Raw genomic sequence first — 922,746 nt, 5'->3', positions numbered from 1 at the left:
CCTGTAAAAATTTCCCAGTAACGCGGGCTTGACTGGTCATCGAATTTCCACTGGAACCTGACAACCGGTCTTTCACTTCCATCGTGTTTATGTCCACTTGCCTTGAATTCCACAGTCACCACCTGGGTATTGTCCTGCAACACTACATCAATATCTATAGGCCCTACCTCCAGTTTACCTGCAGAATCGGCACGCACCTCCAGGACATTATCGGTAGTAGGAGTACCTCCTTCCGGGTCCAGGTCGACTACATTCTTCTCAACATCGACCTTTACCAGCGGATTATCTGTAATTCCCATTGGTTCGGTGAGGTGGACACGCCGGCGCACATAAGTAACATCAGGTTCCCAGTCATCTGGTGGGTTGGACACTTCGTCCTTCTGGCGCAGTGCGAAGGCTGGAGACCAGTTGGTCTGATCAGTTGTATCCGTACTCTGGAAGACATGCGCCATCCACTGTTTGCTGCCCGTGGGACCAGGATAACCGATTTCTGCGGATAGGAAGGCCACAGGTTCACCGACCCAGCTTTTAGACGGATCCGGCCAGTTAACTATAGGTTTGACTATACGGGTCACTTTGCGGCTGAGGTCACCCATAATCAAACGGACGAAGTATTTTTTCTCCGCATCGGGGTCGCGCTTTAATTCATTATAGATACCTTCGAAGGAGGAGCTGATGGTTGTGGGCTGCAAATAACGATGGTAGCGCGTCTCTTCATATTTCAAATCGAGTTTTGTCTGGTCACGACGATACTTGAGGGCAAACCCCCCACCATAACCAAAGATGCTGCTAAATATGCCGCCACTTGGTGCCTGGGCTGGCTCTACAGTCGGTGGTGCAGGTTCAAATATGCGTTTAGCAGCTTCATCCATGAATTTTTGCGATATAAGTTCAATACGTTTATTGATCTCTTTCTCTATATTTTCTGCTCCGGGTATAGTTCCGTCAATGGCCATCTCCACTTTGATATCGCCGTTTATGCGCAGGTTGTTGAACTCTGCTTTGACATCGCCCGCAAACCACAGGTATTTTGCATTGGCATGAGCAGAAAAGTGCTGAAAGATGCGATCCCAGTTACCAGTGATCTTCAGCCAGATTTCCTGGCTCCACACGGGTAGTGTCAGGTACTGGGTTGCGACAATCGGGCTTGCAGCGCCACGAAAACCTGCCCAGATTAATTCGCTGGGATAGGCACCAACTAGACCGGCAAAAGCGTTTTCACCGCCAGTTACCGAACCTGGACCCTGACCCTGAAGTTCCCAAGCCCAGGCATCCAGATTGGATTCATTGTTTGCACGACCGTGTATTACACGCTTGCTCAGATCTGCACGGCGCACCAGGCTCCTGGGGGCTGCCCCCGATTCCCCCGGAGGAGTAATACCACCAGATGTAGCACCACCGCCTGCCGGGGCGCTTATATTTTCTGCAGGTGCGGTGCCATTGCGGCCTGGAGTCAGATTCGTGATCGCTGTACGGTTGTCACGAATAGGGGCTATGCGAAACATGGGGGCAGCCTGTGTACGCCATCCCCAGTAGCGGTCATTATTACCCCGGAATTTATTCAAAAGTTGCTCCTCTGCCTGTTTAAGAACCGAAGTCGGATATCGGGATGTGGTTGTGAATGACAGCAACCCACCTACCACTTCGGCACGGCCCTCTACACCCACATGTGTTTGCTCATCCATAACGCCTACAAAATGAATGTGGCGGAACTTGAAGTCGCCAGTGTCACCAAAACGGGCTAACCGTACCTGTCCTGGCACCCAGTAGTAAACCGGAGCTTTACCTTCTCTCTGTAATTGATCGTTATTCCGATCAGGCAGGTAAAGGATCGTATATTGCTCGCCGCTTTCCCCATTAACAACAAATTCCTCAAATCCACCCGTAAATACTGGTCCTACAGCATCAACCATTTCCAACTCTCCCCTTATTCCTAGTATTGATCGCAAATGTCAGTTACTAACAATAGTGATCACTAATGAAGGATGATCTATTCCAAAATTGACTGCTTTTCGGATTTCTGGTCAAGAATGCAACCTTTATAACTGCCCCACTATAGACCCCAAATATCTTCAATAGTCACAAACCAGGCTTCATTTTTAAAATAGAACTTACGCACCCTAGTACCGAAATTTACCACTAAAGATATTATGAAAAAAATACGTTTTGATAACTTTGGCTTTTTGTACTAATTTAGTGACTCGACAGCGCAAACTCTATTATTTCCTTAAATGCGTACTGATTACGTTTTTTGACCCATTAAAAGATACTTGACATATGTCAATATAAGTATAATGGTATAAGATTCATAGAGAATATATGTTCAGAAACATAGTTACTTTCAGTATAACCTGAACTCAATAGATAATTGGAATCTGAAAATTATCAACAGCTTTCTTGAAGCAGGTATGGTCTTGGATATTTAAAGAGTTTAAGGCATGTGTCCTAATTTAATTTAATTTCATTGTAATCAGAGGCACATTAAATACTTGAATATAATGTTGTCATATTATTAAAAAAATCAAAGGAAAACTCCAAAAATAAAAATCATTTCTTTTAGACGCATACTTTAGTTATAAATTTCTATTTTATCTCCTTGAAAAATACAACCGGTTAGAATTGAGAATTAATCACATCTTTTCCAAAGGAAAGCAGCTTTTTGAGATTTTATAAGTTCAGTTCTTCACCATTCAGTATAAATTTTCACCATTCAGTATAAATAATATTCTTCTGAAGTGGGAAACGCAACCAAAACAGCGAAAGAAAATGGGAGGGACTGAATAAAAACATATTTAAGTCTGACCATCCAATTTTCAGAAAATTCAGGATTCACCTGCATAAGTACCTGAGAATTTGATTCCTCCATCATATTGTTTTTATTATTTTATCCATTCTGGTGGTCTTTTGTCTTTGAAAATACGCTGTGAAAACTTTATCCGGTCTATTGCAGACCTTATTAGAAAAGCAGAAATTGAACTTCCCGATGACGTCGTGAATGCGCTCAGGAAAGCTGAATCCATAGAAGAAAATCAGGTTGCAAAATCCCAGCTCCAGGCAATCCTTAAAAACATTGAGATTGCTAAAAATCACGCGGTCCCGATGTGCCAGGATACGGGCATCATGATCTTTTTTGCCGAGCTCGGGACTGAGTTTCAGCCAGGTTTTGACCTTGAAGCCGCGGTAAGAGATGCAGTTGTCCTCGCAACCAGGGAAATTCCTCTCCGCCCCAATGCTGTGGACCCGTTGAACAGAAATAACAGCGGAAATAATACAGGCTCAGGAATCCCGGATATTCACTGGAAACTCGTGCCCGGAAAGCAGCTGAAGATCACGGTCTCCCCAAAAGGTGCGGGCTCGGAAAATATGAGCGCACTCAGGATGTTTAACCCTACAGAAGCAGGCAGTATCAAGAATTTCGTGCTTGAAACCGTGATTAATGCAGGTGGGATGCCCTGTCCTCCTCTGACCCTGGGGATAGGGATAGGAGGCTCTTTTGACAAAGCAGCCAGGCTTGCAAAAGAAGCTCTTCTTGAGCCTCTGGATGCACCCATGAACGAGCTTGAACAAGAGGTCCTTGAAGCGGTAAACGCTCTTGGAATCGGCTGTATGGGGCTTGGAGGCAGCACAACCGCTCTTGCAGTACACATAAAAACAGCACACTGCCATACAGCGTCCCTTCCTGTTGCCATAAACATCCAGTGCTGGGCTAACAGGCATGCTTCAATAGTATTCGGGGAGGAAGAATAATGGAATATCACCTGCAAACTCCACTTAAGTTTGAAGACATTGAGAAACTCAACGCCGGAGACATTGTTTATATCTCAGGGGAAATCCTGACCGCCAGAGATGAAGCCCATGCCAGGATTCTCGAAATGGAAGAAAGAGGAGAAGAGCTCCCATTTTCACTCGAAGGGGCAGTAATCTATCATTGCGGCCCTCTCATGCAGCAGACTGAATCCGGCTGGAAAGTAATATCAGCAGGACCAACGACCAGCGGCAGGATGTCAAAAATGACCCCGCCTCTCCTGAAAACCCACAAAGTCCGTGCGATTATCGGAAAAGGCGGGATGAAAAACGTTGCAGATTCACTTAAAAGCTGCTGCGTCTACCTCGCATACACCGGAGGATGTGCAGCCCTTGCAGCAGAGCTGATAAAAGATGTAAAAACCGTCCACTGGCCTGACCTTGGCATGCCTGAAGCCGTCTGGATTCTCAGGGTTGAAAAATTCGGGCCTCTTATTGTAGGAATTGACGCAAAGGGGAAAGACATTTTTTCAGAGGTAAGAGAAAAAGCTGAGAAAGCGCTTGAAGAGCTGCAAAAATAAGATTTGCTCTCAGCCAGTTAAGTCTAATCGGGTTGATTTTATTTTTCACTTAAAGTTTCCGAAGCTGTGCCAGCCTCTCTGGGATCCTGTATTATTTATATTTCTGTTCGAAATTTTTCCTGTGGTCTGGAAGACGTGAATTACCTGATGCACCGGAAACCAGAGGTTTTGCCTGCGTTCGGAAGTATTCAAAGGTTTCCAGACCCCAGTTTACGGATTTTTCTCCGAAACTTACTATAGTATTATCCTCGCCTTCGTCACATTTGCCAGAAGAAAAACAGGCGAAAACCATGGTATCAGTTACTGCCAGTGCAGGTGGAGTTAGGTCCCCATTCAGCACGTATATTTCAAAGTTTTCAAGAAGAAGCAGAGCATCCAGTTCGTCTTTAAATTCTTCTGTAAACTTTTCAAATATAGATTGAGTAAAAATTACAGATACCTTCAGCCCTTTCTTTGCATTTTCTGCACAGATGTTCGGATAGTGCAGATTACGGTTTGAAATAATCAGAAAAACCTGTTTCGAGCTGCAAAAAGCCCCGGTTATTTCCTGATACGCTGAAAAATCATCTTCTTCCTGGCAGTTTTCGGGTATTAATTCCATAAGTTCTTCCATCAGCTTGAAAAAAACGGATGGAGCTCCTCCTGGCTTAACGCCTGACCAGTAATCGTAATTATCCTCAAGCAGCCTGAAAGCCTTTACAAGTGATTCCATTCTTCGGACAATTATTTTCCCCATAAGAGAAAGGCTGTATACTCTGTCCGCCTGAACAACAAGTCCGTTTTCTTTTAACTTTTTGAGCTGGGGCAGGACAGCAACCGGGTTCGTATCAAGTTCTGAATTGATTTCTTCGATGGTCCTTGGCTTCTCTTTCAAAAATAAAAGCAAGTCCGTCCTTTTCTCGGACGACAGAAGAACTGTGATCAGGGAAGATCTCATCAAATCTATTGCAAAGACTACGAATATATATTTTTTCATCCTTAATATTACAGTTCCTGAGTAAACGGGTTGAGTAAACGTGTTAATAGATTTACCTGGTAGAAAAAGTCTGTTTTCAGCAGAATCGCTACAAAAAGGATAATCGATTTTTTATCCCTCTTTCAAACTTTTTCAAGACCTTTCAAATTTTTCAAATCCACAGATGGTTTTACTTCCTGGTTTATGGAGGAACAGAATTTCAGGTGACAGGAGCTTTCACATCATGGAGACGGCTGCGAAGGAAGACCTTGATGACCTCGTCTACGAGCAAAAGGGCAATGGCAGCGGCTATGCAGATCCGCCACTGGTCCCCACTTAGCGAGGTAAGACCCAGAAGGCGCTGCAGGAAGCCGAGCTCGGTCGCCAGGATGGTTATCAACAACGCCATGCTATAGAGGAACATCTGGTTTCGATCATGAATAATGTCCCTGTCAAAGGCAGTCTCGGTCTCGCTGCGAGCGCTGAGTCCCCTTGAGATGCTGAGCAAAACGAAAGCCACAAAGCCCATGGTGGCCGCCGTGGTCACGCCTGCCTCTTCATAGATCGCCTCCAGATATACCGTGGCGATAGCCATCAGGATGCCGAGGAAGGCGATGCGCACCCATTGTGAAGTTGACAGGAGGGGTTGCTTCAACGGCCTAGGTTTCTTATCCATCAGGCCTGAGGTCGGCTTGTCGAACCCCAGTGCCATAGCCACAGGGACTGAGATCAGGAAGTTCAGAAACAGGATGACGAGTGCCGCAAACGGGACTCCACCGAGTACGAAGAAGAATGCAGCCAGCAGGTAGCATGTGATGTATGCCACCAGTTGTCCCATCTGGAAGCGGACGAAGTTGAACAGGTTGTTGTAGATGTTCCGGCCATACTCCACAGCTTTGACGATGGTGGCGAAGTTGTCGTCGGTCAGGATCATCACCGCTGCGCCCTTAGAGACTTCGGTGCCTGTAATACCCATAGCCACACCTATGTCTGCCTTCTTCAATGCCGGGGCATCGTTGACACCATCGCCCGTCATTGCCACGATATTGTCCTTCTGCTGTAGCATTGTCACCAGCCGGATTTTGTCTTCCGGTGTCACGCGAGCCACCACGCCTATCTGATCCAGCTGTGGCTTCAACTGCTCATCAGGAATGGCGGCAAATTGCGCCCCTGTCAGAGCCTGGCCCTCTATACCCAGCTCGTGACCTATGGCGGCGGCTGTCACCGCATGGTCGCCAGTAATCATGCGCACCTGGATCCCGGCACTGTGGCACCTGGCAATGGCATCCTTTGCCTCTGCCCTAGGCGGATCGACTATTCCCACCATCGCCAGAAGAGTCAGGTCCTGCACCAGGTCGAGCAAATTGCCTTTAGGATCGAAAGTGGTCGGATCGAAATCGCGGCGCGCCACTACCATAACCCTCTCACCGGCAGCCGCCATGCGGTCGTTTTCAGCCAGTGCCAGCTTACGATTTTCATCGGTTACTGCCGCCGGATCTCTTCCCGGCAGCCAGTAGTATCCAGCACGAGCGATCAACACATCAGGTGCCCCCTTGACGCAGCAACGCACAACCGGCTTACCCTGCTCATCTGTCATATTGTGGAAGGTAGCCATGAACTTATATTCGGCATCGAAAGGCACCTCGGCTACACGCGGAAACATCTCTCGCGCGCTGTCCACATGGATGCCCCCCTTCTCAGCCAAAACGATCAGAGCGCCCTCTGTAGGGTCGCCTATCAGCGTTTCACCGTCCAGCCTGGCATCGGCGCACAGAGCCATGGGCAGCAGGACCTGATCAAGGTCGATCCTTGTCCCGCCTGCGCTCTGTATCTTTCCCCCGGTGCTGTAAGGCGTCGTGCTTTTCTGCCACGGCTGGCCGGCAGGGATGCCCTGGGTCAGTTTCAACTCGCCCCTGGTGCCGTAGCCTTCCCCCGTCACATGGTAACGGTTCTGGCCTGGGACGGTAAACTCAACCGCTGTCATCTTGTTGAGCGTCAGCGTGCCGGTCTTGTCTGTGCATATAGCCGAGACAGAACCAAGAGTCTCCACCGATGGCAGCCGTTTGACAATGGCATTCTGGGCAGCCAGCTCCCGCGTGCCCATGGAATACATGGTGATGACCACAGCCGGCAGACCTGTGGGGATGGCTGCGATAGCCAGAGCCACACCGGCGATGAAGATATCGTCCAGTGGCTGCCCGTTATTGATCCCCATTATGACCATCAGGATAAATGCAAGACCTGCAAGCGCTGCAATTATCATCGTCAGCCGGTCAAGCTGCTTCTGCAGGGGTGTTTTATCTGCCTTGGTCTTGTTGAGCAGGTCGGCGATGTGACCCATCTCAGTACCCATACCGGTAGTGGTGACGACCATTTCGCCGCGACCACGCGTGACCGAAGTGTTCATGTATGCCATGTTGTGGCGGTCACCCAGTGGTACCTCAGCCCCTTCTATAATCTCGCTGTTCTTGAAGGAAGCAACGCTTTCGCCAGTCAGAGCCGCTTCCTCTATTTCCATAGTGGCCGTCACAAAAAGGCGCCCGTCGGCAGGGACGACATCTCCCGCCTCCATCAACACAACATCCCCTGGCACCACCTGCGCGATGTCGACTTCCTGCGCCACTCCATCCCTGCGCACATGAGTGATGCTCTTCATCGTCCCGGCTAGCTCCTCCAGGCTGGCAGCAGCCTTGGATTCTCCACGCAGGCCCAGCATTGCGTTGAAGACGGTCAGACTCGCAAGCACCAGCGTAGTTCCCCACTTACCTGTGAATATCTGGTTGACGATCGCCGCCACAAGCAGGACTATCTGCATCAGGTCTTTGTACTGCCGCAGGAACGCCTTCCAGCCCGGCTCCTTATTCGTATCCACCAGATGATTCGGGCCGTACTGCTGCAAGCGCTGCTGAGCCTCAGCTGCACTTAAGCCTCTGTCAAGACCGACCTGAAGTCGGCTGGCGACTTCTGTGGGCGTAAGTGCGTACCAATTGACACCTGACTCCGTTTGTGCCGGACCCGGCGATGTGGCTTTATCAGATTGGGGTGACATGTTCCTTCTCCTTGAGTTTGAAAAGTGTGGAGGCTTGATCTTTCAGGTTGAAAGTATCCCTGCTCTTGCATGACCTTACCTGTTCTTGCTGCCCTTTTTCTTGCTTTCCTTCTTAGATTCGTCCTTCGGGACTTCACCGTTTGAAGCCGGGTCTTGTGGATCGGCATCTTCCTCCTCTTCGGCCTTTACAACGGCCTTATCCTTCGGACCGCTGTCCTCTCTCTCCAGCTCTTCCTTTGCCGCAATCAAAGCCTGTTTCTGCTCCTCACTGACTGTAGGATAGGCGAGGTTAAGTTTTTCCATCGTGTAGTAAAGTACGGCAGCCACGGCCAGCCTTGTGAACCACTTGTGATCGGCCGGCACGATGTACCATGGCGCCCACTCAGTACTTGTATGGTTGAACATGTCTTCGTAGGCAGCGATATAATCGTCCCAGTGGGCCCGCTCTTTTATGTCGGCTGCGGAGAACTTCCAGTTCTTCTCCGGCAACTGGGTCCGCCTCAGGAAACGCTCCTTCTGGGCTTCTTTGGACACGTACAGAAAGAACTTGATGACAACGATACCGTTGTCAACCAGATACTTCTCGAAGTTGTTGATCTCCTCGAAGCGCCTCCTCCAGATACGCTTGTCCTTAAGTTTGGGCGGGAGCTGCTGGCTGGCGAGGAATTCGGGGTGCACCCTTACGACCAGGACTTCTTCATAGTAGGAACGGTTGAAAATCCCGATGCGGCCGCGAGAAGGCAGGGCCTTGAAGTTGCGCCAGAGATAATCGTGGTCCATTTCCTCACTTGAAGGCCCCTTGAAACTGTGGACATCGACCCCCTGCGGGTTGACTCCTGACATGACGTGCTTAATGGTGCCGTCCTTGCCGGCTGCATCGAGTGCCTGAAGGTTCATGAGTACGGCATACTGGTTCTGAGCCCAGAGCTTATCCTGCATCTCGGCAAGCATCTGGATGCCTCTTGCCAGGGTTTCTTTTGCCTCTGCCTTCGTCATCCATTTCCCGGTGAAGCCGGGGTCGTAGTCCTTCTTCAAGTTGATCTTTTTGCCGGGAGGGACTCTCATGACGTCCATCAATGCTTCAATTCTGGTTTCCACATCTTCAATTTTGGCTGCCATATTTTGACTTCCTGTATTATTCTGCCTATTGAATGTTCAAGACCTGTCGAATTTCCGAAGGTCATCTGGATGTGCTTGATCTTCATTCTTTTTTAGAGACTAAAATTTCAGGCGGCAGGAAGATCGAGACTATTAAGCCCACTACCGCAAAAATCACCAGCCCCCAGAGGGAGGTTTTTATTCCCTCAATGCGGACGTTTTCGTTGATCCTCAATATCTCCTGTGAAACTTCAGGAGGAGCATCTTGCAGGACAGCCTGCAGTTCTTCATCGCTCAAAAACTGGGCATTCTCCTCTACTGAGGATATCACAGCGGGCTTGAGATCCTCTGGAATAACAGTACTTTCATCCATGAGGGCGGTGGCTCCTGCTACCAGGCCTGCAATGACGATGGAACCCATCAATGCAGTCCTGAGAGACATTCCCAGGTTCTGGGAAGCGCTCATAAGGGCAGCTGTCTCGCTCGTTCTTTCAGGAAGTACCTGCGAAAGTACGAGATTCATTACCTGGGATGCTATAAGCCCCCAACCTGTACCTATCAGGGCAAACCCGGTCATCAGGCCAGGCCCTCTGACCTCTATATTGATGGTTGCACTAGACAGGAAAAGCCCCGCAATAAGTATGAGTAGCCCAGCCTGAATAATGATCTTTGGGGCCATGCGGGAAGATAACCGGGATGCTGCAACCGAAGCAATTAAAAGAGGTATGGAGAGGGGGAGGTAAAGAAAACCTGTCTGTATCGCGTTGAGTCCCAGGGCGACCTGAAAGAAGAGAGCCATGCTGAACAGGAAACCTCCAAAAAGAAGAGTCTGAGCCGTCTGAGTGAAAACTCCTGAAGTAACCCCGCGGTCCCTGAGCACATCAAGCCTTATGAGTGGCATCTTACCCCTACTGATGACGTGACGTTCCCATAGGACAAAAATCCAAGAAATCGAAGCATTGCAATAGCGTTTAAAAATGCCAGCAATGCAGCCAAAAAGACCAGAATAGTAACACTAGTAGGTCTTTCCATATTCTTGTCTCCTATTTTTGTCTCAAAAAACTCCTTTTTCAGGTGCGCATTTTGAGTCCGCCTATGACTCCCCCGATTCCTCCGATAACTAGGAAAATACCAAATACCCAAGGTAGAGCCAGGGCTCCTACCAGAGCGTTGGCTAGAAGGAGAAGCCCGAGGATTATGGTGACTATACCAAGGATTCCTGTTCCCAATCCTTCCCCTTTAAGTCCTGATACAAGTTTTACAGCACCGCTGATTATAGCCCATACTCCTATGAAAATAACGAAGAGTGTGAGCACTATGAAAGGACTGTAAATAGGGTAAGTCAGTATAACGATTCCTGCAATAATGCTCAGGATACCTGAAAGCAGTTTCCACATACGATTTCCAGAGAATACAAAAGCCCCTAAAACGGAAAGAATTCCTCCTGCAAGCCAGAAAATGCCCAGGACCTGTATGAGAATAACAGTTGTTATTGCAGGACTGTATAACAGAAATAAGCCAACAATAATGGCAAAAATCCCTTCCAGGAGAACCACCCACCAGGGTGAATCAAGCGGTTCATACCCTAACTCGCTATCAACATCAACTGGTTGTTCCATGCAAATCCATCTCCCCAATTTTTTGGTGCTTCAATCGAACTCTCCTCTAGCAGAATACAGGTATAGGCATGGCTAAGAAGCATCAATCATCTTGAGCACCAAACTTCCTGTTTCCGGATATTTGAAGCACACTCAGAATGCCAGAGTCAAAAAGAGAATACCCCCTCCCTCCACAAAGAAGGAATTCTCTTCTTTCAGGGGCAGGTCTTTGATGAAACCCTACCTGTACAGCTTACCGCTAATGAATTTCAAATAACCTCTCTGCAAAAGGTGCTGCTGGTTGCTTCATTTCAAGAATTGAAAGCCCCTTCATGACACAGGTTGAAATAAATTATTCGTCTATCACTGTAGCATTTAGAGTCAGGATTTTTTTCAGGTCTAAATTTAAATCTTAATTTCAAGATAAATTTCGGTACCGGAACTAATTTCCCAACTCCACATTTGCCTGAAGATGTGGTGATATTGCCTATTATATACAAAACATAATATATAAAGTGTCTTATTATTATTTCTTAAAAAAGACTTTTTTATCAGAAAATCCGTCAGCTCGCCTGGTGTCCTTATCCACGGAAAAAAGAAAGTGGAGAGGTTTGACAAATTAGCAAAATAAATTAAAAAATAAAAATTCCGGGGCTTAAGACTTTCTTAATCTTAAACCTCTTTTTTCAAGTCCTGCACCTATATTTTTTCTGACGTCCTCCCAGGTCATTTCTGTTCCCATAGCAGCGTACCTGGAAAATCAAGAGCTTCAGCCTCGAAGAAATAATATTCCTCGTCTTCCCCGGTCACGACTGTTTCAAAAGGAGTCCAGACTTCATCATGGGACTTTTTGAGGACGACCGTGGAAATATCAATATTGTTCTCTTCAGCCCAGGCTTTTGAAACCCTGAATTCCATAACTGCCTTATTTATATTCTCTGAGTTTTCAGGTTCTTCATCCCCTACCAGGAGGCTCATGCCCCTGGAAACCTCAATAGTACGGGAGATTTTATAATCCCTGAAGAAACCACTCTCCGGTTTACTATCTGTCTCACTGCCAGCACCTGAAAGCCCCCTTCCTGGGCCCCCGTTTCCTGAGGCTACCATTGCAGAATGCTTCCAGGGTTCAAAACCCTGTTCGGTTATGCCAGATTCCGGAGTGCTCAGGCTGAAACTGGCTTTCCTGTCTTTAGAACCCCCATTTTTCAGGGCTTCAACTGTCCATAAACTTCCCGCAAACTCTTCCGAAATGCCCCTGTAATCCTGAACATCCCGCTTTCCTGAAATGCTATCTTCAACAAACTCCGGAAAATCGGAAGAACGGGTTACTGGCAGATAATCCATGCTGCCGGTGTGAGAATTTATAAGATAGGGTGTATCGCCTACTCCGTCTCCGTCAGCGTCCTCACCTTCATAATCACTCCAGTAGTTCCCGATTTCGGAACTGTTCCAGGTATTAAGGCTCTCATCTTCAACATTCCATATGTTGTCAAAGGAATTGTTGTAAATAAGGTTTCCATAGCTCTCATCGAACAGGATTCCCGTACCAAGGTTATAAGAAATAATATTCGACGCGAGGATATTTTCAGAAGGGCCTGTTTTATCCCCGATGCCTGTGCTTTCGGCCATAAGGTTGACCCCGTACAGATTCGTGAGAACAGTGTTATTTATTAACTTATTATTTTCAGATGCCAAGAGCAAAATTCCCAGTAAATTCAAACTGGAATCACTGTTAGAAGCTGTATTGTTGTCAGAAGCCCACATTGAGGTCCCGTAATAGTTCAGGTTCGCATTATTTGCTTCGAGACTGTTATTTTTCGAAAATGTGAGGTCGATGCCGTAGCTGTTTCCCAGAACAGCATTATTAATTAACTGGTTGTTATCCGAAGACTCCAGATATATACCTTCAAAGTTGTAATTTGCCAGGTTTTCTACAAAAGTGTTGTTTTCGGACGCGGCAGCATAAAATCCGTTGTAATTTTCCGAGGCGATGTTACTGGTCAAGCTGTTGCCCCTGGAATCTGCAATACAGATGCCGTGCCCGTTTTCCGAAAGGGTGTTGCCCGCAATTCGGGTATTATTTGAACTTAAAACATAAATGCCTGCATTATTGCCAGAAGCACTGTTTTTTTCGAGCACGCAGCCATCGGAATCTACAAGAGAGATGCCAAAAAGGTTGTCAGATACGGTGTTATTTTCAAGCTTTGCCCCGCTTGTATTATAGAGATAAATGCCGCATACGTTATTCTCAGGGGCAAGGTCCCTGACCGTAACGTTCTGGCAGGAAATAAAATAAGCTGTCCCTGCATTTGAATTTGAATCAAGCACAATTTCTCCAGGCTCGTTTACATAGAAATAAATCGGTTTGCCGTTAACAAGGTTGTTTGTTTCTATACTGTTCGGTTCAAGCAGCCCCTCGGCTCCAAAATTATAGCAGTTGTCCGACATTGTATTGTTTTTAAGGGCATTTCCACAGGAACTGGCAAGGTAGAGCCCGTATACCATGTTTGAATCTGCAGTGTTGTTCTCAATGTTATTTTCACATGCGTTTTCAAAAAGGAAACCGCACTCTTCATTCAAAACTGCTCTGTTGTTTATGATTTTTCCGTCCCCGGAGTCAAGGAGATACATCCCTATACTGTTGTTTGCAAGGGTGTTATTTTCAAGCAGAAAAGTGTCCGTATTGCAGAGAACAACTCCCCAATAGTTGTTTTCCAGGTTGAGATCCCTTATTGCCACATTCTGGCAGTTAATACAGAAAACAGCCCCTGCCCTGGAAGAAGCGTTTATTTCGAAGTCGCTTTTCCCAGCAACGTGATAAATGGGCTTGAGATCAACAGTATTACTCGTATCTATGTCGTTTAAGGAACCAAAGTCTGTGATTTTCAAGTTATATCCATTGTCCCTCATCTCATTGCTGCGGAGCCTGTTTTCTCCCGAATCTTCAAGACAGATCCCGCAGCTGTTTGAAACGGCTCTGTTTTTTAGAAAAGTATTGTTATGAGAATCATGGAGATAGATCCCTGTATGGACGTTTGAACTGGCATTGTTTTCGTTCACCGTATTGCTGGATGAACCGTAAAGGCAAATCCCGAGCAGATTATCTGTGAGAATATTGTTACAGATATTGTTTTCCTTTACGTTATAAAGAAGAATTCCATAATTGGACAATAGCCCGTTTGAGTAATCGCCTGCCCCGACTATGGTGAATCCGCTGACATTTACGGAGTCTGCAGTGATATAAAAAACACAGTCTTCAGGGTTGTCAGACTGGACTACTGTGCGTTCAGGTCCGCACTCGGAGCGGATTGTCAGGGTTTTATCAATATTTACGGTTTCATTGTACCAGCCATCGCGGACAATAATCGTAGAACCTGCAGCTGCCCTGTCAACTGCTTCCTGAATTGAAGGAAAAGTGTCAGGTGGAGCATCAGTGCCGGGTGCAGTATCGGATACTTCATCGTCAACGTACAGGATTGCAGTCTGCTCCCCCACGGAAACACAATCTTCCCGGGATGTGATGTCGTCTCCAAATTCGTTTTCAACTGAAAGTGTCACTGTGTAAAGACCTGCTTCAGGATAGGTATGCACAGGGTTCTTTTCTGCAGAACCTGTACCATCCCCAAAGTCCCAGTTCCAGGACACAGGGGGATTCCTGCTAGCGTCAAAAAAACTGACCGTAAGCGGGGCAGCCCCTGAAGTAATATTCCGTACAAAAGCTGCTTCCGGAGCTGCGTCCCTGTCAGTAAACGCTTTTATGCAGGCGTTTGAATTTTCAAAGATAGAAGAGAGGTCAGCCCAGTTTATCCCGTCAGGGCTGACGTAACTTTCTCCCGCAAGAGAAGAAGCTTTGCTGCTGTACTCTTCTACGGGGCACTCCAGGGCAACCGGATACCCGTAATCAGGAGCATTGAGCCTGAGCACCACTGAAAAATTCTGCCCTTCTGTGAGTGGAACTTCCTGGTCCAGCCGGACGGTATGGTAACCTGCGTAAGTAAATGTCCCATTTTCGGACGCTTCTAAACCCTCAGGATTTAAAGGACCGGAGACCGGATCAGTATAAATATAGACATCATACCCGGCTCCCGAGTCCGTGGTATAGAAACTGACAGCATTGAGAGTCTCGTTTTCTTCGGCTGTGAAAAGATTGGCAGCCCAGGCGGATGTATTCTGAGCATAGCCGAAGCTGTTGACCCATCCAAGAGGGTCATACTGGTATACGGAGTCGTAACTGTTAAGATCCTCTGCAGTGTAAACTGCATTATCCCTGCTTATTTTCGAATCATAGTATGAGATATAGAAATAACCTTCTTCACCCCATTCAGGACCCCAGGAATTCTTTACAATAAAGGCCCCGTCTCCCGGAGCAGCCGGATTGAATTTATTTTTATCAAAAGAATCGTCCCAGCCAACAATAGCAACAAGGTGATTGGAGAATTCCTGGCCGTCATAATAATAACTGTTGTTAACAGGATCAAAACAGGCAAGATCCACATACATTGAAGAAGCGACTGCCCCGTATTCCTTAAGAGACGACTTAATGTTTTCATTGTCCAGGGCTCCCTCTCTGTCCGGGATAAAGAGGATTTCCTGCACGTGTTTTACTATCGGCGTCTCCTCTGGAGAAATCCTGGAATGAGAGTCATATGGATCATCCGTTTCAACGACAGGTCCGCTCCAGCGCGCCAGATAAGCTGCAGACATCAGTGTGAAGCCGCCTTCAAAACAATCAAAGCTATCGGGATAATAAGGTAAGAGCAGATTTTTCATATTATTTTCCGAAAAATCCCAGGTTTCTGATGGGAGAAGATAGGACTCAAGCGAGGCATATGTCCCGTAAGTCCAGCAGTTTCCCGAATCTATCTGGTCTTTTACAGGGCTGACCTTTCCGAGTGCCCGAAGGTCGTAAAAGGGTTCAAAAGAGTAAGGGTCATCCGCACCTTCAACCGCTTTTAGGTGCGAGAAGCTTACAGGAGCTGGATGCAGCCCGGTTACATACTCTTCTGTTCCGGAAGTCGGCTCATTCGGAGAGGAATATAGCAGTCTGGCAGTTTTTTCTTTTTTATTCATCTGCTCCTGATATTCCAGAAACTCAGGATTTACGGGAGCAAGAGAATACCCTTCCGCAAAATCCCCTCCTTCAGCCGCGTCCGGGCTGGAAGTAAACTGTGCAACCGATTCGTTTTCATCAGCCATACCGGAACCTGCTGCTGCAAGACCGGAAATAAGGATGGAAGAAAGTAATATCCTGAATATAATGTTCACATATTTCATTGAAAAACTCCCTCAAGTAAGCAATCGGCGAGAGCGTTTTCACAATTCGCCGGCGTTTTTACAGGTACATCTCAGTCTAAGAAAATTAAAAGATCCAGGCACTCAAAAACAATAATACGGAATGCCGGGACAGAACCCGAGCACACTGGCCTGAAAGCTGCCCGGAAACAGATGAAACAGAACTGAAAGAGACAGCCTAATATATGCAAGAATTTAGAAAAGTAAACATTGAGATGTATATATAAATTCCGAATTTTACACCGAGAGTAAAAAGAGCCTGTCAGGAGAAAAACCGGAAATCCAGAACATAATTGAGAGCAAAAATTATGAACTGCATTAAATAGTCCCGGGAACCGTAAATGAAAGTTCAAAGTGGCAAAGACGCAAAACATATAAATCCCCCACTCCAGAGGATCAGTAATGAATCAGACAAAGAGTCGGGATATTCCCCTCTACATTTACCATGCCGGGCAGTGTGACCCAAAGAAGTGTACGGGAAGAAAAATGGCACGCTTTGAGCTTGCCCGCCTTTATGACAGGATATCAAGACTTCCCAGATCAGCGATTTTGCTGGACCCCATGGCAGAAAAAGCTCTTTCACCGGCTGACGACCCTAAAAAAGGAATTATCGTGCTCGACTGCTCCAGGGAAGAAGTTGAAAGGGTTTTTCCGGAACTGGAAAAGCTTAACCTGGAACACAGAGCCCTTCCTTACATGCTTGCAGGCAACCCTGTAAACTTCGGAAGGCCATTCAAACTCAATTCCGCAGAAGCCTTTGCAGCAGCCCTGTATATTCTGGGATACAAAGAACAGGCCGAAAAAGTCATGTCCAAGTTTAACTGGGGGCACAGCTTCCTTGAATTGAACAGAGAGCCTCTTGAGGAATACTCAACTGCAAAAAACAGTACAGAAATTGTGGAAATTCAGAGCCATTACATTTGAGGGCAGCTCAGCCTAGATAGAGAGGGATGTGCAGTGAAACCGCCAGTAAGAAAACAGATAGGCGTCATCGGAGCCGGAAACTGCAACAAGGAGACCAGATCCCTTGCTGAAGCCGTGGGAAAAGAGATTGCAAAAAAAGGAGCTGTACTTCTCTGCGGAGGCCTTGGAGGTGTAATGGAAGCAGCAGCCTGTGGAGCAAAACAGGAAGGGGGAACGACCATAGGAATTTTGCCAGGAACATGCAGGGAAGACGCTAACCCCTGGATAGATATAGCCATTACCACCGGAATGGGGCATGCCAGAAACTCTCTTATAGCCCAGTCGTCGGATGCTTTAATTGCAATTTCCGGAGAATACGGCACCCTTTCGGAAATAGCCCTCGGGCTGAAAATGGGGAAGCCGGTGATAGTTCTTGACTGCAAATGGGAAATAGAAGGCATTTACAGGGTAAAAGACCCTCAAAAGGCAGTAGAATTTGCTCTGGAGATTATTGAAGGCTGTTAGGAGCCGCAAATCAGATAAATCATGAGATCAAAAGTTCCGGGACTTTGTATATTAGATATGAAAAAAATCCCTGATAAAGGTTAAATAAAGGATAAATACGGAGTATATGGTCCTGATTCTAGTTACGGATAGCAGAAATTTCGGAATTTGATCCAAAAATTTATATTGAAAAAGGAAACTTCAAGAATTAGGAGGAAGGCTTCGACTCAGACTGGCAGGAGTTTTGGGGTACGCCAGTTTTCCTTTATAATATTTAAGAAAAGTTAAACCGGAGTTTTAAATGCATCTTATCGTAACGGAAAAAAATATAGCGGCAAGGAGGATAGCTGCGATTCTGGCTCCTAAAAGTCCTAAAAAGGAAAGAGTCAGCGGAGTGGACGTATACCGGTACGAGATCGGTTCCGGCGAAAACAGACAGGAAACTGCAGTTGTGGGGCTTTCCGGCCATATTGTCGGGATAGACTTCCCAAAGGAGTACAACAACTGGCAGAAAGTCGATGCCAGAGACCTTATAGACGCCGAGATTACAACAACCCCGATCAACCGGAAGATAGTGACCGCTTTAAAGAGCCTTGGAAAAGAAGCGGATAGGGTCACTATTGCAACTGACTACGACCGCGAAGGAGAACTCATAGGGGTAGAAGCTCTGAATATCATAAAAAAGGTTAACCCGAAAATTCCTTTCGACAGGGTCCGTTACAGTGCAATAACTCCAAAAGCAATTGAAGTCGCATTCTCAAATCCTACAAATGTTGATTTTAACCTTGCAGATGCAGGACATTCCAGGCAGGTAATTGACCTTGTCTGGGGAGCTGCCCTTACCAGATACATTTCCCTTGCAGCAGGCAGGCTCGGAAAAATGTTTCTTTCCGTGGGAAGGGTCCAGTCCCCAACCCTTTCTCTTATTGTTGACAGGGAGAAAGAGAGAAATATATTTGTCCCAACCCCTTACTGGGAAATCCACGTAGAACTCGAAGACGCTGCAGGAGAGACTTTTTCAGCCCAGCATTCTACCCGCCGTTTTCTGGATAAAGAGGAAGCTTCAAAGGTATTCAGGAAACTGGGCAAAAAAGCGGAATTAAAGGAAATCGAAAAGGGAACAAAGACAGACCAGCCTCCCACACCTTTTAATACTACGGGCTTTATCAGCGCGGCAAACTCAATCGGTCTCAGCCCTGCAAACGCCATGCGCATAGCCGAATCCCTTTATACCAACGGTTATATTTCATACCCCAGGACAGACAACACGGTTTATCCCGATACTCTTGACCTGAAGGCTCAAATAGAGATATTCAAAGAAGGACCTTTTAAAGAATATGCAAATACACTTCTTGAAAAGCCCGAACTTGTTCCTACCCGTGGTAAAAAAGAAACCACAGACCACCCGCCTATCTTTCCTGCTTCCCTTGCAAAGGAATCCGACCTCAAAGAAGATGAGTGGAAAGTTTACGAGCTTGTAGTCAGGCGCTTTTTTGCAACCTTTGCCGGACCGAGCATATGGGAAACCATGAGGCTTAAACTTGATATCGAAGGAGAGGAGTTCAGGGCAAACGGGGCAAGGCTTCTTGAACCCGGATGGCGCTGGTATTATCCGTACAATGCTCCTGAAGACAGGCTGCTCCCGGAACTTAAGGAAGGTGACTTATTAAAGGTGATAAAGAAAGAGATGCTGGATAAAGAAACCCAGCCTCCGGGACGTTACGGGCAGGGAAGGCTTATCAATATAATGGAAGAGCTCGGGCTCGGGACAAAAGCAACCCGCCACGAGATTATAAGCAAGCTATATTCCAGGGCTTATATCCACGGAAACCCTGTTCAGCCTACTAATACCTCTTTTTCCGTAATGGACACTCTGGAGAAATATTCGCCTACTATTACAAAGCCGGATATGACAAAGCTGCTTGAAGAAAATATGGACAAAATAGCAGAGGGTAAAATCAAAGAGGAAGCTGTCCTTGAAGAGTCCCGCGAGATGCTCAAGCAGGTCTTTTCTGAACTCGATAAAAACAGGGATAATATCATAGAATCTTTACAGGCAGGTCTCCGGGAAGATAAAATCATAGGCGATTGCTCTTTATGCGGAAACGAACTCATGATCCGCAGGTCAAAAAGGGGAAGCCGTTTCATAGGCTGCAGCAATTACCCTAACTGTACTTTCTCCCTGCCCCTGCCGAAAAGCGGACAGATCATAGTGACCGATAAGCTCTGCGAAGCTCACGGCCTGCACCATATCCGCATAATCAACCAGGGAAAAAGAGCATGGGACCTTGGATGTCCCCAGTGCAATTTCATAGAATGGCAGAAGACCCAGAAGGAAGAGCAGGCACAGCAGCCGAAAAAAGAAAGGCCCAAATCCATTAAAGACCTCGAAGGCGTGGGAAAAGCCACCGCAGGAAAACTGGAAGAAGCCGGTATCACAAGTGTTGAAGCCCTGGCAGAAGCAGACCCTGTGGAACTTGCAAAAACCATAAAGACAAGTGTAAAGAAAATCAAAAACTGGCAGACCTCATGCAATGGCGGCGCAGTTGAGGATTTGTAAAATAGTCCTCAATTACTTTAGTATTTTTGACAAGAACAAAAAGAGAGTTGTTGGAAAAATACATGACCCTTTAAACCTTTTAGAATAGTATGTCCACTATTTCAAGCTCAAGCTCTGCTGTTATGTCCTCTACTCAAACAGTACCAGGAGAATTACTCATGGCAGCGTTCTTTATTTTGATAATCCTTATTTTCTATTTATTTTACAGAAAAAAGAGAAAATGATATCGTTGAAACTTTCTTAAGAAGAATTTATTTAAAGTTTTCACCATAAAATCTGGCATATAATCGAGATTTTGAGTAAAAATAAGACCAGTTAGAAATTTAAATTTTAATTTTGGACCTGTACAACCTTATTAACCATACCAGACGATTCTTTTCCCGCTCGACGCAGGAGAGCGGCTTTTTTCAAAAAGGCAAAAAACGTACATGAAATTCTTCGGATGACATGTTCAAATTTACAGGTGCATTATTGATTTCCCGTTATCTCACACACTCATCTTTAAAAAGGGATAGGTGTATTATTAAAAGGCTTTTAGAGTTTGCACATTTAAGCCTGTATTTTTCAGTAAATTGTAAGAAATTATAGGCTACAATCGGTGTTTGTTTCTTTATACTTGCATAACATTATTATTTTTCAAGACATGTGAATACAAATAAAAATTATATCAATGAAATTATTAATAGAGGTAAATAAAATTATTAATGGAGATAATACATGACCAGTAATTTATACCGAAATATAGTGATTGCAACAGACGGATCCGCAAATTCCATGAAGGCAATTTCCCGCGGTATTGAGGTTGCAAAAGTTAGCGGAGCCACTGTCCATGTAGTTCACGTGGTGGATTCTCCCTCTATAATTTCTGACGTCTGGACTGCTGGCAAAGACATGATCCATGAAATGATGATGAGTGATGGAAAGAAAATATTATCAAAAGCTAAGAAGACGATAGAAGACTCGGGAGTTGAGGTAAAAGATGTCCTTCTGGACGGCCATCCAGGTGAAGAAATTATCAAATTTGCAGAGCGTAACAATATCGACCTTATAGTAATGGGCACACTCGGAAAAACCGGACTTGAAAAATTTTTGATGGGAAGTGTTGCAGAAAAAGTGGTAAGGCATTCAAAAGTCCCTGTCATGATTGTACGAAACGGGAATTAAGGGAAATAAAAGAGCTGAGCTTCAAATCAGAAATTCAATTAAGTCGGCACACTATCAGAAAAAGGGCCGGGGGAAATTTTCTAAACGGAATTTATATCCTCTGTTTTTTAGAAAATTTCTTCCATAATATATGGTTATATTTAATTATTTCAGAAAAGCATCTGTTTCTAAATATTATCAATGATGAAATAATAATTTTTAACTTTTGTGAATAAGTTTGCATAATGCGCATTTTACCTTAATATATTTTTACTGATCTCATAACCATATCTTCAGTCCGTCAGTACATATCATAACTTTTAAGGACTGCAAACCAGATTTATATTAAAGGCTTTTGAAAAAGCTTTTTCGGGAAATCTTTGGATAATAATTCGGTTTTCTTACCCGGATCTAAAAAGATAAGTTAAAAAGACAACTGAAAAAATAATTGAATAAAGATGATCAAAAAAAGATAGCCATTGTACAGACAGTGGTGTACAGACAGTGGATATGATATAAAAAGGATTAATTAAGGAATCATTTGATAAAAATAGCTTAATAATTGATCTCAAGGGGTGTTTTTTCTGGAACTCAGTTTTAAAGGCGGATGCAGGGAAGTAGGGCGCTCGGGCCTGCTTGTTAATGGAGAAATTCTGCTCGATTACGGTATAAAAGCCGGAGAGATTCCCGAATATCCAAAAAACGGCATGGAACCAAAAGCCGTGCTGGTATCACACGGGCATCTGGACCACTGCGGGGCTGTCCCTAACCTCATGTACCTGAACCCCGAGGTCTTTATGACACCTCCGACAGCAGATTTCACAGCCCTGCTCGGAAGAGATACTCTCAAGCTTGCAGAGACCACTCTTTCAGGTGTATCTCCTTTTGATTCTGATGACCTTCAGAAGCTTAACCACAGGACACAAAGAAAGGATTACGGAGAAACTTTCAAAACCCACGGCTATAACGTTTGCTTTTACAACGCAGGCCATATACCGGGAGCATCCGGAATTCACATAGAATCCGAATCAGGAGAAAGTCTGTTTTATACAGGAGACCTGAGCCTGCAGGAGACAAGGCTTGTCCCGGGTGCAGAAGAGTTTCCTGAAGCCGATACCCTTGTGCTTGAAAGCACTTACTTCGGGGAAGACCACGTCCCGCGTAAAGAGACTGAAGAGAGGTTCATAGAATCAATCCATGAGACACTTGACATCGGAGGAACTGCCCTTATTCCTGCTTTTGCCATAGGCAGGACGCAGGAGATCCTTATGTTGCTTGACGCGTACGGGATTCGGGCTTATGTTGACGGGATGGGCAGGGATGTGTACAAAATCCTCAAAAAATACCCCGAATACCTCAGAAACCCCGACCTCCTTGACAGGGCATTCGAACGCGCCACGCAGGTGAAAAATCACTTAAGGGAATCTGTACTTGGGGAACCGGCAGTAATTGTCACAACCGCAGGGATGCTGAACGGAGGTCCCGTACTCTATTATCTGAGCAGGCTTTACAATGACCCTGGGTCAAAAATCCTTCTGACCGGCTACCAGGTTGAAGGGACAAACGGGAGGCTTGCTCTGGAACACAGGATGATAGAAACCAGGGGAGATATCCTTTCCCTCAAACCCGCAATCGAACAGTATGATTTTTCCGCCCACTGCGGGGACAGGGAGCTGAAGCAACTTGTAAAGGACTTCTGCGATAAGGGCACTGAAAGAGTTTTCGTTATGCACGGGGAGAAAACGGAAGCTTTTGCAGAGTGGATTTCAGAAGAAATCGGAGTGGAAGCATATGCACCTGCAAATGGGGGATCTTTCATCTTTTAATATGGGCAAAAGAATTTTTAAAATGTTTTCTTTATTAAGATAAAGAAAGGATAAAATAAGCAATGTTATAGAGATATGAATAAAATGAGTAATAACAGATAGCGAGTAATAAGTAATAAGAGATAACCAGTAATAAGTAATAACAGATGACCAACAAATAAATAATAGCAGATAACCAGCGCTTCAGTATATATAACGGGATGCACATACGTTATTAAAGGGGAATTAAAATGTTAGGGGACCTGATATACGAAGCTATGGGAAAAACGACAGGCATGAGAGTGCTTGACGACAATGGCACTGTAGAGATGACCCTTGAAGAGAAGGGAAATGTTTTTGGAATTGAGTGCACTCTCACGTTAACTGTTGTGGGTAAGAACAGGCCTAATGGCATGCAATACTCAGAAGGGCGCGGAATTCTGATAACAAAAGATGGTGATGCAGCCACTCTTACAATGTCAGGGATATCCATTTCAAAAGGGCTCCCGCCACGCAGCAGTGTTCGTGGGGCAACAATCTTTAATACACAGGCACCTAAGCTGGCGCGCCTCAATAGCGTGGTCTGTGTTTTCGAAGGCGAGGTAAGCGAGGATTCGAGTTATACTATAAAGGATTGGGAATGGAAGTAATCCCTTTTTTGCCGGAAAGGTTTTTAAAGGAGCCTTAGATTAGGCCCCTTCTCCTTTCGCTCCTGTATTCTTCAAAAAGGCTCTCGAGTTTATCCTCTTTGGCTTTATGCCGCTTTAGTTCGGCTTCTTTTTCCCAGGTAGCAATTGCAGCTTTGAGAGCTTCTGGTTCTGCCATTGCAAAGTCATCAGCTCTCTCAAGCTGGATATCTCTTAAAACAGGCACGTCGCCTTTAAAGAAAGTCTCCTCCGCTGCATGAGAGATATCCTCAGGTATAATTACAGCCCTGACTCTGGCTTCCACGAGGATCTGGGCAGTTGCAGCCCCGCCTCCGCTCGGTTTTTCCAGAAAGACAACGTCCCCTGCCTTGAGCCCGTATTTCTCTTTAGTTTCGGCAATGGACTCTTTCGTAAAAGCCGCGATAACCTTTACCGGGGTGCCTTCACCGCGTATTTCCATTTTCTGGATTTTGCGCAGTTTATTGCTTCTCCGCCTCAGTTCTTTAACGGTTTTGTTTTTGTTGCTCAGCTCTTTTTTGAGGCTCTCTATCGTGCTGTCCCTGATCTGGACCTCTTTTGATTTCCTGATTTCGCTATAAGCTTCCTTTTTGAAGCCTTTTAACCTTGACTCAAGCTTTGAAATCTTTCTATCTTTTGCTGCCATTGCCTGCTTCAGTTCTTCAACATATTCCTGCAGGTTCTGAATCTGTTCCCCCTGCCTCTGGACAGTTTCCCTCATTCTCTGGAAGGACTCGTCAACCGCCTTTTCCTCCGGTTTTTCAGGGGCTGCTCTTGCTCCGGCGGGCTTTTCACGAGCTTGTGAGGCAGCACGTACTTTTTCAATCGCAGACTCTATTGACTCTCCCCGGATTACATGAAGCTTTATCAGCTCAAGGTCTGAATTTTCCGGTGCTTTCTTTTCGATACGGGTAAATATATTTTTGTAACTTCTGTAGGTGAGAAGAGCCGCAGTTAATGCATCCCTTTCGTGGTCATTGGAATAGCCGAAAGTCTTCCCGAGTGCAATTTTTTCTTCGGCAGAGACCTCAATTCCAGGGCTTGCAGGGACAGCATTAAAGCTCCTCCTGATCTTTTCTACCGAACCCGGCATTGGAGTAACATCGCTTGCGATCACTGCAGGTTTTCCGTATTCGGCAATAATCTTGACAACCTCATCAGGAGCTATTCCCCTGAAACTTTTCAGGTAGAGGAGGTCCCCATCAAGGGAAAGGATGGCTATGCCTACAGTGGTTCCCGGATCAAGCCCTACTATTGTGAATTTTCGCTTCTGACTCCTGGGTTTCAGCGGGACATAACGGATTTTGTCGCGTTCAACACTTCTCACACTTACCTGGGCATCATTGCTTGCCATAGAATGTACTGGTACCTCTCCACGTTTTGCATAGACAGTAAATTCAGATCTGACATAGCCCCCAAACCCCTTCACATTTACAGCTTCGAACCTGATGCCTTTTTCACGTGAAAGGTCTTTGAGGATGTTTTCAATCTCTCTGCTCCTTTGAAGTACAGCTCCGTGTACTTTTCTTCTATACCTGTTCTGGCTCCATCCTCCGCGTCCAAGAGAACGAGCTCTGCTTACCTTGATTTTAGTAATGTCTTCAAAAAGAGAAACCTCGTGCCCGACTCCGAGGTCTGCAAGCCTTGCACAGGCTTCGGCTTCATCATTTGGATTTTCCGGGTCAAGAGAGATCCCATGCTTGCGTGCAATCCTGACAAGAGGTTCAGGGTGCAGCCCACCGGTTACCTGGACTAGCTTGACTCCGTCAGGCAGTCGTTCCATAAGAGAAAGGAGTTCATTTCTGTCAGCCGCAAGCTCAAAAATATTGTCAACAGCTATAATCTCCGGCCTGTCCCTCTGGATCATATTAAAGATCTTCTGGCGGCGGAGCATACTAAAATGAGAGATCTCCCCGTCCCTGAGAATTGCAAGGGCATACCTGGGAAGTTCCCTCGCCCTGGGAGATCCCCGGGCAATATCGATTCCATAGATAATCCTTTTTTGCATGAACACCTATATTTTATCTCTTGTTGAATATATATTTAACTGATTTCTACCATTATTTTATAAAATTGACATACTCTATAAAGTCAGCTTTTTGTTCAGCTAATTTTAATTTGTTAATTAAATTCACTTCTGTACTTTCCCTAAATGGCTCTCCCTTAAATTAGATTTTCCCACGATTTACTTTCTTATTTGTGTTCAGGCTCTCAATCAGAAACAAATAAAAACAAAAATGTAATAAATAAAAATATGCGTGCTATAAATAAAAACAATTAAAATATATATGAAATCAGAAAAACTATAAATGAGAACAAGAAGACTATAAATGAGAACAAGAAGACTATAAATAAAAAACGTGAAGACTATAATTAAAATCTAATTAACTATAAAATAAAAGAAATTAGACTATAGATTAAAGGTTTACAAAAAAGAGAAAAAAGATATGGGATAGATAAAAAGAGGAATAGATAAAAAGAGGAATAGATAAAAAGAGCATATCAGAACAGAAAAACTATACATATTGACAGTTGTTTTATTCAACACATTAAGGAAAGTTATCTTTATTCAGATATCTTTGAGACCTCTTTTAGAAGGAACATCATTAAATCCTCTAATTCGGTGCCTTATATTTCAAAATCCGCTAACAATGGATCTCACTCCACTATAAAAGATTTAAGGTTTTCATCTCACTATAAAAAATTTAAGGATTTTATCTCAATTTAAGGGATTTAAGGTTTTCATCCCACTAACAAAGGTCTCATACTCAAAAATTTCCGTCTTCAAAGTCTTCTGTTTCGGGGTTTTCTTTCTTAACATTATCTTTTTTAACTCTTTGCAGATCATTTTCCTCTTCTTTAACCCTTTCCAGATAATTTTCCTCTTCTTTAACCCTTTCCAAGTCATTATCTAAATTTACAGAACTTTTCTCTTCCCCGCTCTTGACCTCTTCCAGAACTTTTTCAAGCTCCCTTTTAATGTTATATTTTCTTGAGAAATGAGTCAGGATATTCGAAACATCCCTTTCGAGAATTTCGTCGGCATGAGGGTGTTCCAGGATTACGTACTGGGGCCAGTCAATAAGCTGAACGCCTTCTTCGGATACAAAGATATTATACTCACTTAAGTCAGCGTGGATGACTCCACGAGAATAGGTTATCTTTACCTGCTTCAGGATCTCATCAAGGTACCATTCAGGGTCAACAAGTTTTGTTTTTGAGAGCAGGCTACCCTTTGCAAGCTCCATTACAATGGCGTGCCTGTTCTGGTCCAGGGGTTTTGGGACAGAAACCTGAGGATAAAGTTTGCTCATGATCTCATATTCTCTCTGGGCCGCAAGCCTGGCAGCATAAATCCAGGAGAAATGTTCCCTTTCTCCAAGGTGCTCACGCACTCTTTTTATTTGCTTGAAACTGGTCCTGCCTTCCCTGTGGAATTTGATTATAACCGGGAGAGGTCCTCCAATTGCAAGTTCAGGCTGCCGGATCGCTTCATAAATAACGGACTCTTTACCTACTCCTATTTCATTCCCTATGGCACTGATGCTTTTTCGCTTCACAAAAGCATTGAGAGCAAGGGCATCATATCCTTCAAAATAAATCTGAAAACCTTCATAAGGCTGGGTGGTTCTAACAACAAGCTTTTCCCGCACAAGTTTCTTCAGCCTGTACTCAAGCTTGTCAAAAGGCAGTTTTGTATACTTATTGAGCTCCTCTATCGGCACCCACTCAAAATGCTTCATCCCTATCTCGATGCCAGTAAGTATCCTGAAATCCTTCGCATCGAGCTTACCGAAAACCTTTAGCACTTCATCGATCATCCTATCCTGTTATACATATCACCCTCGATATTTAAATGATACCTGAACTTCGTTTTCCGATTTTGAAAGTCCTGCTATAGATAAATACTATTTTACTCTATTTTACTCCTACAAATTAAACAAGTTTAAGAAGAAAACTTTTTTACATCGGATGGCATAAATATTTAGTGAATGTAAAAATTGTTTCCAGACTTACTTTACAAAAATAGTTGTAAATTTCAGAAAAAGAATCTAAAATGATTTTAAAGTATCTAAAAGAAAAATAATACCAGGAGATCTATTATGCGGTTCATTAATAGAATTCCCGGGATTAAATTTGCAGGACTGCTAGCCATCATTATTCTAGTTGCTTCTACCCTGGGATGCACAGGTTCAGACCATGACGAGATCAGTTCAAGCTTCATTCCGGATGCAGAGGTGATGCCTCCATCACCTGAAGCAAATATTACATTTGTTACTGCAGGTTCATCATTTTCGCCAATTATAAAAGTTAAGGGCAGCCCGGAAATTCAATGGGTATTTGGTGACGGTTCAACATCCGGCTCCACGTCTCCAACCGTCAATTTTGGCTCAGAAAAGACAAGAGTAAATACTCTCATAGTAACACCATGGAGTGCAGTGACCCAGATCAACATCGGATACGATGGCTCAGATGGAGGAGTAACTCCGGGCCCTGGTACGATAGAAAAACTGAAACAACAAAATGTGATAGCTGTAAGTGGATTAGAAAACGTTGCACCGTCCCTCAGGGTATGGGCATCAAGTTTTAATCCGATAAGCGAGCTGGATTTCAGCAACTTTACGGAACTGCATACGGTTGAATGTTTTTACTGCACATCATTGACTGATATAAGACTCCGGAATGTTCCATCTCTTACCAGGCTCTGCTTAGAAAATTGTAAAATTTCTTATCTTGATCTATCAGAAGCCCCTTCACTGGCTGATCTTCGTGGGGCATCTCAGGGAAGTTCAACATATGAAATAAACTGGGGTACCACGGGGGCACATGTATGGCATATATGTGTCAGAGACAACCCTCAGATGACAGGCACGTTTCCTGTCAGCCAGTTTCCACTACTTAAAGACTATTTTATCTGGAACGGCAATCAAAGCGGCAGCCTGCACCTGACTTCAAAGGATTTGAAAAAAGTTTTGCTGTCCAGCAATAACTATACGATAGTCAATTTTTCCGGGTGTTTCCCTGCCGGTAGAAAAGGCACTGTTAATGTTTGTAATAATAAAATTATAAGTCTGGATGTATCCGATGACCCCGGTTTACTTTATTTAGATGCCAGTCAGAATTTACTCGATCAAACAGCAGTAGACGGGATACTCCAGAAACTGGATTCGTACCATACCCGTAATGGGTCTCTGGATTTAAGCGGAAACGCCGTCCCATCAAGTGCAGGTATTGAACACGCAAAGAATTTGACATCCAGAGGATGGGAAGTTAAAATAGAATAAATCTGCCAGATATCCAGCCTGAATGACGCATTATATGGTCAAATCAGGCCGATGTGGTTTTTTCTTTTGAGGCACCGGCATGATGCATGGAGCCTCATTTTTCTGGGGTACAGGTCTTTTTGTAGGTTTTCTGTTCAGACTGCTTCCTTTACCTGTTACAATTGAAAACACCTGAGATATCGAGTGGATGGTTATAGTTTTTATGACAGTGGGTTTCCTTTTTGTGGCGAGATTATTTCAGGCGTTTTTCCATTGTAACTGCAGTTAAGGTCTCACAGAACCGGGCATCTGATCTGAGAGCCTCTCAAGGGCACCGGACGCAGTCAACCTCTTTATTATCATTGAATAATAAAAGCATACTTAAAGAAAAAAAGAAAGTGTCAGCATTTAATAGAACAGTAAAGCTTTTTGAAGGTATATGTATAGAATATAATCTTTAACTGACTTTTAATAATTAATTAAAAGATCGATAAAGTATTAATTACGGAATATTCTCAGAAGATTAGATGAAATAATCCAAAACCCTTTTAGAGGCTCATCACAGGTTTTGGTTGGGGCCCTGAGTTTATAGCCATCCTCAGGACTTAATTCCCCTGAATCAATTCGAAATCCCGGAATAGTCTCACAGAACTGATGGATTGCAATTTGTGGATCTTAGCAGATTTATTAATAATTTCAACTACATTCTCTGGTCTAACTCTCTATCCCCGGTCTAAATCCCCAGGTCCAAAATCTTTGTCAAAATGCCCGTTTCATTATTGTTAGCACATACATTTATAATTAATTATGATTGTTTACTTGGTATAAAAAACCGAATAACTAATAAATACTAAAAGATGTGCAGATATATGGTTGATAATAGCTCTCATAATTCTCATAAAAATCCTGGAAAAAAGATCAGTCCTTTCAAGAAAATATTTAGTAATATGAAAAATTTTATGAAAAAGGATGAAGAAGACAATAATCCGTCTTCTTTTGAAGTATCTAAAACCGAAAAATCTCCGGATTCAAATATTTTGGAGTTGGAAAAATCTGGTAAGAATGATAAATCTGGTAAAAATGAGAAGAGATCGATGCATGAAAAAAAATCCAGTAAAAAGGAACAGAAGCTTCCAAAGAAATATAAAAAAGGCTGGTAACCGAGGGTAATGACTTAATCAGAAAGTTAATTAGTCATATTTGTTCTGTATACTTGTTCTGTATACTTGTTCTGTATACTTATTCTACATTTGCTCTATATTTATTCTATATTTATCTGTATATTTATCCTATCTCTCAGAGTTTAAGAATTTAGTTGCTTTTTTCAGTTTAAGAAAATTCTTTCAGTTTTAAAGCCATTATAATATTATAAAAGATATTATATTATAAGTATTTATAAATAGGACAATATATTCCAAAAAAATTAAGTAAATAAATAGAAAAAACCAATTGAAAATCAATGTTTAAAAACAACTTCCTAACATAGTTTTCGTCTTTCCCAAAGGTATTTATTTAAACAGTATAATGACAGATAGGGATTTAAAGTGCAGAGAATACAATCAAAAGAATATTTCAATGCAGTACAGGCATATTTTGCCAAACATAAGGACCCTGCCACAGTATACTCTTTCCTTTTAAACACGCTGTGGACAGATAAACAGAAACTATCTGATAAGATGTATTATCAGCGTGTTGACATGCTTAAAATGACGGAAAATTGCGTTAGCTTCTATACCGGCACAGAGTGCACTCTTGTACTGTGTTCAAATCCGGAAAAACAGGCTCCCTAGTTGAACCGTAACTGGAATTGCCTTTTTTAAGAATAAGTATGCCGTTACATCTCCGATCCTTTCCTATAAAATGCCTGGAAGATGATATTATCTGCCGCCAGAGCCATCTCTCAGGCAAACATAGATAAGCAACAAATAATAGCCTTTTTTATATGTTTACCCTGAAATCCCCACATACTGATATTGATCAATCTGTTTTTGCAGCCTTATACGTCTCCCATTTCAGATAATGCTGTCTTTCGGCTCTTTGCTTATCTTCATAAACTATGAAGTACATTAATAGCTTGGAGTGAATAATCATGCAGAAATTAATGAAAACAGCGGGTTATGCCTTAGCGATAATAGGGTCTGCTTATGTTGTAAAACAAGTCTTAAAGTGTGAAAAATGCCGCTCCTGGTCTGGCTGGCATAAAATAAAAGTAGAAGATGAAGGACCGGATAGTTCAACTGGATCACACACAATAAAAGTAGAAGAAGAAGAGGGAGAACGAAAGGGTTCAAGGTACGGCTCCAATCCGATCCGTTACTGAACCTGAAAGGCTCAGATGAAAAGATCATTCCAGACCAGGCTGAAAAGCGCAGGAATATTTCGAAATGCGTAATTCCATTACCCGTCATTCAGAAATACATTTCTGTTAACATACATTTCTGTTAACATACATTTCTGCTAACTGCAGAAGATCCGGGGAGATGTTAATTCAAGAAAAAGAAGCTCAAAAGAACTGAAAAGAGTAGTTAAAAAGCCCATTAAAAAGAGAAATGATTAAAGTAAAAGAAAGAAGTTAAAAACAGAACATATTTCTTCTTTATTTCAGCAATTTAATCATTTCTCTTCCAAATGAATAGTATTAGTGATCATTTTACCTTATATTTTATTAAATATAGAACCTATCCCAAAACTTAAAATTATTTCTCTGAATTTGGCATTATGAATGTCCAATAAAGTTTTTGATCCTAGATAATGATCCTGAAAATCTGACTGTTTGAGAATAAAATTGGTTTTGGGATGAGCTCATATATAATTTTATTTTTCTTTAGCCTAAATATTAAAGTTCAGTTTAATTATATTCACTTTGTATCCTAAGTTTGACAGTTACCACTAATTGATACTTTATTTTCCCTTCTTTTTTGTCCCAATTTGACTTGACAATTCGTTCAATTTTATAAAAATTTCTTACATATTCTATGTAATTCCATTCCTTTTTGCTACTATTAAGCTATTGATCCTGTCAAAATTCGCAAAAATATAGTTTTTGACGCCATTTATCCTGAACTTGATTGTAAGTGTCAAATTCTTCAAGCTTTTTTTAATGAATTTTGTAGAGGTGTGTTTTAGCTCTTCAAATTCATATCGCATCAGCGATATGAATAATTGAGCGATAAATCCAAGGATAATAGCTCCATAAATGCTATCCTCCGACCACACTCTTAACGGCTTAATCTGAATTTCGTTTTTCAATGAATGGAATATTTTCTCAATAGAATCCTTTTTTCTGTATGTTACTAACGCATCTTGAAGTGTCAAATTCCTGTTTGATTTCAGACAAAAAAATCCTTCTCTTCCGTTAATCAGTGAAGCTTTAAGGAGTTCAATAGCTTCGTCGTCACTAAGCTCTTCGAGCTTAGTTTTAAAAGAGTAATCAATCTCAATCAATTCATTATTTATTCTGAATTTCTTAGGAAGCTTTTTCTTGTTTACTACAGCTTTCTGAATCTCTTTTGCTTCCTTTAACTTCCTCATAACAGCTCTTGCTTTTGCCTCTAACTGTCTTTTCTGTAAAGATTCAGAGAAATATAAGTATTTGATGCTGCTAGGCTTGACGATTTTTATCCCATATATACCTTTTTCGGAATCTATTAGTTCTGCTTTTTCCAGATAAAAGTTCTCTATTATTTTATCGTCACTTGTATTCAGTTTCATGGCAGTGAGATATTCCATCTCAGCATCCTGTATACTCTTGAGATTATCAGTGGTATTAGCTCCTTTATCAAAAATAATAAGAGAACCTTTTTTAAGTTTACTTTTTACCTGGTTATATGTGTCAGAGAAATGCTCCAGATCAAGAACGTTTCCTCTATTCACTGTAACTCCAATAGGAATGTTAATGGGATTAGCTAATTCACTAATTCCAACGGTTATCTGTAGCTTATCAGGTCTGTAATCTCTGCTATACCCGTATTTACCAAGTTTGGATTTAGTTCCGAAAAGAACTATACTCGTCCAATCCAGGTTTATATCTGTCTCTTCAAAATCGTATACAGAAAACAGAGAATCCAGAATATCAGAGAGAATTTCCTCTCTGTTACGTCCTAAAAGTTCAAGAGTTCTGTAAAGAACTCTTTCATGAAACTGTTCAAGATTTAAGATATCGAGAATCTCTTTCTGATTTAACCATTTGCCAGCTTCTTTGATACTGAAATTCTCAGTTAATTTATAGCTTAACAAACCGATTATTAAACTATTGAGGTCAAGACCTTTGCTTTTATGCTTGCTAAAAATGTCACAGAAATTAAGCTTTTCATAAAAGAGTTGGACGGCAAGAATCGGTCCGATAGGAACACATATATTCTTGTTAGGAATTGTAGGGAAGGCTCTATGTTTTGTGATGTTCATTTTACCAAACAACACAAAACAAAGAGCACTTATTTTTATATTACTGTCAAAGTCAGGTTGTATTGCAAAAAAATTTCAAGACACAACACTATGTAAGTTAAGATTCCTGAAAACAAAATCGAACTTAAAATTTAAAAAAGTCTTTGTTTGTAACAGTGTTACTACATGTGATCTCCTTGTCTGCACTTTTCGTCAATTATCATCCAGTTATGAGCCCATATAAAATGATCATTAATTTTTTTATTTCGATAGTATGCATTTCTCAGGTTCTCATGAGGTATTTCCATTTCCATTGCAATTTTATAATACTCAGGGTTCTTCGTCCCATTAGGGATCCAAGCTCCTAAATCATAATCTGCAATATGTATTTTATTTTCTCCATAAGAGTTCTTTAATGTTAAGAGAATATCATGTGCAAAATCCCCAAAAGTATCAGTGTTTTTTCTGTCAGTTAAGACGAAATTGCATTTTTCTATTAATTCAGGAGTTGTTAATTTAATTTCACGATACTTAACTTTGTCATGATATTCGTTTAAATCCTCAGGGATTTTTTCTTCATCAATCGTAAGTTCATTTATTTTATTGAGACACTCACATGTGGCAAACGATAGTTTTGTTAATGGAGAAATCAAGTATATTTTATCACTTAACTTGGCAAATTCTTCTTTTATCTCAAAATGTCCACCTTTTCCTCCTCCTCTAGCGGTAGGGCAAAAAATTATCTTACTGTCAATTTCTTTTGGATGCCTAACAATATAATTCGCAGACATGAGACTTATTATTTGGTACTCAGTATCATTTTCTGTTTTCAGTTCTCGTTTTATAAGCTGTTTGACACGAGCTTTATTCATAAAAGCAATTGCTTCAGGACCCGTCACAGCCGCATATACTGGAAGAGGTTTCCCAGGAAGAAGAAAGCATTTAATAGACAAATCAGAATATTCACCAGATCCTTTTCTGCAATGGTTTATAAAATGCTGAATTCCTGGCAAATTATTAGTAATTATAAAAACTCGATCTTTCCAAGGATTAATTTCATCATCAGTGTCACTAGGTTTCTTGATTTTATCACATATTTCGCTAAATAGATGATAAGTAGTAGTGCCAGAGTCGATTAAAAGACAAATTTTCTTTTGTTTATTAGCTGTCAGTTCCTGATGTAGAATATCAATCATTTTCTTAGCTATCGCTTTTTTCTCGTAAAAGAAATGGCTTAACCTACTCCCAAAAATGGACTCACTATATGTCATTCCAATTGAAAGATTAGAGATCAAATTTTTTGATAATTCATTCGATAATTCATTAAGACCTACTTTCATTATGTTTGATATTTCTTCTTTGAAAGTATTTTCTGCTCGTAAGATCTCTGTATTAAGTTCAAAAATTTTTTCATTAATTTTTGATCTTTCTATATCATTTTCAGATCTATATTTGTTAATATCTGATATTGTAATTTGACGAATATTCTCTTGGGTTTGGTTTAATAACGACAGAAAATTTACTTTCATTATCTTTAATGTTTCTTCTTTCAAATCATTCTCTGATTGTATGATTTCCTTATTAGAATCCAAGATTTCTTTACTAATATTTGACGTTTCTTGAAGAATTTCCTGTTGTGTTTGGAGTAAAGATAAAATTTGATCAAGAGTTGAATTAAAAGCTGATTTGTCATTGCTTCTATATTGAGTTTTATCTGTTTTCATGTTTATCACTATCCGACATTGTAATTTTATTTATTTTAGTGGTTTTTGCTTTAAATTAAAAAATTTATCACTTCCTTATCTATATTCGAAACAGGCAGCGGGTCTCTAAAGGAGTTAGCTAAACTCGGTACTTGGATAGCCTTGAAAACTAGATTCAAATCTGCGGTAATAATACCCTCCACTCCAGCTTCTAGTTCACACACTTTATAAGTGTCGTCTCCTTCCCTTTTAAACCCTTTATCTATGAACTCATTATGACTTTCCTTATGAACTATCCCAAACAATGAAGTACCCCCATAGACAGATGTATTTGATATAACAACATATGTGCGACTGGCCTTGACGTTAACATGTGCAGTTTCTTGAAAAAAGTTTATTTCTCTATTGTAGGAAGGAACAAAGATAATATCTACAAAATCGCGAAGGAAGTGACAATAGTTAAGAAAATCCCTACAAATAAGTATGGACAATATTCCAACCTTTGTCTTAAAAATGTATAATTTATCTCCAGAGGTCATCAGGCTTTTATATGAAGTTCCTTTTTCGAGAGATGAAGGATTTATTTTCATCTGTGAATAATCAATTACTTTTGAATCTATCACGAGCCTACAAACATTGTGTCTTTTAGCATCATAATAACTTCCGGCAATCACTACCATATCCTTAGATACCGCTTGGATCAGTGGAAGCCATTCTTCGCATACACATAACTCCGGGAGGCATACAATGTCAACATTTCTTTTACTCGCTTGTTCCAAAGCTTTAAGAACTTTAGCTTTTAACTCTGTTTTATTAATGATTTGAAATGGGAAACTTTTTGTAGATAATTTAAAATCAAGTTGTATTGCAGCAACTTTTACGACAGTTCTTTTGTTTTCGGAAAGTGTAACCGAGGTAATATCTACAGGTTTAAAAAAAAATTCAGAACTCTTAGTAGAATTATCTTGATTGAATGAAATATATTGATGACAACTTGTTTCTTCATTTGAATTTAAATTCTCATCACTGTTGTCAGATTGAATCTCGATATTAAAAGCTTGACTGTTACATTTAATAGCTTCATCATATCGTCCTAAAAAACTTAAAGAAATACCCTTACATATTAAAGAATAATTATCATTAGATTTTATATTAAGAGCTTGATCGAAACATTTAATTGCTTCATCATGTCGATTCAAAAAACTTAAAGAAATACCCTTTAATATTAAAGTATAACTATCTTCAGATTTGATTTTAAGAGCTTGATCGAAGCACTCGATAGCTTCATCATATTGTCGTAAAGAGTTTAAATAAATTCCATTATCTCTTAACTCATAGAGTTTCTCGTTTAATGCAGTGTCCTTGTCTCGTAGTGAGTTATTGTTTTCCGAGTCCAAGACACAACACCTAATTCTTAAAAACAGTTAAAGCATAAGAATTTTTCTTTTTAATTAAGAACACAAGAAATTTACTTTTTACAATATTTCAAAGCATCCCAAAACACTCATAACATTTAAAACTATTTTTGAGACAAATGATTACAAATAGCTATCATTTCTCTTCCGAAGGCGTAAAGGTCATCAGGACTTCTTGAAGAAACGAAGTTCCCATCAATAACGACTTCACTGTCTTCATAAAGCGCCCCTGCAGCTATGATATCATCTCTTATCCCTATCCAGCAGGTAGCTTTTCTTCCTTTTATTACGCCTGCCGAGACCAGGACCTGCGGGCCGTGGCAGATTGCAGCGACCGGCTTGTTCTTTTCAAAGAAGTGTTTTGTGATCTCAAGTGCATCTTTATCCAGCCTCATTTTTTCGGGCCCTTTCCCTCCGGATATTACAAGGATATCGTAATCTTCAGGGTTCACATCCTTAAATGCGATATCAACCTCTACATCATACCCGTACTTTCCTTTTATCTTTCCTTTCTTCATTGAAGCCACGTGTGTGGTTATGCCCTCTTCCTTCAAACGGTGGTAAGGATAAATAAGTTCAACATCCTCGAAACCATCAGCTCCGAATACGAGCGCTTTCAGATAAATCCCCCCGGTTCATGTATGCTATTGATTTTGCCTTAAGAGCTTATTACGTGCTGGTGCAAACAAAAGATTAGTCCAGAGGCAAATATATTTTGTCTGATTATGAAAATAAGACAGGTAAAGCAGGCCCCTGATTTACGGCTCAAATTTTCTCAAGCGCCTGTTTGAGGTCTGCAATTATGTCCTCAGGGTCTTCGATTCCTATGGAAAGCCTGACAAGCCCGTCAGTAATGCCCACTTTTCCTCTTACTTCTTTCGGGACGCAGGCATGCGTCATGGAAGCAGGATGCTGAATCAGGGTATCAGTTGCCCCGAGGCTTACTGCGAGAGAACAGAGCCTGACGCTGTTCATGAGCTTGCTTCCGGCATCAATCCCGTCCTTTACTCCGAAAGAAAGCATCCCTCCGTACCCGCTCATCTGTTTTTTTGCGATTTCGTGCTGCGGGTGGGATGAAAGCCCGGGATATCTTACCCATTCAACTGCGGGATGAGACTCAAGGAAGTTAGCAACCTTCAGCGCGTTCTCGGCGTGTCTTTCCATCCTGATATGGAGGGTTTTCAGCCCTCTTATGCAGAGCCAGGCTTCGTGCAAGCCCATTGTTCCGCCCGTATATCCGGCAACCTTTGCCAGATTTTTTAGAAAAGCTTTGTCGCATACAATGATTCCGCCAAGCAGATCTGCATGCCCGCCTATATATTTTGTACAGCTGCTAAGGGAAATATCTGCCCCAAGAAGAAGAGGTTTCTGGAAATAAGGCGTGGAAAATGTGTTATCCACAACACAGATGGCTCCCTGTGCTTTTGCAAGCCCGGAAATCATTCTGATATCACATACATTCAGGGTAGGGTTGGCAGGAGTTTCCAGAAAAACCATTTTAGTCTCCGGCCTGAGAACTTTTCTCACGTTTTCCGCATCTGTTGTGTCTACGAAAGTAACATCTATCCCGAGCCCGGGAAGAATTTCTGAAAAAAGGCTGTAGGTGCATCCGTAGACCACATCAGTTGAGACCAGGTGGTCTCCCTTTTTGAGGGCTGTCAGAGCAACTGCAGTGATTGCTGCCATTCCTGAAGCAAAGGTCTGCCCTGCTTCCCCTCCTTCGAGTGCAGCGAACTTTTCTGACAGGACGGCGTGTGTGGGCGTGTTCGGGGGAATGCGCGTATAGACATACCCGTCTTCCTCTTCTGCAAATCTTGAAGCTCCCTGTTCAACACTATCAAAAATGAAAGTTGAAGTTTGAAATATTGGAGTTGTATGAGCTCCGAATACCGGATCCGGTTTTTCTCCCGCATGAACGCATTGGGTTGCGAACTTAAATTTCCTTTCCATATCCCGAAATCTCCTGTTTAAATTAATACCAGGATAAGTATCTGTTTTTCCGGTAATTATTTGTTTGGCGTCAGGGGCAGGATAAAGACTTAAAGGATCAGTAACTTAATAAAGAAAACTTGAGTTATGCAGTTACATCAGAAATTTTAAAAATACAGTATGCCATATACGTGAAGTAAAAGCTTCAATAGGGAAAAAGAAGTTACGGATGTTGCGCCAGAAGCAACCTAAAACGTTAAAGGAAGGCCTTCCGTGATAAAATCCATACTTGATAACGATCTTTATAAGTTCACCATGCAGATGGCTGTTCTGGAGTTATTTCCAAAAGCAGAAGCCGAATACCGTTTTACTAACCGGGGATTACAGCGCTTTTCCAGAGAGTTTGTGGAAGAACTCAGAAGGGTCATAGATGAAGAGATCTCAGGATTAAGACTGACAGAAGAAGAATACCGCTGGCTTGGCGAAAAATGTCCTTTTCTGAAGCCGATGTACCTTGAATACCTCAAAAATTTCCGGTTCAAGCCAGAAGAGGTAGAAATCTGCCTTACCAGGGAAAACGATCTGGACATGCGCATAAAAGGCCCCTGGCACAGCACGATCCTGTGGGAAATTGTCCTTATGGCTGCGGTTTCCGAACTCTATTTCACAACTATAGAGAAAGAATGGAACGGCAGCACGAAAAATCCGGGAACACCAGAATCCGCAACACTGGAATCCGTACTTGAAGCCTATGGAGAAAAAATCCTGGAAATAGGAAAGGTTCTTGAGGAAAATGGCTGCCTGTTTTCTGAATTTGGGACCCGCAGGCGGAGAAGTTTTGAACTCCATGATCAGGTAATGAGAAGTCTTGTGCGGATAAAAACACTTACAGGTACAAGCAATGTTTATTTTGCAAAAAAATATGGTGTAAAGCCCATAGGTACGGTAGGGCACGAATGGATTATGGGCACTTCCGCCCTGGTAGGGCTCAGGTACGCTAACCGCTTCGCTTTTGAAAACTGGGTTGATGTTTACAACGGAGATCTTGGAATTGCCCTGACGGATACTTTCGGTTCTGAAGCTTTCTTCAAGGATATGGACCTCAAGTTGTCTAAAATCTATGACGGCTTCAGGCACGACAGTGGAGACCCTTATACCTTTGTTGACAGGGTGATAGAGCATTACGGGAAAATGGGCATAGACCCGATGAAAAAAGTAATCGTTTTCAGCGATGCCCTCAATGCCGAAGCAGCAGTTAAACTCAAGAAATACTGTGAAGGTAAAATCAACTGCAGTTTCGGTATAGGGACAAGCCTTACCAATAATTCCGAATTCTTCCGGGAAAGCCCCCCCCTGAACATGGTGATAAAACTGCACAGCATTAACGGGATTCCTGTTGTGAAACTGAGCGACTCTCCAGAAAAAGAAACCGGAGAAAGAGATGCTCTGAGGGTTGCAAATTACATTGTGGGAAGGAAAGGGCTGGATGAATGAGTTTTAAGAAGGACTGAAGAAAAAGGGAGAAAAAAGAGGGAAAAAAAGAAAAGTAAGAAAGTAAAAAGGGAGAAAAAAGAGACAGTTAAGAAAGCAAAAAGAGAAACTCTCTTCAGCCACCTTCAATGAATACCTTAAGACATTAAACTCCACTGGTCTTCATCTCCCGAGAGCAGAGGGTCTTTCCTGTAAGTTACCATGTGGTCATCTTTCCGCCCCGCCCTTACAAAAAAATTATCTTTCAGTCAAATTATTTGGTACGTTATCTGGCATTACATTCACGTTGAGGATTTCTTCCTTTCCTGCACCCCATTCATATTCCACAAGTTCGACAGGCGGGTAATGTGAAATTATTTCTCCTTCTTTTCCCTCCAGACAGGACTCCTTCAGATGAACTATCATACTGCTGCCTGTACCGTCTATTCTTTCAATTCTCTCTTTCCCGGGTAAGTAAACTGAGATATACCCTTCACTTGCATGCCCTCCCCATATATCACTGCTATGGAAATTGTGACATTCCCTCTCTGAGACAGCCCTTCAGAGTGATCCACCTTAACACCGACAATTTTTAGGTAAGAAGAAATTAAGATGCAGAAAAGAGTTTTATTATGATAATTTCCGAATTATCGGTACTGGCTGCATCCGAATCATTTATCGAAACCCTATCCGGGGTAGCTCCCGGACTATTTTCGGAAATATCAAGAGGGTCGATGTCTGAACTAGCTACCGAACCTGTGCCAGATTCATTAATTAAACTAACGTCCAGACCGTTTGTTAAAGCAGCATCCGAGCCATTCATTAAAGCAATTTCTGAGCTATTTTTCCCGTCAGTAACAGAACCATCAAGATTTGAACCGGTAATGTTTGAAACACTGCTGTCAGGATAGTTTATAGTTTCAGCTGTGATAATATCAGATATAGAATTGTTCCCGGGATTATACCCTTCAAACATAATTTTTGACCCTTCAGGACTCCATCTTGGGATGGAATCATATCTTCCAGTATTGTTTGTAAGCCTGGACCTGTAGTTTCCTTCTATGTCCCTGAGCCATATATCAGGGCTTCCTCCTTCATCTGAAACATATGCTATCCATTTTCCATTAGGACTGAAAGACGGGTTCCATTCGTTGTATGATGTATTTGTTAACTGAGTCTGGTTTGTGCCGTGGTAATCTATTACCCACAGGTCATATTTGCCCTGCGAATCCTTTGAGCTGTATATAACTCTCAGTCCAAGAGGGCACCAGTCCTTTCCAGTCCCCACGTTTTCCGATGTTCCAAGTCTGGCTCTGTTGTTTCCGTCCCTATCGATTATCCATAACTGGGGCGGCATACCTGCAGATTCCTGAGTATATGTAATCTTTTTTCCAAAGCGGCACCATGAGCCCCAGCCTTCGGAGATCTGAGAGTCGCTGGCAACAGGAGTTACAGTTCCGTTTTCCAGATTTGCCAGATAAAGATCAAGTTGAGAACCCATTGATTTTATGATAACTAGGTCTCTTCCATCAAGGCTCAAATCACTGAAACCGGTAAGGTTACCTTCACCGATGCCTGTCCGCTTTATTTCACTACCGTTTGCTTTCATCCTGTATGATTTAAAATCATTTGATCCGTTTCCTTCAACAGTATAAAAGATATATTCACCGTCTGCTGACCATACAGGAGACAGCTCCTTTTCGGGACTATCAGTTAGAAAAGTAACATCTTCTACAAAATCATCTGCAGAAACAACCTCTTCATTATTCGAGATCTTTCCTGCAGCAATGCATATAAGACCGGAATCGGAATCAAAGTAGTTTCTTGAAGCATTTTCTATCCTGTTCAATCCGGGTCCTTCTGTAAGATTGCCGAACCCGGACAGTTCATCAGGAACTGCTCCTACGGGCAGGATAATAATTAAAACGGATATCAACAAAAATAAATCTTTGAGCATTTTTCTCATGAGTCCTCACCGTGAACTTAAAAAATTAATATTACAAATATAATTTCTCAATCATATATAGTATAGAAATTCTAGTCCATATTATACATCGTAAACTGAAATTAGGAAATAAGGGAGCATAAATTTAATTTCTCAAATTAATGGCAATCTTACCGAAAATGCTTCGTAAAACCAGAATCCCTCCCCCATCTCAAGTACATCATTAATAAATATTGATTACTGTTAGAGAACACAAAAAATTGTCTGAACGCAAAACAAAAAAGTCAAACAAATATCAGACATTAAAACAGACTTAACTTGGTATCTACGTATGTCAGTTCTTATTTGTGGAAAACGCCGTTCCCTTTATCGAGCAGGAAAAGAACAAATAGCTAAAGTGAATATGTTTTCTCTGGTCAAGTATAAAAGCTTTATCTCCGTTCTTATGAAGTTCACCCTTCCTCTTCTAAATCAGTCCTTCAGTCCTCTTGAGCAAGCAAAGCGAGTGAAAAGGACCGCTTGTTCCCGATGCGCAATTCGGGGAGAAAAGGACACCGTCCTCCCGATGCGCAATTCGGGGAGAAAAGGACACCGTCCTCCCGATGCGCAATTCGGGCGAGACGAGAATAGGGTGGGAAAAAATAAGACTGCCCGATAACAGATCAATTCAGGCAGTTTCGGGCAGAAGAAAGTATTTATTAAAGGTTTTTTCGGTTAAGAGAGTTTCATCTGCAGGATTGATCTTTCGTATCTTTCCGGTAATCTATGATTTTCAGATCAATCTACCCGATATTCTTTTACTTCAGCAATGTTATTATGCGTTGTACCCTTCAGCAAGGTTGGTATTTACATACACCACAGCTTCATTTGTGTGCTTGTATGCATAATCATCCGTAACTTCGGGCAGTTTATCGGCTTCATCCTGAGAGGTTACTACAGTGCCTGCCGGGATGTACCTTCCATCAGGGACAGTTACACCGATCGCTGCAGATGTCGGTTCAAGCACACAGTTATTTCCTATTTTAGCTTTGAAAACGAAAGTCTGCATTCCAATGAATGTGTCATTTCCGACAAGGGAAGGGCCGTGAACCTGAGCCTGGTGGGCAAGGGAAACTCTTTCTCCTATATAAACAGCATACTTTTTGCCGTCTACTTCAACCTGGTTTTCCTCTACGGGTTCGCCTTCCTCATTAACGGTCTCAAGTGCATGGAGTATAACACCGTCCTGGATATTGCATTCATCTCCTACAAATATCGGCATGCCTTCATCGCTCCGGACAGAAGCCATTGGAGACACCATTACACTGGCGCCTATCGTCACATCCCCTATAACTGACGCCTGGGGATGTATGTAAGCGGTTGGATCAATAACCGGTTCGGTAGGTTCCGGATTCCAGGGGGTCACAGGATTCGCCCGGATGTTAGATTCCTCAACATTAGCCTCGACTTCCTCTGCTTCAATATTTTCTCCTTCTTCTGCTCCTTCACCCTGGGAAACACACCCGCTTCCTGCAAGGGTAATTGCCAGGGACAGAAGAAGGGCCATAAAAACCCTGTTAAATTTCATAAGAGTCCTCCAGTCACAGTGTGAAGATTGTAAAATATATAGGCATTTCTATTTTTATTTGAAAAAAGATAAAAAAATAAAAGTGAATTTATTTTGATATGAAGACAGGCATTGATAGGACCTCAAAATAACAGGTCAGTAGACATGGTAAGCCGGGAACCTGATTAAATCCAAAAATCCTTATAATTTAAAGATATACAGAGTTTCATGCAGGCTGTACTTCAGGTTCCCATAGAGTCCGTATATGCTGACCTTCCTGTATTTGTAGTGCTTGCAGTCTGGAATTTATTTGTTCTCTTCGTTATTTCAAAAAAAGTATATGAGTTTTCTTTAAAAAAAGGAAGGTCAACCAGTTCTTCAATGTATTTTTCCAGAAAGACAATACATTTTCTAGCAGGCGGTTTAACGGCACTGCTTCTTCCATTCTTCGCTCGCGAACCCATACTGCCAGCACTGATGGCTCTGGGGCTTGCTTTTGCAACATATGTGCCGCATAAACTCAACAGGCGCATGTACTGGTTTCAGGACCCGGAAAACATATATGATGTGGATTTCACGTTAAGCTGGGGGCTGATAATATTTCTCACCTGGTACATTGATAAGAGCTTCTGGCTTGGTGTAATCCCTGTGCTTTTTATGGCATTTGGCGACGGGATTACCGGAATAATCAGAAACCTGAAATACAATAAAAGGACTAAAGCCTGGGAAGGAACTGCAGGCATGTTAATGCTTTGCATAATTATTGGTGCACAGATGGGGATTGCAGGAATTATTGCGGGAATTTTATGCTCATTTGTAGAAAGAATAGAAAACATAGATGATAATATTACGGTGCCTGCTGTTAGTTTATTTATTCTGGTCGGAGCCTACTATTATTTCCCTTCGTCTACTGTTTCTTTTTATTGATTATTTCAGTTGCTTTTGTTGAAGTTTAACTTAAAAGTCTACTTATTTTTTAAATATCCAGAGTTTATTTTTTAAATATTCAGAGTTGATAAACTAAAAGTTCTTATATCTTTGAAAGTAATAATATTAAAAAATAGAAAATGTCAGAGAAAAATTTAGTTACAGGGTCAAACAGGGGACATTATACTATTTATTTAAGATCGAATCTTAAAAATTACGGCTTCAATTCACTGAAGCCTTATTCTTAGCTGGTATAAGCGGGAAAAATGTGCTCTTAAAAAATATGTTTTGAGGGTTTTCATATACTAAATTTTTAACATATGAGCATGTTCTTATGCTTAAAAAATCGTATGAAGTTTTATACAGGATACAAAGTTTAAGATATTTCTAATGAACTGTTAAATTAATTGGGGGATGGAAAGAGATGGATGAAAATACCAGGAACCTGATAAAGAAAGTGGAACGCTCTGTTTTTGCAGGGAACAGGGCAGCTGCTGCAAAAGAACTTGGGGAAATAGGGGACTTTGACGCTGTACCTGTTCTGCTTAAAGCGCTTGAAGATTCCAGTTCGAAGGTGAAAGCTGCTGCTTCGGAAGCCCTCGGGGAAATCAATGACCCTGATGCAGTGCCCGGCCTGATGAAAATGCTTGACTACCCTGAAAGTTATGTCAAAAAAGCTGCAATAATCGCCCTTGGAAAAATAGGGACCCAGGAAGCGGTTTCAGGGATCGTGAAAGGTTTCAGGGATCCTGATAAACTGATACGTAAAGAATCGGTAAAAGCATTGATGAGAATAGGGTCTCCAGAAGCAGTTTCAGGGCTTACCGCAACTTTTACCTGCCCGGACAGCCCCCTGAAAAGAATTTCTATAACAGCACTTGGAAAAATAAATACCTATGAAGCAGCCTGCGGGCTTGTAAAAGCCCTTGAAGACCCGGATAACAGGGTCAGACAGCAGGCTGTGGAAACTCTTGGGAAGAGAGGTATTTCTGATGTCCTTGAAGAATTAATGGAACTTCTTAAGGACTCGAGACAGCCAGTACAGGAAGCAGCATCGGAAGCGCTTTGCAAAATAATAGGAGGATCGGAATCGGTACCAGTTCTTGTGAAGGCACTGGGAGCTTCTGATAGGAAGGTGAGGAAGGCTTCGATAGAAGCCCTCGGGAAAGCGGGTAATTCAGAAGCTGTTTCTGCTCTATTGAAGGAGCTTGATGACGATGACTGGTATTTGAGAAGCCGGGCTGCAGATGTACTTGCGGACATCGCTTCTCCTGAAGCAGCTCTTGGTCTTGTAAAAGCCCTTGATCTGCACGATGCACCTGTAAGAAAATTGATAGTGAGTGCACTTGGAAAAATAGGAAGTCCTGAAACAATCGAAGGACTTGTCAAAGCCCTTGACGACCCTGACAACTCGATCCGTGAAGCTGCAACTCTGGGGCTTGGAAAAACAGGAAAAGTGGAAGCTGTCCCTGGGCTCCTGAGAGCCCTGCATGATCCCAAAAATACTGTGCAGGAAGCTGCTGCCACATCACTTGGAGACATGAAGGCGAGAGAAGCCGTTCCTGAGTTTCTCAGAATTCTTGAAGACCCTGATTCGCTGATACATAAATCCGTAATATTTTCACTTGAAAAAATAGGCACTCCGGAAGCAGTTGCGGGTCTTTCACGTGCACTTAATAACCCTGATGCTATGGTAAGAAAAGCTGCAGCAAAATCTCTCGAAAAAATTAAAAAATCCGGTCTCCCGCTGGAAAAAGCAAAAAATATTGAAATTTCGGGCTTCAATATTTCGGAATGAAATTATCAAACATTCGGAATAAAGTTACCTGAAAGGCAAATCCGTCTCGTCCAGCAGCAGATCTATCTCCGGATCAATTCCGGGCAAAATCTGTTTCAAGCATTTTTTCAGGCTTATCCCTGAATGATATTTCCCTGAGAAAGAGATCATCTGAACAGGATTTTCAGGACATATTTCTGCGGCTGCCCTGCATCTCAGAACCCCTTTCTTCATGCATCTGTCCTCTTCCTCCCCTCACAGGGCCTTTACCATATTTCATTTCAGAGGACATTAGTTCTCTAAACTCATCAAAGGACTCAGCTGCGTTGACATCTTCTTTAAGAGCGGTAAGTTCTTTAATTTTGTCGTTGAGTTTTGTAACTTCCCCGGCCGTATCTTCGCCTGAGTTCTCATTCTCGCTTACTCCGGTTTCAAGGTGTTCAATTTCTTTTTCAATTGAGTCAACCGCTTGAGCTTTCATATAAGTTAACACGACATCCTGCAGTTCAGAAGCACTGGAAGCTCCACTTACGCTGGCGGACAGGTCTTGAAACTCGGATATCTGTCCTTTAAGCATTTCAGTCATGTTTTCATCGCTTGACTTTTCAAGCTGCACGTTAAGCATATCGGTCATATTGCCGAGGGTATCAACTATTTCTGTCTGTACTTCAGTAAAGTTTTCATCTGTTAAGTCCTCAACTCTAAAGAGGCAGGGTCCGCACATTTTATCTGGAAATCCATTTTTTCCACACGGACCTGCACCTTCAGCATTTGCCTGCCTTTCTGCAAGTAAAACCTCCTGCAATTCTTCTGCGGTTGAAGTCTCGCTTACATTGTTATACAGGCTTTGAAGTTCAGCAATCTTTTCGGTGATTGAATTAAGCACTTCAGTCTGAACCTCTGTGAAGTTTTCTTCTGTTATGTTTTCAGCAGGACAAAAGCCCATACCACGCATTCCATCAGGTCCTTCTGCCCAGTGCCTCATACCTCCTGACATCATTTTTCCAGACCCCTTACCATTTGCAGAGTTTATTTGATCTGCATAGGTAGCATTTTCCGAAGCAATAGCACCAGAAGGAATAATGCTTAAGACCATCAGCACTACCGCAAAACCGGCAACTGATTTTACTGCTTGTTTTTTCATAGTATAACGTCTCCATAAATTACTCATTTAATCTTACTTTGTTCTGTTTAATCCAGGCAAGTTTTCACCGCCTGACATTTCTGTAATAAACTGGCTTAAATATAAGCTTACTTTCAGGAATAAGGAAATATATAAGATTAAATTTAGAAAATAAGCTTTTTTTAAGCATTTTTAGTAAATTTAAGCAAATATATCTGATTTAATACTAATCAGAAGCCAAATAGGCAATATTTCATAATTAAAAATATATTATAGTTTTTGATAGTATGCCGGTTCCTGAACAAACCGAAAACATGCTCTCTGACAGAATGATAATTTTACTCTGAGTTTTTAAGTAACAAAAAAACTGACAGATCAGCACTGCAATAGATCAGCACTGCAATTAATGATTTTGACTCTTTCCCTGCACTATTTCTTACAGGATTTTGCATGTTGAAGCCCTCAACCTGTCCTGAAAGAAATGACCATGACCTACTCCTCAAACCGGGGATAGTTTAGGACAGGAATCTAATATTGCTGACAGATCTGCCAGTTCCAAAAATTTTCGGGATTTTAAACTTCCAAAATCCTATACTTAAGGATCATAAAGCGTTAAACATGAAAATAATCTCTTTTAAAGGGTAATTTTGAAAGTTAACGGATAACAGGAGAGTAAGTATGCTTTTATCTTTATATACAGATACAGAATCTGAGTCAGGAACATCCTGGTGATCCGTCATTCAGCCCACTCTCGCCTGATAAACCCCAAATATGTTTTAACGCCGACAATTCAATACCCTGTGGTTATGAAATGCCAGGCTGAAAAAAATGATCGAAACCATGTTGTCCATACCTGCAAATTGACGGCTCAGGATGCTTCTGACTTTAAAATAATTGTTAGAAATAAAACCTGAAATGTCGCAGTCTATTTATTATTCAGACGTACCAGAGATAGAAAATGCCTGAAAAACCAGAGGAAAAACTGTTGATCCTGCAACTTTCCGAAGACTCCCGAAAAATTTCCAGGATCCTTTCTAATGAGATTTCGATCAGGATTCTCAAATTACTTGACAGAAAGTCGATGTCTGCAAGTGATATTGCAGACGAGCTTGGAGTGCGCCTGAACACCCTCAAATACAACCTTGATTCTCTTCTCGAAATCGAACTCATAAGGGTGAGGCAGGTAAAGTGGAGCAGGAAAGGAAGAGAAATAAAGGTATATGAGACAGTAGGAAAAACAATAATCCTGCTGTCCGGAAAAAAGAATTCGGATATGTCCCTCATATTAACATTGCTCCGGCATTACAATCTGAAAAGTCCGGAAAAGAAGGATACCTCAGAGATTTCGGGACTATGTTGTGAGCATGGAATATGAAAAGATGCGGATTAGACCTGATTAATGTATTTACATCATAATTGATTATCAAATCACAATAAATTCATAGATCATAATAGATTATCAGATCATAATTGATTCACAGATCATAATTGGTTATCAAATCATACTGATATCAAATTATACTGATATCAGATCATATCAATATCAGATCATACTGATATCAGATCATATCAATATCAAATTATACTGATATCAGATTATATCAATATCAAACCATAATAGATTCACAGATTATAGTAGATTATAACATATTCCCGGGGTTTGTCAGGAAAATTTTCGGACTCAAACCTGATATAACATATAAAAACAATAAATCAATGTAGAGCCCAGTGACTATTTAACAGAAGCGTAGACCGGTATGAAAATTAAATTTTTGTCCCTTAAACTCCTGCCATTGGTTATTATACTTACAGGAGTCATTGTAAGTTCAGGTTGTGCTGATTCGTCACAGGCAGAGCCTGTTAATTACAAATATCACGGAGACCTTTACAGGAGCATTTTTTATCCTTACGCCGGACTCCTTAAAGGCGACGTGATACCAGGAATAGGTTATCAGGACCATCCTCCGGGTATGCCTGAAATTAAGGACTCATCCCGCTCTATGCAGGATGCAGCATTCATGCTTGCCAGGAACATCGTAAAGGCAGAAGCTATATCTGCAAAACTTGAGCCGGGTGTTCAGTACCTGAGAGACCAGGGAAAAGACGTGAACAGGCTTGAGTCTCTTCTCGAAGAATACAATGGTCTTGTAGAAGAGGCAAAATATTACCTGGAACTTGCGGTATCCTCATCAGGAAAAGACGAAGGCACTGCCGGAAAAAATGAGGTCTCAGAAGACGGATCTCAGGTCGAAAGCTCAGAAAAGGAGTATCTGATCCAGTCGCAGAAGAGGATGATCCAGGCAAGCATGGTTCTTAAAGACATATTTGAAGAATTCAAGCTCCTGATGCCCGGAAATGAAGAATTGAACGAAACAGACCGGCTCAGTGCAACTGGTGAGGGAAGAGTCACCCTTATGGGCGGTTTTGATATCAAACTGCACCTGGAAGAAGGTGAAATTGCAGTAATGTCCCCTGATTCCATAATAATTATTGAAGGGGATTACGTACTTGAAATTAAAGAAAGCGGCCCGGAAAACATATTCATTTACCATATACAATCCGCTGACATGGAGGTTTCCGGCAGGCACAAAACACTTTTGCTGAATGGAGAAAACATCACTGTAGAGGCAGATGGCGAAGGATATGCGTCTTTCTTTGGAAACGGAACCTATAGCGTTGAAAATGCCGATGGTATGAAGAGAGAAGGACAATGGGCGCTGGACTCATTTCTTAAAGAAATAGCTCCGGGAAGACCAGGAAAAACGGAGAGCAGAGTCCCCCCGATAGGTGTACACGATCCGGAAACCGGGATAAGAGAAAAATTAATGGTGAGAGCCGGTTTTACTGAGAAGAATTAACTTTATTAAAAGAGAGTCCATAAAGTAGGGCAAGTATAGAAGTATAATTAAAAAGATAAAAAATTCAAACCGCATCCGGGTTTCCTGATAAAAATGAATCTGAAAGTATTTATTATCTTTATTGCTGCTGTAGCACTTCTTGCGGTACCTGTCCTGGCAGAAAGCAACACAGCCACAATTCGTGGAGTGGTATATAGCTGGGATACCTTCGAGCCTCTGGAAAATGCTATAGTTGAGGTAAACTCCACACCGTCCCAGTCCATGATGGCGAAGTACGGTATTTATTCTTTTGAACTGGAGCCCGGAAATTATCTGATTACAGCCAGTTATTATGAAAACAGCACCCTTGTTAATTCAGCCGAGAAGTCTATTGAAGTTAAGAAGGGAGGAAGCTATGTAATTGACCTTTTTCTCCTTCCCGTTTATTCAGAAGAATTAATCGATACCGGGGATGCGAAAAGTTCCGGCATACAAGCGGTCAGTAATAAGTCAGATGCTGCAAACAATTCCGATGTAAATGACTCAAACCCCGTTAATGCAAGCACATCTGAAACCGATAAAAAGAATGGAGCATTTGCCAACCCATCGGTTTATTATTTCCCTGCAGCCCTTTTATTGTTTCTCCTCCTGGCTGGCGGTTATACTCTCCAGAAACATAAAAATGCAGAGAAAAACAGGCATGAAGACAGAGGACTGAAAAAACGTCAGCCTGAAGCAGGTAAACCGGATAAAGGCGGGCTTTGGGAAGAAAAAGCAGAATATGAAATGGAAAAAGCCTTCACGCCCGCAAGCACAGCCGAATTTTCAGCAAAAACCCCTGAGGAAAGTATTGAGCAGAAATCCGAACCTGAACTTCCTGAACCCGTAGAAACCCGGTACTCAGAAGAACTGAAGCTTGAATTTGAGGAAAAAGAAAAACAGCTGGATAGAAAAGACGAGGAGTTTAGACCTGAAATAAAACCGACATCTTTAGAGCAGGGCTCTGAAGATGAAAAGGAAACCTCTGTTAAAAAAAATGAGCCTGAGGCTGAACCCGAGCCGTCAAAGCCGCCTGAGAAAGAAAAACCCGTTATCAGAAAGAATCTCCCTCTCCCGGCAGACCTTCAGGAAATAATGGATATAATCAGGGGCCAAGGAGGTAGAATTACGCAAAAAGACCTCCGCAGCAAACTCAAGTATTCCGAAGGAAAGGTCAGCCTCATGCTTGCAGACCTCGAAAGAAGAGAGCTGATAGAGAAATTTAAGCGGGGACGCGGAAATGTTATAATCCTGAGGGATGAGAAAAGATAAAGTCTCCTGAATTTAATTTCTCCTGCCCTCTGGATTTATTATCCCGAAATTCTAATTTTTTTCATTTTTTTCATAAATGACCCATATAGAGAACGACTTTGCATGGGTCAAGATGGGACAAAGACACCTGAGGGGACAAAGACACCTGAATTTACTTTCCTTCAGTCCTGTTGAGTTCAGATCAATCTATACCCAACGATTCTTAAACTCTCAGTTTAGTAACTCAGTTTAGCGATAGAACCGCATGTGATAGAATACAGGAACCTCATATCTCATTTTTCAAAAACAGCTTGTATAGAAAGCCTTTCTGAGATTATGATTGAGTACTACAAAAATAATACTTTATCGAGAGTACAATTGCTGATTAGAGGCTAATTAAAGAATAGATTGCTGAAAATATCCAGAAAAAAGGTTCATTGCGAAATTCATAGCACATATCTCCTTTTTTGAGTTAAGTATGCTTTTATTTTTAAATGCTTATGATGGGTTGACTGCCTCACGCCCTCCTGAGCAGTCAGCTGATAAAACACCTTTCTGAAAGGTGTTTCAGTCAGAAAGGAGCAAACGGGAACTGGCACCTGAAAAAAACACCTCGCCACCAGAAACTGGAAACCCTTCAAAACATTCAGGTGCCGCCTGTTCTAAAAAAGAGAAGAGGGCAGTCAAAAAGAAAAACTACACCCCAGAAGATGAGGCGCCATGCATCTTGCAGGTGCCTCATTAACTCCTCGAATAGTCATCAGACCGCACACAGTCTGATCGGGTCATATTATGAGGGTCATATTATTAGGGTCATATTATGAGGTCCAGATAGATATGGCCGGCCTGATAAAAATATTGAAAAAGAGTGAGAAAAGTACTGAGAAAAAGAGTGAGAAAAGTACTGAGAAAAAGAGTGGGAAAAGTAGTGAGTAATGGAAAAGGTAGTGAAAATGATAAACACAAGACAGGTAAAAAGAAAAATCAAACTCAAACAACTCTGAAAAGACTCAGTTCAGCCTGAAAATTGAGCCTGAATAAGGCTGGGATTTTAGAGGTATCCATGACACTTACTGAAATAATAGAAACATTTAAAACCAGGTTTAATTCCTCAAAAATAATGGATTCACTGGAAAAAGCGGCGAGTTTTAACGGTGAATCAGACAGCGGGTCAGGTGAGAAAGATTCAGGGGCGTACCTGGAAAATAACCCTTATGTTAGTTTTTCAGGCAGCTATGTTAAAAGCCCGGGGATAAGCAGAATCACCCGGGATGAAAGAGAACCTCTAATTAAACTGACCAACGTCTGGAAAATCTACCAGATGGGAGAGGTCGAGTTTGCAGCCCTTAAAGGAATAGACCTGGAGATTTACGAAGGGGAATTCCTGGTTGTTCTGGGACCTAGCGGGAGCGGTAAAAGTACACTTATGAATTTGCTGGGCTGCCTGGACATACCATCAGAAGGTACGGTGTACCTTAACTCAGAAGATATCTCAGAACTTGATGAATCCGAGCTTGCAAGAATCCGCGGGCAGATGATAGGCTTCATTTTCCAGAGTTTTAACCTGATTCCCACACTCAGCACGGAAGAAAATGTACTCCTGCCTCTGGAATTTCAGGAAGAGAACCGGGAGGCAGCCCGAAAAAAAGCATCATACCTTCTTGATATTGTCGGGCTTTCAAACAAGAAAAAGAACCTGCCTTCTCAGCTATCGGGTGGGCAGAGGCAGAGGGTTGCAATAGCACGATCCCTTGCTGTAAATCCGCCTATAATCCTGGCAGATGAGCCTACAGGAAACCTGGATACCAAAACAGGAGATTACATCCTGAAATTTCTGGACGGGCTGCACGAAAGAGAAGGGAAAACAATCATTATAGTAACCCATGACCTTGACCTGGTAAAATATGCAACACGGGTAGTGTACATCAGGGACGGGGAAATAGAAAAAATCGAGGAGCGCAGGAAAAACGGAACGGAGGAATAAAAATGAGGAAATTCTCTTTACTGGCAATCTTATTGTTATTTTCAATATTCATATGCCTGGGGGCTGGAACAGCTCTAGGGGCATCAAACGGAAATATAAATTCTTCATCCCTGGAGGTTAACATGACAAAACAGAACCCTGACACTGCGCGCCCCGGAGAAACTGTTGAACTTACTGTCAGCGTGCAGAACGTTGGTACAAAAGACCTGAAAGATATTACTGTCAAAGTAAACCCTGAATATCCTTTCACAGGAATTTCCGGGCAGTCCCTTGAAAAGAGCATTTCCTATCTGAATGCAAGACAGGACGACAATGAGGGAGGAGTCCTCAAGTTCAAACTGATGACAGATGCCGGCGCATCTGCAGGTACTTATGATATCGACATCGTCACCACTTACAAAAGCGGGTCAGGGTCTTCATCAACCACGTACACCACTAGAAAAACCATAACTCTCGAGGTAAGGGGAAAAGAATACGCCCAGATTGTGACAATAGACAAGGCAAATATTGACATTGCAAAAGAAGAAACACTCGAATTTATAGTAACAAACACCGGAACTTCGCCTCTGAAGAACATGGTAATTTCCTGGAAAGACCCTGAAGGGGTGGTCCTGCCGGTGTATTCGGATAATACAAAATACATTAAATACCTGGATGCTGGAGAGTCCGTAAAAATTGTTTACGCAGTAATGGCGGATGTGAACGCAGAGCCGGGCCTTTACACACTTGACATAAATATGGTTCTTGAAGACTATGAATCAAATGAAAATACTATCAACACCACAGCAGGAGTTTTCGTAGGCGGAGAAACCGACTTTGATGTGTCCTTTTCTGAAAGTGATGAGGGGGAAGTCTCGCTTTCGGTTGCAAATGTAGGCAACAATATAGCGTATTCGGTGAAAGTATCTGTTCCGAAACAGGAAAATTACAAAGTATCGGGAAGTTCCTCAACAATTGTAGGAAACCTTGAGAAAGGAGACTACACAATAGCTTCCTTTGACGTTTTGAGCACACAGGGTGCAGAGGCGTCTCAGGAAGGCGGTTCACGAATACCCGGGACGGCAAAAGCAGGCGTGGAAGAAGAAAATTTAACTGCTGCTTCCGTGGAAAACAAACCTCTGAAAGTCCAGATTGAATATACGGATGCAAAAGGGGAAAGAATAACCGTGGATAAGGAAGTAGAACTCGAGCTTTCCGGAGGAAGCATGCCTGCACAGACAGAAGGACCGGGCAAACGCGGAGGAATAAGCTCTTATCTGCCTTATATTGCAGTGATATTGCTCGCGGGTGGGGCACTTGTGTACCGCAGGAAAATACAGGAAAAGATACAGTTGATGAAAAATAAAAAATCTGGGAATAAGAATCCTGGAGAGCAGAAAACTGACATTAAAACACTCAGAGACTGAAAATAAGCCTGTATATTGCAGAAGGATGTAAAATGAGAAATTCAACCTACCTGAAAATGGGCCTGAACATGCTTGTGCACAGCAAGCTAAGGAGCTGGCTGACCATTATAGGGATAGTTATAGGGATAGGGTCTGTTGTTGGTATCCTATCCCTCGGGAATGCTATGGAAGAGCAGGTTCAGAGCAGGCTTGCTGAAATGGACCTTACTCTGATAAGCATTTCCCCGGGATATACAAAAGCAATGTCAAACATGCCCGGTCCGGGAGGCAGAGGCCCCGGAGCTACGACAACGGATGTCGAATTAACTGATGATGATATTGATGCGCTTCGGGGGCTGGAAGGAATTGAGTACATTGCAGGGCAGATTTCCGGCAGTGAACCTGTGGTTTACGCAGGAGAGAATGCGACCATGACGATCACAGGTGTGGACACCCAGGTATGGCAGTACATGACCAGCCTTAAAACACAGTCCGGAAGGCTTCTCGAGCCATCTGATAAGTATGTCGCAGTTATAGGGAGCGGCGTTGCCAGTGATACTTATGACCAGAAAATAGGAATCAATCAGGTAATAACAATCAATGGCAAATCAGTGAGGGTCGTTGGTATTCTTGAAGAAGAGGGACAGGGTGACAGAAGCATTTACGTGCCAATGGACGCAGCAGTAAACCTGATTGACGATGCAGAAAAAGATGTCTTCGATACCATCACGGTAAAAGCAAAGAGTGAAGACCTTGTGGACGGGCTGATGGAAGATATTGAAGACAAACTCATGATCTCAAGGCATATTATTCGAGAAGATGACAGGGATTTCTCTGTCAGTGCCTCAAAGTCCATGGCTGAATCTGTTACTGAAATGACGAGTTCGATGACCCTCTTCCTCGGGGCTATCGCAGCCGTATCCCTGCTTGTAGGGGCAGTGGGTATTGCCAACACCATGTTCACCTCTGTCCTTGAAAAGACGAAGGAGATAGGCACCATGAAAGCGATTGGAGCTAAAAACCGGGATATACTCATGATCTTTCTCTTCAACTCTGCAATGGTAGGGCTTGTAGGAGGCATCCTTGGAGTAATCCTGGGAGCTTTTGTTTCGACCCTTTTCCCGCTGCTTGGAATGACTATGATGGGAGGAGGGGATTCGGGACTGTATCTTGCACCTGACCTTATGGCTTTCGGGCTTATCCTTGCAATCGTAATAGGTGTAATTTCAGGTGTGGTACCGGCTTACAGGGCATCAAAACTGAGGCCTGTAGATGCTTTAAGATACGAATGAACTGACAAAAAATTTGAAACAAGGGATAAAAAATAAAAAAAATAAAAAAAGAAAAGATAAAAACGAAAAGATAAAAACGAAAACATCTAAAAGAAAACATCTAAAAGAAAACATCTAAAAGAAAACATCTAAAAGAAAACATAAAAAATTAAGAAAAAGTCTACCCTTATTTCTTAATTTTTTCAATAAACAGGTAAGAAAATTTTCACTATCTTCTTATTCCTGTATCCGGGAATTCCACCCATGACCCGGAATTTGCTAGAAAGGATCTGAAACTTTTCTACATATATCCGAGCCAATAGCTGAAAGTCCGTTCAGGGAGAGATCTCCTAAAAAGAAAATACTGCTTAAAATGAAAAACATAAAAATTTTGGAATTCTAAGGCTTGAAAATCCAGAAATCCGGATCATGAAGTTTGCTGAAATATGAGAGTTCCTGTGCAAAAAATTGAAAAAAAACAGTCAGGAACTAAGATGAAAGGTAAACAGGACGGCAGGTAACAGGATGAAAAGAAATGGCATGATTTTACTGACTGCCTTTATAATGACAGCATCTTTTTTTGCCTGTGAAGACCTGGAGACAGGAAGTTCCCTGGCCCGGGAAACCGGTTATATAACTGATATTTATGACGCTATCTCCGGGGGTATCTCCGGGGGTAATATTTCTGAAGCCGCTGAAAATGATACCGGTTTTTGCCGTTCGACTGTCGAAAACCGGATTTCAGGAAGCTGGTACTTCCGTCTGATAGATATTTTTGAAAACAAATGTTATATTGTTGAAAACTGGGACCGGAAATTCGATCTGCCGCCCGGGCAGGGGGAAAGGATGAAGAATAGAGACCATGCGATGCGGCACAGGAGTCCATTTATCAGGAGGGGAAACCCGGAACAGATTCCTCCTGCTTTCGCAGGAGAAGAGCCAGTAAGAAGTGGAATCCCTGAAAGAGAAGAGTTTAATAATTTCATGAAAGAGCAGTCAATGGAGAGTGAGAATATAAGCTCCAGTTACCGGGCATATGTCACCCCGGATGCCTTGGCTGTGAGGTCTTATCTAGAAGAAAACGGTCTTGATGATAAATATGAGATTTATGAATCAGCTCTCTCATGGGTCTGGGTATCAGATGAAACATTGAATAATGTAGAGGAAAAATGGCTAACTCCAGCTGCGTTCCTGGAAGAGACATCTTCATATTTGAGCAATCCTGTATATGGTGAACCTGCCAGTGACTGTGAAGAACAGGCAAATACCCTCGCTTCCCTTCTGATAGCCTCGGGAGAATATAATGGGAGTACAGTCAGGGTTGTGGTAGGAAAAGTCGATTTCGGAGAGGTCAGTGGTGGACATGCCTGGGTTGAGGTTTATGAAGACGGAAAATGGTTCCCTCTGGACCCCACGGACGGACCCTACTACGATGATGACAGTTCAGAACTGGTATCTGCAGATTCTTCCGAAAAAGGCTATGACAAATACCGTAACAGTGCGTATCCGGCTGTGGAAATCTGGTATTACTATAATGATAAGTATTTCATAGATCTGGATTTACGGCTTGAAAATGCTCCTGTATACTGGAATAACATGCCAGAGAGTTATCAGAATATAAATCAGGTCGAAGATGATAATTCCGACAATTTAATATTTTCAATTTTGCTACCTCGTATTCATTCATACATGAAGTGGAATAGAAAAACCGAAGGTGCTCCCTTTTCCCACTTCGCTTTTGAACCAGACTGCGCCGCCGTGAAGCTGCACAATTTCCTTTACGAGAGCAAGGCCAAGTCCGGTTCCCTGATATTTTCTGGACGAAGAAGAGTCTATCTGGCTGAAAGGCTTGAAGAGTTTATCGTGGTCTTCTGCCGCAATTCCTATCCCTTCGTCTGAGACGGAAACTTCAATAAAGTTATTGTTTTGTGATGCTTTTACCCTTACACAGCTGTTTTCATTTGAAAATTTAACCGCATTTGTCATCAGGTTGCTCAGGACCTGTGTGATCCTCTCCCTATCCCCATAAATACCTGGAAGGTCTTTTTCAATCTCAAGCTCCAATTTTATTCCTTTGCTGGCAGCAAACGGAAATAGCATATCCCTGACTTCAGCAAATACATCAGCCAGCCAGAAAGTGCTGTAATGAAGTTCAAATCCTCCCGCTTCTACTTTGGAAAGGTCAAGGATCTCATTGATAAGGTTCAACAGGTGTTTTCCGCTGCCTGAAATATTCCCTACAGCTTTGAGCTGTCTTGCATTGAGTTCCCCATATACTTTATCATGCAGCAGGTCAGAGAACCCTATTATTGAATTTAGAGGGGTTCTGAGTTCATGGCTCATATTTGCAAGGAACTCGCTCTTGGCATAGTTTGCGACCTCTGCATCCTGTTTTGCACGGAAAAGTTCAATTTCATATTTTTTCCGTTCAGTTATTTCCACTCCGGTTTCCAGGTATGCGATGATGTTTCCGGTCTCGCCACATATGGGTTTTAACCTGAGCAGCCAGGTCTTTCCTTCCGGCGAAGTAAACTCATGGTCTGTCCAGATCGGTGCCCCGGGTAGCTGGAGTCCAGGGGAAATTTCTCTATCATTAACCGGGATATTCAGAGCTGTTTCTTTATTTTCGATCATTAAAAGATCCCTGTTTTTAAGAGCAGCTTGATTTGCCCAGCGGACATTAAATTCCGGGTCTCTCAAAACCACTATTTCTTCAAGAGAATCTAAAATAAACTTCTTTTCATATTCACTCGCCCTCAGCTCCTGCTCGGCAAGTCTGATGCTGAAAAGCATATCATTGATGCCTTTTGAAAGCCTGTGGATCTCATCCTCCCCTTCCATTTCCAGCTTTTTTGAGGTATCTTTATCTCTTTTTACTTTCTTAAGGAAGTTATCAATTGTAATCAATCTAGAAACAAGAAGGCGGTCGATGCTGAACTTGGTTGCAGCCCCTGTAGCGATCCCGCTGATCAGCAGGAAAATGTAGATATAATACAGAGTTTTTTCGCCCTGTTCATAGAGTTCACGGGGATAATCGGCTCTCACAATAGCTACAGGTTCTCCGGTAGTATTCCTCAATGCAAAATATCCGGCTACCCTTTCATTGCCAAGGATTATAAAGGGACTTTTCTCTCCAAGGGCAATTTTATTAAATGCCTCCTGAAAATCGGGGGGCATTTCCTGGTTCAAAGTATAGAGTTCAAGAGATGTCTTGGTACGGTTTTCAAGAAACATTCTATATGAATTATCGAGGTATTTCCCAAAAATAAGAGTTCCGGCATGCGGACTTTCTCCGGGACCTGTTAGAATTGGCCGGCAAACAACAAGCATCGGTCCGTTATCCAGAAGGACGACCCCGTGTATATAATCCGTATCATTATGGGCTATAAGGACTCCACTGTCAATACCTTCCATAATCCCCGCAGGAACCGGGACAACTGTCTCGTTTATGAGATCTACGGACATCGGATAGACCAGGGCTCCTGACTTATTTACAAAAAGCATGAGATTGAGATCCAGACTGTAAAGAGTATTGCCGTCAAGGTTTGATTCTATGTATTGAGGATTTAAGGTATTCACAAAATCATAAGTATCATCCCAGAAAGCCCAGTCCCGTGCAGTTCGGTCAATAGACATAATTTCCCAGGCTATTGCCTGCTCGATTTTCCCGGTATTTTTTTCGGTGTCCTGCTCTTCAAGATCCGAAAAACTCTCCAGCAGGATGGAGTGGGATGCAGTTATTAAAAGTACAGTAAATAAAGCAAATATTGAAAAAGTAACTATCAAGAGTTTTTTACTAATATCCATCCAGATCACCAAGAAATTGCCGGAAAAAATAACTGCATCCTGGCAGATAATAATCTATTGCTATAAGCTGAAATTATAAGCTGAAGTGCAAATATCTACAGTTAAAATAAAATCAAAAAATATATAAGGATTGCTAATCTGCCAGAATTTTTTATGTGCTTTTGACTAATACTCAAAAATAAGATACAATTGTTTATTTAAGAATAGATATAATTGCGTTTCATAGAAATTCGGATCATGATAATTACGTTTTATAGAAATTCAGGTCGCGATTATTGACTTCCCTGGATTTTGATGGCATTAAAATTATATAAACTCCTGCCGCAACTTAAGAAAATTTAAAAAAAAGAAAAAAGCGAAAACATACAAGATTTTCTATGACCAGTAAGGTTACAGGTCAGGGTAATAATAATTTTTCCAAGATTTTACACTTCAATCCGTAGTTCTTATACTTTACCCTGCACTTTTGTATTTAATTTAAGTAAATGAAATGAAAAATACATAAAATTTTTTATAATGAAGCCCAGGCTCCTTTTTCCCTTTGTAAATGTCTGTCTGCATAATTTTTTTATTTTTTAATTTTAATTACAAAAAAGTTGCGTTACTTTCTAAACTTATTATACCCTCCTCCTCATTTGAAAACTGTAAATATAGCGGTTTTTTCATTTGAAATCAAACTTGTTACTTTTTTTAATTAAATGGACAAAAAAAGTTATTTTGAGGCATAGATGTAAATATGACTTAAAAAAAATATATCCAATATACTCAGTGTAACAGAATTGAGGTTTTTATATTGAGATTCCAAAAAATACCCATGAACATATATGAGAAGTTTCATAGGACGTTCAGTGGCAGTAACCAGAATACGTTCAATGTCTGCAATAAATGCGGAGGTGCCTGCGAGCATAATAAAATAGGAACTCTGCTGCCCGGAGAAAAGGAATATATGGCAAAAAAAATGGGTATGAGTCTTTCGGAATTTAAACTAAAGTACCTGGACGTTTTGGAAATGGATGATGGTACGCTTATACATGTATTAAAACTTGGAGAATTATGCCCTTTTTTGAATACGGAAACTGAACTATGTGAGTGCAGGGACTTTAAACCTGTAATTTGCAAGATTTATCCTGTTGTTTTTACAGTCGAATCCGGAAAAGTAAAATTTTCGATAGATGACTGGTGCCAGCTATCAAGAAAAAAAGTTTGCAGGAACTATTTTGAATCCGTAATCCCGCTTCTCTATCGGCTTCCTGTCCCGGTTGAATGGTTCAGGCATGTGGTAAGCTATGATGACCTTTATTTTGATTATGACCAGCTTAGAGAGTCCAGAAAAGGAAAAAGTAGATATGCAGTCTTTACTCTGAAAGAACTTTTAAACTTCCAGAAAGAGGAACTCGCCTGCCATGAGATAGAAACATATGAGCCAGAAACAGGTAGGATGGAATTGTATGAAATAAAAGTGACATCTCCGAACATTGATTTCTGCTCGGAAATCGAGGAGCCTACATTTTGATTAAAAACTGGAAATTCAGTATAAGGATTAGCTATTTTTAAAACTCTCTTACTCAGAGTCCTTTTTTACTTTTTTAAGGCTTCAGGTCTTCAGCCGTTTCTGTACTGTCGGGCGACTTTATTTCGCATTATTATGGTTCATCTTTGGTATTCTTTCTGTTATCTGGTATTTTAATTATTATTTCCGTCAATGGGAACTGTAAAAGCAAAAGTACTTCCTTCTCCTATTTTGCTGTTAAACCAGACTTCGCCCCCATGAAGGTTAACAATCTGTTTAACCAGAGAGAGGCCAAGGCCTGTACCCTGGAATGTTTTTGAAGAAAAGGAGTCAACCTGGCTGAAGGGCTTGAAGAGCTTGCACTGGTCTTCTTCTTTTATCCCGATTCCTTTATCTTTAACCGTTATTTCTACAAGATCTCCTTTCCTTTCCGCCCTTACCTTTACAAGTCCATTTTCATGAGAGAATTTTATGGCATTATCCATAAGGTTATACATTATCTGGACAAACCTGGCTTCGTCGGCACGGATATGTGTAAGGCCCTTATCCACTTCAATATCAATTTCAATGTTTTTCCTGTCTGCAATAGGAGACAGCAAACTTTTTATTGCATTGAGCTTGCCGGCAAGTTCAAACTCTTTATAATCAAGTTCCATTTTTCCTGCTTCCACTTTAGAGAGATCGAGGATATCGTTAATCAGATTCAGGAGGTGTTTGCCACTCCTTGAGATATTCCCAACAGCCCGGGCCTGTTTTTCATTAAGCTCTCCATATACTTTTTCGTATAAAAGATCAGAGAACCCTATTATTGAATTAAGAGGGGTTCTGAGCTCGTGGCTCATATTTGCAAGGAATTCGCTCTTGGTACGGTTTGCAATCTCTGCGATCTGCTTCTCATGGAGCAGCCTTTCAGCTTCTTTTCTTTCAGTGACATCCCTGCATGTCTGGAGAATGCCTATGATTTTTCCCTGCTCGTCAGGTACAGGAATTGCCTGGGCAAACCATACTCTTCCGTCCTGTGCGGTATATTCCCCTGATTTCTTCTCACCTGTGGTAAAGATCTCTTCAAGGTTCAGATGTTCAACTAAAGATCCGCTTATGCCCGGAGCGACCTTAAGACAGACTCCAATTGCTTTCTCAAGACCCATATTCATATATTCGAGTGCAGCTTTGTTTGCCCAGATTATTTTTAGTTCCGTGTCCACAAAAACTGCCAGTTCGTTAAGTGAGTCAAGCAGGACTTTCTTTTCACGTGCCTGGGCTTTTAACTCCTGTTCTGCCAGATAAATCTCATTTAACATCCCGTTTATTTCTCTTGACAGGCGGTATAACTCGTCATTATCTTCCAGAGACAATCTTTGAGAAAGATCTTTTTCCGACCTGACTCTTGTTACGAAGTCATCGACTTCGACTAATCTTGAAATAAATAGTTTATCCAGAACAAATTTGACCCCCACCCCTGTCATGAGTCCTGTCAAAAGCAAAAAAAAGTACATATAATTGAGGGTTCTTTCACCGTGTAAATAAAGTTCCCTCGGGAAGTCCGCCCTGAGAATGAGAGCAATATCCCCTTTTATATCTTTCAAGCCGAAATAACCTGCGATCTGTTTTTTATTCAGAGGATCAACCACAATATTGTCCGAATTTTGGGAAAAGTTTTTAATTTTGTTCTGAAAATCCTGGGGCATCTCTTCATCTGCCCTGTACATTAAAAGAGAAGAACGTGTAACTTTTTTAAAAGATTCAAGTAAAGCATCATCAAAATATCTCCCAAAAATGAGAGTGCCTCTTGAAGGTCCTTCATATTTTGTCGTCAAAATAGGGTGGCACGCAATAAACATAGGATCTTCATCAAGCAAAACAAAACCGCTTATAGAATCGTTCTCACCTTCTGTAAGAAGACTCCCATCTTCTATCATTGCAAGGAGTTTTCTGGGGACGGGTGCTTCTTCTGCCGTGCTGGTGTTGACGGATTTTACATACACAACTTTCCCGGAATTATTAACAAAAATCATAACATTTACATTAATCCCGCTGAGCGTTTGATTCTGCAGGTCAACCTGAATGTATTCCGGATTTTTGTCTTCAATAAACTGATATGTATCGTCCCAGCACGCCCAGTCCTGGACAATGTAATCAAGGTAACTCTGCTCAGTAGCAACAGCGTTCTGCACCCTCTCTACATTCTCAAATGTATCAGCCCGTTCAAGCTCCAAAAAGTTGGACAGCTGCATGTTATGTGTGAATGTAAATGAGGCTGTAAGAACTGTAAAAATTAAGAGGGTGATAATAAGAACCTTTTTACTAATATCTATTGCCATACCCCCAATAACTTAAAAGTAAAGAGGAGCCTGAGGTTAATATATTATTTAATATTAAAAGAATAGAAACTATATAAGATTTAGGAGACACATTAAATAAATTTAAGCATAAATATTATTAACTTTTTCTTTTGAATTTATTAGTTTCAGGAAAAAATAAAAGTGAACTTATATAAGCAATCTCAAAAACTTAAATATTATCTTTCGACAGGATTTCGGCGGACCTTACAATAATAAGAAAAATACTTGATTTAGAAAAATACTTAATTTAGAAAAATACTTAATTTAGAAAAATACTTAATTTAGAAAAATACTTAATTTAGAAAAATACTTAATTTAGAAAAATACTTAATTTAGAAAAATACTTAATTTATGTCTTCCTTAGAACCGCCTTTCTTGCAGCAAGATAGGACTTTTCTGCAACTTCAGAACTTCCGCTCATATTAATAATTTTCATGCCAAAAGTGAGGGCAAAGTCTTCCACATTCCTATCAAAGTAAGGGTCGTATAAAATCCCGGAGTCTATTTTTGCAGCCAGGCAGTACCTCGAGTTTTTCAAATACCTGTTGTTTAAGTCCCTGTTTCCTGACTCCTTTTCAAGCATTTTCCAGCTTGAAGCCCACATGGGTGTCAGGTAAATAGTACCTTTGCCCCTGCATTCAAGCATGGCTCCTGCATATGCATCATTTCCTCCAAGGGCTGCACTGATGCAATCTTCAACGATTTCTCCGGAGCTGTCTTTAAGGAAAAAAAGAGGGCATTCAAGGTCTGCAAAATCTCTTTCCAATCCTCCCAGAACATGACCGCAGGTTCCATAGAAAATAAGGATCCCGTCAGAAAATTTAGCCATTTCCCGGACGTTTTTATACACTTCAGACTTAAGAAGCTCAAGATCGACATGAAGCCCAAGCCTGAGCAGGTTTATGACCACATCTATTTTAATTCCTGCCCCGGACTCGATTTTCTCATTCATTTTCCGGAAGAAATGGAAATGCATGAGCATCTTTGAGATCTTTTTAAAACCAGGGCTGAATCCGGTTTCAAGGAGCATAGGGACTCTATCCAGAGATATGACCCGCGGGACAAGGCCTCCGGACCTTAGCTTGCGAAGGAATCCAGATATATTATTGTTCTCCACAACTATTAGCTGCCTGATTTCGCAATCCCTTATAAGTACATGTACGAGCTCATCTTCAAGCATCCCACAGGCAATAATACTTAATACAGGCATGTTACACGCAGATGTTTCTGGCTTACATTTATAGTTTGGGTTTTTGAAGGCAGTCAGAGCAGGTTATGCAGCAGGTAAAATGAAGTAAGTGGTTGAAGAGTGTGAACCGGGATTGAAGAGTATAAACTATGATTTAATATGAGAAACCGGGATTGAAGAGTATAAACTGTTATTGAATAGAATTTGATTAGGTAGTAATGCCGGGATTAAATAAAATTGATTAAATGAAGTAAATCAGATACAAAATTGATACAGAGAAGTATCAGAAGCAGCAGCCAGGTCAGAGGAAATGGAAGAAATATCATTAACAAAATAAGTAAGGTTAATAAAATATGACTTACCGCATCCTCTATTTGTTTTTCACTGCTTTTTTGCATTAGTTATTTTTTGAACCTTTCAGGAAGTTTTTTATCAGGAGTCACTCCGTAGTATTTTGTCCTTGCAGCTCCCCAGATGCAGCCGTTTTTCCCGAAGATTTTAAGCTCAAGGTTCTGGATAGACTTGCAGATACTATTGCCTGCTCTTGCGCCTTTGCAGACAATGCAGAGTTTCTCACAAAAAATTGGAGGTCTTCCTTTATTTTCAACCATTTCCTCACTCCCGATATTTCGTATATCCATATATTGTACTTTTTGGAGATATACTTATTTCAGGGGACAACCTGCCTGACCTGCTCCTTATGCAGAGAGAATATTTCGATAAATCTATTTTTCCATAAATCTATTCAGCAGTTTCTTTATCACAGAAGTTTCTTTCCAGCTTCAGGGCCCGGAGCACACTGGAACACATCGCTTATCATGACTTCGATAAGGGTTTTTGCAGGAAGACCTGGTTTTGCAGCATTCACAATTGCTTTCATTTTATCGAATTTTTCGCCAGAGCTGATGATTGTAGCTTTTCCTTTTATCTGGAAGCATCCGCCTGTTTCAGGTCCCCATACATAGATCGCAACGTTCGGGTTTTCTTCCAGGTTTGCAAGGGATTTAACCATGAAGTTGTCAGCAATCCAGATTGTTTCATCATCCACAAGCTGGCAGAAACCTATGGGGACCACATTGGGGACGCCCTCTTTTGAAGCCGTTGCAACAGGGAAGATTTTTACTTTCGAAAAAGCGGTTTTCATTTCTTCAGTTAACTTTACCATAATATTTCACCATCAGAATGATTTGCAGTATAAATTTATATATTTAAGCGTTAGAATTCTGTACCTGAAAGATTATTTGTGTACTTTAATAACCTTTCAGGGCTAAAAAAGTATTATATAATGTTGTTTGCGCATGAGCAGGAGTAAAAGTTATGACAGGTGATATCAGAGGTCTTGGAGAGGAACTGCTGAGAGAAATCGGTTTAAAAGAGGGCTTTAATAACGAAGAAGTTATTAAATGGAAAAGCTGGCTGCAATCGTACAGTTTTTGCTCTGATTATACGGATGACCCTTACGCCTGGCTTACGGATGTTCTTGCTTTGAAGTCCGTAGATTCGGGAAATTACGGGGTTGGAAGTATAATTGTGGATCGGGACGGAGAAACTGTGGCTTTCGGGCACAACCTTATGTACTCTCCTTCTTTCCGGAGTGACCTGCACGCGGAAATGGTAACGTTAAATTATTTTGAAGAAAAAAACCCGCAAATTACAACCCTGAAGGACTATACGCTCTATACATCCCTTGAGTCCTGCCCTATGTGCATTATAAGGTTAATTTCAGCAGGTATTAACAGGGTATTTCATGTTTCCCCTGACTCAATAGGAGGAATGGCGGATTCTATAAACCTCATGCCTCCCCTCTGGAAAGAACTCTCCGAACCTCAAGTTTTTGCAAAAGCCAGCTGTTCTTATGAACTTTCAAAAGCCGCAACAGCAATAATGCTTATAAATGCGGATGAACTGCTTGAAATTCTAAGAAAGCGCCGTTTGTAATATTTCTTAACCGAAAATTTACTCTCTATAGGGTCTTCGAGCTACCTGTAATAAAACCCTGATAAAAAATCCTGAAGAAAGGGGCAGAGCTTCTCTTTCAAAACAGAAAAGTCTTTTACCTCACTCAGTCAGGAACTTGACCGGAATTGCCAGAGATACTTTAATGGACGGGCATTTCAGAGAACCAATCTTCAAATAAAACCTAAAAATGAGAAGATTGAAAAGTATGGGGAATAATATTTCAGGCAATTTTCAGCCGTACAAAAACGATAACGCATGAGACATACAGGTTTATAATATTCAATAGATTTTTTAATAGAAATTAATTTTAAACAGACATTTTTTTAAAAAGACAGAGATTACCAAAAACAGATAAGGTTAAATAAAAAGAGCATATAATGTGATATGAAAAATAGATCATAAAGTATATCTTTTAATTGTATACGGGGGGAAAAAGTATTAAGAAACTTGGAATTCTCATAGTGTTACTTTTAGCAGGGATACTTTTCGTTTCCGGATGTGCTGAAGATACCCAGGAAGAAACGGGTGTTGAAGAAGCAACTCCGGTAGAAGAAGTCGCTGTGACAGAAATTGAAGAAGAACCGTCCGATGAAGAAGAGGGAATAATGCCGGATGAAGAGCCGGAAACTGGCGTTAATGAAACCGCAGAAGAAGGCAACCTGACAATTGTTGGCGCTGCAGAAGCTGCAGGATACACCACATTTGCTTCACTTGTCAGGGATGCAGGGCTTGAGGATACCCTGAATGAAGGGACATACACTGTCTTTGCTCCTACTGATGAAGCCTTTGATGCACTTCCGGAAGGAACTCTTGAAGATCTCCTTGCAGACGAGCAGGCTCTTACCGATGTGTTAACCTACCATGTCGTGGAAGGAGAATACATGGCTTCGGACCTCGAAGACGGGCAGACGCTTACTACTGTGCAGTCAGCTACGCTTCCTGTGAGTATTGCAGATGATGAGGTGACTATTGGAACCGCAACGGTTGTCGAACCTGACATTGTCGCAAGCAATGGTGTCGTCCACGGAATCGATGCAGTATTGATTCCTCCTGAAGCGTAAGATAAGAAGCAAAGTTTTGAAGCAAAATTTTTAAATTTTTAATTCTTTTTTATATTTTACCCTTTTCCATGCCTGCAAACGCAGGCATTTCCTGTTTTCAGGTTAAAATAGTAGAACGATTAAAGAGTGATTAGACTGAAGGACGGATAAAATCCAAAAATTATGAATTAAAATTCAAAATTAAAAGTAACTGCTCAGAGTATAGTTAACGGCGCTCCTATGAGCGCCGCACGAATACCCTCTAAAACAGGTAAACCGTTCTTTTTTCCTGTAGAAATGTACGCCCTAATTCTGCAGAAAGCTTGCGCTCCCATTGCTTTTCTGAAAGTTCCCGATATTTTCTGCTGTAGTTTCATCATCCTGATATCTCTTTCTGCCTGATTATTATCAAATGGAACTTTCAAATCTGTCAGGAATCTCAGAATCTTTTCTTTGTGTTCTATAAACCTATCCAGCAGATTCCTTGATTTTGTTTTTGGATTTTTACCGCGTTTTCCCTGTTTTTCAGGATTTAGAGAATGCGGATTTTCTTCAAGCGCTCTAATGATAATTGCATCAAACCTTTCTTCCAATGCTTTAATTTGCTCAAAATCAGGTTCTCTTAATTGCTCTTTACACTCATCAGTGTATTTCTTCATCTCAGTGAGCAGTTCATTCATCTCTTTAGCCCATGTCTGTTTATAGTTCTCTTCAATTCCTGTAAGTTCTCTCTGTAAATGAGCGTTACACAGAGCATGATCACAATCATAAACGTTGTAAGGTTTCCATCCATCATGAACTGCTACTCCCTTAAACTTCGGAAGAATTCCCATAGCATCTATTGCTTCTGCTCCTCTTTTTGTATGAGCAAAATAACATGTGTATTTTTCATTAGAAGCTACATGAAGCCAGTGTCTTTTTCCTTCAATCTTCATACCAGTTTCATCAAAATTGATTACAGGCGAGGCTAATAACTTCTCTCTAATAACGTTTTCAAATTCCTCTAAATTCTGGAAACATTCTCTTTCTGCTCTAATTATCGTAGCAGGACAGATTTTTATTCCCATAATGTCTTCAAATAACTCAGAAATTCTATCATAAGGAACAAACTGGTAATTTTTACAGTAAATAGCTGAAGCTAAAATATTAGGGCCATACTGAACCGGATATTTCACTGATTCGGGAAAAACGGCTTTATTCAACTTTCCACAACAAGGACAGGTTTTAATCTGACTTTTATGTTCTGTAACAATTAGATTTACGGGAGGAATGTCAAAGACCTGTCTTCTCTCATAAGCTTCAACTTCAACATTCTCAAGGGTAGATCCGCATTCTTTGCAGCAGGTCAAAGAATGTTCTATTACCTACTCAGGATGATCAACCATATCAAGAGTCGTGCCTGGATGACCTTCCTGACCTCCAGGTTTCTTCCCGCTTGGTTTACGCAGACTCTTGGGATTAGGTTTCTCTTTGACAAAATAATCAGTAGAAGGAGGTCGACTGCTGTTACGACTGTTTTGATTTAAACGAGATTCTAAGGCTACAAGTCTTTCAGTGAGTTCTTTAACTTGAGATTCTAAACTCTCAATGTAAGCTACAATAATTTCAGGATTTGAAGCACAGTAAGAAAGAATCTCATCACGTTTCATAAAGCTAAAAAGGAATCATTTTATATCCAATTTTTCCTCGGAACGAGGAAAAATGTGTAGCCTCGTTAAGGCTACCTGAATAGTTACAATTAAAAATCAAAAGCTGCCAATAAAAATTAAAATTTAAAAATATCTCCTGAAAAGGAGAACAGATGTAAAAAACCATTGAGACTCTCTTTTTATCAGGCATCCTGGTTAGAAATTTACGCTTTCCCTGTGCCCGAATTCAATGCTATAATCCAGATAATAGACAACCGCAGGCTCTATTTTTATCATGATAGTATCGGGGTCAGGCGGCAAATCTGCAATAACAGGGAATTTGGCTGCCATAATTTCCCCTACTTCTCGCAGCTCTTCCTCACTGGCAACTATTGTCGCTTTGCCTTCGACCTGAAGCGCCTTCATATCAAACCAGTCAGGGTCATCTTCATCAACAGTAAATGCTACCTGTGGATTTTGCATGATGTTCTGGACTTTTCGGGTATTTTTATTAGTTGCCAGATATACAATTTCCCTTTCTGAAACATAAGCCATAGTATGAGCCATTGGCCTGCCATCAGGGCTTACAGTTGCCAGGTTCAGATAATAGTGATTTGCAAGGTATTCACAAATCTTATTCTTAATTTGTTCTGTCATACTCCCCCACCAGATGTTATTTACCTATTTTCTCCGGTCAGATATGGTCCCGGAGAAATTTTACATCAACCATTTCCGGATCTTTTTTCCGGATATCCTGTAATGCCGTAAAGGGAAAAATTAACAGTAATTTGCTGATATTTGCAATTCTTTCCCAATACAAGTTATGAGACAAAATTTATAAATTTTTCTTATAAATTAAAGAATCCATGGATAAAAAATTATTAAGGCCTGTACTTCAGGACTTTCTCTTCTTGACACACTCTTTAAGTTTTTCTTCAAGTCTGATCCGGGAGATAAAAACCCCGAACTGGGTTGCAATTGTTTCTATAACCGTGCGCACACTATCTGAGAGCTCGTACTCCATCCTTGAAGCAAGATAAAAAGCAGCAATAACCTTTTTTCCGTATTTTACAGGGATGATTGCCGTAGCTCTGAGGTTTTCCTGCCTGAGAATATCGTCTTTTGAAGTGAGAAGAAGGTCTATGTGCTGTTTGTAGACGGGCTGACCTATCATAACGAGTTTGGCATTTGGAGAATTTGCACTGTAATATGAAGCGTTCTCGATAAAAACTGGAGAAAGACCGCGGTAAATTGCAAGATTGAGGTCACCTGTTTCTTCATCAACCAGATAGATGCCTCCGGCATTAATCTCATCTATCTGAAGGCACGAATCAAGCAGGAGGTCAAGGGTTTCATCAAGGTAATTCGAAGTGCTCAGTGAAATCCCGAGGTCCCTCTGGATATAGAGCAGTTTTTCTTTTCTTTTTCTTTCGGTAATATCGAGAATTATGCCTTTAAGGTATTTTACAACTCCATTTTCGTCGGCTTCGATAAAGGTTCTTTCCTCAACCCAGCGAGCTTCTCCTGACTTTGTCAGTATCCGGTATTCCTGAGAAAAATCGACATAATCTTCTTCTATCCTTCTTGAAAGCTCTCTTTCAACCCTTTCAAAGTCATCCGGGTGGACAATATTCCCGTAAAGGACTTTTCCTGACGTAAACTCTTCTACCGTATACCCAAAATTTTTTACGTTCTCAGAAACAAAATCCGCAGGCCAGTACTTCTCAGGACGCCATAAAAAGACAGTAACGGGGACTTTATTTATTACTGAGATCAGCTCTTTTGCCATCTCAAGAGCACTGCATAAAGCTATCTCATTGATATATTTGCAGGGTTTCTGCCTGCCGTTATTTCCGTTTTTAGCAGAACTGGAAGTCACTTTAGCCATTTTATTCTCCATGCAAAACCTTTTACAGGAAGCTATAAAAAAGTCTTGCGTATTTAATCTTTTTGCTGCTATAACATAGATAGGCATCATAAATTAAAAAGATTGTGATTTGATCCTCATAAAATATCATTATCAGCAGGCTTAATAGCGTTATGGATTAAAAAATATTTGAGATTGTAGATCTCGGGAAATAAGCAGAAAAAACCAAAATAAAAGAGAAAAATATATATATTTAATTAGAATACTCTTTCAGAAGTAAAAAAGTAAGAGAAAATACCAATAAAGGATAAAAATACCAATAAAGGATAGAGAAAATATCAGGAAAAGTCAGAAAAAAAGATATCAAGAAGGCACTTTAGAAATCTTATTTAGATAAACTTCTTTGATACTTTTTTGACCTCTTATTTTCAGGATAGAAGACATCCTATTTCCCTGATGACTTTTTAAATCAGTTTTCTTAAAAGCCTGCCTCCTGAACTTTCAAACCTATTTTCCTAAATCCTATTTTCCTAAATCCTTATTCTTAAACCCTATATTCTTAAAACCCCTCCACAAAGAAAATAAACAGTAGGGTACATTTCTTAATATGGTTTATACTTGCTTTAAGCTGGAATAATTAAAGAATATACATCTCAGAATAATTGTTAATTAGAAATTGTTTTATTAGAGGCGTAATTAAAAATATTTTTAGAACATCACCAAATGAGAACCAGATAAGGGGTTTAAGGATATGGAAAATAATCTTCAAGGAGTATTAAAAGGACAAAAAATAGCTTATTTTTCTATGGAAATTGGGCTTCGGAATGAAATTCCCACATATTCGGGAGGGCTGGGAGTGCTTGCAGGCGATACAATCCGCTCGGCTGCAGACCTCAATATCCCACTTGTAGCAGTAACTCTGGTCAGCAATAAAGGATATTTCAGGCAGAAACTTGATGCCTCGGGGACACAGACAGAACTGACTGAAGAGTGGACCCCTTCAAATTTTATGACCTGGCTCCCGCAGGAAGTGAGCGTTAAAATACAGGGCCGGGATGTTAAAATTCAGGCATGGCACTATAACTGCAAAAGCCTGACCGGGGGCTGTGTACCTATTATTTTTCTTGATACCAATGTGGAAGGGAACTCACCTGAAGACCGCAGGATTACAGACTTCCTTTACGGGGGAGACCATACCTACAGGCTCAAGCAGGAAATAGTGCTCGGGGTAGGGGGAGTGCGCATGCTCAACGCGCTTGGTTTTAAAATCCGGAAATACCATATGAACGAAGGACATTCAAGCCTGCTTGCTCTGGAGCTTTTAAAATGCAACGGCAAGGAATGTCCGATAGTAAAGGACCTCTGTATTTTTACCACCCATACCCCTGTGGAAGCCGGGCACGATAAGTTCGATTACAGTCTCGTTGAAGACATGATCCGGGACCAGAACGATATGGAAATCCTGAAAAAATACGGCGGAGAAGACCGTTTTAATACGAGCCTTTTTGCCCTCAACTTATCCGACTATGTGAACGGAGTTACAAAAAGGCACAGCCGGGTTTCAAGCGAACTTTTCCCGGGATATTCAATCCAGGCAATAACAAATGGCGTCCACTCCTATACCTGGACCTGTCCTTATTTCAGGGATCTTTTTGACCGTTACATGCCCGGATGGGCAAATGAGCCCGAACTCCTGGTAAGGATAGGAGGAATTCCTGATGATGAAATCTGGGAAGCCCGCAGGAAAGCAAAAAAAGCCCTTATAGATGAGGTCAACAAAAGAACCGGGGCAGGCATGGAATATGAGACCTTCACCATAGGTTTTGCACGCCGAATGACGGCATATAAACGGGCAACCTTACTGCTTTCCGACATTGAAAGGCTCCGGAAGGTAAACAGGAGGGGCAAAATCCAGATTATATTTGCAGGCAAAGCTCATCCCCGTGACGAAGCAGGAAAACAGCTCATAAGAGATATTTTCAAAAGCATAGAAACCCTCAGGAACGAGGTAAAAATCGTCTTTCTGGAAAATTATGATATGGACCTGGCTGCAAAAATGGTCTCCGGCGTTGACCTCTGGCTTAACACCCCAACTCGCCCCTATGAAGCTTCGGGCACCAGCGGCATGAAAGCAGCCCATAATGGAGTAGTGAATTTCAGTATACTTGACGGCTGGTGGATCGAAGGATGGATCGAAGGAGTAACAGGCTGGTCAATAGGTCCAATGCCTGAAGAAAATCTCATCGGAGAAGAGGCGAGGGTTGCTGAGCTTAACGACCTCTACAATAAACTTTACTATATCATAGTCCCCATGTATTACGAGCGTAAAGACGATTGGCTTAAAATGATGAACAACTCAATAGGCATGATTGCCTACTATTTCAACAGCCACAGGATGATGAGGCGTTACGTCACGCATGCCTATCTTTAAATTTCAGGAAGGGCTGCCCTGAAACTGGTTAACTTTGCCAGATGCAGAAAATGTGCAGCCCGACTGTCAGCGCCAAAAATAATTCCCCTGCACGTAGCCCTATTTCCAATATTCCGATGTTTTCAATTTATTTCATCTCTCTTTTTTCTATTTCATAACGCGAAAAGCGGCTCAATTTGAGGAGTGCAGTCTTTTAACTTTATCACGCGCACTTTCTGCTTTTGATTTTATCCCTTTACTGTCCCAGAGGCGGGCTGCAATCTTAAAAGCGTTTTCTGCCCCTTTAAGGTTTTCAAGTTTAAGGAATGCATTTCCTTTTTCAAACCAGGCTTCGGCGTAATCGGGTTTAAGGCGGGTTGCCTTTTCAAAAGCGTGCAGAGCTTCCTTTTCCGACCCGGCTTTAAAAAGAACCTTTCCCCGGAACTGCCAGGCTTCGGCATTTTCAGGCTTTATTTCAAGGGCTTTTTTAAATGCCTGAATAGCTTTTTCCTGCTCTCCAAGTCTGAGATGAATTTTACCTATTTTAAACAGAGTGTCAGGGTCTTCAGGGTTTTTCTTAAGGGCTTCTTCAGATTCTCGGAGCCTCTCTTCACACAGGCGAACTCTGGCAATTACTGCATCCCTGCCTTCCCAAGCATTTTTCTGCACAGGATTCAATGATATCGATTTTTCAAAAGCTTCGAGAGAATCACGGAAACGTTCGAGTTTAGTAAAAATAAATCCAAGGTTGGTCCAGAGACCCGCGTTTTCCTGGTTAATTTCCGAAGCTCTTTCAAATACCTCAAGAGCCTCCTCATAACGCTTGAGTTTCAGAAGGGCGTTTCCTTTATGAAAAAGGGCTGCAAAGTCCAGAGGATTTGCCTCAAGCACGCTGTCAAAAGCCTCAAGAGCAAGCTTTAACCTTCCCTGTCTGTAAAGGGTTACTCCTTCATCGTAAAGAGCTTTTGTACCTTCATTTCCGTGTCTTCGTTCTCTTGCTCCTGCGCTTTCGATATAATCTTTTTCGAGCCCGGTTTCAGAAAGATACCTGAATTCTGCCGGATCTTTCCTGTCAGGCCTGGAATCAAGATATATGAACTCCTCTTTTGGCACGAAAGACTTGCAGATCCATCCCGGCTCAGCCTTTCTGTTTGTAATGACACAGTACCCGTTCACATGTTTTGAGCATACCCCGCAGCAGTAAATATGCTTCTCGAGCCGGTATCTGATCTGGTCAAGATCGGTAGTAACCAGCCCCTGGTTAAGCTTGGTTTTGAAAGTTTCGTAAGGTATATTTTTTATTTTGATATAGACTGTTGAAGGAGCTGGAGGGTCCCATTCAGAGGGTTTTTCGGTTTGTTTTTTGCGAATCATGGTTATTGTATTTAATTTTTAATTTTTAATTGTAGAATCTGGATGTCGAAGATCTGGCTGTTGAAATTCAGATTTTGCAGGAATCTGCACTTAATAAGGGAAGGAGTTCTATAATAAGTATTCATAACGAACTTCTATATGAATTTCTATAACGAGTTTCTATAATGAGTTTCTATAGGAGTATTTATAGCGCATATTTATAACGAGTCTATATAACGAACTTTTATATGAGTCTCTACATGAGTTTCTATAATGAATCTGAGTTTCTATAATGAATCTCGATAATGAGACTCTCTATCGCATCCGGTCCGAGAGTATTTGCAAACCTGGGAATATAAGCTTTTTTGAATCAGAAATTACTTTTTGCGTCGATTCTGAATTCTTTAAGGCTGGCATAAAGACTGAAAAGGAGTAAAAGAATCACAGAAAAGAACCACAGAAAAGAATCATAGAAAAAGAATCACAGAAAAAGAATCACAGAAGATAAAAATAGTTAACCGGAGAATATTCGGTTATTTTCCGGTCAATATCCGATTATTTTCCAGTTATCAACGCAGGAACTATCAGTCTCCGAAGAAAAAAATTAAGCGGCTGAAGTATTCCCTGTTTCCGTGACAGAGCCAGCCTGAGAACTGAAAGCCCACCACTCGCTCTTCTTGCCTTCCACGCCTTCGGAACCGGAAGCCCAGACACGCCAGCGGTACTGATTTACGCCTTCATCAAACTCGAAGGAGTAGCTGATCCCTGGTATGCCTGAGACCACATCGGACCTGGAGGATTCCGAAAGCCACTTACCTGTGCTTGAATCATATGAGTCGATTTCTACAGAATAACTTACCGCGCCTGAAACTGTTTTCCATTTGAGTGTAGCCTGTGCCGTAGAATTATCGAACACTTCTCCGTTTGCAGGGGAGACCTGCTCCGGAACACTGACAGCAGAAGGAGAAGGTGATGTGGAAGGTTCTTCGACATATACCATTTTGCTGGCACTGACACTACCTGCCTCATTCGTAGCTATCAGGGTATAGGTGGTAGTTTTTTCCGGAAATATACGCTGGCTTCCTGTAAGGCTTACAGGCCCTATCCTCTGGTCTATGGAAATATCAGCAGCTTCGGAAACGTTCCAGGTGAGGTTGGAACTCTCTCCTTTCGCAATGACATCAGGGTCTGCGTTAAAAGAAACGATAGAAGGCAGATCCTTTTGAGCCTGTTCTTCTTCCGGGGCTGGCAGATTATCAGCCGGAGGTAAAGCCTTCTCTTCAGAAGGTACTGTTTTCTCTTCAGGAGGCAGAGGGCTTTCTTCAACTGTGACCGTGCAATAAGCCACATCTTCTTTATCACCATTTGAAGCTGTAAGCTTATATGAAGTGGTGGCCGTGGGGGACACATTCAATGTTCCGGCAGGTTCCAGAGTCCCTATATCAGGCTCTATGGTAACGTTTGAGACCCCTGAAACATGCCAGTTCAGGACAGCCCTTTCTCCAGGGCTTATGGAGTCTGGACTTGCGTCAAAAGAACTGATAAGCAGGTCCTGTTCTTCAACCGTGACAGTGCACATGGCTACTTTTTCTTTTCCATCTCCCGTAGCTATCAATTTGTAAGTTGTTGTTTCAGAAGGAAATACTGAAAGTGACCCGCTTGAATTAACAGCCCCGAGATCCGGTTCTATAGTAACGTTATCAGCGCCTGAAACTTCCCAGCTTAAAACGGAAGATTCTCCCGGTTCGATAATATCAGGGCCAGCATCAAAAAAACTGATTCCCACAGCCGATGCAGGGAACAGGACTTTAAAAGCGATGGCTATGCTCAGGATGGTACCGAGCAATTTTATCGCTTCTGGTAACGATTTCCATAAGGTCTTGGCATTTTCCAATACTGATTTTTTATTATCCTTCTCGTCCATAAACCGACTCCGAAAACCTGCAAATGAGCATACCTGGTCAATTGTTACTGAAAAATAATTTGTATCAAAGAGAAAAAGCGTATTCAGATCTCTACTCAAGATTAAGTTTTTATAATTATTTTCGACTCCGGTTTTTCAAAATAATGCCTGAACTGATATTTTGATTAAAACATCCAGAATCCTCTTTCAAAACCGTAACTGACGCTTCACACTCTGCAGGTTCTTAATTTTACATTTTGTAGCTGGCAAAGACTATAACAATGGTTTAATATTACAATATATATTAATTTTCGCTTATAATTGGAAAGAAATAAGAAAGAGTTCCCTGCAGAACCGGATAATTATATCACCAAACAATTACATCATTTTTTAGATATGTTTTATATAAATTGCTTATACAGGCCTGTTAAAATCAGTGGCTACTAAAGAAGGTCATGCTGTAATATTTCTGTGCTGTAATATTTATATCTATACTCGCTAATGTATGGTATAAAACAGATGATAAGAGAGGAAATTTATGAGCTATAAAAAAACACATGGAGTTCCAGCACTATTCTCTTTCTTCATCCCCGGCCTGGGACAGCTTGTAAAAGGACATGTCTCCAAGGCGGTGGGAATATGGGCAGCCCTGATATTCAGTGCATTCATGAGTGTGATCGGGATTGGACTTTTGATGGGGATGGTCATCTGGGTTGCACAGATTTATGATGCATATAATTCATGATGAATAAGGGCCTGAAAAACGGGTAAAAAGAACTTAAATAATAAAAATAGAAGTTAAAAGAGCCTGAATAAAACAAATAAAGTAAATAAAGTAAATTAAATTAAGTAAATAAAAAAATAAAACAAAATAAAACAAAATAAAAGAAAACGCTCATGATATTCTTGGAATAACATGCCCAAAAAATGAAAGTATCTGGAAGTACTTTCATGCCAAATAAAAGAAAATAAGAGAAAAATAAAGTAAATTACTTCCCTATGGCCGGATTTAATCTAATAATTCTTATTTTTGATTATTCGGTCCATTTCCAGCTTATCCAATTTCCAGCTTATCCAGTTATTTCGGCTCAGTCTGTTTTTCCAGCATACTCAACTCCCGAATCCGTAACTTCACGATATCCACAGCGTCTTCAAAGAGCTGCCTGTTAATTTCGATCCCGAAGTATTTTTTGAGTTTTTCTTCAGGCGGCATTGTCGAACCTGCGGAAAGGTAGACAATGTAATTTTTGTTGAAGGTCTCCGGTTTTTCTTTATATTGTTTGAAGAGAGCGAGAGTTATTGCTTTTGAAATTGCGTAATTAAAAGTATAGTAGTTATTTGTAAGGAAAATGTGGTTAATATAGGTCCATTCCGCAGAATCTTCAGCATAATACTCAATGGATTCGCTCCTGTACTCTTTAGAGAGGGCTGTCCATAGGGCATTGAGTTCAGCTCCGCTGGCTTTCCCTTTTTCAGCGCATAACTGGTGAGCTTTATATTCGAATTCCGTGATCATGGGCTGGCGGGTAAAATAATTCTGGTACTCGCCTATGTGCTGGGCAAGCACGGCAACTGCTGTCTCCTTATCGGAATTTTCAATGATATAATCAACAAAAAGTTCTTCGTTGAAAGTGGAAGGAACCTCCATTTCGTAGATCTGGCCTGAACAGTAGAGATAGTCTACGGAATTACCCATCAGGTAGTCGTTAATCCCATGCCCCAGTTCGTGAGTAAGGGTCTTCTGGTCGCTGATTATGCCATTATAATTCATAAAAATCAGAGCCGGAGACTTCAGGGCACAGAGCCCGTAACAATAACCCCCTGGCTGTTTTCCGTTCTCCGGGTCAGGATATACGTCTATGAAATCTCCTGTTACCATTTTCAAGAAAATCTCATTAAAAAGGGGGTCCATCCCGGAATAGGATTTCTGGACCTCCTGCACGGCATCCGTATAAGTATAACTTTTAGAACTTTTAGCAGGCTGGCCCGTCAGTTGCAGCATAAGGTCATACGGCCTGAGTTTTTCAAGCCCGAGCTTTGTCCTCCTGAACTCGTTATATTCCTCAAAAACATCTTTTCTTTCCTTGAAAACCGCATTCATATCATCAACCTGTTTTTTCGTGAGGTAAAAGTTGTACAGGCTGGATTCGTAAGAGTCAGCATATTTCAGCTCCCTTGCAGCAAGGTCGTCAAGCCGGGATTTTTCGGAATAAAGAGATGCCATTGAGCTGGACTCGTCTATAAGGTGGTAAAACCTCTTATCATAACACCTTTTTCTGTTTTCCCGGCTCTGGTCTGTTGAAAGCAGGGTATTGTAGGACTGGGAATTAACCTGAAACTCCTCCCCGTTCTCAAGGGTTATGCTGCCTGCCATGGTGACTTCATTTGTGATCCTTGAAAGCGCCTCGGTCTCCAGTTTCATGCGCTTGTTTTCTATCTCTGCCAGACGCACAGCCTGGGCTTCATTAACCGGCCTGTGTTCCATAAACCTCATATAATTTGCTTCAAGGTAAGCCCGATACAGCTCAAGTCCGGGATCTTCGGAAAAGAGCCGGTCCCATTCTTCTTTATTGAGCGAGGTCAGTTTCACGGCTGCAAATGCACTCGATTTTTTATGTTCAGTAACCAGGTCCTGAGATTCCGCGAGGAGAGAATTAAAAAACTGTTCATTCACGTTTTTAGTGAGCTGAGTATATGCGTAAATATAGAGAACGTCAATAGATTTTGAAAACTCCTTTTCAGTTTCCAGGTAATCAAGTAATACCGACCCGGAAAGTTTCTCAAATTCCTGGCGGAAAGTCTGGTTTATTTCTTTGGATCCCTTTTTTAACGTCTCAAGCTTTTCCAAGGCATCTCCTGTGCTGTTGAAAAGATAGGAATCATTCCATTCCGTAGTAAGCTCTTCAGGATTAAGCTCTTTATTTTGTCCCATTATACTCTGCCCCTAATAATTATCAACTATTGCTGTGAACATGATGAACTATGAATATGACACGTGTGACTGAGAGTATATACGAACTAATTCATATTAATCTGGTGTCTACGGACTAATTCATATTTATATGCTGTCCATAACCTTATGTCCAAAAAGTATTTTAAAATGAAATCAAAACCTTAAATTCATAACGCAGGTCTGCTGCGTACATGTTAAGATCACGATTTTATACGTGATTTAGACACATGACTTAAAAGAGAAAGGCTCTTCAGGTCATTATTTATACCGGTTCTCTCATTAAGTGTTTAAAGAAAGATGAGTTCTTAAAAAGATGAGTTCTTAAAAAGATGAGTTCTTAAAAAGACGAGTTCTATGAACTATTGTAAAAGAACACATGGAGTTCCCGCCTTATTTTCTTTTTTCGTGCCCGGTCTGGGGCAGCTTGTAAAAGGAGATCTTTTCAAGGCACTTTGCATCTGGATAGCCTTTGCGGTTACCGGAGCCATACATATCATCAGGACCGGATTTTTAATATGGACAATTATATGGATCTGGCAGCTCTATGATGCGTATAATGCCTGAAAAGTAAGTAGTAAAATCTGAAAAGGATAAATAAGTGTATAGTAAAGTAGCTTGCTTAGCTATACACTAAACTCTTTATTGAAACTAAATAATAAACACCTTTTTTGGTAATTCTCTTTAATCGTTTTTATTGGTTTATTTCAAGGCTTTAAACTACGGTTTTAAGATCACTATCCATCAAAATCTATCACTATCTATCAAAATCTATCAAAATCTATCAAAATCCATCAAAATCTGTCAAAATCTATCACTATCTATCAAATTGATAGAAATAAATATATGAAATAAACTAACAATATCTATCAATATCTATCAATATCTATCAAATTGATAAAAGCTGATATCATGAAAATCCCTGTAGTTCCTGAATTTTCAAAAGAAGCCCTTGAAAGTGCTGGAAAATTTCTGCACGATGGTCAAATAGAAGAGATAACTCACAGATATAACGAGAGATATCTGCACTGGGAGGAATTGAAACACAGAAAACTTCCTCTGGACCCTGTTACTGTATGGAACCTGATGAAATTGTCCAGAGAATTAAAAGCAAAATCCATAAAATTTGGGGACTGGGTTTTCAAGTATAATCTGATAGATGAGTTTCAGGAAAAACTTCATATCCTTGATAAATCCGCAGCAGGAAATCTTCTTAGCAGCCTTGAAGCCCTGCAGGATAACAGGAGAAAATACATTATCAGTTCCTTAATGGAAGAAGCAATAGCTTCAAGCCAGATTGAAGGGGCAGCAACCACAAGGGAAATCGCAAAAAGGATGCTTCAGGAGGACAGGAAACCAAAAAGTAAGGACGAAAAAATGATTGTAAATAATTACGATACAGTAAAGCACATCATGAATTTAAAAAAAGAAGCCATCACCCCTGAAAAAATTCTTGAAATCCACAGAATGATCACGAATGGAACGCTTGAAAAGCCCGAATACGAAGGCAGTTTCAGAGAAACCAATGAGATTGCCGTTTATTCTCAAGATGGGACACTGCTTCATAGACCCGTGGAATACACCAAAGTCCCTGAACTGGTTAATCAATTGTGTGATTTTGCCAGTAGCAAGGATAAAGAGTTCATACACCCCGTGATTAAAGGGATAATCATCCATTTCCTTGTCGGATATATCCACCCGTTCAACGACGGAAACGGCAGGACTGCAAGAGCTCTTTTTTACTGGTATCTTCTCAAAAATGATTACTGGCTTTTTGAGTATATGGCAGTTTCAAGAGTAATAAACAGTTCAAAGAAACAGTATCGAAATGCCTATCTTTACACAGAATCCGACAGAACCCCCAACGATTCCGGAGATCTCACATACTTCATCAAATACAACCTGGACTGCATAAAAAAAGCCCTTGATGATACCCTTGAGTATCTGGAAAGAAAACAAAAAGAGCAGGTTCAAGCCCTGAAAATCATTACAGAATCCGGAAATCTTACTTTAAGGCAGGCAGAAATCCTCAAACAGTTCTTGAAGAAACCTGAAAAACCAGTCACAATTAAAGAAATAGTAACCACTTACAGCGTGGCATATGCTACAGCCAGAAGTGACCTTTTCCGGCTGGAAGAACTGGGGTATGTTGAAAAACGGAAGGCAGGAAAGGAGTTTATTTTCGTATACAAGAGAGCTTATTGAGTTTCTATTCTCTGGGTGGTTTGTTCTCAGAATCTATCAAAGTCTATCAGAATCTATCAGAATCTATCAGAATCTATCAAATTGATAGAAAATACCTGATTTTAAGATGCTGAATTAGCAAGCTCAGACTTTCCAGCCAGAATTTTGGAGTGCTTGCCACTAAAAGCTCTCGAAAAAACACTCATCTCAAATTCTATCATAATTCATTAAAAACCCATCGAACAAATCTTAAAATTTTAGTTGGTGTTTTCGTATCTTTCAGTTAGTATTTTCGTACCATTTCTCCCTGCCATTCAGTCTCCGGCCACCCTCCAAAGCCTCTATGCATATTTATTTCATCAAGATAGTCCAGTACCTCACCAGCCGAAAACCCGAGGTCCCTGAGTACACATCCGAGAACTGTGCCTGTCCTGCCTATGCCTCCCATGCAGTGGACAACAATACCTTCTCCTTCATCCATTTTACTTCTTATAATGGCAGTCGCCTGTCTGATAAGCCGCTCCTCTCTTTCAGGGTCCTCAGGGTCATAACCATGATAAAGGTCTTCCAGTTCTGCAGAGAACAGCACTTTGAGTGGGTAGGGGTCGTAATTAACCTCTGGACTGCTGAGGCAGACCACTTTTGAAAAACCAGCTTCACCAATTTTCTCCCACGGCGTATCCTTCCCGGGACGGGACATGCCAGCAAGAAGAACAGGCTCTTTAAGTACGACATAGAAGTTCATTGGAATTCGGATACCTTCTATTGAAGGCATTTTCTTTGGGCTCAACAAAGAGGGCATAATAATAGGAGTATGAAAAGCAGAGATATAAATTTTCATTAATTGCTAATTTAGCTGCCATGACCAAAAACTATTTAATTAGGTAATGCCTAACTAACAACCCAGATCCAGACATGACGGCGAAAAAAGAGCATTTGTTCATAGTCTTTGAAAACCTGATCAAAATCAAAAGCGAGTGCTCTTGTGAGATCTTCTCTGAATGTGGGATATCCGATATCACTGTAAAGCAGATCGGATATCTGAAAGCCATTGATGAACATGGAGAAGTAACGTTCAGCAGGCTTGCGAAAATCACAAAGAACTCGAAGCCGACCATCACGGAGATGGTCAACAAATTTGTCAGGATGGAATGCGTGTACAGGGAAAAATGTCCTGAGGATGGCAGAATTTTTTACATCCGCCTGACAGAAAAAGGGCAGAGGATAGCCCGGGCAGAAGAGAGTTCTTTATTAAGGGTTATAGAAAAAATGGCAGAATCTCTCAATGAAAAAGAGATTGAGACCCTGATCAGGATTCTGGGAAAGGTACGGTAATTTTTTTTGTCCGGCCAGATAGTTAGGTTAATTCAAACTAAATAAATCATGATGATCATATTGCCGAAATACCTGTAAAATCGAAGCAACAGAAGCAACAGAAGCAACTGAAACTATTGAATAACCGGGACTGTTGAAACGACCAAGACAACATTTTGATAATAATTGAGACGATAGACAATGTATTCAGAACAAACCTATGGTAACAGAGAGAGCCTTGTGATGCCTCTCTTTGATATAGTGGTTTATCCTCGGAGCCGGGCAAAATTCCTGGCTGATAAAGTAACCGGAGAAATACTCCTTAATGAAATGAAAAACTCCGAATCCGTTTATGCGGTTGGGCTGACAGTAAAAAGCGAAACTAAACCTTCGGAGATGTCGGAAGACAGCCTGTATAAAATTGGAAACCTGCTCAAAATCGGATATGTGCAGCCTGCTGACGACGGGTATCTCGTCATCGCAAAGGCTATCCAGAGAGTGGAGGCTGTTTCCGTACACAGAAGAAACGGGCTTTTTTATACTGCATTCAGGCCTGTTCCTGATATTCCTGACCTTGACGAAGATATCCAGACAGAAATGATGGGAAATATCAAAAAAACAGTCCGTGAGATCAGCAGCCGCTTCCAGAGTTCTGAGCAGTTTACCAGGCCCATCGAGAAGATGGATTCCATTGACCAGCTAATCGGATATGTCATGCCGTACATGCCAATAAAACTTGAAGAAAAACAGGATCTTCTGGAAACCGTTTCTGTCCGTGAAAGGTATCTTACTTTCCTTGAGATTCTGGTAAAGCAGAAAGAAAACATTAATTTCCAGATGGAAATGGCAAAAAAAGTTACCGATAAGATTACCAAATCGAACCGTGAAGCCATGCTGCGTGAGCAGCTTAAGATGATTCAGGAAGAGCTTAACGGTGGCGAAGATGGCGCTTCGGGCGAGGCAAATTACCGGGACAGGATAGAAAACTCGAAGATGCCTGAAGAAGTGAAAAAGAAGGCACTCTCAGAGCTTAAGAAACTTGAAACCGGAGGACCGCACAACCCTGAAAGCTCTGTCATCAGGAATTACCTGGACCTCATGCTTGACCTCCCCTGGGTAACCGAAGAAAAGAAGAGCATAGACATTGCCGAAGCCCGCCGTGTGCTTGAAAACAACCATAACGGGCTTGAAAAAGTAAAGGAAAGGATAATCCAGCACCTTGCGGTAATGAAACTGAAACAGGAAAAACAGGGCTCGATCCTTCTCCTTACGGGACCTCCGGGGACCGGTAAAACCAGTCTGGGAAAGAGTATTGCAGATGCCCTTGGAAGGCAGTATGTCAGGGCCAGCCTCGGCGGTGTTAAAGATGAAGCCGAAATCAGAGGCCACAGGAGGACATATGTTGGAGCTCTCCCCGGAAGGATTATCCAGGGAATGAGAAAGGCGGGAACTAAAAACCCGGTCTTCATCCTTGATGAAATCGACAAGCTTTCAGCTTCTTACTCCGGAGACCCGGCAAGCGCCCTTCTCGAAGTCCTTGACCCTGAGCAGAACAGCACATTCTCTGACCATTATCTGGAAGTCCCGTATGACCTGTCAGATGTACTGTTCATTGCCACTGCAAACTCCGTGGCGAACATCCCCTGGCCGCTCCTTGACAGGATGGAGACAATCGAAATTTCGGGCTACACTAAAAACGAAAAACTTGCAATTGCAAAAGACCACCTGCTGCCCAGCATACTGGAAGACCACGGTCTTGATGCCGATAAACTCCAGATCGAAGATGAAGCCCTGAAGGTGATCATTGACAAATACACCAGGGAAGCAGGAGTCCGCGGGCTCAAAAAGCAGCTGGCGAAGACTGCAAGGTTTGTATCCGAAAAGATTGTGTCAGGAAAGGTCGACCTTCCTTACGTTGTCAAAGCCGACATGCTAAAAGAGATTCTCGGAAAAGAGATAATCAGGCAGGAAGAAGCCAGAAAAGAGAACGTTCCCGGAGTTGTAACAGGGCTTGCCTGGACTCCTGTCGGAGGAGATATTCTCTTCATAGAAGGCACATTCATGCCCGGAACCGGAAAGCTTACGCTTACAGGCCAGCTGGGGGATGTGATGAAAGAGTCTGCACAGATCTCCATGAGCCTGGCAAGGTCAAGGCTTGCAAACGTCGCAAAAGGTTTTGATTTTATTGCAAGCGATGTCCACATCCACGTGCCTTCAGGTGCAACCCCCAAGGACGGGCCTTCTGCAGGTGTAACCCTCTTTACTGCCCTTACGTCCCTGATCACCGGCAAAGCGGTTGACCCGAAACTTGCGATGACAGGAGAAATCACACTTAGCGGTGCGGTAATGCCTGTTGGCGGCATAAAAGAAAAGGTTCTTGCAGCCCACAGGGCAGGCATAAAGAAAGTAATCCTGCCAAAAGAAAACGAAAGGGACCTTGAGGACGTACCGGAAGAAGTCAGAAACGAGCTCAGGTTTGTTCCTGTAGAGACCATAGAAGAAGTCCTGAAAGAAGCTCTGGACCTTGACCTCCCAAGGCCGGTAGTTTCATTCTCAGGAAACTGTTTCACACCTGCACAGAATATTTAAAACCTGCAGGCAAGGATAGTATACGGCCTGCCAGTACCGTAACTATCCACTTCTTTATTTTTCAAAGTCACCATGAAAATGTCATGGAAAATTCTCTTTTTCTTTAAGTTCTCTTTTTCTTTAAGTTCTCTTTTTCTTTAAGTTCTCTTTTTCTTTAAGTTCTCTTTCTGTAAATTCTCTTTATGTAAATTCTCTTTTCCTGCATTAACACGTTTAAAATTCACCTGTTCTTTTGATTAAACTCAGAAAAACTGATTGTAGATGAAATCATATCATTAAAAACCTGATTAAAAGGAGGAAATTAGAGGTAAAATCATGAAAGTGATAGCAATAAACGGAAGTCCTCGCAGGACATGGAACACTGCTACCCTGCTTGAGAAAGCTCTTGAAGGGGCAGCCTCAGAGGGTGCGGAAACGGAAATGATCCATCTTTATGACCTTGATTTCAAAGGATGCATAAGTTGCTTTGCCTGCAAATTAAGGGACGGAAAAAGCTATGGAAAATGCGCAATGCAGGACGATCTGACACCTGTGCTGGAGAAGCTGGAAGATGCTGATGCCTTAATACTCGGATCACCTATTTACCTTGGAAACTCTACAGGCGAAATGAGGTCATTCATGGAACGCTACATATTCCCGTATCTCGTCTACTCCGATGAGCCTCCCACGCTTTATCCGAAAAATATCCCTGTCGGTTTTATCTACACTATGGGGGCAAAGGAAGAATTCTTCGACATATTTGGACTCAGAACAACTATTGGATTAAATGAAAACCTTGCAAAGAGAATTTTCGGATATTCGGAATCACTGTGCAGCACCGATACCTACCAGTTTGATGACTACTCAAAATATGTGGCGGACAGGTTTGATCCCGAAGAGAAAGCAAAAAGGCGAAAAGAAGTGTTCCCTCAGGATTGTGAGAAAGCTTTTGAAATGGGTTCCAGATTTGTGAAGCGGCAAAAAGGTCTGGAAGCACGGGATAAAAGCAGTAAAGTTTGAGTTTGCTTTATCGCGTGAACCGATTTTTAATCGCGATCAGTGGTTCGGGCCTGAAAATGAAGGGAAAGCGGTTCATAAAAAATGCAAATTAGTAGACTAAAACTTCCAGATCGGAAACTTTCCCGATGCTGATAAAATTTATATCCCTGGAAACAATTTTTTCTGCTCCGTTTATCACAGCTATGCCTGTTATAAGGACGTCCACGCTGTTTACCGGAGTACCAATGCTCAGCAGCCTGCCCATTATACTACTTGCTTCCTCCGCAGCTTTTAGATTGAAGTCCAGTATATCGATTTCGGAAAAGAACCTTCTGAAGAACTGTTCTTCTTTTCTGGCTTTTCTATGTTTGACCCCTGAGAGAATTTCATAGTAAGTTATAACAGTAGTTGTTACATCGTTATCCATGAATTCACGGGTCTTTTCTACACCTTTGAAATAATCGACAAGGGCGCTGGTGTCAAGTATTATCATATTCTGAGCCTCGACAGTTCCCTCATTTTCCTGGAATCCTCAGCCAGCCCTTCAAGAAGGTCATCATTTTCCAGGGCTCCGAAATAAACTGACAGATCTTTTTTTCCTATTTCAACAGTCGATCAATAGTATCGCTGAAACTTTCCCATTCCCTTTTTGCATTTTTTAACATGTCATAGGTATTATCCCGAATTGAGATAGTCTTCGTACCCATGTATCTGTGTATACATACACAGAAATAAAGTTCTATCGTTTTACAGAAATAAAATTTTATAGTTTGTTTTTTTCAGGCAGCCCCTTTGATTCCTTTTTTCTGCAAAATAAACCACGCGGCAAGCACCATGGCTCCGCAGCTCAGAGCAATTATCCCCAGTACTGAAATCTTATCCGCCCATTCAAGGGAAATAAACCACATACCCACAGCCCCGAGAGTAAAATAGCAGAAGATCATCAGAGAAGAAGCTGAGCCTGCATCACGGTCCACCTGCTCGAGCACGAGATTATTGCTTGGGGGACGGCTCAGGCCAAGGGAAAACGTGATCAAAAACATGGGTAGAGCAAAGCTCCATGGACCGTGCTGTCCTGTGAGAAGGAGAAAAAACCCGCCCAGGAAAACACCGGCAAATCCTATGGTCATGAGACGCTTTGAGCTGATGCTTCCCGTCAACCGGAGGCATGAAAAGGAACCGATCATCAGGGCGAGGGCATTGAAGGCAAAGAAGTAGCTGTATTTTTGTTCGCTCAGGCCGAACTCGTTAACGTAAATTGCAGAAGAGCCTGCAATAAAGCTGTAAAGGGGAAAAAGGCTGGCTGACATCACAAGAACCATGACAATATAGGAAGGGTTGAGAAGCAGACGACCGTAGCTGTGCATCATCCGCGACAGGGGTACATCCGAGACCTCAGAAAGCGTTTCGGGAAAGCGGAGGACTCCAGTAATCCCTATTACTCCCATAACTGCCTGAATAAAGAAGATCCAGGGCCAGGAAAAGTCCGCAAGTATCCACCCGCCAAGTACAGGAGCGATCATAGGTGCAAGGGCCATTATAATTGCAATGTAGGCGAGAATTCTTTCCCTTTCCTGTCCTGAGAAGATGTCTTTTGTCATTGCCATGGAGAGGGATGAACTGGCAGCAGCTCCTGCAGCCTGCAGCATCCGGAAGCCTATAAGCATGGAAGCACTCGTTGCAAGGGCACAGAGCAGGCTTGCCACTATATACACAAAAAGCCCGGCAAGCAAAGGACGGCGGCGGCCAAAGCGGTCAGAAATAGGGCCGTAAAAGAGCAGGAAAAATCCGTAGGTTATGAAAAAACAGACCAGGATCAGGTTGATTACGGATAGGGGCTGGTCCCAGGTCCTGGCAAGGGACGGGACTGCGGGCAGGATCATGTCCGTCGACAGTGCTGGAAAAGCGGTTAGAAGAGCCAGAAGCGGCAGAGTCCCCTTCAGGTTTCCTTTTAAATTTTCATTGGAACTATCTGTTTTTTTATGGGAAAACATAGTAATCCTTTTTGGTTTTCTATTTTAAAGTTATTACAAACACTATTATAAACAATTATTATTGAAGTCGTTACAAACAATTTTGATAAACAATATTAAAAATAATTATATAAGCAGTTATAACAAACATATTACGAAAATTTATTACAAATTACGAAAATTTATTACAAATTTTATTAAGTTCAGATGGTTACATATGTAACTAATGAGGATGATTATCGAAAGAATTGAGTTGTATATAACAGTTGCGAAGGCAAAGATAAAAACCAATGAATACTGAAAAACTGTTGTTCTAGATTTAAAAAACTTAACATGGTAAGCATGAAAAACGTGAGAATATATGGAACACACATAAATAGCCAGAATGGTTATCGAAAGAGCTGGTTTGTGTATAAGAGCTACGAAGCAAAAGTAAGGACAATATGATTCTAAAACCAATTGTTTTTAAGCTAAACAGGTCTAACCTGATAGACGTATGACGTATCTGAGGAAATACGGAAATTCACCTTTTACTACAGCCGTTATTCACGGAGGACCGGGTGCACCCGGAGAAATGGCATCTGTCGCCAGAGAACTTTCCTCCTTTACCGGAATCCTTGAACCACTCCAGACTAAAGCAAGCATAGAGGGCCAGATAAAGGAACTGAAATCTATTTTGAAAGAACATGGAGCTTTACCGGTAAACCTTATAGGGTTTTCCTGGGGTGCAACCCTAAGTTTTATCTTTGCAGCTCTTCACCCTCAACTCGTGAAAAAATTGATTCTGGTCGGAAGTGGCCCATATGAACAGAGATATGCTACAAATGTAACGAGTACCCGGATAAGCAGGCTAGGACAGGAAGATTGGGATGACTACCGTTCTCTGGACGGGGTTCTCAATAATTCTACCGCTAAAAACAAGAATGAAGCTTTTTGCAGCCTGGGAAAATTGATGTCTAAAGCCGATACCTACGACCCTCTCCCCCATGATGCAGAACTGGTCAAATATAACTATGATGTGTTCAAAAGCGTGTGGGGAGAAGCGCATCAGTTAAGGAGCAGCGGTGAGCTTCTGAAACTGGGAACAAAAGTCAGGTGCCCGGTAGTTGCAATTCACGGAGACTATGATCCTCACCCTTTCAATGGAGTTAAAGAACCCTTATCCGGGGTTTTGAAGGATTTCAGATTTATTCTACTGGAAAAATGTGGGCACAGACCCTGGATTGAAAGAGAAGCAAAGGAAAAGTTTTATGAACTGCTGGAGGATGAAATCCATAAACATGTCCTTTAAAATGATATGTTAATTCATATTAAATCCAAACCCAGCTTCCGAATATGGTTAGAAGGAAACATGGCTAGAAGGGAAAACTGTTATAAGTAAAAATGGTTAGAAGGAAAAGTGAGAAATTTGATAGAGCAATCCCAGTTAATCTATTTCATTGCAGCCTCTGCAGCCCTTACCTTTCTTCCCGGTCCGGATATCTTATTTGTGCTCACACAGAGCATCTCACAGGGAAAAATTGCAGGAATTGCAACAGCAACAGGTCTGTGCACAGGCATACTTGTCCACACCAGCGCAGCTGCATTCGGGATTTCAGCCCTCGTATACAAATCCGCCCTTGCCTTCGAAATCGTAAAATATGCCGGAGCAGCCTACCTACTTTACCTTGCCTGGCAGGCTTTGAGAGAAAGCGGAGAGCTTGTATCTTCTGCCCCCATCAGGGAAAGAAATGTTTTCGCCCTTTACAGGCGCGGGATCTTTATGAACGTTCTTAACCCTAAAGTTGCACTATTCTTCCTCGCATTTCTTCCCCAGTTTGTGAATACCGGAGCAGGCAGTGTCCCTATGCAGATGATATTCCTTGGAATAGTGTTCCTTGTGCAGGCGTGGGTGATTTTTTCTATAATTTCTGTCTTTGCAGGGGCTATAGGAGAAAAAGTATTACAGAGGCAGAGGATCAGCAGGTATATTAATTGGGGAAAAGCGGGTATCTTTACTGTAATAGGGGTAAAACTTGCACTGTCTCATAAATAAACCAACTGTTCAAGGGGTAGGGAGAGAACTGCCAGTAATATTATCCCTCCTCGGGTAAAGTCTATAAGCCAAAGAGAAGTCTAATTGATTCAAATTACACCTCTCGTACCATACCCGGGGGTAATAGGGATCTTGAATTTTTTTAACCATTATTCAAAATTGTCCTATCCAAAAATATTTTTTATTTCTTTACACCAAATTATGGTATAAAAATAGCTAAAAGTTTTTTCCAAAACACCAATCTTCTTATTTTGCAATGTTATTTTTTAACGATCCAAATTGTTCTAAAATTAAAGGTGATAAATAAAATTGAATAAAAAGAAAAAGCTTTTAGAGTAAAAGTATGGAACTGTATGGCGGAATTGAAAATACATCTAAGGTTAATTGATTGTAGTTGAGGAAGATAATGACAAAAGAAAAGGTAATTCAACTTATCAAAGAGGCTTCTAAAAAAAATTCTATAGTGCTTTATTTAGATGGTTATAATCTGACCGAACTACCATCAGAAATAGGGAGACTTGATAACCTAAAAGAACTTAATCTGTATGGAAATGACCTGACTGAACTGTCACCAGAAATTGGAAAATTAAAAAGCCTTACAGAGCTAAACTTATCCAGAAATCATTTAACTCTACTACCTCCAGAAATTGGGGAACTTGAACACCTCATAAAATTGTACTCATTTTATAGTCAGCTTATACAGTTACCATCAGAAATTGGAAAACTTAAGAACCTTAGAGAAATTGACTTAACTGGCAATCAATTGACTTTGCTACCGTCTGAAATTGGGGAACTTACAAAACTTACAAAACTTTCTTTGTGCCATAACAATCTAAAACAGTTGCCATCTGAAATTGGAAAACTTGAGAATCTTGAGAATCTTGATATTTCTAATAATCAACTGACCCAACTATCTCCAGAGATATCTGGACTCAGGAATCTTGTGAGACTTTCCTTATGTCATAATAATTTAACTCAATTACCACAAGAAATTGGTAAACTTGAGAACCTTGAGGATCTTGATATTTCTTATAATCAGCTGACTCAAATACCGCCAGAAATTGGAAAATTTAAAGACCTTAAAAATCTGTATTTGTCTGGAAACCATCTGACTCAACTACCGCCTGAAATTAAAAAACTTAAAAAACTTGTAAAACTTGACTTATCTGAGAATGAGTTTACTGAACTACCAACTGAGATTGCAGAACTTACAGAACTTAAACAGCTTGACGTTTCTTATAATCCTTTAATTTCACCTCCGCCTGAAATTGTTTCTATGGGATTGAGCTCAATCCTCACTTATTTGAGACAATTGAAGCAATCAAAAACTACAGAAAACAATGAAGCAAAGTTAATACTAGTTGGTAACGGGGAAGTTGGGAAAACTTGCCTAACTCATAGATTAATTACCAATGAATTTGCGGAAGATGGGATAACTGAAGGAATAAATATATCAAAATGGAGCACTAAAGCTCCTGATTCTAGTAATAGTATAATCAAACTGAATATTTGGGACTTTGGTGGACAGGAAATCTATCATGCAACTCACCAGTTTTTCCTAACAACACGTTCAGTTTATTTACTAGTATGGAACGCGCGGAAGGCAAAGGACTTTAACAATATATATTCATGGTTGCACACGATTGAAGCTTTTGGTGGAGATAGCCCAATAATCCTTGTAATGAGCAAGATGAACGAAAGTGATGACGATTTAAATCTAAAAGACCTCAAAAATAAGTTTCCTCAAATTGTAAATAACTTTAAAATTGATAGTAAAGATGGTAAAGGAATCTCTATTCTAAAAGAAGCGATTAGTAAAACCGCTTGGAACCTTCCTTTAATGAGAGCTTCATGGTTTGATTCGTGGTACAAAGTACGTGGAAAACTTGAAGGGCTTAAAGATTATTGGATTTCCTTCGATGAATTTTATGATATATGTGTTTCGGAAGGATTAGACGAAGAAAATATTAACACACTTGATGGATATTTACACGAACTGGGGGTAATTCTTCATTTTGATGATAGATTAGAAAGTATGGTGATATTAAAACCTGAATGGGTCACAGGTGCATTTTATAAAATATTGTCTACGAAGTCTGTTCTCCAACGTGAAGGTAAATTGTTATACAGTGAATTACGCCAGATATGGGATAGAGAGACATATCCATCCAATATTTATCCCCAATTAATGGACTTAATGAACAAATTTGAGCTTGCTTACGAACTTCCAGATGAAAGTAGCTATCTTATTCCTGAACTTTTACCTAAAAACGCACCCAACTTTATATGGGACGAAAAAGATAATCTTTGCTTCTTTTATTGTTATGATTACTTTTTGCCTCCTGGTATAATTACCCGCTTTATTGTGCGAATGCATCCTGACATCGAGAAAAAAGAGAATGAAATGCCTATGTGCTGGAGAGAAGGAGTGGTATTAAAGCTCGAAAATTCACATGCTCTTGTAGAGATGAAGCCTGATGAGAAGCGGATTGAGATCAGAATAAAAGGTGATAATAAAAGAGAAGCATTAGGCGTTATCTGTAATCATCTTGACCACATAAACGCTTCCATTAAAAAGATAAAACTCAATAAAGAAATACCTTGTAACTGTTCAACTAATTGTCCTCAAAGATACCCATATGAAGGCTTGCTAAAAGCGGAAACTGAAAAATTGGAGAATACAATATGTTTTAGTAGCAGCAAGCAAGTTTCCATTTCGTCGCTATTATATGGTTACAAACACATAGAAAATAAATATAAAGGGAATTATGAATTCGGCGGTAAAACACCAATTGTCTTAATAAACCAAGTACAAACTAGTTCAGAAGCAAACTCAATCTCTAAAGCTGAACTAAAATCAGAAATTAATATAAATGTCAATATAGATTTAAAGGTAGAACTGCCATATATTCGAGCCGAGTTTGATAGTTTAAAAGATGAGCTTGAAAACTTAAATTCCAAGCTTGATCGAGATATGGAAACAATTCAGGATAGTTTAGATGAGATAAACATTAATTCTGACAAGGAAAAGATAGTTAAACCTTTTAATAAGCTATATCGCTTCCTCAATAAATTGGCCGATCCTAATTCTGATTATAATAAAGTGATTAAAGGAACTCAAAAAGGCATAGAGATTGTACAAAAAGTTGGCAGAAGTTATAATAAATTCGCTCAGTGGCTTGCAATGCCTCAAATCCCTGATCTATTTCTTTAATAGTAACTGTTAAAGGTAAATAAGATTTATTAGTTTTTAAACTATTTTACTGTAAACTTTACATTTTTATTTTTTATATAAATACATACATATTTTTACATTTTTCAGTAAAAACATACACATTTTTTACTTTTGACTTGAAAATAATGCTTCCCATTTATTTACCCTCTCAAGAATATGGCTGTTAAGAGTAAACAGCTTATCTGATTTTGCATTCTGCTTCATGTAATGCAATGTACCTTTAGAAAACCCTAATTTCTTCCAGTCAACATAAGAAATACTTAAAATTTTTGCCTTATGTCATTACAACAAAGTATTTTATGGGCTTCCATAAATTAAATAGTAAGTCTGAATACAGGGATGTTCTCTCAACAGGAGGTACTTAAAATAAAAACAAGCAAGAAAGCACTCAGTCTCCTTTTATCAGGTTTTGTCCTGATATTAATACTTCCTGCAATCTGTTCCGCAAATTCGCTGATAACTGAGAAAAAAGTGATCTTCTATAATGATACTCTTGAAGGCGAGAGTGAGAACTGGAAAGCAAAATATCTGTTAAACGAAACACATATTTTCATAACTGCAGACCGTAAAACCCATTATTATGGGAAGGACGAAAGCAGGCTTATCATAACTTACAAACATAACCTGTCCGAGTCCTCCTTCCCTAAACCGTTTGAATACTCTTATGATGCAGGTTCAAGTGAAGGCTCTGGAAATGTTACTTTAGACCGCAAGGACTGCAACTATGTTGTCAGGTCCTGTTCTGAAGGGGGCTCGGTAAAAGATCAGAGAGCCGTGTTCAAACACACTATAGATCTACTATGCACTCCGTACAGGACAGTTTATATTTATCGGAATGGGGGAACTGGACTTGGAGAAGATTGTACTGTAAAAGTTACACTGGTAATGGACGGAAAAAAAGAAAAGCTGGTGTTAAAAAGTACTGAATAATATTTATTCTTTGAATCCGGAACAGAAATAAATTGAATAAAACTGCCCAAAAGATCCGGTAAGGACTGGATAACCTGCTTATTTATTAATCGAGCAGTTAATAGGAAATAATTATAAAAGATCAGGAGTTTCAGCAGGATTACGCATTCAAAAGAGATTTTTTGCATTTAAACTTTCCATACATTTGAATACAAAATTTTTAAACTCTTCGGCTCCCACAATCGGGAACACTTCAACATGGCACAGGTCAGTGAATGAAAAATTGTAAGCCACATAGTCTTTAATGGACTCTACATCATAGACGGTAATTATGCGTCCTCCTCCGGCATCAAACCACTGGTTAATAACTTTCAGCCCTTCCGGAGAACCTTCACCTTCAACCTGTTCCCACCGCTTAAACACCTTCACACTATTTTCGAGCTCAAATGTTGTTATGTCCAACAAAAGCATGTTTTTCGTCCCATATTAATATTTGGAGATATATATTTCATAAGTGTTAGATGTAGTATATAGATGTATTGATTTTGTATTGCAGATAAATTTTTTAAGAAAGATTGGAATTAAACAGCAGCTAAACTTGAATTTCTTTTTAAGTTTACTTTCCAATATTAACTGGTCGGGCAGGATTGAGGAATAAATAGACAACGGTATTTGGATCTCAGAAGAAAATACCTCTTTACAGACCCACGAACTCAGAATTTATCAGGCAGCTGGCTTCCAATCTATGTTGGAACCAGGAGTCAATTAACGAAATAAAATAATATAAATTAAACATATATGTTTTAAAGTGAGCTTTATGATAACGGATCCGAATCTTACCTTATTTCATTTAATAAATGATATTGCTGGAAAAAATCATGTCCTTGATAGCACAATGATATTTGCGGCAAAGAATATCATTTATATTTTTGCTGCCTATCTTGCCTGTATCTGGCTTACAAAAAGTGAATATCGCCAGGAAGCATTATTTGCCGGATATGCATCGGTTCTCGGACTCGGGATAAATTTCATTATCACTCTTTTCTACTTTCATCCGAGGCCTTTTATGGTTCCCACAGGTACACTGCTGATAACACATGCTGCCGAGTCTTCCTTTCCGTCCGACCATGCTACGGTGATGTTTTCCGTATCTATCATGCTCCTGGCATTCAATTATCTAAGGTATAGAGGTGCCATATTTTTAGTTCTAGCATTCTTAAGCGGGCTTGCCAGGGTGTATTCGGGGCTGCATTTTCCCATGGATATAGCCGGTTCTTTTCTGGTGGCATCACTTTCTACAGGGATATTGCTCACCCTGAAAGATTATCTAATCCCGGTTAACCGCATATTCATTTCTTATTTTGAAAATATTGAGAAAAAAATAATAAAAGGCAGATTAAAAGCGTCTTAATATTTTCCTTATAAGTGCCCATATGACATGAGCGTTTTTCGAGCATTTTATTGTATTTTTCATTTTTTTCCTTCAAAATAAAGAAATTTGGGCTTAAAAGCCTGATAAATGTCCTTTAATAAATGTTTTAGCGGAATTATTTTTTATATAATTGAATATAATATATAGGAGAGGTGGGCAATCAGGGGGAAAAATGAGAGCTACCTGATTTACTGACGTGAAACTATCAAACGAGGTCCATTTGAGGTTTAAGAGCTCATATTCATAAGGATATCATTTATCCAGCAAAAGACCTTATCAGGTTTCTGAAAGAAAGCAGGCAGAGAATAACATACTGGATCTTCAGGGTGCATACCTGAAAATGGAACACGGATATCTATGGTTGAACACCAGGAATTACCGCCAGAGGTTTACTGAGGAAAATATCCGCAAGATACCCTATGGCAGAAAGTGAAAGATACCGCATATAGAAAATTAAAGGCAACTGAACTGGGTAAAGGGGGAAACGTCATGGAAACTGGAAGTAGTGCACAGGCCGCTCCTGCGGAAATGCAGAAAGTGTTAAAAAATGTGAATTATCCTGTAAAAAAGGGTGAGCTTATCGCGCATGTAAGGAAGAGCGGTGCAATGAACATTATGTTGCTGCAGAAACTTGGTATGCTTAAGGACAAGGAATATGCCAGCGCTGATGAAGTTCTCGAAGCGATTATAAGAATATAAACCTGTTCTGAGACTAACCGGAGCTGAGTTCAAAAACCCGCTTCAAACTGCAGGATATAAACTGAAATATCCTTTTCTTTACTTTTTTTAAATGTATTGAGAAAAGGCAGTAAAGTTCAACATTTAGTTCTTCTGCTTTTCTTTATTCTTATACTTCCGGTATTCTCTCCACATCATCCCGGCTGCAAGCCCGCACGCCAGGAAATCAGAAATCGGAAATGCAGCCCAGACTCCGTCAAGCCCGTAAAACCTCGGCAAAATCAGCACAAGGGGCAGCAGGAAAAGGATCTGTCTTGCCAGTGACAGGACAAAAGCCGGTACGGGCTTCCCAAGAGCCTGAAACACTGTTGTGCCTACGAGCTGGAAACCTATGAATGGCAGGATCAGCACAACAATCTTCATGGCTCCGGCTCCTGCAGCTGTGAGTTCCGGATCAGAGCTGAAGATCTGGATGATAGGTTCAGGGAAAAAGAACATTAGCAGGAACCCTGGCAAAGAAAATAGAGTGCTCACCATCAGTGCGACTTTAACCGATTCCGCCACTCTTGAAAACTGCTTTGCCCCGTAATTATAGCCCACTATGGGCTGGAGGCCAAAAGAGATACCTAGAAGAGGAAGAAATATGAGCATGAGAAGCCTGTGGATGATCCCGAAGGCTGCAATTGAGACATCCCCTCCGTATGTTGCAAGGGCATTATTTACAAAAATCATCATGGTGCTATTTGATGCTTCAATAATGAAGGGGCCGATACCTATTACTGCCAGTTCCTTTGAGATTGTCATATCAGGGACCAGTAACTCAGGCTTAAAGACAACCGAGCTTTTTCCGGAAAGGAAATAACGCAAGAGGAAGACTGTTGCTGCGAGCTGGGAAAGGACAGTTGCAATAGCGGCTCCTCTGACTCCCATATCAAGCCAGAAAATAAAGATGGGATCAAGTATTATGTTCAGGCCGGCTCCGAAAATCATTCCGAACATTGCATATCTGGCGTTACCTTCAGCTCTTACAAGGTCTTCGGTTGCAATTCCTAAGGTAAAAACCGCAGACCCTGCCATTATAATCTCAAGATAAGCCCGTGCATAGGGCATTATTCCGGGGGTTGCTCCAAAGATTTTCAGCAGCGATTCGAGGAAGAAAAGCCCTGTAAAGGAGTAGGCAAATCCCAGGAAAATTCCCAGAAAAAATACAGTTCCCAGGGCTTTTTCAGCTTTATGCAGCTCTTTTGACCCAAGAGCCCGTGAGACAATTGAAGAACCTCCTATCCCCAGTCCGATTGCTATCCCCATTGCAAGCATGTGGATTGGAAAAGCTATTACAAGCCCCCCAATACCGGAAACGCTTTCCTCCCCCAGAGCCCTGCCAATGAAGATAGTGTCCACTACATTGTAAAAGGCATAGACAAGCATCCCGATAATTGAAGGGGCTGAAAGCCTGAAAAGGAGTTTACTTACTTTTTCCGTGCCCAAGAACCTGCTGTGCTCCTGAATGTGATTTCTCCCCTGCAGCCTGAATTAAACAGGATGTCCCGTAAGCAGATATTATATAAAACTATTTCGTAAGTATGCAGGAGATAAAAACATCACATGGAGTGAAATATCAGCAGGAGCAAAACGACGTAGCTGAAAGCTCACCTGGTATAAGAAACCGTTGAATATAAATGAAGCGTATATATAAGAGTATATAAAGAGCCATGGAGAGTATATGAAGCACACATGGAGAGTATATGAAGTATAAAATCTGAAAGTAACCAGTAAAAAGGAGTGGAAAGGTGAAAAAGGAGTGGAAAGGTGAAAAAGGAGCTATTAAACCGATAAGAGCACTCACTTTCGGGGAAGCTCTTTTCGATACTATCAAAGGCACAGCTCATCTGGGAGGTGCCCCCCTTAACCTGGCAGCCCACCTTGCAAAACTGGGGGCAAGAACAGCTGTGCTTACAGCAGTTGGAAAGGATGAGCTTGGAAAAATTCTCCTATCCAGGGCTGAAGAGATGGGAGTTGATACTTCATACATCCTTATTGATGAGAAAAGGCCTACAGGCACCGTTACTGTGGAATTGAAGTATGAAGGAATCCCCGTTTTTTCAATAAATGAAGGAGTGGCATGGGATGTGATTACTCCGGATGAAAAGCAATTTGAAGCTCTTGCAGGAGACGAATGGGATGTTTTTTGCTTTGGGACCCTTGCTCAGAGGTCTGAAGAAAACCGGAAAACTCTTAAAAGGCTCTTTCAGGAAATAAAAACAAAACATTTTTTCTATGATGTAAATCTGAGAGCAGAGTACTATACAGAAGAATGGATCCTTTCTTCCCTTGAACACTGTACAATCCTCAAGATGAATGAAGAAGAAGCGGAAGCAATTTCCGGAATGCTTTTTGATACCATATATAAATTCCGGACTCTCTGCCGCCTGCTTACGGACAGATACCCTGAAATGTCCGTGATCTGCATAACAAAAGGACCTGATGGGGCGGCTGTTTACCATGATGGAGTTTATGAGGAAGTGAGTGCCTCCCCAATAGAAGTCGCAGATACCGTAGGAGCGGGTGATGCTTTTTCTGCAGGGTTCCTTTATGCTTATCTATCCGGAAACGGAGCTTCAAAAGCCCTATCAATTGCCACCACCCTGGGGACGTACGTTGCATCAAAACCGGGCGCTGTGCCGGAATATTCGGAAGAACTTATAGAAGAGTTAAAGAGATATAATAAGACATGATAAATTACGGGATGTTACATAACATAGATTACAGGATATTGTTACATGATAGAAATCCCTATTACAGGACATTTATACTATTTTCTTCATTAATATAAGGAGAAAAGAGGATATAAGGAAAACATAAAAGAGAAAAGAGGAGAAAAAAGAGGAGAAAAAATTGCAAAAAAATACTGAAAAACCAGATACTTTCACAGCCGGATTGTACATAGTGAGTTTCGTAATATGCGGGTATTTTATTATAGAAATTATCCTGAGATTATAAGCTCATCTCCTTAAATGATAGGTCATCTCCTTATATGATAGCTTATCCACTTAAATAATAGGTCATCTCTTTAAATGATAAGTTTATCTTCTTGAATGATAGGTCATCTCCTTAAGTATTAAGCTCCTCTCCTTAAATGATAATTTCTCACCTTAAATGAGCATATTTTAATTATTTGATAATTCTCTGTTACATGTAAAAATCAAAGGAAATCAAAAAGAAAAATTATATGATGCCCTGGCATTTCGATTTAAAAAGCATTAAGGGCCATTATATTCGAGAATAATTAAAAAATTAGAACTTATAATTATAATTCTTCTCTTACTATTTTACTGGAATCTTTCTTTTTAAATCTTTTTTTCGACCAGTACAGAACTATTATAACTCCTATTAAGACCCCTGTCAGTATTGCCCGAATTTCCGTAACATGAGCTAATAAAAATTCAAGGTGAAAAGATTTGATCAACATTGTAACCAGATGTTCAACTCCGATAAAGTCCCTTGAGTCTCTGGGAAAACTCCATCCAAACAGGGGCCAGAAGAAAGTATAAGGGTCTGCTCCCATTCGGTCTTCGAAAATGTGCAGGAAAGAACCAGCAGAAAGAGAAAGAGCCCTGATATCTCTTCTTTTATCATACAGGTACAGTCCTGCCAGAAACAGAAGAAGGGAAAACAGCAGGGTATGACCCACAATGCGTCCGTTTCCGAAAGTTGAAGCAAAAATCACTTCACCGATTGGTTTGTCTATTAAATCAGGTAAAATAGCTCCAATCGCCAGATATCGCGGATTTATTACCGTCTTCAATCGAGGTATAAAAATCGCAAGCCCAAAAAATATCCCGAGTGTAACAAACAGATGTCCAAAGAGAAGCATCAGGAATTAAACTGTTCTTTGATATTAAATATTATCGGATGCACAGTAATAAATTTGTACGAAAAAGCCTGCCCGACTGCACTTCCCGGAAGAAAAATGAAAATCCGTAAGGGAGGAGTTTGAAAAATAATAAAGTAGTATCACTCATATTTGGCTGTTCCGTTTTTTTCCATCTTTTTAAGAGAATCCTTTCTTCCCGGTCCAGAGGGAAAGAATGACCTTTTATGGAGAATGGCACCGCACAGGTTAAAAGAAATTAGAAAGGAATTCCCCAGAGGGGATACCATTTTTCCACATTCTTTTCTACAGGCATTTCTCTTTCCATTTCTGCCCTGAGCCTGAATTCAAAGGGGCTGTCTCTCTGTTTGCCAGAGAGAGGAATAAAGGGATAATAAGTCCCCTGTTTAAAGTTATAGATCCAGTAAACTGATTTTCCTCTGGCTCCTTTTGCATGGGCTTTTTCATCCTGCCCGGCTGTCCGAATTTCAGGCTCTCTGTCAAACCTGTAAATGGCACAGAGGATCTGCTCGCCAAAGCCCCTGTCTTCAAGTGTCTGGCTTACAAGGTGAATACTGGCAACAAGGTCTTCGAAATCAGGATCTTTAAAAATAGCCCAGAGAAAGTTAAATTCATCTTTTTCGAGCCTGAAGTCAGTTTCAGTCTCCTTTGAACTGAATTCCAGAAGCTCTTCGATTTCCTTTCTCGCAGATTCGTAAGAGGTAGCCCCTAAAGGCTTAAAACAGATCCCTGCATATCCTGAAGGCTTCAGGCCAAGACTGCTTTCCAGGGTGATGCTTGCTGTAGAGATTGCAAATAGCTTGTCACTTTTTGCTTTTGGAAGCCTGCTTCTCCCAAGGACCGCATCCACAAAATTCCGGAAACCCATCAAGCTTATCTCCTTTATAATCTCGTTTTTTAATCAATCCAGTTTTAATAATTCAGCTTTTAATCAGTTTAATTAATCAATGCAGTTTTAATCCATTTAGCTTTTAATCAATCTAACTTTTATTAAATTTTTCATTTTTTTGATTCATTTTTTGAGTCATCTTTTTGATTCATCTTTTTTGTTCTTTAATTTGCATTTTTGTTCTTAACATGACTTTTCATCAATTCATTTATTTCAACTCATTTCCTGCTGCATTTTCTCAAGCTTTGCTATCCTCTTTTCCACTGAAGGGTGGGTGGAAAAGATGTCCATTATAGAAGAGCCTGAGATTGCAGGTATAATAAAAAAGGCGTTCATGCCTTCGACTTTTCTGAGGTCATCACCTGGCACTCTATCCATAACTCCGCTTATCTTCATAAGGGCAGAAGCAAGATTTGCAGGCTGCCCGGTGATAACAGCCGCTCCCCTGTCAGCAGAGAATTCTCTGTAACGGGAAAGGGCGCGGATCAGTAAAAAGCTGACAATCCAGACCACGATGGAAACAAGCCAGACAAGCATAATACCTCCGCCTTCCTTCCTTCTGCCTCCTCCCATATTCCCGAAATAAAGGCTGTAGCGTACAATATAGAAAGCCACTGATGAGAGAAAACTGGCAATCGTCAGGACAGCCATGTCCCTGTTCTTTACATGGCTCAATTCATGCGCAAGTACTGCTTCAAGTTCAGCAGGAGAGAGTTTGTCCATAAGCCCTGTCGTAACCGCAACAACAGCTTTATTCTGGTTCCTGCCTGTAGCAAAGGCGTTTGGGACCTGCGTCCTTACAATTGCAACCTGAGGTTTCGGGAGGTCAGCTATTGCGCAGAGCCTGGTAATCATCCCGTGGAGCTGCGGGGCTTCACTTTCAGAAACAATCTGCGCCCCTGTTGTCCAGAGCACCATCTTATCCGAATAAAAATACTGGGCGGCCATGAAAAGACCGATGAATAGAATTATGAAAATCTGAGATGTTCCGTAGTATGAAAGGAATGCAAGGAAAAAAAGGTAAACTGCTGCCAGAAGAAACATCGTGAAGAGCATTCTTCCCTGAAGCCCAAGGTCCCGTTCCCATTTTCTTTTCATATCTTGCTGCTCCCGCCTGTAATATGATAGCTATACTGCAGGCTGATAATAAGACAGTTTGGTATTGGATAGTTTTTTACATGTTGACTTTATCTGATATCTAAAGAATTTATGATGCCTGAAGATTCATGGTATCTTAAATACCTATGAATAAAAAATAACTTTACATGCATGAAGCAAACGAATCAAATAAGCAGATTCTAACAAATAATATTTAAATATCAAAATAATATTTAAATATCAAAATAATATTTAAATATCAATGTGTGACATAGAGGTTCTTAGACCCGGCACTGCAAAACCTGAAAGCCAGCCTCCTGTTGTCTTCAATAAAACATTTCCTTAAGGATTTAAATCCTTTCCTTTTAGAAAACAGAGATAAATCCATAAAACAGAGATAAATCCATAACAGAGTGGCTTTAAGAGACAGGATTTACACAAAAAGTGTCGGGAATTGTTTAACCTGCGCCGGTTAATGTCAACAGATCATTTGAAAAGGCTGTTAAAGAGATTTATTATTTCGTGTTATTGATATTCAAGATATTATACCTGGGATTATGAAATCCATATTCTATTTAAATAACAGAATTTATAAATAATGTCTTCATTTCAGTAGCAGAAAGTATATTCTCTATCAATATTGTTCTTTAAAAATATTCTATTTAGCTGCTCAGCCAAGTGTGGAGCAGATCTTTTAACTTGAAATGTATTGAACTACTCCTTTCCTTATTGAAAAAAGAATTTCAGGTCCTCTCATGCAAAACATACTCACAGTTAAATCTCTGACAAAAAAATTTGAAGATTTCACCGCAGTAAAAGGAATCAGTTTTGATGTAAAAACAGGCTCTATATTTGCTTTCCTCGGGCCTAACGGGGCAGGCAAGTCTACAACCATCAAAATGCTTACAACGGTCCTGAAGCCCACTTCCGGGGAAATCTGGATAAATGGCTTCAATGCACTGAAAGAACAGGATAATGCAAGAGCCTCTTTCGGGATAGTGTTTCAGGACCACAGCCTTGATGAAGAGCTTACAGCCTACGAAAATATGGTATACCACTCCGTAATCTACAAAGTTCCCAGAAAAGAGAGGGAAAACAGAATTCGACAGGCACTTGAAATTGTGGGGCTCTGGGACAGGCGGAAAGATTTCGTAAAAAAGTATTCCGGAGGAATGAAACGCAGGCTTGAGATTGCCAGGGCTCTTGTTCATTATCCGAAGATCCTTTTTCTTGACGAGCCCACTGTGGGGCTTGACCCCCAGACGAGAAAGTCTATCTGGACCCATATAAAAAACCTGAATGAAGAAAGGGGCATGACGATTTTTCTGACAACTCATTACATGGATGAAGCCGAAGAGGTAGCTGACGAAATAGCAATTATAGACCACGGAAAAATCATAGAATCCGGCACTCTGGAAAAAATAAAAACCAATAATGAAACCGAGTCTTTAGAAGAAGCCTTCCTTAAACTTACAGGCAGGGACATAAGGGACGAAAACGGAAGTGCAGGAAGTAAAACGAGGTTTATGAGAGGAAAAGGAAGGAGGGGCAGGATTTGATTGAGGTAATCTACATCCTCTGGCTCAGGCAGCTTAAGCATTACTGGCGTTCAAAAGCGCGGCTTATAGGTTCTCTCGGGCAGCCTCTTCTTTTCATGGTTGCCTTTGGCTTCGGATTCGGGCCGATGTATACCAGAGCCAGCGGAGGAGCAAACTATATGGACTTCCTCGCACCCGGAATTGTCGCAATGTCGATTCTTTTTACAGCCATTTTTTCAGGGCTGGAAGTCATCTGGGACAGGCAGTTCGGCTTCCTTAAAGAAACACTTGTAGCTCCCATTTCAAGGACAGAAATCATGCTCGGGAAAACCTTTGGAGGTGCAACCATAGCCATAATACAGGGGCTGGTAGTACTTTGCCTCACCTATCTTCTCGGCTTCAGGATTTCAAGCCTGTCTAGCCTGGCTCTCGGGATGACCTTCATGTTTCTGATAGCTATCTTCTTTACAGGTTTGGGACTCGCCATAGCTTCCATGATGAAGGACATGCAGGGTTTTCAGCTTATTATGAACTTTCTGATAATGCCCATCTTTTTCCTCTCAGGTGCCCTCTTCCCTCTGGAAAATCTCCCTTCTGCAATATACTTCATAAGCAGGATCGACCCCCTCACCTATGGTGTGGACGGCATGAGAGGAGCCCTTGCAGGGATGAGCGTGTTTGGAATTCATAATGACTTTGCAATAATGTTTATATTATCTGTCCTTGTCTGCATAATCGGAGCATTCCTGTTTTCAAGAGTTGAGGCGTAAATGCCTCTTTTTTTAAATATGAATCTCAATGCTAGTACGCCAGATTTTTAGATGCCAGGTCAGGGGTTAACTCATAATCTGAAGATTCTCAGTAAAGACCCTCAATACTATATGTGAGTATAGAAACTAAAATTATAAGAAAGTAAAATTATAAGTAAGGGTTTCAATGTACTGAATACAGCTTTAAAGTATTAGTTTAGACATAATAGTACAGTTATGAAAAATGAGGCATTAAAGATGCTTGATTTTATTGAATATTTCGGCTTTGGAGCATTTCTCGGGCTTGCTGCAGGAACATCCCCAGGCCCTCTTCTGGCTGTAACCATTTCCGAAACTCTGCAACATGGCAAGTGGGACGGAATAAAGGTCGCAGTTTCTCCTTTAATTACCGACCTGCCAATAGTTCTGGCTGTACTCTTTGTTCTGTCACATCTTACAAGTTCTGATCTATTTATAGGAATTATTGCTTTTTCTGGGGCTTCATACCTGATATATTCAGGAGTCGAATCCCTTAAAATTAAAAAGGGAAGCATTGAATTAAGTGCAGAAAAGAGTGGTGCCCTTAAAAAAGGGATTATTGTTAATTTTGGAAACCCTCACCCATATGTATTCTGGCTGTCCATAGGAGGGCCGCTAATTTTTAAAAGCCTGAGTATTCATGTCTGGGCTACAATTTTATTCATAGCAGGCTTTTATTTGCTCCTGGTAGGGTCAAAGATAATTGTTGCGTTGATTGTGGAGAAGTCAAAGTATTTCATAAACAGCAAATATTATCTGTCTATAGTCCATGCTCTTGGAATCGCCCAGATTATATTTGGACTGACATTTATTAAAGTGGGTATGGATTCATTGAGGTTAATTTGAAGTTTAGTGATTGGAGATACCGGGTCTTTTTGTCGCTCGACAGAGGAGAGCGGCTTGACCTGTAAAAAAGAGAATGAATTGGCATAGTATACAATCTTACTTTTATTACTGAGTTCATCCCAAAACCAAATTAAACCTCGCACCAGTAAAATTTTTCGAATGATTTTCATGATCAGAGACTCGATTTATTATTTTGGATACAGGACTTAGAGCCGCAGTGATGAGTTTTGGGATTGGCTCAATCTTTGTAGCGTTTTTTATACTCTTTGTAGCGTTCTTAAATTTCTTTCACTTTTTGTCTGTTTATTTGATTTTTAATCTACTTATTTGATTTTTTTTGTCTGCTTATTTGATTTCTTCAACTTCTTTCTGCTTTATGGGCAGAGCTCCCGGACAAGCTGGCAGAGAAACGGTTAAATGCCTGGGAGTTGACGCCTACGTCCTATGAAGCTAAAAATTGGGGGTTTACCCTTCTTCCTGTAAATCTGAATAAAAACATGGAAAATCAGAGCTATATTTGCTTTAAAGAGAAAAGTGCGGAAGAAAGGTTATACACTCGGCCTGTGCCAGACATCACGGCGTAAAGTGGAAAATAAAAGAAAAAGCAAAATAAGGCCAATAAGTACCAGGGTAAGGACGCACCCAAAAGCTGTATCTGGAGAGATCTGTTGACTGATGGCTTCAGCATTACCAACCAGTGAAGACATAATATATTATTAAAATTGAAGATATAAATAAATATTTATATTCATAAAAAACAGGAATAAGAGCTTATTTCAACTCTTTTTTGAAGCAGGCTCAAATGCAAAAGTCAATGTAAACACGAATAAAGGTACAGGTAGATGGTATCTGGTTAAGCCAGAAAGATAAAAAAGACGTGATGTTTCTGAAGTTTAGTTTAGAAGTAGATGGTAGGGGCTGAGTCCCTATTCTCAGGTCCCTACCTTCGATCCAACCCATAGATTAAGAGGAAACCCTATTACCCTTAATCTGTACATCTATAATGAGCTGGAGATATATATCATAATTGATTAAAAAAAATAATTTTTATTATAAAATTCGATATAATTAAATAATTATATTATATTGAAATTTTTAATTGCATGAAAATAATAGTAACCACGTTAAAAAGAGTTGTGAGGAGCTAGAAACTTTTCCACATCAAATGATCTTTTGAGGCTTAAGCTGGAATATGGATTTTGAGATTTAAGCTGGAATATGGATTTTAAGACTTAAGCTGGAATATGGATTTTAAGACTTAAGCTGGAATATGGATTTTAAGACTTAAGCTGGAATATGGATTTTAAGACTTAAGCTGGAATATAGAAGTATAAGTCATATACTGAAACATATTACAAAAAGATATCGCGTAAAAGAGAAAGGATGAACTCTCCCGGTGTCTCGCTGCCTGAAGAAAGAATAGTGGCTCTAATTATGGAAAGAAAAAGCTGAATTATTAAATTTGCAGGAAAAATTGTGGCAAATTAGCCGGAAATATTTAAAAATGAGTCAATATTCAAGCCCTTCCTTTGCAGGGACTTTTTTTTCAAAAGGATGCTTCACAAATTTCATTTCAGTTACCAGGTCTGCCCTTTCTACCAGTTCTTCTGGAGCTCTCCGGCCTGTCAGAATGACTGTTGTCTCTTCAGGGATGTCTTCCAGCAATTTCAGGATATCTTCTGTTTTCACAATGCCAAAATGAGCTGCAAGGTTTATCTCGTCCAGCACCAGTATTCTGGGCTTCTTTCCGAGGGCTTCTTTTGCGAATTCGAGTCCTTTTTCTGCCAGCTCATAATCCAGAGGCACAGGGTTCCTGAAATCTATGAACTCTTCCCTTCCGAACTGGTGGATCTCGTATTCCGGTGCGAGCCTGTCCTTAATTTTGTATTCCCCTATGTACTTTCTACCTTTCATGAACTGGATAATTACTGCACTGTATCCGTGTCCTACCGCTCTGAGAGCCAGCCCGAGTGCATTTGTTGTCTTTCCTTCCCCTTCCCCAGTATAAATGTATACCATGCCACCGGCCATTTTACACCTCAGAAAATGTGCTTTCTTAAAGAAGCTTAGTTTGCGGAACCGTACATTAACCGTACATTATTTTGTTTTCATGTTATATCTACCAGAGTCATACCCTTGAATAATTATCTAACATATCTGATCTAAAAAATGAGTTTTTTCCCTGAGGAAGTCCTGTATAAGCACAGGTCCGTATTCTTCTGCAGTAAGGCTGATCTGATCATCTCCACAGGGATCCCGGAAATGGACGAAAAACCTGAGCTTGAAATATAAAACTGCAGACAGGGATGAAATAAACAATGGATTAAACAATGAATATAAATAATGAACAAAATAATAAAAGAATAAAAAAAGTTTAAAAATTAAAAAGAAAAATGATGAGCAAAAAGTAATAGAAAAAATTGTGATTTCCTATTATCTTTTCTCAACTTTTTCTTCTTTCAGCACTTTTTTGGCGATAATAAAGACCACAAATGCAATAATTATGAAGTTTATCAGTTCTCCGAGAAAAGCACCCCAGCCCAGTACTATCGGACCGATATCAATCGTTGCTGTCCTCCAGGCCCCTCCGGGGATAAAAGGTGTTATGATCGGCATAATAATGTTGTCCACAAAGGATTTTATAAAAGCCGTCGATGCGATACCCATAATCAAAGCAATTGCCAGGGGAATTACTTTGTACTCATAAAGAAATTCCTTAAACTCACCAATAAGTCCCACGATATTCCTCCAAAATATTTTTTAATAATTATATCTACAAAAATTAAATTAATTACTTTATTATGTAGATTAAATTAATCATATTATAATCTTAATGAGATAAATACCCTTTGCATGTATTCCATAGCCCTCAAACCTGTTTTGTACACATTTATACCTCATAGAAGCCTGTGATAAGGGCTTAAATCTTTAGATAGATCGTTAGGACCCTGAAAGCAAAAATTAAGAGATTAGCTATCCTGAAATTCATTGAACAGGTATATTTCAAATTCCACTTTTATAGCCGGGAAAAGCAGTAAGAAGCCGTTTTTGGAAAATGATGTCCTCAGTAATACTTAAGAGTAAAAGAGTCAAATCTACATAAACTTCACGTGAATAAAATAAAAAAATTAAGAATAGATTACACGACTTAAAACTTTTTCTATCTATAAATATTAAGGAATTAATGAATACGGGTGATCCTGACAGAGTATACCTGTTGAAGGAAACCCGGGAATATCAGAGCGACATTTAACGAGAACTGTGTCAACGAGAACTGTGTCCGAAGATGACAAGTAACAGGAGTGAAAATAACAGTTATAGGGGGAATTAGTTAGGATGGAAACCAGAACTCTTGTGGCTTATGCTTCGAAATACGGTTCAACAAAGGAAGTAGCTGAGTCGATCACAAAGATCTTGCAGGAAAATGGCCTTACAGTAGACCTTGAGCACGCGAAAAAAGTGCATTCTCTTGAGGAATATTCTGCTGTCGTGCTTGGTGCACCAATTTATGTAACCCACCTGCATAAAGATGCAGCAGGTTTTCTTTCGAAGCACCATGAAGCGCTCAAAAAACTGCCGGTTGCAATTTTTGTACTCGGACCGTTGAGTAATGAGGAAGAGGAGTGGAAAGAAGCACGTTCAAATTTGGATAAAGATCTGGGAAAGTTTCCCTGGTTCAGACCAGTTGACACAAAAATATTTGGAGGTAAGTTCGATCCGAAAAATCTGCGTTTTCCTGACAGCTTACTTGCCAGACTGCCTGCAAGCCCCATACACAATATGCCGGCAAGCGACATCCGGGACTGGATAGAAATCCGAGACTGGGCGGGCCAGCTTGCCACCCGGCTTCAGCCTGCTTTGACATAATGATTTATGACCTTGAAGGAAAGAGGCTATGAATAGCGTTAAATGTTTCTGTCCCGGTGTCTGCAGTAAAAATCTGTGCTGCTGAAAAATAATCACGCCCCTGATCTGGTGGAATATATCTTCCAACTTTTCTTTTATCATTCAAGAACATTTTTCATTCTCAACTTTATTTTTCTTTCAGGGAAGAACTGATCTGCTCCAGCAAATAACTTCCAGATACCAGTGTTTTTAAAAATTGTGCGTTTAAAAAAAGAATAAAAACAATCTAAATGTTTGAATATTTATTACCGAACATCTTGATATAATTCCTAATCTATTTATATAGGGGGATATAATTTTGATAAAAGATCTTTCGTAACATAACTTCGAGGGTGAAGATGCTCGACCTGAACGAGTTCCTGACAAGGAAAATGAAAATAGACGTTTTACTTAAGGAGCATGGCTGGGACGTTGGTGACAGGTCGAAGGTTGTCCTCGAAGTCGATACAATACAATCTGATATTAAAAAGCAGGATTACAGACAGGTCAACGAAACCCGCAGAAATGATGCTGAAAGCAAGTATGCGGACTATCTGCTTCTGGACAGTACCGGAAAACCGCTTGCCATTATTGAAGCCAAACGAACAACTAAAGACCCTATTCTGGGACAGAAGCAGGCTGAAGAGTATGCCGATGATATAAAGACACAGACAGGGGAAGAAGTTTTTATTTTTCTTTCAAACGGTTACCAGATATGGTTATGGGACAGGGAACGCTACGGACCCCGCCAGATAAAAGGGTTTTATTCCCCAGAAGATCTTGAAAGGCTTCTCTACCAGCGAAAATATTCGGAGCGGGAAACTGAAATCGACATTGACGGAAACATTGTTGACAGGGCAAAAAGCGTAGAGGTTGCGACAAGGGTTGTCGAACATATACACAAAGGGCACAGGAAAGCTCTGATTGTGATGGCAACCGGAACTGGAAAAACCAGAGTTGCAATGGCTATTATCGACCAGCTCATGCGGGAAAGCAGGGTTCAGAGAGTTCTATTTTTGACAGACAGAAAAGCTCTTCGAAAACAGGCTTATGAAAAGGGATACCTGCGATATTTCCCTGAGGAAACAAAAGAAATTATCCATTCAGGAAACTACAATTCCAATTGCAGGCTTTACGTTTCCACGATTCAGACTTTTCAGGAGATTTACAACCAGAAAGACAGAAACGGAAAATACAGGATTTCTCCCGGAGCTTTTGACCTTATCTTTTCGGACGAAGCCCACAGGTCGATTTATTCGAAGTGGAAAGGGATTTTTACCTACCTTGACGCAATCCAGATAGGGTTGACTGCGACGCCGGCAGATATGGTGGACAGGGACACCTTCAGGTTTTTCGAGTGCCACGACGATATCCCAACTGCCCTTTACTCTTATGAAGATGCTGTTCGGGACGGCGTGCTCTGCGATTTCAGGAAGAATATCTCGGGCGCCAGGACATATTTCCAGATCGAAGGCTTAAAGCCCGAAAACCTGACCGAAGGCGAGCGAGAAGAACTGATTAAGAAAGGAATCGACCCCGATGATATTAACTTTGAAGGCACTGAGCTTGAGAAGAAAGTTGCAGTTAAGGGCACGTCAGAAGCAATTGTTCGGGAGTTTATGGAGAACTGCCTTACAGATCAGGCCGGAACCCTGCCTGCAAAAACTATCTTTTTTGCAATCTCGAAACTGCACGCAAAGAGGCTCTGGGAAGCTTTTGAGAAGCTATACCCCGAACATAAAGGGAAGCTTGCACGAATTATCGTCTCCGAGGACTCAAGAGCCCAGCAGTTGATCAAGGACTTTGAAGAAAAGCCTTTCCCGAGAATTGCAATTTCAGTTGACATGATGGACACCGGAATCGATGTCCCCGAGGTCTGCAATCTTGTCTTTGCAAAACCCGTATTTTCAAAAATCAAGTTCTGGCAGATGCTTGGCAGAGGCACACGTGCAGACGGAGCCTGCGAACACAGGGAATGGCTGCCTGACGGAAAAAAAGAATACTTTAAGGTCTTCGACTTCTGGAACAACTTCGAGTACTGGAACATGAACCCCGAAGGCGCAAAAAACGAGTCCGCCGAGGCGATTACAAATCGCATCTTCCTGACCCGGCTCAAACAGCTCGGAGAACTGATGCAGCGCAGAGACCCGGCATCAGGAAAAGCCGCCGAGCAGGTAAAAGCAAAGATTATTTCCGATATCGAATCCCTTCCCCGCGATTCGGTAAACGTGCGGGAACATCTTCAGGACATGGAAAAAGCCCTTTCCCCGAAACTCTGGGACAATATAGCCATTGACCCGGTCGAGTTCCTGCAGAAAAAGATCATGCCCCTGATGAAGTTCAAGCCGGACGTGAACCTCAAGGAAGCGACCTTCACCCTGCGCTGCGAAAAACTGGCTTACGCGCTTCTGGAAAACGATAAGGCAGAAATCGACCGCCTGAAAACCTCAATTGCCGAAATGGTGGACCGCCTCCCCCGCACCCTTGATTCGGTCCGTGCAAGAGAAGCCCTGATGGACAACGTGCTTTCCCGCTCCTTCTGGGAAACCGTAAGCTTTGAAGACGTGCAGCTCCTCCTCTCCGACCTCGCTCCCCTTATGCCCTACATGGCAAAAGAGCCCCGCGAAACGATAGTAATCGACATGAGCGACATCATTGCCGAAAGAAAAAAGTGGGAGATCTCAGACGGAAATGACCCCTCCTATGTGGAAGCCTACCGCCGCGAAGTCGAAGCCCGCATTAAAGCCCTTGCCGAAACCCACCCCGCTGTCCGGAAAATCAAAAATAACGAACCTCTCACCGATTACGACCTCGAACAGCTTGAGGAAACCCTCCTGAACGCAGCCCTCGCCCCTGACAACCCGAAACTTTCCAGCCTAGCCAGCCTTTTCGACCTCTACCCCAGCCAGCAGGCTTCGCTTACGGACTTCATTCGCCAGGTGCTGGGCCTCTACTCCTCCCCCGCCCCCGACGCCCTGATCAAAGACGCCTTCCAGACCTACATAATCGGAAACAATAAACACTATTCCTCAGACCAGCTCAACTTCATCCTGACCCTCCAGACCGTCTTCCTGAAAAAGAAGCACATCGAATACTCCACCCTCTGGCAGCCCCCCTTCACCAACTTCGGCACAACTGCTCCCTTCCCGATGTTCAGTCAGGAAGAGTTAAATTCTTTTATCGACATCTGCAAAGGCGTTGAAAAAGATCTGTTTATGTGAAGGGTTGAAAAATGGAAAACAAACTGCCTGAAGGATGGAAGATTACAAATCTTGAATATATTTGTAATCTTGTCACCGATGGAACACATGATAAAACACCACTTGTAGATAAGGAAATAGGTGTTCCTTTAGTCACTTCTAAAGATCTCACTGAAGATGGGATTTCTTTTGAAAATGTAACTTATATAACAACAGAACAACATCAACAAATAATAAGAAGATCCAAACCGGAAAAAGGAGACATATTATACTCAAAAATAGGAACAATCGGAAAACCAACCATTGTTAATGTAGACTTTGAATTTAGCATAAAAAATGTAGCTTTATTCAAATTAAAGGAAGACATTGTCTTCAATAAATATATTAGATATTACCTGAAATGTGAACAAGTACATAACTCTTTGCTTAAAAGAGCAGACGGTGGAAACCAGAAATTTATACCAATTAATGCACTCAAAAAAATTGAAATAATTTTACCTCCCCTCAAAACTCAGCAAAAAATAGTCTCCATCCTCGAAAAAGCCGAAGAAACGAGAAAACTTCGGGCACAGGCGGATGAGTTGACTCAGAAGCTTCTTCAGAGTGTGTTTTTGGAGATTTTTGGAGATCCAGTTACAAATCCAATGGGTTGGAACACTGAAAAACTTGAAAAATTATGTGTGAAAATATATGGAGGCGGAACTCCTTCTAAATCCAAGCCAGAATACTACGAGGGCGATATTCCTTGGGTCACTCCTAAAGATATGAAGCAGGATTTTATCCAAGACAGCATAGATCATATTTCAGAAAAAGCAATTGAAGAGAGTTCGACAAAATTAATACCTCCATATTCTTTACTTATGGTTATCCGCAGTGGAATCCTAAAACATACACTTCCTATAGCAATAAATAATTGTAAAGTTACAATGAACCAAGATATGAAAGGTTTTGTTTTCGACGATAAACTCACAAATTCTTTCTTTATGCTTTACTATTTCAAGATTTACCAGAGAGATCTGCTAAATCGCGTCAGATCGGTTACGGCCGACAACTTAGAGTTCAGTCAGATTAAAGACATCGATGTTATTTTACCACCTATTAAACAGCAACAACGATTTACCACAATAGTAGAACAATTGGATAGAACAAGATCTAACCAACAGCAATCCTCACTTGAAATAAATAGCCTCTTCGATGCCCTCATGCAGAAAGCCTTCACCGGGAAACTGGTTTCATAAGCATGAATTGTAAGAAATTGAATCTTGAACTCTGACCCTTAAAACCGTATTAGCTTTATCGAACCGTTCTTGTCACGCTCGACGAAGGAGAGCGGCCTTTCCCAAAATGATAAAAAAGAAGAAATAAAGATAAAAAGAGAAGTAATAGGCAAATAATAACTCATTAAGGTTTTATCGCTCATCTTTGCTTTTTAAATCTTCTTTTTTACTGTTTTTCGTCTTTTTACATATTCTTCTTTCAACTTCTTTTTCATTATGGACAGGGCCGCCAGACAAGCTGGCGGAGGTTTTCGATCCCAGGTGAATTTAAAAACCTTTTTTGGAGTAGAAGGATATTTCCTTACCTTTAAACCCATGAAATCCGGTTTTTCTGAAGATTTGAAGGGGGTGTTGGAAGAAGTTTATGAATCTCCATTACCCTCTTAAGCCAGTTTCCTCAATATTTTTTCCGATTTTGCAGTAAACTCCTCTGCCTCTTCATTCCGGTTCAGGTCAGAGAGAGTTTTTGCATACTCCCTGAAGATTTCAGCCAACTCTGCCAGATAGCCGGAGTCTTCCGACTCTTCCTCATATCCTTCTCCAAGAATAACAGAGGCCAGGTCCAGGGATTCTTCTGTGCTGTCTTCCGGTTCTTCGTTATCTACTCCTTCAAGGAAATCGAGGGCCATGTCCATAGATTCTTTCGCACTCTCGTATTTCTTTAAAAGGAGGAGGGTCTTTCCGCGTTCCATGAGTTCGGAGGCCAGCGTCGCCTTAACAGAAAAGGGCCAGAGTTCGTCATCAAAAATCATCCCATAATATTCAAGGGCTTTTGAATACTGCTCCTGTGCGAGCTCCTCTTCTCCAATTTCCGCATAAAGGGAACCCAGTTTATCATAGGCATTGCTCTTGGCTTTCAGGTCCTTCCAGTTTGCCAGAAGATCAATAAGTTCCTCCATGACCTCAACAACACGCTCTTGAAATTGAATCGCGGATTTATAGTCCTGTCGAATTATATAGTAATCAACAAGTTTTCCAAGGGCATGGGCCAGGTCATATATATAGGTCTCACTATCAGGAAGCAGCTCAAATGCTTTCTCCCTTATGTCCAGAATTTTTTCGTAATACTGCCTTTCAGTTTCGGGATCCATCTTTTCTGGCTTAAAATACTCATATAGATCTCCAATAGCTTTGAAAACTCTGGCAATTTCCAGGTTTGAATCCTCATCTTCGGGGTCCTTCTCCAGAAGGATCTCATAGACCTTTATTTCGTTCAAGTAACACTTTTCTGCATTCTCGATACTGTCTACCATTTTAAAGTGTTTTGCAAGCTCACTAAAGGTATTCGAAAGGGTATGTTTAAGAACCGAACTCTCCTGCTCATTTAAATTGGAAGTCCTGTAAATATCCAGGGCTTTATCGTACAGGTCCTGGCCCTCGTCCGGCTTACCCATGGAATTCATTACCGCTCCCTTTTGCAGTAGAACACGGCACAGGATGTCCGTCCTCTTTGTTTTTTCCGCCAGTTTTTCGGCTTTATCAAGTTTTTCAAGGGCTTTTTTGTACCTCTCCTTTCCAAATAGAGAAGATGCATCACTTAAAGTCCTAACCATTAAATCCTCAGCCTGTCTGGACATGTAGATAAATTGGAACTAGGATTATTTAGAATTAAGTGAAAATGGAAAAACAAATTCTCGATTTACTCTAATTACCCGAATTACCTGAAGATAACTTCAGCGCAGTGATGTCCTGTGAGGTAGGTGATTCTGGCAGCCTCTTATCCATATGTATATATATCGTTTCATATTTACTATATAAATAAGTACAGCAGGTATAAATTTAAACTGGAATATATATAGTCATCAAAGACTTTTTCCCGCATGGAGAGTTAAGGGGACATCAGGGATACGTTTTAGATAAAATTCAGGAAGGCCCTGACAGGGGAAAAATCAATTTTATAATTCAGGCTCCGACAGGTTCGGGAAAAACTGCGCTGTCTATTGCAATTGCCAGGTATTTTAAAAATGCTTACATCTGCACAAACCAGAAGTCTCTTCAGAAACAATATTTTTTATAAATACAGAACTGCTATTTCAGTATGCCAGAGTATTGGAAGGTCTATAAGGTCGGAAGAAGACTGGGCTTACACATTTACCCTGGATTCAAGGTTCCCAAAATATATTTCAGACCATAGAAACCTGATAAATGAATCTGTTAGTTTTTACGAGAAAAGAATCCCTGACTTTCCTTCCGAAAAATCAATACAAAAATTGAAGAACGAAATATTTAGGAATTTACCATTTTGAAAAAATATTTTACTATGAGTGCATTAGAGATTAATATGAAAAAGTTAAGCATAGGAACCCATAACTGAGTAACTATTTTTCAACCAATTCTAAACAGCGAAGAGCCGTCTTCTTCATTTATATCGCCGGTATATTCGCGGTATACTACGTATTTGCCATTTGCTTTCTTTATGCATCTAACTCCGAGCCCGCTCTTTTTAATCATGGCTTTTCTTTTCTCGGCATCGGATTTTTCAAGCCCGAAATAGCTCAGTTCATCGAGCATATAGGTTTTGCCGTTAAATTCTCTGAAGGTTTTGTGCATAACATCACAGGTCTACATGGTTTTTAAATTTCATTTTTTATTCATCAGTATCCTTTTCGCCACAGTCCTCTTCAGCCAGTTTCCTGTATATTTCCTTGGATTTTGTACTGTAATCGTCTGCTTCCTCATTCCTTCCAAGTTTTGAGAGTAACTTTGCGTATTTCCCGAATGTTTCCGCCTGGTTTATCTTATATATGGGGTTATCCGGTTCTTCATCAAGGAGGACTTCATTTATGTCCAGGGCTCTTTTAAAGGACTGCTTAGATTTTTCATACTCCTCGATAAGATAATACACTTCCCCGGCATCGGTATAATTGATTCCTGCTTTTTCCCGGTATTCGGCATTTTCGGGATTTTCGGGATTTGATTCGAGCAATTTTTCCACTGCTGGGAGCAGTGAATCAAAGATTTTAGCCGCTTCCTCAAAGTTCTCCAGGGATTGTTGCAGCCTTCCACTCTGGTGAAGTGCTTCACATATGAAAGGATAGTTTTCCGGCTCTTTCGGGTTTTTTTCATACTCGTTTTCAAAGAATTCAAGGGCAAGGTCAAGGGCTCCTTTCGCGCTGTCGTATTTCCTGGAATTAAGAAGGTCTATTCCACGGCCCTGCACATCAAAAGCCAGGATTTGCTTTACCGGAAGGGAGATTTTTTCATCGTGTAATAATCTTGAGAAAAGTTCCTCCGCCTTTGAATATTGTTGCTTCTCCAGTTCTATTTCCCCTATTTGTCCATATAAATACCCTAACTGATACAGAGAATTAGTAAGAGTCATTATATAGATCCATTCGACGGGATTATCTCTTACCGCCTGTTCCTTGATCTCGATAATGCGCCGGTAATATGGAACTGCATCAATGTACCTTTCCTGAGCTGCAAATGAATCTCCAATTTTGCCCAGTGTCCTGACAAGCTCATCCTGGCATGTTGAATCGTCAGGATATCGTCCAAATTCTTTTTCGTTTAGTTTGAGGGCTTTTTCGTAGTATTCCCTGGCAATTTCAAATTCTGCATCTTCGGTTTCGTCTTCGGATTCCACATCTTCATGCTCCACTTTTGCATACATGTCCCCAAGAGCCGTGAGGACGTCCGAAATGCCAATCTCAAAATCAGTTGACTCCGGGTTTTCGGAAAGCAGCATTTCATATCCTTCAATCGCCTTTTCATAGTATTCTTTTGCTTGATCCCTATCTCCTGCTTCAGCATAGAGGTTCCCTATCTGCGTGAAGGTATCGATAATCTCCATTTTGAGGTCTTCATCCTCGGGACCATTTTCGAAGAGGGACTCATAAATTTTAATCTTATACATATAGCATTGTTTTGCTTTCTCGATGCGCTTTATTTTTGCAAAAAGTTTCCCAAGGTTGCCGAAAGTTTCTGTAAGTTTAAACTGATAATCCTGGTCATCCGGGTACTTTCCTGTCATACCTTCAAAGTTTGCGAGCGCTTTTTCATAGAACGAATTTGCTTTTTCGGGGTCTCCGGATTCCGAATAATTGAGCCCGATTTCCTCGTAAATTTTACCTCTGTTAACAAGAAATGCAGCGTCCTCAGGGTTTTTGCGTAAGTTATCTTCTACTATTGAAAGAGCCTGCAGGTAAGTTTCTTCCATTTTTTCAGGGTATCCCTGTATCGACTGGAGGTCTCCTAAATACCCATATGAGAAAATAAAATAATGAATTACAATCTCGTTATCTGGGTATTTTTCAAGAAGACTCCTGTAAATCTCCTGTAACTGGTCATAGAGTTTTTTCGCATCTTCAAAAAGCTCATTTTCCAGAAATTCTTCTCCAAGTTTCCTCACAAATAAATCCAGCTGCTCTAAAATATTCGGATTTTCGGGCTGGAGAATTAATATTTTTCTGAAAGTTTCCAGGGTACTGTTGGTAAGCGGGATTTGCTTTTCAGGTTGACCGATAATTAAAAAATAAGCACCAATATTTTTCAGGGTTTTTAAATAATTCAACAAATACTCAGAGTTTTCAGGCTGCTCCGCAATCAGTTTATTATATTCATCAGTTATCCCATCAAATAATTTATTTGTACGTCCATAAGACTTCTCTGCTGCCGAAAAACTATCTCTATCTTCAAGATTAGTTCCAATGAGACCAATGGAATTATAAAGACATTTCTGATAGGAGGAATCCTGGGGTTCATTTAAAAAAAGGCGTGATGAAATATCCAGAGCTTTTTCATACAGCTCCAGAGCTTCTTCTGGATAATCCATGGAATCCATAACCTCTCCTTTGTGGAGCAGAACACGGCACATAAGGTCCGAACTTTTTGCCTTTTCCGCCAGTTTTTCAGCTTTATTAAGCTTCTCAAGTGCCTTTTCATATTTCTCCTTTTCAAAAAGAGTGGATGCATTCATCAATTCCCTGACTGTTAAATCTACGAGCCGCCTGGACATAAAGGTAATTTGGAGCTCAGAGTATTAGAATTAAATGTATCTTCCAGAAGTTCCTGCAAAAACGGTAAACTTCATAATATCTCAGGTAAGAAACACTCGACATGCATGAAATTCTCAACTGCTTCACGATTTCCCAGCAACAAGCAGCTATTTCCAGACAGACACTTAGTTCTGCACAATAGAAGACTCAATGAAAAGAAAACTGAATGAAAAAACCTAATTTTTAGGTTTAGATCTTGCTTTCAGGTAGACAGAATAACCTCAGGCTCTTCTTTTATATCAAAGCACAACATTTAAAACACAACACCCGAAACTAACGCTCAAAACAAGTTAAAAAAACAGGTTAAAAACGAACCAAAAAACAAGTAAAAAACAAGTGATCACATGAGACTCCCACCCGAAAAAAAGTCAAAAATAGATGCCCTCTGGGATAGGTTCTGGAGCGGCGGGCTGTCCAACCCTTTGCAGTCCATTGAGCAGATGTCGTACCTCATTTTCATGAAAAGGCTTGAGGATATGGACGTGCTGGAGCAGAGGCGGGCGAATGCTACCGGAAAGGCTTATATTTCTATTTTTGAAGGGCACGAGGAGTGCAGGTGGTCGGAATGGAAACACAAATCTGCTGAGGAGATGCTTAAGCATGTCAGAGATGTCGTGTTTCCGTTTATCAAGAATATTCATGATGGGGAGAAGACGCTTTTTTCCCAGCATATGAAAGATGCCGTGTTCATTATCCCGAAACCTTCTCTTGTACAGGAGGCCGTAGGAATCATTGACGAGCTCGACATTTCGGGACAGACTTCTGATGTGCAGGGAGACATTTACGAATATCTCTTAAGCCAGCTCGCAACCGCAGGCAAGAACGGGCAGTTCAGGACTCCAAGGCACATAATCAGGATGATAGTCGAGCTTGTAGACCCTGATGTCAATGACAGGATCTGCGACCCTGCGTGCGGGACTGCCGGTTTCCTGTTTACTGCTTACAGGTATATCCTCAAAAAGTACACAAGTCCCGATATGGTGACAGAAGACGAGGAAGGGGACTGGCACGGCCTTATCGGAGACCATATAACCGAGCAGAACGCATGGGATAAGCTGCACCAGGACACATTCTACGGCTTTGATTTTGACTCTACTATGGTCCGGATTGCGCTCATGAACATGGTTTTGCACGGAATTAAAGCCCCTCATATCGAATCTACCGACACGCTCTCAAACCAGTACAGCGGAGAAGAAGCATTTACAGTCATTCTTGCAAACCCGCCCTTCAAGGGGAGCATTGATAAAAACGACATCAATGACAGGCTGACACTTGGCACAACAAAAACCGAACTCCTTTTCGTAGAAAAAATGTACAGGATGCTCGAAATCGGAGGTAAGTGCGGCGTAATCGTTCCCGACGGCGTGCTCTTTGGAAGCTCGAATGCTCACAGGGACCTCCGAAAGCTCCTGCTCGAAAAATGTCAGCTCGAAGGAATAGTTTCCATGCCTTCGGGCGTATTCAAGCCGTATGCAGGAGTCTCAACTGCAGTGCTCATCTTTACAAACGGCGGGAATACGGAAAAAGTCTGGTTCTATGATATGGAAGCCGACGGCTATTCCCTGGATGATAAACGAACTCCACTTGACAGAAAAGGAGATATCCCGGATATCATCGAAAGATTCAGAAACCGTAGAGAAGAAAACCCGACCGATAGAAAAGGAAAATGCTTTTACGTGCCAGCCGAAGAAATTAAAGCTAATAATTACGATCTTTCGATTTCCAGGTACAAAGAAATCGAGTATGAAGAAATCAGGTACGAAAAGCCCGAGATTATCATTGAAAAAATAGAGGAACTCGAAGGAAAAATCCTGGGAAATATTGCGGAATTAAAAAGGATGCTCAATCAGGATTTATAAGTCAGGCATAAATCCTAAAAAAACACCAGTCCAGATAAAGTATAAGTTTTAATCAAGCACAAATTTTAATCAGGCATAAGTTCTGCAACCCGAGTAAAAAATGATAAACCCTTAAAAATAAAGATTAAAATAGATTTAACTTAAAACTCCAGTTCCAGCCCTACAGGACAGTGGTCCGAACCCATAATTTCAGGGTAAATAGAGGCAGATTTCACGTTTTCTCTGAGATTTTCGCTGACAAAAACATAATCCAGGCGCCAGCCGACGTTTCTGCTGCGTGCGCCGGTTCTCATTGACCACCAGGAATAGTTACCGCCTTCAGGGTTGAACATGCGGAAGCTATCAAGGTATCCGGCTGCAAGGAATTTATCCATCCATGCCCGCTCTTCGGGGAGAAATCCTGAAATCATTTCGTTTTGTTTCGGGCGGGCAAGGTCAATTTCTTTGTGGGCTGTATTCACGTCCCCACAGATTACAAGCTTTTTACCTTCGGATTTAAGGGCATTTGCATAGTCCAGAAAAGCATCATAAAAAGCCATTTTATATCCCAGGCGTTCCTGAGAAGCTTTGCCGTTAGGGAAGTAGATGTTAAGCAGGACGAAATCTTCGTAGTCGGTCCTCAGAAAGCGGCCTTCCCTGTCAAATACCTCGATGCCCATACCTTTTTCGAGCTTAATGGGTTTATTTTTTGAAAAAGTTCCGACCCCGCTGTAACCGTTCTGCTCTGCGGAAACAAAATAATTATAGTAACCCTGGATGTTCTTAACTTCTCGAGGAAGCTTATCCTGAGAAACTTTTGTCTCCTGAACGCATACAATATCAAACCGGTGCTCGAGCAAAAGGTCAAGGAAGCCTTTTTTAACAGCGGCCCGGAGGCCGTTTACGTTCCAGGAAATAAGGTTATAGTGTTCCGGCATTTTTACCCCTTTTTAAATATTTTTCATTTTTCTACATTTATTAACTGTTTTTCATTTTTCGTTTATTTACTTACCTTTCATTTTTTACGCTTATTAACCTGTTTTTTATTTTTACACCTGTTTGCATCTTTTCCATTTTTTATATTTAGATCTTATTACATCTTTTGTTTTTTCTTTGCTTAGTCCTGCGTTCCATAATTTTCGGATAAAATCGATATAAAGTTATTAAGGCTTGAACATAATGTAGAGAGATTAAAAGAACCAGAATTTAAAAGAATTGTGAAGTTATAAAGAAATTATTGATTTGCAAGCTAAAGCCATGAAAAATTCAGATCACTTAAAAATTATCCCTTAAAAATTATCCGGGATTTAGTAAACAGGGTTTCTTCAAACAATTTCCAAACAACATAGTGAAAAAATAAAATAACACCTGTGATAATTATTATGACTATATATAAAAGAAGATCTGACGAAAGCTTTTCAAAATTCTGATAAAGGCTCTTAAGGGTTTTTCAATATTGAATAGAAATCTAAAAAATAGGGAAGTCATATGGATTTAATAAAGATTATATGTGGAATGCTTGCAGTTGCCATTTTTCTGGGCATACTTACCTGTGGGGCTCACGACGAGAGGAAAGCAATTGCGGATGAGCCCGAAAATGAAAATGTAAGTGTATCTGCTGCAGGGGTAACAGGAGAAATAGCAGGAAAAGATCATGCCTCAGAAGAGAACACAAGTTCGGAACCGGCCGTTATGAAACCTGCACCTCCGGACTCTCTTATCCTTGCACAGGGTGAGAGTAAAATGGCAACTGAGAGGAGGGACATAGAAAATAAAGTCAGGGCTACAGTCAGGCTCCTTGATGCACGGGGAGAAGAACTTTTTGCTTCATTCAGAGAGGAAGAGTCTCCCTGGAACAACGATGACTTCTGTGTTTTTGTCTGGACAATAAACGGGACTCAGCTGGTCTGTCCTCAGGATAAGGACAGTGAAGGAAAGGACATGAAAGGGCTTCTTGATGCAGACGGAAAACCCATAGGTGAACTCTTTATAAAAGCAGCCAAGAGTGAAAGCGGAGAAGGCTGGATAGATTATAACTGGCAGGATCCGGGCATCTCCGAGACTTACCGCAAACTTACTTTCGTAAAAAAATCTACCTTCGGAGGGCAGTCTTACATCGTGGGTTCAAGTTTTTATGTGGACGATCATATAATGTGCAGAAACCTCAGCGACTGCAAGTATCTTGAGGAGCCGGGAAATATTCATGCTGTGGAGCTGCTGAACCCTGAAAATCCCGGCCAGAACCTTGACCTCGATTACAGCATAGCTCATTCGATTGTCAAGCCCGGAGAAAATATTGCTCCCCACCTGATGAAAAACCCCGAAGTCCATTATATCCTTGAAGGAGAAGGCATCCTGTATATAGACGGAATTCCGGTGGAACTGCACATGGACCAGCTTATATACATACCTGCAGGCGCCGTTCAAACCACATTCAATACAGGAAATTCCACCCTGAAATTCCTTGCCATAAATCAGCCCGGGTGGTCAGAAGAAAATATTAAAGTATTTTAATTTAAAACAGGCCACCAGATTTTTTATTTATTTTTCTTAGCCGCGGTACTGACTTATGACATGTTTTTTTAGCTGAAATACCGGTTCTGTCCAGGTGCTGCGCAGAGAGAAAAAACTGAGAAAATTATATATTTTTCCCGAAGGAGTAAACAGTACGACCCTGAAATCCCTGAGATAGGAGTGTTCAACGTTAGGAGTGTTCAACGTTAGGAGTGTTCAACGTTAGGAGTGTTCAACGTTAGGAGTGTTCAACGTTAGGAGTGTTCAATGTTTACGCTGACGCGATGTTTTTTATGAGCCCTTCTTCATCAACACAAATGGAACTCAGGACTCCTTCAGGGTAGACGTCCGGGATCAGAATTCCGGGAAAAATCTCCGTTTCAAGAAAAAAAAGGCCTTCAGTGCCATCTGCCGGTTTTCCAAGTCCAACTGCAGCCCGGGCGTTTTATAATTGCAGCATATTCGGGCCCTTTTTCTCCATACAGCTGGCGGCAGGCGTGCAGCAGGACATACCTGGCTTCTCGAAAAAATTGGTCTCTGTATTTGAAAGTTTCAGATTTTCATCAATTCCGGGCCGCATTTTCAGAAGATCCCTGCAATCTTCCAGGAATCTTATTGCTATATCTTAAGGGCTTTCAGTTGAAGGTCTCGAAAGGGTACCTTTGATGAATTCGGGAATCTTTATCCCGGAATCCCAGAAAATTTCACATTCCGGGTCTATTTCCTTTAATCTCTCGACAGCTCTGGTTTGCCTCTCATTGAGTCCCGGAACTTTACCACATATCTTAATTTTCTTTCTCAATATGTCCTTTTTCATCCTGAAATTCTGGCCTGATTACAGAAGGCTCCAACAAAAAACATTAATTCCATGCACACTATTCATCAGATCGAATGTATAGAGCAATCCGGATTCCGCCTGAAAAAGGAGAAGAAATCAGGGAAAAAGCAATTGCCGGGAAATTTCTGGATATTACTAGAAAAATTCGGAAACTTCAGACAAAAGAAGGCGCTTTTCTCGAAATTCCTGTCATAGAGGTTGCATGTGAAGCAATTGAAGGATTCCCTGTAATCGAACAGGAGAATCCCGAATTTCTGGAAATTCCAGCATCCCTCAAAGAATGCCTTAAAGGTTCTCTCTCAGAAACAGAACTTGCTCAGGTCCCTTCAGGCTGGCATATATTAGGAGACATCATCATCGTCAGCATCCCGGAAAACCTCGAAAATAAGAAAATTCTGATTGCAGAAGCCCTGCTTTCCATGTATCCTAAATGCAAAAGTGTTGTCAGAGATTTAGGAATCGGAGGACAGTTCCGTCAGCCAGAAAGAGAGCTTCTTCTGGGCAGCGGTACCGAAACCATACACAAGGAACATGGCTGCTTTTTCAAGCAGGACGTAACAAAAGTTATGTACTCCAAAGGCAACCTGGAAGAGAGAAAAAGGATGAGCCTCCTCGGAGCAGGTGAAACTGTTGTGGACATGTTTGCAGGGATAGGGTATTTTTCAATTCCCATGGCTGTCCATGCAAAGCCGGAAAAAATTACCTCGATAGAAATAAACCCTGAGTCCTTTGCCTACCTGAAAGAAAATATCAGGCTGAACCGTGTGGAAGATGTTATTATCCCGATTCTCGGAGACTGCTCTCAGGCTGCTCCAGAAGGGGAGGCAGACAGGGTAATTATGGGATATGTGGGAACAACCCACCATTACCTGGGACAGGCTATAAAAGCTCTGAAAGAAAACGGGGGAATTCTTCATTACCATGAAACGGTGCCTGAAAACCTTGCAATGACAAGACCAGAAGAAAGGGTAAAAAAAGCTGCCGAATTACTGGGAAAAAAAGTAGAGGTTCTCGAAACCCGAAAGATTAAGAAGTATTCTCCCGGAGTCCTGCATGTGGTTGTGGACGCCCGGATATCCGAATGAAAGGCTACTGAAAAAATTCCGGATCATCAGCCCTCAGCTTGATTTTTTTCGGTGAGAAACGGGGGTCGGACAGTTTTACTTTGCTTGGGGAGCCAGCTATGATATTTACATCCATGCTGAGAATTTTCCTGTAAATGTTCCTTTTTTGCACAACAGGCCACCAGCCGTAAAGGAAAACGTTAATAGGTTCCCACATAGCAACCCAGCCGATGATGGTAAAACCTTCAGAAAGCATGGTATGTACCAGTCCTTCTTTAAGAGTTGATAGGAGCCGGATTACGAGCAGGCAGAGAAAAAGGAAGAGGGTTGCAATTGTCACATTTCTCCTTCCCCGCTGGAGAAGTTTTTTAAGTTCTATCTCCGTGAGAAGTTTTTTGTAAGAAAAATGGTTTCTGATCGCTTTTTTGAGGATATGCTCCGTTTCTCCATCAGCTTCGGAAGGAGGAAGGTATATAAAGATCCCCAGAGGTTTTTTTAAAGGAAATTCTCCAACCGTATTATAAATATACTCTTCCGCTTCCCGATCAAGTTCTTTTTCGTGAAAAGGAGCAGGGTCAAAGGAATTGAAAAGCTGCATTGCAGTATGAAGCTCAAGTTCTATCATGAGTTTTCCATTCAGTTTCCTGTAAAGATTATCTGTACCTTTCGGGAAAATATCCAATCCCCAATCCATTTCTCATCCACCGTCTGCAGCCTTTTTAAACTCATATGAATATAATTAAAACTGTTATCAATTAAACTGTTGTCATATTCTATATAAGGCTTTAGTTTCATATTTCGGGCAGTGAACCATCAGGCTTTATCCGGCTTAAAAAGGTGCCCTGAAGTTTATTTACCTGCCGAAGGCCTGAATCCTATGTACACTTCCATATGTATGATTTTTTCGTAAATGTTGCGTTTGTGGACGATTGGCCACCATCCGTAAAGAAAAATATGTACCGGTTCCCACATGGCAACCCAGCCAATAATAAGTAGCCCTTCGGAAAAAAGAGTGTTCACAAGGCTTTCTTCAAAGGTCGCAAGCAGCCTGATAGCAAGCAAGCAGAGAAACAGGAAAGTAAGGGCTATTATGAGGTTTCTTCTTCCCTGATGAAGAAGCCTTTTTAATTCAATTTCGGTAAGGAGTTTTTTGTAAGAAAAATGGTTTTTTATGGCTTCTTTAAGGTCGTTTTCGATTTCCGGAGTTATCCCTGCAGACGGGAGATATATCATGATTTCAAGAGGTTTTTTGAGAGAAAATTCATCAACGGCATTGTAGATGTACTCTTCTGCTTCAGGGTCGAGGTCTTTTTCTCTGAAAGGAGCAGGGTCAAAAGAATCAAAAAGCTGTAACAGGCTTTTGAGTTCGAGTTCTATTACAGGTTTCCCTGCATGCTCTCTGTAAAAAAATTCTGTCCCTTCGCCGGAAAATCTCCTCTTCCTGCCAGCTCCAGTGCCCGCCCCTATATGTTTTCCTCCTTGCAGGTATTATAAAGCACGTATCTATCTCGAAAAAATGCTTTTTGCCTTAAAGGTTCCAATTTATTTCCTTCCCTGATCCAGAATAAATATTAAGCCGGCAGTATATATACCCTGAGACAAAAATCCTGAGGCAATCCAGAAGAGATTTTGAGGAATTCCAAATTAATTAAAAAGTTAGAATTAAAAAGTTAGAAAAAAGTTAGAAAAAAGTTAGAAAAAAGTTAGAAAAAAGTTAGAATTAAAAGCTAGAATTAGAAGTTAGATACAGCAGACATGATTGCCTGGTGCAGTTCTTTCGGATTTCTTGAACTGATCACAACCCTTTTTCCGGTTATGAGTTTCAGGATGACAACGAAATTTGCCCTTCTGGAGGGGGGCCTGTCCACATAGTCCTTCCCTGTAAAAGGCTCATATGCCTGAATTTTACATTCTTCAACAATATAAATAGGGATTTTCTTAAATGAAGGATTCAGAGGAACAAGCCGGATATAGATTCCGTCCTTTCGAACCTCTGTTATATGTTTGGTGCTGTAGAACAGGAGAGGAAAGAATACTCCGAAAACGAACCATAGAGCCAGCAAATAAAGATCAGGAATGTTCTGAACCCCGGCAGGTTTTCCGAAAACGAGGCTGTGGATCTCGATGTACCATAAAAGAATGGCAGGATAAAGGACAGAGATCAGAACGACATTATTATGCAAATCCTGTACTTCTCGAAAGATTAAACCTGTTTCAGGGTGTTCCGTTATAATCTCTCCCGTTTAAATGATCGAGGTGTGCACTCTGACCAATACACATTTATAATATTTACGTAGTAAATTTTCTTTTTATCACGAAACAGGCACATTACTCTTCCCTCACTGACTTCCCATTGAATACTGCATACCTGTATTACTTAAATACTGCCCTTTAAAGAAAATGATGAATAGTAAGCGTCTGCTTCTGAAAAACTTTTAACCTGGCAGGTCTGTTGACTGAAATCCTTCTATTTTTCTCTATCAGAACTGAGTAGATAAATCTTCCGAAAAAAAATGAAAATACTATATTAATTTTAATTTAAATAACAAGATCATAAAGGGGAAGTTGACTAAAGTATTAAAAATTAAAAAGATATTATGCGAAAATAAAGTAAAGTAGATAACGTTACCGAAAAAATTATGAATACAGGGGCTTCTAGTGTCGAAATAAAGACAGGATTTTAGATAAATATTCAATTTCCCCGGCTACAAAATTTTGAAAATAAAAACTGAAACAAGGATGATCTTCAATTCTGCAGGATGGTCTTCAATTCTGCATTTTAATTGCCCTGTTAACAGCTTCTGAGAGCTTTTCCGGGGTCTGGGATCCAATCATCAGCCTTTTCGCTTTGTTCCCTTCCGAAAATTCAAAAAGAACACCCCTGTTTCCTTTTACGTTATACGCTGTTCCTTTTAGCCCGTAACGTATGCCCCAGCCCCCATAATCCCTGATAGGATTATAAGTAATTACTTCACAACTCCTGATAGTTTTGATCGGAAAGGTCCTGAAAGAAAAATGGAAAGGATGAAAACGGATATACAGCCCCTCTTTCCTGACCTCGGTACTCATTTTAAGGGAATGGAAAAAAAGAGGAAAAATGGCTCCGAAGACCACCAGCAAAACAAGCATCATCCAGTCAGGGGCAGGATTGTTCCCGAAAGGTTTTCTGAGAATGAGCTGCTGGTAAGCACCATACCATGAGATTACTACCGGAATCCCGACTGCAATCCTGATCCACAGCTGGTCCATTTTCTGGACTTCTCGATAAAGGACCGGATTACAGATCCTGCTCATTCCTTCAGTTGCGCAGTACATTCAGTAGTCTCCGAGTGCTGTCTTACATATTTTATTAGGTGCAAACAGTATTAAAGAGTTGGTACAGAACTTGAGCCTGGTTTCAAAACTGAAATACAATAAAATGAAATTAAGTATTATGAGAAAGAATTAATTAAAAAATAGAAATAAGTTTGCAGAATCAATAATGGTAGAATGTAAATAAGTTGACGATTATACTACCAGGCTAAAAACCTGAGGATTTTACGCTTTTCCATAAAGAAGACTGATTTAAAAGTTATCTAAAAAATAAGAGAGAAACGGGATTTTAATAGCCCAGCTTCTCCATTTCCTTCAATATTGCTGCACTGAAATCCGTGAAATTCTGAATGCCGCCAGTCCAGGCTGCAATCATCATAGTATCCACGATTTCAGCTCTTGTGGCTCCGAATTTGTGAAGCCTTTCCATGATCTTTACCGCGCTCTCCACGTTATTGTTGGAGCAGGCGACGGCAAAAACCATCAGATGTTTATTTTTCATGGAGAGGCCGCCTTCTCTTTCAGCCCAGACGGACTTATAAAAACCTGCAAGTCCTTCGCCAAAATCTTCATTCAGCCTCTCAGCGTACGCAACAGACCTGGGCAAGAAGCCCTTCACATCTTTAATTTCTTGGATATTCTTCCCCATAATAATCGATATGTCATAGGAAAGGATCGAATATAACAGTATCTCTAAACATAATCCCTAATCAGCCTCTTCAGTTCAATTTGCTTATATAATTCATAAACAGTCCTCCTGAAATCGGCCTTATAGTAAATCAGAAATTAATCCTCTTGAGTTAAGTTTTACAATAAAACCAAAAATTAGTCCTCTTGAGTTAAGTTTTACAATAGAACCAAAAATTAGTCCTCTTGAGTTAAGTTTTACAATAGAACCAAAAATTAGTCCTCTTGAGTGAGCAAAGCGAGCGAAAAGGACACCGCCCTCCCGAGGCGGGACTCGGGCAGTAAAGCTATAGCCCCCTACTCCTTATAATGCAGGCAAAAAATGTATAATGCAGGCAAAAAATGCAGCAAAATTATTGAGGAAAAAACATGCTATACCGCAAACTGGGAAAAACAGGTGAGATGGTCTCCATTCTCGGCTACGGCTGTATGAGGCTTCCTGTTATTGACGGAAACCCTGAAAGTATAGACGAAAAAAAAGCAATCCGTCTCGTTCGTTATGCTATTGACCACGGGGTTAATTACATTGACTCGGCTTATTCGTATCACAGCGGGATGAATGAAGTTTTCCTCGGAAAAGCCCTGAAGGACGGCTACCGGGAAAAAGTCCATCTGGCAACAAAACTTTCCTGCAAGCGAGTAAACTGCAAAGAAGACATGGACCGCTTCTTAAACGAGCAGCTTGAAAAGCTCCGGACGGACTGCATAGACTTCTATCTCCTGCACGCCGTTAAACAGAGTTACTGGGAAAAAATGAAGAAATTTGGAGTTATAGACTTCCTTGAAAGAGCCCGCGCAGCCGGAAAGATCAAATACACGGGTTTTTCCTTCCACGACGAACCTGACGTTTTCAAGGAAGTCGTTGACGCTTACCCGTGGGACCTCTGCCAGATCCAGTTCAATTATCTGGACGAAAACTTCCAGGCGGGAATAGAGGGTCTGAAATACGCGGCTGAAAAAGGTCTTGCCGTCGTTATCATGGAACCCCTGCGCGGAGGAAACCTGGCATCAAAAGTCCCGGAAGAAGCAAAGAAGGTGTGGGACATAGCTGAAGTTAAAAGAACCCCGGCAGAATGGGCTTTCCGCTACCTCTGGGACTATCCCGAAATCAGTGTTGTCCTGAGCGGGATGTCAGAAATGGAGCACCTGAAAGAAAACCTGAGAATTGCAGAACAGGGGCAGCCCAATTCCCTTTCAGCCGAGGAAAAAAGCCTGATATCTGAAGTGAGTGAAATTTACAGGTCCAGGATAAAAGTCAACTGCACAAACTGCAAGTACTGTATGCCCTGTCCATCAGGAGTGAATATCCCGCGGAATCTCAGTTACTTAAATGATGTTTTCATGCTTGACGACATGGAGAATGCAAAGTTCCAGTATGGGGTTCTTCTGCTGCCGGAAGAAAAAGCTGGAAATTGTATTGAATGCGGGGAATGCGAGGAAGTCTGTCCGCAGAATATCAAAATAAGGAAGATGCTGAAGGAAGTAAGGGAAAAATTTGAGTGAGATTGATATAACTTTATTCACTTTACTGGATCTTTCTTGTCTCGCTCAACTAAGAGCCTATCCGAAAAATGGTCACCTGATCTAAATTTTACAAAAAATAATTCAAAACCAGAACTGATACTCTGATTCTATAGACCAGCTATGATTTTTTTAGACCCGCTATGATTTTTCAATTTTCCGTATTTGACTTTTCGGATGGGCTCTAAGTTATCAATATATTATCCAATATACTATCACCATCAACTGCTGGTATTATTTCTTGCAGCCGCTTCCCGTTCGCTGCCGCTTTCAAGCCTCCCGCCAAATTCTACATCTCCAAACCATGTCGGATCCTGCAACAGTATGGTTACCTGATCGTCCTGAAAAGTAGTAGTTACCTTATAATGATTTATATTTGCGACCTCATCGATGTAAGCAACAAAAACATTGTCTGACTCCCATGATCCTTTCCCTGCCGCAGGTAAACCATATTCTCCGGGAGAGAATCTATAGACGTTATCCAGCCCCAGAAGATATTCTAACGTCTGATTTTCCGGCAGTCCCACTATTAGTAAAGCTTCTCCTTTTTCTTCATCAAAAGTTAAAGAAAGAGACTGAAGGTCCAGAGGATTGGAATCGAGAATGTATGTTTTTCCTTCAATTTCTTTTGCCGTTTCAGGCAGAGGCTTCGCAGGTTCAGGCTCAGGAGGTTCTGCAACGGCATCTATTTTTTCCTGAAGCCTTTCATAGGCGACGGGATTTTCAGGCAGAGGCTGGTCTGATTTCAGAGCAGAAACAAGGAAAGGAGCTGTCTCATCTGCGTTAAAGCCACCGCCCGTTGTCACAATTATGAGATTTTCTTCAGGCACGACAGTTATTAGTTGAGTCCCACGGCCCCTTGCGTCATAACGTTCAGGAAGGTCATCGTCTGGAACCCACCACTGATAACCATATCCCTCGTCCTCTCCCAGAGAGACCTGCTCACGCGTTGATTCGGAAACCCATTCTGCCGGCACTATCTGTTTTCCATCCCATTTCCCGTTATTAAGATAGAGATAGCCGAGCTTTGCCATATCATGAGGGGTCAAATGCAGATCACCCCAGCCGCGGTTATTTCCTTGAGGGTCAGAGGGCCAGATGAAATTGGAGATTCCAAGGGGCTCAAAAAGTCGCTCCTGAGCATAATCAGATTCGTTCATGCCTGTGGTCTCACTGATAATTCCCGAGAGGAGATGTGAGTTACTGCTGCAGTAGACAAAACGGGTTCCCGGTTCTTCTGCCATGGGCAGGTCAAGCGCAAACTGGATCCAGTCAGGACTCTTCTCCATCTGCTCAGTAGTAACTTCGTAAGGCTCATTAACGCATTCCAGGCCCGATCTCATTGTAAGAAGGTCTTCAAGAGTCATTGCCTTTTTATTTGCATCAACATTCGCAACAGTATGATTCGGGAAAAAATCCAGAACTGGTTGATTGACACCGGCAATGTACCCTTCGGAAATTGCGATACCTATCAGGGTCCCTGTAAAACTCTTGGTAACGGAAGCGACATCGTGTACTGAACCATTAGAAAAAGGATAGAAATAGGCATCAGTTACAACATATCCATTGCGTATAATCAACAGGCTGTGGATGTTAATGTCATTTTCCTGTATGTAATCAAGGGCTCCGGCCAGTTCTTCAGAGTCCATCCCTTGCTGTTCAGGCGTTGAAGTTCTCCATTCTTCGGTTGGCCAGTATGTTGCAGACTCATTGACTGAAGCCGGTTCGTTGCCTGAATCAGGAGTCTCAACACAACCGGAGGCTGCAAGCAGAATCAATAAAAACACAAGTAATTCGATAAATTTCGAACTCCCATTACCCCTCATCAAATATACCTCAAATTGCCCTATATTTGCTTTTTTCTGCCTGAAAAATAGCGACAGCACAATTTGAATTTCAGATAATATATTTCATATAATATGCAATAAAATGTGTTTTACTAAAAGTTAAACTTTCCCAGGGAAAAGTAAGGCAGTTTATATAACTTCAGGAAAATTAATGGGTTGAGCAGGATGTCGTCAAGTGTTTAGCTTTTGGGCAATATATCATTTTATTTGCAATGAGACTTTTTTGACTGCTAAAATGTAAGTTCTTAATCTTTCTTCTTTCACGAAGGTATTTGTGGTTCAAATACAACCCGTCGCAATAATTATGGGGGATATATATAACGTTAATTTTTTGTACGCTACTGAAATATTTTCACAGCACTATTTTTAGAATAGTTGCCCTAGCAAAAATTAGGTATCTTCTATAAAGCCAGATTAATAAAAGGTGTACGCTATTGTACGAGTTACGCACAACCGTGTTTCAAAAGTTGCCCTAAATAAAAATTACCTTATTTTTATAAGTTCATATTGATAAAAAGCTAATTTTTTTGTACGCATTTTTAGGAGTTATGCAAAACCTTAATGGGCACTCCAATGTTATCACTTCTTGTGACTTTTCAACATGCATTACTTACTTTTAGAGTAGGTTCTAAAACTAACTATAACAAAAAAATGTCAAATTGATTAACAGGATAACTAGTCACTCGATTATATATTTTATACTTTTGAGCTTGGACATATATGATTGGAGACCTTTATTGAAAATATTGCAAAAAAGATAAATTTAATGCTTCTTAGTGATGATATGCGAAGGAATAACACGAGAAGTTGAGAAAAAAATGAGAAAATACTATTTTTCCACATTATTTGTTTTTCTAGGAGTAAATTCTGGATAGTTTAACCACAATGACCTTATTACAGTTAAAGTCATAATAAAAAACAATACCGAAAAATAAAGGTTACTATCACTATAAATATGTTTAACAAAATCAACCACTAAATAAGCAAAAGTAGCCGCAGAAATCATCCCGAGAAAATTAAGAAATGCTAATTTAAGTGCGTTAGTCGAAACATCAGGCAACCTTATTCTTGACAGCTCAACATAATAAGATATTACAGCAGCTAAAAACATATAAAATGCATAAATACTAGAAATAGGTAACTGCTGATAACAAGCTACCAACAAACCACTTACTACAATGTAAGTTTGAACCAATCTTTCTTTTCTATCAACAGCTCTATCAAATAATCGTTCACTTTCATCATAAAAACTTTCAAAAAATGGCAATTAATCACCAGCTCATTATTTCTACAATCACTCCATAGTTTTTAAAGATTGCTTGTTGTTCTTTCAAGCTTTCAGGATATCTTCAAGCTCTTTCAGTTGGTACATCTTTTTATAGACTTAAATTAAGTTAAACAATAAAGTATTGCCATCTAAGAAAAGAAGCTGTTTATAAAGCTTACACACCGCTATTATTCAAAAATTGTCCTATCCAAAAATATATTTTTCATGTCTTTATATCAAATGATGGTATAAAAATAGCCAAACGTTTTTTCCAAAATACCAATCTTCTTTTTATTCAATTTTATTTTTAACGATTCAAATTGTTCAAAAATTAAAGGTGACAAATAAAACTGAATAAAAAGAAAAAGCTTTTGGAGTAAAAGTATGGACTGTATGATGTAATTGGGAATACATATAAGAGTTAATTAATCGTAGTTGAGGCAGATAATGACGAAAGAAAAGGTAATTCAACTTATTAAAGAAGCTTCGAAAAAAAACCTTTTAGCGCTTTATTTAGATGGTTATAATCTGACTGAACTACCACCGGAAATAGGGAGACTTGAAAACCTTAAAGAACTTAATCTGTATGGAAATGATCTGACTGAACTGCTACCAGAAGTAGGAAAATTAAAAAGCCTTACAGAGCTAAACTTATCTAGGAATCATTTAACTCTACTACCACCAGAAATTGGGGAACTTGAACAACTCACAAAATTTTACTCATTCTATAGCCAGCTTGTGCAGTTGCCATCAGAAATTGGAAAACTTAAGAACCTTAGAGAAATTGACTTAACTGGCAATCAATTGACTTTGCTACCGTCTGAAATTGGGGAACTTACAAAACTTACAAAACTTTCTTTGTGCCATAACAATCTAAAACAGTTGCCATCTGAAATTGGAAAACTTGAGAATCTTGAGAATCTTGATATTTCTAATAATCAACTGACCCAACTATCTCCAGAGATATCTGGACTCAGGAATCTTGTGAGACTTTCCTTATGTCATAATAATTTAACTCAATTACCACAAGAAATTGGTAAACTTGAGAACCTTGAGGATCTTGATATTTCTTATAATCAGCTGACTCAAATACCGCCAGAAATTGGAAAATTTAAAGACCTTAAAAATCTGTATTTGTCTGGAAACCATCTGACTCAACTACCGCCTGAAATTAAAAAACTTAAAAAACTTGTAAAACTTGACTTATCTGAGAATGAGTTTACTGAACTACCAACTGAGATTGCAGAACTTACAGAACTTAAACAGCTTGACGTTTCTTATAATCCTTTAATTTCACCTCCGCCTGAAATTGTTTCTATGGGATTGAGCTCAATCCTCACTTATTTGAGACAATTGAAGCAATCAAAAACTACAGAAAACAATGAAGCAAAGTTAATACTAGTTGGTAACGGGGAAGTTGGGAAAACTTGCCTAACTCATAGATTAATTACCAATGAATTTGCGGAAGATGGGATAACTGAAGGAATAAATATATCAAAATGGAGCACTAAAGCTCCTGATTCTAGTAATAGTATAATCAAACTGAATATTTGGGACTTTGGTGGACAGGAAATCTATCATGCAACTCACCAGTTTTTCCTAACAACGCGTTCAGTTTATCTATTAGTATGGAACGCGAGGAAAGCAAAGGACTTTAACAATATCTATTCATGGTTGCACACAATTGAAGCTTTTGGTGGAGATAGCCCAATAATCCTTGTAATGAGCAAGATGAACGAAAGTGATGACGATTTAAATCTAAAAGATCTCAAAAATAAGTTCCCTCAAATTGTAGATAACTTCAAAATTGATAGTAAAGATGGCAAAGGAATCTCCACTCTAAAAGAAGCTATTAGTAAAATCGCTTGGGACCTTCCTTTAATGAGAGCTTCATGGTTTGATTCGTGGTACAAAGTACGTGGAACACTTGAAGGACTTAAAGATTATTGGATTTCTTACGATGAATTTTATAATATATGTGTTTCGGAAGGATTAGACGAAGAAAATATTAACACACTAGACGGATATTTACACGAACTAGGAGTAATTCTTCATTTTGATGATAAATTAGAAAATATGGTAATATTAAAACCTGAATGGGTTACAGGTGCATTTTATAAAATATTGTCAACAAAGTCCGTTCTCCAACGTGAAGGTAAATTGCTATACAGTGAATTACGCCAGATCTGGGACAGAGAAACATATCCATCCAATATTTACCCCCAATTAATGGACTTAATGAATAAATTTGAGCTTGCTTACGAACTTCCAGATGAAAGCAGCTATCTTATTCCTGAACTATTACCTAAAAACGCACCCAACTTTATATGGGACGAGAAAGATAATCTGTGCTTCTTTTATTGTTATGATTACTTTTTGCCTCCTGGTATAATTACCCGCTTTATTGTGCGAATGCATCATGATATCGAGAAAAAAGAGAATGAAATGCCTATGTGCTGGAGAGAAGGAGTGGTATTAAAGCTCGAAAATTCACGTGCTTTTGTAGAGATGAAGCCTGATGAGAAGCGGATTGAGATCAGAATAAAAGGTGATAATAAAAGGGAAGTATTAGGCTTTATCTGCAATCATCTTGACCACATCAATGCGTCCATAAAAAAGGTAAAACTCAGCAAAGAAATACCTTGTAACTGTTCAGCTAATTGTCTTCAAAGGTACCCATATGAAGGCTTGCTAAAAGCGGAAACTGAAAAATTGGAGAATACGATATGTTTTACTAGCAGCAAGCAAGTATCCATTTCGTCGCTATTATATGGTTACAAACCCCAAGGAAATTATGAATTCGGAGGTAAAACACCAATCGTCTTAATAAACCAAGTACAAACTAGTTCAGAAGCAAACTCAATCTCTAAAGCTGAACTAAAATCAGAAATTAGTATAAATGTCAATATAGATTTAAAGGTAGAACTACCATATATTCGAGCCGAGTTTGATAGTTTAAAAGACGAGCTTGAAAACATAAATCCTAAGCTTGATCGGGATATGGAAACAATTCAGGATAGTTTAGATGAGATAAACATTAATTCTGACAAAGAAAAGATAGTTAAACCTTTTAATAAGCTATATCGCTTCCTCAATAAATTGGCCGATCCTAATTCTGATTATAATAAAGTGATTAAAGGAACTCAAAAAGGCATAGAGATTGTACAAAAAGTTGGCAGAAGTTATAATAAATTCGCTCAGTGGCTTGCAATGCCTCAAATCCCTGATCTATTTCTTTAATTAACTGTTAAAGGAAATAAATTTATTAGTTTTTAAACTATTTACTGTAATTTTACATTTTAACATTTTACAGTAAACTTTCCTTTTTTACATTTTACAGTAAAAACTATACATACTTTTACATTTGACTAGAAACCAATGCTTCCCACCTATTCACCCTTTCCAGAAAATGAGAGTTAAGAGTAAACGGTTTATCTGACTTGGCATTCTGCTTCATATAATGTAAAGTGCCTTTAGAAAATGAGTGATACATATATTTTAAAGTAAGACAGGCACAGACAGCCTTCAGGTTTCTGGCTTTACGGTCTATAATTTTCTATTGAGCTTGCTTTAAAACTACCCTCAATCTTTCCATGCCAATTTTTTGGAGTGGACAAATCAAGATCATCAGAACTTAATAGAATTGATACTTTTTATCAAATACATGAATAAGCGGAATTTTGAAACCAGCTCATTCCTTAATTTCCAGTGGAGAAATTCACATAAACTCTTCAATTTTTTTTATTAGTTTAATCTTATATTATTCTTCTACCTACTGTTTTTGATATTATGAAAATAATAAATAATATTTCGTTAACTTTATTGTTGTGATTGTAATCAATGATTAATGGAGCTTTTTGCTTTTGTTTGTAAAATTTGATTACCCTCATTGCACTAATGAAGACTTTATTTCTCTCAGATAATGAAGATCAGGAGTTTATAGGTATGTACATTTTAGAAACTATGGAAAGCGAAATACTTAAACATCTATATGAAATGGGAACTCTTGGCATAAACGAAGGTTGGGAAAAGCAATCAAAACTAGATCAAAATGCAGTCAAAGAATTGTATCGCGCTAAACTTGTGGATAAAAGCATCCCAAAAGGATTTGTACGCCTGTCAGAACGTGGGGTGGGCACAGTACTGTTAGGGCTTCAAAATGCATACAAAATTTCTGAGTTTTTGTAAATCCCTAGATATGGCTGTAATGTTGTATGTATTTACAGAAGATAAGTGTACATGCTAATATACTGTACAAGAATTCAATTTAAGTCTAAAAAGAAATAAAACCGTTTTAAAGAAATAATCAATCTCTTTAACCTTTAGTGGTCGGTTATTTTTCTTCTCTAATACCTTTATATTTTCCTTTCTTCGCACCGATAAATTGTCCAGTCGTTGCATCTCTCTTTACATGCTGATCCGTTACAGGGTTGTATGTCTGTGTTCTTCCTTTGACAGATCCATTTCTTCTATTTTCTCCAGTATTCTTTGCCATTTTAATCCCCTTGAAGTAATTAACACTAATTAAACTGTATACAAAATATTTATCCGTTTCTGATCGATGAGTTTGATAAATTTCTTCAGTGACTCTTAAAGTAGGTCAAGTAGGCTATATACTAAGCTATTTTTGCTTGGTGTGATTTCATGCAAAAACCCTACATGAGCATCCAGACCTACAGTTCCCTGAAACTCTTTACACCTTTTAACTTTGTGAGTCCATCCAAAATATCAAATTTAATTTCAGGATACCTCTGGCTCAGGAAATCAAGAACAGCTTTAGACCTTTTAGTTTAGCCTCAATAAACCTCTTTGCTATCTCTAGCCTTGTTTTCTTACCCTCAAAAGCATGATACTGAGCAAATTTTGTTTTTATATTGGTACTCTCTTTGTTTTTATATTGGTACTCTCAGGAGGAAGTTTTGTGGTTAAGAGCTTGCCTGATCCTTTTAACAGGAATATACACTCTTAGAATTACGATCAGGTATAATAGTAATTTTTTTCTAACTAATGGCTTATCGATAGGAAATTATAGGGCTTCAAAATATAGGTTATCCAGCATTTTTTTTAAATCGTAACAGAATCAGAATTAAAAAACAACCGGAAAGGGGTTTTCACATGCCCGTACTGAGTATTATCTCTTGCAGGATGTTTGAGGATGAGCTTGCCCATATAATCTCCAGTGATAAGGAAATGAAGCAGTTAATTGTGGTGGAAAACAAGGATAGTTTCGGGCTGCTCCGGAAACTCAGGTCCGATAACTGCCTGCCCAGAACATCGCCCCTGGATAGGGTTCCTTTTCTCCTGGGAAACGGGCACGGCTCTGGCTTCATGACTATTTCAAAACCCCTGCTTATACTTCCTTTTTTCAGGAAAATTCACGAGAAGATGAAGATTAAAGCGGCTCAAGAACTGACAGTGGTTGTGAACCTCCTGAAGCTAGGACTTCATGATGATATTGAGATCCTCAGGTCTGAAGTCTACAAAAATATCAAGGAGATGACCTCTTTTTCAGACGGAATCCTTCTCTTTTACTGCAGTTGCGGAGGAGCCTTTGAGAATCTGGAAGAGAATTGTTTGGAATTTGACTGCCCCCTTTACTGGTTTAAAGATGGAAATGAGGAAGTTGTGGTAGACTGCATAAGCGCCGCTATCGGAGGAAATGCCGCCTATGATGAACTCATGTACACCTGCAGGGGGACTGGTGCTCTCTATTTCACGTCCATGTGGGCTTCAAGCTGGAAAGAGATGAGGGAAGAAAGGAAGAAATCCCGGAACTTCAACGAGAATTACCTGAAGGACCCGAGATATTCACGAGTGGTAAAACTCGATACAGGTCTTTCATACGACCCGGATTTCCACAAAAACGTCCGGGATTTTGCCCGCACTTTCGATATGGAAATCATTGAAGTAAAGGGAAGTGTGGAACTTGCAGAGAAGTCTTACAGGACAGCTAAAAAAGGCGTTGTCCAGCATACACTGAAATGATTTTTATATAAATTACAGGCTGGATATACTTGTTCCAACTGCTATTTCGTATGTCATTTTATTTTTAAAGCTTTCGAATCTGAAAAGAGAGAAAGTTCAAAATCGAACTGATTTTATGAAGATTTTTCAGTATGCAATAAAAAATATTCCGAAAAAATAAAGGTAAAAAAATAAGTAAGCTTAGATTGTTAATTTAAACTCTTTACAATTATGCTAATATTATTTTACTATTTTACAGCAAAAATATACACATTTTTACTATTGACCTGAAACCAATGATTCCCATTTATTTACCTTTACCAGAAAATGGCTATTAAGAGTAAAGGGTTTATCTGACCTGGTATCCTGCTTCATAGCTTCATATAATATAAAGTACCTTTAGAAAACCCTAGCTTCTTCCAATCAACGTAAGAGATGTTCAGAATCTTTTTTCTCTACTTCTAGTGTGTCTTTAAGGAACGGATTAATTTAAGGCTCAACTTTAAGTTTATCAAAGAGGGCAGGATACTTCTCTTAATGGTTTCTCTAGCTCTTTATCCAATCCCGCATTGTAAAGTGTTTTTGCTTTGGAAAGCTGGTCAACAATTAGATTTTGAGCTCCTTTAAGGTTAGCCTCTTCAAGTTTTGCCTCTATGAGGTTGCTTTTTAAAGATCAACTCTTGCAAGGTAGCATCTATAAGATTGGCATCTGTAAGGTCAGCCCTTGTAGGGTTAACTCCTGCAATTAGCACCTCTGAGTTGGCTTCTACAAGACGAACGAGTCATAGCTATATATTGATACCTTCATTTAATACAGGCATATATATAACATGAACTCCATATATATAATTATAAAAAGCATAGGCTTTTGATATTTTCTGCTTTTCAGTGATTAAACTACTAATAAATGGATAAGGAGTATTTATGAAGTTTATGGATTCTTCGATAACATCTAGGCAAAAAGATTTATTAATAAAGTCTCTTAATTATATGGAGAGGCACAAAAAAATTGATCAGTACTGCAAAGAATATTACAAAAATAGCTGGACCGACTTATCCTTTGATGAGGTAAATAACTTAATCAGGATGCTTGACAAGATGGCTTGGCGGTGAATATTTTTGGCTCCTATGCTTTAAACTTGAGGTTAAAAAACCTGAAATTTTTCTAACATATACAATGAATTTGTTCATCGTCTTGGCACATTTGTATTCTCTTTTGTTGAACCATAAATGATAAAATATCACGTATAATTACGAGAATTCTCGTGAAAATACTGGAAATCTCAGTTTTCAATATGTGACCAATCAAGGGACATTTCTATAATTACGGAAAATATAAAAAATCGTGCTGTGCTTGCAAAGGATGTAAGATATAACTTCTGTAATTCTTGAAGAATAGGTTCAAAAAGAGGATGTGACTTTTACAGTAAAAACTATACATATTTTTTACTTTTGACCTGAAACCAGAGCTTCCCATTTATTTACTCTTTCAAGAACATGGCTGTTAAGACTGAACGGTTTATCTGAATTTGTTTCTTCAGACTGTTTATTAACTCGAATAACTCGATTTTATGCCTCTAAATTACTTTAGCAGCGTAATTATTTGTATAATTTTTGAGTGTTTACGTTTATCTATAAGAGTGTATAAGAGAGCAGTAAAAACGAAGATAATTAAAAACGAGTGTTTAAGTTTGTTCTGGAGCTTTTTTAATGACTACCACAAATACAATAAAAGTATGCCCGTTTTGCAATTCACCTGATATAACTAAAAACACGAAAAAGCGTAACTACCGATGCGAAAACTGCCAGAGATCATTTCCTGCGAATCAGGTAGCCATGAAGAAGGCGAGAAATGCAGGAAAAGCATAATTCTGTCAACGACATTAAATATTTGTGTATAGACTGTGAGTTCATCTCAAAACCAATTTTGTTCTCCAATAAAGGAAATCAAGGCATAGCTCAGTGGTACTTTATTTGCAAATTATGAAAAACAGGAGTGAGAAAAATGAGTGAATACGAATTAACCGATATTGAAAAAAAAGCCGTGGATAATTGGATAATGTTAAATATACTCCCACAAAAAACGCCAAATAAAAATTACACCAGTTATGCACTTAAAAATTTGTTTGAACAAACACCAGGTGGTTTCTTTATCACAAATAAGCAGTTTAAAGAAGCGATGGTCAGATGTAATTTCTTACCTGTAAATAAAAATAAATTAAATTGGGAATTCCGAATTTCCTTAAAATCCCCAGGGTTGAAGTAATCTAAATGAGGTAAATGACAATCCAGTCTGTCACTCATCTTTCTCATCTTTCACGAAAAATTTTTTGCCGGTAAGAAGATAATTATCCAGTGCTTCGGTAAATAGCTCATCAAGGTAACGATAATTCAGCAACCTCTTACAGGGCACCTGAAAGTGAAACTCAGGATTATTATCCCATTGAATTCCAGGCCTTGTACTCTTTTCCGAAAGTAAAACGCTGAAGTTATTATAGAACCCCACTCCAAAAAACCCGCTATTGGAACTCCTTGCTTTTTGCATGATTTTTTCGCGGTTTTTCGCGTACATTTCTCTTGCTGTTTTCTCCATTATCATTATCATCTCGATATTCTCACCGATATTAAAAGCTTTTTGAGCTCCGGGCAGGAGTAAAGAGTTGTTCAGAATTCGATACATTACAATTCTCGGATTTCAATAGATGAAGCAGTTGTAAAAAAGAAAGAGATTAAAGGGCGGGGTGAGACCAATTATCCAGCCCAGGCTTGAGGAAGATAGAGTGGAAATTACTATTCCATAGACATTTGTGGTTCCAAGCTGACGGATCCGTATAATAAACCGGGTCCAGACTATTCAATTTTTATTTTAATGATTCCGACATTCTTATTTTTTGAATCGATCTTGAATTTCGTAATGGTTCACTTATTAAGCCTATCCCAAAACTGATATTATTTCCACGTGCATAAGAGTTTAATAGCTACTTTCGTAATCAACAGCACGATTGATTATTCTAATATCGAGATTCAACGAAGCGATTTTTGAGCTTTAGGATCAGTTCGTAAAATAAAACAGATTACCAGCAATTTACTTTCGAACAAACACATATCAATTGTAGTTATTTACTGAGGTCTTCCCCGGGGGAAAAGTAAGGCAGTTTATCTAAGTACAGGGTAATTTAGAGATGAGCAAGATGCCAGTATATATTTATAGTTCTTGGACAAAATGTATTTTATCCTGACTTTGACAGTAATATAAAAATAAGTGCTCTTTGTTTTGTGTTGTTTGGTAAAATGAACATCACAAAACATAGAGCCTTCCCTACAATTCCTAACAAGAATATATGTGTTCCTATCGGACCGATTCTTGCCGTCCAACTCTTTTATGAAAAGCTTAATTTCTGTGACATTTTTAGCAAGCATAAAAGCAAAGGTCTTGACCTCAATAGTTTAATAATCGGTTTGTTAAGCTATAAATTAACTGAGAATTTCAGTATCAAAGAAGCTGGCAAATGGTTAAATCAGAAAGAGATTCTCGATATCTTAAATCTTGAACAGTTTCATGAAAGAGTTCTTTACAGAACTCTTGAACTTTTAGGACGTAACAGAGAGGAAATTCTCTCTGATATTCTGGATTCTCTGTTTTCTGTATACGATTTTGAAGAGACAGATATAAACCTGGATTGGACGAGTATAGTTCTTTTCGGAACTAAATCCAAACTTGGTAAATACGGGTATAGCAGAGATTACAGACCTGATAAGCTACAGATAACCGTTGGAATTAGTGAATTAGCTAATCCCATTAACATTCCTATTGGAGTTACAGTGAATAGAGGAAACGTTCTTGATCTGGAGCATTTCTCTGACACATATAACCAGGTAAAAAGTAAACTTAAAAAAGGTTCTCTTATTATTTTTGATAAAGGAGCTAATACCACTGATAATCTCAAGAGTATACAGGATGCTGAGATGGAATATCTCACTGCCATGAAACTGAATACAAGTGACGATAAAATAATAGAGAACTTTTATCTGGAAAAAGCAGAACTAATAGATTCCGAAAAAAGGTATATATGGGATAAAAATCGTCAAGCCTAGCAGCATCAAATACTTATATTTCTCTGAATCTTTACAGAAAAGACAGTTAGAGGCAAAAGCAAGAGCTGTTATGAGGAAGTTAAAGGAAGCAAAAGAGATTCAGAAAGCTGTAGTAAACAAGAAAAAGCTTCCTAAGAAATTCAGAATAAATAATGAATTGATTGAGATTGATTACTCTTTTAAAACTAAGCTCGAAGAGCTTAGTGACGACGAAGCTATTGAACTCCTTAAAGCTTCACTGATTAACGGAAGAGAAGGATTTTTTTGTCTGAAATCAAACAGGAATTTGACACTTCAAGATGCGTTAGTAACATACAGAAAAAAGGATTCTATTGAGAAAATATTCCATTCATTGAAAAACGAAATTCAGATTAAGCCGTTAAGAGTGTGGTCGGAGGATAGCATTTATGGAGCTATTATCCTTGGATTTATCGCTCAATTATTCATATCGCTGATGCGATATGAATTTGAAGAGCTAAAACACACCTCTACAAAATTCATTAAAAAAAGCTTGAAGAATTTGACACTTACAATCAAGTTCAGGATAAATGGCGTCAAAAACTATATTTTTGCGAATTTTGACAGGATCAATAGCTTGATAGTAGCAAAATGGAATGGAATTACATAGAATATGTAAGAAATTTTTATAAAATTGAACGAATTGTCAAGTCAAATTGGGACAAAAAAGAAGGGAAAAATAAAGTATCAATTAGTGGATGCTGTCAAACTTAGGTTATTTAAAATTGATTTTTCAGTACTAAAAAATAAACCCCCAAGATTTCTCATCATCTAGAAACTTTAAAAATTGGTATCTAAAATTAAAGACTCTTCTAAGACTAAATGAATTTTAAAGTTTATTTTAAAACTTCACTATTATTTCTTCCACTGAGTTATAGTTTGTTAAGATTATTTAGTGGAAAATGTAACCAACATCCTGCTTTCGGCAGGTCGACATAAAAATCCATTCAATTTTTCTGTTGATATCGTTTTTTTTCAGAACTTTTGAAATTAAATTTAAATAAAAAATTACTAAAGGACAACCATAAAATAATTAATATATATTTACAATAAATGAAATGAATGTCAAATCAGGTTGAATATATAGTCCGTATGATATTGGTTTTGAAGCGAACCTACAAAAAATAACAATTAGGGATATTTATATGTTAGAATGTGCTTGTTGCCGAATGTAGGAACATAAAGTCAAAGTAGAGAAATCTCCAAGAATATACTTGATTGAAAATTTTCAATCAAGTATATTTTTTTGAAGTGGTTTTTCATTTTCTTTTAGTTTGGATATAGGCAACAATAACTGCACTAATAATAGAACCAATAACAGTAATAATATTATTAACAATGGAATCTCCATTGCTAGGATCAGAACTTGGGTTATTATAAATAGTATTTGTATCCTTATCATCAATAAAAGTAGTACTAATATCTTCAACATGAGTTGTATAAAACTGTGTTATAGTCTCGATTATTTGAGTTTGTGGGGGCACATCTGTCTCCGTATCAGATTCGTCCTGAGAATCTCTTGTAAAATATTTTTCGTCTGATATTTGGGATCCAGAATAATCGGTATTCTCAATATCTTTAGAAGATTTTACAGTAATATACTCTGTTTTTATCTCTGTGTTTCTACCTACTGAATTAATTGCTGTCTCTTTTACCTCATATACTCCAGCTTTTTCATAGGTATGAGTCGGATTCTGATAATCAGAAGTAGTACCATCTATTATCGGAGATCCATCGCCAAAGTTCCATTTCCATTCAGTGGGATTCCCTGAACTTTTGTCGGTAAACTTTACAGCCAAAGGAGCATATCCAGAGGTTATATCTGCAAAAAACTCAGCATTTGGGGTATGTTTTGAAGGTTGGAGGTCAGAATCATCAGAAGGTTTTACAGTAATATATCCTGCTTTTATCTCTGTATTTCTACCTGCTGAATTAATTGCTGTCTCTTTAACCTCATACACTCCAGCTTTTTCATAGGTATGGGTCGGATTCTGATAAGTTAAGGTAAATCCATCGATTATCGGAGATCCATCGCCAAAGTTCCATTTCCATTCAGTGGGATTCCCTGAACTTTTGTCGGTAAACTTTACAGTTAAAGGAGCATATCCAGAGGTTACATCTACAGAAAATTCAGCGTCAGGTTCTTTCTCGGAGATTTGCTCAAGAGATTTTACAGTGATATACCCTGTTTTTATCTCTGTGTTTCTACCTGCAGAATTAATTGCTGTTTCTTTTACTTCATAAATTCCAGCTTTTTTATATGTGTGAGTCGGATTTTGATAATCTGAAGTAGTTCCATCTATTATATCAGAGCCGTCTCCAAAATTCCATTTCCATTCGGTGGGATTCCCTGTACTTTCGTCGGTAAACTTTACAGTCAAAGGTACATATCCAGAGGTTACATCTGCAGAAAACTCAGCATCTGGAGCATATTCTGGAGATTGGGGATCTGGATCATAAGGAGATACAACAGTGATATAATGTGATTTTGTCTCTGTGTTTCTACCTGCCAAGTTGATGGCTGTCTCTTTTACCTCATATACTCCAGCTTTTTCATAGGTATATGTCGGGTTCTGATAATCAGAAGTAGTACCATCTATTATCGGAGATCCATCGCCAAAGTTCCATTTCTACTCAGTGGGGTGCCCTGTACTTTCATCAGTAAACTTTACAGTCAAAGGTGCATATCCCGAGGTTATATCTGCAGAGAATTCAGCATCAGGTTCTTCTTCTGAGGTTTGGAATCCAGAATAATCAGAATCGTCGATCTCCTCAGGAGACTTTACAGTGATATAATGTGGTTTTATCTCTGTGTTTCTACCTGCCGAGTTGATGGCTGTCTCTTTTACCTCATATACTCCAGCTTTTTCATAGGTATGAGTCGGATTCTGATAATCAGAAGTAGTACCATCTATTATCGGAGATCCATCGCCAAAGTTCCATTTCCATTCAGTAGGATTTCCTGTACTTTCGTCAGTAAACTTTACAGTCAAAGGTGCATATCCCCAGATTACATCTGCAGAAAACTCAGCATCTGGAGCGTATTCTGTGTCGGTTGTATACTCTTCTACGCCATCAATTTGTGCAACAGCTATCAAAACAATAGAGGAAAATATAATTATAAATAAAAGAGGGGCTGTTAAAGTTGAAATGATTAGATCTAATCTATCCCTTTTATTTACCTTCTTCGGTATTATTTTTGACATTTAGTTACTCCATAAGTTTGCCGTGTCCGTGAGCTATTGGTTAAATCTTACAAAAAAAATAGATCATATTATTTGTCCAGTTTGAGATACTCCTTTTTGTTTGCGGTTTCGTCCTATTAAAAAATACTAACTGCTTTTTACATTTATAACTAATTAAATATGAAGGATAAATATAGAATTGTAATTACAATATGATCACGTCCTTGAATCTAACACTGTAGAATTATTATTTTTTAATCAAATCAAAATTCTCAAAAACGAGGATGTTAAATACACATTTATTCTTAAACTCAAACCTTTCCCCGGGGAAAAGTAAGGCAGTTTATCTAATTTCAGGACAATTAACGGGTTGAGCAAGATGCCAGTCGATCAGATCCCAATCGGAAAATTTTCCCTTATGACCCGTCTCTCCCAGAAAGCTCTCAGGCTCTATGATAGTAAAGAGCTGCTTGTTCCGGAAGTAAAAGACTCTTTTACAGGCTACCGTTACTATACGGTTCCCCAGATCGAGCTGGGAATGAAAATCAAGACCTTTACTTTCCTGGGATTTTCCCTTGAGGAAATTTCCATGCTTCTGGACGCAGAAAGCAAAGGAAATAATGAATTTATTGAGACCTGTTTCAGGAAGAGGCTTGAGGAAGTCCGGCTGGAGGCAGGAAAGCTGCAGAGGATCGAGGGCATTTTGCAGGGCGCCTGCAGACAGAATGGAAAAGTTAAGGAGATATTCAAAATGTCAATTACAGAACCCGTTATTAAAGAGATTCCTGAGCTGCGAGTATTGAGCAAACGTGAAAAAGGGAACTTTGTAGAAACTATAGGAAAACTAATTGGCGAAATCTGTGTATGTGTTAGCAGCCCTGAAAACCAGCGTAACCGTGTAAAAACTACAGGTCCTATTATGTTCCTTTGCCACGACGAGGAATACAAAGAAACAGGTGCGGATATAGAGATTGCACTTCCGGTTTCAGGAAGGCTCTCAGTGGAAGATCCCATAATGGAAATAAAGACACTGCCTGCTGTAAGAGCAGTTTCCGTTATTTACAGGGGCCCATACCCCGGGGTTGAAGCAGCTTATAAAAAGATTTTTTCCTATGCAGAAGAAAACAATCTGGAGACAATGATGCCGAGCAGGGAACTTTATTTCAATGACCCTGCTGAAGTCCCGGAAGAAGAACTGATGACTGAGGTCCAAGTCCGGATCAGAGAGAGATAATTCGTTTATTGTTTCAATTCATTTATTGTCTCAGGTTACTTATCTGGAACAGCGCTCCAAATTTCTGGAGCAGTTTCTTTTTTGGAATCTTCAGGGTAGGGCGGCTGTGCGCAATTTGACATTAGATTTTCGAAACTTAATAGAACTTAGAATCTTCTTGAAGATCCAGAATATTGTAAGAAAGAAAACTATAGGCATAACCCAATAAAAACCGTGTATATATTTCATACTAATACATGAGATGACGTGTATAAAAAATTTACTGAGTTTTCAAGTCATATTTTAGGTCATACTTTAATAAAACCAATTTTTATAACAAACATAGAGCTATAAGATGTTTTTGTCAGTTTTTCTACTATCTGTAATTCCATGCTGTATAAATCTCTAATTTATCGTTGATAGAAAAGGAGGTTAGTATTTTTATTAGTTCATAAATATACAAGTAGAATCAATCAAGAATGCTACTGCTTGAAAGATATTCACAGCATACGACTAAAGAATTTCCGGTTTTTATTTATATTGACTTCTGAATTATAGTTCTTTCATTATTATATTCTCCGAAAATTAATACTTTGTAGATGCAATTTGAGCCGTTTTCGCTCCAAGCAAAAATAGGTTTTACCTAAATATTCTCCCCTGAGAATAATGGCGAGAATTAAACTGGTAATATAACTCAATCAGCATATATGCTAAAAGTGAATCAAAGAACCAGGTCAAATTGTATCAAATTTAGCAAAATCTGGAGTGTATAACTAATGGGGAAACAAAAGTCTGACAGTATGCACAAGATATTAAGCATTTTCATGATGTCTATCTTTTTAATATCAATAACTGTTGCATCAGTTAGCGCACAGAACGGGGAAACGTTATTACCGACAGAACCAGACGCTAACGTTACAGAAGAAGTGACACCTCCCGAAGAAGTGACGCCTCCTGAAGAAGTAACACCAACAGAAGAAGCGACACCTCCTGAAGAAGTGACACCTCCCGAAGAAGTGACACCAACAGAAGAAGTAACACCAACAGAAGAAGTAACACCTCCTGAAGAAGTAACACCTCCTGAAGAAGCGACACCTCCTGAAGAAGTGACACCAACAGAAGAAGTGACACCAACAGAAGAAGTAACACCAACAGAAGAAGTAACACCAACAGAAGAAGTAACACCAACAGAAGAAGTGACACCAACAGAAGAAGTGACGCCCACTGGAGAAATAATAGTACCTGTTGAAACAATACCACAGGAGGATGTAGTAGTATCAGAAGATAGTGTAACAGTACCGGAGGAGGCTATAACAGTACCTGAGGAGGATTTTACAGCACCGGAAATCGTATCACCATTAATCGAAACTAACGGTACTGTCGCTATAATTGACGAAGAAACAAATACTACATCTACACTGGATGTAGGCCCTGATACCGGAGGAATTGCGGTCGGTCCAGATGGGACACGTGCATATGTAACTAACATTAACAACAATACGGTCTCAGTAATCAATACAATAAACAACAGTGTTGAAGCAACAATCAATGTTGGAAATTATCCTTCTGGAATTGCATTTGCAGGAGAAAATGCATATGTGACCAATGTAAATAGTAATACGGTCACTGTAATTAACACAATAAACAACAATGTTATAGGTACAATTAACGTTGGAGAAAAACCTGGTGCTATTGCAGTTGCAGGAGAAAAGGCGCTTGTGACCAATATTAACAACAATACTGTTACTGTAATTAACACAATAAATAACAACGTAACAGCTACAATTAATGTTGGCGAGCGTCCTGCTGGAATTGCAGTCGCAGGAGATAAAGCATTTGTAACTAATGCTAACAGCAATACTGTTACCGTGATTAACACGATAAATAACAACATTATAGGCACAATTAACGTTGGAAGCTATCCTACCGGAATTGCAGTCACGGGAGATAAGGCATTTGTTTGTAACGCTAACAGCAATACTGTTACTGTGATTAACACGATAAACAACAACATTATAGGCACAATTAATGTTGGAGAATATCCTGCTGCAATTTCAATAATAGGCAATGAGGCACACGTGACTAACTTTAACAGTAACACGGTCACTATAATTAATACGATAAATAACAATGTTATATCAACGGCGCCTGCACGCAATATTCCGGTTTCTACCACTGGACATTGTGTATGTGTTGTCCCGGTACCAAAACCGCCATGTCCCACATGCCCATGTCCTACATGTCCTACAGTACCAAAATGCCCTGCTGCAAACTTCACCAGCAATCTCATTCTTGTAGTGAAGTTTACGGACCTGTCAAAAGATGCAACCAGATGGTACTGGACCTTTGGAGACGGGACAAATTCAACTGAACAGAACCCTATACATGTATATAGTAAACCGGGCAGTTACAGGGTCAACCTGACAGTAAGCAACAGCAACTGTACAATTACGAAAAGTAATGTAGTCAACGTGTGTAACAACACCAGCAGCATAAGATAAGAAAAATACCAGATTAATGTAAAAGCACCAAACATTACAAACGGACAGCATCAATCACCGGTTCCGTAAGAAGGATTCGAAATCGGAATCCAGATCCGGTAAAAAAGAGTAAAGCTCAGAAAGCTGGATGGGGGAACTTCCTATCCGGCATTATTTACTATCGCTGCAAGAAACACAATTTGGCAGCAAAAAAATGGATGCTAAGTCCTACCTCTTTTTCTCAAAGAATATGACTGTGTTATAGACCGGGGGCTGGGGTTGTACTCTTTCCTGCTCCACGAAACCTTCAGGCAGGTCAAACAGGCAGTTTCCACTCAATAATTTACGGAGCCCTTTTTCATAAATCCTGCACGAAATTCTACCTCCTATCGGCATGACTTCCAGAAGGTGCTCGAAGATCTCTTTCTTCGGTTCAGCCTGGGCAGCTATCATCAGGGCTTTTACCCCTGTATCCGGACTTAAGCTTAAGTCCTTCCTGCTTAGAGAAAAGTGGTTTCCGTTTACTATTTTGATTACACTGGAAAGCCCAAGTTTTTCAAGTACTTTTTTTGAGAGATTTGCCCGGAAGGAGTCTTTTTCGATTCCAGTGCTTTTCACTCCGTACAGCCTGAAAAAAACAATCAGAGTTAAAGGAAGCGGGCCGCTTCCAAGAAAAAAAACAGTATCTCCGGAAGAAAGCCTCAGACCTTCATACTCCGTGCGTACAAGCTTGAGATAATTTCCGTAAAAAGAGAACATTTCAAGGGAAGCCCAGGGAGAATCGCTGGACAGGATTTCTTTTGCATGCTCGGTTTCAAGTCTTACGGTATAAAGGTTCCTGAATCTTTTAATTTCAGTAAATGCTGGCTCCAGCTCTTTTTTTTGTAGTATATCCTGCACCACACTATCTTCAACTTCCAGGCTAACCAGGTACTCAAGCTCCTGAAAAAGCTCCCTGTTCCGGTCCGATAAACCATAAACGATTTCTTCATTGGACAGAACCACTATGTTTTGATATAAACCGAGAATCTCTTCAATAATATACGATGGCGAAAGCTCCGCGCCCCTAATAACTCCAGTAGCCATGATAACCCCAATAATGATTGGTTATCCTGTGATATATGCCTGTTTAAACATTATTAAATATGGAGATATCAGTTTATCCGGAGTTCTGATTCTGGATACAAAAGATTTGGGACGAAGAAAGACACTTTATAGACAGTTTTTCCTGCTGTATCCGAGCATAAATGGTGAATGAGAAATCTGGAAATATACTTTTACGGGTATCTAAATGGCTCAAAAATAAGATTGAAGTTATGGGCTATTTTTCAGGAATGCTTTTCAAAAATCTTTTCGAGATCTTCCATACTCAGAGAAACCTCAAACTCTTTTAGCCGATAAAATTTCTTTGCCCTCATATCATCATCTTCAAGCCTTAGATCACTCTCGACAAATCCAGCTTTTTCCAGGCGTTTCAAATGCAGGTTTACAACCTGTCTTGAGAGGTCCAGATCTTTGGCGAGTTCATACACATACCGCTCTCTTTCAGCCAGAAGATAAAGAAGTTTTAACCTTACAGGATGAGAGAGGGCTTCGCCAATTTCAACTATTTGCTGAAGTGATTTTTCCACCTGGTGCACCCTCATAAATCAATATAGTTTTCTGATCTTAAAGTATTCCTGGAAGTTATTTTAAGTGTGACAAATTTGAGCATATTAACTTTAGATTTCTTCCAGTTTGGATTTTATATCCTCAACTGTTTTTTTAATATCTTCAATATCTTTTTCGATCTTAACAAGCCTTTCATTATCCCTGGAAGCCATATAACCGGACCTATTAAGCATTAACACAGCTACGCCTGCAATGAGCAGGATAATGAGAAGATTCAGGAAGAAACCCCAGAAAGAGCCATACATTCCGTACCCCATACCGTTCAAACATTTCACCTCGAAAAAACTGGATTTTTTTATTTTATTTGTTTTCACTTAATTTTTTATTTTTTCTTATTCACTGCTTATTATTGAATTTATTTTTCCTTTAAATACTCATTCCAACCTTAAATATAAAAAATACCCGGTAAAAAAAGCCTGATATAAAAACTAAATCTGAAAAATTAGCTGATTGAAGCAAGTAAAAAGAGGGGGAATTATATACGGTTTAAAACCAATTTTAATTTCCATATCCCATACAATTTCCCGGACCTCTGCCATGCCCGGAACCGCGTCCGTGCCTGCCGCCCATTTGAGCCCCTGAAGGGGTGCTGTATCCGGTAAATACTTCACCTGTTACTGCATCGATCCTTGCCTGAGTGCGGATTCCATCCTCATCTTCATAATAGACAATCCACCAGCGGCCCTTCTGATATATATCATCTCTGGAAATGCTGTCATCGATTTCCGATTTTGCTATTTCATAAGCCTCGTCTGCAGTTTTGACCTCAAGTTCTGCGGTTTCACCTGTCCCGTAATAAGGACAGTAAGGGTGGTCCCCTGCACCATCTCCTGAATCCGCATATCTGGCAGCCCACCTGTTCATGGGTCCAGAAACGTATCCTTTTCCGGCATCTTCCGAAGCAACTGCACTGACAGCAAACGCTCCGAAAGTGCCTATCAGCAGTATGCCCATAAGAATTGCTGTTATTGTTTTCCTCATTTTTTACACCCTCATCAAGTTATTTTGTTTTTTTCGATATACCTTGCTGGACACTACTTTTGCTATATGCAGTGTTTATACTACATATGTAGTCATTCGAGAGATATATAACTTTTGATCGCTACTGCTTTTTTTTCTTTAAATTCAGCGGTACTTTTCATTTAGCCATCCAGCAAGCGGCGGGACCCAGCAGAGGTTTGCTGCAATGGTCTCGAGGGCTGTAAATGTCTGAGTTGTAGGGCTGAAACCCAGAATTCTTGCACCAAGCAGTCCGAGAGGGACAAGTATGATTATAAAAAGACTAGCAAGCATTACCGGATGACGGACATACCTGGAAAAGCCGGCTTTCCATGATCCTTCAGTACGTTTGAGGAAGAGCATACCTGAAATATTGGCTCCGATCTGGTCACTGAGTGCATAAAAATACGGGATATAAAAACCTTCAACCCCGTAAACATCTACCCCAGCTAGCCGGCTCCCAAGGTCAATTATCCAGGGAAAAGCAATCCCAAAAAATTTTCCCCAGCCATAAGCTTCTGCCATACTTCCTTCAGCCTGCCGGATGCGCTGGCGGATGGAAAAAATTCCCTCAAAAATGCTCTCCCCTTCTCCGGCTAGAGTCCTGACAAGCCACTGCCCCACAGGGCTCCGCTGATATCCCTGGAAATCCAGAAAAACCCCTGCAAGAAGCCCTAAAATGTACCCGGGGATCGTATATTTTATAAGTTCTGAGAACTCTTCACCTTCTTCAAGGAATTCATTTTCAGAAAATCCTTCCTCAGGGAATTCTTCAGAAAGTTCCTCATATTTTATACTCATTTCTCGACCCTCAAACTCATTTTCTCCAGTTCAGAATGTTTCTGGACTGCTTTATTAATGAGTATATTTATTCCGGGTATCCAAAAATAATGCTAATAACTTTTCATTAATCCGGAACAGATAAAACCAGAGCAGCTCTGGAAACACATATAAACAGTTGTGCCAGATAATATAAGTATAAGGGAGACCCATGAAAGCTTTAGAATGCAGTACCATTGACATTGCGCCCACGATTTCCAGATTGTTAAAAATACCCATGGTTCCTCCTTCGGGGAGTCCTATTCCTGAGGTAGAAAACTATGCAAAAGAAAGAGGCTGTAAAAGGGCAGTAATTATAGTGGTTGACAGCCTTGGATATTCCATTTACCGGCACCTCTCACCGGTGATGAAAAACCTGCATGAAATTACGGAAAGTGGACTGCTTTTCAAATGCAGGTCTCCGGCAACTATTACATCTCCTGCAATTGCTTCAATCTTTACTGGCTATCTTCCGGAAGAACATAATATTTACTCGACTGCTGACATTTATAGTGAAAGAGCAAAAAACTCTGAAAATCCAAGGCTAAGAAGTATTATGGAATGGGCTTGCAGGGCAGGCATGAAATCCGCCGCTGTAATAGAAACGGAAGGAGCGGAGAGTTTCAGAGGAAGGATAAAAGACTTTTACGGGGTCCCGAATTCCGAAGACATACTGGATTATGACTGCAGGATAACAGAATACGCCCTTCAGGCTATGAAAGAAAAGCCCGATGTCCTGTCTGTGCACCTGAGAGCCCTTGACCGCTATTCCCACAGGGCAGAGACCTGGAAAGAAATGAAAAAAGCTGCAAAAGCTATTGACAAAAATTTAGAAATGATTTTCCAGAGTGCAGAAAAAGGCACTATGTTCTTTATATGCGGAGACCATGCGGTCCATGGTGGGAAAAAATGGTTGGAAAACGCTACACAGGAAGAAATCATGAACCATGAGAAGAATTATGTAGCCCTTATTGTGAGCTGCTCTCGATAATATTTATGTAGCCCTTATTGTGAGCAGCTCTCGACAATATTATTCCTTTTCTGATGCGGGCAGGTTTACTTTTTTGTTACTTTCGTGACCTTCTGCCTCTTTTCAGCATGGAAACCATGAAAGCTACCCCGGCAAGCCCCAGAAATGAAGGGACCCAGGGTGCGATTCTTTTCTTCATTTCAGGCAGGGAGTTCTTTGAAGATTCTGGTGCGTGATTATCAATGAAGCCTTCAATGCTCTTTTGAACCCTTAAGGTTCCGTTTTCCAGAGAAATCCCGGTTTCCGTATGAACCTTTGAGCTGACAGCAGAGACAACTGAATCTTTGGTGGAGACAACTGAGCTTTTTATAGATTCAAGTTCTCCTTTGTGAATTATTCCTTGAATTATTCTCTTACTTTCATTCTCAGGTTCTGAGTTTCCGGTTGCTTCAGCATCAATACTCTCATCCTGGACTTCATTATCATCCTGGACTTCATCAGAAGTGCCGCCGATGTATCTTGTAATACAGCCTATCAGACCCTTGTTTTCTGTGCCGGAAGCTTCCTCACCCTCGAGATTTTCTTTTGTGTTCATATCGGTTTCATTTTTCAGGACGGATATGGCTATACATGTGGTGGAAGTCCCGTTTTCATTTCCAGCGACAAGAGAAACTGTATAATTCCCTGGGCAGCAGAAGGTGTGTTCGGGTTCAGGGCAACAGGATTTTTTTCCGTCCCCAAAAGACCATGTAATGCAATCTGCATTTCTGGAAAGGTCTACAAATTTTATAACAAGAGGGACACGACCTCCTGTTGCATTTGAAATAAGTTTGGCTTCTGGAAGTACGGGGTCGGATTGTCTGGAAGCATTCAGGGCTCTTATAGTTACAGATGCTGAATCGCTGTCATTTTCGTTGCTTACGATAAGAGAAACAATATATTCTCCTTCATTAAAAAAAGTGTGCAAAGGACTGGGACTATCTGAAGTATTCCCGTCTCCAAACATCCACAGCCTGGAAGTTGCATTTTCGGAGAAATCTTTAAACCTGACAGATAGGGGAGCAAATCCTTCTGTTATATCTGAGGTAAAACGTGCTGTCGGCAGCACCGGAGAAGAATGCAGATATTCCATTAAAGGCATGTAATCCATGCTGCCGGCTTCAGGGTTGACAGCATATGCGGAATCCCCAATACCGTCTCCGTTTTCGTCCGACCCTTCATAATCACTCCAGTAGTTACCTCTGCTGTCGTTCCAGGTGTTAAACTTATTATCCCTGGCATTATTTGTATTATTGAAATAATTTCTGTATATTACGTTATCAGGAGAACTTAAGAGTTTGATGCCGCAGTCCAGGTTCGAATATACCATATTATTGCTCAACAGATTATTGCTGGATTCAAAAAGATATATTCCTGCTTCCAGGTTTGAGATTTTGTTATCATTTACTGTACAGTTGTCAACCCTGTTTAGGAAGACTCCACATCTCCCTTCAGTGATAGAAAAACCGCTAATATTTACGCCAATGGCAGTTATCTCAAAAACGTAACTTTCTGCATTTATTCCCTTGATAATTGTATTATCAGGATTTCCTGAAGACGACTTTATTGTTAAATTTTCCTTGTTAATTAGGATACTTTCATTAAATTCTCCAGGTTCTATGAAAATAGTATCCCCGGGAAGTGCTTTATCTACCACCCCCTGGATGGATTCTCCTGCCTTAACATGCAATTCTGACGCCATTCCGACATCCGGGACTAAAATGAGAATTAAAATCGCCAGTAAAAAACAGGTTCGTTCTATAGTTTTTGCGTTCATTGTTTCAGCCCCGGGAAAGGTCCAGAATTTTACTTACAAGTTTTTATAAGTAAAGCATATAAAATTGTTGGTTTAAAGAAATATTAGAAAAAAGAAATTAAAATTAAAATCAATAAAAAATAAGAGTGAATAAAAAATAAAACCAGATAAAAATAAAGATAAATAACAGGTAAAATAAAACCTGTTATTTACACTTATCAAGTTAGATTTGCATCAATGTTAAATTTGCAGCAGATGTTAAGTTTGCATAATGTAAGTTTGCATAATGTAAGTTTGCATAATGTAAGTTTGCATAATGTAAGTTTGCATAATGTAAGTTTGAAGCAATGTTGATTTTGTAGCAATGTTAATTTTGCAGTAATATTAAGTTTGCAGTAATATTAAGTTTGTAGCAGGTATTAAAATCGTATTACATACTAAAATTATATTCCCGGATTGAAAATTTTGTTAAGGCACCTGAATGGTAATGTATATTTATGATAATTTGCATTGGTTCTGGAAAAAACTTTGTTATCTAACAGGTTCAGGCAGTCCCGGGTTGAGTACAAAGGTTTTTAAGTAAATATTCGAGTTAGGTTTCTTAAAAAAATACCTCTGGAGAAGGTTTGATTATGCAGGAAAAAATAAAGGAAATAGCATCTCGCGTCCGCGAACTGCGGGAACTGTCAGAGATTTCTGTTGAAAAAATGGCAGAATACCTCCAGGTTTCAAAGGAAATTTATGAGAAATATGAAAACGGGACAGAGGATATTCCGGCAAGCATTCTTTTTGAAATTGCACACAGGTTGCAGGTGGACATGGCTACTCTCCTGACAGGGGAAGAGCCCCGCATGAACGTTTTCACACTTACAAGGAGTGGGAAAGGAGTAAGTGTTGAAAGAAGAGAGCAGTATAAGTACCAGAACCTTGCTGAAAAATTCATTCATAAAAAAGCTGAGTTTTTCATTGTTACAGTCGACCCCAAGCCTCAGGGAACAAAACCCGATACCAATTCCCATCCAGGGCAGGAATTCAACTACGTGCTCGAGGGAAGCCTGAAGGTTTACATCCATCACAACGAAATTATCCTCAATGAGGGAGATTCCATTTATTTCGATTCCAACTATCAGCATGCCATGGAAGCCATGAACGGAAAAACCGCCAAGTTCCTGGCAGTAATTATGTAACCCGGATTGAATGTGACAGATTAACCCAGCCGGAATAACTGAAAAATGCGCATAAAACTCGGAATCAGAAAAAGCTCTGAAAGCTTTTTCAAATAATAAAGCTTCCTGAAGTTTTAAAAGATATAAAACATTCAAAAATTAGAATAAAACGGGTGTCCAGAATGACTTCCTTGCTAAGCCAATTTGTTTCCAGAACCGATTTCGAATCCTATGAGGATTTCCAGGAAAACTTCAAAATCCTGGTCCCTGAAAATTTCAATTTCGCCTATGACGTTGTTGATGCCTACGCAAGAGACTCTCCTGAGAAAATTGCCATGGTATGGTGTGATGACTATGGAGAGGAGAGGGTCTTTACTTTCAAAGACATGAAATATTACAGTGACAGGGCTGCAAACTTCTTTGTAAAACACGGCATCGGAAAAGGCGACTATGTAATGCTGACCTTGAAGAGCCGTTACGAGTTCTGGTTCTGCATCCTGGGTCTCCACAAGCTAGGGGCTATTGCCGTTCCTGCAACTCATATGCTGAAAACCCGGGACATAGTATACAGAATAGAAAAAGCCGGGCTCAAGATGATTGTCTGCATATCGGAGGACGATGTCCCTGAGCAGGTCGACGAAGCCCATATGGAATGCGGGGACGTCCCGCTCAAAAAAGCCATGGTGGGAGGTAAAGCCCGGGAAGGCTGGATTGATTTCAGAAAGGAGCTGGAGGAAGCTTCCCCGGAATTTGAACGCCCTACTGGTGAGGCTGCAACAAAGAATGAAGATATCTGCCTTGTTTATTTCTCCTCAGGGACAGCAGGTTTCCCTAAAATGGTAGAACACGACAATACCTACCCTCTAGGGCACATCCTGACCGCAAAATACTGGCAAAAAGTTGAGGATAACGGCCTGCACTATACTGTTGCTGACAGCGGCTGGGGAAAATGTGTGTGGGGCAAACTGTACGGGCAGTGGATAGCCGGATGTGGGGTTTTTGTCTATGATTATGACAGGTTTGAAGCAAAACACATGCTTGAAAAAGCCTCAAAGTATGGGGTTACGACCTTCTGCGCCCCTCCGACAATTTATCGTTTCCTGATAAAAGAAGACCTTTCCCACTATAATTTCAGTACCCTGAAATATGCGGTAGTTGCAGGCGAACCCCTTAACCCCGAGGTCTTCAACCGTTTCCTTGAGTTTACAGGAATAAAGCTTATGGAAGGGTTCGGGCAGACCGAAACAGTTGTTACGATTGCTACCTTCCCGTGGATGGAGCCAAAACCGGGATCTATCGGAAAGCCGGTTCCCGGATACAAGATCGAACTTATGGACAGGGACGGAAGGCTCTGTGAAGTTGGAGAGGAAGGGGAAATCGTAATCAATACAATGGCAGGAAAGCCTGTGGGGCTTTTTGCTCACTACGGAAAAGACCCTAAAAAGACAGAGGAAACCTGGCATGATGGATATTACCATACAGGAGATATGGCCTGGATGGATGAGGACGGGTATTTCTGGTTTGTGGGAAGGGCTGATGATATAATCAAGACCTCAGGATATAAAGTTGGGCCCTTTGAAGTGGAAAGTGCCCTTATCCAGCACCCTGCTGTTCTCGAATGTGCAATCACGGGAGTCCCGGACCCTGTAAGAGGGCAGGTCATTAAGGCGACAATAGTGCTCACCAGAGATTATACTCCAGGTGATGCCCTTAAAAAAGAGCTGCAGAACCATGTCAAAAACGTTACAGCTCCGTATAAGTATCCCAGGATAGTGGAATTTGTTCCAGAGCTTCCGAAGACCATCAGCGGAAAAATCCGCAGGGTTGAAATCAGGGACAAAGACCAGACTCAGTAAGAGATTTTTCTGAGCAGTGAATCCGATTGAATTAGCAAAAGGAAAAAGAAAGGAAAGAGATAAGTACCTTAAACTTTTTCTCAAAATTCGCTTAAAGAAGGATTCGGATTTACTCTCAATTTACTGTAATCAAAATCGCTGTTATTAATAAGTAAAATTCAAGAAAAATTAAAGAGCATATAAGAATTCAGAAAGCCCCTTAAAAATGATAGGCTCTCCTGTCTGCCATATAAACCGGCCGGAGAAAAACAGGGACTGGAAGAATAGCGTGAGGATTCTATATGGCAAAAAATGATCGGAAAGAACCGTACCCTGTTATCAATATTCTGGAGTGCAAGGCATGTGGGCGCTGTCTTCTTGCCTGCCCCAAGGACGTACTTTTCATGAGTGAGAACCTGAATGCGCGGGGTTACCATTACATAGAGTATAAAGGGGAAGGCTGCTCAGGCTGTGCGAGCTGCTATTATACCTGCCCCGAGCCCCTGGCACTGGAAATCCATATTCCCCTGAAAAAGGAGGAAGCCGAATAAGGCAGAAGGAGGAAAAAAGATGGCAACACAACTCATAAAAGGCAACTCCGCAATAGTTGTTGGTGCACTTTATGCCGGATGCGACTGTTTCTTCGGATACCCCATCACTCCGGCAAGTGAGATTCTGCACGATGCTTCCAAATATTTCCCCATGATAGGAAGAAAATTCGTGCAGGCAGAGTCTGAGGAGGCTGCAATCAATATGGTCTACGGGGGAGCCTCAGCAGGCCACAGGGTAATGACATCTTCTTCAGGTCCGGGAATTAGCCTGATGCAGGAAGGTATCTCTTACCTGGCAGGTGCAGAACTTCCCTGCGTGGTTATAGATGTTATGAGAGCAGGTCCCGGGCTTGGAAACATAGGACCTGAACAGGCAGATTACAACCAGGTCGTGAAAGGCGGGGGGCACGGGAACTACAAAAACATCGTACTTGCCCCCAATTCCGTGCAGGAGATGTGCGACTTTACCATGAAAGCCTTCGAACTTGCTTTCAAATACAGGAACCCTGCAGTTGTACTCGCTGACGGAGTTCTCGGGCAGATGATCGAGTCTCTTGAGTTCCCGAAGAAAGCACTCAACCCGGAAATCGACACAAGCTGGGCAGTTAACGGCACAGCCGAAACAAGACCTAACCTGATAACCTCAATCTTCCTGGACTTTAATGAACTCGGAGCCTTCAATGAGAGGCTTCAGGCAAAGTACGAGCTGATAAAACAGAATGAGGTAGATTACGAAGAATACATGACCGGAGATGCCTCAATAGTGCTTGTTTCTTACGGGATAAGCAGCAGGATCTGCAGGTCGGCGGTTGACCTTGCAAGGCAGGAAGGAATCAGAGTCGGACTTTTCAGGCCAAAGACACTTTTCCCCTTCCCGGAGGCGCAGTTGAAAGCCCTCGCGGATAAAGGGTGCTCTTTTATCTCAGTGGAGATGAGCAACGGGCAGATGATAGACGACATCAGGCTTGCTATCGGCTGTTCAAGGCCTGTTGAACTGGTAAACCGTATGGGAGGAAATCTTATCACTCTCGACCAGATCATGGACAGGATAAGAAAGATTTCAGGGGAGGCATGAAAATGGCAGCAGAAATCATCAACGGAGAAAAGGTTATAAGGAAGCCAAATGCGCTGTATTCGGACTATCCCCGCAAAGGAGGGGCAGCCTCAACAGCCACCCACTATTGCCCTGGCTGCGGTCACGGGGTTTTGCATAAGCTCATTGCCGAGGCAATTGACGACCTCGGGATACAGGACAGGACAGTTATGATAAGCCCTGTGGGCTGTGCGGTCTTTGCTTATTATTACTTTGATACCGGCAACATCCAGGTAGCCCACGGGCGTGCCCCTGCAGTTGGTACAGGCGTCTCAAGGGCTGAAGAGAATGCTGTGGTTATATCCTACCAGGGTGACGGGGACCTTGCTTCAATCGGACTTAACGAGACCTTGCAGGCAGCAAACAGGGGAGAAAAGATTGCAGTCTTTTTCGTAAACAATACCGTTTACGGCATGACGGGCGGACAGATGGCTCCCACGACCCTGATAGGGGAAAAGACAACAACAACCCCTGAAGGCCGCGATCCCAGATTTGCAGGTTATCCCCTTCATATGTGCGAGCTTCTGGACAACCTGAAGGCTCCGGTTTTTATTGAAAGAGTTTCGGTCTCGGATATCTCCCACATTAGAAAAGCAAGAAAAGCCATTAGAAAAGCGCTTGAAGTCCAGCGCGATGGCAAAGGCTATGCTTTTGTAGAAGTCCTTGCAGCCTGCCCTACCAACCTCAGGATGGACGCAGAGCAGGCTGTCAGTTTCATAAACGAAGAGATGGAAAAGGAATTCCCTCTCAGGAATTTCAGGGACGATTTCGAATCAACCGAACCTCTTTACCGCGGGGTCAGCGATTTCACAACCGAATCCCTTGAGAAGCTTTACGGAATTGAAGCGGATGCCGGAGAAAAACCTGTCAGAGCTGACTTTGCCCCTATCCAGACCAAGATTGCAGGTTTCGGAGGGCAGGGGGTCCTGAGTATGGGCATTGTCCTTGCGCAGGCAGGGGTTAAAGCAAACCTCAACGCTTCCTGGTTCCCGTCCTACGGACCGGAACAGCGCGGAGGGACTTCAAATTGCTCGGTGATGATTTCAGGACAGCCCATAGGCTCTCCTACGGTTTACACACCTGACATCCTTATAGCCATGAACCGCCCCTCTCTGGAAAGGTTCGAAGGAGCTGTAAGAAAAGGAGGCTTTATCCTTTATGACTCAACCATCGGGGAAGCCGAGACCCCTGAAGGTGTAAAAGCTGTTTCAGTCCCTGCAACCGAAAAAGCCAAAGAAGCGGGCGATGAAAGGGCTGCAAATTCGTTCATGCTCGGCGTATTGCTTGGCCTTAACGCAACAGGGCTTGAAGAAGAAGCCTTTAAAGGAGCTCTTGCCGAAAACTTTGCAGGCAAACCCAGAGTTATCGCTTTTAACCAGCAGATGCTCGAAGCCGGTGCAGAATGGGCAAGAGAGAACGTAAAAGTATAATCTGTCGGAAGACAGCAAGCAGAAATAATCAATAATTACAGAAAGGCAATAAATAACTACAGAGAAAGCAATAAATAACTCAGAACAGGCGGGAAAACTTCTGGCTCGCCTGTAATCTTTTTTTCACATTTCTTCCCATCCCATGCGCCCATGACTTATAGATACTTTAGTTGTATCTGCCTGTTGAAAGCCTTTATTCAGGCAATAAACTGAAGAAACATTAAAATAGTTGTGAAAAGTCGTATCTGGATAGAACGGCAAAACAGTCATTACCTCTCCAGCTAGATTTTGCCGTTCTCCAACCATATTCTGTAATATGCTTATTGAATCATCTTCTGTGATCTGTTTTTGACTTTTTTATGATACGTTTTTTGACTTTTCTTTTATTATCTGTTTTGAATTATAATCTGATTTTGAATTATCTTCTATGATCCTTTTTTGATTATTTTCCGTGATACGCTTTTCAGGACTTCCCTGATAGTTTTTGGCTTCATATTTTACATAGCAGGATTTCAAAGAAGCAGCTGAAAAGGAAATTATAACTGGCGGGAAGACTGATTGAATAAAGTAAGAGATTTAGGAACGCTCATAAGGTTTATTTAAAATAAAGACATTATAAAAAACAGAAAGTTTCCCTCAAAATTAATTTAGAAGTAGTTATATCAGAGCGAGAATTAGCAGTTATATACAGGGATTTATTGAAGATTAATTAAGATCAGGTTTAATTTTTATTCAGTTTAGAAGTAGATGGTAGGGGTCGAGTCCCTATTCTCGAGGTCCCTACCTGCGATCCAACCCGAGATTGAGAGGAAACCCTATACTCTCAATCTACGCACTTTTCATAATGCTATCGAGATATATATCATAATCGATTCAAAAAAGTGTTAGTAACATAAAATTCATCTGAATTTAATGATTTTTCCAGAATTGAAAGTTTCAATGATATTAAAATATTTTTCTTAATAAAATATAAAATTGAAAGAATAGTACAGATTTTTAAAATGATGTGCTGTCATAAAGCTTATCAAAAACAGAACAGTATAAAAAAAGTAATAATCAAGCTTAATATTAGTTTGAAAATAACTGATTTAGAAGCAGATGGGCAGGGGTCGAGTCCCTATTCTCGAGGTCCCTACCCGCGATCCAACCCGAAATTGAGAGGAAACCCTATTACTCTCAATCTACATCCGTTTTATAATCATGTAGACATATATATCATCACCGATTAAAAATATCCATGATGATAGATTTTTTTAATCCCATCAAAAATTTATTTCCGGTAAAAATATTTAATAGCAAAAAAATAAAATGAATAAATGAAATGGATATTCTATTATTTTATTAAAAAAAGTTGAAGGAAAAAAGTTAAGAACGAAAATGTAAAAAGCCCGATATATAAGTGAAAATGAAAAAAATATACGGATTTTTGTTTTCTGGTTTTCCTGGCATGAAAGTACTTCTGACTTTCATTTTTTGCGCCTGTTGTCGAAGAATTTCATGTCTGTTTTTTGTTTCTTTATTTGAGGATAAATGCCATTCATAGTGAATAGGGATCTTTTTAGCCAGACCCCTAAGATGATCCAACCCCGCAAGATTGAGAGAAAATGCGTTTGCTCCCAACCTGTGCGTACTCTATAACAGCATAAAAATATATATCATAACCGATTCAAAAAATAATTTGCCATCTAAAGATTTTATCTCAACATATATTTTGCTCGGTTTAAAACATTTAACAGGACATAAATATACTTCAAAAGAAGTATAGTAGTAAAAATAAGGAAAAATTTCAGACAGGAATAGCTATTTCAAAATAGAAATAAAAGGGCAGATGCCCTTTAGATAACATAGGCTTTCAGGGGCGGGAAGCCATTAAAACAGATGGAGCTATAACTCTGGGTATAGGCTCCGGTAGTGAAAATATACACCCTGTTGCCGTCTCTCATGGTGTGGGGAAAAGAATACTTATGGTGCTCGTAAAGAATATCCATGCTGTCGCATGTCGGGCCTGCAAGTATAACCTCTTCTGCACATCCTTTTTTATCACAGAAAATTGGATATTTGATGCATTCGTCAAGGGTTTCGATGAGGCCGCCAAACTTTCCTATGTCAAGGTAAACCCATTTGTACTGGTTAAACCTTGCCTTCTTTGCGATCATAATGACTTCACTTACGATTATGCCCGCATCGGCAACCAGAGACCTGCCCGGTTCGATAAGAATTTCAGGAAGCTCTTCCCCGAAGTCTTCATGCAAAAAGCGGCGGATTTCATGTGCATATGTTTCAAGGTCATGCGCCTGAGACTGGTATTTTGCAGGAAAGCCTCCACCGAGGTTGATCATTTTCAGATGGATTCCTTTTTCAGCTACTGCCTCAAAGAGATATTTACACTTGGCAATTGCATTGTCCCACTGTCCTATATCCCTCTGCTGGGAGCCTACATGGAAGGAAAGACCGTAAGGTTCAAGCCCGAGCTTTTCAGCTTTTAAAATCAATTTATATATCAGGTCAGGATGGGAGCCGAATTTTCTGGAAAGGGGCCAGTCAGCACCATCACTTTCCGTAAGAATCCTGAAAAAGACTCTGGAACCTGGAGCTCTTCTGGCTAATTTTTTCAAATCACTTTCGGAATCCGTAACAAAGAGCCTTACTCCATTATCATAGGCATAAGCTATGTCTTTTTCTTTTTTTATTGTATTCCCGTAACTTATCCTCTCAGGTTCCACCCCGAGCCTTATCAACTGGTCAAGCTCGTAAATGGTCGCCACATCAAAATTGGAACCTTTTCTCTTCAGGGCAAGCACTACCTTATCTAAAGGATTCGCCTTAACAGCATAATGTATTTTTGCAAAAGGCATATGCTCTACAAGTTCGTCGTAGCTTCGTTCGATCTTTTGAAGGTCGACGATCAAAAACGGTGTTTCTTTATCCCGCGAGAATTTTTTGATTTTATTAAATTCCTCTCTTGAGATGTAATCATCCAGCGGGAAATCATAAGGCTCTTTTCTCATATCTACTCCCTTTTTAACCTGATTAACTTGTAAGCAAAACTGACAATAATTATGATTTATATTTAGGCAGTTCTGTTTATAAATTTTTAGTATATTACGGATTCATTCTGGTTACGGGATTTATAATAAATAATATAGATAATCCCTGAAATAAAACGAATCAAATAGGGTTTTAGGTATATAAAACTAATTCTTGTTGAATATACAGACTCAAAAACATCTAAAATCTAAAAATATTCAATATAAATCGTCAGATTTTGTAGAAAAGTGTAATTAAGTTTTATTAATTAATTAAAGCTACAAATAAGCTTTATTATCCTATTAAAAGCATTTAAAGCAAATATATTGGCATAAAACCTCTCAGAAACGCTGATCTTTTCTGAGAAAATAGACCTGCAGTTTAAACATGTAAAAAAGGGTTTTAACAGAGTAATGAGCAAATAAAGCCTGCTTAAAGGAATAAATCCATATTTGAGCAATATTAAGCCATAAAAACAATAAAAAACCAGAAAAAACGCTGTTTACTATTTATTTTATTTATAGATGTTCATGCAAACTTTTGAATTATTTTGAATCAATATGCAGAATTAAGAATAAGAGAATTAAAATTACGATAATAATGGGAAAACTAAAATTACGATAATAATAGAAAAACTAAAATTAAGATCATATTTTAACAATTCGAACCCTCATAGTCCCGGCTTCAGAGTCAGGGAGGGATTTTTCGGGTTCTTATCAGGACAATTATGAACCCTATTACTATAAGGAAAAAACCATAAGCCATGATCTCGAGGCTGATCTGAGAAAAAAGAAAAACAGCAGATAATGCGCCGAGTGATGGGAAGAGCGGCAAACGCCCTATGCTGACAGGGACCCTGAAAGGACGATGTCTTTCCGGCTCTGCATAACGGAGTTTTATCAGGGAGACATTAACCATAAAAAAGACTATGAAGATCATAAAATTAGCAATATTTGCTACGGTTGTTATGTCTCCCAGAAGGACAAAAAAACCCGAGATAAAGGCAATTCCGAAAATTGCGGCCCAGGGGGTTCTGAAGCGGGGATGTACGCGTGCAAGGGCTCTGGGAAAAGATCCTGCATCTGCCATCCCGTAGACAATCCTTGACCCTCCGAGCATGACCACAAGTACGGTATTCATTGTGGAAAAAAGAGCTATCCAGGACAGAAGGACAAAAGCGTCATTTCCGAAAGCTACAGCCGCGACATCCGCAAGCGGCACTTCCGAGAGCCCTAACACGCGGAAATCGAGGACACTTACGGAAGCTATGGCCACACAGACATAGAGGAAAACCGTAACTGATATCGCGATAATCAGGGCTCTTGGGGTTGTTTTCTCTGCATTTTTTGTTTCCTGGGACAGCCTGACGATATCCTCAAAACCGAGAAATGCAAAAAAAATCAGGGCAGAAGCTTCAAACAGCCCTGCGAGGTCCGGAGCCTCAAAATAATTTACTGTCCCGATATAAGGGAACCCTGCATAAACAATCACCAGAAGACCGGTAAGTTCTATCAGGCTGATAAAAACAGCCAGCCGGGCAGATTCCTTGACACCGTAGACCATGACAAGGCTGAGGAAAAGAAAAAGGCCAGCTACCCCGACCAGACTGCTAGCTCCGAAAAGGCTGCTGAAATACCTCCCAAACCCGAGAGCAACAGCAGAACTTGTGATTATCACATAATAGACCACAAGGAGCCCGGCAAAAAGTCCTGTGCGTTCTCCAAAAGCTCTTTTTACAAACTCATACTCTGCTCCCGCCCGCGGATACATGGATGATAGTTCCATGTAGCTGAAAGCGGAAAGTGCGGCAGTGACACCAGCAAACAGAAAAGAGAACCAGACAAAATTGCCCGCAAGACCGGCAGCTTTTCCCATAAGCACGTAAATTCCGGCTCCGAGAATATTGCCAATTCCGGTTAGAGTAATCTCAACCAAACTCAGGTCTCTTTTTAAATCGGATTTTTCTTCCATAATAAGCTCCCTGCTTACATCACAGAAAAAAACGTTTAGAGAACTGGTTTTGAGAGGAAAAACATATTTTTAATTTATTCCAGGAAAATGCACGGGCTGAGAGCATTGTGTCTTTAGGGAGGCTTTCTGGAGCCGAGTTTAATACGTCACATTACTGACACTTGAAGATATTCCCGAAAAATTAAAATTGCTGTTTTTAGGCAAAATGACACCCGGTAATACCGGAGCTCTCAGCGCTGTTTTCTCATGCAGTTTCGCAGGAATGTCAGGTCTGTACAGTCTTAAAAGTATACTTTTAAGCTTTCATTTTTTGAGCAAGTTGCCTGCCTATCTCTTCTATTTTCTTTAGGTCTTCCTCTTTCGCCCTGCCCTTAACCTGGTGCGTACCAACAACTTCCATACTCGAAGGGGTCAGGATATCTCCTGCCTGTCTCAATGCTCCTCCTCCCCAGCCGAATGACCCCAGGACAACTCCGTATTTAGCCGGAGGTTTGAGCGCTTTTACCAGGTAAGCACCGTACAGGGCAAGCGGGTGCATTCCTGCAAGCACTGTAGGAGTCCCCAGTATAATGGCTCTTGAGTCTACAAGCTCTCTGGCAACATCCCCCAGGTCTGAGGCCGCAAGGTCATACATCCTTACATCAACTCCTTCTTTAAGAAGAGTTTCTGCAATTGCATTTACCATCTCTTTTGTTGAGCCCCACATGCTTATGTAGACAACAAGGGCTTTATTTTCAGTTTCTCCAGCAGTCCATTTTCTGTAGGGCTCAAGTATCCTCTCTGGATTCTTATATATCGGCCCGTGGCTTGGAGCTATAATGTCAATCTCGAGGTCCTTTATTTTTTCAAGAGCCTTTGCCCCCATTTTATTGAAGGGCATCATTATTTCCCCGTAATAGCGTTTTGCCAGGGGGATAAGGTCTTCCAGGTCGTCGTCATAAACTCCCTGGGCAGTATGAGCTCCGAAAAAGTCACATGGGAAAAGTACTCTTTCTTCCGGCAGATATGTAAACATGGTTTCCGGCCAGTGGAGCCAGGGCGCTTCTATGAAGCGGAGAGTCTTCCCGCCCAGGTCAATGCTGTCCCCTTCGGCAACAACCTTTATGCGATCTTCAGGAAGCTCATGATAAAGGCCTGCCATCTTTATTCCCCTTTCAGTCGCGACAAGTATGGAGTCAGGAGCCTTATCCATAATATAACGAATCGCACTGGAATGGTCAGGCTCGGCATGGTTCATGACCAGGTAGTCAAGCTTTTCCAGGTCGGAAACAAGGTTTATTTTTTGTTCGAACTCCTCTTCAAATCCCGGGTTTACGGTATCTATGAGGGCTGTTTTCTTTTCTCCTTTTACAAGGTAAGCGTTATAGCTTGTCCCCTGAGGCAGAGGAATCAGAGCGTCAAACATCCTGCGGTTCCAGTCCTTTGCCCCAACCCAGAATACGTTCCGGGCTATTTCCGGAATATTATAATTTTTCATATTTTTCATCCCCGTTACAGTGCCGGCTAAATAAGCATGAATGAATTAAAGGCCTGAATATAGCTTTTTCATCCGACAGCTTTTATAATCAGTCTATATGTATTCGTCCAATATATGTATTAGCTGTGACCGTCTGATGCATGCACAGGCAATTTTCTAAAAAAGATAATGTATGGAGAAACAGGAAACATACAGTCTATTAATGCCTTTTTTCAGGACGCAGCTTTTCAGAAAAACCGGGGGGAAAGAAAAGCTTATATAGACAGCAGTAAGTTATCTTCTTCCTAGCAGGCCATAATTCACAAATTTATGATTAATGTGGGTACACTGGAGCCTGAAATATTCAGTATTGAATTGAGGCTTTGATACTCGAATATACAACCATAAAGAAGGGATATTTATGAAAACATCATCAGTAGAACTGAATCCAAACAGACTGGTACAGTACCTTAAAAAGCCAGCAAGTGAATTCACCAAAGATGACATCATCAAATTCGTCAAAGATAACGGTATTAAGATGCTGACCTTCCGCTACGTTGGCGGAGATGGCAGGCTCAAAGCCCTCAGCTTCATCATCAGGAACGAGGAACACCTCGACAATGTGCTTTCTACCGGAGAAAGAGTGGACGGCTCAAGCCTTTTCAAATACATAGAAGCCGACTCAAGCGACCTTTATGTTGTCCCGAAATACCGCACTGCTTTTGTAAACCCGTTTGAGGAAATCCCGACCCTTGACCTTCTCTGTTCCTACTTCGACAAGGACGGAAACCCTCTTGCAAGCTCTGCTGAAAACATCATGAAGAAAGCTCATGCTGTTCTGAAGGAAGAGACCGGGTACGAGTTAAACGCAATGGCTGAACTCGAATACTACATCATCAGCGACAAAGAAATGATTGACACCGACTTTCCTGCAATTGACCAGAGAGGATACCACGAGGCAGGTCCCTTCACCAAGTTCGACCAGCTCAGGAAAGATGCCATGCTCGCAATTGCCGAAGCCGGCGGAACAATCAAATACGGACACTCCGAAGTCGGAAACTTTACCGATGACAAGTATTACTATGAGCAGAATGAAATCGAGTTTGAAACAACAAGCCTCGAAGACGCTGCTGACCGCCTGCTCATCGGAAAATGGATCCTCAGGATGCTTGCAGCTCAGTACGGTGTTTCAGTCAGCTACGCCCCCAAGATCACTGTCGGAAAGGCAGGAAGCGGGCTCCACATCCACATGAAGCTCCTGAAAGACGGCAAGACCGCAACAGTCGAAAACGGCGGAAAGCTCACAGATGCCGCAAAGAAAGCTATCGTTGGATGCCTTGACATTGCCGGTTCAATCACTGCTTTTGGAAACACAATTCCTACATCCTACCTGCGCCTTGTGCCTCACCAGGAAGCACCAACCAACATCTGCTGGGGAGACAGGAACCGTTCCGCACTTATCCGTGTGCCTCTCGGCTGGTCCGGAGAAGCCAGCAAGATGATCACCATTGCAAACCCGAACTACAGCGAAGAACTCAAAGAACACTACTACAAACAGACTTATGAGTTCCGTGCTGCAGACGGTTCTGCTGACATCTACCTCCTCCTCACCGGTCTCTGTGTAGGTACCCGCCACGGGCTCCAGATGGACAACTCCCTTGAGCTAGCAGATAAGCTCTACATCAACGTGAACATCTTCAAAGAAGAGCACAAAGACAGGCTTGCCCAGCTTGAGCACCTGCCTGCTTCCTGCTACGAGTCCGCCCAGGCTCTTAAGAAACAGAAAGATATCTTCATGCAGTATGATGTCTTTACCGAGGGTATGCTTGACGGAATTATCAGCAACCTTGAATCCTACAACGACTACCAGCTGAGCGAGAAACTCTACGGCAAGAATGAAGAGATCAGGAAGCTTGTGGACAACTACATCCACATTGGCTGAGCTCGATAACGGCAACTTTTAAAAACCGTTTTCTTTTTTTCACGAGAAAAGCAGGGCTCTGCCTGTCAGAAAGCAGGCCCTGCAAAAACGAATTTCCTCCTTATTTTTGCGGCACTCAGCTGCCCTGTGAACCGGGCATAATAGCTTTCCTGAACCATTCCTTTTCAATGCAAATAACAAGCACTGAAGCCACTTTAAGAAATACTTATTACTCTTCGAAACATATGTGAGCGTAATCATTTTAGAGAAGATGATTTCACAAAGGTAATTACTTTATAAATGTATATTCAAAAACCTGAATTGCGTATCAAATTCCTGCTGCGTGGATGTTAACATGGCTGGATCAGTGAAAAAAAGCCCACAAAATAAGCCGCCTGATGATGACTGGAGAAATACGCTATATACGATAATATTTGAAGCAGACACACCTGCAGGAAAGAGATTTGACGAAATCCTGATAGTTACCATCCTGCTCAGCGTCATTGTTGTCATGCTGGATAGTGTAAAGGAGATTGCGGCGTCCTATGGCGATTTTTTCTATTCCCTTGAATGGATTTTCACAATAATGTTTACCGTGGAATATCTTCTGCGCCTGGTCTGTGTCGGCAGGCCGGTGCGGTACGCCACAAGTTTTTTTGGGATAATAGACCTGATAGCAATCCTCCCGGCGTATTTCAGCCTGCTTTTGCCAGGAAGCGAATACCTTCTGGTAATCCGGAGTTTACGGCTGCTCAGGATTTTCAGGGTGCTCAAACTTGTTCAGTACCTCGGAGAAGCTGACTTATTGATAAGAGCCTTACGCGCAAGCCGGAGAAAAATAACCCTGTTCCTTTTTACTGTTTTGAATCTGGTGATAATACTTGGTTCCCTGATGTACGTTATCGAAGGCGGAAAGAATGGGTTTACAAGCATACCAACGAGCGTTTACTGGGCAATAATAACTCTTACAACAGTGGGATACGGAGATATAGTCCCCGAAACAGGTCTCGGGCAGGCGGTTGCTTCTGTTGTTATGATAACAGGTTACAGCATCATAGCAGTCCCGACAGGTATCATCACGTCCGAGATTTCTTATGCAAGCAGGTACACCAAAGGAAGGGTGTGCCAGAACTGCAGTTTTGAAGGGCATGAAAGTGATGCGAAATTCTGCAAACGCTGTGGAGCAGAACTGGAGATACGCTCGTGAAACTTCAGGGTTGGCTTTATCTATCTTTACGAATTCTAAAGGCAATTGTTTCTGAACAAAAATCCAGAATAGATACAGAATAATTTGATACAGAATAAATTCAGAAGGAACCGGACTGATCCGACAATGACAGATATAATCCCAGAAAATGTTAATAATTCAAAAATCACCATAATCTGTTCTGCCCCAGACCTTGCCAGCCAGAACATCAAAAATCACCTTTTGAACCTGACCGAATGGAAAAACCTGGAACTACCGCCGGAGTCCAGATTTTCGGCAGCCAGAGAATCAATAGACGGAAAATTCAGACTTGTGGACATAGAAGAGATTCATGTATTTCAGGACGGGCTTGACAGAAAGCTTGAAGCTGCAGGTCTGCCGGCTTCCCTGATAATTTTTGCCTCCAAGCACAGGAGCAAAGAAGAAATTAATTCTCTCACCGTACACTGCACAGGAAACCCTTCAGGAGAAGCAAGGCTTGGGGGTCACCCTAAAGAGCTTGCAGTCTCTTCACCTGCTGCTATGAAGTCGATCCTGAGCGGGATGAAAAAGCTTGCAGGAGAGAAAGGGCTGAAGTATGATGTAACCCTTGAAGTGACCCACCACGGCCCGACAGAACTCTCTGTCCCATCAATTTATGCCGAGATAGGCAGCACTGAGAAGCAGTGGGAAGACCCTGACGCAGGAGAGGTGGCAGCAAAATCCATACTTGCAGTTTCCCTTGAAAAAGTTCCTGTCGCAGTTGGGTTCGGGGGAGGGCATTATGCCATGCGCCAGACCGGGCTTTTGCTTGAAACAAAAATTTCTTTCGGGCACAATTTCCCAAAATACCAGTTAGAATTCGTGGACGAAGCCCTTGTAAGGCAGGCTGTTGAAAAATCCGGTGCCGAATTTGCTTATTTTGATAGGAAATCCATGAAAAGCGAAGACAGGAAAAAGATCTCTGAAATTCTTGAGAAGCTCGGTCTCAGGGTATTGAAGGAATCGGAAATCCGGGAAAATTACGGGCTTGATGATTAAGGCTTGATAATTAAGGCTTGATAATTAAGGCTTGATAATTAAGGCTTGATAATTAAGGCTTGATAATTAAGGCTTGATGATTAAAATCCACCGTTATAAATAGATAACTTTTCAGTGACAGGTCGGGACTTAATGCTCATTACTGGTATCTCTCCCATTATTCTCCGTTTTCTTTTTGGCGGAACTGCGGTTGTGGCTTCAAGGCTGGTTGCCCGGAGTTTCGGAGGCAGGCTTGGAGGCGTTTTTGCGGCTTTTCCTGCGGTTTACCTTGCAGCGGTTGCGGGCCTGAGCATGGAATACGAAGGTAGTGAATTGCTTTCAGTTTCCGAGCAGCTTTCCAGAGGGGCACTTGTGGGAATGTCGGCAGATATATGCTGTGCCCTCGCAGCCAGCTATTTAATACTAAAATACGGATGGAAAACAGGCCTGAGCCTCTCTCTCCTCTTCTGGGCTGTGCTCGCCCCGGTTATTTATTTTACATGGTTCTGATTCTGAACAAAATCAAACCGAATGCCGGAAAAAAAACGTTAACGGATAAAAGAAAAAAATCAGACAAACTAAATTTAGAAAAGCCAGGTTTAGAAAAACCAGATTTAGAAAAACTAAAATCAGACAAACTAAAATCAGATTCATTCAGGAGTATTTTTAATGGAACTTGATCTTCGGGATCTCGGCATAAGGTTTGTTTTTGGGGGCACGGCTGTTGCTGCCTGTTACATCCTGCTTCAGCACCTTCCCTCAAAATCCTTTGCAGGGGTCTTTGCCGCATTTCCGGCTGTAATGGCTGCAGCCGTAATTATGGCAGGCCACTTCGGGAGTTCCGAACAGGCATCGGATATTGCTCTCGGAGCCAGCGCAGGGATGATCGGCTGTGCTGTTTGCGTGCTTACGGCTACTTTTTGTATGGAACACCTGAATCTCTGGGGTTTATCCCTGGAGATCGCACTTATTGCCTGGTTTTTCAGTTCTTATGCAGCAATTACATTGATGCAGGTATTCTCGAAAAAGGAAAAAGAAAAAGAAACAGCAGGTAAAAGGAATTTTAAGATTCAGGCTTCAGAAAAGCCTTAATATTTTAGTTTGATCCAAACTCTGGCTCAATTTTTTGTACTCAGTTTCTTATACTCAATTCTTATACTCAATTTCTTAACTTAATTTCGTCCAATAATTCTTATCACTCAAATTTTTCCAGTTAATTTCTTCCAAAATCCCTGCAATTTCTTTTTTCTCTATTTCTCTGATTATTGTTTTATTTTCATCGGCTCCCCGCAACATGTTATGTTGCCGATACAGCAGGCATCGGTCGAACAGCAGGCTTCCCCACATGCATTTACAACTTTGAGCTCAAACCCGCACCCTTCACAGACAAGAACCTGACCCTCTTTCAATTCGCTGCAGTTCATTCGTGTCACCTCAATTTGATTGATGTAAAAAAGTATGTAACTCAGGTTCAAACTGCTTTTGAAACAGTGATTCTGAACATTGTTCCATGAAGGCGGAGATTCTTTAGCTGTGCCTGAAAAAATAAGAGGGAAAGAAGAGGAAGGAAAAGGCAGAAACCTTTCCTTCTTTCACGGTTTATCTTTTTCAGCGATCCAGACTTGATTCAACCCCTCTGGAAACTGCCAGTTCTTTAGCAGCGGTAATTCCCGGAGAGCCCGGATGTTCTTTAAAAATCCTGTATATTCTGAGCAGCAGGTATCCTGAGAGCAAAAACGACAGAACATCCGAGATCGGGTAAGCTGCCCAGACTCCGTCCAGCTCGTAAAAGCCAGGAAGGATGACAACAAGCGGGATCAGGAAAAGAATCTGCCTGCTGAGAGAGAGGAGGAAAGACGGTCTGGCTTTTCCAAGCGCCTGGAAAACCGTCATAGAGACCACGTTCAATCCTACCAGAGGCATCCCGAGAAGCATGATCTTTACAGCGTGTGTCCCGACATCGAGGTACTGCGGATCTGCACTGAAAAGCCCGAGAATCTGTTCCGTGAAGAAATAAATGACAAGCAGGCCAAATGTCCCAAATGCCGTGGTTGCCATAAGAGTCAGTTTTATGGCTCTAGCTATCCTTCCAAACTGCTTTGCTCCGTAATTATACCCTACGATTGGCTGCAGGCCAAAGGACATGCCAAGAAGCGGCAGGAAGATGAAGGAATTGACCTTGATTATTACGCCAAAAACAGCGACTGCAACATCTCCTCCATAGGTTGCAAGGGCGTTGTATACGAAGATCATCATAATACTGCTCGATATCTGCATGACAAAAGAGCCGACTCCTATGGACCCGATATCTTTTATAATTTTAATGTCAGGTTTCAGGTATCTGGATTTAAAATGCACAGCTCCTTTTCCTTTAAGGCAGTACTGAAGCAGCCAGATAGAGCTCACTACCTGAGACAGTACGGTTGCAATTGCAGCTCCCTTCACACCCATATCTAAGCCGAACATAAAGACAGGGTCAAGGATAATATTGAGGCCCGCTCCTATAAGCATTACATTCATTGCAAGGCGGGCATTTCCTTCGGCTCTGACAATATTCTGAACAGCCACTCCGAAGACAAAGAAAACCGCTCCTAAAATTATGTATTCAAGGTATTCCCTGGCATAGGGCATGATGCCTGGAGTTGCACCGAAGATTTCCAGAATTGTATCCAGGAAAAGAAGGTAGGGAATAGCAATAATTATGCTGAGGATCAGGCTAAGGGAAAAAACGTTTCCCAGAGTTTTCTCGGCTTTTTCTAACTCTTTTGCTCCGAGGGCTCGCGAGATTATCGAAGACCCTCCTGTCCCGAGAACAACCCCGAAGGCCATGATTATCATCTGGATCGGGAAAGCTATCGACAGCCCGCCTATAGCCTGGACACTGTCTGCCCCATATACCTGCCCCACGAAAAATGTATCCACAACATTATAGAGAGCCTGAACTAACATTCCGACTATTACAGGAGCCGAAAGCTTGAACAGGAGCTTCCCTATACTCTCTTTTCCCAGAAATTCACTTTTTTGTTCCATATTTTATGCGCTTCCATATCGTTTTTATTTCGCATCACACTGCTTTTCCTGACACCTCTGTTCGATTCCTGATCCGCAGAGTTTAACCGAAGCTTTGTGGACAAGCAGCCTGAAATTTTCTTTTTCTTCGTGTGTGAAATCTGAAAGAAGAGTATCAACGAAAGAATTCAGCTTTTCAAGAATTATATCTCTCATTTCCTTCCCTTTTTCAGTAAGGTAAACCCTGTAAGCACGGAGATCGTTTTCATCTTTTTGCCTGTAAACATACCCCTCTTTTTCCAGGCTCTGAATCGCCCTGGTGCTTGTGGCTTTGCTTATTTTCAGTATTTTCGCAAGGGCTTCCTGAGAAATGCCGTCCTTCCGGTACAGGACCATCAGGAAATCAAATTGTCCGCTCCCAATCCCGTAATCTTCAAGTTCCTTTGCCATATATGCAAGGTGGCTCCGGTAGATGTGGGCGATCGGGCCGCAGATCTCTCTTGGGTCTTCCATGAGTTATCCTCCGTTTTATAAGCTGGGAGGCTTGTTTTAGGATAAAATAGTTTAACAGGTAATTTTATAGAGATTAATATAATAGTTACATGTGAAACTATATTCTTGCCCTCTGTAAGGGCTTTATATATATAATAGTTATGGAGGAATGACAGAAAAAACAGTAATTATTCAGGAGTATGAAGTCAGGAGTTTTAAAAACACAATTACTAATTTTTTTCTTCCTTTAAAAATTACTGGGAGTTTTTTGTAGTTTAATTTTTTTAGTTTCCACTAAAGTAGTAAAAGCAGTGAATTAATGCCATTACTGGAACTTTTTCCAGCCCTCAGGCTCTTTTTATGAATTTTTGGAATAATACGTACACGTGTGGATAATCACAACACGCATGTGTGGCTTTATTTATTTATTTATTTATTTATTTATTTATTTATTTATTTATGATAGCATAAAAAAATTTTATCATAATATACACTATGACACAACAGCAAATTAACAAACCAATAATAATTGCACAAATAACAACCCATTCAAATCGGAAATAGCGTTAAGGTTCTGCTGCTTGCTGGAAGCACAATAGGCATACATTACGCTGGCTATCATTTTAAATACGAAAATTAGAAGTATCCCAGGCCTGGTTCTGCCCTGATTTTGCTCTCATCCCTCTTTTTTGGAGCCAGCCTTTTTTTGATTACCCAGATTTACAATATCAATGCTAATAACAGCACTCTTGTCCTGATATGGATTATTGGGGTTTTTCCACTCATTTACGGTTACATGTCCACTCCGATAGCAGGACTTTGCTCTCTTCTCTTTTACCTCTGGATCGGCCTTCTTTATTCTGAGAGAACCGGCCTTGAGAACCTGATAAGTATGAAAGACCTGTTCCTCATATCAGGAATTGCTGTACATTTTTCCGGGATTCTCCACAGCCTTGCAGAAAAAGCAAAACACGCTGAAAAGACTTTTTAAGTTCATGGGATTACAGGCTGTACTTATTGCTTTATTTGCTTACACCTTCGAAATCTGGCAATATAAAGTAGAGGAAATAATCCCTGTAATTTATGCTATATCAGGAATCCTCTTTCTGGCGGTCCTGCTCTCAAAACCACTACATGAAAAGTCACAGGGAGCTTTCATGCAGACCTGGGCATTTCTATAATCTCACTCCTGATGGCAGGGATAACTCTCACAACAATATATATCCCTGATTTTATCCCCTCCCCGGAAAAATTTTACATGATTCTTTTTAATGTGATCTTTCTGGGTCTTTTGACTCTTCTCCTTTATGCCGGATACAGCACAGAAGATATAGGAACAGTAAGCACTGCAATGTTCTGGTTTATTCTCCTCATTTTTGCGAGATATTTCGACTTCTTCTGGGAACTGCTTCCGAGGTCACTCTTTTTTATGCTCGGCGGCTTTGTCCTGCTGGTCATAAGTATTGTTCTGAAAAGAAAAAGAAGGGAGCTGAAGGTTCAATTTTCCGGAAGAGAAGAAGTTGATGTAAAGGTTGTTGTTGACAGATACGGAAATGCCGTGATCAGGAGCTTATTAATCGGCGGGGAGGAGGTAGATATTTAATCTGATTTCAAATTCGTCCAGAAAGAACATCTTTATTCAGAAAGAACATCTCTATTCAGAATATAGCCCCTTCTGAAAGAGCTTCCAAAAACAAAAAAGTAAAGGGAGGAAAGAATCTTCTCTTTCCTTCTACGGTTACCTTCTATAGTTACCTTCTATAGTTACCTTCTATAGTTACCTTCTATAGTTACCTTCTATGATTACCTTCTATAGTTACCTTCTATGATTACCTTTTATTGTTTTTCTACAGCAGCGCTGGTCCTCTCCGAAATCCAGTCTCCGATCAATTCCAGAGCTGTCGGTGAAATCGTTTCTTCAATTCTTGCATACTCAGATGGAGATCCTGTTTGAGAGGTCTGGAAAAGGTGATTGAGACCCGGAAGTTCTTTTACCGTATAGTCCTGGTTGCCTCCTGCTTCAAGGGCTTCTTCTATTGCCTGAAGGTTCTCCTCAGGAGGCACCTGGAGGTCTTTTTCACCATTTATTGCGAGTACGGGGCATTTAACTTTTATGAGGGTGGGTCTGGGATCGTATGTCAGGAAGTTTCGCATCCAGGGTGATAGTAGAGACTGGATCTGGGCATCGAGGTCGGCTTCGGAATAGCCGGCGCTCTGTTTTTCTTCTTCGCTCATATTTGCCATTTCATCCATCATAAGCTTCCGAAGTTTTTCTGCAGCAATTTCATCATTCTGTTCCTCTTTTATCGCAGAGTATATGCTTTTCATAAGGGCATTATTCCGGGCTATTGTCTCATTGTCCACCCCTTCTGCCCTGGAAATCAGTTCACTTTGAAGGTAGAGGATTTCCTCGCCTGTAATTCCGGGCCCTGCCATCAGTACGATGAATGCAACGTCCCGGGACTCCACTGCTACAATTGGAGCAATTAAACCTCCTTCACTGTGCCCTATCAATCCTATCTGCGTCGGGTCTATCTCTTCGCGGCTTTTTAAATAATCAATACCTGCAAGCACATCTCCTGCGAAATCTTCAGAAGTAGCCTGTGAGAAGTCTCCGGTTGAACCTCCTGTTCCACGGTCATCGACCCGCAGGACAGCGATTCCCCTTTGAGTCAGGTAGTCCGACAGTACAAGGAACGGACGGTGTCCCAGGAGTTCTTCGTCACGGTTTTGCTGGCCGGAACCACTTATAAGGATCACTGCCGGGAAAGGACCTTCAGACCTCGGGAGGGTTAATGTGCCTGCAAGCTTCACTCCTGCTCCTTCATTTTCATAAACCACTTCTTCTTCGTCATAAGGATAGGGTCTTACAGGGTCCTGCTCTCTTCGCGTGTCAGGGGTTTCGTCTATGCGAGAAAGCACAAGCGGGAGAGATATACCTGACTGTTTCCATTCCCCTTCTATTGTCTTTCCGTCCTCTTTGAGTGTACCCTCAAAACTGCCCCTTATGGATTTTACATCAAGGCGGAGTTTACTGTCCTTATAGGTGACAGTTTCTACAGGTATTCCTTTTACTCCCTGGTCAAGACTGTCCATTGTAGCATTAACGGAACCATCAGGGCTGGAAGAAATATTGAATAACAGCCTTACTTCCATTCCGCCCTGAACTTCAAGGGTCCCAAGCCAGAGCCCTTCCACTTCTTTGAGGTCCTGGTTATTATCAGTATTCACTTCAGACTCAGCCGGCTTGGAGACACATCCGGAACAAGCTGCGATAATAAGCAGCAAGAATAGACAGATTACTATTTTAGAATTCATAAAAAGCCTTGCTTCGACAAGATATTTAAATGTATCAGGCTTTTTACTGCCGTATGTTCCAGGTAAAAAAAGGTCCTCATCTGGCAGTCCTTCTCGGTTGTATTCTCTACGGGATGACAGGCTTATTTCTTGCCGGCATTAATAACCTGCCCATAACTTCAATAATATTTTATCGCCTGTTCTTCGGGCTTGCCTTTATCTTTACTTTTCTTCTGGCAACCGGGAGGCTTGGAGAACTTAAACCTGGAAAAAGAAAATTTCGCCTTCTCCTGCAGGGTGTTATTGTCACCGTAAACATGTTCTTTTATTTCCTCTGCGTGAGAGAAACATGTTTCTCCGTGGCGATCCTGCTTGAATATACTGCCCCGATTTACGTGATGCTGGCTTCACCTTTCGTTTTGAAAGAAAAGGTAGGAAAAGAGAGTATTGCAGCTCTTTTTCTTGCAATTGCGGGTGTTTACCTGGTAATCCGGCCTGAAGGCGGATTTGGAGCCTCTGATTTTTCCGGCAGCCAGTTAACTGGAATTGCATCCGGGCTTTTTGCGGGGATTCTCCTTGCAGTTATCATTATGAATGTAAGGGTCCTGAAAAGGGATCATTCGGAATTTGCGATTGCTTTCTGGGGTACGGCTGTTAGCTGTATACTTATGCTGCCTTTTGCGTCTGAAACATCCTTTTCTGTACTTGCCCCGAACCTGTCAACTCTGGCTGCTTTCGGGATCGTTTCCGTGGGCATAGGAGGGGTTTTAACGACCATCGGGTATGCAAACCTTGAATCTCAAACAGGTAGCCTTCTTGCTTTAATTGAGCCTGTTGCGGGTGTCTTTTTTGATCTGGTCTTCCTTGGAGTTGCTCTCTCAACAGGTACACTTGCAGGTTGTGTTCTTGTGCTTGTCGCGGCTATACTTGTGAGTTTCAATGGCTCTCCAAAACCGGCAATGAATTTTACAAATTTCACGGACCCTGCCGAAGTCACCGAAAAATATTGATTTTTACCGTGAAAAATTACAAGACTTCAAATAAAATTACTGTTATTCCACACTCTCCACACTCTCAGTCTCACATGAAAGAACCAGTAAAAATCCTGACCTATAAACCATATTAGCCATACCTTTCCTGTCATGCTTAAGAAGTAAAACAGCCTGTCTCAAAACAAAAAAGAGCCAGAATGCCAGCAAATAAGATGCAAAAATTCTTCGAGTCTCAAAAAATCCGTTCTAATCATTCTTGAAAATACCAATCTCACTTTTATTTACCATCTCAATTTTATTTACCATCTCAATTTTATTTACCATCTCAATTTTATTTACCATCTCAATTTTATTTACCATCTCAATTTTATTTACCATCTCAATTTTATTTACCATCTCAAATCTATTTATCAATCCCAATTCGATTTCAACCATTTTAAGCCCTCTTTCACAAGGTTATTTCTCAATCCTGGCAGAGCCGCAGAAAGTTGCCGGAAGAGTTCCATATTTATTTGCGGTTCAAAAAACGCTTCTTTTTCAGGGATGTAGTTTCTTCCGCCCGAAAATAATAATGGAAAAGTCTAAAAGTATGTTCTTCAAAGTAAATTTGACCTCTTATGAAAATCCATGCCCTGCAGCATTCCGCTCTTAACACACTCGGTAGCATAGAAGAATATATCAGAACCAGAAATCATTCTCTTGAGTCAACCCGTTTTTACAAAACAACGAATCCTCCAGCCCCTGGTTCTTTTGACCTCCTCATTATTATGGGCGGTCCCATGGGAATTTACGACTATGAAGAAAACCCCTGGTTAAGAGATGAAAAAGCCTTTATCAAACAGGCAATTGGCGCAGGAAAACCGGTCCTTGGGATCTGCCTTGGAGCTCAAATGCTTGCCGATGTGCTCGGAGCTCGTGTATACGAAAACCGGCACAGGGAAATGGGCTGGTTCCCTGTAAGGGCGATAGCAGCAGAAAGTAAACCGGAAATACTCAAAGGGCTGCCTGAAGAAATTACGGTTTTTCACTGGCACTCCCGGACCTTTGATACTCCAGCCGGAGCTGTACATCTCTTCCGGAGCGAGGGGTGCAAAAATCAGGGATTTATTTACGAAGGCAGGGTTGTAGCTTTCCAGTTTCACCCTGAAGCTACGGATGAGAGGATCAGAAGCATGATAGGTCGGTTCGGGCTTGAAATTGGGGACGGGCTTTATATGCAGAAAAAAGAGGAAATGCTCGGACAGGAGAGATACCTGGCTGAAACTAAAGAGTTCATGTTCAAGCTGCTCGACGTTTTTGAAAAAATGGTTCATTCCAGCATGCCTGAAGATATTTAAACATCCTTAAAAGAAGTCTTTAAAAGGATCTTTCACCCCTGAGATAAGGGTTGCAATATCTTTCAGTGCCAGGCTCTTCTTAAATCCTGTGGGGAGAGCGATATATTTCGGGCTCCAGACCGGGTTAAACTTTTCCTTAAAGTCCCGCAGGCCCTTGTAGTTATAAATGTAGTCGCCGTTGGCAAAGATCAGAGACCCCACTTTATGCCAGAGTGGAGCAAACTGCCTCTTTTCAAGACCTGAAAGAGGAGCCATCCCGAGGGAGAATCGTCCGTACCCGTTTTCTTTTCCCCAGAGCATCAGTTTGATAAAAAGATATTCCATAGTCCTGTCAGGGGCAGTTGAGCCGTAGCGCATAAGGTCGACACTGAGTTCTTCTTTATTTCCTCCTGCCCATACGTTTGCAAAGGCAACTATTTCTTCATCATTTCTTACAAGTGCGAGAGGAAAATTGCTCAGGTACTTCTCACCAAAAAAGCCCACTGAGAACCTCATCTCTTTTCCGGTTTTTATTTCCAGCCAGGCATCCGAAACTTTTTTGAGCTCGGGGATCAGGGCGGGTACTTCTTCTGAGGGTATGATTTCAAACCTGTAACCCTTTTTTTCTACATTTCTCACTGTATAGCGGAAATCTTTGCCTGCACTGCCTTCCAGGGTAAATGATTCGAGAGGAACTTTAGCTTCCTCACCGATTTTGACGAGCGTCAGGCCGAGATCGAGATAAACCGGAATATATTTTTCGCTAACTTCATAAAAAACAGCCCTTCCCTGGTGCAGTTTGCTCATTTCATAGAAGTCCCAGATAAGTTCTTTTATCTGGTCCCTCTCTCCTACAGGATCTCCCATTGCAATCCAGCTTTTTCCCGAGATTCCGTACATTAAGAAAGCTTTTTTTCTGTCGTCAAAAAGCAGGTATTTGTCTCCTGTAAATGCCAGGTTCCCCCAGGTTTCCTGACTGCATCTTTCAATTTCTTTTGCAAGCTCAAGCTCTTCATTTCCGGGGAGATGGATGTCTTTTGAAAAGGGGCTGAGCATCTTTGTGGTCCCGAGGACGAGCAGGATAAAGAAAACTCCTACCAGTGCCCTTAAAAAGCTTGAAGCCTGGGAATTAACCCCAAATTGCCACCAGAGTTCGTTCGAATATTCCACATTCCTGTATGAAAAAAACCCGAGCCAGACAAAGCTCACTAGCACCAGAATTATTGCAATTATGTTTTCCCTGCTGAAGGACTGGTGCAGGAGCGAGGATTTCCTGTAAAAGTGTTTCCTTGAGGGAAGAAGAAGAATAAACATCGTAAGAAGCACTGCAGCTTCGTGAACATCAAAGTCCTTAAGGAGGGCAAAGATTCCTCCGAGGAAAAGAACTATGAGAGAGAGCACATAAGCTCCATCGATCCTTTTCCAGAGCCCGTTTGCCAGAAGCAGGAGCAGTACACCTATTATGCTCCCAAACATCCTTGAAGCCTCTATGAGTGGCAAAGGCACGAAGTACACGATTTTGTCCAGTGATCTGGGGTCTGAAGGCAGTGCTCCGGAAAAAAGGAGAGAAATTCCTCCCAAAAAAATCAGAATAGAAAAGACCTGAGGAGTTATTTCCAGCAGGCTGGAATATGTTACCTTTCCAGCTTTCTTAAGGAACTCTTTTTTCGATTCAAATTCGTGAAATATGAGGGTCAAAAAACCCAGGAGGAACGGGACAAAATAATATATGAGCCTGAAGACTACTAGAGCTCCTATAATGTCCACTGTCCCAAAATAAGGATCCAGCAGAAACAGCATGATTGTTTCGAAAACAACAAGCCCGCCAGGGACGGTGCTTATCAGTCCTATCAGCTGTGCCAGTGCAAAGAAAACAAGCACATGCAGCAGAGTGATCTGCGGATTTGCGGGCAGAAGCAAATAAATAATGCTCCCGGGAAGCAGGTAGTCCCCGGAGGACAACCCGAGCTGCATTAAGGCAATTTTCGGCTCAGGGATCCTTATTTTATACCCCTTTAGCTCCAGTTCGTGCTTTTTGAATGAGAGATAAAAATAAGCAGCAAGAAGCAGCAATAACAGGATTCCGGCAAGATTTAAGGGGACCGGGAACTCAGGCGCATATTCCGACAATTTCAAAGGATAAAATGTGAAAAGCAAGCCTGTAATAAAGAAAAACCCGATCCAGAAGGTGGAGATGCAAAAAATTATGATTTCCCATATCTGAGCAAGGCTTAAACCATACCCGGAATATAACCTGTAGCGAAGTGAGCCTCCTGTCAGGAAATTAAAACCGGCGGTGTAGCTGATGGACGTGCTGATAAATGAAGTCCTTGCTACCTGCTTATAAGGCAGGGTACGGTTGATATGGCGAGATGCAAGATAGTCGTAACCGGTTAATGCAGCATAACTTAAAAAAGTCAGTAGGATAGCAATACCTATCTGGCTTAAAGGGACACTGGCAATACTTTTCAGGATATAGCTCAGGCCCAGCTGTTCCATCTGCTTATCCAGGGTCCATAAAGCCAGGGCAAATATGATAGCTGGTAAAAGATAACTGACAAGCCTCTTTACTTTAAGGGCTTTTTCCTGTGTACTACCGTTTTCTTTCATCAGGATCGAGTATCCTTTTGCGTTATAAGCTCAGATTAGTGTAGAGTTAATAAAGTAGTTGAGTTACGAATCAAGGTTCAGAAACAAAAATTCACGGTGTTGATTTTACTCTTTTAAAGTAAATATATTTTTTGTCAGTTTTAAAAGAATTCGTGTGATGTTATTTAAATAATAAAAAAGAAATTTGCCTGAAATAAAAACGTCGGTCATATATCAGGCATCCAATATTTGAAAGTCTGCTCCAATCCGATTCATATTTTTTTAGCTTAAAATTTCCATTTTTAGCTTAAAATTTCCATTTTTAGCTTAAAGTTTTCATTTTTTAATTTAAAGCTTTCATTTTTTGCTGACTGTAATATATTTGCGTTTTGTTTCCGTGTCCGTTCCATTGATGTTGTTCACGATTAAGCTGACAGTGTATTTCCCGGCTGTACTGTATGTGTGGGCCACTGCAGGAGCTGTCGAATATGTGCCGTCCCCAAAGTCCCAGATCCTTTCAGTTGCGTTTTCCGATATGTCGGTAAACTTTACAGAAAGGGGGGCAAGACCCTGAGTAACATCACTGTAGAACCTGGCTACAGGAGGAAATGGCTTTTCTAAAACATTTATCGTACCCATTTTTGAATTCGTGCCGTTTTCACTGATTGCCGTAAGGTTAACGGTATAGCTTCCTGGAGCTGAAAACAGGTGAATCGGATTTGCTTCTACGGAATCTATATTTCCGTCGTTTTCAAAGTCCCATGTCCTGTCTGTTGAGTGTCCAGATAGGTCTCTGAATTGTACAGAAAGGGGAGCATAACCCTCCGTAATATTGCTGCTGAAGTTTGCAATGGGGAGCAGAACAGAGTTAGTAAAAGCCTTGATGCATACGTTTGAATTTGCATAGGATGTATTGACATCTGTCCAGGTTGACCCGCTACTACTTATGAAGCTCTCTCCCGTATTCGCTCTTGCTTTACTGCTCCAGCTATCTTTAGGCTTTTCAAGGGGAATCAGATACCTGTAGGAGGGATTTGTGAGTTTTATAACGACTGAGAATTTCTGGCCTGCTATAAGCCGAACTTCGGAATCAAGGGGTATTGTGTGGTAGCCTGCGGTTAAGCATGTCCCATTCTTGGAAAGAACAGGACCTGCCGGATTTATTGGGCCCGAGACCGGATCTGTGTAAATATAAATTTCATAGTTGCAGTTTGAATCCGTGGTATAGAAACTTACGGCTTTAAGTACCTCATCGGATTTTGCGGTAAAGACATTTGAGACCCATGCTAAGGGTTTACTGTATCCCATGCTGGAGACCCACCCAAAGGGGTCATACTGGTAGATGTATTCATAATTCTCCGGATTCTCAGCAGTAAAGACAGAACTTCCATTACCCGCCTTTGAATCATAATAAGATACATAAAAATACCCTTTGTCGCCCCATTCCGGTCCCCAGCTATTTTTCATAATAAATGCACCATTTCCCGGAGGAACTTTTGAAAAATTATTTCTGTCGTAGGAGTCATCCCATCCCACGATGGCCACTGCATGGTTAGGTTCTGAAGTCCCATTAAAGTAATAACTGTAGTATTCGGGAGAGTAAAAAGTATTATTATAATGCATTGTGGTATATACTGCTCCGTAATTCTGCACCGCCCATTTTATTGCTTCATTATCGAGGGGGTCTGCTCTGTCCGGAATAAAAATAACATCCTGGACATGTTTTTTTATAGGCAGGTCTGCCGGAGAAACGCCTGAAAAAGTTGAATAAGGATCATCGCTCTCCTTTACAGGCCCGCTCCAGCGGGCAAGGTAGGCTGCTGCTTGAATCCTGTTTCCTCCATCATTGGGGTCGCGGTCAAATCCTTCCTGATACGCAGAAGAGAGAAGGTTTTTCATGTTATTTTCCGAAAAATCCCAGTCCTCTCCAGGCTTTAAGTATGATTCCAGAGATGAGTAACTTGCAAAAGCCCAGCATGTCCCCGCAGTACCCTGGTCTTTCACACTGGTCAGTCTGTTAAGAGCCCTCAGATCATAATAAGCCGGAGCAGACGCCGCTTTCGGGACAGAAATGTCGCTGATGTAAGAAAGCTCAATAGGTGAAGGTACAAGACCGATTTGATGTCCATCCAGGAAAGGGTCAGGTTCGGGGGAAATATCGCTTTCCTGGTATTCTTCAAATTCAGGGTTTTCCGGCGCGAGTTCAGGGATTGAAGAATCAGCCCCAAACGCTGTCAATGAACCAAGAATCAGAAGTAAAAATATCAATCCGCTGAAGATTGTAACTCTTTTTTTCTTGCTATTGTTATATTTTGTATTGATTTCTTGAATTCTGTTTCTTCCTTTCATGTGCATCTCCTTTCTAACTTTATAAAATGTCTTGAATATCTATTAAAAAAATTACAAAAGTCTACTCTTGAAGCATGTATATTCATCGAGCTGGTCCCAAAACTCAGTATAAGTCTCGGAATTTCAAACTCCTGATAACAGATTGATTGTATGCTGCTGGCAAAAAATTGTGAAGCTCCTGCCTATTGAGAATCAGATTGATTTTGAGATGAGCTCATCCATAGTTACAATTTGAAAAATATTGGGCCATTTATGCCTAACATTTGAAGAAAAAATCAAGTTTTAATGCTGAAAAAGCATACATATTAAAAAAATCAGTAACCTATATATTGTTTTTGCTCTTATATTATTTTTTAATAGTTTTATTTATATTTTAATATATAAAGTTTTCATGATTTTTTAAAAAAGAATCTATAATCATAAATCTATAATCGTAGTATACTGTTCCAACAATAAGATTATTGTAACTGCTCAGAGTATAGTTAACGGCGCTCCTATGAGCGCCGCACGAATACCCTCTAAAACAGGTAAACCGTTCTTTTTTCCTGTAGAAATGTACGCCCTAATTCTGCAGAAAGCTTGCGCTCCCATTGCTTTTCTGAAAGTTCCCGATATTTTCTGCTGTAGTTTCATCATCCTGATATCTCTTTCTGCCTGATTATTATCAAATGGAACTTTCAAATCTGTCAGGAATCTCAGAATCTTTTCTTTGTGTTCTATAAACCTATCCAGCAGATTCCTTGATTTTGTTTTTGGATTTTTACCGCGTTTTCCCTGTTTTTCAGGATTTAGAGAATGCGGATTTTCTTCAAGCGCTCTAATGATAATTGCATCAAACCTTTCTTCCAATGCTTTAATTTGCTCAAAATCAGGTTCTCTTAATTGCTCTTTACACTCATCAGTGTATTTCTTCATCTCAGTGAGCAGTTCATTCATCTCTTTAGCCCATGTCTGTTTATAGTTCTCTTCAATTCCTGTAAGTTCTCTCTGTAAATGAGCGTTACACAGAGCATGATCACAATCATAAACGTTGTAAGGTTTCCATCCATCATGAACTGCTACTCCCTTAAACTTCGGAAGAATTCCCATAGCATCTATTGCTTCTGCTCCTCTTTTTGTATGAGCAAAATAACATGTGTATTTTTCATTAGAAGCTACATGAAGCCAGTGTCTTTTTCCTTCAATCTTCATACCAGTTTCATCAAAATTGATTACAGGCGAGGCTAATAACTTCTCTCTAATAACGTTTTCAAATTCCTCTAAATTCTGGAAACATTCTCTTTCTGCTCTAATTATCGTAGCAGGACAGATTTTTATTCCCATAATGTCTTCAAATAACTCAGAAATTCTATCATAAGGAACAAACTGGTAATTTTTACAGTAAATAGCTGAAGCTAAAATATTAGGGCCATACTGAACCGGATATTTCACTGATTCGGGAAAAACGGCTTTATTCAACTTTCCACAACAAGGACAGGTTTTAATCTGACTTTTATGTTCTGTAACAATTAGATTTACGGGAGGAATGTCAAAGACCTGTCTTCTCTCATAAGCTTCAACTTCAACATTCTCAAGGGTAGATCCGCATTCTTTGCAGCAGGTCAAAGAATGTTCTATTACCTACTCAGGATGATCAACCATATCAAGAGTCGTGCCTGGATGACCTTCCTGACCTCCAGGTTTCTTCCCGCTTGGTTTACGCAGACTCTTGGGATTAGGTTTCTCTTTGACAAAATAATCAGTAGAAGGAGGTCGACTGCTGTTACGACTGTTTTGATTTAAACGAGATTCTAAGGCTACAAGTCTTTCAGTGAGTTCTTTAACTTGAGATTCTAAACTCTCAATGTAAGCTACAATAATTTCAGGATTTGAAGCACAGTAAGAAAGAATCTCATCACGTTTCATAAAGCTAAAAAGGAATCATTTTATATCCAATTTTTCCTCGGAACGAGGAAAAATGTGTAGCCTCGTTAAGGCTACCTGAATAGTTACAGATTATTTTTATAAATGTATGGTAGATTACATCAATATCACAAAAGACGCGATCGCTAAAAAATAATATCATTGGGAATATGATTGTTGGAAAATATTCAGATCATGAATAAGAAAAATATTCAGATTATGAATAAGAAAAATATTCAGATTATGAATAAGAAAAATATTCAGATTATGAATAAGATGATTAAAAAATGAAGTATTTGGTAGAAAGTAATTTAGGAAGGCTCAGAAGAAGATAATTTACGAGGCTTCCCTTTCAGTATGCTTGAAAGGAATAAAACCTGTACATTCTTCATTCCCCGTTTTTACGGTGTTTCTGGAAGCAGATGTTTCATGTTTTGAAGTTACCTCTGAAGTTATCTTTAAAGTTACTGGCTGCTTGATTTCTACTTTTCTGCTGTTTCTCAGGAAATCAAACTCTTTCGAAAGCATGACCATCACAACTGCTGCCATAAGATATTCCGTAGCTGGTGATGCAGCCCAGACACCGTTCAGGTCAAAGAAATGGGGCAGAATAAAAAGCAGGGGGAAAAGGAAGATGAATATCTTTCCAAGATGGATGAAAAGTGCTGCTCTGACCCTGTTGATTGACTGGTAATAAACCGCAGTGAGCAAAACTGTCCCTTCAACAAGCAGAGAGAACATGAAAATATCCATTCCCTGAAGCGTGGCATCGAGCAGCTCCGAGTCCCTCTGGCTGAAGATCTGAACCAGGCTCTCAGGGAAGAGGTATATCAGCGTAAACCCCAGAGCTCCTATCAGGGTACATGATAATATTGTCAATTTCAGGGTTTTTAACACTCTTCCGTAATTACCGGCTCCGTAGTTGAAGCCTATAATCGGCTGGACTCCGAGAGCTATGCCTTCAAAGAGCATGTAGAATATTGAAAATATGTATCCTATAACGCCATATGCTGAGACTGCAAGTTCCGAGCCGTACCTGAGAAGCATGTAGTTCTGTACAAAAAGCATAAGAGCAAATGACATCTGCATGACAAAGGACGGGACACCGGCATTAAGGATCTTCAATGCGGTAGCAGTTTTGACTCTCATGGATTTTATCCTGAGCCTGAGCTTTGCCTGGCTGCTGAGAAGGTGATGAGTAAGCAGCACTGCCGGCAGGACAAAGGAAAGGACTGTTGCTGTGGCTGCACCTGACATCCCCATTTCCATGTGCATGACCAGAAGATAGTCAAGAATAATATTTGCAAGCACGCCTGCAACCATTATTTTCATGCAGAGCCTGGGCTTTCCATTATTCCTTACAAGAGGGTCGAGGGCAATTGCAAGGATCATAAAGACCGAGCCCGCGAAGATTATGTGGAGATATTCACTGGCTAAGGAAAGTGCAGGTCCGTTTGTCCCGAGCAAGCTTATGGAAGTCCTGCAAAAAATCAATCCTCCTGCTGTAAAGACTGCTCCTGCAATGAGGCATAAAGGAAAGGCGTTATTCATAATTTCCAGGGCTTCCCCCGTTTTTCCTTCTCCAAGTCTCAGGGCTATCAGGCTGGATGAGCCTATTCCTATAATTATTCCTGCTGCAATTATAGCCAGATAGGGGGGATATGCGAGGGTGATTCCTGCGAGTCCATGGCTTCCAATTGCATTCCCTATAAAAAAGCCGTCAATAATTCCCTGAATTCCGGCGATAAGCACTCCCACAACTGCCGGGAGGGCGAATTTACAGAACAGATTTAATATATTTCCGGACTTCATTTCTTCATTGCTGATCATGCCATGGCCTCCTCAGGCTGCGGACCTCTACTTCATGAAAATACAGACATGTCTTCAATCATTGTAGACAGATAAAAGCCCGGGCTTTTTCCATCATGAACCTCTTCAAATCGAGACGATTGAGAGTATTCGAGATGATTGAAAGTGTTTTTTTCCGGTTTCCAGTTCTTTTAAAAATTTAACAGCACTGATCAACCTTTTAAGCGGTTGAGAGAGTAACATTTTCCGTCCCTGTGATGCTTCAGGAAAACGATTTTAGATTGTTACAAAGTAAATTGTTACAAAGTAAATTGTTACAAAGTTCCATCATAGTTATACCGGCAAATCCGGATTCAATCCAGACAAGAAATTTTCGATAAAGTCCCCTTGATAAAAATTCCGAACAGGAATTAATGCGTAAGACTTTCAGATTAAAATTCTGAACAGTGATTATGTGATCTATAAATATTGATAACAAGCTAATGTCCAGATTTTTAGACTGAATAGTTGATCTTTCAGCTTCACTTGTGGATATTTAAACATTAATTACTATTTATGCTATATTTATACATTCACGTTCTCTTCTCTTTAACCAAGTTGTTCATTCAGAGACAAAAAACACATACGATGACCTCTATCGGAGATCTGTCATCATAAAATAATGGAGCCTCCTTATCTGTCCTCATAAAGAATGGAGTCTCCTTTAACCTGATCTCCAGATTTGTTATCTAAAATATACCAAAAAGTTAAGGTGAGGAAGAAAGATCAGAAATAAAGAACAGATAAAAGAGAGTAAGCTTTACTCTTTAATTTGCAATATGCTGCCCTGTCAATGTTATGTATTTTCAGATTGCATATTGTAGTCAGATCCTTTTAAAAAATCTTTCCAGGAACTATTTCAAAAATCCCGAAAATAATCCATGAGACAATAATACTCCTGGCTTCTGATTTCTGAGAGTCAGGAATTTGTCTGCTTGCTTTTGAATTTTTTATCCTCAACTTTCTGTAGTACACTTAGAAGTACTTCTCTTGTTATGTTTCCTTTCTTCATAATATAAGAAACGTTTCTATTGAGCTGATCCTTTTCTTCAAACGTTAGTTCCTTTGCAGTACACACGATAACAGGTATATCTATGGTCTCTGGATTTTCTTTGAGGACTTTGATAAGGTCAAAACCTGTAAAATGAGGCATCATCAGGTCAAGAATGATTATATCGGGATGGCCGTTTCTAATCTTATCGACTGCTTCTTTGCCTCCATATGCACAGACAGGTTCGTATCCTTCCTCTTTGATAATGGAACTGAAAAGCTCGACTATTGTTGGTTCGTCGTCCACGATTAAAACCCTGGGGGATGACTTTGCATTTATTGCCCCTTTTACTTTTTGCAGGCTTGATAGGAGGCGTTCTTTTTCCACAGGCTTTATCAGGTGGTCAACTGCACCCCATAAAATGCTGCAGTTTTTTTCATCATTCATGGAGATAACCAGGATAGGAATATCGGACGTTGCAGAATCGTGTTTCAGGTTTTTGAGGATATCCCAGCCGCTCACTCCGGGGAGCATTATGTCAAGAGTAATTACTGAAGGTTTCAGCTCACGTGCAAGCAAAAGAGCCTCCCTCCCGCTGGAAACGGTAACAACTCTGTACCCGGCCTCCGAAAGTGTGATAGTTAAAAGTTCTTTTGCCATTTCGTCGTCTTCAACGACCATCACAAGGTTCTTTTCCCCTGAATCTCCCGAAGGCTCTATAATTTCCGGAAGCCTGCTTTTATTGTTTGCTTCTGGTTTTATGTTTTCTTCTCTTTCGGGCTTTTCAAATGCTGGTTTGTCTGATACATGGTTTTCAGGTACTGTTTTTTCAGCCGGTGAAGAGGCTATTTTTTTGGAAGCATCCGGATTATTTATCCTGGTTTCGGAAGTTATTCCGCATTTCAAAGGCAATTCAAATTCAAAAGTCGAGCCTTTTCCGGGTTCGCTTTCGGCCCACACCCTGCCTCCATGAAGGTTTACGAATTTTTTCACAAGCGCCAGCCCCAGCCCTGTGCCTTCGTAATGGCGGTTAATACTCGCATCTATCTGCCTGAATGGCTGGAAAAGGAGCTTCTGGTTTTCCTCTGAGATTCCTATCCCTGTATCAGAGACACTGATCCTGACAGAATCTTCAGTCTTTAATGCTGAAACAATTACCGAGCCTCTGTCTGGGGTGAATTTTATGGCGTTGCTTACAAGGTTGTAAATGATCTGCTTGAAACGCACCCTGTCGGCATAGACTAAGATTTCAGAATCTACATTGTATTTCATTGAAATGTCCTTCTTCAGGGCAAGAGCAGAGGTTACGGCTCTTGTATCATTAAATACCTCGGACACAGAGAACATCTCAAACTCAAGTTCCATTTTTCCTGCTTCAATTTTGGAAAGGTCAAGAATGTTATTTATGAGAGTCAGGAGATGCTTTCCGCTGTTAGCTATATTATTGAGAAACTTTTTATTCTGCTCACTGAATTCCCCGCTTATTCCGCCCAGCATTACATCCGAAAACCCTATTATCGCAGTAAGGGGAGTCCGCAGTTCATGGCTCATGTTAGTCAGGAACTCGCTCTTGGCACGGTTTGCGCTCTCTGCAGCCAGTTTTGCCTGCAGCAGTTCTTCTTCAGTTTTTTTGCGTTCCGAAAGGTCAATGAAACTTTCTATAAGGTATTCATTTTCCCCTATTTTTACAGGGACAACACTCTTCAGGACGGGAAACGATTCCCCTTTTCCGTTGAGAAGCATCCTTTCAGACTTATCTACGGACTGCTTGAAGTCTGTTATCGGACATTTCCCTTCCTCAACAGGGCAAATGAACTTATGACAGACGTTTCCTGTGAGCCTGTGCCCTGGAAGTCCTATTGCTTCTACTGCTGCTGGATTCGCATCTACAATTTCGTGCGTGGAGGCATCTACAAGCAGGATACCGCAAAGTGCATTGTCTATTATTTTTTTGAGCCTTTCCCGGCTTTCACGTTCATTTTTTTCAGCTTTTTTACGTGTGGTTATATCCCTTGCAACACACTGTATTTCTCCTTCCTCAAGGCTCAGGAAGGAAGAGCTGACCTCCACATCAATAACCTCTCCATTCTGCTTCCGAAATTTCATTTCAAAACATGCACTCCCGTTTTCGAGGGTTGTTTTCAGGGCATCTCTAACTGCCGGTAGATCTTTTTCAGACAACAGAGACCCAATTGAGATATTATCAAGCTCCCTCGCACCCAGTCCGAAGGCTTCACGTCCTTTTTTATTGAGGTCCAGGACTTTTTCACCGTTAAGAATTATGATCGCATCATTTGAATGTTCAAAGAGAGCCCTGTATCTTTTATCTTTTTCTTTGAGGCTTTCTTCTGTCTTCTCCTGAAGCACCAGAGCATTTTCAAGTTCCATCCAGCGCCTCAGGGAAAAAATTCCAAGAGCAAAAGCGAGATAGACTGAGAGAGTGAGAAGACCCCCAAGTTTCCGGGGATTGTATTCTTCAACAAATAAAACAATGGATTCGAAAAGGCCAAAATACGAGGCAAAGAATGTGAATAAGAGACCGACAGCTAGAATAATGAACAGTTCATTCGATTTTTTCCCAAATAGACCCTTGAAAAGATCTGGCATTATATAAACCCCATAAGTAAAGATAATACTCTTGATTCCAGTTTTCACTTCATGCAATGAATTTTTCTACAACAGATTTAAACCTCTGGATGTCGATGGGCTTGGAAATATAAGCACTGCACCCTGCTTTCAGAAACTTCTCCTCATCTCCACGCATGGCATGGGCTGTAAAAGCAACAACAGGGATTTCCTCTGTCCCAGGGTCTTCTTTTAATATTTTTAGTACCTCTGCCCCATCAATCCCGGGTAACTGTATATCTAATAATATTAAGTTTAATTTATATTTTTTACAAAGTCTTAAGGCTGTAATCCCATCATAAGCTTCCAGTGACTCATACCCGAATGAGAGCAATAAAGTCCTGACAAGTTCCATAATTAACGGATTGTCTTCAACAACAAGTATATTTTTCACAGGCAACGGCCTCCGTATTATTTTTCCCCCTAACTTTCGCAGCCTTACATGAACTTACATGCATTATTTTTTTACCGGAATAAATATTCCCTTAAAAGAAATTCGTTAAACTTACTAATATTTATTGGTATATTTAATTTAGTTATTTAAATAAGTTTCAGTATTAATTCAAATAAATATATTTATATTGCCATTATCGGGGCATGGTGGTCTATGTACCACCGTAAAGTGAAAATAAATCGCAGGATGAACCTGAAAAATTCACTCGGCGTGAGTCTCAAAAAATTAGCCCGGAGAATATCTTAAAAAAGAATTTAGAGAAGGTCTCAAAAACAGTTATCCAGCGTAAATCTCAATAACAATATCCAGAATATATCTTAAAAATAGTCATCCAGGGCAAATCTTAATAAGATGGGCTTACAGCAGTTTTCACTATATTACTATATTGATACTTAATATATTGATATATTTCACTAATAAACACTTTGTTAATATTTTTTTACCATCTGTTTTTTATGCGAAAAGCACGTTTACGCTTTTACTTTAAGGTAGAGAGTTCTTACTCAACTCCAGAGGAGCAGGGGTAGTTCACAATCTTTCTGAACGAATTGCTTAAGCCCTTTTTTGCAGTGATTTTTATTTGCAGTTATTAAAGTTCCTGTCCGACATAATAAAATTTACCTGAAGATTTGATTCACCTTTAAGATTCGATTTGTCTGAGGCTTCGATTTACATATGAGATTGGATTTGTCTGAAGAATTCAATCTACCTCTAAGATTGGATTTATTTACCTTTAAGATTGGATTTGTCTGAAGAATTCAATCCACCTGAAAATTAGATTTAGTGAAGATTCAATTTATCTGAAAAATACTGCTGATCATCATGTCTGCTAAAATACCTGATATATATGCTAAAAATTTAATCTGTACTCCCCCGGAAATCCTTTCTCCTGCTGGAGATCATGAAGCCCTGCTTGGAGCGATAAAAGGAGGAGCTGATGCTGTCTACCTTGGGGTCGGCGAATTCAATGCCCGTCAGGGAGCTAAAAATTTCACCATTGATGACCTGGAAGCTGCCGTTGACCTTGCACATTCGCACGGAGTCCGTGTATACCTTGCCCTGAACATCCCTCTCAAACAAAAAGAACTTCAGCATGCCCTTGATATTGTGGACCGTGCATACGCAGCCGGGATAGATGCAGTTATCCTGCAGGACCTCGGGCTTCTCAGGCTTTTAAACGAAATCTATCCTGACCTGAGCCTTCACGCAAGCACGCAGATGACCATCCACAGCAAAGAAGGAGTTGACTTTGTAGCGGGGCTGGGAGCAAAAAGGGTGATAGTTTCAAGGGAACTCACCACAGCTGAGGTAAAAGATATTGTAGACAACTCTGGAGTGGATATTGAAGTCTTTGTCCACGGAGCCCTCTGCTATTCCTACTCGGGCAAATGCCTCTTCAGCAGTTTCCTGCACGACAGAAGCGCAAACAGGGGAGCCTGTGCCCAGCCGTGCAGACGGAGGTACAGGTTTCTGGTAAACGATAGGGAAATTGACGAAAAATATGTCGCAGGCAGCTATCCCATAAGCTGTGCCGAACTTTCCACCCTCACAGGGATTGAAGACATAATAAAAACCGGAGTTGTAAGCCTTAAAATTGAAGGCAGGATGAAAAAACCCGAATATGTGACTGCAAGTGCTGCCGCTTACAAAACCGCAGTTGAAAAGATCTGCACCCGTGGAGAAAAACCTACAAGGGCGGAGCTTGAAGCGGGGGAAGCCGAGCTTGCAAAACTTTTTTACAGGGGATTTACCAGGGGCTTCATACTGGGGGAAAAAGGAGTATCTCATCCCAAATACAGCTCAAATTATGGGGCGTTCCTTGGGAAAGTCCTGGACATTTCCCGCTCAAAAGGAAGTACAAAACTTACAGTCCGGCTTGAAGAGAATATTCAGGTAAAAGACGGCATAAGCATCTTTACAAGAGAAAGGATGCTTGGCTCTGCAGTAACCGGAATTGTCACTATTTCAGGCGAGCACGTAAAAAGTGCAAAAAAAGGCGAGAAAGTCGGGCTTGAGATAAGTTCAAAAACAGGCAGAGCAGTCCAGAGAGGAGATGAACTCTATCTCACAACAGACACGCAGCTCCTTGATACCCTCCAGAAAACAAAACTGAAAACTATCCCTGTAAGCCTGAGGGCAAATGCCAGGAAGGGAGAGAAATTTGCGGTCGAGATAAGAAAGGAAATCGACAAAAGAGAAGAAAAAGAAAAAAGAGAAGAAAAAGAAAAAGGCAGCAAAACCGAAGATACCTCTTATGCGGAATTTGCTGATGATTATATCGTCCAGAGAGCTGAAAAAGCGCCAACAACCGAAGAGCAGATAAGAAAAGCAATGGAGAGCCTTGGAGACACTCCTTTTGAAGCCGCTTCAGTTGAGATAGAAGCTGATGAAAATATCTTTATCCCTGTCGGCGTGCTGAAGAATACGAGGCGAAAGGCTGCTGATCTCCTGCTCGAAAAAATCCTGAAGACAAATAAAAAAGAGCAAAAATGCCCTGACCTGGAAGGTTTCAATCACCTGTGCTCTTTAGAAGGCGATGCCGGGAGTAAAAATGAAGCAGCCCGGATAAGTGCAGTCGGCATGAAAAAGGAAGGGAGAGGGTTAAGAGACACAGCTTCAAAGAAACTCCTTCTGAGCGTTGAAGTGCAGAATATTCCTTCTCTCTTGCAGGCAGCCTCAGCCGGGGCTGATATTGCTTATATCCCGATTTCTTTCTTTGAAGTACTGATGTCTCCCAACAGTGCTGATAGGCTTGAGGATTTGAAAGCAGAAAAAACAGAACTGGTTTTCAGGATCCCCAGAATTACGCACGATCGGGAACTGGGGGGATTAAAACCCCTTCTGGAAAAAGTAAGAGACGCTGGTTTTACAGTGGCATGTTCAAATCTGGGAGCATCACAGCTTGCAAAAAAGCTTTCCATACCTTTTGTTGCCCAGAAAGATCTCAATATCTTCAATGCCTTTACTGCAAGCACCTTCTACCAGGCAGGTGCATACAGGGTAACCCTTTCGAGCGAACTGAACCTGAGCGAAATAAAAAACGTCTGTGAGACGCTCCAGGCATGTGAGGTTTCAGGCCAGACCGAAGTTTTAGTTTACGGCAGGGAATTGATGCTTATTACGGAAAATGACCTCTTAAAGCCCCTTGTTGACAGGAAGATGATAAGAAAAGAAAGCGAGGTACTCCTTGTCGATCAGAGTGGCTCCGAATTTCCTGTCCAGCGCCTTGGCACCAGAACTCTGATCTATAATTCGAAGGTACTTGATATGCTGAAGTATGTTAAGAATATGAAAGGGTACGGCGTGGACGTGCTCAGGCTTGACCTTTCGCTCAATACCCCTACCGAGGTAAAAGAGATTACAAAAGTGTATAAACAGGCTATTGCAGGAGAAGAGGTAAAATTGAAGCCTGCAAGAGGGATTGAATATACGACAGGGCATTATTTTAAGGGAGTTTAATTACCCGAATTGTGCCTCGCCCGAATTGTGCCTCGCCCGAATTGTGCCTCGCCCGAATTGTGCCTCGGGATCACAGGAAATCGGAGATTTCCTGGGAGTTGCACTGCAAGTGCAACAGCACGAAGTCTATTTCACTCGCTTCGCTCGTTCAACAACAGGGAAACGAGAGAAATCCCTGATAGAAAAAGCCTGTAAGGATTGAGGAATAACTTTCTTTACTAAGAACCCGAAAAAAGAAACCTGTTTGCTAGTTGCAGCACAACTATCTCAAGGATAAATAAGAAAAATATTTGTAATACCTGACTGATATGTATAAGTGAATGCTTATATACTTATAATTGAGAGGTAAATTTGTGAAAGGTCATATCAAAAACATGGCTGAAGTTCTCAAAGCCCTTGGTGATGAAAAAAGACTAAAAATAATAAAAATATTTGCTTCTAATAATAACGAAACCTTTTGTGTTTCTGATGTAGCTAAACAACTTAACATTTCTCAACCTGCCACATCTCAGCATATAAAGGTTTTAAAGAATATTGGAATACTTGAAGAAAATCGAAGAGGTTTTAGAGTCTTTTATAAAATTAATTCCGATGTGTTGGCTGAATATAGAAAGGACATAGATGAATTATTTAAGACAGCCTTTGAGAGATGCCAATATAACTTTTCTTGTGACAAATGTCCTTATAATAATAATAATAATAATAATAATAATAATAATAATAATAATAATAATAATAATAATAATAATAATAATAAACATCAGTAAGCGGATATTGCTTCTTGATTATAAGTATTCGAGTGTTAATGAATATATAATGTCTTGACTATAAGTATTTGCCTATAATCTTATAGAGAATGGAACTATAATTATATGAACTGATCCGTAAATATCGCAGGCTCGTGTGTGGCTCAGCATTCCTATCGCGCTTTCAAGATTAACAAAAAGGAGATTTACAAGATGTTGTTTTCAATCGTCGTTCATCAGATGATCCTTTTCTTCAGTATTCTTCTAGTCGGAAATGTGGCGGCTAAGCAGGGTGTTATCCAGGAAAATTATCTACCGGATCTTGCCAAACTGGTTTCAAAGATCTTTCTGCCTGTGCTGATCTTTTATATGACCTATGCCGGAACGACAAGGCAGATGGTCTGGGAGAATGCCGCAATGATCGGTCTTGCGGCTCTGTTTTATGTGGTCATTTCAGCCGTTACCTGGATTATAGCAAAAGGGCTTCGCCCGGCCGGCGACAAAGCAAAGGTTTTTCAGTTTGCGTTCATTTTCGGAAACACCGGATTTGTCGGTGTACCGCTGCTTATAGCTCTATTTCCGAAGGACGGCATTTTGTATCTAGCGTTGTTCAGTATTGTTGATCAACTCCTGTTCTGGACTTATGGGGTGTATCTTGCAACTGCATCCGATAAAAAAGCGAAAATAACATTAAAGAGCTTTGTGAACCCCAACATCGTTGCAATTGCTTTGGCACTCATCTTCATTATGATCGGTGCAAAGCTGCCGACAGTCATTGATGATACACTTCAGACGATCAAAAACGCGGTAGGTGCTATGGCCATGATCTATCTGGGCGCTTTGATCTTCTACTCCGACTGGAAGACCGCATTCAAAACAAAAGATCTGTATTTCGGCATTGTTGTTAAAATGATCATTTTGCCGATCCTTTTGGGCAAGCTCCTGTTGATGACGGGTCTGCCGAATAACATGATCTGGTCCATGATCATCCTGATGTCCCTGCCGACGATGACGGTCGTGCCAATGATCGCAAAGCTATACGGACACGAAGGTGCCTACGCCGCTGGGATAACGGCTGCAACGCTGGCTGTAAGTATAGTGACGATTCCCGTGGTGGTGTTTTTTACAACGTGACTTACGGAAAAGTAGATTCTTCTATACTTACTACATTTGCCTTAAATTTGGAATAAATGCATTATGAGAAACTTTCTATCTGTATTAATTCTTTAAAAAAACTTATGATGAAAAAAATAAGAAATGAGATTATATTTATAAATATTTATTTATAAAATATTCACCAAACTTGGGCTTAAAAACTAAATTAAATTTGGCAAAAAAATGAACAGTGAGAATACCAACAATCAATTAAATGAGAATAATACTTATGAGGATCTCATGAGCAAAATCATAAACATGGGTTTCTCTCTCATTTTCACGGGCACAGCAATACTCATGGAAAGGTAGATCCCTCTACACTTGCTACGAGTAAAGGTCTCCGAGTTCTTAAATGGTCATTTATAGGAATGATGGTAACAGCGATTCTGCAATTTATCATTGTTTTTATGTCTGGAAGTGTTGCCCTTCTTGCGGACACAATTCATAATTTTGGGGACTCTGCAACTGCAATTCCCCTTGCAATAGTTTTTTTGATGGCTTGACCAGTCTTGCAGTACTTATAGGAGCAATAGGAGTATGGTTAGGATATCCAATAATTGATCCCCTTATTGGTCTGCTGATTATAGTTGCTATTCTGAAAATAGTTATTGATACAAGTAAGCCTGTATTTATTCGTCTTCTTGATGGTGTTGAGCCTGAGACCATCGATAAAGTAAAAAGTATTGCTGAAAGCGTCGATGGGGTTTGCGAAGTCACGGATCTCAGAGTTCGCTGGATAGGGCATAGGCTTCATGCAGAGATCAACATTTCTGTTTCGCCTTCGCTTTCAGTTGAAGAAGGGCACGAAATTGCCAATAGAACAAGAGAAAAGCTTCTGAAGAGTTTGCCACATATTTCAGGTACTAATATTCATGTAGATCCCAGCACAGCTCCCGGCGAATGCTTCCACTTTGTGCCCGTTTTACAGAAGGCAGCCACTAATAAAAGAACCTGATTTGCATAAAAAATGAGGTTTATGAGAAAGTATTGAGGTTCAGAGCATTATTTTTTCTTTGCACCATTGTGTAAGTTTATTTGGAAAATATTATAAAAAAATACAATGTTCTATGTGCTCTATGATTCAATGAGACCTACAAGCTTCATATACCATGCTGCTGCAGTGTTTACTCTAAATTTTAGCTATAATCTTGTTGATAAAAAATAAATTAGTAACTATTCAGGGTATAGTTAACGGCGCTCTCTTGAGCGCCGCTATAATACCCTCCAAAACAGGTAATCCGTTCTTTCTAATTGTAGAGATGTAAGCTCTAATTCTGCAGAAAGCTTCCGCTCCTTGTATAGTTCTGAAAGTTCCTGATATTTTCTGCTGTAATTTCATCATCCTGATATCTCTTTCTGCTTGATTATTCTCAAACGGAACTTTCAAATCTGTCAGGAATCTCAGAATATTTTCTTTGTGTTCTATAAACCTATCTAGCAGATTCCTTGCTTTTGTTTTTGGATTTTTTCCACGTTTTCCTTTCTTTTCAGGATTTAGAGATTGTGGATTTTCTTCAATTCCTTTAATTATGATAGCATCGAACCTTTCTTCCAATGCTTTAATTTGCTCAAAATCCAGTTCTTTGACTTGATCCTTGCATTCGTCGGTATACTTTTTCATCTCAGTGAGCAATTCATTCATTTCTTTAGCCCACTGCTGTTTATAGTTCTCTTCAATTCCAGTAAGTTCTCTCTGTAAATGAGCATTACAGAGAGCATGATCACAGTCATAAACGTTGTAAGGTTTCCATCCGTCGTGAACTGCTACTCCCTTAAACTCCGGAAGAATACCCATAGCGTCTATTGCTTCTGCTCCTCTTTTTGAGTGAGGTAAATAACAGGTGTATTTCTCATTAGAAGCTACATGAAGCCAGTGTCTTTTTCCTTCAATCTTCATACCAGTTTCATCAAAATTGATTACAGGCGAGGCTAATAACTTCTCTCTAATAACGTTTTCAAATTCCTCTAAATTCTGGAAACATTCTCTTTCTGCTCTAATTATCGTAGCAGGACAGATTTTTATTCCCATTATGTCCTCAAAAAATTCGGAAATTCTTTCATAGGGGATAAAATGGTGATTTTTACAGTAAATAGCTGAAGCTAAAATATTTGGACCATACTGAACTGGATATTTAACTGATTCAGGAAAAACAGCTTTATTTATTTTTCCACAGTAAGGGCAGGTCTTTATCTGACTTTTGTGTTCTGTAACAATCAGATTTACAGGAGGAATATCAAAGACCTGTCTTTTCTCATAGGCTTCAACTTCAACATTCTCAAGAGTATGGCCACATTCTTTGCAGCAACTCAAAGAATGTTCTATTACCTACTCAGGATGATCAACCATTTCAAGAGTTGTTCCTGGATGACCATCTTGACCTCCAGGTTTTTTGCCACTCTTTTTACGGAGACTCTTGGGGTTAGGTTTCTCCTTGATAAAAAAATCAGTAGAAGGAGGGCGACTGCTGTTACGACTGTTTTGGTTTAAACGAGATTCTAATACCTTTACACGTTCTTCGAGTTCAGCAATACGAATAGATTGTTCTTCTATGATAGTCTCAAGCCTCTGGATTACAGAAATTACAGCTTCAGGACCAGCGTCATAAATGATAAGAATCTCTTCACGTGTAAGCATAATAACGAAAGGAAATAGGATTCAATTTATATGCAATTTTTCCTCGAAAAGAGGAAAAATTGTAGCCTTTCAAAGGCTCTACCTGAATAGTTACATAAATTAATTACTAAAAAGCAGATAAACTTACAAATTATCATAAATTTATATGTGTTTATAACACGGTTGACTATTTTCTCAAGATCGCCTGAATTTGATTACTCTCAATAATTTACTTTATAAAGCCGTCTCTGCGAGGCATATTCTGGAAATAGTAATAAAAATGAGTGATTTTTTGCTAAAAATATGAATCTTCCAGTAAAGACTTTTTCATGCTTTTTTGTCCCGCTCGACGCAGGAGAGTGGCCTTTACCAAAAAGCAAAAAGAAGATAATGGACAAACAGTGATCTAATGCCCTATCTATTTCAAGTATTTTATGCTCATCCCTTCAACTATTTTCTAATTTTTATGAAGGGCTGTCAGACAAGCTGGCTGGGGCTTCTATAATATATTGATTCAAAAAGGTTCAGGAGGTTAGGGAATTTTTATCCTTAACCCAGAGCCTTTCTGATTTTTCCCATTTTGGTGAGAGTTGAACATACAAGCTGCGAGACTTCTTCATCCATGCAGTTTCCTTTCGTTCCTGCCTGCAAAAGGTCTGGCTGCATCATTTCGAGCAGGATGCGGTACGAGGGTTCTGGCTGGACTTTAAGGCTGAAAGTGTCGCGCAAGACCTCAACGTCTTTGCGGATTTCTTTCAGGCAGGCTTCTGGAAGGAAGCGGGAAGCTACATTGAGGTCCAGGTAGCCGGATGCAAAGCTCAGGTCACTGGCAAGGGAAGGGAAATATTTCTTAAGCAGCCTTTCACAGGATTCTTCTCCCAGCTTTTCCCTGGCTTCTTCAAGGGCTGTGCCCGTGCCTATAAACTCCGGAGGCAGGCCTATAGAATAAAGCGCACCTGTGAACTTAATAGCCCGTGGAAGGTTCAGGTCTTCTGCAGGCATACTCGCGCTGAGCTCTTTTCCGACATCCTTCCGGCAGAGGCATACCAGGCCTGAAATATCGGGAACATTCCTCGAATAACCTCCTGTCCCTTTATGCATAAGGCGGTCCCGCTGCTGAGGTAGGAGGCCTGCAAGCTGGTTTATGGTGCAGGACATTTCACGGATAATGCGGTTATACCTTGCCCCGAAAATTCCTATAAGGTTTACAATCTCTTCTTTTTCTTCGCCGGAATAGATTTCTGGAGATTCCGGAAGCCTCTCTTCTGCAAGGCGTACCAGGGCTTCAGCTTCTCCTTTATCGTGGCTGTACCTGAGAGCTGACTGGAGGGTGATTGTCCCTATGCCCCGATATTCCCTGAAAAAGTTTTCAGCATTTTTCAGGCTCAGGTGCCCTCTAAAAGGCAGAGTCCCTGCTCCGAATATGATGCCTGTGCTGGTGTCAAGTTCTAAGTCCATTTCGGAAATCCCGCTTATGGCGTATTTGCATGAGAGCGTACTTGCCACGTGCCCGAAAGAGAGGGCAGAATCGGATTTGCCCAGGAATACCCTGAATTTTTCCGGTGCAGCTCCAAACCGTTTTTCCCAGGAAAGGAGTGTGTTTTCTGCAAGTTCTTTTGCATGAAGCAGGGCAGGAGCATCCTCTATCAGGGGAATTATACGTGGGACCTCCATTGCAACACCGAATTCTTTTTTTGCAAGTTCGCCCACATCTACCATGTGCTGCTGAGCGTCAAGAATTTCCCCTACCGTGCCTGTCATTGGGTGAACAAATTCGTTAATTGCCTGCACATCCGAATATTCAAGGGCTCCGTGGTTGGCTTCGGCAATGGACATCATGACCATAAGCTGCCTGAACCGGTTTTCCTGAGCTGCGCTCGGAGCACGCGGAGTAATGAAAATGTCTTTTCCGGGTATAAGGTCCGTTTCTTCTATGAATCTGGATACTATCTGGACGTTCTGGTGGTAAGGAGTTGCCTTCCCTTCATAATCCGGCATATATTCGTCACAGCCGAATACCACCGCAGCTTCAATGGCTTCACCGGGTTCTTCCTGCGTGGAGATATATTTTGATGCAGAGTCCGGGTGCTGCGTGCACATTACTTTCGGATAGGTTGCTTTTTTGCTCATGAAACTGTACCCTCGCTGCCTGACAGGGGCAACTTCTAAATTTCTTCATTTTTCAATTCTTTTTATCGGCTGACATATTAATTGTCAGTTCTGCTATATTGTCAACCTTCAAATAATTCCAAAATGGCAGCGGTAAAGAGCGTTTACTCAGTAATAAACCTTTTCGTTGACAATAAGTTAACGTTAAAATCTGAAGTTTAAAACTATTCTCTGTATTTCATCAAAAATAGTAATCCTGTACCAGAAAAATAACAGTGCAAGAAAAAGCCCGTCTCTGAACTCCCCAAACTTCCTGCATTTTCTATTCAGCGGTTTTATCTATCTTCAGGCTCCTGATATGTTCTTAGTTAGTATAGGCTTCGATACTGATACCTATTTCGAAACTGTCTGCTATATATGATTTACAATCACATAGAAAAGAGTATCTTAATGATAGCGGTATTAAAAAGATATCTTTCTTAAGAAAAATAAAAGGCATAAAAAGATATCTTTCTTAAGAACAATAAAAGGTATAAAAAGATATCTTTCTTAAGAACAATAAAAGGTATAAAAAGATATCTTTCTTAAGAACAATAAAAGGTATAAAAACTGCAGAAAAAAATTGAATAAAGGGAAAGCTGGAAGCTAATAGTTTAAACATATATGAGGTGAAATTTTATGTTCTGTAATCAATGTCAGGAAGCGCTTAACGTAATAGGGTGTACTAAAAACGGCGTATGCGGCAAAAAAGGGGAAGTTGCAGACCTGCAGGACAGGCTTTTATACGTCCTTAAAAGCGTCTCTTATTATAACCTGAAGGCAAGAGAACTGGGCCTTAATGAGGAAACAGCCGACAAAATTGTACTTGACGCTTTCTTTGCAACTCTTACGAACACTAACTTTGACAAACAGGCAATTGAATCCTATATAAAGAAAGGGTTTGAGATCCGTGACTCCATTAAGGCAAAACTGCCAGCCGGAACTCTGCCTGCCGAAGAAGACCTCCCTGATGTGGCAAAGGTCACCCCCGAAAACATAACAGGGATGGATGTCGCTGTCCACTCCACGCAAAACGAAGATGTCCGGTCTCTTAGAGAATTGCTGACATATGGAATGAAGGGAATGGCTGCATATGCACACCACGCCTATATCCTCGGGTATAAAGACGAAGAGATCTTTAAATTCATTGAAAAAGGGCTGGTTGCCACAACAGACGACACCATAGGTGTGGATGACCTTATCGGCCTTGTTCTTGAATGCGGGCAAAAAGGCGTATCAGTACTTGCACTGCTTGATAAGGCAAACACCGAGACCTATGGTAGCCCCGAGCCGACTGCAGTCAATATTGGCGTAAGGGGAAATCCGGGAATCCTCATCAGCGGGCATGACCTTCTGGACCTTGAACAGCTCCTTGAGCAGACAAAGGGAACAGGAATCGATGTCTACACTCACGGAGAGATGCTTCCCGCAAACTCATATCCTGCCTTTAAGAAGTACGACAATTTTGCGGGCAACTATGGTAACGCCTGGTGGAGACAGAATGAGGAGTTTGAAAAGTTTAACGGCCCAGTCCTCATGACCACAAATTGCATAATCCCGCCAAGAGAGTCATACAGAAACAGGATCTACACGACCGGGGTTGTGGGCTTTGAAGGGCTTCCACATATCCACGAAAAAGAAGACGGAACAAAAGATTTCACCTCCCTTATAGAACAGGCAAAAATGAGCAAGCCCCCTGAACAACTGGAAAGCGGGACAATCATGGGAGGCTTTGCACATGAAGCAGCCTTATCGGTTGCGGATAAGATCATAGATGCCGTAAAAACAGGAAAAATCAGCAGGTTCATGGTCATGGCAGGCTGTGACGGAAGGCACAAGGAAAGGGCATATTACACCGAGTTTGCAAAAGCCCTTCCAGAAAACACAGTAATCCTGACCGCAGGCTGTGCAAAATACCGCTACAACAAGCTCGACCTGGGCGACATCGGAGGAATTCCGAGAGTTCTCGACGCCGGGCAGTGCAACGACTGTTACTCGCTTGTGGTAATAGCCCAGAAGCTTGCAGAAGCCTTCGGGCTTGAGGACATAAATGACCTTCCTATCTCTTACAACATTGCCTGGTATGAGCAGAAAGCCGTACTTGTCCTGCTCGCCCTTCTGAGCCTCGGAGTGAAAAACATAGTCCTCGGCCCGACCCTTCCGGCTTTTGTCTCTCCGAATGTTCTCAAGGTACTGGTTGATAACTTCAATATCAGACCCAACACAACTGTAGAAGAAGATATGAAAGTCCTGCTGGGTTGAGCGGGTAAAAGCATTCCTGAAGTTTGAGACCGATAGATCAAATTTAAAGAAAAATCCAGTTAAAACGCACACCGCCCGGAAGTTATCCGGAAAAGTAAGATGCTTCTTAAAGCCGGCATCTTACTTAATTTTCTTTTTTAAGTGACAACATCAAGCCATTTCGCCCTGTTTATACGAGTTACTTTTTTGTGCTGCAATATCATCTGCCGTTGCATATGGGTGACAGTACCTTTCATTTTCTTCGGTATACGATTTCAGGTAGATTCTGGATTTGATTTGAATGGAGTGTACAGGGCAATAATTAAGACAGGCATAGCAGATGTAACAATTGATGCCTCTCTGCCATACAGGTTTTTTATCAATTATTTTTATTTTTCCGGATAAGCAAACCTTTTCACATATGCCGCAGCCCGTACATTTTGAATCTGAATAAAAATAATCTTCTGTGCCCCTGTGTTCAGAATAAGCCAGTCCTAAACGAAGAGAGTGTTCCAGTAAGTAACCGGCAGGAGTGAGCTCAGAGTATTCTTCCCGGCTGTTTTCTTTATTCACGATTATTTTCCGGATTGAATTCAGTCTGATCCGGACCCCGGATTCAAGATTTTCAATCATCTCTTTTGTTACCGGGTGCCAGTCTTTATCTCTCGGATCATTACAGGCCATGTTTATAGAAAAACATGAGTTCAGAATTTTGCCCTGTTTTTTCAGAATATTATCTATCTCAACAAAAGCTACGTGCTGAGTTCCCGCCCTTGTAGCTACTGCAAATATATAGCTGGCTGATTTTAGATTCAGTTTCTTAAGGAACTTCTTTACAGGAATGGGGATTGTCATTCTATGGATAGGGAAGACGAAACCTACTGTTTCTGCGTTTGTTTCTATAATGTCTTTCTCCAGAAGGCTTACAACAGGGATCAGATCTGTTTCTGGAACTCTATTTTGTAATTCCTTTGCTACATATAGAGAATTGCCGGTTCCAGAAAAATAATAAATTTCCATTTCTCTTCCATTTCTCCTTTATCTACTATATTTGCCTGTTCTTGCCAGCAATGAATAATTATTGAATAGGCGAAAATAGCGCTTATTTTTTAAAATATGATATTTTAAAAGCCTTTATATGTATTCTGCTGTCTGATGGCAAACTTATCTGAAATTAAAAGTTTAGAAATATTTATTTCTCCACATATCTTCTTTTAATCACTTTTCACTTTAAAGTAAATTTAAGTTTATCTCTTTTTTTAATAAGGAAATTTCTTTGCCAGTAACTTACAGAAATGCCTGGTAAATAAACAACTGACGCAAACTATTGATAAAATTAAATTACCAATATTTAATAAAAGAGGTGCCTTTTTTCTCCGGGACGAAATGAAATGGAACTTTTATTCCCGATTTTTTCAAGAATCCATTTACAAAATATGATGTTTAAGGTATTTTAACAACTTTATACGGATCAAATAGAATTATTAATCGATTTAAAAACTTAAAAAATCTTATTTTTTCTTTCAGATTCTTAATAACATTTATTTTCTTAATTAAACCAGTATAAGTTGTTTTCAGATATAAGTATATTTATATTTAATCTGGGGAATTTTAGAATTGTCAAGCCGCAAGATGGCGGCAAGACGGTTTGAATATAAATTGATTTCAGCAACCGGCAGATAGCCGGAAAGACATTTTGGGGCAAAACAGAACAAATCGGTGTTTTCGGAAAAGTCAGGAATGTCTGGAAAAATCATCGATTTTCCATATCTAACATCAATAAAAGATCAAAATAAAATAAAGGAGTGGATGGTAGTTGAAAATAAAGAAAATACTGAGCGTATTTATAGCAGTCTGTTTTTTACTGTCAGTGACAGCTGCATCGGCAAGTGCGGGATATGATGAAAAGTACAAGAAGGACGATAAGAGGGACAATAAGTTTGATAAGTTCAATAAGAAGGACCCTAAGAAAGACGATAGGTTCAAAAAAGTAGACAGTGCCAAGAAGAAGAAACTTGATAAAGAAAAGAACAACTGGAACAAACAAAAGGGTAAATTCGACAAAGAGAGGAAGCACTGGAATACGAAGAAACACACCCAGGCATACAAAAAATGGTACATACTCTATATGAAATGGTTTAATGCTTACATGAAATGGCTCTTCATGTATAACAGCTGGTTCGGCGGCTGCTATAAGGTGTGCTAATTATATAAAGGCAGAAGTTAATTAAATCTAGTATAAAAAATCAAATTGCGGGCGGCCACCCCACCCTAAAGGATGGGGTATGCTTCGGGCCGCCCGCCCGGTTGTTCTGGTAGTTAGAAATCATCAAGTTTTCTTTGCTCGGATCTCATGAATCTATACAATTGAGACTCTTCACTCGGTTTTCCTTGCGATTCTTTAATGTAATGCTTAATTGTATCAGCAGTTACGTTTCCAACGGATCGATAGAACTTTCCATTTGACCATAGACTTCCACCCCAATACTGTTTTTAAGATCAGGATGGAGCTTGAACAGTCTGTAAGAACTGCCTCCTTTCAAATATTGAATTACCTCTGACAGAGAATTACTTGGATGGAATTCCAGAAACAAGTGAACATGATTGTTTACTACTTCCATTGCATGTATTTTGTAGCCATTTTTAGTGCAAATGTTACTGAAAATTAACTCGCAATCTTTTTTAATTCGCTTATTGTAGAATATACTGTATCGATACTTAGGCACCAACACGATGTGGTAGGTAATCTGACCATAGCCATGGCTAAAACTGTGTAATTCCAACTGATATCACATCCTAGCCATAGATGGATGGCACCATCGGTGGCTATGGTGCCAAAAACAAGCTTATTTTACAAAAAAAGCAAGGATTAAGATATTTAAAGTGAAAAACGAAGAGGCGAGGGTTCACTTCATCCCCACCCTAAAGGATGGGGTATTCGTGACCCTCTGCGCTCCCTTAGTAATAAAGATTTAATTCATTATCATATACCCCTCTGGAGTAAAGAAACTATGGCTTCTTTACTGTGGAGGAGTAAAGGGGTTACGATTCCATTCTCTGTAAGGAGTAAAGTAACCCCTTAGTTGCTTTTATTCTCAAACACAGAGGCCTTAAATACAGAGGCTGGAATAAATTTCAGAAATAATCCTGAAAATTCCAAACTATTTCCTGGATACCCGGAGTTTCAGGGCTCTTTTTCTATAAAAATTACAAATCAGAACTCTTTCTCTATTAAAATCACAATTCAGGGATCTTCTTCTATTAAAACCACAATATTCTCTCGCCCATTCTTAAACTTCTTAATCAATCCTCTTTTTTCAAGTTCTGACAGGAGAAGGCTGACTTTTACCTCTGAATACTTCAATCTGCCCCGCAGGTCTTTCTGAGTAATCCTTCCCTTATTGCCTCTAATTATATTCAGGACATCATTCAGTTCCGGAGTGAGCGGCTCTTTTTTAAGAGCATTGGTCTCAATTACAGAGTTTTCTCCGGATTCTATTACCGGCTCTATCATGGACGCTTCTCCAACCGGGTTAAAGCCAGAATAAGTGGGCCTGGTGAGAGCCTTTACCAGGAGCCCGGAGATGTTAATTTTTCCCTGCTGAGACCTTTTTTCATTTCTTTTTCTATACTTTTTAGTTATTTCATAAACTCCCCCGAGAAGAAAAAGTACAATAGCTACTACAATAGCTACTGGCAGGAAAAGTGCAATAGCTACTGGCAGATAACTTATAATTGACAAGATGTTTTTTGTTTGCCCGCTGGCAACCGCACCATTTGAATTCATTTTAGCCGCGACTGTTTCAGTTGCCCTCTTATCTGAAACCGGATAAAGAAGGAGATCAAGAACGTAAGTTCCTTCATCTTCAATCTCGATGGTTGTTTCTTTCGAATAAATCAGACTATTGTTCTCGTAATAACTGGCTTTTATAGTATAGTCCCCAGGCGTTAATTCAAAAGAATAAGCGCCGTCTTTTGCTACTATTGATTGAGGTGGATTGGAGTTTACATCAATTACAGTATCATTTACAGGCTCAAGGGTATCCCACGCATATGTCACTCCATGGACTGTTGCAATTGTGGTGTTTTTGTCTTCCATGAAGGGCACCCCAGAAGCGAGCCCGGATAACCCTAAAACAAGTAAAACACCAATGCAAATGATGTAAACCCTCAGATTCATTTCCCCCTGAATTCAATATGTAAATTGGGTCTAGGGGATTATGTGCTAAAACTGCGAGTATGAAATTTCTTTGCATCAATTCAAATACAGGGCACTGTCGGATTCAAAATTACCTGCATTCAAAATACATGTTTTAACATCCTTTTTTTGAACCTGCTGTTTTTTTGCGTAATACGGCTTGTCCCCTCTCCCTCATTCAATAACTTAACCCTGGTGTTGTTATTACTGTCACGTTTAAATTGTCTCTTTTAGCACGGGCTATTTCAGATTCAATATTATATTGATTCTCAATTAGAAATAATCATAAGTTTCTGTTATGATAAGGTGTCTAACTGATGTCGATTATAAATAATGTTTATGTCGGGATAAGTTTGATAAACTTAACCCAAGTTCACTGATATTCTTGCGCATGCCTGCAGCTCTTTAATTTTATAGCCTTCTCCAATCCCCATTCGATATTTACTGTATTCTATTGAGTTTATGAATTCATTTCGTTCATATTATTTATATTTATATGAAACATATTATGATCTGAATTTATAACATCGTAAAAATACAATCCAAAAAACCTGATACGAATTACGAATTAATGCAGGTTATATATTACCAAAAATTTTAATATAACTTAATTATAGAAACTTTTCTTTATTAGATTCTGTTAAGGATAGAGCGGATAAAATTCTTTGAGTATTCTATGCTCTAAACAAAAAAAGAGGGAATAAAATAGCATCCTGATAAGTGAAGTATCAGTGCTTAAAAAGGACGCATATTTTTATGTTTGAAAATTCAGGTTTTCGAAAATTTTCTTCCTTATTTCAAACATAACCTTATTTCAAACACAATCTTATTTCAAACATAAATATCTATTTCCATTATAGCCGTCTATGTATCCTTTTTCGTAGCCTTTTCTGTAACTATTTTTATAGGATTTTTTCCAGCTATCCTTAAGGACAGGCGCGGGAATTTTCAGGAGGTTTTCCATGCTGCCATATTGTTTACAATCTTTGTCGCTCTGTTTTTTGCCATCTTTATATCCCTTATTATAACCGTCTTTATAGCCTTTGTTATTAGAAGCTGCGGTTGCTGGCGCAGCTATCACTGACAGAGCGAAACACAGTACCAGCAAAATAGCAAGAGTCTTTTTTATTTTAGTGAATTTCTTATTTTCCATAAACCCTACTCCCGGTTCAATTCAATGAAATGGCAATTCCATTCTATTAAATGGAATTGCTCATAGATAGGGGATCTATTAATTGCTGATTTAAATATTGATTGGATTAAATATAAATATACTTATCATAAAAAAACGTTTAAAATAGGTTAATTAAAAAAATAAGTATTTCTAAACTTTTAATTTACTGTAGGAGCCTGAATAATGGATATTATGCCTGCAAGTCCACCAATGATTATTCAGTGAATTACGGGTTTTTCACTCTATTTTTGAATGCTCCACATATTCTATCACCGACCCGTCTGAATGTCTTACCGTCATGTTCCTGCCTGTCGGAACTTTTGAAGGTCCCCGGATGATTTCTGCTCCATTTTCTTCAAGAAAAGTTTTGAACTTATCGAGAGAATCAACAAGAAACGTAGCCTGTGTGTTTCTGAATGGTTTCAGAGCCTCTTCAGAGCCAGCTATAAGCAAAATAGTACTTATCTGAGCCAGTTCCACGCCTGTTTGCGGGATTTCAAAACGCATAGCCACAGGAGTTTCGAGGAGTTCCTCGTAGAATTCGAGAGCGGGATTAAGGTCGGCTACATAGAGGCGGGAGAGGATTTGAAGTATTTTCATATTACTAACACTTTCAATGTCGTGTAAAAATTTTTTGTAACGTATTTGAAGGCAGTGTGCCAATTTTTCTGTAAAATTACAAATTTAAGAAGTTTTTGAGTCAAAAATTCGAGGTCGGTAAATTAGTTCCGCATACAGTCTCCAAAAAATTAACCTGGAATTTACAACAAATTCGCGACACTGCCATATTATTTGAACAAAATATTATTTGAACAAAATATTATTTGAACAAAATATTATTTGAACAAAATATTATTTGAACAAAATATTATTTGAACAAAATACAATTAGATAGAAATCTTATTTAAGTTGAGCTGTTTCAGCTGCGGAAACCAGGGATTTCATTCTCCTGTGTACCAGTTTTTTGTATTCGATTAACCTGTAACTCCAGTAATACTCCCGAATTTCGATATCTTTTATTCGTTCTTCTTTTTTAATTACTGGCTTTATATATCCGAGTAAAAAGGCCACTCCTGTGTAATGCGGTCTCTTTAAAGTGTAATTCAATACATTTAGCAGTATTAATACCGGATTTTTATTTAAATAATAAGCCATGTATCCGTTGTACCTGTATCCTTTCCACAAGCCTTCGGCACTGCTTGTTAATCTTTTTTCTACCATCTGGATTTCGTTAAACCTCTGGATTTGCCAGCCTCTGAGTATGGCTTTCACATTTGAGATCGAATCCGCAGAGGGTTCTAAGGAAAAGCCATCAGTATCGAAAAAACATTCTTTTGACCATACTCTTCCTGTACCTGAAGGGAAGTTTTCAGCCTGCCCGGAAAGCTTTAATTTTCCATCAATTTCATGGTATAATCCCCCGCTCGCAATTCCCAGTTTTTTATTGGCTTCAAATTCTCTTATTACTTTTTCAAAATATTCTTCTTCAAGTATGGTATCCGAGTCTATTGAAGCGATAAAATTATAGTCAATATTGTTCCTCTCGCAATAACTCAATGCGAAATCAAACCCGGTTTTATACACATAAGATACGTGAAAAATTATGTCTCTGGTATGGGGAGGCAAACGTATGGTTTTTATCCAGAAATACCTGGACACAAGACTGTGTATTATTTTTGGAGAGCTGTCTGTACTTCCGTCATCAATAATTAACCAGAGGACAGGCTTTACAGTCTGATTTATTACGGATGCAGCTACGTCTTGAAGAAGCTTGTCCTCATCTTTTACAGGTGTTATCAAAACATACACAGGTATTCATTCCCCCTCAATAACTAAATAAAGTTAGAGGGATATATAGTTACTGTGTTAACAAATATATCTCTTCTTAAACTTATTTTTACAGGGAGTACTGGAAGCATTACAATTATTTTATGTTAAATTTAATAATCGCCTCCGGAATGAATCAGCAATAAAGTTATATCCTTCTACCCCCTAGTCCTTATAGATATTTTTATGCAGACAGTTAAATACCTTGCACGAAATAGCGGGTTTTTGTTTCTTAACGGCATTGCAACAAATATTCTAAGTTTCTTCGCGATGTTATATATCGCCCGTCACCTTGGACCCGAAGACTATGGAATATTTTCTTTCGCTTTTGCTTTTATCTATTTCTTCAGTTTTATCCCTGATATGGGAGTTCATCAGATACTTGTAAGAGAGGCTGCAAAAGAACCTGGAAAAGCTGGAAAACTTATAGGCAACGGGACTATAATAAAATTTTTTCTTTCATTCGTTGCCATAATTTTAGCCTTTATTCTGATAAACCTCATAGGATTTCCTTCCTCAACAAAAAATGCCCTTTATATAGCATCTCTGGGCCTCCTGATAAGTGGGACAGGAGCTTACGGAATCATATATGAAGCAAAACTGAGAATGGAATACTCTCTGTTATTTAACCTTGTAAGCCGGGTCTGTCTTCTGTTATTTGTTTTCCTTGCAGTTGCTATAAACTCAACGCTCAATACCTTTATTTTTGCCTCTGTTTCAGCCACTTTCGTGCACAACTTGTTAATGGTATTATTTTCAAAGAAATTAGTTAAAGTATCATTTAATCCTGATATCACTTTAATAAAACAGTTATTGAGGGAAGCTATTCCAATAGCAATTGCTTCGGTCTTTACAGTGGTATATTTCAAGATCGATGTACTCATGCTCTCGTTTTTGCGCGGGGATGCTGAAGTAGGCTTTTATTCCGCTGCCTACCGCCTTACGGATGCTCTTGTCTTCCTCCCATCCGCTTTTACAACCTCCACCTTTCCTTTAATGTCCAGATACTTTAAGGAATCTTTTAACTCATTCAGTTTCGCATATGCCAGGACATTCAAGTATCTTTTTGCTTCAGGTTTGCTAATTGCAGTTCTGGTAACCTTTGCTTCGGAAAAGATTATCCTGATCTTTTACGGCCCGGAGTATCAGAACTCAGTAATTGCTTTGCAGATCCTTATCTGGGCAACAGCCATCACATTCATAAGTGTACTTATCAGTTCTACCTGTGTTTCAAGCGGAAACCAGCAAATAATCTCAAAAACAGCTATTTTAGCCGCTCTCCTGAACGTATCCCTGAACCTTATCCTGATCCCTTCAACAGGTTACATCGGCGCTGCTGTCGCCACGGTACTTTCAGTACTGGGGTCAATGGTGTTTGGTCTGATCTGGGTCCATAAGAACCTTTTACATGAAAACCCGCTCAAAGGAACAATTTCTCCCATCATAGGCGCAGGCGTAGTTTCTTTATTCATTATCCTTCTGGAACCGTATGCCGACATCATGTTTCTCAGTGCTGTTTCAGTCCCTCTTTTTGCTGCAGTCCTTTATACCACGGGCTGGATAGACTCCGATGATAAAACTATTTTTTTAAAACTTTTTCCTGCATCACGCCTTAACTCTAAAAAATTTTAATTTTAGTGCATTAGATCACAAAATCAACCCCAAAACTAATATTATCAGCCTGTCTTAATTACTCATCTCCCGTGTTATCCGGCTTTATACCCCACGCCGAAAAATATTAAGAAAGGTTAGAAAAATGTTGATCCTCGACTACCCTTATGTCTCTGAATTTTTAAAAAACACTGCTGCAGAGCTCCAGATCCCCGTTTTAAAAAATGAAATGGCAACCGGAATTGATACAGAAAAAAAGCTCAGGCTTCTTGAAGAAGCTGAGTTTATCGAATTCATAAAAGGAAAAGGCGAATATGCTATTTATTCCAGTTCCGAAAACTCCATTGGCTGGATCTCGGAAAATCTCGGGTTTACCGGGCTGCCTGAGAAAATACAGCTTTTCAAAAACAAAATCAAATTTAGAGAGCTGCTGGAAAGGATATATCCCGACTTTTATTTCCAGGGCATTGAGTTTGACAAGCTGGACGAAATCCAGACTGAGGAAATAAAAAAGCCCTTCATAATAAAGCCGGCGACAGGTTTTTTCAGTCTGGGAGTTTACAAAGTTTCAACTGATGAAGAGTGGGACGCTGTCCTTGAGCGCATAAAAATCGAAGTCGAAGAAATCAGGGGCCGTTATCCTGTGCAGGTTCTCGATACTGGAAAATTCATTATCGAGGAAAACATCGAAGGAGAAGAATTTGCAGTTGATGCTTACTTTAACAGCAAAGAGAAACCAGTAATCCTCAATATATTAAAACACATCTTCTCTTCTGAAAATGATGTCAGCGACAGGGTATATTTTACCTCAAAATCGGTTATGGAAACTTACAGGGAAACCGTTGAAGACCTCTTAAAAGAAATAGGAAATCTTGCCAGGCTCAGGAGTTTTCCCCTTCACCTGGAATTCCGGATAGGGTCAGACAGGAGAATCCAGCCAATAGAAGTGAACCCTATGCGTTTCGCCGGCTGGTGCACAACTGATATTGCATATTTTGCTTACGGGATTAATACCTACAGGTACTTCCTGGAACAGCTTGAGCCAGACTGGGATAATATTCTCGAAGGCAGGGATGAAAGGAAATTCTGCCTTGTGATTTTGAATAAGACTCCGGACATTGATTCGAAATCCGTAAAAGCTTTTGACTATGAAAGACTGCTCTCCGACTTTGAGAAACCACTGGAGCTGAGGAAAGCTGATCATGAAAAATACGGGCTTTTTGGTTACCTGTTTACGGAAACAAAGGACAGCAGCTGGAAAGAGATCGAAAGGATTCTGAAATCGGATTTGAAGGAATATATCAGTTTCAAGGAGACAACACCCACGATTCTGACACCGGAAGGTCGGGAATTATTCAGACCATAATAATCAAAAAAGAAAAGAATGGGTATATCTTTCGCTTATGATAGCAGTGGCTCCGATTCAGTAGCATTCATTTTTAAGCCAGGGTAAGTCTGGCTCGACTGTGTCCACTTAATTGTTTAACAAAGGTTAATATGGGTTCACTCGCTGATCCAGGCTTTTGCTTCGGGAAATTCTTTATTCCTGTAGACTCTTACAGAGCCGGGAATAATAAATTCGAATATTTTCACGGCATTAATTATCCATTCCACATCTGAGATAACCGCAATTCTTTCAAAGTCTGTGATATGCCGAATTCCAATCGTGGCATCCTCAAACATAGCTTTATCGGTAAATCCCTCGAACCTCTCATTCAATTGATACAGGAGGCGAATCTTTCCATATTTCTTTACTTTCTCTTCTATAGCAGGGACAAGCACTTTTTCATAATCTTCTCCGGTTAGCACTCCACTTGCGGTAACTGCTACGACATTTTCAGGAAAACCAGGTATGAGCTCTATCATTTCACTTCCCCTCTTATTCTATTTATTTTAAAACAGTACAGAGCTAATAAATATTATTATTCTAAATGAATATAAATCTTGACGCGAAACAGGAAAGTTCACCTGTAATCAAAAAAATGAAAACTTATTTTTATTTTATCCTGATCGCACTTTGGGGAAATATGTAAAATGGATTCCGTGAGGCAAAAAATCTATTTATCACTGAAGGTCCAATCCTTTTAACGTAAAGGGGAAATGGGGTACCTGCTCTGGAAGACAATGTCATAGAAGTAAACAACCTGGAGTATTTTTTCGGCGAGATAAAAGCAGTCGATAATATCAGCTTTACTGTCAGGCGAGGAGAAATCTTCTCCTTTCTCGGGCCAAATGGAGCCGGGAAAAGTACTGTAATCAATATCCTTACCACCCTCCTGCCTGTTCAGAAAGGGAGTGCAAAGATTGCAGGGCATGATTTAAAGCATGAGCCTGAAAAGGTCAGGGAGTCCATAGGGATTGTTTTTCAGGAGCTCACACTTGACAGGGACATGACAGTAAAGGAGATTCTGGAATATCACGGAAGGCTCTATTCCATGTCAAAGGCTGAGAGGCAGGAAAGAATTGAAGAACTGGTCAGCCTGGTCGAGCTTGAAGGGAAGAAAGATACTCTCACCAGACACCTGAGCGGAGGGATGAAACGAAGGCTCGAGATCGCGAGGGGGCTTATGACGCGGCCGAAGGTGCTTTTCATGGATGAGCCTACAATAGGGCTTGACCCTCAGACCAGGATAAGGATCTGGGACTATTTAAGGGATATCAATCATCAGGGCACAACTATTTTTTTGACCACGCACTACATGGACGAAGCTGACCAGCTCAGTGACAGGATCAGCATCATAGACCACGGGAAGATAGTAATTACAGGCAGGTCCTGGGAGCTAAAAAACACACTTGGCCAGGACCTCATTTATTTGGAAACGAGTGACAACTGGGAAGCTGCAGAGCTGTTAAAGGACCTCGACAGTGTAAAAGGGATCAGGGAAAAAACGAAAGGGATAGTGGTTATGGTTAATGTTGACGGGACCTATCTGCTGCCCGAGGTAATGGACAGGCTTCGAAGCAGAGGGATCAAAATTAAGGCAGTGAACCTGAAAAAGCCTTCAATGGATGACGTTTTTGTCCATTATACGGGCAGAGAATTGAGAGACAGCGGTGCGGAAAAAGGAGCTGTCGTGGTACCCAGGAGCAGGGGGCGCTAAGGATGCATACCGGGTTCCTTACCATTTACTGGCGCGATATGCTCAGGTTTATCCGTTTCCGGGCTCTCCTGTTTTCATCTCTTATCCAGCCCGCACTCTGGCTTGCATTTTTCGGGATTGCAATGTCAAACAATTTTGAAAGGCTGACTGCAACAATGCCGGTAGTTCCGGGTGTAAAAACTGTCGGTTACCTGACTTTCATAGGGGCAGGCGTTATTGCGATGACTACTCTTTTTACAAGCCTGTTCGGGGGCACTGTCCTTCTTTTTGATAAAAACTGGGGGCTTATGCGTGAAACATTCTCAAGCCCGCTGCCAAGGATCCATGTTATCATTGGTATAGGCCTGTCCGGCATGACCAAGTCCTTTATTCAGGCAGCCGTAATAATGGTTTTCGGGCTTTTACTGGGGGTTGAATTTTTCGGGGGCTATGACCCGGTGCAGATCCTTTACTCTCTTGCTGGAATCATTGTTTTTGTAGGCACTTTTTCCCTGGGATTTCTTTTCCTTTCGGCTGCAATAGCTATAACCATGGAAAGCCCGGAAGGGATGCAGGCAGTAATTACCCTTCTTACCATGCCTTTCTTTTTCACAAGCAACGCCCTTTATCCTGTGGATTCGTTTCCCCCTGTGCTTCGGGCTCTGTCCACCATCAACCCTCTAACTCACCTTGTCAACGGGATCAGGTATTTTGCAATAGGAAGCGACTTTTCTGCAATCGGAATCCGCTATACTTACACTCAGGGAGAGATACTTGCGTCCTATATCGCCCTGCTGGCTTTTGCGGGGATAATGTTTATTATTGCGAGATGGAGGTTCAGCAAGGTCACAGTTACATAAGCCGGGACAGATGCTCCACATGTCCCACCCTCATCCCTGAAAGCGCGAGAATATAATACAGATATTTCAGTTCAGGCAACTCCCATCCTGGTTCCTGATCAGAAATTAATATCAGGAACAGTGTTTCCAAAAACATTATCCTTTATTCTGTTAAATATTAAGCAAAGCGATTTTTATGAAATTGATGGGGCAAACAGCCGTTGTAACCGGCGGGGGAAAAGGAATAGGAAGGGCGATATGCCTGGCACTCGCAAGAGAAGGAGCCGACATTGTAATTGCTGCAAGGACAGAAAAAGATATTCGTGAAACTGCCCGGATGGTGGAAAAGGAAGGCAGAAAGGCTCTTCCGGTGAGTACGGACATCAGAGTAGAAGAGGATGTTGAAAACATGATTTCAGAGGCTGTAGATGCTTTTGGAAGGATTGACATCCTGGTTAACAATGCAGGGGTAGCATACAGGAAGTATATGGTGGAAACATCAACAGAAGAATATGATAATATTATGGATACTAATTTAAAAGGCATGTTCTTCTGTACGAAATATGCCCTTCCATATTTGCTTAAAAGAGGAGAAGGCAGGATAATAAATATATCTTCAGGCGCAGGAAAACATGGAATACCAAAACTCTCCATATACAGTGCTTCAAAATTTGCAGTAATCGGTTTTACTGAGTCTATTGCTTATGAAATAGGAGGAGGAGTCAGGGTATATGCAGTCTGCCCTTCAAGCGTTGATACTGACATGTACCGCTCTCTGCATTCGGATAAGCCTGCCCTGAAACCCGAAGATGTTTCAAGGAAGGTTCTTGAACTCTGTTTGCCAAAAAACCCCCTCCCTTCAGGCTCTACGGTTGAGGTTTACAGGTCTCCTGTGAGAGTTGTTTAAGGTCTCCTGTGAGAGTTGTTTAATTATTACATTAATTATCTCAGCTTAATTCATATTTGTTTAATATTTTGCTTTACCGGATTCTGTTTTTTATGTTTAAAAAAATAAAGATTCTTTAAAATCAGGGTGAAATCATGTTCAAAAACCGTAAAGATGCAGGGGAGAAGCTGGCTCAAGCTCTTGAAAAATACAGGGAAGAACACCCTGTAGTTCTTGCCATTCCGCGCGGAGGAGTTGAAGTGGGACTTCAGGTTTCGAAAAGGCTGGGAACTGACTTTTGCCTTGTAATTGCAAGGAAACTGCCTTTTCCTGACAATCCTGAAGCCGGATTCGGAGCGGTTGCCGAGAACGGCAGCACGGTTATTATTGAAAATGCAGGTTACTGGCTCGCCGGAGAAACTGTTGAACGGATCAAAAAAGAACAGATCGCGGAAATAGAAAGACGCATAAATGCCCTGAGAGGGGGAAAGCCTCTACCTGATATTGCAGGAAGGACAGTCATCCTGGTTGATGACGGAATTGCTATGGGCTCCACCATGAGGGCAGCCATAGAACTCTGCAGGAATAAAAAGGCAAAAAAATTGTGGTTGCCGTACCAGTAGCTGGAAAAGAGATAGCAGATGTAATAGCAAAAGAAGCCGATGAGATCGTCGTGCTCGAGACTCCTGCCAGTTTCAGGGCTGTTGCTCAGGTTTACGAGAACTGGTATGACGTCTCGGACGAAGAGGTGCTTGACCTGCTGAGGGAAAGGATCAGGGAAAAAGAGATGAAGGAACACGATTTTGATCTATCAGAACCGGGCACCTGACAGGAAAAGAGTGAAGAATGAAGCTAGTGTCGCGTCAATCCTCAATAGTCGGATAAAGACGTGACAATTTTATCCTTGCATCATCTGTTGTAAATTGCCATTTAACCTTTGAATTTTTGTTGTTTCTGTAATTTTGCCATGCCAAAACTTCTTTTCTGACAAACTCGATGTTATCCATTCTCCTTTTTAAACATTGACCTGTAAGTACATTCAGTTCAATCTCTGCCATGTTCAACCAGCTTCCATGTTTTGGCGTGTAGACGAACTCAAATCTGTCCCATAGCGCCTTTGCTTTTGGTGGTGGAAATGTTTCGTAGAGAGATCCAGGTATGTGCGTGTTTAGATTGTCCATTACTAACGTAATTTTATCTGCATTTTCATGTTGAACTTCTATTTCTTCGAGAAAATAAGCCCAATCTCTCTTTGTTTTTCTTTCAGTGATCTTTACCATTCTTTTCCCTGTCAACGGTTCACAGGCAAGGAATATATTGCACATTCCATTTCGCTTGTATTCATAATCGTACTTTTCTGGCTTCCCTGTTGAGCAGGGGATAGGGATCCGGGTTTCTGCAATCAATTGTTTTGGGGATTCGTCCATACACACAACAGGATTTCGTGGATCAAATGGACGTTTATAAACGTCCAGAACCATTTCCATATTCGCAACAAAGCTACTGTTTTGTTCTGGAGGAATTACCCATTGTTTCCTTTGCCAGGGTTTGATTTCGTTTTTTTAAAGTACGGCGTACTGTTTCGTGAGAAATTTCCTCGAAATAACCAAGTTCTACAGCCTTATCGGCTAATAATCTTAACGACCATCTTGCAAAACCTTCAGGGGGTTGACTGCAACTAAGGGCGACTAAATGGGCTTCAAGATCACCATCAACTTTTTTATTATAAATGCGCTCGCTTTCTTTCCCGTTAAGGGCAACTTCAAGACCTTCTTCAACAAATCTCTTCTTAACACGGTCAATTTTTTTCATACTAATATTCAGGACACGTGAGATTTCTTCATTGGTTGAATGGCTAACATTCAATTCACTTTTATCGCAATTAAGCAAAATCAGAGCATTGAGAATTTGTTGAGAGTTATGTTTTCCCTTTGAAGCAAGTTCACAAAGAGATCTACGTTCATCTTCGGTAAGTGTCACAGTATATTTAATCATGAATGATACTTATGAAGATCATTCAATATAACGCTTAAGACTTTCCATCGGTGACACGACACTAGTGTCGCGTCAATCCTCAAAGATTAAAGAATTTGAGTAGCTATAACCGACTATATATGACATTTTACTGCTGACGCGACACTAGAAACACGGAATTCAGGTCCAGTTCTTATCCGGTCCGATTCTTATCAGGTCTGATGCTTTCAGGTTCAATTCATTTTAATATACAGTACATTTTTTTCTTAAGCCATGGATGGTTTTATCAGAAATTTGGGAATAAACTCATTAAGATAAAAAACTTGTGTTTTCTTGAAACCGGGAAATATTCTATCTGCAAAATACACCCTGCAAAATACACGTCCTGCAAAATACACGTCCTGCAAAATACACATCCCTGTTTAGCATGAAAACTGCTGGAAAAACATCAACCAGAAGCAGGTAAAGGACAGCTACAGATAAAGCCCGACTAAATATTACACTTCTCGCATTTCTTATAAAAATAAGACCTGATTATACTTCTTTTTGAAAAATCGATTTTTATAAATCGTGACCTGGCGATAACTTTGTAAATTGGGCGAACAGGGAACAAAGGAATTCTGTAAGGATCTCCGCATCCGGAAGAAGAAATAAGAATATATTAAAAATAGGCATATATAGATCTATAGATTATATAGAGCCGCCTGAAATATATGGAAAATATAAAATATAATGAAATGGTCTGGAATACCATAAGATTTATTGACTTAAGAAAAACACATTCAGACTCCATAAATCAAGCACAAGTGGATGATGTCCAAATTACCATGGCAGTTATAGCATTTTTGGAGTTAAAATCTCTGGAGTAAGGAAAAAAAATGGATTTACTTGTCATAGCAATTATACTTGCAGGCTTATACATGGCCTGGAACATAGGGGCAAACGACCTCGCAAATGCTATGGGGACTTCAGTCGGAACGGGTGCCCTGACAATAAAGCAGGTCATTATTATTGCCGCTGTGTTTGAGTTCCTGGGTGCCGTGGTCTTCGGAAACCGGGTTACCTCAACAATTGCAAAGGGGATTGTTCCTATTGATATGATCAGCAGCATTCATCCGGATATCGTGGTTCTGGGGATGCTGGCCTCGATTCTTGCCGCAAGTTTCTGGGTAACTCTAGCAACTTTTTATAACCTCCCCGTCTCAACCAGCCATTCCATTGTCGGTTCTGTGCTCGGTTTCGGGCTGATTGCAGCCTATAACGGAATTATCTCTTTTTCTGATATTCACTGGACTGTCCTTCTGAAAATCATTGCCAGCTGGTTTATATCTCCGGCTCTTGGTGCGATTCTTGCGTTTCTGATATTCTCTATAATAAGGAGCCTTTACCTCCACAGGGCTTCGGATATGCCTGCAGTTGAGAAAAAATTCTTATTCTTACAGATCATAACTGGCTGTTATATCGCATTTGCGCACGGGTCAAACGATGTAGCAAACGCTGTAGGTCCTCTCTCTGCCGCACTTAACGTACTGGGAGTAACAGGAACCGGAGCCCCAATATGGGTACTTGTAATGGGCGGCCTCGGCATGGTAATAGGCATGGCAACCTGGGGCTATAAAGTGGTTGAGACCATAGGGTCAAAAATCACGGAACTCACCCCAACACGCGGCTTTTCCGCACAGTTTGCAACTGCATCGGTTGTTCTGCTTCACAGTTACAGTTCTCTCCCTATTTCGACCACTCACACTCTTGTAGGTTCGGTAATTGGCGTGGGACTTGCAGGAGGGCTTGCAGCCGTTGACCTTGGCGTGATATGGAGGATTATTTCTTCCTGGATAGCAACAGTCCCCATAGCTGCCCTTACATCGGCAATAATTTTTGTGGGGCTCGAGGTGATATTTTGATGAAAGACTACATCCGTTCCGTACTCGACGTGGTCGCAGAATCTCCTTTCGTCCCCCTGGAAACACATGCCAGAAAAGGAGTGCTTGCAGTGGAAAAGCTTTCTGAAGCAATGGAAGCATACTGTACAGGAAATCAGGCACTTCTTGATGAACGTACTGAAGAAATCGACGTACTGGAGCACGAAGCAGATAAAATAAAACAGAAAATCAGAGCAAGCATACCCTCTTCCGTCAGGCTGCCAGTAAACAAAAAAGATCTCCTTTCATTCCTTAAACAGCAGGACTCCATAGCTGATTTTGCCCAGGCTTCAGCCTACTGGATGACCCTGCGCCCCTGCAAAGACCTCCCGGATGAGATCAAGGAGGGCTTTCTGGAACTCATGGCAACCTCTTTGAAAACAGCCAGGATGTATGACCGGCTTGTAGGTGAGCTTTACAAGCTCCTGGCTACTTCTTTCAGTAAAGAAGAAATCAAAGAGACTCTGCAGCTCGTCCCTGAAGTGGAAAAGCTGGAGCACGATGTGGATGTGCTTGAGACAGCTCTCTTAAAAAAGATCTTTGAACACGAGTCTGCGATAGGAGGAGCAGGAGTCTGCCACCTTATGGGGCTTGTCGAAAGGATAGGAGGCATTGCAGACAAGTCTGCAAGTGCTGCTGATAGGCTGAGGTCCATGATCCTCAGAAGGTAAATTTCTTCTTACCTTTTTTAATATCCAATTCTTATATTTTTTAGCTATTAGCAGTATTTATTTTGCTATCCTCTGTTTCGACTTTTTGATACAGCTTCTCCCCTTATCTAGCGGGAAAGAAAAAATTAGATAAAACGAATAATGCTGCACTACTTAAAGTACATAATTCAAACTATCAAACCTGCTTTCGGCAGGTAAACCTATAAATTAATATCATTAATTTTATATCTCTCTCTTGGTAATCCCATGGCAGAGAAAAACAGCAGTAGAAGAGTCGAATCCTCCTTAAAACGTACAAGGTTCTTAGGTCACCTCGGTCTTATGGCTGGAGTTTTCCGAGAACTTGAAGTTGACAAACTGATCGATGAGAAACTTCCTAAAGAACGGAATCATAATGTTCCTCACTTAGTCTGCATCCTTGCCATGGTACTCAATGGCCTTGGTTTTATAGGGCAACGTCTGTACCTGTTTCCTGATTTTTTCAAAAACGTTTCTACTGAAAGGCTCTTTGGAGACGGTATAATAAAAGAAGACCTGAATCAATATGCTATCGGAGAGACTCTTGACAGAATCGTAAAATATGGCCCTACAAAACTGTTTACGGAAATTGCTCTTCACATTATGGCTCGTCTACCTATTCCTGTCCACTGTTTACACGCTGACACTACAAGTGTCAGCGTTTTTGGTGATTATGACGACGAAGAAACTGAGTCTATTGATATTACTTTTGGAATTCCTAAAAACGGACGATGGGATCTCAAACAATTTGTGTTGAGCTTGATTGTTAATCAACATGGGATACCTCTTTTCATGAATACACATTCAGGAAATGCTTCAGACAAAAACACAATTCTGGAAGCAATAACGTCTCTCAAATCAGTTTTAAGACCTGAAAGCAAAGTTTACTATGTCGCTGATAGTTCCTTTTATACAGACAATAATATCCAGAACATAGGGACGTCTTTCTGGATAAGTCGTGTTCCTGCAACAATTACCGAGGCAAAGGAACTGCTAGCTGCAAATCTGAACCTGCAAAAGCTAAAAAGTGATGAGAGGTACTCATTCTATCAAACCTTTGTGGAATATGGCGGAATCAAACAAAAGTGGGTTTTGTTGCTTTCTCACAAGATGAAAGAGAAGAAAGAGGGAACTTTCAGGACGAAGCTTGACAAAGAGGTAGAAAAAGCAGAGAAGTCTTTTAAAAAGCTGAAAGTAGAGGACTTCTTCTGCGAAGAGGATGCATTAAAAGCCGCAGAGAAATGGATTCAAGATTTTCCTTCTGTTTCATTTGAAAAGGTAGATGTGAAATCCATTAAAAAACGTGAATCGGGTAAAAAAGGCAGACCTTCAAAAGATGAAGAATTAAAGACTTATTTCAGGATTGATGGCATCATAAAGGTTAATGATGCTTTTGTTTTGAAAGAAATGGAGAAAATGGGACTTTTCATTCTTGCAAGTAATGATATCAGTCTTTCTCCTGAAGAGATGCTGAAGTATTACAAAGGACAGGACAATGTAGAAAAAGGATTCAGATTCTTGAAAAGTGATACATTTAGCATATCGAAAGTCTACCTCAAGAAGAAAGGAAGAATTGAAGCATTAACCATGATAATGGTTCTATGCTTAATGATTTATTCTATTGCAGAATGGAAACTGAGAATTAAATTAGAAACAGAAAATGAAACGGTGCCAGATCAAAAAGGGAAACCAACAAAAAGACCTACAATGAGATGGATATTTTTCAAGTTCCAAGGAATTACAGAACTTATTTCTCAGAAAAAAGGAAAAATGAAGTCAGAAATATTGAATATGGAGGAGATTCACTGGAAGATATTGAGTCTAATGGGAGAGAAATATGAAAATATATATCTCTAATTACGTTAACCTGCCGAATGTAGGATCAAACAAAGCGAGAGAAGAAAATCCTTATTATCCTGCTCCGTTTCCGGGAATTTTTGCTGGAAAAATCTTGAGACATTCGATCGAAATAAATTTATTTATATTTTCATATACAGTTCTAAAAGAGGATGACAATGAAACTTGATACATTAATACGCAGTTTTCTGATAGCCGGTTTAATATCTCTTATTGCATTACTTCTGGAATCGGCTTATTACGGGCTGCAAAACGAGGTTTATTCAATTACCACTCCCTTTTTCAGTTCAGTTATAAACAGCCCCTTAAATATGGCAGTACTCGGTATAATATTCGTATCCACTTTCGTGATAGTCTTAAACTCGTTGGGTAAAAAAGAAAGGGCATAAACACAAAAATTGTTGGGAGAAAACGGGCAGGAAACGGGTAGCTTAAAACAGGACAGTCTGCCCTTTTATAAGTAATGCTACAACAAGTGTAACAATAACCCAAGCTCCCTGCCGTATAATTTAATAGCAGATAAACACCCTGCGATAATTCCTGCACTATCCCAACCAGATATAGAGCTCATCCCAAAACCAATTTTATTCTCAAATAATGAAAGTTTCAGACTTATAGCTCATGATTCGAAAATCGATTGAGTATCCTGAATTCAAGATTATGAGGAGCATTTTGAGTTTTGGGATCAACTCATAATTTCGAACCTGACTATTAATTTTTATCATCGTTTTCTTCCTCGTAAATGAAAACTTCTTCAATTGTAATGTTAAAATATCCGGCAATTTTAAAAGCTAAAATGATAGACGGGTTGTACCGTCCATTTTCCAGAGAACCTGTTGTTTGTCTGGAAACTCCAAGTGCTTCAGCGAGTTCTTCCTGCTTAATACCTTTATTTAATTGTGTCGTTTTCGGAAAAACAAAAAGATATTTTAAACCTGTCAGGATGTCGGGACAGTTGCGGTACTCACCGAATTTTTTGTTTCTAAGAGGATTTTTATACACAGAAAGAATATGCAGAGACCTGAAAACATGGAATTTCCGTGCATAGAAGAAAAGAGATAAAAACAGAAAAGAAAATAGTGCCATTAATAAAGCAGCCAGCAGCCTAAAAATAATCATTTTCGATAATGTTTTCTAAGAAAACGTTCTTTCGGATGCAGAAATTTCATTTCATAATAAGCACAATTTCATAATATGTGACACTCATTATACACGGAATTTAAAACGCTATCGAGGAATAATTAATGAAAAACCCGTTAAAAACAATAAGGGAAACAAAACCCCTAGTTCACCATATCACTAACTGGGTAACTATCTACGACTGCGCAAATATAACAAGAGCCTTTGGCGCTCTCCCTGTAATGGCGCATGCACCTGAAGAATGTGCTGATATGACAGGGATCTCATCTGCGCTTGTGCTGAATATAGGAACCCTTACTTCAGAAATCATAGATTCTATGCTTCTCTCTGCTGCCGCTGCAAATAAGAAAAAAATCCCTGTTGTGCTCGATGCGGTCGGAGTCGGAGCCACCAGATTCAGGGATGAGATGGCTGCAAAAATTCTCGGATCCGTCCGTGTTGATATAATCAAGGGCAATTATTCCGAGATTGCAAAACTTGCAGGCGAAAATGCTGAAACTAAAGGTGTTGAATCGACCTCTATCAGCGCTGACCCCCAAAAGGTTGCAAAAGAATTTGCAAAATCAAGCTCTTCCGTCGTGGTAATGACAGGAAAAGAAGACGTAATAAGCGATGGGAACAGGACATTTGTTGTAAAGAACGGGCACGAGCTTATGGGGTCAATTGTCGGTACCGGTTGCATGGCTGCATCAATCATTGGCTCTTTTGCTTCGGTCAATCCGGATTACTGCGATGCCGCCAAAGACGCTTTATGCTATTTTGGAGCCGCAGGAGAGCTTGCAGCTAAAAACTCAGCAGGTCCCGGAAGTTTTAAGGTGAACCTGTATGACGAAGTGTTCAACCTGTCGGACGAAAAGGTACAGGCTATGATGAAAGTCGAAGAGCTGTGAACCGAATAGACGGCGAAACCGGATAGACACTGAGCCTGAATAAAATAGTGAAATCGGGTAAAAAACGGATCTGAATAAAACACTGAAACCGAATAAAGTACTGAAACCGAATAAAATACCAAAACTGACAAATTATTTCATGCAAGTCATTTTATGTAAGTTATTTTATATGAATAATTACACATAAATTATATTATACAAATTATTTTTAAACACGCATCTTGAATGAGTTGAAGCTCAATGGAAAAGAAAAACTGCAACCCGAAGGAAACTTCCAGTCAAAAAGCCTCAGATAAGAATCACCTGACCTTGAAAAATTCTCTTTTAAAAGATATCGATTTTTATCTTGTGACAGACTCCGGGCTCTCAAAAAAAGGGACTCTGTCCGATGTAAAGGAGTCAGTTGAAGCAGGCTGCAAAATTGTCCAGTACCGGGAGAAATGCAAGAGCACAGGAGAGATGATCGACGAAGCAGCTGAAATCAAGAAAATTTGTAGCGGCAGAGCAATTTTTCTTATAAACGACAGAATCGATGTCGCTCTGGTAGTCGATGCGGACGGAGTCCATATAGGCCAGGACGACATGCCAATTGAAACTGCAAGAAAGATCCTGGGCGCAAATAAGATAATCGGTCTCACAGTGCACAACGCCGATGAAGCGATCGAAGCAGAAAAAAGCGGTGCGGATTATGTAGGTCTTGGCTCCATATTCGATACTTTTACGAAGAAAGATGCAGGAAAGGGGATCGGACCTGCCAGCATAAGGGAAGTCAGAAACGCAATAAAAATTTCCGTGGTTGCCATCGGTGGAATTAATAAAGAGAATTGCAGAAGCGTTATTGAAAATGGGGCTGACAGCCTTGTTGCAATCTCTGCGGTCGTTTGCAGCGACGATGTAAAAAAAGAAACCAGAGAGTTCATTGACATTATTCGGGAAATAAAAGGCACTGGCAGCAGTAAATAATCATCTTATTGATACATTTACAGAGTATTTATTGATACATTTCAGATACTCTGACATTTTTAAGACTCATAATTTACAATAGCACATTCACCAGCCTGTCCGGAAGCTCTGCCAAGAAACCAGTTCTTAATAGCTGTTGAAAGAGAACTATGAGCAGAATATGCTTTACCTTAAAACCCCTGGTCACAAAAACAAACTTGACAACCAGATATAGTGACCCTTCTATATAATGCAACATTTATATAATTGAAGTAATTATATTATTTTAATTATGAGTTTGGAAATGTTTACTACTTCTGATGTTGCCACGGCTATCTGTAGTTCCTGTGACAAGAATGAGAAGTTAAAACTTCAAGCGTTGCTGTTAGTTAAAAATGGTTTGAGTCCAGCTAAAGTTGCAGAAGATTTCTCAGTTCATCGTTCAACAGTTCATCGTTGGATGAAAAGAGCTGAAGAAGAAGGTTTGTCCAGCCTTAAATGTAGACCTGGTCGAGGAGTAAAGTCTTTTTTAACTGAAGAGCAACTTTCTGTGTTAAAGAAAGCATTATCAGAGCCAATACCAACAGATGATGGCTTTTCTCGTGGTTGGCAAACTAAGGATGCAATTCAATTTGTCAGAGAGAAATTTGGAATATCTTATTCCAAATCAAGAATGAGACAAATTATTAAAAATTTAGGATTTAGTAGAATTACATGTAGACCTCAATCAAAAAGACGAAATCAGGCATTAACAAACGAATTTATTGCTGAAATCAAAAAAAAGACTCTTAAATCCTGACTATTTATTTGTCACTCAGGATGAGAGTAGTTTTTATTTAGACTCAAACAGATCAAAATGTTGGGCAATAAAAGGCTCTAAGCCTATTAAATTTATAAGTGGTTCAAAAACAAAAATCAATATTGGAGGATTCTACACTGAAAACAGAGACTTTTATTGGTATGATTTAGGGATTAAAAAGAATACAGACTCTTTCTTAAAATCATTAATAAAGCTTAAAAAAGACATAGGAAGAAAAATATTTCTTCTACTGGACAGAGCAACATGGCATAAATCGAAAAAAGCAAGAGAATTCTTTCAAAATAACAAATATTGGTTGCAAATATTACTTTTCCCTCCAGCTACTCCAGATAGGAACCCAACAGAATATTGTTGGAAAACGACAAGAGAAGAGTTAACGTCAATAAAATCATTCAAGAATATTAAAGTATTAAAGGAAGAACTAGATGAGTTTTGGGAGAAGCATGTATTCACGCACAAGATGTCGCATTATTTAAAATGGTGACTATAATATGAGTTTCTAATTCACATTTATTCCTTCTTTTAACACTGATTCCTAATTTATATTTCTTATAATATTATATTCACTGAATAATATTATATAATGATAAATTTAAACTCATTTTTGTCGGCACATAATAAGGGAAGGGTAAATGTGGGTAAAAAGAAAAAAGACAAACGACTTTTTATAAAGTTAGGAAAAGGGGGATGGGATATATGGAACAACCTGTAGATGCTGATTCCAGAACAGAGTTAAAAGTACCGCAGGAACCAAAAGTACCTCAGGAACTCTGGTGGTCGGTCCTTCTGGAAGGAGTTATTGCTATTATTGTAGGTATATTCCTCTTATACGAGCCCATAGCAACCACCATTCTGCTAATACAAATTCTAGCCATTTTCTGGCTGGTAGAAGGAATTTTTTCTGTTATACGGGCACTGGTTTTTACAAAGGACGGGAAATGGAAGCTGCTTTCAGGTATCCTGAGCATTATTGCGGGAGCTGTTATACTGATGTATCCTGTAATCAGTCCTTACATCGTTCTAAGATTACTTATAATCTTTATCGGAATCTTAGCTCTTGTTAATGGTGCCGTGATAATTACTTCGGCACTTAAAGGAGGGGGCTGGGGTACAGGAATTCTTGGTGCGCTTACCATAGTCCTGGGATTGCTCCTGTTGACCAATTCTCTGGCTGGAATCATTATTCTGCCATGGATATTCGGAGTTTTCTTTGTTATCGGGGGAATTGGAGCAGTTATCTGGGGAATAAAAATGAGAACCTGAAGAATGATTACGTGGATCTTTCTGCCGCTGGCAGGGATATGGCAGTTCCTGAGTTTGCAATCCACGTTAGAAACAGCGAACCTGTAAAAATGTGCTCAGGATGTGAAAGGTGTTTCTAGTATGCTGACCATACACTTTGTCCGGCAGGAAGACAGTGTAGTGAAAATCAGTGATTATGATCGATCTTGTGCCCTTTACAATTAATGAAACAAAACAGAACCTGCTGTATGTAGAGTTGCAGCGGCTCATGACGCATTTCAGCCAGTATATTGGTTTACTTTTAACATAGATTGCAAAAAAACCGACAGTTGTAGAGAATAAGCCAGTATATCTTCGAACAATTCATCTTTTAACGGTTTCTCTTCAAACAATTTATCTTTTAACGGTTTTTCTTCGAACAATTAATCTTCGAACGGTTTTATCTTCAAAGGCCGCTTTTTGTAAATTAAACAGATAAATATTATTTTTATCAAACTATATCTGACATTTATATCTGTAGTTAAATGTTTATACTATCAATCAGTATTAAATATTAACTCAAGTTAAGATATGTATAAAGTAAGAAAAATATAAACATTTTCTGATAATTGATAGGGGTCAAAAGAATGGGAAAAATTAAAAAAGAAATCAAATCGACAGGCACACTGTCTCGTGAGGAAGTCAAGCAGCAGGCAATCCCTGAAGCAGGAACGAGTACGAATGCTAAATTTAAAGTTGCTGAGGAATCTGCTGATGTTGTCCACCTGATATTGCCACAGAAATTGAAGGGAGCCGCAGGCAGGAGTGTCGGATGCGACGGTGTAGGAGGTTGCGGGTTCTGCGAGTGTAACAGCAATATCGGTGACCAGGTACAGATAAGGGATCAGGCACAGATTAAGAACAAAGAAAAAATTAGGGATCAGGTACAAATCAGGAATAAAGAACAGATTAAAAATAAATTACAGAGATGAAACCTTCAGTTTATAATTTTGTCTGGTCAGCAGATGACCCGGACAAAGTAATGATTTTTAATAGCCTTACCACGGCACTGGCTGAAGTGAGAAAGAGCCGTATAGATTTGTTGAACGTTCCTCAGTTTGATTACGCTCTCCTGCCAGAAAACGAAAGACAATTCGTTGACGAGCTGCGAAAAGGAGGATTCGTTGTTGACGACACTGCTGACGAACTGAGAATGGTTAAATTTAATTATAACAGCGACAAGTATGACAGCCCGATAGCCAGACTGGTTATCGCTCCCACTTTAGCCTGCAATTTTGCTTGCTCCTATTGCTTCGAGCAATCGGATAAAAGCCAGAGCGAGAACAGCCATCAAAATGCTTTCATGCCAGAAAAGATACAGCAGGATTTACTCGACTATGTTGAGGGGATAGCAGAGGCAGGAAAAGATATATTCGTAACCTGGTATGGCGGCGAGCCGCTCCTGGCAAAAGAAACTGTTTTTGATTTATCACAGAAAATAATCGCCATTGCGGAAGAGCATAAAGTCGGATATTCTGCCGGCATGGTTACCAACGGCTATCTGCTTTCGGAAGACCCCGGCACAGTGCGGAATCTCCGGAAGAACAGGATTAAGTTTATTCACGTTACCCTGGACGGGCCCCGCGAAGTGCATGACAGCCGCAGAATGCTTAAAGGAAGCAACGGTCCAACATTCGACCGGATTCTTGAAGGAATCAAGCTCCTGAAGGCAAACGGTCTTGAGACGTATATTCGCGTAAATATTGACCGCTCCAACATTGATAGTGTTAGCAGACTCCTCGACGTGTTAAAGGAGAACGACCTGAGTGATGTATTCATTTACCTGGGCCATGTTATACCCTATACCGCAGGATGCAGGTCGTATGAGAGTTCCTGCATGCTTACCGAAGAATTTTCGGCAACAAACCAGGCTTTCTGTAAAAACTTAAACCTGATGGGATTCGACGCTGGCAGAGAGTCCTTTTATCCGAGGTTTGCCCGCGCCTGTGACGCCAACCGGGCGAACGCTTTTGTCCTGGACCCCGACGGCGACATGTACAAGTGCTGGACCGAAATAGGCAACAAAGCCGCAAGCATCGGAAAAATCGGAGACCTGGCGCGGCAAAACGAAGAGAAGGGAAACCGTGAGATCCATTGGCTTGCCTGGGAACCTTTTGAGTACACGGACTGCGTGAAGTGCAAGATGCTGCCGATCTGCATGGGGGGCTGTGCCCACCAGGCTATGTTCATTAATTCGGGCAGACCTGAGTGCAAGGAATGGAAATATGGTCTGGAAAATTACGTTCGGGCTAGGTTTTCTTATTTGAAGGCTCAGAGAGCAGCTACCGATAAGTCCTGCTAATGTGTCCGAGATCTCGTAATTGGCTCAAAAACCACTCCGGGGACAAAAATAGTTTTTCATTTTTTTAAAAAATACCTGTACAAACAGCACTTGTTTTAGAATTGTTTTTGGATGCCACGATTAGAATATACTTCACCTTAACAACTCCCTGGTCATAAAAACTGAACTAGACAACCTGGACAATAGGGGTTTTGATTCACATCTATTCCTTATCTATTTCCTCTTTTAATACTGATTCCTCATTTATATTTCTCATAATATTATATTTTCCTAATAATATTGTGTAATAATAAATTTAACTCATTTTTATCGGCACATAATATGGGAGGGGTAAATGTGGATCAAAAGAAAGAAGACGGACGATTTTTTACAAATTTGGGAAAAGGGAGGTGGAATATATGGGACAGCCGGTTAATACGGATTACAGAACAGAGCTAAAAGTACCGAAGGAACCAAAAGTACCTCAGGAATTCTGGTGGTCGGTTCTTCTGGAAGGAATTATTGCTATTATTATAGGTATATTTCTTTTATACGAACCCATAGCAACCACTATTCTGCTAATACAAATTCTAGCCATTTTCTGGCTGTTAGAAGGAATTTTTTCTGTTATAAAAGCACTGGTTTTTACAAAGGACGGGAAATGGAAGCTGGTTTCAGGTATCCTGAGCATTATTGCGGGAGCTGTCATTCTGATGTATCCTGTTATCAGTCCTTACATCGTTCTCAGCTTACTCATTATCTTCATCGGAATCCTAGCTCTTGTCAACGGTGCCGTGATAATTACTTCTGCACTTAAAGGAGGGGGCTGGGGTGTGGGAATTCTTGGTGCGCTTACCATAGTCCTTGGTTTGCTCCTGTTGACCAACTCTTTTGCTGGAATCATTGTCCTGCCATGGATATTCGGAATTTTCTTTGTTATCGGGGGAATTGGAGCAGTTATCTGGGGAATAAAAATGAGAGCCTGAAAACAGAAGTTAACATGCTTCAGTTTTATGACTTACTAAATTAGCCAGCCATATGATAAAACGAGCCTGTAAGTATAAAGTTAATTTCGTGATTTTCCCAGCTTCTTGCTGAATTCGCATTTGAGGCCAGAATAAGGATTGAAAAGCGAGGCTAAAGTGGAGACTAAAGTGACCTGATAAATATAAATCTATTATTATAGATCAATTTATTATAGGCCAATCTTTTTTAATATATTATATAAGTTTGAAAGTAGTTAATTTATGTGTGGTCGTAGTGAGAATTCAGAGAAGTAACATCCTTGCTCTACATTACGCAGGATTTTTAATCGGAAACTACATAATTGCCAGATATCCCAGCTGCACATCGATATTTATCGTCTTAACAGCATTATGGGTGTTTTTCTTCGAATGGGGACTTAATTATCTAAATAAGAAACAAATTTTGAGAACTGAAATTCAGAGAAATACAATAGTACCTCTATACTATATGGCGTTTGTAATTATAAATTTCATTAACCACCATCATGACTCAGTGATATATCTTTTATTAATACCGTCATGGACATTTTTCTTTGCATTAGGGCTTGATTATTTAAAAAAGAGATACTATTCGAGAAAGTCATATTACTTCTATCTTGCAGTAGCATTTTTGTCAAGTGGATTTATTGCTTTTGTTGTGGCCTGGATCATGGATACTATCGCTGCCAGAAAGGAAAAGAAAGAAGTTGAAAGTTACTTTCAAGGGGATTACTGGACTTAGTTTAAATCTGAGTATGAGATTGAAAAATCTATTCTCAAGAATTCAGGCAAAATATACTGATCATCTCACATTCTGTGGAGAAGTTAGTTTTTGGTCTAATTACTTGCTTTCTCTGTTTTGGTTTCTTTATTAGACCTGTACCAGTAATTCAGAGCACCTCGATGAAGCCAAAGTGCTATTATGCTCATAACTATACTTACCACCAGCAAAAAAGGCGGGTTCAGGATGGCTCCTGAGACTAATCCTGCTATCAGGAAATAGGCATGAAATCCGAGAGGCACAAGAAAAACAAATGCTGCCCGGGACCGGGCCTGGACTTCCGGGCGTAATGCCAGTATCAAAAGAAGAGCGCTTCCCAATACTGCAACGATAGTAGCATAGTGTATCAGGTCATTGGGAATGTTGGTAATGAGCTCGTTAGTGATAAGCACGCCTGCTGTGCCGCAGATTATTGCCCCTGCAGGGGAGAACCAGCGCCCCCAGAAGCCAGGGAGCTTTGACATCAATCGAAGGCTTGCCGAAAAAAAGAACACAACCCAGAACCATGCCCAGAAGTTGTTGTAAGGAACACCGAAGTACTGATAATCAGGCCCCTTTCCCCAATCCCACATCCCCAGCCGAATGGCTACTGCATCCATGGAAAGGTCTATGTTCAACCCCATCAACCCATCGAGAACAGGCCGTGCCCATTCCGGAAGGCTGGTTCGATCGGAAAAGCCGCGAACGCTATAGATAATAGTCCCCCACGCCACCCCAACCACCACAGGGACAGGCCCAAGCATTACCAGAAAGCTCCCATACTCGTAAGCGTCGAGCTGCTGAATCGTAGCCCATTCCAGCAGCAAGCCGAAGATCACCCCCGCAAAAAGCTGCCAGACCACCGAAGAGCCTCGCTGCCACGCATTTTTCAGACAGACCAGAAAGAGCACTAAAACCAGAATCTCAAAGCCGAGAAAGTATAGATTTAGCGGGGACATGCGCATTAAATACTGAATGACGGCTTAAAAAACTTGCGAGAATGTTTGATGATATAATCCCTGGTATGTGAATAATTTCTCAAGGAAATAGGTAAAAATTCTTAACATTTCTTATGTTGATTGGAAAAAGCTGGGGTTTTCTTAGAGGAGTTTGCACTACAGAAACAAAACGCTAAAAATAATAAGCCTTTCACCCTGAATAGCCACGTTTTGTAGAAGTTAAAGCTTGGGAAAACTTAGTTTTTGGGGTCAGGTTGAGACTTAAGAAATTTTATTTTTTAATGTTTAGGGCTAAGATTTGAAACTTAGGAGACAGGTTTTAAAGGACAATAAATAGAAATTTTTTCCAGTATACTTCTTTATGGCCACCATCGAGACACATCTGTAATAGCCTGAGAAATTTCAAATAGAATGTCATCTTCACCCAATTCACTTATAACTGGTATTAATACGATAATATCCAAAAGTAAATTGCTTCGCGTACGTTCTCTGAGAATTTGAATTGCTTTTCTCCACCAAAAATAAAGATTATCCGTAGGTAGATTTCTCAAATGTGGTAACATAATGTTAAACGCGTCTGCTCTTTTATTATCATTTTCAATCTTGAGGATTACATCAAAGGCTTTTTCCATCAGTTCTTCTTTTTTTTGACCATCTAATTTAGGATCGATAGACAAAAGTATCTTTGATATTCCAATGCCAGATTTTATCTTAGAGGCTACATTAAGGATTTTTTCTATGAAATCTTCCTTCTTTTGATCATCCAAATAAGGAACAATAGTTAAAAGTGTATTTGCTCTTACATGATCATTTTCAATCTTGTAGGCTGCATCAAGAATTTTTTCTATTATTTCTTCTTTTTTCTGTCTTTCCAAATAAGGAACAATAACTGAAAGTGCCTCTGCTTTTGCATAATTATTACCTTTAATTTTTAAGGTTGCATCAAGGATTTTTTCTATTGTTTCTTCTTTTTTTTGTTCATCCAAATGAGGAACAATTGTTGAAAGTGCCTCTGCTCTCACGTCATCGTATTCAATCTTTGAGACTACGTCAAGAGCTCTTACTATTACTTTTTCTTGATCAACAAAATAAGGAACAATAGCTGAAAGTGCCGCTACACTTTCATACTCATAACCGTCACCTATAATTATGGAGATTGAATCAAGGCATTTTTCTATCACTTCTTCTTTTTTTGGACTATCTAAATAGGGAATAATAGCTGAAAGTGCCAGAACTTTAGAAAAGTCACCATCATTATCTTCAATCATATAGGTAGCACCAAGTGCTTTTTCTATCACTTCTTCTTTTTTTTGTCCATTCAAATAAGGAATGATCTTTGAAAGCGACTCTCCTTTTGTATAATGATTACCTTTAATCTTGGAGGTGATATCAAGGATTTTTTCTATCGTTTCTTCTTTTTTTTGTTCATCCAAATAAGGAACAATTGTTGATAGTACCAGCGCTCTTTCGCCATTATCTTTAATCCTGAAGACTATATCAAGTGCTTTTTGCTTTAGTTCTTCCTTTTTTTGTTCATCCAAGTAAGAAACAATAATTGAAAGCAACTCTGCTTTTTCATAATCGTTTTCAATCTTGGAGACTGCGTCAAGTGCTTTTTCTAGAACCTCTACCTTTTTTTGTTCATCCAGATTAGGAAAAATAGCTAAAAGTGACTGAACTCTTTCATTATTAGGTTGAATATTGGAAGCTATATCAAAGGCTTTTTCCATGACTTCTTCTTTTTTTTGGCAACCTAAGTGAGGAATAATAGTTGAAAGTGATTTAACTCTTTTATTATGATCATTAATCTTGAAGACTGCCCCAAGTGCTTTTTCTATCGCTTCTTCTTTTTTTTGTTCATCCAAGTAAGGAACAATAGCTGAAAGCGCATCTGTTATTTCAGATTCGTCATCTTCAATTTTATAAGCTGCATAAAGGGCCTTACCTGTCACTTCTTCTTTTTTTTGTCCATCTAAATAAGGAACAATGGCTGAAAGCGCCCTAACTTTTGTATAATCGTCTTTAATCTTGTAGGTTGCATCAAGTGCTTTTTCCATTACTTCTTCTTTTTTTTGGCCATCCAAATAAGGAGAGATGCCTGAAAGTAACCATGCTCTTTTATTGTTATCTTTAATTTTGAAGGCTAAATCAAGTGTTTTTTCTATCGCTTCTTCCTTTTTTTGTCCATCCAAATAAGGAACAATAGCTGGAAGTGCCTCTGCTTTTGTATAATTATTATCTTCAATCACATAGGCTGCATTAAGAGTCTTATCTATCACTTCTTCTTTTTTTTGTCCATCTAAATGAGGAATAATGGCTAAAAGTGCCACTACAACATTAGAGGCTTCATAAAGAGCTTCGTCTATCACTTTTTCTTTTTTTTGATTGTCTAAATAAGGAATAATTGTTGAGAGAGCCCCCGTTATAAAACAACCATTATATTTAATCTTGAAGATTGCATCAAGTGCCTTTTCTATCGCTTCTTCCTTTTTTTGGTCCTCCAAATAAGGAATAATAGCTGAAAGTGCCCTTACTATTTTATGCTTGTCATTTTCAACATTGTAGGCTGCATCAAGTGCTTTTTCTATAACTTTTTCTTTTTTCTGAGGATCCAAATAAGGAACAATAGCTGAAAGTGCTCGAGTTCTTTCATCATTAGATTGAATATTGGAAGCTAGATCAAGTGCTTTTTCTATCATTCCTCCTTTTTTTTGCCCATCCAAATAAGGAACAATAGCTGAAAGCGCCATAAATATACAATAGTCATTAAGTTCAATTATAGAGATTGCATCAAGTGCTTTTTCAATCATTTCTTCCTTTTTTTGATCCTCCAAATAAGGAACAATAGCTGAAAGTAAGCATGCTCTTTCATAATTATCTTTAATCTTAGAGACTGCATCAAGAGCTTTTTCTATAACCTCTTCTTTTTTTATGTACTCACCTGTTATTCTCTGATAAATCGAGATCAATTTAGTTGCTCTTTTATAGGGATCCGGTTCCTTTTGTGCGTATGTGAATACCTGAGTTTCAGTCCATTTCTTAGTTTCAAGAAACTCAACCAATAGCTCTACAGGGATATTAGCTGACAAACTGATTATTGAAGTGTAAATAAGAGCATAGCAAGTTTCAAGTCCTATAGAGGAGGCTTTACCTCCCTGTTCTATTTGGTGTATCGACTCTTTTTCAGATAAATTCCAGGCTCTTATTACATCTTCAATAAAAACTGCATTTAGTCCAAGGGATTCGAGGGCTTCATACCATCCATTTTTACAATTTTCGTTTTCCTCACGTAGTAATGAATGAATATCTTCAATCTTCCCTGCCTTTTCTAGGTGCCAAGTAAGGTGACTGTGGATGTAGGCATCATCTTTTAGTGTATGCCACAATCCTTTTTTCTGTGTTTGTGATTGATAACGGTTTAATAAGAAGGTATGAGCTTCCTTAAGTTTTACCCCTAATCCAGGGAGAGATGTGGCTTTTTTTGTATCAGGTGAGGATGTTAAATAATAGAGAGCAATATCGTGAAAAAGGTCATGCATTCGGTATGTTTCAAGTTTTTCATCCCTCAAATTAATTTTTGAACCTTGTATAAGCAGACCTTCTCCCCAAAGACCCTCTAGTATTTCTCCAGCTTCTACGGTATCTATATCCCAGAGAGTAGAGACCATTTTTTTATTTATTTTAACATCTTCAGGGAAAACTCCAAGCCAGATAAAGTTCTTCCATAAGTTTTCATTACTTGATCTTAGAGCTTTTAAACTCAAGTTTAAAGATGCTTCTAGACCTTCTTCTCCCTTCCCAAATATTCGTGGGCTTTCTAAAACACTAGGGCGTGCAATTTCCTCTTCAAGAGCTTCATGAAGTTTGGTCCAAGAATAACCTCTTCTTCTCCTTTTGGCTGCCAGCTTTAGAGCTAATGGAAGATAACCAATGTCTTTAGCGACTTTAAGGGAATTTTCTTTTTCATCTTCATCCCAATATTCTTTAAGGACATTTCTAAATAATTCCAGAGCCTGTTCTTCTGTCATCACGTTCAAAGGATAAGATTCTGCACTCAAATCATCAGCTATGTAAGCTTTCCTTGTTGTTATTATAGTCTGGCAATTAGACCCACCTACTAAAAAAGGTTTCACATCACTGGAGTCCCAAGCATCATCTACAACTAAAAGAATACGTTTTTTATAGAGCAGTGATCTAAGATGAATTGATGCTGTTTCTGTGGTGGTATGAATAGTTTGGTAATCTCCAAGAGCTTGTATCCAATTGTTTAACAAAGAGAGTTTATCAGGTTCTTGTCCTAAAGGAGCCCATAAAATCCCGTCTGAAAAATAATTTTGAACATCCTCATCATGGCACAGTACAGTAGCAAGAGTTGTTTTTCCAATGCCTCCTAATCCCTGAATTGCGGTAATAGAAAGTATTCTTCTTGATTTGTTGCTATTAAGGAGGTTGTTTTTGATCTCTTCTTTCTTAGGTATTTCTACAAACTCTTCGGTTAACGGTGGAACTTGAAATATTCTACAAGGAGCATTAGAATTTTTTTCCGAACTAATGTTCTCCAACATTTGTGGCATTGCCTGGGCCATAATGTCTACCTGGCGAGCCATAGTATCTATCTGGTAGGCCATAGCAGGAATGTAGTTTAAGTTTTGGATCATAGAGGGAACAGAAGCTAATACTGCATCAATCTTAATACCTAATTGAATCAGCAACTGCTTTTCTAAAGTATTACTTAAAGCTTGGTTCCTCTCGATCTCGCATGCAAAATGATTACACATTTGACTTAAAATGTTCCTCTCTACAGATTTATTGTAACACTCTGGAGCTTTATCATTTCCAATTTTTGCTCTTTCAATAAGTTCAGTTATAATCCTTTGAAACGCTTCTGACGTTGGATCTCCTTGACTTAAAAGGAATTTTATTTCATCCAATAATTCAATTGTTGGTTCCCCATATTTTGCTTTTTCCACTGCTTTTAATTCATCTTCAAGTGACAGTTTTTTTGTTTCTAACCAACGAAGCTGACCTGATAACATAAAGTTACCTTTTTGCAGGTGACTTTCATGCTTTAATTCATTTAAGCAACTATCACAAATACTAAGAAGTGATAATAGGAAAGAGCGATTTAATGCCTTTTGCATATCGTGATTAACTATTTTGCCAACCTGAACTTTTTCTGAAATATTCTGTACAATAGAAACGAATTTTGCGTCAGCTCTATTGCCTAATATACCAGAAATGCAAGTCGTTAAAAACCATGGCAAAAATAATTCTAACATTATTATCTCCATTTGTTTTTAATTGAAAAATGATCTAATACTTAAGAAAAATTTACTATTTTATATTTTAAGAGAAACACAAACTTATTCACATTATAGAAAATAAACTTATCGAAGTATTCTTATAGTTGATAACTTAGAGAATAACTTTTGTTTACACATCTAAAAAAATGAGTGAAATTTAATGTTTGATAAGCCAGTGAAGAAATGATTCAAAAATATTTTATTCATAAGTATGTGAATATAATCCACTCCGACATCTTAAATCTGGTTTATTGGCAGGTTTCTGAATAAGTCATGGAAAAAGAGTTTAAGTTTTGAGTTAAACAACAATCAAGTTAAACAACAACCAAGTTAAACAACATCTAAAAATTAACGATTGTGCAAAATTCTCACAAAACAGCGTACACTTTTTCAGCCTTGTATATATCCCATAATCTTAATGCGGGGATATAGGTAACTCAAAAAAACGCAACGCATGTGTAAGAATAATGCATAACCTCTATTTTTTAAAAGTTGCCCTAACAAAAATCTGTATTTCTTCTATTATAAGGTCAAGTAAATAAAAAGCCTAATTTTTGTACTCTTGTACAAGATTTACACATAACCGCTAATTTTGGAGAGTTACCTTAACCAAAAAATTACTATATTTTTTATAATTTATAATAAATAAAAAAGTCAAGTTTTTTCACATTTACTCTTCCTTTTGTCAACCTACGAAACTGTTATTCTTTAGTAAAAGGTACTGCACCTAAAGAGGTTAATATTTCCATACGTTGTCTTATCACTTCTTCAGTAATTGGATTTTCGAAAAGATCAGGGTGTTTTTCTTTAAGTATATTGGCAAGGTCTTCGTCTAACTTTGTGTTATAAAGTGATCTTGCTTTGGAAAGTTGATCGAATGTTAAAAAGAAAGCTCCGGTAAAGTCTGCGTTTTGTAGATCGGCGTTTGTAAAGTCTGCTTCTTTACAAGTGGCTTCTTTGAGATCTGCTCCATTAAGATCTGCCGATTTGAAATTAGCCCTTACAAGCTTGGCATATTTAAGGTCAGCTCCCCCAATATGTACTTCTTCAAGGTTAGCTCCTATAAGATTAGCATATTGTAGATTAGAACCCCATAAATATGCTCTTTCAAAGTTAGCTCCTTTAAGATCAGTGCTTTCAAGATTAACCCATCCAAAATCAGCTTTTTTAAAGCTGGATCCTATAAAACTAACAAACTTAAGGTTTGGATGGTTAATAAGGCGAGCTCCATTTAAATTTACATTATCTAGATTTATTACATCTGTATCAGGATGTTCATGGTCGGATAACACTTCAAGAATTGCTTGGATCTCGGTGGATATTTTACATATATTACTTGGATTCCTATCTACAGGTGATTTTTCCCTGACATATGCGGTTAAAATTTTCATGATTGGCCAGTAGTCTTTCTTAGACTCTTTTGCAATCCTCCCAAGAGCATATATCCCACCTAATTTTATTTCCATTTTTTCGTTTCCAAACTGCTCGATAGCCCGAGTAAAACGTTCAGTAATCTGACCTTCCTTGGCAGTTACAAGATTTCCCCATGTAAAATAAAGTCCAAGTAATAAAGCAAATCCACCAAAGATTTGAGCCAAAGTGGCTCGATAACTATTTTCGGCGTCAGCTAAATCTTTTGGGTTAGTAATTTCAAATTTAGACACTTGAAATTGAGGATACCATAGTAACACAATTGCAACACTAACAAACCCTAAAATTATCAGTAACCTAGGGTGCTGTATTGCTTTCCCATAACAATGTTTGAGAAAACGTACTGTTTTCCTATAATAACGTTTGAAAACTTTTGTTACTTTCACCAAACTTCCACCAGAGCTTTTTATTTCTATACTCTCCGGAAACAACTTAATGGATATTTCATCTATCTTTCTAGAACTGGAGATAAATGAAATTATTTTAATGTAAGAACATTGTCTTTAGTAAATGTCAAAAAATCTTTAAGATCCCTTTTAGAATAGTTCTTGAAATCAGGACTGTTATGTGCTGCATCTGATCCAATTGTGTAATACGATTTAAGTCTCTCTTCAAAAGTTTGTTGAATAAACCCCTCATTTCTCAACTTGACGATAAGTTGATTAAATTTCATTTGAGGATTGTAATTTTCCTGTAGTTTTAATTTTGCAAATTCTCTTACAGCAGTTTCCAATACAATCCTGCCATAAACACCCGCAGCTAAATAAGTACTTTCGTTCTCTAAAAAATTATAAGCCTGATCAAGTAGATTACTAAAAACAATCATTTCTCTCTCATAAAATAAATCTTTAGTTAATCCTCTGTTAAGAGCATTCAATGCAGCCTGTAAAGAACCAATTTGAATAGGCAGCCTCTTTTTAGAAACCAGCCGAGGATCCTTTAATTCATATGGCATAAGAACCATATCATAACTACTAGAAAACCGTTTATAAAAGACAGAATTTACTCCAAAACCTAGTTCTAGAATATTTTCTCCTAAAGTCTGAAATTGGTTGAATTCAATAGGGTCAATAGAATCGGGTCTGAATTCCAAACCTATTTTCAAAAGCCTAGACAATTCATCAGCTACCTTAGTCTCATCACCAGATAAAGCCATAAAATGATGCTCCTTTGCATGAAAGAAGGAAAGATTCTCTATTAATAATATTCGATATTTCTTAATTAAGCTTCTTGATCTGGTTTTCCCAAGCTTTAACTCCCAACATTGAACTACGTCACTGAATTTCACTAATTGATGTAAAATTAACTGTATTTTACAACTCTTTTTACAGCCTCTCTTTAATTTGTTTTTACTACTTTACTGTAAATTTACAATTTCTCTTGTTACGGTTTTACAATTTTACATGTAAATTTACATTTTTACATTTTACAGTAAAAACATACACATTTTACCTTTGACTTGAAACCAATGCTTCCCATTTGTTTACCCTTTCCAGAACGTGAGCATTAAGAGTGAATGGCTTATCGCTCTTGGCGTTCTGTTTCATATAATGCAATGTACCTTTAGAAAAACCTAGTTTTTTCCAATCAACATAAGAAATGCTCAGGATTTTTTGTCTTATGTCGTAAGAATCAATTCTCTCAATTTCATATTCAGGCTTAGTAAAGTCTAATTTCTCCTTTTTGCTTGTGAGATAATGGGCTAATTCTCTCACCTTCAAAAAGATAACATAACTCCAAGTGCTTTCTTTCCCTTGGTAACTTACTTTTTTATTCAGCGTATTGGAAAACTCATTAACAATTTTCCTGGCTCCTGTAGGTTTTAGCCTCAAATTGTAATTCTCGGTTCTGATGAAATCTTTACTTTCCATAGCTCCACTTTCAATCAGGCTGATAACTGCCAGATCCACAATGAACCTGAAAGGCTCCTGAAGGTCATAGGCTAAGCTGTTCTTGCTTGGTGCCATTTCATGCAAAAAACCTACATGAGTATCCAGACCCACAGAATTAATGGCTTTCAAACACTCTGCCTCAAGCAGAGAATAGCCATAATTGAGCATTGTATTTATCATATCCCCTGAGCCCATAGCTCTTCTGAACTGGTCTATCCTGTTACAAAAATCATATTCCTTTGGAACAGCCTTTGAAAACTCTATCCAGTATTTACCAGCTAAGGTTCCCTCTACTCCTAAAATTTCCCTGGTGCTCTTTACATCTTTTAACTTTGTGAGTCCATCCAAAATATCAAAATTAATTTCAGGATACCTTTGGCTCAAGAAATCAAGAACAGCCTTAGACTTATAAAATTTAGCCTCAATAAACTTCTTTGCTATCTCAAGCCTTGCTTCCTTATCCTCAAAAGCATGATACTGAGCAAACTTTGTTCTTAGATTAGTACTTTCAGGAGGAAGCATAGTAGTTAGAAGCTTGCCATTCCAATCCAAGATAGAAACCTGGACATTGTGTTTAATGAGCCATCTAATAGCCTCTAAGGTAAGGTTCCCACTCTTACCATAAATGATAATGCCGTCTATATCAATCCTTTTTGGCGAAAATACATATTCTTGAGGCTCTTCTGTAGTTGAAAATCTTCCATCTTTAATATGGAGCTTAGCTCCATCAACATGCATATTTATGCCGTGACCATTCAGAAGAAGAAGTTTCACCAAGAATCATCCTCCTTTTTAGCAAAAGGGTTTTTACGCAAGCCCAAAAAAATTAGAACATCACTTCTGATATTGGAAACAAACTGAGAAGCATTCTCTTTTCCTTCTATTGCTAATTCTTCTTGCAGTTTGTAAAGTTCTTCTCTATGTTCTTCAATAAGATTAGCTGTGTATTCGGTACTGTAAACGTTTTCTATGGGCGAAAAATCTTGTAAGGTTCTTGCATCTTTTATAAACATTTCAATTACAGCTTTATGCCCATAATGCCCAAGAAGATAAATGATGTGTGTTCTTAGATTTACTTGCCTTGAAACAGGAGAAGGATACTTATCTAGCAGTTTTACTAAAAGGTCGATTGTTTTTGTCTTATTCGTTGGTTCAATACCTTTTTTCAAAATATATATGTTTAATAAAAGTAATAGCGTATTAGCAAGATCATCATCTATAGTTCCTTTATCAATACCTTTATCAAACTGCTTTACCACTAAATCCAATTGTTCAGGGGTTAAAACATAAACTTGGTCATAAAGAGCAATCTCTTTTAAAGCCATTTTTTGCTTTGTAGGCTCCTTTGAAGCAAGCCTTTCTAAAACCTTATCCATATGATCCTTTATTTTGGATATATTTTTCAAGGTAAGGTAACTGGCTCTTTTATCAGTATCCTCTATTCCTAATTTTTCAAAATCGGCGTGCTTAAGACTTATAATTATTCCCTGATTAATCAAATTGTCTAGTTTACGGTTTATACTCTTGAGGCTATATCCTCTTTCATTTTTGTGTGCTTTCATCAGGTCTTCTATGAGTTGCCGCCTTCTCGCATATCCTTTTTGGGCAAGATAATTCTTTATTTCAGTGTCAAAGTCATACTCTTTTTTCTTCATATCAATCCCAATTATATACAAAATATACATCAAACTTATACTTAAAGTTATACTCAATTCTGTACATAAGTAAGAGCGGTACATGTTGCTTATTGTGAGTTACATGACCACAAAAGACAGAGTTTTGATAACATTGTCTCCTTACCTTAAGGAGAAACTGGAACAGAAAGCAGAAGAATACGGATGCTCTCAGGCTGAAGTTATGAGAACAGCCTTTATCAGAATGATGGAGGCTGAAAGATGAGCAGACCAAGATTTTCCAAAGACTACAGAACTTATGGAGAATGGCTCAAGGCTCAGCCCAGAGATACAAAATATGCAAAGGAAATCATCAGGAAACACAAATTTTTCCCTGATAAAAGCCTCAGCCAACTTAGAAATCTAAAGATAGGGGATTTTGACTTTAGCCAGAGAGCCTGGAAAACTCTCTCAGCTCAGGATAAGAGAGATAGAAACCTATCTCTCCAAATTTTAAGAGAAATGAGGAACGGTGAAAATCTTTCTTCTGTACTTGAAAAAATAGGCAAAAGAACAGAATTTGCAGTCAAGCACCTTGGAAAGAAATTGTATAAGTCAGGAGGAACCTGGAAGGTTACAAAAGCCGATACTATCCAGGTCAATATGCTGATCTACTCCACAGAAGGACAAGAAACAATAGTTACAGCCAGTTCTAAGGATAGGTCTTTAATTGGGGAATATTTCGCCAACGTTCAGAAGGCAATAAAAAACAACGATCCTTCGGTTCTTGCCAAGTTTAAGGATATTAAAATAGTGGATGCAAAAGGCAAAGTCCACCATTTTGAAACCGATCTTAATAAGCTCTATGAGATCCTGGAAGCCCAAGAAGAGCCTGAGTTTTTGGAAATCTATCAACACTAAGGAGGTGAAACTATGGATAAAGAAAATTATCAAAAAACTTTGAACAAACAGAAGAGAAAAGGAAAAATCTCTCTTTGCTGTGTTGTCTGTGGAGAAGATGACCCAGATGTAATTGAAATGCATCATCCCTATGGAAAGAGTAACTCAGACATAGTTCAGCCTCTTTGTAAAAACTGCCATTCCAAGATAACAAGGGAACAGAATAAACTAAGTCCAAAAGCCAGATCTGGAAATGCCTCTCCTGAACAAAAGAGAGCTTTTCAGTTAGTTTCTATTGGTGCCTTGCTTACAGAATTAGGAACTCAGCTAATTGATCTTGGAAATGAGATGGTGCAAAATGTATAAAGTTGCAGTCAGGGGATATACTCAGAAACTTGAGAAAAAAGGCGAGTATAAGAGTTTTAGACGTTATGATACTCCTCTAAGGCACAATAGGGTACTGGTCTTTGATACTGAAACCACAATTGACCAGTATCAAAATTTTAAGATCGGATACTTCCAGATTTACCAGGATGGAGTTATTCAGCATGATGGTTTATTCTATGATCTATCTACCCTGAATGAAAGAGAAATAAAGATACTGGAAACCTATTCAAGAAAACATAATATAAGCCTGTATTCCCTGGATGAGTTCATAGACAGTGTATTTTATCCTGAAGTCTTTGAGCTTAAAACCCTCTGCAATGGGTATAACCTGGCTTTTGACATAAGCAGAATATCAAAAAAATCAGGAGATTCAAGGGGAAGGAACAGAGGAGGCTTTACTCTTACTCTTTCATATGACCCTTTTAAGCCTCCTATAATCATCAGAAAACTTGGATACTCTAACAGCTTCAAGTTTACCACTACCAAGCAAAACAAAGGAGAGAGCTACTTCTCAGGCTATTTCTTGGATACTCAAAGGCTGGCTGAAGTTCTCCTTCAATCAAACCATATTTCCCTTGAACAAGCAGGAGAGAAGCTTAATACTCCTGTTCAGAAGATGAAAGGGGTCGAGCATGGAAAAGTTACTGAAAAGTACATTGAATATCTGGTAAAGGATGTTGAAACCACCCATGCCGTTTACGAGAAGCTTGTTAAGGAGCTTGACGTTTATCAGATCCATATTCCCATAACAAAGATCTTTAGTGCTGCTTCCATTGGAAAATATGCTCTTGAACAATTGGGAGTTAAACCGTTCCTGGAACTGAACCCAGATTTTCCAGATTCAGTTATTGGAAACATGATGACTTCTTATTTTGGAGGAAGAACTGAATGTAAAATAAGGAAGGAGCCAAGAAAGGTTACAGTTCTTGATTTTACAAGCATGTACCCTACAGTTACAATGCTAATGAACCTCTGGAAATACATCATAGCTGAAAGCCTGGAAATTCAGGATATTACAGAGGAGGTCAGGATATTTATTTCCAAACTGAAGCTTTCAGATCTTCAGAAACAGGACACATGGAAAAAGCTTGTTGTTATGGTCAAGATTCAGCCTGAGAATGATATTTTTCCTGTAAGGATGGATTACAAAGGAAATAACACAGGGTTTAACGTAGGAATCAATTATCTGAGTTCTAACTCTGAGATGTGGTATTCTTTACCGGATGTTATAGGCTCCTACCTCCTTACTGGCAAGGTTCCAAAGATCAAAGAAGCTGTAAAATTTATTCCTAAAGGAGTACAGAAGGGGTTAAGGAAATCCAGGATTCTTGGAGTTGACATTGATCCATCAAAGGATAACATTGTTCAGGTTCTTGTAGAAGAGAGGCAGAAAATTAAGGAAAGGTCAAAAAAGACAGATAAAAATAATCCTGAATTTCAACATCTATCAAGCAGAGCCCAGGCTATCAAGATCCTTGTAAATGCTCTCAGTTATGGAATCTTTATTGAGCTTAACCCAGAAGATAAGAAAAGTGAGTTTCAGGTTTATGGGCTTGAGAATTTCGTTACAAAGGAAAACAGGTTTGAGAAATCAGGAAAATATTTTCATCCTCTCCTAGCTGTTATGATTACTTCAGGAGCCAGGCTTTTCTTAACAATGGCTGAAGCCAGGTTAAAAGAGCTTGGAGCTATTCACGCTTACATGGATACTGATTCTGTGTTTGTGCCTCCTGAAAAGGCTCAGGAGCTTGCAGAGTTCTTTCAGCTTCTTAACCCTTATAACATGGATATTCCATTGCTTAAGCCTGAGAAAAAGGATCTCTGGTTTTATGGAATTGCTTCTAAAAGGTATGCTCTGTACTACTACGAAGATGGAAAAATCAGGTTCATGGAAGATGAAAGGTCTTACAAGCTTCATGGACTTGGGCACTTAACAAACCCATTTCCTAACTCAGTTGAAGATTGGCAGGCTGAAATCTGGCAAGATATTCTTAAGCTGCATTATAAGCAAATTATTGGAATGGATATTGAAGAGAAGTATTCAAACCTTTATGCTATTTCCAGGCTTACTGTTAGCACTTCCAATGTATTGAACCGATTTAAAAAACTGAATGAGGGGAAAAACTGGAAAGAACAGATTAAACCTTTTAACTTCTTCCTTGTAGGGTTCCAAGCAATTGAAGAAGATGATAAGGCTGTTAAGCCTCTGGCTCCATTTACCAAAGATTATCAGAAGATTGTCTATGAGCCTTTTATTGATTATGAAACAGGAGAAACGAAGGAAGGATCTCAGTATTTCAAACCATTGAGCAGGACAATTTTGCAGTATGTTGAGCATATGGAAAACAAGTTTGATGGAGGCATAGGAATTTTAGAGAGAAAACGTATTCAGGCTGATGGTTTAGTTTACATTGGAAAGGAAGCAAATAATATTGATGATCAGCCTTTAGATGTAACAGGAGCTCAAGTTTTCATTAATGAGGAAGAGCTTAAGCACAGGATATTGGCTTTGACCCCTGAAGAGGCAAGGAAATTAGGTATCCAGCATAGAAGTACTTTGAAGAGGATGAAAGATAGAGTTAAGAGAGATAGTAAGATAAACTTGGACACTAAAGAAGTAAAGAAACTTGTGAATGAATATTAATGAATTTAATATTAGATATTTGTCTTTCTCTAAATAAAGAATAACTTAAATAGATTAAATTCAAACTTTATTAGGCATGTCTGATGACTTAAATGAAGAAACTAATACTTCAGATAATAAAAAAGAGAATATTGATACAAAATCTGAAGAAACTAATACTTTAGATAGTAAAAAAGAGAAAACCAACATTTACTCTACTGAATATCAGAATTCTCTGGCAATTAAAACAATTAAGGATGCACATAAGAGGTTTTCAGAGGTCATTTTTCCTTCAACGTTTAAGGCAATTGAGGATGCACATAAGAGGTTTTCAGAAGTCATTTTTCCTTCAACGTTTAAGGCAATTGAAGATGCACAAAAGAGCCTTTCAGAAGTTTATTCTCCTTCAGTGTTCAAGGCAATTGAAGATGCACAAAAGTACTTTTCAGAAGTTTATTCCCCTTCAATGTTCAAGGCAATTGAAGATTCACAAAAGTACCTTTCAGAAGTTTATTCCCCTTCAATGTTCAAGGCAATTGAAGATTCACAAAAGTACCTTTCAGAAGTTTATTCCCCTTCAATGTTCAAGGCGATTGAAGAAGCACAGATAAAACTAACAAATTTAATCTCTAAAGAACTAGTTTTCGATAATTGGGTAAAAACAAATGTACAGCTTTTTGATTTTGTGAATAAACGTCTTTCTTTTGTTGATAGCGTTGATTCAAAAATTCTACCTATATTACAAAAACATAATTGGTTTATAACGGTTTCATTAGAAGATGCTTTCATTTTGAACTTGTCACGAACAATCGAAAACCCTTCAGGAAAATTGGGAAAAGAAATACGTCAAGAGTTTATTAACTACTTTTCAAGAAATAATTTTGCGAAATTAGCCTCTATGATTGAATCTTGGGAAGAGAACACTTTATTCAAACCAAGAATGAAGATATTTAGAGATAGTTATAATCTATTGAAACACTCTCACAATAGTTATAATCCTTCAAACTTTTTGATTCCAACATTAATTTCTCAAATAGATGGCATTCTCACCGATTACCTTATTCAAAATGAATTTACCATTGTACAAAAAGGAAAGGGTTTGGTTTGGAAAGACAAAACAAACAAGAATAATTGGAGAATTAGTAATAGAAACAAAATTTACGAAGATATATTTGATCCGAATGTCATCGAATATTCATTGCCAAATGGTTCTATGTCATCGGCAGCTTTAGGGATAGGGAATAATTTTATTCTTAATACACTTTTTCAAACAGCTTACACAAAACAAAAGCTGGAAAAACCCTTTGGACTAAGTAGGCATAAAATAATGCATGGTGAATACGTAAAGTATGGAAGAAAAGACCACCTAATTAGGACATATCTTATGTTAGATTTTTTGTTTGGGTTAGAAAATGTTGACTACAATGACCCCAACACATGAATTAATTAAACCTTAATTGAAAACGTCAAAAATTCAAAAAAATTCCAACATTTGCGTTTCAAACTTTTTAGTCATTTTTTCTTGAGCCCTATTATTAAAAATTGGTTCTTAGTTATGGGACTTTTAATAAGTCGGTTGTGTGGTAATTGTACAAAACAGCGTTGCGTTTTTTTGAGTTACCTATATCCCATAATCTTAATGCGAGAGATTAGATTCGAACCCAAGAGCACTTTCGTAAATTTATCTTAGTTCATCGATTTTGATATAGTTGGGCAACCCCTGCATATCGAAAACATATTTAATCTGATCCTGTAGATTATACATATCGCAAAATTGAGCCCGAATTCAAATCATTTCATCTCACACAGAATGGTCAGCTCGGGGTCTAAGTCTTATCGTAAATCATTATCTTTGCTCTGCGTAAGTACCGGAAATTGCCACTAAAAAATAATTTTCTGGTTTTTATGGGAATTACAAGAAAAATTAAAAGATGTTTGTAACTATTACTTATCCAGAACTTCCTGGTTTTACTCTCCACCCCGGCCGGGAACACACTTCATACCTCAGGTTCTTTTCTAAACATTGTTATTGTTGCGTCAACAGAATGGTAAGCATTGAATTTATGATGGTTTAGCTGGCATATCTCTCACTTTAACATTATTATTATTTAATGCATGAATTAACTTCATAAACTATGAAGTCCAATTAGACTGGGGGATAACTATGAATAAACTTATGAAAATAGTAGTTTATATTCTGGCCGTAATAGGGCTTGCTTGCATTGTAAAGCATACGCGGATAACATACTGCAAAGATGGTTGCTGCCTCTGTAATTCGTTCAAATCAAAGGTAGAAGGATCCAGAACGAAAGTGGAGGGAGTTAAAACAAAAGTAGAGGGAGTCAAGACAAAAGTAGAAGGAGCTAAAACAAAAGTACATGTGTTTAAAGCAAAGGTACATGGATTTAAAACAAAAGAATCTGAAACAAAAGAAGAATTTAAAGCAAAAGAAGAAGGCGAAAAGAGAACCGGCACAAGGTATGGTTCTAATCCGATCCAGTACTGATAAAGTATTAAGGTATTAAACAAGTAAATGTTAAACAAGTAAAGTATTAAACAAGTAAGTATTAAACAAGTAAAGTATTAATAAAGATATAAATTTCTCTTTTTTAAATTTTTATTCTCTTTTTTAATTTTTCATTTTCTTCGTGGCGACATATAGTACATAGCGACATATAGTACATATAAAGAGTATATAATTGATTAAACATTATTAAAATTTTAATTGAAATTTAGTTATGCCAGTAAGATTCTGAATTTTGATTCTGAATTTTCTTAGGGCATCATGTGTGAACGGTACACAAATCTCTGACAACTCTCGTAGTCGCCTTTGCAGTATTTAGATATCACACTGGCAGGTAATTTGCCCTTTTTTGGAGCAACTTCGCACGTACAGGTTTCACTATCCGAATCTGGATTTACTGTTATGAGATAACGGCAATACACTCAAAACACCTCTAATATATTACTACCTGAATTATTCATACATACATAAAAGAATATCTCTGCCTGCGCCTGAAATTTGATAGCTTGAACCTGAAATTTGATGGTTTGAGCCTGGAATTTAATAGCCTGATCCTGAAATTTAATGGTCTGAGCCTGGAATTTGATGTGATGAATATTTACTTTTTTCTATTGCTGCGTTTCAGACAGGCTCCTAACTGGCAGGGCATTACCTGCAATTATAAATACCATTTAATTTTATAATAATTGCAGGATAACTTGCATATGGGCAAATAAGAAATGGGGATGGGAATTATGAAAAATAGGGATAATTTATGCTTAACTGTCTTTACTTCAGCAATCCTGATCTGTGTTCTAATTATCGGCTTATCTGCAGCACAGACATCAGGCGAACAGAACGCTTCCAGCAACGACTCATCTTCGGAGGATGAATTTCCTTATCCGCGCGGCACAGCCCCTCCATACGGGATGATGGGATGGGAGACTGGCACTCAGTTTTTAGAAGATAATGCCACGCTTGTTCACCTCGGATGGAGCACCTATATAACTCCACAGCAGTTCGTCGATAACGTTAACAGGGGAAAACAGCTCGGAATTTCAAAATATCTGGTAGTCACTGGAGGCCCTCAGATGGAATCTGAAAGCTTCTGGGAAGAAGTCAGGGGTATGGGTGTTACTGATGATGATTTCTACGGCGTGTACTTCCCTGACGAGGAAGGAAGCCCTTCAACACTTATCAGCATGTACACGGGTATGAAGAAATACTTCCCGGATGCCGTTGCCGGCGATTATTTAGGCGACATGCAGACAGGGCCTGATGATGAAGAATTTATTCCGGGGCTGGATGTCTGTTACTTCACCAGCTACACGAAATTCCATCCTGAACGCCCGCACGCCTGGGTATACGGCAACCTCATCTCCAATGCTCCGGACTGGAAAAATGCGGGAAAAACAGTATACCTAACAACAGAGGCGTTTGGTCAGGCTCTTGAAGTTAATGCTCGTGACCCTGACCTGAATACCACGAAAAAAGTGGCTGACCGTCATGAAAGCCAGGTTGTCATGGGAATTTTAGGCGGGGCTCAGGGTGTTTTTTCATATGCATATAAATATGCGGAAGGGACTCCAGGCTATACCGGATGGGAAGGATTTAAGCCGAAATACGAAGAGGTCTGGCCCTGGATTATGAATGATAGCCGGACACTTCTGGCAACCGACGTGACCAGCGGCAGGACAAATATAACTTCGGATCCTGGGGGAACAATTTCTTCTGTCACAGCTTACATGTTTACTGATGCGGATGGTAGAATACTGGTTGCATCGTCGAGTATGCTGGATTTTACGGAATCGAATGGCACGGCAAGCGATGCAACCATTACCGGCGTGCCTGAAGGAAGGTATGATGTCTTATGGGAAAACAGGACGGTGAATGTTACTGATGGGACCATCAGAGATACCTGGGAACCATACGAGTATCATTTTTACCAGTTGCAGAATGATACAGGTACTGAATAAGCTCTTAATGCTTCCAGGGTTTCAGTAGAATAGGTTTATTCTCTCAAAAGGAGGTTAGCAGGTTCCATTCCTGCTGACCCTTCTATTTTGCCTGCTCTTCGATATCTCCTAACCCTTTCTGCTAACTCTCCAGATTCTGCTATCTGTTTAAAGGCATAGAATTAAAAGAATTTACTCCCTGTTGTGGATAATTTCATAGCTAACCTTTCCCCGGTTTATGCATTCCCTGACAAGCTTTTCTCTCTGAGAAAGTGCACCGGTTTTTCCGGACTTGACCTCGACAAAGACCACCTTATTCATTTCCCCTTCGGAAAGCCCGTCAAAAACAATAAAATCCACAGGAGTCCCGAGAAACCTTGCATCTTTGGGGTTATATTCAAAGTCCGGGAAATAAGGGATAAGGTGTTCAGTGACTTTGCCGCGGATAACGGCTTCGCTTTTCTTTATCGCGTCCTGGCGGATTTTTTTCTCCTCATCGAGCTTCCATGTCCTGAAAAGAGTGTCAGCTTTTTCGGAAACCTGGCGATCCATTTCCCTTGCCTGCCAGGACTCATACAGGTCTCTTGCTCGTGATTCTACCCTGCCCTTCAATTTAATGTATTTAAGGAAAAGGTAAACAATAAGGAGGGCAAGGAAAAGGATAAGGGTTGAAATCATCCAGTCGGTCACGGTCATTTCTCCGGAAAAAGTTGTTCACATGAAATAAAAATAAATTCATCTGAGAGGAGAGGTCAATACATAAATCTCAGGGAATATATTTCAACGAATAAATCTCAGACTCTATAAATGACTATAAATATTTAAAAGTTCCAGAAGGATTTCCATTTTCCAGGCATACATCAAAGTTGTTACATCATCAAAGTTGTTACATCATCAAGGCTGTTACATCATCAAGGATGACACACAACATCAAGGTATTACACAAATACCGTTAGCTATAAGCAGAATACATTTAATATAAGATAGAGGATATGGTGGAGATTCAGCCTGAAAGCTCTGGGAAAGAAGGCTTCAGTGAGATTATAGGGTTGCGAGAAGAAATTGGAGAAATTCAGTCCGCAATTGCTGATTTTGAAGTTGGGAAAAAGCTTAACATAGCCATAATAGCCGGAACTCTTGCAGGAAAGACAGCTCTGCTTGGTGAGATAGGGAGGTTAAATTCAACCAGATCAACAGGGATCACTTTATCCAGAATTGTCCGGGACAGAAAGGAAATTTCCCTGCCTGATAATGTTAAAAGGATTGTGCTTTTTGACAACTGCCACTTTCTTTACATGAGAAAAACAGGCGGTTTTGATGTATTTTATGAATTTCTGAAAATGATAAGCTCTCAGGAAAGGCTGTTTATAACTACCTGGAACCTTTATTCCTGGAGATATTTAAACGAAGCCTTCGAGATCGGGAAGTACTTTCCAGTACAGATTTTCGTCCCTTCCTTCGAAAAAAAGAATCTCAGGACTTTTATCCTAAAAAGATACGGAGAAGCAGAGATCAGATTTGATGACGGTAAAGATTCCGAAAAGGAGCCTATACTGTACATAGCAAAATACCCTCTTGACCTGGCTTTGCTGGGCAAGAAAATGCTCATTCCCGTTATAAAAATAAATATCTCTTACCTTAAGGGCCGCTTTCTTAAAAAAGAGGAAATAAAATCTGCTGAGGACCGGGTATTTGAAAAGATCTATCTCGAATCAGGAGGCAACCCCGGAGTTGCATTGAGGATCTGGGAACTCGGGATTGACTACCCCCGGATAAAACCCGAATACATAGGTCAGTTTTCATATGATATAGAACTTGAATACGAAGAGTCTTTTGTTTTGAGCCTTATTCTTTCGTACCAGAGTCTGAAGAAAACCGAAATCATCGAAATGATAGGTTCTGTTTTGAGGACGGATGAAATTCTCTTCAGGTTAATAGCTCAGGAATTGGTTAGTAAAGATGAAGCAGGTTCTTATCGCGTCAGGCCTGAAGCTCTTGGAAGTGTTATTGCTTATCTGGAAAAATTAAGGCTGGTGTGGTAAATGGTAGATGGGGAGTCAGGAAGGGAGCAGCTTCTGGAGGCAATAAGGTCTATTGATACTGAAACTCTCATCAATATGATTCTTGTTCTTTCCATTGCTTATATACTCAGCACAATAATTTCTGTCATTTTATCAAAAATTTCAGAAAAAATGAGCAGAAATGGAAGGATAAAAGCAAAAATGCTAATTCCTGTCATAAAGTTTGTAATATATATCCTGGCATTTTATTATATCTCCAGAGAAATATTCATAATTTTCGGGCCTGAACTGTTTCTCCTCACAGGACTTATGGGCGCAGCCATCGGTTTTGGAGTTAAGGACCTTTTTGCTGATTTTGTAGGCGGAATCGTGATTACTTTTGAAAAACCCTACCAGATAGGGGACAAAATATCTATCGGAGAATATTACGGGGAAGTTACTGACATAGGGCTCAGGGCAACAAAACTGACCACACCGGACGACGATACCGTTACAGCCCCAAACAGCCTGATATTCAGTGAAGCTGTTGCCAGCGCCAATGATGGGGCTTCGGAAATGATGGTCGTAATAGACCTGTATGTAGAATCCGAATCAGACGTAAAGACAGCAATGGAAATTTTAAGGGAAACGGTTGTGAGCTCAAGGTATGTTTATATCTCCAAAAACAGCCCCATCACCCTGCTTCACAAAGCTCTTCCTTTTTATACCAGGTTAAGAGCCAGAGCATATGTTAATGATCTGAGAGACGAGTTCAAGTTTGAATCCGATGTTCATACAAGAGCCTGGATGGAATTTAAGAATAAAGGGATCAGGGCTCCTCACCTTCATATCCTGAGCGTCCCGCCATCAGAAGAGCGCGAATCAAGTGACTCCGTAAGAAACGTCCGGTTCAGGACAAACAGGAAAGAATCCGAATTCGACATGGATCAGGGAAATTCTGACCTTTAAGCCTGTTTTCATCTATCAGTTCGCTTTGTGTCACTTCATTTTACTTTAATAATTCTTTAAACTTTTAAGTTTTAATATTTTAAGTTTTAAAATTTTAAACTTTTAACCCGGTAATCTTAAGCTCTTTCCCTTCTTTTTCTGACTGGCCTATTATTGAGAAACTTCCATCAGTTTCAAGGATTACAGCCCCCACATCTTCCAGATTTGCATGCCCCTCATTCCGTACAGACTGCTCAATCTCACTTTCAACGACCCTGGACCGTTTCATAGCGTCTTTAAGATACTCTCCATTGTAATAAACAAGGGTTGGCTCTCCCCTTACAACCCCTTTAATGAAGTCCGATCTTACGGTTAACCAGGAAATCATATGCTGCAGCCATATAAGAACTGCAAGACCCGTTAACCCTTCTGAAAGGGAAATATCTTTACTCAAAATGAAGGACCCGAAGGTAGACCCGAGTGCGACCGTAATTACAAAATCAAATGCGTTAAGCTTGGAAAGAGTGCGTTTTCCGGAAACCCTTAAAAAAAATATAAGTGCAATATACCCCGCAATTCCAAGAACCAGAACCCTTACAATATCACTCCATGTATTGAAAAACCATCCCACTGCCTTAATCCCCCGAAACAGGCAAGTTAAAAACTCTTTAAGGTTATGGACATCACATGTTTACGGATACCAGTTATAACTGGTTGTTCCTTTTATATTATACATTGTATTGAAGAACCTGAATTTTCTGGAAGGAAAGAACCCCTAAAAATATTCGGGTCTCCGGAAAGGAATTAATTTTAAAAATTTTATATTTCACTGGCCTTTTTCCGGAGAGTTCATAAAATCAATACCTACTGCAGTTCCTACCATAATGTCCTCTTCTTTTTCCAGAGCTTCAAGAATATTTGTGGTTAAAAGGTGACTGACAGCCCGCCTTTTTCTGGGCGCTACCACATACCTTAACCGCATTTCTATCCAGTTTTCCTGCAGCTTTGTATAAAGCTGGGTCTTCACATCATAGGTTGTGGTAAAATACTTTTCTCCCATGAGAAGGAGTTCTGTCTGTGCCAGTCTTTCGAACTCCTCCACCACCGGGCCTGCAGTTTGGAGGGCAATTTCCTCGGCTTTTTTCCAGTTGCTGCCGTATATTAACAGAATCCGGACTTCATCCCAGATAAAAGAATAGTCCCTTGTGTAGTTTTTTATCGTCTGGTTGAGGGCAAAGCTGTTAGGGATGTGAAGAATTCTGCCTGTGTACTGGTCTGCGTCTATCCATTCCCTTATTTCCATAATTGCGGTGCTGAAGCTCCCTATGTCGAGCACATCGCCGGTGCTGTCCCCGACCTGTATCCTGTCCCCGGCTTTAAATGGGCGGGACAGAATTATCAGAATCCCTCCTGCCAGGTTTCGTAAAACGTCCTGAAGCGCAATTGCAACTCCTGCACTCAGAATCCCATAGGCTATGAGCAGAGTGCTTGTCCTCTCGACCCAGATCGCAAAAAGGGAGGCAAAAGCAAGGACCGTAACAAGGATAGATACGGTTTTCCTCAGAGTATACCTGTCTCTGGCGGTAGAAACCCTTCTAAGGATAAGGTTTCCTGCAAGGGAATTTATTACATAAGCCAGAAAAATTATAAATAAAGAGATAAGAAGAGCGTCAAGCAGAGAACGGTCCTCAAAAATATAAAAATCGGTGAAGTACCTGATATATGAAGTAAAAAGGATTAAAACCAGCAGAATAAAAAAGTTCAGTCGCTGGAGAACTTTCATGTAATTAAATATGATGTTTTTTATATATCAATATAGGCAGCTTTTTCGAAGTTTACTCAGGTTCAAAACTTCTCTCGAAATGAGGTTTTCATCGAAATTATACTGAGTCAAATGACTGCTTCTTTTTCAATCCACTCTGTATTCAGTCTTTATCCGAATTTCAATCATTATTCTATTAATAATCTTTAATATCCCTTAATTTTGAAATGTATTAGAAATTATTATAATTTGTAAATCAATTTAATGAAAAATCCTCGATATTTGCTATAATCCATTAACGGTTGTGATATTTATTCAATATCTTTAAATATAATAAACACGTTTTCCGTTTTTTATTTTTCAAGAAACATTCTACGAAAGAGACAGCAGAAGATATAGTATGACTCAAAACAGGGTAAACAGGCACGGAATAGATGATAAGGATGTTTTCACAGGTGCCCTCAAAACCACAGTTCCTGTATTTCTCGGATATATCCCTCTCGGAATGGCTTTTGGTTTCCTGCTGGACGGCGCAGGATACCACTGGATTTACGCTTTTCTCATGAGCCTTCTGGTTTATGCCGGTTCAGGTCAGTTTCTGGCAGTAGCTTTACTTGCTGCAGGGGCAGGACTCACGGAATTTGTTATAGCTACTCTGCTCCTTAACCTCAGGCATGCGTTTTATGGCCTATCTCTGCTGGAAAAATTTTCCGACGTCGGGAAAGTCAAGCCTTACCTTATATTTGCATTAACGGACGAGACCTATGCACTTCTGACCACGACAGAAGTCCCTAAAGGAGGGTCAAAATCGAGGTTTTACTTTTACATTGCAGCTCTTGACCACCTTTACTGGATTACGGGGTCCGTACTCGGGGCATTGCTTGGTTCCCTGCTGGACCTCAACCTTGAGGGTATGGCTTTTGTTCTGACAGCTCTCTTTGTGGTGCTGACAATAGAACAGTATTTCAGTTCCAGGGTACGCTTCCCTTTCATAGCAGCAGTGGGAGCAGGAACTCTTTCCCTTATCCTCTTCAGCCCTGAAAACATGTTATTGATTTCGATTATTCTTGGGACTCTGATCCTTATGAGCAGGGAAAAATTAACGCAAAAAAATATAAGTATAAATAATGGGTAGGGTGAAACCCACACGGCAGAAGTGGCAAATATTAAAGTCAAGGAAAGTTCCACGGAGGAAAGCTGATGAGCGGGAACCTCCAGATGCTTGTAACCATTGCTGTAATAGCCCTTGCAACCTTTGCCACAAGGGTTCTCCCCTTCCTGTGTTTTGGGTCAAGGGAACCACCGGCAATGCTTTCTACGGTTGAGAAAAACCTTCCTCCTATGATCCTTTTACTGCTGGTTATTTACTGCTTAAAAGACGTTCAGTGGTTTTCAGCCCCTTACGGGTTTCCGGAACTGTTTACCATAGGAGTTGTTGCAGGGCTTCACTTCTGGAAAAGAAACGCAATGCTCAGCATTTTTGCAGGGACAGGGATATACATGGCACTTGTACAGCTGGATTTATTTTCTTTCCTTTAATCTTTTCAGTTAATATATATAATTCATAAAATTTATATAGGTCGTCCATCATGCCTCATAAAGTGAAGTGACTTATATGGCTGAGAAAAAGATTGATTTATCCTCGATAAAAAGTAAAGGTTTCCTTCCTCAGAGACAGGAAAATATGTTTTCAATGCGGCTGAAAGTCGTGAGCGGTAACCTGGATGCTGAAAAACTGCGTGCAATTGCAGATGCAGCCGAGAAATATGGTTCCGGCTATGTCCACATAACCTCAAGGCAGCAGATTGAGGTCCCTTTTGTAAAACTTGAAGATATAGAAGCTGCAAGAAATGAACTTGAAAAGAAAGGCATTTCAGGCGGTTCCGCCGGAAAAAGAGTAAGAGCCGTGGTAGCCTGTCAGGGGAACAGGGTCTGCAGAAACGGGTTGATTGACTGCGAAAGACTGGCGTGCATAATCGATGAAAAGTATTTCGGGGAAGCTGTCCCGAAGAAGCTCAAGATTGCAGTAACCGGATGTCCTGCAGCATGTGTAAGGCCGCAAGATAATGATTTTGGCATTATGGGCACGGTAAAGCCTGAAGTCCTGGAGGAAAACTGTGTCGGCTGCAAGCGCTGTGAAAAGGCGTGTAAAATGGGAGCAATAAAAGTCATTGAGGATAAAGCCTCTATAGATACAGAAAAATGCATCCTCTGCGGGGCATGTATTGCAGCCTGCAGAAAAGATGCCCTGAGAGCAGAAAAAACCGGGTGTACGGTTTTTGCAGGAGGAAAAGCAGGACTCCGCCCCAAACAGGGTACAAAAATTCTTGAGCTTGCACAGGAAGAGCAGCTTTTCTCTGTCCTTGAAAAAACCTTTGATTATTACAGGAACGAGGGTCTTGAAGGAGAGAGGCTCGGAGACCTCATTGAAAGGCTCGGGATTGAAAGATACCTGGATGCAATCGGGCACTCACCTTGTGATGGCGATTTATCCTGAATACCGGGAATTAAAAAGGTAATTTTACATACAGTAGTTCCGATTTGTTATAGTTCCGAATGACAACTTTCATTCGTTTACAATTTTTCCTTAATAGTTCATGAAAAATGTTTTCATCTCATCGATTCTGATTTCATTTTTTATATAATGTTCTAAAAACTTCAGTATTTTAAAGTCCTGAAGTAAAATTTGTGCATAGTTTCCACTAACTAATTTTATGATTTTTTTTTTGGTTATATTTAAAAATTTATAAATCTCTTAATCGAGCGCGAAGCGCTCGCCTTCTTTCTTTATTATATCTGGTTAAGCACTCAAGAAATGACCTGACTGTAATATTGGATAATGAATTAACTCCTTCTTTTACTGCCTTAATAATGTCTTGATTTATTACTGATTTCATTTGGTATGCTGTAATGTCAAGAACTGACTTTAATACATTCAAAATATTATACATGATACATTGAACTACAAAAAATAGTGTCCTTGCAACAGGTGATTTAGAACATGTTCGTATCTTAAAATCCTTTTTTACTCTATACCCTGTTTCTATATTCCATCTCTTCCTGTATTCTTCAGGTATTTGCTTTACAAATGTGTCTATTGAACTCACTTTTTTATTTGTTGCAAATATACTGTATTCTTTTTCTTTATCCCACACTGCTACAATGTTAAAAGTTTGTTCTTCTCCTTGAAACTTATATTCAAAAACCGTAGAAGTATCTCCATTTTCTTTTCTATGCCTTTCAAGCATCTCCTTAATTCTTTTGTTTGATTTAGCTGCAATTACGAAATCGACTTTGTATTTCTCCATCTTTGAGATAACTTTTCTGTTAAAAAATTCTCTATCCATGTATACTGTTCCCACTTTTACTCCCATTTTTTCAATCCTTTCAAACAATGATTCCATAAGAATTGAATAATCTTTGCTTAATCCGTTGATGTCAATAACATCAAGTGTTAGCTTAGAATTCCCAATTACATCTAAGGTGCAGAAAGAATATCCCCATGAAGTTCCATTCTTTGGTTTGATTCCCCTTATACAGAGAGTGTCTCTGCATCCATAATATTCAACGTCATGAAAGTCAATAGCGATGTCATGAACATTGTTTTTAAGCTTCATCATCCTAAAAATTTCATTATTTATTTTTCGGAAAGAAGAGAGGATATATTCAATAGAATTGGATTTTATGTAATTGAAAATAGTATCAGCTGAAGGTATTCTTGTGTTTGGAACTTTTGATTTGAGATCATTACTTGCAGATTCAAGAGAATCAGTAGAAGATGTTGCCGCATGAAGTAAAACGTTAAGAAACTCTTGATAGCTGTAGTTTGCTCCATCGGGTAAAGTTATTATATCAACGATGCTAAAGAATTCAGAAGACAAAGCCAGTAAACTGGCTGTGTCTACATCAGACATGGAGTCGTTTTTTGGAGTCATAGCAAACGACTTCATAGTCTTCAATACTTTTTTGATTATACCTTCAATTGTAAAAAACAGGTCTCGGAACTAAGGATATTCGGAACTACTGACATACTGGCTTTCTGTTGCAGGCTACTTTAATAGTCCTGATATCCAGCTACTCTTTTTACGTCTGCCTGAATTATCTGATGAATATTTCAGCCAGGTAAAGACAGTTTTAGGCAGGTGAAGCCAATTTTCGGCAGATAAAGCCAGTTTTAGGCAAATGAAGCCAGTAAAATCTCATTTTATTTTTTACAGTTCTTTCAGCCTGTATATGGGTGAAAATGCCCTTTAAAACCGGCACTATATCAAATAAGCCTGATTTATTGGAACAAAAACGGCAGGTATATCTGTAAAAATGTTATGATATGTTTGATTTTCAAGGAACTTCTTGCAATTGATCGAAAGCAGAATAAATAAAAAAACATCTCGCAATGATTATATTTATGTGAAGATATTTAACTGCAATGAAAAAAGCCGGACGAAGCAGGCGATTCCATACCTGCCATAATAATGAGCGTCACATGAGTGTCACATGATAGCGTTTTTAGCGTCTCTTTATATCCTTAAAATGATTCTATTTTACTGGATTGCGAAGAGAATAATAAAATGGAGAAAAAAGAGACGAAGCAGGTCGCCTTTTAAAGCTAATTAAATGCCGGCATCGGACCTTATCCAGACCGGCATTATTCAGGATAGATTTTGTATTAAGATTTTGTATTAAGATTTTGTATTAAGATTTTGTATTAAGATTTTGTATTAAGATTTTGTATTAAGATTTTGTATTAAGATTTTGTATTAAGATTTTGTAAATACTGCAATTGATTCCTTTTTATCATGGAGCGCTTCTTCAACAACTCTCCGAAAATCCTCGTGGTCTTCAAATGTGAGATATGCTTCTTTTTCCATTGTTACAACCTCTTTAAAATTCCAGACCTTTGTTTTGTTTAATACTTTACTTTTTTAATTTGACCTGACCGCTTTTCGGAACTTTATAAAGCTCAGTTCCGAAATAGATGGAAGGTTCTGAGCCCATATTCTCAACTCCCTGCCTGGGGTCCAGCCCACAGGTTATGAGAAAACCCTGTTACCCATATTCCAGATATGTATAATAACAGAGTAATATATATCATAATTGACCCCAAAAATTTTTCCTATTTTGAAATTTCAATCGTATTAAAAAATTAGATACCATATAATTTTTTGATACACATCAAGTAACAGATACTGCATAAAAAGCTCCGTACACATCCTGAATATTTTATGCTAAATTATTTTGCGTGAAAACGATTTTCGAGACAATCAAGTAAAATAACAGGCAGCTGGGAAGGAAAACACAGGTATTTTTCAGCAGCTTATTTCAGGATAGCAGCTTATTTCAGGATAGTGGCTTGTTTCAGGATGCTGGCAAAATTCTGCCGGTTCCATAAGGCAGCAAAGCGTCAGCAATTGAATTCAGAGATAACTTAAGGGGACAGTAATGGCCTGAATGCAACGGTTTCGGAGCTATCCTCCGGCTTTTCAGATATCGAATTGCAGTATTCGTTCCATATTTTTCTGGCCATAAGACAGACGTGTATTGAGGAGGAAGAGTCTCCGAATTTCTTATGGAAAACTCCCACAAAGTATATGTTTTTCTTTTCAGGGATCCGGTTCTGCATGTATTTAATTCCCATATTGCTGAAAACGCCGTTGAAACGAGATTCAACTGCTACAGCCACAATATCTTCAGAAGAACCGTAATAATTTCTCGCAGTGGTAATGATTAAGCGTTCAATTCCGAGTTTTGGAGCACAGTAAGTCTGCAAAAACATAACTGGATAGAGTATTATATCGTCGTTTTTACATAACTTGAAGATTTCTTCAAAAAGCCCAAAATCCTTTCTTCGCAGTCAAGAGGTTCCAAAGGCTGTTTCATTTCATAAAAAGCAACTCCACCTTCATTCTACCGCAGTAAAACAGTAACGAAAAAACGGTTATGGGTAATCATGGACTCACCATTATTGATTTCATGCCTGAAAAATAGTCAATACTCAGTGGATAAATTTTTCAATGTATAAAATAAGGATATTTATAGTAATAAAGCTTAATAAAAAAATTACACTGTTGGGTGCCAAAAGTATTACCTGAGCAGGTGAACGGGTATTGCAATGTATGTAAACATGCACTGTTTTAAGCTCAATACTTTTAGCAAAAAAAGTGATATGGTGGAAGAACGCCCACCACTCCTTGATCCCACCACTCCTTGATAATAGTTTTCATCAAATGTAACCTGGTTACACGGAAATTTTTCTATTTGTCTTTTATTGCTTCTTCTATTACTCTTATTACCTTTCAGGCTTTGCCTTCCCTGCAAGCCAGATTCCGATTGCTCCCAGCCCTATAAGCATTGCAATGAAACCTGCTAATGAACCAAGGAAAGGAATTTCATACACAATTGCAAATATAACTGCTCCGAGAAGGTAATATACCATTTTCCCGGCTTCTTTTTTAAAGACTTTATTGTAGACAATTGTACCTGCAAGCAGTTTGACCGGCACAGTAGCGATAAGTACTGCAAGTGCCAGGAAAAGGATCAGCAGGATCGAAAGGCTCCATCCGAATACTGTAAATAAAAGGATTAGAGAAAGCACAGGCACGAAAATGAGGAGTAAAAATCCCACAATTCCGGCTTTCAGCGTCAAGTCCCTCACAACCTCCGAAATTTCACTTATAAAAATCGGGAAAGTGTAGATAAGGATAAAGCCCAGAGCCAGAGCCGCCAGAAGCCCCAGGATGAAGGAAAAGATGCCAAAACCCCGGGGTTCGCCTGCATACTGTTCCTGCGCTGTTCTTGTAACACTCAGGTTTCCTCCAACGTCGTTTTCGAGGTCAGAAGGATAATTCTGGGCTTCAAGTTCAAGGTCTCCTTTAAGCTCAAAGTCCTCCCCAGTGCGGAGAGTTCCGGCAGAGACAGAGCCGTCTCCGTTTACGACCCCGTTAAGGTTTACATCCCCTCCTGCCAGCAGGACATCCCCTTCAACCGTGCTGCCCTGAGAAAGGAAAATCTGCCCTCCTGCTGCTACCAGATCCCCTCCGACATCTCCGTTTACGCGGATAATTCCTCCGAATGCTATGATATTTCCTGAAACATCCCCGTTAACGGTCAGTTCTCCGCCGGCACCGATGAAATCATCCATGACATTTCCGTTTATTTTAATTGTCGACCCTGCAAGCACCAGATCTCCCTGGATGTCCTGGTCGACCTGCAGGTCATTTCCACCGCCGAAAACATTTCCTGAACTGGTATATTCAAGATAACTTTCTTCTGCAGCACCTGCCGAAAAAGGCAGGACAGAGAAGAGTACTGTTAATAAAACAAGCAGAGATAACAGCTTATTTCTCATAAACTCACCTTCTACCATATAATAACAGAACGATTCGTAACAGAATATTTGTAACAGAATATATTTATTAAACTGACTATAAATATCGAAATATTCTGAATAATATATTCCGATTTACTGCTATAAATAGATAAAAACCCTTAGAAAAACTCAGATAGAGTTAAAAAGTAAAAACATAAGAAAAAAACCTCCAATTTGCTATCTGATTTTTATCGGATTTGTTTTTATGGAGGTTTTACCAGGAATTGTCATGAACTCTTGAGACTTCGTACCTTGATCTTCCGGACTTTTCTTCTGCAGGATAGCCTATTGCAATTGCAGAAAACGGAATCATGTTCTCAGGAATGTTAAGAAGCTCCCGAATCCCGGTGACAAGTTTTTCAGCCGGGTAAATTCCTATCCAGACAGCTCCAAGCCCCTGGTCATGGGCAGCCAGCAGCATATTTTCACATGCCGCCGAGCAGTCCTGAACCCAGAAATCTTTGAACCGGGGAGCTTCAGGGTCTGCGCAGACGAGCAAAGCAGCAGGAGCGTTCTTTAACATCTTTGCATAAGGATGTATTTCCGAAATCTTTTCTAGCAGGTCGTGCCTGTCAATAATAATGAAATGCCAGGGCTGTTCATCCCCTGCTGATGGCGCACTCATTCCTGCTTTAAGAATAATCTCAATCTTATCCCTACCTACCGGGTCCGGCAGATACTTCCGTATACTTCTTCTGGTTAGAATCGCTTCCATTGTTTCCATAAATATTACCCCCATTCGTTATTGTTTTTTAATAATGGATAAAACTATTGATAAAAGGAATAAATTGCACGGCAGTTTAAAAGAGGAATCATAAGTGAATAATAAAAAAGCATGGCTGAAAGTAGAAATGAATATCCCCGGAAGAGTGCCGCTAAATATTAATTGGGGCTGCTTTTTCAGTCTGAAAAATTGATTAACTTACTCAGCTACACCGGCGCGCTCAATAGTTTCCTGTGAAACAGGGACTGAAACGGTTTTTGTAGCGGCAATTACCATTCCATCAGATCCCTTATTGCTTATTTTCTTTGCAGGGACTCCTGCAATTGAAATTCCCCTCTCATAGAAGGACCTGTTTACCACGGAATTTGCCCCGATTGCAATATTATCAGCAATCTCAACACTTCCAAAGATTTTGGCACCCGGCCCTATATACACGCCATTTCCGATTTTAGGCGCCAGAAAAATATTGTCCCTTCCGGACCCTATATTGGTACAGGCATGTATTCTGCAGTTTTCTCCAACCCTGGCACCTTTGTTTACAACAATTGTCCCTCTGTGGGCTATGCATAACCCGGGTCCGAAAACATTTATCGGAATGCTGAATCCGAGGCGAATGCTCATCCTGTGAAACCTGAAAAGTATATATTTCAAATACAGTTTATGAAGTAATGAATTCTGGCAGTTGCTGTAATACTCAGCCTGCCTTAATAATCTCTGAAACTTCCAGATATCATCACCGATCAGTCTGGGTTTTTTACAGTTTTTTCCCAGGGCTAATCGGTCTGCTTCGAGATAGAACTCGTAATCTCTCTTTGACTTAATCGTATAGAAATCCCCCTCACCATACAATTATCTGTACACGCAGGTCTTCATCTCATACTGCTGGCTTCCCGGTTTAAATGTACAGGTTCGAATGCAAAAATCCGGAAATACTGAGACCCATATTAATCCCGCTTATCGGAATTCTGGAACCACCCTTATAAGCTGAAACTCAATTGATCAGTTAATACAAAATATAATATTTACAGTTTTGAATTTTAAATGTTTACATTAATATAAATTTTAGATTCAAATTCAACGAATATTTATGATTTACGTAGCCTATAGAAGTCACCGTCAGTCATCAACGGCATCTATGATTACGGATCAAATTAAAAAATCATCAACATTAACCAGTTTGTTCATGTATTGAAACCGCCTAAAGGGGAACTTTTCTCTATTTGCATTTTCCAGGAACTGCCCCTTATGACCAGAAATTTTTATTTTTGAATATTCCTGGAACGATATTATCATTAAAAACAAAGCTTATTAAATCTTACTATTTATATACATTATTTACAAAAGTTGGTACTGAATAATAGCTAATTTATAATTTCCGCCTGTCATCCCGAATTAAAGTTACCCGGATAAAAAAAGGATGGATAGAAGGTTAAAAACTTACTGGAAAAATTACCATTATGTGAGATTACCTGAAATAGAAATTTTCAGATCTTGGTTTATATATTGATTTTAATGAGCTTTGGACAAAAGAAAAGAAGTATTCTTAAAAAATTACCCGGTAACTTATAAAACAAACAGAGGAAACGTTTCATAATTAAAAAAGAAAGAAATGCGGTAATTACATGAACCGCTCGAACCTTTCTTTTCTGGCTTTACAGATAGGACAGACTCCCGGAGCCTCGTCCATGGCACAGAGATATCCACAGACTTTACATCTCCACACCGGTTTTGAAAGTTTCCCTGAAAATTCCATGCTATCCATCATCTCCTCTCTCTTCTTTCCTTCAGCCCTTTCAGCCTCTCTCTGTTCCTTTGAAGGGCGTCTTTCAGGAATCGATTCAACCTCTCTTTCCCCCCGGATAACCTCATCCGAAACATAAAGCGCACAGTAGCAGGCTCCATAATCATTCAGGTCCGGGTCTCTGTAGTAGCAGGGACAGACAATATCCAGGTCTTCTTCAAGGTTACTGGCAGAGAGCCTGCACGGACAGCACCAGTAGCCGTAGCGTCTTTCATTCTCCAGCAGACCACGTACCAGGTCCTTTGTGAACTCCACGTCAGGGTTAAGGTGGTAGCCCGATTTTTCGACCTGATCTTTCAGCCGCTTATAGACAATATCCACCTGTTCTTCGGATACGCCCTGCTCATCTTCCTCTCCTTTCAACCCAGCACCTCCTCAGAAGCCCAGGCTTTCCCGGATTTCTTTTTCCTTAAAGCCCACAATTGCCTTTTCATCGTTTATGATAGTAGTCGGGAAAGAAACTGAAGGGTTGAAGCGCCTTACTTCCTCAACAGCCTCCTCTTCTTCCTTTCCTTCGAGCCTGTCCACGTAAACATAATCGAAATCCACTCCAAGGTCTGTGAGCAATTTCTTTGTTTTTTTACACCATACGCAGGTACTGAGCCCGTACATTATGACTTTGCCCCTGTCAACTCCTGAAACATGGTTTCCTCTGTCTTTCTGGCCAAATAGATTCACTTAACAAACCCCCTGGTAAGTATGTTAGCTGTTTGTTTATGGTATAATCAATCAAGCAAAACATTTCATGGCAGACATTTCATGATATCTGACAGTAGAGAATGAGCCAGCCAGATATTAGATTTTATAACGCCTTATCTGAAAATGTCGGATATAGTATATAAAATTGAGATATACCCTGTTTCTTTTCACCTTACAATTTTTTACTTCCTTCCGGCAAATTATGCTGGTCCGGAGTTGTTTTTCCTCTCACCAGAGATGCAAATACTCCAATAATACAGAATATAGTAAACAGTATAAATGCATAGTGAAGGCTCGAAACGAATCTGGGATAATACTCGGGCGTGATCTGCACCGGGCCGATAACAACCGCAAAAATCATCATCGCAATACCCATGGAGAGCATCTGCCCAAGAAGCCTCATAGTTCCGTTCATCCCTGACGCAACGCCGTAGAATCTCTTGTCGACCGCACTCATGATTGCATTGGTATTTGGGGACGAAAAGAACCCGAAACCCGTTCCGAGCACCACCAGGCAGATAACCAGATACCATATAGGGGTAGTTTCCTGAAGAAAGATCAGGAGGAAGAGCCCGAAAGAAGTGAGCGCCATCCCTGCAGATGCAACAATGCGCGGTTCAATCCTGTCTGAGAGCCTTCCGGCAACTGGAGAAATCATCGCCTGGATGACAGGCTGTGCTACAAGGATAAGTCCTGCATGCTGTGAAGTAAAGCCTTTTGTGTACTGGAGGTCGAGGCTCAGAAGAAAGGTCACTGCATAGGTTGCACTGTAGTTTATAAGTGCGGACAGGTTCGAGAGGGCAAAAACCCTGTTTTTTGTCAGGAGACTGATGTCAAGAACAGGAAAAGGCACTCTTATCTCGTAAAGTGCAAAAATAATAATTCCGATAAATCCTGCTGCTATAAGGGCAGCCCCTTCAATGTCGGGAAGAATTGAAAAACCGTACATTGTGGCAACGACCGCCGCACCGTATATAATGGAGCCCGCCAGGTCAAATTTCTCCCCTTTACACTCAAGCCAATCGCCTTTCAGCTTCCAGAGAATTAGAAGAACGGTAATAAAGCCTAGAGGGACATTTACAAAAAAGATGCTCCTCCAGCCGAGATAATGCGTCATAATGCCGCCGAGGAAAGGGCCAAGAGAAAGCCCGAGATAGACTGCAGTTACATATATCCCGAGAACTTTCCCGCGCTCCCTGGGCGGAAAAACAGAAGTAAGAATAGCAACCCCGGTCCCGAATATCATGGCACTGCCTATTCCCTGCAAAACCCGCACCCTGATAAGCATTTCTGTTGAAGGGACCATGGTCATCAGGAGGGACGCAAGGCTGAAGATAGCAATTCCGTATAGAAAAACCTTTTTTCTCCCGTAAATATCCGCAATTTTTCCGAATGGCACAAGACACACTGCCGAGGACAGGAGATAAGCGGTCGCAACCCAGGAAAGAGCAATTGCGTCCATATGGAACTCTTTCCCGATCGTGGGCAGGGCGATATTCACTGCCGAACCATCAAAAGGAGTAATGAATCCCGAAAGTATCGCAATAAGGAGTACGACACGTTTTTCTGCAGCTCTGTCAGGAGTATCGTTAGTGCGGCATATTTCCGGAACTTCATCAGGTGCTCCGGTTTTTTTCATTTCTTTTACCATGTTAATCACAGATCGGAAGGATAATAATCTTCTATATGAAAGGCCTGAGGTTCCGGAAGGTTCTGATATTTCGGGGCTGTCTTTAGAAGCAATCCCTGCTCCGGGATGTCCTTCTTTGTCAGGGCCAACTGATTAAGAACCTTAGTATAACCTGCTTGTAATTAAAGATTATACAATTCGGCCTGCTTTTACACTGACTTTTAAACCGACTTTTAAACCGACTTTTAAACCGACTTTTAAACCGACTTTTAAACCGACTTTTAAACCAACTTTTAAACCAACTTTTAAACCAACTTTTAAATTATCAACCTGATTTTTTCACACGAATTCGTTTCTCCACAGGCCTGAAGGAAATCATATAAAGAGTAACGCCGCACAGGCCAGAATATCTTTTATCTCTCAGAAAAAAGTTTTAAAATTATATAGCACCGGAAACCCAGCCAGCTTGCCCACGGCTCTGCCCAGAAAACAGAAAGAAATGAGAAGAAAGCAGAAAGAAATGAGAAGAAAGCAGAAAGAAATGAGAAGAAAGCAGAAAGAAATGAGAAGAAAGCAGAAAGAAATGAGAAGAAAGCAGAAAGAAATGAGAAGAAAGCAGAAAGAAATGAGAAGAAAGCAGAAAGAAATAAGAAGAAAGATTGCACTGGCTTCTGTTTTTTACTTCAAGATTTTCTATTTTTTTGCTTCTTTTTTGAGGCTTGCTCGCTATCAGCCAGATCTTTAATTTTCTGCTATGTAAATGTTAATTTTCTGGCCTGCAAGCGTTCAATAAATAGAAAAGCTAATTCTGGAAAGATCTAATACTGGCTTTAAAATTTGTTACGTCAAATTAATTTTTGATTGAAATCAATTTTTGGGGTCATTCATTTAATATAATTTACCTTATTATTATATGCTGGAGTTGGGAAGTCGAATTGGGAAGTGGAGATGGGACATCATTCCACAAAAAGAATATCCTGGGGGTTGCTGGTCCGTTCTTCGAATCAATGTGCTTGGGGGAGCATAACATTCGAAGAGACTGTATTGGGGGATACAGTAGATACAGCACCTCTGGGCTTCTTCTTACATTACTTATTTTGAGAATTATTATCAATTTGATAATGGAATTTGATGACGGAAATTGATGATGAAAATTTAAGAGATTTTATTCATGAGAAAATATTCATGAGAAAACTAAAATTTTACCAGGATGCCATGCTAAGCTGAAAGTAAGTTCAGATGACAAGACCGTTTACTGCATTGTTTGCAAATACTGGACAAAACTGTGGCCTATAAAAAGAAGAGACAGTATCTTCTGGGATTGAATAATGATTTTCTGTTTTAACAAACCATACAGGCAGCTTGCATAATTAAGGCTTTAGCTTCTCGTATTTAACTAAGATATAAGTTTTTCTTTTACAAAATGTTTACCTGGATTAAAATCTCTCTATTTTATTTCCTATCTTTCTAAGTAAGCCTTGCGTTATATTAAGCAGGTCCCAGGCCAGATAAACTATTTACCTCTGACGCTCATGTTCTGGGAAGAGTGAATGAATAGGAGGCAATGGCTTCGGGTCAAAAGTAAAAATATGTATACTTTTGCTGTAAAATGTAAAAGCTGTAATAAAATGTAAATTTGACAGTAACAATGATATTAAGCCAGGTAATTGAGATTAAGTTTATAAGAGATTAATTGATTAAGGGTTCGAATAGATTTATACAGATATTAAAAAGGATATAAACTATACAGAGGATATAGACTTTACAGAGGATATAGACTTACAATGAATGAAATCATTACCTGGATACTGATTGTAATTTGCCTGACACAGTCTGCTGTTTTTTCAGGGCTAACAATCGGTATTTTCGGCCTCGGAAGGCTGAGGCTTGAAATTGAAGCCGAAGCGAATAATAAAAACGCAATTAAAATCCTGCAGGTCCGGAGGGACTCAAATTTTCTGCTTACCACCCTGCTATGGGGAAACGTGGGCGTAAACGTGCTTATTGCCCAGCTTACTGATTCCGTAATGGCAGGGACTTTTGCATTTCTATTTTCGACCTTTGGCATTACCTGTTTCGGAGAGATCATGCCCCAGGCTTATTTTTCAAGGAATGCTCTTGACATTGGGGCAAAGCTTACCCCTCTTGTCCGCTTTTACCAGATGCTTCTCTATCCTGTGGCAAAGCCGACAGCGCTTGTCCTTGACTGGTGGCTGGGAAGGGAAAAACTCGAATTGTTCAGGGAACAGGCAATGCGAATTATGCTCGAAAAACATATCGAGTCAGGAAAGACAGATATAGGGACTTTTGAAGGGATAGGAGCCCTGAACTTCCTTTCCATAGACGATGTCAGCATTTCTGACGAGGGCTCCATAATAGACTCGAGGAGCATCATTTCTCTTCCTGTGGAAAATAACCGCCCTGTATTTCCCCCTTTTAACAGGGAACCTTCTGACCCTTTTCTCCAGAAAATCGAAGCATCCGGAAAAAAATGGGTAATAATTACCAGCCCGGAAAATGAACCTGTGATGGTACTCGACGCTGACGGCTTTCTGAGGGATGCGGTTTACAAAAAAGGGCCTTTTCTTCCGCTCATTTACTGCCATTTCCCTGTAGTGGTAAAATCTCCTGAAACCAGGCTTGAAAAAGTGATCCGGCAGTTCAAAGTGTATCCGCAATACCCTGAAGACGATGTAATCGACCAGGACCTGATTCTATACTGGGGAGAAGAAAAACGCATAATAACAGGATCGGACATTCTGGGGCGTCTTCTCCGCGGAATTGTAGTAGAATGCGAACTGGGATCAGGATGTGAAATACCTGTACCTCCCTCACAGCCCGGGTTTGTCAGAAGGACAGCTTTCAGGAGAGGAAAGAAAAAAGAGATTGAAAACCTGAAGAGAAAATAACAAAAAAATTACAGATTTACTGAAAAAAGTACAGATTTACTGAAATAAGGAGGCCTGTTTCTTTTTGCCTCCTGTTCTGTAAATAGCTTTAAATTATAATCCGTCTAATATTTGAAAAATGCCCTATCTCCCTGAAGTTATCATTATCCTTGTTCTCATCGCGCTTAATGGCATTTTTGCCATGTCAGAATTTGCCCTAGTTTCAGCCAAGAAAATCCGCCTAAGGCAAAAAGCGGAAAAAGGAGATGCAGGGGCTGAGACTGCACTCAAACTCTCAAATGAACCCACCGCATTTCTCTCTACGGTACAGATAGGAATCACCCTTGTAGGCATCTTTGCAGGCGCATTCGGGGGAGCCACGATAGCAGGAGAACTTGATACTTACCTCCGGGACTTTCCGGCTCTTGCCCGATACAGTGCCACCCTCAGCATTACTCTTGTAGTGCTTATAATCACATATCTGACCTTAATCCTTGGTGAACTTGTTCCAAAGCAGCTTGCACTCAATAATGCGGAAACAATTGCTTCCCGTGTCGCAAAACCCATGTTTTTTCTTTCTCTCATGGCAAGGCCTCTTGTACTTGTTCTGAGCTATTCAACCGATGCTGTCCTCAGGCTGTTGAGAGTCAGGAAGATAATCGGGCCGCCAGTAACTGAAGAGGAAATCAAGATCATGATTGAGGAAGGGACCGAAGCAGGAGTGTTTGAAAGAGCTGAAATGAGCATGATAGAAGGTGTTTTTGACATCGGTGACCGCCGGGTTGAATCACTGATGACCCACCGCTCTGACATTATCGCTCTCGACCTGGACGACCCTGTTGATGAGAACCTGAAGAAAATGATTGCAAGCGGGAGGTCAAATTTTCCGGTATATGAACGGGACCTGGACGATGTCATAGGGATAGTTTCCGTAAAAGATGTCCTGGCAAAGCTCGTTGAAAGCGGTAAAGTTGATATCAGGGCCTCAGTCACCAAACCACTCTTTGCACCTGAAGCTATAACAATCCTGAAACTCCTCGAATCTTTCAAGGAAACAGGAATGCACATTGCCCTGATCACAGATGAATATGGAAGCGTCCAGGGCATTATTACCCTGCACGACATCCTTGAAGCTATAGTTGGAGACGTCCGTTCCCTTGGCGAGCCGGAAGAAGAGCAGATTACCGTCCTTGAAAACGGCTCCTGGCTTATTGACGGGGATACTCCTGTTAATAAATTAAAATATGTCTTATCGGTTGATTCATTTCCAGGAGAGGAGCAGGGTTATTACCTGACTATTGCCGGGCTGATCATGTACATCCTGCAAAGAATTCCCAAAACAGGAGACCATATGGAATTCAACGGGCTGAGATATGAGGTGGTCGATATGGACGGCATTAGAATAGACAAAGTGATGGTCACAAAGGTCCCGGAAATCTCCAAAGACTGAACACATTATGAACACATTACGAACACATTACGAACACATTATGTCTTCCAGAGCCGAAAAAAATAATATGTTATTTTCCGTATGCGGGGAAAGTCACAACACCAATCTCCTGAAGTGGTGATCCTACTGCAAAATGATAGAGGTCCTGGTACTCAAGTCCTTTAAGACCAAGGGTTTCATGCAGTGGGTCGTCAAAAAAACACCCTATCCCGCAACCCCTGAAACCACGGGCTTCTGCTTCAAGATAAAGGAGCTGCCCCAGGATTCCGCATTCCCAGAAAAGGTAAGGGTAGACCCAGGAGCCAAACTTTTTCAGAGGCCCTTCGAATTCGGAAAGCATGCAGGCAGTAAAACAGGCATCTGCAGCTTTTCTCTGAGAACATGAAAGCTGGGCAGCAAAGTCATAAAGGTTTTCTTCTACAAGCATGTAAAGCTCAAGTTCGTGAGGGCAGCTCTCAGGCTTCTCCCAGAGGAAATCCGGCCTGAACCTGGATTTAAGCATCTCTTTTTCACCTGATTTTCGAAGGAAAATATAAAGTCCGGGGAAAAGCTCTTTTACCCGGTTTACAAAGAGGAGAAGATGTGAAAATGGCCCGAAAGGAAGGGTATTGAGAACAGGATTTTTATCGGGAAGTGTTCTCCTCAACATGCCATAGAAATCCTCTTTTTCCATGTAAGCACTGTTATTCATTTCAATAGCACTTCTCCGCATGTGAATCACTCTACGCAGAGGAGCCGCCTCCAGGTCCGAATGAGTTCCGTGATCCGGGACTTCCCCGGATAAACCCGAAGTCTGAATTTCAGGCTTCGGTTCCGCCTGTTTTTCACCGAAATGATTGGTATTTCCTTTTCTTGTAACTGACGAAGCCTTTTCAATGCCAGCCCATTCCACATGTGCAGGGCTCAGTCGGTCAGGAACGCCAGCCCAGTAAAGCTTTTCAAAATCCGGAATCGCAGATGAGGAAACTTTGCCGGAGATACATTCCTTTCCTGCAGGATAAACTGCAAGAAGACAGGCTGGGTCTTCTTTTTCAGGCCCCTGCCTTCCTGAAATGCCCAGAACTTTTGCGATATCCTCGGAAGCCATATCCGCAAGCAGGCATGCCTTCCAGCCCAGTCCTGATGCAGCAAAGCTTAGAGCAGCAATAGCATGTCCGAGGTCGTGGTTTGCATACCTGAAAGCCCGGACTCCATATTTCCAGGCGACCCGCCAGTAAATCGAAGTAAGCCCAATAAAAAATGTGCCTTCCGGAAAGCCGGAACTTAATTTTTTCCACGTTTCTCCGGAAAATTCAGCTCTTAATTCGAGTGCATGCGGCAGAGGAGAATAGTGGCAGACAGAAGGTTTTTTCAGAAGTCCCGGAACAGGACCGGAAATAAGGTAAACCTCTGTTGGGTGAAGGTTTCCGCTTGAGGGGTTGATGCGGAGAGGCCACCTGGCGCTTCCTGCCTTCTTCCACACCGACAGGGCAAAGCTGTCAAAAAAAAGCTGAGAAATGCTTCTGCGGCTGATCCCTGAAGGTTCCAGTTTCTCAGGACAGAATACCTGTTCATAGCCCGGAAGAAGTTCGGTATTGATGTTTTTCTCATCCCAGGTATCCAGCTTAAGAACCGGAGCTCCTCTGTAGCTGAGAAAAGGGTCTGGCTTGATCTCCATATCAAGAAATCGAGGGCCTGAAGCATAGGCTTTAAAGCCATGCTTGCTGGTCTGATGATAGGACAGTACGGCTTCAAGTTCTGCGTTCATAACAGGTCACCAGCTTTTCCAGAGAATAACAGCTTTACTATGAAATAACAGCTTTACTATGAAATAACAGCTTTACTATGAAATAACAGCTTTACTATGAAATGACAGTTTACTTCCGAGTATTTCACAATGCAGAGATTGAGGTATCACGCTTTTTTCAGGGCTTTGAGAACGGCTTTTCCGAATGCTTCCGCACTCTTTGGGTCCCTGCCTGTCACCACCCTGCCCGAAACTACAACATCCCTGTCCTGATAGACAGCACCGTACTTCTCAAGCTCGGTTACGGTATCCGGACTGTTAAAAACAGTGCTCTCTTTGCCTTTTAACACTCCGGCTCTTGCAAGAACCACAGGAGAGATGCAGATTGCAGAAATCACCTTTTTCCTGGAGTCGGCTTCCTTTACAAGTCCTCGCAGGTAATGGTTGTCCCAGAGGTATTTTCTTGAACCGCCTCCTCCGGAAATGACAATTGCATCATAATCATCAATTCTCGCTTCGGAAATCCTGATATCGGGTTTGATCGTGCCTCCAAGCGCTCCTTTTGCAGTATTTTCAGACTCGGCTGCAACCGTAACCTTTGCTCCGGCAGATTCGAATACCTGCTTTGGGACAAAACACTCTTCATCTCTGAACTGTTCCTGGGCAATAACAAGCAAAATTTTTTTACCTTCATATTCGGGTCCTGTCATCTGGTCACCTTCCTGTGAATTAGAAGTAAGATCTCCGCTATCCTTATTGAAAATCAATATGTGTGAAAAGACACTGCAATAACCCTACCCGGATAAAGATATACTCCTGGAGATATAAAGGGTTGCCTTTAAGAAGTAAAAATTATAACGAAAAATTTTAACGTATAAAAAAAGTATCATTGTGAGATTTTAATCAAAATCCGGATACCAGGAGATATATTGCTGCCGAAACCCCCGCTCCTGCAAAGGTTGCAGCAAAGTTTACCCCGCTGTTTGAGAGCAGGCCTCTTTTCTGAAGAGTTGCTCCGAGAAGACTATCTATATTAGTCCCGAAAAAACCTCCCGCAGTTGTAATGAGGACGGAAAGAAAAAGATCGCTGGAAATTCCAAGAGCGTATCCGAGCACACCTATGATTGCAGAGCCAAAAATTGCAGCAAGTTCACCAAGGAGGGAAACTGCCCCGTCAGAGCCTGGTTCTGAAGGTTTGAGGGTTGTTATCATTATTGGCTTTCCTTTTGCCGTGGTCCCTATTTCACTTGCAAGAGTGTCACCCGTGGCAGTTGCAACAGTACCCATATAAGCATAAATAATGGGAAGGCTCTGATCCGGAAAGACGCCGTAAGCTACTGCCAGGACAAGAGCAGCCGTACTGTTAGAGAACACGTTTTCATAGCTTCGGATCCCGTTTTTAGCCTGTGCAATCCCTATGGATTCTTTATATGCATACTTGTACCTGGTAAACCCGCCGCCCAGAATGAAGAAAGTGAGCAGGAGCAAAAACCAGGGGAGCCCGCTGAAAACTATAATCAGGACCCCAAGCAGGGCTGCGCTGAGAAGGGCAGAAACATCGGCAATTTTCGCCCTGTAAGCCAGGGCACCGAGGAAAAGGGAGAAAACGAGGGCTACCAGCATTTTCTCGGGAGGAACCCAGTACCTGAATTCCTCGAAAATCCACATCATCATCCCTGCTCCCAGAGGCACAGGGATATTACGATCTATCTTTGAAGGGATGGATTCAAAAAGAGAACCCGTAACCGCTCCAATAACAGCTATGAAAAAAATAAAGTTGTACGAAACCGGAAGATTTTGCCAGTAAACAATCCAGCTTGCTGCAACAAAAGCTGCAATAATCCTCAGCGCGAGAAAAATAGAACTCCATATTATTGAGAATCTTCTCTGCCTCCTCCTGCTTTTTTCAGACTCAAAGTCAGCTGTGAAACCTCTTTCTGAAAAAAAGGAGCTATGGTTTCCCACTGCTGCGACTGCGAAGGCGGCAAGAACTATATAAAACGGAAACGTGTAGGGAAGATCTTTAGAAACTGCAGAAACAAGCAGCATCAGGGAAAAGGAAAAAGAAAGGCAGACCGCATCCCTGCTGCAGGAAAGAAACTTTCCGGAAAATCTCAGCAACAGGAAAACTCCGAGAGAAAGAACGAGAAGAAGGTCTACTCCTGCAAAAGGGGCTATTAGAATAAGCAGGAGATATAACACATGCATCACAGGGATTCCATGATAGGAACACCCATTCTCAAGGAGGGGGATAGCTCTGTTCATTCTAGGACATCTGTTGTTTTTTATTCTTCCTGAAAAGCTAGTTAGAATAGGTCTTTCTTTATAAATAGATAGTTGTTTTTCCGTGATAGACAGTTATTTTTCCGTGACAGATAGTTATTGTTTCTCACAGGTAGTTGTTTTTCTTAATAGACAGTTGTTCTTTCTCAGGCAATTGCTTAAATTTAAGTCAAATTTAAAAATACATTCTACTTTTCTACTTTATTACTTACGCCCGGAAGGATGTTTTGCAAGTCTGGATTTTACGGGAAAAACTGGATAATTTCTCTGGATTGAGCTCACTTAACAAAGAAATATTCGTGAACCGGGAATAAATGTAATTAGCAAAACAGACAGATAACTATTGCAGTTAATAAATATTGCAGTTAACAGACCAGAAATGGCAGGATCTGATTTCACAATCTGATTTCACACATACTTGAGGGGTATAAGGATGAAAGATTATGACCTGATTGTAATAGGTACCGGCTCCGGGATGAATTATGTAAACTCTATAATTGATTCGAATCCTAAGATGAAGATAGCTGTTATCGATAAAGACGAACCTGGCGGGATCTGCCTTACACGGGGATGTATCCCTTCAAAGCTTTTGCTTTACCCTGCAGAACTTGTCAGGGATCTTGAAACGGCTCCTCTTTTCGGGATCAAACTCGAAATAAAGGATATCGAGTTCCGAACTATCATGGAGAGGATGCGCAAAAGAATAGGTGAGGACATAGAGATGATAAGGCAGGGGCTAACGGAGAATGATTATCTTGATTATTATCCCGAGACTGCAGAATTCATTTCTCCCTACACCCTGAAGGCAGGGGATGAAATCCTCCATTCCGAAATGATCTTTCTGTGCACGGGTTCAAAGCCTGCGGTCCCGCCTGTTAGAGGACTTGAAGAAGCCGGTTATCTTACAAGTGATACCGTGCTCGGGCTCAACGAATGTCCGAAAAGCCTTGCCATTCTCGGAGGGAGTTACATAGGGGCTGAGTACGGGCACTTTTTTTCTGCTATGGGAGCTGAAGTAACAGTCATAGGCAGAAATCAGCATTTCCTCCCCCAGGAAGAGCCCGAGGTCTCCGAACTTGCCAGGATAAAAATGTCAGAATACATGCGCATACTTACAAATCACGAAGCGATAGAGGTCAGAAAAGAAAAGGGAGGGCAAAAAACAGTTATTGCAAAGGACAGGGACTCGGGAGAAGAAACCGAAGTTACTGCAGACGAGATCCTCGTTGCAACAGGCAGAGCCCCGAACAATGATATTCTCCACCCTGAAAAGGCAGGGATTAAAACAGACCCCCATGGCTGGATTTTAGTCAACGAGTATCTTGAAACCTCACAGCCGAATATCTGGGCTTTTGGGGACGCAAACGGAAAATATCTTCTCAAGCATGTTGGAAACTATGAATCCGGAATAGTTTACCTGAACGCTATAATGCAGGAAAAAGTAAAGGTAGACTATCATGCCGTACCACACGCAGTTTTTTCCTATCCTGAGATTGCAGGGGTAGGGATGTCAGAAAAGGAAGCGATAGAAGAATTTGGGGAAAAAAGAGTAATCATAGGCTTCAAACTCTTTGAAGACACTGCAAAGGGATCTGCTATGGAAACGAGGGATTATTTCGTAAAGGTAATTCTGGACGGTCTGGAAGATAAAATCCTGGGCGCTCATATTATAGGACCCCATGCCTCGGTCCTGATACACCAGATAATTCCTCTCATGTACACGGCATCAAGGAGCGCAAAACCGATGATGCAAATGATGGATATCCACCCGGCACTCAGTGAAGTGGTCAAGCGAGCTTTTTATTCAAGGCTGTCCCCTGAACACTACCACCATGTTATGAAACATCTCGGGCTTGAGGATGAAGACTCTGTTGAAGGCTGACTTAGAGTAAACTATCAATGAGCTGAACCTAGCACGACGTCCATTTTGCCCGCTCTCTTCGTTCAAAAGGATGAAGGCTGACAACTTCGTGTATTTATCTGCATTACTTGTTGTAAGCGTAACTGAGTAAGTTCCTGATTTAAATTAAGCATGCCTGGGTTCTGAAGTATTTTAGAACTTATGTGGAAAATTAACAAAAAACTAAAAAGAATTTTCCGAAAAGCGAGCATTAGAAATTAACGTTTCTTACGCAGGTTTTCGGAGTACTCGCTTAATAATGGATCTAAGTTTTTAGCTATATACCAGTCGGATTTTTGGTATCTGATTTTCGTTTCCGCAGTCACTGCTATAGAATGCAATATAGTTATTTCTCTCTGTGCGGGCTTTTATCAGGAATCCTGTGTTCTCATATTTGCCGCTGACATACTCTTTTACGAGATCAGTTACGTTCAGCTCGTAATATCTGTTGTCAGGAAGGGCACTGCCTTTGATGGTCAGGGTGGCATAAGGAGTGCTGCCCTGGAGGACACCTTTTTTGTCATACCAGTCTCCCCCGGGATTCTTCCAGGCAATTCCTCTGTCTCTCTTATTCCAGCTTACGTAACCAGGGTTCCAGGAAGAAGCAGGCCTGTAAACTTCAATTACAGTATCTGAAGGCCTTGAGATCCCTGCAGGGTAGTACCAGTAAAGTGAAAGAGTGGCGTTATTGACATTAGCAGAGCCTGTGTATTCGCTCAGGTTAAACCACACCATATCCCTGTATCTGACACTATTCATTCCCCCTATGTCAATATAGGGTGAACTCTGAAAGACGGTGTCAGGAGAAGCTTCACGCAAACGATTATCAAATACTTTGAGTTTGGAAGCTGCAGATCCATCAGATATGGAGTCTTCGGGTGGCGTTACCCTAATAAGTCCAGTCACAGTACTGCTACCTGCGGCATTACTTGCAGTAAATACAACTGTATAGTCCCCTGCTGTTGAATAGGTATGTACCGGGTTCTGAAGAGTTGAATTTATTGTTCCGTCTCCAAAGTTCCAGTTCCATGCAGTTGGTGAACCTGTCGAATTATCTGTAAATGTGACATTCAAAGGTACGTTTCCTGACTTTGGAGATTCCCAGAAGTCTGCAATCGGTTTCTGCAAAATTGTTAAATTTGTATAATTATTTTCATTTGTGGAATCATTTCCACTTGTATTCTGATTGGTTGAGTTTAGATCATTTTGCAGCGAAAGAGTGTAATATATAATCTGTCCACGAACTTCATCGAGATCCATTGAGGATAAGCTAGAATTTTTCAGATTTGCGAGATAATTCTCTGCTTCTGAAGTATTCTTGCCTTCACTCTTGGCCAATGCAATCTTATTTTGTAGAGTGGTCAAATACCGCACATCGTCCACTCCTTCCCTGAAACCTTCCCACTGAATGGTGTCTATCACGCCGTCCATCGTCGGATAGGCAAAAACGTGATCCCTGCATATAGGACTGTCAAAGTCATTCCATATATCACCGAAAGAATGTTGATAAGCGTAATCCATTGTTCCATCATAATTTTTTTGCCATAGCAAAAGCCCATAATTCAATCTGAATGTATGAGGATATTCTGGAACTGTTTGAGGGCAATTATATAAGAAAATTTTATGTCCATAACTGTGGTAACTATCTACAACATCAGGCCAGATATTACCTGCGATAACTAAATCTAACACATCTGGAACTGATTCAGCATATGACTTTATCCATTCAGCAACGAAATATTTCCCACCAGAATTATGTACAGATGTGATATAATCCCTGGATTCAGTTATGTTTATATCCTGTTCGTCTGGTCCATACTGATAAATATCAACTACACCATACTGAGCAAATAAATCTTTGAAGTGTTTGATAGTATCTGGAAGAACATATCCGCAGAAATACAACCTGGTATTATCGAGTCCAATATTCTGGCGAATAGATAATTCTTTACACATTGCAGTTTCATGTGTTTGAAACAAACCGTAAGAACCGATGTAAGGATAAATGGTTGGATTTGTTATGCCATGATCATACATGTTCTGTATTTCAGCAGTAAACTGAGCAGTTGTTTTCTCTTCGGATGAAATACTTCCATTTTCAGTAATTTTACCTCTGTAAAAGAGACTATACTCCATATTTGTCTTGGAAAGTTCAATAGGCAGGACCTGTAAGTTCAACTTGAGCTCCTGGATTATGCGCGTATTGGATTCTATTATGATTTTACCGCTATAGTTTCCTGAACTAGCGTTAAATGGTACTTTTAAGATAACCCAGAATTGTTTGTTGTATCCTTTCGGGACAGTTACTGGCTGGAGGGTAGTAGAGTCTCTAACAGGAAGTTTGGATATAGGAGTTACCAACAAATCTGAATATTGTGGTGTGCTATTTGAAATGGTAGTATATAGTCCACTGCTTAATTTAAGATAGTTTTCTCCTTTAGGGTTAGAAATATCCGCTTTAGTCCAATTCTCTCCAGTCACTTTAATCAGTGAATCATCTTTCAAGAGAAGTTCGGGAGTTAGATATCTGCCTTGGGGCTCAACATCATAGTGATCGTAGCCTCCCTGATACCAGCACTTAACTGTTCGTATATCCACACTGGTATTGGATATTATGCAATCGCTTCCAGTGAGATCCGTTATTTTAATGGTAATGGGACTAATTTCTTCATTTGCGTGGATAACAAAACTAGCTGGTTCAAATTCGCCTAGAGAAGCCTTAATAAAGATCGTATCGGATATATAAGAGGAAGGTATTGAAGATGCTGGCAATATCTTATCATCTGTTATTGCAGGAACAACATAAATAGTGGCGCTTTTAGCTTCGACACAAACTGGGAAAAAAAATAGAGTAAATAATAATCCAATAATTAAAATATTTTTCATAATTTAATACTCCACATTAACGTTTGATCATATTAAAAACTTAAAAGGTGTGGAAATAAATTTAGAAACTTACAGCTTTTAAATCTTGGACATTCCAGAGCAGGGCTACTCTCGAGATGAATATATTTGATTCTATGATCAATATTTATTCTTTAACCTACTATATATAATAATACTGATGACATTTAAAATTATTGTATTTTAAACTGTATTAAAATAAATATTTTTTATAATTGCCTGAAAATTCGTGTTATACCCGTATTTTTGAAAAAAGAAATCAAATCGTTAAACTATCAATGATCCAAAACCTAAATTTAACTGAAACGTCTACTAGATTTTATTTTATGCACTAACGATAAACCTAATATAATTTCTTAATTAGAACCTGAATTTGAAAGAAGCATATATTTTCTAATGTACAATGGGCTTTATGCGTTTTATTATTCATACTATTCAAAGTTTTATTGTATTTTTATTAATTTTTGCCTTTATTCATTTTTTGTAAAATTATTATGCTGAAACAATATTTTTTGTAAGAAAATACTATATAAGTAAGTAGAATCTGTCTAATTAAGATTAGAAAAATATGGTAAAAGAACTGGACGAAGGTCGCCAGGCAAACTGGCAAAAATGTCCGAAATTTGTCAGTTAATTCAAACGCGGTTTTCGCATTAAAAGGAGTATTTATCTGGATGACAGGTAGTTTGCATCTTACCTATCATTTTTTAACCAGATCAAAAACCCACCTGCTAACACCAGGAGCAACATTTCCTGTGCGCCTGAAAAACTCGACTTCAAGCCCCATTCTTCTGTACTCTTCAATTAATTCAGGAATCTGTGGCTCGGTTTTAAAAGTGTAAAAATGAATGTGTCCGCCCTTTTTTATAAGCTCTGAGACCTTTCCAAGGAAATGGTCCATGCCGTAAGGAGTTGGTACAATTGCCCTGTCAAAGCCGTTTTCCGGAACCCTGAAGCCCTCAGCTTCCAGAGAACCAGAATGGCTGAGAATAAATTCGGCATCTCCCTGGATAACCGTGACCTGTTTTTCAAGTTTGTTCAGCCGGATATTCTCTTTCAGGCAGGCACAGGCGTCAGGATTTATCTCGATTGCGCAGACCATTGTCCCCTTTCCTGCCGGAGGGAGCACAAAAGGACCCACGCCTGCAAAAGGAATCAAAACAGACTCTCCAGACAGGACTTTTGAAGCTACACGTGCCCTTTCCCAGTAGAGCCTGGGGTTGAAAAAAACCTTTCTCACATCCATTCTGTATGTATAGCCGTTTTCTCTGTGTAAAGTTTCTGCGGATTCCCCGGCGAGAACTTCAAAATGAGCTACCCTGCGTTCCCCTTCGAGTTTGCTTACCTTGTTGAGCACTGCCCTCGTGTTGCCTCTCATAGAGAGAATTTTTGAAACAATAGCCTCTCTATAAGCCCCTAATTCCGGAGGAATCGAAATTACTGCAATATCTCCTATATAGTCAAAGCGTTTCGGAACCAGGGGAAGCAGGGGCTCTTCAACTATTTCTTTCATCGCATCTCGCAGGGTTACTCTGTTTCGATAACTCATCTAATAAACCTTTATATTGAAAGATTGCAGGATTTTGTCCTTTCAGCCTCTTTGTCAGACCACTTAATTGTTCAGGAATCTCGTTATTCAGATATTTTGATTTGACCTTTACCCTTACGTTTCAGTATTATTAACTTTAAGCTCTATAGCTGGAGTTTCTGACTTAAAAGACGTATGGAACTGAATAGAGTTTTATTAGTATGTTAAGAGGTAACAAGAACCACCGCGTATTTGACTTCATTTCTACTTATTAAAAAAGATCAGTTAAACATTCGTTTTATGTGTCTTGATTTTTGTCTATGTTCGGCTTTTCTGAAAATTTTCCTTGTCAGTTTATTAAGAAAAAATGCATCTTTACCTTTCATACCTTCAAGCTTTGAAATTTCTTTGTTATTCCTAACATGCCTGGTAAATAGCCTCATAAGCTCGGGTTGTTGAATTGCAAAGGACGTGAATCTTGTATCAAGTGTGAAAGTTACCGCATAATCAGTTTCTGTCCTTACTGATCGTCCGATTGCTTGAATGATTACAATTGCAGTCTTATAAACATATGAAAGCGGTCTTAATTTCATTTTTTCTTCTAGCTCTTTACGCCTTGATATTCTGGTATCTGCTAGATCAGGGTAAGGAACCTTAATCATGACCTGGAACCTGGAAAGATCATCTTTCAGATCCACGCCTTCGGTCATGGAAGGAGAGACTAAAACAGTTCCTTCTCCAATTCTGGACAGGTGCTCCTGCAACTTTTCTTCCCTGTTTGCCGAATTATGGAAAATCAACCTATCCTTATATGCAGAATATTTCTCGATAAAATCTGAAATCCTGTAAGTAGCGCAATGAATAATCCCTTTATCCTCAGGGAACAGTTCCAGGATCATATCAATTCTTTCTACCACTTCTTTATAAAATTCCTCTTCCTCTTCCGGGGTCTCGTCATTATAATATTTGAAATTTGCAATCCCCAGGTTAAAGACCTTATTCTTTTCTTTGGGATACACAGGCGGGATTTCTAGATATTCGATTTCGGCGGGATTAATACCTAAATCGTTAGCTACCATGGCAGGATTCAGAATCGTAGCTGACATAATGATATTGATGTTTCCCAGTCTCAGATACCTGTCGTATGCATACTGGCTAATCCGGACAGGCTGGAATTCTATACTTTTCAAACCACTTCCTTTCTCGAAAAATTCCTCTTTGACTACCCAGTTATCCAGATTCTTTGAAATATCCTTTAAAAATGGCTCAATTTTACTCATCCTTAGACTATTCACTTTCTGCAGGTCCATATTCAGGTCATCGAGCCTTTGAATTTTACCCCTGATCTTTTCCTGAATGTCGGATATTTCAGAATCTTTAACAGTTGCCACACTGTGTTCCAGATTTATTTTTATATCCAGCTCCTCTTTAGCAAGCTTTTTGATGTTCTCTTCTGCCAATATAGCAGCTTCTCTCAGCTTCATTAACCAGCCCGCATGTAGTCTTAATTTCTGCTCATTCTCCATATCAGAATCGGGAGTCACGAACTGTATTTTAAAATCGCCTAGAAACTTATTAATTAAAGTTAAATTTTCATATACGATAGGAACTTTGATAAATGCAATAATCATAGCTTCTATATTGTGCCCTTCATCTGAAATCAGGATCTTTCTTCCTACGAAATCCCCTGCAAAATTAGCCTCATGCAATAGATACTGGTAATTGTGGACCACTCCAAAATTATTCAGGGCTTTTGCCTTGTCTATCCAGTAATCACATCTTTCCGGGTCCCCGGTGGGTCCTGTCCAGTATTTAGTACAATGGTCTCTTTCAGAATAATAAGCAGGATATTTTGTCTCTTTTGTCCCAGGTTTTCGAGAGCACATTAAGTCCTGAACCACACAGGCTCCAAGATCACAGGTTTTTCCATCATTCCTGGTTTTACATATGTAGTTGGAACGGCCCTTCACCGTCAGTAGATCTGGGAAATCGGCCAGATACTGATCCTGCAGTGATTTTGTAGCTGTGCAGACATATCCCTCCCCAAAATACTTCATCACAGTATAAGCAATAGCGCTTTTTCCCACCCCAGTAGGAGCCTGAATTAAAATGTATTTCTTTCCCTGTTTAATCGCTTTTTCTATGCCTGTAAGCACAGCTATTTGTGCATCCCTGGGCAGATATTTTTTCGGAAAATATTCTAAGATTTCACTCTCTTCCATTTTCTCTTTTTTGAGAAGAGTCGATTTAATATATAATTTTTCCAAAAACCGTTGAAGTCCCTCTTATTCAATCTCATCCAATTGGTTTTGATGAGCATTTTAAACAAAAGAATTAAGTTCTTAATAGTAGTTGATTGAAAACGAATAAGTGATATACGGCTCAAAATTAAAAGGCTTAAATGGATGGAAAAGAAGATAGACAGAAGTGATTATAGAAGGCTGCTTCCGAATTATATACAGGAAATTTTCCATGAAAATAGTAATAGAAACTCCCAAATACAGTTTTTGGAAATACCAGAAAACAGACAAAGGCTACGAAAGAGCTTTCTTTTCTCCCTTACCCACGATCTTTAATTACGGCTTCATTGAAGGCACAACAGGCCCGGACGGCATGGAAGAGGATGTAGTTGTGCTGGGACCCCGCCTCCCCAGAGGGAGTACGCTTGAAAGAGAGAACTTTGACGGAACAGTAATGTTCCTTGACAATTCTATCAGGGATGATAAGAAACTGGTATATATAAGCGGCTTTCGCTCTCCAGTCGTGCTGGCTTTTTATTTCAGGCTTTATGCGCTTTTCAAGATTTTTCTTTATGCTTTTCGTGAAGGGAAAATTTCAAGATGCAGGTTTGAAGGAATCGTGCTCGAGGGATCTGATAGAAAAAACTGTCATAACTAAAAAACTGTCATAACTAAAAGACTCTCATAACTAAAAAACTGTTCTAACCGAAAAATTGTCCTAACTGAAAAACTGCCCCGCAAAAAAGTTAAAAAGAAAATGATAAGCGTCAAACGGGATTGAAGAAAATTAAGTAGAGATATCCAGAATTAGAGATATCCAGAATTATACTGAAAATCATCAGAGAAAAAATATTTACTATCTGGCGGGTGTAAGGGGCTACTTTTAGAAAACTACTAATAATTTAAAGAAGCTTAAAAAAAGGGTGCTTTAAATATGCCTTTTCATGTGATGCTGATCCCTACCCTTGGCTGTCCCGCTAACTGTAATTATTGCTGGAGTTCGGAAGAAAAATCTCCTATCATGAGCATCGAAACCATTAAAGAGGTGGTTGAATGGCTCAAAATATTCAGGCAGGATTCCGTTACTTTTACTTTTCATGGCGGAGAGCCGCTCCTTGCAGGAGAGAAATTTTACAGGGAAGCCTTGCCGTTACTTGCTGAAGGTTTAAGTCCCAGAAATATTGCTTTTGCCATACAGACAAACCTCTGGAAACTTACACCTGAAATAGCCGAGATTTTTGCCAGGTACAATGTCCCTATCGGTTCCAGTCTGGACGGCCCTCAGGAGCTTAACGACCTTCAGAGGGGAAAGGGCTACTATGAAAAGACCATGAAAGGCTATGAAATTGCAAAGGATCACGGGCTTACTGTGAGATTCATCGCAACCTTCACATCCCATTCCGTGAAATTCAAAGAGGATATTTTCAATTTTTACCTGGAAAAAGACCTGACACTTAAACTGCACCCCTGCCTGCCGTCTTTAAAAGGTGACAACCCGGAAAAATGGGCACTTGACCCTGTGGAATACGGGAATCTTTTAATTTACCTTCTTGATAAGTACCTCGAAAACCTGGGCAGGATTGAAGTCATGAATATTGACCATATGTGCAAATGCGTTTTCACAGGCAGAGGCACTGTCTGCACCTTCGTAGACTGCATGGGAGATACTTTTGCGGTTGGCCCAGACGGAGGCATATACCCCTGCTACCGCTTTGTAGGCATGCCAGAATATGTCATGGGAAACGTTCACGACCGCCCGACCATGGCAGACCTTGCTCAATCTGACGCCTGGAAGCTCATGCATAAATATAAGGAATTTGTGGACAGTGCATGCAGCAAATGCGCCCATATCAAATACTGCAGGGGTGGGTGCCCTTACAACGCTCTGGTGCCCACGGACGGGGAAATAAAAGCTGTTGACCCGCACTGCATTGCTTATAAAATGATTTTTGACGAAATAACTGATCGGGTGAACCAGGAGATGTTCGGATCAGGCGGAATGGATATGTTTATGCCACAGACAATGAGCCCTTCAAAGCCAGGAATCATGTCTCTCATGCTTAAGAAAATTTAAAAACAAAAACATAAAAACAAAAATACTGAAAACTGTAATAAAATCTTAATGATCGATGCCTCTTCTCAGGCATTGGTTTTAATCAAAAGAGTATTTGAGTTAGAAGAATATTTGAATTAGACGAATACTGGAATTAGAAGAATATTTTGCCGGAAAATTAAATAAAGCAGTAAATAAGACCGTATACGATGACAGACAAAAGAGGGAATAACGGAAAAACAGGTTTACTTTTTCCCGCTATTTTTACTATTTTTGTCTCAATCTATGCTGCCGGAAATTACTATGTAGGTTTGCGCTTTTTTCAATCAATACAGAGCCTTATAGAGCCTTATTCTTTGTTCTACTGGAGCGGTTATGCGTTTCTTGTGATATCGCTTTTTGCAGGCAGGTTAGGAAAGAGGTTTTATCCCGGATACGTTAATGATCTCTTTGCTGTAACGGGAAACTACTGGGTTGGTGCTGTTTATTATTCGCTCCTGATATGGGCTGGTATTGACGTTCTTCATTTCTTAACCAGTCTCATCTTCCCCGCTACTCGGATAATTAAATACCCCTCATTTTACTTTGGACTTGCAGTTTTGCTTCTTGTCTTTCTTCTTTTGCTATACGGAACCTGGAATGCGCGTCATCCGCGCATCGTACACTACGATATCACAATCAAAAAATCAGTACCTGATTTACCAGAGCTCCATGCTGTCATGGTATCCGACATACACCTTGGTCTGGTTGTTGATAAAGATCGCCTCAAAGAGATGGTTAACAGAATTAACGAACTTGATCCGGATGTCGTATTTCTTGCCGGAGATACTATAGATGAAGATGTAAGGCTATTTGCCAGCAATAAAATGCCGGAGATATTGAAAAAGTTGAAATCCAGATACGGCGTGTATGCAGTTCTTGGAAACCATGAATACATTGGCGGCAATAATGAGCTGGCAGTGGAATATCTGCAACAGGCTGGCATTCATGTACTGGTTGACAAATGCATAAAAGTAAATAACCATTTTTATGTAGCTGGTCGAGATGACCGGGTGGCAGGCAGAATGAATGGAAAAAAGCGACTGGAGCTGTCCAGGCTTGTAGATGGCATAGATCACACTCTTCCGATCATTTTGCTAGACCACCAGCCCATTAATCTGAAGGAGGGACAGCTAAATGGAATCGATTTACAGTTATCCGGGCATACGCACGCTGGACAGTTTTTTCCCAATACTTTAATCTCTAAACGTGTATTCGAAAACAGCTGGGGTTATTTAAAAAAGGGAGAATGTCAAATAATTGTTTCAGCCGGTTTCGGCACATGGGGTCCTCCAATACGAATTGGCAGCAATTCCGAAATCACAGATATAAAAATTTCTTTCGTGTGATCAAAAGCATAACTGAATCTTCAGGATATTTACAGGACACTTTTAAGTTTGCTGTTTAGTAATAATTTATTTTTGTTTTTCTTTTTTGAGATAGTTTATATAGGTCCACTCTCTAAACTAAGCATATGAACGAGGGCAAGATCAAGAACACCATAACCAGAAGCTTTGAACTTCAGGACTACAGGATAGAAGGTACAGAACTTTCCGGTTTCTGGGCAGACCTTCTCAGCAAAGAAGAACTGACGATTGAAGTAAATTACATACCTGAAAACAAAAAGACCTTCAGTCCCGAAGAAACAAAAAGCCTTACTGGAGAGATCTGCGAAAAATGTAAAAACTTTGAAACCCAGCTGCCCGAAAACATTAGATGTGAAACGACATTCAAAGACTTTGGAGAAAAAGTTTACAGAACCGATCAAAAGGATTTTGAACTGGAGACCGGAGAAATAGACGAAATTAAGGTTGCTTACCGCTTCTTTGTAGCTTATTATGTTTAATTATTATGTTCACCTTTTTATTATTAAACAAATATATTTAGTATCAAATAAGTAAAGGTATCTTCAAGTAAAGAGATAACCAAAAATCAGAAGCCTGCATAAGAGTGTGTAATATGCCTCAACCACGAAAAAATCCGGGTGCCGCCGTGTACTGTCATTCTTTATTCCGGGTCTCGGACAAATTTACAATGGGCAGATAATGAAAGGGATCATTTTTATTATTCTTGCCTCAATTTTCGGCTTCCTTACAGTAGTTTTAGTAGGTTACGTCCTTTATCCGCTTTTCTGGATTTATAACCTCTACGATGCCTACAATACTGCTAGGGAAATTAATGAAAAGTACGGTGGATATTACTAAAATGAGCTTTCAGGAAGATATTTCAGGAAAAAAAGTTATTTCATACTCAGTTTTCTTACTTAGATTTAAATCTTTTAATTTTTGGCTCTGTAGAAAACCTATCTGAATCAGTGTTAAGGGCTAAGAAGGGCTAAGGCTAACTACTGAAAATATAGATCACAAGACCCAGTTCAAACTAATGTAGATTTGTTATTTCATAGGTTTTCTACAGAGCCTAATTTTTTGCTTGATATATAATCTGAGTAATCTTCTGCGAAGAATAAAACCCAGGAGAGGGGAATTCCAAAAAAGAGAAAAAAAGAAGGAAAAAAAGAAGGAAAAAAAGAAAAATTTTAATTCTAAAAGGAATTCGCGCCCTAAAAATTACTCTTTTATTCTTGTTTTTTGCGCCCGAAAATAAACATTAGACCCAGTATTGCTGCAACAGGAAGGGCCATTGTGGGGAATTCAGGAACTTGTGTAGTAGTACCACCATAACCCATGTATTTAGCACTGTCCAGACCATTTATTGCTATTCCCCAAGCAACATGAGCACCAAAAGCTAGCGCTTCAGGATACGTAAATGTCCCAGAAAATTTAACTTTGACTTGAGAAAGTCTAGCCTTCTCTTCTGGACTCGAAGTGCTACTAGTAAAGTCAGCTGTAGAAAAGACTATTTTAGTATGAGTACCTGGATATCGAAAACCATCAATATTAGCACTTGTACTTACTGTATAATCGTCGCCGCGGATTAGAGTATTGCCATCTTTATCTTGCACTGAAACCACTGTTACGCCTTCAGGAAGGCCTGCCACATCAAACCAACCAGTCGGATAAGTACCTATTCCCTTCGTGGTAAAAGTTGCCACATCGCCTGAAATACTTGCAGTAACATATTGTATATTTTCACCGCCAGCTTCATTACACGTATCAAGCACAGCAGAATAATCAGCAGCTAAAGCTGTACCTGTCAACAAAATGAGACATAGCAATATCAACGTTCCATTTATGATTTTTAACCTCACCAGTCAAAACCTCCTTTAGAGAATAAAATGAATGTGATTTTATTAATCTATAAAGAGATAAACTTATTTAGTTTAATATATTTCAAACAGTATAGGTACAAAAAATGTAATAATCAACATCTATAGCCGTTTAATATGTGATTAAATTATGAAAATTATTGATATTAAAGTTCTGTAAAATAATATAGACAATATTTTAAAAAAATAAGGGATGACCGAGGATGGCTTTTGATACTGAATTTTGATCAGTTGCTTATATTTCCAGGATCAGTCTGAGGTTAATCTTTTTACTTTCTCTAATTTAATACTCATAGCCTGTTTTTCTAAGCAAAATATAATGCAAAAAAATCATAGGAAACAGGCAGGTGAGCCTCAATAGAAAAGAAGTTCATGAACGCAGAATAGGAAAGATAAGATGCAAGAAGAATAGAAGTAACTGGATATTCAGAAAGAGATGAGAAAGGATTTGAAGATGAAGACTCCGGCAATTCTGACTATGAAAAGTGATAATCAAATATTGAACTCACGAAAATACGAAAATAAAAGAAAGATTTAAATAAAATAAATTTATTCCTACAAAGTCATTCGTGCAGTATTTTTTTCTGCTGTTAACAATGAAAATCAATCTATAATTTATGCAACCGGTAGAGTTATTGAGGGGAATATTGGAACCTGAATGCAGTGGAATCTTATTAATGTTACAGTTTCGGCGTCGGAATTCTATCTAACACATTTGCAGTATACCTGTTGCATATGCTATGCTGGTTATGTAACCCGTATCGAGATAGGAATGTGGCATTTATGAGTAGCTGACCCGGTAACATGCTAACCGGTGTGAAAGAGACAAGCAGATATAAACACTGTACCGAGTTTACTGTTAATATCTTATTAACGTTTTTTATGTGCATTTATTCTGTTTGTGAAATCGAAGAATATTGATTCTGTATATTCTGACCTTACTGTATATTCTGACCTTACTGTATATTCTGATTTTATAACCCACCAGGTACAGTAAACATTTATTTTTACTGACGTTGTCTTTAGTAGTAAAATATTTAATTTTTATAACACATGGTATTAAATATATGATAACTTATAAGAGTTAATTAAATTAGTAAGGTGAGAAAATGAAATTAAAGCCAGGTAAAAGAGAACAGATATTTCCCCTTCCTGTTGCCCTTATTTCCACTATCTCGAAGAATGGGGTCCGGAATGTAGCTCCGTGGTCCAATATAACTCCAATCCTCCGCCCCCTCGAGGAAGTAATACTTGCTTCATGGATAAAGCGAGATACTCTCATGAACATCCGTGAAACAGGAGAATTTGTTATAAATATACCTCGTGCAGGAATGGAAGAAGCTGTTATGGTCTGCTCCCGGAATTATCCGCCGGAGGTTGACGAGTTTGAAATGGCCGGGCTGAAGACCCGTCCTTCTGAAAAAGTTAAGGTTCCCGGTGTTGAAGGGTGCATTGCCTGGGCGGAATGTATCCTTGTAGAGGAGATCCTGAGAGAAAAGTTCTCCCTCATCATAGGAAAAGTCGTAAACCTGGAAGTTGACGATGACTTTTTTGACGAAGAAGGCAAGATGGATTTCGAAAAAGCAAAACCACTGTCCTGCATCCTGGGACCAAAAGGACTTACTTTTACCTGCCCAGGAAGCACCGGCAAGTCAGCAGACTATTCTGAGATGTTTCTCGGAGGAAAGGGGTCTTAAGCCCGATCCCATGAACTTGTGCCATATGGTTATATGACAAAAAGAATTTGTTTTCCAGTGAAAAGATGAGATAGCTGACTTCCCAGATGTTCAGCCATCTCTCAAACAATCTTTTCACACTGCTTTTATCTCTTTTTCCAGCTTCTTTATAAGTTCCCTGACCTGGATTGCACGCTCGAAGTCCAGCCTGTCAGCAGCTTCCCTCATCTCTGCATCCAGTTCGATAATCACGTTTGGAATATCGGTTTTCGGAATATGTTTTGTATCCGTGATATCCACAACTTTTTCTCGAATTGGTTTTCTGATGGTTGTAGGGACAATGCCGTGTTCTTCGTTGTAAGCTATTTGCATTGAACGGCGGCGCTCGGTTTCCTGAACTGCTGATTTGATGGAATCGGTCATGTTGTCGGCATAGAGGACGACCCTTGAGCTGGAGTTCCGTGCTGCTCTGCCTATAATCTGGATAAGGCTCTTTGAGTTCCTGAGGAAACCTTCTTTGTCTGCATCAAGGATTCCAATGAAGCCGACTTCAGGAATATCAAGCCCTTCCCTGAGCAGGTTGATACCGACAAGTACATCAAACTTGCCGAGGCGCAGTTCGCGGATAATTTCCGTCCTTTCAATGGTCTTTATATCCGAGTGCAGGTAGCGTGCCTTGATCTCATTTTTCGCCAGGAATTCAGTTAGTTCTTCTGCTAGCTTTTTGGTAAGCGTGGTCACAAGGGCGCGATCTCCCCTCTCCACTATTTTCCTGATCTCCTGCATAACGTCCCTGACCTGGCCTTCAAGGGGACGCACTTCAACCTCAGGGTCAACAAGGCCTGTCGGGCGGATGATCTGTTCCACGACCCGGGAAGAATGTTCACGCTCGTAGTCTGCAGGTGTTGCCGAGACAAAGATCACATTTTTCATGTATTTTTCAAATTCTTCAAACTTAAGGGGCCTGTTGTCAAAAGCACTTGGAAGCCTGAAACCGTAATCTACAAGGCTCTTTTTCCTTGACCTGTCCCCATTATACATCCCGTGCAGCTGCGGAATCGTCTGGTGGCTCTCATCAATAACCAGAAGGAAGTCATCCGGGAAATAGTCAAGCAGGCAGAAAGGCTTCTCTCCAGGCTGTCTATGGTCAAAATGCCTTGAATAGTTTTCTATCCCCTTGCAGCTGCCGGTTTCCTGGATCATTTCCATATCATAGAGCGTGCGCTGCTTTAACCTGTGGGACTCAAGCAACCCGAGTTCGGGAAGACGTTCTTCAAGTTCTTCAAGAATAAACTGGATTGCGCTTTTCTGTTCCTCTTCAGGGATAACATAGTGCCTGGCAGGATAGACGAAGAAATAGTCCATATCCTCTTTTCTCTGCCCGGTTTGCTTGTCCACTTCGGAAATCCGGTCCACCTCGTCCCCGAAAAGTTCTATCCTGATTATGTCATCAAAGTAACCGGGAATGATATCAATTGTATCTCCTTTTACTCTGAAGCGCCCTGGCATGAGTTCAAGGTCGTTTCTCTCAAACTGGATGTCGATCAGTTTCTCAAGGATTTCCTTTCTGTGAACCTTATCCCCAACTTTAAGTTCAAAACCCATCTTCTGGAAGTTTTCAGGATTTCCCAGACCGTAGATGCAGGACACGGATGCCACCACAATCACGTCCTGCCTTGACATCAGGGAAGCTGTGGCTGCAAGGCGCATCTGTTCGATTTTCGGGTTTATCATTGCATCTTTTTCAATATACTGGTCTTTTGCTGGGAGATAGGACTCTGGCTGGTAATAATCGTAATATGAGACAAAATATTCAACGCGGTTTTCAGGGAAGAATTCCCTGAACTCATTATATAACTGAGCAGCAAGGGTTTTATTGTGGGCAATAACGAGAGTAGGTTTTCGGATCTGGTTTATAACATTTGCAACTGTATAGGTCTTACCTGACCCTGTCACCCCGAGAAGGGTCTGGAACGGCTCTCCTTTCTTCAGTCCGTCCACAAGTTTTTCTATTGCTTCAGGCTGGGAACCTTTGGGTTCAAAATCGGAAACAAGTTTAAAAGGAGGGCTTTCCCAGTACCGTTCATCGTATATTGTTTCAAACTTATTTTCAGCTAACTCCCCGGTTGTCTGGCTGGAAACTTTCATAGAATTATGACCTTCTTAAGCATATGGAATTGATTAATATATTTGCGGAGTCGATTACAGTATTGATTACTGTACCAATGACTCATTTCTGTATCAATGCTTTCTGTCTTAACAGGCGGTTATAGTTAATAGCGAACCTGTGAGCTTCGTCCCTGATTTCCTGGACAAAAAGAGATGCTTTCTCATCTTTTTTGATAGGAAGAGGAGACTTGAGTCCCGGGACATAAATCTCTTCTTCGCGTTTGGCTATTGAGATAATGGGAACCTTTACCCTGAGCTTCCGTAGTTCCTGGAAAGCTGAAGAAAGCTGCCCTTTTCCCCCATCAATAATTATCAGGTCAGGCATTTCATGTTTGTCCTCAAGCAGTCGGGAATAACGCCTCCGCACAACTTCGGCAATGGAAGCGAAGTCGTCAATCCCTTCCACGCTTTCTATTTTGAAGCGGCGGTAATTATGCTTATCAGGCCTGCCTCCCCTGAACTGCACCATTGAACCGACTGTAGCCGTGCCTGAAAGGTGGGAAATATCAAAGCATTCAATAACATTCGGGATCTTTGGTAAGGAAAGTTTACTCTGCAGGGCTTCAAGCTTTTTCCTGTCCCCGAAGAATCCAATCTCAACATTTTTAAGGACAAGGTCAAGAAGCTCTTTTTTATCTCCCTGTTTCGGGACCGCTACTTTCACTTTCTTTCCCTTCACATGTGCCAGGAACTCTACAAGAGACTCATCAAGCGGTTCCGGAACTATCAGTTCTTCAGGAGGGTCGTTCTCGGAATAATACTGTACGAGAAACTCTTCCAGAAAATCCTCCCCAAAAGCAAAGACAAAGTCCTGCTTGTCTTCCAGGGTACCTTTGTAAACCTTAAAAAGCATGAGGTAAACGTTATTGTCCCTGACGATGTAATTCAGGATGTCCTCATCATACTTTTTCTGCCTCTCCATATTCTGTTTTTCCTGGAGGTATTCAAGGGCTGCAATCTCGTCCCTGAGTTCCATTGCCTGCTCAAACATCTGTTTTGCAGCCATTTCTTTCATCTCTGTTTCCATGGACTCTATGAGTTCCCTGATATTGCCTTTAAGGACAGAAATGGCTTTTTTTACTTTCTCTCCGTATTCCTCAACGGAAACACTGCTAATGCAGGGACCGCTGCACGCTCCTATGTGGTAGCGCAGGCAGGCACGTGAAGGCATTTTCCTGCAGGTCCTGAGCTGGAATGTTTTTCTTACAACCTCAAAAATATAGTCCCGTTCTCTGGCAGAGACAAACGGTCCGAAGAACTCTCCCTCTCCGGTATTCTTACGCGCAATCCTGATCCTGGGAAATTTTTCTCCCGTGAGGTGGATGCAGGCGTACCGTTTTGAGTCCTTGAGCATTATATTGTATCTGGGCCAGTGCTTCTTGATCAGGGTATTTTCGAGGAGAAAGGCTTCTACCTCGGTATTCGTAACAATAAAATCAAGGCCTCTGGCAAACTGCATAAGGCTTGCAGTTTTAGGGTCGTGGTCCCTTTTCTGGAAATAGCTGCTCACCCTTTTTTTGAGGTCCTTTGCTTTCCCAACATAAAGTACAATCCCTTCCTCATCCTTGAAGAGATAACAGCCAGGCAGATGCGGAAGAGCTTCCAGGTCGATCATTTTTGAACCACGTCCCATTAAAATCTTGTTTCAGATTTCATCGGATTCTATTTTTTATCAGGGTATTATTCATCTGGAGAATACTATTTTCAAGAAGAATATTATTTTCGAGAAAAATACTATTTCCAAGAAAAATACTATTTTCAAGAAGAATACTATTTTTCAGGAAAAATATTATTTTTCAGGAAAATTTTCCAGAGTACTGCCTCTCAAACTTTTTGAAGAATCTTTTCTTCAAATGTATCGTCTGTTCTGTCAAATTCCTCTGGCTCTTCGTCGAGGTTTTCATCCGATTCTTCCTCTAATTCCTCGAAATCGGTTCCGAAATCTTCCTCTTCTTCAAAAACAGCCTCTACAGGCTGTGATCCCGGTTCCAAATAAAGGTTTGCGTTTGCCAGAATTCTGGGAGCAAGGAATCTCCCTGTATAGCTCTCCTGAACCATGGCAACCTCCTCAGGTGTACCTGCTGCAATAATTTCCCCACCTGCGTGTCCTCCTTCGGGACCAAGGTCGATTATATGGTCTGCGGATTTGATAACATCCAGGTTGTGTTCGATTACAACAACGGTGTTTCCTTTTGCAACAAGCCCGTTAAGGACTGAAATTAACTTTTTAACGTCATGGAAATGCAGGCCTGTCGTGGGCTCGTCAAGGAGGTATATCGTCTTTCCGGTACACTTTTTGGAGAGTTCCCTTGTGAGTTTGATCCTCTGGGCTTCCCCTCCGGAAAGGGTTGTGGAACTCTGCCCGAGCTTGATATATCCAAGGCCTACACGTACGAGAGTATTGAGCTTGCCGTTAATCGCTGGCACATTTTCAAAATGCTCTGCTGCTTCTTCCACAGTCATGTCCAGAACTTCGGCAATTGACTTGCCCCTGTATTTTACTTCAAGGGTTTCCCTGTTATAGCGCGTTCCCTTGCACTCTTCACATTCGATGTAAACATCAGGCAGGAAATTCATCTCGATTTTAATCAGCCCTTCTCCCTGGCAGGCTTCACAGCGCCCTCCTTTTACGTTGAAAGAGAAACGCCCGTTTTTGTATCCCCGGATTTTTGCTTCCTTAGTTTCGGCAAAAGCCTGCCTGACAGCATCAAAGACCTTGGTATAGGTGGCAGGGTTTGAGCGTGGAGTCCTGCCTATGGGGCTCTGGTCGATAACAATTACCTTATCAATCTCGGAATCAAAGATAAGCTCGTCATATTCCCCGGGAGTTACGCTTGATTTGTTGATCTTTTTCGTGAGGGCTTTGTAAAGGGTATCGTAAATAAGGGTGGATTTTCCTGAACCTGAAACCCCTGTGACCACAGTAAGGAGCCCTATGGGGATATTTGCATCCACATCTTTCAGGTTATTCTCCCTGCAGCCTTTCAGACGGATAAAGGAATCGCTCTGTCGGCGAATAGCAGGAGGCTTTATCTGCTTTTCTCCGGACAGGTATTTGCCTGTCAGAGATTCCGGATTTTTCTCAATTTCCGAAGGCGTTCCTTCGGCTACCACATACCCTCCATGTATCCCCGCTCCGGGACCAATATCAAGCACATAATCCGCAGCCCGGATAGTATCTTCATCGTGCTCCACCACAATGAGAGTATTCCCGAGATCTCTAAGAGTCTGAAGGGTCTCAATAAGCCGTTCATTATCTCTCTGGTGCAGCCCTATAGAAGGCTCGTCAAGAACGTAGAGCACGCCCATAAGGTTTGAGCCTAACTGGGTTGCCAGCCTGATCCTCTGGGCTTCTCCGCCTGAGAGTGAGCCTGCACTTCGGGAAAGGGTGAGATAACTGAGCCCTACGTGTTCAAGGAAACCCAGGCGGGAACGAATTTCCTTAAGCACCTGCTTTGCGATTTCCTGTTCTTTTTGTGGGAGTTTCAGGTCTTCAAAAAACCGGACGGACTGGGAAATGGACAGGTCTGTAATATCCACTATTGACTTGTCCGCGATTTTGACTGCAAGAACCTTTTCTTTCAGGCGCTTGCCCTCACATTTTGGACAGGGGTGGACCTGCATGAATTTCTCGAGTTCTTTTCTCCTGTACTCGGACTTAGTCTGGTTGTAGAGCCTTTCAGACTGAGGAAGAAGCCCTTCCCAGGTACCTTTATGTGACCACTGCACATCCCCGTTTTTCATGTTCATGTTAAAGTGGATGCGCTCATCCGTGCCGTACATCAGGGCGTTGTACTGCTTTTCGGAAAGAGCTTCGATAGGAGTAAATACATCAAAGCCAAAATGTTTTGCAACAGCAGCAAGATGCTGGCTCCGGTAGCCGTCAAGATAGTTCCTGTAAACAGCAACTGCTCCGTCAGCAATGCACAGGCTTTTATCCGGAATTATGAGGTCAGGGTCAAGTTCCATCTTAAACCCGAGCCCATTGCAGGCTTCGCAAGCCCCGAAAGGACTGTTGAAAGAAAACATCCTGGGCTGGAGTTCCTCAAAAGCCATCCCGCAGACAGGACATGCCATGTTAGAAGAGTAAAGATGGTCTTTTCCTTCCGAATCCACAGCAATCAGGAGTCCGGCGGCTTTTTGAAGTGCATTTTCACAGGCTTCGACAAGCCTTGACCGGTCTTCGGAAGGGTCAAGCCGGTCAACCACAGCTTCAATATCGTGTTTTTTGTACCTGTCAAGGGAGATTTCGTCATCTGTCCTGTGGATCTCCCCGTTCACCCTTACCCTCGTGAACCCTTCGCTGTTGAGGTCCCTGAAAAGCTGCTGGTAAGTCCCTTTTTTCTGGCGGACTATGGGTGCGAGGATTGTAACCATTCCCTCACATTCCCTGCTGAGGCTGTCAGCAATCCTTTCCGGAGACTGGGACTCGATTTTTATGCCGTGAACAGGGCAGTAGGGAGTCCCGACCCTTGCAAAAAGCAGCCTGAGGTAGTCATAAATTTCTGTTACAGTCCCCACCGTACTCCTGGGATTTTTAGAGGTGGTTTTCTGTTCTATGGAAATTGCCGGAGACAGCCCTTCAATGCTGTCCACATCCGGCTTGTTCATAAGCCCGAGGAACTGCCGCGCATAAGCAGAGAGCGACTCAACATAGCGCCGTTGACCTTCGGCATAAATAGTGTCAAAGGCAAGGGTTGATTTTCCTGACCCTGACACGCCGGTAATTACAATTAACCTGTCCCGCGGAAGCTCCACGGTAATGTCTTTCAGGTTGTGTTCCCGTGCCCCTTTGATTATGATATTTTTCATTTTCCTTCTCTCGGGTTTTTTTCGTAATTGGGATAAAGCTGGAGTTTAAAAAGTTTAGGTTAAGTTCCTGAAATCAGGCAAAACATCTGAAACCGGATACGTGTTTAAAGAAAGCTGTTCCGTGCAGGATGGCACATTTAACCAGATGATAGTTTAACCGGATGATGATTTAACCGGATGATAATTTACCCAGATAATAATTTAACCGGATGATAATTGAAAGAACTGAATGGATTAATGGATTAATTCTGTGATTGATCCTGTTTGCCATTTTTATGTAATTTATTATGTCTGTTTTTCTCACCAGCAGGCATTGAATTTCCTGTAATCAATTGCCCGGATATCCGGGATGTCCCGGATATTCAACGCGCATAACAACACGCAGACTTTTTATTAATAAAGTTATATAGCAGGGTGAAAGTATTAAACAACACTTTATCGGAAAAACATGTTAGAAACGAGTCACATGTTGTTGAATTTCTAACCATTTTATCTCTTTCTTTTTAACCCTGTTTCCTGAATACTTTCATTATCTGGAATACATTCATCATCTGGAATACATTCAAGATTCTGTGCTCAGAATATGTGTGTAACTTTTATTTTCAACCACAGTCCACTCTGACAGCCTTCGTTATTTTAATACTCAGCCTTTTCAAGCAGTTAAGGTTCCCTCTGAAACCCGGAAAAACATTTTAAAAAAGAGGATTCTGAGGTAATGCCCTGTGAAACTGCAATCAAAAACTGATATTATCTGGATTATACAGCGATACGTACATCATGGTTATGATATAAATAATTATCCAATTAATTATATTTTAGTACCGAGATATAATCAAAAAATTTGCCCAGAAACTTAATTACGACCCTCATCGAGCAGGAAAAAATGACTCAGTAAAGCGAGAGAGTTGATTAGCACAGGTTTCCTTTTACCCCGTAAACCGGATTTAAATTTGTATAATATCGGAAACTTGCCAGCCTGTCCGGCGCCCCTCAAAAAAAGTAGAAATATGAAATGAAATTCCTGACTGGGCATCTATGAGGGATTTAATCATAGAGGAACAGCATAATATGCCATGAAATTACGCCTTCGATTCCGGAATCAGCTTAACCAAATGTCAAAATTCTGTTAGATTCTTCAACTATATGGAGAAGATCACGCATGGTGGAGATCGGACAAACCTCGCTTCCCACCATTTGCCTTGCTTTAAGGCAGGTTCCACACGCGAAGATTTTGCCACTGTTCCCCATAAAAAGCTTTATTTGTTCCTGAACATTGAACTTCTCATCCCTGATATTCTCTGACTCCACTCCTCTTCCCAGAAGGAAGATTTTCACTTCATGGTCATTAAGCAATGAAGTCGTGCCGAATCTAAATGCATTCCACACTGTTTCAGGTTCGCTGGTGTTTATTATTATTCCAATTATCATATTATTTTCTTTAACTTTTCACTTATATGAGACTTTGTCATTACTTATTGCTTAAACGTAATAGCGATTTTTTCTATTCTTTCCTTTCTTTCGTCTGCAAGTGTTTCTCCTTTGTCGAGTGGAACAATCCCCATCCCGAATATAGATGGATGGAAATGTTCAAATTGTGGGAAAATTATCTCCCTGTAGGGATAAGGAATCATAAAGAAGGGATATCCACGACTGAAGATCTGAAAAAAGCTCTCCTGCAGAAATGCGAAAGTATGGACATACCCATGGTTAGGGTTGCCAGTGTTGAGAGATGGAAAAATCCTCCGTTTTTGCCGTGGATGCCTGAAGAATTCTATCCTCAGTCCATATATCCTGAAGCAAAATCAGTAATAGTTATCGGACTGCCGATCCCTCTTCCGGTACTGGAGACGTCCCCCTCAATATATTACCGCGAACTGTATAATACCGTAAATTCCCTGCTGGACCAGTACACATATCGGCTTGCCAATTTCCTGACCTCCAAAGGATACCCATCCGTTTTCGTGCCCAGAGACGGATATGGGGGCATTCAGGTACTTCTCGAAAATCCCATTGCATTCTTTTCTCACAGGCACGCCGCTCTCCTTGCCGGGCTGGGAAACTTTGGGGTAAACAACACGATACTTACACCGGAGTACGGTCCCAGGGTCCGTTTCGGTTCAATCCTGTCCACAGCCAAGCTTCCTTCAGACCCAATGCTGGAAACTCAGCTCTGCACTCGCTGTATGCGCTGTGTAAAAATGTGTCCGTCGAACGCTCTTAAAAAGGAAGATTACCCTGACGCACTGACAGATAAGAAAGCATGTTCCTCATACAGTGCTGAACTTAACAAACGTTACATTTCACCCTGCGGAATATGCATCAAGGTCTGCCCGATAGGAAAAGACCGAGAGCTGTATAATAGGGACGACGACGCGATATATATAGATGAAGACCTATTTCCCGAGCATCATAAAGCCTGGAAGCATGTCAGGTCTTATGGCGGGAAAAAGCTGTAATTATCTGACAATAAAACAGCAAATGAAGAGATGCTTGATGAGAATAAGATATACTTGATGGGAATAAGAGACACCTGATGGGAATACTGGACGGCTGAGGTATCCTATTCATTCCACGATTAAGGATTTTTCAGGAAAGAAAGAGCATTAGTATTTCTGTTGAATATTCGCTAGCTCGCTGATGGAATGGAAAACTTTTTAATATATTCTCTATTTTTATATTTACTTTTTATACAGAGGGCTGAAAAATGAAAAATCCATCGTCCATTGCAGAGGTTGATACTCTAACTACTCCATCAGAGATAAGAGCAGTACCAATTTCATTAGAAGATAATACTCCAGCAGATTATCCAGTATCCAGTATTCCTGTAGTCCAGCAAAAACCAAAATTCTCAAATATTTTCTCAAAAATAGCTTATTTTATATTTGGATCAATATTTATATTTCTTGGATTTGGCTTTTTATTAGAAGAATTATTTTTATTGAGTGTAATTAGTTTTTTTATTGCGATCCTTATTTTTAAATTTGAAGTTAGCCGTCTAATAGCTCCGACAAAACCGAAATTATTACACCTTATTCTGTATATAACTTACCTTGCTGTAGCATCTATTAGTTTAATCTCTGGTTTATTAATAATAGTAAGCTCACCGATAGTGAGTATATTATTCCTTTTGATAACAATTGCATTTTTAAATTTTGCTTTTCTATGGAAGCCTGAAAAACAAATAATTCGTCCAAAAGAGACCAAGAAGAATCTTCTGGTCGCTTTTCTGGTCGCTTTTCTGGTCACTGGAAAGGTACTTGTGGTCGCTTTTCTGATCGCCGGGAAGAAGTTTTTGAAAGTTTTAAAAAAATGGTCAGAACAAAAAAAATTAAGAAAAAACAGATCGAGAGATATAAATGTAATATTAGCCAGTATAGATGGAATGGAAGGATATGAATTTGAAGGTTTTCTAAAGTCTGTTTTTGAAAGATTGGGATATTCGGTAATTCATACTCCTTTATCTGGAGACCAGGGAGCAGATCTTATTTTATCAGGAAATAAAGGAAGGATCGCTGTTCAGGCTAAACGTTATTCAAGTAAAGTTTCGAATAAAGCAGTACAGGAAGTTGTAGCGTCTAAAGCTTTATACAAATGTACTGAAGGTTTAGTAGTTACAAATAACTATTTTACAAACTCTGCCATTGAATTAGCTGAAGCTAATGGTATAGGTTTAATTGACAGAGAAAAACTTAAAAAAATGATTATAAAATCCTATAGTTAAATAATGCAGTTAAATAATAGTTAATATATTAAATAATAGTTAATATATTAAATAATAGTTAATATATGGTGACGGACAGCATCAGAAATATGTCACCATTCAGTTTTTCTTCAGAATCCCTTGTCCTCGAACCTTATAGTGAACCTGGTTTGATCTCCTTTTTCAATCTCAACCGTTCCATCGAGCTGTTCTACCAGGGCATTTACAAGCTGCAAACCAAGGGTATCAGGATTATAAAAATCGATATTTTCCGGGAAGCAACCCCCGCTGTCCGAGTAAACAAGTTTAAACCCTGTCTGAATTCCCGGCCCTGCTGTGCCAATACAGCTGCTGGATTCGATAAAAGATCCTGATATTTCAGGCAGCCTGCAAAGAGAGATACTGATCTCGCCGTCGGCACCTCTGGAAAACGCATATTTCAGCGAGTTTGAAAAGAGCTCGTTAATAATAATCCCTAGAGGGACTGCAGTATCTATTCCAAGGAATGTGTGGTCCACATCAAGGAAAAGATGGACTTTCTCATTTCCGATCCTGTAGGAATAAAGGAGTTCGGAAGTCAATTTCCTCAAATAGGCTGCAAAATCTATGCTTGTGGTATCCTCGGATTTGTGAAGCTCTTCATGAATAATGGACATGGAAGCAACACGGTTTTCACTTTCCCTGAACGCTTCAATTACATCCCTGTCTTTAAACTTATCAGCCTGAAGGCTCAGCAGGGACGAAACTATTTGAAGATTATTTTTAATCCTGTGGTGGATTTCCCTCATGCCTATTGCTTCGGCTTTTGCAAGGGTTTCCTCAGCTTTTTTCTTCGGAGTAATATCATAAGCATATCCCTGTATAAACTCTGTTTCACCGTTCTCATTGCAGATATTATGGATTAACTCATGGACCCATCTCACAGTTCCATCTTTTCTCCTGAACCTGTAGTCATACTCCATAATAGAATTGGGGACAGAACTCATTTTATTCCTGCAATTATCGAGCAATGAAAAATCTTCCGGATCAAGAAGATTAAAAAAATTTATCCTGCCGGATATGAGGTCTTTCTCTGTGTACCCGGTTATTTCCTCGACTGCCCCTTCCATAAATAGAGGGGCAAAATTCCTGTCCAGTTTAAATGCTATCCCTTTAAAGTTCTGTAAAAATGACCGGTACATCTCTTCGCTTTCCTTCAGTTTTTGCGAGGAAAGTTTGAGTTCTGTAATATCCTTCATTACCCCGAGGGCTTTGCATACGAGCCCTTCTTCGTCCTTCAGATAGACACCTTTGTTCTCCACGGAAAAATAGCTTCCATCTTTCCGACGGAACCTGAATTCTTCATTGAATTTTTCTCCTGTGTTCCAGCACTTTTTAAATTCCTGCTGCACTCTTCTGCGCTCATCAGGGTGAATGTGCTCAAGCCAGTCATAATAACTGAAATTCTGCATTTCATTATAGGTGTAGCCTGTAAGTTCCTTAACAGCGCCTGCCCATTCTCCATAGCCGTTTCTCAGGTCAAATTCGTATATCAGCTGACCTGTCTGCTCGGCAGCCAGCCTGTATCTCTCTTCACTTTTTAACAGGCTACCTTCTGTACGTTTTTGCCCGGTTATATCAAGCATTACCCCTACAAGACCTTCCATATCCCCATTAAGATTTCGGTATGCAGCTTTGTTAATAAGGAACTGCCTGAGCAACCCATCAGAGCACATTATTCTGGATTCATAAATCAGGCTTCCCCCTCTCTGAAGCAGCTGCCTGTCCGTTCTTTTGTAAACATTTCCCAGTTCCTGCGGAATTTTCTCGAGAAACTCATCTATAGAGCATCCTGCTACTTTCTCCTTTGGTATCCCCAGGATCATTTTTGCAAAGAGGTCGTTGCATCCGCGGTAGATCCCTTCCCTGTCTTTGTAAAACACAGGGGCAGGGATCGTATCCACAAGGGTTTCAAGGAAAAGAACCTTATCCAGAAGTGTGCTCTCCACCTTATTCCTTTCAAGGGCTAATGAAAGCATGGATGCAATGCCTTTCAAAAAACAGGCATCTTCTTTTGTAAATTTCTCTTTTCTGGTGCTGTGGACTGCAAGGACTCCATACGGTTTTTCGAGGCTTCCCACAAGGACACTGATTCCGTGAGTAATTTCCGAATACCCATAAAGTCCCATTCTTTCGATTGAACCTTTTTTGTCCAGATCCTCTATATTAATAGGTTTTTTTGAAAGAACAGTATATCCTGCTACCGAAGCCTCTTCCCTTTTAATAACCTTGCCTGTATCTTCCGGCTTCCATCCGACCCCTGCTTCAACCAGAAAGTTTCCATCATTTAAAAGTTTCAGAATTTTGCAGTATTTTGCATCAAGCGTGGAAATAATTAAATTAAAGGATTTGTCCAGCAATGTCTGAAGGTCTGTGCATATAAGTGACAGCTCCGCAACCCTGATAAAGGCTTCATAATATCCGTCTATCAAAGATAGTTTTCTTTCCATTTTTTTAGATGAATTTATGTCTGATGTATGGAGAACAGTGTATTTACCGTCAGCAGAAGGGACAAAAGTAGCCAGATAAGTTTTTTCGCCTGCTTTAAGTTCCAGGAATTCTGACTTTCTTCTGAAAGCTGCTTTTCGCACAATTTTCTGGATATTTAAAGGGACTTTCCCGCCGGGGATGCTTCCCCATTCTTCAATCAATGGCTTTCCTGCCTCATTGGAATAGGTAATTACCCCTTCTTTTTCGATCTTCAGGACTGGGGTGGGGCTGTTTAAAAGAAATTCTTCCATCCACTCGATTCCTGCTTCACTTTTTCTTATATCAACGTTTATATTATCACCCCTGCCACCAAGTGCTGTTCCTTTTGCTTTCGACTTATTTCCCGGGATCTGGTTGTCTCTCCAGAGCTTCATGTTTCCGAAATGATTTCCATGAAATCCTATTCGGTAGTCACATGTATGATAAGATTATTGACATATTAATATTTTGGATATGAATTTAAAAGAAATTAAATAAGATTGAGGGGCAGGCGGGTAAGAAATCTTTACAGCTCCTGAGTGAATATGAATATATAAAAACAGGCCATTAGAAGTATTAATTGAAAGTATTAATACCGAAAGACATCAATCAAAAACACTATTACCGTAAGGCATCAATTAAAAACACTACGACTGAAAAGTATCAATCGAAAGTATCAGTACTGTAAGGCATCTGAAAACCTGTATTTGAAATAAATTTGGATGTACTTGCCGATATGTTATATAATGTGATTTTATAACAGAACTTATAATATTACTTCGATTTCTATAAGTGAGTTGTAAGTGAGGTGTTTTTATGGAAGAGTTTAACCAGATCAAAAGGAAACTTGATGAAATGAGTGTTCCGGAACTTTATGAGTATGTAAAGAAAAAATACCCTGAAAATGATGAACTCTCACTCGGGCCAAAAAAGTTAATAATCAGAAAAGTCCTTAACTTTGAAAGAAACCGTCTTAATGAACTGGAAGATGCTGGCTGTAAGGGTTAATAATTCTTAGCTCCTTTATCTGGACGTCAGGTATCTTTAAAAGTTAAATTAAAACTAAAACTAAAACTTAAACTTAAAACTTACATTTTTTCAAACATTTCCCTGGAAACTCCGCACCTCGGGCATTTCCAGGATTTAGGAAGCTCTTCAAACCCCGTATCAGGAGCTATGGACTGTGAAGAATCTCCCAGGTCAGGGTTGTAAAGATATCCACAATTGCTACATCTGTACGCTCGAATCACCGTCCTTTTTCGCTGCTTTACCCATTAATACCTGTATTTATACCTGTATTCATTGCTTTCCGAACTTTTCTTTATCCCTTTTTCCTTTTCAGGTCTGTTATTACAGGACTCAGATCCATCCCCTGAGCTGCATGGCTTCGACAACCCTTCCAACAGCTAGTGTATAGGCAGCCTGCCGCATGCCGGCATTGTTTTTTTCGGCAAAGTCGAAAACCGAATGATATGCTTCTTTCATCTTTTTTTCTAGGCGCATTTCTACTTCCTTTTCGTCCCACTGTATGCTGGACTCGTTCTGGACCATTTCAAAATAAGAAACAATGACCCCTCCCCCGTTGTAAAGAATATCAGGGATTATGTGGACCCCGTTCGAAATGAGTACCTCTTCTGCTTCCCGGGTCGTGGGCCCATTGGCCATTTCGGCGAGAATTTTCGGTCTTACCTTTTCCGCATTTTCTATGCTTACTACGTCCTCAAGGGCAGCCGGGATAAGGATATCCACATCAAGTTCCAGAAGCTCCTTATTGCTGAGATTTTCCGCTTCCGGATAGCCCAGCACGGAACCTGTGGAATGCTTATACCCGGAAACATCCTCAGGATCAAGCCCTTTTCCGGAGTAAATAGCTCCTTTGCTGTCGCTTACAGCCACAACTCTGCAGCCGAAGAGTTTCTTTGCAAGGTAAGCAGCGTGGTATCCGACGTTTCCGAAACCCTGGACAGCAACTTTTGCATCTTCAAGCTCTATCCCCAGTTTTTTTGCAGCTTCCCTTACCGCATACAGGCCACCTTTAGCCGTTGCATCAAACCTGCCAGCAGAACCTCCCAGACTTGTGGGTTTGCCTGTAATTGCGCCGAAGACATTTTTCCTGCGAGTTTCGAGTACTCGTCCATCATCCATGCCATAATTTGCGGGTTTGTGTACATATCTGGAGCAGGTATATCCCTATCAGGGCCTATAATCTGGTAAACAGCGCGGATATATGCCCTGCTAAGGCGCTCCAGCTCCCGGTGTGAAAGCTCTTTTGGAGAACAGACAATTCCTCCCTTTGCTCCCCCCAGAGGCAGCCTGTGTAAGGCACATTTCCAGGTCATCAGAGCTGCAAGGGCGCGTATAGTCTCCATTGTTTCATCCGGATGAAAACGTATCCCTCCTTTGGCAGGCCCCAGGGCTTCGTTATACTGGACTCTGAAACCCTTGAAAACCTTTATGGAACCATCATCCATATGAATGGGCAGGGAGACGTAGAGTTCTCTCATGGGCATTTTCAGGAACGCTTCCATATCAGGAGTGGGCCTGAGCCCTGCAGAACACGTGCAAAGGTGCATTTTTACATTATCAAGAAGTTTAGAACCCAAAACCACATTTACCCCTGTAATATAAGGGATTCCCGGGATTTATAGACCTTACAGTAAAAATAAGGACGCCGGATCAATTTAAAAGAGCGTCTTTATAAATGTCCCGAAGGCTTTCATGAGCCTCAAGGAATTTCCCGAAAACATCAGCTTTCTCATGAGGATCGAGGGATGGTCCATATCTCCGTATTCCGTGATCGTGTCCAGGATTGACGGGGTATTCAAAGAGCCTATGAGTTCATTCAACTGTTTGTCTTCCAGCTTTCCCATATAATCATGGATTTTCATGCCTATTTCGAGTTCTTTTGCAAGCCCCTTTCTCCAGAGCCTGTCGTATTCCGAAAGCCTGTTTGCAGAGGTATCATTTTCAAGGGCTGCTTCTGCTGCGACTCTTCCTGCGATTTTTGCTGCAAAAGCCCCGGTGTAAACTCCTCCCCCGGATGTGGGTTTAGCCTGCCCTGCGGCATCGCCTGCAAGAAGGACTCCCCCCGTATATGTTTTATCCTGAGGACCTACAGGGATCCCGCCAACAACAAAGTCGAGCATGCCTCCGGAGTATCTTGTTTTTATGCAGGGGTTGGAGCGCAGTAATTTTTCAAGATAATAAAGGGGGGAATTCTCACCATATCCGTTCCTGAAAGCGAGCTCAGGGTCTATTGCAAGCCCTATACGCGAGATTTTTTCATCAAGGGGAACTGTCCAGGCAAAAAAACCCGGAGCTGAAGAGCCCGGGAACAGTTCGACAAAATCACTGTCTTCCGAGGCATATGGAGCTTCTACCTGGATTCCCGGAAGCACACGAGCAGGTCTTCCAAGCCCGGCATAACTGGCTATGCGGCTTTTTACTCCGTCTGCCCCAATGACCACAGAAGCAGATACGGTTTCAGGCTTGCCGTTTTTGACTATCCGGAGTTTTACGGGAGAGCCCGTTTCTTTTTTACCACCTTCTCCTGTTGTCCCTGTACCGGTCTCAGAGTTTTCTTTTTCGAACCCTATAGCCCTTGTTTTCAGGGAGAGCTCAACGCCTTCTTCCACAGCCATTACTGCAAGGGCGCGGTCAAAATTTTTTCGGGAAACAACATATGCCCTTGTATGTTTTCCATCAACAGGCAGGCACTGGCCGTCAGGAGCGTGAACAAAAGCCCCACGCACGGAATTGAATACAAATTCGTCCGTGGGCTTGAGGTCACACTCTTCAACAGCTCTGGTGCTCAGGAGCCCTGTACATCCCACAGGTGATCCTATTGAAGCGTGCTCTTCGAGAAGAAGGACTTTTGCCCCGTTCATTGCCGCATAGCGGGCAGCAGTAGAGCCCACAGGACCGGCTCCCACCACAATAACATCATATTTCATACCTTATCACATTCGTTTAAAAAGCCGCTTTTAACTACCAGAAGAGTTTCGCTGAAAGCCTTAATCTATTTTTGAAGGCTCTGGTAATTACAGGAAATTTAATATACTTATGCTTCATATAAAGCATTTAATATAACAGTTTAAATATAAGTTTTCAGATATATTTTACGGCAGATCATTTTGTATAATATTCCATGCAGTTTATAATACTTCATGTACCCCATTAATTATTCCATTAATAATTCATATAGTTCAGTAGAGATCAAAGACAGTACATTTTTTAAATATTTACAGATTTTCTTCTATTAAATATTCCGGTCGTGTCCTCAAATCATTGACTTAGTTTTATATAATCTTGAATCTATTATTATTTGGGGGCATCTTAATCACTTCTGAAATCGATTTTTCACAATTTTTTTGCTGGAACAAAGACTGCACTGATTATGGAATTAAAAATCAAGGGAATATAGTCCTTAAAGAAAGATATGGTAAAAATAACCATGCTCTTTTTAAATGTAAAACTTGTAAAAAATGTTTTAGTGAAACCAAAGGTACAATATTTTTCGAATTAAACACTCCAGATGAAGAAGTTCTAAGGACAATAGCTATGCTTCCTGAAAAAGGCAGTATTCGTGGAGTTGCAAGAGCTACTGGACATAGTAAAGACACTATTTGTAGATGGCTTGAGATTGCAGGAACCCATGCAGAAGAAGTTACAACTTATTTCCTCAAAAATCTTAATCTTACGAGAGTAGAGGTTGATGAGATCTGGTCATATATAAAAAAAAGCAAAAAAATGTGACTGACGAGGATTCTGAAGAGTGTGGTGATGTGTATTCACTTACAGCAATCAAAAGTGACACAAGATTGCTCCTTTCTCATCATGAAGGAAAACGTAGTGCTGAGGATGCTATAGAGTTATTTAAAGAAGTTGAGAAGATGCGTTCCACATCTTCTCCTATTCCTGTATTTACCTCAGATGATTGGGATGCCTTTGAAGAAGCACTTATAAACGTTTATGGTAAAATCGAGTTGCCACAATACAAAGGTATCGGAAGAAAACCGCTACCTAAACTGGTTCCACCTGACGATTTAAAATATGTCAAAGTATTGAAGAAAAAGGTAAAAAATTATGTAGTTGAAACAGTTCAACGTATCATCTTTGGAGATCCTGATGAGATATTCGAAATGCTTGGAGCTGATGCGGATAGTTATATTGGAACTTCTTATGCAGAAAGGATTAACCTTACGATAAGGACATCTCTTGCAAGATTTATAAGAAAAGGAATGAATTTCAGTAAAACCAAAAGGATGCATCAGAAAGCTATTGATTTATTCCAGGCATGGTATAACTTTATAAAACCTCATAAGTCTCTAAGGCTAAAAATAGATTCTGGAAACAGAAAATGGTTTCAAAGGACTCCAGCTATGGCAGAAGGAATAACTGATCACATATGGAGTTTAAAGGAACTATTAACATTTAGAGTTCCTGTTCAATAATATGAGGACACGACCAATATTCCTTTCTCTCAAAATATTGATATATTGATAAACTCATCCTTGCAGAAAACTGAACGATAAGATACTTAACCGTTTCTTCGAACTACCTTTGAACTACCGGTCAGGGCTTCCATGCATCAGAAAAAAGAAAAAAACCAGACTTCCGGCTCACAAAAACAAAAAAGAAATAATCCGGGCAAAAACAGCCCGAAAAAAAACAGTCAGGACAGAAACAGCCCGCACACCCGTGAAAAAGGGGCAGGAAACGGGCCACGGGATTTAAGGGATTTTAAAGAGAAACCCTCCGAAAAAAAGAATTCAGGCTCTCAAAAATGGCCTGATACGGCTGTTTCAAAGAAAAAATCCTCTCCACGTTTCGAATATGAAGACGATTACATATTCTGGTGCAGGAAATGCAACCTGCCCCTCATAGGGGAAGAATGTGGCATTTGCGGCAGTAAAGGCGAGATACTTCATCTTTCCCAGCCTGCCGATGTAAGGTTCTGCTCCCCTTATGAACACGAAGTCCTGGCAGGGCAGCTGATTTCATCATTTGGCTGTAACCCTCTTAAAGGCAGGCTTGTGCTCCTGAATAAAATCCCTGGAGAAGACAAAACAGATGAGGTCATTGTGGATGGTTTCATTTTCGGAGTTCTCAGTTTCGAACTATCCAGAATGGACTACCGGTTTGAGCCTTCTCTCCATGGAGCAAAAATCCTCCTCAAATATGCAGAGGGCAAAAAAGTCAAAATTAGAAAAACAAACCGACATATCAATGGAAAAAACATCCCTATGGAGCTTATTGACTCTTTTGCCGGTGATATAAAAGCAGGGGATTTTGTCCTTGTGACCGCGGGCAGCCTTAGCGGTTACGGGGTTTCTTACATTAGTGGAGCTGAATTTTCAGCCCTGAAGGGCTTTTCAGAGCCCGCTCAATTCGAAAGCGAAGCAAAAATTCTCAGAGTCAGAAAAGTCGATAGCGGTGAGGTTTCCCTGCACCCTGAAAACCCGGATTTCGGGACATGCATAGAAGTTAACAGAAAACATTTGCAGGCTCTGGGGAAAAATGCCATCAACACTATCCGCGGGATTGTTTCAAGGAATGAGTACAGGGATTTACCGGTCTATGTGTCTTTCAGCGGGGGAAAAGACAGCCTCGTTGTGCTTGACCTTGCAAAGGCTGCCCTCAAACAGAGAGAGTTTAAGGCTTTTTTCCTGAATACAGGGATAGAATTTCCGGAAACTGTGGATTTCGCCCGGACTTTCTGCAGGGAGATGAAAGTCCAGCTTGAAGAAATGAACTCGGGATCTGCTTTCTGGGAGCAGGTAGATAAATTCGGGCCTCCTGCAAAGGACTTCCGCTGGTGCTGCAAGGTCTGCAAACTGGCTTCGGCAGGAGACCTGGAAACAGAAAAAGGAAACTGCTCGCTTCAGGAAAAGAAAACTTCAAATGCGGTAGCTTACCTGACAGTAGACGGAAAACGGAAACACGAATCTTTCTCAAGGGCGAGGATTGCAGCAAGTGAGACAAATCCCTTCGTCCCTGCACAGCTAAATATTTTCCCCATCAGGGACTGGCGTGCACTTGAAGTCTGGCTTTACATCCACTGGAGGGGGCTCTCATATAACCCGCTCTATGACCTGGGCTTTGAAAGGGTCGGTTGCTGGCTCTGCCCATCTGCCCTTGCTGCCGAATATGCCAGGGTGGAAGAACTGCACCCTGAAATGCATGCCAGATGGAACGCTTTTCTGCTTGAGTGGGCGAAAACACGCGGGCTTTCAAAAGAGTTCATAGAACATGGTTTCTGGCGCTGGAAAGAATTGCCTCCGAAAATGCTCAGGCTGGCAGAAGAGCTCGGGATCTCTGTCCTTGCGAAAGAAAAAGCCGAAGACTTTGAAATCGAAGTCGTTTCAGGGATCTCTCCCTGCAAAGCCGGAGGTTTTTCCGTAGAAGCGGGGGTTAAAGGCATAAAGGAAAAAGAAGCCGCAGATTTCATTAACGTTCTCGGGAAGACTGTTTATGCGGAAGAGCTGGGCATGGTACTGGTAAAAACCGGAACCGGGACTGTGAAGTTTTTCTCTAATGGAAACCTGATTGTAAGCTCGGAAACGAAAGAAAAGGCTGTCCAGCTTTTTAAGGAAACTGCAAAACAGCTAGTGAGGCTTTCCCGCTGTACTGGCTGCGGAATCTGTGAAAAAGCCTGCCCAGTAGGGGCAGTTTCTATAAAAGAAGGGAAGCCACTTGTAAGTGAAGCCTGCATAAGGTGCGGAAAGTGCATGGAATCCTGTGTGGTAACCAGGTATTTCGATAAAATCGTTCCTGACCTTGATGAAAAGCTAAAGGTTTGAATTGAAACACATGAGAACTGAAAGTTCTGGCGGTTCGGACAATCGGGAGATATTATTGTTGGGTGACTGACTTAAAATCTATTATACTAAGTGACCGGCGCAAAACCTCTCAGTTTTCAATACAATTTTTCTACTTTACTTTTTCTGGAGGTGGCTAACGCAGATTTATTTAAAGAACTCTTTTTTCATCCGTTTGATTGCTCTTCTTTTTGGCATTTGACGAAGTGCTTTCCACTTTCCGCCTGGTTTTTTCTTATTTTCAAATTATTTAATTGAGTCTTCTGACATTTTTACAATTTCATTAAGCTTGAATTTCTGCGCGACTACTAAAATATTTTCTAAATTCATTTCTGGATTTCCTCGATGACGATATTTTTAGTTTGTTGATACTAAAAGATACAGAATTTGTTATAGTCTTGGCGTTTCTGCGCCAGCTTCCCTTAGACTTTTATAAGCTATCAGCCCTTTTTACGAAGTCTCCAGTCTCTATCTCACTGTGAAGTTCTCCAAAGGATGCTCCAACAACTTATGGGCTTGTACAGTAACAATTCGATTGATTAAATTATCTCAGGCAAACGACCTGAAACAAATGGATTCTATGCAACTGGATTCTATGCAACCAAGGTTTAAAAGAAATATTTAAAAGTTGCAGGCGTGTATTGAATATGAATATTTTCTAAATGAAAAATAAAGGACAAGATTACTCATGCGACAACTGAATTCGCTTTATATTCTCACTTTGATCCTGCTTCTTGCAGCTCCAAATATCGCAGCGGCTTCATTTGCATCAGAAGCTGCTGAAATTCCATACCAGATAAACAATTCTGACCACATAATAATCGGCACGGTAACAGAAATTGATTCTCATTACAATTACTCGATTATTACAGTTAAAGTTGAGGAATGGCTTTACAACCCTCTGCCCACTGAAGTAATAAAAGTAAGAACCGAAGTCGGTACAAATGTTTTGACCGAAACTGAAGCCGATTTTAATCTGAAAGAATCAGCACTCCTGATGCTAAAGGATGAAAATCTCGACGAACTGCTTTTCCGTGTCGCCATTGGTGACCCAGGAAAACATCCTGTTTCAGATAGAGATGCAGTAATCGAGGAGTTGAAAACTCAAGGCAAGTGGGAGGAAGAAAATCAAACAGTGGATAAAACAAAAGATACTGAAATATCAGGTAACAGAGAAGGAGCTGGTGAGCAGGAAGAAGGATCCAACACTACTAAGGAATCAAAAACTACTCCATTTATAAGTCCTGTTTGGGCGTTTGCAGGGATATTGGGTGCAATAACATATGCGAGGAGGAAGTAAATGCAAGGAGGAAGTAAATTTTATTCTTTTCTTTGGAAATCTATAGAACAAGAATCGATGAATATTTTTGAAAATTATCCTAAATCCGAATATTCTATGATGGAACAAACAGTTTTTGGATAAAGATAAAAAACGCACATGAAATTCTTCGAATAACAGGCCCAAAAAATGAAAGTGTCTGGAAGTACTTTCATGCAAAATAAATAAATAAATAAATAAATAAATAAATAGTTAAATAGATGAATAAAAATTCTGGCTGTCCTGAAAAGGTCTGAATTCATAGTTATTAAACATTTCTGTGATATTTTTAAATAGTTTCTAATTATATTTCCATATTGTAACTGTTATCTTGCCCTGCCCTTTAAGACAGGACACCCTGGATACTTCCCGGTAATGTCTGATATTCTCTGCCGATTACAGGGCCTGAATCCGGAATAACTGGCTAAGCTTCTAGACAATGACCCGTTGTCCTGTTTGAATTTAACTTTGAGCTCAATAACACTTTATTCAGCTTTGTTCAGTCAAACTCAAGTCACCGTTTACTGTCATCAAATTAACTCTGAAATAATTTATTATATTTCATATTAAATTACTATCATCCACTCATATAATGGAACTGAAGAATGAGATTTAACTACCCACCTGACGGAGTCAGCCAGATTATTGCCAGCCGATGGAAAATAGGAGCAACTATTGCATTAGCTGTGCTTCTGTTCTTTGCTTTACTTATCCTGCTACCCCTGGCAGATGGAATAGTGCTGGGACTGGTCTTTGCTTATATTGCCAGGCCTATCCAGGTGAAGTTTGGTAAGTATAGAAAAATAGGAGCTCTGGTCGCAAGTCTCTGTATTTTCGTCCCTATAGTATTCATTATAGGAGCAGGAATTGTTGAGATCCTTAACCAGTTCTCCTGGTTTATTGAAAACCAGGCTTCAGTTATGAATGGAATTCTGGAGTTCATACATTCACTTCAAATCCCGGATGCTTATGTCGAAAGGTTAAATAATGCAATCTGGAACCTTTTTACGTCTCTTCTCCCTGCTTTCGGCAGCATAGGACTGATCGCATATGCCCAGAGCATAGGACTTTTCGTAATTAACTTCGTAATTTCGATATTCTTCTGTTATTTCCTGCTCGCAGATGGGGACAGGCTTTACTGTGCTTTTCTCGGCGTAATTCCCGGAGACTATCAGCCTATTGTAAACCGTTATGCTGCTCATCTGGACCTTATCCTGAAAGGGGTTTTCATAGGAAATGCCTATTCCGCCCTGATAGTCAGCGTGACTTCGGTTTTCGTCTTTTACGCTTTCGGATTTACCCATGTGCTTGCCCTTGCAACCCTGATTTTCATAGCATCGGTTATCCCTCTTTTTGCCGGATACATGGTGCTCGTGCCCCTGGCTATAGTGCGTTATTTTGACCAGGGAGTTGAAAGTGCATCACTTTTCTTTATTGTTTCTTCCCTTGTAATCTATGGTCCCCCTGAGCTTATTCTCAGGCCCTACCTGACCAGCCTGAAATCAAAGATCCATCCGATGCTGCTCATGCTCGCCTTCCTTGGAGGGGCATTCGTGGGAGGGATTGCAGGTTTTTTTGCAGCCCCAATCCTTCTGGGAGCACTCGTTGCAGCTTATAGGGTCTATCAGGAGCAGATCCATCCGGAAATGGTTGCCCGGGCTGACCCTGACCTAAGGAATCCGGCAGAATCATGCAGGACTGATTGAAAAATAGTCATCAACGAAACGAAAGGGATTGTTTTATATCATTGCAGGATGTTAGGACTGTCATATATTCTTCTTTGCTTCCTTAATCAGGATCTACTGACAGGTACAGACCTCAAACAGCCTTAAAATCAGGTCATAATGTTAAACCCCGGTACTGGGTTACAGTACGGTGTATAATGCTGGGTTATTAATACTGTTTGATTCTCTGTTTGACCAAGAACCGAAGTTAATTCGGAATCCATATTCGGCTTAGAAAACACAGGTGATAGAATGCAGTTATTGCTCATTCACTCTGATTACATTGAATACGAAACCAAAAAACAAACTCCAGTTGCTGAAAAAATAGAAGAGTCCTTAAAGTCAGGAAGGCTTGAAGAAGCCCTTACGGCTTTTACGGCTGTTGAAAGTGTGGATGAAGCCAATCCGGAAGAAGCTATAAAAAAGGCTGTCTCTGAAATAGAAAAAGTTGCAGCCCAGGTCAAAACAAACCGCATAATGCTTTATCCCTACGCCCACCTGAGTTCTGACCTTTCCTCTCCGAAAGTTGCAGTCCAGGTTTTAAAAGGTATGGAAGCAGCTCTCTCTTCCAGATACGAGGTCAAAAGGGCTCCTTTCGGATGGTACAAGGCATTTACAGTAAGCTGCAAAGGGCATCCTCTCTCCGAACTTTCCCGGAGCATCCGTCCTGAAGGTGCGGCAAAAGCTGAAGTCAAAACCGAAACTTGTGAAAAAGAAGAGGTCGTTTCCGAAGCCCTCAAAGCTGAAGGGACTGCAAGGTCTTACTGGCGCATCCTTACTCCGGACGGAGAACTCCATGAAGTGGAGGGCTTTGATTTAACACCTTACCCCAAGCTTCAGCAGTTTGTAAATTACGAAATTTCCAAGAGCAGGGCAGTTGAACGTGCCCCTCCCCATGTGGAACTTATGCGCAGGCTCGAGCTCGCAGACTATGAGCCAGGGTCGGATTCCGGAAACATGCGCTATTATCCTAAAGGGAGGCTTGTCAAGTCCCTCCTTGAAAACTACGTGCTTGATGTCGCAACCGAATTCGGGGCAATGGAAGTTGAAACCCCCCTGATGTACGACATGAACCACCCGACCCTCAAGAAATATCTTGACAGGTTCCCGGCAAGGCAGTACTCTATCGAGTCTGACAAGAGACATATGTTCCTGCGCTTTGCAGCCTGTTTCGGGCAGTTCCTTATGAACCACGACATGACGATCTCCTACAAGAACCTGCCTCTCAGGATGATCGAAATGACCCGCTACAGCTTTAGAAAAGAACAGCGCGGAGAACTCGTGGGCTTGAGGAGACTCAGGGCTTTTACCATGCCTGATATGCACACTCTCTGTGAGGACATGGACCAGGCTGTAAACCAGTTCAAGGAACAGTATGACCTCTGCATCAGCGTGCTTGAAAACGTGGGGATCCATATTAACGATTATGAAGTTGCCATCCGCTTCACCAGGGACTTTTACGAGGCAAACAAAGACCTTGTGGTCAACATGGCAAAAACAGTTAACAAGCCTGTGCTTGTGGAGATGTGGGACACCCGGTTCTTCTATTTCGTGCTCAAATTCGAGTTTAACTTCGTGGACGCCCTTGCCAAGGCGAGCGCACTTTCTACTGTCCAGATTGATGTGGAAAATGCCGAAAGGTACGATATCTCCTATGTCAATGCTGACGGCAAGCTGGAAAGGCCGACCGTACTCCACTGCTCTCCGAGCGGCGCAATTGAGCGCTGCATTTATGCCCTCCTTGAAAAAGCTGCAATGGAAACCGAAGAGGGAAAGGTCCCGATGCTGCCTGTCTGGCTATCTCCAACTCAAGTAAGGATTGTGCCGATTTCCGAGAAGCACATTGCCTTTGCCGAAGAGGTTGCAAAGAAACTGGACTTCAGGGTCGATGTTGATGACCGCGACCTGTCCATAGGAAAGAAGGTCAGGGAAGCCGGCAGGGAATGGGTGCCTTATGTTGTAGTAATCGGAGATAAGGAAATGGAGGAAAGCACGATTAACGTAACCATCCGGGAGGAGTCCGGACAGGATAAGCCGAAGAAAGTGCAGATGACTCCGGAAGAGCTCAATGCCCGCATAAAAGAAGAGACTTCCGGCAAACCTTACAGGAAACTGCCGCTTGCAAAATACCTTTCCGCAAGGCCAAAGTTCCTCTAAAGAATTTGAGTTAAGGTTTTCCTTCCTTTCTGGAAGATATGGAAAATTCAAAGGGCGCCCTCTTTAATGGGCTTTCCTTTAACTTTTCCTTTAAATCTTTAAAGCATTTACTTTCAAAACAGTTATATTTTTATGGTTACGTTATATATTTATGGTTACTATGGTTTACAGGCATAATTCCAGAACTATATATAATAATAACTCTTATACCGCCGTAATTCTTATATTGCCGTAGTTATTTATTATTGAAAAGGGATTCCTTTTAATTCAAAGAACTTCGGACATACTCTTTTCGGTTTCAGAACGAATTTCTATTTCAGGACGAAAGGGGACGGTCCGGATTTAGTCCAGATTTCTTGACTGAAGATTTTTATTTGTTATTTTGCAGTGAGGGGAATTAATTCTCAGAATCTTTCCAGTAGCATGCACTGTTTCCTGTGCATGGAGCTTGCAGTTTTCCGGAAAACTCTTTGAAAGGTAGCTTTCTGGTTTTAGAAAATATTCGAAATCTCATAAAGTTAAAATTATAAGGACCGCGTACTGATGACAATTTCAAATGAAGCCGCAGCCGGCATGGAAACAGTCGAGCTAGAGCCCTTGAGGGAAGATAAGAAAAGGATCTTTAAGGATATTCTGGGGTATTTCGAAACCCATCAGAGAGGCTATATCAAAGTTCCAACGGGCTGGGGCAAGACTTTTCTTGCAAAACACATAATGAAAAAATACTACGAGGACGGAAAGATTGTACTTTTCCTGATTTCGAAGAACAATCCTCTCCTGAGCCAGACTTATTACGACAGGAAAAGAGAGAAGCCTCTTTTTCCCAGTAGTGCGCTCCTCTCCTCCGAACATAAAATCTCAAGAAAAGAGATTGCAGAAGCTCTAAAAAAATCCGCAAAGGAGAAAGAGGGATTTGTGCTCTTTGCTTCTTTGCAGACACTGCTCGGGAAACAGGCGTCTGAAATAAAAGAATTGCTTCTTGAATACACCGACCTTGCAATAGTGGACGAGATCCACAATTTCATCAACAATAGAGGAAATAGTTTTCTCAACGAGCTGGGAGAACGGACCAGAATCATGGGGATGACTGCAACTCCTTTCCAGGGTGTTGTAGGAAATGTCAAGTTCGTGGACGAGATTGCCGGAGACATGAGGGAGGTTTATACAAAGACCCTGCCCGAATGTATCCTTGATAATGAGCTTGCACCTCTAAAGTATACCATTGCGGAAAGCTCGGAAGATATATTTGAGATATTCGACTTTGAAAAAGGCCTGGACGAACTTGATAAACAGGACCTTTTCCTTGACTGCAGTACGGCTGACAAATTAAAAAAGGTAATTAAAAGGACACAGCTTGCAAAAGATGTCTACGACTCGATGATAAAACAGAAGAACTCAAAGACCCTTATTTTCTGTGCCCCTGTCCGAAAGAAGGTCTACGGTGCCGGAGCTGAAGGGGAAGAAATAAATGCTTTTCACGCAAAAATTACCGCTTCGGTCTTTAACGAAGAAATCCCGGTCCAGAAGCTTGAAAAGGACCCTGACCCTGTTTTACCTCTTGATTTTGATAACTATACCCCTGAAGGGGAATTTAAAAACACAGCTTTTATAACATCGGAACTGCCAAAGGATGAACAGAATGCCCTTTTAGCAGCTTTCAGGGATGCTGAAAAGCCCCCCTACATATTATGTACTGTGGGAATGCTGATTGAAGGTTTTGATTTTCCGGCTCTTGAATCCCTTATCCTGCTGCGACCCACTCTTAGCATGAGGCTCTTTGAGCAGCAGGTAGGAAGGGTCACGAGGCTTTCTCCGGTTTCCGGAAAGAATAAGGGCAACATCTTTGAGATATCTGACAGCATAGACTCCCTCTATCAGCGTTTCGGAGAAGGGGTTTTTAATGGGGAAAAAGTTGACCAGGTCCAGATGCTCCAGCCTGAAATCCGCCTCGAAGAACTTTTCTCTGAAGGAGACGCAGCCCGGGCAATTGAGGAAGGAAAAATAGAGATCAATAAGGTTGACTTCAGTGCTCCTGCAAAGGGGAAAGGAAAAGGTGCCCGGATACAGGAAATGCCTGTAAGGCTCCCTCCGACCGCCATAAGGTCAAAGTATTTTTCGCGCCTGCTTGCCCTTACCGAAGAAAAGGACATTGGAGCCTTTGAGCGCGAAAAGCGGGAACTCATGAGGGCTGCCCTCCGGTTCAGAGTAAGGGAACTTATGGACGCAGAAGAGCTTTCCGGACTTTCAGCCAGAATAAATAAGCTTAAACGTGAAGCCTACGAAGACCGCAGGCTGGGAGATCTTTCCAGGCAGCATAAGCCCAAGGTTTTCGGGGAAGTCGAATGGCTCCTGAAACTTCAGGCTTTGAATTCCCTCAAATATAACGGCAGAAGAATCTCTGCTCCCGAGAAAAACAAAATCCTGAGGACCCTGGGATTTGAGCCCGACATGAGGAAAATAGACAGCTACAGGTTGAAATGCCTTAAACTCGGTTCTGCCCAGAAGACCATCCCTGACCTTGTCAAAGTACTCGGTTTCGTGAGCCGCCTCTCATCTTCAGAAACCTACCAGTTCCTTGATAAAAAGAAAAAAGAACAGTGGAAGCGGGAGTTTCTGCCTGCGGTTTACTGGGGGTTCTGCTTTATCGAGGACTCCCCGGAACTGAAAGAGCTTTTCGAGTCCACGGAATGGGACAGGCGGGTCAAGAATATTATCAGGCAAAAGTAATCCTGTGTCTCCTGTCCACTCATTATTTCGGATTAATTTTTTAGGACCAATCGATTGATATTAATTTGAATACCCGGGGCTGGAAGTATTAGTTTTTCTTCTAGCCTTGGAGGAATGAAATTGGCGTGCCATCCGGAGAAATGCTTTCTTCAGTCCCTGAGTGCCTTTTTTAATTTCTGGCTTCCGACCGGAAGCCCTGCAAAAAAACAGAAAAATATGAAGAAAAAACCCGAGTAAAAAAAATTGAGTGAAAACATGAAGACGAAAACAGGGTGAAAAAGAGATTCAAATTTATATATTTTTCAGGCAGAATTTGATTTGTTCATTTTCTGTATTCTGTCACAGTTTTTTCAATGGCTTTTACTTACTGTTTTGTTCTCACTTCTTCTCTCTGGTTTTTTAGGAAAGGTATTTCTCCTTAGTCGAGAGGGACAAAAGTGGCGTGGTAGGCCTGATATGGTTGTACGGGTACTAATTGTTCTCTCAAGAGCCTTATTACTAATGGGGAAGTTTTCCATCTCTGCAGTAAGCTAGCAGTGTATCGAATGAAATTACTTAATGCAATCAAAAGCCGGAAATTTTATTTATAGGCACCTGAATTTAACAATCATGGACAATTAAGTTATACAAGAATAGCATAATTAGGTATAACTTGTCAAATTTTTCTTAATGAAAATTATAAATATTTGCTATGTGGGGAGTTATATGGATAACAAAATTATTCGTAATGTTGTTGTGTTTATTGTTGTTGTTATTCTCAGCGGGTGGATAGGTGTTCTTGTAGACTCTGTCCTTACCGAGCAGCCCAAAGGTGATTCTCCTGGTATGGGAATATGGTTGGTAACACCTATGCTGGCTGCAATTACAATGACTATTTTTTCAAAGGGCAACTGGAATGATCTTGGTTTTAAGCCAAATTTCAAAAGAAACATAAAGTGGTATTTTATTGCAGCTCTGGTTTTTCCTGTTGTAACATCAATTGTTCTGATAATCGGAGTTATAACAGATTGGATTGACTTATCAACCCTCGACCTCAGACCTTTTATTCTGGTGTTTTCCAGTACCCTGTTATTTAATTTTATTAAAAATATTTTTGATGGGACCCCCTTGTTTAGTTATCTAACTCCAAAGCTCGTCAAATTAAACTTTAATGATTGGAAGATCTATCTCACTGTTGGCAGTGTTTGGGGAATCTGGCATCTTCCATATTTTTTGGTCTTTTTACCCGAAACTGATATTCAAGCAGTGTTACCTGTCAGCCGAGCTATAACTATCATTATTATGATTATAACAATGATACTCTGGTCGGTGATGTTTATTGAGCTTTACAGGGTAACAAAATCGATCTGGCCGGGGGTTGTATTACATATGGTAGAGGATTCGCTAATAAATCCTTTAGTTATATCAGGTTTTATCAGCATTGCAGCAGGAAAAGAAATTCTTATTTCACCAATCATTGGGATTATTACTTCAATTCTTTACTTACTAATCGGATTAGGAATAAGAACTTATAGAATACAGGCAAGCCGGAAGACTGTTAATAGCGAATAACATTTGTTAATATAATAGCGAATAACATTTGTTAATATAATAGCGAATAACATTTGTTAATATAATAGCGAATAACATTTGTTAATCCGATATATTGTTTTACCTGTTTGCAAATTATTTGTTGGGCTCTTCATTACCACTGGACCGCTGCAAACACGATGATAATGCTTATTTTTGTTCCAGAGGTCTTTACTGGTCTTTAACGTATTCAAAGCTCCAGAGAGGAATCCCTTCAACTTCTCCTTTCTTAAGATGCTCCAGCTCGTGAGCTGCACTGTATGCCGGCGTACCTTTCAGTTGTATGCATTTTTTCTCCAGCTCCCTGACAGTTATCTTCCTGCTTCCCGGGTTTACTTCTGCAAATATGATCCTTTTCGCCCGCAGGGCTATTATGTAAGGTCTTTCAACCAGTTCCCGCTCTTCTTTTGTCCCGCATTTTTCGAGCCTTCGGACTACTCCTTCTTTAGCCACGACTTCGGGGTCGATAAAAAAGTATATCTTTTCCAGGGTATAGCCGGTTTTGCTTTCCTCATCATAATAGGTGATCACATCTTTTACTGCTATGCTTTTTGTTTCTTCGGTAGCATAACTCCATGAGCCCCCGGATTTCAGTGAAAGCAGAAAAGGAAGAAAGAGGTCTCCCTGGATTCCAAAACTGTAAATCATATTTTTTTCCATGGCTGAAAATCTGAAGATAGCCCTGATTTCTTCGGCATCCATGTTCTTGTCCCTTTATTAAGAGTTCTAATGCTGAAGTCTATTTAATTTTTGCCCGGACAGAAAAATCAATGAAACTTTACAGATAAAGGCTCATATTATTACTGATCGGAATCTATCGCTGACCATCTATTGCTGACCGGAATCGCTTCATAGCTTGGGGGATTTGCAGGTTCTTCGAGACCCTGCTTAAAGACCAGAAATATAATAGAAAGTGTAATTGAGAATGTAATCGAAAATGTAATTGAAAGAATTCGAATAAAATATATCCTTTGCTCATGAATAAGTGAGCTAATGGATAAAAGACATTTTTATATATTAAATAATAAAATTCGTATTCCTGCCATCCTGTGGGGAAAACAGAGTGAAAAGCTGTTAATTGAAGTCCATGGCAACCTTTCCAGTAAAGAGGATACCGTAATTTCCATGATGGCACAGAAAGCCGTTGAGAAAGGTTACCAAGCACTGAGCTTTGACCTGCCCATGCACGGTGAGCGTGTGGATCAGGAATATGCCTGTATTCCAGAAAATTGCGTAAGTGATCTGGCTGCTATTTACGAATATGCAAAGTCACTTGCATCTAACATTCACCTGTTTGCGTGCAGCATGGGAGCCTATTTCAGTCTTCTTGCCTATCACGACCTGAACATAAAGCAGAGTTTTTTTCTCTCGCCTATAGTCAATATGGAACGCATCATAAGCAAGATGATGGAAAGTTTTCAGGTAAGTGAAGAAAGACTGAAAGCAGAGCATGAAATCCAACTACCGAATGGGCAGGTGCTGGAATGGAACTATTATTGCTACGTGAGAGAAAACCCGATTCGTTTTGAATGGAAAGTACCAACTGCTATTCTGTATGGTTCTGACGATAAACTGACAGAATTGGACGAGATTTCAACATTTGCAGACAGGTATCAATCAAAGGTTAAGGTCCTGGAACACGGGGAACATTACTTCCATACTGAAGAGCAATTGAAGGTATTTGATAAATGGGCAGATGAAAATCTGCTGTAAAACTTGATAGATACTGCAATAGAGAAGTATACAGCCTGTTATTCTGTGCCCATGCAATGGTCGCATGACTCAGGCTTCACAGACAGAGAAATAAAGAAATAAATGCTAGCTAGTTATTATATCTCCCATTAACAGAATTTTCCTTACAGGATTTGATACAATGGCTCATATTATTGTTGATCAGGAACTCTGCACAAAGTGCGGCATTTGCGTAAACGTATGCCCCTCACATATCATCAATCCGGCTGATGAGTCTCATCTTCCACACGTGCCGGAAGAAAACATTTTGCGTTGCATGTATTGCGGGCACTGCGAGGCCTTCTGCCCCTCCCAGGCTCTTGTCCTTAACCTCTGCCCTGATGAAAAAGCCCCCCTGCCTGAAGGTGCTGGCGACATCCCTCCTGAGGATATAGCCTTCTATCTCAAGAAACGCAGGTCTATCCGGCATTTTACCAGGGAACCCGTGCCAAAGGAGAAAATTCTTGAAGTCCTGGGTATAGCCCGCTACGCAGCGTCCGGAACCAACGGCCAGCCTGTGGAGTGGATTGTTGTCCATGATCCTGAGAAAGTGAAAAAAGTAGCCGGGCTTACTATTGAATGGATGAAAACCCTGCTGAACACACCACATCCCATGAGCGGCTACGTACCTGCGCTCATTTCGGCATGGGAACAGGGATATGATGTCATTTGCCGGGATGCCCCGCATCTGCTTTTCGCCCATATTCCCGAAGAAAGTCCGATTGCATCCATTGATGCCATTATCGCACTCACGCATTTCGATATTGCCGCGCCTGCATTCGGTATCGGGACCTGCTGGGCGGGGTTTGTTGGAGCTGCTTCCATGTTCTATGAACCTCTGCAGAAAGAGCTCAATTTGCCTGCAGGAAGAAAATTTGCTTACGCAATGATGTTTGGCAACCCGCAGTATAAAGCTTATGGAATCCCCCGCAGGAAGCCGCTTCAAGTGACGTGGCAGTAAGGCTTTGAAAGGTTTCTGAAAGTCTTGGCAGGATAAGGGCTGTTCAGTCCCTTTTCCTCAAATACTCAGGAGCCTGCGGAATTTTATGCATCATAGCATATGACCTGCCGGAAGGGTAGTATTCGGCACCGAGCTGAATTCTGCCTGCCGTTTTTTCATCCGTCATGTATTCGACAAATTCGAGCGCCATATCAATGCCAGCAGAAATGCCTGCAGAGGTCCAGATATTTCCGTCCCTTACAATACGTTCCTCAACCACCTCCACGTCATCCAGTTCTCGTAATCTGGGGAGTGAAGCCCAGTGCGTGGTAGCCCGTTTGTTTGTGAGCAAGCCGGCGCGGTAGAGGATAAATGTGCCTGTGCAGACGGAAAGCACGGCTTTGCAGTTCTTAGCCTGCGAGGCAACGAATTGAATAAGAGATGGGTTATCCACCTCTTTGCGCGTGCCTTCACCGCCCGGAACAAGGAGAAAATCAAGTGGAGGGCAATCTGCAAATGTGGCGTGAGGATTTATTGACATTCCCTTGTTACAGACCACGGGTCCGGGATTTTCGGCAACCATCAGGCACTTTTCAGGCCCCTGGCCAAATTTGCTCCAGAGAGATATTATTTCCCAGGGTCCTGTAAGATCCAGTTCTTCGAGACCCGGAAAAACTAAAAATCCGAAATTCATGTTCCAAAGTTTGTGAATGTTCAGTATATATTTTTCTGTTATTCTTTCTGTTATTCTTTCTGTTATTCTTTCTCATTTTTCGCCCATAAGGGAAGACCTTATTTTGCGACCGGAAGCATAAAGGCAAAAAATAAAGTAGAAAACAGACAAAAAACAAAGCAGAAAAATATTTTAAAAATATTCACGTTCTTGTTTTGAAAAAGAGGAAGATCATAATGAACATTTCAATCCGCCCGGAAGAAGAGAACGATTTTAAAAATGTGGAACATATGATAAGAGAAGCATTCTGGGATCTGTATCAACCAGGGTGTGTCGAACACCTTATCGCCCACAATATGAGAAAATCACCTGATTTTGTAAAGGAACTGGACTATGTTGCATGTGATGGCGACATGATCGTGGGCAATATAATCTATTCGAGGGCAAAAGTGATCAATGACGAGAACAAGGAATTCGAAGTCCTGTGCATGGGCCCTCTCGGAGTACTGCCTTCATATCAGAAAAAAGGTATTGGCTCTTTACTGATGAACAACACTATTGAAAAAGCAAGGCAACTGGGATATAAAGCAATATTCATTTTTGGCAACCCGGAATATTATAACAGGTTCGGTTTCAGAAATACCAGAGAATATAATATTCAGACATCTTCCGGTGAAAACTTCGATGCTTTCATGGCACTGGAACTCTACAGCGGAAGCCTGAAACAGGTATCCGGAAAATTTTTCGCATCAGGTTCTTTTGAGGTCACTGAGGAAGAACTTGAGAATTTCGAAAAGAAGTTCCCTCATAAAACAAAACATGTCACGGATACCCAGTTATTTCATTGAATGTCATTCCGGATTTATTTTTTTTGAATCTAACTCTTGAAGGACTGGGATAACCTGTACACTATGCATTCTTGAGAACTGGAAATACAAACACTCAGCAAAATACAATCAATTTTTGTTTGCTAACAGTAATTTTTGTAATTCTTTTAGAGATAGGACTTTATCCTTTCTTCTGTGAATCATACGATGACAATTAGCACAAACACAGATTAAATCTGTTTCAGCATTTATTGGAACGGAACCTCCCCCTTCATAAAGCGGTTTTATATGATGAACTTCAATGTAATCTTTCCCTATTTCACCATATACCTTTTCAAAATCAAATCCACATCCCTGGCATACAGTTCCATGTATTCTAATAGCATTACGTCTATTTATTGGATTTCGTTCATATTGAGTAGTATAACGCATTATAATTTTACCATCTTTCCGGTTTTCTATAGAATAACTTTTAAGCTCTTCTTCTTCAGATGGAAACTTTTTTTCATCTACTAGACCAAGCTCTTCTATTGCCTGGACTAATTCATCTCTTACCTTCCAAACAAAATGGTTACCCTCTTTATAGTCTTCATACCACCCTTCAAATGGTACAATGAATTTTGATTCATTACCTTGAGTTCCGATTACTTCAAATCGATTAAGATACTTGATAATTCTGTTAGTTAAACCAATGACGTATCCATTGTATGGAGTACCTTTCAACTCAGATGGATACTTTGCCATTATTGCTTGACTTGTAGCTCGATGATCAATTTCGTAGTACCATTTCAAAATCATATCCAAATATTTAGGTCCAAAAATTTTTGGATTCTGAAGCATTGATTTCCATTCTTCTACAGTGATATCAATGTCTGCTTCATATCGACCATCAGAATACCTCAAGTATCTCTTTTCCATCAATAATCGCCTTTCAATTTAGAGTATACATAAGTAAAGGTACAATTACCTTTGAAACGTTAAATTTTTTGATTGCAGCGTCTCTGTCACATCCTCGTGTTTTCAATAACAATCTACAATCAGAGTTACGCTGGCGTACCCCGCTGCAAGCTACAGGGTATTCGACTGAAATAACAACCTTTTATCTGATTTGAACGTTCTTTGTTACAATTTCCCATGTATCCAGTATGACATAATAAGTAATTTAAATTTCAAATAAAATAAAAATTGCGTGAGGAAAGTAGAAGAGTTATGATAGGGAAAAAATAGTAAAAGATAAAGTTACTTTAAGAGATCTCTAAGGAGGCAGAAGTTTTGGAAGATTGGAGGATAAAGATTTCAGTGCTCTGGCTTTTTGCATCAATTGCCTTTCTGGCTCATCAGATAATAGTGCTTATGGAACCGGGCGTTATAGCACAATTAATGGAAGGAATGGCAGAAGGTCAAAAAATAAACCCTGGTATGATATTATTTTTTGCAATCATAATGCTGGTTCCAATGGTGATGTCTTTTCTATCCCTTAACCTGAAAAATTCGCTGAACTGCTGGTTAAATATCATCGTGGGCGCGGTCTTTGCTGTCCTGTGGTTTACCAGCGTAATTGAGGCTGCACAGTCTGCATACTGGGGCGGAGCACTAATGACACTCTCAGCAGCCGTAGCTTCGGCACTAATCGTATGGTATGCATGGAAACACCGCCTGACATCATAACCAATACTAAAAGAAAATGTGATAATATACATCATGATACCTGTAATGTTGAGTAGCACATGTCAAGACACTGGAAAAGGCTAGAAATTATGTAAATCGCACTAATAACCTTAAATCGCACTAATAACCTTAAATCGCACTAATAATCTGATTAATAATTCCACCAATGATGCCGGAAAAACAGGCAAAAGTTAACAGCTAAAAACTCTGAATTTTCTTCTTACGGCCTGGTTTTTCTTTTAAAGGTTAGTTTTTCTTCCAAAGATTAATTTTTCTTCTAAAGCCCGGGTTTAATTTTCTAAAGATAAATTTCTTACCTTGAAAAAATCATTTTTTGCACGATGTACGAAATTAATCACTTTCATTTCATCTTTAAAGCCATTGGAGTCTTTAAGCCCGGAACTGGCGTCTACACCATATGGATTTACAACCCGTATAGCTTCTCCAACATTTTCCGGAGTCAGACCTCCTGCCAGGATAACTGGTCGTGACACCTCTTTAACAATTTTTCTGCTAATACTCCAATCATGGACTAAACCTGTTGAACCCACTTTATCATTGGCTAAATCAAGAGTGTCCAGGATGAAAGCATCTACCACAGATTCGAAGGGTTTCATAGCATGAATAACCCCTGGCCCGATGACGTGAAAGTTTTTGATTATTTTTATATTAGGGAAGGTTTTTCGCAGTGATATGATACTATCAACCGTACAATCAGAATGCAACTGGACAGAAGTAACACCTGTTTCATGCACCAGACCAGAGATTTCTTCAGCGTCATCCAGTTCCGTAACCAGAACCGGTGAAATATAAGGCGGGCATTCTCTCACAATTTTTTGGGCTAAATGTTTGTCGATAAAATCGTCTGAATTATGCTTCCGTCCCACTACCAGTCCAATGGCATCAGCTCCACAGTATGCAGCCATAACAGCATCTTCGACCCTTTTAATACCACAAACTTTTATTCTCATGATTGATGATTTTCTCCTGAAAAGCCTTTGATGGTGCTCTGACAGGTCAGGCGCAAATTTATTGATTACTTTGAAAAACAACACCTTTTATATAAACCATCTGAAGTTTTATACAAATCACCTGAGGTTTTATACAAATCACCTGAAGTTGTAACTATTCAGGTAGAGCCTTTGAAAGGCTACAATTTTTCCTCTTTTCGAGGAAAAATTGCATATAAATTGAATCCTATTTCCTTTCGTTATTATGCTTACACGTGAAGAGATTCTTATCATTTATGACGCTGGTCCTGAAGCTGTAATTTCTGTAATCCAGAGGCTTGAGACTATCATAGAAGAACAATCTATTCGTATTGCTGAACTCGAAGAACGTGTAAAGGTATTAGAATCTCGTTTAAACCAAAACAGTCGTAACAGCAGTCGCCCTCCTTCTACTGATTTTTTTATCAAGGAGAAACCTAACCCCAAGAGTCTCCGTAAAAAGAGTGGCAAAAAACCTGGAGGTCAAGATGGTCATCCAGGAACAACTCTTGAAATGGTTGATCATCCTGAGTAGGTAATAGAACATTCTTTGAGTTGCTGCAAAGAATGTGGCCATACTCTTGAGAATGTTGAAGTTGAAGCCTATGAGAAAAGACAGGTCTTTGATATTCCTCCTGTAAATCTGATTGTTACAGAACACAAAAGTCAGATAAAGACCTGCCCTTACTGTGGAAAAATAAATAAAGCTGTTTTTCCTGAATCAGTTAAATATCCAGTTCAGTATGGTCCAAATATTTTAGCTTCAGCTATTTACTGTAAAAATCACCATTTTATCCCCTATGAAAGAATTTCCGAATTTTTTGAGGACATAATGGGAATAAAAATCTGTCCTGCTACGATAATTAGAGCAGAAAGAGAATGTTTCCAGAATTTAGAGGAATTTGAAAACGTTATTAGAGAGAAGTTATTAGCCTCGCCTGTAATCAATTTTGATGAAACTGGTATGAAGATTGAAGGAAAAAGACACTGGCTTCATGTAGCTTCTAATGAGAAATACACCTGTTATTTACCTCACTCAAAAAGAGGAGCAGAAGCAATAGACGCTATGGGTATTCTTCCGGAGTTTAAGGGAGTAGCAGTTCACGACGGATGGAAACCTTACAACGTTTATGACTGTGATCATGCTCTCTGTAATGCTCATTTACAGAGAGAACTTACTGGAATTGAAGAGAACTATAAACAGCAGTGGGCTAAAGAAATGAATGAATTGCTCACTGAGATGAAAAAGTATACCGACGAATGCAAGGATCAAGTCAAAGAACTGGATTTTGAGCAAATTAAAGCATTGGAAGAAAGGTTCGATGCTATCATAATTAAAGGAATTGAAGAAAATCCACAATCTCTAAATCCTGAAAAGAAAGGAAAACGTGGAAAAAATCCAAAAACAAAAGCAAGGAATCTGCTAGATAGGTTTATAGAACACAAAGAAAATATTCTGAGATTCCTGACAGATTTGAAAGTTCCGTTTGAGAATAATCAAGCAGAAAGAGATATCAGGATGATGAAATTACAGCAGAAAATATCAGGAACTTTCAGAACTATACAAGGAGCGGAAGCTTTCTGCAGAATTAGAGCTTACATCTCTACAATTAGAAAGAACGGATTACCTGTTTTGGAGGGTATTATAGCGGCGCTCAAGAGAGCGCCGTTAACTATACCCTGAATAGTTACCTGAAGTTTTATATAAACAATCTGAAGTTAATACTTTCACACAGCTCGGCTACTCCTTTTAGCCTGATACTCATAATATATTCTGAGGTTGGTTAAATGGATACATCAAAGAAATATATAAGAATGTGCTCACTTGCGAAGGAAATTCAGAAAAAATGGGTATTCCAGTCCGGGGATTTTGTTTATAATCCCGCTTTTGAAAAAGTTGAGGTTTTGCTCTATCCCGGAAATAATTCTATTAACTATATCTGGCTGCCGAGACAGGATCAGCTGCAAGAGATCTGTATCGCTTTTTTTATGCATAATCTGAGAATATCGAAATTCGAAGCATCCTTAAAATTTCTGGAATGGTACTCCGGGCGCCTTAGATATGCTTTCGAACACGGGCTTAAGAATGGAAATGATTTCATTGACCCGGGAGAAGAACTTCTGTTAAACCGTGCAATGATAATGATGCACTGGAGAAAATGGAACGGGGAAAACTGGGTAAAGGCTCTGGCAACGTGAGCATTAATTTGAATACCAATGGGCTTGAGGTCAGATGTAATCTCAGCAACTCTGAAGCAAATGGAAAACATCAGGCTTAATCCTTTCCATACCGCGAATTTATTTCCCTCCAGTCCGGCGAAGCCAGAAACCTGAAGTCCTGCTGTGCCTATTTTACTTTAAAATACATTTTTATCTTTTTTAAGGTACTCTGCATTATACGAAGTAAAATGATAAGCCGTTACTCTTAATAGCTATGTTCTGGAAAAGAGAATGGAAGGCATTGGTTTCAGGTCAAAATAAAAATAGGTATAGTTTTTAGGTTATACCTCATTAGCTGGTTGATATTTTATCGTTGAATAATTTTTGTTCATCTGGACCTGTTTTCTGAGCTTACCTGAGCAGGAAATTAAGTGTGCATTAATCAGAAAGCGAGAGCAGGATACGGATGTATGAATATCTGGAAAATATCAACTGATTATTAGGGGACCACCTAACTTTTGGAAAAGAAACACTTTATTTTGGGTCAGGCAACTCTTTAAAATTAACGGTTATGCATTATCTCCACACTCGCATACAAAAAATTCGAGATACCCTATACATATAAAATTAGTGAGAGAAGTGAGATTCAAACTTATGAATCCCTCCGTAAATGGATTAATTTCGACTTTTATAGTTTTGAAATCGGCTGAAAAAACGCTCGAAAACTTTATAGACCTTTTTGAAGCAAAAATTTATACGAGAAAGAAGACTTATTTAAACATATCAAATTATCAAAAAGAAGATTTCCTTATCTTTATAAAAAGATTGATAATTTTCCGGCAGGTAATTTTAATCTCAAAAAAAGATGATTTGAAGCCTTACCTGGCTAAATACCGGAAAATTTGTCCTGATTGAGATTATTTAATGAAGTTTATTACGATTATAAAAAGTAGAAAGCTTATAAATTTATAAAGTTTATTAGTCGTGGAGGGTGAAAAATGACAAAAAGGCAATTTGCAGTCGTCTGTAGCTTCTTATTCATAATAGCCCATATGTTCAGGCGGTGGAAACAGATGCAAAAATCCCATATTTGGAAGGGATTTTTGAGCGAATCCATGTGGGTAGAGGGCTATGGGGATCTATCGCATCTCAGGAAATTGCTTTTCTGGCTGAATTATCCATTCTCTTATGCCAGATATTCATATGACGTTGTATGGGATCGTGTTGATAGACTGGGCAATGTATATTCGAGGACAAGTTCCACAGAAATAAGTATTGAATTCCAGAGGATTTGAACTTTCAAAGTATAATGTGGACAGTAACTCATAGAGCAAATTAAAACTAAATAGTGAGAAATGAAACGAAATAGTGAGAAATGAAACGAAATAGTGAGAAATAAAACGAAATGGAGCGAAATAAAACTAAATAAAAAGAAATCGAGCGAAGTTAAGCAAAATTAAGCAAAGGAAAGCAAAGGAAAGCAGGGAAATCAAAGGAAAATTATCGTTGTTTAAAATAGTGTAGTTTGCCTGTACCTTTTTTCCTTTCCTGAACGCTCTCCCTTTTGAGAATAGTGTAAAATATCCACAAGCCTGTCAATAAAACCCGCCTGCCCTTTTCTTATCTTTTTCCTGGCAAGCTCGATATCGAACCAGCCTGCTTTATCGACTTCGGGGTATTTCCGTATTTTCCCGGAATTTTTTGGCCACTCGAGCGTAAAAGTATTACTCACGACATCTGTTACATCCAGGTCTTTTTCAAGAGCCCACACATGAACTATCTTGCTGCCGGACTGTTTTATCTCTCCCATGTCTATAAACTCCCCATCAATCTCAAAACCTGTCTCTTCTCTAAACTCTCTTTTTGCCGTGTCCAGAGGGCTTTCATTCTTTTCCGGCAGCCCTTTAGGTATCGACCACACGTCATAATCTTTTTTTGCCCAGATTGGCCCGCCCGGGTGGACCAGCATCACCTCCAGTCGTTCGTCTCTGAACCTGAATAAAAGAATGCCATTGCTGTAAACACTCATTTTCCTGCCCTCTCCGGACTTCCTCAATCTCAATCGAATAGCCAGTTAATTAAAAATCAAAATAGCTTGTTGCTGCCTTTATCCTGAAATCAGAGCTTTCCCAGATATTCCTTGCTTACTGTTTCTTAAATGCATTTTACTTTTTGTTCAATGCATCTTAATGTTTTTTTAATGTATTTTTATTTAATGCAATTTTGTTTAACGCACTTTTATTTAATGCAATTTTGTTTAACGCACTTTTCTTTAATGCAATTTTGTTTAATGAAATTTTGTTTAACTAAATTTGTTCTTTCTCTGCAAATTGATATTTTTGATTCTCATATGCATTTTCTTCTTTCTCTGCAAATTTATGATTCCACTTCTCATTTATAGCCCTCTATTAACCCATTTTACTCAGCAGTAGACATATATCGGCATAGGTTTCCTTTAAACATCAAATTATTTATATCAGTACCGCACAAATATTGCAACAATATATAAAAATTTATAAGATATTTCGTCTGGAATAAAATTACAATCAGCCCTATACTGATGTAATTCATATGTGAGGAGACTTTAAAAAATGGGTATACTATATAAAAAAAATAGCTTACAAATTTTAACACTACTGGTTTTTTTGCTTATCGTAATAAACGGCAGCGCATCCGCAAAATCTTCGCCTTCCGTGCTTTATGTGGATACAGAAGGCAACGGAAATTATACAACTATTCAGGATGCAGTTAATAATGCAACGTCCGGAGACACGATTATTGTCTATCCGGGGACATATACCGAAAACGTTAATGTTAATGTCTCAAACCTGAGCATTCTCTCATATTCAGGAAACCCTGAGGACACAACTGTAAAATACCTGGGTGTACTGAGCCACAACTTCAAAATAAGCGCCAGAGATGTCACAATAAGTGGTTTCAACATTGCAGGGTCATACCCTACAGGGATTTATATGAGCGGGGTCTCCGGGGTTAACATTAACGGCAACAGGTTCTCAGGAAATGGCTGCAGTGTTCAGATGCAGGGGTCCAGCAGATGCCGCCTGCTCAATAATACGGTTACGAATTCTGCAGATAAGGGGTTCTATATACAGACTTCAAGCAACTGCACCCTTGCCGGCAACACCGTTTCAAATACATCTTCTTACGGCATCTACCTGCTGTCCTCCGGTAACTGTACCCTAGATGGCAATACAATCTCGAACGTTTCCGGAAACGGGGTCTACCTCTATAATTCCGGCAACTGCAATTTTACCGGCAATACAGTGTCAAACATAACAGGAAATACTTATGTAAGTACTTATGATAGCGGCAGAGGAATCCATCTGTATAACTCAGGCAGCTGTACCCTGGCAGGCAATACGGTTTCAGACACAGACCATTATGGCATACATCTGGATAGTTCCAGCAACTGCATTCTCACAGCTAACGCCATCTCAGATACTTATTATGAAGGCATATGTGTGTATCAATCAAACGGCAGTACTCTGGACAGCAACACAATTTCAAATGCTACGGACGGTATCTACCTCTATTATTCCGGCGGCTGTAATCTTGCTGGCAACAGGATATTAGATACTTATGACGACGGCATTTATATGTATGAGTCCGACAGCTGCACTCTTTCCGGCAACGAAATATCAGACAGCCCATACGGGCTCTATATTACCTCCTCTGATTACTGTACCCTGACCGGCAACATGGTTTCAAACGCAAATTACGGCCTCAGTATGTATTATTCCACTGGAACTGTCCTGAGAAATAACACGGCAAGTTCAGGGAAATATGGATTCCGCCTCTATGATCTCGAAAACTGCACACTTGCAAACAACAATATGTCCGGGAACTGGTATAACTTCAGGCTCCACAGCGATGAGTCCGATCTGAATCACACAACCGGAAATACAATTGATACCAGCAATCTTGTAGACGGAAAACCCATTTATTATCTGGAAGGGGTCCAAAACCCATCAATAGGAACTGATGCTGGAGTCGTTTATTGCATAAACTGCGGAAATGCCGAAATTAAGGACCTTGTGCTGCAGAATAACACATATGCGATTTACCTGTATAACACGAGCTCAAATCTGCAAAACAACAATATAAACAATACCGAATTTGGAGTCAGGATTGCATATTCCCACGATGTCAATGTCTCGGACAGCAGGATTGATAATTCACTGTATTCAGGAATTGAGCTTGATGAAGCAGTGAATGTAACAATCAACAATAATACTGTTCAAAATTCCACACAGGGGGTTTACATTTTCAGTTCCCGCAACTGCACGCTCACCGGCAATTCCATCCGGGACTCAGGCAGCAGATACCTGCTCTATAACTCTGCAAATTCAGAGATTAACTCTGTAAATTCAGAGCTTATTAAAGAAGAAGAAAATACCCCCATAAAAGAGAACAGTCCTGGAAACTCGAAGCTTTACGGGGTCCGGGGTGGCTATGGTGTTGGAATCCGTTCGGAATATTCCTGGGATCTCAGGTTTGAGAATAATATTGTTGACAACGAGGACATCGCAGGAATTTATCTTGAGGAATGCCAGAATGTCGGGTTTGTGAAAAACCTGGTACGGGATACAGGGGTTGTGGGAATTTATGCTATGGAATCTTCAGGTGTGGAGTTCCTGGACAATACCGTTCAGAATGTAACCGGCATATATTTGCTGCCTTCATCTAAAAATCCCTCTTTTGTCAGCTCGTCTCTTGTCAGCGGAGGTCCCGATTTCCTGGGATACGGGATCTATTTCATCAATTTACAGGACCTCAAACTTAAAGGCAATACGGTTAAAGACTGCTCTTCTGTATGGGGGGTGTCTCTTATCGAACCAGTAAATGCAACACTTGCAAACAACACTCTTCAAAACTGCCTGGGCGGGCTTGTTACCATATCGGGAGAGAACGTCAGCATAAGCGGCTGTTCCGCAAACAACTGCATTTCAGGAGGAATTCTGGTTATCAATAACGAAGAAGGCGCAGGGGACGGATATACGGTCTCAGGCTGTAAGGTGGAAAGAAGTTACCTCGGACTTCTGGCTGCTGGAGAAGGCAATTTTACAGGTAATACCCTGTCAGGAAATTCTTACGGACTGGTGATTTATGATGTAAATAACAGCCTTATCTGTGACAACATAGTGACCGGGAACTGCCTTGCTGGAATTGCCTTTGACCCTGATCTGGAAGAAATTATTCCTCACACAGGTCTTTTAAGGAGCATGGAAAGTCCAGCAAGCGGAAACAACACTATTTACAATAACTACTTCAACAACGTAAATAACACCCTGTTTTGCAGCGAGGCAAACAATACCTGGAACACCAGTAAAACAGCAGGGAAAAGCATAGTCGGAGGCCCGTACCTGGGAGGCAACTACTGGGCAAACCCCAGCGGGACAGGCTTTTCCGAAAACTGCACTGATGCTGACAGGGACGGAATTGCGGATTCGTCCTGTGAAATCAAAAACGGGACATTTGACTATCTGCCCCTTACGGTTATTCCTTCGACAAAGACCACGCACAAGAGTTCCACAAACTACGTCCCATCAGGTGTAAGTCCCGGAGTAACAGGTATGGACAGTGTACAGAAAAGGGTTGTTGCAGGAACCCGGACAGGCTTCAAATTCAATAACCCTGTTTCCGACATACTGAGGCTCAGTTTTACTTCACAGCAGTATTCAGGAAATGTCATTGTAAGGGTTGAAGTCTTTGGGGACGCAGGTCCGGAAGAAAAACCCGAAGGAGAAGTTTACAGGCTTATGAATATCCGGGTAGGAAATGAAAGGTTCGAAAGTGAAAGTAATATCAGGGGAGCTTCCATCAACTTCAGGGTAATGAAGAGCTGGGTCGAGGAAAACAATATTGACGTCTCCACCATAAAGATAAACAGGTTCCACAATGAGAAATGGAACCCTCTCGCTACGGAATTGACCTATGAAGATGGAGAATACTACTATTTCACTGCAGAGACTCCCGGCTTCTCCAGATATGCGATTACCGGAGAAAAACTCGGTACTGCAGTAATTACTCCGACTCAGGAGGAAGAAAACGGATCAGTTACAGGAGAAGAGCAGACAGCAGGGATCAGAAGGAGAACGCCAGGATTCGAAAGTATTTTTGCGGTTTTCGGTGTGCTTGCTTCGGTATTCTTTGCAAAGAAGAGACTCCTGAAATAAACAATTTGTGAAATCAGGGAGTATTAATTTATGTTCCCTGATTATCTTTTTTGAATTCAGATTACTCTATTTTCCCCTGATTATCCTTTTTGCACCTAGATTACTCTTTTTGTCTCTGATTATTTATAATCTGGTTTCTGTTATTAATCTGGTTTCTGTTATTAATCTGGTTTCTGTTATTAATCTGGTTTCTGTTGTTATTTTCTGTTTTTAATCCCATATTGGGTGGAAATCATAAAGCAGCACCTGAAACCTTCTGCTGTTTTTCCATTTTGTCAAAGAAGACATAATAAAGCACTGCGGCCACTCCATAAATGCCGCATGTCAGAAAGAACGGAAGGGTATAATAACCGCGAGCCATCATCAGACCGCCGGCATAGGTGCTCAGGCCCACAAATGTATAGCAGCTCATCCAGACCAGGCTGTTTACTGTCGCTCTATTGTCTTCGCTGACAATCTCCATATTGAAACTGCTCATTATCGGGTTTGCCATATTCATTATAGATGTCCTCATGATGTATCCGAATGCAGCTACTGCAAGTATGGACGTGGAGGTGAAGAGCAGAAGGAAAGGAATTGAAGCAAGCTGGACCAGGGATATAACCTTCACCTTTCCGAACCCTTCAGTAAGTAAGGGGACGCATAGCAGAGTGAACATCATTACAAGCTGGGAAATGGAAAAGATAACCCCTATTTGCTCAGAACCGGCTCCGAGGACAACATCGAAGTAAACATTGAAATAAGGCAGGATCAGCCCCCAGCCCATGCCTATGAGCCCGTTTACCACAATCAATTTTCGGATCGTTCCTGACCTTAAAACTGAAAAAAGAGTAGAAAATAGAGCTGGTTTCTCTGCAAGCCCGGTCTTTTTATTTTTGATAAATACCAGGGGGAACAGGGAAAACAGGACTGCAGCTAAAGACGCATATAAAGAAAGCTGGTAAGCCTTCGGGCCTGAAGGGTCGAGGTCAAGGGAGTTAATAAAGACCTGAGGTAAAGTCCCTCCCGCAAGGTTTCCCAGCATAACTCCTATGGTGTACAGAAGGTAGTACATCGAAAACAGATGCATCCTTTCATAGCTTGTGGAGTTCTCAACCATGAACGTTGATGCTGTAACGATTTTTAGTGACGAGGATGCCCCATAGAGAATGCTGAAAAAAGCCAGAAGGAACATTGATCTTGTGGTGTACAGAACTGCAAACGAAAACAGGAGCATTAGGCATGACAGCAGCAGGGTATTTTTTCTGCCCGCCCTGTCACAGAAAGTGGCTGCCGGAATTGCAAAGAGTCCGGTGGATATGGAAACGAGTGAGAGCATAAGTCCAAGGAAGTCTTCCTTAAACCCGAGCCTGAGGATATACAGATTGAAGATTACTTCATAGATCCCCAGGCTTAAAGAGAGCATGAAAATGTATGCCAGGAACAGGGATGCGTTCCTGCTGAAGCCGTTTATCTTTGATACATACCCGTTTGCAGCATTTATGGTCATGGTCTGGAGAAACCTGCTGTTAAGTTGTCTGCTATTTAATGATTCATGCTTTTTCATGGTAGCTGCTCTGAGAGGTCTGGAACAATGGCGTGTTCACCGGATAGTGAAATTATCCTTTAATACTGTCATTCGATGTCTTTCCGCGTCCTCGGGTCAATAAGGTCTCTTAATTCATCTCCAAGGTAGTTGAAAGCCAGGACCACAAGCATGATGGCAATTCCGGGAAAAACCATAATGTAGGGGGCAGACCGGATGTATGTCTTACCTTCATTGAGCATGGACCCCCATTCCGGGGTTGGAGGCTGTACCCCAAAGCCCAGGAAGCTGAGGCCTGCTGCAGACAGTATAACATATCCCATTCCTATGGTTGCCATTACTATCAGCGGAGATATTATATTTGGGATTACGTGGTGCACAATCACATGCATATCCCCCACCCCAAGCCCTTTTGAAGCTTTGATGTAATCCTGCTCTTTTACTGATATCACTGAGCTTCTTGCCAGGCGGGCATATCCAGCCCAGTCCACAACAATAAGGGCTATAACCAGATTCTTGAACCCTGCCCCGAAAAGCCCTGCTATGCCGAGAGCGAGCAGAAGGCTTGGAAACGCCAGAAAAGCATCAACTATCCGCATAACTGCTTCATCCGCCCACCCTCCATAATATCCGGATAGACTCCCTACGGCAAGGCCAAGTGCCAGGGAAGAGCTTACTACCAGAAGCCCAACAGACAGGGATATTCTTGCGCCGAAAATGATGCGGCTCAATATACAGCGTCCCATATGGTCTGTGCCCAGAGGGAACTCCCTGCAGGGCTCTTTAAGCCGAAGTTCAAGATTGGCTTTTTCGGGGTCATGAGGCGCTATATACCCTGCAAAAATCGCTGCAAGTATGAAAAAAACAAGGATCCCTGCACTGAGGAAGAATCCAGGATTTTTCTTATTAATTTTTGTTTTCATATCTGATCCTCGGGTTGAGGTAAGCATAGGATATGTCCACTGCAAAATTGACCAGCACAAATATCACAGCAATGAAGAGCACACAGCCCTGTATCATCGGGTAATCCTTGCTGAGTATGGATGAAACTATGAGATTTCCTATCCCTGGCCACGAGAAGATTGTCTCAACTATGACAGAACCGTTCAGCAGGTACCCGAAATTCAAGCCTGCAACCGTTACCACGGGAATGAGGGAGTTCTTCAAAGCGTGCCTGAAAATAACCATATGCTCAGGAACTCCTTTTGCTCTGGCTGCCCGGACGTAGTCCTGCTGAAGCACATCGATCATGCTTGATCTCATCAGTCTCATGGTTACAGCTGCATAACCCGTCCCGAGGGTAACAGCAGGCAGGAAGAGATAAGTAATTCCTCCGTCTCCGTATCCTGACGAAGGCAGAACCTTCAGTGTAAGTGCGAAAACTATTATCAGGAGGTAAGCCTGCCAGAAATTGGGCATGGAAACGCCTGCAAGCGCAAAAAACCTGCAGACATCATCAATAACGGTTCCTTTTTTCAGGGCAGAGATGATTCCAAGAGGTAGTGCAATCACAAGGGAGACCAGCATACTGACCACTGCAAGCTTAAGGGTGACTTTGAAGCACCTGAAAATAGCCTCAGATACTCCTACACCTGTCATGTACGACTCTCCCAGGTCTCCGCGGAGAACTCTGCCCATCCAGTTAATATACTGGATATGTACAGGCTCATCAAGCCCTGTTTTAGCCCTGAACTCCTCCACGGCTTTCCGGTCAACTCCTCCCCCCGGGTTCATTATGGAGTTTTCTGCAGTATCTCCGGGAGAGATATAGATTATAGAAAAACTGATCACAGATACCAGTAAAAGGACAGGGACAAGGAGTAAAAGCCTTCGAGCTATGAACTCTATCACATGCCAGACCTCCTGTTTTTTGTGGATATACTTTATTCTGAGGCCCCGGAAAAAACTCCGGGACCACCGAAACTTATTCTTCTATGGATATGTCCTTGGTCAGGAAAGTTATCTCATTGGGGTACTGTTTGAACCCTGCCACTTTCTTATTTGTTCCAACAAGGGAGTTCTGGTAGAATACGAATATCTCAGGGCATTCGTCCAGTACCTGTTCCTGAACTTTGTCGTAATACTCCTTTCTTTCTGTCTGGTTCATGGTCAGCCGGCCGGCTTCTATCCATTCGTCTACCTCCGGGTTTGAGTAGCTCAATTTCTGTGCTTCAGCTCCTGTAGACTCAAAATGCTTTGAAACAAAGTAGTCAGGGTCCCCCGTAGGAGCTACTGTCCATGCATAGAGGGAAAGGTCGTAGTCTTTGTTATTCAGGTCCGTTTCCAGTGCCCCTTTATCAAGGATGGTGACGCTGGTCTTTATCCCGACAGACTCAAACTGGGCTTCAATCACCTCGGCAGCGGGTTTAAGCTGAGGCCGGCCAGTGTAGGTCTTTATGTTCAGTTCGAAAGGCTTTCTATCATATTCCAGCCAGCCGTCCCCATTAATGTCCTCCAGGCCGGCTTCGTTCAGAAGACTTCTGACTTTCTGTTCGTCCCTTGAAACCATGTCTATCCTGTCGTTTATGGACCAGCTCATCATGGACCCGAAAAAGCTCTTTGCAGGAGTCCCGCCAACACCTTCAAGGGCAGTGTCCACAATTTGCTGGCGGTCAATGGCATAGTTCAGTGCCTGCCTGAATTTTACATCATTCAGAGGCTCTTTATTCATATTTACATACAGGAAGTAGGTTCTTAAGGTAGGGGTGGAGTATATTTTATATTCAGGGTTATTGTGGAGGCCGGCAATTTCGGACTGGGGGAGACCGTCAGCAATGTCCACTTCATTGCTTTCCAGCTTGAAGAGCCTGGTCATTTCATCGGTGACAAAATAGATAATGGCCCTGTCCACCCCGGCTGTACCATTCCAGTAGTTGTCGTTCTTTTTCAGGGATAGGCTCACGTCCTGGGTATAACTTTCAAATTTAAAAGGACCGGTCCCGACTGGTGCGATATTCAGATCTGTACCCGGGCTGACTATGGAAGTTACGGGGTCTGTGAGGCTTGCTATGGTGGGTGCATATGTAGAATTTGTTTTTATTGTGACTGCGCTGTCAGAGTATTTGCTTATGGACTCAATAAAGTCGTATTCTCCTTTTCTTGTATTATTATCATCAAGAACCCTGTTAAGTGAATATATAACAGCGTCTGCGTTCAGGGGCGTGCCGTCATGGAACTTTACCCCTTCCCTTATGAAAATCCTCCATTCGGTATCCGAGACCTGTTCGTATTTTGTAGCTAGTTCAGGCTGGAGGTTCATGTTTTCATCATAACTGAAAAGGGTTTCATATACTCCGGCTTCTCGCAGATACCAGCCAGTCCATTTAACTGCAGGGTCAAGAGTGCCTTCAGGACCGAAAGTAGCTGCATACCTGAGGGTGCTCTCCTGGCCTGATGGTTTTGTCTGGTTTGCAGATGCGGTTTTTTCTTCACTATCCTGGTCGATACACAGCGACCCAAGGACTGTAGCCATGACTAAAAGCATGACCATAAATGTAATTCGGTTTCTTTTACTCAAGTACATAGAATCCTCTCCACATTTTTTACTGCATTCCTGAAATGTCATTATTCCGGAGTTCCGTAATAATATCATACAGGAGGCTGAATAATGACAGCATCCGTTTTGTCTTCACATTCATCCCGATAAGATTCAGGAACACGTTTTTTAAGTGCATGATGACATGCCACCAGGTGGTTGTTTGTTAATTCTTTCAACTCTGGTTTTTCCGTAAGGCATATCTTTGATCTTGAGGGACATTCCTGATAGTAAGAACATGCAGTCTCCACAGCTTTCCCGCATCCACTGTTGTCAACCTCGACATCAGTATCTCCTACTAACAGCAGCTCTGTGTAGGGGTGAAGAGGAGACTGAAAAATATCATCTATTTTTCCGGTTTCCACGATCTTTCCGCGGTACATCACAGCTACCCTGTCGCACATGTGTTTCATCAGCTCAAGGTCGTGCGATATGAAGAGCATGGTAAGCGCGTATTCTTCCTTCAGGTCCTTCAAAAGGTTCAAAATCTGCGCCTGCACTGAGACGTCAAGGGATGCTGTCGGCTCATCGGCAACAATAAAAACAGGTTCAAGGGCAAGCACTCTTGCGATAACCACCCTCTGGTTTTGCCCCCCGCTGAGCTGGTGAGGAAAGCGGCTGACATGTTCCGGCCCCAGCCCGACCTTCCTGATAAGCTCATTGATCCTGTTTTTGACCATTTCCTCGCCGTTTCCTTTAAGTTTAAGAGGTTCGGCTATACTCTGCCCTATGGTCATCCTGGGGTCAAGGGAGGAGTCGGGGTCCTGGAATATCATCTGCATACTGGGGCGGATGCTGTTCAGGGCTTTATTGTCAAGTGCTGTCAGGTCTGTTCCGTTGAAAATGATTTTTCCTTCCGCTGGTTCGATCAGCCTCAGGATGCACTGTCCGAGAGTGGACTTTCCGCTCCCGCTTTCCCCCACCACTCCGAGGGTTTCTCCTTTTTTTATGTAAAGGGATACACCGTCAAGAGCTTTGATTCTGGTCCTGGAGATGATTCCTGAAGTAAATGTTTTCTTAAGGCCAGAAACCTCAAGCATAAAGGAAACACCTCACAAGCCTGCCGTTTTTTTCGATCATGGGGGGGTGTTCGGTTCTGCACCTGTCACTGCAATAATTACAGCGTGGGTGGAACCTGCACCCCTGCGGGGGATCGATCAAAGAAGGGCTGCTGCCTTTTATAGGCTTAAGCCCCCTGGAAGGAAGTGAGTTAAAAAACCCACCTGTATAGGGATGCAGTTGTTTTTCAAACATCAATGCTGCAGGAGAGACCTCCACCAGTTCCCCGGCATACATTACAGCAATCCTGTCGCATACTTTCTCTGCAACTCCAAGGTCATGAGTGATAATCAGCATAGTCTTTTTTTCAGAGATCTCTTTCAGAAGCTTTACTATGTTTCTTTTTACGGTTACATCGAGTCCCTTAGTGGGCTCATCAGCGATAATAAAGCGGGGCTCACTGGCAATTCCCATTGCTATTACTGCCCTCTCTTTCATCCCCCCGCTGTACTGGTGAGGATAATCCTTTACCCTTTTTTGGGGATCACCGATCCTCACTCTTTCAAGGAGCTTTTCTGCCATTTTGACAGCCAGGCTGCCTTTTACGTGTTTATGAAGCATTAATGGTTCAGCTATCTGAGAGCCTACCGTCAAAACAGGATTAAGGGAACTTCCGGGGTTCTGTGGTATCATGCCAATTTCTTTACCCCTGAGTTTCCTCATATCTTCTTTTTCAATCAGATACAGATTTTCTCCGCGGTAGAGTATATCCCCTTTGAAAATCACATCTTCTTGCAGCAGCCTGATGATAGAAAGCCCAAGAACGCTTTTTCCGCAGCCGGATTCTCCGATAAGCCCAAGAACTTCATCTTCAGCAATAGAGAGATCTACCCCATTTACCGCTCTGACCAGCCCATCGTCAGTAGGAAAATCAACGTACAAACTGGAAATAGTAAGTAAACTCAACCTGAAACACCCTTTTTAAAGTAAACTCCGCGTCTATCCTGACCAGAAAACTGCATTTATATACACTTTATAAAGTGTCTGGCATTGGTAAACGATTTTTATACTCTCGTAGAATATCTTAAGAAATATAAACAATTAATATTAAGTAACACATATTATCCATCAGGGTAACAATTGTTATCCTGATCACTTTTTTCGGAATAATTATGTTGAATATATTTTCTGAATAATTTATTCTGAATATGAGTTTTATTTCGATGCGCCATATTCTGTTTGACTTTCTCACTTTATAACTTATAAAAAATATATAATAGACTAAACCCTTGACTTGATAATATTAAATATTAAAATTATATTGATTCTTATACATTTATTATACACTTAGAGCAGGTAAATAAAACTTCCGAAATTGTCATAAATGCTAAGTCCTGCTTGTCTTTCAGGACTGCTAATAAGGATATTGTTACTGATCTCGGTATTGATCTCTGTAAGAGAGGAATGGGTTGAACACTCTGTAAGAAAAGATGAAAGAAGAGAAACAGCCTTTCCGGAAAAGTCAACCGTTTCATGACAGCAAAACCCTCAAATCCGTAAAAAAGAGAACAAAAACAAAATTTAAGAAGGTTTGTAAGAAAATAATTTCAAAGTGAAAATTAACCTGATCGACACATATTCTTAAAAACAGTCATTTATTTCAGTTTTGTCGCTTTATCCCCTGACCAGTTTATTATCTCCTTCAAAGGAATTTATAAAGAAACTCATACTGGAGAATTGGATAAACTAGATAAGTTATTATGTATTTTTCTAAGCTTTTATATAATTTAATGAGAATGTATTATACAAATGTAGATATTGAATTTATGAATTAAATGTGCAATTTAGCCCGAAAAACGTACAATTATAGCCGGAAAATTAAATTGAGACTTAAAAGGAAGAAGTAAACGCTGAACCCCTAACGATTTTATTGTGATCCCCATGAAAGAGAAGGAAAACCGTTATATCCCGAACCCGAGGGGGTTCGCTCAGGAAATCGCAGAGGAAACAAAGCTTCTTCGCCAGGAAATTACTGAAGGGATTACGCGTATTTATTACCCTCTGGATTTCAGGCGAAATAACTCTTTGAAAAACCTGAGTAATCAGCTCCGCGATTTGCTTGAAAAGAAGCTCTGGCTGAAGATTCTCATAGCTATGGGGCTTGGTGTTCTGATGGGGCTTTTCCTCGGGCCATTCGGAGGATACGTTGACCCGGTTTATGCGGAAATTATAGGGGAATGGATCGCCCTTCCGGGTTATATTTTCCTGGGTCTTCTGAAGATGATCGTGGTCCCGCTTGTCTTTGCCTCAATAATTCTGGGGGTGGCTTCGAGCCAGAGCATGAGCGCCCTTAAAAAGACAGGGCTTTTAACAGCTACTTATTTTGTAATAACAACAGCAATCTCAACCGCTATTGGGATAGGAATGGCTTTCTATATCCGCCCCGGGAAGTTTATAAGTGGAGATCTAGTTGAGAGCGCTTTAGGGAGCCAGACTCAGACAATATCTACTGGCCCGGGATTCGACCCTTCTGCCCTGACCCTGCCTTCAACGCTTATCGGAGGCCTCCTTCCTTCTAACCCTCTTGGAGCTCTTGCCAGCGGGGAAATGCTGCAGGTTGTGATTATTGCAGTAATTATAGGCATTGCCCTTGTATCCCTGAACAAAGAACAATCTACCCCAATGGTAAGCTTTCTCACCTCAGTTCAGGCTGTATGCATGACAGTGGTAAAATGGAGCATGACCCTCGCACCGATCGCAGTTTTCGGGCTTCTTACAAAATTCACCATCAAGCTCGGTATTGAAGCCCTTCTGGGAATGGCTGTGTATGTGGGTACGGTTCTTGCAAGCCTGATGCTCCTCATGCTCCTGAACCTTCTTATTGTCTCTCTTGTTGCAAGGTATAACCCGTTTGAATTCCTGAAAGCTATCCGGGACGTTATGCTCCTTGCTTTTTCAACTTCCAGCTCGGCTGCAGTCATGCCCTTATCCATAAAAACAGCAGAAGAAAGGTTAGGAGTAAAACCTTCGATTTCACAGTTCGTTGTCCCTCTAGGAGCAACCATAAACATGAACGGGACTGCTCTTTATCAGGGCGTGGCAACAATTTTCCTGGCTGAAGTCTTCGGGATAGACCTCGGGCCTTTCCAGCTCCTTGTAGTAATGACCATGGCTGTTGCAGCCTCAATAGGAACGCCTTCAATACCCGGGGTGGGAATCGTTGTCCTTGCAATGATCCTTAACAGCGTAGGAATTCCCACAAGCGGAGTAGCACTTATAATGGGAGTGGACAGGATCCTTGATATGAGCAGGACGGCTGTGAATGTTGCAGGGGATCTCGTTACCTGCAAAGTTATGGACCGCTGGGTCAGGGAAAAGCCTGAAAGAAAAGCTGAAGAAACATCCAAAATCGAAACTAAAAACCCTGAAGAGAAAACTGGTGATAAGGTAAAAACAAACACCGATCTTACAGCATCTGAGAGCTCGAATGTTTAACCCTCAAAGTATGTTTTGCCCTTAAAGTATATTCAACCTTAGAATATATTTAACCATTAAAATATATTTAACCATTAAAATATATTGGACCATTAAAATATATTGGACCATTAAAGTAAAATTCTATAGGAAGAAACGTAAAACCCCTGAATCTTTAGCTCGGGGGCGATTGAAGAGATCTCCTTTATCTTTAAGGCCTCCCGGCCCCTGACAGCTTCGAAGATTATAAAATCCCTCTCTTTTCCTTATACATTTCTATCGCTTTCCTGACCCTGTCTTCTTCGAGCTTTCCTGTGGTGGTGGCAGTTTCAAAAAACCTTTTAGGGAGGGCGATGTCTTCAAAACTGAACCCGAATTTTTTCTTAAGCTCGTATTTTTTTCTGAAGATGTCCTTTCCCAGATCTTCCAGCTCTGCTTCTGTCCTGTCTATTCCAATGCATTTGAGAGCCAGAACCATATTTTCATATGTATAGACATTCCGTGCAAAGAGGCAGGAAACCATGGAGTTAAGGGCATTGCGGCGGTCTTCTTCGTTAATTATGTAATCAACTATCTTCTCATCCGTAGTTGGATGATTGAATGCTTTCTGGTCAGCTGAATAGCCTGCATTGTCAAGATGGGAATGGCGAGAACCTACAGTAAGCCCGAGTGTATTCCCAAGCCCTGTATGGTAGCCTGGAATCTCAAGCCCTCCTATCCGGATAGCAAATTCTTCCCCCCCATAGATTTTTGAAGCATATTCCACACCTTTTCCAAGAGCGGAATAAAATTCATTGGGAGCCTGAACCACCAGTTCTATTGCGCGCAAATAAGATGCTTTGTCTCCCCAGGACAGTTTGAGCCCGAGCGTATCATCAGTGGAAATTTTCCCCCGCAAAAGCATCTCAGTAGCCCATGCAAGCACCACTCCCATGCTGATAATATCAACACCGGCTTTTTCACAGGCATCAATAAGTTCCAGCACTGCTTCAGGATCCGTAACTCCAAGATTTGAGCCAAGCGCGTAGATAAGTTCAAAGTCATAAGATACGTTAAGGGTCTCATATTCATGGGCTTTTGAGAAAGGCCGTTTGAGCATGGCAATATGTACGCAGCCTATAGGGCAGCCTGCGCATGATACCCTGCGGATCAGATATTTTTCTGCAAAGTTTTCTCCGGAGATATTTTCCACGCCTTCGATAGAGGTTTCCTGCAGGTTCCGGGTTGGAAGACCTTTGAGTTCGTTCAGGACAAGGATGTTTTCGCTTGTCCCGAGGTTGTGGTATTTCTCAGTCAACCCCGTTTTCACTATCGTATCATAAAGCATGCTGCATGCTTTTCTGTAGGCTTTGTGATCAGGGCTTTTTAGTTCTTTATTTCCGGAAATAAGAAGAGCCTTAAGTTTTTTTGCCCCAAAAACAGTCCCGAGCCCCAGACGCCCGAAGTGGCGGTAAGTGTCAACATTAACGCTCGCATACGTGACTCCTCTTTCTCCTGCAGGCCCTATCCTGATAATACTGCGCCTGCCAGCTCCGGGCTCAACTTCACGGAGGATTTTCCCTACATCAATTGCCGAGGACAGGTGCCATATGGACGAGGCGTCCCTGAATGTAACCCTGTCGTCGTGAACTGCCACATAAACCGGATACCTGGAAGCACCTTTGATGACAATAGTTTCATATCCCGAATAACGCATGGACATGGCAAGGTGGCCGCCCGCATAGGATTCCCCCAGTTCTCCGTTAAGGGGGGAACGAAATAATGCAACGGTTTTTGTGCAGGTCGGATATACGCCTGAGAGGGGCCCTGTGCTGAGGATTACTGGCATTTCAGGATCGAGAGGTCCTATCCCCTCTTTATACTCTTCAAGCATGAGGTTTGTAGCAACTCCAATGCCCCCCAGATACTTTTCATAGAGGTCCCGCCTTTCCTCAATATGGTAGCTCTGGCTGCTCAGGTCAATATAGAGTACATTTGTAAGACCTGAAATGGCGTACCTCTCTGTTGTCATTTTTCCTCCCCGGACTCCTCTTTTCCGTAAAGTTCCTTATGAGATGCAGTGGGGCTAGCCGGGCCTGTCTCCTCAACCGGACCTGTGTCAGTAACCTTTATTTCTCCGCTGTCATCTACTTCAATCATTTCCAGGACATCATGGGGGCAGAATTTCGTGCATACGCCACAGTGTTTGCAGATTACGGCTTTTTTTTCAGCATCCAGGTGAATAGCCCCCACAAGGCAGGCTTCCATACAGTTTCCGCAGCCGTCGCAGATTTCTCTATTGAGGTTGACTCCTCCTCCTTTCCTTTTGGTCAGTGCTCCAAGAGGACAGGCTCTCATGCACGGAGGGTCCACACAGGCATGGCAGACAATCTGAGCATAAGCAGTTTCTATCCCGCCTTTTGTCTGGATGTCAATCCGGCTGTTTTTTACAGATATGGTATCGTACCATGTCCTTGCACAGGCCATCATACAGGAATAGCAGCCTATGCAACGGGCCGGGTTTGCAACTTTTAACCTTTTTGGCATCGCGTTCCCACTCTGGATTCCCTTTTTATGAAAATAGGTTTCTTCAGTTTATATAATGTGGCATTGAAATAAAAAAGCAGTATAGCTCCGATATATTGAGAGCCTGAAAAATAGCAGGGATTTCTTTTTCAATATATTAAGACGGCAAAGGTGATTAAAAAAGCTCTTTTCCTGAATGAAATAGAAAGGTCTTTATTATTGAATCACATAAATAGGATAGCGGATTCCGGTTTGTCAATTTGACAAAAAGAGTAGCTATCGAAGATATCTGGCCTGGAAGATTCATATGCAACAAGATGAAATCATACAGCACCACAAAATGATGCAGCAGAACAAGGTGATAATCGGTACGTTCAGTGTATTTTTCATTTTAATAACGCTGATCAGTCTGTACTGGGTATGACCTCAAAATGCTTTCTGGGCAGTGGATGTGTACCCTAAGCTCAGATGCAAAAAATGTTGCAAGCACGGAACCGGGTATTTTCTTCATGGTTCCGACCAGTCATCTGAAGATCATCCTGGATGTCGGGAAGCCCACGTTTTCTCTGGCTTTTCCTGGCAGGTCATACAGGTTGATAAAAGTTCCATTTTGGCCGGCCCGGCAGAGGACGTTGTAGAAAAATGGCCCTGGCTTAAAGCAGCGGAACATGGAACATGACTCATCATACACCCTTTCCATATCTAAAGAAACCCTGAAGAAGATGTTGCTGGAAAAAGGGCTTTTAAAGACCTGGAAAAGGTGAAAAGACAGGAAGTGCAGGGTGTGTGAACCTGCAAAAGAGTAATCGTGGAGAGGCCCTGAAAGGCGAGGGAGACAGGAAGGGAAATTAGTTTTCCTTGATTTCAGGGTTACTATTTTCGAATAGAATTTTTTGGAATTATTACATAAAGCGTACCTGGAGCTGTTTTTTGTTATCAGGCACCTCATTGTTTTTGCTGCTTTTTCAGATACTTCCCGAAACCGACAGGGAGAAAAAAGGAGCGCCTTTTTTCAGGGAAGACGAGAAGGCTATTTAGAGCATAATAGCTTTTTCAATATTATCCATTAGCCTGAACATTAATTTCTTTGATTCTGTAAGGTAATCTTTTCTGTCCAGCATTTCGTTTTCTCTCTGGATGTATTTCCCTTCTACGAATTCATCCCTGCAGTTTTCGATCACATTCCTTATGGACTGTTCACTCATTTCCAGATGGAACTGCAGACCTATTACCCTGTCCCCGTAAATGAACCCCTGATTTTTACAGGCTTGGCTTTCAAAGAGCCGCTTTGCCCCTTCAGGTAGTCCGAAAGTATCTCCGTGCCAGTGAAATGCAGTGAATTTTTCGGGCATGCCTTCGAGGATAGAAAGTTCAGATTTTCCATCCTTAACAACAGATACGGGAAACCATCCTATCTCTTTATAGTCATTCTTAAACACTTTTGCCTTGAGGACATCGGCAAGCAGCTGGGCTCCAAGACAGATTCCAAGAACTGCTTTTCCTTCCGAAACGGCTTTTTCCAGAAATTTTTTTTCTTCCTTCAGCCAGGGATATTTATCATACTCGTAAATATTCATGGGCCCTCCCATGACTAAAAGGAGATCGAATGAACCGGTTTCCGGAAAGTTTTCGCTTTCGTATGCATGAGTGGTTGACAGGAGATGATTTTTCTCTTCAATCCATTCGTTAATGGTTCCAGGGACTTCAAACCTGACGTGCTGGATGCAGTGTATTTTCACTCTGGATTACCTCTGATTCACCAGTTTTTGATTAAAAAAATGGTATTGTTATTATTTAACTGAAGAGTTATTATTTAACTGAAGAATTAAGTCTTTAAAAGCCCTGTTAGAATTTTTATGAATGTGTTTATATCCACTTATCTTCTCGATTGAAAAGTTCTGATAAATTCTTTAAACTCAATTAAACATTTTAAATCTGATGAAACCTGTAGAAAGTAAGATAAAACCTTCAGATTTTGATAAGCTCTTTAAGTTCTGATAAATTATTTAATACCTTTATGCACGGATACTGTAAAAACTCTTTTTCGTTTGTCGTCCCTGTGGTCACCGCAGCAAAATCTACATTTGCTGCAAGAGCTGTTTTAGCGTCAACAAGGCTGTCCCCAATGTACAGCACATCATTCATCTTCGAGTTAAGGCTGCCAATTGCAAGTAAAAGCCCTTCGGGAGAAGGCTTTGGAACTTTAACATCTTCTCCTCCCACAATAACATCTACAAGGTGTGAAATGCCGTGGATATTTAATGTCTCATCTATTCTATAATGATATTTTGTAGTCACAATTCCGGTATAAATTCCATTATATTTTAACCGCTGAAGTGTGCCTGCAGTATCCTCAAAAAGCCTGGTATTCTTTGACATGATTTCATCGGCTTTTTCCCGGAATAAAGTTTTAAAACAATTTATCAGGGCTTCATCTTTATGACCTGTCAGCTGTACAAATGCTTCGTCCAGAGGCAAACCTACAGTTCTTTTTATGCTTTCACAGTCATGTCCGGGAATGCCCAACCTGCTGAATGCGTGGTTGAAACTTGATACAATACCATATGTGGCATCTGCAAGTGTGTAGTCAAAATCGAAAATAACGGTACTGTACTTCATTTTTCCGCCTCTATGAAATTGCAGAACTTAGAAAAATTTAAGGTTAGATTATCTTTGAATTCGTGTTAGGTGAGATCCAGAATATAAATAATAATATTAACAAGAATAATGTTAACAAGAATAATAGTAACAATAATAATAATAATAATAATAATAATAATAATAATAATAATAATAATAATAATAATACATAGTCCAAATTACAGTACAGAGACCAAATTATAGTACAGAGTCCTGTTTGAAGGACAGAGTCCTGTTATTTTTCATCCGGTTCGAGTCCGGACAGGATTGAAGTTTTGAGGTTTAAGGCATTTATATCTTCAGCATTGATCCTTAAGGCATTTTCCACTGCAGATAACGCCTGTTTATACCTTCCAAGTTCAAAGAGAATGGACCCCTTATTAAACCAGGCTTCAAATATATTTGGATTTCTTTGAAGTGCTTTATCAAGTGCTCTAAGAGCTTCTTCAGGCTTGCCGATCATATAAAGAGTGGAGCCTTTTAAGTTCCAGGCATCTGCATCTCGGGGATTGAGCTCGAGGGATTTATTGAAAGCCCCTATAGCTTCCTCATACCTTCCAAGCATGTAAAGGGCAGAACCTTTATTCCGCAGGATATCTGCATCTTTCGGGTTGCTCTCGAGACATCTGTCAAATTCCTTTACTGCTTCTTCGTATTTGCCCAGTTTATAAGAAGATTTTCCTCTGCGCTCCCAGATGCCGGGATGTTTTGGGGATTGATCCTGGATACTACCTGTTCTTCTTATAAGCCTCTCGTTTTCAAGAGTTTGAAGCATGTTTTTATGTGATTCGATTTCGGGATCTTCAGGATAAATAGCTGAAATCTCGTCAAGTGCATTTAAAGCCTCTCTGTACCTTCCAAGTTTGCACAGGGAAAATGCCTTGAATTTCAGTGCATATCTATAGTTGATACCATAGCTTTTTATCCATGTATCCAGTTTTTCTTCCGACGTCTTTTCTGACATACTTTCCAGAGCGCCGTCAAAGGCATCTATTGCGCCGTTATATTTGCCGGTCTTATAGAGGACCGTGCCTTTAATCAGCATGCTTCAGTAAAATTTTTGTTTTCGTATATTTCCTTATTGAGGAAAGATAATATTTTACTTATGGTTAGAATGCTCTCGTTTTTAAGAGAATAATTTTCATCCTGCATTAAAGACCCGATGATGTTAATTATGTCTAGGTAACTTTCCTTCTGTTCATTTACTTCCGAACCGGTAGATTCTTCATCGAGTGATGAGCTTTTTTCTGTTTTTTCGAATTCGTATTCATCTTCTTTCCCAGTCATAGCATCAGAACCTCACTAAAATACACACATCAGTAAACATCAATAAATATCAGTAATATACACATCAATAAGCCTCATTAACATACACATAATAAACATCAGTAATCAATCGGTTAATTCAGAGGATTCTTACAGAAACATATAAATATTAAATTAAATCCAGATAGTTCCCTCTTAACCGGCAACTCTCCCTGATATGATATTTACAACAAAATACAAAAATATACTTTTTATGAGCATATCCTGAGAAAATAAGTTTTACTGTTTTGCGCCCTGAAGAAAAATAAGCACTGAAAAACTTTCAGATCAGTAATCTGTTAAGACAAAGTTCAGGAAAACTTTTAAGACAAAGTTCAGGAAAAAAGCCGAATTATGAAAATTTCCAGCATTCGGAATAATATTAAATACTATTTTTCTCTCTATACTACTTCTACAGATAGAAAGAAGATATCAAGTTATCTTCTTTGAATCATAAATTACATATAAAAGAATTCCAAACATAACCCCCTGTTTAAAATAATTTATTAAAATTTTGAAGATAATTTTTGTTAAAAATATGTTCGGCACATACAGAGAATATTGTGAGTTAAGATCATATGATGCATTAATGCATTAACTTAAACGATTCATGGAAAAAATAGAGGTAGTTTAGGGAATGAAGAAATATGATGTAATTGTTGTCGGAGCTGGAGTAAGCGGGCTTCTAGCTGCGCTGACGCTTTCAAAGCATGGAAAGAAAGTCCTTGTTCTTGAAAAAGGAGAGCATCTAGGGGGGAACTGCAACAGCTATGTGGTAGACGGCTATCAGGTTGACACCGGAGCACATGCAATAACCCATCTGATAGAGGGACCACTACCAAGACTGATGGATAATTATTTTGACTTCCTCCCTGTGTTTGAGGACTACGGTTATTATTATGTAAGAACTGAAAACGGTTTAACCAAAGTTCCTTCGAACCTGAAGGACTTCGTGACTTTTGATGTACTCCCAAGGAAAGACAGGCTTATCCTTTCACAGACCCTCACGAAAGCCCTTACTCTTTCATCTTTCGGGATAGACCTTTCGGACCAGTCGGTTTATGATTTTCTCCCAAAGAACCTATGTAAAGATACCTACGACTTTGTGGATACGATCTCGGGTTTTCTTTCGGGAAAGTCGATGAAAGATACCTCTGCACAGCGTGTTCTCTCTGGCAGCAGTTTTGTCAGGGACAGCATTACGCAGGAGCAGTTTGATGCTATGATAGGCAAGTTCGAGCACAAAAAACGACAGTCAACTGAGTCTATCCTCTCATCAATCCTCCCATATCACCTTCATGCTTCCCTGCAGGCCCGTGTGGATAAAGTTGCCCAGCCGTTCACATCTCTTGAGAGGCTTGCCACAAACAAAGTAAACTATTCCCAGGGATACCCGAGAAAAGGATTGAAAGCCCTTTTAAATGCAATTCTTTATTCCTTCCCCGATACCGTGGAAATAAAATCCGAATGCGAAGTGACGGGCATCCTGGTAGAGAACGAGAAGGTTTATGGAGTGGAAGCAGACGATATTTATCTGGCTGACCTGATTATCTATACAGGCTTTGCAACCGACCTCCCGGAACTCATTAAGGATCTGCCGCAAGCTTATATCGAAGAGCTGAAAGGGATTGTTCACACCAAAAGCCTTACAATCTGGCTCGGGCTAAAAGAGGAGCTTCCCGAATTCAAATATACGGGCTCAGAGATATGGTTCAAGGATTTTGCTTACTGGGCAATGCCTATCAGCAATTATGACCCTTCCCTTGCCCCTAAAGATAAGCAGCTTGTAGGTTTTTCTTTTGTGATAGACTCGGAACAGACAGAAGAACATGAGCTTAAAAAAGCCTATGACACAATTTTCCGCGCCCTTCCCAATATTGAAAAATACATTGACATGCAGCATGAGCAGATCATGATTCCTGAAAAAGCCGCAGTCACAATTAATGGAAAATTTTCGGATATCCGGACTCCGGTCAAAAACCTGTATATTGCAGGCACGGATACGGACAGGAGAAGTATGGGCATTACGAGGGCAGCGTACTCGATAATAGAGCTTTTGAAAATCCTCAATGAGGATGGGAATCTCCATTAAGCACCTGAGTCGAGCACCCGAGTCAAATTAAAAATCGAAATTCTCTAATTTTTTCTTTTTTACTTGTTCTTTTTTCGATCTTTTTTACTTGTTCTTTTTCTCCTTTTTTTACTCGTTCTTCTTTTCACCCGTTCTTCTTTTCACTCGTTTTTTTCTCTTTTTTACTCGTTTTTCGTTCCTTTCTTTTTATTCTTTCTGCTCCCTCTGCCTCAGTCCGCTTTTTATTCTCTTTATTTCTTTAATTTCATTTTATTTGAGTTCAGCAAAACTTATACGTGGCCAGTCCAATGATTAACTGGAAAGAAAAGAATTCCGGGATTAAAAGAGACCGGGAATGGAATTAATCTCGCAATTCCGGTTTCTGGCGGTTGGTGATATGTCTTCTGAAAAAGTACCTGAAAAAAACTCGAATTCTGATTTTGAGCCTCCCTGGTTTTTTGCAGCTGAAGAAAACAGTCTGAAAGAAGGAAATCTTCTGCGCGTTCAACCAGGGGGCAGAAATGTGTTACTCCTTAAGGCTGAAGGCGAAATTCATGCTTTCACAAATCTCTGCCCTCATGCGAAATGCCCTATGGACAGGGGCACGCTTAAAGAATTTATATTGACGTGCATCTGCCACGGCAGAAAGTTCGATGTAAGGACAGGTGAGTGCCTTAATGATTCACTGCAGTTGAAGCGTTATGAGTGGAAAATTGAGGGCGGAAAGGTTGGAGTCAAAATTGAATAAATCCGGAAGCGACCGGGAGTGAAAAACAAAAACCTGTCCTGGAAAAAGTACCTGCCTCGAACACATAAACAATATATCCGTTGTTAAGGGATTTTAAGATTAACCATACTGCAACAGGGAGAGAAGCAGCAACAGGGGGAAACAGTATTAACGGGGATTCTGGCATTAAAGGAATTTTGAGCCTTTTTTTCGGGCTGATCAGCGTATTTATTTCTCTTTCTTTCTGGGTCGGGATAGGCAGCCTGTTCCTTACATCCTTTGCAATACCATTTGCCCTTGCAGGGATTGTCCTTGCCAGATCACGCCTCAAAGAAAGCAGGGACTCAACTGCACAGGCAGGGCTTACAGCAAGTGTATTCGGGTTTTTGCTGAACATTGCATCATTCATCATGTTTCTCGCCTATTTCAGGTGAACTCTTTTAACGCGAAGCTTTATTACCAGATCTGCACGGCCTGCGGCTATTTTTCAATTTCTCAAAAAAATTATTTACTTCAGGTTTTATACTATTTTATTTTTATATTCACCGAATATTATTTACATGTGAATCCATTTTCCCGCATTTCTCGGGGGTAAATTATATATAGTTATTAGATTCGATAGAAATTTATTTATATTAATAAACGGTAAAGAGATTCCGATAGCCGGCTAATAGAGAAATTTCCTGTACAAAAAAGGACTGGAAAACAGAAAGAAGTGATTATGGGATGACAAATACTGAAATATTTAACAAGTTAACCAATGCGATCGTAACTCAGGACATCGCAGGCTGCGCAAAGCTGACTCAGGAAGCCCTGGATGCAGGAATTTCCCCTCTTGACATTATCACAAAGGGCCTTTCCCCAGGAATGAAGATTATCGGTGACAAGTTCGAAGCTGCAGAGATCTTTCTGCCTCAGATCATGATGTCCGGAAAAGCCATGAGCAGCGCAATGGGAATCCTTACCCCCGAGCTTGAGAAGACCAGAGTAGAAGGAGAGGAAGGAACCGGGCTTGCAATCACCTTTGTTGCAGAAGGAGACATCCACGATATCGGTCACCGCCTTGTTACAACCATGCTCGGAGCAAACGGGTTTGATATCCTTGACCTTGGAGTAGACGTCCTTAACGAGACTGTTATTGAAGAGGCTGCAAAGCGCAAGGGGCAGAAAATCATTCTTGTTGGCTCAGCCCTTATGACCACCTCCATGCTTGGCCAGAAAGACCTCATGGACAGGCTCAGGGAAGAAAACCTCAGGGACAGCGTAAAATGCATGTTCGGAGGAGCACCTGTATCCGACAAATGGATTGATGAAATCGGTGCGGACGCAACCGCAGAAAATGCTGCAGAAGCTGCAAAAGTTGCACTTAACATTATGAAATAAACCTGGGAGGCAAAAGCACATGACATTCAGAAAATCATTTGATTGCTACGACTTCTACGACAGGGCAAAAGTAGGAGAGAAGTGCACCCAGGACGACTGGGACCTTATGAAGATCCCTATGAAAGCAATGGAGCTCAAGCAGAAGTACGGGCTTGACTTCAAAGGAGAGTTTGTCCCAACAGACAAGGGCATGATGGAAAAGCTCTTCCAGGCAGGATTTGAGATGCTCCTTGAGTGTGGTATCTACTGTACGGACACTCACAGGATCGTAAAGTATACCGAAGACGAAATCTGGGACGCAATCAACAACGTCCAGAAAGAATTCACACTCGGTACTGGCAGGGATGCAGTAAACGTAAGGAAGAGAAGTGTTGGCGACAAGAGGAAACCGATCGTTCAGGGCGGTCCTACCGGGTCTCCAATCTCTGAAGAAGTTTTCATGCCAGTACACATGAGCTACGCTCTTGAGAGAGAAGTGGACACAATTGTAGACGGTGTAATGACATCAGTGCGTGGAAAAGCTCCGATTCCAGGAAGCCCCTACGAAGTCCTCGCAGCAAAGACAGAAACACGCCTTATAAAGCAGGCATGCGCTATGGCAGGACGCCCGGGAATGGGCATATAGGGACCAGAGACTTCCCTGTCAGCTCAGGGAAATATATCCTCTGACTGCATGGGAGGCCAGATCTCATCAGACAGCCACGAAGTGTCACAGCTCAATGAACTCAAGATCGACCTTGATGCCATTGCAGTAATCGCACACTACAAAGGAAACAGCGACATTATCATGGACGAACAGATGCCGATCTTCGGAGGATACGCAGGCGGCATTGAAGAAACAACAATTGTTGACATTGCAACACACATCAACGCTTTTGTTATGAGCAGTGCAAGCTGGCACCTTGACGGGCCTGTCCACATCCGCTGGGGATCGACCAACACAAGGGAAACTCTGACCATTGCAGGATGGGCATGTGCAACTATTTCAGAGTTTACGGATATGCTCTCAGGAAACCAGTACTACCCGTGCGCAGGTCCGTGTACTGAGATGTGTCTCCTCGAAGCTTCAGCACAGTCTATTACAGACACGGCATCTGGAAGGGAAATCCTATCAGGTGTGGCATCCGCAAAGGGTGTAGTGACTGACAAGACAACAGGTATGGAAGCAAGGATGATGGGAGAAGTAGCAAGGGCAACTGCAGGTATGGAAATCTCAGAAGTTAACAAGGCCCTCAATGCTCTTGTGCCGCTTTATGAGAAGAATTACGCAACTGCACCAGCAGGAAAGACTTTCCAGGAATGCTACGACGTAAAGACAATTACCCCAACTGAAGAATACATGCAGGTATATGACGGAGCAAGGAAGAAGCTCGAAGACCTGGGACTTGTATTCTAAGAAAAAAGTATAAATCAGCTGATCTGGGCTTTTGAGCCCGAATCAGTTATTTCCCACTAATTAATTTATGGTGTTCCTTCTTTCGCTTTCCGATAGTAACTTATTCAGGGCCTGGAAAACAGGTTACTGGTTTATTTCTCTGACGATTCCCTCATACAATAATACGAATTCTCGAACCCAACTCTTTTTGCAATAGGACATTCTGAGCATATGCATCCATTTTTTTCGCTTATGTATTTGCTTTTCGATATCGTGTCCAGGCAGAATCCACCTCTTTCCCCGCTTTCAACCCATGAAGGACAGTCAGGGCAGATACACATCTGTGTGACAATTTCTTCCTGTTTTGTAATTGATGGAATATGCGTTGAATCTTCCATACAGCTCCCCCTATTCCAGAATCCTGTTTTTATCCCTTTAATATTGGCTTCCAATTTAAAAAATATCTGGCTTTGCAGAATTGAGGCTCTATCTGCAGGGAATTGATGATTACGAGAAAAAGCAGAACAGGAAGATTGTGATTAAGTCTCAGGTCCAGAGAAAGTTTTGAAGAAAAAATGAAGGAAGTTAGTTGCTCACGAGTCAACGTCAGGAACGGACAGGAAGAAGGGATGAAACCTATCCTTCTAGAGTAATCGTTTCGATTCTCGTGTGTGTGTGAAATGAGGCTTTGATTTACTCGTAAGCAACCGGTATCTTACTACCGTATATTTCTATTTAAAACTTTTGGTAATGAAAAATTCTGATTATTATGTCATTGAAAAATATATCAGGCAGTATTTCACAGGGTCAGGCATTTTCATTATATGTTAAAAGAGGAAAAAGTAGAATTCTTCAGCACCTTTCTTATCCATTTATGACAAAGCTAATATCCTCACATATCCATACATAATCAAAAGAGAATCTGGGGGCATGAAGGATTCTACCGCTTGACGAAGAAGAAGCCTTAGAGATAGGGCTGGCTTCGGTGGAAGAAAAAGATGAAGCCGGTGTAATCGAGATCCTTTACTACCTGTCAGGGCTTGCAGCAAGATATGCAAATGAAGGACTGGAAAATGACACCAGGAAGTTAATTGAATACATGAAAGAGATCGGGGTAGCATCGGCTCTTGCACGGCAAGAGATAGTTGTTACGAATACCATTCTACTTTTTTCTCCTGTTGCAAAAGAAGCTTGCAGACAGGGAATGGAAAATGCTCTTGTCAACATTGCACTTGCCCTTGGGGAAGTTGGAAAGGCGGCAGCCGGGCAGAAGATGGAAATCCCGGCAAAAACTGCAGCTTCGTGTCTTGGGGAAATGGGAAATACCGCAGCCTTTACAAAGACCAGAAAAGAAATAATCGCAATCATTTTTGCTCTTGGGGAGATTGGAAAAAGCTTAACAAATCAGAGTCTGGGAGATGTCGCAAACAGTACGGTAGCTTTACTTGGGGAAACAGGAAAAGTTGCAGCAAACCAGAAATTTGAAGATGCAACATTGAATGTCGAGCTTCTGTTACAGGAAATAGGAAAGGGTGCAATTGAAAAAAACCTTAAAGAAACTGCCAGTACCAGTGCCCGCTTACTTGGGGATCTCGGAAAAGCCGCTGACAGGCAGGGGCTTGAAAGGGCATTGCTTCAGGCGGTTTACTCCCTTGAGACGATTAAATTCGATGCAGAAGACCGCTATCTCATGAATGCATCCATCATAGCTGAAGTAGCTCTCATGCATTTTGAGAGTCTGGATCTAAACAAACTGGAAGAAAAGCTGAATAAGAATTTCAGAGGGAAGAGAAGATTTACCAATAACGATTGATAAGTATTTCGAGTCCCGAATGAAGCATTCCAGGCGAAAACTCATACGAGCATCTGAAAAACTTGACCTGTTTTACGAGAGCAGGGTTTGAATGCCGTAAGGCAATCTCACACCGGGGATTACCTGCCTGATAATAAGAAATCTAAATGGGGTGTTCTGAATGTCTATTTTAAACGAATCCAGGGCAATAGACCTTGGCTTGAGTTCTGTTAAAGATAATAATGAACTGGGAGTATTGAGGTCTATAGATTTTTTAACAGATCAGGGAACAAAGTATATAAATCAGGGGCTTGAGCCTGACGCAAAAAGGACCATAATCAGTATAAGAGATATTGGAAACGCCGCTGCTCTTCAAAAAATGGAGCTTGGAGTTCTGATCTCCCTGGTATCGCTGGGGAGGATGGCTGAGGTTGCAAGAGAGCAGAAAATGTCTAATGCCGGTTTGAGCATTATTTACTCTCTCTGTGCAGTCGGAAAGTCCGCAGTCGGACAGGAGATGGAAGCAGCAGTCAGGATTGCAGTTGCATACCTCGGAGAGATTACAAACTCTGCCTCCCTCCATAACCTGAAAAGGGAATCCCTTGTGTCTACTCTTGCCATAGGAGCCATAGGAAAAGAGACATCCGGGCAGCAAATAATCAGGGTTCCGGAAAACGGCGGGATCTTTTCCGCAGGATCAGGCATTTTTTCATCCATTCAGGAGATGGAGCCGACCATTTTTACTGAAGAACTCCAGGGCACCCTGGCACACCTTATGGAGCACAGGGGAGAGATCCGACCTTTTCAGCACACTCCTATTTTTACCAGCCAGCATTTCTCGGATACAGACTTCAGAAACTTTGAGGATATTATTATAAAGGCTTCCAATGCGCTTGGAACCATGATGCTTGAACCAGGGGAAAAGTTTCTTGTAAGCTATATGCTCATGACAAAGCTTTCTATTGAAACTTTTAATGGGTCTGAATATATCCATGAAGCTGAATCCTTTGAGTGAGAAAATTGCCTTAAAAAACAGATATCAAACCTTAATTCTAATTTTCCCCGTAAGATTTTTACAGTAAGATTTATTCAATAAAATTCATTCTGTGAAATTTATCCGATAAGATCCATTCTGCAAAATTTTATCAATTAAAATTTATTTCTTGAGATTTATTCAGTAAAATTTTTTCAGTAAAATTTTATCCATAATTTCAATTCATGGTTTTTACCGGAACATGCTTGCTGAACTTTAAACAGCTTTTTGCCCATGATAAAAAAATGGCCTTTCAGCCGATCAGCGGCTTCATATCTTAAAAGTTTCTCAATTTAAGAATCTTCATTACAAAATAGCAAAAATAATAATCATCGGATTTCATAGAGTAAAGCCAGGAAATACCCCTGCAACAGTTCAATCCGGCCTAAGAATTTATTGCTGTGTAAAATATATAAATTAACACCTGCAGCAAAAAATAAACTTAACGGTGTGAAATGTGCAGGAAAACAGGATTAAAGGTTTAATTGACATAAACTGACAAAAAGGGGCAAAAAGAATGATCACATTAAACGAAGCAGAGGCGGTCGATGCAGGCATATCCTCAGTTGAGGAGAGAAACGAGAGCAGAGTTTTCCAGGCCCTTGATTCCCTTACAGGAATTGCAGAAGGTTTCATTTCTGAAAATGAAGAGGCAGATGCTGCAAGAGTTATCCTGTCGATTTCGGATATTGCACAGGCGGCTACACAGGAAGGTATGGAACTTGTTACGATCAGTTCAGTCCTTGCCCTCGGAAAACTGGCAAAAGCAGCTGCAAAAAAAGGACATGTGATGGCTCTGAACAGAGCAACAGTAGCAACAGGAAAACTGGGGAAAGTAGCAGCATCAAACTCTATGGAAGCGGGCTCAAAAGTAGCTGCCACAACCTTAATGGAAATATGGAACTTTTCATATCCTGAAAACAAAGACCGTGAAGAATTGTTTGCTTTTTCCCTGCTCTTAAAAGACATAGGAGCTGCTGCAGCGGGACAGGGTATGGAAGAAGCTCTGCTTAATGCAGTAACCTGTCTTGGAGAAGCAGGAAAAAAAGAAGCTGCAGAAAAACTGGAAACCGAAACCATCAACACTCTTCTGCTGCTTGAAGAAATAGGCGGGCTTGCTGCAGAAAAATACTTTGACGAAGCCCTGAGTTCCGTAGCCCTTTCTATTGAAGAAACGGGAAAGATCGCCTTAAAGAAGGGTCTCCGTGAGGCTGCACTCCAGAGCCAGTGGGCTCTTGAAAGCTTGAAAATACAGGCTGAAGAAAAAGCCCTTACCAATTCCCCTATTGTTGCGGAAATGGCTCTTGAAAGCTTTAAATTTACAGATATTGCAGAGACCAGTGAAAATATAGAAAAACTTCACGAAATAAAGGAGATACAGAAAAAAGTTTATTCAGGCCTGTAAAAGGGAGAGCCCCCGAAACCTTATTTATTATTTTTTTCTCTACTTTTTCCGGATTTTTTATTTCTATCTATTTACGCGGATCGTTTACATGTCTGTCTTTCAGAAAAATATATTTGATTGATTCGCTTCCAGTTCTAACTTTTTATAGCCTGCAGGTAATAAAACCCAATAACTTAAAACAACTATCTGGGGATCTCTGCAAATATTTAATCCAGAAGATAATTATTACTTTTTGACTCCTTTTCAAAGATCATTTATTAAATATTATTAAAAAAGTTTATGCTGGCAGGGAGAAGGTAAGGAGTGGAACCCTTTTCCCTGCCACGGAGGTTGTATTGCTGGTACTCACACGGGCAATATGCCAGAAACCCGCCTGAGTTATTATTCAGATGATATATATTATACATGTGATGTATTTAACTCTTTCGTTTTAATGAAAACGTTAGTCTGTTTTGATTAATAATTTCCATAGTTTTCAGCGGACAGGGAACATAAAACATGTATGGACATAAGTGCCCGTATAAAGTCATTAATATAATAAAATTAAATAATGTTTTGTCTTGAAAAAAATTAATTTATAATGAATAGGGGAATATTGTTCAAATAATAATCGTGTTTAACGTGCCTGTTTCTTTTCAAATCAACCTGTATTCTGCCATCGTAAACTTTAGCATTTTAAAAGTTAGCGGCATCAGCCAGAAAAATATAGCAGTGTCGGCAGTACCGGGAAAGAAATTTTGCCGGCATCTCTTCAGTAAACCTGTTTATTGCTTTCCGGCCAGTCGGTACACGGGCGCGACATAATCAGGACCAGTTCTTTTATTTCACCAATTGTGGGCTTGATAAAATTAGATATTTGCCCATTCTGATAAAAGCCTCCCGTAACTGCATGGACTTTGTCAATACCTTTAATGATCCTGATGCCCGGGCTCAGAACAAAAGCTTCTATTCTGCCGGGATTCATGTAAGATTCATATGATTATCGTTGCGGTGACTATTTTACCAGCAATAAATTCCAGTTTACCAGCAATAAATTCCAGTTTATCAGCAATAAATTCCAGTCTAATGAATACTATTTAAATGAAAAAGGATGAAGAGATCAGATATACATGTGAAAGGGGTTCGTCCTTTCTGAGGATTAAGTTTCTGATCAGTAATTCAGAATTATTATTTAGATGACTAACAGGATCAGCTTAAAATAAGAGAACGGAGTTTGAAATAAGATTTCCCGAAATATAAACCAGAGAATACGCCCTTCAGGGGAGGCTGGGCATTTACTGATTTTCATTTACGAGATACCACTCCAGAACAATTAAATGGGACCGATACTATGGCAAATGATTCTGATGAAAATAGAGGAAAAAAGGTAGATAGACCCGGCAGAACAGGCAGGGCAGGAAAGACAGGAAAACCTGATAGAGCATATAAAACAGGTAAAACCGGAAAGACAGGAAGAAAAGCTACGGAAAGGGCTGATAATGCTGGTGAGACAGTCTATGACCGCCTGAATAAGTCCCTCAAACCGTATGAAAAAACCCTTGAGAAAAACCCTGATGATGCAGGCGCATGGGCGGGAAAAGCCTCGGTGTACCTGAAGCACAGAATGTACAGGGATTCCCTGGAATCCTTTGAAAAAGCCCTTGAGATAGACCCCAAAAACCCGTCTTACATCTATGAAAAGGGTTTCGTGCTCCTCCAGCTTAACAGAGAAGAAGATGCCCTGAAAGCTTTTGACATGCTGCTTGAAATAAAACCTGACAGCGACAAAGCCTGGAACCTGAAAACTTCAGTTCTCTGCAGGCTCGGTCAGCAAGAAAAAGCCCTTGAAGCTTCTGAAAAAGCCCTTGCTTCCAATTCCAGGCTTGCAGGTGCATGGCACGCGAAAGGCTCTGCTCTTTCTGCCCTTGGAAGATATGAAGAAGCCATACAGGCTTATGATGCCGCCCTGAAAATAAAACCGAATATGGCACGAGCCTGGGAGGGAAAAGCCTTTGCTCTCTACAGCCTGGACAGGCCGGTTGAATCCATAATCGCCTATGACTCTGCTCTCAAAATAAACCCTGATAATGCAAAGACATGGACCGGAAAAGCAATGGTACACCTCAGGCTTGGCAAATACAAAAAAGCACTTGATCCCTGTAATAAAGCTATCACAATAAAGCCAGATTCTGCCGACGCCTGGTACTGTAAAGGTGTTGCTCTTTCAGGACTGGATAAGGACGAAGAAGCCCTTGGAGCCCTTGAGAGAGCCATCAGAATCGATCCGGAACATGCAGACGCAAGAAAAGCCAGAAATGCCGTAAGCTCCAAACTCGGAATCGGCCTCGAAGACGAGGAAGAAGAAATGGAAGAGAAAAAGCCGGAACCGAGGAAGAGCGTCTGGACGCGGAAAGAGCCTACAACTGAGATAATAAAGAGAACAGGAGAGCAGGGAAGAGAGAAGAGAGAGGAAAAGGTCAGGAGAAGTAAAAAGGCAGGGGAAAAGCCAGAAGAAAAAGGTGATGAGAAAAACCGGGATCAGGTAAAAGAGCGAAGAGGCAAAGAAAGCAGGAAAAATACAGGAAAAGGTCAGGAGAAAAAATAATTCACGTTCTTATAGCTTGGTTATTTCATAGTGCGGTTATTTCATAATGTGGTTATTTCATAATGTGGTTATTTTATAATGTAGTTATTTTATAATGTGGCTGGGAGTTAAACCGGCTGATTATAAATGACGCCTGGTTAGACGGTTAACCACACCTTTATTACAACCGAGTAGCCTGTTTTTCAGTTCAGAAAAGTAAACTTTTCTTAAGGAAAAGCTCCGGTTTATTGATAATTTTTAAAATGGATTAAGGGCAAAGAATTTCCATATTTTACATACTCCTCTGCTTTTCCAGCCTATGTATTTTTACTCTGGTCTTTTCTTTCAGATGGGTTTTTATATTATGAAGTATCTTCATCCCAAAAAAATTGGTCCAATAAGGGTGTTCAACAATTATCAAATATCTGGAAGGCGATTTTATGATTCAAAACGTAGCTCAAATGCGTGAAGTAAGCCGCTCGGCGGTAAACCCTATAAGAAATGGAATGAGTAATCTATTTACAACTTTTAACGGTATGGAATTTGATAAGCCTCTATATTTTTTCACTCTGCCAGGCTTTATTCTTATGGCAGGAGGGCTGAATATGAGCCTTAATCTTATAATGACAGCTTATCCGGGTGGAAGTTTTGATCTGGGGTCCGCAATCTGGATATTTTTGTTAACTCTTACAGGGATCTTTATGTCTTTTACAGGAATTCTGCTGCATTCAATATCCAGGTTGATAAGGTATAAAAAGATAAATTGTGAAAGCCTGCGAACCAGGTGAGCAGCCCTCGAGAGAAAAGGCTGAAGATTAAGATTAAGTCCAGATATCTAACTGGTACTCAAATAATACAAAATAAATTAAAATAAAGTTAAAAAGGAAGATGAAGAAAAATAGATTAAAAAGTAAAATAATAAAAATAAAGTAAAAAAGTAAAGTAAAAAACTCAAATTTATTAAAAAACTTAAATTTATACTCGATTTAATATTTAATCGGATTAGAACCGTACCTTGTACCGGTTCTTTTTTCTGCTTCTCCTTCTACTTTTACTTTATGCCAGTCTGAACGATGTTCCTTATGCATGAATTTTTTTACAGCATAAGCGAGTCCTGTTGTTGCTAAGGCTAGACCTACAATTTTCATGGTTTTAGACACAATAATTCCCCCAAATTATTATTGTACCTTATTGTTTATGAAAGTTCGCAAAGAGGCAAAAAGTTCTCATCATGAAAGCGGTCATCACACAGCAGAGAGATGACACCTGAACGAAAAGGCAGTTTGTTACTGATGCAGGCCCTATAATATTGAAAAAAATAGTTTTAACCGTTTTTAAGTTGAAGTTCTCTGAATAAACAATCAGGTCTGCAATAAACAGTTTAGTTAACAATAAACGGTCCTGTTTGCAATGAACAGTCTGGTTTGCAATAAATAGTTAGTTCCAGTAAACGGACAGATTTTAAATAAACAGTCTGTTAGATATCTATTTATTGTTAAAGATTTACTGCACTTCTCCAACAACCACCACATAATTTTTTCCATATTTTTCAGCGCAGGCCGGACAGGTAGTGTACCACATATACCATTTTTTAATTTCAAGACCCTGGCTTTTTGCGTAACCTTCAAAGTCCGCACACCATTCCCCTGTTTTTTCGAAATCTCCCTCGTATGCTCTGGTCAGAAACTTTCCACTCAGGGTTACGTTTTCAGCTCCGGCTACTTCTCTATCAACAGCCAGATAAATGTCCATACTGCTTTCCGAAGTGTGATCCGAAAGGCAGAGCCAGTCAGGCATTTCCGCTCCAGCGCTTGCAACTTTTTCGTTCATCCTCATTATTACTTCTCCAAAATTCAGAGGTGCAAAAAACTGTGTGGTAACCGAATCCTTGATGAACCTTTTATTGTCCCATTCAAAGAGTTTTCCGTCCCAGGGGGCGGGGTCAAATCGAGGGCAGCATTCAGGAGTTTCGAGTTCGCTGGTCATAAATTTTCACCCTGACAAATAATAGCTTTTGAAGTTATTTTAGGTTTTGGTTTCATTTAGATTTATTTTTGACACAAATAAAAACAAGCAAAAATAAATAAGAAATATTAAGAGTTATGTACTTAACAACTAAGTACTTAATGACAAAATAATTTTATACGGATATATTGCCTTTTGCCAGAATATCCCTGTATAATTTAAAAAAAATAGTAACTATTCAGGTAGAGCCTTTGAAAGGCTACAATTTTTCCTCTTTTCGAGGAAAAATTGCATATAAATTGAATCCTATTTCCTTTCGTTATTATGCTTACACGTGAAGAGATTCTTATCATTTATGACGCTGGTCCTGAAGCTGTAATTTCTGTAATCCAGAGGCTTGAGACTATCATAGAAGAACAATCTATTCGTATTGCTGAACTCGAAGAACGTGTAAAGGTATTAGAATCTCGTTTAAACCAAAACAGTCGTAACAGCAGTCGCCCTCCTTCTACTGATTTTTTTATCAAGGAGAAACCTAACCCCAAGAGTCTCCGTAAAAAGAGTGGCAAAAAACCTGGAGGTCAAGATGGTCATCCAGGAACAACTCTTGAAATGGTTGATCATCCTGAGTAGGTAATAGAACATTCTTTGAGTTGCTGCAAAGAATGTGGCCATACTCTTGAGAATGTTGAAGTTGAAGCCTATGAGAAAAGACAGGTCTTTGATATTCCTCCTGTAAATCTGATTGTTACAGAACACAAAAGTCAGATAAAGACCTGCCCTTACTGTGGAAAAATAAATAAAGCTGTTTTTCCTGAATCAGTTAAATATCCAGTTCAGTATGGTCCAAATATTTTAGCTTCAGCTATTTACTGTAAAAATCACCATTTTATCCCCTATGAAAGAATTTCCGAATTTTTTGAGGACATAATGGGAATAAAAATCTGTCCTGCTACGATAATTAGAGCAGAAAGAGAATGTTTCCAGAATTTAGAGGAATTTGAAAACGTTATTAGAGAGAAGTTATTAGCCTCGCCTGTAATCAATTTTGATGAAACTGGTATGAAGATTGAAGGAAAAAGACACTGGCTTCATGTAGCTTCTAATGAGAAATACACCTGTTATTTACCTCACTCAAAAAGAGGAGCAGAAGCAATAGACGCTATGGGTATTCTTCCGGAGTTTAAGGGAGTAGCAGTTCACGACGGATGGAAACCTTACAACGTTTATGACTGTGATCATGCTCTCTGTAATGCTCATTTACAGAGAGAACTTACTGGAATTGAAGAGAACTATAAACAGCAGTGGGCTAAAGAAATGAATGAATTGCTCACTGAGATGAAAAAGTATACCGACGAATGCAAGGATCAAGTCAAAGAACTGGATTTTGAGCAAATTAAAGCATTGGAAGAAAGGTTCGATGCTATCATAATTAAAGGAATTGAAGAAAATCCACAATCTCTAAATCCTGAAAAGAAAGGAAAACGTGGAAAAAATCCAAAAACAAAAGCAAGGAATCTGCTAGATAGGTTTATAGAACACAAAGAAAATATTCTGAGATTCCTGACAGATTTGAAAGTTCCGTTTGAGAATAATCAAGCAGAAAGAGATATCAGGATGATGAAATTACAGCAGAAAATATCAGGAACTTTCAGAACTATACAAGGAGCGGAAGCTTTCTGCAGAATTAGAGCTTACATCTCTACAATTAGAAAGAACGGATTACCTGTTTTGGAGGGTATTATAGCGGCGCTCAAGAGAGCGCCGTTAACTATACCCTAAATAGTTACAAAAAATAAACAATTAGTGATATAATCATATTTGCATAGTATGATGCTATAAATGAATTTATATGGGAGGGAAACTCAATGATTATTATTGATTCTGAGCCTAAAAGTGATGTTTACTGGCATTTGATAGACCTGGCTTTTGATATATGTGACGAATTTATTCTCGTTGTACGCAAAGAAATTGACCTAAACGATAAAGGTAAATCCGTATTGGAAAAGCTAAATCCACATTTAGAAGAAATGAAAGAGCAATCGAAATGGGCAGGTACAGAACTGGCGTGCGGAAGAACTGCATATGTTTATCATTACCACATTAACCCGGAAGCTAGGGAAATAATAAAAGAGGTTTCAAATTCATTATATGCATGGGTGCAGCAAAATTTTCCCGAGGATTTAAGCTTTTATAAAAATGGCAAACCCTGGCTGGCAAATATAGCTCATGAAAAAATGAGCTATATCCTTAGTGAAAACAAGTCTGAAATAGACAGAATTGTGAACATAAAAGGTCTTGAGATACGTATAAAATAGACTTCATCGCCATTTGAAATTACTGAGAATTATCGTCAGGGATCTTTCGAATAGGGTAAAAATTCTATTATTCGGCTAGAAAAGGCCTGAACTATTCCCCTGAAAACAGTAATTAAATCCATGAAGCAATAATTAAATAATAGATTTGTGAATGTAATAGCTGTAAAAACAGATTTTTCAAAACTTTTTGTAGACTTTACTTCGATTTCCAGCAGCTCCCAGAACCAGAATAATAAGCTTCAAATCCTTAATTGACATCATTACCCTATATTCTCCAATTATCAAAGAATTCACAGAAGAATTAGCAGGAGTTTTAAGCTTCTTGACATGCAAATAAGGGTCTTCTTTGATTCCATCAATTGCATGAAAAATTTATTTCTAATTTCAGGCGGGAATTTGCTGATGTCTTTGATCGCACGTAAAGTGTATTCAACAGTGTACATCATTTCTCTTGAATGCCTAATGATTTTTTGCTTTCTTTCGCTATAACTCTTCCTGCTTTGATATCTTTCAGGCTTTCTTCTATTCCTTCAATTTTCTGTTCACTAAACGGCTCCTTATCATATGCTGTCCTGATTAGCCGCTCAACTACAGGATTATAAGACACTATCTGACAAATTTCTAGCCGCCGAGCATACCTTAACTTATCGTAGTTGTAGCTGTCATATAATATCCTATAGAATTCTATAGAGCATAATTGTATAGAACAAAGTAATCCGCCATACCTCAGGAATCATTTTCAGGATAAAGGAAGTGCTCTAAAAATTCTTTTAGTTACCCGGATTTTTCAATATTCTGGTCTTCTTTTTTGGTTATTTGCTACTTTAAAACTTAAGAAGCTCTCCGTATATGATAAGAGAAAAGCTCGGATTACCGAAGAAACCTGGGAAATATTCATTCCCTGTTTTAGTGGATCTTGCTCACAAATAAAGGTCACTGATAATTTTCATGGGACCACCTGAAGAGTTTCAACTCTCGTTTTAGTGGAAGCTACTTCTTGACAGGGTCGTTTTCCCTTATCAAAAAAAGCAGTTTTTACCGCTCTTTTGTCACAAAAGGAGGATACTGGTCTTTAGATAACGTTCTTGTAAGTTTGTCTGGCTGGAAATCATAGTACGCAGGAATGTATTCAAACCTCAATTTTCCGTTTTCCAGATAAAACCTTATTTTTGCATCAAAAACAACCGGACGATAATTATCATTTTCCGCTGGCATATCCCTGTACAGCAATTGCTATTCTTTCCAGCTTAGCTGGCTGTTTTCGAGCTGCACATCATATACTCCGTAAGCAACTCCTTCCATTGATGGTCACGGACAGTCGATGAGACCAGCCTCATTATTCCGGTTACTGCTGAGGTACTTTTGCGTTCTGCCAGCTCGTATCGAAATACGCTCACCCATTGAAGTCTTTTTTAACTTCACTTCTTTTCTTATCCGAATCCAGGATGTATATTTTCTCACGGGTGACAGTGGTCATGTCGAACCGGAAACCATGCTCGGACTGCACCAGATTTGAAAAAAACATTTCATCGGAGTAGACACCTTCCAGTTTACCTTCTTCGAGCTGATAAACCACTTCATCTGTAGCCATCTTTTTATCAATTATGTAATTCTTTAGAAAACCTGCTATTTTTTTCTCTGCCAGTATTGCAATTCTGGCAAAATTTCCCTTCTGGTGATACTGTGCTCAAAAAATCTCACCCGACTTCTTTGATTAAAAAGAAATAAACTGCTTTATCTGCTTATCTGCCCTATATTTTAACAGCGCCTTATATTTTAACAGCTCACCAAATTAAGTCTCAAAACAGGAAAAAAGAAAAAAACCTCAAACTGTGGTGTACATCCGGGTTCGGAAGCGTTTGCGGTTCAGAAAGAAACATCTTTTGGGTCAAAGTATTCGGGGTCAAAATCATCCCCCAGCCATAACACAGTATCTTCATATTCCTCATGCTCAGAATCCTTCAGGACCTCCAGCATCTCTTCATAGCCCCAGACCCCTCCGCTGTCTTCCGGTACGGCTGCCCTTTTTCCTGCAGTACAGATGGGATACTCTACACCTTCTTTTCGAGGAAGGATTTTTTCAAGCCGGACTTTCACCTGCCAGTTGTCCCCGAAATCATAGGTGTACAGAGCTTCCTTATTTTCCAGCGTAAAATAATCGGAGAGTTTTGCTTTCTTTTCCGACACTAAAGGCCCTCCAAAAGCATCAAAATCATCTCCTTCAGCCCCAATTTTATCAAGCATACCGGTCTTTGGGTTTACCATCTCGAATTCGTGCAGGTGGTAATCTTCCCAGTCCATTACAGCCTGGATAGCCTTATGAAGATCAAGGAAAGTATAATTTTCCGGCACCTGGATTCGTCGCCAGATCTGAGGAGTAATGCCTTTTATGGAAAGCTTTAGATGGTACACCTTCTCAAAAGTCTTTTTCATAAAATTTTCACCCGGATAAATTATCTTAATCTCACTATTTCAGGTTTTGGGGGATTTTTGTCCCGAATCAGTTAAATTTTGTAACACATAATAAGAAAATTTCTTAATCTGCGGCCGATGTATGGTCTTTTCTTCATGGCTGGAAGTGGGGAAAATTCCTGATCGTCTCCAAACATTCATCAACGGACAGGTCTTGAAAAATTTCAAACCATTTCCCTGTGTGTCTCATGTATGAAAGATTGAATAAACCGTCACCAGCATATTCCATGCGGGCGAACTTAACTTCAAAGAATGGGGATATGGAACGCGGGTCCGGGGAAGCGTACTTCGCACAAAAGTAAAAGAAATTAAAAGAGTGAAATACTTTTGGGATAAAACAGCTGGGCCAGGATAAGAAAAAACGATGAACTCGAAAGCGAGTTCAGGCTTCATCCTGGAGAGAGTTCTACTTTTTTAGCAGGGAAAGTAGAGTAATCAAATCAAGGTTTTGAGAGTTAACTTAGCGTTTATCTTACACTTGCAAAACCTTTCGGAGACCATCTGAAAACAACTCAATCTATCTCCTGTAACTCAATCTATCTCCTGTAACCCAATCTATCTCCTGTAACTCAATCTATCTCCTGTAACTCAATCTATCTCCTGTAACTCAATCTATCTCCTGTAACTCAATCTATCTCCTGTAATAGTTTTTTTGCTGCTTCCATATCCCCAAGCTCAGTGTATGATTCAGCTTCTGCTCTGAGCATATTTTCCAGTATCGATTTATCCGATTTTGGGAAACGCCGACGGAAGTCCTGGCAGTATTTTATCCTTTTTGCGTAAAAGGATTTATCTTTCATCCCTGCGCTGCCCAGTTCAATTTCAAAATCCTGGCACCAGTTAAAAATACTTTGCGTCAGATCCGGAATGAATTTATCGGCTTCAGTAACGGACTTTATATGAGGAGGAACAATACTTATTATCATGTCCCAGGTCTTTTCCCATTTTTCCAGTCCTCCGCCGTAATTCTGTTTATCAATGTCTTCGTAGCCTTCCTGCATCAAATCATCGATCATTTCTAAATTGTATTTCTCCGGGATTATCCGGTTCCATAACTCTATCATTGCCAGCCAGATGAAATCTTCATCCAGACCTGGGGCATGGAAATCCTGTGTATAATAATGATCTTCTGCTAATTGAATTGCAGAGATATGATTTTGAGCCTGTTTTTTAAAACGTTCTATTTCGAAATCAATATTCATTGATTGTAACTTTTCAATTATTTCTGAAGTGCTCATCTTTTTTACTTTATCAATACTCCACATTCTTTGAATAAACTCTTTGAAGTCCGTATCCCTGTCACCGGAATATTTTTCAAGTTCTTTACCAATTTTTTCCAGTTCCTCGGGATTATCCTGCAATTTCTGTTCAAACCTCATAATGGCTAACCGGTTAATGACTGGAGCTTCAGATTTTGGACTAGTTTTAGATTTTGAAGTAGTTAGATTCGCATCGGCTGCTTTTTTACCTAAACAACAATGTTTATATTTTTTACCTGAACCACATGGACACGGATCATTTCTGCCGATTTTCTTAGACATTCTGGTTAACCTCTTTAGAAAAATTTGAAGAAATAGAATTACAATCTTTGTTTTAATGGATCTTGTTATCGAATGAATTTGTCTGTACTCTTATTTGCGTTTTTCGTCTGCATTTCAATCCCTGTTTTAGTGGAAGCTACCTCTCGACACGGTCGTTTTCCCTTATTTTCAGCGAATTATTAAGTAATTTCAAATCTGAAAATCAGCATCAAACAGCTTATTTTTTACCTTAACTGTCTAATATTGGGAATGTACCTGTTTTTGTTTTGGTTAACCAAATTTGTCCGTCGACAAATAGCTAAGGTGTATATGAGGAGCAGTAAGTTATAAACTTTTATCTTTTTACTAGCCTGTTACTGAAATCTTAAATTTTACTTAAATATTATGTTACTAGTGTTTAAATTCCAAATCAAGATCCTTAATTTAGTGAGAGTTCATGACCATTGGACATACTTAAACTTAAGTTTTTTGAACATAATTCGAAATCTCACTACTAGTTTTAAGGCATCCTACATTGATAAATTTGTTAGATAACTCATTAAGATTAAACTTTGGAAGTTAAGAATAGATACTTATACCAAAAATGAATATAATATACTTGGAGATTGGATTCGAACACATCCCATAAAAATAGCGTTCGTCATGTTTTGGGTTTAGCTCAACGGGTCTCTTTCTGACCTGTGGATCTGGAATGCTCTAGGTCCATGGTGTGCAGAACCCTAAACATACAGAGGTGAAAAGAATGAGTGAGACAGCTACTGTCGTAATTTGTCTTTGTGTCACTTTCATTATAGCTCTGCTGTATTGAAGTGAAAGCTAGATTTTGTGGGGTTCGTGATTTCCATCTCCACGAAAATATATACTTCCATAATTTACAATAAAATTAAGACTCGAAATGCTTTGTTGTCCCTAATTATACAATGAAGTTTCATCATATCTTCCAAAGGTTTCTTCAGGCTTTTATTTGCTTTAATTCATGCTTCTCCATAGTCCTGTAGGTAAAATTTCAAATTTCTCGTTTTCTTTCACAGTGCTTCCAGGCATCCAGCAAATCTCAGCACTCGAATATTTTCCACCAAAGTACTTATTTTTCGATGTCTCTCTACCAACAAATGGTTCTACCAAACCATTTAGATTCAAATTTTTCGTAAGGACATGCGCTAACACATATTTATTTTCTATAGTAACATCTATAGTTGGATGCTCGCTAGTTAAACTTACATTGTACCCATTAAAACATTCTTTTTGAAAATTGGATATATCTGAAATTTCAACTTTTCCCCATCCATATCCACGTTCTCCCCCAATCTGAATCTTTTTTAATGATTCTTGCCATTTTAAATTACTCCCTTCTTTTTCGAAAACGTAACCTAAAAGATAAACGGGATCTCCGCTACGGGTCTTATTTGATATATTTTCGGTCTCGTGGAGGGAACCCTCTTCTGCTGTTTTTTGGTTCAGAGCAGTATTCTGGGAACTACTCAAATACTTCCAGGAAAAGTCATCAATATTTTCCCAAGGAAAAATATCAATTCTAGTAGGGACTCTTTCATTTTCATTAATTATTATTGTAGGATAGAAATAACTGAATCGTAGATTTTCTGCTACTTTATTTCCAATATTTTCATAGTCAAAACTTCCATAGTCCCTGGCTATTCTTGCCGTTAATGCACCCCACATTGTTTTGGCAGGAACATAAGGCCGTGTTTGTTGTAAGTTATCTGTTTTTTTCCACCCGATATGAACTGGAGAAAGAAGACGTAAACTTACACGATATAAGGACCATACCATTTTAGTCCTCCTTCGCTTTTGCTCCGTATCGGGAATAAGTTAATATCTGCTCCCAGAGTTGTTTGGTTAAGAAAAGAGTATCAATGTCATTACAAATATTATCTGTGATGAATTCTAAGATTTTTTCGGAGTCGTTTAAGATCTCTATGGAGTTCTCTCCTTCTGGCAATTTTTTTCCCACAAATTTGGTCGTTTCTAAGAGTCTATTCCTTATACATTTAGCAATTTCTTTTTCAGAACTATTGCGAGAATGAAGAAATAACATACAAGCATAAACTCCATTTTCCTGCAAAACACCTAAAGTCTTTGCGATGAGATTTTCTACACTATTGCTTTGTTGATTAATCGTATCTTTCATGAGTGCCTGAGAGGATCGTGCAGCCTCGAGATCAAGATTCATTTTCAAACCTCCCAGGCATACATTTTTTTCATTCTTCCAAATCCTCTGGTAACCATTCCCCCAATACCCAGATACTCTATTAAATGAAAACCCGCGTTTAAAACATCAATAGGTGAGTTCCAAACTTCCCCAAGTGAATCACCTTCATTATCTCCATCTTTATACTGTTTTTCAGTTGGTGGGAACTCATTTTTATAATCATCCTGTACTACATCAAAAAATAACCAAGTAGTTCTAGGGATTGCTTCATAAGTAAACAAAGCTTTATCTTCAGCTGTTCCAGTTTCTGGTTTTATGGCAACCGAAGTACGAACTTCAAGATTACTATTTACGATTTGAGAAAATAATTTAGGAGATACAATTGAAAGTCTGCTTGCTATGGAATTCCATTCATCTTTTTCTTTAATAGTATGAGGAGGAACTACATTTAACCCAGTAATTGCTTTCAGTGAGAGCCACCCAAGATTTAAAGTGTCTTTTTCCCAATTCATAGAAGTAAACACATTTTCATCGAAAATCTCAACAGTATCTTGTATAGAAAATCCTGCAGTTTCAAGAATCTCTTTTGTACTAACCCACAAAGGACCTGCAATAGAATTCACTGGAAATAATAAGATTTGTGCATCGCTTATGCTAATTTTACCTTGCTGGCCCCCTTCTGTTTCTGTATATGTGCCGAATGTATAGATTATTGGACATTTTTCATGATTTTTTCCCTTTAGTGTTTTATGCTGACCAGCTGCTTCTAATTTTCCATATTTCATAGAGGCATAGTGACGTGCTGCTCCCATTAAACTTGTTCCTGGAATTTTTGGGATATTTGTTCCAGGTTCTCTGACTATCGTATTATCAACTCTTCCAAGCTGGGATTGTCCAGTACCTATATGAACGGGGTCCAGTGCCATGAATAGGTAGCGTTGTTGAGTATAAAGTTTGTGTGATCCACTCATTCAAATTCCTCCAGAAGCTTCCTCAGCTCTATTTTTTAAAATATTCAGATTTAACTCTAAAATATCCCTTAATTTACCAGACTTTGCCGCATCCTCCAGTTCAGTCATTTTTGCGTCATCTGGTCTTTTTCCATTGTTCCAGTTTGCATTATAGAGGACATCATGAACAAAATTTTCAAAAACAATTGTATCTTCCCCGATGTCCCATTCTTCTCTTTTTTTCTCAATAAGAGTGATTATATTTCTTATCTGAGTATTTGATAAGTTCTTGGAGCATATATTCCATAAATCAGTGAAATTATCAAGTTCTTCAAGAAGATAAGGTCTTAGAGCTTTTAGACTGCCCCTACGATTCCCTTTCTCATCATAACAGATCTCAAATCTGCGAGAAGCTGAATCCAAAAATTCGAAATCGAATTTCGAAGGCAAAATCCCTACTATATCTCCTTCTTTTAATTCACTAACATGAACTAACCATCTATCTGAATTTTCAGGATTTTTAAAGGAATGTATAAAGGAGTCAGAACGATTACGGAGCTCTCCATCAACATAAAAATAGGGATACCAAATATCGAGAGTTTTTTCATCTCCCATTATTGAAGGGATTTTCCATTTTATCCCATTGTTAAATTTAAGAGTGAATGAATTATAGTTTTTAATTGGATTTTCTTCCAGTATCCATTTATCCTCTTTAGCTGACTTTTCTTTGTTTGATTTTCGCAGCATCTTCCGACCTGCATCCATTAAAGCTGCTAAAGGAGTGTGAGACTTAGCAAATACCATCCCAAGGCTTAAAGGTAAACGATTCCTTACTTTCCCCATTTCCGTTTCATATTTTATTTTTATTAGTCTGGATACGTCAAGAGCTTTTTCTGCTGGAATTATAGCCATGAATATGCTCGGTTCAGTTAGTATAGGAATTAAAGGAACGTAAGGAGTATCCTCTTCTTTCATTTCTAATATTTCTAAGGTGCCAATGGGATTTGATCGGTTTTTTCCCTCTGAATCGTAAATTTTAACTTTTTTAGTGGATAAATATTCTTTAAGTTGCCTAGTAGGATTTTTATCAACATATTTTTCTGAATCAAAACCAAATTTATTTGCTAGTTCTTTGTGGTTCTCGATTACTAGAAATTCATCCTCTTTTCCATAAAAAATACTGAAACCGATTCTATCTAACATAGCTTTATAAGAATGACCCATTTTAAGGGAACTGTTATTCTCAGGTTGAAATTTTCCAATAATCTTCAACCTATTGTCAATCTGACCTATTTTTACTCCTAGCTCATTCTCTACATCTTCCCAGAATTTTTTGGTTGTTCTCCAAATCCTGTTCATACGAGCAAAAGATGGAGTTTTTGTAATAACTTTGCCATTTGGTTCAGATCTTATCTTTATGGTAGAAATATACCCATCTGGTTTTAGCCATTCTAAAAGATCGAATCTGCCGGTTAATAAGCAGATTCTGTCGTTTGAATCAGCAACCTCATCAATCCATATAGTACTATCAAGACTATGATACCACTCATTCGCTCTCCAAGTTACTCTCTCGACCCAGCAATCTGAAGCTTTTCTGTTAAATCCCTTTGAAGTGGGTCCTTGAGGACGTAACCAAGAGATGGTACAAATTCCTCTATTTGAAGTTCCTTCCCAAAATTTTGCAACATCTTTGGGATCTGCTGGAGAGTAAAGTCTTTGATTAGAAAGGATTTTTGCTATAGGAGGGATTTCATCGTTTTGCATCTCATTTTCTCGATCTGGTTTTTGTGCCCACCATTCATTACCAATTTCAGGAGTGATAACGACCTCACCTTCAAATCCAAATTCATTTGCTATTAATTGTTTTAGCGGTTCATTTTTTTCAGATGTTTTGTCCAGTAAATAGGAGATATCAGGTACAACGAATATACTGTTGTCTTCATCTCGATATATTTCGTTTCCTAATGGGTAAGTTTCTTCAAGAAGAAGTTTTACTCGGTCCAATCCCTCCGTTAGCATTTTTTTTCTTGTTGCTAATATTGGTATATTTTGAGCGTTTCCCCATATCTGTTCTGAATTAAACCTGATTGATAAAAATCTCCACTTCAGTTCAGTTGGATCTGTTTTTATCTTTAGGAGCAATGCACTAGCTAAAGCAGATTTATATAACGCAGCAACAATACCTGACCAATCAGTAAGTGTAACTTCATTTGTTGGTCTTCTAGTATCACCTAATGCGTAGTTAAAAGATTCAACTACTGACTTGACAAAAAAAGATCGGTCATTTATTTTGTTATACGGAATAGTTATTAATTTTGAGGAAAGTCCTTCCATTCCTTTTTCAAATCCAAATGGATTGCTGATCATTGTATAATTTTTATATTGTTTAAATTCTTTAGAATCCTCTTTTTCAATATGTGCTGCACCATGACAACGCCCTAATGTTCTTACCAACCAAGGAAATTTATCTTTTTCTTTCTCTTTATTTGTCCTCGGAAGACCTTTTACAATAAGATCATTTAGGGTAACTTTCTCATTGATGAAATTAACTTTAGAAAAATCAACAAATGTGTTTTCAAAAATAGATTTAATCTCGTTATTATTTTCATTAAAGTTTGACAAATAATCTTCTTTTGATTTATACTCGAAACCTGATGGTTTGTCACAAGAACTACTTATTACAAATTTATCACTGCATTTTCCCATATCATGCAACCAAGCAGCAACCTCTGCTAAGAGTAGGTTGGCTTTATTGTCAGCAAGAACTTTTAGATCAGCACTCATTGTGAGCCCCCGAAAGTTCTAAAGAGGTAGCAATATTTTTGGAGACCTCGATTAACTGGAAGAAATTTCCGAAGTTCCAAGTTGGCCATTCAGGTTTTGGATATTTAAAAGAGTTTAAGTGTTTTTGCCACTTTTCTCCATTTAACCCATACCATTGTCTGAAATCTCTATACTCATTTCTACTTCCTTCGAGCTGGTTTTTTATTTTGTAATATTCTTTATCACTTAGAAGTCCATATTTTCCAGATCCTTTAAACTCTTCCTTGACACTGCCATCTTCGTTAAGATATTTACTATAGCCTTCAGCAGGAGGTTTTACTTCATCTATATCTTTTAGAGAAACTTCTATTCCTTTAACCCTTAAAGTGATCGTACCATCTGTAATATCTTCGTATGATGTCCCGTATCCACTTGATGTTTTGGCTCCGAATCCATAATAAGTAAACATCGATTTTAATCCCTTTGAAATCAATTGTATATCGCATGCAACCTGTTTTTTTATCTCGTTTTCCTCACATCCAATCAAGTCAAAAGGAACATAGATAAGAGTGAAATATCCCGTTGTATCTTGCGGAACGCTTTCCATTAGAATCGGCACTGTACCAACTCTACTCTCTCGGTTATGAGGATTAATTATTTCCAATGATTTTTTGGAAAAAAATGTAGGGAAAAAATACAGTCTTCCCATCCTTAGAACTATATCTTCGGAGTTTGGAGATCTCTCGTTTCCGAAAATACGTCTTATCTTATCGTTTTCATAATCATAATTAAGTTGCCAGAGAGAGTTCCTGAGACTTCCTTTCCAAGAAGAAGGTGCGACAAATGGAAGGTTTAAAACTTTATCTTTCCTCAAAGGATTATCAATAATGTAAAAATCATTTTCATCAAGAGATATATAGGGCTTTTTAAGTTTGAACATAAATTTGAGAACAAAAGAGTAGCTGGGTAATGTAGAAATATTTACCTCTGGACATATGAAATTGTCTTTAACATATTTTGTAAGTTCCCATTTTTCGATAACTTCTTCTAAATTAACTTCCAGGTTCTGTTTCTGCCATGCTTCTCGGAAATTATCTGACAGTTTTTGATTAATGGTAGACATGTAATGATAAGCTAGATGTTCATTAGGCAAAATTAGATCCTTAAGTTTGGTCTCTAACTTTTTTTCTAATTCTTCTGTTTCTTCCTTTTCTGCCTGATCGAGTTCCTCAACAATTATTTTGAGATCATTTATGGAGGCTTCTTCCTGTTGATAAAGAACCGAACCCCAATCAATGTTCATTTAGGCACCCCCTGAAAAATTATTGATTTCCTCTTCATATTTCATTTTTGGAACTTCATCAAGAGAAAACATTTTTTGAATCTCCCTACTCACAAGGTCACCCACATCTTTTTCAGTAAAACCCCAAACGTGTAAGAAATAATTACTTTCTGAAGTTTTTCTAAATAAATGACTTACAAAAATTCGACTTCCAATTCCATTTTCCTTTTTCTCGTTCTTAGGAAGCGTACCAAATATTTTATAAACTTGGTTTTTATCTCCGTTACAATGAGAATAATACGCCTGTCTCAATCCTGAACCTTTATTGCGATTTGGAAGTTTGTACCTGATATCGAAAGATACAGGCAGATAACTTGTGGACGAAGATTTATTTCCAACGTTGTTCGATTTCTGAAAATTTTGGACTAACTGGTTTCTTGCAGGAATTTTAAACTCGTAACACCAAAAATTTGATAAAGAGTAGCAGTCTGGTTTGTTTACTTCTTTTTTGAACTCATCTTTGTTAGAGAAATTTTTTATCTCGTTTATGGCTCGTTTAAAATCCATCCTATTTTCCATTTCAAACTGACCAAAACCATATTGACTTTTGGCACCAATAGCACCAACATGGGACATTATGGAAAGTAATGCTTTTATCTGTGTGATTATTTCTGATTTGTCGTCTCTGCCAACTGGATATATTTTAAAAGTAAATGTTCCAAAAGAAAGGCTATTATTAAGATTTTTTTCGAATATTGTTGATAGCCACCAGTTATTTCCAATCCCTTTTCTATCAAGTGTAACTAAATGAAAAGATTCTTTCACACTACAGTTCACTATTTCTAGTCGAAATCTTCTTTTCCATCCCCCACATCCAAAAAGATAACATGCTGGGCACAGTTTTTTGTTTCTTTCATCTGCTTTTTCCTTCCCATCAAGCATACATTTACTATCACTTAATGGATCACAAGCGTATTCTCCTATTCCTCTTATTATTGCCTCATACCACCAACGCATGCTACCGATAACGCCTGTTTCTCTGACTGTATCCGAATTCCCGTTTACTCCACCTGTCCATATTGGAGTAAGAGTTTCAATTACAATGGGTTCAGGTTCCATCATAAGTAATTCCTCTATTTAGGATCAAATAATACAAATGCTAAATATCATTGAAGTTAGAATAATTCCTATTATCTTCATTTGTTGTTATTTTCCTCACAGTCCCAAACCCCTTCGCAACCCCCTTTCCTACCCCCATGAAATCCGGGATCAAAAAATTGGCTATAAAACCGCCCGTAAAAGAAGTAAAATCCATATTTTTGTATTTTGAACGCCTGAGTTCCACATCAACATCGCACTTTATGGTATCAGGAACCGTATACCCAAGAGTTTTTGACATGGAAAGCAAATTTCCTGCCAGAGTCTTTCTTAGCATTTCCTTTTGCTCGTCGGGGTTTCTGGCCTCAAGGAATTTTTCCTCATTTTCTTTATTAAGTGCAAGCCAGGGGGTGAGAAATTCGTAAAAGTAGATGCTTTTTGTAAGGCCGAATTCCTGTTTTTTGATCCTCAAAGAGCGTTCTGTGATCTCAAAATCCTCGTGAGGAAGGGTGACGGTATCAAATTTATCAAATAAACCTTTCAAGATTTCTGCGCCTTCATTTACACCGACCACGAGAGGAATCCTGTCAAGAACTTTGTACTGCACAAGAGGGTAGCGGTAACAAAACCTGTCGGTATTGTGGTTATGGAGGAGGTCGTATTCATTGAATTTTGACGCAAAGAAACCACGGATCTGATTTGCATCTCCCCTGAATTCCCCTGAGCCTTCAAAGGTCATTTCAAGGGTTTTGAGCTTAATATTCCCTGGACTCATAAAATCTATAAAGAATTTTTTACAAATACATTTTTTAAATTTTATTGTTTTTTGTTATAAGATAAATAGCTTATCATATTAATCGAATAAGTTTTCTAAATAAATATAAACCGGATATATATTTAAATACATTCTTTAATTTTTTCATTAAAACATTGTTCAATTCTTTCAAGCCCGGCAGCATAATCCATATGCCTGTAATAGCTCACCCAGGGATTAACGACATCATAAATATTTTTTATTACATCATCCAGCGCCTGAACCTTGTTTTTATCGCTAACTACGTGTTTTCCTTGACTTTCTATGCTATTTATATTATATACATCTCCATTACTTCCAATACTTTCAATACTCTCGACTACCTTCTCAATAGACCCTTCGGTAGGCATAACTCTTATAATGCTCCCAGCCCCGTTTTCCTCTTCAATTTCCTCAAAGTAAAAACCCACGAATTCAAACCCATTTACGGCAGTCCCGACATAGGTCTTATCTTTGTTTAATTCAAGTCCAAGTTCAGCCATAGCTTCCTTAACTCTCTCAGGGTTGATCCATTCCTTTGAAAGGACCACGAAATCATCTGCAAAACGGACAAGGTGCTCAATTGATTCCCCTTCAACATTCTTGAGCCCGATTTCAGCCCAGTGGTTATCGAACTGGTCCAGGTAGAAGTTTACAAGAAGCGGAGAGATTATCCCACCCTGAAGCAGCCCTTTTCCAGAATTTTTCCCGGAACCGCTTGCCTGTGAGCCTTTCTTGAGCCAGTCCTGGACAAGGGAAAGTATCAGTTTATCTTCAATCCTTGTTTTAGTGGATCTTGCTCACGAATTTTCTCGCATTTCATCAGTTATCTTTATCTCGATCAGTTTCAATCCTTGTTTTAGTGGATCTTGCTCACGAATGGGAAGGCTGGCTTCAGACATCAAGAAGGAATGAGTTGTTTCAATCCTTGTTTTAGTGGATCTTGCTCACGAATGCTTTAGAAATATAAACATTTCCTGCTGTCGTGTCTAGTTTCAATCCTTGTTTTAGTGGATCTTGCTCACGAATAAGGCTATGTACCAATTCCATTAATTACAGGTACAAGTTTCAATCCTTGTTTTAGTGGATCTTGCTCACGAATGGATATTCAACAGAAGAGGCAAGAAAATATGTTCAGTTTCAATCCTTGTTTTAGTGGATCTTGCTCACGAATTTGTCTAAAAGCCAGGATCTTGACAGTGGATTCTCAAGTTTCAATCCTTGTTTTAGTGGATCTTGCTCACGAATGCTTTATGTGTCATTGGTCGAGTAAGGGAGGCGAAGTTTCAATCCTTGTTTTAGTGGATCTTGCTCACGAATATATTTGCATCTTCGAAGGCATTTTTCATTATATCAGAGTTTCAATCCTTGTTTTAGTGGATCTTGCTCACGAATGGTATTTTCGAACTTCAAAACTGTATAACGCCAGTATCGTTTCAATCCTTGTTTTAGTGGATCTTGCTCACGAATTTATACTACAGCGGCAGGAGGAGGAGCCGGGCGAGTTTCAATCCTTGTTTTAGTGGATCTTGCTCACGAATTCTACTCTCCTGAATAGATTTACATCTTCCAGGGATAAGTTTCAATCCTTGTTTTAGTGGATCTTGCTCACGAATACATGACAGCAACAGACGCAGGAGATATAAGGATCGGTTTCAATCCTTGTTTTAGTGGATCTTGCTCACGAATTGATTTGTGCTTTAGATTCCCATTGTGCTTTCAATGCGTTTCAATCCTTGTTTTAGTGGATCTTGCTCACGAATTAGATTCAGCGTGATCAAACCGAGTTCTTTTAGAGTGTTTCAATCCTTGTTTTAGTGGATCTTGCTCACGAATTTCGTAAGTATATGTATTCAATCGCGAAAACAGTCAGTGTTTCAATCCTTGTTTTAGTGGATCTTGCTCACGAATTAGTATATCCTTAAAGTACGTCGTTTATAGTATATCCTGTTTCAATCCTTGTTTTAGTGGATCTTGCTCACGAATACTTTAAGGATATACTATATGTGCGTGGTCTAGCGCTGTTTCAATCCTTGTTTTAGTGGATCTTGCTCACGAATAGGACGCTCGACGCGTTCGACCAGGCGAACCGGAGTTTCAATCCTTGTTTTAGTGGATCTTGCTCACGAATTTTTCGAAGGTTGTCCGGAAAATTAAGCGAAGCTTTAGTTTCAATCCTTGTTTTAGTGGATCTTGCTCACGAATACGGTGTACCTTTAACGTATACACTATAAGGTATATCGTTTCAATCCTTGTTTTAGTGGATCTTGCTCACGAATACTTTACCCCGGCTATTTTCATTCGATCCCTCTTTGTTTCAATCCTTGTTTTAGTGGATCTTGCTCACGAATTTGGCTGCGTACGGAGTCGAATAGGACAACCTAACAGTTTCAATCCTTGTTTTAGTGGATCTTGCTCACGAATTTCTCAGCTTCTTCATGAGTCATAGGCATTGAAGCTGGTTTCAATCCTTGTTTTAGTGGATCTTGCTCACGAATACGTTGCCTAGCTTTGTTTCGGTTATTAGAACCTTGTTTCAATCCTTGTTTTAGTGGATCTTGCTCACGAATTCAGTTTAAGATTTCTGAAGGGGCAAGCGAATTAAGTTTCAATCCTTGTTTTAGTGGATCTTGCTCACGAATTTGAAAATAAATTTTATAAGATCGAGCCGATATGTTTCAATCCTTGTTTTAGTGGATCTTGCTCACGAATAGATTCTTCAATTGTTGCAAATAGGATTAAAACCAGTTTCAATCCTTGTTTTAGTGGATCTTGCTCACGAATAAGTGAAGGTAAAACAATGCCAAAAACAATATCACGTTTCAATCCTTGTTTTAGTGGATCTTGCTCACGAATCTTGAAAGGGTTCTGAGAGTACAATCACTGTTTGAGTTTCAATCCTTGTTTTAGTGGATCTTGCTCACGAATTTCATGATCTATTGTCATGATGTCGTTTCTCTCCAGTTTCAATCCTTGTTTTAGTGGATCTTGCTCACGAATCGTACAAAACCGGAGCAAGCAACGCCCATAAATACGTTTCAATCCTTGTTTTAGTGGATCTTGCTCACGAATCATTATCAACTCTCCAGATATCTCCGTCTTGGAAAGTTTCAATCCTTGTTTTAGTGGATCTTGCTCACGAATAAAGAAGGTGTTAGAATAGGGCAGGGAATTAATCAGTTTCAATCCTTGTTTTAGTGGATCTTGCTCACGAATCCACTCCTGCTATGTGTTTCATCTGACCACATTTAGTTTCAATCCTTGTTTTAGTGGATCTTGCTCACGAATAGTCGAATCTACGTCAATTAAGAGGACATTCATGGGGTTTCAATCCTTGTTTTAGTGGATCTTGCTCACGAATAAATTTAGCACGATCAATCAAATGTTGAATCCTCTGTTTCAATCCTTGTTTTAGTGGATCTTGCTCACGAATTGATCTCGGTTGTTTGATTCCCATCTATCACGTAAGTTTCAATCCTTGTTTTAGTGGATCTTGCTCACGAATTCGATTGCTGTCCTTGTCTTTCCGGTTCCCATCTCCAGTTTCAATCCTTGTTTTAGTGGATCTTGCTCACGAATCATTCTTACCATTTGCTCTTCGCCTGAGCTTAAGCTGTTTCAATCCTTGTTTTAGTGGATCTTGCTCACGAATCTATAAGGCAATTGCTACTGAAATAGGATACAAGAGTTTCAATCCTTGTTTTAGTGGATCTTGCTCACGAATTGTTGGTGGCTCCGAACTTTAAGACTAACATCAGGGTTTCAATCCTTGTTTTAGTGGATCTTGCTCACGAATGGAATATGCTTGTATCTTAGAGAGCCTTACGCAGGTTTCAATCCTTGTTTTAGTGGATCTTGCTCACGAATGAGGAAAGAAAAATAGCCAGAGCATATGGCAAGCTAAGTTTCAATCCTTGTTTTAGTGGATCTTGCTCACGAATATTTTTGACTTTTCTACTAAGTCTTTAAGGTTTTGTTTCAATCCTTGTTTTAGTGGATCTTGCTCACGAATACATTAACAGATATGGATGGAAACAAATGGAATGGTTTCAATCCTTGTTTTAGTGGATCTTGCTCACGAATATATAACGCCAAAACAGGAGCGTGGGAACAATGAGGTTTCAATCCTTGTTTTAGTGGATCTTGCTCACGAATTACAAATGGAAATATGACATTCACCTGGAATAATGGTTTCAATCCTTGTTTTAGTGGATCTTGCTCACGAATCCCCCTCGTGGCCAGGGCGCACGATTCTATTGTTGGTTTCAATCCTTGTTTTAGTGGATCTTGCTCACGAATCGTCAGCAATCGAACACAGAGCCATCGAAACACCTGTTTCAATCCTTGTTTTAGTGGATCTTGCTCACGAATACCGAGGCTGACCTGGATTGGTCCCCGACATTGCAGTTTCAATCCTTGTTTTAGTGGATCTTGCTCACGAATTGCCAAAAAATAGGAGACAGAAATGCAAGAGGAGAGTTTCAATCCTTGTTTTAGTGGATCTTGCTCACGAATTTAATATAAGCCAGTATAGCGAGATCGCAAAGGCCCTGTTTCAATCCTTGTTTTAGTGGATCTTGCTCACGAATCCAGCTTAACCCGTTCCTGAATGAGGCTTATCTCAGTTTCAATCCTTGTTTTAGTGGATCTTGCTCACGAATAAGAAGGGGAAAAAGAATTGAAAACCGAAATCAGGTTTCAATCCTTGTTTTAGTGGATCTTGCTCACGAATAACAGCATCAGCGTAACCACATGGTTACGGTTTGCGGTTTCAATCCTTGTTTTAGTGGATCTTGCTCACGAATCCCTTCGGGAAACCCATGAAGCCATTGCTGAATTCAGTTTCAATCCTTGTTTTAGTGGATCTTGCTCACGAATCGAAGAAGCCCGGAAAATAGGCGAAATGCTGTTCGGGTTTCAATCCTTGTTTTAGTGGATCTTGCTCACGAATACGAATTCGCGAGAGAGTATTCAGAGACGTATCAGTTTCAATCCTTGTTTTAGTGGATCTTGCTCACGAATGATACAGCCCGTCAACCCGCGAGTGCAGGAATTTTGTTTCAATCCTTGTTTTAGTGGATCTTGCTCACGAATAAAACAATGGTAAACGAACTCATCTTACAAGCAGGTTTCAATCCTTGTTTTAGTGGATCTTGCTCACGAATAGACAACGCAAAAATGACAACGTTTTTAATTTGGTAGTTTCAATCCTTGTTTTAGTGGATCTTGCTCACGAATCCAACAACGCCCAAGCGCAGCCGCCGGAAACCTCGGTTTCAATCCTTGTTTTAGTGGATCTTGCTCACGAATCAAAATTGCCCTTTGATATGATTCTGTCAATGTCCGGTTTCAATCCTTGTTTTAGTGGATCTTGCTCACGAATCAGAGGTTGAATGAACGGAAAACAGCATGAAACCCTGTTTCAATCCTTGTTTTAGTGGATCTTGCTCACGAATATGGTGTTGTCTGATACTGTGTTGCACTGCAAGTGTTTCAATCCTTGTTTTAGTGGATCTTGCTCACGAATATTGCTATAGATGTCTCCCCCGACAACATCTAGTTTCAATCCTTGTTTTAGTGGATCTTGCTCACGAATACCCCACAAGTAAAATTAGGTGATTATGTTTATGTGTTTCAATCCTTGTTTTAGTGGATCTTGCTCACGAATATTATGGACTCTATTACCCAGTAAACGCCCATTAGTTTCAATCCTTGTTTTAGTGGATCTTGCTCACGAATTAGTACTTATAGCTAATTAAATAAAAATGGTAATGTTTCAATCCTTGTTTTAGTGGATCTTGCTCACGAATCTCAATAAGTTCAGGATTTTCATAGACATTCCCTAGTTTCAATCCTTGTTTTAGTGGATCTTGCTCACGAATCAGCGATCTTAAACAAAGGACCACTTGCAAAAGAAAGTTTCAATCCTTGTTTTAGTGGATCTTGCTCACGAATACGACGGGGGGGAAGATTGGAACTAGGGAGTGGAGATGTTTCAATCCTTGTTTTAGTGGATCTTGCTCACGAATAGGGCAAAAATTTCCGTTATATGGCCAGAAAAGGCGGGAAATATCCCCTTTTTCGGGGCTAAAATTCTTGCTGGAAAATTATCAAACCCTTTATAAATACAAGAAAAAAAGGGTTTTTTAGTGGTTTGGAAACATCTCAAAATATGCTTTTCTTTCTATTAAACTTTTGTTTTTAAATCTGTGGACGGGTTTTGAAATCTGGTATTGACTATTGAATTATTTTTTTCATAATGTTTTCAAATCTTGTATTACTGATTGGATGATGACTGATAACCTTGCCATTATAAATAATACAGAAGGTCCCGAAAGCACAGGGCACATGCTGAGCCTCATCTGAACTCTCAAGGTCAATCAGGTTAGCCTTTATTTTCAATTTCTCCCTTGCAGTTTTCAAAATAGCATCCACGTTTTTTACTGAGTATGGGCACTGGGCTGAACGGATAACAGTCAGGCCTTCTCCATATTTCTCCGTGTCCAGCGATATATTTTTAAATTTCGGATCGTCGGCTCCCGGGTTGAATTTTAAAACCAGTAATTCAAAATCAGGTTCAACCTCATCAACAGGTACAAATCCTTTTTTTAAGAAAATATCTTTTTTAGCCATAAATGAGCCGTTTCTTGTAACAACCGCAACGCCCTGCATGTTTGCTTCTTTTGCATCCTTAATGCACTCTTCAATCAAAGAAGAAGCATAGCCTTTCCCTTTAAACTCGTTTTTGAATCCGACAAAAATACAATGGATAAACATATATCCTTCTGCATCTACCGGGCGGTGTGCATATTTTCCTGGAATGTATTCAAGCATGCCCTGATAACCGCCTTCTCTTGAAAAAATTACTTTTATCCTGAGCCCTTTAGAATAATATTCCTTAAACCAGTCGATTTTCCTTCTTAACTCAAGGTGTTTTTTAAAATCTTTGTATCCGCAAACCCCGTAGTCAGCAATGTTTTCAGGATTAAGGTCTATTATTTCTATATCAGGCATATATGCTCCACGAAATATTTAATGACTTTACAATTTTTTCATTACAATTTTTCCATTACAATTTTTCCATTACAATTTTTCCATTACAATTTTTCCACTAAAATTTTTCCACTAAAATTTTTTTCATTATTTTTTTCTATCCAGTGTAAAAACATGATACTGCTATATAAATGGCACTTTCTGGCGTTTTGAGACTTTGAGTTTAAGATTTTGATTTTGATTTTGAGGTCTCAGGCTCCTGAATTTCAACCTTAATACTTTAAATCCTTGAATTTTAAAATTTAGACTTTTAAATTCTGATCCTTTGAATTCTCAAATTTTTGACTCATTTTCAACAACCTATTACTGTAGATGATAAAAACCCACATTTGAGTAAAAATTCATATTTAGTATTACACTTAGAAATAAAGTATACATTTTAGTATTACATTCATTTAGGAAAGTATATATACAAAAATGTTTTAATTCAGTTTGTCTTAAAAATCTTTAAAAAAGTATTACATAATTATAATTGTTTAATGCAAGGTAGTATTAAACATTTCACAATCGGGAAAAATACAGGTTAAGGAGTATTGTAAAGTAATTCCAGATTTTAATAAAAAACAAGGAGGAGTTTTGATTAAGAAAAATCAGCAGTATTTGCTCATAGGCTCAATAATCATAGTTATAGCAGCTGCCATTATTGTCAGCTCTATGTCCAGCCCTGCAGCAGATTCGGAACCCACAGAACAGACTTCCCAGGTTGCCGGGGAAACGGCGCTCCAGGGATCTGAAGAACTGAGCTCTCCAGGGTCTGATGAACTGGTTGCAGCCGTAGGGACCCATGGAGGAGAGCCGGAAACCGGCTTTAACCCGATTACCGGATGGGGTAACAGCAGGGAACCTCTTGTCCAGAGTACTCTTTTCAAAAGGGACAGCGAGGCACGCCTGATTAATGACCTGGCTGCAAATTATACTGTCAGCAGCGATGGACTGAAGTGGACCGTTACAATAAGGGATGACGTTAAGTTCCATGACGGAATGCCTTTAACAGCCGAAGATGTGGCATTCACATTTAACACGGCAGCAAATGCAGGTGGGAGCATAGATTTATCCATGCTGGAAAAGGCGACAGCAACCGATGATTATACAGTTGAATTTGAGATGAACGACCCTCAGTCTACCTTTATCAATAAACTGGTAGCTCTTGGCATTGTCCCCGAACATGCTTACAATGCTGAAACATACGGGTCCAGTCCGATAGGTTCGGGCCCATATAAGTTTGTGCAGTGGGACAAAGGGCAGCAGGTAATCTTTGAAGCAAATCAGGATTATTACGGACAGGAGCCGTACTTTAAAAAATTAACAATGCTCTTTATGGGATCAGACTCTGCTTTTGCAGCAGCAAAAGCCGGACAGGTTGACCTTGCTGAAATTCCGTCATCTTATGCCTATCAAACAGTCGATGGAATGAAAATAGTTTCTCTCGACTCTATTGATGCCCGTGGAATAAGTTTCCCGATGAATCCGAATACTGGAGAAAAAACCGAAAACGGCTATGTAATTGGAAACAACGTGACTTCTGATCCTGCAATAAGAAAAGCTCTGAACATCGGGATAGACAGGCAGACACTGGTTGACGGTGCCTTGAACGGACAGGGAAAAGAAGAATTCACAGGCGTGGACAAACTGCCCTGGGGAAATAAGGAAGCCATTTTCGAAGACGGAGATATAGAAGGAGCAAAGAAAATCCTTGCCGAAGGCGGCTGGACTGATACTGACGGAGACGGCATTGTTGAGAAAAAAGGCCTGAAAGCCGAATTTACCCTTTTATATCCTGCAAATGCCCAGGAAAGACAGGCATTGGCGGTTTCAATGAGTGAAGAAGCTAAAAAACTGGGTATAAATATTAAAGTTGAAGGTAAGAGCTGGGATGAAATTTACACCCTTTGCTATTCGACTCCAAATGTCTGGGGTTACGGATCACTGGATCCGACTGACATATACTTAAGATACTACAGCAAGAGCTACGATCCTTCAACCCGTAACAACGTAATAATGTACAACAATCCTGCTGTGGACAATTACCTGAGAACAGCCATAACCAGTCCTGACCAGGAAACAGCCAACAAAAACTGGCAGCTGGCTGCATGGGACGGGACAACAGGATTCTCCGCAGAAGGGGACGCTTCCTGGATGTGGATGGCGACCATTAATTATGTCTACATAATGGATGAAGACCTTGATATCGGAACTCCAAAAATACAGCCCCATGGGGCAGATATCTTTGGCAGCATTCTGGAATGGAAACGTGCATGAGATTAAACAGGGATTTGAGTATTCACTCAAATCCTCTTATTTTTACAGGTTATTCGGGGAGACTATCTTCATTCAATAGACAGGATCAAAATCGTTTAATACTGAGATAAAAATTAAACTGTCGATACTCCCTGCTTTTGATAATAAAAAATTATATTTTTTATTCATAGAATACTTACCAAAAAACTCAGCAAGAATTAAGAATTTATATTTAGTGTTACTAAATTTTCTAAAATTTAGATTAAATATTACATATTTATGGTAAAGTACTTATAGAAAAAATTGGTTTTAGTTCCATTTAACATTACTTTAAGAAAAAGTAACACTTCTACAGATTTCCTGTACAAATATTATTCAAAAAACTCTCGTTATTTCAATAAAGATTCATAGAAAACCGCTATGAGTTTCAGTCGAGAGTATTCAGGATACTAATATATCAGGAGGAGTTCCGATCAAGAAAAACCAGCAACATCTGTCTGTGGGGACATTAATCGTAATTATAGCAATTATTGGTATTATCACTTCCATGTCCGGCTGCGTATCCAGCCCAACGGATGATTCCGAACTGGGTTCTGCATCAGGCTCAGAGTCAGGTTCTGTATCAGCCAGCTCGACTTCCAGGGCTTCCGATGAACTGGTAGTAAATGTGTATTCACATACAGGAGAACCGGAAACAGGGTTTGACCCTCTTCTCGGATGGGGATGCGGTCATGTGAATTTTGAGCCATTAATACAGAGCACCCTCTTCAAAACAGATGATGAAGGCGGTATCATAAATGACCTTGCTACAGGTTATTCTGCCAGTCCTGACGGGAAGACATGGACTGTAAATGTAAGAGATGATGTCAAATTCACGGATGGAGAGAAGCTAACAGCTGAAGACGTTGCATTTACATTCAATACTGCAATTGGAAGTAATTCCGAACTCGACATGAGTAACCTTGAAAATGCCAGGGCAGTAAATGATACGGCTGTTGAATTCAATTTAAAAGAGCCCCAGTCCAGTTTCATATGGAGACTCAGGTATGTTGGGATTGTGCCTGAGCATGCCTATAAAAAAGAAACCTATGGAGCCAGCCCGATCGGTTCAGGCCCGTACAAACTGGTACAGTGGGACAAAGGTCAGCAGGCGATCTTTGAACTTAATGACAATTACTATGGACAGAAGCCGTACTTCAAAAAAATAACCATGTTATTCCTGGACAAGGATACTGCATTTGCAGCTGCAAAGTCCGGCAATGTTGACATAGCTGAAATCGATATTACCCATGCAAACCAGTCCATAAACGGCTATGATATAATCTCGCTTCCTTCCTCAAGGGCATTCGGAGTTTCTTTCCCCATGCAGAACAATACCGGCAAAAAAAGCCTTACTGGAGACACGATCGGCAACAATGTAACTGCAGATATCGCAGTCCGGAAAGCTTTGAACACGGGAATTGACAGAAAAGCCATACTTGACGGAGTAATATACGGAAAAGGGGATGTGGAATACACCGGAGTAGACCAGAGAACATTTGGAAACCCCGAAGCCAGGATAAAAGACTCAAAACCTGAAGAAGCTATAAAAATACTTGAAGATGCAGGCTGGAAAGATACAGACGGCGACGGAATCCGGGAAAAAGACGGAACTAAAGCAGAATTTAAACTGTATTACTCTTCCTCTGACCAGACAAGGCAGGCTCTTTCAGTAGCCGTAAGCGAGCAGGCAAAAAAATTAGGTATAAAAATAAACCTTGTCGGCACAAACTGGGATGAAATATACGCAAACCAGTACAGTTCAGCGGTTTTATACGCCTACAGCAGTATAGATACTTTCAATCTGTACCAGCAATACCATACTAAAGAAGCCGATGATACATACAGAAACCCTGGCCTTTACAGCAACCCTTTTGTGGACGGGTATCTGGAAACAGCCTTGAGAACTTCAGACCAGGAACAGGCTATTGAAAACTGGAAGTTAGCTGCATACGATGGAAATACCGGTTTTGGGCCTTCCGCGGATGCAACATGGCTGTGGCTTGTAACAATGGACTATCTCTACGCGGTGGATGAAACCATAGATATGGGAACCCCGGAGAAAAATGCCGGGTCAGATATTTTAGGAAACATCTACGAGTGGACAAGGACAAGTGCAACAGATACAGCTCAGAAATGAGTGATACTAAAAAAAGAGAAATGGTTCAAAGCAAATGGCGATTAGAAATAAATGCTGATTAAAGTGAGAGATTCTGCCACTTTAATAAACTGCGCTTTGAATCCCCCTTTTTATTTGGCATGAAAGTGCTCTCAAGTACTTTCATTTTATGGGCATGTTATTCGAAGAATATCATGTGCGTTTTTTATTTACAGCCATAACTGAGAGTACAAATGTAAGATACCTGGAGAATCTATTTCAACCTATGGATAAGAATATTAATTGAAATAATAACAAATATTGCAATAATCCTGAAGTAAGTTTATTATCAAGTAACAATAATGAGGGAAGAGTGTGCCGGATACCGAAAAAATAGCGAGTTTTGCAGGAAAAAAAATACTCAGGCTGGTAAGTCTTCTTGCTGTAGTTTGTTTTGTAAGTTTCATGCTTATTCAATACTCGCCCATAGACCCTGTTAGAGCCTATATAGGAGAAATGACAGTCAGTGAAGAGCATAAAGCCAAACTTGAAGAATATTGGGGAGTCAATACTCCTCCGCAGGAAAAATTCCTGAACTGGGCAGGAAATATTCTCAAAGGGGATTTTGGGGTATCATTGATTTACCGGATGCCTGTTGCCGATGTGATTAAAGAAAGAGCTATGGCCTCTTTTGTCCTTATGGCAACTTCATGGCTGTTTTCAGGAGTGCTGGGCTTCATCCTGGGCATAGTGGCAGGAATGAATAAGGGCACATGGATTGACAGAGCAATAAAAACTTACTGTTACGTGCTGGCAGCCACCCCGACATTCTGGCTGGCACTGGTTCTGCTAATGGTATTTTCTGTAAGTCTGGGGTGGTTCCCGATAGGCCTGAGTGTACCCATAGGGGTTACGGCTGAAAATGTAACTTTTTTTGACCGGATACAGCATTTAATTCTCCCTGCATTGACCCTGAGTTTACTGGGAGTAGCCCAGATTGCAATGTTTACCCGGGAAAAACTAATCGAAGTTCTTTCCAGCGATTATGTGTTATTCGCAAAAGCAAGAGGTGAAAAAGGGCTGGACCTGGTATTAAGACATGGGATAAGAAACGTTGCACTTCCTGCAATTACTCTGCAATTTTTAGGGTTCAGCGAATTGTTCGGAGGAGCAGTTCTTGTTGAGCAGGTATTCTCCTATCCTGGAATCGGACAGGCAGCAGTAGCAGCAGGGTTGAGATCTGATGTGCCTCTGCTTTTAGGGGTAGTCATTTTCAGTGCTATATTTGTCTTTTGCGGAAACCTGATTGCTGACACTATTTACGAATTCGTTGACCCCAGAATAAAACAGCAGGAGGCAACAGTATGAACATTATAGAGGAGGCTGGATTATGAGCACTGCTGTTGTAACAGCTAACAAAGGAGTATTCCGGGGACTGAACCTGAGACAGAAGACCCTGCTGATTATAGGTCTGACATCACTTTTGCTGCTTACGATAGTGGTTTCAAGTGTCACTATGGATGAAGATTCCTTGAAGACCGATTTTGGCTCTAAAAACCTTAACCCTTCAGCTGAACATCCGTTTGGGACAGACTGGATGGGAAGGGACATGTTTATACGTACCGTCAAGGGGCTTGGTTTAAGCATTCTGGTCGGAGCTTTTGCTTCTACAATCAGTACTGTACTGGCTGTAGTGTTGGGCCTTCTATCAAGTGCAGGGAAAGCTGTAGATTCCTTTGTTTCCTGGCTGGTGGACCTGTTTCTTTCGATCCCTCACCTTCTTTTGATAATTCTTATCTCCATAGGACTCGGAGGAGGAGCTTATGGAGTCATTATGGGTGTTGCGTTAACGCACTGGACAAGCCTGACAAGGGTGGTCAGAGCAGAGATCAAGCAGCTCAAGACCCAGGAATACATCCATATTTCGAAAAACCTTGGAAAATCAAAATGGTGGATAGCCACAAAACACATTCTACCCCATTTAATTCCGCAGATATTGCTTGGCACTATTTTGATGTTTCCTCATGCTATTCTGCACGAAGCTTCGGTCACATTCCTTGGATTTGGGCTTTCCCCTCACGAACCGGCAATTGGTATCATTTTATCAGAGTCTATGAAATACCTTTCCGCAGGATACTGGTGGCTTGCATTTTTCCCAGGGTTATCACTCCTGATTGTGGTTCTGGCATTTGACATGATAGGAGACAATCTGGGAAAAATAATTGATCCGAAAACTGCTCATGAATGAGTTGTATGTGAAAATTTCAATCTAAAGGTGGGAACATGAAAAATAAAGCTAAGAATAATGCTGAAGAAAGCAGGAAAACTGAAGCCCTGTTAAAAGTAAAAGATCTCTCACTCTCCTTTATCCAGTACACCTCAGGGCTCAGACAGACCGAGCTAAAAGTAATTTCCAATTTAAGTATAGAGGCTTATAGAGGAAAAATACTGGCTGTTGTGGGATCAAGCGGTTCCGGGAAAAGCCTTCTTGCCCATGCTATTTTAGGAATTTTGCCTCCTAACGCGATACTTAATGGAAAAATTGAATACAATGGCATGCAGCTTACTCAGGAAAAGAAAGAAGAAATCAGGGGTAAAGAAATAGCCCTGGTTCCCCAATCCGTAACTTATCTGGACCCTTTAATGAGGGTTTCAGATCAGGTAATAGGGTGTGTGGAGGAAGAAAAAGCAGGATTGATGAAGAAGCTCCAGAGGGAAATCTTTCAGAGATACGGCTTAAAACCGGATGTTGAAAGAATGTTTCCTCATGAACTCTCAGGCGGGATGACCAGAAGAGTCCTGGTTTCCACTGCAGTAATAGGCTCTGCAAAGCTTGTAATTGCAGACGAACCCACCCCTGGATTGGATGAAAAGACTCTGAATGAGACGCTGTATTACTTAAAAGACATGGCAAATAAAGGCTGTGCAGTAATAGTTATAACTCATGATATAGAGGCAGCGCTAAAGATTTCCGATAAAATTGCCGTCTTTTATGCAGGCACAGTCCTGGAAGTAGCCAATGCTGCAGATTTCAAAAACGATGGTGAGAACTTAAGGCATCCTTATACCCGGGCACTCTGGAATGCACTTCCCCAGAATAAATTCCAGGCAATTGAAGGGCATCAGCCAATGCAGGATGAAGTTATTGACGGATGTATTTTTTACGACAGGTGCTCAAAAAAGAACGAACTCTGCTCTAAAGGCATTCCTCAATTTCAAAATGTCAATGGAGGAATTGTGAGGTGCAATAATGTATCTTAAATGCGAGAATATAAGTTTCGGATACAAAAAAAACAGTCTGGTTTTAGATAATGTAAGTCTGTCTTTAAGAAGCGGTGAGGTTCTGGGCCTTGTAGGAGACAGCGGAAGTGGAAAATCAACCCTGTGTAAAATCCTTGCTGGCTATGAAAACAAATATCAGGGAAAAGTAAGCCTCGACGGAAAAGAAATTCCATCAAAAGGATATAACCCTGTCCAGCTCATATTCCAGCATCCGGAAAAGGCTGTAAACCCGAAATGGAAAATGAAAGATATTTTAAATGAGGGACATAACGTTCCGCAGGAGATTCTGGACTCATTCGGGATAAAAAAAGGCTGGCTTAACCGCTGGCCAAATGAGCTTTCGGGAGGAGAGCTTCAGAGGTTTGCACTTGCAAGAGCTCTGGGGTCTGAAACTAAATTTTTAATAGCGGATGAAATAACCACGATGCTGGACGCTATTACTCAGGCTCAGATATGGAACACGGTTCTGGAGATAGTTAAAGAGAGGAATATCGGAGTACTGGTCGTAAGCCACGAGAAAAATTTGATCAAAAAGTTATGTCACGATGTTGTTTATTTAAAGGATGTGAACAGGGTCTGACACTATTGAAAGTCTGACACTATTGAAAGTCTGACACTATTGATGAGCTGATTTTTTCAATTTTTTTAGAGCTATAAAGAGTTTTCAAGTGGTCTGCTGAGCTTCTATGAACCCTACCCTGACCCTGACTTCTCTGCCTGTAAACTCTGTCAGGCGGTCATCAATCCTCTGAGCTATACCCGGGGGCAGTTCCTGACCTGCCCTGCGATATAAAATGACTGTTACCCTTGCAGGTTCATTTAAAATCAGGTCCGCAGGTCTATAACTGACATCTACACTCTCAGTGACCAGTCTCATATCCTCATATTCGGATTCATTAAGCATAACTGATACTTCTGCTTTTGCCTGCTGTTCTATAAGCGCGGTTTGTGAGGATACATAGGTTACAAGCCCGAGTACAGTTGAAAGTATTGCTATTGCTACTCCGAGCACCAGAATATTCAAGACCACAGCTTTACGGGCTCTGCCTACAGCCGAAGATCCGAGGGGCCTGAAGCCTGAAAGCCAGAAAAGGATAAGAGCGGAGATATTGATAGCAAGCACATTCACCAGCACCAGAACCGCAGAAATAATCGCTACAGCAGGTAGCCCAAACGCAAACCCAAGCCCTGAAGTTGCTGCGGGAGGGACAAGGGCAGCTGCAATCGCAACCCCTACAAGAGCAGACCCTGCATTTCTTATGATACTTATGGCACCTGCAATACCGGATCCCAGAGCAAGAAATAGAGACAGGAAGGTTGGGTTTGTGCGCTCAGCTACCTGTGAAATCTCGCGGATATCTATTCCTGGCGGCATCATGCCTAATTCCGTGATCAGAAAGCCGATAAAGGCACCTACTGCAATTGCAAGCAAAAGGCCTGCCACCTGCAGAGTTAACCCGCGAGTAATAAGCTTCCGATCATAAACAACTGTACCTACACTTGTAGAGATTGCAGGTCCCATTAAAGGAGCTATAACCATGGCCCCGATAATTGTTGCAGCCGAATCGAGCAGGAGACCGCCGGTTGCAATAGCCGTGCTCAGCACCAGAAATGCGATATATGTTGAGGCAGGAGGGGCAAGATCTTCTGCACGCGCAATGAGCTCTTCTCTGGAAATCCGCTGGTCAGGAAAGCGTTTTTTCAGGACATCGATCCGCTTCGAAATCACCATCTCCGGTGACAGGACAATCGTATATGTATCCTCGCTAATTCCTGCCTTGCGCAGCTTTTCAAGCAAAGGTTCGACTCCGACAGGAGGCACGGGAAACTGGATAACAGCTTCAAAGTCTCCTCTTCCGGTCTCGTTCCATACTGCGTAGTCAATCTCCTCGCTGTCGAGAGCTTACAGTACAGAATCTTTCTTTCCTTCCGGGATAAGTACCTCAACCAGACGCATAACAAAAATACGTTTTCTGGATATATTATTATAATTGAAGGTGAAATAAAACAGGCAGCAGCAAGAAGCTAGAATTTTCAGGTAAAAATACAGACTAATAAAAGTTAGAATTTAATTATAAGAAGGCAATTATGGGAAGCTCTGTGCTTCTACGAAACCAACTCTGATCATGATATCTTTGCCCGTAGATTCTGTCAGGCGCATGTTCGCTTTGCGGGCTATGTCAGGAGGGACCTCCTGGCCTGCTCTACGGCCTACAAGAACAGAGATCTTTGCAGGTTTATTTAAGAGGATATCTGCAGGCATATAGTCAACTGTAACCCCTTCAAGTGTCAGACCCATTTCTGCATATTCGGGTTCCTGAAACATGGCTGTCATTTCTCCGTTTATTTCCTGTTCTACAAGGGTTGCCTGGAAGGAAGTATACGTAACAAGCCCGAGAGCTACGGAAAGTAAGGCAATTAAAAGGGCAAGGAAAACAGTATGCGATATCACAGAAGAACGAGCACGTCCGGCTGCTTCTGTTCCTTCCGGGCGAAAACCGGAAATCCAGAGCATTATCAGAGCTGAGATGTTAACTGCAAGCAGATTAACAAGCACAAGCACGGCAGCTGCAATTGCCACTCCGGAAAGCCCCCATGCGATTCCCAGCCCTGAAGTTGCAGCCGGAGGGACAAGAGCGATCGCAATTGCAACCCCTACAAGAGCAGACCCTGAACCCCGTATTATACTGATAGCGCCTGCTATGCCTGACCCCAGGGCAAGGAAAAGGGACAGAAAGTTAGGGCTTGTCCTTTCGGCGACCTGTGGGATTTCACGAATATCGAGACCGGGAGGCAAAAGTATGGATTCTTTCAGAAGTACTCCAAGCAGTGCACCTATCGCAATTGCAAGCAGAAGCCCTCCCACCTGCATCTTTATCCCTCTGGAAGCAAGTTTCCTGTTATCGAGGACAGTCCCTACACTCGCAGATATGGCAGGCCCCATAAGCGGAGCCACAACCATAGCCCCGATAATTGTTGCAGCCGAATCGAGCAGGAGACCGCCGGTTGCAATAACCGTACTCAGGACAAGAAATGCAATATAGGTCGAAGTTTCGGGTGCAAGGTCCTCTGCGCGCGCAGTTAATTCTTCCCTTGAGATTCGGGATCCGGAATAACGCTGCTTCAGAGCTTCGATGCGGGTCGAGACTACAGTTTCAGGCGCCAGGACGATTGTATAAGTGTTTTCGCTGACCCCGGCTTTGCGCAACCTCTCAAGCACCGGTTCCACGCCAATAGGAGGGACTGGAAACTGAACAAGGGCCTCAAAGTCCTTTCTTCCTGTTTCGCCCCATACGGCATAGTCTATTCCCTCGTCATCCAGAACTGCCAGCACAGGCTGCCTCTTCCCCACAGGAATAAGTACCTGAACCAGACGCATAATAAATATACGCTATTCGAATAATTATTATTAACCAGAATAAAATAAAACATGCAGTATAAATTACAAAAAAATATAACTTATAGTAGCCAGGTGTTTGAATTTTCAAATAAAGCTTCAAGTTAATTGAGACACCGGAAAATCAAATTTCTGTTATAGGTTTAGCTGATTATAGTTTTAATGATTTTATGGACGTGAATACCCCATCAGGTATCCGCCAAAACCAGTTACCCAGAGAAGGATTGGATATGCGATCCATCTCTCCAGCCCACCGATGCCCAGGACCGCAAAGGGGCTTGCATCCAGCATGATGTAATAAAGAATAAGGTCTAAAAGTGAGATTCCTCCAAGTAATACTGAAAAATAATTCAACGGCGCCCCCTGTATCCTGGAACTCACAACTGCTGATAACCCGCCTGCTAGAAAAGCGAGAAGGGCAAAAATGGCATGGATATCACCATAACTCCCATCAAAGACCCCCACGCCCAGCACGCCTGCTCCAAAAAGAACTGTCAGTAAAGTAACAGACTGTTTCCTGAATGCGTGGTGAATAAAATAAGCAGCGGCAGTAATCAAAAGTCCTGAAACTAACATTGAAGTATTGAAAATGGTTGCAGAAGGCTCTATAATAATACTGTCAGGGGGCACGGTTGCACCAAGATCGCTTATTGCATTCTGGGCTGTACTGTATCCGGGATAAAGAGTCTCAGCCGTTATTATTCCCATGAAAGCCAGCACTCCTGCAGCAAATAAAAGTGCTCCGGCGATATTTTCACTTCTTATGCGAGGGTGTGATCTGTCAGCCATGAAAATCAGATAAATCATGGAAAGCAAAGATATTTAGAGCTTATGTTAAGATTCTTATAGCTTATGTTAAGATTCCATGCTTCCGGGAAAGAACTGTCAAATTACCAGAAAAAACTATCAGTCCAATAACATGGCATGGACTGGATTTCTGTAGAAAGCGAGATAAAAATATATACATGACATAAATACTGGAATACAACCAGTAAGAAAATCTGATCATTTTAAAAAACAGTAGAAAATGAGGATAGAAATTGCTGTGAATCTCCGGTTAAATCTTCGATTAAATATTCACCTTTTTTATCACCATTTTTCGTCCTGCCACTGCCCTATCAGGACTGTTTATGCTTCTTATCTGAAAGTCTTTCAGGGAACTCATGAAGCTACAGGATCAAATCTAATTTTATAGAGGCACTGATTAAAGCCTGAAACTTACAAAATCAGTGAAGAAGATAATTAACCCAATCATTGGAAGAAATATCAAAATGAAAGTGAGTATAATAGATATTAAATGAAGTGAAAAATAGGAAAAATCTGAAAACCACTATTCTCCAGCCTATTGTTTCTTTAGTTGATTCAACAAATCTAATATTACCAGTAGTCACGAAATACTATCTAAATAATATTAGTTCAATGAGATAACTATTTATAAGAAGTAGATCTACTTAATATCAAAGTACAATCAAAAAAGAACTTAACAGTTGGGAGAGAAAAACAGGTGGTGATGTATATGGAGTATGTAAGAAAAACCTGTCCAATTTGTGGAAGTGAGTTTGTAGTCTTAAAAAAAGTGGAAGAAAAAGCAATATACTGCACACTTGAATGTCTTTCAGCAGCTCAGGGAAAAGTCAAGAAAGATAAAGTTTCTTCCGTGGCGTCTGCATAAATAGATTCGAATTCATAATGAACAGTAGAATTTATTAAATATCTTAAATCTGAAGAAATTAGATACAAAAATCAACCTAAAAGAAAATAACCTAAAAGAAAATCAACTTAAAAGATTAACTTTAATCAAGAAATAACTTTAGAGTGGGGGAAAAAATATGAGAATAAGAGTTGTCAGTTCAAGGGAAGAAATTTTTACACTTAATCCGAATGAGCGTATTGTTCACCTGGCTTTCAGGCCGTCTAACAAGGACATCTTCGGACTGGTTGAAACCTGCCCGAAGATTGAGGTTATCCAGTTACCCAAATCATACATGCGTACAGTTTCAAGGTCCATAGAGATGTTCCTTCAGATGCAGAGAGTCCAGCTCCTTGAGGGAGATGTGTGGGGACACAGGAAAGATATAAACGAATATTACGAAATTCCGTCCTCAGTGATCGAGAAAATAAAAGAAATGAAGAACGAAGGAAAAACCGCAGAGGAAATTGAGAAAAAGGTTGCAAGGGAAAGCAAGCTTAACCCGGGAATGGTAGGCTATATCCTGAACAAGGAAGCTTCTGCCTGAATACAATGCATGATAAAAAAGCTGGTGGGTGTTTTTAGGAGATCAGGTAAGACAGAAATGGGAAAATCTGTTATTATCCAATCTCCTTCTTAAATCATGAGAATTTTATTAATATTTTAATTTTTTAATTTATTTATTAGCTTTTTAATTTGTTTGTTGGCTTTTTTTATAGATTCATCAGTTTTTTTATAGATTCATCAGTTTTTTTATATATGTATAGATATTAAATACCTGCCTTTAAATACCTGTCTTGACTATTAAAGATCACTATTAATTTTTTAATATTGTCATTGACTTATAATTCTATATTATTTTTTGATTGTTTGCGGACAGCTGACATGTAAATGATGATATAGTGCTGATTTTCCTGACTCTACAGGGCATAAAAGTTCAGTTATAAGTCTGTATTACAAAAAGAGCAGATTTATTCCTCAAATATTCTTCAAATATTCCTCAAATACTCACAAAAGAAAGAAATCATCAGGAAGATTGTTTCCAAACAACTTTAATATTGAACGGCAATGATAAAAATAATCATAGTTTTAACTGCATCTTAACTCAAATGCGTATAACCTTAAACACCAGTATTTACTGAAAATTGGGGGTAGATTATGAGCGACATCTGTCGTAACTGTGAAGGTCTTGGAAAAGAAAAATGCTGGAACTGTGAAGGGGCAGGCAGGACATGGAAAGAGATTAAAAACGAAATGGGATGGGAAAAATGTCCCCTTTGCGGCGGAGAAGGGTTTAACAGCTGCTTAAACTGTGACGGAACAGGAAGAGTTTGAATATACCTGAAATAGTAGAACAAAAGAATTTAATAAAGATATTTGTTTAGCGAAGATGTTTTTTACAGGGAGCTATAAATAGAAACATACCGGGTTTTTACAGATAAAGATAGAACACTTTTCATGACCTATTGTTAATTATATTCAGGCTGCCAGCCGGGACAACTTTTAAGAAAGCAGTATATTTCTTAAAAGCTGATGCTTTCTTACAGGCTGATATTTTCTTACAGGCTGATACTTTCTTATAAATCGAACCTTTCTTATAAATCGAACCTTTCTTATAAATCGAACCTTTCTTATAAATCGAACCTTTCTTATAAATCGAACCTTTCTTATAAATCGAACCTTTCTTATAAACTGATCCATAAAGATTTTTGTAAAATTATCCTTTAAGGCAGGAAAGAAAAAATTATCAGGGACAAACTGTGCCTCCTGATACAGATTTCCATGAAGCTCAAAATAAGAAAAAATTCAGAATAAGAGATACAAAAGTAAAAGGAGAGAAAAAATATGGAAAAGTACGTGGACGGATTTTTGATTCCTATCGCTAAAGACAAGGTAAACAAATACAGAGAAATTGCCCAAAAATCAAGTCAGATATGGAAAGATCTTGGCGCTTTAGAGTATTACGAATGTATAGGGGACGACCTGGACATAGAAGAACTGGTTTCTTTTAAAAAAGTAGTTAATGCCTCTGAAGAAGAAACCGTAATTTTCTCATGGATTGTCTACGAATCAAAAGAGCAGAGAGACAAAGTAAATGAAGCAGTTATGAATGACCCGAGAATGAAAGAAATGATGGAAACCAGCGAATATGATCTGTTTGATTACAGGCGCATGTCATATGGGGGGTTCAAAACACTGGTGAGTCTTTAACCTGACACATTGTTGCAGCCTGCCTCAGTATTTCGGTGGCTTTTTAAAGAATTAAAAAAGGCTGAAGAAAATAGATAACTGTCAGATATAAAGGGGATTTTGCAACTGGATTTAATTTCAGGTAAGGGATCTTTTTCACAGCAAAGACTGTTTGGATCAAAGGAACGTTTCTCAGGTGAATCACACATCATACAAATAATCATGGAAAGAATCATAAAAAGAGCATCTTTTAATCAAAGTCCTTTAATTACTACTGTATTCAATTCTTTGCAATAAAAACCTGTTGAGAAGCGTTTTATATAAGCATACCAGTAAAATGTGTAAAAATTCGCAGGCGAAACCACATGACTCATGAAGATTATATGCTGATTTTTGGATCAAATGTGTACGCAGACCAGATGTACACGGTATCGTATCAGGACAGGGACACCGGAGACAGAACTCCCCTGTTTACTCTGGAAAACTCCGAAGACGGTCTGATTCTAACAGCTGAAATCCGGGATAAAGATTCCGAACTTATTGCAAAAATCGATAGAAATGAGTTCACCCAAATTAACGAAAATTTTGACTTGCAGGGAGAAATCGAAAATGAAAAAGGCCTCACATTAACAGGAAAAGAAAACGGCGATGTCGTTTTTAATGCCAGAATTACAGAAGATGGATATGTTGCAGTAAGCGGAACTTTTTATGCAGAAGGTAAGAAAATCTTTATTACTGACCGTAAGGTGGAAATAAACGATACTCCCAGGCAAACCATAAACGGCGTGAACGTGCACGATACCATTTTTATCGGAAACAATAATATCACTATAACAGACGATGGTTTGAAGTTTTGAGCGGGTTTATGATTAGTATAACTCTGGTGATAAACTAAAATAATCTTCCTGATACCCGACTAATACCAAATATTTTTTTAGCGGGATGCACAGGCAGTTGATATTTTAGTTAAAAGTACTTTTTTAATCGATATATGAAAAATCTTCTTTCATCGCCATACAGTTAAATCATAGTAACTATTCAGGTAGCCTTAACGAGGCTACACATTTTTCCTCGTTCCGAGGAAAAATTGGATATAAAATGATTCCTTTTTAGCTTTATGAAACGTGATGAGATTCTTTCTTACTGTGCTTCAAATCCTGAAATTATTGTAGCTTACATTGAGAGTTTAGAATCTCAAGTTAAAGAACTCACTGAAAGACTTGTAGCCTTAGAATCTCGTTTAAATCAAAACAGTCGTAACAGCAGTCGACCTCCTTCTACTGATTATTTTGTCAAAGAGAAACCTAATCCCAAGAGTCTGCGTAAACCAAGCGGGAAGAAACCTGGAGGTCAGGAAGGTCATCCAGGCACGACTCTTGATATGGTTGATCATCCTGAGTAGGTAATAGAACATTCTTTGACCTGCTGCAAAGAATGCGGATCTACCCTTGAGAATGTTGAAGTTGAAGCTTATGAGAGAAGACAGGTCTTTGACATTCCTCCCGTAAATCTAATTGTTACAGAACATAAAAGTCAGATTAAAACCTGTCCTTGTTGTGGAAAGTTGAATAAAGCCGTTTTTCCCGAATCAGTGAAATATCCGGTTCAGTATGGCCCTAATATTTTAGCTTCAGCTATTTACTGTAAAAATTACCAGTTTGTTCCTTATGATAGAATTTCTGAGTTATTTGAAGACATTATGGGAATAAAAATCTGTCCTGCTACGATAATTAGAGCAGAAAGAGAATGTTTCCAGAATTTAGAGGAATTTGAAAACGTTATTAGAGAGAAGTTATTAGCCTCGCCTGTAATCAATTTTGATGAAACTGGTATGAAGATTGAAGGAAAAAGACACTGGCTTCATGTAGCTTCTAATGAAAAATACACATGTTATTTTGCTCATACAAAAAGAGGAGCAGAAGCAATAGATGCTATGGGAATTCTTCCGAAGTTTAAGGGAGTAGCAGTTCATGATGGATGGAAACCTTACAACGTTTATGATTGTGATCATGCTCTGTGTAACGCTCATTTACAGAGAGAACTTACAGGAATTGAAGAGAACTATAAACAGACATGGGCTAAAGAGATGAATGAACTGCTCACTGAGATGAAGAAATACACTGATGAGTGTAAAGAGCAATTAAGAGAACCTGATTTTGAGCAAATTAAAGCATTGGAAGAAAGGTTTGATGCAATTATCATTAGAGCGCTTGAAGAAAATCCGCATTCTCTAAATCCTGAAAAACAGGGAAAACGCGGTAAAAATCCAAAAACAAAATCAAGGAATCTGCTGGATAGGTTTATAGAACACAAAGAAAAGATTCTGAGATTCCTGACAGATTTGAAAGTTCCATTTGATAATAATCAGGCAGAAAGAGATATCAGGATGATGAAACTACAGCAGAAAATATCGGGAACTTTCAGAAAAGCAATGGGAGCGCAAGCTTTCTGCAGAATTAGGGCGTACATTTCTACAGGAAAAAAGAACGGTTTACCTGTTTTAGAGGGTATTCGTGCGGCGCTCATAGGAGCGCCGTTAACTATACTCTGAGCAGTTACAAATCATATTTTTCATAGGTTTTGTTGTCCGGTTCCGGTGAAGGTTATTTATAGCATTTTTAAGCAAAGAAATAGGGGGATATTTTCTGGATATACCAAAATTTAAAAGACTGCCCAGGCACATAGCTATAATACCGGACGGCAACAGGAGATGGGCTCTGGCTCGAGGGCTGGAAAAACATGAAGGATACAGCAGTGGAATAATCCCGGGCCTGGAAGTATACGATATTTGCGTAAAAATAGGAATAGGCGAAGTTACTTTTTTTGGGTTTACTCAGGATAATACAAAAAGGCCTCAAATTCAGAGAAAAGCGTTTACAGATGCCTGTATAAAATCAGTTCAGGAAATTGCAAAACGTGATGCTGAAATACTTGTGGTGGGGAATACTAATTCGGATATATTTCCAGAAGAATTGCTTGAATATACAAAGAGAACCAAAGTTGGAAAAGGTAAAATAAAGATAAATTTTTTGATAAATTATGGCTGGTACTGGGATTTAACATATGCATATGATAACTCCCCTGACGGTAAAAAAATGATAGAGAATATTGCATCAGCAGAAATTCCAAGAGTAGACCTGCTTATTCGCTGGGGAGGAAGATGTAGACTCAGTGGAATGCTACCGGTTCAAACGGTATATTCGGACATATATGTGGTTGACGAAATGTGGCCGGACTTTAAGCCAGAACACTTATTCAAAGCACTGGAATTTTATCAAAAACAGGATATTACACTGGGTGGGTAAAAAGAGATATTCCTGTTTAATTGGTCAGTATTATCTAATCTTTGCAGATTTAGCTGATCTTTGTGAATTTAGCTGATCTTTGCGGATTTATCTAATCTTTGCGGATTTAGCTGATCTTTGTGAATTTAGGAGTACATTTGAAGAGCTGGTTAACTGTACAATTTACCGGTGTTTTAGCAAAAATTTTTTTCCCAATTAACTTCTTGTAGCCGATAAAAGGTAGGCTTTTCTGCGACTCGGACTGAGCAGTGAATCGAAAACAGCTTCTTTGATATATGTTATATCAAAAACAGGTGAAAAAGTACTCTCTATTTCAGCCTTTGAGAGTCTTCTGGGCAGCTCGTATTCTCCCGGTTCCTTATCAGAGAAACAGAGCATGAAATATTTGCCGCCTTCCCTCAGCACCCTGTGCACCTGCTGCGCAAAAACACGTCTCTGCTCATCCATCATCACATGAAATAATCCGGAATCTATGACGACATCGAACTCGCCTTCCTCGAAAAGCCGGTTCATCTGTAAGGCATCTTCAACGACAAATTTTACCTTAACATGTCGCTCTGTAGCTTTCGCTTTTGCATCGGAGATGGCGTTTTCAGCAAGATCTATACCGATGACATCACAGCCATTCATAGCCAGAATTATCGCATTTTCGCCTCTGCCACACCCTATATCAAGAGCTCGGCCAGGCTTGATTTCTCCATTTTTTATGAGGGCTTCAAAAGCAGGCTGAGGGTGATCGAGATCCCATGGTGGCGTGCCCTTATAAACATCATCCCAGAACAAATTTTTCCTCCTCAAAAATAAAAATATTAATCTTCGATTGTTACAACTTCATTCAGGATATACTTGCATATAATTTCGCTGTATATCTTATTTCATAAATAGATTTATATATATTAAGTGCCACGTATGTGTGTTGATAAATAAAGAGACGTATAATAATCTGCCATTAAAAACCAATTTTTGTTTTTAATCAAAGAGTTCTATACAATCTTATTTTCAAACAAACAGCAAAAACTAAAACAAGGTGAAACAAAAATGGCTTTTAATGACAGAAACTTCAGAGGAAATTCTAACTTCGGCGCGCCCAGAGAAATGCACAAAGCTACCTGTTCTGACTGTAATGTTGAGACAGAGGTACCTTTCAAGCCAGATCCAGAAAGACCGGTTTACTGCAGGGATTGTCTTCCTAACCACAGGACTCCCAGAGAAAACCGCAGATACTGAATATTGTTTGTGTAATTGAATTACATCAACACTTATTTCTTTTCTACTTTTTTTAGGTCTCTCTCAGGCCTACCCTGGATACGAAATATACTTTTTACCTGTAACCTTTTGCAGTTTAAGCAGGATTACTTCACAGAGCCAATAAGTCATGTGATCTGTAATTTTCGACTTAAAAACAGCCATCTCAAAGATAGTGAAAATTTTCAAGCAATTATGGTTTAAAAGGTATATTATCAATAAGTGGACTGCTGCCTTCTCTGTAAAGTCTCTTTAAACTAATTTAAAGAGGATTTTCCCTTTTGAGAGTCATTTGAGAGTCATTTGAGAGTCATTTGAAAGTCATTTGGAAACAGAGAGTGTAATTTTTTTATATAGGTACTTTTATGTAACTTGACTGTATGTTGTATGTGTTGAAAATAAAGAGACGTATGATCTGTTATTAAAAACCTATTTTCGTTTTTAATCTAGGGAATATACAATCTTGTTTTTAAAACTATAAATATCCACTTATAAATATCCACTACAAGTGGAGGTGAAACGAAAATGGCTTTTAATGACAGAAATTTCAGGGGAAATTCCGGAGGTTTCCGCGGTAACAGCGGACCAAGGGAAATGACAAAAGTTACCTGTTCTGATTGCGGCGTTGAAACTGAAGTACCGTTCAAACCTACCGAAGGCAGACCAGTATACTGCAGGGAATGTCTTCCTAAACACAGGAAATTCTGAAGATAATCTGCATCAGGCATTGTTAATTTTGTAATTTAATTTTACATTAATGCCTGATTCATCTTTTCTTTTTGTTATTTTGGTTTATTCTCTTCATTTCTTTACCTGTTTCTGCCTGATGAAGGCAGGAGGATAAGAGCAAACCAGCATCGAGAACAGAACCGGTACGAATTATTCAATTTAAAACTTAATAAATCAATAGAAATATTCAAAGGAGGAATTACCTGGCAAACTACAGAAGTATTGTAAGAAAGAGACAGGCGGGATCAAATAAACCAGTAAATTCAGGAGATAAACCTGAAACATCAAGAGTACGAGTCCCTCGCAAGGACAGAAATGAAGTTCTGGCAACGGTTGCAAGTTTACTCGGCTCGAAAAGAGTGACACTTCAGTGCATGGACGGAGTTGTCCGCATGGGAAGGATTCCGGGCTCTAAAAAAAAGAGAATGTGGATCCGCGAAGGTGATGTAGTAATAGCCAATCCCTGGGAAGTTCAGGACTCCAAAGCCGAAGTTACCTGGAAATACACCAGGCCCCAGGTAGAATGGCTTGAGCGGAAAGGCTATCTTAAGTATTGATTTAAAGGTATCGATAAGGATGCCTGATAAAACAGGTATCTAAAAGAGGTGTCTGAAAAAAGACGCCTAAAATCTACATTTTACTTTTCTGAGAAGCATTTCTCCATTGCTGCATGCTAGGTTCTATAGCCGATGACTTATTTACATGCTTCGTACTTTAGCATTATATTGTTATGAAAAAATGCTGAAACTTATCATTATTTCTTATCTTTTTTTAAATATATTATTCCTGCCGGCGGTCTGCTTAAATCTTCCCCAAATACATTTGTTAAGATAATGTTAAGAAAGGGGAACCAAAAAACCCGTGATTTTCGCAGCTTTATAAGGGGTACTTTGCAGGGCTTCTTTAGATTAAGCGATTCTTTTTCTTCGGAGGGAGTTTTTCTGATTAAAGTGTTGTTTTCAAAATGAATAAAGGGTCAAGAAAAGCTTTCATTTCATAGCCTATCCGAAAGGTCAACATGCGTGTTGAAAAACCATAATAGATTTATAATATCAGAGTATCCATTCACATCAGAGTATCCATTCACATCAGAGCATCCATTCTGATTTTGAATATTGAATATTGAATATTGTAAAATTATAGTAGGTAACTACTTTTCGGATAATCTCTAAGCCGTGAAAGACCTGGTGAAATCCCTGTTATTTATTTTATATCCCTTTAAATCCCTTCTTGCGCTTTTGTTGCGATTGCAAACAGCGTAATATTTCCAAAACCAATGTCTTCCGGAGTCTGAGCTTTCCTGAATTCTTCAGTAATTTCCTGTCTGAGCTTTTCCAGGGTCTCGTTGGAAATGTCCCTTAAAATCCCCCTGGAGCTGTCCTTCTCTTCCGGGTGCTGCAAAAACTCTTCTGGAGAATTATACTTCCGTGGGACAGCTCTTGGCTCTATTGAGATGCTGGTAAAGCCGGCTCCTGAAAGCAGATCGTGGAGTTCAGGCGCAGTTACTTTTTTCATACCCCTGTGCCATTCATGACGCCTTTCAATGCCAAATTTTGCAAGAATGGGGTCTATCAGCGCCTTCATCGTGTTGGGGCTGTTTCTGTCAAGTGTTGTCATGCCGACCTTGCCTCCTGGCCGGAGCACCCGAAATATTTCATTAAGGGCAGTTTTCTTATCATCAACCCAGTGGAATGAGGAGCAGAAATATGCATGGTTTATCGAGTTATCCGGTATGTCTTGGAGATTCTCAGCCTGTCTTACCAGAAAACGGACATTGCCGGATGAATCTCCCTCAAACTTTTTTCGTGCAAGCTCAATCCGATATGAAGAAGGGTCGATCCCCGTGAGTTTGCCAGCCGGTCCAATAATTCCAGCGACATTCAGGGCCTGCCTCCCTGTTCCACAGCCAACGTCGAGCACGAAATCGCCTTTCTTTATTCCCATCATTTCTATCAGTACATGTCCTTTCTGGAACTGGTGATCACAGTTTCGGTCATACCTTTCGGCACCTTCAGGAGAATCCCAGTCAATTTTACTCATTTTCGTTCACCTTTACTCATTTTCGTTCACCTTCTTGAATCTTAACAGACATTCTGGCAGAGATAAATCATTATCAATCCAACTTGAGGTTTCTCTTACTTTCAAAAGATAAGAGAGTTAACCCCCTGCTTTACAGAAAAAACAAAGAACCTGATTTTCAAGCAGAAGTATGAAATTACTATATTTGATTCTTACTAACTGGAGCAAAATATAAATACATTTCTTATTTTTTCTGAAAAATTAAGAATAAGAAGTAGCTATAAGAAACAAACTTCTGAACACAAACGAAATCTTTTCTCAATGCAATCCAGTTGAATTATATTTTACCCTCCGGCAGTCTGCTTAAATCTACCCCGAACACGTTTGTTAAGATAAAGTTAAGAAAAGCGAAACTGAAAAACCTCTGATTTTGTAAATTTAGAAGGGGAACTTTTCAGGGCTTTTTTAGATTGAGCGATCCTTTACCTTTCAGGGAGATTTTTAGATTCAAGAGACTTTGTCAAGTTAATTAGGGACTGAAGAAACTAACCAGAAAATAGATCGTTAATAAGAGGTGAAAAATTTCTCCTTATCCTTTCCAGGTAACTCAAAATTGATTCGAAAAAGGTAAGTTGGAGTCATCTATCTATATGTCTTTTTATATGATTCTGAAATATCTGTTATTATGGTTGACACACCCGAAAATTTACCCGGTTGGGTAATTTGGCTTATTATTATATTTGCTATTCTCACAATTTTGGTAAAATGGATATTACCTGTTATAAACTCCTAATTCTGAGACCGATATGGCAATTTAAAATTCAAAAAAACAGGTATAAACCCATTAGAAACTGAAATTAAGTGTCTTTATTCTAATATTTTTTTAACCATTTTCCAGTTTTAAACATTTAGAAGTATCCAAAACTGGACCGCTAAATACGAAATGAAAATCTTCTTTCATAACTAATTCAATTGAAATATATTTTTCCAGCCGGTGGTCTGCTTAAACCCACCCCGAATACGTCTGTAAGACAATGTTAAGAAAAGTGAAATTAAAAAAACATAATTTTTGTAACTTTATAAGGGTACTTTGCAGTGCTGATAATTTTGCTTTATTAGAGAATCAACCAGAATTGGAATTTCATGCATTTTGTCTGCTCATAAACCCTGATCACAAAATTTTCTCTCAATTAAAAGAATGTATTTTTTTTATAATTATAGAAATAGTTATATATTTTAAATGCCATGTAGATATATTGAAAATAAAAAGATGTATAACAATCTGTTGTTAAAAACCAATTTTTGTTTTTAACCAAAGAGTCGTATACAATCTTATTTTTCAGCAATAAACAACAACTAAAAACCAAAGGTGAAACAAAATGGCCTTTAATGACAGAGGAAGTAGGGGAAGAGACAGCCACCGCGGAGGTTTCGGAGCTCCAAGGGAAATGCACAAGACAAAATGTTCTGATTGTGGTGTTGAAACCGAAGTACCTTTCAAACCTGATCCGGAAAGACCGGTTTACTGCAGAGAATGTCTTCCTAAACACAGGAAACCAAGAGAAGACAGATACTAAGTGTTATAGTTTAACTGAGTTTATATTAATACTCATTCTTTTCCACTTTTTTAATGTAACTTAGATCCAGAATATATTTTTTCATAATCCAGAAATTTTGCAGATTGATAAAATCTTCTTCGGGACAATCAGTTTTACTTTTATCGATAGGTTTTGCCCTGGGCTATTTTCAAGTGTTATCAGTATATTTTTGACTAGAGTGGTTGTTTTCGAATTAAAGTGAAAACCTGTTAATTGAGTCATATTTTCGGAGGGTCTATCCGAAACTGAACCACTGAATAAGAAATGAAAATCTTTGCCCATGAACAATTCATTTGAAATATTTTTTCCTGCCGATGGTCTTGCTTAAATTTACCCCGAATACGTTTGTTAAGATTAAGATGAGAAAAGTGAAACTGAAAGACTTGTGATTTTACACATTATAAGGGGCACTTTGCAGGGCTTCTTTGGATTAAGCGATTCTTTTTTCTTCCGGGGGGATTTTTCGATTCAAGTACTGTCTTTTTAGGGGAATTATGGACTAAGGAAGTCATCAGAACACTGATCATTTCGATAATCTGGTTCCGAGAACCCATTTCCAGAGAGGAATATAACTGATATCATTTTCCTTTTTTTCGAGATTCTTCGTAAGCAAGATTAACCTGGAAACTTTTTCACCAAACTGTTCCTTGAGTTCCAGAAGAGCATTGATTTCTCCTTGTCTTATGTGATCTGTACAGGTGCAGTTTATACCTGTTAGCGCTCCGTCTATGCCTTTGATGACAAAATCTACTTCTCTTTTTTCTTTCCAGTAAAAAAACTCTACTTTTCTTCGCTTCAACTCTACAAAAGCCAGGTTCTCTGCAAGCCTTCCTTCGTCAGCAGAAAAGGTGAATGCCGCTGAATTTCGAAGCCCATTATCAATGCAGTAGACCTTTTTGGGCATTTTGATTGAGATTGAATCTTTGACTGAGTATGAAAAGAAGTTCAACTGGTATATTAGGTAGGCCTGTTCCAGAAAAAGCAGGTATTCTTTCAAGCTGTTGACTGAGAGCCCGGTGGCATTCGAGATTTTTGAATAACTCAGGAGAGTTGATACATTTGATAAGGAATAATTCGCAAGTTCGATCAGTTTTGCACTTTCCCGGATATTCCGACCCACCACTATGTCCCGCAGGAGGATACTGTTGAAATACTCAGTTAGCCGAAGGTGATTGATGTCCATATCATTTTCAAGGACAACTTCGGGAAAACCTCCTTTAAAGAGATATTTGTTAAAATAGTGCAGAATTTCGTTTCTCTGAATGTCAGGGTCTTTTAATTCAAAACTCTCAAAATCCAGATATTCTTTAAATGAAAGGGGGAATACATGTTGTGTGATCATCCTCCCGGTCAAAAGAATAGAGAGCTGGTCGGAGAGCATGCTGCTGTTCGAACCCGTAAGCACAAACTTGATATCTTCCCCATGAAGATCATAGAACTTTTTGACCCACTGTTCCCAATCTTTTACATTTTGGATTTCATCAAGGAAGATATATTTTCTCCCTTTCGGTACATGCAGCTCTATGTATTCCCCAAATATTCTGTCGAGCAGCCCTATGCTTTTGTCTTCAAAAGGTTCATCGAGGTTGAAGTAAAGGATATTCTCAGGTTCCACCCCTTTTCCTATAAGATGGTCTATTGCCTGGTACATTATAGTCGACTTCCCACATCTCCTGACTCCGGTGATGCAGATAACCTCTCTGATATCCAGAAGCTTCAGGATTGTTTCAAGAGTCTCTGGGCGTGAGATCCTCTTTTTGGAAGCTGGAACTTTTCTTTCTATCCACCAGGGATTCCACATTTTCATGAGATGCTTCATAAGGGAATATTTGTGTCTTGAGTATTTATATCTTTCATCATAATGATGATTTTAGCTATAAATATCGTCATTACAATGACAGTTATATAAATGAAATTAGATTTGAAGCTTATAATATCTGGATGTTGAACAAGAAAGGAGATTTCTTATTTTCAATTCAATTCAGTTAAAATATGATTTTCCTGCCGGCGGTCTGCTTAAATCTCCCCTGCACATGTTTGTTAAGATAAAGTAAAAAAAGAGAAATTGAAAAACCCGTGATTTTTGCAGCATTATAAGGAGATTTTTCAGGGTCGATTATTCTTGCTCTGTTTCATATTTAATACCCTGCAATAGTTTTCAAGAAATCTGCCGCAGTGCTTCTTACAAATTTATCTTCATCATTGGCTAATCTATGTAAATCTTCCCAAATTTGAGTTTTATCTTCAAGATGCTCAAAAGCAACTTTGAGAGAATATACTACTTCCCTTCTTACCAAGTAATTTTTGCTATTAGTTAACTCGTGTAAATCCTTCCATCCCTGCTTTTTGTCTGGCAAATATGGATATAATCCGGTAAGTGCTCTTGATGCGTTAAATTTTATGAATCCTTCTTCTTTTACCGCTATTTTTACCAGATCTTCCCAAATTTGCTGATTATCAGGAACAGAGATAAATGTTGGAACAACTGCATCTGAGTTGAGGAAATTTACTGCACAATATTTTACGCGAAAATCACTTTCATTTAAAAACTTATGTATATTCCTCCACGCTTCCTGTTTATCTGAAATATATGGGAATACTGGATCAAGTGAATTTATTGCGTTTGCTCTTACAACAGCTTCTTGATCATTAGTCAATTTATGCAAATCGTTCCATGCTTCCTGCTTATTCGATATATCTCTGAACGCTGAGCCTATTGATTTAGCTCCACCTATACGGGCGTAAACATCTTCGCTGTTTGCCAGTTTATGTAAATTCTTCCACGCTTTTTCTTTGTCAGGAGCCAGTGAAAATAAGTTACCTAATGAATACGCCGCAATTATTCTTACGCTTGCTTTCTTATCCCTTGTTAGTTTATACAAACTATTCCAGGCATTTTGCTTATCAGGGACGTATTGAAAGTTAGTATCAAATACAAAGGAGGGGTCTTCTAGTGGAAATTCTTTTGCTCTGCTGACAACTATCAGAAGGTCTTCCCAACTCTGTTGTTTATTTGGGACACGTGAAATTAAGCTTCTGAATAAAAAAGATGGTAATATGCAGACATCACCACTAGAATCAGCCATTCGACTGATAAATTTCTTCCAGATTTTCTGCTTATCAGCAGGTGACTTATCTTCTTTTCTCAATTGGCTTAAAAGCCACTTTAATTCCATCACTTTTTTATCGTACTTTTTTTTACGAGTCCTTTTTAAGCTTTTCAATATTTGCCACCAAAGTTCCCTAAATTTTTTTGTAGCATTTTTTCCTTGAACATAAACTGAACTTTTTTCATCAGAATATAATTTTTAATAGAGTTTTATGCTTATATAAGTTCAGTTTTCACGCCTTCCTTTAAACAAATTTACCTTATTTACTCGCTCAACTTTAGTTGAAATATATTTTTCCTGCCGGCGGTCTGCTTAAATCTACCCCGAACACGTTTGTTAAGATAAAGTTAAGAAAAGTGAAATTGAAATAACGTGATTTTTGCAGCTTTATAAGGGGCACTTTGCCGGGCTTCTTTAGATTAAGCGATTCTTTTCTGTTGATGGATTATTTTAGAAGTAAAACCCTGTTAGCAGACCTCTATTTTCAGGAGATAACAGAAAATAGACTGTTATCTCCTTTGTAAACCATATCTGGAATTTATCCTCTGGTTAAAAGAGTACGGTTTTCATTTTTATAAGTAGATTTATATATTATAAGCGCTGTGTATGTGTGTTGATAAATTAAGAGACGTATGATAATCTGCTATTAAAAACCAATTTTTGTTTTTAATCAAAGAGTCTATACAATCTTATTTTCAAACAAATAAAAAACTAAAACAAGGTGAAACAAAAATGGCTTTTAATGACAGAAATATGTTTAGAGGAAATAATTTCGGCGCTCCCAGAGAAATGCACAAGGTAGTCTGTTCTGACTGCGGTGTTGAAACCGAAGTACCTTTCAAACCTGACCCCGAAAGACCTGTTTACTGCAGAGAGTGTCTTCCTAACCACAGGAAGCCCAGAGAAAACCGCTATTAAGTGTTATTCGTGTAACTTAGTTTACAAACACTTATTTCTTTTCCACTTTTTTAAATACACGTTAGACTCGGAATATACTTTTTACAGGCCAATTAATTTTACTTTTATCGATAGATTTTCCTCAGGGTTATTTTCAAGAGTTATCAATATCTTTTTTGACCAGGGTAGTTGTTTTCGAATTAAAGTGAACATCTACTAACTGAATTTTGTTTTCGTTGGATCTATCCAAAACTGGACCGCCGAATACAAAATTAAAATCTTCTTCCTCGTCTCCAATTCAATCAAAATATATTTTTCCTGCCGGCGGTCTGCTTAAATCTACCCCGAACACGTTTGTTAAGATAATGTAAGGAAAGTGAAATTGAAAAAACTCGTGATTTTCGCAGCTTTGTAAGGGGCACTTTGCAGGGCTTCTCTAGATTAAGCGATTCTTTTTCCTTTGGTGGGAGTTTTCTGATTCAAGTTAGTTTTCAGGTGTTATATTTTGGAATAAACCAAATGTCAAATACTTTCACCCATACAAATTTAAGCAAAAACCTCGTAATCGACATTATGCGATTCAAAATTATCCTTGAGGAAGACGAAGAAGTCGGAGGGTTTATTGCCAGCTGTCCCGGTTTACCTGGCTGTTTTTCACAGGGAGATACTGTAGAAGAAGCTATTGAAAATATTAAAGAAGCGATTCAGGCCTGCCTGGAATCGCTTGCAGAAGACGACTTGCAGGAATGCATTGGAAAATCTTCCTGTAGAGTTGTCGATGTGGTTGCTTAAATGTCTGGACTTCCTGTAATTTCCGGAATGCAGGCAATCAAAGCTTTTTATAAAGCTGGCTGGCTCCCTCACCGGCAGGTAGGAAGTCATGTTGTCCTTAGAAAGGAAGGATCAAAAGTTACGCTGACTGTCCCGAAGCACAAAGAACTGAAGCCGGGCCTTTTAAGAAATTTGATAAAAGCTTCAGGGCTGACGATAGAAGAATTCGAAGTTCTTTTAAAGTAAGATTTTTTTGTTTGGGTACTTTACCGAGTGGACTCTATTTGTCAGGAGATGTTTTTCTTACCCTGAGTTACTTCAGTTTAAATATACTTTTTCCTGCCGGCGGTCTGCTTAAATCTACCCCGAATACTTTTGCAAATGTGGTAGAAAAGAGAGGTACCAGGAACATACATAATACATTTAAGGTTGGAGAGACAAAATGGTAGTTAGGTGATACTATTGGGAGATGCTATTGAGTACGTGAAAATTTCCCGGAAAATCTTTGAACCTATCAGTGACATGGTGAAAGCAGGCCTGTATAAAGACGAACAGGAGGCTTTAAAGCGGCTTGTGCATGACCAGGCTGAACAGAAGATAGATTACTACAACAAAAAGATAGCTGAAATGGAGCAGAAATACGGGATGGACTTTTCTGCTTTTGAGAAAAGAATCCATTCGAGAGTCGGGGAAGAAGATTTTGAAGAATGGGATGATTTCATAATCTGGGAAAGCTATGTCACAGCATCACGGTACTGGGAACAGTTCTTATGACAATAAGCAAAATTTTTTCTGCTCTTTCTTCCAGTGATCTTGTACTTGAATTAAACGTTATCAAAGCAATAGTTGAACCTCCTGTCCAGGCCCTGAAAGCAAGAGTAACTCTTAAAGGGGGTTACACGTTGCAGATAAATGAAAGTTCAGGGTCAGATTTTAGACGATATTCCTATCACCTGCAAAAAGGGGATGAAATGGTAAAGCGTTGGGATAATTCCCCACACTGGAAAGACCTGAAAACATTCCCCTATCATGTCCATAACGGAAATGAAGCAGAACCGAGAGAATCTCCCGAAGTATTTATAGAAGACATTCTCCGTGAGGTGGAAAAAATACTGAGTCCAAATCCCTGATTATCAACGATTTTTCATTAGTGCATGTCAGGAATCCATTTTTCGAAAGACCCGATCCGATTTCATCTTTCTCCTTTCATCATTTTTGTGAGCAACTCTACTCATGTTTCCAATTCGTTTAAAATATATTTTTCTGCCAGCGGTCTGCTCAAATCTGCCCAAAATACGTTCGTTAAAATAAAGTTAAGAAAAGTTGAATTTAAAAATTTCAGTTTATTGCTTTGTTCTCCTTGCTAAAAAGATAGACCTGTCTCCTAGATGAAATCTAAACTCGCCTTCCAGTACGTCTTTATCTTTAATCTTTACCTAACCGCTACCAAAAACATGATCGCACTCATCATTTCCTTCAAAGGTGAATTCAAATCTTTTGCCATCAGCATAATCAACGATCCTTCCGTCTATATCACCAGAAACTAAACCAAATTGAAAATATCCCAGGTTGTCTGGCTCTATCATAATATAGCCTGAACGTCCATATTGAAATAGTCTTCATCCCATTGTTCCATCTCATAAATGTGCCATGTCCCTGCGAAGTCCATAATTTTGATTATTTTTTATTGCATAAAAACACCGCTTACGATAAAAAAGCAGGCAGAAACTGGACCGCTGAATACGATATGAGAATCTTCCCCCAAAACCGATTCATTGTAAGAGCTGATCCCAAAACTCTAAATTTCCTTCCATAATCTCAAATTTGGAATCGTCAATCGCGTCTCTGCGAATGAAGCCAGTTATTAATTTCTTATTGATATGAGAATAAAATTGGTTTTGGGATCAGCTCAATATATAAAAATATGTTTGTTTTCTATGAATTCTGATTAGTGGAATTGATAGTAGATTTTTATGATTCTAGAAGATATTCAAAAGTCTCCTAGATCCCGATTTATTCTATTATCTTTTTTCTTCACAACAGAGTCCTCATTTTCCAAATTTAATTCCTTCTTCAATTGAGCTTCCTTTTCTTCAAATAACCTAATAACGGCAGAAACAGGGACAATAAGCCCATTGATCATTACGAACTCATTCAGGGGATTTTCCTTGAGCATTCTTTTTGTTGAGAATTCCTCATCGAAATATCTCATTTTGAACATATCGCGGATTATCTTTGCTTTCTGTGAAGTTGTGCTCTGGCTTGTCCCGAAATAATTGCAAAGATCAGTAGCGCTCACGTAGGGCTCAAAACTTTTATCAAAAAGGAAATTAATCTGCCCAAGAGAATAAACTATTGCAGCCGCCCAAATCTCCAGCTTTCCTGAAATAAATGGCACCTTCCTTTTCCGGCTCATTTTGTCGATGAGCTTCCTGCACAGCATTTTATAGTCTTCATCAAGATAACGATCCGCAAAACCGTTTGTCATCTCAATGAGAGCTTCTTTCTTTTGCTTTATAAGTTCGCGATCGCTCATAGTTCATCCCCTGAGTACCTTTTATATGATTTATACTTTATAGTTTTTCAGATCCATATTTTATCTCTGAGCTCATCCCAAAACCAGTATTTATTCGACATCATAAGAGTTTGAAAACTATTTTCTATATCACAAGAGTGATTGATTATTCCAAATTCCAGATATGGTGACATAGCTCTGAGTTTTGGGATAGGCTCTAAATATATTTTTCCTGCCGGCGGTCTGCTTAAATCTACCCCGAACACGTTTGTTAAGATAATGATAAGAAAAGCGAAATTGAAAAACCCGCGATATTTGTAGTTTTATAAGGGGCACTTTGAAGGGCTTCTTTAGATTACTTGATTTTATTACTTTGCTCTCCTTGCTAAAAAGGTAGAACTATCCCCAAGATGAAATCTAAACTCACCTTCCAATACGTCTTTTTCTTTAATTTTTACCCAGCCACTACCAAAAACATGGTCGCATTCTTCATTTCCTTCCCAGGTAAATTCAAATCTTTTGCCATCAGCATATTCAACGATCCTTCCGTCGATATCACCATAAACTAAACCAAATTGAAAATGTCCCATGTTGTCTTGCTCTATCGTAATATAAGCCTGAACATCCATATTGAAATAGTCTTCATCCCATAGTTCCATTTCATAAATGTGCCATGTCCCTGTGAAATCCATATTTTTGAATTTCCTTTCTTGCATAAAAACACCACCTACGATAAAGAAAGCAGGCAGAAACTGGACCGCCAGATAAAAGAAATGAAAATCTTCCTTTACAACAATTCATTTGAAATATCTTTTTCCTGCCGGCGGTCTGCTTAAATCTACCCCGAACATGTTTGTTAAGATAATGTTAAGAAAAGCGAAATTGAAAAACCCATGATTTTTTCAGCTTTATAAGGGGCACTTTGCAGGGCTTCTTTAGATTAACCGATTCTTTTTTCCTTGTGGGGATATTTCTGATTCAATCGAAAACTTAGAAACCTGATTCAGTTTTCGTTGGATCTTTCCAAAACTGGACCGCCGAATACAAAATGAAAAATCTTTTCTCAAGACAATTCATTTGAAACATATTTTTCCTGCCGGCGGTCTGCTTAAATCTGCCCCGAAAACGTTTGTTAAGATAATGGTAAGAACAGAGAAATTGAAAAACCCGTGATTTTTTCAGCTTTATAAGGGGCACTTTGCAGGGCTTCTTTAGATTAACCGATTCTTTTTCATCGTGGGGAATTTCTGATTCAAGCTACATTTTTCAAGGGAATTTTGGATCATGGAATGCTGTCAGAAACTGGACCGCCGAATACGAAACGAATAACTTCACTCATAAACAATTCATTTGAAATATATTTTTCCTGCCGGCGGTTTGCTTAAATATACCCCGAATACGTTTGTTGAGATAAAGTTACGGAAAGTGCAATTGAAAAAACCGTGATTTTTGTAGCTTTATAAGGGGCACTTTGCAGGGCTTCTTTAGATTAAGCGATTCTTTTTTCTTTTGGGGATTCTGATTCAATTGAAAAATTAGTAACCTGATTCAGTTTTCGTAAAATCTCTCCAAAACTGGACCGCCGGATTCGATATGAAAATCTTCCCCCTTAACCAATTCAATTGAAATATATTTTTCCTGCCGGCGGCCTGCTAAAATCTTCTCCAAATAAGTTTGTTAAGATAAAGTTAAGAAAAGTGAAATTGAAAAACTTCAGTTTGTTATTTTGCTCTCATTGCTAAAAAGGTAGAACTATCTCCAAGATGAAATCTAAACTCGCCCTCCAGTACGTCTTTTTCTTTAATTTTTACCCAGCCACTACCAAAAACATGGTCGCACTCCTCATTTCCTTCAAAGGTGAATTCAAATCTTTTGCCATCGGCATATTCAACGATTCTTCCGTCGATATCACCATAAACTAAGCCAAACTGAAAATGCCCCATGTTGTCTGGCTCTATCATAATATAAGCCTGAACGTCCATATTGAAATAGTCCTCATCCCATTGTTCCATCTCATAAATGTGCCATTCCCCTGTGAAGTCCATAACTTTGACTTTCCTTTCTTGCATAAAAACATCACTATACAGCATCATGAACTTGAATATTTAGAAGGTTATTCATTCAGTTAAATTGCAAATTCAGAAGGAGCACTTCGCAGGGCTGGATTTCAGATTAAAGTAATTCTTTTCCGTTGAGGGACGTTTTAGAGTTACGGTGAAATGTAAAAACTGGACCGCCAAATAAGAAATGAAAATTTTCCCCATCATCAATTCATTTAAAATATATTTTTCCTGCCGGCGGTCTGCTTACATCTACTCCGAACACGTTTGTTGATATAATGTTTAGAGAAGCGAAAATCGAAAAACCCGTGATTTTTGCAGCTTTAGAAGAGGCACTTTGCAGGGCTTCTTTAGATTAACCGATTCTTTTTCCTCGTGGGGATTTTTCTGATTCAACCGATTTTTCTAGATGAATTACGGATCGAGGAAAAAATCGGTATGAATCGGACCGCTGAATACGATATGAAAACCTTTGCCCATAAACTTTAGTCAAGTAAAGGTCTATGCAGAATAAATAAAACTTTCAAATATCATATATTAATGCTAAATCTTCTGCTGCTCCTATTAAAGCAATCACAAAAAGTTCTAACTTTTTAGTCTTCACTAATGTGTTTTCGCTATCGATAATATATTCTGATTTAAACACTTCCAAGAGATTTTGCTGTATTTCTTTTTTGAAGCTTTCATCATCTTTAACAAGATATCCCAAGTCCTTGAATGATTCTATTCCATAGAGATCTAACAGCTTAAACAATATAGCTTTCTTGAGTTTATCTTGTTTCAAGAATTTTCCGTAACTTCCCACATCACTCATTTTCAACGTTACTAACTCAAATATCGAATACTGCTCAATAACCTTAAAAAGATTCACGTTTTTATCGAGTACAGTAAGTGCAGTTTTCTCTAAATCATTAGTATATCCCATTGCCATTCTTGCTATAAACTTTGAGATTGACATGTCTTTTACTTGGGCGTCTGATATGTCATCCATGGCACCAAAACTGTACTTAGAAGGTGTTATTCTAATAACTGAAAATCCAACATTCTCCCATTTTTTATCTGATTTCTTTTCATTAAAAATTCTGTTTACATCTTCTTTAATTCCATTTACAAAATCAACAAATGATATGTCTCTGTGTAGAATACCAAATCTAGTAGAATCAGAATATTTTGCAAAATCGTATTTTTTTATTCCTTCTTGAGTGAATAGTGAAATTTTGTATTTGCTTTCAAAATCCTTAACATTTGGTGAATCCGGAGAATTATATTGGTTTATTCTGCAAGACAAAGGATCAATAATTTCTGTTAAAAGTGGACCTTTATAAGAACTAGATAAAATCAAATAGGTTGTAAATAGGTTAGCATCTATAGCTTTATCTAAAGTATTTATGTTAACATTTTCAAAGGATTTCTTAACAACTCCTATATATGTTTCATATTTCTTTTCTACTTGTAGTTTGGATGTGATGTCTTCGAGCATGCTTTTAAGTAACATTTGCCCAGTATCATACCATTCTCCTCTTCTTAACTCGTTTTTGAAAAATTGATGTTGCCTTTTTTTCATGGGGTTGTTGAGAATTTCCTTTTCTATTTCTTCAAAATCAAAGCCACATTCAAATAGATCATTTAATACGAAAAACTGGTTACCTTTATTCTTTTTCTGTATTAGTTCATGATATTCCATTAAAATGTAAATTGTCTGGTCTAGCTTTGCAGCTTCTTGGCATACTGTGCTCCTGAAGTTAATATCATGGTTAAACACAATAGCCTTAAGAGCATCTTTGTATGGTTCATTTTCGAAAAACAGAGTACTTAGATCGAGTTGTTTGGAGAAAAGAGATAAAAAATTTAATTCGAAAACTTTATCGTATGAAATATTATCAGCAACTTCTTTTTTAGTTAACTGCCTCTCAAATTTGATTTTTCCTTCTGTTTCTAATTTTTTCATGTAATTCTCAATGTAAAGATATACTCTCTGGTATGATTCAATATTCGAAGAAATAGAAGAAAAACTAAATGTAGGCAATTTTTGAAGTATTAAACAAAATATATCTTCATCAATTAAATTTTCATCAAATTTGATTTGTCCTGAACTGTACAGTATTGATGAAGTAGATAACATATGTCTTTCTGAGTCTTTTAATTTCTGCCACAATAAATCAGTGTTCTCATTATAATAATGTTTGATTAGAAATTCCATTATTTCTCTATCATATTGTGTCTTATAGCATATCTTGTCAATAATTTCTTTCTCAAGTACTGAATTATCGTCTCTCATCAGAGAATAATCTATGTCGTTTTTTAAAAGAGATATAGCATCGTCGATATTGAGATTAAAATATTTAGAAATATTAGTTAATTTACTGCACTCTAAATCCCATTTTTTTTCGAAGGCATCCATTTCACGTATTTTTTCATACCATGGGTAAGTACTTGCAATAACTTCAATGGTTTTATCTATCTCCGTCTTGATCGTTTTTATAATTCCATACTGCTTTTCTTTTTCGTAATTTATCGATGAGAGTCCTCTAATTTTTTTCTCTTCCACCTGAAGGTTATTTTCTATAGCTTCCTTGTTCTGTGAATTGAAACTATTGAGAGAGCGCTCGATTTTTTCTAGATGTGAATCTATAGGTGAAAATTTGTTTTGAAATTCTTCACTTTTTTCTTTATTTCTTTTTATTAACCCAAGTAATTTACAAGAGATTAAGTAAGTGAGAACGGCTAACAATGTTTGGTAAATTGCTATATTTTTGAAAGAAAAACTTATGGTAGATGTAATAATTTCAAAAACAGAACTGTTTGATCTCAGATATAATTCATGCATCTTTTCTACCAAAATATAAGAACAAATGGAAAGATTGAATACTAATATAAAAAGTAATAAATTTTTTTGATGGTTGAGTGCTTTAAGAAAATCTTCTAATTCTTTTTTGTAACTTACTATGAATTCTCTGCCTTGATGACAAACATGGAAGATATTTTTTGTAATGACTCTACTGTTATCAATTAAATTTTTCTTACTTTCATCTAACCGAAGCTGTTCTTTATTCAACTTAGAATATTGTTCTGAATATTGCTCAGATAGCTTTGACACAAAATTCTCATTAAGTTTTTCTAAGTCTTCGCTCTTGATATCTAAATTTCCTTTTAATGTTTTTGTGCTACCTCTAATATTCTTTAGTAGCCTCTCGAAATTCTCGCTAGATGATTTTTCTTTTTCTTCAGAAGGCATAGAAACATTTCACATGGTCATTATTGAGCATTTATTTTTTAATTTATTTGAATAATTGTAAATACTTCGTGTTAAAATCAACGAACATGATTAACTATTTTGTTCTTTAAATATGTTCCTTTTTATTTCTCTTAAAAAAAGATGTGAAAGATCAAGTTTTTGAATATAGTAATAAACTTTTTCCTTATTTTTTCATAAATTCTATATTTGAATAACTCATGAAATAAGCTAAATTATTTTGTCCTATTATATGGTGATGAATACGAACCCAATAGTAAAATTAGCAGCTAATGCCCAGCCAGGTGAAAAAAAATATGGTAACTATTCAGGCAGCCTTTTAAAGGCTACAATTTTTCCTCTTTTCGAGGAAAAATTGGATATAAATTGAATCCTATTTTGTTTCGTTATCATGCCTACACGTGAAGAGATTCTTGCTTTGTGTGCTTCAAACCCTGAAGTCATTGCTTACATTGTGAGTCTTGAAACTCAAATTAAAGAACTTACTGAAAGGTTGATAGCCTTAGAATCTCGTTTAAACCAAAACAGTCGTAACAGCAGTCGCCCTCCTTCTACTGATTTTTTTATCAAGGAGAAACCTAACCCCAAGAGTCTCCGTAAAAAGAGTGGCAAAAAACCTGGAGGTCAAGATGGTCATCCAGGAACAACTCTTGAAATGGTTGATCATCCTGAGTAGGTAATAGAACATTCTTTGAGTTGCTGCAAAGAATGTGGCCATACTCTTGAGAATGTTGAAGTTGAAGCCTATGAGAAAAGACAGGTCTTTGATATTCCTCCTGTAAATCTGATTGTTACAGAACACAAAAGTCAGATAAAGACCTGCCCTTACTGTGGAAAAATAAATAAAGCTGTTTTTCCTGAATCAGTTAAATATCCAGTTCAGTATGGTCCAAATATTTTAGCTTCAGCTATTTACTGTAAAAATCACCATTTTATCCCCTATGAAAGAATTTCCGAATTTTTTGAGGACATAATGGGAATAAAAATCTGTCCTGCTACGATAATTAGAGCAGAAAGAGAATGTTTCCAGAATTTAGAGGAATTTGAAAACGTTATTAGAGAGAAATTAATGATTTCTCATGTTGTCCATTTTGATGAAACTGGTATGAAGATCGAAGGAAAACGACACTGGCTTCATGTAGCTTCTAATGAGAAATACACCTGTTATTTACCTCACTCAAAAAGAGGAGCAGAAGCAATAGACGCTATGGGTATTCTTCCGGAGTTTAAGGGAGTAGCAGTTCACGACGGATGGAAACCTTACAACGTTTATGACTGTGATCATGCTCTCTGTAATGCTCATTTACAGAGAGAACTTACTGGAATTGAAGAGAACTATAAACAGCAGTGGGCTAAAGAAATGAATGAATTGCTCACTGAGATGAAAAAGTATACCGACGAATGCAAGGATCAAGTCAAAGAACTGGATTTTGAGCAAATTAAAGCATTGGAAGAAAGGTTTGATGCTATAATCATGAAAGGGATTGAGGAAAATCCACAATCTCTAAATCCTGAAAAACAAGGAAAACGTGGAAAGAATCCAAAGACAAAAGCAAGGAATCTGTTGGATAGGTTTATAGAACACAAAGAAAAGATCCTGAGATTCCTGAAAGATTTGAAAGTTCCGTTTGAGAATAATCAGGCAGAAAGAGATATCAGGATGATGAAATTACAGCAGAAAATATCAGGAACTTTCAGAACTATACAAGGAGCGGAAGCTTTCTGCAGAATTAGAGCTTACATCTCTACAATTAGAAAGAACGGATTACCTGTTTTGGAGGGTATTATAGCGGCGCTCAAGAGAGCGCCGTTAACTATACCCTGAATAGTTACAAAATATGTTTTATTTGCTGGAGCTGGTGTATCAAAAGATGCAGGAATTCCAACCTCTTGGGATCTAATGCTCAAAACAGCAAGTTTGCTTTATGCGGCTGAGAACGATTCAATAGACCCCAATATCAATTTGAAAGATTGGTTCATAAAAAGTCGTTATAGTAATATGGAGTATTCAGAACTTATTGAGAAAATCTATCCTCATAATCTGGATCAACAAATATTTCTCGATCAATATTTAACTAAATATGATATTGGTGAGGCCCATAGATATATCGCTGAATTGGCGCGAAGAAATATAATACGTGCTATAATTACTACTAATTTTGACCATTATATTGAAAAAGCTCTAGAAGAGAAAGGATTGAAAATCCAAGTAATTTCTACAGATGATGATCTAAGAAACTCAGAGCCATTGATACATTGTAAAGCAGTACGAATTTATAAGCCCCATGGAACTTTAGGTAAGGGTGCTCTAAAAAATACTCCCAAAGATTTAGAAAAATTGTCTTCTATAATGGAAACAGAGTTGATAAGAGTTTTAAGTGAACATGGTGTTATTGTCCTTGGATACTCAGGAAAAGATAAAGGAATACAAACTATCTTTAATGAAAGAAACTATACCTACTATCCACTTTTTTGGGTTGATCCACAATCTCCAGAGGGTGAAATTAGGAGTATTTTAGATGCAAAAGACTGGACTTATATTCAATGTTCAGGTGCAAGCCAATTCATAAAAGATTATCTAAACTTATTAAGTAGGCTAGATAGTCTAGCACCAGAAATTGGCTCTGGATTAACTATCTCAGATTTAAAACATGCTTTAGAATCACAAAATAAGCCTGCAGTTCCTTTGTATTCTGAATATCTTAATGATATATTTAAAAGATTAGGTAAAATGAAACCAGACTTTTCAAAGTTTGAACATAGAGACGATGCAATAGTTAAACAGATAGAAGATAGTTTATCGATATCCTACGATTTTATTGAAGCTGTAGCACTTGCATCAATGTACCATAATATTGATGTTATTAAAACCATACACGAACATTTTGGTCTTTTTTTAAAACTATACGATATTCCTGATGATTTTTATGGTTCTTACCACGAAACAGATTTTGATGGTTATAAATTTCTCGTATATGAGATGTTCGTCTCTTTTATTGCTGAGTTAATTAAATATGGTAGATGGGATTCTCTCGGGTACATACTTTCAGAAGACCTATTTCTGGAAAGTAGGCGTGGGCCTCGTTATGTAAAAATTGAGAACATAAGTGAGTACGTAAGGTCACTGAATGAATTTAGAAATGGAAGATTGGAACTTAGAAGAGTCAGTGTTATGGCAGACTATATCAAGGATAGATTTGAAAATAGTGACTTATCTAAGTTAATTTCTCATAAAGATTTCTTAGAGGCAGATTACTTTTTATTTATGAGAACTGTCTGTAAAGAAGATTCCATATATAACATCTGGATTCCACGCAGTTGCGTTTATCTAAAAAATATACCTACATATCTTGGAAAAGCCGAAAGTAGTTCCTTTTTAGAAAAATTATTAATTGCAGTGGGCTTTGAAAATAATAAAGAGGGATTTGTTAAAATGATTTCTGAAAAACATGGGAAGTTTAGTGAACTCTTTGGAAGGCTCCCATCTTATGATCCTCTTGACTATTATGATTTCAGCAAAATCGGGGAAAGAAAATAAGGTAAATTTAGTTTTTGGAATCAGTTATAATAGAGCTCATCCCAAAACCCAGTTTCAGTCTCAATTATCAGAACTATTGGGGATTGCTTTCATAATCAGAAGTTCGATTTATCATTAAATACTGGACTCAGAGGAGCAAATTTTGAGTTTTGGGATTGGCTCATAGCAAATACAGGTATAAGTGATTCACTTTTTCGTAGAGTTTTCTCGAAAACTATCCTTTGTTATTCTTTATTAAAACTAAATCCTATAAAAAAGGTAATAGATGCTAAATTAGCATCTTTCTCCAGATTATTTATTTTTCCATCACTTTCCTGTACATCCTCGCCTGGAATCCGTGATACTTCGCAAACCCTTCTGCGTCCTTCTGGTCAATGGTCTGGCTGTCAAACGAAACGAGATCCTCAGAATAAAGCGCATTTGGTGAGCTGCGGGCAAGGATGGTAAGTGCGCCTTTGTAGAGCTTCACTTTCACTGTGCCTGTAACCCTTTCCTGGGACTTGTCAATAAAGGCGTTGAGGTCGGCAAAGAGTGGGTCGTCCACAAGGCCTCCGTATGCCATTTCGGACCACTGCTCTTCAACAATCTTCTTGAACTTCAGTTCCCCGCGGGTGAGGACGAGTTTCTCGAGGTCGGCGTGGGCTGCGAGGAGTACGGTTGCAGCCGGGTGCTCGTAGTTCTCACGTGCTTTTAAACCGAGCACACGGTCTTCGATCATATCTGTCCTGCCGACGCCGTTCTCGCCTGCAATTTCGTTCATCTTCTTGACAAGGGCGTAGCCGCCGAGTTTTTCGCCGTCAATTGCGACAGGGACACCGGCTTCAAAGTCAATGTCAACGATCCTGGGCTCGTTCGGGGCATCTTCTGCGGATTTTGTCCACTCGAAGATCTCTTCCGGCGGGACAAAAGAGGGATCTTCAAGCCTGCCGCCTTCGATGCTGCGGCTCCAGATATTTTCGTCAACGCTCCAGGGCTTGGACTTTGTGGCTTCGACAGGGATGCCGTGCTCCTTTGCGTAATTGATTTCCCACTCGCGGGTCAGGTTCATCTCACGCATTGGGGCGATAACGTCCATATCGGTCTGGCGGAAGACGGCTTCAAAGCGGAGCTGGTCGTTTCCTTTTCCGGTGCAGCCGTGGGCAAGGGCAATTGCGCCTTCTTTTTTGGCTGCTTCGACTACTTTTTTGGCAATCAGGGGGCGGGCTACGGACGTGCCCATGACATAGCCTTCGTAGTTTCCGTTGGCTTTTATCAGGGGGAAGATGTAGTCCCTTACGAACTCTTCCTTTGCATCGATCGTGTAGTGCTTGTTGCTGATCTTCTGGGCTTTCGCATCAGCCTTCCTGATTTCTTCTTCGGGCTGGCCGACGTCAACCGAAATTGTAATTACTTCATCGTAACCGTACTTTTCTTTGAGGATGGGGATACACACAGAGGTGTCAAGCCCACCGGAATATGCAAGTGCAACTTTTTTTACCATGCTTTTACTACCCCTTATTTGGCAGATATGTGATAAGAACCAAAATAATTGATGTGTCAATCGAGTGACACGCTAATAAATTAATATATTAATGCATTGATCTGCTAATGCATTGATCTGCTAATAGATCGATTTGCTATGGGTTAATAAGATTAATAAGTTTAATAATTTTGGTAGCAGTAAGGTTAATCCTGTAAATTTGACAGCTAACAGCTGATAGATTCAAAAACTAATTATTGTTTTGCCGGAGGACGGAAAACCGCCCCGCCAGCTGAGATTCAAATGAAATTTTCCGTTGCTACAACGGTTTTTTTAAGCAATACTCTTCAACAGGCACTCCTTTAAGAGTTACCTGCTGACAGTTTTTTTCTTTACTTTACCTTACTCTTCCTTCTGTTCCATCTCTTTGTGGTACTCGTTGATGGATTTGATAGTAAGGTCCTGTCCTTTCTTCATGGTCTCAATCGCATCAGCCGCTGCAACCGCAGCCTGGATCGTGGTGATGTACGGGACCTTGAAGTCAACAGCCGCACGCCTGATCCTGTAGCCGTCTTTGCGGGACATCTTGCTTGTTGGGGTGTTAATAATGAGGTCGACTTCGTCCCTGCGCATCATATCGATAACGTTCGGACTTCCGTCATGCACCTTCTTAACCGTGTCCATGAAGATTCCGTGCTGTGCAAGGTAGTTCACAGTTCCCCTTGTACCCATGAGTTCAAGGCCTGCTGCCTGAAGTTTTCTGGCTGCTTCCACAAGTTCGGGCTTGTCAGCATTCCTGATTGAGAGGAAGACCTTTCCTGTAAGGGGCAGGAGGTTATCGGCTGCAAGTTCTGCCTTGTAATATGCCCTTCCGAAGTCGTAGTCAACACCCATGACCTCTCCCGTGCTCTTCATTTCAGGTCCGAGGACAGGGTCTGCCCCCGGGAGCTTGTCAAAGGGCAGGAGGACTTCTTTAATCGAGACATGTTTTGGCTTTGGCTCGTCAGTGTAGCCGAGATCTTTTAAACTGTGGCCTGCTATCACTTTGGCTGCAATCTTTGCAAGCGGGATACCGACTGCTTTTGAAACGAAAGGAATTGTCCTGCTTGAACGCGGGTTTGCTTCAAGCACAAAGACCTTTCCGCCTTTTTCTGCCATCTGGATATTTATCAGACCCTTGACCCTCAGGCCGAGAGCTATCTTCCTTGTATAGTCCCTTACCTGGTCAAGGACCTCCTTGGAGAGCGATTGGGGCGGAATTACACAGGCAGAGTCTCCTGAATGGACGCCGGCTTCCTCGATGTGCTCCATGATTGCGCCGATCAGTACGTCTATCTGGTCGCAGACAGCATCAACATCGATTTCGCAGGCTGCTTCAAGGAAGTCATCTATAAGGATCGGGTGTTCCGGTGAAACCCTGACTGCTTCTTTCATGTAGCGTTCGAGGTCGATTTCGTCGTAAACGATTTCCATCGCTCTTCCGCCGAGCACATAGGAAGGGCGCACAAGTACCGGGAAACCAATCCTCTTTGCAACCTCGATAGCCTCCTGCTGCGAAGTTGCATATCCTCCTTCAGGCTGCGGGATTCCGAGTTCCTGCATAAGGAGGTAGAACTTTTCCCTGTCTTCGGCAAGGTCCATGTCTTCAGGATCTGTCCCGAGAATCACAGTGTTAAGGTCTGTCCTGCGCTTCAATTCCTTTTTCAGGGGGAGCGCAAGGTTAACCGAGGTCTGCCCTCCGAACTGCACAAGGACACCGTCAGGCCTCTCACGTTCAATAACGTTCATCACGTATTCCATTGTGAGGGGTTCAAAAAAGAGCTTGTCCGAAGTGTCAAAGTCAGTAGACACGGTTTCAGGGTTGTTGTTAATTATATGGGTCTCTATGCCTTCTTCCCTTAGCGCGGTTACTGCATGGACGGTACAGTAGTCGAACTCAATTCCCTGCCCTATCCTGATGGGACCTGCACCGAGGATGAGGATTTTCTTTTTATCTGTTGAGTTTGTCTCGCAGGTATCTTCGTAAGTAGAATAATAATAAGGAGTTGCTGCCTCGAACTCGGCTGCACAGGTATCTACCATCTTGAAGGTGGCTAAAATTCCTTCTTCGTGCCTGAAGTCGCTTATCTGCTCCCTTGTTTTTCCGGTAAGCTCTGCAAGGCGGCTGTCAGGGAAGCCCATCCTTTTTACTTCGCGAAGAAATTCAGGGGCCAGTTCTTCTGTCCTGATGCACTTTTCCATCTCAACGATCTTTTTCATCTTTGAGATGAAGAAGGGGTTGATGCTCGTGAGTTCGGCAATCTCCTTTATCGACATTCCTCTCTCGAGCGCATGGAAGATTACAAAAAGGCGTTCACTTGTTGGGGTCTTGAGGAGAGTTTTTATCTCAGGCTCGTCCCAGCGTTTTATCCCGAGCTGGTTATCGATATCAAGAGACTTGAAAGCCTTCAGGAGAGACTCCTCAATTGTCCTGCCTATTGCCATGATTTCTCCAGTGCTTTTCATGGCCGTGGTCAGGGTCTTGTCTGCGGTGGTGAACTTGTCAAAAGGCCACCTCGGGATCTTTGTAATCACGTAGTCAAGAGCCGGCTCAAAAGAGGCAGGTGTGCTCTTTGTGACGCTGTTCACGATTTCGTCAAGGGTCATCCCTATTGCGATCTTTGCAGTTACGCGGGCTATCGGGTAGCCTGTTGCTTTGGATGCAAGGGCTGAAGACCTGGAAACCCTGGGGTTTACCTCGACAATTCTGTAGTCGCCTTCTTTTAAGGCGTATTGAATATTGCACCCACCTTCGATCTTGAGGGCGCGGATGATCTTAATGGAAGCACTCCTGAGCATCTGGTGCTCTTCATCACTCAGGGTCTGGGATGGGGCGACTACTGCCGATTCTCCAGTGTGCACGCCCATGGGGTCTATGTTTTCCATGTTACAGATGACGATACAGGTATCGTTTGCATCCCTCATGACCTCGTACTCGACTTCTGCCCAGCCGAGAACGCTTTCTTCTATAAGCACCTGGTTAATGCGGCTGCGCCTGAGCCCGCGTTCCGTGATCTCAAGGAGTTCTTCTTTTGTGCGGGCAATTCCGCCGCCAGCGCCGCCAAGGGTGTAAGCCGGGCGGATAATAAGCGGGAGACCGAGTTCTTCAACGACCTCTTCGGCTTCTTTTAAGGAATGGACTGCCCTGCTAAGAGGCACTTTCTCTCCTATACTGAGCATGGTCTCCTTGAAGAGTTCCCTGTCTTCCGTGTTTTTGATGGCTTCAACGGGAGTTCCCAGGATCTGAACGCCGTATTTTTCAAAGACACCCATTTCTGCAAGCTCACTGGTAATATTAAGGCCGGTCTGCCCACCAATGCCTGCAATTATCCCGTCAGGGCGTTCCTTTTCAATGATTTTTTCTATGATCCTTGCATCGAGAGGCTCGATATAGACCGAATCCGCCATTTCGGGGTCGGTCATAATGGTTGCAGGGTTGGAGTTTACAAGCACAACCTGGACGCCTTCTTCTTTTAAGGACCTGCAAGCCTGGCTTCCTGAGAAGTCGAACTCTGCAGCCTGCCCGATTGTAATCGGCCCTGAACCTATAAGCAGAACTTTCTTTATGTCTTCACGTTTAGGCATCAGAGACCCCCTCCGAGGACCTTCACTACCTTGCCGAAGAACGTTTCCTCGGTATCCAGTGGACCTGCCTGTGCTTCAGGGTGGAACTGCACACTGAAAATGTCGAGGTCTTTGTGGGAAACCCCTTCAACGGTTTTGTCGTTTGCGTTCAGGTACTTTACATAAAGCCCTGTCCCTTCAAGGGAATCCGCATCGACAGCATATCCATGGTTCTGGGAGCTTATGAAAATTTTGTTCTCGATAAGGTCCTTTACGGGCTGGTTTCCTCCCCTGTGCCCGAATTTAAGCTTGTATGTCCTTGCTCCCATTGCAAGGGAGATAATCTGGTGCCCGAAGCAGATCCCTGCTACCGGAATCGTGCCTGCAAAAGCCTTTACGGCATTGATAGCATCCGTTGCTTTTTCCGGGTCTCCTGGACCGTTTGAGATAAATAGCATGTCAGGCTCGTAGCCTGCGATTTCTTCTGGTTTTGTGGTTGCAGGAACCAGGGTCAGGTCAATTCCCCTTTTATGCAGGTTGTTTATGATGTTCCTCTTTATGCCGAGGTCGACCACAACTGCATGTTTGGGTTTGCCGCTTCCTTTCCATGCTCCGGCTGCTCCGGGAATAAAGCGGGGTTCTTTGCAGGTTACGCGTGCAATAAGTTCTTCGTCCGTTACCTGCGGAAAGTTCCTCGCCATATCAACGGCTTCTTCCCCATCGTCACTCCCTGTGATAAGGGCTGCACGCATGGTCCCATGCTCCCTTGCCCCTATTGTGAGCATACGGGTGTCCACGCCTTCAATCCCTGGTTTTCCTTCATCCTCTAAAAATTTGTGGATAGAACGGGTGGATTTGTAGTGATAGGGTTTTTTGCAGGCTTCCCTGACAACAAGCCCCTCAGCATGGATGTTGTCGGACTGGAACCTCTCTCCGCTGACCCCATAATTCCCTATCAAAGGGTAAGTAAACATTAAAATCTGGCCCTTGTAGGAAGGGTCAGTCAGAGCCTCCTCATATCCTGTGAATTGAGTGGTAAAAACGAGTTCGCCGCAAGCTGTGCCTTCGGCACCAAAACCGGTGCCCTTAATAACTGTTCCATCTTCTAATCCTAGTACTGCTTTCATCATCTGAACCTGCGAGTAAATGTCATAAGACATGTATAAGTGTTGCGATGATTGGAGAAGTCACTTTATAAACATACAATTTTATAATCGTCTTTTTTTATAACCATCTTTTTTGATAATCGTCTTTTTTTATAACCATCTTTTTTTGATAATCATCTTTTAGAATACCTTTCATATAATACGAATATTTATATATATTCTTTCTTAATTATATGTTAAGCAGTTGGGAAAATTATCTTTGGAAATTTTATTTTTTAAGAAATTTTCTTTAGACAAATTGATGATTAGTCAATACTGTAGTCAATACTTCCCTAATACTCCCCCACTACTTTCTCAATATATTATATAGGTGGGTTATTATGGTGATATGTCTAAAGAACTTCAAGAGTAGAATTAATAAGGGAAGTTCATGTAAAAAAACAATCTCTACAAGCGTATTTTTTGTATTACTTACGCAATTGGAAAGATTCAGTGTTTAAATATTTAGCAGTAAATTATATATATGATATCTTGAAAAGTAGTTATGCAAAATAAAACAGTCTTTTAAACGACAGTCTTTTTAGACTTCTACGATCTGAAAAGCTCAAATAAGTTACAAATTTTTTGTAAAAATACAATGATTTGTAATACTTTATATGACCTGCAATAATCGATGAGTACAATTGATAGTGTAATTGACGCTTTGATATTTTGGCACTTTGATATGAAGCGTGTTTTAACACTTTGTACTGATTACAACTTTTAAAAGATTTACAATGAATGGTCATAATCTGTATTTTCATAAAGGCTGGTAAGTTTATAACTTTGGCAATGGTATAGAATACACGGAGTAATTTTAAATACTCGAGACAGTCGAAATAATAACTATTTATTATTATTTTTACACGTATTCTAGAAAAAAATCTTCGAGTAAATCGAGGTATAATTTGTGAGTGAAATAGCTAAAATAGAAATCAAGAATCTTACCAAGATTTTTGGTAAAAATCCTCAGGAAGTGTTATCCCTTCTCAAGGGAGGACATACAAAAAACGAAATTTTTGAAAAAACAAAGCAGACTGTCGGCCTTAACAATATTAATTTTGATGTGTACGACGGAGAAATTTTCGTGCTCATGGGGCTTTCAGGGTCCGGAAAGTCTACTCTTTTGCGCTGTATAAACCGCCTGATCAATCCCACAAGTGGAAAAATCTTGATTGATGGGCAGGATATATCAGTAATGGACGCAGAACAGCTCCGAAAAGTCCGCAGGACCAAACTCGGAATGGTTTTCCAGAACTTTGCTCTTCTTCCTCACAGGACCGTACTGGACAACGTTGCATATGGACTGGAGATCCAGGGAGTACCTAAAAATGAACGGTATTCCAAAGCAGTAGAGGCAATAAATACTGTTGGACTGAAAGGTTATGAAGATAGCAAAATAACTCAGCTCAGTGGGGGAATGAAGCAAAGGGTAGGGCTTGCACGAGCTCTTGCAAATGACCCCGATATTCTACTCATGGACGAGGCTTTCAGTGCCCTTGATCCTCTTATCAGGAATGAAATGCAGGATGAGCTTCTGTCTCTTGAAGACAAGCTGCAAAAAACAATCGTTTTTGTTTCACATGATCTGGATGAGGCACTTAAGCTGGGAGATCGTATTGCTTTGATGAAAGACGGGGAAATTGTACAGATCGGAACCCCGGAAGAAATTCTTACCAATCCGGCAGATAACTACGTGTCCCAGTTTGTAAAGGGTGTAGACCGCTCAAAAGTCCTGACTGCAGAAAACGTAATGTGGAGGCCTGAACCGCTGGTATCTATAAATTCCGGACCCAGGGTCGCCGTGCAGTTGATGAAAGAATATGGAATTTCTTCAATCTTTGTGGTTGAAGGAAAAAATAGACTCTTGAAGGGTATAATTATGATAGACGACGCTGTGGAAGCTCTAAAATCAAAAAAGAATTTAGAATCTATCATCAGGGAAATCCCTTCCATACCTCTTGATATGCCCCTTTCCGAGATCATTCCTTTAATTGCAAACAGCAGTTATCCTCTTCCTGTAGTTGACGAAAGCAGAAAACTCAAGGGAATCATCATTCGTGGAACCGTTCTCGGAGCTCTTGCAATGTCTGAAGATGTGCCTGAAGAAGCTTCAGCAGGAGAAGGAGAGCCTGTTCAAGACAAAAATAAGGAGATTTTAGACAACAAAGGACAGCAGGAAAGCCCCGCTTCAGAGAAGGGACTTTCTTCCGAAGTGGAAGATATTAGTCAAAAATCTGAAAATGTGGAGGTTAAAATGTGATTTTCTCCAAAATTCCTATAGGAGATTACGTTGAGATTGCAGTCTACTGGATCGAGCTCAATCTTGGCTGGCTCCTGGACATTATAAGCGATTTCCTTGGTTTTATGATTACTGGATTCAGGGACTTTCTGATGCTTTTCCCACCTCTCATTTTCGCGCTGCTTATTGCTGCCCTGGCTTATTTCACAGGCAAGAAAAATCTGAAACTTGCGGTGGGAACTTTTGTCGGTCTCCTGTTGATTGAGAATTTGCGACTATGGACACTTTCAATGGAAACACTTTCCCTTGTGATCTCCTCGGCATTTCTGGCACTGGTTATAGGAATTCCCCTGGGAATTCTCGCTGCTAAAAGTGATTTCTTCTTTAACGTCCTGAAGCCGATCCTGGACCTTATGCAGACCATGCCTTCTTTTGTTTACCTCATTCCCGCCCTGATCTTCTTCGGGCTTGGAAACGTCCCGGGCATGATTGCAACCCTTGTGTTTGCAATGCCTCCTACCATTCGTTTGACCAATCTTGGAATCCGCCAGGTTCCTCGGGAGCTTAAGGAGGTTGCGGATGCCTTTGGGTCAACACCCTGGCAAAAGCTTGTTAAAGTTGAGCTGCCTGCGGCCCTGCCGACAATTATGGCAGGAGTTAACCAGTGTATTATGCTTTCCCTTTCAATGGTAGTTATAGCCGCCATGATAGGAGCAAGAGGTCTTGGTTACCAGGTGCTCTTCGGGATACAGAGGGTTGACATAGGCCTTGGCTTCGAAGCAGGGCTCGGAATTGTTATTCTTGCTGTGATCCTTGACAGAATCACTCAAAACCTCAGTCCGAAGTAAAGATTGGGTATCTTTTCCATTTATCGATTCACAATGTGTTTATATCGATATACTCTTTCCCAGGCCGTTTGGGAATTTTATATTAGACACAACAACGGCCAGATTATAACCATAATAAATTGATTGTGTTGTGGAACTGGTTGTGTCATATTGAACAATGCAAAGGTGAAAAGGTGAAATTAAATAAGAAAAAACCGAAATCATTATTTATAGTCGGGCTTGTACTTGGCCTCTTTATTTTCGGGGCAGGCTGTGCGGACGATACACAGGAAGGCACTGAAGAAACAGCAGATGCTGCTGAATACAATCAGCCAGTGGAAATCGGGTACGTCCTCTGGGACGGAGAAATTGCCAGTACCAACGTGATCCAGCAGGTTCTCCAGCAGGCAGGGTATACTGATGTGGAGATAATTGCAGTGGATGCGGGACCCCTTTATCAGGGTGTGGCTTCCGGAGAATTCGATTTCACAACATCAGCATGGCTTCCCCAGACCCAGGCGAACTACTGGGAAACATACGGAGACAGGATTGACTCTGTCAGGGTGAACCTGGAAGATTGCACAATCGGGCTTGCTGTCCCGACTTATGTAGAAGAGGTCAATTCCATTGAAGACCTGAATGATAATAAAGAAATGTTTAATGGAGAAATCATCGGCATCGACCCGGGAGCTGGAGTCATGCAGATTACCGAAGATGTAATCGAAGCGTATGACCTTGACTACACTCTCGTCTCTAGCAGCAGTGCAGGCATGACCGCAGCTCTGCAAAGAGCCATAAATAACGAAGAGCCTGTTGTTGTGACGCTCTGGTCCCCTCACTGGGCTTTTAACCGCTGGGACCTCAAGTACCTTGACGACCCCCAGGGATATTACGGAGAAGCAGATAATGTTGAGACTCTTGCAAGGCAGGGCCTCGAAGAAGATATGCCTAACCTTTATGGTATCCTTGAAAGATTTGCCTGGACCCACGAGGATATTCAGTCTGTTATGGTAGATATTGAAAGTGGAATGGCTCCTGAAGAAGCTGCAGCAAAATGGGTCGAGAACAATCCGGAAAAAGTCAATGAATGGATAGGAGAAGAAGTAGAAGAGTAAAATTCCCTTCTTCCTATTTTTTTACCTGATTTATAATTTCTATGGTTCTTTATTCATTTCTATTTCTACAATTCAATTTTTGAAAATGACCGACTTACCTTCGAGTGAATCCGGGGTAAGCGTGGATTTGTTTTTTAGCATTTCTCAAAAATGGTTGTTGTCTTGCCAGCGGTCTTCTTGAATCAAAACTCAAATAAACAATAGCATTGGCGTTCTTTGGGAAATTAAACTTTACAGGGTTTCCGTTTGTAATGAAGACCTGAAAAAGTTCCTTGACCTCAACGTTTTTTGCAGGTACAGGGGATCCGCCTCAACCACCGCTGCTGCCGCCCTTGCTGCTTCCTCCACTGGACTGACTATCATCGCCAGAACTACTTTCCAGCACAGTTATTGTAGTAAACTTCGAATCTGTACCATCCGGGTTGTTTACTATCAGACAAGCTGTATAGTTTCCTGGTGATAAATAAGTGTGAGCTGGATTCTGTTCTTTTGAAGCAGCTCCATCACCAAAGTTCCAGTTCCACCCCGTTGTGTTTTCGGAGCTGTCGGTAAACTGAACTGAGAGAGGTGTAAAACCCTCACTGACATTGCTGCTGAAATTAGCTACCGGAAATACTGATTCCGGATCCGGGATGATTGCAAGTCCCCCAGGAGTCTCGATATTCACTGTTGCTGAGACAGTATCGTTTGAGGTGTCAATTACAGAGAGAGTACTGTTACCAGAAATGTTGCTGTTTGCCACATACACCGTTTTTCCATCTGGGGTTACTGCAAGTCCTATAGGACTGCCTCCTACAATATACATTGTAGCTATAATAGTATTGTTTGAGGTACCAATTGCAGAGACGAAACCATCGTCTGTGCCAGCAGCATATCCCTTCTTCATTCCTGCCACATATACCTTTGTTCCTGTAGGATTGACAACAATTTCATCAGGAGAATTATCTACATCCACCGTAGCTGTAACAGTATTTGTAGCTGTATCAACTACAGAGACATAATGACCCCAGTTTGCCACATATACCTTTTTTCCATCCGGGGTTACTGCAACTCTAGAAGGATGATTTCCTACATGTACCGTAGCTGTGACCATGCTAGTAGCTGTATCAATTACAGAAACAGTACCCTCGTAGCTTGGATAACTGCCTGAATTCGCCACATACACCTTTGATCCATCCGGTGCGACAGCAACTCCAGTAGGGCTAATTCCAACAGGCACAGTAGCTGTAACAGTGTTTGCGTCGGTGTTAATTATAGAAATATTATTGCTGCCACTGTTAGCCACATATACCTTTTTTCCATCAGGACTGATTGCAACTCCATAGGGATCAGATCCTACTTTCACAGTGTCTATAACAGTATTTGTTGCAGTATCAACTACGGATACATTAACACCCCAACGGTCAGGTACATATGCCTTTTTTCCATCTGGCGTGACTGCAACTCCTTCAGGCATTGAACGTCCTACTTTTACTTTGGTTATAACTAATCCTGTGGCTGTGTCAATTACAGAGACAGTTCCACCTATAATGTATATAAACGGCCACGTGGATGAAACCCTTTTTTCAACGCTTATGTTTGCAAGTTTGGAATTAGTATTGAATCCATTGCTAGCTGTCAAATTAACTGTATAATTTCCTTGAGCTCTGTACACATGTACAGGATTTTGTTCTGTGGAATCTGATATACCATCATTATCAAAGTCCCAGTTCCACAAAACTGCGTTTTTCGAAAGGTCTGAAAACTTGACAACAAGGGGTGCAGGACCATTAGTGACGCTGGCTGTAAAGTTAGCAGTTGGAGTAACTGAATTTTGCAGACTGGACATAGATACAAGAGGCAAATAGTCAAATTCATTCTCATAGATATTATAAGGCAGGTCTCCGATCCCATTCCTATCCAGATCCACGCAGATCTGGGAGAATCCGGTCCCATCTGGCTTTGCCCAGAAGTTTCCTCCAATGTAAGGGCCATCGGCAATGTTACTGCCTGAAGCAAGTGAACTGTTCCAGATATTTCCCCCTTCGCCAGGTCCAAACTTTACGTTTAGACTATTGTTAAAATAATTATTGTAGATTCTTCTACGGTCATAATTTCCCCTATTAAAAATCCCACATTCTGTACAGGATGTTATTGTATTGTTGATTATGTCAACAGTACAAGCGTCACCTAAAATAATCCCTACATCACAGTTTAATATTGTATTATTTTCAATTCCTGAACTTGACATCGAAAGCCAAATCCCACAATCGCAGTCAGTAATCCTGTTATTACGAATATCTGCTCCCTGATCCCCTTCGGAGATGCCAGTGGAACAATTTGAGATCGTATTACCTGATACTGTATTATTTCCTCCACAGCAGGAAATATGCACACCTTCGCCGTTAGAAATTTTATTTTCGGCTATTAGATTGCCTGAAATCTCGGATCCCAGAAAAATAGAACCGTTTTCAATGATATTACCTGTCACATTATTCATATCGCCATGAAAGATGATTTTTAAATTGCTTGGCATGTAGGATCCCAGAAAAATAGAACCGTTTTCAATAGTATTACCTGTTACATTATTCCTCTTGCTATAAGCAAAGATTGCATTTTTATGATTCATCTTACTGGCTCCTGTTATATTTAAACCACTGATCGTTGTGCTATTAGCTGTTATCAGAAAGGTACTTACACTTTCATTTAGCGGTTTTACCTGCGCATCACCATTGTTTGATTCTGACTTGATAGTTAGCCCGGTTATATTGACAAGAACGTTTTCAGTATAAATTCCAGGCATCACGATTATTGTGTCCCCTGGTACAGAATTATTCACAGCTTCCTGAATTGATCTGAAATCAGCTCCAGAACCATCATCCACTGTAATTTCCTTTGCTGATGAAGTAGCTGAAATAGATATTATAAAAATAAAAATTAGAACTATTAAAAAAATTAGTATTTTCCTCATTTATTTCCCCCATTCTATTATAAGATAATCCCTTATTAATATTAATATAAATCTTATTAATTAAATATAATATATTTTAATTTCCATAGTTATTTTTGATTAATTATTTTCAGAAATAAAGGATGAATTGAAACGAGCTATGTAGAAATATAAAGGTATTTCAAAAGAAGGCATAATAGTGGAGCTATGATGATTCTGGCTATATGAGAAGCGTTGGAATCGAAGCAATAGAAAAGAAGAATGCCATCAGCATAATACGTATCAAGTTGATACATATAACTCTGGACTTCCGTTTGTATCTTGATATTATTACTATTATAACTATTATCACTATTATTATTACTATTATTATTACCATTACTACTATTATTATTCATTTTTCACTATTTTACTATATTACTATTAGGGAAGTGCTTCGGGATAAATTTAAAACATTATATATTACAAAATATCATTCCTTTATCATGATAATTTTTCAGATTAAAATTCGATTTAACTAAACCACTTCAGAATGCGCATGATGGCAATTCTCATTCTGAAAACTCGAATTTTAATATTTCTTACAGCTGTAACATGAGGCAAAAAAATGGCAAAAATGGCGAACTCGCTCAGAGACTTTGATAGACTGGCAGAGGAGAACTCTAAGAAAGCCAGGATTTTTTTCCAGATGGGAAGCTATGAAGAAGCTCTTGCTGCTTATTGGGAGGCGGAAAAAGCATGGAAAAAAATGGCAGATATTCTTTTTGAAAAAGGAAAGGAGGACAGAGGAAAGGAATTTTGCGAAAAGGCACAGGAAGCCAGGTCCTTTTGCGGAATGTCTCTTTTTAAGCTCGAAAGGTATCAGGAGGCTCTGGACATCATTGATTCCTTTCTTGAAATTAAACCTGACAGCCCCATAGAATGGTCAAACAGAGGTTTTGTGCTCTCTGCCCTGGGCAGGAATGAAGAAGCCCTGGAGTCTTTTGAAAAGGCTCTCTCTCTTGATCCCGGATCTCCTAAAATCCTGACAAGTAAAGGAATAGTTTATGCAAAGATGGGTCTTCCAGAAAAAGCCCTGGAGACCTTCGACAGAGCCCTGGAAACCGAACCCAGACAGGCTTCGGATTGGGCATGCAAACTTCCAAGGTTTAGTTTCTTCTCCAGAAATAAAGCCCCCATTATGAGACCTGACAATGCTGAGACCTGGTACTGGAAAGGAAACGTGTTTCTGGAACTGGGGGAAAAGGAAAAAGCCCTTGAAGCCTGTAAAATGGCTCTTGAAAGCGACCCTGACCACCTGAATTCCCTTCTCGCCGGAGGAGACCTTCTCTGTGAATTTTCCGAATACGGAGAGGCTTTCAAGTGCTATGTACATGCCCTGAAACTCAGCCCTGGAAATGAAGCTGCCATGAAAGGAAAAGAGTTTTGTGAAATGAAAATTAACGGGTAATTATTAAAAAGAATGAATGCAACAGGCCCTTTTAAAGTCTGGTTCCATGCCTTTAACGAAAACGATTTAATGTGGCTTTCAAGGCTATTTATTTATACTTGCCTTGTCGCATACTAATATTGCCTTTCACAAACTAATTAATATTGTTTTCTGGAACTTCCCTGTGCAAAATCGCTGTACCGCAGGCTGGATTTGATATCGTTGACTCTTATTATTACTGTAATTATTACTGTATTTATATCCAGTTCCAGAAAACAAATTCATAAACCAGGCGGACATATAGTTAGATACATTTTGTGATACCTTGTAATGAATACGGTATTCTTTTACTTACAGGTTTCAATTAAAAATTTACATGATTCAATTAAAAATTTACGTGTTTCAATTAAAAATTTATATGTTTCAATTAAAGGCGCAGGGATAACTGCATTCCTGCAGACGGTAAAATATGAGAGGTTTGAGGAGAAAATACTGATGGATTTTATATCTAATTTATTTGGCAGAGATAAAAATCAGAGCTTTTTAGAGGCTTCCAAACAGGGGCAGACAGAAAACGTGGAGAAACTTTTGAGAAGCAATAAAGTTGACGTTAATTATCAGGATGCGTACGGCAAGACTGCTCTGATTTCTGCAGCTGATAAGGGATACAGGGATGTCATAGGACTGCTTATTGAAAGCGGTCCCAATCTTGATCTTCAGGACGAAAACGGCAATACCGCTTTAATCTCTGCAGCTAAAATAGAACGGGGTGACATTATTGATTTGCTCGTCAAAAATGGAGCTGACCTCAATTTTCAGGACGAAAACGGCGAAACTGCTCTGAAATTTGCGGTAAAAGTAGGGTACAAGAATATTGCTGATCAGCTTATTGATGCAGGTACCGATCTTAATATCCAGGACGAAAACGGTGAAACGGCTCTGATTTGTGCTGCAGATAGAGCGCACAGGGACATTGCCGAACTGCTCATTAAAGCCGGTGCTGACCTGAATATTCAGGACAACAGCGGTAAAACAGCTCTGGTTGCTGCAACAAAAATCGGACATAAAGGTATTGTTGAACTGCTTGTCAATGCAGGCGCCGACCTCAACCTCCAGGATAAAAACGGAAATACTGCCCTGATTTATGCAGCAGATAGGGGGTACAGGGATATTGTAAATCTGCTTATTGAAGGCGGTGCCAGCCTCAATATTCCGGACGAAGCCGGGCTTACAGCTTTGATGTTTTCGGCACAGACAGGGCGCAAGGACATCGTTGAGCTTCTCATCAAAGCAGGCGCGGATATTAATATTGAGGACAAAAATAACAAAACTGCTGCGGACCTAGCGGCAGAGGTAGGTTTTGAAGAAATCGTTGATTTGTTTACCAGCGCCCGTACATATTCCGGTTCCTGATCTGCCTTGAATGCAAATCTCCTTCCACATTACAATGAAAAAAGAAGGAAAGCCCTCGTATAATTGATATACCATCGTGACAATCCATAGAGCTATGACCAGCAGCAAACCAGGAGATTCCATTTCAGCTTCGCATACTTCTGACAGTGCAGCCAGTGAAAACCATAAAAAAATACCTGCCGGACAGCTTACTCCTGTTTACGAATCAGCTACTTTCTCAAGCCCTTCTCTTGACCAGTTCAGGGGAATTTTACCTGACTTCAATAACAGGCTCTCTCCCGAAAGAGACCTCGGGCTTTCTTCTTCAGGGGTTTCCCGCCTGAGCCCTGAACCCCTTCCAAGGCTTGTTTCGGACTCTGCCCTCGGGCTTGTCTCCTGTTCTCTTTCCAGCCCTCTCACAGGGCTTAAAGCCGAAAACCCCGAAGTTCCTGTAGGGTTGGGGCTTGAGATTAAGCCTGACCTTGCAGGAAGAACTCTTTCAGGAAATAAAACTGATTCTCTCACCATTTGCGCAGACCTTCCTGTGGGACCTGTCAGGAGCAGGATGACCACTCTCAGGCCATCTGAAAGCGAAACAAAAGAGCAGTGAAGTGGAAAAACAGAAATAAAGGGCAGGAATAAGAAAAAGAGAACACATAAGAAAATAGAGTGTACAAAAAGAGAGAGCACAAAAATAGGGAGTATATAAGAAAAAGAGAGAGCATAAAAAAATAGATAATATAAGGAAAAATTAGAGCGTAATCTATAATTTATTAACCAGGCCAGTAAACTGCTCTTTTTTAATACTCTTTTATTAATTTTCTATCTGTTTCCTGAGTTTTCGATTTTTAGCTCTGTCCTGTTGAATCAATATAAAATAGTTGTTTTCAGTGGTTAACAGGAAACTGGTTATTTCACAGACATTTACCTGATAGACACCACTATCCCTAAAAGGCTTACAGCTATTGCAATAACAGTTATAAAAACAATAAAAGCTGAACCATTGTACTCAAACCGATCATTGTTCTTATAGTTCATATGATTTAATATGCAAGCATTACTTAAAAATGCTTGTAAGTTATCAGGACCATGGAGAATTATAAAGTAGCCAGCATGAGGTTATGTAAAAATTATATACTGCATTTACCGCACTTTCATGATGCATCTTTATTTAACTTCATCTCACTGCATCTAATTTAACTTCATCTCACCGCTTTTTTCAGTGCCTTTTCAAATTTATCGAGCCCGAGGTCGGCTTCTTCGTCAGTCATAACAAGGGGAGGAGAGAAACGGATTACGGAGTCTCCGCAGGGAAGGAGCAGGACTCCATCCTTAAAAGCCTCCCTGATTATTTTATCCCTCCTGACAGGGTCTATGGATTTATCCGGTTTTACGATTTCCACGCCTGTCATGAGTCCGAGACCCCTGACATCTCCTATGCAGGGGAAATTTTCCTGAAGCTCCCTGAGGCGGTGCCGGATATGAGCGCCCATTTCCCGGACATGGTTTTCTGTGTTCTCTTTTTCCAGGAATTCAAGGGAAGCAAGGGCTGCGGCTGAGGAAAGGAGATTTCCTCCGAAGGTATTTGAGTGGACTCCGGGAGGCCAGTCCATGAGCTCATTGTCTGCAAGCATTGCGCCTATGGGAAGACCTGAACCCAGGGCTTTTGCAAGGCAGGTAATGTCAGCCCTTACCTCAAAATTTTCCATGGCAAGGAAAGGACCTGTCCTGAAACAGCCCGTCTGGACTTCGTCAGCCACGAGAAGAACATCGTTATCCGTACAGATCCTCCTTACCTCCTTATGAAACTCTACAGGAGGGACTATATATCCTCCTTCTCCCTGGATCGGTTCAACAAAGACTGCGGCAGTGTCTTCCGGGCTTAGCTCTCTCCGAAAAACCAGGTTTTCAATCTGCTTTGCACATTCGATCCCGCAGGAAGGATAATCGAGGTTCAGAGGACAGCGGTAGCAGTAGGCATAGTCAGTGTGTACGGTACGGATGGTAGGGAAATGCTCTTTGTGCCTGACTTTAGAGCATGTAAGGGAGAGGGCTCCGAGTGTCCGGCCGTGAAAAGCATTGTAAAAAGAGATAAAGTTCTGGCGCTTTGTTTTCCAGAGGGAAAGTTTCATTGCAGCCTCTATAGACTCAGCTCCGCTGTTGCAGTAAAAGACTTTTGAGTAGCCAGAAAGATCCCTCAGCTTTTTTGCAAGTTTCAGGGGGGGCTCGGCAAAAAAGTCCCCGTATCCGCAGTGGACCATTTTTTCAAGCTGTGCGGAAATTGCAGCTTGGACCTCGGGGTTTGAGTAGCCCGCGTTCATGACAGCAATCCCTGCAACAAAATCTATGTACTCTTTTCCGTCAATATCCCTGACTACGGAACCTTTCGCCCTGTCAACAACCAGAGGATATGGGCGGGACACACATGCAGACACCATGCTGCAGTCCTGCCCTATTATCTCCCTGGCTTTCGGGCCGACAGTATCGAGCAGCCCGACTTCCTGTTCAAAAAAATTGAATTCTGTTTCCAGTTCTTTCATTGAGTCTTCCGGTCTTTCCGTTTTGCCGGTATTCTTCCATTTTTCAAGCTCTTCCGGAGTCCTTTGATTCAAAAAACCTCTCCCCTTCCCACTTTTATTCTGTATCTATCTGGGCTTTTTGCAGCCTGCCGCTGTAGTCTATATATACGGCTTTTACCTCGGTGAATTCTTTAATCGCCTCTGTTCCAGCTTCCCTGAAACCGTTCCCGGTTCCTTTTATGCCCCCGAAAGGAAGATGGACTTCGGCACCTATAGTAGGGGCATTAACATATGTGATTCCTGCTTCCAGTTTTTCAATTGCCCTGAAAGCGGTTCTAACATTTTCAGTATAAATCGCAGATGAGAGACCGTACTTGATGTTATTTGCAACCTCAATAGCCTCGTCAAAATCCGAAACAGTGATTATGCTTAGCACGGGCCCGAAGATTTCTTCCTGTGCAATCCTCATTTCAGGACTGACATCCGTAAATATGGTCGGTTCGAAGAAATAACCGGGAAGACCCGGATCTATCCTGTTCCCTCCAACCAGGATAGCTGCACCTTCTTCCTTTCCTATCCTGACGTACTTTTCTATTTTCTCAAGCTGGGCTTTATTAATTACAGGCCCCACGTCCGTTTCAGGCAGGAGCCCGTTTCCCACCCTGAGAGACTTTGTTTTTGCGAGCAGCCTTTTTATGAATTCATCCTTTATTTTTTCGTGAAGGATCAGCCTGCTCGTAGCTGTACAGCGCTGGCCTGTTGTCCCGAAAGCTCCCCAGACCACGCCTTCAAGGGCAAGCTCAAGGTTTGCATCATCCATTACAATAACAGGATTTTTTCCACCCAGCTCTAAAGAGACCCGCTTCATGGATTTTGCACACTCTTCCATGATCCATTTCCCGGTATCAAGGCTCCCTGTAAATGAAATTGCTCTTATTCGGGGGTGCTGGACTATTGCTTTTCCGGTACTTCCTCCAGGTCCGGGAACGATGTTTATGACTCCTGGAGGCAGGCCCGCCTCCATCAGGATTTCTACAAGTTTTATGGTAAGCAGGGGCGTATCGCTTGCAGGCTTGAACACGATCGCATTCCCTGCAATAAGGGCTGGCATGATCTTCCAGCTGGGAATCGCAATAGGAAAGTTCCAGGGTGTTATCATGCCCACAACTCCTACAGGCCTTAGCACGGTCATGCAGAACTTGTCCCTGAGTTCTGAGGTCGTTGTTTCCCCAAACATCCTTCTGCCTTCCCCTGCAGCGTAAATGGTAATGTCTATTGCTTCCTGTACATCACCCCTGGTCTCGGGCAGGACCTTTCCCATCTCTTCTGTCATGAGTCTGGCAAGGCCTTCTTTTCTCTCCTGCATTATGCGCGCTGCCCTGAAAAGGACCTCAGCCCTTCCAGGAGCCGGAACTTCACTCCATACCCTGAACCCTGCCTCTGCAGCCTCAACTGCCCGGTCCACATCTTCGATTCCTGCGACCTGTAACGTGGCAAGGTTTTCAAGAGTAGCCGGATTGATGTCATCAAAAGTTTCTCCGGTTGATGAGTCTACCGACTCCCCACCTATCAGTAACTTATACTCCCGAATCACAATACCCCTCTAAGAACAATGAGTATAATACCACATAAATATATCCAGAAAACAGTTTCGGTCGGACATAAATATTTTCAGGCCTTTCGACTGTAATCTCAGTTAAAGCCCTGGGGAATAAAGTATTAAACTGACCATAAAAAAAAGAAAGGAGAGGCTAAAAATGATAATTGGCTATTAAAAATGATTATTAAAAATGATTAATAGAATAGCTGAGAATGAATGATTAATATTGAGCTTATCCCAAAACCAATTTTATTCTCAAATAATGAAAGTTTCAGAATTATAGCTCATGATTCGAAAATCGATTGAGTATCCTGAATTCGAGATTGTGAGGAGCAATTTTGAGTTTTGGGATCAACTCATTGAAGGATTAATATTGAAGGATTAATATTGAAGGATTAATATTGAAGGATTAAAATAATTAATTTGATTGAAGCAATATAGTCTGACTGATTAAGGTTATTGATTTCACTTAATTTATAATCTTAACATCGGACCTGTTATTAACGATCTTACAGATCTGCTGGGAAAGTTCGGAGTACTGAGCCTTGGGGTCTCCCCTTTTCTGGACAAAGGAATCGGCGCCGTTTTCGATTGCCTGGCTCATGATTTCTTCTTTGCCAACTCCGGTAAACAGGATAAAAGGAATATCGATTTTTTTGTCGCGGATAATTTTCAGGAATGAGATGCCGTCCACACAGGGCATGTCATAATCAGAAACTACCACGTCATAGGAACGTTCGTCTAACTTTTCCAGAGCCTTCCCTGCAGATTCTACGGTATCAGAATTTATATCATGGAACACTTCCAGGAAGGTCTTTGATAGCTCCAGGAATACTGGATCGTCGTCTACAAGCAATACTTTCATGGGGGTTTTCTCCGCAAGTTTATGACTGATAAAATTTATAGTTACACTATGTAACCAGGAACTTTCGAGTTCCTCCACTATTGTAAGAAGCTTTGTAGTTCAGTTGCATTTTTAGTAGTTTCAGAAGAAACTTAAATATGCCAGGCTAAAGTAGTATGTCATACCCATATCCCCCTTTTGCAAGCTCAACCCCGAAAGAAAGGAATTAAGTCTTTTGATATTGTATGATTTTGAAATAGCATTATAGCATACTTATCAACTGAATTTTTATGTTATAAGTAAGAAGATCTTTTAGTTAATATAAAAAGTTAACTTACATAGATAATAAGTGAACAGGTTTTAAGACCTGTTTTATCGCATGTCAGCAAAGAAAACATCCTTTCTTTTAAAAAATTTATTAAAGATGCGAAAGGATTAAAAAGAAAACACAGGAACGAAAAATTAACAAAAAATTAACCTTAAAAGAGATAAACTGGAAGAAATTGCAGGAAAAATAGAAGAAAAAGAATAGAAGAAAAAATAACAAAAAGTAGCAGAAAAAATAGAAGAAAAAATAACAAAAAATAGCGGAAAAAATAGAAGAAAAAATAACAAAAAGTAGCAGAAAAAATAGAAGAAAAAATAACAAAAAATAGCGGAAAAAATGGGAAAAAAGATCAGGGATTACCCCTGATTAATAAAGCTATCTATCTCTCTTTTCAGCATATGGCTGAGGATCTTTCCGTCAACCTTTCCTCTGAACTCTTTCATGACAATGCCCATAAGAGGGCCAAGGGCTGCAGGGCCTTTTTCTTTAATGAAATCTCCTTTCTCCCGGACCATATTTTTAATGAAATTTTCGATTTCTTCGGGATCAAAGGCGCTCAGGCCGAGATTTGAAATCGCCTGCTGGACTGTTATTTCAGGCTCCTTTGCAAGTGCGGTCAAAAGATCCTGGATGGCTTCTTTTGCGATTTCCTGATTTGATATTGCTGCAAAAACCCCACTGAAGTGCTCATCCGTAAGGTTGTCAGTTTCAGCCCCGTTTCTTCTGATCTCAGGGACAATTCCTACAAGTGTCCTGGCAATCAGTGTTGAATTAACGTGTTCATTATCGCTGTAGGTATCCAGTAAAGCCTCGAAAAGAGGAAGGTATTTCGAATAAGCTATCTTTTCAGCAAGTTCTTTATTCAGGCCGCTTTCGGAAGCAAACCTCTTTGCCCTTTCCGTAAGGAGCTCCGGGACTTCTATGGAATCAAAGTATTCCTGCGAGATCTCTATCTGAGGAACATCGGTTTCAGGGTACATTCTTGCTGCACCTGGCAGGGGACGCATGTAAGCAGTGTTTCCATCAGGCAGGGCTTTTCTGGTCTCCTCGGGGATTCCCTCGATAGCTTCTTTTGCTCTGAGAATCACCGCTTCGATTGCAAGCCTGGATTTTTCGGGCTCATCCGCAACCATGATAATTGCATCGTCCGGGTTTGCACCTATAGCGTCCCTTAAAGCCTGCACTTCCTTTTCTGTTATCCCGTAATTAGGAAGTTCGTCTGTATGGAAGATTCCCCCAACACCTGCAGTTTTTGCCCTGTCCGAAAACTCAGTCCCGAGCCTTCTTCCAGGCTGGACCTCCCTGCCCACAAGCCCGTTGAATTTCCTCAGGCGGGCAGCCAGGATCGCTCCCTTTTTTATTCCTTTCTGCAGGACTTTGGATTTGGTATCCACAAAAAGCCCTGTTGCATCATAGATTTCTTCACAGACAAAGGCTTTTCTTTCAAGAAGTTCCTGCCTGATAAAGAGAAGGTTTAACTGCCTTTCAACTTCCTTGCGGACAATGTCTTCTATAAGGTCAAGAGCCTGAACCCCTTTGATTTCAACCCTTGCGCCTCTGGCAATTGAGATATTGACATCCTGCCTGATTGTGCCCAGCCCTCTTTTTACCTTCCCTGTAGACCTGAGAACCATTCCTATATATTCCGCAACCTCACGTGCATGCCTTGGGGATTTAATATCGGGAGCGGTGGCGATTTCAACGAGAGGGATTCCAAGCCTGTCCAGAGAATAAATGATTGAGTCTCCGATTTCCTCTATTTTCTGGGCAGCTTCCTCTTCCACACAGAGACTGTCAATTCTGCACCGCCCTTCCGAAGTCTCAATATTTCCGTCGCTCGCAAGAAACGCAGTCCTCTGAAAGCCGCTGGTGTTTGACCCGTCCACCACGATCTTTCTCATCACATGCATCTGGTCTACGGGTTTCATATTGAAAAGCTTTGCAACCCCGAGGGAGATGTCCAGAGCTTCCCTGTTGAGTTCCCCTGGCGGTTCCTCATCGTTTTCGACAAGGCAGGTAGTGTCATAAGCTTTGTAAATATACTTCCTTCTGATTTTGGTCTGCTCCACCGCAGCCCTGTCCTTCTCTCCCATCTCACTTTCCGTAGCCCTGAGGTACCTGAAAAATTCAAAGTCCGAATCCTCAATGTCCCTTATAAGGGTCGGACACCTGCAAAAAAGTTTCTCTTTAGAATCCAGTTGCTGGTGAATTTCAAGCCCGGCTTTCAGCCCAAGTTCACTGTAATCGTATTTTTCCATGATTTCACCCGAATCTAAGCAGGAAGCGCCGTGATCCTTTTAACTCTCTCTGGTTTTTCATTGATTTCTTTAATTTCCCTCAGCTTTACCCTGGCTTTCCTTAACTTTTACTTCAAATCTAGCTCTCTTTGCTCTCCTTTTACTTTTAAGTCCATCGGCTGGCTAATCGGCTGGCTATTTCTCTCTTCTCTTAACCCTTTTTCTGCGCCTGGTCCATTTCTTAGCTCTTATTAGGTGCTGAGCTGGCAGTTGTCAATATAATAATATTAACAAGAAACTGAATGTAAAAGGTGTGGTAGAATGTATAAAGGTATCTCTGTATATAAGAGTAAAGTAGTTAATGGGTTTATTAAAGTAGTTAATGGGTCTATTTAACTGAAAAGAAGATAACAAAAGAAGATAACAAAAGAAGATAACAAAAGAAATTAGCAAAAGAAGTTAACAAAATAACTTAAAAGAGAAATAAAAAACGGCTAAAAAGTAAATTAATAAAGAAGTTAATATTGACTGTCACATTTAAGCAGAGAAAGTTTCTGGACTTAAAAGGCAGAATTTTGCACCACATATTCTTATTTTCAGAGAAATAAAAGACCTGGCCTTAAAATTTGTACATAACATAAGACATGTACTAAAATCTTACAAAGAAGAATCTTTAAATCTTTTCACTGTTATTCAGAATTAGCTAATAATTTTGAGGTAGACGCTATGAAAGCAGACAGTGAAACAGAAAAAGCAGTCATGGATGTTCTGAAAAAATTTGCCGAGAGTTATGCAAAACACGACCTGGAAAGTGCAATGTCTCTTATTGCACCTGATGACGATGTCGTTATATACGGCACTGGTGCAGATGAAAAGTGTATGGGCTCTGAAGCTATTAAATCCCAGTTTGAGCGCGACTGGTCTCAAATTGAAGAACCTGGTCTCGAATATAAATGGATATCAGTTTCCGCGGTTGGCAATGTAGCATGGGCATCTATGGATGCCGTTTTCAAGGCGAAGATTGACGGGAGAAAAACTAAATTTTCTTCAAGGATTACAGAAGTTTTTGAGAAACGCGAAAATAGATGGCTCATAGTGCAGGGACATTTTTCTTTCCCGGACCAGAGCCAGTTTTTTGATTAAATGCTTTCCTGGCAGGGATCAATTGAACTTCTCAATATAATTGAATTCCCAATATAATTGAATTCCCAATATAATTGAACTTCTCAATATAATTGAACTTCTCAATATAATTGAACTTCTCCATGCAATTGAATTTCTCCTATATTTTTAACCTTTATTTGGCATGAAAGTCCATGATGAGAAAACTCATCACGTACTCTCTCCTTCCTTTTTTCCCATAATTGCGATAATTCCACTAATTATTGTTATCCTTTCATCAACCGAGAATATGTCTGCCTCAACAATCTTTCTCTTTTTAACTTCTCCCTTTTGGTATCCTGTTTCATCTTCGTACATCTCATCGTTTGTGATCAAATGCCATATTATTGTTGCAATTTTCCTTGCTAAGGCAATAATTGCCTTAGCATATCCAATTGTCTTCTTTTTCCTGTTAAAAAACTCCTTTAATCTGCTATTTTTCTTTCTTGCTGCTGCTTGAGCAATCTGAGTTAGAATCCACCTTGCTACTTTTGATCCTCTCTTAGTGATTCTTCCGTTATGGTATTTATCTGCAGATTGATACACATTAGGAACTATTCCAAGCCATGAAGCAAGTTTATCTCCCGTTGGAAAATCCCTGAAATCTCCTATTTCAGCAATTAGAGTTGCCGCACCAAGCTCCCCAATACCTGGAACTGACATCAAAATTTCCATTTCCCTTTTATGCTTTTGATAAGCATAATTGAAAATTTCTCTTTCAAGAACTTCAATTTCTTCATCTAAATGTTTTATAAGGTTCAGACATATCTGGAAGCCTTATTGCAGCACTCTGTGATATTTCTCTATCCAGAATTTCCCTTATCTGAACACTCTTTTTCCGAACATTTGGAGAAAGCGACTCTATAATTTGATCAATATTTTTACCTGAAGAGATTCCTGCTAGAATTGCTCTACCATTTTTTCCAAAAATGTCAGTCAGAACATCACCCAGATGTAACATTTCGGAGGAAAGAATTGCATGAGCTTCATTTTTAATGTCCGTTCTTTTTCTTACAAGAGTTAGGCGAAGCCTGACGTATGACCTGAATTCTCTATGTTTCTTCGGAAAAACTCTTGATGGTTGAACCATCTTATTCAATGCAAGTTTTGCAATTACTTCGGAATCTATTTTATCTGTTTTTTTATGTGTAAATGCTTTCATATCTCGAGCATTTCCAACTATAACAGGCAAATGATCTATCAATGCCTCATAAATCGGAACCCAGAAATCACTTGTTGATTCACAGGCAACAACATCACATTTTTCAGAGGTTACTAAATTTTTAAGATCTAAAATCCCATCATCATCTCTGGCAAAACGATGTTGTTGTTTTTCACCGGATCTACTGAGGATAGTAGCAATAACAAAACGTTTGTGAATGTCTAAACCACAAGATTTGTTTATTTCTCCGTCCAATTTACATTACTCCATCATTTCCAGGACAGTAGAATTGCTTCAAAGGCAATTTGGCATCCGTGATCAAGGTCACATCTGGGCCTTCGATGGCAATTCAATGGTTAGTTTTTTGACGGCTTCGGAGAACCAAAGTAAAAACAACCTTCCTGTCCAAAGGTAATGATGGAGTTCTATTATCAAAAAAGCTAAGTGAAAAAGACTTTCATTTTTTGGGCATGTTATTCCAAGAATATCATGTGTGTTTTTTATTTTGCTTATGAAAGGAAGTGAAACAAAAAACAAAGTTGGAAATAGTCAGAATGTTATATAAGAATAAAAGATCGAAAATATTGGAAAAGTCTGGAGTTAAAATAGAAGATTAAAAATTGTTAAAATTTTAGGATAATATTGTTGATTTTCAAATTATTTCATAGAATATTTTATACAACAGTTGAATAGAGACTGCATTTTACTGAAATTACATAAACTTCATTACTAACAAACCAAATAAACCGATAAAGCAAACGACCAGGAATAAATGCATCAATATTCCCAGCATTATTTCAGAATTTACGTCGCGGTCTTTTAAATATGGAATATTCTGTTTCAAAGCGGATAGGAAATTCCCAAGAAAGTCTGCCATAATTAATACAATAATTTTTTCCCATATATAGAAGTATAGTTTTGAACTGATCGCAGGTCATCCGAAAATAACTGTTCTTGCTTTCTTTAACATCATTTCAAAAGAAGCTCCAGAATTAAAATTTGCCTGCTTTGCATACTTACCGGACGCGATGCTGTTATATTTCTTGCGGAGAAATAAGTAAATGGGATTCTTCATGGGAAATGTTAGTTTTAAGAAAATAATGATTGCAACCGATGGCTCTGTCTGTTCCAGGATGGCTGCCAATCATGCCATAGAAATAGCACGCCTGAGCGGAGGGACTGTTTACGCAGTCTATGTTGTATCAACGGATTATTTTTCTTCTATGGCGGTAGACCTGGACTGGGAAAGAATGCGCGAAGTTTTGAAAAAAGAAGGTGTCCAGGCTGTAAACTATGTAGCAGGAACAGGTGAAATGGGAGGAGTAAAGGTAGAGCCTGTCCTGCTTGAAGGGCATCCGGCAGCCGAACTTATCCGCTATTCCAGAGAGGAAAAAATGGATATCATTGTCATGGGCAGCCTGGGAAAAACCGGACTTGACAGGCTCCTTCTGGGCAGCGTTGCGGAAAATATGGTCAGGCACTCAAAGATACCTGTTCTGGTTGTAAAGGAAAAGTGCGTATCTGAAAATTGAACATAGAAAAGTGTGTATCTGGAGATTGAATATAAAAGCGCTTTTTAGGGGACAGGAAGCAATTATCTGACTTGAACAGCGCCACTGGCTGTAACACACCTTTCTTATCTTTATAGTTTCTTCAAACATTATTTTCTAATTTTCCCTTTTATTTAGCATAAAAGTACTTTCAGATGCTTTCATTTTTTGGGCATGTTATTCCAAGAATATCATGAGAGTTTTCTATCCTTCAATATCCTTCTGTTTTCTTTGCAGGGCACCGGGATAAATGGAAGAGAGCTCTGAAACCTGAGATTAAAAACAGGCTTTCCGGGTAAGAAAGTATTTTTTCAGCCTTCTCAGCCCGGTCGCAGATTTTTTAGAAAAATGTAATAAATTTAGAAAAGGATAGTAAATCCGGAACCTTACAGATTTCGTCAGATTTTCAGCCCTCAATCTTCTTTTTAACTGCTGCAGCAGTATTTTCCGGGGAGTCGGTTTCCCAGAGCTTCCTGACTTTTGCGCTTTTGAGTACAGGAATGAGAGAATCGATTTTTGCCTGCACGGCTGCAAGCGCCTCTTCATCAGTACACGGAGGCTCTATACCCATAAACTTCTGGGCTTTGAGGGTTTCCGTTTCCCTGAAGACTGCGCGGTCAACTCCTTTTCTTGAGCCGGTTTTCAGGGACTCGATCGCATCCCTCCACTGGGTTGCCCAGGGAGTATCAGGAATTTCGGTGTGGTGGACATCAGTTCTTTCCACCTTTATGGCATCAAGGTGGCAGGCTTTCACACAGGCTCCGCAGTACATGCAGTACTCCTCGGCAAAAGCTATCTTGCGCGGATCTTCAGGGTCTGTCGGCACGTACCAGAGATCCGAGGGGCAGACATTAAAGCAGCCGCGGCAGCCCTGGGGATCGCATTCCTTCAAATTAACCTCGATAAGGCTCAGTTTCCCTTCCATGGGCTTCTGGAGGTCAACAGCTTCATAAGGACAGACAGCCTGGCACCGGGCACACTGGGTACATTTCAGGTCGTCTACTTTTACTTTTCCTCCAACCTCTGGGGCTTCACAGGGGCGTTCCCCTTTAACCTTTATTGCTTCTTCAGGGCAGATATCCTGGCAGAGCACACAGTAGTCACATCTGTCCGTATCAACAAGGATCTGCTCAAAAGGTACAGGGTTGTCAGGAGTGGGTTCGCGCTCAAGCAGGATAACCGCGTCGCAGAATTTAGCACAGATCCCGCAGAAGTTGCATTTTTCGAGATCAATTTCAATCTCACCTTCCACACCTTCTTTAAATGGAGCGATCTCTTCCTTTTTCGGAAAAGTGAATTCCACTTCTATTGCGTCCTGCGGGCAGGCTCCTTCACAGAGGAGGCAGGGCAGGCATTTTTCATTGATATTTACAAAGGTATCGTATTTAGGGTACTGTTTTTCATCAGGGACCTCTCCGACCGCTTCAAAAGAAATGGCATGCACAGGGCAGAGGTTTGAGCACATCCTGCAGAATGTACATTTCTCAAGGTCCATCATCACGGCAGGGGCATCAAGCCCGGTTGCGATCTCATGCAGCGGCCCCATTTCAAGGGCTTTTGTAGGGCAGATTTCCGCACAGATACCGCAGCCATTGCAACGCTTGTAATCGTAATCGAGGATTTTGAGGGACTTCTCAGTAGCCTGAGTGTAAATGAAATGAGTTCCCTGAATGTCCATACTGGTTGTGACCGTGATCTTTTCCTGTTCCTCACCCTCGCTGTCCCCGGAAACTGCAGCTTCAGGCTCTTCAAATTCTAAATCTTCAGAATCCGGACCCGAAACCTCGTTTTCTCCTATTTCAGGCTCTTCTCCTTCTCCGGTACCACAGCACCCGTTACATACGTGAATTTCCTGGTCCGGGCATTTTTCGGGACATTCTCCGGGATGTTCCGGAAGTTTCTCGCTCATTTAGCCACCTCCTCGAGTCCGGTTGCGGTGTATTCCCGTTTGAGTTCACTCCCTATGGGCCCTATTTCTTCAAGTTCCTTTACAAACTCGGTAATCGTGTTCGAGAAACGTTCTCCTTCTGCAGCCGAGATCCAGAGTGTCCTGAGCCTTTTCGGGTCAAGCCCTATTTCCTTTATGATCTCTTTTAAAACGTCCATGCGCTTTTTCGCATCAAAATTTCCATGAATATAATGGCATTCGTCCATCCTGCAGCCCGCAACAAGCACACCGTCAGCTCCGCCTTTGAGGGCTTCAAGGACGAACTCCGGGTTTATCCTGGCAGAACACATGGTACGGATAACTCTGATGTTTGTCGGGTAATGTATCCTGGACATTCCGGTAAGGTCTGCACAGGCATAACTGCACCAGTTGCAGAGAAAAGCGACAACAAAGGGGCACTGGGACTTATGAGCTGTCGCAGCTCTGACCTGCGCAAGAATCTGCTCATTTTCAAAGTTCCGCATCTGGATTGCACCTACCGGGCATGCAGCACTGCAGTCACCGCAGCCGTAGCACGAAACCTCGTCAACGACAGCCTTTTTATCGACAATGCTTATCTTTCCGAACTTGCAGACTTCAACACATGTCCTGCAGCCTATACACTTATCAGGGTCAACATGTGCACCCATGGGGTCGGCTTCAAGTTCTCCCGTGCCCAGGAGCTGCATAACTTTGGAAGCACAGGCACTGCCCTGAGCTATGGAGACCTGGATTTCTTTGGGCCCCGAGGCGCAGCCTGCAAGGAAGACTCCGCTCACCGGCGCATCAACAGGGCGCATTTTCGGGTGTGCGCTTGCAAAAAAGCGGTCAGGGCGCCGGGCAAGGTTAAGCATCCTGCCAATTCCTTCTGCGGCTTTGCTCGGCTCGTACCCTGTGGAAAGCACAACAAGGTCGTGAGCTTCTTCTTCAACTCTGGACTCAAGAGTATTTTCGTAGCGGACAACAGGCCTTCCGTCTTCGCCGGCGTAGACCTCAGCGACCTTTCCCCGGATGAAGTCCACACCCATCCCCTGCGTCCTGGCGTAATATTCTTCATACATCTCCCCTGCAGCCCGGATATCTATATAGTGGATCGTGATATCAGTACCAGGATAGCGTTCCTTAACCATCTGGGAATTTTTAAGGGCTGCCATGCAGCAGACTCTTGAACAGTGTTCGTTGCCTACGGTTTTGTCCCTTGACCCGACACACTGAATAAATGCGACACTCTCTGGAGGCTGACCTGTTGAAGGCACAAGGACTCTCCCACCTGTGGGTCCCGCAGAGTTCAGCATCCTTTCAAGCTGCATATTCGTTATGACATCAGGGTATTTTCCAAACCCGTACTCTTTTTTCCGGGAAGCATCAAAGAGCTGGTAGCCTGTTGAAACAATCACTGCCCCTGCTTCGAACTCTATTTCTTCGGGTTTCTGCTCGTAGTCCACAGCCTCTGCAGGACATGCAAGCTGGCAGAGCCCGCAGCCCACACAGTGGTCAGGATCTATAAGTACTACCTGCGGGACTGACTGCGGAATTGGCATATAGATTGCCCTGGACTTCCCAATCCCATAGTTCATGGGGTTTTCTATTTCTACGGGACAGACCTCTGAGCAAAGGTCAACACAGCCTTTACATTTGTCTTCAAGAACGAACCTGGGTTTGCGTGTGACCCTAACATGGAATTTTCCAACGGAACCTGAGATATCTGTGACCTCAGAATATGTATAAAGAGTAATGTTGGGGTGGTTCTGAACTTCAGTCATTTTGGGGGCAAGCACGCAGATAGAACAGTCGTTTGTGGGGAATACCTCATTCATGAGAGCCATTTTGCCCCCGATTGTGGATTCCCTTTCTACCATGGTTACGGGAAAGCCGGCTTCTGCGAGGTTTAAGGCGGCTTCTATTCCTGCAACTCCTCCGCCTATGATAAGGACATTTCTGCTGGCTTTAGAGCTTGTCGCACTCAATTCCCTAAGGAAACGGGCTTTTGCAACTCCCATCCTTATCAGGTCAAAAGCCTTCTGGGTCGCCATCTGGGGGTCATCCGCGTGTACCCAGGAGCACTGCTCCCTTATGTTTACCATTTCCATAAGGTAAGGGTTGAGGTCAGCTTTTTCCATGACATGCCTGAATGTTTTTTCGTGCAGCCTTGGGGAACAGGCTGCTATCACAACCCTGTCGATTTTATTATCTTTTATGTCCTTTATGATGCCTTCCTGTCCGGAATCGGAACATAGAAACTGTACTTCCCGGGCAAGCACCACATCTTCCAGTTCACCTGCCATTTCTTCAAGGGCTGAAACATCAATTACTCCTGCAATATTCAGTCCGCAATGGCAAACGTAGACTCCGATTCTCATGCTTGTTTACTCCTGATATCCATGAATAGTCCTAGAGTTTGACCTATGGCATATATTTTGTTATATGATTATAATATAATTTGTAAGTTAAAAGTTCAGAATTCTGGTCCCACAGCATATTCTGCAGGGTTAACAGCCGTGCAGAAAAATAGTCACTGAACAGTTCTGGCCCAGCAAATTATCTGCACATCTTGGAAAAGCTTTCTTTCTGGCTTTTCAGTAAGTATGATTTCGGTTTATAAATCTCAATATAAATTTTCTCTCAAACAGGATAAATATGTAGCCGTTTTATACAAAATCAAAACCTTTATTTGTAAAAGTTATGGAACCCTTTGACCTGCGCCTTATAATAATGGAAAGAGAAGCAGTAGTTTTAAGTAATTTTTCCGGCGGTTTCCGTGATAATTTCAAGATATGTAAAACATGATTTATATATTATAGATGCCATTTATGTTACAAATATTATAAATATATCTATATTAACTTTCCTATTATTCTCAAGCTTTACGTATAAGCTTCCGGTGAACCTGAATAAATAAGGAGCACAGCTCAATAGCTTTTATACCGCTTACTAATTGATTTATAGTTTGAGAACTTAATTCGTAATCGATCAATCAGTACCGAATGTTATCAAATAATTTCTCGTATATGAGGGAAACTCCTTTGGGAATAGATTGAAATAGTATTTAAGGAGCTTTGAACAGTTAAATATATAGCAATTGTAAGAACAAAAATATTCCTGACCATAGAACTATACTTACGTATACGAGATCCTGTAAATAACCAGTATCACTCCTACAAAAACAGGAGGGAATTCTACATGAGTGAACACGATGAATTAAAAGATAAGATGTACGAATGGACAGAAAAATATGCAAACAAGGCAGGCTTCAAGCTTAATCCGGACAAAGAAGCCCTTGACTACGTCCTTGACGGGCTCGCTTCAAGGGTAGAAAGGTTCGGCAGGCGTTATTGCCCCTGCAGGATAGTAACCGGGGATGAGAGCGAGGACAAGAAAATAGTTTGCCCCTGCGTATACCATAAGGATGAAATTGAAAAAGACGGGAACTGTCACTGCGAACTTTTCTTTAAGCCTTCCTGATCCGCTGCTATATCAGACATTCTCGGAAAGCAGGTGTCAAATACAGCTGGAGAAGGCGGGAGAGGAAATACCTGAAAGTTTTTCCTTTCTTTCAGCCGCTCAAATCATTCACTCACATCATAGTACTGTCTTTCAGCCTGCAGAAAGTGTGAACTTTAGTATTATTCCCAGGTTTCTGGAAACAGTTAACACTGTAAATTAAGATTAACATTGAGAATTAAAAAGCAATAGTTTAAGGTAGATTACATTCATCTCTTTAACTAAATATATTAAAGCATGATATGCAGGAATTTAAACACCTGATGTTATCAAGCAGCGCTTCCTTCAAACCGGACCTTCTTAGAGAGGAAATATTCGGTTAACCTCATATGCCTGTGTGACGATAATGACATATGGCTAATCTGCCATCCTCTTTAATATAATTAAATTCAAGATAAATTAAATCACAAATTTGACTCAAGGGTGACCTGGAATGACAAATGCAATGGAACTCTATCAGATGCTTCCAAAGACTAACTGCAAAAAATGTGGAAAAACCTCATGTATGGCTTTTGCAGTTGCCCTTATGGCCCGCGAGCTGACACCAGAGGACTGCCCGCCCCTGAAAGAGGAACCCAAATATAAAGAAAGTTATGAAAAACTCAGCGAGATTTTCAAGCCTTCGGAAGGAGCAACCGAAACCGGACTTATAGTTCATGAAGACCTCTGTTTTGGTTGCGGGAACTGCGTGGTTGCCTGCCCTCCGAATGTAGCAAATGACCCCTACGGAGTGGGCTCGGGAAAAGCCCCAACGAATCCTGGCAGGCTTGTCCTGACTGTTGAAGATGGAGTTGTGAAAGCCCAGAACCTGGGGGAGTGCCGCAGATTCGGGAAGAACAAGATCCTCTGTAATGGCTGTATAGTGACCTGCCCTGTAGAGGCAATCGAGTTTGTGTGAGGCGAGAGGATGGAGAAAAACTATTACGTATGCACAGGCTGCGGGATGCTCTGCGATGACATAGAAGTAGATGTTGAAAATAATAAAATAAATAAAGTCTATACTGCCTGCAGGATAGGGGTAGCCCACATGAAAGACGGGAAGGAAAGTGCCGCTTTCCTGGTAGACAATAAACCCGTAGACGAAACAACTGCTATCAGCGAGGCTGCAACTATCCTGAAGAATGCAAAAAACCCTCTTATTTTCGGGCTTGGGACTTCCAGCAACGAAGCCCAGAAACTTGCGATCGAGCTTGCAAAAAAAACCAGTGCAACTCTGGATGATGCTTCTTCATTTAGCCTTGGTGAAGTAATTGAAGCTCTCCTTAACAACAAAACCAAGGTCTGCACTCTTGATGATGTAAGGAACAAAGCCGATGTTTCTATTTTCTGGGGAACAGACCCTTCGGACTCTCACCCGCGTCAACTTTCTAAATACGCCTATTTCCCCAGGGGGACTGAAAAGCAGAGAGGCTGGGAAGAAGAGAGGACTGCAATTTGCATAGATGTCCGGAAGTCACATACTGCAAAGATCTGTGGGAATTATTTCTTCCAGATCCCTCCTGGAGGAGATGCCGAGTTTATTGACGCCCTTATTGCAGCGCTTGCCGGAAAGCTCCCAAAAACCTCTTACAACTTCCCCCCCAAGAGAATCCTTGAGCTGGCAAATATCCTCAAAGGAGCAAAATTCGGCGTAGTTTTCGCAGGGCGTGGTCTTGTTTATTCTCTGGATAACCTCGAACCTCTTATCCGGCTCATGAACGCCCTGAACGAAAAAGCAAACTTCCATCTCGTACCCATGATAAGACAGTACAATACACGGGGCTTTAATGAAAACCTCTTTAAGGAAACCGGGTACGTGAACAGTGTAAAATTTGAAGACGGGACTGTGAAACACGGGCCGGAATATTCTGTCGTTGAATCTCTTAAAGAAAAAACAGTTGATGCCGCACTTATCATTGGTTCGGACCCGTTCTCAATCCTTCCCAGGTCTATTGCAAAGAACCTGCTTGAAGTCCCCGTGATCGTGCTCGACCCCTGTGAAACCCTCACATCCAGAAATGCAAAAGTTTACATCAGCACTGCAATCGATGGAGTAGAGTCAGGAGGAAGTGCAATACGTATGGACGGGGTGAAGGTTGACTTTAAGCCTGCCGTTGAGACAAAACGCCCTTCGGATGAAACAGTTCTCAAAAAGATAATGGAGGCTCTCTGATGGATTTCGGATCTTTTCTTAAAGCCCCTGAAATAAAGGTAAAGATTGTAACCTACAGGGATATCTTTCAGGACAAAGCCATGATTGAAAACCGGTTCGGGGAAGAGTACAGGGACCGCTCTGCCGTAATAAAAATGGACTCTGCCGACCTCAAGCAGTTGAATGTGAAAAAAGGTGAAACCGTAATCCTGAAAAACTCTTTCGGAACGGTTGTGGTCAAAGCCGAAGAATCAGGATATGAGCCATCTCACAGAGGCATTGCGTATATGCCTAAAAGCCCATGGTCAAATATGCTTGTCTCGGACGAAACCGGCGGTACGGGAATTCCTAAATTTAAAGACATCTCCGTGACCGTTACCAGTGCGAAAGGGCAAAAACTGACTGAACTTGGGCTTTAACTGCTCGGGTTTTAATTGTCTCTCGACAGGCTTAAGAAACAAAAAAGCCTTTAAAGGGAACTTAAAAACGGAAATTTTTTTCTTATTTATCTTCTTCCCTTTCAGTTTTTCTCTGGCATAAAAGGATGAAAGCATGGCTGATGTATTCCTTAGATTTACCCGGACCCTGAAAAACGGAACTGTTTTTTATATCTTTGACGGCTTTGAAAACGTAAAATCCAGATGGGAACTGCCCTGCGAGTACCTGTCAGGTTCACATTTTGCAGCCTGGAACGGAATTCTGCTTTACTCTGAAGGAAGTAACGTGAAAACTTTAACCCCGGGAAGCATGGTCTCAGAGAACGAATACAGTAAACTGATGAAATTAATTGAAATCGGAAAAAAGAGATTGAGTGAAATTCAGAGCAAAATAAAGTAACAGGTTGATCTTAAGTAGAAAGTTGATCTTAAAAAAATCGACAGTGTAACATAAGTTCTGTAAAATCACAAATCTCAAGAAGTTCTTTGGTAGAAAATTCCATATAGGGAAATCAATTTTCCCATAATACACAAAAAATTGACTTCAAATTTACAGCAAATTAGGCACACTGCCTTAAAATCTATCTTTGACGATTAACCTTAACCACCATAATAAGCCGTTACTGCCAGTCTGATGCAGAAATGTTTATCATTCGTTCATTTATATTCTGGCTGAAATCACAGCAAAACTTCCTGTGCCGGACCCCTTTTGCGGAAGTTCTATATGTTCTATTTTTTCAGGCTGCATATAGAGTGTCTGGCAGATTTTAATTTCTTTGAACCCGAGACCTGTAAGCCATCCCGACACTTCTGCGGCTGAGAAAAATTTAGCCTCTGAAGAAAACCTACCCTCTTTTTTCCTCGACTCGTAAAAATCTCCGTGCAAGCTGTCTCTGTCAAGTATCCCTATAACAATCTGTCCGCCAGGCTTAAGGACACCTGCAGCCTCGCGGAGTGCCTGTACCGGGTCTTTAAAAAGGGAGAGTGAAGCCACGATCAAAACAAGATCAAAACTCTGTCTTTTGAAAGGGAGGGTTTCTGCAACCCCGAGTACCATCTGGATGCCTCTTTTTTCTGCAATCTCTGCCATTGCCCTTGCAGGTTCGAGTCCGTAAGAAAGCCCGAGAGAAGCTGCAAACCTGCCTGTTCCGGCCCCGACCTCAAGAGCCTTAAGGTTTTCCGGATTCTCAGGAGTAAAGGTCTTCAGGGCAAGAAGCTCAGACTCATATGCAGGTTTGTATTTCTCATACCAGGCATCGTATTCTTCTGCATGCATCTCAAAGGCTTTCCAGGGCTTTATCAGGATCCCTCCAGATGAAAGATTCACTCTACTGTTTTTCGTATGAAGCTTTTTCCTTATGAAGCTTCATTTTTTATATACTGTAATCCGTATCCTTATGAAGCTTCGATTTATACTGTTATCCTTATCCTTATGAAACTTCAATTTATACTGTTATATTTTCCTTATGAAGCTGCTTATTCTCATTTACTATTATTTTGTGCTTTCTTTATACAGGAATATAGCAAGCAGACAGAATATCCCGTAAAGCATTTCAAAGCCAGGAATAGAGCTGATCCCTTCCTGTTCGGAGTTCTGCTCTGCCTGTGAGCCTGTAGTGCTCATGCTTTCCTCGCCTGGGGCTGATTCCGGCTGTATCTCAGCTACATTATTTTCCCCGACATTTATTGTTATAAGTTTCGTGTCCGTGCCGTTCTCACAGGCTGCGGTCAAATTAACGGTATAGGTTCCCGGAGAAGGGTATGTATAAACCGGGGTCTCATCCGGGGAATCAATGACGCCATCGTTTTCAAAGTCCCAGGTTCTTGAAGTTGCGTTTTCCGAAAGGTCAGTGAACTGTACAGAAAGCGGGGCATAATCCTCCGGAGTATTGATGCTCAGGTTTGCTGTTGGAAGGACAGGTTCCGGGGGCTTGTAAGCTATAAGAGGCAAAGGATCAAAGTAATCACTGGTTTCAAAAAGGTATTTCTCATCAGCAATGCCGTCTCCATTGTTATCAGCTGCCGTTTCCGAAAAGCCTGACCCTTCGGGTGTTGCCCAGTAATTTCCTCCGATGTAAGGCCCGCCTACGATATTTTCACCTTTAGTCCTGGACTTATGGTAAACATTTGAAGTTCCGTTATTTGCCTCTACATTCAGGGTGTTACTGAAATAGTTGTTATAAACGAGATTCTTATCGCTTTTCGGACAGACAAAAAGACCGTGAACCTCGTTTAAAGAAATCTTGTTATTGGAAAGTGTGTTGCCGTCAGAGTTTCCTATGTGAATGCCTCTGCCGTTTTCAGAAGCATTATTTCTGGAAAACGTATTGCTGTCAGAAGACTGGACCAGGATGCCGTAATCTTTGTTTCCAGCAACTGTATTTTTAGAAATCCTGTTATCCTTCGAGTTCAGGAGATTGATCCCATACCCACATTCAGAAACTTTATTTTTTGAAACTGAGTTGTGGTTAGACTCCTCAATACTGATCCCTCTGCCACCTTTGATAACTATATTATTTAAAATATCATTATTCAAAGAGGATTTCAGGTATATTCCCCTGAAGTCATTAAAAAATGTATTGCTGTCAATAAGGCAATTAGTGCACCCATGAAGGCATAAGCCCGAACAATTAGCTCCGGCTCCCATAATCGTGAACCCTTCAAGTGTTATATTATCTGCCTCTATCGTGAACACATCGGCAGTCGGGTTGTAACCCTCGATTACAGTATCCTCAGGGTTGCCTGATTCTGACCTTATTACAAGGTTATTCGTTGTTACAGTAACGTGATCGTAATAACTGCCTGGCTTTACGATAATCACGTCACCTGGAAGCGCACTGTTTACAGCTTCCTGCAATGAATCTCCTTTCTGGACAAAAATCTCAGCTGCAGTTCCTGTGCCGGTAATTGACAGAAGAACAAAAAAAGCTGCAAGTAAAATAATTAATCTGTTTATTGTAACTTCTCCTGCAAAGACAGTATGATTGATAATAATGAAAAACCTTACACCTAATATAAATAAACTTGTTTAAATTAGCACTTGATTAATATAAATTAACATATAAAATAGATATAAATCAAATTGAAAACGGCGCAGTTACCTGTAAATGATTCGGAGTACTTTTTAACAGGGTTTCTTTGATCCGGGGATTGCAATTCCACCATCAAGACACTGTCCGATTTCCGACATTTCACAAAGAAGCTACCATTAAACAAAAAATAGAAAACAGGAAGAGGAGTAACTTCATTCCATTACAGCCGGCAAGACTGAGTATTCATAATCTCTGACTTCCTGCAGGCAATAAATAAAAGAAAAATTAAGATGAAGGAATTATTCCTCCATCCAGTCTTCTTTAATTCGGTTGAATCGTCCAGTTTCAGGCTGTAAACTGAACTTCATGCCCGGTATATTTTTCATTATTTTTCATTTTTTGAGCGGATTTTTTTATGCAGTCTCGTTTTCGTAAGTATCCGTTTCTGTCTCGCTGATAGTTGTTTCCGTTGTGTTAGTTTCTGTTGTGTTAATATTCGTTTCCGTTTCATTTTCTGGCATTTCCGGCTCGTCATCCGTTAAATTTTCAGGAATTACGGGCTGCTCTGTATCGGAAACAGCTACAAGAGGAAGATAGTCCGCATAGCCGCTGTTTGAAATATTAAACTCCCCATCGGCAATACCGTCTACATCGGAATCGGCTGTTGTCTGAGAGAAGCCTGTCCCATCAGGTTTTCCCCAGAAATTGCCCCCCAGATATGGTCCGCCTGTTATGCTTGTGCCTTTGGTTTTTGTTGTATTCCAGACATTTCCGACACTGCCCTGCTTAACATCCGCATTAACATTATTGTTTAGATAGTTGTTAAAGAAGGTATTATTGTTGCTTGTAGAAGTCATATGTAAGCCGGAAACACCGTTTGAGACAATATTATTGCCTGAAAGCGTGTTGTCATCGGAGGTGCTCAGGTGAATACCCCTGTTGCTGCTCGAAGCCTCGTTTTCCAGGATATCGTTACCTGATGAATACGCCAACAGAATTGCATATTCTCCATTATTCAACACCGTATTATTCAAAAGGGCGTTCCCGTTAGACGTCATAAGGTAAATACCCCTTGAATTTTCGGATACTTTATTGTTACTGATATCGTTATTATTTGAACCTGTGAGGTATATGCCATAAGCGCGGTTAGAGTCTGCTGTGTTGCCGCTAAGTTCGTTACTGTTGCTTGAGTTCTCCAGGACGATACCGTGGTCATCGCTTTCGCTTGCTATATTATTGGAGAACACATTCCAGCCAGAGCGCAGCAGGTAGGCTCCATACCTGTTTTTCAAAGCTGTATTGTTTACGAGTATATTGTAATTCGAGTCCTGAAGGTTAAGGCCTCTTCCTCCTTCCTGAATGTTGTTATTGACAATTGTACTGTTGCTTGAGAAAGCAAGGTCTATTCCGAGTGTATTGCCGGAAAGCACATTCTCACTGATATTGCAGTAAGTGGAATTAAGTAAAGATATTCCGGAGACATTGTTCTGTAAAACCGTGCTATACAGTATACTGCTGTTTCCTGCAGACGTTAGCAGAATGCCGTTTCTGTTGTTTGAAACTTCATTACCCGACAGTTCACTTTCGCCCGACCTTAACAGGAAAATACCTCTGCTGTTGTTTAATGCTTTGTTGTCTGTAAGGTTGTTGCCGTTTGAATCCCTCAGATAGATCCCATAGACAAGGTTTGAATCCGCTGTATTTCCTGTAAGGCTGTTGTTGGTCGAACCAACTATGTGAATGCCGTTATCCTCATTTGAGCTTACAGTATTGTTCACAAGGCTGGTATCACTGCAACTTTCGAGGACAATTCCATGGTCGACGCTCCCACTTACCTGATTATTCGAAGCTATGTTCGCTTCTGATATAAGGAAATAGATCCCGAACCTCTGGTCTGAAACATTATTTCCTGAGATTGTATTATAGTTTGACCTCTCAACATTGACCGCTCGCTTACCTTCTACTGCCGTATTATTAAGAATAAGGTTATACGTAGAGTTCTTGAGGTATATTCCGAGAGCGTTATTTAAAAATTCGTTATTTTCAATAATACAGTTATTTGATCTTATCAGATAAACGCCGGCACGGTCATATCCTGCACCATTTATGCCGAGCCCTGTAATTGTTACGTTGCTGGCTTCAACATAAAAAACATCTTCAGCCGGACTGGCCGCTGTCACTATCGTATCTTCAGGATTCCCGGAAGCCGACCTGACAGTAATATCACCTGTCGTTATCCTGAGATTGTCAGCATAGTTTCCAGGGCTTATGATAATCTCATCACCCGAGACTGAGCTATTCAACACGTCCTGTATCGATTGTCCGGGCTGGACAGTAATTTCAGCTGCAGCTCCTATACCCAAAGCTGATGAAAAGACCACTAAGGCTAAAAATAGAGCAAATACTCTGTTTATGTTCATCCCCCACGTCAGATGTTATTTATTATTTAGATTTATATATCCCATGTTGAAATAAACATGAAATAATATAAATCTATTAGAAAATAATGTCAGAATAATAGCGATAAAAGTGCATAAAGAAAAGGAAATCGATTCGAGTCTGTTTAAGTAAATTCCATACCTTCTCTTTTTCAATGTTTGAAACCAGCTTTCATAATAACAATCTAACAGTTGCTCCTTCACGAACCAGCCTTATATTTTATTTATCACAGGCAGGCACGCTCCTGAATAATACCCTGTCTCACTGAAATTTATTCACTTTCAGATTTAAGATATTTTTCTCCTATTCCCTATGAAAAGAAGATTTTGAAGCAAGATAAGTCAGAAATATGAGTTAGAAAGTGAGGGTGAAACAATATGAAGAAAAATAAGAGAGTAAAAGCAGGATAAAAATAAGTAAGTGAAAAACAGAAACAAAAAATGTGAAAATGCACAAAAAATAAAATAAAACGGGATGAAGATTAAAACCTCCATCCGTCATTTTTGATATTAAATCTGCTATATTTCCGTTTCAGTTTTTTACTTCCGCCTGTACATGAATGCCGCGGAAAGGCTTACTATTCCGCAAACAATTTCAAAACCCGGCATGGCTGTGTTTTCTTTCTTATCGGATTCCGGAGCAGGTTCCAATCCCGCATCTCCTGGAAGGTCATCAGAGTTGACAGGCTCATTTGCAGGCTTATCAGCCTCTGTTTCAGTTACAGTCTTTTCAGGAGAAGTGTTTGCTTTACCGGTTATCGCGAAGAAAGTATATCCCGGAACATCGGCTGTAAAGTACAGGTATTTGCTGTCTTCTTTCAGCAGGCTGGCCGGGATCTGTTCCCATTTTTTGTCGCTGTACCTGTTAAGAGTGATTGAATCCTGATCTATATTTTTGTCTGTGACCCAGGATTTATCAACCTTGAAACCGATTTCGGGATTCTCGATGTTACTTGAGCTTGCAAACCCGCTATTTCCAACCCAGACATTGAAATACCTGTAGACCTCTCCATCTGAAAGGTTGGAGACAAGTGTGGATTTGTTTTTCAACTGCTCGGCAATCGTAGTGGTCTTGCCGACGGTCTTCTTGGAATCAAAGCCCACGTAATAAACACAGGTTGCATTCTTGGCGAAATCAAACTTTATGGCTTTTCCGTTGGAAACGAATACCTGTGAGAGCTCTTTTACTTCGACGTTCTTTGCAGGCTCAGGTGAACCTCCGCCGCCACCGCCACCGCTGCTTCCGCCACTGCTCTCTTTATCTACAGTTATCGTAGCGGTTTTTTCAGTTGTGCCGTTTGCATTGAAAGCAGTCAGTTTAGCTGTATAAATCCCTCTGAAGTTGTACGTATAAACGAAGCTTGTTTCATTTGAGTCCTCTATTCCGTCACCATTAACGTCCCAGCTCCTTGATACCGAGTTCTGGGAAGTGTCAGTAAAGAGAACCGTAAGGGGGTAATATCCTCTGGTAACATTAGCTGTAAAGTCTGCTACAGGAAGAACTGCACTTCCATTTCCTCCCTGTTCAGGCTGCAGTACAGCTATGGCAGCAGTCTTTGAAGCTGTACCATTCAGGTTATTTGCTCTCAGGGTAACTGTATAGTTTCCTGCTGTCGAGTAAGTATGCGTTGTATTCTTTTCGGGTGAACTGGCCCCGTCTCCGAAGTCCCAGTTCCATCCGATTGCATTTTGTGAAAGGTCGGTAAACTCGACTGTAAGAGGAGCATATCCCTGGGTAACGTTGGTGCTGAAGTCCGCCTCAGGAAGCACAAGGTAAACTTCTAAAAGCGGGAGATAGTCTGTTAATTGATCTCCTTCATATATGATGTCAATAATGCCGTCCCCGTCTGCATCATTATTTTTGTATATCTGGGAGTGGTCATTATACTGCACAGGATCAGCCCAGTAGTTTCCTCCGATATTGGACCCGCCTGCAATGTTTCTACCTGAAGTTTTTGTTACGTTCCAGGTACTCAGATTGTTATTGTTGTCCGCATTCACTGAATTATTCAGGTAGTTATTGAAAATAAGGTTACGAGTACTCTGACGGCATAAGTACACACCGGCTCTGCTGTTCAGATATACACGATTGCTTGAGACATTATTGTTTGTTGAGGAATTCAAAGAAATACCATACGGATTATTATAAGCCTTATTTCCTGAAACTTTGTTGTTGCTGGAAAGCGAGATCATTATCCCATTTGAGTTATCAACATCTACATTATTATTATATACTTCATTTTCAGAGATAGTGTTCCCGTTTGAAGTCATTACATAGATACCTTTAGAATTGCCTGTAGCGGTATTGTTGAACAGGGCGGTGTTGTTCGAATTCACAAGGTAAATCCCGTAAACACCATTTGAACTGGCAACATTGCTGCTAAGGTTATTATCGGCACCTGCATTTTCAAGATAAATACCGTGGCCTGTATTTGAATTCAAGGTATTGCCTGAAACCTTATTTCCGCTGGATCCTGAGGTTATATAAATACCTCTGCGGTTTTCGGAAGCGATATTATTGGACACGTTATTGTTGCTGGCGCCTCCAAGAATAATACCATTGGTGGTACTGCCGCCGGTATTCAGTGTTGCTTCATTGCTGATAATATTGTTGTTACTGCAGTTCTGGAGAACTATGCCGCCATTTAAGCTTGAATGCGCCTTATTTCCTGAAACCGTGTTTGCGCTTGACGTATAAGCCAGGTAAATGCCCCTATTATTATCGGATGCAGTATTGTTGACAACATTATTGTTGTTGGAATATATCATGGCTATTCCATAGTCGTTTTTTGAAACAGTATTGTTTCTCAGGACATTATTATATGCAGTGTTCAGGTGAATTCCATGAGTGAGCGTGTCTATAGAGCTGTCAGAAACTATGTTATCTGAGATTTCATTTCCTGAAGAAGTATAAACCTCAATACTATTATTGGTACTGTTAAACACATTATTACTTCTCAGGAAGTTTTCGTTTGAGTTTGACAGAATTATCCCGTACATTCCATTTGAGTTTAATCTGTTATTTTCGACAGTAATATTTGTTGCATACTGCACGTGTATACCATTGTCTCTACTCAGGTTTACAGTATTTTCCAGTACCCTGTTAGCTCTGGAATCAGAAACATAAATTCCATATCTCTGATTCAAGACACTGTTGCTCAAAACATCAGTGTAATTGGACTGTTCAATATTGATAGCTCTGCCCGTGCCTGGGTTATTGTTTTTGGTGGCTATGTTATTGCGCACCAGAGTAAAATCCGAACCCTTCAGATATATCCCCAGGGCATCATTGTGTAATATGTTGTTCTCAACTTTACAGTTGTTACTTTTATACACATAAATGCCTGCTTTGTCGTTTCCTGCTCCAGTAATATTCAATCCTTGAATTGTTATGGTATTACTGTTCCGTATAGTGATTACATCTTTGTTCACGTCAGCAGGTGCGATCACCGTATCTGCCGGATCTGCGGAAGACTTGATTAAAAGGTTAGTTTTTCCGTTTATATCGACATTTTCCGTATACGTTCCGGGGTCAACGATAATAACATCGCCCTGATTCGCAGCGGTAACAGCAGCCTGTATTGAATCCGTAGAATTAACATAAATATCAGCCGCTGCCCCTGCACAGGAGCTCAATGTTAATATGAGAGTGGCTAGTATTAAAATTCTTATTCTGTTTATTCTAATTCCTCCCGTCATAGAAGAAATTTTTCAAAGATACTTCCTACAATTAGTTAGACATTAACTGCGAATACAATATAAACATATTGGTGATAATTAATATTTTTAGGAGGAGATAAAGTTATAGGACTACGCAGAGTGAAGTTATTTTATTGAAATAAAACTGATATAAGATTCAGACTGCATTCCATGACAAAATTAACAGGATATCCAGCAGAATATTGACGGAATCAGCATTCAATTACAATTGATATAAAGATTAAAGATTATAGCATTGAATATATGAGAATTATACTGCAGAGTGAAGTTAATCATAAATTCGGAGGTAATATACGGCGTTAACAAAATAAATTAAGTTTAAAAGAGAAAAAATAATATATTTTAAGTGTTTTTGATTGAATTCGAATAAACATTAAAATAAAAAAGAATAAAAGATATAGAGAGCTATGCATACATTGTAGTGCAGAAAAAAGAAGAAAAGTAACATACAGTAATAAAAAGAAATTTATTCTAAAAAAAAGAAATTTATTCTAAAAAAAGAAAGTGATTCTAAAAAAAGAAATTTATTCTAAAAAAAAGAAAGTAATCCTAAAAAAAGAAAGTGATTCTAAAAAATTTATTCAAAATTATTGCAGGCCTTTATACAGGCTGCTTTAAACGGTTTTTCAGTAGACTATCTCCTGTTTTGTTCTCATATTGTATGCCCTGTATTCATCTGCTTTCTTATCCTGAAGGTAGACATATTCATATTCTGGAGATTTGAGTCTCTTTTTGTATTCCTCCTCCGCTTCTGCCTGGCAGCGATTGCATGCATAGATAGGGACTGAAACTCCGAATATCCTTGTGTCGTTTATGCTTCTGTGAGCACGCGAGTCTATGGTTACATAACCCTGGCAGTCAGGGCACATTTTGATTGTTTCTTCCTGGACTTCCTGAATCATATCGGTATCGTAGAAGATCTGTTTTTTCCGGCGGTAAAAGTCCCCATGTTTTGCGATCTCTTCTTCTACAAGCCTGTTCCGGTTTTTCCAGTTTTCCAGCTGGGTTGCAACAACCCCTTCCAGTATCTGCCTGTCCCTTGCAGCCTGCACAAACATCCCGGGCTTGAAATCGGGCTCCATTACGCAGGAATAATCAAGCCCTGCCATGGCAAGGATTATTCCTGTATTTACATAAGGCAGAGCACTCTGGATCGCATAGCCCCCTTCAAGAACTGCCATATCAGGTCCAAGTTTTTCATTCAGTTTTGCATAGCCCTGTGCGGAAAAACGCATGTTTGCGAGAGGATCTGTATAATGGTTGTCCTGCCCTGCAGAATTGAGGACAAGCTCGGGTTTGAAGTCCTCGAGGATGGGCATCACCAGAGAATCAAGAACGTAGAGTATGCCCTCATCCGGAGTCCCCGGAGGAAGAGGAATATTTATTGTCCTGCCCAGGGCTTTCGGGCCTCCCAGTTCGTTCGTAAAACCGGATCCTGGATAGAGTGTCCTCCCGTCCTGGTGGAAAGAAATAAAAAGTATGTCCGGGTCATTGTAAAAAATCTCCTGTGTCCCGTCCCCGTGATGGACGTCGGTGTCCACAATTGCGATCCTGCGGATCCCGTATTTTTTTCTCAGGTACTCTACAAGGATTGCTTCATTATTGATATTGCAAAAACCACGGTTTCCGTGAGCCACTGTCATGGCGTGGTGGCCCGGAGGGCGGACGAGGGCGAAAGCGTTTTTAACTTCTCCTCGCATGAGGGCATCGGCAAGTACAAGACAGCTGCCAGCCGCAATCAGATGTGGGGTTGTAGCCTGAGCTTCTATGTCCGGGATACAGAAATGGACCCTTGCAATGTCCTTAAACTCTGCAAGACGCGGCTTGTACTCTGCTATCTGCGGGAGATCCATCAGCCCTTCTTCAAAGATCTGGTCCCTGGTATAGAGGAGACGTTCCTCCCTTTCCGGGTGGGTTGGGGAAATTGCCCAGTCAAAAGCGGGGAAGAAAATAAGACCTGTTTTTTTACATTCTGTCCTGTTCATTGGAACCAGATGTTCCTTGTCGGGTGTATTTTCTGATTCCTGCTCTGAAATTTTTGCAGTCATTGTAGCTTCCTCCACCCTATCAGGCTCAATTTCCTCTATTTTTTGTTCTTCTCTCCCGGATTCGGTACTTTTTCCGGCTCCGCTTTTGAGTACATCCTTAATCTTCCCGATCCCGAGTTTCATGCCTTTTCCCTCCTGCTCCATTCTGGAATGAGGCCTGCCGGGATCTGCATACTTACGTCAAAAAGCCTCCCCACAGTAAGCCAGCCTTCCACTATGTTAAAAACTTCGCTGCTAACAACTTCGGCTTCTTCCACGTACTCGAAAATCCCAAACCTTTTTGCACGGTCCCTGAGAAGTTTTGCTGCAAGGGTTTCGGCTTCTTCCGAACGCATCCTGTTGAAATTCCCGATATCCGTAAATTTAAGGCTTGCAATCTCTCCATCTTCGGCTACCGAATAGACCTTCTGCTCGGTATCAATGCGCAGGTTGAGAGTAAGAGTAGGCCTTGCAACGGCTGCCCCGATAGCATTTCCAACCTCCGAATGGGAGGGAATAACCGGTTTAGCGTTCAATTTTTCAGCAACCCCTGCAATCAGTCCCTTTGCCCCGCCGCCTATTCCGACCACATTTTCAGGCCTTTCTTTTTTCTTCTGCAGAACTTCCCATATCCTGTAAGCAGGCTCCTGTTCCCATTCAAGAAACATCTCTCTCACTGCCTGTGCAATCATTTCTGCGGTTATGTCCACTATAAGGGACGCGGTTTCCAGTACAGATTTACCAAGGCTGGAAGCTACAGAAGATACTGCCTCATTTGCCCTTTGAGAATCCCCTACTTCCACAAGCCTGAGAACTCTCAAAGCATCCGTAGGGGTTGGCTCTTTTCCTCCCATGCAGTAAGCCGGACCCACCCTTTCAGGCCCTATGCTTATCGTCCTGAGCCCACTGTCTGTTTCTTTAACCCTTACAATGCTGTCTCCTCCTACAGCTATCGAGCGGACAGCAAAAGCCCGGACATGGGTCAGGAAATCTCCCAGCCTGGCACCTTTGGAAGCGATAAGCGGTTTTCCAGAGAGGATAAGGGCAATGTCTGTAGTCGTCCCGCCTATATCCACCACAACGGATGTCTGCCCTTCAGGGGTAATGGCAAGGGCTCCTATCGTGCTTGCAGCAGGACCTGAAAAAATAGTCTCCACAGGGAGTTCCACTGATTTTTCAATTGGCAGAGTCCCTCCATCAGCTTTAAGGATAAAGACAGGAGCCCGGATTTTTCTTTCCTCCAGGGCTTTTTTGATCTCAGAAACGAAGTTCTGGTAATGCTCTCCTGTAGCGGATGCCAGCATAGAAGTAGCGACCCTTCTTGGGAAATTCAGTTTGCCTGAAACTTTATGCCCGAGTTCCACTTTACAGTCCGGGTGCATTTCCCTGATGATTTCTTCTATCCTGAGTTCATGAGAAGGGTTTCTCTGCCCGAATTTGCTTACCACAGCGACCCTTAAAAAGCCCTGATCTCTTATCCGGCTTACACTCTCCCGAACCTCTTCCTCGTCTATGGGCTGTATTTCCCTTCCCCTGTAATCCATAGCTCCTTTAATACAGAAACTGTCGGGAAAAACGTAACTTGCGGGGTTAACTCCAGGGCCCGGGATGAGCAGTAAAGCTACCCTCTCGGTTTTACCCTCTGCAATAAGGTTTGTTATTACAGTTGTACTGAACACCACCCTCTCAAACTGTTCCGGGGGAACTCCTCTGCTAACCTCATCAAGGGCACCGAGAAGAGACTTCAAAAGGTCTCCCGGCTCCGTGGGAACCTTGGCTGTGCTGTATACCTCTCCGTTTCTTATAAGCACCGCATCCGTGGTGGTGCCCCCTACATCAATTCCTATTAGCATTCACAATTCGCCTATCCTCACCTGAATGAATATATCTTCAATTATTTCACTTTAATAAATTTATAATAAATGTGGCTTGTAGCCAGTTTCAATAGATTTAGGTATAGAAATAAGTGTGTACTTTGTTTCCATAAAGTGTTTACTTTGTTTCCATATTCGCAGTCCTGTAAAAAATCTGCAGGATATTTATTAGGGAATAACCCCGAAAATATCCGGGATGTACTTATTCTGTCTGATGTCCGGATACCTGTATTTTTATGCCATTTTATGCGCAGGGAAATGCAGCCTCCTGCAAACCAGACTAAAGCTTATAATCACGGTACAACCTTAATGCTATAAAAAAGCGTGAATCAATAAATCCAGTAAGAATTAAGAAATAAAAGGGCGCCGTCCTCCCGAAGAGAAATCTGAGAGTTCTGGAGTGAATAAAGAAAAAGTCCAGAGAACTTTCGGGCTCCTCTGAACTTTTCCTTTTGTCTCCAACCCTTGTTCTTTTACCTCAGTGTGAAACCTTTTCAGGTCTCACCCCAACCTCTTGGTGGAGATTTCCGTTATTTCAGGAGATCTCATGTTTATCGCGATCAAATTCTGTTTCTTTCGACCAGTGCCCTGCAAGGAAAGCTCCGGACAGGTTATGCCAGATACTGAAAATAGCACCCGGCAGAGCTGCCGCAGCAGTGAAATGTTTTATCGCAAGAGCAACGCTGAGGCCCGAGTTCTGCATTCCCACCTCGATTGCAATGGTTCTTGCCTCTTTCTCACTGAATTTCAGAGCTTTTGCAGCCCCGTAGCCTCCTGCAAGCCCGAGACCATTATGCAGAATCACAGCAAGAAGAACTAAGGGACCGCTCTGTTCAAGGTTTTCACTATTTGTCCCTATAATTATGGCAATAATTATTACTATGGCAGCAGCTGAAATGGCAGGAAAAACGTCCCTGACCGCCTTTATTCGTGATTCAAAGAAATAATTGATAGCAAGCCCGAGCGCTACAGGTAAAACTACGATATTTATCACACTTACAAGCATGCCTGTAACGTCGACCTCCACGGTCTGCCCTATAAAGAGCCAGGTAAGAAACGGAGTTGCAAGAAAGGCAATCATGGTGGATACGGACGTAAGCACTATTGAAAGTGCAACATCGCCTTTTGCAAGGTAGCAGATAACGTTTGAAGCAGTGCCACCCGGACAGCATCCAAGCAGGATCACACCCGCCATAAGGTCTGCAGGCAGATTTAAAGCGATGGAGACTGCCCATGCAGCAAGAGGCATAAGGGTATACTGCATAAGGGTGCCCAGTAAAACCACATGAGGCCGCTTCAGGACTTCAAGGAAACTGTCAACTGAAAGTGTAACTCCCATTCCCAGCATTATCAGGCTTAAAAAAGGTACTATGAGATTATTATGGGGAGCAAAATATTCAGGATATAAATATGCTACTGCAGATAGAAGCACCGCCCATAAGGGAAATAACGAAGTAAACTTTTTAAGCATTTTTTGTACACCGTCTCATCAACAGACGTTTGAGTTATAAACTAAATAAGATTGTTATTTAAATAAATATCTATATATTCCCAATAAATAATAAAGTTGTAATTAATTTCGAAATTGCATAAACAGCAGGAAAATTCCATTCTAGTTACGATTAAAAAGAAAAATATGAGTTTTAAACAAACTGCAAGGTTTATAACAAAATCAGGATTTTAAAAAAATCAGGGTTTTAAAAAACTCAAGTTATTAAACAGATTCTATAATTTTAAAAAATTGCGGGCTTTAAAGGAACTGTAAGATTTTGATCATCCTTCCGGAAAACGGTTCTTTAAGCTCTATTTATTAAGAGATTTTTCCTGAATTTCTTATTTATTATCTTTTTCTACTTGCTACCTATATATACAGGCTCTGCGATACAATGCCCCATGAGACTGGATGCATACCTTGTAGAGATGGGACACTTCAAGTCCAGGGGACGAGCAAAGACTGCAATTCTTGACGGAAAAGTTAAAGTTAATGGCATTGCGGTCACAAAAGTCTCAAGAGACGTCTCAATTGATGATACAATAGAAGTTGCCGAAGGCCTGGACCAGCCGCAGGGATACTTCAAACTCAAATATGTTCAGGAAGAAAGCGGGGTCCTTAAACCCGGAGACAGGGTTCTTGACCTCGGGTCAAGTGCAGGCGGTTTTCTCCTTTTTGCTTCCGAGATTGCAGACCATGTAAAAGGCATAGAGTTCAGCAGGGATTTCAGGAGCGAGCTTGGAAAAATCGCATATGAACGGGAAAATGTGGAAATAATATTCGGGGACGTGTTTACAATACCTCTTAAAGAGCTCTCTGAGGAACCTGTCGATGTTATCCTGTCAGACATGACTCTCGAACCCGAGGACTCGATTAAAGCCCTTTCCAGAATGCTTCCTCTCCTGAAAGAAGGGGGAAGGCTGCTTCAGGTAATAAAAATCCCAAAAAAGAAAAACCCGAAACCTATCCTGAGCAGGATAGAGAATCTGGGACTTGAAATACAGCAGGTACTCAGCTCGGAAAAACAGGAAATTTATGTGGTTGCAAAAAGACCTTTCCTCGAAGGAAAAGAGTCAACTGAAGAAAACGAATAAAAAGGAATTAAAACGGATGGCTGCTGAAGAAAAAGTCGACTCCTCTCCGGAAAAAGCCAGCTGTACGGATATATGCGTTGAAAGTGTGTACCCTGATGTAACCGGACTGAAAATCTATGGGCACGGAAAACCTGTCCGACTTTTTGTCGCAGGGCTTCACGGAGACGAATGGAAAGACACAACAGAAATCCTTCTGGAAATAAAGCCACCTGAAAAAGGGACTCTTGCATTGATCCCTCTCGTAAAAAGAGGAAAATATATCTCAACTCTTGACCCGGATTACTATCCCGGAATGGGAAAAGGCATACTTGAAGCCGTTGAATCCCTGAAACCTCAAATCTATATTGAACTTCACTCCTATTCCGGAGAGAATTTTGAGAAACTCTCAGGAAGGGACAGGATGGATAGAATCGGAGTTCCTGCTTACAGCGTACTGAAAGAAGGAGTTCTGCTGGGTTCGGTTTCTCCCTGGATCCGGAAGAAGTATTTCCCAAAAGAAGCTCTTTGCCTCTCTTTTGAGATTCAGAAAGAGAATTTCAGGTCAGGGGAGTTTGTAGCCGGTATTCTTGAGGTTCTTAAAGAGGCAGAATCAAGGGAAGGGTTCATCGAATACCTGAAAAAGGAATTTCCTGAGCAGGCAAAGAAAGCTATCGAAGATTACCGCCAATTTTACGGGGAAATCTGAAAATTTGCCGGAATGAGAATTTACAGAAATGAGAATTTATCTGGAAGTAATATAAGAGAGTTAAATCATTTCTGAGAAGGAACTCCCGAAGAAAAAAGAGTAAGCTGCAGTTTTTTCTGCAGCCTGCCCGAATAAACAGGTAGATTCTTTTTCAATTATTAAACTGAAAAAGAATCCGGCTTAATAAGATTCAGGTTTATCTGTGCATGTTTAGTGCAGGTGCAGACATCCCTTCATAGGTGCTTGCCCTGTGCTCGGGTTTGACGTCCTGCATATCCGTACGCTGGGCGCGGAGCATGCTGTCCACACGGAGCACCATTGTCGCAGCTTCTGACCCTGCTTTGATGGAATTGACCTTCACTCTCAGGGGGTCGATGATGCCTTTTTCGAGCATATCTTCGGCAGCGCCCGTAAGGACGTTCAAACCTGCATTTTTGTTGTCAGCGTGTTTTGCACGCAGGTTCACGATGGTATTAATGGTGTCAAGGCCTGCATTTCTTGCAATCGTTCTCGGGATCTCTTCAAGAGCCTCAGCAAAAGCTGCAATTGCCATCTGTTCACGTCCGCCTACACTGGAAGCATAAGAACGGAGAGAGAGCGCAACTTCCATTTCCGAAGCCCCGCCGCCAGCAACTACCATGCCATCTTCAACGACGCATTTGGCAACCTTGAGAGCGTCATCAACTGCCCTTTCCAGGTTGTCCACAACGTGCTCTGTTCCTCCGCGGAGAACGATTGAGACTGATTTTGCACCTTTGCAGTCCCTGAGGTAGGTTTTGCCCTGCTCGTCATCCCTGTCCTGCTCAAGGAGCCCTGCATGCCCGAGTTCTTTTTCAGTAAGTTCTTTTATATTTCTGACAGGCCTTCCTCCCGTAGCATCTGCAAGGTGCTGCATGTCTTCGTTCTTCACCCTGCGGGTTGCATATATGCCCCTGTTCTGGAGGTAAGCTGCAACCTTGTCATCCATGCCCTTGGAACAGAAGACTGCATTTGCCCCTGCCCTGATTATGTAATCCGCCATTTCAAAGAGGGCTGCATCTTCCTGCTTCACAAAATTTTCGATATCGCTTACAGTGCTGATCTGGAGCTTGGCTTTGTTTGCTGTCTTTGCAGTCTCCATAGGAGCATCAATGAGCGCGATATTCGGGTTTACGATCTTCAGAGGGGCTTTTTTATCAAGAGCAACCTTGTCAATCACAATGCCTTCCACGAATTCGGTGTCTTCAACAAGCCCGCCGACATCTTTAGAAAGGATGACATGTTTAAGGTCGGCTTTTCCGTCCTCATGAATTGCAAGAACTGCGTCCACACAGATTTCTGCAATCAAATTGCTGTATTTTTCAGAAGCCTTGCCAGTAATGGATGTCCTGGCAGCTTTGATAAGCAGCTCCCTTTCTTTTGCTGGGACTGCAAGCTTCTCAAAAACCTCAACAGCTTTCTCTGCTGCAAGCCTGTAACCTTTAACGACTACCGCCGGGTGGACACCCTTTTCAATAAGACTTTCCGCTTTTTCCAGCAGGGCACCGGTGAACACAACAGCGCTTGTTGTCCCGTCTCCTGCAGAATTTTCCAGAGACTGGGCAACTTCCACAATCATCTTGGCTGTAGGATGCTCGATGTCCATGTCATGTAAGATAGTGGCACCATCGTTGGTGATGGTGATATCTCCCAGAGGGTTTACAAGCATCTTGTCCATTCCCCGGGGTCCGAGCGTACTCTTAACTATGTTTGCTACTGCCTTTGCGGCTGCAATGTTCATGCTGAGTGCGTCTCTTCCCTTTGTCTGTTCCTTTCTCGGATCTATTATAAAGACTGGCTGGCCACCTTTATCCATCTGAACGAAACCTCCTGAAATAATGGTATGAATTGAAGGACAAATAACTGATAATGCGAAAGACATTCCGGCTCGGTTTCTTAATCTGAAATCTCGAAACCAGACACTTTATTTTGCGCAATTTCTTTGACTTGCAGGTAGTAATTTATCAGGAAATAACTGATAATACTTCTATAAAAATATACCGGTCAGGCCTGTTATTTTACAAAATGAATGCTGTTTCCGCTTACTGTTATCCTTTGAAGTAAAAAAGACAGTATTCTTCGTCTCACTGAATCAATCTTTAAAAGAAGATATTAAGAGAGAACGCTGCCTTTAAGATATCAGGTTTTTATCAGCTTTTTCGGCTCTTAGCTGCGGGCTCTTTATTAATTCAGCGAATTAATTACGAATTATTCAGCAAATTAACTAGAATAATTCAGCAAATTAACCAGAATAATTCAGCAAATTAATTATTAGTTTGCCCGCGAAACCCTTCACTTCTGTCTGGATATAATTTTTACGGACCCGTCTTTTTTCCCTATGTAAAGTTCATCAACATTACTAAAAATTCCGTGTTCAACAACTCCCGGAACCGCAGACAATTGAAGGGCAAGAGCCTCAGGATCTTTTATAACGCCAAATTCGACATCAAGAACAAAGTTTCCATTATCCGTTATAACGGGACCGTCTTTTTTTACGGCAGACCTGAGTCTGGGTTCTCCCCCAAGTTTCCGGATCCTGTTCACTGCAGGTTCTTTTGCAAAGGGAAGGACTTCAACAGGCACAGGCTTATCAAGCTGCGTACTGGTTTTAGAGTCGTCGGCTACTACTACAAACCTTTTTGCAGACACGGAAACGATCTTTTCCCTTGTATGAGCAGCCCCGCCTCCTTTGATGGTATAAAGGTTGGAGTCTATCTGGTCAGCTCCGTCAATTGCAATATCCAGTTCAGGGTCCTGAGAAAGGGTGGTAAGCCTTATCCCGGCATCTATTGCCAGCATTTCGGACTGGTAGGAGGTAACAACCCCGAGGATGTCGAGGCCTTCCTCCTTTACCCTGCGCCCCAGCTCTTTTATAGTATATGCAACTGTCGAACCCGTACCGAGCCCTACAACCATCCCTGAGCTGACAAGCCCTGCCGCAGCAATTCCTGCCGCCCGTTTTTCCGGAGAATCAGTAGAAGTATTTCTTTCCGTCATATTGTTTTCCGCCTTTCAGCTCTAAAAAAGTTAACTGAAAAAGTTAACATATTCAACAGATGTTTTCAGAAACAGTAAGTCCTTCCAAGTTTAAATGAAAAATTGGAGGGGATCAGGGAGAAAGTCTTCTCCTGTCCCTCGGGAAGAGTACGGTATCCCGGATATTCTCGGTCCCCAGCATGGTCATGACAAAACGTTCACAGCCCATTCCCCATCCTGCATGCGGAGGCATCCCGAATTCGAAAGCTTTGAGGTAGAACTCAAAACCATCAGGGTTTAAACCCTGGGACTCAATCCTGTTCTTAAGCAGGGAAGGGATGTGAATACGCTGGGCTCCTGAAGAGAGCTCCATTGTGCGGTGCATCATATCAAAGGACTTGCTGAATTCAGGCCTGTCTTCGTAAGGCATGGCATAGAAAGGTTTGATTTCCGTGGGCCAGTCGATAATGAAGTAATGGGACTCACCTGTGGTCTCGTAAACGTGGTCTCCGACGGTGTGCTCTCCAAGTGTGCCCAGGTCATCTCCCCAGTGCATTTTCTCTTCACAGCGGCTGTTTATTATCTCTATCACTTCATCATAGGTGAGCTTGAGGAAAGGAGTCTTAGGAACCTTCAGGTCAACCCCGAGAACTTCAAGGGAGGATTTGCAGTTCTCGATCACTCGCGTGTAAACATAAGCCACAAGGTTTTCCAGGAGCTCCATTACATCAAAATGGTCTGCAAAACTGACCTCCACGTCAATAGAAGTGGCTTCGTTTAAGTGCCTGCGTGTATCATGTTCTTCTGCCCTGAAAATCGGCCCTATTTCAAAGACCCTGTCAAACCCGCCGCTCATAAGGATCTGCTTGAAAAGCTGTGGGCTCTGGTTGAGAAAAGCTTCCCTGTCAAAATAGGTTATCGGGAAAAGGGCAGTTCCGCCTTCTGTTGCTGTAGCAACGACCTTTGGAGTTGCGGTTTCTATAAAGTTGTATTTTACAAAGTATTCCCTTATAGCCCGGAGGGATTCGTGTCTTATCTTGAAGACCGCAGTTGTCTCTGCTCTTCTCAGATCGATGAAGCGGGAGTCAAGCCTTGTGTCGAGTTCTGCTTCAACCTTTCCGGTGGTGTCCATTGGAAGAGGAGAACCTGAGACGTTCAGGACATTGATCTCGTCAGGGAGAAGTTCATAGCCGTTCGGTGCTTTTTCTTCAAACTTGACAGAGCCGGTCACGGAAATTACGGACTCGCGAACGAGCCTTCTGGCTGCATCAAAGAGATCTTTATCGATCTTTTTCTTTACAAGTGTGACCTGAGCCTTTCCTTCCCTGTCCCGGAGCACGACAAAACAGATCCCTCCGAGGTCTCTGACCTCATGGACCCAGCCTGCAAGGGTTACTTTCTGACCGTTCTCAACCTTATCCGGTCTGACATCGGCTGTATAATGCGTTCTGAGATTTGCTAAAGACATAAATTCACCTTAATTAGGGGATAAATTAAACGTAAATATAAGAATGAAGCTGAAACGTAGGTGAATAGTCATAACTCATTATTAATGTATTTGTTGCACCGCCCGAATTTCGCTTCGGGAGCACGAGGTCCTTTTCGCTCGCTTCGCTCGCTCAAGAGGACTGATTTATAAAGAAACAATATGAGTTGAGCTTAAAAATATAATTTATAGAGAAACAGTATGAGTTGACCTTAAAAGGACTAATTTGCAGTTGCATCGTAGGCTGAAATCCAGAGGGACGACTATGGGATTGGTAATGCTTTTGTTTCTCCCGGAGTAGTTTACTGAATTGTTGGTTTGATTTTGAAGACGTGGTTGTGGTCGAGGAGTTATTTTATGCCTGAGAAGGTTGATTTACAGATGATTAAGTTCAGGTTTTAGGACTGGATTAAAGAGATAAAAATCAGAAAAGAAATAAATAAAGGGCCAAAATGGGATACAGGCATAAAGGCTGTGAGGTTAAGAGGAGAAAAATAGTATGAGAAAGGAAATATTAATTTTTTTAATAATTCTTGGTGTGTTTTTTGTTGCGGGTTGTGTTGAGAATGAGGGTTCGGATGAACCCGAACCTTCTATACCTTTAGAGGAAGTGGATAAAGGGGGAGCGGTAGGAGCCGAGGAAACTTCCAGTGGAGCAAAATCTGATATAGCTAACGTAGAGATAAGGAACTATACATATATACCCCAGAATATTACTGTAAAAATTGGGCAGACTGTAATGTGGACTAATAACGATACTGTCCTTCATGACGTGGTGGGTTCGGGTATTGAATCAGATTACCTTCAGAAAGGAGAGAAATTTATCTATACTTTTGAAGAGGAAGGAACTTACCCGTATATCTGTTCAGTACACCCCTGGATGGAAGGGGAAGTAACTGTAGGGGCCTGAATACGAAGAGTTCCTTATATGAATCAGTGAAATAAAAAATCGATAAGGAAAATGACAGCATTAATCCACATTCTGATCTTTTATAACTTGACAGAACTCCCCTCCTGAAGTTTTATTTTTTTACTTTCCAAACTTGTTTGATGGCTCTCAGAGGATTATATATGGATAGGACGTAGAGTTTTTATTGGGTCATAAACAACCCTATGATAAAGGAGTGTGACTGACAATGGGTGAAGTAGATATCAGTGAGATTGATCCGGCGTGTAAAAGTGCGCCGACAAAGACAATGAAAGAGGAAGGGGTAACAAAAATACTTCATAATATTGATTCCTTTATAGCAACCGGGATAGTACCGAAGGACTGGAAGCCAGACATGATTTTTGAAGATGAAATTGTCTGGAAAGGATGGCTCTATGCCCTCCAGTATGAGGAAAACAAAAACGGTGAGATAATTAAACACTATGTCTGCCTGTATCCAAATGACTGATGCTCTCAGGACCTCTAAAAAATCCTTTTTGAGGAAAAAACACACCAAAAATACTGTCAAATTAAGAGGCGTCCCGAATTGAACCCTATTTTTTAATTATCGGTTTTAATTATCGGGAAACAACTTAAAATTTTTGTATTTAGCTGATTCATCCTTATTTAATTCATATTTATATAACGAAGCGTAAAACCTGAGTCTTTAGCTCAGGGGTTTTTACACGTCTTCCTAAACACCAGATCCTGAAATAGGTATCAAATTTGATTTTAGTCAACCCAAAAAAATTCTTTTTTCGAGAAATTTTATTCCATGTCAGTATTTGACTCGCGCCCTGAGATTGAATAGAAAATAAAACTGAACAGATTTTGGAAATTATTATATGACCTTTTGCTGCATATTCTACATGAATGTAAATTAAGTAAATACCTATACTGCTTAAAAAAGGATTAAGCCTCAATTCTAGCATTTTTAATAAATTATAATTAGATTTTTGAAAATATGTAGTTTTATCAGATAGGTATATATAATAGGACTGAATTCAGAGGTTCTGAATATAATAAGTATTAGAAATTTCACTATAAAAGAGGGAATAGAAAATTATACAGATTGTACACCTATCAGATATTCATTATTCGGAAGCGTACTTTGTCCCGGAAATTGCCGAATCCATGCTGCAAAGCATAAACCAGCTGAATCCGGACATTGTTGTAATTACAGGCGACCTGACAGAAAACGGGTTTTCAGCCGAATATGATGGAGTAAAGATGTTTATTGACAGGATCGAGTGCAAAAACAGGGTCCTTGTCCCTGGAAATCACGACTCCAAAAACGCCGGATATCTGCACTTTGAAGATCTTTTCGAAAACCGGTTCCAGACCCGGAACCTTGGAAATATGACTATTGTGGGAGCTGATTCCTCTCAACCTGACATTGATGACGGCCATCTGGGAAGGGAAAATTATGGCTGGATCAAAGAAGCTTTTTCAGGAGAAAATTTCAAGGTATTTGCCCTGCACCATCACCTTGTCCCTATTCCTCTTGCCGGCAGGGAAAATACTGTCCTTGTCGATGCCGGAGATGTACTTGACCTCCTGAACAAATGCAGGGTAAACCTTGTACTTTGTGGGCACTGCCACATTCCGCATGTATGGAACCTGAACAACATGCTTGTTGTAAACGCGGGAACTTTCTGTTCTTCCAAGACCAGAGGCAAAACCACTCAGTGCTTTAATCTGATCCAGGCAGAGAACAGCGAGAAAAACGGAAATGGAGAATCTGAAAAAATTGAAGACGGCGGCTGGAAAGTCCGTGTTTCAAGGGTTTTCCCTCAAGGAAATATTGAATTTATTACAGAAACAGTGATGTGAGGTGTTTAAAGCGCCTCCTTTTTTCCTCCAATTTCCTCCCTTTTTCCTCCAATTTCTCCCCTTTTTCCCCTAATTCCCTTATCCCTCCCTTAAATTCCTTATTTTTCCTTTAATTTGCCTGTTCCTCCCTTAAACTCCTTAGTATTCCTCTAATTTTTTGATTACTCCTCTAATTTCCTCATTTCTCCTTTAAATTCTTAAATGCACAGCTTTTGAAAAACTGCCATTTTTAATTGCGGAGGGTATCTTCAAAAAAGAATATATGACAGTTTGAGAACCTCCGGATCGTGATATTTTCAGGATAACAATTTTTCTTTATTTTTCGGACCTGCATATAAGTTATGATAAAAAATATATATTTTTCAAAATAAGTAAAGGTTTATTGAACAAAACATAGGATTTGCCAGCTAAAAAGCAAAAACCTTTCATGGAAGACAGATAAAACAATTTTACTATTTTATTTCATCCTGACCTGCCATTTAACCAGATTATCCACTTCAGTTTTCTCGATCTCTTTTCTCTCAGCCAGGTCATGCAGTATTTCAAGGATTTCTTTTTCCCCTACCTCAAGACCATGCCTGTCTTTAAGCTCATATATTATCCGGGAGACATCAAGAGCCCCATCTTCAAGAATCCTTTTGGTAAAACCTGCCAGATCCTCATAACGAGCCCAGGGATAAATGATCCAGCGCCACCTGATGATCTTCTGGCCATAAAAATCCGGAACAAAAGAAGAGCATGTTTTGTGCTGCAGAACCGCAGTTCTGATTTCAGAAGCGTTCAGGCTCTGCACATAACCGATAGAAAGCTTCAGGGTATCTCCGGTATCGGTTACGTCATCTACAATAAGCACCTTTTTCCCGCTGATATCAACTGAGAGAGGAAATCGAATTCTCGCTTCTGCCTTCATTTCAGCACCTCTTAGATAGTGTTCGACCTTTATGGAGGTCAGGTCACTGAAAAGCAGGAAGTCAGAAACCAGCCTTCCGGGGACATATCCTCCCCTTCCTATAGCAATTATAAGGTCGGGTTTGTATCCTGAAGCCTTGATTTTCCGGGCAAGAAGCCTGGAAATGCGGTAAACATCTTCAAAGCTTATAAGCTCACACTTAAAAGATCTCTTTTCTGCAGGAGAAAAGGTTGATTTCCTGGGTGCTTTTTCTCTACTCAGATAAACCGCCTTCTTTCTTCACATAAAATATCGTTTTATCTGTTATTTTATTTACCATCCGTATCGATGTTGTAAAGATGGGATCAATATTATACATGAAAATACATATTATTACCTGAAAATATTTGAGTGAGGGAAAGCAAACAGATATGGCAAATAAGGGAGAAACAGGAGAATTCATGAAATAAGGACTTTTCAGGAAGAACAAACTTAGATCTCATCTTATAATTCCTGTTTTTCTGACACCTTATTATATTTAATTTTCTGGCAGAACTATAACAAATGAAATAAAAAAGAGAATATTTTAAGCAGCTATTATAGTAAAAGTTGCGTCTTAAAAGTGGCTGCAGTATAAGAAGCAGAAGATTGTGGAATAGAGGCTATACTGTCGAAAAGGAGCTTCAAAGCTATGCTTTCAAAAGATCACAATAGCATAATTCAGGAAGGTCTGGCTTTCATCGATGAAGGGTTTGACGAAGGAGTAAGCCGGGCTCTTGCCTCTCTGACAGAGATAGGCAAAGGCTACCTCAATGAGAGAAAGGAACTGGAAGCCGAGCAAACGGTAGCTTCCATAAAAGAGATAGGAAAGGCTGCTGCCCTTCAGGGAATGGAAAATGCGGCAGTCAGTGCTATAAGGTCTCTGGATAAAATACTCCAGTGCTCGATGAAGCAAAATATGGAAAATACGACTGTCAAGGTCCTGCTCTCCTTCGGAACAATAGGAAAAACGGCTATGGAACAGCACCTGGAAACGGTTGCAAAGCTAGCAGCGTCAATGCTCGGGAAAAGCGGAAATACGGCAGCTCTCATGAACAGAGAAAAGGAAGCTATCGCGGTTACAATAGGGCTTGGAGAGATCGGAAAAGCGGCTGCCAGAACGAAATTTTCCGATGCTTCGGAAAACGCTGCCATATGTGTCTCCTGCCTCGGAGACACCGGAAAGCTGGCTGCTCAGAAAATGCTTGAAGAAGCTGCCATCGGAGCAGAGATTATGCTGGAAGAAATGGCTGCAGCGGCTATGGAGGAAAGCCTCCAGAACGCTACGGGAAGCATAGCATCTTCTATCGAAGAGATAGGAAAAAGCGCGGAGGAAGAGGAAATGGAAAGTGCCGTTTTTCAGGCTGCTTCAGCCCTCCAGACAATTGTGGGCAGCGCAGGCAACAGGTACCTTAATGGTGCCTCAATTGCAGCAAAGGTTGCACTTGAGACTTTTAACGATTTTGATGTTATAAATAATGAAGAAAGTATAAAGAAAATAGAAGAAATAAGAGAAATTATGAGGTCACTGTGGGTGAATGCGAAATAATTCCTGGACTGCCGTGATAACATGCCCGGTCAGAATTAATGAGAGGTGCCGCATTTCAGGACAAAAATATGAAAAGGGGGAAAATCCCCTGAAAATTCAAGACCATGTGAACTTGCCTTCAGAACCTTATTTCTGTAAACCTGCACCGTATTTACTGCGGCGGGAAAATAACCCGGTCAGAAACCATATATTCATAGAAGGCGCTTCCCTGTTCAAGATCACCCCTGTACTCAATTGTTGCCTCATCGGGCTGGAAAGACATGAAATCAACAAATCCCACAGGCTCTTCCTGAGATGACCTATCAAGCTGGATAACACTTTCTGCATTTATGGAGATATTCAGGTCAGGAGCCGATATTTGAAGGCTGGCTGGTCTTTCCACGGTCTGCTCTTTGACTTTCGCTTCTGTCCAGTCACTTTCGCTGATGATTACTTCGTCACCTGAGTATTCTGCAATTACCTTACCTTTATTTTTGTCTATCAGGGTCAGGTGCTTATATTCATAATCATCACACCCATCAGATCCTCTTACCCCATAGAACACAGTCTGATAACTGTCAGTTGTAAGTTCTGACCAGCTCCACCCATGAAGCTCCCATTCCCATACAGGCTGGTCCCTTGTATAGGGGGTCATGTGGTCAAAGTACCCGTCAGCCTGCGTAACTCTATATTTTTTGCCGTCAAGCATAACACTGCCGTGAAGTTTTCCATAAGCATATTCGTATGTGGTAAAATTGACGGGATCTGTTGCACTGTCGATCGTTTTTTCTGCGAGAGGTTTGAAAAACAGGTCCAACTGAACGTTGTCGTAAGCGTAATCCAGATTGTATCCTTTAAACGCCGAACCGTAAAATTTCCTTAAACCTTCAGGGTAAGTGAAATCAAGGTATGGCTTATGAAACCCGATATAGGTTTCTATTTCATCCCTCGGCACAAAAACCAGGGTATAGTTGTCAGAAGGCTCCTCCCCATAAGGATAAAGCCCATAGAAAGTTACCATATTCGAAAGCTGCGTATCTGATTTTGAATCATAAAAAAACGTTGGAGATTCCTGGTGAACAAGTACGGTAAAAAAAGCAAGATTTTTCACATCTCCATCTTCCCCAACAAGCCTCATATCCCCATTCTGGTACCACCATTCCGACATAAAGCTGGCATCGAAATCAGTATCGTATTGCGCGCCTTCAGTGTAGTCCGGAAATCCTGTATTTCCTGAATGCCCGCTGCTCGGTTTCGCTCCTGATACGTCTGTAAAGCAAATTAAAAGGAGCGACAAAATCACTATTTTAAGATACTTCGGGTTCAAATAACTCTCTCCTCTGTTTCTTATTCCTGTTATTGAAGCCCGTTTTTGAGGCGTCCTGTGACTTTAAAAATCGAGGACACAAATAAAACAATATCAATAAGTAAACAGTTTGATAGGTAAAAAATTTTTCTATCTACAATAGTTTTTTTATAACGTTTAATTTTGAAGGTATTGGAAAAATAGTTGGAAAGAAAAAATAGTTAAGATGAAAAAATAGTTAAGATGAAAAAATAGGTGAAATGAAAAAATAGTTAAGATGAAAAAATAGGTGAAATGAAAAAATAGGTGAGATGAAAAAATAGATGAGATGAAAGAATAGTTGAAATGAAAAAGGTCACTCTAAAAAACAAATACATGAAAACTGAACCAGCATATTCTTATGAAGTCGGAATATGCTGGTTCATGAGAACATACTGAAGAGCTACCTGCCAGAGTGGATTCAATTTTAAGGACAATATTTCAGTTTGTCAATGACTGGATAGGAGCCGGAATTCTTCCTCCCCGCTTTATGAAAGTTTCTGAACTGAAATTGCTTACAGGCATAACAGGGGCACTGCCGAGCAACCCGCCAAATTCCACAGAATCCCCAACTTCTTTTCCGGGTGCTGGAATCACCCTGACTGCTGTTGTCTTTTTGTTTATTACCCCTATAGCCATTTCATCAGCAATGATTGCAGAAAGGGTAGTTGCAGGAGTATCTCCCGGGACTGCTATCATGTCAAGCCCGACTGAACAGACACAGGTCATGGCTTCGAGTTTTTCAAGAGAGAGAGCTCCGGCTTTTACCGCTTCAATCATGCCTGCATCTTCACTTACAGGAATGAAAGCCCCGCTGAGACCTCCCACTGAAGAAGAAGCCATTGCTCCTCCTTTTTTTACGGCATCATTAAGAAGTGCAAGGGCTGCAGTCGTGCCATGGGCTCCACACCGTTCAAGGCCCATAGCTTCCAGAATTGCTGCAACACTGTCCCCGATCGCCGGAGTTGGAGCAAGCGAAAGGTCGAGAATCCCGAATTCAACGCCGAGCCTTCTTGAGACCTCTCTTCCGACCATTTCTCCCATACGCGTAATTTTAAAGGCTGTCCTTTTGATTGTCTCGGAAATCTCCGTGAGGTCAGGGTTTTCGAGCTCGCAAACAGCTGCGTTAACCACGCCAGGCCCGCTTACGCCCACATTAATTACACATTCGGGTTCCCCAATTCCGTGAAAAGCTCCTGCCATAAAAGGGTTGTCATCAGGAGCATTTGCAAAAACCACGAGTTTAGCACAGCCTATCCCATCTCTGTCAGAGGTCAGTTCCGCAGTCTTTTTGATTACTTTTCCCATAAGTCCGACTGCATCCATGTTAATTCCCGCCTTTGTGGTTGCAACATTAACGGACGAGCAGACCTTTTCTGTAGATGCAAGAGCTTCAGGAATGGAATTTATTAATTTCAGGTCCCCGCCAGTTTCCCCTTTATGGACAAGGGCACTGAACCCGCCGATAAAATCGACACCTGCTTCTTTTGCAGCTTCGTCCATCGTCTTTGCAATAGATACAAAGTCCCGAGACCTGCAGCTTTCTGCTGCTATCGCTATGGGGGTCACAGAAATCCTGCGGTTGATGATAGGGATCCCGTAAAGGCTCTGGATTTCATTTGTCGTCCGGACAAGGTCTTTTGCCCGCGAGGTTATTTTCGCGTAGATATTTTCGTTAAATATCTCAATATCAGGGTGGCTGCAGTCCCTGAGGCTGATCCCCATGGTAACGGTCCTGATGTCCAGATGTTCCATCCTGACCATCTGGATTGTCTCCAGGATTTCTTTAGGGTTTATAAGCATGAAAAAAATCCTCCCTTCCTGAAAAATCAGATCCTGTGCATGAAACGGAAAGCGTCTTCATGCTGAACTTTGACCTCAACTCCAAGGCTTTTGCCTTCGGCGTCCATAGCCTGCTGGAAAGCTGCAAGGTCAAAGTTTTCCTTCGGGGCTTCTGCGAGCATAATCATTGTAAAGATGCCCTGCATGATGGTCTGGCTGATGTCGACAATATTCACGTTGTAACTGGCCATTACAGTGGTGATCCTGGCAACAATTCCTACTCTGTCACTGCCAATGACCGTGATAATAAAACGGCTTGATGTCATGAAATATCTCCTGATAAGCCTGCTTGTCTGCAGGTCGGTGTATGAAAACTGTAAGCAAAGAATTTTGTCGAGATTGAAGACCTGATAGATAATAAAGTAAACTGTTAGAGTAGAAACTCCATGCTGGTATAAAACTGTTAAAGCAGAAGGTTCAGACCGATACATGTGTTGATCGTCTCAGCTAAACAAATGGATGAAATTATATAAAATTATATGAAAATAGATAAAAACATATGAAGACAGATAAAAATGCACAAAAATATATGAAATATATAATAATATGTGAAATATATAATAATATGTGAAATATATAATAATATGTGAAATATATAATAATATGTGAAATATATAATAATGTATAATAATATATAATAATGTATGAAAACAGATAGAAATGAATGGAAAACAAACAAAACAGGATCAGTCTCTTATTCAGGAAAAATTAATGCTCAAATCAGGATTCCACCATAAAACAGAGCCTGATCACTCGATCTACAATCCCCTGAATATTTTCCTTTCCCCTGATTTTTACGGAGAAATCAGCGTATTTATTATACAGAACCAGCCTTTCTTCAAATAGTTCTTTAAGGCTTCTATCCCTCAGGCCCACTATACCTCTTCTTCTTGCATTCGGTATTCGCCTTGCGATGCTCCTGAAAGAAGCGTCCAGAAAGACAACTTTTGAGATGTTTTTTAAGTAGACCATGGATTTTTCGGAATAAATTACGCTCCCTCCCGGGGAAATAATACAGTTATCCACCTGCCCAAGACCCAGAATAGCTTCTTCCTCAAATCTGAGAAGAGCAGAATCGCCCTGTTTATCAATGAGTACCTGGAGGGGCATTCCAGTTCTATCTGTGATCAAACGGTCAACATCAATAAAAGTATAATCCAGACGTTTTGCAAGCGCTTTTCCTATGGTACTTTTCCCCGCTCCTGCCATACCGATTAATGTTATGTTCATTACCACACGCTTCCTGCCCATAAAATCAAGAACAAGACGCCGAAAATTCCAGATATGAAGATCGGCAGTCCATAATTTCAGGACAGAATATAATCTTCTGCTATATAAAAGATACAACGTGAATATTTTAAAGAAAAAGAAAATTCATAGGACGTACTAAAAATACTTCACGCATATCAGAAATAATTAGTCCATACTTACGAAAATTGAGAAAAAAAGCATCGGGCATAAAATGTTATATGGAATTCCAGGAAATTATTTTTTGATAAACTGTTCTGTTCTGCCTGCAGCCTGGAAGTTCCGACTATAAATATTTTTTTCAATTTCACTGGACGAATGAGTGAATGCAGACATATACTCAAGGAGAACAATTCTGCTGCCTGAGATATAATGCCTGAAAAGGCTTCTGGTTGTAAGCTTATCCACCTGTTCAAGAGAAATAATTGCAAGGTACATAAGAAACCTTATGAAAAACACAAGGTGAAGAACAAACATTTTGACCCAGGGGCTGTCAGAACTGATTGCCATCCCGCAGATCCAGTTGCAGAGCCTGAGGGAATGAGAGAGCAGCCTGATTTTGTAAAAATGAAAAAATAGAGCCAGAACTACAAAAAGAAGCACAGATCCTGCTAATAAATTAATTTCCCGCGCTACCAGATCCATATGAGTCATTAGTCTTACATTTTAATATTATTTGAATGTATCTATATTTCAAAAAAGAGGAAAAAATAGAGGGATGCCTGGCAAATAAAGCGTCTGACTTGAAAAGTTTGCCAGCATGTACCCCTCAATCGAAAAAAAATCAATTCTCCGGATCCGTGATGAAATCACACCTGCCAGCCCCTACTGGCGGGAACAAAAACGGAAAAATCCGGGCCCTGACGTTAGCAGGAGGAATAACTGCCTGTAGACATCTATCCTAGGACGAACTTATATTTAACACTTTTCTAAATATTCGTAACAAAACATAGAGTCAAAAATATAAAAGATAAAAATCGAGAAGCTGCTGTCATGACCTGCTGAACCCGTTTCATTCCCCGGCATTTTCGATTACATGTTTGCCCCTTTCGGCAGGGACAATTGTCAGTTCAGCGCCCGGAAACTCTTTTTCAAGAGGCTCACCCTCGGCGATTCTGTCCATTGTAATTGCAACTGCCGCAACTTCGGAATGAGGCTGGCTTCCCACGGCCACATTCCAGTCAGCGAGCTGGTAAATTTCGGGAGGGACTTTTTCCGCACCCACAACAATCATTAATTTGTCGCACTTTTTAAGCTCGTCAGCAAGATCCGGAAGGTTGACTCCGTACATGGAAAGGTGGCAGACTTTACCTCCTCCTTCTTTCCAGTTTCTGATTTCCTGTTTAAAGCTGACATTATTTTTAATGTAAAAGTTTCCACCCCAGCGCCTGACCACATCTTCAAGGCTCTGCACAATCCCGGAGTCATCAGAAGCAAGAAGCATGCCTTCAGCTCCAAGCATCCTGGCAGTTAAGCCAACGTGTGTGGTAATCCTCTTGTCCCTCTCAGGGCGGTGCCCCAGGCGCAGTAATACAATTCTCTTCATGTCCGGCTAAAACCCTGACAAGGTATTAAAGGGTTTCACTGAGCTTTCATTGAAAAAAAGAAAAAAAGAGAAAATTGTTCTTACAGAAATATTACTGGAACCCATAAGTTCCAGGAATTCTTCTGAGAAGCATGCCTTCGACTATTATCGGGTTTGTCCTCTGTGCCGTTGCCAGTGCATTATCAAGTTTGATCTCTTTTTCGGCATATATGGTGAGAATCGGATCTCCTTTTTTAACCTGTTCTCCTCTCTTTTTGTGTATTGCAACTCCAGCTCCCTTGTCATTTGGAGCTCCTGCAAGCCTGGCAATCTCAATTATCCATTTGTTGTCGAACTCCATAACATACCCGTCCGTAGAAGCAAAAATATCAGCAGTGTACTGCCCTGTCTGAATATCATCGGACTTGATGTTCGGGTCTCCTCCCTGGGCTTCAATGATCTGTTTCATTTTCTCGAGAGCTTTTCCACTCCTGAGAGTTTCAAGTGCAAGCTCTTTTCCCTGATCTCTCGGAGCTGCCCCTCCCATTTCAAGAAGAATGCCTGCGAGAGCCGCGCTCTTTTCAATAAGGCTGTTTGGACCTTCCATGCTCTCAAGGACTTTCATGGCTTCCTTTACTTCCAGAGAAGGTCCTACTCTCCTCCCGATAGGAGACGAACCGTAAGTAATAGCGCACTCAACATTCATTCCAAGTCTGTGCCCGAGGTTGATGAGGTCTCTGGCCAGTTTCTGTCCTTCCTGAACTGTGGGGACCTTCGTGCCCGGCCCGACAGGGATATCCATTACCACATTGTCTGCCCCGATGGCTCCTTTTTTTGCCATGATTGAGGCAAGCATCTGGTAATAAGGGTCAATGGACAGGGGATATTCAATTTTGATGAGCTTATCATCTGCAGGCGCAATATTTGTAGCTCCGCCCCAGACGAGTGCTCCTCCTACCTTTTCGGTTATCTCCTTTACTTCCTGCGAGCTGAACTCAACAGGAGAGAGCACTTCCATAAGGTCGGCAGTCCCGCCTGCACCCGTGATAGCCCTTGAACTGGTCTTTGGGATGAGCAGCCCGTTTGCGGCAACTATGGGGACAATAAGGAGAGAAATCTTGTTTCCGGGAACCCCACCTATCGAGTGCTTGTCCATAATAGGGTGCGTATCGAATTCGATAGTGTCTCCTGTATCTATCATTGCCCTTGTCAGCCATTCGACTTCGTCATCGGTCATCCCGTGGATATATGAAGCTGTTATAAAGGCAGAAAGCTCGACATCGCTCAGGTTTTCATCAACGATATCGCTTACAAGCATTTTGATCTCGTCCTGTACAACAGGCTTTTTGTCCAGCATTTTTTTGATAACGGCTGCGGATTTTGAGCGAAAAGAAGGGACAACTTCTACCGGCTTATCCCAGTCTTCGAAATGTTCATAAACTTCAGTAAAGACACCAAGAGTTCCCGGAGGAACCATGTCATCAGTTGTGTCCACAATGGCAGAAAGGCTTTGATGCCCCCGGATGCGGACCCTATCTCCGGGGTTGACTCCCAGTTCTTTCGCATCGACAATATTCAGCAACACTTTGTGCTGTCCAATTTTTATATTATAATGTTCCAGCTTCAACTGCATCAAATAACACCATCCTTTTCATTCTCAATATAATTATGATTATGTCATTGTAATTTATTTCGCCCGGACCAGATATTCTGCTGGCTTTTTCAGCGCCGAAAACTAACAGAAAATCTGAAAATATGTGGCGGGAAAAGATCAAACGTAGCACATATGGAGTAAAGGACATGGGAAGTAAGGTATGATATCAGATGATATTCACATTATCAGATAAGATATCAGACTAAATACAGAACTTACCAGACATATTAACCTTGTTATTATTCTAAGCGATTCTGTGAAAGCAAAAAGAAAACTGAAAGCATGCAGTGAAAAAAGATTAAAAATTAGAGTTTAGGGAGAAAATTTGAGGAAATTTTCATTTTCTCTCCTGTATAAGCACCACACCTGCAAGTACAAAGAGTATCCCTGCCAGTTGCCAGCCTGACACTATTTCCCTGAAAAAGAAGAAACCTGCAAAGGTAGCCACTACAGGCTCTACTGTCGCTACTATAGCCGCCCTGCTAGATTCGACTTCTTCAAGCCCTTTTGTGTAAAGCAAATAGGCAAGAACAGTGGGGAAGAAGCCAAGACCTATAAGGTAGGTCCAGAAACTTCCCGTAGAGAAAGCCTCTCCTGAAGTTTCAAAGCTAACCAGAGGCAGGAGGGCAAGGCTGGCAAAAAAGAAAGTGTAGGCTGTGATTGTTACAGTATCGTACTTTTTAAGAGCAACTTTTCCGAAAATACTGTAAAGGGCATACCCGAAACCTGCCCCCAGCCCTGTAAGGAGCCAGGGCAGAGTGATAGAGGGAGAATTTCCGAGTTCAGGAAGGTAGCCGGTTACAAAAGCACACCCTGTGAGGGTAAGGCCCAGAGAAAAAAGTTTTTTTGCATCCAGGCTTTCCCTGAAAATAATCCTGGAAAGTATTGCAACAAATGCAGGGGCTGTATACAGGAGGGTGACTGCAATTGCTATAGACGTCTCTCTGATGGTGATAAAATAACAGAGGTTAAAGAAAACAATGCTGAGGATACCTGTCCCCACAAAATAAAGAGAATCCCGGAATCTGATTTTCAGCAGTTCCGGTTTTGTAAAAAGAAGGTATAGCAGCATGATAACAGCCGCTGAGAACACCCTCATGGTTACGATCTGAAGAGTAGAAAACCCTAAACCGTAGAGCTCCCGGACAAAAATTCCTATTGTACCCCAAAGGGAACCACTCACAGCAATAAGTAAATATGCCCGTTTTTGCATTCCTTAACCTCTTCTCCAGATCTTCGGTTTAAGATACCTTTTTTAGAGACTCTTTTTCATTTGAAACCTTGTTTAACGGAATTTCATTTGAAATCTTTGTTTAGCGGAATTTTAGATGGAATATTCAACTGAAAGCAGAGCATATTTGAATAGTTATTCCTCAAACCAGAGAAAATTCAGAATGAATTATTTTTTATTGTATTTTTTACAGACTTGACCTTTCAGGAATATCAGCATTGATAAGACGCCCAAGATGCCCGATAAAAAATTCAGAGTAATTCCTGATTAAACAATAAAATTTATGATCTGGTAATGGTGCAGAAAAAAGAGAGGAAAAGAAATTAATAAAAGTAAGCGTGCACTTAACCCCGGTCATCTGATCCTGGATATGCGGCCCAGAACTTTAGCTACAATCATTGAAACCACGCCTATTAATAATGCAGTTAAGATGACCATAATAAGGTTTTCCTGTTCAGCAAATTGGAACATAAAATAGAATAAAATAACTGTGAATACTCCTCCAATAAGCAACAGAATTGCTGCCGGTACTCCCAATGTCTTTTCGGTATCCTTAGGCATAAATATGGTTCCTCCTGAGATAATTACAGCAGATTATCGTTACAACGAATTATCGTTTAAACAAATTATCATTTAAACAAATCATCTTTTAAACAAATTATCTTTTAAACAGATATTCATTCAAATAAGTTTTTAACTTACTGCTTCCAACTTACTCTTTATAAGTAATCAATAAGCTCATTAATCATAAAAGCCCGAATTCAACAAAGAATCAGGTATCTTTTATATAAGTTAGCGGAAAGAAGCGGTTCTTAATTTAGTACAGTAGCCAGAGATAAGAATATATTAGTAAAGGGTACCTTCACAGCCTTAAGCATACCGATTCTCAGGATATTACAGGAGTATCGGGCTGCTTAAGAATTATGTGCTTTGTATATACCAGATCTGGCAGAGATACGCTTTTTTCTGGTTCTAAATAAATTTAAAGTTTTTGATTTTGAATCCTGGCTGAACTGAACTAAAAAGAATTCACTTTTGAAATAGAAAGTTGCCTGTCGTATGCTTTTGAAGGAGCATGGACTTTTGAAATAGAAAGTCGCTTATCATCCGCCTTTGAAGGAGCCTGAGCTTCTGGAATATAAACCTGGGTACGGCTATTAAAAGAAAAAGGTTTGAAGGGTAGTTTATTAAAAATTAAGCTATTAGAGGAACTCGAGGCATAGAGATACGTAATATTCCCTTGCAACCTTTTTAAGCCAATCCGGAACCAGAAAATACCTGTCAACAACAAGTTCGTTAAGATAATAAAGAGACTCTTCTGTTTTGCATTCGCTGAGCCTCTTTATAGCAGTCCTCCTGGACCATGCAGACCGTTCTTCATCAAGGGCTTCAAGATAAAGCTGGTATTCTTTGCTATCATCCATCAAAGTAAAATTATCTACCAAAGAATATAAATATTTGTATCCGGTGACAGAAGCCGTAATATCCGAAATTATATAAAAGATTTTTTTGCGCAAACTGCAGTTTAACTGCAATTGTATATTCACGAAGACAGAAAATTTATCAAATTTCTGGAAAAACGTCCATGCAATAAAATTTAAAAACTGCAGAAAAATCAAAAAAATTAGTAATTTTTAAAAAGAGGTTAATGCAAGCTAAAAAATAGTATTCGGAAAAGAAAAATAAAAAGGGAATTCCCTTTTGACAGTGATCAGCTGTCGGTAATCCCCCACCCAAATGTTCGGTCTGTGCTACAAATTAGCGAACAGAGATATAATATCAGCATAAATAAAGTTTTCGAAATTCTTCTGAAAAGCTAAAGTTATTAAGAACAGTCGTTGAAATTCAGGAAGAGCTTCCTTAAAAAAAGTACAGTACGTCTGAAAAAACAGATTACAGCTATAAAAAAGTTATTTCAGCCGGTAGGCTGTAAAAATAAAAAAAGAGAATTCCCATGCAATGATCAGTTGATGAGAATTCCTGCACAAGGTTCTTGTTTGTTTCTGTTCGCTACGCTTACTAAGTAAGTAATCATTCGTCAAAAAAGATATATATTTACCGGAATTGAAATTTCAATCCTGGTGACGTATTGGCTCTCGTTGAAATGTTTAATGTGATAGATAATTTTAAGAGCCTCATTAATTTTTTTGCAATCATAAATTATTTCTAATGATTTGATGAATAAAAGGGAAAACAGGGAAAAACTGCTGCTTTAACGAAGAATTTACCTGAAAGGAGAATTTACCTGAAAGGAGAATTTACCTGAAAGGAGAATTTACCTGAAAGGAGAATTTCTACCTCTAATAACTTTATCCAAATGCTCATGGATTTATTGTACTTATCTGTCCTAACTACTTATTTACACTTCTATATAGTTTTAAGCTTCAATCCTGCGGTTTAATTTTCTATTAACGTACACATCAGACCTTCGGAATATCCGGCATAAAATCGAGTATTTTGGGGCTCGCATGATAAGATATTCAGCATGATTACCTTGTGCTTATAGCTTTCACAGGGTCCAGCTTCGCTGCCTGCCTGGCGGGATAAATTCCTGTAATAAGGTTCAGAAGGAAAACTGCGAGAATTATAATAAGGATGTCCTGAGCCCGCACGACAATAGGGATAAAGGACATGCCAGCGTAAACATCTGCCTGCGTTGAGGGAATCTCATACTGTCCTATTGCCAGGGATATGAGAACCCCAGCAAAAGTACCTACAAGAGCTCCCAGAAGGCCAAGAATCCCGCTCTGGAGTATGAAAATTCTCTGAATACTTGAAACCGGGGCGCCCATAGCGCGGAGCATACCTATCTGGCCTGTCGCGCCTATTACTGAAAGGTTCAGGGTGCTTACCACACCAAAAGAAGCTATGACAATAATAAGCCCGTATACAACGTTATTCGATGTTCTTTCAATAGCAATCGTGCGTAGGATTGCAGGGTTTGTCTCTGTCCATCCCCTCGCATTATAACCGAGTTCTTCGATCTCCTCTGCAACTTCACGGTCCCTGTTAAAATCAGAAAGCCGTACCCAGACGCCGTTAACCACATTGGGGACATCATAGAACCGCCGGGCAGTATCAAGGGATGTATAGGTCAAAGACTCATCCAGAGGAGATCTCGTATGAAAAATCCCTACAACCCTGAGAGAGAGGGGATTTGCGTTCGGAAAAGACACAGCTATGGAATCCCCAAGGTTAACTTCGAGTTTTTCCGCCAGTTTTGAGCCTATAACAACAGTATTTCTTGAAAATTCCAGTTCCCTGAAACTGCCTTCAACAATATCTTCTTCAATAGAGCTTATTTCATTTTCCTGTGAAGGAACCACGCCCCTTAACTCGGCGTTCAGGGAATTGTCCTTGAACCTGAAAGAAGCCTGCCCTGTAAGGAAAGGGGAAACTGCGGTGACTCCCTCAATCGTACCGATCCTTTCCATGAGAGTCCCGTAAAGATAGATATAATCCTCGCCTTCCTGAGGTGAGACCGAGACATGCGGGAGTTTGTCAACGGTAGTTTTATAAAGTTCTCCTGTAAAACCCACCATTAGTGCCTGGGAAACCGTAAGTACCATTACAGCAATGGCTATAGCTCCTACCGAAAGAAGAGTCTGGAATTTTCTTGCCCGAATCTGCCTGAAGGCGATAAAGAGTTCATAATTCATGAGATTCACGGATTTTTGAGATTTATTCTAATTTTCACTGAGATTTATCCGTATTTGATTAATGCAGCTTTTTAATAAAGCCAAAAACAATGAAAATACCTAAAATTCCGGCAGTAAACGAAAAGCCCGGAATGCCATTACCTTCATTTTCATCCGGAGTTTCACGCCCTGCGTCAGGGCTTACCTCACTTGCATTTGCCGGAGGGAGGTCAGACTCAATAATGGTTTCCCTGCGTTCGATAAGGTCCCCATCGTTGCCTGTGAGTTCGATTTCAAGCCTGTAGACTCCTTCTGTAAGCCTTTCTTTCCAGGCGACTTCAACTGTCTCGTCGTCATCAGTGAGAAGCACTGGGACTCTTTCACGGGCAGACTCTACGAGCACAGAACTGTTATGCCCTGAGCCTTCCTTCACTTTATAAACGGTGAAAACCAGGCTTCCTTCAAAAGGCACCTGGGAACGCCCAAAAACAGTTGCACTTGCCCCGGTCTCGTCCTCATAAATATCAGTAATTTCGGCATCATCCCTGGCGGTGAAGTTCTCGGTTGAGCTTATAAATCCCCGACTGGGGGAATAGACCTTGATCTTTACTCTACCAGAGTACTCTTTATTGTTTTCAAGAAGGGTGCCCCAGGAAGCAGAAAAGGTTTCCGGAACACTTGTGAGGGATGCCTTTTCGGTTTTTGTCCTGTATACCACATCATGCCCGTCTACAAGCATGTACTCAATATCAAAAAGTGAAGCCTGCTTCGGGGAAATTACAACAGCAATCCCTTCGGAGTTGGGGACAAGATCATCTACCTGAAGCCTTAAGGCCGAGTTACTTCCGTAGACAAAATTATATTCGGATTCCGAAAGCACCTCCCCCTGATCCAGAAGCTTTGCTTTCAGAGTATAAGCCCCTCGTTCGGCATTCCTGACATTCCAGAAGCCAGCTTTCGTAACTTTTGTGTTTGCAGGAAAACTGCCAGTTGAAAATTCCTGTGTACTGACGACCTTTTCATTTACACCTGGTTTCACCAGAGACATTTCAAGGGTCAGGTTCTCTTCCTCCTGAGAGGAATAAAATGTCACATCAAAGGACTCTATATCGCTGTAAAGTTCGTCTATGCGGGCTGAGCCTGTTCCATCTACCCTGGAAGAGTCTGCTGCTGAAGCAGGAATTACTGAAAGAAGAAGTAAAACAAGTAAGAAAAGCACGGCTTTCATGATCTTTTTTCCCCGATTCGATAACAAAAAGATTGTTTTGATCTTATTTAAAAGAAATGTAGCCGGATAAATTCATTTTTTCATACGGGAAGCTGCGGATAAATCGAAAAATTATAGCAAAAAAAGTGAGAGAGGTAAGGAAGTAAAGCGTAGTAAGGTAAAAAATGTACGGGAAAAATGGTAAATGGATAGTAAAATGGTAAATGGATAGTAAAATGGTAAATGGATAGTAAAATGGTAAATGGATAGTAAAATGGTAAATGAATAGTAAAATGGTAAATGAATAGTAAAATAGTAAAAAATGTGTGATAAAATGTAATTGAACTCAAAGATAAGGAGAAATATAAGAAAACAAAAATTGAAAAGGAAAAAAGGCAGAAAATCAAAATTTCTCTAAAATTAACTAAACAAAAGCTGCAATGAATCCGAAACTATTTATTCTTTAGTTGAAGTATAAGATGACAATTATTAAATTTAAACAAGTTTACTTGATTTATATCTGCAGAAGCAAAAATCTTACTTTGATTTTAATAAATTGTCAGTTAAAACCATTACTTGTATTTGAATAATAAAAAGCCTGTTTGCGCAGAAGGTATGGTAAAAATGGAGAAAAAAAGCCTATTGATCCTGGGAACCGCCTCTCATGTTGGAAAAAGTTCAGTCGTAACTGCCATATGCAGGATCCTGTCCAGAAGCTACAGGGTTGCTCCTTTCAAGGCTCAGAATATGAGCCTGAACTCCTGGATTACAAAGGACGGAAAGGAGATAGGGATTGCACAGGCAATTCAGGCAAAAGCCGCAGGCACTGAACCCACTGCAGATATGAACCCTGTTCTCCTGAAACCAAAAGGGGACTGCGTTTCCCAGGTAGTCCTGCTGGGCGAGCCCTATGCTGACAAAAGTGCAGGCCAGTATTACGATTCCATTGAAGAGATGCACGCAGTGCTTAAAGGAGCCCTTGAAAGGCTCTGGAAAGAGCATGACATTATTGTTATGGAAGGAGCCGGGGGAGCTGCAGAAATCAACCTTTATGAGAGGGACATCGTGAATGTGGGTACTGCAAGGCTCACAAAGGCTCCTATAATCCTTGTAGGAGATATTGAAAGGGGAGGCGTGTTTGCAAGCCTTTACGGCACTATTGCCCTTCTGCCTGAAGATGTAAGGAAAAACGTCAAAGGGTTTATAATCAACAAGTTCAGGGGCGACATAGAAATCCTGAGACCCGGACTCAAGCAGCTTGAGGATAAAACCGGAATCCCTGTGCTTGGGGTCCTTCCTCATTTCAAGCTCCGCATCCCTTCCGAAGATTCGGTCTCTCTCGGAGATAAAGAGGATTCAAAGGCAGAAAAAGAAATAGAGGTTGCAGTAATCCGCTTGCCAAGGATCTCAAACTTTACGGACTTCGAACCCCTTGAGGGGCTCGTAAAAGTTAGGTATGTGGACATCAACGAAGAACTCGGAAACCCTGATGCAATCATGATTCCTGGGACGAAAAATACTGTTAATGACCTTCTTGACCTCAGGGCAAGCGGGATGGACAAAAAAATTCAGGCTTTCAAAGGAAAAGTCCCTATCTTCGGGATCTGTGGCGGTTACCAGATGCTTGGCAGGACTATCTTTGATTCCGGAGTAGAGAACGGAGTCGAAGCCGAGTTTGAAGGCCTGGGGCTTCTGGACATAGGGACCAGATTCGGAGAATATAAAAAGAGAACTGTCCAGGTAACAAAAAAAGTCAATGGTTACGGCCCTATCCTGAGACCCATAGATGGTGAAGAGATAAAAGGTTATGAGATCCATATGGGAGTTACGGATTCAAACCGCACCGTTTTCGGAGACGATGGAGCTATTGATGAGGACGGTTTCGTAATCGGCACATACCTTCACGGGCTTTTTGATAACAGGAATATAAGAAATGCCCTTGTCCGGTATCTTTATGAGAAGAAGGGCCTGGAATACGAACCAGATGAGGCAATAAGCGAAAACGATGCTTACGAAGAGCTCGCAAATGTGGTTGAGCAGAACATTGATATGGAAAAGCTCTTCGAGATCGCAGGAGTCTGAAACAGACACGCAGAGAAATAAAGCATAAAAAACAGTTTTTGAGCAGGTTCTGCGGAAGTATGGGGAATAGCTGGAATAAAAAATGGAACCTAGGGTAAAGTACAATGCTTGCAGAGGCTGACTTTCCTCAGGACCCGCTCAATGTATAATAATTTCTATCCTATCTATTTATTCATTGTGAATTTGTTCTCCTTAATTAAAGTAAGACTGATTGATAAGACCAGTTTATTTATCTTAAAAACCTGAATAAACACCGATTTTTATAAACCCCCCTGAAAACCGGGCCGCTTTAAAACTTTTATATTCTATCAAATTGCTGCTAAGATTAAAGTCATTTTATTTCAGCGTCGGTCCTCCCCGGCTGTATTGGGTTGAGTCAAGGACAGCAAGCCAGTCGAAGTCGGTGAGGCTTCGAGGAGTTAGTGCAAAATAGGTAGGGTTCATGCTGCCCGAGCGGGCAGGAAAATCTGTTGTTGCCATGATTGGAAGCCTCCTGCCATTGTTAGTTGGAATAAACCGTACTGGTCCTGGCGCGGCAGTAAGGTGCGCTTCAAGAGTACCTGGCTCCAGGTTGCCCGATGCCATTTGCATCCGAGACGCCGACTGCAGAGCCGATAACTGCATAGCGTGGACCGAATACCTCATTGAGGTGAGATCCCACCGACCACCATGCCAGCAGGTCAGCTCCAAGTTGCCACTGTGTTTTTCCTCGCTGGAGATGGTTATTGTGGGCAAAAACCAGCACTTTTCCCCTGCACGCTCACGGGATACTATATACTCCAGATTATTCGCCATCATTGAGTCCCGGATGCCAAGTCCTTCAAAAATTCTTTTCTCTGGCTCCAGCTTTCTCGCCAGTGCGGCATGATAGTTCAATAACTGACGCGCCACAGATGCATCAATATATATTTTGATACTGAGTATTTTATCTCTTATGAACTTGTTTTACTTATTTTACTTATATAAGATCACTAAATTCAGGCTTTAAAAGTAAAAGTTTGCAGTATGAAAAACTGTTAATTATATTAATGAGCCAGTTCAACATTTTTATTTCTCTTAAAAACGCCTTGGTTATTTTTCGGAAATTACCGATATGCAAAATCATTAAGGGATAAACAGCAGATGTTTAAATGATGCCGATTTTTGAAATAACACTTATAATATTTTTTCCTTCTTTTACCCGGGTAACACAAATTCAAAAAGAAAAATAGTATAAAAATTTATATAGTGTTACTGAGAGAGAAGTTTAAGCAAAAATTTTAAAACTAATAAAGTAACATTAGTTAAAAAATGCTTTTCAAAGATAATTGAAGAGAATTTCATTTATAAAAATCACTTCTCAGGTCTGCATGAAAAATCAGGCAGGCATTCAAGGAGGATTCATTTTGAGATATGAGTTTCAGAGAAAATCCCTTTTTATAGTAATGCTGTTTTGTGCTGCCGCGGGAATCCTGATATTACCCGCATCTGCTGATGTTACTCACTGGGAATTATCTCCTGCCTGCCCCTGTGTAGGGGATGAAATTACAATTTCAGGAGAGGCATCCAATAATGAAATAATTGAAGTAACTATTTTACATGAAGAAATGGTCCCTGTTTCAGGTAAAGGTTACAAATATCAGATAAATAAGCTGTTCATTCCAAAAACAATATCAGGAGGTGAAAGCTCCTTCAAAGTAAATGCCACCGGAGAAGACGGCGTTAAGGTCAGAGACATAAACGTAAGAGTTAAGAAATTCAGGTGGTTTACGAGACACTCAAATGCCCTGGAAGGCGAAGCCTCACTATCTCAATCAAACATACCCCCCTGGATGAGTTATTTCGTGAAAATCGACGGAGATATTGTAAGCAAAAAAGAAGAGTCTAATAAAAACATGTGTAAAAGTAATTCGAATACCGGACAGGCAAAAAATGGACAGGTAAAACTCACATTCGAGACCTGTTACGAAGCTGCACAAGCTGACGAAAAAGGAAATTTCAAATTCAACTATGATACTGATTCGCTTCCCGCAGGCGATTATATAATTACCGTGGGAAGTATGGAACAAGAATTAACCCTGAATCCTGAAAAAAAGAAAGGACCTGAAGAAAAAGAAAGTAAAACAAAAAGGAAGTAAAAAGATTTAAATTAGCCTCCTGATTTCATTCAAGAAATATTTTTATTCTGTTTTAGATCTGGAAAGGAAGAATAAAAAGGCAGTTCTATAGAAAGAAAATACTGATGCCGAACTGTCTTTTGTATTCTTCATCAACTAGCATTATTATCTGTATTTATCTATATCCGATACAGAATTCCCTGTAATTTCGTAAGTTTGAACTCTATTTTTAACCCGAATCTCGGACAGAACCCTGTCTTCAGGGATTCTGAATAAGAAAACTGGAACATCCACTTTCGGAATCCGGAAATAGAAAAAATAGATCGGAAACTTCCAGAAAAATAAAAAACACACATGATATTCTTGGAATAACATGCCCAAAAAATGAAAATCCTTTTCACTTAGCTTTTTTGATAATAGAACTCCATCATTACCTTTGGACAGGAAGGTTGTTTTTACTTTGGTTCTCCGAAGCCGTCAAAAAACTAACCATTGAATTGCCATCGAAGGCCCAGATGTGACCTTGATCACGGATGCCAAATTGCCTTTGAAGCAATTCTACTGTCCTGGAAATGATGGAGTAATGTAAATTGGACGGAGAAATAAACAAATCTTGTGGTTTAGACATTCACAAACGTTTTGTTATTGCTACTATCCTCAGTAGATCCGGTGAAAAACAACAACATCGTTTTGCCAGAGATGATGATGGGATTTTAGATCTTAAAAATTTGGTAACCTCTGAAAAATGTGATGTTGTTGCCTGTGAATCATGTGATGTTGTTGCCTGTGAATCAACAAGTGATTTCTGGGTTCCGATTTATGAGGCATTGATAGATCATTTGCCTGTTATAGTTGGAAATGCTCGAGATATGAAAGCATTTACACATAAAAAAACAGATAAAATAGATTCCGAAGTAATTGCAAAACTTGCATTGAATAAGATGGTTCAACCATCAAGAGTTTTTCCGAAGAAACATAGAGAATTCAGGTCATACGTCAGGCTTCGCCTAACTCTTGTAAGAAAAAGAACGGACATTAAAAATGAAACTCATGCAATTCTTTCCTCCGAAATGTTACATCTGGGTGATGTTCTGACTGACATTTTTGGAAAAAATGGTAGAGCAATTCTAGCAGGAATCTCTTCAGGTAAAAATATTGATCAAATTATAGAGTCGCTTTCTCCAAATGTTCGGAAAAAGAGTGTTCAGATAAGGGAAATTCTGGATAGAGAAATATCACAGAGTGCTGCAATAAGGCTTCAGATATGTCTGAATCTTATAAAACATTTAGATGAAGAAATTGAAGTTCTTGAAAGAGAAATTTTCAATTATGCTTATCAAAAGCATAAAAGGGAAATGGAAATTTTGATGTCAGTTCCAGGTATTGGGGAGCTTGGTGCGGCAACTCTAATTGCTGAAATAGGAGATTTCAGGGATTTTCCAACGGGAGATAAACTTGCTTCATGGCTTGGAATAGTTCCTAATGTGTATCAATCTGCAGATAAATACCATAACGGAAGAATCACTAAGAGAGGATCAAAAGTAGCAAGGTGGATTCTAACTCAGATTGCTCAAGCAGCAGCAAGAAAGAAAAATAGCAGATTAAAGGAGTTTTTTAACAGGAAAAAGAAGACAATTGGATATGCTAAGGCAATTATTGCCTTAGCAAGGAAAATTGCAACAATAATATGGCATTTGATCACAAACGATGAGATGTACGAAGATGAAACAGGATACCAAAAGGGAGAAGTTAAAAAGAGAAAGATTGTTGAGGCAGAGATATTCTCGGTTGATGAAAGGATAACAATAATTAGTGGAATTATCGCAATTATGGGAAAAAAGGAAGGAGAGAGTACGTGATGAGTTTTCTCATCATGGACTTTCATGCCAAGTAAAGAGGGCTAAACAATTGTAAAGAGGTCTAAACAACCATCAGAACATGCGGACCTGTCTGCCAAGCCCTTCACGGACAGCCCTTTCATAGACCAGGTGTGCGGTTGCTACATCCTGGATTGCAAGCCCTGTGGAATCAAATATCGTAATCTCTTCCTCACTGGTCCTTCCGGGCTTGAGACCGACCATCACTTCTCCGAGCTGGGCATGGATATCATTTTCCGAGATATAGTGTTTGGATAGGGGGACGTTCACTTCTCCGGAATGGAGAGCCTGGATCATGTCGTCGACAATAACCTTGGCACGGAGGAGAATTTCGGGGTCAAGTTCTTCTTTTCCTACTGCATCTGCGCCTATTGCATTTATATGAGTGCCTTCTTTGATCCAGCTGGCTTTTACAATTGGTTTTCTGGAAGGGGTTGTTGTGACAAGGATATCACAGTCACAGACCTTTTCAATGCTTTCTTCATAATGAATTTCGCAGGGCACGATATCTGCCATATCCCGGATAAACTGTTCACAGCTTTCCTTTGTCCTGGAGGTAATCCTGACAGATTCAGGCTCAAAAACCTCACAAAGAGATTCAAGCTGGGTCCTTGCCTGGTTTCCTGCGCCTACAAGCCCGATTACTTTCGAGTCTTTCCTTGCAAGGTATTTTGCGGCAATTCCACCGGCTGCACCTGTCCTGATATCTGTCAGGTAGGTCCCGTCCATGATCGCTACAGGGGCTCCGGTCTCAGGGGAAATAAGAATGATCAGCGCCATTACTGTGGGCAGGTTGCGCGTGGGGTTTCCGGGGTGGACATTTACAATCTTTACGCCGGTAATGTCCTCTTCTTCAAGGTATGCAGGCATTGTACGCAGGTCGCCGTTGTAAGCAGTATAGTAAAGATAGGACTTAGGCGGCATCTGCACCTTGCCAAGCCCGTGCTGCCTGAAAGCCCTTTCAACTACCTGCATATCGGAATGCATGTCCATAACACTTTTTACTTCTTCCTGAGCCAGCCACAAAACTTCCATATTACAACCCTCAATCGGAGCCATAAAGATACCTCACATTCTGAATATAAGCTGGCTTCCGGTTGAAAACCAGACTTAAATTGAATAAACCGGAATAGAAACCGACAGATAAACAGGCAAATTAACTGTCGGGTAGCAAGATTGCTATTTTTATTTGTGCAAATATGTATATATAACATATCTTCACTCATTTAAAGAACTTCCTTCGTGAAATGAGAATTATGCAAGAGAGTACTGCCTCTTTTCCCGGGTCAGACCCGAAAGAAAAATTGTTGAAGCCTGCCAGAGATATCCGGAGTATCCTGCGCTGGGGCTATCCTAAATTCGCAACTATCCGTTTTGTAGCTGAGCATTCCAGGCTAAGCGCAGAGGAGCGGCACATTCTCAGCAGAGTAATTGTTTCCCCGGAAAAAGTAGTCTCGAGGATCAGGAAGAAAATAGCCTGTGATAGCATAAATAACAGAGACCTTCTGCTTGATGGGTACAATGTCCTGCTGAGTGTCGACAGCCTCCTCAAAAACGAACCCATGTGGTTCTGCGACGACGGATATATCAGGGACACACGCTATTATTTCGGCAAAAAAAACCAGGCTGAAGATCTCGAGGAAGCCCTTGACTCAGTCCTTGAATTTTTATCAGAAGCCAGCCTGAAGTCAGTAAGCTTCCTTCTTGATTCACAGATTAGCCGGAGTGGAGAACTTGCAGGTTTCATCCGCCGCAAAATTGAAAATTACGGGATTTTGGGAGACGCATACACATCAAAAACTGCGGATTTTGACCTGAAAAGAGAAGGAGGAAATTCAGAAAAAAACCTTATCATTGCGACTTCAGATGGAATTATAATCGATTCAGTTCGGCAGGTACTTGATATCCCTGCCTGCCTTATGGAAAAAAAAGGAATTGAGCCTCTACGGCTTTACTGAATCCTGGCTTTGCCAGCCTGAGCGGACAGGGATTATTAATTTATTACCAGGCGTCCTGTCTGAAACATTCTGCCTGCCTGTAAATTTTTTCAGCTTCGGTGTACTGCCCCTTTTCTTTAAGCAGATCTCCATAACCGGAAAGGCTCCCAAAATGCCCGGGGTTGAGTTCAAGGGCTTTTTTGTACTGAACTTCAGCTTCATGCCTGTGCCCGAACCTGGCAAGCAGCCTTGCATATTCGCAGTGAGCTTCAACGTCTTCAGGGCTAATTTTAAGCGCATACCTGAAGTGCACTCTTGCCCCATGGATGAGTCCGTGTTGTGCAAGCAGGCGGGCATAATAAAGGTGGAGTTTAGAGCTTTCGGGGTCTGCTTTGAGAGCTACTATGTAATAAGTTTCGGCCTCAATTGGCTCCCCTTTTTCCTCAAGCAGACGTGCATAGCGGAAATTTGATTCAACGTGCTCCGGGTCGATTTCAAGAGCACGTGCATAATGGAGGCCTGCTTCGGTTTTCTGTCCGCGCCTGTTGAGCAAAATTCCATACCCGCAGTGCGATTCGACATGATCGGGGTCAAGAAGAAGGGCTCTTCTATATACTTCTTCGGCTTTATCCAGCTGGCTGAGCCTGTAAAGCACGCAGCCATAACTGCAAAGGGTTTCCACATGGTCAGGATTGAACTCAAGAGCTTTTTCATACTGAATCCGTGCTCCGTCCAGCTACCCTGCCCCGGCAAGCATAGATCCATATCCGCAGAGGGCTTCTATATTTCCCGGATTTTCTTCAAGAATTTCTTTGAATTCCCTGGCAGCGGATTCCATAAGCCCCAGTAAAGAAGCCGTTTTTCCTGCCACCATATGGGCTTCTTCCCGCATTTTACCTGAGAAAAGAGAAGCAGAAGCCCTTGAGACTACATATTCTTCCCGGAACATCTTATCATTGCCGAAAATAAAGGAGAGTTTCAGCAGGGTCTCAGGTGAAAGCAAATTCTCATGTGAAAAAGAAATGACAGACTCAGTTGCCTTATCGAGATCACATTCATCTTCAGAGACCTTCTCGATTACATGAAAAACCAGCTTGTCTACGGCATCCATTTCCATGCTCAAAAAACCTCCTAAAATTTATGACCAGATTCAATTTATTTGGCAGACTATAAATAATTAGTTATATTAAATGGATACAATAAATTGGAAAAGATGGATTTCAAAATACAAGGTATCAGAGCAAACCGAAAAAATAAAAATTAAAGAATAGAACAGCGTTTGACCGACAGGATAATATATTCAGAAAATTGGGAAAGATTTCCTCCCGCATCCCATGCTGCGAATAAAAACACATGAATTTAATTTTTACTTACTCACTTACTTACTCACTTACTTACTTACTTACTTATTAAACCCTGTTCACATACAGACTGTACCTCGGCTCGATATCATACATGCCCTCCAGCTCCTGTTCGGTCAGGAAACCTCTTTCAATCAGTTTAGTGAGGGTTTTCCTGTCAACGGATTCAACCATATCCCAGAGTTCCCGCTCCTGAAGATATGATTTCAGCTTTCTTATCTTCCAGAGTTTCCAGTCCACTCTTTTCCTCTTAAGTTCCACATTTCCTATTCTCAGGATATCTATTCCTTTCTCGTCAAAAGTATTCAGAATACGGTTCCTGAGTTCTTCCCGCCGCTTTTCAAGAACAGATATTGCCGAGACCAGCTCGTCATATTCAAGTGCAATATCTGCAAGATCCATCTCTTCGGGATCCTGTTCGCTTATGTCAAATTCTACCGTCCAGCACTCCTCCTTTTTATCCCTGAATTTAGACGTGATTTTTTTGCAGGGGTCTTAAATGTATCTTAAATAATTCTGTATTCTTTTCAATCAAGTATCTTTATGACCAGATAGTGTATGACCGGATTTTTATGACCGGATTTTTATGACAAGGTTGCTGTCAAATTTTCTACAATCAGGTTGTCTATTTATGTTTAAGCGTATACGCACATCGGATTTATAGATGCACCCGCAGAATATAGCTATAAAAAGAGTATAGCTATACATATACAGAGATTTATACTCTGATAGATAACAGCAAATCATATCTCAGTTATACATTCAACTGCTTATACATAACACATAAAAATTTTCAGAAAGTATATAAAGCAGGAATGATTAAAAAGGATTATCAGGGGGAGTTTATTGTGACCAGCCTGAGAAAAGCAAGAAAAAAGCAAGAATTGCGCCTGATTATGCCGGAGATAAATGGGATTCTGGAATCCGAACCTGCTGTGCTCAGGATTGATCCCGAATTAATTATGCTGATAGGAGATATACATGGAAACCTTGATGCCCTTGAGTTTATTATAGCAATGAGAAAAAAACTGGGCTGTAAAAAAATTCTCTTTCTGGGAGACTATGTGGACCGCGGAACGGAGGGTACGGAAGTCCTCATAGAGCTTTTCCGGATGAAACTCGAAGAGCCTGAGGATGTCTTTCTTTTGAGGGGAAACCATGAAAGTGCTGATATGAATATTTATTACGGCTTTTTTGAAGAGATAGATTTTGACAGGGATTTTCTTCTTGAGATCAGCAGGACATACGAAAGGCTGCCGGTAGCAGCATTGGTATCTGGACATACTTTCTGCGTACACGGGGGAATCAACGGAACAGAAAATATCGATACTATCACAAAGGAAGGGGCATTTCCTTATCTCTGGAATGACCCGTCTGAACGCCCGGGGCTGGTCACCTCATCAAGAGGTTCTACCGTCAGGGAATTCGGACCTGATATCGTTGAAGGCTTTTTAAAAGTGAATAGCCTGAAAAGAATCATAAGAGGGCATACAGCCTTAAGGACCGGGTATGAATGGTGGTTTGATGGGAAACTCCTTTCCCTTTTTTCCTGCCCTGATTATGTTGGACTTGGAAATGCTGCTGCTTTCGGAATGATGAGAAGAGAGGAAATAAAAATAATTACTTTCGAAAGCTGAGACCAGTAAAATGAAAATTTGGCTGTGCAGGTAAAACTTAGTGGTCTGAAAGAAACTTTGAATAGTAGAAAACCACCACCCTGAGCCACTCTTTCAGACAGAATTTTTATGTTTTGCCGGCTGTGAACTGCTTTTAAGTTAAGAAAGAAATATATAAAGTTTAAAATTCTGAGGACGGATGCTAGACTTATGCAGCGAACGTCTTCTTTCAATAGTACTGAAAGATGTTTCAAACTGCCTTTTCTGACTGACCCTATTTTCGGTATTATTAATCCGGAATAATCCAGTTTCGGTATTTTTTGTTAATCAAGAATAATTCCGGTTTCCGCATTTGTTATTAATCCAGAATAATCCAGGTTTCTGTCATTTTGCTCCCGATATCCGGGTCAAGCTGCATGGCTTTCATGTACTGTATTTTAGCCTCGTCGAAACGCCTCATTTTTCTCATAAGCAGCCCGTAGCTGTAGTGGAGAGGAGGATAATAGGGGTTCAGGTTAAGGGCTTTCTTATATTCTTCCTCTGCTTCGGAGAAGCGCCCGAGTTCCGAAAGGAGGTTTCCATAGCTGTAATGCCCCTCGGCACTTTCCGGGTCAAGGCTGAGAGCTTTTTTATATTCGATTTCAGCCTCATATCTCCTGCCGAAACGGGCAAGGAGGTTTGCATAATTGGAATGCACTTTTGCATCATTCTGGTCAAGGGCAAGGGCTTCCAGGTACTGTTTTTCAGCTTCCGAGACTCTGCCTTCCCTTGCAAGAAGGTTTCCGTAGTTGAAAAGAGTCCTCCTGTGCCTGGGGTTAAGGGAAAGAGCTTTTCTGTATTCTTCTTCGGCTTCTGAATAACGCTCGAGGAAGGAGAGAAGAACTCCGAAATTGTGGTGGAGGCTCGGGTCTTCAGGGTCAAGCTTCATTGCAAGCCTGTACTCTTTTTCAGCATCCCTGAGTCTTCCAAGCTCAAAAAGCATATTTGCATACCCACCTCTGGCAGGAACATAATCGGGATTGCCGGCAAGAGCTATCAGGTAACGGTCTTCTGCTTCCCTGAAATACCCGTACTCGGTAAGGAGGTAAGCGTACCCTGCATTTGCCTTTACATGTTCGGGTGAGTTTTCAAGTACGGTTTTATACTCATTTTCTGCATCTTCAATCCTTCCAAGCTCTAAAAGAAGTTCAGCATAAGCACATCGCGCATCCGCATTCCCGGGGTTTTCTTTCAGGACTTCAAGGTAGCTTGCTTCGGCTTCAGGGGAAAAGCCAAGCAGATGTGCCGCAGTACCCAGCGCATAACAGGAATCTTCGCGGAGCTTTCCGGAAGCCTGCGTCAAACAGACCTTTGCAAACACATATTCTTCCATATGCATTTTTTGCTTCCTGCAAGCACTGGACAGGTTGAGCAGGAGTTCGGGGGAGAACGATTTTTCTTTCGAATTTTCCAGAGCAAAATCGGCTGCACAGGACAGGTTGTTCTGGTCAGACCCGATTATTCCAATTACTTCGTACACAAAGTCATCAATTACTTCAAAATCCATACATCCGGCACCTCAGAAGGGTAGTGTTTTTAATGGGGGATTGTCAGTGTAACATCCAGAGTATAGTTTTACATTTAGTTGAATATATTAGTGAGTGAATAGTCAGTATCACTATCCGACATAATATTAGTGTTTGAATAGTGCATAAGAGAATCAGTATAATATTACAATTATCATATAACACTCTATCCCTTTGTAACTTAAAATAAAACAGTAATTGGATCGAGAGACACTGTTTTCCTAAAAAAATAAATTCCACAAGATAAAAATCGAGCATTGCAAGACAGAAAAGGTAATAAAAATAAAATAGCAATTATAAAAACATAAAAAATGATACGATTTAATAGAATGGAAAAGGAAACACTAAATAAATAAAAATACGATTGGAAAAGAAAAGCACATCGAATGATAGTAACCATAGTTAAGGATAAAAATTAAAAAATTTCGAATAGGGTATAAACCAGGAACTAAAAAATAACCAGCCGTATTAAAAGAATAGTGATAGTCAGCTAAATTATCCGATCAAAAAGCAGTCTGTCATTAAAAAAATAAAAGTCAATTTAAGAAGAGAACCTGAGAAGACACGGAGAAGTATAATAATCAACGAAAATTAAAAGAGATGAGATCAGGCGTCAAAAGTTTTAGACCTCTGTCCTCTGGTAGATCTGTCCTCTGGTAGATCTCTGTACTCTGGTAGATCTGTACTCTGGTAGATCTCTATCCTCTGGTAATATTCCTTAAATTTGATTATTTTTAATTTGATTATCTTTAATTTGATTATCTTTAATTTGATTATCTTTAATTTGATTATCTTTAATTTGATTATCTTTAATTTGATTATCTTTAATTTGATTATCTTTAGTTATTCTGAGCTTTTCCTGAAGCCAAAAGACAGTCCCATGACCAGCCCTGCACCAGCTCCCATCAACATTCCGAGAACCAGCCCCATAACCTGAGAACTCATAGACGGTGCAAGGATAAAGTTTCCAAACAGTATTCCGACTGTTGCGCCCGCCCCGATTCCTGCAGGCATCCATCTTCCGGGAGACTGTTCTTTTTTCCCGGATTTTACCACATTTTTTGCGCTATTTGTTTCTTTCATTTCTCTTACTTAATCCCATTTCATTTATTTAACAGGTTTCTTCATTCCTGCTTCAGTCCTGCTTCAATCTCTTTCTTCAATCCTGCTTCAATCCGGTTTCATTCATCTATTCTGTTTCTTCATTCCTGCTTTCTGCTTGTATTTCACTTAATAATCCTTAAAGCAAACAGAAAATAAACTTATATTTTACCTCAGGGTTGAAAAACAGATTCTGAACCTGAATAGAATATTTTTTAATCAAGAAAACATGTTCCTGCATGAAAACATATTCATACATAAAAAACTTTTATTTATTGTTCAGAAAAAACAATATAGGAGAAGTTTACTCTCCTTATTGCTTAAAAGCATGAGATAATCGTTTGCACCGGCAAAAAATAGATATCCAATAGCCTTGCCGCGGATATCCGATAATTATTACTATAGATAAACAGTAATCATCACATAGATTCAATAACTATCGCCACAGATCACCAGTAATCATCACTATAGATTCAATAATTATCGCCACAGATAAACAGTAACCATAACCACAGATAACAGTAATAATTTAAATATCCCTGAAATTGATCATCATGTTTCTCAAACTCTTTTCTCTGTTTCTGATAATTCCCGTTGTGGAGATTTATCTCCTGCTCAAGGTAGGGGAAATAATCGGAGCTCTCAATACCGTTCTCATTATTTTGATCACCGCAGGCATCGGGGCTTACCTGACAAAAAGCCAGGGTTTCAGGGTGCTCCGTCAGATCCAGGACGCAACCATGCAGGGTTACATGCCTGGAAACGAACTCCTTCATGGACTCTTTGTATTAATCGGGGGCTTTGCCCTTCTGACCCCTGGATTCCTGACAGATACCATAGGGTTTTCCATGCTTATTCCTCAGATCCGGGAGATCTATGTGAGAATAGCAAAAGGGATCATAAGGAAAAAGATACAGCAGGGCAACTTCCAGATGAGGATGTATACTGATTTCAGATGACCGCATTCAGAAATGACAGTATTTCGGGTATGTAACATACCGGTAATCAGACCATGCGGAGACGTTTCAGGACAGAATCAGGGATCGTCCTATAGTTTCAGAACAATCATTATGGAAGAACCCCGAACACGTAAAGAAGCGCAGGCGCCAGAAAAACCGTAATTAGCCCGGCGATTCCTATTGCAAGTCCGCTCATTGCTCCTTCGGTTTCTCCAAGCTCTATTGCCCTGGTTGTCCCGAGAGCATGAGAAGAAGTCCCGATCGCGATCCCGACTGCAACGCTATCTTTTATCCGGAAAGAGCGGCAGATGAACGGACCCAGTACAGCTCCTATAATTCCGGTTATCGAAATTGCAGCCACTGTTATTGCAGGCATGCCACCTATCTGTTTTGAAATCTCTATACCTATGGGCGTGGTTACGGACTTGGGAACAAGAGAACTGGTTATGACATTATCAAGTCCCAAAAGACTTGAGAAGATCAAAATGCTTGAAATGCCCGCAATGCAGCCTGCACTTATGCCTGCAATTATAGGCACGGCGTCATTTTTCAGGAGCTGGATTTTTTTGTAGAGGGGAACGGCAAGGACTACAGTTGCAGGTCCGAGAAAGAACGAAATGTAATCTCCACCTACATTATAGGTTTCAAAATCTATCCTGAAGTAAAGAAGGACGAGAATCACAAGCACAATGCCCACAAGGAGAGGATTGAAGACGGAAAAACGGGTTTTCTTATAGAGCAGGCTGCCTGCCTGAAAAGCAGCAAGGGAAAGAAGAATCCCAAAAAGAGGCGTGCCTAGAAATTCATTCAAAAAATCGGCCTGCACTTCAGGTCACCTCTTCTGTCTTCCTGTCGGATGACTTCGCTTTTTTATGCACCATGACCTCTTTTCCACTTAACTTTTTGACAAATTCAACTGTCAATCCCGTAACTCCCAGGATTATTACTGTTGAGATAATGGAGACCCCGAGAACTGCAGTCCATTTACCTTCAAGCACGGCAAAGCATGTTATGAGGCTGACCCCTGCAGGGAGAAAGAAAAAAGCCAGGTTATCGAGCAGAAAATCGCTTATCCTGTCTATCATTTCAAGCCTGACCACACCTGCAAGAAGACCGAAAAAAAGGATTAACATGCCCAGGATATTGCCGGGAATGGGCAGCCCGAATGTTTTTTGAAGCAGCTCGCCCAGAAAATAAATGCTGAGAATAATTGAAAATTGTTTTAGCAAAAGCTCATTTTCCTCCTTAATTGGAAATGGACTAAAGAAATTGAATTATAAATACCTTCTCGATAAGGAAAAGTTGTTACAGTGTACTCAGGATTACAGACCGGGACGTTAACTCAAAGAATTATCCGGATTCCTGAAGAATAGCGGGTTTCGCAGTGCCGGATAAAAATGAAAGCTTTTGTAGGGCACACAATAAATTCATATCAGGCGAACTCCTATTTTCCTTGGGTGTTCTGATGGGAGAAAACCGTTTAGTATACATGGACCACGCAGCCACCACTTTCATAAAACAGGAAGTGGTTGAAACTATGCTGCCTTTTTTGAAAGACCATTTCGGGAATCCTTCTTCCCTGTATTCAATAGGCAGGGAAGGAAAAGAAGCTGTGGAAACTGCGAGGGAAAAGCTTGCAAAGGCTCTTGGAGCCAGCCCCGAAGAAATTTACTTCACTTCAGGGGGGACGGAGTCTGACAACTGGGCTGTTAAAGGAACTGCTTTTGCCAGGCGAAAAAAAGGGAAACATATTATCACCATACCAATCGAACACCACGCCGTGCTTTACCCCTGCAAGTATCTTGAAACTAAGGGATTTGATGTAACCTATCTGCCTGTGGACGAATACGGACTTGTAGACCCTGCAGAACTGGAAGCTGCAATAAGAGAAGACACTATCCTTATTTCGGTCATGTACGCCAATAATGAAATAGGGACAATCGAGCCCATATCAGAGATAGGGAAGGTTGCCGGAGAGCACGGGGTTCCTTTCCATACCGATGCCGTACAGGCAACAGGCAATTTTTCTCTTGACCTGAAGGGGAAAGACAGGGATGTGAATATGCTCTCACTTTCCGCGCATAAATTCTATGGGCCAAAAGGAATAGGGGCTCTATATATTAGAGAAGGGACTGAAATTGACAGCTACATTCACGGAGGAGCACAGGAAAAAAGGAAACGGGCGGGGACAGAAAATGTTGCGGGAATTGCCGGAATGGGAAAGGCTATAGAGCTTGCGACTGCAAATATCGAGAAGCATGCTGAAAAGATAAGAAAAATGAGGGACCGTTTAAGGAAAGGAATAATGGAAATTCCCCACTGCAGGCTGAACGGACACCCGGAAAAGCGCCTCCCGGGAAACCTGAACTTCAGTTTTGAGTATATAGAAGGGGAGTCCCTGCTGCTTATGCTTGACCAGATGGGTATTTGCAGTTCAACAGGCAGTGCCTGTTCTTCTGGCTCTCTTGACCCTTCACATGTACTCAGCGCAATAGGAGTGCCCCCGGAAATTGCCCAGGGCTCTTTGCGCCTGACTCTGGGAGATGCAAATACCGAAGAAGATGTCGATTACGTACTCGAAGTCCTGCCTCAGGTCGTGGAAAAATTAAGGGCTATATCTCCATTCTATAAACCATCAGATGTATGTGAAAAATGAATACAAAGGACGCAAGTGGGGGAATTTTGTGTATAATAAGAAAGTAATGGACCATTTTATGAATCCGAGAAACGTGGGGGAAATAGAAAATGCGGATGGCATCGGAGAAGCAGGAAACCCTCACGGGGACCAGATGAAGATCTTCCTGAAAATACGGGACAACAGAATAGAAGATGTAAAGTTCAAGACTTTTGGCTGTGCAGCAGCAATAGCTTCCAGCAGCATGGCAACTGAAATGATAAAGGGCAAAACCCTTGAAGAAGCCTGGGAGCTTACAGATGAAGCTGTAGCCGAAGCCCTTGAAGGGCTGCCTCCGGGAAAACTTGAATGTTCGGTAGTTTCGAGGGAAGCTACCCACAGAGCGATCAATGATTACCGTAAAAAGCAGGGGCTTGAACCTCTGGAAGAAAAGACCTGAAAAAAGATAAAGATCCTCAGGGCTAAACTCTGCATGATTACCTTTCCGAACTCTTTTAGCCCCGGATATTTCAATTGAAAATATGATTTAACCCATATCGCAAACTTGATTATAAAAGTATCAGATCATACCCTATGAAAAAAATAGGGATTGCAATTGCTGATCCTGAAGACTGGACAGCCCGGGCACTCATCAAAGCGGCAAAAGAAAAAGGTTTTTCCCCTCTTGTTTTTGACCTCAGTAATGCGGAAGTCAGGATAGGTTCAGGCATTTCTGAGCCAGCCTCCATTTTTAAAGCAGGTGAAGTTCTGCTCTCAGACCTTGATGCGCTTATTGTAAGGGATGTGGGTGCAGGGGCTTTTGAAGGAGTTTCATTCAGGTTTGACATACTCAGGGAACTCGAGGCAGAAGGGGTTTCGGTTATAAACTCTCCAGAAGCCATCCAGAATGCGGCAAACAAATACCATGCTTCTTATCTTCTTGCAAAAGCCGGGCTTCCTGTGCCTGAAACTGTAGCTGTCCAGAGTCTTGAGGCAGCATTAAAAGTAATATCAGAATTCGGGGACGCTGTTATAAAACCTGTTTTTGGATATAAAGGGAAGGATATTGCAAGGGTAAAGAACCGGGAAATCCGGTTTTCAGACCGAAAGATTGAGCCTGCACCTGTTGAGGAAATTCTTGAAAAGCTGCTTGAAGAGAAAGGGATGCTCTATATTCAGGAATTTATAGAAAACCCGGGGAGAGACATAAGGGCTTTTGTTGTGGGCGGCACTGCCATAGGAGCTATTTATAGAAAAGCTGCTGCTGGCTCCTGGGTGAACAACCTGAGCCAGGGAGGAAGTTCGGATAGATGCGTTCTTACCGATGAGCAGGAAAAAATTGCCGAAAAAGCTTCACTTGCGCTTGGAACGACATTTGCAGGCATTGATATTATAGAAGGCACGGAAGAATCGGAAGAAAACAAAAAAACCGAAGGCATGAGCAGTGAAAACAGGAAAAGTCCAAGGATACTTGAAGTCAACGGAACACCTTCAGGAAAAGGAATTTTTGATGCCTGGGGAATAAATCCCGCAGACCACATCCTGGAACACCTTAAAAATATTTTATGAATTAACTATAAATCTGATTGGAGTTAGTATAACATATTTTAGAGAGAGGATTCATAAAGGAATTATCAAACCCGTAGACTGCTGATTCAGCCGGCGGACCCGTAAAAACGATAAGAGCTGCTTTTGACATAAGCAGTCCGAAAACGATTATCCTGAGGACAATCGGTCAAGAAAAAGTTATTGAAATTTTAAGACAGATCCGGATTTCCAGCCGGAAAGACCGCACAGAAAACATTAAGATATAGGTTGCCTTTGAATAGTCAGAGGCAAAAGATGAGTGAATACAAACAGTGTATAGTTACCCGGGACGACCTGAAACTTTCTAAAGGCAAATTTGCTGTACAGGTGGCTCACGCTGCCCTTTCTGCAGCTGAATGGGCAAGTAAAGGCGACCTTGAAAAATGGAAAGAAGGAGGGCAAAAGAAAATTGTCCTGAAAGTCCCGAGCATTAAGGAACTTTATGAGCTTAAAGAGAAAGCAAGGCGGGAAGGGCTCCCTACTGCTCTTATACAGGACGCGGGCCTTACTGAGATCCCTCCCGGAACCGTTACAGTACTCGGGATAGGGCCGGCAAAAGAAGAGCTTATAGATAAAATTACAAAAGACCTTAAACTCGTTTAACTTCAGGATTTCCGGGTAAAAAAATATAGTCAAGTTTAAAAAGCCAGCAAAGGATATCAGAAGAGATGTTTTCACAGACAGGAAAAAAATTCTGCCTGCTGTCATATACAGGAGGACGTACATGAACAGGTTAGAGATTTCAGAGAAAGAGCTAGCCTCAATAATTGCTATCCTGTGTATATTCCTTTTACTGCTAATAATAACTGGATTTCTCTTTCCGAACACTGCTGGCAATATTACAGACGAATTGAAAGAATATCTTGGGCTGAGTTCCGGGGATGAAGCCGAAGAGGCATTCATACCGGATATAGCTTCTTTTACTTCCCCGGTAATACCCTCGTATTCCACTTCAAAGAAAGAACTTACTCCTATTCTGAGGACTCCGTTACAGCCCGGCTTCTCTCTCAGCAGTAGCTATCAGACCTCAGAGCTTTTCCAGGGTGGGATAGGTTACCTGAGAGTGGGAATTAAAAACGAAGGCAGAAACCCGATATTTATTGACAGGTACGGAGTTTCGGTTAACGCTTCCAGAAACAGGCTTTATTCCGAAGACTGCGGAGTTTTGCTTTCCCCGGGAGAGGAGCAGATACTCGGGATAATCGCGGTGCAGGTTCCTGAAGAAGAAAAAGCCAGATTCAGTATTGTACTCTGGCTTCTTGCCTCGACGTCAGAAGGGAAATGGCACGAGTACGACCCCTATTACCTGAACGGGTTCACCACCGATCTGAAGACAATGCCTGAAAAACATAACCCGAAATACCGGTACAATCCTGAATATTACTTTAAAACAATAAATGGACTGGTGGAGTCCTCCGAGCCTTCCGTGAGAACCAGAGCAGCCGAAACAGCCCGCTCATATCCCGGGGCTTATAATATTTATCAGGTCTGTGCCCTCTTTGACATGGTAAAAGAAGAAGTCGAATACGTAAGCGACCCCAGAGGGAATGATATATGGGAGCCAGCCAATGTTACCCTGCGAATCGGTGCAGGAGATTGTGAGGATCAGGCAATTCTTCTCTCTTCCATGGTCGAAGCTATCGGAGGCACAACAAGAATTTATCTGACAGATAACCATGCTTTTACAGCTGTTTATCTGGGCAACGGGACCGATTCAATCGAAGGTGCGGTTAAGGGAGTGAGGGCTTATTACGGAAATGTCGACGTAAACTACCTGACCGATGAATATGGTTCCTGGATTATGCTCGACCCGACTTCCAGCCTTTATGCAGGCGGACTCCCCGGAAAAACGGCCCAGACAATGATTCGGGGATTGGAAGGAAACGAAACTAAAAGAAGCTGGACATTTGTAGACACAAGGCAGGTAAAAGTGATTGACATCAGCACCAGAGCGATTTAATAATTCCATAGCACAAATAAGGTAAGTTTTGCATATCGGGCAACACGCAGGAAAGGATATTTTTAAAAACTGTTGACCTCAACAGCCGATCAGCATGTTTTACCCTTTTACTATTATTCAAAAATCCGGCTGTTAATATGATTCAAAGACTTGTCCAGTTTATCAAACCTATTCAGATTATCAAACCTATTCAGATTATCAAACCTATTCAGATTATCAAACCTATTCAGATTATCAAACCTATTCAGATTATCAAACCTATTCAGATTATCAAACCTATTCAGATTATCAAACCTATTCAGATTATCAAACCTATTCAGATTATCAAACCTATTCAGATTATCAAACCTATTCAGATTATCAAACCTATTCAGATTATTAAAGGAGTGTTTATAACCTATGGAAGTCCCGGAAATTGAAAAACAGATAGGAATAAATCTTTATTCTACCGATACCACAGGTCTTGGAGGGCAGCTCCGCCAGGAGATAGAGGATTTCATTGTAAAAGAAATAACAAACCGTGAGGAAGGCGAGGAAGGAAAATACCTCATTGTTGAACTTACAAAAAGGGACTGGGACACGCACCACCTGACCCGGACTCTCTCAAGGATCCTGCAGGTAAGCCAGAAAAGAATCAGTGTTGCAGGCACGAAGGACAAAAGAGCTCTTACCACACAGAAAATCAGCATATTTGATACCGATGCATCAGAAATAGAAAAAATTCACCTGAAGGACATAGAGCTGAAAGTGCTCGGACGCTCCCGGAAATCCGTAGAACTTGGGGATCTGTGGGGAAATGATTTCAGGATTACAGTGAGAAATATTGAGAATTCCCCGGAAGAGACGGAGGCTCTGCTCAAAAAGACGACTGATGAAATTCTTGCTCAGGGAGGTGTCCCCAACTTTTTCGGGATTCAGCGCTTCGGCTCTGTTCGCCCTGTAACTCACCTGGTAGGAAAAGCCATTGTTGAAGGGAACTTTGAAAAAGCAGCCCTCCTCTACATTGCCGAACCTTTCCCGGAAGAACCAGAGGAAACAAAAAATGCTCGCCAGTTTGTCAAAGATACCCTGGATTTCAAAGAAGGGCTCAAAACCTATCCTCTCCGTCTGGGCCACGAAAGGGCTATGATGAACCATTTGATAGCAAATCCTGAAGACTATTCCGGATCTTTCCGCGTGCTTCCGCAGAACCTTTACAGGATGTTCGTTCACGGGTACCAGTCCTATATTTACAATATAATCCTCTGCCGCAGGATAGAAGCCGGCATACCATTGAACCGGGCGGTTGAAGGGGATATAGTCTGTTTCAGAAACGAAGTCGGGCTTCCGGATTCCTCAAAGACCGAAAAAGTCACTTCCGAAACCGTAAATGCCATGAACCGCCTGCTAAAGCTCGGCAGAGCCTTCATAACTGCCCCCCTTCCGGGTTATAATACTGAATTTGCATCCGGGATTCCGGGAGAAATAGAAAACGGGGTTCTTAAAGAACTTGGAGTTTCTCTTGAGGGCTTTAACATAGAAAAATTCCCTGAAATGAGCTCGAAGGGCACCAGAAGGGAAGTTCTCCTGGAGGTAAAACCGAAGTTTGAGGCTGGAGAAGATGAGCTGAACCCAGGAAAATCAAAGGCAGTTCTTGAGTTCATGCTGCCGAAGGGGAGTTATGCTACAACTGTACTCAGAGAGTATATGAAAGTGAACCCTCTCCAGATGAGTTGAGAAACTGAAAACTCAAAAAAACAGGCAGGGCTGCAAAAAATAGACTGCAGTAAAAACTGACAGCTCAAAGCTCTATACCTTACTTTTTTTGGCGTGCGGGCCAGGTGCTTCACGGCACTCTGACCTTCTAAGATCCAGAGCAGGCAAGGAGGCTTTTCATCATGAGCCTGTGCCAGAATAATTTTTGTTCCTGTATAACTAAAAACAAATCAACGTAAAAAGCGTGCATTGAATTAAAGAAAAAAAATATTCAGGCCGAAAATGATACGGCTGAAAAAGGATATAAAAACTACTACATTTTTTTACAGACTGGAATCTGCCCCCTTCTCCACCAATCTTCCATACATGTTTGCAATAAAGATCGTATTTGTAAACATGAGTGCAGGCAGCCCTACAATTACGGCTGAGAGGATTAGGAATATAAAGCTAAGAGCATACTGTTTCAGGACTGTCGTAATATACTCTCCAAAATAGTTCCGGACAATATTTAGGATGTCAAATTCAAAGAAGGATTCAATGGTCTGTTTCCTCATAAAATTAACAGCGAGTAAAGGAATCACAAAGACCCCCAGTAACACGCTGACGAGGTTTCCGAAAATTTCGCTGACATAAGTTGCAGCATGCAATATAATCGCATATACTATGTAGAAAGGAAGCGCTTTCAGAAAAACTGTAAACCCGAGTTTCAGGTCTTCCATAAAATCTAGTTTTATAAGGCCTTCATATCTGCCTTCAACAAACTCATTGATAAGCCTTACAGTGTAACCGAAGAGTACAAGCCATCCTATAACTGGAACTATTAGTAAAAGTGCATAAAGGAGCCTTGCTGGCGTTTTAAAAGGATATTTGAAAGCTTCTGAGAAACTGATGGTTTCTATAATAATCACCGAATATACTGCTATATTTCAGATATATAAAACTTTGTAAAAATAAGGACAGAGAAATAGATAAATTTAGTAAATAAACTTACAGAGAAAGTTAAAATTGAAAAAAGAAAAAGAGATTTAGAATTATAAAAATCTGTTTGAAAATATATCGTAAACAGCTGGATTGATTTGTGAAATTGAAAGCCTGGATATGAAGGCCTGGATATGAAAGCCTGGATAAGAGATTATTTCTAACCCCTCCAGATCTTCTCATCAGTGTCCTGAAAGGAAAAACTTGCCGGTTATTTTCTCTTTATCTCTTTTTCAAGCATCTTCTTTGCTGCTTTGTCGCCTGAAGAAGCTTTCTTCTGCAGTTTTTCCATTTCCTTGCGAGCCTTGGAGTTAAAGATTTGTTCCATATCTTTCTTATCCATTACCATATAACGACCCTTCGACGAGATTGCATTAACAATCTCTACATATCATTGTTGCAGTTTAAGCTTTAATAAATATTACTGTAAGTTCATACATCAAGTGTCTAAAATATTTAATAGTTTTGACCAGAAATAGAAAACTAAAAAGGAACTTAATCAGAATATCCAGAAGATTTAAGAATTCAAGAAAAGTCAAAAAAACCTGTATGAAAAGTCCTTAAGCGCATCTAATTGAGAAGAATTTCCGGGACAGGATATTATCAGTCCCGGGCTTTTCCACTAACATAGAACAAAAGAAGAAGATTGTCAAAGATTATTTTTTCTTCATTTCCTTTGCCAGCTTCTTCTTTGCGTCCTTGCTGCCTGCGGAAGCCATTTTTTCCAGCTCCTGCATCTTTTCTTTCTTAGCTGCCTTTTTCTTATCCATATCTTTTTTAGACATTGCCATGGTGTATACCTTCATAGAATTTAATGAAACAGAAATATCCGCAAGGTACGATGCCAGTTCAGTACCCCAGCAGATACCACATTAACCCATTAATTTCATTTTTAAAACTATTTATCAGTTTCCCGAGAAAGGGAAACTGACGTTTTTATAAAGTTCCGGAGTCATCCAGCAAATGCTGTCCTTACTGAACTTCTCTTTCCTTCCTGTATTTACACATTGCCCTGACGAGCCCTTTAAATGGAGGAGACGGCCTGCCTGGTCTCGACTTGAACTCAGGGTGGAACTGGGAGGCAAAGAAAAATCGTTTTCCTGGGATTTCGGCAATTTCCATTCTATTTTTATTTTTGCCGGAAAACACTATGCCAAAGGATTCAAGCCTGTCCACGAATTCGGGGTTTACTTCATACCTGTGGCGGTGACGCTCAACAATATAATTGGTCCCATAGAGCTTTGTGGCAAGGGAGCCTTCTTTCAGGATAGCATCATAGTCCCCAAGACGCATGGTGCCTCCCATATCCGCAACTCCGGTCTGTTCCGGGAGGATATCAATCACAGGGTAAGGAGTATCTTCATCAAACTCCGTGCTGTTTGCGTTTTCAAGGTTTGCCACATTTCTTGCAAACTCAATTACCGCAAGCTGCATACCCAGGCAGATTCCAAGGAACGGGATGTCGTTTTCCCTAGCAAATTTAATTGCAAGCATCTTCCCTTCAGTTCCACGGCCTCCGAAGCCGCCTGGAATCAGGATGCCATCATACTGTTTTAGTTTTTCAACTTCTACCAGGTCTTCTTCAAGGGTCTCAGCTTCAACCATGTTGACTTCAACCCTGCACGCGTTATCAATTCCTCCGTGCTTTACAGCTTCAAGGATGCTGAGATAGGAATCTTCGAGATTTGTATATTTGCCCACGATTGCCAGCTTTACCTCGTCGGTTGTGGACTTCATCCTTGCAACCATTTCTCTCCAGCCACCATCATCAACACCGGACTCCAGCCTCAGGTGCTTCATAAGCTGGGTGGTCAGTCCCTGCTCCTCGATCTCAAGAGGCACTTCGTAAATGTCGCCGGCATCATGGGCGCTGATAACCAGCTCCTGGGGAACATCACAGAATAAGGCAATTTTTTCCTTGGCGCTTTCCTGGAGGGGAGTCTTTGACCTTGTAACTATCACTTCGGGGCTCAGCCCAAGTGCCCGGAGTTCTTTCACCGAGTGCTGCGTAGGTTTGGTCTTCTGTTCTCCCTGCAAATCTTCCATTACAAGGGTCACATGGATAAAAACAATGTTTTCCGAAGGTTCTTCCCTGTGCATCTGGCGGACTGCTTCAAGGAAAGGCATGCTCTCAATGTCTCCTACAGTCCCTCCTATCTCAATAAGACAGACATCAGCCCCGCTCCTTGCTGCAACTTTTCTTATTTTATTTTTGATCTCATTTGTAATGTGAGGAATAATCTGGACGGTTTTTCCGAGGTAGTCTCCCCTCCTTTCTTTGGCGATCACTTCCTGATAAACCTTGCCAGTTGTTATGTTGTGGTCCCTGGTGAGTTCCGTGTCAAGGAACCTCTCGTAGTTTCCGAGATCCAGGTCAACTTCGCCTCCGTCCCTGAGCACAAAAACTTCCCCGTGCTGGTAAGGGCTCATGGTACCTGCATCGATATTGATGTAAGGGTCGATCTTGATAGCCGTAACTTTATAACCTTTATTTTTCAGGTTTCTGCCGATGGACGCGATGGTGATGCCTTTCCCAAGCCCGCTCATCACCCCACCGGTAACTACGATATACTTCATGGGTAAGCTTCCTCGATAATTTTCTAATAAGAATTCCGGACTGAATACAGTCCTGTAAATGTCAGATTAAAAAGTACTTAGAAGTGTAACTTATACAATTCCTGATTTAATTCTTGTGTACGAACACAATACCAATATCTTCATGATATAAAAATTACTCTCTGATTCTAAAAGAGACAGCACTTGGAAATGACAGAAAGTAAAGAGACATAACTTAAAAAGGACGGAACGTAAAGAGATAGAATTTAGAAAGAACGGAACGTAAAGAGACAAAACTTAAAAAGGACGGAACGTAAAGAGATAGAATTTAGAAAGGGAATAACGTAAATAATAAAAACAGTTCCATGTTTTTAGAATCAAACAGATCCAGAACTTAAAAAATTAAAAGCTCAAATGAGCCTGAGAATAAACAAAAGGTCCGGACAGGTGAGTTTAACTGAGCATCTTATCAGAAACCTTTTGCTTAATCCAGAATTTGTTTCACAGGGTTTTACTTCAAGCTATTTACATTAGCTGAACCGCGGAACATTAAGCCCGTAAACGGCACTTAAATTTCGTCCATAAACTTTAGCAGGATGTAGGTCGTACAGGTCACAAACAGAATCGAGAACAAAAGGGATTGGGTAAAACTTACATCGAACTGGAGGCTCTCTGGCAGCAGGAAATAAAGAAGGAATGAAGATACAAGAAGTAAAAATCCTCCCAGAGCCAGAATAAGGGGAAACCTTTCGTTTTCCCCGGTGCCTTTTCTGGTCCGTTTTCCTGAAGAAGCCGGGAATCCTCCCCTGAAGTTCTTGAAAGCTGAAGCTGATATCCCGCCAAATCCGCTTCCTCCTGACATCCGGGAGCGGGAAGCCTTTTTTGCTGGCTCTGCTACGAAAGGTCTTGAGGGTCTTAACTCTTCGCTCTCTTCTTCCCATTTATCAAGCTCATCTTTTTGGGGCTCCTGAGTCTTTGCCTCAACTTTTCCGAGCTGGACAGGAAAACTTTTCTTCTTTGAGCCGTAACCTGCGGTTATAAAAATCTGACCATTTGTAAGTACCCTGCCGTCCTGCGGAATTCTTGCGACTGCAGAAACATATTCTTTCTGAAGGACATAAGGGTTGTCCCGCAAAAATGTAATCTGCCCTTTAAGCTCGTCACTGACGGAAAGGTGAATATGTGTTGGGGATCCGTAGTTTGTGATAAGGATTTCAAAGGTCTGTTCTCCGCCCGGATAAAGAGGGATTTCAATATTTTCTTTTTCAAACTCAATTGAATTTATTTCCTGCCGATTGATAATAACGTTCTGGAATATCTGCTCCAAGTTCACCCCTCACATCAGTTCCTGAGGTCTGCAGGAAGCAAGTTCGGAATCCCTTCGTCTATGGGGTAATGCTCTTTACAGACAGGGCAGTAGAGGGTTCCGGATATGACCTCTTCTTTATTTTCTTCAACAACGTTCAAAGTCAGGTCGCCCTTACACACAGGGCAGGCCAGAATATCCATAAGGTCTTTTTTCACAAAAATTCACCATCAAAGCCACTTTTGCGATAGGGGAGACAGAGTTTTACTTTTCGCAGGAATAGTTAAATGTTTTGTTTTATATTTCCTGCTTCTTATCTTCATAATCCCGGATATGAAAAACTTATCCTTGTATTTACATTTAATCAGGGTATATCCGCCAGAGCCATTTACTTATATCTTTGCAGACTTCATGTTCGCCCACAGGTCTCATAGCCTTTATTTGACATTTCGAATTCCGGTGATTTTGTATTCAGACAGTGATTTTTTATTCCTGACCAGTGGAATTATCTGTAGAACTGGCTTTTCCTATCTCTACCCTTTGATCTCTGTAATACTGTAAATTTAATGTTTTCAATGAATCATTCTTCAATTCATCTTCCTATTTTAATGTAATCTAAGTACTTACAGCTAACCTATCATTTAATAGTCTATTTATGAGTTGGGTTTTAGATTTCTGCAGAAAGTTATAACTTTAGATATATATTAACGCGTTGCTTTTTTAAAGAAAGTATATAAAACAATAGCTTTTGATATTCTTAATAATTTATTAAACTAGAAAAGTCGAGATTCAGAGAAATCATGTTAACCCGGTTTGTCGCATTTTTTGGGTTTGGAGACACCTTAAAAAAATAAAAACTGGATTTTCGAGCAATCTCAAAAATGTACAGATAAAGATGTGGGATGTAAAATGAAACAAACGGCATTTGAGAAAAGCATCGACCCAGCAAGTCAGAAAATGCTGGAGAAAGCGGAAAATGAAGGCATAGAAACTGCCTGGGACAGGTATGAAAAGCAACTGCCTCAGTGCAGTTTTGGGCAATTGGGGATTTGCTGCAGGAACTGCAATATGGGGCCCTGCCGGATAGACCCTTTTGGGGAAGGGGCTGAGAAAGGGATATGCGGCGCTACGGCAGACATTATTGTTGCCCGGAATCTCTTAAGAATGATTGCTGCAGGAGCAGCAGCACATTCGGACCATGCCAGGGACGCAGTGTTGACTTTTAAGAAAATGACTGAAGGAGAAGCAGGAAGCTACGGGATAAAAGATAAAACAAAACTGTTCTCGCTTGCTTCAGAGTACGGGATTTCCTTAGAGGGAAAAAGCCATGAAGAAGTGGCAGGAGAACTTGCCAGTGCCCTGCTTGCGGAATTTGGAAAGCAGGAGGGGCCCATACAGTATACCCGCCGTGCCCCCGAAGCAAGGCTCAGGCTCTGGACAAGTCTCGGAATAGAGCCCAGAGGAGTTGACCGAGAAATTGTAGAATGCATGCACAGGACGCATATAGGAGTGGATAACGATGCAACTCATATACTCCTGCATGGGTTGAGGACCAGTCTCTCGGACGGCTGGGGAGGTTCCATGATCGCAACCGAGATACAGGACGTCCTTTTCGGAACACCTGAACCAAAGAAGAGTACTGTAAACCTCGGCGTGCTCTCCCATGACAAGGTAAACGTGATCATCCACGGGCATGAACCAATCCTCTCGGAAATGATTGTGCAAGCTGCGGAGGACCCTGAACTTCTTGAACTCGCAAAAGAGAAAGGGGCAGCAGGAATCAATGTTGCCGGAATTTGCTGTACGGGAAATGAAACCCTGATGCGCCATGGGACCCCTATTGCAGGAAACTTCCTTCAGCAGGAACTTGCAGTGGTTACAGGTGCTGTAGAAGCAATGATAGTGGACGTGCAGTGTATAATGCCAGCCCTGGGAAACCTTACAGGCTGTTATCACACGAAATTCATATCCACATCGCCTAAAGCTGATTTCCCCGGAACTGTGAGAATGGAATTCCATGAAGAAAGAGCTTATGACACCGCAAGGGAGATTGTGAGAACAGCTGTAGAAAACTTTCCTAACAGGAATATCGAAAAGGTAAATATTCCGGAAGAAAAGCAGGAGTGCATGGTCGGCTTCAGTGCGGAGGCAATCCTTAAAGCCCTTGGCGGCAGCCCTGCTCCACTCATCGATGCGATTGCCGGAGGTGCGGTGAAAGGGATCGGAGCAGTTGTCGGATGTAATAATGTAAAGGTCCAGCACAATTACGGGCACGTGAACCTTGTAAAGGAGCTGATAAAAAATAATGTCCTTGTGGTTACCACGGGATGCAATGCAATTGCCTGTGCTGAAGCCGGGCTCCTTGTACCTGAGGCTGCTGCCCAGGCAGGGGATGGTCTTAAAGGAGTCTGCGAGGCTCTCGGCATTCCACCTGTTCTGCATATGGGTTCCTGCGTGGATATCAGCCGAATCCTGGTGCTTGCCTCGGCAATTGCAAAGAGCCTGGGAGTCGACATAAGCGACCTGCCTGCTGCCGGAGCAGCTCCGGAGTGGATGAGCGAAAAAGCAGTGAGTATAGGAGCTTATGTTGTTTCTTCAGGAGTGTTTACAGTACTGGGCACTGTTCCACCTGTCCTTGGAAGCCAGGCAGTCACGGCTCTTCTGACAAAAGGCCTGGATAATGTTATTGGAGCAAGCTTTGCAGTTGAGCCTGACCCCTTCAAAGCCGCAAACCTGATGCTTGAGCACATTGAAGGAAAAAGAAAAGCATTGGGCCTGAACTGAGGGAGGAGGAACGTAATGAAAGACGTGATCATCCTGCCGGAACGCTGCATGGGCTGCCGCTCCTGTGAGGTTGCCTGTGCTGTTTCCCATTCAAAAAGCAAGAACCTTTTCCAGGCTTTAGGAGAAGAAAAAGTCCCGAAAAAACGCATCTCTGTTGAATACATCCACGCACTTGAAGCCTCAGTTCCTATCTCCTGCCGTCACTGCGAGGATGCACCCTGCGTTTCGGTTTGCCCCACAAAAGCTCTTTCCAAGGACACAGTAACAGGTACTGTAAATCACAATAATGAGCTTTGCGTGGACTGCTGGAAATGTTCTACTGTATGCACCCGTTTTTCGCCCCTGTATCTCTTACTCCTTGTTTCAGGGTGCTGGAGCTCTTCCATGTCACACAACTATGGAGTAATCGACAGGCAGACTGAAGAAGGGACAATTGTAAGATGTGATCTATGCGGGGAAAGGGAATTACCTGCATGTGTTGAAGCCTGCCCAACACACGCTCTTGTATTTCTGGATATAAAGAGGCATCCGGAAACAAAGGCTTTTAGCTATTTCTGAAAACTCCAGGGCAAATTAAAAAATATACTGGAAAACATCATTTATGGTAATGGGTTTTCCAGGTTTTATTTTTCGTCGTGAAACAGTAAAGTAGCCGGATATTCTCTCAGATGGAGTACAGGGTTTCTGCTGGTGCCTGGTTGATGCTACTTACCTGCTGATAGATTTCTCCAGAGGCGATCAGAAAGGTTTTTTCAACTTCTCCAGCAAACGAGTAGATTCAAACGAGTAGATTCAAACAAGTAGATTAGTCCTTCCTGTAATCCTGGTTCTTTTTTTCTGATAAATCCTGAAAGGAGTTTGATCTCTCTTATCCGGTTAGCCTCCATGAATGATACTATATAAAGGATTATCGTGATATTAATATAAAGAACTGAAAAAGGGAGTCAGGTATGAACAGTAATCTTTACAGAAAAATAATGGTCGCAACAGATGGCTCGGAAAATGTAAAAAAAGCTGTCAGTACCGCTGTTGAACTTGCAAAGCTTAGCAGGGCAAAACTTTATGCAGTATATGTTGTTGCTGCCGGTGGAGGGTATACGTTTGGCCATCCCAGAGACCTTGGATGGGAAAGAGCAATGAAAGAGCAGTTAAATGCTGAGGGGGTAGAAGCGACAGCTTATGTGGAAACTGCCGGAAAAGCTGCTGATGTGGATGTTGAACCCGTTATTCTTGAAGGGGGCCCGGCAAATGAAATTGTCGATTTCGCGGAAAAAAATAATATCGACCTCATAGTACTGGGAACACTGGGAAAGACGGGAATTGAGAGGTTTTTACTCGGAAGCGTTGCTCAGAACGTGGTGAGGCATTCCAGAAAAGCCGTACTGGTCGTAAAAGAATTGGAAACAGAGTGATGAAGCATACGTACCGGACACAAAAACAGGCGGCATATGCAGAAACTCCATGTGTAAAAACATAAAGCGAAAGGTTTCCGGGCAGGAGCTCCGAACTTTTTCGGGATAGATTGATTTACCTGCCCGGTCCAAATGTCTTTCAATGATAGAACTCTTTCTCAGCGTACTGGATTTTGCGCTTCCTGTGCTTGTAATGATTTTTGTCGGGCTTGTAGGCACCAGTGTACTTGTAGAGCTTGGCCTGATGCAGAAATTTTCAAAACTTGCAAGCCCTGTTTTTGCCTATACGAACCTTCCTGAGACCTGTGCTTCTTCTTTTGTCGTGGCAATAGGGTCTGCAGATGCCGCAAACAGCATGCTTCTTCAGGCAAAAAAAGAAAACTGCATCAACGACAGGGAAGTCCTTCTATGTTCGATGATGAATGCGACACCTGCCTATTTCAGGGAACTTTTCACCTATCAGATCCCTATAGTGCTTCCCGCACTCGGGCTTGTGGTCGGAGGATTTTACTCTCTTGTATTTGTGTTCACTGCCGTGGTAAAAGTTCTGCTTATTGCGGTTGCGAGCAGGATATTTCTTAAGGGCAATTCCTGTAAAGCCCCTGAAACCCGGAGCAGAGAAAAAGTGTCCCTGAAGACTGCTTTTGAGCGTGCATTCAGGAAAGAGTTCAGGCTCTTTCTGAAGATAGCAGGAATTTACCTTATAGCAACCACGGTTATTTTCATCCTTCAGGAAAAGGGAGCTTTCGAAATTTTCAGTGTGCTTCCTCTTGCAGAGCTGTTTAAAATCCCGCCGGAGACAATTGTCCCTCTTACAAGTTACGTAGCGAGCCCCATTCTGGGAATTTCCCTTCTCGGACCCATGATCCATTCGGGAGAGATGACAGAGGTACAGGCAATGATCGTACTTATGCTGGGCAGCATGTTCATGCTCCCGATTTTTGCTATCCGCAGCCAGCTCCCGAGGAAGGTAGCTATTTTCGGGACGCGCCTTGGAGTTCAGATTGTTGCATATTCGACATCAATAAGTATACTTGTAAGGTTTGCAATTCTGCTAATACTGCTCAGTATGGTTTCCTGAAAATAACAAATGGGTTTTAAAAATAATTGTCAAGTTGTATCAAATAAATATTTTCTCAAAAGAGCCTCAGGATATAAAAATGTTAAAATAATTAAGTGAAGATCACAAGAAAGGAAAGACAGATGGATAAAACTGAACTAAAGTTTAGTTGTATATACTTAAAAAAATATTAAAAGCAAGTTAGTGAACGGGGTTTTTTGAAGGAGGTTAAAATATGTTGGATTTAATTATGAGCAATAATATTTGATTTTGAGCTTGGCCCGTTCACCAAGCTCAACAGAGGAGTAAGCAATATATAAAGTTTTTGGCACAAAAAAATACAATGCCTTTTTGTACCATAAATAGAAAAAAAATACTAAATTTTCAGATATTCTTTCCTTATATGACTAATTAAACAGAAAATGATATTAATATGAACAGGAATGTCATTGCCTGTCCTGGATGAAAAGAGAGAATAAAAGAAAAATTGATTAAAAATTAAATTAAAAGAGTTATGTAATTTCATAACCATTATCTTTTTGTAATAATACTAATCCTGGCATAAAAAGATTCCAATCATTTTAGATTATACTAAAAAGAGATTTAAACGATAATTGCCACACTATAATATGAAATAAATATATACACACAGAATATTAGAACTGGAAAGAAAACATAGCCATCATGAGCCTTCTATAGAAAAACGGATCTTATAAGGCTTAAAAGAGAATAAAATTGAGGGATATGGCATGAGAGAAGAAACTTTTAAAAAAATAATGGTTGCAACCGATGGTTCCGAGCTTGTAAAAAAAGCAGTTGAGACTGCCGTTGAAATAGCAAGGCTGAGCGGAGCTAAACTTTACGCTGTGTACGTTATAGTTGCAGCAACCCGTTCTCCGCGAGACTTCGGCTGGGAAAGAGCTGCTATGGAGCATTTCAGGAAGGAAGGCGAACAGGCTACCCGTTTTGTGGAAGAGAGCGCAAAAGCTGCCGGAGTAGAGGTGGAATCCGTACTGCTTGAAGGGAACCCTGCAGATAAAATTGTGGAGTTTGCAGAACAGCAGGGCACTGAAATGATCGTAATGGGGACACTCGGAAAAACCGGACTTGACAGGTTCCTGCTTGGCAGCGTAGCCGAAAAAGTGGTGAGGCATTCAAAGACACCTGTACTTGTGGTAAGAGAAGAAAACCCCTAACAGAAATAAAAGCTGATAGATAAGGAATTAAATAAAAAAAGAGGGCTTCAGAGTTTAAATCTGAAGTTAGCTGAAATCTGAGCCTTTGAAGACAGAAAAAACTGACTGCAATGGCTCAGATATTAAAAATACTGTTTTATCCGATTACACTCAGACCGGAGACCCGGATAGAGGGCGTGATTATGCCACCAACTTTCCTCACGTCCAGGCCTGCACCTGTGATGTTCTTAAGGAGCTCGAAAGCATTGCCCGAAATCATAATAGATTTTACAGGCTTATCCAGGGCTCCGTCTTTGATTGTAAAGGCATTTCTGGCTTCTACGGAAAAGTCCCCGGAAATCGAGTTTGCGGTATGAGCGCCGATAATTGTGTTTACGAAAATCCCTGAGGAAGTATTTGCAATAACGTCCTCCTGAGGATAATCGATTATGAAGTTCCTGAGCCCCACCGAAGGAGGGCTTGTATAAGATGACCTTGAACCGTTTCCTGTACTTTTCACACCGGCTTTTCCTGCCGTGTAGCTGTCATAGAGGTAGGACTTAAGGACGCCGTTTTCAATAACTGTGGTGTGCTGAGAAGGAACTCCTTCGTCATCCGAAGCTGAGGTTTCTATGCCTGCTTCAATCAGCCCATCGTCGTAAATGCACAGTTCGGAAACAGCAATTTCATCCCCGAGCTTTTCTATCAGGCCGGAACGTCCTTTTTGCACATTGTCAGCGTCAAGAGAGGGAGCGAGGGCTTCTTCAAGAATGTCAGAAAAGGCAAATGGGTGAAAAATAACATCGGTTTTCTGGGGCTCGATTTTTATTCCACTTCTGGATTTCAGGGCAAGGTCAGAAGCGTTTTTCCCGAGAACAAAAAAATCAATATCAAGAGACCGGGAAACAGCAAAGTCATAGGCTGTAGAGGTATCTCCGTTTACGGTGATAACATCGACAAAACCGGAAACTGCTGTTGACTCCTCTTCTATTTCTATCCCGTTTGTGTTCAGGATAAGCCTTTTGCTCTTAGAACGGGTAAACCCTCCAGAGGTAGGAAGCGTGCCTGGAGTCTCTTTTGTACCTTCAACGAGTTCTACGGCATAGCCTATGCATTCCTCGAGTTTGAGAGCCTCAACTTTTTTGTCGAAAATGCCTGAGACCTGAGGGTATTTCCCGTTTGAAGGAAGTGCTACCCAGTCAGGGTCACTTTCCCGGACACGGGCTTCTGCAACCGCAATCTTTACGGCATTCTCGAGTTCTGCTACAGAATTGGTGCTGGAAAAGCCCACTGCTCCGTTTACTATAGCACGAATTCCCAGCCCTTCAGAGAAACGGTCCTTTGCGCTTTCAAGGGCATCTTTTTTGAAATTGACGCTTGTAGAATGGTTTGCAGCGTAATAAATTTCGGCTTCTTCGGCTCCTGCCTGTTCTGCCATTTTCAGGGCTTTTTCTGCAAGCTCGTACATCTTCAGGCACCTCCTACAAGTGCTTTCGAAATGGCAATATGTGGGGACCCGTCAGACACAGGTACAAGCTGTCCGGCTTTTCCGCATCGTCCGGCAGTCATTTTCAGGTCGTTGCCGACTAGGGTCACATGGTTAAGGATTTCAAGCGTCTTTCCTGAAAGAGAGACGTCCCTTAAGAGCCCGGTAAGCTCTCCGTTTTTTATAAGGTACCCTTTTTCGGCATTGAACTGGAATATACCTTCTCCGGTGTTTACCTGTCCGCCTCTTGACCCTATAAGGTACATGCCGTCCTTTACTTCCTCGAGCATCTCTTCAAACCTGGAATCTCCGTTGTCAATGAATGTGTTGCTCATCCTGACAACGGGCATGGAATAACCCTGAGCCCTGCAGTTTCCCGGAGTTCCTCCAAGTTTGGCTGCTGTTTCCCGGGAGTGGAGATAAGAGTTAAAAATTCCGTCCTTTATTATCTCAGTCCTTTTTGACTCCGAACCTTCTGCATCAAAAGGATAATATCCAAACTCATGCAGAGTCGGGTCGTCAATAATGTTAATAAGCGGAGATGCGATCTGTTCTCCTATCCTGTTTTCAAGAATGGAATCACCTTCAAGCACAAGGTCGGCTTCTGAAGCATGCCCCACGGCTTCATGGGCAAATACGCCTGCCAGCTCCTGGTCAAGCACCACAGGCATTTCCCCGCCTTTAGGTGTTTTAGCTTTTAAGAGTTCAAGCGCGGTCTTTCCCGCTTTTCCGGCAAGTTCGAGAACATTTTCGTTTTCAAAAAGCTCATAACCGTACCCGAAACGGCTTTCCCTGCCTGCCTGATAAACGCCGTTTTCCGAAGCAACGGCAGAGACTGCAAAACCGACATTTAAAAGCTCATATTCACATTCCAGACCTTCGGAGTTCCGGTAATCAACTTTAAACTCAGACTCGAGATACATTACCTTTGTACTGTGAACACCTTCAAGCTTTGCGTGTTCTTCAATACTCTTCAAAAGGCTTACTTTTTCTTCAATTGCAATATCTCTAGGGTTAGTCCTTACCTCAGGAAGATCCCTTACTTCAGGAGAATCCACGGCTGCAAGTTCTACATCTTCTTTGGGGGTGCTCGCATTCATAGAAAAAGCAAGTTTTGAGGCCGTGTCGACCCCGCGTTTAAGGTTAATATCCCCTTCAACAGCCGTATAGCCCCAGGAACCTCCGCAGAGGGCCCTTATTCCGGCCCCCTTTGTGAAGTTTCGGGATATTTCTTCTATCTTTCCGTTATCCAGGACGATAGAAGTGGAACTGCCTTCTATCACCCTGCAGTCATAAAATTTAATGTCCTGCATAATACTATTCATGATCAGTTCCTGCACCCGAAGAGATTAATAGCCTGTACGGAAGCGGGTGATACTTCCGGGATGTCGAAACTTAGTTTTGTAATATTTTTGAGTTTTTCAATAATTGTATTCTTTCTCGGACCCACAAGGCTGTGTTCCATTACTTCGGCTATTGAGGAAACAGGAATGATCTGGATCTTTTCCCTGTATGCCTTTTCAACAAGAACATCTGCCTCGTTGGCTTTGGGTATGATGACTTTCTTCATGCCGGCCTGGGCTGCTGCCTCGATCTTGTAGGTGACACCGCCAACAGGCAGGACATCTCCCCTTACAGAAAGAGAACCGGTCATTGCGACAGTCTGATCCACAGGAATCTTTTCAATGGCAGAAATTACTGCAGTTGCTATGGAAACCGATGCACTGTCTCCTTCCACACCTTCATATGTCCCAACAAACTGAATGTGGACATCATGGCGCGAGACATCCGTGCCTGTCATATTCTTGATAACTGCGGATACGTTCTGCACAGCTTCTTTTGCAATAGTCTTGAGTTTACCTGTAGCAATAATTCGCCCCTCTGCTCCGGAAAGGGCAGGGGTGACTTCGGATACAATCGGAAGTACGATTCCCGAATCTCCGCCCATAACTGCAAGCCCGTTGACTCTTCCGACAGCGGAACCTTTCCTGAGGAAAGACTCATATTCCTTGCGCTGTTCGAGGTAGCTGTCTGCAAGCTGCTGTTCTATGGACCTTGCAATCCTCTTTGCCGCAAGAACATGCTCGGAAGTTGTAAGCGGAGCGCCTTCGGAGTGGGCAATATCGCCTGCAACACGCACAAGCCCTCCGAGGTCACGGAGTTTGAGGGTAAGGTGGCCTTTCCTGCCTGCACGCCTTCTAGCTTCCCTTATCACTTCTTCTACAGCTCCCTCGTCAAAGTGAGGGATGTGACCGTCTCTCATGACTTCCTGGGCAACGAAGCGGACAAGTTTCTTCCGGTTTTCATGTGTGTCTTCCATGGAGTCCCGCATGTAGACTTCATACCCGTAACCTTTTATCCTTGACCTGAGTGCGGGGTGCATTTTCTGAACAGCGTCCAGGTTCCCTGCAGAGACCATAATAAAGTCACAGGGTACAGGCTCGGTCTTAACAAGAGCTCCGGAGCTTCTTTCGGACTGCCCGGTAATCGGGTATTCCTTTTCCTGAAGCGCGGTCAGGAGGCTCTGCTGTGACTCAAGCCTGAGAGTGTTGATTTCGTCAATGAAAAGCACACCTTTGTGGGCTTTGTGAATGTCTCCGGCTTCTACCCTGTCATGTGCAGGGGTCTCAAGCCCTCCGGACTGGAACGGGTCGTGCCTGACATCACCAAGCAGAGCTCCGGCGTGGGCTCCGGTTGCATCGATGTAAGGTGCGTGCTCCTTATCATAATTTGAAACCGCCATTTTCGGAATCATCATTTCCTCTTTGGGAAGGAACTGGCGGGTTAACATGAGAATCAATATGCCTGCAATAATACCCCAGAGAAGCTGGGAGACGAAATAAGAATAGATAATAATACCCACAACAAAGAGCATCATAAGCATGTTCCGTGCCTGGGCTTTCTTTCTTGCTTCCATCTTGTGAGCCATGACAATTTCTCTACCTTTTCCGGCCGGAACCTCTCTTATCTTGGGGTTATTGAGATCCTCAAGATTGGGATATACAAGGATATCCTTGAGCTCCTCTTTAGGAAGAAGTTCTGCCATTGCTTTTGCAAGCAGGGACTTTCCTGTACCTGGAGTCCCTATCATCATGATGTGACGCCTCTGGCTGGCGGCCTTCCTCACGACCTCCACTGCGTGTTCCTGACCCAGCACCTGGTCAATAAGGAGCTTGGGGACCTCTATATTTGAAGTGTCTTCAAACTGGAAGCCGATGTCAACATCTTCATCTATATCTTCATGTAACTCAGACTCGGCCATGACCTTGTTAGGCTCATCCTTTGTCTGGTCGGCCGCAGACGGATCAACTTTCGGAACAGGCTCTTCCATTTTATGGGCCTGCCTGTCCATATTCTCCGAAGATCCGTCTATGTTCTGATTATTATTATACACCATGGTTAGCTCACATATTCGAACGTTATTTGATAGACGTTATCTGATCGAGATTATATACTTGACGCTTTTGAAAAAACAATAAATCTGAGTAGAATAACGGGAAAAGCGGCTGTTACAATAACAGATTCCTGAAGTTACTGTAACCCCATCCATACTTCGGCTAATTATATAAACTTACTGTATATAAAATTAACCTACCACTGTACATACAGTATATAGAAGCCTTTCATTATATACTATTTGCTGGTTAATATTAGATCCGAAGTTCTGGACGGAAAAATTAAATATCAAATTAATGCACAGGAGAATTTGCAGGATATTTTTTACATGAATATGCGATATCCCCTATATAAACATCACCTGACCTGAAACTCTGTATTGAGGAGTTTATCCAGTGCCTCACAATCGATATCGACAGTTATTTAAAAAACAGGAAGGAATTCTCTTTCATGGCCAGAAGCAAGGTAAAAAATCTTCTCCTTCTAAAGCAGATTCACAGTGCTGTAAGCCAGATCAAGAAAGGAAAACTGGATAAAGCTCTAGAGACTCTGGATAAAGCCGAAACATCTGCAAGGCAGTCGAAATCAACAGATGCTCTCTATTATATCCTTTTTACCCGCGGGGGCATTCTCTATTCGGCAAAAGAATACGACCAGGCTCTTGAAGCTTATGAAAAAGCCCTTGAAGCGGGTTCAGATCTCCTGAAAACTGACCCGGAAAATGCTGATTACCAGCATTACATGGGTACAACCCTGAGCAATACTGGAAATCTCCTGAAAAAGAAAAGCGAAATTGATAAAGCTGACGAATATTATTCTCAAGCCCGAAAAATTTATTTTGATCTGATCAAAAAGGACCCTCAGAATGCTGTATACCAATCTTATGCCGGAGAAAACCTGAACAATTACGGTGAACTTCTTATGGAATCCGGCTCCCTCGAAAAAGCCTGTGAAATCCTGAGAGAAGCTATTGAAATTTACGAAAAACTTTATAAAGAGAAGCCCGACAACCTCGGTTATCAGGCAGAACTTTCAGTCGCGCTCAGCCAGTTAGGAGGTTGCCTCAAACATCAGGTGCCTGAAGAGTCTGGAGCGGCAAAAGAGAAACTTGAAAAAGCTCTGGAATTGCAGGAAAGTCTGCTGGACCAGCAGCCTGAAAATGAGAAGGTTAAAGAAGCCATCGCCCTGACAGAGGAAAGACTGAAAGGGCTTTGAAAGTCCTTCAAAGGTTTTTTCCGGAAAACAGCAGCATGTGAACATAAAGGAGAACCATCAGCCCGACGACCACCCCCCATATAAACTGGAGAGTAAAATAAGAGTAAACTACAAGCCCGAGAACAAATAAAGTGATCAGGATATTTGCAAGCCTGACCTTTCTCTTTGTTCCGGGGTCGTGAGGAGTTCCGGCTTCATCCTCGTTCAGGTCGCATTCGGTGAAATAACGCCTTTCCTGCTGCACAAGGAAGTAAATCCTCAAGATAAGGATATCAATGATTATACCCCAGAGAAGCTGACCTATGTAAAGGGTATAGAAAAAGATAGCCGCGAGCAGGATTCCGATTAATGTAATTAAGAATTTTTCATACCTGCCTTTTCCATCAGCCTTACTGCCAGTCCTGTATGAACTTCTGTCCATTTTCTCTTTCTCTGTCTCCCGATCCATACTGCCCTGCCTGTAAGTACCCCTTCAATGTAGATGAACAGTAAAATATCCAGAAAACTCGCGTTTAAGAAAGGTATAAAACTCCAATATCTATTAAAACTTTAATACCTGTTATATTTATTATATAGTTTTTAATAATATATAAAAAGTTGGGAAAAGAAAGGAACAGGAAGAAAAAACGAATTCGATAACATAATCTATAAGGCAATAAAAGTCCTTTTTTTAATATGCCTGAGAAGCCCGATAGACTGAGAGAAGAAGCAGTAAAACATTTTAACAGAACAATTGACCTGATGCAGGAAGGAAAGCCCGAAGAATCCCTTGAAGCGCTCCAGAAAGCTGAAAATGCCGCACAGGAAGCAAAAAGTGACGCTATTTTGTTCCACACCTTAAAAGCGAGGGGTCAGATCCTTCAGTCCCTTGGCAGGCTTGAAGAAGCTCTGGATACTTACGTTTTTTCCTTAAAAATCAGCTATAAACTGCTCTCAGAAGACCCGGGAAACGAACTCTATAAAGACACCATCCGTCTTAACCTCAACAATATCGGAAACCTCGGCAATATTTTTCAGAGAGCTGGCAACTTTATCCTATCGAAACAATGCTATGAGACCGGACTTGAGATCTGCCAGAAGCTTCTTGATTCCCACCCGGAAAACACCTTTTATCAAATGTATGCAGGAAATACCCTCAACAATCTCGGGGAACTGCTTTTTAGCGTGGGACAGATAGAAGAAGCAAAAGAAAAATACGAAAAAGCCCTGGAAATATATGAAAAGCTCCTTCAAAACTACCCTGAAGATACGGAATACCTCTCAGATAAAGAAATGACCCTTAACAACCTTGGAATTCTCTTTTCTCAAAAAGAGCAAAAAGAAGCGGCAAAAAAGAACTTCAAAGAATCTCTTGAAATCCTGGAAATCCTGAGCAAAAAAGACCCCAGAGATCAGAAGCTCAAGGAAGAAATTAGCCTCAGGCGGGAAAAGCTTGAAAAGATTTGAAACATGATTTCTGAAGCAAATCGAATAAATCTTCAAAGAAACGTTTCTCTTTTTACATACATGAATTTTTTATATATAAGAGTTTATAAAACAAACATTGTCTCCATCGAGCGTAACAAAAAAGACACGAAATAGCGAATATTGTTGCAGGGGTCAGAGCTTTTTTTGATTATTTTGCTTTCTTACTAAAACTTACTGTTATAATATTTTAATTAGTCCTCTTGAACGAGCGAAGCGAGTGAAAAGGACAGCGGACTCCCGAGGCGCAATTCGGGCGAGACGGGACTCGGGCGAGACGGGACTCGGGCGCTGAAAACTCCATAACTTGCAAATTTTACGTGAAAAGATCAAAAATGTTTCCGAGCATGCTGCTGTCAGCCTGGTAGAATTCTGTGTATTTGCAGCGCTTGCAGGTGATATGGGTAAATTTTTTATTCTGAATATCGAGAAGCTTGCTGATCAAGCCACCTGTTGTGCGGATCTCACCGATGTCGTAGGAGCTGTTTCCGCATTTCGGGCAGACGAAGTTAATGTTTTTGCTCATTTTTCAGCCTCATTTTTATTCTCACTTTTATTCTCACATTTATTTTTAGATAGTTTGAAGTATGGAATAGCTTTATTTTTACGCTATTTAATGTTATTGCAGAACTGCAGGTGCAGGAGAGATTCCTTAATAGGCTTACAATTTTTAAGAAATAAATATATTAGAAAAGAAAACCAATACAGCGTTACACACATGAAAGTAAAAGCTATAATTACAATCGCCCTGATAATCTCGGCTGCTTTAATGGCTGCAAAAATCTCACCGGGAGAAGACTCGGAGCAGTTCGGGGAAGGGAATTACATCCATATTGACACTATGGTGATTGAATTTAACAGGACGGATGCGAATGTCCAGATAAAATACCATCTGAGCCCTTTTGCCCAGGTTTATATGTTCATGTTCGGGAGCAAGCATCTGGAGCCAAAAATAAAGGATATATTTTTTGATTTTGAAAATATAGAGGTCCGCAGGATAGGCAGATCCAGTGCATTAATCCACGTAAACGACATTTCCAGACATGACGATGAATACTACCTTCACGACTCAAGAGAACTGGGAATACAGCCGGATATACTCACCCTTGTCTATCCCGACAGGACAAGGCAAAATATAGAATATGCCAGGGCTACTCCAGACATATTCTATGTTTGAAATTATAGTCTGGATTTTCAGTGGCGGTCCTGCCGTCCACTAATTCAATTTCATTTATGATTCGTTTATATGATTTTTATGATTTATTTGTATGATTCCTTTATTTGGTTTCTTTAGATAGTTTCTTTATACAATTTCTTTATATGATTTATTTAATTCAAGCTTCTTATTTTTCTTACATTTATTTGCGTTTATTTCTTCCATTCTCCGAAATCAAATAGCTCAAATAGGAAACTAATAATAAAAAATATCACATAAAGGATATAAAGCGGATGTTTCAGGAACATATATTTAGTAAAAGAAACCCAATTTTCTTTGATAGCAATGGGAAGATTCACATTAAAATGTCTGAAATGCGGAAGGGAATACGGACAGGAATACAGGTTAACCTGTGATAATGACGACTCCCTTTTGAGGGCGGATTACTTTGAAAAAAAGCTGGAACTTAGAGACCAGCCCGGAATAGGGAGATTCCATTCCTGGCTCCCTGTACAGGAAGAGCTTACCACAGAAGCGGGGCCAATCACTTACAAAAGCGAAGCTCTCGCAAAGGAACTCGGGCTTTCCAACCTGTATATAGGGTTCAGCGGGTACTGGCCCGAAAGAGAAGCATTAATTAAAACCTGCAGTTTCAAAGAACTGGAAGCCCACCCTACAATGCAGCTTCTGAAAGAGTCAGGCGGAAAAGCCATAGTTCTTGCCTCTGCAGGCAACACTGGAAGAGCTTTTGCATATTCTTCGTCCCTTACAGGCACGGACGCTTATATAGTGGTCCCGGATTCAGGCGTTTCGAGCATCTGGCTTCCTGAAGAACCTGCTAATTCCATTCATCTTATCAGCATGACTCCGGGTAATGATTACACAGATGCTATCAACCTTGCAGGCAGGCTTGCAAAACTCCCGGGAATGGTTCCTGAAGGAGGGGCAAGAAACGTTGCCAGAAGGGAAGGGATGGGAACTGTAATGCTTGATGCAGCCGTGACCATAGGAAAAATGCCTGACCACTATTTCCAGGCTGTAGGGAGCGGTACGGGAGGAATGTCAGCATGGGAAGCTTCACTGCGGCTCAGGGACGACGGGCGTTTCGGCTCAAAGCTTCCAAAACTCCAGCTTGCCCAGAACCTCCCATTTGTTCCCATGTACAATGCCTGGAAGGCAGGAAGAAGGGAAATCATCCCTGACATTGACATGAAGGATGCAAAAAAGCAGATAGAAGAGACATATGCTACAGTTCTCACCAACAGGGCTCCTCCCTATTCCATAACTGGAGGGCTATATGATGCACTTGTCGACACGGACGGGATAATGTATGCCATCACAAGAGAAGAGGCCCTTGAAGCAAAAGCCCTTTTTGAGTCCCTCGAAGGGATAGACATCCTGGAACCTTCCGCAGTTGCGGCTGCTTCCCTGTTAAAAGCCGTAGAAGCCGGAAACGTGGAAAAAGACGATGTCATTCTCCTTAATATTGCAGGCGGAGGTTTTAAGCGGCTGAAAGAAGACTTTACGCTATTCCAGGTTGAACCTGAGGTTACGGTCAGCAGTTCTGAAGTCTCACTTGATGAACTGAAGATTTGAACTTCCATTACATCCGGAATCAAATTTCAAAAAACATAACAAAAATCTGTGTAAATCTGTTAATAGAAACCTGTAAGAAAAACAGGCTCAGAATACTCATAAGCATAAGCACGTCAGAAGGTATAGGCATGTTAAACCCGGAAGAAGAAGTAATAACACTCATGAAAAAAGCAGGGATTGACCTCGTGGCAACCCTGCCCTGTGACAGGATTAAAAATCTGCTTCCCCTGGTCTCAAAAAATTTTCCAGAAATCAAGATGACAAGGGAAGAAAACGGGGTGGGAATTTGCGCCGGGTTCTATCTTGCAGGCGGAAAGCCCTTAATGCTGATTCAAAGCACAGGGCTGGGGAATATGATCAATGCCCTTGAATCCCTGAACGTGACCTGTAAAATACCCCTGCCTGTCCTGACGAGCTGGCGTGGTGTTTACAAAGAAGCAATTGAAGCCCAGGTTCCTCTCGGAGTCCACCTGCCTGCGATTCTTGAAGGGGCAGGGCTTGCATACACAATAATCGATGAGGTTGAAAAACTCCACCAGATTGAAAATGTAATCAGTGACGCCTTTGAAAATTCCAGGCCCCATATAGCCCTGATCTCCCCAAAAGTCTGGGAAGCTTCAGAGTGCTGCGCCTGGCAGGGTGCAGGAATGCCAGAAAAGCCGGAGGTTATGGAAAGGACATGCAGTATTTTCCTCAAAAAAGAGGTCCTCAAGCCGGTAATGCTGAGAAACGATGCCATCTGCGCAATAGCTTCAGAGCTTGATGACGAAGTTACTGTAACAAACCTGGGAGTCCCCTGCAAGGAACTTTATGCCTGTAAAGACAGGGACCTTAATTTCTATATGTTTGGCTCAATGGGGCTTGTCTCTTCCATAGGTATGGGAATTGCCCTCCGTTCCGAAAAAACAGTTGTCGCTTTTGACGGAGACGGAAGCCTGCTTATGAACCCAAATGCCCTTCTTGAGATTGCAAAAGAATCCCCGAAAAACCTCATTATTATTGCCCTTGATAACGGCGCCTACGGGTCTACAGGTTCCCAGGAAACCTGCGCTCTCAGGTACATTGACCTCGAAATATTTGCAAACGCCTGCGGGATCACAAACACAGCCAAAGTAAATGCCAGAGAAGAACTGATAAAAATATTCAAAAAGTTTAGAGACATGAAAGAGCTGGCTTTGATCCACGTAATCCTGAAGCCGGGAAATACAAACGCTCCAAACATTCCACTGAGCCCCGAAGGTGCCGCAAAGCGATTCAAAGAAGCCCTTGAAGCAAAAAAGAATTAAAAGGGTTTGATTCAGGCTTATTGAGATTTGATCAGGGGTTAATCTCTCAAGCTTTATTCTTTAACCCTTTATTCTCTCCAGCTTATTTTCTCAACCGGTTCTGTGAGCCTGAACCTTCCCGTAAGAAGCTGTTCTTTAAGTTCCTGTGCGGCTTTTACTGCCCTTGCACGGTCAGACTGGCGCAGAGTTACCTTGATATCTCTGAGACAACCTCCGGCTTCACATCTGACAGTACCCAGGTTTGCCCTGAAGGCTTCCCCTCTGCACCTTGAAATACAGAGCCCGCAGTTAAAGCAGAGTTCAGGGTTATGTTCAGCTCCGTTTTCTCCTTTGCTTACTGCGCCCATTGGACACGCCTCAGCCACAGGGCAAACCTTGCAGTTAATACATTTTCCTGGATCGTACTTTACTCTCAGGTCTGCGTTATCCCAGACGTCCCCGTATGTTATATCGCAAAGGGGAATCCTGCCCGCCAGGTCCACCAGTTTGAGCGGGATCTGGCTGTCCAGTTTAAGGATATTTTCCAGCATACTCCTGGAAAGTACAGGGATGGGGACAGCCCACGTATTGATAATTTCAGGGCCTCCAGAAGTTACAAAGCCGCCCATGTACTCAGGGACCATATCATGAAGATCCGCAAAACCGGTAAGGTTGGGGTTATCAGGAACGCTGCGAGTGCCCTGGCCTGTGACAAAACCTTCAGCCCCGTTGATCAGAACTCTTGTCCCGATCCCTATTGTCTCGAGTCCGGGGACGTTTTCAATGGGGTTCAACTCTCCGCAACCGCAGAAAGTCATCTCCCTGAACTCCCCTTCAAAAGGCAGGGCATGGAAAATAGTGTCGATAGGGTCCTTACCGGGATTTACAAACGCTCTGTAATTTTTAAATGCATGTCTGGTTGCATAAAGACGTGCAAATGGGATTTCAGAAAGGCAGGTCTCTACGGAGAAACACTTGCCTTCATTTGTGGTTACGTCAACGCGAATGATTTTTCCTTCCACCATGTCCCGGAAAAGATGCCCACCTCCATAACGGGGATCTGATACACTGTGAGCTGTCCCGAGTACTATAATGTCAAGAACCCCGAGCCTTTCGTTGGGGCACGGCCCAACAACTGCCGGCACACCGTTCAGAAAAACTTCAGAAGCTTTTATAAAAGAGTCAGGTTCTGAGACTTTGAATGAGAAAACTGCATAAGTTCCGCTCATGATTCCGCGGGTGGCGGTGGTTACAACATCGACATCTTCGAGCCCTATTTCTTCTCCTGCCCTGATCCTGGAGCTGATTTCTTCAGCTGTAAAGACTACGGCTTCTCCGGCATCAATTTTTGCCTGAATTTCCAGGATAGTCCTGTGTTCTTCTATATTAGCAGATGCTCCGTTCATGTTACCCTCAGCGCAGATAACGTATTCATCATATTTTAGATGGAATGATGCCATCTATTTACCATTCATTTAGAGACAGGTTAACTGGATGCAGGGTACATGGGAGTGTATTCAGCCAGATGGGAAAATTGGTGTTTATTCGGAAAACTGATGATACTCAGGAAATCGAAGCACTATATTAGAAGAATGAGCAGAATTAAAAGGTGAACAAAATCAGAATAAGAAGAATCTAAAGGGTAAGAAGAAAAGGCTTCGTTTTTTTAATTTCTAATACACTGCCCGGTTAATTAAGCCATAAATGCAAATATAAATAAGGGTGCCAGTTATCATTTTTTAATCATTTTCCCATAGGAATCTTTTAATTTCTTGAAAGTTAAGGGTCTGCCATGACCTGGATAAAATGTCCTGCACCCCGAATCAATCAATACCTCCCAGCTCTTTAAAAGTTTAGGTACATCATCTGCAAAAGGAGGGAAAATTGTCCCTGGGATGACATTAAAAAGAGTATCACCAACGAATGCAACCTCATTTTTAATAACAAGACTGATAGAGCCTGCAGTATGGCCTGGAGTTGAGATGATTTTTGCGTGAGGGATATACCTGTCCAGATCATATTCATCACTTACAACAATATCAGAACTCACAGGCTTGTATCTTGACTTTGATAACATGAAGGTGTTTCCTATCCGGGAAATGATTCTTGAGAACCATAAAGTGCCCTCAGGAAAGGGAGTTGTACCCTTTTCCAGGCATTCTTTTTCCTCTGCATGAACAAGAATTTTTGCCCCGCTCTTTTCTTTTATTTCGGCAAGGCAACTCACATGATCATAATGAGTGTGGGTGAGGACTACCAGAACTATATCGGTAAAATTAATGTGGTTTCTTTCAAGAGCAATTTGGAGGTTCTTGATTTTGCCAGGGTGTCCCGCATCCACAAGAATTCCCTAACCTCCTGTAACTATAAGGTAAGAGTTTGAATGACCCATTGGGACAGTAATAATACTGTAAGGCTTATCAGTATCCAGTCTTTTAGTGTATGATTTATCACTGTCTGATCTATAAGTATCCGATCTTTCAATGTTTAATCTTTCAATATTTGGCCTGTCACTTTCTGGCCTATTATCATTCATGCTGCCACATTTTAGCCTGGTTGTTCCGTTTAAAGATATTGGAAATTCCCCCGGTGAATATGGAGAAACAGATAATTAGCCGTCCCTATTATTGAGTTTTTCATAAAATAGCTCTCTGCCCGGCTCTCCATTTACCTTTATTAAACAGTTGTATTTTCAACGCTTTCTTGCATTAATTTTTAGCATTCTTCACATCGATGGATAAATCGGTTACAAAACAGTGCAAGATATTTTGCTTTATCAGGACTCTATCCAGCAAAAAAAGCCAGAACCACCCAAAACTTATATAAATGATGATGCGTACTATGGTGTTGCACTTCCGTGCGAGAAACGGAAGCAATACACATTGTAGAGGGCTCGTGGTCTAGACGGTTATGACGTCGCCTTGACATGGCGGAGGTCCTGAGTTCGAATCTCAGCGGGCCCACTTAAGAATTTAGAAAAAACAGTCAGGACCTTTCCAGAGTTTTTTCTGGAAAGCGAAAAACGAAAATACTGCCAGTTCTTTTAAGATATGTTCTTAAAAAGGAACCTGCAGTATTAGATCTGCCTGCCCAGGTAGCTCAGTGGGAGAGCGCTGCCCTGAAGAGGCAGTTGTCCCCGGTTCGAATCCGGGTCTGGGCACCAAAAAACAGGGAACATCAGTAGTGTAGCGGTCATCACCGGGCGTTGCCAACGCTCGAACCCGGGTTCGAATCCCGGCTGGTGTATAACTTTTTTAGTTATCCTTATTTCAAGTATGTATCTTGTTATAGGGAGTATAAGACATCACATAGGGCTCGTGGTCTAGACGGTTATGACGTCGCCTTGACATGGCGGAGGTCCTGAGTTCGAATCTCAGCGGGCCCATATAAATATTAATCCGGCAGTGAACCTGCATTTATCACGTTACTGCCAGATCTGCCTGCCCAGGTAGCTCAGTGGGAGAGCGCTGCCCTGAAGAGGCAGTTGTCCCCGGTTCGAATCCGGGTCTGGGCACCAAAAAAACAGGGAACATCAGTAGTGTAGCGGTCATCACCGGGCGTTGCCAACGCTCGAACCCGGGTTCGAATCCCGGCTGGTGTATAATTTTATTGACCATGTTTATGATCAAATCTTTTTTCCTTAGTTTTCCAATTATCATTTAACTTTTTTCTTTGATTTGTGTGCTTTTTGTCCGGATTTATCCACTAAGATTAATAAGCAGGGATATTCAGGTCATAAACAATTAAAGATATCACAATAAATGTCAGCTTTTAATAAGATAACCTGTTCCGGATCAAATATTATTAGTTATTAGAGAGAATAGAAAGTTTTGTGCATAGAAGGTTAATCATTCAAACGTAATCAGTTGCATTGTTAACAGATAAAAATATTAAGAAGTAAGGAAGAAATACGCCAATGTGATATGAAAACAAGACAATGTTAACCTAAAAGTTCGTTAACCAAAAGCTTAATTAAAACAAAAGATCATTATAATTATTGGATATACATCTCGAAAAGACAAGAGAGTTTGTTGGAAGAGATTATACCCACTAAGTTGCAACCTGAAAAATCGTAAGGAGATTTAACCATGACAGGAAAGTTCCAGAAAAGAAATGCAGAAAGGAAAGGCGTTAGAAAAGAATATGAACTGGAGCAGAAGTTAATAAAGGAAATCGTAGACGAAATTCAGGTAAGCGGCGGTGGAACACTAGAGTGAGTAAAAAAGTACACATAACTATTCAAGCTGGAGAGATTGTCGAGCAGACCGTAGAAGTGGCTGAAACAGCCACCTACGAAGACCTGCTTGATGAGCTGAACATAAATCAGGAAACAGTACTTGTATTAAATGGAGGGAATGCTGTTCCCCTTGATGGGGCTATAGGTTCTGATAAACTAACGATATTAAAAGTTGTAACAGGTGGATGATCTGCCCTTAAGGGCAGTGCCCCTTCTTTATTGAGACTTATTTTTCCCCCTTTTTAGAGAGATTTTAAAGGTTATTTTTCTGCAAGGTTATTTTTTTGAGGTTATTTCTTTGAGGTTATTTCTGTAAGAGTATTTCTTTGAGGTTATTTCTTTGAGGTTATTTCTGTAAGAGTATTTCTTTGAGGTTATTTCTGTAAGATTATTTTCTGTAAGATTATTTTCTGTAAGATTATTTTCTGTAAGATTATTTCTGCAAGATTATTTCTGCAAGATCAATTTTCTACAAAGTTACTTTTCTAAGTTTACTTTCGCAATATCAGTTTTCTGTGAGATCAATTTTCTGCGAGGTCTTCCTTTTATAGCAGTCATTAACAATGTGGGCCTTTCAGCTTCAGGTTTTAGATTTAACATTAGATCCAACCACGCGTTATCGACTTTATTAGTGGAATCAATAATCTCGGTAACCAGGAAAAATACCGATGAGAACCATATCGAGAACATCTGTAAGAAAACCCTGGAAAGTGAAGGAAAGAACATAATAAATAGGACATGATAAATTAAAGAAGAGAGTTTAAAAAACAAAGGAAAGGATCTAAGAAAGTAGAGAGAAGGGTATAAGAAAATAAAGAATGATTTAAGAAAGCAAAGAGAAGAAATCTAAGAAATTAAAGAAAAGAACTTGAAAGATACGAAAAAACTGAATATCATGGGAAAACAGAAAGAAGAAAAATTAAATAAATATATTATGGAAGGATTTGATTTCCATAATGGTGAATTCCCGAAAGGGCTGTCAGCCATTATGGACTAACCCTTTTGAGTTACTTACTTGGGAGTAAGAGGCACCTTTTTGCTCATAACCTTCAGTTTTTTAATTGCTGAGATCGTTGCCTGAGATTCCTTGTAGATTTTATCTTCATAATAGCTTATGATCTCATCAACAGGGGCTGCAAGGGAATATATCTTTATTGGGCGCCCTTTACCGGGTTTCTTTTCCGAGCGTACGTTGACCCAGGACTGATTGCGCATGAGCCTCATAGCGAGACTGACTTCAGGCTGTCTCAGTCCGGTACTGATTTCAATTTCACGGGATGAAGCTTCGTCAACATTCATAAGATATGCCATAGTTGTGGCAACGTTTCTCGACATCCCGAGATTTCGTAACGTTTCAATAAAAATGTGGTCGTTTTCGTCCAGCACTTTTACTTCATAGTCTTTCATGATAACCCCTTCATAGTCTATTTTATAATTTATTTTGTCAGTTAAAGAATTTGGAGGCAATTATAATTCAGACCTTAAAAGGTAGCTTTCATAATCACCTGTTAAAGCTAATTCCGACTTCAAAAGTTTTACTCCATATAAATATTTATATGGTAGTCTATCCCGTTTTAAAACTTTGAATGAAATAAAAAGCGTTTTTTCACAATCGAGCGGATTGTTTACGTTTTAAGTCCAACAACCGGTTATTAAAAACAAATACAGTACATTTTCATAACCGACCACCAGAGAACCGTTTTGTGAAATTGATGGGAAAATACGTACCGGTTCAGTAATTAAACCTGTATACGTATATAATTAGAAGGTTATTCATTTCCAACATTTAATAATGTACTCATACTATTTAAAGTTGTATATATTAAAAAGGAATTGAAAAACTTTCAACTACACCTGACATTAGAACTTATGAAAAAATAATTAATTATATGAAACATAATAATCCCATGACCCGGATAAAAACCTGAAGGCATCACAACAAAAATATTATAATTGCACTGATAAAAGAAATTGCAGGCAAAAATCCTGACAATAAAACGTCAAAGATAATTTAGAAATGTTTATATCCCGGTTTCAGACAGACCAGACAATTAGCCAGAAAAACGGGTGAATCTGAAACATTCTTCTCGATCTTTAAGAGGTCTTATCCTGAAAGCGCCCAATTGGGATAAAGTTAAAAAACTTAAAAGAGTTAAAAAATTAAAGATCTGTAAAAGGGAGAAAACTCAATAAAGAGCTTCATGAAGCCAAAATTTAAGGAATCTTTTCCAGGGTTAATTTCAGTTAATTTTCAATTATTGCTTTGATTTTCAATTAACTGCTTTGGTTTTCAATTATTGCTTTGATTCTCAATCAATTTGCTTTAATGTTCAATCAATTCCAGTTACTTTTCAATTAATTTTTTTGATTTCGATTAATATGCTTCACTTCTCAATTAATCTCCTTTATTTTCAAGTGAACTTGCTTCCCAGAGAATTTCCTCACAATACATTACCTGGGCTGCTTATTTAATCCTCACTGAAATACTTTCTGACCAGAAGAATTGTGCTTGAACCCGCTATAATAATCAGGAATAGAGCAATAACCATCCCTTCTGCTGTGAAGTCCTGCCATGAATGGACAGATACCCACAGCCCGCTTCTTGTGACAAAAGTCGAGAAAATTACCAGAATAAAAGAAACAAGGGCAAGCATAGGGAGCATGAAGCCGTACTCATCATTGCGGAACCGTAATTTTGCATGCAGATAAGCCGTTGCTGTAAGCCAGGGGATAAGCGAGGAAGTCTCGACCGGATCCCAGGTCCAGTACCAGGCACCCCAGCCAAGTACCTCATACGCCCAGAAGGCTCCAGAACCTATCCCCATTGTAAGGAAGAACCAGGAAACACGCATCCATCCGGTTGCAAATTCCTGCCACCTGCTGTCCCTGAGGATAAGACCTGAAATTGCAGCAGCAAAAGGAAGGGTAAAAGCTGCATAGCCAAGGAACAGAAGAGGGGGGTGTATGGCCATCCAGAAGTTCCTGAGCAAAGGGTTCATGCCCTGTCCGTAAGAAGCAACAAAAGGCTCTGCAAACAGATTCCAGTTTGTAACTTCAGGCACTCCTGCCCATGTTAGATAATACATTGAGAAAGGATTTTTCAATACCAGAAGAAGCAAAAATGCAGAAGCTACAAATAGGGAAACTGACTTCATAAGTGCAAAAAGCTCCGTCTCTCCGAGTACTTTTCCTGCTCGTGTGAAACGCGTGGCTGCAATCATTATGAAGATAAAGCCTGTCCAGACCAGAAAAGACCCTTCCTGACCTGCCCAGAGTGCTGAGAACCTGTACTTCAAGGCGAGGTCAGCGCTGGAGTGTTGAAAAACATAACCGTATTCGGTATCAACCCCAACTAAGTGATAAACAAGCAGGGATATCGCAATGATTATTCCTGCTCCTGCTGCAAATTCCAGTTTTTGTGAGAGGATCATAAATTTTTTATCCTGCTTCAAGAAGTAAAGCAGGGAAGTAAAAAAAGCAAGCAGCCCTGAAGCTCCGGCTATCCAGATGAGCCCCATTCCAGTATTCATACAATCACCATCTGCACACCCGTGTCATGCATTGTTTTACCAGCCCGGTTCTATTTAATTTCATTTTTCAGTTCTCGTTTTTATTTCCTCAGGAAGCTCTTTCGAAAGGACAGTTTCCGCAAAGCTCATTTTCTGGAGTGCTTTTTCCCCTTCCAGAGAACCCGAAATGAAAAGGATCAGAACTCCCAGCACCATCAGATAAAACCCTCCCCAGAGAGAGCTCATAAAAGGCACCTTTCGAATGTAAAGTTCCACGGCCCGTGCTTCCGTGTCTATGGATTTAGGGGCGATAAAAAGTTCTTCCAGAAGCCCCCTGCGGATATAGGTCTCGGTGTAGGACTGCTGCCATTTAAAGTCGCTTATATACCTTACCTGCCCGCTGTCAAAAGGCTGCCCCCATCTGTACACATCAAAATAAATCGTGCTTACGTAAGAAGAACCAGAATGACCGCCATAGGGTTCCCCTTCGACCCCGGATATTATATCAGTGATAAGGACGCTGTAACCCATAGGCTTAAAAGTAGCCATTTCTCCGACAGGTACCACTGCAGAATCCTCAAGGTTCATATTTGTGCTGAATATGATCCCGACAAGGAGCAGGACTGCCCCCAGGTGGATAATATGAGGCCCTGCTTTCCGGAGAATTCCTTTCAGGCTTTTTTCCTTTAAAGAAAGAAGTCTGTATACAACTGCAAAAAATGCCGCTATAAGGACCGGAAAAGAAATATTAACAGGCAGACTGGAAAACAGGGAAAATGCAGCCGAAAATGCGGACCCTGCAATTCCCAGCCCAAATACCAGGAGGCCTGCCTTTTTCCCTGCACTCTTTATGAGGAGGCAGAGGGTGAGCAGCATTACAAGGGCAAGAGTGGGCAGAGCTGCCCGCAAATTAAAATAAGCGGCATCAAGAAGAATTTCTTCTCCTGTACCGAGCCTGACGATAAAAGGGGTTAAAAGCCCCATCGTGATCAGGGCGGCAAGCAGGGTCAGCACCGAGACTGTAGCAAATAGAGTGTTTCGAAGTGTAAGGATATCATTCAGTCTTTTCATAAAAAACCTTGAGAGTGTGAATAAAATATACAACTTAATAAAATAAATACAATTAAATAGGGATAATATTTACTTAAGCCCATTATTTAAACATACATGAAAATAAAGGATTTCTGAAGAAAACAGCGAGAGTTTAATTACTCCATCTTTTGCTGGCTATGAAGAAAAAAATAAGATGGATAAGGGTGTGGGAAGGATTAACTTCTGCCCCGGAAAAAAGTAACAAGGAATTAAAGAGATGATACCACGATAGAGCTGATAATCAAAGCGTTCTGGCTGATGATCCCTGCTTACCTTTCCAATCCCTTCGCAGCTGTTTTCGGGGGCGGAAAACCGATTGATGGAGGCAGGACATATAAAGACGGGAGAAGGATCCTCGGAGACGGAAAGACATATAGAGGGCTCTTTTCAGGCATATTTTGCGGGTTTCTTGCAGGCTGTGTTGAGGTATGGCTGAGTTTCAGAGGGTTTGAGATACTGGGAATCGAAATGCCCGGATTCGGCCCGGATTATACAAGTTCGTTGATAGTTGTGCTTGCCCTTGCTTCAGGTGCGCTTTTCGGGGACATGTTCAAGAGCTTTTTCAAACGCAGGATGGGACTGAAAAGGGGAGCGTCACTGCCTCTCGTGGACCAGCTTGACTTTGTGGTCGGAGCCTGGGTATTTACATACCTTGCTGCCCCGGAGTGGTTCGTGAGTAATTTTACTCCGGGAATCATGCTTACAGTTATTATAATAACGCCTCTACTACATCTTACGACAAACATAATCGGATATTTTATAGGTGTAAAGAAAGAACCGTGGTGAAAATTTCCGGGGAATTTAATAATATCCTTACAGGAAAAATCTAAGAAAACACATATAGCATTAATAAGGCTGCAAATACCGGTGAGAAAATGAGCAAAACAAATTCAGAAACAGGAAATAATTTTGAACAACAGAAACAGGAACTTATCGCAGCCCTGAAAGCCTGCGGAGCTGTCCGTTACGGGGACTTCACACTTGCTTCGGGAAAGAAAAGCAAGTATTATATAGACATCAAGAAAGCCAGCACGGACCCGAAAACCCTGAAAATAATTGCCAGGCAGGCAGCCCTCAGGATAAAAGAAATGGATGTGGATACAGTTGCAGGTGTGGAACTCGGAGGAGTCCCTCTGGCAACCGCTGTTTCCCTGGAGACTGAACTCCCACTTCTGATTGTGAGAAAATCCGTCAAGGACTACGGCACAAAAAGCAGGTTTGTTGGAGACCTGAAACCCGAGGACAGGCTTGTAATGCTTGAAGACGTAACAACCAGCGGGGGCTCGGTGAGAGATGCGATCGAGGTTGTCAGAGAAGCAGGAGCCAGTTTAAAATACGTTATCACAGTAGTGGACAGAGAAGAAGGGGCAGGGGAAAAACTGAAAGAAGCAGATGTCGAACTTGTGCCTCTTGTAAGTGCAAGCGACCTGTTGAAATAAAGAAAGTGCAGTAGCACTTTCCTGAATCTCTATTTAATAAAATTAGGATCCTTATAAATTGGAATAATAATGACAGTAATAATATTGTAATATTGTAATATTGTAATAATAGTAATAGTAATAGTAATAATAATAATAATAATAATAATAACATTTAAAATTTACCTTCAAAACCTTTTATTGCAGCAGGCAGGCAGTCAAGAACTGATGCAAAACCGGAATGATGAAGGTTTAATACCACAGCGCCGACAATTTCATCGCGAGTTGCGCCTTCGTTCTTTGCCATCATGGCATGCATCTGCACACCTCTTGGGTTTCGGTTAGCTGTCTGGATAGCGATGTTGATTAGCTGCTTTGATTTAGCATCGAGACCTTTTAAAGCCTTTTGCGCTTCAATGAGGTCGTTAAAACGTGCTGCAACTTCCGGGCATTCGTTCTGGAAGATCTCATACGGATTTTGATTCATAGATGTCACCTTTTGAAGAATCTGGTTCATTTTTTATATTTAGCAGATCTCAGGTAAATTAGATTTTATGTTTTTATAGATACTTGGAATGTTTCTACTTTTGCATTCAGTTGATAGGCTTAAAGTGTGATTATTCCAATCCTAAACTGATAAAAAGTATTAAGAGAAAGATATTAAAGAAGATAAAAAACAGGACTCTAAAGAGAAATTAAAACTTGCAGGATTTTTATATAAATAAGAAGCTTAACAATGAGAAGATATTTATCAAAAGAAATAGAGAATTAGGAAATCCTTTATTGTGTTGCTGGCTAAAAATATCATTTATAAAAATGAAAATATTTTTAAATTGAAAGAAAGGTCTTGTGAGTTCCATAATCCATTACCTTTTTTTTCACGATATTTCCTCAAAGGCATTAAGAACAAATTTCAATTGAAAAATAAATTTTTTTGAACAAGGAGAATGAAAATGAAAATTTTGCTTATCGGCGGCGGCGGAAGGGAGCACGCTATTGCCGAAGGAATTAAGAAAAGCAAGCATAACCCAATCCTTTATGCGTTAATGGCAAAGAAAAATCCGGGAATTGCCGCCCTCTGTGAGGACTTCCTGCTCGAAAAAGAAACAGAGGTTGAAAAAGTTGTCGAATATGCAAAAGCCAGGAAGATAGAAATGGCTTTTGTGGGGCCTGAAGCTCCCCTTGCAGCAGGAGTTGCAGATGCCCTATGGGATGCCGGAATTCCCGTTGTAGGACCTAAAAAAGCCTGTGCAATTATTGAATTTGACAAGGCGTGGGCAAGAAATTTCATGAAGAAATACGGGATCGAAGGCTGCCCTGCCTATGAGGTTTTTACGGAAGAAGCTCCTGCACACGCTTTCATTGAAAAGCTTGGTGACGTTGCAGTTAAGCCCTCGGGACTTACAGGCGGCAAAGGTGTAAAAGTCATGGGCGACCAGCTACCTGACATCAAAGCTGCCAGGGAATACACAAGCGAGCTTCTGGAAAAGGGACCTGTTGTTATTGAGGAGCGTTTCATAGGAGAAGAATTTACCCTCCAGGCTTTTGTTGACGGAAAAAACCTTGCCTTTTTCCCTGCAGTGCAGGACCATAAGAGGGCTTATGAAGGGGACATCGGGCCAAATACTGGCGGCATGGGCTCTTACACGGATGCAGGAGAGATCCTTCCTTTCATGGTCCCGGAAGATATCGAGAAGGCAAAAAAGATTATGCAGCATACCGTAACAGCCCTTCGTGAGGAAACCGGAACGGGATACCAGGGGATTCTTTACGGGCAGTTTATCCTTACATCCAGAGGCCCAAAAGTCGTGGAGTTCAATGCCAGGTTCGGAGATCCTGAAGCCATGAACGTTATTCCCCTTATAGAGACTGATTTTGTAGAAATAATGTCTGCCGTGACAAAAGGAACCCTTGGAGACCTGCCTGTGAAATTCAGCAGGAAAGCTACAGTCTGCAAATACGCAGTTCCTGCAGGCTACCCGGATAACCCGAAAAAAGACAGCGAAGTGATTGTAGGAGATATAGGGGAAGCTTCAGTTTACTATGCAAGTGTGTATGAAAAAGAAGGGAAAATTTATACCACCACTTCCCGCGCCGTTGCTGTTGTCGGGTGTGCAGAAACAATAGAGGCTGCAGAGAAAGTCGCTCAGAATGCTCTTGAAAATATTCAGGGTGAACTTTTCTTCAGGAGAGATATAGGCACAGCGAGTCTTATCCAGAAAAGAATAGACCATATGAAAGAACTTAGAGGCTGATTGTTAAAAACTATGCATAAGTGCCGCATCTAAATATGTGTAAATAAGTACTATGCAGTAATAATAAAGCCTGGAAACAAAACAGAGCCTGGAAATAAAGCCCAGATTTAAAGTTTGGTTTCAGCCAGAAGTTTAAACTCAGCCGTAAAGAAGTCGGGATTTGAGACGATGAAGAGAGATGTACTTTCTATAACTGACCTGTCCAGGGAGGAGATATACGAACTCCTTGAATCGGCAGCGGACCTGAAGAAAAAACGTAAGGCGGGAGAACCTACCGAGTACCTGAAACATAAAAGCCTTGGAATGATTTTCGAAAAATCCTCCACAAGGACAAGGGTATCCTTTGAGGTTGCAATGAGCGATTTCGGAGGACACGCCCTTTACCTTAACTCCAGGGATATCCAGGTAGGAAGAGGTGAGACAATTGAAGATACAGCCAGGACCCTTTCGGGATACCTGCACGGGATCATGGCAAGGGTTATGAGCCATGACACCGTGGAAAAGCTTGCCAGATTCTCGACCATACCCGTGATAAATGCCCTCTCGGACCGGGAACACCCATGCCAGATCCTTGGCGATTTCATGACCATCATGGAATATAAAAACAGGTTTGAAGGCCTGAAGTTCGCCTGGATAGGAGACGGGAACAATGTCTGCAATTCCGCTCTCCTGGGCTCTGCAATCATGGGAATGGAGTTTGTCATTGCCTGCCCTGAAGGTTACGAACCCGGAGCCGAGTTCCTCGAGAAAGCGAAAGCCCTGGGAGGCAAATTCTCAATAACAGATGACCCCAAAACTGCCGCAAAAGACGCAGATATAATCTATACTGATGTCTGGGTCTCCATGGGGGACGAAGCAGAGCAGGAAAAGCGCCTGAAAGATTTTGGTTCTTTCCAGGTCAACACCGAACTCCTCGGAGTCGCAAAACCGGATGTAATAGTAATGCACTGCCTTCCTGCCAGGAGAGGCCTTGAAATCACGGACGAAGTTATGGACGGCCCAAACTCCGTGATCTTCGAAGAGGCAGAAAACCGCCTTCACGCGCAGAAAGCCCTTATCCTGAAATTGATGAGATAAAATTTCATCAATTTCTCCTCTATATTTCTCCTCTATGATTGAGAGGACTCATATGAAATAAATATATATTAGAAGTTATCGGGTTTTTTCACCTTCCGAGAAGGCTTTCAAGGAAAAAGTATAAGAACAAAGAGCACTACTATGTGCTGCTGAACATAAGCCACATCGTGCGAGAGTTGCCCAGCCAGGTCAAAGGCGCTGGATTCAGAGAATTACATATAGGACTATATTATATTTAACTGTAAACACACCAACATGCGAGAGTTGCCCAGCCAGGTCAAAGGCGCCAGGTTCAGAGCCTGGTCTTGTAGGAGTTCGTGCGTTCGAATCGCACCTCTCGCACTTAATTTTTGGGTAATAGGTATCTTCAAAAAACGCAACGCTGTTTTGTACGATTTTTTGCACAACTATTACATTTCTAAAGTTTCCCTAATCAAAAATTGTTCGTTTCTATAGAGGCACATTAATAAAAATCAATTTTACAATTGCCCAAAAATACCTTTGTGCTACTGAGATATCAGTTCTCAGAAAAATATAGAAATTTATATTTAGATTACTTGTTTTCTTTATTGCAGATGAATCGAATAGTGAAAGATTACTTGGCTAATAATATCTCGATTAGTAACTTCTCTACAAATGTATCGAATAGCTCTTCAGAACTTTTAACAAATTCATCACTTATTTTAAAAAACTCAGTGGTGAACATTACACAAAACGCGACAAACTTAATTTCACAAACTGAACCTATAAAAATAGATCCAAATTGGTTTTATAGTTCTTCGGCTCAATGTGCAGCCGCAATAGTTGGGCTTATGGGTGCTTTCCTAACAACGAAACTTATAAATCAAAAATCTCTTATTGACCAACTTCATAATGAGATTTCTGATTATAAAAGGAGAATTGATTTAATAACTCAGCAAATTAAGCCAAAAATGGAATATGTTAGTAATATAGATTTTGAGAATGATTGCAATACAGTAAGAGAGTTTTTAAATTTTATCAAACTTACAATAGACCCAAATAATCCTCCAAGTTTGGAGACAGTTTATAAAAAATCTATATTAGTCGAAGAACTTAAAAATATCTCTAAAGAAGCCTTTGAACAAGAGTATAATGACAATTATTTAGAGGAAGTGAGAGAAGCCGCCGAAGAACTAGTTGATAGTTACTTAAAAGATTCGTTAAGATCAATAGATTTGAAGAATCCAACAGACCCAAAGTTACTTTATGATAAAGCAATAAAAGATGATGAATATAAACTTATGAACAGATCTATTTTTGAAGAAAGGTATAATATATTTTTAGAGGTTAAGAAAAAGGAAGCAAAACGTCAAAAGAACCCTTTTTTTGGCTTAGCTCTGACACAACCAATTAACTACGAAAGTTTAATGACACCTCCTCTTCCAAAAATGATGTCAAGAGAAGACATCGAAAATGATAGAATAAAATTAGAAAACTATTCTCGCTATAAAGAAGAGATTTCAATAAAAAAAGTAGAGCTTGAATTTTACAAAGATATCGTTGCAAGTAAAGAGAATATGCTAATAAATAGCGACATTATGAGTCTAAAAAATAACCTTTTATTGTTATTTGTATTTTCGTTGCTTGGTTTATTCTTACCATTATTTATGCTGCTTTTGGATTATGAAACTATGATTAAATATAGAGGGGTTACTTTTTTTTTAATATTCGCAGGATGGTTGCTTATAGTATTTAACTTAAAAACCGAAATATGGAAGTTATTTGATAAAAATTGAAATTAATTCCTATATTCACTTAAAACAACTCATTCCAAAAACAACTTTGTTGTTAAGTAATGATAATCGTTCTAGAGATGTCATGATAGAGTTCCTTTAACTATTCAAAATGAGGATTCTGAGAGATAATTTTGAGTTTGCAATAGGCTCGATAAGTGGCTCATATTCTGTTTAGAAGTTTCTTTACTTCTTTCGTGTCCAAACTTATTTTACCGTCCTTCATAATTCTATCTTTCATCCTCTTCAAAGTACTCCTATGTTTAACCCCTAACTTCCGTGCCTCTTCAGGAGTTAAACCCAAAATCTTCTGCTTAATTTCTTCCTCATTAACGAAAACTTGAGCTCCTATTACATCCAAAGGCTGATCTTCAATATTATTGGCTTCTTTCCCAATGTAAACCAACCCCTCAGCCTGAATATGTTTTCTCTTTAAAACTCCTATGTCTCCATCAAACTTATTTTCCATATGCTCAACATAATGCAAAATAGTCCTGCTTAATGGCTTGAAATATTGAGATCCTTCCTTAACTTCTCCTGAGTCATAATCAATGAAGGGCTCATAAACGATTTTCTGATAATCCTTTGTAAATGGAGCGAGAGGCTTAACAGCCTTATCATCTTCTATAATTACTTGGAAGCTTACAAGGAAGAAGTTAAAAGGTTTAATCTGTTCTTTCCAGGGTTTCCTCTCATTTAGTTTTTTAAATCTGCTTAATACAATAGAAGTGCTAACAGTAAGCTGAGAAATTGCATAAAGGTTAGAATATTTCTCTTCAATATCTCTTTCAGTAATCAGCCTATAATGCAGTTTAAGGATATCCTGCCAGATTTCAGCCTGCCAATCTTCAACTGAGTTAGGGAAGGGGTTTGTTAAATGCCCAAGCCCATGAAGTTTGTAAGACCTTTCATCTTCCATAAACTTGATTTTTCCGTTCTCATAGTAGTATAGAGCATATCTTTTAGAAGCAATTCCATAGAACCAGAGATCCTTTTTCTCAGGTTTAAGCAATGGAATATCCATGTTGTAAGGATTAAGAGGCTGAAAAAACTCTGCGAGCTCCTGAGCTTTATCAGGAGGCACAAACACAGAATCAGTATCCATGTAAGCGTGAATAGCACCGAGCTCTTTTAACCTGGCTTCAGCCATTGTTAAAAAAAGCCTGGCTCCTGAAGTAATCATAACAGCCAGGAGAGGATGAAAATATTTGCCTGACTTCTCAAACCTGTTTTCCTTAGTAACAAAGTTATCAAGACCATAAACCTGAAACTCACTTTTCTTATCTTCTGGGTTAAGCTCAATAAAGATTCCATAACTGAGAGCATTTACAAGAATCTTGATAGCCTGGGCTCTGCTTGATAAATGCTGAAGTTCAGGAGCATTTTTATCAGTCTTTTTTAATTTTTCCTTAATCTTCTGCCTCTCTTCTACAAGAACCTGAACAACATTATCCTTTAACGGATCAATATCAATTCCAAGAACCCCAGATTTCCTTAAACCCTTCTGTGCTCCTTTAGGAACAAATTTTACAGCTTCTATAATTTTTGGAGCTTTGCCGGTAAGGAGATATGAGCCTATAACATCCGGTAAAGAATACCACATCTCTGAGTTAGAACTCAGATAATTGATTCCTACGTTAAAGCCTGTATTATTTCCTTTATAATCCATTCTCACAGGCAAAATATCATCATCGGGCTGAATCTTGACCATAACAACAAGCTTTTTCCATGTATCCTGATTCTGAAGGTCTGAAAGTTTTACTTTTGAAACAAATCCTATGGTTTCTTCTGTTATATCCTGAATTTCTAGTGTCATGACCATTTAATTATTTCACATAATACTTTGACATTTTCTCATCTGCATTCTTCCTTGTAAACTTCCATTCAATTTTCCTTTTGTGTTCATTCCTTCTCTTTGTCCATGAATCCACTTCATTTTTAAGCGTCTCGATGTCCCCGATCCTTCTTCCTGTACATTCGATATCCATGACATTGATCTCGATTTCAGCAGCATTGAGCCAGCTTGCATGTTTTGGCGTGTAATGGAACTCTATCTTGTCCAGAATCTTCTTTGCTTCCTCTTCTGAGAATGCTTCGTAGAATGACTTCTCTTTATGGATATTGAGATTATCCGTAACCAGTCTGATGACTTCTGCTTCAGAATATTCTTCTGTGACAAGAATCTTCATGAATTGTGCAAAATCCTTCATTGTTCTTCTTTTGGTTACCTGAGTTACCCTTTTTCCTGCTTTGAACTCTACCGCCATGAATATGTTTGCTGTTCCGTTTCTGACATACTCATAATCATATTTTTCTGAACTTCCAAGCTTCATAGGAATGCTCATTCTTTTATCCCTGAGCAGTTGCTTAGGCTTCTCGTCAAGACAGATAAGAGGTTTTTTAGGATCATAATCCTCTTCATACAGACTAAGAATGTCATACATCCTGTCTCTATATTCAGTATCGATAGTCTGAATACACCACATCCGTCTTAACCAAGGTTTAGTTTTGCTTTTTTCAAAATAAGCCTGACACTCTCTTTACCTATAGTTTCAAATCCTTCTTTTTTCCTAAGTTCTTCAGTAAGCAGGGAAAGAGACCATCTTTTGCTTCCATCAGGGGAACTGCTGCAGGCTAAAGCGATTACTTCTGCAACATGTTTTTCAGTGTATTTTATAGGTTGACCAGATCTTGATTTGTCAAAAAGAGCATTGGGGAGACCTTCATCAAGGTATCTTTTCCGTATATTCAAAGTGGTACTCCTGGAAATACCTAATATTTTCACGATTTCAGTGATTTCTGTTTGCTGGTTTGATAGAAGGAGAATACGGGCTCGAGTTAGTTCTCTTGCGCTTTTACGTCCTTTTCTCACAAAATCCTGAAGGAAATTTACCTCATTATCTGCAAGTTGAATCTGTAGCATGAAGGTATAAAAGGATTCAACGTTTATAATGATGACTAATAATTAAATGGTTGAGACACTAGGCTTTCAGCTATGATGTACTTCCAGAGGTTCATTAACATTGTAACTGTAGGGTACATGCTTGTAAAATCAAGAACTGTAACCTTTATTGGCTCCTTCCTGATTTTACATTCTGTTCTTCCTCCGAAATATGAAGTCATCATGTTCCCAATAATCAAATCTGGAAAATCTGGGTTCAGTTCTAGGAAAGGTTTAACCCCTAACTGGCTGAGAGCATATTTCCCAATGGAAGCCTCGCTAAAGATTTTTGTTATGGGTACATGGATCTGGTAAACGTCAAGCTCCTTAACAAGCTTTTCATACACAGCCTGAGTAGTTTCAACATCTTTTATCAGATAATCAATATACTTTTCAGTAACTTTTCCATGTTCAATTTCTTTCATTTTCTTAACAGGAGTGTTGAGCCTTTCTGCGGCTTTTTCAAGGGAAATACGTCTTTCCTGAAGGAGAACTTCAGCCAGCCTTTGAGTATCTAGGAAATAGCCAGAGAAATGACTCTCTCCCTTGTTCTGCTTGGTTGTGGTAAACTTAAAGTTGTTAGAGTATCCAAGCTTTTTGACTATTATAGGAGGGTTGAAAGGGTCATCTGAGAGGGTGAGGGTAAAACCGCCTCTGTTCCTTCCCCTTGAATCTCCTGATCTTTTAGCAATTCTGATAAGGTCAAAAGCTAAGTTATACCCATTGCAGAGGGTTTTAAGCCCAAAGACTTCAGGATAAAATACATTGTCTATGAACTCATCCAGGGAATACAGGTTTATGTTATGCTTTTTTGAATAGGCTTCCAGTATATTTATTTCTCTTTCATTCAGGGTAGATGGATCATAGAATAAACCATCATGCTGAATAACTCCATCCTGGTAGATCTGGAAGTATCCTATCTTAAAATTTTGATACTGGTCTATGGTTGTTTCAGTATCAAAGACCAGTACCCTGTTATGTCTGAGAGGAGTATCATAACTAAAGCTCCTTTTTGCTTGGGGCTTTTCAAGTCTCTGAGTATATCCCCTAACTGCAACTTTAGACATTTTGCACCATCTCATTTCCAAGATCAATTAACTGAGTTCCTAACTCTTTCAGTAAAGCCCCAATAGAAACTAACTGAAAAGCTCTTTTTTGCTCAGTGGAGGCATTTCCAGATCTGGCTTTTGGACTTAGCTTGTTTTGTTCTTTTGTGACCTTGAAATGGCAATTTTTACATAGAGGCTGAACCTGGTCTGAATTGTTCCGTCCAGAGATGTGATGCATTTCAATTAGATCTGGATCATCTTCTCCACAGATAACACAGCAAAGAGAGGAGTTTCCTTTTCTCTTCTGTTTGTTCAAAGTTTTTTGATAAGTCTCTTTGTCCATAGTCTCACCTCCTCAATGCTGATAGACTTCCAAAAACTCCGGTTCTTCCTGAGCTTCTAGGATCTCATAGAGCTTATTAAGATCGGTTTCAAAGTGGTGGACGTTGCCTTTTGCATCTACTATTTGAACGTCCTTAAATTTGGCAAGAACAGAAGGATCATTGTTTTTTATTGCCTTCTGAACATTGGCATGATATTCTGCAATTAAAGACCTATCCTTAGAACTGGCTGTAATAATCGTTTTTTGTCCTTCTGTGGAGTAAATCAGCATTTCAGCCTGGATAGTATCTGTTTTTGTAACCTTCCAGGTTCCTCCTGACTTGTAAAGGTTCTTTCCAAGATGCTTGACTGCAAATTCTGTTCTTTTGCCTATCTTTTCAAGTACAGAAGAAAGATTTTCACCTTTTCTCATTTCCCTTAAAATTTGGAGAGATAGATTTCTATCTCTCTTACCCTGGGCTGAAAGAGTTTTCCAGGCTGTCTGGCTTAGATCAAAATCGCTTATCTTCAGATTTCTAAGCTGGCTGAGGCTTTTATCAGGGAAAAATTTGTGTTTCCTGATGATCTCCTTTGCATATTTTGTATCTCTAGGCTGAATTTTGAGCCATTCCCCATAAGTCCTGTAGTCTTTGGAAAATCTTGGTCGGCTCATCGTTCAGCCTCCATCATTCTGATAAAAGCTGTTCTCATAACTTCAGCCTGAGAGCATCCATAATCTTCTGCGTTCTGTTCTAGTTTCTCCTTAAGGTAAGGAGACAATGTTATCAAAACTCTGTCTTTTGTGGTCATGTAACTCACAATAAGCAACATGTACCGCTCTTACTTATGTACAGAATTGAGTATAACTTTAAGTACAAGTTTGACATATATTTTATATATACTTGAGTAAAACACAAGAATAAGAGAGTATTATTTGTGACACAAAGAGACTTTGAAACTGAGGTAAAGCGGTATCTTACACAAAAAGGGTATGTAAGAAGGAAACAACTCATAGAAGACCTGATGAAAAGGCATAAAAATGAACTTGGGTATAGCCTCAAGAGTATAAATCGTAAACTAGACAATCTGATTAATTTGGAAACAATTATACGCCTAGAATCTTCTGATTTAGGGAAATTAGGAATAGAAGATACTGATGGAAGAGCTAGTTATCTGACCTTGAAAGATGTGTCTAAAATTAAAGGGCATATGGACAAGATTTTAGATTGGCTTGGGTCAGAAGAACCCATAAAGCAAAAAATGGCTTTAAAAGAGATTGCACGTTATGAACAAACTTATGTCTTAACTCCTGTACAACTGGATATAGTTATAGCTCAGTTTGATAAAAACATTGAGGAAGGAACTATAGATGAAGAACTTGCTGATAAGTTGTTGCTCTTATTAGATAGATATATTTTGAAAAAAGACATTGAGCCCACTAATAAAGTAAAAACAATTGACCTGTTAGTAAAATTGCTAAAGAAATATCCTGTTCCTGTTTCAACCCATGTAAACCTTAGAACTCACATTATCTATCTTCTTGGACATTATGGGCATAAGGCTGTAATTGAAAGGTTTATGGAAGATGCAAGAGCCCTACAAGATCCTTTTTCTGTAGAAAATGTTTACAACACAGAATATACAGCCAATCTTATTGAGGAACATAGAGAAGAACTTTACAGGTTGGAGGAAGAGCTAGCAATAGAAGGAAAAGAAAACGCTTCACAGTTTGTTTCCAATATAAGAACTGAGGCTCTAATTAATTTGGGATTATATAAAACCCCTTATGCAAAAGGAGAGAAGGAGGATGATTCTTGGTGAAACTTCTTCTTTTGAATGGTCACGGCATAAATATGCATGTTGATGGAGCCAAGCTTCATATCAAGGATGGAAGGTTTTCAACAACAGAAGAGCCTCAAGAATATGTATTTTCTCCAAAAAGAATTGATATTGATGGCATTATCATTTATGGTAAGAGTGGAAACCTTACCTTAGAGGCTATTAGATGGCTAATTAAGCATAATGTCCAGGTTTCCATTTTAGATTGGAATGGCAAGCTTTTGACAACAATGCTTCCTCCTGAAAGTACCAATTTAAGAACAAAGTTTGCTCAGTATCATGCTTTTGAGGATAAGGAAACTAGGCTTGAGATAGCAAAGAAGTTCATTGAGGCTAAATTTAATAAGTCTAAGGCAGTCCTTGATTTCCTGAGCCAAAGGTATCCAGAAATTAATTTTGATATTTCGGATGGACTCACAAAGTTAAGAGAAGTAAAGAGCACCAGGGAAATTTTAGGAATAGAGGGAACCTTAGCCGGCAAATACTGGATTGAGTTTTCAAAGGCTGTTCCAAAGGAATATGATTTCTGTAACAGGGTAGATCAGTTCAGAAGGGCTATGGGCTCAGGGGATATGGTAAACACAATGCTCAACTATGGCTATTCTCTTCTTGAGGCTGAATGCCTGAAAGCAATTAATTCTGTAGGGTTAGATCCTCATGTCGGGTTTCTGCATGAAATGACACCAAGCAAGAACAGCTTAGCCTATGACCTTCAGGAGCCTTTCAGGTTCCTTGTTGATCTGGCTGTTATCAGCCTGATTGAGAGTGGAGCTATGGAAAGTAAAGACTTTATCAGGACTGAGAATTACAATCTGAGGTTAAAGCCTACAGGAGCCAGGAAGGTTGTAAATGAGTTCTCCAATATGCTGAATAAAAAGGTAAGTTATCAGGGAAAAGAAAGCACCTGGAGCTATGTTATCTTCCTGAAGGTGAGAGAATTAGCCCATTACCTCACAAGCAAAAAGGAGAAACTGGATTTTGTTAAGCCTGAATATGAGATTGAAAGAATTGACTCTTATGATATAAGGCAGAAGATTCTCAATATTTCTTATGTCGACTGGAAGAAGCTAGGGTTTTCTAAAGGTACTTTGCACTATATGAAGCAGAATGCTAAGTCTGATAAACCGTTTACTCTGAACGCTCATGTTCTGGAAAGGGTGAATAAGTGGGAAGCTCTGGTTTTAAGTCAAAAGTAAAAATGCGTATACTTTACTGTAAAATGTAAAAATGTAAATTTACAGTAAAATAGTAAAACGGTATCAGAAGAAATTGTAAATTTACAGTAAAATTGTAAAGCTGTATCAGAGGAAGGCGTAAATTTTACAGTAAAATAGTAAAACAGCTTACATAGAGGCAGTAAAAAGGGTTGTAAAACACAATTAATTTACAACCCTTAATAAATTCGATAATATGGTTCAAAACTGTAGAGGACCAAAGCTTAGGCAAATTTGAGCTTTAGCAGAATAGATGGCACAATAATTGTATTACATATACTACAAAAAGTATAGTTTTGAAACAAGATAAATTAAAAACTTTTTTATAGCAAGTTTTTCCTTTCTTTTAATTAGCTTTTTTAAATTTAATATAATTAGGTGAAATAATGATAATATTATATGTAGACAATTTTAGAGGTTTTCATGAAACGTACATCCCTTTTACTAATGTTAATTTTTTAATGGGTGAAAACAGTACAGGTAAATCCTCAATACTATCTCTTTTAAATTTATTAGATAATACTGGGTTTTGGCTCAATCAAAAGTTCAACTATGAGGATATTCACCTTGGGTCTTTTAGTGAGATTGCCGACAGCAATATAGACAAAAATTTCTTTAAAATCGGGGTTTTTGGTCTAAATAGTAAACCCACGAAAGGAGAGGACTCTTATAAATCTATTTTTATGAAATTTGAAAACGATAAAGGGCTTCCTTATATCACAGATTTTAGCTATATCTCAAAAGATCACACTGTGATTGCAAATATTGGGAAAAAATCTATAAAATATAAAGTTAAAGAGATCTCAACTATCCCTGAAGATCCTTCTGAAGCACTTACTTTCTTTAAAAATTGGATCCAAGAAGTGGATATTAATATTAAAAATAAAGGGTATAATATCATAAAAATTCCTTCTCGTACACCGTTACCTATTATAGGTAGCTTTATAGAAGCAGAGTTGGAAACAAAAAAGAAAGAAACAACCGATCCTTCTAATAAAGCAAAGGTCGCTTCTCAACTTAATCATGTTATATTTCCTTCTTTTATTGGCAAATTCTGTTGGATTGCTCCAATTAGAGCAAAACCCAAAAGGACATATGATAACTATGGAGTATCTCCTTCTTCTGAGGGGGATCACGCCCCATATTTATTGAACAGGTTCCTTAATTTTAGTAAATCCAGTAACAAGAAGGATGTACTTTCTTCAATTGAATCTTTTGGAGTACAAAGTGGGCTGTTTGATTCTATTAACACAGTTCCATTTGGAAAGGATGAAACTTCTCCATTTCAATTAGATATTATATTAAATAACAAAAATTTTAAAATATCTAATGTAGGTTACGGAGTTTCTCAAGCTCTTCCTATTATTGTCGAAATTATTTCGAGATCTAAAAACACATCGTATGCAATTCAACAGCCTGAAGTTCACCTACATCCACGTGCACAGGCGGCTTTAGGCGAATTTATTTATAGTATGCATTTAGCTGAGAGCAAAAATTTTGTTATTGAAACCCATAGTGAGTATTTAATTAATAGATTTAGAATTAAAATTAGTCAAAATGAAAGTAAAAAAGTTGATTCTCAAGTATTATTTTTTGAACGAACCGATAACGGAAACAAAGTTCACATTATTGAAATTGATAATAAAGGCAGATACTCAGAAGATCAACCAGAAGCTTTCATGAACTTTTTTGTCAAAGAGGAACTAGATTTATTGGAGATATTCTAATGTGTATAATAATTGATACAAATGTATTAAGTTCTGTTTTTTCATCAAAGTCTCAAGATCACTCCGAATTTGAGCCGGTATTTAGTTGGATTTTTAATGGTAAGGGAAAGATCGTTTTTGGAGGAACTCAATATCATAATGAACTCAAAAAAAACGGAAAATATGTTGGTTTGTTCACTTTATTAGGAAATAAGGGGAAAGTCAAAACAGTTTCTAGAGACAAAGTTGACAAAATACAAGCAAAATTAACGGAGGATTTCCCAGATCCTAAATTCAACGATAGACATCTTGCGTCTATCCTACTCTCGGCAGGTAAACATATAGATTAATATTATTAATTTTATATCTCTTTCCTGGTCTTCCCATGTCAGAGAAAAACAGTAGTAGAAGAGTTGAATCTTCCTTAAAACGTACAAGGTTCTTAGGTCACCTTGGTCTCATGGCTGGAGTTTTCAGAGAACTTGAAGTTGACAAACTGATCGATGAGAAACTTCCCAAGGAAAGGGATCACAATGTTCCTCACTCAGTTTGCATCCTTGCCATGGTACTCAATGGTCTTGGTTTCATAGGGCAACGTCTGTACCTTTTTCCTGATTTTTTCAAAAACATTTCTACTGAAAGGCTTTTCGGAGACAATGTAACAAGAGAAGACCTGAATCAATATGCTATCGGAGAGACTCTTGATAGAATCGTAAAATATGGCCCTACAAAACTGTTTACGGAAATTGCTCTTCACATTATGGCTCGTCTACCTATTCCTGTTCACTGTTTACACGCTGACACTACAAGTGTCAGCGTTTATGGGGATTATGAAGACGAAGAAACTGAGTCTATTGATATTACTTTTGGAATTCCCAAAAACGGAAGATGGGACCTCAAACAATTTGTACTGAGCTTGATTGTTAATCAGCATGGCATACCTCTTTTCATGAACACCCATTCAGGAAATGCTTCCGACAAAAACACAATTCTGGAAGCTATCAACTCTCTTAAATCAGTTCTAAGGCCTGAAAGCAAAGTGTACTATGTCGCTGATAGTTCCTTTTACACAGACAATAATATCAAGAACATAGGAACGTCATTCTGGATCAGTCGCGTTCCTGCAACAATTACCGAGGCAAAGGAACTGTTAGCTGCAAATCTGAACCTGAAAACGCTAAAAAGCGACGAAAGATACTCATTTTATCAAACCTTTGTGGAATATGGTGGAGTTAAACAAAAGTGGGTTTTGCTGCTTTCTCACAAGATGAAAGAGAAAAAAGAGCAAACTCTCAGAACAAAGCTTGACAAAGAGTTTGAAAAAGCAGAGAAGTCTTTTAAAAAGCTGAAAGGAGAGGACTTCTTCTGTGAAGATGATGCATTAAAAGCCGCAGAGAAATGGATTCAAGATTTCCCCTCAATTGTGTTTGAAAATGTTGATTTGAAAGCCATTAAAAAACGTGAATCGGGTAAAAGAGGCAGACCTTCAAAAGATGAGAAATTAAAGACTTATTACAGGATTGATGGCAGTTTAAAGACTAATGAAGCTTTTGTTTTGAAAGAAATGGAGAAAATGGGACTTTTCATTCTTGCAAGTAATGATATCAGTATTTCTCCTGAAGATATGCTGAAGTATTACAAAGGACAGGACAATGTAGAAAAAGGATTCAGGTTCTTGAAAAGTGATACGTTTAGCATATCGAAAGTTTACCTCAAGAAAAAATCCCGAATTGAAGCACTGACTATGATAATGGTTCTCTGCTTAATGATTTATTCAATTGCAGAATGGAAATTAAGAACAAAGTTAGAAGAAGAAAATGAAACGGTTCCAGATCAAAAAGGGAAGCCAACAAAAAGACCTACAATGAGATGGATATTTTTCAATTTCCAGGGAATTACAGAACTTAGGATTCAGAAACAAGGAGAAATAGAGTCCGAAATATTGAATATGGAGGATATTCACTGGAAGATACTGAGGCTCATGGGAGAAAAATATGAAAATATCTATCTCTAATTACGTCAACCTGCCGAATGTAGGGTCTATTGTAATCGCTTCAAAATGTAATCTTATTTGCACTAATGATAAAGAATCTTATCCTTTCTTAAAAAATTCCTCAATATACCCAAAAGGTATCAGTAAACCCAAGATCTATAGAAGTATACGCAATGCAAGTTTAATAAATGATCACAATATCGTAGAATTTTGCAAACCAAATGAGAAGTTATCTAAGGAAGATCAAGAAAGTTTAAAGAATATTTTGGAGCAATATTAAGAGGATTTCGATAAACCTCGTTTTTTGGTTGATTGTTTATAAAGGGCATATAAGCAATTTGTCGAAATTCTCTTAAGTGTTTTGGTTGTGTTCTTTGGCGAGTTATGTTGTATTTTCAATGTTGTTTGTCAATAGGCACAACTTTTTGATTTTTTAAAAATAAATCAAAATTCGAAAGAATCTTTAAGTATGGGCTTAGAAACTAGACTTTTTTATTGTTAAAATATATAAATAATAGATTTTAGTTAAGGCAACTTTCAAAAATTAGGGTTGTGCAAAATTCTCACAAAACAGCGTTGCGTTTTTTGAAGATACCTATATCCCCGCACTTAATTTTTTTGATTAATTCTATGATTTATAAAGCTTCTTGTGAGTTGTGGCAAGATTAATCTCTTAAGCAACGGACTTAAGATCTGTTATCGAAGGATTTCGTGTGTTTGAATCCCACCCCTCGCATTTAAACTCTCTTTTAGTTATTTATTTTAATCCATTCTGAACTATTTTCTCAGATGCCTTTGAATCAGCATTCTGTATAAAAACTGAACCATAAGCTTCCAAAAGACTGTTTATCGCGAAGGAGTTCAGATATTCGAATCTCTTCTCTCGAACTAGAAGTGCAATTGAAAACGACCTGCTCTACACCCGTCCACACTAACAAATACTTTCTTAAATATAAGTAGGGTTTGCAGTTTACACATATAGACATTCTATAAAGAATTTGAATTAAATTATTTGTAAATATTGAAAGAATGTATATTCCACCCATGGGACTGCTTCCTTTCCAAAGTGCCAGAAATTTTTCGATAGAATGTGTACAATTGATGAAGCTCTGAGAGAAAAAACCGTCACCTGTATGCATGTAGTTATCAGTTGCATGAGGAACAGGTGGGTTGGTGCAGATGCCATTACTTGCACCTGCATTGAACATTAATCTATTAAAACAGCTTACTGAGACTTTTGACTCAGAAGCTTAAAAAAGATAATACAGTACTGGCTGAAAATAATAACCGATTTATAGATAGTGCTGTATTCTAAATTTATGAAACTTGAAGAGCGTCTGGAACTCTTTAAAGAAAAGATAAAAACAACGGATTTTCTGGAATGTAAAGGATTGGGAAATGAAATCCCATACTGGATATTTGATTATGAGCCTGATAAAGAGCTTCTAGTCAGAGACACAATTGAAAAGATGGTTACAGGCTTTGAGACCAAATATTCTCTTAAAATAATTGAGATTAACCTGTACGATCTGTGTCTCAAAATACTAAGTCAGAAGCTTAGTGATGAAAAAATAACCCAGTTTGAAAGGAAAAAGGGTTCAGACGCCTTACTTGAGAAGATAAGACTTATTCTTAACCAGGATGCTACAAAGAAAGAAATCTCCGAGATACTTCAGGGAAACTATGATATTATTTTCCTGACAGGAGTGGGAAATGCCTGGCCAATGGTCAGAGCTCATTCTGTCCTTAATAACCTTCATTCCGTTACAGGTAAAAAGCCTCTTGTGATGTTTTATCCTGGAAAATTCAGCGGGCTTGACCTGAGCTTATTTGGAGAATTCAAAAGCAAGAACTACTACAGAGCTTTCCGCTTGATGCCAGAGGCAATGTAAATTTTAGAAATTTGTTCGGGACTACTCTATGGAGAGTTTCAGGTTTTCAGATAACATCCAGAATCTTAAATTTAACTCACATAGAAACTCAATTCAAACTAATATTTATTCAGAGTGCTAAACATGACAGCCACAGAAATAAAAATAGAAGATTTATTCGAAAAAGATATCCGAAGAGATATCAACGGGGTAATAAAGGTTGATCAGGAAGACGAAAGGAGCGTCTATACTGAACTTGACGAGTATGTGGTAACAGGGGAATCCAGAAAGCATTTTGATACATTTTTCAGAAATTATGCTGCAGCACTTGAAGAACCTACAGACAGAATAGGAGTCTGGATCTCAGGGTTCTTCGGTTCAGGAAAATCGCATTTCCTCAAAATCCTTTCATATTTACTGGCGAATAGGGAAGTCCATGGAAAGACAGCACTCGAATTTTTCAGGGAAAAAATTACAGACCCTGCTATTTTTGCCAATATCGAAAAAGCCGTTACTACAGGTACTAAAGACGTTATTCTCTTTAATATTGATTCCAAAGCAAACACTGCAAATAAGGGCGATGAACAGATTGTAAACATTTTCATGAGAGCTTTCAATGATATGAGAGGGTACCTGGGGGATGTTTTCTGGATCGCAGATCTTGAAGAAGACCTTGAAGAAAAAGGGCTTTATGAAGCATTTAAAACCAAATTCGAGCTCATAAATGGAGATCCATGGGAAGAAAGAAGAGTTACCTATGGTTTCGAGCAGGACGATATCATAGAAGCCCTTGAAAACTGCGGCTACATGAGCAAGGAAGCTGCTACCAGGCTGTTTGAAAACGACGGCGCAGGATATACTTTTAGTGTTGAGAAATTTGCAAAAAAGCTAGATAAGTACTGCAAATCAAAAGGAAAAGACCATCAGGTAATTTTCCTGGTGGACGAAGTGGGGCAGTATATAGGAGAAAACAGCGAACTGATGCTCAACCTTCAGACCATTGTGGAAGAACTAGGGACCAAACTCCGGGGAAAAGCCTGGGTTGCAGTCACTTCACAGGCTGATATTGATACTGTTACAAAGGAACACGTGAAAAGTTACGACTTTTCCAAGATTCAGGGACGTTTTAACACCAGACTGGGACTTACCAGCGCTAATGTGGACGAGGTTATCAAGAAAAGGATTCTGCATAAGAAAGAGGAATACAGGGACGTTCTGGCTTCTTACTATGCTGAAAAGCAGACAATACTCAGAAATCTGCTTGCTTTTTCAAACCGGGCTGAAATTAAAGTCTACAAAAACGAAGATGACTTTGTAAACGTATATCCTTTTGTCCCCTACCAGTTCAACCTTGTGCAGAAGGTCTTTGACAGGATCAGAGAAACAGGGTTTACGGGCAAACACCTGGCAAAAGGGGAAAGGTCGATGCTCAGCGCCTTTAAAGAGTCTACCGAGAACTACTGCGAAAACAATGTAGGGATGCTGATTCCTTTCCATGCTTTCTATGAGACTATTGAAGGCTTCCTTGACCCGATTATCGCAAGAACAATCTCCCATGCCCGGAAGAACGATTTTCTTAATGACAAAGACTGCGAACTTCTGGAAATCCTGTTTATGATCAGGAGTATTCCGGAAATTGAGCCTAACCTTGACAACCTGATAGTACTCTCCATTTCCTCAGTTGATGAAAATAAGCTCAAACTGAAAGAAAGAATCGTTGAATCCCTGCGGAAACTCGAAGACCAGAACCTGATTAACAAGTCCGAAGACAAGTATTATTTCCTGACAAATGAGGAGCAAGAGATTAACAAGGACATCAAAAGGGTAGAAATCGAAGAGCACCAGATCCTTGAAGAGATCCATACGATGCTTTATGAGCAGAAACAGGGGATCTGCCCGGCATCTCATAAGGACTACAAGTTTAACAGAGCTATTGATAACAGGGAGAAGACTGTCACAGGTGCAGACCTTACAATCAAATTCCTGACCCCTCTTTCAGACCAGTATAACAGTAAAAAAGGAAATCAGCAGTCCCTGAGCGGCGAGAATTTAAGCAATATAGATTCAACGGACACCCTGCTTTTCATACTTCCGGAAGACGAGTTGATCGACCAGATAAGGTCTTACCTGAAAATAGAGAAGTATCTCAAGCAAAACTCCTCAAACCGGAACAATGTGGAAATCCAGAATATTCTTTCCACAAAACAGCAGAATGCTAACAGTGCAAGAGCAAAAGCCCTGGAACTGGTCCAGAAAGGGGTCTCGGATTCAAGGGTTTTTGTTGACAACAAGGAAGTAATCCCTGAGAAATCCAGCCCTAAAGAGCGCATAAAGGAAGGGCTCGACTTACTTATACAGAACGTTTACAACAAAGCCGGATATGTTATAAAGGACTATGAAAACGATAGCGAAGTGCTCAGAGTCCTGCGCTCGGACGACCTTGAGAGGTTCGGAGTTGAAGGCAGTGAAATAAACAGGCTTGCATTAAAGGAGATGCTTGACTACATCCAGCTGAAGTACGGGAGAAGCGGAAGGGTCCTGTTAAGCGATTTAAAGGAACGCTTCATGAAGAAGCCCTACGGCTGGAAAGAAATGACGATTTCAGGGCTTGTGGCAATTCTTTACCTTAGAGAAGAGATCAAACTTCGCTACCAGTCCGAGTACCTGTTTAACGATGCGAGTGCTACGGCAAAACACCTGACAAGAAGGGACGAAGCTGACAAAGTGGTCATAGAAATCAGGGAGAAGACCGAAGAAGAGGACCTCAAAGCCGTAAAGAAGATCCTTAATGACCTTTTTGAAAAACTGAGCCTGCCTGAAAAAGAGGGCGAACTCTACGAAACTGCAGAGAAAATATTCAGGGAAGAGCTTTCAGCTCTGCAGGTAATCGAAGGAAGATATGAAGAAGAAGGGAGCTTCCCTGGTAGAGTCCGGATAGAAGCCTACAGGAAATTCCTGAAAGAACTGACAGAAAACTCAGACCCTTCATCCTTTTTCAGAGCTGCAGCCTTACGAAAAACCGAATTTGAAGAGCTGCACGCCGATGCAGAGCCTGTGAAGAACTTCTTTAACGGCTCCCAGGTTGAGATCTTCAGGAGGCTTGCCCATAAGTACAGGGATTACTCCAGAAATATCCAGTTCCTCAGTAAAGAAACAAGAGCAGATATTGAAGAAGTTAACAGAATTTTGAACATGGAAGAACCCTACTCTCAGATCCGCCAGCTCCCAGTACTGAAGAAGAGGATAGAAGTTGCAATACAGGATGCCCTTTCTGCCCGGAAAAAAGAGATCAGAGATAACCTTGATGCTGTTACAAAAGAGCTTGAGAGGGAGCTTTCAGACGAAATCTTTTCTGACGATTTCAAGGAAACAGTGCTAAGGCTCTTCAATGTGATAGAAAGGACGATAGAAGATGCTGAGGACTGTGCTCTTGTCCAGAGCCAGGTTCAGATTATAAATTCTCAGAGGGTAGAAGCTTACAGGCAGATGGACCGGGAAAGGCAGACTATCCGGGAAGAGCAGAAGAAGAATGAATATAAGACAAGACCTGAGGCTTTAGATAATCCGGGAACTCCGGCAACAAAATCTGTGGACCACGACACAGGAGCAGAAACAAAAATTGTTCCTCCGGCGGCCCCTCAGAGAAATACTGAAGTTATCAGCAATATAGCATTTTTCAGATGTGGAAAAATGCTGGAAACCGAAGAAGATGTTGAGGAATATATTACACAGCTCAGAGAAAAATTGATGGGAATCCTCAAGGAGAAGAACATAAGGGTGTGAATTACACCCTCTTTTTAATTTTATTGAAACTGATTTTTTTGAACCTTTTTTATTGAACCTCTTTTATTGAAACCTGCGTTCATCTGAATCTCAGAGATCTTTTTTGTCTCCATCTTCTATTGTAGATTCATCAAACATTGTAGATTCATCAAACCTAAATTTTTTCATTATCTTTTCCTTTATCTCGTCTGCTTTTGCAGCGTATTCTTCGGCTTCTTTTTTCATGCCCATGCTTGTGAGTAACTTTGAATATTCTGTAAATGCTACTGCCATATCTCCCATGTGTAAGAAATTTTCAGTTTCTTCATCAAGCAGTTTTACGTTTATGGGTATACTTTTTTCAAAGGCTTCTTTTGATTTATCATACTCGTCTGCCAGATGATACGCAATTCCCAGCTGGGTATATAATACACCGATAATTGACTGGTAATCAGGGTTATCGGGATCAGATACTGGATGCTTATTCAGGACAGAGAAGACTGATTTGTAGATCTGGATAGCTGCGTCGTAATTTCCCATGGATTTATGTAATATCCCGCAAAGGGTCCTAATTTCACAGACGGCTTTCCAGTTTTCCGGTTTTTCGGGGTCTTTTTCGTACAGGGCTTCATAGTAATCGCGGAGAAGGACCAGGTATTCTTTTGCAAGACCATAATTCTTTTCATGGATGAGTATAGTTGCTTGCTTCTGGAGGTCAAGAGCAAGAAGGCCTTTCATGAGATCTTTTTCGTTTTCATTCTGCAGGACCTGCCTGAAGACGTCGGCTGATTTTGAATACTGCTGTTTTGCAGGTTCCGGTTTTTCTGCTTTTTCATAAAGCAGCCCCATGTGTTTGAAGGAAAGGGCGAGTTCTTTTTTGTAATCTAAGTTTTCGGGGTTTTCGCTGGCAAGCTGGCGGCTCAGTTCTGTAATGCGCTCACGGTACAGGATTGCATTTTCATATTGTTTTTGCCCTGAAGCCAGGGATTCAAGGTCCCCGAGGGTCTGGATGAGATCTTCTTTGTAAACTGGAACGTCCGGGAACGTTTGTACCACATCTTCAAGGATGCCGAGAGCTTTTTTGTAGTATTTCAGAGCGGTTTCTGGCTCAGGGTCCGAATACTGTTTCCCTATGTAACCCAGGGTATTTGCAATTCCTACTTCATGGTCGATATCTTCGGGATAGGATTCAGACAGTTTTTCATAGGCTTCAAGGCCCTGTTCATAGTACTGTTTTGCAGTTTCCGTTTCCCCTTTTCCTGCGTAAAGGTGTCCGATCCGGTCGAGGGTTGCGGCTATATTTGCTTCGCTCACCTCATCTTCGGGGTCTCTTTCGTGAATATTCCTGTAGATATTGATTTCCTGCATATGGCATTCTTTTGCACGTTCTATGTCCCCTATGTCTTCAAACAGTTTCCCAAGCCCGGTAAAGTCGTCGGAAATTTCATACTGATAATGCAGGTCCTCCGGATTTTTCCCGGCCAATTCTCTGAGAATTTCAAGAGCTTTTCCGGCGTATTGAGCTGCTTTTCCAGAGTCCCCGGCTTCATAAAAGGCCCTTCCGAGCATCCGGTAAACCTTGCCCTGCTGCCGGACGTAAGTAGTATTTCCCGGACTTGCCCGCTGTTTTTTGGAGAGGAAATCAAGGGCCTGGAGGTAGCTTTCTTCGGCTTTTTCGATTTTCCCAAGTTTTGTGTACAGGTCTGCAGAGGTCTCGTATAAGAAAAGAAGATGAGCGGAGACGAGAATGTGTCCCGGTTCTTTTTTGAGGATTCCGGAATAGATTTCTTCTATCTGCCCAAATACCGTGTTTGCGGCTTCGAAGTTCCTGGATAATAGACAATAATTTTTAAATTGTTCGGTCAGCAGCTGCAGTTTCTTAAACAATTCCAGTTTTCCGGGAACCAGTTCAAATAATCTCCCGTAATTCTGCACGATTCTTTCGAAAATCACGGGCTCTTCTTCAAGCTTTTGCGCATCCAGGTGATAGGTCATGATATTTTCCAGGACTTTCAGGTAGTTCTGTATATACTCAGAGTTGTCCGGGACCCGGGCAATGAGCTCGTCATAAGCGGCAAAAATTTTGTCGAAATATTTTTTGTCCCTGTAAAAGTACTCCTCCATTTTAGAAACACTATCTATCTCGGAGAGAGCTTTTATGGTAAAACCAAATGAATTATAGACATAGTACTGATGGACAGGGTTTTCCGGAGCATCCAGAAAGAGCGGCACGGAAAATTCCATTAGCTTCTGGAACTCCTCCAGAGCTTCTTCATTCCTTTGTTCGGCAAGAAAAGCTCTCCCTTTCAACATAAGGATAGAGCACTGGTAGTCCGGTCTTTTTGCCTTATCTAAAAGCTTTTCGGCTTTTGCAAGGTTTTCAAATGCCTTTTTGGTTTTCCCCGTGTTGATCTGGACCAGAGAGGTTTCAAGAATCCGTTGTATTTTATCCGCAAACTGCCTGGACATACACGTAGATTACTATTCAGGTAATAAAAGATATCGTCCAGCCCGGCGACTTCCAAAAAAATAAGCATAAAGCCCGACCCCGCCAAAAAAACCGTACCTTCAATTTGAATTTCAGGCACATCAATCAAAATAAAGATCCCGAACAGGTCAAAACTCAAAAAACTTATAAACCCATCAAATATTATAAGTCATATAAATTTCTCAACCAGTTGAAAAATGAAATCGGGTTCTGGAAATATGGACAAATCAGCAATAATCGAATTCTCAAACAAGGTTCGGGACAAGTTAAACGCAGAAGTAAGAAGCCAGGCAGCCTATTACGGAATTTTACCTGAAGAAATCCATGCCGTGGAAGAACATGCCGATTCAGTTATCATTAACGGCAAAGTCTTCAATTCAAAAATCAAAAACCAGCGCTCTCAGCTTGTAAAGCAGATCAAGGAAAAAGGCTACGAACAGGTAATGGAAGAAGTAACTTATGCCTGGTTCAACCGCCTTGTAGCTCTCAAGTTCATGGAGATGAACGGCTGCCTTCCGGACCAGATAAAAGTTTTCACCTCAACCGACCCGAATAAACCCGAACCCGACATTCTTACAAACGCCCTGAAACTTGACTTTCTGAATCTTAACCGAGATTTAGTTCTTGACCTCAAAGCCGAAAACAAAGATGAAGAACTCTACAAATACCTGATTCTAAAGCTCTGCAATTATCTGAACAAAATAATGCCTTTTCTCTTCGAGAAAATCGAAGACTATACCGAACTCCTTTTCCCTGACAAGCTTCTCCATACAGGCTCTGTCCTGCATGGCCTTAATTCAATTATTCCGGACGAAGACTGGAAAGAAGTTGAAATCATAGGCTGGATCTACCAGGACTATATTGCCCCGAAGAAGGACAAAGTCTTTGCCGACCTGAAGAAAAACATCAAGATCAGCAAAGAAAATATCCCAGCAGTCACCCAGCTTTTCACCCCCCACTGGATTGTCCGCTATCTTGTGGAAAACTCCCTGGGACGCCTGTGGATGCTCAACCGTCCGGAATCCAGCCTTGTTGACAGGATGGAGTATTACATAAAGCCGGAAAAGCAGGAAACCGATTTTCTGAAAATCAATTCTCCTGAAGAAATCAAGATCTGTGACCCTGCATGTGGTTCGGGGCATATGCTCGTTTATGCTTTTGACCTGCTGTATGCGATTTACGAAGAAGAAGGATACACTCCCTCCGAAATTCCGGAAATGATCCTGACCCACAATCTTTTCGGGATTGAGATTGATAAGCGTGCAGGAGAACTTGCCGGGTTTGCATTGGCAATGAAGGCAAGGGGAAAAGATCGCCGCTTTTTCAATAAACAGGTTCATCCCAATATCTGTATGCTGGAAAATGTCGCTTTTGAGCAAGGAGAACTCAATGATTACATTGAGACAGTTGGACGTGAGCTTTTCACCAATGCTCATAGAGCTACTTTACTTCAGTTCGCAGAAGCCGATAATTTTGGTTCTCTGATACGTCCGGTTGCAAAAGATATATCAGACCTTTTGCATTTATTGGAATCAAAAAATCTTTCAGGCAACCTCTCTCTCCTTTCAACTCATCAAAAAGTCCTGAAAGCTTTGAAGCAGGCGGATTATCTCAGTCCGAAATACCATGTGGTTGTTGCTAATCCGCCATATATGGGTGGCAAGGGGATGAACAATAGGCTGAAAACTTTTGCTCAGGATAACTACCCAGACAGCAAATCCGACACTTTTGCCATGTTCATCGAACGCAATCTTGACCTTGCAGTGAAAAAAGGCATGGTTGCCATGATCACCATGCAGAGCTGGATGTTCCTTTCGTCTTTTGAAAAACTTCGCGAAAACATCCTGAGTAACGACACTATCCTATCCATGGCTCATTTTGGAGCACGGGCTTTTGACAGCATTGGTGGTGAAGTTGTTTCAACAACGGCATTTGTTCTCGAAAATGCTCAACACCCTGATTACAAAGGATCTTATCTGCGACTGGTTGATGGAAACTGCGAGGCAGATAAGGAAGCCGAATTGAAAGCAAAAAAATCTGAACCTTTCTGCGCCTCCGCCGCCGCCTTCCAGAAAATACCAGGGAGTCCAATTGCGTATTGGGTGAGCGAAAATGTTATAAATGTATTTACTGGTAACAAGTGCATCGAAGATTTTGCTGAACTAAGACAAGGAATTGCTACAGGGGATAATGATCGTTTTTTACGTTTCTGGAATGAAATAAATTTTTCAAAAATAGGATTTGAGTGTGAAGATAGAGAAAGTTTTTGGTTTAATGAATTTGACTATGCTCCTTACAACAAAGGAGGAGGATATCGAAAGTGGTATGGGAATAATGAGTATGTAATAAGATTTTCTAGAGTAAATTACGAAATATTAAAACAAATGGGAAATCATTGTCCTAGTGAACAGTTTTACTTTAAGGCAGGAGCTACATGGTCTGCCTTATCATCATCCCCCTTATCCCTCAGGTTATTTCCAACGGGATTTATTTTCTCTGACAAAGGGCAAGCATTATTTACAAATAAATATGAACATTTGATAAAAATAATATCTTTTTTAAATTCAAATGTATGTGGAAACCTTTTGAAATGTATATCACCAACTTTAGACTACCATTCCGGATATTTAAGAACACTTCCTTTATGTATTAAGGATATTCCTATTAATGATTCACTTATTTCTCTTAGTAAATTCGACTGGGACTCCTACGAAACATCCTGGGATTTCACTACCCTTCCAATTCTCCAACCAGAATACCACCATCCAACCCTCGCTGAAACATACACAAAACTCCGCGCCCACTGGCAAGAAATAACTCTTGAAACACAGAGGCTGGAGGAAGAGAATAACCGTATTTTCATAGAAGCCTATGGTTTGCAGGATGAAATGACTCCTGATTTACCTCTTTCTGAAATTACGCTAACCTGCAATCCATATTACCGCTACGGTAACGACAAAACAGAAGAAGAACTTGAAGCACTGCTGTTGACCGATACAGTTAAAGAATTTATATCCTACGCTGTCGGGTGCATGTTTGGAAGATATTCGCCGGAAAAGGAAGGGCTGATCCTTGCAAGTCAGGGAGAAAAGCTGGCTGATTTTAAAGAAAAAGTACCCGGAGCTACTTTCCTGCCGGATGAAGATAATATCATCCCGATTCTTGATGATGAATATTACATGGATGACATAGTAGGCAGATTCAAGGAATTTTTGAAGCTTACATTTGGGGCGGATACGCTTTCTGAAAACCTGGACTTCATTGCAGGGGCGCTTTCAAAGAAAAATGAAGCTCCTGAAAAGGTTATCCGGAATTATTTCTTGAGAGACTTCTACAGCGATCATGTGAAGATGTATAAGAAAAGGCCAATTTACTGGCTCTTTACTTCTTCTGAAAAGGGAAAAGCGTTCAATGCGCTCGTTTACATGCACAGGTACGATAAAACTACCCTGGCGAAGATGAGGATAGATTATTTGCTGGACTTTGAGTCAAAGCTTGATGCTCAGAGATCGCTTCTGGAAAAGGAAATTACTGAAAATTCTAAGAATAGTGGAAAAGCCGAGTCAGAACTTGCTAAACTTAATAAAAAGATTAATGAGCTCGTGAAGTATGATGAACTGCTAAAAAATAAAGCAGATCAGATGATCGAGATTGATCTGGATGATGGGGTTGTGGAGAATTATAAGAAGTTTGAGGGGTTGGTTGGGAAGATATGAACTTCCATTCCCTTATCAAATCCGGCGAATCCGAAACCCTTGAATTCAAAGAAAAATTCGATGACAGAACCATAGAGTCAGCTGTGGCTTTTGCTAACGCAAAAGGCGGCATGATCCTTATAGGGGTTAGTGGTGCTTGCCAGAAGGAGGAGAAATGACTCACTCAATTGCTGAACTGCTCTCCAGGCCCGAAGGCAAAACGCTGGAGTTCAAGCGTGACCTGTCCTCTCCTAGAAATATACTAAAAACACTGGTAGCTTTTGCCAACACCGCAGGGACGTCTGGAGTATTCCTTTAACTATCCTGCGGGAAGCTGTGGTCAATGCTGTTGTCCACGCTGACTACTCCCAGAAAGGTGCACCCATCCGGATTTCTTTTTTTGATGACCGCATTGAAATAGAAAACCCTGGCATCCTGCTTCCGGGTTTAACGGTGGAAGATATGCTTCAGGGGGTTTCCAAATTACGGAACCGCGTTATAGCTCGCGTTTTCCGGGAACTTGACCTTATTGAGCAATGGGGCAGCGGTGTTAGCCGTATGTTCAAAGAAGCAGAGGTTCTCGGTCTTCCTGAACCGGAGATCGTTGAAGTGGGTATGCGGGTAAGGTTCATTGTTTATCTGGCGGAATCCATTGCGGTTGAAACCACAGGCTTAGTTACAGGTGAAGGAAAGTTACAGCCCGAGTTACGGCCCGAGTTACGGCCCGAGTTACAGCCCGAGTTACGGCTAGAGTCACTGCTTGCGGCTAAAGTGCTGGTCCTTCTTATGAAAAATGATGCCGGAAAAGCCGAACTTGCGTCTGGATTAGGCCATAAGACCATTTCAGGAGAGCTTAAAAAACAAATCAAAAGGCTTCTTGAGCTTGGTTTCATTGAAATGACAATCCCCGACAAACCCCGTAGCAGCAAGCAGAAATACCGCCTGACAGCTAAAGGGAAGGCATTTTTAGATAAAGAGGCTGAGGGAGGCGAAGAATGAAACCAGATAAAAATACTGGAAAAAATATGCATCGGATGGAAACCGGCGAATTCATCACAAGCCATGTGATGAATTTGAAAGCCACATGCCTCGAAACTGAGGAACTAAAGGGTAGCAGAAATCTTCTTTAACACCAGAATAATCGAGCAGTGGAGCAGCGGTGTCAGGCGCATGTTCAAGGAAGCAGAGGCTCTCGGGCTTCCTGAGCCTGAGATCGTTGAAGTGGGTATGCGGGTGAGGTTCATTGTCTATCTGGCGGAATCTATTGCAGTACTGCCTGAATCTAAAGAAATAAAAGGGATACTGGATATCCCGGAGCACCAAGTCAGTGAACTTGGTGCCAGAACAGGCACTATGTTGGAACTTCGCCGGCACCAAGTTGAAGTACTCAAAAAATGTAAAAATGAATGCTCTATTGTCAATCTGATGGAGCTCACAGAGAGGACAGACCGCAGCAAATTCAGAAAGCGCATACTAAGTCCTCTGCTCGATGCAGGCTTCATTGAAATGACAATCCCCGACAAACCCCAAAGCAGCAAGCAGAAATACCGCCTGACAGATAAAGGTAAGGCATTTTTAGATAAAGAGGCACATGAAGGCATAGAATAAGAGAATCATGTCAGTCATGTCCATGCCTGTATTCGATGGAAATCTGCAGATTCATCACACGGCGTGTGATGAATTTACAGGCATTCCAAGTCTGGTGCTTCAAACATCTTAAAGGCCAAAATAGTTCTGCATTAATTCCGCATTAATTCCGCATTAAAGCCGCATAAGCCGCACTAAAGCCGCACTAAAACACTTCTTTCCTGACAGAAAGGTTGAGGATCTTGATTTTGAAGCCGCAGTAGTTTGTTTTGAACGCAAGCGAAAGCTCGTAGAAAAGGATCTGGAATCCCTGCTCCTGGTAACCAGACATCAGGGACACCTGGTGAGTTTCAAAAACGTTATAATCACACCAAAAAAACCATAAACACGCCATGACCTTGCCAGGGAACCAGCAAGGTTGTAGAACTCATTGGCATCTTGTGAATGTTCTAAAACAAATCGCAGATAATTAATCAGGATTGTTGGCAAAATTTAATACAGATTGGAGCGTGTATTGATTATTATTTTCTACATTTCTCAGGAATCTGATAATCTTGAGTGGGCAACATGTGAAACTTCCATGTTTTGAGACTGTCATAAGCCAGATGGTCAAGAATATCTATAGGTATAAGGGATGCAGGTACTCTGAGCTTGAAGCAAAACTGGTTGATGATTTTAAAGCAGGGTGTTTTTTTCAACAGGATGATCCGGATTACAAAATCAATGAATTCAAAAACGAAATCTATTGGGTTTCCAAGTACCTGAAAATGATACGACTTATCCGTGATGGGTCAGATGGGTTAATTTCCATAAATCCTGAGGGAGTGAGGTTTTTAAATACACAGGTACTTGAAGAAAGCAAACTTGAAGATCTTGAGCAACTGATTGAGATACGGACTTATTTAAACACTTTTGAACTTAAACTCGACCCAATTGTTGTTTCGTACAGGCAGCTTACACAGGCTGATAAAGGGAAAGTTGACAGGACATTAAGCAGTTTCTACTGCTCAAAAGACCCGGACATTCAAGATTTTGTGCGGCATAAAATGGAAAGATTTGACGACAAATCAATATGCAGATCATACCTTATACTTGATCGAGAAAACAGTGATGACGAAAACTTTTGTATTCTTGGGTTTTTTGCCCTGGCTTTGAAAATACTAACTGTGGACCAGAACAAATTAAACAGGAAGCAAAAAAGGGACATGAACCTGCTGAGAGAACAGGAAGGCATTCCGTCCTATTTTATTGCCCAGTTAGGGAAAAATGACATGTTCAAATATAATTTTAAAGGGAAATACCTGCTTGATGAAGCCGTAAACATTGTTTATGACTGCATCGGGTTGTTAGGAGGGACTATTGTCTGGCTTGAAGCAAATAAAGAAGCCGACTCTGTAGTGAAATTCTATAAGAACAATAAGTTTATAGAACTGCAGTCCGAAATGCAGGAGGATGGAGTAGAGAGAATCCAAATGATAAAATATTTAAATAGGGAATGAATAAGTGAAAGAACATATATCAATTAAGAACACATATAGTTGTAAAAAAGAGAAGATTAAATTACAAGGGGGAAAATTATGGCGTCGAGATATCTGGAACAAAACTGTTTACATATATCAGACCCGGTTGCTATTAATAAGCTTCATTCTCTATTTGAAAAGAATGAAAAATCCAAACCTCCTGAATCTCGATATAGGAAATCCGAGGAAGAGGTAATCGAATTCTTAACTAAAAAATTTTGACCTTTATTTGATTACAGAAGCTTGACGAACTCGTCATCGGTCATTCCGGCTTGCCTGATTATAGATTTCAAAGTCCCTGACGGAATTTCGGGATGATCCGGGACAATAACAACGAGAATTTTATCCGGAGCCTTCTTTTTCATTTTGATATGGTTGCCCTTCTGAGATATGACCTGAAAACCCTGGCTGTTGAGAGCCTTGATGACCTCAAGAGCTGAGGGCGTGGGAAGTTTTGGCATGGGAAGAGACCTCTACCGTTGTGGTAAAAACCTGTCTGGCTGCAGGGATTTTGACGTCCTCGTCTTCGAGGTAGAGTTCAATTGCTTCCTTCAGGTTCTCGATGGCTTCTTCAATTGTTTCACCCTGGCTTGCGATGTCAAGCTCCGGACACCAGGAAACATACCATTTACCTTCATTATGGACGACAGCTGAAAACCTGTACGTTTCTTCCATGATTAAAGATTTCCTATGTGCTATAAAAAATCTCTCTTTGGAAGATGTCCCAGTTTAAGGTTTCTGGTCGAGGGGGTACTTTTCACCGCGTGGATCAGTATCTGATATGAAACATAATTAATTAGTAATGTAATTTAATCGTGTATTTCAGGAACGGGCAAGAAAATTTGCAAATACGGTCAGTTTGTAAGCGTGCTGCATAAATTTCTCCATGCTTTAGCGAGTCCAGAATTCCCAGGAGAATGATTATAAATATAATTATTACAAAAATAATCATTATGCAATTCTACAACCGGCAGAAAGAGCTTAAACTTATGGAACTGCTCGATCAGGGGAAACCATCTTTTTTTGTCATAACCGGCAAAAGAAGGGTAGGAAAAACCGAGCTGATCAAGCAGTTCACACGGAACAGGAAAGCGCTGTATCTTTTCGTTGACAGTAACAAAAGCATTAACATTCTGATGGACGAGTTCGACCGGCTTTTAAAGGAGAAACTGGACCTGCCGGATTACATAAAAGTCGATGAACCTGAGAATTTCCTCAAATTCATTACCTCTTATGACAGGGACCTGGTAATAGCGATTGATGAATTCCAGAGGTTCCAGAAAGTCTACCCATCTTTCATTACTCAGCTGCAGCGATACTGGGACATGAAGCCGGACAATTGCAGAATCTTTCTTATCGTTTCCGGGTCTTCTATTGGCATGATAAGAAAAATCTTCATTGAGGAACAGGCTCCGCTCTTCAAACGTGCCGATAATATTCTGACCATAAAGCCCTTTACGGTCCTTGAGACATTTGAGATGCTCGATGGCATGGGTATAAAAAATCCGGAAGAAAAACTGAATCTATACTTCCTTTTCGGAGGGACGGTGTATTACTATCGCCTGTTTGAAAAGTATCAGTGCACAGGATTTGATGATGCCCTTGAAAAGCTGATATTCAGCGAGTTTGCACCGCTTAAAAATGAAGTGAGGGAAATTCTGATAGAGGAATTTGGGAAGGAGCACTCCACATATTATGAAATAATCTCAGCGATATCACAGGGAAGATGCTCGATGAGCGAGATCTCAGACATGACACATGTTTCTTCGAGCTCATTGTCACCTTATTTTTACGATCTCACAGATCTGCTGGGAGTAGTGGAACACCGGATACCTATCACGGACAGTCCTGAAAAAAGCAAGAGAGGACGGTATTTCCTGAAGGATAATTTTTTCAGGTTTTATGGTCGCTTCATATATCCTATGTACAGCCGGTATATGGCAGGCAATTATTCTCCTATGCTGGAAAAGGTCCGGAAGGAATGGCAGAGTTACACAGGCAAGATATTCGAGGACATAGTTCATGAACTGCTGGTTGAAAAAATGATCAGCGATTATCCAGAGCTTGGGAGCTGGTGGAACCGGAAGGGAGATGAGATTGACATTCTTGGAGTAGATCACCAGGGGAGAAAAGCCCTGGCAATTGAAGTCAAGAATAAAGAACTGGCTGAAAACGAAGCTAGAGAGATTCTGGAATTAACACTCGATAAAACAAAATTAGTAAAAGGAATATCCGGTCAAAAATTGAAAGTCGGGATAGTGGCTCGAAAGGTCAAAGGTAGAAAGAACCTGGAAGATGATGGATTTCTTGTATGGGAGCTGGAAGAGCTCATTCCATGATATCAAAAAAGACAATTGTCCTTATTATCAAGTCCTGGATCCAATTTGGGTGATGTATAGGAAATGACAAGACGGATAATTTTTACATGCGGTATGAATGACCAACCCAAAAGTTAGCAAAATCTTTTAAAAATAAAAGAGTATTTCAGGGATAAAGTATCTAAATCTCTAGCTCTCAATTAAGCCTTACCATACTTAATAGCAGGATATGAATTTTCATGGTCAACGTAGAAAAAACCAGTGGTAGCATACTCAAAAAATTTTCTCCTTCTGAATTCAAAGACTATGAGAAAAGAAAAATAGTTTTCTGGTACGACAGGGATAAAACTGCCTGGGATCAGGAGAAGAATGCTCCCGGAGAAGAGCTTGAAGAAATAATACAGATCCTGAAAGAAAATAACATCAAATTCCATATCCTTGACAACAATTACTTTGAAACCAAAAAACTCCTCGAAATTGAAGATACGGAATCAAAATATTTAATCTACTGTCCAGACAAAGAAAGATCACACGAATCTAACTGGCTTTTTGATATCCAGCTCTATTCTTCCAGATTCGAAAACAGCCGGATTTCAGACATTAAGAGCGAGTTTGAGATTGACGGGCATGATCTTGACGACTTCTTCACTAAATACGAGAAATTCTTTGGCAACCAGAAAGAAAGAGTTCAGCCTTTAAAAAAGTTCTACCAGAAAGACTGGCGTGAAAAAGAGTTCATTCTGGGCATGTTGGCTGTTTTTTCAAAAACGCAGGCTCCTGAGTTCAAACAGATTGTTAGGGACATCATGCTCAAATCACTGGATGAAGCTGAAAATCCTATCTTGGAGAATATCTCAAAATTCGGACTGAAGGAAAACTTCTGGGAACTTTCAGAAGAGGACTTTGGGTTTTCGGCAAAGAATCCTACCCTGAAGAAGCTTTTCCTTAGTTTCCTGATTACACACATGAAGAGGTATTCAGGAATTTCCCTTTCAGGTTACGACCAGTATGTGAACCGAAAAGAAAACGAGTGTCAGATCTTCCTCAAGCACTGGATGGACAGCTCACGGGATTCTAATACATTTGAAAAATATACAAGGGAAATCCTTGAAGAAAATAACCATGATCTGGAAAAGAACCTGCAGGCAGCGCTTGATAAGCGAGATGTGCAGACATATCTTGAAGCCGAAGCTGTTGAGACATTTGATAAAGCTTTAATTGTTCATATACTCAAATCCCTGAACAGTCCTGTAAATTCAACAGAAGATGACTTTAAAAACTATCTTTCCTGGATTGATACCCGCAGGACAAAGCACTGGTTTTCAGAGTATGAGAATATCTACAACGCGCTTGGATATGCGGTTAAGCTCTTCCAGTTTTCCCTGAACTATTATGATAATCCAAAAGCATCTAACGCACTTGAAAACACTCCTAGCTTATACGAGTTATTCAAAGCGTATGCTGAGACTTACTACCAGATTGATTACCTCTATAGGAAATTTTACTATTATTATGACAAAGAGCAGGAAAAAGATATCCTGAAGAAAAACCTCAGACCTCAGGTTGAAGACCTTTACACCAACAAGCTACTCGGAAAATTGTTATTGAAATGGAGTAGCCTAATTGAATCTGATCTTAAAGGGCAGTGGAAGATCGAGCTTGCAGAAAGCCAGAAGAGTTTTTACAAACAGCACGTAGCAAATAAGATCCTGCAAAAGGATGATCGGAGTAAAGTTGCAGTCATAATCTCCGATGCACTTCGCTACGAAGCAGCAGCAGAGCTTTTTGAAATCCTCAACAAAGATACCTGGGGACTTCCCGAACTCAGCTACATGGCAGGAGTTTTACCCTCATACACAAAGCTTGGAATGGCAAGTTTACTCCCACATAATGCTCTGGAATATAAGGGAAGAGAAATCTTTGTGGATGGCATAAGTTCTGAAGGACTTGAAAAAAGGAACAAAATCCTGCAGAGTAAATATGAAGATTCACTTGCATTTAATTATGAAGACTTCATGAGGTACAGCCGGGAAGAAGCAAGAGAACTCATCAAGGGAAAAAGAGTCCTTTACATATACCACAATAAAATAGATTCAACTGGGGATAAACAGTCCTCAGAGAATAGCGTTTTCATTGCTGTAGAAGAAACAATTGTTGAAATTAAGAAACTTGTCAAGTATTTGAGTGATCGACTGAACACAACAAATATCATTGTCACAGCAGATCACGGTTTCCTTTACAGAAGAGACGATATGGAAAGTGTAGATAAAGTAGATACTTCATTATTTGACAAATCTCGCATAATTGACACAACAAAGAGATTTATCCTGAGTGACCAGGAACTTACACAGGATAATTCACTGGATAACATACACAGCTTTGACATGCGCCATATGCTCGGGCAGGATCACACTCCCCTTTTTGCCTATGTCCCTAAAGCAGATCTCAGGTTCAAACTTCAGGGAGGGGGGCTCAATTTCGTGCACGGAGGAGCCTCTCCTCAGGAAATTGCAATTCCAGTTTTAACATATAATCATCGGCGGAATGAAAAAGCCATTGAGAAGAAAGGTATCAAGCATGGTAAAGTCAATGTCTCGGTGATAAATGACCGGAAAAAGATTACAAGCAACAAATTTAAAGTAAAGATTTTCCAGACAGAAAAAGTTACTGACAAAATGAAATCCCGCACCATTAAAGTTTCTCTATGGGATATTGATGGTGGGCAGGAAAAAATGGTCAGCGATGAAAAAATCATTATTGTCAATAACGAATCCGATGAACCCGAAGAAAGGCAGTATAATATCCTGCTCACCCTCGGAAACAATCTTGAAAACAAAACATATTACCTTAGGCTTATTGACGAAGACCCAGCTGAAATTAAAGATATTGCACGGATTCCATTCGAACTTGACCTTCTGATTGGCGACTTTGATGACTTCTAAGTTGAAAATAAATTATGCACAAAAATTCGGGATAAAAAAGAGTAGGGATATTTAATAGGGACAGGATAAAAATGACCGAAGAATCTCTTGAGACAGCAATCCTTGAAACCGACAGAAAATTAATTCAGTATTTCCCTGGCAGAGTTGTACGAAAAGACCTTACAAAACTGCTGAAAGTTGGGCACAACGTCCCTGTTTACGTGCTGGAATACCTGCTTGGCTCCTATTGTGCTGACGAGGACGAAGAAGTAATCCAGGAAGGCATCCAGATAGTAAAAAGTATCCTGTCCCAGAACTATGTCCGCCCAGATGAAGCCGAAAAGATCAAGTCGAAGATCCGTGAGACGGGCTACTATACGGTTATTGACAAGATCACGGTTATGCTCAACGAAAGGAGAGACATCTACGAAGCTACTTTCTCCAATCTCGGGCTCAAAAGCATTGAGATCGACTCTGACTATGTCATAAAATACGACAAGCTTCTCGGTGGCGGTATCTGGTGCATGATCAAGATGGAATACTCAACAGAATCAGCTTCTTCGCCATTCATAATCTCCAGTTTAAAACCCATCCAGATCCCGAATGTAAACATCCAGGAGGTCCTGGTTGAAAGAAAGAACTTCACCAAAGATGAGTGGATTGACGTTCTGATGAGAAGCATTGGGATGGAGCCTACCCAGCTTGAAACTTCCACAAAGTGGCATATGCTCGAAAGGCTTGTTCCTCTTGTCGAAAATAATTATAACCTCTGCGAACTCGGCCCGAAAAGTACTGGAAAATCTCATGTTTACAAGGAAATATCCCCAAACACCATCCTGATGTCCGGAGGGCAGACCACAGTTGCAAACCTTTTCTACAACATGGGCACCCGACAGATAGGGCTTGTTGGGTTCTGGGACGTTGTGGCGTTTGACGAGGTTGCAGGAATCCGTTTCAAAGACAAGGACGGAATACAGATCCTTAAAGACTATATGGCCTCAGGCTCCTTTGCGAGGGGAAAAGAGCAAAAGAACGCAAACGCTTCCATTGTTTTTGTTGGAAATGTCAACCAGAGTATTGAGTCCTTATTAAAGACTTCACACCTGTTCTCTCCCTTCCCGGAAACCATGAACAGTGATACCGCCTTTTTCGACAGGATGTACTATTATATCCCTGGCTGGGAAATCCCGAAGTTCAGGCCTGAACACTTTACGGACAGGTATGGATTCATAGTTGACTATATTGCAGAATTCTTCAGGGAAATGAGGAAGAGGTCCTACGCCGACAACATAAACAGATTCTTTAAGCTAGGGAACAACCTGAACCAGCGTGATGTGATCGCCGTTAAAAAGACCTTCTCAGGTCTTATGAAACTCATTTACCCGGATGAGAATATCACCAGGGAACAGGCGCAGGAGATCCTTGAGTATACCCTCGTTGGAAGAAGGCGCGTGAAAGAGCAGCTTAAAAAAATAGGAGGGATCGAGTTCTTCGATGTCAATTTCTCCTATATTGACAATGAAAACCTGAAAGAATCCTTCGTGTCCGTCCCAGAAAGCGGTGGAAACAAGATTATCCCTGCAGGTATCACAAAACCTGGTGAAGCCTATGCTGTTGGAGCTACCGAATCTGGTAAAATTGGGATTTACAAGTTTGAAGTTCAGGTAGTTGCAGGCTCGGGAAAATATGAAAAATCAGGTACAGGCTCAAATACTCAGACAAAGGAATCCATAAAAACGGCATTCAATTACTTCAAAGCCAATGCAAAATCCATAAGTCAGAGCATATCTGTAAAAGAAAAGGATTACTTTTTGCACGTCCAGGACCTTTACGGAGTTGGCATGTCAGAAGAACTTGCCCTTCCAGCCTTCATCAGCCTCTGCTCCGGCGCATTGGAAAGGTCACTTCAGGAACAGACTGCAATTCTAGGGAGTATGACAATCGGCGGCTCTGTAGGTATACTTGAAAATCTTGCTGGTCTTTTGCAGGTCTGCCTTGATGCAGGGGCAAAGAGGGTAATGATTCCAATTTCTTCTGCAGGAAAGATTGCAACAGTGCCACCGGATCTTTTCAGTAAGTTCCAGATTTCGTTTTATGAGGATCCTATAGATGCAGTGTACAAGTCGATGGCGCTGATTTAATTTATTGAAGTAAACTTCAGAAGATCGCAGGCACAAATTAACTCTATATTTTTTGCAAATGTGGAGACTTACTCATTTTTCTAAATGGCAGTAGGATTTTGAACTTACACACTTGAAATGAAAAAACAAGCTCAATAGACTTTATGGTTTAAATCATTATTTTGCATAGTTAAAGGTTTAAAACTATTGTTTCTCAGTTCAATTTTGTAAATCCTAAGAGATTAAGATTAGGAAAAAATTTTGTGAGAACATTTCTTAGATCTTTTCTGAACTCAGACCACTCTTTCTCATTTGTCAAGTCGTATGATAGCTTTATCGATGTAATATAGAGCGGCACACTTCTTTTTCCTTCATTTTCCAGGTTATAATAAAAAGTCCTTTGCTCTTTTAATTCAGTATCTGGGTAAAGGAGCATCGAACTAATAGCATCTTTTTTTGTCACATACGCATACATTTGGTACATATCAGCCTGTGACACTCCATATTTGCGTTTTTCGTCATCCAGAAGCTTATATTTAGTATCAATGATTGCAACATCTGGCCCTCTTTTAATAACAATATCCGGCTGTAGGTTGAACACGCCAGAGCCATCCTCAGAGCTAGCTAATTTACCGATATATTGCTGTGTTGAGACCGAAGTTTGCGGGCCAAAGAAATAATCTGGGTCCTCTTTTATCACTTTAGCTATGAATTCTTCAAAAAGAGTTTCCATAGGTATTAGAAGAGAAAATGTCTCCACATCTGAAGCTTGAAGAGTAAGCGTGGAATGGGAGAGAAATATCCGGCATATTCTGATAAACGGCTCGAACTTTCTGTTTAACCTAGTAAAAGAAATCCTGTCAATCTCTGCAAGTGATACAGGATAAAGTGTAACTGAATCAAGAATTCCTGATATTGATCTGAGCAGCCTGAATGAATTGAAATTTTTTACCATTCTAGACATCAAATAACATGTGTATTTTAGTGTACGATTGAGGGTAGTATCAATAGATAACTCATGGTAATTACATGGGATAATATGCAAGCGTGCGGGATTTGTATAGCGTCTTGTGTCTATTCTTTCCCTGATAAAACGGAGCTCTTCAGAATTTTTGATATACTCTCTTCTCTGAGTCGATTTGATTAATTCATTTAAATTCTTCGCAAAAAAGTAGATAAAAATTTCAAAGAAATCAAGTTCTTCTGTATCAAGGTCTGCCGAATCTATCTCCTTTAATGACAATTTTTCAGAATATGAAAGCATTTTGAGCAGGTTTCTTGCAATAACGGCCCTATGCTGTTCATATCTGTCATCTTTAAACAGTTTAGGCAATATTTCGATTGTGATACTACCAGCTTTTACGACTCCAATACAATTCCGTGGTTTGAGGGTTTTTCTTCCGATATCCAGAAATTTATTGGTTTTGTTAATCTTTTCAAGTTCATTAAGAGTTTCTTCAGTTAAATGAAGGGTCCTTGAATTTTCAGAATAATAATCTTTTTCTGTTGACAGGACTACATTATAAGTAACGTATTCAAAAAGAGTTGCAATCGAAATGGTCAACTTAGTCACCTATTTCGTTCTGCCTCTTTTCTGAATTTACCACTCTCTGGATGGTTTTTATGAACTCTTCCCCCTCAAGGTTATCAATAAAGGAAAATGAGCGATTCTCAACTACTATAAATTCATTCCCCAAAACCTGTTTGAGTTTTGCAGGTGCGTCATAGAAATATTCCTGCATAAGCGGAAGGATTTCATAATACCAGATGAAACGGAAATCCTCAATTGCATCATTGCGTGATTTAGAGTCTTTGAGTTTTAATAAATAACTGTGTCCTATTTGATGATCCCTATCGTAGGTTTTGAGGATATTTTCATTGACTTTTTTAAGCGCTTGAATTGAAAGATCGAATACTTCCTTGATATCTTTATCCTCATTTACTAGCTTCTCTTCGAGTACACTATAATCAGGCATCATTTCAATAAATCCAAAACGGCGCCTGAGTGCAATGTCAATTAGAGCAATTGATTTGTCAGCTGTATTCATGGTGCCTATAAGATAGAGATTAGGTGAAACTGCAAATTTTGTTTTGGAGTATGGGAGAGTGATAATTAGTTCATTGTCAGCTGTAAGGCGCTTATCTGACTCAAGAAGTGTAATCAATTCTCCAAAAATACGCGAAATATCTCCTCTATTGATTTCATCAATTACAAGGTAGAATGAAACTTCTCCAGCGGCTTTTTTGGCTTTTTCTTTTTCTTCTACGGTCAGTTGTGGAATATTTTCCATCTGCCCCCATTCTTTTTCGATTTCTGCTTTAGCCATGAGAGCATTGAAAGCAAATCTAGAATATCTTTTAAACAAACCTTCGTCTACCTTATAAGATATCTGACCATCATCATTGTTAAGAGGGCGTAGCCCTTCAATGAAATCTTCATATGAAAAGCTGGGATGGAATGTAATAAATTCGTAATAAGTGATTAATTCATGATTCTTTGAAATTTCTGGTTCGGCTATTTTCTCAACCTTTGAGAATTCATGATTTTGCACAACTTCTGGTTCAATTATATTCTCGACATTTGAATTATCAAGTGAAACCTTCGATAATTTCAGCAGTCTTAAAGCTGCATCTTTATTAATTGGATTCAAGTTGCCTTTTAATTCATTTATAATAGGTTCAGATTTTGATAATATACTGTCATTTCTAAGATCCTCCAATGTAGGACCATTTCTCATTTGTTTTAGATTTTTGATTCTAAAAATTAGTTTACCATCCCATTGGAGTTCCTTTTGAATAAATTCAGCAATACCAATAACTTTCTTTCTAGGACTGGCAGCATAAATAAAAAGCATATCTCCAGCCTTTATTATATCAATTGTCTCTTTTCTATGCATGTTACTATTAATATCTAGTGTAGATTCTGATTTGTTCCAAAGCTCTTGAATTTTCGGATAAGTAAGCTTAGACCCATAAAAGAAAAATTTTCGATCAATAGAGATTTTTTCTTTGGTTGTCTGGTCAGATGTATCTGATTTTATTAAATTAGACGTAACAAAAGTATCATCTTTTTTAGAAGAGTCATAAGGAATAGTCTGTTTTTCGTTGTATATCTGGTCAGAAGTATTTGATTTTATGAAGTTGGATGCAACGTAGGTTTTACCTGTTCCAGGTGGACCATATAGAATAACCTGTTTTTTGTTGGATAGTAGTTTTTTCATTCGAAGACATTCATTCTTCATTGAAGCAGAATCTTCCTCAATTATAACAGAACCACGTCCTTTTACATATACAGACTCAATTTCAGATATCTTTAAGAATACTTCAAAAAGATTATCCAATGTATTATATATCCTATTCTCAATATTGTCCGGAATTTCGCTTTCTTTTACTACACTAACTAGCCTTATATTCTCTGTCCAGTTATTATCTATATCTTCATATTTTCTTAATTCAACTTCATAAGTTTCATTCTCATCAAAGACATGAATCTCTTTATTGGAATTTACTAATTCAAGAAGTTGCTTCTTCAATCCTTTATCAGATTTAACAAATTGAACACATTTGTCACTGTTTTGGACATGTTTTCCATAGCGTAAGCCAAAGAGAATGTAAGAATCAGCGATCCGTATATAAAGCTGAGGACATTTAGAGGCCTTCATGTCATCAATTGAGCTATCTTTTTTTGTGATAGCAGCCCAAACATATGAATTAACAACTTGACCTTTATAATGAAATCCTTTTACGTCAAATTTGTCGCTGTATCCTTTTTTACTTATAAACACTTCTAAATACAATTTTAAAAGTTTATTTGGCGTATTTCCATCGTTATTTGATTTAAATTCTTCAATTTTAGGTTTAATAGTCGAGTTATATCTGTTTTTTATCCTTATCTCTTCATCATCTCTTTCGTATAATTGGCTCCCTACCAAATTTTCATCAACAATTAATCTGGCAATCGAGATAGCTTCCAATATATTTTTCTTAGTCAATTTCATTAATTAACACCGTCACAGTACAATCTAAACCCGCACTCCTTGCAGATTTCCGGATCCTCTGTCCCTTCAAAACCATGCTCATAATCATGAGCAATCCTTTGTGCAGTCTCCACCATAGAGTCGATTGTTCCTCTATCAAGTGGACTTACTCTGCCTTCAGTACCCCTGTACTCTCCGTCCTCCTGCAGCTCAAAACTCCTGGGTTTTTCTAGAGCCAGCATGTCAAGTGTGAGCTTTTTCGCCGTGTATCCGGGGTACATGTGTTCAAAACCTTTTGCGTAGAGTAGAAGCTGCCTTGAACGGTCTTCGGGACTCACATCATATTTCCCAGTTTTGTAATCAATTATCTCGACCTCTTTTTTGGAGGGGTCAAGCAAATCGATTCTATCAATAATACCCTTGAAAACGAAGCCGTCTATAGGGACTGAAAACCACTGTTCTACCATGAGGTTATTTGAGATCCGGTCTTTGTTTCGGAGCCAGAATACTTCAAAAAGAGGAAGGGTAGATTCGAGATCTGCATATATCCATTCTGGCTTTTTATGAAGAGTTTTAGCTATCTCATATAGTGCCTGCTTTTCTGCAACCTTTTCTTTAACTGCGGTTTCAAGTACCTTATGTACGAAACTCCCCCTTGTCATAGCTCCTGTGGAATCTTCATTCTTCCGGCTTGGCATGCGCAGGATTTCCTGCAATTCATACTGTTTCGGACAGTTTTCATATGCCTTCAAAGCGGAAAAGCTGAAACTGAATGCTTCCGGACTGAACCTTAAACCATTATTTCTGACCTTTATTTTTGTGAGGATCTCTCCTGCTCTCATAGCAGGATCTATCGTACTCCATTTATGCTGTAATTCTTCAAGGTAATTCCCGCATCCGCCGTCCCTGAGGGCTCTGTATACCATCAGGTAGTGTACAGCTTCCTCAAGGTCCTTATCAAGGGCTTCAATAAGCTGTTGTATACACCTGTTTTTCTCCCTTTCAAGCTCATCGTCTCTCACAAAACCTGCAGTTTTGATCTCAAAGTCTCTCCGGTAAGACAGGTCAAGAGCATCAAAAGTAGTCTCCATTTCTGTGTTAGCGTTTGCTTCCCTGTCCAGAGGACTTTCTAGGTCTCTCCAGCGATCATATCCAATTTCCATCAAAAACTCGGATGGCTCCCGCTCCTTACCGCCATACTCAAGAGAAAGAGTAAGTATAAGGTCTTCTTTTGCTCGCGTAAACGCGACGTAACAAAGTCGGCGTTCGTCTTCAAATCTTATTTCTTTTTTTCGTTCCTTAATAGCCTTCTCGAGCTCTGCTTCACTTAACTTCGCTGAGAAAAGATCACAGTACTGTTCCATCATTTCCAGTGGAATTAGAAAATCTTGCCCACCCCTTAATAGAGGGAATTTATCCTTTGCCATGCTGGTCACAAAAACAACCCTGAATTCGAGTCCTTTTGCTGCATGGATGCTCATCAGGCTTACAGCATCGTCTTCCCTGATTTTTGCAGATTCAGGGTTGCCCCCCATCTCGTCAAGGATCTCAAGGTAATCGATGAAGCCAAAAAGCTCTCTATTATGAAATTGTTCAAATTTCTTTGCCATTTCATGCAGGTTTCGGAGGTTAAGAAAAGCTTCCCTGGTTTTCAGCGTATCCAGCCTATTAAGGTGTCTTACAATTCCACTTAGATCGTAAATTTCAAGAAGAAGGTCGGAGACATCCAGCAGTTTTTTCTCGCTAAGAACCCTGATTGTTTCTTTTACTTTTTCGACAGTCTTGCATCCGTTTTCGCTTAACTCTATCTCGTCAAGATGGTGGTAAATGGCTTCCTGAAAACGAACTTTGTTTCGCTGGGTGTACTCTCCTATACGAACTGAATCGCTATTTTTAAGGCTGTTATTGTAATGAAAGAGTCGCCACCAGGCCTCTGTGCCTCTTGGAGTAGGATCCATGAGATTGTTTAATATGTAGAGATAGGAAAGTACGGTCTTGATTTCGGGTTGTTTCAAATAGTCTGCATCATCCTTCACAATCACAGGAATTTCGCGCCTCTGGAGCGCCTGTCTGATATGTCTTCCTTGGTTATGGGTTCGATAAAGGACTACAATTTCTTTAAGGGGAACATCATTTTCAATATAGAGTTCAATCTGTTCTACTATTTTTCTTGCTTCTTCGCCATCATCTTTTGTTTCCTGGACGACTACATTTTTGCCCTCGTTATCATTACAGTTCTTGAGAAGGAGACATTCGCCTTTTCGGTCTTCTGGGTAATTATGTGAGATCAGTCTGTGGGCTACCTTGAGGATCTTATTTGTTGACCTGAAACTCGTATCAAGGGATACAACATCTTTTTCTAAAATCCCGAACTGCTCTTTAAACTCTTCTATATTATTCGCGTATGCTCCCCGGAAAGCATAGATGCTCTGGTTTGCATCTGCAACCACTGTGATATTTTTCTCCCTTGCAGTCAGGTGTTTGATAAGTTCGAACTGCACGTAATTAGTATCCTGAAACTCGTCAACAATAATATGGGTATAGGTGTCATTCAACTCTGCTGTGCCATAGGTGTTAAGGAAATCAAGGGCAATTTTATTAAGATCCCCGTAATCAAGGCAATTCAGGGTTTTCTTTCTCTTTTCATACGTTTCCCAGGCGTTGATGAAATCAGCATATTTACGATATTCATCATAAAGTCCGATAAATTTCTGCCATTTTTTCTTTTCATCTTTCAGGGCTTTTTGCTGACTACTATCCTTTAAATGAAATGTGTTCAGGTTGACCTTGCACTCGTTATAAAACTGCTCAAATCTGCTTTCTTCAGCAAAGTTAAGTAACGATTCCTTTCTTGTTTCAAGATAATCTTTGAACTTACTAATAGAAATGTTCAAATCCTTTGCTTTTGCGATTGTGCTGGAGTATAAAGTTGCATTTCTCGAAGTTGTACCCAGATCCTTATAAATCAGGATAGCTACATCAATTTCCTCAAAAATGGTAAATTGCTCCGAAATCCCACACTTTTCAGAATTATCTCTTATCAATTCGGCACAGAAGGCATGAAAAGTACTTACCTTTACATTGGTCCCTTGCCCTAAAAGTCCATAGATTTTCTTTTCCATATTTCTGGCAGCTTCTCTTGAAAAAGTAAGAGCGAGAATCTTTTCCGGTTTAACTCCCTGTACTTTGATCATACAGGCAATTTTGCCAGTGATTGTTGTAGTCTTACCTGTACCTGCCCCTGCAAGGATTAAGAAAGGACCTGAAACATGCTCAACTGCATCTCTTTGCCTGGAAGTGAGGTTTGTGAGGAGTTCTTCTAACATGCGGATGCCCCGAAACTATTTTGTTTATTTTTGTATTTCAGAAAGACAGGCATGTATAAAAATATTAAAGTTATTAATCTTCTGGAAACCAGCGATACATGTCATCTTTATCAAAACACGCAATAAAAAAATATAGTAAGTGAGATATTAAATATTTATTAGTTATAACCTGAACCTTAATCAGAAATGAAAGAAGGAAATGTAAAGCATGGAGGAACAAGTTTTAGAAATACTTGAGCAATATGCAAAAAAAAGAGTTGAGATAAAATACATAGTTGGAGAACTGAAAAACGGCGGTATAAACTTAATTTCAGATCCATGGCTAAACAGGCCGTTTATTGATGTAATTAAAAAACTGATCGATGAGAATGTGCTGGTCCCTTTGAAAAGCGCAAAAAAGCTGCAACAGTATGAGGGATTACCTAGCAAGTATGAGATTAATAGACATTACTTCAGACAGTGTGATGAAGAGATACCAGCAGAAGAACTGAGAGGACTTTCATGCAAACTCAATATGAGCTACTATTTAAAGCACATTGAGGAATATCGTGCGCATAGGGAGTTTATACGCAGGATTAATGATTTAATGATGGATAATGATTGTGAAGTCCTTACTGCTAATGAAAGATCATATTTGATATTCGGGGATGAAAAAGCAATTACTTCCCCAAAAAATGCATCTATTGACGGAGAAATTATTTTAAACCGACTGAACCTGACAATCAAGGACATAAAGGCTGAGAAAAAACCAGAACCATTTTTCTATATTAAAGCCAAAGAGTATGAAAGTTTAAGTGATATATTAGCCCGGAAAATTCTTATTGTGGAGAATAAGGATACCTTCTGGACGTTCATGGATGCAACTTTAAGCAGAGAACTTACAGATATTCATTTACTTATATACGGGGAAGGAAACGCCGTTGTAAGTAAGTTTGAGTTTATACAGATGGTGGGCGGTAAGACAACTGATCATTATTATTATTTTGGGGATATGGATCAGGAAGGAATACTTATTTTTAATCGGTTAAGGAGTACCTTTTCAGAGTATAATATTCGTCCAGCAGTTTCATTATATGAATATATGTTGAATAAATCTGGGCAGGAAAACGCCAAACCTCTGCGGAAATGCCGTAAAATAAACGAAGAGTCGCTGTCTCCATTCATCGATTTCTTCAGCCACGAGACTAGAAAAGTAATTGAAGAGATTATATCTGCTCAAAAATACATTCCTCAAGAAGTTGTCAATAAAACAGATATGAGGAGGCTGCGTATGATTGGAATACGCTAAACATTTCCAGGACATTAACGAACGGATGAGGCATTTAAAATGTTATTATCCATTTTTCCGGATCTATGCGTATTCTTATCGGAATAATCTGGAATATGATTTACCCTATATCGCACTTAGTGTTTTGACCTTATTAATCGAGGAGGGAAAACTACGTGGACGTTCCCTGAAGGTAGATGAAATTGAGGTACATATAAAGAATATACTCAATGAAATGTATATGGATTATGAGACTAACAGCAAACAGGTAACACGTACATTATTGACTATTCTAGAAACGGACAGAGACGGAGAATCGTATCATTTTGAATATATGGACCCTATCCGTAGAAAGAAAGATGGTCATTATGTGCATCTGATAGAATATGATGTAAGTAACAAGGCTTACCAAATCAGTGATGCAGGACTTGATTTCATGATAAGCATCAAGGAACTGCCAGAGGAATCAAAAATTTCTGTGAGCTTAATCCTTTTTAAAAAGCAGATTGAAAATGGTTCTTTCGTAACTGCATTGAATACGGTAAGAGAACTCAATCTTGAGGTTCTTCGCAAAAAAGAAAAAAAACAGAATTTGTTAGAGAAAATGCTGTATGGAGGAGCCGATGTAGTTGAGGATTATTCCATTTTCTCAGAGGGAGTTTTTAGCCAACTTCAACAAGAAAAAATTTTATTTGAAGAAGTCAGAACCACTCTTTTAGAATTAACAAAAAATCACGAAGAAATCATCAATATTTCCAACAAAAGTGCGAATGAAAAGGATTTCTTGATCCTTAAGCAAATTTCTACTGAGCTCGACCGTGGTTATCAGCTTCACTCCGGATTACTGAAGGAGTATACAGACCTGCCGGGAGAGTATGAGAAAATTTGTCGGATCAGGGTAAACTCGTTATTCGATAGAAAATGGCATTTTAAGGAAATCCTCGAAAACAATATTAGGCAAAATTATCCAAATGATGTTCATGTTATTGGAATGCACCCTATGTTCCTACCTAAAACCACTAGGTCTTTTAGTTTATACAAAATATTTGAATCGCAGATTGTAAGCCGTAAAAAATCTGAAGTTTCCGAAACAAGGCAGAATGATGAATGGAGTGAAAAAAAGCTTATTGATGGAACAGTTGATGAACGGCAAAGAAACAATTTTAGAGTTTATGCTCATGCGTTACTCGGGTGTGTAGAGGATCATGGCGGGGATTTAACCCTTGAAGTATATCTTAAGACAGTTGAAGATACACTTGGACCTGAAGCACTGCAAAATATGGATCTGATTCCCTTCCTGTTTTCGCTTAATGTTGATATTGATGATGTAAACGCGCAAGCCTCTGATAATTCTCAAAAACTGAAAAACAAGGAACTAAACGTCACTCGGTTTGAATTTAATAAACTAAAATTATCGTGCCACTCCAATCGTGAACTGATCCTAGAGGCGTTACTATCCGCACATGAAGCACTCGGTCTTTCAAGTTCCACTTTTATCGTTACATCCTTTCCGGACGAGATAATAAATATTAAAAAAGGGTTCAGTGCTTATATATCAAACATGAAATTTATTATGAAGTGATTATGTGAAATTTGAAAAAGAGAATCTAGGAATCGCTTTTGATATGCTTTATCAGATGTTGTCAACTGGCTCAATTGAAAGATTTGTGTATCCAAAACACTTCATGCGTTATGAACAAGAAAGCGAAATAAGGGAAGCGCTTGATTTTTGTGCTGAAAAACTCGGACTATACGTTTGCGGACGCGGAGATTCAATATTTTTGAGTGCCGGAGTTGGAAACCGTGTTTTTGGTTATACTAATGAAGATGTTAAAAATGAACTCGGGAGAGGATTCAAAAACCCCGAAATGTACACAGTCTTTTTCATAATGAATGTAATAGTAAGCGAATTTTACAAAGAATCCTTTCATGACACACTTCGCATAAACCTTCCTAAAAATTACCTTATAGGAATTATAGAAGCAAAAATTCGGGCATTATCTGATTTTGAAGATCTGGATAAAATCAGTGAAGAGTATAAATTTAATTTCAGGGAAATTAAAGACTTATGGGATAGTTTGCCAAACGTAGAATTCAGAGATGATTCAGATATTGAGATCAAACAAAAAGGTACCAGTTCAAAGACTGCGATCATAAATGAAACTGTTATTTTTATGAAAAAACACAGACTGGTAGATGAGCACAATAATGCAGTTTATCCTACGGAAAGATTCAAAGCAATCGTGTCTGAAGCGTATAACAGGTCAGACGTTCAAACAGACATAATAGAGTTCATTGATGATTTGACTTGTTTGGAGGAAGAAAAGAATGCCGAAACTTAAAAACCTCCGAATTATTAATGCCCAGTTCAATGAAGGCAAGGGCATATACCAGGATTTTCTCATGCCTTTTGACGGTCTTAGCGCAACGTATGAACTTGTTAACGGTGGTGGCAAATCCGTCCTTGTAATGCTATTATTGCAGTGCATCATACCGAAATCACATCTTGATTCAAAAAAACCTTTTAAGGCTATGTTTGAAGGAGGGGATCCAAATAGGACAACGCATGTTCTGGCTGAATGGGAACTTGATGAAGGGTTATATGAACACAAGTACTTGCTTACAGGATTTTGTGCGAAAAAGAAAGATGACCCTGATGATCTTCTCGAGAGTGGGGGTGTGAACCATTTCAGCTACATCCATCTCTACGATAAGTCAAATGACTTGGATATCTTTAGAATCCCCTTATGTAGATGGGAAAATAACGAGTTTGTGGTTATGGATTTTTCCAAAACACTTTCCATGTTAAAAGAAAAAAGTGGAGATTTCAATATATGGATAACTGAAACTATTAGAGAGTACAAGGAACGAATCAAGGAATATAATTTACTCGAGGCAGAGTGGCGATTGGTTCAGAGCATCAATAAAGATGAAAACTACCTGAAGACCTACTTTGGAGGTAATTATGGCACCTCCCGAACTCTTGTTGAAAAACTCTTAATAAACACTACAGATGAATGTTTAAGAGATAAACGTCGGTTCAGTGGAGACAATTCTGAGGAAAAAAGTAGCGAGTCACTTGCGAGTGCACTTTATCAGTCCCAGGAAGATTTAAAGAGGCTTAAAGAGGAAGTCGAGCACGTCAAGGAGTATACAACACTTAATTCAGAAGTCAATAAGATAATTGATGAAAACAATAAAGTAATCGAATCCCATCAGAAATTTGATGAGGCTAAACTTATTGCCTCTTCTCAGTATAAGGCTCATGATTTGAAAGTAACTGAGACGCTTTCTAATCTTGAAAAAGCTGAATTTGACCTTAACGAAACAAAGAGATTGCACGAGAAAGTCGAACATGATATCGAAAGATTCGAATTAATGCGGCTTAATATAAAAGTGAATAAAAGCAAAACTGTTTTAGAAGAGCTGAGGGTCGAAAAAGAAGGGGTTGAAAAATCACTTCAAGACCTAAAACATAAATCGAATTTTGCAACTGCCACAAACAAGTATCTTGAGATTCAAAACCTCAACAGTGAGATCCGTGAATCCCAAAACACTCTGGAAAATATAAGAAAGCAGAATAATGAATTGTTTGGTGAGCGAGACACTATTGGAAAAAGTTTGTTCTTACGTATTTCGGAAGACTTGGATATGGTTTCTGAACAGTATGAAGCTGAAATGAAAGCTAAAAATGAAATTCAGGAGAAAATAAGTGACTGTCAACATATCATCGGACAGCTTCATAACGAATTGAATTTTTTGGGTAAAGAAATATCCCGATATGATGACGAACTTAAAAACCTGAAAAAACGCGAATCTGTACTTAATAACCAATATGCTCAATATTCAAGGATCACTTGTGGCCTGATTATAGAAGACGAAGTCGAAGCAACAGGAGAACTTATAGAGGAACTTGAGGGCAAACTCAAACAGTTAGCAGATGAAATAGAAACGTTGAAATCTAGTCTTTTAACTAGTGAAATTGAAATTAAATATATTCAAAGTCAAATTAAAAACACTGAAGAAAACATCGAGAAGGTAAGAGCCAACATCCTCAAGTTTGAATCGGATAGAAGAGCAGTGCTAGATATTGTTGAAGCCCGTGAAGGGACTGACATCGAACCCTGTCTCCTTACAGTAGATAAAGAGATTAATGACACTCAGGAACTGTTGTCAACAGCCAGAAAAACCCACAAGGAACTTAAACAAGAATTGAAGATGGTACAGGAATACGGTTTTGCCTTAAGCGAAGATTTTGAAGATGCGCTCACCTTATTAAGAGACCGCTTTAAATTTGCTCGGAGCGGAGCTGAGTACCTCAAGGATCTAGATACTGATGGTCAAAGAAAGCTATTGAATAATGTCCCGTGGCTTCCTAAAGCAATAATTCTTGCTAATGATGATTTCGACGCCCTTGTTAAAAATCCGCGAAATCATTTATCACCCAAAATAATGGATTCCTCAGTAATTCTTACAGGCATTTCAAGTATCCAGGAAAATAAAAAAGTCTCTCTCGAAAATGTGTTTATACCTTCAAGAGATGCTGAGTATTACGTTAATGTTCTCAATAGAGAAAACACGATTAATCGCATAGAGGAAAAGATCAAAGATGTCGAGCAACAAATCGTTCGCTGTGATAATTCACTTAAAGTTGCTAAGAACGACAGAGAAGCTCTTTCCTTTTATCTCTATACTTATCCTGTAACTTATGAATCTGAACTGCATGAGAGGTTGTCAGAGTACGAATCTCTGAAAAAAGAGGAAGGAAACAATTTGGTCAGTATCCGAAAAAAAAATGAAGACGATAGTGTAGCTCTTGAGCAGGCTAAATCAAGTCTATTGACTACTCAAGAAAAGCAGGAAAAGCTAAAAGAGAAACGTGATCTGCTCATCGATCTAAATAAGATAATGGATGAAATTGTAGAAAAAACAAGAGCTCTGGAACAGAGCAAATTGACCCTGAATAATGTAGAAACTCAGCATAGGGAGAAAAAGAACCTAAAATACAAGCTGGACATTGACTCTAAGGAAAAAGACAGTTCTGTGCGGTCTCTTTACTTACAAAAGAGCATGCTCGATAAAGAGGTAAAGTCATTTGTTCAGTATCGAAATGTGAATGTAGATAAATTGCCGGAAAAGGATACAGACACACTCCGCTCAAAGTGGATCTCAGTTAATAGTGTACTCAACCAGGTTAGCGGGAACATTGAACAAATTGATCATAGGATAGAAAAGAACAAATCTCTAATAGAAGTGTTTTTAAAAGATATCAAAAACTTAGAAGTGTCAATTGAAAGCATCAAAGCCAATAGTAGAAGTCAGCCGTATCCCGACGATCATCTGGAGTTTCTAAAGAAAGAAATAGAAAATGTACAGGCTAATTTGGAGGATATGAATTCCAGACTTCACAAAGCGAGTGATAACCTACTTCTTCTCACGAGAGAGTTTGAAGAGAAGTGTCATAGATTTAATGCCAAATCTGGAAAGGTTTACTTAGCGGACTCCTTTCTCATTGATTCAACTCTGGTAGATGAAGAACTAACCAAAAATCAAAAAGAGAGCTATCGTCTAGTTGAAAAGATAGTAGGGCTAGAAAATCTATGCAAGAAAACGGAAAAGGAACTAGAATCTCTTAAAAATAGCCTGGATCATTATAAGATCTTGAGTGATGTTTATAAAATTGAAACACAGGCTGTTGAGATAGCTGTAGAACTTATCAGTCACAAGGAAATAGAGAATCTTTTGAAAAATACTAAGGAAAACGTTGAAAACAGAAAAAGCAAATTCAACGTTGCTAAAGAACAGTTCCTGAATAAAATCGTTGATTTGCCAGTTGCTTCTTATTTTAAAGATGTTGTGAGACAGAAACTCCTAGTGTCGCGTCAATCCTCAATAGTCGGATAAAGACGTGACAATTTTATCCTTGCATCATCTGTTGTAAATTGCCATTTAACCTTTGAATTTTTGTTGTTTCTGTAATTTTGCCATGCCAAAACTTCTTTTCTGACAAACTCGATGTTATCCATTCTCCTTTTTAAACATTGACCTGTAAGTACATTCAGTTCAATCTCTGCCATGTTCAACCAGCTTCCATGTTTTGGCGTGTAGACGAACTCAAATCTGTCCCATAGCGCCTTTGCTTTTGGTGGTGGAAATGTTTCGTAGAGAGATCCAGGTATGTGCGTGTTTAGATTGTCCATTACTAACGTAATTTTATCTGCATTTTCATGTTGAACTTCTATTTCTTCGAGAAAATAAGCCCAATCTCTCTTTGTTTTTCTTTCAGTGATCTTTACCATTCTTTTCCCTGTCAACGGTTCACAGGCAAGGAATATATTGCACATTCCATTTCGCTTGTATTCATAATCGTACTTTTCTGGCTTCCCTGTTGAGCAGGGGATAGGGATCCGGGTTTCTGCAATCAATTGTTTTGGGGATTCGTCCATACACACAACAGGATTTCGTGGATCAAATGGACGTTTATAAACGTCCAGAACCATTTCCATATTCGCAACAAAGCTACTGTTTTGTTCTGGAGGAATTACCCATTGTTTCCTTTGCCAGGGTTTGATTTCGTTTTTTTAAAGTACGGCGTACTGTTTCGTGAGAAATTTCCTCGAAATAACCAAGTTCTACAGCCTTATCGGCTAATAATCTTAACGACCATCTTGCAAAACCTTCAGGGGGTTGACTGCAACTAAGGGCGACTAAATGGGCTTCAAGATCACCATCAACTTTTTTATTATAAATGCGCTCGCTTTCTTTCCCGTTAAGGGCAACTTCAAGACCTTCTTCAACAAATCTCTTCTTAACACGGTCAATTTTTTTCATACTAATATTCAGGACACGTGAGATTTCTTCATTGGTTGAATGGCTAACATTCAATTCACTTTTATCGCAATTAAGCAAAATCAGAGCATTGAGAATTTGTTGAGAGTTATGTTTTCCCTTTGAAGCAAGTTCACAAAGAGATCTACGTTCATCTTCGGTAAGTGTCACAGTATATTTAATCATGAATGATACTTATGAAGATCATTCAATATAACGCTTAAGACTTTCCATCGGTGACACGACACTAGTTGCAAATACCCTAAGAGAGGCAGAAAGCAATGCAAATGCTCTGCAAGACTATTCCTGTACCATAACTTCAAGAATGGAAATGCATCAGAAACAGGCGGACTCTCTTAAAAGTGTCGAAGAGAATATAGTTGCTCAGGCATTAGGTATTGCAATGTTGTATAGGGATTACTTGCACAAATTTGTCAAGTTGTCAAAAATAGATGTGGATGGGACCCTGGAAGAGATGGTTCGAATAAACTTCAACGATTGTGAATACTCTGAAGAACGTGCTGAATCTGAAATGAGGTACTACATCCAAGAACTCATCCAGGAAATTGAAGTCGGTAATATTGGCAAAAAAGAGTTAATAAATAATCTTACCCCTGCGTATTTAATAAATAAAGTTCTGGACATGAAATTGCTTAAGCTGGACATACGTAAAATTGACAGAAACTCGCTTAAATTCCAGAGATGGGAAAGGATACAGGCGTCCGGAGGTCAGGAAAATGCCATGTATATCATATTTTTGGTAGTGCTCATGTCATATATCAGAGATATTGTGGTTGACAGAAGAGATAAAAATACGTCAAAAGTCCTAGTGATAGACAATCCATTTGGGACAACCAGTTCATATTATCTCTGGGAAAAAATATGGGCAATTCTTGAGAGAAACAATGTTCAGTTAATCTGTCCTGGACACAAAATTGGTACAAATGTAATGGAATTTTTTCCAATAAATCATCTTCTTACAGAGGAATTATCTACAAACGATCGAACTCGTATAGGCATCCAAGTAAGGGCTAGAAGCGAGATTTTGGATCGTATAGAGCGCCAAAAGCGCGGAGGACAACTGTCAATATCAATGTACTGAGAATAATTAAAGTACCTCCTTTAGAGAGTAGAGAAGATGATATCTTGGAAATTACCATGATGATATATGAAAAAGACAGAATGCTACAGAAGAGTTAGGTTTCAAGACTTTCTGGGTCCGTGCTAAGTACCTTTAAATCCACTACAGTCTTTATTGTAGTTTCACATCAAAGAGATAATTAATTTTTATTTGTGGCTTATCAGGGTTCTCTGCGTTCCATGCAGCCCTTAAGAAATTATGGTTCGCATCCATGACTTCAGCATCACAGATAAAGTCCATGCGTTCATGTTCAAGTAATTCGGATTAAGTAATTCGGATTCAGATACCCTACTGTCTACTAACCGCGAATTCTTCTTTCGAAATATATAAATACAAATTTAACATCAATAGCTTTTAATATTTATTAAAAACTGTGAAAGGAATAAGCATGGAATGGATACTTTTAATAATTGCAGGGTTATTTGAAACCGGATGGGCAATCGGACTAAAATACAGCAATGGATTAACCAGATTCTATCCAGTGGTATTTACGGTTATTACTTTAATTTTAAGCATGTATCTATTGGAAAAAGCTCTGAGAACATTGCCTGTTGGAACAGCTTATGCAGTTTGGACAGGTATTGGTATTATTGGGACAACAGTATTGGGAATATTCCTTTTTAATGAGTCAATGAATATAACACGGATTTTCTTTATTGGATTAATTGTCATTGGTATTGGCGGATTAAAACTGGTATCAGCCTGATTATTCTGATCATCTAACTCCTGATATTGATAGGAAATAATCTGATTTATGTGTGAGAGATGAGTGAGAAAAATGAAGGATATTGAAGAAAAGATAATTGACATCGGTCATGAGATTTTTAAGGGTTATGGGGTTGATGACATCACTGCACAAATCCTGTCGATACTTAACTTTGAATCAGATGAAATAAGTATGGAGGAATTGGCACAGAGAACAGGATATAGTCTTGCTTCCATCAGCCTTAAGATTAAAAATATTGAACAATTCTGGAGCATAAAAAGGATATATAAGCCAGGGTCTCGCAGGACATATCTATATATGGAAAAAAACCTGTTAGACGCTTTTGCTATCCAGATCAGGAATGGATTTGAAACCGAACTGGACATTGCAAAGAAGAAAATAACTCCCCTTATAGAGGAATATAGAGAAAATGCAACTACTCAGGAACAAAACACTAAACTCCATACGTATGAAAATTATCTATCTGAAATTAATAAGTTTGAAGAATTGATCCGCTATGTATACTATCAAATAGATCGTCTGAAAAAGAATCAAGTTTAGTTATTGCCAACTCCAGATCACATAATGAACTCGGTGGCAGAGTGCTCTAGCCCAGGACAGGTGTAGCCGGAGTGGGATACTTTGCAAAATTGAATTAAAAAGGACTTACGCGGTTGGGCTTGGAAATCAATATAATTAAACCTTCAGCTATCTAAAGTGCAACCCTGCCCACGACTTCTATTGTACTTTATTTTGATCCTCAAATAGAAGCCCTAACTAATAGTTACCATTTTATCCAAATCTTTTTATTAACAGATGATCAATTTAACATAAATTTCAGAATATCGAAAAAGCAATCATTGAATACGTTCTTTTTATGTGGCACTAATTTAAGAAAGGTTCCCTGACCCGGCAGCACTAAAACTACCTCCTTCAGCAATGTGAGCTATGAATTTTTTTTGAAAATCCAAATCAATAAAAAATAATTGACATTTGGAAGGATATTATAAGCATGCTTTCTAAAGGGGCAAAAGAACAGGAGCCTGTATCGTATCAGGCACTGTTAGATGAGAATCACGCCTTATTAGATGAGAATAGCGCTTTACAAGACGAAGTACAGAGCCTGAAAAGATGTCTAACAGAAGCTGAAGAACTTAAAAGCGACATTAATGAGCGCAAGAAACCAGAGGAGGCACTCAAAGAGAACGAAGCGCGTTGTAAGGTTGATGAGGCCGTTAAAGCCGGACGGGAGCAATTGAACAGATTGCTGGATATATTGCCGGCCTACGTGGTACTGCTCTCCCCGGATTACCAGGTGCCGTTTGCAAACCATTTCTTTGAAGAGCACTTCGGCAAGTCTGAGGGCCGGCGTTGCTATGAATATCTCTTCCAGCGCGTTGAACCCTGCGAAAACTGTGAAACCTACAAGGTGCTCAAAACGGGTTTACCTCATCGTTGGGAATGGACAGGGCCAGACGGCCGCAATTATGACATCTACGACTACCCGTTCAAGGATTCAGATGGTTCCACACTCATCCTGGAGGTAGGTATAGATATCACCGAGACCAAACAGGCACATGCGGCAGTTCAGGCAGAGAGGCAGCGGCTCTTTGACGTGCTGGAGACGCTGCCGGCAATGATATGCCTGTTAGTACCTGACTATCACGTCGCCTTTGCCAACCGCAGTTTCCGTGAAAAGTTTGGCGAGTCAGGCGGCAGACGCTGTCATGAATATCGTCATGGACTTGCCGAGCCTTGTGAATTCTGCGAATCATATAAGGTGCTTGAAACCGGTCAACCCCACCATTGGGAAGTCACCATCCCGGATGGAAGCGTGATTGATGTCTATGATTTTCCGTTCACGGATGTTGACGGTTCTCCTATGATACTCAAGATGGACGTTGACATCACCGAGCGTAAAAAAGCAGAAGAAGCTTTGGTAAAGATTGAAGAGGCTCGCATAAAAGAAATTCACCACAGGATTAAGAACAATCTGCAGGTTATTTCATCCTTGCTTGACCTTCAGAAAGAAAAGTTTTCTCACCGTGAAGTTTGTAAAGTTTCGGAAGTTATCGAAGCTTTTATGGAAAGCCAGAACCGCGTAATCTCTATGGCTCTTATTCACGAAGAGTTATATAAAGGAGATAAAATAGACACCCTTGAATTTGGAAGTTATCTGAGAAAGCTAACTGCAGACCTCTTTGGTTCATATAATATTGGGAATAAGGACATCAGTTTCAAGTTGAACCTTGAGCAGGTTGACCTTGATATGGATACAGCAATACCTCTTGGGATTATTGTAAACGAGCTAGTTTCAAACTCTTTTAAGCATGCCTTTCCTGCTGGAAAAGGTGAAATCCAAATAAACCTCCTCAGAACTAAAAATTCTGCCTCTAAGAGTGACATTCCTGTCTCAGATAAGGACTGTATGGGAAAAAGTGGCTTCAATTACATACTCGAGCTATCGGATAACGGGAAAGGAATCCCGGAAGAGATAGGTCTCGAGAGTTCGAATTCTCTCGGACTCCAGCTTGTAAATATTCTGGTTGAACAGATAGACGGTGAAATCGAGTTAAAAAGAGATAAAGGTACTGAGTTCAAGATAAGTTTCATTGTACAGAGATAAGTTTCATTGAACAGAAGAGTTGATTGGGATTCAGATGGTTAAACGATGAATTCAGCATCGATATCTTTATTTACAAGAATTAAGATGTCCAGATAACCGATTGAGTTTTTAACTATCAAAAATTTCTTATGGGTTTCGATTGATAAAAAATGGTTTTTGGGGCCAGCTCTGATAATTAAAAGTTAATCTGTTGTGGTAATTATAGATACGGCGCTATCAGCGTTATTAAATGAGCGTATATGTTCTAGACTGACAAAAGCTCGTTTACTATATATAATCTAGTTGAATAAAGAAGTAAATAAACTCTGGCGCAGGCCTGGAGCCATTTTATTAATTATATTGAAATATGGGGTATGAAAAAATGAACTCAGTCAGAGGCATCCAGAAATGGCTGGCATTTGGGTTGAGTGCGGAGCAGGAGGATCGCTTCCGACAGGCTAACTTTGGTGAGGACATATCTCAGGCCCGGATTTTTATTTTTCTGGTCCTCCTGCCCTTTGTAGCTCTTCTGGTCAATGACTATGGTTTTCTTGGGTTTTCAGGTAAATTCTATGCGCTTTTAGCGCTTAGACTTGTTTTTACTGCGTACACAGTCCTGTTCCTCAAAAGCCTTAAAGAACTTTCAAACTATCACTCCTATGACCGGGCTGTATTCTTTTGGGTTCTTTTTTTCGCGCTTGCCAACATCGCGATTAATTCGACCCGACCTGAAAACTTTGTCGCTCATACAATTGTCACAGTCCTCGCGGTCTTCATCATAGTTCTCGCTATCCCAAACCGGTTTACAAACCAGGTTATTATGGCTCTGGTGTACACTATCGGGCAGACATTAATTATTGTACCCGGTCTGAGGGTATCGCCACAAGCTTCCTTTGTGGTGCTCCTCAGCATGTTAATGGTGAATGCCATTGCCGTTATATCTAGCTGGCTGCTTCATTTCTGGCGCAGGCGGGAATTTCTGACTCGCGAGGAAATACAAAAGTCAAGGGTGGAAACTGAAATACAGCTTATCGAGCGCAAGAAAGCTGAAGAGGCGCTACGTGAGAGTGAAGCATTACTTTTCGCTTTTCTCGAGCAGCTACCAGTAGGTACCGGACTCTTTGACCCCCAAGGACGCCGGTTGATCAGCAATAGTTTACTCAGCGACCTCGTGAGTGGCTCAATTCCATCGCGTGACTCTGAAAATAGCTGGCGTTGGCGAACATGGGGAGCTGATGGTCACCTGATTCCGCAATCCGAATGGCCCGGAGCAAGAGCACTTAAAGGCGAGAACGTAACTCCAGGGTTAGATTTTCTCTATACTTTCGACGGTGGGCTAGAAATCTGGACTCGCGTAAGCTCTGTACCTTTCCGCAACAAGTCTGGGGAGATCAAAGGCATTATTACTGTTATCCAGGACATCGACAAGCAAAAGCAGGCCGAGGAGGCATTAAAAAGAAGCGAAAAAGGCCTTGCTGAAGCTCAGAGAATATCTCACCTTGGAAATTGGGATAGGAATCTTGCAACTGATAAATTGTACTGGTCTGATGAATTGTATCGTATTTTTGGACTTAAACCTCAAGAATTTGAAATGACTTATGATACATTCTTAGATTATGTACATCCAGAAGATCGAGACTATGTAGATAAAGCCGTTAAAAAAGCTCTAAACGAAGGTTCCTTTGATATTAATTATAGGATTGTATCAGCTAATGGAGAAGAACGAGTAGTCCATTCTCAAAGCAAAGTTGTTTTTAGTGAGAAGAATACCCCTGTTCGGATTAGAGGGATAATCCAGGATATTACCGAACATATAAAAGGAGAAGAAAAAATTCAGCACCTGGCAAACGTTGTGGAGTCATCAGATGATTCTATTTTTTCACAATCTCTTAAAGGCATTGTTACCAGCTGGAATAAAGGAGCAGAGCAGGTATATGGTTATTCGGCTGAAGAGATTCTGGGGAAAAATGTCTCAACACTTGAGCCAGAGAATTTAAAAGGGGAAATAAAAAAGCTGATTGAGAGAGTTAAAAATAACGAGAAAATAAGATACTACGAAACTTTACGATTAAGAAAAGACGGCACATTAATAAATGTTTCAGTAACTCTTTCTCCAGTTTTCAGTTCTTCTGGAGAACTTATGGCGGTTTCAACTATTGCCAGAGATATTACTGAGCGCAAGCGGGCAGATGAGGTTTTACGGAAGAGTGAGGAGCGCTTCCGCGCTCTTGTGACAGCCAGTTCGGAAGTGATATACCGCATGAGCCCGGATTGGAGATGTATGAACCGGCTTTGTGGCCGGGGTTTTCTTTCCGACACGGAAAACCTGAACCCCACCTGGCTTCAGGAATATATCCTCCCGGAAGACCAGCCATACGTGACAGCCGTCATCAATGAAGCCATTCGGACGAAAAGCATTTTCGAACTGGAGCATCGGGTCAGGCAAGCAGACGGCAGCATTGGATGGACTTCCTCACGTGCAGTTCCGCTTCTCGATAAGAATGGCGAAATAATTGAATGGTTCGGTGCCTCCAGCGACATCACAGAGCGCAAGCAGGCAGAGGAAGCTCTGGCAAAAATGGACATTGCCCGCCAGAAGGAAATTCATCACAGGATAAAAAATAACCTGCAAGTTATTTCTTCCCTCCTGGATCTTACGGCTGAGAGATTCAATAACAGAGGGTGTATTCAGGATTCCGAAGTCCTTAAAGCTTTCAGAGAAAGCCAGGACAGAGTTATATCCATGGCTCTGATACACGAGGAACTGTACAAAGGTGAAGGGTTCGAAACTTTGAACTTCTCATCCTATATTGAGGAACTTGCTGAGAACCTTCTACAGACTTATGTAGTCGGAAATCTCGATATTAACTTGAAGATGAATCTGGAGGAAAATGCATTCTTTGATATGGACACTGCAGTTCCTTTAGGAATGATTGTCAATGAACTTGTTTCGAACTCTCTTAAACATGCATTTCCCGATAGAAAGGAAGGAGAAATCCGGATAGAACTGTATAAAGAAGAAAACGGAGAATGTACAAAAAGCATAAACGAAGACTGTAAGATTACCAATTTCGTTCTGACCGTTTCAGATAATGGCGTGGGCATTCCTGAAAAATTCGATATGGAAAGTATTGACACTCTTGGCATGCAGCTAGTGTCATGAACATTTAGTTTTTGGTCATTTTATAAGTTAAGAATCGTTATGTATTGACATAGAAATACTATAAATTATGCTCAATAATTAAATTGTCATGACACTAGTAACTTCCCTTGTAGACCAGCTTGATGGCGAGCTTGAATTGAAAAGAGACAATGGGACAGAATTCTCTGTGCGTTTTACGGTGACAGATAGAGATAATCAGTCATCTGCGCAAGGAATCAAACAATCAATTGAATAATATCATTTATATTGAGATCATCCATATTGAGATCATCCCAAAACTTGATTTAATCTCATTATTGCTGCTAATATTATAACTCCCAGGTAGGATATTTCTTTTATTTCATACCTTGTAAACACCTTTTTACATGCCTCTATCCAGCTAAAGAAATTTTCGATCATACTCTTCTTTTTGAACTCATTCCATCTACCTTTATCGGACTTTCTCTCTTCTTTTTCTTTCTATTTCTAATGTTTCCTGGTATATGGACTTTATTCAGTGTCTAAATTCCTATGTTGAATTCCTATGTTGATCTTAACTATAAGAGGGTCGCCCGCAAAAGATCAAAGGAAGGTTCGGAGATTATCCGTATGGAGGTTATTGCGTTTGAATTGCAGCACTTACACCAGATTCTAATTGAACCTTAATATTTTTACAGTTCTTTTTTACAGTTCGTTTATATCTATAATTTTAAGGAGTGGTAGAAAACAACTTCAAATTTCCACTCTGGAAATAGCTTTATAATCCCAATTTTCAAGTCATATCACAGACAAATCAGCATATAATGGTTTGAAATTATATTTTCTTCATTCCTTAAGCATGATGAAAACGAGAAGATAAGATAACGGATTCTGGAAGAGCTCCCGAGACCGACGTATCCCCCAATGTTAGAAGCTAATATGGAAGGATAAGGAATGGACTTTTCACCCGAGGACAGGGCGTGGTTTGACAGTAATCCTGATATTAAATTCGGCTCTAAGGAGTTGGGCTTTGGCGGTGCTGGTATAGTTTATGAACTCGATAATAATCCTAATCTTGTGATCAAAGTACCAAAACGGTTCATACCTTATACTGATACTGAAAAAATGCAAGATATTGATACAAGAACTAAGTTATTTAGGGTGCTGCTTCTTAAAGAAATCGAAACTTACAACAAACTTAAAAAACTGAAAATTATTATCCCTACTCGAGTTGTAAAGCTTGGAGTAAAAACAGCAAGCGGAGAGGACTATTTAGGATTAGTTCGACCCAAATTAAAAACTTCTTTATCAGATTTAATAAAGCTATCAGATGAACAACTTTTCGAGTTTCGAGAAAATCTGGTCGAGCTTAGCGAAGCGGGCTATGAGGTTGCAGGGTGGCTTCAGGTGGGGATAGACAGTCTGGGAAAAGTCCAGATTTACGATATTGGGGATATAAAACACTGTGAAGATAAAAAAAGTGCGTATAGTAGAAATGGTAATACGTGGTATACATTTTTATATTGCACTGAAAAAGTAAAATATTTTTTTAGTGATCCATCAAGGACAAAGACTTTTTTCAAGCTTTACAAACTCTATTAACTGATTTTCCATTTATCCTTTTTTTAGCATCGACCTTTTTTTCCGGTCATCTCTAGAAAATTGAAGACTCTATGTTCCATTGGAACTTTATCTATATCTTTATCTTTCATCTTTATTGCCGGCTGCTTGTTCATGTTTAATTCAATTTTTCGTAGAGGGTATTCATGATTGTCGCTTAGATTCGCTCAAGGACCCGAGGCTCCCCTACGTCTTCTACGAAAATGCGAAATGCCGCCAGTTGTTTTCTAGCAGCCGCCGCCAGCTCGCTTTTTTCCTGCGCTCGTACTCATTGAGTTTCTCTGGCGTCCAGCCCCATCCATGCCATATCTCTTTTCTGACCCTGTATTTCACGGCAGATATGTCCAAGACTGTTTAATCCCCGCTCAGGTATTTCCTGGTATGCTTGTGGAAACGTGTGGGTATAGACCGGCGTGTAATTCCTGCCACATAGATTATGTAACCAGTTTCTTATACAGAGGTCAACAAGTGGACGCCACGATTTTCAGGAATCACGGGAAGATTGGATTCTGTCTCAAATTTTGGCCATGCGTATGGGCCTGTCCGCTAAATGTCTATAGTCGTTTCTGTTTCAGTCGGAATATTATCGTAAAAGAAAACCGTTTTATTCTTTTTTTCGTTTTTATCATCATATAAATAGTAAATAATGTTTTCTGGTATCGTTTACATTCCAAATATAATCTCCTCTGGAAAATTACCCCAACATTCGCACAACCAGCCGCAAATCAGATAAAAAAACATTAGCATCCAGCATCAGACAATAATAAAAAAATAAATAAATACATTAAGAAGTACGTAATAAAGAAACATAGTTATTTTTGTATTTTTGTTGTCTTATAATACCTGAGAGGATCGAATAAGAGAACTGGAATCTAATACAAAATATAGGCGATTATCGTGGGTTTGTTTGATTTTGCACCGATCTCGAGAGAGGATGTCTGATGGCACACGAAATTCCAAAACAAAATGAGATAGATTTTGAACCGGCATTGGAAAAAGTCTATGGAGAAGACAGCATAGTTGAGATGTTTGCAAACTCTCTGGAAATTATTGAAAGAGCCGAACCAGAACTCATAACCTTTTTAAAACAACTTGAAATTGATATTAAACCAGCATTGGAAAAGGTCTATGGAGAAGACAAAGTAGATGAGATGTTTGCAAATATCCTGGAAATTATTGAAAGAATTAGATCGGAACGTACAGCTTCTTTAAAAATGGAAGATATCACAAGAGATAGCAGCTGGTATAAAGATGAAATAATGTACACGTTTTATGCAGATCAATTTGGCGTAAAAAATGAAAATGCTGCCAATACATTTAAAGATTTAATAGAAATGCTCCCTTATCTTAAAGATCTGGGAGTAACAACACTTTATATTTTGCCGTTTATGGATTCTCCGATGGGCGACGCGGGCTTTGATGTTCGAGACCCTCAAAAAATTAGAGAAGACCTTGGTGGGATGGATGAATTTGATCAGTTTATAGGAGAAGCGAAAAAATATGGGTTTAAAATCCAGGCAGATTTAGTATTGAATCATTTTTCGGACCAGCATGAATGGTTCCAGGACGCTTTAAACGGTGATGTCAGTAAACTGGGTTATTTCATATTTCGAAAAGAACCACCGGAGTATGAACGTTCGCAGGACGGTACGATAATTAAATATATTGAAGAAGACTGGACCCCTCCATCAGAAAGGAGGATGATTTTTACTGATGCCTGTGAAGAAACTCACTATAGAAAAATCAGCATTGGTGGAGAGGATTATTATTTCTATCATACTTTTTATCCTTTCCAGCTTGATATAAACTGGGAAAATCCTGAAGTTCTTTACTATGTCTTGGAGAAAATGATAGGTTTTTGGAGCAATAAAGGTATAGATATATTTAGATTAGACGCTATCCCTTTTCTTATAAAAGAAAAGGGTACAAATGCTGAAAATCAACCAAAGACCCACTGTATTATCAAAATTCTAAGTTCATTTAATCAGGCAATCGGCCCCAGATCGATTTTCCACGCTGAAGCTTGTGAGCCCCCGGAAGAGGTTCTTAAATATTTTGGTAAAGAACGCACCTTTAATATTTATGGAGGCGAAAATTTAACTCGAACAGATGGGGTTCAGGTTGCTTACAATTTCCCTCATATGCCTGCGATTTGGGCAAGTCTGATTACAGAAAATAATGAATTTTTTTGGAATGTACATGAGGAAACTCCTGCTATCCCGGAATCCACCGCATGGGCTCAATTTTTAAGAGTACATGATGAATTGACCGTTGAAATGGCTGATATTAGTACTCGAGAAATTATTTATGGTTCATTAATTTCAAAAGGTGAAGAATTTAAGGGTCTTGGAATTAGCGGCAGAATGGCTAATTTCTTAGACGAAAATCCCGCGAAAATCAAACTTGCTTTTGCTATACTTCTTTCTCTCCCCGGGATACCTGTGATTTACTATGGAGATGAAATTGGAGCCAAAAACAACACGGAATATGGAAAAAAAGCCGAAAAAAAGCGTAAGGAAATTCTAAATAAAATAAATATAAACTTAAGCTGTTTTGATAGCCGTGATATTAACCGTGGTCCTATTTTAAAGAGCGACTTCTATAGTTCAAAGAAAGATAATATAATCTACAAAACAGTCAGGAACTTAATAGAAGTGCGAAAAGGGATACCTGTTTTAGGAAGAGGAAAATTATCCAGGTTAGAATCAGACAAAAAAGAGATTTTTTCCTATCTGATAGATAGTGATGATCAGTATGTAATCATTGTAAATAATTTATCTGGAGAAGAATTGGAGACTTCTCTTACATTATTAAATGATTTAGCTGAAAAGATCAATAAAACGACATGTATGGTCAATCTTATTAACCGTGAAAAAATAAACGTTTGTTTAAAATGTGAAAAATTAATCGTTTCTCTTGAGCCGTACCAAACCCTGTGGTTGAACTAATCCCAAAACCTCTAATCTTAATTAAAATAAAGAAGATGGTAGATGCTGGAGTTGGTAGATGCTATGGTCTCTCTTTTAAGGGAACTGAAACTTTCGGATAAACAGCAAAGCAAGAGTACTTTCCTGGATATGGTTAATTGTATTTTCCTAATGTGTAGAATTCAAGCATATAGGCTGTAATCATCGTCATATAGGTTATCACAACCAGCAAGAAGTGTCCGGTGGTACTTGCTGATAATGAATTAACAGTTGAAGATATTAACATCGCTTCTTAATCAGGCAAGTGCATAAAACAGGTGAAAATGAATACTTACTCCAAAAACTGTGCAACTCTTGGACCTTACGAAAAACTAGCACTTATTGAGATCTTATAAAAACTAGCGTTCATTGAGATTGATTTCATATGTAAAAAACTCTGCTTACGCCAATAACGATGAAAAGCAGATTCCCTGGATGTGCGACCAGTCCGACTATGCAGTTTTTGTAAGAAGCGACCTTACGGCAGAGCCTGTCCTGAAGGCTGCAGCCACTATATAAAATTGATATCATGTTTTGAGGAATTTGCATGCTAGAGCTTTCTGAACGAGAGAAAATCCCTGAAGCATGGGACATATACAAGAGACATACCCTGTCCAATAGCATCATCAACAGTATGGTCATAAGGGATAATGGGCTGACGTTCGTAACGCAAGAGAATGGCGAGATACCTATTATAGAAAATTACGGATATGGCCTCTATTACCGTGACTGCAGGTACCTGAGCGGTTTTCTCATGCGGCTCATGGATATGCCTCCAACGCAGGTTCTATCCAGTGACGTGAGAGGGTTTAGATCAACTCTTATGGTCACCAACCCGGAAATGAAGGATTGCACGGGCACCACCGTCCCCAAAGAAACGCTTCTTGGCACTATTGCCACGGTCATACCGGGCTGCATCCGGCACAGCCAGACTATCCGGAACTTCAACACGTTCCCTGTGACCCTGAGCCTTACTTTTGAATTCAACGCAGATTTCGCAGACATGTTCACAGTCAGGGGCATCGCCCCACCGACCTCCGGAGAAGTGTTGCCTACCAGGTTCGATGGCAAAAAGCTTTACTTATCCTACGAGGGAGAGGACAAACTTCATCGCAACACAATCATTGCATTTGATCCATTGCCCACAAGGGTCGAAGGAAAAAAATGCACATTTGAACTGGATATATCCCCACGCGGGTCACAGACAGTTGATGTGGAAATCTCCGTAGAGGAGATCGAGCCCGGCCAGGAACCTGAGCGGCCAGTGAAAGATCCCGATGAGCGAATGAACCAGATTATAAGGTCCTACGTCAAGGCCCTCGAATACAGTGACAGCATACCAACCAGCAACAACATTTTCAACAGCATCATGGTGCGCTCACTGTCTGACCTGAAAATGATGCGCATGAGCCTTAACGGTGATGTGTTCCATTCGGCCGGGGTGCCCTGGTATGACACATTATTCGGGCGAGATAGCATAATCTCAGCTCTCCAGCTATTGCCTTTCGATGCAGGGCTGGCAAAAAGCACACTGCTGGTGAACGCAAAATTCCAGAGCAACAGATCAGATAACTGGAGGGACCAGGAGCCCGGCAAAATGCTTCACGAGCTGAGGCAGGGCGAGCTAGCGAACCTGAACCTGATCCCGCATTCGCCTTACTACGGCACTGTCGATGCTACTCCTCTGTTCCTGATCCTCCTGGCCGAATACGTAAACTGGACCGGGGACATCGAACTGGTCAAGCAGCTGGAAGGCAATGTGGATATGGCCCTGGAATGGATCGATGTCTACGCCAATCTGGAAGGAAATGGTTTTGCCTACTATGCGGTGAGATCCCCAATGGGCATTTACAACCAGGGATGGAAGGACTCTCCCGATTCCATCAGCCGCTCGGATGGCACTCTGGCGAAACAACCGGTCGCCGTTGCCGAAGTACAGGGATACGTGTACATGGCGAAGAGGCAACTTGCACCTCTATTCAGGCAGCTGGGACGGGAAAATGATGCAGCAAGGCTGGAAAAGGAAGCAAGGGAACTGAAAGAGAGGTTCAACCGTGAATTCTGGATGAAAGACAGTCAATTTTTCGCCCAGGCACTGGATGCGGAAGGCGTATGTGACGTGATATCGTCTAACCCGGCACAGTGCCTGTGGACAGGAATTATCGATCAAAAATACGTAAAATACCTGGTCGACAGGATCTTCAGAGACGACATGTTCACCGAATGGGGCATTCGCACGCTATCATCTAAAGAGCAGCGGTACAACCCGCTGGGATATCACAACGGCACGGTCTGGCCGCATGACAACGCAATCATTAGCATGGGCTTGAGAAAATACGGGTTCATCAATGAAATGTCCTTATTGTTCACAGGCATATACGAGGCGGCCAGGACGTTCGAGGGCTACCGCCTGCCGGAATGCTTCAGTGGGCTTACTCGCTCTGAGTACGACATCCCCGTGAAATACCCGATAGCCTGTAGCCCGCAGGCATGGGCGTCTGGAACCATACCATGTATGCTCACAGCCTGCCTGGGCATAGCTCCTGATGCCCTGAACAACCGGCTGATTATCAACAAGCCACATCTGCCTTCTTGGCTGGACAATGTGCAGTTCAACAACATGAAAGTTGGAAACACATTGACCGCTCTGAATTTCAGGAAGGCCGAGTACGAGACGCTGGTCAACGTATCAAAGAAGATCGGGGACATCAATGTGCTCATCGAGTATTAAATTTTGGGAATGAATAAAAAAGAAACTAATTGAAAAAAAATTGAATGAAACTGGATAACAATAGAATTAGAGCGTATGGCAAAAGTAACAATATACACCACAGGCACCTGCCCGGTGTCTACAGAATCAAGACCATTACTGAGGTGGAATTAATGTTGGCCAGCTTTGTCCCGTGTCCAGGCTTCCTTCCCAGCTTACCTCCGACAAAGATTGTGCATCCGGTTTTTTGTGAAATTGAATTTTTATTATTAAGGTACCCACATCGAAACTGTCTCCTATATATGAGCCACTATCGTATAGAAAATAGTTCCCTAATGTATTTTACAGATACATTCTACAAATATAGTACACTACACCTCAATGATTCAGAAACTGGATCTGCAGATATGAAAGAATGAAAAAACCGGGAGTAAACTGAATAACAGTTTTAAAGGTGATAAAATATGTTTTGTAATCAATGTCAAGAAACTTTTAAGTCAATAGGTTGTACGAAAAATGGAGTATGCGGCAAGAAAGGGGAAGTTGCAGATCTTCAGGACAGATTGATCTATGTCCTCAAAAGCATCTCTTTTTATAATCTTAAAGCAAGGGCTGCAGGTCTGAATGAAGAAGCAACAGATCGTTTTATTCTTGACGGCTTCTTTGCCACTCTTACTAACACTAATTTTGACAAGGAGGAAATTGAATCCTATATAAAGAAAGGATTTGAGCTCAGAGACAACATTAAGGCAAAGCTTCCTTCGGGAATAATAGATGCCGAAAAAGACCTGCCTGCAGTGGCTACAGTTACCCCTGAAAACATAGGAAATTTGGATGTTGCTGTTCACTCAACTGCAGATGAAGATATCCGATCCCTTAGAGAACTTCTCACCTACGGGATGAAGGGAATGGCCGCTTATGCACACCATGCCTATATTCTGGGATATAAAGATGAAGCAAGCTTTGAGTTTATAGAAAAAGGACTGTTTGCAACAACAGACGACAGCTTAGGAGTAGAAGCCCTAACCGGCCTTGTCCTGGAGTGCGGACAGAAAGGTGTCTCTGTCCTCGCCCTGCTTGACAGAGCAAATACAGAAACATATGGAAACCCTGAACCGACAGTAGTTAATATAGGTGTAAGAGATAGGCCTGGAATACTTATCAGTGGGCATGACCTGAGGGATCTCGAACAGCTCCTTGAGCAGACAAAGGGTACCGGAATAGATGTTTATACCCACGGAGAAATGCTGCCTGCAAACTCTTATCCTGCATTTAAGAAATATGACAATTTCGTAGGCAATTACGGAAATGCCTGGTGGAGACAGAACGAAGAGTTCGAAAAGTTCAACGGCCCCATCCTGCTGACAACAAACTGCATAATCCCACCAAGGGAATCATACAGAAACAGGATCTACACTACAGGAGTCGTGGGTTTTGAAGGGCTTACCCATATATATGAAAAAGAAGATGGCACAAAGGACTTTACTCCGCTTATAGAACAGGCAAAAATGAGCAAGCCACCCGAGCAACTGGAAAGTGGAACAATAGTCGGAGGTTTCGCACATGATGCAGCCATTTCTGTTGCAGATAAGATAATAGATGCCGTAAAAACCGGAAAGATCAGCAGGTTCATGGTCATGGCAGGCTGCGACGGCAGACATAAGGAAAGAGCTTACTACACAGATTTTGCAAAAGCCCTACCAAAAGACACCGTAATCCTGACAGCCGGCTGTGCAAAATACCGCTACAACAAACTGGATCTTGGAGATATAGAAGGAATCCCAAGAGTAATCGATGCAGGTCAGTGTAATGATTCATACTCTCTTGTAGTAATAGCTCAGAAACTTGCAGAGGCTTTCGGCCTCAAGGACATAAATGATCTCCCTGTTTCCTACAACATAGCATGGTATGAGCAAAAAGCCGTGCTTGTTCTGCTTGCCCTCCTGAGTCTTGGAGTAAAGAACATCACCCTGGGTCCTACACTCCCAGCCTTTGTTTCGCCGAACGTCCTTAAAGTGCTGGTTGAAAACTTCAATATCAGGCCAAACACAACCGTTGAAGCTGATATGAAAGTACTTCTGAATCAAGCTTGAACTTTATGAAGAAACTGGTGTTGCGTCAACAGCAAAATATCGCATAGATTAATTGTGATTTTCAGAAATTAAATCTCTGAACATTGACGCAACACTAACTAAATTATTAAAATATACTGAATAACATAAAATTATGGTTAAAAGAGGGAACAATATGAAAGTTATTGATATGGAATCTTCACCTGAAAAGCCGAATCCTCATAATGTAAGCGTTAGAATGCTCTATGATACAGAACATGCCCAAGCAGTACATATAGAACTAAAGCCAGGAGAAGCCTTAAAAAAGCATAGCACTCCAACAAATGTCTTTTTCTATATTCTTGAGGGGAAAGGCATTGTTGAGATTGGGGATGAGCAACAGGAGGTCAGCATGGATACGTTAATTGAAAGTCCTGCAAAAGTTCCTCACCGCCTTTTGAATCCCGGAGATGGAATCTTTAGAGTACTCGTTGTTAAAGTCCCGAGACAAACCGAATCCACACGCTTGCTGTGAAGCAAAATCACACAAACAGGATAAATAAAACAATAGAGGAGAAATATGTCTACAGAAGAGAATAAAGCAATAGTCCGTCGATTCTTTGAGGAAGGGCCCTCTAAAGGAAATCTAAATATTGCCAATGAACTGCTATCATCTGATTTCACTCTTCATGTTCCTCTTCCTGTATCTTCAGGAATAAATGGAATAAAAGAAGTAATCACCTCATGCAGAGCAGCCTTCGAACACCTCAATGTTACAATAGAAGATATGATTGCCGAAGGAGATAATGTGGCTGCTCGCTTCACAGCCCATGGTATACATAAAGGCGATTTTATGGGTCTGCCGGCCACAGAAAAAACAATAACCATGACTGGCATAGAGATCTTCCGTATTAAGGATGGTAAGATTGTCGAGTTGTGGGGTGAGGCTAACCTTCTCGGCCTGATGCAACAGTTAAGGAATTTTCCTTCACCTGGGAACCAGGGTTAATTTACTGGAAGGATGGCATATCAGAAAGGTCCTGACCTGCTAATAGAAGCTGCGGCAAAGGTTCTGAAAAAAGAATGCACAGTTTGTACTCACAGGAGAAGGGGAAATGCGCGCCCTTTGTGAATATCAAGCTCATAAACTTGGGATCGGAAATTCCTGTAACTTTCTTGGGTATGCCGCGGATAATACTGTGATAGACTGGTTTAATGCCTGTGACCTTGTTTGCATTCCTAGCAGGAACGAGCCTTTCGGAATTATCGTACTTGAAGCCTGGGACGCAAGTAAACCGATAGTTACAAGTGATCCTTGTAGGAGGCGCAACAAGGATGCTCGCCGTGGTTGAACTTGTGGAAAACTTCAAAACAGGCATTATTGCTTATAAAGAACCCTCTTCTATTGCCTGGGGCCTAAATTATATCCTTGAAAGGCTTGGTCGTAACAAGATGGGAGAAAAAGGGAACTATCTTCTTAAACAGAAATACAACTGGAAAACCATAGCTGAAAAAACTTTGAAAGTATATGAGAAGCTGGTTGAAAAGCACAAATCCAGTTTCTGAAAATCAAAAAACTGATATTTCTCTTAAAGCTATCAAGGTATTTTCACCCAAAAATGGGAACCTTTACAAGCAATTGCCTGAAAAAGGATCAGTATAATAAAATTTAAAGCCATCAAATTTAGATCTTCAATTTGCTGAGAATGAGTTTTCGTGTATATAAACTCACATTGGAAACAGTTGGTAGTATTTAAGGGAAAATATTGAGAGTCGAAAAGTTACGTGCGGAATCGGATCTTGAAGAATCAGAACTTTATGAGAGTTGCAGGACGGAATTAAAGCAGCTGAGGTGCGAGCATCTAAAATGAGAGACAAACTGATCTCGGCCAAGCAAGAAATGATGGAATTGAAAAGGAAATAGAACTATTAAAAAATAATATGCTACAAACTGCAATATTAGAATCAGCAACTCAGACTTCGGGCTATTGCTTTTAGTCGTTAAATCTGGACACGTAGAAACCATTTAGAGCCCATCCGGAAAGTAAAAAGTGAGTAGAGGAAAAAATGAACTCAGAAAATGTTTAAATAATTAAAAGGGGGGGAAGTAGTTGATTCGACTAAAAAGGATTTACGAACAACCATCAGACCATGATGGATTCAGGGTACTTGTAGACAGGCTTTGGCCCAGGGGACTTCGAAAAAACGAAGTCAGGCTTGACCTGTGGTTAAAGGAGATAGCTCCCAGGGACGAACTTAGAAAATGGTTTTCCCATGATCCTGAAAAATGGGAAGAGTTCAGGAAATGCTATCTTGAAGAACTGGAACTAAAGGAAGAATATGTACAGAAACTCATGGATAAAGCGAAAGAAACTGACCTGACCCTGCTCTATGCCGCAAAAAATGAGGATTTAAATAACGCCGCAGTTTTAAAGGAGTACCTGGACTCAAGATTAAAGAGATAGTGATCGCGAAAAATTGAATAGACAAAACTAGCTCTCCGATTCCGAACCATTTTAATAAAACTTGATGTTTCAATCTACCCAACGATCAAGAATTCTATTCTGAAATAAGGAATTTATTTGGAATCGCAGTACTAGTTACACAACATCAGCCGCAATTCACTGAAATTCTTTAAATGGAATGTTCATGGTTTTATCCGTTAATGACCTTCATTTTCCTGGTATATTATTGATGGCGGCGCCCGTATGAGATAACATAGGCAGCGTTACGAAACTGGATCATAGGGTCGGCCGGCTCGATTCCCTCGGGTAATTGGGCGGGAAGGAAGAGAAGATCACGTTCCACTGCATCAGTATCTGGGATAACTTTTGTGATCTCGATTAGGCCTATATCGGCGAGCCTGCGTGTGCCAGGCCACGCAATTGAAGGATCGTCTATTTTATCTCCCGGTTCCGATATTTGAACGCGTAAATCGAACTTAACTGGTGCGCGTGCCAGACGCTGGCGAATCTCGTCTGCAAGGTAATCAGGAGAAGCTTTTTCAATCTCCTCTGCAGACAAAAACTGGTTTCCCTCCTCAGGCTCGATGCGGTAACGACCAAAAACAACCTGATCCTGTGCATTGGTGAACTTGTAACTGTTGACTCCAAAATAAGTGAGCGTTGCATAGCTGACTGGCGGAGGCTGTTGTGATTCCAGGAACGACTTCGCAACTGGATGTGTTGCAAGGTAAGTGTCAGCCGGCGTCGGAGTAGCAGCTCCGGGTCCACTTGAGCCAATTGCAATCAGGAGTTCCCGAAACTCATCAGTAGTGGCGGAGGGAAATCCATTGAACGAATGTATCACAAGATCTGTCTCCGATCCGTCCGGTAGATGAAACTTCACTGCCATACCTCGCGGATTTGCAAGATCATCCGTGTCTGATATTGTAGGTATGCCTGCAAAATCGGAAAAACGAACTGTCACGGGGACTGCTGCGTTCTGAAAATGCGGCGCCTTACTCAATGCTGCCGCCGAAGGGCTGGGGAGAAATCTTCCCTCTAACACGATGCCCTTCGCATGGATTGCTCGATTATAGGTTTGCTTGCCGAAAACCAGATTGATTGCATCGACTAATTCAGCCGGTGTCGAGCTTTGGGGCGATGAAGCTTCTAGCTCTTCTTCTGCCCGTTTCTCTCCAATTTCGTCATTCAAAAAGGTATGATGCGCATCATCCAATGGCATTACAGACTCTCCTTTCAATTACTTTGCTTATTAGCTTCATGTTGAAAGACCTCCCAACCTTCTGTATTACAACGCAACCCAATATCATAGGTTAGCAACTCTTTGGGTGATAGCAATTCTTTATGGTGCTTTTTAATCATTGTTTCTCTAAAGAATGTTTATTCCAAAACTCACCAAAGACTGGCAGTTTTGCCCCTGTCTGATGTATTGAAAAAACCGAGCGAATCCTCGTTCACTGATCTTTAAGAGTCGTGCACATACTATTCGACGCATCCCTGCAGGTCTCAGCGTGATGTCCTTGACGATCTTGAAAGAGAGAAGAGTCGAGATGCCGATCGGGACTACCTGCTCCTTGTCTCCATGCAGAATCAGCTGGCACATCGAACTTCTTTGAGGAACCAGCTGATCACATACGCCTTCTTCCCCTCCTCAAAAATGCAAATAAAACATTGACAATTCTACAAGAGGTTGAACTGCTTCAGACAACAATATCGTAATAACTTCTTTTATGAACTAAAGTTTATTTCTGCCAATTTACTGTCTGCTTCCAGATATAGCATTTTTATTTTCTAATTATAAATCAGGTTGCTTTACCGTTCTGGCAGAAGTACATAGACGGCGTTCCTTCTCCGAGATTGTACTCTTTCCAGACTGCACAGGTATAACAAATGCATTGCTGGTTAGGGTTAAGATCCTGACAGGTGGTTTTGCCTGTGGAACAGTATACTCCTGGAACGTTTTGAGGCTCCGGAACATCTCCTTCCCGTGCAGTTTCCAACCCTTTCATAAAACTATCAAGTTTATCCATTGCACATTTGCTGTCAGCCTGGACAGGGCACTTTGGGCACATACATTTTTTGACATTCTCTAAAGTGTATGCAACTTTCGAATTCCCTCTCTTATCCATTTTATCCCCCGAATAATATTAATTAAAAAATATTCATTCTATATCTTAAATTTAGAACATAAAAGCCTTTTCAGTTTCCGGAATAATCACAACTTATGCGGTTGGAATGAAAATAAGTTTTTAGTACTCAGGTTAATTCAACAACGTAAATCCTATTGCATACGTGTGTCATATGTCGATTTACCTAAATTATACGGGATCAATTTTCGAGTAATCATCGATTAGTGGGGTAAAAATGATTTTTTGAAACAAAAGTAGTTGAGACTATTCAGAGAACACCTGATATAAAGAGCGTAAGGTTTGAGAAACCTCAGGGATTCCATTACCTTGCATTCAGACGGAAAACCCAAACATAAAAGTAATTGAAACAATTACTAAACCCGGATCAGACTGGAAGGGTGTGTCAGAGAGAGTCAATGCAGAAATGGTCAAAAGATTTATACCAGATTTTATAGAGCGCACTTTCTATACAAGTGGCCCTCAGAAGATGGTAGACGCAATCGTCTCTCTTTCAAGGGAAGTGGGAATTCCGGAGAAAAGGATAAAGCAAGAATATTTTCCGGTTATGATTAATTTACGAGCAAAATTCACAAAAAGAAGTAGAACTTACAAATGATCAAACGGCGGTCGAAAAGGAAGAGAAAAGATATGAGAAAAAGGGTCCAGAATTAGGCTGAATAAAAAATATTTCCTTTTCCATGAATCTCACTACCTATTAACCGCTACCAGGCTCGTGCTTTTGCCGTCTCAAACCTGTTTTGTTAAGAATACTTCTTAATCAGCTGCCTATATCCCGGGATGCAGCCCTGAACGGTTTGTAAAGCTCTTTCTGAACTGAAATAAAAAAAGTTTTGACTAAATGTGTCACGATCCATGGCAAAGATTACCCGGATTTTTTTAGTGAGATGTAAGTAGATTATCTTTATCCCATGAACCTCCACCAGAGTTTGGAGAAATCAGGTAGCATTATTGAGAGAAGTTAATATGAGAAAAGTTATATTCATGTCTCACGTTTACGAATCCTATGAAAAAAAGATTTTCCAATAAAGTCCTGATTATTGGTTATGGTTCAGTTTCACAGTGCACCCTGCCCCTTTTACTGGATAAGCTCGATATCCCGCTTGAAAACATCACCTTAATTGATTTTGAAGACAAGTCAAAAGCCCTGAAAAAGTATACTAATCAGGGATTAACGTTTGTCCGTGAAAAGATTACCCCGGAAAATCTGGATCAGGTTCTGTCACAAAATATGGAAAATGAAGGAATGATCATTGATCTTTCGTGGAATATCGATGCCAATGAAATCGTTAAGTGGTGCCATGATCATGAGGTACTGTACGTTAATACTTCGGTTGAAGTATGGGACCCTGCTGAGAAATTTCTGACTCAAAGTTTATTGGAAAAATCTCTTTATTTACGGCAAATGAGACTGCAGGAACTTTCCCGCGACTGGAAAGATGCTCCGACTGCTGTTGTTGACCATGGAGCAAATCCGGGCCTGATAACTCACTTCGTAAAGCAGGGCTTGCTGGATATTGCCGCCCGCACCTGTGAAGACAAAAAAGTATCACCCGAAGACGAACAGGAAATTGCCCTCCTTGCAAAAAACAGGGACTTTGCCCGCCTGGCCCGGAAGCTGGGAATCAGGGTGATCCACTGCAGCGAAAGGGATACTCAAATTGCCAGCCGGCCAAAGGAAGTTAATGAATTTGTAGGAACATGGAGCATTGAAGGATTAAGAGAAGAAGGAACTGCTCCGGTTGAAATAGCCTGGGGCACCCATGAGAGCAAATTGCCTCCCCTCGCACATATACCTCCTTACGGACCGAAAAATGTAATTCTCCTTCCTCAGATGGGCGTTAATGCATGGGTCAGGTCGTGGATACCTGACGAAGAAATTGTAGGTATGGCTATCCGTCACGGAGAATCATATGGCCTTTCAAAACTGCTAACTGTCTGGGAAGGTGAAAAAGCGGTATATCGCCCCACAGTACATTATGCTTACATGCCCTCTCATGATACCCTTTCCTCTCTTTGCGAATTGCGTGGCAGGAATTATGAGCTTCAACCCAGGCTCAGGATCATGACAAATGAAATCGTATCTGGCGAAGATATAATGGGAGCACTCCTGATGGGTCACTCTTATAATTCCTGGTGGACCGGGAGTGCGTTGAGCATTGAAGAGGCAAGGTCCCTCGCTCCCGGCCAGAATGCTACAACTCTTCAGGTAGCTGCAGGCATTGTTGCTGCCATACTATGGATGCTTGAAAACCCGCGGGAAGGCGTTAAAACACCTGAAGACCTGCCCCATGATTTTGTCCTGGATATTGCCAGACCGTACCTCGGGAAATTTATTTCGACACCTTCGGACTGGACACCACTCAAAAACCGCAAAATATTTTTCAAAGAAAGCCCCGCCGTGAAGCACGACCCGGACCCATGGCAATTTGAGAATTTTATTTTCGTAGGTTAATCCGGAGTGAGATATTCCAGGTAAACCCTTTCCAGAGCAGACTAATCAGAGCAGACTGATATCTGGCCCTGGAGGGATCTTACCTGATTTCTGCGTTAAAATTGCATTTCTCATTATCTTTTTTCGGCTTTTGCTGTTATTCAACTTTCGAGCCTCAGTTTTTATCCTGAACTCAATTTTTATCCTGAACTCAATTTCTATTAGAGACTCGGTCTTAAAAGCCCCGGTTTTAAGAGACCCGATTTTATAGGGACGCGGCTTTTATTTTGAGTCCTTAACTCACTAAAAACTGAATTCATAGTTCAGAGCATCTAATTGTTATTACATAGAATTTTCATCACATATGAAGATATAAAATAAATTAGAGCATTCCCGGATCTCAGTTTGTTATTGTTTGTTCAAAAGCATCATTCTTTTAAATATAAGTATTTTTATATAGGACAAATTAGAAAGAAAAGCTTTATCAATTAATTATACAACTAAGGACAGATAAAGCAATTTTCATTCGACTAAGTATTCCCATATAGGACATATAAGAAAAAATGTATATTAATTATTTAAAAAATAAAGAGATATAACCCACGGTCATTAAAAAAATATCGTAAGTAGAGGATGCGGATATAACGAAAACAAAAGAAAAAAACAGATTAGATTGCTTTAGCTTCAACAAACCTTCTTTTAAACGCTTAACAGATACTGAAAATTAAATCTTCTTCTATGAATTTCAGATGAGCATATAATAGTCAATAGAGTATCCGATAAAAAAATTGTTTTAAAAAATCTTATTGATCTGGAGTAATCATGTCAGAAAAGCATTCCAATTATCATTCACACGGGAAGAAGGAAAGTTCCGAACAGTCACATAAGAGTTATGAGCACGCCTGTACTCATTCCAGAACTCACTCCCACATGCACAGTCATACTCACGGAGCTGTAGATCCTTCAATAACTGCTACCAGCAGAGGGCTCTGGGCTGTCAAATGGTCTTTCATAGGGCTTATGGTCACAGCCGTCCTGCAGATTTTCATCGTGTATGTCTCGGGAAGTGTTGCCCTGCTCGCCGATACCATCCATAACTTCGGAGACGCATCAACAGCAATCCCCCTTGCAATAGCTTTTTCCCTCGCAAAAAGGAAGCCGAGCAAAAGCTTTTCTTACGGATACGGCAGGGTAGAAGATCTTGCAGGTGTAATCATTGTTTTTCTGATCCTTTTCAGCGCAGCAGTTGCAGGCTATGAGTCCGTAACCCGCTTTTTAAATCCCCAGCCCGTAGATCATTTGGAAGCTGTAGCTCTTGCAGCAATCATAGGCTGTATCGGAAACGAAGTTGTTGCCGAATTCCGCATGAAAGTTGGAAAAGAAATCGGGAGTGCAGCCCTTGTCGCAGATGGATATCATGCCAGGGTGGACGGCTTTACCAGCCTTGCTGTCCTGTTAGGGGCAATCGGTGTGTGGTCAGGATTTCCGGTCCTTGACCCTCTTATAGGCATGCTGATAACAATAACCATTCTCAAAATAGTTCTTGATTCCAGTAAACTCGTATTTACTCGCCTGCTTGACGGCGTTGAGCCTGAAATTATCGACAGGGTAAAAAATATTGCTGAAAGCGTTGAAGGTGTCTGTGAAGTAACAGACCTCAGGGTGCGCTGGATAGGGCACAGGCTCCATGCAGAGATCAAGGCATCCGTTTCCTCTTCACTTTCCGTTGAAGAGGGGCACGAAATTGCCAGCGCAGTGGAAAAAAAGCTTCTGGAGAATTTTTCCTATCTTTCCGACACCACTATCCGCGTAGACCCCCTGAAAGCCTCAGGGGAATGCTGTCACAGCGGGACCGAAAATCCAGATATGCAACATGGAAAACAAACACACGTTGTAAATGTCTATCCTCAATGAGTCCAGATAGTTGGTTTCATCAAACCTTTATAGGATTTCCACAACTGAACTGAAAAAAGGGCTTTATATTTCTTTTTAGGGATCATTGCTTAAGTATATCATATTCTACAAGGACAAAGACACGAATTCCATTCATATAAATGGATTCAGAGTCCAGTTTGTAGGGATTAGTGTGTTTGAATAATCCCTCGCACCAAACTTTTTTATCCGTTTTTTTGTGATTTTAAGCCTGCATGAGCCGGATTATCTTTTTCTATTACTTTAAATTTGATGGTAAATTCCGTACCCTGCTCCCGCTTAAGTTGGAGTTCTCCATCAAGCTGGTCAACAAGGATATTTACTAACTGAAGGCCAAGTGACTCGACGCATTTTAATTCCATGTCATCAGGAAGCCCTTTCCCGTCGTCCGAGACTGTCAGGCTAAAAAGAGACATGCCCATCTCACTATTCTTCTCTTCCCTGCAGAGTTTGATTCGGATTTTCCCTTCTTCGTCTTCGTTAAATGCATGCTTGAGGGAATTTGAAACTAACTCATTAACAATTATTCCTAACGGGACAGCAGTATCCATATCAAAGAAAGTGTCTTCTTCCAGGTCCATGCTCAGACTGATATTTTTACTGCTAAGGTTGTATGTCTTGAAAAGGTTTTCAGCTAACTTTTTAAAGTATGCAGAAAAGTCCAGTGTATCGGTCCCTTCTCCTTTATAGAGTTCCTCATGGATGAGGGACATTGAGATTACCCTGTTCTGGCCTTCCCTGAAAGACTCTATAACATTTTCGTCCTCGAACTTTTCAGCCTGGAGATCCAGCAGGGAAGAGATTATCTGCAAATTGTTCTTGATTCTGTGATGAATCTCTTTTATCCGGGCTTTATCCATCCTTTCCAGAGCTTCTTCAGCCTTTTTACGTTTGGTAATATCAGTGAGCATGCTCACCGTACCCATAAACTTGCCATCTTTATCAAAAATGGATTTAGCATTTATGAGTGCCCATAAGGATGAGCCATCCTTACATATTAATTTCAATTCGTAACTCCCATTGATACCCTGCCGTCTCTTTTCCAGACTCTGTTTGAGGATAGTCTTACTTTCTTCATCGGCAAAGTCCCATACCGGTCTGCCAAGACCTTCTTCCAGAGTGTATCCGAGCATATCCGCCATTTTCTTATTAGCGTAAGTGATTATGGCTTCATCGTCTATTATGAGTATACCTTCGTTTGCTGTCTCTACAATGTTGCGGTACTTTTCCTCAATTTCCCGAAGTTTTTCTTCTACTCTTTTTCTTTCGGTTATATCTCTGGCAATGACTGAGACAGCAGTCAGCTTTCCAGAGGCGTCAAAAACCGGAGAAAGAGTTAATGAAACATTTATTATTGTGCCGTCTTTTCTTAACCGTGAAGTCTCATAATTATTGATTCTTTCTCCCTTTATAACCCTGTCAGTTAATTTTTTTGTTTCTTCACTTAAATGGGGTAGAGTCAGGATGGACTCAGTCTTTCCAAGAATTTCTTCCGCTGAATAACCATAAACCTGCTCTGCTCCTTTATTCCAGCTTGTAATAACGCCCTCAAGGGATATAGTGCCAATAGCATCACTTGATGATTCCACGATATTCGCTAAGTTTCGAATTTTCTCTTCTGATTTTTTACGCTCAGTAATATCCTGGACTATTCCCTTCGCTCGAACAGGAACATCATTCTCATCAAAAATGACTTCGCTCTCCGCATGGACGTTGCGTTCTTCCCCGTTAGCCAGTAAAACCCTGTAATCAATGCCAGATGGCTTTTCGTTTAAACCTTTCTTGATAGCACTATCCACAAAATCTCGATCATCGGGATGTATATAATTTAAAAGTTCATGGTAAGTTGCGCCTGATTCTTGAGGATTACGTCCAAAAATCTGATATAACTCATCAGACCAGAATACTTCACCAGTTACAAGATCCAAATCCCAATTTCCAATGTGAGCCATCTTTTGAGCTTCAGCAAGACCTTTTTCACTTTCTTTCAAGGAGGTATAAGCTTTCTCAAGCTCCGCTGTACGTTCTTTAACCAGTTTATCTAAATTGTCATATGCTTTTTTTAGAGCTTCTTCTGCTTTTTTGCGCTCGGTGATGTCACGGGCAGCCGCAAAAACACCAATAACCTCTCCATTCTCGTCTCTATAGACTGAAGCATTGTACAAAACAGGGGTTATGTGTCCATCCTTATGCTGAATCTCAAGGGGATAATCCCGAACTTCACCATCTGTAAATACCTGCTTATAGCCTGCACGAGCATTCTCAGGCTCAGTAAAGTAATCTGAAAAATCAGTTTTAATCAAATCATTTCTGGAATATCCGGTAACCTGTTCTGTAGCACAATTCACATCCGTAATTTTACCATCACGCCCAATGGTTACTAAAGGATCCAAACTGGATTCGATAAGGCTACGATTATAAATATTTGATAACCTGAGAGCTTCTTCCGCCTTTTTCCTCTGCAGAGCCTGCACCACCGCCGGCGCGATAGCTTCGAGATCCTCCTGCTGCTCAGAGCTGTAGCCCCCTTCACGATTTGCAACCGCGATCAAGCCAATCGTTTTCCCGTCCTGGACAAGCGGTACGCCAAGAAACGATGTGAGCGGCGGATGACCATATGGAATCCCGATACTGTCGGGATGTGATGGCGGATCGCTGGTAAAGAAGCCTTTCTCATTGATAATGACACTGCCGTACAGGCCATGGACAGCAAAAAAGCTCGGAGGACGGCGATGTCCGGTCTTGTCGTACATGAAGCACCGTTCCCATCCCAGATCGCTTTTTGCAACATCATGGAGAAGGCCGTCGGTACCCATTTCATTAATGAAACCAAACTCGCTGCCGGTCACTTCCAGGGCTACAGATAGACATGCATTTCCCACTTCTTCTTCTGTTTTTGCCTGCACTACATTGCTGAAGATCCGGTTGATTCCCTTAAGGATACGATTGTATCTGCGTATCCTGTGTTCTTCCTGCTTGCGTTCAGTTATATCATCAAACAGGGTGTATACCTGGAAGGGCCTGTCTTCTCCAGTCCGGAAAATGGGCACAGCATTAATGTTGATCCAGCGATAGAAGTTCTCCCGGGGATTGTAAACTCCCATCACCACGCCCTGCACTTTCTGCCCTGTTCGCAGGGACACCATAGCTGGATGCTCGAGTCCCGGGAACATAGAGCCGTCCTCCCGGATAGTAAGATACTCTTCACCCACAGAAGAGCTACCCAGGAACTCAGCTGGAGTTTTACCAAGAATTCTCTCAGCTGCGGGATTCATGGAGATTATCTTACCGCTTGCATCCTGGTAGACCACACCTTGAAGCATAGTCTCATGTAAAAGTCGATAATGTTGCTCCGACCGGAGAAGATCCTCTTCTGTCTGCTTGTGCCTGGTGATGTCGCTAAAGACCGCAATGAAACGATTACTTCCCATCGGGCTTGCAAATACTTCGAACCATCTGTCAAGAGAAGCGTTGTATTCTTCGAAGTGCATTCCCATACCTGTGCGAACAACCTCTCCGTAGCGATCCAGCCATCTCTGCTCAACGATGGGGAATATCTCTTTGAAACCCCGACCGATAACCTGTTCTCGCCTGAGACCTGAATGCTTCTCATACGCGAGATTAACATCAAGAATTATATTATCAATTGACCGACCGTTTTCATCAAAGACGATCTCGCCAATCTGTACCGCCTGTTCAATCAAATTGAAGAGATCCTGATATTTCTCTTTGCTCTCCAGAGGCTTTTCTTCAAACTCTTTCTGACCACTTATATCGAATCCAGAAATGTTTACGCACTCCTGCATGGATAAGGGGTGAAAAACAATCAGATATACGCTTTTTCCCACTTTAACTTCGATTTTTTCCGGGTTATTCCGAGAAATTACCCTTTGCGCAATATATCCGATACTTGAAGGCAATTTTTCTCCGACTCTAACGCCCCACTCATGCAACAAGGGCTCCCCAGCCTCATTTGAGTAAAGAACAGTCCCATCCATTCCAACACTGAGCACAGGATTAGAGATATTTGTCGGAAATTGCTTCATTTTTGTGTCCATATTCCCCTCTGGCTCCCTCTCTTAGGCAGCAATATGCCTAACTTATTCTTTTATACTGCTGGATGTGACGCCTGATTACTTTTTTCTCTTACTGAAAACTTAATAATAAATTCAGCTCCGTTATTCCTATTAAGTTCAAGTTCCCCATCTAACTGATGAACAAGGGCGGTTATCAGCTGTATGCCAAGACTACCAGCAACTTCAATTTTGAGATTTTCAGGAATGCCTATACCATTGTCTGAAACAGCCAGAATAAAACTGGTGACCTTATTACATTCCTTTTTGTGCTTTCCATTTTTTTCTCTGCGGAGTTCGATTCGGACTTCTCCACTGTCTCTGCCCGGAAATGCATGTTTGAGGGAATTGGAAACGAGTTCATTGATAATTATTCCCAGCGGGACAGCAACATCCATATTAAATAACGCATTTTCTTCCAGATCCATATTCAGATGGATGTTTTTGCTACTAAGGCTATAAGTCTGGAAAAGATTTTCAGCTAACTCTTTTATGTAAGTTGAAAAGTTAAGAGTATCGGTATTTTCCCCTTTATAAAGTTCTTCGTGGATGAGAGCCATAGATATAACCCGGTTCTGGCTTTCTCTGAAAGCCTCAATAACTGTCGGATTATCGAACTTATCAGCCTGAAGGTCAAGTAGTGAGGAAATTACCTGCAAATTATTCTTAATCCGATGGTGGATTTCCTTTTTACGGGCAGTCTCAATATTTTTCAGGGCTTCTTCTGTTTCTTTACGCTCTGTAATATCCTGAATTATTCCTTTGATCCGGATAGGGTTGTTTTTTCCATCAAAAATGACCTCAGATTGCATATGGACTGCACGCTCTTCCCCATTAGCCAAGACGATTCTATATTCAATACTGTGAATTCTTCCTTTTACAGCTTTCTTAAGGACGCTATCCAAATAGTCTCGATCTTCCGGATGTACGTAATTTAAAAATTCGTTATAAGGCGGTGCTGATTCTCTAGAGTCGCATCTGAAGATACGATACATTTCCTCAGACCAATATGCTTTACCAGTTACAATGTCCCATTCCCAGTTTCCAATATGAGCCATTCTTTGAGCTTCAGCGAGGCCTTTTTCACTCTCTTTCAATGAAATATAAGCCTTTTCAAGCTCTGATGTACGTTCTTCAACTAATTTTTCCAGATTATAATGTACTTTATTTAGATCTTCCTCTGCCTGCTTTTGCTTAGTGACATCTATTTGAACGCCATCCCATATCTTTCGGCCGTCGTGAAGCCGGCGAGGACGGGAGTGAAGTCGCATCCACTTCTCCTGGCCATCTGGCAGCCGCATAGGTACTTCCATATCAAAATCCGACAACTCTCTCGCACTAAGCGCCTCTGCTTCAAAGACCCGTTCTAAATATTCCGGCGGAACTTGCCTGTACAGTGTGCTGGGGTCACGCAGCACATCCTGGACATTGATGCCGTTGAGCCGTTCGATGCCTGTGCTGAAGTACAGAAACCGGACACTGCCGTCGGGCTCATGGATATACTGATAAACTGCACTGTTCGGTAAGTTGTCGCCCAGGAGACGCAGACGCTCCTCACTTTCACGAAGTGCCTCTTCGGCCCGTTTGCGCTCGGTGATATCGCTGGCGGCACCAAACCATTCAACGATTTCGCCGTTAGCATTCAGCATAGGAACCGCACGCGAGAAGATCCATCCAAGGCTGCCGTCTGCTAGCCGGACCCGATGTTCCAGCTGGTAAGTGCTCTTTGTACTTATAGCTTCATTGACGACGGCTGTCACACGAGGCTGATCTTCCGGAGGAACATATTCCTGAAGCCATGAACTGCTTGGGATTTCCGTATCTGCAAGAAAACCTCGACCATAGAGCTGGCGCATCTCGCTCCAATCAGGACTCACACGATATACCACTTCTGAACTGGCCGTTACAAGAGCACGAAAACGCTCCTCACTCTTCCGCAGCGCCTCTTCAGCCCGTTTGCGTTCGGTAATGTCATGGTAAGTGCAGATTATCCTGTATATATGGCCATTTTCTTTCATGACCGGTTCGGCGCTTATCAGCATCCAGGTGAGTTCGTTTTCCTCGGGATTCCGCACGGCTACGAGCTGGTCTTTCACGGGCTTACCGGTTCTCACAGCCTTTCTAACGGGATGGTCATCGACATGCAGTAGTTTACCATCCTCTCCATAGACTTCCCATCTGCTCCATTCCTGACTATTAATATTTAGAATGTCGAGCTCGCTATCCAGGCCAAAAATCTGCATAAATGATGGGTTTACCACTGCGAACCTGCCAGTCTCATCAATAAGCGCAACTCCAGATTTTACATTCTGGACTAGTGTCATGACCATTTAATTATTTCACATAATACTTTGACATTTTCTCATCTGCATTCTTCCTTGTAAACTTCCATTCAATTTTCCTTTTGTGTTCATTCCTTCTCTTTGTCCATGAATCCACTTCATTTTTAAGCGTCTCGATGTTCCCGATCCTTCTTCCTGTACATTCGATATCCATGACATTGATCTCGATTTCAGCAGCATTGAGCCAGCTTGCATGTTTTGGCGTGTAATGGAACTCTATCTTGTCCAGAATCTTCTTTGCTTCCTCTTCTGAGAATGCTTCGTAGAATGACTTCTCTTTATGGATATTGAGATTATCCGTAACCAGTCTGATGACTTCTGCTTCAGAATATTTTTCTGTGACAAGAATCTTCATGAATTGTGCAAAATCCTTCATTGTTCTTCTTTTGGTTACCTGAGTTACCCTTTTTCCTGCTTTGAACTCTACCGCCATGAATATGTTTGCTGTTCCGTTCCTGACATACTCATAATCATATTTTTCTGAGCTTCCAAGCTTCATAGGAATGCTCATTCTTTTATCCCTGAGCAGTTGCTTAGGCTTCTCGTCAAGACAGATAAGAGGTTTTTTAGGATCATAATCCTCTTCATACAGACTAAGAATGTCATACATCCTGTCTCTATATTCAGTATCGATAGTCTGAATACACCACATCCTTCTTAACCAAGGTTTAGTTTTGCTTTTTTCAAAATAAGCCGAACACTCTCTTTACCTATAGTTTCAAATCCTTCTTTTTTCCTAAGTTCTTCAGTAAGCAGGGATAGCGACCATCTCTTGCTTCCATCAGGGGAACTGCTGCAGGCTAAAGCGATTACTTCTGCAACATGTTTTTCAGTGTATTTTATAGGTTGACCAGATCTTGATTTGTCAAAAAGAGCATTGGGGATACCTTCATCAAGGTATCTTTTCCGTATATTCAAGGTGGTACTCCTGGAAATACCTAATATTTTCACGATTTCAGTGATTTCTGTTTGCTGGTTTGATAGAAGGAGAATACGGGCTCGAGTTAGTTCTCTTGCGCTTTTACGTCCTTTTCTCACAAAATCCTGAAGGAAATTTACCTCATTATCTGCAAGTTGAATCTGTAGCATGAAGGTATAAAAGGATTCAACGTTTATAATGATGACTAATAATTAAATGGTTGAGACACTAGTCCCCGAAACTGATCCTCACTACAGCGAAGCGTTTCCAGCGCCTTCTTACGTTCGGTGATATCGCGTGCAGCAGCAAAAACACCAATAACCTCGCTATTCTCGTCTGTATAAACTGAAGCATTGTACAGAACAGGAGTTATCTGCCCATCTTTATGTTGAATCTCCAGAGAATAATCCCTAACTTCACCATCCATGAATACCTGCTGATAGCCTGCACGGGCTTTCTCGGGCTCAGTAAAGTAATCTGAAAAATCAGTACCGATTAAATCATTTCTGGAATATCCGGTAACCTTTTCTGCAGCATTATTTACATCAGTAATTTTGCCATCAGGCCCGATGGTTACAAGAGGGTCCAGGCTGGCTTCAATCAGGCTGCGGTTATAGAGATTTGACAGTCTTAGAGCTTCTTCTGTCTTTTTGCGTTCGGTAATATCTATGAATGCAGAAATAGATCCACGTGGGTTACCCTGCTCGTCACACAGCGGTCTTGCATTGCCCAGAACATGTCGTATCTTGCCTTCCGAAGATACAATGTTTAGCTCGAAATCGTTTACCTCTCTACCTGCAGCTGCCACCTGTGATGGCATATCTTCAGGCTGCATCTCCACCCCGTCCTTGAATAACTTAAACATCTCGGGTCTCTCTCCTTCAGGAGCGGACTTGGAGAAGTTTGTACCCTCAGGAGCATGCACCCATTCATAGGAGAGGCGGTTGCCGGTTATCTGAAGAGCCTTGGGATCGTGTGCTATATAAACGGAGACAGGAACGGCATCCAATACTACTGCCAGCTCATCCGAGCGAGCCCGTTCACGTTTCTCGCTCTCTCTCAGCGCGTCTACCACAGCATCACGTTCCTCCAGTGATTGAGACAGCTTGATATTGCTGTAGCTCAGTTGTGAGATCATATTGGCAAAGGTCATGAAGAAAGCCATGCTTGTATCCACAGCTTCCCTGCTCAACCGCGGGACCTTTTCAAGCGCCTTTATGTATTCCTCCTCATTGAAGCCGTATTTTCTAGCCTGGGACCGAAAAAGATCGTAGTCAAGAGGCTCATTATCAAAAAGGAACTGCCCTGAGAAGATATTCCCTATATGCTGCCCTTCTACCATAATGGGAGTCACTACGTCCCACATATTGTTCTTGCACCTGTACAGCTTATATTCTCCCGGAGCAACGTCAGCAGTTAGATTTATGTCACTTTCTATGCAGTACTTGCAGGTTTCAGGATTAACCCTGTGAAATTTTGTGCAGATATCCTGCCATCCAACACTTACCAGAATATTGCCCTTAAGATCAAGCAGGGCCATGGGGATATGAGAAAGCCTATAAAAATCATTCATAAGGGACTGGATTGCTTTAGCGTCAATAATCTCGGCAAGTTCCAGGTTCACCTTTTCTTGAGTTTCACCTTCAAGAAGTTCTTCCTCAAGATTTTTATTGTCACTTATATCAAATCCGTAAATGTTTACGCATTCTTGTTCGGCCAAGAGGTGAAATACAACAAAGTACACTCTCTTGCCTATTTTAACTTCTATTTTTTCAATAGCTTCCCGGGAAATTGCCCTTTGAACAAAAATTTCGATATGTGGAGGTAATTTATCTCCTACTCTCACTCCCCACTCATGCAGTAAGGACTCACCTGCCTCATTTGAGTTAAAAACGACACCATCCTTTGCCACAGCCACACTGAGCACAGGATTTGAGTCTGTTGCTGGAGATTGCCCCGTTTTCACTTTTATTTCCCCCTTAAATCTCCATTACCTAGCCGATAAAACATCTGACCTTCAACAATCACCGAATAAATTATAGTTTTTTGATTTCCATACTCTTTTACTTTCTGTTATATAACAAGACATCATTTGTATTCAGTTGTATTGATAACTTTAAGACATTATATTATAGTATATTATATTATAATGCCATTTCCTTGATTTGTATTATTTGAATTTCTTTTTTATATTGCTAACAAATAATAAGTTAACATAATAAGATAAATTTAAACAAATATTGGCTAATACAAGCTGTATCAGTAACCCATCCATGAAGGAACGAATAGTGCCAAGTAACCGTATGTGCCGCCTGACCCTTGTCCAGACTGCATGAATAGAGCTATGGAAAAATTAAGGCATGAAGTATATGAGCAAATGTGGGTCCAAGCAAGTTTACAATTACAGGAACGCTCAAAGGCTACAAGCGAGAAGATCGCCTGAAAGAAATATCCTTCAGCCCTTTTCCCCTGCGGGCGTTATGATGAGGCTACCCCGTTTACAACTGAATACTATCATCATACTTCCGGTCTCTGAGATTGTTATCTTTGAGGATGCATCGCATCAACACCACCTTGAAAAAACAGATGAGTACCTTAAGGTCGTGCGTAATTTTATAGATAAAGCAGAGAAAAGACAGATGTTCACACCCCTTAAAACTCCAATCCCACTAAAATAAAAGTGCTTTTTAGGTTTTCCAAATCAATCAGGAATTCTATGCAGCAGGTATTCATATATCGGAAGAAGCCGGGATTTAGAGCAAAGGAAAAAGTAAAATGAGAGAAAAATAAGAAAATAAAAGAAAAGCCGAGATTTTCAAAAAGGGCTACAAATTACCAAACATTTAAGAATCAACTCAACCACAATCAGCCCCAGCGTTACAAAAAATAAAAGAATCAAAAGGTTGAGAATGATCGGGTCAATTCTTCTTAGAACTGCCCCCAGTTCATCCATGCCAATTACCATATATATAGTCACCATTTTAAATAATGCGACATCTTGTGCGTGAATACATGCTTCTCCCAAAACTCATCTAGTTCTTCCTTTAATACTTTAATATTCTTGAATGATTTTATTGACGTTAACTCTTCTCTTGTCGTTTTCCAACAATATTCTGTTGGGTTCCTATCTGGAGTAGCTGGAGGGAAAAGTAATATTTGCAACCAATATTTGTTATTTTGAAAGAATTCTCTTGCTTTTTTCGATTTATGCCATGTTGCTCTGTCCAGTAGAAGAAATATTTTTCTTCCTATGTCTTTTTTAAGCTTTATTAATGATTTTAAGAAAGAGTCTGTATTCTTTTTAATCCCTAAATCATACCAATAAAAGTCTCTGTTTTCAGTGTAGAATCCTCCAATATTGATTTTTGTTTTTGAACCACTTATAAATTTAATAGGCTTAGAGCCTTTTATTGCCCAACATTTTGATCTGTTTGAGTCTAAATAAAAACTACTCTCATCCTGAGTGACAAATAAATAGTCAGGATTTAAGAGTCTTTTTTTTGATTTCAGCAATAAATTCGTTTGTTAATGCCTGATTTCGTCTTTTTGATTGAGGTCTACATGTAATTCTACTAAATCCTAAATTTTTAATAATTTGTCTCATTCTTGATTTGGAATAAGATATTCCAAATTTCTCTCTGACAAATTGAATTGCATCCTTAGTTTGCCAACCACGAGAAAAGCCATCATCTGTTGGTATTGGCTCTGATAATGCTTTCTTTAACACAGAAAGTTGCTCTTCAGTTAAAAAAGACTTTACTCCTCGACCAGGTCTACATTTAAGGCTGGACAAACCTTCTTCTTCAGCTCTTTTCATCCAACGATGAACTGTTGAACGATGAACTGAGAAATCTTCTGCAACTTTAGCTGGACTCAAACCATTTTTAACTAACAGCAACGCTTGAAGTTTTAACTTCTCATTCTTGTCACAGGAACTACAGATAGCCGTGGCAACATCAGAAGTAGTAAACATTTCCAAACTCATAATTAAAATAATATAATTACTTCAATTATATAAATGTTGCATTATATAGAAGGGTCACTATAATTATGATAAATTGATATATCTAAGTTTCGTTTATTATTTTATTAGAAATATAATTAATATTTCTTTTCTAATTCTATAGTCTGTTTTAACAGTTGAGAAAGATGTCCTGGTTTTTCAGCTCTTCGCTTTTAAGATTAGCTCCTTGCCTTTGAGATTAGCTCCTTGCCTTTGAGATTAGCTCCTTGCCTTTGAGATTAGCTCTTCACTTTTAAGATTTTTCGGTTTTTTCAAATTATGAGTTTTTGACTTAACGAAGATGACATTTATCAGTTCATTATAATAATTATTTATAAAACTAAAAAAATTGAAAAGAAACTTTGACATCAGTAAGAATTACCGTACACTGCATAAAGAGTCTGAATGTAATGCTATACTTATCCGAGAGGACCGGAATACTTAATATAAAATCTCGTAACCTTATGTAACGAGTTTGGAAAATATTATCTCACAATATTATCTCGCAACTCGCCACCTATATGAAATATACATCCTCTTTAAAAACGGAGCCCTTACATGCAATATCACATAAAAGACCAGACACTCATTATAAAAGGTGATTTTGAAGCCGTAAGCACCGGATTAAACGGCGGCCGTGCGCGGGTAGAATACATTTTTAATAAACAGGTGCCAAGGACTTTTAATCCCCCAAGTCCTGAGGAGTTCATAAGAGAAGAAGCTCGAAAAGACGGAATAGAAACAGCCAGTCTCGGTCTTCTGACAGCAGTAAATATGGAATACCTCCAGGTCATTGAAGACGATTATATGACAGCTTTTATAACAGCTGGCGTAAGCAACTGCTCGGAATTCAGGGCAAAGGCAGGGACCATAAACATAATTCTGGTCTCAAAAGCAAGGCTATCAGAAACAGCTCTCTTCGGTGCAATCATCACAGCTACTGAAGCTAAAGGGCTTGCTCTTCTCGAAAAAGGATACAATTTTCTGGGCACCAATACGGATGCAGTTATTGTTGCATATGAGACCTGCTCAGACTCGGGCCCGAAAAGTAAGACAAATCAGGAAATCCCTTATGCAGGTTCAAGTACTGAGTTTGGAAAAAAGATTACAGAAGCAGTTATAAAAGGGATTAAGGCAGGGCTTGAGTTAAGAGGAGAATAAAACAAAACTGTTTTCGTATACAATATAAATGAATCTAATTTCCCACCACTTCTGCCCTATTTAATATACTGTGAGGTGCACGCTCTTTAGATCTGAAAACGCAGCACCGGAATTAAGAATGTAAGTTTAAGGAATGTGTCTCAGGCATATATCTTGATTTATCGACAAATATAGCTTAAAAGCTTGAGACTGCAAGTAGTAAACAATTACAATATTTGATAAACGAAGTTCTGAAAGACAGTAAATGATTAAAACAAGAATAAGATCAAAACAAAAAACCAGAAAAATCATTCAAAAAACAATACCAGAAAAATCAATTTCAAAAATCGGTTTTAAAATTAAAGTATTATAAGGTGAGCTTGGCAGCGATCCAGAGTTCCCGAAGGCTCGCACACCCGAATTGCGCCTCGGGATCGCAGGAAATCGTAGATTTTCTGGGAGTTGCGATGTAATCGCAACAGTACGCGTCCTTTTCGCTTCGCTCAAGAAGACTAATTTAAGATGAGTTAAGCTTTGCTCAAACAGATAAAAGATAAGATAAAAATGATTGGAAAAAACAGAGTTGAATAAAACTTAAAAACATATCAGAAAAACGTTCAGAAAAAACAATATCAGAAAAATCAATTCAAAAGAGTATTAAAGTATTATAAGGTGAGCTTGGCAGCGATCCAGAGTTCCCGAAGGCTCGCACACTTCAGTACAGTAAGGAACGCGGGCAGGCTTATCTTCTGTGTTCGGGATGGGTACAGGAGTTGCCCTGCCGCTATGGCCGCCAAACTCAACCTATAAAAAGGATATGGAAAAGATGGAGTCATGTATAGATGTGCTGCATACTGAATTTCGCCTGGACCTGAATTAGGGAAAGGAACGGATAGTTAGTGAACGCGGACTGAACACCTCGTTGCCTTGGTGCTTACATCCCGTTTCTATCAAACCGGTCTTCTACCGGAATCCTTAAAAAGGTCTCTTTTTAGGTCAGATTTCGAGCTTAGATGCATTCAGCTCTTATTCCTTAGCGCGTAGCTGCCCGGCGATGCCTTGTCAGACAACCGGTACACCAGTGGCGCCGCTGCTTGGTTCCTCTCGTACTAAAAGCAGCTTACCCGCAGACCTTGTGCACCTCTAGTAGATAGTAACCGACCTGTCTCACGACGGTCTAAACCCAGCTCACGATCTCCTTTAATAGGCGAACAACCTCACCCTTGGCCGATGCTGCACGGCCAGGATGGAAAGAACCGACATCGAGGTAGCAAGCTGCCGGGTCGATATGTACTCTTGCCGGCAACGACTCAATTATCCCCGGGGTAACTTTTCTGTCATTTTTGGCCCCCACCAAGGAGGCTCAAAAGTTCGCTAGAACCGACTTTCGTCTCGTCATCCACTGCTGTGCTGAATAACGTCAGGCTGACTTATGCTCTTGCACTCTTCAGTGAGTTTCCGACCCACTTGAGTCAACCATTGCGCGCCCTTGATATCTTTTCAAGGGCGTCCCGCCCCAGGCAAACTGCCCACCTATCGGGGTCCTCTTCGCAGAGTTAGGGTCGTAGTCCCAGAAGGGTAGTGTCCCAATTGTGGCTCCACGCATGCTGGCGCACACGCTTCGACGCCTCCTACCTACTCTGTACATCCAGAACCACAACCCAGCGACAGGCTGCAGTAAAGCTCCACGGGGTCTTCACTTCCCCCTAGAGGTCTCTAGACTGTGCACTAGAATGTAAGCTTCACCGGATTCCAGTTAGGGACAGTAGGGCTCTCATTGATCCATTCATGCAAGTCGCCAATTAAGCGACAAGGTACTACGCTACCTTAAGAGGGTCATAGTTACCCCCGCTGTTTACAGGCCCTTCTTCCCGTTGAACCGGGGTTTCAGGTACCTGCACTGAGCAGGATTCAGAGATTGTACTAGCCCTTACGGGTTTGCAATCTCCTATGTTGGTATTAGACAGTTAGAGCCCCCTGGTCACTGCGACCTGCTGTCTTCACAGCAGGCACTCCTTATCCCGAAGTTACGGAGCTAATTTGCCGAATTCCCTTAACTGAAGTACTCCGACACGCCTTAGCCTTTTCAGCTAGGGGCACCTGTGTCAGTTCTCGGTACGGACATTTAGCTGCCTTTTCACGGGTCCCTGGGTGCAGCCGACTTGAGCCATTACAGATTCGCCCGATTCTCGCCATTACGGCTCTCCACGGGTTTCGCTGCTTAGACGGCGCGACGACGCCGCTCGGCCTGCCCTGAGACGTCAGACTCAGTGCTAAATGGTACAGGAATATTAACCTGTTTCCCTTTTGGCGTACTCGAATTACGGTACGTCTTAGGACCGACTAACCCTCGGCTGACGAACATTGCCGAGGAAACCTGGCCCCTTCGGCGGCAGGGATTCTCACCCTGCTATGCTGCTACTATTACCAGGATTTTCGTTTGTGAACGGTCCACAGGACTTCACAGCCCTGCTTCAGCCCGAACACAACGCCTTCCTACGAGATTACCTTACGGTACTCCGTGGTATCGGTGGTCGACTTGAGCCCCGTCAATTTTCGGGGCCCCAAACCTCGACTGGTGAGCTGTTACGCACTCTTTGAAGGGTAGCTGCTTCTAAGCTAACCTTCCAGCTGTCTTGGGCTTGGGACGCCCTTTAGTGTTTACACTTAGTCGACACTTGGGGACCTTAACCACGGGCTGGGTTGTCTCCCTTACGGACTACAAGCTTACCCCAGCAGTCCGGACTCCGACTATCTTTGATGACAGTGGGTTTGGAGTTTGACAAGCGGGCGAGGGGTTTCCCCCCCGGAACCGCCAATCAGTGCTCTACTCCACCGACAATCTCCAGTCAGGTCATGCTGCGACATGTTTCGGAAGGAACCAGCGGATGCCGGGTTAGATTAGCATTTCACTACGAGACGCAGGTCACACGAATGATTTGCAGATCAATACCGCTTGCGGTCCTCCACGTAGCTTTCGCCACGCTTCAACCTGCCCACGCCTAGATCACCCGGCTTCGGGTCGTACCCCGATGACTCCACGCACTTGTATACGTCGTGCCTCACCCGTAAGGGTTGCGCACATGTTGCTTTCGCTTCGGCTGCCCAATTAAAAGGTTAGCCATTGCCATCAAGATACACTCCCTGGCCCGTTCTTCAAAACGTAAGATACGACACTGGCAGTGATATTCGTACAACACTCTCGCGAGTGGTTCCTTCATATCAAAGATCCTTTCATGCCGTATCGTTCCATCACTATCAGGTTTCAGGCACTTTGCACCTCCCTTCTCGGGGTACTTTTCAGCGTTCGGTCACCCTACTATTTCGCTATCGGTCTCAAGGAGTATTTAGTTTTGGAGGTTGGTGCCCCCCGGATTCCCGCACGATATCCGACGCACGGTACTCAGGGACATGTTCCCGTCTTCTGGCTTACACCTACGTGACTGTCACACTCTATGGTCTGCCGTTCCAGGCAAGTTTGGTTTTGCCGCGAGACTTTTGAACAGCCCTACAACACCACATTTCCCCGAAGGGATTCGGTTTGAACTGTGCCGGTTTCACTCGCCGTTACTTACGGCATCTCGTTTGATTTCTTTTCCAGCTCCTACTGAGATGTTTCAATTCGGAGCGTTCCCGATCATGACTGATCACTATGGAGAGGTCCCATTCGGAGATCCCGGGTTCATTGGATCCATGCACCTACCCCGGGCTTATCGCAGCTTGGCACGTCCTTCATCAGCTCTTGAGCCGAGCCATCCACCTGATAGCATAATTCCTATATACCTAACCAGGTCCAGTTAGCGTTCAATATACAGCACCTATACACGACTTCATGTGCCTGCGGTTCCGCGCAGGCTATCCATCCTTCCCCGAAAATTTACTTTCCGGGTGCACAAAAATGGACTTGCTGGGACTCGAACCCAGGGCCTCTGCCTTGCAAAGGCAGCGATCTTCCAGCTGATCTACAAGCCCGAGAGAGACAAGAGATCCAAATGGATCTCAGGTTTGAGGATTTGTTCGGTTTATCGGCATCTGGGTGATATTGTTTTATGCTTAGGAGGTGATCCAGCCGCAGATTCCCCTACGGCTACCTTGTTACGACTTAACCCCCCTTGCAAAGCACAGGTTCGAACACGGCACGAAGTCCGTGCCCTCACCCATACCTCACTCGGGTGGTTTGACGGGCGGTGTGTGCAAGGAGCAGGGACGTATTCACCGCGCTATATTGAAACGCGATTACTACGGATTCCAGCTTCACGAGGGCGAGTTACAGCCCTCGATCCGAACTACGAATGGGTTTGTGAGATTACCAGCCCTTTTCAGGGGAGGGACCCATTGTCCCATCCATTGTAGCCCGCGTGTAGCCCGGGAGATTCGGGGCATACTGACCTACCGTGGCCCGCACCTTCCTCCGATTTAACATCGGCGGTCCCCACAGAGTACCCATCGTCCCGGAGGACATGCTGGTAACAGTGGGCACGGGTCTCGCTCGTTGCCTGACTTAACAGGATGCTTCACAGTACGAACTGGCGACGGCCATGCACCTCCTCTCAGCGATTCAGGCAAAGTCTTCAGCTTGGCCTACATATTGCTGTCGCCCCCGGTGAGTTGTCCGGCGTTGAGTCCAATTAAACCGCAGGCTCCACCCGTTGTTGTGCTCCCCCGCCAATTCCTTTAAGTTTCAGCCTTGCGGCCGTACTTCCCAGGTGGCTCGCTTCACGGCTTCCCTGCGGCACCAGACACGGTCGCGCCATGCCTGACACCTAGCGAGCATCGTTTACGGCTGGGACTACCCGGGTATCTAATCCGGTTCGTGCCCCCAGCTTTCGTCCCTCACCGTCGAACCCGTTCTGGTAAGACGCCTTCGCCACAGGTGGTCCCACAGGGATTACAAGATTTCACTCCTACCCCTGTAGTACCTCTTACCTCTCCCGGTTCCAAGTCTGGCAGTATCCCCCGAAAGCCTAATAGTTGAGCTATCAGATTTCCCGGAGGACTGACCAAACCGGCTACGGACCCTTTAGACCCAATAATCACGATCACCACTCGGGCCGCCGGTGTTACCGCGGCGGCTGGCACCGGTCTTGCCCGGCCCTTGCTAACGGATGTATTTTACACATCCGGACAGCCAGCATATGATGCTGGCACTCGGTGTCCCCTTATCACGGTTTCCCGCATTGTAAAGTTTTCGCGCCTGCTGCGCCCCGTAGGGCCTGGATTCATGTCTCAGAATCCATCTCCGGGCTCTTGCTCTCACAACCCGTACCCGTCGCTGGCTAGTAGGTACATTACACCCACTACTACCTGATAGGCCGCAGACCCATCCTTGGGCAGACGAATCCTTTTGACGCATAAAGCATTCCAGCAAATATGCGTTATCCGGAATTATCCCCAGTTTCCCGGGGTTATGCCGGTCCCAAGGGCAGGTTATCCACGTGTTACTGAGCAGTACGCCATGTATTGCTACATATGACTCGCATGGCTTAGGCGAACACCGATAGCAGTAACCTCTGGCAGGATCAACCAGAATTGTTAATGTATCGCACACTTCAAAATTAAAGGTCTTGGTCGCAGAAACTTGCACTAACAACTATCAATTCAGTTAGTTCATGTCGCGATAAATGTAGTATAACAAATATCACCCAGAATTAACCGAACCGACAAATCCTCGTCAGTCAGGAAATAACTCCTGACTCCATTAAAAGATGAAATTGAATTTGATTTTCAACCCACACATTTGACCTGTGTGAGGGATACATACAAGACGTTTCTTGTATATAAAGCTTTGTATTGTCAGGTTCACAACATTATGGATGTGAAGAACCCATACAAGACATTTCTTTGAAATAAAGCTTCTTATGACTTTCACACATTTGAGCTGTGTGAAGGATACATAAAAGACAGCTTTTGTATATAAAGCTTTTCCCACCTCGCAGCTTTTTAAAGCAGTCCCATGCAAAGAATTTTGCCTGAACCTGCAAAGACAGCGCATTTCCGATTAGTGAAATCGGAAGAAGGCGAGACTTGCACATTAACTGTACAAGAGGAATATACAAGACAGTTCTTGTATATAAAGCTTTTTGCTTACCATGCACTTGCATACAGATTTTATTGAAAAAAATGATAATCCAACAAATCCATAAGCGCATGCCGCCTGATCTCTCCTGATCAGGGAATCTCCTAAACGCAGTTCTTGTATAAATACTTTTTGCTTGATTATACAAAGCTGCCAGTATAAAAGGAAATGAAAATTGCTTTTGAAAATAAAGGCATCAGAAGAAGGATGAGACAGTGTATAAAGAAATATAAAGTATTCTGGATATTCGTTAATAATTTCTTTTCATAACTAATATCTTTTCAAATATCTTTTCAAACATCTTCGACTATGATTACCACTATTTTCACACTAAAAACATGAAGTCCTGTACCTGTTGTAAAAAAATACAGCCTTATAGGCTGGAAAAAAACAGTATCGTTAAGGACTGAAATTACTTATTTTCAGTCTTAGAACCTTAGACTTGCTCAGTGAATTTTATATATATAGAATCACAATTAAATTAAGGGGAGTTGTAAGTCCCTTTAAGAAATTGGGAAGATTCTGGGAATTAATACCTGATTAGATCATATTTAGGTATCCTTATCAAAAAATGGGGAATTAGAGGGTATCTCGGTATTTTATAGGTCTTACCAGGAACTTTTTTAGCCCGACCTTTACCCCTACTTAAACCAGGGATTGCTCCTCAAGAGCTTAAATGGAGGTTAAATATTTGATAGAAATAGATCCCAGTATGATTCTGGTGCGTTATAATGTAAAAATGGAAAAGCAAATGACACCAGAAGACGCTGCAGAAGAACTTTACCCAAAAGATGAATTAATTTATCCGATAGCAAAGGCCATTTTTGAAGGCGAAGAAGATGACGTTGTAGAAGGACTGGAAAAGGCCATTAGCTCTGGAAAGGACCCAATCTCCCTAATAGATGACGCATTGATGGTTGGTATGGGGGTAGTCACCAGACTTTACGATGAAGGAATTATTTTCCTGCCAAACGTTATGATGTCTGCTGACGCTATGCTGGAAGGTATCGACCATGTTAAGCAGAAGGCAGGAAAGGCACCCACAGTAAAAGGAAAAGTAGTATGCCATGTTGCAGAAGGTGACGTCCATGATATCGGAAAGAATATTGTGGCTGCACTACTGAGAGCAGCTGGCTATGACGTTGTAGACCTTGGAAGAGATGTTCCTGTAGATGAGGTCATCGCAACTGTTGAAAAAGAAAATCCCATGATGCTAACAGGTACTGCTCTGATGACCACGACCATGTATGCATTCAAGGAAGTTAATGATAAGCTTATGGAGAAAGGCTACAGGATCCCATTTGCATGTGGTGGAGGTGCTGTGAATCAGGATTTCGTGTCCCAGTATGAGCTTGGGGTTTATGGTGAAGAAGCAGCCGATGCCGCTAAAATAGCCGATTTCATCAAGGCAAATGGGGACAACGTTGTGAAACTAAGGGAGAAATTCCATAGACACTGAGGAGGTGGAGTAGATGGCAGTAAACAGATGTACTAAAATGTCTTATGCAAGCGCAGATGAAATGATCTTTGGAAAAGCCGTCAAGCCCGTCAAAGCAGGGCTCGGGCTCGAGATCGGGGCCGGCTACACAACTCCTGAAGTAAACTACGCTCCCAGGCCTGAAGCAGGTGCATCCAAAGAGAAGCTCATAAAAGAATATGAAAGGATCACTACCGACATCATGGCAAGGATGGTCCAGATCGGTGCTCCAGCTGTTGTTCTGGAAACCGAACATGTCCAGCAGATGTCCAACAATCCCGAATGGGGTGCAGCCGTTGCACATGCACAGAAGACCATCATGGAAGACTACCATGATGAATACGGCATAAAGTGTGCTCTCCGTCACACCATTGGTGATATTCGTGAGAGCAGGGACTTCCTCGAGCTCAGAGGGGGAGACAAGTACAACACCTTCCTGGAAGCCTTTGAGCAGTGTGCAAAGAGTGGCGCAGACATGCTTTCTGTAGAATCAATGGGTGGAAAAGAAATCTTTGACTATGCCATTCTCAGGAACGACATGGCCGGCATACTTTTCGGTATAGGCGTTCTGGGCAGCATGGATATGGAAATGATCTGGAAAGACATTTCTGACATTGCAAAGAAGACAGGAACTATTTCCGCTGGTGACACAGACTGTGCCCAGGCAAACACCGCAATGTTCATTGCAGGCGGTCTCCTTGACAAGAACCTTGCCCATACAATCGCAATAATTGCCAGGACCATATCAGCAGCGAGATCTCTCGTGGCATACGAAGCAGGTGCAACCGGCCCTGGAAAAGACTGCGGTTATGAAAACACAATTGTCAAAGCAATTGCAGGAGTTCCGATTGCTCAGGAAGGTAAGACCTCGACCTGTGCCCACTCTGACCTGATGGGTAACATCGTTATGCAGTGCTGTGACCTATGGTCCAATGAATCTGTCGAATACCATGGTGAATTCGGCGGTACCACAGTTCAGTGCTGGTCAGAGACCCTTGCATATGACTGTTCCATGATGAACGTCGCTCTCCAGTCGGGCAACGAGAAAGTACTGAGAGACATACTCGTGGCTTCCGATATGTACAGAGACGCGCAGGGCTATGTCCTCGCATATCCGCATGCCTACAGGGTAGGAGAGGCAATTGTCAGGAACGGAGACGACATCTACCTCCGTGCAAAGAATGCCGCTCTCGAAACCATCAAAATCATCGAAGAAGGAGCAAAAGGTAAGCTCGAACTCTCAAGGTTCGAAACAACTGCACTTGCAAACGCAAAGACATCTTTTGAAGCTCTTACTGACGATGCTGACAAGTTCATGAGCGACTGCCTTACAAAATATAAACAGGAAGTCAAAGTCTTCAAACCAGAGAACTACGGCCTCTAAAGGCTGTAACTCTTTTTTCTTTTTTATTCCGAAAACCTGTTAAGATATTCTACAGCGGTTTTCTTCAGTATAATTTACGAATTTTTCATTCATGACTGGATTTATTCAGTATATTTTCAAGCTTTTTACAGTACTGGGTTTTTCATTCAGAACACTTTGTTATCCTTGTAATGCTGTCAAAAACAGAAGGAAAATAATAACAATATGAATAATAATAAAAGAGATAATAAAAGGAGAAGAAATAATAAAAATAAAAAAGATACAAAAAGAAAAATTTTTAAAAACACATTCGACTAAAAAATGAAATTAAAAATTAAGTGGAGATATATATCAATTAATCAGGCGTAATACTCGTCCCTGGCTTCTACCATAGCTTTAATGTGAGAAACAGGGGTCATGGGCGCAATTCCACATCCCGGTGCCAGCACGTCAACTCCGTCATCAAGAGCCTGCCTGGCTTCGGTTTTTATTTTGTCAACCGGGCCCGGAAGCAAAGTGAACGGGCTTGAAATGTTTCCTACGAGCCTGGTTCTGTCCCCGAGTATTTCTTTGGCTTTCTTTACGCTCCCTATTTTTTCTTCAACACTCAGACCTTCGAAACCACAGTCTGCCATATAGTCAAGGATAGGATTTACATTGCCGCAGACGTGCAGGACTGTGACCGAGTTCACATTTGAGGAAAACCTCTGGAGTCTTGATTGAAGTATATTTTTAAAGGAGTCAGGACTCATCAGGTCAGGAGATGCAACAGGGTCCGCAATGGCAACAACGTCTGCTCCTGCAAGAGCCATAGAGTTTGCGTAGGCTATTGTGGCTTCGGTAGCAAAATCAAGTACCTGCTCAAAAAGATCGGGTTTTTTCAGAGACCATTTCATAAAAGTCTTTACACTTGAGAGGTCGGAGGCAAGGGTAACCGGACCTTCCATACCGCCGATAATAGGCACATCAGGTCCTACCTTTTCTCTGATGATTTTAATAGAGCCCAGGACAGCCTGGATCCTGCCCTTATCAATCAGGTTCTCAGGCATTTCCATACCTTCGAGATCTTTGGGGTAAGGGTGAGCTGTGACAGAAGGCTGCCTGTTTTTTGTCCCCATATTGACCTCACATCCCATTGCTTCTGCAAGCACTGTCAGGCAGTATGGAACCCTCACAGCTTCGAGCCCGCTGACCTCATAATTTGCAATCGCCAGCTTTGCCATCAGTTCAGGTTCTGAGTGAGCTTCTGGCCAGGGTGCTCCCACCTGATCCATCAATTCTACAATCCCGGTCTGAGTCACGGAACAAACAGGCACTTTGTCAACCTGCTTTCCTTCCAATGCGTTTAAAAGTCTCTCCTTAAGTGTCATATCACCCATGGTAATCTCCCCGTTGAAATGATTCGAGATTTATTCTGCCTCTGTCCAGCTACGGTCAAGAAATATATTTAAGAAATTTTCCGGTCCAGTTTTTAACCGTTGATTTATTTAGTAATTTATACTGACCGTTTAGGTTCTGGTTTTTAAGCCATTTTTATAACAGGATTGCCTCGGTAACCCCAGGAGGCGTATAAGAGCGGTTAGAGCTTATTAAGCGGGCAATTAAGCCTGCAGGTCACCGAAATCCCCGTTTTCGGACTGACTACTATAATCTGGGTTTTATGCTATATCATTGTTTGGGAGAATACGAATTAAAAATGTGAACTTTAAAAAATACAAATTAAAACTACGATTTTTAAAAAAGTGAAAATAAAATAAGTCAGAAAAATAAGTCAGAAAAATAAGTCAGAAAAATAAGCTTCAGAAAGTCCGCTACCAGAAAAAGACTCTAAACCAGAAGAAACTCTAAAATACGGGATAAATCTCCTGATAAACCAGGTGAAAAATCAGAATACCAGAGTAGAAGAAGGAATCCGTATGGAGCTAAACATAGATAGAATAAGGATATTCGAAGGCGATATCGTGAAAATGAGAGTGGATGCCATTGTTAATGCTGCAAATAATACACTCCTGGGAGGCGGAGGAGTAGACGGAGCAATCCACAGAGCTGCAGGTCCTGCATTACTTGAGGAATGTAAAACTCTTAACGGCTGCCCTACAGGAGAAGCAAAAATTACATCAGGGTACCTTCTGCCTGCAAAATATATTATACATACAGTTGGCCCTGTGTGGCAGGGAGGAGAAAAAGGAGAGGACGAGCTTCTGGCTTCCTGCTACAGGAAAAGCCTTGAACTTGCCAGGGATTACAAAATAAAAACAATTGCTTTTCCAGCCATAAGTACGGGAGCCTATGGCTTTCCTTCCGAAAGGGCAGCAGGTATTGCAGTTTCTCAGGTGAAGGAGTTTCTTCAGAAAAACGAGATTCCTGAGACTGTTTATCTGGTCTGTTATAACAAAGACAGCTGCAAAAGCATCAAAAAAGCCTTGAGCAAAATCTTGTGAGCCCGTGATAAGAGAATTCAGATGGAAATATCTTATACATATTTTTTAATAATTTAACTGTCTTCAAAGAGATTGCTCAAATGCGTGGTAAACAATGAGAAAATTAAATTTTGAAAGTTTTCTCCCACACACACTTATGGGAGATTCTTTATATAGTATGTTAGAAAAATAGGTTCTAAATAAAAATTATAATGATGAAGATATGATAGCAAATTATAGATCCAAAGGCATGATAACAAATTATAGATGCCATTAACACCTGCACAAAAAAGCGGGAATTAAACACGTATTCCTAATATGGATCAGTAAACGCATATCAGTAAAAATGTATCAAAAATATATCGATACCATATGTAAGTATCAAAAATATATCGATACCATATGTAAATAACATTCATTAATAACGTTTATCAAAATGAATTCGCGGAATAGTTGATTGATATAAATTTTTTTGAAATACACTCAAAGGAAAGTAGCAAATAATAATAATAATAATAATAATAATAATAATAATAAGATAACACTCAAATGAGCTGCAGGATTTATTGCAAAAAAGGGAATCGGAGGAATTATTATCGTTTACGATGAAGCCTTTCAAAGAGGCCTTGACCTGGTTAAACATAAAAGATATGAAAAAGCTGTAAACACGTTCAATAAGATACTGGATAAAAACCCGGGACATACAGGAGCCCTATTTAACAGAGGTCTTGCTCTTCTTGAAATTAAAAAACCCCAGGAGGCCCTCGATTCATTTAATGAAGTCCTGCAGCTCGAACCCGGAAACTCCGATGCCCTCTATAGAAAAGGAACCTGTCTTGCAGCTCTCTTAAAATTTGGAGAATCCCTCGAAGCCTATGAAAGCGCCCTCGAAACTTCCCCTGACAACCCTGAAATCTGGTATATGAGAGGGCTTGCATTTGCCGAAATAGACAGGACTGAAGCTTCAATCCTTTGTTTTGAAAAAGCTCTTGAACTCATGCCTGAATATGCAGCCGCCTGGTGTGCAATGGGGACAGTAGCCGGAAAGGCAGAGAGGTATGAAGAAGCCCTTGAGAATTTTGAACGTGCACTTGAAATTAACCCAAAGGACTCCGAAGCCTGCTATGCAAAAGGTCTTGTCCTTGCAAAACTTGAAAAATATGACAGTGCTCTGGAATGCTTTGATTCCCTTACAAGGGAAAATCCGAGAAATGAAAACGCCCTTGAACAGAAATGCCTTTTGCTTGCAAAGATAGGGAAAAAAGATTTAGCTCTTGAAGCTCTCGAAGATTTCTTAAAGAAATATCCTGCAAATGAGGCTGCACTTTACCATAAAGGTATCCTCTTAAGCGAGCTTTCAAGATACGAAGAAGCAGAAAAAATCTTTTCGAAAGTATTGAAACTCGATCCCGAGAACAGGGAAGCCTGGTTCAGGAAAGGTTTTGCCCTTGTACAGCTTCTCAGGCTCAATGAAGCCATAAAAGCTTTTGAAGAAGCCATTAAGATCGATCCCTCTTATTTTGAGGCCTGGAACTGCAGATGTTTTGCACTTATGAAACTCGAGGTCTACGAAGAAGCCCTTGAAGCTTTTGATTCCATGCTCAGAATCTATCCCGATGTGAAGGATATCTGGTACAGCAGGGCACTTGCTCTTCTGAAACTGCAGAACTATGCCGAAGCTGTCCAATCCTTTGCCCGTGTTACTGAACTTGACCCTGAAAATAAAGATGCATGGCTCCAGCAGGGGCTTCTGCTTGCCAGAACAGGGAAGCACGAAGAAGCCCTGAATGCCCTTGAAAAACTGCTTGAATATGATCCTGATTTTACCGAAGCCCAGAAACTAAGGGGTACAGTGCTTGCAGGGCTCGGACGTTTTGAAGAAGCCCTTGGACCCCTTGAGAAAAGTCTTGAAAAAGAGCCTGAAAACTATAACCTCTGGCTTCAAAAAGGACTTATTCTCCTTGATACAGGCAAACTAGAACCTGCAATTGATGCTTTTGAAAATGCTGCACGCCTGAATCCTGATAATGAGACCTGCTGGATGAACATGGGTTTTGCCCTTTACTCCCTGGAGCGTTATGAAGAAGCTCTTGAAGCTTTTAAGGAAGGACTGCGGCTGAACCCCTACCTTGAGACGGGCTGGAACAGGAAAGGAATAGTTCTCGGAAAACTTGGAAAAACAGGAGAAGCCCTTGAAGCCTTTGAAGAAGCAATAAAACTCAGGCCTGATTTCGAAGATGCCTGGAAGAATAGAGGGCTTTTACTTTTTGCCTCAGAAGAATGTGAAAAAGCTGAAGAAGCCTTTGCCGAAGTCCTTAAGATAAACCCTGAAGATATAGATTCTCTCTACAACCGGGGTATATCCCTTCTTAAACTGGGAAGAAAAGAAACTGCCCTTGAATACCTTGAAAAAGTCGTTTCCCTCAGGCCCGATTACCCTGACCTGTCCTACAGCCTTGGTGTGGCGTTAACCGAACTTGGAGAATATGAAAAAGCTCTGGAAACCTTTGAAAAACTTGCTTCAGAGAACCCCTATGACCTGGAAATCCAGTGCAGGAGAGGAAAGCTTGCAATGGAGGTTGGAAATTATGAAACTGCCCTGCAGGCATTTGAAAGGATATTGACTGAAAAACCCGCATCAAGAGAAGCCTGGTACAGGAAAGGGCTTGCTCTCCTGAAGCTGGAAAACTTTGAGGAAGCTGTAAAAGCCTTCGATGCGGTAGCTACAAAAGATGCGGATTACGAAGATGCCGGAGTCCTGAAGGGCTTTGCCCAGATGAAACTTAAAGAATGCGCATCTGCTCTTGAGACCTTTGAGAGGGTGCTTGAGAAAAAACCCGACTCTGACACCGCCTGGTACTACAGGGGCATGATACTTTACACCCTTCAAAGACAGGAAGAAGCTGCAAAAGCATTTGAATCAGCTTCCCGCCTGAACCCTGGACTTTATACAGCTTTTGAATACAGGGCAAAGTGCCTTTTCGAAACAGGGCAGTATGAAGCTGCTTTCGAAGCTTTTGAAGCTGTACTGGAAAAAGACCCTGAAAACCTTTCAGCCCTGGAAAAAAGGGCAATTTGCCTCTTTGAACTGAAGAAGAATAAAGAAGCAGTCGATGCCCTCTCAACCCTGCTTGAAAGCGACCCGGAAAGGAAAGACACGAAACTAAGGCTTGAAGAGGCAAAACTCAGGCTGGGAATTGAATATTTCGAGCTTGGACAGTATGAAAATGCTCTTGAACTTTTTGAAGGAATAAATGAAAAAGCTGAAGGAATATACGAAAAAACCCGGGACCCTCAAAAACCCAATTCCGTACTTTACTGGAAAGGGCTTGTGTTTATCCGGCAGGAAGCTTACGAGAAAGCAGTTGAAGCATTTAAAGGGATTACTGATCAGGACCCGAACTTTGCTGAAGGCTGGTACTTTACAGGGCTGTCATGTTCAAAACTTGGAAGATATGAGGAAGCTTCCGAAGCTTTCAAAAAAGCCCTTGAAATCAATTCTGCATTACGTGACACACACGACATATGCTATCAGCTGGGGATTTCCAATTTTGAACTGGGAAAGTTTGAGGAGGCTCTGAAAGCTTTCGAAAAGGCTTTTAAGACGACTCCTGATCGGGAACAAATTACGGAAACTACTTATACGGACCTTATCTACATGAAGAGTCTTTCCCTGCTCAGGCTTGGAAGATATAAAGAAGCTGAGGTGGGTTTTAAGGAAGTTATTTTCAGAGACCCGGACAATGCTGAAGCCCTCGCACACCTGAGCACTGCATGTTTCAAACAGGAACACTACGAAGAAGCCCTGGAGATCTTTGAAAAGGTTCTCAGTCAGACCCCTGAAAGAAAAACTGTCCTTTTCCGGAAAGGAGTTGCCTTAAAAGCCCTCGGTAAAATACAGGATTCTCTGGACATTTTTGACCTTGTCCTGAAGCTCAAGCCTGACTGTTCTTATGCCCTTGAACAGAGAGGATACGCTCTCTTTGAACTGGGAAGGTATGGAGAAGCAGCGGAAGCTTTTAAAGAAGCGCTTGAATACTGCCCGAATAAGACATACATGCAATACCTTAAAGGGCTTGCCTTTTTCAGGATTGGAAACTTCACCGAAGCTCTGGAAGGGTTTGGAAAAGCCCTTGAGCTCGGGTGCCAGAAGCCTGATATTCCTTATTACACAGGGCTTTCCTGTTTCGAAACAGGAGACTATGCAGGAGCTTTAAAAGCCTTTGACAGACTCCCTGAAGAAGGGACACAGGACCCGGATGTCCTGCAAAAAAGAGCTCTTGCACTTTTTGAACTTGGCAGGCAGGAAGAAGCCGTATCTGCAGTAAATTTCCTTCTAGAGCTTTCCGCAGAAAACTTAACCATAGGAGAAAAAGGAAATGAGCCAGAAGGAAATGAGCCCGAGAAAAGCCCGGAAGAAAATAACCGGATCTGTCAGGAACTGCTTGAAAAGTTTGCATCCGCCCTTATAGAGCTGGGAAAACCTGAAGAAGCTCTCCTGCCTCTCGAAAAGCTTGCAAGAGAAGGGTCGGCTTCAAAAGAAACCCTTTATGACAGAGGGATAGCACTTCTGGAGCTGGGGAGACAGGAAGAAGCCTTTGAAATATTTTCAGACCTGATTGAGATTTATCCGGACTTTAAAAAGGCATGGTATGGAAAAGGGCTGGTGCTGTTTTCACAGGAACATTACGAAGAAGCCCTGAAAGCCCTTAAACAGGCTGTCCCGGACGGGGAAGAGTCGAAAATAGGCGAACCTGAACTGGAAGACGCCTTGACTAAAATAGGGCTTTCCCAGCTCAAAACCGGGAAATACGAAGATGCCTGCGACACCTTTGAAAAGGTTCTTGAGAAAAATCCAATGGCTGCTGATATATGGTACTTAAGCGGCCTTGTTATGAGGGGGCTTGACCAGAATGAGGATGCAGTGGAAGCTTTTAACAGGGCTCTGGAAATCAAACCTGACCTGAGAGCTGCCCAGGAACAGAAAGGGCTTGCCCTTCTTTCACTTTGCAGGTATGAAGAAGCCAGGGATGCCTTCAGTTCAGTCCTTGAAGAGAGCCCTGAAAATGCAGACGTCCTTTACAACCGTGCAGTGGCAAGTTTCAAGACCCTCAACTTTGAAGATGCTGCAAAAGACCTTGAAAAAGTGCTCCTTTTTGCCCCTGACTCCCCTGATTATACCGAAGCCTGTTATATGCTGGGAATTGCCAGTATAGAGCTTCAGGATTACGAAAGAGCCCTGCAGGCACTTGACATGGTTCTTGAATGGGAGCCTGAACACGAAGAAGCACTTTATAATATGGCTCTGGTCCTTTTCAACCTCGAAGAGTACGAAGAAGCTGCCAGAACCTTTGAACAGCTGCTTGAAACATCTCCTGAAGACCCTGAAAGCCTTAATTATCTGGGCCTCTGCCTCCTGGAACTGGACAACCTCAAAGAAGCCCTGAAAGCCTTTGAAAAAGCAGCCCTCTTCAACCCGAAAAACGAAGAAGCCCTGTATAATGCAGCCACAACCCTCATTAAATTAAACAGGGCCCAGGAATCCCTGGGATACTTTGACCGCATCCTTGAGATTTCCCCTGATAACCTCGATGTCCTGAACTATAAAGGAGTTATTTTCTGCATGCTGGACCAGTACAGGGAAGCTCTGCGTGCCTTTGACGGAGTGCTCAAAAGGGACCCGGAAAATATAAAAGCGATTTATAATGTAGGGGTTGTCTGCTTTAAACAGAAGCTCTACGAAACCGCAGCCAGAGCATTTAAAGAAGCTCTCTCCATAAACCCCTGGCATGAGCAGTCCCTGAGATACCTGGGCATCTCCCTTGCAAAAATCGGAGAATACGAAGAAGCCCTGAAAGCCTTCGAAAAACTGCTCAGGATAAACCCGCAGGACGTCCAGTCCATGAATTACAGGGGGGTCATCCTTGGAAAGCTGGAAAGGTTCGGGGAAGCTATAAGGGCTTTTGATGAAATCCTGCGCATTTACCCGGATATGGCAGACGCAAGGGAAAAACTTGAGGTTTTGAAGTCTCTTGAAAATGATGAAGAATTATACTAATTATACTAAGTTTGAAACCTGATTCCAGGCTTAATTATAATTTTTAAATTAGTCCTCTTGAGCGAGCGGAGCGAGTGAAAAGGACAGCGGACTCCCGAGGCGCAATTCGGGAAGGACAGCGGACTCCCGAGGCGCAATTCGGGGAGTGAAAAAGACTTCGTGCTGTTGTACTTACAGTTCAACTCATAGAAAACCTGCGATTTACTTTGATCCCAAAACACAACCCGGTAGGAGCACAATTTAAGAAACTGCAACAGGGTGAAGATGCAACAGGATGAAGAGAGAAGTGGAAAAATTGAGAAGTATTTTTGAGAAGTGTTTTAGAAGTCGTAAAAACCAGTTCGGTTTGTTAGTTTGACCCGCATATTAACGTTTTTTGCGGGTCTTGCAGGTCTGTTCGCATTAGGGATAGATTATTTCTTTTAGCAAGAAAAAATAAGCAGAAATTGTATTTAAGGTTTGTCATATGATGGCATGGTACACACAGTCATGGTAATGAAATAATATAAAAAAATGGCAGGTTTTTAAGTTTAAGAAATTTTTAGCCTTATATTTTCAGGATTTTTCTGAACATTGTTTCTTTAAAATATATGCCCGTATGAAGAGAAAAGAGAAACAATACTTAACTTTGCTGAGTGTACTTTTAAACCATGTACAGATTGATTGAATATAATTCTAATTTATTATTAAAGTGAGTGCAAATTAAAGAAAGTGCAAATTAAAGAAACTGCACACTAAAGGGAGTGCAAGGGAAATGTTGCTTATGGACATAATAACCTGGGAGCCGAAAGACTCGTTAAAAGTCGCGGAATTCTATGCGAATTATGAGTACCCGAAGGGCATAAAAGTGATCGATGAATGGACTGACCTTACGGGCTACCGGACGTTTGTGATCTACGAAGCTGATGATGAGAAGACCTATGCAGCTTCAGTCCTCCCTTTTATGGGGCTATGCAAATTCGAGACTTTCCCGATAATGAGACTGGATAAATTTATGCAGCTGGCTCAGGAACTAACAGAGGAAGCAGGAGAAAAAGGCATGGGAACTGCTCAGGGTAAAGAGGGATCAGAAGAAATTCTTGAGCAGATAGAAGGGCTTGAGAAAAGAGTGGAACGGCTTGAACACCACTCTTTCATCCAGCAGGAAGATACAACCTGAATTTTAAAATACCCGCCCTGAATACAGGAAAGCTGGAGAAAAAATTCTAAAACTTATTTTTCAAGCGCACTTTCGAACTTATCCGCACTCATGCGGTAGATGTGCCAGCCGTCAACAGGCCCGGCTCCGAAGTATTCGTAGAATTCCCTTGCAGGATTCCAGTCGAGCACCGCCCATTCCATTCTCCCGCAGTTCCTTTCTTTCGCGAGATTAATGCAGTGCAGGAACATTGCTTTTCCGATACCTTTACCCCTGAACCCGGGCTTTACAAAAATGTCTTCGATATAGAGCCCCTGCTTTCCCACGAAAGTAGAGAAGTTGTGAAAAAAGACCGTAAAACCAGCAGGCTCTCCGTCAAGCTCGGCAAAGAAAACCTCAGAATAAGGCTTTTCACCGAACATGGATTCCTCAAGGGTTTCTTCCGTGGCTGTAACAAGGTGAGTAAGTTTTTCAAATTCGGCAATCCCTTTTATAAACTCAAGGATAAGAGGGATATCTTCTTTTTTTGCAGCGCGGATGTTCAAAGCGGGTTTCTTCTCAGTGTCAGGCATCTTCATTCCTTTTTTCGTATCAGTTTGTATAACCCTGGAAAATTTACAGAAATTTATGGATGTATACAATTAATTTCATAATAATCTGTTTCATAATAGTCTGTTTCATAACAATTTATTTCGAGATAATTAATTTCATAATAATTGGCTTCAAGATAATTGATTTCAAGATAATTAATTTCATAGTAATTGAGTTCAAGATAATTGAGTTCAAAAATCAAATCCGCAAACCTATTAAATTGAAGATATATTTTAATATGATTTTAAAAAGTCAAATATACCTGCTCAGTCCATGATAATTACTGTCCGGCATGACTTCTGATAAAAGATTTACCAGGGAATCAGTGAAGAAAATGATTGGAGAGATGAAAACAGACCCCGTACGCTGTACTTACAGAGCATCCCATTTACGAAATTCAGGGGTCCCCTGATGCTCTGTGAGGAAGATTTCAAGCCTGTCACTCTTGCCGACAGGGAATTTTTCGAACGGCACAGTGAACTTTACCCGCAAACCCATAGCAGTAACACGTTTACAAACATGGTCTGCTGGAATCATTTTACACAATACCGGTATGCATACGTGAACGGAAATATAATAATTTCTGGCACCACCGGAGGGATTACGCGGTTTCACCCTCCAATCGGCCCGCGTGACCCTGAACTTATGCGTGAGCTTATACAGCTGGCAATGAAAGTAAGCGACAATACACCTCTTATATTCATAGATCCTGATACTGCACTCTGGATACGTGAACTCGAGCCGGATCTTGAGCTGGTGCCGGATAGAGATAACTTTGAATATGTCTACAGAGCTTCCGACCTTGCAGAACTTCCCGGAAAGAAATACCAGAAAATCCGCAGCCATCTTAACAGGTTCCGCAGAAACTGCATGAGCACGGTCGAACCAATTACACCTGAAAACCTGGAAGAGGTTATGGAACTCCTGAAAAAATGGAGAGATTGGAAAGGGTGTGATAAAAATCCGGTTCTTTCCCATGAGGTAGAAGCAGCCTTCTATGCAGTTGAACATTTTATGGAACTTCGCCTGAGAGGCTTTCTTCTAAGGGTTGATTCGGAGGTTGGTGCCATTTCCATTTTTGAGCGGCTCAACGCAGATACGGCACTGATCCATTTCGAGAAAGGGCTCCCGGACTGCGAAGGGATATATAAGGCTATCAATGCAGAAACAGCAGCTGCTCTAGCAGATGAAGTGGAGTATATCAACCGGGAGAGCGATCTCGGGGTTGGCGGTCTCAGGGAGGCAAAGCTTAGATATCACCCGCACCACATGGTTGAGGTGTACTCTCTCAAACGCCCGAGTCCCGTCTCGGGAGGACGGTGTCCTTCCCGAGTTTCGTTTCGGGAGCACGAGGTCCTTTTCGCTGCGCTCAAGAGGACTAATTGATGGGGCACCCAAAATGACTATCCATCTCGACGCAGGAAAACGGTTTTTCCAAAAAAGGGAAGAGGAGACTGGAAAGAAGAAAAAATTAGATAATTGAAAGAAAAAGGAAATAAAAGAAATTGCTTCTTCTGCCTTTACTTTTTTCGGTCTTTACTCTTTTCTGTCTTTACTCCTCTTCCTTCTTTTCCCCGAAAGCTTCCTTTACGATTTTAACTGCGCAGAGCTCCCCGCACATGGAGCAGGCATCACTTTCCGTCTTTCTGGCGTCCCGAATTTTACGGGCGCGGTCGCCGTCGATTGCTAGCTCGAACTGCTTTTCCCAGTCAAGGTCTCTTCGGGCATAGGCCATGGCTGTATCCTGCTTCCATGCACGTTCTCTTGGCCCTTCTTTTATGAGGTCTATGGTGTGAGCTGCAAGCTTTGTTACAAGCAGTCCCTCTTTAATATCTTCGATAGATGGAAGAGCAAGGTGTTCTGAGGGAGTTACCATACAGAGGAAGTCAGTTCCGTGCATACCTGCTACTGCTCCTCCTATTGCGCCTGTGATGTGGTCAAAACCGGGAGCAATATCAGTGACAAGCGGGCCTAGAAGGTAAAGGGGGGCTCCGTCACAGAGTTCTTTCATGCCACGGACGCTGAGTTCAATTTCGTTTAAGGGGACATGCCCGGGTCCTTCAACAAAAGTCTGGACATTTGCCTCCCTTGAGCGCTTTACAAGCTCTCCGAGGGTGATAAATTCCATGAACTTGGGACGGTCGGAAGCGTCTGCTATACATCCGGGGCGCATGCCGTCTCCAAGGCTCAGGGTCATATCATATTCTTTTGCGATTTCAAGAAGATAGTCAAATTCGGCATAAAAGGGGTTGTCTTCCCCGTTGTGCAGCATCCAGGCAAGGGTAAAAGAGCCTCCGCGGCTGACAACATTCATAATCCGGTCACTCTGGCGAAGGCGCTCCAGGGAGTTCAGGTTGACCCCGGCATGTACGGTTACAAAGTCCACTCCCTGTTCGGCATGTTTCCTGACGGCATTGAACATGTCGTCAGAGCTCATTTCCACCACAATTTTCCGGGAAGCTGCAGCCTGATAGATAGGGACAGTCCCTACAGGGATGTTTACGGCTTTAAGGATGCGGGTGCGGATCTCGTCCAGGTCTCCTCCTGTTGAGAGGTCCATCACTGCATGGGCTCCGAAGGCTTCTGCAGCTTTTGCTTTTTCAATTTCAGCATCTATATCGATGCAGTCCCTTGAGGTCCCTACATTGGCATTTATTTTTGTGCTCATGTACTTTCCAATACCGACAGGGAGAGTGTCTCGCCTGGCATTCTTTGGAATGGCGACCAGCCCTTTTGCAACGCAGGAACGGACAATCTCGGCGTCTATTCCTTCAGCTTTTGCCACGGCTTCGATTTCAGGGGTGATGACCCCCTTTTTTGCATCTTCCATCAGCGTCATTTTTTGCTCCGTATGTGAGGTGGATGAGTAGTATTCCAGTCCTGAAGTACTCAGGTCCTGAAGATTCCAGCCATAAACGTTTAAGTCCTGAATCTGAATGTTTAAATCTTGAACAGGATGTACCGATAAGGACATACCAGTAAAAAAATAAGAACTACCGGTAGATGTACCAATAATAATGATAATGAAATAATCTGATTGGGTAAACCTTCTAGCCGAACAAACTTCTCTTTTAAATGATTAAAATTGATTAATCCGGAATTCTCTGTTAAATGATTACAATTGATTAATCCGAAAATTCCAGTTTGTCGCTTAGAACAGAGAGTAAACTGGTATATAGCTTTTTACATTCGGAAAAGTCTCCCAGTAATGTATAAATAGACAAATATATAAATAATGTATCCCTATTAAGTAGAGCATACATGTGCAGGAAATGCACGCCTGTTATTTATAAAGCGAAGGATTTTTACAGAGGATAGGGGCTTAATAAGCAGCGTGGATACATATAGAAAGTCAATTAATTAGAAAGTCAATTAATTAGAAAGTCAATTAATTAGAAAGTCAATTAATTAGAAAGTCAATTAATTAGAAAGTCAATTAATTGGAGCAGTTGACCGATTAGAGTCAAAAATCTGGCCAAAAAACATTTCATACCATTACATGCTTCTTTAATATACCATGCTTAATTTGTCATCTTTAATGTTTTGTGCGGAACATTTTTACGCACAAAATTCATTAAAATTTTAGAATTGTTCCGTTACTTTTCCTTACGAAATTCCATATCACATTAACAGAGGTTAAGGTACTTTATATGACAGTTGTCGCATTTGCAGAAAAAAACAAAGCAGCAGCCCAGATCGCCAGCATCCTTGGCGAAGGGGAAGTGGATAAAATATCAGTGGAAGGGCTGCCTGCCTACGAGTTTAAATGGAAAGGAGAAGAGTGGCTTGTGATGGGGCTTTCCGGCCACATCATGAACTACGACTTTCCAGAAAAATATAACAAATGGAGTGAAGTTGACCCCGGGACACTGCTTGGAGTTGATCCGGAAAAATTTGTGACCAGGAAGGAGTATGAAGCTGCAATAAAAAACCTGGCAAAAAGGGCAGACAAAATTATCCTTGCATGCGACTATGACAGGGAAGGGGAAAATATAGGGTTTGAAGCAAAAACCCTTGCCGAAGAGGTCACTGATGTCCCTGTTGCAAGGGCACGTTTTTCAGCCCTTTCCCCAAAAGAAGTAAGGAAAGCCTTTGAAAACCCTGTAGATCCTGACCACAACCTTGCTATGGCTGCCGAAGCCAGGCAGATTCTTGACCTGAAGATGGGGGCTGCATTTACACGTTTTGTTACGCTCTCGGTCAGGGAAAAAGCAAGGACAAAAGACGTCCTTTCAATAGGGCCCTGCCAGACTCCTACCTGCGGGTTTGTTTACGAAAGGGAAAAGGCTATCCGGGCTTTTGAGGCAAAGGACTTCTGGAAGATTACTGCGGTTTTTGCTGCAAAAGGAGGGGAATTCGAAGGCACCCACAGGGCAGGAAACATCCATGACAAAGAAAAGGCAGCTGAAATCTTCAAGAGGCTGAAAGGGGCAAAAGAAGGACTCGTTGTAAAGAAGACCGTAAAAGAAGCAAAAACCAGCCCTCCAAATCCACTTAACACCACAGAGTTCCTGAAGCGGGCTTCAAAGTTCCTGGGGATCAGCCCCGAAGTTGCACTCGAAACCGCAGAACAGCTCTACCTTGCAGGGTTTACGAGCTACCCGAGGACAGAGACCAATAAATATGCAGATGACTTTGACTTCAAGTCCCTGGTCTTTGATTTCGCAAGGCAGAAAGAGTATAAGCCATTTGCAGAATCAATCCTCTCTGCCCCGATAGTTCCAAAGAATGGAGAAAAAGACGCACATGACCACCCACCTATCCACCCGATCAGGGCGGCTGCAAGGGGAGAGGTCAGTTCTGCAGTAAATATACCGCAGGCTGCTGAAGTTTATGACCTTATTGCAAGGCATTTCCTGGCAAACCTCATGCCTGCAGCAGTTTTCGAAAAAACCCACCTCCACCTGCAGGTTAAGGAAGAGCCTTTCGACTCCTCGGGGACCGTGCTTAAAGAACCGGGATGGCTTGAGGTTTATCCGTTTGAAAATAAAAAAGATAAGCTTCTCCCGTTTGTAGAGGAAAAAGAGAGAGTAGACGTAAAAAAGCTGAGCAATACAAAATCCAAGACCAGCCCTCCGAAAAAACTGACAGAAGCCGAACTCCTGACCCTTATGGACAGGCACGGGATAGGGACAAAAGCAACAGCCCCTACACATATAGAAACAAACAAAAAGAGGGGGTATTTCGAGAATAAAGGAAAGACAATTTCAATCTTAGATACAGGTTTTACCCTTATGGAAGGGCTTTCCCTGTCCGTCCCTATCCTTGTAAAACCTGATATCCGCTCAAAGATAGAAGCCCTTATCCAGGAAGTTGAAGACGGGAAAAAAGAGTTCGAAGCGGCTCTTGCCGATGGTACGGTCCTGATTAAAGAGATGTATGCCCAGCTTGAAGCAAACAAAAAAGAGCTTACCTCAAACATTGCAGGCACAATAAAGGATGAAGCCGCCCTCGAAGACAAGAAAAATTACATCGGGACATGTAAGGCTTGCGGGCACGTTCTCAGAATCATACAAACGGATTCCGGGCGTTTTGTGGGCTGCACAGGCTATCCTGACTGCAGAAACTCCTTCTCTCTACCCAAGACCGGAGCCCTTACCGTGCTCAGGAGCAAGGAATGTAAAAAAGAAGGGGCAGCCGTCCTGAAGGTGGGAAACAAATACAACTGGGCTGTTGGTATTGGACCCTGCTTTAAATGCGAGTTTGAAAAGGAGTGCTATCCCCCTGAAACCGTGGGACCCTGCCCTGAATGTGACGGAAGCATGTTCCTGATATCTTTCAAAGACAACCGCTTCCTGGGCTGTACAAAGCGTTGTGGATATACCCATTCCGTTCCTAAAACCGGAAAACTGACCCTCCTCGACAAAACCTGTGAGACCTGCGGCTGGAAGCTGTTCAGGCTGAAAGAAGAGGTAGAAGGAAACGAAAGCCTGGAAGAAGATATCTGCATAAACCGGCGCTGCACTGAAGGAATAAAGTACTGGAAAAAAGTGGGACCCAGAAGTGGAGCAAGAGCACAGGGCAAGATTTCTGCAGACTCTGGAGCAGAGCTCGGGGCGAGAAGTACGGCAAGAAATAAGGAAAGGACGACGGCTCGCAGAGTTTCAAAAACTGTATCAGTGGCAGACAGCAGGAAAGACCGGAAGTGAAGGATTTTTAAGAGGGCCGAAAAATGAAGTTATAGAGTTATAATATCTCTACCGTGCAACCTTACTGGCTATACAGAGCCGTTCCTGTACGCTCGACGAAGGATAGCGGCCTTTCCCGCAATAAAAAAGAACAAAAGAAGAATAGACTAATAATTACTTCTGACTAATAATTTATTTCTGCTCTTATCACATTTCCAAACGTCTTCCACTTTCTATTTGTTCTACTTCTCCCTTCCTACAAACTTTTTCTTCTTTTTGGGCAGAACCGTCAGATGAGCTGGCGAAGGCTTTTGTATTTAACAATGAATTTAAAACCGGTTTTCGGGAGGAGAGGAACAGTTCTCTGGATAAGGCATTCTCGATCCGTATCCAGAAGAAACGGACAAAATAAATTGGAAGCCTTATAATGATAATTTAGAAAAGAGAAGAGTGTTCCGAAATAACAAAATTCAAAAGAGAGATAAGAAAATCCTTTCGGATTTTCTCCTGCTTCTAATTTTCAGTCGAAAATAATTATGCTGCGGCAGGTGCGGCTGGTGCAGCTGCGGGCATTGCTTCGACCTGGGTCTTCCTGATCTCAACTCTGCGGAGCGGATAGATGAACTTGGCCTGCCTGTAGATGGCTGCTGAGAGCCTGCCAAGGATTGCTTCCTGCATAAAGGTCTCGAAATCGGTTTCTGATGCGCGCTTTTTGACGATGTCAACCATCATTTCCCTGATAGCCTGCATCTGGCTTGAGCGTGCTCTCTTGATGGTGAAGCAGGTTGGCTTGACGCGGATAACAAAGCCGTCTTTGGTCCGGACATCGACGTTTGCATCGATCCTGGAGGTCTGCCTCTTTACGATAGAGCGGACATAGTCGGTTGTGAGTTCGTGGCCCATGAGGTCGGTGGTGGCTATGTCTCCGACAACGTTGTTGACCCTGAGGATGACCTTTGTGTTGTTCTTGGTCATGTCGTTTGTGAGTTCCCCGACTGTGGTCTCAACATTGCGGCCAACAAGCAGGGAAGGGTCTCCTGCCATTGTAGTTCCGACAATAACCCTGTTTAAGTAAGCAGGGGCTTCAATGTTATACCATTCCTTGGATTTCCATCCGTCAAGCTTTCTCTGTACTTTCTTTCTTGCCAAGTAATTCCTCCGAAGTAAATTTCGTGTATGTAGTTTTATTTTGCTTTGACCTGGCGCCCTCTGGCGACTTCAGGTTTTTATCTTCCGGATGCTCGGATGAGCCTTTCCATAATCAGTGAGCGTGAAAGGTTTTCAGGCGCTTCTGCGCAGTTCCGAACTGCCACAGGAATCGCTCCAGCGCAACCTTCTCCATGCAATACAAAAATCTCTGAGCCTCTTAGCATTTCCGGACTGGGGCCCCATCCCATCTGCCGACAGCCACAGGCTCCTGATAGTCAAAAATGTGACCGGAAATCGGCCAGATATTCTCAGAAATTAACGGATACTAACTAGTTAATGGCTCCACTATACACATCATTTCCGTATATAAAGAAATCGGTCAGAAACATGTTCTGCTTTCCTGTTCACAACAGCAAGGAAAGCAAAAAGGAAAAAATAGGTTGAACATCATTGAAAAGTTTAAAGGTAAAGGCAAGAATAAAAAATGAGAAGAAAATTTAGAGAAAATAGATTCATTTCGACAGCTCACATACCCTTTTCCTGAATTCCTCAGGCCATTTTTCAGGATCAGGCATCTATGGATGAGGTTGATTACGAGACTTTCATGAAACGCCAGTACAAAAAACTGGAAGAAAAAGGAAGTCCTTATCTCTGGATAAAATCTGATGGTTTTAAAGTCAGGCTGCACAGTGCTGGAGTAAAACCCCATCTTGACCCGGACAGGATAAGAAAAAAGTATAACTGAAGCGAAAGACGGAATAAAAAACTGCAAGTCACAGAATCGTTTATGCAGTGAAAACAACACTGTTTTTTTGAAATATCCTGGAGAAAAAGGATATGACGGGTTTTAAGAGTTACCTTCCGGAGTAAAAGGTTTGGATTTTACAGAACTTTCCCACACTGCTGTTTTAAATTGAGATCAACAAATCTAATATAACCATGTGACTCATAACTATGTGACTCATAACTATGTGACTCATAACTATATGATTCCAATATACAGTGTTCCTTTTTTCGTAAGGGGATAAAGAATAAGGAGGGTTAAAATGAAAAATCTATTTGATTTAACTGGAAGAGTTGCGATTGTAACAGGTGCTTCATCGGGCCTTGGAGTTGAGTTTGCCAGGGCTTTGGCAAACCAGGGTGCAGATATTGCTATAGTTGCACGCCGTGAAGAAAAATTAAAGGAAGTCCAGAAGGAGATCGAAAAAATCGGCGTAACCTGCCGGTATTACATTTGTGACGTGATGCAAACAGACCAGATTAAAAGTGCGGTTGAAAAAATAGAGAAAGACTTCGGCAAAATAGATATACTTGTAAACAATGCCGGTCTCGGGCTTGTTGACGCTGCGGATAAAACAAGTGATGAAATGTGGCGCAATATGATTGATACCAACCTGAATGGTGTTTTTTTCTTTGCGCGGGAAGTCGGGAAAGTAATGCTGAAGCAGAAATACGGAAGAATCATTAACATAGGATCGATTCATTCGACTGTGTCGATGAAAGGAATGCCGGTCACAGCCTACTGCTCTACAAAAGGCGGAGTTTTAATGCTCACCAAGTCCCTGGCAACCGAATGGGCAAAAGAAGGCATTACCGTGAATGCGATCGGACCCGGTTATTTTGCCCTGGGAATGGCTGAAGGGGTTGTTGCTGACCCGGAATTTGCAAAAATTATTGAATTTATGTGCCCTATGGGACGTGCAGGACAGACAGGAGACCTGGATACAACGGTTGTTTACCTCGCGTCCGAAGCATCAAAATATATTACAGGCCAGATAATTACGGTTGACGGCGGCTGGACGGCACTTTAAGGTAATTGAAGATTAATCCTTTTGAAGGATTCGCGTTTTTTTCAGCTGCCTGAGGGCAGTTTATTCTTTTTTAATTTTCGACTGCATACCGAGATAAGACTGATCCGAAAAGCTGGTTGAAAGCCAGGTAAAAAAGAAAAAGCGATTTCTTCTTAATTATTTGCCTGGTGGTCTGTATTCCAGTTCCAGCTTCGCTGCTTTCTCCATAGCCTCCATGCCTTCGTTGACCGACATCAACGGTGTGGTCCTGACCATCTTTACGGCACCTCCAGCCAGGAGAACCATTGTTAGGGCTTCTGCACTTACATTATCAGGTAATGTCGCAATTTCTACCAAGTCATATTCACCAAATGAAACCCAGAAACCTTTAAGTTTTCCCCCAAGTTTTTCCATTAAAAAACGTGCCACTTCTTCGCGATTTTCCGGATTTTTTACTAATCTGGCTACCGCTTCAGGCGTATAGGATATTTGAATCAGGTAATCTTGCATAAATTCCCCTCCCAATTACTTGGATTAATATTTCTATAGATAAAATATATACATATCTATTAAAGGTTTTAAATAAAATTGAGTGCTTTTGTAGAATAGCACATTTTGGTTATTGTAAAGTTACAGCAGGTTGTAACACTTTTCGGATGGGCTCTAAATTGGGACCAAGTTGGAACCAAAACTGCAGAAAAAGAATATACACATGAAATATTATATCAGTATAGAGAAAAGTAGCCATATAATTCCAGCAGTGAAAGAAATATAAGAGACGGATATTATGGAAGATAAAGAAATACACATTGATGTCAATCAGATCCGGCTTCTTATCCTGGAAAGAAAGGATGAAATAAAAGAAAAATTCAAAGCTGAGATCATTGGAATTTTTGGTTCATATGCACGTGGAGAGGAAAAAGAGGGAAGTGATATTGATGTCCTGGTAAGATTTGGAGAAGGAGCATCCCTTTTTGAGCTTGTGGGGCTTGGAGATTACCTCGAAGATCTTTTTGGAATCTCAGTGGATGTTGTTTCGGAGAGAGCTCTTCACCCGATGATGAAGGATGACGTGCTAAGAGAACTGGTGCCGGTATGAGATCTCCGCTTCTATACCTTTCTGAAATGCTCGATTCTTCCAGAAATATAAAGGATTTCTTGCAAGGTATGGAAAAAGAGACTTTTTTAAAGGACGAGAAAACCAGGAGTGCAGTTGCTCATCAGTTACTGATACTGGGAGAGGCATCGAAAGCCATCCCCGCAGATATAAAGTCACGAGCCCCAAACCTTGATTGGAAAGGTATGGCAGGTATGAGGGATCGCTTGATACACGCCTATTTTAATGTCGATTATGATCTTGTCTGGGATACCGCTAAAAACAGAGTTCCCATGGTTGAGAGAGAGCTTGAAAAACTGATTGAAGAGTTGAGTTTTAGCAATTGATTATTAAAAATTGCCCGGCGGTTTGTATTCAAGCTTCGATGCTTTCTCCATAGCCTCCATGCCGTCGTTGAGTGACAGCAACGGTGTAGTCCTGGAGATCTTTATAGCACCTCCAGCCAGGATAGCCATAGATAGGGCTGCTGCACTCTCATCATCAGGTAATGTTGCTATTTCCACCAGATCATAATCGCCAAGTGAGTTCCAGATACCTTTAAGTTTTCCCCCAAGTTTTTCAATTAAAGAGCGTGCCATTTCTTCACGATTTTGAGGATTCGCTACTAACGTAGCTACTGCTTCAGGCGTGTATGCTATTTGAATCAGGTAATCTTGCATTAATTCTCCACAACTCAAATTAATATTTTAGATAATAAAATAAAAAGGTGTTCATAGAACTATAAAAACATCATTCACATTATATGGAAAGAGTGATATATTAAAAAAACATACTCTGTTTGTGAAAAAAATGGGTGATAAAAGATTTCTGGAATTGATAATTAAAGAACCGAAAGAACTATCTGATAGTCAGAAAAAAGCCGTTCTATCAGACAGAAGACATATCAGGATTATTGCTGGAGCTGGCGCCGGGAAAACTGAAACACTCACAAGAAAAATTGTGTGTTTGCTTCTTTACGAAAATGTTAAACCAGCATCTATTGTTGCTTTCACATTTACGGAAAAAGCAGCGCAGGGGATGAAAAGTCGAGTTTATGATCGTGTCCGCCAACTTGGTGGTGAAGAGATATGTGCCAAACTGGGGGAAATGTACATTGGCACAATACATGGTTACTGCTCTTTTTTACTAGAGAACCATTTTAAGTTTGGAGACTATGGAGTTCTTGACGAAAATCAAGAAACTGCTTTTCTAATGCGTGTGGGATGGGAGCTTGGGTTTGGTAAAAATGGAAATTACACCCAGAACTGCCGGACATTTCTTAAAAATCTTAACGTGGTATATGGGGAGCTAATACCAGAAAACAATCTAAAAAAGAAAGCTCCAGAATTCTATAAGTGTTTTAAAAAATATGAAGAAATCTTAGATTCCCATAAGAGGTTGACATTTAATAGAATGATCAATCTAGCCCTAACAAATTTACAAGAGAAGCAAAACGTACTCTCAGATGTAAAATATCTGATTGTTGACGAATACCAGGATATAAATAGGGCTCAGGAAAAACTTATACAGTTAATAGGACTGAATTCCGAGATTTTTATTGTGGGAGATCCCAGGCAAACTATTTACCAGTGGCGGGGATCAGATGAGAAGTGTTTTGAAGATTTTGCAGTAAAGCACATAGATGCCGAAACTATTTCTATTAATGAAAATAGAAGGAGTGGCAGGCAAATTATAGAAGTTTCAAATCAGTTCTCAGATTATTTTGAAGATGAATATGACCATCTTGATCCTGTGAGAAAAGAAGAGGGTGCAGTATATATTGCAAAACTTTCGGATAACATCCATGAAGCAAAATGGATTGCGGATCAGATAGAGAAACATGTAGATGCTGGAAAGTGTTCATATGGTGATATTGGAATACTACTTCGCAGTGTAAATACATCAGCGCCTCCATTCATTGATATATTCAGGGAAAGAAACATACCTTTTATTGTAGGAGGTAAAGTTGGTCTTTTCCGCAGGCCTGAAATTCAAACTATGGGCAAACTTTTCGCCTGGCTTTACGATAAAGGATTCTGGTACGAAAGCCAATGGGATCGAGAAAATAAAGAGGAAGGAGAAGAGCTCCTCTATTCTGCACTTGAAAGCTGGAATGATGGAGTTCCTAGCTGTAAATTACATAGCGAAGTAATTAAAAAGCTCGAAAACTGGAAAAAAAATACGCTTGATTCAAAATACGAAAGCTTTACAGAAGTGTACCATGAACTTCTCGTCCTGTTAAATTACCTTAACCTTGATTCAGAAGATCCAAATCATGCTGTGATAATGGCAAACTTGGGAAGGTTTAGCTCTCTTTTAACTGATTTTGAATCTGCAAATATGCTTGGTGGCAGGCAGAGAAACTGGGAAAGAGATTTGAAGAATCTCTGCTGGTATATGAATAGTTATGCATCAGGCTCTTATGAAGAGCAGCCGGGAGACGACATCCGAGGAGTAGATGCTGTTCAGTTGATGACAGTACACCAAGCAAAGGGACTTGAATGGCCACTGGTCTTTGTCCCAGCTATGAACGCTAGGCGTTTTCCATCGAGTATGGCAGGAAGAGAGCAAACATGGATGATCCCAAGGAATATGTTTGATGCCGAGAAATATGAGGGAGATATAGAGAGTGAAAAGAAACTTTTCTATGTTGCTCTCACGAGGGCAAAGGATGTGCTTGTTGTTAGCCACTTTGGAACGCTAAACGGCAGAAACTCAGGAGAAAGCACTTTTATCAGTGAAGGGCTTCGGGATTCAAAGACTACGAAATTATCTGCAAAAGACGAACTACCTTTGCATGACCTAACAAGTTCCAAAATTTCAGATGAGATACTTACGTACACCCCCTCCGAGATTATCCTATACCGGAAATGCCCTTACTTTTACAGATTAAACCAAATCTGGGGTTACGAGCCGGGATTCAAAGAGAGAATCGGTTATGGAAATACTCTACATTTCTGCCTTCAGCAAGCAGCAGATCTGATTAAAAATGAAGGGTACAGCCCCATAAGTGCAATTTCAACAGCAGTCGATGAGAATTTCTATATGCCCTTTGTAAATAAGATACAGGGAGAAAAAATAAAGGAAGCAGCTAAGAGAAAGCTCATAAGTTTTGTGAAAAAGCATGAAACGGATATGCATAATATACAGGAAGTTGAAGCAAGGATAGAGTTTCCACTCCAAAAAGCCACAATTACTGGAAAAATTGACGTTATAATTCATGATGGAGATCAGCTGGAAGTTCGTGACTATAAAACATCAGATAGCGTTATCACAGAAGCTGAATCTGCCATGCAAATCCAGATGTACTCAATAGGAATGAAAATTCTTGGGGAAAATGTGACTAAGGGTTCTGTAGCATATCTCTCAGACGCAAAAGTCGCATATGTGGAAGTAGATGATTCCAGACTTGAAGAAACAAAAAAACAAGTAGAAAGACATATAGAGGGAATAAAAAACCGTAGCTTCAAACCATGTACAGGGGAATTTTGTAATAAGTGTGAACTTACAAAGATATGTAGATGGAAAAAAAGATGAGACATTTATCAAATTTTATGTTTATGCATAATGAAATCAAAAGTTAAAATTGTATAAGTGTTTGGAGGGAATGGTATGAAAGCAATGTTGTTACGTGTTGGTATTGATACAGGAAGCGGGGGAACACTTGGACCTATTTTTAAAGACGGTTCTTTTGAGTACATCCCTATTCCTGAAGGCTATCTGTCAGAAGAAGATAAAACTTACGGAAACACAATCGGTAGAAAAGGTTTACCATTGTCTACTTACGTTTTTAAAAGCCTCAAAGACGTTGGGATCCTACATTCGGCAGGTTGACGTAATTAGAGATAGATATTTTCATATTTTTCTCCCATGAGCCTCAGTATCTTCCAGTGAATATCCTCCATATTCAATATTTCGGACTCTATTTCTCCTTGTTTCTGAATCCTAAGTTCTGTAATTCCCTGGAAATTGAAAAATATCCATCTCATTGTAGGTCTTTTTGTTGGCTTCCCTTTTTGATCTGGAACCGTTTCATTTTCTTCTTCTAACTTTGTTCTTAATTTCCATTCTGCAATTGAATAAATCATTAAGCAGAGAACCATTATCATAGTCAGTGCTTCAATTCGGGATTTTTTCTTGAGGTAAACTTTCGATATGCTAAACGTATCACTTTTCAAGAACCTGAATCCTTTTTCTACATTGTCCTGTCCTTTGTAATACTTCAGCATATCTTCAGGAGAAATACTGATATCATTACTTGCAAGAATGAAAAGTCCCATTTTCTCCATTTCTTTCAAAACAAAAGCTTCATTAGTCTTTAAACTGCCATCAATCCTGTAATAAGTCTTTAATTTCTCATCTTTTGAAGGTCTGCCTCTTTTACCCGATTCACGTTTTTTAATGGCTTTCAAATCAACATTTTCAAACACAATTGAGGGGAAATCTTGAATCCATTTCTCTGCGGCTTTTAATGCATCATCTTCACAGAAGAAGTCCTCTCCTTTCAGCTTTTTAAAAGACTTCTCTGCTTTTTCAAACTCTTTGTCAAGCTTTGTTCTGAGAGTTTGCTCTTTTTTCTCTTTCATCTTGTGAGAAAGCAGCAAAACCCACTTTTGTTTAACTCCACCATATTCCACAAAGGTTTGATAAAATGAGTATCTTTCGTCGCTTTTTAGCGTTTTCAGGTTCAGATTTGCAGCTAACAGTTCCTTTGCCTCGGTAATTGTTGCAGGAACGCGACTGATCCAGAATGACGTTCCTATGTTCTTGATATTATTGTCTGTGTAAAAGGAACTATCAGCGACATAGTACACTTTGCTTTCAGGCCTTAGAACTGATTTAAGAGAGTTGATAGCTTCCAGAATTGTGTTTTTGTCGGAAGCATTTCCTGAATGGGTGTTCATGAAAAGAGGTATGCCATGCTGATTAACAATCAAGCTCAGTACAAATTGTTTGAGGTCCCATCTTCCGTTTTTGGGAATTCCAAAAGTAATATCAATAGACTCAGTTTCTTCGTCTTCATAATCCCCATAAACGCTGACACTTGTAGTGTCAGCGTGTAAACAGTGAACAGGAATAGGTAGACGAGCCATAATGTGAAGAGCAATTTCCGTAAACAGTTTTGTAGGGCCATATTTTACGATTCTATCAAGAGTCTCTCCGATAGCATATTGATTCAGGTCTTCTCTTGTTACATTGTCTCCGAAAAGCCTTTCAGTAGAAATGTTTTTGAAAAAATCAGGAAAAAGGTACAGACGTTGCCCTATGAAACCAAGACCATTGAGTACCATGGCAAGGATGCAAACTGAGTGAGGAACATTGTGATCCCTTTCCTTGGGAAGTTTCTCATCGATCAGTTTGTCAACTTCAAGTTCTCTGAAAACTCCAGCCATGAGACCAAGGTGACCTAAGAACCTTGTACGTTTTAAGGAAGATTCAACTCTTCTACTACTGTTTTTCTCTGACATGGGAAGACCAGGAAAGAGATATAAAATTAATAATATTAATCTATATGTTTACCTGCCGAGAGTAGGTTGGGATGCATTTTGACCCTGAGTTTAAAACCTACACTTATGGAGATCCGACAAGTAAAAGAAGTTCTCTCCTGAGATTGCAAAAAAATGACTTATTGGTTTTTTACGCAGGACTAAAACCTTACAATCAAAAAAAGGAAGAAGCAGCATTATATATTATTGGATATTTCACAGTTAAAGAAGTTATCGATTTTAACCTCTTGAGCACTGAAGAAAGAGAGAAGTATTGCAAGAGATGCAAAAATAATGCTCATATAAAGAGAATGGAAATTTTAGGAGAAGAGCATCTTGATGATCTGGTCATAATTATGGGCCAAAAAAACGGGAGTAAATTACTTGATAAAGCCATAAAGATCAGTGAGAAAGGCAGTGATTCTATAGGTAGAAATCTTCACGTAGTTTCTAAAAAAATGAGGCCAATTTTTGGATTCGAAGGCTCTATTCAGAGGAGCAGACCTAGGGAAGTAAAGGAAGAATATGTGGATAAATTGAAAAACTTGCTTTTTGTAGAATAAGTTGGTTTACCTACTACTCAATTTCTTTCTAAGGCTTTTTAATATTCTAAACTTTTTTGGCATCCCATTTTAATTTTCCTACATATCCAGTACATTTGTGCACACTATTGCATCTCTTCATTTATGGGAACTACCAAAATATCTTATAGGACTTACTCGTTGAAAAAAAAACGACTTCAATAGGCATTGAGATCCATTTTTTTGTTTATTGATTTTTTAAGGTTTTGTGACATTATTTTCAGACAGACTGGCCAAGTCATAAAAATAAACACAATTATTGCTCAAAAAATTTATTAAGTGGAAGCAATAATTTATAACATATCAAAAATAAATGGACAGTGTTTGAAAATTGATAGATGATTACACCCAAAAACTCCAGGAACTCTTACATACGCTTTTCCAGTTCGATTCGACAGATCTGGATTTTGGAATTTATCGCATAATGAACCAGAAGCGCAGTGAGATTGAAAAGTTCATAAATAAAGATTTGATCAACGCAGTTGAAGAGGCACTTGAAAAGTACAGAGCATCCGAAAAAAGAGCTCTGGCCTCTCCTTCTTTAGCAAAGAAATGGGTTCAAGCAGCAACTTTGAACAATTTAGGAGTTTCAGCTACGGAGATTGCAGGTACGACCATCATAAACCCTTTAATTAATCCTTTACTCGGAGATTTCCCTGCATACGGAATTGAAACTTCAGAAGAGTATTTACAAAGCAATGAAATAGAGAGAAAAACTTGGGATTCAGAATTTGGAGACGATGAAACAACCTTTGAACAGCACAAAGCCGAGATTTTCTCTCACATTTATCACTTTTTCTCACGCTACTACGACAAAGGAGATTTCATATCGCTCCAGCGCTATTCAAAACAGCAGAAATACGCCATCCCCTATAACGGTGAAGAGGTCATGCTTCACTGGGCAAACAAGGGTCAGTACTTCATAAAAACAGGAAAGAACTTCCAAAACTATGTTTTCAAGGATGACGGGAAGACTTACACCACACATTTCAGGATTTCAAACACCCCTATAGAAAAGAACAGCAACAAAGATGAAAACCGGTTCTTCATACTGAAAAGAAAAAGCAAGATTGAAACTGAAGATGAGACGGAAGTTCTGGAACCTATTTTTTATTATCCTGAGAATAAAGAACTTACCATCCTCTTTGAATACCGAGGATTGACAAAGGAAGAAGAGAAGGAGTTTGGTACTAAGAATGTGCAGGACAAAATTCTTGATGAAATAGAAACCAAAATTCTTGCTATCATAAAAGATCCAGACCTGAAAAAGGTACTTACAAGACCTATAGACGGAAAAAAGAATTTCCTGCGAAAACACCTTAACCGCTATGTGCGAGAAAATAATACTGATTACTTTATCCACAAGAACCTCAAGCGCTTCCTGACCAATGAACTTGATTTCTACATCAAAAATGAAATCTTCGACCTTGACAACATTCTCGAATCAGGAAACGAAGCAAAGATGGAGCGTTATGTAGGAAGAGTAAAGGTCTTTAAAACAATCTGCCTAAAGATTATTGACTTCCTCTCCCAGATAGAAGAGTTCCAAAAAAAGCTCTTTGAGAAAAAAAAGTTTGTCCTAACATCTGAATACTGCATGACTATAGACAATGTACCTGAATTTATCTATCCCAACATTCTGCAAAATAAAGCCCAGCTTGAAGAATGGGAAAAACTCTATGGTATCAGAATAAAGAATCAGAAAAGTCTCTATGATCTTGAATCCCAGATCATAGATCTCAAAGCAAATCCTTACCTTGTAATTGATACAAAGTTCTTTGACCAATCCTTCAAAGACTGCCTCCTTTCAAACTTCAATGACCTCGATGAAGCAACTGGAGGTCTGATGATAAATAGTGAAAATTGGCAGGCATTGAATTTATTATTAAACAAGTACACTGAACAGATAAAATGTATTTATATTGATCCGCCTTACAATACTGGAAAGGATAAGTTTCCATATAAAGATCGATATATGCACAGTTGTTGGTTATCTTTACTATCACAAACAATTCAATCTTCAAAAGGAATTCTAACATTAGACGGAATTTTCTTTTGTAGTATTGATAGCAACGAGGCTCATAACTTAAAACAAGTTTTTAATGAATATTTTGGCAGTGATAATTATCTCGCAGACCTAATATGGGACCTTGGTACAGGTACAACTGCTGGGCATTTTACGAGATCGCACGAATATATATATTCATATGCAAAAAATAAAAAAATGTTAGATAATTTTGATTATACAGACGGCGGTACTATAACACATGGTGCACTGAAAAAAATATCAAAAGCCAATCCAGCAAGTGAAATTCTATTTCCGGCAGGAATAGAATTCGAGGGAGATAAAGATGAGTTTTCTGGATGCATTGGTGGCTCTGAAAAGGAATATATAATTAGTGAAAAAATGGAATTTGAAAATGGTAAATTAAAAAAGCCAGTAATAATCAAAGCTGGATGGGCAATGAAAAAACAAATACTGAATTGGCTTGAAGGAAAAGAGACTTACGATACAAAAGGACAAAAGGTTACAAAATTTTACTTCAATAAAAATGGTATCCTATGTTATGAAAAAGAAAAAAGTAAAATAAATCCAAAAACAGTAATATCAAAATTAACTAATACAAAAGAAGGAACGTCCACATTAAAAAATGTTATAAATGAAGATATTGATTTATATCCAAAACCTCCAAAACTTCTGGAATTTTTAATAAATTTAGGATCTCAAGATGAAGCATCAATAATTCTTGATTTCTTTGCCGGTTCTGGTACAACTGCCCATGCAATTCTCAACTTAAACAAAGAAGAATGTGGAAACCGAAAATATATACTTATAGAGATGGGTGACTATTTTGACTCAGTCCTAAAACCTCGTATCAAAAAAATAATATACTCAAAAGATTGGAAAGATGAAAGACCCCAATCAAAAGACGGGCAAAGTCATATTTTCAAATACCTTACACTTGAACAGTACGAGGATACCTTAAATAACATAGAATTTGGAGAAAAAAGCTCATTTCAGAGAAGACTTAATGGTTTTTCGGACTACATGTTACATTACATGCTCGACTTTGAAACTGCATATAGTCCCTGCAGGTTAAACATAACAAAGCTTAAAAACCCTTTTAACTATACTCTCAAAGTTTCTGATCAGAATGAACTTCGGGAACAGGTTGTAGACCTTGTAGAGACTTTCAACTACCTTCTCGGAATCCATGTGAAGAAAGTTAAAACTTTCGAAAATAATGGCACCTATTACCGTGTGATTTATGGGTTTAAGGTTCAGGGGGAGAACGAGAGAAAGGAAAATATTATTGTGGTATGGCGGTGCACCGTAGGACTTGATCTCAAAGAGGATAAAAATTTTATTGAAAGTACCGTTCTCTCGGAAAAGGAACCTGATTCAAAGGTTTATGTAAACTCGGACTTTGCTGTGGAAGGTGCATTCCCGATTGAGCCAACTTTTTCTAGGCTTATGGGGGCATGAGGTATGACGGTGAGTAGAAGGAAGAGCGGGGCAAAGAATAGCAGTGGTAAAAGGAAGGCTTTGCTTGACGACCACCTCGTTCTGAACTCATATATGCTCAATCTCTTCGGGATGAAAAATTTTAAAGAACTGAAAGAGATCCTGAAACAGACAGAAGAAGGGTTTGATGAAGAAGGGAGAAGCTACATGTTCCATGCTCTTTATTCCCTGAAGAAACTGGAACCAAGACTTAAGCCCATGCTCGAAGACTATGACAGCAACATCAGAGAGTATATGGAACATATCAACCAGTCTAGGGAAACTCCTATAAAACTCAAGTACTTCCAATACCTATCTGTGCTTTTCGGGGAGATCTAGATAGATATTTCTCTGATCATGTTAATTTTATCAATGAACTAACAGAATTTGAGTATAGATTCATTAAAGAGCATACAAGTCCAATTGAAGAAGAGAATAGTGGATTCATTCATTCAAGAAATGATCTCAGAAAACTTGCATTCTGGATGGCAACTGGGTCTGGGAAAACATTCCTCGTTCATCTCAATTATCTCCAGTTCATAAAACATAACAGGGGAAAATACCGGATTAAATTTGACAACATTCTGCTCATCACCCCAAACGAAAATCTTTCCTTCCAGCACATCGAAGAGATGAAGAAAAGCCGTATTCCTTGCATGCTTTTTGGAAACACAGAGTTTGGGGATTTTTCCAAATTTGCAGATGAGAACACCATAAAAGTGGTTGACATCCATAAACTTACCGATGAAAAAAAGGGCTCTGGAGTCACCATAGATATTGAAAAATTCGGGACAAAGAACCTGGTCTTTGTGGATGAAGGACACAAAGGTAGTAGTGGAAAGAAATGGAATTACTTCAGGAATGAGCTCACTTCCGATGGGTTCAAAATTGAATACAGTGCTACTTTCGGGCAGGCTGTAGCTTCAGGGAGCGAAGAGGGACAGAAACTTTTTCATGAATACGGCAAATCAATTCTTTTTGATTACTCCTATCGCTTCTTCTTTGAAGACGGATATGGAAAAAAATACAAAATCTTGAACCTCAAGGACAAGGCATATTCTGATGAAATAAAGCACAAACTCATGCTCGTGAACTTGCTTTCCTTCTACCAGCAAAAGAAAATTTTCAATGACAACTATGCTGAAACCCAAGAATATAATATTGCAGAACCTCTCTGGGTTTTTTTGGGGAGTAGCGTAAATAAAAACACTGAAACTTCTGATGTTTTACAGGTGATCAATTTCCTCGGAAAATTCCTCAAAAACGAAGATAACTGGGTAATAAATAACATCAAAGATATCTTTGAAGGGAATTCAGGACTTGAAGATCCCACAGGGATAGACATCTTTTCTCCCCAATATCCTGAACAGAAGCTCAAGTTTCTCCGTGAAAGCGGGCTATCTCCGGAAGAAATCTATACCAATATACTGAAAAAGGTTTTCCACACTGTAGGCTCTGCTCCTCTCTACCTAGTGAACATTAAAAATGCAAAAGGAGAAATCGCACTTAAATGCGGAACTGGAAAATACTTTGGAGTAATCAATATCGGAAGCGATGGCCAGTTTTTGGATCGTGTAGAAAATGAATGCAAAGATCCCACTACCGCAAAAATCCTGAACCTTCGCATTGATTCGGATGATATAAGCTACTCTCTTTTCAGGGATATCAACTCAAACAATTCCAACATCAATATACTCATAGGGGCAAAGAAATTCATTGAGGGCTGGAACTCCTGGCGCGTTTCTAACATGGGTCTTTTGAACATAGGCAAAAGTGAAGGCTCGCAGATCATCCAGCTTTTCGGGAGAGGTGTTCGGCTCAAAGGAAAAAATATGAGCTTAAAAAGGAGTACTGCAACAGATGGCTCTTCTGAATATATCCCTGTGCTTGAAACTCTGAACATCTTCGGCATTGAAGCCAACTATATGGATCAGTTCAAATACTACCTCAGAAATGAAGGAGTGACTGTAGACAACAGAATTGAAATCCCAATAAAAATCCAGATTAATGATTCCTACATAAAGGAAGAGTTACTCATACCTGACTATAACAACCGGGAATTTAAAAACCATATTTTTGAGCTTGATAGTTATGAAAAAATGGAGCCAGTAGAGATTGACCTTTATCCTAAAATTGATGTCCTTGAAAGTAATGAATCTGAAGAAATAAGAGCTGAGTACAAAAAACCAAGAAGGGAAATCAGGAGCCCCGAAATTAATCTCCTAGACTGGACAAAAATATACTACCAGCTTCTAGAGAAAACGAACATGATTACTCAGATAAAATCAGATATGGGAGGAAGAAAGCAGCATACTTATGTTGCTTATTCAGTGCAGGATTGATTCCCCCAACAAATTATAAAGTTTATTTTGAGGGGAATGATAACCTAAACAAATTAGTGCAAGAAGATGGAAAAATAAATCCAAAGAATGGAATTACTCTTAAAGAGGCAACTAGTTGGTTTACTACCATCTGGGAACAATCTAATTCTGAATTTTTTGAAGATTATAAAAAAAAGAAAGGGCATGATTGGATAGACGAAGATTTAAAAGCATTACTAATATTTTTAACTAAGAAAAAAAATCCAACTGGCAGACAAAATATCAGTGGTTACCTTAAGCTAAGAAAAATGAAAGATCTACATACTGCCACTAACGAAAAACCATTTGAAGAAGAAATAATAGAAGCATTGGCTCAAGGTAAAATAATAATAATTGACTTATCTCAAGGAGATCCGGAAATTCAAAAGCTATACTCTGAGAGAATATGTAGTAAAATATTCAACCACTCAATGGGTAATTTCACCAGAAATAAACCAAATAATTTTGTACAATTTTACTTTGAAGAAGCTCACAATCTCTTTCCAAAGAAAGAAGATAAAGATATGAGTGATATATATAACCGAATAGCAAAAGAAGGAGCAAAGTTAAATTTAGGTTTAATCTATGCAACTCAAGAAGTAAGCTCAATATCTTCAAATATATTAAAAAATACCCAGAATTGGTTTATTGCTCATTTAAACAATGAAGATGAGATAAAAGAAATTAAAAAATACTATGATTTTAAAGATTTTACCGAAAATTTAATTCTATTCAACGCTACCTCAGACAAGGGATTCATCAGAATGAAGACTTATTCGAATTCCTTTGTGGTACCAGTCCACATCGATCGATTTTTGGCTGATGAAATTGATTTAGAGGAATTAAGATGAGTTATTCAAGTCAAGCTGGAAGGAGACCAAATGAATATGCGAGTAAATCGTCACATACTAACATAATATGGGACCAAGATATTAAAGAATTCTTAGATAAATGCAGTCTTCCCAGCGGCTCTGATGAGATTGTTCTAAGAGAAGAAAATCTTATAGCTGATGTCAATTATGATTTAAAAAGCCCTATAAGCCTTTTTATCACAATAGATGGAGGGTATACAGAGGTTTTCATTAGAAGAGAGTTTCCATCATGTGTTTTGAACTTTTTTCAATTTGGAGCATTGATTTTTGAGCTTAAGGATCTTAAAACTCTTTCTAACAAACCGTTTATAGATCCCGAAGATATCGAAAGGCTCAAAAAAATAGAACGGCTAAAATTTGTTCTTCCCACAAAAAACATTTCTTACAAAGATGAAAGTTTAACCAATTCAGTTAGAAATACATTTTATGAGTTTTTTACAGAAAATAAAGAAAATTTCATTGAAACTCTAAAATGGTTTTTATATAGGGAATACGACAGTAAAAAGGAAATCGCTTCTTACACACTCTCTAGTTGTCCAAATCCAAAATGTAACAATAAAAGAATTGAATTAAACAAAAGGGATATGTCAGAGAATTATCTTTTCTGTTGCGATGACTGTGGCGAAAAAATATATTTAACAGATGTTTTTAGGCTTCACGAAGTAATTGATGATGAATTTGGGGCAGGTGGGATTTTAGCATATGTTACCAATCTTCTTGAACATATATTGTTGATTCATTATATTAGAACAATATTGAGGATAAAGCCCTCTCTGCTGAAAGAAACATTATTTATCAAAGAGGGGCCTTTAGCATTTTTTAGTGTCACCGCGAATATGCATAAACCAATGAGAGATTTGTCTAACTATTTATTGGAAAAATATGATCTTAATTTAGTAGGTGTTGAAAAAAGTGGATCTTTTGTAGAACACGCCGCTCAAATAGGAAATAAGATGGAATCTGGGACACTTTTGCTCATAAACAACAACTACATATATAAGTATATCATTCCCGGCAAAGCTGATCCAGATAATCCCTATGCAAGGACATCTTATTATGGGGGAAAATTGATTTTCAAATCCCGTGACGAAAGATTATACGTTGTAACTATACCTGTTGAAAACGAATCTGTCGTTCTTGATCCAAAAAAAGAAAATTTTAAGAATCTAGACTCAATTCTGCAGAATCTAGAACAATTAAAATGTGATATGTATGATAATTCTTTGTTCCCTGTTGCGCTCGCAAATAAACTAGTATCCTTATCAGCGCATCCAAGTTCGGTAATACTTGAAAAATTTGCTAAAAGCTTCATAAAACCATAAGACCAAAAGACTATGCTGAAAAATAAGTAGTAACAGTGAGTCATTGCCCATATAGAAAAACGAGTGCATCAATCTTTTTTAGAAAAACAAAAAGAGATTCTTATATTTAAGAGAAAAACTCTACAAGTATGATAAAAATCTGTTCGGCAGCCTAGATCTAAGAGTCTTCGTCTTCGAAGTAGAGTTTAATTGCTTCTTTCCGTTCTCGGCTACCTCTTCAATCTTTTCCTTACTTGCAATATCAGCCTCCAATCACCAAGGAATTTCGAGAAAAAGTCTCTACACAAACTTCACTCCTCCCCTTTATCAAAAACCCAATAAGCAAAATCCTACCAGCAAATCCTCCTCTTTCCTCTTTCTTTCTCTCCTGCACACTTACAATATCCTCAAACCATTGATCTCGGAAAATGCATCAACAACCGCCTTCACATCAGCCAGTTCCTCAACGCAGGGATTTCCTGTAAATTCCAAAACTTCCTCCCGAAGATTTTTTAATTAGGTATCTCAGGTATTCCCGGTCGTTATCAAGGGTTTTGTATTCAGGGGTCCGGTTTGAGGATTTTATGATGGAGAGAGTTTTGTTGCTGACCGGTTTAGGGCAAGATCAAAAAGATAATAAACGGTAGGTGGGGAAAAAGGGGAGCAGCCCGCCCGAAAATATAATAAAACAGTAATATTCAGACAGCCCCACAGGCGGCTCCAGTTCCTCATTTTTCAATGATTTCCCAGTAACCGCCTCTAGCCGAACCGATTCTCTTGAGTAAACCCTTTTTCTTTAATTTAGAAATGTTTTCTTCAGTTTTTCTTGCAGAAATGCCTACTCTATCGGAAAGTTCCCTGGCTGAAATTCGTGAATTTTCTCTTATCAAACTGAGTATCACTTCTTGATTTTGGGTTAGAGTTTCTCCGACCTTTTCTCCGACCTTTTCTCCGACCTTTTCTCCGTCTCTTTCCTCACTATCCTCAAAATACTTCCTCTTAAACGTTACAATAAACTGAGTCCCAACCTCTTTAAAATCAGTGTCGGGTTCCATCGAAAGGATAAGACTTATTCCTCTGCCCCATTTTTCAATCCAGTGAATTTCATGGAAGATTTCAGCTATCAGCTCATTCCTTCGCTCAGAAACCATTTCGGTCTTGATCTGTTCGATGGTAAGTCCTCCATAAAGGAGACCTTTGTTTCTGATTTCCACACGGTTTTTGAATACGGCTACATTTACGGAATCATATTCATAATAGTCCCGGTGGCAAAAGGCATTTATTATGGCTTCTCTTATTGCTTCTTTCGAGATTTCAGGGACGTCGATTCTCTTCAGGCCCTCAAGCCGCATTCCAATGTGGGTGTTTTTAAGGAGGTATTTTTCAGCCTCACCTATCAGGTAGAAGAGATCACCTGTATAGTCCTGCATGTCAATGATATATGAAGTGTCATTTGTAGCAAAGACTGCACACCTGAGTTTTGCATTAGGGAAAAAATCCTCGGGTTTCTTTCCGAAAAGAATGACTGCGGCATTTGTTAAATTTCCGTCTTTTGAGAGCTTTAATTTTTTCAGGGAATTTTCAAGCCCTTTGTACTCTTTGCCAGCTTCTTTTACAAAGGACCTGACTTTTTCTTCACTGATATCTTCTAAACTTGCTTCCCTGCAAATGGAACTATCCCACTTCAATTGGTCCTTATTCTTCCTGAGTATCAGGTTCTCAAGTTCTTTTACACTCAGGGGCTTGTCCTCATCAGAAGTGCGAATATAAGCTCTGCCGTATGCAAAGTAAGGTACTTCATTTCCCTGGAATTCGACTTCAATGCAAGATTTTCCCTCGAAAGTTACTTGCCGGATAACGGGATAGACTTTTGGTTCTATGTACGCTGAAATAGCCTGAGAAATGGTTCTCAAAGTGTCATTCCCAATTTCCTGCCCCACAACTGTCCCATCGTCCTTAACTCCAAAGTATAATTTGCCTTCCTGATGCTTGTTGAGTATAGCAACTATAGAGATTACGGCAGGTTTCAATTGTGCAGTGGATTTTTTCAGTTCAAGGGTTTCAGATTCCTTTTGTTTAAAAAAAGGGTTCATAACCAGGTCCTGAAATAATTCTTATGACTTTAAGATAATATTCAAGTATTATAAAAGGTATGGATTTTGGAAATTAATGGAATTGAGGACTTTATATTCGCTTAGACTAACAATAAAAATCTCGCATCAATAGTGCGGAAATTTGCTATAAAAAAAGAAGAGAACTTTAAAGAAAAAGAACGTAAGGGCAATAGAAAAATTACAGGCTACCTGCAAGCGCATGAAAAAGTAACTGCAAAAGAATTACATAATGTATTGAAGGTATCTTAACTTCCAGCCTTTGCCCTGAAAAGCCAACCACACACCATTACATCCGTTCTTTTCCCTTATTCAGCTCATCAATTCTTGCCTGTATCTCATCCTTCTGCTGCCTATACCTGATTTTGATTTCCTTAACCTCTCTGTAGATAAGCATGCTTTCATCACTGATTCCTGTCATTGACTCGATATGTATTACGAGTTCGTCTACCCCTTCGTCCAGTCGCGGTTCTACTTTCCGCCATTCTGCATACTTGAATTCATGATTTAGGAATTTTGTCTTAGACCGATTTGGTGCAGGATCAAAAACTAAAAAACGGCAGTGAGGGGAGAGGGGAGCAGCAGGCTCGGGAAATATATTTTTACAGAAATAATATGTTACCTACCTTCGACAAAAGAAATCTAAGACTATAAATAGAATAAGACAACATCTTAAATTTTAAAGCAACCGTGAGGTCACTGGATGGATGTAGTCACTTTATTAAATTGTTTATCTGAAATTGAAATAGATAATCTACGTGCTACATATCATTTTCAAGAAAGAATTCGGGAACGTAAAAGTGAAATACATCCAGACTTAAATGAAATATACAACATAATCCTTAAAGAACAGCCTGTTGGTATCCTTAAACAGGAGCAAGAAAAGTTCAAACTCTATTACGAAAGAAACGAGAGTTATGACCTTATCGTCATAGTAAGTATTAAGAGCACAAATCCAACAATACTTAACCTTGTGACCTGTTTCCTTGAAGATGCAAAAAAGAGGAGGCGGCCGGATGAGGCAAGAATCCCTGGTAACTAAGTACGATTACGATTTCGAAAATGATAGCATTTTCTTTTACGGAAGCAACAAGAAGTACAGGTCTTCCATAGATCTGGACGGAATAATCCTTGATATTGGCGAAGATGACCAGATCATGGCTATCGAGATCCTTGATGCTTCAAACAGGTTCAACCTTGCAAAAGAGGACTTGAGGAACATAAAATACTTTGAAGCTCGCATAGAAGTTAGCGAAGAAAATATCAGGCTGACAATGAAAATGAGCGTCAATAAGAGAAATAAACTGGTTGACAAAGGCCTTGATGCTCTCGGGCTGAACAGCATAAACCTTCCAATAAGCACGCAGGGGATCGAGCTTAACTGTTAATTTATTTTTCCGGAAGTCGAAGGCAATTTAGTTAACTGAAACCTCCACTATAGCGATTTCTCCCAGTACCTGAGCCTGTTCTCCTGTTACTTCCAGGACAAGCTGGATAGCTTCCTTAATGTTTTCAAGTGCCTCCTCTTCTGTATCTCCTTCGCTGATAGCGGCAGGAATTTCGAGGCACCGGGCGGTATAGCCTCCTTCCTCAGATTCTTCAAGTTTAATTGTGAACTGCATAAAGAATAACTGGTAATTTTGATATTTAATATACCCTGCCTCTGAAAATTTCCCGTTCTACGTTTTTATTCCCTGTTTAGCGCTGTAAATAAAAACCAGGTTGGGAGAGAGGGAAGCAGCAGGCACCGGAAATATATTTTTACAGAAATATTCTGACGGTTCTGACTTTTATTAGATTATGAGTTAGCGTAAACTGTTTATGAATTAATTTTCCTCTAATTCACATATCCCAAACTCAGGCAAGAAATATCCTAACACGTGTTTTTTTAGTCGCAAAAACGTTACCTGAGTAAGTTAAAATTAGAATCACAGAAACCGGAAATGTGAACTTTTAAAATCTCGCACCAATGGTGCGAGAAATTTGCTACGAAATTAATGAAAATTATGCGTAAAGAATATTTAAGGCTGGGTATACATGTAAAAATAGAAAACTGGAGTTCTTTTTGAGAGCGCTTTCCGGGATGACTATATGAAAGGTATTGAAACTTCTGAATATAAGACTCTGTTTGGAGAAATCAAAAATCGAATACTTAAAGGCCAGTACGAGGCTTTAAAGGCAGTAAATAGGGAATTGATCTCAGTTTACTGGGATATTGGAAAGTTGATTGTTGAAAGGCAAAAAAGTGAGACATGGGGCAAGTCCGTTGTCGACCAGCTTTCAAGAGACCTCCAGGAGGAGTTCCCTAGAGTAAGGGGTTTTTCTGCCTCAAATATCTGGCGCATGAGGATGTTTTATCTCACATATGCCGACAATCAAAAACTCGCACCATTGGTGCGAGAAATCGGATGGACTCACAATATAGCAATTATGGAAAAGTGTAAAGATGACCTTGAACGCGAATTTTATCTTCGTACAACCCGGAAATTCGGGTGGACTAAAAATATTCTGATAGTTCAGATTGAAAACGATACTTACAAAAAGACCCTGCTCAACCAGACGAATTTTGAAACAACCCTCCCGGCAGAAATTCAATCTAAGGCAAAACTCGCAATTAAGGATGAATATACTTTCGATTTCCTCGAACTCGGAGATCTCCACTCAGAAAAGGAACTCGAAAAGGAAATTCTCTTAAAACTGGAAGCTTTCCTCCGGGAAATGGGTGGAATGTTTACCTTCATAGGCAGTCAGTACCGCATTCAGGTAGAAGATGAAGAATACTTCATCGATCTTCTTCTCTTCCACCGGGCTATAAACTGCCTCATCGCAGTAGAACTTAAAATTGGCAAATTCCTCCCAGAATACATAGGAAAAATGCAGTTTTATCTGGCCCAGCTAGACGATTTCGTAAAGCAGCCCCACGAAAATCCCTCTATCGGCATCATCCTATGCAAATCCAGAAACAAAACCATTGTAGAATATGCTCTTCGCGAATCAAACAAGCCCATTGGTGTTGCTGAGTACAAAATTGTTTCTACACTGCCAGAAAAACTCAAAGGAAAATTACCCTCTCCTGAAGAAATTTCGAAACTTTTGGAGGAAATAAAGTAAAGAAGCGAGTTTCTCCATTTCAATCAAAATATAATCTTCCACTAAAACCAAAGTAAGAAAATACCGCTAAATTCTCCTCTCCTGCATCCTCAAACCCCCTGATCCCTGAAAGCGCATCAAGACCTCCCTCATATCACCCAGTTTCTCAACAGAAATATTCAGTAAACTACAGAACCCCCTCCTGAATATAATTAATAAGGCGCCCCACTTATTCCCGGTCCTATCAAGAATTTTTCCATCCCAGGGCCCGGTTTGAAGATTTCATGGTTTGGAGATTTTGTAGAGGGTTAGTTTGGTGCAGGACTGAAAACTAATAAAAGGTAGGTGAAGGAAAAAGGAGCAGTGCGTGCTGGAAATATAATAAAAAAGTGATATATTTGGTAGAATTACTATCAACCATTGAGAAACTTGCAGGGAAAATATAATAAGAATTAATACAGTATACCTGAAGTCATTATTTTTCAGGATCTGATATCTTTGGGTGAGAAAACAAATCTGCCTTGTTTTGAAAATGTTCTTAGTCAGGCAGTCAAGTACCTCTACCGATGTGAAAAATGTACTTATTCTGATCTTTAGAAGACACTTATTGATGACTTCAAGATAATAAACGATTTTCATCAAGAAAATTTAAAGCCAAAAATCCTTGAGTTTAAAAATGAAATCTACTGGGTTTTTAAGTACCTGAAATTGATTCGATTTATTCAATCAGATCCTGAAGGGTTTATTTCAATCAGCTCAAAAGGAAAGGACTTTTTAAGTAAATATCCACCTGAAAAGGGCCAGCTGGAGGATATTGATTATCTTATAAGCATAAAGGACTATTTTGTCTCTTTTGACTTAGAACTCGACCCGATTGTTGTCCCTTATAATAAATTCATACAATACAGCGACGAAGAAAAAGCGAAAAAAACATTAAACAGTTTCTTTTGTTCAAAAGACTCCGATATACAGGATTTTATCCGAAATAAAATGGAAATATTTGATGACAGATCAATTTGCAGGTCTTATCTCATACTTGATAGAAAAAACAGTAATGATGAAAACTTCTATATTCTTGGGTTCTTTGCTCTGGCTTTGAAAATATTGACTGTAAATCAGGACAAATTAACCCGAAAGCAAAAAAAGGATATGAATCTGTTAAGGGACCAGGATGGCATCCCCTCTTATTTCATTGCCCAGTTAGGCAAAAATGACATGTTTAAATATAATTTTAAAGGAAAATACCTGCTCGATGAAGCTGTCAATATTGTTTATGAATGTATGGAAATGCTGGGAGGAAACATAGTCTGGCTCGAAGCAAATAAAGAAGCTGACTACATTGTGCGTTTTTACAAAAATAATGGCTTCATAGAATTACAGTCCGAAGTTCAAGAGGATGAAGTAGAAAGGATTCAATTAGTTAAATATTTAAATACTGAGTGATTGGATAAGATAAATTAATATGGATTTATAACTATACTATAGTGTAGTGAGAAGGATATAGACCGGACAATTATACTAAAAACGTTGTTTGGAAGCGAGTATAATTAACACACTCAAAAGTAATAAGCACAAAATTAAATGGATTGGTTAATATGGCTTCAAGATATCTGGAACAGAACTCTTTACATATATCAGACCCTGTTGCCATTAATAAGTTACATTCCTTATTTGAAAAAAATGAAAAATCCAAACCTCCTGTCTCTCGATATAGAAAGTCCGAGAAGGAAGTAATGGACTTCTTAAAAAGCTAATCAACTTATACCTAAAACACTCTTTTTTTAATAGTGTGCATGAAAATATTTTATCTCATGTTCCACTTCACTTTAGACCCTCATTTGTTATGACCGGCAGGCCCGAAAGGGAAGAGGTCTGGGACTACCCATTAGAAGCAGTCAGGGAGGCGGTTGTAAATGCAGTCTGCCACAGGGATTACACAATTATGTCCCAAATCGAAATCCGGATTTATGACAACGAACTGATAGTCTGGAGTCCGGGTGGATTACCTCCTGGGCTTACACTGTAAGAGCTTTTCAAGCCTCATGCTTCGAAATTGAGGAACAAAGGAATAGCAGAAGTCTTTTTTGATACCAAAATAATTGAACAGTGGGGCAGCGGCATTGAAAAGATAATAAATTACTGTAAGGGAGCAGATGTTCCTGAGCCTGTTTTTGAAGAGTATCAGGGTTTCCGCGTAATATTCAGGAAAGGAATTTTTAACGAAGACTATCTTAAAGGGCTTGGGCTAAATGAAAGGCAAATTAAGGCTGTGTTCTATGTAAAAGAGAAGGGAAAGATTACCAATAAAGAATATCAGGAAATATCCAATATAACTAAGAGAACGGCTTCAAGAGACCTTGCAGAACTAGTTTCTTTAAAAATATTTGAACAAATTGGCACTACAGGAAAAGGAACAGCATATATTCTATCGGGGACTACAGTTGAAAAAGAAAATACTTTGTAAATGGGACAAAGGACAGTGTAACATAAGTTCTGTAAAATCACAAATCTCAGAAGTTATTTGGTAGAAAATTGCATATCGGGAGATCAATTTTCCCATAATACACAAAAACTTGACTTCAAATTTACAGCAAATTAGGCACACTTCCGGGGACATAAAGGGGACAAACACTCCAAACCTACCAGAATGAACATGTAATGAATATGTGATGAACATGCTTGAATAAGCACGAACATATTGTGATTAATTTATGAATTTTAGATCCTCTTCCGGAAAGCAGACCTGCAAAGAATAAACGAAGAAGTAAACACAGCTATAAATCAAATCATTGGAATATGATTTGTATCTGAAAGACGAGGCCAGTCAGTGAGAGAATTTACTGTTGTTATCGAACAGGACGAAGATGGAATTTACGTAGCTTCTGTACCTGAACTTCCGGGATGTCATACGCAGGCAGAAACACTCGACGAGTTAAACAGGAGAATAAAAGAAGCAATTGAACTGTACCTTGAGGCTGAAGCTGAAAAAGAAAAATGAGGAATCTACTCTCCTTACCCTTCAAGCCAAACCGAAAAAGTCGCCAAAAAGCCTGATTTCCTGCTCACCTTCGCAGCAGCTTTTCATTTGCAGTCAAAATCTCGACCCCAAGTTCGCTGAAATCCTTATCATGTGTTACAAAAACCATTTCCCCTGAACGGCAGATCTCTGCAAAAACGAGGTCATTAAAATCATATTTCCCCTGCTCGAAAAAGCTCATAATTTCAGGCAGGTCTATTACTTTTAAATCATTATCACAGGCGAGAGTATTTCTGAGGATCTTTTTCACGTTTGAGGCGATATCTTCGGCAACCGGGCGGAAGCCGATGGAGTTCCTGAAATCCTTATACCTTGAGTGAGTGGTCTGCTGTTTGAACTCAATTCTCGAAAAGGCATTGATGAACTCCGAGATAATCATGCAGTTAATATAAATCGTGCCGTTTGAATTCCTGATTTCCCTTAGAGCCCTGGAATAGACAGCCGACTTCTGGTCAGGCCAGCCTATAGGACCGTAGATATAGAGCCAGATATTAGTATCAAAGAAATAACTCCTTTCTTCAGGAAAGTCATAGGTCTCTATTGAATGGATAGGAGCAGGACCTGGTTTTACAGGCAGGGTTTTACCGGGGCGGAGCCTCGCACTGCGCCTTACAGGATAGACCGTTGCGCGGTGGACACTCTTAGGCATCTTCGCCCCCGATCACATCCCTGAGTGCTTTCCTGCAGGAATATGCATGTTCAAAATAGACTTTTGCCCGCTCCATTACCCTCTTAAGGACGATCTCATCTTCGTGGTCAAGGTCAGTAAAAGAAAGGCTTTTTTCAATGATCTCAGCCTGGAAGGTCCCATAAAGCTGCCCCACAGCCGAATTTAAGAAGGCAGGAGTAAGTTCATTGGTTTCTGCAAAAGAAAGCTCAACAATCCTGTTTTTGCGGAAAGCATCTGCAATTTTATCGTGCACTTTCTGCCCGTCGCAGGCTGCAACACAGCAGTTAATTCCTGCAGTCTCAATAATCTTTATTTTTACCTTTTCTTCCGTAGCCTTCCCCATCTGATCACTCCTTTGCCAGAGATCAAGAGCCAGAGTTTTGAGCCGAAAAACAGCCGACGAAGCCCCTCTTCTCTTGCCTGTTATCCTTCTGTATTTTGGAAATCATCCATTTATCCAGTACTTCTTACCAGTTATCTCTTTTATCCAGTACTTTTTACCGGTAATCTTTTTTATCCAGCATTTTTTACCGATTATCTCATTTTACTGATTATTCCTCTAACACCTTTTCCTTTTACCTTCAATAACTTTGTCGGTTTACCCTGGTTAAGAGTATTTCCTGCATTAATTTCTCAAGGAATAATGTCTCGATCGCTTAACTTCGCAATCGTTTAAATTATTAAATGCGTGAACTTCTCCTCCCTGAGTTTTGATGAAGGCGAGGAAGGGACTTCACGCCTTGGAATAAGCTATTCAATGGCTTAACCGGTTTTTTTCTTAAAAAATAGCCACCCTTTATCCTCTTTTCCGTACTTTGTTTTTATCAGTACGTAATCTCCTTCAAGTTCTTCCCCGTGAAGCGTTATAATAATCTCTTTCTCGTTGCGTTTTAGAAGTTCAAAAGTACCCCTGTCCCAGATCTCAACTCTGCCGGCTCCGTACTGTCCTTCTGGAATTTCCCCTTCAAAGTCTGCATATCCGAGTGGATGGTCTTCAGTCTCGATAGCGAGCCTCCTGGTTCCCGGGCTTTTCGGAGGCTCTTTAGGAACTGCCCAGCTCTTAAGGACTCCGTCCATTTCCAGGCGAAAATCATAATGGAGATTGGTCGCATCATGGCGCTGAACCACAAAAACAGGCTTATCGGAATTCTTCTCTTCCCCTCTGGCAGGGGGTTCGGAGGTCTTATTAAAATCCCTTTTCTTCTCATATTCTTCAAGCATGGGAGATCAATAGAAAATATGGCAGCGCAGGATATAAATGGTTATGCGGCAAAGCTTGAAAAAAGACAGTAAATTTCGGAATCCAGCCCCTCCGGAGCGGCTGATGCTTTCATTCCGATCGTCTGCACACAGGCGGTTTCAAGAGAAGTGCGATGCGTATATGAAAGGAATTGAAGTGTGACGCATGTATAAAAGGATTTGAGATGTAACCTGCGGTCATTCAAGGATACCAGTTAACCACAAAAACCGGGAAATATTCTTCTTTTATTTTCTGGCAAGTGCATAATCCGCATAAATCTTTAAAAACTCTTTGTCCGCCTGCAGGAGTACGGTTTCAAACATGGCGACATGGATCTTTTCCTCCCGTGCAATATCAAGCAGGATAGTACGTATTTCTTCGTTTTTTGTCAGGTTTGCCATCTGTTCATAGAGATTGACAGCATCCAGTTCTGCGATCATTGCGGCTCTCAGAATTTCCTTATCAAGGTCTTTTTTGCTGATATTTTCAAGATCTGCAAGTGTTTCCGAAAACAGACTTTTACCCCCTCTAACTATGCCCTGTTAGAATATGGAAAGGCAAACTTAATGTCTCTTTCTATTGTGACTTTTTATATTTATTGGAAATTTTTATTGTAGTTTTATTAAGGTATTTTATTGAGATTTATTGAGGTTTATTGAGGCGTATCAAGGGTTATTGAGGCATATTCAGGCCATTGGGACGTATAAAAGTTTATTGAGGTTTATTGAGGCGTATCAAGGGTTATTGAGGCATATTCAGGCCATTGGGACGTATCAAGGGTTATTGAGGCATATTCAGGCCATTGGGACGTATCAAGGGTTATTGAGGCTTATTAAGGTTATAAAGGTTAATATTAGCCCTGCTTACACTGAGCAAATATCCATGATTATTTTTAAAAAATTTACTCAAGGAGGCTCTATGAAAAAAGAAATTTAAAAGCATAAATTATGGATTGGACAATAAAAATGAATTATGTTAGAGAGGAACTTATACACAAATTTTATAAACTAATCATGTGAATAGATAATTAATGGGGGTTTACTGGGGGTCATGCTGATTGCAATGATAGTTGTAGAAGACCGGACTGCTATTGGCTGACAGTATATAAATTAATAGTTAGAGATATGCCTGCTATGCCAGTTACTCCATGCTGTCTTTCATCTAACTGAAAACCAATCCACCCGAGGCCGAGAATTTTTGAAAAAGATAAATTCCTTTTTGCTTTCAATGATAATCTTATTTTCGTCTCTGTCCATCAGCCCGAACCTCGCAGCCGGAAGTGCCGAAAACTTAGAGCCGCCCCTGAACAGCACATCAATTTCAGACACTGCAATTGAAGAAGCACCTCTGAACCCGGAATTTCTGAACCCCGGAAAATCAGAATCATTAGAGCCTGTTTCATCCTGTGACTACGGGCATGCCTCAGGCCCGGGGTATACCCCCCCTCCGGTAAATATACCAGCACTCTCACAGAAAGGGGGAAAGCTTCTGCTCAGGGCGCAGGGTTCGGAACTCCCTTCAACGTATGATTTGCGTGAACAGGGAAGGATTACATCTGTAAAAAACCAGGGAGACACCGGAAGCTGCTGGGCTTTTTCAAGCCTTGCATCCCTTGAATCTTATATTCTGGGGACAGAGGGAAATAGTAGAGACTTTTCCGAAAATAACATGAAAAATCTTGTCACAAGGTACTATTCCGATGGTTTTGACCTGACTCCCGATAACGGCGGAAATTCTTTCATAGCCATGGCATATCTTACCCGCTGGTCAGGGCCTGTAAATGAATCTGCAGACCCATATAATGAAAACTCGGTCAATTCCCCTGCAGGGCTTCCTGTGCAGAAACATGTTCAGGAAGTAGTTGTACTGCCTGAGAGAACCGGGCCTCTGGATAACGAGTTAATTAAAAGGGCACTTATGGATAAGGGAGCTGTGTTTTCTACAATATGCTGGAATTTGCCGGATTATCATGATAAGAATTACACCTACAGATACACCGGATCAAATTCTGCAAATCATGCGATAACCATAGTAGGCTGGGATGATTCCTTTGACAGACACAGGTTCAAACAGGTTCCATCAGGAAATGGAGCTTTTATTGTAAAGAACAGCTGGGGAGAATCCTGGGGAGAAGATGGATATTTCTATATTTCCTATTATGATACCAGTATTGGATACAGAGAAAATGCAGTCTTTACGGCTTCGGAAAAAGAGAATTTTGACTATATCTACCAGTATGACCCCCTCGGCTGGATAACCCAAATAGGTTATTCCGAATTAACCGCCTGGGGAAGCAATGTTTTTACCACGGAAAGAAATGAAAAACTGGAAGCTATAGGGTTCTATACTACAGATCTCAATACGGCTTATGAGATCTATGTATACAAAAACCCGACAAACGGCCCGATTAATTCATTAAAAAATTATGCTGTAAAGGAAAGCGGTACCTGCTCATTTCCCGGATATCACACCCACATACTTAATTCTCCTGTAAACCTGATTCCGGGAGAGAAATTTTCTGTTGTTATAAAGTGCAGGAATCCTTCTTACGTATACCCTCTTGCAGTTGAGAAACAGTACCTCGATTACAGCAGTAAGGCACAGGCAAATCCCGGGGAGAGCTATGTAAGCCGGGACGGGAACAGCTGGAAGGACCTGACATCAGTTGTCGAATACGCGGAAACAAACCTCTGTATAAAGGCGTTTACAACTGTCAATGAGCTGCCAGAAGCTGGATTCTCATCAAACATTACCAGCTGGGTTTCTCCTCTTACAGTCCAGTTCACTGACCTTTCAACAGGTGCCCTGTCATGGGAATGGGATTTTAACGGGGACGGGATTACAGACTCAACAACCAAAAACCCTGTCTGCACCTACACATCTTACGGAAATTATACCGTTTCATTAAATGCAAGCAACAGGAAAGGTTTTGACACCGAAATAAAACCCGGTTATATAACAGTAAGCCCTCTATCAATTATCTCTTCAAGTCCCGGAGGAAATATCACTACCTATGAAGGGGAAAGGCAGGAATTCAATATCAGCACAAATCATAACACCAGTGCAAACTGGTATGTTAACGGAACGAAAAAACTTACCGAAACCGGTGTTAAAAGCAGTTCATATTCGGAAAGTACTCTGTTTCCAGGAACATATGATGTTACCGTGCTTGTCATAACAGGAAACGAAAATGTTATGCTTACCTGGAACTGGACAGTCGTTGACTGGAACCCATGGGACGATTTGACCTCCCTGGATGGGAAAAACATAAGCACGGAAGAACTCCAGGAAGCAATACACATCTATAAAAACGGCCTACCTATCCCAGGGACAGAAACCAAGCTAACAGACGAAGGACTCATAAAACTGATAAGGCTCTGGAAAGAAGGAGCTGCAAATTGAAAAGAGAATCAGCAAGAGGGAAACTGTAAAATGAGAGGGAAACTGTAAAATGTTTCCCGTTAATTTTTTGTTTTTATTCCACGCCTTCAATTGCTCAATTATTTTCTTTTTATTTCTGGCTTCTTACCTTTCTTTTTCCAGAGTCTGCTCGACCCCTTCCCCGATCTTAACATTCATGAGAAAATCATCAATGGTCGCAAGGAGAGAACCGATTTTCTCAGAATGAAAACGCACAGCAACCCTATCATTGCTTATCTCGCTTTCCATGCTCCTCAGATTATCCGGGGCAAGGGCTTTCAGTATTCTGGCTGCGGATTTTCTTGATTCAGGGTCTGGAAACTCAATTGTGCCTGTAATTTTCATAAATTCGCCTCTGCGTTTTTACACCAGTTCTATGCCTCTGGTTATTTTAATTTTGCTTACTCTGTTTTTACCATTCAATTTCTGCCGGCTGGTTTTCAGGATCAGTTTTTGTTCATTATTTATGCTTATCACGTTTACTTGCTCTTCTTTCCCATTGAAATTATCATTTTACTTTCCCACTGGCGTTTTTCCTGAGCTGCTCCCCGATTATACGGTCTGCAATGCTCAGGAACTCCTCCGTACTTCCCAAGGGTATTGAAGCTCCGGATGCAACACTGTGCCCTCCTCCGTTTCCGCCTGCAGCACCAGCAGCTTCCCTGAGGGTAAAGGCAAGGTCAAGCCCTTTTGAAACGAGTTCACGAGTACCTCGGGCAGAAACCTTTAAAATACCTTCAGATTCGTTTACACAGATAAAAGGAAGCTCGGGATGGAGGTATCTGACTACGGTTGTTGCAAGGTCCCCTGTCGAGATGGCTTCAACCGTGCTGATATACCAGAGGTTTTCCCCTTTGCGAATATTTTCCACATTTTTCCGGATATCGATGGCAAGATTCTTTTCATGATCCTTTGTAAGGGAAAAGGCTTCATCAAGGATAGTTGCGTCTTTCAGGCAGAGAGCGAGGGCAAGCCCGTAAACCTTTTGCTTCCCGCAGGTATTGAGTATGGAAATGAAATCATAAACATTGTGGACAAGTTCCCGGTTGAGCAGGAAAACTTCCCCGATAACCGCTTCAATTGCTTCAGGGCTTGCCTGTTTGACAAGTTTCAGGGCAACAGCACTGGCAAGTTTTGAGGTCTCTTCTTCGGAAAGATCTTCAATGTTTCCGGAAAGCCCAAGCTGATTTAAGAATTCCGCCGCTTTTTCCGGGTAACCGGTTACATCTAGAAAAGGCTCTTTGCTGTATGCGAGCACGTCTGCAAGATTTCCATCCCCGACTTTTAACCCTTTTCTGATGGAAACAACCCCTGATTTTAAGGCTTCTTCCAGGATGAAAGCATTTGCAGTCCGGAAAAGCTGCCTGTCTCCAACTGCCCCTGCAATTGCGAGCCCTGCAAGGTCGATGTTTCCTGTCCCGAGTTCCCGAGCTACAAGATAACAGGTTCCTGAAGCCGAGATATCCGTTGCCCCGTCTATTCCTACCATATGTGCGTTTACCACAGCTTTTGCGGGGGACTGCCCTACTGGCTGGTGGTGGTCAATTATAACAACATCCGCGCCCACTTGTTTAATAAGTTCTGGATGCCCGCTGCCCATATCACAGAAAATGACAAGTTCTCCTGAAGAGATGCTCCTGTTCACTTCTTCAATTACAGCCCCGTCCAGCTTGCTGGCTATTGAAAGCTGAAAAGGGATGCCAGCCCTCAAAAGGGCGTGGGCCATTATTCCGGCTGAAGTTAGCCCGTCAGCATCGTTATGTGAAATCACGCGCACAAATTTATGCCTGCGTATTTTATCGGCTGCATTTTTTGCAAGATTTATCAGTTTTTCAAGCTCACTCAAAGCTCATCACTCGTAAAATTCAATATCAAAGTAAGAAGACAGGTACAGAAATCAGTATATTACAGGGATCAGTTAAAAATTTAGCTGCCAGCTTCCGGAAGATGTCGTCTATACGGGCTTAATGATATAAAACACAATTCCCGGAAAAATGTATAAAATCAACCTGCAGGTGTCCGCCCCATCCAAAAATGCTGTTCAACAATTCTATTTCAGGGCAAAAGCACATAAAAAATAAGGCATATAAAGCCTTTAAATCAAAAAAGGAATTAAGTTTTTACTGGCAGTAATTGTCGGGCAGCCTCATGAATGGAAGGGCATCGTGACCCTACGCGCTTACCCTGTAACCCTGTAATTGAAGCTGGTCAGATTTTCGGGGCTTGACTATCAGGTATTTGTTTAAATCCAGTTCCATCATATACTATAGTATTGTTATCTACAACCGTATAGTATTCCAAGCTGTATTCATAACCAGATTCCACAACAATATGCCCATCGGTTACTATATACCATGAACATCCTGCTCGGATATATTCTTCATAAGAACCCGAAGGGGCTGTGACTGTGCGCGTTTGCCCTGCAGGAATATTCACCTGGAAAACAGCTTTTTGGGAACCTTCCTTTGCCCAGGATACGACGATATCATTTCCAACCCTATTTTTTATATGAATAACAGCGCCACCTGCATAATCTGGGACATAATCTTCTATCCCCTTACAATCGGTTTCTGTGTCTCTACTGGTGTTGCTTGCTGTTACTGGTCCCCCTATAAACTGACCCAGGGTGATGGGCGTTTTTCCCACAGCCACAGTGACTGTAACGTTGTTGGTTATGGTGTCAATTACAGAAGTAGTGTTGTCACCGGCGTTCGTTACGTATAACTTTGATCCATCCGGGGTAACTGCAACTCCACAAGGAGCGATTCCTACATTCACAGAGTCTGTAACTGTGTTTGTAGCGGTGTCAATAATAGAGACATTGGAGCTACCCAGGTTAGCCACATATACTTTTGTTCCATCAGGTGCAATTGTAACTCCAACCGGACTCCATCCTACGGGCACAGAGGCTATAACGTTGTTTGTGGCTGTATCAATTACAGAAGTAGTATTGCTGCCATAGTTCGCCACATATACCTTTGTTCCATCCGGACTGATCGCAACTCCATAAGGAGCAATTCCTACAGGCACCGTGAAGGTAATACTGTAATTAGACGTATCGATTACGGAAGTAGTGTTACTGCCGTAGTTCGCCACATATACCTTTGTTCCATCCGGACTGACTACAACTCCAGAAGGACTGTAATCTACTGGAACACTGGCGATAACAGTGCTGGTCGTTGTGTTAATTACAGAGACACTGCTGTCGTTTTGGTTCGCCACATATACCTTTGTTCCATCCGGACTTACTGCAACTCCATAAGGAGCATGTCCCACAGGCACCGTGGAGGTAACAGTGCTGGTTGTTGCATCAATTACAGAGATATTATTGCTGTCATCGTTAGCCACATATACCTTAGTTCCATCCGGACTGACCGCAACTCCACAAGGTCGAATGCCTACGGGTACCGTGGAGGTAACAGTGTTTGTTGCTATATCAATTACAGAAGTAGTGTTGTCGTCGTAGTTCGTAATATATGCAAATGGCACTGCGCCTGCGACACTCGCCAGCATTAAAAAAGCCAGCACAGTTATCCCTAAAATGATTATGAGGACATGCCCTCCGGATATTTTATCATATGTTGTTTCTTTCAATTTAAGCCTCCACATATAGGGCCTTTATATTTAGATAATTGGAAGAGATATAAATTCAGTCGAATAAATTTTCCTTATATTTAATAATTAAAAAAAAGAGAGGAAAATAAAAATGAGATTAAAAGATTTTATTTGAATATATTTTCGATAAATCTCCAGATGCGCCGTTGTTAGAATGTTTTCGTATTTCTTCGTTTCACATTCTACCCTATTTCTGCTTTATAATCGAAAAAAGATTAAAAACCGTTTTAAAAATTAACAATTTTCGATGTTACACACACGACATCAATAAGTTGGTTCAAACATTCTAATGCGTAAAAAACGTATATATGCGTTGTCTCTGGTAGGTTTCTCTTTATATATGAATGTAAAAATAACACACCTGATACAGAATTATTATTAGTATATGTTAAAATATGAAGGTGTTGTAACGGACAAAAGAATAATAGATCCAGAAGAGGTAAAAAGTCCATCATAAATAAAATCTGAGTAACTTCCCATCTAACAGCATACTAAAAAATCCCTCAGGGATTAACTTAATTAATAAAAAAATCCATAATAAGAAAGCGGCAGGCACCCTGTCATCACAGAACATCAGTAGTGTAGCGGTCATCACCGGGCGTTGCCAACGCTCGAACCCGGGTTCGAATCCCGGCTGATGTATATCATTTTATAAAAAAGACATATCTGTCCTTTAATCAGGATCATTTTTTTCTTATTTTTGCTTATCTTTTGTTTTCGGATTATAACCACAAAATAGCCCTTTTAGTGAATCTCACTGATTAAAACTTCAAAATTAGTCCTCTTGAGCTTAGCTTAGGAATAATGCCCAAAAATTAGTCCTCTTGAGCGAGCGCAGCGAGTGAAAAGGACACCGTACTCCCGAGACGGAATTCGGGTGAAAAGGACACCGTACTCCCGAGACGGGACTCGGGCGAGAAGGACACCGTACTCCCGAGACGGGACTCAGGCGAGAAGGAATTCGGGTGAAAAAAGAGAAAAAAGCAGCGTTTAAAGCTGCTTTAAACCGTAAATTTATCGGGCATCAAAACTTCCTTCTCATGACGCAATATGCAGCTCCGACTGCTCCCAGAAGAGCAGCAGATTCAAATCCAGGCATAGAACGCCAGTTCCTTACAGGCTTCTGTGGCTCGGAAGAGATATTGCCTTCCGTATCTTCATCAACAGGCTCGATTTCTATTGAAGCGGGTTCGGCTGCAACAATTGCAAATGACCCGAATCCCGGAGTCCTGGCTTCATAATAGACATAGGTACTGTCACTCTCATCCAGTTTGGTGGTTTCGAGTTTAGTCCATCCTTTGTCATAATACCAGAGGTTAAGCGAATCTTTGTCATCCGTGTCAACCCCATATTTATCAAGCCAGGTTTTTTCAACCCTGAAGCCAACTACCGCGTTTTTGATATTATCGGAATTTGCGATTCCTCCGGAACCCACCCAGATGTTTACGTTTTTATAAACCGTGCCTTCAGGCAGGCTCGGGACCAGCTTCGACTGGCCTTTAAGCATTTCAACAATAGTGGTGATCTTCCCGAGGGTCTTTCTGGCATCAAACTCCACATATCTTATGCAGGTTACACCATTGGGGAAATCGAACCTTACGTGTTTTCCGTCAGAAACATACGACTGGGAAAGCTCCTTAGCCTCAACATTGTTCTGAGGTTCCGGGGAACCTCCGGCTCCGCCGCCTGAACTGCTGCCTGAACTTTTTGAGCCGCCGCCTGAACCCCCGCCAGAGCTTGACCCGACCTTAATGGAAGAGCTTGAAGGGAGTATAGGGAATTCAGCTTTGTTTATGTCCCTTAAAATACCCGAAAACTGGTATGTTCCGGATGATGCAGGAGCTTTAAGAGTGTAGCTGAAGCTTTTTTCTGTCATCAGCAGGAAGGAGACCTTATCTCCGTTTACAGTTACAGCTTTTTCCGGAAGGGTTGAGCTGACAAATGTGAAACCTGCAGGAAGCTTTTCAAGCACCTGACCTGCTGCGCCGTAATCAGCTACATTGACTGTTACCTGAAACACCTCATTAGCACTGACTGAAGACGGAAGAACCCTTTCTGCACTGCCTGCAGAAGCCGGAACTGCACATAAAATCAAAGCCATGAGTAACGCAAACGCAATTTTAAACTCAGGCTGCCTCATATCCTATCCCACCCGTCAGCATAGTAAATGTTCAGAATTGCATATTTGACCGCGCTGGAGATTTTACCGTCACTTACAATATTTTTGATTTCTTCGGCAGAGAAGCTGCTGTCAGCCCCTCCGAACTTTGCTATAAGCTCATTTTCTTTAACTGCAGTGATCGAGATGCTATTAGAATCTGTAATTTTATTACCGAAGTAATCCGTTGCTGTAAGGGTGAATTTAAATTCTCCTGCCTGAGTGCTGTCCACATTGCAGGTATAAATGCCTCCTTTTTCAGGTGTCATTGATACTACTCCTCCACCTATGGGGGTAAGATCGAGGGTTACTGACATAACTCCGGACAGCTCATCCGAAACTTTTGCATTGACAGTTGAGTAATCCTTCCCGTCGTTCAGGATATAAACAGGAGATGCATAGCAGCTCTCTATAACCGGAGGCACAAAATCCCCCTTGAAAGGAAGGTCAAGCGTAACCGGGGAAGCTCCATGCTGATATGTTGCAGAAACGGGAGATTCCACAAGACCCAGCTTGAAAACTATTTTTTTCCCGTTGTCCTCTTCTGTACCTGATACATCTAACTGATACTCACCTTCTGTCTCTATAGTTTTCAAGCCAACAAGCTTTGAATCTATATAAGCTGAGATTATAGTTCCTTCAGGTACATCTGCGCCTTCTGTGATCAATTTTCCTTGGAATACGTTGGGGATAGAAGGAATATCGCTGGCAGATGCAGCCGGAATAAGGGATATACCCAGTACCAGGATAACCAGGCACACTAAAGTTCTTAAGTGTTTGTCCTTGATGGTCATCATATCACCTTGAGGTTTTTACGTATCCGAAAAACCCATTAAGGAAAATCCTTCAGGGCTTCCTTTTCGAGTCCCTCCAGAGCTTTGACCCGAAAGTGAGCAGAATAATGCCTGCAACTGCATAAATTATCTGGAAACCCGGAGCACTGCCTTTTTTAGAAGACTCGTCAGAGGATCCTTCAGTCTTTTCGACCTTTACTTCATCATCTGCACTTTCCTGTACAGTTTTTTCCTCGTCCGTTACTTCCGGAACCTCGACATCCGGTTGAGTTACTGCGCTATTTTCAATAATCTCCCTGTCTTCTTCCTTATCCCCGGACACTGCCAGTGATCCTGAACCCGAGTTTGAAGTTGAACTCTTTTTAGAATTCCCGGAATCGCCGACAGAAAGTTCAACGGATGAAATTACTGTTCCTGACTTCCAGGTAAAACTCTTGCCAGTATCCTTTTCATCAATTGTAAAAGTAACAGGTTTTCCTTCATCTTCGGCTTTACCTGAGATATAGAAAGTGAAATTTCCCGCGGGATTATTAATCAGAAATTGTTCTACGTACTCTCCGTTAAGATAAGCTGCAACAGCAGTATCTACAGGAGCAGGAGAGCCATCAATAAAGGCAACCCCATTTACTGTCATAGGGAGAGGAGGGACATCCTCAGCCATACCTGGATGGGCAGCTATTAAGAAAAATAAAATTAGTACAGCTGTTCCTAAGAAACTATTTTTCAATATTTTGTTCATAATTTACCTCCAATTGCTAGCAAGCAAAAAAAGAAAAAAGAACCTTTCAGCCTCAACTGGCTGAAAAGTACTTGCTTTTAAAATTGGCCCTTCACCGGGACTTATTCAGCCTGATAAAGTTCTACATTTTCAATGGATGCGTAAGTACCGTCTTCTTTCATGAAAATCCAGTATCCCTGTCCAGGGACCATAGCACCGCTGGACTCAAGAGTCTGAACCGGGTATGGGATCTCAGACTCTGGTTGAGCGAATAGATCCAGGAATCCAAGATTAATCGTGCCTCCCCAGCCTTCATTTTGAGAATACGTGATTATGTTGGAGAACTTATAGTTTGCAATAATCTTATCACTCTGCAATGAACCCAGAGTCTCAGACCAGTGAGCAGGCTGAGTTGAAGTGTGTCCTATCATCTGCCAGCCTGCACAAAGGTCGAGAGAAGCAGGAACATCCGGTGTTGCACTGCCGACAGGCATTGGCTTGAACTTTACATTGGTTTCACAGGCTTCCGGAGTGTAGACCCAGTAACCCTTACATGGTTCTATAGTCTTCGGGAACTGCCAGCAGGCACCGTCCCAGTAAATTACTGTGCTGCCTTCTCCAAAGACCGAGCATGTGTCAGCATTGAAAGGAGCCAGTCTCCTGGGTACGGATTTCAGGTTCCAGCCTGCATCAAGTGTAAGATCCATATCTTCGTATGTCTGGACAGGCCCGCACATAGTAAAGCATTCATCATAGTTGCCAGCTCTATCCAGAGCGATAACAGCAACCCAGTAGTCTTTACCATAGACGAGGGGTTTTCCTTGATACATTCCAATGTGCATAAACAGAGCCTTATTGTCTATAGTGTCATAGATGCTGCTTACAGGCATTGCCAGTTCCATTTCTTCAATGCCTGAAGGCTCAAAATCGCTGATGAAAACCGCATATGGAGTCCCATAGTAAGCGTCTGCTCCATCGTACAGGTCTTCTTCAGTATTTTTATCCCAGCAAACGTAAAGCCCGGGCTCATCGTATGTATAATACCATGTAGTATCACTGAAAGCATCGACAACAGTCAGGTTCGATACAGGAGCAGGGGCAGTGGTATCAACAGAAATGAAAAACGGATCAGGCTGATAGATTCTGCCTGCACAGTCAGTGATGCGCACGGTCCAGGGGATGTTCATTCCGTCAGCAACCGTTGCATCCACGGAACAGAAGCTTATCCCTTCTTCACCGATAACTGAAGTGCCGTTCTTAACTTCCGTGCCATTGATGAGCAGTTCGTACCCAAAGGGCAGCCCTGCTCCTCCCATTACACTGAAGTTAAACTTCTGTTCTGCAGTGACAAGCTCACCGTCAACAAGACTATTCGGAGAGATAAGCTCGACAATAAGCCCTTCAGTATTCACGTAGAAGTTCCTGACTTTACCTGAGCAATTATTTCCTGCTTTGTCCTCAACAAGGACAGACCAGTTGTATGCGCCGTCAAAGAGGGCTGTATATGGAATTTCTGCATATTCCCCTGAAGCTATTTCACCGGAACCCAATAATAGTTCAGGTTCTCCATTTATATACAGCTGGTAATCAAGGTCAAGGCCGCAGTTTGCGGACAAAGTGTCCCGGCATGTGAAATTAAAGTTCAGAAGTCCTGTTGTGTCAACGAATCCATCTTCTGGAGAAACAAGAGTTACGCTCGGATCCTTGGTGTCCACATACAGGTCCTGGAGTCCACTGCCACCGATATTTCCGGCATCGTCCTCGAGTACGATTTCCCACTGGTAATAGTTGTCGGATTTTTCAACCTCGTACTTTACACTTCCGTTGGAATTTATAATTCCTGATTTCTTTTCAGTACCGTTGATAAAGAGAGAGTAGGCAACTGTATTGTCCAGTTTGTCAAAAGCACTGAACTCGAAGACAACACACTCCGTATTTACATATGTGGAGCTGGGTTGAATTCTGTCAAATCTCGGAGCTTCATTATCAACCACGAAAGCATGAATATCGGTTTTCTCAATTAAGTCTACGGTTCCACCTATCCCATAGACCGTCACATTCACAGCATCATTTATACCTGCCGGGACTTCGTAGTCATAAGACCAGACAGTGTTGCTGAGGTTGGTCATGTTAAAGTAATCGGGCGTGAGAACGCTATACCCAACTATTGCCACTGCATCATATACAGGTTCACTGAAGGTTGCAGTGATCTTTACAACATCTCCCATCCTGAAAGGACCGGTTTCGTTGTAGGCAATGCTGACGCTCGGCTCGGTCATCCCGGTCGAGACAGTATCTGTATTTTCTGCTTCTCCAATTGCACCTGCTGTCCCTGCCAAAAGGGATATGATCAGCAGTGCACTGAATAATATTAATTTTTGTTTCATGTTCTGCACCTAGATTCCGCACATTTTTGATTAACTAAATCTTGAAACTTCATTTTTATCATAGTGTAAATAATATTGTAAAGTCGGCGAGTTGTAGCAGATTCCAGTTAGTAAGTATACAATCCCATAAACAGTCAAGAAATTATTAGATATATAGAGTGGTTAAGAAATAAACAAAATAAGACTGTAATAAGTTTGCAATTTATATTTTACTAAACTGCTTTGCCCTTCACCCCCTGAATTAAAGTGATCTGATTAACATTGCCTTTAATTAATATCTAAGAAAGCCATCACTTTTCTGAAACCCTTTCGGGAGGAAATATGCTGGCTTTTCCTCTGGAGCAGCAAGAAAATTGACCCCGTTAATTCTTGTGCATCAGGGGAATTGTAAGTCAACCCCGTTTTGATACCTGGCCGACCGGTCAGATTGGTGCATCAGACATATACTTATTAATCCTGAACAGTGAATTCACTAAAGAAAACCACCAGGGGATAATAAATCAGCATTAACCAGGTACATGTCTTTTCATAATGTCTTTTAATAATGTCTTTTCATATTATCTTGTGACGATAATATGACATAACTTACGCAAATATTTGATATAAATCTTTCTAAAAAAATTTATTTTTTAATAAAAGTATCGGTAAAAAATAGATTAAATAATAGTGATTTTAAAAAATTAAATAATTAAAAAAGAAATCAGACTATCGAATAAAAAAATTCATTTTATTAATTTAAGTGGGTAATTCTTCCATCCCAGGGTATATGCTCACAAATTTAAACATAAAAAACATAGTTTTCTAAAAAGCAATTTTTCCAAAGGGGAGGATTTGAAATGAAATATACCTTTCAGGACTCAACGGAATTTCCCGTTCAGAGAGACTTTATTCAGGATATTCAGGACTTTATACGGATTTCTAAAGAAGTAATCCCTCTTGAAAAGTCAATTAAAGAGATAAAACAGGTAAATATCGAAGAGACGGGGACTACTCAGGCGGGAATTGAAGAAATAGACAGGTTCCAGAAAGAAATCACTGAGTGTATAGAAGAACGTGCACTGGGATATGAATCCAGAGAAGTTCTTGAGATAAAATCCAAGACAATAGAGACCTGTGCGAACATATCGCTGTTGAAAAAGAATGAAAAACTTGAAGATATAGACAAACAGAACAGGCTGGCACTTATAGAAGTACGGCAGCTGGAAGACAGGATACTTACAGCTCTCAGCCCTTTTTTTGAAAATAGCATTTATGGCGCCGAACACACCTGTTATGCTTCAAGCGAAGACAGGAAGCTTAAAGGGTGGCAGGTAAGCTCTATCGACGGCATGAGGTACGAATTTGAACTGAGTTTTATACAGGATACACTGAAAGTTGAAGACCTCCTGAAACTTACTCTGCCCGTGCGGTCAAAAAGCGGATTCCTCTCAAAAGAAGAAAAGGTAAAAAAGCTGGACGTGTCAGGTTTCTACGTTACCAATATCGAGCACGGAAAAAATACTACGAGAACTGTTATAGAAGATAAGGATGCGGAAAACCGGTTCATAATTACTTCAGATGGCGGGACATTTCTGATAATGTATGGAGACAACGAAATAACAGGCGATGAAAAGCTGGCTCCCGCTCTGGATAAAGATTCCATTTCCATATTTGTGGAAAAAATTAAAGATTTCGTAACAGACTCAGTGGTTTTCAGAAAGCTCAGGCTGATCCTTATAGACGGCAAAAATGCTGTTGAAGAGAATGTTATTTTTGACTGCCTTAAGATTATAGCCGGCATATACGGAAAGCTCGCAAAGGAATGCATTGAGAGAGGATACACGGAAGGGGAAATAACGATTAAAATAGAGGAGCCGGGAAGTATCCGGACAGAAAAATACATTTCAAAGTCCGAAGCTTCGAGCGAACTATCATCCATAGGACCTGAAGGAAACGAGCTTGCCCGCATCCTCAGAGTCAGCGAAGCTTAAAAGATTTTCCAGATATTAGTTTGAAAAGTTTTGAAAATCATCAGATAGGATAAGACCTGAGTAATCAGGATTTAAATAACTTTAATATGGACTCCCTGTTTGCAGGGACAACTTATTTTTTCAATTTATTCTTCCCTGTAGCCTTCAAGGTTTTCAATTTCTTTGTAACCTGTTCCTTCAGGTAAATCTGTTCCTTCCGGAAGAAAGGGCGTGAAAAAAATAACCGAACAGAGGAGCAGGAATGTCACGAACAGTCTGGACTGCTCTTCAAAAGTAGCATAAAGAATTAAAATTCCAAGCATGACCCACAAAATAAAACTCAACTGAAGAGCAATCTTCACTCTATGTAAATTTTCTGTGCTATCGCTCAAGCAAATCCCCCAAAAATATCCCATTTAGAATGATTTGGGATTGAATAAATAGCTATTTATTAGAAAAATTCCGAAATTCGAGTTCCAAAATTTAAGAATGTTGTGTATAAGAGAAGGAATTGTCTGAAAAAACCTCGATTTAAAAAATAGAAAAAAGACTGCAGTTATACAAAAGTTATACAAAATCAGAATAACTATATTCGGAAAAAAGAGTATACAAAGCCAGAATAACTATATTCGGAAAAAAGAATATACAAAACCAGAATAACTATATTTGGAAAAAAGAGAAAAAAAATAGCAAAATTGAAAAAAAGATTAACTCAGGTTTTGGGTATGATTATCCAGAGCAAAAATTAAAGGCATCAGCCTGAAGAACCGAAACATCAGCCAGAAGAGCCATACAGTCCAGAGTACCATACCTTCTTTCGGGCATTAAATTTCAATAAAGTCGATGACCTTTTCTCCCTCGCTTACTCTTTTAAGAAAATCATCCCTGTTTGAATAGGGAACTCCGGCAGCTATGGAAGCAGCCGCTTTTTTACCGATCCCGGGAAGACATCGAATAAGAGTCAGGGAAGCAGAGTTAATGTGCAGTGGATAAGGAATTCCGGTAATCGAACGCATACCGTGCCCTGTGACAGTGATATCCGTGAATTTCCGCAAAGGAAGGAGGGAAGGGATTCCCACGAGCAGAGGATAAGAACCGATCTGCCTTCCAAAAGTGATTTCCCTGTCGTGAACCTCACACATCACATCTCTCAGTACAGTACCTTCAGGAACTACTTTCCTGAGCATTGGAAGGTCGATATTCTTCCTGACCCGTTCTTTATAATCAAGAAAGAGTTTCTTGTGCTTCTTTGCAGCTTCGTCCCTGCCGTACATTGGAGTTCCGGGAAATGCCATGACCTGCCTGATATTGATCCTCCGGAGAAGAAGCCCCGAATCAAGAACTTTTTGCAGGAAAGCATAGTTGAGCTGGAAAGTCTTTTTAGTCTCGCCCATAAGGCCATGAACAAAATTGATGCCCGGAAGAATTTCCGGAAGCCCGTTTGCCCCGCGCACAGCTCCAAACCTGTTGACCAGCCTGATCGCTTCAAAGACTTCTTCTGAGGTCGCCTTGAGGGAATTTGCTGCAACCACTGCGGGATCGGCAGTCTCCATACCAAAAGCTGCCACATCTCCCGGCGTATGGAATTTGACAATTGTCTTCAGAATCTGCTCTGATTCTTCCGGATATGTTGCAAGAGTAATGGGGTTTGCGTTGTCCATGTGGAGTACGGAAAGTCCGGGTGCGGAATTCCTTATTCCTTTATAGAGCCTTTCAAGGACCTCAGGCACAGGCTTCGGCACTGGTCCACCTGCGTCTGTCCCATGATAGGAAAAGAGGTCAGGCTGCCTTCCGATTCTGAAATAGCGTGCTCCGTAAGAATAAAGTGCGGAAACTTCAGAAACAACATCCTCCACGGGCCTGTAGTCCGAAGACCCATAAAAAGGCTCAGTGCAGAAAGAACAGTGAACCTTCCTTCCGCAGCCCCTGTATGTTTCAAGCTCACACATGCAGTGAGGGTAATCCGGGTGCTGCCTGATCAAAAAAGCCCCTCTGACACCCCAGCATCCGATCTCGGATGTTGTCCTGAAACGGTGCTCAATAGACTCCTGATCTTTCAGCCTGACAGGAAAGCTTCCAGTACTTCTTTCCCCTTCGATCCCGTCCTCAAAAAGGTCGTAAATAAAAGCCTCAATGTCCATTTTTGCAAGTACGGCATCTCCGAGGCTTATGCCGCTTTCCGTGCCCTTTGCAGCCCTCCCGCCTTCGCTGCTGAAGCCGAGCCTTATAGGGCCGCCCATAACTTTTATTCCCTTTGCAGCCCCGAAAATTGCTTCAATTTCTCCGGGAGAGATGGGAGATGCACGCAGATATTTGCCGGGCACGGTCATGCCGGCAATAATAACCACAAGGTCTGCCTTCCCAATAAGCTCGCCAGCTCCGGGAATATTTTCCCTCAGGGTGTCAATAGTCAGGTAATGAATGTCATTTTCAGAAAGCCCGCGTTCTCTCAGAGCTCCTGCTATATACCTTGGATAAGGGGAAAGATAGGGAGGGACTCCCAGGCAGGCGGGTTCGTCTACGTAGCCGTCTATAATAAGTGCTTTCATATAAGTTCCTGTTTCCTTTGTTTGATAACCGGAGATTGAAGTATAGAGCGCAGCTGGATATTAAATTAAGGGTAATTAAAACAACACAGAAGCAGAAATAAAGAGAGGAAACCAGAAAAGAGAAATCAATAATAGACAATTAAAAAATAGTTAAGGGCCGGGACCGAGAATCGAACTCGGGTCGTAGCCTCCACAGGGCCACAGGATGGACCTCTACCCTACCCCGGCCACAGGGTCTGGTACTTCAGGTTTGAAGCAACCTATAGAAGGAGTTTTTTTATATAAAGTTTTTGCCGGGAAAAGCAGCTGACCTTTTTAAGAGAAGGAAATCTTACCGTTTTCCGGCATAAAAAAGTACCGGAATAATAGAAAAAATCCGGTTTCTCTCAGGGGTTTCGGCCAGATCAGATCTTTTTAAGCCTGTCAAGGGCAAGTTTTGCAGCCTTTTCTCCGGAAAGGAGCATCCCTCCAAAGACTGGACCCATTCTTGGGGCACGGGTTGCGGCATTTGCAGCCATGCCTGCCACAATAAGTCCTGGATAGATCTCCTGGGTTGCATCCACAGCCAGGCGCTCTCCTACCTCGGACCACATAGGCTTTTCTCCCAGGATGCCGAATTCCCCTATTTTTGCGTTTGGGATTTTCCGGAGAATGGTATTGCAGACGACTGCATCATGCCCTGTACCGTCAATCACGAGTTTCGTGCGGATCATGAGAGGATCCACATGCAGGCGCTGTGTTGTGACAGGTCCCCAGTTAATTACTATGCCCGTAACCCTGTCATTCTCCCGGATCATGATGTCTTCAAAGCTCACAAGGTTAAAGACCTCAGCCCCTGCAGACGTTGCCCCTGCGATCAGTTTTCCCACGGATTCCACGGAGTTTGCCACAAAATACCCGGGCTCGTACTCCTTATACCTGATCCCGAAGTCGTCCAGGACGCGGCAGGCTTCTTCCTGTACAACTATGCGCGGAAACATCATGCCTCCAGCCCACATCCCTCCCCCGAGGGACAGTTTCTGCTCATAAATAGCGACCTTTGCCCCGGCTTCAGCCAGGTACTTTGCAGCCACAAGGTTTGCAGGTCCGCCTCCTACGAGTGCCACATCAATGTCCGTGTATTCAAGGAAGGTTTTAGAATACTCTTCAAAAATTGCCCGTGTAATTATGACTTCGTCGAGTTCCATTTTAATCTCTCATAAAGCTTATGCGGTTGAAAGACCGGAAAAAAATCCGGGATTTTTCAGAAATAAATCAGGAATTGTTAACCCTGATCCGTAACATTAAATTCACATTTTGATACAGGGCATTGTTTTTAAAGTTGTTGGAATCGGTGGGAAAAAGCAAAAAGAAATAGTAGTGTCGCAAAAGAATCGGCAGTGTGCTAGTGTCATGAACATTTAGTTTTTGGTCATTTTATAAGTTAAGAATCGTTATGTATTGACATAGAAATACTATAAATTATGCTCAATAATTAAATTGTCATGACACTAGTTTTTCTGAAAAATTACAAATTTTAAGAGTTTTTGAGCCAGGAATTCAGGATCATTAGCATGGTTTCACATGCAGTATCCTGAAATGCCCAGAAAATTGATTTTGAATTTACAGAAAATTCGCGGCACTGACCAAAAAACAAAAATAAGAAAGAAGCTCAAAAATATTGGGGCTTGATTAACCAGATCTAAGCCTCAATTAACCAGGTCTGAACCTCAATTAACCAGGTCTATTTTTAATCAAGCATTTACCGTTCAGCCTTCCCCCCATTAATAAAGAACATTTTGTCACCTTCATTTCCGGGGTAAAGGACAAGCTGACCGTCCTCAATGGCTGCTGCCTCTACAGTGGGTAAAAGAGACATATATTCGCCATTCATGGACTCAGGACCGCAGTCAACAAGAGTTGTTACCGGCAGGTCAAGGAAAAGCCTATTTCCTTCCAGGGAATATGTCCCGCTGCCGGTGTTGCAGTCGGCTTTAATATAGTATGTGCCGTCAGCGAAAAAGGAAAGCGTATAATCTTCAGGGCTGGGCACTTTTATCTGGCTATCAGGGCTGTCAGAGTCCTGGAAACCGGTCCACTGCCATTCGGTATCCTGGATATTGCCAGCAGAAATTGGTTCCAGGTCCTCTATATCGACTCCTGAGCTTTCCGGGCTTCCCGAAGACTCTTCAGGGACGACTCCTGCGGATTCGACAGGAGTGTTCTCTACAGGTTCAGCAGAAGTTTCCTCTTCGGTTTCTGCAGGAGCATCAACAGAATCATTATCTGCAGGTTCAGCTGGAGCGCTTTCTACAGGTTCAACGGGAGTATTATCTGAAGGCTCAGCAGGAGTTTCTTCCTGCTCAGTACAGCCGAGTGAGAAAGAGACTGCGGTTATAACCCCTATGGTAAGGAGTAAAACAAGAGTTATAGATGCACTTCTGGTTTTCATCGTACGCCTCATAACTTAATTTCATGAAAGTATTAATTACATGGATTAATTACACGGAAAGATGTGCCTTTTCAATAAAGCTTTTGTTTTAACTGCAATTTGACCTGCAGTCATCCAGATGTTTCTTTCAGTCCGTTGCCGGGAGTTCTGAGCAGATACTGCCCACAAACAGCACTTATCAAACAAAAACCATAATCAGTGATCTTTTATTCAGTAAAATCAGCGATTTTTTATTCAGTAAACAGGGCTGGCAGTTAAACCATACAGGAAAACCAGCATGGAGAAATTTTTAAAACAGGCAAATTCAAGCTGCCAGCAAATCGCTACCTGACAGATCAGCTACCAGGTAAATCAACTGCCGGATACAGGCAGAATATATAGTGTTATTCTCCATGAGGACCTCTTATTCAGGAATAATAAAAATTTTCTGAATAGTGTTATCTGAATATTGCTATCTGAATAGCGTTCTAAACAGTGTCATCTATATTTCACCTGTTATAAAAACACCTGCTAACAGATTATTTGCCTTCGGAGACGGCTTTTATTTGAGAGATTAACAAAGATTAAAATTCAGTAATTAAGTTTCGAAAACCAGATTCCTATGCATCTATAATTCACAAGACTAACCTTATTGATAAGAGAATAAAAATCAATAAATAAAAACCGAAATATGGGGAATAAGATGAAAATAAGCGCGCGCAATATCCTTAAAGGCAAAATCAAGAGCATAACACACGGATCGGTTAATTCGGAAATCGTGGTCGAACTTCCGGGAGGTACCGAGATTACTTCGATCATAACAAAAAACTCGGCTGAAAAGCTGGGTTTAAAAGAAGGGCATGATGTCTATGCAGTAATTAAAGCCTCAAGCGTCATGTTAGCCTCAGACTGAGATGCATGACTCCTGGACTGCAAATAATGTTATTCAACTAATGTGTCATAATAAACCATAACTTCAGGAACCCATACCTGTCAGAATGAAATTAAACAGGAACTCATAGCCACACGAATTATACACGAATTGATAAGAGGGCAATACCTCAAGGAAATCAAAAACACTGACAGGAAATTGTCCTTAGAAGATTGTCCTTAAGAGAGCATTTTAAGTTATATTAGAGGGGGGAATCATTTTGCCAAAAGAAGAAAAAGTACCATCTTTTCAACCTGAACCTATGCCTGAACCCGAACCACAGCCGGTTCCTTCACCCGAACCGATACCCGAGCCTGAACCGGAAACCGAACCAGAACATAAGTCCGGAAAACAAGAATTGTGAACCAAGTCAGCAGGCATGATAACAAAAATTTACATATCTCATTGCGAGCAAGATGAATTGCTTGCCCGGGAACTGGCAAGGACTCTCTGGGCAGTTGAAATAGAGAGCTATTCATCCCTGTACAGGAAAGCTCGTATTCTTTCTCTTGCCGAAAGGATACGTTTTGGAGTCCGCCAGTCAGACTGCGTTATTCCTCTAATCACACAGGATGGAGTAAGCTCTCCGGAAGTGAACCAGGAGATCGGGCTGGCTGCAGGACTCGACCAGCTGATAATACCGCTTGTAGAATCGGGAATCGAACTGCCTGTACTTATCCGCCATCTCCAGCCGGTTATCTTTTACCCTGATACCTATGAGGATGCCCTGGGAAAACTCATACAGGGCATAAGACAGCTTACTAAACTTGACTGGCTGAAAATAAAATGCCCTTACTGCGGGGAGGAAATGACGCAGTATATCTCTCCGGAAGAAGAGGTTGATAAGGCTCTTCTTGCAGGAAAACATCTCGAGACCATCTGCAGTTACTGCCAGAGGAATATCTACCTTGACCCGAGAACCTTCAGGCCCGTACCCTGACCAGAAGAGAGGCGAATTCATGGAAGAGGAAGGAGAATTCATAAAACAAGCCGGAGAAGATCCCGGAGAACCAGCAGCAAAATCAAAACTGGGAGAAGCTGCTGTCCGTGAGGCTGAAGTAAGGGGCATAGAAGAACTTACCCCTGCAGAAAAGAAACACCTGCTGTTACAGCTTTCCAGGGACAGAGTAAAAGACAGTTCTGCCGGTCCCTGGGAAATTATCGACATCCGCAGGGAACAATGGAGAGCGGTTAAAGATACACTGGTCGAACCTGTAGAAATAGACGTAAGGGACAATGGAAGGAATGAACTGTTCAGGGTATTGTTTGATATAACAAAACTGGAAAGGGAACTTGAATCAATAAGCTGAAAGAAAAACTTGAAAGAAGAATAAAGGGAGATAGATATACGTCAAAAAGCAAATAAAGCAAGATCAAAAATTAAACGATATAGATTAAAAATTAAGTGATATAGATTAAAAAATTAAGTGATACAGATAAGATTTCGAAGCAGCTTAGAAATCGCCTGTACGAAGCGTATCTGTTTTATCTGTCAAAATTAAACTATCAGATAACCCATTCGGTTTAGAAGTTTCTACTTTTTCTCTTTGCATAGCACTGCCTGCAGTAGACCGGTCTGTCAGGGTCCGGTTTGAAGGGCACCTCGGTTTCTATATCACAGTCAGAACATTTTGCTGTGTACATCTTTTGCGGTTCTCTGCCGAAGCCGCCTTCTTTTCCGGAATCGCTTTCTCTGCTCTGGTCCCGATCTTTATTCTGGAAACTTTTTCGTTCCATTTATTTCCCCCTCGGTTAATCCTGGTTTTATATCAAGTAATTCAAGAGCCCGCACTCACCCATGGGTTATTCCGCAGTGTGTCTCAATGAACTAATTGAATAATAAATATCCGGCATGTTAGTATTTATTGTTGTTGCAGCTGTTTGAACTATTATGAAGTCTCCCGAAGTTTATTTCAGGACTTTAAAAGGCATTTTTTGCGATCCTCTATGCAGTAAATAAGACAGTTATTTTCAAAACAGTTATTATGACCCGGGATAAAGTTCAATATAAAAGCCTGTGACATGAAAAGTCCAGAAAAGTTAATCTCACAGCCAGAAACGGTCAGATCGCATAATAATTGAGGGTAAAAGTCTGAAAATATTAAGAGCCTGAAAGGATAGGGTCTGAAAAGTTAGCCTCTGACAGTTTTATATTTTCTCAGCCTGATTCAGGGGTCAGTGAAGTGAAAATGAGAAGAAAGAGGAAAAAATGACGAGAATAAAGCTATAAACCAAAATATTTTTGAAAATGGGAGGCATTTAACCTCCGGAATATTTTCCTGCTCTAGATGGGAGGCTATAGACATTTCAGAGGTTGTCTTGATGCCACAAACTCCAGAATCTGGACCTTCTCCTGTTCTGTATGTCTACCAGTTCATCATGTTTCAGATAACCAGACAGCCTGAAATCCCTCAACTTCGACCAGCATTAAAGCTTATAACTCGCCTCCCATCTGAGTACTGTTTATTCAGAAGTTATTTGCCTGCGAACTCCCTGCTAACATCGGCAGCATTGGAGTATTCATGGTCAGGAAGGTCCTCGAGGACTGACATTACATCCTTACCTGCTTTATGCTTCTTGGCATGTTCAATAAGATCTTTCTTCTTTGCAGGATAATCCATACCCTTCAAAGCCTTCTGAACTTCAATCGGACTTGTCTTCATATTTTTCCCCCATAATAGATTATTTATCGTAAACCTTCGAACGCTTTTGGACCCTTACCAGATTTGCTGTTGCAAATTTCCTTTAGATTCGGTACTTATTTCGGTTATCTTCGTTCAAAAAGTTCGAGTTTCTGGTAATCAGCAGGAGGCATCTATATCCCTGAAGGCAGGGCCTGACACCGAAGCTGAATCTTTCCTCTGGCACATTTCAGGGCATCTTTAGCCAGATAAACTGTGCCTGTAATGGACTTCTCAATCTGGTAAGGACTCCTTTTTTACAGGTTTTCCTTGCAGGATTAAGGATAGCCATTACCTAATTTCCCTTATTTGCCCACCCTCCATTCAGTATTATGCAATAAATAATATAAAAAATAATTCAACTAAAACGTTTGTTAGAAGATGAATATTTTGCTTTAGAAGCCCTTTATTTTTTATTAATATGAGATCTGGCATTAATGAAAAATAGAAAAGATATAAAATAATCCCGATTTTTGTTTAAACCCCTGATATAGCCCTGTTATAAGCTTTATAGACAAAAGAAAATCCTCTCCAAAAGGGCTATCGAATCGGAAAAATTACTTTATCAGGAAATAAACATACGACTTATGAAGAAAAACTTCCCTGAAAATGGCCATGCCTTGCAGGTTATTAAGAAAAAAAATCTATATGTGACCGAATTTTAATTGCGAGGCATATATTTTGAGTTCATATACCTGAGTTTAACCTGCCCGAAACTCTGTTCATTTTCTCTGCTATCGGTCTTAAAAGTAACTTTTCAGACCGGAATGGCTGTCAGCAGGAACATTTAATCCGTAGCCGGAAAAGTTTTAGCTTCCTGAATAAGCAAAATCTTTAATTTCTTTTTTAACTGAAAACCTTTAATAAGAGTTCTGCAGATTAAGGTCCAGATCAAGAACTAGAGTAAACAGAAAAAATCGATCCGACGTTATTTTATGGTCATAACAAATTTTCTCATTCTTTTGCTTGGCCTGGTTTTTCTGGTCAAGGGGTCAGACTATTTCGTTAAGTCTGCATCATCGATTGCAAAGAAGCTTGGAATTTCGGAATTTATTATAGGGCTGACCCTTGTGGCAGTCGGTACATCGATTCCCGAACTTGCTTCTTCGATGGCTGCTTCTATCCAGCAGGCAAGTGGTATAGTAATAGGAAACGTTGTAGGTTCAAACATTGCAAACATAGGTTTGATTGTTGGAATTGCTGCATTTCTTTCTCCAATGAAAACCGAAGTTGAGATGCTAAGGAGAGACGGCTATATAATGCTCTTTGCAGCTTTACTTTTCTTTGCCTTTGCACTCAACGGGGAATTATCGAAAATCGAAGCCAGCCTGTTCTTACTGCTGTATATAGCTTACACATTTTTCCTGTTTGAAGAAACAGACAAACATGAAGGTAAGCTCTATTTCAAAGAATTCATAAAATATTTCGTTAAGTTCCAGTATATAAACAGTGCAAGACAGAAAATCAATGGCATAAATAACGGTGTTAGCCGCACTAACGGAGATTCAGGCAACAAAAACTGCCAGCCAAAAAATAGCTTTTCAAAAGATATCCTTGCCCTGATATTGAGCTGTGCAGCCATTATAATAGGAGCAAAGTATTTCGTCAGTGAGTCAATATTTTTTGCAGAGATCCTCGGAATTCCGGACACCATCATAGGCACTACTCTGGTTGCAATAGGGACCTCCCTTCCCGAACTTGCGGTAACGGTATCCGCAGCAAGGCAGGGTTACGGAAATATTGCACTTGGGAATATAATAGGCTCGAATATCACAAATATACTTATGATCCTTGGAGTTTCCGGTCTTCTCTTCCCGATCGCCGTTGCAGAGATAAGCCTCGTCTTTACAGCTCCTGTAATGATATTCATAAGCGTGGTCCTGCTTATATTCATCAGCACAGGCTGGGAAATAAAAAGATGGGAAGGAGCGGCATTGCTGTCTCTATATGCAGCTTTCCTGTTTGTACTCTTCAGAGTCAGTTAAAGTACCTGAAAAATTGACAGGACATTCGGAAAAAAGGACATTCGGAAAAAAATATTTGCAGGAAAGGCCGGATAACAGGCGGCAAGCTTAAAAAATGCATTTATCAGGAAAAACCATAGAGGTGCTTTATGACTAAAAGCAGAGCAACTGGAGCATGTCTGTGATACGTTTATCCTGCTAATTTTCCTTTCCCTTTAAGCCTGTTATCGGGATTTATATTTTCATTCGGATTTCCATTTTATCCGAGTGGAATATTATTTATGATTTCTATTTGTGCAGTATAAGCTGTTTTTAATATGTGCCCATAGAAGAGAAGTTTCAGGTTTATTATTTTCAATTTATTTCCAGTTACATAGAAAATATCAGCTATCCGGCATGCTGCCGTCTATCCGTCCTCCAACATTCTCCTGTAACCACGACCGATAAAAAACTGAAGCTCTCTTTTCCTGCCGATTAAAGCAAGCTGAGAAGTAGCTGAATAAGGATGATCAGAATAATCAATCCTATAATCAACCTTATGATCCCTGTCACTTGTTTACCCCCCATTTAAGATATATAAGATCTAAATATATTTTTTAGTTAAATAAAATATATACTTCATGCAATTTAAAGCTTGGGCATGGAGGAGTGTCAATTAAAAAAGTCCGACAATAAACATAAGCAGGCCTGAAAATACAGGGATTAAAAAATTATCATTTAAGAAAAATTTGTAAGCTGCCTGAGAATTAAGTTCTTTTATTGTCTGCAAATCCACAACGCTTTCCAGCAGCATTCCGCCCGCAGACCCGACAAACGCCTGTACAGGAGTTACAAAAAACATGGATGTGAAGAAGGCTGCCAGAATTCCTGCAAGAGTTCCTTCGATACTCTTATTTTCCGAATAAGGAAGTTTATGCCTTCCAAGAGTGACGCCTGCAATGGTTGCTACCGAATCTCCAAACCCGACCACTGCTATGGAGGCATATACGATCTCTTCAGGGAACAATATAAGAGAGACTACTATCCCGCAAACCAGAAGTATAGTCCCTTTAAGAGGGATATTCTGCTTTCCGGGCCTTCCCCACCTGCACAGGAAAGCGTAAAGTGGGGAGGGAAGCATTTCATTTAGAATAACATAAATTACTGCCAGATAAAAAACCAGCAGGAGGAGAAGAAGGGTTAGTGCGTGGTCCCCTGTTAAGTAAACAAAAATTATAAAAAAAATTCCTGTAAAAAGGTGTATTAGCTGGCGTTCAAGCTCACCTTTAAGAGAAGCCTTTTCGTCGCGATAACCGCATTTTGCTCCTTCCTGACCCAGTTTTACCATAGAATCACTTCATAAGTTTACATCTTCTTAACCCGATTAATTAACAGGATGAAAGTCTGCGGAATAAATCAAGAAAGGTGAGCCAGTACATGGTTCATATGTGCCGCGATCCAGTACATGATTCATATGCTCGGTAATTTATTATTAAATAAAGGATTATTCATTGAATATAATAAATATATACATAATAAATTTGCAGATCAGGCTGTATCACTGACAAATCAGGCATTTTCCGAAACGCCCTCTCACCAGATGTCCACTTGAAATTACCTATGGTAACTTCTTTACCTTAAAAACTAAATCTTTCAAAGTCCAGTATTATTGTGATAACATGCCAACAATAGTTCACTTTGATATCCCGGCGGATGATTCTGAGAGGGCAAAGAATTTTTACTCCAGATTATTCGGCTGGAAATTTGAGAAGCCTCTGGAAACAATGGATTACTACCTGATTGAAACCGAAGGACCTGAAGGGGAATCCGGGCTCGGAGGAGGCCTCAGGAAAAGAGAAGGAGCAGACCAGAGAATAATGAATTATATTGGAGTTCCTTCAGTGGATGAATACCTGGAAAAGGTTGAAAAATTAGGGGGCAGAGTGCTGATGCCAAAAATTGCTATCCCTGGCTGGGGACATCTTGCAATTTGTATGGATACCGAGAATAATGCTTTTGGGCTCTGGCAGGACGAAGAGAAATCAGAGTGATTTTGCGTATCAGGAATTTTCCATCCTATGGATTCTTTCCATCCTGTAGATTCAAGGTAATTTTGAAAAATAGAGAACAAAAACGTTTTTTTGTTTTTTATCATAAGAAATTCAGACTTCCAGAACCGTCTGTATTTAGTCTGTAGCTAAGCACTGTTAATAGCCTGCAATAGCCTGCTGTTAAAAATTAAAGGAAAAAGATTTCATAGAAATTCAACTCACCTGGTTATTTCAGTCCAGAAGCTTGGTCCAGGAGCGAAAAGTACATTCTCCTGTTACTTTTCCCTTTGTTCTGGAGTTTTTCAATCTTTATTCCTTTAATCTCTCCTGTATTTTTAAGGTGTGACCCTCCACAGGCTTCAATTGTCACGCCCTCGATTTCAACAAGGCGGACTTCAGTTATCTCTTCAGAGAAACCTTTGGCAAGCGTGGTAAGCCTTGATAATCTTTCTTCAGCTTCTTTGCGGCTGACAAGGTAGAGATTTACGGAATGGTTTTCGGCTATTATTTCATTTGCGATTTTTTCGTATTCTGCGAACTTTTCCCTGTCAAAAGCCTCAAGGCTGAAATCAACCCTGCTCTGGTCAAGCCCCAGCTGGTTTCCGGTAATCTGGGCTCCTGCTTCTTTTTCGATCACATTTGCAATCACATGGGTTGCAGTATGCATGCGCATATGCCTGTAACGGCGGTCCCAGTCAATAATACCTTTTACTTTATCTCCAACCTTAAGACCTTCTGCTCCGGTTTCGCCTTCAGGAGAGATCTCGTGGCTTATGTCTCCATTGAACTTGCCCGCATAAACAACCTTAAATTCAGCCCCGTCCCTTTCCCGGACCAGTTTACCGGTATCACTGGGCTGCCCGCCGCTCTCGGGATAGAAAGCAGTGCGGTCAAGGACAATATACTTGCCTTCAGTCACTTTTTCAACGGTTGCTTCGAATTCTTTCAGGTAACAGTCAAGGAAGTAAAGCGCTTCTGTCATTGGTAAACCTCTCCGGTCAGGAACTTTTATAGACTCATCTTTAAAAGCGGCATTCAAGAAGCCGGCAAATCTCAAATAGCCACATCTCAGTACAAATTATAATCAAAATAATGCCTGCACATGAATCAAAAATATACTATCAGGTAACTGGATGCTCCTTTAAAAGAGTTTCCAAATATAACTTATTATTCCGGAGATAAGTTATAGGTTCATAGTTAGAGGTTCAAAATTAAAGATTCAGGGCCTGGAGACAGCCTTTATTCATTGCACCCAGATTTTTGGATCTCCATTTCATTTCCTAATATTCATTTCATTCCCTTTTAATGCACAGTGCACCTGTAAGCAGGATAAAGATAGATGTCCCTGACGTGAGAGAAGGGACATTCCTGGGAACATTTCTGTCCTCTCCGCTTTCTTCTTCTGATGAGCCGCTTTCATTTTCACGTGCGACCCAGAGTTCCGGAGCCCCGTCAGGACCTTTTCCAGGAGAATTATTCTGCGCGGTATGAGAGGAGAACTGCAAAGTCTCGCCCTGCTCCTGACCGGCGGCTGAAAAAGGTGAGGTACGGGCTGTTCCCCTGTTCTCGATATTACCCGAAGGCTCAGGAGAACTGGAAATCCCGCCGCGTCCTCCGCCCGCTTTCCCTCCCGTACTCTTACCGCCATCCCCTTCATAACTGATGCTCCTGATTATATTATCTTCACTCAGATTCCCGGATGTGTTTGCCCCTGTTTCTGCAGGATAAACAGTCCAGTTCCAGCTGTGTTGCAGGAATGAAGAGCCGTTTGCTGCAATAACTGTCAGATTGTATTTAGACCCGGGAGGATCGGTGTCGCTGTTTTCTGTAATTATGCCTCTCAACTCCCCAGTATTAATTGAAAAAACAGCAGAAGAAGCAGATTCATTTGTCTGCACCAGGGTTCCGTTTATAAGCCAGCTAAAAGTGCAGTTTCTCGTGGACCTTATTCCAAAATCCAGCACATCCCCTTCAACTGAGGCTGAGTCCCGGGCAGGACTTATATTCCCTATCTCGAAACCCGTGGAATATGATGCAGGTCTGGCAGTAAGTGGGAAGGAATCACTGCCGTAAGGAAGGTCCCCTATCCCGCTTCCGTCTGCATCCGGGCCCCGGTAATCAGAGTAAAAGTTTCCAAAACGGCTTTCGTAAATCCCGCCGTTATAGAGATATTTTATACCTTCAGCCGTGTTCCAGTTGTTTGGAAGACCTGAAAACCTTTCTTCCGGAAAGTTTTGACTTAAGCTTTCATTGACATTGATTCCATTTTCAAATTCATTCTCGAAGATTGTATTGAGGAAAGAATCCGTTAACCTGAGCCCTTCCGTATTGTTTGAGAGATTATTGCCCTGAAGGGTGTTGTTTGATGAACACTCAAACAGGACTCCCTGCGTGCAACCTGATATTCTGTTATTTTTAAGTTCACAGCTTCCCGCACTTTCGAGATAAATGCCAGCTCCCGAAGGCCCGTTTATGCTGAATCCGGTGATGTTTACGGAATTTGCAGTCACATGAAGAACAGGCTCTTCGAAGTTTTCTGCTTCCAGAACTGTGTCTTCAGGCTTCCCGGAAGCAGAACTTAAGTTAAGGGACCAGGGAAGGTCTATATTTTCCCGGTATATTCCCGAATATACGAAAATTGAGTCTCCCGGTCTGCTGTAGTTTACCGCATCTGAGATTGAAGAAAAATCCCCGTCCCCGCCAGGCTTCACAGTAAAAGTGGAAGAAGCTCCTGATGCCTGCTCATACATTTTTAAAGCGTCCACAAGCCCGTGGCCGAAAATAGTATCATAGCCGGGATTACCGAGGTCTGTCGAAGAAGTATAGAGCAGCCTCCTGATATCCATAGCCGACTTTTCCGGGAAAGCGCTCCAGACAAGAGCTGCAATACCTGCAACATGAGGGGAAGATGCACTTGTACCGAAAAACTGCTCTGAAACCCCCTTTGCACCTGTGACGTTTACACCGTCAGGCCCTGAAATGTCAGCTTTCTGGCGGACCTCAGGAGAAGGGTAAAAAATCGTAGCAGGACCAATGGAAGAAAAATTCTCGATCTCATAATCTCCTGATTCTCCCATGCCGACCGCTCCCACGGTTACCGCATCAGGAAGGGCAGGATGTCCGAAAATCGAGTCTTCAGCAATTATGTTTTCAGGATTGACTTTTACTTCAGGCCAGTAGTAAATATAGAGTTCAAGTTCTCTTGCTTCCCCTGAAACTTTTTTAACTTCGATAGAAGCGTTGAGGGTGTTTTCTCCTTTATTGGTGTACATAATGTATTCAAGGGGAAGATCGTCCCCGTCCTGATGGACTTTGCTGGATGCGATAATCTCTGAAGTTTCCCGATTTTTAAGGTAGAGGTCATAATTATTTTCCGATTGTTCCCATCTGTCGTTCCACTGAAGAAAAACCCATGTCTCTCCCGAGGGCCTGATCTCTAGTTGCAGATTCTTCACATCCCCCTGCCCGCTGCTGAAATCATGCCAGCCGCTCCCGTTGTCATAAAATAGGCACTGGTAATGGCTGTCTCCTGAGTTTCCTGCAGCGCTTACGTAGAGGAGGTCGTGCTTTTTTATGATTTCATTAATATGGTTTGCAACTATCCCGTCTTCAAAAAAAGGTTCTGAAAGCCAGCCAATATCATCACAAATGACTGTACAGCCTTCATTAACAAGGGCATCTACAGCCCTGTTAAATTCAAGCCTGCTGGACCCGCAGTCATGGAAATACAGCTCCGCACCTGGGGCGATATCCTGGATAATCTCAAGCATGGCAGTGCCTTCATTTCCTCCTATTTTATTGCTCAGAATATTCACACCATAGGAAATATTGCCTGCAGCCTGCGAATCCTCAAGACTGTCCACGCCATCGGATATGATACCTATTTTTATTCCTGTCCCGTTTACACCGTAAGAATCCCTGAGGCTGGAGGATTTAAGGATAAAGTCTCCCTCTGAAACCGCGTTTTCCTGCCTGACAAAAGGGGGAAGAACCGTTTGAATATTTTTTACTTCAGAAAGGGAAGCCAGGGTTTCAAGTGATTTAAGAGGGACCCATGATACAGCAATATGGTTTTCTTCGTCTCTTTCCTGAATTTCGCAATACTCTTCAAGTACGCTGCTGTTTGCAGAAGGCTTCAGATAGATGTATACATAGACTTTATCACCTGAAAACAAAGAGGGTTCTGAAGAAGGGTCTGAAGACTCGCTGGCATTTTGCCCCGGACCTGAAAAGACTTCAGCGTCTTCTGCAGGACCGGCTGCCCTTCCCCTTACAGGATCTTCCTGACTCAACTGCCCCAGATTTATCATCCGGGCTCGCAGGGACGCTGGAGACTCTTCCCCTGAAAGATAGCGCTCGTCACAGAGCTTCAGCAGGTCTTCTGAAAGCTTCTTCTGCGCAGGGGTTATGGATTCTTCGGAATAAATAACATCTTCCTTCAGGTCTGTAAGAAAAAAGTCTCTGTTTTCACTGCCATTCCCGCTTTCATTTTCATCCAGAACCATTTCAGCCGCAGAAGCCCTCTGCACATCCGAAATACAGAAGATCGCAGCCCATGACAGAAAAATAGAGATCAGAAATAATTTAACAGATAAACGCAGCAACACCTTACTCATAGTAACCAGCACATCAGCTTTTTAATCGCCCGAAAAACTTTCAGCAGTTACATAAAAAGCACAGGTAACAGACAATGATCTGAAAAAGCTCCCGGTCCCCGTAAGATTAAGTCCCCAGATTAATTAAAGAGCTGATGAATTATAAATTCATAAGATATACAGATAAAATAAACTGTTAAGATCAACCTGAAGGGTGAACTCAATTAAACGGGCTAAAAGAAGAAAAATTATAAAAATTCTGACCGGTGTGACCTTATCCGCGATAATGAACCATTCCTGCACGCTCGACACCGGAGGCGGCCTTCCCGGAAAAGAGAAAAAACCAGAATTAAGTCAGGATGGGAATCCTATCTTGACGCCGCTATCAATTGCAGCAACACTGGCTTGAAGTTTTTCTTCTCTGGTTTTGAGATCGTCTCTTAAGGCAGCCAGTTTCTTTTCGGAACTTTCGGTCTCTTCTTCAAGCAGGAGGGTTCTCGAAAGAAGTTCTGCTACCTTATGTTCGAGCGAGGCAAGTTCTCCGGTATCCGAGCTTGCAAGTTCTGATTTTCTGGAGTCAAACGCCTTCCGCGCTTCAGTATACTCTTTTTTCTTCTCTTCAAAACCCGAGGCTGCAGACCTGACCTGTGCCAGAGCTTTCTCTTTTTTCTGAGCCTGTATATCAAGAGCATGGTCCTCGAAAACTTTCTGGAGCTCCGGGAAAAAGGAAGGTTCAAGGTTTACAGGGTTTTCAAGGCAGATATCGAGCTGTTTCTTTACCTCAGGCTTCAGTGTATATTTGCCGCTTTCATGGAGTTTCTTTATTCTTGAGAGGTTACCTGAAAAAGGCAGAATAAGGGAGTTCAGGCCTGCTTCGGCTTTTTTGAGCCTGCCTTCGGCAAGAGTTGATTCTTCCTGAAGTCTTTGCAGTTTTTGCCAGGCTTTTCCCTGTTTAAGCTCTTCGAGAGTCCGACTGTTGCTGGCTATTTCATCTTTCAGAGCCTGGAGTTTCCGGTTTTTAGCTTTGAGTTCGCCCTCTTCAGCTTTTATTAAAGAACAGGTTTCTCTGACCTCTTTTATGCCTTTAGAAGCTTCTTCAATAGATTCCATTTCACGCCTGTGACCCTGGATTGTTTCCCTGAGCTCATTAAGGACCTTGCCAAGCCTGCCGAGGCTGTCAGTAACGTCCTTTGACTCCTGAGGAAAGACAGGCCTGGTATACCGGAAGCTCCTGTTCATATGTTCAAGGCAGGTGTTCAGGCTCTGCATGGCTGATTCATGAAACGCTTTAAGGGATTTAAAATCCGTGTTTTCCGGAATCCCAAGCTTATCTATAAATACTCCTACCTGTTTTGTTACGTTTTCACGGTTACTCTTCGCCCGCTTAACAGCTCTTATGTCGAAATTTCCCTCAACTTTTGCCTCCAGAAGATTGTCATTGCTTTCCCTGAGCTCGGAAATCGCAGCCTCAAGCTCTTTAAAAAGCCCTGAGACATCCCCCTTTATTTCTGAAGATATTTTTTGAGAGCTTTCCTCAAGCCATGCAGGCAGTTCATCAAAACCGATCTCGATAGAAGCATTCTTCTCGTGTGAGCTTTCCTGCTTTCCGAAGAGCTTTTTAATCCATTTCAATATAGGCCTTCCCGGAATTTGATAAGATAGATACAGGTTAATAAATTTAAAGGCAGAAAACTTTATAATATTTGTGATTCAGTAAGATTTAATACCTGAAATAACAAATAATTTTAGAAAGCTGAGGATTTAGTAAGTCAGCAATCCTGCAGTAAATTGGGGTACAGATAATAATTCAGGGCATAAGCAATTATTCAAGGTATATTTCTTTAGTCCCTGTATATGTTAAAGTTTGCTCTATCCAGTCCTGCCCATACTTCTCCGCTGATTAAGGTCAGGAATCACTGGATGTAAGATAAAAACGTTTCCAACTTTTCTGATTTGGGATAAAAGATCTGTGAAATAAAAAGGAGATAAAAAATGGACGGCGTAATAAGCAGTGGAATTATAGAACATGTGATTCCGTATACTGATATAACAGTGTCCAGAGTGATCTTTTCACTGGCATTACTGGTTGCCGGGCTTGTTCTGGTAAAACTTCTTGTGCGTATTTTCAGGAGAGGGATCGAAAAAACAAAACTGCCTGCCCTTACCACGCAGTTTCTTGGGCATTTTCTGAAAATCCTTCTGTGTGTTGTGGTTGTCCTGATATTTTTAAAGAGCCTGGGTTTTGATGTGGACAGTTACGTGGTAGGGCTTTCTGCGGTTATAGGTCTGGTCCTTGGGCTTGGTATGCAGGACACCTTTACAAACATAGCAGCCGGGGTATGGGTTGCTGCGATCAGACCCGTTGACACCGGAGAAATGGTAACTGTAAACGGGCAGACGGGAAAAGTAAAATCCGTAGGAATTATGTCAACTGAACTCCTGACGCCTGACAACCAGCTTATAACAATCCCGAATAAGCTTGTCTGGGGGAGTTCAATTGTCAACATGACCCGTATGCCAACAAGAAGAGCTTCAGTGGATGTGGGAATCAGCTATAATTCAGACCTTGAAAAAGCTGTCAAAATAGCCATGGACCTTATGAAAGGTTACCCCCCTGTACTTCAGGACCCGGAACCCTCAGTGGTTACTACAGAGCTTGCGAATTCTTCCGTAAATCTGCAGCTCAGGGCATGGGCAAAGACCGGGGACCTTATGGCGGTAAAGAATTATCTTACTGCCGGAATTTTTGAGGCTTACAGAAGAGAAGGAATTGAAATACCCTTCCCACAGATGGACATTTATATAAAAGAATCAAAGGAAACAAGAAAAGAGATTATGGAAATTCAAACAGCAAACTCCGGCATAAGAGCATACGAATAAAATTAGAAAAAATTAGGAAGAATCGAAAAATTAGAAAGAATTAAAAAAAATTAGAAAGAATTAAAAAAAATTAGAAAGAATTGAAAAATTAGAAAGAATTGAAAAATTAGAAAGAATTGAAAAATTAGAAGGAATTAAAAAAATTAGAAGGAATTGGAAAAATCGAAAAAAATTGAAAATACAAATGTGAGAAACTGAAAGCAGAGCTGTTTCAGCAGGTTATATGAAATATTGCAGAAACCCTGCCTTCGATTTCATTCCAGCGTTCAATCGCCCAGGGAGTTGGAAAAAGCTCTATCCCGCATCTTTTTCCTCTGAAAAAATCTTCAGCTTCCTCAGAAAGTTCCACAAAACCCGTCTGCCCGGTTCCTATGATGATTTTCTCCGTGCCTTCTTCGTAAATATGTTCGGCTTCTTCAAGAGAGACCTTATGGGAAGTCCCATACTTTTCTTTCGAAAGCATTTTTTCCCTTTTTTCTACCCTGCCGTCAAGCCGGATAATAATATCATAATCAAAAGCCTCTCCTTCTACAGTAATTGAACCAAAACTTGTGGAGTCGATCTTTGGTTTCATGGTTTGCCTCCTGAAACTAAAACTGGAAAACCAGATCTTACATTATACAATTGTTTTGCATTATATAAATAACAGGAAGCTTGCTTAAATTGCTAAGGTTGCCTGAGATTAAAAAACACAGGAATACTTATTTATATTTATTGGAAACTATTAAACATTTAGACAATAATAAAAAAATAAAAATATACCCAGAGGTAAAAAGATGGGCTGCTACTTATTGGAAGATTTTATCAAAAGTATGGGAGAAAGAGCCCCTGGGCAGGAAAATTTTGAACTTGAACGGGACCATCTGCTGCGAGCGAATCTTAGAGGTGCGGTATGGACCAGGATAGGATCCATGGTGGCATATACCGGAAACATAAAGTTTACACGGGAAGAAGCTCTCGAACACGGGATTAGCAGAAAGGTAAAAATATCCCTTGCAGGAGAAGGTGTCAGTTTTATAAAAGCCGAAGGGGTGGGAAAGCTTTTCCTTGCAGATAGAGGAAAGAAAGTCTCAATTCTGAAACTTGAAAATAACTCGATCTGCGTAAACTTCAATGATATCCTCACCATTGAAGACTCCATTAGCTGGGACATCAGGATGATTAGAAAGCTTTCAGGGATAACGGAAAAAGAGATTTACAATGTAAAACTTGAGGGAACCGGCGTATTCGCCATTACCACTCACAATGAGCCCCTGGTCTTCAGAGTGACCGGAGAGCGCCCTCTATTCACCGACCCTGGCGCCACAGTTGCCTGGACAGGGAACATGGAGCCGGAAATAAAAAGCGATATCTCCCTGAAAACTATTGTAGGAAGAAGCACAGGGGAATCCGCCCAGATGGTCTTCAGAGGAGAAGGGTTTGTGGTGGTACAGCCCTGCGAAGAAATTAATTCCCAGGAAAAAAATGAAAAAGGCATCTCGAACGTGAACGTTTATACCTGACGCACGTGAACGTTTTATACAGAACTCAGGTGAATGTTTATTTAATTCGCCGGAAGCTTTTTGCCCGGTAAAAGAAGGGAAGGCACGGGAAGGAGTGCCTTCATCGTTTCCGGTTTAATTTTCAAAAGCCAGAGCCTGGGCCTCATCACTGCAGGCTGTCGAAAACTTTTCTTTCTCCTTTTTTGCGCATTCCATGCCTTCTTCCACAGCCTCCCTGATGATATATCCGGCTTTGTGCAGGATGGTATCTCCGATCTGGGGATCTTTGTCCATGCTTGCTGTGCAGGGGTAAGAATGGTGGGCGCCTGAGATGGTTTCTTTATATCCCGAAACATCGGTCCAGCCGAGTTTTTTTGCGACAAACCAGGTTGAGCCGCAGGGTGCGTCCCTGAGTACACCCGCTCCTATGAACATTTTTCCGTCAGGGCTCATCTCTATCCTCAGTACAGGCCTTCCGAAACCGAGGTCCACGAAAGAGTCTATTACCGGCTTTCCGGTCTTATCAAGAGCACAGAAAGGTTTTGGAGCCTCAAATTCGATACCCATGGCTTCGAGTTCTTTTCTGAGCTGCTCAAGGACGCCGGCAGGAGTCTTCTTTGAGTCCTCGGACGGTGCAATTACGGCTTTTGCCCCCGTTTTCTGCACAACTTCGGGAATGGCTGCAAACAGGTCGGGGTGTATGCCTATTGCAAGGATCAGATCACATTCAGGAAGATTCGGAGGCATATACTGGGCAGGCTCTTCAATAAATGCCGGAAGGTCATCTGCAAACTCATGGATTCCTACGATCAGGTTCGCATAAGATTTCCTTGCCTGACGACAGTGGTTGCAGAGCTCACCACAGGACACACAGAAACTTGATGAGTTCACCAGATTCTGGATAACTTTTTTTCCCAGTTCGCCTGAATAAAGCACGAGGATTTTCATAGTATTATTCCCCCTTTCAAGGATTTCAAAGCCATTTCACAAATTCGTTTTCTTCGTGAAAATTACCTCCACTTTTTATCTCCTATAATGAAAAAAATATAGAGAAAAAACCTGTTTTTAAGGAGGTCGCTGATAAGTTTTAAAATGCAGTTCTGGAAGAAGATGCTTCAGACCGCACACACTTCTGGCAGAGATGACTTTACCCTGTTATCATCCTATGTTATCATCTTACTGTACATTATAATTATTTGTTTCAATCTATAAATAATGGGAGTTTCGAAATAGAAATTGGTATACACTCATATACCCTTATCTGAATTTTATGAACTGGATAGAAAGCTGAAAAAAAAAGAGAAAGGAAAAAAGAGGCACAAAGAGGGAAATAAAAGAAACGACAAGGAGAAAAAGAAAAAAGGACATAAACGGGAAATAAAAAATGAAAAGGAGAGAAATGAAAAAACTGGGGCTCAGTTTTTCATTCTCCCAGCTTTAAAGCCCCGTGCGGGCACATCTTGATGCACATGCCGCACTGGATACATTTCTTTTCGTCCACGCAGAGGCTCCAGTCCTCATCAAAGGCATAAACATTCATAGGGCAGACAGAAATGCAGGCTCCGCATTCAACACATTCTTCCTCGTCCCTGTGGATGGGCCGGTCAAGAATTGCAACGATTGCCCCTCTCGACTCGAGAGCATTTTTAATTTTATCGAACCTGGAATCTTTAACGTCTGCAATGAGTTCTCCGTAAGTTGAGTCAATGTTTGCGACCATAATATTAAGCAGGATCCCTGTTTCTATGATGGACTCGGAGATAATTGGGTTATGTATCCTTTCCGTGGGGATGCAGATCTTTATTTTCATGCTCAGTACCTCCTTGCAAAGAGCTTGCTTATATTGTCGCTTGTGATAATCCCGAGTACTTTCTTCTGCGCATCAATCACCGGCATTGCTGAAACTCCGTAGCGGTCAAGCCTGCGGGCTGCAAGGTCCACAGGTTCGTTAGGGGCGCAGGTAAGGACCTTTTTCGTCATAACGCTTTCTACGGAATCGAAAATGTTTTCCGCGACTGCCTTTGAGATATCCCAGGCTGTGAGGATCCCTACAAGTTCACCGGTATCCGAAACTACTGCAAGGTGGTTGAAAGAGTTCTCCCAGATTTTCTTTGCAGCGTCCTGGACAGTCTGATCCTTTTTGATAGTGACAATGAAATCGGACATAACGTCTTTTACAAGAGGCACTGCCTGAGTCTGCTTCATGGGCTTTGCCGAGCCTTCACTGCAAAGCTTTTCCACAGGCATGCTGACAAAGAACTTTCCGTGTTTTACCCATTCCTTCAGCTCGTTTGCAATCTTTCTGGCGTTCTTGAAGCTTGAAAGGGAAGATGTTGGAACATCCTTTCCTTCAATCTGCACAGATCCAGATCTGAGTTCGGCATAATTTACCTGCCTGACCACAGGCTTGTCCCTGCTTCCGATGGCATAGTCAAGCACACTGGTGGTGATGTCCTCGTCACGTACTGCAGTTGCAGCTGCAAGCTTTTCATTCAGGATAGGAATAGGAATCCCGATTCCCATGTAAAGGGTTGTCCCGTAACCTGCAAAAGAGGCGGCTCTTAAATAATCAGGGCTCATTTCCTTAAGGTTCCCTTTAAGCATGAGGGTTCCAAAACTTCCGGATGGGGAATGCTGAGTCCCATTGCCTATGACATAACCCTGCGCACCTCCAAGGAAAATCCTTGTGCCTGTCCCTATAGTTTCATAGCCCGGGTCGTTTGACAGGGGAGAAAGCACTCCTGCTCCGGAATAAGTGACGTTTCCGAAGTTGGGGAGAAGCTCACCCATATAAGTATTCAGGATCCTTTTAGAACTGTTTGTTGCAGCGTTGTATTTCTGGTATGCATTCCTGGGGTTGAGAAGAACGGCTTCGTTTAAGTCTTCAAGGGTGATCGCCGTATCAAGCACTTTTCTCGGGTAGCAGTCTGTCCCGTAGGAAGTTGCATGAACATTGATTTCTTTTCCCCTGAGAAGGTCTTCAATAACGTGCGCTCCTCCATACTGAATCCCGCGTGTGTCCGATATCTGGGCAGCTCCGAGGTAAGCATCAACAGCAGCAATCCCGCTGTACGCCTCAACATTATTGAACCATAATTTCTGAATTTTAATCGGGGGTTCTGAATGACCCAGATTGAGCATCAAACCTGATGAGCACATGGCTCCGAAAGTGCCTGTTGTCACCACATCCACTTCTTTCGCAGCACTTTCCACGCCGAGGTCTTCAACAATTCCAACCATTTCTTCGGCTGTGACTACATTGACGCTCCCATCTTCAATTTTTTTATTAATCTCATGAATTGATTTTTTTACCATACGGGTTTCCTCTTGCTATAAACTTATCTAGATGGTAATTTTTGCCAGAATTATATATTACTTGTGATAATCCCGGGGGTAACAACCAGCTCTATAATAACCCGGAAATTCCGACATTGCATTATCTGGCTTCAGGCTATTGCTGTCAGGTTTCCATTTAATAATTATTAGTCATATTTACAAACAATATATATTACTTGCGGTAATCAGAGGTTCATCAGGTCTAAGGTTATTTTCGGAAAAATCAATGACTGTTCACATTATCTACAAGCTGTATAACATGGAATTCTTACCTGCAGGGAAATGAAGTTATTTTCAGTAAGTTTCTTATGCTTGCAGGATATTACCCGAGTCCAGGTGATTTATTGACGCGTGTATTGGCTACCGGAACTTTTGATATTCTCCATCCGGGACATGTTTATTTCCTGGCCCAGGCGAAGGCTCTCGGAGACGAGCTCTTTGTCATTATTGCCAGGGATTCCAATGTGACCCATAAGCCGAAACCAGTGATTCCCGAGGAACAGCGGCTTGAGATGGTAGATGCACTCAAAGCGGTAAATAAAGCCATTCTTGGCAGTGAAAAGGACATGTTCGAACCTCTCAGGGAGATCAAACCGGATATCATTGCTCTGGGCTATGACCAGCGTTTTGACACAGAGATTCTGGAAAAAGAACTTACAAAAAGAGGGCTTCCTGCAAAAGTAGTAAGGATCCCGCTTTCAAAAGAATGCCCCCTTTGCAGTACCGGCACAATTATAAAAGAAGTCCTTAAACGGTACGGGTAAACTTACCCATACCGCCTGCTGTTTTATGCAAACACTTTTTCAAGCCTGTCAAGGGCTTCACGAATTCTATCGATGGACGTTGCATAGGAAATCCGGATAAAGTCCTCGCCCGAAGCCCCGAAAGCGATTCCGGGAGTTACTGCCACATGAGCTTCTTTCAGGAGCTTTTCAGCAACTTCAGTCCCGTTTCCATAATCGCTTACATTGGCAAAGGCGTAAAAAGCACCATCCGGCTTCTTGCATTCCAGCCCCATTTTATTCAGCCCGTCAATAAGGATGTCCCTGCGCATTTTAAAGCGGTCTACCATTGCCTTGACCCCTTCCTGAGGTCCCTGAAGGGCTTCAAGCCCGCCGTACTGGACAAAGGTGGTAGCGCTGCTTACGGAGTGCGACTGGATCTTCTGCAGTAGCTTGAAAATCTCAGGAGGGGCTGTCAGGTATCCGAGCCTCCAGCCGGTCATTGCGTATGCTTTGGAAAAACCGTTTACAGTAATGGTCCTCTCCTGCATCCCATCGAAGCTGCCGATGCTGATGTGTTCCCTGTCATAGATGATTTTCTCATAGATCTCGTCCGAGACTACCAGAAGGTCATGGTCAATTGCTATATCGGCAATGCACTGAAGGGTCTTTTTCCCGAATACGCCGCCTGTCGGGTTGCCGGGGCTGTTTACAACAATGAGTTTTGTTTTATCATTTATGTATTCGGCAAAATTGTCAGGCAGGAAACCTTTCTCAGGAACTGTGGGAACCCAAACCGTATCTGCCCCTGCAAAACGGATGCAGGCATCATAAGTTACCCATGCAGGATCAAAGAGGAGGGCCTGATCCCCGTCGTCGAGGGAACCCATCATTATTTCGAAAATCCCCTGCTTTGCACCCGGAGTGACCAGCACATCTTTTTCACTCACATCCAGATGGTTCTCAGTCCTCAGTTTTTCGGCAATAGCAGATCTCAGTTCCGGAATGCCTGCAGAAGGGGCATAATGGGTTTTTCCCTCATACATAGCCTTTGCTGCGGCATCGCAGATATTTTTCGGGGTATCGAAATCAGGTTCGCCAAGGCTAAAGTTGATAACGTCTGTACCCTCTTTAATCATTCTGGTTGCAATATTGGAGATCCTGATCGTTGCGGATTCTTCTACACGCTTAAGCCTTGCGGATGTCATAGGGATGGTCCTGGTTTATTACATTTTGCTAGCTTATCAGACGTTAAAGAATTTCACAGCCGCCGCACCAGCTTTACCGCAGCTTCGACAGCCCTTTTGGCATAGTCGACACGTTCATGTGCGGCCATCCTGGTCATACCCGGGCCGGGGATTCCAAGAGTTACCGGCTTGTTGAACTCAAGGGAAAGATCCATAATCTTTCTTGCGGCATGCTGCATAACCACCTGGTCATGGTCGGTTTCGCCTTCGATTACCGACCCTATGGTAACCACTGCATCAATATCTTCCCTCTGGCAGAGCTTTTTGATTGCAAGAGGCATATCAAAGACCCCGGGCACGAGAATAGTCTCTTTAACTGTTGCCCCAAGGAACTCTGCATGCTCTCTTCCAAGCAGCTCCATCTGATAGGTAAGATCCCTGTTAAATTCAGCTACAACAAATCCTAGGCTGATAGTCATCGAATAAGGTCTCCAGTCTTGTTTTTAATTTAAAGTTACTAAAGTCACATCACATTCTTAAAGGGCCTGCATCTTCAAACCCCTGTCTTTGACCGGTGCCGGCTTCCCTGACCAGTTTTTCCGGCTTGAAGAGCAGTTTTATCACATTTAAAGCATGTTCGCGGGTCCGCCTGTCCATCAGAAATGCGAGTTCTTTCTCATCTTTTCCTTCATCCTCATGGACAAAGACCTCAATAATATGGGTATTGGTCATGAGCTGGGCCATAATAAGACCCTGAGAAGCTTCATGAGCGCACATTTTGTCTTTTTCTTTGCCGCCAGGCATGCCAAGGGCCATTACTATGTCGCAGCCTTCTTCTTCGATAAGCTTTTTGGCTGCTACCGGAAGGTCCTTTATGCCGGGTACGGTTACTCTTTTAATCTGTGCGGATACATTTTTCTGTATCTCGTCAATTGCTGCACGCCCCATATTATAGCGCGCAAACGTTGTATCTGCAATCCCTATTGTAGGCATGTGAATCCGATCGGAATTTAAGATATGTTCTTCTGGTATTCCTGAAACGTTTATAAACTCTGGCATGGAGAATTTTTAAAATCCTCTCATAGCCTGTCAATAACGCGTGTTGCAGCTTCAGTACCTGCTCCCACGCTGTCAATATAACCGTGCTTATGAAGCACGATTTCCAGCTGCTGGATAGTGGATAGAACGTCCCTTGCAGTTACATTACCCATGTTTCCAATCCTGAAAATCTTGCTCTTCAAGCGTTCCTGCCCGCCAGCGATGATTACGCCGCGCTTCTTCATATCATTTTTGATATCTTCTCCGTCAATCCCTGCAGGGGATTTCAATGCTGTGATTGTGTTGGAGTACTGGCTGTACTCATTGAGCTGAGGGAACATCTCTATATTCAATGCACCAGCTGCTGCCCTTACAGCTTCTGAAAGGGTCCTGTGCCTTTTGATTCTGGCTTCCATTCCCTCTTCTTTTACGATGTGAAGGGCTTCCTGAAGTGCATAGAAAAGAGGAATCGCAGGTGTGTAAGGTGTTTCCGGCCTGGGTTTGTCCCCGCTCTTTTTATATGCTTTGAGGTCATTATAGTAGAGCCTCTTCTTCATGCAGTTCATAGCCTCAAAGGCTTTTTCGCTTACTGAAACGGCTGCCATTCCCGGTGGAGCTGCAAAGCATTTCTGTGAGCCTACGATTGCAATGTCAACACCCCATTCATCGACTTTGACTTCATCTCCCCCAAGAGAGGTTACACCGTCCATTATAAAAAGGGCATCGTATTTTTTAGCAAGTTTGCCGATTTCTGCAGCAGGGTTCATAATGCCTGCAGAGGTCTCATTGTGGACAAGGGTAATGGCTTTTGCCCCTTCTTCGAGCTTCTCCTTAACCTTTTCGAGGTCAACAGGAAGGCCCCATTCAAATTCCAGCGGCACTAATTCAGCATAAAGAGCTGCGAGGTCTTTAAAGCGCTCTCCGAATTTTCCGTTTTCTATGGCAATGACTTTGTCCCCGCTTCCGGCTACAGACCCGACAGCAGCTTCCATTCCTGCAGTCCCGGAGCCGCTGAGTAAGAAGATGTCATTTTTTGTCTGGAAAACATCTGCAAGAATTCCCCTGCAATCAGTATAAATTCCGGCAAATTCGGCACTCCGGTGATTGATCATCGGTTTTGACATCGCCCTGAGCACTCTGGGTGCAACAGATACGGGACCAGGCATCATCAGAAGGGTATCTTCCAGATCCATATTTTTAATGCTCCACACTTTTTCAAAGATTAACTCACAATTTTGTTTGTTTTTTATTGGGAAAACTTAGTGAACCTGTAATTTTCAATCATGCAATCCCGAAATAATTCAGGGTAATATTTCCATCAGATCCAGTGTGTTAGAAAGGCTGGAAATCTTTCATACCTCTGAACCACACATGTTATGATAATTTGATCATTTTAGACAGGTCAAGCACTGAATTAAACTAAGGATTCAGGTTTAATTGAATCCTAGTATATAACTTATGTGTTTCCCTGCTCAAACTCAACTCCTGAACTCATGAAAAAAGAAAAAGAAATTAACTCATTGACCCTGAAGGAGCTTCATCACGTCGTGTTTTGTTACAACTCCCACGACGGTTCCTTTTTCTACCACAAGTACAGCAGGATTTCCTTCGAGTATATGCGAAACTACTGAAATAGATATTCCGGGAGATACTGTAGGGAATGACTCCCCCATTATCCCTGAAACTTTCAACTGAGAGATTGGTTTTTTCTTGCTCTCGCCCATCAGCCTTACAATCATGTCTTCAGAAACACTCCCAACAGGTATACCCCTGTCAAGCACGGGAATCTGTGAAAAACCATGAACATGCATAAGGTTAACCACTTCTTCTACCGAGTCTTCAGGCGAAACATGAAGGACAGGGGAGTGCATAAGGTCCCTTATAAGAATCTGCCTTTCCTTTTCAGCTTCCTCAAAAGCATCAAGAATTTTCCTGACCGTTGAGAGTCTCGGGTCTACGTCTCCAGATTCTATGCGGGCTATAAGAGGCTGGCTTACACCTGCTCTTTTAGCCAGATCGCTCTGGGTAAGCCCGAGTTCATTTCTTCTTTTTTTAAGATCTTCGGGTGTTGGAAGCAGCATATATATTACCGATAGTAATTATTATATTTAATGCCATTGGTTAACATAATTTTAAAAGTTTATATATAAATTGCTTCCGCAGGCCCTTAATTCTGATCCGGAATTGCTATCTGTAACAGGTTGTCAATAATAAATTTAATTAAAAAATAACCATGTTTTAACAAAAATAGCATGAAGACATTATTAGAGAATTTATGATGCAAAGATAAAAAAGAGCCTGGAGGATAAAAAATCTTTATTGAAGATAAAAAATAGAGAGTTGAAATATAAATAGAAATATAAATCTAAATAGAAACATGAATATAAATACATATTTATATTTATACGTGTATATATACATATAAACATGAAGGGACAATAGAAGTAACTAAAGTCAAACAAAATAAACCGATGAGCAGGCAGAGACAGGAAAATAACAAAAAATTCAAAGAAGGAAATAAAAACAGAATTTTCCCCTTGAGCCTTTTCATCCGTATTCAGATACAATCGGCAATATGAATTCAGATATAGCCTGTGCAATATGAATTCAGACAAAACCTGCCATAAGAATTAAGATATAACCTGCCATACAAATTCAGGTACAATCTGCAATACGAGTGCAGGTATAACCCATTATCTGTACTCAGATATAGTAAGGGCTCTCTATTTCCTTTGATTTTCTTTTTCTCAGCTCTCCTCTTATTGCCTGGTAATATTTCATTGTGTCCGGGGTGACCGAAGGCCCTGTCTCTTCAATTGCCTGAAGGAAGTGTTTTTGTCTGACGCTTTTTGCATGCAGATCTTCACGCAGGGCATACCTTCCCGCCTTTTTGCATACAGCTGCAATATCCGCACCCGTATACTGGTCTGTAAGAGAAACAAGTTTTTCAATATCAACGTCTTCTGCAAGAGCCATATTCTCGGTATGTACCCTGAAAATCTCCCTGCGTGCCCCCTCATCAGGTACAGGAACAAGGATCAGCTCATCAAAACGCCCAGGCCTGAGAAGGGCAGGGTCTATCATATCAGGACGGTTGGTTGCCCCGATTACCACAACAGCCCTGAGCTCTTCAAGCCCGTCCATTTCCGAGAGGAGCTGGTTAAGGATTCTTGCTGTGACCTGAGGCTCACCTGTGGAAGCCCCGCGGACCGGCGCAAGGGAATCGAGTTCATCAAGGAAAATTATAGACGGAGCGACCTGTCTTGCGCGCGTAAATACCTCTGCAATCCTTTTTTCAGACTCACCGTACCATTTGGAAAGGAGATCACTTCCTTTGGCTGTGATGAAGTTAGCATCGGACTCGTGGGCAATAGCTTTTGCAAGGAGGGTTTTCCCGGTACCCGGAGGACCGTATAAGAGCACGCCTTTAGGAGCCTCAACCCCTATATTCCTGTAAGACTCTGGACTCTTCAACGGCCATTCCACAGCCTCTTTCAGGAGCTCTTTTACCTCTCCAAGCCCTCCCACGTCATCCCAGCCAATATTGGGGACCTCTATCAGGATCTCTCGTATGGCAGACGGCTGGACATCTTTCAGGGCATTTTCAAAGTCTTCCCTTGTTACCTGAAGGGAATCGAGGATCTCACCCGGGATTTCAGGCTCGTTGAGGTTGATTTTCGGCAAAATACGCCTCAGAGCACTCATGGCTGCTTCCCGGCACAGTGCAGCAATGTCTGCCCCCACAAAACCGTAGGTTATCTGGGCAAAATCCATAAGATTTACGTTGTCCGCAAGGGGCATCCCTCTTGTATGAATCTGGAAAATCTCAAGCCTGCCTTCCGTGTCCGGAACTCTGAGCTCAATCTCCCGGTCAAACCTTCCAGGACGGCGGAGTGCGATATCTATGGCTTCAGGGCGGTTGGTAGACCCTATAACAATCACATTCTTGCGGGCTTTAAGCCCGTCCATAAGGGAAAGAAGCTGGGCGACCACCCTCCGTTCAACTTCACCCGTGACCTCAGCCCTTTTAGGGGCAATAGAATCAATTTCGTCCAGGAAGATAATCGCAGGAGCATTCTTTTCTGCGTCCTCAAAGATCTCCCTTATTGCCCTCTCGGATTCCCCATAGTATTTTGACATGATCTCGGGGCCGTTAATTGAAATGAAATAAGCATCCGATTCATTAGCAACGGCTTTTGCAAGCATAGTTTTGCCCGTCCCGGGAGGGCCATGAAGCAGCACTCCCTTGGGAGCGTCGATTCCGAGCCTGTCAAAGAGCTCGGGGTGTTTCAGAGGCAGCTCTATCATTTCCCTGACCCTGCCAATGGCGTCTTTAAGCCCGCCCAGGTCTTCGTACATTACAGTTGGAATGTTTTGCTCAGGAGTTATTTCCGTTGCTTCCGGCAGAAGTTCCACCTGCGTCATGTCCGTAATCTTTACTATCCCGGACGGAGAGGTGGATACAACCTGAAGTTTTATTTCCCCAAGACCGAAAGATTGCCCAAAACCCTGTCCGAAGAAGTCCTGAAAGAAATCCTCGAACATTACCCCCTTGCCGAAAGTTTCCCTTTCCCGCGACCTCCGAAGGCTTGTGGTAGAGATAAAGTCCCCTTTTGAAACCGTGCGGTTCATGAATACGGCTTTGAGGGTCTCACTGGGAGCGTAGATCTGCATGCCCTTGGCTACAGGCGCAAGGGTCACACTCTTTGCTTCTTTCCAATCAGCTTTGCGGATGTCCACATATTCCCCTATGCTGGTCTTTGCATTCATACGGATAAGCCCGTCCATGCGGACAATATCAAGCCCGGAATCACTGGGATACGGACGCCCTATCAGAGCAGAAGTTGATTTTCCACCTCTGATTTCCACAACATCAAAAGGTTTCAGTCCCAGTTTCTCCCGGAATTTCTCGTCAATCCGGACAATTCCTTTTCCCACATCGCGTTGATCGGCTTCTGCAACCTTAAGTTTTATAGTGGATTTATCCCCCTCAGTCAAATACTCCCCTCCATCTCGATCAGTAAAATGCTGCCCAGCAAAACTTGTAAAATAGTGAAGATTAATCTGGTGCTTTCAGGGCAGTTTTAGCCCTTATTACTTACTCTTTTTGCCTCCTCATCAAGCTTTTTCAGGCTGGTTGGAATAGGGTTTTCTTTCAGAAGCTTTGCGAAATAAGTAAGGTTATGCACCATGTACCTCGCTGTCCGATTAGTATAAAGGTGTCTTTCCCCTCCTGCTTCTATATAGCTGGGACCCGGACCTGCATCTCCAACCCAGTAGCAGTCCGCATTGGGAGGCACGGTACATCCGAGGTGCGTGAGGTTGTAAAGTATGGTAGAACATACATCATGTGCCCCGTCTTCATTTCCCGTAACCATGACCCCTGCAACCTTTCCGTATAAAGGATACTGCCCGGTTTCTGGATCTCCTTCCATATATGTCCCATCCAGCCTTTCGATCACCATTTTGGCTACAGAAGAAAGTACTCCAAACCAGATAGGGGTAGCTATAACCAGAATATTGCAATCTTTTATTTTTTCAAGTATGAAAGGCCATTCATCCCCGTTTCCTTCATCCGAAGAAACCCCGAAAGCTATATTGTAGTCAACAACCCGTATGACTTCACTACCAACACCAAGTTCTTTAAAAATAGCCACAGCCTTATCAATCAGAGCATGGGTGTTCGATATCTGTGGCGATTTTTTAAGTGTGCAGTTCAAAAAAAGTGCCTTTATCGCCATAATATATATGTTTCTAAAAGCGGTTATATATACGGGGAAGTAAAAATGTTTAGAAAAAGTATTACTGAACTAATATAATTATAATTAAAGATATTTTAATTAACTGCCATATATCACCAGGGTGCAGGATTGCTTCTGATCCTGAAATTTATCTGATCTGATTTTCAGCCAGATTTTCAGCCAGATTTTCAGCCAGATTTTACCATTAAGCTCGACAAATAAAGAGAGAATAAGTAAAATTCAGAGATCCAGAGCCTGAAAAAATACAATAATTTAAAGTATATAATCTTGAAAAAGAAAAAAGGGCAATTTAAGGACTCTGTATACTGTACTTATGAAAAGGAAAAAAGTAGAAAAATTGAGCCGATAACCTGGTCAAAAAAAGAATTAAAATTAAAAAAGAATAAAAAAAGGTAACTGCTCAGAGTATAGTTAACGGCGCTCCTATGAGCGCCGCACGAATACCCTCTAAAACAGGTAAACCGTTCTTTTTTCCTGTAGAAATGTACGCCCTAATTCTGCAGAAAGCTTGCGCTCCCATTGCTTTTCTGAAAGTTCCCGATATTTTCTGCTGTAGTTTCATCATCCTGATATCTCTTTCTGCCTGATTATTATCAAATGGAACTTTCAAATCTGTCAGGAATCTCAGAATCTTTTCTTTGTGTTCTATAAACCTATCCAGCAGATTCCTTGATTTTGTTTTTGGATTTTTACCGCGTTTTCCCTGTTTTTCAGGATTTAGAGAATGCGGATTTTCTTCAAGCGCTCTAATGATAATTGCATCAAACCTTTCTTCCAATGCTTTAATTTGCTCAAAATCAGGTTCTCTTAATTGCTCTTTACACTCATCAGTGTATTTCTTCATCTCAGTGAGCAGTTCATTCATCTCTTTAGCCCATGTCTGTTTATAGTTCTCTTCAATTCCTGTAAGTTCTCTCTGTAAATGAGCGTTACACAGAGCATGATCACAATCATAAACGTTGTAAGGTTTCCATCCATCATGAACTGCTACTCCCTTAAACTTCGGAAGAATTCCCATAGCATCTATTGCTTCTGCTCCTCTTTTTGTATGAGCAAAATAACATGTGTATTTTTCATTAGAAGCTACATGAAGCCAGTGTCTTTTTCCTTCAATCTTCATACCAGTTTCATCAAAATTGATTACAGGCGAGGCTAATAACTTCTCTCTAATAACGTTTTCAAATTCCTCTAAATTCTGGAAACATTCTCTTTCTGCTCTAATTATCGTAGCAGGACAGATTTTTATTCCCATAATGTCTTCAAATAACTCAGAAATTCTATCATAAGGAACAAACTGGTAATTTTTACAGTAAATAGCTGAAGCTAAAATATTAGGGCCATACTGAACCGGATATTTCACTGATTCGGGAAAAACGGCTTTATTCAACTTTCCACAACAAGGACAGGTTTTAATCTGACTTTTATGTTCTGTAACAATTAGATTTACGGGAGGAATGTCAAAGACCTGTCTTCTCTCATAAGCTTCAACTTCAACATTCTCAAGGGTAGATCCGCATTCTTTGCAGCAGGTCAAAGAATGTTCTATTACCTACTCAGGATGATCAACCATATCAAGAGTCGTGCCTGGATGACCTTCCTGACCTCCAGGTTTCTTCCCGCTTGGTTTACGCAGACTCTTGGGATTAGGTTTCTCTTTGACAAAATAATCAGTAGAAGGAGGTCGACTGCTGTTACGACTGTTTTGATTTAAACGAGATTCTAAGGCTACAAGTCTTTCAGTGAGTTCTTTAACTTGAGATTCTAAACTCTCAATGTAAGCTACAATAATTTCAGGATTTGAAGCACAGTAAGAAAGAATCTCATCACGTTTCATAAAGCTAAAAAGGAATCATTTTATATCCAATTTTTCCTCGGAACGAGGAAAAATGTGTAGCCTCGTTAAGGCTACCTGAATAGTTACAAAAAAAGTTAAGTTAAAGAAAAAAATATGCTTATAGCTTAAGTTCTTTAGCCATTTCCTGGAAAACTTTTCCCTTATCAGTCGTTATAAAAACACCGTTTTCATGCCTGATAAGCTCTTTTTCTTTCAACATTTCCAGATACTTCTGAGCAATGTTAAAGTTCAGATTTACTTCATAAACAATATGTGTTTTCTTTGCCCCGTTCATCGCCACTCTTAAAATATCTACTGCAATATCTGTCCTGCTTCTTCTCTTCAATACTAACTCCTCCCCCACTGTGATTTGAAGTGATCTTTGTAAGGATTAACGCTTTCAAAATATATTAAAGCGTATCTTTTTGTAGGTAACAAAGATTCTAATTCTTTATCGTTCTCCTTTCTATATAACGATATCAGTATTATATAAAGTATTAAGTTTGAAAAAGAAAAAATTTAACCTGAAGTTTTTGTGGACAAGATAAAGATTAATGACCCTTCATATAAGAAAACTACCCTGTTTCGGCAGAAAAAGGACTGAAAAAGAGAGAAAAAAAACCTTTATTAATCTGATAAACCAGATTCAGAAGAGAAATGATAAAAGTGGGCCCGCTGAGATTCGAACTCAGGATCCCCGCCGTGTAAAGGCGATGTCATAACCGACTAGACCACGAGCCCAGTTTGCTGCTAATAACATTCTTTATGATAGCCTTAAAGGCAACCGCTTGAAATGCAAGTCCAACATGTCACTAGTTATATATATGTCTTTTGTTCGGAGAAAACTGTCAAAAATCAGCACAAATCAGAAATCGTTATATACCAGTTAATTTTCACATACCGCCATAAAAAGGCTGGCAAGGAGAAGAAAAGAAGCAGGAAATTAATACAGCACAGCATGCGTGTGAAAAGTTCTGCATTTAATAGCCATCTTTCAACACTTTTTAAGCAAGAATACATACAAGCAAAATATATTTATAAGAGATTAGCATGATGTAATATGTGAGCGGGTCTCTCTTTTGTAAGATAACCCCAACCCCCCAACACCCCCAATTCATACTCCCCAACCCGCTCATACTAATTCTTAAATCAGCTTTATTCAGTCTACTACCTTCATAATAATTCTTACCAGCTTCATTGATATCATCTTCATACCAATTTTTATATTAGCTTATTGAGCCTGTTGCCTGAAAGATTTTCTCTGTCCTTTTAAATAATTTTATCGTGTTCTTTTAACCATCTTGAGAATCAATGATCAGTACTACTAATTCTTATTTATGTTTCTTTTAATGTGAATGAGTGTTCGGATTTCTTACCGGGAGGAAAGTAGATTATAAAAACACCATCATAAGATACAGTTATATAAAATTTTAACAATAAGACTGTAATTATAAATTAAGTGGAATATAATCGAAAGTTATTTATAGGATGTATGATTACTGATGCTAAGTGAGCGGGTCTCTTTTCCATAGTATAACCCCCAAACCCATATCCCCCAACTATTCCCCCCAACTATTCCCCAAACTCCCCAAACCCGCTCACAACTTTTCTAACGGCTTTTTTCTCAACTTTGTTTAACACTATCCCGTTTTATCTCATTAGTTCCTAATGTTAACCGGGTTTTTCTCAACTTTAATTACCCGAATTTTATCAACCTCAATTACTCAAGTTTTACTTAGCCTTACCCCGCCCTGTAGCAATAACTTCTTCCACTCAGTCACTTTTAGCCGGAAAAGTACAGAAAAATCATTTATGTTTTGCGATTCCGGTAAATCTGTAAAATAAATCAGGGAAACATCTGACAAATGACCAGGCAAATATAACAGGGATGGGATATACTAAATATATTAAAAAAGTATTTATAACGGAAGTTGCATAGTGATATTTGTGAGCGGATTCCAGTCCAAACTTCCCAAACACACCAGCAACTTCTTTTTCATTAAAAGTCAACCCCGTAATTCCGCTCACAAAAATCCTCACACTCTTCTGTATAAGTGAGAATTTGCATAATACACTCATAGATATTTTATATACTTACACTGGCAATGAAAATTTAGTTCTGATGTTAACAGGGCTTGGAAAAGTAAAAAATGAAAAACACTTTCTTGACTGTAGAACCACAGGGGAAATAATTGATTAATTGGTTTATAATCGGTTGATTAATTGGTTGGTTGATTAATTGGTTGATTATGGATGAGTGAATTGATTATTATTTAAGAAAGAAATTAAGACTCAATAAGTGTTTTAAAAGTCAAAGCGTGTTTTAAGACTCAAAAAGTGTTTTAAAAGTCAAAAAGTGTTTTCTGATTTTTAGGTTCGGCTTTTTTCGAACCATCTTCCATGCCTCCCTGCGTATCTGCAGCAGGCGAACCTTTTTCAGATGCTCCCTGTTTCACTCCCTGTTTTGAAGCTTCTTTATTGGCCGGACTCATCTTTTTTAACGGTGAAAGAGACGGCTTCTCTTCTTCGAGTTCAGGAAGGGACTTTTTCCCTGCGAAGTCAGGAATTGGACCCTTTTCGGGCAGAGGCTCAGAAAGAGAGAACAGATTATTTTCTGCAGGCTCAGGATTTTCAGGCAATTTCATTTCTGAAGACCTTTTTTTCTCAGGAAGCTTTTGAGGTGTGTCAAATCCAAGGTCAAGGGTTTTCTGCTTTCTTTCCGGAGACTGGGGACCGGGAGATTCGGGTTTTTCGGCTGAAGCGTTCCCTTCTTTTTCAGGAATATTAACCGGACAGTGGAGAGTTGCCTGTTTATCATCTGCCGCAGGAGCAGGAGCCTTAAAAAATTCCTGTTCTTCAGTTCTATCCCTTTTCGTTTCCAGAAGGTTCTGGGCTTCATCGTAAATTTTCTGAAGTTTTTTGCTGACCTTTGCGCTTCCTGAAAGGTACATCAGTTCTTCAAGCTCAAGCCCGAGGTTTGCAGTAAGTTCAACAGCAGACGCCTCATCCTTTAACAATATTGAATAAAAACCTAAAAGGTTGTTCCTGGAATAATGCATCGACTCAAAGCTGTGCTCCCCGATCTTTGAAGCAATATTATCCCGCATATCACGCCTGGAACGGGTCTGCCCGAGCCTTCTCCAGAGTGAAGGCTGCTGGTACTTAATAAAGCCAGGATACGGTCTTGTCTTTGAAAGGGCAGCCCCGCAGACCATGAGCATGCTGGCATACCTCCACATCCTGTAGTTCTGGCGTTTCTTCACGCGCCCGAGATAAATGTCAGCCTTTGAAAGGTAGCCAAAACCCGTTTTTATATCTTCGAGGTCGCCATCCTTCCGCGCGTACTGGATTGGCAGGTTCTCGTCTATCCAGTGCACAAGATCCTCAGGACTCTCATCAAGCCCGTATGCGGATTCAAGAGCCCTTTTGCAGTCAGTGCTTTTAAAGATCTTCTGCATCGCCTTAAAGATATTCTCTTTAACATCTCTGCCTGCAGTGCTGATATCTTCAGCTTCGAGAGCCTTCTTCCCGTTAGCTGCAGCCTGAAGATCATTGATAGCGCTCCTGAAGTCTCCGCCCGCATTTTCTGCAATTTGCAGGACAGCTTCCTGGCTGCAGGAGACTCCCTCAGATTCACAGACCTTCTTCAAAGCGGGAACCATGGACCGGCTCTGCACGGACCCAAACTTAATTTCCAGACAAATGTTCCGGACTGTGGGAGTTAACCCGTAAATATCATTTGCAATAAGTATTATCGGCTGGAGCGTGGATTTTATGATCCCGGAAATGGCCCTCATCCCGCCCCTGTCTGCAGTCCCGTGGAGATTGTCAGCTTCATCAAGTATAATGAGCCGCTTACCCCCAAAAAAAGTATTCATTGACGCTGCTGAGCCGGCTATCTTCTCAATAACACCTGCAGTCCTCTGGTCGCTTGCATTGAGCTCTATAACCTCCCATTCCATATCCCCTGCCAGTGCGTGAGCGCTTGAAGTCTTCCCTATCCCTGCAGGCCCGTAAAGAATCACTGCCCTTTTCTCAGGAATCCCGGACTGCCATTCCTCAGCCCACTTTCTCAAATCCTGCACTGCCTTCCTGTTCCCCACGACATCTCCAAGGGTCCGGGGTCGGTATTTTTCAGCCCATTCAATTGCCGACATCATCTTAAACCATACCAATAAAAAGAGAACTCATTATTAACTTTATATGTTTTAATTTTTTTAAAATGACCCCTGCCCCCTGTTTTACAATTTCCTCAAACCTTTCATGGATAAATAACTTATAATTCAATCCTCCAACTTAAAAGAAATCAACTATCTATAAACCAGCTCTCCTTAGCAAGTCAACTATAATTAGACCTCCTGAGCAAGTCAACTATAATTAGACCTCCTGAGCAAGTCAACTATAATTAGACCTCCTGAGCAAGTCAACTATAAATTAGTCCTCTTGAGCGAGCAAAGCGAGAGAAAAGGACACCGTCCTCCCGAGACGGAACTCGGGCGAGACGGAACTCGGGCGAGACGGAACTCGGGCGAGACGGAACTCGGGAGGGGCAAAATTAATTAATATGTGTGTTTGTTTTTCTTTGAACTACTTAAGCATTAAATAAAAGCTGGATAGATATGGAAAAGAACGGCATGTATGCCCTCCTTGAAGCTATCGAAGCACGAGCCCGGGCGAACAGAGCAAGAGTGGCTATGGGAATAAGAGACCCCAATCACAAGACTCTTGAGAGTGCATGGAAAGCCCAGGAACTGGGATATGCACAGGTAGTCCTTGTAGGAAGTAAAAAGGAAATCGATAAAATAGGAACCGGGCTTGAGGTTATAGATACCGAGGACCCCGAAAAAGTCCTTTCAGACCTCCTGGTTTCAAGAAAGGTTGATGCAGTAATAAGAGGCACTGCAAAAGCATCAGGAACCCTTTCAAGCCTTAAAAAAGCCCTTGGAATGAAAAGGATTTGCAGGCTTGCCCTTCTCCTGACAGCAGACGGGACACCCTTTTTCCTCGCTCCTGTCGGAATAGATGAAGGAAACACGATTTCGGACAAGCTTCGAATGATCACGCTTGGCGCAGAGCACATCAGGAGGCTGGGAGTCGAGCCTGCCGTAGGAGTCCTTTCCGGAGGAAGGATGGGAGATATAGGAAGGGACAGACGTGTGGACAGGACTCTCGCAGACGGGGAATTTATAACAGGGAGAGCCCTGGAGCTTGGAATTAACACCAAACACTACACAATCCTTATTGAAGATGCCGTAAAGGAATCTAACTTCATCATCGCTCCTGACGGAATATCGGGCAACCTCATTTTCAGGACAGTTGCCTTCCTTGGTGGAGGTGACGGGCTCGGAGCGCCTGTTCTGATGGACGATTACGTATTTGTGGACACATCAAGGGTCGGCGGGCATTTTACAAAAGCCATTATGCTCGCAAGTGCGCTGTCCCACCTGAACAAGGAAAGAAAAAAGGTGATTCACTGAAGCTTATCGCAGAAAACTGGCCCCCAGTAAAAGGGGACTATGTTACAGGAAAACCCGATTCAAGAATTGCAGTGGTAACTCTTGCAAGCCACCTTGATGCCTGCCCTGATGCTGCTATCTGGGGCAGTTCAAAAACCGAAAACCTGGGAGTAGAAAAGATAATAGTAAATGTAATTTCAAACTCCAATATCAGGTACGTCCTGGTCTGCGGAACCGAGTCAAGAGGCCACCTGGCAGGGCATTCTCTCCTCGCAATCCATGCAAACGGAATTGATGAACAGGGCAGGATTACCGGTTCACAGGGAGCAATTCCCTTTATAGAAAACATATCCGGAACTGCAGTCGAACGCTTCCAGCAGCAGGTTACAGTTCTCAATAGAATTGGGCTGAATGACCCTGAAGAGATCAGGAGGATTGTTGAGGACTACAGGGATAAAGGAGAAGCGTACCCTGAAGAGCCCATGCTCGTCTGCGCTCCTAAAAAAAGGCAGACTTCTTTTGCAGTCCCCACTTCAGGAGATGTAATAATTTCAGGGGAATTCGTAATGGATTCAAAAGCAGGAATAATCTATACTGCGGAAAGCCTCTGATCTTTTGAAAAAATAATGGATAAAGAGAAGTCCCGGGTCAATAAAGATGAATTCTAAATCTCAATAAATTTTAAACGTCAATAAATTTAGAACTTCAATGATAAGCCTTAATGAATTTAAAACTTCAATGATTTTTTATTTTTTATAAACGTGGATTTCGAGGGTGCAAAAATGTTTAAGTTCCAGAAAGAGCAGGAAATTGCCAATATTGCAGGAATAAAAGTGGGCGGACAACCTGGAGAACTCCCTACCGTACTTGCAGGGACCATATTTTACAACAGGCACGAGATTGTCGAAGACGCCGCAAAAGGTCTTTTTGACAGGGATGCTGCCGAAAAACTCGTAAATCTACAGGAGTCGGGTTCGGATACTACCGGAAACCCTCATATGGTTCACATCTTTGGCACAACCGCAGAGAGTATCACGCGTTATATTGATTTTATTGCAGAGGTTTCGGATTCTCCTTTTCTCATAGATTCTCCCGAAGGGCCTGTACGTGCGCATGCTGCCGGATACGTGAGTGAGATCGGGCTTGCGGACAGGGCAGTATATAACTCCATAAATATGAGCATAAACACATCGGAAATGAAAGCCCTTGAACAATCCGACATAGACAGTTCCATTATCCTGGGCTTCAATGCCAAAGACTCCTCCCTTCAGGGCAGAATGGAAATGCTCGAGACAGGTGCAGGACTGTTAGAAGAAGGCCTTCTCTCAATTGCAGATAGGTGCGGGATAGTAAACAAACTTATAGACCCGAGCATAACTCCCATGGGAAACGGAGCCGGAATAGCCCTCAGAATGACGATTGCCGCAAAAGCAAAATGGGGCCATCCCACAGGCTCAGGAATCCATAACGCCCCCTCGGCCTGGAATTGGCTGAACCGCCAGAAAGAAAAAGACCCTGTCCTGTATAAGATCTGCGACATAGGCTCTACCTGCCTCCAGCAGGCTGCAGCCGGAGATTTCATCCTCTACGGCCCTATAGAATATGCAGAATACGTTTTCCCCATGGCTGCAATGAGTGATATTATGATTGCCGAAGCCGTAGCCGACCTTGATATAGAGCCAGTAGAAAGGCACCCTATTAACTTTCTCGTTTAATTTATTAAAATACGGATTGATATCCAGAACGCAGTTTAATCCGCCCCTGAATCGAAGCCTGGAATCCTGAGTGAAAATAAGTTTCTTTTCCCGGGAAACCGTCTTTAGTCCGCAGAACAAATAAATTGACTCCATAAACTTGTCCGGAGGGCTGCCGGAAAGTAAAAAAGCACGAATATAAAAAGGTAGAGAACAGTCTGGCATGGCAGATAAGGATTCACTGGTCAAAATTAATCGTAAATACTCTTTTTTTGCTACCCTTTGAGTAAGCTCGCCTTTATTTATCATAGATTAGTCCTCCTGAATTCAGCTTAGAGAAAAAACCCGGAAACTAGTCCTCTTGAGCGAGCGAAGCGAGTGAAAAGGACCGCGTATTCCCGAGGCGCAATTCGGGCGAGGCGGCACTCGGGCGAGACGGGACTCGGGAGGCCAACAACTTATAAAAACTTTGAATCAAAAAGTATTTACTTCCAGGAAGTAGATTCAATATATAAATTCCTTAAAATGGAAAAATATCACCGGATCAGTAAAGGGAGCGGGGTAATGGCTATAATTAAAAATAAAACAAAGCACACAATTCGGTTTGTGGCTTACAGGGCTGACGGGAGCGAAATGCATCAGAAGGCTACGAAGATTCAGCCAGACAAAAGCCGGTATGTAAGCAGCAGTTACACGGGCGGTATTGACTGGTTTATTATTACGGCTTTTCTTCCGGAGAGCAGCATCCAGGACCATGTGGATGTGGATATACTGCCGGCTATAAGGAACGGAGATGATGCTCTTGCATTCGCAAAAGTGGGAATTGAAGAAAAGTTTGTATTCGTAGAAGATCCCGATAAAAAAGAATTTCGTTTTTACCGCGATGAGGAAGAGCCAGAAGGAGAGATTCACGGCTGGTGAGCTAACATAAGCCCAGTAGTTCCGAATATCCTTAGTTCCGAAACCTGTTTTTTACAATTGAAGGTATAATCAAAAAAAGTATTGAAGACTATGAAGTCGTTTGCTATGACTCCAAAAAACGACTCCATGTCTGATGTAGACACAGCCAGTTTACTGGCTTTGTCTTCTGAATTCTTTAGCATCGTTGATATAATAACTTTACCCGATGGAGCAAACTACAGCTATCAAGAGTTTCTTAACGTTTTACTTCATGCGGCAACATCTTCTACTGATTCTCTTGAATCTGCAAGTAATGATCTCAAATCAAAAGTTCCAAACACAAGAATACCTTCAGCTGATACTATTTTCAATTACATAAAATCCAATTCTATTGAATATATCCTCTCTTCTTTCCGAAAAATAAATAATGAAATTTTTAGGATGATGAAGCTTAAAAACAATGTTCATGACATCGCTATTGACTTTCATGACGTTGAATATTATGGATGCAGAGACACTCTCTGTGTAAGGGGAATCAAACCAAAGAATGGAACTTCATGGGGATATTCTTTCTGCACCTTAGATGTAATTGGGAATTCTAAGCTAACACTTGATGTTATTGACATCAACGGATTAAGCAAAGATTATTCAATTCTTATGGAATCATTGTTTGAAAGGGTTGAAAAAATGGGAGTAAAAGTGGGAACAGTATACATGGATAGAGAATTTTTTAACAGAAAAGTTATCTCAAAGATGGAGAAATACAAAGTCGATTTCGTAATTGCAGCTAAATCAAACAAAAGAATTAAGGAGATGCTTGAAAGGCATAGAAAAGAAAATAGAGATACTTCTACGGTTTTTGAATATAAGTTTCAAGGAGAAGAACAAACTTTTAACATTGTAGCAGTGTGGGATAAAGAAAAAGAATACAGTATATTTGCAACAAATAAAAAAGTGAGTTCAATAGACACATTTGTAAAGCAAATACCTGAAGAATACAGGAAGAGATGGAATATAGAAACAGGGTATAGAGTAAAAAAGGATTTTAAGATACGAACATGTTCTAAATCACCTGTTGCAAGGACACTATTTTTTGTAGTTCAATGTATCATGTATAATATTTTGAATGTATTAAAGTCAGTTCTTGACATTACAGCATACCAAATGAAATCAGTAATAAATCAAGACATTATTAAGGCAGTAAAAGAAGGAGTTAATTCATTATCCAATATTACAGTCAGGTCATTTCTTGAGTGCTTAACCAGATATAATAAAGAAAGAAGGCGAGCGCTTCGCGCTCGATTAAGAGATTTATAAATTTTTAAATATAACCAAAAAAATCATAAAATTAGTTAGTGGAAACTATGCACAAATTTTACTTCAGGACTTTAAAATACTGAAGTTTTTAGAACATTATATAAAAAATGAAATCAGAATCGATGAGATGAAAACATTTTTCATGAACTATTAAGGAAAAATTGTAAACGAATGAAAGTTGTCATTCGGAACTATAACAAATCGGAACTACTGAAGCCAGAGAAAGCTTTAAAACCCTGTTTATTTCCTTCAAAAATCCTGCTCTTATTTGATTCGCTTAATTGATACTTTATTTCTGGCTTTCAGATAGTTACGGATTTATTTGAATTCGCGGTCTTCAGAGACAGGTGAAGAACCTTCCCTTCCGCCTGCACATTTGATACAGACGCCTTTTTTATGATCCATGCACTGGCTGCATACAGGCCTTCCGCATAAATGGCATGTATGAAGCTTAGCAGGGCGCCCGCAGATTGAACACAACCCCTCTACTTCCAGAATCTCGTCCTCCCGAATTTCTCAGTATATTTTCAATAAAACGATTGCACGATTGGATTTGAATTAAAAACCAATATAAAAGATGGTCCTTGGGCACTATAAACGTTTCCAGAAGACATATTTAACTCTGCAAATAGTACCCCCTGATTAGAAAACTGACAGATTAAGACCCTGTAAATAAAAAGTAAGGAAAACAAAGAGTCCAGAAATAACTGCCTGAAACGGGCTACCTGAAATTGACTGCCTTTATTTAAAAAAAGGAGGGCTAAATTAAAAAGAGAAAAAGGAGGTTTTTACCTCCCTGAAAACGCAGTATTGAAAAGTCAGTCCACTATCCCGCCCGTGTTTGCGGAATGGACGGCACGCTGGTACCTTGCAAGGTAACCTGTGACTTTCTTTTCAGGTGGATTAAAGACAGACCTGCGCTTTTCAAGCTCTTCTTCAGAGACTTTCAGGTTCAATATCCTTTCCGGAATATTGATTTCGATAAGGTCTCCGTCCTTTACAAGACCTATAGGACCTCCTTCACTGGCTTCAGGAGAAACGTGCCCTATGCATGGTCCCCTTGTGCCTCCGGAGAACCTCCCATCAGTCACCAGAGCTACGGATTCCAGCAGGCCCATACCTGCGATTGCGGCTGTGGCTGCGAGCATTTCCCTCATTCCCGGACCGCCTTTGGGGCCTTCGTAACGGATGACGACAATATCTCCCGGTTTAACCTCTCCTGCAAGAATGCTCTTCATGGCGTCTTCTTCACAATCATAAACTTTTGCAGGTCCTGTATGTACGCGCATTTTCGGGTCAACTGCAGCCTGTTTTACAACCGAGCCATCGGGAGCGAGGCTGCCTTTGAGAACTGCAATTCCTCCTTCTGCATGAATTGGGTTTTCCAGAGTTTTAATGATCTCTTCATTCAGTTTCGGATTGATTATTTCAAGCTCGCTGATGTTTTCTCCGATGGTTTTGCCGTTAACCGTAAGCTGGTCAAGGTGGAGTTTGGAAGAAAGCCTCTGCATAACTGCTTCGACCCCGCCTGCCCTGTCGAAATGGAGCATGAAATTGGGACCTCCGGGCCTCAGAGAAATAAGGTGGGGCGTTTTCCTGCTCAGTTCGTCAAAGGCTTCAAGAGGCAATTCAAGCCCGAATTCATGGGCAAGGGCAGGAAGGTGAAGGGTTGTATTTGTGCTCCCTCCCACTGCCATGTCGACCATTATGGCATTTTCAAAGGATTTGTAAGTGACGATCTTCCTTGGCGTTATGTTCTGTTTTACAAGCTCAACAATGCGCTCTCCGGATTCCTTGGCGATGCGAACTTTTTTTGCGTCAACGGCATGTGCAGTTGCACACCCTGGCAGACTCAATCCGAGGGCTTCGGTCATACATGCCATTGTGTTTGCAGTGAACATCCCGGCACAGGATCCTGCTCCTGCACAGGAAAGGTTTTCAAGCCTTTCAAGCTCAGCTTCGGAAAGTTTGCCTGCCCTGAAGGCGCCGACACCTTCAAAGACTGAAATAAGGTCAGTATATTTGTCGTCCACATATCCGGGGAGCATAGGCCCTCCTGTTACAACGATTGCAGGAATGTCAAGCCTGCCTGCTGCCATAAGGTGCCCGGGGACGATTTTGTCACATGTGGGGATAAGAACCATGCCGTCAAACTGGTGGGCTCTGACCATCAGCTCGATAGTGTCCTCTATAACCTCCCTGCTTGGGAGAGAATATTTCATACCCTCGTGCCCCATTGCAATCCCGTCGCAGACCCCTATGGTGTGGAACTCGAAAGGAACTCCCCCGGCGTTCCTGATTCCTGCCTTTACAGCTTCAGCAAGTTTGTTCAGATGAATGTGACCAGGAATTATATCGTTCCAGGAATTGACAACCGCTATGAACGGCCTCTTCATTTCCGCGTCCGTGACCCCTGTTGCCTTCAGAAGGGAACGGTTTGCGGCACGTTCGGGCCCCTCTTTGATAATGGCACTTCTCATAATGAATCTCCTGTTAGTCTCTCTTTGTTATCTTGACACTGAAAAGTATGAACGTAATCCATTATAATGTACAGATAGATAATGTATAGATAGGAAAAAACTTCATAGTATAAACAGCTTGGGGAAGAAAAACTGCAAAGAGGCTGAGAGAGTTACCTGAAAGTTATAAAACGGGATAAAAATTAAACAGTGTGTCGCTGGGATAAGACCTCCTGTTGCAACGTTCTGGTTTAACAATAAAAGGACATAAAAAGGACAAAATCTGGAAAAATTACCCCTGTTAAAGCCTCAAAATGGAGATTTACTATCACAAAACGGAAATTAAATATAATAATATCCAAATATTTATATAGCCAGTCATTGATGTTGATTTTAGCATAGTGAACGGGCCTGCCCCTAACTACACATTTACAAGATCACACCAACACCCGCCACAACATCTAGCCACCAGGGGCTGTACCCGTTCACCGAGTTTATTTTTCACATGTATGTTTTTTATCATGTTTTTAAAAATATGGCTTTTTTTTCACAAACTTTTGTTCAGAGGAGATTAGACTTTTTTTCCCTGATTACAGGAAAAAACTCAGCATATAAATAGTAAAAAGAATAGCTAAGAGCAGGAATATAACTAATGAAAAATATAACTAATGAAGAATATAACTAATGAAAAATATAACTAATGAAGAATATAACTAATGAAAAATATAACTCATTAATCCAATCGGACAAATGATTTTGAAATAAAAGGATCACAGTAAGGTATCCCTCAAAACCTTACTGCAGATCCTTTTATGGAGGTTTTAGGTTTTTGGACTATTTTTGCTCTAGCCTTTTTTGACTTTATCCATTTTTTTATTTTTTGCCATTTTTCAGATTTTTTGCCATTTTTTGTATTCCATGTTTGCAGTTTTTACTGCACTCCGGGCATTTCCTGAAATCCTGTTGGTTCCGCTTTTGGTCGGCAAGTATCCGGATAGAATATTGCTATTCTCCTGATGGGGTTCGTAAAGGGTTCATGAAAGATTGAGCGAATCCACAGTTTTCCGGGACATACACGGAATACGGAATCTTATTACCTTTTTTATACTATAAATAAGATTCCATAGATGCCAAAAAGAAATACAGAAAGAAAAGGCAGCGTTGAAGAAGCCCGGCTATTTTGATATAAATATTTATCTAATTCGCAGAATGCAGCCAGACTTGAGGAAATTCCAGAACCAAAAAAACTGATATTTGATAAAAACCAAATTATATAAAAAAGGCGAATAGGAAACCAGGAGCTGACCTGCAGACATGCAAACCTGTGAATCAGGACACATGCGGATTTGCAGTCAGGCAGTCTGCTGCTTTGAAAACATCTGTAAGTAAATCATTTAGAACCTCTTTGCCAGGCGGCTGGAAGAAGATGAACGATAAGAATGCAGGATATGAAGAAAAAAAGAACAGGTATCCCGATTCAGCAGATGTTGCAGGCGGCGAAAGGGGGAAAGCCTTCCATGCAGCCCTGGAGAGGGAAGAGGCTCTGAAAACGATAATCAATAACAGTCAGGTAGTGGTATTTCTCTGGAAAAACGAGGAAAAATGGCCTGCAGAGTTTGTTTCCGAAAATGTGGTGAACTTCGGATATACCGTGGAGGATTTTATCTCGGGCAGGGTACTGTACGGAGACATCATATACCCCGAAGACCTGAATAAAGTTGGTGAGGAGCTTCAAAAAAGGATTCTGATGGGAGCTCCGGACTTCAGCATGGAGTACAGGATTTTTTCAAAAGCCGGGAAAATACGCTGGGTGAATGAAAGGAGCTTTATTGAAAGAGACCAGGAAGGAAAAGTAACCCACTTTCAGGGTGTTGTACTCGATATCACAGAGAGGAAAAGAAGTGAAGAAAAACTGAAAAAAGCCCTGGAAATGCAGAAAGTGCTAACTGCGGTAATCAACAACAGTCCTGCAGTGGTCTTCCTCTGGAAAAATGAAAAATACTGGCCTGCAACTTTTGTCTCTGATAATATTGTACAGTTCGGATACACAGCCAGCGATTTCATATCGCAGGGTATCCTTTACGGGAAAATAATACATCCCGATGACCTGAAAAGGGTTGAAGGAGAGCTTGAGAGGCATATCCAGAAAGGGGAAGTAAGCTTCAATTCCGAATACAGAATTTTAACAAAAGCCGGAGACCTTCGCTGGGTTAACGAGAAGACTTTCATTCAGAGGGACGGAAACGGGAGTGTTACCTGCTTTCAGGGAATAGTGCTGGATATAACCCCCAGGAAAAAAATTGAAGAAGCTCTGAGAAAATCCCTGGAAATGCAGAAGCTTCTGAAAACGATAGTCAATAAAAGTTCAGCAGTAGCTTTTCTCTGGAAGAATACGGAAAACTGGCCTGTGGAGTTCGTTTCGGAAAATATAACACAGTTTGGATACAGTGTGGAAGACTTCACTTCGGGAAAGATCCTCTATGGAGATATAATTTACAAAGAAGATATCAATTCGGTCTTTGAAAGCCTTGCACGCGCTGTCAGGGAAGAGTTAGACTCTTTTGAAATGGAATACCGGATTCTTACAGGAGACAGAAATGTTCGCTGGGTTGAAGAAAGGACATACATCCAGCGGGACAATAAAAACACTGTTACTCACTTCCAAGGAATAGTCGTTGACGTCACGGAGAGAAAAGAAGCCCGGGAAATGCTAGAGATTCAGAGAGAACTCAGCATAGCCCTGAGCAGCACCTGGAACCTCCAGGCTATGCTTAACCTTATTCTTGATTCCTGCCTGAAGATAAGGGAGATAGATGCAGGGGGCATATATCTTAAAGACGAGCTTCTTGACCAGATCAACCTAGTAGCACACAGGGGGCTTTCTTCTGACTTTGTAGAAAAAATTTATGCATACAGGGCGGACTCTCCGGAAGCAAAGCAGGTCTGGACTGAGAAGCCGGTATATAAACTGAGCTTTTTTGCGGAAGAGATGGCAGGCATGTTAAGGAAAGAAAAGATCACTGCAGTCGCAGTAATCCCTATGAAACACAGGGGCGAGGTAATAGGCAGCCTGAATTTTGCCTCCCATACTGTGGACAGGATTCCGCATAATGTCCGCAATTTCCTTGAAAGCATCGCCCTGCAGGTTGTAAACTATATAGCCCCTATACGGATAGAGGCAGACTTTATATGATAACCTCCAGCGAAAACTGAACCTTATTAAGATGACGAAATCCTTATTTAAAACAAATTTTATAAATAATGTCGAATTGGGGAGCGAGAAAGCCAGGGTTGTACCTTCCATCTCTGAGCTTTAGATACGCAAGTGCCGGTTTTTGCTCTCCTTGTCCGGAACTGCACTGGTATCATAATTTATTGCTAGAGGAGGAGAGAGGTTGAAAGCAATAGTAGTTTATCTGAGTACCTCAGGGAATACAAAGGATATGGCTGAAGCAATAGGGAACGGGATAGAGTCAAAGAATGTGGACGTAAAGGTCGTCAGTTTCTATGATGTAAAGCCTGAAGAACTCAAAGAAGCTGAAGCGATTGCGGTTGGTTCTTCGACTTTTTACTACAAGATGCTGCTGCCCATGGAGAAATTTATGAATGAGACCCTTGTTTCCATCAACCCGCAGGGCAAGCTGGGAGCTGCTTTCGGGTCTTACGGGTGGAGCGGGGAAGCGCCCATAATGATAGCAGAAAAGATGAGGGAACTGGGGATGACCGTTATAGACCCCGTACTCAGGATCCTTCACAAGCCCACGGACAAGGACCTTCAGGAATGCAAGAGGCTTGGAGTAGATATTGCCGAAAAAATAAAGCAGAGAAGTAAAAAAACGCAATAACGGTCAAAAGAATCCTATTCAGGAGATTCCGGCATAATAACGGAATCCTGTTAACCGGAAGAAGACCATCCAGAGCTCAAAAATAGTTGATATAAAGGGCATCTGGTGGCATCTTATTTTTTCTGCTTCCACAGATTTTTGTTACTTATGAGGGACTTCAGTAATTTGCGTTGAATCAAGCAGCAGTTCATTGAAAAGTTCTGTCCCCAGACTCAGCGCGGCAGGCTCGTGGCATATAAGGCTCTCCCTGTCAAAATGCCTCTGGTTTTTAGGGAAGAGTGAAAGCATAAAAAATTTGTCGGTAACTGTAAGGCTTGCAATTTTCAGCTCGCCCGAATATCGGAAAAATTTTACGTTTTTAAGAGCCAGCATATCCCTGAGATCTTCAATATAATCAGTATAATACCGTTCATAGACGGATTCAGACATCAGGAATGAAAATTCAACCCCTTTTTTTGCCAGCTCCTGGCAGAGAGCAATCATAGGCGGATAAAAGTAAGCTATGGCTTCAAGGATGTAAGCGGAGCTTGAAAGTCCTTCAACAACTTCAGGGTCGAGCTCGAACATGCGGTCGAGGTCAGGCTGGATCAGTTTACACTTACCGAGCTCTCCAAGCCTTTTCTTAAAAGAGAGGGTAAACGCCTGCAGATCCTTTTCCGACCAGTACTCGAAATTGTCTTCAAAAAGCTCTATAGTGCTGACGAGAGGCTGCATTTTTTCAACGAGAACTTTTCCGATAGGAGAGAGAGTATATGACCTGTCTTCCTGTAAGACCAGGGACATATCTTTTAATTTCTTAATCTGGGGAAGGATAGAAGTGGAAGTTACCTGAAGAGCTTCCGTAATTTCATCCATGTTTTTGGTCCCGCTTCTGAGAAAAAGCAATAGTTGTTTTCGTTTATCGGAAAGAAAAATCAGCTCTATGAGTTCCAGTTTCACCCTTCAGTCTCCTATCATTGCTAAAGCTAGAAAGATAAAGATAAGACTAAAAATATTACAGCCATCAAAAATATATAAGTTATTACCTTGTTTGACTATTTCATCGGATAAAAATCAGTTAAGATTTAAAATTTCATTGAAGTAAAAATTCAATTAAGGCAAAAATTCAATAAAGATAAAAAATTAGCTTAAGATTAAAGTTTCTTAAAGTTGAAAATGCAATTAAGATAAAAATACAATTAAGATAAAAATTCAATTGGGTGAAAATACAATTAAGGCGAAAATGCGATTAAGGCAATAATCCAGCTAGAACTCTGAACTATAAAACCGGATACAATAAAAATCCAGACCTTACTTCTGACGGTTTTTAAAAGGTATGAATAAATAGAAGGATTTTGCAGCCGAGAATTTTAAGAGTATACACCAAAGTAAAAAACAAAAATAGTCCAAGCAAAAATAATCCCCAGGCTCAGTCCAAAAAAAATCCTCGGGCTCTGTAGCTCCCGCTAGCTAAATGTCGTTATTGCCCGGTTTACGGGAGTAGTTTCCAGGCTCCTTAAACTAAAAACTGAATCCGGGACTGGAGAACAAATAAGGATATTTGAAAGATGTTTAGTCTTTCAATATTATCCTGTTGTACATAAGAACGAAAGGAAAAATACCTTACTGGAAAATTCCTTATTTTCAGGGTTCTCAGGCAGAAGCTTCCTTGGTCAGGATATAAGCAACCATTTCAGGGTTAAGCTTGCTTTCCCTTGCAACCTTTTCTTCTATCCTCTCAGCAGGCGTGCCCTCCATCTTCAGTTCTCTGATCTTTTCGATCACAGATGATGGAATGCTGTAATATTCATTAATGTCTTTCCTGTGGCCCCAGACATCCCCTTCGATAAGCTGGATTCTCTGCATTTCAAGGAACATTTCTATAGACTTCGAGACCGTGCGCCTGTAAGATTTCGGCAGCTGAATTACCTCAATTTTCGGGCAGGTTTCTACAAGTGCAAAAATGTCCTTGTTCGAAGGCCTGAAGGCCAGGTGAACAACACGCTCATTAGGATTTAGTGTAAAGATTTCTTCCCTTGAACTAACTACTCTAATTTTCACTATGTCTTCCCCCACTGTAAAGTTTTATGTTTTTATCTCAATATTAACTACTTATACTTATTATAAATATTTGTCTACCACGCCCTCTAATTTTCAAACAGTTTTCTGCACCTTCAGCCCTCTTGCAGAACTCAAAGAGTTACAGGAAAAATCTCAAAAAGGAAATAAAAGTCAGATCCGGGTATGAGAACTCGATAACTCCTCAGTCCCTCAATAAACCTTCGTGAAGAAGAAAGAAAAATACAATCATATTTGTCGTAAGAATAATCTTAAAGTTTACAATTTATAACTCATTTTTTCCGGATCAGGCTCTTTAACAAAAGACATATGATATACGCCCTGACCTTAAAATTTACAGGATACGTGACAGGGCACTTTCTCGAAGTGTTTTGCAAGGCACAGGGTCCGGAAAATTAGCATATCCTGCGTGCGCGCAGATATTCCAGATGGAAATATATTTCAGATCGGTTTACCTGCGAGAGAACAACAACCAACAGGGAAGAACAATTCAGAAAAGAGAGAAAACTTCAGAAAAAGAGAGAAAACTTCAGGAATAAATCATAGCCTGACTTCACTGGAAAGATATTAAGCCCACTATGAAAAAGAAATCCCGGAAAGGATCTCAAGTTTCCGGTTCCAGTGATCAAGCTCTCTTTTCGCAGTATACCAGTCAAAGAAATCACTATCTTTTCCAATACCACCGGCTTCAAACCTTTCCCTGAGCTCACCTGAGCCGTACCCGAACTTTTTCTCGAAACCCTTACAGATCGCAGAATATCGATCGATCTTGTATTTTGCAACATGTTTTTCATGTTCCAGAGCAGAACGGATAGCCTCACGTACTTCCTGAGGTGAAAAACCAGTTTCTATATTAAGCGTGAAACTCATGTCTATCCCGGTAAAAGAAATTTCTTATTTTGTGATTGCTTGCTTCATATAAAGTAATTATGAAAATAAACAGCTGAACATAGTAGCTTATTAGCCGGGAATTTTCCCGGTTTACATTTATGGGCTATTTTCATAACTACTTTATTTTTGCCGGATTTTTATTAACGTTTCTTTTTTTCCGTAACAGCAATTCCTATAAGAAGTATTACCAGGAATCCGACAATAACCTTGATGGCTGTGGACACTCCTGACCAGTCCTTATATTCAGCAGCTGGCACGGACCAGGAATCAGGCATTTCAGCCTGCCTGCTATCTTTTAGAAGCTCAGGCAGAGGTTCCTCAGTTTCGGTCTCATTTTCTTTGTATTCAATAGCTTTCTTTCCGGTTATGATCGCAAACGGAGAGAAACCCGGAGTTCTGGACTCAAAATACATGTACTGCCCATCTTCCCCCATTTTTCGTGTAGGGAGAGCATTCCATTTTCCTTCCGAATACCTGTACATAAAAACTGAAGGCCCCTCTGTCTCGTTTTTTGAAATTTCAGTGCTTCTGACCCTGAAACCTATAATGGCATTGGCAATATTCTGTGGAGCTGCAATGCCCTCATTCCCCACCCAGATATTCAGGTATTTATAGACCTTTCCAGGAGGTTCTTTTGGGGTCAGGACAGACCTGCCTTTAAGCTGTTCAATCATGGTTGTGGTCTTTCCCAGGGTCCTTTTGGAATCAAACTTCACATATACAATAGCAGTGGCGTTTCTGGTAAATTCGAACTTAATGCGGTCTCCTGTAGTGATGAATTCCTGAGCAAGTTCCTTGACCTCCACATTGCTTGCAGGCTCGGGAGAACCACCACCGCCGCCGCCGGCAGATGACCCGCCAGAGCCTCCCGACCCGCTGCTTACCTTTTCCTCTTCACCGGCTTTAATGTAATCAGCCCATGTGACAGAGCTATAACCGTAGGCATTACTGACATTAAGGGTTACGGAATAACTTCCGGTTTCGGTATATTCATGGCTTGGGTTCTGAGAGGTGGATGTGCTGCCGTCTCCAAAATCCCAGTGCCAGGAGGTTATGTTACCCACTGAAGTGTCAGTAAACTGAACAGCCAGAGGGACACCCCCTTCCCGTGCAGAGACGGTAAAAGAAGCATGTAGCCCGTCTCCAACCATAATATATTCGGACTTGGTAATGCTGTCCCATGCAGTGCCGTTGCCTGCCCTCAAAGTAACCGTATAGAACCCCGTATCTGCAAACTCATGTACAGGGCTCTGTTCGGTTGAATCTATGGTACCGTCCGAGTTAAAGTCCCATTCCCAGGCAGTCGGGCCCCCTGTGGAAAGGTCTTCAAACTGGACAGTAAGGGGAGCTTTGCCGGAAGTAATGTTTGATGTAAAGTCAGGGGAAGGGGCTGTATCAGAGAGCACTTTTACTGAAGATGGGACCTCAGTGCTGTTAGACCCGAAAGAGTTTGTTACGGTCAATTTCACGTTATAATTCCCGGCGCTGGAATAAATGTAAGACGGGCTCCTGGCCGTTGAAGTATTGCCGTCCCCAAACTCCCAGAACCAGGAATCCACGTTTCCGGAAGAAGTGTCGTTAAACTGAACGGTAAGAGGAGCATTTCCTTCCTGCGGGGATGCGGTAAAAGCAGCCACTGGCATATTTCCTGCCGTAATAAAGCTGGATTTTGTCTCAGTGCCTGTGGCAGTGCCGTTGACTGCATTGAGTGTGACAGAATAGACCCCCTCAGACGTGTATACATAAACGGGGTTCTGTTCAGTCGAATCCACAGCCCCGTCCGAATTGAAATCCCATTCCCAGGCAGTGGGACCGTTGCTGCTCATGTCAGTGAACTGGACAGAAAGGGGAACCGACCCTGAAACCGGATTTGCGGAGAAATCAGCTACAGGGGCAGTGATTGAATATGCATTGACGGAAGAATCAGCCGTATCGGACCCGTATGAATTTGTTACTGTTAATTTCACTGTATATTTCCCGGCTCCGGAATATGTATGGGAAGGGCTTTTACTGGTTGATTTGCCGCCGTCCCCAAAGTCCCATTCCCATTTTGTCGGGCTCCCGGTTGAAGTGTCAGTAAACTGGACGGCAAGAGGAGCCAGCCCCTCGAGCGGGGAAGCTGTAAAGCTGGCCAGTGGCCCATTTCCATCAACAGTAATGTAGTCTGATCTTGTGATATCATCACTGACAGTGCCGTTAGTTGCTCTGAGGTTTACGGAATACTTTCCGGCAGCGGAATAAGTATGGACCGGGTTCTGTGTGGCAGAAGTGGTCCCGTCCCCGAAATCCCATTTCCAGGATGTCGGCCCTCCGCCTGAGCTGTCCGTAAACCTGACCGTGAGAGGCGCTTTGCCTGAAGTTGTATTAGCACTGAAGCTGGCTTCTACAACGGGGACCACAGGTTTTTCCTTAATAGTAATATAATCCGTCTTGACCTCACTGTCCGAAGAAACGCCGTTACCCGCTTCAAGAGACACGGTGTAGGTTCCAGCCCTGGAATATGTATGGGAAGGGTTTTTGGCGCTAGATGTACCCCCATCTCCGAAGTCCCATTCCCATGTTTCAGGACTGCCTGTTGACCTGTCAGTAAACTGTACTGTTAGCGGAGCTTCACCAGTTAATGGAGAAGCTGAAAAGTCCGCAGTGATTGATTCATTTCCACTATCTGCGGCGGAGCCTAAATCAGAACCCACAACTACAGCCAGTAAAGGAGATAAAAAAAATAAAACGATTAACACCGTTATTTGCTTCAATGAACACACCCTGTTTACTTTTTACTTTTCAGATGACATCCCCTGCCCCCTTGAATACCCACTTGATTTTACAAAAGACTTTAAGCCTGTTTTAGATCCTTATTTACAATCTATCAGCAGTATTTTCTTCATAATTATAAATCCAGCAGCACGAGTCCCGTACCGGAGAATAACGCCTCAAGATGCGAATCAGGTCACCCCATCATTAAATTAAAGTAGAGTTAATTTATTTTTTTTAGAACCATTACTTTTCCAGCTCCTTATAGAAAAGTAAATCTCGTAACTGTTAATCTGACTCCAGGTATGAAAAGCTCTAAGATTTACTGAAAAGAGTAGAGCATTTTCTTTTACAATATATTACCAATATATTACCAATATTTCTTTATATAAATAAGCTAACATTTTAAATGGGAATTGGTATCCTGAATATTAAGCTTTTTGATTTAAGACCATCCGAATAGCCTTTTTTGCCTGAACCGGAAATTATGTTTTGACAGGCCTGCCATTAAAGAAATTGCTATTATCATTCGCATTTACATACCTGAAAATTAAAGTAGAAAAATATCTAAGGTACCGGGGACTGGAAAAAAGGCAACCTGTAAATATTTAAAGTAGTTTTTTGTTTTTTCAGGAAATTATGCCTGAAAGAAAATAGAAAGTGCAGGCAGGCTACAGGAGAAATTAATAGGAAAACTGATAAGAAAAGTTTTCGGAAAGAAGAAAAAAGAAAATCGATGAAAAAGCGAGTAAAAAAGCAGGAAAGGAAAAACAGGAAAGAAAAAACAGGGAAGGTTATTGACAGAAAACCGAGGAAAATGATTTACAGGAGTAAAAAATACATTTAAAACTCCGGTTCATAAGACCTGAACATCCGTTGCCCGGGTTGCTTCTTTCAGCATATGTGAGAAAAGGTCGGTGCCCCATTTAAGGGCTTCAGGTTCAATGCTCATCAGGCTTTCGTGTTCAAAATATTTATCCCTGGAAAAAAGAGTAATCAGGAAAAACGTGTCCGTTACTGTGAAATCTGCAATCCTGGCGTCCCCGTGGAAGGCAAATATACTGACGTTTTCGAAATTCATAAGGGTAAGCAACTCTTCCCCATAATCCTTTTTGAACCTCTGAATCACAGGGTCCGCAAGTATTAAAGAGATCTCTACTCCTTTTTTTGCAATTTCAGGGTAGAGTGTGGTAAATGAAGGGTGAAAATAAGAAGAAAAACCCAGAATATGTGTGGATATGTGAAGCCTATCTACAAATTCAGGACTGAGCTCGAACATATGGCTTACGTCCGGAACGATGAGTTTACAGCCCTTCAGTTCAAAAATTCTTTTGCTTAAAAAAGGAGGTATCCCTTCAAGGTCCCTTTTTGCCCAGTAATCGAAATTCTGTTCCAGAACGTCCAGGGTATCCAGAAATGGAGGCATTTTATCAGCGATTATCATCCCCAATAAAGTGAGCTCGTAGGCATGCCCTTTCTGTACTACAAGCTTGCCTTCTTTTAACTTCTTGACCTGGGGAAGGATTGAAACAGGGACTGAAGAAAGGTGTTCCTGAATTTCAGCCATGGTCCTCGGCTTATCTTTAAGAAAAAGAAGAAGTTTCTTCCTTTTTTCAGACAGGAAAACCAGTTCCGTTAATTTAATTTTCTCAGCCATCAGAACACCGTCAAAAAAATTTAGATGTAAAAGGATAGAGACTTAACTATTTAACAGTATCGTTAAATTTACACACTTTTACTGTACACCGGAAAAACGAAGAAATTAGGAGTGAAACCGGAGATTGAAAAGAAACAAAGTTAATAAAAAAGATAAGAATAAAGGTGAAAAATAAAAGTTAAAATAGAAATGAAGGTGAAAAATAAAAGTTAAATGGAAATGAATATCGGGATAACGAGGATGTTTAATTAAAGCAAAATTTTGCAGCTGGCGGCACCCTTCAAATCAGAACCTGACTGCATTAAGGACCTTCAGTTTTTTCTTCCAGTGGTCAAGCCCTTTTTTTGCGGCATACCAGTCGAAAAACCTGTCGTCGTCGAGAAATTCACCAGCCTCAATTTTTTTGATGAGTTCAGTGGATATCAGGTCGTACCGGTCTTCAAATTCATCGCAGATCGTTGCATAACGCTGTACCTTATATTTTGCAAGATGCTTCTCATGTTCCAGAGCCGAGCGAACAACCTCGCTTGCTTCCTGCAGCGAGTAATCGGTATCAATCTGCAATGTAAGGTCCATATTTATCCCTTAAATTAAAGATCCATATTTATCCCATAATAATTATTGTTGATACTAAAAATTAATCCTATATTTCTCTTTCTATTTATTAATTAGTTATATTTTAGAGAGTTCAGGAAAATATGAGAAGCATGAAACCTGAGTAAAAAAATCAAGTATTTTAATCACAGCATAAAATTTGAAAAAATATCAGACAGATTTTATTTCTCTGTTTCGTGACAGATCTCTGTTCTCTGTTTTTTATCTTCAGGGACACAGCAGGTCCTGCTGACAGCATCGTCTTACCCAGGAGTATCGTTTTTTAAAACACCCAAAAAACACCCAGAATGAAAAATGAAAAAGAGGAATATGAAGAAATGAAACGTGAGAAAATGAATATGAAGAAAAGAAAATGTGAAAAAAGGAATATGAAAAAATTAAACGTGAGAAAAGGGGATGAAGAAGGTGAAATATGAAAAAAAGAAATTTGGAAAGAAGGTAAAATATGAAACAGAACAGAGAGCAGAGATATAAAAGTGTGGATCTGAAATTAAATCCACACGGGTCATCAGTTCCTTGTTACAAGCCGGATTATACCGGAATTCTCCATGTTCTTATAGAGGAACGCTGAAGAATACGCAAGCAGCATAAACTTGAAGCCCTCTACAAAGTCCATCTCCATGAACATCAAAATCATGCCCACGAAGAAGGCAAACTGTATTACGCACAGAACCATTCCGGCTGCTGTGAACATTTTCTGACGACTACTACCACTACTATCACTACTGTCTGAATCATCGGATTCTTCTGACATTTTATTTCAAACCTCGCGAATAAAGGTCTTAAAGAGTGTTTTAAAGAGTTTTTTACTTTTCTGGCTTTGTTTGTTTTTTATGTTTATTTTTAAATTTCAGTTCAGGCAATTTTGTGAAGATCCAACCGGCTCGTATAGAGCAACGACCCCGTTATAAAACGTATAACGTAAGCCTTATAGAAAGCTCATAAAACGAGATAAAAAGTTGAAATCTTCAAAGGATGCATCTGAAGGTTCACTCGAATTGATCCCTGGGTGCAGCATTACCTGAAAAAACACTCTCCAATTTAGAGACTTTTATACAATATTACTGTTTGAGCTGGAAAGTATATATAGTTTGCGTGAAAGGAGGATCACTGTCTTGACTGAAGCTGTTTTAGAGCTGGAAAAAAGGATTATATGTCAGTTGCCGGGATGATTTTCAGCCTTCTGTTCCAGAGATCGAGGCTATCGAGGCCACTTTTTGCGGCTTACGGGTCTAAAAATTCTCTCCATCCGGGTTTCTGGCTTAAGTTTTCCCATAAAAGTTATCAATTGTTCTTCAAGGTTTATTTTAAAAAGCCAGTAATATTAATACTGTAGTACAATAATCAGTAAAAATTACAATAAATCAGGCATTATGAAATAAAAGGAAAAGAGGTTTGAGGGAATGGTTATGAAGAAAATTTCAACGATAATAGTAATGTTCCTCGTCACTGCTGCTGTTGTCTTTGCAGCCGGCTGTGCCGAAGAGCAAGAGAGCGCAGAAAATGAAACTCCAGCAGATGCCGAACAGGTTTCATCCGTAACTCCGGAAACGCCCGGCATAACAGATGAAACAGTGACTAATGGTGACACAACTCAGGGCGATCAGACCATAGAAACAGGGCAGATCATAACCGAAGCTGAAAACGGAAAAAGCATAAGGATCAAAAATGGAGAAATTTTTATCCTCCAGCTCAGGGAAAACCCGTCCACAGGCTATTCCTGGGAACTCAACGTGAGTGAGGGGCTCAATATTCTCAGCGACGGATATACCCAGGACCAGTCTCCCGAAGGTCAGGTTGGTGTGCCGGGAACTCATTCATGGACTATTGAAGCCGTGAGCCAGGGCAGCCAGCAGGTGAACGGAATATATAAGAGGCCCTGGGAGAATATGACCGGAACTGAGGAGAACTTTACACTTACTGTAGAGGTTGTTTGAAAAGTATTTCGGGTTCTTGGGTTTTATTTTTACCTTTTTTACTATTTTTAATTTGAAAAATTTGTGGGGCTGGAAGATTTTCAGGAGCGGTATTTATAAAAGAAAATTTTTGTTCTGGCTGCGGTAGACTGCTCGGGACTTAAAAAAGAACTCCTGGGAAAAATACAACCTTCCGTAGAAATCCAAAAAAATGGAATCGCTTTTATTAAAAAGATTAACCGGCCAACAATATTTGAGGCTAGAAAAACTCGCTCATTCAGAATTAATAATTTCTTCAAGTATAGAGTTCAGGTCAACCGGAGGAGAAGGGCGCACCTCTTCAGGACCATGAACATGATGAGGAAAAGTGTCAAGCTCTTTATGGTGGGGGGCATTGTCCCACCTTTTTACCAGATTTCCCTGTGGTGATTGCCAGTGATACCTGTATTTCGTGAGTACAGGACTGTTACTGCGGATTTCAACAAACTCGAAGAAATAAAGAATAGAACCGTTCATCAGCTCTATGTTACCTTTTAAGGACCCTGCATCAGCAGTGATCTCTTCAAAATCAACAGAAAAATGAGTGATCAGGGAATACTCTTTAAGCAAGGATTCAATTTTCAAGTAATAGTCCCTGAAATTCATATCCGGATCCCTGAGATGATCTCAAGTTTTTTATTCCAGATATCAAGTCCCCTTTTTGCCGCATACCAGTTGAAAAAGTCTTCGTCATCTCCAAGGTCGCCTGAGTCGAATTTTTCCATAAAAAGCTCGGAACTCATCCCGTATTTGTCCTCAAAATTCCCACAAATATCCGAATACTTCTTTATTTTGTATTTTGCAACGCGCTCATTCTGCTCCAGCGCTGCCCGAATGACTTCACTTACTTCCTGGGGCGTGAAGTCACCTTTTATGTCCACAGTGAGAGTCATATCCCTTTCACCGAATAGAAATTATGCTTCATTTTATAATAAGGTGATTCAGAGGAACTTCCTGTTAGTTGAAAAAAAACAGGATTTGAGGAGTCTGATCGGGAAAAGAGAACATAAATTAGTAAGACTTGAATTTTATTTTTTGGTTGTAGCGGGCCGCCCGGAACTTAACCGCAACTACCTTCGGAAAAATTATTCGGAAGTATTCTCAACTTTTCAGCAATCAGAAAGCTAAAAAACAATAAAAGCGTCTAATTATTATACGTTAGAGGATAGATTCTATACTATAGGCGAAATCATGTCAATTTTATCTGAGATCTTCGGAGAATGCCCCCAGGCAAAAATAATCGAGGTGTTTGCAGAGCACCACGAAGACAAACTCTATGTTGCCGATATTGTCCGAATGACCAGTGTTTCAAAATCAACCGTTTACAAGCACCTGAGAAAATTAATTGCAGAAGAGGTCATTGAGGAGAAAGGGAGCGCAGGCAATATCAAGTTTTATCAGTTAAATCTCAGCAGCCCGAAAGCAAAAATTATCCTATCAGTGGAGAAGTTCATCGCCTCAGAAAGGCCAGGAACTCTGGTTGCTGTGGGATCAGGAGAAAAAACTGGACAAAACTTAAAGGGAAATGCTTATGGAGATGAAAAAACCCGGCAACTGGCCGCTAAGGAGAGCAAAGGGGCCCGCGAAGAAACTTCGGCTGTTGAAGAAGAAACGGAGTATATCGATTTTTACGGCATCGAAGCGGCCTCGACAGCAGACGGTGAGACCTATCTAATTGGGAATTTTGAAAGCTTTGAAGATGCCAAAGACTTTCTTAAATCTGAGTTGAACCACTTTGAAACCGTTAATACAAGGATAATCAGGCACACTGAAAGGACGAGTGAGGAAGCAATATTCACAGACCGCGTAGAAGATTTCTTTTATCACAAACCGCCCTCCTGGGATTCGCAAATATGAAATGTGGATGCCTATGAAGATATTTCTGCGTTGTCTGGGATTTATTAAAGAAATGGACTATGGTTGTTATAAGTTATTACCTATCGTCATGCATAAGAGAGATGGCTTTCAAGAATCAGTTTTTATTCTAACCAATATTTGGATGATACTTAAAACCAAAAAATGAATAACCAGAATAAAGAGCATAAATAGTCAATCGAAGCTTTCAAAGAAATCATTATAGTTGTAGATTATCTTCATTGCTTCAATTTCTTGTGAGATATTAACTTTTTCAACGGAACTAACCTTGAATAATTCTGCATCTTTTATAAGTTGACTCATTTGCTTTTCAAGTTTTGAGTAAATAAATGAATACTTACCCTCTCTTGTACTAGAGCTCTTAAGCACATTTCGCCTTAAATTTTGGATTGTAAGAGCAGCTGCATATGATTTATTCGCAATCGTTGTATCAGTAATTAAAAAAGAGGATATTTTAGAGATACATTCAAAAATAATTCTCATATCTTGAGGGGTGAAAGGATGCTCAATTCTGTATAATTTATATGATCCAGAATCAACTGTAACTTCTTCATAATTTGTCCACCAACTAGAAATGTAATCAGGATTCTTTGCGGTAATTCCTGAATCTGCTAGAATCTTTGCAATTTTATCCTTTGACTTTTGGAGAGAGATACGATTCTGTTCTGCAAAAATTTCAATTGCCCGCTCCAGAAGATTAATCCATAGAACCGAATTACTGAATAATTGTTTAAATCCCTTCCACTCAAAGGGTCCTTTCTGGAATTGAAGTTTGTCTCCCCACTTCATCATGAATTTAAAAAATATAGATCTAAATGATTGATAGAAACCCAAACGATTGAGAATAACCTCCATATTAATTAATCCCTTTTTGACCGAGGGCGTTGATGAATCGAGACTAAAGGATATTTCTCGGAAAGAATTTCCATCCTTAAGCATAATATCTCTATCGAGAGGAAGAAATAAACCTCTATTTTGAGAGTCAATGCACAGGATAGCAATCTCCCCACAAGTTAACTTATAATAATTACTAGATTCATATGAAATATCTGAAGTTTCCCCATAAGTACTCGCCCCTGAATAAAACATAGAATACTCTTCCTCGCCCAATTCAAAATTATGAATATATTGTAATTTTTCATTCTCATCAAAGTTAACTTTAGACAAAAGATCTCTTAGCAGGCGAGGTGCAGGATTGTTATCATAAAGTCTGACGACGGGATAGGCATTTATCTCAAGAAGTCTCTTGTCTATAATTTCTTTTATCTTTCCTATTGTTTTAGTAGTTCCAACAAAGAAAAATTTATCAACATCGGAAGAATGCAAGTTGTAACTTAATGAGGGATATCCTGTAGATAGTACAAAATGTTTGAAGCCCTCTGGAATAGTCCCTTCAATACTTCCTAATTTATCCCAACTACAAACAGTTAGAAAAGATGAAATTTGTTCAAATATCGAATCCTCTTGACGAAGTAAACGTTCAGTTCCTTTAGCTTCGAAGCGGGGAACAATTATCGTAACGAAGCACTCCTTATTTTTTTTGAATATTTCCTTGATGATATCCAGTATTTTTTCTCTAAGAGGATTCCTCTGAGTATATGAATTAACATAGAAAATTTTTTGCAAAGAATTATTTAAAGAATAGAAGAGTTCTTGTTCAATTTCCTGGCTTAGATTATTAAGTAAAATATCATAAGTCAATTGGGAATTCCACTGCTTCATTACGGATAGTACTTCAGGCCTTCCATATTCTCCAACAACATTTAAAAGTGTTGAAAAAACTTTAGAAAAATACAGTTTTACATCTTTTTTAGTTTCCCCGTCGATACTCTTCAAGCATTCCTCCAATGACTCAGAAATCTCATCATAGGAATCAATCGAGATGTATTCTGGTTTAATCTCTCTAAGCTTTTCTTTAGGCATTTGTTCCATTTTTGAAGATAAAGGATTTGGGTGTCTTGAACCGCTATCAAGATTCAGATCACTAAGAAAAGAGGGGGAATCCCAAGTGTGAAATAATACCTTAATAGAACCAAAAATAGTTTCGCTTTCTCCAATTCGATATAAGTGACGGATATCTGGATTAGTTGAAAACATCAGAACTGTACTGACATCAGCTTCTCTCAAAAACTCCATTAGCTTTTCTGTTCTAGGGCCAAAGTATCTGGAATCCGAGATAATATCATCTATATTTTCAATTATAAGTACATCAGGAGATACTATTTTTATGCTTCTAAGTACCTCTGAAATTTCAGATTCAATTGAAAAAAAGTGTAACTTGGCTCTGTAATCAAGAATTTTCTCAGTAGTTTCTTCATCGTAAAAAAAAGACTCAATTTCCGTTCCACAATTTTTTAATTTTGTAGAATTAACAAGGAGTTCCCAAAGCCATATCTTCTTATAGTTAAGACTCCCTGTCCAGCGAGTTTGTTTTTCAAGAGAAACATTCCATTCTCCATTTTCATTTATAACTTCAATTTTTTTTCCATTATTTTTAGGAACAGAAATTTCTCTTAAGAAATTCCCACCAAATTCTTCGGCTTCTCTAATTATAGAATTCTTGCACTTTCTAACAGTACCACTGCATAATTTAGTTCTTATTTCATTTCCACCAAACTTTCTATACTTAACCTCTACAACATCTTCCTTTTCAAAAACCATTTCTCTCTTAAGATTGTTGCTTTCTTGCTTTAGTTTAGGTGGGAGAAAATTATCTTCACCCTCAATATAAACAGTCTTACTAAAAACATCATACGAAGAATATGAAGGCACATAAGATTTACTTTCAGTATTTATAGAATAATTTCCGATGACTGCAACTTTTCTGTTAGGGAAAGTTAAAAGATACTCTGATGCGAGAAGGGGGATAAAACGAAGGTCATTCCATGGCCAAGTGACAAGAAATATTCCTTCAGGATTATCTTTTATCCAGTCAAGATAAGATTTTTCTATTTCATTTGGCACAACTTTCCATATAAGAGGCAAGTGGGAAAGATAATTTTCCGCTTTTTTTCCTTCCTTTTCTGTAACATACTTTACAGTTTCGGGAAATGATGCTGTGAACAGATTTACTTCAGTATAGAACAATGCATTACAAGAAGTACATCTAAGACGTTTCTCGTCAACAAATTCAATTGGTTTCCCAGTTACGTGAGGTTCATGACAATTGGGACAGGTATAAGCAAAATGGTAATAAGTTCTCATTTTTCCCCCAACTTTTTTATTAACTTTAAAATCTGGAGCGCTATGGATGGATCCTCTACCAAGAAACCAAGCTCATAATTATTTGTCATTCCACTAAATGTAAAATTAGCCGATCCAGAAAGAACTTTCTTGCCATCAGCAACAAGAACTTTAGCATGAAGTATTTTGTCCTCAACTCGGTATATTTTTAGATAACTAAATTCTTTTTGTAAATTAAATATATAATTTACAGCCTCGTTTTTTGTCGCAAATTCATCTTCGTATAAGTATATTTCAACCTGAACTCCTCTTTCCAGGGCATTTCTCAATTTAGTTACAATGCTCATGTCTGTGAGAACATAAGCTGTAAGAGAAAGTTCATTAGTGGAATTCGAAATCAGGTCATTGATTACCGATCTAAATGACCTTATTCCGTATCCAACCCATTTTTCACCCGTAGCCACAGGAACAATTTCTTCAATCATCATCAATCTCCAATGAGAAGATGCCTATCAAGCCAGAGGTTCCTATGTTCACATGAAGTTTCAGAAATCAAAAGACAACTATAACATGCCGCGCCATTTACACAGTCTGCTGATTTAGTTGCATCACAACAAAGGGGATCATTAGAACAAAGCAAAATATTCCCAACTGCACTATTGATAATTTCGTGGAATATGTCTACTGACCCTACAAGTCCACCCATTCCTCCATCTTCTCCTGGAGATGTATTATAAATAAGAATACCACCATTTTTTCCATCACGAGATATGTAAATTCTTTCCCTCAGTGAAACTGCTGAATAACCAGTGTGTGAGGATAAAGCTCTGATGACTGCATGAGAAAGTGTATGGAGCCAGACAAATTCGGGTTCTACAGAAACCTCCGACCACCCTGAATCAGATTTCATACCTGAATCTGTGTATTCTTTCCACAGGTTGTAGGCGAGTTTTGAGGTTAGATCAGGAATTTTTCTTTCACCAAATGTAATGAATATACCTTCACCAAATCCTTCATACCCTGGATACCAAATACTTCCATCCGAAGGTAAATACACACCTGATGATACTAACAATTGGGGTTCACTTTCATCTGCAGTTGGTACTATACGTCTGTAGCCAAGCTGAACTGTGATTGTTCTGATCTTACTAATTGGGTGAACAAGCAATTCAGGAATGAGAGGTGAGGTTGAGATTATCTTTTTTGGATGCCCCATAACAAAATTTTTGGTTGAACTTCCTGCTCCTGATAGCAGTGAATCAAACTCTTCATACATTAAACTCATGAAAGATTTGCTTTCATCGTTTAAGCGTTTATAAAGATCACAGAACTCTAATACACCTTTTTCTCTAATTTCTTTGCTTATAACTTCAAGCGAATCATCAGGAATTCTTCCTTTTAGACTACTTGAAATCCAGTCTATAACAGTATTAGCATCCATCCTAAGTAAAATATCGGAAGGCATTTTCATCATTGTATCAAGAGCTATTGAAACATCATACCTTTGAAGAATTCTTGATATCTGATTATCGAATTCTGGAATTGTCAAAAGGGTCATTGTTTCAGAAACCCTGAGTGAAGTTGACTGCCTCTGCATTATTTTCATCATTTTTTCACAATTTTTTGACCTATCAGGCTTGGTATAAATGGGAAAATAATCGCTAGAAGGAGATTCTCTTTCAGGAATTCTTCCCTTACAGAAAAAATTCATTTTGTAAATTTCCTTCATATTGTTTCTAGCTCTACAAATAGGACATTCTATGATAATATCTTCTAGAGAACTTCCATTTGCTTTCCAGCGGAAGTAGTCTGGTTTACATGACGAGTTTTTATGGACAGCATAATTCCAGTTTACTTCATCGAGGTGACCATCTGGACACGCTGCAACAAATCTAACTGCAGAAGATTCATCGTTAGTTTCACATAGAGGGCATTTAGATCCGTTATACAAAATGGGGGCATGATTTCCTCTTCTTCCATAGCAGACTTTCCACACCGGGAAAACATATGTTGAGTAAACACGATAATTGCTTTGCTTTCCAAGTCCAGCGTTTGTAGGCAAAGCTAATATGCGAATATTTATTTTTTCTTCCGATCTGCTTTTAATGTACTTGGAAATCCTTGTCTCTGCGATTTCAAATCTTCGAAAAGTATCCGGATTAAAGTTCTCACCAAGTCCTTTTTCCAGTGAGGGAATAATCCGAGGTCCTTTTTTAGTTTCGATTACGGAACCCGGACCATAAGTAAGAACAAACTGCGATCTGCTTATATGCTGAAATTCCCTTGTCATATTTACACCTCAAACGCAGTAGTTTCTTCTATTTCACGAAGAGATTGTGGCGCGTTTTTGTAAACAACACATAAACCAACCTTTTCATGTGCTGGATCCCCAAGTATTACATTTTTTTCTGGAGGCCTATATAGAGTATACTCATTATAAACCAAATTTTCAGTGAAACCAAGCTTTTGTGAGATTCCAAGCCACCGATCATACTGAGAACGGAAACACTGGATTACTTTTTTGGAAATGTCACTAGGTAAGCAAGTACGCAAAAAAATTTCAAAGTCTTTCAATGACTCCTCATTTTGAATAGTATGACCTGATTCAGCAAACCATCTAGAACTGGGATCAGGCATATTTCTTAGAAAAGAAACAATTGCAGGACCGGCTGCTTTCTCTAAACATCCGTCTGAAAAAGGAGAAACCGAAGCAGGTTCTACCTCGATGTTTATTCTATGATGGTACCCTGTAAATATTTCATAATGGCTAAGATCTCTTGCTCTCCCAGCTTTATAAAATGTGACAACCAGAGCTCCGTGATCTCTTCCTACTCGACCAGTTGCCTGAATGTACTGAGATGTTGTTTTGGGCTGCCCGTTTACAACCATCAAGGATAAGTGAGGAATATCTACACCAGTTCCAAACATTGATGTAGTGAATATAGCATCAGGGTTTTCATTTATAGTGCGATTCTTTCCCTGTTCTAGTTCTTCAAGTAGCTGTGGAATATCAGTAGAGTTTATCCGGCTTGAAAGTTCAACCACTTTTTCTGCATCCAAATTTCGAACTGAATCTTTGGAAATATTGTTTAATCTTTCAATAATGTCTTCTCTAAAAAGTGATCTATTTCCTCCTAACTCCCTAATAGAATTAAAATAGCCTACAAGAGTCCAGAAATTTACAATACCCTTTTCAGAACAATTCTCTCCACCAGTTTGCAGCATCCTTGACCAGATTCTTATAATCGGTGTTAGCGGACCTCTTCCTGGTGCATAGATTCCCATGTAAACTCTCCCAGGTCTATTTTCATCCCATCCAGATGACCACGCAGGCATTCTAACAAAAAAACTGTCTTTGAAAGTTAAACCATATGCAGGAAATTGGGATAAAGGTCTATTAAAAAGACTTTTAACTTGAATCGCTGCATCATTAACAGTTGCAGAAGATGCAATATATTTTGGAGATCCACCTGATTCGCGGATAAGCCCATCGACAATACACTCATAAATACCAAACATACTACCCAAAGGTCCATCCATTAAATGAAGTTCATCCTGTACTATCATATCAGGCGGAAGGAATGGATTTACATTAGAGGAATACTTTGAAATCGCGTTTTTGGTGCAATTATTTGGCAATACTTCTTCTGAGTCACCACGGTAATAACCATAAAATCCATTATATTTACTTATGTTTCCAAATATAGAACTACATCTGGGTTCAAAAGCCAATCTAGCTATTTTATCTGCAGTACTTACAATAATAGTTGGACATCTATGGTATATCTGTTCATCAACAGTATATGCTGGAATAGGAATATGTGAATATTCAGCAAATGGAGAGGCATTGTCTTTCACAAATAGACCGTCTGGTAATTTCTTTTTTGAATTTCCAGAAACATTGGAGGGTACGCCTTCCTTATGATTAACATTACTGTTAAGATCACATTCAGGATTCGGACAAAAAATTTCAAAATCAACAGGTGAATCTTTTCTTCTTCCAACTTCATTGTATGAAGGGAAATAACCAGATCGTGAAGGTCTGAAAGAGGCAACTTTGACGTTAAGCTCTTTTTCAAGTTTCGATATAATATCATCAAATTCTTTTTCGTCAACTTTTCTGGAGCTGTCAAGTTTAGTATACATTATGAAATAGTTGATAAGGCATCTATCATCTAAAACTTGAATTTCCGTAATCAAATCAGATACTGATGTGAGCTTTGAAACATGACTCTTCAATTCAGAGAGAGTTTTTTCGTATTTAATTACGAAATATATTTTATTAACCCCGGCTGGTAAACCCGAACTGGGGACAGCAAGCCAAGTACCACATACTGGGCATTTTACGATCTGAGCAGGTTCACCTTCTGACGATGAACTGTTTTGTAATGCTTTAATCGCTCCTTGTTCACCACGAAGATGGTTAGGAGATACTCCTCCTCCTACCCACATTCCTACAGAAAATCTTACAGTTCCGTATAGCCAATCTTCAGATGTAGAATACTTTTGTGGCCTCCATCCAGAAAGTCCCTGATTATTGAAAACACGCAGGTACTCTGCTGCCGTGATCATAATAAGTGTTCTTCTAAATTGTTGGACGGTTAAAAGACGTAATGTATACCTAGAAATTACGGAAGTTCCTGCCCCAGTTATATCTTTGTTATCTTTTTCTCCATTCCGAACTCTTGCCTGTGCATTCCTTCGTCTTAAAACCATAACAAATGCCATCATTGCAAGATAAGACTCTGTTTTTCCTCCTCCTGTAGGCACCCACAGCAAATCAACGTAATCTCTGAATTCGGAGTTTTTATTGGATAGAGATTCCAGATTCATTAAGAAAAATGCAAGCTGGAACGGTCTCCAAACAAAGTCAATATTACTCTCCCCCAGTTTGCCGCCCCTTTTCCAGAGGTTTTGTAACCATATAACTTTATTAGCAAAACAAAATGACAGAAGAATATCTTTATCATTTTGAAGGCATTCTATTCCTCTATTAATCCTTTTAAGGCAAATTTTTTGTTTATCTATAAGCTTTTTTGCTAGAATTTTATCCTTCTCAGAAAAATCCTCAAGTGAAGTTTCATTTTTCAGAATCCATTGTTCATAACTTTTTAGGATAGGATTTAAATAATCTTTTATTTCTGTTTCATCCCACATTTCGGATAACTTTAAAGCTGAGAAAACTGGAGAATTCGAGATTTCAGAATTTGTCCATTCAAAAATAGGTGCTGGATTTGGATAAAGGGGAACAAATTCACTTCTTACATCACAAATTATGAATTCACGACATTTATCAAAATGAATACCATCAGGCCATAATACTTTAATGTCAAATTTATCTTGATAATCTACATCCTTCCATATAGAGGAACACATGTGACCTCTTGCTAGGACAGGATTTTCTCTATAGATAAAGTTAAGCTCATCATTTTCTTCGGAATCAATTGACTCTAATTTGCAATCATTTCCAAGAATGACACGTATAGAAGGCTGATAAAGAGACGATTCAATCACCTTGTCTCCATAACAATCTCCTATCTTTAACTCATTTATCAGACTAAGAATAATATGGAGTGAATTATTGACCTTTATCCCCCTACTATTCAATACAATTTTTCCATCTATTCCTTCGTAAATAGTTATTTCTTCAGAGGATTCTCCAGACATGTTGAGATTAAAAATTTCACAGTAAGGTTTTCGTTTCCAAGAAAAATCCGTTTCGGTAACTACCTTTCTATTAGAATTTTCTGAAATAAGTTCTTCTTTGAAATATCTTCCCCAAGTTACACAGACTTTCAAATAAGGATCTTTACCCTTAACTAAGAAAGATATCCCAAATGATTTAGATCTTACACGAGGATCAAGTTCAGATGGGAGTATTGAAAATGTGTTTTCCTGTGAATCAGCATCTTCTGCCCCCTTATCATCACCCTCAACATTAAGAATTTCCGAATCTGGACTAAGTTCTCTTTGTTTACAATCCTTTGGAATAATAACTCCAGTGATGTATTCAGTATAAGGATCTGATCCAATCATTGTTTCTTCAGATCCATTTCTGGGCCCTAAAACTTCTTTTATCAATTCTTCAATATATTTATCCCGCATATTCTCGCACCACATGTCCAATGAATGTAAAATCCAAAGAAATTATTAAAGATGCAATCTGTTAAATATTTTACAATATTATACCAAGTTAGTATTCCAAAATTTGGTTAAATAATTTTCTATAGAATCAGTTCTCTAGATTTATATTTTCATGAAAGATACAAGAGTATATATTTTAGAATACAGTTGCTCAAAAATAAATTAGTGAAAAGTATTAAGAATCACAATTCGGAGCTTACAGCTTTGAGTAATAGATACAGATATCTCTAAGACTACAAATTTCACATCTGGGTTTATCACTGGGAATACAAACCACGTTTGCAAAATCAATTAAAGCGAAAGAAACAGTTCTCGGATCCCAGAAATTAACAAGATCATGCATAATCCCGTAGAAAAGCTTGCTCCTCCTTGATGAATCAGTAATTTTCAGCCCAAAAATTCTTCCAAGAACACGGACAGTATTTGTATCCAGTACTGGCTCAGGAAAGTTATAGCCAAAACATAGAATGGCTGCTGAGATATAATTTCCTACTCCCGGCATTGTCATTAATTTTTTCCTATCCAGAGGCAGTTCCCCACCATATTTTTCCATAACTTCCACAGCCATGTCGTAAAGTAAATCTGCACGCCAGAAAAGTCCAAGAGATTTTAGATCAGCTTTAATTGCTTCACGACCAGCTTTAACAATTGACTCAAAATCAGGATATTTAAGAATAAATTGTTCATAAATATTTTTTACCTGATCAGCTTTCGTTCTATGAAGCATCACTTCAGCAACGGCAATTTTATAGGGATCAGAGGTTTCTCTCCATGGAAACTTTCTGAGATTTTCCTCTCCCCATATAAGAAGTTCAGTTCTTATTATTTTTATTTTTGAGAAATATTCTTTATCTCTGGTAACTGTATTCATGAAATCTCTTCAAGCATCTTTTCGATTTCAACTGCTATCCCTTTAGCCATAAGAGGAGGCACGGCATTACCAATCTGTGCATACTGCGCGATTCGAGGGCCTTCGAATTTATAATTATCAGGAAATGACTGTATTCTTGCCACTTCTCTAACCGTCAGAGATCTTGCCTGATGAATATCTGGATGAATGAAATAATGACCATCCTTTGATATATGAGCAAGTATAGCATGGGAGTAACCATACTGATTGACCACCTTAAATCTATCCAGAAAAGACGTTTTATTTTTGTGTGTCTGGAGTTCCGGTGATAGTTCATTATATTTGAGCCGTTTTCTTTCTTTATCCCATTTTTCAATTGCAAGTCTATATATGGTACGATCTCTAGGATTATGTATTCTTGCGTTGTGTTGAATAAGTATATCTTTCTTTTCTCGAATCTTAAATCTTTGAAGGTATTCAGATGACCATGAAAACGGCTTTGTATATTTTGCAGGACCTTCAGTACCTTCGCCAGCTTGCAAGGGGGGGAGGTCATTCAAAAGGGAAGAAACATGAAACCTGCCAAGAGGAGTTTTTAAAAAGTCAGGATATGAAAGATCGTGCTCATTTTTCCAGCCAATAAATATTATCCGGTTTCTTTCCTGAAGTACACTAAAATCTTTTGCATTCAGCATATGAGCTTCTGTTTTGTATCCCAGTTTTTCCAGTTCTTCATGTAAATTTGAGAAGATAATCCCATTTATTGCACTTTTAATTCCCGGAACGTTTTCGAATACGAAAATTTTTGGTTCAAAGCTTTTTAAGAAAGAGATGTAATGCCTATATAGATAGTTACGGGGATCGTCTTTCATTTCTTTTGGCTTTCTGCCTCTCCCGGCAACAGAATAAGCCTGACATGGTGGCCCTCCTATAACGACATCAACCGAATCGCTGTCAATGACTTTTAAATGCTCTTTAATCTCTTTTATCATAGTAGTTTCGTTTGATTCAGTTACTTCCCCCTGTAATAATCCAGCTGGAGTGAGTTCAAGCTCTTTGAATTTATGAATAAATTCATCTCTGTTGAGATTTCCTGAAATATAGTCTCTATAAATCCTTTCGTTGCTGGAATCTTTCAGAGAATGATAAATCGCTCTGGTTTCCAGAGAATTCCTAGCATGACAATTTTTCTCTATATGAGAAACAAATTTGAATCCCTGCTGAAAGAACCCTTCTGTAAGCCCTCCTGCGCCAGAAAACATATCAAGAACTGTATATTTTGATTCCATCCAGAGATTCACCTAGACTGTTTTTCTTTTTAAGTTTGTTACCAATCTAAAAAACGATTAATGTCAAAAGAAGTTGAAATATATTAACATGTTGATGAGAATCATCTTATTTCAAAATTTTGAAATTTTCTCCTCCCTCTCCCACAAACTACACATTTAAATCTCTCCTCACCCTTTTCTATCCCACAATATAACACTCATAACTATTATCCGGTGACTTTTCATGAATAACAGGCTGTACAAATATTATCCCGAAGATTTCGGGGAACTCAAAGTTGACGTCCTGCACATGGACCTGACTTTTGACATTTATGATGACAGGACGAACGTGAAGTCCATACTCAGGGTCAGGACAAAAGATGAGCCCATTGAGAAGCTGGAGCTGAACTGCAAGGACCTTGAGATCAGGGCTGTAAGCTGTTTTCAGTCCGAGGTCTCTTACAGGTACAGGAAAGATGATGCTATCCTTGAGATCAGCTTCAGGGACTTGATCCCGCCGAATACCGAGATTGCGGTCATTACGGACACGGTATGCAGGCCCACAAAAAATATCCTTGAAGGGCTGTACTATGATGAGACTCCGGCAGGGGCTCCCCCGCAGCAGATCACTCAGTGCCAGCAGTGGGGGTTCCAGAGGATCGTGCCCTGCATAGATGACATGACTGCAAAATGCACATACAGGACGACCATCATTGCAGACTCGCGCTACACAAACCTCATAACAAACGGGGATGTCGCTGTAGAGAGGCATACCGTAAAACCGGGAAGGGACAAAATCGTCTACGACAACTCGGTAACGCCCATGGCTACATATCTCTTTTTCCTCGGGGTCGGGACCTATGCGATCTTTAAAAGGGAATTTGAATACCCTGACGGGAGCACGTTTATGCTGGAACTGCTCGTGCCTCCTGACTCGGATGCCAGGGCTGCGGAAAAGGCTCTTGATGTCCTGCACGACTGCGTAATGTGGGTCTATGTCTTTACAGGGCCTGAGCATTACGATGAGGACAGACTGGCCATAAGGCAGCTTATGTGGGACCTTGTCCGCAGGCGGGAGAAGCTGAAAATCGAGGCAAAGCCCAGACCCGGACAGGGAGAAGACAACCTGGGCGGAGACGGACAGGTTGGAAAAGGAGAAGGAAAAGGAGAAAGAGCAGGAGAAGGACAAGGACAAGGACAAGGAAAAAGAGCAGGAGAAGGAGAAGGAGAAGGAGAAGGACAAGAGCTGCGGAAAATCAGGGACGAGCTTGCCAGGCTTGACAGAAACATCACTCCCGGGTACAGGTACACAGGGACCGTGTACCGGGAAATCGGGATGCAGAACTCGGACTTCGGGGGCATGGAAAATGTGGGGAACACAACCATTACCACAAACCGCATCATGCCTTTCCCGCAGATAACGGATCCTGCTTTTGAGTACATGATCAGGGTTAAGGTTCACGAGTACTACCACAACCAGAACGGGTCCGAGGTTACCGGGAGAAGCCCGTTTGAGATCTGGTTAAACGAAGCTGTGACCGTGCACATAGAAGAGCAGTACCACGCTTTTCTTTTCGGTGAGGACTACCAGAGGCTCCAGAGAGTGCTTGACCTTCTTGCACCCGCTTCCGGGACTTTTGCCCTGGACTCGGGGGCTGCTTCCATGCCCATCATCCCCGATGGGTTCAATGACCCCAACGACCTGATCACTTCGGTTACGTATGTAAAGTCCCCTGAATACGTTCGCATGGTCGAGAGCCTCACAGGAAAAGACACTTTTGTCCGGGGGCTTGACCGTTACTTCAAAAAATTCCAGCATTCCAACGCTTCCACACAGGACTGGATAGAGGCTATGGAAGAAGAGAGCGGAGTGGCCTTAAAGGAGATATCTGAGACCTGGCTCAGGCAGACTAAATTCCCTGTGGTCGAGGTCTCAGCCGAATACGATAAGCTTACCGGGAAATTTACTTTCTTCCTCAAGCAGCACTTCCCTGCCGGAGGAAAGCCCTGGGAATTCCCATTCAGGGCAGCCCTTGTGGACGAAAGCGGAAAAGACATTGTTGAAGTGCTGGAAAGGGTAAGCGGGGAAACTGCAGAGATTTTAATTGAAAATGTGGGTATGCCTTCATTCCTTTCCCTTAACAGGGGGTACTCCTTCTACGGCAAGCTTGTATACAGGGCAAGCCAGGAAGAGCTCCTCATGCAGGTCAGGAAGGACAGCGATATTGTGGGCAGGTTTACCGCCTTCTACACCTTTGTGGACCGGGAAAAGCTGAGGCTCCTTAGAGTTCCGGGGTCTGCCCCCTCCGAAGACTTTATAGAGCTCTACTACAGGCTCCTCAATGACCGGCAGCTCCTTGAAAGGGCTGGAGGGCAGTTCCTGACCATTTTCGAATCCGTAGAAGACGAAGAGTTTGCCCATCACTACCAGGCACTTTATGATGTAAAGCAGAAGCTCCTTAAAGCGGTCGCCGGAAAGTATAGGAGCTCCCTCATCTCTGCCTACAATTTCTTTGAAAACGCCTCGGCCCCGAGGGACGGGTCACTGGAAGAAACCGCAAGGGTGATCAAGAGCAGGCAGGCTAAAAACATCTGCCTGGGAGTCCTTGCAACCCTTGATGCCCCTGACATCCATGCCCTTATAAAACAGCAGTTTGAGACCGCGACCTGTGCGACCGACCGGCTTAGTGCTTTTGCCGCATACCTGAACAGTTCGGCTCCTGACAAAATAGAAGTCCTGAGAGCCTTTGAAGCCGAATCGAAAAAGAACCTGATCGCCTGGGAAGCCTTCCTCTCAGTAATAGGAAGCAACAGCAGCGTTGATGCGGTGGAACTGGTCAGGGAAATGGAAAGGTCGGATGCTTTCAGGATAGAACAGACAAACGACCAGCGTGCACTTTACGGGAGCTTTGCCCGCAACCGCAAGAAGTCCCTCGAGACCGAAGAAGGCAGGGTTCTCTTTGCAGAGGTCCTGAGAAAACTGGCTCCGGTAAACGAATATACCACGGTCAACCTCCTCAACGCCTTTGCGAACATAGACCAGATGGAAATAAAATACCATATCCCGCTGGTTAAAATCCTTGCAGACCTCCTTGCGGAGCTTGACCCTCAGAAATACCCGAGTGTATATAACAGGATCAGGAAACTTCTTCTCGGAGCTCCCGCAGCCGTCGAAGCCTATGGGATAGTGCAAGGTAAGATTCCGGCTCTGCAAACGTAAAGTTCTGAAAGAATGTAAATCCAGAATTAAATCTACAGTTAAATCTACAGTTAAATCCACAGTTAATCCGAAATTAAATCCGAATTTAACTCAACGCATAGAAGTACAATTTTGCTCCGTTGAAAAAGACTTCATCGGAGCTTCTTTATTACAGGAAAACTTTAGATCTATTCCGGTCCTTTCCGGGATTTATGTTTAGTCCGGGATTTATGTTTAGTCCGGGATTTATGTTTAGAGAGTTATGATTGGAGAGTTATGATTGGAGAATTATGATTAGAAACATGCAGGAATAGATATATTGTGCAGGAATAAATTAAATGGAAGTATTAACCGGCAAAAATGGGAAAAACTGACAGACTGCGGTCTATTAAAAAGTTCAGTTTGAACCGAACGGATCTGGGGGATATTTCTGGCAGGGTAAAGGATGGTATCGGAACTTGCTGCTGTAATCCTGGGGATTTTCGTACAGTTTTTTGAAATTGTCAGTGCAGTCCTGATAGTTTTTGGGGGGTTAAGAGCTGCACTTGAAATCTTACTTGTCGAGGCTTTCAGGAAACCTTACAGTTATGAACACATAAGGAAGAAGTTTACAAATAAAATATTTTTCGGGCTTGAGCTTCTGATAGTTGCAGATGTGCTTGAGACCCTGAGAAAGCCTTCTCTGGAGGAACTGTTCCTTGTAGGAGCTATCGTGGTAATAAGGTCTTACCTGGGCTACTTCTTAAGTAAAGAAGCCGAAGAGTACCAGTTTGACTGAAACCCGCGGTCCGGTGAAATATAAGAAAATGCCTTATTGAAAGGATAAATGTCGTAATGTCGTATTGAAAGGGTGAAAGGGTAAATGTCGTATTGAAGGGATACAGGATGGTTTCGGATCTGTTCAGGAATATTCTGCAGTTTTTTGAATGGGTTTTCGAGGCAATCGGGACGGTTATTATAATCTATGGGGGGCTAAGAGCGACATTTGAGCTCTTATTGTATGAAACTCTAAAAAAGCCCTGTTCTCTGGAAGAGATAAGAAAAAAGCTTACAAACAAAATACTCTTCGGACTTGAGTTTTATATTGTCGTTGCCATTCTCGGGACCCTGAGAGACCCTTCTTTATCCGAACTCGTTCTCCTGGGCATTGTCGTACTTATCAGGACAACTCTTGGCTATTTCCTGAGTAAAGAGGTTAAAGAATACCAGTTTGATTAAGCGGAAATATCCGCGGAGACCTTAAAACCCGTATATTAATATCGAGGAGATCATACTGCTCCGAAAATTAAGGGACGTGCTTCGTGCAGTGGAGCATTTCCTGTTCCGTTCTTTTATGTTTTTATCCTTATAAGCCGGCACCAATAAAAAGCACATATAAGAATTGAAGCTTACACCCCCTGAACCGGAGACCGGGGTTGCTCTCCCTAATATAAAAGCCAGAAACAGTATAATTTAAAAGCAAGTAGCGTGTTAAGGATACAAAATATTATTAAACTCTAATATTATACTAATCCGAAATCCAGATTCTCAACCTGAAAATCCGAAGTCCGGGTTATATTTACTACTTTAAATTTAGATCGGGTCTGAACAGGGTCCCGGCGTTCAAAAAATTTGAAATCACATACAGGAGCAATTTAATGTATCATCTAAAATGTATCGAGTGCGGTGCAGAGTATTCAAAAGATGAAGTAATCTATACATGCAGCAAATGCGATGGGCTGCTTGATGTTATTTATGATTATTCCTCAATTAAACTCGACATGGAAAAATTAAAGACCGAATGTCCTTCGGTCTGGAAATATGCAGAACTTCTCCCCATAGAAAGAGAACCTGTGACCATACATGAAGGCGGGACCCCACTTTACAGATGCGATCGCCTTGCCGAAAAGATAGGGATTAAAGAACTCTATGTAAAACATGAAGGAATGAACCCGACTGGCTCATTTAAAGATAGAGGGATGACTGTTGGGGTTACAAAAGCACTTGAACTCGGAATGAGTACCGTCGCCTGTGCATCAACCGGGAACACGTCGGCAGCCCTTGCAATCTATGGGGCAAAAGCAGGAATACCTGTGGTTGTGCTTCTTCCGGCTGGAAAAGTTGCCCTTGGAAAGGTAGCCCAGGCACTTATGCACGGGGCAAAAGTCCTCAGCATCCGCGGAAACTTTGATGATGCACTCGCTCTTGTGCGCACTCTCTGCTCCCAGGAAAAGATCTACCTCTTAAACTCGATCAACCCTTACAGGCTGGAAGGCCAGAAGACCATCGGCTTCGAGATTGCAGACCAGCTCGGCTTCAAAGTTCCTGACAGGATTGTCCTGCCCGTAGGAAATGCAGGCAATATCACTGCTATCTACAAGGGTTTCAGGGAGTTCAAGCTCCTTGGCATCACGGACTCCCTCCCGAAGATGACGGGAATTCAGGCAGCAGGCTCCTGCCCCATAGTAAAAGCCATTAAAAACGGGGCTCCGGAAATCACTCCCGAAGAGAACCCGGAGACGGTTGCAACGGCAATCAGGATAGGAAACCCTGTGAACGCAACAAAAGCCCTGAACGCTATAAGGGAATCCGGCGGTACTGCGGAGTCCGTAACTGATGAAGAAATCCTTGCAGCCCAGAAAGACCTTGCAAGGCTTGAGGGTATAGGAGTCGAACCTGCAAGTGCAGCCTCGGTAGCTGGTCTTAAGAAACTCGTTGACATGGGAGTCATAGGCAGGGACGAAACAGTAGTCTGCATTACCACAGGCCACCTCCTTAAAGACCCCCAGACCGTTATTGACATCTGTGAGGAACCTACTGTCGTTGATGCAAACATCGAGTCCATCCGGGAAGCGATTTTCGGGAAGGGAAAATAAAGCCTGAAGGACAATCTGGCTTAAAAAAACAATATGCGGCAAGAAACTGCAACTGTATTAAAGGCCCTTTCGGAAGGATTCGAAGATAAGTACTAAGATAAGTATAAATAAGTACCATAAGTACCGGGACAGAAAAAAGTTGAAATATTATCGGTCTGGTCCGGTACTCTTCAATTCTTTAAGGTTTTCCGGGAGCCAATCAGCTTCCCCTGATGTTTACTGTTATAATTAACATCCCTGATGTATCCAGATCCTTTTAAATCATGATAATTATCTGTGGGCGTGACACTAATGGAGCAGGACTATAAGCCTCACGAGATCGAAAACAAATGGCAGAAAAAATGGAATGAGAGCCGGATTTTTCAGGCTGAACCTGATAAGCGGGAAAAGTTCTTCATAACAATCCCTTACCCTTATCTTAACGGGAACCTGCATGCAGGGCATACCCGCACCTTCACAATAGGCGACGTGGTTGCAAGGCACAAAAGGATGCTCGGGTACAATGTGCTTTACCCCATGGGCTTCCATGTAACAGGCACACCGATTGTCGGGCTTGCCGAACTGATCGCAAGCCGGGACCCGCAGACCATGGACGTATATGAGCGCCTGCACGGGATCCCCGGAGATATCCTGCCGGCCCTCGATACTCCGGAAAAGATTGTGGACTATTTCAAGGTGGAAGCTGAGAAAGCCATGCGCATGATAGGGTACTCCATTGACTGGAGGCGCAAGTTCACAACAACTGACCCTACCTACAAAAAATTCATAGAATGGCAGTACACCCGGCTTGAAGAAAAGGACCTCATCGTAAAAGGTTCCCACCCTGTAAAGTGGTGTCCTAACGACAACAACCCTGTGGAAGACCACGATATCCTGCACGGAGAAGAAGCCACAATCGTGGAATACACCCTTATAAAGTTCAGGTACAGAGACCTCGTCCTCCCCTGCGCTACCCTCAGGCCTGAAACGACATACGGAGTGACAAACCTCTGGGTAAACCCGAATGTCGATTACGTAAAAGCCAGGGTTGAGAAGGACGGAAACGTGGAGTTCTGGGTCGTCAGCAGGGACGCTTTCAGGAAATTGACCTTTACGGACAGGACAGTCGAGTATGTTGAAGACATGCCTGCAAAGTCCATCATAGGAATCAAGCTCACAAACCCGGTAACCGGGGATGAGGTAATCTCCCTTCCGGCGTCCTTCGTAAAGCCTGAGAACGGTAGCGGGATAGTAATGAGTGTCCCTGCCCATGCGCCTTTTGACTACCTTGCCCTCCGCGACCTTTACGATGCTGACCTGAGTGAATATGGAATTACCGAAGACCTCAGGAAAATCGAACTTATTTCCCTTATCCAGGTCCCCGAATTCGGAGAGTTCCCTGCAAAAGAAATTGTGGAAAGCATGGGAATTTCAGACCAGAAAGACCCTAAAGCCGAAGAAGCAACAAAAATCGTATACAGGAGAGAGTTCCACGGAGGTGTCCTTAAGGAGCTCACAGGGAAATATAAAGGATACCCTGTTTCAAAGATAAAGGACATACTTACCAGGGACTTCCTGGCTTCAAACGCAGGCGAGACCTTCTATGAGTTCAGCGAGCCCGTAGTATGCCGCTGCGGGACTCCGTGTGTCGTGAACATGGTTAAAGGCCAGTGGTTCCTGAACTACTCAAACCCTGACTGGAAAGCAAAGGTTTACAAATGCCTCGGCCAGATGCGGGTCATCCCGACAGAGTACAGGGTTGAGTTTGAAAATAAGATTGACTGGCTCAAAGACAAGGCATGTGCACGCAGAAAAGGTCTCGGGACCCGCCTTCCTTTTGATAAGGAATGGCTGATTGAATCTCTAGGGGACTCGACAATCTACATGAGCTACTACATCATTGCAAGGTTCATCGAAAAAGGCGAGCTTGCCCTTGAACATCTTACACTTTCATTCTTCGACTATGTCCTTCTCGGAAAAGGCGATTCTGCGGCAGTTTCTGCGGAAACCGGGCTTAAACCTGAGCTAATAGAAGAAATCCGCAGCCACTTCAATTACTGGTACCCTGTTGACCTGCGCTCTTCCGGAAAAGACCTTGTCCCGAACCACCTGCTCTTTTTCCTCTTCCACCACGTAGCCCTCTTTGAAGAAGAAAAATGGCCAAAAGCCCTTGCAGTAAATGGTTTTGTTTCCCTTGAAGGGCAAAAGATGAGCAAGTCCAAAGGTCCCATCCTGACCCTGGAAAGTGCGGTCAGCTCTTACGGAGCAGACATAACAAGGATGTATATCCTCTCGACAGCCGAACAGACTCAGGACGCAGACTGGCAGAAGGCAGGGATAGATTCTGCCCGCAGACAGGTCGACAGGTTCTATGCCTTTGCAAAGGATGTTATTGAAAGTGGGAAGCGCGGGACCCTGAGTGCAGAGCTGAAGCAGATCGACCGCTGGATGCTCTCAAGGATGCAGAACTACATAAAGGAAACAAATGCTGCCCTTGACTCCATCCAGACCAGGGAAGCTATCCAGAACTCCTTCTTCCTGCTCATAAATGATGTCAGGTGGTACCAGAGGAGAGGCGGGGAAGCCCTGCTCTACTATGTGCTGGACAACTGGGTCAGGCTTATGGCTCCTTTCACCCCCCATCTCTGTGAGGAGGTATGGGAAGCCATGGGGCACGAAGACCCGGTTTCCCTTGCGCAGTACCCCCTCTACAATGAAGACCTCATAGACAACGGTGCAGAGCTTTCAGAAGAGGCTGTAAAGAGTACACTGAACGATATTGAAGAGATCATAAGGGTTACGAAGATGACACCTCAGAAGGTCTATCTCTACACAGCCCCTGCCTGGAAAGCAGAAGCCATAAGGTGTGCCTGCGGACTTCAGGTCGAAGCTCCGCTTGAAGTCGGAACCCTTATCAAAACCCTGATGGCAAAACCTGAACTCAAGCGTTTTGGCAAGGAAATCCCGAAGTTCGTCCAGAAAATAGTGCCAGAATTCAAGAGCGGGGGTGCGGAACGCTACGAGACCTTTGCTTACCTCGGCCTTGATGAAAAGGACCTCCTGAAAGAATCAGCCTCCTTCCTCGAGAAAGAAATCGGCTGCCCGGTTGAAATCCAGAGTGCAGATTCTCCGGAATATGACCCGCAAAAGAAGTCAAGGTTTGCAGAACCCCTGAGGCCTGCAATTTATATCGAGGAAAAGAAGGAAGAATAAAAAACTTCTTTATAAATGAAACATTCCTCATCCGGGCAGGTAAGAAAGCCCGGAATTTCTTACTTTTTTCTCTGGCATGAAAGTACTCCCAAATACTTTCATATTTTGTGCCTCTTCTTCGAAGAATTTCATGTTCGTTTTCTGGTTCTTTCCGGTTAACTCTCCGGTTAATTTACTGTTATCTATTTCCTGAATGACAGCAAATTAATCGCAGGTTCTTTCTGTAAACGTGCCGCGCTCCTCTCGAACCATCTGGTACTGGATATAAAATTGAAAACATTAGCCGCGCCGGAAAATATCCAAATATGGAATATCAGCCAGGCAGCTGGAAATGACCGGAAAAAGGTTAAGACTGTATCAGTAAAGCTCCACTCTTCTGTCTTCAAAAACAGGGATTAATTTTCGGACCTCATCTTTCTGGGACATGTCAAGGTCATGAACTATTACACATTCTTTGCTTCCTGCATCGGCTTTTACTTCTCCCCAGGCATCAATAATCATCGAGTGCCCGAAATAACTGCAGTCAGGGGCAGAACCTGTGCGGTTGCAGGCGATGTGAGGGATCTGGTTTTCTATTGCTCTTGCCTTTGCAAGGACCTTCCAGTGTTCGGACCTGGGATTCGGAAAAGCTGCTGTGGTTACAAGCAGGTCAGAGCCGGCAAGAGCCAGTTTTCTTGCGACCTCGGGAAAGCGGAGTTCATAGCAGATCTCAAAGCCGATTTTCAGGTCTTGTTTTTTCAGGGAAATGGGCTCTATCGAACTGCCTTTTGAGAAATACTTATTTTCGGCTTTGAAAGGGTGAGTTTTGCGGTAAGTGCCTGCAAGAGCCCCGGACTCGAAGCAGAAGCCGAGGTTATAATAAGGAGAATTTTTATTTTCAGCGGAATTTTTATTTTCAGTGAAATTTTTATATTCAGTGGAATTTTTATTTACCGGCATCTCATTTTCATTTCCTGAAAAACAGGCATCTCCCTCTCTAAAATATTTTTCTTCACCTGATTCGTTGCCATCCTTCAGAATGATAGAACCCAGGATGATGCAGTCGTTGGCTTCGGAAAAACACGCCAGGTTCTCAAGAAGAGGAGAGGGAAGGGTTTCTGCTGCATGGTCAATATTTTCATAGCAAAAGCCTGTGGAAAAAACTTCGGGAAAAACGACTAATTCTGCCCCTTTATCAACAGCTTTAAGAGCCATGCTGAGGGCTTTTTCAAGGTTTTCCTGCTTCTTACACTGAAGCACATCCATCTGGATACAGGCAACTTTCATATTTATGACCATGAGGTTTGATTAAAGATCGTTCCTGGTTCGGACAGGTAAAAGGTTTCAGGGTTCGGGACCTGCAAAGAATCTGCATAAAGGCTTTCAGGGCAGCAGGGTAGTTTGCTTACTTTTTGCTACGAGCCCTTCAAGGTCTATCCTGTGTTTTATCATGCCTGCAAGCACTTCATTTGCAAGCTTTGTTACCTCTTCCCTGTTTTCGCGTATTTCATATGCAGGGTCATCAGGAGGTATCTCAATTTTTGTGATATCGGCTCTGGCTTTTTTCAGGTGCGAGTCAGAGGCTTCACAAACAATTCCGGGTTTTTCCATGTACCGGTCAAGGTGCTTCTGGGTAATTCCTACAAGTTTTAACTCTCTGCGGAAACAGGGCCTCTCGAAAAGCCGGGAAATTACATACACTCCGACAGGAATCCTGAAGTCAAGGTCAATTTTAAGGAGCTGGTTCCTGAAAATGAGATAAATGTCTTCTGGATCAGAAGGGTCCGCAGGCCTTACTTCCCTGCCTTTATCCGGCAAAAGATCTTTGTTTTTTTCAGGCAGAGTATAAATTTTCGAAGGGGGGACCTCAACTTCGTCCAGTAATTCAAGATCTCTGAGTGCCCTGAGGTAGCCCGTGAGAACCAGCCTGTGTTCTTCTATTCCCTCAGCTTTCAGTTCCCGCGTGAGCCCACTTATTGAGAGCCGCCTGCCATTGAGCAGTTCCATAACTTTAAGGTTGAGTTTCTCTGCCATTTTCTCTGCCTTTATATCAAGATGAAGGTTATTTAATGGTAGTTGTCTTCAGGCCCGGGGCCGGAAAAAACACAATCTCCTGCTACAATAACCGGGTAATCAGACCCGCACTCCGGAAGCTTCCGGGAAAATAAAATTTTCCCGGATAAGAAAGCTGCGGACAGGAAAATTGCAGGGAGTAACACACGATGTAATTATCCTGCACAATATAAAGCTTATGAGAGATTTTGCAGAAAGCTCATAAAAAGAAATAATCTTAACAAAAGATGTGAAAATAAAAAGAAATTAGTAAGAAAGTAAAAAACAAATAAAGCTTGAAAGTATCAGGCTAATATTAGAGAATATCAGGCTAATATTAGAGAATATTCCTTTAGCAGAAAAAGTGAACTGCCACCAGGCTGAAAACCTGGAGATTTTAAGCTTCTTCTATCAAAAGAAAAGGACTGAAGATTAGAAAAAATCAACGTAAAGATTACCTGAAAAGAAAATTAAAATTAAAATAAAGATATATAATTTTAAAGTCCGGCGGGGACCAGGAAAACAGAAAAAGAGCTTTTTTCAGCTAAATTGAAGGGCAACGCTTAAAAATGATAATTGCTATCTGGTTTAGGCTTAAACTGAGGATATTTTAAGGATGCAAAGATGATTACAAAGTTAATTCCAAAAAAAGTGTTCTTTACAAGTGGTGCCGGTACACATCCCGAAAAACTTGAATCATTTGAGGCTGCCCTTCGGGACGCATGTATTGAAAAATTTAACCTTGTAACTGTGAGTTCTATCCTGCCTCCGAGATGTGAAATTGTAACAAAGGAGGAAGGTCTGAAAGAACTCAGCCCCGGAGAGATAGTTTTCTGTGTAATGTCCAGAATCTCTTCGAATGATCCCGGAAAAACGTTAACAAGTTCAGTGGGCTGTGCTCTTCCAGTGGATATCAGCAAACATGGTTATATCTCCGAATACCACGCTTATGAAGAAAGCGCGCAGGACGCAGGTGCACACGCAGTAAAACTTGCAGAAAGCATGTACAGCACCTGGACAAAAGAAGAGCCTCTTAAAACATTCAGCATCCCCAGATCGTCAACAGTAAAAGATAGCGGCGACTGGATGACTGTAATATCCGCAGCAGTTTTTGTTATTTAAATAACAGGATATCCTGTACAAACGGTAATACTGCTATTTCATATACATTATAACAGTACTGGTTACACTGGTTGTTTACAGTATATTGTTTGTTTGCGATAAGTCTGCTATTGATGTCCCTTTACAGATTACCTGACCATTATCTGGTATACGACTATCATAGGAGTCCCCAGTAATCATTATCATTCATTATACGCATTTCATTTAACTTATGACTTTTAAACACAGAAAATAAAGCTTATCCGGGAGTAGCCGCTCTCTGTGAAAAGCCGGCAGGCAAGAGGGTCTGCATATATTGATATTTAATAAAAAATATATAATCCCTTAACGCTGTTTGCGCCTCTTACCGTATATTGCCAGGTACCTGCGGGAAGGCAGTAAGGGCTACAGGCAAAACATATCGCAATCTGTTATATTTATATGGAGAATGGTATGCATCACAATGTATTTACTAACACCCCGACAATTCCGATTGATGTAAAGGACAGGTCTGTAAGCGAATTAATGGACGGAATGCTCAGGACAGGTTTTCAGGGCAGAAAGCTTGCGGAATCGGTTCAGGCATGGAGCAACATGCTCAAAGAAAAGGACACTACCGTACTCATGGGCCTGTCCGGAGCCATGGTTCCTGCCGGCATGCGCAGGGTTATTTCTTACCTTATCCGGGAAAGAATGATCGACTGCCTTGTAAGCACAGGAGCAAACCTCTTCCATGATTCTCACGAAGCCCTCGGGAGAAAACATTATGTGGGCTCTCATCTTGCCAATGATGAAAAACTCTTTGAACACGGTGTGGACAGGATTTATGACGTCTTTGCAGTTGAAGAAGAGTTCAGGAACGCAGACAACCTGATTGCGGATTTTGCAGAGGAAATCGGAGAGATAAGCTGTTCTTCAAGAGAGTTTATGTACCTTCTTGGGAAGGAGCTCGTAAGGAGAGGAGCTGCCGAGGATTCGATAGTAGTAAGTGCATACAGGCATAACGTCCCCATATTCGTGCCCGCCCTATCGGACAGTTCCATAGGTATAGGGCTTACCATTGCAAGGAGAAGAGGGCTCAAACTTGAAATAGACCAGATAAAAGACGTTGACGAAATCACACAGATCGTTGAAAAGTCAGGGCATACGGGTGTGGTCTATGTAGGAGGAGGAGTCCCGAAGAATTTTATCCAGCAGACCGAAGTGATAGCTTCTATTCTGGGAATGGACGTTCCGGGGCATGAATATGCTATCCAGTATACCTCGGACTCTCCTCACTGGGGTGGGCTCTCAGGCTGCACTTTTGACGAAGCGGTTTCCTGGGGCAAGGTTGCAGCTCAGGCAAAAAAAGTGCAGGTTTTCGTGGATGCCACCATTGCCCTTCCTATTGTTGCCCATGCTTTGCATGAAAAGACGCGCGGAGTTAAACGCACTGCCCCTGTCTTTTCCTGGGACGGGCCCGAAGGGCTTGAGATTGCTTATAACGAATAATTACATTACAAATCTTTATTATATTTGAAACTGATAAGATAAGGCGAGAAGGAGAGGACATAAATGGGTAAACGAACTCGAATAATTAACGATCCTTCCTATTTAGTACCATTACTCAGGACTTTTGGATCCAGAACCCATAAAAAAATATTCGACGCACTTTCTAACAAATGGATGACCAGAGCGGAAATCGATGAGTTTATAGGCACAGACTCATCAAAAAGCCTTCATATTCTGAAAAAAGCCGGGCTCCTTGAAAGCCAGTGGAGAGTTCCCGAAGCAGGGCAAAAACCCTCGAAAGAATACCACAGTTCTTATTCAAAGGTCCAGGTGAACTTCCAGTGTTCTTTTGAAGACCTCAGCGACATTATTATGCTGACCTTCAAGCCTTATGAAGAGGTTAAGGACGCTATGGAGGAACTTGAAAGACTGGTAGAAGAAGGCAATACCTCGATGAGCAACCTCACAAGGACTCTTAATAGGAATCCGTTCTATATCTGTGCTGTTGCCCGCAGGTCCGAAAGGCTTTCAGTAATGGGGCAGAGATTAAAATTAATTGAAGATGTAGAGGAGAATTACGATTGATGATTAAAATCCTCCAGACCAAGAGCGGAGTCACCAAATTTCAGGTCCTCATTGAGATTGCAGCCCACCAGCCCAATGTAAGGCAGAAAGAAATTGCCGCAAAAATAGGAATAACCCCCCAGGCAGTTTCCGAATACATTAAGGAGCTTGTGAATGACGGGCTGATCGTCACCGAGGGCCGTGTCCGGTACAGGATAACGAAAGAAGGCGTAGAGTGGGTTCTTGAGAATGCAACCGAAATGAAGCAGTATGCCCGCTTTGTCATGGAGGATATAATCAGCCATGTCTCTACCTGGACAGCCATTACAAGAGAGGAGGTCAAAGAGGGCCAGCAGGTCTACCTGAAAATGGATCACGGACTCCTCTATGTAAGCAGCAGGGAAGTAACAGGCGCATCAGGCGCCATTATATCCGACGCCGCTGAAGGAGAAGATGTAGGAGTAACCAGCCTCAAGGGCCTTATAGACCTGGAAAATGCAACCATCACGATCTGCAAGGTTCCGAGGGTTGAGCGCGGAGGGTCAAGAAAAGTTGACCTCGAGCGCCTGAAGATGCTGGCAGACGCAAAACCCTATATAGCAGCAATAGGCGTTGAGTCTTTAATCGCACTCCGCAAGATAGGCATAAGCCCGAATGTAATGTTCGGGACAAACGAATCCGTTATTGAGGCTGCATATCACGGGCTTTCATCCCTTGTGGTTTCTGTGGACGAACAGGTCTCTGCTCTTCTTAACAGGCTGGAAACCGAAAACCTCGAGTATGAACTCGTTGACCTGACAGTCGAATAAGAGTCTTTTTAACGTTTTATATTTAATTTTGGGTTCCATGCATCCGGAACTCGAAACTTACTTTTTTAATGTAAATTAAATTGCAGGTTCCAGTATGAATTACAGGTCCTGGTATAATTTCGGATTCAAGTATGGATTACAGGTCCCGGTATGATTTCGGATTCAAGTATGAATTCCGGATTTAAGCCTGATTCCAAGGCTTCCCGAAGTTTACGCTGTACATTTTTATCTTAAAATGGTATATTTTACTTATAGCGGAGGTTTTCCATGAAACTGATTATACTTTCCGATACCCATCTCAAGACAGGAGAGATCCCTGGACAGCTTCAAACCCTTCTCGAAGACTGCGACCTTATTGTCCATGCAGGGGATTTTAGCACTGTAGAAGCATACCGGGCTTTTAATGCCAGCGGCAAGCTGAAAGCCGTTTCCGGAAACGATGACAGCCCCGAACTCAGGAAGCTCCTTCCCGAAAGGCTGAAATTTGAGGTTGAAGGGGTAAGGATAGGAGTGGTCCATGAGGCAGGGCTCTCAGTGATGGACACGACCGCACAGGGCTACCTGGCAAAAGAAATGGAAGTCGATGTCCTGATTTTCGGGCACCTTCACCGCCCTATCATTGAAAGGAAGGATGTAATGCTTGTATGCCCGGGTTCTCCTACAAAGCCCAGGATGTCAAACCCAGGTGTTGTAGAACTCATAATCGAAAAAGGGAGCATAGAAGGAAGGATAATTACCCTGGAAGGAGACAGCTGCGGATATATAAAGTTCCGGGATGCTCTGAAAAGGCAAAAAGAAGAAGAGGGTCATAAATAAAAGTGAGAGTAAAAATGGGGGTGGAAATTTAAAACTCGAGGGGGTCTTAAATGCCAGATTCCGGGAAACTGAAGGAATCTTAAATGCCGGAACTAGGCACATGCCTCGCTAGGTGAGGTCTCTGGAACTGCTTATTCAGTAAACCAAAAATTTACATAGTCTCCAGTTTGAACATTACACCGGTGCCCTGAAGGCTCAGATAAACTTTGTCCCCAAACTCGAGAATCTTTTCAACACCAACATTGCTGTTCCAGTTATATACAAAATCATAGCTGCCCTGCATGGGCTCAAAGCCCAGGGACAGCAGCCTCTGGTTGACCTCAGACGGACGGACTCCCTCGCTACTAAACCAGACCACAAGATAGGTTTTCACAGGATCATCTCATTTTATTGATTGACTGATAAATTTTAGCACAGGTTCTAATTCAAGCACACAATACTTATTTTATATCTGCTTCGTTTATTTATCAAGATTTTGCCTTTTACTTTTCTAATCCCGTAAAAAAAGAAGTAATTCCTTCAAGATATTAATTTTGGGAAACTATCTGGAAAGAAATCCGGAAAGGAATAAGAAAAACAGGTAAAAAGATAGGCAATAAAAGAAAGTTTCTTTATAAAAAGTAAAAAAATTCAGGATAAAAATTCCCTGAATTTCCCACTGTTTAATATAATTTTTATTCAGTTAAGGCTTTACTGTTTTCAGGTATTATCTTGAAGTGATTCCAGAGCTTTTTTCACCATTTCGCGGTAAATTTCAGTATCAATGGAATAGTGCTCTTTTGCAAGCCTTGCGTTGGGGTCTTCCTGTGCCTCAACAGCTCTTATCCTTTCAAGGGTTTGCTTTGCAGTATCAAGTACCCAGAGATTCCTCGTCAGCTCGTCTACCTGCTGGATAGACTCAGGGCGGATTGAGGTCAGGACATTTCCGTCGTCCGTGGTATAGGTACTGGTCTTGCCGATTACGGCAACAAAAGCCGGAAGTTCGCATTCTGCAAGGAACTGAGCGGCTTCTGGCTGGTACTGTCCTGCATAAATAAGGAAGGAACCTGTTGGGTCGGAAACCCTGCCCCTCCAGTATTCGGAGTCGGTCCCGATGTCTTCTTTTTCAATGAGTGTGCCCACAATAAAGATGCGGTTCACTTTCGCCCCTGTGGGGGTAAGGAGATATTGAGGGGCATACTGGTCGCTTTCATCCTTTGAGGTGAGGTTCGAGTCTTTCAGCTCCCGGGCAAAAACCCTGCGAGCCGCTTCTCTGAAGAAGCCTGCCATTTACTCCACCTCCGGCTGAGCAATCGGTTCAGCAAGCATCTGGTCAAGGAGCTCCCTGTCAAGGGAAGTCCGTGGAGTAATCGATTCTACAAGGATATAGCGGTCAAGCTTGTGACCGGTGATGGTATAATACCTGCCGACAAGCTCGTGTTTGAGCTTGTCCAGTACGACTCCCGGATCAAGAGCGTCTGCAGCCATTGCAATGGCGCTGTCAAGAGAGATGCCTGAAAGCTCTTCCGTAAGTTCCCTGTTGATAAGGGCGTCCTGAGTGGAAGTCCCGGAATCGAGGACCGCTTTTATCCTGAGGTCATATTCCCCTTTAACTTTACCGTGTTCTGCACATGCCCCTTTAACAAGAGCCCTTTTACATTCAGGGCAGCGTTTTATGAGCCCGGAACCGGTCTGTATATCCACCATTGCCCCGAAATAGGAAGACATGGAGGTCCTTACTTCAATATCTTCGTCGAGCTCTTCTATGGAACTTGACCTGTTAAGCTGGACCTGAGCCTTGCCGTTCCATTCGTTAACAACAACATTCTTCAGCAGGTAGCTCCTGCCCTCTTCCATATCCGGAAGCTCGGAACTTGCCCAGTTAGTAAATTTGATGACTCCGGTCTCATCCCCTATAAGCCCTGCCTGTTCTATAGATTCGTGGGAGTTCTCCCAGAGCTGGATAACTTTCCCTCTTACTGTTGCCCACTGGTTTCCTGTAAGGTCAGCAATATTTCTCAGCTCAGCTTCCCTTGCTGCTGGAGTGAAATCGCCGCCTCCAACTTCAACGGGCTCGGAGAGCTTCTCTATGGAACTGTTCTTGTTAACCTGGACCTGGAACCTGTCATTGTATTCCCCGACAACTATGCTTCTTAGAAGGTAGCTTTCCCCCTGTTCAAGAAGGGGAAGTTCGGCATTTTTCCAGATGGTAAACTTTATGATTCCTGTCTCATCCCCAAGAAGCCCGACCTGAGAAATGGATTCATGAGTGTTTTCCCACAGCTGAATAACCTTTGCTTTAAGGTTTGCCCACTGCCCGTTCTCTACAATGTCCACAATTTTGGTGAGCTGGGGTTCAGCCTGCCTGACATAAAACTCATTTTTAGGAATGGAGTATTTCTTCAAAAAGTAGTTTGTTACGCTGCGCTGCGCTTCGTTAGAAGGTACCTTGAACTTCTTAATCAGCTCGTCGAGTCTGCTTTCGATGTCCTCAACAGGAACATCGATGCCGAGTTTCATAAACCGGTCTCTAATGGATTCTGCAGTTTGTTTCATATTTCATTCTCCGCAAGCCTCATGGTTATCATAATTTTATTGTGAGGCACTCTAAATTACTGCAGCAGAGGATATAAAGTTGAGTGATGCGGGGTGAAAGTATTCGTATGATATGGAGCAAAGTCGTCCCTTAAAAATTGTAACAATGAACTGCAACCTGAAAAGACGCCTGTTCCATAGTCTCAACCCGGTTTTGAGAACTGAGTTTGCCTCATTCAAGGCAGTCCCGTTCTCCAGGAGCCTCAATTTTCCTTTCCCAACCTCTGCTCCGAAATTAGCCTCAAATCCTCAAATATGTATTTTATTAATAATTCAGGCAACCGGATAGTCATTATAGCGGTAGAGCAATTCTTCCGGTACATCGATTTTTATATCTTATTTAGATTGCCAGTAACTATCCAGTGACCTATCCACAAGGCACTTTCTGGTAATAAATATTTCATATTGTAATTAATATTATTAGTGAAACCAGTCGCTTAATAGAAATTTTTTAGCAACTTTAGAATAGATTGTGCTTTCATATTAATAAAGTTTGGGATGTTAGGCGCCTCCCAGGAGCTAAAAATATATTAAAATATTATATTAAAGTTCAAGTCCGGACTTTAAAAATTGAATGTTTTATGTTTGTTCCATAGTTTCATGTTTGTTTTACAATTTTATGCCGGATTTACAGATTTAGTTTTGTTTTACAGATTTTGTTTTGTTTTACAGTTTTCCCGGCAGAGGAGATCTCACATATTAATTGAAATTACTTATAAAGTATGCTGGCAGTCTGCTTGGCTGCATCTCCTTCCCCAATGATGGTTACTATATCTTCATATTCAAGCACAAGGCTTCCGTGAGCAATAATAGAATCACTCCCCCGCTGAACCATAACCAGGAGACTTTTTTCAGGAAACTGGATATCCTTGATGGCTCTTCCGACCACCCTGGGATTTGTGACCTTGACTTCCATCATTTCCCCTTCGCCTCCTACTTCGCACATAGAAAACAGATGAGGCCTTCCGATCATATTTTCAAGCATCACTGCAGTGGTCATTGAAGGGCTAATGGCGCGTATTCCCAGATTCCAGAAAGCCTGAAGGTTTTCGATCTCATTTACCCTGGCTACCAGCTGATCACCCCTGAATCCGAAACAGGTTTTAGCAATCTGGCAGAAGAGAAGGTTGGTATCATCTTTATTGGTTGTTGCAACCACATATTTGGCATTCTCTATTCCTGCCTTTTTCATGACATTTACATCTCCTGCATCACCCTGGATTATCCGGATCCCGAGTTCCATACATTTCTTGCAGTTGCTCTCTGAAATATCCACGACAATTACATTTTCTCCTCTTCTGTCAAAACGTTCGGCAAGGATTCTGCCTACCTTTCCTCCACCAATTATAAGAATTTCCATAGGGATTACCTCCAGCATTTCTGCCACTTTTTTTGATAGGCTTCCACTCAAAAAGACCGTAATAATAACCGTAAGAAAAACAAGCCCTACAAGGCTCTGCCCACCCAGAATTCCCATAGAATCAAGTTTGATTGCAAAATAAGTCGCAACCGAAGTCGGGACAACACCCCTGGGCCCGATAAAGGACAGAAAAAGTTTCTCGTTTGTGCGGACCTGAGAGTTCCACATGGAGATGAAAACCGCCATAGGGCGGATAACAAATACGAGAAGCAATACAAGGACTATCCCGCTTACCCCTATTCTCTGGATATCTTCAAATTCAAGCATTGCCGCAAGCAGGATAAAAATAAGGGAGAGCATCACAGTAACAATATCGCCTTTGAACTCCTTGATAGTCTCCTTGTAAGGGAACTCCGAAGTCCCAAGTATGATCCCGAAGATAGCTACCGCCAGAATTCCGGACTCATTACCCAGGCATTCTGAAAGGACGAAACAGGCAAATACCGCAGTCAGGGAAACCAGCCTTACAGTCTGCTTGCTGAACGCTATCTTCCGGGTGAAGAACCATCTGAGGGCAAACCCGCTCAAAGACCCCAGCGCAATTCCTATCCCTAACCTGTAAAAAATAAAGATTACAGCATCAGTCCCGGAAAGTTCTGCTGCAACCCATTCAAAGACCATGGCAGCAAGGATTACACTTGCAGCATCATTCAGCACCCCCTCAAGTTCAAGAATTTTACCAAGCCTGTGGCTAATCTGGATATTTCTGACAATAGGAGTTATCACTGTGGGTCCTGTTGCAGTGACGAGGGCTCCGAATAGGGCTGCAATTTCAAGAGGGATATCTATCAGAATACTGGTCAGGGCTGTGGTCCCCAGAAAGGTCACAAGGACCCCTATTGTTGTCAGTTTGAGGACACTTTCCTGAACCATCCTTATATGCTTAAGGTCAATATGGAGCCCTCCATCAAAAACAATCACGGATATTGAGATTGCCACAATGGCGCTCAGCCCTTCGATATAGAGTGAAGGGTCAAGCAGATTGAGGACTTCGGGCCCGGCAATAATTCCTTCGATCAGCAGAAAAATGATAAAAGGGAGCCGAAAATAGTAACTGAGTGCCCTTGCGGCAAGAGACATAACGAGCACAGAAACTACAAGCCCAAGTAAGAGTATAGGATCAAGCATGAGACTCCCTGCAAAGATGTATTACTCACTAAAAGATTAGGGGAACATCAGGGATAAATTAAACGGAAGGATATCAGAGAATATCACCAAAAAAACATAAAATATCTGATGATTATGCATATTAAATCATACGATTTTTCATAGAGGTCCGGATCCCGACTGTTGGAAGCTCCCGAAAAGTTTCTTCCCGGAACTCCATTTTAAAAGAATGAGATATAAATTTAGCCTGTTATGAAAGGATTCATAAAACATCCGGTTTTTATTTTAACCTGATTTTTTAAGATATTCCGGAGTTAAGCGTTTTTCCAGTGCTGAAAAGAAAAAGTCAAGGAAAAGGGCTATGAGTATGACAGGGAAGGTCCCTGCAAGTATTTTGCTGGTATTAAAGTTTGTAAGTCCTTCGAAAATCATGGACCCCAGGCCCCCACCACCTATAAGGGCTGTAAGGACCGCAATGCTGTTGGCAAGGATAGCTGCAAACTTTATGCCCGCAAAGATGGCTGGATAAGCATTTGGGAGCCTTACATATCTGAGAACCTGAAAATCGGTCATCCCTATGCCTTTTGCGGAGTCCAGCAGGGCAGGGTCCACGTTGAAAAGGCCTATGTATGTATTTTTGACTATGGGGAGCAATACCCTTAACATTATGGCTATAACAGCTGGAAAAAAACCAATCCCGATTAAAGGCACAACCACAGCCACGACCGCAAAGCTGGGAACTGCCTGAACAAGGTTGGAAAACCTCATTACGAGAGAAGCAAGTTTTGCATTATAGAGGGACAGGAATATCAGAGGAACGGACACAAGGGCTCCGACAAGAAGAGCCGTATAAGCAAGGAAAAGGTGTTCAAGCGTTGCCTCAAGAATTTCTGCAGTTATGACCATGTCCCGTACCTCGCTTTAAGAATTTTTTCTATTATACCTGCTATTCCGTCCAGAAGCACTGCAAGAAGCCCCACCCAGGCACCCGTAACAAGGATTGTGCCCATATCATACAGTTGAATTCCGTTCTGAAGGGCAGCCCCAAGCCCGCCTGCAGCAATCAGACCTCCAAGGGTTACAACCCCCATTGTAAATACGACCGCAATCCTGACGCCTCCGGCAATCAGAGGCAGGGAAAGGGGAAAACGGACTTTGAAAAGGACTTCTCGGGGAGTCAGTCCCAGGGCTTCGGCAATTTCTATGTATTCTCTGGGCACGTTTGAAAGGCCTGTATAGGTATCTCTGGCAATAGGGAGGATAGAATAGAGGATAGAAGCAACTATTGTCGGTGCAGCACCTATCCCGAATATGGGAAGCAGAAGGACAAGCAGAGCCACATCAGGGACTGTTTCTACCACGTTCAGGCTGTTAAGGACGGGGCCTGCAAGTTTCTGGTTCCTGTAGGTAAGAACTCCTGTGACTACACCAATAAGGATAGAAAAAAAGAGGGCAAAGAAAAACATGTAGAGATGTTCAACTGTGCGGAGGGAGAGCATCTGAGTGTTCCAGACTCTTATTATTTCTGCAGTGAAATCGTTAAGACCTTCAATAATCATACGATCACCTCAAGTGGTATATGCTCCTGTACCTCTGCACGTGGTTTGATTTTAAACTGGATCATCTCTTCAGTATGCGGGTAATTATTTTTGCTATCACTGTGGGGAAGGGCTCAGGCGGTAAGCCAGGAAATAAAGAAGTGGCGTCCAGCCAGCCTCATAGAGAAAGTATCTCATGTTTCTGGCAGGCTGCTGTGTTTCACCTTGATCGCTACTGAAAAGGCTCGAAGTAAACTCAAATAAGATTCTGGAGAACCCGGTCCGAAAAAAGGACACCGACAGGTTCGTTATCTGCGACTACAAGCCCCATAGATTCTCCTCTGGATTTGAGCTCTGTAAGGGCTTCGAGAAGCGGAGCCCCGGAGGAGAAAAGGGGGAGGGGCTTTATGGCTTCTTTAAGTTCTCTCCCTTCAGATCTGGCTTTCAGGACATCGTTTAAACCAATCCGTCCAGAAATTTCCGGGGACGTGACAAAAGCAAGTTCAAGCCCGTTCCTCACTATAAGGTCAAGGGCAGTTTCTGCAGGCATTTCGGGGTCCAGAGTTAATTCTCTATTAATAGGCTGCATCATGTCACCGGCCTTCAGTGCATCTATATGCCTGTACTTCCTTTTTGAGTCCGCGATTTCAGCAACAAGGTCACTGGCTGGCGAAAAAATCAATTCTTCGGGGGTCCCGACCTGAACGAGCTCGGTATTATTCATAATTGCAATCCTGTCTCCAAGCCTGAATGCTTCGTTAATATCGTGCGTGACAAAAACAATGGTTCTCCCAAGCTCTTTTTTTATCCTGAAAAACTCATCCTGAAGCTGAGTCCTGAGGAGAGGATCAAGCGCGCCGAAAGGTTCATCCATAAGAAAAAGAGGAGGGTCCATAGCCATTGCTCTCGCAAGCCCGACCCTCTGCTGCTGGCCTCCGCTCAGTTCATGAGGGTAGCGGTCCATAAAACTCTCAGGAGGAAGGGAAACAAGGCTTAGCAGTTCACTCACTCTTTTTCTGATCCTCTCTTCTTTCCAGCCTTCAAGTTTAAGGAGCAAGCCGATATTTTCCGAGATCCTTAGGTGAGGGAGTAGCCCGATATTCTGGATCACATAACCGATATTCCGCCTCAGGCGGACAGGGTCAAACTCTCTTGTATCGATCCCATTTATAAACACTGCACCGGAGTCAGGCTCTATAAGGCGGTTTATGGTCCTTATAGCCGTTGTCTTCCCCGAACCGCTCCTTCCTATAAGAATAAGGAGTTCTCCTCCCTTGATTTCCAGGTTCAGGTTTTTTACGGCAAAATGCTCCCCGTATTTTTTTGTAATATTCTCAAGTCGGACTGAATCTATCCGGTCAAAAAGTTTTGTGAATGACATGGGCAGAGCCTTAACATGCGGTGTTCAGGAAGATATCAGGCCTTCTTCTATCAGGTAATCCCTGGCAATATCTTTTGCAGACCTGCCTTCAATGTCATATTCTCCATTAAGGCGCCTCATGGTGTCCTGGTCAATCCTGCCGTTAAGCTGTGAAAGTGCCTCCATGGCTTCTGGATTATCCTCTGCAAAGGACTCGGTAACAAGAACAACGGCATCGTAAGGAGGAAGAGCGTGCTTATCGTCTTCAAGCACTTTCAGGCCGTAGAGGTCGTTTCGGGTATCCGTGGTATAAGCGCTTATAGCATCAACCTCATTGTTCTCCATAGCTTCGTACATTATGCCCGGAGCCATTGAATTGTAGTTTTTGAATGAAAATCCGTAAACGCGGGCAAGCTGCGGAAGCCCGTCTTCTCTTGTGGCAAACTCCGGGTCAGTGCCCACCGACATTTCCGAAGCATAGGGCTCAAGGTCACTTATCGTGTTTATTCCCTGGTTTTCAGCCCATTCCCTGTCAACAGCTATAGCGTAGGCATCTTCAAATCCCAGGCTTGATGCGATTACTACTCCATCGCTTTCAAGCATGCCCTTTTCTGACTCTTCATATACCACTTCAGGGTCCCACTCCTCAAGAGGCGGTTTTTTCAGGATCTGGCTGTAAATTGTCCCTGTATATTCAATATAGGACTGGATGTCTCCTTTTTTCAAAGCCTCGTAGTTTACAAGCGTGCCTCCGAGGTTCTCTTTGACCTCAGTATCATACCCCTGCTCTTCGAGCAAAAGCGAAACCATATGAGCAGTAATATAGGATTCCTGGAAAAGTTTTGTTCCTATCACAACTTTTTCTGCAGGCTGCGTATTATTCTCTCTATTTTGATTATTTTCCGCGCAGCCGCTGAAAAAAAGAGAGGCTGCAAGCAGCAGGACTATAATAAAGCGAAATTTCATTTGATTCCCCCCTCAGTATCCGACTCCCGGTCAGTATCTATTTTCCTTTAAATAAATCAGCGGATTTATTTGTAGATTTACTGTCGATGGTAGTTATAGCTTCTTATGAGCAAAAAACTTATAAAGTACTGCAAACGGAAACCGTTTAAATATATGATATACCTGTTGTAAAGGATTATATTAACCTGTTTCTGGCCCTTCCTATACTACCTGATATAAAGCAGACACTTCATTCGGTTCATTAAAGCTATCTCAGGACAGAAACTGTCTTTATGGGCCTGAAAACCGCGTGAAAAAAGCTGAAAAATACAGATAATATTCTAATCATGTTCGAAAAAACAGCAGAAACTTACTTTATATTTTAGAAGAGAAAATCACTGCTTTTTATATATATTTTTCTCCTTTTGTTTAACCGCTTTTCATTTGTATATTATATACAATGTCTTTAAACAGTCTTTTTGTATAAATATAGTTTTATATATTAATCCATCAGGTTTTGAAGGGAATGTATAAATTCTAAAAAATGTTTTTTAACTCTATGAAAGCTATTATCCTCGCAGCAGGGGAAGGACTGCGCTGCAGGCCTCTTACACTTACTCGTTCCAAAGTAATGCTTCCTGTAGCTAACAGGCCCATTCTGGAACATGTCATATCTTCGCTTGAAAAAAACGAAATCAAAGAAATCATCCTGGTTGTCGGGTATGAAAAAGAGCGCATCATGAACTATTTTGAAGACGGGCTTAATTTCGGGGTAAACATATCATATGTGGAGCAAAAGGCCCAGCTTGGAACAGCTCATGCAATTGAGCAGGCGAAAAAACTGATAGGGCCCGAAGATTCCGAATTTCTTGTTTTGAACGGGGACAACCTTGTAGAGCCTAAAACCATCGCCGACCTCCTTAATAACTATGAAGGTGATGCAAGCCTCTTAACCGTAAGAATGGAAGATACGGCAGGTTATGGAGTGGTATTGAAAGAAAAGAAGAAAGTCACCCAGATTCTGGAAAAAAGGCCCGGAGGCTTAAGCCGCCTTGTAAATACAGGAATTTATATTTTTACGCCGCAGGTCTTTGAAACCATTGAAAAGACCCCAATATCCGAAAACGGAGAATATGCAATAACCGACACTCTCCAGCTTATGATCGATGAGGGGAAAATGGTTACTTCAATCCCTACAGAATCAAAATGGCTGGACGCGGTTCACTCGTGGGACCTCCTGAAAGCGAATGCAACCGTATTAAATGCCTCCAAAAACCTGAAGCAGGAAGGAGAGCTCGAAGAAGGAGTAATAATCCGCGGAAATGTCGCAATAGGGAAAAACACAATAATTCGTTCCGGAACCTATATTGTAGGTCCCGTTGTAATCGGGGAAAACTGTGATATAGGACCTAACGTAGTAATTTTGCCCTCCACTACTATAGGAGACAACGTGTCCATAAGGTCCTTTACCGAAATACAGAACAGCATCATAATGAATGACTGCAGGATTTCTTCCCATGGACAGATTTCAAATTCTATAATTGGAAGCAATAATACACTTGGCCCAGGTTTTACCGCAGAGGAAAAGGAAAACCTTGAGATAAACATAAACTGCAAGGTCCATAAAGCCCCAAAGCTCGGCACTATACTCGGGGACGACAACCGCATAGGAGGCAGAGTGCTTGTTAAAGCCGGAGTAATGATAGCGGTAAACTGTCAGGTAGAGTCCGGAAATACAATTTACAGAGACCTGTCCCGTGATTCGGTGGTCCTCTAAGCTCGTAAGAAGGAGATAAAAAATGTGTGGAATTGTAGGGTATGCAGGGCGAAATGCTGCTGCGCCGGTTATAATAGAATCTCTTAAAAAACTCGAATACAGGGGATATGACTCCGCAGGGGTTACTGTCCTTGGAAGCGGGGTTGAGACATACAAAGCAGTGGGAAAAATCATAAATCTTGAATCAGAAATTCCGAAAAACCTGAAAGGAGCTATCGGGATAGGACATACTCGCTGGGCAACTCACGGCCGCCCAAGTACGGAAAATGCCCATCCCCATAATTCGGGAGGAAACCCTGTAAAAATCTCACTTGTACATAACGGGATTATTGAGAATTACATGGCGCTAAAAGAGCGGCTTATCGGAGAAGGTTATGAATTCAAATCCGAAACCGATACCGAAGTTATCGCACATCTTCTGCACAAACACATATATGGAAGCCCGGATGGAAAAGAAGCCCGGAATAATCTTCTTGCAGGGCTCAGGGAAGCTTTAAAAGAGATTGAAGGGTCATATGCACTTGCAGTAATCTCTGCGGACGAGCAGGGAAAACTTGTTCTTGCCCGCAAGGACAGCCCTCTGGTTATAGGGCTCGGGAAAGGGGAAAATTTTGCTGCATCTGATGTGACTGCTTTTCTGATTCATACCAGAGACGTAATCTTTGTCGATGACTTTGAGACCGCAGTCCTGACACCTGACAGCGTGGAGATATTTGACAGGGAAGGAAAACTCAAAGAAAAGAAGATAGAAAAAATAGAGTGGGACTTTGAAGCTGCGGAAAAAGCAGGTTATGAACATTTCATGCTTAAAGAAATCCATGAGCAGGTCAGCGCAATCCACAATACCCTGGCAGGAAAGGTCTCGGAGCTTGAAGGAGCCATATACTTAAAGGAGCTGAACCTCAATGATGACGAAATAAAGAAACTGTCAAGGGTTCAGATTCTCGCCTGCGGGACTTCCTGGCACGCAGGCTTGCTGGGGAAATACCTTTTTGAACAGCTGGCAGGAATTCACTGCGATATTGACATCTGCTCCGAATACAGGTATAGAAACCCTGTTATGCATGAAGGGACCCTCGCAATTGCTATTACCCAGTCAGGAGAGACTGCAGACACACTTGCAGCTGTTCGGGAAATCATGTCTTACAACTGCCCCACCCTTGCAATCACGAATGTTGTGGGAAGCACAATAACAAGAGAAGCAAACAGTGTTCTCTATACCCGGGCAGGCCCGGAGATAGGGGTTGCTGCCACGAAGACTTTCAGTACCCAGCTTATCCTCCTTTATCTCCTCGCTGTAAAATTCGCTCTCGTGAGGGGCAAACTCAGTCCTGACTACGTGAAAAGTTTTATTACGGAAATCAGAAAGGTCCCGGGTGAGATCCAGCAGATCCTCAACCAGAAAGAAGTGATAAGGGAATGTGCTGAGAACTTTGCCTGTTCAAAGAGCTATTTCTTCCTTGGAAGGCACCTGAGCTACCCCATAGCACTCGAAGGAGCCCTGAAGCTCAAAGAGATCTCATATGTACATGCCGAAGGCTTTGCTGCAGGGGAACTGAAACACGGCCCTATTGCCCTGCTTGACGAAGGGGCTCCTGTGGTTGCGATTGCCACGAAAGGGCAGACTTATGAGAAGATGCTCAGCAACATAAAAGAAGTGAAAGCCAGGGACGCGTATGTAATAGCAGTTGCCAATATCAATGATACTGAAATAGGAAAATATGCTGACGTTGTCCTGAGAGTTCCCTCGTGTGACGAACTTCTGGCTCCCCTTTTGAGTGTTGTCGTACTTCAGTTGCTTGCTTATTACACTGCTCTTGCCAGGGACTGCGCTATTGACAAGCCCCGTAACCTTGCAAAGAGTGTAACTGTAGAATAAATACACCACTATTAAATGATCGGTTAATTAAACCATAAACAAGCTTTCAGAAAAATTGAACTTCAGGAAATATGGAGTGGGATTTATGAAACTTTTCGGATCTTCAGGAATTAGAGGTATAGTCAATACGGAAGTTACGCCCGAACTTGCACTGAAGGTGGGACTTGTATTAGGAAGCCGGAAAAAGACTGCTGTAATAGGGAGAGACCCAAGGGTTTCGGCTCCCATGATAGAGCACGCCCTTGTTGCCGGGCTGACCGCGGCAGGCTGTGACGTAACAAAAGCAGGCATGGTAACCACTCCCACCCTTGCTTATGCAGCCAGGAAATACGAGTGTGGTGTAATGGTTACAGCTTCCCACAACCCCTCGGAGTATGTTGGGATAAAGCTGTGGAACCCTGATGGGATGGCTTTTGATTCAGCCCAGCAGGAAGAGATTGAAGAAGCTATAGAAAAGGAAAACTTTTCCCGGGTTACCTGGGACTTAATAGGTAAAATTGCTGAAGACGAGAATGCCATCAGAGACCACATGGACATGATTGAGGGTCTTGTAGGAAAGTCTAAGCTGCGTGTGGTTCTTGACTGCGGGTGCGGGGCTGGGAGTACAATCACCCCCTATCTCCTCCAGGAACTCGGCTGCGAGATAATAACCCTGAATTCCCAGCCTGACGGGCATTTCCCGGCAAGAAACCCCGAGCCAAATGACCAGAACCTTTCCCTGCTTAAAAAAGCAGTTGTGGCATTCGGAGCTGACCTTGGGATAGCTCACGATGGCGACGCAGACAGGATGATGGCAGTGGACGAAAAAGGCAATTTCGTTTCCGGAGACGAACTGCTTGCAATATTCGGGCGTTTTGAGTGCGGGGACAAAAAAGGGTCGGTTGTTGTGCCTGTGGATACCTCTCTTATGGTAGACGATTACCTTGAAGGCTCGGAAATCATAAGGACGAGGGTAGGGGACGTTTATGTCGCAGAGGGCATAAAGCAGTGCAAAGCAATCTACGGTGGAGAGCCCTCAGGAAGCTGGATTTTCCCGAAGATCTCTTACTGCCCGGATGGGATCTATGCAGCTGCAAAACTTGTTGAAATTGTCAATGAAAAGAAATTAAGTGAATTAAGGGCAGAACTTCCGATCTATGCCACAAAGAGAGGCGCTTTACCCTGTGCAAACGAAAAGAAAGCCGAGTTTATGAAACGGGCAAAATCAAAACTGGAACCCCTTGGAAAAGTCCTTGACATTGACGGCATCCGCGTTGAACTTGAAAACGGCTGGGTACTTGTCCGGCCTTCAGGCACGGAAGCAAAAGTCAGGATTACTGCAGAAGCCCGGGAAAACGTGGATGGGATCTATGAGATGGCAGAAAAAATAGTGAAGGAGGCGCTTAAATGAAAGCTGTTGTCCTTGTGGCAGGAAAAGGCACAAGGATGGAACCTCTTACTTCCGACTGCCCGAAGGTGATGCTTCAGGTAGCAAACAAACCCGTACTCGAACATATCCTTGATTCGGCTGTTGAAGCAGGCATTGAAGGTTTTGTCTTCATTACAGGATACCTGGAAGATCAGATAAAAACTCACTTCGGGGACGGAAGCAGATGGGGAGTGAGCATTGAGTACGTGCAGCAGAAAGAGCAGCTAGGGACTGCAAATGCCATAGGCTATGCCAGAGGGCACGTTGAAGGAGCATTCCTTGTGCTTAACGGAGACATGCTCATAGAAAAATCTGATTTACAATCCCTGCTTGAAAGAAAAGAGGAAGCTGTTATCTGCGTAAAAGAGGTAGAAAATCCCTCGGATTTCGGAGTGCTTGAAACTGAAGGAGAGAGAGTAATCAGGATAATTGAAAAGCCAAAAAACCCCCCAACAAAGCTTGCAAACGCCGGAATTTATCTCTTCCGGGAGTCAATTTTTGGCTTTATTGACAGGACAGAGCTTTCTGTAAGAAAAGAACTTGAAATAACAGACTCCATCCAGATGCTGATCGACAGTGGAGCGCCTGCAGGTTACAGCCTTCTCGGAGACAGCTGGATTGACATAGGTTACCCCTGGGACCTCCTGAAAGCAAACGAGCACCTCTTAAAAACCCTGAAAGGATACTGCCGGGGTAATGTTGAACCAAACGTTACTTTAAGAGGGGAGGTCGCTATAGGAAAAGGCTCACTTATCCGGAGCGGGGCTTATATCGAAGGACCTGTGGTAATAGGAGATTACTGCGATATAGGGCCTAACTGCTTTATCCGCCCATCAACAGCAATAGGCAACAAAGTAAGGATAGGGAATGCCGTTGAGGTAAAAAATACAATTGTTATGGAAGGCACTCATATTGGTCACCTGAGTTATGTGGGTGATAGTGTTATAGGGCGCCGCTGTAATTTTGGAGCCGGCACGAAAGTTGCAAACCTCCGCCACGACGGAAAGAACATAAAAGTAATGCTGAAAGGAAGGATTATAGATTCGGGCAGGCGAAAACTCGGTGTGATAATGGGGGATGATGTGCATACAGGCATCAATACAAGCATAAATATTGGGGTCGTAATGGGAAAAGGGAGAGCCACAGTTCCCGGAGAAGTGGTCAAGCACTGAGAATCCGATAAAAAGATATAAAAAAGGAGTTTCGAAAACTCCCTCCTTTTCTCTTACAGGTTAAGGAGGGAAATTTCCTGTATTAATTTTTGAAGTTTATTTCGTTTTTGAGTTTAGTCCATGAACCGGTTTTATATACTGATTTGACTTTTTGAAACTCATAAATATATTGTCCGCTTACGAATATAGCTGCTTTATGCTCCAGAGCACGGTTTTTCGGAAAAAACCTTCTATTTCTACCTTAAGCGATCCGTCGTTCATTTTTTCTACAGATTTTCTCAACCGGTCATCCGAATTAAGGATCTCTCTTATTGTGTCTTCATCGGATTCAACGGTTATGGTAGGACCGAACTTAGAATTAGGATCGTTAGGAGTATCATATCTGTAAAAGTCTCCTACTTTTCCACCGTTCATAAGTAAGGTTACATAGAGCATCTCACCATTGTTGAGCTTGATTCTCCCGGCAATCTCTTCACTTCCAACCAGCCTTTGAACAAGCGAGGGCACATTATCAAAGTTCTCGTTGTAAAGCTCCATCTGCGCGCTTAATTCGGAATAAAGATCGTTCTCTGCACTGGAATTAACAGAAGTTTTAAAGGTGCTGGCAGGTTTAACATCACCGGCACTGGAAGCTACCCCTGCCGAAGAAACAAGCAAAAGCATAACCAGAAATAAACTCAGGATTCTATTTTTACTGCAAGAAATCATAACTGAAAATAAGAGTCCTGAATATAAAAAAGTTCTCAATAGACAGAAACGTTCAAAAAAAGTAAGATAGCAGAGGATGAAATTCCGGATAATGTATAATAGGCAGTACAAATATTTTTAAAAATAATTGGCTTCCGGGTATGCAAGAACTGAAAAAGAGAAAAAAATGGAAGAAAAAATAGAAGGAAAAGTGGAAAAAAATAGAAGGAAAAGTGGAAAAAAATAGAAGGAAAAGTGGAAAAAAATAGAAGGAAAAGTGGAAAAAAATGGAAGAAAAAATAGAAGAAAAATAAAAACTTACCGGGATAAGTGCTATCCAGCGGCAAGGTTTAAAGTTTAAGAGATGGTCTGAATATTTCAGAACAGTACTTGTCGAAAACCTGATCCTCAACCTGTTCACAGATTTTTTTATAATTTTTCGACTTTGGGTCGTGCTTGCTCATACTCTTTTTGACTTCAGCGTTCATTTTGTCAAGAGTTTTCTGGTCGAAACCTTCCGTATTCTCCATAGTAAACATACAAATCATACTCTGGAAGCAACTTAGATGCTTAACTTTTTTTACGTTGTTTAACTTTCTACATTAATACGATACAATACAAATGTGTTAATCAGATAATATACTGATAATTAATTATCAGCTTTCACTATTATAGAAAATAGTTTCAATTTGATAATTAAAAGATTTATATTATTGCCCTAATATATTAGCTTTCCCTTTGGTTTATTTCATCATACATTAAACGAATAAATCAGGAAATTTGCAAAGAACTCTTTATGAAAGCCTTTTTACTCAAACAGCTAATTAATAAGGCCTGCATAATCATTTATCCAGTCGGGTTCTAAACAATAAGTTCTTTATTCGTACTCCTATAAATATTTTACATCAACGTGATATCATTCAGGATTCACATCTGTAGATTAAATATCTGAATATATAATGTTTACCTGAATTTCAATGATAGTTTACAGATATAACATAAAGAATACAGTAACTTTACAGGTCATAAGGATACGGTAACTTTACAGATCATAAAGAATACAATAACATCACAGAAGTAGTAGCAAAAAAAACAGTTCACCAGAAAAACAGTTCACCGGGAAGAAACATTTACCAGGAAAAAACATTTTTGAACAAAGAATATTTTTTTATATAGAGTTAGGAGAAGGCTTTCGCAATCGAATCCAGGGGCAGGATCATGGGTTAATTTTATTAGCCCTTCATGTCAGTATAGGATATAGAAAAGTATTCGAGTTGATAACAAAGTGCGACCAGTCTCACAACGAGTGAATGCGAAAAAGACTCATGAAAACAATACCGAATTTACGAAGTCCACATCCGAACTTCTTATCCTGAAACCTGAAGGATACCCCCTGAGCGGGATGATGGAAGAGTATCCGGTTATTGAAAACAGGGATGTATTTGAGTTCTATGCACGGGAACAGTGGAGCGGATATGTCGCCCGCAAAGGGGACTATCTCTTTGACAGGAGAATGTTCCCTGACTTTGCATACCGCATTATAGATGTGGAACCCGCAGAATCCATGATAGGCAGCTCAACTTCAATTATAGTAACCGAAGAGGAAAGCGGAATTCCTTCTTCCTCAGAGATTAAAGGCGATGTCATATTTGAAGATGTCATAGGGCAGGAACTTGCAAAGCAGAAATGCAGGCTGATCGAACGCTTCCTTGAAGAGCCCGAACGATTCGGAAAATGGGCGCCAAGAAACATCCTGTTTTTCGGACCCTCCGGAACGGGAAAAACCATGCTTGCAAAAGCCCTCGCAAACAAAACCGATGTTCCGCTCATTCCTGTCAAAGCCACCCAGCTGATAGGAGAATATGTGGGAGACGGAGCCCGCCAGATCCATCAGCTGTATGACAGGGCAGAGGAGATGGCTCCCTGCATAATTTTCATTGATGAGCTTGATGCAATAGCCCTTGACAGAAGGTTTCAGGAGCTCAGAGGGGATGTCAGCGAAATTGTAAATGCCCTCCTGACAGAAATGGATGGGATTATCGAACGCGACGGAGTCTGTACCATCTGTTCGACAAACCGGATAAATTCCCTGGACTCTGCAGTAAGGAGCAGGTTTGAAGAGGAAATAGAGTTTGTCCTTCCGGGAGAAGAAGAAATCGTCCATATACTGGAATCAAATGTGAAAACTTTCCCTCTGGGTGTCGAAGAGTGTGATTTTCAGGCACTCGCAAAGAAAGCGAAAGGGCTTTCCGGAAGGGATATTGTCGAGAAAATCCTTAAAACCGCCCTGCACCAGACAATTATCGAAGACAGGGAAATTGTCACCGGCAAAGACTTTGAAAAAGCCCTTGCAAGACTGGGCAGGAAAGATTTCATGCCGGACCCGACCCACCTATACGTATAACCTGTACGTATAAATTAAAGAGAAGTGTCCTCTATTTCTTTTTATAAAAAGTTTCAAACACCTCTCTTATATTTTATTTTTTTCAGACACCTCTCTTATGTATTATTTTTTATAAAATTTAAAAAAATTAAAGATACTTTTTCCGTTGAATCCTCTGGGATAGTTTTATGTATGGAGATCATTATTTTCTATCAGAAACCATATTTCAGTAAAGTCTTAACGATATCCGAAACAAGATTTAAAAGGGATTCCCATGAGTGAAATACGTGAAGTCGACCGTTTTGAGTGCAGTGTTATAAGTGTGATCAAGAATCTGGCCTGGAAAGGTGTGACAGTTGAAGAAAAAGGCACACAAGGAAGGGTGTACTTCGGAAGGGTTAACGGGGATATTGAAATAAACCCTGGAGACACATTTTATCTTGGAATCAGGCCGATTTATGAAATAGAAGATAAGACCATGAGAGTTACACTCTACAACTCTGAAGACAAACCGCTTGACTGGACACTTGTTTGAACAGGTGATGGTAAAGCCGGGAAGTAATCCGGATAAAATAAAGATTCTTTCTACAGGTTTGTTTCCTGAAGAGAGATTTAATCTACTTTTTAAACCTGGAATCGACTTTTTAAATCATATACCTTAAATCCTGTAACCTATTTTTTAAATCCTGTACCTTAAATCCTGTAACCCATTTTTTAAACCTGGAATCTACTTTTTAAATCCTGTAACCTGAATCTCAATCTTTGTTTCTAAAAATTAAATTATTAATATCCTCAGCAGTGGACTCAATCAGGTCTGTAAGGGACTTCAAGTTCCATCAGGTCTTCGGCTACAATAACATTTTCAAATACTTTTCTCGAATCATTCAGGATAGGTCCCACATCATCAGTATAACGTGAACTGATATGGGTAAGGACAAGTTGCCTGACTCCGGCTTCTTTAGCGAGAGATGCAACCTCGCCTGCTGTCGAATGCATGGATTCTTCCGCCCAGCCTGCCATCTCGTCTGCAAAACTGCCATCATGAATCAGGACATCAGCATCCCTGCTGGCTTCGAGCACTGCTTCACAGGGCCGGGTGTCTCCTGAGTATACAACCGTCCTTCCGGGCCTTGGAGCTCCCACAACTTCTTCGGGCTTTACAAGCTTTCCATTTACTTCTACAGGGTTGCCTTTCTGCAGTTTCGCAAAAAGAGGTCCAGGAAGAACTCCAAGCTCTACTGCCTTTTCCCTGTTGAAACGTCCGGGCCTGGGGTTTTCAATAAGAGAATACCCGAGGCTCGGAGTGCTGTGTTCGGTCTTCAGAGCACGGACCACATAATTTTTTCCTTCCACAATGTCCCCAGGACTCAGTTCGACACCTCTGACTTCGTATTTAAGGTTGCAATATCCAAGGACCTTAAAAACCTCGGTGAACTCCTTTGTCCCTTCAGGTCCGTAAATCGTCAGCGGCTCTTTCCTGCCGAGGAAAGACATTGTTTGAATAAGGCCGGGAATCCCGAGGAAATGGTCAGCATGAAAATGGCTGACAAAAATAGAAGACAGGCTCATCATTCCTGTCTTTGCCCTCATCATCTGCTGCTGGGTTCCTTCACCACAGTCAAAGAGGAGGAGCTCCCCTTTCAGGTTGACAATCACTGCAGACGGGTTTCTGTTGCGGGTCGGGAGAGAGCCTCCAGTGCCGAGAAAAATAATGCGAAGCATGATGAACTCACTGATTTATGCTGAATACTGATGTGATGACCATTCATTTATGATAAAACGGCCATTTGTGATAAACTGGCTGGTAATAAAGGACTCATAATTACATCAGGGGTATTTATTGATTCCTGCCCATCTGCAGGTACTTTTTCAGTATACGCAGTGAACAGGTGTGATTGATATTGAATTACAAAAATATGAGATATAATATATAGAAGATATGTAATAAATCTGCATAAAGATGGGATACTATTTATTATAAAAGCTCTTTAAAACCTACAGATTTGCATTTCTGTTAACATCTCTTCTAAGAATCTTACCTTCCCCAGAAGCTGCCTGCTATGGAAAAATTCCATTCGGGTACGAATAATCTCCCTGGGTGTATATGAAGAGAATTATTCATCAAAGAAGAATCCATCACCAATTATAAATAAAGAAAAAAGGAACCGTTGTTACATGTCAGGAAATTACGGAAAAGTCTATCTTGTGGGTTCCGGTCCAGGTGACCCTGAGCTTCTTACCCTGAAAGCCCGCCGGCTGATCGACAGTGCTGAAGTCATAATCTATGACCAGCTTCCGGGAAAAACAATTTTAAGCTCAATGCCGGAAACCGCAGAAAAAATTGATGTAGGAAAATATGCGGGCAACCATACCATGACTCAGTCTGAGATCAACGATGTACTTGTGCGGAAAGCAAAAGAGGGTAAAATGGTAGTCCGCCTGAAAGGGGGAGACCCTTACGTTTTCGGAAGAGGAGGAGAGGAAGCCGAGGTACTTGTAGCAGAAGGTATAGAATTTGAAGTCGTGCCAGGGATCACTTCCGCAATCGCAGTGCCTGCCTACGCCGGAATTCCTGTAACCCACAGGGAAAGCACTTCAATGGTTACTTTCATAACCGGCCACGAAGACCCAACAAAGGAAGAAAGCGGACTCGACTGGAAGACTCTGGCAAAGTTTAACGGAACCATTGTAATCTTCATGGGCGTAAAGATGCTCAGGCGAAATGCAGAAGAGCTCATAAAGCACGGCAAAGACCCTGAAACCCCTGTGGCAGTCATTGAAAGGGGAACCCGGCCTGACCAGAGGGTAACCGTGGGCACCCTTGAAAATATCGCCGACCTGGCGGAAGAGAGAAAAGTAAAAGCCCCTGCCATCACAGTCGTAGGAGAGGTAGTTAACCTGCACGAAATTCTAGGGGAACAGCTTACAGGGGCTGAGTTTTAACTTGCTGAAGTGACAGGAGAAAGAAATATGGCAGAAGAGAAAATTCCCGTGCTTGCGATCATGAGGCCGGAAAGTTACCGCGAAAAATCCGAAGCTATTGCCAGGGACTATGGATTTGAGCCTTTATGTGTCCCGATGATAAAGCTTGAAGGCATAAAAGATGACGGTTTCGAGCCTTTTATTCAGAGGGTCATTGACGGGACTTCGGACTACGTTGTTTTCACAAGTGCAAACGGGATAACTTTCACACTGGATAAACTAACGGAAGATGAAAAGAAAAACTTCATCACAGCCCTTAAAAAAAGAAAAGTAATAGCAATCGGTCCCAACACGGAAAAAGAGCTTGTGAGAATAGGAATTGAGAACTCCTTCATGCCTGCGGATTACAGTTCCGAGGGAATCGTAGAAGCTCTCTGTCCTGAAGTGAAAGGAAAAACTGTTGACCTTGCAAGGAGCGCTTATGGGGCAAAACTCTTAATAGACGGCCTTGAAAAATGTGGGGCAACGGTTTACGAGACCCATGTATATACTCTCAGCATCCCTGAAGGAGCAGCCCAGAAAGAGCTCATAGAGCGCACCCTTTCGGGAGAGGTTGACGCCTTTGCCTTTACAAGCTCTATGATGGTCAGGGGATTTATGAAGCACGCAGAAAACCTGGGAGCTTCAGAAGCTGTAAAAGAAATTCTCAGCAGGGCTGTTGTGGGCGCAATTGGGACTCCGACAGGAAATACCCTGAAAAAACACGGGGTCAATGCAAACGTGATCCCTGATGAGTTCACCTTTGAAGCCCTTATAAAGGCTATGAAGAAAGAGTTCTGAAAAGTCGGTTCCAGAGCCGGTTAAAAATATTTCCAGTTAAAAAACAATATTTATTATAGTTCTGTGGAACAATCTGGTTCTGGAAAACAATCTCACTTTTAAGGATCAATATGATAGGAATTTCAAAACTTTACTGCGGAACCGTGGAACCTTCTGACGCCCTTCGTTATGGAAGGGACTCAAAGAAGCTCCCCTCTCACCTTCTGCAGTTTTCAAAAGATAAAAAGCCGGTTGTGGTCTGGAACATGACCCGCCGCTGCAACCTGAAGTGTGTCCACTGTTACGCTCAGGCAAAGGATGAAGAGTTCAAAAACGAGCTCTCAACAGAAGAAGGAAAAGCCCTTATCGATGACCTTGCAGCTTTTGGGTCCCCGGTTATGCTCTTTTCGGGTGGCGAGCCCACTATTCGAAAGGACCTGCCCGAACTTGCAGCCTATGCCCGCGAAAAAGGTATGAGAGCTGTAATCTCAACAAATGGCACCCTCATTGATAAGGACCTGGCAAAAAAGCTAAAGGAAGTCGGGCTTTCTTATGTGGGGATCTCGCTTGACGGCATAAGGGAGACTAACGATAAATTCAGGGGCATGTCTGGAGCTTTTGATGCGGCTCTCAGGGGCCTGTACAACTGCCAGGAAGAAGGCATAAAGGTAGGTCTTCGCTTTACAATCAACAAACAAAATGTAAAGGATATTCCTGCGATCTTTGACCTTCTTGAGAAAGAAAATATCCCCAGGATCTGCTTTTACCACCTTGTCTATGCCGGCAGGGGCTCGAAAATGGTGGATGAAGACCTCTCTCTTGAAGATTCCAGAAAGGCTGTTGACCTGATCATGCAAAAGACCAGGGAACTGCACGAAAAAGGCTTCCCTGCAGAAGTACTTACCGTGGACAACCACTGCGACGGCCCCTACATTTACCTGAAAATGCTGAAAGAAAACCCTGAAAGGGCTGCCGAAATTTTTGAGCTCCTTTCAATGAACCAGGGAAATTCCTCAGGAATAGGGATAGGATGCGTTTCCTGGGACGGTTCGGTCCACGCCGACCAGTTCTGGAGGCACTACTCCTTCGGAAATGTGCGGGAAAGACCTTTCAGCGAGATCTGGACCGACCTCAGTGACGAACTTATGGCAGGGCTCAAGTACAGGAAGCCCCTCATCCAGGCTAACGGAGACCGATGTGCAAAATGCAAATGGTTTGATGTATGCAACGGAAACTTCAGGGTAAGAGCCGAAGCAGTATACGGAAACGTATGGGCGGATGACCCGGCTTGCTATCTTACAAAAGAAGAAATAGGATACGATGAAGCCTGAAAACAATTCAGGCTTTATTAAATTTCAATGTTTCTTTTAAATTTCAATGTTCCTTAATTCCTGTTATTTTTTGAACTATACCATTCTGGTATGAATGTTTCAAATCCATCATACCATTTCAAAACGGTTTCGGCTTGCCTGAGCATTGTGTTGACTTCTTTCTATCCAAATTGAATTGCCCAGGGAATTGATGAAAGCTGGTTACTTGCAATATATAAAGCCATTAATCTGAAAAATAAAGCAGGTACATCGTGTTCAAAATATCCATTTATGCGTCCTGAAGCAAATGAGGCACTTATATCCGCACACCATGTAATACGGTTGAATTCTTCCCAGGGGTCACCATAATCAACTCTGTTAAAATCAATAATTCCCAGCTCTCCAGACTCTGTAATAATCATATTTCCGGCATGATAGTCACCATGTTGAAAACACTGAGGCCGATTATCCAGCAAATACCGGTTCTGTTCTATGTATTCAATTATCTTCTCTGCTCCCTTCAGACGAATCCCGCAAGCTTCATAAGCGGCAATATTTCTGTTTATTTTCCGATTAAACCGCTCCGACCATGAGATTTGATTTTTTGCCGTAGATACTTGATGTATTATTTTTAAGATTTCACCCGCTTTAACTCCAAACTGGTATTGCTCTTTTCTGTCAAGTCTCGGAAGAAGATATTCTGCATCCTTACCTTTAATCCAGGTTAGCAAAGAGTACACTGATTTTCCGTTATTACAAATTCCAAAATCAACCGGATGCGATATCAAAATATCAAGCTTATCAAGCTGTTTTATTGCTTCAAAGTCCCGTTTTCTGTTCTCGTATTGCGAGACGTCCGATACTCGGAGTAATAGTTCTCTGCCGTCTGTAGTTCGGACATAATATTTCTGATCATCTGACCACCCCCTGTTAATGGGCTCGACTTTTTGCCATTTACAGGAGTCAGGGATTTCATCAGGGAATTTAATCACGTTAACAGCTCTATGAATATTGTAACCTGTAGATTGCCGTTTATTAAGGTTAAAACTTTAGAGTTTTCTTTTATAAATAATCATTTATCATTCCGGATACGTATTTTCAGAGTAGAAAATAGGAAAAAATGGATAGTAAAGATCGAACTGAGCAGCTCGCCTTACAGAGCTTACCGGCAAAAACACACACCATAACATAGCTGGTCCGGCAATAACATAGCTGATGTCGGCGGGCCTGCTTTTGAAAGGTAGATAAAAACATTTATTGAAACACCAACAATAATATAAGATACACAGGCTATAGTATACTTCTGGCAGTATTGAAGATTTAAAACCGGAAAACAAGCTATGTAGCTGGTTATGTTTGATTTCATATGTTTTGATCATAATACCTTTTATTACTCCATCTTTCGAGATACTGAGGTTTATGCCGATCTGAATTTCATTAAATGCCTGTGTGGATGTCTGCTTTCATAATCAGGTAAGGTTTCATGCCCTGTATTTATCCACAATACTATCAAAATTCAGGATTATAATGATTTAAATTTAGAATTATAGACTTTAAGTTAGGATATGTAGCATAGACTTCAAGTTAGGAGATGTAACCGCTTAAGTCAGGAAATATAGCATAGACTTTAAGCTGGGAGATATAGCCGCTTAAGTTAGAGATGACTATGAAGCAAAAGACTGTCGATATTGTTTCTGGAAAAATGGGGGTAAGTTGAAGTGGCAAATAGCCATGTTAACACTTTAAACCCTGGAGACCCGTTCAGGGACTGGCTTGTAGAAGAGGTTGTTGCAAATAGGATTCGGGATAAAAAATGCTGTGTAAACGTTTTTAAATACAACTCTTCCCACACTGTTTGCAGGTATCAGTTTAAAGGGGAACATTTCAGCGTAATGGCAAAGTTCTTTGCCGAACCGACAGGCAAGCTGAAAGCATACAATCCCTATAAAGGCATGATGAACGAGTACAGGAACCTGAAAAAAGCAGCTTCGATAATAAATGTTGCAAAGCCTCTTGCAGTAAGAAAAGACTTCAATTGTGTCCTTGTAACCGAACACATACCCGGAAAATCTCTTGGCTGGTACCTTAAACGCGAAGAAGACCTTTACGGAAGGCTGTCTGCTGTGGCTCACATGCTCAGGAATCTACATGACAATACAAAGTCTTCTTACAATAAAGAAAATGAGTTCAGAAACTTTCATGATGTTCTGGACCACCTTAAACTTGATTACGGCACGAGAGAGACTTTCAATAAACTTCTGGGAGAATGGTGGTACAGTTCATTGCTCGACCGGGATCATGGCTGTATGGTCCACAGGGACGTTACTCCTTCAAATTATATTTTTTGCAAAGAAAAGCCCTATGCCATCGATTTTGAGAGCTCATGGTTTGAGGCACATCCCATAAGAGACCTCGGGGTCCTTACTGCAGAACTTAAGAATGAATTTGAATTGCACAAAGGGGGAGGCTGGAAAGCCGAGCCCTATATAGGAAACTTCCTCTGGGAGTACAGCCGCGGGGAAAAGGACTTTTACAGCATTACCGGAATTTTGCCTTTTTTCATGAGTATAGGGCTGCTCCGTTCCGCAAGGCTTCACCAGGGAGATTACAGGAATTACCTGATAAATGAAGCGCGTGAATGTCTGGGTGCAATTTATAGAGGGAATTAAGTAAAATAGGAAAGCTTTAAGATAGTAAACGAGATAGGAGACTGAAAGTAAAATCAAAGATATTGAAAACATCACAAGGGGGACATGGGAGGCAAGAACATTTCAAGGAATGATGAAGCTGATCCTAAAGGAGGCACTGTCACTTTTCTGGGCGATCCTTTAGAAGCCGGGGAAGATGTATTTGAGAGCTGCCAGATCAAAGGGGTTATTTTTGACTGCTACCAGACGCTTATTGATATCCATACCGAAGAACACAGAATCGAGACATATGAGACCGTAAGCTCATGGCTTGCCTACCATGGGGTAAAGATTAAGCCGGAAAAGCTCTGGGATACTTACATATTTAAGGTTGAAGAAAGGATGAAAGACTCAAAGGAGATATATCCCGAGATAAGAATTGAAGAAATCTTTGCCGAGATCTGCCAGGAAAACTCTATCTGGAAAATCGACGAAAAAAGCCTGGGAATTGAAACGTCAAGGGTCTTTCGGGCGGCTTCAATCCGAAAGCTGCGCCCCTTCCCTCAGAGCATAAAACTAATCGAGCAGTGCATAAACATCCCAAAGTGCATAATCTCCAACGGGCAAAGGGTCTTTTCCGAACTTGAACTGAGGTTCCTAGGGCTTTATGACTACTTCGATTTTGTAATATTCTCGTCAGATGTGGGATACAAAAAACCCGACCTCAGGCTTTTTATGACCGCCCTTAAAAGGATGGAACTCGAACTCGAACCCAAATGTGTTATGTCCCTAGGAGACTCTTACGAAAATGAGATCCTTCCGGCGAGAAAGCTCGGGATGCAGGCAATGACGATTGGAGAAGCCTGGAAACATTTCGGGATAACAGACTGAACCGGAATACCTGCCATGCAAAATACTTTTTTAACCCATTTTACCTGATCTCCTGGCTTCCAGGATTCTTTTTTGCCTGCCAGCTTTTTATTGTCTTTTTCTTTCTTTTTCCTCTTTTTTATTTTATCTCTCCTTCCCTTTCATCTCTTTTTATTTTCTCTCCTTCTCTTTTCTTCCTTTTACTCTAATTCTTATTTTTTAGAGAATTGCTTCTCTTCATAAAATGAGACATCGCAGAAGGAAAAATCTTGAAAATATCCCGATTAATCTGAAAAATATATAATTCCAGCATAAAATATAGATATTTGCACAACGACTATATACTAAAAAAGCCATAACAATATTTATAGAGAAAAGAATAGAAACAAAGTTCAATCTATAAAATAGAGCTAATAAAAACATATAAGAGGATGCTTTATGCTCCAGAATGGAAAAATCAAAGGTCTGATCTTTGACTGCTACAAAACCCTTATTGATATCAAAACTGACGAAAAAAGCAGGGAGACAAACAAGAGAGTAAGCAGCTGGCTGCTTTACCAGGGAGTGAGGATTGAACCTGATAGGCTCAGGGAAGAGTACAGATGGAAAGTTGCAGGCAGGCTGGGCAACTCAGGCCAGCAGTATCCGGACATCCGCATAGAAGAGATTTTTGCCGAGATCTGTGCAGAAAATGCCTTCAGAGCAATTGACCCGTACTGGCTCGGTATTGAAACTGCAAAGGTCTTCAGGACCGCTTCATTAAGAAAACTTGAAGCTTACCCTAAGAGTTTCAGGCTTCTTGAAAAATACAGAAACGTTCCTAAATGCATTGTCTCTAACGCCCAGAGGGTTTTTACAGAACAGGAACTCCGCTTCCTTGGTTTATACGACCGCTTCAATTTTGTAATCATGTCCTCAGACCACAGAATCAAAAAACCTGATACAAAGCTTTTCAAAATGGCTCTTGACCGCCTCGGGCTTGAACCATGGGAAGTGCTCTCAATCGGGGACACTCCGGAAAACGATATATATGCCCCTCAAAGCCTTGGCATGAATGCGATGCATATCCGGGATGCCTGGAGATATGCATAATTATTGACAGTATAGCATAAAATCCACGTTAATATTTTGATACATTTTCGCTTGTGCTGGTTCAGTAAATATGATCCAGTAGATGCAATCCTTACAAAATTACACATGCAGATTAAATTTATTCATTCCTGCACTCGGGTGTCAAACTACTGGACAGATTTATTTGAAACTTAAATGTCCGGCAACTCTGGAATATTCGTTTTTATTGCTACATTCTTTTTATTGCTACATTCATTTTTATTGTTACATTCTTTTTGCTACATTAATTTTTATCGTTCCATGCCAGTAAGCCCACCCGCGCGTGCAGGACTCCGGATAATAACCAGTGAGTAGCGGTCAGGATACTCAGGAGTATTATCTAACTGATTTTTTCCCGATTTTCGCGGACCTCCTGAAAACCGGTATTCAGGCAAAAAACGTAATCAACAAAAAACAGGTTTATGACAGGCTTACATTCCTGGCAAACACTGAAAAGCAAGAAATTTACATTCTGCTCGAAACCAGATATATTTAAATAATCGCAAGCACTCTAAAACCAAAGAAATTCTTACACTCATTTCTCATCACGGAGTGTCTTTATGACAGAATCAGAAATTCCAAAAGAATATAATGCAAATGAGGTTGAGAAAAAGTGGATGGAGAAATGGAACCTCTCCATGTACCACTTCAACTGGGGAGAAGATACACGCCCCCAGTATATTATTGATACCCCACCTCCATATCCAACAGGTAATTTCCATATTGGAAACGCGCTCAACTGGTGTTATATCGACTTTGTTGCCAGGTACAAACGCATGCGCGGATATAATGTGATGTTCCCCCAGGGCTGGGACTGCCACGGCCTGCCAACCGAAGTCAAGGTTGAAGAAACTCATGGGATTACAAAAAACCAGGTCCCCAGGGCTGAGTTCCGCAGAATGTGCAGAGAACTGACTGCTGGAAACATCGACAAGATGCGCCAGACAATGCTTCGCCTGGGATTTTCAGTGGACTGGAGCAACGAATTTGTCACTATGGAGCCTTCGTACTTTGTAAAGACACAGAAGTCCTTTGTCAGGATGTACAATAACGGGCACATCTACCATGAAGACCACCCTGTAAACTGGTGCCCCCGCTGTGAAACTGCAATTGCCTTTGCAGAAGTAGAGTACGATCAGGGGCAAACAAAACTCAATTTTGTCCACTTCGACAAAGTAGATATTGCAACCACCAGGCCGGAACTGATGGCAGCGTGTGTTGCGGTTGCTGTAAACCCTGAAGACGAGCGTTATAGCCAGTATATCGGGAAAGAAATTGAAGTTCCGCTCTTCGGGCAGAAAGTAACACTTATCGCTGACGAGGCAGTCGAGCCCGAGTTCGGTACAGGCGCTGTAATGATCTGTACTTTCGGAGACAAGCAGGACGTGCGCTGGTGGGCAAAATACGGGCTTCCACTGATAAAAGCCATTGACAAACAGGGCAGGATGACAAAAGCAGCAGGCAAGTACGAGGGCATGAGCATCCCTGAGTGCAGGCAGGCAGTCATTTCCGACCTGAGAGATGCAGGCTTCCTCTACAATCAGAAGCCCCTCGAACAGAATGTCGGGCTCTGCTGGCGCTGTGATACTCCTATAGAAATCCTTTCCGAGCCCCAGTGGTTTGTAAAAATAAACCATGAAGGCATCCTGAAAGCCGCAGACGAGATAAACTGGTACCCTGAATACATGAAGGTCAGGCTCCAGAACTGGACAGGCACCATGGAATGGGACTGGTGCATCTCCAGGCAGAGAATCTTTGCAACCCCGATCCCTATCTGGTACTGCAAGAAGTGCGGCGAAGTCATGATTGCCGAAGAGAGCTGGCTCCCGATTGACCCGAACGAAAACGTACCAAAGAAAGCCTGTGCTTGCGGGTCAACCGAATTCGAGCCTGAAACCGATGTCCTGGACACCTGGATGGACTCTTCGATTACTGCGTTACACGTCTCTGGCTGGGAAAGCGAGCACGACCTCCGCCTTCCTGCACAGATCCGCCCCCAGGGGCATGACATCATAAGGACATGGGCTTTCTATACGATTCTCAGAAGCCTGGCGCTTGAAGGAAAGAGGCCCTGGGACTCCATAGTGATTAACGGGATGGTGCTCGGACCGGACGGACACAAGATGAGCAAGTCCCTCGGAAACGTTATTTCCCCCGAAGAAGTGACCACACAGTACAGTGCCGATGCTTTCAGGCAGTGGGGTGCTGTTGGAGGTTCAACAGGCTCAGATGTAATGTTCCGCTGGAAAGATGTGGTTTCAGCTTCCCGTTTCCTGCAGAAGATGTGGAGCATTTACAGGTTTTCGATGTCCCACTTAAAGGACTTTGATCCTGCAGATGCCGAAAACTTCCCTCCGGACTCCCTATATACAATTGATAGGTGGCTCCTGAGCAAGCTTAACAGGCTTGTAGAATCCACAACAAAGGAGCTTGACGGGTACCAGTTTGATTCCACATTCAAGGCTATAAGGGGCTTTGCCTGGGAAGTCCTTGCAGATAACTACCTTGAACTTGTGAAAGGCAGGCTCTACGGGGAAAATAAGGAAGGCAGAAAAGCAGCCCAGTATGTGCTTTATACCACAACCAGAACACTTTCCCTTTTGCTGGCTCCGTTTATACCTTTCTTTGCAGAAGAAATGTACTCCAGGTTCGACAGTGCGAGTGTCCATACTCGGGCATGGCCTGCGGTCAATGAAAGCCTGATGAGCGAAGAAGCCGAAGCAGCAGGCGAAATGATCAAAGATATCACAGGTGAAGTCCGCAGGTATAAGTCAGACCTTGGAATGGCTCTCAACGCTCCTCTGAAAAAAATAGAGATTTATAACACGCAGATTGATACAGGGGATATTGCAGGGGCTACAAACTCCGAGGTTGAGCTTATGGAAGGTGCCCCTTCGTTTGATTATGTGCCTGTGGAAGTTAAACCCAATATGGGCATCCTAGGACCGCGCTTCAGAAAAGATGCAGGAGCCATCGTGAAAGCCCTCAAGGCAGAAGACCCTGCTTCAGTCGAAGCCCAGATAGCATCAGGCAGGATAACCGTTACCGTAAACGGAGAAAAGATTGAACTCGAACCTGAAGCAGTCGAAATCCGGAAAGAAGTAATTTCCGGCGGCCGAGAGGTCGATGTTCTGGATATAAAAGGCGCAGTAGTTGTAATTGTAAGGTAAGGACCTCAGGCAGGGTTTTCAGGCGGGTTAAGAACATCTCTTACCCGCACAACCTTATTCACTGCACTGAACATTTCTATTTTTTCTTTTTCCTGCTTTTTCCTGCTTTCCGGACTTTACGTTACGCTCCGCACAGATAGCTTGATTTTACAGGCGTGTGAAACCCCAGGAAATATTTTTAATTAGTTTCTGATGTTTTGCCTCTTACCAGCATTAGAGAAAAAGAAAAGATAAGAAGCGCTGCATAAAACATTACGCTTGGATCAAACCGGTTATAAAGGGACAGCCAGGTGTACACCAGCATTGATCCTGAAAATACTGCTAAAATTATAAGTCCTATGTATTTTGCGTCTACCATTTTTCATCACTCGCTTTGTTTTTCTACAAATTATTTTTTTTAAAATTGGAATATTAGCTAGAAGTACGGCAATTTATTCTGTATCAGAATAAACGATTGATCAGTTTCGATGTGAATACTGTCTGTACTTTTTAAGGTCCTTGAGAACACATTCAAGGTCGGATTTCATCAGCTTCAAATCCAGATTTTCTCCCTGCATATTATCCATGAAATTGATCGTTTTCTCTTTTTTAATTATGATATCTTTCTTCAGTGAAGCTAAGAAATTATCACTTTCGTCACCAAACTTTATTTCTTCAGTGTTCCCGCTAAATTTGAAGTTATTTTCATCAGGTTCATCATCCAGTCCATCAACTTTAATCGCAAATTCATTTTCATCTAACTTAAAATCGGTATCAAATGATGCATCTAGATCCAGAGACATACCACCAAGAGACGGCTCTACAGTCTTAAGTTCAGGACTGCTGACTGTTAAAGTGTCTGAAGTAGACATTTTAGTTAGAAGGTCGTCATCAAAATCTAATTCATCTTTTTTGGATTCGACTACTTTATCAAGAGTGTTAGCTTTGTCAGCAGCACTGAAATTTAGATCTGCTTTCTGGGTATCAGATAAAGAAACAAATTTTTCCTTATCTTTACTGCTTCTGCGGGGTAAAGCTGATGAAAGGGATAAAGTTTTACTGCGGAGGTTAACAAAAAGATTCTGAACAGCATCTTTTGCTTTAAAGAGTATTTTTTCCACTCTTTCGAAGGAATTATTATTGGAGTTACTCCGGATTGAGGTGGATTTTTTCTTCATTGAACTGGACTTTTCCTGACCTGAGATGGACTTATTCAGGATTAAACTGCTAAATTTTTTACTGTAATCAGAAAACTGTTTCAAACTTTTAGAGCCGAAAGCTGCTGTTTGCTGGTTCTGATTCGAAAAGAGTTTAATTTTCATAAGATCGAATGAGGCTCCTCCTTTACTTTCATATCTATCGTATAGAGTTGTTGTCCCCATTACAGCCAGAGTTACAAAAATACCTATGAATATTGTAAAATTTGTTTCGTATATAGTTATTAAATCCATATCACATACCTTCTGCTAGACTATCGAGTACTCCATTAAATGAAAAGGCCATTTCCACTAACGGAGGGACTATAATCATCAGTATTCCCGAAAGTATGAACATAAATATACCATAGTAGATCGCCAGGTACATCGGTCCTCCTTTTACGGCAACGATCGCAAGTAGGTTGGCAATTGTTAGAATAATAGTAACTATCACAACAAATTGCCCCAGCAATTCGAGGGGGACACCCCCGAATATGCCCATATTCATGCCACCCATGCCACCGGGTATGCCCTCGAGTTCGGAACCGTTTATTTCAAACTGGGTAAAAAGGGAATTTATAATGGTTGAAAAGATAGTAAGGATCTGCCCTATGAAAAGAAGAAGGCCAACCATCGATACATGGAGAGGAATAACAAGACTGGAAAATCCTTTGGCTATGCGTTCTCTTTTCATTCTCAGAAGGACAAGTTCAAGGTTTGACGAGCTCACGAGCTCGCCTACCACTTCTGCATTACCTCCGAAATTGACAGCGTCCACAAAAACGCTTGTAAATTTGTAGATCAAATAACTGCCCGTTTCTCCGACAAATCTCCCCCAGCAAAGGGCAGGGTCCAGCCCGGATGCCAGTTTCTTATAAAGCTCCTGGCTCATATCTTTAAGCTCTCCAAGGTTCTTGGGGTCAATCTTTAAAAGAGCTTTTGGAACAGTCAGACCGGACCCACTTATAATAGACCCGAGGCTTCTTATGAAAGTTGTATAACTTTCATCCCTTTTGTTAATTTTTTCAATATCTCTTTTTGCCGCAATCCCTACAGGAATCATGGTAACTCCTGCAACAATCATCCCGACTCCTTTAATATCAATAAAGAAATCAGCAGCTGAACCGGTGAAAGCCGGCAGAACAGTTAGCAATAAAACAGCCAGGGCTGCGATAACAAGTGTAAGAGGAGCCCACTTATAAATATAAGTCTGCTCTTTTGATTTTACACTTAAATTATGGACTTTAGTGTCTTTTGGAGAACATCTAAAAAGCAGGCCTACTCCAAAGAAGGCCATAAAAAATATGATAAACATTGTGGAATAAAGCGTATCAGCCGGATCCCCGATATTGTATAAAATCACTGAAAGCAGTATAATTATAGCTACAAGCGATGTGGAGACAAGCAATGCTGTGTATGCGTTTGACCATTCTTTCGTGGTATCAAGGTCTCTTTCGAACTCATCTTTTCTTTTTGTCTTGAATAGTCTCCATTCCTTGGTGAGAAATTCACTATCAGGTTCTCCTGCCGCTATGGCGTTTGACAGCCTGTTGAGAAGTTCCCTCATCCTGTCATGCTTTACTTTTGTGGATATAAGCTCACAGGCATTGGCGTAATCATAATGCCAGTGCTGAGCCAGCTCTTTAATCAGGTTAAAATATTTGCTTGGGCAGTACTCTTTCTTTCCAGATATGCTTGAGAATATTTTGTCCCTTGTAAGATTGGCAGTCGAGATTGAAGCCATATAAGTAAGAGCAAAAAGCATATCATTGCTCATATAGAGTTCTTTCTGGTAGTCTTGATATTTAACATAAAGCTGGTCTAAAATGGATCCTGAATTAGACTTTTTGCTAAAAATGTTTTTTATCTTATTGACACCCATCTAAACCACCATTTAGAACTGAATCCTCAGCATACCGGACTTTGTAATCTTTGCGATTGTGTTAAAAAATTCCCAGTAGTTTACAATTCCTTCATCGCTCAGTCTTTCCAGAATTTTTGCCCGTTTTTCAATCTCATCATAAATTGCTTTCTTTTTCTTACCCGGAATTCCAAGCCTTGTGGCGATTTTATTCTCAAGGATATAAGAACTTCCCATAGCACTGAAAACATGTGTATCAGTAACAGGATCCCAGGAAAAAGCTTCAATAAAGGAAATTCCCCCTTTATCCGGGTTGTATCCGAGAACCTCATTTATACTGAGGACTCTCCTCACAAGCTTGCCGTCAGGTCTCCGGACAGCAGACTGGATTATAACAAAGTTGAGGTTGTCCACATACGTTTTAGGAATGTTTATAGGATCAGCAGTAAGCCTCTGGATCAGTTTCTCAACGGTTGCGGCGTGGAACGTTGACATAACAGGATGGCCGGTCTGCATAGCCTGGAATGCGACATTACCTTCAACTCCTCGGATTTCTCCCACAAGGATATAGTTTGGCCTCTGCCTCAATGCTGCTTTGAGAAGGTCGAACATTGTAACATCCGAACCGCTGCCTTCTCCGGTTCCTGCACCCCTTGTACTGCCTCTTGTTGTTTCCCGGGTCCAGTTTTTGTGAGGAATCTGCAGTTCGGGCGTGTCTTCGATTGAAACCAGTTTTGACTCGGGGTTTACAAAAGCTGTAATTCCGTTCAATGTGGTCGTCTTACCACTGGCGGTTTCTCCGCATATGAAACCGCTCATTCCTTCACCAATCAGGATCCAGAGATAAGCTGCCATCCTGTAATCCAGAGTCCCTCCTTTTATGACCTGAAGGATGCTGAAAGGAATGTCAGCGAATTTACGTATAGTGAAATTACTCCCGTTTTTACTGATATCGTCCCCAAAAACAATGTTAATCCTTGACCCGTCCGGGAGTGTGGAGTCAACTATAGGGTTTTTGAAAGTGATGGGCTTTCCTATCCTTTCTGCAAGCCTGACAATGTAATGATTGAGGGCGTCGTTGTCATTGAATTCTATAACGCTCCTGAGACCCTTGAACACCTTGTGTTCAATAAAGATGGGCCCGAGACCATTACAGGTTATATCTTCAATTTTGTTGTCATTTATGTAAGGGTCAAGAAAACCGACACCGATTTTGTCCCTGATAACCGAGTATTTCAGAGCTTCATACTGCTCTTTTGTTACGTATATATGATTTTTATCAGGATCTTCCTTTGATGGGAAAAAACGTGACCCCAGTTTTTTGATCCCTGATTCAGCCCCTGCGGCAGAACTGGCAGCCGGATTTTTTTTGCCAATTATGCAGATGGCATCCAGGGATTCTCTCAGTATACGTTCTTTTTCCTCTAAATTTTCAGGATCAAATTGAATCCCTGTAAGGTGGTCTACAAGCTTTATTTCCAGTTCTTTAATAAGAAATCCGACTCCGGTAAGAAGTATGGGCTCAATAGGAATATAGAAATTCCTCACATCGTTTTTGTTCGGATAAATATGGACGTATATCTGGTCATTGACCCTGTATATCAGATTGGGATCTTCTATATCACCATGCTTGGATTCAAGCTTTGGAACATATCTGGGTATGCCCATTGTATCTATGGGCAGGATATGCAGGTACTCCAGAAGATGAAGGTTTTTTTCAACTTCCGCCTTCATTTCCGGAGGGAGGAGTTTGTAAAGGTTACACGTTTTCAGGTTTGAATGGTCATGTCCGTCGTATTTTTTTGGTTTAAACGGAAAATTTGTGTATACTCCTGCATTAAGTACATGACCGTCTTCAGTACCCAGCTTTTCCTCGATGCTATCCATGTCAACCCCATGCGCGGCTAATAATGTTCAAATTTATTTAGACTTTAGCCTGTGATATTGGAATTATCTTTAAACCGAACCCAGGCTGGACTTCAAAACTCACTATATTACCTGTACTCTTCTTGGCGCCTCTTATTTTTGAGACTTCCATAACGCTAATATAGCGGTCAGTGAGCTGTTCCTTCCTTAGGAACAGGTGACAGTCACATGAAGACCGTATTCTGACAAGAGTGTCTTCTTTGAAAGCATGTTGATGTAAAGTAATGAAAATGGTATACCCTTTGTCACACAAATTTTTCAAACTTGTAAGGAATTCAAGGATATTATCCTCATCAGAATAAGTAGTAAACATTGTGAGAGAATCAATTATGATGACTTTTTCCCTGACGCTTTTTATGTGAGTCGTAACAAGGTGCAGGGTACCTTTCATTTGCTCGGAAGTCCATTCGACACCTTCAAGGTGAACCGGAAAAATCCTGAAATACCCCCAGCTGTAAAAATCCGAGATATCAAGGCTCAGGCTGTCCATTTGAGCCAGCATGCTTTTAACTGTGTTCTCGGTTGAATAGTAAGCTATCCTGTGAAGCTGATTCAATCCACCATACACCATTTGCTGACAGAATACACTCTTTCCGGTATCATTTTCTCCTTCAATGAGCACAAGAGAACCCAGAGGGATGCCCTCACCTAACTTTTTATCAATTTCATCATTGCCGCTTGAGATAATATTCTTTTTATCCTCTATTTCTCCCATATTACTCACCTACAATATGCTCTGCGGAAGAGACGATACCATTTTCCGTGATGATCTTTACAATGAAGCTGTCACCGGATTCAAGCTCGGTTAAGAGTTCAATGTTAATACTTTCGTGAGGGTCCAGGATTCTGGGATTTATGAGATCTATTTCAGGCTTTATGCTGTAACCGGACCTGTTCAAGTAAGAAGCCTGGCCGTCTTTAACCAGGATAATGTCCCAGTGGTCGAAATTGTGTAACCTGGTCTCCCCTGTATTCACAACCGTAAAGCTCGCATGATTTGTTGAAATGTTGAATGTTATATCCTGAATTTCAATTCGGGTCTGGAGCCGGTCCATCATGCTTTGATGGGCTGAGACGTATCCGTGATAAGAAGACTCAACAAGGTTATTGGTCCCCATTGTCAGAGTACCTGCAACAACCAGAACCGTCCCGATTACAAAGAAAGCCACGATTATCGTATCAAGGCCCATGATATCACCTGGAGAACGTGTCTGATGTCGATACCCCGTTGTAAAGGAAAAAGGTGATTTTGTAAATGTCAGCCGGCAGGGTATCAATCGCTATTGATGCCTTAATAGTCTCGCCGCGGTCCCAGGTATCTCCGTCCCCATTTTCAAGCGTGAAATCCCATGAGGGATTTGATTCCGATTCGAATCCCGGGTTCCAGTATCCTGAAGAAGACATGATAAAGATGTCACAGTATTGAAGCTGTGAAAGGGGTATGTTTGAGGACCCGACATTTTTTATCCAGACGTACACATTGTTCCCGTCAGGATAGATAAAGATAATATCGATATCTGTTTTGAACTGGTCTTCCATGCTCTGAGCAACTGAACTGTAAGATTCGGAGAGACCATACACAGAAGGAAGGATGGCATTAACAAAAGCCACTGCAGCTATTACACTCACTATTACGAGTATCGCTGAAGTTATCACTTCCTTTGACATGCGTTCTTCACCGTTTTATCTTTCATTCAGGATGTGATCCAGCACCTTGGAGTCAAGAGACATGTCTTCTGGATAAAGTATGTGATAAAGTCTGTACAGGTCCACAACTGCATCATCAAGGTTGTTATTTTTGATCAGAATCTCAATGACTTTAACAATAATTTCCTTAATTTCACCTGGAATATATCCCAGGAGAGAGAACACTTCAATTAATTCCTTTATGGCGTTCTGGTCATATTTCTCCACCATGTCCTTGCTCCAGACAATGGTCCTGTAGAAGGAAATGGGATCAATTAGTTTCGAGTCAGCCCTTTTAGGCTGGTTTTTAGCAGCCTTTTTCAGGTCTTCAAAGAGGTTTTTTGGTATTTTTTCCATTTCCAGGTCTTCATCTTCAGGCTCGTCCTCCTCTTCGATTTCTTCATTCTTCGGAGGTTGAGGCTGATCTTCCATCGACTTTGGATTCACTATGGCACTGGAAATATTGGCAATACCCTGAATATTCTGGAAAGGATTTTCCAGGACCCCCATCGTTTCCCTGATGTCCATGAGAAGAGTCTTTATAGAGCCTTTGATCTCGGTTACCTCTTCTTCAAGGCTTGCAACCTTGTATTCTATAGTATCGCTTTCAGCTGTAGCTACAAGTTTATCAATCATGGACTGGTCAAACGATTCCCCACTATTCATCATATCACCCAACTGTAGCGTTAAAAAAATAAAAGATAATGGCACCCCGAGGAATGTCATTATTGCTTTAATTTTAATTTTAGACGAGTGTCATTATATCAGAGATTGCTGCTGGTGCAGTCCTGTGAATGGTATAGGTTGCTCCCTGAGGTGGTTTGATTTCAAGCTGAAACTCGCTATTAGCTCCAACAGATGTAGGAGTAGCAGCGTCAGCAGCCACTTGATCCAAATCAATTGTTATTTGGAATTTTTCAAACCTATCTATAAGGTCATCAGTATTACCGTTATATCTGGCTGCTATAGCAAATTCATCGCCATCAGCGACAGCACCAAGTTTCAATTCACTTGGCTCGATATCCGGAGCTGAAACAACTATGAGAGTTTTAGCCATATCCACTGGAGAGCCGCCTGAAGTCAATTGAAGGAATAAAGTGACAGTGTCAATTTCAGTATTACCGTCGTCACTTTTAGCAACTACATCTCCACTCAGTTCAACACTGCTACTTGCTTGCTGTACACCGGTGTGCACAACCTCCTGGCTTTTCTGAGTAGTATAGAAACCTGCTCCGAGCATAACGTAGCTGAAAACTGCAGCAACTACTACAAAAGCTACGAGAACAATTGCAGCTTCAAGCCCGGTAAATCCTTTTTCATCTTTTGAGAACATTTTCCACATCGAGAATCACCTCAGTAAACTGTATAATACTGCCCAGCAGTAATTGAAGGGGGCATTGTTCTTTCAAGAATAAGGACTGCACCTTCTGGAGGTTTTACCTCAATCTTGACTTTTTCGTTTACTACAGGCTTTGAAGTGAGACCAAGAGGATTATCAGGTACACCAGTATCACCAGTTTGGAGAAGACTGAGTTCAATCTTATATTTTTCACCCTTTTCAACTAGGTTCGACGCACCAGTTGTGGTCTCAATTATTCCTTCATAAGTCCATGCTCCGTCCTCAACTCCCGCAGTCTCTAAGTGTGCTTGTGTTGCAAAGTCATCGAGATCTGTATAGGTAATTATCGTTTTATCAAGATCTACAGCTGATCCACCTGCTGTGTTGGTTATATAGAATGTTATCGAATCTATAGCCGGAACGTCAGGCTCAGCAACGACATCAGTTCCTCCTAATACAATTATATCCCCGGAAGGTGCAAGGCTACTGCTTGCCTGCGCTACACCGGTGTGCACGACTTCCTGGCTTTTCTGGGTTGTATAGAACCCCGCTCCCAACATGACGTAGCTAAAAACTGCTGCTACGACTACAAAGGCTATCAGCACTATTGCAGCTTCAAGCCCGGTAAACCCTTTATCATTTTTTATAAATCGATTCCACATAATAAATCACCTTTATGGTGTAATTATTATAACAGTAAATAGAATATCAAGTAATATTATAAATGTTTCGGCTGTTATAGAGTTTACTTTATATAAAAATTATTGACGCACCGGAGTGTATTAAGATACTTTAAATGAAGAAGAAAGTTATATTGGAGAATAAGATAGTGAAAAATATGAAAGACAGATAAGCCTGCTCATCACCATTTTTAGAAAAAACAAAAAGTGAAAATAAATATAACTTTATTTGCAAAAGCGATTTATCCACGCAGTAATAAAAATATACATAATAAATTAATTAAAGAAAATCTTTATAACTAAAATTAGAATGTATTATTAAAAAACTGGTCATTAAATTAATTAATTTCTCTTTTATGATAATTTAAAGGCGCATGATCATTTTTTATCGTTAATGCCGTGACATATAGAAAATAATTACATAATTAAGAAAAGAATGATAATATTTTATTATATCATCTCCATTCTGCCCGACGATTTGAGAATATAAAATAAAGATTGTTGTAGCTGATAATATATTATAATACATATACTTACATATTATAATATATATTAAACTGAATATTACAGACGGGTTTTCATAACAATGAACAGAAGTATGTAAGCAAAGCAAATAAAAAATAACAGAAATAATTACAGATTCACAGGAAGAAAATCATTCTTAGAAATCTTCCTGTGAAATAAGAATGTCTACCTTGTGGGAAATGTAAATGGGCAGTCAGGCCTGGACGTCATTTAAACCTTTTTGAAAATCTTTTCTTTCACGCTTACATGGGCAAACAGCTCTCTAATTTCAACGGGTAGGGTTTCGGATTTGCCAATAATAAGGTAGCCGCCATCCGAAAGAGAATTATAGAAATCTTTCAACATTTTTATTTTCTGGTTTTCATTAAAATATATCATAACATTTCTGCAGAAAACTGCATCAAAATGCCTTGATATCGGAGGTTCGCCTGTCAGGTCATGCTTCTGGAACCTTATTGACAGTTTGCTGATATCTCTTACTTTGAAGTTTTCCCCCGAGGGCTCAAAATACTTAATTACAAGGGAGGGGTCAAGGTTTTTTAATTGTTCTTTACTGTATGTTCCCTGTGAAGCACCTTTCAGGCATTTTTCATCAATATCAGTTGCATAAATTGACACGGTCCATTCTTCAGGCAGGACCTCTTTTGAACAGATAGCAATCGAATAAGGCTCTTCCCCGTAAGAGCAAGCTGCACTCCAGAACCTGACAATATTGCTTTTACACTGCTTTTTTCTTTCCATTATATTCGGCAGGATCTCTTCCCGGAAAAAAAGAAACGGAGTTCTGTCCCGCATAAACTCAGTAACGTTTACTGTAAGCGTATTTATGACTTCTTTCATCTCGTGCTTATCCCTTTCCAGTAGACCGCTATAAGACGTATAGTTGTCCACTCCTGCAGCTTTCATCCTCAGGTCAATTCTTCTTCTGAGATAACTGTCCCTGTACCCGGTCAGGACAATACCGGAAGATTTTGAAATCTTTCGCACAAGAAAATTGAAGTCGTCATCAATATTTACAACCACAGTACTTCCCCTTTAGCAGTATATTTAACAATCATGCTCCCGTCCGCAGGATTAAAAATAACGTTCCTGCCAACTTCCCCTCCGACATCTTTTGCCAGAATCGGGATATTCTTTTTTATAAGAGTTTCTTCAACAGAGATTGCGTTCCTGTCGCCTATTTTGAGAATATCAAGGCTCATGTGCTTGAAAACTTGAGCCCCGCCTGCAAATTTTGCAGTAATCCTGCTCCTTCTTGCCCCCATTTTAACCATATCTTCAACCATTTTTTCTATCGCTGTTTCAGCATACTTGGTCTCGCCTCTATCCGAAGCTCCCGGAAGCAGTACATGTGCTATCCCGCATATCCCAGTAGAAACATCGGAAAGAATAACGCCGATGCATGAGCCGAGGCCCATGACTTTTAAAAGCACGTTTTTTCCGATTTTATATTCCCCTATGCCGGCGGACAGTTCCCCGTCCAGGGTTTTAATTCTTGAGTCTGGCGCAGTGCCTGCAAGATAATTTTTTGCAGCATTAAGCAGGGAACACGACCGGCAGGAATCCTGAAATGGGCATGTATCCGAAAGTGAGCAGAAGGACTTTACCAGTACGTCCCCGCTGATCAGGAAAATCGCTTTTCCGCTTTCATTCGAAATGAACAGGAAGACGCTGCTCATAATCGTCCCATTATCTTCATCATATCATCAAGCAGGCAGGGTTCAGGGAGCAGGGCCAGATAAATCTCTATATCCGAATCAGAGCTTAAAGAGGTCTCAAACAGGATAATATGGTTGGTGTTCTTTGCCATCTGTGAAACTACAGAATCGATGACTGCAGTGGGGACATCGACTGCAAAACTTGGAGGGGAAGGGAGTAATATGATGTTCATAAAATCAGCTGACGCATCACAGAAGGACGAAGAAAGTATATTCCCGACCTCCATGATCGTGGACGCATACATCTCTTCATCAAGCTCATCCATTCCGAAAAGATCGCCTGCAATTTTTCTTGCAGACTTTTCCGGAAACATGATGTACAGATATCCGGATTTCTTTTCTTCGAGGTCCTGAAGTGCTATAATCACTCCGGCAACAACTTCGCCAATGAATTCACGGGAGAGGTTTTTTATTTCCCCCACCTTAACTTTTGGCACTGAAAGATAGACATCTTTATTAAGCAGCTTGGAAAGAGATGTTGCAGCGTGTCCGGTTCCGATATTGCCGAGTTCCTTCAAAACATCCATTTCCTCTTCACCAAGCTTATCCAGATCAGTCATCAATATCACCTTTTATAAGCATTGAAACATCTATAATCGGTATCACACGCCCATCTCCCAGTATGGTGGCACCGATGAATCCTTTTGAGTTCGATAAAACATTTCCGAGTGGTTTAATGACAATTTCCTGCTGGTCAATGATAGAATCAACTATCAGGCCAACTTCCTCGTTTTCTTTTTCAACGATTATGGCAATCTGCCGGTCGGGTTTTTCGCATTCGATATCGAAGAATTCTTTCAATTCGAGAATCGGTATCAATTTATCCCTGATATAGAGCAGGGGGGTTTCTTTAATGAGTTTATAATCACTGCTGCCGACGCTCAAAGCTTTCACAACATTGGAGATAGGAATAGCATAGGTCTCGGGACCGACATCTACAAGCAGGGATTTGATTATAGCAACTGTTGGAGGCAGGTCAATTCTGATTTTTGTAAATTCCCCTTTCTTTGAATATATCCTGACCTTTCCACCAAGTTTTTCAACAGCAGTTTTTACTGCGTCCATACCCACGCCCCTGCCTGAGATCTCTGTCGGGACGTCCTTTGTTGAAAACCCCGGAGCAAAGATCAGCATCCTGACTTCTTCTTCGCTCAGGCTCTCCACATCAAATGAAGACAATAGTCCTTTCTCAACAGCCTTCTTCTTTATTACTTCAACATCTATGCCTCTGCCGTCGTCTTCTATCTCGATGATTACGTTGTTTTTCTCTCTTCTTGCAGAGAGCTTTATTTGCCCGACTTCACTTTTTCCGGCTTTTGAACGCTCTTCAGGGAGTTCAATACCGTGGTCAACCGAGTTTCTTACAAGGTGAACCAGAGGATCACTGATATCATCCAGAATAGTCCTGTCAAGTTCCGTATCCTGACCTTCAATTTCAAACTCGATATTTTTGTTGAATTTCCTGCTCAGGTCTCTTACCATACGCGGAAACTTGCTGAAGACCCTCTCAATTTTTACCATCCTTATTCTCATTACCTCATCCTGAAGGCTCGAAATCGATTTGTCCAGAGTCCCGGTTGCCTCCCCAAGTTCAGGCAGGTTGTACTGCTGGGATATCTGGAGCAGGCGCCCTTTGTTTATGACGAGCTCACCCACAAGATTCATTATATTATCCAGATTGGAGGTCCTGACACGGATGGTTTCCTGCCTTTTTGGGTCAAACATCGCTTTTGTGGAGGATTCTGATTCGGAGAGGTGGTTGTTTGAACCCGGTTCGGATTCTTCAGTCCCGGAAGCTTCGCATAACTCCAGTAACTGAGGAGAAGAGCCGTTAATATTTTCTGCAGGAGATTGGAATTTATCCGGCTTTATCTCCAGACCATCAATGATCCTGTCCGAGATGTTCCAGTCCGGAAGATCCTCCTCAGAAACCTTTTCTGGAACATGATCAGGAATCCCGAATTCTTCTATCTGCAGCTTTTGATCGGAAACTGCAGGACCCAGTTCAATATCCAGTTCGGAAGCTGGAGTTTTCTGCTGCTCTAGAGTTTCCTGTTGCTCTAGAGTTTCCTGCTGCTCCGGAATATCTCCCCTGGAATCCTTACATTTTTTCTTCAGGAGCACTCCGGCGGATTCGGTCTTTTTAAAACAGTTTACGGATTTACCAATTCCGTCCAGAATGCGGTGCATCCTTGCTATTAAACCGTATATGTATGAGTGGAGTGAATTTCTGCTGTTCACCTCCGAAACAGACGTTGTATCAGAAGGAACGGAAAGGGTTTCAGACGGCAGAATGGTAGTTGATATGACATCCGGCTGAGACTTCTCCGAAATAGAATTATTACGTTTTATTTCTTTATCAGAGGCACCATTAAGCGGTTTAATTTCAGAAATATTAAATTGTTCGATTTCTGAAATTCTATCCATCAGTTCTTCTACCTTACTGCTGTCCCCTGAAAGGAATACTTTAAAGCAACCGTCAAAGCCGTTCTCCATGTCGTTTTCATCAGGCTCTGTTTTAGCCAGTTTACTGATATCTTTGAGAGACTCTATAATCAACGATGCTCTCAGACCTTTCATGGCACAATCCTTAACAAGGGTTACATCAAGAACAAGGTTGCACTCATCCGTACTGCATGTTCCTCTGTTCATAAGGTTGCAGCCATCCGTACTGCATGTCCCTCTGTTTTCGGCTTTATCCTTCTGATATTCCGGACTCGGAGAAATATTTTTCTCCGAATTCTGTGAGGATTCTATTGCAGGAGATGGGACACTGTTGTCTGCGGATAAAGGGCAGAGAGATTCATGTTCTCCGTTCTTTATTTTATCATAATTTTCAAAAGCTTCTACCAGGTCGTCAATTTTTACATTATCGTTATCCGCATTCTCGATCTGTTTGACAATATCCGTGATCCGGTCGACTGTTGAAAGCAGGATATCAACAAGTTCGCCATCTATCTCTATATCTCCATTTTTTATGCCGCAGAGGACTTCTTCCATGGTATGGCACAGATGTTCGAGTGAAGCATAGCCGAGAAATCCAGCCATTCCTTTTATTGTATGGGTTATCCTGAAGATTTCATCAATTGCAGCAGTGTCCCCATTTTCCAGGTCCACAAAAGACTGGTTGAATATATCAAGGCACTCGTATACTTCCTGAAGGAAATCGCTTTTATAGGCTGCCATATCACTTTCCATTGCATTTCACCTCCGACATCCTTACTATTTCTTCAGGGATCTCAAAAATGGGTTTTACCGTATCAATACCGCCGGCTGCTATTGCAGCTTTTGGCATTCCGAAAATAACGCAGGTATCTTCACTGCATGCAATTGTGGAGCCGCCTGCATCCCTTATCTTTTTAAATCCGGCAGCCCCATCAAACCCCATTCCCGTAAGAATTGCAGCGACTATGTTCTTTCCGTAAACGTCCAGCATGCTTTCAGCTATCACATCAACTGCAGGCATTACCGCATGAACAGGCTGGCTTTTTATGAGCTTTATTCTGGTTACACCCAGAGCCTTTTTAACAGTCATGTGATAGCCGCCGGGGGCTATGTAAACAACACCAGCAGTTACTTTTTCATTATTTCTGGCTTCCTTTATTTCCAGCTCTGAAAGGAAATTCAGCCTCTCTGCAAGTTGTTTGCAAAAATTGCCTTCTGGCATATGCTGGACAACAAAGACCGGAGCAGGCAGGTCACCCGGAAGCCTTGGGATCACCTGTTCAAGAGATGAAGGACCTCCGGTAGACGAACCTATAAGGACCGCAAAGTCTCCAGCACAGCTCCATTTCCCTCTGACAACCTCGCCTTTAAATTTCCTCATATTAATTAATCTTAATATGCTGGGGTTCGAGCTGTGAATATTTCTTATTTTGTCAACAAGCTCTTTCTCAATCTTATTCACATCGTGGTGAGATTCAGATTTCGGGACAAAATCTATTGCTCCAAGCTGCAAAGCTTCTAAAGCCTCTTTTGAGCCCTCTACTGTCAGAGTACTGAACATGATTATCGGGACAGGGTCCGTACTCATAATGGTTTTAACGGCTGTAAGCCCGTCCATGACTGGCATGTTAACGTCCATTATGATTATGTCAGGGTGCAATGATTTTGATTTATCTACAGCCTCCTTTCCATTACACGCATCTCCTGCTATCTTTATATCCGGGCTGCTGGCAAGCATGCTTCTTATTGCCATCCGCATGAAGGCAGAATCATCAACAATAAGAGTACGAATCATACTATCCCCGAATTCATTCACCGACTACTTTCTTAATCTCTTCAATGACCTTGGGGGCCTGGAAAGGTTTTATGATGTAACCTCTTGCCCCCAGTTTTATGGCTGTTTTTACAATATTTTCCTGACCGATGGCAGTGCACATCACGATTTTAGCATCTTTGTCAGCAGTCTTAATCTGTTTTAATGCGTCAATTCCGGTCATTTCCGGCATGACAACATCCATGGTAACAACATCCGGCTTTATTGTCCTGTACATTTCCACAGCCTGCTTTCCGTTTTCAGCCTCCCCTGCGATGTCGAACCCTGCACCGAAAAGAATGTTTTTCAGAAGTTTTCTCATAAAAGCGGTATCATCAACAATCAATACTTTTGCCATATATATCCCCCAAAATTATCTGAAATTATCTTTTAGAAATTTTATCTACCATACTTACCCCATGAGGAGTCAGTTCAATTTCTTTTCTGATTTTTACAACTTTAGCAAGCCCGGAATCTACAAGGCGGTCATAATAACTGTTTAACTCATCCGTTGACATTCCAGCTATGTTTTCAATTGATGCAAAATCCAGCCCGGAATATATCAGAGTGAGAATCTGCATTTCATCTTCGGACAGTTTAATTGCCGGCTTATGCTTTTCGAAAAGCCGCTGAAGGTAGCCTTCAAGCATTTCCAGCGTGCTTTCGGGACAAAGTACCAGGCTTGTTACTACATTACTTTTTTCAACATGAGAGAGGACAAGAACCTTCCTCTGTTTCCCGCCAACATTTCTAAAGTCAGTCTTAACAGATCCGAGATTCTCAATAGGGATTCTTTTCTGGTTTCTGGCAGATAGAAACCAGAAACCTTCATCTGTTACACTGAAATACCCTTTTTCCCATTGTGCATCCGATGAAACAACGCCCCCAACAGTTGCGGACGAGAGGAAAAACACTGCAAACTTATCTGCTTTGAGATTAAATGCAATGTATTTGAAGACCTGATGGTGGAGGTTTTTAGGAAGCTGAAGGACAATTTTGCTTTCTTTTTTAATCTGGATACAATTAACGCCCTCGATTTCAACATCTTCCAGGTCTTCTATTTCCCGCAGGGAGATGTTCCGTTTTCCAATAACGAAGCTGCTGTCGGTGACTACAAGTTCTACATCCACCCATCCGTCATCATAAATTTTAACAGGAGCTCGGAGGTGGACTTTATCGGTCATCCCCGCATCTCCTTCAGCTCTTCCTCGCTGAATAACTCTTTAAGGTCCATTAATGTGAGAAGCCCATCCTCAAGTTTTCCCACTCCCTTTAAGAACTTAGAATCGTCTCTTAAAGCCAGGAATTTGGGTATTTCTTCAATATTCTGAGAAGACAGGTACTTGACTTCACTTACACTGTCAACCATCATCCCGATAGTGGCATTATTGTATTCAATAACTATAATCCGGGTATTTTCATCGTTCTTCTTGGATTCTTTCCCCAATCTCTTTCTGAGATTGATGATTGTTGCTATCTGGCCCCTGAGGTTCAGCACTCCCTCTACAAAGCCGGGAACATTAGGAATTCTGGTGATTTGAGTTGGCAGGATAATCTCTTTTACCTGAGAAATTTCGACTCCATACCTCTCTTCTCCAAGACTAAAAACAATCACCTGAATCGTATTATCCACATTTACGATCTGACTATGATAACTCATATTATCACCTTAAAGGGGCTTTAAAGAAACAGCAAGTTAAAACTGCTGCACCTCATCACCCCTCAATCAAACAGATTCAACATTCAGTATATTTTTGAGACCTTGTTTCTGTCAAAACCCTGTGGTTTTCCGGGAGAAGGCTGGACGTTGTTCTTTTCCCCTGACACATCGAAGTTTTCCAGGAGAGTATTGACCGTTTTCTGGGCAAGCCCACTGACATTCTGTACAGACGTGCTCACCTGCTGCATGGCAGCTGTCTGTTCTTCAATTGCAGCAGAGGTTTCTTCACTGCTTGCAGCATTTTCTTCTGCTGTTGAAGCGGTCTCACTTATGCTTTTCTCGATATTCTCAACTCTGCTTAGACCTTCATCCGAGAGCTTATCTAACTCAGCAAGCATGGAGTTTATAGTGGCAACCGCATCGGCGATCTCATGGCTCTTATTCAGGGCCTGTTTGATGTTTTTGCTTCCTGTTTTCGCCTGTCCGTCTGCGGTGTTGATGGCTTCTGTCACCTTTTTGGTCTCTTTCTGGACGTTTGTAACGATCTCATTTATTTCGTCAGTGCTCTTTCTCGAATCTGCTGCAAGTTTCCTGACCTCGTCAGCAACGACAGCAAAACCTCTGCCGTATTCTCCGGCTCGTGCTGCTTCGATAGCTGCATTTAAAGCAAGGAGGTTGGTCTGGTCGGCAATGGACTTGATTTTTCCTGTGACAGCTCCGATGTTATTGACAGCGTCATCAAGGGAGTGGACAATATCTCCGAGTTTGGAAATTTCTTCAACAAACTGTTCCACCCCTTCCAGAGCCATGTTGTTGAGATCCTGGGCTTCGTCACTGATTTTACCAGCCTGGGAGGCATAACTGGAGGATTTTGTAGAAGAGTCACTGAGCTTTTTGAAGATTTCCTGGGAGGCTTTTATATCAGAAGCTGCTGCGCCTGCATGCCTGGAAAGGTTCTCGGAACCGGTTGCGATTTGCTCTGCAGCAGTTGAGATCTGCTGCATTCCCATGTTCATCTGGTTAACGGCTTCTTCGGACTGGCGGGCTTCTTCAAGAGTAGTAAGCATATCCTCAAGGACATTCTCAATAACTGATTTTAGAGTAAAAACAAGCTTATTAAATTCATCAAAAATCCTGCCAAAATCATCGTCTTTAACCTTTTCGAGCTGGACATCAAGGTTGCCTTCACCAATTATTCTGATACCTTCTCCGAGATTCTTCAGGCAGCTGTTAGTATATTCCAGCAAATCCTGGATTTCTTTTTCCTTCTCCTTCATCTCTGTCATATCAGTAATAATAGTAAGATTTGCAACAATTGCTCCAGTATCATCTTTTATCGGCACGGAGGAAGTTACTGTATGCAGTGGTTTATCCTGAGCCTTAAGTTTCAGCGCCCTTTCAAAATTGAAAACTCCTTCTCCAGTTTCAAGGACTGTTTCAGCAATTGATTTTTTGTTATTGCTCTCCATTAAGTCAGCAGGAGAGAGACCGATTGCTTCACTGGCACTTTTAAACTTACACATTTTCACAAAATAGTCATTGATATATTTTATTTTTCCAGAAGCATCTACATAAAGAGCAAGTGATGGCTTGGGTATGCTGCTAACAATTGCCTTCTGAGACTCTTCTCTACGTATTATTTGTTGAGTGACGTCCAGAAACACACCGTCAACATAAGCTAAATTTCCCTTATCATCATTCACCGGATGAGCCTGTTCCTGAATGAATACTGTACTGCCGTCTGCTTTTTTAATTCTGTATTCAACCTGATAGGGAGTCCTGTTTTTCGTCGCTTTCTGTACAACCTTGTTGAGTGCAGGAATATCCTCTGGACAAATAAGATCGGACCAGGTCAGTTTCCGGGTAATAAAATCCATTTTGGAGTAACCGGTTAATTGTTCTACACTCTTGCCTATATAGTGTATTGCCCAGGACGATTCATTTGAAATTCTGAAAACAGTTACTGGAAGACTGTCTATTAACAGGCTTATTTCCTTTGCTTTTGAATCAGTATCTTCAAGAATATTTTTTACACTGTTTTTTGGTTTTGTCTTTTTAAAATCAGAAACTATTGAAGACATGCTCAATCAATCCCCTAAGAGTATATATAATAACTATCATTATAATTGTATAAAGTATTTAAATGTATAGGTAATAAAAAGAAACTTTCTGCCAGAAGATATTCCGAAAGAATGGACAGTTAATTTATTAATAAGAGATAATGAAAATTAATAAGAGATAATGAAAATTAATAAGAAATAATGAAAAACAGAATTAATATAAAAATAGAATTAATATAAAAATAGAATTTCAGAATTCGACCCTATTATTAGCACAGGACTTTATAAGTTTTTTTAGATTTGAGGTCAAATCATTTCAGAAGAAAAAAATTAACTGTGATTTTTGGAACGGCAGTAAAATCAATTAAATTAGTATATGCAAAGGTTTTGCAGGTTTTTGAAGAGTTAATAAATTTATATAAATAGAGTGAAAAAATGGGCATACCCTCAATTTCAATGTGAAACTTTATATACATCCAGGTAATCTGTTTCAGAAAAGTATTATTCAGACCTGGGGTTCTTATGACAAAAGTAGAAAAGGTTTTACTATTACTCAAAAACATGGTGTACGAAAGCACCAGCCCGCAGGAAACTCTCAAATTTGCTAAGTATTATAGAAGTAAAGGGCTCGACGTTCTGGTTATTCTGTGGGGACCTATGGGAGTGTTGCTTGCAAAGAAAGATAAAACGAGAGGTTCACCGAAATACGATGCCTCGGTCCAGGAATGTATAGACATGGGAGTAGAGTTCCGGTGCTGTCAGCTTGCCTCAGACATGATCGGACTTAAGAAGGAAGAATTGATCCCGGGAATTGAGTTTATTTGCTCAAAAGAAGTGGCTGAACTTTTTCTAACATACAGTGAAGAAAACCAGCTGATTATAAATTTCTGAATCTGGCGGTTTGTCCGGAGTCAACTTTAAAGGATATTTAAACTTACTTTAAAATCTCTTTTAAAATAATTACTTAAAAGGTATAAGCTTATAATTATTTTTTTAAAGACTTCCTGCAGTAAATTATAGAAATACATAAATTAAATAAAAAAATAGTTATTGTCTTCTTGCATCTCTTTTTCAAAAGTCCAGTCCAGGAATAAAGCCCCTGCAGCATCTTGAAAGCGCTCTTGCCAGGATAAAAAATGATATGAAAATGAAGAATTAACTGTTTTAGGCGAGGTAATAACTACTTTAAACGAAGAATTACTGCTTTAAACAAAGAATTAACTGTTTTAGATGCGGAATTATTGCTTTAAACGGAGAATTGACTGTTTTAGAGTAAGGGATTTACTTTTTTAGAGGAATGAATTATATGTTAATATACGGATATTTAAGATAAAGGGAATCTTATCTAACATAAAGGCTTCATGTTTAAAAGGATAATATATTAGAATTTGCATTCCTTATTGCGGCACCACAAGACTTTAATTTTTAGTTGAAAGTAAAAGGATCAGGTGATATCATGTTTACGGAAGCTTATGAACTTACTGAGGAAGAGAAACTTCTTTTACAAAAGGTTCTCGATGGAGATATAGCATTTCGCAAGATTGAAGAATTTGCAGACCCGCTGACAGCCGTAAAGATCCGAAGGCTTGCTATTCAGGAGTATGGAAAACTGGAATTTGAGCATATACAGAATTTCTCACTGGACGTGGAAAGCGTAACAAAGAGAAATATCGAAAACATGATAGGCGCAGTCCAGATCCCTCTGGGAGTTGCCGGGCTTCTGAAAGTAAACGGAGAATATGCAGCAGGAGAATACTATATTCCTCTGGCTACAACGGAAGGAGCACTTGTTGCCAGTGTAAATCGCGGCTGCTCGGTAATCACCAGATCAGGAGGAGCAAATGTAAGAGTTTTTGAAGACGAAATGACAAGAGCTCCGGTCTTCAAGTTTGAAAGTCTTGAAAGAGCCAGAAAATTTTATGATTGGGTGAAGAGCCCGGAAACTTTCGAACAGATGAAACAGGCTGCTGAAAAAACGACCCGGTTTGGAAAACTGCTTTCAGTAAAGCCCTTTGTGACAGGAACATACATCTATCTCAGGTTTTCCTATGATACAAAAGACGCAATGGGCATGAACATGGTGACCATAGCAACGGATGCTGTAATGCACCTAATAGAAGATGAGTTCGGCGCACACCCTGTTACCCTTTCAGGAAATATGTGTACTGACAAAAAACCTGCGTCCATAAGCGCCATCCTCGGGAGGGGGAAAACCGTAGTTGCTGAAGTGACCATTCCTCAGGAGATAGTCAAAGAGACTCTCAAATGCACGCCTGAATCAATGTTTGAGGTAAATTACAGTAAAAACCTTCTCGGTTCTGCAAGGGCAGGAGCCATGGGGTTCAACGCTCATGCTGCAAACATTATTGCTGCTGTATATCTTGCATGCGGGCAGGATGCTGCTCATGTTGTCGAAGGCAGCACAGCGATTACAAGTATGGAACTTACAAAGTATGAAGAAATCCATTGCTCTGTCACTCTTCCAGCCCTTCCCGTGGGTACGGTGGGAGGAGGGACCGGGCTTGGGACACAGAGAGACTGTCTCAATATCCTTGGTGTAGCAGGGGCAGGAGACACCCCCGGAATAAACTCGCGGAAATTTGCAGAAATCGTTGCTTCTGCAGTGCTTGCAGGAGAAATTTCCCTGATAGGAGCACAGGCAGCCGGACACCTGGCACGCGCTCATGCACAGCTCGGCCGCGGAAAGTTCTGAAGCTGGCAAAGGTGCGGGATAAAACAGGTTCAATCTACCGGTAAAATAAGAAACAGCAATAAAGAAACACAGTACTGTACTGAATGACGGCTTTCATCCCACATGGCAGGTCGGAGAAATCCGATCTGTCGAGGAAGAGGGCTTTTCTTTCCGGGTAAAAAATAAATTAATTTACATCCAGACTCAATTTTTATATTTATTCAGAAAAATTAAAAAAATTGATTAATTTTTTATCTATCAATTACGATTATTCCTTCAACACTTTTTATTATTAATTCTCTATAACTCTTTTTTTCAAATATCCTTCTACTAAACGAATAAAACTTCTACAAAAACACAGAAAAATATTTAAATATTGCAGTCTAATAAACTTCATTCAGTACTTAATTTAAACTAGGGTCTGGGGAATAGTATGAAAATAAGAGTTGTAAGTTCGAGAGATGAAATTCTCTCCTTAAACCCGAACGAAAAGGTGATTCATCTTGCGTTCAGGCCTTCGAATAAAGATATTTTTCTGCTTGTCGAAACATGTCCCAAACTCGAGATAGTCCAGCTTCCAAGCTCATATCAGCGAACTATGTCAAAATCAATGGAGATGTTTTTAGAGATGCAGAAAATACAGCTGATTGAAGGAGACGTCTGGGGTCACAGAAAAGACATCAATGAATACTACACGGTCCCTTCTTCAGTGATGAATAAGATAAGGAATATGAAAGTCGATGGAATCCCCAATGATAAAATTGCAGAGAAAATGAGCAAAGAAAGCAAACTCAACCAGAAAATGATCCTTTATATCCTGAACAAAAAACCTCTTGAGTTATAAAAGAAATTCCCAGGATTTCTCAAATATAGAGATGCCCTGAGGCATCCCTGTTATATACTGTTCAGTTATATATTTTAGCCTGAAAACCCGGGCATCGTTCGGGTTCATGTTTCAGGCTATGTTTTTTTGGCACCATTACTTTTATCCAATTACTTTTATCAGATGTTTTCCTGATATATGCAGATCACTCAAGTTCTCCGCTGAAATATTTGTCGTAGGAAGCCATGTCAAAGTGCCCGTGCCCGCTAAGGTTGAAGAGAATTACCTTTTCTTCTCCTTTCTGCTTAGCTTCAAGGGCTTCATCAATCGCACAGCGTATTGCATGGGAAGATTCAGGTGCAGGCACTATTCCTTCCGTCCTGGCAAACTGGACAGCGGCATCGAAGACCTCTTTCTGGCCATAAGAAACCGCTTCCATGAGCCCTTCGGCACAGAGTTTGCTTATAATGGGAGAGTCGCCGTGATAACGGAGTCCTCCTGCATGGATGGCAGGTGGTATGTGCTTGTGTCCGAGAGTGTACATCTTGAGAAGAGGCGTCATCTCGGCAGTGTCTCCGAAGTCATATCTGTATTCTCCTTTTGTCAGGGAAGGACATGCTGAAGGCTCGACTGCGACCACTCTTGCATTGTGCTTTCCTTCAAGCCTGTCTTTTATGAATTCGAGTCCGATCCCTCCGAGGTTGCTCCCTCCTCCGCAGCACCCTATAACCACATCAGGATACTCTTCGACCTGTTCAAGCTGTTTTTTACATTCAGCTCCTATCACGGTCTGATGGAGCACAACATGGTTCAGCACGCTTCCAAGCGTGTATTTTGTATTATCATGGGCTATTGCGTCCTCTACAGCCTCACTGATTGCAATCCCGAGGCTCCCGGGCGTGTCAGGCTGCTCCTTCAGGATTTTTCTTCCAAACTCCGTATCAGGACTCGGGGAAGGTACGACATTTCCTCCCCAGAGGGTCATAAGGGATTTTCTGTAAGGTTTCTGGTAATAACTTGAACGAACCATATAGACCTTGCATTCGAGGTCAAAGTAGTTGCAGGCAAGAGAAAGTGCACTTCCCCACTGTCCTGCTCCGGTCTCGGTTGTGAGCCTTTCCGTGCCTTCTTTCATATTGTAGTAGGCCTGGGCAATGGAGGTATTTGTCTTGTGGCTGCCTGCGGGGCTGACTCCTTCATACTTATAATATATTTTTGCAGGGGTCTTGAGGTCCTTTTCAAGCTGGTGAGCCCTGAAGAGGGGGCTTGGCCTCCAGAGCCTGTAAACATCGAGTATTTCTGCAGGGATATCGATGTACCTGTCACTGCTCATTTCCTGCCTGATCAGTTCCTTTGCAAAAATAGGCTCAAGAGCCTCAGGGTTTATAGGCTGCCAGGTTCTTGGGTCCAGAGGCGGGTCTATTGGAGACGGCAGGTCTGAAAGGACATTGTACCATCTCTTCGGCATTTCATTTTCGTCAAGAATAATTTTTGTCTGCTCCATGAAAATCTCCTGCGTAACGTTTCTGTACAAAATCATACCTTGATGTATTTAAGTGTTATCTGTTTCTCATCTATATCCAATAAGCTCCACCATTATACTTTATAAAAATTCACAAAGTTATTGGAGCTGGAAGGTGTGAGAACAAAAGGGAAAAAAGAAAATGAATAAAAATAAAGATGAATGGAAACAAAAGGTAATAAAAATAAAAAATAATAAAAATAAAGATGAGAAATAAAAGAGAATAGAAATAGAAGAAATAAAAATAAAAAGGAAATTAGTAAAAAAGAAAAGTTAAAAGATAAAAAAATAAGACATTATATTAGGAAAAAAGAAAAGATTAAAAATAAGATAATAATAGTAATAAATATATCAAAACTGGATATATCTGAAAAAATATTTAAAATAAGAAAAATTGGGAATAAAAAATCCTGGTTTCAGCTGGCGTTATGCTCAACGGGTGTTATTTTACTCTCCTGGCAAGTTCCACGGCAAGCTTTGCGACCTCTGAAGCGCTTTTACCAAGCAGCCTGACCATGGGTTCTTTTCCTATTGCTCCTTTATCATAGATTACTTCAGGCATTCCTCCGTATTTTCTAATTGCCTCCGATGTTCCCCATTCCATGGTGCTGGCATCCCCAGGATCTTCAGCCCTGTCAAAAGAAGAGATTCCAGGATTTATTTCTCTGCATGCTTCAAGAATTTCTTCCGAGTATTTCACATTCATGGCAGCCCTCATTTCAGGATTCTCGCGGAGAGCTGCTAAAATAACCCTGGCAACATGCTGGCTGGCTCCGAAATTAACGTATCCGACGGGAATTGCCTTTTCCCTGAACCTGATTATCCTGCCTTCGACAGCAGCTATTTCATTATAAGTCCTGGCACATGGGATTGCCATCCCTATATTACAGCCAACCTCAGGGATTAGTTTTGCAAAATCAGGGCTGTATGTGAGGATTGAAACCGCTTCTTTTACGTCCTGAAGAGCCAGGTACCGCTCTTTTTCTTCAAGTGTATTTGCCAGAGGATTTACAGGTCCCACTCCCTTTCCTACAGGCACGCTCCTCAAAATCGCCTGTTCCACAAACGTCTTTGCTTTTCTGGCAGCGGTTTCCGTGCTGTCACCCCGGGCAAGGCAGGCAGCCATTGACGCGGAATAAGTGCATCCAGACCCATGTGTCCCTCCTTTTACAAAAGTGCCCGGAATGCGTGTAAAGGTGCCGGACACAGGTTCATAAAGGAGGTCAGTCGCGTCGATATGCCCTCCCGTAACAATAACGGATTCAACCCCAAGGTCTGCAATTTTTCTTGCCGCAAGTTTTGCATCTTCATGGGTCTTGACAGTGACACCTGCAAGTGCGCCCGCCTCTGAGGCGTTTGGAGTTGTAACCTTGCAGAGAGGTAACAGTTCTTTAATAAGGACTGAAAGGGCTTCTTTTTTCAGCAGGTCTCCTCCGGCTTCAGCAGCCATTACAGGGTCGAGCACGAGGGAGAGATTATGTTTTTTTACCTGCTTTGCAACCTCTTTTATGATCTCTGAAGAGGCAAGCATTCCGGTTTTTGCCCACTTAACATCCATGTCGGTACAGACAGCCTCTATCTGGCTCGCAACGGCTTCAGGAGCAAGATCAAATGTTTCAAGAACCCCTGTAGTATTCTGGGCGGTTACGGAAGTAATGGCGCAGGTCCCGTGGACTCCGAATGCTGCAAAGGTCTTGATGTCAGCAGCAATTCCTGCTCCCCCTCCTGAATCAGAACCAGCGATAGTCATCACAACAGGAGTTTTAAACATAGGGGTTTTTTCTGTCATTTTATTCCTCATTTCGATTTTTATTTTTTATGGCTTATTATGCTGGTGTATCTAAATATAAGGCACTTATACGGCATTTATACTGCACTTCTCATTTTTGTCAGAATTACACTTTTACCCCTTCTGCAGGACTCTTATTTCATTCCGACAATATTTCTGAATTCTCCGGAAATCTATAAGACGAAGGGTACCGGGTTCTTATGAAACTTGATTTTGTAAGTCCCGATTCCGAAAAACCGGGGAACTCAGGGATTTTCGGTATTATGAAAGTTTGTTTTTTATGACGTCTTTTAGAAGAGTTTCTGAAATATTATTTAGAGAGTTGATAGAAAGTGTTTCAATAATATAGTATTTTTTCCTCAGGAAAGAGCATTTTTCTTATATTTTGCCTTCGTTTATATACCTGAAGACCAGAATTGAGTCATTTCTTCGATACATTTATATATTGTATTTACGACTTTGATGCAGATAATCGAATACTTAAGCGCGGCGATCAGTTTAAGTCTGGATTAACTATTTATATTGATATAGATAATGACTTGATTTATAATGTTTTAAGGGGATTGTAAGGATGGCAAACCGACCTCTGGATATTTTGAACAACGCACTGGACACACCCGTTATCGTAAGATTGAAAGGCGCACGTGAGTTTAGGGGCGAGCTGAAAGGATACGATATTCACATGAATCTCGTGCTTGACAATGCTGAAGAATTAAGAGAAGGAGAAGTAGTAAGTAAATTCAGCAGTGTCGTTATTCGCGGTGACAACGTCGTATACGTATCTCCGTAATCTATATCAAGCACTTCATCTATTATCGTTAAACTCGGTAAGCAGCAAGATCTGTAGAGCTGGGATGAATTCAGAAAAACGAAATCGCTTCGAATTATCGAATATTACATGCTAGATTGATTTTTATCAGGAGATTTGAGAATGAGTAAAGGTACGGCTTCAATGGGAAAAAGGCAGAAGCGCACCCACGCCAAATGCAGGCGCTGCGGCAGCGTTTCGTTAAACGTGCATACAAAACAGTGTACTTCATGCGGCTTTGGAAAGACATCCCGTATGAGAACTTACAAGTGGCAGGCAAAGTGCAAATACTAAACCTGCCTGCTCAATTTTCTCTATTTTTTACCTGCACCGGAGGTCAAAATTGAAAGAAGAGTGCGGGGTTGCAGGCATAATTTTGCCTGATGACAGACCCGCGTCAAATGCTGTCGCATTCAAGCTTTATTATGCCCTTTATGCCCTTCAGCACAGAGGACAGGAATCGACAGGCATAATGGTGCACAACGGCTCATGTCCGCTTTCCATCAAAGGAATGGGGCTTGTACCTGATGTATATAACAAAGATTCCCTCGGGCGTCTGGTCGGTAATGCAGGAGTCGGGCATGTCCGTTACTCCACAACTGGCGGGTCAAAGATTGAAAACTGTCAGCCTTTTATCCTGAACTTCAAGGGCGGAACAGTTGCCATTGCTCATAATGGGAATCTGGTAAATGCAAGGGAACTGAAGGATGAGCTGGAAAATGAAGGCAGAATTTTTATCAGTGATTCAGATACTGAAGTTATTGGCCATCTGCTTGTAAAAGAACTGATAAAACACGAACCTATCGAGTCTATCAGGACTGTAATGCGCAAGCTTGTTGGCTCTTACTCTCTTGTCATTTTCATTAACGGTGTTATCTACGCCGTAAGGGATCCTTTCGGTTTTAAGCCACTCTGTTTTGGAGAAGTTGACGGCGGATACGGAGTATTTTCCGAGAGCGTAGCCATTGACACCCTGAACGGCACCCTTATAAGGGACGTCAAACCAGGCGAGGTCATGGTCTTTACAGGCTCAGGTTTTGAAAGCCACCAGCTCGCAAATGAACCGCATCCGGCACATTGCGTTTTTGAGTTCATTTACTTTGCAAGGCCAGACTCCGTTATAGACGGCAAGCTTGTCTATAAAGTAAGGGAAAGAATCGGAAGGGAGCTTGCCCGCGAACATCATGTAGACGCAGACATCGTGTCTCCTGTCCCTGACTCCGGAATCACTTCCGCAATCGGCTATGCAAGGGAATCAGGTATAATGTACCTGGAAGGGCTCATGAAGAACCGTTATATCGGGCGCACCTTCATTCTTCCGGGACAGGACCTGCGTGAAACTGCAGTTCGGCTTAAGATGAACGCTATTCAGGACAATATCAAAGGCAAACGTGTTGTCCTGGTAGATGACAGCATTGTCCGCGGGACTACCTCGAGGCGTATCATAGATATGGTCAGGAAGGCAGGCGCGTCAGAAGTCCACGCAAGGGTCGGAAGCCCGGCAATTATTGCCCCCTGCTACCTGGGAATCGATATGGCAACCCGGCAGGAACTTATCGCTTCATACAAGACCATAAAAGAGGTCGAAGGGCTGATAAGTGCTGATTCTCTCGGCTACCTCAGCATCGACGGGCTTATGAGAGCACTTGAGTGCGACAAGAACGACATGTGCATTGGCTGCCTTACAGGAGAATATCCTGTAGAGATCCCGGGCGAGAAATGCAGAAAGAAACAGACCCGTCTGGACGATTTCAGTAAGGCTGAAAGATCCTCTCAGGCAGTATCTCCGGACAGCCTTTAAGGATTTTTTCACATTTCTTAATTTCTTCTTTCTTAATTTTTTATATTTTTATTTTTTATTCCTTAATTTTTTTACTCAATTTTTTCTGCCTTTATTCAGTTTTTAAAATCGTCAGATTTACCGCCCTGTTCCTTGGCCCGTCCATTTCGGCAAAAAAAATGCTCTGCCAGGTACCGAGTTCCAGTTCGCCCTTTACAATGGGCAGGGCTTCGCTTGATCCGAGCAATATGGCTTTAAGATGCGAATCAGCGTTATTGTCTATTCTGTCGTGCCTGTATCCTGCCCCCTGAGGTACAAGTCTTTCCAGCATATTCAGGATATCCTCCCGGAGCCCGTTTTCATTTTCATTGACAATTATCCCCGCAGTCGTATGTCTGGTGCTGATAATGCATACACCTTCCCGTACCCCGCTTATCCTCACCTCTTCCTTTACCTCTGAGGTGATATCTATCAACTCTATGCGCCTCGAAGTTTCTATATTAAGATTCAAGTCTTTCCCTCTGAACCGATAATATCTGCTGTATTTCTTTACCTGAAAACCTTTTTGAGTAAATATTATCTCTTCGCTTCAAATCTTTTTGTCTTTCCAGTCTCTTTTTATTTCATTCTTTTCCGGATCTCCATCATAGTTGAGCTACCGGATCAATAATTCTCATTCTCCTGGAAACAGGTCTGAAATATCCCCCTATAAGGGATTTTAAATTCGCATTGTATCGAAGACTTCGCCAGTTTGTCTGGCGATCTAACCCAAAGAAGAAGTTAAAGGGAAAAGGAGTAGAAGAAGTAAAAATTAAAAAAAGGTTGAAAATTAAATGAACAATATTCATCTGTTTTTTCTTCTTTTTCATGGGAGAGGCCGCTCTCCTGTATTGAGCGGGACAAAAAAGGTTTAGTAAAGAGAAAGCAAAAAATAGTAATATAATTATGTTTTTTTGAAAGAACCGGAAATGATTTCCAGTTCATTCTTTTATCCTCCCCATATGTCCGTTTTTTGGGAGAGTTTTCCTTTGTACCGCCGTTTTTTGTATTTAGTTACTCCAGGGATGGAGATGCTGGTGTCCTGATTTGTTTCTTCAAGGTGTTCTGGCTTAAAGATCTACTTTTCTCGTTTTTAAATATGTTTTTTGAAACCAGACTTGAAGATCTTTTAGGAAATACTGTTTATCTGAACTGTTCTTGAGTACGTTTTTAGTATATACGGCGTTTTTCTTCTGTTTTGGGAGGTGTGTTTTCCAAGAGACTTTTCCAAGAGACTTTTCCAAGAGACTTTTCCCAGCGGTTTTTATTTCATGAGTGCTTATTTGGGATTTCTTCGGAAATTTTACATTATTTATACTTTTAAAGATTGAATATGGCAATTTTGACTTATGCTTTTTCTCTCTACTGACTGGTCAAAGAATATTCGGCGTTTTTCGGTGGAGGAAATTTATCTTTGTCTGTAGAATGTATCCGTCCCCCGAATGTTTTATTAAGCACTTCATGCGGGAGACAGCTGTTCCTGCATTTCAGGTCTCCTCCGACTTTATGCTTCCTGTCTCAAAAAGTCCGAAAATGTTCAGGACTTTAGATTTTGAGGCCGGGACAAACTTACGGTCTTTGAGAAGAAACCCGTGAAGAACTGGTCTCAGAGGCTTTTGCGTAATAATTTCTTTCATTCTGGCTCACCTTTGATTGAACTTTTGTTTTTTGGTTTTGCCGGCAGACGGTAACTTATTACCTTCTACATATATATAAATATTTGGTACAAAATTTACGATTTATTAGAATTCTTTCTATAAATATTTGCTCAAAAAGGTTTAAATCCCCTGCTCGAAGGGTTTATGCAGGGGCCCTGTTTTCAGAATCGTACTGAGATAAAGCTTTACCCAGACATAGACCACCCCGGCTCCAATAGCATTGCCTGCAACGATCCCCCACCAGGCACCTACCTGGCCCATATTCAGATTGAAGGCAAAAAAAGCTGCAAAGAGCGGGGTAAATACTATGGTTCTCAGGAGATTTGCGGTAAGCGCGCTGAAGCCTTTTCCAGCCCCCTGGAATAGGGATGTCGAGAGCATTCCGAGAGAAACTGTTGGATAGAAGAGGCAGATTATGCGCAGGAACTGGATAAGATCCGGAGCTATGTGAGCGGCTTCTTCCGTCTGCGTGAAAACGGCTGCAATCTGTGGGGCGAATATAAAAGTAAATGCAGCAACCCCGCCTTCTATAAGGAGTCCGGCTTTCACTGCATAGGTATGTGCTGTTTTTGCTTTTTCAAAGTCTTTCGCCCCGAAGGCGGCTCCGGAAACAGAAACTACTGCAGTTGCTATACCTACAAGTGGGGCAACTGCAATTGTAGCAACACGCCAGCCTGTGGAGTACACTGCAACTCCGTCAGTGCTGCTCACGTTCACAATAATCAGGTTGAGGACGAGCATGGATAACGACATTGAAAGCTGCTGTGCGGAAGCCGGGACTGCAATCCGGAATATGTCGTTTATTATACTTTTCTCAAAGCTGAAGTCTTTAAAGTCAAAGGAAACGAAAGTGTCCTTTTTGAAAAAGAGCCAGTTCAGCATCATGGCTGAGGAGACCGCAAGAGAAAGCAGTGTTGCCCAGGCTGCACCTGCAATCCCCATTTTAAAGGTGTATATGAAAATGGGATCAATAACGATATTCAGGGCTGCCCCGAGGACCATTGCGTACATTGCCCGCTTTGAATCCCCTTCGGACCTGAGGATAGAGTTCGCTACGTTAGTAAAAAAGATCACTATGCTCCCGAGAAATATTACCCTCGCATAAGCTACCGCAAGATCGGTTGTTTTCCCTGCTCCTACAAGTGAGAATATATGAGGGGCAAAAACATAGAAAGGTATGGTAAATATGAGAACGAGCAGCATCATTATTATAATCGTATGTACGGCTACGTTGTCTGCTCCTGCCTTATCCCGCGCTCCGATTTTTCGGGAGATGGCTGCTCCTCCTCCTATGCCCAGGCCGTTGGATAAAGCCATGCTTATGAAATAAAATGGAAATACGAAACCCATTGCAGCAAGTGCGTCTGCTCCGAGCCCCGAGACCCAGAAGGTGTCTATGAGCTGGTAAAGAGTCTGAACGGACATTGCAACAATCATAGGGACTGCAAGTTTAATGATTGCTTTTTTGGGATCGCCCTCAAGAATCCTTACGCCTTTAGTTTCCGGGCTTTCTTCAGATTCAGAAAAGTTTGAATCTGCTGCTGTTTTAAGCTCCATTTACTGTCTTCCCTTCAATATGTCTTTTTACCTTTTCTCCTGAGCTGTATTTTTTCAAGGGTCCGGGAAGACATACCGAAATTAACAGCATTTATTCTTCATCCCGTAACCTGCAGAATTAAGTTCCTCTAGTGTTTCATTAAGTGAGAAAAGGAATTCGTCTCTTAACCTTTCTAACAGCTGTTCCGGATCAATGCTTCTGAAATATGCCGGAGTACCTTCTATGACTTCTATGTATTTCTTCTTTGACACTCTATTCAGAGTAGAATAGATCTTCGTTCTCGGAACGTGAGTGAATTCGTGAATTTCCCTTGCTGTTGCCTCTCCCTGTCTCAGGAGTCCTATATAGATTTTTGCCTCGTTTTCGGTAAATCCAAGTTTCTGAAGTTTGCCTGTTAGCTCAGTTTGCATTGCAGACCTCAAATCAGTGTTTAGAAGCCGTTTTTCCTCTTCAGGTGCTCTCGTCCAGCTTTTTTAATGTGTCCAGAATTGTTTTCAGGCCTTCCTGATAAGCTGCAATCTCTTCTTCAGTTAACCTGCTTAAAACTTCTGAATTATTTTTTTCAAGCTCTTCTATAAGCCAGTTCCTGTAATCCTCTCCTTTTTCAGTAAGAGAAACCAGGATCTTTCTCCGGTCTGACGGGTCTCCTCTCCTGTAGACAAGCTCCTCTTTCTCCAGAGCATCTATCATGCTGGTCAGGCTTCCTTTCTGAAGGTCAAGGCATCTTCCCAGAGTTGTGGGCATTATTTCACCAACCGCACCTATAATCAGGATTGCCTTATTCTGATTTTTATTCAGGTTATAGGAACCGCTGCCTGTTTTATGAAAAGCTCTGGCAAAATTCTTATGAAAAAGATGAATCATGTCAAATTGAAGCTTTACCGTCTCTTTTATTCGTTCTTCTTTCATCGGCATCACAATGAGGCACTTTTTTCAGTCCTGACCCGGATGATAAAACCATATTAAAATCCGTCAGAGGTCTTTTTGAGAGGCGTTTATGATCCAGTCAGTCTTCTTTTGCGAGGCGTTCAGTGTTCAATCTGACTGGTTTTGACGGGTTTTATTGGATTTGACCGGTCTGGTCTGTATTTATCATCCGGATCTGACTGTCTTTAATCGTACTATTCTCTTTTCTTATTGTTTGATTCCAAACGAAAATAGGGCAGGGTTTATTTATATTTTATGATTTTATATTGTGATATGGACTCCTTTCTGATTTCAGGAAGGAAAGTTAACATTTTTAAAAAAAAGCAAAGAAAAAAGAATTGAAGTAAAGAATAAATGAAATTCATACTGGCAACTTAATACTGTGCATTTAGATACCCGGTAAGATTTGTATCCTTCTTTTCACTCCATGTGGCAGTCAAAGTAAGGTTCAGAGTAAAGCCTGTTTTGTATTTGAAAGGAATCTGCTGGCCTTTCGTAACCCCCTGCCGGTCGAAAATAATGTTATTGCCATCTTTTGCGACGAAGTGCCAGTTGCCTTCATCGGGGCCTGTAATTGTGGCATAACCGGAAATAGTTACCCAGAAACTTGTTGTTGAATAATTATAGCTGCCGCTACCGTTAACGATAGGCATTGAAAAGTTTTGATCAATAGAGCCTCCAAGACCGTCTTTTGACAACTGCTCTAATTTTTTAATTTGCACTTCATTTATTCCAGTTTTCTCCATAAATATTCTATTTAAGTCCGTTTGAACCATAACCGTCATTATTTTGCCTCTTTCTTTGTTTATCGAGATATAAATCCTATTTTTCAATTTTTACTGTTAAGTAGAATCCATCCTTTCTTTTTACTCCAGGAAGTCCATTTTAACAGTCACATTATGTATTTATTTAGACGTTCCAGTATATAACATCTGACCACACTATAAAATTAATTTTATTGTTGAGAGAGGAGAAAAATTCCGGGAAAAAGGCACAAATAAGAAAGTAAAAAAGTTGTATGATGCTGAGCAGGATTATATGGGGTTGAGCGGATAGACTGCACGTGGAGTAATGGGAGGACTCTGAGTTTTCAACACTTCTCTCCCTCTCCTTCTACCTTTATCATGCGCCTCAAATAAACCTGCGCCCACGCAAAGGTGACCAGCGACCCAACAACTGTTCCCATAACAAGCCCCCACCAGACTCCGGACAACCCCCAGCCGAATGTAAAGGCAAAAAGCAGGGCAAATACCGGCGTCAGTATCAAACTTCTAAGGAGTGTGGCAATAAGTGCGCTTGTACCCTTTCCCGCACCCTGAAAAAGAGAGGCAGAGAGCATTCCGAAAGCAACAGCCGGATAAAATACGGTCATGATTTTAAGCAGCCTTGTCAGTTCAGGGGCTATCTGGGCAGTATTTTCTGCCTGCGTAAAGGCGCCAGCAATATACGGAGCGAAGATATATACTGCAACTGCGACTGCTGCTTCTACCAGAAAACCTGTCCTTGTTGCATAAAGAAGAGCGCTTCTTGCTTTTTTATAACTCCTTTCCCCGAAAGCTGCTCCCGAAATCGAGACCACGGAGATTGAAATTCCTATTAGAGGGGAAACCGCAATGCTTGTAATCCTCCAGGCTGTAGCGTAAACAGCAACCCCGTCAGTATTGCTGACATTCACTATAATATAATTCATTATCAGGGCAGTAAGGGCGAGAGCAACCTGTTCTATTGAAGAAGGTATGGCTACCCTGAAAATGTCTTTTGCAATATCCCGGTTGAATTTGAAGGAACGGAAAGCGAATGATATATAGGTATTTTTTTTGATAAAAAACCAGTAAAACATAAGCAGTCCGGAACAGGAGAAGGAGAATACTGTAGCAAGGGCTGCTCCTGCAACTCCCAGGTCCAGCACATATATAAAAATCGGGTCAAGGACGACGTTCAGGAGAGATCCAAGGACCATCGACTGCATAGCTCTTTTTGAATCTCCTTCACTCCTGAGTATGGAGTTTGCGACATTTGTAAAGAAGAACACAAAACTGCCTGCAAAAAGTACCCTTGCGTACGCAACTCCGAGTGGAGTAGTTTCTCCTGCCCCGCTGAATACGAATAAGTCTCTCACAAGAGAAAGCCCTATCCCTGTGAGAACAACGGTCAGTACCAGCATAATTACAAATGTATGTACTGCAACATTGTCCGCTCCGGCTTTATCCCTGGCCCCTATCCTGCGGGAAATTGCAGCACCGCCACCGACTCCAAGCCCGCCTGTAAGAGCCATCTGGATTACAAAAAAAGGGAATGCAAAACCTACGGCAGCCAGGGCATCCGCACCAAGGCCTGCGACCCAGAAGGTATCGGTGAGGCTGTAAATGGTCTGTACACCCATTGCAACTATAATAGGAATGGAGAGCTTGATTACAGCTTTTTCGGGGTCCCCAAGGAGGATATCCACGCCTTCTGTAACTTTATGAGGGGATTTCGTTTCCGTTTTTCTTTCTTGATCCCTGTTTTCCTTTGAGTCTTCCTCTCCCTGCCCCTTTTGTTCTACTGCTTCCCTGCTCATTTTCCACACCGTTTTTGGACTATCATATTTTCATTCTAACAAAAGTTTTTGCCCTATTCTTCTTTAGTCTCTCAGCCTTTAACATTTTCTCATATGTAATGAAAAACTTTTCATTTGTTTTTCTCGTGCAGTGCCAGAAAGTGCGATCTGAGGATATAATCTTAGAATAATCAGGCAATAGGATCTGAAAATAGGATCTAAAAATAGGATCCAGAAATATGATGGCAGTGTGCCAATTTTCCTAAAATTATGAATTTTTAAAGGTTTTAGAGTCAAGAGAACTCGAGATCATTAGTTTAAGGAATGGTAAAAATATAATTTCTAATACAGTAGTTCCGATTTGTTATAGTTCCGAATGACAACTTTCATTCGTTTACAATTTTTCCTTAATAGTTCATGAAAAATGTTTTCATCTCATCGATTCTGATTTCATTTTTTATATAATGTTCTAAAAACTTCAGTATTTTAAAGTCCTGAAGTAAAATTTGTGCATAGTTTCCACTAACTAATTTTATGATTTTTTTTTTGGTTATATTTAAAAATTTATAAATCTCTTAATCGAGCGCGAAGCGCTCGCCTTCTTTCTTTATTATATCTGGTTAAGCACTCAAGAAATGACCTGACTGTAATATTGGATAATGAATTAACTCCTTCTTTTACTGCCTTAATAATGTCTTGATTTATTACTGATTTCATTTGGTATGCTGTAATGTCAAGAACTGACTTTAATACATTCAAAATATTATACATGATACATTGAACTACAAAAAATAGTGTCCTTGCAACAGGTGATTTAGAACATGTTCGTATCTTAAAATCCTTTTTTACTCTATACCCTGTTTCTATATTCCATCTCTTCCTGTATTCTTCAGGTATTTGCTTTACAAATGTGTCTATTGAACTCACTTTTTTATTTGTTGCAAATATACTGTATTCTTTTTCTTTATCCCACACTGCTACAATGTTAAAAGTTTGTTCTTCTCCTTGAAACTTATATTCAAAAACCGTAGAAGTATCTCCATTTTCTTTTCTATGCCTTTCAAGCATCTCCTTAATTCTTTTGTTTGATTTAGCTGCAATTACGAAATCGACTTTGTATTTCTCCATCTTTGAGATAACTTTTCTGTTAAAAAATTCTCTATCCATGTATACTGTTCCCACTTTTACTCCCATTTTTCAATCCTTTCAAACAATGATTCCATAAGAATTGAATAATCTTTGCTTAATCCGTTGATGTCAATAACATCAAGTGTTAGCTTAGAATTCCCAATTACATCTAAGGTGCAGAAAGAATATCCCCATGAAGTTCCATTCTTTGGTTTGATTCCCCTTATACAGAGAGTGTCTCTGCATCCATAATATTCAACGTCATGAAAGTCAATAGCGATGTCATGAACATTGTTTTTAAGCTTCATCATCCTAAAAATTTCATTATTTATTTTTCGGAAAGAAGAGAGGATATATTCAATAGAATTGGATTTTATGTAATTGAAAATAGTATCAGCTGAAGGTATTCTTGTGTTTGGAACTTTTGATTTGAGATCATTACTTGCAGATTCAAGAGAATCAGTAGAAGATGTTGCCGCATGAAGTAAAACGTTAAGAAACTCTTGATAGCTGTAGTTTGCTCCATCGGGTAAAGTTATTATATCAACGATGCTAAAGAATTCAGAAGACAAAGCCAGTAAACTGGCTGTGTCTACATCAGACATGGAGTCGTTTTTTGGAGTCATAGCAAACGACTTCATAGTCTTCAATACTTTTTTGATTATACCTTCAATTGTAAAAAACAGGTCTCGGAACTAAGGATATTCGGAACTACTGTAATATTTACTCTAGGAATGACTTCACAGCCATTGCTGAAGACGATATCGAGAACAAAAATAATGAGATTATATCTTCTTTATTCCTTAGTTTCACTTGCAGCATACGAAAATTGAACCTCGAATTTATGACAAATTCGCGATTAAAGAGCCAACTGCGGAACTCCTATGGTATTTTTGATCTGATCGGTTAATTATTCCCGGACAACATGAATGACATTTTACATGTTTTTCTGTACTGTCATCATCAGTCATAGCTGGAGACGTAAACATGATATAAAGAAGCTATTTTTGCCGCAGGTTCTGGCAGTAAATTTATTAATTAAGGAAGAAATGGAGAAAAACTTACCCAATCCGACTATTAATATAAAATTCATTCTATTTGGAGAATTAGTTGGAGAATGTATGATGAATAATGATGGAATGTGCTGATTATCCCTAATAAGATATATACTTGAACCAATTACATTATACAATTATTAAAATCCAGATTTTGGGCTCCTGCTTTTTTGTACCAATTCATTCTACAATTCGGCATGTTTGTTTGCTGAATACGTATCAAACTGCGGGCGGCCACCCCACCCTAAAGGATGGGGTATGCTTCGGGCCGCCCGCCCGGTTACTCGGGGACAGATAATTAAGCATCCTCTAACAAGGTTTCATGAACATAAGTGATTGAAATTTGCCTCGGTTTCCGGTCCGATTTACGATTATTATACAAGGAAGCTATGATTTAGAGATTTAAAGAGAAAAACGAAGAGGCGAGGGTTCACTTCATCCCCTACCTAAAGGAAGGGGTATTCGTGACCCTCTGCGCTCCCGTTGTAAAAATATCAATATCCAGCAAATAACTTCCATTTGTGGGTACTGTTTTAAATGAGGGTTTTAATAAAAATTATAGTGTTTCAATGAAAAAACTTTGACTTTCAGGTTTATGAATTTAATGAATTACAGAATGTGGAGGGATGTAACTGAATAAACGAACTATGTTTTATTTTGCTGCGGTCCTTATGGCATTTCTCATGATCATTCCGGGAATTGCCGCCGCAGAGACCTGTCCAGATGGATATAAAAATGTGAGTGTTTGTAAAGCTGAAAAGATGGTCGAAAAAGAAGACGTATTTCTTCTGGATGTGCGTACTCCTGCTGAATTTAATAAAACACATATTGAGGGCACGATACTTATTCCTGTGAAAAATGTACCTGCACAGGACCCTGTAGAATTATCCTCTGATGAACTGCTGGAAGTGAGAATAAATGAAGTGCCAGCCGATGAAAAAATACTTGTTTACTGCAAGAGTGGTGCCAGAAGTGCCGCTGCATGCAGTTTACTTGTCAGCAACGGATACAGGAAAGTCTATAATATGAGAGGAGGCATTGACTGCTGGTTAGCCAGAGGGTGTACTGTAGATGTAAACGCCGATAAAGCTGATGAACTGCTCGGTACAGGGGAGTTCTTCCTTCTGGATGTGCGCACTCCGGCTGAATTTAATGCAGGGTATATTGAGGGGGCAATATTGATTCCACTGAAAAATGTTCCAAAGGAAGACCCGGTTGAATTACCCCCGGAAAAGCTCTTAGCTCAATGCCTCTGTGAAATTCCGGAAAATAAGCCTATTCTGGTTTATTGCAAGAGTGGGACAAGAAGCGATGCTGCAAGAGATTTACTGGTAGATTCAGGTTACAGGCATGTCTATAATTTGGAAGGCGGCATCCTCACCTGGAAAGCTGAGGGATACCCTACAGTTTGTCCAGCTATTTGAGATTAAAAAACTCTTCAATTTTTTCCTTTTTTATATTTTTATAATCCTTTTCCTAATCCTTTTCCTTTTTACTTTTTAAAGATTTTTTTATCCGAAGTATAAAGTTTCATTTACCGATTTTTGAATAGTTTCACTTTCTCATTCGCTCCATTTTTGTAATACTTAAATTGAGTTTCATATGAAAAAATATTTATATCTTTAAATTCAATATTATTTGTTATTACCTAAATTAAAAATAGTAATACGAATTGAATCAGTAATACGGGGAAAAAAGGGTCGATTAACAGGGGTGTCTTAATGGAGCAGGAAACTCAGACAGCAGGAGCAAAAAAGGCTTCCTCCAGGGAAAAAGCCGGTTCGCAAGCATACAGCATACGGGAAAAAATGTCCTCTTCAGCTTCACCTTTCCCGTATCTTGCCCCTGTGTTTGCTCCGGTTTCGTTTCCTGCTCCCGAATACCTGTTTTATTCTCCGACGCTTCTTCAGCTTGACCTTAATATCTACCGGGAGCCTGTAATAAAATCCCTCATTAAAAAGCATAGCGAAGACCTTTACAGACTTATAAAAAAGACACATTTTGACGGAAAATATTATCAGGTAAAAAGCGTGCGTTCAGGGGGATGGGAATACTGCTGGGAACTGGCAGTCAGGGTAGAGTTTTTCGGAAAGCTTCAGGGCCTGGCTTTCGAACCTGAAAGGGTCATTTCCAGAAAAAGGAAGAAAATAACCTTCAGGTACCTCATCCTGGTAAATCCCCATGAACTGTGGGACGAAGAACTGGTAGAAAGGTTGTGGAACATTCAGGAGAGGATCGAGTTTCTGATGGCAAAAATCCTCTTTCACGAATGCATCCATGTCTTTATTTCACTGGAAAAAACCCTGCCATCAGGTCTTGGGCAGACGGATATTTCTCTCGAGTTCAGGGAAGTGCTTGAGTTTGCAAATTCCGGAAAACTCTGCCCTGAAAGTTATGGGGTCAAGCTTCACATCCAGAATCTGTCTGCTCTTTCCCCAGATTTTTCCGAAAGCTCTGCAGGAAAGCCGGGCACTGTTTCCGAAATCTATGAGTTCCTGATCCACGAAAAATACAGCATCAAAAAAACCGATCAGGCTTTCGGTTTTTCCTGGAGCAACCGGAAAATTTCACGCAACTATGCCCGGATGGCTGCCCTTAAAATGGCTCCGTATTCGGATTCTAATAAAAAAGACTGGGAGAGGGAAGTTTTCAGGCTGAGCAGGGATGTGGAGGAATTGTATGACAGGATTGACAGCAATTATGTTTTCTTATTATAAATTACTCCTTTTAATGCACATCTTCCCTCCGTCTTCCGAAAAAGCCTTCAGATTTTCTCTTTCTCTTGCATATATAGTCTTATATATTCAATCTTCTTCCCGGAGGCTCTCGAAAGCGGCCCGCCAGATAGGAAAGGAAGCATGGCAATAAAAATCGTCCCGCCAGTGAAAGGCTTTATTAAAAAGGAGCCACATGAACAGAGAACGGATTTCAGGAACAGTACCTTATACTCGAACAAATCACGGAGCCTTTTTCAAAATTTTTCCTTTAGCTCACCTGGCAGGTAAATGGCTTCCATGTCAGTCTCTGTATTTTTCAGCAAAACGGGCAACCACTCGTGAGAAGTTCTATGCTGAAAAGTAACCGGAAAAGGATTGGTAGAAAGAGGGTAACAAAATAAATTTAGAATAAAGGTAAAAGAAAAACCATGATAATTTTGTATGCTTACGCTCGCTATCACATTAAAAAATAAGGGAAATTAGTTTCCCTTAAGATGGAAATTAGTTTCCCTTAAGATATGCGAGAATCATTTCAAGTATATGTATAATCTCACTTCTTGTTATGCCACTTTTTTCTTCTGTATCATTATCCGAAGATGTTGATGTAATAGTATTATTTACAGTTATTGTTTTGCTAGTAATTGCAAATGTAGAATATTCTGATACTTTAGCTGTAAAGTACACATACGTTGAATCCTGTCCTGTTATTGTAATTGGCACTTTTACCCATTTACCGTTATCATACATGTTCAGGACAATGGAGGATTCATCAATCCCATTTGCTTTAAGCCATGTCTTTTCAACTTTAAAATCAACAGCTGCATTTTCAATATTATTTACATTATCACTGTCGATCCATATATTAAATGACTTGTAGACATCACCTGATGGTTTCTCAACCAGGCCTGTATCATCTTTCAGATCTTCGATAACAACTTTTGCCTTACCTGAATCCTTTGTTGATTCAAAATATATATTGTTGACAACTGAATTGTCATTTTTAACGTCAACAGTTACCGTCTGGCTATTATCCATGTTTATCTGTGTTGTTTCTATATACTGGATATTAGTCTGCGACGAATCAGTTATTACTATGTCATCATCTGAAGATACAACATTCCCGTCGTATACAGTAGAATTGTTAGCTGTGATAATATCGTCGTCTGTGTTTACGGATGTAATAATATCATCATCAGAATACACATAGTCATCGTCAGAATTGTAAATATCGTTATCTGTAGATATTACCGTAGTATCAATTACAACAGAATCATCTGCAACGATATTGTCTTCTTTTTTAACTGAATTTTCATTGGTGTCATCAGAAACATCAACAACAGTAGTCTCATCTTCAATAGTCGAATTATCTCCTGATGAAATTGCCTTCGCCCCTGCAGTAGCGCACGGGAGTACAGCCCCAAAAATAAGGACTGAAACTAATAGTATTGACAGATATTTTTTCATCCTCTATACCTCTTCCAGGGGATTACCTGTAGAATTATTTTCCCAAATATATTTTTCAAAATTTTGTCTGTTGGTCTCACCAGGAACTATTTTTCTCCAATAAGTACGTCCTGGGTTTATTGAGCCTATGCTTTAATTCCCTTTCGGCCGGCTTACTGTAGTAAAATTATCTGAATTTTGCCTTCCAATTACGATATTTATAAAACAGGATAACAACTTCTGACCTGTCCCTGAATTTTTCTGCATGCCGTTTGTAAAACCTTTTTAAAAAAATAGGATCAGAGATATCAGCACTGCTGGCAGTTTATTAAAAATTGAAAAATATGCTTTACTCGATTTTTTTTCAGGTCTGCATCTTACCTCAAAAGTATTTTTGAGAAAAATTGTCCAGAACATCGCAAAAAAATAGAAAATAAAGTAAAAATCACAACCCTTATCTGTGTAAATAATATTTATTTGAGAGGTAGTGTTTTGAGGGCATAAGGAGAGGAGTACAAATGTATGGGATGACTTTTCGAATGAGGAATCTTTTCCGTTCCTATCGTCACCGGTTACCCTGAAAAACCTGTCATAGTTTCCTTTCCCTGTGCTGTGACTTTTAGCCGTCTGGCTTATTCTTACTGTTTTACACTGCTCACTTTAACGTAAAAACGGGAATAACAGGTCTTCTATTAAAAAGAAGTCTAAAACGTACAATTTCTCAGGTCTGTATTTTAGGTTTAAAATATCACAAAGGTGAGCTCATGAAAATGCGAATAATGTTAATAGCTGCTTTCTTTGTCCTGTTAACTATTTCTTCTCCGGCTTCAGCCGTTGTTCCTGATTTACGGATGAGCAATCTCTTCAATCAGGAATTCGATCAGGAACCTTCCTGTACTTCTTCTCATTATGAGGTTTTAAAATCAGACTTACCTCCAGCTGAATGCAGCAGAATAGGGCTTGTTTCCGGAGGCGTGGCAGAGTACAGGATCAGGATAAACGTTGGACCCGGTGAATACGACTACATCACCCTTACCAACTATGTGAAAGAAAAAAGACCCTGGAAAATCAAATTGCGGGCGGCCACCCCACCCTAAAGGATGGGGTATGCTTCGGGCCGCCCGCCCGGTTGTTCTGGTAGTTAGAAATCATCAAGTTTTCTTTGCTCGGATCTCATGAATCTATACAATTGAGACTCTTCACTCGGTTTTCCTTGCGATTCTTTAATGTAATGCTTAATTGTATCAGCAGTTACGTTTCCAACGGATCGATAGAACTTTCCATTTGACCATAGACTTCCACCCCAATACTGTTTTTTAAGATCAGGATGGAGCTTGAACAGTCTGTAAGAACTGCCTCCTTTCAAATATTGAATTACCTCTGACAGAGAATTACTTGGATGGAATTCCAGAAACAAGTGAACATGATTGTCTACTACTTCCATTGCATGTATTTTGTAGCCATTTTTAGTGCAAATGTTACTGAAAATTAACTCGCAATCTTTTTTAATTCGCTTATTGTAGAATATACTGTATCGATACTTAGGCACCAACACGATGTGGTAGGTAATCTGACCATAGCCATGGCTAAAACTGTGTAATTCCAACTGATATCACATCCTAGCCATAGATGGATGGCACCATCGGTGGCTATGGTGCCAAAAACAAGCTTATTTTACAAAAAAAGCAAGGATTAAGATATTTAAAGTGAAAAACGAAGAGGCGAGGGTTCACTTCATCCCCACCCTAAAGGATGGGGTATTCGTGACCCTCTGCGCTCCCTTAGTAATAAATACAGGTAAAAACCTGGTAATTCTTCCGGGACAGGGCCTGACTGAACAGTTCTATTCTGACATGGCAATATATTATGCCCAGCGTAAATACAGTGTATATATCCTGGACAGAAGAGAGACAAATATCCCGCCAGATGAAGACGATTTCAGTTTTATGGAGTACTGGACTGTTGAAGAACACCTGAATGACACATACATAGCTATCAATGCTTCAAGAAGCCATACTTCTTTCTTAAGCAAAAAACCTGCAGAAAATATAGAGGTTACAGCTATAGGCCACAGCCATGGAGCATTAATCCTTACAGCTTATGAGGCAAGCCAGTATGATGACATGCCCCTGGGGTCTGTTGACAGGATAGTGCCTGTGGATATTATCATTAAATACGACCCCCAGTATCCCGAGTTAATATATAATCAGACACAGGAATTTAATATTATTTCCAGTGAGATCGAAAATGAGGTCTATGAAGGCACTGGTATGGCTTCTATGATTTATGTAGCCAGCATGGCTTACTCAAATCCTGAAGGAAGTTCTCCTTACCCTGGGCTTACAAATATCCAGTTGTTCAGGCTCATGGCCAGTCAGACATATATTCTTTCCTCATATCCCTACACTCCGGACTATCACTACTGGAGCGGGGACCTCAGCGGCCTTTCCTATGTCAATGAAAGCAGGTTACTCTATCTGACTCTGAGCGGAGGAGCTGCACCATTCACGCCAAAGTATATGGATCAATTCATGGCCGGGCTGATGGGCAATGTGGACGGGTATGAAATAAACTCTTCCAGTGTGGATTCCCCAGTACTTTATGTTGGTCTCGGAGGAGGATTTGGCGATTACGGTTCCTGGTGGTATGAGAACGAGGCTGGGAATACGAACAGCAGAGTTACCTCTATGATCTGGAATAACCAGGGGCATGCCAGTCTGCTGATCGATCAAAATTCTCCTGAATTATGGGCGCTTATAGATAACTGGATAAAAAACACAGAAACCTGAAAAAAAGGTAAAAATCCGAAAAAAATGAAATCGAGTAAAAAGAACCCTAAAGAGAAAAACATGAATTAAAGAAGAGAAATGTCACTTGAAAGGAGAAAAATTACTCTGAAAAGAGAAAAACCAGAATAAAAAGTTAATTTGTCAGCTTTGTTAACAGCTCCTGGATTTATGTATTTTCAAGGAGATAAGCAATGGAAGGGTAAATGGCTCTGGCTCTTTAGCTGCAAGCTTTTTATTCTTTCAAAATTATTTGGTTTTAAAAGATTCTTAAAAACGCTTTCCCTGCAAAACGGGCAGTTTAAAATGTTCTGAAACTTCATTTGCTGGTTTGAAAATGACTGGTTCAGGAGGAGTTTGAAAAATCGCCGAAAACATCCGATCAATATGAATGTAATTAACTTAGCAGTTGAATGTAATTAACTTAGCAGTAACTATAATAGGTCTCTGTAACATATCTTTCTTAGTCTGAGATTCATGCAACATTAGAACCTCGGAATACAGATCATAGGGGGATAAGGTAACGGAGGATATGTTCAGATTTGCAGATGAACTGGGGCCATTTAAGATAATTCACATTTATGAACCGTCTATTGACCTGAAAGCAGTGCTCGTTGTTGATAATATTGCAAGGGGACCAGCCCTTGGAGGGGTAAGAATAGCTCCGGACGTGAGTGCCGAAGAATGCTTCAGGCTGGCGAGGGCCATGACCCTTAAAAATGCGGCTGCAGACCTTCCTTATGGGGGCGGTAAAATTGTCGTTTACGGGGACCCGAAAATGCCTTTCGAAAAGAAAAGCCAGCTACTGAGGGCTCTTGCAGGTGCTCTCCGGTACACAGAGGAATATATCTTTGCCCCTGACATGGGGACAGATGAAATATGCATGGCCTGCATAAAAGATGAAATCGGAAGGGTTGTGGGTCTTCCCTGTGAGATGGGAGGCATCCCTCTTGATGAGGTTGGAGCTACAGGCTGGGGGCTTTTTAATGCAACAGAAGTCGCACTTAAGTATTGCGATTTTGAGCTGAAAGGAGCCAGGGTAGTTATTCAGGGCTTCGGCGCAGTCGGAAAACACGCTGCCCGCTTCCTTGTAAGGAAAGGAGCTGTCCTTGTAGGAGTCGCCGATTCCAGAGGTGCAGTCCATAACCCTGAGGGGCTTGATGTTGATTCTCTGATCGCACTTAAAAATGAAGGGAAAAATGTGTTTGAATATCCCGAAGGCAAAAAGCTAGCAAGTGATGAAATTGTCTCTGTTCCCTGCGACATCTGGATTCCGGCAGCCAGACCTGATGTTATAAACGGGAATAATGTCCATCTTCTGGATACGAAACTGGTAGTTGAGGGAGCAAACATACCCCTCACTGGGGAGGCTGAAAAAATTCTCTATGATAAAGGAATTCTTTATGTTCCGGACTTTATTGCAAATGCAGGTGGGGTTATCTGTGCTGCCTCGGAGCACCAGAAAACTACCAGATCCATAGTTTTCGGTTTAATTGAAGAAAAGGTTAGAAGCAATACGGAACAGGTGCTGGAAGCTTCAAAAACCAGAGGAATACTGCCAAGGGAAGCTGCTTTTGAACTTGCCATAAAAAGAGTTAACAGGGCAATGAAGTACAGGCGCTGGTCGATCTTTTCTTCTGCCCCGGGATTTGTATAACTTTAAGCTACGCTCCGGGATTTGTATAACTTTAAGCTATTTTCCAGTAGAGCCTTTAATTTTTCAGGCTTCCCGGAATTCTTAGCTCTTTTATCTTTCAAGCTCGATTTCTACTTACATTGATTTCTACTTACATTGATTTCTGCTTATCTTTCATTACAGCTTAACACTTTATTTCTGCCTGCCATTCCCTCCGCACAGCACTGCTGCAGCCCTTACTGCACTTTCAGGAGAGAAAAAGACCGGCATTCCGGTTTTTGTAAATGCCGAAGCCAGTTCCCTGCTGAATTTCCCACCCGGTGAACTGATAATTACAGGTTTTCCACAGCTATCAGCAAAGTTTTTGATTTTTTCAGCAACGCCTTCGGTAAGAAGAGGCGGGCCCCATAGGAGGCTTACAATTGCCAGGTCATATTCCTCGTAAGGGGTTTCCTGAAGGGCAGCAACATAATGTTCATCCCTCACACTGCCTGTCAGGTCAACAGGGTTTCTTACGGAAGCAAAAGCCGGAAGTTTTTCTTTCAGCTTCCTTACTGCGGCTTCTGAAAGTTCAGGGACCCTGAGCCCTGCTTCCTCACATGCATCGGCAATGGAAATGCCTATCCCTCCCCCGTCAGTTATTATGAGGACTCTTTTTCCATTTACAGGGGAATACCTGTTAAGGACTTTGCAGGCGTCTTTCAATTCTTCGTAGCTTGCAACCTCGATTATGCCTGTTTTCCGAAAAGCAGCTTCATACGCTTCATACATCCCGCTGATAGCGCCTGTGTGCGAGCTTGCTGCCCTTGCTCCGGGCTCCCGCTTCCCTACTTTGAGAGCAACTACGGGTTTCTTTTTTACGCAGCCTGAGGCAGCTTTAAGGAACTTTCGGCCGTCTGATACGGATTCTATGTAAAGGGCAACTGCTTTCGTGGCTTCGTCTTCTGCAAGGAATTCAAGGCAGTCACTTTCGTTCACGTCCACTTTATTTCCGTAACTCACAACCCTTGCAACGCCTGCCCCTTCGTTAGCCAGCTCATCCATTATCATGGCTGCAAAAGACCCGCTCTGAGTAAGCACGGAAACCCCATCCCTGACAGGCCTCTCTATCTTTTCCCGTTCGATGAAAAAAGTGTCCACATTTGAAACTGTATCATATATGCCGAGGCAGTTGGGACCCATAGCCCTGATCCCTTTTTCTTTTAACAGGTCCCTCAGCTCATCTTCCATTTTCATTCCGCCGGGCCCCATTTCCCTAAAACCTGAACTTACAATTACGGCTCCTTTTATATTTCCTGCAGGCTCTTTCAGTGTATCAAGGACTGCTCTGGCCGGGATCGCAAAAATTGCGATGTCAATCCTGTTATTAATCTCCCCCGGTGCTGAATAGCATTTGAGGCCCTCAATCTCCTCGTAGCCCGGATTTACAGGATAGATCTTCCCTTTGAAATTCATTTCCCGGAGGCTTTTCAATATAGTGTGGGAAAGTTTTTCAGGGTTCGGGGATGCTCCTATCAGAGCTATGCTTTCAGGCTTGAAGAAAAAATCAAGATTATTTTCAGTGCCAGTTTTTTCTTTATCCGCTTCCTCTATATCCATTCAAAACCTCACCGGGTTTTCCTTCCAGATATGTGATAATTCTTATTTAGAATAATTTATGGACTATTTGTATAAAAGAATTCTAATTTCAGGTAATCGGAGTCTGACTCCCCTTTTCGAGATAAAGAAAACCCGAAAAACTTTGCTGGCCTCTTCAGTGGGGAGTCATTTATTCCGTCTCGAAGGAGTACTGCGTGTCTTTTACTTTAGAGGTCACAGTATTTACAAACAGACCTGTCACACTCATTATTGCTGAACTTCCACTTTGAACCCCATTTTTTAATTTCCTGAATTACCTTTATGAATTCTTCCCCGCTTTCCGTAAGATAATATCTGGATACGGCAGGGAGTGAAGAATCATCTGTTTGTTTTACAATAAGACCTTCCCTTTCCAGTTCTATCAGCCGGGCAGAGAGGATTCTCGGGGTGACGCCTCCAAGTCTGCGTTTGAGCTCGTTAAAGCCTTTTTCCTTCTTTTCTCCTTTATAAAGCTCCAGCAGGATGTGTATGGTCCAGCGTTTTCCCACAATATTGACTGTTTTGTAAAGAACACAGTTTTTCATAGTATAAACTATGATACTGTCCTTATATAAGCAGCATCTTTTAAATAGTACTGTTAAAAAACGCCTGATTCATAGAAGTATGCATTTACCGAACATCCAGCTGGAAAGATAAGATACGACAGTTGTTCGGTCGAGAGGCGATACTATTGAAAAGCACCATACCTGAAAAAAATGCAATTATTCAGCGCGACGGGGAAACATATGTAATAGCTCCCAGAACCCCTGGAGGAATAGTTGACCCCGCAACCCTCAGAAAGATTGCGGATGTGGCAGAGAAATACGGGGCTGCAACCCTGAAAATGACTTCCGAACAGAAGATGGCAATTGTAGGCTTGAAAGAAGAAGATATTGACGCCGCCTGGGCAGATCTCGGCATGGATGCCGGAATTGTTGCCGGACCTTTTGTAAAGGCTGTCAAGTTCTGTCCGGGCACCACGTTCTGCAGGAAAGGACAGCAGGACGCTGTGAGCCTCGGGATGAAACTGGAGGCCAGATACAGAGGAGTAAAACTCCCTTACATGATGAAAATGGCTGTATCCGGCTGCCCCAGTTCCTGTTCCGAACCTGTGATTAAGGATGTGGGGGTTATGGGTACGGCAACAGGCTATACCCTTATGGTGGGCGGCTCCGCAGGGCTTAAACCAAGGCTTGCTGACGTTGTTGCAAAAGGTCTCTCTGAAGATGAAGTCCTGGCAGCTGTTGACAGGATAGTTGAGTTCTTTAAAAACTATGGAGAAAACAGGAAAAGACTCGGGACCATTATAGACAAGATCGGTCTTGAAGAATTCAAAAAAGAAGTGGGCCTCTGGGAAAAATAAAAAGCATTCTTTCCTCGGTTTTTTCCCTCATTTTTCTCTTTTTTCATGTTTTTGCTTTTAATGCTCACAGTACTTGCAAACCAATCTCTCGCACTCTTCATTCTGGAATTTCCATTTTAACCCCCAGCGTTTTATTGCCTGTATTATTTTTACAAAATCATTTCCGCTTTCAGTAAGGTAATATTCTGACTTCGGAGGGTTTGTAGAATCATCAATTTTTTTTGCAATCAGACCTTCATTCTCAAGCTCTGTAAGCCTTTCCGAAAGGATTTTTGGAGTTATGTATCCGAGTTTTCTTTTCAGCTCATTGAAACGCTTTTCTTTTTTCTCTCCTTTGTGCAGCTCAAGGAGGATATGAATTGTCCACCTTTTCCCGATAATATTCATGGTCTTGTAGACTGTGCAGTCTTTCATGGTATAAAGATAGAAACTGTCTGATATATAAATTAGTATCTCTAATATACTGGTATCAAAAGGATACTATTATAAAACAGTAATTTATAATAAAATCCTTTAAACTGTCATGACTCTATTAAGCACACAGTCCGGGCTTGCTCTTATAATAATATCTGGCTGCATTTACGAATTATTGAGCGAAAGCCTGGAGACCTGCCTGATTTATTGTAAGCTGCCTGGCAGGTCAGCACACTGTAAAACTTCATTATACATCCAAGGAGAAAGGATCAACCGTGAAAGACAATTTACCGGAAAAAGGCGCAATCGTTCAGAGAGACCGTGAGACATACACAATAGCTCCCCACCTCCCGGGAGGAATCGTAGACCCCGATACTCTTATCAAAATCGGTGAAGTTGCGAAAAAGTACGGGGCAGCTGCCCTGAAAGCGACCTCTGCACAGAGGATTGCAATAGTAGGCCTGAAAGAAGAGGACCTGGATAATGCCTGGGCTGACCTTGGAATAAAACCCGGTGCAGCCATAGGGCTCTGTGTTAGAAGCATTAAATTCTGTCCCGGGACAACTTTCTGCAAGCAGGCTAAACAGGATGCTGTAGGCCTGGGACTCAAACTGGACGAGAAATATCACGGGATGTCCATGCCTTCAAAATTGAAAATCGGCGTTAGCGGTTGTCCGAACTCATGCGCAGAACCTGCTATTAAGGACATAGGGTTGATGGGCACTGCGAAGGGATACAACCTGATGGTAGGCGGCTCTGCTGCTGCAGTCCCCAGGCTTGCCCAGGTCGTAGCAAAAGACCTTTCCGAAGACGATGCCCTTGAAATCGTGGACAGAATCCTTAATTTCTATAAAAATTCCGGCACAAAAAAGAGGCTTGGAAGGTTTATTGAAGATATGGGTCTGGACGAGTTCAAAAAGCAGGTTGGGCTGTAACTTACTGGCAAATCATTTGATTTGAAGTGGAGTAAAGGGCTCTGATATCATTGTTTGGCCGCTGGCAACTGTGTAATTTGTTTCCTCCATAATCTCAAGCCCCTAAAAGAAAACGGGGCTTGAGGTCAAGATCCTCAGGTCTCCTGCCAGAGCTGAATTCCAATGAAAAATCTGGTCTGCAGACCTGTTCAACAAGTTTGTAGTGGTCAGGCATATATGAAACGGATGCCAGTATGTATATACTGGATAAATCAGTGCCCGGCTAAAAAATAAGGGCACTCTGAAAAATACAGTAGAAAAACAAACATAAATGGTCAAAGGGGAGAGTCATATGAATGTTATTGAGATGAAATCTTCGCCGGAAAAACCCAATCCTCACAATGTGAGCGTAAGGATGCTCTATGATAGGGAAAATGCCCAGGCAGTACATATCGAACTCAAGCCAGGGGAAGCCTTAAAAAAGCATATCACACCAGTCGATGTTTTTTTCTATATTCTCGAAGGAAAAGGCGTGGTTGAGATAGGGGATGAACAGGAAGAAGTAAGCAGAGACATGCTGATCGAAAGCCCTGCAAAAATTCCCCACCGCCTCCTGAACCCCGGGGACGGAATCTTCAGGGTACTTGTGGTAAAAGCACCGAGGCAGACTGAGTCCACTCGCCTGCTGTGAGATTCGAGATTTAAGTTCATCAAAGGGCTGTCAAAAAGTGACTGAGGAGACAAAGCCAATAAAAATCGCAGTCATACGCTGTGATATCGTCTCGGAAGCCTGCCCTGGAGTGGGATGCTTCAAAGCCTTCAATGAGAGAAAGTCATACTTCAAGGAATATGACGAAAAAGCTCAGATGATTGCTTTCTTCACATGTGGAGGCTGCTCTGGCAGGAGGGTTTACCGCCTCCTAAAAGCTCTAAAAAAACATAACCCTGATGTGGTGCACCTGAGTTCCTGCATGTTAATGGAGGATAGCTATCCCAGATGTCCAAATATAGATACCATCAGAAAGACAATTCAGGATGCAGGCATAAAAGTGGTTGAAGGAACTCACCACTGAAAGGGACTACCACTAAAAGGAGTTCACCACTAAAAGGAACTTATCATAAAAGGAATTCACCACTAAAAATGTCATTATCAAAAAACTGCCTGAAAAATCAGCTCTGACCGGCAAAAACCGCTTTCTGATTGAAAAAATAATATTTGGGACAACAGACTGAAAATGCAAATTTCAGGACGAGAATCCAAGTTAAGTGTATACCGGGTGATAAAATGGACAATAATACATCACAGGATAGGGGCAGCAATTCGGGAGAAGAAGAAATCTATGAAGGCGCAGACCCCGAGCTCCAGGACCTTCCCCTTCCTAAAACCGACAGCATGCTATATTTGATCCTGAACTCTCTAAATCAGAATATAGCTAACTTTAATGCGTATCTGAAATTTAAGCACTATATTTCAGAAGATATATTAAATACAGAACTCTTAAAAAGGAGCATGGGCATTCACAGGGATTTTTCTGCCCTCTTTTTGCACACTAAAGAAGAACTGGTATTCATTTATCCGGAGCTTCTGGAGAAAGCAGAAAGAATATTGTTTAAAGGAGATGTGGGTGCAGACTTCATAAAATATACCTGTAAAATGAGCAAATTAATAGACGATTACAAAAACGTCCTGTACAGGGAAGGCTATTTGCCGGATTTCAAACGGCAGCTATTCCTAACAGACACCTGATGATACATGCCTGAACTGCTCCATTCTCAAATAATTTTTCCTTAAATGCATAAACACCAAGGGGGTTAATTTTCATGGTAAAACGAATGATTATTAAAATTGATGAGGAAAAATGCACAGGATGCGGAAAATGCGTTGCACCCTGTGCAGAAGGCGCTATCCAGATAATCAACGGAAAAGCAAAAGTCGTATCCGAAGAACTCTGCGACGGTATGGGCTACTGCATCGGTATCTGTCCCGAAGGAGCTCTTTCTATTGAAGAAAGACATACAGTCGAATTCAACAGGGAAAAAGCCGAGTCCCAGCCAAAAAAACAGGACCTGTCAATCCACTGCTTCCAGTGCGGCGCAGGAGAAGACACCCACTACCTCATGCCCCTCAGACACAATATGGAGAGCATGTGGGTTTGTACTCGATGCCTTCCACGTTTGATTCACGGCTGATTCATAAATATGTCAATTAGTCCTCTTGAGAGAGCAAAGCGAGCGAAAAGGACACCGTCCTCCCGAGAAGGAACTCGGGATGGAGAGCATGTGGGTTTGTACTCGATGCCTTCCACGTTTGATTCACGGCTGATTCATAAATATGTCAATTAGTCCTCTTGAGAGAGCAAAGCGAGCGAAAAGGACACCGTCCTCCCGAGAAGGAACTCGGGATGGAGAGCATGTGGGTTTGTACTCGATGCCTTCCACGTTTGATTCACGGCTGATTCATAAATATGTCAATTAGTCCTCTTGAGAGAGCAAAGCGAGCGAAAAGGACACCGTCCTCCCGAGAAGGAACTCGGGATGGAGAGCATGTGGGTTTGTACTCGATGCCTTCCACGTTTGATTCACGGCTGATTCATAAATATGTCAATTAGTCCTCTTGAGAGAGCAAAGCGAGCGAAAAGGACACCGTCCTCCCGAGGCGCGATTCGAGGCGGAAAGGACACCGACCTCCCGAGACGGGACTAGGGCGAGATTTCACGCGGACTTTAAATATATATCTTTGAGCTCGTGCAGGAGCAGGTGGAATTTTTCATGCTTGCCTGCACCTATTTCTTCATCTTCTACACGTTCAAAAGAGTCAAGTAACTCTTTCTGGACTCCCGAATCAAGGTATGCGTCAGCTTTTGGGAAAAGGCCATTATTCTCTTTCTCGATATGCTGCGCCAGAAGTTGAATATATGCCCTTGAGTTCTCAACTATTCCAGAACCTTTTTTATCCCATTCCTTTCCGGAAACCGTTTTTTCTATCCTGCCGACATATTCCCTTGCCTGGTTATGTTCCTTCAAAAGAGAATCAATTAGTTCTCCTGTGCCTGGAATTTCTCTCTTTACCATTTCAGGAAAAAGATGAGCCTCTTCCTTTGTGTGATGGCATTTATCAACGAATATTCTCATGAACTCCACGAGTTTCTCAAGATGCTCCTGTTCAACACTTTTTCCTGACTCTATATTCGTGCATACGCTGTCAAGTATTTCCAGCATCAGTTCGACAGCCCTGTGTTCTTCTCTCAGATCGTCTGTTGGCCTCATATTTTCCCCACCATTTTCCAGTAATTTGAAACCCGGCTTCTTTCGGATATCCGGTTATGTTTATTCTCCTGCTGCCTGCTTTTTTGTAAGTTCTAATTTCAGAGCTTCAGGAATAGATAAATAATAAGCATATAGATTTTAATGTAACATCAAACTGGGGGTTAACAAATATGGAAGAACACAGAGACCTTGAACATGAAGAATTACTGGAAAGTATGAGTGAGAAACTGGGTTTTACTCCGCACATTCTTGAGATACTTGGATGCCTTGACAGCGATTCCCTGAAAAAATATAACAGATGCAACAAAAAACTGCTGTCAGATGGCGCCCTGCCCGCAAAAGTCAAGATTCTGATAGCGCTTGCAGTAGTTGCATCCAAGCAGTGTGAAAGATGTACCGTTGTACAGATGCAGAGCGCCCTCAAGAACGGTGCTACCAAAGAGGAAATAATGGAAGTTATGGATGTGATATTCATAACCTCGGGAGCCCCTGCCGTAGCAGCCTGCAGAGACGCATTGAAATTACTCAAATAAAATAGGAATAAAACTAAAAGCATAAACTAAAGCCGCTTCAGACCTGAACATTTTTCCGGAAATTTCCGACCGAAAAAACGTTTTTTGCATAAGAATCAGCATTTCTGCATCTTATGCGTATCTTTTTTCGAAACTGTTTTAAGATATTAAATCCCAGATTCCAATATGCAGAATGAACAGCTCCTGCAGGAAGTTGGTCTTAATGCTTATGAAGCGGCTGCCTACCTTTCTCTGTTGAAGCTAGGTGTTTCCGAAGCAAGTGACATCTACAGGGATTCTGAGGTGCCCTACGGAAAAATCTATTCTGTCCTTGAGTCCCTGGCAGGAAAGGGTTTTGTGGAAGTCCAGGCTTCAAGGCCCAAAAAGTTCAGGGCTGTTGACCCTGAACTTGCTCTTGATACTTTTTTTGAGAGGAGAAAAGCCGAAGTCGAAAGAGAAATGGCATTTTTAAAAAGCTCTGTAGAAGAGGCAAAATCGGTATTGAAAGCGGTCCCCACTCAAAAAAGAAAAGATGAATTCTTCTGGACAACCGCTATCACAGAATCTGAAATTAAAAAATTTGCCGTTTCTATTTACAGTGAAGTCAAAAAATCGGTATGTGTCCTCCCTCCCGTTTTCGGAATTTCCATCGTCTTCTACCTGCTTCCGGAAATCACAAAGGCTATTGACAGGGGTGTCCGGATCAAATTGATGATTTCCCCGCGTTTTATGGCCCTTGCCTCCGTGCTTTCCCATCAGGAGGGAGAAATTCTCGAAAAATTGAAAAAAGGCCTTGATATCAGGCTGGTCCAGAACTCCAATTCCTGCTTCGGAATCGTTGACGATAGCATAGTTGTTCTTTTCCAGCCCCATCCCACAGACCGTGACAGGGTACTTTCAGTCGTAAAAGTCCGGGATAGCGGTCTTGCAAAAAACCTGAAAGAAGAGTTCGACCTTCTCTGGAACGCCGGCGAGAAACTTGACCTTCAGGAAGAACTGGAAGATAAACAGAATCCGGGGAAAAATTAACTTTAATTACTCACAAATTCGTCCTCTTGAGCTAAGCTCACTGTCATAACCCATCAATTAGTCTGCTTGAGCGAGCGAAGCGAGTGAAACAGACCGCGTACTGTTGCGATTAAATCACAACTCCTATGAAATCTTCGATTTCATGCGATCCCGAAGCGCAATTGGGGTGCTATCAAAAATTATTATTACCATCCCCCCAATTAACCTTCGGATGATTATAGGCGTCATGGGGCCGGAAGGCTCTTATTCGGAAAGGGCTGCAAAATTATGGGCTCGGAAAAATGGGCTGAGGGGCGCAGAGTTTCACTACTTCGCAGATATAGAAGATGCTTTTCTGGCTGCAGTGGGAGGGAAAACAGATATCTCAGTAGTCCCTGTAGAAAACTCCATCGAAGGTTCCGTAGGAGTCACTCTTGACCTCCTTCTTGAAAACGAGGCTGTCATTATTGGAGAAATAGTCGTCAAAATCGAGCACTGCCTCCTTTCTAAAGGCGAGCCTGAGAAGATCAGGGTTATTCTTTCCCACCCCCAGGGGCTTGCCCAGTGCAGGCATTTCCTGAAGACACATTTTCCTGAAGCTGAACTCAGGAGTACGGGCAGCACTTCCCACGCAGCCCGGCTGGCAGGAGAGTTTGAGGAAATGGCAGCAATTGCGTCTCCTGAAGCTGCGGAACGTTACGGGCTCAAAATCCTGCTCTCAAATGTTCAGGACAGGAAAGAAAACCATACACGCTTTATTGTGGTCAGGGGCGGAGAAAAAGTTTTATCCGGGAAAATTAAGGGAAAAGCAGATTCCGGTGAAAAATTGAACACAGTTTTCGGCAGGAATGCAGAGCATAAGTTATGTTCTGAAACGGAAACCGGAACAGAAAATTCCAGTTCTTATGCATTCAAAACGTCTCTTATAGTATATCTGGAAAAAGACAGGCCAGGTGCTTTATACGAGCCTCTGGGATTTTTTGCAAAAAGAGGGATCAACCTTACAAAAATAGAATCAAGACCTTCTAAAAAAGAGCTGGGGGATTACTACTTCTATATCGACCTTGAAGGAAACATAAGCGATGTGCTTATAAAAGATGCCTTAGAAGATATAAAATCAAAAGCTAGTAAGAAATCAAGGTCCAGCACATTAAAGGTACTGGGTTCCTATCCAGCTTTCAAGAAGTGAACGGAAAGATTAAAAATGGTTAAATACCTTAAAAAACTTAGTAAAGTTTGCGCGATGTGATGATTTGGATCTTGAAATATCAATAAAAAAGTATGAATCTGCAGTTCGGGTTTACAGGCTATTATACACTCTGTTTGATTTCGTCACAGCGTTCCTTACTTTGTATATAATCTTTTCATTAACTAATATGGAAGATATATTTTCGATATTTAGTGTTTTTGAACCTTATACTGGGATTAAATATGATATTCTAGGGTTTAAGGTTGTGTTTGAAACTTTAGGTATTATACTTGTAGAACTAATTATTGCTCTAATAATTACTGCCATTAGATACAAGCGGAAAGAAAAAAAAGATGCCATAAAACTTATCGAGGAAAATTTCCCAACACTTAAGGAAAGATTAAGGACAGCATACGATAACAGGGATAAAGAAAACATAATTGTTAAGGATCTTCTCGGTGGGGTAATTATTGATCTAAAGCCAATAAAACCCTCATCCCTCTTGAATAAGAGATTGGTAATAATAGGGCTTGGAGCGATGTTGCTTACAGGCTCTGGTTCTACATATATAGCGGTTACAGACTATCATACAGATATAACTCCTACCGACTTCAGTGAAGTGATTGAAAATCTTCCTTTCTCTGGATCGAATTCGGACATTGTTTCTGTGGAGGAAAACGGCGGGACCTCCTCGGACCCGCAGGACAACAGTGAACTTTTTGGAGAGCCGGCTGTTATCGTGGTCGAGGGCAAGGATGTAGACCTGAAGATCCCTCCTGGTGCAGGTCAGGGCTTCACTAGCCAGGAGGAAGGAGAACAGAATAACGAATCATTCATCCAGTCGGATATCTATAACCCTGAAGCCATCGCTTCTCAGTCTTATTATGAGAACCTTCCCGAAGGGTACAGAAGTGTTATCCAGAGTTATTTTGAACAACTAGCAGAAGAATGATATAAAAATCGTCCCAAGCTGGTTATAATTGAATCCGGACTTGGTTGAAGTTGAACTTAACTGAAGACAGACTTACCCCTCAATTTAATCGAAAATTATCGGAAAACAGTTTTTGAATAACAAACTGTATAAATTAACAGCTGTATCTGGAGTAACAGTCAGACTGTTTTTGAAAGTATTTTGTTACGTTAACGGATAAGGTTCAGCAGGAGCGGGCTCGGGTCCCGCAAAAACAGCAACTCTAAGGGTGAAGCAGACATGAATGAGATTAATACCGATTCGGGGCAGGCCGCTACGACCTACCAGAACGCAGGCAGGATTTTTAAAAGTTTTTTTGAAGAGATAGGAAATGTAATAGTGGGTCAGAACAGGGTTGTGGAAGAGATCATAATCTCCATCCTCTGTGAAGGGCATGCCCTGGTAGAAAGCAACCCGGGGCTTGGAAAAACCCTGATGATTTCCACTATCTCAAAAGCAATGAACCTGAAATTCAGCAGGATCCAGTGTACCCCTGACCTGATGCCTTCTGACATTACAGGTACCAACATGATTCAGGAGACAGATAATAAAAAGGAGTTCAGGTTTGAACCCGGGCCTGTCTTTGCAAATATCGTGCTTGCAGACGAGATTAACCGTGCTTCTCCCAAAACTCAGTCCGCCCTTCTTGAAGCCATGCAGGAAAAACAGGTAACTGTCGGAAACGATACATTCCTGCTTGACCGCCCCTTCTTTATCCTTGCTACCCAGAACCCCATAGAAATGGAGGGGACCTATCCCCTTCCCGAAGCCCAGTTAGACCGTTTCCTCTTGAAGATCCTTGTAGACTATCCATCCTTTGAAGAAGAAATGGAGATCATAAACCGATATACGAAGTCCGAAACCCCGAAGATCACCAAGGGGCTGGACAAATCCACACTTCTCGATTTGCAAAAACTTACCCGTCAGGTCCCCATTTCAGAAGAACTCAAGCAGCGCGTCCTTTCTATTGTGTCAATGACCCGCAAAGATAAGGAACACATTGAGTACGGGGCTTCTCCGCGTGCATCCATTGGACTCATTCTTGCAGCAAAGGCAAGAGCCCTTATACAGGGCAGGAACTTCGTGAGCAAAGAGGATATTGACTACATGGCTTACCCTGTCCTCCGCCACAGGCTGATCCTGACTTTTGAAGCAGAAAGAAGCGGGATGACACCTGATCAGGCTATCGAAGAAATTATTAAGAAGGTTAAATAAAACAGGCAAAGAAATTAGATGAATGGAATTTTCCGGGATATCGGAGTCTGAAAGGACTGTAATTGAGCAGGTTCTTAAAATACAACCGTACAGGATGCAGGAAAAAAATAAAAACCAGAAAGGTTTTCCAGGTCCGGCAGAACCGGGCTTTTCGGCTGACGATCCAGAATGACTCGCACAAAACAAAAAATCGAAACGGACTTTTTCAAGCAGCTTGACCGCTTTACCTTTTCGGTGCGGAAGAGGGTATCCACGGTCTATGCCGGAAACCGTCCGTCAACCCGAAGCGGACACGGCATAGATACTATCGGGTTCAGGGAATACGACTCAAGCGACGCTTTGAAAGATATAGACTGGAAGGCTTATGCGAGGACTGAGAAGCTCTATGTAAGGCAGTTTGAGGAAGAAAAAACCCTTACAACCCATATCCTTCTGGACGCCAGCAAAAGTATGGACTATCCTGAGAAGGGGACTTCAAAATTCGAATATTCTGCCATGCTTGCTGCGGGTTTTGCTTATATGGTGACCAAATACAATGACAGGTTTGCCATATCCACTTTTACGGATGAGATTGAGATAAATAAACCCAGCAGGGGCAGAAAAAACCTTATGCGGGCAATTGACCGACTGAGCGAACTTGAACTGTCCGGAATGACTTCTATCGGGGAAGCAGTTACAAAGTACAGCCGGGAAATCAAGTCCAGGTCGCTTGTGATCCTTATCTCGGACTTCATGCAGGAACCTGAGGCAATAGAAACAGCTCTTCACAGGCTTTCCGACCACGACCTTATCGTGATCCAGGTTCTTGACCCCACGGAAAAAGTGCTCCCTCTTCAGGGAAACAGCAAGCTTGTAGACCTTGAGACAGGAGAGGAAATAAGGACTTATATCAGTGATAATTTCAAGGAACGCTACACCAGAAAGCTTGACGACCACAGTGCAAGAATTAAAAAGACCTGCATGAAGGTCGGAGCCGAGTTCTATACCTTTACAACCGACACTCCTGTTTTTAATGCTTTCTACAATACTATCAGGAGAAGGAGACGCTAAAAATGCCTTTTCAAAACCCCCTTGCTCTTGCCGCTCTCCTGAGTGTCATCCCGCTTATAATTATTTACATGCTCCGCCCGAAGCCAGCAGTGCTTTCTATTCCCTCGTTGATGTTTGTCCTCAAGCTTGACAGGGAACGAAAACGGGTTTATGCTTCTCTCACAAAAGTCGTTCGTGACCCACTTTTCCTGATCCAGCTCCTTATGCTGATCCTACTTTCCATTGGAGCGGCTGGTTACTATTATACTTCAGAAGAGCCTCTTAGCGGAGAGCATACCGTACTTGTACTTGACACTTCGGCAAGCATGCAGGTAGATTCCCGTTTTGAAGATGCTGTTCGAATTGCCGACGGCTATGTTAGCAAAAAAAACAGCATAATCCTTGCTTCCAACATCCCCCAGCTTGCCCTTGAAGGCGGAAGCGCTTCAGCTGCTGAAGACATTTTCAATAAGGTCAAACCCGGAGCCGGTACTGCCGATTTGTCTGCAGCCGTTACTACAGGTATGCGCCTCCTCTCTGAAGAAGGGGGCAGGATTATTGTCATTTCAGACTTTACTAACTGGGTAGGGGATGACCCTGTAGCCTCCAAAAACCTGGCTGAGTCCTACGGGCTTAAGGTTAATTTCATAAAGGTCGGAAAGCCCGCGGAAAATATAGGGATCATTAATGGGTGGATTGAAGCCGTTGACGGAGAATACGGTTATACGGGCGTGGTTAAAAACTACAGGAGCGAAAGTAAAACCGTTGAAATCATGACCGGAAGAGGGACTTCTGGAAATGCTTCAAAGTCCTTTACCCTTGACGTCCCTGCAGGCGGCACAAACCAGTTCAAACTTGCAAACCTGGGTCCCGGCACCACCACAATCAGCCTGAATGTTGATGATAGCCTGGACGTTGACAACAAAGCCTATATCTCCATTCCGGACACTTCCGGACAGCATATCCTCTATGTCACGGATAATGGGAAGCTGCCTTCAAAAACAGCACTTTCCCTGGTCCCGAATATTGATCTTGAAATTCGGAAGTCTCTGCCTTCTGCCCTTGACAGCTATACACTGGTTGTGCTTGCCCAGAAACAGAACCCCATTGCCAACAGCTCTGTGGATAAAATAGAAACTTACGTGCGGAACGGAGGAAATGCAGTCTTTATTGCAAGCGAAGCCCTTTCCCCGGAGAAAACCGAGGTTGGCCTTGTTAAACTCCTGCCTGTAAAGCCTCTTGGAGTAGAAGAGGCAGAAAACGGGCTTAAAGTTAAAGAAACTCTCAAAAGCAGCATCACGGAAGATATGAAAAGTGAAGAAATATCAGTACGCAGATATATGAACGCAACGGAAAGGACAGGTTCCACAACCCTCGTAGCCACGGAAAGCGGCATACCTCTACTAAGCTACTGGCAGACAGGTAAGGGAACCATATTTTATATGGGTCTTAATGACGAGCTCGGAGACGGTGCCTGGAACAACTTCCATAACCTGCCTGAATACCCGGTTTTCTGGATAAAGCTTGTTGAATGGCTCGGAGGAATTGGTGACATCTCAGAGTACAACCTTGAAGCAGGTACGGTCACTTCCCTTTCAAAAACCGAGGAAATCCGGACTCCCTCAAAAACCCTGACAGCAAACAGTTTGCTTTACGACGAAGTGGGGATATACGAAGTATCAGGCAAGAGGATTGCAGTCAATATGTATGATGACAGGGAATCAAATACCACAGTGGACTCCTCGGAACTTATCAGTCGTTCACTTGAAAATGATGAGCCCAAAACCATGAAGTCCGAGACCTATACTGCAAGAAACGAGATTACCAATTATCTTATAGGAATCCTGTTCCTGCTTATGCTGCTTGAAATCCTTATCGTCCGCGGGAGGGGTGAACTGTGAACATAGCCCTTGAAAGCCCTGAGATGCTTCTGCTTATTATTCCGGTCATTATTGCAGGCTTTTATCTACTGCGGAAAACGAAAACGAAACTTGTGGAATGGAGAGTACTTGTTTCCCTTCTCCTTATCCTTGCCCTGGCTTCGCCCTATACAACGGTTACCAGGACTGTCAGTGAAGAAGACCCTTCGATTGTGCTTGTTCAGGACCAGACTGCAAGCATGGGGATTTTCCCTGAAGGGGCAGGTACTGACCTGTATGAATCCCTGACGGCAAAAACCCCGACCGCTCTTGTACAGCTTACCGGGGAAAAGACCACTCTCGGGGATGCTGTGACCCAGTATTCCGGGCTTGGAAACCAGATAGTGCTTGTTACCGATGGGAACAGCAACTCCGGAAAGGACCTGACCGAAGCCCTGGAATTTGCAAAAGACACAAATACCACGGTTTACCTTGTCCAGCCCGAGCTTGAAACAAATGACCTCAGTGTTGAGATACTCGGGGATAAGAAAGTGGTTGTGGACAATCAGAACGAGTTTGAGATAGTTGTCCGCCAGGCTTCAGAACAGAGTGTCAGTTATTTCCTTGAAGTTTTTGTGGATGGAAAGATTTCCCAGAGCAGGCAGTTTACTCAGGATACAAGGAATAATACCATCCCGATTAACCAGGCTTTTACCACGCTTGGCGCCCATAATATAAGTGTAAAGATCAGTGATATATCCGGAGGGGATTTAAAAGAAATTAATAATGAATTCTTCAAGTCCATTTATGTGATACCAAAACCTGAAATCACGCTTGTCACAAATGAGACAGGTTCCCCTCTGGCTAAAGTCCTGAGCAATCTGTATGAAGTCTCGGTTGCAAACGGCTATCCCGGAGCAGGGAATATTACAGATAGTAAGGTTCTTGTTCTTGACAACCAGTATATAAACTCATTTTCCGACGCTGAGATAAAGGAGATCAAAAATTACGTCAGCAACGGAGGCGGACTTATCGTCGTCGGAGGAGACCGGGCTTACAACTATGGAAACTACCTTAACTCTTCCCTTGAAGAAGTCCTGCCTGTGATTTCAAAGCCTTCCGAGTTTAGGGGAGGTAGAAATCTTATCCTTCTCCTGGATGTATCTCCAAGTACAGTTGCTCACAAGACTCAGGGAGATATCCTTTCAAATGCCGTCAGGATCCTTGAAGAAGACAACCTGAAGGATGCAAATGTTGCAGTTATAGCATTCGGCAACGCAGCTTATGATGTTTCCGGCGGGTTTGTGTTTATGGGGCTGCCTCATAACGTTGCAATCCTGAAAGAGAAAGTCTCGAAGCTGACTCCAACTAACGAAACCCAGACCTCTCTTGACCAGGGGCTTGGCATTGCAAAACAGATGCTTGAAAGTGAAGATGGCGAGCTTGATGCTATTGTAATCTCTGACGGAGGGATTGAGGAGTCCTATGGCCAGAGCGTTCAGATTGCACAGGAACTGAAGGACATGGGTGTGAACCTTTATTTTATCCATATCCGCTCTTCTGCTCCATCACAGGCTGACAGGACCCGGAACTACTATGCTGAAATGCTGATGCAGGAAATCGGGCTTGAAGGCAATTATCAACATATAGAGATGGGGGAGAGGGCAAACATCGTATTTGAAGAGCCTGCAGAAGCTCCTGACGAAACTGAGGAAGAGGAACCCGAGTATAACGGGACCTATCCACTTCTTGAATATTCCCCTGACCACTTCATCACCAGAAGTGTGAACCTCACCAATGCGAGTATTACAGGATATAACCAGGTTACCCCTAAAGCCGGAGCTGAACGCCTTGTTATCACGATTACAGGGCAACCTGTGCTTACAACATGGCGTTTCGGACTCGGGCGCGTTGCAGCCTTTACCACGGATAACGGGGAAGGAGGAGGTGTTCGATGGTCTTCGGTTCTGTACAACGGGTCAAACAGCAAACTTATTTCAGGCACGGCTAACTGGGCTATAGGAAACCCACAGGCAGAAGTGGGCGCTGTTGTCGATGCCCCTGATACCTGGCTCGGCACCCCTTCCGACCTTACCCTTATTATGTACGATGAGGGAATTCCGCAGCTCAAACTGAACGGAGCCCAGCTTGACCTCGCCCTCACAGGAAGGAATACATATGAAACAAGTGTCAACCCTGTAAATATCGGTATTCATGACATCTCCGGCTACCCCCTTGCAGTAAATTATGCTCTTGAGTACCTCGAGGTCGGGCACAATAAGGATATTGAGTCCTATATTGTTGCAACAGGGGGCAAGATCTATACTGAAAAGGAAGCAAGAGCCTCTCTTCTGAAAGACGCGAGGCAGAACTCGCAAAAAGAGTCAAATGAGCCGGTTAGCCTGAAAATGCACGTGCTTCTTGCAGCTCTCATCCTTTACCTTTCAGAAGTAATAGCCAGGCGCATAAAGGAAATGAGAAGGCTTACGCAGGCACAGGGAGAAGCTGGGGAGGAAAAAGCAGCATAACCCTCCTTCTCCCCTTCCTTTTTTATTACTTTGCTTTTTTCTTAACCTGTTTTTCTTCTTTTTCATTCTTCTTTTAAAAAACGGGCTGTGGGCAAGCCAGAAGATCTATTTTTCACTACATTTGAGTTATAAATATGCCAGCAAAAACAGGGTCATCTGCCCTGAAAAACCGGAGAATACTGGAATTACAAGGTTATCGTCTATCCTGTTTACTGCGGTTTCTGTGAGGGTTGCAATAAAAGCCATAACAAGAGATACAATTGGGTTTCCAGTTATAACGAGCCCGACCAGCAGATCTGTGATAAACTCGGAAACTGAGCCTTCAAGGGATTTGTCGTTTTTAAAAGTTTCTCTGAAAATCCTTCTTTTTCCGTAAGACTTTCCTATAAGGGCTGCAACAAGGTCTCCGAATGTAGTCATAAGGACTGCGGCATAGGCAATTTCCCTGCTGAAGAGGGATATCGCTGCAATTGCTCCCAGGGCAAAATAGATGTGACCTCCAGGGCGGTTTGCTTCCTCTTCCCTGTACATCATATAAAAAAAAGGAATCCTCATGCCTTTTTCGAGGCGGAGATATTCAAGGAAAAGGACAGTTACAAGAAAGACCATCAGCACCCAGAGAATTGCGTCTTTCCCAAAAAACTCGTAAATAAGGACTATAAAAATTGAGACCAGATGAACACTTTTTCTCAGAATTTCAAAGACGAGTTCTCTGGACAGCATAACATAAATTTAGTGAGAATAAAATATAAATCTGTACTGGTCCGGATGCAGGAATTCTCTCTGCTGACAACGGTTTCTATGCAATACGGATATATCCTCTTATTCACTGTTCCGGGTCAGGCAGTCTCCATTTATTTTACTTATCAGGTCAGCGTCTTTAATCATTTTCAGGCTAATTATCCCTCCTATAAAAAGATTCATGTGGTATGTCAGGGCTCTCCATGCGAGTACCGTAATCCCCAGCACTGATGAATCCACAAAAACAGAAAAGATAGAAGCCGCTCCCAGTTCGGCAACTCCGCTTGCCCCTGGGGTTGCAGGTATTATCATTATGATTGCCAGAAGAACCTGGGCTGCAAAGGCGGTTAGAATTGAAGGGGTATTTGAAAGGCCCATGAGAACTAGGACGAGCAGTGTAAACTCCAGGGTCCAGAAGATAAAAGTATAGAAAATTCCCCAGAGAAGCCCTTTTTTTCCTTCCGAGAAAAAGATTCTGACACTGTCATGAAAATGATCTATTTCCCTGTCTATCTGCTCCATAAGGTGTGAAATGGCTGTATCGGTTTTTTTCCCGAAAAAAGGAGCAAGTTTCCCTGATATCCTGCGAGTTATATGCTTCATTTTCTGGGGTTTCCAGACACCGTAAATAACCAGTACAAAAATTACGAACACAAGCAGGTTTGCTGTTAAGAAAACCGCATCGAACTTATAATCCGAAAGGACGTCTCCAAAAATGTAAAACGCGAAAGGCAGACTGGAAAAGATGAAAATCGCATCAAGGAGACGTTCCCCCACGACGATTGCTGTAGCTCTGCCAGTGGGAATTCTGTTCCTGTTCAGACTGTGAACTCTGAGGAACTCTCCGCCTGCGGAAGAAGGAGTAATTCCAGCCACAAAGGTGCTCGAAATAACTATTTCAGTAACTTTGAGGATGCCTATCCTGTGCCCAAGGGCTTTGCACAGAGCCCGGATCCGAAGCCCCCATATAAGGTAAGAGAAGGCATGGAGGAGCACGGCTCCGAGGATATATTCCAGCCTAATCTCTCTCAGAGCTTCTATTGTTTCCGAATTATAAGTCAGGCACGTAACCAGGGCAATTGATATTGCGCTGATAAGCAGCGACCCTATAAACCATTTTTTATACCTGCCCATTGAAATCTCTTATATTATTTTTTAGTAGCTATAATCCTGTATAAGGAAACTACTTTTTACAATAGAAACTACTTTTTACAATATATACTGAACGACACAGGGACACAGGAAAAAATAAGAAAACGATCATAGACCTTCCTGAAACAGTAACACAGGAGAAAAATAAGGAAATGATCATAGCCCGTCCTGAATGAAGAATAACAGGACGGAACTGCTTCAGGATAAAATCCCTTTATTATATTTTTATTAAAACATTTATTAAAAGTTCTCCTTTTTAAACCCGAAACAACTATGAAAACACATTTTACCGGAAATATGTACCTGATCCTGGAAACCCGACTTTTAAGCCCTGTTCACGACCCTTCCTGTGAGGTATCATAATTGAGGTTAACAATTGTTTCCTCTATACTGGAATCATTATCAATTATCACTTCAGGCCATATTTTAACTCCCGAATGTATGGTGGAGTTATCTCCTATGGTCACTCTGTGCCCGATCACTGTCCCGTTTTCAAGGCTGCATTTTTCCCCTACAGCTGTTTCATCGGCAACCACTGACCCTGAGATATTGGAGCCTTTTCCTATAGAGACATAATCAAAAAGATAGGATGAAAGAATTTTTGCATTGTCGTCAATAGTGCAGTTCGCGCCTATTACGCTGTAAGGCCCCACAAGGACGTTGTCACCTATTACAGTGTTTTCCCCTATAACAATCGGTCCTACAAGGGAAGAATTCGAACCTATGCAAACGTTGTTTCCTATGGATAAAGGCCCGCGTATTCTTGCGTTTCTTGTCGTAAAGTTTCCTTCTATAGTGGTCCCGGGAAGAGCGTCAAGCATCCAGCGCTGGGCCTGCCTGTAAGCTGCCGAACTCCCTACATCAGTCCATTTCCCCCGGACAAGCATGCCGTTAATTTTTTCATCTGCTGCAAGCAGGGAAGGGAAAAGGTCTTTTGCAAAATCATACTTTTTATTCTCGGGTATCCAGTCGAAGATTTCGGGGTCACAGATGTAAATGCCTGTACTTGCAAGGTTGCTAAAAATTTGCCCGGACTTGGGTTTTTCGAGGAAGCGGTGGATCCTGTTATTTATATCCATATCCGCAATCCCGAATTCTCTCGGGTCATCAATTGAAAGTAGCCCTATGGTCACTATTGCGTCATTGGTCTCGTGAAAACGGTACATCTCCCTCAGGTCAAGGTTAAGTACGTGGTCTCCCCCAAGCACGATAAAAGGCTCATTTTTCAGATACTCCTCTGCGTTTTTAACCCCGCCTGCAGTGCCCATCTTCTCCTTTTCATACACATACTCAATATGTACCCCGAATATGTGCCCGTCCCCGAGCTGTTCTTCTATGCGCTCCCCCATATATCCCAGGGTCATAACTATTTCATTGAACCCTTCTCTTGAAAGGTGCTCTATCAGGTGCCTTACTGACGGTTTATTGAGAATCGGTATGCTGGGTTTAGGGTGTTTGAAGGTCAGCGGTCTGAGCCTTGTCCCTGCACCTCCGCACATGATACATGCTTTCATATTTTTCCCAATGTTGTTCTATGGATATATTGTTAACGATATATTGTTCCATTTTGAAGTTTATTGATAACGGTTATTCCAGAGAGAGGGTGATACCGTAAAATTTAATGATAAAATGTCGGTTTTCATAGCAAGGTATTACTTCAGCGTGATATCTTCTTTCTTTTCCACATTTATCTCTTTTTTCCCCTTATATTCTGAGACAGTACCTGTTATGCTTATTAGGTCCCCTTCATGGATCATGCTGTTCAGGGCTTCAGCTCCTGCGTTCTTCGGGATAAAAACGCTCAGGACTTCCGAGTCGAAATCCACATCTAAAAGGAGGTGCTCTCCGGTGTATGTAAACCTCTTGCTTAAAACCTCAGCGTCAAGAGTTACTTTTTCCCCAACACCTGATTCGTGGGTGTATTGAAGGGCTCTTTCTCCTGATTGTCCCGCACCTGCAAGTTCCGAACCGAAAAATACGTATGCTGTCGAAAGAGACGACAGTGCCATAATAAGCAGCACCACCACGACTTTCTCTTCCTTTTCCATCTTTCATCACTGTCCAGTCTTGGTTCCTGAATTAACTTATATTGAATTTTAATGAAGATAAATCTATTTCAAGAACCAGATTAGACCTCAGGATGAGTAGAATTTCGCATCTTTATATTTCATGCAGGTTATACATTCCGGACTCTGTATCCCGGAACCGCTTTACGTTTTATTCAGGGATCGGCTCACATTTCAGGCCTGTTCACGATGGAGACGAGCTTTATTTCAAGGATCAGGGTTTTGCCTGCAAGCTCATGGTTAAAGTCAAGGATTGCGTAAGTTTCCGTGGAGTTAAGCACCTTAACTATCCTTCCTCCGGGGGTTATGATTGTCTTTCCCGGCTCCGGAGGCTCTTTCAGTTCAAGCCGGAGAAGAGGGATTTTCTGGACGAGATAATCTTTATGTTCTCCGTAGGCTTCTGCGGGAGGTATTTTAAGGGTTTTTTCTTCTCCTTCCCGCATCCCAAGGACGCCTTCATCAATGCCTTTTATCACCTGCCGGGTATCTGTCCTGAAAAAGAAAGGCCTGTAGTCCTTTTCTTCACCATATATTCCGGCCTCAAGAGCTTTCTCTTTTAGAGTGGTGTCAAATACCGTTCCATTTTCAAATTTTCCAGTGTAATCAATAAGGACATAATCTCCCTTTTTTACAGTCCGGGGGTTCTCCATTCTCCCTTCTCCTGTTATTTTTTTCTCTGAAGCTTTTCCGGCAGCCAGGAAAAATTCCGGAATGCCGGACAGATGAATCTAATTAAAGAAATATAAACCGGTTCTGGACCGGTTCAATTAACTTAACATCACTCGATTGATACGAGCTTTACATCGAAAACAAGAGTCTCGCCTGCGAGTTCATGGTTAGGGTCAAAAGTAACGTGCGTCTCATTTACGGCAATGACTTTAAACTGGCCTCCGTATATGCTGCTGTATACCTGCCCTACTTCAGGCTTTTCTGACATATTGAGCTCTTCAAGAGGGACTGCCTGAACCCAGCTTTCATTGTATTCCCCATAGGCTTTCTCAGGAGGAATAGTCAGGGTTTTCTCTTCGCCCTCCTTCATTCCTATCAGCCCTTCATCAAAACCCTCAATTACCTGGCCGGAACCAGCAGTAAGGTTCAGGGGTACATACTCTCTCTGTGCATTGTATATGCCTGCTTCCTGTGCTTCTTCTTCTATAGAAGTATCAAAAACGGTGCCATTCTCAAATTTTCCCACATAATCTACCTGGACCGTATCTCCTGCTTTTACAGCCCTGCCGTCTCCGCTGCCGTTATCCGTGCATCCGCTTCCTAAAACCATACTTGCCAGAAGCAGCATTGTCAGGAAATATATTGTACTCTTCCCGACCCTCATTTTTTTCATTCCTCCACTGAAATGACCTTTACTTTGAATGTAAGGGTCTTGCCTGCAAGTGCATGGTTGGAATCAATAACAAAATTTTCCTCGCCTACTTCTGTCACAGTGCCTCTGAGCCCGGTTTCCGTAGCCAGCTGCATCCCTACTTCCGGAACGAAATCCACAGCATCACGCGGAAGTTCCCTTGCATATTCTTCCACGTATTCCCCATATGCTTCCTCTGGAGGGATTTTAAGGATTTTTTCTTCCCCCGCTTTCATTCCGACCACACCTTCGTCAAAGCCTTTGATCATCTGTCCGGCTCCGACGGTGAATTTCAGAGGTTCATAGTCCCTCATTTCGTTGTATATGCCTGCCTCCATGGCTTCTTCTTTTTCCGATGTGTCGAATACCGTTCCGTCATCAAGTTTACCTACATAATGGACGGATACAGCATCTCCTTTTTCGACTACTTTATTCGAATTTTCAATTATATCCTCAGTCATAACAATCAATAGGACAAAACGAAAGCATGTTACATAAACGTACTGATAAAAAAGGCGCTGGAAAACGGTTAAAATAGGACTTCAGTAAATAAAAATTACGGAAATCTTTAAATCCTACTTTCTGGAGTTCGGCTCAGGATTTGGATTCTTATCCATCTTCTCTGCTGGCTGTTTTTTAACTCTGCTTATTTTTCTTTAAGTTCTTTTTTATATTCGAGATATGAGTAAACAACAGTAATCACGACTACAATGACTGCAGGAACAAGGATGAAGTAGATTGCATATTCAGGGAAAAAAACTCCTGAGAATGCGGTTATTCCTGCTATCCTGAATAATTTCCCTCCAAGACGGTTTGTCCTTTTCCATACCTTCTCACTGCTCAGAGTCCAGGGCGTCCTGATGCCTATAAACCAGTTTTGCTCTGCATTTTCCGTAAGAACCCCTGCATAATAGAATAGAAGCCCTATACCGAGCGGAATCACGGCATTGGGACTTATCTGAGTTCCTGTGTTCCAGAGAAGTATATGGAGATGAACCATGACCAGAAACAGGATCAATATTAACCTGAATCCTTCATAGTGTTTCCTGAACATTTCTATGTTTTCTTTTCTCGGGTCAATTTTCGGAATCACCAGGAACAAAATTACAAGCCCCGTAATCAGGAGGGGCATGAAAAAGGTCCCCCAGAACTTTGACATATAGCCGTTTACCTCTCCCTGAGAGTCCCAGTGAGTAGCCATCTGGTCAGGGACCTGAGGATAAAAATAGATTGAAAGAATAAAAGAAAGAAGAACCAGTCCTGTTATCGCTGCAGTAACTTTCCGCATATATGCCAGTTATATTTTTTAAATATTTAAAATGTAGCGTGCTTCAAATCCGGCAGCTCTCACAGGATGGCTGCAATGACTGGTAATTCTGTGCTGCACATCAAGCCGGAAGTGCTCTGACCTTAATTTTCCGGAAATCTTAGCCAGTAAATGAGACGCTTCTTGATACGCTTCTTCCGGACTTCATTCCAGGCACGCCAATCCGTGCCGCAATTCCGCCTGCATTGCCTGGGATTTTTCCTTCATTAAACATAAAAAATCCAATTTTCGGGTTGAATATGGATAATTTAGTTAATTTTATATCTTTTGCCAATTTCGTAAAATAAATTATTTCTGAAACTTAAAAAGTATGTTTCAGGTATTTTTACCCTTCAAATTAAAAATCGTAACCATGCTGGTACTTATTCGGCTGGAAATGGGATTTGAGTTACCACTGCAGTTCATGTGCTAAGAAGTTTTCAGGGGTTTTTCTCGTGTGGAAGATGAAAAGAGAATTATCTATCTTATTCACGCTGGTTCTTGCATTTCAGGTTATTACTGGCAGTACGGCAGCTATGACGCTTTATGTTGATGACGACGGAACAGGAAACTATACGACTATCCAGTCTGCGGTAAACGCCGCAGTTAACGGGGATACTATAATTGTAAATCCCGGTACTTACGAGGGGGATATTACCCTCGATACATCCAGTTTAAGAATTCAGTCTCAATCAGAAAATCCTGAGGACACGGTAATTCAGGGAAATGGCTTTTATCTTACGCAAAACGCACAGAGAATAGCCATTAAAGGTTTCACTCTGAAGGGCACTGGCAGTTCTTACGCCATAGCACTTGAAGAATACGCTGACAGTATAATTGAAAATAATATAATACTGGACCACGGCACCGGCATTGACACGAATATATATTCCACCTTTACAATAAATGATAATGATATCTCAAGTTGTGGGACTGGAATTTATGTCGGCGAATGTTATTTCAACGCTATTATCAACAACAACAGGGTTTCAAAATGTGGCACAGGCATCACTGTGGGAGATTTAGGGTATCCACAAATTGAGAGCAATATAATTGCGGAAAATGGTCAGGGTATAGCCCTGATGTACGAAGGCGGTGCCACAATTGTGGGGAACACTATCACGTCCAATAAAGAGTCTGGAATTTTCCATAACGGACACGGTGGTAGTACGATTTACAATAATAATTTTTATAACTCTAACAATATAATTTTCGGGGAGTATCATGATTTTCCAGACATGTGGAATACTACCAGAACCGCAGAGAATAATATTGTAGGTGGCCCTTATATTGCAGGAAATTACTGGGCAAAACCTGATGGCAAAGGCTTTTCCCAGACGCATTACGATTTAAATGGAGATGGCATAGCCGAGCAACCATATTATATTGATGAAAAAGAGATTGATTATCTGCCCCTGGTAACCCCAGGGACGGAGACTGAGCCTGTACTTCCTGAAGCAGATTTCAGGGCAAATACAACGTATGGGAGTGTCCCTCTTACTGTCGCGTTTACAGACCTTTCGAAAAATGCGGTTTCCTGGAGATGGGACTTTAACGACAATGGGAAATATGACTCTGTAGAACAGAATCCGGTTTTTGTGTATGGATACCCCGCAGACTTTACTGTCAACCTGACAGTAATCAATGAAAACGGGACTTCTACAAAAACCGCTGTAATAACCGTGCTGAAAAAAGAAGCTCCTATCCTCCCTGCAGCAAATTTCAACGCCAATACCACCACCGGTTATCCTCCCCTGTCTGTTTTATTCACAGACCTTTCACAAAATGCAGCTTCAAGAAGCTGGGACGCTAACGGTGACGGAATAAAAGACTCAGGTGAAACAAGTTTTGTTTATGTGTATAATACTGCAGGAACTTACACCTCGAATCTGACAGTAAGCAATTCCAATGGGACAGCTTCAAAGACTGCTACAATAATTGTGCTGGAAGCGACCAATTCAGGAGGAAGCAGCAACGATGGGAGCAATGAGGGAGGAAGCAGTAACGATGGGAGCAATGAGGGAGGAAGCAGTAGTGGAGGAAGCAGCAGTGGAGGGAGCAGCAGCGGAAGCAGCAGTGGCGGAGGCGGTGGTGGATCTCCCGAACCCGCAAGAAACGTTAAAACAAAAGAAATTTCACAGACTTTCATTCAAAACGGCAAGGCTGTAAAGTTTGATTTCACAAAGAATGCTACTTGTGTAGTATATGTGGGATTTGACCCCAAGAAGAATGCAGGAAAGACCACAACAATCGTAGAAGAATTAAAAAGCAAATCTACACTTGTTTCTAAAATACCTGGAGGAGAGACTTACAAATCATTTAACGTGTGGGTGGGAAACAGCGGTTTTGCAAGCTCAAAGAATATTGAAAATCCGGTTATCTGTTTCAAAGTTGAAAAATCCTGGATTCGGGATAAAAACATTGACCCGGACTCGATTGTACTGAACAGATACAGCGATAAAAAATGGTCGAAACTTGAAGCTAAACTCTCAGAGGAAGATGATAAATTTCTGTATTTCATAGCCCATGTCCCTGGCTTCTCCTTTTTTGTGATAACAGG

738 protein-coding genes, 11 tRNA genes, 3 rRNA genes, 20 pseudogenes and 1 CRISPR repeat array (2 of these 773 running past the window's edge) are annotated in these 922,746 nt (G+C 40.9%); of the genes and pseudogenes, 382 read left to right on the top strand and 390 right to left on the bottom strand.

Annotation, left to right across the window (positions count from 1 at the left end):
* Positions 1–1,913 carry the 5' portion of a hypothetical protein gene (locus MSMAS_RS08625; protein ID WP_011034963.1) on the bottom strand. It extends 505 nt beyond the left edge of the window, so 1,913 of the gene's 2,418 nt are visible here — the first part of the coding sequence; it begins with the start codon at positions 1,911–1,913; its stop codon lies beyond the left edge, outside the window.
* A gap of 991 nt (positions 1,914–2,904) precedes the next feature.
* Here MSMAS_RS08625 and MSMAS_RS08620 point away from each other — a divergent pair.
* Positions 2,905–3,747 carry a fumarate hydratase gene (locus tag MSMAS_RS08620; RefSeq protein WP_048036992.1) on the top strand — a complete coding sequence of 281 codons (843 nt, stop codon included), beginning with the start codon at positions 2,905–2,907 and terminating at the stop codon, positions 3,745–3,747.
* Entirely contained in the window at positions 3,747–4,325 is a 579-nt protein-coding gene (locus MSMAS_RS08615; RefSeq protein ID WP_011034965.1) for a FumA C-terminus/TtdB family hydratase beta subunit, read from the top strand. Before MSMAS_RS08620 ends, MSMAS_RS08615 begins: the two co-directional genes overlap by 1 nt.
* Before the next feature lie 91 nt (positions 4,326–4,416).
* On the opposite strand, the gene MSMAS_RS08610 is transcribed toward MSMAS_RS08615, so the two are convergent.
* The 6 genes from MSMAS_RS08610 to MSMAS_RS08585 form a co-directional block, all read right to left on the bottom strand.
* The gene (locus tag MSMAS_RS08610; RefSeq protein ID WP_048039766.1) at positions 4,417–5,262 is read right to left on the bottom strand and encodes a helix-turn-helix transcriptional regulator; all 846 of its coding nucleotides are present in this window, start codon (positions 5,260–5,262) and stop codon (positions 4,417–4,419) included.
* Positions 5,263–5,500: 238 nt separating this feature from the next.
* Positions 5,501–8,329, bottom strand: coding sequence for a cation-translocating P-type ATPase (locus tag MSMAS_RS08605; RefSeq protein WP_011034967.1), 2,829 nt, complete (start codon positions 8,327–8,329; stop codon positions 5,501–5,503).
* A gap of 75 nt (positions 8,330–8,404) precedes the next feature.
* Positions 8,405–9,448 (bottom strand): polyphosphate kinase 2 family protein, encoded by a 1,044-nt coding sequence (locus MSMAS_RS08600; protein WP_048040396.1) that lies wholly within the window; start codon positions 9,446–9,448, stop codon positions 8,405–8,407.
* A gap of 82 nt (positions 9,449–9,530) precedes the next feature.
* The gene (locus MSMAS_RS08595; RefSeq protein ID WP_327036896.1) at positions 9,531–10,328 is read right to left on the bottom strand and encodes an MFS transporter; all 798 of its coding nucleotides are present in this window, start codon (positions 10,326–10,328) and stop codon (positions 9,531–9,533) included.
* A 169-nt stretch (positions 10,329–10,497) separates the two neighbouring features.
* Positions 10,498–11,046: an HdeD family acid-resistance protein gene (locus tag MSMAS_RS08590; protein WP_011034970.1), complete on the bottom strand. Its 549-nt coding sequence runs from the start codon at positions 11,044–11,046 to the stop codon at positions 10,498–10,500.
* A gap of 705 nt (positions 11,047–11,751) precedes the next feature.
* Positions 11,752–16,299 carry a NosD domain-containing protein gene (locus tag MSMAS_RS08585; protein WP_048045965.1) on the bottom strand — a complete coding sequence of 1,516 codons (4,548 nt, stop codon included), beginning with the start codon at positions 16,297–16,299 and terminating at the stop codon, positions 11,752–11,754.
* Positions 16,300–16,719: 420 nt separating this feature from the next.
* On the opposite strand from MSMAS_RS08585, the gene MSMAS_RS08580 reads away from it, so the two are divergent.
* The 6 genes from MSMAS_RS08580 to MSMAS_RS08555 all read left to right on the top strand — a co-directional run bounded on the left by MSMAS_RS08580 (position 16,720) and on the right by MSMAS_RS08555 (position 23,882).
* Complete coding sequence (locus MSMAS_RS08580; protein WP_048046444.1) at positions 16,720–17,241, top strand: DUF367 family protein; 522 nt, start codon at positions 16,720–16,722, stop codon at positions 17,239–17,241.
* A 33-nt stretch (positions 17,242–17,274) separates the two neighbouring features.
* Positions 17,275–17,745 (top strand): TIGR00725 family protein, encoded by a 471-nt coding sequence (locus MSMAS_RS08575; RefSeq protein ID WP_011034973.1) that lies wholly within the window; start codon positions 17,275–17,277, stop codon positions 17,743–17,745.
* Between the two features lie 280 nt (positions 17,746–18,025).
* The gene (locus MSMAS_RS08570; RefSeq protein WP_048046442.1) at positions 18,026–20,284 is read left to right on the top strand and encodes a DNA topoisomerase I; all 2,259 of its coding nucleotides are present in this window, start codon (positions 18,026–18,028) and stop codon (positions 20,282–20,284) included.
* Positions 20,285–21,001: 717 nt separating this feature from the next.
* The gene (locus MSMAS_RS08565; RefSeq protein WP_011034975.1) at positions 21,002–21,448 is read left to right on the top strand and encodes a universal stress protein; all 447 of its coding nucleotides are present in this window, start codon (positions 21,002–21,004) and stop codon (positions 21,446–21,448) included.
* 554 nt (positions 21,449–22,002) lie between these two features.
* Positions 22,003–23,253, top strand: a complete 1,251-nt coding sequence (locus MSMAS_RS08560; protein ID WP_011034976.1) for an MBL fold metallo-hydrolase — start codon at positions 22,003–22,005, stop codon at positions 23,251–23,253.
* Between the two features lie 230 nt (positions 23,254–23,483).
* Positions 23,484–23,882: a hypothetical protein gene (locus MSMAS_RS08555; protein ID WP_015413031.1), complete on the top strand. Its 399-nt coding sequence runs from the start codon at positions 23,484–23,486 to the stop codon at positions 23,880–23,882.
* 34 nt (positions 23,883–23,916) lie between these two features.
* Here MSMAS_RS08555 and MSMAS_RS08550 read toward each other — a convergent pair whose 3' ends face one another.
* Positions 23,917–25,911, bottom strand: a complete 1,995-nt coding sequence (locus MSMAS_RS08550; protein WP_011034978.1) for a DUF460 domain-containing protein — start codon at positions 25,909–25,911, stop codon at positions 23,917–23,919.
* A gap of 754 nt (positions 25,912–26,665) precedes the next feature.
* Positions 26,666–27,718, bottom strand: a complete 1,053-nt coding sequence (locus MSMAS_RS08545) for a serine/threonine-protein kinase RIO2 (RefSeq protein WP_011034979.1) — start codon at positions 27,716–27,718, stop codon at positions 26,666–26,668.
* Positions 27,719–28,000: 282 nt separating this feature from the next.
* Here MSMAS_RS08545 and MSMAS_RS08540 point away from each other — a divergent pair, with 282 nt between their 5' ends.
* The 3 genes from MSMAS_RS08540 (at position 28,001) to MSMAS_RS08525 (ending at position 31,481) form a co-directional block, all read left to right on the top strand.
* Positions 28,001–29,182, top strand: coding sequence for a hypothetical protein (locus MSMAS_RS08540; RefSeq protein ID WP_048043243.1), 1,182 nt, complete (start codon positions 28,001–28,003; stop codon positions 29,180–29,182).
* Between the two features lie 848 nt (positions 29,183–30,030).
* Complete coding sequence (locus MSMAS_RS08535) at positions 30,031–30,321, top strand: hypothetical protein (RefSeq protein ID WP_048039242.1); 291 nt, start codon at positions 30,031–30,033, stop codon at positions 30,319–30,321.
* 929 nt (positions 30,322–31,250) lie between these two features.
* On the top strand, positions 31,251–31,481 hold the full coding sequence (locus MSMAS_RS08525) for a hypothetical protein (protein ID WP_048037537.1): 231 nt from the start codon (positions 31,251–31,253) through the stop codon (positions 31,479–31,481).
* Between the two features lie 653 nt (positions 31,482–32,134).
* On the opposite strand, the gene MSMAS_RS08520 is transcribed toward MSMAS_RS08525, so the two are convergent.
* From MSMAS_RS08520 to MSMAS_RS08500, 5 genes are all read right to left on the bottom strand, one after another.
* Positions 32,135–33,565, bottom strand: a complete 1,431-nt coding sequence (locus MSMAS_RS08520) for an IS1634-like element ISMma20 family transposase (RefSeq protein ID WP_048036629.1) — start codon at positions 33,563–33,565, stop codon at positions 32,135–32,137.
* Positions 33,566–33,726: 161 nt separating this feature from the next.
* Positions 33,727–35,268 carry a hypothetical protein gene (locus tag MSMAS_RS08515; protein ID WP_048039013.1) on the bottom strand — a complete coding sequence of 514 codons (1,542 nt, stop codon included), beginning with the start codon at positions 35,266–35,268 and terminating at the stop codon, positions 33,727–33,729.
* A 50-nt stretch (positions 35,269–35,318) separates the two neighbouring features.
* Positions 35,319–36,644, bottom strand: a complete 1,326-nt coding sequence (locus MSMAS_RS08510; protein WP_048039014.1) for a hypothetical protein — start codon at positions 36,642–36,644, stop codon at positions 35,319–35,321.
* 122 nt (positions 36,645–36,766) lie between these two features.
* Positions 36,767–37,282 carry a type 1 glutamine amidotransferase domain-containing protein gene (locus MSMAS_RS08505; RefSeq protein WP_048037379.1) on the bottom strand — a complete coding sequence of 172 codons (516 nt, stop codon included), beginning with the start codon at positions 37,280–37,282 and terminating at the stop codon, positions 36,767–36,769.
* A 145-nt stretch (positions 37,283–37,427) separates the two neighbouring features.
* Positions 37,428–38,612 carry a trans-sulfuration enzyme family protein gene (locus tag MSMAS_RS08500; protein WP_011034983.1) on the bottom strand — a complete coding sequence of 395 codons (1,185 nt, stop codon included), beginning with the start codon at positions 38,610–38,612 and terminating at the stop codon, positions 37,428–37,430.
* Positions 38,613–38,864: 252 nt separating this feature from the next.
* Between MSMAS_RS08500 and pncB the strand changes: the two genes are divergently transcribed.
* The gene (pncB, locus tag MSMAS_RS08495; protein WP_011034984.1) at positions 38,865–40,085 is read left to right on the top strand and encodes a nicotinate phosphoribosyltransferase; all 1,221 of its coding nucleotides are present in this window, start codon (positions 38,865–38,867) and stop codon (positions 40,083–40,085) included.
* Positions 40,086–40,319: 234 nt separating this feature from the next.
* Here pncB and MSMAS_RS18810 read toward each other — a convergent pair whose 3' ends face one another.
* The 3 genes from MSMAS_RS18810 to MSMAS_RS08480 all read right to left on the bottom strand — a co-directional run bounded on the left by MSMAS_RS18810 (position 40,320) and on the right by MSMAS_RS08480 (position 43,573).
* The gene (locus MSMAS_RS18810; RefSeq protein WP_015413039.1) at positions 40,320–40,487 is read right to left on the bottom strand and encodes a hypothetical protein; all 168 of its coding nucleotides are present in this window, start codon (positions 40,485–40,487) and stop codon (positions 40,320–40,322) included.
* Between the two features lie 181 nt (positions 40,488–40,668).
* Positions 40,669–42,027: a TolB family protein gene (locus MSMAS_RS08490; RefSeq protein ID WP_015413041.1), complete on the bottom strand. Its 1,359-nt coding sequence runs from the start codon at positions 42,025–42,027 to the stop codon at positions 40,669–40,671.
* 793 nt (positions 42,028–42,820) lie between these two features.
* Positions 42,821–43,573 carry a carbonic anhydrase gene (locus tag MSMAS_RS08480; protein ID WP_015413042.1) on the bottom strand — a complete coding sequence of 251 codons (753 nt, stop codon included), beginning with the start codon at positions 43,571–43,573 and terminating at the stop codon, positions 42,821–42,823.
* Positions 43,574–43,780: 207 nt separating this feature from the next.
* Between MSMAS_RS08480 and MSMAS_RS08475 the strand changes: the two genes are divergently transcribed.
* Both MSMAS_RS08475 and MSMAS_RS08470 read left to right on the top strand, forming a co-directional pair.
* Positions 43,781–44,479, top strand: a complete 699-nt coding sequence (locus tag MSMAS_RS08475) for a hypothetical protein (protein WP_011034987.1) — start codon at positions 43,781–43,783, stop codon at positions 44,477–44,479.
* A 424-nt stretch (positions 44,480–44,903) separates the two neighbouring features.
* Positions 44,904–46,277, top strand: a complete 1,374-nt coding sequence (locus MSMAS_RS08470; protein WP_048046441.1) for a HEAT repeat domain-containing protein — start codon at positions 44,904–44,906, stop codon at positions 46,275–46,277.
* Between the two features lie 24 nt (positions 46,278–46,301).
* Here MSMAS_RS08470 and MSMAS_RS08465 read toward each other — a convergent pair whose 3' ends face one another.
* Complete coding sequence (locus tag MSMAS_RS08465; RefSeq protein WP_015413044.1) at positions 46,302–46,490, bottom strand: hypothetical protein; 189 nt, start codon at positions 46,488–46,490, stop codon at positions 46,302–46,304.
* Positions 46,441–47,400: a hypothetical protein gene (locus MSMAS_RS08460; RefSeq protein WP_011034989.1), complete on the bottom strand. Its 960-nt coding sequence runs from the start codon at positions 47,398–47,400 to the stop codon at positions 46,441–46,443. The genes MSMAS_RS08465 and MSMAS_RS08460 overlap by 50 nt, the downstream gene beginning before the upstream one ends.
* Positions 47,401–48,337: 937 nt before the next feature.
* On the opposite strand from MSMAS_RS08460, the gene MSMAS_RS08455 reads away from it, so the two are divergent.
* The 7 genes and pseudogenes from MSMAS_RS08455 to MSMAS_RS19860 all read left to right on the top strand — a co-directional run.
* The gene (locus MSMAS_RS08455; RefSeq protein WP_048046439.1) at positions 48,338–48,754 is read left to right on the top strand and encodes an ArsR/SmtB family transcription factor; all 417 of its coding nucleotides are present in this window, start codon (positions 48,338–48,340) and stop codon (positions 48,752–48,754) included.
* A 382-nt stretch (positions 48,755–49,136) separates the two neighbouring features.
* Complete coding sequence (locus MSMAS_RS08450) at positions 49,137–50,237, top strand: hypothetical protein (RefSeq protein WP_015413046.1); 1,101 nt, start codon at positions 49,137–49,139, stop codon at positions 50,235–50,237.
* 93 nt (positions 50,238–50,330) lie between these two features.
* Positions 50,331–51,527 carry a helix-turn-helix transcriptional regulator gene (locus tag MSMAS_RS08445; RefSeq protein ID WP_011034992.1) on the top strand — a complete coding sequence of 399 codons (1,197 nt, stop codon included), beginning with the start codon at positions 50,331–50,333 and terminating at the stop codon, positions 51,525–51,527.
* A 1,042-nt stretch (positions 51,528–52,569) separates the two neighbouring features.
* On the top strand, positions 52,570–53,490 hold the full coding sequence (locus MSMAS_RS08435; protein WP_048040422.1) for an ABC transporter ATP-binding protein: 921 nt from the start codon (positions 52,570–52,572) through the stop codon (positions 53,488–53,490).
* Positions 53,491–53,612: 122 nt separating this feature from the next.
* Positions 53,613–54,896: a COG1361 S-layer family protein gene (locus MSMAS_RS08430; RefSeq protein WP_230633361.1), complete on the top strand. Its 1,284-nt coding sequence runs from the start codon at positions 53,613–53,615 to the stop codon at positions 54,894–54,896.
* Positions 54,897–54,928: 32 nt separating this feature from the next.
* Positions 54,929–56,167 (top strand): ABC transporter permease, encoded by a 1,239-nt coding sequence (locus MSMAS_RS08425; protein ID WP_015413051.1) that lies wholly within the window; start codon positions 54,929–54,931, stop codon positions 56,165–56,167.
* A gap of 504 nt (positions 56,168–56,671) precedes the next feature.
* Positions 56,672–57,547 (top strand): annotated as a pseudogene (locus tag MSMAS_RS19860) (transglutaminase domain-containing protein); the annotation flags it as partial.
* Positions 57,548–57,829: 282 nt separating this feature from the next.
* On the opposite strand, the gene MSMAS_RS08410 reads toward MSMAS_RS19860, so the two are convergent.
* Positions 57,830–59,953: a sensor histidine kinase gene (locus MSMAS_RS08410; RefSeq protein WP_048041407.1), complete on the bottom strand. Its 2,124-nt coding sequence runs from the start codon at positions 59,951–59,953 to the stop codon at positions 57,830–57,832.
* 793 nt (positions 59,954–60,746) lie between these two features.
* Between MSMAS_RS08410 and MSMAS_RS08405 the strand changes: the two genes are divergently transcribed.
* Complete coding sequence (locus tag MSMAS_RS08405) at positions 60,747–61,466, top strand: YkgJ family cysteine cluster protein (RefSeq protein ID WP_015413054.1); 720 nt, start codon at positions 60,747–60,749, stop codon at positions 61,464–61,466.
* Between the two features lie 170 nt (positions 61,467–61,636).
* Here MSMAS_RS08405 and MSMAS_RS08400 read toward each other — a convergent pair whose 3' ends face one another.
* From MSMAS_RS08400 to MSMAS_RS08385, 4 genes are all read right to left on the bottom strand, one after another.
* Positions 61,637–63,784 (bottom strand): sensor histidine kinase, encoded by a 2,148-nt coding sequence (locus MSMAS_RS08400; protein WP_048046435.1) that lies wholly within the window; start codon positions 63,782–63,784, stop codon positions 61,637–61,639.
* Positions 63,785–64,154: 370 nt separating this feature from the next.
* Entirely contained in the window at positions 64,155–65,015 is an 861-nt protein-coding gene (locus tag MSMAS_RS08395) for a DUF1638 domain-containing protein (protein ID WP_015413056.1), read from the bottom strand.
* A gap of 380 nt (positions 65,016–65,395) precedes the next feature.
* Entirely contained in the window at positions 65,396–65,605 is a 210-nt protein-coding gene (locus MSMAS_RS08390) for a hypothetical protein (RefSeq protein ID WP_011035001.1), read from the bottom strand.
* A gap of 149 nt (positions 65,606–65,754) precedes the next feature.
* Positions 65,755–66,159, bottom strand: coding sequence for a pyridoxamine 5'-phosphate oxidase family protein (locus MSMAS_RS08385; protein ID WP_011035002.1), 405 nt, complete (start codon positions 66,157–66,159; stop codon positions 65,755–65,757).
* A gap of 152 nt (positions 66,160–66,311) precedes the next feature.
* Here MSMAS_RS08385 and MSMAS_RS08380 point away from each other — a divergent pair, with 152 nt between their 5' ends.
* Positions 66,312–66,932, top strand: coding sequence for a nucleoside deaminase (locus MSMAS_RS08380; RefSeq protein ID WP_011035003.1), 621 nt, complete (start codon positions 66,312–66,314; stop codon positions 66,930–66,932).
* Between the two features lie 482 nt (positions 66,933–67,414).
* Positions 67,415–68,014: a fasciclin domain-containing protein gene (locus MSMAS_RS08375; protein WP_226987639.1), complete on the top strand. Its 600-nt coding sequence runs from the start codon at positions 67,415–67,417 to the stop codon at positions 68,012–68,014.
* A 194-nt stretch (positions 68,015–68,208) separates the two neighbouring features.
* Here MSMAS_RS08375 and MSMAS_RS08370 read toward each other — a convergent pair.
* From MSMAS_RS08370 to MSMAS_RS08355, 3 genes and pseudogenes are all read right to left on the bottom strand, one after another.
* Positions 68,209–69,642, bottom strand: a pseudogene (locus tag MSMAS_RS08370) (IS66-like element ISMma14 family transposase).
* Positions 69,643–69,837: 195 nt separating this feature from the next.
* Positions 69,838–70,278, bottom strand: a complete 441-nt coding sequence (locus MSMAS_RS08360; RefSeq protein WP_015413059.1) for a pyridoxamine 5'-phosphate oxidase family protein — start codon at positions 70,276–70,278, stop codon at positions 69,838–69,840.
* 238 nt (positions 70,279–70,516) lie between these two features.
* Entirely contained in the window at positions 70,517–71,509 is a 993-nt protein-coding gene (locus MSMAS_RS08355) for a GAF domain-containing protein (protein WP_048037404.1), read from the bottom strand.
* A 730-nt stretch (positions 71,510–72,239) separates the two neighbouring features.
* Between MSMAS_RS08355 and glgP the strand changes: the two genes are divergently transcribed.
* The gene (gene glgP, locus MSMAS_RS08350; protein WP_011035007.1) at positions 72,240–73,919 is read left to right on the top strand and encodes an alpha-glucan family phosphorylase; all 1,680 of its coding nucleotides are present in this window, start codon (positions 72,240–72,242) and stop codon (positions 73,917–73,919) included.
* A gap of 171 nt (positions 73,920–74,090) precedes the next feature.
* Here the strand turns inward: glgP and MSMAS_RS08345 are convergent, their stop codons facing one another.
* Positions 74,091–75,272 carry a tetratricopeptide repeat protein gene (locus tag MSMAS_RS08345; RefSeq protein ID WP_011035008.1) on the bottom strand — a complete coding sequence of 394 codons (1,182 nt, stop codon included), beginning with the start codon at positions 75,270–75,272 and terminating at the stop codon, positions 74,091–74,093.
* Positions 75,273–75,855: 583 nt separating this feature from the next.
* Positions 75,856–77,175, bottom strand: coding sequence for a hypothetical protein (locus tag MSMAS_RS08340; RefSeq protein ID WP_011035009.1), 1,320 nt, complete (start codon positions 77,173–77,175; stop codon positions 75,856–75,858).
* A gap of 517 nt (positions 77,176–77,692) precedes the next feature.
* Between MSMAS_RS08340 and MSMAS_RS08335 the strand changes: the two genes are divergently transcribed.
* On the top strand, positions 77,693–77,899 hold the full coding sequence (locus MSMAS_RS08335; RefSeq protein ID WP_011035010.1) for a hypothetical protein: 207 nt from the start codon (positions 77,693–77,695) through the stop codon (positions 77,897–77,899).
* A 333-nt stretch (positions 77,900–78,232) separates the two neighbouring features.
* On the opposite strand, the gene MSMAS_RS08330 is transcribed toward MSMAS_RS08335, so the two are convergent.
* The gene (locus MSMAS_RS08330; protein ID WP_048046433.1) at positions 78,233–80,086 is read right to left on the bottom strand and encodes a M3 family oligoendopeptidase; all 1,854 of its coding nucleotides are present in this window, start codon (positions 80,084–80,086) and stop codon (positions 78,233–78,235) included.
* 375 nt (positions 80,087–80,461) lie between these two features.
* On the opposite strand from MSMAS_RS08330, the gene MSMAS_RS08325 reads away from it, so the two are divergent.
* The gene (locus tag MSMAS_RS08325; protein ID WP_011035012.1) at positions 80,462–80,671 is read left to right on the top strand and encodes a hypothetical protein; all 210 of its coding nucleotides are present in this window, start codon (positions 80,462–80,464) and stop codon (positions 80,669–80,671) included.
* 345 nt (positions 80,672–81,016) lie between these two features.
* A complete protein-coding gene (locus MSMAS_RS08320; RefSeq protein WP_015413067.1) occupies positions 81,017–82,309 on the top strand; it encodes a Fic family protein in 1,293 nt (430 codons plus the stop codon).
* A 262-nt stretch (positions 82,310–82,571) separates the two neighbouring features.
* Here the strand turns inward: MSMAS_RS08320 and MSMAS_RS08315 are convergent, their stop codons facing one another.
* Positions 82,572–83,090 (bottom strand): protein-tyrosine phosphatase family protein, encoded by a 519-nt coding sequence (locus MSMAS_RS08315; protein WP_226987640.1) that lies wholly within the window; start codon positions 83,088–83,090, stop codon positions 82,572–82,574.
* A 113-nt stretch (positions 83,091–83,203) separates the two neighbouring features.
* Between MSMAS_RS08315 and MSMAS_RS08310 the strand changes: the two genes are divergently transcribed.
* From MSMAS_RS08310 to MSMAS_RS08300, 3 genes are all read left to right on the top strand, one after another.
* Complete coding sequence (locus tag MSMAS_RS08310; protein ID WP_011035015.1) at positions 83,204–83,623, top strand: MarR family winged helix-turn-helix transcriptional regulator; 420 nt, start codon at positions 83,204–83,206, stop codon at positions 83,621–83,623.
* Positions 83,624–83,803: 180 nt separating this feature from the next.
* Positions 83,804–86,191, top strand: coding sequence for an endopeptidase La (gene lon / locus MSMAS_RS08305; protein WP_011035016.1), 2,388 nt, complete (start codon positions 83,804–83,806; stop codon positions 86,189–86,191).
* Between the two features lie 315 nt (positions 86,192–86,506).
* Positions 86,507–87,190: a flavodoxin family protein gene (locus tag MSMAS_RS08300; RefSeq protein WP_011035017.1), complete on the top strand. Its 684-nt coding sequence runs from the start codon at positions 86,507–86,509 to the stop codon at positions 87,188–87,190.
* An 88-nt stretch (positions 87,191–87,278) separates the two neighbouring features.
* Here MSMAS_RS08300 and MSMAS_RS08295 read toward each other — a convergent pair whose 3' ends face one another.
* The 3 genes from MSMAS_RS08295 to MSMAS_RS08290 form a co-directional block, all read right to left on the bottom strand.
* The gene (locus tag MSMAS_RS08295) at positions 87,279–87,662 is read right to left on the bottom strand and encodes a type II toxin-antitoxin system VapC family toxin (RefSeq protein ID WP_011035018.1); all 384 of its coding nucleotides are present in this window, start codon (positions 87,660–87,662) and stop codon (positions 87,279–87,281) included.
* Between the two features lie 106 nt (positions 87,663–87,768).
* On the bottom strand, positions 87,769–87,876 hold the full coding sequence (locus tag MSMAS_RS19940; protein ID WP_080503093.1) for an antitoxin VapB family protein: 108 nt from the start codon (positions 87,874–87,876) through the stop codon (positions 87,769–87,771).
* 72 nt (positions 87,877–87,948) lie between these two features.
* Complete coding sequence (locus MSMAS_RS08290) at positions 87,949–89,163, bottom strand: multidrug effflux MFS transporter (protein WP_011035019.1); 1,215 nt, start codon at positions 89,161–89,163, stop codon at positions 87,949–87,951.
* A gap of 475 nt (positions 89,164–89,638) precedes the next feature.
* Between MSMAS_RS08290 and MSMAS_RS08285 the strand changes: the two genes are divergently transcribed.
* The 4 genes from MSMAS_RS08285 (at position 89,639) to MSMAS_RS08270 (ending at position 95,342) form a co-directional block, all read left to right on the top strand.
* Entirely contained in the window at positions 89,639–90,433 is a 795-nt protein-coding gene (locus tag MSMAS_RS08285; protein WP_011035020.1) for an alpha/beta fold hydrolase, read from the top strand.
* 108 nt (positions 90,434–90,541) lie between these two features.
* Positions 90,542–91,177 carry a LysE family translocator gene (locus MSMAS_RS08280; protein ID WP_048046431.1) on the top strand — a complete coding sequence of 212 codons (636 nt, stop codon included), beginning with the start codon at positions 90,542–90,544 and terminating at the stop codon, positions 91,175–91,177.
* A gap of 406 nt (positions 91,178–91,583) precedes the next feature.
* The gene (locus MSMAS_RS08275; RefSeq protein ID WP_052728060.1) at positions 91,584–94,391 is read left to right on the top strand and encodes a leucine-rich repeat domain-containing protein; all 2,808 of its coding nucleotides are present in this window, start codon (positions 91,584–91,586) and stop codon (positions 94,389–94,391) included.
* Positions 94,392–94,751: 360 nt separating this feature from the next.
* Positions 94,752–95,342, top strand: a complete 591-nt coding sequence (locus tag MSMAS_RS08270; RefSeq protein WP_048040437.1) for a hypothetical protein — start codon at positions 94,752–94,754, stop codon at positions 95,340–95,342.
* A 147-nt stretch (positions 95,343–95,489) separates the two neighbouring features.
* Here MSMAS_RS08270 and MSMAS_RS08265 read toward each other — a convergent pair whose 3' ends face one another.
* Entirely contained in the window at positions 95,490–95,792 is a 303-nt protein-coding gene (locus tag MSMAS_RS08265) for a DUF3303 domain-containing protein (RefSeq protein WP_011035025.1), read from the bottom strand.
* Between the two features lie 424 nt (positions 95,793–96,216).
* Here MSMAS_RS08265 and MSMAS_RS08260 point away from each other — a divergent pair, with 424 nt between their 5' ends.
* Positions 96,217–96,732: an undecaprenyl-diphosphatase gene (locus MSMAS_RS08260; RefSeq protein WP_200895166.1), complete on the top strand. Its 516-nt coding sequence runs from the start codon at positions 96,217–96,219 to the stop codon at positions 96,730–96,732.
* A 510-nt stretch (positions 96,733–97,242) separates the two neighbouring features.
* Positions 97,243–97,452, top strand: a complete 210-nt coding sequence (locus MSMAS_RS08255; RefSeq protein WP_015413074.1) for a DUF2795 domain-containing protein — start codon at positions 97,243–97,245, stop codon at positions 97,450–97,452.
* A 123-nt stretch (positions 97,453–97,575) separates the two neighbouring features.
* Here the strand turns inward: MSMAS_RS08255 and MSMAS_RS08250 are convergent, their stop codons facing one another.
* Positions 97,576–98,919, bottom strand: a complete 1,344-nt coding sequence (locus tag MSMAS_RS08250) for an MATE family efflux transporter (protein WP_011035028.1) — start codon at positions 98,917–98,919, stop codon at positions 97,576–97,578.
* Between the two features lie 302 nt (positions 98,920–99,221).
* On the opposite strand from MSMAS_RS08250, the gene MSMAS_RS08245 reads away from it, so the two are divergent.
* Complete coding sequence (locus MSMAS_RS08245; protein WP_011035029.1) at positions 99,222–100,166, top strand: carbohydrate kinase family protein; 945 nt, start codon at positions 99,222–99,224, stop codon at positions 100,164–100,166.
* A 572-nt stretch (positions 100,167–100,738) separates the two neighbouring features.
* Here MSMAS_RS08245 and MSMAS_RS08240 read toward each other — a convergent pair.
* From MSMAS_RS08240 to htpX, 3 genes are all read right to left on the bottom strand, one after another.
* Positions 100,739–101,305: a metal-dependent hydrolase gene (locus MSMAS_RS08240; protein ID WP_011035030.1), complete on the bottom strand. Its 567-nt coding sequence runs from the start codon at positions 101,303–101,305 to the stop codon at positions 100,739–100,741.
* 256 nt (positions 101,306–101,561) lie between these two features.
* Positions 101,562–102,191, bottom strand: coding sequence for a PspA-associated protein PspAB (gene pspAB / locus MSMAS_RS08235; protein ID WP_015413078.1), 630 nt, complete (start codon positions 102,189–102,191; stop codon positions 101,562–101,564).
* A 234-nt stretch (positions 102,192–102,425) separates the two neighbouring features.
* Positions 102,426–103,310, bottom strand: coding sequence for a zinc metalloprotease HtpX (htpX, locus tag MSMAS_RS08230; protein ID WP_011035032.1), 885 nt, complete (start codon positions 103,308–103,310; stop codon positions 102,426–102,428).
* Positions 103,311–104,065: 755 nt separating this feature from the next.
* On the opposite strand from htpX, the gene MSMAS_RS08225 reads away from it, so the two are divergent.
* From MSMAS_RS08225 to MSMAS_RS08215, 3 genes are all read left to right on the top strand, one after another.
* Positions 104,066–104,869 (top strand): daunorubicin resistance protein DrrA family ABC transporter ATP-binding protein, encoded by an 804-nt coding sequence (locus MSMAS_RS08225; protein WP_011035033.1) that lies wholly within the window; start codon positions 104,066–104,068, stop codon positions 104,867–104,869.
* Positions 104,866–105,618, top strand: coding sequence for an ABC transporter permease (locus MSMAS_RS08220; protein ID WP_011035034.1), 753 nt, complete (start codon positions 104,866–104,868; stop codon positions 105,616–105,618). Before MSMAS_RS08225 ends, MSMAS_RS08220 begins: the two co-directional genes overlap by 4 nt.
* 237 nt (positions 105,619–105,855) lie before the next feature.
* Positions 105,856–106,482, top strand: a complete 627-nt coding sequence (locus MSMAS_RS08215; RefSeq protein ID WP_011035035.1) for a LysE family transporter — start codon at positions 105,856–105,858, stop codon at positions 106,480–106,482.
* A 548-nt stretch (positions 106,483–107,030) separates the two neighbouring features.
* Here MSMAS_RS08215 and MSMAS_RS18800 read toward each other — a convergent pair.
* Together MSMAS_RS18800 and MSMAS_RS08210 are read right to left on the bottom strand one after the other, a co-directional pair.
* On the bottom strand, positions 107,031–107,189 hold the full coding sequence (locus MSMAS_RS18800; protein ID WP_155395360.1) for a hypothetical protein: 159 nt from the start codon (positions 107,187–107,189) through the stop codon (positions 107,031–107,033).
* 802 nt (positions 107,190–107,991) lie between these two features.
* On the bottom strand, positions 107,992–108,513 hold the full coding sequence (locus tag MSMAS_RS08210; RefSeq protein WP_015413084.1) for a cob(I)yrinic acid a,c-diamide adenosyltransferase: 522 nt from the start codon (positions 108,511–108,513) through the stop codon (positions 107,992–107,994).
* A gap of 138 nt (positions 108,514–108,651) precedes the next feature.
* On the opposite strand from MSMAS_RS08210, the gene MSMAS_RS19770 reads away from it, so the two are divergent.
* A complete protein-coding gene (locus tag MSMAS_RS19770) occupies positions 108,652–108,774 on the top strand; it encodes a hypothetical protein (RefSeq protein WP_268988864.1) in 123 nt (40 codons plus the stop codon).
* Between the two features lie 141 nt (positions 108,775–108,915).
* On the opposite strand, the gene MSMAS_RS08205 is transcribed toward MSMAS_RS19770, so the two are convergent.
* A complete protein-coding gene (locus tag MSMAS_RS08205; RefSeq protein WP_048037620.1) occupies positions 108,916–109,221 on the bottom strand; it encodes an MscL family protein in 306 nt (101 codons plus the stop codon).
* 597 nt (positions 109,222–109,818) lie between these two features.
* On the opposite strand from MSMAS_RS08205, the gene MSMAS_RS08200 reads away from it, so the two are divergent.
* The 3 genes from MSMAS_RS08200 to MSMAS_RS08190 all read left to right on the top strand — a co-directional run bounded on the left by MSMAS_RS08200 (position 109,819) and on the right by MSMAS_RS08190 (position 114,805).
* Positions 109,819–110,349, top strand: a complete 531-nt coding sequence (locus MSMAS_RS08200; protein ID WP_011035038.1) for a flavodoxin domain-containing protein — start codon at positions 109,819–109,821, stop codon at positions 110,347–110,349.
* Between the two features lie 377 nt (positions 110,350–110,726).
* Positions 110,727–113,588, top strand: coding sequence for a type I restriction endonuclease subunit R (locus tag MSMAS_RS08195; protein ID WP_048046430.1), 2,862 nt, complete (start codon positions 110,727–110,729; stop codon positions 113,586–113,588).
* 11 nt (positions 113,589–113,599) lie between these two features.
* Positions 113,600–114,805 (top strand): restriction endonuclease subunit S, encoded by a 1,206-nt coding sequence (locus MSMAS_RS08190; RefSeq protein ID WP_048037616.1) that lies wholly within the window; start codon positions 113,600–113,602, stop codon positions 114,803–114,805.
* Between the two features lie 422 nt (positions 114,806–115,227).
* Here the strand turns inward: MSMAS_RS08190 and MSMAS_RS08185 are convergent, their stop codons facing one another.
* On the bottom strand, positions 115,228–116,397 hold the full coding sequence (locus MSMAS_RS08185; RefSeq protein ID WP_230633360.1) for a tetratricopeptide repeat protein: 1,170 nt from the start codon (positions 116,395–116,397) through the stop codon (positions 115,228–115,230).
* Between the two features lie 236 nt (positions 116,398–116,633).
* Here MSMAS_RS08185 and MSMAS_RS19935 point away from each other — a divergent pair, with 236 nt between their 5' ends.
* On the top strand, positions 116,634–116,861 hold the full coding sequence (locus MSMAS_RS19935) for a DEAD/DEAH box helicase family protein (protein ID WP_080503122.1): 228 nt from the start codon (positions 116,634–116,636) through the stop codon (positions 116,859–116,861).
* Positions 116,809–117,090: a helicase C-terminal domain-containing protein gene (locus MSMAS_RS08180; RefSeq protein ID WP_011035042.1), complete on the top strand. Its 282-nt coding sequence runs from the start codon at positions 116,809–116,811 to the stop codon at positions 117,088–117,090. Before MSMAS_RS19935 ends, MSMAS_RS08180 begins: the two co-directional genes overlap by 53 nt.
* A gap of 79 nt (positions 117,091–117,169) precedes the next feature.
* Here the strand turns inward: MSMAS_RS08180 and MSMAS_RS08175 are convergent, their stop codons facing one another.
* Entirely contained in the window at positions 117,170–117,394 is a 225-nt protein-coding gene (locus MSMAS_RS08175) for a hypothetical protein (RefSeq protein WP_011035043.1), read from the bottom strand.
* Between the two features lie 37 nt (positions 117,395–117,431).
* Entirely contained in the window at positions 117,432–119,801 is a 2,370-nt protein-coding gene (locus tag MSMAS_RS08170; protein ID WP_226987641.1) for a tetratricopeptide repeat protein, read from the bottom strand.
* Positions 119,802–120,185: 384 nt separating this feature from the next.
* Between MSMAS_RS08170 and MSMAS_RS08165 the strand changes: the two genes are divergently transcribed.
* Positions 120,186–121,700 carry a type I restriction-modification system subunit M gene (locus MSMAS_RS08165; RefSeq protein WP_011035045.1) on the top strand — a complete coding sequence of 505 codons (1,515 nt, stop codon included), beginning with the start codon at positions 120,186–120,188 and terminating at the stop codon, positions 121,698–121,700.
* Between the two features lie 140 nt (positions 121,701–121,840).
* On the opposite strand, the gene MSMAS_RS08160 is transcribed toward MSMAS_RS08165, so the two are convergent.
* On the bottom strand, positions 121,841–122,617 hold the full coding sequence (locus tag MSMAS_RS08160) for an exodeoxyribonuclease III (RefSeq protein WP_011035046.1): 777 nt from the start codon (positions 122,615–122,617) through the stop codon (positions 121,841–121,843).
* A 550-nt stretch (positions 122,618–123,167) separates the two neighbouring features.
* Between MSMAS_RS08160 and MSMAS_RS08155 the strand changes: the two genes are divergently transcribed.
* The gene (locus tag MSMAS_RS08155) at positions 123,168–124,193 is read left to right on the top strand and encodes a cache domain-containing protein (RefSeq protein WP_015413091.1); all 1,026 of its coding nucleotides are present in this window, start codon (positions 123,168–123,170) and stop codon (positions 124,191–124,193) included.
* 625 nt (positions 124,194–124,818) lie between these two features.
* On the opposite strand, the gene MSMAS_RS08150 is transcribed toward MSMAS_RS08155, so the two are convergent.
* Positions 124,819–124,995 (bottom strand): hypothetical protein, encoded by a 177-nt coding sequence (locus MSMAS_RS08150; RefSeq protein WP_155395229.1) that lies wholly within the window; start codon positions 124,993–124,995, stop codon positions 124,819–124,821.
* 89 nt (positions 124,996–125,084) lie between these two features.
* Here MSMAS_RS08150 and MSMAS_RS08145 point away from each other — a divergent pair, with 89 nt between their 5' ends.
* Positions 125,085–126,116, top strand: coding sequence for a class I SAM-dependent methyltransferase (locus MSMAS_RS08145; RefSeq protein ID WP_011035048.1), 1,032 nt, complete (start codon positions 125,085–125,087; stop codon positions 126,114–126,116).
* 4 nt (positions 126,117–126,120) lie between these two features.
* Here the strand turns inward: MSMAS_RS08145 and MSMAS_RS08140 are convergent, their stop codons facing one another.
* The 5 genes from MSMAS_RS08140 to MSMAS_RS08120 form a co-directional block, all read right to left on the bottom strand.
* Positions 126,121–126,789 (bottom strand): hypothetical protein, encoded by a 669-nt coding sequence (locus MSMAS_RS08140; protein WP_048046426.1) that lies wholly within the window; start codon positions 126,787–126,789, stop codon positions 126,121–126,123.
* A gap of 155 nt (positions 126,790–126,944) precedes the next feature.
* On the bottom strand, positions 126,945–127,328 hold the full coding sequence (locus MSMAS_RS08135; protein WP_011035050.1) for a hypothetical protein: 384 nt from the start codon (positions 127,326–127,328) through the stop codon (positions 126,945–126,947).
* Positions 127,329–127,828: 500 nt separating this feature from the next.
* Positions 127,829–128,326 carry a DUF6141 family protein gene (locus MSMAS_RS08130; protein WP_221069012.1) on the bottom strand — a complete coding sequence of 166 codons (498 nt, stop codon included), beginning with the start codon at positions 128,324–128,326 and terminating at the stop codon, positions 127,829–127,831.
* Between the two features lie 535 nt (positions 128,327–128,861).
* On the bottom strand, positions 128,862–129,410 hold the full coding sequence (locus MSMAS_RS08125; RefSeq protein WP_015413095.1) for a DUF6141 family protein: 549 nt from the start codon (positions 129,408–129,410) through the stop codon (positions 128,862–128,864).
* Between the two features lie 286 nt (positions 129,411–129,696).
* The gene (locus MSMAS_RS08120) at positions 129,697–130,056 is read right to left on the bottom strand and encodes a carboxymuconolactone decarboxylase family protein (protein ID WP_011035053.1); all 360 of its coding nucleotides are present in this window, start codon (positions 130,054–130,056) and stop codon (positions 129,697–129,699) included.
* Positions 130,057–130,463: 407 nt separating this feature from the next.
* Between MSMAS_RS08120 and MSMAS_RS08115 the strand changes: the two genes are divergently transcribed.
* Positions 130,464–131,597 (top strand): aldo/keto reductase, encoded by a 1,134-nt coding sequence (locus MSMAS_RS08115; RefSeq protein ID WP_011035054.1) that lies wholly within the window; start codon positions 130,464–130,466, stop codon positions 131,595–131,597.
* Between the two features lie 239 nt (positions 131,598–131,836).
* Here the strand turns inward: MSMAS_RS08115 and MSMAS_RS08110 are convergent, their stop codons facing one another.
* A complete protein-coding gene (locus tag MSMAS_RS08110) occupies positions 131,837–133,441 on the bottom strand; it encodes a serine hydrolase domain-containing protein (protein ID WP_048046424.1) in 1,605 nt (534 codons plus the stop codon).
* Between the two features lie 850 nt (positions 133,442–134,291).
* Positions 134,292–134,729, bottom strand: a complete 438-nt coding sequence (locus MSMAS_RS08105; protein WP_048046422.1) for a hypothetical protein — start codon at positions 134,727–134,729, stop codon at positions 134,292–134,294.
* Between the two features lie 447 nt (positions 134,730–135,176).
* On the opposite strand from MSMAS_RS08105, the gene MSMAS_RS08100 reads away from it, so the two are divergent.
* On the top strand, positions 135,177–137,969 hold the full coding sequence (locus MSMAS_RS08100; protein ID WP_052728059.1) for a COR domain-containing protein: 2,793 nt from the start codon (positions 135,177–135,179) through the stop codon (positions 137,967–137,969).
* Between the two features lie 705 nt (positions 137,970–138,674).
* Positions 138,675–138,917 (top strand): hypothetical protein, encoded by a 243-nt coding sequence (locus MSMAS_RS08095; protein ID WP_155395358.1) that lies wholly within the window; start codon positions 138,675–138,677, stop codon positions 138,915–138,917.
* 145 nt (positions 138,918–139,062) lie between these two features.
* Here MSMAS_RS08095 and MSMAS_RS19220 read toward each other — a convergent pair whose 3' ends face one another.
* The 3 genes from MSMAS_RS19220 to MSMAS_RS19500 all read right to left on the bottom strand — a co-directional run bounded on the left by MSMAS_RS19220 (position 139,063) and on the right by MSMAS_RS19500 (position 139,602).
* Positions 139,063–139,224 (bottom strand): hypothetical protein, encoded by a 162-nt coding sequence (locus MSMAS_RS19220; protein WP_011035059.1) that lies wholly within the window; start codon positions 139,222–139,224, stop codon positions 139,063–139,065.
* A gap of 95 nt (positions 139,225–139,319) precedes the next feature.
* Positions 139,320–139,400 (bottom strand): CRISPR-associated endonuclease Cas1, encoded by an 81-nt coding sequence (locus MSMAS_RS19505; protein WP_226987768.1) that lies wholly within the window; start codon positions 139,398–139,400, stop codon positions 139,320–139,322.
* 85 nt (positions 139,401–139,485) lie between these two features.
* Entirely contained in the window at positions 139,486–139,602 is a 117-nt protein-coding gene (locus MSMAS_RS19500; RefSeq protein WP_226987769.1) for a CRISPR-associated endonuclease Cas1, read from the bottom strand.
* A 242-nt stretch (positions 139,603–139,844) separates the two neighbouring features.
* Here MSMAS_RS19500 and MSMAS_RS08090 point away from each other — a divergent pair, with 242 nt between their 5' ends.
* The 3 genes from MSMAS_RS08090 (at position 139,845) to MSMAS_RS08080 (ending at position 142,959) form a co-directional block, all read left to right on the top strand.
* Positions 139,845–140,714, top strand: coding sequence for a DUF1638 domain-containing protein (locus MSMAS_RS08090; RefSeq protein WP_011035060.1), 870 nt, complete (start codon positions 139,845–139,847; stop codon positions 140,712–140,714).
* Positions 140,715–142,403: 1,689 nt separating this feature from the next.
* Positions 142,404–142,562, top strand: coding sequence for a TFIIB-type zinc ribbon-containing protein (locus MSMAS_RS18780; protein WP_137726720.1), 159 nt, complete (start codon positions 142,404–142,406; stop codon positions 142,560–142,562).
* 136 nt (positions 142,563–142,698) lie between these two features.
* Positions 142,699–142,959, top strand: coding sequence for a hypothetical protein (locus MSMAS_RS08080; protein ID WP_048040595.1), 261 nt, complete (start codon positions 142,699–142,701; stop codon positions 142,957–142,959).
* A 30-nt stretch (positions 142,960–142,989) separates the two neighbouring features.
* Here MSMAS_RS08080 and MSMAS_RS08075 read toward each other — a convergent pair whose 3' ends face one another.
* A complete protein-coding gene (locus tag MSMAS_RS08075; protein WP_011035062.1) occupies positions 142,990–143,373 on the bottom strand; it encodes a hypothetical protein in 384 nt (127 codons plus the stop codon).
* Positions 143,374–143,984: 611 nt separating this feature from the next.
* Here MSMAS_RS08075 and MSMAS_RS08070 point away from each other — a divergent pair.
* Positions 143,985–145,416: pseudogene (locus tag MSMAS_RS08070) on the top strand (IS1634-like element ISMma20 family transposase).
* A 649-nt stretch (positions 145,417–146,065) separates the two neighbouring features.
* Here the strand turns inward: MSMAS_RS08070 and MSMAS_RS19930 are convergent.
* From MSMAS_RS19930 to MSMAS_RS19485, 3 genes and pseudogenes are all read right to left on the bottom strand, one after another.
* On the bottom strand, positions 146,066–147,283 hold the full coding sequence (locus MSMAS_RS19930; protein WP_394295865.1) for a PKD domain-containing protein: 1,218 nt from the start codon (positions 147,281–147,283) through the stop codon (positions 146,066–146,068).
* A 3-nt stretch (positions 147,284–147,286) separates the two neighbouring features.
* Positions 147,287–147,424: pseudogene (locus MSMAS_RS19925) on the bottom strand (PKD domain-containing protein); the annotation flags it as partial.
* Positions 147,425–147,436: 12 nt separating this feature from the next.
* Positions 147,437–148,012, bottom strand: coding sequence for a PKD domain-containing protein (locus tag MSMAS_RS19485; RefSeq protein WP_052273715.1), 576 nt, complete (start codon positions 148,010–148,012; stop codon positions 147,437–147,439).
* A 358-nt stretch (positions 148,013–148,370) separates the two neighbouring features.
* Between MSMAS_RS19485 and MSMAS_RS08060 the strand changes: the two genes are divergently transcribed.
* Together MSMAS_RS08060 and MSMAS_RS08055 are read left to right on the top strand one after the other, a co-directional pair.
* The gene (locus MSMAS_RS08060; RefSeq protein WP_011035065.1) at positions 148,371–149,225 is read left to right on the top strand and encodes a MerR family transcriptional regulator; all 855 of its coding nucleotides are present in this window, start codon (positions 148,371–148,373) and stop codon (positions 149,223–149,225) included.
* Positions 149,226–149,980: 755 nt separating this feature from the next.
* Positions 149,981–151,705, top strand: a complete 1,725-nt coding sequence (locus MSMAS_RS08055; RefSeq protein WP_226987642.1) for a PKD domain-containing protein — start codon at positions 149,981–149,983, stop codon at positions 151,703–151,705.
* A 207-nt stretch (positions 151,706–151,912) separates the two neighbouring features.
* Here MSMAS_RS08055 and MSMAS_RS08050 read toward each other — a convergent pair whose 3' ends face one another.
* The 5 genes from MSMAS_RS08050 to MSMAS_RS08030 form a co-directional block, all read right to left on the bottom strand.
* A complete protein-coding gene (locus MSMAS_RS08050; protein ID WP_011035067.1) occupies positions 151,913–152,770 on the bottom strand; it encodes a nicotianamine synthase family protein in 858 nt (285 codons plus the stop codon).
* A 242-nt stretch (positions 152,771–153,012) separates the two neighbouring features.
* A complete protein-coding gene (locus MSMAS_RS08045) occupies positions 153,013–153,315 on the bottom strand; it encodes an ArsR/SmtB family transcription factor (RefSeq protein WP_011035068.1) in 303 nt (100 codons plus the stop codon).
* 90 nt (positions 153,316–153,405) lie between these two features.
* Complete coding sequence (locus MSMAS_RS08040; RefSeq protein ID WP_011035069.1) at positions 153,406–153,621, bottom strand: hypothetical protein; 216 nt, start codon at positions 153,619–153,621, stop codon at positions 153,406–153,408.
* Positions 153,622–153,853: 232 nt separating this feature from the next.
* Complete coding sequence (locus tag MSMAS_RS08035; RefSeq protein WP_048040596.1) at positions 153,854–154,336, bottom strand: PepSY domain-containing protein; 483 nt, start codon at positions 154,334–154,336, stop codon at positions 153,854–153,856.
* A 144-nt stretch (positions 154,337–154,480) separates the two neighbouring features.
* Entirely contained in the window at positions 154,481–155,155 is a 675-nt protein-coding gene (locus MSMAS_RS08030) for a hypothetical protein (protein ID WP_011035071.1), read from the bottom strand.
* Between the two features lie 190 nt (positions 155,156–155,345).
* On the opposite strand from MSMAS_RS08030, the gene MSMAS_RS08025 reads away from it, so the two are divergent.
* Positions 155,346–156,164 (top strand): alkaline phosphatase family protein, encoded by an 819-nt coding sequence (locus tag MSMAS_RS08025; protein ID WP_011035072.1) that lies wholly within the window; start codon positions 155,346–155,348, stop codon positions 156,162–156,164.
* A gap of 76 nt (positions 156,165–156,240) precedes the next feature.
* On the opposite strand, the gene MSMAS_RS08020 is transcribed toward MSMAS_RS08025, so the two are convergent.
* Both MSMAS_RS08020 and MSMAS_RS19920 read right to left on the bottom strand, forming a co-directional pair.
* Positions 156,241–157,959, bottom strand: a complete 1,719-nt coding sequence (locus MSMAS_RS08020; RefSeq protein WP_011035073.1) for a PKD domain-containing protein — start codon at positions 157,957–157,959, stop codon at positions 156,241–156,243.
* Positions 157,960–158,161: 202 nt separating this feature from the next.
* Positions 158,162–158,287 carry a pentapeptide repeat-containing protein gene (locus tag MSMAS_RS19920; RefSeq protein WP_394296982.1) on the bottom strand — a complete coding sequence of 42 codons (126 nt, stop codon included), beginning with the start codon at positions 158,285–158,287 and terminating at the stop codon, positions 158,162–158,164.
* A gap of 283 nt (positions 158,288–158,570) precedes the next feature.
* Here MSMAS_RS19920 and MSMAS_RS08015 point away from each other — a divergent pair, with 283 nt between their 5' ends.
* From MSMAS_RS08015 to MSMAS_RS07995, 5 genes are all read left to right on the top strand, one after another.
* Positions 158,571–159,125 (top strand): helix-turn-helix domain-containing protein, encoded by a 555-nt coding sequence (locus tag MSMAS_RS08015; RefSeq protein WP_048038840.1) that lies wholly within the window; start codon positions 158,571–158,573, stop codon positions 159,123–159,125.
* Positions 159,126–159,286: 161 nt separating this feature from the next.
* Complete coding sequence (locus tag MSMAS_RS08010) at positions 159,287–160,960, top strand: AMP-binding protein (RefSeq protein WP_048038839.1); 1,674 nt, start codon at positions 159,287–159,289, stop codon at positions 160,958–160,960.
* A 281-nt stretch (positions 160,961–161,241) separates the two neighbouring features.
* A complete protein-coding gene (locus MSMAS_RS08005; RefSeq protein WP_011035076.1) occupies positions 161,242–161,490 on the top strand; it encodes a 4Fe-4S dicluster domain-containing protein in 249 nt (82 codons plus the stop codon).
* A 19-nt stretch (positions 161,491–161,509) separates the two neighbouring features.
* Positions 161,510–162,565: a 3-methyl-2-oxobutanoate dehydrogenase subunit VorB gene (locus MSMAS_RS08000; protein WP_048044385.1), complete on the top strand. Its 1,056-nt coding sequence runs from the start codon at positions 161,510–161,512 to the stop codon at positions 162,563–162,565.
* 2 nt (positions 162,566–162,567) lie between these two features.
* On the top strand, positions 162,568–164,013 hold the full coding sequence (locus tag MSMAS_RS07995; RefSeq protein ID WP_015413116.1) for a 2-oxoacid:acceptor oxidoreductase family protein: 1,446 nt from the start codon (positions 162,568–162,570) through the stop codon (positions 164,011–164,013).
* A gap of 1,835 nt (positions 164,014–165,848) precedes the next feature.
* Here MSMAS_RS07995 and MSMAS_RS07985 read toward each other — a convergent pair.
* The 3 genes from MSMAS_RS07985 to MSMAS_RS07975 all read right to left on the bottom strand — a co-directional run bounded on the left by MSMAS_RS07985 (position 165,849) and on the right by MSMAS_RS07975 (position 170,488).
* Positions 165,849–167,021, bottom strand: a complete 1,173-nt coding sequence (locus tag MSMAS_RS07985; RefSeq protein ID WP_011035080.1) for a type III PLP-dependent enzyme — start codon at positions 167,019–167,021, stop codon at positions 165,849–165,851.
* A 709-nt stretch (positions 167,022–167,730) separates the two neighbouring features.
* Positions 167,731–169,011 carry an APC family permease gene (locus tag MSMAS_RS07980; RefSeq protein ID WP_015413117.1) on the bottom strand — a complete coding sequence of 427 codons (1,281 nt, stop codon included), beginning with the start codon at positions 169,009–169,011 and terminating at the stop codon, positions 167,731–167,733.
* A 295-nt stretch (positions 169,012–169,306) separates the two neighbouring features.
* The gene (locus MSMAS_RS07975) at positions 169,307–170,488 is read right to left on the bottom strand and encodes an FprA family A-type flavoprotein (RefSeq protein ID WP_048036353.1); all 1,182 of its coding nucleotides are present in this window, start codon (positions 170,486–170,488) and stop codon (positions 169,307–169,309) included.
* Positions 170,489–170,888: 400 nt separating this feature from the next.
* On the opposite strand from MSMAS_RS07975, the gene MSMAS_RS07970 reads away from it, so the two are divergent.
* From MSMAS_RS07970 to MSMAS_RS07945, 6 genes are all read left to right on the top strand, one after another.
* Positions 170,889–172,409 carry a glutamine synthetase family protein gene (locus tag MSMAS_RS07970; protein ID WP_015413120.1) on the top strand — a complete coding sequence of 507 codons (1,521 nt, stop codon included), beginning with the start codon at positions 170,889–170,891 and terminating at the stop codon, positions 172,407–172,409.
* Positions 172,410–172,743: 334 nt separating this feature from the next.
* On the top strand, positions 172,744–173,595 hold the full coding sequence (locus MSMAS_RS07965; RefSeq protein WP_155395357.1) for an ion transporter: 852 nt from the start codon (positions 172,744–172,746) through the stop codon (positions 173,593–173,595).
* A gap of 126 nt (positions 173,596–173,721) precedes the next feature.
* Positions 173,722–174,615 carry a D-aminoacyl-tRNA deacylase gene (locus MSMAS_RS07960; RefSeq protein WP_048040598.1) on the top strand — a complete coding sequence of 298 codons (894 nt, stop codon included), beginning with the start codon at positions 173,722–173,724 and terminating at the stop codon, positions 174,613–174,615.
* A 132-nt stretch (positions 174,616–174,747) separates the two neighbouring features.
* On the top strand, positions 174,748–175,104 hold the full coding sequence (locus MSMAS_RS07955) for a DUF3147 family protein (RefSeq protein WP_015413123.1): 357 nt from the start codon (positions 174,748–174,750) through the stop codon (positions 175,102–175,104).
* On the top strand, positions 175,095–175,274 hold the full coding sequence (locus MSMAS_RS07950; protein WP_048036348.1) for a hypothetical protein: 180 nt from the start codon (positions 175,095–175,097) through the stop codon (positions 175,272–175,274). The genes MSMAS_RS07955 and MSMAS_RS07950 overlap by 10 nt, the downstream gene beginning before the upstream one ends.
* Positions 175,264–175,686: a DUF3147 family protein gene (locus MSMAS_RS07945; RefSeq protein ID WP_011035087.1), complete on the top strand. Its 423-nt coding sequence runs from the start codon at positions 175,264–175,266 to the stop codon at positions 175,684–175,686. Before MSMAS_RS07950 ends, MSMAS_RS07945 begins: the two co-directional genes overlap by 11 nt.
* A gap of 170 nt (positions 175,687–175,856) precedes the next feature.
* On the opposite strand, the gene MSMAS_RS19215 is transcribed toward MSMAS_RS07945, so the two are convergent.
* The 3 genes from MSMAS_RS19215 to MSMAS_RS07935 all read right to left on the bottom strand — a co-directional run bounded on the left by MSMAS_RS19215 (position 175,857) and on the right by MSMAS_RS07935 (position 178,116).
* Positions 175,857–176,018 (bottom strand): hypothetical protein, encoded by a 162-nt coding sequence (locus tag MSMAS_RS19215; protein ID WP_015413125.1) that lies wholly within the window; start codon positions 176,016–176,018, stop codon positions 175,857–175,859.
* Positions 176,019–176,202: 184 nt separating this feature from the next.
* Positions 176,203–177,624: an MATE family efflux transporter gene (locus MSMAS_RS07940; protein ID WP_011035089.1), complete on the bottom strand. Its 1,422-nt coding sequence runs from the start codon at positions 177,622–177,624 to the stop codon at positions 176,203–176,205.
* 24 nt (positions 177,625–177,648) lie between these two features.
* Positions 177,649–178,116, bottom strand: a complete 468-nt coding sequence (locus tag MSMAS_RS07935; RefSeq protein ID WP_011035090.1) for a MarR family winged helix-turn-helix transcriptional regulator — start codon at positions 178,114–178,116, stop codon at positions 177,649–177,651.
* Positions 178,117–178,750: 634 nt separating this feature from the next.
* Between MSMAS_RS07935 and MSMAS_RS07930 the strand changes: the two are divergent.
* From MSMAS_RS07930 to MSMAS_RS07920, 3 genes and pseudogenes are all read left to right on the top strand, one after another.
* Positions 178,751–179,086, top strand: a pseudogene (locus tag MSMAS_RS07930) (DUF2157 domain-containing protein); the annotation flags it as partial.
* A 4-nt stretch (positions 179,087–179,090) separates the two neighbouring features.
* Positions 179,091–179,276 (top strand): hypothetical protein, encoded by a 186-nt coding sequence (locus MSMAS_RS07925; RefSeq protein ID WP_015413129.1) that lies wholly within the window; start codon positions 179,091–179,093, stop codon positions 179,274–179,276.
* Positions 179,277–179,287: 11 nt separating this feature from the next.
* A complete protein-coding gene (locus MSMAS_RS07920; protein WP_011035092.1) occupies positions 179,288–179,698 on the top strand; it encodes a hypothetical protein in 411 nt (136 codons plus the stop codon).
* Positions 179,699–179,931: 233 nt separating this feature from the next.
* On the opposite strand, the gene MSMAS_RS07915 is transcribed toward MSMAS_RS07920, so the two are convergent.
* Positions 179,932–181,413 (bottom strand): alpha/beta hydrolase family protein, encoded by a 1,482-nt coding sequence (locus MSMAS_RS07915; protein ID WP_230625050.1) that lies wholly within the window; start codon positions 181,411–181,413, stop codon positions 179,932–179,934.
* 53 nt (positions 181,414–181,466) lie between these two features.
* Here MSMAS_RS07915 and MSMAS_RS07910 point away from each other — a divergent pair, with 53 nt between their 5' ends.
* A complete protein-coding gene (locus MSMAS_RS07910) occupies positions 181,467–182,402 on the top strand; it encodes a DMT family transporter (protein WP_011035094.1) in 936 nt (311 codons plus the stop codon).
* Between the two features lie 228 nt (positions 182,403–182,630).
* On the opposite strand, the gene MSMAS_RS07905 is transcribed toward MSMAS_RS07910, so the two are convergent.
* A complete protein-coding gene (locus MSMAS_RS07905) occupies positions 182,631–182,819 on the bottom strand; it encodes a hypothetical protein (RefSeq protein ID WP_048039560.1) in 189 nt (62 codons plus the stop codon).
* Positions 182,820–183,001: 182 nt separating this feature from the next.
* Here MSMAS_RS07905 and MSMAS_RS07900 point away from each other — a divergent pair, with 182 nt between their 5' ends.
* On the top strand, positions 183,002–183,721 hold the full coding sequence (locus MSMAS_RS07900) for a type 1 glutamine amidotransferase (RefSeq protein WP_011035096.1): 720 nt from the start codon (positions 183,002–183,004) through the stop codon (positions 183,719–183,721).
* A 6-nt stretch (positions 183,722–183,727) separates the two neighbouring features.
* Here MSMAS_RS07900 and mprF read toward each other — a convergent pair whose 3' ends face one another.
* From mprF to MSMAS_RS07865, 6 genes and pseudogenes are all read right to left on the bottom strand, one after another.
* Positions 183,728–186,310 (bottom strand): bifunctional lysylphosphatidylglycerol flippase/synthetase MprF, encoded by a 2,583-nt coding sequence (gene mprF, locus MSMAS_RS07895; protein WP_011035097.1) that lies wholly within the window; start codon positions 186,308–186,310, stop codon positions 183,728–183,730.
* 336 nt (positions 186,311–186,646) lie between these two features.
* Positions 186,647–188,638, bottom strand: coding sequence for a lectin like domain-containing protein (locus MSMAS_RS07890; protein WP_048040599.1), 1,992 nt, complete (start codon positions 188,636–188,638; stop codon positions 186,647–186,649).
* Between the two features lie 471 nt (positions 188,639–189,109).
* Positions 189,110–190,543, bottom strand: a pseudogene (locus MSMAS_RS07885) (IS66-like element ISMma14 family transposase).
* A 333-nt stretch (positions 190,544–190,876) separates the two neighbouring features.
* Positions 190,877–192,370: an MATE family efflux transporter gene (locus MSMAS_RS07875; protein ID WP_011035099.1), complete on the bottom strand. Its 1,494-nt coding sequence runs from the start codon at positions 192,368–192,370 to the stop codon at positions 190,877–190,879.
* A gap of 937 nt (positions 192,371–193,307) precedes the next feature.
* Positions 193,308–195,986, bottom strand: a complete 2,679-nt coding sequence (locus tag MSMAS_RS07870) for a hybrid sensor histidine kinase/response regulator (RefSeq protein ID WP_011035100.1) — start codon at positions 195,984–195,986, stop codon at positions 193,308–193,310.
* Positions 195,987–196,035: 49 nt separating this feature from the next.
* The gene (locus MSMAS_RS07865) at positions 196,036–196,398 is read right to left on the bottom strand and encodes a response regulator (protein WP_048046945.1); all 363 of its coding nucleotides are present in this window, start codon (positions 196,396–196,398) and stop codon (positions 196,036–196,038) included.
* 882 nt (positions 196,399–197,280) lie between these two features.
* Between MSMAS_RS07865 and MSMAS_RS07860 the strand changes: the two genes are divergently transcribed.
* The 5 genes from MSMAS_RS07860 to MSMAS_RS19915 all read left to right on the top strand — a co-directional run bounded on the left by MSMAS_RS07860 (position 197,281) and on the right by MSMAS_RS19915 (position 202,773).
* Positions 197,281–199,917 carry a DUF3656 domain-containing U32 family peptidase gene (locus MSMAS_RS07860; protein ID WP_048046420.1) on the top strand — a complete coding sequence of 879 codons (2,637 nt, stop codon included), beginning with the start codon at positions 197,281–197,283 and terminating at the stop codon, positions 199,915–199,917.
* Positions 199,880–200,119: a hypothetical protein gene (locus tag MSMAS_RS18765; RefSeq protein WP_155395356.1), complete on the top strand. Its 240-nt coding sequence runs from the start codon at positions 199,880–199,882 to the stop codon at positions 200,117–200,119. The genes MSMAS_RS07860 and MSMAS_RS18765 overlap by 38 nt, the downstream gene beginning before the upstream one ends.
* A gap of 151 nt (positions 200,120–200,270) precedes the next feature.
* Complete coding sequence (locus MSMAS_RS17860) at positions 200,271–200,684, top strand: ArsR/SmtB family transcription factor (RefSeq protein WP_052728058.1); 414 nt, start codon at positions 200,271–200,273, stop codon at positions 200,682–200,684.
* 138 nt (positions 200,685–200,822) lie between these two features.
* Positions 200,823–201,797 carry an AEC family transporter gene (locus tag MSMAS_RS07850; protein ID WP_152558041.1) on the top strand — a complete coding sequence of 325 codons (975 nt, stop codon included), beginning with the start codon at positions 200,823–200,825 and terminating at the stop codon, positions 201,795–201,797.
* 520 nt (positions 201,798–202,317) lie between these two features.
* Complete coding sequence (locus MSMAS_RS19915) at positions 202,318–202,773, top strand: cation diffusion facilitator family transporter (protein ID WP_011035106.1); 456 nt, start codon at positions 202,318–202,320, stop codon at positions 202,771–202,773.
* 222 nt (positions 202,774–202,995) lie between these two features.
* Here MSMAS_RS19915 and MSMAS_RS07840 read toward each other — a convergent pair.
* Both MSMAS_RS07840 and ppcA read right to left on the bottom strand, forming a co-directional pair.
* Positions 202,996–204,453: pseudogene (locus tag MSMAS_RS07840) on the bottom strand (IS66-like element ISMma15 family transposase).
* Between the two features lie 528 nt (positions 204,454–204,981).
* Positions 204,982–206,562, bottom strand: a complete 1,581-nt coding sequence (gene ppcA, locus MSMAS_RS07830; RefSeq protein ID WP_048046418.1) for a phosphoenolpyruvate carboxylase — start codon at positions 206,560–206,562, stop codon at positions 204,982–204,984.
* Between the two features lie 657 nt (positions 206,563–207,219).
* Here ppcA and hcp (MSMAS_RS07825) point away from each other — a divergent pair.
* On the top strand, positions 207,220–208,842 hold the full coding sequence (gene hcp, locus MSMAS_RS07825) for a hydroxylamine reductase (RefSeq protein WP_011035108.1): 1,623 nt from the start codon (positions 207,220–207,222) through the stop codon (positions 208,840–208,842).
* Positions 208,843–208,992: 150 nt separating this feature from the next.
* Here hcp (MSMAS_RS07825) and MSMAS_RS07820 read toward each other — a convergent pair whose 3' ends face one another.
* On the bottom strand, positions 208,993–209,841 hold the full coding sequence (locus MSMAS_RS07820) for an EFR1 family ferrodoxin (RefSeq protein WP_048046416.1): 849 nt from the start codon (positions 209,839–209,841) through the stop codon (positions 208,993–208,995).
* Positions 209,842–210,637: 796 nt separating this feature from the next.
* Here MSMAS_RS07820 and MSMAS_RS07810 point away from each other — a divergent pair.
* The gene (locus tag MSMAS_RS07810) at positions 210,638–211,027 is read left to right on the top strand and encodes a hypothetical protein (RefSeq protein WP_226987644.1); all 390 of its coding nucleotides are present in this window, start codon (positions 210,638–210,640) and stop codon (positions 211,025–211,027) included.
* Between the two features lie 113 nt (positions 211,028–211,140).
* On the opposite strand, the pseudogene tnpA (MSMAS_RS18185) reads toward MSMAS_RS07810, so the two are convergent.
* From tnpA (MSMAS_RS18185) to MSMAS_RS07790, 5 genes and pseudogenes are all read right to left on the bottom strand, one after another.
* Positions 211,141–211,604, bottom strand: a pseudogene (gene tnpA, locus MSMAS_RS18185) (IS200/IS605-like element ISMma21 family transposase).
* Positions 211,605–212,065: 461 nt separating this feature from the next.
* Positions 212,066–212,920, bottom strand: coding sequence for a helix-turn-helix transcriptional regulator (locus MSMAS_RS07805; protein WP_230633359.1), 855 nt, complete (start codon positions 212,918–212,920; stop codon positions 212,066–212,068).
* 925 nt (positions 212,921–213,845) lie between these two features.
* On the bottom strand, positions 213,846–214,172 hold the full coding sequence (locus MSMAS_RS07800; RefSeq protein WP_011035112.1) for a hypothetical protein: 327 nt from the start codon (positions 214,170–214,172) through the stop codon (positions 213,846–213,848).
* A 258-nt stretch (positions 214,173–214,430) separates the two neighbouring features.
* Positions 214,431–214,793: a VOC family protein gene (locus tag MSMAS_RS07795; protein WP_011035113.1), complete on the bottom strand. Its 363-nt coding sequence runs from the start codon at positions 214,791–214,793 to the stop codon at positions 214,431–214,433.
* A gap of 300 nt (positions 214,794–215,093) precedes the next feature.
* A complete protein-coding gene (locus tag MSMAS_RS07790; protein ID WP_011035114.1) occupies positions 215,094–216,002 on the bottom strand; it encodes a glycosyltransferase in 909 nt (302 codons plus the stop codon).
* Between the two features lie 204 nt (positions 216,003–216,206).
* Here MSMAS_RS07790 and MSMAS_RS07785 point away from each other — a divergent pair, with 204 nt between their 5' ends.
* Together MSMAS_RS07785 and MSMAS_RS07780 are read left to right on the top strand one after the other, a co-directional pair.
* Positions 216,207–217,652, top strand: a complete 1,446-nt coding sequence (locus MSMAS_RS07785) for a flippase (protein ID WP_011035115.1) — start codon at positions 216,207–216,209, stop codon at positions 217,650–217,652.
* A gap of 124 nt (positions 217,653–217,776) precedes the next feature.
* The gene (locus tag MSMAS_RS07780) at positions 217,777–218,997 is read left to right on the top strand and encodes an ATP-grasp domain-containing protein (RefSeq protein ID WP_048046412.1); all 1,221 of its coding nucleotides are present in this window, start codon (positions 217,777–217,779) and stop codon (positions 218,995–218,997) included.
* Between the two features lie 137 nt (positions 218,998–219,134).
* Here the strand turns inward: MSMAS_RS07780 and MSMAS_RS07775 are convergent, their stop codons facing one another.
* Positions 219,135–219,497, bottom strand: coding sequence for a SpoIIAA family protein (locus MSMAS_RS07775; protein WP_011035117.1), 363 nt, complete (start codon positions 219,495–219,497; stop codon positions 219,135–219,137).
* 248 nt (positions 219,498–219,745) lie between these two features.
* Here MSMAS_RS07775 and MSMAS_RS07765 point away from each other — a divergent pair, with 248 nt between their 5' ends.
* The 5 genes from MSMAS_RS07765 to MSMAS_RS19480 all read left to right on the top strand — a co-directional run bounded on the left by MSMAS_RS07765 (position 219,746) and on the right by MSMAS_RS19480 (position 223,265).
* Entirely contained in the window at positions 219,746–220,732 is a 987-nt protein-coding gene (locus tag MSMAS_RS07765) for an ATP-binding cassette domain-containing protein (protein ID WP_080942067.1), read from the top strand.
* 2 nt (positions 220,733–220,734) lie between these two features.
* On the top strand, positions 220,735–221,571 hold the full coding sequence (locus MSMAS_RS07760) for an ABC transporter permease (RefSeq protein WP_011035119.1): 837 nt from the start codon (positions 220,735–220,737) through the stop codon (positions 221,569–221,571).
* A gap of 175 nt (positions 221,572–221,746) precedes the next feature.
* Complete coding sequence (locus tag MSMAS_RS07755; RefSeq protein ID WP_011035120.1) at positions 221,747–222,457, top strand: SDR family NAD(P)-dependent oxidoreductase; 711 nt, start codon at positions 221,747–221,749, stop codon at positions 222,455–222,457.
* A gap of 134 nt (positions 222,458–222,591) precedes the next feature.
* Positions 222,592–223,059 carry a phosphoribosyltransferase gene (locus MSMAS_RS07750; RefSeq protein WP_011035121.1) on the top strand — a complete coding sequence of 156 codons (468 nt, stop codon included), beginning with the start codon at positions 222,592–222,594 and terminating at the stop codon, positions 223,057–223,059.
* Positions 223,041–223,265: a hypothetical protein gene (locus MSMAS_RS19480; RefSeq protein ID WP_011035122.1), complete on the top strand. Its 225-nt coding sequence runs from the start codon at positions 223,041–223,043 to the stop codon at positions 223,263–223,265. The genes MSMAS_RS07750 and MSMAS_RS19480 overlap by 19 nt, the downstream gene beginning before the upstream one ends.
* Before the next feature lie 34 nt (positions 223,266–223,299).
* Here the strand turns inward: MSMAS_RS19480 and MSMAS_RS18180 are convergent.
* A protein-coding gene (locus MSMAS_RS18180; protein WP_076611411.1) for an IS630-like element ISMma9 family transposase occupies positions 223,300–224,431 on the bottom strand; the annotation gives its coding sequence in 2 pieces (ribosomal slippage) (positions 223,300–223,999 and positions 223,998–224,431; 1,134 coding nt in all).
* Between the two features lie 692 nt (positions 224,432–225,123).
* Between MSMAS_RS18180 and MSMAS_RS18760 the strand changes: the two genes are divergently transcribed.
* From MSMAS_RS18760 to MSMAS_RS07715, 6 genes are all read left to right on the top strand, one after another.
* Positions 225,124–225,279, top strand: a complete 156-nt coding sequence (locus tag MSMAS_RS18760) for a hypothetical protein (protein ID WP_155395355.1) — start codon at positions 225,124–225,126, stop codon at positions 225,277–225,279.
* Positions 225,280–225,288: 9 nt separating this feature from the next.
* On the top strand, positions 225,289–226,314 hold the full coding sequence (locus tag MSMAS_RS07735) for an inorganic phosphate transporter (RefSeq protein WP_011035123.1): 1,026 nt from the start codon (positions 225,289–225,291) through the stop codon (positions 226,312–226,314).
* Positions 226,314–227,003 (top strand): TIGR00153 family protein, encoded by a 690-nt coding sequence (locus MSMAS_RS07730; protein WP_011035124.1) that lies wholly within the window; start codon positions 226,314–226,316, stop codon positions 227,001–227,003. Before MSMAS_RS07735 ends, MSMAS_RS07730 begins: the two co-directional genes overlap by 1 nt.
* A 246-nt stretch (positions 227,004–227,249) precedes the next feature.
* Positions 227,250–228,878: an IS1634-like element ISMma4 family transposase gene (locus MSMAS_RS07725; RefSeq protein WP_048046409.1), complete on the top strand. Its 1,629-nt coding sequence runs from the start codon at positions 227,250–227,252 to the stop codon at positions 228,876–228,878.
* On the top strand, positions 228,859–229,047 hold the full coding sequence (locus MSMAS_RS07720) for a hypothetical protein (protein ID WP_048046408.1): 189 nt from the start codon (positions 228,859–228,861) through the stop codon (positions 229,045–229,047). Before MSMAS_RS07725 ends, MSMAS_RS07720 begins: the two co-directional genes overlap by 20 nt.
* The gene (locus MSMAS_RS07715; RefSeq protein ID WP_048036556.1) at positions 229,037–229,267 is read left to right on the top strand and encodes a hypothetical protein; all 231 of its coding nucleotides are present in this window, start codon (positions 229,037–229,039) and stop codon (positions 229,265–229,267) included. Before MSMAS_RS07720 ends, MSMAS_RS07715 begins: the two co-directional genes overlap by 11 nt.
* Before the next feature lie 322 nt (positions 229,268–229,589).
* Here the strand turns inward: MSMAS_RS07715 and MSMAS_RS07710 are convergent, their stop codons facing one another.
* Positions 229,590–229,880 (bottom strand): helix-turn-helix transcriptional regulator, encoded by a 291-nt coding sequence (locus MSMAS_RS07710; RefSeq protein WP_011035126.1) that lies wholly within the window; start codon positions 229,878–229,880, stop codon positions 229,590–229,592.
* 242 nt (positions 229,881–230,122) lie between these two features.
* On the opposite strand from MSMAS_RS07710, the gene thiM reads away from it, so the two are divergent.
* The 8 genes from thiM to MSMAS_RS07665 all read left to right on the top strand — a co-directional run bounded on the left by thiM (position 230,123) and on the right by MSMAS_RS07665 (position 237,978).
* A complete protein-coding gene (gene thiM, locus MSMAS_RS07705; RefSeq protein WP_011035127.1) occupies positions 230,123–230,908 on the top strand; it encodes a hydroxyethylthiazole kinase in 786 nt (261 codons plus the stop codon).
* A gap of 240 nt (positions 230,909–231,148) precedes the next feature.
* On the top strand, positions 231,149–231,871 hold the full coding sequence (gene thiE / locus MSMAS_RS07700) for a thiamine phosphate synthase (protein WP_011035128.1): 723 nt from the start codon (positions 231,149–231,151) through the stop codon (positions 231,869–231,871).
* A gap of 271 nt (positions 231,872–232,142) precedes the next feature.
* A protein-coding gene (locus tag MSMAS_RS18175) for an IS630-like element ISMma17 family transposase (protein WP_076611966.1) occupies positions 232,143–233,154 on the top strand; the annotation gives its coding sequence in 2 pieces (ribosomal slippage) (positions 232,143–232,627 and positions 232,626–233,154; 1,014 coding nt in all).
* A gap of 212 nt (positions 233,155–233,366) precedes the next feature.
* Positions 233,367–233,933 carry an HdeD family acid-resistance protein gene (locus tag MSMAS_RS07685; RefSeq protein WP_011035130.1) on the top strand — a complete coding sequence of 189 codons (567 nt, stop codon included), beginning with the start codon at positions 233,367–233,369 and terminating at the stop codon, positions 233,931–233,933.
* 605 nt (positions 233,934–234,538) lie between these two features.
* The gene (locus tag MSMAS_RS07680; RefSeq protein WP_048037044.1) at positions 234,539–234,883 is read left to right on the top strand and encodes a hypothetical protein; all 345 of its coding nucleotides are present in this window, start codon (positions 234,539–234,541) and stop codon (positions 234,881–234,883) included.
* The gene (locus MSMAS_RS07675) at positions 234,880–236,253 is read left to right on the top strand and encodes a radical SAM/SPASM domain-containing protein (protein WP_011035132.1); all 1,374 of its coding nucleotides are present in this window, start codon (positions 234,880–234,882) and stop codon (positions 236,251–236,253) included. Before MSMAS_RS07680 ends, MSMAS_RS07675 begins: the two co-directional genes overlap by 4 nt.
* 398 nt (positions 236,254–236,651) lie before the next feature.
* Entirely contained in the window at positions 236,652–237,218 is a 567-nt protein-coding gene (locus tag MSMAS_RS07670) for an HdeD family acid-resistance protein (protein ID WP_011035133.1), read from the top strand.
* A gap of 265 nt (positions 237,219–237,483) precedes the next feature.
* A complete protein-coding gene (locus MSMAS_RS07665) occupies positions 237,484–237,978 on the top strand; it encodes a hypothetical protein (RefSeq protein WP_137726724.1) in 495 nt (164 codons plus the stop codon).
* Between the two features lie 95 nt (positions 237,979–238,073).
* Here the strand turns inward: MSMAS_RS07665 and MSMAS_RS07660 are convergent, their stop codons facing one another.
* From MSMAS_RS07660 to MSMAS_RS07635, 6 genes are all read right to left on the bottom strand, one after another.
* Positions 238,074–238,955 (bottom strand): carotenoid biosynthesis protein, encoded by an 882-nt coding sequence (locus MSMAS_RS07660; protein ID WP_226987645.1) that lies wholly within the window; start codon positions 238,953–238,955, stop codon positions 238,074–238,076.
* A 359-nt stretch (positions 238,956–239,314) separates the two neighbouring features.
* Entirely contained in the window at positions 239,315–244,234 is a 4,920-nt protein-coding gene (locus tag MSMAS_RS07655; RefSeq protein WP_048045975.1) for an NB-ARC domain-containing protein, read from the bottom strand.
* A gap of 725 nt (positions 244,235–244,959) precedes the next feature.
* Positions 244,960–246,075 (bottom strand): pentapeptide repeat-containing protein, encoded by a 1,116-nt coding sequence (locus MSMAS_RS07650; RefSeq protein WP_048038434.1) that lies wholly within the window; start codon positions 246,073–246,075, stop codon positions 244,960–244,962.
* Between the two features lie 92 nt (positions 246,076–246,167).
* Positions 246,168–246,977, bottom strand: a complete 810-nt coding sequence (locus tag MSMAS_RS07645; protein ID WP_137726725.1) for a DUF4145 domain-containing protein — start codon at positions 246,975–246,977, stop codon at positions 246,168–246,170.
* 160 nt (positions 246,978–247,137) lie between these two features.
* The gene (cas1, locus tag MSMAS_RS07640) at positions 247,138–248,355 is read right to left on the bottom strand and encodes a CRISPR-associated endonuclease Cas1 (protein WP_011035139.1); all 1,218 of its coding nucleotides are present in this window, start codon (positions 248,353–248,355) and stop codon (positions 247,138–247,140) included.
* The gene (locus MSMAS_RS07635) at positions 248,352–249,236 is read right to left on the bottom strand and encodes a hypothetical protein (RefSeq protein ID WP_155395239.1); all 885 of its coding nucleotides are present in this window, start codon (positions 249,234–249,236) and stop codon (positions 248,352–248,354) included. Before MSMAS_RS07635 ends, cas1 (MSMAS_RS07640) begins: the two co-directional genes overlap by 4 nt.
* An 82-nt stretch (positions 249,237–249,318) precedes the next feature.
* Here MSMAS_RS07635 and MSMAS_RS18755 point away from each other — a divergent pair, with 82 nt between their 5' ends.
* The 7 genes from MSMAS_RS18755 to MSMAS_RS07605 all read left to right on the top strand — a co-directional run bounded on the left by MSMAS_RS18755 (position 249,319) and on the right by MSMAS_RS07605 (position 257,583).
* Positions 249,319–249,480, top strand: a complete 162-nt coding sequence (locus tag MSMAS_RS18755) for a hypothetical protein (RefSeq protein ID WP_155395240.1) — start codon at positions 249,319–249,321, stop codon at positions 249,478–249,480.
* Positions 249,477–250,115: a hypothetical protein gene (locus MSMAS_RS07630; protein WP_048046407.1), complete on the top strand. Its 639-nt coding sequence runs from the start codon at positions 249,477–249,479 to the stop codon at positions 250,113–250,115. Before MSMAS_RS18755 ends, MSMAS_RS07630 begins: the two co-directional genes overlap by 4 nt.
* A gap of 12 nt (positions 250,116–250,127) precedes the next feature.
* Entirely contained in the window at positions 250,128–250,460 is a 333-nt protein-coding gene (locus MSMAS_RS07625) for an HNH endonuclease signature motif containing protein (protein ID WP_011035142.1), read from the top strand.
* Positions 250,453–253,125, top strand: a complete 2,673-nt coding sequence (locus MSMAS_RS07620; protein WP_048038166.1) for a DNA polymerase type-B family protein — start codon at positions 250,453–250,455, stop codon at positions 253,123–253,125. The genes MSMAS_RS07625 and MSMAS_RS07620 overlap by 8 nt, the downstream gene beginning before the upstream one ends.
* Before the next feature lie 76 nt (positions 253,126–253,201).
* Positions 253,202–254,545 carry a hypothetical protein gene (locus tag MSMAS_RS07615; protein ID WP_011035144.1) on the top strand — a complete coding sequence of 448 codons (1,344 nt, stop codon included), beginning with the start codon at positions 253,202–253,204 and terminating at the stop codon, positions 254,543–254,545.
* Positions 254,546–255,268: 723 nt separating this feature from the next.
* Complete coding sequence (locus MSMAS_RS07610; RefSeq protein WP_011035145.1) at positions 255,269–255,610, top strand: hypothetical protein; 342 nt, start codon at positions 255,269–255,271, stop codon at positions 255,608–255,610.
* A 752-nt stretch (positions 255,611–256,362) separates the two neighbouring features.
* A complete protein-coding gene (locus tag MSMAS_RS07605) occupies positions 256,363–257,583 on the top strand; it encodes a hypothetical protein (protein ID WP_048046943.1) in 1,221 nt (406 codons plus the stop codon).
* 171 nt (positions 257,584–257,754) lie between these two features.
* Here the strand turns inward: MSMAS_RS07605 and MSMAS_RS07600 are convergent, their stop codons facing one another.
* Complete coding sequence (locus MSMAS_RS07600; RefSeq protein WP_230625049.1) at positions 257,755–258,258, bottom strand: Holliday junction resolvase-like protein; 504 nt, start codon at positions 258,256–258,258, stop codon at positions 257,755–257,757.
* Between the two features lie 296 nt (positions 258,259–258,554).
* On the opposite strand from MSMAS_RS07600, the gene MSMAS_RS07595 reads away from it, so the two are divergent.
* Together MSMAS_RS07595 and MSMAS_RS07590 are read left to right on the top strand one after the other, a co-directional pair.
* Positions 258,555–259,604, top strand: a complete 1,050-nt coding sequence (locus MSMAS_RS07595; protein WP_226987646.1) for a hypothetical protein — start codon at positions 258,555–258,557, stop codon at positions 259,602–259,604.
* Entirely contained in the window at positions 259,605–260,531 is a 927-nt protein-coding gene (locus MSMAS_RS07590) for a mechanosensitive ion channel family protein (protein ID WP_048040606.1), read from the top strand.
* Positions 260,532–260,625: 94 nt separating this feature from the next.
* On the opposite strand, the gene MSMAS_RS07585 is transcribed toward MSMAS_RS07590, so the two are convergent.
* Both MSMAS_RS07585 and MSMAS_RS07580 read right to left on the bottom strand, forming a co-directional pair.
* On the bottom strand, positions 260,626–261,141 hold the full coding sequence (locus MSMAS_RS07585; RefSeq protein WP_048040065.1) for a DUF421 domain-containing protein: 516 nt from the start codon (positions 261,139–261,141) through the stop codon (positions 260,626–260,628).
* Positions 261,142–261,336: 195 nt separating this feature from the next.
* The gene (locus MSMAS_RS07580) at positions 261,337–262,293 is read right to left on the bottom strand and encodes a mechanosensitive ion channel family protein (RefSeq protein WP_048043161.1); all 957 of its coding nucleotides are present in this window, start codon (positions 262,291–262,293) and stop codon (positions 261,337–261,339) included.
* Positions 262,294–262,672: 379 nt separating this feature from the next.
* On the opposite strand from MSMAS_RS07580, the gene MSMAS_RS07575 reads away from it, so the two are divergent.
* The 3 genes from MSMAS_RS07575 (at position 262,673) to MSMAS_RS07565 (ending at position 264,769) form a co-directional block, all read left to right on the top strand.
* Positions 262,673–263,407, top strand: a complete 735-nt coding sequence (locus MSMAS_RS07575; protein WP_011035152.1) for an AzlC family ABC transporter permease — start codon at positions 262,673–262,675, stop codon at positions 263,405–263,407.
* 65 nt (positions 263,408–263,472) lie between these two features.
* Positions 263,473–263,811 (top strand): branched-chain amino acid transporter permease, encoded by a 339-nt coding sequence (locus MSMAS_RS07570; protein WP_011035153.1) that lies wholly within the window; start codon positions 263,473–263,475, stop codon positions 263,809–263,811.
* Between the two features lie 76 nt (positions 263,812–263,887).
* Positions 263,888–264,769, top strand: a complete 882-nt coding sequence (locus MSMAS_RS07565) for a 4Fe-4S binding protein (protein WP_015413177.1) — start codon at positions 263,888–263,890, stop codon at positions 264,767–264,769.
* A gap of 247 nt (positions 264,770–265,016) precedes the next feature.
* Here the strand turns inward: MSMAS_RS07565 and MSMAS_RS18165 are convergent, their stop codons facing one another.
* The 8 genes from MSMAS_RS18165 to MSMAS_RS07525 form a co-directional block, all read right to left on the bottom strand.
* Positions 265,017–266,222: an ISH3-like element ISMma1 family transposase gene (locus tag MSMAS_RS18165; RefSeq protein ID WP_080503067.1), complete on the bottom strand. Its 1,206-nt coding sequence runs from the start codon at positions 266,220–266,222 to the stop codon at positions 265,017–265,019.
* A gap of 1,475 nt (positions 266,223–267,697) precedes the next feature.
* Positions 267,698–268,045, bottom strand: coding sequence for a hypothetical protein (locus MSMAS_RS07555; protein WP_015413179.1), 348 nt, complete (start codon positions 268,043–268,045; stop codon positions 267,698–267,700).
* A 513-nt stretch (positions 268,046–268,558) separates the two neighbouring features.
* Positions 268,559–269,617 carry a bactofilin family protein gene (locus MSMAS_RS07550; protein WP_011035156.1) on the bottom strand — a complete coding sequence of 353 codons (1,059 nt, stop codon included), beginning with the start codon at positions 269,615–269,617 and terminating at the stop codon, positions 268,559–268,561.
* 235 nt (positions 269,618–269,852) lie between these two features.
* Positions 269,853–270,362: a nitroreductase family protein gene (locus MSMAS_RS07545; protein WP_015413181.1), complete on the bottom strand. Its 510-nt coding sequence runs from the start codon at positions 270,360–270,362 to the stop codon at positions 269,853–269,855.
* Between the two features lie 198 nt (positions 270,363–270,560).
* Positions 270,561–271,211 (bottom strand): serine O-acetyltransferase, encoded by a 651-nt coding sequence (locus tag MSMAS_RS07540; RefSeq protein WP_011035158.1) that lies wholly within the window; start codon positions 271,209–271,211, stop codon positions 270,561–270,563.
* Between the two features lie 769 nt (positions 271,212–271,980).
* Positions 271,981–272,526, bottom strand: coding sequence for a ferredoxin-thioredoxin reductase catalytic domain-containing protein (locus tag MSMAS_RS07535; protein ID WP_011035159.1), 546 nt, complete (start codon positions 272,524–272,526; stop codon positions 271,981–271,983).
* A 12-nt stretch (positions 272,527–272,538) separates the two neighbouring features.
* Entirely contained in the window at positions 272,539–272,841 is a 303-nt protein-coding gene (locus MSMAS_RS07530) for a glutaredoxin family protein (RefSeq protein ID WP_011035160.1), read from the bottom strand.
* A 193-nt stretch (positions 272,842–273,034) separates the two neighbouring features.
* Positions 273,035–274,513 (bottom strand): MFS transporter, encoded by a 1,479-nt coding sequence (locus tag MSMAS_RS07525; protein ID WP_048037657.1) that lies wholly within the window; start codon positions 274,511–274,513, stop codon positions 273,035–273,037.
* 445 nt (positions 274,514–274,958) lie between these two features.
* On the opposite strand from MSMAS_RS07525, the gene MSMAS_RS19210 reads away from it, so the two are divergent.
* From MSMAS_RS19210 to MSMAS_RS07510, 4 genes are all read left to right on the top strand, one after another.
* Positions 274,959–275,237, top strand: coding sequence for a hypothetical protein (locus MSMAS_RS19210; RefSeq protein ID WP_048041109.1), 279 nt, complete (start codon positions 274,959–274,961; stop codon positions 275,235–275,237).
* 190 nt (positions 275,238–275,427) lie between these two features.
* Positions 275,428–275,637 carry a hypothetical protein gene (locus MSMAS_RS18745; RefSeq protein WP_137726727.1) on the top strand — a complete coding sequence of 70 codons (210 nt, stop codon included), beginning with the start codon at positions 275,428–275,430 and terminating at the stop codon, positions 275,635–275,637.
* A gap of 639 nt (positions 275,638–276,276) precedes the next feature.
* Complete coding sequence (locus MSMAS_RS07515) at positions 276,277–277,401, top strand: DUF21 domain-containing protein (RefSeq protein ID WP_011035163.1); 1,125 nt, start codon at positions 276,277–276,279, stop codon at positions 277,399–277,401.
* 118 nt (positions 277,402–277,519) lie between these two features.
* Complete coding sequence (locus MSMAS_RS07510; protein WP_011035164.1) at positions 277,520–278,830, top strand: hemolysin family protein; 1,311 nt, start codon at positions 277,520–277,522, stop codon at positions 278,828–278,830.
* 70 nt (positions 278,831–278,900) lie between these two features.
* Here MSMAS_RS07510 and MSMAS_RS07505 read toward each other — a convergent pair whose 3' ends face one another.
* From MSMAS_RS07505 to MSMAS_RS07495, 3 genes are all read right to left on the bottom strand, one after another.
* Entirely contained in the window at positions 278,901–280,577 is a 1,677-nt protein-coding gene (locus MSMAS_RS07505; RefSeq protein ID WP_011035165.1) for a SagB/ThcOx family dehydrogenase, read from the bottom strand.
* Positions 280,578–280,723: 146 nt separating this feature from the next.
* The gene (locus MSMAS_RS07500) at positions 280,724–281,266 is read right to left on the bottom strand and encodes a DJ-1/PfpI family protein (protein WP_015413188.1); all 543 of its coding nucleotides are present in this window, start codon (positions 281,264–281,266) and stop codon (positions 280,724–280,726) included.
* A gap of 193 nt (positions 281,267–281,459) precedes the next feature.
* A complete protein-coding gene (locus MSMAS_RS07495; protein WP_015413189.1) occupies positions 281,460–282,821 on the bottom strand; it encodes a TIGR00297 family protein in 1,362 nt (453 codons plus the stop codon).
* Between the two features lie 451 nt (positions 282,822–283,272).
* On the opposite strand from MSMAS_RS07495, the gene MSMAS_RS07490 reads away from it, so the two are divergent.
* Entirely contained in the window at positions 283,273–284,721 is a 1,449-nt protein-coding gene (locus tag MSMAS_RS07490) for a dihydrolipoyl dehydrogenase (RefSeq protein WP_048045978.1), read from the top strand.
* A gap of 291 nt (positions 284,722–285,012) precedes the next feature.
* Here MSMAS_RS07490 and MSMAS_RS07485 read toward each other — a convergent pair whose 3' ends face one another.
* The 3 genes from MSMAS_RS07485 to MSMAS_RS07475 form a co-directional block, all read right to left on the bottom strand.
* Complete coding sequence (locus MSMAS_RS07485) at positions 285,013–287,625, bottom strand: disaggregatase related repeat-containing protein (protein ID WP_048045981.1); 2,613 nt, start codon at positions 287,623–287,625, stop codon at positions 285,013–285,015.
* A gap of 718 nt (positions 287,626–288,343) precedes the next feature.
* Positions 288,344–289,192: a class I SAM-dependent methyltransferase gene (locus MSMAS_RS07480; RefSeq protein ID WP_011035170.1), complete on the bottom strand. Its 849-nt coding sequence runs from the start codon at positions 289,190–289,192 to the stop codon at positions 288,344–288,346.
* A gap of 260 nt (positions 289,193–289,452) precedes the next feature.
* Complete coding sequence (locus tag MSMAS_RS07475) at positions 289,453–291,393, bottom strand: helicase C-terminal domain-containing protein (protein WP_011035171.1); 1,941 nt, start codon at positions 291,391–291,393, stop codon at positions 289,453–289,455.
* Positions 291,394–291,643: 250 nt separating this feature from the next.
* On the opposite strand from MSMAS_RS07475, the gene MSMAS_RS07470 reads away from it, so the two are divergent.
* The 5 genes from MSMAS_RS07470 (at position 291,644) to MSMAS_RS07450 (ending at position 295,707) form a co-directional block, all read left to right on the top strand.
* Positions 291,644–292,069 (top strand): inorganic diphosphatase, encoded by a 426-nt coding sequence (locus MSMAS_RS07470; RefSeq protein ID WP_011035172.1) that lies wholly within the window; start codon positions 291,644–291,646, stop codon positions 292,067–292,069.
* 276 nt (positions 292,070–292,345) lie between these two features.
* Positions 292,346–293,485: a TIGR04083 family peptide-modifying radical SAM enzyme gene (locus MSMAS_RS07465; RefSeq protein WP_011035173.1), complete on the top strand. Its 1,140-nt coding sequence runs from the start codon at positions 292,346–292,348 to the stop codon at positions 293,483–293,485.
* A gap of 188 nt (positions 293,486–293,673) precedes the next feature.
* Entirely contained in the window at positions 293,674–294,852 is a 1,179-nt protein-coding gene (locus tag MSMAS_RS07460; RefSeq protein WP_011035174.1) for a metallophosphoesterase, read from the top strand.
* A 125-nt stretch (positions 294,853–294,977) separates the two neighbouring features.
* On the top strand, positions 294,978–295,349 hold the full coding sequence (locus MSMAS_RS07455; RefSeq protein ID WP_011035175.1) for a hypothetical protein: 372 nt from the start codon (positions 294,978–294,980) through the stop codon (positions 295,347–295,349).
* Positions 295,350–295,548: 199 nt separating this feature from the next.
* Positions 295,549–295,707 carry a hypothetical protein gene (locus MSMAS_RS07450; RefSeq protein WP_015413193.1) on the top strand — a complete coding sequence of 53 codons (159 nt, stop codon included), beginning with the start codon at positions 295,549–295,551 and terminating at the stop codon, positions 295,705–295,707.
* A 371-nt stretch (positions 295,708–296,078) separates the two neighbouring features.
* Here the strand turns inward: MSMAS_RS07450 and MSMAS_RS19475 are convergent, their stop codons facing one another.
* Positions 296,079–296,711 (bottom strand): PEF-CTERM sorting domain-containing protein, encoded by a 633-nt coding sequence (locus MSMAS_RS19475; RefSeq protein ID WP_015413194.1) that lies wholly within the window; start codon positions 296,709–296,711, stop codon positions 296,079–296,081.
* Between the two features lie 1,127 nt (positions 296,712–297,838).
* On the opposite strand from MSMAS_RS19475, the gene MSMAS_RS07440 reads away from it, so the two are divergent.
* Positions 297,839–298,426: a flavin reductase family protein gene (locus MSMAS_RS07440; protein WP_011035177.1), complete on the top strand. Its 588-nt coding sequence runs from the start codon at positions 297,839–297,841 to the stop codon at positions 298,424–298,426.
* Positions 298,427–298,540: 114 nt separating this feature from the next.
* On the opposite strand, the gene uvrB is transcribed toward MSMAS_RS07440, so the two are convergent.
* The 4 genes from uvrB to MSMAS_RS07420 form a co-directional block, all read right to left on the bottom strand.
* Entirely contained in the window at positions 298,541–300,553 is a 2,013-nt protein-coding gene (gene uvrB / locus MSMAS_RS07435; protein ID WP_011035178.1) for an excinuclease ABC subunit UvrB, read from the bottom strand.
* Positions 300,554–300,635: 82 nt separating this feature from the next.
* Positions 300,636–302,207, bottom strand: coding sequence for an excinuclease ABC subunit UvrC (uvrC, locus tag MSMAS_RS07430; protein ID WP_011035179.1), 1,572 nt, complete (start codon positions 302,205–302,207; stop codon positions 300,636–300,638).
* A 191-nt stretch (positions 302,208–302,398) separates the two neighbouring features.
* Positions 302,399–305,386, bottom strand: coding sequence for an excinuclease ABC subunit UvrA (gene uvrA / locus MSMAS_RS07425; RefSeq protein ID WP_011035180.1), 2,988 nt, complete (start codon positions 305,384–305,386; stop codon positions 302,399–302,401).
* Between the two features lie 1,104 nt (positions 305,387–306,490).
* Positions 306,491–306,814: a DsrE family protein gene (locus MSMAS_RS07420; protein ID WP_011035181.1), complete on the bottom strand. Its 324-nt coding sequence runs from the start codon at positions 306,812–306,814 to the stop codon at positions 306,491–306,493.
* Between the two features lie 155 nt (positions 306,815–306,969).
* Between MSMAS_RS07420 and MSMAS_RS07415 the strand changes: the two genes are divergently transcribed.
* Both MSMAS_RS07415 and MSMAS_RS18735 read left to right on the top strand, forming a co-directional pair.
* Positions 306,970–307,842, top strand: a complete 873-nt coding sequence (locus tag MSMAS_RS07415; protein ID WP_226987649.1) for an epoxyqueuosine reductase — start codon at positions 306,970–306,972, stop codon at positions 307,840–307,842.
* Positions 307,843–308,090: 248 nt separating this feature from the next.
* Complete coding sequence (locus MSMAS_RS18735) at positions 308,091–309,107, top strand: restriction endonuclease (protein ID WP_137726730.1); 1,017 nt, start codon at positions 308,091–308,093, stop codon at positions 309,105–309,107.
* Between the two features lie 110 nt (positions 309,108–309,217).
* Here the strand turns inward: MSMAS_RS18735 and MSMAS_RS07405 are convergent, their stop codons facing one another.
* Positions 309,218–311,989, bottom strand: a complete 2,772-nt coding sequence (locus MSMAS_RS07405) for a PAS domain S-box protein (RefSeq protein ID WP_011035184.1) — start codon at positions 311,987–311,989, stop codon at positions 309,218–309,220.
* Positions 311,990–312,410: 421 nt separating this feature from the next.
* Here MSMAS_RS07405 and MSMAS_RS07400 point away from each other — a divergent pair, with 421 nt between their 5' ends.
* Entirely contained in the window at positions 312,411–312,602 is a 192-nt protein-coding gene (locus MSMAS_RS07400; protein WP_011035185.1) for a hypothetical protein, read from the top strand.
* Positions 312,603–312,682: 80 nt separating this feature from the next.
* Here the strand turns inward: MSMAS_RS07400 and MSMAS_RS18155 are convergent, their stop codons facing one another.
* The 4 genes from MSMAS_RS18155 to MSMAS_RS07390 all read right to left on the bottom strand — a co-directional run bounded on the left by MSMAS_RS18155 (position 312,683) and on the right by MSMAS_RS07390 (position 315,547).
* Positions 312,683–312,844 (bottom strand): rubredoxin, encoded by a 162-nt coding sequence (locus tag MSMAS_RS18155; RefSeq protein WP_015413205.1) that lies wholly within the window; start codon positions 312,842–312,844, stop codon positions 312,683–312,685.
* A 109-nt stretch (positions 312,845–312,953) separates the two neighbouring features.
* A complete protein-coding gene (locus tag MSMAS_RS19470; protein WP_230625191.1) occupies positions 312,954–313,622 on the bottom strand; it encodes a Glu/Leu/Phe/Val family dehydrogenase in 669 nt (222 codons plus the stop codon).
* A complete protein-coding gene (locus MSMAS_RS19465) occupies positions 313,610–314,203 on the bottom strand; it encodes a Glu/Leu/Phe/Val family dehydrogenase (RefSeq protein ID WP_011035187.1) in 594 nt (197 codons plus the stop codon). The genes MSMAS_RS19470 and MSMAS_RS19465 overlap by 13 nt, the downstream gene beginning before the upstream one ends.
* 72 nt (positions 314,204–314,275) lie before the next feature.
* Complete coding sequence (locus tag MSMAS_RS07390) at positions 314,276–315,547, bottom strand: geranylgeranyl reductase family protein (RefSeq protein WP_011035188.1); 1,272 nt, start codon at positions 315,545–315,547, stop codon at positions 314,276–314,278.
* A 355-nt stretch (positions 315,548–315,902) separates the two neighbouring features.
* Between MSMAS_RS07390 and MSMAS_RS19460 the strand changes: the two genes are divergently transcribed.
* From MSMAS_RS19460 to MSMAS_RS07350, 8 genes are all read left to right on the top strand, one after another.
* A complete protein-coding gene (locus MSMAS_RS19460; protein WP_011033920.1) occupies positions 315,903–316,349 on the top strand; it encodes a hypothetical protein in 447 nt (148 codons plus the stop codon).
* A complete protein-coding gene (locus MSMAS_RS18725; protein WP_155395171.1) occupies positions 316,346–317,047 on the top strand; it encodes an IS1 family transposase in 702 nt (233 codons plus the stop codon). The genes MSMAS_RS19460 and MSMAS_RS18725 overlap by 4 nt, the downstream gene beginning before the upstream one ends.
* A 132-nt stretch (positions 317,048–317,179) precedes the next feature.
* Positions 317,180–319,396: a phosphoadenosine phosphosulfate reductase domain-containing protein gene (locus MSMAS_RS07375; protein ID WP_011035189.1), complete on the top strand. Its 2,217-nt coding sequence runs from the start codon at positions 317,180–317,182 to the stop codon at positions 319,394–319,396.
* A 739-nt stretch (positions 319,397–320,135) separates the two neighbouring features.
* Entirely contained in the window at positions 320,136–320,714 is a 579-nt protein-coding gene (locus MSMAS_RS07370; protein ID WP_011035190.1) for a hypothetical protein, read from the top strand.
* A 623-nt stretch (positions 320,715–321,337) separates the two neighbouring features.
* Positions 321,338–322,438, top strand: a complete 1,101-nt coding sequence (locus MSMAS_RS07365; protein WP_011035192.1) for an AI-2E family transporter — start codon at positions 321,338–321,340, stop codon at positions 322,436–322,438.
* Between the two features lie 270 nt (positions 322,439–322,708).
* Positions 322,709–324,613, top strand: a complete 1,905-nt coding sequence (locus tag MSMAS_RS07360; RefSeq protein ID WP_011035193.1) for a threonine--tRNA ligase — start codon at positions 322,709–322,711, stop codon at positions 324,611–324,613.
* Between the two features lie 543 nt (positions 324,614–325,156).
* Complete coding sequence (locus MSMAS_RS07355; RefSeq protein WP_011035194.1) at positions 325,157–327,340, top strand: DEAD/DEAH box helicase; 2,184 nt, start codon at positions 325,157–325,159, stop codon at positions 327,338–327,340.
* A 705-nt stretch (positions 327,341–328,045) separates the two neighbouring features.
* The gene (locus MSMAS_RS07350) at positions 328,046–328,891 is read left to right on the top strand and encodes a CPBP family glutamic-type intramembrane protease (RefSeq protein WP_048040614.1); all 846 of its coding nucleotides are present in this window, start codon (positions 328,046–328,048) and stop codon (positions 328,889–328,891) included.
* 189 nt (positions 328,892–329,080) lie between these two features.
* Here the strand turns inward: MSMAS_RS07350 and MSMAS_RS07345 are convergent, their stop codons facing one another.
* The gene (locus MSMAS_RS07345) at positions 329,081–329,611 is read right to left on the bottom strand and encodes a putative ATP-dependent zinc protease (protein ID WP_011035196.1); all 531 of its coding nucleotides are present in this window, start codon (positions 329,609–329,611) and stop codon (positions 329,081–329,083) included.
* Positions 329,612–329,902: 291 nt separating this feature from the next.
* Between MSMAS_RS07345 and MSMAS_RS07340 the strand changes: the two genes are divergently transcribed.
* Positions 329,903–330,622, top strand: a complete 720-nt coding sequence (locus MSMAS_RS07340; protein WP_011035197.1) for an alpha/beta hydrolase — start codon at positions 329,903–329,905, stop codon at positions 330,620–330,622.
* 160 nt (positions 330,623–330,782) lie between these two features.
* Positions 330,783–331,601, top strand: coding sequence for a nitroreductase family protein (locus MSMAS_RS07335; RefSeq protein ID WP_011035198.1), 819 nt, complete (start codon positions 330,783–330,785; stop codon positions 331,599–331,601).
* A 43-nt stretch (positions 331,602–331,644) separates the two neighbouring features.
* On the opposite strand, the gene MSMAS_RS07330 is transcribed toward MSMAS_RS07335, so the two are convergent.
* Complete coding sequence (locus MSMAS_RS07330) at positions 331,645–332,274, bottom strand: DJ-1/PfpI family protein (RefSeq protein ID WP_011035199.1); 630 nt, start codon at positions 332,272–332,274, stop codon at positions 331,645–331,647.
* Between the two features lie 215 nt (positions 332,275–332,489).
* Between MSMAS_RS07330 and MSMAS_RS07320 the strand changes: the two genes are divergently transcribed.
* Positions 332,490–333,101: a GNAT family N-acetyltransferase gene (locus tag MSMAS_RS07320; RefSeq protein WP_048037519.1), complete on the top strand. Its 612-nt coding sequence runs from the start codon at positions 332,490–332,492 to the stop codon at positions 333,099–333,101.
* Between the two features lie 108 nt (positions 333,102–333,209).
* On the opposite strand, the gene MSMAS_RS07315 is transcribed toward MSMAS_RS07320, so the two are convergent.
* On the bottom strand, positions 333,210–333,998 hold the full coding sequence (locus MSMAS_RS07315; RefSeq protein ID WP_048038405.1) for an HNH endonuclease: 789 nt from the start codon (positions 333,996–333,998) through the stop codon (positions 333,210–333,212).
* Positions 333,999–334,352: 354 nt separating this feature from the next.
* Here MSMAS_RS07315 and MSMAS_RS07310 point away from each other — a divergent pair, with 354 nt between their 5' ends.
* Positions 334,353–334,748 (top strand): DUF6326 family protein, encoded by a 396-nt coding sequence (locus MSMAS_RS07310; RefSeq protein ID WP_226987650.1) that lies wholly within the window; start codon positions 334,353–334,355, stop codon positions 334,746–334,748.
* 290 nt (positions 334,749–335,038) lie between these two features.
* Here MSMAS_RS07310 and MSMAS_RS07305 read toward each other — a convergent pair whose 3' ends face one another.
* Positions 335,039–335,719, bottom strand: a complete 681-nt coding sequence (locus tag MSMAS_RS07305) for a phosphoribosylanthranilate isomerase (RefSeq protein ID WP_048037515.1) — start codon at positions 335,717–335,719, stop codon at positions 335,039–335,041.
* Positions 335,720–335,963: 244 nt separating this feature from the next.
* Between MSMAS_RS07305 and MSMAS_RS07295 the strand changes: the two are divergent.
* From MSMAS_RS07295 to MSMAS_RS07280, 3 genes and pseudogenes are all read left to right on the top strand, one after another.
* Positions 335,964–337,421 (top strand): annotated as a pseudogene (locus MSMAS_RS07295) (IS66-like element ISMma15 family transposase).
* 104 nt (positions 337,422–337,525) lie between these two features.
* A complete protein-coding gene (locus MSMAS_RS07290; protein WP_015413219.1) occupies positions 337,526–337,936 on the top strand; it encodes a hypothetical protein in 411 nt (136 codons plus the stop codon).
* 959 nt (positions 337,937–338,895) lie between these two features.
* Positions 338,896–339,192 (top strand): hypothetical protein, encoded by a 297-nt coding sequence (locus MSMAS_RS07280; protein ID WP_048037512.1) that lies wholly within the window; start codon positions 338,896–338,898, stop codon positions 339,190–339,192.
* A 215-nt stretch (positions 339,193–339,407) separates the two neighbouring features.
* Here the strand turns inward: MSMAS_RS07280 and MSMAS_RS07275 are convergent, their stop codons facing one another.
* Positions 339,408–339,926, bottom strand: coding sequence for an NUDIX domain-containing protein (locus MSMAS_RS07275; RefSeq protein ID WP_048037507.1), 519 nt, complete (start codon positions 339,924–339,926; stop codon positions 339,408–339,410).
* A gap of 616 nt (positions 339,927–340,542) precedes the next feature.
* Between MSMAS_RS07275 and MSMAS_RS07270 the strand changes: the two genes are divergently transcribed.
* Positions 340,543–344,094 (top strand): NosD domain-containing protein, encoded by a 3,552-nt coding sequence (locus MSMAS_RS07270; protein WP_015413222.1) that lies wholly within the window; start codon positions 340,543–340,545, stop codon positions 344,092–344,094.
* Positions 344,095–344,326: 232 nt separating this feature from the next.
* On the opposite strand, the gene MSMAS_RS07265 is transcribed toward MSMAS_RS07270, so the two are convergent.
* The 6 genes from MSMAS_RS07265 to MSMAS_RS07240 form a co-directional block, all read right to left on the bottom strand.
* Positions 344,327–345,640: an MFS transporter gene (locus MSMAS_RS07265; RefSeq protein WP_011035208.1), complete on the bottom strand. Its 1,314-nt coding sequence runs from the start codon at positions 345,638–345,640 to the stop codon at positions 344,327–344,329.
* A gap of 68 nt (positions 345,641–345,708) precedes the next feature.
* The gene (gene nikC / locus MSMAS_RS07260; RefSeq protein ID WP_048037504.1) at positions 345,709–346,542 is read right to left on the bottom strand and encodes a nickel transporter permease; all 834 of its coding nucleotides are present in this window, start codon (positions 346,540–346,542) and stop codon (positions 345,709–345,711) included.
* Positions 346,526–347,470, bottom strand: coding sequence for a nickel ABC transporter permease (gene nikB / locus MSMAS_RS07255; protein ID WP_048046406.1), 945 nt, complete (start codon positions 347,468–347,470; stop codon positions 346,526–346,528). The genes nikC and nikB overlap by 17 nt, the downstream gene beginning before the upstream one ends.
* Positions 347,471–347,543: 73 nt before the next feature.
* Positions 347,544–349,109: an ABC transporter substrate-binding protein gene (locus tag MSMAS_RS07250; RefSeq protein WP_230633358.1), complete on the bottom strand. Its 1,566-nt coding sequence runs from the start codon at positions 349,107–349,109 to the stop codon at positions 347,544–347,546.
* Between the two features lie 98 nt (positions 349,110–349,207).
* Complete coding sequence (locus tag MSMAS_RS07245) at positions 349,208–350,194, bottom strand: ABC transporter ATP-binding protein (protein ID WP_011035212.1); 987 nt, start codon at positions 350,192–350,194, stop codon at positions 349,208–349,210.
* Positions 350,187–351,119 (bottom strand): ABC transporter ATP-binding protein, encoded by a 933-nt coding sequence (locus MSMAS_RS07240; RefSeq protein WP_048037500.1) that lies wholly within the window; start codon positions 351,117–351,119, stop codon positions 350,187–350,189. Before MSMAS_RS07240 ends, MSMAS_RS07245 begins: the two co-directional genes overlap by 8 nt.
* 975 nt (positions 351,120–352,094) lie before the next feature.
* Between MSMAS_RS07240 and MSMAS_RS07235 the strand changes: the two genes are divergently transcribed.
* The gene (locus tag MSMAS_RS07235) at positions 352,095–353,648 is read left to right on the top strand and encodes a dicarboxylate/amino acid:cation symporter (RefSeq protein ID WP_015413230.1); all 1,554 of its coding nucleotides are present in this window, start codon (positions 352,095–352,097) and stop codon (positions 353,646–353,648) included.
* Positions 353,649–353,871: 223 nt separating this feature from the next.
* Here MSMAS_RS07235 and MSMAS_RS07230 read toward each other — a convergent pair whose 3' ends face one another.
* The 7 genes from MSMAS_RS07230 to MSMAS_RS19455 all read right to left on the bottom strand — a co-directional run bounded on the left by MSMAS_RS07230 (position 353,872) and on the right by MSMAS_RS19455 (position 360,059).
* Positions 353,872–355,638, bottom strand: coding sequence for an aldehyde ferredoxin oxidoreductase family protein (locus MSMAS_RS07230; RefSeq protein WP_048038397.1), 1,767 nt, complete (start codon positions 355,636–355,638; stop codon positions 353,872–353,874).
* Complete coding sequence (locus MSMAS_RS07225; protein WP_011035216.1) at positions 355,635–356,153, bottom strand: 4Fe-4S binding protein; 519 nt, start codon at positions 356,151–356,153, stop codon at positions 355,635–355,637. The genes MSMAS_RS07230 and MSMAS_RS07225 overlap by 4 nt, the downstream gene beginning before the upstream one ends.
* A gap of 502 nt (positions 356,154–356,655) precedes the next feature.
* Entirely contained in the window at positions 356,656–357,081 is a 426-nt protein-coding gene (locus MSMAS_RS07220) for a hypothetical protein (protein WP_015413232.1), read from the bottom strand.
* Between the two features lie 85 nt (positions 357,082–357,166).
* Positions 357,167–357,871, bottom strand: coding sequence for a type 1 glutamine amidotransferase (locus MSMAS_RS07215; RefSeq protein ID WP_011035217.1), 705 nt, complete (start codon positions 357,869–357,871; stop codon positions 357,167–357,169).
* Between the two features lie 229 nt (positions 357,872–358,100).
* On the bottom strand, positions 358,101–358,751 hold the full coding sequence (locus MSMAS_RS07210; protein ID WP_048046405.1) for an HAD family hydrolase: 651 nt from the start codon (positions 358,749–358,751) through the stop codon (positions 358,101–358,103).
* Positions 358,752–359,007: 256 nt separating this feature from the next.
* Entirely contained in the window at positions 359,008–359,817 is an 810-nt protein-coding gene (locus MSMAS_RS07205) for a tetratricopeptide repeat protein (protein ID WP_230633357.1), read from the bottom strand.
* Entirely contained in the window at positions 359,811–360,059 is a 249-nt protein-coding gene (locus MSMAS_RS19455) for a hypothetical protein (protein ID WP_230633356.1), read from the bottom strand. Before MSMAS_RS19455 ends, MSMAS_RS07205 begins: the two co-directional genes overlap by 7 nt.
* A 655-nt stretch (positions 360,060–360,714) precedes the next feature.
* Between MSMAS_RS19455 and MSMAS_RS07200 the strand changes: the two genes are divergently transcribed.
* The 5 genes and pseudogenes from MSMAS_RS07200 to MSMAS_RS18145 all read left to right on the top strand — a co-directional run bounded on the left by MSMAS_RS07200 (position 360,715) and on the right by MSMAS_RS18145 (position 365,654).
* On the top strand, positions 360,715–362,169 hold the full coding sequence (locus MSMAS_RS07200; protein ID WP_048046404.1) for a phytoene desaturase family protein: 1,455 nt from the start codon (positions 360,715–360,717) through the stop codon (positions 362,167–362,169).
* 376 nt (positions 362,170–362,545) lie between these two features.
* Positions 362,546–362,896, top strand: coding sequence for a Rieske (2Fe-2S) protein (locus tag MSMAS_RS07195; RefSeq protein ID WP_015413236.1), 351 nt, complete (start codon positions 362,546–362,548; stop codon positions 362,894–362,896).
* Positions 362,897–362,976: 80 nt separating this feature from the next.
* The gene (locus MSMAS_RS18720) at positions 362,977–363,309 is read left to right on the top strand and encodes a hypothetical protein (RefSeq protein ID WP_155395353.1); all 333 of its coding nucleotides are present in this window, start codon (positions 362,977–362,979) and stop codon (positions 363,307–363,309) included.
* A 292-nt stretch (positions 363,310–363,601) separates the two neighbouring features.
* Complete coding sequence (locus tag MSMAS_RS07185; protein ID WP_048046403.1) at positions 363,602–364,258, top strand: methyltransferase cognate corrinoid protein; 657 nt, start codon at positions 363,602–363,604, stop codon at positions 364,256–364,258.
* Between the two features lie 19 nt (positions 364,259–364,277).
* A pseudogene (locus tag MSMAS_RS18145) lies at positions 364,278–365,654 on the top strand (monomethylamine:corrinoid methyltransferase).
* Between the two features lie 131 nt (positions 365,655–365,785).
* Here MSMAS_RS18145 and MSMAS_RS07170 read toward each other — a convergent pair.
* The gene (locus tag MSMAS_RS07170) at positions 365,786–366,031 is read right to left on the bottom strand and encodes a DUF2769 domain-containing protein (RefSeq protein ID WP_011035225.1); all 246 of its coding nucleotides are present in this window, start codon (positions 366,029–366,031) and stop codon (positions 365,786–365,788) included.
* A 587-nt stretch (positions 366,032–366,618) separates the two neighbouring features.
* On the opposite strand from MSMAS_RS07170, the gene MSMAS_RS07165 reads away from it, so the two are divergent.
* The 3 genes from MSMAS_RS07165 (at position 366,619) to MSMAS_RS07155 (ending at position 369,863) form a co-directional block, all read left to right on the top strand.
* Complete coding sequence (locus MSMAS_RS07165; protein WP_048046401.1) at positions 366,619–367,446, top strand: hypothetical protein; 828 nt, start codon at positions 366,619–366,621, stop codon at positions 367,444–367,446.
* 160 nt (positions 367,447–367,606) lie between these two features.
* Positions 367,607–368,440 (top strand): hypothetical protein, encoded by an 834-nt coding sequence (locus tag MSMAS_RS07160; protein WP_048040627.1) that lies wholly within the window; start codon positions 367,607–367,609, stop codon positions 368,438–368,440.
* Positions 368,441–368,975: 535 nt separating this feature from the next.
* Positions 368,976–369,863: a hypothetical protein gene (locus MSMAS_RS07155; RefSeq protein ID WP_048046400.1), complete on the top strand. Its 888-nt coding sequence runs from the start codon at positions 368,976–368,978 to the stop codon at positions 369,861–369,863.
* A gap of 751 nt (positions 369,864–370,614) precedes the next feature.
* On the opposite strand, the gene MSMAS_RS07150 is transcribed toward MSMAS_RS07155, so the two are convergent.
* Positions 370,615–370,827: a hypothetical protein gene (locus MSMAS_RS07150; RefSeq protein WP_048043120.1), complete on the bottom strand. Its 213-nt coding sequence runs from the start codon at positions 370,825–370,827 to the stop codon at positions 370,615–370,617.
* A gap of 366 nt (positions 370,828–371,193) precedes the next feature.
* Between MSMAS_RS07150 and MSMAS_RS07145 the strand changes: the two genes are divergently transcribed.
* Positions 371,194–372,447, top strand: a complete 1,254-nt coding sequence (locus MSMAS_RS07145; RefSeq protein WP_048046399.1) for a tetratricopeptide repeat protein — start codon at positions 371,194–371,196, stop codon at positions 372,445–372,447.
* A gap of 419 nt (positions 372,448–372,866) precedes the next feature.
* Positions 372,867–373,214 (top strand): hypothetical protein, encoded by a 348-nt coding sequence (locus MSMAS_RS07140; RefSeq protein WP_048046398.1) that lies wholly within the window; start codon positions 372,867–372,869, stop codon positions 373,212–373,214.
* Positions 373,215–373,412: 198 nt separating this feature from the next.
* Here the strand turns inward: MSMAS_RS07140 and MSMAS_RS19205 are convergent, their stop codons facing one another.
* Complete coding sequence (locus MSMAS_RS19205) at positions 373,413–373,586, bottom strand: hypothetical protein (RefSeq protein ID WP_162829141.1); 174 nt, start codon at positions 373,584–373,586, stop codon at positions 373,413–373,415.
* A gap of 343 nt (positions 373,587–373,929) precedes the next feature.
* The gene (locus tag MSMAS_RS07135) at positions 373,930–374,412 is read right to left on the bottom strand and encodes a hydrolase (protein WP_048046397.1); all 483 of its coding nucleotides are present in this window, start codon (positions 374,410–374,412) and stop codon (positions 373,930–373,932) included.
* 303 nt (positions 374,413–374,715) lie between these two features.
* On the opposite strand from MSMAS_RS07135, the pseudogene MSMAS_RS07125 reads away from it, so the two are divergent.
* A pseudogene (locus tag MSMAS_RS07125) lies at positions 374,716–376,173 on the top strand (IS66-like element ISMma15 family transposase).
* Between the two features lie 86 nt (positions 376,174–376,259).
* Positions 376,260–376,709 carry a hypothetical protein gene (locus MSMAS_RS07120; RefSeq protein ID WP_011035233.1) on the top strand — a complete coding sequence of 150 codons (450 nt, stop codon included), beginning with the start codon at positions 376,260–376,262 and terminating at the stop codon, positions 376,707–376,709.
* Positions 376,710–377,744: 1,035 nt separating this feature from the next.
* On the opposite strand, the gene MSMAS_RS19450 is transcribed toward MSMAS_RS07120, so the two are convergent.
* From MSMAS_RS19450 to MSMAS_RS07050, 15 genes are all read right to left on the bottom strand, one after another.
* Positions 377,745–377,924, bottom strand: a complete 180-nt coding sequence (locus MSMAS_RS19450; protein ID WP_011035234.1) for a hypothetical protein — start codon at positions 377,922–377,924, stop codon at positions 377,745–377,747.
* 32 nt (positions 377,925–377,956) lie between these two features.
* Positions 377,957–378,106: a hypothetical protein gene (locus tag MSMAS_RS19445; protein ID WP_200895160.1), complete on the bottom strand. Its 150-nt coding sequence runs from the start codon at positions 378,104–378,106 to the stop codon at positions 377,957–377,959.
* Entirely contained in the window at positions 378,103–378,300 is a 198-nt protein-coding gene (locus tag MSMAS_RS19440; RefSeq protein ID WP_011035235.1) for a hypothetical protein, read from the bottom strand. Before MSMAS_RS19440 ends, MSMAS_RS19445 begins: the two co-directional genes overlap by 4 nt.
* 275 nt (positions 378,301–378,575) lie before the next feature.
* Positions 378,576–379,142: a plasmid pRiA4b ORF-3 family protein gene (locus MSMAS_RS07100; RefSeq protein ID WP_011035236.1), complete on the bottom strand. Its 567-nt coding sequence runs from the start codon at positions 379,140–379,142 to the stop codon at positions 378,576–378,578.
* A 133-nt stretch (positions 379,143–379,275) separates the two neighbouring features.
* Complete coding sequence (locus MSMAS_RS19990; protein ID WP_449288722.1) at positions 379,276–379,443, bottom strand: DUF3024 domain-containing protein; 168 nt, start codon at positions 379,441–379,443, stop codon at positions 379,276–379,278.
* Between the two features lie 364 nt (positions 379,444–379,807).
* The gene (locus tag MSMAS_RS07095) at positions 379,808–380,722 is read right to left on the bottom strand and encodes an SEC-C metal-binding domain-containing protein (protein WP_080942066.1); all 915 of its coding nucleotides are present in this window, start codon (positions 380,720–380,722) and stop codon (positions 379,808–379,810) included.
* A 969-nt stretch (positions 380,723–381,691) separates the two neighbouring features.
* Entirely contained in the window at positions 381,692–382,513 is an 822-nt protein-coding gene (locus tag MSMAS_RS07090) for an RAMP superfamily CRISPR-associated protein (RefSeq protein ID WP_011035239.1), read from the bottom strand.
* A gap of 1 nt (position 382,514) precedes the next feature.
* Positions 382,515–382,913, bottom strand: a complete 399-nt coding sequence (locus tag MSMAS_RS07085) for a hypothetical protein (protein ID WP_011035240.1) — start codon at positions 382,911–382,913, stop codon at positions 382,515–382,517.
* Positions 382,914–382,915: 2 nt separating this feature from the next.
* Entirely contained in the window at positions 382,916–383,863 is a 948-nt protein-coding gene (cmr4, locus tag MSMAS_RS07080; RefSeq protein WP_011035241.1) for a type III-B CRISPR module RAMP protein Cmr4, read from the bottom strand.
* The gene (locus tag MSMAS_RS07075; protein WP_011035242.1) at positions 383,864–386,626 is read right to left on the bottom strand and encodes a CRISPR-associated protein Csx11; all 2,763 of its coding nucleotides are present in this window, start codon (positions 386,624–386,626) and stop codon (positions 383,864–383,866) included.
* On the bottom strand, positions 386,616–387,908 hold the full coding sequence (locus MSMAS_RS07070) for an RAMP superfamily CRISPR-associated protein (protein ID WP_226987651.1): 1,293 nt from the start codon (positions 387,906–387,908) through the stop codon (positions 386,616–386,618). Before MSMAS_RS07070 ends, MSMAS_RS07075 begins: the two co-directional genes overlap by 11 nt.
* Complete coding sequence (gene cmr1 / locus MSMAS_RS07065) at positions 387,909–389,009, bottom strand: type III-B CRISPR module RAMP protein Cmr1 (RefSeq protein WP_011035244.1); 1,101 nt, start codon at positions 389,007–389,009, stop codon at positions 387,909–387,911. It abuts the gene before it with no gap.
* 37 nt (positions 389,010–389,046) lie between these two features.
* Positions 389,047–389,760 (bottom strand): CRISPR-associated endonuclease Cas6, encoded by a 714-nt coding sequence (locus MSMAS_RS07060; protein ID WP_011035245.1) that lies wholly within the window; start codon positions 389,758–389,760, stop codon positions 389,047–389,049.
* A gap of 122 nt (positions 389,761–389,882) precedes the next feature.
* The gene (locus tag MSMAS_RS07055) at positions 389,883–390,542 is read right to left on the bottom strand and encodes a reverse transcriptase domain-containing protein (RefSeq protein WP_080503125.1); all 660 of its coding nucleotides are present in this window, start codon (positions 390,540–390,542) and stop codon (positions 389,883–389,885) included.
* A gap of 7 nt (positions 390,543–390,549) precedes the next feature.
* Positions 390,550–395,807: direct repeats of the CRISPR family, unit length 37 nt; unit sequence GTTTCAATCCTTGTTTTAGTGGATCTTGCTCACGAAT.
* A 208-nt stretch (positions 395,808–396,015) separates the two neighbouring features.
* Entirely contained in the window at positions 396,016–396,792 is a 777-nt protein-coding gene (locus MSMAS_RS07050; protein ID WP_048046395.1) for a GNAT family N-acetyltransferase, read from the bottom strand.
* A gap of 693 nt (positions 396,793–397,485) precedes the next feature.
* Between MSMAS_RS07050 and MSMAS_RS07045 the strand changes: the two genes are divergently transcribed.
* The 6 genes from MSMAS_RS07045 (at position 397,486) to MSMAS_RS07020 (ending at position 405,068) form a co-directional block, all read left to right on the top strand.
* Positions 397,486–399,090 carry an ABC transporter substrate-binding protein gene (locus tag MSMAS_RS07045; protein ID WP_048046940.1) on the top strand — a complete coding sequence of 535 codons (1,605 nt, stop codon included), beginning with the start codon at positions 397,486–397,488 and terminating at the stop codon, positions 399,088–399,090.
* A gap of 478 nt (positions 399,091–399,568) precedes the next feature.
* A complete protein-coding gene (locus tag MSMAS_RS07040; RefSeq protein WP_155395352.1) occupies positions 399,569–401,248 on the top strand; it encodes an ABC transporter substrate-binding protein in 1,680 nt (559 codons plus the stop codon).
* A gap of 333 nt (positions 401,249–401,581) precedes the next feature.
* Complete coding sequence (locus MSMAS_RS07035) at positions 401,582–402,574, top strand: ABC transporter permease (RefSeq protein ID WP_011031959.1); 993 nt, start codon at positions 401,582–401,584, stop codon at positions 402,572–402,574.
* A 22-nt stretch (positions 402,575–402,596) separates the two neighbouring features.
* The gene (locus MSMAS_RS07030) at positions 402,597–403,454 is read left to right on the top strand and encodes an ABC transporter permease (RefSeq protein WP_011031960.1); all 858 of its coding nucleotides are present in this window, start codon (positions 402,597–402,599) and stop codon (positions 403,452–403,454) included.
* Positions 403,455–403,489: 35 nt separating this feature from the next.
* Positions 403,490–404,467 (top strand): oligopeptide/dipeptide ABC transporter ATP-binding protein, encoded by a 978-nt coding sequence (locus tag MSMAS_RS07025; RefSeq protein ID WP_011031961.1) that lies wholly within the window; start codon positions 403,490–403,492, stop codon positions 404,465–404,467.
* Complete coding sequence (locus MSMAS_RS07020; protein WP_011031962.1) at positions 404,457–405,068, top strand: ABC transporter ATP-binding protein; 612 nt, start codon at positions 404,457–404,459, stop codon at positions 405,066–405,068. Before MSMAS_RS07025 ends, MSMAS_RS07020 begins: the two co-directional genes overlap by 11 nt.
* 84 nt (positions 405,069–405,152) lie before the next feature.
* Here the strand turns inward: MSMAS_RS07020 and MSMAS_RS07015 are convergent, their stop codons facing one another.
* The 3 genes from MSMAS_RS07015 to MSMAS_RS07005 form a co-directional block, all read right to left on the bottom strand.
* Positions 405,153–406,310, bottom strand: coding sequence for a TIGR00341 family protein (locus MSMAS_RS07015; RefSeq protein ID WP_011031963.1), 1,158 nt, complete (start codon positions 406,308–406,310; stop codon positions 405,153–405,155).
* Between the two features lie 264 nt (positions 406,311–406,574).
* A complete protein-coding gene (locus MSMAS_RS07010) occupies positions 406,575–407,867 on the bottom strand; it encodes a TIGR00341 family protein (RefSeq protein WP_011031964.1) in 1,293 nt (430 codons plus the stop codon).
* Between the two features lie 186 nt (positions 407,868–408,053).
* Positions 408,054–408,692 carry a DUF998 domain-containing protein gene (locus MSMAS_RS07005; protein WP_230633354.1) on the bottom strand — a complete coding sequence of 213 codons (639 nt, stop codon included), beginning with the start codon at positions 408,690–408,692 and terminating at the stop codon, positions 408,054–408,056.
* A gap of 709 nt (positions 408,693–409,401) precedes the next feature.
* Between MSMAS_RS07005 and MSMAS_RS19195 the strand changes: the two genes are divergently transcribed.
* From MSMAS_RS19195 to MSMAS_RS06970, 7 genes and pseudogenes are all read left to right on the top strand, one after another.
* Positions 409,402–409,557: a hypothetical protein gene (locus tag MSMAS_RS19195; protein WP_015410794.1), complete on the top strand. Its 156-nt coding sequence runs from the start codon at positions 409,402–409,404 to the stop codon at positions 409,555–409,557.
* Positions 409,558–409,714: 157 nt separating this feature from the next.
* Complete coding sequence (locus MSMAS_RS07000; protein ID WP_011031966.1) at positions 409,715–410,122, top strand: DUF1699 family protein; 408 nt, start codon at positions 409,715–409,717, stop codon at positions 410,120–410,122.
* 611 nt (positions 410,123–410,733) lie between these two features.
* Entirely contained in the window at positions 410,734–410,910 is a 177-nt protein-coding gene (locus MSMAS_RS18715; protein ID WP_015410796.1) for a molecular chaperone DnaJ, read from the top strand.
* A gap of 510 nt (positions 410,911–411,420) precedes the next feature.
* Positions 411,421–411,786, top strand: coding sequence for a DUF1428 domain-containing protein (locus MSMAS_RS06990; RefSeq protein WP_011031967.1), 366 nt, complete (start codon positions 411,421–411,423; stop codon positions 411,784–411,786).
* 344 nt (positions 411,787–412,130) lie between these two features.
* Positions 412,131–412,622, top strand: a complete 492-nt coding sequence (locus MSMAS_RS06985) for a hypothetical protein (protein WP_011031968.1) — start codon at positions 412,131–412,133, stop codon at positions 412,620–412,622.
* Between the two features lie 260 nt (positions 412,623–412,882).
* Positions 412,883–414,316, top strand: a pseudogene (locus tag MSMAS_RS06975) (IS66-like element ISMma14 family transposase).
* A 58-nt stretch (positions 414,317–414,374) separates the two neighbouring features.
* Positions 414,375–415,070 (top strand): undecaprenyl diphosphate synthase family protein, encoded by a 696-nt coding sequence (locus tag MSMAS_RS06970; RefSeq protein WP_320414840.1) that lies wholly within the window; start codon positions 414,375–414,377, stop codon positions 415,068–415,070.
* A gap of 195 nt (positions 415,071–415,265) precedes the next feature.
* Here the strand turns inward: MSMAS_RS06970 and MSMAS_RS06965 are convergent, their stop codons facing one another.
* Positions 415,266–415,853, bottom strand: a complete 588-nt coding sequence (locus MSMAS_RS06965; RefSeq protein ID WP_015410800.1) for a class I SAM-dependent methyltransferase — start codon at positions 415,851–415,853, stop codon at positions 415,266–415,268.
* A 255-nt stretch (positions 415,854–416,108) separates the two neighbouring features.
* Between MSMAS_RS06965 and MSMAS_RS06960 the strand changes: the two genes are divergently transcribed.
* From MSMAS_RS06960 to eif1A, 3 genes are all read left to right on the top strand, one after another.
* Positions 416,109–416,297 carry a CxxC-x17-CxxC domain-containing protein gene (locus tag MSMAS_RS06960; protein WP_015410801.1) on the top strand — a complete coding sequence of 63 codons (189 nt, stop codon included), beginning with the start codon at positions 416,109–416,111 and terminating at the stop codon, positions 416,295–416,297.
* Between the two features lie 543 nt (positions 416,298–416,840).
* Positions 416,841–417,023, top strand: a complete 183-nt coding sequence (locus MSMAS_RS06955; protein WP_015410803.1) for a CxxC-x17-CxxC domain-containing protein — start codon at positions 416,841–416,843, stop codon at positions 417,021–417,023.
* Between the two features lie 242 nt (positions 417,024–417,265).
* Positions 417,266–417,601 carry a translation initiation factor eIF-1A gene (gene eif1A, locus MSMAS_RS18135; protein WP_080503005.1) on the top strand — a complete coding sequence of 112 codons (336 nt, stop codon included), beginning with the start codon at positions 417,266–417,268 and terminating at the stop codon, positions 417,599–417,601.
* Positions 417,602–418,262: 661 nt separating this feature from the next.
* On the opposite strand, the gene MSMAS_RS06945 is transcribed toward eif1A, so the two are convergent.
* Positions 418,263–419,084, bottom strand: a complete 822-nt coding sequence (locus MSMAS_RS06945) for a class I SAM-dependent methyltransferase (RefSeq protein WP_011031972.1) — start codon at positions 419,082–419,084, stop codon at positions 418,263–418,265.
* Between the two features lie 1,358 nt (positions 419,085–420,442).
* Here MSMAS_RS06945 and MSMAS_RS06940 point away from each other — a divergent pair.
* Positions 420,443–420,640: a CxxC-x17-CxxC domain-containing protein gene (locus MSMAS_RS06940; protein ID WP_015410804.1), complete on the top strand. Its 198-nt coding sequence runs from the start codon at positions 420,443–420,445 to the stop codon at positions 420,638–420,640.
* Between the two features lie 544 nt (positions 420,641–421,184).
* On the opposite strand, the gene MSMAS_RS06930 is transcribed toward MSMAS_RS06940, so the two are convergent.
* On the bottom strand, positions 421,185–422,480 hold the full coding sequence (locus tag MSMAS_RS06930; protein WP_011031974.1) for an ATP-binding protein: 1,296 nt from the start codon (positions 422,478–422,480) through the stop codon (positions 421,185–421,187).
* Positions 422,481–422,799: 319 nt separating this feature from the next.
* Positions 422,800–423,885 carry a HEAT repeat domain-containing protein gene (locus MSMAS_RS06925; protein WP_015410806.1) on the bottom strand — a complete coding sequence of 362 codons (1,086 nt, stop codon included), beginning with the start codon at positions 423,883–423,885 and terminating at the stop codon, positions 422,800–422,802.
* A 618-nt stretch (positions 423,886–424,503) separates the two neighbouring features.
* On the opposite strand from MSMAS_RS06925, the gene MSMAS_RS06920 reads away from it, so the two are divergent.
* The 5 genes from MSMAS_RS06920 (at position 424,504) to MSMAS_RS06900 (ending at position 426,569) form a co-directional block, all read left to right on the top strand.
* Positions 424,504–424,689, top strand: coding sequence for a CxxC-x17-CxxC domain-containing protein (locus tag MSMAS_RS06920; protein WP_015410807.1), 186 nt, complete (start codon positions 424,504–424,506; stop codon positions 424,687–424,689).
* 552 nt (positions 424,690–425,241) lie between these two features.
* Complete coding sequence (locus MSMAS_RS06915) at positions 425,242–425,460, top strand: type II toxin-antitoxin system HicB family antitoxin (RefSeq protein ID WP_048131895.1); 219 nt, start codon at positions 425,242–425,244, stop codon at positions 425,458–425,460.
* On the top strand, positions 425,461–425,685 hold the full coding sequence (locus MSMAS_RS06910; protein ID WP_011031978.1) for a type II toxin-antitoxin system HicA family toxin: 225 nt from the start codon (positions 425,461–425,463) through the stop codon (positions 425,683–425,685).
* A 207-nt stretch (positions 425,686–425,892) separates the two neighbouring features.
* On the top strand, positions 425,893–426,213 hold the full coding sequence (locus tag MSMAS_RS06905) for a hypothetical protein (protein WP_226987653.1): 321 nt from the start codon (positions 425,893–425,895) through the stop codon (positions 426,211–426,213).
* Complete coding sequence (locus MSMAS_RS06900; RefSeq protein WP_011031980.1) at positions 426,210–426,569, top strand: toxin-antitoxin system TumE family protein; 360 nt, start codon at positions 426,210–426,212, stop codon at positions 426,567–426,569. Before MSMAS_RS06905 ends, MSMAS_RS06900 begins: the two co-directional genes overlap by 4 nt.
* A gap of 306 nt (positions 426,570–426,875) precedes the next feature.
* On the opposite strand, the gene MSMAS_RS19435 is transcribed toward MSMAS_RS06900, so the two are convergent.
* From MSMAS_RS19435 to MSMAS_RS06875, 5 genes are all read right to left on the bottom strand, one after another.
* The gene (locus MSMAS_RS19435; protein WP_226987654.1) at positions 426,876–427,025 is read right to left on the bottom strand and encodes a hypothetical protein; all 150 of its coding nucleotides are present in this window, start codon (positions 427,023–427,025) and stop codon (positions 426,876–426,878) included.
* Positions 427,026–427,429: 404 nt separating this feature from the next.
* Complete coding sequence (locus tag MSMAS_RS06890) at positions 427,430–427,975, bottom strand: DUF6398 domain-containing protein (protein ID WP_011031981.1); 546 nt, start codon at positions 427,973–427,975, stop codon at positions 427,430–427,432.
* 347 nt (positions 427,976–428,322) lie between these two features.
* Positions 428,323–428,670 carry a hypothetical protein gene (locus MSMAS_RS06885; protein ID WP_011031982.1) on the bottom strand — a complete coding sequence of 116 codons (348 nt, stop codon included), beginning with the start codon at positions 428,668–428,670 and terminating at the stop codon, positions 428,323–428,325.
* 1,005 nt (positions 428,671–429,675) lie between these two features.
* A complete protein-coding gene (locus tag MSMAS_RS06880; RefSeq protein WP_230625044.1) occupies positions 429,676–430,023 on the bottom strand; it encodes a hypothetical protein in 348 nt (115 codons plus the stop codon).
* Between the two features lie 514 nt (positions 430,024–430,537).
* Entirely contained in the window at positions 430,538–433,249 is a 2,712-nt protein-coding gene (locus MSMAS_RS06875) for a hypothetical protein (protein WP_048037754.1), read from the bottom strand.
* A gap of 409 nt (positions 433,250–433,658) precedes the next feature.
* Between MSMAS_RS06875 and tnpC the strand changes: the two are divergent.
* Together tnpC and MSMAS_RS06860 are read left to right on the top strand one after the other, a co-directional pair.
* A pseudogene (gene tnpC / locus MSMAS_RS06865) lies at positions 433,659–435,092 on the top strand (IS66 family transposase).
* 75 nt (positions 435,093–435,167) lie between these two features.
* A complete protein-coding gene (locus tag MSMAS_RS06860; protein ID WP_048045014.1) occupies positions 435,168–436,805 on the top strand; it encodes an SIR2 family protein in 1,638 nt (545 codons plus the stop codon).
* A gap of 295 nt (positions 436,806–437,100) precedes the next feature.
* Here MSMAS_RS06860 and MSMAS_RS06855 read toward each other — a convergent pair whose 3' ends face one another.
* The 3 genes from MSMAS_RS06855 to carA all read right to left on the bottom strand — a co-directional run bounded on the left by MSMAS_RS06855 (position 437,101) and on the right by carA (position 442,994).
* The gene (locus MSMAS_RS06855) at positions 437,101–438,285 is read right to left on the bottom strand and encodes an argininosuccinate synthase (protein WP_048046391.1); all 1,185 of its coding nucleotides are present in this window, start codon (positions 438,283–438,285) and stop codon (positions 437,101–437,103) included.
* 381 nt (positions 438,286–438,666) lie between these two features.
* Positions 438,667–441,888 carry a carbamoyl-phosphate synthase large subunit gene (carB, locus tag MSMAS_RS06850; RefSeq protein ID WP_048046390.1) on the bottom strand — a complete coding sequence of 1,074 codons (3,222 nt, stop codon included), beginning with the start codon at positions 441,886–441,888 and terminating at the stop codon, positions 438,667–438,669.
* The gene (carA, locus tag MSMAS_RS06845) at positions 441,888–442,994 is read right to left on the bottom strand and encodes a glutamine-hydrolyzing carbamoyl-phosphate synthase small subunit (protein WP_048040213.1); all 1,107 of its coding nucleotides are present in this window, start codon (positions 442,992–442,994) and stop codon (positions 441,888–441,890) included. The genes carB and carA overlap by 1 nt, the downstream gene beginning before the upstream one ends.
* Before the next feature lie 928 nt (positions 442,995–443,922).
* Between carA and MSMAS_RS06840 the strand changes: the two genes are divergently transcribed.
* The 3 genes from MSMAS_RS06840 to MSMAS_RS06830 all read left to right on the top strand — a co-directional run bounded on the left by MSMAS_RS06840 (position 443,923) and on the right by MSMAS_RS06830 (position 447,196).
* A complete protein-coding gene (locus tag MSMAS_RS06840; protein WP_011031994.1) occupies positions 443,923–445,275 on the top strand; it encodes a quaternary amine ABC transporter ATP-binding protein in 1,353 nt (450 codons plus the stop codon).
* Complete coding sequence (locus tag MSMAS_RS06835; protein WP_011031995.1) at positions 445,272–446,102, top strand: ABC transporter permease; 831 nt, start codon at positions 445,272–445,274, stop codon at positions 446,100–446,102. Before MSMAS_RS06840 ends, MSMAS_RS06835 begins: the two co-directional genes overlap by 4 nt.
* A 173-nt stretch (positions 446,103–446,275) precedes the next feature.
* A complete protein-coding gene (locus MSMAS_RS06830; protein ID WP_048046389.1) occupies positions 446,276–447,196 on the top strand; it encodes a glycine betaine ABC transporter substrate-binding protein in 921 nt (306 codons plus the stop codon).
* 94 nt (positions 447,197–447,290) lie between these two features.
* Here MSMAS_RS06830 and MSMAS_RS18130 read toward each other — a convergent pair whose 3' ends face one another.
* Positions 447,291–447,449 (bottom strand): hypothetical protein, encoded by a 159-nt coding sequence (locus tag MSMAS_RS18130; RefSeq protein ID WP_080503006.1) that lies wholly within the window; start codon positions 447,447–447,449, stop codon positions 447,291–447,293.
* Between the two features lie 57 nt (positions 447,450–447,506).
* The gene (locus MSMAS_RS06825; RefSeq protein WP_230633353.1) at positions 447,507–450,059 is read right to left on the bottom strand and encodes a NosD domain-containing protein; all 2,553 of its coding nucleotides are present in this window, start codon (positions 450,057–450,059) and stop codon (positions 447,507–447,509) included.
* 673 nt (positions 450,060–450,732) lie between these two features.
* Between MSMAS_RS06825 and MSMAS_RS06815 the strand changes: the two genes are divergently transcribed.
* The 3 genes from MSMAS_RS06815 (at position 450,733) to MSMAS_RS06805 (ending at position 453,556) form a co-directional block, all read left to right on the top strand.
* On the top strand, positions 450,733–451,575 hold the full coding sequence (locus MSMAS_RS06815; RefSeq protein WP_011031998.1) for a tetratricopeptide repeat protein: 843 nt from the start codon (positions 450,733–450,735) through the stop codon (positions 451,573–451,575).
* 309 nt (positions 451,576–451,884) lie between these two features.
* Positions 451,885–452,967, top strand: a complete 1,083-nt coding sequence (locus tag MSMAS_RS06810; protein WP_048046386.1) for an ankyrin repeat domain-containing protein — start codon at positions 451,885–451,887, stop codon at positions 452,965–452,967.
* Positions 452,968–453,043: 76 nt separating this feature from the next.
* Entirely contained in the window at positions 453,044–453,556 is a 513-nt protein-coding gene (locus tag MSMAS_RS06805; RefSeq protein WP_230633352.1) for a hypothetical protein, read from the top strand.
* 592 nt (positions 453,557–454,148) lie between these two features.
* Here MSMAS_RS06805 and MSMAS_RS06800 read toward each other — a convergent pair.
* The 4 genes from MSMAS_RS06800 to gatE all read right to left on the bottom strand — a co-directional run bounded on the left by MSMAS_RS06800 (position 454,149) and on the right by gatE (position 460,495).
* Positions 454,149–455,558: an aminotransferase class III-fold pyridoxal phosphate-dependent enzyme gene (locus MSMAS_RS06800; RefSeq protein ID WP_230633351.1), complete on the bottom strand. Its 1,410-nt coding sequence runs from the start codon at positions 455,556–455,558 to the stop codon at positions 454,149–454,151.
* Positions 455,559–455,580: 22 nt separating this feature from the next.
* Positions 455,581–457,059 carry an aldehyde dehydrogenase family protein gene (locus tag MSMAS_RS06795; protein ID WP_015410824.1) on the bottom strand — a complete coding sequence of 493 codons (1,479 nt, stop codon included), beginning with the start codon at positions 457,057–457,059 and terminating at the stop codon, positions 455,581–455,583.
* A 475-nt stretch (positions 457,060–457,534) separates the two neighbouring features.
* Entirely contained in the window at positions 457,535–457,930 is a 396-nt protein-coding gene (locus MSMAS_RS06790; protein WP_011032003.1) for a response regulator, read from the bottom strand.
* A gap of 663 nt (positions 457,931–458,593) precedes the next feature.
* The gene (gene gatE, locus MSMAS_RS06785; RefSeq protein WP_011032004.1) at positions 458,594–460,495 is read right to left on the bottom strand and encodes a Glu-tRNA(Gln) amidotransferase subunit GatE; all 1,902 of its coding nucleotides are present in this window, start codon (positions 460,493–460,495) and stop codon (positions 458,594–458,596) included.
* 705 nt (positions 460,496–461,200) lie between these two features.
* On the opposite strand from gatE, the gene MSMAS_RS06780 reads away from it, so the two are divergent.
* On the top strand, positions 461,201–461,617 hold the full coding sequence (locus tag MSMAS_RS06780; RefSeq protein WP_011032005.1) for a nuclear transport factor 2 family protein: 417 nt from the start codon (positions 461,201–461,203) through the stop codon (positions 461,615–461,617).
* 189 nt (positions 461,618–461,806) lie between these two features.
* Here the strand turns inward: MSMAS_RS06780 and MSMAS_RS06775 are convergent.
* Positions 461,807–463,052, bottom strand: a pseudogene (locus MSMAS_RS06775) (IS110-like element ISMma5 family transposase).
* Positions 463,053–463,858: 806 nt separating this feature from the next.
* Between MSMAS_RS06775 and MSMAS_RS06770 the strand changes: the two are divergent.
* Positions 463,859–464,329 (top strand): universal stress protein, encoded by a 471-nt coding sequence (locus MSMAS_RS06770; RefSeq protein WP_015410829.1) that lies wholly within the window; start codon positions 463,859–463,861, stop codon positions 464,327–464,329.
* A 424-nt stretch (positions 464,330–464,753) separates the two neighbouring features.
* On the opposite strand, the gene MSMAS_RS06765 is transcribed toward MSMAS_RS06770, so the two are convergent.
* On the bottom strand, positions 464,754–466,256 hold the full coding sequence (locus MSMAS_RS06765; protein ID WP_011032009.1) for a 4Fe-4S dicluster domain-containing protein: 1,503 nt from the start codon (positions 466,254–466,256) through the stop codon (positions 464,754–464,756).
* The gene (gene hdrA2, locus MSMAS_RS06760) at positions 466,253–468,634 is read right to left on the bottom strand and encodes a CoB-CoM heterodisulfide reductase HdrA2 (RefSeq protein ID WP_011032010.1); all 2,382 of its coding nucleotides are present in this window, start codon (positions 468,632–468,634) and stop codon (positions 466,253–466,255) included. The genes MSMAS_RS06765 and hdrA2 overlap by 4 nt, the downstream gene beginning before the upstream one ends.
* An 820-nt stretch (positions 468,635–469,454) precedes the next feature.
* On the opposite strand from hdrA2, the gene MSMAS_RS06755 reads away from it, so the two are divergent.
* The 5 genes from MSMAS_RS06755 to MSMAS_RS06735 all read left to right on the top strand — a co-directional run bounded on the left by MSMAS_RS06755 (position 469,455) and on the right by MSMAS_RS06735 (position 472,743).
* Positions 469,455–469,736 (top strand): ferredoxin-thioredoxin reductase catalytic domain-containing protein, encoded by a 282-nt coding sequence (locus tag MSMAS_RS06755; RefSeq protein ID WP_011032011.1) that lies wholly within the window; start codon positions 469,455–469,457, stop codon positions 469,734–469,736.
* Between the two features lie 472 nt (positions 469,737–470,208).
* Positions 470,209–470,673: a (Fe-S)-binding protein gene (locus MSMAS_RS06750; RefSeq protein ID WP_011032012.1), complete on the top strand. Its 465-nt coding sequence runs from the start codon at positions 470,209–470,211 to the stop codon at positions 470,671–470,673.
* Between the two features lie 9 nt (positions 470,674–470,682).
* Positions 470,683–471,927, top strand: a complete 1,245-nt coding sequence (locus MSMAS_RS06745; RefSeq protein ID WP_011032013.1) for a formylmethanofuran dehydrogenase subunit B — start codon at positions 470,683–470,685, stop codon at positions 471,925–471,927.
* Positions 471,927–472,325 (top strand): molybdopterin dinucleotide binding domain-containing protein, encoded by a 399-nt coding sequence (locus MSMAS_RS06740; protein WP_011032014.1) that lies wholly within the window; start codon positions 471,927–471,929, stop codon positions 472,323–472,325. Before MSMAS_RS06745 ends, MSMAS_RS06740 begins: the two co-directional genes overlap by 1 nt.
* Positions 472,326–472,458: 133 nt before the next feature.
* A complete protein-coding gene (locus tag MSMAS_RS06735) occupies positions 472,459–472,743 on the top strand; it encodes a hypothetical protein (RefSeq protein ID WP_011032015.1) in 285 nt (94 codons plus the stop codon).
* 261 nt (positions 472,744–473,004) lie between these two features.
* On the opposite strand, the gene MSMAS_RS06730 is transcribed toward MSMAS_RS06735, so the two are convergent.
* The 7 genes from MSMAS_RS06730 to MSMAS_RS06700 form a co-directional block, all read right to left on the bottom strand.
* Positions 473,005–473,670, bottom strand: coding sequence for a class I SAM-dependent methyltransferase (locus tag MSMAS_RS06730; protein ID WP_011032016.1), 666 nt, complete (start codon positions 473,668–473,670; stop codon positions 473,005–473,007).
* A gap of 165 nt (positions 473,671–473,835) precedes the next feature.
* A complete protein-coding gene (locus MSMAS_RS06725) occupies positions 473,836–475,200 on the bottom strand; it encodes a NosD domain-containing protein (protein ID WP_011032017.1) in 1,365 nt (454 codons plus the stop codon).
* 588 nt (positions 475,201–475,788) lie between these two features.
* Positions 475,789–477,795 carry a right-handed parallel beta-helix repeat-containing protein gene (locus tag MSMAS_RS06720; RefSeq protein WP_011032018.1) on the bottom strand — a complete coding sequence of 669 codons (2,007 nt, stop codon included), beginning with the start codon at positions 477,793–477,795 and terminating at the stop codon, positions 475,789–475,791.
* 558 nt (positions 477,796–478,353) lie between these two features.
* Complete coding sequence (locus tag MSMAS_RS06715; protein WP_048046384.1) at positions 478,354–481,512, bottom strand: NosD domain-containing protein; 3,159 nt, start codon at positions 481,510–481,512, stop codon at positions 478,354–478,356.
* A gap of 647 nt (positions 481,513–482,159) precedes the next feature.
* Positions 482,160–483,704: a histone deacetylase family protein gene (locus MSMAS_RS06710; RefSeq protein ID WP_011032021.1), complete on the bottom strand. Its 1,545-nt coding sequence runs from the start codon at positions 483,702–483,704 to the stop codon at positions 482,160–482,162.
* Positions 483,701–485,413: a hydantoinase/oxoprolinase family protein gene (locus tag MSMAS_RS06705; RefSeq protein WP_048046383.1), complete on the bottom strand. Its 1,713-nt coding sequence runs from the start codon at positions 485,411–485,413 to the stop codon at positions 483,701–483,703. Before MSMAS_RS06705 ends, MSMAS_RS06710 begins: the two co-directional genes overlap by 4 nt.
* A gap of 556 nt (positions 485,414–485,969) precedes the next feature.
* A complete protein-coding gene (locus MSMAS_RS06700; RefSeq protein ID WP_011032023.1) occupies positions 485,970–486,905 on the bottom strand; it encodes a bile acid:sodium symporter family protein in 936 nt (311 codons plus the stop codon).
* A 422-nt stretch (positions 486,906–487,327) separates the two neighbouring features.
* Between MSMAS_RS06700 and MSMAS_RS06695 the strand changes: the two genes are divergently transcribed.
* Both MSMAS_RS06695 and MSMAS_RS06690 read left to right on the top strand, forming a co-directional pair.
* Entirely contained in the window at positions 487,328–488,020 is a 693-nt protein-coding gene (locus tag MSMAS_RS06695) for a S4 domain-containing protein (protein WP_015410842.1), read from the top strand.
* Between the two features lie 16 nt (positions 488,021–488,036).
* On the top strand, positions 488,037–488,705 hold the full coding sequence (locus MSMAS_RS06690) for a DUF2119 domain-containing protein (protein ID WP_011032025.1): 669 nt from the start codon (positions 488,037–488,039) through the stop codon (positions 488,703–488,705).
* Positions 488,706–488,901: 196 nt separating this feature from the next.
* Here MSMAS_RS06690 and thsA read toward each other — a convergent pair whose 3' ends face one another.
* The 3 genes from thsA to aspS all read right to left on the bottom strand — a co-directional run bounded on the left by thsA (position 488,902) and on the right by aspS (position 493,167).
* Positions 488,902–490,539 (bottom strand): thermosome subunit alpha, encoded by a 1,638-nt coding sequence (thsA, locus tag MSMAS_RS06685; RefSeq protein WP_048045829.1) that lies wholly within the window; start codon positions 490,537–490,539, stop codon positions 488,902–488,904.
* Positions 490,540–491,015: 476 nt separating this feature from the next.
* Positions 491,016–491,720, bottom strand: coding sequence for a ribose 5-phosphate isomerase A (rpiA, locus tag MSMAS_RS06680; RefSeq protein ID WP_011032027.1), 705 nt, complete (start codon positions 491,718–491,720; stop codon positions 491,016–491,018).
* 112 nt (positions 491,721–491,832) lie between these two features.
* On the bottom strand, positions 491,833–493,167 hold the full coding sequence (gene aspS / locus MSMAS_RS06675; RefSeq protein WP_011032028.1) for an aspartate--tRNA(Asn) ligase: 1,335 nt from the start codon (positions 493,165–493,167) through the stop codon (positions 491,833–491,835).
* Positions 493,168–493,684: 517 nt separating this feature from the next.
* Here aspS and MSMAS_RS06670 point away from each other — a divergent pair.
* The 3 genes from MSMAS_RS06670 (at position 493,685) to MSMAS_RS06660 (ending at position 495,946) form a co-directional block, all read left to right on the top strand.
* A complete protein-coding gene (locus tag MSMAS_RS06670) occupies positions 493,685–494,095 on the top strand; it encodes a plastocyanin/azurin family copper-binding protein (RefSeq protein WP_015410847.1) in 411 nt (136 codons plus the stop codon).
* Positions 494,096–494,321: 226 nt separating this feature from the next.
* Positions 494,322–494,582 carry a hypothetical protein gene (locus MSMAS_RS06665; RefSeq protein WP_011032030.1) on the top strand — a complete coding sequence of 87 codons (261 nt, stop codon included), beginning with the start codon at positions 494,322–494,324 and terminating at the stop codon, positions 494,580–494,582.
* Between the two features lie 653 nt (positions 494,583–495,235).
* Positions 495,236–495,946 carry a metallophosphoesterase family protein gene (locus MSMAS_RS06660; protein ID WP_230625189.1) on the top strand — a complete coding sequence of 237 codons (711 nt, stop codon included), beginning with the start codon at positions 495,236–495,238 and terminating at the stop codon, positions 495,944–495,946.
* Positions 495,947–496,403: 457 nt separating this feature from the next.
* Here the strand turns inward: MSMAS_RS06660 and MSMAS_RS06655 are convergent, their stop codons facing one another.
* Entirely contained in the window at positions 496,404–497,021 is a 618-nt protein-coding gene (locus tag MSMAS_RS06655) for a phosphoribosyltransferase (protein ID WP_080503008.1), read from the bottom strand.
* Between the two features lie 505 nt (positions 497,022–497,526).
* On the opposite strand from MSMAS_RS06655, the gene MSMAS_RS06650 reads away from it, so the two are divergent.
* Positions 497,527–498,423 carry a hypothetical protein gene (locus MSMAS_RS06650; RefSeq protein WP_011032033.1) on the top strand — a complete coding sequence of 299 codons (897 nt, stop codon included), beginning with the start codon at positions 497,527–497,529 and terminating at the stop codon, positions 498,421–498,423.
* Between the two features lie 151 nt (positions 498,424–498,574).
* On the opposite strand, the gene MSMAS_RS06645 is transcribed toward MSMAS_RS06650, so the two are convergent.
* From MSMAS_RS06645 to MSMAS_RS06590, 12 genes are all read right to left on the bottom strand, one after another.
* The gene (locus tag MSMAS_RS06645; protein ID WP_015410849.1) at positions 498,575–499,729 is read right to left on the bottom strand and encodes a hypothetical protein; all 1,155 of its coding nucleotides are present in this window, start codon (positions 499,727–499,729) and stop codon (positions 498,575–498,577) included.
* Positions 499,730–500,188: 459 nt separating this feature from the next.
* Positions 500,189–501,550 (bottom strand): PFL family protein, encoded by a 1,362-nt coding sequence (locus MSMAS_RS06640; RefSeq protein ID WP_011032035.1) that lies wholly within the window; start codon positions 501,548–501,550, stop codon positions 500,189–500,191.
* Between the two features lie 26 nt (positions 501,551–501,576).
* On the bottom strand, positions 501,577–501,855 hold the full coding sequence (locus MSMAS_RS06635; RefSeq protein WP_011032036.1) for an ACT domain-containing protein: 279 nt from the start codon (positions 501,853–501,855) through the stop codon (positions 501,577–501,579).
* Positions 501,856–502,309: 454 nt separating this feature from the next.
* Positions 502,310–502,819, bottom strand: a complete 510-nt coding sequence (locus MSMAS_RS06630; RefSeq protein WP_048036607.1) for a shikimate kinase — start codon at positions 502,817–502,819, stop codon at positions 502,310–502,312.
* A 255-nt stretch (positions 502,820–503,074) separates the two neighbouring features.
* A complete protein-coding gene (locus tag MSMAS_RS06625) occupies positions 503,075–503,491 on the bottom strand; it encodes a hypothetical protein (protein WP_226987658.1) in 417 nt (138 codons plus the stop codon).
* A gap of 358 nt (positions 503,492–503,849) precedes the next feature.
* On the bottom strand, positions 503,850–504,383 hold the full coding sequence (locus MSMAS_RS06620; RefSeq protein WP_011032040.1) for a tRNA (cytidine(56)-2'-O)-methyltransferase: 534 nt from the start codon (positions 504,381–504,383) through the stop codon (positions 503,850–503,852).
* Between the two features lie 91 nt (positions 504,384–504,474).
* The gene (locus MSMAS_RS06615) at positions 504,475–505,995 is read right to left on the bottom strand and encodes an AMP phosphorylase (protein WP_193334224.1); all 1,521 of its coding nucleotides are present in this window, start codon (positions 505,993–505,995) and stop codon (positions 504,475–504,477) included.
* A gap of 358 nt (positions 505,996–506,353) precedes the next feature.
* Positions 506,354–507,229 (bottom strand): DMT family transporter, encoded by an 876-nt coding sequence (locus MSMAS_RS06610; protein ID WP_011032042.1) that lies wholly within the window; start codon positions 507,227–507,229, stop codon positions 506,354–506,356.
* A gap of 372 nt (positions 507,230–507,601) precedes the next feature.
* On the bottom strand, positions 507,602–507,808 hold the full coding sequence (locus MSMAS_RS06605) for a hypothetical protein (RefSeq protein WP_011032043.1): 207 nt from the start codon (positions 507,806–507,808) through the stop codon (positions 507,602–507,604).
* 641 nt (positions 507,809–508,449) lie between these two features.
* Complete coding sequence (locus MSMAS_RS06600; protein WP_015410855.1) at positions 508,450–508,671, bottom strand: hypothetical protein; 222 nt, start codon at positions 508,669–508,671, stop codon at positions 508,450–508,452.
* A 1,065-nt stretch (positions 508,672–509,736) separates the two neighbouring features.
* Positions 509,737–510,906: an ABC transporter permease gene (locus tag MSMAS_RS06595; RefSeq protein ID WP_048043085.1), complete on the bottom strand. Its 1,170-nt coding sequence runs from the start codon at positions 510,904–510,906 to the stop codon at positions 509,737–509,739.
* Positions 510,907–510,964: 58 nt separating this feature from the next.
* Complete coding sequence (locus MSMAS_RS06590) at positions 510,965–512,113, bottom strand: hypothetical protein (protein WP_011032046.1); 1,149 nt, start codon at positions 512,111–512,113, stop codon at positions 510,965–510,967.
* A 603-nt stretch (positions 512,114–512,716) separates the two neighbouring features.
* Here MSMAS_RS06590 and MSMAS_RS06585 point away from each other — a divergent pair.
* Positions 512,717–514,174 (top strand): cobyric acid synthase, encoded by a 1,458-nt coding sequence (locus MSMAS_RS06585; RefSeq protein ID WP_048045984.1) that lies wholly within the window; start codon positions 512,717–512,719, stop codon positions 514,172–514,174.
* 336 nt (positions 514,175–514,510) lie between these two features.
* Here MSMAS_RS06585 and MSMAS_RS19430 read toward each other — a convergent pair whose 3' ends face one another.
* Both MSMAS_RS19430 and MSMAS_RS19425 read right to left on the bottom strand, forming a co-directional pair.
* A complete protein-coding gene (locus MSMAS_RS19430) occupies positions 514,511–514,759 on the bottom strand; it encodes a hypothetical protein (RefSeq protein ID WP_226987659.1) in 249 nt (82 codons plus the stop codon).
* Positions 514,725–514,919: an erythromycin esterase family protein gene (locus MSMAS_RS19425; RefSeq protein ID WP_052273681.1), complete on the bottom strand. Its 195-nt coding sequence runs from the start codon at positions 514,917–514,919 to the stop codon at positions 514,725–514,727. Before MSMAS_RS19425 ends, MSMAS_RS19430 begins: the two co-directional genes overlap by 35 nt.
* Before the next feature lie 640 nt (positions 514,920–515,559).
* Here MSMAS_RS19425 and MSMAS_RS06575 point away from each other — a divergent pair.
* Positions 515,560–516,291 carry a hypothetical protein gene (locus MSMAS_RS06575; RefSeq protein WP_137726770.1) on the top strand — a complete coding sequence of 244 codons (732 nt, stop codon included), beginning with the start codon at positions 515,560–515,562 and terminating at the stop codon, positions 516,289–516,291.
* Between the two features lie 569 nt (positions 516,292–516,860).
* Positions 516,861–518,129, top strand: a complete 1,269-nt coding sequence (locus MSMAS_RS06570; protein ID WP_011032050.1) for an IS110 family RNA-guided transposase — start codon at positions 516,861–516,863, stop codon at positions 518,127–518,129.
* A 72-nt stretch (positions 518,130–518,201) separates the two neighbouring features.
* On the opposite strand, the gene ala is transcribed toward MSMAS_RS06570, so the two are convergent.
* Positions 518,202–519,182 (bottom strand): alanine dehydrogenase, encoded by a 981-nt coding sequence (gene ala, locus MSMAS_RS06565; RefSeq protein WP_048040187.1) that lies wholly within the window; start codon positions 519,180–519,182, stop codon positions 518,202–518,204.
* Positions 519,183–519,403: 221 nt separating this feature from the next.
* On the opposite strand from ala, the gene MSMAS_RS06560 reads away from it, so the two are divergent.
* A complete protein-coding gene (locus MSMAS_RS06560) occupies positions 519,404–520,105 on the top strand; it encodes a DUF434 domain-containing protein (protein WP_080503010.1) in 702 nt (233 codons plus the stop codon).
* Between the two features lie 43 nt (positions 520,106–520,148).
* Here MSMAS_RS06560 and MSMAS_RS19420 read toward each other — a convergent pair whose 3' ends face one another.
* From MSMAS_RS19420 to MSMAS_RS06550, 3 genes are all read right to left on the bottom strand, one after another.
* Entirely contained in the window at positions 520,149–520,805 is a 657-nt protein-coding gene (locus MSMAS_RS19420; protein WP_226987775.1) for a tetratricopeptide repeat protein, read from the bottom strand.
* A 15-nt stretch (positions 520,806–520,820) separates the two neighbouring features.
* Complete coding sequence (locus tag MSMAS_RS19415) at positions 520,821–521,201, bottom strand: tetratricopeptide repeat protein (RefSeq protein ID WP_011032054.1); 381 nt, start codon at positions 521,199–521,201, stop codon at positions 520,821–520,823.
* A 292-nt stretch (positions 521,202–521,493) separates the two neighbouring features.
* Positions 521,494–521,847: a hypothetical protein gene (locus tag MSMAS_RS06550; protein ID WP_011032055.1), complete on the bottom strand. Its 354-nt coding sequence runs from the start codon at positions 521,845–521,847 to the stop codon at positions 521,494–521,496.
* A gap of 446 nt (positions 521,848–522,293) precedes the next feature.
* Between MSMAS_RS06550 and MSMAS_RS06545 the strand changes: the two genes are divergently transcribed.
* A complete protein-coding gene (locus tag MSMAS_RS06545; protein ID WP_226987661.1) occupies positions 522,294–523,082 on the top strand; it encodes a metallophosphoesterase in 789 nt (262 codons plus the stop codon).
* A 337-nt stretch (positions 523,083–523,419) separates the two neighbouring features.
* On the opposite strand, the gene MSMAS_RS06540 is transcribed toward MSMAS_RS06545, so the two are convergent.
* On the bottom strand, positions 523,420–524,607 hold the full coding sequence (locus MSMAS_RS06540) for a tetratricopeptide repeat protein (protein WP_011032057.1): 1,188 nt from the start codon (positions 524,605–524,607) through the stop codon (positions 523,420–523,422).
* Positions 524,608–525,469: 862 nt separating this feature from the next.
* Positions 525,470–525,709, bottom strand: a complete 240-nt coding sequence (locus MSMAS_RS06535; protein ID WP_048040185.1) for a hypothetical protein — start codon at positions 525,707–525,709, stop codon at positions 525,470–525,472.
* A gap of 572 nt (positions 525,710–526,281) precedes the next feature.
* Between MSMAS_RS06535 and MSMAS_RS06530 the strand changes: the two genes are divergently transcribed.
* The gene (locus MSMAS_RS06530; protein WP_011032060.1) at positions 526,282–526,686 is read left to right on the top strand and encodes an FxsA family protein; all 405 of its coding nucleotides are present in this window, start codon (positions 526,282–526,284) and stop codon (positions 526,684–526,686) included.
* A gap of 109 nt (positions 526,687–526,795) precedes the next feature.
* Here MSMAS_RS06530 and MSMAS_RS06525 read toward each other — a convergent pair whose 3' ends face one another.
* Complete coding sequence (locus MSMAS_RS06525) at positions 526,796–527,497, bottom strand: LrgB family protein (RefSeq protein ID WP_230626509.1); 702 nt, start codon at positions 527,495–527,497, stop codon at positions 526,796–526,798.
* Positions 527,498–527,513: 16 nt separating this feature from the next.
* Positions 527,514–527,915, bottom strand: a complete 402-nt coding sequence (locus MSMAS_RS06520; RefSeq protein ID WP_011032062.1) for a CidA/LrgA family protein — start codon at positions 527,913–527,915, stop codon at positions 527,514–527,516.
* A gap of 236 nt (positions 527,916–528,151) precedes the next feature.
* On the opposite strand from MSMAS_RS06520, the gene nifS reads away from it, so the two are divergent.
* The 6 genes from nifS (at position 528,152) to truD (ending at position 534,563) form a co-directional block, all read left to right on the top strand.
* Positions 528,152–529,342, top strand: a complete 1,191-nt coding sequence (gene nifS, locus MSMAS_RS06515) for a cysteine desulfurase NifS (protein WP_048046382.1) — start codon at positions 528,152–528,154, stop codon at positions 529,340–529,342.
* Positions 529,343–529,370: 28 nt separating this feature from the next.
* Entirely contained in the window at positions 529,371–529,760 is a 390-nt protein-coding gene (nifU, locus tag MSMAS_RS06510) for a Fe-S cluster assembly scaffold protein NifU (protein ID WP_015410867.1), read from the top strand.
* Positions 529,761–529,894: 134 nt separating this feature from the next.
* Positions 529,895–530,869 (top strand): tetrahydromethanopterin:alpha-L-glutamate ligase, encoded by a 975-nt coding sequence (mptN, locus tag MSMAS_RS06505; RefSeq protein WP_048046381.1) that lies wholly within the window; start codon positions 529,895–529,897, stop codon positions 530,867–530,869.
* Between the two features lie 273 nt (positions 530,870–531,142).
* Positions 531,143–531,490 carry a peptidyl-tRNA hydrolase Pth2 gene (gene pth2 / locus MSMAS_RS06500; RefSeq protein ID WP_048038249.1) on the top strand — a complete coding sequence of 116 codons (348 nt, stop codon included), beginning with the start codon at positions 531,143–531,145 and terminating at the stop codon, positions 531,488–531,490.
* 121 nt (positions 531,491–531,611) lie between these two features.
* Positions 531,612–532,847 carry a transglutaminase-like domain-containing protein gene (locus tag MSMAS_RS06495; RefSeq protein ID WP_048046380.1) on the top strand — a complete coding sequence of 412 codons (1,236 nt, stop codon included), beginning with the start codon at positions 531,612–531,614 and terminating at the stop codon, positions 532,845–532,847.
* Positions 532,848–533,246: 399 nt separating this feature from the next.
* Positions 533,247–534,563: a tRNA pseudouridine(13) synthase TruD gene (truD, locus tag MSMAS_RS06485; RefSeq protein WP_011032068.1), complete on the top strand. Its 1,317-nt coding sequence runs from the start codon at positions 533,247–533,249 to the stop codon at positions 534,561–534,563.
* Between the two features lie 302 nt (positions 534,564–534,865).
* On the opposite strand, the gene MSMAS_RS06480 is transcribed toward truD, so the two are convergent.
* The 6 genes from MSMAS_RS06480 to MSMAS_RS06465 all read right to left on the bottom strand — a co-directional run bounded on the left by MSMAS_RS06480 (position 534,866) and on the right by MSMAS_RS06465 (position 539,600).
* Positions 534,866–535,450, bottom strand: coding sequence for a DUF4013 domain-containing protein (locus MSMAS_RS06480; RefSeq protein ID WP_196296932.1), 585 nt, complete (start codon positions 535,448–535,450; stop codon positions 534,866–534,868).
* A 281-nt stretch (positions 535,451–535,731) separates the two neighbouring features.
* Positions 535,732–535,869, bottom strand: a complete 138-nt coding sequence (locus tag MSMAS_RS18705; protein ID WP_155395350.1) for a hypothetical protein — start codon at positions 535,867–535,869, stop codon at positions 535,732–535,734.
* 307 nt (positions 535,870–536,176) lie between these two features.
* Positions 536,177–536,311, bottom strand: coding sequence for a hypothetical protein (locus tag MSMAS_RS19755; RefSeq protein WP_015410874.1), 135 nt, complete (start codon positions 536,309–536,311; stop codon positions 536,177–536,179).
* Positions 536,312–536,492: 181 nt separating this feature from the next.
* Positions 536,493–538,097, bottom strand: coding sequence for a glutamine hydrolyzing CTP synthase (gene pyrG / locus MSMAS_RS06475; protein WP_048046378.1), 1,605 nt, complete (start codon positions 538,095–538,097; stop codon positions 536,493–536,495).
* 547 nt (positions 538,098–538,644) lie between these two features.
* A complete protein-coding gene (locus MSMAS_RS06470) occupies positions 538,645–539,409 on the bottom strand; it encodes a DUF7524 family protein (RefSeq protein ID WP_011032073.1) in 765 nt (254 codons plus the stop codon).
* Positions 539,410–539,417: 8 nt separating this feature from the next.
* Positions 539,418–539,600 (bottom strand): methytransferase partner Trm112, encoded by a 183-nt coding sequence (locus MSMAS_RS06465; RefSeq protein WP_015410876.1) that lies wholly within the window; start codon positions 539,598–539,600, stop codon positions 539,418–539,420.
* Between the two features lie 691 nt (positions 539,601–540,291).
* On the opposite strand from MSMAS_RS06465, the gene cooS reads away from it, so the two are divergent.
* The 5 genes from cooS (at position 540,292) to MSMAS_RS06440 (ending at position 545,834) form a co-directional block, all read left to right on the top strand.
* A complete protein-coding gene (cooS, locus tag MSMAS_RS06460) occupies positions 540,292–542,166 on the top strand; it encodes an anaerobic carbon-monoxide dehydrogenase catalytic subunit (RefSeq protein WP_015410877.1) in 1,875 nt (624 codons plus the stop codon).
* A 15-nt stretch (positions 542,167–542,181) separates the two neighbouring features.
* Entirely contained in the window at positions 542,182–542,724 is a 543-nt protein-coding gene (locus MSMAS_RS06455; RefSeq protein ID WP_011032076.1) for a 4Fe-4S dicluster domain-containing protein, read from the top strand.
* A 392-nt stretch (positions 542,725–543,116) separates the two neighbouring features.
* Positions 543,117–543,578: a universal stress protein gene (locus MSMAS_RS06450; RefSeq protein ID WP_011032077.1), complete on the top strand. Its 462-nt coding sequence runs from the start codon at positions 543,117–543,119 to the stop codon at positions 543,576–543,578.
* Between the two features lie 142 nt (positions 543,579–543,720).
* Complete coding sequence (locus MSMAS_RS06445; RefSeq protein WP_011032078.1) at positions 543,721–544,659, top strand: nucleoside recognition domain-containing protein; 939 nt, start codon at positions 543,721–543,723, stop codon at positions 544,657–544,659.
* A 728-nt stretch (positions 544,660–545,387) separates the two neighbouring features.
* A complete protein-coding gene (locus tag MSMAS_RS06440; RefSeq protein WP_011032079.1) occupies positions 545,388–545,834 on the top strand; it encodes a universal stress protein in 447 nt (148 codons plus the stop codon).
* Between the two features lie 136 nt (positions 545,835–545,970).
* Here the strand turns inward: MSMAS_RS06440 and MSMAS_RS06435 are convergent, their stop codons facing one another.
* From MSMAS_RS06435 to lonB, 3 genes are read right to left on the bottom strand one after another with little or no spacing between them, the layout of a single operon-like run.
* Positions 545,971–547,281, bottom strand: a complete 1,311-nt coding sequence (locus MSMAS_RS06435) for a TldD/PmbA family protein (protein ID WP_011032080.1) — start codon at positions 547,279–547,281, stop codon at positions 545,971–545,973.
* Positions 547,282–547,283: 2 nt separating this feature from the next.
* Positions 547,284–548,624, bottom strand: a complete 1,341-nt coding sequence (locus tag MSMAS_RS06430) for a TldD/PmbA family protein (RefSeq protein ID WP_015410880.1) — start codon at positions 548,622–548,624, stop codon at positions 547,284–547,286.
* Positions 548,625–548,626: 2 nt separating this feature from the next.
* A complete protein-coding gene (gene lonB, locus MSMAS_RS06425) occupies positions 548,627–550,696 on the bottom strand; it encodes an ATP-dependent protease LonB (RefSeq protein WP_011032082.1) in 2,070 nt (689 codons plus the stop codon).
* Positions 550,697–551,145: 449 nt separating this feature from the next.
* On the opposite strand from lonB, the gene MSMAS_RS06420 reads away from it, so the two are divergent.
* Positions 551,146–551,910 carry a tetratricopeptide repeat protein gene (locus MSMAS_RS06420; protein WP_011032083.1) on the top strand — a complete coding sequence of 255 codons (765 nt, stop codon included), beginning with the start codon at positions 551,146–551,148 and terminating at the stop codon, positions 551,908–551,910.
* A gap of 7 nt (positions 551,911–551,917) precedes the next feature.
* On the opposite strand, the gene MSMAS_RS06415 is transcribed toward MSMAS_RS06420, so the two are convergent.
* A complete protein-coding gene (locus MSMAS_RS06415) occupies positions 551,918–552,358 on the bottom strand; it encodes a hypothetical protein (RefSeq protein ID WP_048046377.1) in 441 nt (146 codons plus the stop codon).
* Between the two features lie 227 nt (positions 552,359–552,585).
* On the opposite strand from MSMAS_RS06415, the gene MSMAS_RS06410 reads away from it, so the two are divergent.
* On the top strand, positions 552,586–553,356 hold the full coding sequence (locus MSMAS_RS06410; RefSeq protein ID WP_011032085.1) for a tetratricopeptide repeat protein: 771 nt from the start codon (positions 552,586–552,588) through the stop codon (positions 553,354–553,356).
* A 334-nt stretch (positions 553,357–553,690) separates the two neighbouring features.
* Here the strand turns inward: MSMAS_RS06410 and MSMAS_RS06405 are convergent, their stop codons facing one another.
* Positions 553,691–553,900 carry a zinc ribbon domain-containing protein gene (locus tag MSMAS_RS06405; protein ID WP_015410885.1) on the bottom strand — a complete coding sequence of 70 codons (210 nt, stop codon included), beginning with the start codon at positions 553,898–553,900 and terminating at the stop codon, positions 553,691–553,693.
* A gap of 192 nt (positions 553,901–554,092) precedes the next feature.
* Between MSMAS_RS06405 and MSMAS_RS06400 the strand changes: the two genes are divergently transcribed.
* From MSMAS_RS06400 to comE, 3 genes are all read left to right on the top strand, one after another.
* A complete protein-coding gene (locus MSMAS_RS06400; protein WP_048037402.1) occupies positions 554,093–554,551 on the top strand; it encodes a hypothetical protein in 459 nt (152 codons plus the stop codon).
* A 324-nt stretch (positions 554,552–554,875) separates the two neighbouring features.
* Positions 554,876–556,126: a cysteate synthase gene (locus tag MSMAS_RS06395; RefSeq protein ID WP_011032087.1), complete on the top strand. Its 1,251-nt coding sequence runs from the start codon at positions 554,876–554,878 to the stop codon at positions 556,124–556,126.
* Between the two features lie 128 nt (positions 556,127–556,254).
* Positions 556,255–557,412, top strand: coding sequence for a sulfopyruvate decarboxylase subunit beta (comE, locus tag MSMAS_RS06390; protein WP_011032088.1), 1,158 nt, complete (start codon positions 556,255–556,257; stop codon positions 557,410–557,412).
* 68 nt (positions 557,413–557,480) lie between these two features.
* Here the strand turns inward: comE and MSMAS_RS06385 are convergent, their stop codons facing one another.
* From MSMAS_RS06385 to MSMAS_RS19190, 3 genes are all read right to left on the bottom strand, one after another.
* Positions 557,481–558,797 carry a methanogenesis marker 16 metalloprotein gene (locus tag MSMAS_RS06385; protein ID WP_011032089.1) on the bottom strand — a complete coding sequence of 439 codons (1,317 nt, stop codon included), beginning with the start codon at positions 558,795–558,797 and terminating at the stop codon, positions 557,481–557,483.
* Positions 558,798–559,123: 326 nt separating this feature from the next.
* Entirely contained in the window at positions 559,124–559,732 is a 609-nt protein-coding gene (locus MSMAS_RS06380) for an MBL fold metallo-hydrolase (protein ID WP_011032090.1), read from the bottom strand.
* Positions 559,733–559,741: 9 nt separating this feature from the next.
* Positions 559,742–559,927, bottom strand: coding sequence for a hypothetical protein (locus MSMAS_RS19190; protein ID WP_155397844.1), 186 nt, complete (start codon positions 559,925–559,927; stop codon positions 559,742–559,744).
* 353 nt (positions 559,928–560,280) lie between these two features.
* On the opposite strand from MSMAS_RS19190, the gene MSMAS_RS06375 reads away from it, so the two are divergent.
* The 9 genes from MSMAS_RS06375 to MSMAS_RS19745 all read left to right on the top strand — a co-directional run bounded on the left by MSMAS_RS06375 (position 560,281) and on the right by MSMAS_RS19745 (position 562,625).
* A tRNA-Val gene (locus tag MSMAS_RS06375) sits at positions 560,281–560,354 on the top strand.
* Between the two features lie 125 nt (positions 560,355–560,479).
* Positions 560,480–560,554: transfer RNA gene (locus MSMAS_RS06370), tRNA-Phe, on the top strand.
* Positions 560,555–560,565: 11 nt separating this feature from the next.
* Positions 560,566–560,637, top strand: a tRNA-Gly gene (locus MSMAS_RS06365).
* Between the two features lie 65 nt (positions 560,638–560,702).
* Positions 560,703–560,776 (top strand) — tRNA-Val (locus MSMAS_RS06360).
* A gap of 57 nt (positions 560,777–560,833) precedes the next feature.
* Positions 560,834–560,908, top strand: a tRNA-Phe gene (locus MSMAS_RS06355).
* 12 nt (positions 560,909–560,920) lie between these two features.
* Positions 560,921–560,992, top strand: a tRNA-Gly gene (locus tag MSMAS_RS06350).
* A 487-nt stretch (positions 560,993–561,479) separates the two neighbouring features.
* The gene (locus MSMAS_RS19750) at positions 561,480–561,608 is read left to right on the top strand and encodes a hypothetical protein (RefSeq protein WP_015410890.1); all 129 of its coding nucleotides are present in this window, start codon (positions 561,480–561,482) and stop codon (positions 561,606–561,608) included.
* A complete protein-coding gene (locus tag MSMAS_RS06345) occupies positions 561,605–561,817 on the top strand; it encodes a MoaD/ThiS family protein (RefSeq protein ID WP_011032091.1) in 213 nt (70 codons plus the stop codon). The genes MSMAS_RS19750 and MSMAS_RS06345 overlap by 4 nt, the downstream gene beginning before the upstream one ends.
* A gap of 679 nt (positions 561,818–562,496) precedes the next feature.
* Complete coding sequence (locus tag MSMAS_RS19745; RefSeq protein WP_259637111.1) at positions 562,497–562,625, top strand: hypothetical protein; 129 nt, start codon at positions 562,497–562,499, stop codon at positions 562,623–562,625.
* Between the two features lie 14 nt (positions 562,626–562,639).
* Here the strand turns inward: MSMAS_RS19745 and MSMAS_RS06335 are convergent, their stop codons facing one another.
* The 3 genes from MSMAS_RS06335 to MSMAS_RS06325 form a co-directional block, all read right to left on the bottom strand.
* Entirely contained in the window at positions 562,640–563,035 is a 396-nt protein-coding gene (locus MSMAS_RS06335; protein ID WP_015410893.1) for a hypothetical protein, read from the bottom strand.
* Between the two features lie 1,061 nt (positions 563,036–564,096).
* Positions 564,097–565,158: a cytochrome c biogenesis protein CcsA gene (gene ccsA / locus MSMAS_RS06330; RefSeq protein WP_011032093.1), complete on the bottom strand. Its 1,062-nt coding sequence runs from the start codon at positions 565,156–565,158 to the stop codon at positions 564,097–564,099.
* Between the two features lie 60 nt (positions 565,159–565,218).
* On the bottom strand, positions 565,219–566,208 hold the full coding sequence (locus tag MSMAS_RS06325) for a cytochrome c-type biogenesis CcmF C-terminal domain-containing protein (RefSeq protein ID WP_011032094.1): 990 nt from the start codon (positions 566,206–566,208) through the stop codon (positions 565,219–565,221).
* A gap of 258 nt (positions 566,209–566,466) precedes the next feature.
* Here MSMAS_RS06325 and MSMAS_RS06320 point away from each other — a divergent pair, with 258 nt between their 5' ends.
* On the top strand, positions 566,467–567,015 hold the full coding sequence (locus MSMAS_RS06320) for a CDP-2,3-bis-(O-geranylgeranyl)-sn-glycerol synthase (protein WP_264357997.1): 549 nt from the start codon (positions 566,467–566,469) through the stop codon (positions 567,013–567,015).
* Between the two features lie 89 nt (positions 567,016–567,104).
* On the top strand, positions 567,105–567,668 hold the full coding sequence (pyrE, locus tag MSMAS_RS06315; RefSeq protein ID WP_011032096.1) for an orotate phosphoribosyltransferase: 564 nt from the start codon (positions 567,105–567,107) through the stop codon (positions 567,666–567,668).
* 154 nt (positions 567,669–567,822) lie between these two features.
* Here pyrE and MSMAS_RS06310 read toward each other — a convergent pair whose 3' ends face one another.
* Entirely contained in the window at positions 567,823–568,134 is a 312-nt protein-coding gene (locus MSMAS_RS06310) for a carboxymuconolactone decarboxylase family protein (RefSeq protein WP_011032097.1), read from the bottom strand.
* A 466-nt stretch (positions 568,135–568,600) separates the two neighbouring features.
* Here MSMAS_RS06310 and purD point away from each other — a divergent pair, with 466 nt between their 5' ends.
* The 4 genes from purD (at position 568,601) to MSMAS_RS06290 (ending at position 572,736) form a co-directional block, all read left to right on the top strand.
* A complete protein-coding gene (purD, locus tag MSMAS_RS06305; protein ID WP_048040169.1) occupies positions 568,601–569,902 on the top strand; it encodes a phosphoribosylamine--glycine ligase in 1,302 nt (433 codons plus the stop codon).
* A 168-nt stretch (positions 569,903–570,070) separates the two neighbouring features.
* Positions 570,071–570,979 (top strand): ornithine carbamoyltransferase, encoded by a 909-nt coding sequence (argF, locus tag MSMAS_RS06300; RefSeq protein WP_011032099.1) that lies wholly within the window; start codon positions 570,071–570,073, stop codon positions 570,977–570,979.
* Positions 570,980–571,236: 257 nt separating this feature from the next.
* Positions 571,237–571,321 (top strand) — tRNA-Leu (locus MSMAS_RS06295).
* A gap of 233 nt (positions 571,322–571,554) precedes the next feature.
* Positions 571,555–572,736, top strand: a complete 1,182-nt coding sequence (locus MSMAS_RS06290) for a hypothetical protein (protein ID WP_155395349.1) — start codon at positions 571,555–571,557, stop codon at positions 572,734–572,736.
* A 160-nt stretch (positions 572,737–572,896) separates the two neighbouring features.
* Here MSMAS_RS06290 and MSMAS_RS06285 read toward each other — a convergent pair whose 3' ends face one another.
* From MSMAS_RS06285 to MSMAS_RS18700, 6 genes and pseudogenes are all read right to left on the bottom strand, one after another.
* Positions 572,897–574,549 carry a hypothetical protein gene (locus tag MSMAS_RS06285; RefSeq protein WP_196296931.1) on the bottom strand — a complete coding sequence of 551 codons (1,653 nt, stop codon included), beginning with the start codon at positions 574,547–574,549 and terminating at the stop codon, positions 572,897–572,899.
* A gap of 10 nt (positions 574,550–574,559) precedes the next feature.
* Positions 574,560–575,656: pseudogene (locus MSMAS_RS18110) on the bottom strand (IS630 family transposase).
* A gap of 35 nt (positions 575,657–575,691) precedes the next feature.
* Positions 575,692–576,741: a DNA polymerase gene (locus tag MSMAS_RS06270; RefSeq protein WP_230633349.1), complete on the bottom strand. Its 1,050-nt coding sequence runs from the start codon at positions 576,739–576,741 to the stop codon at positions 575,692–575,694.
* On the bottom strand, positions 576,734–577,066 hold the full coding sequence (locus MSMAS_RS06265; protein ID WP_048046375.1) for an HNH endonuclease signature motif containing protein: 333 nt from the start codon (positions 577,064–577,066) through the stop codon (positions 576,734–576,736). Before MSMAS_RS06265 ends, MSMAS_RS06270 begins: the two co-directional genes overlap by 8 nt.
* A 12-nt stretch (positions 577,067–577,078) precedes the next feature.
* A complete protein-coding gene (locus MSMAS_RS06260; RefSeq protein ID WP_048046374.1) occupies positions 577,079–577,717 on the bottom strand; it encodes a hypothetical protein in 639 nt (212 codons plus the stop codon).
* Complete coding sequence (locus tag MSMAS_RS18700) at positions 577,714–577,875, bottom strand: hypothetical protein (protein WP_155395348.1); 162 nt, start codon at positions 577,873–577,875, stop codon at positions 577,714–577,716. The genes MSMAS_RS06260 and MSMAS_RS18700 overlap by 4 nt, the downstream gene beginning before the upstream one ends.
* Positions 577,876–577,980: 105 nt before the next feature.
* On the opposite strand from MSMAS_RS18700, the gene MSMAS_RS06255 reads away from it, so the two are divergent.
* The 7 genes from MSMAS_RS06255 to brxC all read left to right on the top strand — a co-directional run bounded on the left by MSMAS_RS06255 (position 577,981) and on the right by brxC (position 589,450).
* Positions 577,981–578,865: a hypothetical protein gene (locus MSMAS_RS06255; protein WP_048046373.1), complete on the top strand. Its 885-nt coding sequence runs from the start codon at positions 577,981–577,983 to the stop codon at positions 578,863–578,865.
* Complete coding sequence (gene cas1 / locus MSMAS_RS06250; RefSeq protein WP_048046929.1) at positions 578,862–580,079, top strand: CRISPR-associated endonuclease Cas1; 1,218 nt, start codon at positions 578,862–578,864, stop codon at positions 580,077–580,079. The genes MSMAS_RS06255 and cas1 (MSMAS_RS06250) overlap by 4 nt, the downstream gene beginning before the upstream one ends.
* A gap of 404 nt (positions 580,080–580,483) precedes the next feature.
* Complete coding sequence (locus MSMAS_RS06245; RefSeq protein ID WP_048046372.1) at positions 580,484–581,824, top strand: AAA family ATPase; 1,341 nt, start codon at positions 580,484–580,486, stop codon at positions 581,822–581,824.
* Positions 581,824–582,153, top strand: a complete 330-nt coding sequence (locus tag MSMAS_RS06240; RefSeq protein ID WP_048046371.1) for a hypothetical protein — start codon at positions 581,824–581,826, stop codon at positions 582,151–582,153. The genes MSMAS_RS06245 and MSMAS_RS06240 overlap by 1 nt, the downstream gene beginning before the upstream one ends.
* 35 nt (positions 582,154–582,188) lie before the next feature.
* The gene (locus MSMAS_RS06235) at positions 582,189–583,817 is read left to right on the top strand and encodes an IS1634-like element ISMma3 family transposase (RefSeq protein WP_011032145.1); all 1,629 of its coding nucleotides are present in this window, start codon (positions 582,189–582,191) and stop codon (positions 583,815–583,817) included.
* A gap of 1,298 nt (positions 583,818–585,115) precedes the next feature.
* Positions 585,116–585,688, top strand: coding sequence for a DUF1788 domain-containing protein (locus tag MSMAS_RS06225; RefSeq protein ID WP_011032107.1), 573 nt, complete (start codon positions 585,116–585,118; stop codon positions 585,686–585,688).
* A 123-nt stretch (positions 585,689–585,811) separates the two neighbouring features.
* Positions 585,812–589,450, top strand: coding sequence for a BREX system P-loop protein BrxC (gene brxC, locus MSMAS_RS06220; protein ID WP_048046369.1), 3,639 nt, complete (start codon positions 585,812–585,814; stop codon positions 589,448–589,450).
* 90 nt (positions 589,451–589,540) lie between these two features.
* Here brxC and MSMAS_RS06215 read toward each other — a convergent pair whose 3' ends face one another.
* The gene (locus MSMAS_RS06215) at positions 589,541–591,898 is read right to left on the bottom strand and encodes a tetratricopeptide repeat protein (protein WP_048046368.1); all 2,358 of its coding nucleotides are present in this window, start codon (positions 591,896–591,898) and stop codon (positions 589,541–589,543) included.
* A 237-nt stretch (positions 591,899–592,135) separates the two neighbouring features.
* Between MSMAS_RS06215 and pglX the strand changes: the two genes are divergently transcribed.
* The 5 genes from pglX (at position 592,136) to MSMAS_RS06195 (ending at position 597,220) form a co-directional block, all read left to right on the top strand.
* Positions 592,136–595,633 (top strand): BREX-1 system adenine-specific DNA-methyltransferase PglX, encoded by a 3,498-nt coding sequence (gene pglX / locus MSMAS_RS06210; protein WP_048046367.1) that lies wholly within the window; start codon positions 592,136–592,138, stop codon positions 595,631–595,633.
* Positions 595,630–595,791: an AlbA family DNA-binding domain-containing protein gene (locus MSMAS_RS06205; protein ID WP_015410902.1), complete on the top strand. Its 162-nt coding sequence runs from the start codon at positions 595,630–595,632 to the stop codon at positions 595,789–595,791. Before pglX ends, MSMAS_RS06205 begins: the two co-directional genes overlap by 4 nt.
* Positions 595,788–595,931, top strand: coding sequence for an AlbA family DNA-binding domain-containing protein (locus MSMAS_RS18695; protein WP_015410903.1), 144 nt, complete (start codon positions 595,788–595,790; stop codon positions 595,929–595,931). Before MSMAS_RS06205 ends, MSMAS_RS18695 begins: the two co-directional genes overlap by 4 nt.
* A 17-nt stretch (positions 595,932–595,948) precedes the next feature.
* Entirely contained in the window at positions 595,949–596,611 is a 663-nt protein-coding gene (locus tag MSMAS_RS06200; RefSeq protein ID WP_011032111.1) for an ATP-binding protein, read from the top strand.
* 120 nt (positions 596,612–596,731) lie between these two features.
* Positions 596,732–597,220 carry a Fic family protein gene (locus MSMAS_RS06195; protein ID WP_155395347.1) on the top strand — a complete coding sequence of 163 codons (489 nt, stop codon included), beginning with the start codon at positions 596,732–596,734 and terminating at the stop codon, positions 597,218–597,220.
* Between the two features lie 184 nt (positions 597,221–597,404).
* Here the strand turns inward: MSMAS_RS06195 and MSMAS_RS19740 are convergent, their stop codons facing one another.
* Positions 597,405–597,530 (bottom strand): hypothetical protein, encoded by a 126-nt coding sequence (locus MSMAS_RS19740; protein WP_015410905.1) that lies wholly within the window; start codon positions 597,528–597,530, stop codon positions 597,405–597,407.
* Positions 597,531–597,768: 238 nt separating this feature from the next.
* Between MSMAS_RS19740 and MSMAS_RS06190 the strand changes: the two genes are divergently transcribed.
* Positions 597,769–598,698 (top strand): winged helix-turn-helix domain-containing protein, encoded by a 930-nt coding sequence (locus MSMAS_RS06190; RefSeq protein ID WP_226987663.1) that lies wholly within the window; start codon positions 597,769–597,771, stop codon positions 598,696–598,698.
* A 254-nt stretch (positions 598,699–598,952) separates the two neighbouring features.
* Here MSMAS_RS06190 and MSMAS_RS18105 read toward each other — a convergent pair whose 3' ends face one another.
* The gene (locus tag MSMAS_RS18105; RefSeq protein ID WP_011032114.1) at positions 598,953–599,180 is read right to left on the bottom strand and encodes a type II toxin-antitoxin system HicA family toxin; all 228 of its coding nucleotides are present in this window, start codon (positions 599,178–599,180) and stop codon (positions 598,953–598,955) included.
* Positions 599,149–599,394, bottom strand: a complete 246-nt coding sequence (locus MSMAS_RS06185) for a type II toxin-antitoxin system HicB family antitoxin (protein ID WP_015410907.1) — start codon at positions 599,392–599,394, stop codon at positions 599,149–599,151. Before MSMAS_RS06185 ends, MSMAS_RS18105 begins: the two co-directional genes overlap by 32 nt.
* Before the next feature lie 278 nt (positions 599,395–599,672).
* Between MSMAS_RS06185 and MSMAS_RS06180 the strand changes: the two genes are divergently transcribed.
* From MSMAS_RS06180 to brxL, 3 genes are all read left to right on the top strand, one after another.
* Entirely contained in the window at positions 599,673–601,058 is a 1,386-nt protein-coding gene (locus MSMAS_RS06180) for an ATP-binding protein (RefSeq protein ID WP_230633348.1), read from the top strand.
* A 218-nt stretch (positions 601,059–601,276) separates the two neighbouring features.
* Positions 601,277–603,979: a BREX-1 system phosphatase PglZ type A gene (gene pglZ / locus MSMAS_RS06175; RefSeq protein ID WP_048046365.1), complete on the top strand. Its 2,703-nt coding sequence runs from the start codon at positions 601,277–601,279 to the stop codon at positions 603,977–603,979.
* A 71-nt stretch (positions 603,980–604,050) separates the two neighbouring features.
* Complete coding sequence (brxL, locus tag MSMAS_RS06170; RefSeq protein ID WP_048046364.1) at positions 604,051–606,099, top strand: protease Lon-related BREX system protein BrxL; 2,049 nt, start codon at positions 604,051–604,053, stop codon at positions 606,097–606,099.
* Positions 606,100–606,292: 193 nt separating this feature from the next.
* Here brxL and MSMAS_RS06165 read toward each other — a convergent pair whose 3' ends face one another.
* From MSMAS_RS06165 to MSMAS_RS06155, 3 genes are read right to left on the bottom strand one after another with little or no spacing between them, the layout of a single operon-like run.
* Complete coding sequence (locus tag MSMAS_RS06165; protein ID WP_080933330.1) at positions 606,293–607,651, bottom strand: McrC family protein; 1,359 nt, start codon at positions 607,649–607,651, stop codon at positions 606,293–606,295.
* Complete coding sequence (locus MSMAS_RS17840; protein ID WP_162198104.1) at positions 607,644–610,070, bottom strand: AAA family ATPase; 2,427 nt, start codon at positions 610,068–610,070, stop codon at positions 607,644–607,646. The genes MSMAS_RS06165 and MSMAS_RS17840 overlap by 8 nt, the downstream gene beginning before the upstream one ends.
* Before the next feature lie 5 nt (positions 610,071–610,075).
* Complete coding sequence (locus MSMAS_RS06155; RefSeq protein ID WP_048038523.1) at positions 610,076–613,381, bottom strand: ATP-dependent helicase; 3,306 nt, start codon at positions 613,379–613,381, stop codon at positions 610,076–610,078.
* A gap of 208 nt (positions 613,382–613,589) precedes the next feature.
* Here MSMAS_RS06155 and MSMAS_RS06150 point away from each other — a divergent pair, with 208 nt between their 5' ends.
* The 4 genes from MSMAS_RS06150 to MSMAS_RS06135 are packed head-to-tail and all read left to right on the top strand — an operon-like array spanning position 613,590 to position 620,552.
* Complete coding sequence (locus MSMAS_RS06150) at positions 613,590–614,669, top strand: Wadjet anti-phage system protein JetD domain-containing protein (protein ID WP_048038524.1); 1,080 nt, start codon at positions 613,590–613,592, stop codon at positions 614,667–614,669.
* Positions 614,656–616,230, top strand: a complete 1,575-nt coding sequence (locus MSMAS_RS06145; protein ID WP_048038663.1) for a hypothetical protein — start codon at positions 614,656–614,658, stop codon at positions 616,228–616,230. Before MSMAS_RS06150 ends, MSMAS_RS06145 begins: the two co-directional genes overlap by 14 nt.
* Positions 616,231–616,234: 4 nt before the next feature.
* Positions 616,235–616,990, top strand: a complete 756-nt coding sequence (locus tag MSMAS_RS06140) for a DUF6063 family protein (protein WP_048038664.1) — start codon at positions 616,235–616,237, stop codon at positions 616,988–616,990.
* Positions 616,977–620,552 (top strand): coiled-coil domain-containing protein, encoded by a 3,576-nt coding sequence (locus tag MSMAS_RS06135; RefSeq protein ID WP_048046363.1) that lies wholly within the window; start codon positions 616,977–616,979, stop codon positions 620,550–620,552. The genes MSMAS_RS06140 and MSMAS_RS06135 overlap by 14 nt, the downstream gene beginning before the upstream one ends.
* Here the strand turns inward: MSMAS_RS06135 and MSMAS_RS18100 are convergent.
* Positions 620,531–621,662 (bottom strand): IS630-like element ISMma9 family transposase gene (locus MSMAS_RS18100; RefSeq protein ID WP_076611411.1). Its coding sequence is split into 2 segments (ribosomal slippage): positions 620,531–621,230 and positions 621,229–621,662, totalling 1,134 coding nucleotides; the frame shifts between segments, so codons are not numbered across the junction. The two genes, MSMAS_RS06135 and MSMAS_RS18100, sit on opposite strands and share 22 nt — an antisense overlap.
* A 139-nt stretch (positions 621,663–621,801) precedes the next feature.
* Between MSMAS_RS18100 and MSMAS_RS06120 the strand changes: the two genes are divergently transcribed.
* Complete coding sequence (locus MSMAS_RS06120) at positions 621,802–622,578, top strand: hypothetical protein (protein ID WP_155395346.1); 777 nt, start codon at positions 621,802–621,804, stop codon at positions 622,576–622,578.
* 150 nt (positions 622,579–622,728) lie between these two features.
* Here the strand turns inward: MSMAS_RS06120 and MSMAS_RS19735 are convergent, their stop codons facing one another.
* A complete protein-coding gene (locus tag MSMAS_RS19735) occupies positions 622,729–622,857 on the bottom strand; it encodes a hypothetical protein (protein ID WP_259637114.1) in 129 nt (42 codons plus the stop codon).
* A gap of 133 nt (positions 622,858–622,990) precedes the next feature.
* Here MSMAS_RS19735 and MSMAS_RS06115 point away from each other — a divergent pair, with 133 nt between their 5' ends.
* The 5 genes from MSMAS_RS06115 (at position 622,991) to MSMAS_RS18690 (ending at position 629,326) form a co-directional block, all read left to right on the top strand.
* The gene (locus tag MSMAS_RS06115; RefSeq protein ID WP_275575887.1) at positions 622,991–623,323 is read left to right on the top strand and encodes a DMT family transporter; all 333 of its coding nucleotides are present in this window, start codon (positions 622,991–622,993) and stop codon (positions 623,321–623,323) included.
* 72 nt (positions 623,324–623,395) lie between these two features.
* On the top strand, positions 623,396–623,884 hold the full coding sequence (locus tag MSMAS_RS06110) for a GbsR/MarR family transcriptional regulator (protein WP_048038670.1): 489 nt from the start codon (positions 623,396–623,398) through the stop codon (positions 623,882–623,884).
* Between the two features lie 451 nt (positions 623,885–624,335).
* Positions 624,336–625,949 carry a sensor histidine kinase gene (locus tag MSMAS_RS17835; protein ID WP_052716858.1) on the top strand — a complete coding sequence of 538 codons (1,614 nt, stop codon included), beginning with the start codon at positions 624,336–624,338 and terminating at the stop codon, positions 625,947–625,949.
* A gap of 361 nt (positions 625,950–626,310) precedes the next feature.
* On the top strand, positions 626,311–629,091 hold the full coding sequence (locus MSMAS_RS17830; protein WP_230633347.1) for a PAS domain S-box protein: 2,781 nt from the start codon (positions 626,311–626,313) through the stop codon (positions 629,089–629,091).
* A gap of 88 nt (positions 629,092–629,179) precedes the next feature.
* A complete protein-coding gene (locus tag MSMAS_RS18690; protein ID WP_155395345.1) occupies positions 629,180–629,326 on the top strand; it encodes a sensor histidine kinase in 147 nt (48 codons plus the stop codon).
* 32 nt (positions 629,327–629,358) lie between these two features.
* Here MSMAS_RS18690 and MSMAS_RS19730 read toward each other — a convergent pair whose 3' ends face one another.
* Positions 629,359–629,490, bottom strand: a complete 132-nt coding sequence (locus MSMAS_RS19730; protein ID WP_259637115.1) for a hypothetical protein — start codon at positions 629,488–629,490, stop codon at positions 629,359–629,361.
* A 513-nt stretch (positions 629,491–630,003) separates the two neighbouring features.
* Here MSMAS_RS19730 and MSMAS_RS06095 point away from each other — a divergent pair.
* Positions 630,004–630,651: a hypothetical protein gene (locus tag MSMAS_RS06095; RefSeq protein ID WP_048038672.1), complete on the top strand. Its 648-nt coding sequence runs from the start codon at positions 630,004–630,006 to the stop codon at positions 630,649–630,651.
* 213 nt (positions 630,652–630,864) lie between these two features.
* On the opposite strand, the gene MSMAS_RS18685 is transcribed toward MSMAS_RS06095, so the two are convergent.
* Positions 630,865–631,017, bottom strand: a complete 153-nt coding sequence (locus tag MSMAS_RS18685; protein ID WP_155395344.1) for a hypothetical protein — start codon at positions 631,015–631,017, stop codon at positions 630,865–630,867.
* Between the two features lie 593 nt (positions 631,018–631,610).
* On the opposite strand from MSMAS_RS18685, the gene MSMAS_RS06090 reads away from it, so the two are divergent.
* From MSMAS_RS06090 to MSMAS_RS06060, 8 genes and pseudogenes are all read left to right on the top strand, one after another.
* Positions 631,611–633,617 carry an alpha-amylase family glycosyl hydrolase gene (locus MSMAS_RS06090; protein WP_048038674.1) on the top strand — a complete coding sequence of 669 codons (2,007 nt, stop codon included), beginning with the start codon at positions 631,611–631,613 and terminating at the stop codon, positions 633,615–633,617.
* Between the two features lie 387 nt (positions 633,618–634,004).
* A complete protein-coding gene (locus MSMAS_RS18680) occupies positions 634,005–634,154 on the top strand; it encodes a hypothetical protein (protein ID WP_155397867.1) in 150 nt (49 codons plus the stop codon).
* Positions 634,155–634,182: 28 nt separating this feature from the next.
* Positions 634,183–636,366, top strand: coding sequence for an amylo-alpha-1,6-glucosidase (locus MSMAS_RS06085; RefSeq protein WP_050035715.1), 2,184 nt, complete (start codon positions 634,183–634,185; stop codon positions 636,364–636,366).
* 443 nt (positions 636,367–636,809) lie between these two features.
* Positions 636,810–638,438 carry a hydroxylamine reductase gene (gene hcp, locus MSMAS_RS06080; RefSeq protein ID WP_048038676.1) on the top strand — a complete coding sequence of 543 codons (1,629 nt, stop codon included), beginning with the start codon at positions 636,810–636,812 and terminating at the stop codon, positions 638,436–638,438.
* Positions 638,439–638,592: 154 nt separating this feature from the next.
* Positions 638,593–638,931 carry a cupin domain-containing protein gene (locus MSMAS_RS06075; protein WP_048038525.1) on the top strand — a complete coding sequence of 113 codons (339 nt, stop codon included), beginning with the start codon at positions 638,593–638,595 and terminating at the stop codon, positions 638,929–638,931.
* A gap of 45 nt (positions 638,932–638,976) precedes the next feature.
* Entirely contained in the window at positions 638,977–639,405 is a 429-nt protein-coding gene (locus tag MSMAS_RS06070; RefSeq protein ID WP_048038526.1) for an ester cyclase, read from the top strand.
* A pseudogene (locus MSMAS_RS06065) lies at positions 639,406–639,962 on the top strand (glycosyltransferase family 4 protein); the annotation flags it as partial. It abuts the gene before it with no gap.
* A 545-nt stretch (positions 639,963–640,507) separates the two neighbouring features.
* A complete protein-coding gene (locus MSMAS_RS06060; RefSeq protein WP_048038679.1) occupies positions 640,508–640,861 on the top strand; it encodes a DUF488 domain-containing protein in 354 nt (117 codons plus the stop codon).
* Positions 640,862–641,084: 223 nt separating this feature from the next.
* On the opposite strand, the gene MSMAS_RS06055 is transcribed toward MSMAS_RS06060, so the two are convergent.
* Positions 641,085–642,083, bottom strand: a complete 999-nt coding sequence (locus MSMAS_RS06055) for a catalase family peroxidase (protein ID WP_080925746.1) — start codon at positions 642,081–642,083, stop codon at positions 641,085–641,087.
* A gap of 580 nt (positions 642,084–642,663) precedes the next feature.
* The gene (locus MSMAS_RS06050; protein ID WP_048038529.1) at positions 642,664–642,990 is read right to left on the bottom strand and encodes a DUF2769 domain-containing protein; all 327 of its coding nucleotides are present in this window, start codon (positions 642,988–642,990) and stop codon (positions 642,664–642,666) included.
* 1,024 nt (positions 642,991–644,014) lie between these two features.
* On the opposite strand from MSMAS_RS06050, the gene MSMAS_RS06040 reads away from it, so the two are divergent.
* Positions 644,015–645,463, top strand: coding sequence for a saccharopine dehydrogenase C-terminal domain-containing protein (locus MSMAS_RS06040; protein ID WP_048038681.1), 1,449 nt, complete (start codon positions 644,015–644,017; stop codon positions 645,461–645,463).
* A gap of 801 nt (positions 645,464–646,264) precedes the next feature.
* Positions 646,265–647,356: a cation diffusion facilitator family transporter gene (locus tag MSMAS_RS06035; protein ID WP_048046361.1), complete on the top strand. Its 1,092-nt coding sequence runs from the start codon at positions 646,265–646,267 to the stop codon at positions 647,354–647,356.
* A gap of 203 nt (positions 647,357–647,559) precedes the next feature.
* Here the strand turns inward: MSMAS_RS06035 and MSMAS_RS06030 are convergent, their stop codons facing one another.
* The 4 genes and pseudogenes from MSMAS_RS06030 to MSMAS_RS06010 all read right to left on the bottom strand — a co-directional run bounded on the left by MSMAS_RS06030 (position 647,560) and on the right by MSMAS_RS06010 (position 656,674).
* Entirely contained in the window at positions 647,560–651,432 is a 3,873-nt protein-coding gene (locus MSMAS_RS06030) for a PAS domain S-box protein (protein WP_048046360.1), read from the bottom strand.
* A gap of 50 nt (positions 651,433–651,482) precedes the next feature.
* On the bottom strand, positions 651,483–653,771 hold the full coding sequence (locus MSMAS_RS06025; RefSeq protein ID WP_011032123.1) for a PAS domain-containing sensor histidine kinase: 2,289 nt from the start codon (positions 653,769–653,771) through the stop codon (positions 651,483–651,485).
* Positions 653,772–653,781: 10 nt separating this feature from the next.
* Positions 653,782–654,878 (bottom strand): annotated as a pseudogene (locus tag MSMAS_RS18095) (IS630 family transposase).
* Between the two features lie 35 nt (positions 654,879–654,913).
* Complete coding sequence (locus tag MSMAS_RS06010) at positions 654,914–656,674, bottom strand: PocR ligand-binding domain-containing protein (RefSeq protein ID WP_011032126.1); 1,761 nt, start codon at positions 656,672–656,674, stop codon at positions 654,914–654,916.
* 514 nt (positions 656,675–657,188) lie between these two features.
* On the opposite strand from MSMAS_RS06010, the gene MSMAS_RS18675 reads away from it, so the two are divergent.
* Positions 657,189–657,386, top strand: a complete 198-nt coding sequence (locus MSMAS_RS18675; RefSeq protein WP_155395342.1) for an alpha/beta hydrolase — start codon at positions 657,189–657,191, stop codon at positions 657,384–657,386.
* Positions 657,387–657,681: 295 nt separating this feature from the next.
* Here the strand turns inward: MSMAS_RS18675 and MSMAS_RS18090 are convergent.
* Positions 657,682–658,693 (bottom strand): IS630-like element ISMma17 family transposase gene (locus tag MSMAS_RS18090; RefSeq protein ID WP_076611966.1). Its coding sequence is split into 2 segments (ribosomal slippage): positions 657,682–658,210 and positions 658,209–658,693, totalling 1,014 coding nucleotides; the frame shifts between segments, so codons are not numbered across the junction.
* A gap of 576 nt (positions 658,694–659,269) precedes the next feature.
* Here MSMAS_RS18090 and cbiZ point away from each other — a divergent pair.
* Positions 659,270–659,872: an adenosylcobinamide amidohydrolase gene (gene cbiZ, locus MSMAS_RS05990; protein WP_011032127.1), complete on the top strand. Its 603-nt coding sequence runs from the start codon at positions 659,270–659,272 to the stop codon at positions 659,870–659,872.
* A gap of 655 nt (positions 659,873–660,527) precedes the next feature.
* On the opposite strand, the gene rrf is transcribed toward cbiZ, so the two are convergent.
* From rrf to MSMAS_RS05970, 4 genes are all read right to left on the bottom strand, one after another.
* Positions 660,528–660,649 (bottom strand): 5S ribosomal RNA (gene rrf, locus MSMAS_RS05985).
* Positions 660,650–660,728: 79 nt separating this feature from the next.
* Positions 660,729–663,635, bottom strand: a 23S ribosomal RNA gene (locus MSMAS_RS05980).
* 115 nt (positions 663,636–663,750) lie between these two features.
* Positions 663,751–663,823, bottom strand: a tRNA-Ala gene (locus MSMAS_RS05975).
* Positions 663,824–663,906: 83 nt separating this feature from the next.
* Positions 663,907–665,381, bottom strand: a 16S ribosomal RNA gene (locus tag MSMAS_RS05970).
* Together the 16S, 23S and 5S rRNA genes with 1 tRNA gene alongside form the textbook arrangement of a ribosomal RNA operon.
* Positions 665,382–666,603: 1,222 nt before the next feature.
* On the opposite strand from MSMAS_RS05970, the gene mtaC reads away from it, so the two are divergent.
* A complete protein-coding gene (gene mtaC / locus MSMAS_RS05960) occupies positions 666,604–667,386 on the top strand; it encodes a methanol--corrinoid protein MtaC (RefSeq protein ID WP_011032128.1) in 783 nt (260 codons plus the stop codon).
* Positions 667,387–667,399: 13 nt separating this feature from the next.
* Entirely contained in the window at positions 667,400–668,788 is a 1,389-nt protein-coding gene (gene mtaB, locus MSMAS_RS05955; RefSeq protein ID WP_011032129.1) for a methanol--corrinoid protein co-methyltransferase MtaB, read from the top strand.
* Positions 668,789–669,126: 338 nt separating this feature from the next.
* On the opposite strand, the gene mtaA is transcribed toward mtaB, so the two are convergent.
* Entirely contained in the window at positions 669,127–670,146 is a 1,020-nt protein-coding gene (gene mtaA / locus MSMAS_RS05950; protein WP_011032130.1) for a methylcobamide:CoM methyltransferase MtaA, read from the bottom strand.
* Positions 670,147–670,683: 537 nt separating this feature from the next.
* Here mtaA and MSMAS_RS05945 point away from each other — a divergent pair.
* The 3 genes from MSMAS_RS05945 to MSMAS_RS05935 all read left to right on the top strand — a co-directional run bounded on the left by MSMAS_RS05945 (position 670,684) and on the right by MSMAS_RS05935 (position 678,404).
* Positions 670,684–671,208, top strand: coding sequence for an O-acetyl-ADP-ribose deacetylase (locus tag MSMAS_RS05945; protein ID WP_015410916.1), 525 nt, complete (start codon positions 670,684–670,686; stop codon positions 671,206–671,208).
* Between the two features lie 544 nt (positions 671,209–671,752).
* Positions 671,753–677,245: a tetratricopeptide repeat protein gene (locus tag MSMAS_RS05940; protein WP_329957001.1), complete on the top strand. Its 5,493-nt coding sequence runs from the start codon at positions 671,753–671,755 to the stop codon at positions 677,243–677,245.
* 754 nt (positions 677,246–677,999) lie between these two features.
* Entirely contained in the window at positions 678,000–678,404 is a 405-nt protein-coding gene (locus MSMAS_RS05935) for a DUF3303 domain-containing protein (RefSeq protein WP_011032133.1), read from the top strand.
* A gap of 53 nt (positions 678,405–678,457) precedes the next feature.
* On the opposite strand, the gene MSMAS_RS05930 is transcribed toward MSMAS_RS05935, so the two are convergent.
* The gene (locus MSMAS_RS05930) at positions 678,458–678,955 is read right to left on the bottom strand and encodes a GNAT family N-acetyltransferase (protein ID WP_015410917.1); all 498 of its coding nucleotides are present in this window, start codon (positions 678,953–678,955) and stop codon (positions 678,458–678,460) included.
* A gap of 430 nt (positions 678,956–679,385) precedes the next feature.
* Here MSMAS_RS05930 and MSMAS_RS05920 point away from each other — a divergent pair, with 430 nt between their 5' ends.
* Positions 679,386–680,360: a DUF2156 domain-containing protein gene (locus MSMAS_RS05920; RefSeq protein ID WP_011032135.1), complete on the top strand. Its 975-nt coding sequence runs from the start codon at positions 679,386–679,388 to the stop codon at positions 680,358–680,360.
* A gap of 166 nt (positions 680,361–680,526) precedes the next feature.
* On the opposite strand, the gene thiC is transcribed toward MSMAS_RS05920, so the two are convergent.
* Positions 680,527–681,813: a phosphomethylpyrimidine synthase gene (gene thiC, locus MSMAS_RS05915; RefSeq protein ID WP_011032136.1), complete on the bottom strand. Its 1,287-nt coding sequence runs from the start codon at positions 681,811–681,813 to the stop codon at positions 680,527–680,529.
* A gap of 811 nt (positions 681,814–682,624) precedes the next feature.
* Between thiC and MSMAS_RS05910 the strand changes: the two genes are divergently transcribed.
* Positions 682,625–685,123: a DNA topoisomerase I gene (locus MSMAS_RS05910; protein WP_011032137.1), complete on the top strand. Its 2,499-nt coding sequence runs from the start codon at positions 682,625–682,627 to the stop codon at positions 685,121–685,123.
* A gap of 513 nt (positions 685,124–685,636) precedes the next feature.
* Here MSMAS_RS05910 and MSMAS_RS05905 read toward each other — a convergent pair.
* Complete coding sequence (locus tag MSMAS_RS05905; protein WP_011032138.1) at positions 685,637–686,251, bottom strand: 30S ribosomal protein S3ae; 615 nt, start codon at positions 686,249–686,251, stop codon at positions 685,637–685,639.
* Between the two features lie 121 nt (positions 686,252–686,372).
* Between MSMAS_RS05905 and MSMAS_RS19185 the strand changes: the two genes are divergently transcribed.
* From MSMAS_RS19185 to MSMAS_RS05900, 3 genes are all read left to right on the top strand, one after another.
* Positions 686,373–686,570, top strand: a complete 198-nt coding sequence (locus MSMAS_RS19185) for a hypothetical protein (RefSeq protein ID WP_155395986.1) — start codon at positions 686,373–686,375, stop codon at positions 686,568–686,570.
* 258 nt (positions 686,571–686,828) lie between these two features.
* On the top strand, positions 686,829–686,996 hold the full coding sequence (locus MSMAS_RS18670; RefSeq protein WP_015410925.1) for a hypothetical protein: 168 nt from the start codon (positions 686,829–686,831) through the stop codon (positions 686,994–686,996).
* Between the two features lie 301 nt (positions 686,997–687,297).
* Positions 687,298–688,065 carry an SDR family oxidoreductase gene (locus MSMAS_RS05900; RefSeq protein ID WP_011032139.1) on the top strand — a complete coding sequence of 256 codons (768 nt, stop codon included), beginning with the start codon at positions 687,298–687,300 and terminating at the stop codon, positions 688,063–688,065.
* Between the two features lie 156 nt (positions 688,066–688,221).
* Here MSMAS_RS05900 and MSMAS_RS05895 read toward each other — a convergent pair whose 3' ends face one another.
* Entirely contained in the window at positions 688,222–688,554 is a 333-nt protein-coding gene (locus tag MSMAS_RS05895) for a GYD domain-containing protein (RefSeq protein ID WP_011032140.1), read from the bottom strand.
* A 277-nt stretch (positions 688,555–688,831) separates the two neighbouring features.
* Between MSMAS_RS05895 and MSMAS_RS05890 the strand changes: the two genes are divergently transcribed.
* Together MSMAS_RS05890 and MSMAS_RS05885 are read left to right on the top strand one after the other, a co-directional pair.
* Positions 688,832–689,143 carry a nucleotidyltransferase family protein gene (locus MSMAS_RS05890; RefSeq protein WP_011032141.1) on the top strand — a complete coding sequence of 104 codons (312 nt, stop codon included), beginning with the start codon at positions 688,832–688,834 and terminating at the stop codon, positions 689,141–689,143.
* Positions 689,140–689,487 (top strand): HepT-like ribonuclease domain-containing protein, encoded by a 348-nt coding sequence (locus MSMAS_RS05885; protein ID WP_011032142.1) that lies wholly within the window; start codon positions 689,140–689,142, stop codon positions 689,485–689,487. The genes MSMAS_RS05890 and MSMAS_RS05885 overlap by 4 nt, the downstream gene beginning before the upstream one ends.
* Before the next feature lie 3 nt (positions 689,488–689,490).
* Here the strand turns inward: MSMAS_RS05885 and MSMAS_RS05880 are convergent, their stop codons facing one another.
* Positions 689,491–689,820, bottom strand: a complete 330-nt coding sequence (locus tag MSMAS_RS05880) for a GYD domain-containing protein (protein ID WP_011032143.1) — start codon at positions 689,818–689,820, stop codon at positions 689,491–689,493.
* 130 nt (positions 689,821–689,950) lie between these two features.
* On the opposite strand from MSMAS_RS05880, the gene MSMAS_RS05875 reads away from it, so the two are divergent.
* Entirely contained in the window at positions 689,951–692,677 is a 2,727-nt protein-coding gene (locus tag MSMAS_RS05875; RefSeq protein WP_011032144.1) for an ATP-dependent DNA helicase, read from the top strand.
* Positions 692,678–692,752: 75 nt separating this feature from the next.
* Positions 692,753–692,974: an Nmad3 family putative nucleotide modification protein gene (locus MSMAS_RS05870; RefSeq protein WP_048045839.1), complete on the top strand. Its 222-nt coding sequence runs from the start codon at positions 692,753–692,755 to the stop codon at positions 692,972–692,974.
* Positions 692,975–692,979: 5 nt separating this feature from the next.
* Here the strand turns inward: MSMAS_RS05870 and MSMAS_RS05865 are convergent, their stop codons facing one another.
* Positions 692,980–694,608 carry an IS1634-like element ISMma3 family transposase gene (locus MSMAS_RS05865; RefSeq protein ID WP_011032145.1) on the bottom strand — a complete coding sequence of 543 codons (1,629 nt, stop codon included), beginning with the start codon at positions 694,606–694,608 and terminating at the stop codon, positions 692,980–692,982.
* Between the two features lie 71 nt (positions 694,609–694,679).
* On the opposite strand from MSMAS_RS05865, the gene MSMAS_RS05860 reads away from it, so the two are divergent.
* The 6 genes from MSMAS_RS05860 (at position 694,680) to MSMAS_RS05840 (ending at position 703,266) form a co-directional block, all read left to right on the top strand.
* Positions 694,680–695,189, top strand: a complete 510-nt coding sequence (locus MSMAS_RS05860) for an Nmad3 family putative nucleotide modification protein (protein ID WP_048045840.1) — start codon at positions 694,680–694,682, stop codon at positions 695,187–695,189.
* Between the two features lie 349 nt (positions 695,190–695,538).
* Positions 695,539–698,694, top strand: coding sequence for a site-specific DNA-methyltransferase (locus MSMAS_RS05855; protein WP_011032147.1), 3,156 nt, complete (start codon positions 695,539–695,541; stop codon positions 698,692–698,694).
* 9 nt (positions 698,695–698,703) lie between these two features.
* Positions 698,704–699,051 carry a hypothetical protein gene (locus MSMAS_RS17825; protein ID WP_137726744.1) on the top strand — a complete coding sequence of 116 codons (348 nt, stop codon included), beginning with the start codon at positions 698,704–698,706 and terminating at the stop codon, positions 699,049–699,051.
* The gene (locus tag MSMAS_RS05850) at positions 699,021–701,054 is read left to right on the top strand and encodes a DEAD/DEAH box helicase family protein (protein WP_080503012.1); all 2,034 of its coding nucleotides are present in this window, start codon (positions 699,021–699,023) and stop codon (positions 701,052–701,054) included. The genes MSMAS_RS17825 and MSMAS_RS05850 overlap by 31 nt, the downstream gene beginning before the upstream one ends.
* Positions 701,051–701,923, top strand: coding sequence for an ATP-binding protein (locus tag MSMAS_RS05845; protein WP_011032150.1), 873 nt, complete (start codon positions 701,051–701,053; stop codon positions 701,921–701,923). The genes MSMAS_RS05850 and MSMAS_RS05845 overlap by 4 nt, the downstream gene beginning before the upstream one ends.
* The gene (locus tag MSMAS_RS05840) at positions 701,920–703,266 is read left to right on the top strand and encodes a DNA double-strand break repair nuclease NurA (RefSeq protein ID WP_011032151.1); all 1,347 of its coding nucleotides are present in this window, start codon (positions 701,920–701,922) and stop codon (positions 703,264–703,266) included. The genes MSMAS_RS05845 and MSMAS_RS05840 overlap by 4 nt, the downstream gene beginning before the upstream one ends.
* A gap of 707 nt (positions 703,267–703,973) precedes the next feature.
* Here the strand turns inward: MSMAS_RS05840 and MSMAS_RS05835 are convergent.
* Positions 703,974–705,338, bottom strand: coding sequence for an RNA-binding domain-containing protein (locus MSMAS_RS05835; protein WP_048037778.1), 1,365 nt, complete (start codon positions 705,336–705,338; stop codon positions 703,974–703,976).
* A 307-nt stretch (positions 705,339–705,645) separates the two neighbouring features.
* Entirely contained in the window at positions 705,646–705,777 is a 132-nt protein-coding gene (locus MSMAS_RS19725) for a hypothetical protein (RefSeq protein WP_011032153.1), read from the bottom strand.
* A gap of 282 nt (positions 705,778–706,059) precedes the next feature.
* On the opposite strand from MSMAS_RS19725, the gene MSMAS_RS05830 reads away from it, so the two are divergent.
* The gene (locus tag MSMAS_RS05830; RefSeq protein WP_011032154.1) at positions 706,060–706,398 is read left to right on the top strand and encodes a hypothetical protein; all 339 of its coding nucleotides are present in this window, start codon (positions 706,060–706,062) and stop codon (positions 706,396–706,398) included.
* The gene (locus MSMAS_RS05825) at positions 706,373–706,744 is read left to right on the top strand and encodes a DUF2283 domain-containing protein (RefSeq protein WP_011032155.1); all 372 of its coding nucleotides are present in this window, start codon (positions 706,373–706,375) and stop codon (positions 706,742–706,744) included. The genes MSMAS_RS05830 and MSMAS_RS05825 overlap by 26 nt, the downstream gene beginning before the upstream one ends.
* A gap of 27 nt (positions 706,745–706,771) precedes the next feature.
* Here the strand turns inward: MSMAS_RS05825 and MSMAS_RS05820 are convergent, their stop codons facing one another.
* Positions 706,772–706,978 carry a type II toxin-antitoxin system HicB family antitoxin gene (locus tag MSMAS_RS05820; protein ID WP_011032156.1) on the bottom strand — a complete coding sequence of 69 codons (207 nt, stop codon included), beginning with the start codon at positions 706,976–706,978 and terminating at the stop codon, positions 706,772–706,774.
* A 469-nt stretch (positions 706,979–707,447) separates the two neighbouring features.
* On the opposite strand from MSMAS_RS05820, the gene MSMAS_RS05815 reads away from it, so the two are divergent.
* The 5 genes and pseudogenes from MSMAS_RS05815 (at position 707,448) to MSMAS_RS18085 (ending at position 711,444) form a co-directional block, all read left to right on the top strand.
* Positions 707,448–708,467 (top strand): PDDEXK nuclease domain-containing protein, encoded by a 1,020-nt coding sequence (locus tag MSMAS_RS05815; RefSeq protein WP_011032157.1) that lies wholly within the window; start codon positions 707,448–707,450, stop codon positions 708,465–708,467.
* Positions 708,468–709,436: 969 nt separating this feature from the next.
* Complete coding sequence (locus MSMAS_RS05810; RefSeq protein WP_226987665.1) at positions 709,437–709,889, top strand: hypothetical protein; 453 nt, start codon at positions 709,437–709,439, stop codon at positions 709,887–709,889.
* A 400-nt stretch (positions 709,890–710,289) separates the two neighbouring features.
* On the top strand, positions 710,290–710,472 hold the full coding sequence (locus MSMAS_RS05805) for a putative DNA binding domain-containing protein (protein WP_048037776.1): 183 nt from the start codon (positions 710,290–710,292) through the stop codon (positions 710,470–710,472).
* 21 nt (positions 710,473–710,493) lie between these two features.
* Positions 710,494–710,910 (top strand): annotated as a pseudogene (locus MSMAS_RS05800) (ATP-binding protein); the annotation flags it as partial.
* A 363-nt stretch (positions 710,911–711,273) separates the two neighbouring features.
* On the top strand, positions 711,274–711,444 hold the full coding sequence (locus MSMAS_RS18085) for a type II toxin-antitoxin system HicB family antitoxin (RefSeq protein ID WP_080503013.1): 171 nt from the start codon (positions 711,274–711,276) through the stop codon (positions 711,442–711,444).
* 64 nt (positions 711,445–711,508) lie between these two features.
* Here the strand turns inward: MSMAS_RS18085 and MSMAS_RS05795 are convergent, their stop codons facing one another.
* The 4 genes from MSMAS_RS05795 to MSMAS_RS05775 all read right to left on the bottom strand — a co-directional run bounded on the left by MSMAS_RS05795 (position 711,509) and on the right by MSMAS_RS05775 (position 713,908).
* Positions 711,509–712,132, bottom strand: coding sequence for a type II toxin-antitoxin system VapC family toxin (locus tag MSMAS_RS05795; RefSeq protein WP_011032161.1), 624 nt, complete (start codon positions 712,130–712,132; stop codon positions 711,509–711,511).
* Positions 712,125–712,496, bottom strand: coding sequence for an STAS-like domain-containing protein (locus MSMAS_RS05790; RefSeq protein ID WP_011032162.1), 372 nt, complete (start codon positions 712,494–712,496; stop codon positions 712,125–712,127). The genes MSMAS_RS05795 and MSMAS_RS05790 overlap by 8 nt, the downstream gene beginning before the upstream one ends.
* A gap of 419 nt (positions 712,497–712,915) precedes the next feature.
* A complete protein-coding gene (locus MSMAS_RS05785) occupies positions 712,916–713,374 on the bottom strand; it encodes a DNA polymerase ligase N-terminal domain-containing protein (RefSeq protein ID WP_011032163.1) in 459 nt (152 codons plus the stop codon).
* Positions 713,375–713,638: 264 nt separating this feature from the next.
* Positions 713,639–713,908 carry a ferritin family protein gene (locus tag MSMAS_RS05775; protein ID WP_048037772.1) on the bottom strand — a complete coding sequence of 90 codons (270 nt, stop codon included), beginning with the start codon at positions 713,906–713,908 and terminating at the stop codon, positions 713,639–713,641.
* A gap of 712 nt (positions 713,909–714,620) precedes the next feature.
* Between MSMAS_RS05775 and MSMAS_RS05765 the strand changes: the two genes are divergently transcribed.
* Positions 714,621–716,795, top strand: a complete 2,175-nt coding sequence (locus MSMAS_RS05765; RefSeq protein WP_011032165.1) for a lectin like domain-containing protein — start codon at positions 714,621–714,623, stop codon at positions 716,793–716,795.
* Between the two features lie 123 nt (positions 716,796–716,918).
* Here MSMAS_RS05765 and MSMAS_RS05760 read toward each other — a convergent pair whose 3' ends face one another.
* The 3 genes from MSMAS_RS05760 to MSMAS_RS05750 form a co-directional block, all read right to left on the bottom strand.
* The gene (locus tag MSMAS_RS05760) at positions 716,919–717,158 is read right to left on the bottom strand and encodes a KEOPS complex subunit Pcc1 (RefSeq protein ID WP_011032166.1); all 240 of its coding nucleotides are present in this window, start codon (positions 717,156–717,158) and stop codon (positions 716,919–716,921) included.
* Positions 717,159–717,321: 163 nt separating this feature from the next.
* Entirely contained in the window at positions 717,322–718,659 is a 1,338-nt protein-coding gene (locus tag MSMAS_RS05755; RefSeq protein WP_011032167.1) for a DHH family phosphoesterase, read from the bottom strand.
* A 362-nt stretch (positions 718,660–719,021) separates the two neighbouring features.
* On the bottom strand, positions 719,022–720,407 hold the full coding sequence (locus MSMAS_RS05750; protein ID WP_011032168.1) for a YVTN family beta-propeller repeat protein: 1,386 nt from the start codon (positions 720,405–720,407) through the stop codon (positions 719,022–719,024).
* A gap of 591 nt (positions 720,408–720,998) precedes the next feature.
* On the opposite strand from MSMAS_RS05750, the gene MSMAS_RS05745 reads away from it, so the two are divergent.
* A tRNA-Gly gene (locus tag MSMAS_RS05745) sits at positions 720,999–721,070 on the top strand.
* A gap of 382 nt (positions 721,071–721,452) precedes the next feature.
* Here MSMAS_RS05745 and MSMAS_RS05740 read toward each other — a convergent pair.
* The 4 genes from MSMAS_RS05740 to MSMAS_RS05725 form a co-directional block, all read right to left on the bottom strand.
* Positions 721,453–722,568 carry a PGF-pre-PGF domain-containing protein gene (locus tag MSMAS_RS05740; RefSeq protein WP_011032169.1) on the bottom strand — a complete coding sequence of 372 codons (1,116 nt, stop codon included), beginning with the start codon at positions 722,566–722,568 and terminating at the stop codon, positions 721,453–721,455.
* The gene (locus tag MSMAS_RS05735; protein WP_226987666.1) at positions 722,565–723,383 is read right to left on the bottom strand and encodes an Ig-like domain-containing protein; all 819 of its coding nucleotides are present in this window, start codon (positions 723,381–723,383) and stop codon (positions 722,565–722,567) included. Before MSMAS_RS05735 ends, MSMAS_RS05740 begins: the two co-directional genes overlap by 4 nt.
* Positions 723,384–723,432: 49 nt before the next feature.
* Positions 723,433–724,041 carry a hypothetical protein gene (locus tag MSMAS_RS05730; protein WP_011032171.1) on the bottom strand — a complete coding sequence of 203 codons (609 nt, stop codon included), beginning with the start codon at positions 724,039–724,041 and terminating at the stop codon, positions 723,433–723,435.
* A gap of 179 nt (positions 724,042–724,220) precedes the next feature.
* Positions 724,221–726,485: a hypothetical protein gene (locus MSMAS_RS05725; protein WP_226987667.1), complete on the bottom strand. Its 2,265-nt coding sequence runs from the start codon at positions 726,483–726,485 to the stop codon at positions 724,221–724,223.
* A gap of 836 nt (positions 726,486–727,321) precedes the next feature.
* Between MSMAS_RS05725 and MSMAS_RS05720 the strand changes: the two genes are divergently transcribed.
* A complete protein-coding gene (locus tag MSMAS_RS05720; protein ID WP_011032173.1) occupies positions 727,322–728,455 on the top strand; it encodes a hypothetical protein in 1,134 nt (377 codons plus the stop codon).
* Between the two features lie 125 nt (positions 728,456–728,580).
* Here MSMAS_RS05720 and MSMAS_RS05715 read toward each other — a convergent pair whose 3' ends face one another.
* The 5 genes from MSMAS_RS05715 to MSMAS_RS05695 all read right to left on the bottom strand — a co-directional run bounded on the left by MSMAS_RS05715 (position 728,581) and on the right by MSMAS_RS05695 (position 733,414).
* Positions 728,581–728,826, bottom strand: a complete 246-nt coding sequence (locus tag MSMAS_RS05715) for a hypothetical protein (protein ID WP_011032174.1) — start codon at positions 728,824–728,826, stop codon at positions 728,581–728,583.
* A 432-nt stretch (positions 728,827–729,258) separates the two neighbouring features.
* Positions 729,259–730,983, bottom strand: a complete 1,725-nt coding sequence (locus MSMAS_RS05710; protein ID WP_011032175.1) for a radical SAM protein — start codon at positions 730,981–730,983, stop codon at positions 729,259–729,261.
* A 155-nt stretch (positions 730,984–731,138) separates the two neighbouring features.
* A tRNA-His gene (locus tag MSMAS_RS05705) sits at positions 731,139–731,211 on the bottom strand.
* A gap of 176 nt (positions 731,212–731,387) precedes the next feature.
* Positions 731,388–732,170, bottom strand: coding sequence for a sulfide-dependent adenosine diphosphate thiazole synthase (locus MSMAS_RS05700; RefSeq protein ID WP_011032176.1), 783 nt, complete (start codon positions 732,168–732,170; stop codon positions 731,388–731,390).
* 554 nt (positions 732,171–732,724) lie between these two features.
* The gene (locus MSMAS_RS05695; protein ID WP_011032177.1) at positions 732,725–733,414 is read right to left on the bottom strand and encodes an META domain-containing protein; all 690 of its coding nucleotides are present in this window, start codon (positions 733,412–733,414) and stop codon (positions 732,725–732,727) included.
* Positions 733,415–734,096: 682 nt separating this feature from the next.
* On the opposite strand from MSMAS_RS05695, the gene MSMAS_RS05690 reads away from it, so the two are divergent.
* From MSMAS_RS05690 to MSMAS_RS05680, 4 genes are all read left to right on the top strand, one after another.
* Complete coding sequence (locus MSMAS_RS05690; protein ID WP_011032178.1) at positions 734,097–734,306, top strand: TOBE domain-containing protein; 210 nt, start codon at positions 734,097–734,099, stop codon at positions 734,304–734,306.
* A 238-nt stretch (positions 734,307–734,544) separates the two neighbouring features.
* Positions 734,545–734,688, top strand: a complete 144-nt coding sequence (locus MSMAS_RS19410) for a hypothetical protein (RefSeq protein WP_200880727.1) — start codon at positions 734,545–734,547, stop codon at positions 734,686–734,688.
* Positions 734,689–734,703: 15 nt separating this feature from the next.
* Positions 734,704–735,264, top strand: coding sequence for a toll/interleukin-1 receptor domain-containing protein (locus MSMAS_RS05685; protein ID WP_011032179.1), 561 nt, complete (start codon positions 734,704–734,706; stop codon positions 735,262–735,264).
* On the top strand, positions 735,233–735,634 hold the full coding sequence (locus MSMAS_RS05680) for a hypothetical protein (protein ID WP_230633346.1): 402 nt from the start codon (positions 735,233–735,235) through the stop codon (positions 735,632–735,634). Before MSMAS_RS05685 ends, MSMAS_RS05680 begins: the two co-directional genes overlap by 32 nt.
* 214 nt (positions 735,635–735,848) lie before the next feature.
* On the opposite strand, the gene MSMAS_RS05675 is transcribed toward MSMAS_RS05680, so the two are convergent.
* Both MSMAS_RS05675 and MSMAS_RS05670 read right to left on the bottom strand, forming a co-directional pair.
* A complete protein-coding gene (locus MSMAS_RS05675) occupies positions 735,849–736,061 on the bottom strand; it encodes a CxxC-x17-CxxC domain-containing protein (protein ID WP_011032181.1) in 213 nt (70 codons plus the stop codon).
* Between the two features lie 737 nt (positions 736,062–736,798).
* A complete protein-coding gene (locus tag MSMAS_RS05670) occupies positions 736,799–736,987 on the bottom strand; it encodes a DUF2795 domain-containing protein (protein WP_011032182.1) in 189 nt (62 codons plus the stop codon).
* Between the two features lie 953 nt (positions 736,988–737,940).
* On the opposite strand from MSMAS_RS05670, the gene MSMAS_RS05665 reads away from it, so the two are divergent.
* The gene (locus MSMAS_RS05665) at positions 737,941–738,990 is read left to right on the top strand and encodes a calcium/sodium antiporter (RefSeq protein ID WP_048037145.1); all 1,050 of its coding nucleotides are present in this window, start codon (positions 737,941–737,943) and stop codon (positions 738,988–738,990) included.
* Between the two features lie 634 nt (positions 738,991–739,624).
* Here MSMAS_RS05665 and MSMAS_RS05660 read toward each other — a convergent pair.
* On the bottom strand, positions 739,625–740,296 hold the full coding sequence (locus MSMAS_RS05660) for a diacylglycerol/polyprenol kinase family protein (RefSeq protein WP_011032185.1): 672 nt from the start codon (positions 740,294–740,296) through the stop codon (positions 739,625–739,627).
* A gap of 331 nt (positions 740,297–740,627) precedes the next feature.
* Between MSMAS_RS05660 and MSMAS_RS05655 the strand changes: the two genes are divergently transcribed.
* Positions 740,628–740,999: a VOC family protein gene (locus MSMAS_RS05655; RefSeq protein ID WP_011032186.1), complete on the top strand. Its 372-nt coding sequence runs from the start codon at positions 740,628–740,630 to the stop codon at positions 740,997–740,999.
* Between the two features lie 226 nt (positions 741,000–741,225).
* Here MSMAS_RS05655 and alaXM read toward each other — a convergent pair whose 3' ends face one another.
* The 3 genes from alaXM to MSMAS_RS05640 all read right to left on the bottom strand — a co-directional run bounded on the left by alaXM (position 741,226) and on the right by MSMAS_RS05640 (position 747,226).
* Entirely contained in the window at positions 741,226–741,981 is a 756-nt protein-coding gene (alaXM, locus tag MSMAS_RS05650; RefSeq protein ID WP_048037132.1) for an alanyl-tRNA editing protein AlaXM, read from the bottom strand.
* 310 nt (positions 741,982–742,291) lie between these two features.
* Positions 742,292–745,615 (bottom strand): NosD domain-containing protein, encoded by a 3,324-nt coding sequence (locus MSMAS_RS05645; RefSeq protein WP_230633345.1) that lies wholly within the window; start codon positions 745,613–745,615, stop codon positions 742,292–742,294.
* Positions 745,616–745,948: 333 nt separating this feature from the next.
* Entirely contained in the window at positions 745,949–747,226 is a 1,278-nt protein-coding gene (locus MSMAS_RS05640) for a coiled-coil domain-containing protein (protein WP_048037123.1), read from the bottom strand.
* A gap of 360 nt (positions 747,227–747,586) precedes the next feature.
* On the opposite strand from MSMAS_RS05640, the gene MSMAS_RS05635 reads away from it, so the two are divergent.
* Positions 747,587–748,474 carry a mechanosensitive ion channel family protein gene (locus tag MSMAS_RS05635; RefSeq protein ID WP_011032190.1) on the top strand — a complete coding sequence of 296 codons (888 nt, stop codon included), beginning with the start codon at positions 747,587–747,589 and terminating at the stop codon, positions 748,472–748,474.
* A gap of 211 nt (positions 748,475–748,685) precedes the next feature.
* Here MSMAS_RS05635 and MSMAS_RS05630 read toward each other — a convergent pair whose 3' ends face one another.
* Complete coding sequence (locus MSMAS_RS05630; RefSeq protein WP_011032191.1) at positions 748,686–749,048, bottom strand: Mth938-like domain-containing protein; 363 nt, start codon at positions 749,046–749,048, stop codon at positions 748,686–748,688.
* A 202-nt stretch (positions 749,049–749,250) separates the two neighbouring features.
* Between MSMAS_RS05630 and MSMAS_RS05625 the strand changes: the two genes are divergently transcribed.
* Positions 749,251–749,976 (top strand): AIM24 family protein, encoded by a 726-nt coding sequence (locus tag MSMAS_RS05625; protein WP_048046357.1) that lies wholly within the window; start codon positions 749,251–749,253, stop codon positions 749,974–749,976.
* A 114-nt stretch (positions 749,977–750,090) separates the two neighbouring features.
* On the opposite strand, the gene MSMAS_RS05620 is transcribed toward MSMAS_RS05625, so the two are convergent.
* Positions 750,091–750,903, bottom strand: a complete 813-nt coding sequence (locus MSMAS_RS05620) for a DUF166 domain-containing protein (RefSeq protein ID WP_011032193.1) — start codon at positions 750,901–750,903, stop codon at positions 750,091–750,093.
* 288 nt (positions 750,904–751,191) lie between these two features.
* Here MSMAS_RS05620 and MSMAS_RS05615 point away from each other — a divergent pair, with 288 nt between their 5' ends.
* Positions 751,192–751,419 carry a hypothetical protein gene (locus MSMAS_RS05615; RefSeq protein WP_048040136.1) on the top strand — a complete coding sequence of 76 codons (228 nt, stop codon included), beginning with the start codon at positions 751,192–751,194 and terminating at the stop codon, positions 751,417–751,419.
* On the opposite strand, the gene MSMAS_RS05610 is transcribed toward MSMAS_RS05615, so the two are convergent.
* Positions 751,379–751,765 (bottom strand): 4Fe-4S binding protein, encoded by a 387-nt coding sequence (locus MSMAS_RS05610; protein ID WP_011032194.1) that lies wholly within the window; start codon positions 751,763–751,765, stop codon positions 751,379–751,381. The genes MSMAS_RS05615 and MSMAS_RS05610 overlap by 41 nt on opposite strands.
* A gap of 2 nt (positions 751,766–751,767) precedes the next feature.
* Positions 751,768–753,270 (bottom strand): L-aspartate semialdehyde sulfurtransferase, encoded by a 1,503-nt coding sequence (locus tag MSMAS_RS05605; protein WP_011032195.1) that lies wholly within the window; start codon positions 753,268–753,270, stop codon positions 751,768–751,770.
* 329 nt (positions 753,271–753,599) lie between these two features.
* Here MSMAS_RS05605 and MSMAS_RS05600 point away from each other — a divergent pair, with 329 nt between their 5' ends.
* Positions 753,600–754,055 (top strand): adenylyltransferase/cytidyltransferase family protein, encoded by a 456-nt coding sequence (locus tag MSMAS_RS05600; protein WP_011032196.1) that lies wholly within the window; start codon positions 753,600–753,602, stop codon positions 754,053–754,055.
* Between the two features lie 23 nt (positions 754,056–754,078).
* Here the strand turns inward: MSMAS_RS05600 and MSMAS_RS05595 are convergent, their stop codons facing one another.
* From MSMAS_RS05595 to MSMAS_RS05565, 7 genes are all read right to left on the bottom strand, one after another.
* Positions 754,079–755,221 (bottom strand): pyridoxal phosphate-dependent aminotransferase, encoded by a 1,143-nt coding sequence (locus tag MSMAS_RS05595; protein WP_015410965.1) that lies wholly within the window; start codon positions 755,219–755,221, stop codon positions 754,079–754,081.
* 53 nt (positions 755,222–755,274) lie between these two features.
* Positions 755,275–755,679: a 6,7-dimethyl-8-ribityllumazine synthase gene (ribH, locus tag MSMAS_RS05590; RefSeq protein WP_011032198.1), complete on the bottom strand. Its 405-nt coding sequence runs from the start codon at positions 755,677–755,679 to the stop codon at positions 755,275–755,277.
* 49 nt (positions 755,680–755,728) lie between these two features.
* Positions 755,729–756,193 carry a riboflavin synthase gene (ribC, locus tag MSMAS_RS05585; protein ID WP_011032199.1) on the bottom strand — a complete coding sequence of 155 codons (465 nt, stop codon included), beginning with the start codon at positions 756,191–756,193 and terminating at the stop codon, positions 755,729–755,731.
* 86 nt (positions 756,194–756,279) lie between these two features.
* Positions 756,280–757,431, bottom strand: a complete 1,152-nt coding sequence (locus MSMAS_RS05580; RefSeq protein ID WP_048043025.1) for a pyridoxal-phosphate-dependent aminotransferase family protein — start codon at positions 757,429–757,431, stop codon at positions 756,280–756,282.
* Positions 757,432–757,755: 324 nt separating this feature from the next.
* Positions 757,756–758,319: a helix-turn-helix domain-containing protein gene (locus MSMAS_RS05575; RefSeq protein WP_011032201.1), complete on the bottom strand. Its 564-nt coding sequence runs from the start codon at positions 758,317–758,319 to the stop codon at positions 757,756–757,758.
* Between the two features lie 622 nt (positions 758,320–758,941).
* Positions 758,942–761,236, bottom strand: coding sequence for a CDC48 family AAA ATPase (locus MSMAS_RS05570; RefSeq protein WP_011032202.1), 2,295 nt, complete (start codon positions 761,234–761,236; stop codon positions 758,942–758,944).
* A gap of 86 nt (positions 761,237–761,322) precedes the next feature.
* The gene (locus tag MSMAS_RS05565; protein WP_011032203.1) at positions 761,323–761,979 is read right to left on the bottom strand and encodes a flavodoxin family protein; all 657 of its coding nucleotides are present in this window, start codon (positions 761,977–761,979) and stop codon (positions 761,323–761,325) included.
* Between the two features lie 288 nt (positions 761,980–762,267).
* Between MSMAS_RS05565 and MSMAS_RS19720 the strand changes: the two genes are divergently transcribed.
* Complete coding sequence (locus tag MSMAS_RS19720; RefSeq protein ID WP_268988862.1) at positions 762,268–762,396, top strand: hypothetical protein; 129 nt, start codon at positions 762,268–762,270, stop codon at positions 762,394–762,396.
* 4 nt (positions 762,397–762,400) lie between these two features.
* Here MSMAS_RS19720 and MSMAS_RS05560 read toward each other — a convergent pair.
* From MSMAS_RS05560 to MSMAS_RS05530, 5 genes and pseudogenes are all read right to left on the bottom strand, one after another.
* Positions 762,401–763,834, bottom strand: a pseudogene (locus MSMAS_RS05560) (IS66-like element ISMma14 family transposase).
* A gap of 118 nt (positions 763,835–763,952) precedes the next feature.
* On the bottom strand, positions 763,953–764,198 hold the full coding sequence (locus MSMAS_RS05550) for a winged helix-turn-helix domain-containing protein (RefSeq protein ID WP_230625035.1): 246 nt from the start codon (positions 764,196–764,198) through the stop codon (positions 763,953–763,955).
* 303 nt (positions 764,199–764,501) lie between these two features.
* A tRNA-Val gene (locus tag MSMAS_RS05545) sits at positions 764,502–764,575 on the bottom strand.
* Positions 764,576–765,640: 1,065 nt separating this feature from the next.
* Positions 765,641–765,862, bottom strand: coding sequence for a hypothetical protein (locus MSMAS_RS05535; protein WP_054869674.1), 222 nt, complete (start codon positions 765,860–765,862; stop codon positions 765,641–765,643).
* A 314-nt stretch (positions 765,863–766,176) separates the two neighbouring features.
* Complete coding sequence (locus tag MSMAS_RS05530; RefSeq protein WP_015410972.1) at positions 766,177–767,994, bottom strand: replication factor C large subunit; 1,818 nt, start codon at positions 767,992–767,994, stop codon at positions 766,177–766,179.
* A 459-nt stretch (positions 767,995–768,453) separates the two neighbouring features.
* Between MSMAS_RS05530 and mtxX the strand changes: the two genes are divergently transcribed.
* The 5 genes from mtxX to MSMAS_RS18080 all read left to right on the top strand — a co-directional run bounded on the left by mtxX (position 768,454) and on the right by MSMAS_RS18080 (position 773,201).
* A complete protein-coding gene (gene mtxX, locus MSMAS_RS05525) occupies positions 768,454–769,311 on the top strand; it encodes a methanogenesis marker protein Mmp4/MtxX (RefSeq protein WP_011032208.1) in 858 nt (285 codons plus the stop codon).
* Positions 769,308–769,901: a tetrahydromethanopterin S-methyltransferase subunit A gene (locus tag MSMAS_RS05520; protein ID WP_080503015.1), complete on the top strand. Its 594-nt coding sequence runs from the start codon at positions 769,308–769,310 to the stop codon at positions 769,899–769,901. Before mtxX ends, MSMAS_RS05520 begins: the two co-directional genes overlap by 4 nt.
* A 171-nt stretch (positions 769,902–770,072) precedes the next feature.
* Positions 770,073–771,005 carry a tetrahydromethanopterin S-methyltransferase subunit H gene (gene mtrH / locus MSMAS_RS05515; protein WP_011032210.1) on the top strand — a complete coding sequence of 311 codons (933 nt, stop codon included), beginning with the start codon at positions 770,073–770,075 and terminating at the stop codon, positions 771,003–771,005.
* Between the two features lie 543 nt (positions 771,006–771,548).
* Complete coding sequence (locus tag MSMAS_RS05510; RefSeq protein WP_137726798.1) at positions 771,549–771,905, top strand: hypothetical protein; 357 nt, start codon at positions 771,549–771,551, stop codon at positions 771,903–771,905.
* A 90-nt stretch (positions 771,906–771,995) separates the two neighbouring features.
* A complete protein-coding gene (locus MSMAS_RS18080) occupies positions 771,996–773,201 on the top strand; it encodes an ISH3-like element ISMma1 family transposase (protein ID WP_076611572.1) in 1,206 nt (401 codons plus the stop codon).
* Positions 773,202–773,519: 318 nt separating this feature from the next.
* Here the strand turns inward: MSMAS_RS18080 and MSMAS_RS19170 are convergent, their stop codons facing one another.
* Positions 773,520–773,681, bottom strand: coding sequence for a hypothetical protein (locus MSMAS_RS19170; RefSeq protein ID WP_015410975.1), 162 nt, complete (start codon positions 773,679–773,681; stop codon positions 773,520–773,522).
* A 338-nt stretch (positions 773,682–774,019) separates the two neighbouring features.
* A complete protein-coding gene (ilvD, locus tag MSMAS_RS05500; protein WP_011032213.1) occupies positions 774,020–775,681 on the bottom strand; it encodes a dihydroxy-acid dehydratase in 1,662 nt (553 codons plus the stop codon).
* Positions 775,682–777,086: 1,405 nt separating this feature from the next.
* Here ilvD and MSMAS_RS05495 point away from each other — a divergent pair.
* Positions 777,087–778,853 carry a PAS domain-containing protein gene (locus tag MSMAS_RS05495; RefSeq protein WP_048044839.1) on the top strand — a complete coding sequence of 589 codons (1,767 nt, stop codon included), beginning with the start codon at positions 777,087–777,089 and terminating at the stop codon, positions 778,851–778,853.
* A 202-nt stretch (positions 778,854–779,055) separates the two neighbouring features.
* Complete coding sequence (locus tag MSMAS_RS05490) at positions 779,056–779,505, top strand: flavodoxin domain-containing protein (RefSeq protein WP_011032215.1); 450 nt, start codon at positions 779,056–779,058, stop codon at positions 779,503–779,505.
* 141 nt (positions 779,506–779,646) lie between these two features.
* Here the strand turns inward: MSMAS_RS05490 and MSMAS_RS05485 are convergent, their stop codons facing one another.
* Positions 779,647–780,444 (bottom strand): helix-turn-helix transcriptional regulator, encoded by a 798-nt coding sequence (locus MSMAS_RS05485; protein ID WP_011032216.1) that lies wholly within the window; start codon positions 780,442–780,444, stop codon positions 779,647–779,649.
* Between the two features lie 693 nt (positions 780,445–781,137).
* Positions 781,138–781,545 (bottom strand): DUF1699 family protein, encoded by a 408-nt coding sequence (locus MSMAS_RS05480; protein ID WP_015410979.1) that lies wholly within the window; start codon positions 781,543–781,545, stop codon positions 781,138–781,140.
* 427 nt (positions 781,546–781,972) lie between these two features.
* Here MSMAS_RS05480 and MSMAS_RS18660 point away from each other — a divergent pair, with 427 nt between their 5' ends.
* Positions 781,973–782,134 carry a hypothetical protein gene (locus tag MSMAS_RS18660; protein ID WP_155395197.1) on the top strand — a complete coding sequence of 54 codons (162 nt, stop codon included), beginning with the start codon at positions 781,973–781,975 and terminating at the stop codon, positions 782,132–782,134.
* Between the two features lie 5 nt (positions 782,135–782,139).
* On the opposite strand, the gene MSMAS_RS05475 is transcribed toward MSMAS_RS18660, so the two are convergent.
* The 4 genes from MSMAS_RS05475 to MSMAS_RS05460 all read right to left on the bottom strand — a co-directional run bounded on the left by MSMAS_RS05475 (position 782,140) and on the right by MSMAS_RS05460 (position 787,438).
* Entirely contained in the window at positions 782,140–782,433 is a 294-nt protein-coding gene (locus MSMAS_RS05475) for a hypothetical protein (protein ID WP_011032218.1), read from the bottom strand.
* A gap of 161 nt (positions 782,434–782,594) precedes the next feature.
* Positions 782,595–785,216 carry a PKD domain-containing protein gene (locus MSMAS_RS05470; protein WP_230633344.1) on the bottom strand — a complete coding sequence of 874 codons (2,622 nt, stop codon included), beginning with the start codon at positions 785,214–785,216 and terminating at the stop codon, positions 782,595–782,597.
* Between the two features lie 845 nt (positions 785,217–786,061).
* On the bottom strand, positions 786,062–786,862 hold the full coding sequence (locus tag MSMAS_RS05465; RefSeq protein ID WP_011032220.1) for a helix-turn-helix transcriptional regulator: 801 nt from the start codon (positions 786,860–786,862) through the stop codon (positions 786,062–786,064).
* Positions 786,863–787,147: 285 nt separating this feature from the next.
* Positions 787,148–787,438, bottom strand: coding sequence for a hypothetical protein (locus MSMAS_RS05460; RefSeq protein WP_011032221.1), 291 nt, complete (start codon positions 787,436–787,438; stop codon positions 787,148–787,150).
* 326 nt (positions 787,439–787,764) lie between these two features.
* Here MSMAS_RS05460 and MSMAS_RS19715 point away from each other — a divergent pair, with 326 nt between their 5' ends.
* A complete protein-coding gene (locus tag MSMAS_RS19715; protein WP_259637119.1) occupies positions 787,765–787,893 on the top strand; it encodes a hypothetical protein in 129 nt (42 codons plus the stop codon).
* 92 nt (positions 787,894–787,985) lie between these two features.
* Here MSMAS_RS19715 and MSMAS_RS05455 read toward each other — a convergent pair whose 3' ends face one another.
* Positions 787,986–788,231 (bottom strand): hypothetical protein, encoded by a 246-nt coding sequence (locus MSMAS_RS05455; protein WP_011032222.1) that lies wholly within the window; start codon positions 788,229–788,231, stop codon positions 787,986–787,988.
* Positions 788,232–788,886: 655 nt separating this feature from the next.
* On the opposite strand from MSMAS_RS05455, the gene MSMAS_RS05450 reads away from it, so the two are divergent.
* Positions 788,887–789,414, top strand: a complete 528-nt coding sequence (locus MSMAS_RS05450; protein ID WP_011032223.1) for a protease inhibitor I42 family protein — start codon at positions 788,887–788,889, stop codon at positions 789,412–789,414.
* Between the two features lie 252 nt (positions 789,415–789,666).
* On the opposite strand, the gene MSMAS_RS05445 is transcribed toward MSMAS_RS05450, so the two are convergent.
* Positions 789,667–790,017, bottom strand: a complete 351-nt coding sequence (locus tag MSMAS_RS05445; RefSeq protein WP_155395340.1) for a toxin-antitoxin system TumE family protein — start codon at positions 790,015–790,017, stop codon at positions 789,667–789,669.
* A gap of 17 nt (positions 790,018–790,034) precedes the next feature.
* Positions 790,035–790,325 carry a hypothetical protein gene (locus tag MSMAS_RS05440; RefSeq protein WP_011032225.1) on the bottom strand — a complete coding sequence of 97 codons (291 nt, stop codon included), beginning with the start codon at positions 790,323–790,325 and terminating at the stop codon, positions 790,035–790,037.
* Between the two features lie 298 nt (positions 790,326–790,623).
* On the opposite strand from MSMAS_RS05440, the gene MSMAS_RS05430 reads away from it, so the two are divergent.
* Complete coding sequence (locus MSMAS_RS05430) at positions 790,624–791,289, top strand: winged helix-turn-helix domain-containing protein (RefSeq protein ID WP_011032226.1); 666 nt, start codon at positions 790,624–790,626, stop codon at positions 791,287–791,289.
* A 192-nt stretch (positions 791,290–791,481) separates the two neighbouring features.
* On the opposite strand, the gene MSMAS_RS05425 is transcribed toward MSMAS_RS05430, so the two are convergent.
* The 6 genes from MSMAS_RS05425 to MSMAS_RS05400 form a co-directional block, all read right to left on the bottom strand.
* On the bottom strand, positions 791,482–794,511 hold the full coding sequence (locus tag MSMAS_RS05425) for a hypothetical protein (protein WP_011032227.1): 3,030 nt from the start codon (positions 794,509–794,511) through the stop codon (positions 791,482–791,484).
* Positions 794,508–794,975, bottom strand: coding sequence for a phospholipase D-like domain-containing protein (locus tag MSMAS_RS05420; protein ID WP_011032228.1), 468 nt, complete (start codon positions 794,973–794,975; stop codon positions 794,508–794,510). The genes MSMAS_RS05425 and MSMAS_RS05420 overlap by 4 nt, the downstream gene beginning before the upstream one ends.
* A 2-nt stretch (positions 794,976–794,977) precedes the next feature.
* Positions 794,978–796,780: a DUF1998 domain-containing protein gene (drmB, locus tag MSMAS_RS05415; RefSeq protein WP_011032229.1), complete on the bottom strand. Its 1,803-nt coding sequence runs from the start codon at positions 796,778–796,780 to the stop codon at positions 794,978–794,980.
* Between the two features lie 2 nt (positions 796,781–796,782).
* The gene (gene drmA / locus MSMAS_RS05410) at positions 796,783–800,595 is read right to left on the bottom strand and encodes a DISARM system helicase DrmA (protein ID WP_155395339.1); all 3,813 of its coding nucleotides are present in this window, start codon (positions 800,593–800,595) and stop codon (positions 796,783–796,785) included.
* 235 nt (positions 800,596–800,830) lie between these two features.
* Positions 800,831–801,505, bottom strand: a complete 675-nt coding sequence (locus MSMAS_RS05405; protein ID WP_011032231.1) for an HhH-GPD family protein — start codon at positions 801,503–801,505, stop codon at positions 800,831–800,833.
* Positions 801,502–802,476 carry a DNA cytosine methyltransferase gene (locus MSMAS_RS05400; RefSeq protein ID WP_226987671.1) on the bottom strand — a complete coding sequence of 325 codons (975 nt, stop codon included), beginning with the start codon at positions 802,474–802,476 and terminating at the stop codon, positions 801,502–801,504. The genes MSMAS_RS05405 and MSMAS_RS05400 overlap by 4 nt, the downstream gene beginning before the upstream one ends.
* 520 nt (positions 802,477–802,996) lie before the next feature.
* Between MSMAS_RS05400 and MSMAS_RS05395 the strand changes: the two genes are divergently transcribed.
* From MSMAS_RS05395 to leuS, 5 genes are all read left to right on the top strand, one after another.
* The gene (locus tag MSMAS_RS05395; protein ID WP_048046355.1) at positions 802,997–805,972 is read left to right on the top strand and encodes a M1 family metallopeptidase; all 2,976 of its coding nucleotides are present in this window, start codon (positions 802,997–802,999) and stop codon (positions 805,970–805,972) included.
* Positions 805,973–806,396: 424 nt separating this feature from the next.
* On the top strand, positions 806,397–806,729 hold the full coding sequence (locus MSMAS_RS05390; protein ID WP_011032234.1) for a DUF1622 domain-containing protein: 333 nt from the start codon (positions 806,397–806,399) through the stop codon (positions 806,727–806,729).
* A gap of 107 nt (positions 806,730–806,836) precedes the next feature.
* Positions 806,837–807,169 carry a DUF1622 domain-containing protein gene (locus tag MSMAS_RS05385; protein ID WP_015410990.1) on the top strand — a complete coding sequence of 111 codons (333 nt, stop codon included), beginning with the start codon at positions 806,837–806,839 and terminating at the stop codon, positions 807,167–807,169.
* Between the two features lie 419 nt (positions 807,170–807,588).
* A complete protein-coding gene (gene thrC, locus MSMAS_RS05380; RefSeq protein WP_011032236.1) occupies positions 807,589–808,806 on the top strand; it encodes a threonine synthase in 1,218 nt (405 codons plus the stop codon).
* A gap of 291 nt (positions 808,807–809,097) precedes the next feature.
* Entirely contained in the window at positions 809,098–811,998 is a 2,901-nt protein-coding gene (gene leuS / locus MSMAS_RS05375; protein ID WP_048038036.1) for a leucine--tRNA ligase, read from the top strand.
* A 357-nt stretch (positions 811,999–812,355) separates the two neighbouring features.
* Here leuS and MSMAS_RS05370 read toward each other — a convergent pair whose 3' ends face one another.
* From MSMAS_RS05370 to MSMAS_RS18655, 3 genes are all read right to left on the bottom strand, one after another.
* Positions 812,356–813,264, bottom strand: coding sequence for a nitrilase-related carbon-nitrogen hydrolase (locus MSMAS_RS05370; protein ID WP_048041343.1), 909 nt, complete (start codon positions 813,262–813,264; stop codon positions 812,356–812,358).
* 96 nt (positions 813,265–813,360) lie between these two features.
* Positions 813,361–814,011 (bottom strand): hypothetical protein, encoded by a 651-nt coding sequence (locus MSMAS_RS05365; protein WP_011032239.1) that lies wholly within the window; start codon positions 814,009–814,011, stop codon positions 813,361–813,363.
* A 32-nt stretch (positions 814,012–814,043) separates the two neighbouring features.
* Positions 814,044–814,196 (bottom strand): hypothetical protein, encoded by a 153-nt coding sequence (locus tag MSMAS_RS18655; protein ID WP_155395338.1) that lies wholly within the window; start codon positions 814,194–814,196, stop codon positions 814,044–814,046.
* Positions 814,197–814,653: 457 nt separating this feature from the next.
* On the opposite strand from MSMAS_RS18655, the gene MSMAS_RS05360 reads away from it, so the two are divergent.
* The 5 genes from MSMAS_RS05360 (at position 814,654) to MSMAS_RS05340 (ending at position 818,810) form a co-directional block, all read left to right on the top strand.
* Complete coding sequence (locus MSMAS_RS05360) at positions 814,654–815,151, top strand: pyruvoyl-dependent arginine decarboxylase (RefSeq protein ID WP_011032240.1); 498 nt, start codon at positions 814,654–814,656, stop codon at positions 815,149–815,151.
* A 432-nt stretch (positions 815,152–815,583) separates the two neighbouring features.
* On the top strand, positions 815,584–816,621 hold the full coding sequence (locus MSMAS_RS05355; RefSeq protein ID WP_015410997.1) for a deoxyhypusine synthase: 1,038 nt from the start codon (positions 815,584–815,586) through the stop codon (positions 816,619–816,621).
* Between the two features lie 63 nt (positions 816,622–816,684).
* On the top strand, positions 816,685–817,206 hold the full coding sequence (locus tag MSMAS_RS05350) for an ArsR family transcriptional regulator (protein WP_011032242.1): 522 nt from the start codon (positions 816,685–816,687) through the stop codon (positions 817,204–817,206).
* Positions 817,206–817,994 carry a DUF7839 domain-containing protein gene (locus MSMAS_RS05345; RefSeq protein WP_011032243.1) on the top strand — a complete coding sequence of 263 codons (789 nt, stop codon included), beginning with the start codon at positions 817,206–817,208 and terminating at the stop codon, positions 817,992–817,994. Before MSMAS_RS05350 ends, MSMAS_RS05345 begins: the two co-directional genes overlap by 1 nt.
* Positions 817,995–818,261: 267 nt before the next feature.
* Positions 818,262–818,810: a metallophosphoesterase gene (locus MSMAS_RS05340; protein ID WP_011032244.1), complete on the top strand. Its 549-nt coding sequence runs from the start codon at positions 818,262–818,264 to the stop codon at positions 818,808–818,810.
* A gap of 151 nt (positions 818,811–818,961) precedes the next feature.
* On the opposite strand, the gene MSMAS_RS05335 is transcribed toward MSMAS_RS05340, so the two are convergent.
* The 6 genes from MSMAS_RS05335 to MSMAS_RS05310 all read right to left on the bottom strand — a co-directional run bounded on the left by MSMAS_RS05335 (position 818,962) and on the right by MSMAS_RS05310 (position 825,470).
* Positions 818,962–819,183 (bottom strand): hypothetical protein, encoded by a 222-nt coding sequence (locus MSMAS_RS05335; protein ID WP_011032245.1) that lies wholly within the window; start codon positions 819,181–819,183, stop codon positions 818,962–818,964.
* Between the two features lie 326 nt (positions 819,184–819,509).
* A complete protein-coding gene (locus tag MSMAS_RS05330) occupies positions 819,510–820,079 on the bottom strand; it encodes an RPA family protein (protein WP_011032246.1) in 570 nt (189 codons plus the stop codon).
* Positions 820,080–821,345: a replication protein A gene (locus tag MSMAS_RS05325; RefSeq protein ID WP_015411001.1), complete on the bottom strand. Its 1,266-nt coding sequence runs from the start codon at positions 821,343–821,345 to the stop codon at positions 820,080–820,082.
* Positions 821,346–822,093: 748 nt separating this feature from the next.
* Positions 822,094–823,932, bottom strand: coding sequence for a cation:proton antiporter domain-containing protein (locus tag MSMAS_RS05320; protein ID WP_015411002.1), 1,839 nt, complete (start codon positions 823,930–823,932; stop codon positions 822,094–822,096).
* Between the two features lie 264 nt (positions 823,933–824,196).
* Positions 824,197–824,817 carry an ABC transporter permease gene (locus MSMAS_RS05315; protein ID WP_048046354.1) on the bottom strand — a complete coding sequence of 207 codons (621 nt, stop codon included), beginning with the start codon at positions 824,815–824,817 and terminating at the stop codon, positions 824,197–824,199.
* Complete coding sequence (locus MSMAS_RS05310; protein ID WP_011032250.1) at positions 824,808–825,470, bottom strand: ABC transporter permease; 663 nt, start codon at positions 825,468–825,470, stop codon at positions 824,808–824,810. Before MSMAS_RS05310 ends, MSMAS_RS05315 begins: the two co-directional genes overlap by 10 nt.
* A 74-nt stretch (positions 825,471–825,544) precedes the next feature.
* On the opposite strand from MSMAS_RS05310, the gene MSMAS_RS05305 reads away from it, so the two are divergent.
* Positions 825,545–825,688 carry a hypothetical protein gene (locus MSMAS_RS05305; RefSeq protein ID WP_155395337.1) on the top strand — a complete coding sequence of 48 codons (144 nt, stop codon included), beginning with the start codon at positions 825,545–825,547 and terminating at the stop codon, positions 825,686–825,688.
* 17 nt (positions 825,689–825,705) lie between these two features.
* Here MSMAS_RS05305 and MSMAS_RS05300 read toward each other — a convergent pair whose 3' ends face one another.
* Together MSMAS_RS05300 and MSMAS_RS05295 are read right to left on the bottom strand one after the other, a co-directional pair.
* Positions 825,706–826,830 (bottom strand): ABC transporter ATP-binding protein, encoded by a 1,125-nt coding sequence (locus tag MSMAS_RS05300; RefSeq protein ID WP_011032251.1) that lies wholly within the window; start codon positions 826,828–826,830, stop codon positions 825,706–825,708.
* Between the two features lie 24 nt (positions 826,831–826,854).
* Positions 826,855–827,775 (bottom strand): glycine betaine ABC transporter substrate-binding protein, encoded by a 921-nt coding sequence (locus MSMAS_RS05295; protein WP_011032252.1) that lies wholly within the window; start codon positions 827,773–827,775, stop codon positions 826,855–826,857.
* Between the two features lie 538 nt (positions 827,776–828,313).
* Between MSMAS_RS05295 and glmU (MSMAS_RS05290) the strand changes: the two genes are divergently transcribed.
* The 4 genes from glmU (MSMAS_RS05290) to glmU (MSMAS_RS05275) all read left to right on the top strand — a co-directional run bounded on the left by glmU (MSMAS_RS05290) (position 828,314) and on the right by glmU (MSMAS_RS05275) (position 833,990).
* A complete protein-coding gene (gene glmU / locus MSMAS_RS05290) occupies positions 828,314–829,531 on the top strand; it encodes a bifunctional sugar-1-phosphate nucleotidylyltransferase/acetyltransferase (RefSeq protein ID WP_048038047.1) in 1,218 nt (405 codons plus the stop codon).
* Between the two features lie 22 nt (positions 829,532–829,553).
* The gene (gene glmS / locus MSMAS_RS05285) at positions 829,554–831,410 is read left to right on the top strand and encodes a glutamine--fructose-6-phosphate transaminase (isomerizing) (RefSeq protein ID WP_011032254.1); all 1,857 of its coding nucleotides are present in this window, start codon (positions 829,554–829,556) and stop codon (positions 831,408–831,410) included.
* A gap of 85 nt (positions 831,411–831,495) precedes the next feature.
* The gene (glmM, locus tag MSMAS_RS05280) at positions 831,496–832,800 is read left to right on the top strand and encodes a phosphoglucosamine mutase (protein WP_175413366.1); all 1,305 of its coding nucleotides are present in this window, start codon (positions 831,496–831,498) and stop codon (positions 832,798–832,800) included.
* Positions 832,797–833,990 carry a bifunctional sugar-1-phosphate nucleotidylyltransferase/acetyltransferase gene (glmU, locus tag MSMAS_RS05275; RefSeq protein ID WP_011032256.1) on the top strand — a complete coding sequence of 398 codons (1,194 nt, stop codon included), beginning with the start codon at positions 832,797–832,799 and terminating at the stop codon, positions 833,988–833,990. The genes glmM and glmU (MSMAS_RS05275) overlap by 4 nt, the downstream gene beginning before the upstream one ends.
* A gap of 177 nt (positions 833,991–834,167) precedes the next feature.
* On the opposite strand, the gene MSMAS_RS05270 is transcribed toward glmU (MSMAS_RS05275), so the two are convergent.
* Both MSMAS_RS05270 and MSMAS_RS05265 read right to left on the bottom strand, forming a co-directional pair.
* Positions 834,168–834,698: a hypothetical protein gene (locus tag MSMAS_RS05270; RefSeq protein WP_048038049.1), complete on the bottom strand. Its 531-nt coding sequence runs from the start codon at positions 834,696–834,698 to the stop codon at positions 834,168–834,170.
* Positions 834,699–835,027: 329 nt separating this feature from the next.
* Complete coding sequence (locus tag MSMAS_RS05265; protein WP_048038048.1) at positions 835,028–835,216, bottom strand: hypothetical protein; 189 nt, start codon at positions 835,214–835,216, stop codon at positions 835,028–835,030.
* A gap of 746 nt (positions 835,217–835,962) precedes the next feature.
* Between MSMAS_RS05265 and MSMAS_RS05260 the strand changes: the two genes are divergently transcribed.
* On the top strand, positions 835,963–837,081 hold the full coding sequence (locus tag MSMAS_RS05260; RefSeq protein WP_011032258.1) for an AAA family ATPase: 1,119 nt from the start codon (positions 835,963–835,965) through the stop codon (positions 837,079–837,081).
* Positions 837,082–837,334: 253 nt separating this feature from the next.
* A complete protein-coding gene (locus tag MSMAS_RS05255) occupies positions 837,335–837,595 on the top strand; it encodes a hypothetical protein (RefSeq protein WP_011032259.1) in 261 nt (86 codons plus the stop codon).
* 269 nt (positions 837,596–837,864) lie between these two features.
* Here the strand turns inward: MSMAS_RS05255 and rnz are convergent, their stop codons facing one another.
* Positions 837,865–838,782, bottom strand: coding sequence for a ribonuclease Z (gene rnz, locus MSMAS_RS05250; RefSeq protein WP_011032260.1), 918 nt, complete (start codon positions 838,780–838,782; stop codon positions 837,865–837,867).
* A gap of 453 nt (positions 838,783–839,235) precedes the next feature.
* Here rnz and cobA point away from each other — a divergent pair, with 453 nt between their 5' ends.
* The 3 genes from cobA to ahbC all read left to right on the top strand — a co-directional run bounded on the left by cobA (position 839,236) and on the right by ahbC (position 842,132).
* Positions 839,236–840,003, top strand: a complete 768-nt coding sequence (gene cobA, locus MSMAS_RS05245; RefSeq protein WP_011032261.1) for a uroporphyrinogen-III C-methyltransferase — start codon at positions 839,236–839,238, stop codon at positions 840,001–840,003.
* Between the two features lie 27 nt (positions 840,004–840,030).
* The gene (locus MSMAS_RS05240) at positions 840,031–840,822 is read left to right on the top strand and encodes a uroporphyrinogen-III synthase (protein ID WP_015411011.1); all 792 of its coding nucleotides are present in this window, start codon (positions 840,031–840,033) and stop codon (positions 840,820–840,822) included.
* Between the two features lie 110 nt (positions 840,823–840,932).
* Positions 840,933–842,132, top strand: coding sequence for a 12,18-didecarboxysiroheme deacetylase (gene ahbC, locus MSMAS_RS05235; protein WP_048046353.1), 1,200 nt, complete (start codon positions 840,933–840,935; stop codon positions 842,130–842,132).
* A 161-nt stretch (positions 842,133–842,293) separates the two neighbouring features.
* Here the strand turns inward: ahbC and MSMAS_RS05230 are convergent, their stop codons facing one another.
* Positions 842,294–843,103, bottom strand: coding sequence for an aminoglycoside phosphotransferase family protein (locus MSMAS_RS05230; protein ID WP_011032264.1), 810 nt, complete (start codon positions 843,101–843,103; stop codon positions 842,294–842,296).
* 726 nt (positions 843,104–843,829) lie between these two features.
* Here MSMAS_RS05230 and MSMAS_RS05225 point away from each other — a divergent pair.
* From MSMAS_RS05225 to MSMAS_RS05205, 5 genes are all read left to right on the top strand, one after another.
* Positions 843,830–844,780, top strand: coding sequence for a BUD32 family EKC/KEOPS complex subunit (locus MSMAS_RS05225; RefSeq protein ID WP_011032265.1), 951 nt, complete (start codon positions 843,830–843,832; stop codon positions 844,778–844,780).
* Between the two features lie 84 nt (positions 844,781–844,864).
* A complete protein-coding gene (locus MSMAS_RS05220) occupies positions 844,865–845,629 on the top strand; it encodes an HAD family hydrolase (RefSeq protein WP_011032266.1) in 765 nt (254 codons plus the stop codon).
* 417 nt (positions 845,630–846,046) lie between these two features.
* Positions 846,047–846,700 carry an HAD family hydrolase gene (locus tag MSMAS_RS05215; RefSeq protein WP_011032267.1) on the top strand — a complete coding sequence of 218 codons (654 nt, stop codon included), beginning with the start codon at positions 846,047–846,049 and terminating at the stop codon, positions 846,698–846,700.
* A 325-nt stretch (positions 846,701–847,025) separates the two neighbouring features.
* Complete coding sequence (locus tag MSMAS_RS05210; protein WP_048040053.1) at positions 847,026–847,214, top strand: hypothetical protein; 189 nt, start codon at positions 847,026–847,028, stop codon at positions 847,212–847,214.
* 64 nt (positions 847,215–847,278) lie between these two features.
* On the top strand, positions 847,279–849,888 hold the full coding sequence (locus MSMAS_RS05205; protein WP_011032268.1) for a valine--tRNA ligase: 2,610 nt from the start codon (positions 847,279–847,281) through the stop codon (positions 849,886–849,888).
* Between the two features lie 178 nt (positions 849,889–850,066).
* Here MSMAS_RS05205 and MSMAS_RS05200 read toward each other — a convergent pair whose 3' ends face one another.
* The 19 genes from MSMAS_RS05200 to MSMAS_RS05110 all read right to left on the bottom strand — a co-directional run bounded on the left by MSMAS_RS05200 (position 850,067) and on the right by MSMAS_RS05110 (position 868,797).
* Positions 850,067–850,246, bottom strand: coding sequence for a hypothetical protein (locus tag MSMAS_RS05200; RefSeq protein WP_015411018.1), 180 nt, complete (start codon positions 850,244–850,246; stop codon positions 850,067–850,069).
* 100 nt (positions 850,247–850,346) lie between these two features.
* Positions 850,347–851,318 carry a hypothetical protein gene (locus MSMAS_RS05195; RefSeq protein ID WP_011032269.1) on the bottom strand — a complete coding sequence of 324 codons (972 nt, stop codon included), beginning with the start codon at positions 851,316–851,318 and terminating at the stop codon, positions 850,347–850,349.
* A 1-nt stretch (position 851,319) separates the two neighbouring features.
* A complete protein-coding gene (gene flaJ, locus MSMAS_RS05190) occupies positions 851,320–852,945 on the bottom strand; it encodes an archaellar assembly protein FlaJ (protein WP_011032270.1) in 1,626 nt (541 codons plus the stop codon).
* A 12-nt stretch (positions 852,946–852,957) separates the two neighbouring features.
* Positions 852,958–854,811 carry a type II/IV secretion system ATPase subunit gene (locus MSMAS_RS05185; protein WP_011032271.1) on the bottom strand — a complete coding sequence of 618 codons (1,854 nt, stop codon included), beginning with the start codon at positions 854,809–854,811 and terminating at the stop codon, positions 852,958–852,960.
* 37 nt (positions 854,812–854,848) lie between these two features.
* On the bottom strand, positions 854,849–855,565 hold the full coding sequence (locus MSMAS_RS05180; protein ID WP_011032272.1) for an ATPase domain-containing protein: 717 nt from the start codon (positions 855,563–855,565) through the stop codon (positions 854,849–854,851).
* A 1-nt stretch (position 855,566) separates the two neighbouring features.
* Positions 855,567–856,040: a hypothetical protein gene (locus tag MSMAS_RS05175; RefSeq protein WP_011032273.1), complete on the bottom strand. Its 474-nt coding sequence runs from the start codon at positions 856,038–856,040 to the stop codon at positions 855,567–855,569.
* Between the two features lie 4 nt (positions 856,041–856,044).
* On the bottom strand, positions 856,045–856,518 hold the full coding sequence (locus tag MSMAS_RS05170; RefSeq protein WP_048045843.1) for a hypothetical protein: 474 nt from the start codon (positions 856,516–856,518) through the stop codon (positions 856,045–856,047).
* Positions 856,519–856,533: 15 nt separating this feature from the next.
* Positions 856,534–857,205 carry a hypothetical protein gene (locus MSMAS_RS05165; protein WP_226987672.1) on the bottom strand — a complete coding sequence of 224 codons (672 nt, stop codon included), beginning with the start codon at positions 857,203–857,205 and terminating at the stop codon, positions 856,534–856,536.
* 76 nt (positions 857,206–857,281) lie between these two features.
* Complete coding sequence (locus MSMAS_RS05160; RefSeq protein ID WP_011032276.1) at positions 857,282–857,878, bottom strand: archaellin/type IV pilin N-terminal domain-containing protein; 597 nt, start codon at positions 857,876–857,878, stop codon at positions 857,282–857,284.
* An 11-nt stretch (positions 857,879–857,889) separates the two neighbouring features.
* Positions 857,890–858,537 carry an archaellin/type IV pilin N-terminal domain-containing protein gene (locus tag MSMAS_RS05155; protein WP_011032277.1) on the bottom strand — a complete coding sequence of 216 codons (648 nt, stop codon included), beginning with the start codon at positions 858,535–858,537 and terminating at the stop codon, positions 857,890–857,892.
* Positions 858,538–859,290: 753 nt separating this feature from the next.
* Positions 859,291–860,103, bottom strand: coding sequence for a CheR family methyltransferase (locus tag MSMAS_RS05150; RefSeq protein WP_011032279.1), 813 nt, complete (start codon positions 860,101–860,103; stop codon positions 859,291–859,293).
* Positions 860,094–860,759: a chemotaxis protein CheD gene (locus tag MSMAS_RS05145; RefSeq protein WP_011032280.1), complete on the bottom strand. Its 666-nt coding sequence runs from the start codon at positions 860,757–860,759 to the stop codon at positions 860,094–860,096. The genes MSMAS_RS05150 and MSMAS_RS05145 overlap by 10 nt, the downstream gene beginning before the upstream one ends.
* Positions 860,756–861,358 (bottom strand): chemotaxis protein CheC, encoded by a 603-nt coding sequence (locus MSMAS_RS05140; RefSeq protein WP_048036727.1) that lies wholly within the window; start codon positions 861,356–861,358, stop codon positions 860,756–860,758. Before MSMAS_RS05140 ends, MSMAS_RS05145 begins: the two co-directional genes overlap by 4 nt.
* Positions 861,351–863,996 (bottom strand): chemotaxis protein CheA, encoded by a 2,646-nt coding sequence (locus MSMAS_RS05135; protein ID WP_011032282.1) that lies wholly within the window; start codon positions 863,994–863,996, stop codon positions 861,351–861,353. Before MSMAS_RS05135 ends, MSMAS_RS05140 begins: the two co-directional genes overlap by 8 nt.
* Positions 863,986–865,038: a protein-glutamate methylesterase/protein-glutamine glutaminase gene (locus tag MSMAS_RS05130; protein WP_011032283.1), complete on the bottom strand. Its 1,053-nt coding sequence runs from the start codon at positions 865,036–865,038 to the stop codon at positions 863,986–863,988. Before MSMAS_RS05130 ends, MSMAS_RS05135 begins: the two co-directional genes overlap by 11 nt.
* Before the next feature lie 13 nt (positions 865,039–865,051).
* The gene (locus MSMAS_RS05125) at positions 865,052–865,414 is read right to left on the bottom strand and encodes a response regulator (protein ID WP_011032284.1); all 363 of its coding nucleotides are present in this window, start codon (positions 865,412–865,414) and stop codon (positions 865,052–865,054) included.
* A 25-nt stretch (positions 865,415–865,439) separates the two neighbouring features.
* Positions 865,440–866,240: a CheF family chemotaxis protein gene (locus MSMAS_RS05120; RefSeq protein ID WP_011032285.1), complete on the bottom strand. Its 801-nt coding sequence runs from the start codon at positions 866,238–866,240 to the stop codon at positions 865,440–865,442.
* On the bottom strand, positions 866,237–866,716 hold the full coding sequence (locus MSMAS_RS05115; protein WP_011032286.1) for a chemotaxis protein CheW: 480 nt from the start codon (positions 866,714–866,716) through the stop codon (positions 866,237–866,239). Before MSMAS_RS05115 ends, MSMAS_RS05120 begins: the two co-directional genes overlap by 4 nt.
* Before the next feature lie 83 nt (positions 866,717–866,799).
* A complete protein-coding gene (locus MSMAS_RS05110) occupies positions 866,800–868,797 on the bottom strand; it encodes a methyl-accepting chemotaxis protein (RefSeq protein ID WP_048046352.1) in 1,998 nt (665 codons plus the stop codon).
* Between the two features lie 501 nt (positions 868,798–869,298).
* Between MSMAS_RS05110 and MSMAS_RS05105 the strand changes: the two genes are divergently transcribed.
* The 3 genes from MSMAS_RS05105 (at position 869,299) to MSMAS_RS05095 (ending at position 872,312) form a co-directional block, all read left to right on the top strand.
* Positions 869,299–869,667 (top strand): DsrE family protein, encoded by a 369-nt coding sequence (locus MSMAS_RS05105; protein ID WP_011032288.1) that lies wholly within the window; start codon positions 869,299–869,301, stop codon positions 869,665–869,667.
* Positions 869,668–870,232: 565 nt separating this feature from the next.
* Positions 870,233–871,489, top strand: coding sequence for a hydroxymethylglutaryl-CoA reductase (NADPH) (hmgA, locus tag MSMAS_RS05100; protein WP_011032289.1), 1,257 nt, complete (start codon positions 870,233–870,235; stop codon positions 871,487–871,489).
* Positions 871,490–871,901: 412 nt separating this feature from the next.
* On the top strand, positions 871,902–872,312 hold the full coding sequence (locus tag MSMAS_RS05095; RefSeq protein WP_011032290.1) for a DUF1699 family protein: 411 nt from the start codon (positions 871,902–871,904) through the stop codon (positions 872,310–872,312).
* A 184-nt stretch (positions 872,313–872,496) separates the two neighbouring features.
* Here the strand turns inward: MSMAS_RS05095 and MSMAS_RS05090 are convergent, their stop codons facing one another.
* Together MSMAS_RS05090 and thiD are read right to left on the bottom strand one after the other, a co-directional pair.
* On the bottom strand, positions 872,497–873,795 hold the full coding sequence (locus MSMAS_RS05090; RefSeq protein WP_011032291.1) for a TrpB-like pyridoxal phosphate-dependent enzyme: 1,299 nt from the start codon (positions 873,793–873,795) through the stop codon (positions 872,497–872,499).
* A gap of 460 nt (positions 873,796–874,255) precedes the next feature.
* Positions 874,256–875,602, bottom strand: coding sequence for a bifunctional hydroxymethylpyrimidine kinase/phosphomethylpyrimidine kinase (thiD, locus tag MSMAS_RS05085; protein WP_048040039.1), 1,347 nt, complete (start codon positions 875,600–875,602; stop codon positions 874,256–874,258).
* Between the two features lie 571 nt (positions 875,603–876,173).
* Between thiD and MSMAS_RS05080 the strand changes: the two genes are divergently transcribed.
* From MSMAS_RS05080 to purF, 3 genes are all read left to right on the top strand, one after another.
* The gene (locus MSMAS_RS05080; RefSeq protein WP_011032293.1) at positions 876,174–876,392 is read left to right on the top strand and encodes an LSm family protein; all 219 of its coding nucleotides are present in this window, start codon (positions 876,174–876,176) and stop codon (positions 876,390–876,392) included.
* A gap of 141 nt (positions 876,393–876,533) precedes the next feature.
* Positions 876,534–876,704 (top strand): 50S ribosomal protein L37e, encoded by a 171-nt coding sequence (locus tag MSMAS_RS18075; RefSeq protein WP_011032294.1) that lies wholly within the window; start codon positions 876,534–876,536, stop codon positions 876,702–876,704.
* A 49-nt stretch (positions 876,705–876,753) separates the two neighbouring features.
* The gene (purF, locus tag MSMAS_RS05075) at positions 876,754–878,211 is read left to right on the top strand and encodes an amidophosphoribosyltransferase (RefSeq protein WP_011032295.1); all 1,458 of its coding nucleotides are present in this window, start codon (positions 876,754–876,756) and stop codon (positions 878,209–878,211) included.
* A 91-nt stretch (positions 878,212–878,302) separates the two neighbouring features.
* Here purF and MSMAS_RS05070 read toward each other — a convergent pair whose 3' ends face one another.
* The 8 genes and pseudogenes from MSMAS_RS05070 to MSMAS_RS18070 form a co-directional block, all read right to left on the bottom strand.
* Positions 878,303–878,701: a secondary thiamine-phosphate synthase enzyme YjbQ gene (locus MSMAS_RS05070; RefSeq protein WP_011032296.1), complete on the bottom strand. Its 399-nt coding sequence runs from the start codon at positions 878,699–878,701 to the stop codon at positions 878,303–878,305.
* 1,015 nt (positions 878,702–879,716) lie between these two features.
* Positions 879,717–879,866 (bottom strand): hypothetical protein, encoded by a 150-nt coding sequence (locus MSMAS_RS18650; protein ID WP_015411033.1) that lies wholly within the window; start codon positions 879,864–879,866, stop codon positions 879,717–879,719.
* 141 nt (positions 879,867–880,007) lie between these two features.
* Positions 880,008–881,444, bottom strand: a complete 1,437-nt coding sequence (locus MSMAS_RS05055) for an MATE family efflux transporter (protein WP_048046351.1) — start codon at positions 881,442–881,444, stop codon at positions 880,008–880,010.
* An 81-nt stretch (positions 881,445–881,525) separates the two neighbouring features.
* Positions 881,526–881,855 (bottom strand): TrmB family transcriptional regulator, encoded by a 330-nt coding sequence (locus MSMAS_RS05050; RefSeq protein WP_048046350.1) that lies wholly within the window; start codon positions 881,853–881,855, stop codon positions 881,526–881,528.
* Between the two features lie 40 nt (positions 881,856–881,895).
* Positions 881,896–882,354, bottom strand: a complete 459-nt coding sequence (locus MSMAS_RS05045) for a MarR family winged helix-turn-helix transcriptional regulator (protein ID WP_015411035.1) — start codon at positions 882,352–882,354, stop codon at positions 881,896–881,898.
* Positions 882,355–882,746: 392 nt separating this feature from the next.
* On the bottom strand, positions 882,747–883,070 hold the full coding sequence (locus MSMAS_RS05040) for a hypothetical protein (RefSeq protein WP_137726795.1): 324 nt from the start codon (positions 883,068–883,070) through the stop codon (positions 882,747–882,749).
* A 392-nt stretch (positions 883,071–883,462) separates the two neighbouring features.
* Positions 883,463–884,932: an MATE family efflux transporter gene (locus tag MSMAS_RS05035; RefSeq protein ID WP_011032302.1), complete on the bottom strand. Its 1,470-nt coding sequence runs from the start codon at positions 884,930–884,932 to the stop codon at positions 883,463–883,465.
* 543 nt (positions 884,933–885,475) lie between these two features.
* Positions 885,476–886,680: pseudogene (locus MSMAS_RS18070) on the bottom strand (ISH3-like element ISMma1 family transposase).
* A gap of 1,061 nt (positions 886,681–887,741) precedes the next feature.
* On the opposite strand from MSMAS_RS18070, the gene MSMAS_RS05020 reads away from it, so the two are divergent.
* A complete protein-coding gene (locus tag MSMAS_RS05020) occupies positions 887,742–888,518 on the top strand; it encodes a rhodanese-like domain-containing protein (RefSeq protein WP_048036586.1) in 777 nt (258 codons plus the stop codon).
* 297 nt (positions 888,519–888,815) lie between these two features.
* The gene (locus MSMAS_RS05015) at positions 888,816–889,811 is read left to right on the top strand and encodes a hypothetical protein (protein ID WP_048039263.1); all 996 of its coding nucleotides are present in this window, start codon (positions 888,816–888,818) and stop codon (positions 889,809–889,811) included.
* A 501-nt stretch (positions 889,812–890,312) separates the two neighbouring features.
* Here MSMAS_RS05015 and MSMAS_RS05010 read toward each other — a convergent pair.
* A complete protein-coding gene (locus tag MSMAS_RS05010; protein WP_080503016.1) occupies positions 890,313–891,275 on the bottom strand; it encodes a PGF-pre-PGF domain-containing protein in 963 nt (320 codons plus the stop codon).
* A gap of 743 nt (positions 891,276–892,018) precedes the next feature.
* On the opposite strand from MSMAS_RS05010, the gene MSMAS_RS05005 reads away from it, so the two are divergent.
* The gene (locus MSMAS_RS05005) at positions 892,019–892,351 is read left to right on the top strand and encodes a hypothetical protein (protein ID WP_011032308.1); all 333 of its coding nucleotides are present in this window, start codon (positions 892,019–892,021) and stop codon (positions 892,349–892,351) included.
* 44 nt (positions 892,352–892,395) lie between these two features.
* Here the strand turns inward: MSMAS_RS05005 and tnpA (MSMAS_RS05000) are convergent, their stop codons facing one another.
* Positions 892,396–892,860 (bottom strand): IS200/IS605-like element ISMma21 family transposase, encoded by a 465-nt coding sequence (gene tnpA, locus MSMAS_RS05000; RefSeq protein ID WP_011032309.1) that lies wholly within the window; start codon positions 892,858–892,860, stop codon positions 892,396–892,398.
* 100 nt (positions 892,861–892,960) lie between these two features.
* On the opposite strand from tnpA (MSMAS_RS05000), the gene MSMAS_RS04995 reads away from it, so the two are divergent.
* Both MSMAS_RS04995 and MSMAS_RS04990 read left to right on the top strand, forming a co-directional pair.
* A complete protein-coding gene (locus MSMAS_RS04995; protein ID WP_193334225.1) occupies positions 892,961–894,043 on the top strand; it encodes an alpha/beta hydrolase family protein in 1,083 nt (360 codons plus the stop codon).
* Positions 894,044–894,572: 529 nt separating this feature from the next.
* Positions 894,573–895,697: a Glu/Leu/Phe/Val family dehydrogenase gene (locus MSMAS_RS04990; RefSeq protein WP_011032311.1), complete on the top strand. Its 1,125-nt coding sequence runs from the start codon at positions 894,573–894,575 to the stop codon at positions 895,695–895,697.
* Between the two features lie 171 nt (positions 895,698–895,868).
* On the opposite strand, the gene MSMAS_RS04985 is transcribed toward MSMAS_RS04990, so the two are convergent.
* Positions 895,869–897,275, bottom strand: coding sequence for an acetate--CoA ligase family protein (locus MSMAS_RS04985; RefSeq protein ID WP_011032312.1), 1,407 nt, complete (start codon positions 897,273–897,275; stop codon positions 895,869–895,871).
* Positions 897,276–897,481: 206 nt separating this feature from the next.
* Positions 897,482–897,838, bottom strand: coding sequence for a winged helix-turn-helix transcriptional regulator (locus MSMAS_RS04980; RefSeq protein ID WP_011032313.1), 357 nt, complete (start codon positions 897,836–897,838; stop codon positions 897,482–897,484).
* A gap of 146 nt (positions 897,839–897,984) precedes the next feature.
* Here MSMAS_RS04980 and MSMAS_RS04975 point away from each other — a divergent pair, with 146 nt between their 5' ends.
* The gene (locus MSMAS_RS04975) at positions 897,985–898,656 is read left to right on the top strand and encodes a nitrite/sulfite reductase domain-containing protein (protein ID WP_048040033.1); all 672 of its coding nucleotides are present in this window, start codon (positions 897,985–897,987) and stop codon (positions 898,654–898,656) included.
* 57 nt (positions 898,657–898,713) lie between these two features.
* Here MSMAS_RS04975 and MSMAS_RS04970 read toward each other — a convergent pair whose 3' ends face one another.
* Positions 898,714–899,070, bottom strand: coding sequence for a winged helix-turn-helix transcriptional regulator (locus MSMAS_RS04970; protein WP_011032315.1), 357 nt, complete (start codon positions 899,068–899,070; stop codon positions 898,714–898,716).
* A 275-nt stretch (positions 899,071–899,345) separates the two neighbouring features.
* On the opposite strand from MSMAS_RS04970, the gene MSMAS_RS04965 reads away from it, so the two are divergent.
* The 5 genes from MSMAS_RS04965 (at position 899,346) to MSMAS_RS04945 (ending at position 902,174) form a co-directional block, all read left to right on the top strand.
* On the top strand, positions 899,346–900,005 hold the full coding sequence (locus MSMAS_RS04965) for a nitrite/sulfite reductase domain-containing protein (RefSeq protein WP_011032316.1): 660 nt from the start codon (positions 899,346–899,348) through the stop codon (positions 900,003–900,005).
* Positions 900,006–900,336: 331 nt separating this feature from the next.
* A complete protein-coding gene (locus MSMAS_RS04960; RefSeq protein ID WP_011032317.1) occupies positions 900,337–900,675 on the top strand; it encodes a cupin domain-containing protein in 339 nt (112 codons plus the stop codon).
* 37 nt (positions 900,676–900,712) lie between these two features.
* Positions 900,713–901,057 (top strand): CGGC domain-containing protein, encoded by a 345-nt coding sequence (locus MSMAS_RS04955; RefSeq protein WP_011032318.1) that lies wholly within the window; start codon positions 900,713–900,715, stop codon positions 901,055–901,057.
* Positions 901,058–901,269: 212 nt separating this feature from the next.
* Positions 901,270–901,731, top strand: coding sequence for a hypothetical protein (locus tag MSMAS_RS04950; RefSeq protein ID WP_011032319.1), 462 nt, complete (start codon positions 901,270–901,272; stop codon positions 901,729–901,731).
* Between the two features lie 74 nt (positions 901,732–901,805).
* A complete protein-coding gene (locus tag MSMAS_RS04945) occupies positions 901,806–902,174 on the top strand; it encodes an ATP-binding protein (RefSeq protein WP_011032320.1) in 369 nt (122 codons plus the stop codon).
* 522 nt (positions 902,175–902,696) lie between these two features.
* Here the strand turns inward: MSMAS_RS04945 and MSMAS_RS04940 are convergent.
* On the bottom strand, positions 902,697–903,251 hold the full coding sequence (locus MSMAS_RS04940) for a hemerythrin domain-containing protein (protein ID WP_011032321.1): 555 nt from the start codon (positions 903,249–903,251) through the stop codon (positions 902,697–902,699).
* 170 nt (positions 903,252–903,421) lie between these two features.
* On the opposite strand from MSMAS_RS04940, the gene MSMAS_RS04935 reads away from it, so the two are divergent.
* The 9 genes from MSMAS_RS04935 to MSMAS_RS04900 all read left to right on the top strand — a co-directional run bounded on the left by MSMAS_RS04935 (position 903,422) and on the right by MSMAS_RS04900 (position 913,561).
* Positions 903,422–903,784, top strand: a complete 363-nt coding sequence (locus MSMAS_RS04935) for a carboxymuconolactone decarboxylase family protein (RefSeq protein WP_048036903.1) — start codon at positions 903,422–903,424, stop codon at positions 903,782–903,784.
* 165 nt (positions 903,785–903,949) lie between these two features.
* Positions 903,950–904,792, top strand: a complete 843-nt coding sequence (locus tag MSMAS_RS04930; RefSeq protein WP_011032323.1) for a TrmB family transcriptional regulator — start codon at positions 903,950–903,952, stop codon at positions 904,790–904,792.
* 211 nt (positions 904,793–905,003) lie between these two features.
* Positions 905,004–905,960 (top strand): prephenate dehydratase, encoded by a 957-nt coding sequence (gene pheA, locus MSMAS_RS04925; RefSeq protein WP_048045986.1) that lies wholly within the window; start codon positions 905,004–905,006, stop codon positions 905,958–905,960.
* Positions 905,961–906,024: 64 nt separating this feature from the next.
* Entirely contained in the window at positions 906,025–906,912 is an 888-nt protein-coding gene (locus MSMAS_RS04920) for a DUF7502 family protein (RefSeq protein ID WP_011032325.1), read from the top strand.
* 258 nt (positions 906,913–907,170) lie between these two features.
* Complete coding sequence (locus tag MSMAS_RS04915; RefSeq protein WP_011032326.1) at positions 907,171–908,145, top strand: AAA family ATPase; 975 nt, start codon at positions 907,171–907,173, stop codon at positions 908,143–908,145.
* A 22-nt stretch (positions 908,146–908,167) separates the two neighbouring features.
* Positions 908,168–908,317, top strand: coding sequence for a hypothetical protein (locus MSMAS_RS18645; protein WP_155395193.1), 150 nt, complete (start codon positions 908,168–908,170; stop codon positions 908,315–908,317).
* A complete protein-coding gene (locus tag MSMAS_RS04910) occupies positions 908,314–909,195 on the top strand; it encodes a DUF58 domain-containing protein (RefSeq protein WP_011032327.1) in 882 nt (293 codons plus the stop codon). The genes MSMAS_RS18645 and MSMAS_RS04910 overlap by 4 nt, the downstream gene beginning before the upstream one ends.
* A gap of 2 nt (positions 909,196–909,197) precedes the next feature.
* The gene (locus tag MSMAS_RS04905) at positions 909,198–911,075 is read left to right on the top strand and encodes a vWA domain-containing protein (RefSeq protein ID WP_011032328.1); all 1,878 of its coding nucleotides are present in this window, start codon (positions 909,198–909,200) and stop codon (positions 911,073–911,075) included.
* Positions 911,072–913,561, top strand: a complete 2,490-nt coding sequence (locus tag MSMAS_RS04900) for a vWA domain-containing protein (RefSeq protein WP_011032329.1) — start codon at positions 911,072–911,074, stop codon at positions 913,559–913,561. The genes MSMAS_RS04905 and MSMAS_RS04900 overlap by 4 nt, the downstream gene beginning before the upstream one ends.
* A 126-nt stretch (positions 913,562–913,687) precedes the next feature.
* Here the strand turns inward: MSMAS_RS04900 and MSMAS_RS04895 are convergent, their stop codons facing one another.
* The 9 genes from MSMAS_RS04895 to MSMAS_RS18640 form a co-directional block, all read right to left on the bottom strand.
* On the bottom strand, positions 913,688–914,284 hold the full coding sequence (locus MSMAS_RS04895) for a diacylglycerol/polyprenol kinase family protein (RefSeq protein WP_011032330.1): 597 nt from the start codon (positions 914,282–914,284) through the stop codon (positions 913,688–913,690).
* 99 nt (positions 914,285–914,383) lie between these two features.
* Positions 914,384–915,436 (bottom strand): lysylphosphatidylglycerol synthase transmembrane domain-containing protein, encoded by a 1,053-nt coding sequence (locus MSMAS_RS04890; protein WP_011032331.1) that lies wholly within the window; start codon positions 915,434–915,436, stop codon positions 914,384–914,386.
* Between the two features lie 353 nt (positions 915,437–915,789).
* Positions 915,790–916,968, bottom strand: coding sequence for a nucleotidyltransferase family protein (locus MSMAS_RS04885; RefSeq protein WP_011032332.1), 1,179 nt, complete (start codon positions 916,966–916,968; stop codon positions 915,790–915,792).
* Positions 916,969–917,106: 138 nt separating this feature from the next.
* A complete protein-coding gene (locus tag MSMAS_RS04880; protein ID WP_015411053.1) occupies positions 917,107–917,502 on the bottom strand; it encodes an OB-fold nucleic acid binding domain-containing protein in 396 nt (131 codons plus the stop codon).
* A gap of 185 nt (positions 917,503–917,687) precedes the next feature.
* Positions 917,688–918,170, bottom strand: coding sequence for an FKBP-type peptidyl-prolyl cis-trans isomerase (locus MSMAS_RS04875; RefSeq protein WP_011032334.1), 483 nt, complete (start codon positions 918,168–918,170; stop codon positions 917,688–917,690).
* 128 nt (positions 918,171–918,298) lie between these two features.
* Positions 918,299–918,853 carry an FKBP-type peptidyl-prolyl cis-trans isomerase gene (locus tag MSMAS_RS04870; protein WP_048045987.1) on the bottom strand — a complete coding sequence of 185 codons (555 nt, stop codon included), beginning with the start codon at positions 918,851–918,853 and terminating at the stop codon, positions 918,299–918,301.
* Positions 918,854–918,858: 5 nt separating this feature from the next.
* On the bottom strand, positions 918,859–919,341 hold the full coding sequence (locus tag MSMAS_RS04865; RefSeq protein WP_048046349.1) for an FKBP-type peptidyl-prolyl cis-trans isomerase: 483 nt from the start codon (positions 919,339–919,341) through the stop codon (positions 918,859–918,861).
* 185 nt (positions 919,342–919,526) lie between these two features.
* A complete protein-coding gene (locus tag MSMAS_RS04860; RefSeq protein WP_011032337.1) occupies positions 919,527–920,168 on the bottom strand; it encodes an SdpI family protein in 642 nt (213 codons plus the stop codon).
* A gap of 139 nt (positions 920,169–920,307) precedes the next feature.
* Entirely contained in the window at positions 920,308–920,481 is a 174-nt protein-coding gene (locus MSMAS_RS18640) for a hypothetical protein (RefSeq protein WP_155395192.1), read from the bottom strand.
* Positions 920,482–920,650: 169 nt separating this feature from the next.
* Here MSMAS_RS18640 and MSMAS_RS04855 point away from each other — a divergent pair, with 169 nt between their 5' ends.
* A protein-coding gene (locus tag MSMAS_RS04855; protein ID WP_155395394.1) for a PGF-pre-PGF domain-containing protein crosses the window boundary here: on the top strand, positions 920,651–922,746 show its 5' portion. 223 nt of this gene lie beyond the right edge of the window; the window shows 2,096 of its 2,319 coding nt (coding positions 1–2,096); the start codon lies at positions 920,651–920,653; the stop codon falls past the right edge of the window.

The sequence above is a fragment of the Methanosarcina mazei S-6 genome (assembly GCF_000970205.1).
Classification (GTDB): Archaea; Halobacteriota; Methanosarcinia; order Methanosarcinales; family Methanosarcinaceae; genus Methanosarcina; species Methanosarcina mazei.
Note: the sequence above shows the minus strand (reverse complement) of the source record. Positions and strands in the feature narration are given on the sequence as shown.

Coding starts and splice junctions, on each gene's coding strand:
- MSMAS_RS08615 (WP_011034965.1), top strand. CDS start 3,747: ATGGAATATCACCTGCAAACTCCACTTAAGTTTGAAGACATTGAGAAA.
- MSMAS_RS08610 (WP_048039766.1), bottom strand. CDS start 5,262: ATGAGATCTTCCCTGATCACAGTTCTTCTGTCGTCCGAGAAAAGGACG.
- MSMAS_RS08605 (WP_011034967.1), bottom strand. CDS start 8,329: ATGTCACCCCAATCTGATAAAGCCACATCGCCGGGTCCGGCACAAACG.
- MSMAS_RS08600 (WP_048040396.1), bottom strand. CDS start 9,448: ATGGCAGCCAAAATTGAAGATGTGGAAACCAGAATTGAAGCATTGATG.
- MSMAS_RS08595 (WP_327036896.1), bottom strand. CDS start 10,328: ATGCCACTCATAAGGCTTGATGTGCTCAGGGACCGCGGGGTTACTTCA.
- MSMAS_RS08590 (WP_011034970.1), bottom strand. CDS start 11,046: ATGGAACAACCAGTTGATGTTGATAGCGAGTTAGGGTATGAACCGCTT.
- MSMAS_RS08585 (WP_048045965.1), bottom strand. CDS start 16,299: ATGAAATATGTGAACATTATATTCAGGATATTACTTTCTTCCATCCTT.
- MSMAS_RS08580 (WP_048046444.1), top strand. CDS start 16,720: ATGAATCAGACAAAGAGTCGGGATATTCCCCTCTACATTTACCATGCC.
- MSMAS_RS08570 (WP_048046442.1), top strand. CDS start 18,026: ATGCATCTTATCGTAACGGAAAAAAATATAGCGGCAAGGAGGATAGCT.
- MSMAS_RS08565 (WP_011034975.1), top strand. CDS start 21,002: ATGACCAGTAATTTATACCGAAATATAGTGATTGCAACAGACGGATCC.
- MSMAS_RS08555 (WP_015413031.1), top strand. CDS start 23,484: ATGTTAGGGGACCTGATATACGAAGCTATGGGAAAAACGACAGGCATG.
- MSMAS_RS08545 (WP_011034979.1), bottom strand. CDS start 27,718: ATGATCGATGAAGTGCTAAAGGTTTTCGGTAAGCTCGATGCGAAGGAT.
- MSMAS_RS08540 (WP_048043243.1), top strand. CDS start 28,001: ATGCGGTTCATTAATAGAATTCCCGGGATTAAATTTGCAGGACTGCTA.
- MSMAS_RS08535 (WP_048039242.1), top strand. CDS start 30,031: ATGGTTGATAATAGCTCTCATAATTCTCATAAAAATCCTGGAAAAAAG.
- MSMAS_RS08525 (WP_048037537.1), top strand. CDS start 31,251: ATGCAGAAATTAATGAAAACAGCGGGTTATGCCTTAGCGATAATAGGG.
- MSMAS_RS08520 (WP_048036629.1), bottom strand. CDS start 33,565: ATGAACATCACAAAACATAGAGCCTTCCCTACAATTCCTAACAAGAAT.
- MSMAS_RS08515 (WP_048039013.1), bottom strand. CDS start 35,268: ATGAAAACAGATAAAACTCAATATAGAAGCAATGACAAATCAGCTTTT.
- MSMAS_RS08500 (WP_011034983.1), bottom strand. CDS start 38,612: ATGGAAAGGAAATTTAAGTTCGCAACCCAATGCGTTCATGCGGGAGAA.
- MSMAS_RS18810 (WP_015413039.1), bottom strand. CDS start 40,487: ATGATAGTTCATCTGAAGGAGTCCTGTCTGGAGGGAAAAGAAGGAGAA.
- MSMAS_RS08490 (WP_015413041.1), bottom strand. CDS start 42,027: ATGAGAAAAATGCTCAAAGATTTATTTTTGTTGATATCCGTTTTAATT.
- MSMAS_RS08480 (WP_015413042.1), bottom strand. CDS start 43,573: ATGAAATTTAACAGGGTTTTTATGGCCCTTCTTCTGTCCCTGGCAATT.
- MSMAS_RS08475 (WP_011034987.1), top strand. CDS start 43,781: ATGCAGGCTGTACTTCAGGTTCCCATAGAGTCCGTATATGCTGACCTT.
- MSMAS_RS08470 (WP_048046441.1), top strand. CDS start 44,904: ATGGATGAAAATACCAGGAACCTGATAAAGAAAGTGGAACGCTCTGTT.
- MSMAS_RS08465 (WP_015413044.1), bottom strand. CDS start 46,490: ATGAAGAAAGGGGTTCTGAGATGCAGGGCAGCCGCAGAAATATGTCCT.
- MSMAS_RS08460 (WP_011034989.1), bottom strand. CDS start 47,400: ATGAAAAAACAAGCAGTAAAATCAGTTGCCGGTTTTGCGGTAGTGCTG.
- MSMAS_RS08455 (WP_048046439.1), top strand. CDS start 48,338: ATGCCTGAAAAACCAGAGGAAAAACTGTTGATCCTGCAACTTTCCGAA.
- MSMAS_RS08450 (WP_015413046.1), top strand. CDS start 49,137: ATGAAAATTAAATTTTTGTCCCTTAAACTCCTGCCATTGGTTATTATA.
- MSMAS_RS08445 (WP_011034992.1), top strand. CDS start 50,331: ATGAATCTGAAAGTATTTATTATCTTTATTGCTGCTGTAGCACTTCTT.
- MSMAS_RS08435 (WP_048040422.1), top strand. CDS start 52,570: ATGACACTTACTGAAATAATAGAAACATTTAAAACCAGGTTTAATTCC.
- MSMAS_RS08430 (WP_230633361.1), top strand. CDS start 53,613: ATGACAAAACAGAACCCTGACACTGCGCGCCCCGGAGAAACTGTTGAA.
- MSMAS_RS08425 (WP_015413051.1), top strand. CDS start 54,929: ATGAGAAATTCAACCTACCTGAAAATGGGCCTGAACATGCTTGTGCAC.
- MSMAS_RS08410 (WP_048041407.1), bottom strand. CDS start 59,953: ATGGATATTAGTAAAAAACTCTTGATAGTTACTTTTTCAATATTTGCT.
- MSMAS_RS08400 (WP_048046435.1), bottom strand. CDS start 63,784: ATGGCAATAGATATTAGTAAAAAGGTTCTTATTATCACCCTCTTAATT.
- MSMAS_RS08395 (WP_015413056.1), bottom strand. CDS start 65,015: ATGCCTGTATTAAGTATTATTGCCTGTGGGATGCTTGAAGATGAGCTC.
- MSMAS_RS08390 (WP_011035001.1), bottom strand. CDS start 65,605: ATGGTTGAAAATAAAGGAAGACCTCCAATTTTTTGTGAGAAACTCTGC.
- MSMAS_RS08385 (WP_011035002.1), bottom strand. CDS start 66,159: ATGGTAAAGTTAACTGAAGAAATGAAAACCGCTTTTTCGAAAGTAAAA.
- MSMAS_RS08380 (WP_011035003.1), top strand. CDS start 66,312: ATGACAGGTGATATCAGAGGTCTTGGAGAGGAACTGCTGAGAGAAATC.
- MSMAS_RS08360 (WP_015413059.1), bottom strand. CDS start 70,278: ATGACAGAACAAATTAAGAATAAGATTTGTGAATACCTTGCAAATCAC.
- MSMAS_RS08355 (WP_048037404.1), bottom strand. CDS start 71,509: ATGGCTAAAGTGACTTCCAGTTCTGCTAAAAACGGAAATAACGGCAGG.
- glgP (WP_011035007.1), top strand. CDS start 72,240: ATGGAAAATAATCTTCAAGGAGTATTAAAAGGACAAAAAATAGCTTAT.
- MSMAS_RS08345 (WP_011035008.1), bottom strand. CDS start 75,272: ATGATTCGCAAAAAACAAACCGAAAAACCCTCTGAATGGGACCCTCCA.
- MSMAS_RS08340 (WP_011035009.1), bottom strand. CDS start 77,175: ATGGACGAGAAGGATAATAAAAAATCAGTATTGGAAAATGCCAAGACC.
- MSMAS_RS08335 (WP_011035010.1), top strand. CDS start 77,693: ATGAGCTATAAAAAAACACATGGAGTTCCAGCACTATTCTCTTTCTTC.
- MSMAS_RS08330 (WP_048046433.1), bottom strand. CDS start 80,086: ATGGGACAAAATAAAGAGCTTAATCCTGAAGAGCTTACTACGGAATGG.
- MSMAS_RS08325 (WP_011035012.1), top strand. CDS start 80,462: ATGAACTATTGTAAAAGAACACATGGAGTTCCCGCCTTATTTTCTTTT.
- MSMAS_RS08320 (WP_015413067.1), top strand. CDS start 81,017: ATGAAAATCCCTGTAGTTCCTGAATTTTCAAAAGAAGCCCTTGAAAGT.
- MSMAS_RS08315 (WP_226987640.1), bottom strand. CDS start 83,090: ATGCCCTCTTTGTTGAGCCCAAAGAAAATGCCTTCAATAGAAGGTATC.
- MSMAS_RS08310 (WP_011035015.1), top strand. CDS start 83,204: ATGACGGCGAAAAAAGAGCATTTGTTCATAGTCTTTGAAAACCTGATC.
- lon (WP_011035016.1), top strand. CDS start 83,804: ATGTATTCAGAACAAACCTATGGTAACAGAGAGAGCCTTGTGATGCCT.
- MSMAS_RS08300 (WP_011035017.1), top strand. CDS start 86,507: ATGAAAGTGATAGCAATAAACGGAAGTCCTCGCAGGACATGGAACACT.
- MSMAS_RS08295 (WP_011035018.1), bottom strand. CDS start 87,662: ATGATAATACTTGACACCAGCGCCCTTGTCGATTATTTCAAAGGTGTA.
- MSMAS_RS19940 (WP_080503093.1), bottom strand. CDS start 87,876: ATGGGTACGAAGACTATCTCAATTCGGGATAATACCTATGACATGTTA.
- MSMAS_RS08290 (WP_011035019.1), bottom strand. CDS start 89,163: ATGTTTTCCCATAAAAAAACAGATAGTTCCAATGAAAATTTAAAAGGA.
- MSMAS_RS08285 (WP_011035020.1), top strand. CDS start 89,639: ATGACGTATCTGAGGAAATACGGAAATTCACCTTTTACTACAGCCGTT.
- MSMAS_RS08275 (WP_052728060.1), top strand. CDS start 91,584: ATGACAAAAGAAAAGGTAATTCAACTTATCAAAGAGGCTTCTAAAAAA.
- MSMAS_RS08270 (WP_048040437.1), top strand. CDS start 94,752: ATGTTCTCTCAACAGGAGGTACTTAAAATAAAAACAAGCAAGAAAGCA.
- MSMAS_RS08265 (WP_011035025.1), bottom strand. CDS start 95,792: ATGCTTTTGTTGGACATAACAACATTTGAGCTCGAAAATAGTGTGAAG.
- MSMAS_RS08260 (WP_200895166.1), top strand. CDS start 96,217: ATGATATTTGCGGCAAAGAATATCATTTATATTTTTGCTGCCTATCTT.
- MSMAS_RS08255 (WP_015413074.1), top strand. CDS start 97,243: ATGGAAACTGGAAGTAGTGCACAGGCCGCTCCTGCGGAAATGCAGAAA.
- MSMAS_RS08240 (WP_011035030.1), bottom strand. CDS start 101,305: ATGCTTCTCTTTGGACATCTGTTTGTTACACTCGGGATATTTTTTGGG.
- pspAB (WP_015413078.1), bottom strand. CDS start 102,191: ATGGGTTTCCGGAATTTTGTGGATGCGGTCCTTGGGAGAAGCAGGCTT.
- htpX (WP_011035032.1), bottom strand. CDS start 103,310: ATGAAAAGAAAATGGGAACGGGACCTTGGGCTTCAGGGAAGAATGCTC.
- MSMAS_RS08225 (WP_011035033.1), top strand. CDS start 104,066: ATGCAAAACATACTCACAGTTAAATCTCTGACAAAAAAATTTGAAGAT.
- MSMAS_RS08215 (WP_011035035.1), top strand. CDS start 105,856: ATGCTTGATTTTATTGAATATTTCGGCTTTGGAGCATTTCTCGGGCTT.
- MSMAS_RS18800 (WP_155395360.1), bottom strand. CDS start 107,189: ATGTCTTCACTGGTTGGTAATGCTGAAGCCATCAGTCAACAGATCTCT.
- MSMAS_RS08210 (WP_015413084.1), bottom strand. CDS start 108,513: ATGGCCGGTGGCATGGTATACATTTATACTGGGGAAGGGGAAGGAAAG.
- MSMAS_RS19770 (WP_268988864.1), top strand. CDS start 108,652: ATGAGTTTTTTCCCTGAGGAAGTCCTGTATAAGCACAGGTCCGTATTC.
- MSMAS_RS08200 (WP_011035038.1), top strand. CDS start 109,819: ATGGAAACCAGAACTCTTGTGGCTTATGCTTCGAAATACGGTTCAACA.
- MSMAS_RS08195 (WP_048046430.1), top strand. CDS start 110,727: ATGCTCGACCTGAACGAGTTCCTGACAAGGAAAATGAAAATAGACGTT.
- MSMAS_RS08190 (WP_048037616.1), top strand. CDS start 113,600: ATGGAAAACAAACTGCCTGAAGGATGGAAGATTACAAATCTTGAATAT.
- MSMAS_RS08185 (WP_230633360.1), bottom strand. CDS start 116,397: ATGGTTAGGACTTTAAGTGATGCATCTTCTCTATTTGGAAAGGAGAGG.
- MSMAS_RS08180 (WP_011035042.1), top strand. CDS start 116,809: ATGCTTACATCTGCACAAACCAGAAGTCTCTTCAGAAACAATATTTTT.
- MSMAS_RS08175 (WP_011035043.1), bottom strand. CDS start 117,394: ATGCACAAAACCTTCAGAGAATTTAACGGCAAAACCTATATGCTCGAT.
- MSMAS_RS08170 (WP_226987641.1), bottom strand. CDS start 119,801: ATGTCCAGGCGGCTCGTAGATTTAACAGTCAGGGAATTGATGAATGCA.
- MSMAS_RS08165 (WP_011035045.1), top strand. CDS start 120,186: ATGAGACTCCCACCCGAAAAAAAGTCAAAAATAGATGCCCTCTGGGAT.
- MSMAS_RS08160 (WP_011035046.1), bottom strand. CDS start 122,617: ATGCCGGAACACTATAACCTTATTTCCTGGAACGTAAACGGCCTCCGG.
- MSMAS_RS08155 (WP_015413091.1), top strand. CDS start 123,168: ATGGATTTAATAAAGATTATATGTGGAATGCTTGCAGTTGCCATTTTT.
- MSMAS_RS08145 (WP_011035048.1), top strand. CDS start 125,085: ATGTATAGAGCAATCCGGATTCCGCCTGAAAAAGGAGAAGAAATCAGG.
- MSMAS_RS08140 (WP_048046426.1), bottom strand. CDS start 126,789: ATGGATTGGGGATTGGATATTTTCCCGAAAGGTACAGATAATCTTTAC.
- MSMAS_RS08135 (WP_011035050.1), bottom strand. CDS start 127,328: ATGATATATCTCCCGTCTGCAGGGATAACTCCGGAAATCGAAAACGAC.
- MSMAS_RS08125 (WP_015413095.1), bottom strand. CDS start 129,410: ATGTACTGCGCAACTGAAGGAATGAGCAGGATCTGTAATCCGGTCCTT.
- MSMAS_RS08120 (WP_011035053.1), bottom strand. CDS start 130,056: ATGGGGAAGAATATCCAAGAAATTAAAGATGTGAAGGGCTTCTTGCCC.
- MSMAS_RS08115 (WP_011035054.1), top strand. CDS start 130,464: ATGCTATACCGCAAACTGGGAAAAACAGGTGAGATGGTCTCCATTCTC.
- MSMAS_RS08110 (WP_048046424.1), bottom strand. CDS start 133,441: ATGAGGGGTAATGGGAGTTCGAAATTTATCGAATTACTTGTGTTTTTA.
- MSMAS_RS08100 (WP_052728059.1), top strand. CDS start 135,177: ATGACGAAAGAAAAGGTAATTCAACTTATTAAAGAAGCTTCGAAAAAA.
- MSMAS_RS08095 (WP_155395358.1), top strand. CDS start 138,675: ATGTACATTTTAGAAACTATGGAAAGCGAAATACTTAAACATCTATAT.
- MSMAS_RS19220 (WP_011035059.1), bottom strand. CDS start 139,224: ATGGCAAAGAATACTGGAGAAAATAGAAGAAATGGATCTGTCAAAGGA.
- MSMAS_RS08090 (WP_011035060.1), top strand. CDS start 139,845: ATGCCCGTACTGAGTATTATCTCTTGCAGGATGTTTGAGGATGAGCTT.
- MSMAS_RS18780 (WP_137726720.1), top strand. CDS start 142,404: ATGACTACCACAAATACAATAAAAGTATGCCCGTTTTGCAATTCACCT.
- MSMAS_RS08080 (WP_048040595.1), top strand. CDS start 142,699: ATGAGTGAATACGAATTAACCGATATTGAAAAAAAAGCCGTGGATAAT.
- MSMAS_RS08075 (WP_011035062.1), bottom strand. CDS start 143,373: ATGTATCGAATTCTGAACAACTCTTTACTCCTGCCCGGAGCTCAAAAA.
- MSMAS_RS19485 (WP_052273715.1), bottom strand. CDS start 148,012: ATGTCAAAAATAATACCGAAGAAGGTAAATAAAAGGGATAGATTAGAT.
- MSMAS_RS08060 (WP_011035065.1), top strand. CDS start 148,371: ATGCCAGTCGATCAGATCCCAATCGGAAAATTTTCCCTTATGACCCGT.
- MSMAS_RS08055 (WP_226987642.1), top strand. CDS start 149,981: ATGGGGAAACAAAAGTCTGACAGTATGCACAAGATATTAAGCATTTTC.
- MSMAS_RS08050 (WP_011035067.1), bottom strand. CDS start 152,770: ATGGCTACTGGAGTTATTAGGGGCGCGGAGCTTTCGCCATCGTATATT.
- MSMAS_RS08035 (WP_048040596.1), bottom strand. CDS start 154,336: ATGAGGAAAACAATAACAGCAATTCTTATGGGCATACTGCTGATAGGC.
- MSMAS_RS08030 (WP_011035071.1), bottom strand. CDS start 155,155: ATGAGTATAAAATATGAGGAACTTTCTGAAGAATTCCCTGAGGAAGGA.
- MSMAS_RS08025 (WP_011035072.1), top strand. CDS start 155,346: ATGAAAGCTTTAGAATGCAGTACCATTGACATTGCGCCCACGATTTCC.
- MSMAS_RS08020 (WP_011035073.1), bottom strand. CDS start 157,959: ATGAACGCAAAAACTATAGAACGAACCTGTTTTTTACTGGCGATTTTA.
- MSMAS_RS08015 (WP_048038840.1), top strand. CDS start 158,571: ATGCAGGAAAAAATAAAGGAAATAGCATCTCGCGTCCGCGAACTGCGG.
- MSMAS_RS08010 (WP_048038839.1), top strand. CDS start 159,287: ATGACTTCCTTGCTAAGCCAATTTGTTTCCAGAACCGATTTCGAATCC.
- MSMAS_RS08005 (WP_011035076.1), top strand. CDS start 161,242: ATGGCAAAAAATGATCGGAAAGAACCGTACCCTGTTATCAATATTCTG.
- MSMAS_RS08000 (WP_048044385.1), top strand. CDS start 161,510: ATGGCAACACAACTCATAAAAGGCAACTCCGCAATAGTTGTTGGTGCA.
- MSMAS_RS07995 (WP_015413116.1), top strand. CDS start 162,568: ATGGCAGCAGAAATCATCAACGGAGAAAAGGTTATAAGGAAGCCAAAT.
- MSMAS_RS07985 (WP_011035080.1), bottom strand. CDS start 167,021: ATGAGAAAAGAGCCTTATGATTTCCCGCTGGATGATTACATCTCAAGA.
- MSMAS_RS07980 (WP_015413117.1), bottom strand. CDS start 169,011: ATGGAAGAAAAATCCGATTTAAAAAGAGACCTGAGTTTGGTTGAGATT.
- MSMAS_RS07975 (WP_048036353.1), bottom strand. CDS start 170,488: ATGAAAAATTATAATATTCCGGAAATAGCCCGGAACGTATTCTGGGTT.
- MSMAS_RS07970 (WP_015413120.1), top strand. CDS start 170,889: ATGAAAACATCATCAGTAGAACTGAATCCAAACAGACTGGTACAGTAC.
- MSMAS_RS07965 (WP_155395357.1), top strand. CDS start 172,744: ATGGCTGGATCAGTGAAAAAAAGCCCACAAAATAAGCCGCCTGATGAT.
- MSMAS_RS07960 (WP_048040598.1), top strand. CDS start 173,722: ATGACAGATATAATCCCAGAAAATGTTAATAATTCAAAAATCACCATA.
- MSMAS_RS07955 (WP_015413123.1), top strand. CDS start 174,748: ATGCTCATTACTGGTATCTCTCCCATTATTCTCCGTTTTCTTTTTGGC.
- MSMAS_RS07950 (WP_048036348.1), top strand. CDS start 175,095: ATGGTTCTGATTCTGAACAAAATCAAACCGAATGCCGGAAAAAAAACG.
- MSMAS_RS07945 (WP_011035087.1), top strand. CDS start 175,264: ATGGAACTTGATCTTCGGGATCTCGGCATAAGGTTTGTTTTTGGGGGC.
- MSMAS_RS19215 (WP_015413125.1), bottom strand. CDS start 176,018: ATGAACTGCAGCGAATTGAAAGAGGGTCAGGTTCTTGTCTGTGAAGGG.
- MSMAS_RS07940 (WP_011035089.1), bottom strand. CDS start 177,624: ATGGAACAAAAAAGTGAATTTCTGGGAAAAGAGAGTATAGGGAAGCTC.
- MSMAS_RS07935 (WP_011035090.1), bottom strand. CDS start 178,116: ATGGAAGACCCAAGAGAGATCTGCGGCCCGATCGCCCACATCTACCGG.
- MSMAS_RS07925 (WP_015413129.1), top strand. CDS start 179,091: ATGGGATTACAGGCTGTACTTATTGCTTTATTTGCTTACACCTTCGAA.
- MSMAS_RS07920 (WP_011035092.1), top strand. CDS start 179,288: ATGGCAGGGATAACTCTCACAACAATATATATCCCTGATTTTATCCCC.
- MSMAS_RS07915 (WP_230625050.1), bottom strand. CDS start 181,413: ATGAATTCTAAAATAGTAATCTGTCTATTCTTGCTGCTTATTATCGCA.
- MSMAS_RS07910 (WP_011035094.1), top strand. CDS start 181,467: ATGTTCCAGGTAAAAAAAGGTCCTCATCTGGCAGTCCTTCTCGGTTGT.
- MSMAS_RS07905 (WP_048039560.1), bottom strand. CDS start 182,819: ATGGTTGAAATCGAATTGGGATTGATAAATAGATTTGAGATGGTAAAT.
- MSMAS_RS07900 (WP_011035096.1), top strand. CDS start 183,002: ATGAAAATCCATGCCCTGCAGCATTCCGCTCTTAACACACTCGGTAGC.
- mprF (WP_011035097.1), bottom strand. CDS start 186,310: ATGAAAGAAAACGGTAGTACACAGGAAAAAGCCCTTAAAGTAAAGAGG.
- MSMAS_RS07890 (WP_048040599.1), bottom strand. CDS start 188,638: ATGAAAGGAAGAAACAGAATTCAAGAAATCAATACAAAATATAACAAT.
- MSMAS_RS07875 (WP_011035099.1), bottom strand. CDS start 192,370: ATGATCAGCAATGAAGAAATGAAGTCCGGAAATATATTAAATCTGTTC.
- MSMAS_RS07870 (WP_011035100.1), bottom strand. CDS start 195,986: ATGCCAGATCTTTTCAAGGGTCTATTTGGGAAAAAATCGAATGAACTG.
- MSMAS_RS07860 (WP_048046420.1), top strand. CDS start 197,281: ATGTCTGCTAAAATACCTGATATATATGCTAAAAATTTAATCTGTACT.
- ppcA (WP_048046418.1), bottom strand. CDS start 206,562: ATGAGCAAAAAAGCAACCTATCCGAAAGTAATGTGCACGCAGCACCCG.
- hcp (WP_011035108.1), top strand. CDS start 207,220: ATGTTCTGTAATCAATGTCAGGAAGCGCTTAACGTAATAGGGTGTACT.
- MSMAS_RS07820 (WP_048046416.1), bottom strand. CDS start 209,841: ATGGAAATTTATTATTTTTCTGGAACCGGCAATTCTCTATATGTAGCA.
- MSMAS_RS07805 (WP_230633359.1), bottom strand. CDS start 212,920: ATGGAAGACAAAAACACCACAATTGCAACAGTCCATGGAGTGACATAT.
- MSMAS_RS07800 (WP_011035112.1), bottom strand. CDS start 214,172: ATGGAAAATAAGAAATTCACTAAAATAAAAAAGACTCTTGCTATTTTG.
- MSMAS_RS07795 (WP_011035113.1), bottom strand. CDS start 214,793: ATGAAAATACTTCAAATCCTCTCCCGCCTCTATGTAGCCGACCTTAAT.
- MSMAS_RS07785 (WP_011035115.1), top strand. CDS start 216,207: ATGCAGACAGTTAAATACCTTGCACGAAATAGCGGGTTTTTGTTTCTT.
- MSMAS_RS07780 (WP_048046412.1), top strand. CDS start 217,777: ATGTTGATCCTCGACTACCCTTATGTCTCTGAATTTTTAAAAAACACT.
- MSMAS_RS07775 (WP_011035117.1), bottom strand. CDS start 219,497: ATGATAGAGCTCATACCTGGTTTTCCTGAAAATGTCGTAGCAGTTACC.
- MSMAS_RS07760 (WP_011035119.1), top strand. CDS start 220,735: ATGCATACCGGGTTCCTTACCATTTACTGGCGCGATATGCTCAGGTTT.
- MSMAS_RS07755 (WP_011035120.1), top strand. CDS start 221,747: ATGAAATTGATGGGGCAAACAGCCGTTGTAACCGGCGGGGGAAAAGGA.
- MSMAS_RS07750 (WP_011035121.1), top strand. CDS start 222,592: ATGTTCAAAAACCGTAAAGATGCAGGGGAGAAGCTGGCTCAAGCTCTT.
- MSMAS_RS18760 (WP_155395355.1), top strand. CDS start 225,124: ATGGAAAATATAAAATATAATGAAATGGTCTGGAATACCATAAGATTT.
- MSMAS_RS07735 (WP_011035123.1), top strand. CDS start 225,289: ATGGATTTACTTGTCATAGCAATTATACTTGCAGGCTTATACATGGCC.
- MSMAS_RS07730 (WP_011035124.1), top strand. CDS start 226,314: ATGAAAGACTACATCCGTTCCGTACTCGACGTGGTCGCAGAATCTCCT.
- MSMAS_RS07725 (WP_048046409.1), top strand. CDS start 227,250: ATGGCAGAGAAAAACAGCAGTAGAAGAGTCGAATCCTCCTTAAAACGT.
- MSMAS_RS07720 (WP_048046408.1), top strand. CDS start 228,859: ATGAAAATATATATCTCTAATTACGTTAACCTGCCGAATGTAGGATCA.
- MSMAS_RS07715 (WP_048036556.1), top strand. CDS start 229,037: ATGAAACTTGATACATTAATACGCAGTTTTCTGATAGCCGGTTTAATA.
- thiM (WP_011035127.1), top strand. CDS start 230,123: ATGAAAAACCCGTTAAAAACAATAAGGGAAACAAAACCCCTAGTTCAC.
- thiE (WP_011035128.1), top strand. CDS start 231,149: ATGGAAAAGAAAAACTGCAACCCGAAGGAAACTTCCAGTCAAAAAGCC.
- MSMAS_RS07685 (WP_011035130.1), top strand. CDS start 233,367: ATGGAACAACCTGTAGATGCTGATTCCAGAACAGAGTTAAAAGTACCG.
- MSMAS_RS07680 (WP_048037044.1), top strand. CDS start 234,539: ATGGGAAAAATTAAAAAAGAAATCAAATCGACAGGCACACTGTCTCGT.
- MSMAS_RS07675 (WP_011035132.1), top strand. CDS start 234,880: ATGAAACCTTCAGTTTATAATTTTGTCTGGTCAGCAGATGACCCGGAC.
- MSMAS_RS07670 (WP_011035133.1), top strand. CDS start 236,652: ATGGGACAGCCGGTTAATACGGATTACAGAACAGAGCTAAAAGTACCG.
- MSMAS_RS07660 (WP_226987645.1), bottom strand. CDS start 238,955: ATGTCCCCGCTAAATCTATACTTTCTCGGCTTTGAGATTCTGGTTTTA.
- MSMAS_RS07655 (WP_048045975.1), bottom strand. CDS start 244,234: ATGTTAGAATTATTTTTGCCATGGTTTTTAACGACTTGCATTTCTGGT.
- MSMAS_RS07635 (WP_155395239.1), bottom strand. CDS start 249,236: ATGAAGAAAAAAGAGTATGACTTTGACACTGAAATAAAGAATTATCTT.
- MSMAS_RS18755 (WP_155395240.1), top strand. CDS start 249,319: ATGTTGCTTATTGTGAGTTACATGACCACAAAAGACAGAGTTTTGATA.
- MSMAS_RS07630 (WP_048046407.1), top strand. CDS start 249,477: ATGAGCAGACCAAGATTTTCCAAAGACTACAGAACTTATGGAGAATGG.
- MSMAS_RS07625 (WP_011035142.1), top strand. CDS start 250,128: ATGGATAAAGAAAATTATCAAAAAACTTTGAACAAACAGAAGAGAAAA.
- MSMAS_RS07620 (WP_048038166.1), top strand. CDS start 250,453: ATGTATAAAGTTGCAGTCAGGGGATATACTCAGAAACTTGAGAAAAAA.
- MSMAS_RS07615 (WP_011035144.1), top strand. CDS start 253,202: ATGTCTGATGACTTAAATGAAGAAACTAATACTTCAGATAATAAAAAA.
- MSMAS_RS07610 (WP_011035145.1), top strand. CDS start 255,269: ATGAATAAACTTATGAAAATAGTAGTTTATATTCTGGCCGTAATAGGG.
- MSMAS_RS07605 (WP_048046943.1), top strand. CDS start 256,363: ATGAAAAATAGGGATAATTTATGCTTAACTGTCTTTACTTCAGCAATC.
- MSMAS_RS07600 (WP_230625049.1), bottom strand. CDS start 258,258: ATGACCGTGACCGACTGGATGATTTCAACCCTTATCCTTTTCCTTGCC.
- MSMAS_RS07595 (WP_226987646.1), top strand. CDS start 258,555: ATGGTGGAGATTCAGCCTGAAAGCTCTGGGAAAGAAGGCTTCAGTGAG.
- MSMAS_RS07590 (WP_048040606.1), top strand. CDS start 259,605: ATGGTAGATGGGGAGTCAGGAAGGGAGCAGCTTCTGGAGGCAATAAGG.
- MSMAS_RS07580 (WP_048043161.1), bottom strand. CDS start 262,293: ATGAAAGTTCTCCAGCGACTGAACTTTTTTATTCTGCTGGTTTTAATC.
- MSMAS_RS07575 (WP_011035152.1), top strand. CDS start 262,673: ATGACTCAAAACAGGGTAAACAGGCACGGAATAGATGATAAGGATGTT.
- MSMAS_RS07570 (WP_011035153.1), top strand. CDS start 263,473: ATGAGCGGGAACCTCCAGATGCTTGTAACCATTGCTGTAATAGCCCTT.
- MSMAS_RS07565 (WP_015413177.1), top strand. CDS start 263,888: ATGGCTGAGAAAAAGATTGATTTATCCTCGATAAAAAGTAAAGGTTTC.
- MSMAS_RS18165 (WP_080503067.1), bottom strand. CDS start 266,222: ATGAAGTCGTTTGCTATGACTCCAAAAAACGACTCCATGTCTGATGTA.
- MSMAS_RS07555 (WP_015413179.1), bottom strand. CDS start 268,045: ATGTTTTTGCAGACTTACTGTGCTCCAAAACTCGGAATTGAACGCTTA.
- MSMAS_RS07550 (WP_011035156.1), bottom strand. CDS start 269,617: ATGAGAAATAAGCTGTTATCTCTGCTTGTTTTATTAACAGTACTCTTC.
- MSMAS_RS07545 (WP_015413181.1), bottom strand. CDS start 270,362: ATGGAAACAATGGAAGCGATTCTAACCAGAAGAAGTATACGGAAGTAT.
- MSMAS_RS07525 (WP_048037657.1), bottom strand. CDS start 274,513: ATGGTAAAAGAAATGAAAAAAACCGGAGCACCTGATGAAGTTCCGGAA.
- MSMAS_RS07515 (WP_011035163.1), top strand. CDS start 276,277: ATGAATGAAATCATTACCTGGATACTGATTGTAATTTGCCTGACACAG.
- MSMAS_RS07510 (WP_011035164.1), top strand. CDS start 277,520: ATGCCCTATCTCCCTGAAGTTATCATTATCCTTGTTCTCATCGCGCTT.
- MSMAS_RS07505 (WP_011035165.1), bottom strand. CDS start 280,577: ATGAACGCAGAACTTGAAGCCGTACTGTCCTATCATCAGACCAGCAAG.
- MSMAS_RS07500 (WP_015413188.1), bottom strand. CDS start 281,266: ATGACAGGACCCGAATATGAAGGTAAAAAAATTTTGCTTGTTATTGCC.
- MSMAS_RS07495 (WP_015413189.1), bottom strand. CDS start 282,821: ATGAACAGAGCTATCCCCCTCCTTGAGAATGGGTGTTCCTATCATGGA.
- MSMAS_RS07490 (WP_048045978.1), top strand. CDS start 283,273: ATGAAAGATTATGACCTGATTGTAATAGGTACCGGCTCCGGGATGAAT.
- MSMAS_RS07485 (WP_048045981.1), bottom strand. CDS start 287,625: ATGAAAAATATTTTAATTATTGGATTATTATTTACTCTATTTTTTTTC.
- MSMAS_RS07480 (WP_011035170.1), bottom strand. CDS start 289,192: ATGAGTTATCGAAACAGAGTAACCCTGCGAGATGCGATGAAAGAAATA.
- MSMAS_RS07475 (WP_011035171.1), bottom strand. CDS start 291,393: ATGGAAGAGAGTGAAATCTTAGAATATTTTCCGAAAAAATATCTGCCC.
- MSMAS_RS07470 (WP_011035172.1), top strand. CDS start 291,644: ATGAAAATAGTAATAGAAACTCCCAAATACAGTTTTTGGAAATACCAG.
- MSMAS_RS07465 (WP_011035173.1), top strand. CDS start 292,346: ATGCCTTTTCATGTGATGCTGATCCCTACCCTTGGCTGTCCCGCTAAC.
- MSMAS_RS07460 (WP_011035174.1), top strand. CDS start 293,674: ATGACAGACAAAAGAGGGAATAACGGAAAAACAGGTTTACTTTTTCCC.
- MSMAS_RS07455 (WP_011035175.1), top strand. CDS start 294,978: ATGAACGAGGGCAAGATCAAGAACACCATAACCAGAAGCTTTGAACTT.
- MSMAS_RS07450 (WP_015413193.1), top strand. CDS start 295,549: ATGAAAGGGATCATTTTTATTATTCTTGCCTCAATTTTCGGCTTCCTT.
- MSMAS_RS07440 (WP_011035177.1), top strand. CDS start 297,839: ATGAAATTAAAGCCAGGTAAAAGAGAACAGATATTTCCCCTTCCTGTT.
- uvrB (WP_011035178.1), bottom strand. CDS start 300,553: ATGAAAGTTTCCAGCCAGACAACCGGGGAGTTAGCTGAAAATAAGTTT.
- uvrC (WP_011035179.1), bottom strand. CDS start 302,207: ATGGGACGTGGTTCAAAAATGATCGACCTGGAAGCTCTTCCGCATCTG.
- uvrA (WP_011035180.1), bottom strand. CDS start 305,386: ATGAAAAATATCATAATCAAAGGGGCACGGGAACACAACCTGAAAGAC.
- MSMAS_RS07420 (WP_011035181.1), bottom strand. CDS start 306,814: ATGATAATTGGAATAATAATAAACACCAGCGAACCTGAAACAGTGTGG.
- MSMAS_RS07415 (WP_226987649.1), top strand. CDS start 306,970: ATGTTCAAATTGTGGGAAAATTATCTCCCTGTAGGGATAAGGAATCAT.
- MSMAS_RS18735 (WP_137726730.1), top strand. CDS start 308,091: ATGAAAAATCCATCGTCCATTGCAGAGGTTGATACTCTAACTACTCCA.
- MSMAS_RS07405 (WP_011035184.1), bottom strand. CDS start 311,989: ATGAAGCTCTGGAGAGACAACCAGATCCCGGGAAATAAGTCGAAAGCA.
- MSMAS_RS07400 (WP_011035185.1), top strand. CDS start 312,411: ATGGAAGAGTTTAACCAGATCAAAAGGAAACTTGATGAAATGAGTGTT.
- MSMAS_RS07390 (WP_011035188.1), bottom strand. CDS start 315,547: ATGAAATATGATGTTATTGTGGTGGGAGCCGGTCCTGTGGGCTCTACT.
- MSMAS_RS07375 (WP_011035189.1), top strand. CDS start 317,180: ATGCATCAGAAAAAAGAAAAAAACCAGACTTCCGGCTCACAAAAACAA.
- MSMAS_RS07365 (WP_011035192.1), top strand. CDS start 321,338: ATGAGATTTAACTACCCACCTGACGGAGTCAGCCAGATTATTGCCAGC.
- MSMAS_RS07360 (WP_011035193.1), top strand. CDS start 322,709: ATGCAGTTATTGCTCATTCACTCTGATTACATTGAATACGAAACCAAA.
- MSMAS_RS07355 (WP_011035194.1), top strand. CDS start 325,157: ATGACAATTTCAAATGAAGCCGCAGCCGGCATGGAAACAGTCGAGCTA.
- MSMAS_RS07350 (WP_048040614.1), top strand. CDS start 328,046: ATGGATAACAAAATTATTCGTAATGTTGTTGTGTTTATTGTTGTTGTT.
- MSMAS_RS07345 (WP_011035196.1), bottom strand. CDS start 329,611: ATGGATGCCGAAGAAATCAGGGCTATCTTCAGATTTTCAGCCATGGAA.
- MSMAS_RS07340 (WP_011035197.1), top strand. CDS start 329,903: ATGGATAAAAGACATTTTTATATATTAAATAATAAAATTCGTATTCCT.
- MSMAS_RS07335 (WP_011035198.1), top strand. CDS start 330,783: ATGGCTCATATTATTGTTGATCAGGAACTCTGCACAAAGTGCGGCATT.
- MSMAS_RS07330 (WP_011035199.1), bottom strand. CDS start 332,274: ATGAATTTCGGATTTTTAGTTTTTCCGGGTCTCGAAGAACTGGATCTT.
- MSMAS_RS07320 (WP_048037519.1), top strand. CDS start 332,490: ATGAACATTTCAATCCGCCCGGAAGAAGAGAACGATTTTAAAAATGTG.
- MSMAS_RS07315 (WP_048038405.1), bottom strand. CDS start 333,998: ATGGAAAAGAGATACTTGAGGTATTCTGATGGTCGATATGAAGCAGAC.
- MSMAS_RS07305 (WP_048037515.1), bottom strand. CDS start 335,719: ATGAGAATAAAAGTTTGTGGTATTAAAAGGGTCGAAGATGCTGTTATG.
- MSMAS_RS07290 (WP_015413219.1), top strand. CDS start 337,526: ATGGATACATCAAAGAAATATATAAGAATGTGCTCACTTGCGAAGGAA.
- MSMAS_RS07280 (WP_048037512.1), top strand. CDS start 338,896: ATGACAAAAAGGCAATTTGCAGTCGTCTGTAGCTTCTTATTCATAATA.
- MSMAS_RS07275 (WP_048037507.1), bottom strand. CDS start 339,926: ATGAGTGTTTACAGCAATGGCATTCTTTTATTCAGGTTCAGAGACGAA.
- MSMAS_RS07265 (WP_011035208.1), bottom strand. CDS start 345,640: ATGAAAAAGCATGAATCATTAAATAGCAGACAACTTAACAGCAGGTTT.
- nikC (WP_048037504.1), bottom strand. CDS start 346,542: ATGAAAACAAAAATTAATAAGAAAAATCCTGGATTCTTCCTCAGTGCA.
- MSMAS_RS07250 (WP_230633358.1), bottom strand. CDS start 349,109: ATGGTCATGCTTTTAGTCATGGCTACAGTCCTTGGGTCGCTGTGTATC.
- MSMAS_RS07245 (WP_011035212.1), bottom strand. CDS start 350,194: ATGCTTGAGGTTTCTGGCCTTAAGAAAACATTTACTTCAGGAATCATC.
- MSMAS_RS07235 (WP_015413230.1), top strand. CDS start 352,095: ATGAAAGAGAAGGAAAACCGTTATATCCCGAACCCGAGGGGGTTCGCT.
- MSMAS_RS07230 (WP_048038397.1), bottom strand. CDS start 355,638: ATGACAACAGAGAGGTACGCCATTTCAGGTCTTACAAATGTACTCTAT.
- MSMAS_RS07225 (WP_011035216.1), bottom strand. CDS start 356,153: ATGCCAAAAAGGTTAAAAGTTGCAAACCCGGCCCGTTGCATAGGCTGC.
- MSMAS_RS07220 (WP_015413232.1), bottom strand. CDS start 357,081: ATGAGGTGCCTGATAACAAAAAACAGCTCCAGGTACGCTTTATGTAAT.
- MSMAS_RS07210 (WP_048046405.1), bottom strand. CDS start 358,751: ATGAAGTACAGTACCGTTATTTTCGATTTTGACTACACACTTGCAGAT.
- MSMAS_RS07205 (WP_230633357.1), bottom strand. CDS start 359,817: ATGCTGATTAAAGGCACGGTCCTCTATAAGACCGGCAAATATAACGGC.
- MSMAS_RS19455 (WP_230633356.1), bottom strand. CDS start 360,059: ATGACTGGGAAAGAAGATGAATACGAATTCGAAAAAACAGAAAAAAGC.
- MSMAS_RS07200 (WP_048046404.1), top strand. CDS start 360,715: ATGAAGAAATATGATGTAATTGTTGTCGGAGCTGGAGTAAGCGGGCTT.
- MSMAS_RS07195 (WP_015413236.1), top strand. CDS start 362,546: ATGTCTTCTGAAAAAGTACCTGAAAAAAACTCGAATTCTGATTTTGAG.
- MSMAS_RS07185 (WP_048046403.1), top strand. CDS start 363,602: ATGACAAATACTGAAATATTTAACAAGTTAACCAATGCGATCGTAACT.
- MSMAS_RS07170 (WP_011035225.1), bottom strand. CDS start 366,031: ATGGAAGATTCAACGCATATTCCATCAATTACAAAACAGGAAGAAATT.
- MSMAS_RS07160 (WP_048040627.1), top strand. CDS start 367,607: ATGTCTATTTTAAACGAATCCAGGGCAATAGACCTTGGCTTGAGTTCT.
- MSMAS_RS07155 (WP_048046400.1), top strand. CDS start 368,976: ATGATCACATTAAACGAAGCAGAGGCGGTCGATGCAGGCATATCCTCA.
- MSMAS_RS07150 (WP_048043120.1), bottom strand. CDS start 370,827: ATGAATCCCGGCAGAATAGAAGCTTTTGTTCTGAGCCCGGGCATCAGG.
- MSMAS_RS07145 (WP_048046399.1), top strand. CDS start 371,194: ATGGCAAATGATTCTGATGAAAATAGAGGAAAAAAGGTAGATAGACCC.
- MSMAS_RS07140 (WP_048046398.1), top strand. CDS start 372,867: ATGATTCAAAACGTAGCTCAAATGCGTGAAGTAAGCCGCTCGGCGGTA.
- MSMAS_RS07135 (WP_048046397.1), bottom strand. CDS start 374,412: ATGACCAGCGAACTCGAAACTCCTGAATGCTGCCCTCGATTTGACCCC.
- MSMAS_RS07120 (WP_011035233.1), top strand. CDS start 376,260: ATGATTATTATTGATTCTGAGCCTAAAAGTGATGTTTACTGGCATTTG.
- MSMAS_RS19450 (WP_011035234.1), bottom strand. CDS start 377,924: ATGCCAGCGGAAAATGATAATTATCGTCCGGTTGTTTTTGATGCAAAA.
- MSMAS_RS19440 (WP_011035235.1), bottom strand. CDS start 378,300: ATGGCTACAGATGAAGTGGTTTATCAGCTCGAAGAAGGTAAACTGGAA.
- MSMAS_RS07100 (WP_011035236.1), bottom strand. CDS start 379,142: ATGAAAAAGACTTTTGAGAAGGTGTACCATCTAAAGCTTTCCATAAAA.
- MSMAS_RS07095 (WP_080942066.1), bottom strand. CDS start 380,722: ATGTCTAAGAAAATCGGCAGAAATGATCCGTGTCCATGTGGTTCAGGT.
- MSMAS_RS07090 (WP_011035239.1), bottom strand. CDS start 382,513: ATGGTATGGTCCTTATATCGTGTAAGTTTACGTCTTCTTTCTCCAGTT.
- MSMAS_RS07085 (WP_011035240.1), bottom strand. CDS start 382,913: ATGAATCTTGATCTCGAGGCTGCACGATCCTCTCAGGCACTCATGAAA.
- cmr4 (WP_011035241.1), bottom strand. CDS start 383,863: ATGAGTGGATCACACAAACTTTATACTCAACAACGCTACCTATTCATG.
- MSMAS_RS07075 (WP_011035242.1), bottom strand. CDS start 386,626: ATGAGTGCTGATCTAAAAGTTCTTGCTGACAATAAAGCCAACCTACTC.
- MSMAS_RS07070 (WP_226987651.1), bottom strand. CDS start 387,908: ATGAACATTGATTGGGGTTCGGTTCTTTATCAACAGGAAGAAGCCTCC.
- cmr1 (WP_011035244.1), bottom strand. CDS start 389,009: ATGATGGAACCTGAACCCATTGTAATTGAAACTCTTACTCCAATATGG.
- MSMAS_RS07060 (WP_011035245.1), bottom strand. CDS start 389,760: ATGAGTCCAGGGAATATTAAGCTCAAAACCCTTGAAATGACCTTTGAA.
- MSMAS_RS07050 (WP_048046395.1), bottom strand. CDS start 396,792: ATGCCTGATATAGAAATAATAGACCTTAATCCTGAAAACATTGCTGAC.
- MSMAS_RS07045 (WP_048046940.1), top strand. CDS start 397,486: ATGTCCAGCCCTGCAGCAGATTCGGAACCCACAGAACAGACTTCCCAG.
- MSMAS_RS07030 (WP_011031960.1), top strand. CDS start 402,597: ATGAGCACTGCTGTTGTAACAGCTAACAAAGGAGTATTCCGGGGACTG.
- MSMAS_RS07025 (WP_011031961.1), top strand. CDS start 403,490: ATGAAAAATAAAGCTAAGAATAATGCTGAAGAAAGCAGGAAAACTGAA.
- MSMAS_RS07020 (WP_011031962.1), top strand. CDS start 404,457: ATGTATCTTAAATGCGAGAATATAAGTTTCGGATACAAAAAAAACAGT.
- MSMAS_RS07010 (WP_011031964.1), bottom strand. CDS start 407,867: ATGCGTCTGGTTCAGGTACTTATTCCTGTGGGGAAGAGGCAGCCTGTG.
- MSMAS_RS07005 (WP_230633354.1), bottom strand. CDS start 408,692: ATGATTTATCTGATTTTCATGGCTGACAGATCACACCCTCGCATAAGA.
- MSMAS_RS19195 (WP_015410794.1), top strand. CDS start 409,402: ATGGAGTATGTAAGAAAAACCTGTCCAATTTGTGGAAGTGAGTTTGTA.
- MSMAS_RS07000 (WP_011031966.1), top strand. CDS start 409,715: ATGAGAATAAGAGTTGTCAGTTCAAGGGAAGAAATTTTTACACTTAAT.
- MSMAS_RS18715 (WP_015410796.1), top strand. CDS start 410,734: ATGAGCGACATCTGTCGTAACTGTGAAGGTCTTGGAAAAGAAAAATGC.
- MSMAS_RS06990 (WP_011031967.1), top strand. CDS start 411,421: ATGGAAAAGTACGTGGACGGATTTTTGATTCCTATCGCTAAAGACAAG.
- MSMAS_RS06985 (WP_011031968.1), top strand. CDS start 412,131: ATGACTCATGAAGATTATATGCTGATTTTTGGATCAAATGTGTACGCA.
- MSMAS_RS06960 (WP_015410801.1), top strand. CDS start 416,109: ATGGCTTTTAATGACAGAAACTTCAGAGGAAATTCTAACTTCGGCGCG.
- MSMAS_RS06955 (WP_015410803.1), top strand. CDS start 416,841: ATGGCTTTTAATGACAGAAATTTCAGGGGAAATTCCGGAGGTTTCCGC.
- MSMAS_RS06945 (WP_011031972.1), bottom strand. CDS start 419,084: ATGAGTAAAATTGACTGGGATTCTCCTGAAGGTGCCGAAAGGTATGAC.
- MSMAS_RS06940 (WP_015410804.1), top strand. CDS start 420,443: ATGGCCTTTAATGACAGAGGAAGTAGGGGAAGAGACAGCCACCGCGGA.
- MSMAS_RS06930 (WP_011031974.1), bottom strand. CDS start 422,480: ATGAAGCATCTCATGAAAATGTGGAATCCCTGGTGGATAGAAAGAAAA.
- MSMAS_RS06920 (WP_015410807.1), top strand. CDS start 424,504: ATGGCTTTTAATGACAGAAATATGTTTAGAGGAAATAATTTCGGCGCT.
- MSMAS_RS06915 (WP_048131895.1), top strand. CDS start 425,242: ATGCGATTCAAAATTATCCTTGAGGAAGACGAAGAAGTCGGAGGGTTT.
- MSMAS_RS06910 (WP_011031978.1), top strand. CDS start 425,461: ATGTCTGGACTTCCTGTAATTTCCGGAATGCAGGCAATCAAAGCTTTT.
- MSMAS_RS06900 (WP_011031980.1), top strand. CDS start 426,210: ATGACAATAAGCAAAATTTTTTCTGCTCTTTCTTCCAGTGATCTTGTA.
- MSMAS_RS19435 (WP_226987654.1), bottom strand. CDS start 427,025: ATGATAGAGCCAGACAACCTGGGATATTTTCAATTTGGTTTAGTTTCT.
- MSMAS_RS06890 (WP_011031981.1), bottom strand. CDS start 427,975: ATGAGCGATCGCGAACTTATAAAGCAAAAGAAAGAAGCTCTCATTGAG.
- MSMAS_RS06885 (WP_011031982.1), bottom strand. CDS start 428,670: ATGCAAGAAAGGAAATTCAAAAATATGGATTTCACAGGGACATGGCAC.
- MSMAS_RS06880 (WP_230625044.1), bottom strand. CDS start 430,023: ATGCAAGAAAGGAAAGTCAAAGTTATGGACTTCACAGGGGAATGGCAC.
- MSMAS_RS06875 (WP_048037754.1), bottom strand. CDS start 433,249: ATGCCTTCTGAAGAAAAAGAAAAATCATCTAGCGAGAATTTCGAGAGG.
- MSMAS_RS06860 (WP_048045014.1), top strand. CDS start 435,168: ATGCTCAAAACAGCAAGTTTGCTTTATGCGGCTGAGAACGATTCAATA.
- MSMAS_RS06855 (WP_048046391.1), bottom strand. CDS start 438,285: ATGGTAAAAAAAGTTGCACTTGCATATTCCGGTGGGCTTGACACCTCT.
- carB (WP_048046390.1), bottom strand. CDS start 441,888: ATGCCTAAACGTGAAGACATAAAGAAAGTTCTGCTTATAGGTTCAGGG.
- carA (WP_048040213.1), bottom strand. CDS start 442,994: ATGAAAGCAGTACTAGGATTAGAAGATGGAACAGTTATTAAGGGCACC.
- MSMAS_RS06815 (WP_011031998.1), top strand. CDS start 450,733: ATGGCAAAAATGGCGAACTCGCTCAGAGACTTTGATAGACTGGCAGAG.
- MSMAS_RS06810 (WP_048046386.1), top strand. CDS start 451,885: ATGAATACGGTATTCTTTTACTTACAGGTTTCAATTAAAAATTTACAT.
- MSMAS_RS06790 (WP_011032003.1), bottom strand. CDS start 457,930: ATGAAAGTATTGCTTGTAGACGACGATCCAGTATTCCTGGAGCTATCA.
- gatE (WP_011032004.1), bottom strand. CDS start 460,495: ATGGAAAAATACGATTACAGTGAACTTGGGCTGAAAGCCGGGCTTGAA.
- MSMAS_RS06780 (WP_011032005.1), top strand. CDS start 461,201: ATGAAAGCAGACAGTGAAACAGAAAAAGCAGTCATGGATGTTCTGAAA.
- MSMAS_RS06770 (WP_015410829.1), top strand. CDS start 463,859: ATGGGATTCTTCATGGGAAATGTTAGTTTTAAGAAAATAATGATTGCA.
- MSMAS_RS06765 (WP_011032009.1), bottom strand. CDS start 466,256: ATGAGCGAGAAACTTCCGGAACATCCCGGAGAATGTCCCGAAAAATGC.
- hdrA2 (WP_011032010.1), bottom strand. CDS start 468,634: ATGAGAATCGGAGTCTACGTTTGCCATTGCGGACTGAATATTGCAGGA.
- MSMAS_RS06755 (WP_011032011.1), top strand. CDS start 469,455: ATGAGTGAACACGATGAATTAAAAGATAAGATGTACGAATGGACAGAA.
- MSMAS_RS06750 (WP_011032012.1), top strand. CDS start 470,209: ATGACAAATGCAATGGAACTCTATCAGATGCTTCCAAAGACTAACTGC.
- MSMAS_RS06745 (WP_011032013.1), top strand. CDS start 470,683: ATGGAGAAAAACTATTACGTATGCACAGGCTGCGGGATGCTCTGCGAT.
- MSMAS_RS06740 (WP_011032014.1), top strand. CDS start 471,927: ATGGATTTCGGATCTTTTCTTAAAGCCCCTGAAATAAAGGTAAAGATT.
- MSMAS_RS06735 (WP_011032015.1), top strand. CDS start 472,459: ATGGCTGATGTATTCCTTAGATTTACCCGGACCCTGAAAAACGGAACT.
- MSMAS_RS06720 (WP_011032018.1), bottom strand. CDS start 477,795: ATGAACATAAACAGAGTATTTGCTCTATTTTTAGCCTTAGTGGTCTTT.
- MSMAS_RS06715 (WP_048046384.1), bottom strand. CDS start 481,512: ATGACGGGAGGAATTAGAATAAACAGAATAAGAATTTTAATACTAGCC.
- MSMAS_RS06710 (WP_011032021.1), bottom strand. CDS start 483,704: ATGAAACTCGGGATCGGGAAGATTAAGGATGTACTCAAAAGCGGAGCC.
- MSMAS_RS06705 (WP_048046383.1), bottom strand. CDS start 485,413: ATGCTAATAGGAATTGATGTAGGGGGCACCACCACGGATGCGGTGCTT.
- MSMAS_RS06700 (WP_011032023.1), bottom strand. CDS start 486,905: ATGCTTAAAAAGTTTACTTCGTTATTTCCCTTATGGGCGGTGCTTCTA.
- MSMAS_RS06695 (WP_015410842.1), top strand. CDS start 487,328: ATGAGACTGGATGCATACCTTGTAGAGATGGGACACTTCAAGTCCAGG.
- MSMAS_RS06690 (WP_011032025.1), top strand. CDS start 488,037: ATGGCTGCTGAAGAAAAAGTCGACTCCTCTCCGGAAAAAGCCAGCTGT.
- thsA (WP_048045829.1), bottom strand. CDS start 490,539: ATGGATAAAGGTGGCCAGCCAGTCTTTATAATAGATCCGAGAAAGGAA.
- rpiA (WP_011032027.1), bottom strand. CDS start 491,720: ATGACGGAAAGAAATACTTCTACTGATTCTCCGGAAAAACGGGCGGCA.
- aspS (WP_011032028.1), bottom strand. CDS start 493,167: ATGTCTTTAGCAAATCTCAGAACGCATTATACAGCCGATGTCAGACCG.
- MSMAS_RS06670 (WP_015410847.1), top strand. CDS start 493,685: ATGAGAAAGGAAATATTAATTTTTTTAATAATTCTTGGTGTGTTTTTT.
- MSMAS_RS06665 (WP_011032030.1), top strand. CDS start 494,322: ATGGGTGAAGTAGATATCAGTGAGATTGATCCGGCGTGTAAAAGTGCG.
- MSMAS_RS06650 (WP_011032033.1), top strand. CDS start 497,527: ATGCTTTCAAAAGATCACAATAGCATAATTCAGGAAGGTCTGGCTTTC.
- MSMAS_RS06640 (WP_011032035.1), bottom strand. CDS start 501,550: ATGCTTATAAACCCTAAAGAAATCCTGGAGACAATCCAGATGGTCAGG.
- MSMAS_RS06635 (WP_011032036.1), bottom strand. CDS start 501,855: ATGACATCAAGCCGTTTTATTATCACGGTCATTGGCAGTGACAGAGTA.
- MSMAS_RS06630 (WP_048036607.1), bottom strand. CDS start 502,819: ATGAACATAACATTAATCGGTATGGCAGGAGCGGGGAAAAGTACCATA.
- MSMAS_RS06625 (WP_226987658.1), bottom strand. CDS start 503,491: ATGACTCATATGGATCTGGTAGCGCGGGAAATTAATTTATTAGCAGGA.
- MSMAS_RS06620 (WP_011032040.1), bottom strand. CDS start 504,383: ATGAAGAGAATTGTATTACTGCGCCTGGGGCACCGCCCTGAGAGGGAC.
- MSMAS_RS06615 (WP_193334224.1), bottom strand. CDS start 505,995: ATGCAGTTGAAGCTGGAACATTATAATATAAAAATTGGACAGCACAAA.
- MSMAS_RS06610 (WP_011032042.1), bottom strand. CDS start 507,229: ATGCAAAAACGGGCATATTTACTTATTGCTGTGAGTGGTTCCCTTTGG.
- MSMAS_RS06605 (WP_011032043.1), bottom strand. CDS start 507,808: ATGCCTAAGGATACCGAAAAGACATTGGGAGTACCGGCAGCAATTCTG.
- MSMAS_RS06600 (WP_015410855.1), bottom strand. CDS start 508,671: ATGGATGATAGCAAAGAATACCAGCTTTATCTTGAAGCCCTTGATGAA.
- MSMAS_RS06595 (WP_048043085.1), bottom strand. CDS start 510,906: ATGAATTATGAACTCTTTATCGCCTTCAGGCAGATTCGGGCAAGAAAA.
- MSMAS_RS06590 (WP_011032046.1), bottom strand. CDS start 512,113: ATGAAAGCCGTGCTTTTCTTACTTGTTTTACTTCTTCTTTCAGTAATT.
- MSMAS_RS06585 (WP_048045984.1), top strand. CDS start 512,717: ATGGAGAAAAAAAGCCTATTGATCCTGGGAACCGCCTCTCATGTTGGA.
- MSMAS_RS19430 (WP_226987659.1), bottom strand. CDS start 514,759: ATGGCATCGGGCAACCTGGAGCCAGGTACTCTTGAAGCGCACCTTACT.
- ala (WP_048040187.1), bottom strand. CDS start 519,182: ATGGAAGTTTTGTGGCTGGCTCAGGAAGAAGTAAAAAGTGTTATGGAC.
- MSMAS_RS06560 (WP_080503010.1), top strand. CDS start 519,404: ATGCAAGAGAGTACTGCCTCTTTTCCCGGGTCAGACCCGAAAGAAAAA.
- MSMAS_RS19415 (WP_011032054.1), bottom strand. CDS start 521,201: ATGGAAATGGATGCCGTAGACAAGCTGGTTTTTCATGTAATCGAGAAG.
- MSMAS_RS06550 (WP_011032055.1), bottom strand. CDS start 521,847: ATGGATCTTGCAGATATTGCACTTGAATATGACGAGCTGGTCTCGGCA.
- MSMAS_RS06540 (WP_011032057.1), bottom strand. CDS start 524,607: ATGGATTTTGAAGTAATTGATGACTTTGTGTACGAAGTAATTGGAATA.
- MSMAS_RS06535 (WP_048040185.1), bottom strand. CDS start 525,709: ATGAAAGAAACAAATAGCGCAAAAAATGTGGTAAAATCCGGGAAAAAA.
- MSMAS_RS06530 (WP_011032060.1), top strand. CDS start 526,282: ATGTTTCTCAAACTCTTTTCTCTGTTTCTGATAATTCCCGTTGTGGAG.
- nifS (WP_048046382.1), top strand. CDS start 528,152: ATGGGAGAAAACCGTTTAGTATACATGGACCACGCAGCCACCACTTTC.
- mptN (WP_048046381.1), top strand. CDS start 529,895: ATGAAAAAAATAGGGATTGCAATTGCTGATCCTGAAGACTGGACAGCC.
- pth2 (WP_048038249.1), top strand. CDS start 531,143: ATGAGTGAATACAAACAGTGTATAGTTACCCGGGACGACCTGAAACTT.
- MSMAS_RS06495 (WP_048046380.1), top strand. CDS start 531,612: ATGAACAGGTTAGAGATTTCAGAGAAAGAGCTAGCCTCAATAATTGCT.
- truD (WP_011032068.1), top strand. CDS start 533,247: ATGGAAGTCCCGGAAATTGAAAAACAGATAGGAATAAATCTTTATTCT.
- MSMAS_RS18705 (WP_155395350.1), bottom strand. CDS start 535,869: ATGGTAATGGATAAGAAAGATATGGAACAAATCTTTAACTCCAAGGCT.
- MSMAS_RS19755 (WP_015410874.1), bottom strand. CDS start 536,311: ATGGCAATGTCTAAAAAAGATATGGATAAGAAAAAGGCAGCTAAGAAA.
- pyrG (WP_048046378.1), bottom strand. CDS start 538,097: ATGAAGTATATCGTAGTTACCGGTGGGGTGATGAGCGGGCTTGGGAAA.
- cooS (WP_015410877.1), top strand. CDS start 540,292: ATGAAACAAACGGCATTTGAGAAAAGCATCGACCCAGCAAGTCAGAAA.
- MSMAS_RS06455 (WP_011032076.1), top strand. CDS start 542,182: ATGAAAGACGTGATCATCCTGCCGGAACGCTGCATGGGCTGCCGCTCC.
- MSMAS_RS06450 (WP_011032077.1), top strand. CDS start 543,117: ATGAACAGTAATCTTTACAGAAAAATAATGGTCGCAACAGATGGCTCG.
- MSMAS_RS06445 (WP_011032078.1), top strand. CDS start 543,721: ATGATAGAACTCTTTCTCAGCGTACTGGATTTTGCGCTTCCTGTGCTT.
- MSMAS_RS06440 (WP_011032079.1), top strand. CDS start 545,388: ATGAGAGAAGAAACTTTTAAAAAAATAATGGTTGCAACCGATGGTTCC.
- MSMAS_RS06435 (WP_011032080.1), bottom strand. CDS start 547,281: ATGTACGAGCTTGCAGAAAAAGCCCTGAAAATGGCAGAACAGGCAGGA.
- MSMAS_RS06430 (WP_015410880.1), bottom strand. CDS start 548,624: ATGAATAGTATTATGCAGGACATTAAATTTTATGACTGCAGGGTGATA.
- lonB (WP_011032082.1), bottom strand. CDS start 550,696: ATGGTGTATAATAATAATCAGAACATAGACGGATCTTCGGAGAATATG.
- MSMAS_RS06420 (WP_011032083.1), top strand. CDS start 551,146: ATGGCCAGAAGCAAGGTAAAAAATCTTCTCCTTCTAAAGCAGATTCAC.
- MSMAS_RS06415 (WP_048046377.1), bottom strand. CDS start 552,358: ATGGATCGGGAGACAGAGAAAGAGAAAATGGACAGAAGTTCATACAGG.
- MSMAS_RS06410 (WP_011032085.1), top strand. CDS start 552,586: ATGCCTGAGAAGCCCGATAGACTGAGAGAAGAAGCAGTAAAACATTTT.
- MSMAS_RS06405 (WP_015410885.1), bottom strand. CDS start 553,900: ATGAGCAAAAACATTAACTTCGTCTGCCCGAAATGCGGAAACAGCTCC.
- MSMAS_RS06400 (WP_048037402.1), top strand. CDS start 554,093: ATGAAAGTAAAAGCTATAATTACAATCGCCCTGATAATCTCGGCTGCT.
- MSMAS_RS06395 (WP_011032087.1), top strand. CDS start 554,876: ATGGGAAGATTCACATTAAAATGTCTGAAATGCGGAAGGGAATACGGA.
- comE (WP_011032088.1), top strand. CDS start 556,255: ATGTTAAACCCGGAAGAAGAAGTAATAACACTCATGAAAAAAGCAGGG.
- MSMAS_RS06385 (WP_011032089.1), bottom strand. CDS start 558,797: ATGAACGGAGCATCTGCTAATATAGAAGAACACAGGACTATCCTGGAA.
- MSMAS_RS19190 (WP_155397844.1), bottom strand. CDS start 559,927: ATGAATGATAATAGGCCAGAAAGTGACAGGCCAAATATTGAAAGATTA.
- MSMAS_RS19750 (WP_015410890.1), top strand. CDS start 561,480: ATGACAGGAAAGTTCCAGAAAAGAAATGCAGAAAGGAAAGGCGTTAGA.
- MSMAS_RS06335 (WP_015410893.1), bottom strand. CDS start 563,035: ATGAAAGACTATGAAGTAAAAGTGCTGGACGAAAACGACCACATTTTT.
- ccsA (WP_011032093.1), bottom strand. CDS start 565,158: ATGAATACTGGAATGGGGCTCATCTGGATAGCCGGAGCTTCAGGGCTG.
- MSMAS_RS06325 (WP_011032094.1), bottom strand. CDS start 566,208: ATGAAAAGACTGAATGATATCCTTACACTTCGAAACACTCTATTTGCT.
- pyrE (WP_011032096.1), top strand. CDS start 567,105: ATGAGCAAAACAAATTCAGAAACAGGAAATAATTTTGAACAACAGAAA.
- MSMAS_RS06310 (WP_011032097.1), bottom strand. CDS start 568,134: ATGAATCAAAATCCGTATGAGATCTTCCAGAACGAATGCCCGGAAGTT.
- purD (WP_048040169.1), top strand. CDS start 568,601: ATGAAAATTTTGCTTATCGGCGGCGGCGGAAGGGAGCACGCTATTGCC.
- argF (WP_011032099.1), top strand. CDS start 570,071: ATGAAGAGAGATGTACTTTCTATAACTGACCTGTCCAGGGAGGAGATA.
- MSMAS_RS06290 (WP_155395349.1), top strand. CDS start 571,555: ATGAATCGAATAGTGAAAGATTACTTGGCTAATAATATCTCGATTAGT.
- MSMAS_RS06285 (WP_196296931.1), bottom strand. CDS start 574,549: ATGACACTAGAAATTCAGGATATAACAGAAGAAACCATAGGATTTGTT.
- MSMAS_RS06270 (WP_230633349.1), bottom strand. CDS start 576,741: ATGTCTAAAGTTGCAGTTAGGGGATATACTCAGAGACTTGAAAAGCCC.
- MSMAS_RS06265 (WP_048046375.1), bottom strand. CDS start 577,066: ATGGACAAAGAGACTTATCAAAAAACTTTGAACAAACAGAAGAGAAAA.
- MSMAS_RS06260 (WP_048046374.1), bottom strand. CDS start 577,717: ATGAGCCGACCAAGATTTTCCAAAGACTACAGGACTTATGGGGAATGG.
- MSMAS_RS18700 (WP_155395348.1), bottom strand. CDS start 577,875: ATGTTGCTTATTGTGAGTTACATGACCACAAAAGACAGAGTTTTGATA.
- MSMAS_RS06245 (WP_048046372.1), top strand. CDS start 580,484: ATGATAATATTATATGTAGACAATTTTAGAGGTTTTCATGAAACGTAC.
- MSMAS_RS06240 (WP_048046371.1), top strand. CDS start 581,824: ATGTGTATAATAATTGATACAAATGTATTAAGTTCTGTTTTTTCATCA.
- MSMAS_RS06235 (WP_011032145.1), top strand. CDS start 582,189: ATGTCAGAGAAAAACAGTAGTAGAAGAGTTGAATCTTCCTTAAAACGT.
- MSMAS_RS06225 (WP_011032107.1), top strand. CDS start 585,116: ATGAAACTTGAAGAGCGTCTGGAACTCTTTAAAGAAAAGATAAAAACA.
- brxC (WP_048046369.1), top strand. CDS start 585,812: ATGACAGCCACAGAAATAAAAATAGAAGATTTATTCGAAAAAGATATC.
- MSMAS_RS06215 (WP_048046368.1), bottom strand. CDS start 591,898: ATGTCCAGGCAGTTTGCGGATAAAATACAACGGATTCTTGAAACCTCT.
- pglX (WP_048046367.1), top strand. CDS start 592,136: ATGGACAAATCAGCAATAATCGAATTCTCAAACAAGGTTCGGGACAAG.
- MSMAS_RS06205 (WP_015410902.1), top strand. CDS start 595,630: ATGAACTTCCATTCCCTTATCAAATCCGGCGAATCCGAAACCCTTGAA.
- MSMAS_RS18695 (WP_015410903.1), top strand. CDS start 595,788: ATGACTCACTCAATTGCTGAACTGCTCTCCAGGCCCGAAGGCAAAACG.
- MSMAS_RS19740 (WP_015410905.1), bottom strand. CDS start 597,530: ATGTCTGGTTACCAGGAGCAGGGATTCCAGATCCTTTTCTACGAGCTT.
- MSMAS_RS18105 (WP_011032114.1), bottom strand. CDS start 599,180: ATGCCAAAACTTCCCACGCCCTCAGCTCTTGAGGTCATCAAGGCTCTC.
- MSMAS_RS06185 (WP_015410907.1), bottom strand. CDS start 599,394: ATGGAAGAAACGTACAGGTTTTCAGCTGTCGTCCATAATGAAGGTAAA.
- MSMAS_RS06180 (WP_230633348.1), top strand. CDS start 599,673: ATGCAATTCTACAACCGGCAGAAAGAGCTTAAACTTATGGAACTGCTC.
- pglZ (WP_048046365.1), top strand. CDS start 601,277: ATGGTCAACGTAGAAAAAACCAGTGGTAGCATACTCAAAAAATTTTCT.
- brxL (WP_048046364.1), top strand. CDS start 604,051: ATGACCGAAGAATCTCTTGAGACAGCAATCCTTGAAACCGACAGAAAA.
- MSMAS_RS06155 (WP_048038523.1), bottom strand. CDS start 613,381: ATGTTAGAAGAACTCCTCACAAACCTCACTTCCAGGCAAAGAGATGCA.
- MSMAS_RS06150 (WP_048038524.1), top strand. CDS start 613,590: ATGGAGGAACAAGTTTTAGAAATACTTGAGCAATATGCAAAAAAAAGA.
- MSMAS_RS06135 (WP_048046363.1), top strand. CDS start 616,977: ATGCCGAAACTTAAAAACCTCCGAATTATTAATGCCCAGTTCAATGAA.
- MSMAS_RS06120 (WP_155395346.1), top strand. CDS start 621,802: ATGGAAATGCATCAGAAACAGGCGGACTCTCTTAAAAGTGTCGAAGAG.
- MSMAS_RS19735 (WP_259637114.1), bottom strand. CDS start 622,857: ATGGACTTTATCTGTGATGCTGAAGTCATGGATGCGAACCATAATTTC.
- MSMAS_RS06110 (WP_048038670.1), top strand. CDS start 623,396: ATGAAGGATATTGAAGAAAAGATAATTGACATCGGTCATGAGATTTTT.
- MSMAS_RS17835 (WP_052716858.1), top strand. CDS start 624,336: ATGCTTTCTAAAGGGGCAAAAGAACAGGAGCCTGTATCGTATCAGGCA.
- MSMAS_RS17830 (WP_230633347.1), top strand. CDS start 626,311: ATGAACTCAGTCAGAGGCATCCAGAAATGGCTGGCATTTGGGTTGAGT.
- MSMAS_RS18690 (WP_155395345.1), top strand. CDS start 629,180: ATGACACTAGTAACTTCCCTTGTAGACCAGCTTGATGGCGAGCTTGAA.
- MSMAS_RS19730 (WP_259637115.1), bottom strand. CDS start 629,490: ATGATCGAAAATTTCTTTAGCTGGATAGAGGCATGTAAAAAGGTGTTT.
- MSMAS_RS06095 (WP_048038672.1), top strand. CDS start 630,004: ATGGACTTTTCACCCGAGGACAGGGCGTGGTTTGACAGTAATCCTGAT.
- MSMAS_RS06090 (WP_048038674.1), top strand. CDS start 631,611: ATGGCACACGAAATTCCAAAACAAAATGAGATAGATTTTGAACCGGCA.
- MSMAS_RS06085 (WP_050035715.1), top strand. CDS start 634,183: ATGCTAGAGCTTTCTGAACGAGAGAAAATCCCTGAAGCATGGGACATA.
- hcp (WP_048038676.1), top strand. CDS start 636,810: ATGTTTTGTAATCAATGTCAAGAAACTTTTAAGTCAATAGGTTGTACG.
- MSMAS_RS06075 (WP_048038525.1), top strand. CDS start 638,593: ATGAAAGTTATTGATATGGAATCTTCACCTGAAAAGCCGAATCCTCAT.
- MSMAS_RS06070 (WP_048038526.1), top strand. CDS start 638,977: ATGTCTACAGAAGAGAATAAAGCAATAGTCCGTCGATTCTTTGAGGAA.
- MSMAS_RS06055 (WP_080925746.1), bottom strand. CDS start 642,083: ATGCCATTGGATGATGCGCATCATACCTTTTTGAATGACGAAATTGGA.
- MSMAS_RS06050 (WP_048038529.1), bottom strand. CDS start 642,990: ATGGATAAGAGAGGGAATTCGAAAGTTGCATACACTTTAGAGAATGTC.
- MSMAS_RS06040 (WP_048038681.1), top strand. CDS start 644,015: ATGAAAAAAAGATTTTCCAATAAAGTCCTGATTATTGGTTATGGTTCA.
- MSMAS_RS06035 (WP_048046361.1), top strand. CDS start 646,265: ATGTCAGAAAAGCATTCCAATTATCATTCACACGGGAAGAAGGAAAGT.
- MSMAS_RS06030 (WP_048046360.1), bottom strand. CDS start 651,432: ATGGACACAAAAATGAAGCAATTTCCGACAAATATCTCTAATCCTGTG.
- MSMAS_RS06025 (WP_011032123.1), bottom strand. CDS start 653,771: ATGACACTAGTCCAGAATGTAAAATCTGGAGTTGCGCTTATTGATGAG.
- MSMAS_RS18675 (WP_155395342.1), top strand. CDS start 657,189: ATGATGAGGCTACCCCGTTTACAACTGAATACTATCATCATACTTCCG.
- cbiZ (WP_011032127.1), top strand. CDS start 659,270: ATGCAATATCACATAAAAGACCAGACACTCATTATAAAAGGTGATTTT.
- mtaC (WP_011032128.1), top strand. CDS start 666,604: ATGGAGGTTAAATATTTGATAGAAATAGATCCCAGTATGATTCTGGTG.
- mtaB (WP_011032129.1), top strand. CDS start 667,400: ATGGCAGTAAACAGATGTACTAAAATGTCTTATGCAAGCGCAGATGAA.
- mtaA (WP_011032130.1), bottom strand. CDS start 670,146: ATGGGTGATATGACACTTAAGGAGAGACTTTTAAACGCATTGGAAGGA.
- MSMAS_RS05945 (WP_015410916.1), top strand. CDS start 670,684: ATGGAGCTAAACATAGATAGAATAAGGATATTCGAAGGCGATATCGTG.
- MSMAS_RS05935 (WP_011032133.1), top strand. CDS start 678,000: ATGTTGCTTATGGACATAATAACCTGGGAGCCGAAAGACTCGTTAAAA.
- MSMAS_RS05930 (WP_015410917.1), bottom strand. CDS start 678,955: ATGCCTGACACTGAGAAGAAACCCGCTTTGAACATCCGCGCTGCAAAA.
- MSMAS_RS05920 (WP_011032135.1), top strand. CDS start 679,386: ATGCTCTGTGAGGAAGATTTCAAGCCTGTCACTCTTGCCGACAGGGAA.
- thiC (WP_011032136.1), bottom strand. CDS start 681,813: ATGACGCTGATGGAAGATGCAAAAAAGGGGGTCATCACCCCTGAAATC.
- MSMAS_RS05910 (WP_011032137.1), top strand. CDS start 682,625: ATGACAGTTGTCGCATTTGCAGAAAAAAACAAAGCAGCAGCCCAGATC.
- MSMAS_RS18670 (WP_015410925.1), top strand. CDS start 686,829: ATGGATGAGGTTGATTACGAGACTTTCATGAAACGCCAGTACAAAAAA.
- MSMAS_RS05900 (WP_011032139.1), top strand. CDS start 687,298: ATGAAAAATCTATTTGATTTAACTGGAAGAGTTGCGATTGTAACAGGT.
- MSMAS_RS05895 (WP_011032140.1), bottom strand. CDS start 688,554: ATGCAAGATTACCTGATTCAAATATCCTATACGCCTGAAGCGGTAGCC.
- MSMAS_RS05890 (WP_011032141.1), top strand. CDS start 688,832: ATGGAAGATAAAGAAATACACATTGATGTCAATCAGATCCGGCTTCTT.
- MSMAS_RS05885 (WP_011032142.1), top strand. CDS start 689,140: ATGAGATCTCCGCTTCTATACCTTTCTGAAATGCTCGATTCTTCCAGA.
- MSMAS_RS05880 (WP_011032143.1), bottom strand. CDS start 689,820: ATGCAAGATTACCTGATTCAAATAGCATACACGCCTGAAGCAGTAGCT.
- MSMAS_RS05875 (WP_011032144.1), top strand. CDS start 689,951: ATGGGTGATAAAAGATTTCTGGAATTGATAATTAAAGAACCGAAAGAA.
- MSMAS_RS05870 (WP_048045839.1), top strand. CDS start 692,753: ATGAAAGCAATGTTGTTACGTGTTGGTATTGATACAGGAAGCGGGGGA.
- MSMAS_RS05865 (WP_011032145.1), bottom strand. CDS start 694,608: ATGTCAGAGAAAAACAGTAGTAGAAGAGTTGAATCTTCCTTAAAACGT.
- MSMAS_RS05860 (WP_048045840.1), top strand. CDS start 694,680: ATGCATTTTGACCCTGAGTTTAAAACCTACACTTATGGAGATCCGACA.
- MSMAS_RS05840 (WP_011032151.1), top strand. CDS start 701,920: ATGAGTTATTCAAGTCAAGCTGGAAGGAGACCAAATGAATATGCGAGT.
- MSMAS_RS05835 (WP_048037778.1), bottom strand. CDS start 705,338: ATGAACCCTTTTTTTAAACAAAAGGAATCTGAAACCCTTGAACTGAAA.
- MSMAS_RS19725 (WP_011032153.1), bottom strand. CDS start 705,777: ATGACAGGAATCAGTGATGAAAGCATGCTTATCTACAGAGAGGTTAAG.
- MSMAS_RS05830 (WP_011032154.1), top strand. CDS start 706,060: ATGGATGTAGTCACTTTATTAAATTGTTTATCTGAAATTGAAATAGAT.
- MSMAS_RS05825 (WP_011032155.1), top strand. CDS start 706,373: ATGAGGCAAGAATCCCTGGTAACTAAGTACGATTACGATTTCGAAAAT.
- MSMAS_RS05820 (WP_011032156.1), bottom strand. CDS start 706,978: ATGCAGTTCACAATTAAACTTGAAGAATCTGAGGAAGGAGGCTATACC.
- MSMAS_RS05815 (WP_011032157.1), top strand. CDS start 707,448: ATGAAAGGTATTGAAACTTCTGAATATAAGACTCTGTTTGGAGAAATC.
- MSMAS_RS05810 (WP_226987665.1), top strand. CDS start 709,437: ATGGAAATATTTGATGACAGATCAATTTGCAGGTCTTATCTCATACTT.
- MSMAS_RS05805 (WP_048037776.1), top strand. CDS start 710,290: ATGACCGGCAGGCCCGAAAGGGAAGAGGTCTGGGACTACCCATTAGAA.
- MSMAS_RS05795 (WP_011032161.1), bottom strand. CDS start 712,132: ATGCCTAAGAGTGTCCACCGCGCAACGGTCTATCCTGTAAGGCGCAGT.
- MSMAS_RS05790 (WP_011032162.1), bottom strand. CDS start 712,496: ATGGGGAAGGCTACGGAAGAAAAGGTAAAAATAAAGATTATTGAGACT.
- MSMAS_RS05785 (WP_011032163.1), bottom strand. CDS start 713,374: ATGCTTGAAGAATATGAGAAGAAAAGGGATTTTAATAAGACCTCCGAA.
- MSMAS_RS05765 (WP_011032165.1), top strand. CDS start 714,621: ATGATAATCTTATTTTCGTCTCTGTCCATCAGCCCGAACCTCGCAGCC.
- MSMAS_RS05760 (WP_011032166.1), bottom strand. CDS start 717,158: ATGAAAATTACAGGCACAATTGAGTTTCCAGACCCTGAATCAAGAAAA.
- MSMAS_RS05740 (WP_011032169.1), bottom strand. CDS start 722,568: ATGAGGCAGCCTGAGTTTAAAATTGCGTTTGCGTTACTCATGGCTTTG.
- MSMAS_RS05735 (WP_226987666.1), bottom strand. CDS start 723,383: ATGATGACCATCAAGGACAAACACTTAAGAACTTTAGTGTGCCTGGTT.
- MSMAS_RS05730 (WP_011032171.1), bottom strand. CDS start 724,041: ATGGCTGAGGATGTCCCTCCTCTCCCTATGACAGTAAATGGGGTTGCC.
- MSMAS_RS05725 (WP_226987667.1), bottom strand. CDS start 726,485: ATGAAACAAAAATTAATATTATTCAGTGCACTGCTGATCATATCCCTT.
- MSMAS_RS05720 (WP_011032173.1), top strand. CDS start 727,322: ATGAAATATACCTTTCAGGACTCAACGGAATTTCCCGTTCAGAGAGAC.
- MSMAS_RS05710 (WP_011032175.1), bottom strand. CDS start 730,983: ATGAAAGCACTTATTATAGACGGCTACGTAGACGAACCCGCCTGCCTG.
- MSMAS_RS05700 (WP_011032176.1), bottom strand. CDS start 732,170: ATGGAACTCGACGAAGTCATAATTACACGGGCAATTTTTGAAGAGTAT.
- MSMAS_RS05695 (WP_011032177.1), bottom strand. CDS start 733,414: ATGAAAACCAGAAGTGCATCTATAACTCTTGTTTTACTCCTTACCATA.
- MSMAS_RS05690 (WP_011032178.1), top strand. CDS start 734,097: ATGAAAATAAGCGCGCGCAATATCCTTAAAGGCAAAATCAAGAGCATA.
- MSMAS_RS05685 (WP_011032179.1), top strand. CDS start 734,704: ATGATAACAAAAATTTACATATCTCATTGCGAGCAAGATGAATTGCTT.
- MSMAS_RS05675 (WP_011032181.1), bottom strand. CDS start 736,061: ATGGAACGAAAAAGTTTCCAGAATAAAGATCGGGACCAGAGCAGAGAA.
- MSMAS_RS05670 (WP_011032182.1), bottom strand. CDS start 736,987: ATGAAGACAAGTCCGATTGAAGTTCAGAAGGCTTTGAAGGGTATGGAT.
- MSMAS_RS05665 (WP_048037145.1), top strand. CDS start 737,941: ATGGTCATAACAAATTTTCTCATTCTTTTGCTTGGCCTGGTTTTTCTG.
- MSMAS_RS05660 (WP_011032185.1), bottom strand. CDS start 740,296: ATGGTAAAACTGGGTCAGGAAGGAGCAAAATGCGGTTATCGCGACGAA.
- MSMAS_RS05655 (WP_011032186.1), top strand. CDS start 740,628: ATGCCAACAATAGTTCACTTTGATATCCCGGCGGATGATTCTGAGAGG.
- alaXM (WP_048037132.1), bottom strand. CDS start 741,981: ATGACAGAAGCGCTTTACTTCCTTGACTGTTACCTGAAAGAATTCGAA.
- MSMAS_RS05645 (WP_230633345.1), bottom strand. CDS start 745,615: ATGAGTAAGGTGTTGCTGCGTTTATCTGTTAAATTATTTCTGATCTCT.
- MSMAS_RS05635 (WP_011032190.1), top strand. CDS start 747,587: ATGGACGGCGTAATAAGCAGTGGAATTATAGAACATGTGATTCCGTAT.
- MSMAS_RS05630 (WP_011032191.1), bottom strand. CDS start 749,048: ATGAAACCAAAGATCGACTCCACAAGTTTTGGTTCAATTACTGTAGAA.
- MSMAS_RS05625 (WP_048046357.1), top strand. CDS start 749,251: ATGGGCTGCTACTTATTGGAAGATTTTATCAAAAGTATGGGAGAAAGA.
- MSMAS_RS05620 (WP_011032193.1), bottom strand. CDS start 750,903: ATGAAAATCCTCGTGCTTTATTCAGGCGAACTGGGAAAAAAAGTTATC.
- MSMAS_RS05610 (WP_011032194.1), bottom strand. CDS start 751,765: ATGAAAATAAAGATCTGCATCCCCACGGAAAGGATACATAACCCAATT.
- MSMAS_RS05605 (WP_011032195.1), bottom strand. CDS start 753,270: ATGGTAAAAAAATCAATTCATGAGATTAATAAAAAAATTGAAGATGGG.
- MSMAS_RS05600 (WP_011032196.1), top strand. CDS start 753,600: ATGCTTGCAGGATATTACCCGAGTCCAGGTGATTTATTGACGCGTGTA.
- MSMAS_RS05595 (WP_015410965.1), bottom strand. CDS start 755,221: ATGACATCCGCAAGGCTTAAGCGTGTAGAAGAATCCGCAACGATCAGG.
- ribH (WP_011032198.1), bottom strand. CDS start 755,679: ATGACTATCAGCCTAGGATTTGTTGTAGCTGAATTTAACAGGGATCTT.
- ribC (WP_011032199.1), bottom strand. CDS start 756,193: ATGCCTACAATAGGGATTGCAGATACAACGTTTGCGCGCTATAATATG.
- MSMAS_RS05580 (WP_048043025.1), bottom strand. CDS start 757,431: ATGGATCTGGAAGATACCCTTCTGATGATGCCTGGTCCCGTATCTGTT.
- MSMAS_RS05575 (WP_011032201.1), bottom strand. CDS start 758,319: ATGCTGCTTCCAACACCCGAAGATCTTAAAAAAAGAAGAAATGAACTC.
- MSMAS_RS05565 (WP_011032203.1), bottom strand. CDS start 761,979: ATGGCGATAAAGGCACTTTTTTTGAACTGCACACTTAAAAAATCGCCA.
- MSMAS_RS05530 (WP_015410972.1), bottom strand. CDS start 767,994: ATGATGTCGGCAATTGAATGGGCTGAAAAATACCGACCCCGGACCCTT.
- mtxX (WP_011032208.1), top strand. CDS start 768,454: ATGGAAAAGAACGGCATGTATGCCCTCCTTGAAGCTATCGAAGCACGA.
- mtrH (WP_011032210.1), top strand. CDS start 770,073: ATGTTTAAGTTCCAGAAAGAGCAGGAAATTGCCAATATTGCAGGAATA.
- MSMAS_RS05510 (WP_137726798.1), top strand. CDS start 771,549: ATGGCTATAATTAAAAATAAAACAAAGCACACAATTCGGTTTGTGGCT.
- MSMAS_RS18080 (WP_076611572.1), top strand. CDS start 771,996: ATGAAGTCGTTTGCTATGACTCCAAAAAACGACTCCATGTCTGATGTA.
- ilvD (WP_011032213.1), bottom strand. CDS start 775,681: ATGAGAAGTGCCATTATCAAAGAGGGGCCCGAACGTGCCGCAAACCGT.
- MSMAS_RS05495 (WP_048044839.1), top strand. CDS start 777,087: ATGAACGATAAGAATGCAGGATATGAAGAAAAAAAGAACAGGTATCCC.
- MSMAS_RS05475 (WP_011032218.1), bottom strand. CDS start 782,433: ATGAGTTTCACGCTTAATATAGAAACTGGTTTTTCACCTCAGGAAGTA.
- MSMAS_RS05465 (WP_011032220.1), bottom strand. CDS start 786,862: ATGGCTGAGAAAATTAAATTAACGGAACTGGTTTTCCTGTCTGAAAAA.
- MSMAS_RS05460 (WP_011032221.1), bottom strand. CDS start 787,438: ATGGACCTTACATTGCAGATTGATACCGATTACTCGCTGCAGGAAGCA.
- MSMAS_RS19715 (WP_259637119.1), top strand. CDS start 787,765: ATGAAAAATGAAAAAGAGGAATATGAAGAAATGAAACGTGAGAAAATG.
- MSMAS_RS05455 (WP_011032222.1), bottom strand. CDS start 788,231: ATGTCAGAAGAATCCGATGATTCAGACAGTAGTGATAGTAGTGGTAGT.
- MSMAS_RS05450 (WP_011032223.1), top strand. CDS start 788,887: ATGAAGAAAATTTCAACGATAATAGTAATGTTCCTCGTCACTGCTGCT.
- MSMAS_RS05440 (WP_011032225.1), bottom strand. CDS start 790,325: ATGACTCTCACTGTGGACATAAAAGGTGACTTCACGCCCCAGGAAGTA.
- MSMAS_RS05430 (WP_011032226.1), top strand. CDS start 790,624: ATGTCAATTTTATCTGAGATCTTCGGAGAATGCCCCCAGGCAAAAATA.
- MSMAS_RS05425 (WP_011032227.1), bottom strand. CDS start 794,511: ATGAGAACTTATTACCATTTTGCTTATACCTGTCCCAATTGTCATGAA.
- MSMAS_RS05420 (WP_011032228.1), bottom strand. CDS start 794,975: ATGATTGAAGAAATTGTTCCTGTGGCTACGGGTGAAAAATGGGTTGGA.
- drmB (WP_011032229.1), bottom strand. CDS start 796,780: ATGACAAGGGAATTTCAGCATATAAGCAGATCGCAGTTTGTTCTTACT.
- drmA (WP_155395339.1), bottom strand. CDS start 800,595: ATGCGGGATAAATATATTGAAGAATTGATAAAAGAAGTTTTAGGGCCC.
- MSMAS_RS05405 (WP_011032231.1), bottom strand. CDS start 801,505: ATGAATACAGTTACCAGAGATAAAGAATATTTCTCAAAAATAAAAATA.
- MSMAS_RS05400 (WP_226987671.1), bottom strand. CDS start 802,476: ATGATAAAAGAGATTAAAGAGCATTTAAAAGTCATTGACAGCGATTCG.
- MSMAS_RS05395 (WP_048046355.1), top strand. CDS start 802,997: ATGAATAACAGGCTGTACAAATATTATCCCGAAGATTTCGGGGAACTC.
- MSMAS_RS05390 (WP_011032234.1), top strand. CDS start 806,397: ATGGTATCGGAACTTGCTGCTGTAATCCTGGGGATTTTCGTACAGTTT.
- MSMAS_RS05385 (WP_015410990.1), top strand. CDS start 806,837: ATGGTTTCGGATCTGTTCAGGAATATTCTGCAGTTTTTTGAATGGGTT.
- thrC (WP_011032236.1), top strand. CDS start 807,589: ATGTATCATCTAAAATGTATCGAGTGCGGTGCAGAGTATTCAAAAGAT.
- leuS (WP_048038036.1), top strand. CDS start 809,098: ATGGAGCAGGACTATAAGCCTCACGAGATCGAAAACAAATGGCAGAAA.
- MSMAS_RS05370 (WP_048041343.1), bottom strand. CDS start 813,264: ATGAAAGTTGCCTGTATCCAGATGGATGTGCTTCAGTGTAAGAAGCAG.
- MSMAS_RS05365 (WP_011032239.1), bottom strand. CDS start 814,011: ATGGCAGAGAAACTCAACCTTAAAGTTATGGAACTGCTCAATGGCAGG.
- MSMAS_RS05360 (WP_011032240.1), top strand. CDS start 814,654: ATGATTACAAAGTTAATTCCAAAAAAAGTGTTCTTTACAAGTGGTGCC.
- MSMAS_RS05355 (WP_015410997.1), top strand. CDS start 815,584: ATGCATCACAATGTATTTACTAACACCCCGACAATTCCGATTGATGTA.
- MSMAS_RS05350 (WP_011032242.1), top strand. CDS start 816,685: ATGGGTAAACGAACTCGAATAATTAACGATCCTTCCTATTTAGTACCA.
- MSMAS_RS05345 (WP_011032243.1), top strand. CDS start 817,206: ATGATTAAAATCCTCCAGACCAAGAGCGGAGTCACCAAATTTCAGGTC.
- MSMAS_RS05340 (WP_011032244.1), top strand. CDS start 818,262: ATGAAACTGATTATACTTTCCGATACCCATCTCAAGACAGGAGAGATC.
- MSMAS_RS05330 (WP_011032246.1), bottom strand. CDS start 820,079: ATGGCAGGCTTCTTCAGAGAAGCGGCTCGCAGGGTTTTTGCCCGGGAG.
- MSMAS_RS05325 (WP_015411001.1), bottom strand. CDS start 821,345: ATGAAACAAACTGCAGAATCCATTAGAGACCGGTTTATGAAACTCGGC.
- MSMAS_RS05320 (WP_015411002.1), bottom strand. CDS start 823,932: ATGCTTGATCCTATACTCTTACTTGGGCTTGTAGTTTCTGTGCTCGTT.
- MSMAS_RS05315 (WP_048046354.1), bottom strand. CDS start 824,817: ATGGTCATAACTGCAGAAATTCTTGAGGCAACGCTTGAACACCTTTTC.
- MSMAS_RS05310 (WP_011032250.1), bottom strand. CDS start 825,470: ATGATTATTGAAGGTCTTAACGATTTCACTGCAGAAATAATAAGAGTC.
- MSMAS_RS05305 (WP_155395337.1), top strand. CDS start 825,545: ATGCGGGTAATTATTTTTGCTATCACTGTGGGGAAGGGCTCAGGCGGT.
- MSMAS_RS05300 (WP_011032251.1), bottom strand. CDS start 826,830: ATGTCATTCACAAAACTTTTTGACCGGATAGATTCAGTCCGACTTGAG.
- MSMAS_RS05295 (WP_011032252.1), bottom strand. CDS start 827,775: ATGAAATTTCGCTTTATTATAGTCCTGCTGCTTGCAGCCTCTCTTTTT.
- glmU (WP_048038047.1), top strand. CDS start 828,314: ATGAAAGCTATTATCCTCGCAGCAGGGGAAGGACTGCGCTGCAGGCCT.
- glmS (WP_011032254.1), top strand. CDS start 829,554: ATGTGTGGAATTGTAGGGTATGCAGGGCGAAATGCTGCTGCGCCGGTT.
- glmM (WP_175413366.1), top strand. CDS start 831,496: ATGAAACTTTTCGGATCTTCAGGAATTAGAGGTATAGTCAATACGGAA.
- glmU (WP_011032256.1), top strand. CDS start 832,797: ATGAAAGCTGTTGTCCTTGTGGCAGGAAAAGGCACAAGGATGGAACCT.
- MSMAS_RS05270 (WP_048038049.1), bottom strand. CDS start 834,698: ATGATTTCTTGCAGTAAAAATAGAATCCTGAGTTTATTTCTGGTTATG.
- MSMAS_RS05265 (WP_048038048.1), bottom strand. CDS start 835,216: ATGTTTACTATGGAGAATACGGAAGGTTTCGACCAGAAAACTCTTGAC.
- MSMAS_RS05255 (WP_011032259.1), top strand. CDS start 837,335: ATGAGTGAAATACGTGAAGTCGACCGTTTTGAGTGCAGTGTTATAAGT.
- rnz (WP_011032260.1), bottom strand. CDS start 838,782: ATGCTTCGCATTATTTTTCTCGGCACTGGAGGCTCTCTCCCGACCCGC.
- cobA (WP_011032261.1), top strand. CDS start 839,236: ATGTCAGGAAATTACGGAAAAGTCTATCTTGTGGGTTCCGGTCCAGGT.
- MSMAS_RS05240 (WP_015411011.1), top strand. CDS start 840,031: ATGGCAGAAGAGAAAATTCCCGTGCTTGCGATCATGAGGCCGGAAAGT.
- ahbC (WP_048046353.1), top strand. CDS start 840,933: ATGATAGGAATTTCAAAACTTTACTGCGGAACCGTGGAACCTTCTGAC.
- MSMAS_RS05220 (WP_011032266.1), top strand. CDS start 844,865: ATGGGAGGCAAGAACATTTCAAGGAATGATGAAGCTGATCCTAAAGGA.
- MSMAS_RS05215 (WP_011032267.1), top strand. CDS start 846,047: ATGCTCCAGAATGGAAAAATCAAAGGTCTGATCTTTGACTGCTACAAA.
- MSMAS_RS05205 (WP_011032268.1), top strand. CDS start 847,279: ATGACAGAATCAGAAATTCCAAAAGAATATAATGCAAATGAGGTTGAG.
- MSMAS_RS05200 (WP_015411018.1), bottom strand. CDS start 850,246: ATGGTAGACGCAAAATACATAGGACTTATAATTTTAGCAGTATTTTCA.
- MSMAS_RS05195 (WP_011032269.1), bottom strand. CDS start 851,318: ATGGATTTAATAACTATATACGAAACAAATTTTACAATATTCATAGGT.
- flaJ (WP_011032270.1), bottom strand. CDS start 852,945: ATGGGTGTCAATAAGATAAAAAACATTTTTAGCAAAAAGTCTAATTCA.
- MSMAS_RS05185 (WP_011032271.1), bottom strand. CDS start 854,811: ATGGATAGCATCGAGGAAAAGCTGGGTACTGAAGACGGTCATGTACTT.
- MSMAS_RS05180 (WP_011032272.1), bottom strand. CDS start 855,565: ATGGGAGAAATAGAGGATAAAAAGAATATTATCTCAAGCGGCAATGAT.
- MSMAS_RS05175 (WP_011032273.1), bottom strand. CDS start 856,040: ATGGGCCTTGATACGATAATCGTGGCTTTCTTTGTAATCGGGACGGTT.
- MSMAS_RS05170 (WP_048045843.1), bottom strand. CDS start 856,518: ATGTCAAAGGAAGTGATAACTTCAGCGATACTCGTAATAGTGAGTGTA.
- MSMAS_RS05165 (WP_226987672.1), bottom strand. CDS start 857,205: ATGATGAATAGTGGGGAATCGTTTGACCAGTCCATGATTGATAAACTT.
- MSMAS_RS05160 (WP_011032276.1), bottom strand. CDS start 857,878: ATGTGGAAAATGTTCTCAAAAGATGAAAAAGGATTTACCGGGCTTGAA.
- MSMAS_RS05155 (WP_011032277.1), bottom strand. CDS start 858,537: ATGTGGAATCGATTTATAAAAAATGATAAAGGGTTTACCGGGCTTGAA.
- MSMAS_RS05145 (WP_011032280.1), bottom strand. CDS start 860,759: ATGAGCAGCGTCTTCCTGTTCATTTCGAATGAAAGCGGAAAAGCGATT.
- MSMAS_RS05140 (WP_048036727.1), bottom strand. CDS start 861,358: ATGACTGATCTGGATAAGCTTGGTGAAGAGGAAATGGATGTTTTGAAG.
- MSMAS_RS05135 (WP_011032282.1), bottom strand. CDS start 863,996: ATGGAAAGTGATATGGCAGCCTATAAAAGCGATTTCCTTCAGGAAGTA.
- MSMAS_RS05130 (WP_011032283.1), bottom strand. CDS start 865,038: ATGATTCGTACTCTTATTGTTGATGATTCTGCCTTCATGCGGATGGCA.
- MSMAS_RS05125 (WP_011032284.1), bottom strand. CDS start 865,414: ATGGCAAAAGTATTGATTGTTGATGATACCGCTTTTATGAGAAAACTT.
- MSMAS_RS05120 (WP_011032285.1), bottom strand. CDS start 866,240: ATGACCGATAAAGTCCACCTCCGAGCTCCTGTTAAAATTTATGATGAC.
- MSMAS_RS05115 (WP_011032286.1), bottom strand. CDS start 866,716: ATGAGTTATCATAGTCAGATCGTAAATGTGGATAATACGATTCAGGTG.
- MSMAS_RS05110 (WP_048046352.1), bottom strand. CDS start 868,797: ATGTCTTCAATAGTTTCTGATTTTAAAAAGACAAAACCAAAAAACAGT.
- MSMAS_RS05105 (WP_011032288.1), top strand. CDS start 869,299: ATGACAAAAGTAGAAAAGGTTTTACTATTACTCAAAAACATGGTGTAC.
- hmgA (WP_011032289.1), top strand. CDS start 870,233: ATGTTTACGGAAGCTTATGAACTTACTGAGGAAGAGAAACTTCTTTTA.
- MSMAS_RS05095 (WP_011032290.1), top strand. CDS start 871,902: ATGAAAATAAGAGTTGTAAGTTCGAGAGATGAAATTCTCTCCTTAAAC.
- MSMAS_RS05090 (WP_011032291.1), bottom strand. CDS start 873,795: ATGGAGCAGACAAAAATTATTCTTGACGAAAATGAAATGCCGAAGAGA.
- thiD (WP_048040039.1), bottom strand. CDS start 875,602: ATGACAGAAAAAACCCCTATGTTTAAAACTCCTGTTGTGATGACTATC.
- MSMAS_RS05080 (WP_011032293.1), top strand. CDS start 876,174: ATGGCAAACCGACCTCTGGATATTTTGAACAACGCACTGGACACACCC.
- MSMAS_RS18075 (WP_011032294.1), top strand. CDS start 876,534: ATGAGTAAAGGTACGGCTTCAATGGGAAAAAGGCAGAAGCGCACCCAC.
- MSMAS_RS18650 (WP_015411033.1), bottom strand. CDS start 879,866: ATGAAAGAAATTATTACGCAAAAGCCTCTGAGACCAGTTCTTCACGGG.
- MSMAS_RS05055 (WP_048046351.1), bottom strand. CDS start 881,444: ATGGAGCTTAAAACAGCAGCAGATTCAAACTTTTCTGAATCTGAAGAA.
- MSMAS_RS05050 (WP_048046350.1), bottom strand. CDS start 881,855: ATGCAAACTGAGCTAACAGGCAAACTTCAGAAACTTGGATTTACCGAA.
- MSMAS_RS05045 (WP_015411035.1), bottom strand. CDS start 882,354: ATGAAAGAAGAACGAATAAAAGAGACGGTAAAGCTTCAATTTGACATG.
- MSMAS_RS05035 (WP_011032302.1), bottom strand. CDS start 884,932: ATGAGCAGGGAAGCAGTAGAACAAAAGGGGCAGGGAGAGGAAGACTCA.
- MSMAS_RS05020 (WP_048036586.1), top strand. CDS start 887,742: ATGTTTTATTTTGCTGCGGTCCTTATGGCATTTCTCATGATCATTCCG.
- MSMAS_RS05015 (WP_048039263.1), top strand. CDS start 888,816: ATGGAGCAGGAAACTCAGACAGCAGGAGCAAAAAAGGCTTCCTCCAGG.
- MSMAS_RS05010 (WP_080503016.1), bottom strand. CDS start 891,275: ATGAAAAAATATCTGTCAATACTATTAGTTTCAGTCCTTATTTTTGGG.
- MSMAS_RS05005 (WP_011032308.1), top strand. CDS start 892,019: ATGAAAATGCGAATAATGTTAATAGCTGCTTTCTTTGTCCTGTTAACT.
- MSMAS_RS04990 (WP_011032311.1), top strand. CDS start 894,573: ATGTTCAGATTTGCAGATGAACTGGGGCCATTTAAGATAATTCACATT.
- MSMAS_RS04985 (WP_011032312.1), bottom strand. CDS start 897,275: ATGGATATAGAGGAAGCGGATAAAGAAAAAACTGGCACTGAAAATAAT.
- MSMAS_RS04980 (WP_011032313.1), bottom strand. CDS start 897,838: ATGAAAAACTGTGTTCTTTACAAAACAGTCAATATTGTGGGAAAACGC.
- MSMAS_RS04970 (WP_011032315.1), bottom strand. CDS start 899,070: ATGAAAGACTGCACAGTCTACAAGACCATGAATATTATCGGGAAAAGG.
- MSMAS_RS04960 (WP_011032317.1), top strand. CDS start 900,337: ATGAATGTTATTGAGATGAAATCTTCGCCGGAAAAACCCAATCCTCAC.
- MSMAS_RS04950 (WP_011032319.1), top strand. CDS start 901,270: ATGGACAATAATACATCACAGGATAGGGGCAGCAATTCGGGAGAAGAA.
- MSMAS_RS04945 (WP_011032320.1), top strand. CDS start 901,806: ATGGTAAAACGAATGATTATTAAAATTGATGAGGAAAAATGCACAGGA.
- MSMAS_RS04940 (WP_011032321.1), bottom strand. CDS start 903,251: ATGAGGCCAACAGACGATCTGAGAGAAGAACACAGGGCTGTCGAACTG.
- MSMAS_RS04935 (WP_048036903.1), top strand. CDS start 903,422: ATGGAAGAACACAGAGACCTTGAACATGAAGAATTACTGGAAAGTATG.
- MSMAS_RS04930 (WP_011032323.1), top strand. CDS start 903,950: ATGCAGAATGAACAGCTCCTGCAGGAAGTTGGTCTTAATGCTTATGAA.
- pheA (WP_048045986.1), top strand. CDS start 905,004: ATGATTATAGGCGTCATGGGGCCGGAAGGCTCTTATTCGGAAAGGGCT.
- MSMAS_RS04915 (WP_011032326.1), top strand. CDS start 907,171: ATGAATGAGATTAATACCGATTCGGGGCAGGCCGCTACGACCTACCAG.
- MSMAS_RS18645 (WP_155395193.1), top strand. CDS start 908,168: ATGGAATTTTCCGGGATATCGGAGTCTGAAAGGACTGTAATTGAGCAG.
- MSMAS_RS04910 (WP_011032327.1), top strand. CDS start 908,314: ATGACTCGCACAAAACAAAAAATCGAAACGGACTTTTTCAAGCAGCTT.
- MSMAS_RS04905 (WP_011032328.1), top strand. CDS start 909,198: ATGCCTTTTCAAAACCCCCTTGCTCTTGCCGCTCTCCTGAGTGTCATC.
- MSMAS_RS04895 (WP_011032330.1), bottom strand. CDS start 914,284: ATGCTGTCCAGAGAACTCGTCTTTGAAATTCTGAGAAAAAGTGTTCAT.
- MSMAS_RS04890 (WP_011032331.1), bottom strand. CDS start 915,436: ATGGGCAGGTATAAAAAATGGTTTATAGGGTCGCTGCTTATCAGCGCA.
- MSMAS_RS04885 (WP_011032332.1), bottom strand. CDS start 916,968: ATGAAAGCATGTATCATGTGCGGAGGTGCAGGGACAAGGCTCAGACCG.
- MSMAS_RS04880 (WP_015411053.1), bottom strand. CDS start 917,502: ATGGAAAAGGAAGAGAAAGTCGTGGTGGTGCTGCTTATTATGGCACTG.
- MSMAS_RS04875 (WP_011032334.1), bottom strand. CDS start 918,170: ATGGAGAACCCCCGGACTGTAAAAAAGGGAGATTATGTCCTTATTGAT.
- MSMAS_RS04870 (WP_048045987.1), bottom strand. CDS start 918,853: ATGAGGGTCGGGAAGAGTACAATATATTTCCTGACAATGCTGCTTCTG.
- MSMAS_RS04865 (WP_048046349.1), bottom strand. CDS start 919,341: ATGACTGAGGATATAATTGAAAATTCGAATAAAGTAGTCGAAAAAGGA.
- MSMAS_RS04860 (WP_011032337.1), bottom strand. CDS start 920,168: ATGCGGAAAGTTACTGCAGCGATAACAGGACTGGTTCTTCTTTCTTTT.